The organism is Alteromonas sp. Mac1 (genome assembly GCF_001562125.1).
Classification (GTDB): Bacteria; Pseudomonadota; Gammaproteobacteria; order Enterobacterales; family Alteromonadaceae; genus Alteromonas; species Alteromonas stellipolaris.
In genome coordinates, this window is record NZ_CP013932.1 from 2,343,156 (window position 1) to 3,265,901 (window position 922,746).

The window sequence follows — 922,746 nt, forward strand, 5'->3', positions numbered from 1 at the left end:
TTCGAGTCCATCCACTTCAACGAATCGAGACCTTTCGCTCCACTTCCCATCAGAATTTGGTCAATTAAGTTAGCCGCTTTATCTTCACCTAATGCAGCGGTAAGGGCGCGCTTAACAAAGTCTTGGCTTTGGAAGCCGATGGTACTGTAGTTTTGAATCTCTTCAATAAAGTGTTTATGCACAGACGTAATTTTTGTCTGTGTCATATCATCCACTTTAGCCATCTCAGAACCCAGCTTTTGAACTTGCTTTGGCTCAAGATGTTTTAAAATTTGTGCAGCGTCTTCTTCAGACAAACTCAGAAGCAAGATGGCGGCTTTTTCAACCCCTTCTAGCTTACTGACGTCATAGGACGCTTCTTCTGTAGTGGCAAGTTCTTCAGCCATAATACGCTCTCACTTACTCATCTTGCATCAGCCAGCCCTTAACAACTTGGGCTGACAATTCAGGCTCGTTCGCAACCAGTGCACGAACCGCTTTTAATACGTCTTCATCTTTATGTAAATCTGGCAGCATCAGTGAACCATCTGCCGCAAAGCCCACTTGACCTTCATCGAAATCAGTAGACAACATACTAATGGTTTCGTCACCAAGATCTAGGCCCTCGTCTGCATCAAAGTCATCCGCTTCTTTCGACTCATCAGGATTAATCAAGCGACGTAGCATTGGTCTTATCACAAAGATGATAAGCACGATAATAACCAAACCACCAATGACTAGCTTAAGTATAGGCAAAAATGCAGGCTGTTCCCATATTGGCGCATCTTCAACAATACCATCATCCATACGGGTGAAAGGAACACTGACGACTTCCAACGAGTCGCCACGGGTCACGTCAAACCCAACACCACCTTGTAATAAACGGCGAATGTTTAACAAGGCTTCTTGATTACGAGGCTCTGCCGAGGTAGTGCCATCTTCACCAGCAACTTGAAGATAGTCTACCGCCACAGATACGCTTAACCGGCGGATTACGCCACTTTGTTTTTTGGTATGACTAATGGTGGTGTCCAGCTCGTAGTTTCGAGTAGAAACTTTCGATGTGCTGCCTGGCAACGTAGCTTGTGCGCCTGCTTCTGGGTTTTCAGGAATGTTTGAATCTAGCGGAGGTTGGTTAGTTAGCGCACCAGGAATACCCATGGCACCACCACCTACACTATTTTGTTCGTTAATCATTTCGCTACGAACAGCCGGTAAATCAGGATTATAGCTACGCTGAGTTTGCTCAAGTGCAGTAAAGTCCATACTAACATCCGCTTGCGCGGTGTAATTACCTATACCTAGAACTGGAATAAGAATGGCATCAATTTTTTCTAGGTATTCTTGTTCACGCTGTCTTTCGATTTCATATTCTTTTCGTGCTCGAGCGCTTAGTGAGTCTTGAGAACCCGAATTTAGTAATCGGCCATTGCTATCGGTAACTGTTACCGCAGAAGGCTCCATGTTTTGTACCGCTGACGCCACAATATCGATAACTGAGTCAACTTCCTCTCCGGCAATCACCTTGCCGCGCTTAGCAGTAAGTACTACAGTAGCAGAGGCTTTTTTCTCACGACGAGCAAATACATTTTCTTTTGGCATCGCCAATAGAACCCGTGCTTTTTGTATACTTGAGATATCTTCAATAGTGGCAGCGATTTGTTGCTCACGGGCGTGTTTCAAGCGTTCCATCTCTACCCGCTGACTTACCCCGAATCCCATGTCCTGCATGATAATATCGGTTCCAGCATCGGAAGAGCCGGTTAAGCCCTGACGCGTCATGCCCAAGCGTATAGTTTGAAATTCATCGCTTCGAACGTATACCGTATTCCCCTCTAAACGATATTCGATTTGGTTAGCGTCCATATAATCCAAGGTTTCAATAAGCTCTTGGGTTTCCATTTTTGCTAACGGACGAAAATCTGGCTCTTGTGCCCAAATTAATATGAAGACTGCAATGGCGACACATATAACAAGCACTACCACTAACGCCATTTGGCGCATCATGTCTGCACTGCCTAAGGTATCCATGAATCCTGATTTATTCTCAGGCTCGCTATCGTTACCCATAGATGGGTCGTTAACGGTCAAATTTGTGCCTGTTGCTTCAGCCATGACTTACTCCAACTACACCGGCATGTTCATAATGGTTTTATACGCTTCAAGTACCTTGTTACGTACTTGCACTGTGGCCTCAAAAGCTATGCCTGCTTTTTCTTTAGTTAGCATAACTTCGGCAAGGCTTAGTGACTTATCACCCATTTCAAACCGCTGCTGTAAATCTTTAGATTCTAATTGCATGCCATTAACCCCATCTACCGCTTGCTTAAGCATGGTAGAGAACTCGTTGGCCGAGGGATTAATCTCGTTTGATGGTTGAAGTTCGTTTGCAGGCATACGAGTTTGCCCAATCATGCTTTGCATTTCTTGGTACAAACTATTGGCTTTAACGTCCATAACCACTCCTTCGAATGTCGGTGGGGAATTGCCGCTTAACGACAATGCGCTTTAATTACTTATGCTTAACTACAAGCAAGCGGCAAGCCAACTTTAAAAACCATATAAAATCAATTCAAAAACAATAAGTTATGCGGTTTTTCAAGGGAGTTGCCAATTTTATGACAGAGAGGGGGAAATAGCGTCAAGAAAGTGAATAGACGTAAGATTATGTAAATGCGCGATGCAAAAATGCTCGGTGGCAGCGCAGAAGGTCTCGCACGTTGCCGTGACGCCCAGTCCAAGCCAGTATAAATACAAGCACAACTGCAAGTACAATACGAAAAGCACAGCACCTAAAGCGTTAAAAATAAGGGGCTAATCGCCCCTCATTACCAAACTAGTTTGAGATGTTAGGCCGGTAATTCAATCCCGTCTTCACGCATTCTAGCTAACTTATAGCGTAAGGTTCGAGGGCTGATACCCAATTTTTCTGCCACATCTTTACGCTTACCATTACATAGAGTAAGTGTATCAAGAATGATTTGATGCTCCTGCTGGCGAAGCTCTGAGCCTAAGCGACTATTGTCTTCTGGCTCATCCTGCTTTACTTCCATCTCATCATGCACAGCCATATCAATCATTAAGTCACCAGACTCTATACTGCCGTCTTCACACAGTATAAGTGCCCGCTGAATAACGTTTTCAAGCTCTCGCACGTTACCTGGCCATGTATATTGCGCCAATTTGTTTCGTGCAGCTGCACTGAGACGTACATTGCCTAAGCCTTGCACACTTGTGTGACGATTAATAAGGTGTTCCGCTAACGGTACAATATCACCTGGACGCTCTGCGAGCGGGCGCCATGTGATAGGGAAAACATTTAGGCGGTAATATAAATCTTCTCGAAAGTTTCCAAGCTCTACCGCTTTACGTAAATCTCGGTTACTGGTTGCAATAACCCGTACATCTAATTTTATCGTTTTACGTCCACCAAGCCGCTCTACTTCACGCTCTTGAATAACACGAAGTAGTTTTGCCTGAAGTGCTAAATCCATTTCGGTAATTTCATCTAATAGCAGTGTACCGCCTTGGGCTTGTTCAAACTTACCTGGGCAAGCTTGAATAGCGCCGGTAAACGCGCCTTTTTCATAACCAAACAATGTCGCTTCAAGCATATTTTCAGGAATAGCTGCGCAGTTGATTGCCACAAAAGGTGCATCTGCGCGAGAAGACTGGTCGTGTATATAGCGGGAAAGTACTTCCTTACCAGAACCACTTGGCCCAAGCACCATCACGGTCGCTTCTGACTTCGCCACTTTTCTTGATAATTCGAGTAATTTTAAACTAGAAGGGTCAGCTACGATAGGCGTGCAAGATTCTACTTTTTGAGCAGGCGCATAGCGTCCAACAAGATTAAGTAGCACTTCAGGCGCGAATGGTTTGGACAGATAATCAGTAGCCCCATCTCGCATGGCCTGCACGGCATCATCGATGGTGGCGTACGCTGTCATTAATAACACCGGAAGTTGAGGGTATTTCGCCTTAATGCTTTTTAATAAAGCAAGGCCACTCATTTCACCCATTTGGATATCACTTACCACAAGATCTATCTTTCTCCCCGCTAATACCATTAGCGCAGCCTCGGCACAGTCAGCATCTACAACATCGTAATCGCCTAGTAATAAGGTGTCGTACAACGCTTCGCGTAATCCAGCATCGTCTTCCACGATAAGAATAGTTGTTTTAGACATTTCTAATTCTCCTAGCAATTAAGCGACATTTGAGTGAGGCTTATTGTGTTGCCCGACAGCCTGAGTATTACAAGGTAATGAAAGCGTAAAGCAGGCACCACCTTCATTAAGATTGACCACGCTAAGCGAGCCGTTATGCGCTTTAGCTACCGACTTCACCACGGCTAATCCTAGCCCTGTGCCATGGGTTTTGGTGGTAAAGAACGGCTCGAATATTTTATTGATTAAGGTATTTGGTACACCAGGCCCCTTATCATTAACGCAAAGCAGTACTCTATCTTCATGTACTACCGCATTAATCGACACCGTGTAACCCTTGGGCGTAACCTGACTCGCATTTTGGATAAGATTCAATACAGCACCTTGCAGCGCAGTGAGGTTACCCGTGATAAGTGCATCGGTTGAATCAAAGCCATTAAAAGTAATCTTTTGTGCGTGCTGCGCGGTGATAGTTTGCGCGTTGGGCTCAATAGCTTCTCGCAAACTGGCGAGCGATAAGGTATTCACAACTTGTTGTTCACCAGATTTGGCAAACAACAGCATGTCATTAACTTGGCTTTCTAACTCTTTAAGTCTGTCTGTCATCTTTCGAGCAAACTGCTCAGATGCGTGCTGCGGTAAATCTTTTCGCGTTAAATTAGAGGCGTAGAGCATAGCTGCGGATAAAGGCGTACGAATCTGATGCGCAAGCGATGCCACCATTTTGCCTAATGAAGATAAACGCTGCATATGACTGACACTGGCTTGAAGCCGACGGGTTTCCGTCAAGTCTGTAATAACTATAAGCTGCCCTGGCTCATCTTCTAGTGGCGTTATAGAAAGCTTAACGCGACGACCATCTACCAATGACACTTCGTGACCATCGTCTGCACGCGGGTTAAATGAGCGAGAAATGATGCTACGCCATACTTGTTCTTCTAGCGGCTCGCCCAGTAATGCTTTGGCTAAGTCATTGGCTTGACGTACAACCCCTTTGCCGTCAATAACAATGACGCCTGCAGGCATGACTTGAAGCAAGTTTTCCAAACGACTAGCTTGGCGACGAAGTGAACTGACTTCTGCTTCACTCACATAAGACGGTGTTGTAGCCTCAAGCGCATGCTCGACACTAGGCACATCAAAAGATGAAGTGAATGTTTCGGAAGACGAAGTGCTGCTGTCGTGTGTGCTATCAAAAATCATATGGCTCTCGTCAATTTAAAGACGGTTTGTGTATATGATTTTACATTGCAGAAGACATGCCAGTTTTATAGGCTTTAATATTCAATGAGTTACATCAAAATAAGATGAAAGTTTAACGTCAATTACCTGACGTTAAACTTCTTCCATGCGTTGAATGTCGTACTTACGCATCTTCTCAACAAGCGTGGTTCTTCGCATTCCAAGCTTATCGGCAGCGCGAGCGACAACCCATTCTTGTTGTTCTAACGCTTGGCGAATGAGGGTAATTTCAAGTTCAGATAAGTATTCTTTCAGATTAACCCCTTCCTCAGGCAACGACGAGGAAAGCGGCAAACTGTTCTCTTCCTCAGGCTCGTCAAAGTGCTCTTGAGAGGCTGATTCGGCAAAAAGCGCATTAAACGCATCTCGCTCTAACAATTCTTCAGGGTAATCTGGTTCGTACGCTTGAATCTCACCGTACTGGTATTTCTCTGGAAGGTCGGCCACATCAACGATTTGACCGGGATAAAGAATACTTAAACGCTCAACAAGGTTTGATAGCTCTCGTACGTTACCCGCCCAGTTATGCTCCATTAACGATGCAATGGCGCGCTCAGTGAAACGTACGCTATCTACACCATCACCTTGAATACGACTGTTGAGTTCTTGCAATAGCAAGGGAATGTCATCTTTACGCTGACGTAACGCGGGGCTATCGATAGGGAACACATTTAAGCGGTAATAGAGATCTTCACGAAACTTATCTTCTTTGATCATAGTTTCTAGATGACGATGGGTAGCCGCAATAATACGAACGTTGCATTGTAGAGGCTTACTGCCGCCTACTCGCTCATAAATACGCTCTTGCAGCACCCGAAGCAGTTTGACTTGCATCTGCAACGGCATGTCGCCAATTTCATCTAGAAATAATGTTCCGCCTTCGGCTAACTCAAAACGGCCTTTACGAGCACTTATTGCACCGGTAAACGCGCCTTTTTCGTGACCAAACAATTCACTTTCAAGTAGCTCGCCGGGAATAGCACCGCAGTTAACAGGAATAAAAGGGCCGTCTTTACGTTCTGACAAGAAATGTACATTACGTGCCACCACCTCTTTACCTGTACCAGATTCGCCCAAAATCAGCACTGTAGCCTCTGTTGGAGCTACTTGCTCTACTAAACGGCGTACAATCTGAATTTCGTCGCTCTTACCAACCAAACTTCTAAAAAGACGCGTTTTAGAGCCACCAGCACGTGTTTTACCCGGCTTTCTGCGACTATATTCTTGGCATCGGTGAATTGATTGCGTAAGTACTGGGTAAGTAAGCGGTAAGGTGATCACGCTGACTAAATTGCACGACGCGGCTACTTCGCCATTTGAATGTAAAATGGCAACGAATGGTATGTGTGGAAAACGAGCAACCAGTGAATTTATCACTGACGGCGACGCGTACTCAATAAGTACCGCATCTGCGCCCTTTTCTTTCAGGTAACTTTCACAGTCAGAAAGCCCTCGTGACTGACACGACTCTCCCAAAAAGGTGACTATGGTTTCTAAGCTATGAATTAGTTCCTGGCTATCACTAACCAGCAAAATATCCTTCATCAAATCCCCGAGAACGCTTTGTTATTATTTACAGTTTAGCGCATTTGTAAATTGTAACGACAAAAGATCGCAGCGCAACTGGTGTTTTCGGAAATGTAGCAATAAAAAAAGCAGGTTTCCCTGCTTCTTTCGAATAACTCACTCAAATTTAATGTTTAACTGAGCAGCGCCAAAACCTGCCCTTGCTGCTGATTCGCTTGGGCTTGAACCGTTAAAGCCGCTTGTCCTTGCACATCATTTGCCGCTTGTTGAGAGCTGGCTTGAGCGTAATCTAAATCTTGAATTCGGCTACGCGCTTCTGCCGTGTTCACATTGGATTGGGTTAAATTTCGAGCAGTACTAGCCAAACTATTTTGCGTAGCGCCTAAATCGCCACGTGCACCACCTAAAATTTCAATCGCCTCGTCGGTAGCACTTAATGCATCATCAATATTACTACCAGAGGTTAAATCGATAGAAAGAACATCTGATAGTTGGCTGCCTATATCTTGGGTTTTAATATCAACTGAGTTGCCAGCATTGGCCCCAACTTGAAAACTCAACGCGCCATTGTCAGACAACAAGGGTTTACCTGCAAAATTGGTTTGCTCAATGGTAAAGCTAATGTTCTCTTGAAGCTGTGATATTTCAGATTGCAGCGCTTGACGGTCGCCGTCGCTTAAAACGCCATTACCTGACTGAATAGTAAGTTCACGTATACGATTTACATCATCGTTGATGTTACTTAACCCGCCTTCAGCAACTTGAGCTAACGATATACCATCATAAACGTTGTTCACAGCCTGACGATTACCTTCAACCTCAGAGGTTAAACGGTCAATAATTTGCTGGGCAGCAGCGCCGTCTGATGCGCTATTAATTTCTTTTCCGGACGCAAGTTTTTCCAAAAGCGTATTTTGCTTTTCTTGTACTTGCTGAAGAAGCGAACTGCCGATGTCAGAATCAACTTTCAACATTTTAACCTCCGGTTAAGTGTCAGTAGTGGTAATTAGTTCAGTAATTATACAGCATTTTCGTAAACCCAAGTACCCCACTACATTATTAATAAGTATACATTGCCATACTCATATATGGATTAGCGTGCTAAATTTGTGTTTAAAAGCGAAAAATAGCGAATAGGAACTGTTAAAAACTAATGGTTTATGGCATTCGCGCCGACACATGATATATTTATTTTCATAATGATAAAAATAGCGAGCGAGACATGTTCGACGGTAAATCAATACTGATAACAGGTGGCACTGGGTCTTTTGGCCACAAATATACAGAAACCTTGTTGTCTCGTTACAAGCCTAAGCGCTTAATCATCTACTCTCGTGATGAACTTAAGCAATACGAAATGCAGCAAAAATTTAACGCATCTTGCATGCGATATTTCATTGGTGATGTTCGTGATAAAGACAGATTAACCCGCGCTATGCAGGGCGTTGATTATGTTATTCACGCGGCCGCTATGAAACAAGTTCCTGCTGCTGAGTACAACCCCACCGAGTGTATTCGTACTAATATAGATGGCGCCGAAAACGTTATAAATGCCGCCATTGATAACGGGGTGAGTAAAGTCATTGCATTATCTACTGACAAAGCCGCTAACCCCGTAAATTTGTACGGCGCAACGAAATTGGCTTCAGATAAATTATTCGTAGCAGCCAATAATATGGTTGGCGGTAAGAAACCTCGTTTCTCAGTGGTTCGCTATGGCAATGTGGTGGGCTCAAGAGGCTCAGTAGTGCCCTTTTTCAACAAGTTAATTGATGAAGGTAGCGACCATATCCCCATTACACATCAGGATATGACGCGCTTCTGGATCACCCTTCAGCAAGGCGTTGATTTTGTATTGAAAAACTTCGCTCGTATGCTTGGTGGGGAGATTTTTGTGCCTAAAATCCCTTCTATTCGCATTACCGAATTAGCAAAAGCGATGGCACCTAACTTACCGATAAAAATTATTGGTATACGACCAGGTGAAAAACTACATGAAATGATGTGCCCAGGCGATATGGCATTTCACACTTATGAATTTGACGATCATTTCGTGATTGCGCCGGCCATTAAATTCTTTCACCGCAGCAATAATTTTACTAGCAATGCTCTTGATGAAAAAGGTAAGCCAGTAGCGGAAGGTTTCGAATATATTTCAGACACAAACCCCTCGTTTTTAACTGTCGATGAGATAATTCAGTTTAATGAGGAATCTGAGGCATGATCCCTTATGGTCGTCAGCATTTAGACGACGATGATATTGAGGCAGTAGTGTCAGCCCTAAAATCTGATTGGCTTACACAGGGCCCAATGGTGCCAAAATTCGAACAAGCGATGGCCAGTTATTGCAATGCCAATCACGCAGTGGCAACCAATAGCGCCACTTCCGCATTACACCTTGCCTGTCTGGCACTAAACGTGGGTTTAGGTGATTGTGTATGGACATCCCCAAACTCGTTTGTGGCATCGGCAAACTGCGCGCTTTACTGTGGCGCAGATGTGGATTTCGTTGATATAGATCTTACCACCGGCAATATGTGCATGAGCGCCCTTGCTGAAAAACTTGAAGTGGCAGAACGCGACAATACGCTGCCAAAAGTACTTATACCTGTTCATTTTGCAGGGCAATCTTGTGACATGGCTGAACTAGCGAAACTTGCAACCCGGTATCAATTTCGCATAATCGAAGATGCTTCACATGCGGTAGGCGCACGCTACAACGACAAATATGTAGGAAACTGTGAATTTTCAGATATTTGTATTTTTAGTTTTCATCCTGTCAAAATCATTACCACGATGGAAGGTGGTATGGCGCTTACCAATAACGAAGAACTGTACAATCAAATGGCGCTACAAAGAAGTCATGGTGTATCTGCCGATCCAGCTTTACTAACCGAACCTTCCCATGGCCCTTGGTATTATCAACAGCACACGTTAGGCTTTAACTACCGAATGAACGATGTAGAAGCGGCACTAGGTTTAAGTCAGCTTACAAAATTGCCCCAGTTTATAGAGAAGCGTAATCAACATGCTAAGCGCTACAACCAGTTATTTTCTGAAATGTACGACCTGCTGGCCGACAGCCAAGTCGAGATAGCGCCGTTAGTCGTTGAAGAAAACAGCGATAGCAGTTATCACCTCTATGTAGTTCGGTTTATTGGCATTGATGACGCTCAGCATCGCCATGCTATAACGTTTTTGCGCGAACAAGGTATTGTAGGGCACGTTCATTATATTCCGATTTATCTTCAACCTTACTATCAAGCTTTGGGCTTCGAAAAGGGCTATTGCCCGAATGCCGAGATCTACTACAAACAAGCGATTACCCTTCCACTATTTCCAAGCCTTACGCCTTCACAAATTTCATTTGTGGCCGATAAAGTAAAAGAAGCACGCTTACTCGTCGCTTGAAAAGTGCCGCGAGTACAAGTAAAGAAGCCGTAATGAAAGCAAAGATATAGAGCACGTTACTCATGAATATAGCCATTATTCCTGCCCGAGGCGGAAGTAAGCGCATTCCTCGAAAGAATATTAAGTTATTTCGAGGAAAGCCTATTATTGCCTATTCGATAGAAGCCGCCCTTAGCAGTATTGCTATAGATAAAGTTGTGGTGTCCACTGACGACAGGGAAATTGCCGATATTGCCATTCAATATGGTGCAGAAGTGCCTTTCTTAAGAGAAGTATCACTGGCAGACGACAAAACTGGTACTACGCCAGTAATTCGCAGTGCGCTTGAATCGTTAGTCGCACTCGGATGGAATGTTGATGTATGCGCGTGCTTATATGCTACCGCCCCTTTTCTAACAGGCACTTTGATTAACGATGCGGTACACCGGCTTCAGCAAGACAATGCTGAATTTGTTTTTACGGTAAATCAATTCTCTTTTCCTATTCAACGAGCACTCTTGCAAACTGAGCAGGGCGAGGTTATGCCATTCAATCCTGAAACGATTGGTAAGCGATCACAAGATTTACCAGACACCTTTCACGATGCTGGGCAGCTATACGTTGCTAATGCCACCACATGGCTAGATAAAACCAAGCGCGTGTTTTCACCTCAATCTCGCATGATTAAACTCCCATCACACCTTGTTCAAGACATCGATACTCCTGAAGATTGGAAGCGTGCAGAAGTCTTGTACAAAGTACTTAAAGAGATGGGTGAATGCTAAAAGTCGTTTTTCGTGTTGATGCTTCAATCGCTATTGGGGCTGGCCACGTTATGCGTTGCCTTACCTTAGCCCACGCACTAGGTGGCAAAGCATATTGTGAATTTATTGTCAGTAAAAGCGGAGCCGCACTTTCATCTAAGATAAAAGCTTCTGGGTATAATGTGCATGTTATTGCTGACATAGACAACGACCCGGCGCAACACGCGACGAATACGTTAGCAGTAATATTGCCTGAAACCGACCTGATTATTATCGACCACTATAACTTGGACACGCGTTACGAAACACATTTATACAACAAGGTTTCGGGTGTAATGGTTATTGATGATCTCGCCAATAGAAAGCACCACTGCAATCTGCTTTTAGATGGCAACTTGCTGCCAAATAGTGCTTCACGATACAAAGACCTTGTTCCTAAAGACTGCGCCACGCTTTTGGGGCCGCAGTTCGCGTTATTACGAGAAGAGTTCTACACGCCTACACAAACAAAAACCCCAAAACACATACTCAACGTTGCACTTCAAACCAACGAGAAACAAAAAAGAAAACGTATTCTAGTTTGCTTTGGGGGTACAGATCCGCAAAATGTAACCGATAAAACCCTATCAGCGATAAGTAAGCTAGACACTACACTTTTTGACGTTGATGTCGTGATTGGCAGCCAGCATAAGAGTTATGCTCAGATTGTTTCAAAAGTGGCGCAGTTTTCTACTATGTCATTGCACGTAGATACCACACAAATGGCAGTGCTTATGCGGCACGCGACAATAATGATTGGCGCGGGTGGCAGTATGCACTGGGAACGCTGTGTATCAGCTCTGCCTAGCATAGTTATTACACTTGCCGCCAATCAAGTCGCGACGACAAAATATTTGTCAGAATTGGGAGCCTGCAAATGGCTTGGCGACAGTGAAACGGTAACGAAGGACGCCATTGCGCATTCTGTATTAGCGTTGTTAAATGATGCAACGGCTCGGCGACACATGGCTAATATCGCATCACAGATTGTTCCAATAGATGGCGGCGCTGTTGCAGTGGTTGATGTAATAGTAGCGCAGATGAATAAGATAAAGGGCGAGACGGTGTTAAACAGTAGAATCTTAAGAGAGGAAGGCTAACGTGGATACATTTTCAATTGGTCACCATACCATTGGTGACACACAGCCCCCTTTTATTATTGCGGAATTATCGGGTAATCATAACCAAGATCTTGATGTTGCTTTGGCCATGGTAGACGCTGCCGCAGAAGCTGGTGTTCATGCATTAAAGCTACAGACTTACACTGCTGATACCATGACATTAGATATTGCTACTGGCGAGTTTTATATTGATGATGAGAATAGCCTGTGGCACGGTTCGTCGTTATATCAGCTATATGAAAAAGCGTTTACGCCATGGGAGTGGCATAACGCTATTTTTGAACGAGCGAAAGAAAAAGGTATGGTTGCCTTTAGCACACCATTCGATCTTACTTCAGTAGCGTTTCTAGAAAGCCTAGAAGTACCTTGTTATAAAATAGCCTCATTTGAAAATACTGACCACGCGCTCATTGCTGCAGTGGCTAAAACAGGTAAACCCGTTATTGTCTCTACGGGTATGGCAAGTTTGACAGAAATTTCAGAAGCGGTAGATGTGTTACGTGACAATGGCTGTGAGAATTACGTGCTACTTAAATGTACTAGCCAATATCCTGCCGACCCAGTAAACGCTAACTTAATGACCTTGCCCCATTTAAAAGCCATGTTCGGATGCCATGTGGGATTATCTGATCACACTACGGGTATAGGGGTAGCCATTGCAGCTGCCGCACTAGGCGCGAGTGTAATTGAAAAGCATTTCGTTATTGATAGAAATGCAGGCGGCGTGGACGCGGCATTTTCTTTAGAACCGAAAGAATTTAAACAGCTAGTAGAAGAAAGCCAACGCGCACGCATTGCAGTGGGGGAAGTTAATTACGGCTGTACAGAAGCAGAGGTTAATTCACGGGTACACAGGCGTTCGCTTTATATCGCTAACGATTTAAAGGCGGGTGATGTTTTAACCCCCACAAACTTGCGTTCAATTAGACCAGGCCTTGGTTTGCCGGTTAAAAATTTGCCCATGCTGTTAGGAAAGCCTGTCAAACAAGATGTGGCAAAAGGTACCCCTATGAGCTGGGACCTTATTTAATCCCATGACGCATATTCCCGAAACACCCAAACAAGTGATACCCAAACAAGTAGCACCTAAACCAGCAGCGCCTCTTTCAAAAGCAACTAGCGCAAAAACTAAAACATCGCCGAGCAGTCAGTTTATACCGTTAAATGAAACGCACCTTGAAACGGTGCTTGGCTGGCGTAACTTGCCGCATATACGCGAAAACATGCACTCTACTGATGAGATAAGCTGGCAACAGCACCTTAGTTGGTTTGAAACACTTAAAAACAACGCGGGTAAGCAGTTCTTTGTGTTTATGCAAAACCAGCGCCCTATTGGGATTTTAAATTTCACTTTAATAGGCGCTATTAAGAATAGCAATGAACTGACTGCGCCCTGCATAGAATGGGGATGTTATATTGGTGAGGACAATGTGTGGCCTGGGTCAGGGTTACTATTAGAAATTGCCGCACTCGATTATGCATTTATCAGTAAAAATGCAGCAACCTTGTATGCCGAGGTGCTGTCGTCTAATCAATCCGTGCTCAAAATGCACAAATTGTTTCAATACGAAGCACTTGAAGATCGAATAGATGAAAAACCAGAGAAAAAAGACGGCACTACTGTTACGGTTAAGCGCTTTTTATACCAACAAAAGCAGTGGCTTACCAAACGGGAAAAAGTACTTTCAATGTTACCAAAGCAAATTGGCGCAGCGGCACAGCATATACACTTTGTTGATTAACGTAATTTGCGACTTCTTAAACTATCAATAATGAACGAGACCAATGAGCGATTTAAACAGAACTGAGTTAGCGCAAACTATTTTAGATACCATGTCGAATGTAGCGGTTATTGCAGATTGTACGCTCATCGATACCATTACTGATGAAACCGTACTGCTTCAAAGCGGTTTAGATTCACTAGGATTTGCCATGTTGGTAGCGCAGCTTGAAGAAGACTTAGGTATAGACCCATTTAGTGAAATGCAACTCGCCGTATACCCTCGTACTTTTGGAGAGTTCACCGCGCTTTATGCAAGTGCATTAAAGGGCTAACAGGGTGTTGTCGCTGCTCGAGCAGGTTTCAAAATTTTCAGGTATTGCGCTTGTTCACAATACAAGGGCAGATAAAAAGGCAGCAAAAAAGGTAGATAATAGCGTTAACGATGACGCTCGAGCTATTCAATACACCACTTACGAAACCCTAATTGCCGAAGCCAAAGCATTACGCGCTAAGGGAAACTTGCCTTGCCAGGCGGTACTTACTTTTGATGATCTAACCACCTTTGTAACCTATTTGCTAGCCTATGAAGGCGTGGTGGAAAATTTATATCTACAACCTGAAGCCCCGCTTGCTCTTCCTAATACAAGCAACGCATATAACAGCAGCACAAACACGGTAGATATCACACACAAAAAACCAGCTGCAACCGTGTGGCACTTGGCCACGTCTGGCACAACAGGTACGCCCAAATGGATTGCTCATACTAGCTCTAGTTTATGCCGCGCTATTAAACACGGACGGCAACATCAGCAAACCCGCTGGGCATTATGCTACCAACCCTTTCGCTATGCAGGCCTGCAAGTAATCTTACAAAGCCTGCTCAATGGCGCCACGTTAGTAGATTGCACCACCGCAGATACCGCCAAAAAAGTAGATATCATTAGGCGCGAGAAAGTAAATGCGATTTCCGCCACCCCCACCCTTTGGCGTCAATTTTTATTAAGCGGCGCTTTTTCAGATAGCTCGCCTACTTTCACTATCGAGAAGATAACTCTTGGGGGAGAAATTACCGATGCCCCGTTGATGGCCCTATTGGCAAGCCAATTTTCGAACGCAAAAATTATGCATGTATATGCATCTACTGAAGCTGGTGTAGGCTTTGCGGTTACCGACGGTCAGCCTGGTTTCCCAAAACAATGGCTAACTTCGGGAGTGAATGGTAATAGCTTAAAAGTGGATAGCGAAAATGTACTTTGGATCAAGGCTAACGCAGCGCAAAACACTAAATTAAACAAGATAAATAACACCATTGTAGAGGTCGATTCACAAGGCTACGTAAACACAAATGATGTAGTAATAATTAAAGACAATCGTGTTTACTTTAAAGGCAGAGCAAATGGTGCCATTAACGTCGGTGGGCAAAAAGTGCACCCCGAACATGTAGAACAAGTACTATTACAATCGCCATTAGTGTCACAAGCGCGAGTCTACGCGAAGCAAAGCAGTATCATGGGGCAACTCGTCGTGGCAGATGTTGTGCTCTCTGCTAGCAAAGACATCGAAACAAAACCCACAATAGCGTTATTGCTACATTGTAAAAAGCATCTTGCTCGATTCGAAATGCCCACAAAAATTAACGTTACTGATAGCATAGCCATCAATGCCTCAGGCAAGATAGGCAGAGCACAACAAGCGTCAACAGAGTAAATATATGCAGCAACCAACATTGAATAAGAAACTAGTGATTGTGACGGGCGCGAGTCGAGGGCTAGGCCTTGCAATATGCCACTTATTGGCAGCAGATAACTACCAAGTGGTGGCGATTTCACGGGCAAGCAGTGACGCCCTTGATGCATTGTGTAGTGGCAATGATGTTACCCATATTCCATTTGATTTAGGGAACCTTGATTCACTTCACGAACTGACTAAATCAATAGTGAAAACACACGGTAGACCTTACGCGCTTATAAATAATGCCGCCGTAGGTTTTGATGGTGTGTTGGCCACTATGCATAACAGCGAGATAAACACGCTGCTGAATGTGAATGTTCAGGCGCCCATTTTACTGACCAAATATTTGTCTCGCGCCATGCTACTTAACCGCACGGGGCGAATTATCAATATTTCTTCAATTATTGCCAACACCGGATTTAATGGTTTAAGCGTTTATGCTGCCAGCAAAGCGGCGCTTGAAGGATTTACCCGCTCCCTTGCACGGGAAGTTGGAAAAGCCGGCATAACAGTGAATTGCGTAGCCCCTGGCTACATGCAGACGGATATGACAGATAGCCTTACTGGCGACAAGCTTGAAGCAGTGAAACGCCGTAGTCCGCTAGGCACACTTGCCACGCCTGAAGATGCGGCAGGCGCCGTATTGTATTTATTAAGTGATAGCGCAAAATCAATTACAGGTACAACCATAACCGTTGATGCTGGCAGCACGGCTTAGCTAGTTGGCTTAAATTTTTGGTTTGGCAGGCAACGTCATAAGAACGTTTAATTATCGATTAATGTTAGTTACGAACTCGATACGGATTGGACAGGCATTGGCATTGGCATTGGCATTGGCATTGGCGAGAGCTTAGCGAGAACGCATTACTATGCAGAGCAATATTAATACCTCACAACCAGTATACGTAGCACCAGCCAACCCAGCAGGAAGGGCGCTTGCGAGTGCACTAACGGCTGAGGGATACAACGTATGCGGGCTTGCTGATAATTTAAAGCAAGCCGATGGAATAATAAACTCACACGCTCAATCAAAACCTGATGCCATCGTTATTATTTGCAACGGCCCATACACTCATAATGTCGCCAAAGGGCTTATGGCAAGAGGGTTTGCTCCCCACCAGCTTTACACTTCGTTAAGAGAAGATGTCGACACCACAGTGCAAACGCAAAGCTCTGGCGCAAGCGCTCACTCGGACATTCGCCCATACAAAACGCCGATAAGCGAAAAGTTTAAGTCATTTCGGTTTAGAATATTATCGTTCACCATCAAGGTATTAAGGAGCATAGTGCCGCAACGGGGCTATGTGTATTACGCAGAGCAGTTTTTTGATACCAATATGCTGTTAGCGTACCGACAACACCGAAGACAATACCCTGATGAACCCTGGTTGATAGGCAGAAATATCAAGCAAGATTTAACCATGCTGGATGCCGACAATCATCTACTACGCTTATTTTCGCTTTACGGGCTGTGGAAAATGGTACGTGCTAAAAAGATGGTGGTAGATCATGAGTTCACCGGGAATACCTTCACCCTTTTAAGAAAGTTTATTCCTGTTGTACAGCTATGGCACGGGTTACCTTATAAAGCGTTGAGCGGAAATATTCATTACCCTGATATTTGCGATGATGCCTTCATATCTAGTTCATCATGGTTTAACGAACACATCTTTCCCACTATTTTTAGGGCTAAACGCTATTTAGATTTCGGATACCCTCGAAATGATGTGTTTAGTCAATCACCTCAAGCGCGAGACTGGATAAACGCTGAGCCTCTCAGCACATTGACGCATATTCAAAATACCACAGGTAGTATTATTGTATACGCCCCCACCTATCGCGATTGGGGGGATAACGATTATCCGTTAGATTTAGATAAGATAAACGCGTGGTGTGAGAATAATAAACGCGCTTTTATTTTAAAATTTCACCCGTTTATTTCACGTCAATTTGGGGATGCCATGGCACTGCCTGATAGTGAAAATGTTCAAACGCTTCCTTCGCACCCTCATATCTATTTATACCCTAGTGGAAAGAATATATACCCTTGGCTGGCCGATGCAGAAACCTTGATTACTGACTATTCGTCAATCGCGTATGACTTTTTATTGGCAGACAAACCGATTATTTATTTTCAATATGACAAGCAGGATTATCTGAAATTACGTGGAAATACATTGGTGAGTGACAATGATTTTATTGCGGGGGAAGTGGCGTTGACTATTGATGAATTACTTCGTCTTCTTACCGACTCTGCGGCAGCAAATACTGAATTAGTATCAGCACTGCGTGATAAATTTTTGCTCGGTAACAAACCGGCTTGCCCATTAATTCTTGAAGAGGTTAGAAGTTAAATCTTACAATAGTAATTGCCATCTTCTCTCTAGTCGTTAGCACTCAGGTAATACTCATCGAAAATTGACATTATCGTTTCAACAGTATCAGGCGTAATGTGTCTATTATCTTCTTTCCAAGGCGACTCAATGTAGTCATTTACTAACTCGTATGATGGGAAATAGAGGGCATCTGCATGCTCCTTTTGACTTAAAAACTCATGCAATACAGCACGGAGTGTTGCTTTAGAGGCAGTATTCGCGGCAACTACTGACTTTCCGTGATACGAACCAAGGAGCGGTATTGGGGAAAGGGTAAACAATACTTTCGCACAAGGAACGTTACTTTTGATTAAGTTATAAATTCGACGTAAATTCTCTAAATTTTCGGAAAAGGAAACAAACCGACTTTCAAATCGAGTTGGATCTAAGCGTCTATTTGGCACAAACTTCCAGAGGTATTGCTCACTCTCTTTGTCATACCAGGCCTCTGTGAGACCCAATGTTATTATAAAAAAGTCTGTTTCTTTAATAATTTGTTTGCAGGCTTCCAGACTATGGTATGTCTGTGCTTTTTCTTCGGCGGAACCGATGAAAACGGAGCCCAAAGGTTTGTTGTTAAACGCCCACTCAAACTGGGCAAGTAGAGCCGGTGTATGCACCATTATTTCGTCAATACGAATTAAATCCGATTGATTGTGGTCCCAGCTATGAGCATTAACCTGATAACCTTTTTTGAGTAAATAGCGAGAAACATTTCCAGCGAAACAAGAGCCAAAGGCAGTTATTTTTGTATTTTTAGTAATCAATGGCTCAGGCGGGGCGTAACCGTGCATAAAATAGTCTGAGACCGCCTCGGCACTCTCAAGTTGCGTATTACCTGGCCAACGATTCAAGCCATTGAACCCATGCTTTTCTAAAACGCTCAACTTACGCATCTCTGTCTCCGGTATTAATCATTCTCACACCTTTATTATCGGCCATACTCCAGTACGCTTAACACTTTTCTTAAACTAAATAAAAAGTTACCTTGACCAGCCTTATTCAATGAAACGCTTTAGAATATTGAATAATTGCCGTTAAACCATGTGACTACTTATAAGTAAAGGCGCCCCAAATGCTTTCTGAAAGATTTAAAAATGATAACGTCGCGAGGTTAACATTAAAGGAAGCGCAACTAGCCGCTAGGAACGAGTATTTGTCTCAAGTGGCTCTTGGCAAATATCAGTTCGAATCGGTACTTTGTGAATGTGGAAGTAATGATCTGGAAATTTTGGCTAAAAAAGACAGATACGCCATTCCGATTACCACACAGATATGCAAGTCATGCGGCCAAGTTTTCAGCTCTCCACGCTTAAACCAAACAAGCACCTCAGATTTTTATGCTAATTTGTACAGAAAGCTCTATGTAGGGGCCGCGGCTGCAGACGAACAGTTTTTTAATCGACAGGTTCGTCACGGCAATCGAATATTACGCTATTTATCAGATGTTATTAAGCCCAATAGAGGTTCTGTTTTAGAAATTGGCTGTGGTGCCGGAGGAATATTAAAGCCTCTCGAAGAAGCTGGCTATTCGTGTATTGGGGTGGATTTAGGGGACACCTATTTAGACATGGGCCGACAATTTGGGTTAACTCTTCATTGTATGTCTTCTCAACAACTTTATGAAACTACAAAAGAAAAATTCAATTTAGTTATTCTCAGCCATGTGTTTGAACACTTTCTTGATATAGAGAAAGAACTCAACACCATCTCATCGCTTCTTGCAAAAAATGGCCTTCTCTATATAGAAGTTCCAGGCTTATTCAACCTCAGAAACACTTATGACAGTGACTTTCTTAAATACTTGCAAAATGCACACAACTATCACTTTAACTTGGCATTATTGAAAAGAGTACTTGGTAAATATGGATTTTCATTTGTGAAGGGTAATGAAAATGTACAAGCCGTATTTAAGAAATCTGACAACTCTGTACCTTGCACTGATAATCAATACCCAAGCATTCGCGCATATTTAGATGACCTAGAGAGCAATCGAGAATGTTACGTTAAGCAACAAAGTGAGAACGCTGAATTAGCGATACGTCAACGCTTTAGCGAGCTCGATTTAACACTCAGTGCTTTCCCCGACAAATCCGTATCTCTTTACGGAACTGGCCTGCACACGAAACAATTACTGTCTTACATCACTCAAGCAAAAAAGTTAAAAAATATCATATCGCCAGATGCGGCAGAACATGGGAACACAATGGGAAACCTTCCGATAATTGCCCTTGAAGAACAGATTCCAAAGGCTATTGTTATTTCATCCAATTCGTATCAAGAAACGATATTTAGACGAATAAATCATCTTGAATCTAGTGGGGTTGAGATTATTTGCCTGTACAAGTGATTCACTTAGCATTAGCTATGCTGGAGGATAAGTTACTGCTGACGCTTAAGTGCTAAATTAAATTCATCCAGCGTATCAATATCAATTGAATCAACTTCGTCCATCACAAATGAATAGGTGGTGGGCTGGTATTGTGCAAACAAACTATCAACCTGGTAAATGAAGATAGCGCCATTGGGCATGTAAACTCGGCCATTGTTCTGTCGATTAAATAATCCACCTTGGTTTAAGCTATCGTCAAGGAACCTAAGTTGCCCTTCGGAATTATCTTGTAGCAACCATCGGTACTTATTCTCAACTTGATAGACTGACGCTAGTGACTTTTCTTCGCTAGGAATACGTTCAAAATACTCAAGAGCAGCATTGATGTGCTCATAGGTTCTAAGCGGGGATGTGGGTTGAAGGCAAACAACCACATCATAAAATAGATTAGCTTTTGCCATCTCATCTACTGCATGTTTAAGTACTGACATCATTCCTGCTGTGTCATCAGAAAGTGTTTTGGGTCGAATAAAAGGCACATGTGCCCCCCACTTTTTTGCCACTTCTGCATACTTATTACAATCGGTAGATACGACAGCATCTAGCACATATTTTGACTGCTTAGCGGCCTCTATACTCCATGCTAATAAAGGCTTGCCATTAAATGGCAGTATATTTTTGTCTTTGAGCCCTTTTGAGCCAGAGCGGGCTGGAATAACAGCTAAAACGCGCGGATGATTAGCCATCACGAATTCAACAACGCCGCTGTACTTTCGTAGCTTTCTTGCAAGCTACCATCGTAAACTTCAAGCGTAATCGTTTTATTGTTTAGAGCGACACTTTCTAGCAACTTAAATACTTCGGTCCCCTTGTGCAGCCCATGATTGGTATCGGCCATGCCATTATTATCACTAAAGTGTAGGTAGTCAGATTGTGCAACCAAGGTTTTAAGTTCATTGTCAAAACTTAGGCCCAAGCTATTACAGCTTACCTTAAGGTGTGCAATATCAAGCAACAATGGTGCGCCTGTGGCCTTTTGCAATTTTTTTATTGATACGCTGTCTGTCGCTAGAAACGGATTACCTTGCGTGAAGGTCTTGTGATTTGCAGCCGATAAAACATTATTTTCCACATAGAGTTTTACACCGTGCTCAATAGCTCTATCGTTGACTTTTTCCCATGCAGCAGCGAACAATTCAATGGCCTCATTCTCAGGCTGTAGTGCAACATTTGTAAATGCTTTACCTAACTTGTTTGTGTCGGGCTGCAGACGAAACCCTGCATGAATACCGTATACTGACGCCTCCAATTCATTTGATAATTCAATAACATTGAGAACATGCTCGATGGAACGGCGTCGTTCAAATTTATCATGAGATGATAAATTCAAAACAAAATGCTCTTTGGGAGGGGGAAAGTAGTTGTGGCATCGATACGTTAAGCCTAGCTCAGATTTTAATGCAATTAACTCTGCTTTCCACTCAGGGTATAAATTAGTTCCCCCGGAAAGTTCGATATTTGTAAAACCTTGATCAGCCAACATTTTAACGCTTTGCGCGATACGGCTATTATTGACACAACTGCTGGAAACAAAAATAGCCGAGTTCATGGTTTCACCTTTCTAGCTGGACTACCTACGTAAAGTCCTGGCTCATCAATATCACAATTCACAAACGCGTTAGCACCAATAATAACACCATCTGTTAAGCGCACACCTTCTCGGATAACCGCGCCAGCTCCTACAAAGCATCTATCTCCAAGCGAACAACGCCCTAATACCATAGCACCAACAGCAATATGGCTATGACATCCTATTCGGGATTCATGCTCAACAATAGCATGGGTATTAACAATCGTGTTTTCACCCACGATACATAAAGGACCAACATAAGCGCCTGAAAATATTTGAGAGCCCCGTTGCGCTGTCGCATTTTCGTCTATGCTTGCGCGCAGATGTACTAATGGCTTATTCCACAATCGAGTGTGGTACTGGTGAAACATGGCTTCTCGTATTTTGTTATCGCCTACTGATAGGACTAGAGACTCTACAGATTTTGCCAAATCCGATACAACCGGTATACCCATCACGTTTTCATCCGCTAAGGCTGTGCTATCGACTATACGCGCCACTTGCACATCAATTGAACGAAGTAGCGATAATACTGAACGAGCATGCCCTCCGGCACCAAGCAAGGTGATTACGTCAGACATTTACTATATCGCCTACGTTCAATAACTTTGTCGCTAATTTTCCATATACACTTTGGACATAATTAGCAGGGATCCCTACACCACCAGTTCGTTTCGCGCAAATATTACTCTCATTAAAGGCAACACCTGGCTCAATATGACAACTCGCCACTAAACACTTTTGAAGTGAAAGCCTGTTTTCACGCTCACACAATTCCACACGTTTTATATTGCGCCCCATCATGGTATCTACTCGCCTTATTTCACGCATAAAGCTAATTAATTCATCGGGTGAAAGCGATGCTTGGTGGTCAGGGCCAGGCAATGTCTTATCTAGCGTAAAGTGTTTCTCGATAACTAAAGCTCCAGCGGCAACTGCATAGGGCGAAGCACCTATGCCTACCGTGTGATCGGAATAACCAGCGATAATCCCATAGTCTTCCGCGTATTTGCGAATAACTCTTAGGTTCAAGTCAGCCTCTGGCGCAGGGTAACTGGAGGTACATTGGAGTAACACCACATCTTTACAGGCTTCATGAATTGCAGAAATAGCGTGATCGACTTCTGACTGCTCACTCATGCCGGTAGATAATATAATCGGAACACCTATCTTAGCGGCATCTAGAAGAAAAGGAGTATTGGTTAAGTCAGTGGACGATATCTTTAATGCTGACAATCCCAACGTAGCGAGAAAAGAAAGGCTAGGTTCATCAAATGGCGTAACTAGAAAATCAATGCTTTTAGTTGCGGCATACTCTGCTAACACCTTGCATTCATCCGCACTAATCTCCAGTGCCTTCAACATTTCATACTGTGATTGACTATCAGTTTTATTACCAACTTGATATGCGGCTTTTTTTACATCAGCTTTAATAAGGGCATCAGTATTAAAGAGCTGAAATTTAACCGCATCTGCGCCTGCAGAAACCGCTGTGTCTATTAGTTTCTTAGCCAACGCGATATCACCATTGTGATTCACCCCGGCTTCTGCAATGACATAGGTAGGCTCCCCTGCCCCTATAGTATGTTTTCCTATGGTGACATTTTTAGAAAAGCGATAAATTGTCATTTCGAAAGGCTCCGTTGGCGGTTGGTAATTGCGGTACTGATGATTTCACACACTCTTTGAATATCTTCACAACTCAAACCTACAAAAGTGGGCAATGACAAACCAGATGAAGATAATACATCGGTAGATTTCAGCGCAGCTCTTTCATTTGAATAAGGCGGTTGCTGATGTAATGGGTAAAAGAACAATCGCGACTCTATTTGGTGTTCCGTTAAAATACCTTGTAATTCGGCTGCACTAATTCCACTTAACGCTTCATCTATTCTTAAGGACATAAGCCAATTAACAGGTATAGCCCCCTTAATAACTCTTTTAAAAATGACCCCAGGAACATCCGTTAGATATTTTTTGTAGAGAGCTTCTTGTTCACTACGTGCTTTTGCAAATTCATCGAACACATTGAGCTGAGAAACGCCAATAGCAGCTTGAATGTTGGTCATTCTATAGTTTAATCCCGCTATATCATGCCAATATCGTTTCTCGGTGCTCATGCCGTGATCTCTTAGCGTTCTGATTTTAAGCGCGAGTGCATCACTATCTGTCGTCACCATCCCTCCCTCGCCGGTGGAAAGGAGTTTATTCGCAAAAAAGCTATAGCACCCCATATCACCAAAAGTACCTAAATAACGGCCATCTAGTGTAGCACCAAGCGACTCAGCACAATCTTCAATAACGCTTAAGCCGTTGCGTTTAGCGAAATCATTAATCTCATGCATCCGTGCCGGGTTCCCGTATAGATGTACGGGAATAATAGCTTTAGTTTTGTCTGATAACACCGCCTCAGCGTCGTTAACATCCAGTGTCCACTCATCTTTATTTACACAACAAAGCACAGGTGTTGCGCCACATAAAATAACTGCATTTGCGGTAGCGGCAAACGTTAGGTCGGGCACAATAACTTCATCTTCCGATCCGATCCCTAAACAGAGCAACGCGAGATGAAGTGCAGCCGTCCCACTGCTAACGCTGATGGCGTGCTTAGCCCCGCATTTTTCTGCAAATTCGTTTTCGAACCTCTCGACGTAAGCCCCTTTCGATGAAATCCACCCCGAATCTAAACAATCAACAACAAAGGTTTTTGCTTCTTGAGTGAGATAAGGCTTTGATACTGGTATAAAATCACTGTTGCTATTCATTACTATACTTATTTAAAATCGCTTCATCTCTTGAAAGGGATAAGTCGTGAGTCATCATTTCATTTACCATTTCATTCAGTGTGACTTTGGGTTTCCAACCTAATTCACGCTCCGCTTTACTTGCATCCCCCCACAATACGTCCACTTCATTTGGGCGAAAATAAAAAGGATCTATTTTTACTACTACATCACCGACATTAAGGCTACTTATAAAGCTACCTAAAAGTGTTTCCGTTTTTTCTTTATCAATTGTATCTATTCGCGCTATTTCATCTACACCACTACCTTGCCAAGCAAGCGTGATACCTAGTTCAGCAAAACTCAATTCAACAAACTGCCTTACCGAGGTTTTACTTCCTGACGCGATGACATAATCTTCAGGTTTATCTTGCTGAAGCATCAGCCATTGAGCTTCGACATAATCCTTAGCATGCCCCCAGTCCCTTTGTGCATCTAGGTTACCTAAGTATAGGCAATCTTGAAGACCATAAATCATACGCGCGATAGCTGAGGTAATTTTACGGGTAACAAAAGTTTTACCCCGTAGCTTAGACTCGTGATTGAATAAAATGCCGTTACAGGCAAACATCCCGTAAGACTCTCGGTAATTAACGACAGACCAGTAAGCATATAATTTTGCAGTGGCATAAGGTGAGCGAGGATAAAACGGCGTAGTTTCACTTTGCCGAGGCTCTTGAATTTTGCCATACAACTCAGACGTTGAAGCTTGATAGAACTTTACTTTATCAGCCTGTTTCAAGGTTCTAATTGCATCTAGTAGGCGTAAGGTACCAATAGCATTTACGTCAGCTGTATTTTCTGGAGCGTTAAATGAAACATGTACGTGACTTTGCGCGGCTAAGTTATACACTTCTGTGGGTTCAATATCGGCCAGTAATCTTACCAATGACAGTGGATCAGACATGTCGCCATAGTGTAGATAGAAATTATTTTTAGTCCCTTGGGGAGGCTGAACAAGATCGTGTACGCGATCTAAGTTTGGCAATGAAGCCCGTCGCCTTAACCCGTGAACTTCGTAGCCTTTACCCAGCAAAAAGCGCGATAGATATGCGCCGTCTTGCCCTGTAACCCCAGTGATTAGTGCTATTTTCTTTGCCATTACCTGACCTTAAAATTATTGTAAGTTAAGGGTCGTTATTCCAAACTCTTCAAACCTATCATATATAGACTCAATATGATCTCGAAGCGTAAACCTGTCACTGCCGTAATGACGTGTGCCCATAGCGGCCAATTCATTTTCATTTAACATATAACAAATTGCCTCACACGCATTGCCTGACAGTATTTTCATGTTAAATAAACTTGTTGAGTGTAAACCTACTACCTTTTCAGGCATACGACCTTGCGAGGCACACGCTAATTCATAAGGCTGATCGTGAAATTCTATTGTGTATCCCAAATCAGATAAAATCTGCGCCTTAGATTTTATATCTTCCGCTCTGTGAGCAAAGTAAATTAATGATGTTTTTGCATCATGGGACTTAGCAGCATGAGTCAAGATGTCGTAATAGCGCTTCGAATCAAGCAGGCCCTTTTCACATACCGGCGAGCCAATGAAATGCCGCTCTACGTTTTCATTATGGTCGTGTAGTGCAAACTGCTGTCGAAGCAACGACAGTGTATTTCGAATAGAATGCTTACTATCATTAAATTCAAATATAGAAAAAAGGCGAAACTTCGTAGGATTGTGAGATATCCCCAATGAAGATTTTAGCTCCCATGCCAGCAATTTTCGCTCGGGGTTGTCTGAATGCATAGAAACAGGAAGCATATAATCGCTAGGTCGAATTATAAACTTTTCAAAAACATTCGTAGCGGCGCCATCATCCACTAATACCACGTTATCTGCATTGATATTACATGCAATATCTTGCATCCATAGCTGTCGCAGGTCGCCAATTAATACCGTCGAAAAAGCACCTTTTGCAAATACAGAGATAAGATCTGAATAGGCGCCAATTCGCGAAGCTAAACTGCCTTCTTTAGGGATAGAGAGTAGCTTTACAGATTCAGGTTTCGCAATCTTATGCATTGCCTCAATTTGAAGCATAGAGTTTTCACAGAACGTAGCTGCATTCACTACGGTAATACTGACCCGCCGTCCCATTTGATGCAAATATTCCAACGCACACCAATATTGAAATGGTGATGAGATGAGCATTAAAATCTTCAATTGATGGTTGTCACTTGTCATTTACTGTTTACCCAACGACAAAAACGTCTGCACTTTTAGAAACTTATATTGATATGACCATGAGTTTATCACCTATAAACCACAGGTCGTAAACTCCTTATTTATCGGCAGTAAACGTAAACAGTAAAGCTTTATTTTTTAAAGGGCTAATTCAGACACGAGTGGCGGGCCACAGAGCGCTTCTAAGTCACTTTTTACAAAGGGTAAACGGGGGTAAAGTGATTGATACTCGTTGATACAAAACATTTTCCGTTTGTTTTGACGAAACAAGTCAAAAAGAAACTTAATTTTTTCAGCCTCACCTTCTCGGCATAACTGAAAACTAAAATGTACCATGGGTTCGGTACCGCTTGTCTCAACGTTTTTATGTCGGTAGCAATAATGATTGTGTAAGGATTCAAGCAAAAATTGGCTACGGTGCCTGAACTTGTGAGCTAAGTTATTTGTGAATTGAGCTGGAAATTTATCCCTAAGCGTTTCGATAATTTGTCTATCCATAGGTTGAAACCCATGGCTTATATTTATAAAAGAGTGAGAAGGGAACCCGAGCATTTTTGCGGCATTCATCATGCCTTGCTGATATAGTGTTGGCTTTATTTCGGCGGTGTGTGAGACCCAATCACCATAAACTACAGGCAGCCCTTGCTTGAAGAAAAAGTCAGGCGCAACATTGCCCCCAAGCATAAAATCATCGTTGCCATATATAAATTTCTGGCTCAACCCTGGAATTTTATCGATTAAAGATACTATGCTGCGGGTGTTAAATGTAGGCAGGTACTTTTCATTTCCAGAAAATATAGCTTTGTGATCAACTATCTCGATGCGATCTTTATAAAGCTTTTTGGACTCTAAAAATGAAGGTATTTGACTATCGGTTACCAGCCAAATTTTCCTATACCAGGGGGCATGATGCTTTATTGAACGTAGACAATATCGCAGTTCGCTTGTCTGTATAAATCTTAGGTTATCAATCGACTGCTCTTCATCTCCTGGATTACAACCTATATCAGAAGATAAAAAGGCCTGCCTTTTGGCACGGTGTTCAGGCGCATCTCCGTCTACCCAAAGTATAACGAAATCTATACCACTTTCTTGACTAACTGGATCTGGGCTACTATTGGACGTAGATAAAGTCATAAGTGCTTGGCTTAGCGCGTTTTTCGGTCAATAAATATTTGTTTCATGCTCTGGTATTTTTCATCATTTATTTTTCGACCGAGAATATCTAAAACCTTAATATGCGGGAGATAATAGACCCTATCACCATTACCTAATAATAATTCCTGCTCATCCAAACGACGTTGGCTGAGTAATAAAAAGTCGGAACCACTATAAGCATAAATCCCCTCAAGTGAGAGTAATCGCTTATCGAACCAAGGTGTATCCGCTGCGTCATCGTTATAAATCAACTTGGGAACAAAAACCACACCATTAATGCCACTAATTATTGAAAGTACAGCAAAATTCAATCCAGTTTCATCGTTACATGACACGGAGTACCCTTCTGTTAAATAACTTCCAGGGATGTAAACTGAATTGCCGTCCTCGATAAACAATGACTCTATATTTTTTGCGACTTCTCTTACTATCACATATCGCTTCTGATTCGCTTCTTTATTTGAAGGTTCAAGGTTAGTGGTTAACAATGCGGCAGGGTTTTTCTGGTCTCTATATTCGTCCACAATAGAAATGAATGTGCTATTTCGGCCAATTGGCGCACTGCTTTCGATATCAATATTAAAAGGTTTTGAGGATAAGTAGTTTCTTAATAAAATTTCTCTACGTTTACCCATAAAACTAGTAATACCATCCAGCTCGAATCGAGCATGTGCAAAACCATCACGAATATACTTTAAGTAGCGTTTCCATATAGAAAGGAGTTCGCTACTTAATGAAATCATCCGTGTTTCATCACTTAAATTAGCCACTTTAGTGAGTGAGCTATTAATGTAATTTAACGTGCCATTTAGGTAAAAGAATAGAAGAGAGTTTTTGTTCAGCAAAGATTTGACCACAAAGTTCCTTTGCTCTTCTATTAGCACTGTTAAATCTTCTTTGCTCTCTAATTCTGTAGGTACTAATAGATGAAATTGAGAAAGCTCTTCTATTAATACATTACTGTCGTAGCGATTGTTAAATCGCTTTTCAAAGTCATCAAAATCTAGCTCTTTAAAAACCTGTTGCTTCATTGCTTCAACTGCGGCATCTCTTTGAGCAGCGCTACAAACTAAAATAGCGTCCTCTTTGCGAAGCGGTTTAGTTCCCGCTATTTTCGCGCCATCATTTAGGTTATAAACTTCGGCTTTCTTCACTGACAAAACATTTTCTAATACAGATTTAGATACTTTAAATTCATATTTCGTTTTTACCACGGGCCTAAAATTTCCAGGCAGAATCAAAGATGTATTGTTTTCAGCGGTGTAATCGTACAGTTCGTTGCCTTTCTCACTGTAATACCCTGAAGATTTCGAATGATGATAATTTTCATCTACAAACCCCATATCAGTCCCAAACAGATAAAACTGCTCAAAGCCGATTTCAGTCAGCAGATTCATAGCGAAATTAGTGACGGTAGGGTATGCGGCATCAAGAGCCCCAAAGGTCTTTTTGGGGTACAGTTCCGCAATAGACACTGTTGAAGCTTCACCTTGTTTAAATGCTAAATACACATCTTTGTACAAGTTACAGGTGTCAGGATGAATTCCGTTGCAGCTTATTAAACTGATTTGTTTTAAGTAATCTGGCGCATTAACACGAATCGCCCAATCATAGGTAGACCGATTTGATTCAATTTCTGCGTGAAAATGAGGCGTAATACCGTGTTTATAAAGTGTTTGAAGCGCCGTTCCACAAGAAACAATAATTGCGGCATCAGCTTCTTCTTTAATCAAAGGAATGAGATCGTCAAGCGAAGGGCCATTACCAACAATAAAAACCGGTACTTCTTTGTGAATAGATTCTAAATGAGTCGAAGGCTTATAACGCATCAGTGGCATGTGGTGCTTTATCGCTGAATGTGTGTGCGAAAGACCATATTTTGCATTATCGAGATAGTCACCCATCGCAATAATAACCTGTAACTGCTCTCTTAGTTGAGATACGGCGGTTACTAACCCTTGATTATAATAAGACTGATAAAAATATGAATTGGCCAACACATAGGGACCAATAGACTGAAACTGAACCAATAAATCATTAATTAGATTGCTTCCATCGTCTCCAATATTTAAGTAAAGACGACGTTCTTTTTTATTGAAATAATCTAAAATTTTAGCCCAATCAACGCTATATAAAGACGCGTAAAAGAAGTCTTTATTAGGTTCGCAAATAAATAATTTTTCTATATCGAAGTTTTCTACAAAATACTCGAAATCGTACCCAGCAGCCAAACCAAAAAAGATAGTCGATTTTACTTTTTCTGGTAACTGTCCCGACTCTTCTTCAAAGCCCTGTAGTACTTTCTCGCATTCTGTAACCAACTGATAGTGGGTATAATTGCGAAGCTTTTTCCCTTTATAACCGAGCACTAAACTGTCTTTATGAGGGTGCTGAGTAAAGTTTTTAAAGCTGTGATGGGCTTCATTTTCCGGCGCGTTACCATAGAAAAGAGCCCCAGTGGCTTTATAGCAAATATTGATGCTGCCATCGGCGAGTGCAATGGGCTCCCACACGGCCGGAGAATATGCTAAAAACTCTTTATATAATTCGGGGAAATACTGTTTTAGTGCATCAAGATTACGCAGCTTGGTGCTTTCATCAAGAAAGCTTTGATCCCAATTAAACTGATGCTTAATTTGAGTCCAAGGGGAAATATAATTAACAATAGGATTGAGTGTGGTGCGTTTAAATCGCCAATGCTCAAACTCATCCCAGGTCAGGGTTTTAAGGCCACTTTCAACTTGGTCGAACGTTGGATTATTAAAATGCTTGTATAACGCAAATTTTGTTAAACCTAAATGTTCTTGTAGCTCACTAATATCACTATATAAACTACTTCCATCGCTGCCTATTTGTAGAAATAAAGCAATTCCCGCTTTCTTCGCATCACTAAGAATATCTTTCCAATTAATGGATGAAAGTGAGCAAATAAAATAATCAACATTAGGTTCGTAAACGACAATATTTTTATATTTCTGGCACGCTATCAGTTCTTCAAGGTGATAACCTAGCCCCAACCCCAGAACGACCAATGTATCTGTAGCAGTGGTGACACCTGATTCTTCGACAGACACATCAAGTCTATCATTCAAATATGCACGCAAATGCCCACTTACTTCTTCTTTTGGTGAGATCCCATAAAGTACTTGACCAGTCTGAATGTCGACAATATTCAACTCGCCGAATCTATTGCACATTATCGTAGAAGACGTGGCTTCTTGATTGACGAAAAATTTTAGTAAAGAGGGAATTTGACGTCTAAAAGCCTCAACACCTTCGTGATGACGCCGCTGAATTGATTTCGCAACTTCTTGTTCAATATTCTGTTGCTTTTGTTCGTCTTCATCAATGTGAAACTGAATTTGGTTTAGCATGATTATTTATATTTCTTTAATGCTGCCCGCCCACGAGAATATTGAACGGCTTCGTCTTTAGCACTATCTAGCAAACCACGCGCCAATTTCTCTAATTTATCATTTATCTCTAACTCTTTAGCAGCGAAAGCTTTTTCTACTTCGGAGTCCATTTGCTTCAGCGCCCGCCTTATTACACGGTCGCGTAATTGAACCAAAGATCTAAAATTTTCAGTAGGAATTGGGGCGTCAGAAGGCACCAAACAGGCAGCTAATTTTTCATTAACTACCTGTAAGAATAAAGGAGTGAGTTCGTGATTAAAAATAACCTGGTTCACATAGCTTGACGATTTTGACGCTGAGCTTCAAAGGCCTCTTGCTTTGCAGTTTCAGGAATTTGTACCCACGCGTCTCGAATAGGTGTTAATAGGCTAGACACTTCATCAAGTAACTTCAAGTCGTTATTTACATGCGCATCATTTAAACGCTGAATCATGTAGTCATATAGATTAAACATGTTCTGCGCTACTTCACCACCAATTTCAAGATCTAACGTATCACGCAAGTGCATGAGGATAGCGCTTGTTTTAGAGATAAAATCTGCTTTAGTGATAAGATCTTTTCTTTCCATTGCACCTTTGGCATAGGCGATTCGATCTAACGCGCCTTGCAGCAGCATGAGTGTAAGCTTATGCGGATCCGCAGACGCTATATCTTGTTTTAGGTTACCTTTGCGGTAAGCGTTAATGCCTTTAAGTGCCATAAAATCTCCGAAAACTTCTTAGCCTAGTGAAGCAAGTAATGCTGAACTAGTCTGGTTTAGCTGAGCAACAGTTTGGTCTAGATTCAAATACTTATCTCGAAGAATTTCTTCATAGCTAAGCATTCTTAGTTCCAATGTCTCTCGCTCGTCGTACAAATCATCTCTATCGTCTTTGGCTGACCGTTCACGCAAACTAATGAGGCCACTGTAAGAGGTATATTGGTTTGCAAATTCATAAAGCCGTACCGCAACACCTTCATCGTCATCAGTAAATAGCGATGCTATTTCATCAAAATTATCTTCAAGGGCATCTGCAAGACGATCTTCACCTGAACCCAATCCATAGTCGGTTGTGCCAATTTCTAGTTTACCATCGTCATCAAATTCTATCCCTAATTGGAATAAGCCCCCCAACGCAGATGCGCTGTTACTGTCACCAACTATACTGGCCAAACCTGATTGAATTCCGCGCAATAAAGAATCTCCAGCCAACGCGCCATCATCTTCTAACTCTGACTCGCCGTATTTAGTTAGCAGGCCTATTTCGTCAATCAAACTATTATAGTTTTCTACGAAATCACGAATTTTTTTATCGAGGCCTTCCTTGTCGTAACCAATTTCCAATTTTGTCGAAAGAAAATCACCGACGGCGTCTTTAGGCGAAATTTCATTCACTTCAAAAGACACGTTTTGAATGGTGTTTTCAAATTCATTGGATTCACTTTCAACCGCGATACCGTCTATATAAGCAATCGCATTTTGTGCAGATTCGATATTCGCAGGGTCGATGCTACCTGCCCCACCAGTAGTAGAAAGCCTATCTAACTCGGCGTTACCATTATCATTGGTGATAACCAAATCATTGCCCGTACCCGTTTCACTAGAGCTAAACACTAAACGAGGGCCGGCAGCTGTGCCGGTATCGATAATGTTGGCAGTTACACCGAAATTATCATCTGCGTTATTAATTTTTTCTCTAAGCGCGGTTAATGAGGTACCCGCAGTAATATCGATGGTAAAGCTGTCGCTTCCGCCTACGTCAAACGTAAGTGAGCCAGTACCTGATGTGAGTACTGGATCTGAACTGGCGGTAAACGCGCCATCGTCGGTAGTAATTCGGCTGCCTTGGGCTAATTGCTCAACTACAATATCGTAGGAACCACGGAGGGCTGAATTAGATGCTTCTGCAGAAAGTACATCGTCATCTTCAGAAGGGTTAGTAATAGTGGGTTCACGACCATTGATATCGTTATCGCTTCGTAGATCGTCTACCGCATCTTTAAAATCAGAAAATTTGGATTTAATCTGACCTAACCCTGAGATTTCAGCTTCAATCTGTTCTTCTTTCGCATTCAGCCGATCTTCTTTGGGCTGACGCTCAGCGGTAAGAAGCTGCTGAACTAGGTCGTCAAGTGCTAAACCTGAACCTACACCTAATGATTGAATTGTCATACTTTACCTCGTTAAACACGGTTGCTAGACGCGATTATTAATAAATACCCCTACACTGTCGCCTACGTCTTGCTGTAAATCTTGAATACGTTCAGCAAGCGCTAATACTTCTTCAGAGGGTATTTGTCTTATTACATCACCAGACTCAGAATCTTTTACCGTGACAACCGAGCGCTTAGTTTCATCATCAATAGAAAACGCCAAGTTTCTATTTTGCGTTTGCAAGAATGATTCAACTTCTTGAACAGCGTTCTCTAGCGAAGCTTGATTCTCTTCTTCTGATACTTTATCGGCTAACGTACCAGAACCTTGAGCCAAATTTTGTACACTAGATACACCGTTTTTAAGCGCCGTATTTGTTCCACTACTATTTGCTTGCTGTTGGCCAGCACTATTATTTTCACTGTCGTTGCTCGCTTTACCTGAGCTCTCGTTAGGCGCAACTTTAGACACCGTTGCGGATTCAGAAGCTAATGCAAAAGCCTGACCAGTTTGATTATTTACGATTTCCACTTATTTCACCCCCCTTTTGAAACGACAAAACGGGCCCTTGCAAATAAGCAAGCACCCGTTACATTCCAACTAAGGTATTAAATTATAGCTTATCCAAGCAAAGATAGCGCAGTTTGAGGGCGCTGGTTTGCTTGACTTAGTACAGAAATAGATGCCTGCTGAATAATCTGATTACGTGTTAGATCTGCCGTTTCAGATGCAAAATCTGTATCACGAATCTGAGAACGTGCAGATGACAAGTTCTCACTGATATTGCTCAAGTTACGAATAGTTGATTGGAAACGGTTTTGAAGCGCACCCAGGTCAGCTCGAACTCCCCCAATACCTGATATTGCAGCGTCTACATCAGATAGAAGCGCAGACGCGCCATCTGCTGTGGCAACACTGTTGGTAGTAATACCCAACCCAGTTGCACTAAAGCCGCTGATAGAACCAAGATTAGTTGAAGATAAGTTCACAGAAATGGTTTGGCCAGCATTTGCACCTACTAAGAATTTAGCAGAGAAGTTACCGTCCAAAAGTTTCACGCTTCCGAATTGAGTATCGGTCGCAATGCGCGAAATTTCAGTTCTAAGCGCAGACACTTCTTTTTGAAGTGCTAAGCGGTCAGCTGAAGAGTTAATACCGTTTTGTGATTGAACTGCTAATTGGCGAATACGTTGTAAGCTAGATGTTACTTCGCTAAGCGCTCCTTCAGCAGTTTGTGATAATGAGATAGCATCGTTCGCATTACGAACAGCTTGGTTTAATCCTTCAACTTGAGACGTTAGACGGTCAGAAATTTGAAGACCAGCAGCATCATCAGCCGCACTGTTGATACGAAACCCAGATGACAATCTCTCAAATGACGTGTTCAATTTATCACTTACGTCAAAAAGCTGACGTTGAGCGTTTATTGACGACACATTAGTATTTACAAATAAAGACATTAGATTACCTCCTAGGGATTCAATGATGCCTGTGCTACCATTAAATCCTTCCAGTTCAAATTAGCTGGGTCACTACTCCCGACTAACTTCCTCTTGCAAAGTAAATTACATTACCCCTCAACAATAGGTATCGGCCAAGTCTTTAGCTTCTTTAGTTTTTTTTTGTCTTTTTTTAAAAATAAATCAAAATAATATTTAAGCTACTGATTTTTAATGGCTTTATATCTATCTGATTTTGTGCTTTTTTATCTTTAAGGCCACTAAAGCGACACAAATGCTAGTCTATTTACGATAAATCGATTCACATTCCGGCTGGCAACATTTACTTTTAAGGGTATTACGGCATCATTAGGTTTAACAATGATTCGTAGATTTGACACATTAAGTGAATACACTTGGCATGGAAGGTGCATTTATATTTGTGAATCATTAATTTTGCTCAAGTTAATGATTTCAGTTTGGCAGGGTGTTTCGGCTTAGAATAAAAAAAAGGCCGAGACATTAAATCTCGGCCAATCTGCTCACGTTAGGAGATTGAGCAAATACTGTTTCAGTCGGCTGGCAGGGTTTTAGTAGGATAAACTGGCCTCTCAACCAACACTTCTACACTCTCAGTCCTGTTAGTCGGCGCTTTCTCAAAGGGGGCGGCCTTAATTGGCCGCCATTCCTTCATTAGGGGATGGCCTCTCAACTCCTTCCCAATTAAAACGCCTTATTTACTTCTTACCCTAGTAGTGACAATGCCGCTTGTGGACGTTGGTTTGCCTGGGCAAGAATAGTTGTACTTGCTTGTTGAAGAATCTGGTTACGGCTCAACTCTGCCGTTTCGGTGGCAAAATCTGTATCTTTAATTCGTGATCTTGCCGCAGATACATTCTCAGAAATATTACTTAAGTTTCTGATGGTAGATTGGAAGCGGTTTTGAAGCGCACCCAAGTCTGCACGCAGGCCACCTATTGCAGATATCGCGTTATCTACAGAACCAAGTAGTGCAGATGCATTCGTTTCTGTTAATACATCATTATTCCCACCTGTAATTCCTAAACCTGTCGCACTAAAGCCATCAATGCCTGCGCGGCCCAATGCTTGTGTAGACAAGTTAACAGAAATCGTTTGCCCAGCGTTGGCGCCTACTAAGAAGCGAGCTGAAAACGCGCCAGTTAGTACATCTACGCCAGCGAACTGGGTAGTGGTAGCAATACGTGAAATTTCAGTACGAAGTGCCGACACTTCTTTTTGAAGCGCTAGTCTATCCGCAGAAGAGTTAATACCATTTTGCGATTGGATAGCAAGAGTACGAATTCGCTGCAAGGCTGTCGTGGTTTCTTGCATTGCACCTTCAGCAGTTTGCGACAACGAAATCGCATCATTTGCATTACGTACCGCTTGATTTAGACCTTGAACTTGTGAGGTCATACGGTCGGTAATTTGTAGACCTGCAGCATCATCAGCGGCACTGTTAATTCTAAAGCCAGATGATAAACGTTCAAATGCAGTATCTAAGTTATTGCCTGTTGAAAACAACTGGCGCTGCGCATTAAGCGATGACACATTAGTATTTACGAATAGACTCATGAGAGGTCTCCTAACAGTTTAAGTTTTGCGCTATTGATTTTATTATTTGCGCGAGTTAATTAAATATTTTGGCATAGCTTGTGCTTCACATAATTGTCAGGATTTTATTCTGACGCTTTAACGGGTCACTCCCGGTGAAGCTTGTTACACAGAGAAGGAAACTTCTCTTTTGCTGACTGTCGGGTTTGTTGTTCCAGACCTCAAACCTCTCACTACCTCCTGGCTTCATTCTCGCCAGTCAGCAGCCCAATCAGCAAACTTAACTCTTTATCGACTTACCTCACCATTTCCTTTAGAACTTTATGAAAATGATTTTTCAGGTTTCAAGCTATTGATCTCCTGACAATATCTAAAACCAAGCAGCCATCTAACACTCGTCAAAACCTATTAAACTTATTGCTTTTATTATTCGTTTTAGGCTTTAAAGAGAGGAAGTAATGTTTACCTTCCCTTTGTTATAGTTATCGTACCGGACTGCCGTTTACTTTAGGTTTTTTTGATCTTTTTAAAAAAATCTTTTATTTCAATAAATTAATTCGCAGAAATAAAAAAAGGCCGATTAAAAAATCGGCCTTTTTAAATATAATTCACTGTAGAACAGCTGAGGTTAAAGGTTCACTACCTCCTGGCCCCATTCTCTCACTGTTAACGACTAGCTTATTAACCTAGAAGCTGAAGTGCTGCCTGTGGACGCTGATTCGCCTGAGACAACACGGTAGTGCTCGCCTGCTGTAGAATCTGGTTACGGGTCAAGTTAGCTGTTTCAGTAGCAAAATCGGTATCTTTGATTTGTGAACGTGCTGCTGAAACGTTTTCAGAAATATTACTAAGGTTACGAATCGTTGACTGGAAACGGTTTTGAAGCGCACCTAAGTCGGCACGAAGACCACCTACCGCTGAAATAGCCGTATCTACGCTAGCTAGCATACTTGATGCATTTTCACTGGTAAGTACGTTATTTGTGCCGCCAGTAATCCCTAAACCTGTCGCACTGAAACCCTGAACACCAGCGTTTGCCAACGGGGTAGTAGAAAGGTTTACAGAAATCGTTTGGCCAGCATTTGCACCTACCAAGAACTTGGCAGAGAAGTCACCTGACAATATATTTACACCAGCAAACTGAGTTGTGGTTGAAATACGCGATATTTCAGTTCTTAGTGCAGATACTTCTTTTTGAAGTGCTACACGGTCAGCAGAGCTGTTGATACCGTTTTGTGATTGAATTGCTAGTGTACGAATACGTTGAAGAGAAGTAGTCGTTTCAGACAACGCACCTTCAGCCGTTTGCGATAGTGAGATCGCATCGTTAGCGTTACGTACCGCTTGGTTAAGACCTTGAACTTGTGAAGTCATTCGGTCGGTGATTTGTAGACCTGCGGCGTCATCTGCAGCACTGTTTATACGGAAACCCGAAGACAGACGCTCAAAAGACGTACCCAAAGAATTGCTTACATCAAATAATTGACGCTGAGCATTCAATGAGGAAACATTGGTATTGACGAACATAGACATAAAGTCTCTCCTACACTCTCAGTCCAGCGTGAGCTGGCTGCCGGGGATCCGGCTATTACAATTTTAATAGTCACCAATACCTGAGGGGTAATGATGAACTGGCTCTCTCAGTGTTTGTATCGACATAACCGCAGTTCCCTTTAGAATTATTTACAAAAATTGCCGTAGTGCGGTATAAAATTGCCGTTTACGATTACATAACAGTCGGTTTTTAAAAGAGTATTAGCGTGAATATAAATTTGAAGATTAACGCGGTTGAGCGAATTTCATCTGAAGGTGAACACTGCGCATTCACTGATTTAATCGAAAATCCCTTCGACAATAGTCGTAAGTCACTACTGACCTGCTATAGACGGGGCGTAAACCATATAAGCCCAGATGGTGTTGTGATTGTCTGTAAAGTGAATGTTAATTCAGGAGCAAAAACTTACCAACGACTGACACTACCCTCTTGGGATTTACGCGATCCAAAATTTTGTTTTGATGGACGAAAGTTAATCATCAGTGCCTACGCTAAGCACAAAGACGTAAATACCGGTGTGATAACCACTAAAATGGTGAGTTACTTTTCTACCACCGGTGAGTCTTGGTCAACACCCCACTTTTTTGGACATTCAGGTTGGTGGCTTTGGCGCATAACTTGGAACAAGGGAAAGGCTTATGGGTTTGCCTATAATCGTAAAAATCAAAGGATCGATTTGTTTGAAGGCAATCCGCTCAAACAACTTTACCTTCAAAAGAAGGGCGCTATGTCTTTTGAAAAGCACAAATTTGGCTATCCGAATGAAAGCCATATAGTGTTTGATGATGCTGATAAAGCGACGGCGATTGTACGCCGAGATGCCGATAGTTTCAGCGCCAAATTGGGTTTTTCCTTGCCCCCCTATACCAATTGGACATGGCACGATTTGGAACAATACGTGGGAGGACCCGTAATGTTATCACTTTCCGAAAATACGTATGTGGTAGCAGGTAGAAATTGGGATGGTAAAAATCTGACTACGGCAATTTGGTTACTTTCATCAACTGATTATTCGCTGAAACTTCTGATTACCTTGCCTAGTAAAGGAGACAATAGTTACCCAGGCTTAGTGTGGCAACACGATACTTTGTATGTCTCTTATTATTCAGATCATATCGATAATAAAACCCGTGTATACCTCGCCACATTATCGGGAATGAATGCTTTACTAGATGAAGTTGAACAAGGATAAATTAGATACTTGCGGGAAAGTCGCTAACGCTGCATTGAGTGCGGTTTCTTGTTTGGCAAATTCCGTAGAAGCCTCTGCATAATCAACATCTTGGATTGACGAACGGGATGCCTTTGCCGCAATTTCCATATCAAGGTTACTTTCGTAAGTAGATTCAGCGATGTTTAAGCGACTACCTATAGAGGCGCGTTCAAGAGATATTTTTTCTAACCCATTATCTAACCCGACCAATGAATCGGCAATAGCCTCTTGCAGCGCACTATCATCAATGGTGCTGTCCATAAGTATGGTTTGAATTTCATGAAGTGATTGGGCCATACTCTTTTTCTCCGGCGCATCCAAAGAAAAATTAATGGTATCGCCAACGGCAGCACTCGCTTCAAACTGCATGCCTTTGATAGTAAATGGACTCCCCGAAGTATAGCCAACCGTTCCCACAACAGCACCTGTGCCAGTATTGGTTAACTGTGCTTCTCCCGATGCCAAAAACTCTACTTGATAGTCATTATTAGCACTGGTCACTGGGTCATAATTCTTGTTGAAAAAGGTATCAAATGTACCTTGTTCTTTCACTATTGTGTTTTGTAAATCCGCAGCTGTAGTGCCAGTGACTGAGAAATCAAAACGGGATAATACGTTCTCAAAAACTTCATAACCGTTGCTGGTAGATTGTATTTTTGAGCTAGACGATAGCTGAATAAAACTTACGCCTGCATCACCCGAAAACGTGATTGCATTTCCTGATGATGCGGGATTATAGGTAAATGCTTGGTTTGCAGATTGATAGCCTGCATACATATAATTTCCATCGGCGTCTTGGGTATTCATTAAGTCGAAGATCTCCAACTTAATTTGTTCTAACTCAGCGCCAATGGCGCGTTTATCAGGATCGTCCAGAATACCCGAGCCTGCTTGAACAACAAGCGTTCTAGCACGGTTAATTGAATTGGTAATATTTGTTAGCACTGCTTCTTGCTGTTCTAGAGAGCCAGTTACCAAATCATTATTTCGTTGAAATTGCGTCAGCCCATCAAGCTCTTCGGTCAAGCGCAACACTTTTGCAGCACCCACAGGGTCGTCTGCCGGTGTTAAGATTCGCTTACCTGTTGCCAACTGCTCTTGTGTTTTAGCCAAACCTTCTTGGTTTTCCATAATGGAGCGAATGCTTTGGTCGTAAATTTGACTCGTTGATATACGCATAATCTGTTACCTCGCTGCACTTAGAATAGTATCGAACAACTCTTGCGCTGTGCTTAAAATTCGTGCTGCGGCAGAATAAGACTGCTGAAACTTAACTAGGTTTGCCGCCTCTTCATCTAGGCTTACTCCAGACACTGACTCAAACCAATTTTCTGATTGAGTTTTCATTGCTTCTGCTGAAGTCAAAGAAATGTCAGCCATGGCTGCGTCTTCACCAATCCGCCCTACCATAGATGCATAAGCATCTTGAAAAGTACGTTGCTGGTTGGTTGATTCACTGCTCACTTGCACTAGATTCTCGTTCTGCAAAGATGCGATTTCAAGTGCATTACTGTTGTCGTTGAAACCATCAGTATTGTAACTAATCGTAAAACTATCACCTGCTTTAGGCACACCATCTAAACTGATGTCGTAACCTGGGTAGTCATCTAGTGATGAAAATGCTGCGGGCCAAGCAGGGCCGCTGCCACTGCTTTCTGCCTGTGCTAGTAAGTTGCTTAAATTCGTTGCGCCGGTCACATTGGTAATGACATTAGGCGGCGTTTCTCCATCTAGCACTTGATAGCTATCTTCTGCGGTAAAGACTATTTGAGCTGGCGCGCCAAACGTGCCGCTGGGTGAGCTGGCTAAATCGTGTATGCCACCAGCGCCGTCAAATGCAGATTGTTCGGTACCACCGCCGACTTCAGTGTTGGTAATTGTTACCCCACTTACATTGGCGCTACCTAAATTCGTTGCATCCGCTTGGGCTCTTACGGGCGCCGCGAAAGCGAGGTCTTCAGGTCTGTTTGTGGCTAACTCAATGGTTGATGCAATAGTTTTAGTAGGCTGCATCAAAAATTCATCCCCAACCGCATAGGTTGAAGCACCACCAAACTCTACTTCAATACCACCAGGTAATTCGTTAAAGCCACTAGTAACAGTGTAGTTTGAATAGATAATATCATTCCCAGAACCGTCTTTTTGAGGTGTTCCGTCAGGATTTAAAAAAGTAATTTCTATTTCGCTAGGAACCCCTCCCGCTACAGCGGTTACCTCAATTTGATAATCCGCATCAGTGAGTTCAGCGCCTTTTCCCGCAATAAGCTGCCCGACAACCTGATAGTCTCCGCTGGTATCTTGAGTTTCTAATCCCCTAAACGTAGGAATGTCGAAAATATTGCTACCCAGCTGACCGTCTAAATCCATCCCGAGCTTGTTTTGGGTATTAACAGCATCGGCAAAAGTAACGGCAAGCTGGCCCACATCGCGCATAGCAGTGCCAAGCACTTCATTTCTGTAACGAAATAATCCGCCTAGGCTGCCACCTAAGTCACTTTCGACAACACGAACCGTAGTATCGTTTTTCGTTTGAGAACCAAAATCAGTTTCTAACTTTAATTCTTTGCTGGTTGAATCCGCACTGGTACTTATTTCAAATAAATTAAACGCGCCATTATCTAGTATGAGTGATTCGCCAGTGGTCAAATTTACGGTAATCGCTCCGTTTTGACTCTGACTCTCTTTCACATTGATAGCCATAATAGAGGCGAGTTCTTCAACAGCGGCATCTCGTTTATTCATTAATGCGCTGGGTTCGTCGCTGGTGTTATTCCCTTTGGCAATGACAATATTTTTGTTTAGTTCGCCAATAGAGCTAATCAAGCTATTGGTTCTGTTAACCAACGACGTGACTTCAAGATTAAACTCTTCTTCCTTCTCAACCATGTAATCTGACAGGGTTTTCATACGCTGATATAGCGATTCTGACTTCCCTAATACCTGTTCACGAGAGGCCAAATTTGTAGGGTCGTCGGAGGCAGTTTGGACTGCTGCAAAATAATCACTAATGCCTTTAGAAAGGGAGTTCGCTTCACTGGCCAGAAGGTTATCAATTGCTGACGTTTTTGAAGAAAAAGCCTCTAGTTCGCCCACCGAAGTTATATCGCGGCGAAGCTGGTTTTGCGCAAATACGTTAATAATTCGCTCTGTATTACCGATTTCAACACCGAATACATCACTGTTAACAAGCTCGGTTCGTTCGCGTACGTACCCTGGCGTATTTACATTGGCAATATTATTACTGGTCGTTTGTAAAAGCTTACTACTGGCGTTTACACCACTGGTGGCTAGGGAAAATAAATCAACTGCGCTCATATATTAAACCCCTCTTCTTACGGCATTAAGCCGTTAAGCCTATCACTGTTGTAAACGGCCATGATTTTACTGGCGTAATTAGGATCCGTAGCATATCCAGCGCTTTGTAGCTCACGGGTATAGCTGTGTGCATCTGAGGCTTGTTCTACAGCTTGCTGATAACGAGGCTGAGTGACGATAAAGCGCCCATAGTCATCAACGGCTTCTTCTAATGAAGCATAAGAACGAAATGCTGCTTTTTGCTTTTGTGGAATGCCGCTATTGAATTCAAGTGTATCGACAACCGCTTGGTCGCCTTCCCACTGCGCATTCGCTTTAATCCCAAAAAGATTATGCGAACTTTCACCATCGGCGTTGTGAATAACAAACTTACCCCAGCCCGTTTCAACCGCAGCCTGTGCAATAATGGCTTTAGCATCCATACCGTACTTTTCAGCCACTTGCTCAGCATAGGGGCGTATAGTTTCAACAAAGTCTTCAGGGCTATCAAACATGCTGTCTTTGGTGGCCGATTGCACACCTTTAGATTCAGAAGCCAGCACAGTTTCCTGGGCTTGCTCTGTGGCAATAACACGGTCACGGTTCAGCGAGCTCAAATTACCATCACTGCGAATTACGCTGGCAGGTAAATAACTGTCTTCAGATTGCCCCATTTGTTTCACGATAATATCAGCTAACCCCAAACCGCCGCCTGACGTTAAATCAGTTGCAAGTTGTTGGTCGTGCATATCGCGATAGAACTTAACTTGTTGAGAATTAAATGGGCTATTTTCATCGGCAAGCGCGTCTTGCGCTTTACGCATTGACTTCAGCATCATTTGCACAAATATGGCTTCAAATTGCTCTGCCGCTTCTTGCAATACACTTTCATCACCCGAAGCAATGGCCTCGCGCATTTTATTGATACTGCCAAGATCGTGAACATTGCGTGCCATATCGAGCTGATTTTTTGAGCTGAATGCTTCCATTAGATGATCACCAATTCACCGTGTAGTGCACCGGCTTGTCTTAATGCCTCTAAGATAGCCATTAAGTCGCCTGGTGCTGCACCGACTTCGTTGACAGCTCGCACTAGCTGATCGAGAGTCACCCCAGGTTCAAAAGAAAACATGCGACTATCTGATAAATCCACATCTACAATCGACTGTGTCGTTACCACCGTTTCACCATCTGCAAACGCATTAGGTTGGGTAACTTGTTGGTTTTCTGAAATTGTCACCGTTAATCCACCATGGGTAATAGCGGCTGGCAGTAAACGCACGTCTCGACCAATCACAATCGTACCGGTACGACTATTGATGACAACCCGCGCAGGCGCATCAGCCGGCGTGAATTCAAAATTTTCTAGTGTGGCCAAAAAGCCCACTCGCTGACCAACATCTCGTGGCGCTGATACACGTACTGACGCGGCATCAATGGGCGTTGCTATGGAATACCCTTTTTCTGGCTGTGCGCCTAATCGCTCATTAATCACATCAGCTAATGCCTTTGCTGTTGAAAAATCAGGGTAATGCAAGTTCAGTGTTAGTGAATCGCCATTGGCAAAACCGCTTGGTACGGTTTGCTCAACCATGGCACCATTTGGAATACGACCAACAGTAGGCGTATTCACCACAATTCGCGAACCATCGCCACCTTGAGCACCAAAGCCACTCACTACCAAGCTACCTTGCGCTACTGCATACACTTTGCCATCTACCCCGCGAAGAAACGTTTGTAGAAGCGTGCCGCCTTGCAAACTACTCGCTTCACCTACTGACGACACGGTAATATCAATGGTTTGCCCTGGCTTAGTAAAAGCCGGCAATTCTGCGTGAACAGCCACGGCTGCCACGTTCTTAATTTTCGGTTTGGTGTTGGAGTCTAAGCTAATACCGAAGTTACTTAACATGGTACGGAAGCTTTGCTCGGTGAAAGGACTTTGCTCGCCGGTGCCAGGTAAACCTACCACTAGACCATAACCTACTAATTGGTTACTTCTCACCCCTTGGATACTTGCCAAGTCTTTGATGCGTTGTGCATTAGCATTGTTAGACAACACCAATGTTAATGCGATAAGTACCACTGAAAACAAACGCATAATGATTCTCCTAGCCCCGCTTAAAGCGGCCACCATGATGATGTGAAAAACTTCGTTAGCCAGCCTTTCTCTTGCGCACTGGCAAATGAGCCCGTTCCGCTGTATTGAATTCTGGCGTTGGCGATTTTGGTCGATAGCACTTCATTTTCGGGGCTAATGTCAGATAAGCGAATAATGCCCGTTAAACGAATATATTCGTCGCCATGATTTAAGGTAAGCCACTTTTCGCCGCGAATAACCAAATTGTCATTGGGCAGCACTTCCACTACGGTGACCGAGATATTTCCCGATAAACTATTACTTTGATTTGTTGCGGCATCACCTGCGAAGTCGTTTGAAGAACTAACGCCAAGCTGAACAGATTGGCCGCCAATATTTAACGCTTGCCCGCCTAATCCAGTGATTGTATCTAAATCAACCGTGGTGTCTTTTGATGTAGATGTACCCGCTGATTTACTCGCGTTGGTATTTTCACTTAACGTTATGGTAATAATGTCGCCAACCCGTCTAGCCGTCATATCTGAATATAAGCTATTAGCCATATAAGAGCGGAACAGCGAACCATCTTCTACAATCTTCTCGCGAGGATAATCAGGAACCACTGGAGCAAACGACGGGTCGTTTGCTTGAACCGGTGGCTGGTTAGTGCTTGCACAACCTGCCAAAATTGCCACTGAAAGAAAGAGTCCGATAATTCGCATAACATTACTCACTAAAGTTGCTGAATGACTTGTCCAAGCATCTGATCCACCGATGAAATCACTTTCGAGTTCATCTCGTACAAACGTTGACTTTCAATCAAATTAACCAGCTCTTCGGTCACATTCACGTTAGAGGTTTCCAACGTACCCTGTGCAATAGTGCCTATACCTTGAAGGCCTGGTACACCCTGAATAGGCGCCCCGCTTGATGCGGTTTCAACGTAAAGGTTCTGCCCAATAGGCTGGAGGCCAGTTGGGTTAATAAAGTCTGAAAGGTTCATTTGCCCAAGCACTTGCGGCTCTGCTTGACCACGAATCGACACGCTAATTTCACCGTCTTGTGAAATGGTAATTTGCTGCGCATCCTCTGGAATAGCCACTTCAGGTTGTAATAAAAAGCCAGCGCCAGAAGTCACTATTTGACCTTGGTCGTTCATTGAAAACTGACCATTTCTTGAATAGGCAATGGTGCCGTCAGGCTGTAATATTTCAAAGTAACCGCGCCCTTGAATAGACATATCCAATGCGTTATCTGTGGTTAATAAGTTACCTTGGGTATGCGCTTTTTGTGTTGATACCACCTTTGAACCAGAACCTAACATAAGGCCAGACGGTAATTCGGTATCAGCTGATGAACGGCCACCAGGTTGGTTTATATTTTGATAAAGCAAGTCTTCAAAAATTGCTCTGTCTTTTTTAAAGCCTACCGTTGATGCGTTAGCCAGGTTGTTCGATACCACGGCGACATCTGTTTGTGCGGCATCAAGACCTGTTTTACTTATCCACAATGCTGGGTGCATGGCGACCTCCTAACCTTTTAAGTTCGTATAACGAAATTGTTAACTAATCTATAGAATACGTAGTAACTGGTTGCCGCGAGAATCTAGCTCGTCAGCTTGCTTCATCATCTTCACTTGAAGCTCATAGTGGCGCTGCAGGCTTATCATGTTGACCATTTCATCAACGGCATTCACGTTCGAGCCTTCCAACATGCCAGACATCACTTTTACACCAGCGCTTGCTGGAGCTACCGTGCCGTCTTCCATTCGAAATAAACCATCAGTGCCTCGTTCCATATCAGCATAGTTCGGCTTAACCAATTTCAGCCTGCCAACATCTTCAATGACATTTTCGGGCGCACCTAGCTGTCTCATTGACAAGGTGCCGTCCATACCGATATCTAGATTATCCAGTGGTACAGGAAGGAAAATTGGACCGTTATCACCTAAAACTGGGCGATTGTGCACATCTGTCAAAATACCGTCGTCACCTAACTTGAAGTTACCGTCACGAGAATAGGCTTCTTGGCCATTGTCATCCTGAACGGCAAACCAACCATCGCCTTGTATAGCAACATCTAAATCACGACCTGTTTGAATCATGGGGCCCGATTCATAGTTGTTTGACGGACTTTCGGTCATTGAAAAAACGCGAGACGGCAAACCTTCGCCGTAGGCAGGCATTGACCTTGCCTGTTCTAACTGAGCTCTAAACCCAGTTGTTTGCGCGTTAGCCAAGTTATTGGCACGAAGCCCAGTACCTAGAAGGTCTTGAGATGCACCACTGGCAGCAATGTAGAGAAGTTTGTCCATGACTGACTTTTGACTCTGGTTAAACCATATACAGGTTTTGCAATCCCAGTGCCAACATGCACAAATAAGAAGTGGATACAAAAAAACCGCAACAAAGTTGCGGCTTTTTTTAGTTAAACATCACTGTTTATCGGATGTTCAGGATAGTCTGGTTAAGTGAATTATTCACTTCAAGTGCTCGAGAGTTAGCCTGGAAGTTCCGCTGTGCAATAATCATATCGATAAGCTCAGTGGTTAGGTTTACGTTAGCTTGCTCTAGCGCTGATGAGTTAATTTCACCAAATGTACCGGTAGTTGCTTCACCCGCTAATGCTTCACCAGAGAGAATACTTTCTTTCCACTCAGTGCTGCTTTGCTGGGTTAAGCCCTGCTCATTGGCAAATCTCACTAGGGCCACACGCACGATGGGCTCTGACGTACCGTTTGAGAACGTCGCTCGAACCAAACCATCTGGACCGATATCAATACCTGTTAATCGACCAACTGGCAAACCATCTTGCTCTAATGACGTAACTTCGAATGCTGATGCGTATTGCGTAGGCTCAACAGTAGTCGCATTTGAAGGGTCTAAGTTGAAATCGATACCAATTTGCTGTGTCGCATCCGCGCCGTTTGATAAAGCAGAACCAAGCGCTTCAGTCGTTAATTTATAGTCGGTAGTTTGAATGCCATCTGGTGATTCAATACCAATAAAGTCACCACCTTGAGAAAACACAAGTTTAGCTGCTGTAACACCGTTACCTGTGTTAGTACCCAACGAGTTTACCGCTGTAGTAGGGTCGGAATCAGTACCGGTAGAATTCACTAAATCAGTAAGTTGATCGTCTACCGCTGTCGCCACATACCATTCATTGTCTGCCGCCACATCTTTAACGAAGTAATACGTCATCACGTGGCTGTCGCCTAGTGAATCATAAACCGTTACCGAGGTTGCCGCGTTGTAGGTAAGTGGATCTTGTGGGTCAAATGCAGCTGGATCTAACCCTTGATCACCTGCAGGTAAGTTCATACGAATATCAACTTCTGAGGTTTGCGCTGGAGAACCTGATGAATCTGGGATTTGAACTGGCTCTGTAGTACTTAATGCAACCGATGAACTGGTAGAGTCTGAGTTAACGGGGAAACCTAAAAGTAAGTCGCCGTTACTGTTAACCACATAGTTGTCATCATCTAACTTGAATTGACCGGCACGAGTAAACGAGAAGTCTCGTGAGGTTTCATCAGGAACAGTAGCAAAGAAACCATTACCAGTAATCGCTAAATCAAGTGCAGTATTGGTAAACTGTAAGCTACCTTGTGAAAACTGCTGGGCTACGTCTTGTGTCAAAACACCGTCGCCCACCTTGGTTTTACTTCCAGCCAATAATGATGTGGCGTACACGTCGCCGAATTCAGCTCGAGACTCTTTAAAGCCAACAGTATTCACGTTTGCGATGTTATTCGCGGTTACATCTAAATCTTTTTGTGCGGCAGCTACGCCACTTAGTGCAATATTAAAAGACATGCTTCTTTCTCCTGCTAACTGCCGATTTGAATAACGTCGTCAAGACTAATGCTGACTTCGCCATCTAAATTTAAAATTACGCCCTGACCGCTGCCGGCCAAGCTAACACTTCCTACATGACGATTAATGGCAGTATTCAATTGAACGCCTTCACCGTTTAATTCGCCTGTAGCACTAATTACGTAGTCGCCCGCTGGCATATCGTTGCCTTGGGTATCCTTGCCATCCCATTCAAATTGAATGTTGCCAGCGGCTTGTGTGCCAGCATCAATGGTCTTAATCACTTCACCGTATTGATTTTCAACGGTGATCGTCATGTTTTGTACACTCTGCTCATTAACCACAACACCCGAGACCCCAGCAGCGTCGCTAGACATGTGCCCTACGTTGCCCTGCACTAACACGTTCTGGCCTATTAAGCTGGATGCTTGCAATGCCTGATTAGATGTCATCGAGGCGGCGAATGACTCGAACTTATCATTCAACTGAGAAATACCGTCAGCCATAGTGAATGATGTCATTTGCGCTACCATCTGATCATTATCTACAGGTTTAGTAGGATCCTGATTCGCTAATTGCTCAGTTAACATGGCAAAAAAGTCTTCTTGCGAAAGCTGTTGCTCTGTTCCATCGACAACCGGAACCGTCTCTTCTTGCCAGTAGAGTTCGTTGTTCAGGCCAGTAGTGTTGTTAATTGTGGTCACAGTATTTTCCTCACATTACCTATGCGGCAACTTATTGCCCTTGTCCTAGCTGCAGTACCCGACGGAATATCCGTTTGGTGGTATCAGCAACCTGAACGTTGGTTTCATAGGCTTTTGACGCCGACATCATATTTGCCATTTCTTCAACGATGTTTACGTTCGGCTTATAGATATAACCCTCTTCGTCAGCCATTGGGTTATGCGGGGCATACTCAACTTGCAATGGCGCATCGCTTTCTACAATTCCCTTAACTTCAACACCCACACCCTTACTTTGATCGCCCATGGCTCGCTGTAACTCAGCGGCAAACACAGGGTGTCTTGCACGATACGTTTCGTTATAACTACTGCTTACCGAGTTCGCGTTAGCAATGTTACTAGCAGTGGTGTTTAAACGAACATTTTCAGCTTCCATACCGGTACTGGAAATTGACATCACATTAAATAAGCTCATGATTACTGGCCTCCAGAACTAAGGGCTTTTTTCATACCTTTGACTTTACCGTTAATAAACTCAAGTGTGGCTTGATAGCGTAAACCGTTATCTAAAAAGCGGTTACGTTCTGCTTGCACTTCCACCGTATTGCCGTCTCCGGTATCCGGTTGAGTGGGTATGCGGTATTGCATTTCAAAATTTGATGCTACCGACGACATATCGCCACCTATGTGTTTATCATGTGTTCTTGCTAAGCTGCCACCACCCAATTTGTGCTGCCCTTCTTGGGCGCTCATGGCTGACTCCATCGCTTTGTTAAAGTCGATGTCTTTAGCTTTATAACCAGGGGTATTGGCGTTCGCTAGGTTTCCAGAAATGACTTCCATTCTGTCGGTGCGTATTGCTAACGCCGACTGATGAAACCCGACTAACTTGTCGAGATTAATGGCCATATTGAAAACTCCTAGTTGCGAAATTCCGAAAAAACGTCGTGAATAAAGAATGACGAATTAACTATTATAGAGTTTTACTAGCAAGGCAGATGCCAACCTGAAGATTGGCACTGTATAAAAAAGAGAAAAGAAACGGGGGAAATCTGAACTATTACATGAAATTCAGTACGTTATATGTTTATTTCTTTTGGTAGTACAAGCCAGGATTACATTTAATCATGGCATATGTATCGCTTGCCGCACTGATAGATTCAGACGCGCCAAGGAAAAGGACACCGGCAGGTTGCAGCTGTCCGGCAATTTGTTGCAGTATCTTTTGTTTTACATCTGCCGAAAAATAAATCAGCACATTGCGGCAAAAAACGATGTCAAAGCGGCCAAGTGCTGCATAGGAGGTTAATAAATTCAAACTTCTGAATGAAACCATTTTGCGCACTTCTGGCTTAACCTGCATTTGACCGCTTTCATGAGGCTGGAAAAACATAGCCCTACGTTGTGGCGATAAACCTCTCGCAAGCGAAAGTTCATCATATAGCCCTTGGCTACACTTATTTAGCATTTCAGAAGAAAGGTCAGTAGCTATAATTTCAACTCCTTGCCTAAGCAATCCTGGTCGCTGTTTTTGAAACTCTAGTATGGACATAGCAATAGAGTAAGGCTCTTGTCCAGACGAACAAGCTGCACTCCAAATTCTAAGCTTTTGATTTTTAGTTGCTAGTTGAGGAAGTAAATCGCGTTGTAGCAACTCAAATGGATAGGTATCTCTAAACCACAACGTTTCATTTGTGGTCATCGCATCGATGACGCTTTGCAAAAGGTTACGATCGTAACCCTTTACAACCACATCAATAAGCGCATCAGTATTGTCATAGTCATGCTTATATAACAAAGACGCAAGCCTGCTTCTTACAAGATATTGCTTGTTTTCCCCGAGTACTATTCCGCATTGTTTCTCGAGGAAGTGCCGAAACTTTTCATAGCTTGCCGGCGACACATTTTTATTATCCAACCCCTACCGCTCCGTTACTCACAATCCGTCATTAACCACTTCTGAACTGCTGTTGCTAGTTCATCGGGGTGAAATTTCGCAATAAAGTCATCCGCTCCCACTTTCTGAACCATGGCTTGATTGAATACACCACTTAAAGATGTGTGAAGTACAACATGAAGCTTTTGAAGTTCAGGTGTATTTTTAATTTCCGCCGTAAGGGTATAACCGTCCATCTCTGGCATTTCTATGTCAGACACTAGCACCCCAATTCGCTTGGTGATATCGCCATATTCTTCAGCGATTTCCTTCAAGCGGTTTAACGCTTCTAAACCATTCTTTGCCAGCTCAATTTCTAACCCAAGTGAGGTTAGCGCTTTTTTAACTTGATTTCTTGCCACAGCCGAATCGTCAGCAATGAAGATAATTTTGTCTTCTTTACCTTCCGTAGAAAGCCCTTCAGCAACATCAGCGCTTACTTCTGCATTAAGCGGTGAAATTTCATTGAGGATTTTTTCTACGTCGAGAATTTCAATTAATTCGTTTTCTACTTCAGTAACAGCAGTTAAGTAACTCGCTCGACCTGTCCCTTGAGGAGGCGGCATGATGGCATCCCAGTTAGTATTAATGATGCGCTCAACAGCGCCCACTAAAAACCCTTGTACAGAACGGTTGTATTCAGCAATAACGATAAACGCGTTTGATAAATCTTCAATACGCTTGCCACCCGTCGCCATGCTTAAATCGATGACAGAAATAGTTTGCCCACGAATATGTGCTACTCCGCGAACTAACGAGTTCAACTTTGGCATTGAAGTCAGTGGTGGGCACTGGAGCACTTCACGTACTTTAAACACGTTGATACCAAAGCGTTGACGGCCATTAAGCCTGAACAACAATAACTCAAGACGGTTTTGACCAACTAATTGGGTTCGTTGGTTAACCGAGTCTAAAATTCCCGACATATCTCACCTCTTTTTAATACTGGGCATGATCATTGCCTTCACTAAAGAGAATAGACAATATCACTAAATGTATGCAGGTCAAACGACAGAAAAATGACGGTTTCGCTGCATGTACAACTTAATCACGGACGTACGCAAGTTATTGTCTGAACCTAATTTGTCTTATAAGCATAGACAATAACTCAGTAAGTGAACACGAAAAGTGACTATGAAAAATTTAAAAAACGTAAAATCTTGGCTTACAGGAGTTCGTCTGCCACTTTTCACTGTTGTGACGGCCGTTGCTTTAGCGCCTTACAGTTACGCTGAAACAATGCACGATGTGGTGAATAAGGGCGCTGAAGAATACCTGCTGTCAGCGCTTAGTATACACGATGAAAACACCGATATTGCTGTGAGCATTGCTGAAATAGACGAAAGAATTAATATTCCTCAGTGTCCAACGGGATTTCAATTTCACGCGTCTGATGAATCTTTGAACCAATCGTATGTTTCGGTACGGGTAAGTTGTGGAAATAATGATTGGTACTTGTTTACCAGTGCCCAAGTCACGAGAACGAAAGAAATTGTGGTTACGTCTGGCGCGGTTAGCCCAGGCACCGTTCTCTCTGCGTCTAATTTAACGCTGGCATCGGTAGATATAAAGCGTCTTCGTTATAGTGCTTTTACCGATGTAGATGTATTAATTGGCGCTCGAATGAAACGCCGAATTGTTGATGGTCAAGCTGTGCAATCTAATATGCTATGCTTTGTGTGCAAAGGCGATAGAATTACCATTCGCGCATCACTTGGTGGAATGGCGGTTAAAACATCCGGAATAGCACAACAAGATGGTGTCATTGGCGATACCATAAAGGTGCTTAATGCCAGTAGCCAAAAGCCTGTCATAGCGGAAGTCGCCAGCGCTCAAGAAGTCGTGGTACACTTGTAGTTCAGCGTGCTAAAAAACTACGTTTTCGTTGTATAAAAGCCTAAAGAAAAGAAGGCTTTTGCCGATAACATGTACAGAGGCGAAAAGGTAGTGGAGAAATATTATGGCAATTAACAATGTAAACAATGGGTTACCAAAAACACCCGTTGATAATACAAAAATTACGCAACAGAATCAGACACAGCAGTCGCAACAGCAACAAGCGACTTCTAACAATGCTTCTGTTGCTCAAGCACCACGACAAGATTCAGTATCCTTGACTCAGTCTGCACAGCAGTTGAATCAAGTTCAGAAGAAAGGATCTGAAGCGCCTGTAAATCAGGAAAAAGTCGACCGTCTTAAAAAAGCGGTCTCCAGTGGTGAATACCGAGTAAACCCAGAAGTGTTAGCGAATAAAATCGCTAAGCTTGAAGGTGAGATCTTTGGCCGCAAATAATTAGGTTTTTATGACTAGTCATCTTTATTCAGCATTATCACAACAGGTCGCTAATTTAGAGGGCCTGTGCTTGTTGCTGGAAAAAGAATTACATTTGATTAGCTCACGAGATGCAGAAACCTTGATGAGTCTGCTAGAAGATAAGTCTGCATTACTAGAGTCTATTCAGGCTACCGACCAAAAAGTCGAGGCCTTACATCGTCAAACTACAGACGAAACGATTAGTGCAGAAGAACAAGGGTTAATGGATAAAGCGAAAAGTCTGTTAGAAGACTGTAAGTATAAAACCAAAATTAATCAGAAAGCCGTAGAGCAAGGACAGCTTCGCCTCACACACTTACGGAATCTGATGTTGGAAGTTCGCGCTAAAGAGTCCTTAACCTACGACAAGAAAGGCAAGCCAAATGCTGGCCGTTTAGGTTCAGGTATTAGCGCCTAAGTAATGCACTCGTCATAAAATGCCAAAATAAGAATACAAAAAAGCGCGTTTAATACGCGCTTTTTTGATGGTGCTATTTAGCCATATATTTAAATACTTAGTAGTACTTAATGTCTTTAATTCTTTGTGGCTTCGCCGTCGTCAAATAAATGTCGTAAACGCGATGCATATCTAGTTCAAGTTCGGTGGCATAGGTATCTTCACCCACAGGGTAACTTTTTATTACCCTTGCCCCTCTAATGACTCCCTCTACAGAAGCCCGTAAGGTTTCATTATCCACCACAAGGCTAGACAGTGATTGATTACCTTCAATTCGTTGTCCATACACCTGCTCTGCGAGTTCTCTGTAAGCCTCTAGTTTTGACGCTTTAATTGCCATCAAGGTTTTCACCGTTTCGCTATCACCCCGTTGCGACATAATAGGGGCATAGCCTACAGCACTTAGTACGGGGTAACTGTCTGGCTCGACCGTCTCCCATTCCACATGTTTATCTACAAATAAACTGCATCCTGGTAAACCTGTCAGAGCAGCGAATAAAGCCGCTGTTATACATGCTCGGCTACTTACCAATTTCCTAAAAAACACCATCAGAGAAACCTCATTCTCAATTTTTCTATTAGTGGATAAGCAATGTTTACGCCTAAATTTTAAATTTGAAACATTGGCATCTATTTCGCTTATATAAATTGGAGTAAAAATAGAAACAAAAACTGACAAAAAACTGGTTCAAAAAGAATACTGACTTAAATTAACTGATGTAGCGCTCTTCATCGCACTGCAACAAAAGGACAAGACTGTGCTTGGCATACGAACATTCGCTAAATTATTTTTAGTTAGCATCTCTTCTGTTAAAAGAAGATATCAAGCTAGATACGCCAATGTCGCCTTTTTTATGGCGCTGTTTTGCCTTACTGCAGTAACGACAGGGCAAAGCCATGCCGCCTGGTATGAAGCCAAAGGCCAAGCAGTTATCGTGAACGGTAATAAAGAAAAAGCGCGTAGAGACGCCACTGAAGAAGCCCTTAAACAGGCTTTGTTATTCGCAGGTGCCTCGATTAGCAGTGTTCAGCAACTCACAAATGGGTTACTTGAAAGTGAAGATATTACCATTAGTAGTACGGGTGAAGTGGACCATCTCGAGCTTACTGATGAAATATGGCATAAGGATTATGTGACTGTAAGTGTTAGGGCGGATATCTTCCCCGCGGCAAAACAATGTAACGCAGTGGAGTATGATAAAAATATTGCCACCAGTTACTTTATGGTGGAGAACCGCAATCATTTGGTTGAAGGAAAGATCCCTAACTTTTCAGAGGCAGTGACAAGAAAGCTAGCTACCGAAATGTCGGCGCAGACGCAAAATTTAAATTTAGCGTACATTGCTCCGCACACCACACGATGGGGAGTTAATGGGCTTGAAGAAAATGTGCGTGCACTGTCACAACAATCAAATGCACAGTTTGTTTTAATTGGCAGCATTAGTGACGTTAGTGTGGAAAGACAACGTCCCTCTTCGTTTGCGTTCTGGAAGGAAGAAAAAGCCACTCGATACTTTTCGCTAAGCATTAAGGTTTTCGACGGCATAAATAGCGGCTTACTACTGCAACAAGATTACGTCACTGAGGCAAAGTGGCCTTTTGACAGATTTGCCGATGTAGACGAATTTTCGTCTACCTTTTGGCGCACAGAATACGGTAATGCGATTAAAAAGCAGATGCAGCAGTTAACCGCTGATATTAACGAGACTATTGCTTGTCAGCCCATGACTGGCCGAGTACTCAATGTTGCAGGTTCGCATATTTCAGTATCATTGGGGCGCGATAATGGCATAAAGAACGGTGATGAACTTTTTGTCTATCAAACCAGTGAAATTATCGACAGACACGGCAAGGTCTACTTGCAGTACCATATTTACCCTGGAGCATTTGTTGTTGAAAATGCGTATGGCAATACCGCCAAATTAATTCATAAAGACAGTGGCATTATTGCGAATATCCAAGAAAGTGATTTCGTTATTAAACGGTAACCGTGAAGATTCTCTTCTACATAGCACTTGGTTTCACATTTCCTCCATGCTATATCTATACTGAAGTATGAATATCTATATATAAATGCAGGAGCACCGTCTATAAGGTGCTTATACTTTCGTGTAATAAATAATTAAAAAAATAAATCATGACCCTTTCGATATTTGCGTCAAACTGCTTCGTAGTTTTAGCTCTTATGTTGACAGGACAGCAAATGAAGGATCATCTGTCTATAGAGTTCCCCGTTTTAGAAATGGAAGTAAAGACACGATTTGGGGATGATAAAGCTCTAGATGTCAAAGCGTTAGAAGAAAAACTAAGCCAGCTAAACAATCTTTCAGTATCCGCTCAGTTAGACGGTGTGAACCGCTTCTTTGACGAGCATATTCAGTACGCCACCGATGATATTGTTTTCAAACAAAAAGACTACTGGGCTACCCCCGCCGAGCTTTTTGGCCATTCCCGTGGAGATTGTGAAGATTACGCCATTGCAAAATACATAGCTCTGCTACACTTAGGCATTGATAGTACTAAACTTCGCTTAATTTATGTTAAAGCTAAGATTGGTAGAAGCCGCATAACACAAGCTCATATGGTATTAGGTTATTACGAAACTCCGTCTTCAGACCCTTTGGTCTTAGACAGCCTTGTTTCTGAAATATTGCCTGGTTCACAACGAACCGATCTCATGCCTGTATTTAGCTTTAATGACGCTGGCATTTGGTCGCCTGGCAAAACCAAGCAGGTTTCCACTTCTACCAGTAGACTATCTCGGTGGCGCAACGTTATTGAGCGCATGAAAAGTGAGGGAATAAAAAGACAATCCTGAGGAGTCTATGTCAATAACAAGAGAGTTGTGGCTTGCCATTATAGCCGTCGTCCTTGTTGCCATTGTGGGGAGTGTATCCATTCACGGCGCTACGACAAAAGGCTATGTAGAAGAGCAGCTTTATTCTAAAAACCTCGATAATGCTAACATGCTGGCACTTACGCTAAGTGGTTTAGAAAAAGACGCTGATACATTAGATTTATTTATCATGTCTCAGTTCGATGTGGGGCACTATGCGTCAATAACACTGCAAAAGCCTGATGGCGAAATCATTTCAAGCCATACTCATACCACACAGCTAGATGAACAAACACCGGCTTGGTTTGCTTCATTGTTTAGTCCTAACGTCGAACCAGGCGTAGCTCAAGTCTCTGAAGGATGGGGCCAGTACGGTGTCGTTAATGTTCAAACCGATACTAGCTTTGCTGTCGCCTCTATGTGGAAAGCCACACTCCGGTTAATTTTGGGATTGTCTCTTGTGGGCACGGTGGCAGGTCTTATTGGTGCGTGGTTTTTGCGCCTTATTATGCGCCCTCTCGACCAAGTCGTTGAGCAAGCTGAGTCTTTCAGCCAAATGCAGTTTGTTCAAGTAAGTGAACCACGAACCCTAGAGTTAAAACGCGTGGTTAAAGCCATGAACTTCCTAGCACGTAATTCCCAACGAATTATGGATGAAGAAAATACACGTCTTGATCTTCTTCGCCACAAAACTCAGTTTGATGTTGAATCCGAATTAGCCAACCGCGACTATTTTATCTCTGTTCTTAAAGGCCAGTTGGCATTCAGAGATACCGAAGGTGTGAATTGTATATTTCTACTAAGGGTTGTGGGGGGCCGAGAAGCATTTCTTCGCTCGGGACCAGAAAACCGTAGGAAGCGACTTTTGCAGTTCACCGCCAGTGTGGATGATTGCCTTGCACAACACCACCATCATTTCACCGATAGCAGAGTAGCTCGAATGCAGAAGAATGAGATTGCCATACTGCTAACGGAAACTCATGACATAGTGACAATTGCTGAAGCACTCCATGGCGCCTGTTTATCTGAATTGTCGCAGCCTGGCGATCCAAAATTGTATCAGTCTGTTGTGCGGCTTCGCCCTGAAGATGATGCTTCATCGGCATTAATGCGCCTCGATACATTACTCGATGACGCTGAATATAGAAAAATGAGTGAACCATATATAGAGGGCTCTCTCGACTCGTCTATTTCGTTGGTGGAAGAAAACCGTTGGAATAAGCTGCTCAAAGAAGGTATTGCTAATCAAGCGGTAGAAACGTTTAACTTTCCGGTATTAAATGCTGAAAGAGAACTAGTTCACTATCAAAGCTGGGCGGGTATTGAAATTGACAATGACTTGAGAAAAAGTGGCTATTATACCCACTGGGCAAGATATTTAGGCTTACTGCCTGCTTTAGAGCTAGCGACCATCAGCCACCTTTTCTCACATATAGTCAAAACTGGTACAAAAGCAAAGTTCGCCTTTCTGTGCTCTGAGCAGTTTCTTCTTGATCAAGAAATTTTAGCGCAGCTGTATTTCCAAATAAAAATGAACGAGAACTTTGCCTCACAACTTAACTTCGAAGTGAGGGAATCTACCGCGGCTCGCTTCCCTCATGAGTTTGAGTTATTTTGCTCCACGTTGAAAGCTAAAGGATGCGGCATCGGATTAAAGCGGGTTGGCGAATCTTTCTCTCAATTAATGAATGTGCAAGAACTTGGACTTGATTATGTGGTTATCGATTCTGCCTTTATGGCAGATATAGATCACAACCCTGCCAATCATGCTTTTATTAGAGGCTTCTGTTCACTTGCCCATACTTTTGGCATTCACGTTTATGCTGACGGTGTGAAGACAAATAACACTAAAGAGCTATTTGTGGAGTTAGGTGTAGATGGCGTGGTATCGCATATTGAAGTTATAGAGCATCTTTTAAGTGACTAAACTCGCCAAGTGACAGTAACAACCCAATTCTGTCTTTGGCGTTTAACTTCTTCAGTAGCGTGCCTACATGTTCTTTAATCGTTCTTTCTGTGAGCTTAAGGTTTCTCGCGATTTCTTTGTTACTCAACCCCTCTAGAATACCTGTTAGTACATCTCTTTCCCGCGCAGTTAACGTCGCAATTTCAGGTACTTTTTCTTTTAAACTCAGCGTAGTTGCAACGGCTGACGTTGTATTCACATAAAGCTCGTTGGGCACCCAAATTCCGCCTTCTTTTAGCACACGACTAACCGATTCAAACAGAGATGGTTGGCCTAGTGCATGACAGTACGCCCTTGCGCCCAATAATAACGCGGTTTGCATTTCCGGCCTATCGTAATGATATGTCAATAAAACAACATTTCGACACTTCCCGCTTGCGGCAATAATATTTTCACGCCAATTTTTATGAAATGTCGACACCCAAATACTGTCTTCTTTCTCGCAACGTATACTTCCAATATCAGAAAATTCAACCCAATCCATTAAGTCAATATCAAGGTTCTTTTGGGATGTATTCATAATGTAATGCTTCATCTATCGCTCCCTGAGTGCTGACGACGTAACGTTGAAAAGTGGAGACAGAATGTAATTCAACACCGTCTTTTTGCCAGTTAAGATATCTACCTGAACAATCATTCCCGGCATGATATCCAGCGGCGCATCAGCAATGGTTCTCTTGGTTTCCAGACGGACTAAGAAGTAAGTCTCATCTTTCTCATTGGTAATAGCATCAGCGCTTATATGCTTTACTTCAGCATCCATACCACCATATATAGTGAAGTCATAAGCGCTAAATTTTAAGATGGCTTTTTGCCCACCTCGAATGAACGCAATATCTTTAGGGGAAACCTTCGCCTCTACAATAAGCTGGTCGTCTTGGGGAATGAGCTCAATGACCGCACTTCCAGGTGTAATCACTCCACCAACGGTGTTAATTAGTAGACGCTGAACCGTGCCATTAATTGGCGACCTGAGTTCAGCTTGCGAGACTACATCTTCTAACGTGGTTTGCGATTGTTGAAGGGTTGCCATTTCACCCACCGCATCGGTTAATTCTTGATTCCACCGATTGATAAGTTTTAGCCTACTTTCTTCTTTACTAATAACCTCTTCTTCAATGGTGGAAAGGCCTCGTTCGATAGCCACTTGTGACATGGCTATGTTTCCTTCAAGCTCTACAATTTGTCGCTCTAATCGTAAAATTTCAATTTCAGACACCGCACCAGAAGCCAACAAGGGTTTGGTAACGCCTAATTCTTTTTCAGTTAACGAAAGCACACTCTTGTATTGATAAAGGTTAGCTCTTTCTTGTTCAACATCTTGCTTGCGTTGCTGTATTCGACTATCAGAGCCTGCTGCTACTTCATTTAATTCTGCAAGATTTGATTCAAAAAGCTTTCTTTCGTTTTCAACCATTTTAGGGGCTTGTTCAACTAAATCGGGCGAGAAAGCTAAACGAGTATTGTGCGTTAACGCTGAAAGACGCTGCACTTTGGCGGCAAGGGCGGCAAACTGTGTTGTATTTTCTTCTAAACTTGAAATGTAGCGTGTAGGGTCGACACGAAGTAATACATCGCCTTTTTGTACCTGTTGGCCTTCACTCACCAATATATCTTGAACGATACCACCATCATATGATTGGAGAACCTGCAACTGCTTCGAAGGGATCACTTTCCCTTCCCCTTTGGCAACTTCGTCTATCTCTGCAAAATACGCCCATATCAACAATATGAGCAAGGCCACGGCTACACTGTATAAAAGCCGTTTCGCCTTTGCTGGGGTCTGCATAATTCTGGCCCATTCAGCTTCAAGTACCCAATCTTGACCCGAAGGAGGCGCTAGCCATCCTCTAACTAGTTTATGTAGAATACTATTTTTGTCGTCACTTTTAATCTTCACTGTGCCGTCCTTTGCTTAGAGGGTACCGGCTTAAACTGAGGTAAAACGTCCTCTTTTTTACCATCAGCAATTATTTTTCCGTTTTCGATAACAATGACTCTATCGACCAAATCCAGCAACGTAGTGCGATGGGTATTGAGGATGAAAGTTTTGCCTTTAATCGCTTCTCGAATCGTTTCTTTCATCATGGCTTCATTAGCTGAATCCATAGCGGAAGTAGGTTCGTCCATAATAAATATCGCTGGGTTGTAAATCAGCGCGCGGGCCAGTGATACAGATTGGCGTTGCCCGCCTGACAATTGCTTCCCCCCTTCCCCAACTTGCTGTTCAAAACCGTTCCCGTGGCTATTTACGACTTTCGCTAAGCCACATTGCTTAGCAATTTCCCATAGCCTCTCGTCATCTACCCCTCGATGTGCCGGCAATATATTCTCTTTTAGTGTGCCAGAGAAAAGATTCACATCTTGCGGCACATAGCCTATGTTTTGCCTAAGAAGGACAGGATCGTATTGCTTCATGTCAATCTCATCGAGTAACACTTGACCCGATTCGGCTTTATAGAACGCCATCAGTAAACGATTTAATGTAGATTTACCGCAGCCATTCTTCCCCAAAATGGCAACGTGCTCACCTTGCTTAATTGAAAAGTTTATATCTTTAAGTGCCAAGACGTTTTCATTAGGGTAGCGAAAGCAAAGCTGCTTAACATCAAGGTTTCCGCTTAACTGGCTGGCGTTTTTAACTTGCTTGTTGTCACCACCTTCTGATGGCAGTGACATGATATCGTCTAACGCATTTTTCGCAGTTTCAGCTTGATGATACTGAGCTAAAAGCGCAGCGGCTTGAGATACAGGCCCCATAGCCCGACTCGAAAGTAAGTACGCCGCTATTAGCCCACCTTGGGTAATTTCACCTTCAATAATGAGATACACACCGGTAAGAATTATCACTACACCGACGGATTGCTGAATCCATAGTGCAGAGTTGTTAACCGACATAGAAACTAAACGTAGTTTAGCATTCACTTTGGCTAAGAAGATGGTTTGCTTTTCCCATGCACTTTGCGTTCGGCTTTGATATCCAAAGGCTTTTAAATCTTCAAGTGCCGTAACACTTTCAGTAATTAATGAACTTTTTCTGGCGCTAATCTCCATCGACTCTTCAGACAATGAGCGCATGACTCGCTGTGCTTTTAGGGCATATAGAAAGAGAATGGTTGTGCCCAATAAAATTGGAATGACTAGATAGATATCTATCATCGCAATGATAAACACAAACAGTAAACCAAAAGGCAAATCAACCAAGGCGACCAAGGTCAGTGAACCAAAGAAGTGACGAATACTCTCAAAAGATTGCAGGCTATTAATAAACGCACCACTTTTGGCGGGCCTATTGGTTAAATCGATTGAAAGTACTTTCTCCATAATTTTTGCAGACATGGTGACGTCTAAGCGACTAGCGGCAAGCTCTACAAAATATTGTCGCAAGACACGTAGGAGAAAATCTGCCGCTAATACTAAAAGCACGCCGATGGCTAGCGCCCACAATGTCTCCATCGCCGCGTTGGGCACTACCCGATCATATACATTCATCACAAACAGCGGGAGCGCTATCGATAACAGGCTAATGAATATTGATGCCAGTAGAACATCACGATACAAGTCATACGCAGATTTTACTGATGACCAGAGCCAATGACCGACGGCGCTTTTTTCAACCTTGCCAGATGACGTTTCAGATTGAGCAACCGGACGCGCGAAAATTATGTAGCCGGTAAACTGCGAGGCGATTTGTCCACGTTCTACCGATACCACAGCGGTACCTAGCTCTGGATAGGACACTTTCGCACTATCATCGGTTAATTCGTGTAAGACGCAGGCTTGTCTGCCTTCCATAATTAACACGGCGGGAAGCAAAGCAGCATTAATCTGCGTAATGTCTCTTTTTGCAGTACGACTTGCTAAACCAGCACGTTGGGCGGCACGCTCGAAGCCCGTGGGAGATAACTCACCATTATCTAGAGGCAAACCACTGAGTAGGCTTACCCTAGAAACCGAAATATTGTGTGCTCGACAAATAATCATCAAGCAATCCATTAGCACGCCACCTTGATTTTCCAAATAAGACAGCGCGCCTTTTTCTCCCTGAACCATTAACCCTCCGCGTCCTTTGCGAATTAAAGCTGAATTATCGTGGCTTCAATTCGACGATTTTTTGCATTTGCGGCTAGTGACTCTTCATCAATTAAAGGCCGCGTTTCGCCATAGCCTACCGAGGTAATACGGCGGCTACCTATGTCAGCGGACTCAATTAGTAAAGCGGCAACTGCACTCGCTCGCCGTTCTGAAAGGCGTTGGTTATATGCCGCATCTCCATCTAACGAGGCATGACCGTGAATAATAACGCCGGCATTGTCATACTGTTCAAGTGCATCAATAACTTGAGCAAGTGACGAGGTGTATTCAGACGAAATTTTGGATGAGTTTGATGCGAATGATATGTTGATACTAAAAGAGGCTAAAACTTGTGCATCATCTAAGGTGAAATCGGCAGCGCTTGCTGGGGTATTAATGGCTTGAGGTTCAAGTTCAGGTGCACTCGCTTCACATCCAAAATCATCAACCATGGCACCAGGTGCAGAATTAACGCAATCGTCCCATAGATCGACTATGCCATCTGAATCTGAATCTCGCTTTAAGATATTGCGCTCATCATCTAACGATGTTCGGGTAGCTGGGCATACGTGATTGGGATCGTAACGAAGCTCTTTTTCTGCTAATTCACTTACACTGGCTACGCCATTTCTACTCACTCCTAACGCTTTAACCAAAACCCCCGACGCAGCCAATAGACGTGCTCTCGCTTTTTCTAATGTATAGGTGGCTTGTACATAAGCTCTGCTCGACTCGTAATACTCATTTTCTGAATCGAGCAAATCAAGAAGTGAACGTTCGCCAATAGTGAACTGATCCATATACGCCGACTTAACTCTGTCGGAAGACAATCTGTGTGCATTTAATGAAGGTAGCTGCTCGCTGATATTTTGAATATCGTTACGAGCAATTTGAATAGTTTGGCGCATATCAACACACGCTTTATCTCTTAAGTCTTTAGCTAAATCCACCTGTGAAAGTGCTTGCCTAATTGCCGCTCTGTCAGCACCGCCGTTGTATATATTATACGAAAAGTTAACCCCCACACTCGCTTCAGAAATAGTATTGTTTAACGCCGCTTCGTCTCGAGTTTGCGCCCCGTAACTCGCGGTTAAGTTAACTTGAGGATGATATCGACTTCTTGCGCTATCAATTGCAAAACGTTGTGCGTCGATATTATAAATTGTTGCATTGAAAGACGGATTAGTTTCGTATGCCGCTAACAATATGGATTCTAAATCCATTGCTACTGACGTAGGCATAGCCTCTGAAAGTGACACCTCGGCTAATGCTTCTGCAGGTTTCTCCCCAACAAGCCTTAAAAACCTAGCAGTTACATCATGCAAGTTAGACAGTTCAGTTAATACATTGGACTCTGACAGCGAAAGCCGACCACTAATTTGTTCCAAGTCAGCTCTTCGGCCAACACCTGCTATCACACTTTCTTCGATTTGCTTAAAGACATCCACATGTGTAATGAGGTTCTTTTCTGCCAATGAAAGCAACTCTCTATAAAGCTGAACATCCATATAAGCCAATGCGGTTTCAAGTGACTTTTGTTCTATCTCGCCCATCAATTCATAGTAACGAACCACTTGAGCTTGTTTGAACCTACTTACTTCGCTGGAGGTGAAAAAGCCATCGTAAAGTAATTGCGTTAACCTAATCTCAGCAGTGTGGCCTGCGTAATCTTGATCTAACCCATAATTTCTCTCGGTATAGGCGCTGGAAGCTAGAACGTCAATAGAAGGGAGATAACCGGATTTAGCAATATCTACATCTTTCATGGCGATTTGGAGTTGCCGCCAACTGGCCTGAATTTCAGGGTTTGAATTAATAGATTTACTTACATATTGCTCTAAGGAAGCACTCGCCATTCTGGGCGAGGACTCTTGCGCAGACAAGGAAAATGTTACTAGCCCAAGTAGCCCAAAAATCTGTCTTTTCTTCATACCTACAGTACTCATATATATAAACAAACCCACATATAAAAGTTTTCTCAACGTGACTTTAGCCTAGTAGTAAATCTAAAGTCCTGCCAAATGATGGCGTGCAATTATGTTTAAAATTAGCTAATTAGGGGAATACACCTAGAGAACCATTCGTCATATCACTACCTGTACCACGGTACGGTAACCATTTTCACTATCACTGCTAGGCTTTACTAGGTATGTAATGTGATAGATGAAAGGGATTTTAAATGGTCGATGTAGTTATTGTAGAAGTAAATGGTGAAGTGTTGGTAGAGCGCCCAGAAACGGGTGAGCAATTTGCTGTCCGTGAAAACACCACCTTATTGGATGGAGACAGCCTTACAATCCCCGATGGTAGTACAGTGCTTGTCAGTATTGATGGCATTGTGAGAGAGTTACCTGCTGGCCAAACTGTTACTTTCCCTCTTCAATTGGCCTTTTCAGATGTTGACAGCGATGACGAATTTGCTGTTTTCGACGACAGCGTCGAAGATCTTAATGCATTGCTTGATCAAACTGGAGATAGCCAGGATCTCGACCAAGATTTTTTAGACGTACTTGCTGGCGATGATGATATTTTAGAGTCGTTAGAAGCCACCGCTGCTGGTTTAGATGGTGGCGGCGGTGCAGGTGGCAGTAACTTTGTTCGTGTCGACAGAATTAATGAAAATGTAGATCCCGTCGCTTTCGAATTTGAGCAAGGCGCCAACGATAACGAAGAGATAACGTCGGAACAGTTGGGTGACGGCGGTGACGAAGCCGCAGACATTACCATCACACTCGACGCTATTCCTCTTAATAACGACTCTACCCCGACCTTATCGGGCAACACTGACGCAACGCCAGGTTCTACCGTAACGCTAACGGTGACTGATAGCGCCGGTAACGTACAAACGCTTACCACCACTGCGCCGGTAACGTACAAACGCTTACCACCACAGTTCAAACTGACGGCACCTTCTCTGTAGATCTGCCCCTTGAATTAGCAGAAGGTGAATATTCTGTTGAAGCTACGGTTACGGATGCCGCAGGCAATACTGCAACCGATGCAAATACCGGCGAAATTGACACGACTGCACCGGCAATTGCGTTAGATGCACAAGGCACTGACAACGACACTACGCCTTCGCTTTCTGGTACAACCGATGCCGCACCTGGTTCGACCGTAACGCTAACGGTTACTGATAGCGCCGGTAACGTACAAACGCTTACCACCACAGTTCAAACTGACGGCACCTTCTCTGTAGATCTGCCCCTTGAATTAGCAGAAACGATAAAGGCCCTGATACATCTGAAGTGACCCCCAATAGTTGGACTATCCAATTACTGGGGGTCTTTTTATGTCCAAACATCACAGAGCATTTAAGTTAAATCTAGCGCGACTAGCGCAATCTTCGGTTTCCCTGCGGCCACTAACCTCTTATAAGTGGCTTTAAACTTAGCATTGCACTGCATCGCTGACATCATGGCCATAAATAAGACCGTTCGAAATTGACGTCGCCCTCCTTGAGTAATTTGCTTACCCTTATATCGGCCACTTTCTTTGTTCGTCGTAGTTGAATATCCGTCGAGATATTGGTTGGATACCGATAACTATGCGCAACCTCAATGAGTAAACGCCTTGCTCTGCCGTTGCCGGCTTTAGTAACAGCGCCTAAATGCCGCTTTTCACCTGATGATTGCTCACTAGGCACTAGCCTTAAATACGCCATAAGCTTTCTCGGGTGGTCGAATCGGTGTAAATCACCAAGTTCCGCAACAACCCCAACCCCACTAGCAGCCTCACACCACGCATTGCTTGAATCGCTTTAACGACAGGATAATAACGCCACTGGTGTACATGATGGGTTAGCTCATTGTCCAGCCTTTCTAAGCGGCTAATCCGCTCTTCAATAGTCTGCAGCTGTTCCTGCAATACGATTTGCTGCGCCGGATGAGGTAATATCAGTTCGGTCAGCCACCGCAGATGTTTTTTGACCAATTTGCTGTACCTTCGTAACGAATATTACTTCGAAGCAACACCGCTTTGAGTTGGTACTTGGCTTCTTTTAAATTCTTCATTGCCGCTTCGCGAGCGCGGGATAAGTCACGTACCGCTTCATCTTCAGGCTCAGGAACATAGATAGGTGTAAGATCTTCCGACTTTAGCAACTTCACTAATTTAAGTGCATCACGGCGGTCAGTCTTAATCCGTTCACCAGGCTTTTTGGGTATAAGGGACGGCGCTACAACATAGCAACAATGCCCTGCTTCGTAAACCACATGAATTGTCGCGCCCGGATACTTCGATTCAAACTGACGAATGAGCTTTTTGACGCTGACTTTTGAAGAAGGAATGCGGCCATAGTGCACCGCACTTGCTCCACGCGGCTCTTCACGATAAGCCACTTCATGGAATTTTTTGTGAGTATCTAATCCTAAAAAAACTATGCTATGTTTGTTCATGCTAGCCTCCAAATGATTTAGTCTTAAGCAAACTAATAATGGACTCCGACCGGCGCTCCGGTGGCTATTTAAGCTAACCCACGAAAATGCGGAGGCTAGCATTTCTCAGGGAGTCATTGTGTCTATGCCCAATCAAGGAAGAGTTTAGCTACATGAACTTAGTGCTTTTTGATTTCGATAAAACCATAATAAATAGAGATACTGGCGCTGCGTACATGAAGTTCATGCTTTACCGAAACCCTTTACGCCTATTGTTTTGTTGTCTGTCATTGCCAATCTCTACCCCATTTTTATTCCATGCGAAGACTAAATATATAGGATTCTCGATACTTTTATAGTTAGCAACACTTGGAATCAGCACCAAGAAAATTGTTTATCTTCGTAAGTCGTTCATCCGAATGTACCTCAATGACAGCTCAACTATAATTTTTAAAGACGCTGTCCAAAAACTATTCTTACACTTTTCAAATACAGATGAAGTTGTAGTCGTTAGTGGGGCTTCAGACTGGATGGTCAAAGCCATTTTCACTCATAATCATTTCCCTAACGTAAAGTTCGTCTGCTCTAAAGAAACTCGCTTTTTCGGCGGCATTATTAGTAAATTTCACTGTTACGCATCTAGAAAAGTAGAACGTGTCCAGGAACTTTTTGATTTAGAAAAATATGACTTAATTATTGGCTACTCAGACAGTTCAGTCGATATCCCAATACTTAAACTTTGCAATAAGCGATATATTGTTAACCCTACCCCAAGTTGCTTTAAAAAATTTACTAGGTCGTTCAATAAGGAAATGGTAATTTTAAGTTGGGCATAACAAACGAATAAATTCGCTCCTACGTTCGCTGGGACAAAAACACGTAGGCTCCCTGCTCTTCGCTTGGTATTTTAACCCATATGAATACGAAGCGGCATATGCTTAACATGGATGTCCACTTTTAGTGGGTAAGACCAATCCCAGTAAAACATCGCCTGTCGCCCCACTGTCGTGTGAATTTCGTAACCGACAATAGATTAAAACATGGATAGTCCCCTCTCACATTGGTAAGGAGCCCGAATGATAGTCAAACGTCTTAGAGAAAAACGAAACTGGTCGCAAGAACAACTTGCCACGTTAAGTGGCTTGAGCACGAGAACTATTCAACGAATAGAAAGTGGAAATAAAGCCAGCATAGAATCTCTTAAAGCCCTTGCCTCTGTGTTTGAAATTGACATTTCTAAACTTCAAGAGGAAATTATCGTGATAGACAAAACATCTAAAGAATGGAACAAAGAGCCATTGTGGGTCAGGTTTTCGTTTTGGGGAGTAAAAGCAAGAAAGCAAATTATCATGTTAGAAATGATAACCGTGCTCTTGGGCCTACTAACTTGGCTCATAAAACCCGACGTATTTGCCACGCCGGCATTTTTTCTTTTAGCTTACATCTTTTCTAACATGAAGCATTATATTGATACGAAAAAATATTGGTGAGTGGCGATATAAAAAATTCAATAAACTCACTTCTTTCGCTGGGACGCACACGAGCAGGGCGATTTCGCCATGATGCCCTACGTGCCTGCGCCCCACATTTGAAATGTTAGGCGCTTTTAGGATAATCAATGCTTATCAATCCTTTAGTTGAACTTGAAGATAGCTATTTAAACTACATCAAAGAATTGGGTAGCGAAGAACGTTATCCCTATCCAATGGATTTAGATTACTCAAACTTTCCTGCTTTTGTTCAGTTGCTAAACGATTATTCAGAGGGTATCAACTTACCCAGTCACATGGTGCCCAATACCACTTTCTGGCTTATCGAAAACCAAGAAATTATTGGCTGCTCCCATTTACGGCACACATTAAACGACTCATTAAAACATGCTGGCGGACATATCGGGTTAGGTGTAAGGCCTCGTTATCGCGGCAAAGGCGTTGGAAAACGTTTGTTATCTCAAACCATCGAGCGAGCTAATAGAATGGGTATTTCAGCGGTGCATATTCACTGCTACAAAAGCAATATCAGCTCTACAAAGCTCATAGAATCTTCTGGCGCAATACTACATTCAACTATAGATTTAGAGGATAGTTCGGAAACGGTACTTAGGTTTATTCATGAGCACACCTAACAACTTAATAAACTCACTTCGTTCGCTAGGACGCATACACGTGTGCTATTTCACGTTTAACCCTACGCGGCATTACCCCTATTTGGAGCGCTAGCAGTCAATGGAAGCTACGAAGACAACATCATTTATAGCTGGTGCACTAATAATACTCAGCGATGCTGTTATTGAATTTTATTCTTTTCCATGGGGCGTTTTCGCGTTCATTTTCTTCTTTTTATTTATTTTTTTAGTTATTGGTAAGCAAATTACTAATGAATATGAGCGCCAAATACACAGAAGGCACGAACTAGATGAAAACCCATGGAAAGACACTGTGAGTTTACGTTTTAACTTCAATTTAGTTGTACGTTTATTGCTTTTTTGTTTAGGTATAATATCTACAGTAGAACTAATAAACTTAGAATTTGGCATTCAACAACCCGTTTAAATCATTCGCGCTGCTAGCTAGGTCGCTAATACATGGACAGTATCTCTTAGCTCCTAATTTTAGCCCACATATATTTGCCATTTCCTGGTGGGGGTTAAGTTTCAATCACACTTTTGTATAAAAAAATTTTAGTGGTTCTGTAATAAATTTCTTAGATTTAAGACTACTATCTTTGACAATCAGGTTTTATTGTCAATTTCATTAAATCAGTAGTTAATATTAAGGGCGAATAAAATGGAATACATCGATAGTATTTTGGCAAGTGACAACTACGCATTTATAGGCTTTTTACTCGTTGGGGTTTTAATCCTCTGGTTCCTTCCAGCATTGCTTGCTTTGGCTTTTAATAGAAAGCAATTCAAATATATATTGCTTGCTTGTATTCCCGCGGGCTTTTCTCTAATAGCATGGGGAGGAGTAATGGTTTGGGCTACAACGGGCAAAGCAATTGGTAAATATGCAAATAAAGCCAGTAGTGAGAATTAAAAAGTACATATACGCCCTGCCTTACAAAACTGAATAAGGAACAAGATGCCAATTAGAAAATGGATATTTCAATACAGTATCGCTTTGCCCCTGGTATTCGCGTTACTTTCAGGCATTCAATACATTAAAGGACATACGCTTTCTTACTCCGTCGTTTTTGGTATAACGTGGTCTTTTATTTCAGTAGCTATATTTGCCACTCGAAGAGCTTATAATTTTAAGAAAAATATCGACTGCCAATTATGTAACGACTTAACCCAAAGTGATTCACATCAAAAGTAGGTTTAAAACATTACTTATGGGTTATTTACCAAGTAAATTCACTTGTTGCGCGGGCTGGGATTAAAACAAGTGTGCTGACTTGCTTCACCTCTGAGCCGTTTAGCATTAGCTAATCTTAAATAGTAATGAAACAAACTTTAAAAAGTAACATCTTTTAAAAAATGAAAGGAAGCAAACGGTGTTGAAAATAGTTAAATATTTTAGCTTTATAGTTCTCATCATATTAATTTTGTTAGTTGGGTTTGTATTCATTACTCCAATGACATTCGACTCTAGTACTCCCCCTTTGAACTATGGAAAAGTTGATGCTGAGCTGTTTTTGGGTGAAGGTAAGGAACAGCCTTTACTTGTATACTTTGGCGGTAGTGAAGGCGGAAATAGTATGACAAAGCCTCATAACATTAAAGAAAGACAGCAGTATATTGATCAAGGATATGCGATGTTAGCTGTTGGATATTTTGGTATGGAAGGTATACCTCAAGAGCTAGATCGAATTTCTTTAGATGCTATTTATAATGAAATAGTTCTAACATTAAATAACCCAAGACTAAATTCGAATTGTGTCGCTGTTATGGGGGGCTCTAAGGGAGCTGAATTAGCACTTACCTTGGCTTCTAAATACACACGAATCAATGGTGTTGTTTCATTAGCTGGAAGTCATGTTGTATTTGCCGGCCCTTCTTTTTTTGCTGATGGCAAAACCTCTTCATTTATGTTTAATGACCAAGAGCTCCCTCACGTACCACTAACGCTGAATATTTTACCATCAGTTTTAATGGGCAATTTACGACGTGCTCATGAAATAGCACTAATGGATATTGATTCGGTCGAGGAGGCTAGAATAAAGGTAGAGGATGTTAATGGACCTATCTTATTAGTTTCCGGTGAAAAAGATCACATATGGCCTTCACAAGAAATGTCAGAAGAAGTAATAGAGAGATTAAAAACAAAGGGCTTCCCCCATCCTTTTAAACATATCGCTGTACCTAACGGAAATCATTTTCAACCTCAAAATGATTTCCAACCGGAAGTGATTAAATTTTTGAATGAAAAATTCTTGCCTTACTGCGATGCTCATCATCAGAACATCGCCGTTGACACCCAAAAAAGCATTTAAGCTCGTAAACTCGTTCGCAAAATTAACAATACGCTATTGTCGCTGTGCTCAATAATGCTTAAGCTTATGTTGACGTTTTACAAGGATGATTTATGAAACCAGTACTTTTAATATTGTTACTAGGCCTGTATGCATGTTCCCCTTCCCCTGAAGATTTAGCGAATATAGCAAGTCAGCAGTTCAGGGAAAGTGGCGAAACAGAAGAGACTTGGCTACATGACGGTGAACTCCATTTTTCCACCGCATTCGAATGGCAAAAAGCTTCTTTTCAAAATAAACGGGCGACTTCTTCAGATTTTCTATTAGCGCTCGACGAACAAGGACGGCTGGTAATTAACATTGCTGACAATCAAAGTTTAAAAATACATAGCGAAGAACTTACCCGAAAATTAAACAAGCAATTCGAAATTATTGGTCCGGCAGTTCATAACAAAAACAAATACAAAGACCAATTAATTAGTGATTCCGTCGTTTTAATAGCATCTCAGAATGGTTGGCTAAAAAACATATAACAAATAAATCAACTAATAATAAGCGGGGCTTTAAGCTTTCTAGCCGCAAACTTTCCACATAATCAGTTTTTAACGTAGGTAAATAAATGGAACTCAATCAGGTTACTTTACCAGTAAGCAATATGGATGATGCTGTTGGTTTTTACTTAAAGCTTGGCTTCACACAAATTGTCGACACACCTCACTATGCTAGATTTTCTTGCCCAAATGGAAACGCTACATTTTCTTTATCTCTTGAAAATGAAGTGTTTGAAAATAAGTCGGTAATTTATTTTGAACACGAACACCTTGATGAGCTTTACCAAAATTTATCTCAAAAAGGTATTCAGTTTATACAACCCCCTACTGAGCAAAGTTACCTTTGGAAAGAGGCTATTCTAAAAGACCCTTCTGGTAATAAGATCAAACTCTACTGGGCGGGCGAAAACCGCTTAAATCCGCCGTGGAAAGTAGAAATACGCGAGTAACACGCACTTGAAAGTACTCGTTAGATTGCTTGCTTTAAATATCAGTAAATTATTTCTAGCCGTCTATTGCGGCGTTTACATCAAGGAAGAATTGTAATGTTCGTCGTAATGTTTGAGTTCGTAGTAAAGACTGGATATGAAGAGCAATTTCTTTCCGCATGGCCCAAAACCACGCAAGGTATTTTCCTATTCAAAGGAAGTCTAGGTTCTCGTTTACATAGGCATAAGAACGATACTTTTATCGCTTACGCTCAATGGCCAGATGAAGAAACCTATCGCCAAGCCGCTAAAATCGAAATGAGCGCCGCATATGAACAGCAACGTCAATTAATGCGAGAAAGCCTTAATTTAGAATCAACAAAAACCTTGTATGAAATGGAAGTTGAAATTGATTACTTACATCGTAGAGTCTTTGATGTATAACAATAAATTGAGCAACGGCTGACACGGCCTAAGTCGTAAACATGGTTGCCAACTGGCTTCGTAATAAGTGTCTTAAGGGCTAAATTTATGGCAAGAGAAAAATGGTACAGAAACCCAGAGATGATAATCGCACTCACAGCTCTGTTTATTGGACTGCTTACCGCTTTCATTTCAATTTACTCTGCTTACACTGACCGCGCCTATGCTAAAGCTTCGGTATGGCCTAAAATTGAAATTTCTAGAAGCCATAATACTAATTCTTTTAGTTATGGCGTTGCCAATAAGGGAACTGGCCCAGCGCTCATCAAGTACGCAAAAGTTTATTCGGGTACGAAATTTCTAAAAAAATGGTCAGAATTTCCAGAATTCAAAAATATATCTCAATCCCATTTAAATAATACTACTTTGCCGTCGGGTCACTCTATAACACCTCTAAAATACAAAGGTGAGTCGGTTTCGGATATATTAGCTATAGATGATAATATTGAAATAGAGCTCTGTTATTGCTCAATTTATGAGGATTGTTGGGTAGTTGATCGCACAAATATAACCCAACCAGTTAATTCATGTTCAGTCCGCTCTGAACACGCATTTTGGCAATGAAGTAATTAGTTAGATTGGCGCTTAGTCAGTTCTATTGTTGTGGTAACTGATGTAGCCAAATCAGATTTAGAATTATCCAAAGGTGCATGGATACTTTATTTAGCTTACATATTACCGCCCTCATTGGATTGTTATTTTTAAGGAATATATGCGTAGCATCCAAATTTTAGGCTTAATATGCGCACTGGCTGCTCTAGTAGTTACGTACTGGTCAATGTTTATCATAACTCCGGTATCAAATGGGTCTGCCGCAAGTTCGGTCGGCTTAGTATTAATGTTTGTTGTCGTTCCTTTATTTGGACTTTCTGCCACTTTATTAATCCCATCTTCCTTAGCTTTACTGAACGCTAAGTTAAGGAGAGCCACCTTTATTTTCGGAAAATTTTGGTACGGTATATGGGCCATTAATAGCTTTTTTTTCATTGGCCTATTTAGCTATCGGGTTATACTTTTGTTCCCTGTATCTTGTTGTTGGGCTTGTAAATTAATTGGGCTATTACTAAAGCCTTTATTTCGAACTGGTAACGGCTGAAGGTATTTTCGCTTTACCATAAACTCCAACGCGCCTCCAATTGGCAATATTTGATCTAGCTAAAACGGCAACTCGTTAGGCATTGGAAAAAGGGAAAAGCTAATGAGACAGTTTCTTTTAGGTTTGTTTGTATCAACCCTGCTTGGTGCTGCTATTTTATTTTTTTCACCCTTTTTTATCGGTGAAATTGAGCCTTGGATCTCATCCTATTACTACACTGGCGCGCTACTATTGGCAGGGTTTATAGTGCTTATTGATCGGCATGCTTCTTACGAAAGCGTTTTTATAGGCATTATGCTTTAGCAAGCTATTTGCTTGTTTAATTTTATACCTGTAGATTCACTGGTCGGGGTCGCCTTGGTTATTATGGCCTTCAAGAGCTTATTGTCTTGTGTAGGTCTATTGTTAAAGTCCGCACTTATTAACATTCTGTACGTGATTAAAGGGGATGCCTAACACCATGTTATCTGCAAAGCTGCGCCCTACTCACTCGCCGTTTGAAAGATAATCTTAATTGCCTTAGAGAATTTCACATAACAATTTAAAAATAGGGAAATATATAGTGAAAAGGATACTTTACGGATTGTTACTTATATTGGGAAGCCAATGTAACGCGTGGTCAGTTGAAACAGTATTTACAACCGAAGACTTAGTTATAAATAGTAAAAAGCTTGGTGAAACACGTAACCTTGTAGTGTATTTGCCTGCAGGTTACTTAAAAAGCGACGCACACTACCCTGTATTGTATGTAACAGATGGTGATATTCAGGGGCCTCATACTGCGGGTACGATAGATTATTTGGCAAAATTCGATCAGGCACCACAGATGATTATTGTGGGTATTGTGAACCCTCGTGAAACACGCGAAAGAGACTTAACCTTAACCAGTGCAAATAATCAAAACCCACAGCAGTTAGTAAATGCAGACCTGTTTTTAGCTTTTGTTGAGCAAGAAGTGATACCCGAAGTAAAAGCGCGCTATCGTACTTTAGATTACCAAGGGTTGGCTGGCACCTCACACGGGGGACAATTTGCTATTAATGCTTTAGTGAAACGACCAGGTTTGTTCAATGGTGTTGTAGCAGTAAGCCCATCTCTATATTGGAATAAAAGCCAGTTACTTACATTAACTGAAAACGCGTTAAAGCAAGGCAGTTTACAAGGGCGTTTGTATATTTCTATAGCACAAGAAGAGCCTACAATGACTGAGCCCTTCGCCAACTTTGTTGCACTAACAAAGCGTTACCCTAACCAGCAATTTGCTGTAACCAGCCAAATGTTTAGTAATGAAACGCATAACACCACTGCATTACTTGGTCAGTACTATGGTGTGAAGTATTTATTTAATGGTTGGGCAATACCTGAAACACCGCAAACCTTAGCCGATTTACAGGCTATCTTTGCAACACGTTCGTCATTGTTAAAAACATCGATGATTATTCCCGAAGATCGGGCTGCTGGTTATGGGCAGTGGTTACAGTATTTAAACAGGCAAGACGATGCGCTAGCCCTGCTTAAATGGAATACAGAAAATTACCCACATTCTTTAAATGCACATACCGCACTGATCAATGCTTACCTTCATTTTAATATGGAAGATGAAGCTAAACAGGCGCTTGGTACAGCGTTGCGGTTAATTAAAGGGCTTAGCACAGAACAAAAAGAACAACTTCAAAGTTTGTTCTCTTAACGTATAAAGCCCTTCAAGTAGGTTAAGCCGCTTTATTTTATAGCGCCTACCCTGCGGTTTTAGATGATTTTTGCACAGCGCTATTCAGTTGATTTAGCTCTTTTTCCGTAAGGTTACGCCATTGGCCTGGTTTTAAATTACCTAGCTCTAAGTGCATGATGCGTGTGCGTTTCAGTTTAGTCACTTCGTAGCCGAGAAATTCGCACATGCGCCTGATTTGTCGGTTTAGGCCTTGGGTTAGAATAATTGAAAACTGAAACTTGCCACGTGCATTTACCTTACACGGTTTAGTCACGGTGCCTAAAATCGGTACGCCTTTTGCCATTTTTTGAACAAAACGTTCACTAATGGGTTGGTTAACGGTAACTTCGTATTCTTTATCGTGGGCATTTTCAGCACGCAAAATTTTATTCACAATATCGCCGTCACTGGTCAGAATAATCAATCCTTCTGATGGCTTATCAAGTCTGCCTACTGGGAAGATTCTTTGTTTGTGCTTAATGGCATCGATAATATTACCTTTTACATGGCGCTCGGTGGTACAGGTAATGCCAATGGGCTTGTTGTATACCAAGTAAATGCGGTCTGATTTGTCTTCGGCCACGGCTTTAACAAGCTTACCATCAACCTTCACCTGATCGCCCTGCGCTACTTTAGTACCCAGTTCAGGCAGCTTATCGTTAATGGTAACCCGATTTTGCTCAATCAATTTATCAGCTTCACGTCGTGAGCACAGTCCAGTATCACTGATATATTTATTAAGACGCTTTGTTACCTCAGAGGTCATGCTAAAAGTCCTTACCCTTTCGCTTCTAAACGATAACGTGAGTAAACCTCGCCGGTTTTACTCTCAATGTTGTTACCATTAATTTTACTATAAAAAAAGCGAGCTAAAAGCTCGCTTTTTTAACATTCAGTTAGTATTAATATTCCCACCAACACTCTTGCCACCACTCAAGGAATTCCTCGAAATCGATATAGCCGTCGTTATTGCTGTCTATTAATTTAAAACCTTCCTGTACATGGCTGGCTTTTGTTTTTGGAGAAATAACGGTTAATAACTCGATAAACTCCGTTAAATCAATTTGACCATTACCATCTTGGTCGAAGAAGGTGAAATCTTTCTTTATTTCTTCAATTTTTTCGTCTGAAAGTTGAGCGGTCACACGCTTTCCCTTTTTTAGCAACTACATAGAGGGTGAGTTTAACGCCCTTATTGAGTAGTGTCTATGCTTGATTTTCTCTTGCTTTTAATGCGCGCTCACGTTGTAAGCGGGCCTTTTCTTCACGTTTTTGTTCCATAGTAATTCGTGCCTCTGTACCCACGTGTTCTTGCTTTCTCATCTTGGCAAGATTCACCTGCTTTTCGCGCTCACGAAAACGGGAAAGTTGATCTTCTGTATGGGTTCCAAAACAATGCGGGCAGCTTACGCCAGACTCATATTTTTCACTTTGCATGTCTTCATCGGTAATCGGTAAACGACAGGCATAGCACTGATGATAATCACTTTTTTCAAGATCGTGATTCACAGCCACACGATTATCAAATACAAAACAGTCGCCTTCCCACAATGACTCTTCTTTTGGTACATCTTCTAAATACTGAAGAATACCGCCTTCCAAGTGGTATACCTCATCAAACCCCTGCTCTTTTAAATAAGCCGTAGATTTTTCACAGCGAATACCGCCGGTGCAAAACATGGCCACTTTTTTGTTTTTTTCTGGGCTTAATGTTTTAGCGACATACTCTGGAAACTCCCGAAAAGTTTCAGTTTTAGGGTCGATAGCGTGCTTAAAAGTACCAATTTCGATTTCATAACCATTTCGAGTATCTATCACAGTCACATCGGGGTCGCTAATAAGCGCGTTCCAGTCGGCTGGTTTCACGTACGTACCTACGGTTTTACGTGGGTCGATACCTTCAACACCCATGGTGACGATTTCTTTTTTGAGCTTAACCTTGGTGCGGTAAAAAGGCTGTTCTTCGTGAAGTGATTCTTTACAAGAGATAGGATTAATTCTCTCGTCGGCATTAAGATATTGAAGTAATCCATCAATACCTTCTCGCGTGCCTGAAACTGTGCCATTGATGCCTTCGCTGGCAAGTAAAAGCGTACCTTTAATGCCATTAGATTCCATGGCAGTTAATAGGGGTTGGCGCATGGCCTCGAAGTTTTCAAGCGCAACAAATTTGTACATCGCGCAAACGATATATTTAGACATAGTAATGTTAACCTTTGCTAGTTGGAACGTAAAACCAGTGCAAAAATGCGGCGCGCACTATATCAAATCAGTTTTAACATTTCCAGTTAGGCAGCAAGAAAGGACTCAGACTGCTCAATGATGTCACTAAGCATGGTGTTGTCTTCACCAATAGAGGAGGAATAAGTAGCGGCAATGCGCTTTTGCGTTGCTAACGAACAGTTAGTAATAATATCTTGCCTGATTTTCTTAGCGTCATTTGTTTGTGCAAGTGGCACTGGGTGCATTTCATTGTGAAGGCGTACTTCATCAAACTGCAATGATGAGGGCTCTTGCTGTGTTACTTGATGCGCTATTTTTTGAGACAATCGATTCATGTGTAACCAATCTGACTCACTCGCAAAAAGTGGTGCTTTGCGGTAAAAGTTAAGCGCTTCTAGTCGTTGTGTGATGTCACTACTGGCTTCGTCTTCGCTAGGGCTTTCTATCGATATTGTATCGGCAAGCGCACTTTGCTGCATTGCCAAATACAAAGCAAAAAGCGTGGCATTACCCGCTGCTTTTGACAGCGTGCCGTTCCATTCCCATGCCATACTGGGATCTATGGATTTAATTGTGTTTATATCGTTATCAGACACAAAAATAAGACGATTTAAAATTCATACCTATAGTGTCGGCAAGATAATGTTTTTCTTAAGCTTATTCTTGCCCTTATCGTTATTTTAAACAATCATGTATAGAACCTCTCAAGTAGTTAAAGTGTCATGGTTATCATTGGATGAAAAATGAACTTTTCGAATAAGCAGGTGCTTATTGTTGAAGATCAACGCCCTTTTCTCTTATTACTACGTGGATTATTGCATTCCATGGGCGCAAGTGACGTTGTTACCAAGTCTTCTGCGGAAAAGGCGCTGTCACTGTGTAAAAAGCAGAAATTCGATATTATTGTTTGCGATCTTCATTTAGGGGTAGACAAAAAAAACGGTTTCGAGCTTATAGAAGAGCTGAGAATAAAGCGCTTAATTAAACCCACCACCGTGTTTATATTAATTAGCGCTGATAGTGCGCGCCCTGTAGTACTTGGCTCTATTGAACGACGCCCTGATGATTATCTTATTAAGCCCTTTTCACAGGTACAACTTAAAACCCGTATTACCCGCGCATGGCAAAAACGACAGTTTTTAGGGGCGGTATTACAAGAGGTGGCCAATGAAAATATCAACGATGCTATCGATTTGTGTGAAGATCTTATTAGTACCCCATCACCCTATACAGGCACGTGTGAGCAGCTTTTAGTTGAACTGTATTTGCGCCTAGAACAATACGACAAAGCACTGGATGTACTTGCGCCTTACTTAGAGGGAAAGCCAATACTTTGGGCTAAGGTTGCGTTGGCAAAAACCTATCTAGCTTTAGAAGAATTCGATAAAGCCATTGGTATTGCCGAGGATATTATTAAACGCAACCGGTTTAATGCCGAGGCCCATGATGTATTGGCGAAAGCCAATGATGCAAAGGATCAGGGCGAAGCCGCGATTTCTGCGATTAAGCATGCCATAAAACTTTCGCCCTTTTCTTTGCCTAGGCATTTTAGTGCATGCTCCATAGCGCGAAACCATAAGGATTACATTTTAGCCTCTACCTCTAGTTTGGCCATATGGGACTTATCGAAAAGAACCGTACATCAGAACAGCCTGCATTGGTGTGGATTTATTCGAAGCTTGCTTGATGTCGCCGAATATACCGATGACAAACGCACGCGAAATCGCTATCAACAAGAAGCTTTGCTTGCCCTCCAACGGGGTAAGTTTGATGAAAACATATTACGTATAGACGAAGATTTTGATGTCAGTATTTTTGGCAGCATTATCAACGCTCGCGTTAATGCTATTGATGGGAAAATGCTTGATGCCAAAAAGAATTTGGCGCAATCACAAGCTGCCATAGACGAAAAGTACACCACGCCGCCAATCACATTTATACCGGATAGCCTTAAAGTCATGTACGACCTTGGTGAATTTGAAGACGCACTGCAACTTCAAGACATCATTAAACAGCAGAATTTAGAATTCGATTCTAATAGCGACTTCTTGTTACGTTCAGAGACGACAAAAGTCCAACAAAACATGACTAATTATCAGCAGTTCAACCGTGAAGGCATTCAGCTTTACCAACAAGGCCAATATGAAAAAGCAAAAGACTCCTTTGCCCTTGCACAAGGCTTTTCGCCGGTAAATACAGGTGTAGCCCTCAACCTATTACAGTGCTTATTACAGATATTAAGCAAAAACCAAAAGCCAGATCCTGATTTATTTAAAGAATGTCGTCGACTTTATAAACTTATTGATGACATGCCACTAAAGGTGCAACACGAAGAGAAATACTCTACGCTACGTAACGACTTAGACACTTTTATGGGAATTACATAATGACAATAACCCTAATTGAAAAAATCTGTGCGCTTGCTAGCCTACTTTCAGTTGTAGCACTTAATGGATGCAGCCAAACCCCACCTTGTGAAGATATTGTAGAAGTAAATCGTCAATTACATGTATGCAAAAGCTTGTCGAAAGTGATGAATGATAATCGCTACCCACAGCAAGCGATGTCAGCGAAAAAGCGTTATGAAAGTGAATGTGAAAACTTCAGGTATTATCGCGATGATTACGACACTATTTGTAAGGGAGAGCAACAAGCCATTGGCAAAAAAGCCAAAGCGGCGGTTAACAAGGAAAGTTTACCTCCTAAAGATTATTAAGTAGCGGGTTGTTTTTTGATACCAAGCGTTATGCGGAGCTTTAAAGGCAGCACCTTACAGGCAACGTAAGGTTTTATTGGCGGTGTGGTTTTGATGTTGCCATGTTACCGTATGGTCTAGCGCCTTGTTCGTAGTAACATCTATTTAAAGAGGCGTTATCAAGTAGACGAGAAAAGGATGAAAACATGTCGAAACGCGTTGCAGTGCTAACATCGGGTGGTGATGCGCCAGGAATGAATGCTTGTATTCGAGCTATTGTTATAGCCTGTGAGAGACAAGGATTTACGCTGTTTGGTTACCAGCATGGTTATAACGGCTTACTTGAGCAAGAGTATGAGATACTTGCGCCTCAAGCAACGCACAACCTCATCCAGCAAGGGGGCACCGTACTACACAGCGCCCGTTGCGAACCTTTCAAAACCGACGAAGGAGCAAAAACTGCTGCCACTAACCTTACAAAACTAGAGGTTGATACCCTCATTGTGATTGGCGGCGATGGGTCTTTTAGAGGTGCTGATCATTTGGCAGATTTCTGGCACGGTCAAATTATTGGTATTCCAGGTACCATAGACAATGATGTCGCTGGCACCGATGCCACCATTGGTTATTACACCGCTATCGATACAGTCGTTTCATCAATCGATAAAGTCAGAGACACTGCAGACGCGTTTGAACGTATTTTCATTGTAGAAGTGATGGGCAGACATGCCGGTTTTCTTGCGTTGAATTCAGCCCTCGCCTCGGCGGCTGATTACGTTATTTTGCCAGAAACCTTTGATCAATGTGATGCAGAACTGGATAAAATTACTGGGCAAATTGAGAAGAGAAGACAACTCAAAGGCGCGATTAGCTTTATTATAGTGGTAGCTGAAAATGTGTGGCCTGGTGGACTTAACGATTTGGCCAACAAACTGGTATCAAAAACCCAGTCTGAAGTTCGCCCTGTAACGCTAGGTCATGTTCAGCGTGGTGGTTCACCGGTGAGTCAAGATAGGTTGCTTGCTACTAAGTTAGGCACCTATGCTGTGAGTTTAGTGGGTAGTGACACCAACGGCGTTATGGTAGGTGAACTTAATGGTACGCCCAGTGAAATTCCCCTTACACAAACATGGGAGAAGAACAAACCGTTAAACCCTTCTAGTATGGAAACCATGCTCACCATCATGAATGAACGATACTGAAATACGACTAATTAATTGCTGTAGCACTCGATAAATGGTTACGCATAACCCTGACTAAATACGATATATCAATAAGTTAACTCAATCAGTTAGTAGAAATAAAAATGCCCGATTTCTCGGGCATTTTTGAACAAATACGTTGTCTACGCTATCAGTTTAAGGCTTATAGACCCAAGCTTTTAGCGTTACATTTTCATCGCCGCTTTTACTTTGTCTCTATGACTACGACTTACTTTTAGTTCGGTGTCATTTTGCAAAATGAGGTGATACTCACCGCTAATGTGGCTTACTAATTTTTTCACAAAACGAATATTAGCGATAGCGGAACGATGTACTCTCACAAACCACTGAGGGTTAAGCTCTTGCTCGAGCTCCTTCATGGTTTTACGCATAATGTGCATACCATCTAATGCATGAACACACATGTAGTCACCCGCGGCATCTATCCACTGTATGTCTTGAACATTCACTCTGGTAACTTCAGAACCATCTTTAATGGCCAATACATCGGGGTAAGGATTGGTTTCAACCGGCTCACCATTGGCTAGCTTACGTAAGATTTCTTCGCAATCGTCGCCAGTCAACTCGGCCACCAAATTCACTAAGCGTTTAGACTGTTCATCTTGATGCTGTGTGGCGAAATATTCTCGCACTTTCACTAGGGCATCTTTAAGGCGTTCATCATCTGCAGGCTTTAATAAGTAGTCTAACGCATGCACATCGAATGCTTTAATCGCATAACTGTCATACGCAGTAACAAACACTACCATGGGGATAGGTTGGTTGAGCTCACGCAGCTTATGGATAACCTGAAAGCCATTTAGCCCAGGCATCTGAATATCAAGAAACACTAAATCGGGACGAAGTTGTGAAATACTACTTACTGCTTCAAGCCCATTTTGACACTCAGCAAGTACCTGAATGTCGTCATGACGTTCTAACCTAGCCCGAAGTCCACGGCGAGCGAGTGGTTCATCGTCTACCACTAGGGTTTTAATTACTTGCTTTGTCATGCGCATACATCCTTTACTTCATAGGGAATACGAATTCGAACTCGTACACCCGACGGCTGATTATCTTCAATAGAAAATGCGAAATTGCGTTGATACAGTGAATGCAATCTCTCTTTAATATTCGCCAGTCCAACACCATTTTCACGGCTTAACTGACCATCTACAATGTCGGCACCGGGCCCATTATCAGCCACATCCATTAGTAAGTCGTTTCCAAACGCGCGGGCTGTTATAGCAATTTGACCGCCATTCTCCATTTTAGAAATGGCGTGCTTAACAGCATTTTCAATAATAGGCTGTAATATCATGCTAGGAACAAGTGCGTTTTCACACTCTTCATCGATATTCCAGACCACTTCTAGCCTGTCATCAAATCGTACTTTTTCAATCTCAAGATATAACCGTAAGGCCTTTGTTTCTTGGCCTAAAGGCACTCGTTTAATAGGGTCGTTATCCAAAGAATAGCGCAAAAAGTCGCTCAAGCGAGAGACCATCGCTTCTGCGGTATCGTTTTCTTTTAGTAACACCAAGGTAGAAATAGCGTTTAGCGTGTTGAACAAAAAGTGAGGATTCAGCTGATAACGCAGCATCTTAATATGCGCTTGATGCGCCATGGTGCTGGCTTTAAGCGCATTTTGCTTTTCTTTTTGCAACATCTGGAAGTTCTTAATACCGAAGTAAACGCCACTCCAACAGCCCACCATGATGAGTGAGTTAATCGTATTGGTAAAATACATGTACCAAGCATCAGGCCTGTAGCCATGCTTGTAAATTTCCCAATAATTTATATTTTTAACCACAGCCCACAACAACGCAATCAGATAACAGGATGCAATTACTGTCATTAGCATGTTTAACGGCGACTGTTTTCTTGCCCAGCGATAGACGTAACGCAATGGTATAGTTAACAACCAGCCTGCGTAAGCATTGAGTAATATTATAAATACCCAAATTGGCCTTACATCGTGAAGGAACGAGCCAATATAATAGATGATGGCAAAACCTGCCCAGCCTGCGCTGTGCAATGTCCAAAATAACCTTTCGTTACTTTCAATAACGCGCTGAAAGCGGCTCACATGTTTACCAGTGGTTGAATTGATTGATAGATTATACGCAAGGTAAGCCTCTGTAGGAGCATCTTGGTCGTACTTCATATGCGACTTGTCGCACGCTTTGCTAAGATTAGTGACCGTAACTAATAACTAATATTCAATCTCTTAAGCCAATGCATCCACCACCATGCTGGGCCTACAAGTAAAAAGCGAAGATCTTCCAAAAATGAGGGCTTTTTACCTTCAATTTTATGACCGATAAATTGCAGTATCCACATCACAACAAACAGCGATAGACAGAACAGCCAAACACTAACGCCAAAGTAGGCAATAAGATTAATACCACCGAAACAAACAATGGTAAGCAGTGTCATGGCCGCACCAATGGGACCAGACAATTTGAAATAATAATACAGGATTGGAATGGCAACGATATGTGCCCAAGTCACATTGAAATTGGCAATGAAATCGGGCACGGGTATCGCCCAAATAAGCCCTAAGGTGACAAAATAGATACTAGGCACCGCAATGCCGTGAATAAGCACGTTGGTTTTATTTTGGTGGCTTTCGTTGTATTGCAGTAATAGCTTTTCAATCGTTCTCATAGCAAATTCCACTTATTGTTATAATAATTGCTTCAATTTTTTGTTGTGAACATCGTATTAACTAATTAGCGTATGGCCTGCTAAGAGTGCATTGACAGCATCGTCATCACTATCGAATTTCAAGCCATAATAAACAAAGTCTGATTCTAACTGGTGATTTTTGACAGTGGCATTCAACGTGGCTTCTTTACCATCGGTTGAATAAACTAATGCAATTTTAGTTTCATCAATCATGATGGGCCATTCAGGCTTGAGCGGCAGAGCTATACGGCAGCCATCGTTAGATATATCCACAATAATACCGGTCACATGTTCAGATTCAGGAAAGGCTTCACAGGACACTTTAACCGCTATACCCGGCTGCGCCCGCTTGTTAGCACGAAGGCCTATAGATTCTATGCGGCGTGGAAAGCTGGTAATTAATAACCCTGAGGGTTTAGCCAATAATTTGAGAACCTTTACCCTAAACGCTATAACTTGCCCGGCATCGCCTTCAAGTACAAAGCGTACTACTACGTCGTTACCCACCGTCAATAAGTCTCTGACAACTATCCATTTTGCGGAAGTGGGTATCTGGAATATCATGCAGGTAGCAAGTTCCATTCCTACATAAGCGGTTTTTACCCGCTTAGGTGCCGTTGGCGTCGTAATTTGTAAATCTACCACTGCACCCGGTGGCAAGGCACACAAATTATCGACGTCTTCTCGGTTAAGTTGACTACTTACTGCATTATCTGACATGTATTTAAGAACATTCTTATTATACTTACTCTAAATGTAACCAATTTTGTGTCGGCTGACAAAACCTTCTCTATCAGGCATGATGTCGCCATATTTTTAAGATACGAATAATTTTTTATAAAGGTCACCATGAATAGCGCTTCACTTCACTACCAACTGTCGATTTACTCGTGGCAACAACATTTGTTTGATGTAACGTTAACCGTGCCTTCTCACGAATCACAAACCTTATCGCTCACGTTACCGTCTTGGATCCCTGGCAGTTACATGGTGAGAGACTTTGCCAAAAATATAGTGTCTTTAACAGCGAGCAATACTGCTTCTGGCGAACCGGTTACTTGCACAAAATTAGATAAGCAAACGTGGCAGGCCGATACCCACGGTGAGGCAGTCACTATTACTTATCGAGTATATGCCAACGACTTATCAGTCCGTTCTGCATTTATTAACGACGAGTATGCCTTTATTAACGGCACCAGTGCATTTCTAAGTGTTGAAGGCTTTGAACAACAGCCATGTAAATTACAAATTATTAAACCAGCTGTGGCGAATTGGCGTGCCTATACCAGTATGCCAATGACTGAAGATATGCCAGATAGCTGGGAATATGAAGTGGCAGACTATGCTGAGTTTATCGACCATCCACTTTATATTGGGGTATGTAACTTTCACAGTTTTGAAGTAGAGGGCGTTACCTTCGAGTTGTTATTCTCTGGTAGAAATAACCTCGACATAGAGCGTATTGCAAATGACTTAACCCCAATTTGTAAGCACCATATGCAGTTATTTGGCGATCCGCAGCCTATTAAACGTTATTTGTTTATGACGTTGTTGGCAGATACTGGTTTTGGTGGTCTAGAGCATCGTGATTCTACCGCCCTACTCTTTCCGCGTTTCGACCTACCTATGGTCGGCGAAAGCGAGACAAAAACTGACGGTTACATTACGTTTTTGAGTTTATGCAGCCACGAACTTTTCCATACATGGCACGTTAAGCGTATTAAGCCCGAGGTGATGGTAAAGCCCGATTTACAAAAAGAAACTTATACAAACCAACTGTGGATTTATGAGGGCTTTACCAGCTTTTATGATGACGTCACGTTAGCGCGTGCGGGCACTATTACTCCTCAAAAATATTTAGATATCGTATCGCAGAATTTAACGCGTTTATTGCAAAATGCAGGTAGGTTTAAGCAGTCAGTAGCGGAAAGTAGCTTCGACGCTTGGACAAAATTCTACAAGCAGGATGCCAGTGCAACTAATTCAATTGTTAGTTACTACACCAAAGGCGGCATTATCGCTTTTGGCCTAGATTTGTTGCTACGTGAAAAGTCGAATAATGAAATCAACTTAGATTCGCTGATGCGTCATTTATGGGATCAGTACGGCCGCGACGAAAAAGGCACCCCTGACGACGTTATTGCCACGTTGTGTGAGCAAGATTTTGATATTGATATTTCTGACTACCTTGCTGATGTGGTTTACGGCACTAAAGACGTGCCGTTAGAGAATTGGCTGTCGACCATTGGCGTTAAGCTCATTACCCGCAGCAAGGTGTCTGCCGATGACAAAGGAGGCAAAACAAGCGCTGAGGGTATGAAACGACAATTAGGTGCTAACTGCAAGCCAGCTCCATTAGGATTAACGGTTACGCAAGTTTTTGAAGGTTTAGCCGCTGCCGACGCAGGCGTTATGGTTAACGATATCATTATTGCCATAAATGGTTTTGTGGTAAACCAAGTGAAATTACAACGGATTTTAGATGCCACCAATACTGGCCAAGTCAGCCTTTCACTTATTCGAGATGGCCGATTGTTAACTGGTGATCTTGACATAAGAAATGCACGAGAAGATGTGTGCTATTTTGACATTATTGATGAGAGCAAATTTTCAGCATGGCTGGGGCTTAACTAACCACTCTCGGTTTATTTTTGCTTATGTAGATTTATGTCTTTTTAGATACGCACATACTAAGAGCTAGCAGTAAATACAAAAAAGGGCTACCGCATTGGGTAGCGCTTTTTATTGTTAGATGACGAGGCGCGTTGTTTGCCTATGTAGGCGTTACCGCTTTATTCTGGCGTTCCCGCTCTAATCAGGCGTTCCCGACACTACCGTCTGAGGGTCGAGGCGCATTTTGCCCAAGTTAATTCGCCAATCTAGGTGTGGGCCTGTCGCTCTACCCGTAGCGCCAATGGTACCAATCTGCTCGCCTTGCGCTACTGTATCGCCTACTTTCACTGTGATGGAATCTAAGTGAAGAAAAGTAGAAAAGACGCCCATTCCATGATCAAGAATTAACGTATTACCTGAATAATACAAATCTTCTGCTAACGTAACTGTGCCTTGAACTGGTGCCGTTACTGGCGAGCCTGTAGGTCCACCCACGTCTACGCCAAAGTGAGGCCATTTTGGTACACCATTTAATACACGCTGACTTCCGTAAACGCCTGTTATTGGACCTTTAGCTGGCCACTCAAAGCGCGTAAACAATGCATCGGCATCAGTTACTTTACTGCGAGCTTTAGCCACATTAACGTTGTCTTGTCTAATTCTTTCAAGCACTGCTTTTGGCGGCGTCACCATCTTAGAGTCTAGCCCGTCTATACGTTGAATGTCGTATTCACGTTTAGTGAGGGTAATTTCTCGTACTGAACTGGTGCCATCGGCAAGTTCGACTTTAAGCTTGTGAGAAAGGCCTGCATCGCGAGGAAAACCAAAAACGAATTTGCCTTCGCTATTTAGCGACAATGTTTCGCCATCAAGCGTAACGACAGCATCAGGGGCAACCTGACCTCTTATCAAGCTACCTTGCGTTAGGGTGCCATTTAACGTTATCCCGTCTTGCTGCGCATGAGCGCCAGTTAAACTACCACCCAACAATAGTAAGACTGACATGCCAGCAGAACGTACTGCGACTTTTAGTGAGTTGATCACACTAGATTGGACAGACTCTACACCCTTAACCCTAGAACTCATTACTACTCCTTTCTCGCACTTTCATCACACTTGATTCGCATCGATGCTGAATTTATAAAGTACTTATGCAGCGCTTGTGCCGTTCTTTTATTCTAAGCTTGCCAATAGCCTTTACCCGATTTTGCCTACCATACTTAAACAAAAATGAAGTAATTAGTCAGACACCATGGCGCCTTTACCCACACCTTCATACGCCACTACTTGGCAATGATTGTTGGGAGTGCGTTTCTTTTGCTCAACTAACAAGTACTGAGCTAAACATTCCACCGTTGAATCTGTAGTGATCACTTCACAATCGGCCTTAGGAATAAGTAACTCAAAATAGCCTTGTGATGATTCGTAAGCAAACAAGAAATAATCGCTAGGGGTAGCGACTGAACCGGTTATTTTGCGATCTTCATACGCTATTTCATCTTCCGTAGTGGCGATATAGATATCGTCCCAACGGTTCGCCCAATAGGCTTGTTCTTGTTCGCTTATTTTACCATCGAGGTAAATATCAATACGAGAGCGATGACCATGCGCTATACGCTGACAGTTTCCGTCATGCTTTTTTAACCCGTGGGTATAATGATAAAACGGCGAATCAATCACCTCGGTACGCAGCTTTAAAGTAATGTTATCAACGTTTTCGGGTAAATGGGTGGCAAGCACCTCTTTTAAATAAACGCTCACCGATTCCATGGTAACTACATCTGAATACAAAAACGCATAGGCTTCTGCTGGGCAGCGAAGCATAATTTCTCGCGCATCTTCGCAGGTAAAGCGCACTTCAACCTGTTCATTTACGTCATCATGGATAACCGTTGCGCCCGCATATTCTGCAGGCACAAGCAATTTATGATCGACATACTCGTCAATCAGTCGTTTAAGATCTTTCTTAACAATTCCAAAATCCTGAACCATACTTTCTTCGTTAAGTTCGCCGGTTAGGATTACATCGACAATCCAGCTTTCACCTACCATGCCGCGTTTGGGGCAAAGGTAAGAAAAGTCCATTACTGTCAAATCGTTTACAAATAGTTGCATGACACCCTTGTATCGTGTTCGTTTTCTGTTGTTAGTATACGTTTTTTACGTGTTAAACGCAGTGATTAGTCCATAGAAGATTGGCGATTAAGCTGATCTTTTAAATTGGGTGGAATCCCCCGAATCGTTAAGGTATCGGTAGCGGGGTCGTAAAATACACGATCGCCCATCAGCTTGCGCTCGAAACTTACCGATACACCGCCGCCCTGCCCTGTAAATTTCGCTAATTGTTTTAACGCTGCAGGATCTGGCTGAATTTCTTTTTCAAGCGGTACTTCCATAGACTGAGTAAATGATGAAAAGTTGCTACTGGTTTCTTCGTTTGAAGGTAGTCTGTTCGCTAATTCATCAACCGATAAGCTTTCGCCAGCATCAATCTTTTCTTTAAAATACGTCTTCACTTCTTCGCGGTGTTGGTGCTGCTCTTGTGGATCTAATGATTCACTAGCCAAATAAGCGTCTACAGACGAAATTAACTGCTTATTTTGCTGCTTCACATCAACCAGTTCTTCACAACCAACAAACTGCATAAAGAAGTCTGACACTTTACGGCCCATACGGCCTTTTATAAAGCTAACGTAACGCTGCTGTTCGGGTTGTATATCCCATTGGGTTAGGTCAATGCGAACTGCTAGTTGCATACGTGCCAAATCGAGATGCTCTCGAGCAGACAAATCCAGTGAATTGGTCACTTCAACGTGAGAGCGCGTATTTAGCAACGCAATCATCAAATATTGCGTCGCTAAAAACTCATACTGGCAAAAAATGAGAAACCCTGTTTCTACTGTGCCTGTATCTATTAACGTTTTCACTAATCGCTTGGTGGCTGATAACGAAAAGCTATGAAATTCTTCTTCTAAATTGTCGCCGCCTGCTTTTTTCTGCGTTAGGTAGTTTTTTAGACCTTCGGAAAACTCTGCAACGTTATCAGTGTTTTCTTCATCGCTTTGTGAAACAAAGTGACCCACCCCTTTACCGGGCTTAGCATTAAAGCTGTGGTTAATCTGGTGTGCGAGAAGCTCAATTTCTGGCGTGACTGCCAAACAATTGTCACGAGGGATAGCTTCAATTTTATCCTCGTTATTAACGACTAAACGGTGTACAACAAAGTGATGAATCAGTGCACTCATAGCGATTAGGGTGTCCTGTTGCTTAAAAAATGTCAGAAAAACTAACGGAATTGCGGGATTTTAGAATGAATGATTGTTATCACTCAAACAACGATTATAATCATTTTACGAGTAAAACCATTCTTTTTATCAAAGAAATCATGAAAAAGAGGCGTAACAGTGCCCCAGAACAGTCGTTATACCACTGCTGAATTTGAAACCTTAATGAATAAAGTCATTCTAACCCTCGAAGAAAACGATGCGGGGAGAGATCTATCGCTAATGGTACTAGGTAATGTGATTACCCATATTTTACAGACTCAGGTTAGTCCTGACAAACGCGAAGCCATGGCAGATCAGTTTGCTAATGTGCTCAAGAAGAGTGTTCAAGGTTAAGTAGGCTTTTTTATGATTTTAGCCGAATCTCCTCGCCGCCAGCGAGTGACGAAATTAGTTAATTGGGGCCATTGGTTCGCGCTAGCGAATATAATAATAGCCATTGTTATTGCATCAATTTTTGTTTTTTCTTCTCCCATGCCTGGCACGGGCGTAGGTACGCTGTACCTACTCACCAATTGGTTGGGCCATATTGGCTTTATGACCTTTTTCGGGTTTGTAATTTTTATCTTGCCCTTGTGCTACTTAGCCACCAATCCAAGGGCAATTAAAGCCAGTGCTTCTATTATTGCTGCGGTTGGACTTGCCTTGCTGGCATTCGATGCGTTGTTATTTAATCGCACCGGCTTTCATATCAGTTTTCACGCTGCCGATTTGCTTAAAACTGAAGCACAAACGCAAATAAGTGAATTCTACTGGCAACAGTGGGCTTATTTATTCATGCTGTTTTTAGTGTGGTTAGGCTTTCAGCTTGTGCTTGCCAATGCTATCTGGAAAAGGGTTGAGCGCTTTTCACAGCATAAAATTGGTGTGCCAGTAGCCAGCTTTTTTGTGGTGTGTTTTGTTACCAGTCATGCAGTGCATGTATGGGCCGATGCCGAATTGTATCAGCCTATCATCAAGCAAGATAATATGTTCCCGCTGTCGTACCCAGCTACAGCTAAAACTACCATGTCGCGTTATGGCTTGCTTGATTTAGCCGCCTATGAAGAGCGTAAACAGCTCCAGTTTAATACCGATATTCATAATATTAGCTATCCTGCGGAGCCTGTATATTGCTCTATAGATTCTGGTAAGAACATGACAGTGATAGTGCAGATTGATGATGCCCCTATTGCTGGTATAGACACACTTGGGCTTAATGCGTTAGAAAACTACCATTCTACCGCCAGTAGTTTACAAGGATTGATAACTACCACCTTGTTTGGTGTGCCAGAGATTTATCAAGACTCACTAAGTAAAAAGCGCCCTGTACTATTAGCCTTACCCGTTGGTCTAGGAATGCCTGTCTCTATTCATTTTGATGAAAGTTTACCTGACGATTTGTTTACTAGTTATCGCCAGCCTCTTTCAAACAATCATAATGGTTTACACTTGGCATTTTTACCTGCATCTGCGATTGAAGGCTATGTAACGCAAGAAATGCTGCAAACCAACAAGGTAATGATTGCTACCGGTTTCGGGAGCGAGAGTTCGCAAGGCATGCTTTACAGTAACATGTCGCTAAGTGCAAATATCGCTAGCACTGAAGATCTCGCACCAACAATTATGAATACCCTTGGATGCGCGGCGCCTACAACCTTCTACTCTACGGGTCAAAACTTATTAAACCCAAGTCGCAAATGGCTAGTCAGTACCTCTGGTGAGCGTATTGTGGTGTTCCACAATGGCAAACGTACTGATGTGCTAAGTAACGGTAGTTACGAAATTACTGACGTTGCTACAGGTAAGCGCAGCAATGCCCCGCTTAACGTTGATTTATTAAGTCAAGCCATCAAACATTTGTCTCGGTTTTCTAACCAAAACTAAAACATGAAAGGCGCCACTTAGGCGCCTTTTTTGTATCCATTCACATGCTTTTTAACCCACTATCAACGCGAATGCTTTTGGCATACGACTTTGTTTTCTCTTCATTCTGCTTACTCGACTCTATGATCGCCTTAGCTATTAACTAGCGTTAATGAAAGCACGAAGGAAAATGTGAATTAAACGCTACTGGGAACAGGTATGTCGTTCAAAGATGTGACTTGAGTGACATTGCCTAGCTCTGCTCCAGCTGGCGGGGCTTTTCGGGAAACAAAATAGCAGTGGGATAAACTTACTTTTTGCCCTGCTTGTATATCTCGCCAACTGTCACCAATCATGATGCTCAAAGGTAATGAAACAGAGTGCTCTTCAGCGGCCTGTAGTAGCATGCCTGGGTTTGGTTTTCGGCACGCACACTGTTTTTTGTACGCGCCAATGCCATGCTCTGGGTGATGAGGGCAAAAATACACAGAAACCTCGCCAATACCGGCTTGGTAAAAGTCTTGCTGAACGGCACTCATCAAAGCGTTAAAATCATCTTCAGAATATAAGCCTCGTGCTATACCCGACTGATTAGTAACAATGATAATTTTATAGCCTGCTTTTTCGAAACGCTTTATTAACGCAAATATGCCGTCAACATATTCAAAATCTTCGTACCGACCCACATAACCATAATCGACATTAATAATGCCATCACGGTCTAAAAACAAGGCTTTAACAGTGTGTGAACCCATGTTGTGCTATCTCTTCAAATACACTCAAACGGTCTCTGGCATTTTTAGCCAAGCTTGAACACGAAAATCAACGGTGACTTGGTTTAGCTCCTCAACAATTTCTGCCAATCTGTCCGGTGGTAAACGCCAGTAATACGGCGTCATTTTAATCAACGCGATTTTTTGTTCATCGTTATCGAAATGCAGGGGATAATTGACTGTTTCATCCATAGATTGTTCGAAACCCACCCGCTCCTCTTTTTCTACCGCATGTTTTGCGGGGTTATCATATACCAATGATTTTAACTCGAACAAATGCATGGGTGCTGGGTCTACGGTAAGCAAAAGACCACCCGCTTTCAACACACGTGTATACTCTTCACTGCTTCCGGGGGCAAAAACCTGAATAACCACATCTTGAGTATTCGATTCAATGGGCAAATCAAAGCTACTGGCCACAACAAACTGCTGCGACTTATACGCCTTAGCCGCTAATTCCACCGCAATTTTCGCGATATCACTACCGCTGCCGGTAGTGTGAATACTTTTGGCTTTTAAACCTATGACTAGGGCGTTTAGGTAACTCCCTTCGCCACACCCTGCATCGTAGATCGCAAGTTCCGGCTTTGCATTGATATCGGCATTGTCACTACTACGGGTATCGGTGTAATACTGCGCCACTATATCTGTCATGCGCTGCTTTAAGGGCCCATAACCATTGAGATCGTGGAACTCTCTTCGGGCGCGAACCATACTTTTGTCGTCACCAGGTGACTTGGAATTTTTAAATTGTACGGGAAGAAGATTAACGTAGCCTGCTTTCGCTTTGTCAAAACTATGGTTATTGCTGCATTGAATGACCGAGGCACTCATATCGATTGGGCTTCGGCAAAGTGGGCATTGCCACATAAAAAGAATCCACTGTAAAACTGTCTAATACTGGCGGCGAGTTTACCAAACTTCGCCGCCGGTGTCGTGACTGCTTCAGCGTTGATACTAGGTTGTCAAAGTGTTTACGTGTTTTAACACGAAGGACCGCTCACACGATGAAGGCTGGCTACAAATCAGCCAATGGGTGGGCTTCATTGGTCCATGGGGAATCAAAGAAAGAGGCAACCACCTCTTCTGGCACATCTTCCACTTTTTTGTACATCCAGTTAGGCGATAAGTCTTTTTCTATTAGTAATGCGCGTACGCCTTCCTGAAACTCTCCGTGTTGACCACAGCGACAAGACATAATCGCTTCCATACGAAAGCAATCAGCCAAAGACAATTTGGCGCCACGTTTACACTCTTCAAACACTAAGTGCGCGGTTATAGGCGACCCTTTAGCCAATGTAGATTGCGCCCGACTTAACCACTTATCTTCGCTTACATCCGCTGATAATAAGTTATTAACCACATCGGTGACGTTGTCTGGTTCACACCATTTATCAATAACCGTACGGTGAGATTCTACATTTCTCGCTAGCTCACTTTCTGGTGCGTTTAGGCCGTCTAATATAGCGGTGACTTGCCCGTTAAGGGACTCAGATTCATCATCAAATTTCCACGAGAAGCTTTGCAGTGCATCAAACATTGCGGATTGTTGATCAGACGCTACTAATACGTCAGCTAATTCTACATAACACGCGTCTGCACCATTCATTTGTGCACCGGTAAGCCCCAAGAAAAGCCCAGTTTTACCTGGCAAGCGTGGCAGAAAATAACTGCCACCTACATCAGGGTACAATCCGATGGTTATTTCAGGCATCGCAAGGCGGGACGTTTCGGTAACCACGCGATGGCTTGCACCACAAATCAACCCCATTCCACCGCCCATGACGATGCCCGCCCCCCACACAATAATGGGTTTAGCGTAATGGTGAATGGTATAATCAAGGGTATACTCGGTACGGAAAAAAGAGGCTAGAAAGTCAGGGATTTCGCCATTCGATTCAAGCATGGCGTTGTACATAGATACAATATCGCCACCGGCACAGAATGCTTTTTCACCCGCGGCTTTTAACACTACGCAAACAAGGTCGTTTCTATTTTCCCATGCTTGTAGTGCGTCTAATAACAAACTCGCCATTTCTAAATCTAACGCATTGAGGGCTTTGGGCTTATTAAGAGTAAGCACGCCAATAATATGCCCTGAGTTTGTTGTGATTTCTTCAACAACCACTACTGATTCTGTGTGTTCCACTTTTTACTCCTTGTTGCATTCTATGCTATACCACCGCGCCTGTTATTATCTTATTACAGAACGCTGTTTTCATCGCTTAGCAAACGCCTACCGATGATGACCCGCATAATTTCGTTCGTGCCTTCTAGTATTTGATGTACCCGCACATCTCTTACATGACGTTCTAGCGGATATTCTTTGATATAGCCGTATCCACCATGTAACTGTAACGCGTCGTTACACACCTTAAAACCCACATCTGTCGCAAACCGTTTGGCCATTGCGCAATATGTACTGCTATCGGCATGCTTACTATCAAGCTTACTGGCCGCCATTCTCACCATTTGACGGGCCGCAACCAATTCAGTTGCCATATCAGCTAATTTGAATTGCAACGCTTGGAAGGTAGCAATGGGTTTTCCAAACTGTTCACGTTCAGTAAGGTACTGTCTGGCCACATTGAGCGCTTGTTGCGCTGTTCCTATGGAGCACGTTGCTATATTAATTCGCCCACCGTCTAACCCTTGCATGGCCATTTTGAAGCCTTGCCCTTCATCACCTAAGCGACACGACGAATCAATTTTTACATTGTCAAAAGTGATCATTCTGGTTGGCTGGGCATTCCAGCCCATTTTTTCTTCTGCTTTGCCATAAATAATACCTTCAGCGTCAGCTGGAACGGCAAAGGCACTGATCCCTTTGGGTCCATCTCCTCCGGTACGCGCCATTACCACGAGCACGTCGGTACTGCCTGCGCCCGAAATAAACACTTTTGCGCCGTTAAGCACATAACCATTCTCTACTGGCGTAGCTTTGGTTTTTAATGAAGCAGCATCTGAACCTGCACCGGGCTCAGTTAGGCAATAAGACGCCAGTTTTTCACCTGATACAAGTACTTCACACCATTGCTTTTTAACGGCTTCTTGGCCCCAAGTAGCAATCATCCACGTTGCCATATTATGTATTGTCAGCATGGCCGTGGTGGTGGTACACCCCATAGAAAGCTGCTCAAAAATGATAGATGCATCAAGGCGCGATAACCCCAGCCCGCCTTCTGATTCAGGCGTATACAAACCACAAAAACCTAGTTCACCCGCTTTTCTAATGGCCTCAATGGGAAAATGATGGTCTCTGTCCCATTGTGCTGCATGGGGTGCGAACTCTTGCATCGCGAATTGGCGAGCAGTTTCTTCGAAGGCGAGTTGATCATCTGAAAGGTCGAAATTCATGTTACTTGCCCTTCTGGGTAATAAATTGGTAATTTGTCATATTGGCTTCAAGTGAAACACAACCATAGCGTCGTCACTCGTAAATACAGTATCTAACAACTTACCTTCACGTAAACGTAAACATCAAAATTAAATAAAGTTAATGTAAAATAAATGTGACAAATGTGAGTGTTTTTCACCTAAATTTCTAACCCCACTAGCCTTAAAATAATAAATAAAGACATACAGTTAGAAAGTTAAACTTACGGCTAATGCACTTTACACTCAGCGCTGATAAGCTATGTTTATTAAAACACTACTATACTGACAACTTTTGGATTATCGGATTGCTATCGTTGAAGATAACGCAACTGCGCGTACCACGTTGCGAGGTCACCTTCTGCCCATAGCAAAATTAAACGTTAGCAGTTTTGGTTCAGGTGTTGAGCTCAAATCTGCGCTACGTAAGCAGCATTTCGAGCTCATTATAATGGATTACCACCTAGGCCAAGGGAGAACAGGTGTGGAGTGGGTACAGAGCTTAAAAGAATCAGGTTTTATTCGCCCTGGAACGGGACTTATATTTCTTACCTCCGATCGTTCTCCTCAAACCATCGGGCGTATAATGGATTTGCAACCAGATGCATTGCTTATAAAGCCTTACACCATTGCGTCATTATCTCGCCAAATTAAGCACTATTTGAGCTACCGCCAATATATTGAACCCGTGTTACGGGAAATGGATAACAAACAACGCCCTGCTGCTATTACGCTATTGCGTAAGAAATTACGCGAAGGCGTGCCGCCAAGACTCGCTTCCGACGTAGGTAAACTTTTCGCCAAACTCTTATTTGAAAACGACGATATTTTGCATGCGATGCGAGTGTATGACGATGTACTCACTCGTTCAGATAAAGTGCTTTGGGCACAATGGGGCAAAATTAAGTGTCAGTATGCGGCGGGGCTTTGGCCCGATTGCCAAGACGCACTCAGTGACATGGTAACTTCAAGCCTTGCACGAGACAGCGCGTTTGAATGGCTAGCCTCTTTATCTTTTGAGCAAAAGTCGTATGAGCAAGTAGAGACCTATTTAAGTCAGATTAAATTCAGTGAACTTAGCTTACCCGCTGCAAGGTTAAAATCTATCGCGTATCAAAAACAGGATAAAGTGGTAGAAGCCATAGACCTGCTTCAAAAAAAGCGCGCTATGCATCGAAGTGCCAAAGACAGATTTAATGATTTCACCTTTGAATTGGCGGAGTTTTATTTACTACTTGCAGAAGAAGCGCCTAGTACTAATCGAGAAGAAAGCTTAAGCCAGGCGCGTAAATTAGTAGGCTTGGCAGGTCGTAGTCAAAGCGATCGCCAAGTTTTACAAAAAAGAGACTATCTATTGGCCTTTTCAGCCATTTTAGAAGGCGAAGATCAAAAAGCCGCTCACTTACTTGAAAGTGACTATATGGATGATTACTTGCGAACCGAGCCCTCGATGCTGGTTATTGCGGCCAAAGTACATCATGGTTTGGGCGAGGAAGGGAAAGCGAGCCAATTACTTGCGCTTGCAAAGCAGAAGAATTCGGAGCTACAGATTATTTCTGAGCAAGTCGCTAACGACGATCTCATTTTTAATGGTGGTCAGCGTTTAGGCCTAAACCATGACCAAGCGGTCATGCTGAATGAAACCGGTACAAAGTTATTCGTGGATAAACAATACTTACCAGCGATGAAGCATTTTTACGATGCATTGAATTTATCGCCAGAAACGGCCGCATTCGGACTTAATTTATTGCAGTGCATGATTGAATCCGATACCGCCGTTTATCGTAAATACGGCATTCGCAAATTGCTTAGAGTTGTTGCTGATATGCCACTTTCAGAGAGTAACCATCATAGGCTCACCCAATTAAATTTAGCCGCACAAACGAACGCTGAAAAGCTAATGGCCCCTGCTATCAACGAAGACAACAAGGGCCATTAACGGTTAGATGTAAGCTTGGGTTACCAGCCGGACAAATTGTCTATGAGTTATTTTGCTACAAGTTAACAAGAAATGAGTCAACCAGAAGAACTCATACTAGTGGTTCTTCATTTCAAACGCATTAACAGACTGGATGTATCCCAACGATGGCCACCCATTTTTTGAACGTCGCCATAGTATTGGTCGACCAACGCCGTTAGTGCTAATGTAGAGCCATTTCGACGCGCTTCATCAAGGGCGATTGATAAATCTTTTCGCATCCAATCAACGGCAAAACCATAGTCATAATGATTGTCGAGCATAGTAGCTGCACGATTTTCCATTTGCCAAGATTGCGCAGCGCCCTTACTGATGACATCAATCACCGCATTACAGTCTAACCCTGCTTTTTGTCCAAAATGAAGCGCCTCTGCTAGCCCTTGAACAATGCCGGCGATGCAAATTTGGTTCATCATTTTTGCTAACTGACCACTACCACTTTCACCTAATAATTGACTGTGTCTAGCATAGGCAGAAAATACAGCTTCAGCGCGGTCAAACGCTTTTTGTTCGCCTCCCACCATAACAGTGAGTAAACCATTTTCAGCACCAGCTTGGCCACCTGACACTGGCGCATCTAAAAATGCGATAGACTGCTGCTGGCATAGCGAAAACATTTCACGCGCAACTTCTGCCGACGCTGTAGTGTGATCTATCAGCAAGGTACCCGGCCCCATCGTACCTAGCGCTTGGCTCGCAACATCTTTAACATCATTGTCGTTACCTACGCACATCAACACTATATCAGCGTCTTTCGCAGCTTCTGCTGGGGATAGCGCCAAGGTACCTTCAAACTCTTTTACCCACTTATCAGATTTCGCTTTTGTGCGATTATAAACAGTAACATCGAAGCCTGATTTTGCTAAATGCCCTGCCATGGGGTAACCCATTACCCCAAGCCCTAGAAAACTGACCTTAATCGAAGCATTATCGATAAGTGAACCTACAGATGAAGACGTTGTAGTTGTATTATTTGACATAGTGTAACTCTCTTCATAACTGATTATACTGAAGCGAAGTGTAACAAACTTTTTGATAACTAAAACAAATCAATAACTAAAATAAAGAGAAGCGCTATGAGCATATATAGTCATCAAGTGGTTAAAAATAACGGCGAAGCTATTGCTATGTCAGACTTTAAAGGCAAAGTCTTACTTATTGTTAATACCGCTAGTAAATGTGGCTTTACTAATCAATATGAAGGTTTAGAAAAACTATATAAAGATTATAGCGCGAAAGGCTTCGAGATATTGGCGTTCCCTTGCGACCAATTTGGCCACCAAGAGCCTGGGTCAGATGACGATATCGCTCAATTTTGCACTCTGAATTTTGGGGTGTCTTTTCCACTATTTAAAAAAACTGATGTTAATGGTGCACAGACCCATCCTCTTTACGTTGAATTGAAATCTGAAGCACCGGGTTTGCTTGGCTCTAAACGCATAAAATGGAATTTCACTAAGTTTCTTGTCGATACAAACGGAGACGTGGTTAAGCGTTACGCTCCAACCACGAAGCCGAGTGAAATAAGTAATGATATTGATAGACTTCTAAAAGCCTAAATTATTATCGTTTAATGGATAGGGAGTGCAATGTAATGAGTGTAATGAAAGTCGCATTTTTTAGCGCCAAACCTTATGAAGAAACTGTCTTTAAGGCAGCCATTGAGAGTATTGAGAGTGCAGAAAGCCCCGCTATTTCTTTAACTTATTTCCCCCATCAACTCACCGCTGAAACTGCGCTATTATGCCAAGGTTTTGATGCTGTTTGTGTTTTTGTCAATGACGAACTTAACGCGAAAACCTTGTATATCTTGCATGAAGCTGGCGTTAAACATATTGCTCTACGCTGCGCTGGCTTCAACAATGTTGACATCGCCACTGCCAATGAGTTGAACATCAGTGTGTCTAGAGTGCCTGCCTATAGCCCTGAAACAGTAGCGGAACACACGCTAGCGCTAATTCTTACGCTAAATCGCAAAACACACAAAGCCTATAACAGGGTAAAAGAAGGTAATTTTGAATTAACCGGTTTATTGGGTTTTACCCTGCACAATAAAACGGTAGGCGTGATAGGTACAGGGCGCATTGGCCAATCGGTGATTCGAATTTTGAAAGGCTTTGGTTGCAATGTCTTATGTTACGATCCCTACCCTAATGAGCAACTTATACAAGAAGGCGTTGTTTACACGTCTCTCGAATCGCTTTTTAGCCAAAGCCACATTGTTACCCTTCACTGCCCGCTTACCGAGCAAAGCTATCACCTTATCAATGAATCGAGTATTGCCTTAATGCCTAAAGGGGCGATGCTGATCAACACATCACGGGGCGGACTCATTGATGATAAGTCGGTAATCAATGCGCTAAAAAATGGGCATTTGGGATATGTAGGTTTAGATGTTTATGAGCGAGAATCAGAACTGTTTTTCAGCGACCATTCCCAAGACATTATTCAAGACGACGTATTTCAGCGTTTGCTAACGTTTCCAAATGTATTGGTAACGGGACATCAAGGCTTTTTCACCAAAGAAGCCTTAAGTGAGATTGCCGCCATTACCCTAGATAACTTACGCTTCTTTGCCGGTGATGCCAGTCTGAACGTTAACAATAATATGGTAAAGCCTATAAATTAACAGGTAGCACTAAACAAGGCATGGGTTTGATGGGCGTAGCTCGATGGGCATGATTCAACGGGTGTGGATTAACGCATATGATTTAAAGGCTTAGGTTAAAGAGAATATTAGGAAAGTAGCAATATTTGCTACTTTTCCAATACAAGATGAAAGTACTTGCCTAACCACATAAACGGCTCGGTTTGGTTATAAGTTCGCTCTAAGGTTAGTAGCCCTTCAAACTGAGTGGTTTGATGTTCAGGATTCTTCAAGTAATCATGAAAACATCGTATACCGGTTTTCGCTTTTACGGTAAAACCAATAGACTCACAAAAGTCACTAGCCTGTTTAGCCGGTAAAGGGTTCTTGGGATTCAGCCGAACCTGATTTCTCACTTTCATCCCCTGCGCAATATAATCAAAATTACCATAGATAGCGTTGGTCATTAGATTTGCATCGCGGTTAAAAAAGCTAAGACTTAGTATTGCCCCTTTGCGCATGTTGTCATACAGAAATTGAATAGCTTGGTAGGGATCATTTAACCATTCCAAAACAGCATGGCAAACCACAAGGTCGTAGTTTTCCATGTTTTGAATATCTAACAAATATTGATGTTGAATATCCACGTTAGAGAATGTTTTTAGGTTCTCTTTTGCATGTTCCAAAACGTCTTCCGATCCATCGGTTAACAGAATACTATGCCCTAGCGATGCCAAATGAGCGGCCATCACTCCTGTGCCGCCCCCCACTTCTATCACCTTTTTAGACTGTGTGTTTTCTGATACTTCAACAAAAGGCGCTAACGCCTCACAAAGTATAATTTGTCTAAGTTTACCTTTTGTCGTGCCATAAATATTATCGGCAAACTTTGCGGCTATACCGTCAAAAATATGATCTGATTTTTCTGTCATGCTGGGTTTGGGATATCGATAAAAGTCACGTCTAGGTTAAACTCAGACTGAATATGCTCACCCAACGCCTTCACTCCGTAGCGTTCAGTGGCATGATGACCCGCCGCAAAAAAACTAATACCCATCTCTCGCGACGTATGAATAGTTTGTTCAGAGACTTCGCCAGTAATAAACGCATCTACGCCAGCTGCTACCGCTTGCTCAATAAATCCTTGCCCGCCCCCAGTGCACCAAGCTAGAGTTTTAATGGTTTTAGTATCATCACCTTCCGCTAATACCGTTCGCCCTAACATTTCAGCTAAACGTTGCTGTAGCTCATTCTGAGACATTGGCTTTTCGAATTCCCCTTGCATCACTACACCCGTAGGTTTTACGCCGCTAAGGGCTTGCACATTGTCAATTTCAAGTAATGCTGCAAGCTGCCGGTTATTCCCAAACTCGGGGTGAACATCTAAAGGTAGATGGTATGCAAATAGATTTATATCGTGTTCAAGCAATGCCTTGATGCGCTTTTTCTTCATGCCGCTAATCGCTTGCGATTCGCCTTTCCAAAAATAGCCATGATGTACCACTATGGCATCGGCATTTTCTGCAATGGCAGCATCAATCAACGCTTGTGAGGCCGTTACCCCTGTTACCACACGTTGAATTTCTGCTTTTCCTTCAACTTGCAGACCATTAGGGCAATAATCACTAATCTCATGGGTTCTAAGTGTGCCATCTAGATAGCGTTTAAGTTCAAGATTATTTACTGACACAAACACTCCGGTTAACTATTATACGATGAATTCAAAAGTCTCGTTGAACCTATAGAATTGTTGAGCATTATACTGATTTTAAACCACTACTGCCGTCATTTTATAAGCCTACTTCGTCATTGAGGCTTAGCTTTTTCAGCTCTACTAATTTCATTATGGCTTGTGCGGTGAAGAGTTTAGAAATCGACGCAGCTCTAAATAAAACTTTATCCGTTACTGGTGTAGTTAATTTTTCATCTAAATAGCCGAAACCTTCAATATAACTCAATTCACCTGCAGTAATAACAGCTACTGCCATTGCAGGAACACGACTCTTTTCCCGAACTTCATTTAAATAATGAGGAAGAACCCTATCGCTAGTCGTTTCGGCGGAAACAGCATTTATGAAAAACATGAATAGTGTCGAAATGATTAACTTAAGCAAGAAGCCCCCAAAGAAGAATTTAACGCTCACAAATTGTTGTCATACGTGGGCCGGAATGACTACAAGACCCCTCGTATTGGTTCTAAAGGGCGAATAGAATTAGGGTGCACCAAAAAATTAAGAAAATAGCGATTAAAAGTCAAATACGTTTGCTGATAGATAACCTACACCGATACCAAAGCACAGCATGGAAATTGTTCTAATAAACTTCAAAACCTTTGAAGCATCGTATATATGCTTACCTTTGAGCAGTGAATCAATTATATGATCCTGCCCCATTATTGACATGATAATAGAAGCCACAAAAAAACCGAGGGAGATATAAAGGTCTTTACTTGCTTCTACGGCTTTCAATTGAACGAGAACAACGATTGCACCAATAGCTGCTGAAGATAACCAAGCATATTGTTTTAATAGGTCAAAATGTAACTCCGTTGTAAGGGTCTCATTTCTAATTTTATTCTGACTGGCCGAATCTAGTTCAGTTGTCTTTTCTACTTCAAAAGAATCCATTAGTAAAAATCCAATTTTAATTTAATGCTAGGAACATTTAAGGGGATTAAAATAGTTTGCTGTAAGTGCTGCGAAATAACAAAAAACAAGTTGTTTTGGTGTACTTCTTATTTTCACTATTAACTTAACTAGCCATCAAAGAAACTATGTATTTTTTTAGCCCAAATTACGAGCCCTTTTTCAAAAACTTATTGTCCTGCACTAGTGCGGTTATAATGCGCGAGCAATCAATTGTAAGAATTAACACCCACTCATCAACTACGGTTGATTTATAAATTTTTTCTAGCAGGCTCAAAGCTATCATACCTTGGCAATTCAGCATCTAGGTTATCCCAGTTTGCCTTTGAAGTAACAAAGTTGTGAGAGATTGGCCTTTCTGAAATATCTGAATCTAAAATACCAAGCCGTATTCTAAGCTTTTTAGGATTGGCTGCGTTTGAACTATAAATTGGTGAAGCACATACCGAACAGAAGTGTCTATTTTTGCCGAGTTTGAATTCGTAAGTGGCAAGTTTATTTTGTGGATCGATAACGCGAAATTCGTCTATGTTTATAAAACCATTGGTGGCGTAGGCTGTACCGCTATTCTTTCTACAAAGTGAACAATGACAATGAATGATGTCATCTATCGAGCCAGAAATTTCAACGTTTATCACGCCACAGAGGCAAGAGCCGTAATACATTTCACATCCTTGTAATAATAAGGGCAGATTACATTCTTACTTTAAATTTTTGTACTGCCACTTTAAGATCGTTTAGCTAACACTACTTACCTTGCTGTGCGGTGTAGGAAGGTTGCCAGCAACGCCTTGTGCTACGAAGGGCACAAGATGACTAATCACCTCTTCAATATTCACATGCTTATGAAAATCTGACTCAGCAATTTCTGTTAGCGCGCGGCTTGAGGCCATTGAGAAAACAAAACTTCCCATTGCAAAGTGCAAACGCCAGAAAAGCTCCTCTTGAGGTAAGTCGGGCAAGCATTGTTGAATAGCGTCAACCAAGGCTCTAATTGTCTCGCCATAGTCGTTCATAATGAAGCGACGTAAATGCCCTTGGGTTTCATTATATCCACGGCCCAATAGCTGAACAAAAATGGCTGTACCTGACGGCCTGAGCAAATTGAGTTTCAACATGGGTGGAATAAGTGCATACAACAAAGTAGCGACACCTTGGCTACCAGAAGAAACCTTATTGTTGGCTAGGCAGGCATTTACTTCAGGCATCAAAATATCGAAATACCTTTTAAGCACTGCCTGAATAAGATTTTTTTTACTACCAAAGTGATAATTGACTGACGCTAGATTAACCTCGGCGCGAGTAGTAATCTCTCGCATCGATGTCTGCGTGAACCCTTGCTCTGAAAAGAGCAGTTCTGCGGCATCCAAAATATCAGCTTTAGTTTGCTTCGCCATTTTTTATTTTTCTTTAACCTAAGTACAATCACGCCCGTTCCAAAACGCAGGAAACGACTTGGAACGGGGCGAAAAGGTTACGCATAACCAATTAGGAAATCTGTAACCTATTAATTTATATTAATTATTTTTAGAACCAGTGTCTTGCTTTATTCCAAGACTGCATAACTACCCGTTCGGCCACAGCAGCAACAGATAGCCCTAGCTTTTCTGCCACATTTTTCTTCAACGAGTACTTAACTTTAAATATTTCACGTTCTGGGAAGTGCGACAAAATGTAGTCATCAGAGGTTGAAAGCTCATCAACCAAACCTAATTCTTTTGCTTTAACACCTGGCCAATATTCACCCGTTGCTACTTTCTCTATGTTCATTTCTGGGCGTTGGCTATGAACAAAGTCTTTAAATAAAGTGTGGATTTCTTCAATCTCTTCTTTAAATTTTGCGCGGCCTTCATCGTTGTTTTCACCGAACACGGTAAGTGTACGTTTGTATTCACCCGCCGTATGTTGCTCAAATTCAACATCGTTTTTCTTCAATAATTTATTGAAGTTAGGCAATTGTGCTAGCACACCAATTGAACCGATATACGCAAATTGAGACGCTAACAATTTATCTGCCACACAAGCCATCATGTAACCACCACTGGCCGCGACTTTGTCTACTGCGATGGTTAATATGAGACCTTTTTCTTTAATGCGCTGTAACTGCGAAGCTGCTAATCCATAACCATGTACCACGCCACCACCACTTTCTAAGCGCACAAGTACTTCATCTTCTTTGTTGGCTACACATAAAATAGCGGTGATCTCTTCACGTAAATGCTCAACCTCATTGGCATCCATAGAACCTTTGAAATCAATCACAAATAAACGAGATTTTTCTTCTTCATCGCTAGCTTTCTTATTTTTACTTTTGGCCTTATCTTCTTTCTTCTGCTTTTTAGCCAATTGCTTCAGTGCTGCTTTATCGAGCAGTACTTGCTTAGCGTAATGGGTAATGTCCTTTAGTTGCTCTGAAAGCGAAATTATTTCTAACTGACCTTTACCCTGTTTCTGCTTACTGGCAACGCCAACAATGGTTGATACCACGATAATAAACGCGATAACCAAGGTAACGGCCTTAGCCACAAATAAACCGTATTCGTACAAAAACTCCAAATCTATCTCCTAGTACAAAATAAAAGGGTCTGTAGTCAGACCCTCCTTAACGACCTTATTGTCTAAATAGAACTTACATTAAGGCGACATTATATAATGGCGCCTATAATAGCAGTCTAATTTTCCTCTGACGATAGTGTTAATGTACTGATTGTATTTGCAGATATTTCTTCGTCGGTAAAATACAACTCACGTAACCTAGGTTGAGACGAATAAAGTTCGGTTTGATCAAGGGAATTTTCACTGCCGTAAGCCCTTGATTGAGAGTATGAAAGAAGACCTCTTCCCTTTGGCCCTTCTTCTGTAAAGTTAATGACCATCATCCAACTGCTACCATAATTGATATGATAACCTTGCGCTTCTGCGCTCATAATAGTATTGCTGTTAAGCGGTGCATAGGTATGCCTTGGCAACAAGGTGCCATTATTGTTAGGCACAATGCTAAAGACATTAAAGCCACCTTCAATGTTGTGTGCACCCGCCCATGGAAGTTTCACACCCGATGCCGTGCCATTCGGCAAGCTACGCTCAACAAATTGAACTTCACCCAACGTTGCATCAAGTGCTACGCCGGCTTGGTTAACAACCTGAACCGCTGCAGCAAACTGATTAATAGTGGTTTCATTCTGCAATAAACCACTAGGTGTGGTTACTGGGTTATCAACAGAAAACGGCGTTTCCCACTGGGGATCCCTGTCAAATTGAAACGCAAACTCTCTAAATACGTGTGCTCCAACACTGTCTTTATTCATGGTTCCATCCCATGAGGCTAATGCTGCACAGCCAGCAGAGATATCTACGTCTTCACCATTAACCGAAACTGGAGCACTACCTTGCGCAGTACAAGCTTGAAGTAAGCTAGGTAGCACCATATCAGCCAACATGCTTCGATTGTTGAGTAGCAAAGTTTCAACTTCATCAGGCGTAAATGTGTTGTCACTGCCTGCTTCAGATTCAATAAATTGCTGAGCTAAACGTGACCGCAGACTTTGCTGATTTTCCACATTCCCATAAAGAGGCGATACGCCTGTGATGGGCGACGATAAGTTTGTTAACCAAAAACTGTTGTTAGAGTTTTGTACTGAATCTGTTCCCTCATACTTTGGTGCTTCCTCGTAAGGTACAGGTCCATCAAAATCAAACGCTGAGGCGAAACCGGGTAGAACCGTAAAACCAGCCGCTATTTTGGTCTGAACTAACACAGGATTAGTGGTTAATTCTGAAATGGCAGTTTCCGTTAAGTTAGGGACAGTAGAATCATCAATGTAAAAGACCTGACCGTCAGCCGAAGCAGACATGGTGTTATTGAAAATAACGCCGTCATAGTCTTTAAAGGCTTGTTTGAACTCATCCATAGAGCCAGCCATATTCATCGCTAGCCAATGATCAACAACGTCCAAATTCGGTAAGTTTGCGTCCTTTATGGCAAACGCATTGGTTGCTGTCCACTCAAAATTACCCGGCACTTCAATCATAGGCCCGTAATTCGTGTAATAGGCTGTTTTATTCAGCGTGATGGTTTGACCTGGTGCCACCGCTACCTCAATTTGCATTGGTTTTTTGTAAATGGTGCGTTTGCTACCATCAACGCTATGCGTAAGACCAGCGCTATCATCTTCATCTAAGGTTAATTGGTAAACGACAAAGTGCTCAGCAGTAGAAAATGTGTGTGTCCACGCAACATTTTCGTTAAAGCCTATATTCACCGCCCCAGGTAAGCCCGTCAAAGAGCCCCCCGTCACGTTTAAATAACCAGGTATTTGCGTATGGAACTGCCAAAAACGTAAATTCCCCGTGTGAGGAAAATGAGGATTCCCCAATACCATTCCCATGCCATTAGTGGTTTTATCACTGCCTAACCCCCAGCCATTTGAGCCCATGTCTTGCGGATTTTTTTCGGGTAGCGTTATGGTCGGGTTAATTTTAAATGGTGCAGCATTTTCATTTGTCAGCAAAGTGGTGTTAGATGATGTCGCTGTGACTTGTGTAGCGATATTAGTGTTCGCTGCCGGTGTAGGTAAGTAGCTTTCACCTTCAGGTGCCGCTAAAAACATTGGGCCTAAAAAGTTAGCTGCACCTGGTAATAAAGCTACACCCAATGAGTAAGTTAACAAGTCAGTGCTGTCGATATCCGTTACCCAAGGCTGTCCAGCACACGACTGGTCTTGATCAGCCACAGGTGTGTCCGCTAAATAGCGATTGTAACCTGCTGTATAACCTTGAAACATGGCTCTTGAGTTAGCTGACATGCGGGCTAAATTCTCTTCAGCCAGCGCACGAATCCCCAATGTTAAAAAGCCAAAATCGTTGATAAGGTGCTCTGAATCACCACTGCCCGCTTGGTTGTCGGGACCAAAGTATTTCGATCGCTCAGAATTATATTTAATAATTTGATCGGCCAAAATACATAAATTATCTTTAGCAAACGCATAACCCACCCCGTAGGCCATACTTTCTAGATTATCCGCTTTAACATGAGGTACACCGTACGTCGTCCACGTTATTTCAGCAGTTAATACGCCATCTGTATCAAAAGCAGGTATCGGTGTGGGTGTGGGTTCAACCGGAGTTGGCTCAGGCGCGGTAGGCGTTTGAACGTTATCAAAATTATTGTCGTTCCCTCCACAACCTATTAGTGTGGCAGCAATAGAGGCTGCGAGAAGTGTACGATATGGCAAAATACGTTTCTTTGGTATGTTCACAAACTGTCCCTTATTGTTGTAATACTCGAAATCAAGATCCTGTACCTTTCTTTCTTCAACAGATCCGACCAATTAACACTACATTAACAACAGGAAACATTCAAACAACATTTTGTCTTTAGCGTAAATATGCAAAAAAAAAGACCGACATAAGTCGGCCTTTTCATGTTTATGAATCAACTAGTTACATATCATTAGTTAGATACAACGGTCTCATCAGTAATAGGTAATATCGTAGCGTCAGACGCGATATACCCTGCTACTTCCCTTTGCATTTCAGCCGTCACTGCCGCACTGGCTGCTGGGCTTAAACTTGATGCATGCGCACCACTGTTGAATAAAACCAAGCCACTTAATGCATCGCTACCAGATTGAGTAGTTGTCACCTGCTCTAAACCAATGGTATTAGCAAGAGCTAACTGACCAGACAATGGTAATGATGTACTAACGGGTATGACTTGGTCAGGCAAGTTTTCTTCACCGCCATCACCTACCACTGTCATCATATGTACCGGCGTCGTTTCACCAAGCGTAGTAGCATAGTTAGTTGGGTCACCAGCGTCCATCACCGTTTGTGCAGCAAATGCGAATTCAGCAAATACCGCATTCACTTCTGCAGCTTGTTCATCGCTTAAGGCATCCATAAATGCGCTTACCGCACCCACTAACTGTGCTTCTGAAACATCAGTTGTGCCATAAAGCTGAGTTAACAAGGCAACAAACTCTTCAGACGACTGAGATAAAAGCAATCCTTTAATGAGCGGACCAAAGGTAGGAGACTCAAGTAAGAACTGAGCCGCACCGCCTCCTGGAGACTCTAACGAGGCTTGTTTAACAGCGTACATACCGTCTAACGCACCTAATGTTTCGCCCATGCTGGTGTTAGCTACTGCGGCAAAGTTACCGCCAGTAATAGCGCCTAGTGATACACCCATGATAGATACACGAGACATATCAAATGACACATTCTGACTTGCGGTAGCATCAACTACTGCGTTTAAACCTAAACGTAAGCCCAATAAATCAGACACGCTTTGACGCAGGTTATCACGCGCAGTTGGCAAGCTAGCCAAGTTCATGTAATGCGTAGCACTTACCGTTGTTGCATTAATTTCGTCTATACCGTCACCGTCTAAATCATAACCACGAGTACCGTGAAGCGGTTGGTCGATAGCTACCGAAGCAATGCCTGCCAAAGACAATGTCCCCGTAATGGCTAGCATATCTTCTTTTTTACTGGTGATACCATGGGCTAGAATTACTACAGGCCAACCCGCTTCTGGCATGCTGACAGAAAAGCCAAGTGCGCCCGCAATTGCTGGGTCAGGAATAGTCACCTGCACATCTAGCGTCTCTTCACCCATGTTTCCGCCAGTCATCTGAGGGAATGGGTTAAACTTAGTGATGTTACGGGCGTTATCTAGCATTTCGCCATCAACACGTAAATCAGATAAGCCAAGGCTCGAGCACGTTTCGAAATTGGGACCTGGTGTAGCACTAGCGAGTACTTCATCAGAAGCCGTTGCTAACACAATACCGCTGTCGCAGGCTGCTTGCCAAAACTCGTTAACCGGCGCTGTTGGGTTTTCTGCGCTTGGGACACCTAAGAAATAAGGAAGCGACACGCTACCTTCATAACGTTGTGCCGCACAAAATGGGCCCGCTTCAGCAAGTATGCCAGTTGACACAGCTACAGCGAAATCGTTTACTGCACCCCATTGGGCAGACAACTGACCTGATACAGTACCCGCTAACCCAGCACACGTTTCAAGAGCACTGAAGTCAGTGGCTTCGATAATAGGCACTAAAGCTGCTGCCTCAGCAGGTAAATTATCTATACCAACTGAAACCGCACCAGCCACCACATCTTCGGTAACTAAGTTTAATGCTTCCATCGCCGTAGGTGCGCTATCAACGTCCCCCACTACAATAACTGGAAGTGCTTCACCTGCGGTTGGGTCTCCAGCAGCAGCGCGCGCAGCAAACTCACCCACCATCACTTTTTTGATAGTGTCGAGTGAATTCTCAATTGATTGAGTAGTGAATGCAGAAACATAGGTGATATCTTCACGCTCATAACCTGCACCAATCACTGGGTTCACCAATGAGTTCACTATGCCTTGAAGTAGTAATTGAGCATCACTTGATAATGGTAATGTATTAATATCTTGTCGCGTTAAATCCCACGATGTAGAGCCTTGAACTGCTTTACCTGACGAATCTTTCAAAGCAGTGGTCATCACCAACATGTGACCTTGAGCCGGCTTCAATGGCTTTAATGGCACAAAGGTGATAGTTGATTCATCAGCAAGAGAAAGTACATAATCTTCGCCGTAAACCAACTGGTCGCCAAGTTTACAACCCGCAGAAGGCGTTGTGATTTGCGCACAGTCTGGATCGTTTAAATCCAACCCTAAGGTTGCTTCAAACATCAACACACCCGCTGCTAAGGTAGAAGCGTCTAGCGAAACACCCGCTGGTGTCTCCACTGAAATAGCAAATGGATGCTGAGTTGACCAACCATCTAGCACGTTAAGTGCGTTTTGTGGGTCAGCGAAGTTAGTTGGATCGTCTACCGGAATGTTAAGGGTATAATCGAAGAATCCGTCATCCCCAGGCAGCATTAGAAGATCGTTAGGTATATTTAAATCGCCACTAGCGGGATCAAACACGATACGTGAAAATGGTGTTTGGACCTCTGTCTCGGCCTGAATATCGGACAGGGTATCATCGGAGCCGCCACAGCCTGTTAGACCCAGCGCAAGGGCCACACTGGAACTTAATATGAGTTTTCTCATTCTTACTCCCTACAAGCATTGTTGTTATTCTGTGTATCTAAAACTCGCATTGCTTGTAAGATGGCACCTTTAAAGCCTTGTTCTTACTGCAAACTCACCGAGTTTCAAACATGTTAGACCAGTTGTATCTCCCTCAATCTTATTAACTTTGTTGCAACTTTGCAAAGTTTTGTTAACGCTAAACGTTATTTTTTTTTACGTTTGGCGTTTTTATACTTCGAAAGTTTTACTTATTGCCCAGTGTGAGTATCATCTGCACCTATATAATATGAAACTATTGTGCAGAAAAACACATGCGAATTTATAAAGGAAACTGATGAACGATTATCAAGCCCCTGCCGATTTATTAAAGGGTAAAGTCATTCTTATCACAGGTGCTGGCGATGGCATCGGTGCTCAAGCCGCTCGAACATACGCAAAACATGGCGCAACCTGTATTTTACTAGGCAGAACCGTCTCTAAGTTAGAAGCCGTTTATGACGAAATCGTAAATGCTGGGAGTGTTGGGAATGCTGAGCCGGCACCAGAACCCGCAATAGTACCTTTAGATATAAAAGGCGCAACACCGTCACACTACCAGCAAATGACACAAACCATTATAGACCAGTTCGGTAAACTAGATGGCGTATTGCACAACGCTTCGGTGCTTGGACATTTAAGTTCATTTAAAGATATTGAGCAGCAAGAATGGCTTGATGTGATGCAAACCAATTTAAACGGTACGGTGTTTTTAACTCAAGCGCTAATCCCTGCCCTTGAAAAAGCAGACAATGCATCGGTTATTTTCACTACCTCTAGCGTTGGCCGCAAAGGGCGCGCGTTTTGGGGAACTTATGCGGTATCTAAGTTCGCTACAGAAGGTGTTATGCAGACATTAGCTGACGAGTATCAAAATAAGTCGCTACGCTTTAACTGTATTAATCCAGGCGGCACGCGCACTAATATGCGAGCTCAGGCTTTTCCAGCTGAAAACCCTGATACATTGAAAACACCTGCCGACATCATGCCTATGTATCTTTACCTCATGGGTAAGGACAGTATTGATGTGAATGGTCAATCTCTTGATTGCCAACCTAAGCGCTAGCGCAAAAGATAACAAGCAACAGACCCCCAAAGAAAAAGCCGCGTAAAACGCGGCTTTTTATGATGAACCTTTGTGTTTGGCCTAGCGCACTCCAATGAGTGCACTAGTAGCTGGCTAAAACAGTCACTGTTCGAATGACAATATCAACGACTATCTAGCTTTAGTCGCCTATTTTAGCCCAAGTATCACGTAATCCTACTGTGCGGTTAAACACAGGCTTATCGTCAGTACTGTCGGCATCTAAGCAAAAATAACCGGTACGCTCAAACTGCCATGCACCTGCTTCAGATCCTCGCTTAGCAAGCCCAGCTTCCGCCCAGCCAGTTAGAACCGTTAATGACTCAGGGTTTATCACATCGGTAAAGTTCTCTTCAGCGGCTGGATTCGGTACGTTGAACAAGCGATCGTATAACCTAAACTCAGCTTGCTGTGCAGTACCAGCGTCAACCCAATGAATCACGCCTTTAACCTTGCGGCCATCGGCAGGATCTTTACCTAAAGTGTCAGCATCATAAGTACAGTAAACGGTGGTTACGTTACCGTCTGCATCTTTTTCTACACGGTTAGCTTTAACCACGTAGGCATTACGCAAACGTACTTCTTTATCTAGCACTAAACGCTTGAACTTTTTGTTTGCTGATTCACGAAAATCTTCTGCTTCAATCCAAATTTCGCGACCAAAACTAATTTCGCGAGTACCCATAGACTCATCACTTGGATGATTCGGCGCTACCAAGGTTTCGCTGTCGTTTTCTGGGTAGTTTTCAATAACCAGCTTTATCGGGTCTAGTACTGCCATCGCACGAGGTGCGTTCACGTTTAAGTCTTCACGGACACACGCTTCTAACATGGACATTTCAACCATGTTATCCATCTTAGTCACGCCAATACGTTTACAAAATTCACGTACCGAACCCGCGGTATAACCACGGCGGCGTAAACCTGCAACGGTAGGCATGCGAGGGTCGTCCCACCCGCTAACATGATTTTCTTCAACCAATTGAATCAAGCGACGTTTACTCAATACTGTATATTCAAGATTAAGACGTGAAAACTCATACTGACGTGGCGTGCTGTCAATAGTGATATTTTCAATTACCCAATCATACAAACGGCGGTTGTCTTGGAATTCCAAGGTACACAACGAGTGCGTAATGCCCTCTATTGCATCCGAAATACAGTGCGTGAAGTCGTACATAGGGTAAACACACCACTTATCACCCGTTTGATGGTGATGAGCATGTTTAACACGGTAAATTACCGGGTCACGCATGCACATGAAGGGTGAAGCCATGTCAATTTTGGCACGAAGGCTACACTCGCCTTCTTTATACTCGCCCGCAGTCATTTTAGCGAATTCGCGCTGATTGGTTTCAACGTCGGTATCACGGTATGGGCTGTTTTTACCTGGCGCAGTTAATGTGCCACGTAATTCGCGCATCACGTCTTGGGTTGAAAAATCAACATAAGCTAAGCCTTTGTCGATTAATTCATTAGCGAAGCCATGAAGTTGATCGAAATAATTTGAAGAGTAACGCTCTTCACCATCCCACTCAAAGCCCAACCACTTAACGTCTTCTTTGATAGAATTAACGAACGCAATGTCTTCTTTTGCTGGGTTTGTGTCGTCGAAACGCAGATTACAAGAACCTGAGTAATCTTGTGCAACACCAAAATTTAGGCAAATAGACTTTGCATGACCAATATGCAAAAAGCCATTTGGCTCCGGCGGGAACCGAGTTTTAATACTCTCGTGCACACCATTGGCAAGGTCTTTGTCGATGATCTGACGGATAAAGTTGGTCGGACGGTGCTCAGTCTCGGCCATTCGCGTGTTCCCCTTAGCGTTTAAATTAACGTTCAAAAATAATCGTAACGTTTAAGATTAATAAATATTATGAATTAGTATAACACTGACGTAAAACCGACAACCACGTTTTATTACACCTAGCCTTACAAGTGATTAGTTTTAATGCGATGAAACGGTTTTTTACCGCTTCTGGTATTAAAAAACGGCGTGTGAATAGCAAAAAAAGCGTGGTTAGAAAAAAGTATGGTATCTTTCTTCTTGTCGACAACTCGGTCGTAGCAGACAAACATGGTGCCCATGAAAGAAAAAGCAACCTCTTTTGATATTGCACATTTGGCAGGCGTTTCTCAATCAACAGTATCAAGAGCGCTAAATAATAGCCCTTTGGTAAATCAAGAAACCCGTGATCGGGTTCAGCGTATTGCTCGTGAACTCAATTACAAAGTTGATAAAAATGCCAGTAATTTACGCAAGCAAAAAAGCAGCACCATAGCGCTTTTGTTGTTTGAAGATCCTACCTCAGATGATTCAATGATTAACCCTTTCTTCCTTGCCATGTTAGGTAGCATTACCCGCGCCTGTGCAGCTGCGGGTTATGACTTACTAGTGTCATTCCAAAACTTGGAAGACGACTGGCATGCAGAATATGAAGATTCAAATAAAGCCGATGGCATTATTTTACTGGGGTACGGCGATTACACCGATTACCGCAGCAAAGTGGCACAACTTGAGTCACAAGGCACCCACTTCGTTCGTTGGGGCGCACCCGATGCCGCCCACCCTGGTGTTAGTGTTGGTTGTGATAACTTTCAAGGCGGCTACAGCATTACCGAGCATTTAATTGCTTTGGGCAGAACTCGATTTGCTTTTATTGGTGATTCCGGTAACAAAGCTCCTGAGTTTATGGCGCGTTTTCAAGGGTATAATGAAGCGCTAACAAACCATAATCTTTACGAAAGTTCGTTGCAAAGCGATGCCGTTTCTACCGAAGAAGCCGGTTATGATGCCATTCAAGGTATGTTGAACGATGCCAACACTAACGGAACAGGATTACCTGACGCTATTGTTTGTGCGTCTGATCTCATTGCAATGGGTGTATTAAGAGCGTTAAGGCAAACTGAGTTGAGTGTGCCCGACGATATTGCCGTGGTGGGTTACGATAATATCGCAGTGTCAGCTTTCACAACCCCTGCGCTAACCACCGTTCAGCAAAATACAAAGCTAGCTGGCGAATTATTGGTAAGTACGTTAATTAAAGCTATTTCAAACGAAACAGTAGAAGATTTCCTAATGCCTGCCGAAGTCATCATTAGACATTCATGTGGGGCAAAAAGATAGGCTGCCTAAAGCTAATAAGCGAGACTATCGAGAAATATGGAGATGCCCTGCTGAAACTTGATTTATAAATAGTAAAAAGGCGCTTATTATTAGTCAATAACACTAGCAATAAGCGCCTTTTTGTTACGAAGTAAAAATTATTGCGCTGACATCTGTTTGATAAGTGCCGCTTCTAGCGCATTTGAATCTAACGCCCCTTCCCTAACCCATACTTGAACGCCATTGGCGGATACTGACGTTGTTAACGGGTCACCGGCAACCAATTCACGTGTTTCACCAGACAATTGTTCAGACCATGTGCCAGCTTGCATATATTCATCCACACTGAAATCGGCAGGTTTATCGGCCTTATTTAGCAGTACCAACGCGGTTTGTTGTACACTATCACTTTGTAAAACACGGTAAAATGCGGCTTCATGCCCGGCTAACTCAAGGTTGAACTGCAAACCTCGTTGAAGTACTGGTGTGTTTTTACGCACATTCGCAATTTTAGCCAATTCGATGGCAATAGGATGAGACTTTGCGTTGTCTATATTGTCTTGGCCAAAGTAATTGCGGTTACCTTGGTGTTCAGACGTACCACGCATAAAGCCAATTTCTGACCCTTGGTACACCACAGGAATACCACGAACCGTAAATAACCAGTTATGGGCATTGATAAAGCCATTATCGGTAGCGTTAATACGCGCCATGTCGTGGTTGTCATAAAATGTAGTTAAATCATAAGGGTTGTTGTAAGGCCCATGGGTTAGATACAAAGTGTCGGCTAATGTAGCGAAGTCACTTTCAAGTGGCTTTTCGAACACTTTCACCATGGCTTCTTGCATTGGGAAGTCAAGCACACTTACCGCGCCATTCTTTGGAAGGGTATGCTGCGCAATAAAGTTCGCATCATATTGGAAGCTTTCTCCGAACATAAAGAAGTCGGGATGTTCTGCCCTAACCCGGTCTGACATTTCTCGCCAAAAATCATGAGGGACATGTCGAATGGTGTCGATACGAAACGCATCCGCGCCTTGTGAAATCCAATAAAGGTAACTATTGATAAGATAATCTCTTACCTTGGGGTTTTGATCATCAAGATTAGACAACTTTACTAGGTCTGGGTAATCATGAAAAAACTCATGAAGTGGATTATTTTTTGGGTCTAAGTCTTCAGGGGCTAAATTCTGGTGATCAGCAACTAACTCACCTTCCGCATTATAAATTTCACCGTACCCTGGTTGGTCAGAGGGCATGGTGAAGCTTGGCGTACCGTGGTTTGCCACAATATCAAATACCGATTTCAAACCAAAATTTTCACGCATTTGTGTGGTGTATTGCTTCACACTTAAATCATGACTTATCAAATGCTCATCAGCTTTATAAAAATTAGTTGCCCAGTAACCGTGGTAGCCCGTTTTCCCGCCATCTTTAAAAGCGCCGCCATAAGTGATTTGCTCATCACCACTAAATGATTGGTTTGGGTTTTCTAGCACTGGTGTCATCCATACAGCAGTAAACCCCATATCGCGAATATAGTCGCCGTTGTTTAGCACCCCTTTCAAATCGCCCCCCATGTACCCTACATACGCTTTTTCGCCGTTAGGGCCATTCATGGGAAGCTGCCAAGTTGGAAATTCTCCGCCTTGATTTTCATGGTTATTGCTGGGGTCGCCATCAACGAACCTATCGGTCATCACAAAATAAATTGCTTCGCTGGCAAACGGTGTGCTGGTGCCTAGAATAGTGACTTTTGTTTCAGCGTGTTTAGTAGAGCCTGTGCCGGCTTCTACACTGGACGCTGACGTACTAGCACAACCTGATATTGCACCTACACTCAATGCAACTGTGATAGCAACGGTAAGGGTTTTTACTTTATGAATCATTATGCTAGTTCCTTATCAGCGACTTCAGCTTCTACTACGTCATGTTCTTTTACAAAAAATACAGCAATGGCGCCCAATAACATTGACGCTCCAGCGACAACGATTATGTATTTAGCCTCGTTATTGAACACACTACTTAAAATCCAACCTGCAGTTAAACCAGACACTATTTGTGGTGCGGCTACCGTAAAGTTAAATATGCCCATATATACACCGGTTTTGTTGGCTGGTAACGCCCCCGCTAACATGGCGTAAGGCATGGCTAAAATAGCCGCCCATGCAATCCCTACTCCAATCATTGGGATCAGTAGCTTCACGGCCCCTAGGGGCACAGTAACTTCAGTAATTAACAAGTTTACATTCACCATGGTGAGGTCTTGGAAGAAAAGGAAGCTAACATAGCTTACGCCGCCCAAAATTAACGCCCCGGCATAAATGGTTTTTCTACCAAATTTATCAGCTAGACGAGCAAGGAATACTGAGAAGACGGCGGCGAATACCGAGTAAGCAGCAAACAATATACCCACCCAGTCACCGGCTGCGCCTTTAGCGGCTACAATAGCGTCTGGTACTTGTGCAACTGAGGCAATGTGCGCTGGATCCCACCAGATCTTGTCAACGCCCCAGATATGCTGGGTAATTGCTGGTGTGGTATATACCCACATAATAAACAGGGCAAACCATGAAAAAAATTGTACAACGGCAAGTTGTTTCATGGTTTTAGGCATGTGAACAACCAAAGAAAAGAATTCTTTCATACGCACGGTAAAGGGTGCTTTTGGCGTATTTTGTGGCTCAACGTTACTTTCAGCGCTTAGGCCTTTGTATCTATTGTACTCTTCTGGTGAGTACTCTTTGGTGCGAAACACCGTCCAAATTACCGTACCAAGCAATACCGTAGCACCAATATAGAAAGCCCAAATAACAGAAGGCGCGACTTCGCCCATTTGTGCAGTATTTTCAAGACCAACCACGTTAGTTAATACGAATGGCAATATTGAACCAATAACGGCCCCAATATTGATAAGCAACGATTGGATAGAGTACCCAATGTTACGCTGCGACGGTGGCACCATATCAGACACTAAAGAACGGAAAGGCTGGAAGCACACATTAAAAGATGCATCCATTAGCGCGACCATCAGCGCCCCCATTAGCATTGGCGCTAGAAAGGCCACAAATAAAGGCGCATTAGGTAATAAAATCATACCTAGCACTGCAGCTACAGCACCGGCAAGAATAAAAGGTCGTCTTCGACCTAAACGGTTCCAGGTTCTATCAGACGCTGAGCCAACAATAGGTTGTACAATCAACCCCATAATTGGCGCTACAAGCCAGAAGAGTGATAACGAATGAAGGTCTGCCCCTAGGTCGGAAAGAATTCGGCTTACGTTGGCATTTTGCAGCGCAAAACCAAATTGTACACCAAGAAAGCCAAAACTGACGTTCCATATTTGCCAGAAAGAAAGGCGAGGTTGAGTTGCTTGCATATTTTGCTCTATTTATTGTTTTACTATGATAATTCGCATTAATGCGCAATATAAACGGTTGCGGACATTGCCGGTAAAGATATGGTATCAGTGGTTTTGTATGACTTACCATCGCTTACACGCGTTAACGTTTTGTGTGAAGACAACATTTCGTCATAGGTAGTCAGCGGTATATCCACAGGCTCTTTATTTAAGATAACCATAATTTTGTCGCCTCGCGTTTCATTTGGCGTTGGCGCGTTAACCTTGCTATTTTTCTTGCCTTCGGGTGTAGAAATAGGCTCACGGAAAAACGTATAAACACCATCAGTTGGGGCGTAATGTTTAAGGGAGCCTTCAAATTGTAATGGGTGCGTTTTTCGCAGTTGAAGAAGTTGTTTGATCCGTTGCTGAGCCCAACGTTCATCGGTAGTTAACCCTTCGCCAGTAAATGCATTTTTCTTACTATCAGAAGGCCAACCGCCTGGAAAGTCAGAACGAATAATGCCGTGGTCCTCACTGCCCTCGTTTTGCATGAGTATTTCGGTGCCGTAAAACACCTGAGGTATCCCACGAGTCGTAAGCAGTAACGACATCGCCATATTCCACTTTTCTACATCATGACCAAGTTGTGTATAAATTCGACTCATGTCATGGTTGTCAGGAAAGATAACCAAGTTGTTCGGATCGCCGTAAAGAAAATCAGTGGCGAGTGTCTCATATATACTGATAAATCCCGAGTTCCAACTTTCTTCGTTAGTCAGCGCCTTAATGACTGCCGCTTGTAGTGGAAAATCCATGACGGAAGGCAACGCGCTATCGTAGTCATCATGTCTCTTACTTCCTGCTTGCCAATAAGCTGTTATAGCAGGGTTAACTGACCATTCTTCTCCTACTATATTGAGATTCGGGTACTCGCTGATTAGACGGTTCGTCCAATCGCTTAAAAAAGCTTTATCGGGGTACGAATACGTATCTACTCGAATCCCACTTAAATTAGCACTTTCAACCCACCAAATGGCATTTTGGATAAGATAGTTTGCAAGGTGAGGATTGCGTTGATTTAAATCTGGCATGGTAGGCACAAACCAACCATCGCTAAACCCTTTGATATCACTTTTTATCGCATGAGGGTCGTGAAGTGATTCACGTTTATGCGTAGTACCAATAAACTTACTATTGTTGTTTATCCAGTCATTTGAAGGGGTATCTTCCATCCATTTGTGATTGCTACCTATATGGTTGAGAACCATATCCATGATAACACCAATACCCCTTTTATTTGCTGCGCGACTTAACATCAAGAAGTCTTCGTTAGTACCATAGCGAGGGTCAATTTGGTAATAGTCTGTAGTCGAATAACCATGATAGCTATATGTATCCATAGCGTTTTCAAGCAGCGGCATGGACCACAGTTGGGTAAAGCCTAACGCTTCTATGTAATCAAGATGCTGAATAATACCTTCAATGTCACCGCCATGCCGACCGCCTTTTAACGAGCGATCCGCCTTATCAATAAATCCCTCAACATCGTCGTTGTCTTTGTCGCCATTAACAAACCTGTCTGGAGCAATCAAGTAGATAGCATCTCGCGGACCAAAACCTTTTCGTAACGCTGAACCATCCCTTCTCTTTTGCAACGAATAACTAATGTCGCGTGTAGAGCCATCAGTATCGACAAATCGGAGTTTGACATCTCCAGCTTTTGCTTTTGAAGTATCTAATGTAACGAACAAGTAGTTCGCGCTTTCAAGTGCATGCTTTTCTCGAAGCACAACGTCACTATTAACAATGGTAACGGTATCATCAGCTATATCGTCGCCATAGATCATCAGTTCAACGTTACTATCATGCATACCTACCCACCAGTTAGGTGGGTAAACGTCAATACTACTTTCTTGTGATGAATAACAGTTAAATACGGGAAGTGTTAAAGCAGATGTAAAAAGTGCCATTAGAACACTTTTTCGCTTTGAAATGCCTATTGGACGAACGGCCTTATTTACGCGGTTTAAATTGAACACATCAACCCCATGTTAAAATTACGTTAAGTGAAAGACAGAATTCAGATACTAACCTGCGCTTTGATTGGAACCAATGTTATGCATACGTATTCACGAATCGGCATGTAAGAATCCATGCGAATTAACATAAATAGAAGGTTTTGATTCTGCAATCGAAGCAAAATTCACACAAATAGTTAAAATGCGAATACTCTTGTTTCTAATCCGTTTAATGAAAGTGTCGCTGTGTAATTCGAACCACTGAGATTAAATGTTATTCCCTTATGAGTAAGTAAAGGCTCAAGAGTGAGTTCAGTGGTATTTTTTTGCAGTGACGAAATAGGAATGGTTAACGTTATAGGGCCAGTAGATTCTGTACTAAAGTTAGCAATAACAACTATACCATGCTCATTTTTTTCTCTCATAAAAGCAAATTGCATTTCCGTGTATGCTGTGCCGTCTGCGGCGAGATTCAATGCATGTAGGCTTTCATATTTTCCGGTTACAGCAGGATTAGTAGCAACAATACCCATAGTCTCTTTATAGAAATTGTGTAATGCTTTTTCTTCGCTTGAAGACTGGCCTGCGTCAAACTTGCCACCATTCATAAACCGCTGATGTGCGGGCACACCAATATAGTCAAAGATTGAAGTACGACTAGGGTCTCCAAACCCCGCTTCTTCACTACCGTCCTCACCTAAATCCTGACCAAAATACAAGAGGATTGGTGAAGCACTTATCAGTGCGCTAACGGCGAGCGCAGGTTTACCTTTTTCTGCACCTCCAGCAAATTCTGGACTAGCGATACGTTGTTCGTCGTGGTTCTCAAGAAAGTGCAGCATATGAGTCGAAATATCGCTAACTTCATCGTGCACACTTACCAACTCACTTACCTTACCCTCTCCTTTCATTATCGTTTTCAAGGTGTCATAAAAGCCCACTTTATCGTAGAGATAATCCATCTTACCTAGCTGAATGTAGTCTCTGTATTTATCGGGTTGATAAACTTCCGCTAGCAAAAACGCATCAGGGTTTCTCTGTTTAATGGCACTGTTTAAAAATGACCAGAATGCTACGGGCACCATTTCAGCCATGTCGAACCGAAAACCATCAACGCCTTTATCTAGCCAGTAGATGGCAATGTCTCTAAATTTGTACCAAGAGTCTGGTAATGATTTGTCAGCCCAAAAAGCAGCATGCTCTTGCACAGACTTATCTCGATACGCTTCTGGTAACTCAGGAAAGTCATGGGTTCCGTCGGGTCTTACACCGTAATTTATTTTAACGGTTTCGTACCAATCATTAATATCAGGCTGTGATGCTCGACTGCCATTGCCCGTCCATTTAGCCGGAAATTCATCAAACTTTCCGTCAACCAATTGATGCTGATTTTTTTCAGTAGCTTTGCCGCCTAAAACGGTATCTGCAACGCCCTCTGGCAATACGAAAGGTGTATTGGGTATGTAATAGAAATTATTGTCTCGAGCATACTCTTGCGATTTATCATCGTTAGCACCGAAGTTATCATGGCGTGGCGAAAAAGATTGATAACGGCGTGCAACATGATTAGGCACTATATCGATAACCACTTTCATACCGTGCTGATGAGTGCGCTGGATAAGCGCTTCAAATTCATGTAATCGATTTGCAGGGTTGTCTGCTAAATCAGGATTAACATTGTAATAATCTTTAACTGCATAAGGCGAACCTGCACGTCCTTTAATTACATCGGGATCATCGTCATCAATACCGTATTCTAAGTAGCTAGTGGCGAGGGCATGATGGGGTACACCGGTATACCAAATATGTGTAGTACCTAAGGCTTTTATGCTTTGAAGGGCTTGCGGTGTGAAATCACTAAATTTCCCCACACCATTTTCTTCGATGGTGCCCCAAGGTTTATTAGTTGTATTGGTATTCCCGAACAATCGAGTAAAGACCTGATATACCACGGGCTTGCCAGAATTAGGGGGAATTTGTGTTCGTGGGTGATTCGCGTTCTCATTTTCCATGAGATCGGCTCCTGACTGTGAGTAAGCGATGCATGATAAGAGGCCAAGTGATAAAGCCACTACTGTCAGTTTCTTAACCGCCGAGCTTTTGTTTACGCTTTTTATAGGAGTGTGTGCCGCGTTTTCTGCTGCACATTTCACCGTGTGGAGGTGATTTGTCTTTTTGATATCTAACACTACAAGCATACCTTTGCATTGAATTGCCAATAGCATACTCGTTAAGGGAATGTTAAAACAATTCCATACGTATTCAGTAATAAATTAGTACGATGTGATTGCTTTCTTCCGTTTCCCTTGTTCTTCGATTTGTCCTTTAATCTATTAGTAGTTTTTAAATAAGAGAAGTGCGTAATACAACACTGATACTATGCCGCTTTACTGGCTGTAAACTCTTCCTCTACTTTCATGCTGGCGCCAAACATATTTTCAGTTAAGCTGCCCGCCAGGTCATTTTTAATTCGTAATAAAAAGCTACGCAGCGCCGGAGTTAATTCACTCTCAATAGATTTGGGCTTGATACGATACACCGCACGTAAGCCATTGTAGTCAATCGGATCGCCCAAACGTTCAAAATTAAACCCGAACATTTTTAATCTGCGAGCCAATTTAGGTTCCATCAATACATAGGCATATTCCATTTCCTGTTCAACGCAAATACTCAGAGCGATGAAGTAGAGCGCCAAAGATAAATAAGGTATGTGTTCCAGTAGAACGCTTTCTGCTTTACTCACCTTTTGTTTACCAGAAGGTTTGAACGGCGCTTTAGCTTTAAGCTGTCTAACTCTAAACGATTTAGGAATGGCTAGACGAGAGATTTCGCAGATTGAAGTTCTACCCAATTGAGCGGGCACTAACGCTTTGTCTTCAATGGCGTGAATACATTTTTCTTCCAACGGCAGGGCTTGATTGCGAATAGCAGGCATAATGATACGAATCGTACCTGCACAATCTCCTGTCGGTAGATGTTTGATGTAACAATTGACAGAATAGTCATCATATCTATCAATTTCTAATCCTGTAGAGCGCTCTTTTTCGAAGTTCATTTCTTCACAATAAACTTCGTGCCTTGTGCTGAAACATGTCTCTCGGTCTTCGTTATTTTGTGCGACCACAAGTGAGTAACGACTAAAGAAAAAACTTGATAGTTCATCCATCTGTTTTTTCTTTCTTTTGTTTCTCAATTTCTTCAAATTAGCAGAAATATGGCTATGAATTGTTTTTAATTTACTTAGCGAAGTAGCGACACGTTTTTTCAATTTTTGGTCCTCTATAGATTTAGCAGGCCCAGTTTGAAAAGCATGACAAAAGCTCACCTTGCGCTCACGCACAATTTCACTCTCGAATACAACGATTCAAACCGATTTATAGTTTTGATTGATTATTATTATCCCGGCTCTCACGTATGAGGCTATTACCTGAGATATACTCTGATTTTGCTAAGCGATCGTAAAGTACCACGTTAGCGGTAGCAGCTAGATTCATGCACGAATAGGTAGGTATGTAGACAACATGGTCACACCACTCAAGCACGCTTTTATCTAAACTGCCATCTTCTGGTCCGAAAATGTACATTGCGTTTTCGGGATGTTTAAATTCTGGTAAAGGTAACGCGCCTTCTACTAGCTCTATGGCTACTACACTTGCATTCTCGGGCACGACCTCTTTTAAATCATCAACGCCGATAGTAGGGATCTTTTTATGGAAAGCCTTCGTATCAGCATTAAAGTTCTTCGCAATACGGTATCGGTATCCGGTGTAAAACACGCTTGAAACACCGTAACAACCTGCTGCTCGTAAGATAGAGGCAACATTCACGGGATTTTTAGGGTTTACTAACCCAATGCTTACTGTTTGCTTTGATAGCGAAAGGGAACTCACACGACCTCTTCTTATTATTTATTATTTTGTTATTTTGTTGCGCAATCGTTTTTCAGCACTGCCATCTTATCTATTGCAGCTTTACGCCATTCTAATTTATTAGTTACTTCGGTATTGAGCGTTATTCTTATACTTTAGTTTAGTTGCGCGACGGTTTTATTACTCTGTGCAGTCTGCAATTCTTTTTGCCAATTCGATATAGCACGTCTTGCCATCCGCCTTCCCTGCCCGTAGCCACGTAATAGTTTCTTTTTATCCATTGTTAAACGTTTAACGCAGAACGCCTCATCAGGCGCAATGACAGTAATTTTGCAATCAGACGGCGGATTTAAGAGAAAATTCAATGTTTCGTTATAAATATTTGATCTTTTCGTCATCTTATCTAGTAAGGCGGGTTGAGCGCCATACATTTTTTCTAAAAGCCACGCTGTTTTTACTGCCGGCTTCGTGAAGCCCTTAGGTTGAGATAGCACTACCGTTATATCACGTGCCCCCATCTCATAAGCTTTTATTGCCGGTATAGCATCAGCCACTCCGCCGTCAACATAGCGGTTGCCATCTATTATGGGTTGTTCTCTAAACGCTGTTGGAATGGCACAGGATGCTACCATCAACGCATCAACATTTTCTTCCGTAGCTTGTATGTATTCACATTCACCCGACTCAACATTAGTGATCCCAACATACAGTGGCATTGCTGTTTTTTCACCTGGTGCAGGTATGCCCAACGACTTTTTAGAGTGATGCCATAACCAATGAACATCAGTCATATGCCCACCTTTAATAAAACGTATTGGGCTGAAAAACTCTCGTTTAGTGGCATGCTGCGTGATAATGGTCTTACTAAGGCCTGGCATTCTAGCTACGTATGTTGAGAGGTTTGTTGCCCCAGCCGACACTCCTATCGCGAAATCAAACGGATAGTAATTTTCCTCCATAAACTTATCCAATACGCCAGCTGCAAATACGCCACGCATCGCCCCACCTTCTACCACTAAAGCTGATTTCATTGTCTGAATCTCCGTTATAGCAATATATAAAATTACTACTTAATTAAATCCTTCTATTAGAGCACCCTTAGCCATCTAAAAGCTCAGGAAAAACAATGTTGTTCAGCAATGCCTATTATTAACCACACCTATTGCTGAAGCGCCAATGTGCATAAACATGCACTTTTGCTAAGTTGCAATTGTGTGTAGCGTTCATCTACTACATAGGTTGAACAAAGCAAAGTATGTTCCAATAGTGCGAATTTTTAATTTTGCCGTAATCGGGTGAGAAAGATGCAAGAGAAAAACTGATTGGCTTAATGGAAAAAACTGTTTAAAGAATAAAAAAGCCGTGAAAATCCACGGCTTTAGTTTTTTGATTCAACGCTAATAGTTATTTTGCGCTCACGGTGAGTGTAGGCGACTCTCCATTAGGACCAGACACTTTAAATTCGTAAAGCCCAGCATCAGTGACGTCAATAACAAGATTGTTGTTGCTAAATGACAACACTTTTGGCTGACCCGGCGTTACTAGGTTAGATGCCGCATCGTTTGGGTTACCTAAATTAACAGTATTCCAATCTTCTGATGCCACCTTGAACTCCGCACTTCCTATGCTGAGTTCAATATCTACCGTGTACTCACCCTCACCTTGGTAGGTAAATAGGTCAGTAGTTCCCCACCCGTTCATACCACCGCGAATGTACACTTCTGTATCACCGAAATAGGCTTCTTTATACACACCTATGGTGGGATTGTTTTCGTCATTTACATCAAAAACAAATACATAACGGTCAGCTTCTTCAATAGTCAAAAGCAGATTATCGTTTGTTCTTGCCAAAGCAGTCGTTTGACCTACGTTAACATTCTTATCTGCATCATCAGCACTCAATGCGCCAAAATTAACCGTATCCCAATCTTCAGAAGCGACTTTGAATTCATAACTGCCTGGGTCTATATCCATTGTCACTATATAGATACGCCCCCCTTGATACACAAGTTCGTCATTAGTGCCCCAATCGTTCACTGCACCTCGAATAAACACAGGTGTGCCAACATAGGGCTCTTCGTTAACAATAGTGAGTACTGGGGACTCTGAATCCGAGGCGTTTATGGTAAACAGATACGTAGCACCAATAGCCGGAGTGAATGATAAATTATTATTAGTTCTAGCCAAGATTTTAGGCTCACTTTCTACAAACGCAGCATCATCTCCGTCTGCGGCACCAAAATTAACCGTTTCCCAATCCTCTGAGGCAAACTTAAAGCCATAAGTGATTCCCGCTTCCAAGGCAACAGCAACTTCATAAATGCCATCCCCTTTATAAATAAATGGATTATCAGTCGTCCAACCGTTCATATCGCCGCGAAGGTAAGGCGTAGTTTCACCATAAGGCACAACATCCGGGGCACCAGAAGTTGCGTAGGCCGACAAACCGTAACCTTGTGCGCCAGATTGCGGCTTCACAAATACGGCAATGGTCAGTGCTGGAACCGTGAATATACCATTCCCGTCTTCAGCTTCGTTAAACGTAGCGCCTCGCACAGTTTCATCACTTGATTTCATTTGCGTCGCATGTAATGAAAACCCGGTTGCGGTATTGATGCTTATAGATTGCGTTTCGTACCCCGTATTCACAAGTACAACGATGGCATCATTTTGCATATCGAGGTCGGTACGTAGCGTTTCAGCATCAGCCGTAACACCATCATCAATACTCATGGCTATTAAGCCTTTTTGCTGGTTTGAACCGATATTATGAAAGCCAATACGGTCAATGATGTCCTCTGCGGTAGTTAAACGAAATAACGGACTTTCCATACGAATGGCAAGCAACTCGTTAAATACATCCGACGCGAGCAATATATCAGTCATCGTTGCTGCTCGTTCTGGGCTATAAATAAATTCACCCATTTCTTCCCAGCGAACTTCATTGTCTTGTGCTAACGGTAAACCCACATTCCAGTTGTTGGTTTCATAGGTAAAATCAACGAAGTTGAACCAGTCACCTGCATCATAGGTGTTTCTGTCCATAGACTTAGAGCGCAGTAAATCGCCCCCCATTTGCAAGAATGGAATACCTTGAGACACCAGTGGAATACCGATAGCGACATTCTGTGCACGTACGCGCTCACTCAACGAAATATCCATTGGCAAGGTGTAGTTCAGTTGATCCCATAAGGTTTCATTATCATGTTTAGACACATAGTTAATAATGTCGGCAGGATCGAGTGCGTAACCACCTAGGTTACTGGTATTGCTGGCCACACCAGCCGAGGTTTCAAGCACATAGTCTTGTAGGGTGCCTACCATGCTCATCTTCACTTTATCTTGATCGCTCAATAGCGCGTCAGAATCAGGTGAAAAGATATTCCCTTGGCGAATAGCTTCACGAATTCTATCGTTGTACGTGCCTATTTGCGTACCGGCCATATTTAGCTGGTTCGCTTGCTCATAACCTCTGTCAATGCGCGTCCAGCCTTCGCCGTAGAAGTAATTGTCTTCATCTAATGCTTGTACGCTGTTGCGCAATTGCAACATGGTTTCTTTAGAAGCTTGGCTCATAATGTCGAAACGAAAAGCGTCGTATTTGTAATGCTCGGTCCACATAAGTAGTGAATCTTGCATCAATTTTTCCATCATGACGTTGCGCGGTTCAGTGTCGTCACAGCAGGTTTCGCGAACAATATCACCCGTGTCTGTTTCATATCGATGGAAATAGCCAGGGACTACTTTGTCCAGTACAGATTTAGCAAACACGCCAGAGGCATTGGTATGATTAAATACCACATCTAAAGCAACTCGAAGGCCCATTTCATGCAGCGCTTGAATCATGGCCCGCATTTCAACTATACGTTCTACCCCCTCGGCGCTTGACGCATAGCTACCTTCAGGAGCGTTAAAATGATGTGGATCATAACCCCAATTAAAACCATCAATGGCACGCATATCACTTGTAAGCTGTTGAGCTTTCGCTGCTTCAGCTAGTGGGTCGTAGCTGTTGTATACATCAATAAGTTGTGTGGCACTGTTTTCTTCCTCACAAACTGCAGCTTCGGTATTTAGACGACACAAGTCCGCAACCGTATCAAATAAACCAACCGTTTTAGTCGGGTCCTCATCAATAGTGGCAATATCGTTCGCTGGCAGTACATGAAAGTAATTTAGCCCCGCTTCAACCAGTTTTTGTAGGTGTAAAACAGGTGCCGTGTTTTGCTCAGTAAATGCCATGTACTTGCCACGATTTGCTTCGCTTGTAGACATATCGCGAATACTGAAGTCTCGTACATGACCTTCATAAATAACGGCATCCTCAGGGTTTTCCAACGTAGGAATGACCTGCGTATCCCACCCCTCTGGTTTTAAATCGTCATCAGCTAAGTTAACAAAGCGAGAAAAGCGGCCATTGGTGCTAAGGCTTACCGAATAAGGGTCAGTAACTTCAAGTTTTTCTACCGCCCCCGTTTGCGGATGAAAAACCGTCACTTCATAGCGGTAAAGCTGTCTATCTAACGACATGTCTCCTTCAAATTGCCAAATACCTGTAACGGTGTCGCGTGTCATGCTATAGCGATTAGCGAGGGTTTTGTTATCGTTGAAGGTCAGCAAATCTACATTTTGAGCCGTGGGTGCCCATACCGCCACCGCAATACCCGTGTCAGAATATACGGCCCCTAAACTTGCTTCATTTGCATCTTCATCACCCGCCGTATAAATAGCATCAATAACCTTTGCGTTTTGTAAGCCTGTTGCTGCTATTAAAACGCCATCACTGTCATACCCACCTACTACGGCTTGAGTGGTTAAGACCGTTTTTGCATCCTCTAGGCTCCAGTCACCTTCCCACGCCTGAAGACCCGCTAGGTTTTCTGCTTTAGCAGTTTGGCTATCGTCTAACGTGGCAGGCATTAACGCTACTGACGTGCCGTTAATTCCACTTTCCAATGAACTTTCTAAGTCAGCATTCGGTGAATAGTGAAGCTTCACGGTAGATACGGTATCAGCCACATCCCACAATATCGTATTCGCATCTAACCAATGTGCGCCAAACCCCACTATATCCACTGGCTGTGGCCCAAGTGACATAATTGGGTATTCAAATAAAGTGGGCTCTCCCGATAAGGTAAAGTTCATTCGCACGTAAGTATCATCATCTTGAACTAGCGAAGCTTGGAAGTCAGAACCACCCAGCTCTTTGCCTGCATCGTCAGTGCCTAAGTGAATGATAAAATTGTGGCAATCATCAAAATCATTTTTTAAATCTAAAACCCAATACGCGCCATAATTAGGATCGATCCCCGTATGTTGACGTCCGTTGGCCCAATCAGTATCTGAATCGGCATATGCGTCACATTCATCGTTGTTCCAGGTATGCAAACGCCAGCCTTCGTACACGGGATCGTTTGTGGAATTATCAGCATCAACTGCCGCGCGGTTGTAGTATAAAACCGCTTGATTATCTGCAGGGAAAAATACCGGTAGTGGCAAACTTGGATCGGCGCCAACCACACACGCATCATTAGTTTCATTTGGTACCGTAGGTGCATCACACTGAATAGGCGGGGGTGCGACACACGCGCTGCCGTCTGCATTAGGTACGTTTGGTACATTACAAGTCAGTAAATTGTTAGAGCCAGATTCAACACCTGAGCCCCCGCAACCTACTACAAGAAGCGCCGTTAGAATAAGTGCTGCAATACGCCATACATTCAGCATTGGCGTTGATAAGGGTTTCGTTAACATGGATAACTCCAAATTTTTCTTTTTCATAAACGCAGTATTGGCATTGATTGCCTTAGGATTCAGCTTTTGGGAGAGAGGTAAAATACTCATAATTGGTATGTCATCCCTAAGTAATACTGCGTACCGAAAAACTGAATGGTGCCGGTTTGTTCAGAAGAGGTGAAATAGCTTTTGGTAGGTTCGTCGGTAACGTTGTTAACTTGAAACAAAACGCTCCAATTATCGTTAATTTCATAGGATGCTTGGTAATCAACAACCAGTTCAGAATCAAAATTAACGGTTTGATCGTTCACCGCCACTTGTTCAGAAACGAAGAAATCTCGATAACGCCCAGATAAGCGAGTTTCAAACCCTTCGTATTCCCAAAATAGCGTTACCGTGGCGACATTTTCGGATAAGCCAGGCAAGCTATCCGAATACACCGAACTACTCAGCGTACGTTGAATTTCACTTTCCGTGTAAGAGTAACTAGCCGTAACCCCTAAGCCAGACCAGAAATCCGGCAACTTGCTATAAATTTCAGTGTAGGCAATTTCAACACCTCGAATATAGCCGCCTTCAGCGTTATTTACTGCCGTACTATAGCTCCCATTTTCTGTAGGAACCGTAACAAAGATAGGGTTGCCGTCGGCATCCCGAGACAACTCAGCCTCTTGACCCACAAACTCAGGCTCAAGATAGACAGGTACCTGTACCGAATCTGGAACCACAATACCGTTGCCACTGAAGTCATAAGGTTCTATGTTAATTTCTTCAATGAAAGACTCTATGTCTTTGTAAAACGCTGCCAGTATCAATGCCCCTTCGGTATCCTCAAAATAGTATTCCCATGAAATATCATATTGGGTGGCATAAAAAGGCTCTAGGTAAGGGCTATTTGTTGCGTTCCCGTTTACCTTGGCGGTAGGTTGCGACAACGTAACCTCCCCCGAGTCTCTATCCTGCACAGCAGTCACCGTTTCAACGGTGGTAGAAGCATTTGCTGCAAACCTATTGATAGGCGCACGGCCCATCACTTTTGCTGCAGCGACTCTTAGTTGGGTATTATCTGTAAGCGCAAAATTTAGATTAATAGACGGCAACACATCGTCGTATTCGTGAGTAAGCGTTGTGAAGCGATAAAAATTGTTAATTAAGCCGGCATCGTCGGTAATATTTTGTGCGCCCGCGGTGGGATCACTCACCTCTATTGTGACACCCGTTTCTGGGTCGGTAATTAACGACGTAGCACGCTGGTATGTAGTAGAGCTTTGTTTGGTTTTTACATACCGGACACCCACGTTACCCGTTACTGGCATTCCCGCTATCTCAGTGCTTAGACCCGCCATCACATAAGCAGAGTTTACCGTTTCAAACACCTGACCACTTTCTTGCATAGTCCAAGAGGTAGACGGCCCTGTACCTGGACCATTAATCACGCCAGCAGCCCCTGGCCCCCAAGTTTGAACCGGTTGAGGATAGCCGCTTGGAAACCATGCGTTAAGCGCACTGTTTAAGTCTACCGACAAATAGCTTGGGAAATAGCTAAAATCGCCAGCCCAATCGACTTGCTCCACCATGTCATTTGTTAACCTCAGCGGTGGCTCACTTACTGAAAATGCACTGTCATTGCCGTATTCAAATACTGAACGATCGTTGCTGTACTCTCTATCAGAATAGCGATAGCCAAACTCCAAGCCAGTCACGATAGGCATGTCGATAAAGTATTGGAAATCGACCTTGTAAGCATCAAGCTCATCTTTGTTTACAAACGGATAAATACCGTACTTACTGACCATCACCCTATCAATATCGGAAAACGCATCTGCTTGATTAAAGGCTAAATCAGGAAGATTATTACCATTCAACAAATACGAAATTTGAACGTTCTCATCAAACACAGGGCTGATGGCGTTGGCATCTTCACTGACTAACGACCATAGCAAGCCATTACGGAAATCACTTTTCGCGGTGGAACGAGACACATCAAATTGCACCGACAAGTCAGCACTAATTTCCCAATCTGCGTTAATACCAAAGTTTTCAACGCTATCGAAATCCTGGTTGTCGTCGTTAACTAGTTCAACCCGAGTAAAGCTGTTGTCTGTTCGAGAAAAAGTGCCACCAATCACACTATTATTCACAATGACAGGGTTCGTGATGCCTGCCGTTATACCGCCTAATTTTACTCGATACCCACGGGCAAATTCTTCTGAATCGAATTTAGAAATAAATGCATCGGCTTTTAAGGTGAAATTTTCCAGTGGTGCCCATTCTATGGCTGCAACGTACCCATCACGAGTTTGCTCACCACCCTTGTGTTGCATTTCAAAGCCTTCTGAAATGAGCTCACACTCTGGGCAGTCTGTGCCTGCTCTGTCGATGTCACCTTCAATACCATCTACATCAACAGCCCCGTTATATGCTAAGCCCACAAATTGGGTAGATACACTAGGTTGGAATAAACGTGCATAACCAAGAGATAAACCTACGGTGTCGTCCATGAACTTCCCTTGATAGGAAAAACTCAATCGATGGCCGTATTCACTGGCATCAGATATCTCATTGGCTCGATCGTTATACATACCCCGCATATTGGCACTAAACTTATGCTGCTCTTCCATGGCTAATGGGCTTGCTGTTTTCAGTTCTACCGTTCCCGCAATCCCCCCTTCAATGAGCGATGCTTTAGGCGATTTGTATACACTGGCTTCGGTGATCAATTCTGATGGGTACTGGTCGAACTCAATGGCTCGGCTTCCACTCGTAGACACTTGCTCACGACCATTGAGTGTAGAGAACACAAAGTCACCGGCTAAACCACGAATGTTAATCTCAGCCGCTTGTCCCCCTGTTCGAACAGCTGATATACCCGGCAATCGGGTAAGGGCATCTGCCATAGATACATCAGGCAAACCGCCCAAATCATCCGCTGAAATTTGTTCTGACACTGTGTCAGAAAAACGTTTCTGGTTGAGTGATTGAATGAGGCTAGTACTAAACCCCCTCACCTCTATACGTTCGAGCGTGTCCTCAGATATGTCATCAGCAGCTGGTTGACCGCGCGATTGCTCAATTGAAGTTTCGTTACCGACTTCATCAATGGTGTCTTCCGACGTTTGCTGTGCGTAAATTGGCAGGGAAAATGCCAACCCACTACTGACTAACGCCACCATGATAGGCTTAAGTTTGAATGTTCTCATTGGTGCCCCGTTCCTTATTTTTTATCAACGGTTCGGGAATACCACACCCAAACTCGTCACTTATGGTTCTGCCACAAATAGTATCGGGTTGTATAAAAAGAGAGCAACACTATGCATACGTATTCATTTACATTAAATTTACACAGCAATACATATTAGCAACACCTGACTTAACGGGGTGTGTAAATTATTGAATTTAAATGAGGAATAGACCCTCAAGGAAAGCTTGAGGGGTACATAGAATGGTTAGGTGTTAATAAATGTTAATTTTTCAGCCGTGCTGCACACCAACGCTCAGTGAGGCGAACCGAACACAAAGTATGTTGAGGCAAAGCTAAATACGATGAAATAAATAGCACATAGGCCCGCAACACACCTGCAATAAAAATCCAAATCAATTAAAAGCTCACAGACGTTTTATTTGCACTATCAATCATAGATTGAATGTACGCATCATGTGTTGGTAACGATGCTATTGGTTCCCGTTTAATCTTATATAAGGACGCTAACATAGCTTGCGTTTTTTCATCAGAAAAGCTATTCGTTAACCCATGATAATCTTCAGGGACTAGCCCTTGCCCATACATAACTTGTAGCCAAGAACTTTCTAAAAATAAGTCACTCTGCTCGCGCACTAAATTGCCATTTTGTTTAAACAGCGCCATTTTGTGCACCAACGAGTCTGGTAATGTTAAGTGGCGCATATCTCGCCAGAAATCACTGTCTTCGCGTTCATTTAAACAATAATGCAATACTAGGAAATCTCGTATTTGCTCAAATTCTACTTTTGATTGTGCGTTGTATTCGGCAACAGCACTATCTGAAATACCTTGGTGTGGAAATAGTTTAATTAACCTTACGATGGCTGATTGAATCAGGTGAATACTTGTAGATTCCAAAGGCTCTAAGAATCCACTAGAGAGGCCTACCGCAACCACATTTTTATACCACTGCTGTCTACGACGACCGGTAGTAAATTTAATGAGTTTAGGATCGCCTAATGGTTTGGTATCTAAGTTAGCCATTAGCGTATCGTGGGCTTGGTTATCACTAATATAACGTGAACTATAAACGTGACCATTGCCATTACGATGTTGCAATGGAATACGCCACTGCCAGCCCGCATCGTGGGCGATAGAACGGGTAAAAGGTGCAGTATTTTCGTGGCGTTCAGAAGGCACTGCGATAGCCGAATCGCAAGGCAACAAATGAGACCAATCATCATAACCGGCCCCCAGGGTTTCGTTAATCAACAACCCTCGAAAACCAGTGCAGTCGATAAACAAGTCGCCATCAATGGCGTGGCCATTTTCGAGATGCAATGCTTTTACATTGCCACTGAGTTTGTGCCTTGATACATGACTGATTTTACCTTCAACCCTTCTAACCCCCATTCCTTCACTGAGTTTACGGAGATATTGTGCATAGAGTGAGGCGTCAAAGTGGTAAGCAAAAGGAAGCTCTAAAACCGGATCTTTCGCATTAATACGTGCAAATTTACCTGCCTCTGCCGCTAAATAATTAAGATCATAATCCCATAAATCGTGTTTCAAACCCTGCTGACGCGCTTTTAGCCAAAAGTGATGAAAGTGACAAAAGGCCATGCTTTTACCTGGCGCGCCGAACGTGTGGTAGTAGTGCTGCCCTTGCTGCTTCCAGTTTTCAAATCGAATTGCTAGCTTAATGGTAGCTTTGGTATCACGAAGAAAGGTTGCCTCGTCAATACCTAGCACTTGGTTAACTAAGCGGATGGGCGGAATGGTGGCCTCGCCTACTCCAACTGTGCCGATAGCTTCAGATTCTACGAGGGTAATATTCACAGCTTCGCCAATGACTTTTTTCAGTAACGCGGCCGCTAGCCACCCTGCCGTTCCGCCCCCAGCAACAACAACACGTTTCACTGGCGTATGCTTAGCTTCTTGGTGATCCCTTGTCTGTTGATCCGTTGCTTGTTGATTCGCCTCTTTTTGATTTGCCACTGCCATATTCAACCCTTACTACTTACTTCACCACACTGTAGATGGTTTGCCTGTCTTTTTACAATAAAAAACCACCTTTTGCTTCGCCGCCGGAATTCATATTCGAGCGCTGAAACAACAAGGTGGTTAGTATCTATCCTAATGTTGGCTTTCGCTCAACCATTAGAAGGTATAGTTAAAGCCTAACAAGTAGTTAGTACCGTAAGATTGATATTGCGTGATTTGACGAGAATCCGCCTGTGACGCTTGAATATCATCTTCATCAGTTAAGTTTTGCGCTTGGAAAGTAACACGGAGGCCTTCCAGAGACTCAATACCAGACTCGCTAAAGTCGTAACCGATTTGTGCGTCAACCAATGTACCGCCTTGCTTAGTAGCATCTACTAATGCCAAGCTAGTACCGCGTTCTTCTGTTAGGTAGTCATCACGCTTCGTTGCCGCAACACGGAATTCGAAACCATTGCTTTCATAGAAGAATGTCATGCTGTATGACTCTTCAGACAAACCTGGAATACGGGTTTCTGTTTGCGTAGGTGCTGCATCTACTTCACCTTCCATGAAGGTAGCACTTGCGAACAAGCCAAAGCCTTCAAGTGAGTCATGAAGCAATTCACCTGGTAACGAACCTTGAAGTTCATAACCGCGCACATATCCTTCAAAACCATCAAGTACACTGCCTACTGAACCTAAGAAAGTTGCTGGCGTTTGACCTTCTGAACCTTGGTGTAAATCAGGAATGTACACATCAGAGAAATCAGTCAGTACACTCGTATCACGATGCCAGTTTTTAATATCCTTATAGAAGAATGAAGCCGCTACATAACCCGTATCAGAGAAGTAGTTTTCATAAGCGATATCCAACTGGTTAGCTTCAAGAGGCTTAAGTTCAGGGTTACCTGAGCTACCACTCCAAGGCCCATTTTCAGGATCGGTACTGGTAATTTGGTTATCGTTGAATGCAAAAGACGCCTGCGTATTTGGACGCATATCGTCCATACGTGGTCTTGAAATCACTTTACCCAAAGCGAAACGTACAAACTGACCTTCCGCTACTTCTGCAGAAAGGTTAAGTGTTGGTAGTACATCTGTGTAATCAGCACCACCAGAAACCGGTACCGCTACTGTCATTCCATCAGCATCTGACGTAGTTGAGAAACCGGTAGATTGTTGGTCAGCATTAACCACTTGCACACCCACGTTACCGCGAATATAAACATCACCCACTTCCATTTCTAAATCAAATTTAGTGTAGAAAGTCAGTAATTCTTCATCAACCGTGTAGCTATCTCCTAAACGATCGTTTTGTACAAGCTTGGCGTCTGTCGCTGTGTAATAACCACTTTGGAACAGTCCAAGTGAATCATACGCAAGAATACCATCTATACCGATGAAATCTAAAGGTACTACACCTAGTACATCTGGAATAGCCGCATCACCAGGATAGCTAGGCGCAGTTAAATATGCACCGTTGTTTTCTTTGGTTTTGCTGCGGTCTGAGTAGATAACGCCCGCAGACATGCCAGTCACTACGCCCCATTCAACGTACCCTTTTGCATCAAAGCGGTAAGTATCTAGGTCTTCTTCATAGTTTGGTTGGTTAACAAAACCATCTTGTGCGTCTGCGCCAATAATAGGTGCGCCCCACGCTTGTGGGCCTGCAAGACGAATTAAGCTTTCGTCGGTAAGGTCAACCGGTGCAATGCTTGGGTGATCAGAATATACCGCGCCAGTCGACGTCATTTCCCAACTACGAGCAGTAATAGGACGACCATCAATACCCGCACGGCCTACACCTGAATAACTCTCTACATCGATAATGTCTTTTTCAACTTTACCGGTAGAGTAATCAAACTCAAGCGTCCAGTTATCATTTAAAATGTATTCAGCGTTAACGCCCACTGTTGTTAAGTCAGCTTCTTGAGTACGAGCGTCGTTACGAATAACTGAATAGAAGCCATCGTAGTAGCCTGATGTCACTAAACCGTTTTCAACACCAGTAATAGTATATTCGCCAGTACCCCATTCAGCACCGCCTTCTTCAAGACCACGACGAACGTCATCTTCAACAAAATCGATGTAAAGCGCATCTACTTGAACATTTAATTTATCATTAGGCGCCCATTCAACCACAGCTGCGATAGAGTCACGCTCTAACATAGCTGAACGTGCAAATGAATCGTGTCCACCTAGAATCGTAGTTCCTTCTGCAACATCTACACCGTCAACGGCATTATCTGCGTTAGCACCCGCGTAACCCCAACCACGGAAGTGTTGTTCTTGACGAGGTGATTCCATGCTAGCAACAGTTAATGCTAAACCAATGGTATCGTCGGCAAATTGATCAACGTAGTTTACTGAAATACGATGCCCATTATTGTCGAAGTCTGGGTTAGGAGAATCTTCAGCATTCTTTTCATACGAGCCATTGATAGCAAAAGTACTTTTTGCTGTTAGTGGGCTAATCGTTTGAAGATCAATTGAACCACCAATGTTTTGGGTAGTCATGCCAGCTTCTGCTGTTTTATAAACAACAATGCTAGAAATGATTTCTGTAGGGTAAAGATCGAATTCAACGCCGCGGTTGTCACCCATACCTAATAATTCACGACCGTTAAGTGATGTACCTACGTAGTTTTCGTTGAAACCACGTACTGAAATACCACTTGTACGACCGTTTCTACGCTCACCGGCTAGACCAGGCAAACGTGAAATAGATTCTGCAATACTTGTATCCGGTAATTTACCGATGTCTTCTGCGGATAACGCTTCAACAATAGATGTATTGTCCATCTTAATTGCTTGAGCGCGTTGTAAGCTGCCACGTATACCGCTAACTTGAATAACTTCAACGTTAGCTTCATCAGCTGCTTCAGAATTTGTTTCTTGTGCAAATGTAGGCGAACAACCAAAAGCTACGCCACCAGTGATCAGCGCAACCTTGATGAGATTTGGTTTAAATTGTTTCATAAAACAGGTGTCCCATTCAGTTATATTTGTTGTCTTTTTGTTATTTTTATGACAATCGAATGACAATGTATCCAGTCGCTGACAATCCTATAGAGCACATGGGCTTTGCACAATTGCTTGCATACGTATTCATAGAAAATATTCAACACCCCATTAACATTAACCATCATGAAATTATTGAAATTTAACAACAAAATTACGCAAATTAACGCCAAAACACCTTTTATGTTGTAATTTTGTTACCTTGAAAGATGGCAGAGTTGAGGTGGTAAGCACACTTAAAACTGTGGAAAATGATAGTATTCATTACGTATAATTATAAATTAATAATGTCACCGTTAACTAACAGCAGGTACAAAAAAGCCCGCTTAAAGCGGGCTTTTAAAATGACTAATAAGCGTTAGCTTACCAACCAGTAGTTTCGCGAAGTGCCTTGCCGATTTCAGCAAGAGAGCGAACCGTTTTAACGCCCGCATCTTCTAGTGCTTTAAATTTCTCGTCAGCTGTACCTTTACCGCCTGCAATGATTGCACCAGCGTGACCCATACGCTTACCTTCAGGTGCAGTTACACCCGCAATGTAAGAAACAACAGGCTTAGTTACGTTAGCTTTGATGAATTCAGCAGCTTCTTCTTCTGCTGTACCACCAATTTCACCAATCATAACAATAGCTTCTGTTTGAGGATCATCTTGGAACAACTGCAAAATGTCGATGAAGTTAGAACCAGGAATTGGGTCCCCACCGATACCAACACAGCTAGACTGGCCAAAACCTTCGTCAGTAGTTTGCTTAACCGCTTCGTACGTAAGCGTACCAGAGCGAGAAACAATACCTACTTTACCAGGCTTATGAATGTGACCAGGCATGATACCAATCTTACACTCTCCAGGAGTAATAACACCTGGGCAGTTTGGACCAATCATGCGAACGCCTTTAGCATTTACGTATTCTTTTACGTAAAGCATATCAAGCGTAGGAATACCTTCAGTAATACAAACGATAAGCTCGATGCCAGCATCAGCAGCTTCAACGATTGAATCTTTACAGAATGCAGCTGGTACATAGATAACAGTTGCAGTTGCGCCTGTTGCTTCTACCGCTTCACGTACTGTATTGAATACTGGAAGACCTAGGTGCTCAGTGCCGCCTTTGCCTGGTGTAACACCACCAACCATCTGCGTACCGTAAGCAATGGCTTGCTCAGAGTGGAAAGTACCTTGACCACCAGTGAAACCTTGACAGATTACTTTGGTATCTTTGTTAATTAATACAGACATTATTTGCCCTCCGCAGCAGCAACAACTTTCTCAGCTGCATCAGTTAGCGACTCAGCAGCAATGATATCTAGACCAGAGTTCGCTAGAACTTCACGGCCAAGCTCTGCGTTTGTACCTTCAAGACGTACAACAACAGGAACACTAACGCCAACTTCTTTAACCGCGCCAATGATACCTTCAGCAATCATGTCACAACGAACGATACCGCCGAAGATGTTAACTAAAACAGCTTTAACGTTGTCGTCAGATAAGATGATTTTGAATGCTTCTGCAACACGTTCTTTAGTCGCGCCGCCACCAACATCTAGGAAGTTAGCTGGCTTGCCACCGTGTAGGTTTACGATGTCCATTGTACCCATTGCTAGGCCGGCACCGTTAACCATACAACCTACGTTACCGTCTAGAGCAACATAGTTAAGTTCAAACTCAGCAGCATGCGCTTCACGTGCATCTTCTTGAGTAGGATCTTGCATAGCTTTAACTTTAGGCTGGCGATATAACGCGTTGCCGTCGATAGCTAGCTTAGCGTCAAGACAGTGAAGGTCACCGTCTTCTTTAATTACAAGCGGGTTAATTTCAATCAATGCAACATCAAGATCTTCAAACATCTTAGCTAGGCCAAGGAAAATCTTAGTGAATTGTTTGATTTGAACGCCAGAAAGACCAAGTTTAAACGCCATTTCGCGCGCTTGGTAAGGCTGAGCACCAACAATTGGATCGATTTCAGCTTTAAGAATTTTTTCTGGCGTTTCTTCAGCAACAGTTTCAATCTCAACGCCACCTTCAGTAGAAGCCATAAACACAACACGACGGGTTGTGCGGTCAACTACTGCACCAAGGTACAATTCGTTTGCGATATCTGTGCAAGTTTCAACAAGGATTTTGCTCACAGGCTGACCATTTTCGTCAGTCTGGAAAGTCACCAAATTTTTGCCAAGCCAGTTTTCTGCGAAAGCTTTAATTGCGTCAGTATCTTTTACTAACTTAACGCCACCTGCTTTACCGCGACCACCTGCGTGGACCTGACATTTAACTACCCACTCACTACCGCCAATGCGGTTAGCGGCTTCTACAGCACTTTCAGGAGTGTCTGCTGCGTATCCTTCAGAAACAGGTAGACCGTATTCTTTGAATAGCTGCTTACCTTGGTATTCATGCAAATTCATGGTGTTTCTATCCGATTTTTAGTAAGACAAAAGCCGCTCGCGCGACTTGATTAATTAGACTGATATTATAGGGCGAATATCAGCGTTGTGGCAGTAACGCTCCTTACCTCAATAAGAAACGCTGCTGCACACAATAACAAGAGAGGAAAGCCTTACACGTCTAATAGAAGGCGTGTTGGATCTTCAAGCATCTCTTTGATTGTTACCAAGAAGCCTACTGACTCTTTACCATCAACAATACGATGGTCATAAGACAGAGCGAGGTACATCATTGGCAGAATTTCCACCTTACCGTTAACAGCCATTGGACGATCTTGGATTTTATGCATACCCAAAATAGCGCTCTGTGGCGGGTTAATGATAGGCGTAGACATCAATGAACCAAACACACCACCGTTAGTGATAGTAAAGTTACCGCCTTGAAGGTCTGCCATCGACAATTTGCCATCACGGCCTTTAATTGCCAATTCTTTAATTCCTTTCTCAACACCGGCCATACCTAGCGTATCCGTATCTTTTAAGATAGGCGTAACTAGGCCGCGAGGCGTTGATACCGCGATAGAGATATCGAAGTAGTTGTGATAAACAATGTCATCACCGTCAATTGATGCGTTCACATCTGGGAAACGTTTAAGGGCTTCAGTTACCGCTTTCACATAGAAAGACATGAAACCTAAACGAATACCGTGACGTTTCTCAAAGCTCTCTTGGTACTGCTTACGAAGTTCCATAATTGGCTTCATGTTAACTTCGTTGAACGTAGTTAGCATAGCAGTAGAGTTTTTAGCTTCAAGTAAACGTGTTGCAATCGTTTTACGAAGACGTGTCATAGGAACACGTTTTTCAGTGCGATTACCCGTAGGTAATTCAGCTGTGTCGGCTGTAGCAGATGGTGCTGAGGCCGCTGGTGCACTACCACCTTTAAGGTGCTTTTCTACGTCTTCTTTAGTGATACGGCCATTTTTGCCCGTACCTTTAACTTTTGCTGCGTCTACGCCTTTTTCCGCCAATAAACGGCGAACTGAAGGACTAAGTGCATCGCTGCTTTCATCTGAATCATCAGATGATGCTTCAGACGACTCAGATGCAGCTGCACCTGATGACGCGCCTTCAACAAATTTAGCAATCACTTCTTCAGCTGTCACTGTTGCGCCTTCTTCGGCAACAATCTCAGATAGTGAGCCATCAGCTGGCGCAACTACTTCTAGAACCACTTTATCAGTTTCGATATCAACCAAGTTTTGGTCACGGCTTACCGCTTCGCCTACTGCAACATGCCATGTGGCGATGGTTGCATCAGCTACCGACTCAGGTAATACAGGCACTTTAACGTCTGACGTTTTACCGCTAGATGCAGGTGCAGCTTCTTTTTTAGATTCAGCTTTCGCTTCAGATTTAGCTGGCGCAGCGCCACCTTCTTCTAATTTAGCAATAACTTGTTCGCCTAGTACCGTTGCACCCTCTTCATTAAGAAGCTCACCGATAGTTCCGTCGGCTGGTGCTACAACTTCCAGCACAACTTTATCAGTTTCAATGTCAACCAGGTTCTGGTCACGCTTTACCGCGTCGCCGGCCTTTACGTGCCAAGTTGCAATGGTGGCATCGGCAACTGACTCTGGTAGGACCGGAACTTTTATCTCAATTGTCATCATTGTTCCTTATTTAATAGTGAGTGCGTCTTCAACCAGCGCTTTTTGCTGCTGATTGTGAACGGAAACATAACCTACTGCAGGTGAAGAAGATGCTTCACGACCTGCATATGTTAATTTGGCGCCATCTGGAATTGCTTGCCAGAAGTGGTGTTGACTGCAATACCAAGCTCCTTGGTTTTGCGGTTCTTCCTGACACCAAACCCAATCTGTAACGTGGCTGTATTGTGCCACAACTTTAGCGCATTCTTCTTGCGGGAACGGATAAAGTTGCTCCAATCTTACGATTGCAACGTCTGTTTGTTCATTTTTACGGCGCTGATCAAGCAAATCATAGTAAACCTTGCCTGAACACATCACCACACGCTTAACATCTTTCGGATTAATATCGTCAATTTCGCCAATGACGTTATGGAATTTACCTTCCGCCAACTCTTCAAGAGAAGAGGTAGCTAACGGATGACGCAACAAAGATTTAGGCGACATAACGATAAGCGGTTTACGCATTGGGCGAACCACTTGACGACGAAGCATGTTAAATACTTGCGCTGGTGTAGAAGGTACACATACTTGCCAGTTGTGATCAGCACACATTTGCAAGAAGCGTTCAAGACGCGCCGAGCTGTGCTCAGGACCTTGGCCTTCATAACCGTGCGGTAGCAGCATAGTTAGACCACATAAACGGCCCCACTTCGCTTCACCTGAACTCAAGAATTGGTCAAATACAACCTGTGCACCGTTTGCAAAGTCACCAAACTGGGCTTCCCAAATGGTTAAGCACTCAGGTTCTGCCGTTGCGTAACCATATTCAAACGCCATAACCGCTTCTTCTGAAAGCACAGAGTCGTAAATCTCAATCTCACCTTGGCCTTCCCGAATGTTTTGCAGCGGCATATACGTCGAGCCATCAGCTTGATTATGCAATACTGCATGGCGGTGAAAGAAAGTACCACGGCCAGAATCCTGACCTGTCATACGTATATCTTCACCAGAGTCCACCAACGATGCGTAAGCAAGGTTCTCTGCCATTCCCCAATCAAGTTTCTTCTCACCACTCACCATGGCCTTGCGGTCTTGGTATAGTTTGTTTACACGTGATTGAAGTTTATGTCCTTCAGGGAAAGTCGTTAGTGCTTCACCAAGTTCTTTAAGTTTTTCAACACTGATAGCGCCATCATATGGGGTATCCCAATCGTGACCTAAGTACGGAGACCAGTCTACGCTGTGCTCTGTCATCGGACGCCATTCTTCAACCACACACGCACCATGATCAAGTGCAGCGCGATATTCTTCTATAAAGCGGTCTGCATCACGCTGCTCTATAACGCCTTCAGCAATTAGCTGGTCGGCGTAAATAGCGCGAGGAACAGGATGTTTCTTCACTTTTTGGTACATGAGGGGCTGAGTTGCATTTGGCTCATCAGCTTCGTTATGACCATGACGGCGATAGCAAACTAAATCGATAACCACATCGCGCTTGAATTTGTTACGGTATTCAAGGGCAAGTTGAGTCACAAAAGCTACCGCTTCTGGATCATCAGAGTTAACGTGGAAAATAGGCGCCTGAACCATCTTAGCAATATCAGTACAGTATTGCGTAGAACGGGTATCTTCTGTCTTCGACGTTGTGAAACCAACTTGGTTATTCACTACAATACGCACAGTTCCGCCCACGGCAAAACCGCGAGTTTGTGACATATTGAAGGTTTCTTGCACGACACCCTGCCCAGCAATTGCTGAGTCACCGTGAATGGTGATAGGAAGTACGGTATTGGTATCGTCGTTTCGACGTTCAAGACGCGCACGAACCGAGCCCATCACTACCGGATTAACAATCTCAAGGTGAGACGGGTTAAATGCAAGCGCTAGGTGAACATTGCCACCTGGGGTAGCAAAATCTGATGAGAACCCAGCGTGGTATTTAACATCACCAGCACCTAATGAATCATCATGCTTACCTGCGAATTCGTCGAACAATACAGATGGGTTTTTACCCAGTACGTTAACGAGTACGTTTAGACGACCACGGTGAGCCATACCAATAACCACTTCTTTGGTACCGGCAGCACCTGCATTAGTGATTAGGTTTTTGAGCATTGGAACCAACGCATCACCACCTTCCAGTGAGAAGCGTTTTGCACCTGGGAATTTAGACCCAAGATACTTTTCCATACCGTCAGCTGCCGTTAGCCCTTTAAGTAGGGTAAGTTTTTCATCTTTAGAAAACTCAGGCTTGGCTTGTACTGACTCAATTTTTTGCTGTAACCAGCGTTTTTGGTCTGTATCGGTAATGTGCATGTACTCAGCACCGATAGAGCCACAATATGTTCTATTAAGTGATTTAAACAACTCACCTAATGACATCGAATCTTTACCAATGGCAAAAGACCCTACGTTGAACACACTGTCAAAATCTTTATCAGACAGGTTATGGTGAGAAAGTTCTAAATCACGAACGCGCTCTTGTTTCCATAATCCTAGCGGATCAAGGTTGGCATGTTGGTGTCCTCGGAAGCGAAAGGCGTTGATAAGCTGTAACACTTTAACTTGCCTGTCATCCGAGACCGGAGTGCCTTCAACTGGTGCGCTCGACATTCGTGCTGTCGGGCCTAGAGCAGCTAGCTTCCTAAACTGGTCTTTAACACTAGTATGGTTGGTTTCAAGTTCAACGCCTTCGACCTTGGGGAGGCTATCAAAGATTTGACGCCAAGTATCGGAAACGCTCTGCGGGTCTTCCAAATACGATTCGTACAATTCTTCAACATAGGCAGCGTTGGCACCTGCCATATGCGAGGAATCCCACCACGCTTTCATCACGCTTTCTTGCATTTAATTTGCCTTGCTACGTTTTGTAAATTCTATTAACCATCGGTTTGTATTATAAGGTTATTCGTGACATAACCAAGCGTTATACCGATGAATACAAAAAAAAATAGCCATCACATCCGGATGGCTATTTAGAGCATTGCTTTCTGTCACTCAGGAGTAAACAGAATATAGTACTAAACAGCCCGTTGTAAAAGCATAGACTTAATGTGTCCAATTGCCTTTGTCGGGTTTAATCCTTTCGGACATACACTTACACAGTTCATGATACCGTGACAGCGGAATACGCTAAATGCGTCATCTAGGTCGTTCAAGCGTTCGTCGGTTGCAGTATCACGACTATCGATAAGGAAACGATAAGCGTGAAGCAAACCAGCTGGCCCGATAAATTTATCCGGGTTCCACCAGAACGATGGGCACGACGTAGAACAACATGCACATAGAATACATTCATACAGCCCATCAAGCTTAGCACGTTCTTCAGGAGACTGAAGGTGTTCTCTTGCAGGAGGCTGTTTATCATCGTTGATTAAGAATGGCTTAATCTTTTCATACTGGGTGTAAAATTGTGTCATATCAACCACAAGGTCGCGTACTACTGGCAAACCTGGAAGTGGACGAACAACAACTTTACCTTTACCTAATGCAGACAATGGCGTAATGCAGGCAAGACCATTCTTACCATTCATATTGACACCGTCTGAACCACACACACCTTCACGGCACGAGCGGCGGAATGATAACGTTGGATCTTGCTCTTTAAGAGCAATAAGTGCATCCAACACCATCATGTCACGACCTTCCTCTACTTCTAGAGTGTAGTCTTGCATGCGTGGCTTGTTATCAACATCAGGGTTGTAACGATATATCGAAAATTGTAATTGCATGATCGTTGCCTCTATTAATATGAACGCACTTTAGGCGGGAAAGCTTCCCGAAGCTTAGGCGCCATATTGACATCACGTTTAAGCATTTTTTCAGTATTCGGATCGTAAACGCTGTGGCATAACCAGTTCTCATCGTCACGGTCCGGGAAATCGAAGCGGCTGTGTGCGCCACGGCTTTCCGTTCTGAAGTTCGCTGCTACTGCTGTGCTGTACGCGGTTTCCATAAGGTTATCAAGCTCAAGACATTCAATACGCTGTGTATTGAAATCGGCACTCTTATCATCAAGGCGAGCATTCTGAAGACGTTCACGAATTTCACCAAGTTGCTTAAGACCGTCTGCCATGGCTTCACCTTCACGGAATACTGAGAAGTTAAGCTGCATGCATTCTTGCATATCTTTTTTGATTTGAACCGGATCTTCGCCCTTGCCTTTCTCTGAGTTTTCCCAGCGATTGAAGCGAGACATAGCCACTTCAAGGTCAGACTCTGATGCTTCGCGGAATGGCGATACGTCAGAAAGGGTTTTACCTAAGTGTAGTCCAGTCGCACGACCGAATACTACAAGGTCAAGTAGTGAGTTACCGCCTAAGCGGTTAGCGCCATGTACAGATACACATGCAATTTCACCACAAGCGAATAAGCCATTTACCACTTTATCGTTACCGTCAGCATCTACAGTTAGACATTGACCGTCAACAGTAGTGGGAATACCACCCATCATATAGTGACATGTAGGTATTACAGGAATCGGTTCTTTAACTGGATCAACGTGAGCAAACGTACGAGAAAGCTCAAGAATACCTGGTAAACGAGACTCAAGTACGTCTTTACCAAGGTGATCAAGTTTGAGTTTACAGTGAGGTCCCCAAGGGCCATCAAACCCGCGGCCTTCGCGAATTTCTGTCATCATTGAACGTGCTACAACGTCACGACCAGCGAGGTCTTTCGCGTTAGGCGCATAACGTTCCATGAAGCGTTCACCGTCTTTATTAAGTAGGTAACCACCTTCACCACGACAACCTTCCGTTACTAGCGTACCAGCACCGGCGATACCCGTAGGGTGGAACTGCCACATTTCCATATCTTGTAGTGCAACACCAGCGCGAATTGCCATACCAACACCGTCACCGGTGTTAATGTGTGCATTGGTAGTAGAAGCGAAAATACGCCCTGCTCCACCTGTCGCAAGTACTACCGCTTTAGACTTGAAATAAACCACTTCGCCTGTTTCGATATCGATAGCAGTACAACCAACAACATCACCGTCTTGGTTTTTAACTAGGTCGAGTGCATACCACTCAGAAAAGACCTTTGTTTTATTCTTTACGTTTTGCTGATAAAGCAAATGCAGCAAGGCGTGACCAGTACGGTCAGCGGCGGCTGCGGTTCGAGCTGCTTGCTCGCCACCGAAATTTCTTGATTGACCACCGAAAGGACGCTGGTAAACCTTACCATTCTCAAAGCGTGAGAAAGGTAAACCCATGTTTTCCATCTCAATGATGGCTTCTGGGCCGGTTTTACACATATATTCGATAGCGTCTTGGTCACCAATGTAGTCCGACCCTTTTACAGTGTCGTACATGTGCCATTCCCAGTTATCTTCATGGGAATTACCTAGCGCAACAGTGATACCACCTTGCGCTGATACCGTATGTGAACGGGTAGGAAATACTTTAGACAGTAGTGCACATGATTTTCCAGATTCTGAAATCTGTAATGCTGCACGCATACCAGCGCCACCAGCACCAATAACTACTGCGTCAAACTCGTGAACGGGTAAACTCATCTTACACTCCCCACAATACAAACAGACCAACAGCGACGTAACCAAAAGCAATGATGTTTAGCACATACTGAATGATTGCACGCAAACCAGACGCCTTCACATAATCGGTAAGTACTTGCCATAGGCCGATACGAACGTGGATCATGATGGCGATAAGTGCTGCCAGTGTGAACACCTTCATCGCTAACCCAGAAAATAATCCGTGCCATTCAATGAAAGTAATATTATCAGTGGATATAAAAAACCACGCCATGAATACCGTATAAGCAAAAATTATTGCAGCGGTAGTACGTAGTGACACGTAATCTTGAATACCATTACGCTTTAAGCTTGCTTGGTTTCCTAGCATAGTGCTACTCCCAATACTACTGTCAGCACAATCCAAAGAGCGATAGCTATTTTGGCGCTGAGGTTTCCTGACTCCAACTCTTCCCAGTGACCTAAATCCATAACAACATGTCTTAGGCCGCCTAAAATGTGATAAGTCAGCGCTGATAAAGTGCCTATTGCGATCACTTTTCCAATGATACCGTCCATCATCGCTTGTACGTTCGCAAACCCTTCAGGCGAGGAAACAGATACTGCCCATGCCCAAATAACAAAGAGTAATGCGAAAAACATTGCGACACCGGTAACACGGTGGAGAATTGACGAAATAGCGGCAGGCGGAAATTTAATAGTATTGAGTTCTAAATTTACTGGTCTTTGCTTTTTCACAATGTATGCCTGTTTAATCCGTAGGGATAATGAATTACTCACCGTTATTATGTCCTGTGCGAGTTAATTCGTTTATTACCTGTTAATTACCTCATCCAATGAGTTGTTAACAATTTGTGAATTATTCTTTAATGCAATTTACAGAATAATTATTCTGTTTTAATGCACCGCTGAGTATATCCAGCACAGTATATAATTACAATTTTTTGTGCTGCAGTAAGACTTTAGTCTTTTTTGACAAATCTTCCTGATAAACACAAAGAAAAATAGTCACAAATACTAACAACAAGCATGGAATGCTTAATAAACAAGGCTGTAAAGTGTATCAGCACTAAACTAGAATAACACTATTTTCACTAGTAAAATTAAGGTCTTTTAATGAAAACGAGCAATTCTCAATCGACAAAAGGTTAATATTTCAGCTAAGCTGTTAATAAATTTGGTAAACGGTGGTTTACCTTTTGCTAAAAGACATTGATAATTACCCCGAAACGGGTTTAGTGCGATTACCAAAATGTTAACGATACAGATTCCGGCTGAGTATTATAAATCTCAGTAATTCGGAATATTTATTGTGCATAAATGCAATTAAATTGACTTATTGGTACATAATAAAGTACAAATACGCCACTTTTCCCCAACGAAACGAGCATTTTCGCCCGTTTTCGCTGCAAACAGAACCATTCTGAGGAGAGCATTTTATGGCAGATCAGAAAGCCATTCTTAAAGCCGGCGGTAAGGAAATCGAGCTTCCTATCTTGTCTGGCACCGAAGGACAAGACGTAATCGACGTCCGTTCACTTGGTCAACACGGTTACTTCACCTACGACCCTGGTTTTATGGCGACAGGATCTTGCGAGTCAGCTATTACTTATATTGATGGCGCTGCTGGTGTTCTTTTACACCGTGGTTTCCCAATTGAAGAACTAGCGCGCGATGCAGACTACCTTGAAGTTTGTCATATGCTTCTACACGGCGATGCGCCGTCTAAAGAAGAATATGAAGAATTCAAATCAACGATTACACGCCACACCATGGTACATGAGCAAATCAACATGTTCTTCCATGGCTTCCGCAACGATGCCCACCCTATGGCAATGTTATGCGGTACTGTTGGTGGTATGTCATCTTTCTATCACAGCGACTTAGACGTTTCTAACGATGAAGAGCGTAAACGTAGTGCACATCGCTTAATTGCGAAAATGCCTACATTGGTAGCCATGTGTTACAAGTACAACATTGGCCAACCTTTCGTTTATCCACGTAACGATTTGAGCTATGCAGCTAACTTCTTGAACATGATGTTCTCAGTTCCTGCTGAAGAATTTGAGATTAGCCCTGCGGTTGAACGTGCAATGGATCGTATCTTTACGCTTCATGCTGACCACGAGCAAAACGCATCTACCTCTACTGTTCGTCTAGCTGGTTCATCTGGTGCTAACCCTTATGCATGTATTGCGGCTGGTGTTGCCTCACTTTGGGGCCCTGCCCACGGTGGTGCTAACGAAGCATGTTTAAATATGCTTGAGGAAATTGGTACTGTTGACCGCATTCCTGAGTTTATTGCACGCGCTAAAGATAAGGCAGACCCGTTCCGTCTTATGGGCTTTGGTCACCGTGTATATAAAAACCACGATCCACGTGCAACAGTAATGCGTGAAAGCTGTCACGAAGTACTTAGCGAACTTAATGTTAAAGATCCACTACTTGAAGTAGCAATGGAACTTGAAAAGATTGCATTGAGCGACCCGTACTTCGCAGAGAAGAAATTGTTCCCTAACGTAGATTTCTACTCGGGTATCGTACTTAAAGCTATTGGTATTCCTACCAATATGTTTACGTGTATCTTCGCACTGTCTCGTACAGTGGGTTGGATTTCACACTGGCATGAAATGATGAGCGATCCCAAACAAAAAATTGGCCGTCCTCGTCAGCTATACACTGGTCACAACCAGCGTAAGTACACGCCATTAAAATAAGCGTGAACAGGTAAATATTTGTTCATAAAATAGCGCCTTACGGCGCTATTTTTTTAGCTCTTTTTTAATAAAATTACTGTTGTAAAACAAATTTATTAAAATAACCGCAGAAGGATTATGTTACATGCCCTACTCTGTTGTGTTACTTGGCGTGGCTGGGCTCATCCCATTTTTAGCTATGCCAATAGCCTATTCTCTTAATCTTTTGTCATTAACCCAAAGCGCTATTTACTTTATGCAGTACTCAGCGGTTTTGCTGTCATTTTTTGGTGGGATTCATTGGTGGGATTCCATCAGTAATCAGCGCTATGGTAAACAAATGTATATCGCCATGCTACCGAGCATTATCGGTTGGCTTTGTCTGGTGTTTAGCCACGACCCGAAAACCTTAGGGGTGTTATCGCTTAGCTACGTTGCCATTTTAGTTTACGATAAATTCACGCTTAGCCTTCCTAAAGGCCAAATTGTGAGTTACATCAGTTTACGTATAGCCCTTACCTCTGTTGTGGTGATTAGCCATGCTTGGATGATTTACCTCATTACCTAATTGCCATAAAAGACATACAGCACATGTTGTCAGCACAGCATCGTAATTAGTGGCTAATTCTGCAAGTGGTGGCAAATTCCTGAGATGGCACTTGCCAGTAATACACAAAAAAAGCGCAGTCATTACTAACATGACTGCGCTTTATATTTGTTCCAATTTTCATGTTCCGGTTTTTATCTTTTAATGCTTACTCAGTTTTTGAAAAGTAAGAAGTAAAAAGAATTAAAAAGCGGAATATTATTCGTCACGTATTACCGAAAGCAACTCAGCCGTTTTCTCTTCCATTAAAGCAATATCACCTCGGCTTTCTACGTTTAAGCGAATAACCGGTTCGGTGTTCGATTTACGCAAATTGAAGCGCCATGTATCAAATTCCAATCCAAGGCCGTCGGTAGTATCGATAACCGTTGCAAGCGGCTTATATTTAGATGTCGCGCGCTCAAGTGCAGCATCGGCGTCTTTAAGCTTGCTGTTAATTTCACCCGATGATGGGAACGCTTCAATGCGTGCTTTAACCATGCTGGCTAACGATTGTTTTTTAACACACACGAGTTCGGCTATTAATAACCAAGGGATCATGCCTGAGTCACAGTAAGCGAAATCTCTGAAATAGTGGTGCGCACTCATTTCACCGCCATAAACAGCATCTTCTTTGCGCATACGCTCTTTAATAAACGCATGCCCTGTTTTTGACTTAATGGGTGTACCGCCAGCATTCGCCACGATGTCTTCTGTATTCCAAAATACCCGTGGGTCATAAATAATTTTGCTGTCTTGGTTTTTCTCAATGAACGCTGCCGCAAGCAAGCCAACAATGTAATAGCCTTCAATAAAGTTTCCTTCGGCATCGAACAAGAAACAACGATCGAAGTCGCCATCCCACGCCACACCAAAATCCGCATTATATTTTATAACAGCATCGGCAGTGTCTGCTCTGTTTTCAGGTAACAATGGATTAGGAATACCATGAGGGAACGTGCCATCTGCCTCGTGGTGCACTTTGATGAAGCTAATTGGAATTTGTCTGCTTGCTAACTCAGCCTCAATAGCATCAAGCGCTGGTCCTGCAGCACCATTGCCCGCATTGACCACTATTTTAAGAGGCGTGAACGAATCAAGGTTAACGTAAGACAACATGTGATCTACGTAAGCTGACATACAGCTATCTTCTACATAGCTTCCTGTGTCTGTTAAATGTGAAACCTTTATGTGTGCATGACCATTATAAAAGGCATCAGCATCGATGGCTTCGCCTTGGGTGTAATAGGCAAGGCGCTGTGATACAGCTTCATCGCTTAACTGCTCAGCACGCGTTTTAATCGCATTTAAGCCAGTGTCGCCACTAATGGGTACAGAATCAGCTTTTACCAACTTCATGCCATTGTAGTTAATGGGGTTGTGACTAGCGGTCACTTCTATTCCGCCATCAACACCTAAGTGTTTAGTCGCGAAGTATATTTCTTCCGTTCCTGCCATACCAATATCGGTGACGTTCGCGCCAGCATCAATGAGCCCTGCGCTCAAGGCAAGTTTTAACGGGGTAGAGGTTAAACGAACATCGCTGCCTACTACTACCGTTTTCGCATTCAACTCTTCAGCAAAGGCGTAACCAATGCGGTAAGCCGTTGCTTCATCAAGTTGGCTGTTAAGCTCACCGCGTATGTCATATGCTTTAAAGCACGTAATTGGTTTAGTCATGTATTAGAGTCTCTGTTCCCTGTTAAAGATATTATTGGTCACTAGTGTTATAAGAAAAAGTGTTACAAGAAAAGTAACCAGTATCATTCTAAAGTAGATGGTATAAAACCCCTCACCTTCGCGCAATGCGCTTTTGAAATTACCATGCAATTAAGCTGGCTTTATTGCTTCTCTGTTGTGGGGAGCCATTAAATCTTGTTTTGGGCCAACGGGAATGACTTGGGTAGGGTTAATCATGGTGTGACTATAATAATAATGACGTTTGATATGATCAAAATTCACCGTATTCGCCACACCAGGATATTGATACAACTCCTTCATGTAGCCAAACAAGTTGGGGTAGTCCGCTATTTGGCGAATATTGCATTTAAAGTGGCCGTGGTACACCGCATCAAAGCGGATCAAGGTAGTGAATAAGCGCCAATCTGCTTCGGTAATTTGATGGCCAACTAAATAACGCTGTGTAGACAATCGCGTTTCCAACGTATCTAACGCCTCAAATAAGTCCTCAACCGCTTCTTCATAGGCACGTTGAGTGGTAGCAAAACCCGCCTTGTACACACCATTATTAATAGCGTGATACACCATTTTATTAATATCGTCTATATCTTCGCGCAGTGGTGCAGGGTAAAAATCTTGTTTGTCACCCGTAAGCGCATTGAAGTCACTATTAAAAATACGAATAATATCTGCCGATTCATTATTCACTATGGATTGGGTTTGCTTATCCCACAAAACCGGAACCGTTACCCGGGTGGTAACATCATGCTTTGCTTTGGTATAAAGCTGGTGCAGGTAGTCAAAGTGGTAAAGCTTATCGCCAGTGCTACCTGGGTAATCTGAAAAACTCCAACCATCCCCCAGCATATCTGGGTTTACCACTGAAACATCAATGTGTTCAGTGAGCCCTTTTAGTTGTCTTAAAATTAACGCACGATGGGCCCACGGACATGCATAAGCGACATAAAGATGATATCGACCAGATTCAGGGGGGTGCTGCGCACCGGCTTCACCGCCAATTGCACCTCTAAACTTCGACGCTTGGCGTTCAAATTTACCGCCATTCTCACTCGTGTCGTACCATTTATCTTGCCATATTCCATCTACAAGCAATCCCATATATTTCTCCAAGCATTCATTTTAAAACGTGTTATTCAAACATGTATAGCTTTGAACGTAATGCCTGTATTTTTGGATTTAACTTCCTAGTTTTTAGAACGAATAGGTAGAGCAAGTCTACATAGCGTCGATTTTATCGATGATGGCTCTGGCAATGGGCATGGCGCTAGTAGCTGCAGGAGAAGGTGCATTGCCAACGTTACTCTGTCAGTTGATAAAAAGGTTATCAAGCTTATGCAACTCATCAGTGTTGGTCGCCACTATAAGCTTACCGCATTGCTCAAACGGTAAATGATGGTCTCTACACCACGCAATAGTATCTTCTAAACCTTGCCTACAATACTGTGACTTTAACGAACCAGGCGGGTAATACACCCCAGCGTGGATCACTCCCGAGTTTCTGCCAGTTTGATGAAATGCAGCTACAGGCTCTTTTTCAATTAAGTGAACCTTGTGCTGTGGATAGCGCTTTTGATACTCATAAAGTACAGCCGCACCCACTATCCCAGCACCTACAATGGCAATATCGTACCGTTTTGACATGTCTTACTTAATGTTTAAAGAAGATCCCTTGCAATATTACGCTTTTTTGCGATCATGCGCCCCTTATGTAAACGCTTTTAATTTATTGTTTAAACTGCTGTGTTTATTCGCCGCCTCCAAGTGTTGGCAGAGCAGTGTCAGCAAAGCAATGTTGACGGGGCAGTTTTAACAAACAGGCTATTGGCATAGCAACAACTGGAATACATAGTGAGTATATTGGAAGATCAAAGGTTTGGCGGCATCGTGCGCCTATACGGCGCAGACGCCGCAGAAAAACTTGCAATGAGCCATGTGTGCGTTGTGGGTATTGGTGGTGTTGGAAGCTGGAGTGCAGAAGCACTTGCGCGCTCTGGCATCGGTAAAATCACCCTGATTGATTTAGATGACGTATGTGTAACCAACACCAACCGACAAATTCATGCCATGGCAGATACTATAGGCGACGCAAAGGTTGACGCTATTGCTGAGCGTATTAAACGTATAAACCCAAATTGCGAAATCGTATGTATTGAAGACTTCGTTACACCTGAAAACACGGTTGAGCTGTTAACCCAAGATATGCATGCCGTGATTGACGCAACCGATAGCATTAGAGCGAAAGCTGCCATGGTTGCCCATTGTAAACGCGCTAAAATACCCATTGTGACCGTTGGTGGTGCCGGCGGACAGATTGACCCTACCCAAGTCACTAGGGGCGATTTATCGAAGACCACCCAAGATCCTCTTGCAGCTAAATTGCGCAGTGAATTAAGACGCAATTATAATTTCAGCAAAAATCCTAAACGCCGCTTTGGGGTTGAATGTATCTATTCAACTGAACAGTTGCGCTATCCCCAACCTGACGGCAGCGTGTGTTATAACAAATCGGCTATGGAAGGCGGTACTCGGCTAGATTGTGCTGGTGGTTTTGGCGCGGTGGTAACCGTAACGGCTACCTTTGGTATGTTCGCGTCAGCCAGTGTAATCAATCGCTTAACCGGTCATAAATAGACAAACGGGAATAACTACCGCACAATGTTGAAAGCTGGGTTATCAGCAGGTTTAAAAATGACGATAGCTAACATCACACTATCGCGTAAAGGTTAAAAGAGAAGGATAATAAAATGTCACCCATAGAGCTCGAAAAATTAATGAAGGACTGCGCAGAAGATGCGGTTGCTACAGCCCAAGAAGAGTTCAGTTTAACCTTAGATTATTCTGCTGAAAGTATTTCACTTGTAGATGATATTTTACTTAGTTTTTTAGACAAATATCATGACAGCGCGCTAGAAGATGAGGCAGTTTTCACCATTTGTAATATCTTTGGAGCCTACGTAGGAGAAACGTTTCAGCGTTTTGTGGGTGGAACCTGGCTTTATGACCAATCGAATCCCAAAGCACCTTATGTGTTACTGGTGGTGGGTGAAAACTCTTATGCCTTTGCGGGTATTTGCTACGAGCGACTAGTGAACGACAGCCAAGTTAGTGTTAAAGCTTATTTCGACCAATCTGTAAGTAATCACCGCCAGTAATCGGTCTGTATTGCACTTCTTCGTGTGGGGCTTTTATTTCTTGCCTCACACGCTATTCGCGATTTGCATGTAATTTAATATCTGTATGTAATTTAATGGTAATTTACTCGCAATGAGGCTTTTTCCAATCTTGTATCATCCAGCGCAAATGCCGACTTCGGCTAATACAATATAGACTGATAATCGACACCACCACTTTGATGGCCGTTATTATCTCAAACCCCCAATGTACTGACACAACATGATAAAACTGCACACTCAACGACGCTATCACTCCCACTAAAATAAGTGGCAACAATGCACCAGACCAACTTGTGTATCCCTTATTCCAAAGCCTTTCACGTTGCGATATAAGCGCAAGCCCTAGCACTATCGGCACACTGCTTAATAATGCCAAGCCTAAACTTTCACTTTGAGGATAAAACAACTTGAGTAATGCTTCTGTTTGCGAACGCGAGGCTAACGAAAAAATAAACGCAATCCAGTCCAAACTAAATAGCGCTAGTATGACGTACAGCCATTTCGGCGGTAAAATGCGGCCAGATTCATCGTAATATTTTAATGGCAGTTTTAGCATGAAAAACACATAGCCTTGCTTTAAAGAATAATTAATAGCTCAGTTATTATTGGGCTAATAATGCAAACTTAAAGCGCTAAAAGAAAATATCCGACAATTTGGCAGGTTTATAAATGCTTTAATATAAACGACACGGCATCAGGTGATTTAAATGAGTTATGTTTAGATACAACAATGAGCCTTTCTAGCGCTTCTGGTATATCTGCACTTTCGTAGGTCACCACGCCATCAGTGAGTAATAAACACACTTCCCTTTTTTCACATTCGGTTTCTTTTTTTGACCCAATAATTGAATAAGCTTTTCCCTGAATGCGCATAGGATACAGGGTGTTCATTAAAGGGTGGCCTGGCTTTAATGAGTCGAGGCTTTTGAATTTAGTGTCTGTTAGATAGCTCTGCATGTCTGACTGAACAATGTCTAACCCTTTCTCATCAAGTAAACCAACAAACATATTTTTAAGTTCATAGGGTATTTGTACTAACGACGAGCCAATATAACCGATTGCCGATGCCGCCAATGCCGAGCCCTTATGGGGCGTATCTAAATAAAAAACCGTGTTAGTTTTAAACCTAGGCTCAAAGAAAAAGGTGTCCCGAATATCTTCAGATATCGACTTTTCAACCTGCTCTGGTGACACGGCAAAGGTAGTATCCCAAAAGGCATCACCAGAAGATACCGTCAGTAACTTGGTTATAAGCCCTCCTAGGCTGTGCCCAATAAACACCGCCTCGCGAGTAATAACGGGGTTATCAATAGTGTCCAGTAGTGCATCAAGCTCTCTCCTAATTTTCATGGCGCTGTACAGTGGCGGCTGGCCTGAAGGGTAAAGCACATGCCAAATTTGATAGCGTTCGTTTAACCATTCGTCATTCATCACGGCCATGGTTAAGTAACGCCAAATCAAGGGATCGGAATTAAGACCATGGATCATAACAAGGGGAATTTTAGTGTCTGACATCTCCCCAATAACGTAAATTCCTCTAAGGGCTTTTGCTTGCTTAGTACCCACAAACCCTTTCCAACGAAGCCCGCCCACGGTTGCATCATTCAATAAGGCTAAATACGTGGCGCTTGGAGAGTAGCGCGCCATGTAGGCATTATTACCCACACGTACCGTGGTTCGTCCGTGGATTTTCTGGGCATCTAAGGTAATGTGCACCTCGTTACCGTCTAACTTAATGCCTTGGAACATTAAGGTGTAACTACTGTAAGTCCCTTCTTGAGGGTAATAAGTTTGTTCTGCTTCTGTGGTCGCTGGTTCTCTTACTACCACGGCAACGCCGTATTCCCCTAATATGTTGGGTTGCAGCGCCTCTTCTGAAGGCAGCATCCTAGAAGCAAAAATAATTGGTTGGTCTAAAGTCAAATGGGTGTGAAAATGTGCTTCATCTTCTTTCCCAGACATGCGCAATGTTAGCAAACTCATTAGTGCTTCTCGATGGCGCTTTAATGCAAAGTGGCGTTCGTCAGCACTGACATCATTCCTACCAAGTAGAGCTTGAGTACACAACAAGCTATTAATTAACCCTTCTGTCGAACGAGGTAGTACTGTTACGCAGCCCCAATAAAGCTCGCGTGTGGTGTGCGCATCATAATCAAGGGTGTATTGTGGCGTATCAGACAAACGCAAAGTGAGTGATGGGGGCTTGGGTTTATAATAGTCGGAAGAACATGACGCCAAGCCAAGCGCAAGCAAGCTAAACAGGATGGCTAACCTTTTTCTGCAATTAAAACTGCCCATGAAGCCCTGCCGTAAACCTAGTTGAGAAGAGCGAAAGAGTATGATGAATTTTTGTTCAGTATTCCACTAATTGGCAGTATTGTCGTTAGTTGAAAAAGTTTTACCTCAAAGAGCTGCGAACCCGTCATACTTACTGTATAATCCGCGGCCATTTTAGGCACAAGTAGCGTCGTTTACCGGGTGATATTTTAGATGACTGTAGAAACCTTCAATCCAAGTAAAGCAGCAAACAAAACCACTACTTTAGAAACGCCAGTTAGAACTCTAACTGAAAATCGTAGTACAGGTGCAAGCAACGGCGCCCGCATTGGGTTTGTCAGCTTAGGCTGCCCTAAAAACTTGGTAGACTCCGAGCGCATTCTTACGCAATTGCGTACAGAAGGCTACGATGTTGTTCCTACATACAACGATGCTGATTTAGTCATTGTTAATACCTGCGGCTTTATTGATGCCGCGGTGGAAGAGTCACTTGATACCATTGGTGAAGCGCTAAAAGAAAATGGCAAAGTCATCGTGACTGGTTGTTTGGGCATTAAAGAAGATGAAATTCGTGAAGTACATCCTAATGTACTGGCTATTACCGGTCCTCACGCTTATGAATCGGTAGTTGAGCAAGTTCACGAACACTTACCTAAGCCTCAACATAATCCGTTTGAACATTTAGTGCCCGATCACGGTGTTAAACTTACCCCTCGTCATTACGCGTATTTAAAAATATCAGAAGGCTGTAACCACAGATGCACTTTCTGCATCATTCCTTCCATGCGTGGCGATTTGGTAAGCCGCCCTGTAGGCAGTGTGCTTGATGAAGCTAAACGTTTAAAAGCTGCGGGTGTGAAAGAGCTACTGGTTATTTCACAAGATACCAGTGCCTACGGCGTTGATGTGAAACATAGAACAGGCTTCTGGGATGGTATGCCCGTAAAAACACACATGCAGCAATTGTGTGAGAAATTGGGTGAAATGGGTATTTGGGTGCGCCTTCATTATGTTTACCCCTACCCACATGTTGATGACCTTATTCCCTTAATGAATGAAGGTAAAATTCTTCCTTACCTTGATATCCCATTTCAGCATGCCAATAAACGTATTTTACGTTTAATGAAACGCCCTGGTAGTGCAGATCGTACCCTAGAACGAGTTAAGAAATGGCGTGAAGCCTGCCCTTCATTGGTAATACGCTCAACCTTTATCGTAGGTTTTCCGGGTGAAACCGAAGAAGAGTTTGAAGAGTTGCTCGACTTTATTCGTGAAGCACAGCTAGATCGTGTGGGCGCATTTGCTTATTCACCAGTTGAAGGTGCTCGTGCCAACGATTTACCTGATCCTGTGCCAGAAGACGTTAAACAAGAACGCTTAGCACGCTTTATGGAAGTTCAAGGTGAAATTAGCGCCCAGCGCTTACAAGCTCGCATTGGTAATGAATACCAAGTGGTTATTGACAGTGTAGACAGCGAAGGTGCTGTAGGGCGAACGTACGCCGATGCGCCTGAAGTTGATGGCTTAGTTCACCTTAATGGCGTTTACGATGTAAAACCGGGTCAACGGGTGTGGGCTGAAGTCATTCACGCTAATGAACACGACGTGTGGGCTGTGCTGTCTGAAGACCAAGACGAAGACGAAAGCCAAGGCTAATTTTAGAAGCAGCCAGCAAGCGTTCAACTCGCTAGCTACATTAAACACAGTTTAGAAAAAACCGGTAAGTCCTAAGGCTTTACCGGTTTTTTTATGTGTTCTTTAATCTAAGAAAAGTAACAAATATACTTTATATAAAGGACTTACTTAGGGCTTACCAAGGCAATTCATCGCCATTGGAATGAATAAAACGCCCTGCATTATCAAGAGTCATCTCAGCTATTCGAGCCACTAATCTTTGTGCAGAGGTATCTGCATCAATATCTCCGCTTCCATTCACCATTTCAGTTTGCACAAACCCTGGGTGAAATAAACCTACCGCTATTCCTTGTGGCTTGAGATCGTTTGCTAATGACACACCAGCAGCATTTAGTGCGGCTTTCGACATTCTATAGCCATAATACCCGCCAGAGGTGTTATCCGTCATAGAGCCCATTCTGCTGGTGATCATGGCTATCTTACTGTTGTCGGCCATTGATGAAAGCAGAGTTTGCGTGACAAGCAGTGGCCCCATAGCGTTCACTCTAAACTGATAATCTATGGTATGAGGTTCCCAGTCATCCAAGGTTTCTCTGCCCAACACACCAGCGTTATTAATAAGCAGGTCAATTTTAACGTCTGTTAATTCCGCTAAACTATCTGCCAGTGTATCTGGCTGCGACACGTCAACACCGGTAATTACTTTGACGCCAGAGGAATTGAGCTCATCACAGCTATTACGACAGGTGGCATACACAGTCGCACCTTGCGCTTTATATTGTTTAACGAGGGCTAGACCAATACCGCGGTTGCCCCCTGTAATGACTACGTTCATTTTAACGCTCCCTATTTTTATGCTGCACCCGATTTAGAATATGCCAGTCGTATTTCGAGAAAACCAGGCTGAATGCACTCACAATGAAAGAATGTATTAACCGTCTTTGGCAACGGTAAGATTTGTCTTTAAGCAGGCAAATCTTATTGCTCTTTAACACGTTATATCACGTAGCTTTTTTATCTTTACTGGTTTACAGCCACCTAAAAAAGCGAGTAAAAAGTGCGGCCTACCCTAGCGACGCCAGCAAACGCGCGAGATCTTCAGGTGTATCAATACCTACTGGTGGTTTGGCATTTGCCACAGTACAGTGGATTTTGTCGCCATACCACAAGGCCCGAAGCTGCTCGAGAGATTCAATTTGCTCAAGAGCACTAGGCTGATAACTTACGTACTGCTGCACGTATTGTGCACGGTACGCATAAATGCCTATATGTCGAAAATACAATTTAGGATCAACACTTTGACGGTTTTCCATCATACGATCGCGCTCAAATGGAATAGCCGAACGCGAAAAATACATCGCTTCTTGATGTGCGTTAACCAGTACTTTAACCATATTAGGGTTGAATACATCGTCGCTTTCTAAAATGGGCGTAGACAAGGTAGCCATCACACATTGAGGTGCATTCGACAAATTACTTGCCACTTGCTTAATGTTCGCCGCAGGAATGAAAGGTTCATCGCCTTGCACATTGACTACTATGCTATCAGCAGCAATGTTTTCTTTCTCAATGACCTCGGCAATACGTTCGGTGCCTGATTGATGTGTATCGGCGGTCATACATACATGAGAAAATTCGTTAGCAACGTCGGCAATGCGCATATCGTCAGTGGCGACAATGATTCGATCAGCCCCCGCCTCAATGGCTCGCTCCACCACATGCTGAATCATGGGTTTACCATTAATGTCAGCTAGGGGTTTACCTGGAAAACGGCTAGAGCCATATCGTGCGGGAATAACTACTGTAAATGCCATCACACACCTATCGCGTTGCGTCTACTTCATCAAGTGTCATTACCGTTGCTTTGCTTTCGATAAGCACCGGAATACCGTCTTTAATATCGTAAGCTAAACGGTCGAAGCGGCAAATTAGTTTATCTTTTTCATCATTAAGCACCAATTTGCCTTTGCACACTGGGCATGCCAGTACTTCTAATAATTTATTATCAAATGCCATTATATTTCCTTGCTTGCTAAGGCGTCATTGTTAAGCCAGCATTAACCAGCTTGTCATCTATTTGCGTGAAAAACTTCTGGTCGATACTTGCCGAAACCGGCAAATACCAACAATCGCTATGAGCGATTTCACTTACCTTCACCGCATCTTTTTCGGTCATTAGTACCGTACCCGAAGGGATATCGTTTGCTGTAAATTGGTGATGATCAGGAAACGGTAATGTGCTGGACAAATTCAACCCCATACTCTTTAACTGAGAGAAAAAACGTTCAGGAGCACCAATACCCGCCATTGCGGTAATATTTTTACCCGTAAAGCTAGTCAGTTCAGCCTGCTCGGTGGGCTTCGTAACAGAGCACATTTCACCGGCTACCAACTTCATAAGGTACTGAGGAGTTTGACCCGCTTTAAGCTCTGGCTTTTTGTTATCAGCACGGTTATGCACGATAGCATTCACCGTTGCCAGCCGCCAATGACCTTCTCTAAGCGGCCCCATCGGTATTAAAAAGCCGCTACCGGTTAAACGCTCGTCCATTACCACTACTTCAACATCTCGCGCTAACGCATAATGTTGAAGGCCATCATCACAGATAATTAGGTCGCAATTAAGAACATTTGAAAGGTAATTTGCGCCCCGGCTACGTAGGGGGTCTATGACGACTGGCACTTGGCTACGAATGGCCAGTAATCGAGGTTCATCCCCTACTTCACTGGCATCATCGTTACCGGTAACTTGTCGAGGATAGAAGCTAGACTTACCGCCATACCCCCTACTTAAAATACCAACTCGCACACCCTTTTTGCGATAATACTGCGCGAGTGCAAGTACTACGGGTGTTTTACCGTTACCGCCAACCGAAATGTTGCCTACGACAATAACCTTGGCATGGCCTCGATACACTTTTTTCAGGCCTGTAGAAAACAAACACCTACGAAAAGCAGTTATCAGCCAGAAAAGTATCGCAAGTGGCGATAACAGCCAAACTAATGGGTGACCAGCGTACCAGCGCTTCACCATACGGCTCACTTAGTTATCACCAAACTGCAGTGCGTGAAGCTGAGCATAATGCCCACCTTTCTCAAGTAACTCGTGATGCTTACCACTTTCAATGATTCGACCTTGCTCAACCACCATGATGGTATCAGCATTTTCAATAGTCGATAACCTGTGTGCTACTACAATACTGGTACAACGTTTTTGTAATGTTTCTAATGCATCTTGAATGAGTCTTTCCGATTCAGTATCTAGCGCCGAGGTAGCTTCGTCTAAAATTAGAATTGGCGCATCGGCTAAAATAGCGCGGGCAATAGCAATACGTTGGCGCTGACCGCCCGATAGCATAAGGCCATTTTCACCAATAACGGTATCGATACCTTCAGGTAAATTACCTAAAAATTCATCGACATGGGCCATTTTACAGGCTTGCTCGATTTGTGCTTGCGTCACCGTTTCTTTCGCACCATAAGCAATGTTATTGGCAATAGAATCGTTGAACAAAGTCACATTTTGCGATACCACAGCAAACTGCGCCCGTAGTGATTTCAAATCAATACTGTCTAAAGGATTATCATCCAACCTGACTTGCCCACTTTGCGGGGAATAGAATCGGGTAAGCAATGAGGAGATAGTCGACTTACCGCTTCCCGAACGCCCGACCAAAGCAACAGAATGCCCAGGCTCTACAGTAAACGAAACGTTCGACAGCGCAGGTGAATGCTTGCCTGGATAAGTAAAGGTCACATCATCGAATTCAATTTTACCCACTGCGCGTTCTACTTTTATGTCGCCAGAATCAGCTTCGTTTTCTCTGTCTAGTATTTCAAATACGCTTACGCAGGCAGTCATGCCTTTTTGAAATTCATTATTAATTGTAGTTAACTGTTTAAGTGGCTTTAATAGCATCACCATACAAAACACTACGTTAATAAATACACCAGCAGAGAGCTTTTCTACCATGCCAGGGGTACTGGCAATATAGAGCACTACGGCTAACGCAACAGAGGCAATAACTTGAATAGACGACACACTTAGAATTTGGGTAACCGCCAGCTTCATGGTTTGTTGACGATTATTATTATTTTTCTGCTCGAAGCGTTTTTGTTCGATAGTTTGCCCACCAAACATAATCACTACTTTATGGCCTTTTACCGCCTGCTCTACCGCAGAGGTTAAATTGCCCATGGCTTGCTGAATGTTTCGACTAACCACCCTAAACCGTTTACTCACGAATGAGACAATAACTGCAACCAAGGGGCCAATCAGCAAGAAGATAATAGATAATTGCCACGAGTAATAAAACATAACGGCGAGCAAACCAATAACCAGCGCTCCTTCCCGCACCAAGGTTAACAAGGCTTTACCGGAAGCATTTGCAACTTGCTCTGTGTCGTAGGTCACTTTACTTATTAACGCGCCCACCGCTTGCGTATCGTGAAATGACACCGGTAAATGGATATATTTATCGAATAACTGTTGTCGCATGCGCATGACAACCTGCGCACCAATCCACGTTAGTGTGTAGGTACCAAGAAAGTTAAATAAGCCCCGTAACAAAAACAAAGGGACTATGGCATAGGCGGCCAACCTTAGGTAAGCATGATCATTTTTCCCTAATGACTCGTCAATCATGGGCTGCAATTGTGCAAATACAAAAGTATCTACCGCGGAGTAGCCCACCATGCCAATAACGGCAACGAAGAAAGGGAGTTTATATTCACGCAGATAGCGTAAAAAGCGTTTAACCTGGAAGGCCGACGGATCGGTTTGTTGCATCAAAGTGTTTTAACCTGTTCGTTATTCATTACTTTCACCCTAGCTATTGTACTAGTACTTGAGTCATTTCCCTAATCAACCCTATGCTTTGCTTGGAAAATGTCCGTTTTCTTCACTTCAGATTCTGAAGAAATAAGATGCCTTGGCGTGTAACGTGGCAAATACCAACGGTTTTGGGCGTCTTTTCGTTCTGAACTAACTATATAGCCACCTTCTGCGAACTCAAGTCGAATGAAACCAAATTCACTGGTGGTGAATTGGCGAACGCCATAATGTTGGTAGCGAGAAAAGACTGAATGGCTTGGAAATTTCCACCTGTTTTCATACCCTTGCGTATAAACAACCACATCAGGGGAAACACGTTTAATCCATATATCAGTAGATGAGGTTTTACTGCCATGATGAGGCGCAATTAACACATCAGCATCCACTGCCATTTTTTCGAAGTGGCTTTTATTATCTTGAGCGCTGCTTATGCCCGCATTATCCCCATTAGTCATTTGCTTTTGTTCTGCATGTAATATGGCGTACTCACTGGAACGCTCAATATCACCAGGTAGTAAAATACTGTGATGTCCATCATCAATTTTTATCACGCAAGACATGGCATTACTGTCTTCTAGGTTTCCTTTTTCAGGCCACAGAAAAGTAAGGGTTAAACCTTGCCAGTTAATTACCCGGCCTCGCTCACACCCGTCTATTGGGCTTATCCATGAGGGCTGAATACCTTCGTTGTCTAACCAAGCTTTAAATGCAGCTTTTCCGCCAGCGTGATCAGTATCGCCATGACTATGAATAACCATGTCTACTTGCTCACTGTTATTTCGCTTAAGAAATGCAGGTATCACCTTACTCGCCAATGGCGCTTCACCGTTATACATAGGCCCTGTATCTACAATGATGGCATGTACACCTTTGGTTAACGCTATTGCAGTCCCCTGCCCAGCATCAAATACATTGACAAACCACCGGGCTGGTGATGAAGGGATAAGAGAAAAGGTAACTGGCAGTATTAGCAATAACACACATGGCCATTTGTAGCGCCACCTGGGCAAAACCACAAATAACATGGCGATAAGTAGGCAAAGCATTGAACCCGTGCTGGGATAGAAGTGTATTGCACTTATTCCCCAAGATGCCGCTTCGCTTAAGCAGCTTAAAAGCCAGCCCAATACTGTATCTATTTTGAGAAGCACCCAAACAGTAAAGTCTAAGCTTGGAGAAAAATAGAACCCTGCCATTAAAGCAAGCAGTGCAACAGGAAGAATAAGCGTAATAACCGGCAATACAAAGAGATTAGCGATAATACCAATTGTGCTAGCCGTACCAAACCACAAAAGAGTGATAGGCGCCATCACTACACTCACGCCTAACTGCATATAAAATAACGCTTTGTACCAAGGCATTGCTTGAAATCGAAACCGCCAATTAAGCAGCCAAATACTTATCACCGCGCCAATACTTAAATAAAAACTGGCTTGTAGTAACGACAAAGGGAACAACACAATACAGGTAAACAACATAAACACGCCCATATGTAATGGCCGTAACACATTATTGAATGCAGCAAAGCCTATGCCCACCACTAATAAAACAAACGCCCTTACGACAGGCAGTGCCATACCACTTAGCATGACATACAATGCCGCACTACTAACCAAAGTTATTAATACGTAACCCCTTAGGTTTATAAAAGCCGACTTTCCTTTCACTATGCTGCTAGCAACAAAAATAAACGCGCTACACCCATAAAATGCTGTCATGGCGATTATCGATAAATGCATGCCCGATATACTGAAAATATGCGCGGTACCGGTTTGTCCAATAGTATGCCAGTCTTCCTTGGTTAACAGACTGCGTTCACCAATCAATAACGCCTGAAACCAGCGCATTTGATTAAGAGGCAACGTAGATAAAAAAACTGACATGTTATGACGAGTACTATGGTTATGAAGCACAGATTCATGATGTAGCTGTTTTATATAGCCCGTGGCCACAATTTGTTGGCTGGCAAGGTATTGTTGCCGATTAAAGCCTACTGGGTTAAGCGTGCCGTAGGCCGGTTTTAATTTCACCGTAGCTGTAAATTCATCACCGTTGTGTAAACAGGCACCGGTCACGCGATGACTTAATGTCATTTTACGAGTGAATCTGAGTGCTAAGTCATCTAGGGCGTTAACCTTTACGGTGTACGCCATAAATCGCTGTTCGCTTTCATCATGCCCTGCGCTTTGAGTAGGTTTTGATTTACTTGAGTTTGCCGTGCTTTCTGTATTTTCCCTATTTAATGCATTCTCTCTATTTTTTAGGCTGGGCTCGGCGTTTTTTTGACCACTTAGACAGCCTCCATGGTCAACCACCGCATTTATTGTGACATCTTGTTGAATTTTGCTCTGTGGTAGTTGCCAAGATAGGTGCCAATACCCTAAACTCGCCAACCATGTAGCACCTATAAAAGCGCCACTAACTGCAATAAGCACAAACTTTATCCAAGACGTTTGTTTCTCACCGCTTATTGTATGAAAGTGAAAATTGCACTTTGAAAGGAACAGCAGTACACCACCACCTATGGCAAGCGTCATCACTAGGTTTAGCGATGGCAACTCGGGCCATAAAACAGCGGTTGTTGCGCTAACACAAAAACTGCCACACCAAATTGTGATACGATTTACCATTGTTTTACGTAGCAATAAATATAGCTGGCTGAATGTAGCCCATATGTTGATAGTTAACGAACGAGTGTTATGCCTAAGAAATTTATTAGACGCTTCCTGCCTGAACCGCAGGCTGTAAAGAACAACAAAATTCTGCGCGTATTCGGCAGCGTTTTGCACGAACCTAATTTATGGCATTTAAACAGACGTTCAGCGGCAGGCGGATTTTGTATAGGGCTGTTTTTTGCATTTTGGCCTGTACCCTTTCAAATGTGGCTTTCTGCGGGTGTCGCCATTCCTTTTCGTGCGAATTTACCGTTATCGGTAGCCACAGTTTGGGTTACCAACCCCTTCACCATACCGCCCATATTTTATGCTGCTTATAAAATTGGTTCTACTGTACTTGGGACCAAACCTGAGCACTTTGAATTCCAATTCAGTTGGCAATGGGTGGTAGAAAGCATCAGTACCATTGGCCCCGCATTCTTGGTTGGCTGCGCCATTTGTTCCATCATCGCCAGTGCTGTGGGTTACTTCACCCTGAACTGGATTTGGCGTTTTCAGGTCAAAAAGGCGTGGGAACGCAGAAGATTGGCGCGTGCAAAAGCCAAGGTACAAGCACAGTAACGCGCTGTCCCTGTTTCTAAACAGAAGAGTAGAGGCAAAGTATTGGCGGGTAGATAGCCTACCGTACATTTTCTGAATACATAGCTACCCCAAAAATACCCACGCAGAAACGAAAAAGGCGCTTTATTAAGCGCCTTTTTACGTTCCAATGATAAGCATGCTGTTAATTATAAAGTGCTAGTCATGCTCTGCTAAAAAGGCGAGCAACGTCGCTTCATCCCACACTTCAACATCTAGCTCTTGTGCTTTGGTCAGCTTCGATCCCGCTTTTTCACCCGCGACTAAAAAGGAGGTATTCTTCGATACCGAGCCTGCCACTTTAGCACCCAACAATTGTAGTTTCGCTTTAACATCAGAGCGACCCATTTCGCTTAATATTCCTGTTACTACGCAGGTTTGTCCATCTAGAGGAAGCGCACTTTGTGGCTTTTTCTCAATTGCAGGCCAATGAATACCCGCCTCAAGTAATGCGTCGATAACATCGGTGTTATGTGGCTCATTAAAGAAGTTATGCAAATGCGCCGCTACAATTGCGCCAACATCTTGCACTTCAATGAGTTCATCTTCGCTTGCGCTACGAATAGCCTCTAGGGTTTCAAAATGCATCGCAAGATTTGCCGCCGTGGCTTCACCTACTTCTCTAATCCCTAACGCATATAAAAACTTAGCTAACGTGGTAGCTTTCGATGCCTCAAGAGACAGCAACAACTTGGCAGCAGACTTTTCAGCCATACGCTCAAGACCAACAACATCGCCCAATTTAAGATTGAAGAAATCTGCTGGGCTATGCACTAAATCGGCATCAACGAGTTGATCTACCAACTTATCGCCTAACCCGTCGATATCAAATGCTTTACGAGAAGCAAAATGCTTCAACGCTTGCTTGCGCTGCGCCGCACAAATAAGGCCGCCGGTACAGCGAGCAACGGCTTCGTCTTCTAGTTTTTCTACATTAGAACCACATACTGGACAATCTGTGGGAAAGACAATGTCTTTAACATTGTCATCTCTTTTGGCTTGTACAACAGACACCACTTGAGGAATAACATCACCCGCTCGGCGAATGATTACGTAGTCGCCTACTTTCACCCCTAAGCGGTCTATTTCATCTTGGTTATGTAATGTGGCGTTTGATACCGTAACACCACCCACAAATACGGGCTCTAATCGCGCTACAGGGGTAATCGCACCGGTACGCCCTACTTGAAACTCAACATCTAACAGTTTGGTAATTTCTTCTTGAGCAGGAAACTTCTGCGCAATTGCCCAGCGTGGCGCCCGTGCTACAAAACCTAATGTTTGCTGTACGCTAATATCATCAACTTTAAACACTACGCCATCGATGTCGTAAGGCAAGTCGTCACGAAGGGTTAATATGCGCTGGTAGTATTCTAAGCAGCCTTTGCCGCCTTCAGCAGTGTCAATATCAGGGCATAAGGGTATGCCCCAGTCACCTAATTGCGCTAATCGCGCACTATGATAACGTGGCAGCTCGAAATCTTCAGGCGTAACCACACCCAAAGAATAGGCGTAAAACATTAATGGACGTTTCGCTGTTACTTTTGAATCAAGCTGCCTAAGGCTGCCAGCGGCAGCATTACGTGGATTAGCGAACACTTTTCCGTCGTTAGCACGCTGATAGTCATTAAGCGCTTCAAAGCCCTTCTTAGGCATAAATACTTCGCCGCGAACTTCCAATCGGGATGGGTAGTTTTCGCCACGTAATTTTAGAGGAACGTTAGCGATGGTGCGAACATTGGTAGTAATATTCTCGCCAACTTGACCATCCCCTCGCGTAGCTGCACGCACCATTTCGCCATTTTCATAAAGAATACTAACGGCTAACCCATCAAGCTTTGGTTCACAGCTAAAGCTAAGCGCTTTATTATCTTTCAGGCGATCGTAAATACGTTTTTCAAACGCCAATAGCGACACATCATCAAACGCGTTATCTAGAGACAACATAGGCACTTCATGCGTAACCTGCTCGAAGGCAGAAAGCGCAGAGCCACCCACTTTCTGACTGGGTGAACTCACACTCTGCAATTCAGGGAACTGCTTTTCGATACTAATGAGTTCCTGCATATCTCTATCATATTGTGCATCGGGCACCGTTGGGGCATCGAGCACATAGTATTGATAGTTGTATTCATTTATTTGCCCACGAAGTGATTCGGCGCGGGCTTTAGCTTGTTCTAACGAGTCTGACATGTTGATACTTGCGTGTAATTTTTTAAAAGAAATGGCTTTTGTATTCTGCTAAGTAAAACAGAAGCAGTACCCTCACTCAATGTTAATTGAGTGGATGTACTTAACTACAAATAATTGCCCTAATGGTAGCATGAGATAACAAAAAAGGGCCGCTAAAAAGTCAGGCCCTCTTTGATATTTATAGAAAATGACTACTGCCGGGTAATCATACGTTTGCGCTCAAATTCACGTATCTTTTCCATATATTGCTGTAAACCTTGTTTGGTCAGAACACTACGACGACCATCTAGCACTTGACCACCAAATTCGTCTGCCAGCTTACGTGCGGCGTTGTGCATCATGTTAAACACTTGATGGGGGTCGCCTTCAATGGGCAGGATCATAAACAAAGAAACACCGTGTGTGTTGAAGGTTTCAAGGTTATCAATATCGAAAATTCCAGGCTTAAACATATTGGCCAAGCTAAATAACACCGGCCCTTTACCATTTGAATTCACATGGCGATGGAAAATATCCTGATCGCCAAACTTAAAGCCAAGGGTAAGTAACATAGGCAATAAGGCCGCACCAGCTATTGGGTCGTTCTCGGGGGCTTTCACATTGAGTACAAGTACTTCTTGTTCAATTTGCTCGGAAGCGCCTTGATTTTGAGTGCGGCTGTTTGAATCCGTCGCGTTTTGCATACTGTTTTCTTGGCTGACTGTACTCTCACTTTCTGCACTTCCTGCATTGGCGGTACTGGCTGCACTATCATCGAAATCGATACGCATTTGATCATCGCCAAATTTAGGCTCTTGGCGCTTGCGAGAAATAGGTTTGCTGCGCTTTCCTTTCATAAAGCGTTTCGCTTGTTCACCTAGGCCGCTGGCACTAACAACTTCAGCACCTTCACTTACCTGATGCTCAGTCTCTTTGCGGCCTGTCTCTGCGATATTCCCCGACACAGATTGTGTTGCCGGTGAATCTAAACTGAAATCATCTATTTCTGGTGATTTGTGGTCAGGCGCTGATTGGCTATTGCCTTCATCATGAGACACTGATGTATCGCCAGCGCTATAACTTACAGAAGGCTGGTTGGTAGCGGCAGTTTCAACTTCACTAGCAGGTTCATCGTCGCCTTCTCGTAATAGAAAACCTGGAGGTTCTGGAAATGAGTCAGAACTAAAACCATCGCCCTCATTTGCAGGGACTGAACTGCTTTGTAGATGCGGCTTTGGATTAGACACAACCGAACCATAAAGCTTAGGTTTGTCGGCCACCTTTTCTTTCGGCGCATTTGTGTCACCAGCAGAATCTTCAGAGCTCGCTTTTGAACTATTAGCTTCTTTCTGTGCAGATGTCGCTAGGTGATCACTGGTTTCGTATTCAGGCGACAGTTTATCCGATACATTACTAACATCGCGCTCATTATCACGCTCAAAATTGCGATCGCTATCATCGGTGTTATCGCTAGCATAGAAGCTTTTTGCTTTAGAGGCATTTGCCCCAGTGTGACTGGCATTGCTATGTTCATTGCTACTTGCGTCACTTGGGTCTTGCTCATAACTTGCATCGAAATCGTTTTGTGAATTTTCTTGTGCATTACCAGAGCTCACCACGCGAACTTGGCCAATACCTAATTCATCAAAACCTTCTGATTGCGAACCTTCTTCTTCGCCAGTATCTGCCCACTGCCGGGGCTCAACCCGAGGTTTACTGCTCGGTTTTGTGTTTTTGCGAATTTTCCAAATACCGTGTGCAAGCACTGCAATTATAAAGCAGGTACCTGCAAACAATAGTGATAGACGTAATTCATCTTCCATTTAGCTTCGTCGCCCTTTGTTATGCTTCTGCGAAAGCCATTGCTTCATCAACATCAACTGCTACCATCCTAGACACACCAGGTTCTGCCATGGTAACACCGGTTAAATGAGTTGCCATTTCCATCGCAATCTTATTGTGGGTGATATAAATAAACTGCACCGTTTGCGACATTTCTGAAACCAAGTTACAAAAGCGCCCAACGTTAGCATCATCCAATGGTGCATCCACTTCATCCAGCAAACAAAATGGTGCTGGATTAAGCCTAAATATCGCAAATACCAATGATAAAGCGGTTAACGCTTTTTCTCCACCGCTTAAAAGGTGAATTGTACTATTTTTCTTACCAGGAGGGCGCGCCATGATGGTTACCCCCGTTTCCAGTAAGTCATCGTCGGTTAAGGCTAAATAGGCTGAGCCTCCCCCGAACACTTTGGGAAACAGGGCTTTCAAATCTTGGTTCACTTGCTCAAATGTGGTAGAAAAACGGGTACGGGTTTCTTTATCTATTTTACGTATCGCGCTTTGTAACGTTTCTAACGCATCGGTTAAGTCATTATATTGAGTATCAAGGTGTAACTTTCGTTCCGATTGAATCTCGTATTCTTCTACCGCGGCTAGGTTAACCGCCCCTAAGCGTGACAAACTCCCTTGAGTGCTTTCAAGTTCACTCTGCCACTTTGTTTCATCAGCCTCGTCTGGCAATGTTTCAAGAATAGATTTAAGCGACTGTTTGCTGTCTTCTAGCTGCTCTAAAATAGCGGAAGCACGCACTTTAAACCCTTCAATCTCGATATTTAGCTTTTCAATATTACTTGTGCGCTCTTGAATATCTTTAGCCAACGCCTGTTGACCTTTTTCTGACTCACGCAGTAATTGCTCTATGTCATCCTGCTTAGATTGGTACTCAGAACGCTTATTTTCAAGTTCATTTTTTTGGGTAAGCAATTCTTGTAGTTGAACTTTTTGAACCGCTTGTGGCGCCGACAAGTCGTTAAGCTCTTTGCTTAGTGTATCTCGTCTGAATTGATAATCGGTTAGCTGCTGCTGGTTACGCGTTACCTGTTGCGTATATAAATTCTGATGACTTTCCAATTGCTGTACTTTTAATGCCATCTCATGAGCCTGATGCGTTAACGACTCGACCTTACTGCGAAGTTGTGCCACCTTATTATCAAATTGTTCTCGGTTGTTTTGTGCCTCGCGAACGCGCTCTTCGTATTCTGCGAGCTGTGCTTCATGAATTTCAAGTTGACCAGACAATGTTACAAGCTGCGCTTCTTCTTTACCTAACATGACATTTTGCTTGCTTAATTCGTCTTTAAGTTTTGCATTTCGCGCCGCTAATTGTTCGTTTTGCATCACCAAAACAGACATGGCATTAGTATGTTGAACTAGGGTGTTTTTAAGGTTTTCATGAGTAAGTTTGGCATTATCACTTAGCTCGGTATTACGAATAACCAGCGTGTTAGCTTTTTCCACTTTTGCTTGAGCTAATGTTATATCGCTTTCAATGCGGTTAAGATTTTTACTTAATTCAGCCAGTTTTGATGCTCTATGCAACACACTGTTCTCAACCTCACCGCCCCGCACTACCCAATCTTTGGCACACCAAAGCCCTTCTTGAGAAAGTACGGTTTTTCCTTCTGCAAGGGTATCAACACTACGCAGAGCATCAGCATTGGTTTCACATAATAAGATATGATTAAACGCTTCTGGTACCCGTTCATTTGGCAAGGCGGCGGCCAGAGTGTTGGGTTGCTTTACATCAGTGAAAGCTGATTGCGCAAACACTCGCCCGCCCATGGGCAAAAACGTTATCTGATTAACTAATTCGTTTACTTCAAGGGAACCGGCAATATAAGGTTGCTGCCAATAGCGCAATACGGTTTCCACACAGTCATTCAAATGTTCTGGAACGGTTAAGTGCTGCCACAACAATTGTAAGTCGCTATGAACGTCTGTATTGCTGGTAGCAGCATCATCTTGCAGTGCAGAGAGTGCTGCAATGGTAGATTGCAACGATTGTCGTTCGCCATCTAGCTGTCTATGCATTGATTCGGCTTGTGCTAAGGATTGTTGACTGCTTACAAGGGCTTCCTTGGTATCGTTGTACTGTTCAAACGCCTCGCTTACCTGAACTTCGGCTTCATCAATTTGCGCCGTCAATATCGCAATACGTTCGCTAACATCATCGGTATCAAGCTGACTAAGCTCATCATTCAGTTCACTCATACGCTGCGTAGTACGAAGTTGCATATTCATTGTCGACTGAATTTGACTGTGGCAAGTTTGTACTTCTTGTTTTAAGCGATGATAGATTTGTTCGTGCTCACGGCTTTGCGCACTAAAATCACGGCGTTCTTGCTCGGCATTTTCAAACATGTCTTTGGCTTGCGCCAAGGCTTCATCATTTAATTCTTGCTGGGGTAACAGAGCATCTAAACCTGCTTTAGATGTAGCTAACGCTTGGTTAGCTTCATCTAACCCCGTAACCAACAAGTTAGTTTGCTCGGTTAACGTGGCTAGTTCCGCTTCAATTTGCTGTTTGCGCTGCTGGCTATGTAATTCGTTTTGTTCAATGCGGGTAATGGCGTTACTGGTGGTAAATAACTGCTGCTGTACGTCATCGGCGGCTTGTTTATTTTGCGCAAGTTGCTCTTTGTAGATGAGCATGCCCGCTTCGTCACCATGTTGTCGAGACACTAATGCATCAAGTGCTTGCTGATGACCTTGTAGTGCATGCTGCAAATTTTCAGTTTGTTCGTTATTTTTCAAAAAGCGGATACCCGCTAACTGCCCTTTGAGTTCCCGCACTTTTTCACGCAACGCTTTATAGCGATTAGCCGCTGCGGCTTGGCGCTGAAGCTTTTCAAGTTGTTGGCCAAGCTCATCACGCACATCATTTAACCGTTCTAGGTTATCTTGAGTATGGCGTATACGGTTTTCGGTTTCTCGCCTTCTTTCTTTGTATTTAGAAATACCGGCCGCTTCTTCAATGAAAACACGCAGCTCTTGCGGCTTAGATTCAATTAGCCGAGAAATCATGCCTTGCTCAATAATAGCGTAAGAGCGAGGCCCTAACCCTGTGCCTAAAAACAGATCGGTTACATCACGACGACGACACTTAGTGCCATTTAGAAAGTAAGTAGATTGGGCATCGCGGGTGACTAATCGTCTTACCGATAACTCACTGTAGGTAGCATATTCACCACCAATTCGCCCTGCACTGTTATCAAAAAACAACTCAACACTGCACTGCCCAACAGGTTTACGTGCACTAGAGCCGTTAAAAATAACGTCTGTCATGGCATCGCCACGTAAATTCTTAGCAGAACTTTCTCCTAACACCCAGCGTACAGCATCGATTACATTCGACTTTCCGCACCCATTTGGGCCAACAACTGCGGTCATTTCACTGGGAAAAGGAATGGTGGTTGGGTCTACAAAGGACTTAAAGCCCGCTAACTTGATCTTTTTTAAGCGCACAGCACTACCTTACGCATTATAGCTACGTAACAAGAGACGCCCCGTTGATAAGGGTTAAACGTTATAAAAGAAATATTTAGCGTATTGGCTAAGTGCATTAGGAAGCACATTTTTTTGGTTTTTATTATGCTTGGATTTTACCAAATCTAACAGCTTGTAACAATTACCATTTCGTTTGCGTTAGGGTGTTACGTATAATGTGAAACTCACTGTGTTTCAGTAATACCGTCTTAGTAAAACCGAGCAATGGAGTAATGATGAGTTCGCGAAGTGGTATACATTATTTTTTTGAAGGGTTTTCATTAATCAAAACTAAGGGCCTAAAACGTTTTGTTTTTGTTCCTTTAGCTATCAATATTCTGCTTTTTTCCGCCGCATTCTATTTTCTATTTGGCCAAATTGAGTACGGCATAAGTTATGTTATTAACCTAGTGCCAGAGTGGCTGGGCTGGATTAAAACCGCGGTAAACTTCTTTTTATGGCCATTAGCAGTATTAAGTGTACTGCTTATATTTGCCCTTATATTCGGCACACTCGCAAACTGGATTGCTGCGCCTTTTAACGGCGTATTATCGGAAAAAGTCGAGCGGCACCTAACAGGGCAAGCCATGGGCGATGATGGATTACTCGACCTGGTGAAAGACATTCCTCGCACCTTAGGTCGAGAATTTACCAAGCTGTTTTGGTATATCCCTCGTGCTATAGGCTTCTTAATACTGTTTATATTTGTGCCTGTGTTCGGGCAAATTCTATGGTTCTTGTTTTCTGCTTGGATGATGGCCATTCAATATTGCGATTACCCTTACGATAATCACAAGATTGACTTTAAGCGCATGCAAAATCACTTATCACAACATAAAGGTAAATCGATGTCCTTTGGCGTGATGGTGAATATCTTTTCACTTATTCCGGTGGTGAATTTTATTGTTATGCCAGTCGCAATTTGTGGCGCTACATCGATGTGGGTAAGTGAATTACGTGATGAGGCATTAAGAAACCGAATGTAGCCCCCTACTCTTCAGTATCGGTATTACTGTCTGAATTTGTAGAGGTAGCAGCATCTGCAGGTGCCTCACTCGCATTAATTTCACCACTGGCTTTGTGGCTTTCGTAGGCTGCAAGCCATTGCCCTGCTTCTTGTGGCTGTCCGTTTTTATGAAATGCTTGGAACAAGTTCATTGAAATAGGGCGCTGCGCCGCTGGGTTCGCTAATTGCTCTTGCCACAACGATAAATACAAATCAGGAATTACACCACTATCATGGTGCTCCATAAACGTGATCACGCGGCTAGGCTTGTAGCTGGTTACGTTTATTGCACCACAGGTTTTAGCCGTACCTACCCGTAAAGGTAAAAACTCTTCTTTGGCTTTTGTTTCCCATCGATTTACCGTGTTTTGAGGATGATAAGCAATGGCACCGTCCATAGTTAGATTAGGCGGAGCAAACGTGTTCAACCCTTCTTTGGAGCAGTAACGCCTCGCAGCATTGCGTGACAACGCATATTCGTCAATAAAGCCCGAGAAGTGCGCCAGCTCGTGCACCATCACTGAGTAAGCATCACTTATATCTAAGTACATCACCCCATTTTGAACATTGGCTTTACCCTGCTCTGATACCACGATGGCGTGGGTAATATCCCGCGCTTTTACAATGGGAGCGAGCGGCTTCACGTTACAGGCAAGATTACCTTGCCCTTGAAAATTAGCGTTACAGTCAAGCACGTTATTTTCAAGCCATATAGGCGGCGCAATACATAGTGGAAGTTCGCTTAGCCGCTCATCATTCTTATAGTCTTTGTATAACTTATCCGCACGAGCAATCGTCGCTAAAGACGTGGCCACAAGTTGTATTCGTTGATGGCACATTGTATTTGATTGCCATGCATATTGAGGCACGTTAGAAGGCGTTGTTGGGCTGTATCGCTTGATAACAGACGCCATTTGCTGCGCTAGTTTGTGACCTTCTTTGGCCGCACGCTGAATAAACCCCTTTGCTTCTTCACGATTGTTTTCATCCCACAGCAACCTGCCATACTTAAATGCACTTTGCATATCTTGCATTGCTGTTTTTTGAAGCCAAGGCTTGGCCAATCCTGGTTGAGCGTGTAATAGATACCAATCGGCGAGTGCCGCTTGTGCTGGCATATAACCTTGTTCAGCCGCTCTTATTAACCATTTCTCTCGTTTTTCAGAGTTTTCAGTGGCCATGGCGAAAGCCAGCTGGGCTTCAGCAACGTTACCAAGAGCAGCTAAGCGAACGAGCCGGTCGGAAGCGGCCTCTTCACCAAGTAGCTGGTACAGAGCCCATGCTGCGTCAGCGTTATTAATTGAGGCTAGCTGCTCAAGCCAATATTGGGCGTTGTTTTTACTTGCTAGCGTAATAAGAAGGCTTTGCGCTTCTTCGCTGGCACTATCGTTGCCTTGACTTGTAGCAGATTGATCATGATTTTGCGCCGCAAGCCAAAGCAGCGCGTAAACGCTTTGCTTTAATGGTTGGGCGTCATTTAATGGAGATGGTTTATTCGCAGACGCACTAGACGTTAAATCAGCGCTAGCTGTATCAGAGTCAGCCGCATCAGAGCCAGTTGAATCAGAAACAGTTTGTTCGGGAGTGAATGACTCGGGTAAATCAGGCTCAGTTGAGAGAGATTCGGCTGCAAGAAATTGCTTGTCGTAAGCGTGTATTGCCGAAGTAGCATTACGCACTAACTGCTGTGTGTAACGGCCGCTGTCGCCGGCTATCAGCAACAACGCTATTATCGCTAGTGTTAATCCACGCATTATTTAGGCGCTGTTACTCTTCAGCGTCTGACGAACTTTGACGAAGGCGGTTAAGCTCCATGCGAGCGTAACGATGCTCAACATAATCGAAGACGTTGGTGCTTAGCGCCAACTTAAAGTAGTTAGAAGCTATACCATTGTTACCGTCTTGGCTATGGTACTTCCCTAAATAAAAGTAGGCTTCACATAACCTGTCGGTTAACGCTTTTTGACTCTTTACACCGTCAAGTAGCGAATTAAGCACTGCGTTTTCATCCACCACGCCTAAAAATAGATCGGTTAGTGTCGTCGCCCAATGTTCGTTATTTAATTCTGGGCGAATAGCCGCTAAATAAGCCTGACCTTCTTCTGGCGACAAATCATAATGGGCAAAATACGCCCACAACGCCCGAAACGGGTCAGAATTATCTTTTTGCAAAAACAAGCCTAAATCTTCGACAGCCAGTTCGGCTCTACCGCCGTAATACAAGGCAATGCCGCGATTTAAAAAAGCGAAATCGTATTCAGGGTTAATTTCTAGCGTAGAATCGAAGGAATCGTAGGCTTGAATAAAGTCGCTTTGCTGAATGTAGTGAATACCCATTGAATTATAGGCTTCTGCAAAATCGGGCTTAAGATTAATGGCCTGACTGTAGTCAAACTGCGCTAGCCCACCTAACCCAACGCTGTCATATAGCATTCCGCGCTGTAGGTGAAGCTCTGCTTTGTCTTCGTCAGACAAGGCACTGCTACCCAAAATTTGATTGTAACGGGCAATAGCCATTTCAGAGCGAGGATTAACTGGCGCAGGCTCTGCTAACAGTAAATTACCCATTTGTGGTTGGCGAGAAACTTCTGGAGTTTGTGCACAACCGCCTAAAATACCAACAGATATGAAAAAAAAGATGAGACTAACGTTTCGACGCATGGTAAAAAAGCATTCTTAAGTAAGAAAAAACATCCCGCGTTACAGATGCGTAAGCGGCTTTATATGCCGCCAACCTTCTCGCATTTAGTGTAAAAAGTAAAGTTATAAGTCGGGAGAATGTAGGTAGTTATGGATAATAAAAAGATAAAAAAACTAATAGAACAAGCACAAGAAGTTCAACAACACTCGCACTCACCTTATTCTAATTTCAAAGTAGGTGCTGCTGTACTTACTGAGTCAGGTGATATTTTTGCAGGCTGCAACGTAGAAAGTGCCGCTTACCCGCTAAGTCAATGTGCTGAAGCCAGCGCCATTGGAAATATGGTTAGTCACGGCCACAAGCGCATTCATTCTATTGTGGTGGCGAGTCAGAACGACGAGTTTTGCTTTCCTTGCGGAGGCTGTCGACAAAAAATTGCAGAGTTTGCACCGGATGACACCCCTGTGGTGATGGTTACCAAATCTGGTGAAACCCACGAAACCACCATTGGTGAATTACTGCCCAATGCTTTTAGGGCGCATGACTTAGGCAAGTAATAGGTAAATAGCTACGTTCAAACATAGTGTCTTACGCGGTTATTTTTAGTCATAACACCGCGTAAGGCTTGCGTTTTTCACCTGTTTTAATGCTACGTTTCCAGCCCTCATCTTTCTATGTTATGCATTGCCTATTTTACACTCAATTAGCGCGCACTCTTAATTCATACGTCTTATCAGCACATTCTCGGCGCCCCAGAACGAGTAATGTTCAAGATCAATCCGTTTTGATTAAACGCTAATGCGACTTGATCGCCAATTTCTATGCCCGTGGCGATACGCTGATGCTCCCTCATACTCGCTACTAGATTATCAGAAAGGGTGATTTGCTTTGACGAGCAGTCGACTAACGTCCATTGATTATCTATGTTCGTAAGTGTTGCTACGCTTGTTCTTACGGTGTTCAATGTGGCTGCCTGTTGTTCGTAAGCTCTGCTGTAAGCCTTATATTTCTTGCTGTAATCGTTAATATTAACATCAGCTATTTCATCACTAAAACCGTGTACTTCAAGTGCAACATCTATAATGTCAATATTTGCTGTATTACTTACCTGGCTTTTAAAGTCGTAAATGCCAACCAACACCACCAACACAAATGCGGCCGCGCCAAATGCAAACCAGTCTTTATGCCAACCCCGTAAGAGTTGCCAAAAGCGTACCCCTTTTGCAGTACGTGAATTTTCATGGTGCTTGGCATTACTTATCACATTACGTTTAATACGGCTTGGCACCTTACGTTGACGCTTACTGTGCTGATATGCCTGACGGAACTGTTCATTTTCGTCGTTCATGATTGTGACTCCAATGCTTTTCTAAGCTTTTCCCTTGCATAACGAAGACGTGTTTTAACTGTCTCATGAGGGACACAACAAATTGTGCTTATCTCATGCACGCTGAACCCTTCTTGCTGCAAGGAGAACGCTTCTTTTTGCTCGAAAGGTAACCGCTTTAATAGTTGGTGAAAGTCTGGGATATCATCTAATACGGCGCTATCTGACACCAAGTTTTCAACTTGATTACAATGGCTATTTTGTTGATGTTGTTTTCTAAGTTCGTCTAACAGGGCGTTGCGTCCAAGGGTAAAAAGCCAGCCCAAGAATTTTCCTTCATGGCGATACAAGTGCTTTTTTTCTATTACCTTTAGCCAAGTTCTTTGGGTTATATCGGCTGCCATATCGGCGTTACTCAACACCAACAGATAGTAATACAGTGCATTGCTATGTTGGTCGTATAAACGAGACAAGACTTTGGGTTCCCCGGTACGCGCATATTGTTCCATTAAGCTTTCATCGCTTAAGGGAGCACTAAACCAATCTTTTACTGATATCAGCAGCCCTGCTCTGGCATAACTCATACGCGTACTCCCTTAATTACCTTTAAGAACAAACAAAACTAATTAAAACGTATTATTACCGTGCGGATTCAAAACGAAAATCTAATACAACAAACATATCATGCTGAGCCACTGGCACACCATTTTCTATTTTTGGTTTATATTTCCATTTAGACAAGGCTCGACGGGCTGCACGGTCAAACACACGCTTTGGCTCGGAACCAATGATATGAATATCTTGTACCGTACCATTAGACGCTACAGTAAAACCTAACTTAACCCACCCTTCTGTACCATTTCGCAACGCCTCTTGGGGAAAGGTTGGATCTACCCGAAATTGCGGAGAAGCTTGCATATCCCTTTTCCCACTTTGAAAATTGGGATTTATATTTACCGTATTGTTTGTAAATTGAGGGGTAAACTTAAACGTTGTATCGGTATCATTGGGCGTAGGATCCGCTTTGGGTATTTCCATAGGCGGCTGTGCTACAGGCTTCTCCATGGGTTTTATAGGCGTACGCACAATCACTTCAGGATCATCCAAGGCTAGTACTACTGGCCCAACAGTCTGATATTCAGTAACTTTGCTGCCAACCTGATTATTCTCAATTAACTTAGCCATTACGACGAACAAACCAAAGGTGATAAGTATACTCATCGCTATGTAAATAAGTGGCTTAACGCTAAAGGGTCGAAATACATTATGTTGTGTAAAAGCGTTCATATTGCTCTCCTGTTTTCTTACATAACGTAACAAGATGACAATAGGGGTGAATTATTTTTGTGTTTAAATTGAAACCGCATGCGCGCAACCACTGGTATGACCATTCAAATTGATAAATTGACTCTTCTTCATCTGCTAATACTATATTCAATCTCGTAAACTGGTGAAACCTAAGATCATTACGCTTATCAATGAGCTCATTATAAAGTTCGTGTTAATAAGCTTTTATCCAAGAGCGCGTATAAAGGGCTCGTGTAAAAAGCCTTTGTAAAGAGATACGAAAACGATAAAGCGGCTTACTGAGGTTTCCCAGATAAATTTTGTTGCGTTGAATGTTCGTTTATAAGCCCTATCGTGCTTTTAAGTACATTTCGCGCACTATTATGGAATACAACTGCCTATGACCACCAAAACTCAAGCGTTATTTACCCCTTTCAAGCACAAAGGGCTATCGGTAGACAACAGAATTGTAATGGCACCGATGACTCGTGAATTCTCTCCTGAAGGTGTACCAACCTCAGATGTTGCTGATTACTATCGCCGCCGCGCTGAAGGGGGTACTGGTTTAATCATTACTGAAGGTACTACGGTAAACGATCCGGTAGCTAATATGAGCCATCGTATTCCGGTTTTTCACGGTGACAAAGCACTTGCCGGTTGGGAAGAAACAGTAAAGGCAGTGCATAGTGTTGGCGGAAAAATTATGCCTCAGCTTTGGCACGTAGGAATGGCTCGTGTTGCTGAAAAAGCGCCGTTCCCTGAACTTCCTAGCGCAGGCCCTTCAGGCTTGTTTAAGCCAGGTAAGCAAGGCGCAGAGCCAATGACTCAGCAACATATTGAATCTGTAATCAACGCTTTCGCAACTGCTGCGGCAGACGCTAAACGTATTGGATTTGATGGTATTGAAATTCATGGCGCACATGGTTATTTGATTGACCAGTTTTTCTGGAGCGGCACTAACGAGCGCACCGATGAATGGGGGGGCAGCATGGCAAACCGTGGTCGCTTTGCGGTAGAAATCATTAAAGCTATCCGCGCAGCTACGTCACCTGACTTTCCCATTGTGCTTCGTTATTCACAATGGAAACAACAAGATTACACAGCACGTCTGGCTGAAACACCGCAATTACTTGAAGAGTTTTTAGCTCCGCTTAGCGATGCAGGTGTAGACATTTTCCATTGTTCGCAGCGCCGCTATTGGGAAAATGAATTTGAAGGCGAAGATTTAAACCTAGCTGGCTGGACTAAAAAACTTACCGGCAAGCCAACCATTACCGTAGGGTCAGTGGGTCTTAACGATGATTTTTTCGGAGCATTTACAGGTAAAGGTTCAAACACCCGCGCTATCGATGATTTGATTGAACGTTTAGAAAAAGGCGAGTTTGATTTGGTGGCTGTAGGTCGAGCCCTACTACAAGATTCAAACTGGGCTAATAAGATTAAAAACAATCAACTTGATGAACTAGAAGAGTTTTCAGGCAAGGCCCTCGCTTCGCTTACATAAGCAGTTACGTGAGTAGTTACATAAGCGCCGACATCAGCGCTGCCGACATCAGCGCTTATGTAACCTTTTGCACAAATACTCGATAGCGAGCGCGCTAATTAACGTCCATGAGATTGCTCAACTGGTGACACAATGGCTAACGCGCGCAATGGCTAATACTTACGGTGGCTAACACCTACATAAGAATAGTACTTTCACCATTGACCGTTCAATTAATCAGTAATCTTCACTATGACACAACCAATGCCGTCTAATAAGTTAGCTAAAAATACACTGCTATTAGCCGCAGCTGCCATTGGATTTGCTCAAACCGTTCTGTTCGCTATCTTAGCGCCGCTGGGTAGAGAAATTGGCCTAATAGAAGTGCAAATTGGTGCCATTATTTCTTGTTCTTCTCTTACGTTATTTTTAATAAGCCCTTTGTGGGGGCGTGCTAGCGATCGTTGGGGTAGACGAAAAGTACTCTTGATTGGATTGTTTGGCTATTCTGCGGGTACTTTAGTCTTCGCTGGCGTATTCCAAGCTGCACTATTAGGCTTTCTAGCCCCTTTAGCCGCGCTTACCTTACTTATCATCACTCGGGTGGGTAATGCCACGGTAATGGCTGCCGTATCGCCGTCAGCAAGCGCTTATATGGCTGACATCACCACAGTAGAAGAGCGTGTAAAAGGTATGGGCGCATTAGGTGCGGCCACCAATATTGGCTCAATTTTGGGTCCTGCCATTGGCGGGCTACTGGCCAGTATAAGTTTACTTACGCCACTTTATTTTTCTGTGGGGGTGACAGTAGCTGTTGCAGTATTAGCCATGTTTTCTTTGCCAGTATTGCCTAGACCTAATCATACTTCATTACCAAAAAAGCTGAAGTACACCGACCCGAGAATATTTCCTTTAATAGTTGCAGGTGTATTGTTGTTTATGGGTTTTGCTATCGTTCAGCAAACCATAGCCTTTCGGTTTCAAGACACCTTCGCGCTAAACAGTACCGACACCGCTAAAATTGTAGGCTTTAGTTTGATGATCTCTGCGGCATCAGCCTTGCTGGTTCAAATGCTGCTTATTCCTCGATTAAAGCTGCGGCCTTTTACGTTACTACGGCTTTCAATGCCCATAATGATGGTAGCGTTCGCTATTTTAGCCTCGGGCGACACTAAATTTCAGTTTATGTCGGCCATGTGCGTATTGGGTTTGGGATTAGGAATAGCGGGCCCAGGCTTTATGGCTGGTGTATCGGTAGCGGTATCATCAGATGAACAAGGTGCGGTAGCTGGCATCGCTGGCGCTTGCCCACCTTTGGGGTTTGCGGTAGGTCCACTTTTAGGCTCGTACCTTTACGCTATAGATGCCTCATTGCCCTACTGGTTCTCGTTCAGCTGTTATTTGTTAGTGTTCTTCTTCACGCTAAAATTTAAAACACGCCATTAAAATTAGGCTTTAGAGTTAAGTGGGCTCGCTACTTTTTACTGGTTACTTTCTTCTTAAGCCATTCAACTAGGGCCTATCAAAGAGACACGTTCACCCAAATTGCTAAATATGCGCTATTTTGTAACTACAATGCCTTCGGCTTCTGTTACCGTTTTTGCATCGGCGCGCTCTATAACTTTAAGCAGCGTAGTTTGAATGGTTTCATCGGTTCTTGCGTCAGTCTTGCTGGCGAATTTTTGTTCTTGTGGAGCTGCGCCTTCTTCAGCGATAAATCCCATCACCACTTCGTTTGCGCATTCTGCCGTTTCCCCATAATACGTTAAGGTAATTTGTGGGTAGCCTTGAAATCCTTTCTTTACCCTTTTGGCAATGCGTTTTGTCGACTTATCTAAATTCATAGTAGCTCTGGTAGGTAATTGTTCTAATGCCTAGAGCATTGCATGTAACCTGAGCAATGTCGCAGGTTATTTACTCATAAGGACGTAATTAACAGTAACTAGTATGAATGTTGGCTGTTAAAAGTGGGTTATTACAAAAAAACGCCGATATAACGACGGCAAGCCCTATTAGTAAACCAACGATCAATTTTCCGATATTTTCACATCGTTTTTTAATACCAGTACAAATAGAAATATAATTGCTACAGGCGGTACAAGTGCGGAAAAGAATGCCAAAACAGAGGTAATAATGGGCGATTGGGTTTTTCGCTTCCCTAAATAATAGCCAACAGCAGCCATCAGTACAGCAAAGACAATAATAACTTGCCCAATCAATGTTGCATTAATATTCATAACAAACATTCCATTTTACCATCTTGGTAAAATCAACCTTAGCGAAAGCGATGGTCGCCATACAATCGTCTTTACGTAAAGTTGCGTATTTTTACACAAGGAGTTGAATCATAAAGAAGCGAGTGAAAGCGACAGCTTAGTTAACTTTAATGCTGCCTTTGTCTATCTGCTGTACCGCCGTGTATGGAATAACAATAGTGTCTGCCACAATAGAAAACGCCGCATCAATAACAAAGAAAGGGACTTTCCCAACCGTCGAACCGATATTTTCCCGTCGGCTTGGTTCACCATTTAACAAACATACATTGTATGAGAATCCACTGTATACACGAGGTATTTCTTCGCAGTAGCTTTTCTTACCTTGATGTTCAATTTGAACATGGTTGTTGTCAGGAGAAATTGTTTTCACAGTGGCACAAGAGCAACACGCTAAAGATAAGATGGCGAGAGACAAAATTTTCATATACGACTAATTCCATTTAATGCTGTTGAATTGGGGGCAACTTCGTGCAGTCGATGTTAATGCGAAATTGATAGCAGAAACTATAACGCAGGGATTAGCTCCAGTAAATCGGTAGCCCCAACATCTAGGCCACGCTGAGAAAGTAACGTAGTAATTTGCCCGCGGTGATGTGTTTGATGGTTAAATAAGTGCAGTATAAGTTGACCGAAGTTTTTCGTATGTGGCACACCCGCAGTATCTAGAAATGACAAGTCAGTGGTAAGCACTTCGCTTGATAAGGCATTAGCGAAGGCCAAAATAGCCTCATCTACTTTCATTCTTTGCTCGCGTAGTAACCCTATATCCTCAAAAAGGGTTTCATCTAGCTTTTTAGGAAGCGACATTGCCATTACGATGTCTAACTCGCTGAACTTATCAGGATGCTTTGCAAATCGTTGAAGCCAGATAATATCGGCAACCAATATGTGGTTAAGCGTTCCTAAGGTAGATCCAAAAAAAGCCCCCACATCTTCATCCAATGCGGCGGGGCTTAATTGCGATGCTGCTGAATATACAGAATCATTCATCCACTGATTGTATTGAGCCATCAATGTGAAGCTATTTTTTAAAGACATAAACGTTCCTAAGACATGTCGCTTCGTTTAGTTAATGCTAGCTTAAGTTCATCTAAGTAACTCTCAAAAGGCTTCCACTGCTGCATGCCAGTTTTGTAAATAGGCTGGCGTACTTGTTCTGAACTGGGGGTTTTAATTACCCTTTTGGTTTCATAGAACGACAAACACGCTGGTTCAAATGGCAGACCACAAAAATCAAGAATGCGCTGTACTTGTCCTTCTAAATCATCAAGCACATCTTCGTGTTGTACGGTTAGAATATGATCCGGCAACACAGAATGCCAGTGGTCCATTAGCTTTTCATATGCACAATAATAACGGCCAATATCATCTAAGGAATAGCTAAACTCCTGCCCTTCCCCGAATAACTGCTTAAAGCCACTAAAACAGCAATCCATGGGGTCGCGCCTAGCATCGATGATTTTTGCGTTTGGTAAAATGCGCTTTATGAGGCCAATATGCACAAAATTATTCGGCATTTTATCGATAAAAAATGGGGCAGACTGGCGATACGCTTGAGTTTGCGCCATGTATTTTTCGCCAAGGGCAATGCATGCTTCATCAGACAAATCAGCAAGATTATAGGGGTACGCTTTCTTCTGATTACTTAAGCTGGATGCAATGCCTAAAATATCATGTAGCTCCATAGTGCCATCCACCATGGAATGGGATGCCAATATTTGCTCTAGCAAGGTTGAACCTGCCCTCGGCAAGCCAACAATAAAAATGGGGTCTGGCGCATCGCAGCCGCTGAACTCACTCATTAATTCTGCGTCGCAGGCCGATGCTTGGGCTTCAAGCGCCACTTCTGTGCGAGCAATATCAAAGCGATGAGTGCGCTTTTTAAGGCCGTTGCCTTTGTTATAATATTCAAACGCTTTGTCGGGCTGTTTCGCATCTTCAAAGCCTTTCCCTAAGGCAAAGCAAAGGTGAATTCTGTCGTCTAGCTTTGTGGTTTCAAGCGCTTCTTGCTGTTGCATTGCCGTCAAAGCGTTATCATCAAAACGATAGGTTTTCGTATTAGCCAAGCTCCAGTACGCGTCACCAAAATCAGGGGCAAACATGGCGGCTTTCTCGTAAGATGCAATTGCCTCTTTCACATCGCCTTTGGCCTTTAATGCATGGCCTAAAGCAACCCACAGAGCGGGGCGATCTTGCTTATCGGCAAGTAAACGATGATAAATACCAATGGCTTCTTCCAACTCACCAACACCCACTAGCGCATGGGCCAAGCTTACTTTTATGGAAAAGCTTTCTGGTTGTTGTGCTAAGCGCGCTCGCGCCACTTTTGCCGCCTGCGGGAATTTGCCCAGTTTTGCAAGTAACCCTTGGTAAGCCGCTTGGGCTTTATCGTTGTCAGGATAAAGCGCAACACAACTTTCTAATAAAAACTCGGCATCATGGTATACCTTTAACTGCACGCCTAATTCTGCCAATAGCATCATGGCTTCAGGGTGATGCTTGTTTTTGGCTAAAAACTGCCGGCATACCTGTTCTGCTTTATGCAACTGGCCTTCGTGCATTAAATCGTGTGCGCCAAGTAATGGTTTGGGTAGACTTTGCAGGAAACTAATATGTTGTTGTGCGAGTGCCAAAGCTTGAGGTTGATTGTCTCGCTTGTATACCGCTTCTAACTGCTGCCATGCGGCAACAAGTGCGGGGTTGAAACGTGTGGCCTGATAAAAGGCGTTGGCTGCCTCGCTGTGCTTATTTTCGCGCGCATAGCAATAACCCAACTCTTGAAAGCCTCTGCCGTAATCTGGGAATATTTCGACAAGATGTAACAGTGTACTTATTGCGCTTTTAATCTCTCCGGCAAGTCGGTACGCCACTGCCATTACATACATGGCTTCGCGGGTAGCGTCTTCGCTGGGTTTAGCATTGAGAAACTGCTTACTTTGCGCAATAACATGCTGATGATTAGACTGCATCAAACTTTGTTTTAGTGCAGTAAGAGTTTGTTGTTCTTGTGAATTCATAAATACAGCATGCCTAAAAACATAAAAAACGGCATCCCCTAAGGCATGCCGTTTTAGGTAGGTGTAACATATTACATGAAGTTCAAATTACACCAAAGTCAGATTACATAACTCGTGTTTAGTAGTAATCGTAAGAAAAGCGCACGCCGATGGTACGTGGGCGATTCGTGACTACCTTAGGTGTAAACTGCTGAGTATCAATATTCAATATCGCGCTTTCATCAAACACGTTATCGACATAAAGCTCGGCTTTCCATACATCGTTAGTCACACCAACGGCTAAGTTAGCTAGCATGTAAGACTCTTGTACGTAACGGCCACCTTCAAATACGTCACCGTTAGAGTCGGTATACGTTACGCCTTCGTAAACGTCTGCATGCTTCTCAATTTTAAGGCCAGAACCTGTGCCGTAAATAAGTTGCGTTGCATCTTCCATTACGTAAGCGTCCATTACCATGCCAGCATAACGATCGCCGGTGTAGCTTACAGAGCCATTCACGTAACCACGCTTGTCGCCTTCTAGTTCGAAGAAGTAACGTGCGTTAATGTTACCAGAGAAGCCCGCAGAGTAAGGAAGTTCAGAGCCTACACCTGCTGCAATGCCTTCTAATTCAGAGTTAACGCTAGTTAATTCAGTATTTAATAAACTGAAAGCAGCGTTAATCACTAAGTCGTCTGTAGCTAACCACGTAATGTCGGCATCTAAACCTTGAATCTCTGCATCACCAACGTTGTCGGTAAATACTAAGAAAGAGATGTTAGTTGGGTCGAAACGTGACGTTTGTAGGTCAGAAATTTCAGAGTAATACGCCGTAGCGTTTACACGTAAAATACCATCTAAGAAGTCACCCTTAACACCTAGTTCGTAGTTATCAAGGGTATCTGTGGTTGAGTACACAGGAATACGGAAGTTTTCAAATGCGCCACTTTGGTTTTTCGCCAAACCACCACCAACACGGTTAGTTACCGGAGGACGGAAGCCTTCAGAGTAGTTAGCAAACAATAATAGATCGTCGTTTACTTTCCAATCTAGTGAAAATTTGAAGATGGTATCGTCAACGGTAAGTACACCATCGCTACCCAACAAATCAGTTTCTAGCTGGCCACTAGCAATGGCAGCATTTACTGCATCTGGGTCTAGGCCAACGGCAGCGAGCTCATCTGGGTCAAGTGAACCAAACGCTTGAACACGGCGTGTTACGTCAACAGTAGAAGTTGAACCTGTGTACTTATCATCAATTTGATACCAACGAGCGCCTACACTAGCGGTTAGTGAATCGGTAATGTCGTATTCAAACTGACCAAATACCGCAATTTGCTCAACGGTATGGGTAATGTCGTTAATAAAGCTTATTTCTGATGGGAATGGACCACCGTCGCTATTAATACCGTCGGTACCTACTAACGTTCTTTGTAGGTTGTTAAAGCCGTATTGGGTTAGCTCGCCGTCAGTATTAGCAATTTTAAACTGCCCTACTGTTGCCACTTCTTGGTCATCATAGAACAAACCCGCAGTTACGCGCCAAGGCGTATCCATGGTCGTCACAAAACGAAGCTCGTGAGTAGAACGAGTTGTAGTTGTGTCTTCTCTAAAGTACTTGGTAGGATCTAGGCAGCGCTGATCTTCAGCTTCAACACCAGCCTCATAATGGTTACACACGTAATACGCTGCGAAAGCACCGCCATTCGTGTAGCCCGTGTAATCGGCTAAGGTATCGATTTCACGATCTAAATAACCACCTGTATACACAAGGTCTAGTTTTTCCAAACGACCTTCTAATGTCCAGGTTGTTAAGCCAAACTCATCTTTGTTTTCTTCTTGAGCAAAACGAAGCGCAGAACTTTCGCCCTCAAGCGTAGGGTCGTAAGCAAATACACCTTCAGTATCTAGTGATTGTTGAGTATGTTGAACCAACAAATCCCAGTCATCATTAAATTCATAAAGTAAACCGAAACGTGCACCCGTGTAGATTGCATCATTAAAGTCTTCTTCAACAAGTGCATCATTTTGTGGAGATACAACAGATGCTTCTTCGTTCGAGTTAACGCCTGGGCTAGTTACGCGGTTTGCATCCATAGCAACAGGATCAGCAAGTGGGCCGCCAGAGATACGGTCGATAACTACCGCACTTCCAATGTAACCGCCTTCACCTGGAACGTTCATCACGTTATCAATCCAGCCGCCTTGCTTATCGTTGTAAGCGGCAACACGGAAACCTAGCTTGTCGGTAAGTGGCAAATTAAAGTAAGCCGTTACCGAGTTACTCATTTCACCACCTTTGGTGAAACCAATGTTGGTATCAAAACCAGCACCAAAACTGTTTAGGTCGGGTTTATTCGTGATCAAACGAATTGTACCTGCCTGAGAGCTTGCACCGAACAAAGTACCTTGTGGCCCAGGTAATACTTCAACGCGGGCAACGTCAGTAGCGTACACGTCTAGGTTACGACCAGCCATTGATACAGGCTGTTCATCTACATAGAAAGCAACAGATGGTTGTAATGCTTGAACTGAAGACAACATGATGTTTGATTGGGTAGTTGCCGCACCACGAATATAAATTTCGTTTTGGCCCGGGCCAGTACCCTGAAACACTACGTTTGGAAGAAATTCAACGTAGTCTTGAAAATTATCAATACCTAAATTTTCGAGTGCTTTACCATTAAGTGCAGTAACGGCGACAGGTACATCTTGGATAGATTCGGCGCGTTTAGTGGCTGTAACTTCTATAGTTTCAAGTTTCGCTGGCGCTTCAGATTCTTGAGCGAGCAACGGTGTAGATGCCAATGCAGCAACAATTGCACAGCTAAGCTGAGTTTTACGCATAATGTGTGTTTTCCCTATTAGGTGATTTTTTATTCTTTGAACTGTGTTTACTTAAAACACTTATCAAAAATATCATTTCTATTAACCCATAAACTAAGATTAATTTCTACTCTAACTATTATTTAATACCTAGAACTTTCGTTTAACGCCGTCATATCGCAATTTTAAAAATCAGCCGCTCCTATTAAGGAATCAGCTCTAATAATTACAATCAAAGTTTATAAAAGTTGTTCCATGCGGTATATTTCAACGTAACAACTCTAATTCGACAGAAAAGAGAAAGGACGAGTATTAGCGTGAGCGAAACTGAGAGCACATCACCCTTAAACAAACCCGTGTTTTACACATCTTCTATAATTATAGCCTGCCTGCTCATTTTTGCAGCAGCCTTGCCTGAAACTGCGGATTCACTTTTCAAGACTATTCAAGACGTCATTGTGACAAATGGCAGTTGGTTCTATGTACTTACGGTAGCAATTGTACTGTTATTTGTGGTTTATCTGGGCATGTCTCGCTATGGCGAGATTAAGCTAGGCCCCGACCACGCCGTACCAGAATTTAAGTTCACTACTTGGTTATCTATGCTGTTTGCTGCCGGAATGGGTATTGGGCTTATGTTTTTTGGCGTAGCCGAGCCCCTAATGCACTTTTTAGCACCACCGACTGCACAGGCTGAAAGCATTGATGCTGTGCGCGAAGCAATGAAAACCACCTTTTTCCATTGGGGTGTTCATGCTTGGGCAATTTATGCTGTGGTGGCTTTAATATTGGCCTATTTTGCGTATCGCCAGAACCTACCCTTAACGCTGCGCTCTGCGCTTTATCCGCTAATTGGCGACAGAATTTACGGCTGGCCTGGTCATGTTGTCGATATTTTTGCGGTTACTTCTACCGTATTTGGTGTTTCAACATCGCTAGGCTTAGGTGCATCACAGGTTAACGCCGGCTTCAATTACTTATTCGGCTTGCCTTCAAATACCACCGTACAAATTATGATTATGGCGGGGGTTATTGGTTTAGCCGTCATCTCTGTGGCAACTGGGTTAGATAAAGGCATTCGTATTTTGTCTGAAACCAACATGGTTTTAGCCATATTACTGCTTCTTATTGTTCTAATATTAGGGCCAACAGTATTCTTGCTTCAAGCCTACATGCAAAACACGGGGGCTTACCTATCTGATTTAGTTAGAAATACCTTCAACTTATTCGCCTATGACAAAACCGATTGGATTGGTGGCTGGACCATCTTTTATTGGGGCTGGTGGTTAGCATGGGCACCATTCGTAGGTTTGTTCATTGCACGTATCTCATACGGCCGCACCATTCGTGAATTCATCATGGGCGTATTACTTATCCCTTCTGCCTTCACGCTTTTCTGGATGACCGTTTTTGGTAATGGCGCCATCGACCAAGTGTTAGTGCATGGTAAGGATATTTTAGCCACCATGGTTAACGAGGATAGTGCGGTCGCCTTATTCGTGTTCTTAGAGCAGTTCCCATTCTCGTCGATATTAAGCTTTATTGCCGTCATAATGGTGATAGTGTTCTTTGTAACATCGTGCGATTCTGGCGCAATGGTAGTAGACATGCTTTGTTCACATGGTAGAAACGACACGCCATTGTGGCAGCGAATTTACTGGGCCGTTGGTGTTGGTGTGGTAAGTGCCGTTCTACTTTATGCTGGTGGTTTGGGGGCACTTCAAACCATGACAATTGCCTCGGCGCTGCCCTTCGCAATCGTGTTGCTTATAGCGATTGCAGGACTATTGAAAGCACTACGAGTAGAAGCGTATAAACGTGAAAGCTTACAAGTGCTAGCCGGTACGCCGCAGCATAACGATGGCGATAAGAACTGGAAAGACCGATTAGAAAACATTGTGACTTTCCCAGATGAAAACGCCGTTAGACGCTATATGCAAAAAATTGTTAAGCCTGCCATGTCTGAAGTAGGTAAAGAGTTTGAAACTCAGCAATTTGAAATTTTGATTGATGAAACCGATGAATCGCTAATGCTAACGGTAACCATGGGTAGCGACCCTGATTTTGTATACGCAGTATACCCATCTGCCACTCATCAGCCAGAATTTGGTCCAAGTGAGCTACAAGAGGTAGACGAAGGCGAAAAGCCAACGTACTATCGCGCAGAAGTTCATTTAAGTGAAGGTGGTCAGAACTACGATATTATGGGATGGTCGAAAATCTCAGTGATTAATGACGTAATTGATCAGTTTCAGAAGCATCAACACTTTATCCATTTGCTTAAGTAGCTTGGGTTAGGGTTGCAGATTTATTAGGAATAAAATGCGAAAAGAAGAAGAATTGTTGGTTGCACTACGGCGCGTGATCCGCGCTGTAGATTTGCGCAGCAAGCAATTGAGCAAGCATGTTGGGCTAACAGGCCCACAACTGTTAGTAATGCAAAACATTCAGGAGAAGCCTGGAATTATGGTGCGAGAAATCGCTGAAAACATAAATCTAAGCCCTGCCACCATTACTAATATTCTTGATCGCCTTGAGGGCAGAGATTTAGCAACCCGCATTCGAAGTACGCAAGATAAGCGTAAAGTAGGTGTTTTCCTTACTGAGAAAGGAAAAGTGGCAGTTGTTAATGCTCCTCGCCCACTGCAAGAACACTTCGTGGAACGCTTCTCGCAGTTAAAAGAATGGGAGCAAAGCCAGATGGTGGCTACCGTTCAGCGAATTGCAAGTATGATGGATGCAGAAGATATTGACGCATCACCGTTCCTTGAACTTGGCAGTATTTCGGAAAAACCTAACTAAATGTAGTGAAGACTGTTTGGGTTAATTGGCTCACGCAGAACTTACGATAAAACGAAACAAAACAGCCAGCTTATGCTGGCTGTTTTTTTGCATTCATAAAAATTTGTAGCAAGAGCGCGAAAAGTCTATTTTTTGGGCTTTAATCTAGTGTTAAATTAGAGCTTTAGTCAGATTGCTTATCTGTTTGTTTATCAGCAGCTTTCAAAGGGTTTACCCGGCCACCAGTAACTTTATCGGCGCGGCCCTCTTCTTTGGCTTTCTCGGCACGGCGCTTTCTTATTTCTTTCGGGTCGGCAATAAGCGGGCGGTATATCTCAATTCGGTCGCCATCTTTTACCGTATCGCGTAACTTAACTACCCTGCTCCATATGCCCACCTTGGTGCTAGATAAATCGATATCTGGGTATTCGTTGAGCAGATTCGATGCTTGAATTACTTCTTCTACGGTTGCGCCTTCTTTTATCGCAACATCAACCAAAGATTGCTTAGTAGGAAGTGCATAAGCCACTTCGATTTGCATTAAGCCTTCACTCACGCGTAAACACTCCTAGCACGTTCAGTAAACGCAACAACCATATTGGCCGCCAAATTGTTGAAGATTTTGCCAAATGCCATTTCTACTAATTTATTGGTAAATTCAAACTCAAGGTTTAGCTCAATTTTACAAGCTTCGTCTGATAACGCAGAAAATGTCCATCCGCCGGTTAAATAGCGAAAAGGCCCATCGACAAGCTGCATATCAATACGCTTTCCAGGTTCAAGTTCGTTATGGGTAGTGAACCATTGTTTAATGCCTGCCTTTGCTACTAGCAATGAGGCTTTCATATTTTCGCCAGATGCTTCTAGAACCTTGCTGTCTCGACAACCTGGTAGAAACTGCGGATAGGCCGCAACATCGTTCACCAAGTCGAACATAGCCTGGGCGCTGTGTGCTACCAATGCACTGCGTTGTATACTCGCCATGTACTTCACTATATAAATATCGAAAGGCGCATTATATCATAGAAAAAATACCACAGAAAAAACCCTTCACTCATCTTCGCTTTTTCCGTTTCGCCCCCACATCGCTCTGTAGATTACAATACCCTCGCGTTATTGGGTGAGCGCTAGAGTGAATGCTAGAGTGAACACTAAATATTAGTAAATGAACTAATAAATATTGTGATGGGTATACAGACATTCATACAGCAATCAGTATAATAGCGAGCATGAAAAAGAATAAAGCCAACAAAAACACCACAGGTACTATCGCGCTAAACAAAAAAGCGCGTCACGACTATTTCCTAGAGGACAAATTTGAAGCCGGTATTCAGCTTCAAGGCTGGGAAATTAAAAGTATTCGCTCAGGTAAAGTTAACATTTCCGATTGCTATGTGATTATTCAAAATGCCGAAGCCTATTTGGTAGGTTGTCGCATAAGCCCGTTAAACCAAGCATCTACTCACGTTGTGTGTGAACCCGAGCGTGCGCGTAAATTGTTATTGAAAAAGCGCGAACTAGACCGACTTATGGGCGCAAGAGACCGACAAGGTTACTCTATCGTGGCCACTGCCATGTATTGGAAAAAATGCTGGGTTAAGTTAGAAATCAATCTTGCCAAAGGTAAGCACGAACGAGACAAACGAGACTCATTAAAAGATCAAGACTGGCAACGTCAGAAAGAAAGAATGATGAAACACAGCGTTTAACGCTGTGTTTTACTTTTAGCTGCACGTTATTTGTTCAGCTGGTCTGCCCTAACATGACTGGTGCTAACGGTTTTATCACTGTTACTTGACTGATTAGCAAGCTGTACACTACCGTTTTTAGCATTAACGTCACGCTTGGTCATCGACTTGCGATGCATCATATCAAGTACCAAACTCCACAATGGCGAAGGCGAACGTAAGGTAGTTAAGTTATTACCTAAGCGCCTAAGCTGACGACGAACCATGGCCATATTTGCTAAGCTGGCTAACGATTTATCTTTCCACGTACAATGCGGAATAACACCCGAATAACGCCATTCCTGCTGCCACTTCTTCGCTAAATCGGGCGTAATGGCCAAAGCACTAGCTAACCCCACTAATGAACAACCTTGTTGAATGACTTTTTCGGCAACTTCAGCCCGCTTAATACCCCCCGTTGTCATTAAAGGAATATCGGTTTTAGTTTCAAGGCTGTGGGCAAACTCTAAGAAGTAAGCTTCACGTGCAAGGGTAGTATCGTCTCGGGTTTGCCCTTGCATAGCAGGCGCTTCGTAACTACCACCTGACAATTCCACCACATCAACACCTAACGCTTCTAAACGGCGTACTACTTCACAGGCATCATCAAAACTAAACCCGTTGCGCTGAAAATCAGCAGAATTAAGTTTAACCATAACAATAAAGCCACTTGGGCATACCGCACGAATTTGACTAACAATATTAATTAGCAAACGGGCACGGTTAATAATGGAACCGCCCCACTCGTCTTGCCGCTGATTAGTAAGCGGCGATAAAAACTGTGTAAGTAGATACCCGTGCGCCGCATGAATTTCCACGCCATCAAACCCAGCTTTTTGAGCTTGCACTGCGGTTTCAACAAAGCGTTTGCACACATCATGAATATCTTGGCAGGTCATTTCTTTTGGCACGGCGAACAATTTTGAGTGCTTACCCATATCAAGCGGCACCGCCGAAGGTGCAATTGCTTTGCCTTGCATAGCTTTAAATACCTGACGACCAGGGTGATTAATTTGCATCACCGCCAGCGCGCCATTTGATTTGATAATTTTAGCCCAGCGCTCGAAAGGTTCTAAGGGGGAGTTTTTATCTAACACAACGCCACCCGGGCCCGTCATCGATTCACGATCGACCATAACGTTACCCGTAATGATCATGCCCAAATTACCATGCGCCCAATATCGATAAAGGGTGTACAGTGCACTGCCAGGTAGACTGCCAGCGCTCGACATGTTCTCTTCCATCGCTGCTTTTACAAGGCGATTACGTACCACTACCCCGCAAGGTAAGGTATAAGGCGTATAAATTATTGAGTCAGATGACATTAGCACTTCAAATGTAATTTTAAGCCGGTACACTTTAATGCTTATTGACGATAAATGCATCTTTTGAAAGCAAAATATAAAGAAATCATTTAACCGCAAGCTAGTTATGTTATACTGCGCCTTCACACTCGGGGCTGATTAGGATTCGACAGGATCTTGGAAGCCGGAGGTGCATGCAGAGGTGCGGCTGGCCTCTTAAAAAAGCCGCATACAAATAGTCGCAAACGACGAAAACTACGCACTAGCCGCTTAATAACCGGTATAGGCCCTTCCACCACAGCTTTGTTTGCTAGCGTGGATTCGGAAGGTCATCCAAGCAAACTAGCGAGGGAAACTCTCCTGAGGTTGAACCGCGAAATAGTATCGGGACAGCTACCAAGAACCCTGTTTGTCGGGGTCTAAAGTAGTTAAAGAAAAGACAAACTAAGCATGTAGTACCAAAGGTAGACATTTTCTGGACGCGGGTTCAAATCCCGCCAGCTCCACCAATTCCAGATGCGGTCTAGAACCTTCTAGACCGCTCTATCCCTCTAATAACGCTGCTTCCAGCGAACCATCACTTTCTACTCATTCGGTCTTTCAGGGTCTAAATAGGGCTCAAAATTGTCGTGAATCTGTACTCGACTGTCGCGAGACTGTCACCTGCCCTAATGAATTAACAAATGGTATTGGTACTCGCGAATGTCACCTTTTTCGTAAAAAGATATTCGATTTCATATCCCCACTTGCTTATGACGCTGCGCATAAGTACCTCAAGCTTTCTAAACAACAAGACTATGTACAAGCCAATCGCTTTCTTTCTAGACTAAATAAACATCTTCACTTAGCAGATCTAAACCTAACGTCTGACATCAAAGAACTCAAAGCCTTTGCTAAATCGAAAGCTATGGAATGCTTGCGCGATACCGCCGATTTAAGTGAAGCCCACGCACTCTGCCTATGCAAAGCCAAACTACTTAAATACAACATCAGCCTTCCTGACGACATTTCAGCTACTGAGGCCATTGTTCAAGCGCGTTCAGAGAAATTTTGGTTCAACAAGCTGAAACGAATTGCCAGCCAAAAAGTAGAAGAAATACGTCGACAGTTAGATTTAGTGAATCAGAAAAAAAGTGCTTATTGCAGTAGTGACCGATTGCGCCAATTTAAGTGGGAAAAAGAGCAAGCCCTTGAATTTATGAAATCTAAATGGTTCTGCAGTGCTGACGGTGAGTTTATTTCTATGCTGGATGCTTATCAGGCAAACGTATCTAATCCTGAAGTAAGAAGAGCCGAATTGATGGTTCGAATAAAGGGAACGGAAGAGTATTCCAAACTGCTAAACCATGTGGGGTGCTTTTATACCATCACCACACCATCCAAGTTCCATTCACACTACCAATCGGGTAAGCCGAACCCTAAATATTTAAATTATTCTGTTAAAGATGCTAATGAGTATCTTAATGCCCAATGGCGCAAAGCCAGAGCACAATTCCATCGCGAAGGAATAGAAGTGTTCGGCTTGCGTGTTGTTGAGCCACACCATGACGGCACACCACATTGGCATTTATTGCTATTCACACCGCCAGAACAGTTAGCACGTGTAACAAGTATTTTAAGGCATTATGCAATGGAAGATGATGCCGACGAATCCGGCGCGGACAAAAATAGATTCAAAGCAGAGCCAATAGATCCTGAAAAAGGTTCAGCGCAAGACTATATCGCTAAATACATTTGTAAAAATATTGATGGTGAATTTCTAGATACCGACAACTACGGCAACGATGCGAAACAGTCTGCATCAAAAATCACTGCTTGGGCATCACTATATAATATAAGGCAGTTTCAATTTTTAGGGCTGCCTTCGGTTACGTTATGGCGACAGTTAAGAAAGTTAGAATTAGAAAGTAGTGACACACCATTAGGAAAGCTTCAAAAAGCGGCAGATGAATCTGATTGGCTTTCTTACTTAATTATGATGGGTGGCGCAAACGTAAAGCGTATAGAACGCCCTTTCTCCCTCGAGTATGAAAATCAAATTAAAACGCAGTATCAACATTGTGAATTAAGCACCCTTTCAAAACACGCTTACAACCAAAAGCCAACACACATCCGTTTCACTGAAGGCACATACGCTATACCAGATAAAAACTGGCAGCTCTTTTCGTCACCCGCTGAACGAGTTGACAGCCCGCCCTCCCAACGGGAAGGACGGGCTGTCGACGAAGGCTCAGGGGGTAGCCGAAGGCGACTGGGGATTTCCCGTGAGGGGAAAGCCCCAAAAGCCGAAGGCATCTTGGACTTGTGTAAATAACTGTACTGAACAAAACAAACTAGAGACAAATATGAAAATTGGTAGAAATGATAAATGCCCATGTGGGAGCAACAAGAAATACAAGCATTGCTGCGCTAATAAAAATGTTACTCAGGAAAGTAGTACTCCGCTCTCTATGTCAGAGCAACAATTCCTCGGTTACTCACGAGAACGCTTGCCCGATGAGTCTCCTTTTGATTTAGCTACAGATGGCCTCTGTTGTTTAGTAATGACATTAGATGCTGTTAAAGCCAATACGCTGAATGAAATGCATAACACTGACGCTTTTATTAGCGGCATGGTTATCGTTACTTCTGGTGAATGCTCGAATGTGCAAATGGCTGGACCGTTCGATTCATTAGATGAGGCTTTTGAATATGCACGTATCGAGCATGGCGCTATCAGATTCCAAAGCAAACCCGAGTTTATATAACCCACAACGCATTATTCATAATGATCTTTAAAAATACGGTCTTGTTTTTAACGAAGGAATTTTCCTTCCTTCGTTATATGGTCAAAAGCAAACACATGTTCTGACGGTGCTACCCTGCACTTTCCAACGAACCTATTATGAAACTCTCTGCTCTTTTCAATTAATAGGTCTTCCCCACAAACTGAGCATTTTGCTTCAATCGTGACTGCTTTCATGCATATAGGTGCTTTAGATTGGCCTGTCGCGTTAATCGTTAGTAGCTTATTTTTTGCTAATTTTTTAGACCAAAATGCAGGATATGTTGTTATCCCTTTATTAAGTAACTCGTGCAGCGTCATGAAAATGATACCTGCAACTATGCCAAAAATAACCACACATGTATTAATCGTCTTGCTGCCCCACTCTACCAATCCAATAAGCGTGTAGAGTGTTAGTACAATCGACGCCAGCAAACCTATTGCAACTAATATGAGCTTTCTTGGAGTTAGAATCAGATTGGAAAAAGGTTTAGCCCATGGCAATGCATCATCAATGTGTGTGACAACGTACCGCACCTTTAGGGCATTTGAATTTCCTGTACCAGTCGATTTCACAGAACCAGTGCGAATTCTCCACTTCGTAGGAATGCCACCTTTCGAGTTCACGCGATCTAGTCTAAGTGGGCTTAAATTTTTTTCTGTAAGTAATGCGTTTAATGAAGATGTTTGAGCAAAAAGCTTTGTGAGTTTTTCTTCATGGCCTTTCATCCAGCGCCTAGCTTTCTCTGAATCTTCTTGCCCAGTCATAGACTTATATATTTCTGCAGCAGTAAAGTAAAAATGGGATTCGTCAGCCGCATTTTGTCGAATCAATAGATGAGTTTGTTCTATTAGAAAAGCCCCAATTTCTTCACCAACTATATTCGGGAGGTGAACACTCAAAAACTGAATCGCTACGTCTAACGATTTCTCTAAATCTTCAACATCCTGTTTTTCAACAACTTCCATATTTTCACAACCCGTATATAACCCGTATGCCCCCTGTTTTAGCAGACCAATCAAGACCAATCTAGTACTTCGTCTATACGGGAGTACAAATTTATGAGCGGATTAGTAACAACAGAGAAGCTTTCTGAAATGACAGGATATTCAAAAGAAGCAATTCGAATGAAGGTGAAAAAAGGTGTTTGGATAAAACAAAAACACTACTTAAAAGCACCTGACGGCAGGTTAATTTTTATCGTTGAAATGATTTACCAGTGGATGAGAGGAGAATAATAAAATGAGTGTTAAAGAAGTAAATGGTGGGTATGTTATCGACTTCACGCTAAACCATGAGCGATATAGAGAAACAATACCTGCACCACATAATAAAAACGCCGCGAAAAGAATTGAGGAACAGGAAGCCATCTACAAAATGGCAATTTCGCTAAACGACAAGGCTATTGCTAGTCGTTTTCCAAACAGTAAAATAATACAAAAAGCTTTTGATACAGGCTGCAATTACACTATCCACGATTATTCAAATATTTGGTTTAAGCAGAAACAGCGTAACTGGTCTCATACAACCATTCGAGGTTACAGTCAAAAATATAACTCATATATTAAGCCAAATTGGGGGCACCTTTTATTGACGGATTTTAAGGCCAGTATGTTTGATGAGTGGGCTTCCGAAAGTAACTTATCTGGTAAATCAATAAATGAAACTAGAAATGTATTAAACCAGATATTTAAGAGAGCGTTTTACGACGGTGTAATAGACACAAATCCAATATCGCGGATTGAGAGGTATAAACAGCTTCAAATTGAGCCAAAGCCTTTCACCATTCCCGAAATTGACGAAATTCTTAATGCCTTGCCGAGTCCCTACTCTGAGTTTTTTCAGTTTGCCTTTTTCACAGGAATGAGAACTGGCGAACTCTTAGGCCTTAGGTGGGAGGATGTTGATCTAACAAAGAAATTAGCACATATCCGTGTTAATCTAACTGGAGGTAGGGAAAAAATCCCTAAGACAAACTTCAGTATTCGTACCGTCGAGCTTCATGACAAAGCTGTTCAGTCGTTGGAAATGATAAGGGTGTCAAAATACTTTAAACGTGGGAGAGTTTTTATCGATCCTAAAACTATGCGTGAATATACACACGCAGATGGTTTAAGAAAGTATATTTGGAAGCCTACATTAGAAAAATTGAAGATTGAGTACCGATATCCTTATCAATGCCGTCATACATATGCCTCGCAAATGTTATCTAGTGGCAAAAACCCAATGTGGGTAGCTAAGCAAATGGGGCATGCAGATTGGGGGATGATAAGAAAAACTTATGGAAGATGGATCTCATAGACTTGCAAGGAGCCGCTAAATATGAAAGCTTCAATAATAATAAACCCTCGAGCTGAAATAGTTGATATTGAGCTTTCCAGAAACTTCAAATTTATTTCTAAGGATCCTGTCGCCTTACATGGCGTATTAATAACATTATCTGACATTAGCTACTGTGCTAATGTTGTAAAAATTCCAATTCATGTGGACATGTCGAAAGTAGAACATATAAATGCTCAAGCAGCTATATTACTCTTTTCGCACATAACTTCTGCTCAGCTTGTAAACAGGAAAAGTGATTTCGTCAAAATTACTTTGCCTTCAGATTTAAAAACTCGCAAGCTAGTTAGAAATAGTGGTCTTTGGGAAGCTATACGGAATGGCACTGATCGTAAACTTGATAAAAATTGGTTGACAGTAAACAACTTCCAGAGTGGATACGATCCTGACAAGCACCTTGAATCTACGCTAGAATTAATAGAACAGAAATGGGGAAGTCTGCCCCGACATTTAGGTAGTGCGATAAACGAGGCGATGTTGAATATCAAACAGCATGCATATTCTATAAACCCTCCAGATGCAATAAAAAGATGGTGGCAATATATTTATATCAAAAATAATGAGTTACACTTTCTGATTTTCGATAAAGGCCTTGGTATACCGGATAGTTTCAGGCTCCAAAGACAACAGTTAAAGACCCCAGATGAAGATATAATTGCATATGCTATGAAGAGATGGGTTACTTCCACAAATGTCAATGGACGAGGTAACGGTTCCATGAATATAAAAAGACCTGTCAGCGATATAGAAAAAGACACACTACTTATTTATAGTCATAATGGAGGGTATGAGTATCATACTGACGGTAAAGTTAGATGTTTCAAACTTCCCGTGAAACTAGCGGGCACTTTGTTGGCATGGAAAATAGGTATACAACATGATTGAAATTAGTGTTGCAAAAGACTTTTCTATTAAGCCTTTCGGAAGATATCTCTCTGATGGAAAATGGAGTGGTGAAAGATTTCGTAAAGACATATTATATCCCGCTTTCAAATTAAATCCTGGTGAGAATATAATAGTTAGTTTAAATAATATTCCAAGAGGCTTTGGTTCTTCTTTCCTAGAAGAAGCGTTTGGCGGCCTCGTCAGAGATGGCATTCCGAAAGAAACTTTGGAGAAAAATTTAGTAATTTTAAGTGATGAAGAAGATTATATAATTGAGATAAAGGAGTATATTGAAAAGGCATGATTTCATGGTTAAACAGCAATCCTTCTGTTATTTCTTTCATTACCTTATCCATTATTTTCATCGGCTGGAGTGTGGTTTTTCAAAACTCCAAACGAATTACTGATAGAAATGAGACTTATAACATCCTGCGCTCCTTGATAGATAAGCTTGAGAAGATTGTTAATGAAGGAACAAATTTTTGGCTAAACCCAAGTTCAAATAATTTAGAAAACATAGCCCAAACGAAAGTATTCCTCAATTATATTGCTCACATAAAGTCCGACTTAAAGTTATTAGAATTGCGTAAAATTACGATAATTAAAAATAAAAACTTAGTAATCATTAGGAGTTCTTTAACTCTAAATGCGGAATCTGCAAATAACCTTGATTTAGAAGAGCGTAGTGAAAAGATTGAGGACTTAGCCGAAGCAATAGAAAGCCTTAAAATGGAATGTTATTCAAAATATATGAAACTGTATCCTCTAACTGACAAATAATGTAACTGGTTGATTTAATGTATATAACTACGGGTTCAAATCCCGCCAGCTCCACCAATTCGCAAAAAGCCCCTTTTTAGGGGCTTTTTGCTATCTAGCCCACTATGTTCAAATTAGCCTCTACGGCGTTGAGCTAAGCTTTATCAAACCATCACCTTAGGCTCTAGACAAGGATCGGACATTTAACGCTCCCTTTAGCCGCAGATGGTATCTGGCAGCTTTTTATTATTGTTTGAGTGATAGCGAGTAACGCAGGAATCTTGTTATACCTGCTTTCATGGTGGAAGTGCTTGTTATATTTTTACAGGGATTTCCCAAGTTCTTTTTATATTTTGCATTGATTCAACAAACTCGAAACTAGCCTCCCAAAAATATTTATTTTCTGAGAAGAACCCTTTGTTTGTCGGCATCTTGTCGTGCGGGATAGTGAAACTAAACTCCAAGATGGTTGTGTCGTCTACATGATTAATCTTTGTTGTTGTATTTGACTCCCAAACTTTGTCGTTTCGGCTCCCATCGCCAACCGTTTTTCTGCGCCGCCATAGAGTGATTGTTATTTCTTTAACACTATTAAAGTTTGGCTTACCAATTTCAATAGAACCTTTAAACTCCTCACCAATTGCGCAGAATGATGGCGTTAACGTTAATGGAGTTTTGCCCAACTTATAAAATTTTCGCTTTTGATAAGTTCCTATCGTCAATAAGAGAATAGAGAACGAGATAAAAAAGCCAGAAAATAAGTATGTAGCAGGTGGGTTTGTGTCAGTTGACATGCAAAGAAGGGTAATTGCAGGCAGCAATAGAACGATACCGAAAATTTGAATAAAAATGCCATCCGTGCTCTCTTGACTGCGTATAACTCTATTAATTGCATCCACAAATATTACTCCTTCATAAATAGCCATCGCCAAAATCGATGATAATGCTTCGCTGCGAAGCGAAACCGAGCCAGGCGCTGCGCCTTATTATTTAAACAACTAATAACAACTCAATTAACATTTCCCATCGTACGACGAACAACCATATTATCAAGATGAAATGCCGAACTAATTTTTAACAGGTTAAATATCGCACTAACAGACTAGTACTTGGCTTATTCGATTAAGAAGCTAAATTTCTGAAGCTTTACATCCAAAAATTTGTCGCACAAAAATCATTCAAACGAATCAAAATTTAACCAACCGCTTATTTAACACCCAATGAATTTTCAATTTTCTACCAAAAATGTCGCACATAAGAAAAACCTACTATTTAAATAAAAATCAACAATAAGTTAATAGTTCCAAAAGGGTTATTCATTTCATCGTAAAAAATTGATCTCGCCTACTCATGCTCATTAGAATGCGCGCCCTCTTAGACAAAAGTATTAATTTGCACATAAATTAACCTTTTAAGGCTTGCCTAAAATTTGGCCTTATTTGATAACAAGTACGAAAATTTAATTTACCAGGAACACACATGAAAAATATTGCAACTGCTGTTCGGTTAGCACTGGCTGGAAGCGTCGCGTTGACCTCCGGCAACGTATTGGCGCAAGACTCTGCGACCAGTGGCGCCGATGTCGAAAAAATTCAAGTTACAGGTTCACGTATTTCTCGTCAGGGCGCAATTGCACCTTCGCCGGTTACCGCTATTTCTGGCGAATCACTGCTTAACTCAGGTGCGATGAACATTGGTGAGGTGCTTAATGAACTGCCCTCTCTAGCTAACACGTATTCGCTTGGTAACTCAGGGCAATTTATTGGTACTGCGGGCCTAAACATTTTAGATCTCCGCGGTATGGGTACAGACCGCACACTGGTATTGGTTGACGGTAAACGCCACGTATCCTCATCAGCAGGCACAGCCGCAGTTGATACGAACACGATCCCAACTTCATGGATTGAGCGTGTTGAAATTGTAACGGGTGGTGCATCTGCTGTTTACGGTGCCGACGCGGTTACCGGTGTAGTTAACTTCATTCTTAAAAAGAATATTGAAGGGTTCGACATTAGCGCAACCCAAGGTTTTGCGCAGGAAAACGGCTATAAAAACGATAAATATCAGGCGTCTTACGGTTTCAACTTCGACAACGACCGCGGTAACATCGCTTTTGCAGCTGAATATAGCTCGCAAGAATCGTTAGATGCTCTAGATAACCCGTGGACTGCCACGTCTTATCGTAACATGAGTTTTGAAAGCATCATGGGTTACGAGCGCAGTGAAGACCAGCTAGATTCAACCGCATACCCTGATGATATCTACACGGCTAACGCCGGTTACTACGTATTAAATAACGCAGGTGTGTTCGGTGGTGGAACTCAAACTTTTAACGCTGACGGCTCACTTAAAGACATTTATACTGGCAATCAAGTAGACGGCGTTTTCTGCGCTAACTGCGACTTTTTCAACCTTCGCCAGTTCACGCAACTACAGCCTGAGTTTGACCGTACTAACCTAAATGTTAAAGGTAACTACAAACTAAACGACGACACCACCGTTTACGCGCAAGCTAAATACGCCCGTACTCGCGCCATTTCTATGGGCCAGCCTGCTTTCTTCTTCTATAGCGATGAAACGACTATCTCTCGAAACAACGCATTTCTAGACGACAGCGTTGCTGAGTACATGGACGCAAACGGCCTTGATACTATTCAGCTTAACCGCATGATGACCGATTTAGGCCGTCGTACTGAAGCAGACGAGCGTGAAACTTATCGCTATGTACTTGGTGTAGAAGGCTACATCAACGATGAATGGAACTACGAAGCGTTTGTAAACTACGGCAAAACAGAACTAGAGCGTGAAAATCGCAATAACCTTATTTTGCAAAACTTCTATAATGCGATAGACGCAATTGAAGATGACAATGGCAATATTGTTTGTGCATCAGGCAGTGCTGATGGCTGTGTTCCGCTTAACATTATGGGTTACGGCCAGCCTTCACAAGAAGCTATTAATTATGTGAATACCACATCGGTGGGTAACAGCACAATTGAACAGTACAACGCTGGCGCGACGATTGCTAACTCTGGTATTTATGAGTTACCCGCGGGCTACGTAGGTTTTGCCGCAGGTGTAGAATATCGCAAAGAGAAAAGCGAAATTGAAGAGCCTAATAATGCGGTTGGCACTTTCTTCAATGTTCTTGGCGAAGATAAAGGTGAGTATGACGTATCTGAAGTATTTACAGAACTTACTATACCGCTACTTGAAGGTCTTCCAGGCGTAGATATGCTGACGTTCGACACGGCCGCGCGTATTGCTAACTATTCGTCTATTGGTAATGCAAAGAGCTGGAAGCTTGGTCTAGATTGGCAGGTATTCGAAGATTTACGTGTAAGAGCAACTAAATCATCAGCCCTTCGCGCACCAAATATTAGCGAACTATACGGCGAAGCTAGCCAAACGTTCTTCAACGTTGACGACCCATGCCGTACAGACAACCTAGATAACCTTGCTAACGCCGACCAGCGTATCGCAAACTGCAATGCATTAGGCGTTCCAGCAGATTTCAACTCTGAGTATGATTCAGCCACGTTGGAAGGTGTAAATGGTGGTAACATTGACCTTCAAGCAGAGCAATCTATCTCTAAAACACTAGGTTTGGTTTACACACCTGGTTGGTTCAAAGGCTTTACTGCTACTGTCGACTATTGGGAAATTGAACTTACCGACGCGATTACCAGCATAGATGGTCAAACGATTCTTGATCGTTGCGTAGACTCTGAAACAGGTATCGATAACCCTTATTGCGGCCTTATCGACCGTGATTCAGTAACAGGTGAAATCACACAAATTCGCAGTTATGCGTTGAACATTGCAGGCCAAGAAGCAAAGGGTGTAGATTTCGAACTAGGCTACGACTTTGATGCGCTAGAAGGTGCCTTTCGTACTAGCCTGATCGCAACCTACCTTAAAGATCGCAAAGAGTTCCCATTCCAAGATAACCCAGACCTATTTTACCAATACGCGGGCACTGCCGGTGAGTCTGATTGGCAAGGTGTATTTACGCTTAATTACAGCCGCGGTGACTGGGAAGCAAGTTGGAAAACTCGCTACATTGAACGTGCGAGCCTTTACGACAATCAAGAGTTAGCGCTCAACCCTAACCCGAGTAATCGTATGGAACTGCCATCATATGCAGTTACTGACGTGACCGCAGGTTACAACTTCGCAAACGGCGCGAGCCTAACCGTGGGTATTGATAACCTATTTAACCGTGCACTGCCTACAGGTACCACTGGTACTGGTTCAAACGATGCTACATACGACAACATCGGCCGCTTTGGTTATGTAACCGTAGCTTATAAAATGTAATTTTCTTTTTATAAGATAAAGACAAAAACCGGCGTTTCTTCGCCGGTTTTTTTATAGGTAACTCACGCAGCTTAGAATTTGGCCGATAAAACTAGGCAATCTGTGGCGCTAGCAATAGAAATGTAATGCTTTAGTAGCGTATAATCGCCGCATAATAAAAAGCCGTTATTCAATTTTGCTGCCTGTTTTCGTTTTGTTTACTAGGCCGCTTTGATTCAAAACATCCCTACTACACCAAATTTTTATCAAGTTGCCATATTGAAGGTTAGCGTAGATTCGCTACCTATTTATATTGCACAATTTCTCAAAACGTATTTGTTATTGATGGGCCTGCATACTTCACATAATTGGTCGCCATCAAATCTATAAGGTATTTATGTCTGCATCACCTTCAAACCGAAGCACTGTAATTTGGCCTATGTTAGTGATGGCCCTTGGCACATTTGTTTTAGGGCTAACAGAGTTTTCATCTATGTCGATGTTGCCTCTTATCGCTGAGACTTATGCTGTCACTCCATCAATGGCCGGCAATGTAATAAGCGGCTATGCCATTGGTGTGGTCATTGGGGCACCTTCGTTTATGTTACTCACCAATAAAACTAACCGTCGCACTGCATTAATTATCTTTGCAGCAATGATGTGTATAGCTAATGGCTTAAGTGCTATCGCTTCAAGCTTGCCAGAGTTAGTGTTTTATCGCGTATTATCTGGATTACCCCACGGCGCTTATTTCGGCACCGCGTTGTTAATTGCCGCTAGTATGGCGCCTACTGGAAAGCGCGCCAGCTATATGTCGATGGTATTTGCTGGCTTAACTATTGCCACAATCGTTGGTGTGCCCATGGCTACCTTGATTGGGCAGAATATGAGTTGGCGCGTGTGTATGGCTATAGTGGCGGTGCTTGCGCTCATCACCATTGCGCTTATTTATCTGTTCGTACCTAGTAGCCCGGTGACCACTCCAACGAACTTACGAGAGGAGTTTGGCGTACTTAAGAACAAACTTGTATGGTCAATTTCAGGCATCATATTCGTGGGTTTTGGTGGCGTTTTTTGTATTTATACTTACCTTGCCGATACCATATTAAACGTGACTCACTCACCAGAAGTAACTATTTCGGTAGCCATGATGATGTTCGGTATTGGTACCACTATCGGAAACTGGTTTATTAGTAAACTTGCTGATAAATCCCCTCTTCGAACCACAGGTATAGCATTACTATGTAGTGTTGGCGTAGCTGTTATGTATGTATTTGCGGCGAGCAATATTTGGTGGCTATACCTTACCGTATTCCTACTAGGCGCAAGCGTTGGCTTAGCCGCTGTTATTCAGTCGATGTTGTTAGATGTTTCACCCACGGGACATGCAATGATAGGCGCCCTAGTGCAATGCGCGTTTAATACGGCAAATGCCATTGGCCCTATGTTAGGCGGTGCTATGTTGGCATCTGGCGCTAGTTTCAACGAAACCGGCTACGCATCGGCAATGCTGTTCTTTGGTGGTTTTATCATGTGGGCGCTTAGTTATTTACAACTGCGTAATCGCAATCCTGCCCTTGCTACTAGTTAAAAGACAAAGGGAGCAGAGTACATTTGTTTTATTAATGTACTCTGCTACTACTTCTACTATCTTCTATTAACTTTGTAGTACACAAAGCCATAATCTACACAACAACACATTCCCACCTCAAAGTTTGTTATTTTCTGCTTAATTCACTTCTAAAAACCTTAAATTGGGTTGAACTAATAATTATTCTTCAAAATACAGCAAACGCTTAAAAAATGAAAAATTTGCAAACTGCAAAAATGCTAACACCGGCAACATTGTTAACAGTTGTATGTACAATGTTTATATTGTAATGTCACAAATTAAACATATTATTAACAATGAGCAGAGGTAATTATGAAATATCTATCAATATTACTCGCAGGAATAATCACAAGCACGGTAGCACATTGCGAAGATTGGGATAATATTCCACTTCCAACTTCTCCTGGTGGTGGCAAAGTTTGGCAACTTCAAACCCAATATTCCGACTCTTTTAATTACATTGGAAAACCAAGCGATTTTACCGATAAATGGAACGACAGCTATTTTAATAACTGGACAGGACCAGGTTTAACCTACTGGTCAAGTAATGAATCTTGGGTTGCTAATGGCAACCTAATTATCAGTGCCTCACGCAGACAAGGCACAAACCAGGTCAACGCTGGTGTTATTACTTCTAAAACCAAAGTTAAATTTCCAATTTATTTAGAGGCAAGAATAAAAGTTAGCAATTTGGAACTCTCCTCAAATTTTTGGTTATTAAGTCAAAACGATGAACGAGAAATAGACATTCTAGAGGTATACGGCGGTGCTGCAGACACCTGGTTTGCCAAAAACATGTCAACCAACTTTCATGTTTTCTTGCGGGACGAACAAACCAACCAAATTATTAGCGACTTTAATGACCAAACCCATAACATACCCTCAACTGGCACCTATTGGCGCGATCAATTTCATCGCTTTGGGGCGTATTGGAAAAGCCCCACCGAAGTAACTTTCTATATCGACGGCCAGCAAACGCCAGATGGTTCGTGGGCACAGGTTGTTATGAAAGATAAAGATTACACTGGCGCAACTTTGGATAAATCGCAATACAACATGGATCAAGAAGCCTTCATTATTATCGATACCGAGGATCATGATTGGCGCTCTAACCAAGGCATAGTTGCTTCTGATGCTGAACTTGCAGATGGTTCCAAAAACAAAATGTATGTGGACTGGATCCGCGTTTATAAACCGGTTGACGGAGTGGTGACTGGCAACACAAACTTGCAAGCTAAACATTCTGGTCGCTGTATCGACGTTGCCCAAGGCGCTATGATTAATGGCAGTCAGTATCAGCAATGGACCTGTGATACCACAAACACAAACCAGAGCTTCAAATTTATTTCCGCTGGCAACAATGAGTATTTAATTCAATCAACGCAAAGTAATTTGTGTGTTGAACTGAAAGATAACAACTCGGCAAATGGCGCAAATATTCATCAATGGGTATGTAACAGTGCAAATGACAATCAAAAGTGGACGCTACACGATAAAGGAGATCAACACTTCGAGATCCGAAGTAAAGTCACAGGTAAGTGCATTGACGTGGCCGGAAAAGCAACTACTAACGGTGCAAACATAGTTCAGTGGAGCTGCTATAACGGCCAAAATCAGAGATTTAAATTTTTACAATAATAATGAGGTAAAGTTTAACAGCTGCCAATGAGTTAGAATAAAGGGGGTCAGAGTCTGCCCCCTTTATTTTAACTAAAACTGGCTCTCATCAACCAACTTAAGCCAAATGGGGTTGGTGTAGGCTTTGCGGCCTTCGTTATCTTCTACGATTAGCGCTACCCAGCCAGAAGCTTGTGGTACTTTAAAGCTAACGTAATCGTGATCTCCAGTTAGTTTTTTATCTTCAAGCACTACGCTGTTCACGGCACTTTGCTTATTGGTAGCGGTAGTTGTGGCTGTGCTATCACTACCAATCAACTGCACAGACTTAAGCCCATTTACCGCCACCAAATCGAAACTGATCGTCTGTGCTTGTGCCTTTGCAAGCTTCAATGTATTGCCAAACATGACGTTTTTTGGGTAAATCACAGGGCCAAAAGATACATAAGAATGACCATCTTTCGCGGCTTGCGCGAAGGCATTCGCATCAGGCTTACTGCCGGTATATACAAATAGCCTGTTTAATCCACTGGTTTGATTTAATACATCATGAGTATCTGAACCTGCAGTAAAGTAGTACGGTAATCCTTCATTCCAAAACTGATGCGCTTTGTTAACGGTTGGCTCATTATTTACTACCGCATTTAGTTCGAATAAATCAATGCTAGGGTTAAATCCCCCTGGCGCTGAGCCTTTATCCAAACTGCTTAAATAGCCATAAGGTATGTAGGGGTGATTTGAAGCAATTACAGTAGCCCCCATACGGCGAACATCTTCAATAATACTGTGTATATCATCTACGCCTGGATCAACCGTTAATTGCGCCCCACTATCTATGGGAAAAGCGTTAAAGTGGCCCCAAGAAGGCGACACTTCAATAGACGGTATAAAGGGTACATTGCGCGTATCGGCCAGTGTTTGAATGGTGTCGTTGTTTTTAGTGGAATCATGATCGCTAACAAACAGCACGTTTAAACCAGCCGCTAATTGAGAACGTACCAAATTTTTCGGGTTAGTTGACCCTTCTAACACATCGGCATGATGATGCAGGTCGCCTGCGTACCAACCGTGCTTCGTTGGATAGGTTTTAACATCAATAGCACTTGCTACGGTTGTTGTTTTATTTGCATCAACACTTGCCGCTATTATCGTACTTTTGGCATTAAAGCCCGCTCCATGTGAAACGCCTAATTCGTATTCCCCCGGCGCCAAACCAAATACGGCATTGCCGATATTATCAAGGTCAGTGAAAAAGGTTCGCGCCCCTAAATATTCGATGAGTGGTTGGTTGCCCTGCTCTATCGTAATTTTTGCATCTATGGGCTGCTGACTTTTCTCATCGGTAATATCAAGGCTTATTTTGCCGGGCGCGCGAAGCGCATCGAATGAAAGTGTTTGGGTCACGTTTTCTTCAACTGTAATCAGGCGCGTTTTACTGTCTGAATGTTGTTTGCCTGTAGCGTAAACTTCGTAATCTCCTACCGGCAGCGTGAATGCCACATTCTTGCCATCACCCATCGCCCACATATAAGGCACGCCATTTTGCGACACGACAATAGCGGCTTGTTCTACGGCTTGCCCTTCCTGAGTACTTATGTGTGCTTGAATTGTTCCGCTTTTTAACCCTTTACGTTTTATTTCGGCGCTAACAACGGCCGCTAAGTTACCGCGAGGCAATACCTGGTAATCACCCGAGAACGTCATACTTTGTGACGGGCTCAGTATATCTGCCGCGTATAAATCACGTGACTGGTTTTTAGTTTCACGCATATAAGGTGCGTGCAATGCAATCGCCCATTCTTCGTCGTAACCTACGAAACGGTCTGATAACCACCTATTTTCCAATGGTTTATCGATGGTGTGATTACGAGGAACAGCGAATTTATATCCGGAATCTGGCCATAAGGTATAGCCTGAAAGCAATGCTAAATCGCTATCGCCCTTATTGGTCATGGTGGTTTCAACACGAATAAGGTCTGAGCCCTCAAAAAGGCGGTAGGTAGTACTTATTTCAGTTTCGCCAAAGTCTCTTTTAATGTTAACCGCAGCTTCTTCAGCCGTGTCTTTGAGAATATCAATTTTGGTGTAAGTATTGGGCCAGCTAGACCAGTTATTTGGAATGAAATCGGCAAAAGCAACGCGGTCGTTACTTAAAGTGCCATCAGCTTTCACATTAGCAATATCAACTATACACCCTCTTGCTACGCCCCAAGGCGGCGCTGAATCTACTGCAATAGCAAATGCCAATTTATCGTTTTGAATGGTTAAATCTTGATTAGAAGTAGCATTTCCATGCGGAATTGCCGTTTTGCCTTTTGTGATACTAACCGAGGCATGACCTGCATGAGATAAAAGACTCCCCGATACCAGTAATGTGATGCCCAATAATGCAGGGTTAAGCGTCGAAAACTTCATAGAAACACCTTATATGGTAATAACAAGTCGCTTTTGTAAATTGAGTAAGTAGAAAAATAATAGATCTGAAGAGCGAAAACATGTGGTAGCAATTGAAAAAAAGCCGCAACCAGAATGTCTGATTGCGGCTTTGTCTATTGTATTACATAGCTCTAATTACGCAGTGCTAATTACATAGCAACACGAACATTGAAAGAAGCGATGCGAGGGGCACCAATCCATCCAGCGTTTGCGGCAATAGAACCAAGATAGTCTTCGTCAAACACATTGTTTACCGTAAAGCTTAGCTCTACGCTATCAATGCCGCCGCCAATATCGTAAGCCGTTTTACCTAGATACAGGTCACTAACAATGTAAGAGTCAGTTTCTTGTGTATTAGCTTGGTCTAAGAAACGCTCGCCTACATATTTTGTGCTAAAGCCAGCGTAGAAATCACCTTTAGTATAGTCAAAACTAACCACAGCCATGTCTTCTGGCGAGCCTATTACGGTGTTACCGCTAACGCCTTCGTCGGTGTAAGTAGAGTCGTTTTTAGTATAAGAAACATATATACCTAATGAATCGGTAATGCTGTAATCAATTGAGGCTTCAATACCGTCAGATTCAATACCACCGTCATTGATATAGCCGCCTGCAGCAGATTCTAAGAAGTCGATGCCATTTACATCTTCGTTGCTAACAAAGGTGATGCGGTTTTCAAATTCAATCGTGTAATACGTTAAGCTTGCATTAAAACCAGGTGTTGAGTAGCGTAAACCGAAATCGATATTGTCTGCAGTTTCGGGCTCTACAGTACTGATATCAGTATCGTCACGCTCTAATACAGCATCTTTAACCGCTGCAAAGTTCTCTGCATAACCACCGAAAAGCTCTAAACCGTTAACCGGTAGTGGTGCAACGAAACCAGCTGAAATAAGTACATCAGAATCAGACGATATGTCTAAGTTGTTTTCAGGTGTGAATTGGTCTTCTTTAGACACATCAACATTGAACTGTTTTGCACCTAAACGAATTTTAGCGAATCCTGCATCAAGTTCGTTTTCAACATAGTACATCAATGTTTCAACCGGAAACTCTCGGTCGTACTGAACCCAATAAGGGGTGTTCTCATAACGAGCGCTCGTTGAAGCATCGATAGTCTTGTGCCAATCGCGGTATTCGTCACGCTGATAATCTTCATACCAAAAACCACCTCGCACTACGTTGTCCATGTCGGCAATAGTTGTGTTCCATACGAAGTCACCGTTAATACCAATGCGCTTCTTATTATAATGTGTATGGCGATTAGAGCTTACTGCAATAGCGCCTTGCTCATAACAATTTGGATCAACTTCAGCGCCGCCGCCACCATAAGGTGAACTGATTGAACTAACACAGCCATCAATTGGCGATAACGCTTCACCAGCGCTGTTCACAAAGTAGATTAAACCTTGTGACGCACCGCCAAAAGCAGTAGTAGACGAATCTAATTCAGAGTTTGCATTACCTGCGCCGTCATCGGTTACATCAGCAATATAGTATGGGTTCCACTTACCCGTACCTTCGTTTTCGTGATAATAAACGTTAGTACTAAAATCGACACTTCCCACTGAAAAATCGGCTTTTAGATAGGTGAAGAAGTTCTCGCGCTCGGTAACCCATCCTCCACGATAAACCTGATCTTGATATGGAATGCCAGACCAACTTTCGGTTAATCCATCCCAATCAGGGTTTTGAGCATACTGTGCTAATCCGTAAACACGCTGATAAGTGAATTCTTGTGCATCGTCATAACTCACGTAGCCAGTAAGGTCTACTTCACCTACTGTGCTAATGATTTTACCTTCTAAATGATCACGGGTATTAGTCACTGACCCATCCATGTAATCATCATTTTGCTGAGTAGATAATGAAAGCCATGCAAACGTATCTGGTGCAATCTCACCCGTGTCATAACGAACGTAAATTTTACTGGCGTTGTATTCTGCAAACGTTGTACTTACTGTTAATTGCTCGTCCAGCGCAGGTCTAATGGTAGTGAAATCCATTGTTCCGCCAAGGGCTTCATTTGAGCGCGAACTAATATCAGCGGTACCTTGAGAAACGACAGTGCCACGTAAGTTTTCGGTATCAATATAGCGGCTGGCTTTAGTACCACCACCATAATTCGAGTTACCGTTGGCAATGCCATCTACGGTCATCCCGATTTGCTGAGAGTCTAGGTTAACCTGAAAACCACGAATTGAAATCGTAGTAGACCATTCATCAGAACCAAATGGGTCGCCTTCAGTGACCAATACACCTGGCAAATTGTCGATAAGCGCCAATGCGCTAGTCATCGGGGTCTGTTGCTTTTTCATTTCTGTTGACGTTGCACTATTAGCGTATGAAACATTACGCCCAGTCACTAATATTGATTCAACATCTTTGTCTTCTTCAGCGGCTTTAGCTTCAGCTTCTTGAGCAAGCGCATGCATTGATGTTAGTGACATCGCAGCAAGTACAGACAAAGTTATAAAACTTCGTTTTTTTGGCACATAAGTGTTCATAAAACTCCCGTTGAGTATTGTGTTTTATTTTCTGTTATTAGATAGATAGTGATGTTTTTATTTGAGGCTCTTACGGCCCTGAATCTATTTTTGTAAAATCGATTTCGTTGTCTTTAGGAGAACTATCGATATTTCTTACCGTTTTCGGCTTACGGTACAGCATGAAAAACGCGCAGCTGAAAAACAGGCCGATGACTAATGCACCTACCCACTGAATTTGTAAAAACTCTAACTTGAAAAGCAATGTCAGCAAGGAAAGCATGGCGACATTCATGGCAATATATTTCAATTTACCAAAGCGCTTTACCGTTAAATTGAGGTTGTCTGTATACAGGCGAATAAGCGAATCTAGGGAGTTAATAACAAATACAATTCCTACGAAGGCCATCGCAAAATTTTTCAAACCTGTAGTGGGTATACCTGCCTCGTGATATTGATAAATAACACTGAACCACACAGCAATAGGTATTGATGGAAATATCAGCATGGCGCCTAGCACTTGATAGGTGCGTAAGCCACCCACAAAACGCGAGGTAAACTGCCCAATCATGATGCTCCATGCGAACCACCAAAATAAATAAAACTCGTGGTAGTCGTTTAGCGGCAATACAAAGTGTTCTATATTTCCAAAGTAACTGCCTATCAGCTCTAAATTATGCGTAAAAGCAGCAATTTGACTGTCGCTCCCCAAGAACGCTCCAGCCCACATAAAGCCAATCAACGCGATAAACAACCATGTGGTAGAGATGCTCAATAACCGCACATATTTAATGTCGGTACTGGAATAAACCGCAAAGCAGATAGCCGCAAACACGATAAAATAAAAAGTAGGTATGATGGACTCGCCATCGCCGATAGCCGGTAAGTACCATGGCAAATTCGATAACAGTAAAAACGCCGTAAATGCACAAGTGCCTATAATCACTACGTTATTAATGAATTTAACCAAAGGTATTTCAAAAAACTTAACCTTGGGCTCTACCACGCAAAAATAAAAACAGGTAAGAAAGTAAAAGCCCCATATTAGAAAGCCCCAGTAACCAAACTCAATGGCAATTGGGTTAGTAAAAGCGTATTCAGGGTTCGCTGTTATGTTCTCATAACCACCGAACTCGGTAAGCGGAAACATGATTAGGCCAACGTCTAGGCCTGAGGTAAATAGGATAGCAATGAAGGTGAAAAGTCTTACCGGTGTTACACCAATACACTTCACATTTCCCCATTTCGCGAGAATAACCACAATGGCCAATAGGGTGAAAATGATCCCAGCATTAAGCCATAAGGTCATTACTACCTCCCCAAAACAAACGATAATGCTCCATCTTTCTTCCTGTTGTTATATTTTTCATACGTACCAAAAATGCATTTTTGGTACGTGTAAGCCGTTCAGGTTAAATGGTTGAATTGCGCTGAACCGTTTCCCAATTAGCAGATGTAGTAACGCTAACCGGTGAATGGGCTAACGCTGGCTTGCCAAGAATTAAATCTGCCGCTTTTTCGGCCACCATAATGGTAGGCGCGTTTAAGTTGCCGTTAGGTACTGTGGGAAAAATTGAAGAATCCACCACACGTAAGCGCTCAACACCATGAACTTGCGTCTTGGAATTCACTACCGCCATGGCATCTTCACCCATTTTGCACGAGCAAGACGGGTGATAAGCGCTTTCTACCGCTTGGCGCACAAAAGCGTCGATTTCTTCATCGGTTTGAACATGCTTACCAGGTTGAATTTCATCTTCTCGGTAATCGTCAAACGCACTTTGTTCAATAATTTCACGGGTTAAGCGCACGCAGGCACGAAAGCCTTCAATATCGTCTTGATGTTGCAAGTAATTGAACTGAATTTTAGGCGCATCAGTAGGGTTCGCCGTTTTAATAGTAACGGCGCCGCGACTTTTAGGTTTGTTATGACCCACATGCACTTGAAAACCATGGCCATCAAAGGCACTGCGCCCGTCGTAACGCATAGCCGCTGGTAAGAAGTGATATTGAATATCAGGCCATTCAACACCCGGCTTGGAGCGAATAAACGCACAAGACTCAAAGTGATTGGTAGCCCCTAACCCTTTGCGGGTAAACATCCAACGTGCACCAATAAGACCTTTTGAAATCAGCCCTAATTTACCATTAAGCGTAATGGGCTGTTTGCACTTGTATTGGAAGTAGAATTCTAAGTGATCTTGTAGGTTCTGCCCTACCCCTGGCAAATGGTGCTTAACGTCAACGCCTGCCGCTTTTAGAGTGTCGCTGTCGCCAATACCTGAAAGCTGTAATAGATGCGGCGAGCCAATAGAGCCAGCGCTTAGCACCACTTCTTTATTGGCTGTTACTGTAACGCTCTTACCGTTTACGCTGTACTGCACACCTACTGCTTTTTTGCCCTCAAGCAATACTTTTTCAGCCAGAGCACCAGTAACAAGCGTAAGATTTTTACGGGATTTAACTGGATCTAAATATTCGCGACTTGCCGAGCTACGCACGCCGTCTTTCACGGTCATGTGCATGGGGCCGAAGCCTTCTTGCTGAGCGGCGTTATAGTCAGCCGTTGCGGCATAACCCGCTTCTTGACCCGCTTCTATAAAGGCGGTGTATAAAGGGTTGGCCATTTCGTTGCCATTGTTAACCCCTAATGGGCCCATTCCACCACGATAATCATCTTTACCTAAATAAAAAGACTCGGCTTTTTGAAAATAAGGTAAACAAGCTTGGTAATTCCAGCCTTGTGCACCGTGTTCTTCCCATTCATCGAAATCTTTTGCATGGCCGCGAACGTACACCATACCGTTAATAGATGAAGACCCACCTAATACCTTACCTCGAGGGCAATGCATTTTACGGTTATCTAGAAACGGCTCTTCTTCAGTGTGAAACTGCCATGCATATTTGTCGCTATTCATGGGGATAGACAATGCCGTGGGCATTTTAATGAAAATGCTTTTATCACTGCCGCCGGTTTCTAGCAAAAGTACGCTATTGTTTGCGTCTTCTGATAGTCGGTTAGCTAACACACACCCCGCAGAGCCAGCACCTACTATGATGAAATCATATGACTGTATACTCATTAAAACGGGCTCTCTATGTCAGTCATGCCCACGTATACTGATTTGGTCTGTGTGTAGTGATCTAGCGTTTCAATACCATTTTCACGGCCAATGCCCGATTGCTTATAGCCGCCCACAGGCATTTCAGCCGGCGAATTACCATAGCTGTTTATCCAGCAAATACCCGCTTGAAGCTTATGGATAACACGGTGTGCTCGTTTAATATCTTTGGTAAACACACCCGCAGCCAAGCCTAAATGAGTATTGTTAGCACGCTGAATAACATCGGCTTCATCTTCAAACACCAATACACTCATGACTGGGCCAAAGATTTCTTCTTTAACAATAGTCATATCGTCTGTGCAATCGGTGAATACAGTAGGCGCTACAAAGTAGCCGTTTGGCGCAGATTCTGGGCTTAGTGTTGTGCCGCCTGTTAGCACAGTAGCGCCTTCTTCTACACCTTTGTTGATGTAGCTCATCACTAGGTCTTGATGATTTTTAGAAATAAGCGCGCCTAAATTTACGTTAGGATCGAGCGGATCGCCTGCAATTATGTTTTCTTCAGTACGGGTTTTAAGTTCGTCTATAAACGCTTGGTATACCGATTTATGTACGTACACTCGTGTGCAGTTTGTGCAAACTTCACCTTGGGTATAGAAGTTACCCAACATGGCTGCGCTAACCGCTTGCGATACGTCGGCGTCTTCAAACACCAACAATGGCGATTTACCGCCAAGTTCCATGGTTACGTCTTTTAACGAGCCTGCTGCGCTAGCCACTACCTTTTTGCCTGTACCGACTTCACCAGTAAAAGACACTTTTTCAATATCAGGGCTTTGAGTTAACCATTGGCCTACCTCTGCTGCACCTTGTACAACATTAAACACGCCCGCTGGTACGCCCGCTTCAAAGAAAATTTCAGCCAGTTTAATGGCTCCTAATGGTGTTTCTTCTGAAGGTTTAAATATTAATGCGTTGCCTGCCGCTAATGCAGGGCCAGATTTCCAGCACGCAATTTGTAATGGATAGTTCCACGCGCCAATACCTGCACAAATGCCAAGAGGCTCTTTGCGTGTGTAGTAGAAATCTTCGCCTACCATCTGCTGTTGCCCTACTTGTGTAGGAGCCAGGCCAGCAAAGTACTCAATGACATCAGCACCGGTAACAACATCAACACATTCGGCTTCTTGCCAAGGCTTACCGGTATCTAGCACTTCAATTTTAGCCAACTCATCATTACGTTCGCGAAGTAACGCTACTGCTTTTAATAGAATACGGCTGCGCTCTACCGGTGTCATAGCAGACCAAGTAGCAAAGCCTTCTTTTGCGCTTGCTATTGCCTCCTGTTGAACAGCTTCATCTGCCACTTCAACGTGATAAATAACTTCGTCGGTAGCGGGGTTTTTAACCGCAAATGTTTCGCCGCTTTCATTGGCAATGAATTGGCCATGAATAAAATTTTGATAAACCGGGGTTGTCACATTAAAACCTATTTTGATAACTGTCAGCAGATTAGAACTCGCTAACATTGTCCAATTTTCTTCGTCAGGCGTGCTTACTGCTTTACGCAGACCTGAGCGCTCGAATAACACACATACCGTTTGATTAACGTCTTGAATCCGTTATTTATGCTTAAAACGTTCACAGATAGCGTTTTCACCGCAGTCTACAAATACGTTGAACCCCTTATATAACTGCCGATCGAAACTTCAATTCAAGAAGCGGTTCTTTTCAGTATTGAAGACTAAAGAAGATATTCAACTCTATCTGAGTAATGTGTATTTTTTATTAATTGATCGTTCAATAAAAATAAATACTAAGGTAATAACACTAATAATTCAACGTTGACAAAGGCTGAATTTGCATAAAAATGATTTGAACTAAATCTAAGGAGCTTTGTTTGCGCCCAAAAGGAATGATTAAAATAAATACAATTAGCTGTTTTATTGACTAATTTCTTTCAGTTTAGTTTTATTTGTGTACGATTTTGAAGGGTGGTTGTACTAGCCAATAAGAACACTCACTTTTTAGAATTACCGATTAGATAGAACACGAACAATTTTTTACACTAAGCACTAATTTATGGTCAGATTATAAAACAACCAAATAAATTTGTGGAAATCAGCGTTTATTGCTTAATTAGATAGACAGAATTATTTCCTTCGAATGGTTTCAAAGTATAATAGCGCCCTATGAGGGCGATATAATCCGTAGTATTGCTCGTGACAAAACCAAACTAGTGCATACTTTCGTAAGAAGCGGTAACACTGTGATGAATAAGGCGAAAATTACCTAAGTGCACAAGATTAAACTCACGCAAGATGAAAACCTGTCTTTAAGAGTCGATTATCAGCTATTGCCGAGCGATCATCAGCGTCTTGACTTGTATTTCTCACTGCCTGATGAAATGGGTATAAGCTCGAAAACCCTTACCGAAGAACAGTATTTTCATCACAGTATTCAAAACCATAGTGCTTATTATTCAGATCAGTTACATGTCCCTTTGGTTCGTAGTCGCTTCATTAGTCAGAAAAAAGGCGAGCAAAGTGACTACCGGTTAAATCTAAATTTGTATTCGTATCAAATTCGTACTGCACTCGACACAGACGTTAAGCAAACGCTAAAGATTAAAGACAGCAAAGAATTTTACCCACAAGCCATCGTGCTGGCTGAGCAAACCTCAGATCTGCTAAAAAAGCTTAGGCGCTATACCCCTTCGGATGAAAAATTACGGGCGTATTTTGAAAATGCGGATAATTATTTAAGTTGGCAGGTTGAACAGTCGTTTTTAAAGCTGCTGTCCTCTGCCCCGAAAAGTAGCGATTATTCCAGTGAACGGAAATTTCTTTTCGATTTTTGTAGACGAGAAAATCAGTACCGTGCAGATAATCAATATAACTCGCAGATTACGTTAGACGATCCAAATCGTATTACTAACAAAATGCGACTACTACAGCGTTTAATTGAATACGGCGTGGTATTTCAAAAGAAAACGAAAAGCCTGAATACCTATTTGAACCGGTTAGTTAAGGGTACAGTAACCGCAGTAATTATGGCGGCAGTGATGGTGTTGGTACTAAACGCTCGCACCAACTTTACCGAAGTGACTGTGGCCTTCGTGGGAATTCTTGGTGTTATTTACGGGCTTAGGGAAATCTTTAAAGAAGACATTACTCGGGTAATTTGGCGGCGTATTCAAAAAGGTCTGCCGAAGTGGAAGATTATTTATAGCCACAGTGTAAATAAAAGCAGAATTGCCACCCAAACTATTTGGCTTGAATACATTCGCAATAGAGATTTACCCAAGCAGGTAGATAAGTTGTATCAAACCCGTAGGCAGCAAAACAAACAGGCAGCCCAGTTGCTTCATTTTCGTAGCGACACTCGCGTGAATGCGAAAAGCTTTTTGCCAGGTTACGACGATATACAACAGCGTATTTACTTTAATCTTACCCCTTTTATTCGCTTCTTAAAAAAAGGCGAAGGTAAGCTGTATTCGCTAGAAAATAACAAAATCACCAAACAAGCTGTTGAGCGTCGCTATCAAATAAACGTGGTATTAATGCATACCAACAAACAAAAGCAGCAGCAAGTTCAGCGATTTAAAATAACGTTAAACCGCTCTACTATTATTAATATTGAAGCACTAGAAGTAAGAGAAGCAGATTAACCTATAACCAATCGACCACTATTGATTAGCCCTGCGATCAACCCTACAAAACCAAGAATTAGGCCACCGTACAGCCCTAGCACGTTAGCAACTTTAACGGGTTGTTTAACCTGAACATCTGTACTTTTTTCCTCGCCGAAGTGAGCATGCTGCTCGTGCTGTTCATATAGACTGAATTCTGTATCAGAAGGTGGCGAATTTAGTTTCTGCGATGGCGAGTAAATAATCTGATGAGCACGCTTTGTTAAAATAGCGATACCTGCACCAAACCCGCAGTAGATTAATAATGGTGCTATAAACCCAGTAGAAAACTCGTAAGAGGCGGCAAATAAAACACCCCAAACGAAAATCCACACTAAAGTGTAGTTGCGCACTTGTTTAAGCTTTTTCTTGTCAGATTCATGCTGCATATAGCGTTCAGCCAATTTATGTGAAGCAATTACCGCCATCATGGCAACAAGCGCACCAAACATAGCGCCACTTAACACCCATATTACTTTGCTCCAGACACTGGTAAGTACTCCGCTTTTTGATGCGCTTCCCGTAGCACCGGCTGTTACCGCCGCTGCGGCGGGTTTAGTGTTAGCTAGCAATGATAGTGTCATTGACGTAAATGTAACTGCCGGCGTTGTGGCAATAATAACGCGGCTGAATTTATCCAATGTTAGGGTTTTAAGCATGGCTCGTGCCCGTGAAAGCTTTTGTCTTACCGCAGCATCTGAAATATTAAGTAACTGCGCAACATGCTTTGTAGAGCATTGCTCTCGATAATATAACAGCACCACTTCTCTGCTATCTGATGGCAATTCATCAATAAGTGCTGCTACTATTTTCTTGGTTTGCTCGTCTGACACCCTAGTTTCTAGCGTATCGTCACTTTTGCAGAAACTTGCCAGAATACTTTCGCCCTCATCACCTTTTATCGATTGTGAAACTTTGTTGTCTCGCAGGTAATTAATGGCCATGTAACGGGCCACTTGGCGTACCCAAGGCATAAAACTTTTAGGATTAGTTAAACTCGCTAGGTTCTGCCAACAATTAATAAATACTTTTTGCGCTACGTCTTCGCTAGCATCTATATCTCTTACAATGCCAAGGGCAATTGCAGTTACGGTATTTTTGCTCGCATTTATTAAGCGTTCGAAGGCTTTAAGATCTCCGCTTTGTGCGGCAATGACATCTGAAGAATACACGTCCATGCGTTTACTCCTTTCCGATAAACTGTGTTGTCTGTTGCAGTAACCAGGGCAAATCGTCGAACATAATAAAATGCCGAGATTGGGTATTCATTATTACATTTGCTTGGCGTGCTTCAGCAAATTGTTCTTTGTATAAGCGCGCAACCATCTCTTTGTTATCGTCGCTATTAAACCCGCCACTGGCGCCGAGAAATAATATAGGAGTGTTACTAGTAGCGATAGCCGAACGCAAATCCGATGTCATCAAGTCAGCCATTAGTTGCCCTACTGTTTCGGGGTGCGAACCTGATGCCATAGACAGTACTTTCGTTTGATGTAGTTCGCTGGCGGCCTGAATGCTTACGCCTTTTCGCGTGTAGGCAGTTAATTGGGCACTATCCGTATTGGCGTACTGCGATTTCAATTTATTCGCATAAGGATTTGCCTGCGCTGCAGTTACCTGATTGCTTCGGGTAAAGATAGGCGTAATAAATGGTAAGCCATCAACTGACACCACTTTACTTACTCTATCTGGCAGCGCAAGCGCCAATTGATAAGCTAAATGACCGCCCATACTATGCCCAATAGCTATCACATTATTCAGGTTGTTATCTTCAATATAAGATACTAGCCCAGCGGTAATTTTGGATAATCGATTATTAGGATAAACTTTGTTATTTGCAAACCCTGCTACTTGAGCAAAGTGGCTTCGATATTCATGTTCATAATGATTACTAAGCCCCTGAGATAAATCTGACCAAACTGAAGCGTTAGACATTAAACCTGGTATAAATAACACATTTAGTTCTTTAGCTTTGTTCGAGTGTTCGGCATTGAGAATGTTATTAGTGGTAGCAGATGTTAAAGGCGTAGTTTGTTCGTAAACCGTAACAGGTTGAGTGGCTACCGCTTGCTCATCTGCATATATTTTAAGCGAATTAACTGCCAACAAGGCAGCACAAAATAGCGTGGTTACATTTAAAATTTTCATGGTTTAACTCCTCTTTTATGTATAGTCACGCCGAGTGGAAAAAGTGTGACAACATTTTTAGAGAAGAAACTTCAACTGGCTATTTTTAGTCACTGATGCGAAGAGTTACTGCTATTAATTACCCTTATTAATAACCAGTGCCACTAATAAAATAGCGCAGCCTACTAAGGTAAACCACCAAACCAGTGATATCGATAAAGGAAGTGGCGCATAAACTGCCGCTAACAACGAACCGCCCAATAATAGCCATCCACTAACCCGTGTTGTAGTTTGAACTACTGCCCTTCGCTTGCGATTGAATTTGCTTGCTACTCGCTTAACGTGTTTATCGCTTGCTATCGCAAGTAATGCAATGCCCAATATTACTAATATAGATACTGACACCATTACCGTTTTCTCGCTTTTATGTTCGGTACGTCTACAGACTTTGCATTTAGATCATATCTATCTGAAGTTTGTACCAGGCGAACCTTTAACCAGCGAGCCAGAGTAATAAAGCCCACGCCACACAGTGCAAATACAACCGTAAAGCTTAGGTAAGTTATATCTAAAGTAGCAAGGGCATCAAGGGTACGTTCAAAAGGTATACTAAACGAGACGACTGCCAACGCTAGATAACACAAGGCGGCAATACATGTTTGTTCATACCAAGCATTTTTACTTGGCCGAATAATGGCATGCCCTATACTACATAGCCATACAACGAAAAAAGCATTCACTTCCATATCTGCACGGTTAGCCATATCAGCAGGTAATAGCCGATTCACCAACAAGAAAGCGGATGTGGCAATCGCGAGCCCCATTATTGTGGCGATATTGCCCTTTTCCATAATACGTAAGGATAAAGGCAAGCCCAATTGATGAGAGTTAGCATTCAGATAAGCAGTTTTACGCTGGTTAACCCAAATTATTAGCCCTGTTGCAATTAACGCGCTACCCAATGCACCTAAAACAAACAGTAACCAACGTAAACCGATAGTGGCAAAGTTAGCTTGATGTAACCCATACATTATTCGCCTAAAAGTGGCGGGTGCACTTTCATCGGCATAGCCCTCAAGTGGAGTGCCGGTATAACTTGAATAGACCAAACGCTCTGCGCGATTCGAAACAGTTAGGCTTTTGGTTCGCTCTATAATGAATCGGCTATTTTCCCTAAATGGAGATTCTATGGTTATGCGCTTAATCGCGTTGGGTTCTTGCCACTTGATTTTTAAGTCGGCCAAAATGGTAGAATAAAGAATGTCTTTTTTCATCCCACGTTTATCTATTGCCTGTGTACTTTCACCAAGTGCTGGCAACGATGGAATAATGGCTTTATTAACACCCCGCTCCCCGTTTTCAAAATGCATGTTTGCTGAAAAGGGCATATACATAATGGCGTAAATCATAATAGCGCTGATACAAATCATTAGGCAGAAAGGCAGCGTTACAATGCCAATCAACGCGTGAAAATCAGTAGTCCACTTTGTTACCTTACCCTTTCTTAAAGTGAAGAAGTCTTTGAAAAAACGTCTGTGGGTATATATTCCGGTGAAAAGCGCAAGCAGCATGGCCATAGCAGCAACCCCAGCAATATAACGCCCACCGTACCCTCTTAGTTGTAAGGTATAATGGAAATTTCTAAAAAATAGACCGCCTTTGGTATCTGTGGATGTCTCTATGGGTATTGCATCTTTATTAAAGCTTACTAAATGGCGCGTTTTGCCTTCACTCCACTGAACATACCAATGATGATCTCGCTGTGTGGGTAAATAAACACGCCATGAAGTGGCATTTGTTGCGTTCGCTTCTAAGTAACCTATCGACTTCTCTACTTGGTAGCGCTGGCCGTGTGCATGCACTTGGTCTTGTTGTGGCTTATCTCCCGCGATAACCTGTCGCTCTGGCATCATCCAGTAGGTTATTTCTGGCGTGAAATAGCTAAGGGTTCCCATCACAAAAATAGCAAACAACAACCACCCGGTTATTAAGCCTAAGTATGTGTGAAGCCATATCATAGATTTTCTAAATGTTGTTTTCACAGTACGTCAACCAAGGGTAAAAATAACACTGCCACTGCAATCAATAAGATTAAGAAAATTAACCATTTTGCAATATTGGAAACCGCGAAGCTGGCAATGAAAAGAGCAAAAAATACGATATAGCTCAGCATGCTAGCGGATAACACTGCTACGCCGTCATTTATATATAGTAAGTTTACTAACCCGTAGGTTAAGTAAATTGATGAGAGTGCGGATAGCACATAGCCGCCAATAACGGCGGCTATGCTACGCAGTATGATGTCTACGTTTTTATTCAAACTTTTTAAAACCTGTATAACTGCAATGCGTAAAATTAAAAGCGGTAAGCCACAGATAATTTGGCGTTTCTTTCCTCACCAGGAAGACCACCAAGGTACATGGCATTGCTGTAATAGTCGGTATTATCAAGGTTTTTGATGTTTAACTGGATGTCCCAATCATTTGATACGTAGCTAATGGCTGCATCCCACACTGTGTATGAATCCACGAAGGCATAGTCGATACCGAATGCCGATGCAGAAATAGTACGCTCATCTTCATAAGACACACCTACACTGAATTTCACTGGCGCAGGCAAGGCACTAAATACATGACTATAGGTTAACCATGCACTCGCCGTTTTTTCAGCAATACCCTTGGTTTGCTCTTCATCGGTACTGCTTGCAAAATCACCAGGTTCGGTAACAGGATCTTGGTATGTAGCATTGGTATTTAATGCCCATTGCTCATTTATATCGAAGTTAATATCAACTTCAACACCCGTTGTACGTTCTTGTTCATCGTAATAAAACTCTGGTACATCAATGTTGTAAGCGGGATCGTCAATGTTATCTTCGTATAATGGGTTGGTGTACTGCAGGTTAGTTCTCGCGGTATCAAAAACAACAATTGAACCAAGCAACTGTTCAGACAAAGCGGTAAAACGTAGCCCTAAATCCCATGAGATTGATTCTGAATCTGGGCGGTTATTTTCCTCACTTAGTGAACCTAAGACACTGTATGCGGTTCTGCCTTTAGAGTGGTTAATAAACGTAGAAATATTAGGTGTCACTTTATAAGTAAGGCCTAAGTTATAGGTAAAACCATCATCGTCGGCATCATACTCTGGGTTACCATCGCTGAATTGGTTCAAGTAAGTTTGTTTAACGGCACCATAAGCACCACCGAAACGTCCAGTGAAGTACTCATTGAAATAAAGCACTTCTTGGAAACTTACGCCCCAGCTAGATACATCCTTTTCATATTTACTTCGTAATGAAGGGTTGTAATCGTCAAACGTACCCGTAGGCCAGTTTGGATTGCGAATATCCAAGATGTAAGGCACGGCGTCACTTCGAGTATCATCAGCGTCCCATATAGACCACTGTGCGTACGACATTTCGTGATCTTCATAGTTCGCACTAAATAAGTGCTCACCTTCAACACCGCCAGCCGACCACGTATTCGTCACATCAATGAAGTACTGCCACACTTTCTCATCGGCGACAATGTTACGATATTCCTGTCTACGGGCTGCAAAGGGGTACAACACATCATCAATCACCAATGGCGCTCGAGGCGCTAAATTAATGATGTCGGTACGTTCTGTATACACATAGTTATATGCACTGGTTTGACGAATATAATCCGTTTCATACGTACGATATTGAAGTTGCTGAGTCAGTGTCCAATTTTCTGCTAAGTTCACATCTTGGCGTAGTTTTACGCGAAACTCTTTACCTTGATTTGGCTCAGAAATAGGTGAAATAAGGCTAGTATCGCCTAAGTCATAAGGCTGAACACCATCGGTAGACGTTAACGAAGCCGCAAGTTCGGCGATTTGTTCATCGGTTAGTTGCAAGCCTCCACTATCTGCGTCGCCATTTACTAGATCTGCTGCAGTCACGCTGCCAGCATCGGCTTCTAGTAATGTTAAATCGAGCAAGCGAACAGGATGGCCAATAGAATCAATCTGAATAGCATCGTCAATATAGGCTGCGGAGATTAAGAACTTGTTGTCTGGAGAGTAGTCATAGCGTAACGAAGTATATAACTCACTACGTTCATCGCTAAGACCACGATAACCGTCAGATTGTTCGTGATTAGCTACCACTCGGTAGGCCAAAGAGTCATTAATAGCATTTGTTGCATCAAACATTAATGAGTAACTATCCCAGCTGCCTACCGATGCCTGTATTTCGTATCGTTCTTCAAATTGGGGCTTTTTCTCAATAAGATTGATAATACCGCCAGCTTCACCCATACCGTAAAGACCTGTTGCAGGGCCCTTCAATACTTCAATGCTTTCAACATTAGTCATTGAACGTGTTGGGTTGTAGCTATTACCTAAATCAGCACCGGCATAAATGCCATCGTAGGTGTAATTAACGCCTAGTCCACGAATAGCAAGGTTATCACCTACCCCGTAGTTATTACCGTCTTGCGTTAATCCGCTAATATTACGAATACTTTCCTGTAGTGTGTCAACGCCCTGCTCTTTCAACAAGGTTCCATCTACCAGAACGACAGCAGCAGGGGTTTCCATAAGACTCATGTTCGACTTGGTCGCTGTGCCCGATTCTAGTATTAATCGGTTATGACGACCGTAAACGGTAATAATATCAAGGTTCTCATCAGTCGCTTTTTGCTCTTGAACTACAGTGTCTTCGCCGTTTTCTAACGAGTCATTTTTCGCTGGCTCCGCAGTCTGCGCCGATATAGCAGTAGTATAGAAGAGAGAGAAAAGTGCAGTAGCAGCGCTAATTTTCGATGTGTGTGTGAGGTTTATGTGCATTATGTATCCATGTTATTAAGTGCAAATGATAATCACTTTCATTATCATGCGCGCATGGTAATTAAACACAGTATTTAGTTCAACTTAATTTACATAAAATCCTTATTTGATGATTTGTTCATCAATAGGCCACTCTTCTTCACTTATCATGTTGTTATCAAGAAGCGCATTTCTTAGTTGATTAATTTTCACTTTTAATTCATCGCGAATGTGCCGTACAGCTGGGGTAATAAGCTGCCTGCTAGGCAATACCAGCCACATTTCAGTTAGGGGTATGTGATAAGCCGGCATGATCCGCTGAAGTCGCCCAGCAAGTAAATCTTCTGCAATATCGATAACAGACTTTTTCGCTACTCCCACGCCGTCCACACACCATCGGCGCACAATATCGCCGTCATTCACTGCGCGGTTACTTTTAACTTTCACTTTGAATTTCTCTTTTTCTTTAAAGAGATCCCAACCGTCGTGTGTTAGCTCGTATAATTTGTAAAGCAATGCATTGTGATTGGCTAATTCTTCGGGAGTAGTAGGTTCTCCATGCTTTTCTATGTAGGTAGGCGATGCACAGATAAAGTGTGGAATATTACAAATTTTGAACCCATACATATTAAGTTCTTGAACTGCGCTTTTCGTCATGGCTCTTAAAGCAATATCTACCCCGTCGCGATAGAAGTCGACTCGGCTGTCACTTACCTGCAACCTCAGCGACAAGTCTTCATGCCCATTCATAATATCGTTTAGCAATACCCGCATAAGGTTGCGGCCCATCTCGGAAGACATGGCCATTTTCACTTCGCCATTAATGTCTTGCTGCTTTTCGCTGATACGCATAACACCTTGCTGCAACAAATCTACCGCTTGCTGACATAAGGGCAGAAAACGCTCCCCTTCTGGGGATAACCGAATTTTGCGGGTGGTTCGCACAAATAGCTGAGTGCCAAGCTGTTGCTCTATGCGCTTTAGTGCAACGCTTGCGGCAGAAGAACTGATGTCTAGTTGATTGGCCGCAGCAGTAATTGAATGCAGTTCTGCTACCTTGAGCAAGACTTGCAGGTCTTCTATCTTCATAACATCTTCTTTTTCATTTGCTAGCGCTTAGTTTAATGTGACTATCGCTGTGTCAGTTCGAGGACATAAACTTTAATCAGGTTCACTTAATTACAGCTAAAATAGAGACAATAAATTTAATTAACCTATTTATTATCCACGTTTTAGCGAAAGTGTATTCGCCATTTGCCCATTTATCCACTGTCTGTAAGCTCATAAAATACACCCAAGCAATCAAGTTAAAGGGTTAAAAAATGAAATTCATGGTTAAAGCAACAACACTCGCACTTGCTTTTTCAAGCGCCATGGTACTTTCTACATCGTTTGTGGGCACAGCAGCGTTTGCAGCCCAGACAGCATCTAAAGTCGTTGCAACAGACGATATTGAATGGGGTTACCTAAACCCACTTCGCGGCAATAAAAGCCCAGGTGCAGCAGATCTTTGGGGCGATCGTACTAAAAATACGGCAACCGGTATGCTAGTACGTTTTAATAAAGGCTTTGAGTCTCCACCGCATATTCACAATATTACCTATCGCGGTATTGTGATTGAAGGTGCTATGCACAATGATGACCCAAGCGCTGAAAAAATGTGGATGCCAGCTGTTTCTTTTTGGACTCAACCTGCTGGCGAAAATCACACCACCGCAGCTAACGGCAGCACAAACTTAATTTATTTAGAAATAGATTCGGGCCCTTACCTAGTACAACCTTCGAGTAAACATTTCGATAATGGTGAACGTCCGCTAAATCTGCACAAAAACAACATGGTATGGCTTAACGATGGCGAGCTGCACGACATAAATGCAACAGGCGTTTCGTCAACGTACTTGTGGGGCAACACCGCCGATATGAACGGCTCAATGGTAAAGTTACCTGCTGGCTTTAAAGGCACTATTGGCACGCAAGCCAGCGAATTTCGCGCTGTGGTTATAGCTGGGGAAGTAGATTATCAATCTGTGGAGGTAACATCACCGGTATCGTTAAATGCGGGAAGCTATGTAGAATCTACTGGTATTTTTAACCATCAGCTCGTGAATAAAAGTCAGCAAGAGACGATTATTTATATTCGTACCAATAGTGCATATCGGGTTTTCGAGTAACCGCTATGAGTGGGTTAGACCTTTGGCTTTAAGGGAGTAATTCACTCGCTCAATTTTTTGGTTGCTCAATTATGGTTAATAAGTGTTGTAAAGTGCAGCAACTTGTTTACTGCTGGTTTGTTTATGTACAAAAAAAACTCATCATCAAGTTGAAACAGGATTGTTAAATGAAAACATTTTCATTGGTTTTTTTTCAATATATTCCTTATTAGTCAACAAGTTGAATATCTTCATTAGTGGTTGACGAGTACATTGTAAATTTGTAATAGTATAACAATACTTTATACTTTATTTTTACTTTCCTCTTGGCCAATCTCGGAGCACACTAATGAGAAAGTTTCTGAGAATAGCCAGCGTTAGCTTAGTTTCTTTTACACCCGCAGCCCTAGCCCAAAGTACGCCTTCAGAGTTTGCCGAGTTAAGTTTCCAAGCCTTGCTTGATATTGATATAAACGAAAGTGACAGTGAACAATCTTCGCCTAATAAGTGGAGTTTCGCTGTACAACTAAAAGCCGCAGAGTTTGATGGTTATAAAGTCAATGATAGCGACGTGAGCCTTGATGATGTGTTGTTCTCTTTTGGACAAGAAGCGCGCACTTCAAGTAACTTCCCTGTTGTGCCGACGGTTATCAAGCAACACGCTAAAATTGTGCAACTAGGTTACCAAGTAAATGAACGCCTAAAGCTCGGTATTCAAGCTCCTTTTATTCACCAACAAACTGATCATATTAGTGTGGTACCAGGTTACGAGCATTTTGTTATTTCGTCTTCAGGTTTGGGCGATATCGCGCTTTCAGCAAGTTATGCACTTGAAGACAATAGTGAGTTCAGTTGGTGGGTTACTGCAGGGCTTAGCCTGCCAACCGGCTCAATTGATGAGCAAGGCGATACGCCTAGAGATGCGGGTGATCAACAACTCCCCTACACCATGCAATTAGGCTCAGGAACCTACGATTTTCCTATTGAAGTAAGTTATCAAAATAAAGGGGAACACGCGTTTACCGTTACCCTATCAGCCATGCTTCGTACAGGTACTAACGATAGAAACTATCGCTTAGGAAACAACTATAAACTCAGTGGTAAATACAACTTCCCACTTTCTCAAAGTACGGCATTGTTCACTGGTGCAGCATTTGGCTATTCAGAATCTATTCACGGACAGGACGATGAAATTACCATAGGTGGCAATTACTCGTATCCTGCCAGCATTACTAACCCTAATTTATACGGCGGAAAAAGAGTCAATATAATCGGGGGAATTTCGTTTATTCCCATTCACTGGTTAAAAGTGGTCGCTGATATCAGTAAGCCTGTATATCAAAACCTAAATGGCCCTCAACCCCAAGAATTGTGGCGCGCAGGCCTTCAGTTCTCCATGTTGTATTAAACGTTGTACATGCGTTCATTATTCATTGCTGTCGCTCTGACTTTAGCCGTCAGTCACTCGGCTTATGCCGACTTAAAAAAACTCGACAAAGTTAAAGCGGCTTACATGTTTAACTTCACAAAGTTTATGACATGGAGCAGTATTAATTCTGACCCGGTCAATTTTTGTGTGCAGAATGATGAAGCATTTCAGCAGTTTTTAACCCAGCTAGTTGAAAGCCGACCCACAAGCAGCGGTGCATCCATTCGCATCGTTATGTTAGACGGAAAACAAAGCTGCACCTTTGCCTATCTCATCGAAAATGATGACAGCCTGGTAAACCTTGCCACTTCAACCATCATTATTAGTGATTTACCCAATCTTATTGATCGCCCAGCGGTATTTACGTTTTATGAAGAAAACAACCGGCTAAGGTTTGAAATTGATTTAGCAGAGGCTGAACGTCTTGAGTTAACGATTAGCTCGGAATTGTTGAAGGTAGCGAAAATAAAATGATATTTCGTTCTACGTCGTTTTTTACCAAACAATTGTTTGCCGTCCTCTCGGTTAACTTCTTATCTCTGTGTCTGGTTGCGGGTTTGCTTTATTCAAATTTCGTTGATGATCACAAAACTAACTTGGTGAATGTGCTTAGCAGCCAGTCTACATTATTGGCGTCGGCCAGCCGCTCTTCGGTACTTTTCAATGATGCTCAGTCTACCCAAGATTTACTGTTTGCAGCATCGCAGTTACAAGCGACATTGACCGCAAAGATATACGATGCCGAGTTTAATTTATTTGCCGAGTATGCCAGAGACGGTGTCTTAGACCTCACCTCCCCTAGGCAGCTTCCTCTAGGGGAAACATTTAAGGACGATGCGCTTTATTTTCTAGAGCCTATCGTTTTTGATAAAGAAATTATTGGCTACCTTTTGCTATCTGCCAGTACGTACTCGCTAGATACACAACAGCATCAGGCAATGATGGCGGTAATAGGTGTATTGTTGTTAAGTATGCTGCTTTCATACTTACTTAATTTTCGTTTACAGAAACTATTTACCAGCCCCATCGATAAACTGATTTCACTGATTAGAAAAGTAGCAACATCCCGTGAATATCATACTCGCCTGCCAGAAGTACGTAACGACGAATTAGGCGAGTTATTTTCCGGCGTCAACGATATTCTGGCAACCGTTGAAAATCACCAAGAGCAGCTAAAGGCACATAATACTGAGCTTGAGAGCTTGGTAGAACTTCGGACTCGCCAGCTCTACCAACGCGCTAATTATGATGCGTTAACACACTTACCCAATCGCCACCTTTTTTTAGATCAGTTGGAGCTTGCGGTAAGCAAAGCCAATAAGTATGGCAGCCCACTGGCCGTCATGTTCCTAGATTTAGACCGCTTTAAACTTATTAACGACAGTTTGGGTCATGATATTGGCGATAAAGTGCTTATTGAAGTTTCAAAAAAACTAACCGAAATCGTGACGCAACAAGACAGTGTGTCTAGATGGGGTGGCGATGAATTTGTGGTTATGGTTGAAGAAACTCATTCTAAAGATGATTTAGCGTACCTTGCTAATGAAATCATCACCAGCTTGAGTGAACCCATGCAATTAGAGGGGCATCAACTTCACATTTCTACCAGCATTGGTATTGCGATATATGAAACCAAGAGTGAAAACGGCATATCGCTGTTAAAGCATGCCGATACCAGCATGTACCACGCTAAAGAAAATGGGCCTGGTCAGTTCTGCTTTTTTAACAACGGCATGTTAGAAAATTCACTGAACCGACTGTCCGTGGAAGGGCAATTACGACAAGCGTTAAAACTTGAAGATGCTTTTCATATGGTTTATCAGCCTCAAATTTGTGCCTACACAGGCCGCGTTCAAGGTATGGAAGCGTTAATACGTTGGCAAAATAGCGATGGTAACTATATTCCTCCTTCAGACTTTATTCCTATTGCTGAGGAAGCTGGCATTATCAATTCTCTCAGTACATGGATATTAAACCGAGTAAGCACTCAGATGAATCAATGGCGCGCACAAGGTGTTCCTTTAGTGCCCGTTGCGGTCAACTTACCGGCTTGTTTTATTACTCAATTAGATTGCGCCGAGCAAATTGCGGATATTATGGCGTTTAATCAAATCCCCCCTGAGCTTATTGAAGTTGAGCTCACTGAAAATACGTTTATAAGTTCTACGGAATTTGCCTTAACGTCACTTAAAAAGTTAAAAAAATTAGGCTTTAAAGTCTCTATTGATGACTTTGGTACAGGCTATTCTTGCCTAAGTTACATTTCCACCTTACCTATTGATAAGTTGAAAATTGATGGCAGTTTTGTGCAAAAACTCGGGAAGTCTAAATCTAACGATGGCATTGTGAGCGCAATTGTCATGTTGGCCAAAGGGCTTAACCTAGCCACGGTGGGCGAGTGTGTGGAAACAGAAGACCAACTTGTGCGACTGCGTGAAATGGGCTGCGACGTGATACAAGGCTATTATTGCCACCCTCCTCTACAGGTTGATGCGGCAGCCACATTGATGTTGGAAACTATCGAAAGCTAAAGTTTTCCAATAAACCATCTAACGGTAAGCCCTACCGCTAGCGTAATTACCACACTCGTTAATGTACCCAGCAATACATATTCCGTTAGCTTTTTGTCTTCGCTTTTCGTCAAATCACCAAACCGAAAAATTGATTTAGCGGCAAGGAGAAAGCCTATTGCTGCAAATTGATTTATCAGTACAAAAGTAAGAATAAGCAAACGCTCTAAATAACCAATTCGCTGTCCGGCCATAGCAAGCGTATTTTGTATGGGAAGCTGTACTAATGTGCTGGTTGTTTTTGGTTTAGCATGCTCATCAAGCTCTTTACTCCATGGCGACAGGAGTTGTTTTATAAAAATAGACGTGGGTTTTAAAATAATTAAGTACGCCAAGAGTATGGCCAGATGCTGATGACTAATCAGTAATATTTGCTTAAATAATATTTCTACCTGAGCAGTAAGTATTGCCCATAAAATAACGATAACGCCAATGTGTGCGGCTTGATCGATTGCAAACGCTAAGGTTGTGGTTCCCGCGTAAGACTTTACTGCATCTATAACAAAATGGCTTATTAATACCCCGCCAGCCACCATCAAAAGTGCGGTAAAGTTGATATCTACCATACCCGACTCTTTTGTTGTAAGTACCGTTATGGCCGACATCGCGAGCAAGGCGACAAGAGCCAAGACCCCATGCAATAAAGCGTGAAGGTATAATGCAGTGGATTGAAGATGTTTAGTGTTTCGGCTTTCCACCCAGTGAGTTGGCTGAAAATAGAAGTCTCCGAGTAAATGGGCAACCAATAGCCCTATTACTATGCTAAGTTGCTCCATGCTTACTGCTCCGTTTCCACTTCTGTTGCCATGTAATCTAAATAATTATTAACGAGGTGATATTGACTGGCATTTAAAATACGAGTGATGTTACTGCGGTTTTTCCCCAGCGTATTCGCTATATTCTCATGGCCTTTATCTTCTGCTTTAATATAGGCTAGTAACGTTTCTGACTGTGTTTGCGTTAAGGAAGTAATATGGCTATCAACAAACGCCGTCAACAAGCTTGCGTGTTTATTGAAAGCTTCGTTGTCGCTAGAAAAGGCAAGGTATTGTGACTTCAAACTATCAAGCGTCCTACCCGAACGAACGAAGGCATCACCATTTCCGGTTTTCACTTTCCCATCAGTAAAACTCACTTTACCAACACCTACGCTAATACGTACATCGGTGGCGGGCGTACAGGCTTTTAATGCTAATCGGATGCAAATGGCCACCAGCATGGCACTTTCAGACTCTGGAATAACAACCTGGAAAGCATCTCCACGAAAGACGTCGTATTGCCCGTTGTAAATTGCCGATTGTTCTTTGAGTTCATTGGTTAGCACCTCTAACACATGAGCTAAATCGGTATTACTTAACTGCTGGGAGTTTGCGATATCACCAGTTATTACCGCTTGCCGCTTGTTTTTATTATCCATACTTACCCTTCGAATAACAGCGGCCTGGTTGAATAATCGACCAACTCGCCCCGTTTTTACCTAACTCGCATTATAGTTACACTTTAGATTGCCTGTATTTTTATACAGATGCAACATTACCCCTACAGTAGTTTCATTCGCCATCCAGTTACCATAAACAATCACATCACCCAAAGTTACCATAATTAATCACATCACTCAAAGTTACTATAAACGGTAACAAACTGGCGAAAGGGTATAGGCTGCAGAGGCCCGAAGCACTATTCAAGCGTACACAGTGTCATTAGTTGTACAAACTTCGTAACTAAAAGATTAAGAATTACTGGGCTCTATTGTGATTTTTGAAGCAGGCGATGCTGCTAAACTGGTGCTTGCGTTTTAGCGCAGCGTTGTTTCCTGGGCGTCCCAAACTTCGACGCGATTACGTCCTAACGATTTGGCCAAATAAAGAGCAGCATCGGCTCGTTGTATCAATTCGGTAGGGCTTATGGGGTGATTAAATGACATTGTAGAAACCCCTAAGCTTATTGTGAGTTTACTATTGTACATTGATTGCTTAAACACAATAGCCGCGTGTTCGATATTATTGCGAATACGCTCGGCCACTTTTAACGCTGAACTCATGTCAGTAAAAGGCATAATGACAGCAAATTCTTCCCCACCATACCTTGCCACCACATCATCGCTGCCAATGCAGGTTTTCTTTAATATTTCTGCAACTTGTATGAGAACGTTATCGCCTGCTACATGCCCATAGCAGTCGTTGTAAATTTTGAAGTGATCGACATCAATCAACAACAAGCTTAGCGGCGTTTTACGCCGAATGTTTCTTTGTATATCGCTTTGTAAGGTATCGTCAAACAGTCTTCTGTTCGCTATACCGGTTAAACCATCTATATTAACGAGTTTTGCTAACTTAAGGTTGGCCTCAATAAGCTGTTGCTTTGCTTCTTGCAGTGCCCGTTCGTTATGCGCGTTTTGTAATGTGTTAGCCAACATCTGGGCAATACGCTGCAAATACTTAACATCATAATCACGCCACGTGTATGGGCTGCCAGTGATATCACAACCAATAAAGCCAAAAATCCCATCATCTAATTCAATCTTGGCACAAAGAATTGAGCAAATGCGCTCTCGTTCAAACTCCTCTTTTTCTCCTGCAGCGTCATCTGGTAAATAGGCCACATTATTTACTTTGAAAAGACCTTCTTGCTTAATCTTTCTATTAAAATAAGGCATGGATTCCATGGGTAAGGCTTGCAGATCGTTTTTATAGGGTGTTACTCCAGCGGCTACCCATTCGTGGGTATTACAGGCAAATTTTGTGTCATCATAAAATTCAAATAAATAGCAACGGTCAAGGTCGCAGAATTCACCGAATGCACCCAAAATATTCTCGATAAGACTATCGATTTTGTCACTGGTAGTGTTAATCAGTTGCGAAGAAAGAGTTGAAAGTAGCCCATTAAACGTGATGTGTTTACCCACAGGTGAAGACTCTTCTGGCGCGATGAATAAATTGTTTTGAACCGCCTTCGCGTTAATAACCACTAAGCTAACGTTATCAACACTAATAACGGCACTTTCTATAAAAAATTGGATCCCTCTTTCATAAGACTGTATGCGAACCCACTGACAAAGGTGCAGTGTTTCCTCTGCCATGGCAAAGGGGTGATAACTGCCTGACAGCTCATCTTTAGTAATAGGATCGAAAAAACGTAAGCTGTCTAAGAACGCATCAGATACACATGACTCACCGAACTGACGCGCAAATGCAATGCTTACGTCAAACTCTGTTTCTCCAAGGCGTTTGAACAGTAAACATGTAGGGAGTTGACGTAATAAGGCTATGCCCTCAACTGGCTTCACGTATAACCCTTATGGAAAGTTTAGTAATTAGCTATTACTTTAGTACAAATTGGCAAAACACGCTTTTAGTGAATGCGCGTGCGTATAAGAATTTTTGCAGTAAACCAATACAAATAACACTCGTAGTAAATGACAGCAGCTATGTTCCACGATAGTTGCTTTCCTTTGGATGTTAGGTAACTTATGGACGGGTCAATATGAATGAATCAATAAGTGGGCTGTTAGATCAATTAGTTGATGGAGATGGTGGCGAAAAACAAAGCGCAGGAGATATTATTGCTCGCTTTGAGGATAGAGGGTTTGGCCCACTATTGCTCATACCGTCGTTAATTGCACTGCTGCCAACCGGCGCTATCCCTGGCGTACCTTCTTTATGCGGTATCACCCTTTTTTTAATCTGTATACAAGTTGCATTAGGGAGAAGTACCCCGTGGTTACCAAACAAAATTACCCAGCAAGAAATAAAACAAGACAAGCTTGAAAATGCTGTAGATAGAGCCAATCCTTACGTTAAAAAAACCGAAAAGCTGTTAAAACCACGCTTAACACTACTATCAGAATCGCCATGGAAAAATATGGTTGCGGGTTATTGTGCTGTAGCATCACTGTGTATGATACCCCTTGAAGTTGTCCCTTTCGCCGTTGCACTACCAGCTTTCGCGCTAACATTGACCGCTATCGGCATGACCAACCGAGACGGGGTATTTATTGGCTTAGGGATGATAATTCAGTTGGGCACCGTTTATGTAACCCTCAAGATTTCTGGCTTATTGTAAAGGTAGCAACGTCAAATTTTAACGATTAAACGGCATTTTTAGTAATGCTATTATGCCTGCATTATCGTTTGTTGCAGGGTAGTCTTTTTGGCCTATGGCAATATCTTCATCAGGCTTGGTTGCACGGCTTTTAAAACTGCCAAATAGTTTGTCCCACCACGATACGCTGAAGCCAAAATTGGAATTAGACTCTGCTTTTAGCTGGCTATGGTGAATGCGATGCAGCCGCTGGGTAATGAAAACCTTGCCTATTCTGTCATCCCACTTCTGAGTCAGTCGAATATTTGCATGGTTAAATAAGGCAAACCCGTTCAAACCCACTTCGAAAATAACAATTGCAATAGCAGGTATTCCAAAGGTGGTAACCACCGCCGCTTTAATGAATAAGCTCAACACGATTTCGATAGGATGGAAGCGAAGCCCTGTGGTGGTATCGACGTGACTGTCCGCGTGGTGCATTTTATGAATACGCCATAACAGTGGAATTTTATGAAACAGCCTATGCTGCCAATAAATCACCATGTCTAATAGTAATACACAAAGGGCGATAGCAACCCAATGGTTCATATTCACGTTGTTGAACACACCTATGCCCGCGTTATCTCCCCATAGTGCTACCCCCACTAAACTGGCAGGCAGTACCACTTTTGAACACAGCGCACCTAATACCACCATACTCAAGTTACCTTTCCACCGGCTGGCGCGCCCCAATACCGATTGCCTCGCTGGCAACCATGCTTCTAGCACCGCCATTATCGCGAATATGCCTAAAAATAGACTAACTCGAACAAATACAGTGTTATCCACTATGACTTCTCTTTATCTTTGTTACTACAGTAGTCATCAATACCTTCTACGGCTTTAAGCGTAGTGAAACCACTGTAAACTCGGGTGATGATGGTAATGCCACACGCGGACGCGAAAACATAAGCCAACACCGGAAAATACGCCGGCCATATACAAAATGCTAAAAACAAGAGTATGGTTTCGGTGCCTTCGGTAAGCCCCTGCATGTAATAGAAGCTCTTATTCTTAAACTGCGGTTTTTCAATATTAAATTTTTCAGCTGCTACGGCGAAAGCCAAAAAACTACTGCCGGTTCCTACAAACGCGGCCATTAGCACTAACGCAGGTACGCCCCATTCAATAGGATTTGCAACACCAAAAGCTAACGGCACTGCTGCGTAAAATAAAAAGTCTAAACAAATATCTAAAAAGCCACCTGCACTACTGCTACTTTGCTGAAAGCGAGCAAGTTCGCCATCTATACCGTCGAATACCCTATTTGCAACAATGCATATAAAAGCCAATACCCACCACCCATTGATAATGGCAGGAACCGCCAACATACCAATAACAAAACCCGCCAAGGTAACTTGATTCGGAGTAACGCAGGCTTTGCTAAGCGCCACTATCATAGGCCTTAACAGCGGCTTTATATAAGGCGTAACTTTAGCATCTAACATGTTTCTATCTCTATTAAGTGCCCTTGGGCAGCTTCTACGTCTTCACTGTCGTGAGTAACTAATAAGGTTGGTAGGCCACGCACTTTGAGTTGCCCGAATACCCAGGTTCGCATTTGAGTTTTGGTGGCAGCATCTAACTTACTAAATGGCTCATCGAGCAACACCACACTCGGTGCCGCAGCCAAAGTTCGTAACAAAGCGATACGCGCTTGTTGCCCGCCTGATAAGGTCTGTACGGGTCTGTGTTGTAAATCGTTAAGCCCTACTTCGGCTAACATTTCACTAACCCGTTGCTCGCGCTGCGCTCTATTAAGCGCACTAGAAGGCAATGCAAACGCAATATTTTGCCCAACAGTCATGTGTTCAAAAAGCAAAGGATCTTGGTATAGCACACCCACCCCACGTTTGTGAGCTGGCATGTCATCAATGCACCTATCATTAATGTATATACTTCCTGTCATGGAAAAAGGCGCAGTTAACTGCCCGGCAATCGCGTTTAATAAGGTCGATTTGCCAGAGCCGCTTGGCCCCATGATAGACAGCACTTCGCCAGGGTTGATTACTTCATCGAGTGAAAGCAAGGTATCTGTGTATCGAAACAAACTCACCTTATCTAACTTCAAGGTCATAATTTCGATTTCCTTGTTTGCAGAAGCGTGTAGCGCCCCATGGGGTTAAAACAAATTGTGGGCAGCCACCACGCCAATACAAAGCCTAATAGGGGCATTAGCATTTGTACTATCACATACACCGCAGTTAACCGAGCACTACTGCCCGATGCTGCTGCCACCGCTTCTGTGGTAACGGTAGCAATACGTCCACCGGTACTCAGTAAGGTGGGCAAATACTGGCTAAAACTAATGGCAAGCCCTAATGCAAAAGCCACCAGCATAGGGGCAAACAATAAGGGTAATTTTATTTTCAAAAATACCTGCCATGGTGATTTACCCATACCGTAGGCAACTTGAATATATCTAGGGTCGAACTTACGATAGGCCACAGCCAAAGAAATAAATACATAAGGCAGCACATATACAAGATGGCTAATGAATAAATGAAACCACACTGCCTCGTTAAAATAAGCTAATTGAAACCACACTAAGCCATATAGGAACGCCACGCCTGGCACTAGCAGTGGTAAAAACAAAGTAAGTGACAGCAACGCTCCTGCCCCCCCATTAAAGAAAGGCGAGGGTTTGCTTTTAGGCCCGTTATTCCCACTAAAGGTTTCTGCCTCTAACGCTAAGGTTGCGACTATTACCGAAAAGCCGCTCACTAACACAGCAAGTAATACGGTATTGTTAAAAGGTTCGGCCAGCGCAACTAGCGTGGTTTGCCAATGCAGCAAGGTTAGCCCTTTTGGTAAAACCGCAGGAAATTGCCAAAAGGTGGCAAAAGACCAGAGTAATGTGCTGATGATTATCGATACTATCAGTAGGGTATATAAAGACACTACGCCGTAGGCGACTATATCGCTAAGAGTTTTCCCTGTATGACGACGCCCATTTGAATAGAAGCGAATCTGTGCATGCTTTGCTACTTTTTCACCCATAATCCATACACTGATAGCGGCTAGGGTTACAGCTACTTGTAGCAGTGCAGCAGCCGACGCCTGAAAGCGCATCGACAAATCGACATGATTGAACCATTGCACTACCGCCACGGCTAGCGTGGGTGGGTTATTGGGCCCTAACAACAAGGGTATTTCTACATTTGCCGTGGCGTATGCTAGTACCGCCAATATAGGTAAACGAACTTGGGGATACACAATGGGGAAAATAACCTTAAAGAACAGGGTTACCGGCGAGTAGCCTAGCGCCGTCGCGCTATTAAAATAACCATCGAACTTACGTTTAACGTGTGGCTGCGACATCACACTTACTGCCATTAAAAACACAAACGGTAGTTCTTTAAGTGCCAACGCAATAATAATAGATATACCGTAACTGTCGTACGGAAATGCCCACGTCGGCGGCAATAGTACACTGGCGCCACCTACACTTGTTGCTTCACTTAACCCTATACTACTAAGTATGTTACTCACATTTGCAACAATGCTCGAAAAGAAGCCTGAAGGTGAAAGCACAAACAACAGCGCAATGGCCGCAGCCGCATGGGGCAAGACTAATAGCGGACTTAGCCAAGTTTGTAGCTTATTTAAATAGGATGACCGGTAAAACACCGCTAATAGCAAAAAGGCACTCGCAACGGAAATTATAGTGGCTAATAAGCCGGTGAAAAACGATAACAATGCCATTTTACCTATACCATCTATGGCAAATAACTGAGCAAACACACTTAAGGTAAAATGATGAGCATCCAGTGCCGGAAAGTAACCAAAGGCAGGTAACACCACACCAACTAGCCCCGCCAGTACCGGTAGGCTTAACAGCAAAGTAAGTAACGCACGCACGCTGAGCGTTAGACGTTGGAAAAGCGTCATGTTGCGAAGCCAATGAGTTCGTGAAAGCATCGACATTAGAACCGCTCACCATAACGTGCAAACCACGCTCGACGTATTGCATCTGTCCAACTGCTATGGGGTTCAGCAAAAAGTGGCACTGTATTTTCTTTATTTAGCGCAGAAGCATGGTGCGATGTAGATTTAAACAACGCTTTATCGTTGGCAGAAAGCAGTGAGAAGTCGAGTACTGAATCATCACCCCACACTGTTAATTGCTGCTTTTTCGCTTGAGCCTGAGGAGATAATAAAAAATTCACCACTTGCTTAGCGGCAGCGACATTTTCGGTGTTATAGGTAATGCCGATAAAATGCACGTTCGCTAAGCTGCCGTCTTGCATCGCGTAGGTGCGGATGTTTTTAGGTAAATCAAACCGGTTGACCGCACTCGGTATTTCGGCGGCGGTAAACGAAAATGCCAACAGTAATTCGCTAGCTCCCATTAAACGTTGAAGTTGCGAAGCTTGTCGCACCATATAGTCCCCTTGTTTATACATAAGAGGGTGCAATGTATCTAAGTATTTAAAAAGCGCCGGGGTGACTTTCGCCAGTGCAGTGTCGGTTACCGGCTGATACAGCAAATATTGATGTTCTTCATTTAACGCTATAGCCGCATATTTTAAAAAGCTTATGCCTAAATAATCGTTCGGTAATGGGTAGGTAAATCGACCTGGATATTGTTTGGCGAAGGTAAGTAATTCGTGAACGTTCAGCGGGGGCTTTTCTACAAAATGATTATTATAATAAAACACCATAGATGCCTTTCCCCACGGTGCCTCTTGCCCCTCGGTAGCTATGCCAAAATCGGTGATCATGGCAGGGTTTCGAGACGGATTTGTGAGTGCAAAATTAGGGATGCTGTCTGCCCAGTCTTTTAATAATAAATCGTGGCGTTTCATGGCAGCAAAATTTTCGCCATTAATCCAAATTAAGTTCACGCTGCCTTGGTTGTTGTTACCCGCCGCTTTTTCAGCAAGTACCCGAGATACCGCATCGCTGGTATCGGCTAGTTTCACATGGTTCAAGGTAATATTGTATTGGTTACTTACTTGCTGGCCAACCCACTGAATATACCCATTCACTTGGGCACTACCGCCCCACGCATGAAACTGCACTGTAGGCGAATCGCCTAGCTTTTGATTAGAAGCTGGTGATTGATTTTGAGGCTGGTCTTTTAGTCGAGTGCTTGTTTGAACCTCAGGGTTTATTTGACCTAGCGATTGTGCAGCCTCCGATCCATAAGCTAACGCCGTTGCAAGCATGGCGACGGCTATTGCGGTAAATACGGTTTTTAAGAGGCCTGTCACTTGAACTGCTACATGAATAACTGATTGTACATTTACAGTCGATCTTGGTTTTACAGTTAAGGTAGTAAATAGGCACAGTGGCGTTAGACGAAACAAACTGCCTAACGCCGCTAAGATTAAATTACTCTTGGTCATTCAATGCCCAGTTGTAATCCAAAAACTCAATTTCGCTATTACCAGACATAATCGCTTTTATGTCATCGTTATCAAGTGACTTACCATCGTTGAATGATAATGCACTGCCATAATGAGCAAGAAACCCATTGAGGCTTGATGAATCACGCCATTTCATTTCGAAGTCTTCTTTATACCAACTGAAAATTTTCGAAATGTGTAGCGTATTCCCTTCGTAATAGTTGCGGCTATTGTCAGATAAAAAACGAACAGTTTGCTGTTCTAATTGTTCATCTAACTTAGCGCCCACATAGGCTTCTTCACGCAATGCAGGGCAACCAATACTGGCGCAGTTTACCGCAAAGTGAATTCGAGGTTCGTTATACACACCCTTTTCACGAATAAGCCCGTGTTCTATATCATCAAGGCTACGTTTTTTACCCAGTAACACAGCAAACTCTTGTTTCCACGGTGACGAAAAGAAACCGCCGATATCACGAATAGAGGTTAAGTCTGGGTAACGGGTTAATATTAAATCGATGGTATACGCATTGTACGCATTAATTAAAAACGCTAACTGCGTGTTTTTATCCCACCGATCAAACGTATCTTGTGACACGGTTGATAAGCTTTTCAAATAAGCAGCAAGTTCAGTTTGCGACGATTTAAAGCCCGCATAATTAACCTGTGTGCTGGTGCCTTTTGAGCTTATACCTTGCGAGGCCGCGTCTCCATCAGCACTGGTAACAGGGTTAATAGGCACAACGTATTTAGCTAACATTGCTGAAAAGGGTTGGTGTAGAGAAGCTTCAGCGTGAGCTACCACTGGCATAACCAGTAGTAACGCACCCATTACAGATGAAATTAACCTTGACGCTAAAGTTGACTCTAGCGCTGGTTTTTTTAGCTTTATCGCATTCAAAGAAAACATAATATTTACTCGCCCATTAACCACGACGCCAAGTGTGGAATTTTTCCACGTAGCTTAGTAATTTTTCTGGCTTATTAGCACGTTTCCAAGTACCTGCGGTGTTTTTAGCGCCTTCGGCCCACGTTGGGTACGCGTGAATAGTGCCGAGTAACTTGTTTAAGCCCAAATCGTGTTTCATGGCTAATACAAATTCCGCAAGCAAATCACCAGCGTGTTCAGAAACAATGGTTACCCCTAAAATTTTGTCTTTGCCCGGCGGAGTAAGTACTTTAATGAAACCTTTAATTGCGCTCTCAGCGATGGCTCTATCAAGTTCTTCAAACTCGTAGCGAGTTACTTCAACTTCAATACCCTGCTCTGCTGCATCGTTTTCATTAAGACCCACTCGTGCCACTTCAGGGTCGATGAATGTTGTCCACGGAATAACACGGTAATCAACTTTGAATTTTTTGAAGGTACCAAATAAAGCGTTCACCGCGGCATACCACGCATGATGTGCAGCAACATGGGTAAACTGATACGGCCCTACTACATCGCCCGCCGCAAAAATATTTGGCATCAAGGTTTGTAAGTATTCATCGGTCTCGATTGTGCGATCAAACTGAATGCCTAACTCCTCTAAACCGAAGCCGTTAAGACGTGCTTTACGCCCTACCGCCACTATGACTTCATCGTATTCAATAGCGCTTTCTTTGCCGTCTTTGGCGACCACAAGAGTTTTACCGCCGTCTTTATTTTCAAAACGAAGGGCGTCGTGGCTGGTTAATACGTTCACGCCACTATCACGAAGTACGGCTTCTGAAAATTCAGCCACTTCCTTGTCTTCTCGGCCCATAAGGTGCGGTGCACGTTCAACTTGAGTGACTTCACTGCCCAAGCGCGCAAAGGCTTGTGCTAGTTCGCAGCCAATTGGACCGCCACCTAATACAATCATTCGTTTTGGCGTTTCTTCTAGCTCAGCAAAACGGCTCCACAAAGTATCAGATGTAACATAGCCGCTCTCTTCAATACCTGGCAATGGTGGTACAAACGGGCTCGCGCCTGTTGCCACTACAATGCTTTTGGTAGTTAGGGTTTGCATGCCGCCGTCGTTTTGCTTAATTTGTACCGTCCAAGGGTCGATAATTTTTGCGTAGCCTTTTACCACATCTACCCCTAAACCCGTATAGCGTTCTACGCTGTCTACTGGTGCAATAGTGGCAATAACGTTATGAACGCGTTGCATCACCGTTTTAAAAGACATGGTAGGTTCAACACCGTGCAAACCGTAATTTTCAGCATTACGCATCTGGTTGGCTACTTTGGCAGTTTTGATGAGGGCTTTACTTGGTACGCAACCGTAGTTCAAACAGTCACCGCCCATTTCACCGGCTTCCACTAGCGTTACTTTTGCTTTTACCGCTGCAGCGATATAACTGGTGACTAAGCCACCCGCGCCAGCACCAATAACAATAAGGTTTCTGTCAAATTTAGCGGGTTTTTTATAGCCTTTGTAAACGCGGCGACGTTCAACAAATGCCACAATAGCCTTAGCAATCCACGGGAATATACCGAGTAATACAAACGATAAAATAAGCCCTGGCGATACAATACCCGACAGGCTGTCTATCTGCGCAAGCTGTGTACCAGCATTCACGTAAACCACGGTGCCAGCCAACATACCGACTTGGCTTACCCAGTAGAATGTCCATGTTTTAATGGATGTTAATCCCATTAATAGATTAATCAGGAAGAACGGGAATACGGGCACTAAGCGTAATGTGAACAAGTAGAACGCGCCTTGTTTTTCAACGCCTTCATCAATCTTTTTAAGCTTTTCGCCAAAACGCTTTCTTACCGTATCGCGCAGAATAAAGCGTGCCACTAAAAAGGCTACAGTAGCCCCTACGCTTGAAGCAAAAGACACAATAATAAAGCCTTGCACCAGCCCAAATAAAGCACCTGCAGCTAAGGTAAGAATGGCCGCGCCAGGCAACGACAAAGCCGTTACTGCCACGTAAATAGCGAAGAAAACACCAATACTTACAAGTGGGTTTTCTTCAATTTGTTGTGTGAAGGTATCTAATGAGCCTTTCAAACCTTCAAGGGTAAGATAGGTATTTAAATCAAAGTAAAAAAAGCCAATGACGGCAGCCACCAATACGGCGACAAGAGCAATTTTCTTAAACATAGTTTATCCTTTAATTGCGCTTAAAACGCGTATTGCATAGTGAATTGAACGTGACGCGGCGTGTTCGGCATCGCTAAGGTAGCGCCAAAGTAGCCCCCCTCAAACACAGGTTGCCAGTTCTCTTCATCGGTAATATTAATTACATCGACACGAAGGCGCATATCATCAGTAATTTGATAATCCGCGTTCACGTCAATATTGATTTGATCTCGTATAAATACGGTTTGTAGAAAGTCGAGTGGAAACGACTTTGTATACAACGCCGAGGCACCAACTTGTAAATCATCGGTAAGTTGCCAGCCCGCATTTAAAGAAACTATCTGTGACGGTATACCTTGCACTAATGAGTCAGATGGAGCAAAAGCCGCAAAAGAAGGCGAACCGACACCATTTCCGTCAATGATATCAGGTCGGCTATCGTCAAAAGCATCGGCGACTTGCGCGGTATCTTGGAAAGATGCTGAATCATCGAAGCGTGCATCTAAGTAACTGTATGCCGCATTTACCCAAATATCTTGCCCTTGGTAGAATACTTGTAGCTCTGCGCCTTTTGTTTTCACGCCACTGTTACTGCCATCACGGTTACGTAAGCTACGAGTCTGATCAAACACTGATACCTCACCATACCAATGACTATCAGGAGAATACTTTAGCCCTACTTCATAAAGGGTATTTTCAGTGGCAAAGTTTAGCGGGTTTATTTCGTTGGCACTGGTAAGTGTGGTGCCACCTGCCATGCTATTGGATGTGGCATCATTTTCTGACCACGCCACATAAGCATTGAGTGATTTCGTTAGCTTATACACCGCACTTAGTTGAACGCTTTCAAGTATATCGTTATAAGTGTCAGAAGCCGCAACGACACCTTCAGGAGCAAGGGGATCTCGCGCTTCTACATCGTAATAGTCGAACCTAACGCCGGCTATGGTTGAAAACGATTCTGTCCATTGAGAGCGCTGCTGAACCGCTAAGCCAGTTTGCAGAGTGGTTGAATCGGTGGTATCAGATAAATTGTAATCCCCTGCACCATCGCCATCTACATCGTACTGTCCACCAGGTGAAACAAATAAACCGGGGCGAAGCTCAACCAAGCGGGCTTTTTGTGCATCGGTTAACGGAATTACTCGATTGCTTAATGGGCCAGTTAAATCTACTGGGCTGTCAGCTTCAGTCGTAAACTGGCTGTATCCTAAAACATCGTTGTAACGCAGTGCAAAACCGAATGTGGTAGTTTGCTTATCGTTCCAAACCACATCTAATTCAGTGCGATTCTCGAATGCATCAGCACCATCAATAATCTCTACAAAACTATTTTGTGCAATTTCTTCACGGGTAAGGTGCTGATAGTACGTCATGTTTCGTAGTACAAGGCTGTCTGAAAACTGATGAGTTAAGTTGCTTCGTAGAACGGTAGACTCAGCGCCATTAACATCATCAGGATGGGTATAAACTTGGCTGCGTGGAATAACCACTTCACCCGTAGGCGAAATAATAGCGCCAGCACCAGGTACGGTACTGCCATTCGCTTGTACACCTTGGCCTGTTATATAAAGGTTGTTATCAATTAAGTTTTGCGTGGGGCGATTAATACCTGCAATATCGGGGTACTCGGCATCATAATACTCTGCACTTATATCCCAAGTTGTAGCATTGCTTGGTGTGTATCTATACGCAATAAACAGGTTTTTGCTTTCTCGCGCTGCAAAATCAAAGAAGCTATCGTGATCTAACCATTCAGCGCTTACACGAATACCACTTTTGCCTTCTTCAATGGCAGTACCATAATCAAGCTGCGCTGAATATTGTTCCCAACGCCCAGCGCGAAGTGTGATTTTACCTTCACTGCCTACTGTTGGCGCAGCTTTGGTTTGCAGGTTTACAAAGCCACCATTTCGCTGTGTGCTGCCAAAGAGCACGGGAGATGGACCTTTCACTACATCTAATTGTTCAACACTGTTGAACGAAACCGGTAAACCAAAACCGTTGTTACCTGACTGACGACGTATACCATCTTGGAATAGCTCCCCCAACTGGCCACGAATACTAGGCAAGCTAGGCGTACCAAAACCGCTGGATGCATAGGCGTTCGGCGCGGCTTTAACAATATCATGTAAGGTATTGATGTTTAGCGCATCCATAGCTTCAGCCGATAAAGACGTTACTGCTCGTGGCGTATCGGCTGCGGACATGCCGGCGCCAAATAATCCACTTAGCGTATTGTCACCAGGGTTTAACGGGTTTAGCGCTTGCTGGTTTCCAGTAACCTCAACAACTTCTATGTCATTTGCATCAATGGTATCAAGCTTGTCAGCTTGCTGAGCTTGCAGCCCTTGGCTTACAGATAGAGCCAGTGCACTGATGGCAAGCCCAATATTATTTTTCATTCGTATTTTTACCTTACAAGATTGCTTACTCGACAAGACCGACACCCGGCTAAAAATATTTCATAAGCATTTTTATTTTTTTTCTATGAAAGTTTTTGAAATTTAATATGAAAACGCCCGTTCTTTATCGCTACACAAATAAATAGGAGTTACAATGCAATCTCAACAAACCACTGATATTTCTAATCGCCTCAGTTGGTCTCTACTCGCCCTTCGTGTTTCTGTTTTCATTGTTATGTTCGTATGGACATTAGACAAATTCGTTAACCCTGCACATAGCGCAAAGATATTTGAACATTTTTATTCAATTGGTGGCGTACCAGAGACGGCCGTGTACATTTTAGGTGCATTCCAGTTGGCATTGGTCCTTGCTTTCCTTGCCGGTATTGCAAAGCGTTATTCCTACGGCTTGATTTTCTTGCTTCACGGCGGGTCAACCTTGTCATCATTTCCGCAATACTTCGACGCTTTCAACAACATGCTGTTTTTCGCCGCATGGCCAATGTGGGCGGCATGTTTTGCCCTTTATCTACTAAGGGATGCTGATACTCGTTTTGCGTTAGACAAATAAAATATCGCCAATAGCTTACACGCCGCCGGCATTTTAGATAAATATTTACTTATATATAGCAGGTTTAGTTCATTTTGGCAGTAGTATAAAGCTGCTGCCATTCTGTTTCTTCCACTGGCATTATTGATAACCTCCCCCCCTTTTTCACCAACCCTATTTCTGTAATAGTAGGCATTGCCTTGATGACAGATAGCGGCAATACGCTTTCAAACTTTTCTACAAACTTTACATCTACGCGAAACCAACGCGGGTTTTCTGGCGTCGATTTAGGGTCATAGTAGTTGGACTCTGGATTAAACTGAGTTTCATCTGGGTAACCTGCTTTTACCACTTCTGCGACGCCTGCAATACCTACTGTTTTGCAACTTGAATGATAGATAAACACTTGATCACCAATAGCGACCTTATCCCGCAAAAAGTTCCTTGCTTGATAGTTACGTACCCCATCCCAAGGCTCAGTTTGCTCAGGCCGTGTTTTTAAATCATCAATGCCGAATGCATCGGGTTCTGTCTTAAATAACCAGTAAGCCATACATTTTCTCGTTATTATCCTAATTGATATAGCAAAGCAGTATAACAAAGGCGTTGAATTTAACGACAGCGCTATACCTAGGTTGCTGTGTACTGGTATAATAGGCTTTCGGTCTGCAATGTTTATATTCGCTTTGGGTGATTTATACGCGCTTTAGGCAATTTATACTTGCAATTAGCAATATGAACTATGATGTACTGACCTACTTAATTCTTTTTTTTCTCTGCTATATGTGAACCTTATGCAAGCCACCATTAAGGCCGATCGCGGTCTATTTTCCTACCCTAAATATTGGCCGCACTGCCTTGGTACTGCGCCGTTTCTTCCCATGTCTAAAGAGGAAATGGATGCCCTAGGATGGGACAGCTGTGACGTAATCTTAGTGACTGGCGATGCGTATGTTGATCATCCTAGCTTTGGTATGGCGGTAATTGGCCGTGTACTTGAAGCGCATGGTTTTCGCGTAGGTATTATTTCTCAACCTGATTGGACGAGCAAAGATGCATTCATGACGCTGGGTAAACCGAATCTTTATTTCGGTGTTACTGCGGGCAACATGGATTCAATGATCAACCGCTACACCGCAGATAAAAAGCTTCGCCACGACGATGCTTATACACCAGGTAATGTTGGCGGAAAGCGGCCAGACCGTGCGGTTACCGTATACGCACAACGTTGCCGTGAAGCCTTTAAAGGCACCCCAGTGATTGCCGGCGGTATTGAAGCAAGCTTACGCCGTATTGCCCATTACGATTATTGGAGCGAAAAGGTACGTCGTTCAGTATTGTTCGACTCAAAAGCCGATATGTTATTTTTCGGCAACGCCGAGCGCCCATTAGTTGAAGTCACCCACCGTCTAGCGGCCGGTGAAACTATTAGCGAGATGCGCGATATTCGCGGCACCGCCATTATCGTGAAAGAGGCATTACCGGAATGGCAAGGGGTAGATTCAACCTCGTTAGATCGCCCCGGTAAAATTGAGCCCATCTCAAGCCCTTATCAAATGGAGCCTGAGTGCGACTCGCAAGATAAAGATAAAGCAAACAGCGAAGCGCCAGAAGCTGCGCCAATCGTGATACAACCACCCACGCGCCGCAAGCCTTGGGAAAATGTATACGTTAAGCTTCCAGCTTACGAAACGGTAAAAGACAACAAAGTCTTATATGCCCATACATCACGTATTTTGCATCAAGAAACTAACCCCGGCTGTGCTCGTGCATTAATGCAGCGCCATGGCGACCGACATATTTGGATAAATCCACCCGCCATGCCTTTGGAAACAGAGGAAATGGATGCGGTATTCGACCTTCCGTATCAGCGTGTGCCCCACCCTGTGTATGGCGATGCCACCATCCCCGCGTATGATATGATTAAGTTCAGTATCAACATTATGCGCGGGTGTTACGGCGGTTGTACCTTCTGTTCTATTACAGAGCATGAGGGCCGAATTATTCAAAGCCGCTCTGAAGACTCAATTATTCGCGAAATTGAAGAAATTCGCGATACCGTACCTGGGTTTACCGGCGTTATCTCAGACTTAGGTGGCCCTACCGCAAACATGTACCGTTTGCGCTGTAAGAGCCCGAAAGCTGAGGCCACGTGTCGTCGCCCGTCTTGTGTATACCCTAGCATTTGCGCGCACATGGACACCGACCATAAACCGACTATCGATTTGTATCGTCGTGCTCGTGAATTGCCCGGCGTGAAGAAAATTCTTATCGCTTCTGGTGTACGTTACGATTTGGCGGTGGAAGATCCTGAGTACGTAAAAGAATTAGCCCTGCATCACGTTGGCGGCTATTTAAAAATAGCACCAGAGCACACCGAAGACGGCCCATTATCGAAAATGATGAAGCCGGGAATGGGCAGCTATTACCGCTTCAAAGAGTTATTCGACAAATACTCTCAAGAAGCAGGCAAGAAACAGTACCTTATTCCGTACTTTATTGCCTCGCACCCAGGCACCACAGACGACGATATGTTGAACTTGGCGATTTGGCTGAAAGAGAATAAGTTTAAGCTTGATCAAGTGCAGAACTTCTATCCTTCACCAATGGCAACGGCGACGACTATGTACCACACCGAAGTAAATTCACTTCGTAAGGTAACGAAAGACAGCGAAGACGTGCCTTCCGCGAAGGGTGAAATACACAGGCGTCTGCACAAAGCCATGCTTCGATATCACGACCCTAAAAACTTCGCGCAAATTCGTGAAGCCCTTAAACGTATGGGCCGTGAAGATTTAATAGGCCGTGGTGCACAGCACCTAGTGCCACCAGAAACCGCGGATGAGAAACGTAAAAAAGCGGCGAAAGGTAGAAATGGGGAACGTGCGTTAACGAAGCACACCGGTTTGCCGCCAAGTTTTCAACGTAAAGGTCGTGGTAAAAATAATGCCGCTGGTGCATCTGCTGAAAATAGAGGCGGAAAAAATAGCGAACAAAACCGTGGACAAAATACGCCTAGTTCGCAGCGAAGAGGGAAACCAACAGCAAAACGCTAGGTTCCCCTATCGCTAAATACTAGCGGTTTGTACCTTATTTCTTGTAAGCACTTTTTGTCGGCACAGCAATACCTTTGCTGTGCCACTTAAATACCACAAAGATTAAGTCTACATCTGAAGTATTTTTTACTCCGTGTTCATCCCAAGGTGCGGCGTACAACATATCACCCGTGTTTGCCTTAAACACTTCACCTTCTACGCTCCACTCCCCACTGCCCTGTGTTACTAATAGAAACTCTTCGTCACTGTGTTCGTGGGGTGGGTGTATTTCTACGCCAGGTTTAATCACTGCCATACCCGCCAATGATTGGCTTGTGCCAAAGGTTTCATCGTTGTGGTAGCTGTAAAATATCCAGCCCTCACCTTCATCAATGGCTGCATTAGCCTGTGGGATAACCTGTGTTTTGAAACTATCTTCAGAGATTATTTTGTCGGTATCATTCTTATTAATCGCAAGAGTATCTGCCATAAGAGCAGTAGAGAAACTGCCTAAAACACATAAAATAACAGAAAGCACTACAGGTAAATTACGCTTCATTCATCATCTCCCTTTGGTAAATTTGCTTTGTTAATCACCGCCACATGAGGAGCAGTTAGGCTGCTAATGTATAGCATATCCGTCGTTTCTAACACCCCTGTTGTAAGCGGATAATGTCCAGTTGGGTCTTGCAAGTCACGCGTCACTTTGCCTTGTTCGTTAATTTTTATTACATGGCCGTAGGCTTTTGCTTTAGGGCGCAGTGAAGCAGGCAGTCGCTGTACCACTTTACGTAAAAAGGGAGAGTTTGATAAATCGTCTAACGAGGCGGAACGAGGCGACGCAAACCCTACCCAATAATCACCGTCTGGCGCTGTGGCAATATTATCGGGAAAGCCAGGTAAGTTATCGATAAACACTTCAACCAGACCTAATTTAGGCCCAGCAATGAAGTAACGTAACACGCGGTAGCTGCCTGTTTCGTTGATTAAAACATATTGCTGGTTTTGGCTGATGGCAACCCCATTAGCAAAAATTAACCCGTCCATTAATACAGTAGTAACTTGGGTATCTGGATTGTACGCTAACAATCGGCCATGTCCCTTATGCTCTAAAATCTCTAACAAGCTGCCGCTAAGGGTTCCGCCATAGGCTTTAGCACTAAATTTGGTGGTGGCGTCAGAAAAATATATCATGCCATTTTTTGCCACATCTACGTCATCAGCATACACAATGGCCGTTCCATCAACGCTGTCTGTTAACAAGGTGATATCGCCCGAGGGTGAAACTGAAAGTAAGCCTAGAAAGGCATCTGCCACAATAAGATTATTATTGGCATCGAACTCCAAGCCTAGCGGTCGCCCGCCAGTGTTTACCCAAGGTGTAAAGTGCGTAGCGTTAGGCGCTAACAGTAAAATGGCACCAGAATGCGTTGCAGTAGCAATAGAGCCATCACTTCGCAGTGCAAAATCCTCGGGACCGAATTCGTTGCCAAGGGAAAGGCTATCAAAAAGAGATAGTGAATCGTTAGTAAGGTGAACGCCGCTATAACCGCTATCTTCTGGAGCATCCCAAGCTACAGGTTCAACCGGCACGGGCCAAAACAGTAAATATCCCGTCACTGACAATAAAGCGATGATTAGTATAATTCGCATGCGCTACCCTTTTTAATTCCATCTAAATGTAGAACCGTAGCAATAGCATGTTCTTACCCTAGGGTTAAATTCAGATTGGTGATTATTCAATATGTTTAAACGCTATAGGTAGATAAACCATTACAAAACAATGCCCACTAAGTAGGTGAATGAACCTTTATTAAACGGGCAAGTTATTTGGTTAAGAAGAAAGTAAAAATGAGGATGGAGATACCTATGAAGGGTGAAATGAAGATTAAGCTGAAGGTTGAGGTAAAAAACGAAAGTTAGGCACAAAAAACGCGGCTTTCATTTAGTTATATAAACTAAGTGAAAGCCGCGCTGTATTCGTTCACACGACTAACTTAATAGTGTTATTCGGATAGTGCTTTAAGCCATAGGCGATTGAGGCGCGTTAGGTCTTGACGTGCTCTGATGACTATCTTCATCACGAATAGTTTCGTTACCACTATTACCATTTGGCGTTACTGCCTGATTTTCTTTTTGAAAATTCGATAACAAGGTTTCACGCTTAAGTAATGTGTTGCCGCGTAGAATGCTCCACACTACATACATCAGCATCGGTACGTTTAATTGCAACGATGCTAGCGATAGCGAATGTTCGCCATTCACTACACCATAAATAACTAACATCACTAACACACTGATACCTGAAATTATCAGCCACACTGGCTTGGTGAGGCGCTTAATTGCTACAGTAAGTACCACGTTTAGCACCATTATTCCCCAGAACACGGCGACTAATGAGCCTGCGAAGAACATATCTGCAATTGCCGTAAATGCCAATGCACTTACGCTGCCCCACACCGTGCAATACCATAACCGTGTGGCCAGCACAGGATGCGCTTTTTTAGATAACCATACTTCCATTCCCGATACACACAACATGGTTAGCATGATACCCAAAACAAAATACAGCACCTTACTTGGTATTCCTGCAAAGTCACCAAAGTGAAGGCGGTATACTGCCCACAACAATTGCTTGCCCCATACGCCATCATCATAACCAGCAGTACCTAAATAGTTACCTGCGGTATCAAACCGGTATGCTTCACCGTAAATCAGTCGACCCGGTACTTGCGCATAAATTTCGATGAATTGTTCTGGTTTACTAACCTCGTGAACAGTTACAAATATAAGCGGATTTTCTGGGGCTATGGTTTCCATTTGCGCAATGGCTTTTCCTATCGCAGGTTTGCCTTCTTGTGCTTCTATAACTGGGTCGGGCGTAAATACTTGGTTTATTACCGCTTCCCTGTCACCGCCATAATTTAATTGCGCTACGAGTACCAGTACAATACCGGCTAACCCAAAATACGCCCCCGTTACACCTATAACCAAATGAAATGGTGCAGCCCAAAGGCCAAAGCGGTTGTGCAAATCAATTTGGCTTTGCTGACCATTGCCACCACGGCGCAACTTAAACGCGTCTCTGGATAAACGTTTATGAGCAATAACACCCGTGACTATGAGTGTACAAATAATTGCGCCCAAGGCACTGACTAATATCATGCCCCAGCTGTGGGGTAAGTTAAGATGTAAATGTAAATCCACCAACATTTGAGTGAAAGGCACGCTTTCTTTCTCAAGTAAATTTCCCTGTGCATCAGCGAAATAAGCAGCGTGGTCGTTTTCTACCACTAACCTTGGAATACCCGATGTAGGAAGCACCACAAATAGATGATCAGTTTCTTCGGGATGTTTGGCTAAAAAGCTGTCCATTGCTTTTTCTACTGCCCCATCTTCTACTGTTTCAAATTCAGGAATATGAGGTTGTTCCCAGCGTTCAAATTCCAAATGAAACACAGCAATGGTGCCTGACAAACACACTAAAAAGAGCAGTACACTTAAAAATACGCCTACCCAACTATGTGCGTTTAACGCTGATTGTTTTGTCGCTTTATTCATAATGTGATCCCTAAATCGGCACTGCAAATAGAATGGCAGTACTGATTACTGCAACAAAAATGTAGGTTATTACCGCTCTTACTTTTTTAATTGTTGCCAAGTAATGATAGGCAGCAAGTCCCCATAGAATAGGTAACAGCACAACACTGGATGCTAGTTTTCCTGCAGTATCAAAGGGTAGTAAAGTACATAACGCTAACGCTAGCACCACACTTGTCACTAACAATAAAATTAATACCACGAACGCATGCCCTAGATTCTGCATACTTGATTGCGGTGAGAAGTTTAGCGATTTGGGCTGCGGCACATTTTTAGGTACAGGCAATGTCGACTGGTTTTTACCAATAAACGGCCACACGATAAGACCTGGTAAACACAGTGCGTATAATACCCCAAATTCCCAACCTGCCGCGTAAGACCATGCAATTGCTGATAGAACCCAAATAGTGAGTCCAATATAAAGCACTAACGCCTTTTGGCGACGCCAACTTTCATAAACAGTAGCCATAGAAGCAATCGACAGGCCACCAGCTGTAAATAACATCAACATACACGACGCCTTTTAAAATGAGTAAGTCACACTGGCATTGACAGTTCGACGTAAGCCAGGGAAACAATCGCCACGGAACAAACAAGATGTAAGGTATTCTTTGTCTGTTAGGTTACGCACATTAAGCTGAAGATCTAGTTGATCAGATAACTGATATGCCATCATTAGATCTGCTAACGTATAGCTAGGTGTTTCGTACCTAATTGTTCCATTTTCTGAAACCGACTGCCCTACATAACGTATGCCGCCACCTAATCTAAAACCTTCATATGCATCCGGTTGCCAATTCACCCACAATGAAGCGTTACTGTCGGGTTGTGCAGATAATTCAAAACCGTTCGGGTCTTCTGCATCCATCACTGACGCAGCAAATTGAGCGGAAACTTGGCCAAACTCAACCTTACCTTCTATCTCTACACCTTCGATTGAAGTAATACCCTGTTGTTGGCTAATATCTGAAGGTAAATTATTAGGATTTGGTAGATTTGAAATCTCTATATCGTAATAAGACAGTGTTATGTAGCCTGGCAATGATGATAAGGCATATTTGATACCGGCTTCATATTGGCGCCCTTCCTCAGGCTTAAGTTGCTTATTATTGCTATCAAGCCCCACTACTGTCTCAAACGATTCTGCATAGCTAATATACGGTGACAACCCATTATCAAATCGATACAAGATTCCAGCGGAATACGAGGTTTGCGAATCATCCTGTTGTGTATCGCCATTATCGTTATCTACTTTATCATGGCGTACTCCAACCGTAAGGCGCCACTCTCCAAAACTAATATGATCAGACAGATAGAAGCCATAATCGGTGACGTTTTGTTCTGGGCTGTCGTTGTAGATGGCGTCTAGGATAGCTTGATCAGGTGAGCCCGTATAAACCGGATTCGCTAAATCTAAAATGTAACTGAAGTCGCCCTGCAATACCCCACCACCGGCATAATAGGCAGAATTAGCGTCGGTATCGACACTTTGATATTGAAGTCCTGCCAACACTTCATGTTGGGTTTTGCCTATACTAAAAAGCTGATTTACCCGAACATCTAATGCATGTTGATTAAAGGTGTTATCGGCTTGATAAAATGTTCTTGCCACATAAGTATCAGTAGGTGCTACAGGAGCGCCTAAAAATGTATTTAAATAATGCGAAGCGCCGGTAAAAGTACCCCAAGCCTGATGATAATCAGCCTCCCCTTCACGCCACAACGCGGTGAAAGAAAGAGAAGTAGTGTCGGTGAAGATATGCTCACCTAACAGAGTAACTTGATTAGATTGCGTTTCAAATTTATTGAAACCAGGCTCTCCCACATATACATCTTGGTCTGGCAGATATGTACCATCGGGTAACGGTAATAAGGTACCTTCAACAGGAATAAACTGTGCACCGGTATCGCTGTCTGAATCTTGAAAAAGGCCAATTAATGTCAATGTTGTGTCATCAGTGGGCAAGAAGGACACAGATGGCATAAATACCTGAGTATCATCATTCACGTAATCGACTTGAGTGTCCGAATCACGATACACACCAACAAAACGTGCTAGCCATTTATCGTCATCGCTTAATGCAGTATTTATATCAACGCCCAATTGCTTTCTATCAAACGTGCCATAGCTAGCAACAATTTCATTTCCTTTGTCGATTTTTGGCGTTTTCGACACGTAATTCATAATACCGCCGGGTGACCCCTGTCCATAGAGTACTGAAGCTGGCCCCTTCAATAACTCTACTTGCTCCATGGTATACACTTCAGCACGAGTAGAATTGTAGTTCCCAAATAACTCTTGTATTGAATCGCGGTATCGAGGAATTCTCAAACCTCGCGATGATATTGAATCGCCACGCGTTGCAAAGCCATTAGGCTCACCATTAACACCAGCCATATAGGTCGCCGTTTGGGAAAGGTTCAGAGCTCCTTTTTGAATTATGTCGGTTTCCGTTTCAATAGAAATGGTACGTGCTAAATCTACAATGGGAGTATTGGTTTTTGTGGCACCAAACGGACTACGTTTACCGACTATTTCAACCTTTTCAATATCGTTCTGAGCGATATCTGAATTTTCGTCTGCGGATACATAGTGCGGAAGTGCAATCTGCGATAAGGCGACCAAAGAAGCGAGTGTTTTGTGTGAATTATTCATTTTTCCAATGCGTTTTTGTTATTTATCCTTTAGGCTAATTTACCAAATTCGCAACAATAATGAAAATAAAAACCATTCCCATTTGTAAAATAAAATCTCTAGACATAAAAAAGCTGACAATGCTGTCAGCTTTTTAAATTATCAACACCGTGCGTTTTACGCAGCTTGTGTTTCTTCTTCCATTTCAATTACTTCATGGCTTAGCAAGTATTCAAATGCTGCCAGTGATGCTTTTGCACCCTCGCCCATTGAGATAACGATTTGCTTATAAGGTACTGTTGTTACGTCGCCCGCCGCAAAGATGCCTGGTGCTGACGTATTACATTTCGTATCAATCACAATCTCGCCGTACTTACTCATGTCTACTACACCTTCCATGAATTGGCTGTTTGGCACTAAACCAATTTGTACGAATACCCCTGATAGTGGAAGCGTGTGTAATTCGTTGGTATTGCGATCTTGATACTCAATAGCGTTCACCTTGCCGTTTTCAGCGGTAATCTGATGCGTAGCAGCATTTCTGATAATCGTGATATTTTCACGTTTTTCAGCTTGGTCAATCAGTACTTGGTCAGCCTTAAGTTGTGGCATGAATTCGAATACCGTTACCGATTTCACAATACCCGCCAAATCAAGCGCCGCTTCAATACCCGAGTTACCACCACCAATTACCGCAACGTCTTTACCTTTGAAGAAAGGACCATCGCAGTGTGGGCAGTACGCAACGCCATTACCAACGTTCTCTTTCTCACCTGGGACACCCAACTCTCTCCAGCGTGCGCCAGTGGCCACAACAATTGAACGGGTGCGAATTTGTTCGCCAGACGATAACGTGATCGTTTTAACATTACCTTGTTCTACAGAATCAACACGAACGTGCTCTTTAAGCGTGATATCGTAATCGTTCATGTGTTCCATCAAGTTACCTACTAGCTCAGGGCCGGTAGTTTTAGATACTGAGATAAGGTTCTCAATACCCATAGTATCTTTCACCTGACCACCGAAACGATCGGCAACCACAGTCACTTTTAAGCCTTTACGTGCGCTGTATATCGCTGAAGCCACACCAGCTGGACCACCACCAATTACGGTAACGTCTTGTAGCGGTAACGACTCCCCCTTGTTCGCATCTTTTAGCGAAGGGTCACGTTCGATAAGTTTGTCGATAAGCACCGATGCATCTACCTTACCGTTAGCGAACAACTCGCCATTAAGGTAAACACTTGGGACACCTTGAATGTCACGTTCTGCAACTACGTTTTGATACAAACCACCGTCAATCATTTCAGACGTAATGTTTGGATTAAGTAGCGCAAATTGGTTAAGCGCCTGAACCACTTCTGGGCAGTTGTGGCAGCTTAGACTGATAAATACTTCGAAGTTAAGTTCTTCTTTAACGCCTTTAACAATCGCTTTTACGCTGTCATCAATTTTAAGCTCGGTACCTGATGCGTGAAGCATACCTAAGATAAGCGAGTTAAATTCGTGGCCGCCAGGAATACCAGAAAAACGAATGCCTGTATCTTCGCCATCAGCTTCTAAAAGAAAGCTGATAGAGCTGCGTAATACACCGTTGGTGTCACGCTCTTCAAGGCTTAATTTGTCACTTACACCAGCAATGTCGGACAGAAACGACACAAGCTCTTCACGCTTGCTGTGTTCACCGGTCTGTACGACGAAGGTTACGTTTTTCTGCATTGACTCAGCATAGCCTTTCAACGCTTGTAAAATTTCTTTAGTTAACACGGTAGTCTGCCTTATTTTCGACACGCCGATCCCCGCCAACCATTTTTCAGGCTAACAACATAAGCAGGAATTGGAAATTAATTAGATAGGGAGTGGAGACCCACTCCCATTACTTACTTATAAATTACTTATAAGCGCTAAGCAGCTGCTTAGATTTTGCCTACTAGGTCAAGAGATGGAGCTAGTGTAGCTTCGCCTTCTTTCCATTTAGCTGGGCAAACTTCACCTGGGTGAGAAGCAACATACTGAGCAGCTTTGATTTTACGAACTAGGTCGTCTGCATCACGGCCGATACCTTCAGAAGTGATTTCCATCGCTTGAACGATACCTTCTGGATCAACAACAAATGTTGCACGGTCAGCAAGACCCATAGTTTCACGCATACAATCGAAGTTGCGAGTGATTTCACCAGTAGGGTCGCCAATCATTGCAAACTTGATTTTGTTGATAGTGTCAGACGAATCGTGCCACGCTTTGTGAGTGAAGTGAGTGTCAGTAGATACTGAGAATACTTCTACGCCACGAGACTGAAGCTCTTCGTACTTATCAGCAATATCACCAAGCTCAGTTGGACATACAAAGGTGAAATCTGCTGGATAGAAAACAAATACTGCCCACTTACCGCTGATATCTTCGTTGCTTACTTCGATGAACTCGCCGTCTTTAAATGCTTGTGCTTTGAACGGTTTGATAGCAGTGTTAATTAATGCCATGTTTACTTTCTCCATTTAGTGAGTTTTGTTTTGTACTTTCGACTCTTAGTCTATAAATACAAACAGTACGAAAATTTACAAAGCCCATTTTGTTACCAGCATATTGCTGTTGTGCAAAATCGACTTCGTTGAAACTGGTGATAAGAATAGCGCGGTTTTTTTAAAAAAACTAATTGGTATTTTTGAATGTTTCAATCAAATTTACCAATCAATAAGATTAAATAACCACAAAAATCCCGAACAAGCGAAATTTCTCACATTCCACCTCCCCACGCAAGCCTCGCATTCGAAAACCAATAAAGGTAATGTTAACGCCATCATTATTACAACGACATAGCAGTTATGGATCGCGCAAGATTTCTTAATCAAAGAATTGCTAAAATTGATGGCACCCCACCTTCTCCCCAATTAGCTAAACATTTGAAAATGTCGCAAAGCCCCTTCATGTTTTACCGCGGTAGCGCACAACTATTTTATGCCGATTTAGCAAACCACCATTTAGCAGTGCCAGAGGCATGCTTTTCGATGTCACTAACCAGTGTAATGGGTGATTGCCATACATCTAATTTTGGTTTTCTTACAGAGGAAGGCTCTCACGGCGACAACGTTATTTTTACGCCGAACGATTTTGACGATGCCTGTGTAGGCTATGCACATTGGGATATTCTTCGCTATCTTACTTCTCTGTCTCTCGTCGAAGCCCATTGCAAAGGTATTTCTGAAGGCCGCTTTTTGATAGATGTGCCAGACCCGTCAAAATCTGCGGTAGACACCCACCAGGTTAACCGTGCTCAATCTCTATTTATTCAAGAATACGTGGCTACATGCCAGCGGGTTACTGAAAATTCGACGGTTATTAATGAAGCTATGGAACAAGAGCCAGATGGAAAATTGAAAAAATTCTATCGCAAAGCATTAGAGCGCTCTTCTTGCGGTGAAAAGTTTGAATCTAAAAGTGCGCTAGCTAAAGCGGTTCATTTAACCCACGACGGCCTTAAATTTAAGCACATCACCGATAAGTACACGCCATTGAGCCCAGTGGAACACCAACAGGTATTAAAGGCATTCGCACCTTATATGGATGATGATATTGTCGATATCACAAGCAGAGAAAATGCCGGCACAGGCTCGGTAAATATGCGCCGCTTCTATTTTTTAGTTGGCCCCAAAAAGCCGCATAACGCTGAAAGCTTTCGTTATTGCCACATTGTTGAGGTAAAACAGCAGCGTAAAGCCGCGCCCTTATTCTATTTCGACAATGTGTGCCCAGTGAATCGATTGAACCCTGCTCACTTAACCGCCCGCAGTCAGCGACGAATGCAGCGCCGTCCAGACTTATTATTAGATGAGGTCATTTGGGACAATGCACACTGGTTAATTCGCTCACGCCACCACGCTAAAGTGGGATTAGACCCTGATGATATTGGTATGGGAAATAAAGCGCGAAACGGCGACTTTGGTTACTTCGCTAAACTGTGCGGGTACACCCTCGCCTTAGCGCATTGTCGTGGTGACAGGCGAAGTACACGCTTTGCAAAAAGCGCTGTAAAAGCGTTAAACCACCATACTAATCGTGCACTAATCACAAGTGCTAACCATTATGCAAAGCAAGTTATCGAAGATCACTGTTGGTTTTGCGATACGCTCAAAAATACTTAATACAGGCGTTTATTGTCTAGTAACAACGCGAGCGCATTCAAAACTTTTTAGTCGTTGTAGGGTTATTTATAGATGCCGAAATGCCTTTTATGACGAGCCAATGTCATAAATAACTTTATTTGAATAGATTAAATACATGATTATTAAGATTTTATTAAAAATAAACTTGAATAACGTTAAGTCATTCCTGCGTTGACATTATAGTTATAGGCTAGGTCTAGCAATAACAAAGAGGGTCTGCTTTGACAGACCTAATAATAAAAGACCTAAGAGGGAAACAACCAGTGAAAACTTCATTGTCACTCATAACAGCAGGTATTCTTACTGCATTTTCGGCCAATGCCAGCGACTTAGTTATCAGCGGTGTTGTTGATGCGTCACTTACCGGTGGCCTTCCTAAAGCTGTTGAGCTTTACGTTGTAAATGATATTGCCGACTTATCAGTATACGGGCTTGGCTCAGCCAACAATGGCGGCGGTACTGATGGCGTAGAATTTACTTTCCCAGCAGATAGCGCCTCAGCGGGTAGCTATATTTATGTAGCATCTGAAATTGATGGTTTTACTGAATTTTTCGGTTATGCACCTGACTACGATTCAACGGCCATGGGAATCAATGGCGATGACGCAGTAGAGCTTTTCGAAAACGATGCGGTTATCGATACTTTCGGTGACATTAACGTTGATGGTAATGGAACAGCATGGGAATACTTAGACGGCTGGGCTTACCGAAAAGATGGCTCAGTAGCTAATGGCGGTACGTTCTCTGCTGACAACTGGACTTATAGCGGCGTTGACGCATTAGATGATGCAGCGACCAATGCAGCCGCAGCGACCCCCTTCCCAGAAGGTACTTTTAGTACTGAAGGCGGCGGTGATGACGAAGTTCCACCAGAAGAGCCAGTGATCGAGCTAGGCGTTTGTACTGATGCAGCAACGCTTATTAGCACCATTCAAGGTAGTGGCGACGCGTCAGAAGAAGTAGGTAACGGTCATATCGTTGAAGCCATTGTGACTGGCATGGGTGCGGGCGGTTACTTCCTACAAGAAGAAACGGCTGATAGCGATGGTGATGATGCCACTTCTGAAGGTATTTTCGTTAGCGGTAGTACTACCATTGCGGTGGGCAACGTTGCTCGCATATACGGTGAAGTGGTTGAAAATTACGGCATGACTACGCTAAACCAAGACAGTGATGTTACTGCACTTGATTGCGGTGCAAGCGATGACGTTCTGATGACGACTATCGATATGCCTTTCGATTATTCTCTTGAACCATTTGAAGGCATGTTAGCTTCTGTTGTTGACGCTACGGTAACCAGCACAAATGATTTATGGCGCTACGGTGAGATTCAAGTAAGTGACAGTGTTAAACGCCAGCCTAGCGATGTTGCAGCACCGCTTTCAGACGCGTATGTTGAAGCAGTAACCGCTTCAGCAGCCAGCTTACTTAAAATTGAAGACAACAGCAGCTCAAGTTACCCAGACACTATTAGTTATTTCCCAACCTTTAGCTACGCAAATGCTATTCGAATTGGTGATACTGTGTCTGCAAGCGGCCCGCTAAACTATAGCTTCGGTGCGTTTAGAATTAATCCTACCGATGTGATTACAGTAACCTCTACTCGTGAAGCGAACCCTGTGGTAACTGAAGGCAATTTATCAATTGCTACCTTCAACGTTCTGAACTACTTCAATGGCGAAGTAGATGCAAACGGCGATGTAACCTTCGATTTCGATGCAAACCGTGGCGCTGAAGACGAAACTGAATTCGCTTTACAAGAAGCACGTATCGTTGAAGCAATTGTAGGCTTAAACGCTGACGTGGTTGGCTTAATGGAAATTGAAAACGACGGTTTTGGCGATGACAGCGCTATCGTTAGCCTAGTCGCTGCTGTTAATGCAGAACTTGCCGATACCGAACAGTACTCATTCATCAGCACTGCTGATAGCACAGCAATTGGTACTGATGCAATTACTGTTGGTTTGTTATACCGCGCAACTATTGTAACGCCTGAAGGTGATGCACAAGTGGTAGACATGCCAATTCAGCAAATTGATGAAGATAGCGTGGCACAAATGCGTCCTTCTTTAATTCAATCTTTTGCCCATGTTGAAAGTGGAAAGACATTTGCAGTTGCTGTTAACCACTTTAAATCGAAAGGTTCACAGTGTGGTGAAGATATTGCTGAAGAAGTAAGCGAAACTGATACTATTCAGGGTAGCTGTAACGCGCTTCGTGTTTCTGCTGCTATTACCCTTGGTGAAGCACTAAGTGATGATAGCTTACCTGAGCGTATTCTAGTATTAGGTGATTTGAACTCATACAGCGCAGAAGATCCTGTTGCTGTTCTTACCGACTACACAGCAGAAACTCAAGGCTACACGGTAATGACTGCAGCTAACACAGGTATGGACGACGGTGCCTCTGTAGAAGTAACGGCCAACTATGGTTACGTTAACCTTGCAGAAGAGTTTGATGCTGAAGGTTACTCTTACTGGTTCTACGGTACAGAGCAAGTAGGTAGCTTAGATCATGTACTCGCGAGTGAAGCCATGCTTGCTGATGCGGTAGACGGTGCGCATTGGAGCATTAACTCTCCTGAAGTTTACCAATTCCAGTACGACCAAGCGCTTTCTTACTACCCTGATGAAGACGGCTATGCATTTACTGATGTAGGTCCATTCCGCAGCTCAGATCACGACCCGTTCATTGCAACCTTCAACTTAGAAGCAGAATTGCCTGATGAAGCTGATCCTGTTGAAGATGACAACGATTCAGGCGGCTCTATGGGTTTCATCTTAGCATTAATGGCTGGTGTTCTAACCTTTCGCCGCCGTTCAGCTAAGTAAATTCATCAAACGTAACCGCCACAAATAAACGCTGGCGGTTTATAAAAAAAAAGGGGATGGTTTTATAAACCATCCCCTTTTTATATGTACTTTGTATCTGCTTTGTATCCGTGTAATGCCCTATTGGCGCATGGTTTAGTTTACGCAGGCAGATTCACTGTCCGCTTTACTCATTTAAGGTGTAGGGTGACCAAGAACGCCTAAGGCTTCTTTGCCCTGTGGTGCTTCTACCTCAAGCCCCAACTTATCAATATACTGATCGCGCTTTTCCGCTTGTGAAGACGATAACTTTTCGTTGGTTAACATACGTGCTGCCAGTGTGACCACTTCCAACTGCTCATCATTTAATGGCTGAGTACTGTGCAGTTGAAGCAACACCTTCATTAAACTCAATGCAATTTGTTTGTCTTTAGGCGAAATAGTAAGTGCTTGTCGCAAGTTATTGTAAGCAGGCTGCAACCGGTTCTCTTTATAGTGCACCGTAGCCATGTTCTTCAATTCTTTAGTCGTGAACTGTATCTCTGTGCGTTCAATAGACTCTTGCTTGAGATATTCATCGACGACTTGCGAAGAAAAGGTATCACCCTCAATTTGCGTTTTAAGCTTTTCTAAAATACTGATGCACTGCTCACGCATCCCTAGCTCATGAAAAGCTTTCATTTTGTCTAGGTTATCTTCCATCGATTGCCCAGTGGTATGCACTGAACTGGCGTTCATGATTTCCTCAGCCGACTTCTTTTGATTTCGAAGGCACAACATACGCGCTTTAATAACATCAATTTGGTCGCCAAGTTGGGTTTGAACCCCTTTTTGCTGACTGATCTCTTCCAAGTCATTTTGCGCACGTTGTATGTATCTATCACCTTCCCCAGCGCCAAGGCTAGTGGCTAAATCGATGGTAGAACGAATTACATTTAAAGAAAGCTCAGGTGAATCATGAATAGAATTTTTGGCAAACTTCGCCATATTTTGAACCGCAGACAACTGACCTACTTTGTCGTGGTTGAGCCTGGCCAAATCCCACAATCGCTTATTACGTTCAATATTACGAGGCGCTAACTTACTCGCTTGTTTCATTTGTTCGTAAGCCAACTCGAACTGCTCTTTTTCAATAAAGTACTGTGCTAGCAAGTCGTAGGTTAAAAACCGAGTGTCTGGGCGTAGTAATAAGTCTTCAACCAAGAGTTGAGCTTCTTCTAGCTCATCCTGACGCAATAACGAACGGGCTAAGCCAATATGCACCCACGCATGATCCATGGTTTGCAGTAGTTCTCGGTAGTAATTTTCAGACGTTTCATAGTCACGCAGTTGCAGCAAACATTCGCCAATTAGGCGCCTAATTCTGGGGTGATAGTCGGATAATGACATGTCTTTTAATTGGCGCTCTGCATAGTACATCGCAGTAGAATAGTCGCCAACCTTCATACAATGCAGCATTTTATGAAGCTTATAGCGTATCTGTAGTAAGTAATTTAAACGAGACTCGATACTGCTTGGCGTCAACGGTTTCACCCAGAAATCGTCAGGCTGCAACTCAACGATACAATTAACCAATTCTGGTGATGTTTCGGCACTTAGAAAGATAACCGTAGTGGTGTCATTGATATGATTTAAGTGCTTTAGCTCTTCGAATAAATGAAAGCCGTCTTTATCGTGACTCACATTGAATGCAAGCAGCACGAAATCAAAACGCTTTTCTTCACACAAACGAATAGCGTGAAAGGCATTAAATGCACTCACAACATGTTTGATACCAATAGCATGCAACGCAGAGGCTACTACATCGTGCACTAAACCCTGGTTGTCGATAACCAGAACGCGCAAATCCTCTTTTGAGGTGGGGGCAGGAATTTTTTCCAACATTCAACTAATCACTTTTTTTCTTGTCCCTAAGACTTACCGTAGTTACCACATCTGTTAAATGGAGGGTTTAACTATCTACGATATTATAAGCCAATAACCTACTGTTGGGGTTTAACAGTAACTGCATTACTTGGGAATTATACTTTTGACTTATAGTTTCGATACTAGCATTAGAAGTAAGGGTTTAGCCATAGGTGAATTACTTTGGTGGATCAATATTTTCATTAATACTGGTATTTAACCTAAACCACCCCGCAACTGAATGCCGCTCACGTTTTGCGGTGAGTACCTCGTGCGGAAATACCTCACTAAGAAAAATGGCGATAGTGCCTTTTTCAGGTAACACTCTCTCGCCAATGTCATCTTGTTCACTAGCATATAATACTAACTCGCCACCCTCCGTAGCTTGCCAATCATCATTTAAATAGGTCACCACCGATAGCATTCTATTACTTTGACCTTTGAAAGCATCGAGATGACGTTTGTAAAAATTACCGGGGCCGTAACAGGCAAAGTGACTCTCGAACGAAAATAACCCCATGAATAAATGGCGATTAATATAGAGCCTTAACGCTTCACACCATTCTAGCCACAACTGCCCTTCTGAAGAGGTGCCATCTATCCAACATATCTCATCGCTTCTTACTTTTTCGTGGTGTTGAAATTGTTGAGCCCGACCAATCCCCGCGCGCCGATATGCTTGCTTGGACAATGTATCTTGGCAGGCGACCAATGCATCTATAACAAACTCTGGCACCCCTAACGGCCTAATACTAAAGCCCTTTTCTTGTAAATCGCTGACAATATTACTGAAATAATTTTCATCAAAAACATAAAGGGGTGAAGGTAAATCTAACGAGAAACGTTCCATGATTAACTTTGACTTTGTACGGCGTTAGCACGAGTAATTGGATGCGGATTTATACGCTTAAGTTACTCGCACAGCAAGCTTTAAATGCGCAATTAACGAACAATAAATGAAAGCCTAACCTCTTGATTATAACGCATTGGTTTTAATAGGAATAAAACTTGCTTTAAAACCTAGATGACACAAGCATTAATACCGTTAGCCCCACGGAAATAATTATGCTCAAATATGAAAAACAACCACTGGTGGTAAAGGCATGAGTCAGGATCAAACAGTCATTGAAGAAACCGAACATCATTTAGCGCTGCGTAATTTGCGCCTAGATGATTACAACGATGTTAAAGCGTTAATGGATAACGTGTACGCAAACGTTGGAGGAGCTTGGCCTTATAACAACTTTAAGGCACAAGTCACTACGTTCCCCGAAGGTCAAATATGTATTGAAGACAAAGGAAAGGTGGTGGCGTTCGCTATCTCAGTCATTGTGGATTACGACCAGTTTGGCGACAAACACAGCTACGATGAAATTACTGGCGATGCTTATCTTACTACTCACGATCCAAATGGAGACGTATTGTATGGTGTTGAAGTCATCGTTTGCCCCGACTATCGTGGGCTAAGACTAGGCCGACGTTTGTACGAGGCGCGCAAAGAGTTATGTAGAAACCTGAACTTGAAGTCAATAATGGCTGGCGGGCGCATTCCTACTTATAAAAATTATGCGAAAGAACTGTCTCCCTATGAATACATTGAACAAGTAAAATCTAAAGACATTTACGATCCTATTCTCACTTTTCAGCTATCAAATGGTTTTGAAGTAAAACAGGTCCTCAGCGCCTATTTGCCTGAAGATGAAGCCTCGAAAGGCTATGCCACGCTACTGCAATGGCACAACATCTATTATGAGCCCAATAATCCATCGCTTATAACTGGTCGTAAGTCGAGCGCCCGTATCGGATGTATTCAATGGCAAATGCGTTACTTCAACAATGTAGAAGAACTCCTTCAGCAAGTTGAATATTTCGTAGACGCGTTATCGGATTATTCCTGCGATGTGGCATTGTTTCCTGAATTTTTTAACGCACCGTTAATGGGGCTGAGCCCGTCTGATACTTCAATTGATGCAATATGGCACTTAGCCACCTATACCGATGAAATTCTGACTTCCATTTCGCACCTTGCTGTGTCGTACAATATCACTATTATTGCGGGCTCTATGCCTGTGGTAGAAGAAGATGAGCTATACAACGTTAGCTATATTTGTAAGCGCGATGGCACCATAGAAAGTCAGTACAAACTACACCTTACCCCACACGAAAAGAAAGATTGGATAATGAAAGGCGGTAATAGCCTTAAAGTGTTCGATACAGATTTCGGGAAAATCGGGGTACTGATATGTTACGACGTGGAATTTCCTGAACTTGCACGGTTGCTATCTGAGCAAGAAATGCAGATTCTATTTGTTCCTTTTTGGACAGATACCAAAAACGGCTATCTACGGGTTAGACGTTGCGCCCAAGCCCGCGCCATTGAAAATGAATGTTATGTGGCTATAGCAGGCAGTGTGGGTAACTTACCCAAGGTAGACAATGTTGATATTCAATACGGTCAAACTGCGGTGTTTTCACCTAGCGACTTTGCATTCCCCCACGATGCTATTGTGTCAGAAACCACGCCAAATACGGAAATGACGCTGATCGTAGACCTAGATTTAGATAAGCTGACTAAACTTCAAAATGAAGGTTCTGTTAGGAATTATCTAGATCGTCGTCGCGATTTGTATCGTGTAGAATGGTTTGACAGCGATACGTAATCGCCATTGGTATTTATAATTAATTCAATATAATATCGATGTTATTATGCGCTAACAATGATATTTCGGTTACTGCGCCTACATCTAAGTAGGCAGCAGTTAACCCAATGCTTTAACAAGAGAAAATAGAGAACTTATGGCAAATAATTCGAATAATGATGATTTTCCAACTATTCGTTTAGATGATGAAGATCGTCGCGATTATCAAAAAAAGCGTCAGCCTACGCCAACCAAAGCACCTTCGAATTCCTCATCGCCTACCAGCCCCTCTCCTAAATCCCCAGAAAAAAGCAGTGGTGGCGGTAATGGTCTCTGGGTATTCCTTATCGCACTTATTGCGCTTGGTGCCTGTGGCGGATGTTATTACCTGTACACATTGGTAGAGCAACAAAAAGTAGTCGCTTCTCAAGCTGAAAAACGCATTCTTGAATTAGAGAAGAAGCTTTCTGCTACTGGTGAAGAAATGGGTGAGTCGACTGTTGCATTGCAGGTTAAAGTAAATGAACTGGCCAGTAAGACCAATGATTTGTGGGAACAGATGGACAAACTTTGGGCTTCAGCCTGGCGCCGCAATCAAAAAGAAATTGCTGACTTAGGTGATAGAGTGGGTAACGTTCAAAACGCGCTTCAGGGCAACATTAAGAAGGTTGCCGATGATGTGGCTAGCCAGCAGAGCCAAGTTGGCTCAGTGAAAAATCAGTTGGCTTCTTTGGCTGATGAAATTCTAGCCTTGAATGTTCAACTAGAACAAGTCTCTGGTGATAAACGCAGTAGCGAACAACAAGTACGCAACTTGTCTGACAAATTATCGGTGTTAGAGCAGCGTAACAGTTCCCTTTCTGGGCGCATTACCAGCCTTGAAAATGAGTTAAGAGAGATAGCCACCAAAGTAGTTTCACGAAGCACAACGAGTTCTACAAACTCTGCGCCTTCAACTGCAACGAGCGTATCTGAAGGCTAATCTTAGCCTCAAATTTGAATGTATTTTGAAAGGAGCCTATCAGCTCCTTTTTTTTGCGCTGACGTTATTGACCTTAAGTAGCATATATTCTGTTTCTCTTCGATGCTATAAACATTATATAAGTGGATAGCCTTGTGTTGCTATTTTCAGGCTATTTTTTTGCACAAGTAAGAACAGGCGACTACTATGGTTTTTCAATCCAGTGCTAATCATATTATCGACAATAATAACGTAAACGTTATTGGATCAGGCACAAAAACACTTATGCTTGCACATGGATTTGGTTGTGACCAAAACATGTGGAAGTACCTTACCCCCTATCTTGAGCAAAAATACAAAATCGTGCTGTTTGACTATGTGGGTTGTGGAAAATCTAATGTTAGTGCTTTTGATAAATCTCGGTATGAAGAATTAGAAGGGTATGCACAAGATGTTATCGATATTTGTGAAGCGCTTGAGTTAACCGAGGTCACGTTTATTGGCCATTCAGTGAGCGGTATTATTGGCTACCTCGCTTCAGTTATCGCCCCGCAACATTTTTCAAATTTTGTATTGATATGCCCCTCTCCTTGTTTTCTGAATTTACCGCCAGACTACTTTGGCGGTTTCGAAAAAGAAGACTTGGAAGAGCTTATTAACCTAATGGACAAAAACTACATTGGATGGGCGAGTTACCTTGCGCCATTAGTGATGGGGGGAGAGAACGACCCCACTTTAGTTAAAGAATTGGAAAGCAGCTTTTGTTCTACCGACCCTAAATATGCGAAACCTTTTGCAAAGGCCACCTTCTTTTCCGATTATAGAAATGTCCTTCCGACAATTTCTTTTCCCTCTCTTATTCTGCAAAGTCGCAGCGACTCATTAACAGCGGTCGAAGTGGGGAAATATATGCATGAAAAAACACCTTTGTCATCGCTTGAAGTGATAGATGCTCACGGCCATTGTTTGCATATGACGAACCCCATCACTATTGCAGAAAAAATAGAGCAGTTTGTCTCTTGAATGAGGAACTGCTCGACCTCTTTCCAAGTTTACTTTTAGTGTCGGATTTACGATCCGGAAGTATCGATTACTGCAATAAAGATGCACTGGAATTTCTCGGCTCTTCACGAGAAGATATGGCGGGAAGTAACGTTTCCAGTATTATTTCGCGGGCGAGTTTAATTTTTTTTGAAAGCTATGTGAGACCGTCATTACTCGATACGGGTAGATTTTCGGAACTTCAAATGACGTTGGTTACTGCGCAGCAAGAACGGTTACCTGTACTGGCAAATGTTACACTGCATGGCGAACAACTCTACTGGTCTATGCATTCAGCTAAAAGCCGTGACAAGCTTTATCAAGAGCTAATAGAAGTAAGAGACAGTTTGGAATTGAAAACCGACGAACTAACACTACTTTCCCGTCTCGACCCGCTTACAAACTTACTCAATCGTCGTGCCGCCTCGGCGGATATTCGTAAGCTACTCGATCAGGTAAATCGAAAATTCGTTCCTGTGTCCTTCTTACTCATTGATATAGATTTCTTTAAAAACATTAATGATAAGCACGGTCACGATGTGGGCGATGAGGTTATTGTTTTACTCTCTAAAACATTGAAATCTGCCACACGAAAAACTGACGTTGTTGCCCGCTGGGGCGGCGAAGAATTTCTGATAGTGTTATATAACTCAACCCAGGACAATGCCCGACTCTATTGTAAGTATTTGCATGAAAGGATTGCAGAATTACGTTACTCGCGAGCAGATAGAATTACGGTAAGTATTGGCGTGACGCAAATACCCATGTCTCAACATGACACTGTCTTGCAAATTGAAACGTTAATTAAAGAAGCCGATGACGCGCTTTACCAGGCAAAAGACGACGGCCGAAATCGCACTATCTTCCACACAGACAAACACGCCAAAATCTAGGCACTAACACTAGGCATTCTACTAGGTATAAACACTAAGTATTCCACCCGGTATTACCACTAGAACGACTAATACCAATCAATCATGATATGCTGCGCTTTCAGCATTCTCTATACGTGCTTTGGTTGAGGGATGAGATTGAAACCAGCTATTTTCAGCGCCCTGCTGGTCAGTTTCGTTCGATAGTTTACGCATTACGTCCGCAAAGTCAGCGGTATCTCGGTGCATTAATTTTAATTTCGAAATAGCAAAGTTGTCAGCTTGCCATTCGTGCTTTTGTGAGTATTGGTTTTGTACAACACTAGAACCTATTCCCATAAAAGACTCAATTGCTCCGCTTAAATCGCCGAAAAAGTAACTTATCGCCAGGGTGGCAAATAAAGACTCGGCCACCATTTGCATGGAATGGTTTTGCGCCACATGGCCAATTTCGTGTAACAATATGGCATCAAGTAATGCTTGGTCACCATCTACCAGTGCAACCAAATCATCGGTAAACACGATGGTACCGTCGGGTAGCGCAAAGGCATTGGGGCCAATGAGCTCGGAATCTCTGAAACGTACCCGAATATCATTCTCAGTACCAGGTTCGCTAACTTGCTCTACAACGGCGTTGAACCCCATCATTAACTGCTCACGTTGCAAATCGGGTAGCGTGCTAGGCTCCAGCATAGAATAATCTAATGCACTCAACGTATGCTGTGAAGCTACGGTTTTAATGGAATATGGTATTTGGTCAGCAAATTTAACGGCTGCCCATGGCATACCCTGTACAAAAATAACGTAGAGTAAAAGTGGGACTAATAAAACACTCGCGATTAACCAAGGCTTTCTTGTCTCCATTTGAGAGATTCGACTACCTGCCCCACCATCTAACCACTGATTTAACAGTGGTGATGGTGAACAAACCAGTAAGCGGTCGTTAGGTAAGGTGATTTCTCGAGGCAAGTTGCCCAGTTTCGACTTCGCATTAACTTCAGATTGCTGAAACCTTAACGGTTCGGCACTTTCACCATTGATCACGTCCGTATTAACGACAGCATTACTTTCGTTTATTCCTAGGCCGTTGTTAGCATTACACTGGTCCTCGTTTATGAGACGAATGACCAGTATATTATCTTCAATACTCGCGGTAATAGGTGTGACCGATGAACCTTCTGATTGATATAGCTGCCCATCTATCATTGAGCTAGCCTAACGCGACATCAACATCGAACAACGTAGCCGCTTCTTCAGCTGTCGCGCCCACAGAACCGGTATTAATGGACGTAACGCTATCAATACCTGATAACACAGTGACCTCAGTTGCATTAGCAAAGAAATGAGCACTGCGAATTTTCGCCCATGGAATAGCGAACCCTAAGGAAAGAACAATAGCAATAACGTTAGTGGTTCTAAGCCATACCAAAGGCATTACACCCACATTAGAATTAAACTGCGCCACGTTTGGTATTTCACTATTTTCATAAATATGATTGCGAATAAGGGCGGTATAAAAGCTAGATGAAATGGCAAAAGCAATAAGGTACATGCCGATCAGAGCGAGCATCACTAAAGGTGCGCCGTTTTCTAATGTTTCAATAAGGCTACTAAAGCCAAAACCCATTGCACTAGCACCAACGATAAACACTGCCACGACTATACCCACAGCGCCAAGTGACGCAAGATAATAAGATCCCGTGCTCAATTTCGTAGTAAATCTACTGTCACCGAAAGCAGATTCGTCAACTAGGTATTCGTCTATCTTCTTAAGCGCCCATGGCAACATTAAATACAAGGTAAACATGCTAACGATAGGCAACACTACGAAAACCACAAACGCGCCACCAAAGCCACCATTGAATTTAAATCGAACATTTCGATAGCCTGTCATACGCATACTGAAACGTTGACCTAGCACTATCATAAAGGGCGTGAGTAGCATTAAAGCCAACACCATGACTGCGCCTGCAATAGGACTTACTGCACTTAAAATAAAATAACTAGCAAATAAACACACCGCAATAATACGGCCTTTTAAAATTTGTAATGGATTAGCTAGATAGGAAAACCGATGACCATCAATATCAGTATTTCCATAAAAATATCGATTGGTTCTTACTTTTGCCCACGCAGAATAGATACCCAGTGTCACAATACTAAGCAATAGGTTAACAATCCAAATAGAAAAGAATTCTGACGCTTTACCATGAAAGGAAACCTTACCTTTTCTTAAAACACTTGCGGTAGATACTGTGGAGGAAGTTTCTGTGGAAGGATTTCCTGATGATTGAAACTTCACAATTCGCTCTTCTAACTCTTGCGCCCGTTCTGGGTGCTCAATTTCGTCAATTGTGGCGCGAGCTTGCTTCAATTCTTCCAATGAATACGTTGAGTAATCAATATTTGATGACATACATCCCTCTTATTATTAATCATTTCCATATGCTTAAAGCATTACCAATGCTAAACATACGCAACATTTGCTATGTGGGCAATGTTTTACAGGCATAAAAAAAGCACCCTAGGGTGCTTTTTTCATTAAAAACTTAAGCTTATCGACGTAGGCCAAGACGCTTAATTAGGTCAAGATAACGCTCAGCGTTCTTGCCTTTAAGGTAGTCTAGAAGCTTACGACGCTGGCTAACCATACGTAGAAGACCGCGACGTGAGTGGTGGTCTTTCTTATGATCAGCAAAATGGCCTTGAAGCTTGTTGATGTTGTGAGTTAACAACGCAACTTGAACTTCAGGTGAACCAGTATCACCTTCTTTTACGCCATAATCAGCAATGATTGTTGCAGTTTCGTCTTTAGTTAGTGACATAACATTCTCCTAAATTATGTCCGGCCGATCACTAATTCAGCCAGACGGAATGAAGCGCGTATTATAATGACAGCGCGCGAGTTAGCAAGGGAAAGTGTAAACTTTATTGGTTGTACACAACCCGTCTTTTGGGATTCACAAAAATATCGCCATTAGACCCCACTTGGTCTTTTGGATCTTGAACGCCTTCACCTACACCTAAAAACAAACCTTGTTCATTTTCTCCAAAATAAACTCGGTAAGGCTGGCCGACAACTAATGCTTCGCTACAAGTGCCTTTAACACTTTGACCATTATCAAAACGCTGTTTTTCAGCATCGTTAATGCAGACCAAAGGCAGTCTACTGACCGCGGTGTCCATAGGTATCATAAAGGCATCAAGTGCGGCAAAGTCGCCCTCATCTAATGCTTCTTGAGTAGCAATTAGCGTATCAAGAGATACCATTTTATCCGTTGGATAATCGGCTACTTCAGTACGGTGCAATCGTGTGACGTAAGCGCCGCACTCAAGGATTTGACCAATATCGTCTACTAACGAGCGAATATAAGTGCCTTTGCTGCATTTAACGCGCATATCCACTTCTGGCAACGCAATTCGCGTGACTTCAAGTTCAAATATTTCGATGTCTCTGGCTTCACGCTCAACTGTTATCCCCTGACGAGCATAGTGATAAAGAGGCTTACCTTGGTGTTTTAGCGCCGAAAACATGGAAGGCACTTGTTTGCTCTTCCCTAAGAATTGCAAACACGTGTTTCGAACCGTTTCTTCATCCACCGTCACCGGCTTTTCTTCAACGACTTCACCATCTGCATCAGAGGTAGTAGTACGAATACCTAAGGTTGCGGTCACTTCATAGGTTTTCTCTGCGTCTAATAGAAACTGAGAAAACTTAGTGGCTTCACCTAAACATAAAGGCAACATACCACTGGCTAATGGGTCTAGTGCGCCTGTATGACCACCTTTTGAAGCTTTGAACAACCAACGTACTTTTTGAAGAAGTTGGTTTGAAGAGCCGCCTAATGGCTTATCTAGCAATACTATGCCGTTAATATCACGGCCTTTACGACGCCTTGCCATTTATTCCTTCTCTTCTGACTCGTCGGTATCTCGTTTAGCGTCATCTGCCGCAACGGTTTGCGATACCAAGTTAGAAATGCGCATTCCTTCGATAATTGATTTATCTTCAAAGAAATGAAGGTGCGGCACAGAGCGCATGCGTAAACGCTTAGCCAAGATACTACGAATAAACGGCTGAAACTCGGCCAGCTGTTTTATTTGTCTCTTGCCTTCTTCTTCTGTGCTGTTATAGATAGTCACATAAATTTTAGCGTGGGCTAAATCTCGAGTTACATCTACATCAGACACGGTAATCAGCGGCATATCGCCTACGCGGTGTTTGTATTCATTTTGCAGAATGCTAGCCACTTCTTTATGAACTTGCTGCGACACTCTGTCGGTACGTGAAAATTCACGAGCCATAACTTTCTCCTGTCTTTAAATCAGCGATTGTTGCCAGTCACTCAGGCTTTTAAAGCTAAGCCGTTTAAAGGTATAGCCTGTTAAAGCTTAGCCTATAAACAACAAGGTCTCTTTTTGAAAAGTGACAGACAAAAACGGGGGCTTGTGCCCCCGCTTTAATTATACTGATTTAGTTAGGCAATTAGATTTCGCGTTTAACTTCAACGATTTCGAAGACTTCGATTTGGTCTCCAACTTTTACATCGTTGTAGTTCTTAACGCCGATACCACATTCCATACCGTTACGTACGTCTTGTACGTCATCTTTGAAGCGACGTAGAGATTCTAGTTCACCTTCATAGATTACTACGTTTTCACGAAGTACACGGATTGGATTGCTACGCTTAACCACACCTTCTGTAACCATACAACCAGCGATAGCACCAAGCTTAGGCGATTTAAATACATCACGCACTTCAGCCAGACCAATAATTTCTTGTCTGAATTCTGGCGCAAGCATACCGCTCATTGCTGCTTTCACTTCGTCGATTAGGCTATAGATAACGCTGTAGTAACGTAAATCAATTTCTTCAGCTTCTAATACGCGGCGTGCAGTTGCATCGGCACGAACGTTAAAGCCAAGTACGATAGCGCCAGAAGCCGCTGCCAATGTTGCATCAGTTTCAGTGATTCCACCTACGCCGCTACCAACAATATTCACTTTAACTTCTGCCGTTGATAGTTTAATCAACGACTCAGCAATCGCTTCTACAGAACCTTGTACATCAGCTTTAAGTACAATGTTAAGTTCGCTAACGTCGCCTGCTTCCATGTTCGCGAACATGTTTTCAAGCTTGGCTTTTTGCTGACGAGCTAGTTTAAGTTCACGCTTCTTCTGATGACGCTTAGCCGCTACTTCACGCGCTTTACGCTCATCTTTAACAACTGCTGCATCTTCACCGGCTACTGGAACACCAGATAGACCTAGTACTTCAACAGGTGTAGATGGACCCGCTAGCTTAAGCTCTTGACCATGCTCATCGCGCATTGCACGAACACGTCCGTACTCTTCGCCACATAGTAAGATATCACCGGCTTTCAGCTCACCTTCTTGGATAAGTACTGAAGCCACTGGACCACGACCTTTATCAAGACGTGATTCAATAACGATACCGCGACCTGGACCTTTAGCTACCGCTTGTAAATCTAGTAACTCAGCTTGAAGATTAATGGCTTCTAGAAGACCATCAACACCCATACCAGTTTTAGCAGAAACGTTACAGAACTGGTGCTCACCGCCCCACTCTTCTGAAATAACTTCCAGTTGAGAAAGCTCAGTTTTAACACGATCTGGATCCGCTGACTCTTTATCCATCTTGTTCACGGCAATGATTAACGGTACGCCTGCTGCACGAGCATGTTGAACCGCTTCTTTTGTTTGTGGCATTACGCCATCATCTGCCGCAACAACCAAGATAACGATATCTGTAGCTGTTGCTCCACGAGCACGCATTGCAGTAAATGCGGCGTGTCCAGGAGTATCTAAGAAGGTAATTTCGCCATTATCAGTTTGTACTTTATAAGCACCGATATGCTGAGTAATACCACCCGCTTCACCGTCTGCCACTTTCGCGCGACGAATGTAATCAAGTAGTGATGTCTTACCATGGTCTACGTGACCCATAATGGTTACAACAGGTGCACGTGACGTTTTATCACCACCTGTGCCATCATCAGCTAACAATTCTTCTTCAAGCGCGTTGTCGTTAACCAGTTCAAATTTATGACCCATTTCTTCAACAACAAGTACTGCTGTGTCTTGGTCAAGAACTTGGTTAATGGTCGCCATCTCACCCATTTTCATCATGGTTTTGATAACTTCATTCGACTTAATCGCTAACTTGCTAGCAAGTTCGCCAACAGTGATAGTTTCACCTAGCTTAACGATACGCTCTACTGGCTGAGCTGGCTTGTTGAAGCCTTGCTTCAAGTGCTCACCCGCATTACGCTTAGACTTTCTGCGACGACGTGAAGAACGCTCAACTTGGGCGTCTTGCTCGTCTTCTGCTTCTTGAGCATAACGGTTTGAATGTAAGTGAACTTCTTCAGCTTCCGCTTTCTTACGTGCTTCAGCTTCTTCTTTCCAACGACGCTCGTTTTCTTCTGCTAATTTACGTGCTTCATCAGCCGCTTTCTTAGCATCTTCTTCAAGCTTCTTCTGCGCTTCTTCTTCTTGCGCTTTACGAAGACGTTCTTCTTCCTGACGAGCAGCTTCCTGAGCGGCTTTTTCTTCAGCCGACATTTCAGGCTCGTCTTTTTTGCGTGCTTCAGCGTCTTTCTTAGCTTGCTCAACGCGACGTGCACGTTCTTCTTCAGCAGCTTTTCTTGACTCTTCCGCTTTACGCGCTTTTTCTTCAGCAGCTTGTTTTGCTTCAGAAGCAGCTTTTTCTTCTGCTTCACGTTTCAAACGTGCTTCTTCAGCTAACTTCGCTTCTTCTTCCGCTTGACGTTGTTGCTCTTCAGCATCAGTACGCTTAACGTAAGTACGCTTCTTACGTACTTCAACTTTAACTTCTTTAGACTTGCCTACGCTAATAGTACTGGTTGTCTTGCGTTTAAGTGTCATGCGCTGTGGTTCGGACGCGCTGCCGTGTTGCTTACTTAAATGATCCAACAGTTTCTTTTTCTCTTCTTCAGTAACCTGAGCGCCGGCATTCTTTGTAATACCCGCGTCTTTAAACTGGCCAACCAATCGGTCAACGGTCGTACCAATGTCGCTGGCGAGCTTTTCAATAGATACATCTGCCATTACGTATTATTCCCCCTGTTGACCTTTACTCTTCATTGAACCAAACGATATTACGTGCTGCCATAATCAGCGCACCCGCAGTAGCTTCGTCTAGTTCATCAATATCACTAATTTCATCTGTGCCTTGCTCGGCCAGTTCTTCAAGGTCGGTAATGCCGCGGCTGGCCAACACATAGGCCACGTGCTTACTCATTCCTTCAAGGCCTAGTAAGGCTTCGGTAGGCTCTGCGCCTTCAAGCGATTCTTCGTTTGCTAATGCACGGGTCGTAAGGAATGCACGTGCACGATTACGCAATTCTTCAACGGTATCTTCATCAAGTCCGTCAATGGCAAGAAGCTCGCTTGCTGGCACGTATGCCACTTCTTCCAATGTGGTGAAACCTTCATCAACCAACATAGCAGCAAACTCTTCGTCTACATCTAAGCCAGCGGTAAAGATGTTCAACACCTTCGCGTTTTCTTCTTCATGTTTCTTGTTCAGATCTTCTACTGTCATCACGTTCAATTCCCAACCAGTTAACTGGCTAGCAAGGCGAACGTTTTGACCGCTACGACCGATTGCCTGAGCAAGGTTGTCAGCTTCTACTGCTACATCCATCATGTGACTGTCTTCGTCCACAACAATAGAGGCAACTTCTGCAGGGGCCATGGCGTTAATAACAAACTGTGCAGAGTTTTCATCCCACAATACGATATCAACACGCTCACCACCCAATTCGCCCGATACTGCTTGTACGCGTGAACCACGCATACCCACACACGCACCAACTGGATCTAAGCGTTTGTCGTTAGTTTTAACGGCAATTTTTGCACGGGAACCCGGATCACGAGCCGCCGCTTTAATTTCTAGTGTTTCTTCAGCAATTTCCGGTACTTCAAGTCTGAATAGCTCTACAAGCATGTCAGGGTGAGTACGGCTGATAAACAACTGAGCGCCACGTGCTTCAGGGCGAATTACATATAGTAAGCCGCGAACACGGTCGCCTGGTCTGAACGTTTCACGAGGAAGCATATCGTCACGGTAGATAACACCTTCGGCGTTATTACCTAAATCGATAATAATGTTGTCGCGGTTTACTTTCTTAACCGTACCGGTTACCAACTCGCCGACTTTATCTTCGTATTCTGCAATCATTTGCGCGCGTTCAGCTTCACGTACTTTTTGTACGATAACTTGTTTCGCGGTCTGCGTAGTTATGCGGTCAAATTTGATAGATTCAATCTGATCTTCCACATAATCGCCTAATTGAAGCTCAGGCTCTTCTACTTGTGCAGCAGAAAGGGTGATTTCTGCGAACGGGTTCTCTTGTTCCTGATCATCAGGAATAATTAACCAACGACGGAATGTGTCGAAGTCGCCAGAGGTTCTGTCGATACTTACTCGTACTTCAATATCGCCTTCATTTTTCTTTTTGGTGGCACTGGCTATTGCAAATTCCAGCGCTTCAAAAATCTTCTCTCTAGGCACTTGTTTTTCATTTGAAACGGCTTCCGCCACTAACAAAATTTCTTTATTCATTTTAGCCTCACTCAAGCTTTCGTCGATGAAAGCATTGCTGTTCCGTTATTCGAATGTGGGAACAACGTTACCTTTTTCGATATTCGCCACAGCTAACTGGAACTGCTGGCCATCCACTTCAATACTGACTACGCCATTGTCGCAAGCCAATACTTTGCCTTTAAAGTTACGTCTGTCGTCCATCGGCATAGATAAACGAACCTGAACAACTTCACCTACAGAATCAACATAATGCTTTTCTTTGAAAAGCGGTCTATCCATACCTGGTGAAGATACTTCTAGGTTGTACTCTGTGCTAATTGGATCTTCAACATCCAATATCGCACTCACTTGATGACTTACATCTGCACAATTATCTACGGAGATACCGTTTTCATGATCAATAAAAACGCGAAGAATTGAATGTTTCCCCGCTCGTACAAATTCGATCCCAACCAATTCAAACCCCAAAGCTTCTACACCTGGGTTAAGCATTTCGGTTAGTTTCTCTTCAAGTTTTGCCAATGCAAACCTCCAAAAACGAAAAAAGGGCCTTAAGCCCACCTGTCATCACCTAGCTCAGCTAGGCTGACTCCAGGGTCTAATACAACAAAAAGCCCCGGACTAGCGGGGCTTTTATTAAAATTCTGAACCCAAATTTGTCAAAAAGACAAATGCAAACACATGGGTAAAAAACACCGGTAGGTGATAGTTTGCTGAGAATGGAAGCGTTACTTTCCTAAACACTGAGGGAGCCCGCTACCATCACTTAATAAGCGCATTATACTGATTGACGTCACATTAAGCAACAGCACTCGACTATTAGTTAGTAGCCCATGATTTATAGCACAGACTCTATAAGTCTTTATCTAGTCTTCGTCTTTCCACTTTTCTTTTATTTCTAATATCTGAGGTAATTTTGCCATCAGCAAATCAATTAGCGCCGGATCGAAATGCTTGCCCTTCTGACTTTCCATAAAGGCTAATGTTTTGTCTACGCTCCATGGCTCTTTATAAGGCCGTTTGCTGGTAAGCGCATCGAATACATCTGCCACGGCACAAATTCTTCCCTCAATAGGAATATCTTCACCTGCTAGTCCGTTCGGGTAGCCACTACCATCCCATTTTTCATGATGAGTCAGTGATACCGACTTGGCTACCACCAACAATGCAGAATCGCATTCCCCTAAAATTTCAGCACCAATTTCAGGGTGGGTCTTCATTATTGCAAACTCTTCGTCTGTCAATTTACCCGGCTTCAACATGATACTATCGGAAATACCAATTTTACCTATATCGTGCATAGGCGCTGCGTGCAGTAATATTTCAGCTTGTTCATCACTAAACCCGTAAGCGAGTGCCAATTCTTTTGAGTAATGACTCATGCGTAATACGTGCATGCCGGTTTCGTTGTCTTTATATTCAGCTGCACGGCCTAAGCGCTGTACCACTTGCAATCGAGTACGCATAAGTTCATCAGACTGCACTAACGACAAATGGGTTTTAACTCTGGCTTTTACCACCGGTGGTGAAATGGGTTTAGTAATATAATCAACTGCCCCAACCTCAAAACCCTCTGCTTCATCGTGCTCATCATTTAACGCAGTAACGAATATAACTGGAATATGACGTGTATCGTCTTGACCTTTTAATATTCTACATACCTCGAAGCCTGTAAGTCCTGGCATCATAATATCTAGCAAAATAAGTTGAGGTTGACGCTGCGAGGTTAATCTAATCGCCTCTTCACCGTTCTTGGCAAAAATGAGTTGGTAGTCTGCAGCTAACAGTTGCTTTAAGACTCTTAAATTTACTGGCTCATCATCAACCAGTAACAAGGTAGGCTTTTCAATAGTTCTAAGCATTATTGCGTTTCAGTCTCTGTGGCCAACGTATCAATAAGCTCGACGAGCTGCGCTTCGGCACGTTCGAACTCAAAATCATCAATATCCATAATAATGGAGGCTATGGTGTCTTTGTATTCACCACCAGCAAGCGCTTTAACTTCTTGTAATTCATCTTCATCAAGCATGTTCTGCTCAACACTCTGTTTCAGTTTAGTTAGGTGCTCTAACAACACAGTGTAGTTAACATCTTGCTTAACGTGCACCGTTTTGGATTCATGAGTGCCTTGTAGCCATGTAATCACTTCATTGAATGATTTTTTAAGTATTTGTACTGTTGAAATATCTAATTCACCAGCATGTGCATTTTTCTCAATATCTCGGCAAACTGACATCAGAGGGTTTAAACATAGGTTTCCGGCAACGCCTTTAATGCCGTGAGCCAGTGATGCTGTTTTTGCTGCATCGTTATCGAGAATTGCTGTTCTTATTTGCGCAATTTTGGCTTCGTTTTCACGGGTAAATCGCTCCACTTCGTTGCGATGGGTTTGTGCGTCACCCCAAAGCATAATTGCTCGATTTACGTCTACCACTTTACTTAATTTAGGTTTTTCTGATTTATCATTATTAACAACTAATGTGGCTGATTCATCAATCTCTTTGCCCAGCACCCGTGCCATCTCTCGAGTAAGTACGGGGTAATCAATAGGCTTATTCGCAAAGCCATCCATTCCCGCATCGGTTGCGGCATGTCTATCCTGAACTAACACACTGGCTGTTAACGCGATAATTGGCATCGGAGGTAGGCCATGCTCAACCTCATATTTTCGTCTTAGTATTGATGCTTCTAGGCCATCTAATACCGGCATTTGCAAATCCATCAACACCAATTCAATACCGGGGATATTCATTTTTTCCAGTGCTTCTTGGCCATCGCGCGCCACTTCGACGGTATGCCCAGAACGCGATAATAACAAAGACAACAAATCAATATTTTGAGCGATATCATCTACGATAAGAATATGCATTGGTGGCAATTGGACAGGTTTACCTTCTTCCATTGCCATAGGGGCTTTTGCTGGCACAAGCGGTAAGCGGAAGGTAAAAGTACTACCAACGCCAAGCTCGCTTTGCGCACAAATGTTTCCGCCCATCAATTCAACAAGCTGTTTAGAGATAGTTGTGCCTAAACCTGTGCCGCCATACTTTCTACTCATTGACGCGTCAGCTTGGGCGAATGCGTCGAATACACGATTGACCTGCTCGCTATTCATGCCAATACCCGAGTCTTTTACTTTAAAGTAGACAAAAGAGCTGTCACTGGATACTTCTAACACCACACTGCCATCGCCAGTGAATTTAACAGCATTACCAATTAAGTTATTAAGCACCTGCCTAATACGCTCTGGAACACCATTGTAGGCCTCGCGAACTTCGCTCCCCACTTGTACTTCTAATGAAATTCTCTTGCGCTTGGCTTCAAGCCAAAATGTAGAAATCACGGTATCGACTTCTTCGCGAATTATGAAGTCGCGATAATCTAAATCGAGTTTGCCTTTATCTAACTTAGCGCTATCAAGAATATCGTTTAACAGGTGCAGCAGTGAACGTGCAGAGCGATTTACCGTGGTAAGGTGACCGTGCTGTTCTGGCGGCATTTTTTCTGCAAGCATTAAATCACTGAAACCAATAATGGCATTCATTGGCGTTCTTATTTCATGGCTCATATTGGCAAGAAAGTTTGTGCGAGCAGCGGCAGCCTGCTCTGCTCTTTCTTTTGCCGCTTTAAGTTCTTCTTCCATTTCCCTTCGGGCGGTAATATCAGAAATAAAGCCATCTAAATAAATAGTGTTGCCTTGCTCATCAAGGACATGAACACCATGTTCGGTCACCCACCGAATATCACCCGCTTTATTAATAATACGGTACTCAATACTGAATGCTTTATGGGCAGCCACTTCTGCTTCTACGCGCGCCACATCATCGGGGTGACAAAGGGAACCAAACGTAATTTTAGGGTGTGGCAAAATAAAATCATCTGCGGCATATCCCGTTATCTCGCTTACTGCTTGGCTGATAAACTCCATGGGCCAATTAGGCTCATTCAAGCAACGATAAGCCATACCTGGGATATTAGAAATAAAACTCCTGAACTTAGCTTCACTTTCACGCAGCGCATCTTCCATTGCTTTGCGTTTTCTTAAGTCAGAGAAAAAACCAACGAATAAGGCCTTACCATCTACCTTGGTATACCCAATCCCAACCCGAACAGGGATATATTCCCCACCTTTACCAACAATGACCACCTCTCGGCTGGTTCCAATTATTTGCTCAGTCGGTACTGATTTTTGTTCAAAGAAATCACTGCTGTAAATTGATTTTTTGTCATCTGGCGCCAGTATTTTTCCTTGTTGACCAATAAGCTCCTCCGGTGAATATCCTGTCACCGCAGTGACTGCCGGGTTAGCTGTTTTAATAATGCCGGTACTGTCTACTGTAATAATGGCATCTACCGCAATATCCGTAATAGCCCGCTGAATTCGTTCGCTCTCGATAGCACGTGAACTGACATCTTTGTACTTAAACAACAAGGTAATACCCAGCACTAATGCAATGAGCGTAACCGTAACCATTGCAATTGAAAGTGCTAGATAAATTGATATTTCAGAAGGCTGTGAAGTAAATTCCATCCCTGGCGGCATAACAAATCTGGCTGCTAACATTCCCGTGTAATGCATACCTCCTATGGCAAGGCCCATTACAATACTTGCAATTAAAGCATCCCTTCCCAAGCTCGACTTTTTTATCCCCACGGCACTTAGGCCAAATTTGATCCATAGGGCCAGCATCGCGAGGCAAACTGCGACAACAATTGAGAGTATAAATAATGAAGGGCTGTAGCGAAGTAAAGGCGACATTTCCATAGCCGCCATACCGCTGTAGTGCATGGTGCCGATGCCTGACCCCACAAGCACGCCGCCAGTTAATATTTCGGTGAATGAAATGGTAGGCTTTGTCATGAGGTAAAGCGCTACCCAAGCCGCGGCTATGCCCGGTAATGCAGACGCTAAGGTTATCCCTACGTCATAGGAAACGGCGGTGCACAACTCAAAGGCGAGCATACCCAAAAAGTGCATGGCCCATATCCCGCCCCCCATGGCGATACTACCCGCACTGAGTAATGTGTATTTTCTGAATTTATTAGTAGAAACGGCGGCCTGAGTGGCGACGTTAAATGCCATAAATGACGCAAAAATAGCAATCATTAACGATAGTGCTACTAAGCCAAAGTCATAACTTCCATCGAGCAAGGTGACCTCTTGCCCTATCGTAAAATATTCTTGAATCATACTACCCAAAAGCGCGCATTTCGAAGCGAAGGAAATTTAAGAATTATCAAATATACCAAGGGTATATTTCTTCTTTTTCTATTATATAGGGTTACTTTTACCATTTTACGTTCACTAATTAAATATGCGCTGTAAATTAAATTGGCCAAGCGTGTGCCGGCAATCCCGCTTAAGAGCTAGGCATATATATGAGCTTTGGCAATTAAGCGAAAGCTACCACCTTTGGTGCATGCAAAGGCTTTACTGAGAAATTTAGGATGGTCTGTATTGACAACAAAACAGGGGGTTAGCGTGAAGACATATAATGAAGTGAAGTAATTAAGAAATGAAAATCAAGAAGCTGTGCTTTAGAAACAAAAAACCCCGGCATAAGCCAGGGTTATAATGTGGTTGCGGGAGCAGGATTTGAACCTACGACCTTCGGGTTATGAGCCCGACGAGCTACCAGACTGCTCCATCCCGCGTCTGTACATTTAACTGCTTGCCTCTATATTTAGACAACTCAGTATTTAAATCGTTTAATTTTCTGTGGTTGCGGGAGCAGGATTTGAACCTACGACCTTCGGGTTATGAGCCCGACGAGCTACCAGACTGCTCCATCCCGCGCCAGAAAATAACGTTGTTGGCTTGAGGTGTTTGATGCCTCCCTTCAACGTGGGGCGTATTATACATACGCACTTTTGTAACACAAGGACTTATTACTTAATTATTTCACTTTTCTGACTGAACGCTTTAATTTTAATCGTTACGTTCAATCGGCAAACAATTCAAGGTTAATAATTAAACGTTTAGGGTTTAAAGCTTTCCATTTTTGTTGCCAGTTTAAAATCTAATTCGCTTAAACCACCCACATCATGCGTCGTTAATTTCACTTCAACGCGGTTATAAACATTAAACCATTCCGGATGATGCTTTAATTTCTCTGCCCAGATAGCAATTTGTGACATCCAACCGAATGCCCGAATGAAACTTTTAAAGGTAAATGTCTTTTCAATCGCATTATCGCTTAATGTCCACCGTTCGTTTTCCTCAAGCCCTTCATTTAACATATTGAGATTTTCTTGGATTTCTTCACGGGTTAATATTGTACTCATATAGGCCTCCTTCGCTTATAGTAAACAATGTAACCAATACGCTTTGTGAATTCAGCTTTTTAGATAAGAAAGTGTCATAGTAAAAATGCAGATGTTGGCGAGAATTCTTTACATAAAAAAGCGGCCTATGGGATGCGCATTTTCATGAACACTTAACATAGGCCGCTAGGTTTGTTTGGTTAAGAAGATTGAGTTTTAAAACTCTACCGCTAACCGTGCATAAATTTGACGCCCACGGGGGTCATGCACTTTTGAATCAAAACCACTATTGGTAAACAACTGAGGAGGATCTTCATCAAATAAGTTCAATCCGCCTACAGTGACAACATAACTTTGTTCCGTTTCAAATAGCGAACCTAAGTCGATGTTGTACTGAGCATCTACTGTGACATGGCTATCTACTTCGTATAAACCATTTGTACAGGCACCTAAGTTTGTAGTGCCATCTGAGCAGTTTTGGTCATCATCGTACGAAGAAATGTAACGAACAAATAAGTTAGCCGCGTGAATGTCGTTTTTCCACGCAAGACCGAAGTTCATTCTAAGTTCAGGTGAAGAAACCCCGATATTGTTGAAGTTTCTGCGCCCTGCCCCGTCAATATTACCCGCTTGCGGATCCATCAGGTCATATTTCATGGTGTAGGTACCGTTTAAAGACGGCGTGAAACTACCAAACTCAGTGTCAATCTTGTAACTAGTCACAAAATCGATACCCGACGTTTCCATCTCACTTGCATTCACGTAAGTGTTGTTAACTTGTAACACAGGGCCATTTAACGGGTCGCCAGCACGAATAATGCGGTCGGTATCGGTAGGGTCAAGATTTAATACTGCTTGCGCATTTTCCTGAATGATTAAATCTTTGAACTCAAAGTTCCAGTAATCAAGCTCAATAGAGAAATCTCTGAAAGGCTCGTATGAAAAACCAATATTATATGCGGTAGATTCTTCTGGTTTTAGATCTTCGTTACCTGAGGTTCTTACTGCAACAAACGCTGTAGCCCCTTGTACTGGGTCGATAAGCTGTTGTAGTGACGTAGCGCCACCTTGTGCTAAGAACACGGTAGGTGCTCTGAACGATGTAGACACCGAACCCCGTAGTGAAAACTCATCGGTAGCGCGATAGGACACAGCAAGTTTAGGGTCTACTGTGCTACCAATGCTACCGCCGTAGTCTTCATAACGAACGGCAAGTTGAACGTCTAAATCTTCACTTAATGGTAAAGCAAGTTCACCAAAGGCAGCCCATACGTCTTGGCTTCCATCAATATCTGGATTACCTATAACGAAGGTGAAGCTGTCTTGGTTAGCCAAATCATCATAATCTTGGCTTAACTGCTCTTCGCGATATTGCACACCTACTGCTAACGCGGCAAACCCACTACTCATTTCAAAGATATCGAATGAAGTAAATGCTTCGAACACTTCAAGATCAGCTTTTGAATCTATGATTTCTGTGCCGGTGAACGAATCAACCACGTAATCAGAGTTAGGTGCTGACGAATAAGAAGTAGCAAAAGGATTGAAGAATTCACAATTTCCTTCGCCTGGTGTTCCTGCAATAGGATCACATGCCGAGCCACCTAAACCATATAGGGCAAGCTGGAACTCAGTGTTTAGCACATCAGGTACTTTGAATAAGAAATCATTCACTGCACGGGTATAACTCACCTCCCAGAAGCCGCTGTCAGTCACACCTTGTAAGTTGGTGCTGAATCTAAAAGTGTCTGATTCTGTGTTTGCCGGATCGCCATCGAAGCCATTTCCTTCAGCACGGCCAAAGAAGGCAACAGACTGACCAAATGGATTTTGAGGGTGGTAATCAGGAACAATCGGTGATGTTAAAATAGGGAAACTTGGCGCCCCGCCACGTTCAGCGCGGTTACGCGCCATACTAAGCTCAGCTGTCCATGTAATGTCATTAGCAAACTCATAGTCTGCTCTTACATAAGAATTAATTCGACTTTCATCGGCAACATAAGAATAGAACTTACCAAAATCGAAGCCGCAAAATCCAACTTCTAGTCCAGGAATTGTGCCACTAGGGGCAAGTAAGTTTGGTGCACCACCAAACTCCTCACACCCGTATGGGTCAATGATAGGTAACGCCCCAGCGCCTGGAATAGTAACAAAGTAGGAGGCAGGGTTACCTAACGCACTGGTGTCGTCTTCGGGGCGGCTTAAGCGTCGGTCACTTAAAAATAACGGTGAACGGTTCGTGTAGCTTATGGCTGCTAGTACGCTACCATTGTCGCCTGTTGCTCCCCATAAACCTTGAAATATATATTCTTTGTTATCACCATGGGCGCCGTCTTGATAATCTACACTGACCATCGCACCATCGTAATTACGTTTGGTAATGAAGTTAACCACCCCTGCAACCGCATCTGAACCGTATAAGGCCGATGCACCGTCTTTTACGACTTCCATTCTATCAATGGCAATCATAGGTACAAGTGAACTTGTATCTACGAAATTTAACCCTTCGTTAGTAGGTTGAGCGGTTACCACTTGGCGTTTGTTGTTTAACAATACTAAGGTAGATGCAACACCTAACCCACGTAAGTTAATGTTTGAGGTGCCGGCTGTGGCGTTTTGTGTAAAGGCATCAGGGTTGTTCTCTGCGCCAGTATTAATCGTTAATGTTTGCGTGATATCCGCTATGTTTTTAGCACCTATTGAATCGATAGCAACGCTGTCTACTACCGCTAATGGTGAAGGTGACTCAAAGTTCTCACTGCGACGAACAAAGCTCCCTGTAACGAGAATTAACTCTACATCTTTTTTACTTTTAGATTCAGCTTCAACTTCTTCGTTAGCATCTTGCGCATACGCTAAAAAAGGAGAACAAAATAAGGCAGAACTGACTAAGGCAGCTACTGCAGTCTTACGCGTTTTAAATTTCATAGTGTGATTCCAAATCTGGGCGCATCACTACCGGTAAAACCCACACTTTTCCGCTAGCAACAGGCTGGACGATTTCTCATTGTTATTGTGAAAGGTCAATGAACAATCTTTGACCTGCAATATTGATGTTAAGCGTCATCACATAGTTTGTAAATTTATTGTGAATAATATATTTACATTAATTTTACACATGGTCAGACCACATGAACTTTTGTCTAACACCTATAAAATTCATTTAGTTATTGCGTAGTTATTTCCCACTCTTGTATTTTTTGCTTATCAATTTTTCACCGCCAAAAACAACCGATTTAATTTTCGCTTACAAAACATAAAGTTAAAGCAAAACCATGACGGAATAAATCTTGAATAGACACTGCATATTGTTTGCTAAATGAAAGAGTTCTATGGATTTTCCGAATATTGATGACTTTTACCAACTGATAAACCAGAAGCTTGAGGGTTGGATCGAGAGCGGAATTAAGCACTTACCCAACTTTGTAGTAGCAATATTAATCGCTATTGTTTTCGGAATACTGGCAAAAGTAGTCGGAAATATTGTCGGAAAGGTAATGCGAAGAGCATTCGAGTCTCGACAAATCGCCAAATTACTTACCTCTATTATTAAGTCGCTTATTATTATCTTCGGTATTTTCATTGCGCTGGATTTTGTTGGCCTTAAGGGAACGGTTACTTCATTACTTGCCGGTGCAGGTATTGTGGGTTTGGCCATCGGCTTTGCTTTTCAAGATATGACGGAAAACCTTATTGCGGGAATTGCGATGGGTATTCGTAAACCATTCGAAATCGGTGATGTGGTTAAAGCTGAGGGGGTTTTCGGTACGGTAGAGGAAATTAACCTGCGAAACACCTTGGTATCTACCTTTTACGGGCAACGTGAAATCATTCCCAATAAAATTCTCTTTAGAAATATCTTAACTAATTACTCAGTGGAAGGTATTAGACGTATTGAGGTTCCTGTTGGCATTTCCTATGCCGATGACATTGAAAAAGCCGCCGAAGTCATTACCGACGCTATGAATGAAAAAGACTATGTAATAAAGAAAGACGAAACGGCGGTTTACGCAGCGTCATTTGGTGATTCTAGTATTAATCTATTGCTTTGGTTTTGGATACGTTACCCAGGCGACCCCGGCTTTATGGTGGTACGCCACGAAGCGATATGCACTGTTAAACGTGTATTGGAAGAAAACGATATCTTAATTCCCTTCCCTATTCGTACATTGGATTTTAATTCAAAGGGAAGCGATAACCTTAACAATATGCTTGAAAAGCAAGAGACCACATTAGAAACCGAATCTAGTCCAACTCGCAGTTCTGGCGATCAACCAGATGCGGATGGCGAAGCAAGTGATGAGTAAAGCATCAAAGTAACATTGATTATTAAACCAGGAGATATGCCATGAAAAAGTCAGTTTTGTCGTCATTTTTAACATCGAAATTACTTAGAGTTAGTTTCACTGCCCTGTTGTTTTCATCTGCTGTAGTAGGTATGAATGGCTGTGCAACGGTAGAAGGTGCGGGAGAAGACATTCAAAGCGCTGGTGAAGCGATTGAAGAAGGTGCTGAAGACGCATCTAATTAATTTCACACGAATATTCTATTTAGGCCACGCTGTAGACACCTATAGTCGTGGCTTACAATACAAATGCTTAATGCCAGTTAACGTCTTTCTATCGCTGGAATTTCAATATAGGCATCTGGATCTGACGCCTTTAACGCTTCCAGTTTACTCTTTCTTTTTGCTCTTTCGTCAATGGTTTCTCCAAAAACCTGTAAGTGTAAGTCAGCGATAAGCGCCTGCCCTTCGCCTTTGCTTATTACCCCAAGAAGCTCGCCTGCATGCATAAACCCTTGCACCCGGTATTTATCTGCATCTACGTTTTTTCCCTCTTTACTTGCGTTGTACAAACTAACAAGCTGAGTAGTACAAGCCTCCAGGAACTTAGTCGTTTCTTCTTCGTTATTCATCGCAGCGCTCCTTACTATTAATTTGTTATTGCCTCTAGATGAGCTTTCAGTTGCCCTTCTTGTCAGCATCCCTTGCCTAGAGTTTACCTATTTAAGTAATAGAAGTGGAATGACTAATTTATCTGTTTTATGTGCATTTCAACTAAAGTTCATTGGTAAGCTTTTAATATCTTACCTACGATTTAGGGAGTGTTAGAAACGTTTTTCTAGGAATACACCATAAAGAGTAGTGAGCACACCATGCGATTACAAATAGCTACAGGATTGATTACAGCCTTGGCATTTGCCCCTACTGTTGCTGCAAAAGGAAATGCTCATCATTGGCAAACATCACCTCATCATCTTTCCGCCCTTGTAGGCACAACGTATACAGAAGAGTGCGGTAATGCGTTTACCCTAGGTATTGATTATGAATACCGTATTAGCGATTTCTTGGGGCTTGGCTTCGTTGCCGAATATGCATTTGAAGATTTAGACGCCTACACGTATTTACTGGTTGCGGACCTTCACATTACTAACCGCTTTATCGCCCAGATTGGCCCCGGGGTAGAATTTCACGGTAGCCATAAAATGGAAGTTGCACGATTAGGTTTTTTATATGAGTTCGAGATATCTGGTATTACGGTCTCGCCGCAACTGCACTATGACTATCATAGAAACCATGAAAGCGCTGTGGTTGCCGGTCTTGCAATTGGTATGTCTTTTTAACGATTTGAAGATGAAAATATAAAAATAAAAGAAAAACCGATTCGCACTAACTTAGTGCAGTTGTTTGGCGTTGAATCAAACAACTTCCCAGCTTACTTCTTCGCGGCCTAACACTGACACTCCTTTCAAGTGAAATCACAAACATGTCGCGACTCCCCGTGTTGAAAGGCCTATAGTAATAACAATCAACGACTTTGCGGATAATAATAAACCCCGATGCTCTTAATTACTCTCTAGATTCAATTGAGTAAACTTGGCTGGAACGTTATTTGCTGCATGTAAGTGTGTATATTCACGCATTGATTTCAAATCGGTCTTAGTGTGAATGACTTTGTCGCGTATTTGTATGTTATTGGTCAAGGGATAGCCATGCCAGAAGTTGACTTTGCAGGCTTACTGTTAGTGCCTGAATTAGTTATCACCTTTACTGTGATAATTGCGAACCTTTTTATGTTCTTAATTAAGCGCATCTTTCTACGAAAGTTTTTGTTGCTTACCGATCGCACCTCACATTTCTACGACTCGTTACTGGCACACTCTTTAAACCTGCCCCTCACTATCCTTATTTTCGTCATCGATATTTGGATTTTAAACTGGCTGTTCGACAAGTACGGTATTGTAAACGCGTCCTATGCGAGCTCAATTTCCCTTGCGTCTAAAATATTACTGATCACTGCCGCTATTCTTTTCTTAAATCGTTTTGCTGTTGGGTTACTTGCCAATCAAACACAGCGCTCAGATTCACTTAGAAGTAGCACGGGCATTATTAAAGGCATAGTGAAAGGCCTTATCGTAGGTATTGGTATATTAATAATGTTGGGTACGTTAGGCATTTCAATTACCCCTATTATCGCGTCGTTAGGTATCACATCGCTTGCCGTTGCGCTTGCCCTTCAACCCACTCTAGAGAACTTCTTTTCAGGGGTACAACTGGTTATGGACAAGCCTATTAGAGTAGGCGACTTCATTGAATTAGAGAGTAAAGAGCAAGGTTTTGTAGAGCGTATTGGTTGGCGCTCCACGTGGATAAAAATGTTACCCAACAACACTATTATTGTACCAAATAGTGTATTAGCTGAATCTAAGATAATTAATTATTTCTACCCGAGTAAAGAGTTATCAGTACCGGTTGATGTAGGTGTACATTATAACTCTGATCTTGAGCACGTAGAGAAAGTCACCCTTGAGGTAGCCAAAGAAATATTGGTTTCCCATGAATGGGGAGTTGACGATTACGATACCTTCGTGGTGTACCACACTTTTGATAATTCCAGCATCAATTTCACGGTGATGTTGAGAGCAAAAGAGTACTTCCATCGCTTCTTTATAAAATCAGCATTCATAAAGGCATTACATAAGCGATATGCCGCAGAAGGTATTATTATTCCCTATCCAATACGCGCCATTAATACCGAACAAGAGAGCCCGCGTATTGACGTTCAAACTACCAACATCCCTAACAACGCAGGCGAGCCTCCTAGCCAGTAGAGTACACAGTAAAAATATAGTGTACTCACAGCGAATTTATTACTCGCTAGGTTGCATTACTGCCAACATAAGAAAAGTCCCCACCAGTGCTGGTTTGCCTGACGAGGCCAGCACGCAGCTTGATTCCATTTTAAATAGTTTACCAGCAGGTTTATTGACGACTTCTACCAATTTGAAGTGATATTTGATTGCATCGCCTGATTTCACGGGCTCCAAAAAACGTAATGAATCGATACCATAGTTAATGGTTGATGCAATTTCGTCAGATGCAGCAAGTACACCTTCAAAGGCCTTAGGCATAACCGACGCGGTGAGAAAGCCATGCGCAATAGTAGTTCTAAATGGGCTCTCTTTTTTACACCGTTCAGTATCAAGGTGTATCCATTGATAGTCACCCGTAGCTTCAGCAAATTGATTAATCATATCTTGCGAAATGGTGAGCCATTCAGCTTGTTCAAGGGTTTCCCCAACCTCTAAGTCGATGAGTGTTTTCATATTTTTTGACCAATGGTAGTTAATTTAAGACGAACAGTACTATTGATGTATTGAATATTTCAATTAACTTTTAATAATAGGTATTTATAAATAACCTTGTTACAATAAGGTAAAAATAATATTAACCAAAGAATTCGCCAGTTACTTTTTGGTATTTTCATACTGGCACTCGCCAGACAAGGATTGCGCAATGAATCTTAATAGAATTGATTTAAACCTCTTCGCCGTATTCGACGCCATATATACTGCGGGAAGCCTAACAAAAGCAGCTGATGTATTGTGTATTACACAACCTGCGGTGAGTAATTCACTGGCTCGTTTACGGGAAATGCTGAACGACCCATTGTTCGTAAGAACCGGTCATAGCATGACACCCACCCCGGTTGCACAGAATATTATTGTACCTGCGAGACAAGCCTTAGCCTTGTTAAGAAAAAGCGTGCAAGAGAGTCATACGTTTGACCCTTTAACTGCAGAAAAGGCATTTAACTTTGCTAGCAGAGATTTGCTAGAAGTTAGCATAATGCCAAGGCTGGTTTCGCGGTTACAAAACCTAGCGCCCAATATTAGCCTAACTAATTACGAAATTCCTCGTAGTCAGATCGTATCTGCGATGGCCAGCGGTACCTTAGATTTCTTCGCCGATGCGTCCACATTTAGCGATCCGCATTTATGCAAAGAAAAAATAGCGCAAGACAGATTTGTGGTTTTAGCACGAAAGAACCACCCTGCGTTAAAGAACGGTTTAGATTTAGACACCTTTTTACGCTTAGGTCACATTAATGTGTCGCAACGTAAATCAGGTGCCGGCCCTATTGATGTAGCACTAGATAGAATGGGTAAACGCCGTAAAGAAGTTATGCGAAGCCAACACTTTTTAACTGTGCCCAGTACAATTGTGAAAACCGACCTTATAGCTTGTTTGCCATTTCATCTAGCTAAACACTACGACTTAGCCATTTATGAATTACCTTTCGATCTACCTACCGTAGAGTACTTCTTATATTGGCACGTAAGTGCAGATCACGATTACGCCCATATGTGGATGCGTGAGCAGATTATGGAAGTGTCGAGCCACTTTAAAAGCCATTAACGTTTACTCGTTATTCCCTAAGGCACACCTCTTCTAGTGGTGTGCCTTTTTTTTTGCGCTTACCCTTTCAACGCCACTTAGATATTAAACTGTATACCTTAGTATTAGACCAAGGCTTTCTAACCTCAAAAATTTTGCGTTTAATAGAACCCAACGAACGAACATACTTTTAAATTAAACCGAGGAATTGACCATGTTGAAAATCGTTAAAACTTCGCTAGTTATCGCAGCAACTTTGGGTGTATCTGGCATGGCGCAAGCCAACGTAAACGAAGCATTAGCAAACATTTGTACTATCGTACAAGCAGATGATAAAGGTGAGCTACGCAAGAAAATGCGTTCTGTAGAATCAGATTATCGCCTTAAACTAAAAGATTATTATTCGGGTGTTAGCTGTAGCGGCAACAGCCTGATACGTACAGCAATGCTGAGCAACGCTGTAGAAGCAGGTTCGCTGCTAGTTAAAAAGATGCCAAAGAGTGATTTATCAGCACCAGAAACAGACGGTAAGACGTTGCAAGCATGGGTTGCTGAGAATGGTTTGGAAGGTAACGAAATTGCCACAGTCTTGAGCGGAAGATTATAAGCAGTCTTGAGCGGTAGATTATAAGCAGCCCTGAGCGGACGTTTACAAATAAAAAATTCACATACCATGTGAAAAGATTCAACATGGTTGCAGAGTAATCTGCACTTAAAGAGGCGACCACAAGGTCGCCTCTTTTCTTTGTATCTACTAGACGAGCGCTGGCTCGCTTGGTGCACTTGTTAGCGATTTAGCTATTTCTAAAATAGACTCACCGTTATAAATTCGGCTCAAGTAGCCTTGATATACAGGCGTGAAGCCTGCCTCATCACTTAAATCACCGAAAACACTGGTCACTTTCAAGAAAGACAAAGCATCATCTTGGTAACGTGAAGCAGCGTTGTGCAATTCATCAGCAAGTTGATCTTGAATAACGAGCGGCGTACCTTTTTGCGACGTGCGTTTATCTGAATAGAAACTCCACGCTGCAAGTATTAGGGCACTAATATCAACTTTTCCACCATTTGCTAAGTTCTCACGAATGGTAGGTAACAAAAACACAGGAATTTTTGCTGAGCTTTCCAAACAAATTCTGGACAGTGAATCTTTAATGTACGGATTTGCAAATCGTGCTAGTAAAATATTTTTGTAATCGTGAACATCAATACCTGCAACCGGATCTAGGGTTGGCATTACTTCATCTACCATGAAGGTTGCTAGCAGAGAACGAAGTTCCGTTTGGGCTACACTTTCATGAATTGTATCAAGCCCGGCAAGTGAACCCGTTAACCCCAACACAGAGTGACCCGCGTTTAGCATTCTTAGCTTCAATTTTTCATAAGGTGCCACATTGTCTACAAACTGTGCACCAACATCTTCAAACGCTGGGCGTTCATTGCAAAATTTATCAGCAATAATCCATTGAGCGAACGGTTCGCATACTACAGGCCAGCTGTCTTCAATACCTGATTCAACTAATGCCGCTTTGTCTTCATCAGTCGTTGCAGGAGTAATACGATCGACCATTGAATTAGGAAAGCTTACGTTTTCCTCAACCCAATTAGCAAAATCGGTATCCGCAAGACGAACATAAGACAACAACATGGCTTTGAGTACATCACCATTATGTTGAATGTTATCGCACGACATCACCGTAAAAGGTGCGATGCCCATTTCTTTACGCTTTTTAAGTGCTGCCGTTAAATAGCCAAACACTAATTTTGGCGATTCTGGATTGGCTAAATCGTGCTGAACGTCAGGATTTTGTGCAATAAATTCGCCTGTAGTGGGGTCGAAGTTATACCCACCTTCAGTGATAGTCAGCGAAACAATTTTAATTGCCTCGGACGCCATTTTATCAATAATGGCAATGGGGCTATCGCCCGCAATTAAAAAGTCGGTAAGGGCACCAATTACACGGGCTTTACGTTCACCATTTGCGTGCTTTTCTACCAATGTATAAAGGTAGTCTTGCTCTTTTAAAAGTGATTGCATATGACGGTCAGCTTCACGCAGCCCTACCCCACATATACCCCATGAAGTGTCACCTGTTACGTTCATATACGCATCTACGTACATGGCTTCGTGGGCACGGTGGAAGCCGCCCACGCCAACATGAACAATACCGGCTTCTACACGAGATACATCGTACTGAGGTACAGCGATGCTCTCATCAAGAGAAGATAACGCAGTACGGTTCAAACGCATATTAGTTGCTGGTTGCATAAAAAACCTCTATTTCGCAAGTGCTTTGTGGCGACGCATTGACCAGTAAGCAGTAGTAAAGTAAATAATTGTGCATACGAAAGCCAAGTTAAAGAACATCTCTCTGTTACTTTCGTAATTGGCTACATCTGGGCTTAACGAGAAGGCATTAATGGCTAATAACGTCGTCACCAATAAGCTACCCCAAGACACAACTTTTAGTAATTTCGATAACATTGACGTGTCTATTGCAGGTGTTGGAATCTCAGCGCCTTGACGCTCCTGCTGAATTTCAACTTCTTTATCGAAAGCATCCATTTCTGCTTTTTCTTCAACGTATTGACGCTTTGCACCATACTTTGCTGCCAACAAGGTGTAGACAATAATGGTGAATATCCACGTTGGAATAAACAGGTAATAGAATGAAATAACATCCAATGCATTAAGACCAAATCCAAATACAAGCCCTAATCCCCAGGTCGCTACTGCAGGTGTGCTGTGGGTTAAGTTTTGGAAATGTGCCCAATAACGAGTGTAACCAATACGCGGGAAGATGACGTGTTCAGCGAATACAATACCGCCAACAGGAACTACTAATAATCCAGCATAGGTTAATAAGGGAAGCAGTTTAGTAAATACGAATGGGAAACACGCGATAACAACGGTAACCATGCCTACTGTGGCGGTGGTTTTAATTCGAGATTTATCTTTAAAAATAGCTTGAGCTGCTAAGCCCGCGCGGTACAAGTTAGCATTCGCGGTTGTCCAACCAGCAACAATAACAATGACCAACCCTGATAGACCTAATGCGTGGAAGGCGACATCACCTGGGTCTAATTCTGTAATAGATTTTTGGACGATAATAGCAGTACCTGCCCCCATAATACCTGCAGAAATCCATGCCACATAGTGACCGAAAAGCATACCAGCAGAAGTAGTAAGGCCGTAAACTTTACGTTTAGCAAAACGAAGCATAGCCATATCAATCAAACCAAAATGGGTGATTGTATTTGCTGCCCAAGAGAAGCCAATAACTTCGAGTAAGCCAATACCCTGTTCACCAGAGGGGGTTAAACCAGTCCATACCGACACAGATCCTATGTGCATGAAGTCAGCCCAACTTGTTAAGAATGTTTGACCAATTACTGCATCAGCCAATGCTGGCATTAGCACTAATGGACCACACACAAACATAGTGAATAACCAAGGTGCGCAAATACGAGAAAAATCAGACACCGCATTGAAGCCGTACATGGCGACAAACACCACGATGACGCCAACCGCTGCAACAACACCTACAAACGCCAGGTTCGTTGGATACCAATCAAGTTGGGCGGGAATATTCAATGCGAACCTGACCGCCGTAGCTGATACGGTTATCATTGCGGCAGATATAACGGTAAATATGATGACGTTGGCCCAGTTATAGAGCTTGGTCATCGAATCACCCGCAATTTTATGCAAGTAAGTATATAAACTTAGGCGTGTATCTACGGCGATGGGCGTAGTGATTAGCGTCCAACTAAGTACCGCTAATATATTACCGATAAGTAAACCAAACAGAATGTCGGTCATGGTTGCGCCTAAGGCAACAAAGGTAGCACCAAACACAAACTCGGTGGCTGCAACGTGCTCACCAGCATAAAGTCCCATGAAGTGCTTCCAGCCCTTCAATTGGTGTTTTGCAACTGGGAGTTGCTCGTCACCTATCTGTGCAATGTCGACATTGCTTGAATCTGTTTTCATTTTCTATCTCGCTACTTTATTCACCGCTTTGGTATGTCCAAAGTGCATTTTACTGCTAGCTACCAAAACTACACTTGTTATGAATATTATTATCAGTACGTTAACACTCATAAAACGACGCCTTCACCCAAAACATAATTGGAAATTTTTAGGTTTGGCTCAGTAACCGTTAACCCAAATGAGCATTTGCCACAGCCGTGAGTTATTTCTCACGGGGCAATACTTACATATCGATGTTTAAATGTAAACGGAATTAACAAGCCTAACGTTATAATTCGGTTAACAAGTTAATTTTTATCCAATAAATGTTATTACTTGTAGGTTCATTTTTGTTTGAATTTAACTGTTATTACTATGCCTATAGGGGCTTGTTGACTTAAAAACTCGGTAAGGGCACGATATGTTATGCGTAAGTAAAATAAGTATTTTGAAGTGATACGGCCTGGCAGCCTGATTAATACTCTTTCCTCATTTACCTCAGTGGAAGTATCCTACTGACAAAAATGGTGAGAAATGATGAAAAATAACCTGAAAAGGCGTTGTTTCCCCCAGTTGTAACGTGTTGCCCCAAAGGGCTTTCCCTTCATTTTACTCGTAGAGCTAAATAGCTTAATTAGGTAAACTTGAATTGGTTTATTCTCGGGCTTGTACGTAAAAATGCTTCTTAGTGGAGTACATGCGTATCTGGAATGCATTAAGGAATTACATGACAATTGAAAGCAGCCTTGTCATTTTCGACTGTGATGGCGTGTTAATTGATAGTGAAATGTTGTCGATGCAAAGCTGGCAGCGCTTACTTGAGACTTATGGAGTGTCGATTAACGCGGAATATTTTATCAGCAAATTTCTTGGCAAAAGTATGCAACATGTTGAACAACAAATTCATCATGATTTTGGCCTGACTGTCACCACTCAAATTAAAGATGAATTTCATATTTTGCTGAAGCGAAGCTTTGCTAAAAATTTGATGCCTACTCTGGGCATTGAAAGCCTACTATCTAGGCTAACGGTTCCCTATTGTCTTGCTACTAGCAGTTCGCCCGAGCGCACAGAGTACGCCTTATCTTGTACTGGTTTAAGCCAGTATTTCACTGGCAATATATTTACACGCTCTTTAGTAAAAAATGGGAAGCCAGCCCCCGACCTTTTTTTATACGCGGCTGAAAAAATGGGTGTTGCGCCTAAACATTGTATTGTTATTGAAGACTCCCCTGCGGGCATTGAGGCTGGTATTGCCGCAAACATGCAGGTTATTCATTACACGGGGGGAAGTCATTTAAAGGATATGCCAACAAACCACACGACAACCATTTCACATTGGGATAACTTTATACAAGCCTACCCTATGTTGGTATCTGATTGATGGAACAAGAATAAATGAGTAAAAAACAACAACTAGAAAATCAACGTCTCGACGAAGCCGCTCGTGCTGGCTGGCTTTATTATGTAGGCGGTAAGACACAAGACGAAATTGCGAAACGTTTAAATACTTCTCGACAAAGTGCCCAGCGCTTAGTGGCGCTGGCCATGTCTGAAGGGCTCGTGAAGGTGCGACTCGAGCATCCTATTGCCCGTTGCATGGAGTTAGCTGAAACTATTCAACATCGCTTCGGTTTGCAATTTTGTGAAGTCGTGCCCTCTGTGGTTGGCGACGAAAACTCTACCTTAGGCTTGGGGCAAGCAGGAGCCAGTGCCATAGAGCGCTCGCTTAAATCTGACTCACCACAAACTATTGCATTTGGTACTGGCCGCGTTTTACGCGCGTGTGCTGACGAACTAGCATTAATGAACTGCCCGCAGCACAAAATTGTGTCTTTGGTAGGGAATATTGCCAACAATGGTGAAGCCACCCGCTATGATGTTGCAGTACACATTGCCGATAGAGTAAAGGCCCAACATTACCCCATGCCATTGCCTGTTATTGCGGGTTCTGAAATTGAACGCGAGCAACTGCATCAACAAGCTCACATTGCGCGAATTCACAAACTGGCTCGACAAGCAGACATTACTTTTGTAGGCATTGGTAATTTAGGCAACACATCGCCACTGCATGTTGATGGCTTCATTAACGATAACGAAACGCAAAGCTTGTCGTCTATGGGGGCCACTGGAGAGGTCATCGGATGGGTTTACAATCGTGAAGGCGCTATTGTGGATTGCGAAGTAAATCGAAGAGTAACCAGTAGCAAATTAACCCTAGCGTCTGATAAGCCAGTTGTGGGTATTGCGGCAGGTATGAATAAGAAAGACGCTATATTAGGCGCGTTGCGATCTAAACTTATCAATTCACTCATTACCAATGAAACCACTGCCCAAGCTCTACTCAATAGCTAACGGGCTTTTTTCGTAGGCCGTATTTTTTAGAGAGTTTTTTTCTTAGCGCGTAGATGGGTAATCGTATTGGTTATTTATCTACGCCTATTAATAATGTAATTAAATGCTGCAGTTCAACACTACCAATTGATTGTGCTAATCAATAATGCCATTTAATCGCTCCACCACGCCCACTATTCTTAATAGAAACAGATTTCCTTAAAAGCTCTGTCGCTTCGCTCGGATTTTAGCCCACGTATTACTGCCCCTTATGTGAATGTTAGGTTTCTAGGAAACGGAGTCACTTTGAACAGAAAATGGATTTTATTTTTGCCTTTCTTTCTCACAGCCTGTGGATATAAAGGCGATGGTGAGTACAACGAGTCAGGATGGTTCCTAAAGAATTATTCTTTAATTTTGCCGCAAAAAGACTTCGCTTCAAATCGTGAATATAGCTTTTCTATTAACGGATACGGCTCTCACGACACGTCATTTCTTCGCGTAAGATTGTCAAATGACGAGCCTGTAAACTTTCATGAATTGGATACAACTCTAGAAGTACGAATAATCGGCAAAAATAATGTTACATACTTTTATAGAAGCTCCCCCCTTAATGCTCATTATTTGAGAATGGTTGAATTAGGTGAGGCCCAATGGGCAAATGACCTTGAATGGCATTCGCGCTATCAGTATTCGGATGAAAAAATGAAAAATAGGGCTGTTTCTTTCGACCCAGCCTCTAAACCAATATCAACGTCAGATGTTATGTATATTCACAGTTTTCCTTCTGGGACTGAAAACTATAAAGTTAACGTGAAAATCGGAAATGTCCCAGAAGCTTATGAAAACACCAAGATTTCACTAGAGTTTATTTCAGGTTGGAAATAGCTAATGTCGCAACAACCTAACACTCACTCACTTCGTTCGCTGCACAGGTGTTTTAATCGAGGAATGTAGTAATGATGGAAATGTTAGAAGATTTTTTTGACCGTATAATGACTATAGGTATAGCTATATGTGGGATGGTAGCTCTAATAGCGATACCTGGGGTTGACTTTTTACAGAGTTATAAGAAGTTGAATGAAGAAAATACTATACAGGCGGTGACCATTGCTCATTTGCAATCTGAAATACAAGATATTCACTCGGTCATCAACAATCACGCCGGAGTAAGTACGTTCGATGTTTCATCAGCTATTAATAGCCTGAAAAAAAATATTGACGATGTAGAAGAAAGGAACGTCGAAATATTATCAATATTGAGAGATGATCCTGATACTCTAGCGACAATCAGAGAAGCGAACGTAAAATATGATCATATACTGAAGCAGCTGGAAAAGGTTGAATCTGATATTGCCCGAACCGAAGACAAAGTTTTTAGTGGTAGCCAGACACAACTAACGATTTGGGTCGCAATCGCTATATTTCTCATTGGTGCCATCCCTTCTTTTATACTCGGACACCGTCGAAAAACGGAGCAAAGCAGCTAACAATCACATAAACTCGCTCGCAGGCTCGCTGGGACAATAACGCGTAGGCTCAGTCGCTTCGCTCCAATTTTAGCCTACGTGTCATTGCCCGTTATGTGGGTGTTATAACTACTGAAACATCAAATGAAAAAATTTGGATCTGTAGCTCTTATATTTCTTATTGTTTTGGCACTGCTTATTAAGACAGTAGGCACGTTCACTCTTTGTGGTGGTACGCTGCTTCAAAATTGGATCGGTGTTGGCGCGTGCTCTAACAGCCAGAATCAGTTCATTGGTTTTGGCAATTTCAGAATGGAAGGCGAAGACTTGGCTGGTGTAGTATTTTTGTTTGTTGCTCTGGTAGTTTTAGGGCTTACCTACAAATTGATAGTAAGCAAACGTGGAAAGTAGTTATAACAAACAAATTAAGTCGTGCGCCAAGGCGCACTGGGACGCATACACGCGGGGCGGCTTCGCCATTATGCCCCACATGTCTACGCCCCTTATTTAAAAGTTATACCCAATTGGTCAGAATAACTTTTTAACATCGCGGTAAAAGTTCTCATGAGAGCCAAGTGCTATCAATTCAAGTATTACTGTGCCATCCTCGTAGCTGTAACCGAGTAAAGTTAACTGCTTAACCATCTTGAATTTGTACACGCGAAGAAAAGCTAGGTCGCCTTTTTTCTGCTCTCCTAAAAGAGGATCATCCATCAACTCCTTTACAGCTTTATCCAAGTCTTTTTTCTGATTCTGATGTAACTTCTTTACTGCTCTCTTAAAATTAGCTGTCTGTAAAACACTGGTAATCTTAGCCAAAATCGTAAGGCTCCAATTTTCCTACCTCTTTTTCAGCTTTGGAAATAATTGCCTGTTTCACGAATTCATATGATAATTCGGGATTATCTTCCATCATTTCGCCTATCTTTGCCCAATGCTCAATTTGTTTTGGCATAGTTCGGTTTAGTGCTTTGCCCATAATAGCCGCTTTCTCAACTAAATTTTGGTCTAGTCTTACGCTTGCTGTTGCCATAACATATCTCCTAATAGTTCACCACCACATTGTAGCAATGCGCTACAAATGTAGCAAATTGCGTATAACAAACGCATTAACACTCGCTTCGCTCGGTATTATAGCCTACGTATTTTTGCCCGTTATGCGGGCCGTTAGGTAGCTAGAGTGTTAAATCAATTTCAGTATCTACTTTCAGAAATAACAGTGTTTCAAGATACTCAGTATGGCGCTGCAATTAAGCTTTTAGATTACGAACATATTGATTACATAGATGATGTGCTAATTGAAAAATTTGATGTTGATTGTGAGTTCAGGGTTATGGATGATGAAAATCAGAAATATATATTGTACTTCGGTTCAAAATTCTCATTTGATGAGGTAAGCAGCGTAGTATCTCAAATTAATGCTTACCATCAAGTGGAGCAAAAACTATATGAAACAGTTTAGTCGCGCACCTAACAACCAAATTAAGTCACTCACTACGTCTCCTGGGACGCATACACGCGGGGCGGCTTCGCCATTATGCCCCACATGTCCGCGCCCATTATTGGAAAGTTATACGTTACAGGAGGCTTGGTGAATAACTCTGAATTTATTACCGTAATCGAAGATGTTGTATCGACATCTGCTATTGAAGATACAATAAATAATTTGAAATCACCTCCAGGTAGAAAAGCTGATGAAAACTTGGTTAAACAATCGGCTTGGTTTAATTCATTAAGTGACTCTGATAAGGATATGGTAAAAAGTATTATATCTGACGCTGTAAATGAATCTGCCTTTGGTTTTTTGTGTGTATTAGATGGCGTACGATCTATTTCTGAATCAGGTAGCACTAATAACTTGAAGTTAACTCACGGTAATACTTTGCTAAATGACCCAGAAAAAGAATACTTACATGATTTGTATAAAAACGTATAACAAGCGCATTAAGTCAGAACCAAAACAGCGGGCTATGTTTCGTTCCTCAACATTTTAGTCCACAATTTTTGTCCGCTTTTAGTGGGTAAGACCAATTTCTAGGATGGCTCGGCGTTGGATTCATTAAAATTAAACGACTTTCTTCACCCAAGACCTTCTCCCAAAGGGATTGACGTTCTCTGTAAATTACAACATTTTGCGATCATCACATATGCAGTCGATCCTTCAAGGTTTGATGGGCTTTTTCCCGAACGTTTTAAACTAGATACTTTACTAATTAATGGTGAAGAAAAAGCTTTAATTTCCGTAGTTCCTTTTATCGATGTAGATTTTACATCTGCTGTTATACCATTTCCTAAGTTCAAAATGGGACAAACAAACTACCGAATCTATATTATCGATCAAGAAACAAATGAGCGATGCGTTTGGTTTCTTGGTACGACTTTAGATTCATGGACTCTTGCAGTACCAAGACTTTGTTGGAACTTACCTTGGTATAGTGGCGAAGTTAAATTTGAATGTGAATATGATGAATCTCAACAAATATACCGTAAATACAAAATGACGACAGAAGCCACTTGGGCTCCAGCTAATGTTGAATTAACACAAACCAAAGACTCCAAAATTGAATTGTCAGGATTCCCTGATACAGAAACAGGTTTGGTATACATAACACATCCTCTAGCTGGTTTTTATCATCGTCGTGATGGTAAATTAGGTACGTATAGGGTGTGGCATAAGCAATTAGAAGTATCTTCTGCAAACCTAAAGTCTGCTAGCTTTGGTTTACTATCTCGTTTAGGTTTGGTTACTCAAGAGGAACAACAAACCCCTCATAGTGTGCTGATTGAACCGATTAATGAATTTACTATTTATTTACCGCCGAAAGTGGTGAAATAGAAATATAACAAACGCATCAAGAACGGACCTTATACCCACTTAGGATCGCATGAGTATTAAAATAAAAATCTATCTGGGATTTCCTTTTGGTTCTTTCCACTGGTGCACTTACTATGACTGCTGGATATCCCAAAATTTACTCTCCTTATTCATTTACCGTAGTTATTCCGGTATTCATGCTTTATGCTCTAGCCTTACCAGGTCCATTAATGTTGTTATTAGCCTCTTTGCCCAACGCGCTTCTTTTCTTGCTCAGTACACGCTCAACAGCACATGAAAATTTCAAAATCAGTCGTTTATTTACTGGTATTAGCGTTTTACTGGTTTTGTTATCACTAATATTTTTGTTTGTTTCTTACGATTACGGTATTCAATATCAGGGTTTAAAGCACACCCTGTTTATGTATTTATTTAACGGCATTTACATCGTTTCACTTATTGCAGCCTATATTGCTAATAACCGAAAACCTAGTTTGAACAACTCTTTGGTATTTAGGATATTGTTTTTTTGCTGGCTTGGTTGGTGCGCGTTCCCATGGTTAGGCGAATTGATATAGTAGGTATAACAAACACATTATGTTCATGATTAGATTATGAAAATTTATTGCTTAACTATCGGAATATCCTTATTAGTTGGTTCAGCTATTTTGCTGTTACATAGGATTCTATTTATATATCGGGCGAAAACAGTAAATGCGGTTGTTGTAGACAAAATCTTCCGTAACGCTAGTACCGAAACACGCTCAAGTAGAGCGAAGGTTTTGAAGCTCAGCTTCGAGCATCCGGCTTCTGGACCAACTAGTTATGTTTGCGATACCAGCATTCTTACAATGCTCTTTGATGTAAATGACAAATTACAGCTATCAATCGTGGGTAATAAGGTGTTAATAAAACACTGGTTCTATGTAATTTTAGCACCGGCAACGTTGTTAACTCTTGGCATTCTATGCATTAATGGGTCGTATCAACTTTAGCAATAGGCTTAGTATCAAGTAAGCGGGACAATAACACGTGGGCTCCCGTCACTTCGTTCCGTATTATAACCCACGTGCAATTGCCCCTTCTTGGGGTGTTTATGCGTTCGGCAGATATTACAGTAAGGATGTAACTTGAAAATTAGACACTTAGAAGAATTTGATCACAAAGATCTTCATAATATTTATAGCTTTACGGAAGTAATGGCAAATACATCACAACTTCCTTTTTTGAGCTCTTCGCAAGTTTCAAATCTCTTTTCAGCATCAAATCAATACACGTTAGTCGCAGAAGTTGATGGTAAGGTGGTTGGACACGTGACGCTATTCCTAACGGATAAAGTTCGGGATAAGCATACTGCTTCTATTGCCATCGCTGTTCACCCTGAAAGCCACGGACAAGGTGTCGGAAAAGCCTTGATGCATGAAGCAATCAATCAATCTGATAATTGGCTTAATTTAGTTCGGGTTGAATTAGAGGTTCATGCTGATAATCTTTCAGCCAAAGCTCTGTATGAAAAGGTAGGCTTTGAAACTGAGGGCATTAAGCGTTTGAGTACCTTCAAAAGTGGACGGTATATAGATATGGTTATCATGTCCAGAATCAGCCCTGCACATAGAATGAACGCATAGCAAAGCGTTTAAGGCAGATTCGCAACGCATGGCATTCTTGGTTCAAATTGAGTTTTGTGTTTACGGTGTAATGGTTTAGGTTAGACGTAGGCGTCGCTCACTACTTAACGCGGCGTTATATTCTTCGGTGAGTTATGAGTTTTAAAAAACCAACAATTTGGGGTAACGGCTCTGTAGCTCCGTCGGCTAAATGCCCACAGTGCAAGCTCTTAATGTACCTCGACAATCAGTGCCCTCATTGCAAACATTGGCTGTCCGTGAAGGAAAAAGATGAACAAAAACGTTTTTGGAAAAAGCGCAGAAACAGTGAAATCGTAAAAGGTCTTATCTTCTTCCCTATTTTGCTATTGTTGCTGTTTTTGCTTTTTGTGTAGAGTTGCAAATAGGCGGTTATATTTAGTTAGCTTTTTTAAAACTCAGCAGGCAAACATAACAAAAAATAAAGTCGTGTGCCGAGGCTCACTGGGAGACAAGGGAATGTTGCAGTATAATAGGATGTTTGTATTTATCCCTTTATCTATTATTTTGCCCGCATTCAGTGTCGCAATTTTGGTTTTAATATTTGGTCGTTCCAATATCGCTATTACTGATATAACATTTCTTACTACATCATATATTGCAGGTTGCGCGTTAACATTCGTGGTTTTCTGGTGGTTTGCTACAGGTGTAATTAAAAATCCGTATCTTCACGCCTTCGTCGTTTATTTTTTCAACGTGTTAGTATCAACTACTGTAATTACGTTGCTTGTTGGAAAAGACTATATTTCCTCTATATCAATCTATGACGCTTTAATTACTATAATCGTTATACTTGTTGCAACCAAGATCGGATACAAAAACATGGAGGTATCAAGCAACGCCTCCTAACGAAATATTTTAGCACGTTCGCTGGGACGCAGACACGCAGGGCGGACTAGCCATTATGTCCTAAGTGCCTGCGCCCGTTAGCTTATTGTTAGGTGCATCTAAGGTATTAAAAAAGGAATTTTAATGAATAAAAAAAGCAAAGGTTTTCATCCATTTATCAAAGTATGTGCAATGCTCGGAGCTGTTAGCTGTGGCTTTTTCGCAATCGCACTATTTGTCTCTAGCTTAGTTGCTTTACCTAATATCTTTACTGTATTAGTAGGTTGTTCTAAAGCTATTTTAATATCAATGCTCTCATGGGCCTTTTGGTATGCGGGTAAATTCGGTAAAAACCCTTTTCTCAGAGCTCCCTTCCGCAGACAGGAATAATCAGAACATAATTAAAGTACGCATACACGCTGGCGGCTTCGCTATTATGCACTACAGCCAGTGCCCCTTAGTGTTAAGTTAGGAGACTAGGAAAGTTGAGTTCCGGTTCTCAAATAGATAAGTTTTATAAAGAGGTTATTGAAAAACAGGTATTGTGGTTTGGAGAGTTTCCAGATGGCACAACACTTGAGTTTGAAGTATCAGACAATAAAGTCTCTTTCCCGGTATGGTCTTCAAAATCTAGAATTTTAAGGCTTAAGAAGTTAGCTCCAGAATTGCTGAGTGAAATTAAACCAAGGGGAATGGTTTGGAGTGACTTTAAAGAACATATGATTCCTATTCTTCACGAGAAAGGCAGACTGGTGAATCTAAATTTAAGTGGTAAAGGCTTAACTGGTTTTGACTTACCCTTAAGTTCCCTGGTAAACAATTTAGAAGCGCAACTAAGCGTTTCCTAAAAATCGCATTAACGCGCTCGCAGGCTGTCTGGGACAAATACACAAGGCTCCTGTGCTTTGCTTGGTATTGTCGCCTACGTATTTTTGCTCGCTATGCGGACCTTATGTGAACGGAAAAATTCGAATGCAATTTCCTTTAAGAGTGTTTATATTTTTGACTCGACTAGTGGGTTTACTATTTATCGGTGGCAGCCTAATTTTCGGCTATGCGGCAGTGGAATTGATTTTTGACCCAGAAGCTACGGTCATCGTTAATGGTATGGAAAGAAATGATCGGGAAGCTAAAGGCACGTATTTGCTCGCTCCCATTATTTTACTTATTGTTGGTGTTGTTCTTTGTAAAGTAAAACCCAAAAGCTGGCATCAATATCACCAAGCTAGATCAAAATTGTGGTCATTTTTTTATGGTAAGTAGTTTAAGCCAATAGGAATCTCATGCTATCAGTTGAGAAAGATAAGGATGCTGAACAGATATATATCCACGGTTCTCCAGAACAGTTACGCTGGCTTGCAAATAGGTTAGTGGCAATTGCTAAAGAAGCAGAAAAGTCTGGACAAGCTCATGACCATTTCATGACCGAAGACTGGGGTGGAAACGAACTAACCAATGAGCTTATGGGAAACTCCGAATCTCATGCAATCATTAACCACTTGATAGTGTATGGTCATGCTTCAAAGTAAATTGATGGAGCTACTCATAGTTTTTCAGATTCCGCACCACAAAAAGCTAAATTGGTATTTTCAGAGCTCATGAATTTTATAGAACGATGGTCAACCAGCCCCTAATATAAAGGTGGCCGGACCAAAACAATAATGGTGGTTGGTTTTATAGCCATGTATATTTGTGATATCAACTTATATAACTTTTATGATGGCGTTCAATCATGGCGGGCCGTTCTGGATGACATTTAATAACACGCTAAAATCACTTCCTTCGGTCTTTGAAACAAATACACATGTGGTTTCACGATTATGCTCTGCATGTCTTAGCCTGCTGTTTAATCGTTATCTGCAAAATGATTCATCGAAAAATATATGATTCATAGTGAAATACATCGCTCACAACGCGTAGGTTGGTTACGTGCAGCAGTACTTGGTGCAAATGACGGAATTGTATCTACTGCAAGCCTTATTATTGGCGTTGCAGCTGCTAGCACTTCCCACGATGGTATTCTTCTCGCTGGAGCTTCAGGTTTAGTGGCTGGGGCTATGTCTATGGCTGCTGGTGAATATGTTTCGGTTAGTTCTCAGTCAGATACTGAAAACGCCGACCTCGCCATTGAAAAAAAATCGCTGGAACAGAATTTCGAGTCTGAAAAAGAAGAACTCGCAAAGATATATGAAAGAAGAGGCCTTAAACCAACTCTAGCTGAACAAGTTGCTGAGGAACTGATGTCTTACGATGCTCTTGGCGCTCATGCCAGAGATGATATCGGAATTTCACAAAGCGTTAATGCTCAGCCCATTCAAGCGGCATTCTCTTCGGCGGCTGCTTTCACTTTAGGTGCTGCACTTCCTTTAGCAGTTGCCTGGTTAGTACATGGTGAGCAACTTATACCTGCTGTCGCAGCTTTATCTTTACTATTCCTTGCTGCACTGGGCGCTACTGCCGCACGTGTTGGCGGAGCATCTATTACAGTAGGTGCAATCAGAGTGACTTTCTGGGGGGCGCTTGCGATGGTATTAACAGCAGTTGTAGGTCGAATCTTTGGCGTGGTTGCATGACAATAGGTTTATCTGCGATAACGGCCTCTTTTCAAGGTAGGCCTTAATTTAGGAATTGAAGTAAATTGCAAATACGGGCGCTGATTCGTATTATCGCGCTCCTCTTTTACCGCTTTATACTTACAAGATAAGGGAATTAAATGAAAACTAAATTAATCGCCGTTTTGATAGCGTCAGCCATTTCGTCAGGGTGCGCATCCACTTCTAAAAAAACGGTGAGTGATTTTCTTGACGGGGCATCTTCTAGCGCAGAAAAAAGAGAGCAAGAAGAATCAAACGTAATACACGCTAAAAAGAATTCACCCGAAACCGATGCCATAGAAGACAGTATGTCAGGTGTATTTACCGCCCTTTTTCGTGGCATATTTGGCTCAGAGTAACGCCAGCACTCACTAAATATGTTGCATATAAAAAGTACGAATCAGGGGTTTGCCAGAAACATTTCCTAAAACTTTTTATTAAAAGGCCCTGCTGATTTACTTTATTATAACCCTTTAATTCTTCTATAAAATGCTTAAGGTTCTAGGGTGTTTTCAGCATTTGAGTTCTCAAAGGTAAAACAAAATATGAAATTGAAAATGAAGCATTTTTTACTATTTTTATTCTCGTTCGTACCAGTATTTACTTTAAGTGCAGCCCCTCAAGTTCTTAACGTTGAGCAAGATGGTATTGTGGGTCACTATTATCAGCAACCCGCTAATTCACACAAGCAGCCGGTTATTGTGCTTGGCGGTTCAGAAGGCGGAATTCCTACAAAGCTTGCCAAAGTCATCGCCGAAAATGGTCACCCGACATTAGCCGTTGCTTATTTTAAAGCCGATACACTTCCCAAAGAATTAGAGAAAATTCCCCTCGCCTATTTCGAAAAAGCAACAGCGTGGCTTCAACAAAAACACCCCGCACAAAAACATATCACGCTGGTTGGTTGGTCTAAAGGCGCCGAGTTGGCGTTGCTGATTGCATCTCGCGACACTGTATTTGATCGTGTTATCGCCATTGCACCCAGTTCAGTGGTGTGGGCAGGTATTCTAGCTGATTGGCAGACGGTACCTGGCTCCAGCTGGAGTCAAAACGAAAAGGAATTACCCTTTGTTGCATTCAACCCAACCGGGCCTGTTGAAGGCTTGTTAGACCTATATTCTCAATCTTTAGAAAATAGAAATGATGGCGGAAGTGCAACAATTCCTGTTGAGAATATTCGCGGAAATGTTGTGCTATATTCGGGGGGAATGGACGAAATATGGCCATCCTCTTCTATGGCAGTTTCTATTTGCCAACGTATGACAGAAAACCAGCTATCTCGCTGTAAGCGTTTTAATTACCCAGAATTAGATCACCTGCTAAATTACAAGATGTTAGCGCCTTCAGAAGACTTGTATAAGCACTTTATTCGCAGTGTCGACGGTAAATAATAGTTAACCCTTTGAGTAACAGCCATCAAGTGGCAGTAACGTTAATAGCTCGAAATGTGAATGAATTTTATGTACGTTAATTAAGCGCAATTTATAAAAGGATTCTAGTTTGAATACCATAGGAAAAGTGGCCATTGTCATCAGTGTGATCGCCTTCTTGGCTTTTTACAATTGGCTTCCTGATATGTGCGGTAACGATATTTATTCTGAAACGTTGTCTCCTAATGGCGAACTAAAAGCAGTAATTTTCCAAAGAGATTGCGGGGCAACCACAGGCTTTAGTACTCAGGTCTCTATTTTGGACACTGATGAAGCCTTGAAAAATGAAAGTGGTAATATCTTTCGTATGGATGGGCACCCTAACGATGCTGCCCCCATTATTTCGTGGGAGTCAGATTCAGCACTTACTATTAAAAAGACGGTAAACAATAAAGAGTACTTCGCTGAATCGACCTATGGTTGGTTCAATCCAATTCAGATACGCTACAGTGGCTAGTAAGACTAGCAAGGACTCAAATTTGACCAAAGTTGTAATAATAACTGGGGCCAGCAGAGGTATTGGTGCCGCTACTGCTTTTACGCTATCTAAACAGGGTTATCACGTTTGCATTAACTATCTTAAAAATGAAAGTTATGCCGAAGCGTTATGTTCTTCAATTAATAACAACGGCGGCGTTGCACTTACTCATAAAGCGGATGTCTCAGTGGAGGCAGAAGTCCAAAGTATGTTTAACAGGGTAAACGCTGAGTTCGGCGCTGTTACGCACCTAGTGAACAATGTAGGCGTGCTTTTTACCAAAACTGCATTTTCCGAAATTAGTGCCGAGCGCTTCAAAACAATATTAACTACGAATGTACTCAGCGCTTTTCTTTGCTCGAAAGCTTTTGTAAAACAAGTTCAAAGTGATGGTGCAATTGTGAATGTCTCTTCGATCGCGTCTCGTACAGGTGCCCCGTTTGAATACGTAGACTATGCAGCTTCGAAAGGTGCTATGGATTCGCTCACCACAGGTATGTCCTTAGAGCTTGCCGGCCAAAATATTAGAGTCAATAGCGTTCGCCCTGGCTTCATAGCCACTGATATTCATGCCGACGGAGGGGAGCCAGATCGCGTAAATCGCCTTAGCTCACAAATCCCAATGGGGCGCGGAGGCAATACGCAGGAAGTAGCAGATGCTATCGCATGGTTGTTATCAGATGAAGCATCTTACGTAACAGGTTCATTTATTGACATTGCGGGTGGGAAATAAGTCACAATAGTCGCGAATACACTTACGCGTTTAAAACGCAGTAAAAAATTCTATTCACTTAGTCCTTGATAGATAAAAGCTATCTCCAATTACTATTGCTAACTGTAGCTAAATCTTTAAGCTGAAGTTGTGATGATATCACATAACAAAATAAAGCAGTTTGGTTAGCAGTATTTGTTTTATTCACGTATTTATTTGTTTTGTCTATATGTTTACAACGTGCGAAACCCTTGCTGGTGTTTTGCGCAAAAGACGAAACCGTTTTAAAATTTGGTAACCAGCTTTAAAACCAACTAAACGATATTTTAAAGGAGAGGTATACATTATGTTTACTAAAGAGATGGTGCATACGGCGCTACAAACTTGGTGCGACAATGTAGTAAAAGTTGGAAAAGTTCATGCCGAAGGTGGAGACGTTCAAGCGTTTTCTCTTCAGGTACTCTCTGACAGCTATGATTATGACAATGGTCATGTGTTGTTTAAGCCTACTTTGACGTTTGGTCAGCAAACGTTCCGCCCGACTAAAGAAGGCGCGCTTTCTTATTTTGTAGGTGGAAACAGCGACTACCCCAACGACAATGGTTTCAAGCTCAAACCTTGGGTTAAAGTGTGGTACAGCAAAGAAGATTTTATTTTAAATGGTGAACTAGCCATTGTGCAGTGCAATGTTCACTTTATTGGGGAAGACGACAGTCACATCTTTGTGAACAAAAGCTTTGTATTTAAGCAGTGTGAAGATGGCAAAGTGCGTATTATTTTACATCAATCCTCATTGCCTTATCAGCCGTAAAGGGCTTATTGAAGGTTAACCCATCGCGTTGCATTTCGTTGTAAAGTGAATGCAACGCGGTATTTGTACTAACGATTACGTCTGTTATCTTCCAACTCACTTTCAATCATGTCTTTACGCTGATTGACCGGAAGCATTTGCTGGTCGAAATCACTATGAGGATTGGTTTCACTATAAGCCAGCGGTTCATTTTCGCAATTGAGCTTGTTCGTTAAAACTGCAACACAAACTGGCTTCTCGGCTTCAGCACGAGGATCATGGCTAAATGTACAAGCAGACTGTGTGGACAATGCGCCCAGTGCCACTAAACATAACGCTGAGCTTCTAATAACTGAACTGGTTTTCGTCATACCACCATGTTTAAACATTATAATTCCCTAAATTAACTAACGTTACTTACCAATTGGCCAATTAGTTATGCAGAACTCAGTGCGCTACCAGTACAATACTATTTTTAAATCGGGCGATAAAGCGTTTTGAAATAACCCAGCATGTAATACGGATTTAGGGCCACCAATGAGCGCGAATCAATGTTAATGTTAAGTCACTCGTTTTTTAACGACAAAACCATATCGGTTATAATCACAAAGTGATTAACAATGGATGTATTTTCCATTATATTCAATTAAGGCTATACGTAGCCCACTCTCAATGGAAATGGATGAAATGAACATAGAATCAAAAGGATCTTTGGTAGTTGTAGGTACAGGTATTACTGTGTCAGGCCAGATGACCTTGATTACGGAAAGCCTACTTAAAACAGCCGATATCGTATTGAGCGTTGTAACAGAGTCAGCGCTTGTCAATCTGCGAATGATTAACTCGAATGTGGTGTGTTTACGCCACCTTTACGAGCAAGGCAAATCTCGGGCACTCACCTACCAAAAAATGACCCAACGCATTGTTGATGAAGTCAAGACAGGAAAAAAAGTGGTGGCGGCGTTTTATGGTCACCCTGGGGTATTCGTAAATCCCTCACATGAGGCTATCAAACAACTAAAAGAAGAAGGTTATGATGCCGAAATGCTACCGGGGATTTCTGCCGAAGACTGCTTAGTGGCTGATTTAGGGCTAGACCCCGCACATTATGGATGCCAGTCGTATGAGGCTACTCAGTTTCTGCTGAGGCAATACACCTTAGACCCTCATATGATGCAAATTATCTGGCAGATTGGCAGTATTGCCGATTTCACGCATAACAAACACCGTACATCACACCCGGGTTTAACGCAGCTAAGAAACGAATTGTTAAAATACTTTTCTCCTGAACACACCATTATTGTTTATGAAGCCTCTACCATCCCCATTGCTGCCCCTAGAATTGAATACCTTGAACTAAAAGATTTAGCGGCAGTAATACCAAAACCTATCACTACTTTGGTTATCCCCTCTAAAGGGTTACCAGATTTTGATATGAAATCGATGGCAGAACTAGATTTAACCCCCGCCCTTTTTGAACAAAAATTATTTGGCTAAAACCGTAAATATCTAACCACAAAAAACTAAAGGAATAAGAAATGAATGATTTGTTAGTAAAGTTTTTAATTGCTATGGATAAAGATGAAAAGTTAAAACAGCAATATATAAGCGATCCTAAAGGCACGGCTAAAGCGTTTGGTCTATCAGATGCAGACATTCAAATATGTGCAAAAAACGATGTTGATGCGATAAAGAGCCGATGTGAGGCTGAAGGCGCAGACACCCTAGAAATTAGTCACTCGAAATAGGTTAATACTGGCTAGTATGGGTATAATTTCATGAGATTGTTGCGTCTTTTGTGGGTAGTGCTTTTAGCACTGCCTAGCTTTTTTGTGTATTCTCAAGACGCTACTGTCGATATTGATAAGGTATTGCAAGCTGCCGATAAGAATGTATTTGTTAACCCCACCCTCGCAAAAAAGCTTCTTACCCAGGCCGAGAGGTACTTAGCAGACAAAGACCTTCCAGCCTATGAAGCTCATTTGCTCAATCTGAAAAGTCATTCGTACATTCTTGAGGGTAACTATCAACTCGCTTACGAAAAGGCAACCCAAGCAAAAAAGCTAGCCACCGAAGCTGGTAACCAATTGCAACTTGCCGAAGCGTTAAGACGACAAGGGATAATAACTTACTTCTTTGATTTATATGGAGAATCATTAGAGTTACTACTTAACAGCCTGAGTATTCATCAGTCTTTAGATACCACCTACATACAAAACACGCTACAAGCCATTGGGAATTTGTATGCGAAATCGAATCAATGGGCAGATAACTTAATAAATACAGGTGAACAACTGGTTGCCGAATCGATTAAACGTGGCAACACCTATTATGAAGAACAAGGGTACGGTTTTATTATATCTGGCTTATTGGCTCAGGGAAAAGTAACGCAAGCGAAGTCGTTAATAGACAGGGTAAATACTAACCCAGACGAGTTCGCGCCTATCTTAAATTTTTATTTGGCAAAAACGCATCTGCAATTAGGTAACTATGAAGAAGCGCTTGCGGTTACGGAAGATATTGTCAAGCATGCTGTCGCTGGAAAACACCGCCAGCGTGAGCTTTCTGGCCTCACGTTGCAGTCAGAGGTTTTACTCAAATTAGAACGCATTGATGAAGCCACACAAACGGTTTTGAGGTTCTTATCAATTGCACAAGATTTAGATATTACTGAATACCAGTATGAAGGCTTAAAAATGCAAGCCAATATTGCGCTACTTCAAGGCCAATATCGCGATGCCTACCAATTTCTTTTACAACATTCAGAATTGAAGCAGCAAGTTTTTGATACGCGCCAATCAGAGCAATTAGCGTTTAATAGAGCCCGTTTAGAAACCGATCAAAAAATACAAAAAATTACTGAATTAGAACTTAGTCAGCAACTGTCTGAACAAAATAGTACGTTTCAAGTGTACATCATTGTTACTATTTGCTGCGTGGCTATTCTTCTATTCTTTATGTTTGTTATCACGCTTAAACAGAAGCGAGAATTGCGAGAGCTTGCGTTAAATTTACAAAAAGCCACCGACGCGAAGTCAGAGTTTTTGGCCCGTATGAGCCACGAAATTAGAACGCCCGTGAACGCCATAGTGGGGCTTACTAAGCTGACACAAAAATCTGTCGTTAATGAAGAACAGAGAACCAACCTAAACCAAATTGAGCAGTCGTCTCAAACCCTGCTAGGGGTAATTAACGACGTACTAGATTTTTCAAAAATTGAAGCGGGTAAACTTGATATTGAATCTGAGGCATTTGAACTCGACAAACTGGTTGAGCAAGTCATTCGGTTGCACGGGTTAAATGCCAGAGAGAAACGTATTGAATTATTACAATACGTGGCAAGAGATGTTCCCTTGCAAGTCTCTGGTGACGCCCTGCGTATTGAGCAAGTGCTGAATAACCTGCTAAGCAATGCGATTAAATTTACCGACGAAGGCATGGTGTTCGTATCGGTTAATAAAAAATATTCTGAACGCGGTGTTTTACTTGAGTTTTCAGTAAAAGATACGGGAATTGGCCTATCAACAGATCAGATAGAATCACTGTTCGATGCCTTTACGCAAGCTGACGAATCAATTACCCGTAAATATGGTGGTACAGGTTTAGGCTTATCGATTTGTAAGCACCTTGTCTCGCTAATGGGCGGTGAAATATGGGTAGAGAGTAAGCTGGGTCAAGGCGCAACTTTCTTATTTACGGTGTTAGTTGAACAGCACAATCAAATGCCACAACCCACTACGTTAGGAAACTTAACGTTATCTGACTTAAAAGTATTGGTGGTTGACGATGTTATGCTTTCAAGACAAGCAATAGCAGAAGCCCTGTTGCGCATTAATATAAACCCAGACTTGGCCACCGGTGGTAAAGAAGCGCTAATGCATCTACGTACCGCTATGGCAAGCAACGCACCGTACGATTTAATTATTATAGATTGGAAAATGGCAGATATTGATGGCATTGAATTAGCCTCAATTATTAACCAAGAATTTAGCCAAGGTAAGCCGAATATAGCGATGCTGTCAGCTTATGATATCGAGTCACTTAAGACCCTTGGCCGCCCCGTGGGGGTAGAATATTATCTGCAAAAACCGGTTAATAGCAGCTCGTTGCAGAACTGCTTACTAAGAATGTCTACTAGAGGCAAGCCTCAAATGGCGGCCTTAGAAAGCGATGCTAATGTACCACCCGATTTTTCTAAGAAAAACATTCTGCTGGTAGAAGATGATGCGATAAACCGTAAAGTTGCTAAGCTATTTTTAGCCGATACAAAGGCAAAAGTGAGTGTTGCAGAAAATGGCTTAATTGCTTTGCAAATGTTGGAGCAAGAGAACGTCTTCGATCTTGTCTTAATGGATATGCAAATGCCTGTGATGGACGGCTTAACGGCAGCTCAAAAGATTCGAGAAGAATTAAAATTAGACGTTCCGATTGTGGCGATGACAGCTCACGCCATGCAAACAGAGATAGAAAAAAGCTTCGCCGTGGGTATGAATGCACACATTGTAAAACCCGTTAAGCCAGAATATTTGTATCAGGTCTTACAAGAGCAGTTTGTAAAAACCCCCTAAAGAAAAGCCAAAGCCTTAACAAGATTTATGATAGCGTTAAATTTAAGTACAAAAATATAGACGAAAAAGCGGCTAACCTCTTTAGGTTAACCGCTTTTTATTTATGTTTACGTGTTAAGCATTAGCAAAAATACTCACGTAAAATTCAGCACTCTTTAAGATAGAATTATATGGGCGAGCCTGGTGGCAAAGGCTTCACATCAAACGCCCCAGACCAATGACCTGATTTCCAGTAAGTGTCGAAATACTTATGCAAAACTTCATCTGCATCTCTATCGCTATCATCATCTAGCCACTCGTCGAACTCAAGCAGAGCACTGTGCATGGCCATTTTAGCCTCTGGTGCTAATGCAGGGTTTGTTGCAGCTTTCATGATGGCATTCAACGCTACTAACTGTAGGCGAGTAGCAACTAAATCCTCTTTACCGCCGCGTTTGTGTTTCGCACGATACCAATGTACGTTCAATGTTTGACGTACAAGCCCTTCCACACCCACGAGTTCTTTTGTGCGGCTACTTTGCCACGCCAAACGGTTTAAACGTTCTGGATGCAACAACAATGATAATGCGAAATCACTGGCAGATGCAGCCGCAGATACGGGGTCGAGCATTAGCCCCATTTTTCCTTGAAAATGCTCGCGAGTAACATCGTCACCATAGGCAGTGGGCGGTATAAGTGCCAATACTGCTTCAGGAATAGCTAAATAAGGCACGGTAGTAGCCGTTATAAGCTGCTGCATGGCACGTTGCTGTACTTGTGGCGCTACGTCTTGCTGGCCCTGTGGCGTGGTGTAATCACCTTTACGCTCGTATTCGTATATTAAGCCGCCCACTTGTTTTGCTACCGCTTCTAGTTGAAAACGATGCAGTAAATAAATTGGCACTAACGCATTTTCCAATGAAGACAAGCTAGCATTGGGCTTTAAGGTATCCATTCCTAATTGATCAAGCGCATGACGTCTAATCGCAGAGATTTCATCAAAAGCATCTAGCGGATCGGCGCCATTTTCCCACATGTGCCCGTTAGCTGAACTATGACGAGAGCTTCTTGTATCTGAATCTGACTTAAACGCCAGCCCTTTATTTCGGGTTTTAACAATTTGCTTAGCCAAGCCTTCCGTTTCTTCACTGGTTGAACCAAACTCTTGATAACCATAAACAATAGCGTGTTTGTCCCACGCGCCTATGCCCATATCGTATGCCCCTTCAAGACTTACTTTTCCGTCTTTTAAGGTAATTCGAGGGTGTGGATAATCCATCACAGAAGCCATTTCGTTTTCACTGGCAGCAAAGTTGTGCGCTATACCTAAGGTGTGGCCTACTTCATGAGCCGAAAGCTGCTTAATACGATCTAACGCCATTGCTTCTTGCTCTGGCGAACTCGCATTGTCACCTGAAAATGGGCTGGTAAGCCCTAGTGCGATTAAATAATCTTGGCGAACACGCAGTGAGCCCAACGTCACGTGGCCTTTTATAATTTCACCGGTGCGAGGGTCGACCACCGATGAACCATACGACCACCCGCGGGTAGCGCGATGCACCCAATTAATCACGTTGTAACGTACATCCATAGGATCGGCATTTTCAGGCAACACTTTAACCTGGAATGCATTTTTATAGCCCGCTGCTTCGAAGGCTTGGTTCCACCAGCTGGCGCCTTCTTTCAATGATGACATCACCGGCTCTGGAATACCTGGGTCTAGGTAATACACAATAGGTTCAACCGCTTCGCTCATAGGTGCATGTGGCGATACCTTGGCTAAACGATGACGGGTAATAAAACGCTGCTCAGTAGGCTCATTAATTGCCGTTGAGTAATCGAAATAGCGGAATTTCCAATACCCTGAATAGGGATGATAAGCACGTGGTGTATAACCATCGTCAGGCAACGCAACAAATGAATGATGAAGGTGCACGGAAAGGTTCTCAGGATCTGGCGTGACATCAGATACATAGTTACCGGGCTTGCTGCCAGCGAATGTAACTAAGGCTTCAAGCTCAGTGTTTTTCTCAAAACCCTTTGTGCGCGATAAATACACCCCGCTTCTGTTTTTGTCTGCTTTAAAGCTGCCTTGATTTTTAGCTGACAACCGATTGCCAATACCATGAATATCGCTGAATAAAAAAGGTGTGTAATCGATTAAATTAGCGCTATCGCTCTTTGCCACTATGACAAAGCCGGCTAATACCGAACTTGCAAAGGCCTCATTAATACTTTGCTTTTCAGCTGCGCTACCATGGGCTGCGCGGTACTTGGTATTTAACTGCTTCAGCATAAGCTTATTGCCAAAGCGTTCGAAGGTAATTAAGCGAGTGCGCCCTAACTGGCCTCTATCTAAACCAATATCGTTAGAGCCTACACCGTAAGGCAAGCTGCTTTGAAATAAAAACTGCTGCTCATCGTTGGGTATCGATAAATACACTTTGTCAGTTTCATCATCATAATAGATGGGGATAAGCCCATCTTTAGTGGACATATCTTTGGTGAATTCGCTGATGGTAGGTAAGGCTGCCCATACCGGTGTCGCGAAAAATGTGGACACGACGACAACCATTAACCACCGAACAGCGCTAAATGAGAACGGCTTCTCACCCTTCGCCTTGTTATTACCTTGTTTGTTTTCGACCAACACGACTGATTTCCTTTTAAATAACGCGTACGCTGTATTTTACTTTTTATATCATCACAACTTATACCTCTTCTACCCTATCGTAAGTGGTTGATTATGCATATGGCTATTCATCGAAAAACACCGAGTATTACCGGAATTTTTAATGGGTAAGCTGCTAGTCTAGCCGCTGATGTCTAATACTTGTGTGTATTGCTATTAAAGATTGCGACTAGCACCTTTAATGGTAATGACAACTCATCAACGCTACCTGCTTTTGTTATTAGGTATGGCGACTTTGTTGGTAATTAGGTTTGCACAATTGATATAGTACTGGGCATTGTTACCCCACGTTGTAAGAAAGCATGTTGAAGTACGCTACACGAGCCACCACCCTATCTCCTTTTTTAGCCATGGCCTATGGTGAAAAAGCCACTGCGCTTAGCAATCAAGGGCACGATGTTATTCGGTTAAATTTGGGTGAGCCCGACTTTGGCGCGCCCACACCGGTTATTGAAGCCATGAAGCAGTCGCTGTCTCAGGCTGATTACCCGTATACTTCAGCGCTAGGCTTGCCTGAACTTCGCAGCGCCATTGCCCAGTTTTATAAAAAACAGCACAACGTTGATATTCCAGCTTCGCGCATTGTGGTTACCGCTGGCGCATCTGCGGCTTTGTTATTAGTGAGTGCAGCGTTAGTTGAAAACGGCGATAAGGTGATACTTGGCGATCCCTCATACCCCTGTAACCGCCGATTTTTAAACACCTTTGGCGGCGAAGTTACATTAGTGCCTACTTCAAGCGAACAACAATTTCAGTTAACACATGATGATGTAACGCACCACTGGGATAGTAAAACTAAAGGCGTGCTCATCGCCAGCCCCGCTAACCCTACGGGTACCGCTATTGCACAAGAAGAATTGTTTAGTATTGGTGAAACCTGCAAGCAAAAAGACGGCTTTTTAATTGTTGATGAAATTTATTTAAACTTAGATTTACGTGAAGACTCGCCTTCTACTGCAGAGCAACCTGCCCCACTTGACACAGTGTTGGCGAATGAGAGCCTTCATAACAATACCATTGTGATTAATAGCTTCTCCAAATACTTCGGTATGACGGGATGGCGTTTAGGTTGGTGCGTGGTACCTGAAGGTATGACGCAAGTTATGGAGCGATTAGCGCAAAACCTATTTATTTGCCCTTCTACCCTTGCTCAGCAAGCCGCGCTCGCCTGCTTTACACCAGAATCACTTGCCCAATGTGAACAGAAAAAAGCACTCTTGCGCACCCGTGCTTCGTTTGTAATGCAAGCTATTGCAGACATGGGGTTAAGTATTGATGCTACACCAGATGGCGCGTTTTATGCGTATATCAATATTGAACCTACTGGCCTTACCGCAATTGAATTCTGTGACCGCTTATTAGAAGAAGAATATGTGGCATTAACACCCGGTGATGACTTCGGTGAACATAATGCCACTCGTTACGTAAGGTTATCGTTTGCCACAGAGATAGGTCGGTTAAAAGAAGGCTTAGCCCGTATAAAACGATTTGTTGAAACTTATACTCGCTAACCGTTATCTTTTCGCTTTTAGCTATGTTGATGTACCTGTTTTGCTCGATATATTTTCTTTATCAATTTAAGGAGCGGTGCGCATTTTACACGGGTAGTGAATTGCATTTGTATTCACACCCAAATCAATACTCAATTATTACCTAAAAAAATAATTTAAGGTTGATGGATTGCGTATATTGGTTGCACATAAGTCTTCCATGAAAAAATAAAATAGGACACGATATTTATGAGCGATCAACGGGAATTTGATGTTGTAATTTTTGGTGCCACAGGCTTCACAGGTAAATTGGTAGCTGAGTATTTTCAAAACCAATATGGCAGCGACAGCAGCGTAAAATGGGCTGTTGCCGGGCGCAACGAAGCTAAGCTCGCCGATGTTAAAGCCGAGTTAGGCATTAGCGATGCGGTAGTAAGTATTGTTGCAGATGGTGAAGACGACGGGGCACTAGATGCGCTGACTAAGCGTACTTCAGTGGTATTAACCACTGTAGGGCCTTATCAAATTTACGGTGAAAAACTACTTTCAGCCTGCGTTGACAATGGCACGGGCTACACCGATTTATGTGGTGAGCCTGCGTGGATGCACCAGATGATCAACAAGTATGAAGCTAAAGCAAAAGAGACTGGTGCTAATATTGTGTTCTCGTGCGGTTTCGACTCTGTACCTTTCGATTTGGGTGTTCACTTTTTGCAAGAACACGCTAAAAAGCAAACTGGTGCAGCGATTGAATATGTTAAAGGCCGTGTAAGAAAAATGCAGGGTACGTTTTCTGGCGGTACAGCAGCCAGCTTAAAAGCGACAATGGTCGCGGCACATAAAGACAAATCAATTATGTCTGCGCTTATTAATCCGTTCTCACTTGCCGATGCTAACCAAAGTCACCCACAACCAGATGGCACCAAGCCATACTACGACGAGTCTTTAGGCTCTTGGGCTGCGCCATTTATTATGGCTGCTATTAATACCAAGAACGTACACCGTTCTAACTACTTGGCAAACTTCGCCTACGGCAAAACCTTTCAGTATGATGAAATGATGCTTACTGGCCCGGGCGAGAAAGGCGAGGCAATGGCGAACCATGTTGCCCAAGATAAGTCATTAGGTGGAGAGGGTGGCCCTAAGCCTGGTGAAGGCCCAAGTAAAGAAGAACGGGAAAATGGCTTTTACGATGTTATGTTTATTGGTGAGGCAACTAATGGCGATACCCTTGCAGTATCGGTAACCGGTGATAAAGATCCAGGTTATGGCTCAACCAGTAAAATGATTTCAGAATCTGCACTTTGCCTCTGTAAAGATGTGTCACTTTCTGGCGGTTTCTTTACACCTGCATCTGCATTGGGCGATAAGTTAATTTCTCGCCTCACTGAAAAAGCTGGGCTTACGTTTAACATCGAGAAGTAATTTACTGCCATAATTCTACATATTTAAAACGCCGCTGCGAGTCACTTTGCACGCGGCGTTTTTGTTTTTTGCACACTTACATCTTCCCCCTCAGCAAGGCTTTTATCCTTTAACTTTATCACTTCATTCTTATGCTCACCTATTTTCTGCAGAGCAGATAATTGTCAGCAAAGTGTAAAGGTTTGAACAGATTTCGTCTTATTCACTCCTAATCTTTGAACAACAAGATGCCTGCCCCCTCGCCGATCCTTGCCCTCGGTATGCAAATGTCTGAAGAAATAAGAAGTAATTATAAATGCTTCAAAGGATTTGAAGGTTCAAACAGCAATCAATCTCACCCAATCTTTGAACGAGCATGATTGTTTTTTAAATAGGCAATTACAGGACATATTATGAAAAAATTAGCGTTTTTAGCAGTTACGTTAAGCAGCTTATATGGCTGCGGTTCAGACAACAATGACGATGAGCAAACCACGAACGCCACATTAACATTCCCTGATGTTGATACCATTTCTGATGCAAATAATGATGCAAACAGCGATGGAAATGACGGCATCGATAACGATGAAAATACGGACAACAACAGAAACAATACAGATAACAACCAAAGAGGCAGATCTGCTCAGGGAATTGACGAAGATGTAGACCAACAACGTCGCAACAGTCGTGATAGAGAAGGTAGAGACGACTTTGTCTTCAATACTCAAGGGGGTAGAGAAATACGCTCCTATGATGGCAGTAGTAACAATCAAGATAACCCTGATTGGGGTGCTACCTTTAGTCACCTGCAACGTATAGCACCTGCTTTTTACACTGATGGCGTGTCAGAAATGGCAGGTTCAGCACAAAAAAGTGCTCGGGAAATCAGTAATTTGCTAGTGATGCAGGCTGAAGGTGAGAGTATACCCAATACGTATAACACCAGTGATTACTTATGGCAGTGGGGGCAGTTTATCGACCACGATATAAGCCTTACAGACGGAAGTACCTTAGAAGCGGAACACATCATTGTGCCGTCAGGCGATGTGTTTTTCGACCCTAGCGGTACAGGTAGTGTCACTATTTCATTTAATCGTGCAATTTATGACCCTGACACAGGTACCAGTACGAATAACGTTCGTGAACAGGAAAATGAAATTACGAGCTGGATTGATGGCTCGATGATTTATGGTTCTGATACCGAACGTAATGAGGAGTTGCGTGAAGGGGATCAGTCGCCCTTCTTAGCCACTTCTGACAATAACTTATTGCCACGAAACCCTAACGGGTTACCTAATGCAAATGGCTTTGTATCCGACCCAAGTATGTTATTTCTAGGTGGAGACGTTCGAGTAAACGAACAAGCCATACTTACCGCTATGCATACCGTATGGGTAAGAGAGCACAACCGCATTGCGGCTATATTACAAGCTCAACAGCCACAAGCAGATGTTGAAGATATATACGAGCAAACTAGGCGTCTTGTTATTGCCAAATTGCAGATAATTACCTATGACGAGTACCTACCTGCTTTGTTGGGCGAAAACACAATGCCTGACTATCAAGGCTATGATGATGACGTAAATCCTACTACGTACAATGAGTTTTCAACCGCAGCCTATCGGCTTGGTCATAGCGAAGTCAGCAACAATATACTTCGCTTAGATGCCGACAATAATCCAATAGATGAAGGCAGCTTGGCGCTTCGTGACGCCTTTTTTACAGGAGTAGGACTGTACGTTGAAGAAGATGATATTGACTCAGTGCTTCGTGGCTTGGCGAAACAACGTCATCAAGCTATCGATATTAAAGTGGTAAATGGACTACGTAACTTTCTATTTGGCCGACCTGGCAGCGGCGGTTTTGATCTTATCTCTTTGAATATTCAACGGGGACGCGATCATGGCTTAGCATCCTATAATGATGTTCGCGAAGCCATGGGCTTTGAGCGTGCTGAATTTTTCAGTGATATTACTTCAAACACCACACTGCAAACGGCATTGTCCAACGCCTACAATTCAGTTGATGATGTAGAGCTATGGATAGGCGGGTTATCTGAAGACCCTCAAACTGAAACGGGTTCTCAGTTAGGTGAGTTATTTACTGCTATCAATGTTAAGCAGTTCGACGAACTACGCGAAGGCGACCGTTTTTGGTATCAAAGATACTTGTCCGATGACGAGCTCGAATTGGTAGAAGGCACCACACTAGCTGAGGTGATTCGAGCGAATACCAACATTGGTAACGAACTACAATCCGAGGTTTTCTATGTAGAGTAACGTGTAAAGCGCGGATTTACCCTACTTGCTTTATGGATGAAGGGAACGGTTCTAGCGACAAAGGAACAAGTAGGGTTGATCCCGCACATTGGCCCCGCACATTGGCCCCTCACCTTTCACCTATCAGTGCACCAAAATTGCCAAGTTGGAGTATACAAAGTAAGGCTAAATTAACCTTATCGGCTTTTTTGGTACTACCGATGAGAAAATGAGTAAAGGAGACAACCATGGCCAAGCAACACGCTGCGCAGATCAAGAACGACGACACGTATGAAGCACTTCGGGATAAAGGCTACAGCAAAGAAAAATCAGCCAGAATTGCCAACGCACAAGCCAACGATGCGCAATCGCCCTCGAAAAAAGGCGGTGAAAGTAAAAAGTATGAAGAACGCACGAAGCAAGAACTGTACGACAAAGCAAAAGAAGTCGGTATTTCGGGTCGCTCGACCATGAGCAAAGATGAACTAATCGATGCGTTACGACATCATTAATAGCAGATTGAGCGTAACCTTAACAAAGAAGAAGCGTGTGTAATGCTAATGTGTGTCGGTCTAAGTAATATCAAGGCATTATTTAAAGCTGGTGATTTTGCTGCTGTTAAATCCAATTAAGCAAACAACAAATCCACCAGCATTTAGGTTTTGTATTATCTTACAGGCCTTAAAAACCTTTCAGTATTATGCTAAGACTGTTTTTAATGCTTTTACGCAAGCGTCAGTTTCCTCAGGAATACCTACACTAATTCGCGACCATGTGTCGTAACCAGGCCATGTGCGGCCAACCACTTTAATACCTTGCGCTTTCATTAACTTTGCAAACTCGTCATGTGGCATACCGGTATCCATGTAGATGAAGTTGCCTTGCGGGTTTTTTGCATAAGCCTGCCCAAGTGATTCAGCTGCAGCCGTTAGCTTCTCGCGTTCAACCTTTACCCGCGTGCGCATGGTATTTAGGTTTGCATGATCTTCCATGCTAGCCATACCCGCAACTAATGCTAGGTAATTCACACCACCCATGCGCAACATGCCGCCCATCTTCTTAGCTTGTTCAGCTGGTAAAATGGCATAACCTAAACGCTGGCCTGCCATGGCGTGAATTTTAGAGAAAGTACGGCAGATAACGACATCATGCCCTTCTGCCACTAACTTTGATTGTACGTTAGCAGGATAAGCATCTGACATTTCAATGTAAGCTTCATCGATAAATACCTGCGCCTTTTTAGATACGCGCTTTGCAAACGCGGTAAGCTTAGCAGCATCTACCACTGTGCCCGTTGGGTTATTAGGGTTACAGATATACACGGCTGTAGTGTCTTCAGTGACAGCAGCTTCAATCGCGTCTAAATCGAAATTCATATCTGCATCTAGCGGAACGTAAGTTACATCAGCGCCCATGAATTCAGCGCCACGAGGTACACCCTCGTAAGTAGCCATTGAAGTTACCAGTTTATTACCGTTTTTTGTAATCCAATCGGCGTAGCCAAATAAGATGGGAGAAGATCCATTGGTAACAATAATTTGATCTTCAGATACCCCCTCTTGTGCTGCAATTTTGCTTTTAAGTACATCCACCGTTGCATCTGAGTAGCGTGCTAAGTTGAATAATTCACCTTGCATGGCATCTACTGCTTTAGCTGAAGGGCCAAAGGCGTTTTCGTTAGACGATAAACGAACAAGGCCGTCACTCACATTAGGTGTAGCAGTAGGAAAATGATCCGTTTTCATACCTGCTGCGCTAAGTTCTTTAACGCTAGAGTCTACACATGCTGTTAGCGCAACTGCGCCAGCACCTAAACCAACTGACTTTAACCATTTACGACGTGATGAGTTAACTGATGGGTTGTTTTTTAATTCTTGTTTCATTTGCCACTAAGCCTTATATGTACACCGAATTTTAGACTAATGGGTAACAAGCAGGCATGCAAGTGAGAATTTGAAGTAACCTACTGAATTAATTGCACTTATTTAGTGCGCGCAATGCTCAAAAATGTACATTGGTAATAAATAGCTAAATTGTGTTTTTAATTCTTCCTTACATAAGCTTTCGTATAATCCACATATAAGGCGGTGAAACTCTGGTATTTAGGTATAGGGGAACATGGCATTGTGCAACGATAGAATGTCGCCCGTTATCTGGCAAGAAGAGGGATTAGTACCTAAATTTCATCACTCGTGTTTTGACTATTATCTTAGAAATTAAGAGAAAATAGCCTAAATTAGCAGCATAGTTATTATCATCCTAGTTATAGGTATTACACGCTTTTATATAACTATTGGGGCTAAAAGGCGCATCTAAGTATTAATTGTAATGTTCTTGTTTGTAATATTCCCCTTTTCAACTTGCTCAAATCACAAGTTCATTGAAGCGCACCGAATACGATAAAAATCATGCTGTGAGTTGGTGCATATTGGTGCATGTCGAGATCAAAAAAAATAGGTGTTTTTTTATTCTTTCACCATTTTAATTTGTCAGTCCTTAGGCAATATCTCCAATGTTCTAAGGCTCGACAAATTCGTAATTAGCATGGGTAGCACGCCTAGTACCGCCGCTAATGTGGTAATAATAGAGTCGAAGGCAATATTAGCACTGAAAATCACTAACAGAAATAATAGCCCCACCAGCATAAATAATGGCGGCCGCAAATTATGCCAAATACTAGAACGCGTTTCTGCAAGCCATACCTCAATGTGCTTCGCAGACTCTGCGCTCATGACAAACTGCCTAAAGCTCTCATTCACCAAGTGCCATCCACAATCTCGATAAATAAGACCCCTTCGTTGTAAATGCCCAACAATTTCAGCACTTGCTGGGTTTAATTTAGCACCCTGGGCAAGCTGTAACAGAATAAGCCGTTCGTTCGTTGTACATTGCTCCCACCGCATTCGATAAGCGGGCCGGGCATGGTGAACAAAAAACTCAACTATTTGCTGAGGAGACCAGAAATCGTCCAGTCTCAGTGCGTGCTGCACCTCTTTTAGGTGAGTCACATTAACTCCATTCAGCGACGACAATACTGCATCTATATTTTCTGCTGAGCGCTTTAGCTTTATTTCTAGGTGGTAAATGAGAAACGCCCTCTGCACATCGAGTAAATCGGGCCAATGAGTAGATTCATGCGCCAGTACCGAAAAGGCAGTAGGCGATGTGGTGAGGGTATTTTTCTTACTGGCCACCCAATAATAATGTATAGAAAAACTGCGAAGTAATTTGCTCCACTGCCACAACTCGTTTTTACTCGGTAAATGTTCAGTTTCAAACGCAGGGAAGCTCTCGGCGTGGCTAAGTAGCTGCATCGGTGACATTTCAGATACTAATATCAAGTGACACTTGTGTTTTTGAAGGGTTTGAATAAGCTCAAACGCGGCATCTCGTTCGGTGTGATCAAGCAGTGCTTTGTTTAGCCCTTTTAGAATAATGGTTGGCGTGCTTTTATGTTCGTCTATTTTAATTATCTTTTCAAAATCGGGTTCTTTCACGCGAGTGAGCCAATCTTGAATGTCACCCACTTTATTTTCGAAAATTGTATGTTCGTGCGCTAAGAACGCGTTTTCTAAATCAGATTGGCTGAGTTGACTAATAAATTGCACCTGCATACGTGTTGAATTTTGCGGTGTTAGTTGCTTCCAAATGTACTCACTTTCTTCTGATTCAGATGGCGGGCGTAAACGATAGCTGTCAAAAATATGCTCTCCTAACAGTTTGCGACTAATAAGCAATAGGGCTGCACAAAACACACTGAAAATGAAAATAATTGTAATCGCTAATATCTGTAAAAAGTACAAGGTGCTAGATGCCCGCATGAATCGTTGTGACGAGTAATGGAGGATTTTGTCATTGGTTGTTATTATGTCGGTCCCCGCTTTGAATCTATACTCGGCTGCAGAATCCGTTTGCAACGCTAAACTTCTGACAATAGCGTTAATAAAGGTATCAGTGTTATTGTTCAATACCGATGAATAGTCCTCGGCGTCGTCTAATGTTACCCAATCTTTTCTATCTAGCGCTGGGAATATCGTCTCAAAGGGAATGTCGGGGTCAGCAGCTGGTAGCCCTTCTCTTTGGCTCGATGGGTCTTGATGCATTAAAGTTCGATACTTCTGGCTTTCCAGTGAAACTTGTTGCTGCCTTTCTAGTAGATGTTGATTCTGGAAGGTTGCCTGCCCTTCTAGCATGTAACTGTTTACGCTATTCACTAATATAACCGTAGGTACAACGGTAATAAGGTAAATGCATCCCGCTAAATACCATATGTAGCTGTTTGGCACGCGGCTGCTCAGCTCAGACAAACTACTGGGACTTTTAACTGATTGAACAGCAATTCCCTCGCGGACCGATTTCATCCACATCAAATAAGTTGAATACAAAAATAGCCCGATTCCGACTAGTGGAAAAAGTAACGACTCGAAGTTTAAATGAGATACATGGCTGTTTTCAGTGTTTGAGAAAACTCCCGATAAAAGCAGTAAAGACAGCATGGCGAAGCAAGCCAACGGAATAAAGAACGGCATTCTAACTAATAAACTAGGTGTGCTTCCGTATCGCCATGCTAAAGCCTTTAATGATAATTTCTTACCCTCTACTTCAACGGGCACAAAGATAAATTGCAAAATGATGAGCATGAAAGTTAACGTAAAAGACAAAAAGGCCAACCGTGGAATAACAGTATCAATGACGCCAATGGTGAAAAGTTGCATAGCACAAGCAGACCAAATCCATAAGGCCAACCAGCGATAGGTTTTACGCTCTCCTCCTATAACGTTTGCGTTAGGTGTTGCGGTATTTTCATCATCGTACTGATAATGAAACAAACGCGCCCACACACCTTGCGAGCTAACGTATCGGCTTACAAGTACTAAGGGAATTAACAGTGTTAAGTAAAGGATAACCGCTAGAAACACCAGCAGCATATTAACTTGCGACGCTTCTTCTTGGTTGTAGAACACCACAAGCGCCCATTCAGGTATTGTGCCGTGCAATGGCCCAATAACCATGCTGTGTTCTTCTCCGCGATAATCTAACTGTAGCTTCGCGGGCTGGTCAACGTCTATATTCTGTAAGTTGGATAGCGTCGTTAAAAGCTGTAAATCGTGTCCGTTTTCAGCCACGAAATTTTCCACTAAACTTCGCTCTTCGTTACTGTGGTAGAGCACTTTCCCCACTTGGTCGATAACGGCGTACCCTATATTTTTCGGCATTATGCGCTGATTTAAGCTAGTCAGTAGCGTACCTATAGAACTTATACGCTTGATTATTTCGCCTGTGCCATTTTCCCCATCTTTATCGATATGTTCGAAAACCAATTGGCTATTAAACCTTGCATCATCGATATTGCGTATTCGTTCAATGAAAAATTGCTGAGGTATGGAGTTAGTTGATTCAAGCAATTTTTCACAGCAAACTTTCCGCCCTGTGGTTTTATAGTGAAATTTACCAACAAGCTGCGTGTCTAAACGCCACATGCCTCCATTCCACGCTCGTTTATAGTACTCCCGTTCATTTAAAGGTGTTTTTTTAAAGTTATGGAGGTTTTTATGCGGGCGAAAAATCATATCAGGCCTGTTCTCTTTATAGCGACTCACCACACCGCTTTTGCCAAGCAAGAACCAGTTTTCAATAAAATAAGCGCTGGTATCAGCTACTGATTGCTCATTGATAAGCGAGCAATTCAAAAAATCAGTAGCGTTAACATTATCGTTGCTACCGCCTGAATCTACACAGCCTGAAATGACTTCACTTTGGCTTCTTTCAAAATAACGAGAATCTAATAACAACAGTTCCGATAACTCTTTATCGAAATCTGAACTTATCATTTTGTGTATATGTGCGGAATCTAACGTTTTTTGTTGGAGCCAATATCTAAAGAATAGCTGATCGCTTATCGCTATCGTGGCAACCCCAAGTAAAATAAACAATCCTAAAATACATTGGGTAACATCAGAACGCGTATAGCTATAAGTGGGAGCGCAGTATTGAATTTTAAGAATAGGAAGTGTAGCAACGAGTAGTGTTAAAAAAAGTACTATCCATAACGCTGTATTGTTACCAATTTTAAGGTTATTGAGGACCACTTCTTTTTTTTCTACGAAGGCTAGCAGATAGAGAGTCTTCGAATCGGCTGTACCTCCAGCATTTAGGCCCGTTATTGTAATGGGTTGCCGATAAACCCGAAGGTATAGCCCTGCAATTTGCCTATCTACAGAATCACTTGCCTTTAGATTACCTTCACTACCCGATTTATTATTTTCCTTTTCTCCCAGTAATTCTTCTACGTTTGAAAAGCGAAGATCAGACAGCGCTTTCGCGAAATTACTATGTCTTTTTTCCGCAATGACCTCACCATTATCATCACTGATGACAAGCAATGGAAACGGGCTTAAGTGATTTGAGATAAGGTCAGCGATGGGCACTGCTACTGTATTATGCGCTACGTGAACTTTAAAAATGCGAGACTTTGCGTCAAACTCGCCTTTATCTTTATTTCCTTCGACTTTGGGGTTTTCTAAAGTATTGGCATTATTTTTAGTGGTATTATTCACTATTACGAGGTGTTTGAAGTTTTCATTCGAACTGATACGCTTTTTAAACTCACTGACTTTTTCATTTCTATTTTCGCTTTCATTTCCACTTTCATTTTTAGTTTCTTGAGGCTTAAACTCTTCTTTCACGCTTGTTAAAAGCATATCAATAGACTGCTGAAGGCTCTTACCCGCCTCGTTTAACTGCCGCAAATAACCATGGTTTTGCTGAATTTCATTCTGTTGAATTCGAAGAAAGTAGTATGCAGAGCCCACTAAAATAGCAATGAGCAAAAGTAGGCTGTAACGTTTGAGGGCTTCATGTCTGCCTGTTTGCATAATCCATACATCCATGTCGAATTAAGATAAATAAGTATGGCTCACATCACTAGACTTGTACACTTTTTAAACAATCAATTTACGATGACTTAAGCTATGAAGAGAGATTTAGCCCGTTTTGATCCATATCAACGCTATTTTGACTGACATAAACCACACTACACCTATCCTTAAACCATTATGACAATGTGTGTATGCTCTCGTTAGTAGACAACAGCAATGCAAACCACGACATTCGTGCCGAACATCATGGCTTATATAAACTTAGCTTAACGCGTAATGCGGATATTGCAGTTGCGAGCAAGCCGGTCTTTGGTGCGAGCATTACTTTTCACACAGACCTGCTTACTCACGACAGCTTCATTGTTAAACCAGATAATTTATTAGGATGGGTAGATATGGGGGGATTGGTTTATTTTAATATTTGTTCAGGTCAGCATCCCCTTGGCATGGGTAAAGTGAAAGGCGATACTACCACCACACTACCGTCACAATTTATTACCGTGGAAAATGGAATGTTACGCTTCACGACTGCGCTTCGCATATACCTGCTAGCGAAAACGCCCAGAGACATTCAAGAACACGGATTATGTTACTTCACCCCTGCGTAGTTAATAACATGTAGCTACGCGCAGATAGGTTGGCAGGAACCGTATACCTAGCTGCGTCTGGGTTTTAGCTTTTAAGTTTTAGGTACTAGGTTTTAACTTCTAGGTTTTAGTTGCCCACTTTTACGACTCAAATTATGGTAAGCATTTAAAACTGTAAGTGGTAACACATTATTCATCTTCTAACACACACATTTTAATTGCCTCTGACAAACCTGAAAAACGCTTATCTCGCCGCTCTACCATAGCGCTAAATGTTGTGGTGTTCGCAATAACCAAACACCCATCTTTAGCCCGCGTTAGGCCGGTGTAGACCAACCCTCGATGAAACAACCCAGCAGCTTTTTCGTTTTCAGGCCTAGGCAGTATTAACACCACGTATTTAAACTCTGAACCCTGCGATTTATGTATTGTCATTGCAAATACTGTCTCAAACGCAGGAACCCGAGATAACGAAATTGAACGTAGGTCGCCGTCTTGCGTTTCAAACCAAGCCAATAGCTTGCCGCTGAGATCAGGCCAGATAATACCCACCTCACCGTTCGATAAGCGTTGTGGGTGATTGTTTTTCACAATCATAATGGGTTGGCCTTGGTAGAAAAAACCTTCGCGGCGTTTGATATTGTGTTTTATCGCGTCAAACACCAACGCATTCAACCCTTCCACACCCATGTCGCCCTTTCGAACTGGAGTCAACCATCGCACGCGATTGAGCAGACTCAACGCTTCTTTGGCGCTCTGCGCTTTAAACACAGGTTCATAGCTTTCTTGTGCTAACTTTTTCAACACGCTAGTTGTAAACCGGCTTTCAGGTTGAATAAATACACCGTCTTGTAGCCAGTGGCTTTTCTCGCCTGTATCTCTAGATTTAACCGCCGGCATTTTGTCTGTAAGAGCCTCTGAATGCATAGCATCAAGCGCCTGCTTGCTTTTTCCTGCCTGAATAGCGGTAGCAACTTCAGCCACCTGCCCTTTAAATCGCTGAGGCGCTTGCAGGGTATGCACCCAAGTTTTAGCATTCTCGTTCACAGGCAGCAAGGGCAGATGTGGGCACAGGGAAGCAATATGCTGGCGTAGCTCGCTAGTGACTGCGCCTAGGCTATGGCTATTGGTATGTATACCCGATGCGACAAACTCTTCTTCGTCGCTATCGTGTACAAGTTGTTCAAGCACGTTACCTAGCTCTACCGCAGGCAGCTGATCGGCATCACCAATGAAATACAAACGTGCATGAGGCGGTAAAGCGCGAATAATTCTAGCCATTAGCGCCAAGTCGACCATGGACGCTTCATCCACAATAAGCACATCAAGCATGAGCGGGCTTTGCTGATTGTAACGCGTGGCGATGGTGTGTTCCCGTAGTCCTAACAACCTATGAAGCGTAACCGCATCGGTAGGTACGTTGTTTAACAGGTTGTCATCAACTTTACCCCTTAAGGTTTCCAAATTACTCACGATAGATTCGGTCATGCGCTGCTGCGCTTTACCCGTTGGGGCTGCTAATACGATCCGCTCGTTTTGGTTACACGCCTGAAGCGCTAATAGCAGCCTGAGTACAGTGTAGGTTTTCCCTGTGCCTGGGCCACCGTTAATTACGCTAAATTGTTGCACCAAACTTTTCGCCACCGCGACTTGTTGCCAGTCTTGTTCGTCGGTGGTGTTAGTTGGAAACATGGTTGGCCATAGCGCTTTAACCCGTGATAGCCCGTCTTCGCTTAGCGCTGTCACATGCGTTCGATTAACAATACTAGCGGCAATTTCTTGTTCAAAATTAAAGTAGCGGCGGCTATACAACTTGCCTGATTGATAGACAAATAGCGGGAATAGCTTTTTATTCTTGTCATCCTTTTCGCTGCCTAGTGCCTTTTTAATCACACTGATCATTTCGGTAAGACCTGGAAATGCGTAGCCTAACTTGCGAGATGATGCCTCTGTACTTGATTCTGTAGGAGCAGGTTCTGCTTGTGACTCAATAACAGTGCTGGGATCAAGATCGGGCTCGCTTTCTGCGTCGCTTTGGGGCTCAACAAACAGCCGAGTTCCTGCGATTTCAGTGAGTAACAAGCAACTGTGGCCGCTGCGCTGCATAAAAGGCAATGCCACCAGCAAATGTAACCAGATGACCTGCTCAGCGTCGGTAAGTCTTTCGCAATGGGCAAACTCCAGAGCTACAAAACGATCAATTGCTTCAATACCGAAAAGTTGTTCTAAATACTCGTCACTATTTATCATAGGTCCAACTCCCCTTGCACTGCATCTGGCGACGGGCCATTTAAGGCGTGATCGTCTGAAAGCTTCTGAACTGAAGCTTTATCTTCTGCAATCACGGGGCCTAAAAACAAGGTATCTAAAGCCTGTAGCGTTACCGAATCTATGGACGTGAAAAAGACGCCCTCCCCGTTCGTATTGCTTGGATGCATGCCCCGTAAATACAAATAGTACACGCCACCAAAGTGCACTTCGGGCGTATAGTCAACAATGGCATTCTTTAGGTATCTGTGTAGTGCTAAGCAATAAATTAAATACTGTAAGTCGTACAAATGATGCTGATTATTAGCGTTTAATGCTTGAGGCTTATAGTGCGATACGCTATCGCCAAGCCACGTAGATTTATAATCGGCAACATAGTACTTGCCTTCATGGGTGAATATTAAGTCTATAAACCCGTGCATCATGCCCTCAAGAGCCGACATCATTAAAGACGGAACAGGCTCGGCCTGAACAGGCTCTGCTATAGGTAAATCAATGTCTGATTCGCCACCGTGCTCTAACGCAAGCTGCTTTGCCACAGACTTTCTGTGTTCAAACAATATGTGTTTTAGCTCACTCCATTTACTTTCGTTCATGGGAAAATAAAACTCTGCTTCCCTAAGCGTTTGCGCCAGTGAAAGGTCTGACAGGGTTAAATGACTTGGCGACTGTTTTGTACCCAGTGGCGTAGCCAGTACTTCGTCTAACCAGGTATATAAATCGGCAGTACGTGATGCTTCTAACCCAAATCTAACGGCGAGTTCAGCACCATTTTCATCCCAATTAGGCGCTGAAAAATCGTTAAGCTCAAGTAAGTCATGCAGTAAATTACCGGCGCTCGCCCCTTTTTGTAGGGTAAAGCGTATTTGGTTCTGTGAAACGACCTCACCAGAGGTAACCGCAAAAGCATCATCTGATGTTATCTCCTCGTCTCGCACTGTTTGCATGACAGGAATGCTGGGTACTGTTTGGCTAACTTCTTTTGCTGCTTGGCTTACTGACATCACCGTCATGCGGCTAATAGCCGAGAAAGAATACAATCGCCAATCTTCGCTGCTAGTACCCTCAAAGGTTAAGGTACTTAAGGGGACAAGCGTTTCCGTGCTGTCAAAGCTTGAATACTCATGCGCTAGTGAATCGGCACTAATGTGAGTGGCGTGCGCGTCAGGTTCATTAGCAATGGCGTCTAGCATAGTGCCCCAATCACGCCCTTCATCGTCATTGATGTTTAACGCATGGGCCAAGGCACTTTTTTCATGCCCGTCTAATGGCAAGATGCCCATATAACATCGATGTGCGGCTCGGGTAACAGCCACATAAGCTAATCGCATTTCTTCTGCGTCGCCCTCTTTGCGTACCCGTTCAATTGCCGAATTAGTGCGGCCCAATTGTAGCTGCAATTCTTGGCTCTGTTCGTCGTAATAGGTGAATATTTGCGAGTACGATTTTCCACTTTTCGCGGGGTCACGGTAACCTGTAGCAAAGGGTACGAACACAATGGGATACTCTAAACCCTTAGAGCCATGCTGCGTAACCAAGCGTATTAACTGGCTGTCACTTTCAAGTCTAAGGGTCATTTCCTCATCGCTTTCAGGCTGATGAATTTGCTTGTGTAGCCAATCAAGTAACTGCTCCGGGCGCTGATGGGTAGCCCCCGCTTTTTCTAACGTTTCCGCTAGATGCTGATAATTAGTAAGAGCACGCTCTACTTCGCCACCATATGGCGTGTAGTTTTCTTGCATCAGATGCAGCAATACGCTCATGCAGCCTTTTTGTAGCCACATATCACGTAATGAGGAGACCTTGTCGTAAGCCTCATCCCATAGCGCATCGTCTTCGTGATACAACAAGTTTACGAGGGTTTGCGGTGTATACCCCCATAAAGGTGAAGCCAAACTAGAGGCCACCTTGCTAGTATCAGTGTTGTGCCACACACCATTAAGTAACCGCAGTACATCTTTAGCCTCGGGGGTAGCAAATAAATTACTTCTATCGCTCAAATAAACGCAGGCCAAGCCTTGCTGCTGTAATACATATTTAATTACCGAGGCTTCATTACGATTTTTTACCAATATGGCAATATCGGCAGGTTTTACTGGCCTAACGGGGTTAGTGGGTTCCTTTTCATCTACAAAAGTCACCTCGTTAAACAAACGGTAAATCTCTTGGGCTATCCACTGCGCTAACCCACGGCGTAGCGTATTCGCATCACTTTTTTCATCTAAACTAAAACTCACGTAATTCATTGCATCACGTTCATCGTTAGGATCGTGAAGTGGGTGAGTTGCTGCCGCGGCATTGGGTGTAAATTCCACCGGATTGTATTGAATATTAAAGCCGAACACATTTCTAAAGCTAGACTCTTTTGGATTGGGCGTTTGCGGAACCGGCGCGCCGTAAAACAACCGGTTATAGGCCTTCACCATGCCGGCCACCGAACGCCAGTTGGTGTTCATTACCCAACGATAATCCGCCTGCTGTCCTGCTTTTAAATAAGTAAAAATGTCGCCGCCCCTGAAGCGGTAAATCGCTTGTTTGGGGTCGCCAATCATGAGTAGCGCGTTGTCGCTATTTCGCTTTCCATAACCTGATTCAACGCCAGCATTTTCCTCGAAAGCTAAGCCGGACTCGAAGCCCGTGCCTTCTGTAGCATTCACATCGCAGACATTAGCGTCCGCTTTAGGGTAGACCGCATCTAAAATAGCGTATTGCTTGGCATCGGTATCTTGAAATTCATCAATTAAGGCAACGGGGAATTTCTTTCTAAGCTCGGGCACTAAGCTGTTATTAGGCTTAACCACTTCATCTGCGAGCATACGAATAAGGTCGTCAAAGTCGATAACGCCAAGTTGCTGCTTTTGTGCCGCCACATTGGTTTTAATAAAGCTAATGGCGTCGTTAACAAGCGTAAAAACAGGGATTTTATCGAGGTTATCTTGCTTTTCTTTGCATGCCGCTATTACGGCATCGGCAAAGCCTTTAATAGGCGCAAGAATTTCTTTTACCCCAGACTTGTTTCGAGCAAACCGGCGGCCATCAAGAAACGCGGCGCCCTCTCGCGGTAACGGCTCATATTCAGCGCTTTCAAGCCAGGATTTAAGTGCAGCGAGTTCAGGCGTGCGCACCGCTTTGTGATCAGGCTTTTTAAGTAGTTGTTCGTGAATAAGCGTTTCGTTATCCACAATATTATTATAATGGAACGTAAATTGTGCTGGCGCAGTACTCTCGTTTTCGTGCAGGCTAGCGGTAAAAGCCTTCTCTATGGTTTCTTCATCTAGCAAAACCGGTGTAAGCGCGCTTCTTACACTTGAAGAAAATTCATTTAATAGGCTGTCTGGTACATGCCAGCCTTGTTCAGCCAACAACATGAAATCGGCTTCATTCTGTGAGACTTTTCTTATCCAATCTTGCGCCGCTTGCAAATAAATATCGCTAGTGTCTTTACTTAAGTTCAGCGCCATTGCAAAACCACTATTAAACGCTAGTTGCCCAATCACATGTTGGCAAAACCCATGAATAGTAAAGACTGACGCGTCATCGAGTTCTAGTTGAGCGGCTTTTAGCAGAGCCAAACTTTCTTTAGGTGCACAGGCTCGATATAAATGGGCATAGACAGGATCGGTTCTGTTTAATAGCGCAGCTAAGTCAGCGTTTTCATTTAAACCGCTAGCGCTATTTTCTTTCTCATTAATCGCACTGCTATCACCTGTATCAGAGTCATCGACTTGCAGGCACGCTTCCCAAAACGCGGTGGCTTCTCGTAGCGTTTTGGCCACACGCCCTTTAATTTCTTCGGTAGCTGCTTTGGTGAAGGTCATCACCAAAATCTCTTTTACGTTAAGTTTTTTCTCTAACAATAAGCGTAAGTATAAACGAGTGATGTTATAGGTTTTACCTGTGCCCGCACTGGCTTCAATTAAATGCCTTCCTTTTAGCGGCATAGCTGGCACGTTTAGCAATTTAGCTTCTTTCGTGGATGAGGCACTTGTAGATCTTTCACTGTTAGAAAAGCTCATAACTGCTCCTCTGATGAAATGTTAACGACCAAAGCAAACAATAAAAAAGCCTGTGTGGTTGGCATATCATGCCAACTCACGCCATCAGGAAATAACCATTTAACATAAGGGTTACTCGCGATATCAGCGGTAAATTGCCCCGATGACTGTAGCCAATTTTTAAGTATGCGCTGGGCATCTTCACTGGCAAAAAATGCGCATATATCAGGTATGAGGGACTTGCCGACTTCTTCTGTATCTTCGGTATCACTATCAAATTGAGTACCACCACCTTGAGCACCGTCTTCAAATTCAGCATCAATTTTTGAATTAGCCTCAAGGCTAGCCAGAAATATGGGTACGGTGACTTTGTTTGCCAAAAGGGTGCCAGGTGATTTCTTAGTACCACTTACTACAGCACTCATTAATGAGCTATACACTGGCGTAGGGGCACTTAATATGCCAACGAATAATGATTCAATACTTAACAAAACTTGGCGGGCAGTATTCTTGTCCACTGCTGGAAACGTGCGCTTCATTAGCTTAGTTTCACCTTTTATCCAATCGCAGTAAAAGATATCTAGCGGATATTGAGTATGGGGTGTTACATCATCGCTTGCACTAAACACAAGCTGGGTCATAAAGTAACCTAAGGCTCTTATATCATTCACCTTACCTGCGCACGGCTGCATTAAGCTGCTTCCGCCTTCAAGCGCACTGGCAGTAAAGGTAAAGTGGTTGCCTGCAAATTGCGCTCTTTTCGGTTCGGCATCATGAGGCCCCATCGCTTGGGTAAGGGCTACCGCGCTCTCCTTCCACAGCTCTAGCTCTTCTTGAGCTACAGGGTTATTGGGAATGTCACCACGAAGCGCGGCGAATTGCACTACTCTATCGCTGTGCTGAAGAGTTGCCGCATTCGCATCATCAAATGAAGCACTTGAAGAAAACATTGCGTCGAGTACTTGATACCGTACTAGCGCATTTGTTTCAAAAGGTTCGCTATTGTCTAGTAAGGTGAATGACTGGGATAAGTTTACCCCTAATCGCTGCTGTGAAAAGAACTCTAGTGGATCGCGAAACGCGCGTGCCACCTGCATACACTGAAAGCTGGTGTTTTCAGGTGTGCTGTCTACCGCTAAAGGCGCGAGTGAACTTTGTATTTCGCTGCCTTTTTTACCGCCTTCTCTGCCTTTTTTGTTGCCATCAATGCTAGAGCTTTCGGTTTCGGGGGCAGGCGAAACAGCATCACGTAGTGATTGGGCTAGGCGTAACCAGCCCGTTTCATAGCTGGGGAGTGCGCCGGTAAACGCGCTTTCACTGAACGGGTGTAATGGCGCATGCTTTAAATAATGGCCAATGTTTACCTGATAGCCCGTGTCTAACATATCCAAAAATTCACCTAACACTAAGCTAGGTTGGCGCTCACTGTTATTTTTTACATCGTTACCTTGGTAGCTTAAATACAAGCTTTCTCTGGCCGAAATAATCGCTTCTAAAAAGAGGTATCTGTCTTCTAAACGACGGGAACGGTCGCCTACTCTTCTATCAGGCCCCGCCATTAAATCGAGGCCTAAGGGTGTAGACTTACGAGGAAACTCGCTGTCGTTAAGCCCTAATATGCAGACTTTTTTAAACGGGATACTACGCATAGGCAGCATGGAACATACCGTCACTTGTCCCGTCATAAAGTGGTTACCTGCATCAGGAGATGAGAAACGACTTAGCAGTAATTCCCTCACCTGACGTAAACTTAAATCGTAGGTATAACCTGCTTCTTCACATCGAGCAGCCAAATCAGCGGCCACTTTAGCAATAAGGTCCCAGCTGTGTTCTTGCTCTTTGGTTGGGGTAAAGCAGGTATCACGCAGTGCTAATAAATCGGCCCCCCACGCATTCGGGCTTCGTGGGGTATTAAGCTCAGTGGCAAACCTGCCAAGTAGCTCTATAACATGGATTAGCTTACCTAGGGTTACCGTCGACTGACCTTCCACATCGGGAATGGTCAACATGTCATCGATAATACCTTCGCTATCTGGCGCTAACAGACCTAACAATAAACGCCTAATTCCCCACCACCAGCTGTAGGTGTTTTCATGGGTGGCTCCTGCCGATACATTGGCTTTGTGGCTGCCGTCTAACCCCCAGTGAATATGAGCTTGCTTAAGCCATACTGTCATTTGGTCAATATCATCTTGTGCAATACTAAAGCGTTTTTGTACCGCATCTAGTTGCAAGTAATCGACAATATCTGATACGCCAAAACGACTATCAGGCAAATGAAGGAGTGTCATGTAAGCGGCAATAAGAGGCTCAGCATCCATGGGGCTTCTATCGGCAATAGTACATGGCAAGCGCACTGGCCCATTGCCTCCTAGCGGTTTAGTTCCCACCCGATGAAATACCGTGTCTACAAACGGGGCATAGTTCTCTATCGCGGGGCACATCACCAGCACATCAGATGGCGTTCTTGATGCATCTTGCGATAACCAGTGCAGTAAATGATCGTGCAGCACCTGTACTTCACGTAGCGCTGAATGGGTACACATAATGGTCACACTGTCATCAGTGTTTTCACAGAGGTCTGCATCTGTGCTTTTTATACTTGCGAGAGGCGTAGCCGGTAACGCTTCTAATATATCGTTATGAATTTGGTTTAGTAATAAGATTTCACCGCTTTCACTATCAGCTGGAATGGGCGCGTCGAAGGCACTGACTTCAAAAGTGTCTAAATCGGTGAGCAAATTGAAAAGCTCTCTGCCCTGCTGACCCAAATTACCTAATAACGGGTTACTTTGATCCGTCTGCATCCATTTCTCTAGCCCGTCCATGCGAAGCTGCCTTGCTAGTTCGCTATCGCTTTTCGCATCGCCCCAATAATTAACACTGGGGTTCAAATGAAAAATATGAATATCGATGTGCGCCGCTAACGCATCGAAAAAAGCAATCAACTGCGGCGCCATGGTGTTAATAGCAAACACCACAATACGGTTGGGTAATTCGCTAACGCCGCTTTCAAGATGATCGCCGCTATTTAACGCGGTAAGGGTAAGTTGGTGCAGTCTTGCTGGGTGCAAAGGTTCTTGCTTGGATAGATGACGCCATATTTCACTTTGCCAAATTTCAGACTCATCATTCGTTTTGCGCTGGTTTTCTTCCCACGCAAACAACCAATCTGGACGATATAACAAATACTGCTCGTACACATCGGCTAATGCGGTTGCCAATTGCAGTCGTTGTACACCTTGCTCTTGCAGACTGCCCGCTTGTAACCAGTATTTATTAACCTGCTCGAACGCTGCTGTAGATTGTAGCGATGTTTCTTTTCCCGCCGCTTCTAGTAAAAGTGCATCAATGCGCCATGCAAGCACTTCACGTCGGTAAGGCGACTGCTTAGGTACTTTATCTTTACCCAACACTAACCTTGCCGTGTTCCACATAAAGCGAACCGGTAACGGAAAATCAAGGTTCATCGCCACGCCTTGCTCTTTAGCAAGTTGCATACTTACCCAATGTTGCATGCCTGGGCTTTCTACTAGTATGGTTTCAGGGGTAAAAACGCCATTAGGTTGATGCTTGATTAGCGTAGTAAGAAGGAAGCTGAGGTGTTCAAGTTTGTTCGATGGATAAAGCGCGAGCAATCGGAAAATCCTTTGTCGTATTCAGCGGGCGTTATGATATTGAGTGTATCGTAATTCAGTGAATAGGTAAGCTGAAATTAAACAGATTTAAGCGATATTATTAAGGGAAAGAGCGTTTAATTGATGGCTACTAGGAAGAGACAATAAAAAGAAAAAAACCCATACAGGCCTCAGGACACGAAAAACCTGTATGGGTAAGGTTTACGGGTTACCCAGTAGCAACGTGAATAAGCGTTGCCTGGCGCTCATTCACGTTAGCGCTACTGCATAACACAGTTAACAAAAATGATTTTGCAGGTTAAGTGCCAACTTTTAATTCGAATAAAATCAACAACTTAATTAAATATGTGTTTTATATAAGTCTTTCCTTAGGTTACTAATGGTGCAGGTGCACCATTTATGCACCATGAATTCAGCCCGTGTTTCGGACTCAACCTGCGACTGATCCCCTAAACCTTCAACAGCATTACGCTAAATAAGTCATCAATAAACATTCACTGACTCTTCGCATTGCAGTACAATTTCCTCAATTAGAAATTAGGTCTACCGCAGTGTAATGCTTAATTTGATAAAGACATCGTTTTAGGAATAATAATGCTTACACAACAACAACTTGCCACCATGCTCGCACTACAAGACAAAATGAACACAAAAGTTAATCCCGATTGGATTAATGCAGGCTACGGTTATTTGCGAGCCGCTATGGTGGAATCTGTTGAAGCGATTGAACACCACGGCTGGAAATGGTGGAAAGCACAGCAAAAAGATTTGCCACAACTGCAAATGGAATTGGTCGATATTTGGCACTTCGCGCTATCTGCGTGCATCATCGATTCTAAAGGTGAAGTCAGTACTGCTGCTGAAAGTATTGCTGCACAATTAGCCTTAGGTGATGTTATCGTCACCTTCGACGGTAGAGAATACCAGCCAAAACAGCAATCGCTGTTAGACAACTTAGAATTAATGACAGGGCTTTGTGCCGCTAAACGTTTTAGTGTGCCGCTTTTCATGGAAATTGTTGAGCAGTGCGATATGCATGCCGACGAACTTTATCGTCAATACGTGGGCAAAAACGTTCTAAACTTCTTCCGCCAAGACAACGGTTATAAAGAAGGCACCTACAAAAAAGAATGGCAAGGACGTGAAGACAATGAACATTTAGTTGAAGTCATGAATGACTTGAACCTGTCAGACGCTAGTTTCAGTGACAACGTGTATAAAGGGCTTCAGGCAAGATACACCGCCTAATTTAACTGACATTGCGCAAGTCGCTTTTTAATTAGCTGCACTTACAAAAAAAGCCGAGCATAATAATATGCTCGGCTTTATCATAATTTACGCTGCTCACTTACTGAGTTAAGCATCAACCCATACTAATTTTTCTATGTATTCACCTTGAATTACACCGTCAAAACGCTCTTCAAGCACATGGCGTTTCACTTTAAGCGTTGGCGTAAGCAAGTCGTTCTCAATACTCCACTCATTTTTCATGATAACCACACGATCCATCACTTGGTGGCTCTCTAGCTTCGCATTGATGTGTTCAAAGGTCTTTTTGAGGCTAGCTTCAACACTTGCCTTATCGTGTTTTTGCGCTTCTTCACTTAGTACTAACAAGGCGACAGGTTGAGGAAGGTTATTCCCCGTTACACAAACCTGTTCTACGATAGGGTTTTCCATGAATTTAGCTTCAATAGGTGCTGGTGCTACGTATTTACCCTTGGCTGTTTTGAAAATATCTTTCAATCGGCCGGTGATCTTAACGTAACCATCTGCATCAATAACACCTTTATCGCCCGTGCGAAGGTACTTATCTTCAGTAAAAACTTCTGCTGTTTTATCGGGCTCAAGATAGTATTCGAGCATGTTACATGGCGCTTTAACTTGAATCTCGCCTTCTTCTGAAATGCGAACATCTACGCCCTGATAAGCTTTACCGATACAACCAATTTTGTCGTGGCGGAAAGGCACGCTACTAGTACCGTAGGCACTGTTTTCCGTCATACCCCAACCTTCTGAGATATAAACACCAATTTTAGCAAACCATTCAATAACAGCAGGTGCTAACGGCGCTGAGCCACTGGCCCATAAACGTGCGCTGTCGATACCAATACCTTTACGTACTTTCTTCGCCACCAATTTATTGATAATTGGAATCTTCAATAAGGTATCTAGTTTCTTCTGTGGCATTTTAGCCAATACGCCCATCTGGAACTTAGTCCAAAGACGAGGCACAGAAATAAACAAAGTAGGCTCACAATGAAGTACATCACGTTGGAACGACGATAGCGTTTCAACAAAGTGAATTTTGCCGCCACTGTAATAGCTTGCCAATTCAACGAGTACGCGCTCGGTGATGTGGGCTAGAGGAAGATAGCTTAGAAGCCTATCGTCACGGTTAACATCAAGTTGCTCTAGCGATTGCTGTGCAGCCCAACAAATCGTGTAATAACTATGAACTACCCCTTTCGGTTGACCCGTACTACCCGACGTATAAATAATTGTCATGATGCTGTTCATATCTTGAACAGGCGAGTCAGCTATAGGCGAACAATCGATAAACTCTTTCCATTGCTGCTTGGTATCGATATTCGGATAAGGAAAGGCAACAGTATTATATTCAGCTGGAATAGACGCTACTTGCTCTGCAGTATTATCTAACTTACCTACGAATAATAATTGAACGTCGGCGTGCTTGAGAACGTATTGTACGGTGTCAGGCCCGGCAGTAGAGAAAATTGGCACTGAGACGTGCCCTGCCATCATTATACCTAAATCGGCAATAAACCATTCGGCACAGTTTTTCGAAAAAATACCGATACGGCTGCCTGCAGGCAATGCCATTTCTTCAAGTCGTTTCGCTACGCGACGAGCAAGGTTACCCACCTGCTTCCACGTATAATCTTGATATTCACCATTAACAGGCTGAGTAAGGAAAACGTCGTCCCCACTGGTTTGCTCCCAGTGGTACAACATACTTAATGGCGATTTAATCACTTCAGTGCTGTTTGCGTTTGCTGTCATGTCTAGCGGCATAGGTCACTCATATGTTGTTATAATGTAGCTTATTTTTACAATCATTTCACAGATCTCTAATAAGCCTTATTTTCAGACGAATAACAAGCTTTTTAAACGGACGTTTACATTTCATGCGATGAATGACGTGGCGTAGCGCCGGAAATTTAGATTTCTTATAGTTTAGACTTAACTTCTATGATGATCTAATACGCGTTAATTTTAAGCAAATACCTATTCTTCCATCGCTTGGGAAGTTAACGGCGCACTTAAATTAGTAAACTTCACTCACCATTGCTTAAACAGATAGGAGGAAAGTTCATTACTGGGCATAGGTTTAGCGTAAAAGTAGCCTTGATGTAATACACATCCTTTTTCAGACAGACTCAACGCCTGCTCTTCGGTTTCTACGCCCTCAGCAACACTCAACATATTTAAGCTGCTAGCAAGGGTTATTGTGGTCGTTACCAAAGCATCGTTAGCATTGCCTGGTGCCATATCGTTAACGAAGCTTTTATCAATTTTAAGTACCGATAGCGGGTAACGCTTAAGATAACTTAGTGACGAATACCCAGTCCCAAAATCATCTAACGCTAGAATGAAACCTGCGTCAACGAAGCGTTCGATTTGACGCAGTGCATTGTCACTATCATCCATCAATACACCTTCCGTGATTTCAAAACGAAACGCTTCTTTTGGCAGATTGAATTCTTTTAGTAAGGAAAAAACAGCGTCTAAATCAAACTCGGTTTTAAAATGAAGCGCAGATAAATTGATTGAAACGAAACCTCTAAAGCCTTCTTCATACCAAATAGCTAAATCTTCGGCGGCCCGACGCATGGCCGACCGAGTCACATCAATGATATACCTTAACTCTTCTAGAACGGGAATAAAGACGTCTGGGTAAATAGGTTTGCCATCTAGCTCACCACGAAGTAGCAGTTCAACCCCGATAGTAGTTTTTTCGTGGGTATTAATGATTGGCTGATAATGATTGAAGAAACTGTCTTCAGAATAAGCACGTTTTATTAAGTTTTCTGTGATGAGCCTGTGTTTAGCTCTGTCGTTCATATCTTTCGTGAAGTATGTAAAACCACTCAGGGTATCTTTCTTTGCAGAATACATGGCCACATCAGCTTGTTTAATTAGCTCAGCGGGCTCTGTGGCATCATCGGGGTAAAAGGCAATACCGACACTGCATGATACCCGTAGCACTTCGTTAGCCAGCGAAATAGGGGTTTCAACCGACTCGATCAACTGTGCTACAAAAGAGGTAAGCCCATCAGTGGTTTCCATGTCTTCAATGACAATCACAAACTCATCGCCGCCCAAACGCGCTACGGTACCTGCATCAGAGGCTAAGTTACGCATTCTATTCGCCACCACTTTGAGTAGCTTATCGCCATAATCATGGCCTAGTGAGTCATTAATACCTTTAAAGCGGTCTAAATCTACAAACAACACTGCCACATGGGTACTTTGTTGACGCGCCCCTGCAATAGCATGTTCTAATCGGTCCAGTAGCAAGCTGCGGTTGACCAGGCCTGTTAGGCCGTCATAATTGGCTAACTTCAGCAGCTTACGTTCTGCATTCTTTTGTTCTGTAATGTCAGACACTACAAGCAGATAATGGTCAGCTTGCTCGTCTTTTTCACTCCCCTTAACAGCGCTAATGTCTATCAGTACGTCATACTGCTTTGTGTCAGCGCCTTCAATAACCGCTTCGTCCTTCCAAAACTCTCCCCCCTTGAGGTCAGAAAGCTTGCCAGATAGCTGCCATTCCAGCGTAGGATAACGGGTGAAAAGCCTATCAATCTGCTTTGCTAACGATTCTTTGGTGTTGAATTCAAATACGTTTTCAAATGCGGGGTTTGCAGCCACAGGCACTTTATTTTTGTCAAAAATAAGCACCCAGTCGCGGGTTTGGCGAAATGCATCGTTGAAAAGTAACGCTTGCTGCTGCGCTTTTTGGAGTCGAAATAAATGACGCTGGCGTGAAACCACGTACGCAATAATCATCAGCAGTATCAAGATGAAATACATTGCATAGGCAAAGGGCGAGCGCCACGGAACATAAGGCATATCAAACGTTAATGTGGCGGGTAAAACGTTATATTCCACACTGCTGGCCAGTGGTCCCACTGTAAAGTGATAGCGGCCTGGCTCTAAGTTAGTTAAGGTAATTTTATCGTCTTCTGACACGCCATCACTAACCACTTGGTTGTTGCGTAATAAGGTGTAGTGATACTTTGCTTTACCTACTCCATTCATCGACAAGGATGAAAAGTGGATAGTCATTCCGTAATCTTGATAATCTAAACTGATATTCTGCCCGTTTAAATTACCTAAGGGGAGCACAAGCTCACGTGAATCGACACTCACATCAGTAATTGCTGTTTGTCTGGAAACGAGGTTCGAATTGCTGCCCATTTGTTTGAGCAACGCGGGAGAGAAAACCACAACACCTGATGTTGAGCCATAAGCGAGACGCCCGTCAATAAGCTCAAGTGATGCCCCTTGATTAAACTCCGACACTGATAATTCTCGGCCGTAAATAAAGTTTTGTACTTGAGCTGAGGCTGGTGAGTATCGGTGCAGCCCAGAATGCGAACTAAACCAAATATCCCCGTTACTGTCTTTTTGTAAGCCGTAAACGATGTTGGAAAGTAACAAGTTACTTTCGTTTAACTTATAAAGCGGTTCAAAGGTATCGGCATCTACTCCGAATAACCCATAACCACTAAAAGCGAGCCACAATACACCTGTGTTATCGATAACCCACGATGTTATCGAACGCTCATTCGCGCGTTGTTTTTCTGAAAAGCGATATACCAACTCATGCTCTAAGGTAACAGGGTCGACCAACCATAGACCGCCAACCATGGCAAGAAACAGACGGTTATCGTGATAAGAAGAGGCACCTAAAAAGCCAATGGAAAAATTGATATCGAAGATATCCTCATCCAAACCGATAATCTCTAATTTTTCCGCCTCTAAGTTGTAGCGGTAGTAATGATTACCGACAAAATATAAGTCACCGTCAGCACCTATGGTAATACTAGAGTTCCATGCATTGAACACATCGCTATCAAAAGATGATTGCAACGGTGGTATCGATAATTTTCCTGTACTGGGGTCGAACAACCGGATCCCCATGTAAGTTTGCACAAACAACCTGCCATCGCCTGTGGGGACTAACTTTTCAATTAACCACTCTCTTTCGGCCACAAATTCACTGTCAGAGGTAATGAATTGTTCTGATGTGCGCGCTTTGAGGTTAAATCGATTCAATCCGTTTTCGGTACCAATCCATAACACGTCTTTGCCGGTTTGAGTTAAAGACCAAACCACACTGTCGCTTAGCGTGGTACTTTTGTCATTTCGGTTGTTTTGAATAGCATAAATTTCGGCGCTTTTTACGCCAAAATACAATGCCCCCGCGTAAACCGAACTTAACCATAAATTACCGGCATAATCGGTTTCAATATCAAGAATGCGTTTGTTAGAGAGCTCTGTTCTGCCGTTATGGGGCTCAAGGATGTGTTCACTCACCCATTTGTTTTGGATAAGTTGTAATTCAAACAGACCTTCGTTGGTGCCAAACCAAAATGCGTTGTCGTCACGTTGTTCCATCGTCCAGATATTGCGGCTTCTGACTATTTGCTGGAACCCCGAGGGCTTATCGCTAACCACATGAGACAATAATTCAACTTTCGTGGTTTGAAATAGCCCATTAACCGTACCTACCCAAATCCTGCCTTCCGTGTCGTGCATCAGAAATTTAGTGTTTAGGTTATCAATATCGGGCTCAACGCCGTTCAGGTAATTAACGGAAATGGTTTTTGCATCAGCGTTGGATAACTCGATAGCATCTAATCCATCACTAGTGGCCAGTAATAGCCAGCCGTCTACAACGATAATATCTCGAATGAAATGCCGTTGAGCAATGAGTTCGTCACTGAGTATGAAAACTGTCTCGTAAGACATGGTGCGAGTATCAAAACGAATAACCTGTTCAGGCATGGCAATGAACAACGTAGCTTCATCTTGCCAATAAAACTGACTAACATCTTGAAACCAATCTTCTTGGGTTGAAAACGGTAATGCCACTTGTTTGGTGATAGCTTGAGTGCTGAAATCAAGGCGGTAAACACCCGATGCATACGTGCTTATCCAGAGTGCCTTGTCAGTTTCTAAGCTAATTTTGTTTATTGATGCATTAACGAAAAGATCGTTGGGACCTTTTATAATTTTTGTTCTTACTCCATCCCATCGCGCCACGCCGCCATCAGTGGCTATCCATACAAAGCCATCTTTATCTATAGCGATATCGTTTACAACATCTTGTGGAAGCCCATTTTTAGTGGACAACGATTGGAATACTGGATTTGAAAGACGGGGAGACTCAGCGTAGCTAAAAGTGCTAACGAAACAAACAACAAATAAAACTGAGATTAGGTACCAGCGCATGACAACTCGTATGAATGAATCGTTATTATTATTTTTTATAGTGTATCAGAATGTTTGAGTAAATTGCAGCCAGTACCACTAAGTTCCTAAGACGTGCTTGCGTTAAACTTGATTAATCTTGCTGAACAGGAACTCGCCCAGTATTAATAACTTGCCGTCGAATGCTTGGTTGAGGAGCTAACCGATACAAGTCACCGTTTTGCCCCACGTAGTGTTTTTTTACACCACATTCTTTGGCAATCATCGCATGAGCTTTAAGGTGCACCTCTTCGCCATGCACAGGAATAGCAATTTGTGGCTTCACCCAATGGTACATGAGTTTGAGTTCTTCGGCGCATGGGTGACCACTTGCATGAATAGGCAGCTGACTCTCTTCACTCATGATTACTTTTACGCCTCTAGCACTAAGCACATTATTTACTCGCTTAATGCTGTCTTCGTTACCCGGTATGGCAATAGCGGAATAAATAACGGTATCGCCTTTGTCTAATTGTAAATGAGGGTGACTGTCGTTGGCCATTCTAGAAAGGGCGGTATTTTTCTCCCCCTGACTGCCTGTTGCCACACCGAGCACTTCATTTGGTGGTAAGTAGCCTAAATGAAACGCATCTGCCACTGGCAAGTCTACAGGCCAGATTCCTTGTTGGCGGGCAATGCTGTACATATTGATAAGAGAGCGCCCGTATAGAGCAACGTAACGCCCGGTTTTTTGGGCCACCCTAGCTAGGGTAATTAATCGCGCGATATTACTACCAAAACAGGTAACGACGACTCTGCCCTGCAGTGGTTTAACTGTGCTCAACAAACCGTCGTAGCAATTGCGTTCAGAGATGGAGAAACCTGGTTTTGTCGCGTTGGTTGAATCTCCAACCATGGCAAGAATGTTTTCGTTCCCCAAGGCGCGATAGGTATTACTGTCAAAAGGCTTACCGGTAATTGGCTGCGCGTCAATTTTCCAGTCGGCAGTATGTAAAACCGTGCCCGCTGACGTGGCTATTTTTAACGCATAAGGTTCGGGCAGCGAATGGGTTACTGATAACCAGCTTACATCAAAGGGCCCTAATGTCAGCGTTTGTTCAGAGGCTATCTCTACTATAGGTACTTTGTTGGCTAATTTGGTTTGCGCAAGTTTACGGCGTAATACTTCGGCAGTAAAAGAAGTGGTATAGATGGGGCACTGAAAACGTGCCCATAAATACGGTAATGCGCCTACATGATCTTCATGCGCATGAGTGATAACAATGCCGGCAATATTCTCTTTTTGCGCCGCAATGAAAGCGGGATCTGGCGCAACTACCCTGTGATGGGTTTGCTTTTTTGTACCAGTATAGCGATAAGGAGGAATAAGCGGTTCATCGAACGACACTCCACAATCTACCATTAACCATTTGCCGTCATGCCCATACAGGTTCAGGTTCATGCCTATTTCCCCAGTACCCCCTAATGGCAAAAACCAAAGCTCCTCTTTTTTCGGCGTTATCAAACCTTAACCACTCCTTTAACTGCTTTCAGGTTAGAATATAAAACTTCCATGAGAGTTGTTACTATACTTTCATACGTAAATACTTAAAGACCGAATATTTATCATGACCACACCTTTATCTGATATGGAAGCACGTGTTATTGGTGTACTACTTGAAAAGTCAGTGACTACGCCCGAACAATACCCTTTATCGCTTAATGCGCTCACCAATGGATGTAACCAAAAAAGTAACCGATTACCCGTCACTCAGTTAACTGAAGACGAAGTCATTAAAATACTTGATGGATTGAAAGGTAAACGAATTGTTCAAGCTTCATCAGGCTATGGTAGCCGAGTAGACAAATATTCCCACCGTTTTTGTAATACCGAATTTGGAGATATAAAACTTAGCGATCATCAGCAAGCCATTATTACCGAACTCTTATTGCGCGGACCGCAAACACCCGGTGAATTGCGAGGACGGTGCCAGCGTTTAGCACAATTTGCTGATATCAGCGATGTAGAAGCAACCATCAGCAGCTTACTTGCTTACCAGCCAGATGCACTTATTTTCTCATTACCAAGAGAGTCTGGTAAAAGAGAAATACGCTATAACCACACATTTTGTCAGCGAGGTGGGTATAACGATAACGGCGAAAGTGAAAGCAAAAGCGAAAGTGCTGATACCGTTGAAACACTAAAGGCGGCTTTACTAGAAGTAAAAGCCACCCTTGCCGATTTAGAATCAAGAATTAATAATTTATCGTCAGGCGACTAGTGCAACCGCACATTGAGTTGGTCGATAATTTCAGCCCAATCGGCGTCGTCTTCGATAGCCGTTTTCAAGAAAGCTGCTTGGCTTTCAGACCAGAAGGGCGCTTGGAAAATATGTTGGCTCTTATTTAAGCCTTTGTGCGTTTCAATAAAACTGTCTATCGCTTCATCGCTGCTATCTAGCCCTAACTGTTCAAACAAACTGCTCATAGTCGGTTGTTCAGTAAACATGGTAGCTCCTCTTCAATCATGATAGTCCGGTAATATTGAAACGCTAAAAGCAAATGATGAGATCATTAAATTTGCTGTGCAAATTCCTCTGGTTCCATCACTTCACCTTCCTCTCCTGGTACCGGACAAACCATCACCGTAAGGTTATCTTGCGTCATGCCGCCCACCCATTTGGTAAGAAAGTCTTTGGTAGAAATTTCCATCGCTTCACAGTCTGACCAGTCTTCAGTTGCCCATAGCAAAGCAAGAGATGATTCCGGCCATACTGGAATACCATCTTCATCGTCTGTCGTTAACATCACGCAACCATGTTCATCTTTAAGAATAAAAAGTTTGCCCGACGTTTTAATTAATTCAACGCTGGCTTCTAAGCGTTCGAATGCGTTCATCTGTAATAATGGGTGTTGAGTTGTCATAATTTTCTCTTTGCTATTAGACTGGGTGTATGGCCGATACGCTGGTAATTAAGGCTTCTAGCCCTACACGCCTGACTTGTTTCATGGTGTGAAGATAAACTTTCATGGTTATACCTTCTAAAGGCTGTATTAGTGAAATTGCGATAGTTGGATCAAGTTGATTTACCGTTCCTTCAGGAAGTACAGCAACGCCACCCTCATATTGTAGGTTATTTAGCGCTAAGTTGAGCGAGTTCGTACGTAATTTAGCATCACGAAGTTGAGGGTATAACGTAAGCAATAAATCTCTGGCTTTGCTGCCCCAATCAATGGCTACAAACTCTGCCGCGTCGACTACATCACTGCCTTCGCCAATTCGGTATAACCCTAATTGGTTTTCTAGTAACACTTCACTTTTAACTTCTTCTGACTTTAGCGGCTCGGTTGAAAAAGCCAAATCAGTTACCCGCTCGTGCAATTGACGAGACAGGCCATCGAGAGAAAGTACTTCTGCTTTAACAGACCAATCAGGAAATGTGTTATGAAGGTGGCTTAAGGTGGTAGGCAACATTAATTCACTGGCTAACTGCGTTGCCCCGCATACCACATATTCAGAAGACTGAATTTGCAGTTCTTGCTTGGCTTCATTTAGCGTACTGCAAAGCTGCCGTGCGTACGGCAACAGCTTTTCACCCGATTGGGTTAGCTGAATACTATTTCGCTGACGTATGAAAAGCGTGGTATGAAAGTATTCTTCTAGCAACTTGATCCGCGCACTTACCGCAGATTGCGTTAAATAAAGATTTTCAGCTGCTTTGCCAAAATGTCGGGTTTTTGCAACTTCAATAAATGTGGTGAGAAAGCGTATATCCATGCTTCTTACAAAACCGATAAATAAGTGATTGTAAATTGTCACAGATAATACGGCATGTAAACACAAAAGCACAGCAACGCACTGCTATAAAAGCAGTGCGTTGTATTTATTTTCAACTAAGAAGCGTATTAACTGCCTTCGTGCATCAAACGGCGCTGTTTCTCTCGACGTTGTAAGTCACGATTCTGTTTATTCTTTACGCTTTGGTGGCGCTTAGTGCCCACCTTCTTGGTGTGAAAGTTTTCCTCTTCTACCGAGTCCAATTCTTCACTTTGGTAACGATAGTCTTTACTCATGTCTATCTCTAGGTTATTGCCACTTCGTCATTATTATCTTGGCGCCAAAAATAGAAAACGAATTTTTCTCATCGTTGCGACAATAATTTTTTGTAGTGAGTTTTGGTCATGTATTTCGCTTCGTCGTCTCAATTCACCTACACCTGACCGCCTTTTCATCGCCACATCAAAAAAATTAATAAATAGACTAAATTTCAATGATTTGGGCATCTTAAAAAGGAGCAGAATCTGAAAATTCACGTTTTTCACGCCCCATAAACTCGTACATTTTTTGGCGTTATATTTTCCAACAAAATTTTTTATTGAGAAGGAAAAAATGTTTTGTTTTATGTTCTGATTCTTTTGTCTTAAAAGTTCGCTTGAAGACAACTCAATGCTGGGTACAACCATGAAAAATTTATCAATTCGCGTTTCTCAAAAACCTTTTATAGATAGACAAAAATTTCCTTATGGCTTTCGAAAATCTGGCGACTTCAGTATTGGTGAGGCAGATATACTAACCGGTTATGGAAAGACCTTACTGGCACTAGAATGCGGGGAGCTATCTCCAGAGACAGATGATGAGCGTCACTTTCTAGACTTTATCAGTGGTAAAGTAGAAGCTGAAAACGCTTTAGAGCGCACTTGGGCCAAGTACGTACGCTTATCTCGAGGCAAGAAACACTTCTACACATTACATAGCAGCGCTGCGAGTAACCAATCGGATTACGATGAAGATTACAGCGATGAAGCATTTGATGTAGCCTAATTTTAGATTCGACCTCTTATCAACCAGCTTGGTGCAAATCGGGCTGGTTGCCTCTATTTGTGATATTTCCCTCGCTATTCAACCTGTTTGTTGATCCATATCTAGATTGCGCCCGAACAAATCTTTGCATATTTGTAATGTTCAAACAGATGGTTCTATATTAATAACTTAGCATTGTGAAATTGCTATTTTACGCAAACCACGCTGTTGGAAAATAGTAGAACAATATCTAATGAATTACCCAAGCCTGAAGGCAAAGGAGGCGCAGCGATGATGGTGTCATATAAACAGATTAAACATTTTTCAATTCATGCTACCGATAAGGACATAGGCGGCGTACGAGATATACTCTTCGACGATAAAGATTTCGTTGTTAGATATGTAGTTGCCGATACAAATACGTGGCTTCCCCTTAGCAGGAAAGTGGTTATTTCACCTATTTCGGTCACACGTGTTGATCGGGAAGAAGAAACCGTTGATGTATCCATGACGGCAGACACGCTTAAGAACAGCCCATCAATTGACGAGCACAAACCCGTTTCAAGAGAATTCGAAGAAACGCTATTTCGTTACTTTGGCTACGGCTATTACTGGATTGGCCCTGGCGCGTGGGGCGATTTCGCTCACCCAAACCAACTAGCCGATCCTGAGTTAGCAGCCATGGGGAAAGAGGAGTTAGATAATAAACCTGACAATCATCTAAGAGCTTGCGGCGAAATCAGTGGTTACGAAGTGGCCACCCAAGACGACAATGTTGGGCACATCAGCGATTTCATATTTGATACTGAAGGTTGGCAAATTCAGTTGTTAGTGGTAGATACAAACAACTGGCTACCGGGTGGTAAAAAGCTTGCAGTCCTGCCCTCAGACATCAAGAATATCGATTGGTCTTCACATAATGTCTCGGTCGTCCTAACCCACGAGGGGTTGATGGCTAGACCGGAAGTTGACCTTGATAAATTGGGTGACACTGCATACGTAGAGGCCTTGATAGCGAATGCGAAGCTTGTCTAACTAAGTCGAGTGCCATTTGAGCAAGAGCGATTAATTGTCTTTTAGCAAAGTTTTAACTAAGGTTAATCGTTCTGAGCGCAAAAGAACTTGTGGAGCAGGCCAATAGTTTGCTTCACTCTTTCGTCGGCTAGTCGATAGTAAATGGTTTGTCCGTCACGGCGTGTGGCCACCATTTTAGATTCTCTTAATAGGGCCAAATGCTGTGAAATCACAGGCTGAGAAACGTCTACTTGGTCTAACATTTGGGTAACAGATAACTCTTTATCCACTAAAGAGCAAAGAACCATTAAACGGGTTTTATTCGCCAACTGCTTTAGATAGAGCTCAGCTTCCATTGTATATTGAGCCATTTCGCTCGTATCTACAGATAGATTATCAACGGCTAGATTATCAGTCATAACAACTCACTTATAAATTTACGTAGACGAGCTACCAACCCGCCATCTTATACTAAAGTATACTACTATAGCGGCGAACGCCAAAACTCAATGTCATTTTTTATAAAATATATAATGAAAATAGGTGCTAGAAAATATAACCATTTCCTTATATAGTAAACTCATCATTATTTTTCAAGGTGTTCTAATGTTAATTGATATCACTACTAGACTCGCTAATATCCCTTTCCCGCTACGTTGTATTACGGCTAAAGAAGCGATGCAGGAAATATCTTCTAATCATGGTTTATTACTTGATGTTCGTGAGCCCGCAGAGGCAGCGTCTAGCCCGGTAGAAGCTGCATTAAATATTCCTCGTGGCGTGATAGAGATGAAAGTTATTGAAAAATGTAAAGATGCTAAGTTTCCAATCTATATTCATTGCGCCTCGGGTATTCGCGCTAAATTAGCAGCCGAACAGCTAATGAACATGGGGTATGACAACGTGAGCGTGGTAACCTGCTCAATAGGCGATATTAAGCAAGCCACCGACGCATAAGCGCTGACAGCCTCTGGTCGCTTGTGGTATAACCGCTCTATACAGTGACAGAATAATCGATTAGAGCTCGCGATGTTAAAATCTACGTTAGAACAATGGCGCATGTTTAAGGCTGTGGTAGATGCTGGAGGCTTCAATCAAGCTGCCGCATTAGTGCACAAGAGCCAATCTAGTGTGCATCACGCGGTTCAAAAGTTAGAAAATGCCATTGGCGTTGTGCTGTTCGAAAACAGTGGACGTAAGGTAAAACTGTCTCCTCAAGGGGAGTTGATGTATCGTCGAGCAGCGTTCGTTTTGAATGAAGCTCAAAAGTTAGAAGCGGTAGCGGCTAGCTTACAAGCAGGAACTGAAACCCTTCTTCGTATCGCCGTTGATATTATTTTTCCATCAGACTTACTCTATAACGTACTGAGCAAAGTGTCTGAAGAATTCCCGCTGCTGCGTATCGAGATTGAAGAAACTGTATTAAGCGGCGCAAACTCCCTACTTGATAGTGGCAATGTCGATATCGCGATTTCACCTTTCCCCTACCCCGGCGGTTTCAGTGAAGATTTATGCGAGATAGACTTTGCTGCGGTAGCACATGTCAACCACCCTCTGCACGCACTCGACCGCGCATTAACATTAGAAGATCTCAAGTCGCATCGCCAAATAGTAGTAAGAGATTCATCGGCTGAACGTAAAGTTGATGCAGGTTGGCTTGGCGCCGATCAGCGCTGGACGGTTAGCCATATTAGAACGTCGGTAGATATGATTTCTCAAGGACTTGGGTTTGCTTGGATCCCTATCGCTATCATCAAAAAAGAATTAGAAGAAGGGCTGTTGCTGCCGCTTCCAATTGATAGCAACAGTGGATTACGCCGAGCCATGCTTTATCTTACATTTGAAGATGGTGACGGCCTAGGGCCCGCAGCAAGAAGCTTTATCGGTGAACTTAGATATCAATCGATGCATCTTCCCTCTGCTGATGGCATGCTTGATCAATGTACAGAGTCTCTGCATCGTTAGCATAAGCTGTGGGAACACAGTTATAGCAAAAGTGTTATAGCCAAGCTGTACTTAACGTAAAACCTCAGAAGCAAGAACTCGGGTATTTTAACCAATATCTAGTTTGTCCAATTCCAAGTATAGCCAGCGCTTGGTTTACCCAATACCAAGCGCAATTTGTTGGCCGCCATACAAGAAACCAAATAGGGCAATGGATAGCCCAAAGAGTGCTACAGCGCCGTCATCCGTTGCCATACCTATAGCCATAATCAATACGGCAAACGCCGGTATTAACCCCATGAAGGGTACTAATTCTAATGGTACCATCAGCAATCCACACGCCGCGCAGCTAAGTGCAATCAATGAACGAAACACTGGTTGACGCATAAAAAACCACCGTGGCATTAAGAATCGGTCAAATCGCACTGCCACAGGTTTCATTTTATTAACCAAAAATTCAATTCGATCAGCGTCCATTTCAATTTTCATAATGGTAGCGGGAAGCCACGGATGACGGCGACCGAGTAAAATTTGCATTGCTATCAGTAAAATTGTCACACCGGTTATGGTAGGTACACCAGGAATGGCTCCTATGGGCGTTGCTGCAATAAACGCAGGTAAAGCCAACATGGGTCCAAACCCCCTCTTTTCCATGGCATTCCAGAACTCGGAAAACGCCATGGCGTCGGTAGTGTTTTTGGGCTGCATCTTGCCCAACAACTCATAAAGTGTCATTGACCTTGCGCCAGTTTCCTCAAACATTTTTATTCCCTATTTATGGCTTGAAGCTTATGCCTCATTTCCATTGAAACCTATGCGTCTTGTGTGATAGCGAAGCGCAATACGCTTTGGGTATTCCATCAAAAATTAAATTAATTCAGCAGTATTACCGGGCTCAACGATTATATTTTGCGCTAACCCGTAAATAATAATCTGAGATAAATTTTTCAGAAAAATACGTACAAGCGCTGAATTTTCGCGTTTGGTTATAGAACTACTGTGAGATTGATAATGCGATAACTGTGCCACTGGAGTGGGTCAGCGTTCAAATTTGTGCTTTTTTGGTAGCAATCGGCACAATATGTGCTTTATCAGAAAAAGATATGTCAGTGTGTGAATTATGTTTAGCTAGCCCTCTTTTGCATGATGCGAGGATCGCATCTTGAGGTCAGCCCCAAGATATTGATGCCCAACTCAACCAAAGTTGAGTATGAATGCGACAACGTCTGCGTTTGAATGTAATAATGCACAAATAATTATAAAATCTGGTCAACTTACCCATCCAATGTGCTGAGACAAGCTATCAGGAAGTGGTTGGTCAATTAAAAAAGGGATATTCAAGTGTTAACTGTTTTACTTGTAGATGATGATGCCGAGTTTACCGAGGTGGCCTGCACTATTATTGAGTTTCTCGGCCACGAAGTTCTAACTGCTGCCACATTAGGTGAAGCGCGAGACTGGTTAAAGAAAGAAACCTTCGACCATGTATTACTTGATTTCATGTTGCCAGATGGCAGCGGCGCACACTTGTTCGATGAACTTGACGCACTTCCCAAACGTCCACGCATTACCCTTATTACCGGACACCCATCGGTAAAAGGCGTCATTAAAGGTTTATGCGGCCCCAATATTGATTACCTTGTTAAGCCTATTCAACGTGAAGACATTGAAGCAGTATTAACGGGGAAACCTAAAGTTGCTGAAGATACCAGCGAAAAAATCGAAAAGCATTTCGACTTGCTTATTGGTGAATCTGCGCCAATGAAAGAACTCTACAAATTAATTGAGAGAGTAAGCAGAACAAGCGCAAACGTTATGCTACTTGGCGAAAGTGGTGTAGGTAAAGAGGTGGTTGCAGCCGCCATTCACCGCGCTTCAGAAAGTGAAGGCCCTTACGTAGTGACCAACTGCGGTGCCTTTTCAAAAGAATTGATTGGTAGTGAATTATTTGGCCACGAGAAAGGCGCATTTACAGGCGCAGTTGGACGTAAAGAAGGTGTTTTCGAACAAGCTGAAGGCGGATGTTTGTTCTTGGATGAAATCACTGAGATGCCTATCGACATGCAGCCAAACTTACTGCGCGTATTGGAAAACAAAGTGGTTATCCGTGTTGGCGGTACTAAAACTATCCCGGTTAATTGCCGCGTGGTGTCAGCGACCAACCGAACCATGGAAGAAATAGCACAAAGCAAAGTGCTGCGTGAAGATATCTACTTCAGACTTGCGGTGTTTCCAATCACCATACCCACTTTGCGCGAACGCAAAGAAGATATCCCTCTATTAGCAAAAACCTTTATTGAAGAATTTAATAAAGATAATGGCTCTAAATTTAGTTGGCAAGAAAGCCAGCTAAACACGTTACAAGCCTACGATTGGCCAGGTAACGTACGTGAATTGCGCCACTTTGTTCATCGCGCCGCCATTATGAGCGATCCGACAAAACAGGTAATAGAGCTTCCTAAAACGATTGAATCGCCTTTTGCTAAAAAACAAAGTACAGCGCCAGCACTCCAAGCAGGACGTACTATTGAAGATGTTGAAAAGGAACTTATTTACGCAACGCTTGAGAAGGTTAATGGGAATAAAACCATGGCCGCTGAGATGCTTGGCATAAGTACCAAGACCCTATACAACCGACTTCACGCGTATGGCGATTTGGTCAAAGAAGACTAGTAAGGCAGGAAAAAGTTATGACTGAAGATGAGTTTGCCCGATTGAGCACCTATGTACACGATGCACGCAAACCGCTGAATCGCATTTCCATGCAAGCTGAATTGGTAAAAATGGCGCTTAATGGTGAAGTTCCCGCCCAAAAAGCGATGGCAGCATTGGATAAAATAATTTCCAGTGCTAAAGACTGCAGTGACTCCCTTTCTGAAATGACTTCAGATTTTGGCGACACATTATTGGATTGATGTAATGCTAAACAAAGTTTTGTCTTCGCTATACAGCTGGGTAATCATGGTGGTATTCGTGATTGCTATTATTACTGCGAATTCATTTTATGTGGTGCAAACCCTTGATGACTTATCAGCCCTAGAAGCGCGCTTGTTTACCACCAGTCGCGTAATAAGTGCGGTAAACAAATTGCACGTGGCCGTTTTGCGCGCCGAATCAGGTCAGCGTGGTTTCCTTCTTACTGAAGATGAAGCTTATTTGGAGGAGTACACACAAACGCTGAATAACTTCACGGCCCTTGCAGATGAAGTTGAAGTGAGTGCTTTGGCGTCTGATTTGCCGGAACAATCAGAACGGATTGAAAAGCTACTCGCCCTTACTCGCGTTAAAATTAACGGCATGGTGCGAATTGTAGAGCTAGTAAGAGTAGGTGATTTAGAGCAAGCCTTCACATTACTTGAAAGCGATAAAGGCCTTGATTTATACAACGACTTCGAGAATATGTTCGAACGCATCGATTCCTCTGAAAGGGATATTCAAGGTACGCACTTAGCCAGTTTGATGAAGCTAAGACGTGACTCAGTGAATACATTATTAATTTCTTCAGGTACCACCCTGTTTCTCATTATCTCAATTTTCTTGTTGTTAAAAGCCAACATTAGAGAAAATGAAAAACATAAAGATATCCTGGTTGATGTGAACGAAGATTTAGAGCACAAAATTTCAGAGCGAACCCAAGAGCTCCGTATATATTCAGATGAGTTGGCCCGCAGCAACCGAGAACTTGAGGACTTTGCTTTTGTAGCGTCTCACGACCTGCAAGAGCCCCTACGAAAAATTCGAGCTTTTGGTAACCGGTTAGATTCTGGCTATAGAGATGTTATGGATGAACGAGGACAAGATTTTCTTGCACGTATGCTGAATGCGGCAGAACGGATGTCTATGTTGATTTCTGACCTGTTGTCTTTTTCTCGCGTTTCTACCCGAGGTAAAGACTTTGAGCAAGTGAATGTCGGTGATGTCATCGATGGTGTGCTGGGTGATTTAGAAATAGCCATTGAGGAAAAAGGCGCCAATGTTATTGTGCAAGACATTCCGACTATTCGCGCAGACAAATCACAAATTGATCAGCTGTTTCTAAACTTGCTGTCAAATGCGCTAAAATTTCAAACCGCCGACAAAGCCCCCCTTATTGAAATTACGGCGACACCACCAAGTGAAGCTGATATGAAAGACATATTGTTAGCTGACGAGTATGACTGGATTAAAATCCAAATCTCAGACAACGGTATTGGCTTTGAACAGAGTTTTGCAGAAAAGATTTTTGCCCCGTTCCAACGCTTGCACGGACGAAGCGAATACAAAGGAACAGGGATTGGCCTAGCGGTATGCCGACGCATTGTTGAACGCCACAATGGTCAAATTTCGGCAAAAAGCTCGCCAGGAGAAGGCGCAACCTTTACTATCCTTCTGCCAATAAACAGCGAGCCTTTTGGCTCTCTAAATAATAATGGAGATACCACACATGACGCGTAAACAAACCCAACCTATTAATATCCTTATGGCAGATGACGATGAGGACGATCGTCTATTAACCGTAGACGCACTGAAAGAAAGCCGTGTGTTAAACAACTTATTTTGTGTTGAAGATGGCGTGGAATTACTTGAATTTTTACGTCATGAAGGGAAATACACAGATGCCAGCAAATTTCCACGCCCTAGCTTAATTCTGTTAGACCTTAACATGCCACGTAAAGACGGCAGAGAAGCGCTGCAAGAATTGAAAACCGACCCTAAATTACGTGGGATCCCAGTAGTCATCCTTACTACGTCCAAAGAAGAAGAAGACATGCTTCGAGGATACGATTTAGGCTGTGCTTCCTATATCACCAAACCTGTGAATTTTGAGGGACTTGTCGAGCTTATGCGCGCGCTAGGTCGCTACTGGATTGAGTTTGTAGAATTGCCACACGATTAATTGAATCATATAAATTCGATTTAAGCTGATGTGAGTCACTATTTCGGGCTCAGAAGTTTTTACTCATGCCGTACGGCACTAGCCATTAGTGCCGCTATGTTTTAAAGCGCTGGTTATTTAGCGCTACATTACGACCAATGTTTTATGGAGCGCACAGTGACCGAAGTTATCCGGGTTTTACTGATTGAAGATGACGAAGATGATTATTTTTTAACATCAGATTATTTACTTCAATGTGAAGAACCCCGTTTCCAGCTTACCTGGGTAACCAACAGTGCTGACGCCATAGACGCGTTACAGCGTCGTAATTTCGATTTGTGTCTGCTCGACTATCTACTTGGCGCTGAAAACGCAGTAGATGTATTGGAAGTGCTTAAATCGAATCAGTTCAACCTTCCTGTTGTTATTCTAACTGGTCAGTCAGACTCTCAAGTTGACGAATTAGTAATGCGAGCAGGTGCAGCCGATTACCTGCAAAAAACAGAAATTGAGTCGCCACGTTTCATGCGAACCATCCGCTACGCCATGGTTCGACGAGAGATAGAAAACGAACGATTGGAAAGGCATAAAGTTGAACAACAAAATAAAGCGAAAGATAAGTTTTTGGCTCACTTAGGTCACGAACTTCGTACTCCGCTTACATCAATTTTAGGTTACACAGAGCTGCTATTAGACGACAAAGGTAACGACCCTTTGGCCCAAGAACTTTCTATTATTTATTCTAATGGGAAGCACTTACTTAGCCTGTTAAACGACCTTCTTGATATGTCTCGCATTATGGCGGACAAACTTGAACTTAATATTAAAGAGGTGCATTTAAGCCCTTTCCTTACTGATATCCACTCATTAATGCGATTAGCCGCGAAAGACAAAGATCTTGTTTTCGATGTGATTGCAGAGACCAAGATACCGGAAGTAATTGAAACCGACCCTACCCGTTTGCGTCAGGTATTAATTAACTTAGTCAGTAACGCTGTGAAATTTACCGATACTGGTACCATTACCGTCACCGTTGAAGTTCGTCCACCAGCGCCGGGGAAAACGAACGAAAGGTTACACTTCATTGTTGAAGATACTGGCATTGGCATGCCACCCGATAAGCTAGAAAAAATCTTTCAGCCTTTCGAGCAAATCGAAGATATCATGCGTGCAAATCATGGCGGTGCTGGATTAGGCTTAGCAATTAGCCGTGAACTGGTGGCTAAGCTAGGCGGAAGCATTAGTGTAGATTCCGTTTTTGGAAAAGGTAGTCGCTTTTCGTTTTCCATCGATCCCGGTGATATTAGCGAGCAAAGTCGTGCTCATCTTGCGCTTAAGGCACCTAGCAGGGCTGAGGCCAATAATTTAGATTTACAAGTTACTGGCAAGGTGTTGATTGTTGATGATATCCGCGAGATTCGCCGCTTAACCGGGCATTTAGTTAGTCAATGTCACGCTACTGTAGCTTATGCTGAAAACGGGGTTAAAGCGTTAGAGGCAGTATTACAAGCTGAAGAAGATAACGACCCCTTTCATTTAGTGTTAATGGATATCCATATGCCAGTAATGAATGGGATTGAAGCCCTACATGCAATAAGACGGCACAAAAGCAACGTACCAGTTGTGGCCGTCACAGCCGCTAGCCGTAAAGGATTAAAACAGTCTTTAATGGATGACGGATTTAATAATGTTATTGGCAAACCTATTGAACGAGCAGCGCTCACTGAAGTGCTCGACCAATATTTGGTTCGCTCTCAAGGTCCAGCCGTGTCGAAGATAGAAAGCGTTAAAACAGTGACACAAAGTACTCAACCTCAACCGACGGCTAAAAAAGTGTTAGTGATAGAAGACGACGAGGATGCAGCAGAGTTGTTGCAATTATTCTTGGTTCATCAAGGCCATGATGTCATTACGGCAAACACGGGTGCGGATGCTATAGAGCGTATGAACGAAGTGGTATTTGACCATGTATTGATGGATTTAACCCTTCCCGACTACCATGGATATGACTTAGCTGCCGAGTTGAATCAAATTCAACCCAAGGCGAAGTTGGTTATTGTGAGTGGCAACGAGCCAGATAAAGATACTATGAAGCATTTAGGTGTGAGTCAGTCACTTCTAAAGCCTGTTAGTAAAGAAGATTTAATTAGTGTGGTGTCTTAAAAAAACACATCACATGAATCAGTTAGCTACTACGAGTAGCTAACTTTCCCTCCGCGTTATTTGTTAGATGCTCACCGATTACGAAATTATTACACGGCCTACCTTGCAACTCTTACGTTAAATTAAACTTTAGAATAACCCTTAAAACTCAAAATGAAATAAAATTAACTAAAAACAACAACTTAAATAATCACAAATGTTGGTACAAGCGTTGCATCTCTCTATGTGCAATCTAGCAAACTTAAGGAGAGTACTATGGCGACACAAACTACTACGCCTAAAACAGCGAAAGTGAATAGCGTAACCGAGCCTAGTCACCCAGTCACGGATCAGTTAAAAGAAACACTTCATTCGTCAGTTGATAAACTGGCTGATAGTGCGGCCGTAGCTGAGGACAATATTCGTAACACGGCAAGCCGCTCTGCGGACAACATGTCTGAACGAAAACGTTTAGCTGAGCAAAAATGGCAGGCCTCTGGTGTACGTAAGTACGCTATTGAGAACCCATTAGCAACTGCTGGTATGGCCTTCGCAGCAGGTATGTTAGTTACTTCATTATTTCGCAAGAAATAAAGCATGCAGCCTCTACCAGATTTTCGTAGTGCCACATACACGCTGAGCAGCGAAAATCCGTTTCGCCTGACTTCTCCGAGAAGTCAGGCGACATTTCGCATTCACCAGCAACGCACAAACGGCGCTTCATCCGAGTCGTCTAACGACATTCCCCCAGACATTGCTTTTGAAGAGGCGCTTTCTTCTTTTAAAGCGCTTTTCACGCAAAAGAAATATCAAGGTTTTGCCTTAATCGACTTGGTTAACGCTGAACTTCAACTCATTACCAAATCTATTTTTGTCAGCATATTTGGCGCACTTACCGCATTTGCATTAGGTGGTTTTTGCTGGATTTTGCTCAATTCATGTATTGGGTTAGCGATGCATCATGCTGGTATGCCTGCATTACTTATTATGGTTATATTGTTACTCGTTAATAGTGTATTGAGTGTTATCGCATTTATGCATGCGCAAAGTGCATTCCGTTTTATTAATATAAAGCGGCTTAGCACGTTAATGCAGTCTTTAACTAAATAGCAGCAAACGGAATTGCCGTCCGTGAGTCTAAAACTAAGGAGCACTTATCATGAATATTTTTCTGAAAAAGAACTTGGAGGACATTAGGCAGTGCCAACATAATTACCTAGCTCAAAAACACCACGCTGAAGAATCGTTTGAAGAGGCGAAGCGAGACTGTCGACTGCTAATGGGCAAACCTGAAGTATTATTAGGTATTGTTGCTGCAGGGGCTTACAAGGGCATAAAAACTGACGCCCCCAAGAGCAAAAGAAATCAAGCTATTATGACTTTCGTGCGCACCACCGCACTTTCGTTCCTAAAATAATAGTCACTACAATTAATACTAGGAATTACCATGCGCCTACCAACAAAAATGAAAATAGCGGCTTTAGCATGCAGTTTATTTGTTACCGCTTGCACCACCACCCCTATCGCCTCACCAACACCTTATAAATCAGCGGTCACTAAAGAAGGATACGGGTACTCTAGCGTTCAATTAACCGACAATGAATATCGAGTATTATTTAAAGCCACAGATCGCACACCTGCGGATGTTATTCAGCAATTCGCGTTGCGAAGAGCCGCTGAACTTGCAAAAAAACATAATTATGAATGGTTGGCTATCGTCAAAACTGATGTTGATAAAAAGCCCGTCATGGCCAGAGCAGTAACCCACAATACAGATGAACCCCAACCGTTTGCCACCAATCAGCAATGCACTATGTCAGGATGTACCGAGGTGGCACAGCCCGTGCCAGGTCAGGGGCAAAACACGGTGACGCAGACACAGATTAACGACGTTTACTTTTCTATTCTGGTAAGAATGAGCAATACCCAAGGTAGTTTAGGGAAAAACGTGATGTCTGTTGAAGAAATTCTTGCTAACCAGGCTGATAACGCTAAATAGGCATGGTTCGAACAGAAATACGTAAGTTTTGATAACACGACCGCCAAATGGCGGTCGTTTTGTTTTAAGCCCTCGAAGCTATATATGATTTCGTTTAATTTTGCTCTGAATCTAAATGTAATGTATTGGCTCGTTCTACCCAATCAAGATCTTTAGTTTGTTCGTCCAAGGTACCCTTGGCATCTTCTAAGAATACTTTGCAAAAGTACTCTACTGACTGAAATCTTTCTCGGTACTGCTTCAATTGCACTTCCATTTCGTCCATGGCATTTGAAAACTCTGAATTGGATTTCGACAACTCATAATCACATTTAAGATACGCACATAGCACATCAGCGGCTTTAGCAAGTCGAACGTGAATATCATCTTTATCTTGTTCTATTAAAGGCTGGTAGCGCTTCTGTAGCGGCTCAGGCAAGGTTTGAATCAGCATAGCCTCAAACCTACGCTCTAACTTTTTAATAGCCGCAGTAGTTTCAGGATCGTGGTATTTAACCGGGCTTGGAATATCACTCATACCCGCAATTTCACTACCTTCATGAAATATAGCCATAGCAGCAACTCGGTCAGGGTCAACATCTTCGTTAAACACATCCGCAGCTATTGCGCCTAACATATGCGCTACCATAGAGGCTTCGTAGATATGTGTGGACAACATCTCTTCTTGAAACTGTGCCATCAAGGGCCATCGTTTCACATTTCTTGCCCGTTGCATTAAACCTATAAATGCGGAGTGAGTTTTTGCCATTTCGCGCCCTTTAGAATAACGAGAGTTAAAAAGTGATAGTAGCATCTGCAAATCGTGAATGCTTCTTTGCTTCCTACCTGCCTCGGCCATGTAAAAAGTGCAAATGCTCTGTAAACCTTGTTTACCCTACGAAGAATCCATTAGCCAAAAGTAGCACAAAATAAGATTAAAACCATTTAAATCATAAGCTTACCATTTAGGCACGGAGTTCGCATTAGTATCTATGTCAGTAACGGAGCAAAAAGAGGATTTAGCTATGTTAGGTTGGGCAATTACTTTTTTCATTATCGCCATTATTGCAGCAGTTTTTGGTTTTGGCGGCATCGCAGGTGCAGCAACAGGTATCGCACAATTTTTATTCTTTGTGTTCATCGCCTTACTAGTCATTTCACTAGTCGCGAATGCCTTACGCGGTCGGTCACCACGAGCATAAATTTATTACGCTTTTAGATACTTTCAATATCTTTAAGATACTTTTAGGAAACAGGAGAACGGACATGATCTCACAGAAATCATTATTGAAACTTTTAGCAGCTGGTACATTCGCACTAACACTTGCCGCATGCGGTGACGGTGAAGCAGAAAACGCTGGTGAAGAGCTAGACGAAATTGTAACAGACGCAGGCAACGCAGTAGAAGATGCTTGTGAAGATGTTAAAGAAGGCGCAAACGCCGAAGATAAAGACTGTTAATTCACGCTTTATCACGAGAAAAGCTGATGGACTTTGTCCATCAGCTTTTTTTATACTTCTTCCCCGCCAAGCTCTCGCGCTAAATCGTCTAACTCTGACAACGTTCTATCAAACTCAGCTACCGCATAACGGTAAGATACCAACACGTGACGATCACTGCGTCCAAACTTCACGACAAGTGAATCAACATCCATGTGTTTGACCGTGTTGATAAAACGATATGCCGTCATTTCACTGGCAAAACCAAACTCAACTTGGCTTTTCATTTTAAGCAACCACCTCTGGGTTGTTATCCAATACATTCACTACTCGTTCAAGTAAATGCGTCTCTTGGTCATCGACTTTGCCATGCGCAATCCAATCTTCCAACAACTGCGCAGGAGATAGGCTCTCACCTTTCTCTAGTTTCGCTGTCATCATGGTTAGCTGTACATTGGTTCGCATACTGCTATCGCTTTGGGGGCTTGGTATATCAGTAGCCGCTTCCAAAGCAACGGTTAGCCAATGACGACTTTGTTGAACAGGTGTAGGTTTAGACAACGCAGACTTCCAACGCTTTCCTAGTAGGTCAGCGTCATCATCACTGATGCTAGTAAAATCGCCTGCCCTCAAACTTTCGCTTAACACTGAAATAACCGATTGAGCACGCTGCTGTACTTTACGTACGTGGCGCTGCTGAGCACGTGTTTGCTGTTGCTTTTGAATAACGGTTATTTTCTTATCAAGTTTTGCACGCATTGCACCAGGCAAATCTTTCGCTCGCGTTTCAATATCCTGAATTGAACTAGCAATCGTTGATTCATCAGATTCCGAGTCAATGGCATTTAACTGAGTAAAAAGGGTATTTAAGGTTTCATCAAATGCAGATGACTGTGCCTTACGCTGCTCTTTTAAGCGTCCAAACAATGCATCATTCGCTAGGCGAAACTCACGCCATAATCGGCTTTCATCACGCTTACCGGCATGGCCTATGGATTTCCAATTGTGTTGCAACTGCTGCGCTGTTTCAGTGGCACTAGCAATATCCTCTTGTGCTGACAGCGCTGATGCTTGAGCAACGAGTTCCTGCTTTGCTTTTTTATTCATCCCATGCCACTGGTTCACTTTCGTTTGCAGCGGGCTAATGGTTTTATTCCAACGTTGCTTTAACGACTCGTAATCACGCTTTTCAACTTGCCCACACTCATGCCATTGTTTAACGGTTCTATCGAACACTTTTGCCAGCACAGCTTCGTCTTGTGACAAATCGATGGCGGCAACTTGATCAATCAATGCCTGACGAGCTTTAAGCGCTTTCTCACGCTCTGCATCCAATGCTGCGTAATGTTCGCGACAAGGTTGAAACGCAAGTTCTAATGCAGCGTCGAAAGCACTTTGTTGTGTGTCATCGTCGCTACCAGCGCCTAACGAAAGCCACTGCTGGCGTAAATAACGAATTGCTTCACCGCGCTCTTTAATATCTTCAACAGGGCTAGCCGCTAATGCTTGAGCTTCTTCTACCAGTGCAGGTTTTCTAGGCGCCGCGATATAATCTTGCCAGCCTTCAAGGTGAGCAATATCTTCAGCGGTTTTCTCAAAACGCTTAGCCAATTGTTTTTTCACATTCTCAGGCATAGATTCGAAGCTTGCAGATAGCTTTTCAAACTTGGTAATAGCCGCGCGGTACTTACCTTGGGCAATCAAGTTATCAACCACACTGATTTGTTTTCTGCACTGACGAAGCGCGTGGTCTACTTCTGCTTTTTTAGCTTGTTTTTTCTGACTGAAAACGCGCGAAGCTGCATGCCAGCGCTTATTAAGGGCGCTTGGTACTGAAATGAGTTCATTGCGTAAATTATGATACTTTTCACTTAACGCTTTAAATTCAGCCTCAATCGATTCTGGCGTTTTCTGGCTAACGTTCTTGTCTTCAAAATCTTGATCTTGAATGGCTTTGTTTTGAATAGCTTGGTCTTCAACAGAGGCACTTTCAGTTGCATCAGTGCTTGCAGCTTTTGACACATCAGTAGTTTGTTCTTTTTCACCTTTTTCTTTAGCGTCTTGGGCACTTTTTGCTGGTTCAATAGGCGTACCTGCCGCCAGCTGCTTAGATTCTTCTGCAAGGGATTCCACTTGAGACAAACAAATCAAAAGTTTTTGGCCGTACTGCTGTTGCATCGAAAAAGCTTCTAAACTGTTGTTTAATGCCGCAATGCCAGCTCGAACTTCATCAAGCAGTTTGGCGCTGCCACCTAATGAAGCCATGTGATCAGCACTTACTTCTAACGCGCGTACCGATTCATTAACCACCGCTACATCAGCAAGAGTCGCCTCGCATAAACGCTCACCATAAAGCCAATTAACTTGCGTGGTAGCATGCGATAAATGCTGCTTACAGAGAGCTTCTATATCAGCTTTTTCTTTTGCCGCTTTTTGCGCTTCCCACTCAGGTCGAATACGCGATAAGTGGCGTATTACTTTTTCGTTAATACGCGAGAACTTAGCGTCTATTGCCGTCTTATCTTCTGCACTTAATATCGATGCATCTAACATTAAGTCGTTATATTCACCTAACAATTTAACTTGGCGCTTATCAATATCTTCAACATCTGATTTATCTACCAACGCTTGGTACTTAGACAAACATAAAGTAACACGTCGCATTAACTCAATAGGCTTTTCAGCTTGCGCTTTTAATAGCTGAAGTTTTGCAACGATAGCACCGTGAATAGCATTATCTCGGCATTTCTTTTCCAGCTTTTGTAGCACACTACTATCTTCAATTGTGGCTAAAATAGCCTGTTGCAGTGCGTTATCTGCATGTTGAAGAAAAATGGTTTGAGTAAAAGCAGGCTTATCGACTTTGTGAAGCAATGTCATTACTAAGCTTTTGTCTGCCAACAAACTTGCGTCATTAACCAACACGGTCTGAATTAATTCACCATTGGCACTTTCGCGCAAGAATGAAGCTTTTTCATTCGCGTTTATATTGACATCACCCTGCCCCATCAATGCGGCTTCAACGGTGCGTTCAGCAATTTTTTTCACTTTCGCATGTTGCGCGCTTTGTGACATTTTAAGCCACAATACAAAAGTATTTAATTTGCTTAAGGCTGCAAGGCTGACATCAGCATTGGCATCGTTAAATGCCAATTCATGTAAAATTGTTTTGTCTGTAGGCTTTTCCGGTGACAGGTTTTGAATGGCTTCCAGTCTTTTTTCGGGATTCTGACTGGTGTGAGAAGGAGCAAAGAACCGACTAAATATCATCCTGTTTAAACCGCGCTATAGTGTTGTTATCATCTTCTTGCTTGGAAAGTGCACGTTTAAAATCTGATTTACTTTTATGCACTATTTCGCCGCTTTCATTTACCGTCATATGTTCCGACGATTTCTCAATTTTTGCTTGATACAGCATAACTGCTTGCATGCAGCTGGCTTTCTGGTCTTCACTTAACGGCGTACCATCAAGCCATTTACCGGTTTCCACCGATTGACGCAGACGTTCGTACACCTCTGGCGTCATACTATTTAGTAATACTTCTATATTCATGAACGGAATCGTTTAATAAGTACAATTCTTACGCGGTTGACAAGATACCACACGAAGCCTGCAATACTGGCTACAATAGCGAGATTATGTTGCAAGTCGCCGGGTCTTGTTCCGCCCCAATACATAAAACCGAATCCCGCCACAAATATGATCATGGCAATAAGCGATTGATTTTGAATGCTCTGTAACTTTTTGAATTTTTGTAGATTTTTCTTACGTTCAATATCTTCTGAGGAAGCATCGCCTATTTTGAAATCACAATGCGGGCATATTTTTGCTTTGTCAGACGTTTTTTTATTGCACGATGGGCAGTCAACGAGTGCCATAATTTGCTCCTGTAGGAATGATGCGAAAATAACCAGGTAGCATTGGTTTTAGAGGTGAGTATTTTACGTATTGAAATGCGTATTGCAAAGCCTATTCAAAGGCAGATGAGCATTAATATAATTTAATTGAATTTGTGGTGTGAAAGCCAAACTTAAAAGGCTACCACGTTGGCTTACACACCCATTCACACTAACGATTATTTTTTATGTCTAGACCAATAATCATTAACGGTTTCTTTCATTTCTTTACTGAGCAGCACAATACCAAATAGGTTAGGTAAAGTCATTACCACAATGGCCACTGCCGACAGTGCCCATACTAATGTGGTATCAGAAAAGGCAGCCCACACAAAGCCAGCTACGTAAATAACACGATATGGCATTACCGAGCGGGGGCCGAGCAAGTAGGTCATCGCCCTGTCACCGTAATACGACCACGCAATAGCAGTTGAGAACGCAAACAGCATAAGCCCGATGGACACTATGTATTGGCCGAAGTTACCGAAATATCCGCGTGTAAAGGCAATGGTCGTTAGCGCAGCTGAGTGCACCAATGATTTACCGCTTACTTCTAGGTTGTCTCGTACTGGTTTACCCTCTTCGATTTTTAGCGTACCGGTAAACAAGTCTTCGCTACCAATGTTGTATTTAACATCTTCAGCAACTGAGCGTGAATTTAACAAGGTAAAACCATCGCTAACCGCAGTACCGTTTACTACAGTGATGCTACCTGTGTACGCTTTTATCTCGTTACCTTTTACATCGTTCAGGTAACCGTAAAGTTTATCGACATCGGCCTGATCGCTGTCATCATATTGGCCTTGAACGAAGAACATGTCTGAACGGTCAAATACGTTTTCATGCTTTTCTTTCCATACACCAGAAGACAAGATAACCAAACCAGTCACCGTACAGATAATGATGGTATCGATGAAAGGTTCAAGTAGCGACACCATACCTTCAGACGCTGGCTCTTTGGTTTTCGCCGCAGCATGAGCAATAGGTGCAGAACCTTGACCCGCTTCGTTCGAGAACAAACCACGGTTTACACCACGATTAAATGCATACGCAAGTGACGCCCCTAAGAAGCCCCCTGCAGCCGCAGACCCTGTAAATGCATCTTTAACTACCGCAGTGAAAGAAGGAATAATATTTTCAACGTTCGCGAAAATTACCGCTAACGCACCAATAAGGTAAATAACCGCCATTACCGGCACGACTCGCGCAGTAAAGGCAGCAATGCGTTGAATACCACCAAGGATAACAAGCGCAAGTAAAATACCTAGCACGCTACCTACTGCCCAAGGCTCGAAACCAAACGTGGCTTCAATACTTTGCGCAATACCGTTACTTTGCGGCAAGTTACCTGTTCCGAATGAACTCACTACAGTGGCAATGGCGAAAGCTACCGCTAACCATTTCATGTTTAAGCGTCTGTCCATGTAGTACATGGGACCACCCGCCATGGTGCCATCTTCGGTTTTCACACGGTATTTGTGAGAAAGGGTTACCTCAACGAATTTCGTTGTCATACCTAAAAAGGCGGTAACCCACATCCAGAACAACGCTGCTGGACCACCCAAGAATATAGCAAACGCTACACCACTGATATTCCCGGTACCAACCGTACCTGATAACGCGGTAGTAAGTGCGCGGAAGTGTGTGGTATCACCTGGATCGCTCTCTTTGTCGAACTTGCCAGTTACTACTTGCCATGCGTGTTTGAAAAAACGAATTTGAGGGAATTTAAGGTAGATAGTGAAGAATAAACCTACACCTAGCAATACGTAAGGAAACCACCCTGCGCCGCCTAAAAAACCATCCAGTATGACGAGAAAACTATATAACCCTTCCAAGGTATCACCCCTTTATTATCTTGTTGTTATGATTTCTATTATTGTATTTATTAATAAAGCCCCGTTGAAAAGGGGCTTTTTTGTGATGCTAATTTAACGTTTAAGCATTTAACTTCTTTACTACGGCATTTACGGCAATAAGTAAATCCTCGCCAAGCTGTCTGCTGCGCTGAACAGACCAGCCGTAAATTTCATCTGGTACATCTGCGTTGTCTTTAAACGGCATTTCAACGGTGTAAGACATGCAATTAAACTTCTCACCTACTGCATTGGCTGCCACGGTTAGGTTCCCCTCACCTGGCGCGTCTTTATCGTAACCGAACTCGTCTTGGAACTCTGGCGTTGCATTTAACAATGCATCTTTAAAAGTGTTCTCTAACGCTTTAATTTCGTCAGAGTAACTTGGGTTACCTTCACAGCCTGCCACAAAATTGTACGGCAGTGCTTCATCACCGTGCAAATCGACAAACATATCTACGCCAATTTTTTCCATTGCGTCCATCACATAAAGCACTTCTGGGCTTTTATCAGCACTAGGGGTTGCCCACTCACGGTTTAAATTAGTGCCTACCGCGTTGGTACGCAAATGACCGCGTGCACTACCGTCAGGATTCATGTTGGGGACTACGTAGAACACTGCGTTATCCAGCAATTGTCGCGCCAGTCCGTCTTGCTCATCAAGCAAACGGTAAATGAGACCTTCTGCACACCACTGTGCCATGGTCTCACCTGGATGCTGTCGGGCTGTAACCCACACCTTTTTCTTATTAGGCGTTTCTTCACCAATCACTAGCATGGACATATCGCGACCATCTAGAGTTAAACCTAGAAAGCGATGTTCACATAGCAATGACATTTGCGCATCGTGCACTAGGTCAAGATGCCTTTCGTAGCTATAAGGGATGAAGTAAGCGAAATAAACGCTAGGCTGTTCGAGTGTTAGTGAGAATGTGAGGTTATCGCCATCAAACTCGCTGGGAATACGAAACCAGGTTTGGCGATCGTATGAAGCAAGCACATTGTAGCCTTTCCAACCCTCTGGATAGGCCGACTTAGCCAAGTCGGTGATGGTCATTGTATGGGTAACGAACGACTCGCCAACTAAGCGAAAGTGAAACCATTGAGCAAATTCAGATTGATTATCTTTAGGTATAGCAAGACGAATGTCTTCGGGTGATTGTGCGCTTAGCACCTCAATATTACCGCTGTCGAATAGACTAGAAATATGCATAAACTGTCGTTTCCCTCTTTATTTGAGCGGTAATTTAGCATAGTCAGCAACACAAATACCATGTGCCAATGCGCTATTTATGCCACTTGAAGGCACGGTTTTGTTTACACAAATAAAAAACCGACCCTAGGTGGTCGGTTTTTTATTCAAATTGAATATTAAAGCGGCAATGTAGGGAAACTGAGCCCTGCCATATCGCGGATAACACGCATTACCTGGCAGCTATAACCAAACTCGTTATCGTACCAAACATAAAGAGTAAGGCGTTTATCGGCTACAATAGTTGCTTGGGAGTCGACCACTGACGCTGCTCGTGAGCCAACCAGATCAGTAGACACAATCTCTTTACTGGCCGTGTAATCAATTTGGTGTTGCAAGGTAGAAAAGAGTGCGGCATCCCGTAAGAATTCATTCACTGCCACTCTATCTGTGCCTTTCGCTAAGTTAAGGTTCAAAATAGCCAATGATACATTCGGCGTAGGCACGCGAATAGCGTTACCGGTTAGCTTGCCAGCAAGCTTAGGGTAAGCTTTCGATACCGCTTTCGCTGCACCAGTTTCGGTAATAACCATATTAAGCGGCGCACTGCGACCACGTCTGTCACCCTTATGGTAGTTATCAATGAGGTTTTGATCATTCGTGTATGAATGCACGGTTTCAACATGACCGTCTTCAATGCCGTATTCTTCATCTAACGCTTTGAGCACAGGCGTAATCGCATTGGTAGTACAACTTGCAGCTGAAAGAATGGTATCGTCTGGCGTGATCTCTTCATGGTTAACTCCATGAACGATGTTTTTAATGTCGCCTTTACCAGGTGCCGTTAGTACGGCTTTAGACGCACCCTTCGCTTTAAGGTGTAAACCTAAACCATCGCGGTCACGCCAAATACCGGTGTTATCAACAATAATAGCGTTGTCGATACCGTATTGCGTGTAATCAACCTCGTCTGGGCTGTTAGCGTAAATCACTTGAATAAATGATCCGTTTGCTTTTAATGCATTGCGTTCATGATCAATAGAGATACTGCCATTAAATGGCCCGTGCACTGAGTCGCGGCGAAGCAAGCTAGCACGTTTTTCTAAATCGCCATCGCGCCCGCCACGTACCACAATGGCACGTAAACGTAGTTTGTTGTTTTTACCTTGGCGCTCTATTAATAAACGGGCCAATAAACGACCTATACGACCAAAGCCATAAAGTACAACGTCTTGAGGCTTCTGCTCGTCCTCTTTATCAATCACGTCGCCTAACTTCTCACTTAAAAATGCATTTAAGTCGTCATTGTCTACCGCCGAACCGTAATTAAAGTCGAAGGCCAATTTACCAATGTCAATTTGAGCAGGGGCAATCTGCATTTCACTTAGCGCGAGTAAAATTGGGAAACTCTCCCGAAGTCGCAATTTTACTCCCTCGTGCAAGCGTACTTTGCGATGCGCTTTTATCACATCAGTCGCACTGGCATTTAATAAAGAGCGGCCATAAACTGAAATTTCTACTGCGCTATTTCGGTATAGCTTACCGATAAGGGGCAACATCATTTCCGCGTATTCCTGACGCTCTTGCCAGCTGCTTTGTAATTCCTGCTCAAACTGTTGGTTCATGTTTTTGCCTTTATCGACGTAAATTAACGGTATGTGACACGTCAGTTTTTTAATATTTTAGGGTACACTAGGTGAAGATTTCGTCTGACGGTGACGAGCAGTATCTTAAAGAAACAAACAAGGATGACCAAATTGTTGATAAATTTCATGAAATCACAAAATTCGCCAGTTCTAGGCACTTTATTTAGTAATTTTCCAACAGGTTATAAAAATGTTATTGCCACGCTATCGATGACCGTCATGTTGTCTGGATGTAGCGATTGGTTCGAACCGACTATTAGTGAAATTTGCGAAACCCACAGTGAGATGTGTTTAGATTTGAGCCTAGATGCACGTTGTCGTCACGAACGTGCCGATATTATTAGGTTGAGATACAACCACCAAGCAGATACCTCAGATGCGTTCAAATACCCATTGTTATTGGCGTTTGAAGATTACTTAGTGTGTGTGGAAGAAGTTCAGCATATTGAACACGTGAAACGTAAAGGCAAAGAAGCCACCCGCCTTAAGGGAGTAATTACTGCTCAACGCGAACTTACCCGATTAGCGCGTGAAACTAAACGTTCCCTTGACCCTCACCTTTCTTACTACCATTGGTCTCGTCACAATGATAAAGAGGCATTTCACCGGTTTGAGCGCTATGTCGCGAGTAACAAAGTTAACGATCCTGAGTTGCTCATCTCTTTGGCCTCGGCGCAAATTAAGACCGATCCTGAGCGCACTATCGATACCTTGTATAAAGCGCTAAGCCTGTACAAGGATGCCGATGACATAGACAGTGCGGTTTACCTATCATTGGTGTCGTTAGGCATGGATAAAGAAAACTACAGAATGGCTTATGTATGGCTAGGCGTAGGTGAATACTTTGACGAAAAAATACCCTCAGCTAGGCGGGAATCAATCGGTCAAAAGTTTAATTTACCGGTTGATATTTTAGACAGCGTGGTTAGTGATATTGTCTCTGCCCTTGATAATAGCCAGTTCGATGCAAGCGCACTTAAGCTAAATAGACTGTGATAATGAAAATGAATTACATTTTTTTCGTATAAAATAAGTGTTAAAAAAAGAAAAAATCCGCCAAATAAAGGCGGATTTTTTTATTTCAAACATCAAGGCAATCATAACTGTATATTTTTTGTTCGACTGTTTACCTTGTGAAAATCATTTACTCAACGTATTAGCTACGGCGCTTATGTTTAGCCTTTCACCACAACATCACCATTACCTTTAAACGTCAGTGAAATTGAATTTACACAATAGCGCTGCCCGCTTGGCTCTGGCCCGTCTGGAAACACATGCCCTAAATGGGAATCACATTGTTTACAGAAAATCTCTACGCGATGCATACCATGGGTATTGTCGTCTCGGTAACCTACGTTATCGTTTTCAAGTTGTTGAAAGAAAGAGGGCCAGCCACAACCAGCATCAAACTTGGTTTGTGATGAAAACAAATCAGCACCACAGCACTTACAAACATAGGTTCCTTCTCGGGCTTCATCTAACAATGCCCCAGTAAAAGGTCGTTCTGTCCCCGCATTGCGGCACACCCGGTATTCTTCTTCTGACAGTGTGTCTTGCCATTTTTGCTCAGACATAATTTCTCCTAAATTCAGGCGTCATAAAGAAAAAAGGTGCGCCAATAGAACCTAGCACACCTTTTAAATTGGTACAGGAACCGTTTAGCGTTTTATAGAAGTTTGCGGACGTTGGGGATCACTCCATTCTAAGTGATACTTTTTACCCGCAGGCTTATCTACACGTTGGTATGTATGGGCACCGAAAAAGTCTCGTTGACCTTGTAGCAAGTTAGCCGGTAATACTGCGGTGCGATATGAATCATAATAGCTCAACGATGACATCATAGCGGGGCACGGCACACCAGCAATAGTGGCTTGCGCAATTGATTGACGCCAATCAGATTGGAACTCAGAAATTTGATTGGCAAAGAAAGGGTCCATCAGCAAGTTCGACAACTCTTCGTTGTTTTCGTATGCCTTAGAGATAGACTGCAAGAACACCGCGCGGATAATACAGCCTGCACGCCAAATCTTGGCAATTTCACCAAACTCTAACTGCCAACCGTGTTCTTTGGCAGCAATAGCCATTAGCTGGAAGCCTTGTGCATAAGCACAAATTTTAGAGCAGTATAACGCTTGCTCTAGTTTATTAATGATGTCTTCTTTTTGCTCATCAGAATGAACAACAGGTTCAGGGCCACTAAGCACCTTACTTGCTGCCACACGCTCATCTTTCAAGCTAGAAATACTGCGCGCAAAAACGGCAGACGTAATAGTTTGGGCTGGGCTACCCACTTGCAATGCACTTACCGCAGTCCACAGTCCAGTGCCTTTTTGTCCTGCTCTATCAAGAATTACATCAACAAGAGGCTGCTGGGTATCAGGGTCAAGTTGGTCGAGCACTTCGGCGCTAATTTCCATTAGGTAGCTATTTAGCTTACCTTCATTCCAGCGTCTAAATACGGCTGCAATGTCAGAAGGCGACATTTGCAATGCTTCGCGCATCACATGATAGGTTTCACAAATTAGCTGCATATCGGCATATTCAATACCGTTATGTACCATTTTTACATAATGGCCTGCGCCAACTGGGCCAATATAGGTGGCACATGGCTCACCTTCTAATATTGGTTTACCTGGCACGAAACTCTCAAGCGGCTTACCCGTTTCAGGATCGACCTTCGCGGCAATCGCTTTAAGTACAGGCTCAATACGGGTCCACGCATAGGGATTGCCCGATGGCATTAATGATGGCCCAAAGCGCGCCCCTACTTCACCACCAGAAACGGCAGTAGAAAAGAAGATAAATTTGCCTTTGTATTGCTCTTCGCGGGCAACGGAGTCTGTCCACAAGCTATTACCGGTATCAACCACGATATCGTCGGCATGAATACCCGCATCAATAAGATGATTACATACATGGTCGACAGGGTCGCCAGCTGGAACAGAAAGAATAATAAGATGAGGGGCTTTTAGTTTGCTGAGTAATTCGGTGTAAGAGCTACAACCTTCTACGCGAGGTTCAGCGTTGGCATCTCGCTCACTGGCGTCTTTTGCAAGAATAGCATCGACCTTGTGCTGATCTAAATCGAAACATGCTACTCGATAACCGTGGTCTACCAAGTTCATTGTAAGGTTATTACCCATTACGCCTAAACCGATAAAACCAATATCACACGCTGTTGTGGCGTGCTTACTTCCACCTTCATTTTGCATAGAAAAACCCTCACATTCAGATGGGAGAGCATAATACCACCTGTACCAATAAAGAACAGCATACCGTGCCGATATCCGTTCGGTATGCTATTTTTTTCGTCAGAGGTAAAGCTTACGAGGTAAATTCGTTAAAACTAAACAAAGTAAGAGACTTACCCGCTTGTAAAAAGACCTTCTGAATACAGATTTTAGGTTGCTCGCTGAGTGAAGCGTAACGGGTATCTAAATGCAACGTCCAACCTCCTTTGGGTGACAAACTTGGCAAATTAAATCTCACGTCGTTGTCACTGGCATTTACACACATAAACCAATGCTCTGGGGTTTGCTCACCCACCGCGCAGCCTCTGATTTCTACACCAAAAGCTTTATTGTGTGCCGCGTTCCAATCTTCAGACGCTTTATCGGTGCCATCAGGTTTGAACCAATTAATTTGGCTGACATTTTTCGATAACGAGTAAGGGTCATCTTCTAGTTTTATCTCGCTTAACAAGGTAGAACCTTGTTTTAGGCGAATAACATACTGACAAAAACTAAGGAAATCTTGCTGACGCTTGTTCATTTCCCATTGCGTCCAACTAATTGGATTATCTTGGCAATAGGCGTTGTTGTTACCGTTTTGCGTTCGACTTAGCTCGTCGCCACCTAAAATATGCGGCGTGCCTTGCGAGAAAATAAGCGTGGCGAATAAATTTCGCTTCTGCCGTTCACGTAGCGCCAGTATATTTTTGTCTTGGGTTTCACCTTCAACCCCATAGTTAGCTGATAAGTTATGCCCGTGGCCATCTCGATTTTCTTCCAGGTTAGCGAGATTATGTCGGTCTGCATAACTTACTAAATCATGCAGCGTAAAACCATCGTGGTAGGTGATGTTATTCACCGATGTAGAAATATGACGGTAGCCTTTATGAAATAAGTCGCGAGACCCCATAAAGCGAGTAGCAAAATCGGCTGCTAAACCTTCATCTCCGCGCCAAAACGCCCGCGCGGTGTCTCGGTACTTATCATTCACTTCAAGCCAAGGCGTGGGGAAGTTGCCCACCTGATAGCCACCAAGACCAATGTCCCAAGGCTCGGCCAGCAATACAGTTTGCTTTAAAACAGGGTCTTGTCCGATGGCACGAATCAGACCAGCATATTTGTTGTAGGCTTGAGGCTCGCGCCCCAGGGTTACGGCCAAGTCAAAACGAAAGCCATCTACACCGATAGTGGTTGCCCAAAAACGCATAGCGTCTAAAATGAGGGTCATCATATAAGGATGAGAGGTATGCACTGTATTACCGCAGCCAGAGTGATTCGAATAAACCAACTCTCCCCGCTTAGTTTGCTCTAGCAAGTACGCTTGGTAAGGGCAGAAACCTTTATAGGACAAAATAGGGCCGCCTTTACCGCCCTCTGCCGTGTGGTTGTAAACTACATCTACAATCACCTCAAGCCCCGCTTTATGGTATTCATCAACCATATGCTTAATTTCGGCCAACGCATCTTTGTTTGCATAGCGAGGTTCAGGTGCAAAAAAGTTAACCGGGTTGTAGCCCCAATAGTTGGTTAACCCTTTTTCCGTAATGTAAGGCTCTGGCATAAACGAACACATCGGCATGAACTGAACGGTAGTAATGCCTAACGCTTTTAGGTGAGCAATAACCGCAGGGTGGCTTGCCCCAAGGTATTTGCCTCTGTGTTCTTTCGGCACATCGGGGTGTAACTTGGTTAACCCTTTCACATGCGCTTCATAAACAATACGTTTGTGTTTTAAAACGTTTACTTTGCGAATAGCACTTTCAGGGTAATCGGCGTCAGCCACCACCACACACTTAGGCACCATAAATTGCGAGTCGAATTTATATTGCCTTGCATCCCAATGAATCGGTCTACTGAGTTTTTTCGCATAAGGGTCGATAAGTAGTTTATCGGTAGGAACGCCGTGAAGTTGCCCTTCACCACGCTCTACACGGTAACCATACAGATGGCCTGCTTTTACATTGGGAAAGAAACCATGCCAAATATCGCCGCTTTTTTCAGGCAACAATATTTCTTCCATCGGCTCTTCGGTATCGTTGTGAAAAAGACATAGCGCCACTGCTTTTGCATCTGGTGCATAAACTGCAAAGTTACACCCATCATCATAGGGCGTTGCTCCTAGTGGAAACGCTTCACCCAATAAAACATGGCTTGTCTCTGTGACATTCTGTTTCGCGTCCAACGTAATTCCTATTTCGTGATGTAAAATACGGTAGATAATGGGGGTAAATTAATACTAACTGAGTGGTCTCGGTTATTCCATGCTATCGGAGTAGGCGTGACATGGCCGTCCACAGGATAATCGCTACCCCAAAATACCTGACTATCTGTATTTAGTGCAAGCGCCAACTCACCTGCCCCATCTACACCTACACGGTAATGTTCTCTAGGAATAGGCGTAAAGTTACAAATTACATATACTTTTTGCTTACCATCTAAAGACGTGCGCACAAAAGACACCACACTTTGGTCAGCATTTTCATGGTCAATCCATGCAAAACCATTATGACTGTGATCTTGTTCGTACATGGCAGGAGTGTGGGTATAAAACTGATTCAAGGCTTTATACAAGCTTTGAATACCCTTGTGCTTTTTATGTTCAAGAAGGTGCCAATCTAAGCTGGTGTCGTGGTTCCATTCTTTGCTTTGTGCAAATTCATTACCCATGAAGCTTAATTTCTTACCTGGGTGACCAAACATAAAGCCAGCATAACAACGTAAGTTAGCGGCTTGTTGCCATTCATCACCGGGCATTTTGTGTAATAAGCTACCTTTACCGTGTACCACTTCATCGTGAGATATTGGCAGTACAAAGTTCTCGTCAAACGCGTAAACCATGCTGAAAGTAATTTCGCCATGATGATAATTACGGTAAGCAGGATCTTTAGCAATATAGGTTAAAGAATCGTGCATCCAACCCATATTCCATTTAAAGCCAAAACCTAACCCGCCTTCAAACACAGGTCGTGACACTTTTGGAAAAGAAGTCGACTCTTCGGCAATAGTCATGGCATCAGGGTAGTGCTTATACACTTCTTCATTCATCCAGCGCAGCAGGCTGATAGCTTCGTAATTCTCGTTTCCACCGTCGACATTCGGTATCCATTCGCCTTCATTGCGGGAGTAGTCGAGATAAAGCATAGAGGCAACCGCATCTACTCTTAATCCATCCACATGAAACTTGTCTAACCAGAATAATGCATTGGCGACGAGAAACTGGCGAACGGTTTGCTTACCAAAATCATAGATGCACGAATTCCAATCAGGATGCCAACCGCGTCTTGGATCTTCATATTCATAAACATGGCTGCCATCAAAGCGAGCAAGACCATGGCCGTCTTCTGGGAAATGCGCAGGTACCCAATCAATAATTACCCCTAAACCAGCTTGGTGGCATTTATCGACAAAGTATTTAAAGGCATCTGGGTTACCAAAACGGCTGGTTGGCGCGAACATGCCAACCGGCTGATATCCCCACGACCCATCAAACGGAAACTCTGAAACGGGTAATAACTCAAGGTGGGTGTAGCCCATCTCTTTTGCGTAAGGAATGAGGTCTTCGGCCAACTCTTCGTAAGTTAAATAACGCTGCCCGCTGTCTGCACCAGGGCGTTTCCACGAGCCTAGGTGCACTTCGTAAATACTCATGGGGTTTGCGTATTTATTTTGTTTACGGGATGCTAGCCATGCATCGTCGTTCCATTGGTATTTTTCGTGGTCAAAAATTTTTGATGCATGAGAAGGATATTGCTCTGCGCTAAACCCTAGTGGGTCGGTTTTGTGCGGTAATTCATGCCCGTGAGCATCTTTAATTTGGTATTTGTAGCGTTCGCCTTCGCCTAAGTTTGGAACCACTAATACCCAATACCCCAGTGAGGTTTTTTCCATGGGGTGTAAGCGCCCGTCCCATTGGTTAAAGTCTCCAATTAATGAAACTGACGAGGCGTTTGGCGCGTAAACGCAAAAACGGGTGGCAGCGATTGCTTCGCCTTCATCAGGCGTAACGGTAATGAGCTGTGCACCGGCTTGGTGATACAAATTCTCTGGTTTGCTGTCGATGTAATGTACAGCATGATAAGCATTTTCAGCGAATTGATAAGGGTCACAATAGGTGTAGCTATCCGCTTTAGTGGTGATCGTCACCGAGTAAACTTGTGCGCTTTGGGATTTTGTGATTTCACCTTCAAATAAACCAGCTTCATTGAGTGGTTTCAGCATAACCTTCGGCAATGCGGTATCTGGCCAACTTATTTCGATGGATGAAGCGTCTGGACGCCATACTCGAATCTTAGTTTTACTTCCTGTTTCAATTGGCCCAAGAACGGAAAACGGCTGAGAACATGTTGCATGTTCTAATTGCTGCGCTATCTGTTTTATCCGCGTTACCTGCATCTGCTACTCCTATTAAAAACCCGCAAGAAAACGCGGGTTTACTGCCCTAATATTAGGCAAAGGCGTGCGTATTTGCACGCCAACATATTCATTTTAAAAAATGAAAACTATAACTTAAGCACCGGCTTGTTTACGTGCTTGCGTTAATTGAGCTGCCAACTCTGTTATATCATGAGTCTCGAAAATAGCCTCAACATTCCTGGTCAGCTTTCTACGCCAGTTAGGGTACTCGTTGAAAGTACCTGGAATATTCACTGGCTTGTCCATTTGTAACCAATCTTCTAACTGTAAGCTTAACAAAGCACTTGAACCGCCAGCCATATGCACTTGCATACCTTTACTAAGTTCTGCTGTCATGCCTGTAGCGTTAACATCTCTACCCACATTATCTGCTACCGAGTGATGGCCATGTAGCGAGTCTAATATAGACTGTTTATTCGCGTGACGGTCGGTATAAAGGGATTGCAGAATTTCCTCTGTAGGGTAAAGACCAATGTCTTTGCCTAACGCCAAATCTAAGCAGTGCCAGTAGCCAATAAGCGTAGGCATGTCGTGCGTGGTGAGCGTAGACATAGACTGCACAGGGTAATGGCTTGGCGAGAAGAAACCACCGTCTTCTGCTTGCTCAAAGAAGAAAACTCGGTATGAGTACACACCATTGTCTGCCAACTTACTGCGAATTTCTTCAGGCACGGTGCCTAAATCTTCGCCGATAACTAAGCTTTGGTTACGATGACTTTCGAGGGCTAAGATACCCAATAAATCATCAACCGGGTAATACACATAACCGCCCTCTTTCGCATCATCACCTTTCACTACCCACCACAAACGTAGCAGAGCCATTACGTGGTCAATACGAAGCGAGCCTGACGACGCCATATTGGCTGAAAACAAGTCGATAATAGGTTGGTAAGCTTGTTCATAAAGCTTGCGAGGATCCATTGGAGGAAGACCCCAGTTTTGCCCCAACGGCCCTAAGATATCAGGCGGAGCACCTACGCTTGCATCAGTGCAGTATAAATCTTTGTTGCCCCAAATTTCAGCGCTACCTTCACTCACCCCTACAGCAAGATCTCGATATAAACCAATTGTCATACCACAGTCAGTGGCTTTGCTGCTTGCCGCTTCTAACTGTTGCGCCGCTATCCATTGCAAGAATAGGTAGAACTTAACTTCGCTAGCATTGGCTTTTTTAAATTTCGCAACGGCGGGGTTATGGTAATCTTTGTATTCTTCAGGGAATACAGGCCATCCCCAACAGTCTTTCCCTTTCGCTTTAAGGTGAGATTGAAGCGCATCGTATACCGCTAGCATATCTAAGCTTTCACCGCCTTCGGCAACAAACGCTTTGAATGCTTTATTTTGCTTGGTATTTTTACGAAGATGACGAGTATCGTAAACATCAAACACTGCTTTTAACGCTGCCAATTTAATATGAGCGACAGCCTCATAATCTACGTGTTCTGTTTCACGGGCATGAGTCAGCGTGTTTTGGAACTCGTCAGCATTCACAACGGCCTGAACACTTTCGTCATCAAAACCTTCAATAGCAGACGCATCAATGTATAAGTAGTTTAGCCAGCGGCGAGAACTAGGACCATAAGGAGAACACGCGTCTGGATTGGCAGGATAAAGTGCATGAATAGGATTAAGCCCGATAAAATCTGCCCCTACGCCAGCTGCTTTTTCAATTAGCGTTGCAAGGTCGGTGAAATCCCCTATTCCCCAGTTTTTCTCACTACGCACACAATAAAGCTGCACGCTTAATCCCCAAATCTTTTTGCCAGCGGCAATAGGCTCTGGGGTGTAGCAGGCTTTTGGCGCAACAATAATGCGAGACTCGGCAAACTGATCATCGTCTGCACTTAACGCTATGGTGTGATAACCAAGCGGTAAGTTAAGTGGCAACGATACTACGTATTCATGGAACTCCACCTCATCGATGTGCGCCATGGTCGTCATTTCTTGGTCTACCGGTGTAAACGTATGTTTTTCAATTTTTCCGTTTTCACAGTGAACTGTAATGACATGTTCATCGTTTACAAGCTCTATAGGTAGGCGCACAACGATAACAATAGCTTCATCGCTACGAACCACTTGAACAGGGTTCAAAGGAGATAACCATACTGAGCTAATGTCGTCTATAATTTGCGACTGAATCTTTTCTTCACTGGCGGTGTCATAACCCAGCACGTTAAGTAATTTGGCTTTACTTGACTCTGCGATGGTTGCTGGTTTGCCCCATGCGTCGACGTATTGAGTCTCTATTCCACGCATTTCAACCAGTTGTTGCAGAAGATCTTGTGTCATCGTAACTTGTTCCTGTATTCCTGTGAGAGGCACGCTTGATTTGCACTAAGCAAATTTGCTTATACGTACAAAATATTAACATTATTCTAGAAACAGTCGCGCTATGAAAACTGAATACGATTGCATAAGCTGTTGTTCGTAATTTTCCAACAGTTTAGCGTTTTTGTTTTGCCAATTATGGCATTTTGATCCATACTTTACGTAATTTATTTTCATATTCAAAAATAATCGAGGTACGTCATGACAATTCGCATCGGTATTAACGGTTTTGGTCGCATTGGTCGCTTAGTAATGCGTGCGGCTGCTGCCCGTGAAGACATCGAAGTAGTTGCTATTAACGACTTATTAGATACAGATTACATTGCCTACTTGTTAAAATACGATTCGACGCACGGTTTATTCGACGGTGAAGTTAAAGTAGACAACAACGACTTAGTTGTAAATGGTAAAACTATCCGCATCACCTCTGAAAGAGATCCTTCTAACCTTAAATGGAATGAAGTAGACGTAGACGTGGTAGTTGAGTCAACAGGTCTGTTCTTAACGAAAGAAACTGCCGCTAAGCACATCGAAGCGGGTGCAAAGAAAGTGGTTATGTCTGCACCTTCTAAAGATGACACGCCTATGTTCGTTATGGGTGTTAACGATGAAAGCTACGCTGGTGAAACTATTGTTTCAAACGCATCGTGCACAACTAACTGTCTAGCGCCTCTAGCTAAAGTACTTAACGATAAGTTCGGTATTGTAGACGGCCTAATGACAACAGTTCACGCGACTACAGCTACACAGAAAACCGTTGACGGTCCTTCTATGAAAGACTGGCGCGGTGGTCGTGGCGCTGGCCAAAACATCATTCCATCGTCTACGGGGGCAGCTAAAGCAGTAGGTAAAGTTATTCCTGCGCTTAACGGCAAACTAACGGGTATGGCTTTCCGCGTTCCTACGCCAAACGTTTCAGTGGTTGACCTTACTGTTAACCTAGCTACACCAACTAGCTACGACGCTATTTGTGCGGCAATGAAAGAAGCGTCTGAAGGCGAGCTTAAAGGTATCATGAGCTACACTGAAGACGCAGTAGTATCAAATGACTTTATCGGCAACGCTAATACGTCAATCTTTGATGCAACAGCGGGTATTGCACTTACCGACACATTCGTAAAAGTTATCTCTTGGTACGACAACGAATGGGGCTATTCGAACAAAGTTCTAGACTTGGTTGCTCACATTTCTAAGTAATCGGGTGTATCAATAACGGCAACCCGGTTGCTCGGTTATTGAAGACATTGTTTGTAGATTGAAAAAAGGTGCGAATACTATTCGCACCTTTTTTGTTTTCATAGCACAATAAGCCATTATTAAATGGGAATGCGAGACCTTGTGGAAATCTCGACAACGGTACAATCAACACGTTGCTTCATGGAGGATTTATGTCAACAGAATCATTGCAAGTAAGCGAATCAAACGGATTGACGTTTTTAGAGGTAGATAACCACCTCGGTTCAGCAAAAATCAGTTTATTTGGCGGACATGTTTTATCTTTTATTCCAAAAAGAGATGGGCAGGAACGCTTATGGATGAGCCCCCATGCCTACCTTAACGGTGAACGCCCTATACGTGGTGGAATACCTGTGTGTTGGCCATGGTTTAGTGACGACCATGGCAAAGCGAAAGGTGAGCTGCCTGCCCATGGCTTTTTGCGCACACAAGTGTGGCAGTTAACATCATCAAGCGAAGATGAAACTGGCACGCATATTACGCTTACCCCATCTTTCACGCGAGCAGAAGGGTTTGAACATGACTGTGCTGTTACCCTATCAATTACTGTAGGTGACGCCCTCACCGTATCGTTAATTACAGAAAACACAGGCGTAGTACCTTTTACTTACAACTGCGCGTTACACAGTTACTTTCATGTTGATCATATTCAAGCGGTTCGCCTTGACGGTATAACCGGTGACTATAAAGATAAACTGGATGACTGGGCGATAAAACCCACACCTGAAAATTATACTTTTACCGGTGAAACCGACCGTATTCATATGAGCGCGGTAGAAAAGGCATCTATTGTGGTAAACGATACCTCTTTTACCGATGTTGGCTCAAAAGGCCACGACTCGTTGGTGGTATGGAACCCTTGGCAAGGCGCTGCGTCAATTTCTGATATGGATCCGTTTGGTTATAAACATATGGTGTGTGTAGAGTCGTCTATCACTAAGGGCAAGACACTACAGCCAAGTGAATCTCACGCTATGGTGCAAACGATAACGCCTGTGTAATGCGGTAGCGAGCCCTTTAGCCGCTTGCGGTGTGCTTGATAATCTTAAATAAAAAAAGCCCCGATAATCAGTCACTATTATCGGGGCTTTTTACTATCTTTTTATTAGCTAATCTTGGCACCCGCAACCGCTTCTTTAGCAAGTTGCGTAATACGATCCCAATCTCCAGACTCAATGGCATCATCTGGTGCTAACCAAGAACCACCAACACAAACAACATTCTTAAGGGCTAGGTAATCGTTGTAATTACCTGGGCCAATGCCGCCAGTTGGGCAGAATGTAAATTCAGGGAATGGGCCACTGATCGCTTTAATCGCTTTCACACCACCAGACGCTTCGGCTGGGAAAAATTTCATATGGGTGTAACCCGCATCTTTCCCTTTCATCAGTTCAGACGTTGAAGAAATACCTGGGATAAGTGGAATTTCTGCTTCCATACCCGCTTTTAGCAAATCAGCTGTCATACCAGGGCTAATTGCAAATTTGGCACCCGCCTCAATAACCGCTTTAAGCTGCTGTGCATTTGTTACCGTTCCAGCACCAATAAGAGAATCAGGCACTTCATCTGCAATACGCTTAATTACGTCAATTGCAGCTGGCGTACGAAGGGTTACTTCCAATACTTTAATACCACCGGCCATAAGTGCTTTTGCTAGCGGAACTGCCTTTTCCACATCGTTGATAACCAATACAGGTACAACAGGGCCAGCAGCAAAGATATCAGCTGGCGAATATTTCCATTTACTTGTCATAAATCAGCTCGCAGTATGTTGTTGAAGATAAGCAGCTGCACCTAATAAGCCGTGATCAGGCTCTGCTATCAAATAAGTAGGAATATCTTTCACATAGTGCTTCATCTGCCCTTTTGCTTCGAAACGGGCTCTAAAGTCACTATTTTGAATGAATTCAGGGAAACGGTTTGCTATACCACCGCCGATAAAAATGCCACCTGTTGTGGCCATATTCAACGCCAAATTACCGGCAAAGCTGCCCATAATTCTGCAGAACTGCGTTAAAGTGGCAGCAGCAATATCACAGGTACCCGCTAATGCGGCTTCTGTAATTTGAGCAGGTTCAGCGAATGTAGCTTCTTTGCCTGCATCTTGTGCTAGTGCGGTATAAATATTATGTAATCCCCTGCCAGACATTACTTCTTCAGCCGAAGCACGGCCGAAACTTTTTTGCAGGTGACGCCATACCACAATATCGGTTTCATCGACAGGAGAGAAGTCAACATGACCGCCCTCGCCGTCTAGGGTTTGCCACCCAGTAGAGGTCATCGTGATATGCTCTACACCCAAGCCAGTACCTGGACCAAATACCGCAATGTTACCACCGGCTTTCGCCGTTCCATCACCAATTTGAACAACTTGTGAGTCATTCAGAACCGGTAATGAATGTGCCACTGCGGTAAAGTCGTTGATCACAAACAATGAGTCTAACTTTAACTGCGAGCGTAGCGCATTTTGCGAAAACGCCCAGCTATGGTTAGTCATCACTACTTGGTCGCCCAATACTGGACAGGCAATACCAATACACCCTTCGGTGAATTGGTATTCAGGCATATCACTAAAATACTGTGAAATTGCCAAGTCGATACTAGCAAAATCATTACACATGTATTTCTTTATATCGGTTACGCCTGTTTCGGTAACCCGAGCAACGCGAATGTTAGTGCCCCCTACATCGGCCACAAACTTCTGGCTCATAGCGCCTGCTCCTGGTTGTAGAACAACGAGCATGCACCTTCTTCAGCGCCGGTAAGGATGGCACGCATGCCGCCAAACATTTCACGACCCATACCAATATGGTGGTGACCAATATCAGCAGGTTTCGCTTCACGGGCTTCAAGGGTAGCTTCATCGACGTGCAAGGTTAATGCGCCTGTTTCTGTATTTAGTTCAATCAAGTCACCCGCTTCAACTTTGGCAAGCAAGCCGCCTTTATAGGCTTCTGGGGTTACATGGATTGCCGCTGGTACTTTACCTGATGCACCTGACATACGACCGTCAGTGACCAAGGCTACTTTGAAGCCTTTGTCTTGTAACACGCCAAGAGGCGGTGTTAAGCGATGCAGTTCTGGCATACCAATAGCCGAAGGCCCTTGGAAACGAACGACAACAATACAATCTTTGTCCAAGTCGCCCGCTTTAAATGCAGCGTCTAAGTCGAACTGGTCTTCAAACACAACCGCTGGCGCTTTAATGGTGCAATGAGGGGTGCGAAGCGCTGATGTTTTAATCACACCGCGACCAAGGTTCCCTTCTAGTACACTTAAGCCGCCATCTGGTTTAAATGGTGTTTCTACCGTGGCTAGTACTTCTTTGTCTAACGACTCAGTAGGACCGTCACGCCATTCAAGCTCACCGTCTTTCAACATTGGCTCTTTGGTGTAGAAATCTAGCCCTTCACCACAAATGGTATTAACGTCATTATGCAATAACCCAGCATCAAGCAATTGCTTGATAAGCAATGACATACCGCCAGCAGCAACAAAGTGGTTGATATCGGCAGAGCCGTTTGGATAAATACGAGTAAGCAAAGGCACAGCATTAGAAATATCTGAGAAATCATCCCAGTTAATGATGAAACCAGCTGAACGAGCAACGGCAATTAAGTGCATAGTGTGGTTAGTAGAACCACCGGTTGCTAGCAAGCCAACTAGGCCATTTACAATAGCTTTAGCGTCAACAATGTTACCGATTGGGCGGTATGTATCGCCTAAGTCAGTAATACGTGTCGCTTGAATTGAAGCCGCTTTCGTCAGGGCATCACGAAGCTCTGTACCTGGGTTTACAAACGAAGAGCCCGGTAAATGAAGGCCCATCATCTCTACCACTAATTGGTTAGAGTTTGCGGTACCGTAGAAAGTACATGTACCAGCAGAATGATAAGACTGAGATTCAGCTTCAAGTAGCGCATCACGGCCTACTTTGCCTTCTGCGTATTCTTGACGAACACGGGCTTTTTCTTTATTCGGTAAGCCTGAAGGCATAGGGCCGGCTGGCACAAATACTGTCGGTAAGTGACCAAAGCTTAATGCACCCATTAATAATCCAGGTACGATTTTATCGCAAATACCTAACATAAGGGTGGAGTCGAACATATTGTGCGACAAAGCAATAGCAGCACCTTGGGCAATGTTGTCACGACTCATTAAGCTCAAATCCATACCGGTTTGACCTTGCGTAACACCATCACACATAGCCGGAACACCGCCAGCAAACTGAGCCACACTGCCTACACTTTTAACTGCATCGCGAATAATCGCAGGATACGTTTCGTATGGCTGGTGCGCTGAAAGCATGTCGTTGTAAGCAGATACAATCGCTACGTTTGCTTTAGTCATCGAGCGTAGATCAGATTTATCTTCTGTTCCACACGCTGCAAAACCGTGCGCTAGGTTTCCGCACGACAGCACACCGCGGTGAGGACCTTGGCGGCGTGCGTGTTCAATTTTTTCTAAGTATGCCTTACGGCTGTCTTTGCTACGCTCTATTATACGCTGCGTAACTTCTGCAATTCTTGAATCCATCATTGTCTCCTAGGGCGCCCACATCAAGGTTACCGGGGCTCTGTTTACCACGGCCGTGATGGGCTTTTGCGCTTCGGTAGCATTATCCAGTGCATCAAGCAGTACCTGCTTTTTCTTATCACCGGTTAAATGCAGAAAAATATGTCGACTGTTTAGCAACGCCGGCAACGTAAGTGAAATACGTTGATGGGGTGCAGTTGTAGGTTGTACAGCAATACATGTGCGGCCACTGTTCATGCTTAAGCCATCATTGACTTGTTCTGAACAGGGGAATAGCGATGCGGTATGACCGTCTTCACCCATGCCTAAAATAAGCGCATCAAAAGGCTGGGACATACTTGCAATCGCTTTTTCAGCAGCATTTACGCCTTCACTAGCGTCAGCAACATCGCTTTTTAATTCAACGAAATGCGCTGCACTGGCTTTATTTTGAATAAGATTCGCTTTTACTAAGCTGGTGTTACTGGCTTCATGACCTTCTTCCACCCAACGTTCATCAGCAAGGGTAATATCTACCTTGTCCCACTCTATGTCGGTTTCGCTCAACTGCTTAAAAAGTGCAAGAGGCGTTCTGCCGCCACTCACCACAAGCGAAGCACGCCCGCGGGTTTTAATACCAGTTTTAAGAATGCTAACCAAGTCTTCAGCAAATGCTGAGGTAAGCGCATCGGGTGTATCAAATGAAAGGGTTGTTAAAGCCATATTATTTCTTCTTCTTTACCGTTTTGCTTTCGTACCAACTGCGATTCGCTCGTGCCAAAAGGCCAATTGAATCTACCGGTCCCCACGTACCAGCCTGATAAGGCTCTGGTGGTTCATTAGACGATTTCCATGCTTCAAGAATTGAATCAACCCATGTCCAGGCTTGTTCAATTTCATCACGGCGAACGAACAGCGCCTGGTTGCCTAGCATTACTTCAAGAAGCAGCTTTTCGTAGGCATCAGGAATACGATCGTCGGCAAAGGCTTCAGAGAAGCTCAAGTTCAACTTAGATTTTTGTAAATCCATAGACCCAGAGCTGGTTAAGCCAGGGACTTTGTTCATTACAGTAATTTCAACGCCTTCATCAGGCTGAAGTCGAATTACCAATTTGTTCGGTGGCAAGTTCTTAAAGCTGTCGCCAAACAAGTTGTGTGGCTGACGCTTGAAGTAGATAACCACTTCACTGACTTTCGACGGCATACGTTTACCCGTACGAAGGTAGAACGGAACACCCGCCCAACGCCAGTTATCAATCTCTGCTTTTATTGCAATGAAGGTTTCCGTTCTACTTTGGGTGTTAGCACCCTCTTCTTCCAAGTAGCCTGGAACTTCTTCACCTTTAACAAAACCTGCGGTGTACTGACCACGAACCGTGCTATCGCTAATGTTCGATGAGTTAATAGGGCGCAGTGCTTTAAGTACTTTAAGCTTTTCATCACGAATGCTGTCTGCATCTAGTGTCGTTGGTGGCTCCATGGCCACTAAGCTTAAAATTTGAAGTAAGTGGTTTTGCACCATGTCGCGCATTTGACCCGCATCGTCAAAATAACCCCAACGCCCTTCAATACCAACTGATTCCGCTACTGATATTTGAACATGGTCAATACAGTTGTGATCCCAGTTGGTCGCAAAGATAGAGTTAGCAAAGCGAAGTGCAACAAGGTTAAGTACTGTTTCTTTACCTAGGTAATGATCGATACGGTAAATTTGTTTCTCGTCGAAGTACTCAGCAACCTGCTCGTTAATCACTTTTGACGATTCAAGATCGTGACCAATCGGCTTTTCAAGTACAACACGTACACTTGAATCGATAATTTTGCAGCCGTGAAGACCACGACAAATATCACCATAGATAGAAGGCGGTGTTGCTAAATAACACACCATGGTGCGCGCTGGGTCAACATGATCTTCTAAAACGCAGTAGCTACCGATATCTTTCATATCGACGCATGCATAATGAAGACGGCCCTTCATACGCTCCCATGTTTCTTCACAAAGCTCTTTATCGCCAAACTTTACTAAGTTTGCATGCACTTCGGCGATATAGTCTTCTAATTCCATTTCATGGCGGGCTACACCAACAATGGTTGTATCTGGATGAATGAGCTCTGCTTTTTCAAGCTGATATAAAGACGGCAGTAATTTGCGTCGTGAAAGATCACCCAGTGTGCCAAATAGCACGAAATCACAGGGTTCGTAGGAATTTTCCAATACCATTTTCGTCGACCTTTTAAATGTATGTGTGAAACTAACGTGAGGTAGACGTACCTTCTAACGCCATCCACGTGTTATTAGCATATAGTTAACACCAAATGTAGTAAAATTACAACTTTTGGAAACTATTGAATCTCATTTCTATATATTAACGGGTTAGTACCCTATCCAGACCCACTTTGTTCCCCGCAAGTGATAAAAAATGTCAAAAAATTACATTTTTCTTGTCACTTCCGTCACATTGGGTACTATGAGTCGGGTAACCTACATCAATTTTCCCTTACTAATTGCTATTTCTGTATGAATATTTTAGAAAAAATTACACAAAATAAAGCGTCATTCAGCAAATCAGAACGAAAAGTAGCTGATGTGATCCTTGCGAATCCGCAAACAGCTATTCACTCGAGTATAGCAACCTTGGCTAAAATGTCGGATGTTAGTGAGCCGACAGTTAATCGCTTTTGTCGACGTTTAGACACTAAAGGCTTTCCAGACTTTAAACTTCATTTAGCACAAAGTCTCGCAAATGGAACGCCTTACGTAAACCGTCATGTTGATGAAAATGATGGGCCAGCAGATTATACCAACAAAATCTTCGAATCGACCATGGCTTCTCTTGAAGTTGCACGACAGTCTGTAGACGTGCAAGTGGTTAATCGCGTTGTAGATTTGTTAACTCAAGCACAGAAGATTTCGTTTTTTGGGCTTGGCGCATCAGCCTCTGTGGCCCACGATGCATTAAACAAATTTTTCCGTTTCAATGTGCCTGTTGTCTACTTTGAAGACATTTTGATGCAGCGTATGAGTTGCATGAATTGTTCGACTGGCGATGTTGTGGTGCTTATTTCACATACGGGTCGCACCAAAAGCTTGGTAGAGATTGCACAAATTGCCCGCATGAACGATGCAACGGTAGTGGGTATAACTTCAGCCGACAGTCCATTGTCGCATGAATGTACTTACGTACTATCTCTTGAGGTACCGGAAGATACCGATATGTATATGCCAATGGCATCACGTATTGCGCAGCTTACGCTTATCGACGTACTTGCTACAGGGTTCACATTACGCCGCGGTAACAAATTCAGAGAGAACTTAAAACGGGTGAAAGACACCCTGCGCGGTTCGCGTTACGAAAAGCGCAACGAATAAGCACTTCTCTTTAACGCATTCGAGTTAGCCTATCTTTATGTTCTGCTACATTCTGCGGAGCCTAACTCGGATTCGTTACATTTTATGAACGTCGCTAAGCGACTAGCTTCCTACCCTATTCGGTAATTAACCACATTTTCTTCCCATACCTGCTACCCTAGTTAAGTGGAAAAAGCTTAACTATTGATTATTTAAAATACAGAAAAGGCAGTGAATGGCATTAGCACTCTTTATTGAGATAAATGACGTAACTGGTCGGCTCAGTTCCCATTTCTTCATCTTTCATTCACATTTATGTCAGATTCATCTACTATTCTGTAATAAAATTACGTAAAGCGATTACAGGTTAACCTTTGTACAAATTACACAGGTAAGCCATATATCTATTTGTGCTACATCACTTAAAAATTGCGACGGACTCCTAATGACCAGAAGAACGAAAATTCTTGCAACGCTTGGCCCTGCCACTGATTCACTCGAAAAAATTCAAGAACTAATTGCCGCCGGTGCAAACACGGTTCGTATGAACTTTTCACACGGACAAGCAGAAGATCATATCGAGCGTGCGAAACGCGTAAGAGAAGCGGCTAAAAACTTAGGTAAGTACGTTGCCATTTTAGGCGATTTACAAGGGCCAAAAATTCGTGTTGCACGTTTTGTTGAAGGCGCGGTTAAATTGTCTATCGGCGATAGTTTCACGCTTGATGCTGAACTAGACCGGGATGCTGGTGATGCTAAGCAAGTTGGTATTGACTATAAAGCGCTACCTGATGACGTCAGTGCTGGCGATATTCTATTACTTGATGATGGTCGTATTCAACTTAAAGTCACCGGCGTAGAAGGCCGTAAAGTGCTAACAGAAGTGACTGTTGGCGGTAAATTATCAAACAATAAAGGCATTAACCGTCAAGGCGGGGGCTTATCTGCTGAAGCCCTTACTGAAAAAGATAAGAAAGACATTATCACAGCGGCTGAGATTGGTGTTGATTACCTTGCGGTTTCATTCCCTCGTAGTGGTGAAGATCTTAATTACGCAAGAAAGCTAGCTGAAGAAGCAGGTTGTTATGCGAAAATTTGTGCCAAAGTAGAGCGTGCTGAAACCGTAGCCACCGATGAAGCTATTACTGACATTATCAGTGCTTCAGACGCGGTAATGGTTGCACGTGGTGACCTAGGTGTTGAAATTGGTGATGCCGAGCTAGTCGGTGTTCAGAAAAAGCTGATTGCCCGTTCACGCCAGCTAAACAAAATCGTTATTACCGCAACGCAAATGATGGAATCGATGATTGATAGCCCTATGCCTACCCGCGCAGAGGTTATGGACGTTGCTAACGCAGTACTAGATGGCACAGATGCGGTTATGCTTTCTGCTGAAACAGCGGCAGGTAGTTTCCCAATTGAAACTGTTCAAGCGATGGCTCGTGTGTGTGAAGGTGCTGAGACACACCCTAGCGTAAAAATTTCAAAGCACCGCATGGATGAGCTTTTCTCATCTACCAGCGAATCAATTGCGTTGTCAGCGGTATACGCAGCGAACCACCTACCAAGCGTAAAAGCGATTGTAGGACTAACTGAAAGCGGCAACACGCCTAAGTTGATGTCGCGTATTACTACCTCATTACCTATCATCGCGATGTCTCGTCATGAAGGCACACTAAATACTATGGCATTGTTCCGTGGTGTTAAGCCTGTTTATTTCGATTCATCGAAAAGCGAACCAGGTCAGTTAAAGTATGATGTAGTGGCAGCACTTAAAGCCAAAGGTTTAGTGCAAAGTGGCGACAACATCATTTTGACTTACGGTGATGAAATGGAAAAAATTGGTGCAACTAATACCCTTAAGATTGTTGAAGTAGAATAACATTATTCGTACTTAACACTTTTTTAAGGCAGCCAGTGGCTGCCTTTTTTTATGCGTATTCATCATTCTACTTCACCCGCACCTACCGCCTATTCACATTGTAATTTAGATACTGAACTGGTAGAAATGAAGGGCGTCTTTTACTTGCAGTTTTACTGACCACTCATACTTTAACGGAATAACAATGAAAATAATGGCACCACTTTTTTCCGCGCTTTTTGCGCTATTTAGCGTTCACACCATGGCTGAATCTTCCATGAAAAGCGTAACAGTAGCCTCTTCTAAAACCCCATTAGCGCCAATCATGATTCAAGGGCCAATGCCAATTGAAGCAGAATACTTTGCGTCACTATTAACCGACGTACGTGTTGAGCATTCAGGTAACGCTACCTTCTATTTAGGAAGACTAAATGGCCACCCTATCGTGGTGGCAAAAACAGGAAAAGGTTTAGAGAATACGGCTGCGGCAACGGCTATAGGCATAAGCCGTTACCAGCCAAGAATCATCATTAACCAAGGCACATCAGGCGGTCACGATCCTAAACTTAACGTCGGCGATATCGTATTGGGCGAAAAAAGCGTTAATGCGAGTAACTTCAAGACCCCAAAACTAGAAGCAGGTGAAGGTTCTCGCCCTCTGACTTGGATCCCTATGGATTTAATGGCGTCAGAAGGCAGTGCCGGCGAAGGTGACAGTGCAACAGATGCTGAAAAGATTCGCTTTTATGCGGGTGACGAAACCTTACTTGAACTCGCCATGTCGTTAAGTAAGGAACACAAAACTGGAAACGTTGTGAAAGGCACTATTGGTAGCGGTAATTTTTGGAACAACGAAATTGATCGCATTACGTGGCTCCACAAAAATCTAGGTACCAGTGTAGAGGAAATGGAGTCTGCATCGGCAGCGCAAATTGCCCATGCTTATGGCGTACCTTTTCTTGGTATTCGTATTCTATCTAACAATATTACCAATCACGGTAAATATAACCCTGAAACAGCAGAAGCTTGCCAAGTCTTCGTTAAAACCGTTGTTGAAGCCTATATCGCATCGTTGCCTAAGCCTTTATAAGCGTCTTGAAAGCGCCTTGGAAAATAGTCCCATTCTTGCCGCCAAGTTATTTTACCCTTACAGCAAATAACTTGGCACTTTCATTCTTAAAACACATTGGCATTTACCTTATGAAATTGACCATGCTTTGTAAGCTTACACTACTGCTCACCCTAGTCTCACCATCACTAATGGCGAACAACGCCGACTCTAATGCATCATCGAGTGACTTAACGGTTGCAAACCGCTTTGCCCAACTCGCATTAGCCTGTGTTCATAAAGAGTACCCAAACATCATTAAACACATGATGACAGGGCCAGAGCACGTTAAGCCGCCTAAACAGCTATATCCTGCGTTTTACGGCTGCTTTGATTGGCACTCGTCTGTACATGGGCATTGGTTATTAACCCGTATTGCAAACCAATATCCAGAAACGCCTCACTACCAAGATATTATAAAACACCTCGATATAAGTTTTACCGAAGAGAATATCGCTGGTGAAGTCGCTTACTTTAACCGTGAGGGTACTGGCACAAGCTTTGAACGTCCTTATGGACTTGCCTGGTTTTTACAATTAACCAGTGAACTACGTGAATGGAATTCACCTGAAGCTAAAAGATGGCTAACCACCCTACTCCCACTTGAGCAGAAAATCGTGGCCAACGTAACAGATTGGCTTCCTAAACTGTCGTTTCCAATTCGTGTGGGCGAACACAGTCAAACCGCGTTTGCATTCGGCCTTATGTTAGATTGGAGCCGAACGGCTGGTGATGCTGCATTTGAAAATTTGCTCACTAAAACCATCACCAGGCTATACGTAGATGATGTGAATTGCCCACTGGCTTATGAACCATCAGGGCAAGATTTCTTATCACCCTGTATTGCCGAGGCCGATTTGATGCGCCGAGTGTATTCAAGCGAGAATTATGCAACGTGGCTATCTACTTTTTTACCCAGCATTCCAACTGATGGTAATGCCTCTTGGATAACCATAGCGACGGTAGTGGATAAAAGTGACGGTAAACTTGCGCATTTAGATGGCTTAAATTTGAGTCGTGCTTGGATGCTTGAAGGTATCGCTTCAGCATTGCCTTCAGATGATGAACGTGTAGCAGCAATAGATAGTGCAGCACGTGCACATAAGGCAGCGGGGGTAAATTCTGTTATAAACGATATGCATTACATGGGGAGTCATTGGCTTGGCAGCTTTGCTACCTATTTAGAAACCCAACGTGGACTTTAAACCGCTGACGAAAGCTAAATTACATGATAGAGAGTTGGCGAGCTTAAATGCTCGCAAACTCAGTTGTTGTTGCAGTAAACTGTGTCTGGTGGTGAACTAAGATATTCTTTGCGCGTTCAATCAAATCATCACGCTTGAATGTCCAATTGCGCAGATCTGCCTGCTTTGCTTCTGCAAGGTAAAACTCGATACGTGTTTTACGCAATAAATCACGCTTTTGAGATACATCGAATTCGGTTTGTGCAAGAACACGTTCAATCTTTACGATAGAGGCGTGATGAGCCTTGTTTGAATCATCAGCGTTTGCTTTACCTACATAAGCCATGTTATTCGTTAACACGCCTGCAAGCACAATCAGCAGAGAAATTAACACGCCTGAAACTAACCAATTTAATACTTTCATCATTTACTTCCTTTTATACCTAACTTGCGATTATCCATGTAAGAACACGATGGTTCTAAATGACTACTGCACGTTGCAAATCAAAGAATCACTTGCATACTGTATTGCACATTGTGTTCCAAATTTCGTACTGCTATCTAATTACGGCGCAGAGTATACGCAGCAATGGATAGGAAGAAAACCCGACAAAGGTTGTAAGACAAAAGTTGTAAAGTGGATGGGAAAATACTACATGTTGCTGCGAAAAAACGGGATATCGAAAAAAGAGGCTAATAACGCATTTCTACTTAATACAGGATGTTATTGTAGAAATATCCGTTAGACAAACATAAAAAAGGGGCCAATTTGGCCCCTTTCATTTCACTAATAACTGCTTAGTTTTTCATTGCTGTTTCGGTAATAACTTGCAAATTGTCTTCAACGTTTTTCACATCTGAAGCGTTTTTGGCTATTTCAACAGCAAGCTGACGCTCGGCATCCGAGTCTACGTTACCTGTTAATGTAACGTTACCTGCTTCAACATCTACATCAATATCGAAGCCAGAGATATCGCTATCCATTAATAGGCGAGTTTTAATTACGGTAGCAATTTTGGCATCTGTTAGCGTACCCGTTTGCTCATCGTATTCTGATTCAGCGTCATCTGACATGTCGCTTGCCATTTTATCCATATCTTTCTCTTCAATAACAGAAAGTTGGTTGTCTACTGACATAACACCGTCAATATTTGAAACTAGCTCTTCCGCTAATTTCTTATCAACTGAATGATCTACTTTACCTGTTAGAACAACATTTCCGTTGTTTACATCTGTATTGATATCGAATGAATCAAGGTTGCCGTTGAATAGTAATGTTGCTTCGGCCTTGCCGTCTATCCACGCATCCTTAGCGCCTTTTTCCCATTTGTTATCTGTCTCCATGTCACCAGCAAAAGCTGCAGTTGTCATCGAGGTCGCTACAAGTATAGAAAGTAATGTACGTTTCATAACAGTTCTCCTTTGTTGAAACTCCCAATAACTAATGCGAAACTCGAGCCAACATAGCAAACAACTGATTTATAACAAGTTACCCTACTTTCATCCTAGTTATCACTTGTTAACATCTCTGCAAACTTTTCGGCCTATGAGCATTTTTTACCTACAATTTGCCTAACCGGAACGAAAATTGAATATTCATTGACCAACATACTTATTATCAATCGAACAATAGCCGAGTTTGCCTTTTTAAAGCGTTTGCAAGCAAGCTAATAATGCAAAAAACAACTTAGTCAGGAACGACAATGAATATTTTACTGAACACCATGGCGATATTTCTTATCGCTGCCACTTTAGCGCCTTCACTTCCGTCGAAGCATTGGCTGGTTAGGGTATGGGAATTTCCACGGCTACAGCTACTAGGTTTAATGGTGATAGTCTTGATTACCCGAGGGGTTATGTATCCGTCGGATCTTTCTGCATTTAACACGCTTATCATCGCATTGCTTTACATTGGATTAATTGCCTGCGCGATTTACCAAGCTATTTGGATCTTGCCTTATACCTTCTTTTATAAAAAGGAAGTGGTTAAAGCATCTTCTCAAGATGCTGGTGAGAGTATTAGTATTTTATCTAGTAATGTTTTTATGCCCAATGAAGATTACGACAAGCTATTGAAGCATGTGCGAGACACTAATCCAGACTTCGTCGTTACTCTCGAATCTAACAAGCGCTGGGAAATAGCCCTATCGGCGTTAAACGAAACTCATCCACACCAGCAGCATTGCCCGTTGGAGAATCTGTATGGCATGCACCTATACAGCAAATACCCATTGAAAACTGCCAAGCTCAACTATTTAGTAGAAGATGATGTGCCCTCCATGCTTGTCACTATCGATATGGATGGACAAGATGTGACGCTTTACTTTTTACATCCGAAGCCACCTAGCCCTACAGAAAACAAAACAGCTAAACCCAGAGATGTCGAACTTACGATGGTAGGCCAAGAAATAGCTAAAAAAGACGGGCCAATTATTGTGGCGGGTGATTTAAACGATGTGGCATGGTCACCTACTACCCGAAAATTTAAGAAAATAAGCGGTATGCTGGACCCAAGAATCGGTCGTGCATTTTTCAATACGTTTCATGCCCACTACCCATTAGTTAAATGGCCATTGGATCATGTGTTTCATTCAAGTCACTTTATGCTTGAAGACATTAGAAAACTGCCTGACATTGGCTCAGATCACTACCCGCTGTTAACGCGGTTGAAACTAAAACCAAAAGCCTGAATACAGAACGTAAAAAGCCGCTATAAAGCGGCTTAATTTTGAAAATGCTTTACGATTAGGTAGGCACACGATGCGCTGGAACTGACCTAACCGCTTTCGTATTGTGATTAACACACCACATAACGCTTTCGCATGCTTCTTCACGGCGTTTAAAGTGTGCAAGACCAATAAGTTTATCTTCTCGCGGCCACACCGCTTGTTTTAAAATAGCGGTGTCGGTTTCGCTAAGTGCGCTGGTGTCTAAACTCATTTCAACCGCTTTTTTATTCGGTTTAATTAAAGAAGGTTGAGCATCGGTGATAATACTTTTTTTGACGCACACATATTCGCGCAATACAGGATCTCGAACCACACCTATGTATTCGTCATCGCAAATAATGGCTGGCCACCCTTCAGATATTCGGCTCTGCCAGAACATTACAACTGTAAAGGCCACTAAAACAAACAGGGTTAAACCAATAAACTGACTGTCTAAATCCGGTGCAACAGAAACAATTATTCCTACTAATGCAGCAAATAATATCCACCCACCAAATACCCTTCGCATGGCATTGGGTGAAATACCAGAAATAACACTAACTTGTTTTAACTGGCTTTTTTCATAGTTGCGAAGTTCAACTACCGATTCAGAGTTCACAACTCTCTCCACTTGATTTTTACTCACTTTATAAAGATATGATTACGCTCACAAGTGAACCATAGTTTATTATACTAATTAAGATTTACGCTGACTTAGGAAGTTCCGTCGACAATTGACATATTTCAAAATGCATTGAGTCTGCAAGATTATCTTGCTGACGACGTAATTTTGTTAAGATCACAGACGGCTCTGGCTCTCCGAAAAAAAACCATTCAGCAAAGCGCTTTCCAAGCCCGCCACTTCGTAACTGATAAACATGCACTACATAGCGGTATCCATTTACGTAAGCATCTTGGTAAGCACGGCTTTCGTCTACTGATGTCAAACCGCCTCTAGGGTGAATAGCAAAGCTTTTCACCCCTGCTCCTCGTTTGGTTAAAAACGATATTCCCGCTTCAGATACACGCTTAACCGCAGCCTGCTTAAGGGCCTCTAGCGAAATATGCAAATAGGGCACATCAATTTTACCGAACAACCTACAGGCATTTGGGCATCCTGGCGCTAGCCCCACTGAAAAAGCCGTGTGGTCTCGCCCTTCCCAAGGGCGGATCCATACGTAAGGGCTAACGTGAACATAAAGTTCAATGCCATCACACTGGATGCTAAATACGTCTGGGACCTCTGGATTTCTGGCGTTTACTAGCTCGTTAAGGCGCTCGTCACTGTATTGCATACTAGGCCTCCAATAAGATATTTTAAGCTAATGCGCTGTGAAAAACCTAACAAAAGGGCGCGCTATTAATGCTTAGCTTAATGATTGACTAGTATGACATATTCGGTATTTTTTTGTTAGAGCGTTCTGTAATAACAAAGCAAAAACTGACGGTGTATATTTACACTGCCAGCTTACGTTTTTAGATGGGTATAGAAATAATATACTGGGGGAATTAACGCTGTTGACGATGGTTTTCAGGAACCGCTACCAGTTGTTCCTCAACCAATTCGCAAGTACCTTCCACGCTGTCACCGCGACGGGTTTCAAAAGAGACCGTATCGCCCTCAGATTTATCTTCACATGCTTCAATAGCTTCAGGTGGCGGACCATTCGGTCGACCCTGTTGCGCAAATGCGCTTAAACTTCCTGTGAGAAGAGTGGCAACGAATACAAGCTTTAACAATTTCATGACTTTTCCTAAGAAGATTAACTAACTCACATTCAGCATACGCGTTAAATGTGCAGATTCAGTGTAGAGAAGATGTAGAAGTAACGGAATAAAAGCAGAAACAATTGTTAGCAACGTACAAGCATAGATATACTCAGCACAATGAAACTATCCCATAAATTACTTGTTATTCTTGTTGGCTTTACCTGTGTGTCTTTGTCGCTTTCACTAGCACTTGCACGATGGAGCTTCGAGCAAGGCTTTAATGAATTTATTCAAAATCAGGAGCGAGAGCGCCTGATGAGTTTACGTCGCGTGCTTATTGCAGAGTACCGCAGCAATAATAATAGTTGGGATAATATTGAAATAGAGCGTGTTGCACCTACTGGCATCCCTCATCGCCGCCCCGGCATGCGCCCTCACCCCGGTGGATTCCCTCCCCCTAGGCATCAGATTGACGATGTATCTGCCGGCCCACCTACATTACTGACTAATGCCTCTGGGAACATTATATCTGGGCAAGATTCCTATGCAGACGAAAACGAACGAAATGAAGTAAGCGTGAAACTTGAAGTCAACGGCGAGCTCATAGGTTGGCTTACCAGTTACCCACCCAAAACACCTGACTCTGATGTCGCTCGTGCTTTTTCTGCACAACAGTTGCACGCCATTATTTTTATAGGATTGGTATCACTTATCGCCTCGCTTGTACTGGCATTGGGCGTTGCGCCCCACATGCTAAGCCCTTTCAAGGCAATTTTACAAAGCGTTAAAGGCCTTACCGCACATCAATATAAAACCAACTTGCCAGAAAATCGTCCTGATGAGTTTGGCGAGCTAATGCGGCACATAAACACATTGGGAAATACCCTTGAAGCGCATAAAAATACTAAAAGCCAATGGCTAGCTGATATTTCTCATGAACTTCGTACTCCCCTCACTATATTGTCTGGCGAAATTGAACTGATAAAAGCAGGAATTCGACCACTTGATCAAAAACAACTCGCTTCGTTTGACCAAGAGGTTTCGCGCTTGTCTTTATTGGTTGAAGATTTATACCAATTATCACTGTCTGATATTGGCGGGCTTTCTTATCATTTCTCGTCAGTGGATCTGAGCCAAGTAATAGCGCAACAAAGCGAAAGCCTTGCGCATATTTTTGATACAAAAGGGCTTACCTTCACTTTTTCCTGCCCACCCAACATCACCATTAATGCCGATCACCAGCGCTTGAAGCAACTTATGCTTAACTTGTTAGTTAACGCTTGTGAGTACACCGATGCGCCAGGTACCGTGGAGTTAGTGGTTTCAGAACAACCTTCGTTTGTCGTTATTATTGTACAAGACTCAGCGCCGAGCATTGCGAAAGAAAATGCAGCAGCATTATTTGAACCTTTGTTTAGAGAAGATGCCTCACGTAGGCGTCGAACACAAGGCGCCGGCCTTGGTCTATCAATTAGTAAACAAATTATAGAAGCCCATGGTGGCAAAATTAGCGCGTCAGTTTCGTCACTCGGCGGCGTTAAAATTACAGCAGAGCTGCCCAAATATTTCACTACGGATAATAACTAATGACATCGCACAAACATGTACTCATTGTTGAAGATGAAGATAAAATTGCGCAAATTTTAGTTGAGTTTCTTGCCTTGGAAGGGTTCACATCTACCGTACTGAATGAAGGTACCCATGTTGTTGATATGGTAAAAAAGGAAGCCCCCACGGCCATTATACTAGATAGGATGTTGCCCGGTGTGGACGGACTCACCATTTGCAAATCGTTACGTAGTTTTTCTATGGTACCCATTATCATGTTGACCGCTCGAGTCGATGAAATAGACCGACTTATTGGTCTTGAAGCGGGTGCCGATGACTATGTTTGTAAACCCTTTTCAGCGCGTGAAGTGGTAGCACGGATACAAGCTATATTGCGGCGAACCACTCAACAAACCAAAACTGAGTCTTCATTAGAAAAACTCACTTTTCGCCACATCGAGTTGGATATGTCTCGCTTTGAATGCGCTGTGGATGGCAACATTATTGAGCTCACGCCGGTAGAATTTCGGTTGTTGAAAACGATGATGACGAAACCCGGTGTAGTTTACTCGCGAGACCAACTTATGGAACTTGGCTACGAAGATGGCAGAGTAGTCAGTAACCGCACCATCGACAGCCATATGAAAAACTTGCGCCACAAGTTAGCTACGGATGAACACATCAGTCCTATTCATGCGGTATACGGCATAGGCTACAAAGTACAATAGCCTGTTTTAGATAAAGTACAGTAGCCTTCTATACATCTTCATTAAAGCCTCTTTGAACCTGCACATAAACTGCACTTTTTAGCGATAGTCTTTGATTCGGTATTCCAATAGATATTCAAATCTAAAAGACAGTTCTGAGGCATTTTATGAAGACGTCATTTTACGCACTGCTTGTACTTACGTTGCTGGGCACATCCGCCTGCTCTGATAGCGACAATTCCAATAACACTTCAACAGCAGCAAGCGATACTTCCACTGGCTCAGATTCAGATGGCGATAGCGATGGTGATAGCGACGCCGACAGTGTTGTTACTGGTCCCAACCCAGACTATTTTTTAGCCGCCGGCCTGGCCGAAACTATTACTACCACGACGTGTACGCTTACGGATGGTACCACTACCGAATGCTACAAAGTCGTTATCAATGGAGCTCCTGCCAATACGGAAATTGGCCCCTTTTGCCCTTCGAATATTACAGATGATGCCACTAAAGGCGGTATATGGTTTGATGGAAGTGGCGACGTATATCAGCTGGAAGGACAATTCTTTGTTGACGTTAAAGCCCTTTATGGCGATGACTGGGAATTATACGATGAAGATACTGGCGATATTTTTGTGACCGATACACAGGTGGCGTGTGAAGCTGCAGCCCGCCCAAATGTAGCAGCGGAATATCAAAACCACTGCGTGCAGTGTTCAATTAGTTATTACGACGGCGGTATGCAACAAACTATTCTTATTCCAGTTACCCCAGTACCTTTATCAAACCCCGAATCTATTGGTGCTGACTTGGGCGTTTCACTTAATGGTGTAGTGATAGCAGGCCCTGCCCCTGTGTCCCAAATACTGGCGGCAAATACCATTGCAGCATTCGACGATTGTGGTGGCCACGTGAACCCCGCTGAAGGCTATCATTACCATGCTTCGTTAGGGTGTAGCGAAGTGGTAACCAGTATTGATGAGCATGCCAACCTAATGGGCTATGCACTTGATGGCTACGGTATCTACGGCATGTTAAATGCCAATGGAGAGGAAGACTATGATCTTGATGAGTGCAGAGGCCATGAAGACGATACAAGAGGCTATCACTATCATGCAGCAAGTGCAGCAGAAAATATGTTTATCGGCTGCTATCAAGGTGCCCAAGGCAGTATAGAGGTAAATGAATGATGTCCATATGTGCCAAATCGCTCAAGATATTATTTGAAAAGTCAGCCGAACGTTTACCTCTACTCTCATTGGTAACGGTACTAGCAATGGCATACTCGACGACAGTTTTGGCTCACAGCGGTCATATTCACAACGAAGCATTTGAAGCCTGTAAAACAAAAACGAAGGGCGAAGCGTGTCATTACCTTGTAGCCGATACCCAGCGTTATAAAGGCAGCTGCCAAGTTTTCAATTTAAAGACCTTATGTGTTCGAAGTGAACCCATCGAATATTTACAAAGCTTGCCAGATAAAATAGGGATAGAAGCTATAACAAACAATGCAAGTCCGCAGCAGCCAGATACTGTTCAAGCTAACAAAGTTAATGCGGCTAACATTCTCTCCCCAGTGAACCAAATCACTCCCAGTGAGCAGCAAACCTCTTCTAAAATGGGGCATTAGCCCCCATTCTCAAACTATGAAATAGATTCACACTGAGTGAATTCTTTGCAAGCCTAAGCACTGGCACCCTTCACAAAAAGAAATAATCTCCAAACTTTTCAACATATTAGACTAAGGTCTAATTATTGCTAGATTACCTGCAAGTAAGCATTACAGATAAGACAGTTAGTGCAACGTTTGATAGCGATGACAGAAGTTCGGTTATCAATCACTCACCAAAGGGAAATTAGGAGGTTTACATGCATTCACCCGTCAGTGTTGTCACGATAGTAAAAAGTCGTACAGAAAAACTCTGCAGACTCATAGAACAGCTTGAGTCGTGTAACCCACTACCCGATGAACTTGTCATTGTTTGGATGTGCTCTCCTTCAACGCTTTCACTAGCGAAGAGTGAGAAATTTAACATCGTGCATAAGTTCGTGGCTAACGGCGCGTTACCCATTGCTAGAGCACGCAACCGAGGCTTACAAGAAGCCAAGAGTAATCTTTTAGCTTACATAAATGTTGATGCCATCGTGGATAAAAACTTCATCGCTAAGGGGATGAACGCGTGGTGTCCAGGCTCAGTGGTATTTACCAAAGTGACATTCGTTCCAGAGTCACAATGGACTTTTCCCCACGACACTTTATGCCACATTAAAAGCCAAGAATTACCAGACGAAGACAATAACGAAATTCCGTCAAGACAACAGGAAGATGATCATGGAAAGTTTAGTGACGATAGCATTTGTTCTACAGTGTTTTTTATTAGCAAGACAGATTTTAAGAAAACCGGCGGTTTCGATGAAGGTTACGACGGCTTCGGGCTAAACGACGAAGACTTTTTTACAAATTGTCGTTCACTGGGTTTTTCTTTAAATCAAATTGAATTGCAGACCTTTGCTCCAGAACGACCAAACTACCGCTGCCCTATTAATCACCTTCTTGATTTTGTCAGAAACGCTGAGCGTTATCACGCGAAATGGGGCGTTAACCCTTGTATCGATGTGCTAAATGCATACGCAGAAGCCGGTTACATTAATGAAGATTTTGAAACCGCTGGCATTCATGTTCTGCAATTGCCTAAGCGGGAAAAACCAGCCTCTGAAAACGATGATTCATCGCAAGAACATGATACAACGTTGATTAAGCAATCTGCTTAAAATTCGTGGGAAGACTAATCAAGGAGTGAGTATGTCTATTTTAAAGCCTGATTTAGAACACAAGGTATCAGCCTTTATTGATCAAGCTGATTATCCCTGCGTAGGGGCTAAAACTGCTTTGAACAAAGGCAAAATCACGGTTAAACAGTACGATAATTTTCGATGCGACATGAATGACACCGACATCTTGACGGACATCTACGACTTCATTCATCGTTTTGAGCTAGAAAAAGACATGTATTCCTCGCTGGTACTAACTTTCGAACAACCGGAAATTTTGAGCGAGGTTGTTTTTGATAAATTACTGTGGCGCAAGCTTCAGCAACTTCATGATATCGACGCGTGCATGCACGATTGGGATAACCAAGTAGACGAAAATCCGCATAGCCCTAACTTTAGTTTTAGCTTGGGTGGTAAAGCGTTTTTTATCATTGGACTTCACCCAGGTGCAAAGCGAAAAAGTAGACGCTTCGAACGCCCCGCGCTGGTATTTAATCTTCACGAACAATTCGAATTACTTCGTGAACAAGGCAAATTTGAAGATTTAAGAGACCACATTCGTCAACAAGACGAAGCCTTCTGTGGGTCAAAAAATACCTTATTGCAAAATCACGGCGAGCAGTCAGAAGCCTATCAGTACAGTGGAAAGCAGCAGCCAAAGCGTTGGCAATGTCCTTTCCACGCAAGTCAAAACTAATTTACACAAATTCAAATAAAGAAAATAAAGAGGCAGCAATGCGACAAACCATTCAACCAAGAAGCGGCACAGCATTCACCATTAAAAAAGGTGAAAGACTTAAAGTTATTGATCCTGAAGGAGAACAAGTTGCCGATTTATATGCTTTCAATGCCCACGATAAAAATGAGTTCATGTCGTCAGGCCGTTCGCTAGATTATAACGAAAGTACCCATTTTGCAGCTGGCTGTAAGCTCTATTCCAATGAGAGTCAGGTGATGTTTGATATTATTGAAGACACGGTAGAAGAACACGACTTTCTCTTAACCCCTTGCAGTGTAGATACCTTCAAACACTTCTACCCTAGTGAAACGCCTGTACCTGGATGCCATGGTAACCTAGTGGCCGCTTTTGCTGAATTCGACATTCCTGCACACCACATTGGCACTACATTCAATACCTTTATGAACGTGGATGTGAGCCCCGAAGGAAAAATTGCCGTGTTACCACCTACAAGCAAAGCAGGCGATTTCACTATTTTTGAAGCAAAAATGGATATGATTGTAGGTCTTACTGCATGCTCTGCGGGCGAATCGAATAACTTTCGCTATAAACCTATTCAGTTTGAAATTTTGCCTGCGTTATAGGTAAAAATAATAATGCCATCTCAAAAGAGGCATGACTCGGTATGGGAATACCATTTTATAATAAACACCGCATAACGTTCAATTTGCTGGCGATTGTTAAAACCGCCAGCAATTGCAATTTACATTACTTGTAAACCGTGGTTTAAAGCCCGAACCTTTTGACGCAATAAGGTTTCGAAGCTAGCCTTTGGGTTTTCTGCTCTATCTCTTGCAGGCCAGTATGCCATAATTTCATACTCGAACGAGGTGGCGGGTTTAAAAGTAATCAAATGATCGAACTCACCTTTAGCTACACTACTAACCTCATCTAGTTGATAAAACACAGCTAGGCCAAGTAAGTCATTGTCACTTAACACACTCTGCTCTCCCCATGTAGCAATAACGCCCCATTTGCCTTCTGCAAATGCGATTTTCGTCGTTCCCTCATGTGCTACCAGTCCTGTAACTATATTCGATGTAGGAGATGACGTTTTAACCGTTATACGTGTTGATGCATCTCCGGTATTAATCTTATAGCGGGTTTCCACATCAAACCCGTCATTTGAGTTTTCCCGTGTACGCCAATTACTGTAGCTAACATTGAAGGCTGCAGTTAAGTGCGTATTCTCAGTTAATGCCCATCGGGTATCGTCAACATATTGAAAGTGCAGAACCCCTTCTTCGACTTGCCTTCCTAGTGCACCCAGCCCAAGTGACTTCCCTACTTTCAACGCATCACCGCCCCAGTCTGCAAGTTTATGGTAAGCGTCATAACCGTCGTTGCCTACTTGTGGCAATACCACATCATCCGACGTTTTGGCAAAAACATCGATAGCATTTCGCCAGTCTAGGTACAGTCGATAGCCTATCTTGTCATTTTCCCAACCGGGTCCTTCATACTTTAAAAAGTAAGAGTGGTCAGTCAGCTGTGAAGGTGCAGTAAAAGATTCTACAGGCTGAAATGAAAAACCATCTGCCGTATAAGCCGCGCCTTCCCATTGCCCCCCTGAGCGTACTGATAGCTCAGCGTGGGCGGTGTCGGTTACCGACTCTTTGGTTTGAACTAGAGAAAATTCTTTTTCCGCACCCGGTTCCATCTGGATATAAGCGTACAAAGTAGCCTCACCACTTGCGTTCTCACGCCATTCCGATGCTACCTCTTTTAATAACCAACCACGGTATTCTTCGTCCAATGGTATTGAGACCTCTTGAGTGACAAACCCTCCTTCTGCTGGGTTTTTAACCATCACACTTGGTATATTATTATTTTCGCCTTCAGAACACGCCGTTAATATTATTGGCAAAATTAGCGCTAAACCTATAATAAATCTCATATTTTCATCTCCAATCACTGATTAACAATGCATTATTTATAAAACAATATATTGACAAATGCCACCGGTGGCAATTATTTTATAAATTGTTAACTTAATGTGTAAATTTGGTTAGGATAAAAAGCACATTTTCTGAGAATAAGAGGAAATGAATATGGTGAACTTTAATTTAGAAGGGAAAACCGCCCTCGTTACCGGAGCAAGCCGGGGAATTGGACAAGCACTGGCCTTATCCTTAGCCGGTGCTGGCGCTCACGTTATATGCTCAAGTTCACGAGAAGGTGGATGTGAAAACACGCTTCACAAAATAGATGCCATAGGTGGTAGTGCACGGGCAATAAGTGCTGATTTAAGCAACCTAGATGCAGTTGCCAATTTAGCGACATCTGCCATTAAACAGGGCAAACGAATTGATATATTGGTCAATAACGGCGGTACCATATTTCGAGCTCCTGCTACAGAGTTTCCTTTAGATGCTTGGCAACAAGTGATGAAAGTGAACCTTGACGCTGCATTTTTACTAAGTCAAGCCATTGGAAAACATATGATCTCTCATGATGGCGGCAAAATTATCAATATAGCTTCCATGTTGAGTTTTAGTGGTGGTGTAACGGTTCCAGCCTACACAGCAAGCAAACACGCAATTGCGGGCTTAACCAAAGCACTCGCCAATGAATGGGGTACTTCGAATATTCAAGTTAACGCTATTGCACCAGGTTATATCAAAACTGATAACACCCAAGCCCTACAAGATGACGCTAAACGCAGCGCAGAAATTCTTTCTCGAATTCCCGCTGGGAGATGGGGTGAAGTTGACGATTTAGCGGGGGCAGCTGTTTTTCTAGCAAGTTCAGCAAGCAATTACGTAAGCGGCCACACCCTCGCGGTGGATGGCGGTTTTCTCGCAAGATAGATGAAGGAAAAGATGATGAATCCAGAGATTGATGTTCGCTATGCCATTGGCAAAAAAGAAGCAAACGCTTACAACACTGAAGAACTACGAGATGCTTTTTTAACCTCCTCACTCATGTCGAAGGGCGAAGTGGTTTGGATTTACACCCATTATGAGCGATTCATGTTGGGAAGCGCAGTACCAACCACCGATGTGCTTACCCTTGATACTATTGAAGACCAGTTAAAAATGCCTTATTTCACTGCACGCCGCGAAGTTGGCATCATCAATATTGGTGGCGCAGGTACAGTCACAGTGAATGGTAATGAGTACCACCTTGCTCCCGAAGAAGCCTTGTACATTGGTAAAGGAAATGAGCAAATTTCTTTTGCGTCTGACGATGCGAATAATCCTGCTAAATATTATATGAATTCTGCGCCTGCTCACCATGCCTACCCCTGTAAAAAAGTAGGTAAAGACGATGCCAACGTGCTGCATTTAGGCAGCCAAGAAACCTCTAATGAGCGAGATATTAAGCAATTACTGATTAATACCGTTGTAGACACATGCCAATTACAAATGGGGCTAACACGCCTTCACAATGGCAGTGTTTGGAATACAATGCCGGCGCATCAGCACGATAGAAGGAACGAAGTATATTTCTATTTTGATATGAATGAAGAAAATCGTGTGTGCCATTTTATGGGAGAACCCCATGAAACACGTCATTTATTTGTGGCAAATGAAGAAGCCATTATTTCCCCTCCGTGGTCAATTCACTGCGGCGTAGGTACAGGAAGCTATGCATTCATATGGGGGATGGCGGGTGAAAACCTTGACTACGATGACATGGACAAGTTTCCACCTTCAGCCTTACGTTAATGAATGGCATGGATAGTATTATGCAGTGTTTTAGCAAGTTTATGGTCTTAGTAATGAGCGTATTTACGCTCTTTGCGTGCTCTCAACACGAGAGTAGCGGCGAAATCACCGTACTGCGTTTGGGTCATACTCTAGACACCCAGCACTCAGTGCATAAAGCCATGGAGTTTTTGGGGGAACGCCTTGAATACTATTCAGACGGTAAGATGACAGTCATCATTTACCCTGGTAGCCAATTAGGTACCGAAAGGGAAATGATAGAGCTTTTACAAATTGGATCTTTGGCGATGACCAAGGTTTCAGCAAGTCCTCTTGAAGGCTTTTCGCCAGACATGAAAATCTTCAGTATCCCTTATATTTTCAAAAACAATGAGCATTTTTGGCGGGTGCTAAACAGTGAGCTTGGTAGCGACCTGTTGAGTGGCGTTGAAGATTTTCGTTTAAAAGGCTTGGGATATTACGATGCAGGAAGCCGAAGCTTTTACTCCAACGATCGCCCTATCAAAACACCGAGCGATTTAAAAGGGATGAAAATTAGAGTACTCAACAGCCCTACCGCAGTGGCAACAGTAAGGGCTCTGGGCGGCGCAGCAACACCTGTATCTTGGGGGGAGCTTTATACTGCACTTCAACAAGGCGTAGTGGATGGCGCTGAGAATAATCCGCCTAGTTACCACCTTTCTAGGCATTACGAAATAGCCAGATATTATAGCTTGGACGAACACACGAGTGTTCCCGATGTAATGCTTTGTTCACTCCCCGTTTGGGAATCCTTAAACTCACAACAACAAGAATGGCTGACCAAAGCGATGCAAGACTCTGTTCAGTTTCAGCGCCAGCTTTGGACAACCTCAACAGCAGAGTCACTAGCACAAGTTGAAGCAGAAGGTGTAACCGTTATTCGTCCAAACAAACAACCATTCGTAGACGCGGTCAAACCTTTTCACGATAGTTTCACCGGCACCCATATTGGTGAGCTCATTACGCAAATAAAAGCGATGTAAGTTGATGATTATTAAAACGCTAGACAAGTTACTTGCTGGAACCTTGATTATTGCCATGACAAGTATATTACTCACCGTAATTTGGCAGGTAATATCGCGATACATTTTGCAAGATCCCGCGTCTGTCACAGAAGAACTCTCACGCTTCTTTCTCATGTGGATAGGCATACTAGGCGCAGCTTACGCGTATCGCCAGCATGCTCACCTTGGTTTTAATTTACTCGTAGAGCGTCAATCCCCTGTGGTAAAACGCGTTCTGTTAACCCTAGTTGAAGTATTCGTTATCACGTTTTGTGCTTTGGTCATGGTCTACGGTGGCACTGAACTAGTGATGTTAACACTAGAACTCGATCAAATTTCTGCGGCGTTAGGCATAAAAATGGGGTTGATTTATCTAGTACTCCCCCTTTCAGGCGGACTTATTGTTATCTACAGCATAGTGAACATTTTTACACTATGGCATTCACCTGAGAAGGAGTTTAACGAATGGAATTAACCGGTATAGTACTTCTTGTGGGATTCTTTTTGCTTTTACTGCTCAATGTGCCCATCTCTATCAGTATAGGATTAGCCACTCTTATCGCAATGTTGATGAGTATGGATTTAGCGCCAGCAACCATTACTGTTGCCCAGCGAATGGCTGGAGGACTAAATAGTTTTGCCCTTTTGGCTATCCCTTTCTTCGTACTGTCAGGCCTAATTATGGGTCGAGGTGGGATTGCAAAGCGGTTAATCGAATGTGCTATGGCTCTTATTGGTGCCTTACCAGGAGGCTTGGCACTGGTCAATGTGGTGTCTTGTATGCTATTTGGTGCTATATCAGGCTCTGCGGTTGCTGCCACATCCGCTATTGGCAGCTTTATGCTACCTGAAATGAAAAAAGCAGGTTACGAACCAAATTTCAGCGCTGCAGTAACCGCCGCCGCGTCAACTACAGGGATGCTAATCCCTCCTAGCAATATCCTTATTGTTTATGCCATCGCCAGTGGCGGCGTGTCGATTGCCGCTTTATTCATGGCAGGATATGTACCGGGAATTATGGTGGGGCTAGCATTAATGATTGTGTGTTTTGGCTATGCCAAAGCCAAAGGCTATCCACTGTCTGCCCGACTTCCCTTATCAATAGTGTTACAAAAAGTAGGCGCTGCCCTGCCCTCATTATTTCTCATTGTATTAGTCATCGGTGGGATTGTGGGCGGTATCTTTACTGCCACCGAGGCTGGCGCGATTGCCGTGGTTTATGCTCTGTTACTTGCAGTGGTGTTTTATCGCGAAGTAGAGGTTAAAGCACTTCCTAATATTTTGTTGAAATCCGCAGAAACCACAGCGATTGTTATGCTATTGATTGCAGCATCTACCGCAATGAGTTGGTTACTGTCGTATGAAAATATTCCGCAAATCTTAAGCAATGCATTGCTGGCAATTAGCGACAACCCCATTCTAATTTTACTATTAATCAATTTGTTACTTATTGTCGTGGGTGCCTTTTTAGATATGACGCCGGCCGTACTTATCTTTACGCCCATATTTTTACCCGTTGCCATTCAACTGGGTATGTCTGAGCTACAGTTCGGTATAATGCTTGTTTTAAACTTGTCTATTGGGTTGTGTTCTCCTCCAGTAGGCGCGGTGCTTTTTATTACCTGTGCGATTGCAAAAACAAAATTAGAGAATATTATCAAGCCGTTGCTCCCTCTCTACTTTGCCATGTTCGTTGTATTGATGTTAGTTACTTACGTTCCCTGGTTTAGTGAAGCCCTGCCTAGGGCGCTAGGCTTTTGAAATATGTCAACGAACTGGTGTCAAATGGAATGACTTTATTTTATGGTACTATTCATTCAATAATGTTCAGTAAATTCAATACTCAACCTGCGGAAACTTACCGATAATGAACAAACGCCCCACAATTAATGATGTAGCCCGCCTTGCTGGCGTATCGAAACGAACGGTATCTCGGGTCATTAATGGCGCATCTAATGTGGGCAAAGCAACGCGCGAGCGAATTGATGAAGTAATAAAAGAAACCGGCTTTTCACCTGACAAGCAAGCCCGAGGGCTTGCCGCCAGTAGGTCATTTCTTATCGGGCTTATTTACGATAACCCCGATGCTCTGTATATCGATCAGGTTCAGCGTGGCGTACTAAGCGTCTGCTCTGAAAAAGGTTATGAACTGGTTGTTCATCCTTGCAACTACAATACCGACGACTTTATTAGTAACTGTATTCAATTTGTCAGTCGATCTCGTATAGATGGCGTCATCATATTGCCACCGGTATCCGAAGCTAAAGAGTTAGCTGAAGCACTCAGAGAAAAACAGATTAATTACGTTCGTATGGCCTCGGTGGACTTAGATGATCACAGCAACATTGTTGTCTCAGATGATCGGGCTGCCCTTCGTGACTTAGCCCGATACATGGTGTCTCTAGGACACCGAGACATTGGTATTATTAGCGGTCCACAGCGTTATTACTCATCTAAAGAGCGACTTGAAGGTTTTTTAGAAACATTGAATGAGTTGCACGTTGAAGTTCCCGTAGACCGTATTATCGAAGGTAAGAACAGTTATGAAAGTGGTATTGAATGCGCCAGAACCCTGCTCATTCAGTCACCCCGCGTTAAAGCTATTTTCGCTAACAACGATGAAATGGCCGCTGGTGTACTCAAGGTTGCACATGAAATGGGCATTACTGTTCCTGATGAATTGTCGGTAGCAGGCTTTGATGACAACTTGCTGGCAGCACGAGTAATTCCTGCATTAACTACAGTTCAGAGGCCTGTAGGCGATATGGCCGCACTTGCGGCTAGGAAAATAATCGCTCAAATCGAAGGCACTGAAGTGAGTGAAACAGAGACCTACTTAGTTAAACCCCACCTTATTATTCGTGATTCTATAAAAAGAGTGTAATTTTTAGCCGCCACCACTAATAAATGATTAGTTTTCCTTTACTATGCCACCGGTGGCACGTATATTACAAAGTGTTAAAATAAACCAATCTGTTTAGTACGTCCGTTAGCCCAAGCTTTTGGTGCTAGTAACGCAAAGTCTGAGGGTACGCGATGAGTTTACAAACCTTGTTAGTGAAAGTTCATGCCAGTGACAATGTTGCCGTGGCAACACAGGACATAGCCGCACGTACCTTTATTGAAAGTCATAAAATTTTTATTACCGAACAGATCCCTGCTGGTCATAAGGTGGCACTTCGCAATATTTCGGTTAATACCCCAGTTATTAAATATGGCTTTGAAATAGGCGTTGCCACACAAAGTATAAAATTGGGAGAGTACGTACATAGCCACAACCTAAAGACCAAACTTGATGGCAGTGAAGTATACGAATACACACCGACTCGAACAGCATTAGCTAAGCCTGCCCATATCCCCACTTTTATGGGGTATCGCCGAGAGAACGGTAAAGTAGGTATCCGCAACGAAGTTTGGATCATCAACACGGTGGGCTGTGTTAATCGAACTGCAGAACGCATTGCGCAAGAATGTGAGCGTCGACACTTTGGCGAGTGTGATGGCTTTAGAGCATTCACCCACCCTTTTGGGTGCTCTCAATTAGGCGACGATTTAGATGACACAAGAACGATACTCGCCTCGCTAGCTTCGCATCCAAATGCCGGCGCCGTTTTAGTTATTGGGCTGGGGTGTGAGAACAATCAGCTTAAATCGATGCTACCTGAAATTGATAAGCCCGACTCGAGGCTGCGTTTTTACAATGCGCAGGAAGTTGAAGACGAAATTGAAGCTGGCGTAAATGCTGTTTACTCCCTATTGAAAACACTTGATGAGGATAAACGAGAGCCTATTGGTGCCAACGAGTTAGTGCTAGGCATGAAGTGTGGCGGTAGCGATGCGTTTAGCGGTATTACCGCAAACCCAACGGTGGGTCGAGTCACTGATTTAACCTGTCAATTAGGTGGCTCGGTTATTCTTACTGAGACACCAGAAATGTTTGGCGCCGAGCAACTCCTGATGAACCGCGCCAAAAACAAGTCTGTTTTTGACGATATAGAAACCTTAATTAGCGAGTTTAAACAGTATTTCATTGCCCACAATCAACCCATTTACGAAAACCCATCACCAGGTAATAAAGCTGGGGGTCTTACCACGTTAGAAGAGAAATCATTAGGCGCGGTTCAAAAGGGTGGGCAATCGACGGTGCAGTCGGTGCTCAACTATGGTCAACCGAGAACTGTTAATGGTTTAAATTTGCTTCAAGCGCCAGGTAACGATGCAGTCAGTGCAACTGCATTGGCCGCGTCTGGCGCACATATTGTTTTATTCACCACAGGTCGAGGTACTCCCCTCGGCTTCCCTGTACCCACAATAAAGATATCGTCAAATTCAGATATCGCTAATAAGAAGCCACATTGGATAGATTTTAACGCCGGTCAGGTGTTGGAAGGCATGTCTATCGATAAGTGTGCCAACGCGCTGCTCCAACAATGTCTTGCAGTAGCATCGGGTCAATTAACCTGCAACGAGAAAAATGGCAGCCATGAAATTGCTATTTGGAAACGTGGCGTCACGCTTTAAGAAGAGATTGTTATGGAATCAATTTTATTACATGAAGACAGACTATTCCCATCTGACTCGGCCACTAAAAAAGTAGCCCGTACGCTTTATCAAGAAATACGAGATTTACCGATTATCAGTCCCCATGGACATACTGATCCGCGGTGGTTTGCACAAAATAAAAATTTTACTAACGCCACTGAGTTATTTATCACCCCCGATCATTATGTTTTCAGGATGCTGTATAGCCAAGGTATCTCACTAGAATCATTAGGAGTTCCTCGGTGGGATGGCGGGGCTACTGAGTCTGATCCTCGCAAAATTTGGCAAATCCTTGCAGACAATTATTATTTGTTTGCCGCTACTCCATCAAGAATGTGGCTAGATACCGTCTTTCATGACGTGTTTGGTCTTACTGACATGTTGTGCAGCAATAATGCCACCGAATACTACGAGCATATTACCACCAAACTTCAGGACGCCAGTTTCAAACCTCGGGCTTTGATGGACAGATTTAATATAGAACTCATTGCTACCACCGAAGGGGCGCTTGATGAGCTTTCTCACCACGGTGCATTAAAAGGTACAGGGTGGGATAAACGCGTTATCACCACATTTAGACCTGACGATGTGGTTGATGCTTCGCGGGAAGACATCGTTGCCAATATAGAAAAATTAGGTGCACTGACCAACGAAGACACTCAGACTTGGCAAGGTTACTTAAACGCTATTCGAGCCCGACGCACTGTATTCAGAGCCCACGGCGCAACTGCCACCGACCATGGCCACCCAACTGCTAATACTGCTGATTTAAGCACTAACGAGTGTATTACTCTGTTTGATAAGGTCCGCACAGGGCAAAGTAATGCCGAAGAACAGGAGCTTTTTAGGGCTCAAATGCTAACGGAATTAGCAGGAATGAGCGTTGAAGATGGCATGGTTATGCAAATTCATCCGGGCTCGTTTAGAAATCACAATACTTCACTGTTTAACCAGTTTGGCCGTGACAAGGGTCACGATATTCCTATGCAGACGGATTTCGTACGTGCGCTTCGCCCTTTGCTTTCAAAGTATGGAAATGAGCCTAGCTTAAATATTATTTTATTTACCTTAGACGAAACCACTTATAGTCGTGAATTAGCGCCGTTGGCTGGCCATTATCCGTGTTTAAAACTAGGGCCTGCATGGTGGTTTCACGACAGCCCAGAAGGTATGTTACGTTTTCGCCACCAAGTAACCGAAACCGCAGGTTTCTTTAACACCGTCGGTTTCAACGATGATACGCGTGCTTTCTTGTCTATTCCTGCTCGTCATGACGTTGCCCGACGGATAGATTGTCGATTCTTAGCAGAACTAGTTGTTCAACATCGCATCAGCGAAACCGAAGCCGCTAGTATTGCTAAAAAGGTCACATATGATTTTGCAAAACAAGCGTATAAGTTGGGATAAACATGGAAAAGCAACTTAGTATAAAAACACTCGATCAACTAAGCCGTGACGTTGCCGTTCCTGATTACGACTTGCGAAAATCACAATGCGGTATTGTACATATTGGTCCCGGCGCTTTTCACCGTGCACATCAAGCTTATTATACTGATTTAGCATTGGCCTACGGTGGGAATTGGCGCATTCACGGCGTATCGATGCGAAGCGATACATTGAAAAAAGCACTGGCCCCCCAAGACAATCTTTATTCTCTTGCGGTTGTCGATAACACGCCATCTTTACGTGTGTTAGGTGCAATTAAAACTCTTTCCACGCTAAGTGAAGATAGAGATGTCATTACCGCTGCATTGTGCTCCCCTGCGATTAAGATAATATCTTTAACCGTGACCGAAAAAGGGTACTGCTTAAATAACACCGGAAGTCTCGATGTAGAGAACCCTGATATTCAACACGATCTTGCTAACCCAGATTTGCCCATTAGTGCTGTAGGCCTTATTGCCCAAGCTTTAAAAGCGCGAGAGCATTCTGGCGATGCCGACGTTACCATCATAAGCTGCGATAACGTAACCGATAATGGCAAGAAACTCGCAAAAGCGGTCATTGATTTTGCTTATTACCTTTCACCAGAATTGGCTAAGTGGATTCAAAACAACATCGCTTTTCCTTGCACTATGGTAGATAGCATTACCCCTGCAACTGACGATGAGGTGAAATCTAACGTGAGTGCCAATCTAGGACTTAAAGATGACTGGCCCATTCAGCGTGAGACCTTCACTCAATGGGTCATAGAAGACCACTTTTCAGGACCTCGACCACCGTGGGAAAAAGTAGGCGTTACCTTTACCAAGGACGTGACCTTCTTTGAAAAAGCAAAATTGCGCATACTCAACGGCACTCATTCAACACTGGCTTATGTAGGCCTGCTTTTTGGTAAGGAAACTGTCTATGACGCCATTTCCACTCCATCAATACAGGTCCTCATTAGCGCGCTGTTAGAAAGAGAAATTATACCTTCGATAGAAACCGATAATATTGAAACCTTACGCCAGTATGCTGCTGATATCATCGCTCGCTATCACAACAAGCATATTCGTCACATGCTTTCACAAATTGCGTGGGATGGCTCCCAAAAGCTGCCTTTTCGAATCTTAGACACCGTTCGTGACAATCTACATGCCAATCGAGATATTAACTTACTCTGCATCCCGATTGCAGCATGGTGCTTGTTTGTTTCTCGTAAGGCCAAAGCGGGTGAAAGCATTACCGACCCGAAAGCAACTGCACTCATCGAAAGGGCAACTCGACATGCTTTCGATCCCGTTGCAGTCACTAATGATTTACTGAATGAAACCACAATCTTTGCTGAACTCAGCGCAAATTCGCTATTTCGAGATCATGTGTTAGCGCAAGTAAAAACGTTAAGTGCATGGTCTACACAAGACGTGGATGAAACATTAGACCCGATTTTGGAAGACTTGTAATGAGACATTCTACTGATAGCATGTGTGGGCTTTATGGGGCCTCAGTATGAAAAGGCTAATAATATTTGGCGAGTGTATGGTTGAACTTCGCACTCAACATGGCGATACCATGGCGAAAAGTTTTGCCGGTGATACCTATAACACTGCAGTGTATTTCAAGCGTTGCTTACCCGTATCATCGATAAGTTACTTAACCGCCATTGGTGCCGATTTTTTAAGTGATGAATTGATACTAACAATGGGCGAGCACGAGATTAATACCGACCTTGTATTTCGCTCTACCGAGCGCAATTTGGGTTTGTATATGATTCGCAACGATAATCAAGGTGAACGAACCTTTGCTTATTGGCGCGCTCAGTCTGCCGCAACGCAAACTATAAACCTCATGCCAGATGATAATATCAGTGCCGACTGGTTTTACTTTAGTGGGATCTCAATCGCAATTTTAGATAATGCACAGCGTGAAAATCTATTTAGTTTAATAAAAAAACTAAAAACACAAGGCTGTAAAATCGCCTTTGATCCCAACTATCGCCCTCGACTGTGGGAAGATGAAGACATCGCTCAACATTGGACTACCCGAGCTTACCAAGAATCAGATTTAGCATTTCCGGGCGCAGATGATCATTTGATGCTGTTCCGTCACACCTGTGCTGACGATATATTCGCCTACCTTGAAGATAAAAATATTACCGAAGTAGTGATGAAAAACGGCGCGATTGGTGTTCATATTCTTGCTCAACAAGAGCAATGTATTGTGCCCGTCGAACACGTCAGCGCAGTGGTAGATACGACCGCGGCAGGAGATGCTTTTAATGCAGGCTTTATGGCGGCGCGTTTGTCAGGCAAACCCGCAGTTGAAAGTGCAAGCTTTGGGGCAAAAGTCGCTGCAACAGTAATCACCTACCCTGGCGCAATTATTCCTTCAGGCATATTTTCAAGCCATATAACGCCGCTAAAGTAATAGCCTTTGTTTGACACCGCTTTGTACCTTTAACAGCGATTCAAGTTCCCCACTACGCTGCGCTCAATTGAGCGCTTTATAAGGTATCTCGGTAAAAGTAGTCGCTAAGGGGGTGGTCTAACGTTTTTAATTCTCTTACAAAAAACTGAGCGACCTTAGCGGCGCCCACTACATTCAAATGAGTATTATCAATCTTGCCCTTTGGATATCGTCCATACAAATCGGGTGGAACCTGAATGAAGTATTGTTGGCTTTCGGCCTCACCTGTTTCTGTTAAAAACTCGCAGGTTCGGCGGTTCAAGGGCACAAATAACACCCCTTTTTCACTCGCCACACGACGTGCAGCCAATGCATAGTCGGTTAACGTTCTTTTAAGCACGCCGGTATCCGTGTAATGACGCCTGCAAATAGAACTGGCGATTATGGCTGTCGCGCCCTTGCTTTCCACATCATCAATGAACTGACTCAGGTAGTTGACATAATCTATATCGGCTCTGGCAAAGCGTGCAGGGTCTTCGCGTTTCTGATCATTGTGCCCAAATTGAATCAGCACATAATCATTTGCAGATAGTGATGAAAGCACACTACTCCATCTGCCCTCATCGACAAAGCGTTTAGTGCTGCGGCCATTGGCTGCGTGATTCTTAATACTAAGCTGAGGCAATCCAAATTCAGGTAAAACTTGCCCCCAACCTCGCTCAGGGTAAGCTAAGTTAGTTTTATCCGACATGGTAGAGTCGCCCACCAAGTGAAGACTAATTGATGGCAACTGTGTTTCAGCCTTTGCACCGACTATTCCAATTAATAGTGAAAGCGCAATCGCGAGTTTCTGTCTCATTACTTTTCCATTGTTTTGTTCGTATTGCCTTTATTAAAAAAAAGGCCATCAATAAATGATGGCCAGGACACAACCGCAACATGCGGTACACACACTAGGCTAAAGGGAGTAACGTGCCCCTAAGAAAATTTGTCTTCCAGTATGGTTATATTCACGAACAAGGTTTAGTGAGCCATCACCTGTTGTAAATAATCTCTCATATTCATCGGTAAGGTTAATTATTTCAAACGTAAAAGTAAGTGCCTCACTGAAATTATAAAACGATGAAAAATCCACTTGAGTTGGTCCAGTCGTGCCATGAGCGACATTCCCATTACTCCCTGTAAAATCAGTTATATAGTCGTCTCGCTTATTAACCGATACACGAGCACCGTAAACATCCGTTTCATAATAAAGCGTGAAGTTGTATGACGTCTCACTCATTCCTTCGATGTCATCGGCGTTAACATGGGTATAGTTAGACACCACCCCCATATTTTCAAAAACTCCTGGCAGGAAGCTAAGTGGCTGCTGATAAATAAGCTCGTAGCCACTAATACTGCGCTCGTCTGCATTATTCGGGCTACTGTGTTCATAAGCTACTTCACGAGGGTCTAACGCAATTTGCGGGTCGTATTGTGCATCATTATCGATAAAGTCAAAGTAGGCGGGGTCAACAAATCGCTCTTCTGATGAACGCACTATCCAGTTATCAATATCTTTATAGAAAACCGTAGCGGCTAATAATGCTTCATCATCAAAATACCACTCAACACCGAAATCTACGTTATTTGATGTGAAGGGGTCTAGGAAAGGGTTGCCGACAGAAACGGAACCATTTATGTAATCGAAGCTTGGATTACCAGGGTTCAATGAATTTAGACTAGGACGGGTCATCGACTGCGTTACCGCAAGTCGAACCACGACATCATCGGTAGCTTCAAGTGCTAAATTTACAGCAGGAAGAAAATTACTGTAATCATTCTCAATTTGAACTGTTTCTCCCTGAACAAATCCTTCAGACGTGGTAGTCGTATTCACATATCGCACACCGTAATTGGCACGTAGCAACATATCCGAAATTTCATAGCTTGTATCCATTTCCAAATACAAAGCGCTAGTTTCTTCGCCTACCTGCCAACTTTGCGCGGAGCGAGGTGTCCAAACCACATCCAATAAGTTGGCATTTATCGCATCAAAATCTGCCACAAGGAAAGGTTCAAGCGGGCCGTCAAAGCCACTCCCAAAATCATCAACCGGCATCATTTCGGCGTAACCAACTGCTGAATCTTGATCGGGGAACCCGTTAATTTGCTCTTCTGCATAGGTAACCACTCTATCGTTATACGCAAAACCCGTTTTAATGGTTACTTCATCACCAAAGTAAGACACGTCAACTTTAAATGTGTCATTTTCACGTTCAACATCGGTAGCTCGCAAGCGTCCATCACTCAAGTTATAGTTGCTAGCATCGTTGGTATCGTAACCATAGGTAAGCGCTGGTGCATTCTCATTGTTGCTAAAATCGAAGCCATATGTTGTGCTTTCTAACAGCGTCATGTTGTAACGGTACTGCTCTGAGCGTGCGTCTGACTCAGCGGTGCCAAACATCGCTTCCACTTTTACGTTCTCTGATGCAAACCATTCACCAGACAAAACAAACTGGCTAAAATCAGTCGTTGACTCTTGTAATCGGCTTTCAATTCTTGATTTTATACCCTCATAAGAGCCTGCAAGTACTTGCTTGCCATTCGGATGCACCGTAATTGCGGTGGGAGTGATTTCATCGAACGTACTTCTAAACATGTGGAAAAAGTTATACATCGTCCGCGTGTTTTCTAACGAGGAGACTAAACCGTCAAGCGTAAAGGTTAAATCGTCACTTGGTGCCCACTGAATGGAACCGGTAAACCCTACCCTTTCTTGGTCATTGCCAAAGTAATCTGGACGAGGTAGTCGTGGTGTCCAAAGGCAATTTAGGGGATCTACCTCAACACCATCGTCCACGCAGCTTCCTACATCGGGTGTGCCGGAAACGACCGTGTCAGATGTATCTGCATACAAGCCACCACCATCTTGGACTGGATTCGTCCAACGAACAGTACCGAAGCCTTCTTGACGAACCGTACGTTCAGACATTGCAGCAGAGAAAAGCACACCAATTTTATCGTCAGCAAAACGATTTGAAATCATAAATGCGGCACGAGGATCAGTTTCTTCCGTCACATTGTTATAACCCCCCTGTACCGAAGTGACTAGCTTAAACCCCTCGTAATCGAAAGGCTTGGCAGAATATAAATCGACTGTACCTGCAATACCTCCTTCTTCCATTGAGGCTGTTGGTGATTTCTGAATGTCTACTCGGTTAAACAACTCCGACGCAAATACGTTAAAGTCGAACCCGCGTCCGCCGTTAACGCCACCGCCTGAATCTGTGCCATCTGTACTTGCGGGGACTTCCATCCCGTTTAATGTGGTGCGGGTGAATGAAGGACTAAGTCCACGTAGCGTTATTTGCCTTCCTTCTCCACCCTCTCTAGAAATAGCGACACCTGGCACGCGCTGAATAGACTCAGCGATATTTAGATCGGGAAACTTACCTATGTCTTCAGCAACAATAGATTCTTTATTATTAACTGAAGTACGCTTTTCCATAAGCGACTTATTCAGCGAGCCGCGAAATCCTGAAACTTCAATAATCTCTAGATTTTCATCCTGTGGTTCGGCGCTTTCGTTAGCGACTTGTTGAGCATTCACGTGTGCACCTGACAACGCTAACGCAACAAGTACAGCAAGCTGTTTTCTTCTAAGTACCATGGTTGTTTCTCCGGTTTTTATATTTTATTGAGGTGCAGGAATTACAACGTCATTGTTGTGAGACTTTTTTGAAAATACAGACCGTCAGCCTTTTGCTACCGTGAAACATTTTATTCACAAATAAAGTGAATATACGGTAGCACAGACGACTAATCAATTATCTTCAAAGCCTTTAATCATTCCTGTTAACTTCACACCAATTAACTTTTAGTTTTAAACTTCCAGCGTTTATAACCCTATAAATATAAGGCCTGTAGGGCAATACAGCATGTAATCCTTAAATACACTCACCTTCTAGGGAAAACATAAATCACGCATAAAACCAACATGCTTTACATTTGATTTACATCCTATATTTAAATGCTACCGGTGGCAACCGTTTTTACTAAATTATCATTTTTTGTTTAGTTAATACCGTACAGCCCTTTAGAACCGAGGAGCACAAGTCATTTAGCTAGAAAAGTAGTCAGAAAACAGACTTTCTATTTAATTTCATGTAGTTAGTTTAATTTTAACAATAAAACCACTGCGTAAACAGACTGTTAATATTGTGGCATTTTTTCGTTGACACGATAACAAATGCACCCCATTATGCTACCGGTAGCATTTATAGTTTTAACATTGTTTTAAGGTCATATTATGATTAAACGTATTGCCAAAGTGGTTTCAATGGCCACTGTATTACTTGTCTCCCCACTTGTTGGTGCGCAGCCTTCAGTATTGGATAACACTAAACCATGGTCGGAACGAATGATTGAATCTGAAATGGTGCGTTTTCCAGAAGCGTGGCAAATTGATTGGGATGAATCGGCGCAGTGGGATTATGTCCACGGCCTCAACCTTTTGGCAGTGTCGAAGGTATACCTGCATACGAAAAACCAACGCTATTTAGACTATATACTTGGCTACTACGACATGCTCGTGAATGACGATGGGACTATTAGTACTTACGATATTGATAAATATAATATTGATATGATAAACCCAGGAAAGGTATTGTTTTTTTTATACGAAGAAACGGGGCAAACTAAATATAAAAAAGCAGCTGATTTATTAAGAAAGCAACTTGATAGCCACCCAAGAACGAACGAAGGCGGTTTTTGGCACAAAAAACGTTATCCAGAGCAAATGTGGTTAGATGGGCTCTACATGGGCGCTCCTTTTTATGCTGAATATATCGTTCGATATGGTGACATGGCAGAACTAGACGATGTGTTTCTTCAGTTTGAACTTATAGAAGCTAACCTATACGACGAAAAAACTGGCTTACCTCGTCATGGTTGGGACGCATCGAAAGCCCAGAAGTGGGCAGATGAAACTACCGGTTTATCCGCACATCATTGGTCACGGGCGCTAGGTTGGTATGCCATGGCAATGGTTGACGTGTTAGAAATTGTGCCAGCAAAGCACCCTAAATCAGCATGGCTAAGAGCAAAATTCCAAACCTTCATTGATGCCACTCTAGCTTATCAAGACAATACGGGCACCTGGTATCAAGTTACCGATTTAGCAGAGCGAGAAGGGAATTATCTAGAAGCCTCTGGGACGTCGATGATCACCTACGCTATCGCAAAAGGTGTGGCGTTGAAACTGTTACCAGAGCATTACCGAGACCATGCGGAAAAAGGATTTGCAGGACTTATTGATCAGATGATTTCCGTAAACCCATCCGATAATGTCATCAGCTTAAACCAAGTTTGCGCAGTTGCAGGACTTGGCGGCAAACCTTATCGAGATGGCTCTTTTGATTATTACCTTAGTGAGCCTATTCGCGCTAATGATGCAAAAGGCGTAGGTCCGTTTATTCTGGCTGCGTTATACCTAGGCAAGTAATTCTAATCATTGAGTAGTGTTGCACCACGGAGTTTTTATGACATTAAATAAACACCGCCGTCATCTTTTAAAAGCAGGGCTGGCCGCTACGTTATCCCCTGTTATCCCATTTTCTGCAGGTTGCTCTATGTCAGCTACAAGTACGCCCTCAAGCACGACAAGAAGCCAAGCACAGTGGGATAAAGAGGCACAGTTAATCCGAGACCGTGTAGCCCGGCCCACCTTTGCCAATAATACCGTGTTCATTGAGCAGTTTGGCGCCTTACCCAATGCACTAGATAGCGATAGCCTGCCCGCGCTCAATGCGGCTATCGCACATCTCGTATCTATAGGGGGGGGTAAGGTCGTGGTGCCCAAAGGGGAGTTTTTTTGTAAAGGGCCCATTCACTTAAAATCTAATATTAATCTGCATATTGAAGAGGGAGCCACGCTTCACTTTTCTACTGATAGTCAACACTACAAGCCCTATGTACACACCCGCTGGGAAGGCATGGAATTAATGGGCTACTCTCCTTTGATTTATGCTTTCAAGCAGAAGAATATTGCCATTACGGGTCAAGGCACCTTAGATGGCGGGGCTTCTGCCGATAATTGGTGGCCTTGGAAAGGAAAGTGGAAAACTTCTGAATGGGGCGATCATGCCGTTGAGAATCAAAAGTATACCAGAGATACACTCCAAGTTATGGTTGAAGATGGCACGCCTGTTTCTGAGCGAGTATTTGAAGAAAACTATCTTCGCCCTCCTTTTATTCAACCTTACCTGTGTGAAAACGTACTCATTGAGGGAGTCACCATACTGCGCTCTCCCTTTTGGTTAGTTAATCCCGTGTTATGTAAAAATGTGACGGTAAGCAATATTCACTGCCACAGTTTTGGTCCTAATTCAGATGGGTGTGATCCAGAAAGCTGTACCGATGTTCTCATACAATCTTGTGTTTTTGACACTGGTGATGATTGTATTGCCATCAAATCGGGACGAAATGCAGACGGCCGACGGCTAAATCAACCGAGTGAAAACATCATTATAGAAGATTGCGAAATGAAAGCCGGTCACGGCGGGATAGTCATAGGGAGTGAAATCTCCGGCGGGGTTCGCAACCTTTATGCACAGCGCTGCGTGATGAGTAGCCCTAACTTAGACAGAGGTATACGAATTAAAACCAACAGTATACGAGGCGGTCATCTTAAAAATCTGAATTATCGGCATATCTCAATTGGTGATGTAAAAGACGCAATAGTAGTGAACTTCTTTTATGAAGAGGGAGATGCTGGAAATTTCCCACCGAAACTAGAGGGAATTACGGTAGAGCATATGACGGTAAAACGAGCAGACCGAGCCTTTATGCTAAGAGGCTATGATCATACCCCAATTACAGGGTTGTCCCTGCACGACATCTCTATTGCCTCTGTTGAAAAGCCATCTGTTATTGAGAATGTGGAGGCAATACAGACATCTAATATTGTCATTGCAGGAAAAAAAGTGGGATTGCGTGATGCTTAAACGGCTGCGCGTAATAATCGAAAGTAAACGTCAGGAGCGGATTCAGTTAGCATTTTATATAGCTAGCGCTTTCTCACAGAAGCGCTTGGCCCTGTTTTTTTTATGTTTTATGAGTTACGCAGAAGCGACGCAGCAACCCAAAGCAAATGCGCTTGTTAGCCAAGTCACACTGGATTCCCCTCTTCCACAATACACACGGGTGGCTGATGCAATTAACGCTATTCCTGCCCAGCATTCTGGGACGTGGGTCATTGAGGTCCAACCTGGCATTTACCAAGAGTCGATAATCATTCAAACGCCTAACGTTCACGTAAGAGGCGTAGATAAAAAGACGACTAAATTTGTCTTTTCTCGGTACGCTGGTCAGGTAATACACCCAGATACCGATGAGGTTTTTGGCACTGGAAGAACAGCCACCGTTGAGATAACCGCATCAAACGTTCATCTTTCAAACCTGAGCATATTGAATAGCTTTGATTATCCCGCCAATGAAATTCGCTCACAAGAGGATCCTAATCGCGTATCTGGGACCCAAGCGGTCGCGTTAAAAACAGCAGTAACAGCAGATAAAACGTTTTTAGATAATATCGAGCTTTGGGGCTACCAAGATACACTTTATCTCAAAGGAAATAGAGCCTACATAAAAGGTGGCTTAGTGGCAGGCCATATCGATTTTATCTTCGGTGGTGGCACCGCTTTTTTCGACAGCGTAGATATAGTCTCACGAAAACGAAATACAGGTAACGGCATTACAGGGTATATAACGGCGCCAAGCACTCTCAACACACGACCATTTGGTTTTGTATTTTCTAATTGCAACTTAGCCCGTGAAGCCGGTGTTCCGAACCAATCTGTTGCCCTTGGCCGCCCTTGGCACCCCACGACGACTTTCTCTGATGGAAGGTATGCATCGCCTTACGCTATAGGGCATTCTCTTTTTATCAATACCTATATGGACACCCACATTTCGCTGGAGGGTTGGACTAGCATGACGGGTAAAACTAAAAATGGGGGTATAAAATATTTTAATCCACTTACCGATGCTCGGTTTGCAGAATTTAAAAGCCATGGCCCTGGCGCATTTCAAAACGAGGCGCGCCCTACCCTGAGTGACGTGGAAATGCTTTTTTATAGTAAAGCATCAGTTTTACAAGGCTGGCATCCTATGTAAGCGCAGCATCTACTACTTGTGGCTAATTCAGCGAATCTTAAATTGCGTAAATGCTTGGTATCAATTATCTTTTAGATACTCCAAGAAAAACATTATCTCTATGTCCATTCGCATTCGGTACACCCTAGCGCTGCTTCTTATTGCCTGTCTTGTCACCGCATCTGTTTTCACAATGCGAGCATTGCTAAACGATCAGCGTCTTGATGCAGAAATTATTAATATCGCAGGGCAGCAACGAATGCTCTCCCAACGCATTGCCCTGCTAGTAGAGAAGATAAATGGATGTGGCGAAGACAGCGCTTCGGCTACTGCCATGCTTGAAACAGCTATTAGTACCTTTTCAAGCAATCATAGAAAACTTACTTCTTTACCTTCTTTACCAAGTTCAATATCTAATATGTATTTCGGTACTACCCAGCTTGATACCAAGGTTAACCAATACATCACTCAAGCAAGAGCACTTGTTAAGTCGTCTCAGTGCTCACCATCAGTTGGTATTCCTATAGAACAGGTTACGGGGCTTTTGAAGCAGCTTAATACTGTGGTTTATCTTTTTGAAAAAGAGGCGAAAAGTAATGTTGATGCGGTCTCGTCTCTTGAGTTCTATTTGTGGTTAGCCACATTGTTTCTGCTTGGGGTTGAAGCTTTTTTCATTTTCGCACCTATGGATAGAAAAATAAAAAGAACGATACAGCACCTTTATGAAGCATCGGATAAAGCCGAAGTAGAAGCGCAAAAAGCACACGAAGCCAATAGAGCTAAGTCTGAGTTTCTCTCAAGTATGAGTCACGAATTACGCACGCCAATGAATGGACTGTTCGGCATGATTGAGTTGGCGATGGACAACCCAAACAAGAGCGAAAACTATTTAAGAAAGGCCAAAGCCGCTGGACGACAATTGCTTACCCTTATCAATGACATTCTTGATTTATCAAAAATTGAAGCAGGAAAAATTGTAGTTGAAAAAAGCCCTGTCGACTTGCTTCAACTGCTTGATGAGGTCGTATCTATACAGCGTATATATTGCCAAAACAAAGGCTTAACTTTCCATTATAATAAACAGCAAACGCTGGCGCCGGTTATTCAAGGTGACATTACGCGAATCGCACAAATATTACACAACCTTTTGAGTAACGCCATTAAGTTTACCGAGTCGGGTAGCGTAACCTTGTCGGTCAGCCAAACTACTATGACAAATGGCAATACCTTATTGTTCTCGGTTAAAGATACCGGTATTGGTATTGATTCTAAAAAGTTATCTTCTGTCTTTCAAAAATTTGAGCAAGCAGACCAGTCAACCACCCGTCACTATGGCGGTACCGGACTGGGGCTGAGTATTGCTAAAGAATTAGCACAGTTAATGGACGGTGATATTTTAGCCACCTCAACGTTAGGGGGGGGCAGTGAATTTACGCTAACTCTTCCCGTTGTTGAAGAGTCTCTGCCAGCAATAGAGATTAAAACCGACGCTACATTACAATGCGCCATTGTAGATGACTTACTGACAAGCAGAGAATACCTAGAGCATGTGGTTGCCGCGATGTCACTTATTCCTACGTCTTACTCAAGCGCCAAGGACTTTCTAGAAGATACGCCCAACAAATACGATGTTATTATTCTCGATTTAGCGATGCCAGAGATGAGCGGCGTTGATTTATTGCGCGAATTGGTAAAATTAGATATTTCACCATTTCCAAAAATTATTTTGATTTCGGCTGAACTCGAACAGTTAGATTGTGAGCAAGCCATAAAAGACGTTATATGGCGGTCTCACGCTAAACCCATTATACGCAAAGACTTAGAGCTTGATTTACAAAGCCTTGTGTCAAGAGCGAGTAAACCAGAGGGCTTCCCTGTTAAGGCAACGCCTAGGTTGCGTATTCTGATTGCAGAAGATAATGATATTAACGCCGAAATTGTTAAGGCTATGCTTGAAGGCGAAGGCTATAAAATTATTCATGTAAAAGATGGAGAACAAGCCGTTGCTGCCTGTGCTAAGCACTTGTTCGATTTCATATTAATGGACTGCAACATGCCTGTAATGGATGGCATCATGGCCTCAAGTATCATTCGAAATGAGTTAAAGATACACACCCCTATTGCCGCTCTTACGGCTAACGCCTTCCCTGAAGACAAAGAAGAGTGTTTAAAGGCCGGTATGAATGACTTTCTTACCAAGCCTTTAGATAAAGAGCTGCTACTTTCTAGCATTAAGCAGTTTACTCAAAAATGGTAACCAGCACCTAAACGAGAAATAGGCTGCCCTCTAAAATAAGCCTAGTTACTCGTAGCGTTTTTCTTCGCTAATATACCCTGGTGCAATAGCAAGATTATCGGTATTTTCCAGCGTTTCTTGATTTCGCAACCACAGTTGGTATTCACCCGTTCGCAGACTGGCATGTTTAGTACAATCTACATTCCACCGGCGCAGTAAATACCCAGCCATAGCGGCGCGAACTTCAAGCTGAAGTACCCCCTCTTCCATACCATAATCAAGCTCAATGGCAGTAGGATGGTTTATATTTTTCGGGTGCGGCACTACTTCTAAGGCTATTTTTCGCTGCCATGCCTCATCGGCCAGGCTCTGTTCGCTCAACGCAGGGTCGGCCTTTAGGGTAACTTTACTAATACGGGTTAGCACGAAATCCCTGAAGCTTCCGGTTTTTCTATCAAACGCACGCACGTGCCAACGCTGGCCATTATCTACAATGCTATGGGGCACCAATTCTCGCGCGCCCGAACCACTTGAAAGCGATGTATAAATAACACTCACCGCTTTGTTATTAACGATGGCTTGTACTAATTTTGCCACCACATAAATGTCAGGCACATTTAACGACGATGCACTTTCTACTGGAAAATGAATATCACCTATAGCATCGAAACCGTCTGATATATCGTTCGCCAACTTCACCAAGGTTCTACGAGGATCGTGCTCGAACAAAGGTACAAAAGTATCGGTTTGAAAGTAACGCTTATCTCTTGCGTCATAGGTAAGATTATTTGGCGCTAGCACTTTATACAAACTGAAATCGCGAGAGCCCGCAGACAAGCCAACTTCAAAGCGGCCAATAAGATCTTGGCGATAAATCGCCCCTTTAAACAACAAACAAAAATCGATATAAGCCAACCGCTGGCGCTGAGCAAAGCTGACAGTATCAAGACTTGCGTTTTCTGAAGGAGAAGCATCGTTAAGGCCGAATTTTCGCCCTTCATTACCTAGCATTTGGGTGGCAGACATAACATTTCCATATAACTGTATTTTTAACCAGTGTGGTTTATTTCAAGCTAGTTGTAAATAGAAATTTTATCGTATGCGCTGCTGGTAGCCTGAACGAGAAGCTTGAGATGATTTCGCGAGTTTAAAATATAAAAAACCCAGCAGATGCTGGGTTTTTATTAAAACGCTTTGTAAAAAGCCTTTTTCACTTTATCGCAAGGATATCTCGATTAGCGACGAGCCTTAACGCGCGATACCATCATACCGAAGCAAGCAAGTAGTGCTAAAACACCTGTGCTTGGCGCTGGTACTGAGGTCGCTTCAACAGAAAACTCTGTTGAAGCAGTTGATACCGGCGTTCCTACAAATGAACCAAACTCACTCACACTAGCTGTAAGCCCGAAAAGCGCATCTGAAACGCTGCTTAAAGCGGTAAATTCAAGCGAGAAAAGTTCGAAAGACGTTAGTCCTGCTTGAAGGGTAAAAACACTAGGGGTAAAGGCAGCCGATTGTATAGAGTATACGCCGAAGCCTACAGGCAAAAGAGCGCTTAAAGCCCCTGCCCCTAATTTATCACCAAACATAATTGAACCATCATTGTATGAAAGGCTTGTAGCATCTGCCATCAATGACATGACAAAACCACCAATAAATGGTTGTGCCAGATTACTACCTTGTAATTCGACGATATCAATCCAAACATTGGCGGTTATGGTATCACCCACGTTATACGATGCTTGATCAGTGCTGATGTTAATAATCGCTGCTTGAGCACTAAAACCAACTAGCGCAAATAAACCGATAATAAATTTTTTCATTTTTTAATTCCTACTTATTCTACTGCACAACCAGCGCGGGTACACATGGCCATCAAGGCATTAAGGTCAAAGAAGTTAACCATGCCATCGTTGTTAAAATCATTCGCCAAATCGCTCGCACCACCTGATAAGAACAAGCCATAGAACGCCATAATGTCGTTGTAATCTACGTCGTTGTCGCCATCAAAATCACCAGGTTGAACTGCATCTGGGAAGTTAAGTACTACCAAAACTGGGTCGTGGTCTGAAGAGCGGTATGCATCAGCGCCGTAATAATCAGTGATTTGCGCGTCAGTTTTGTACTCTTCGTTGTAATCAAATACACGAGGCTCATCAGAGTTAATGTGCCATACCGTCGCATCAACTACATATTGAGTTAAGCTAGGGCTTGATAGTGCGTGATCTAGGTAACCTAGCTCACCATCAAAGGTATATGAGTATGCCGAGTCGCCACCAAAAGAGTTAACTAGGTTGGTATATCCTGCACTTTCAAGGGCCAAAATAGGCTCTTCTGCTGCATACGCGTTTAAGTCACCCATAATTAATAAGCGGTCAGATAAGGTATCGCTATTGTTTTCTACAATGGCAACCAAACCGTTTGCAGCATCGGTACGCAATGCGTTCCAACAGCCTTGACCATCACCTGAATCGGCGTTATCACCGGTAGCGCTAGAGCAGCTTCCTTTCGATTTAAAGTGGTTTACGGCAAGAGTGAATGCTTCACCGTTGGCGTTCACTGTAAATGATTGAAGAAGCGGCTGGCGGTTACCGAAGTCAAACGGTGATTCAGAAGACGTTACTGCATTACCAAATGGCGTTACTACCGCAGGCTTATAAATCATGCCTACGGCAATTTCGTCAGTACCTAATGCTTCACTAATTGACACATAGCTATAAACATCGCCGCCCATTTCAGCATTCACCGCAGCGGTTAGCGTTGCAATGGCAGAATCTTCACCGTGCCCGTCATTTTCAACTTCTACAAGTCCAACAACATCTGCATCCATTGCTGCTAATGCTGCTACAATTTTCGCTTCTTGGCGTACCAATTCGAACTCATTGGTGGCACCACGAGATGTTGGGAAGTCTGGTCCGTTGAAATAGTTAAGTACGTTAAAGCTTGCCACTTTTACATCGCCGGTTAAACCGATTAATGGGTAAGCTGTTCGTGCATTAGTGCGCACTAACTCTAGGTCGGTTACAGGCAATAATTGGTACTCGCCAAATGAGTAATGCATTACACCTGTTAGGTTTTCAACTGTATCGCCTAGGCGAAGTGGATTGGAGTGAGTTAACCCACCTACAGGGAATGGAATACCATCTAAGTTTTGGCTGTTAGATGCATCATCAACTAACAGTGTATTGAGGGCATTTTGTTCCGCTAACGCTATAGCTTCAGCTGTGCCCGCAGGATATTGGTTGGTAGGGATCATTACGCGTTCAGAACCCACGTTAAACTGACCATAACGACCAAGGTTGTACACATCATTCACTAACAAAGACTGTGTAAAGGTAATTTGCATCCCTTCATAGGCTTCAAGGTTAGTATCAGCATTAAATGGCATGCTAAGTTCGGTGTATAACACACTGCCGCCCGCACTTAGCACTTCGACGTCACCCGATAATACAAACTCAGTCAAGTCGTTATACTCAACCACATCACCTTGTATGCGCACTACATCACCTACCGCAGGGTAAGTTTCAAGCGAGGTTGCATACACAAACACACCTTCAGATGTTACATCGTTACCATCAGAATCAGCCGCTTCTTCCTGAACGAAGAAACCAGATAAGTCTTCAGCTACTTTGGTCACAACCGCTTCAATAATCACAGTTGTGTCAGCTAATGGTGAAGCATCACCTTCGCCCTGTAGTTCACTGATAAGAACCAATTCAACCGTTGGGTCTACTGGGTCTACTGGGTCTGTAGGGTCAGTTGGGTCGGTTGGGTCGGTTGGATCTGTAGGGTCTGTAGGATCTACAACACTGCCGTTGTGAGCACCAAAATAGTCATAGGTATTTTGGCTGTAGCTATCCCACTCACTGTCTGCATCGAAAGCTGCGTTACGTGTCGCATTACCTTCCGTAATTGAAGCTTTACGTACTAGGGTTACATCTTTACCCCAGTTAGTTTTTACCCCAAACGTACCCACAGCATCAATGGTTACATCGCCGTAACTCAGCTCAATGTAATCATCACCATTAAAGTTCATCACAAAGCTACTTATTGTTGAGCCAGCGGTCAGCGCGTCATCAGCACTAGCATGACTGAAGGTAGCTACTGCACCAGAGGCTAACATACCGGTGAGCTCTAATACCTTTTCATCATCTACACTGGTATCGCCGTTTGAAAGCAGTTTAAGCTTATAATTGCTTAAATCTACGGTCTCAGTAGAACCGTTGTAAATCTCAATAGCTTTATTGAAGCTGCTGCCTTCAATATATTCTGAAATAAATACTGCATGACCTGAGCCTGTACTTCCGTCGGTTGTATCACCGTCTGAGCCGCCTGTATCACCACCGTCTGAACCATCTGTGTCACCGCCATCTGAATCGCCAGCATCTGAGCCATCACAACTTTCATTGAAGATTAGTGAAGCAAGCTCAGGCTTATCAATAAACGGGTTACGGTTACCTTGGAATTCGAAAACCTTACTGTTTCGTTCTTCCTCGAATTCATCTACTGGATCGCTTTCATGCCACTGCAACAATACGCAAAGTTTACCGTGTGCGGCTTCATCTGTGCTGGTTAAACGGTCAACCAACACCAAATCATCTTCCGACTCGCTGGTATCGCTGCCATCGTAACGTACGTCCATATAGAACATAGCACGCGCTACATCACCCTTCACTGAATCACGAGGTTCAAAAGAGTCACTATCAATGCTGTTTTCTGGCGCTTCAGATAGTGCACCATCACTGAAATCAAAGTCTAAATTACCGCGAGAACCATTCACCGAAATATCGGTTGGTCGAAGATGATGAATATCGGTATAAGCAGCAAGACTATTACTAGAGAAACCATGGCTGTTAGCCCAAACGTGTTCTCTATTCCAGTTATCTTGGTTGCTACTTTGCGTACCGCTACCGTTACTAAATTTAGCTAACGATGTCCCCATGTAAAACAATACAACATTATCTGGGTTGGCAGGGTCTTGGTCAGTATCGGTAAGGGCTGTCCACGCTTCTGAATAAGAAAGCTGATGGTGGTCTAGCGAGATAATATTCTGTGCCAGCGCTTTGAGTGTTTCAGCGCTTTCATTGTTCGTTATTGCGGTATCAAGCTGTGCATAATAATCAGCTTCAACGTATTCGCTGGGTAATTTAACCGCCGTTAAGTCAGGGCAGTTGAAGCAAGTTTCAGTTAAAGTACGAAGTGTGTCCTCAGATACTTCACCATCATCGCCGCCTTCATCGCCACCACCGTCTTCGCCAGTTGAGCCTGATAAAACAACACTGTTTACCAGGTGAGATTCTGTCCCAGCATTGTTCTTCATTGCTAGTTTTATTTGAACCGTGCTTGCATCAGGAATAGCAGAATTAACGGTTACACTAGTGTAATCATCTATAAGGGTGTGAATATCTGATCCCAGCGCATTGGTGACTAAGACAAACTCTCCGCCATCAATTGAGTACATAACATCGACATAATCTAAGTCTTCTTGCGTACCACTTTCTGATACTTCGACATCAAGCTGCAAATCCGTTAAGCCGTTTACAACAATAACCTCAGACAACCATACGGTATCGCCATCTACGTCGCGAGCACTTAGCTGGCCATTATCGACTTTAAACCAATCTGATGTTGCAGATAAATCAGCATCTGAAACATCAATACTCCAGCGTGATACGCCATCCATATCGATAGTAACACTGTCGCCCCCAACGGCTCCCTTACCGTCTAATGCGGCTGCGTCGAAGTTCTCTTCCCAAATTACATCTGATAAAGCGTTAAAAGAAAGTGGCAGAGTTAACACACTACCTAATATTAATTTTACGCACAAAGCTGACTTACTCAACTTCGCTCGCCCTTGTTTACCCAGTTCCGCCATGTTGTTATCGTCCACTTTTTTTAGGAATGTATAAAATTATATACTTGCGTATACACAGCAAGAACTTGTGCAAAATAATATCATTTTTTTATTTAGCAATGAAAATCATAAACTTACGCTGTTTAAATAAGTTTATTTTTTGTTTAACTCAAGTGTACTTTGGTACAGGTAAAACTAAGTGTGCAAATTTTGTGTAAAAAAAGGGGTTGTCACAAAAATGACGCTTAATCCGCTTCTTTATGACATTTTGAAGTATAAAATAAAAAAGAGGCTGCCGGATGGCAGCCTCTTGCGTCGAATTACAGTAATACTGTTGATTTGTAAAGATATTACTTAAATCTTATATTTACTCGCCGTATTTGGCTAAGAATTTATTAAAGTCTTCTTGGTATGTCGCTTTTAAACGCAAACACTGTTTCGATTCATCCAACATAATGTCGAAACTACGGGCCATGCCTTCATGCTTATCTTTGATTGGCTCGTAAAATGCTTTTGCCATGTCTAAGTTTTCAGCACTACAGGTAGTAGACACAAATTCAGGCATACGCGATACATGGTAATCTGGCATCTTCGCAATCAACGCATCTAGATTTGAGTTTAACCATTTATACAATACGGTTTTAAGCTCTAAGTTGCGCGAGACTCTTACCAACATATAAAGTGTATTCGCCGGAGTAATGTCGTCGGTTAATGCTAAATCTAGCATTTTGTTTACCGTGGCTTCATCGGTGTAGCGCATTGAATAAAGCAAGGTGCGTTTAACATTAGGAAGTTGTGCTTTTTTAAATGCAGCTACCAATGTTTCGTATAGCTCTTCTTCACTATGCTTCGTGGTTACTCCTATTGCGGTACCGGCAATGCCTGCTGGAACGGCACTGCTATCTTTAATGTACTGCTTAGCAATCGATTCACTTTGCTTAATCAAGGTTTCGTTGTTTGCTCTATTTCCAAGCAGGCTGTAAAGCTGGTTACGTAGGCTAATAACGCTTTCCGATTCATCGCTAGTTTGCTGAAGCGTAAGTTCGTTTAGCAAAGGCAAGTACTCTTGATTCAACAATGCAGCATAATTTGCTTTATTGTCGTCGTTAACTAAGTAATCAAACTCAGCCAAAACACCTACCGCAGCACGTTTAACAACAGGGTCGTTATCTTTCGCCAAGGCATTTAATACTGGCATTATGCTATCAATGTTAACTTTACCCGCGTTAAGCAATGCTTGCACATTATAAAGCACGTTTTTCTTTTCGCGGTTGTTAAGTACATCCAAATCGCCAAGCAAGTTATCAAGTTGCTTACTTGTAATTGCCCAGCGGAAATAGCCTGTGGCGTTATCGTTAGGGAAAACCCAGTCAGCTTCAGCAAGTTGAGGCAATTGAGTTTTGGCTTTATCAATAAACACCACTTCCTGCTTTATTGCACCGTTTACTTTATAAGTAAGTTTAAGCGGCACGGCCCAAGTTTGTGCATCTACGGTTGCGCCCGCGTAATGGAAACGTTCCTGCGTAATAGTACCTTTATCGTCTATAGAGATAAGTGGGTAAGCAGGTTGTTCTAAGTAAGCTTTCATCATGGCGCTTAGATTAATGTCTGATACACCATCAAGCGCAGCCCACAAATCATCAGCAACCGTATTGCCCCACGCATGGGTGTTCATATAGTTACGCACACCTTCACGAAACTTTTCAGTACCAATTAACGACTCTATCATTTGCAAAATAGACTCGCCTTTTGAGTAGTTCAGCCCTAAGCCATCCATAACATCGGGTTGAATACGCACTACTTTTTTAACCGGTTTAACCGTAGGGCTAGCGTCGGCACCAAACGCAGACTCTTGCACAATACGATCGGCAAAATTAAGCTCTGGATAGAGTTCCATCATGGTGTAGCTTGCCGCCCACGAGGCAAATGCTTCGTTTAACCATAAATCATCCCACCATGCCATGGTCACTAAGTTACCAAACCATTGGTGTGCCAGTTCATGTGCAATAACGTTAAGCGGTCCTTTGCGTTCGGTCAAACCCGGCTCGTCTGCTAGCAATAACAAACTGTCGCGGTAAGTAATTAGCCCTACGTTTTCCATCGCACCATGAGTGAAGTTAGGTACAGCGACAAAATCGAGCTTTTTGTACGGGTATTTAATATCGAAAAAGTCTTCTAGCGTGGCTAAAATTTCAGGGGTGTGCTTCACCACAAACTTAGTTTTGTCTGCATAGCCTTTAGGTACATAGATTTTACCTGGTACCGACAAACCTTTTAGTTCAACACTATCAAACGGCCCTACGGTATAAGCAATTAAGTAGGTTGGCATAGGTTTGGTTTTTTCAAACTTAACGGTTTGCATGCCTTCGCTTACATCATGACTTTCAACCGGCGTATTCGAGACCACCACTTGTTTTTCGGGCGCCGTAATGGTCATTTGGTAAGGTATTTTAAATGCAGGTTCGTCGAAACTAGGAAATGCTTTACGTGCATGCATATCTTCAAACTGCGTAAAGATGTAATTTGTTTCTTCAAAACGAGACAAATACATGCCATCAGAAGACGTATTCACCTTGCCTTCGAAGTCGATGACTAGGGTGTATTTGCCCGGCGCAATGTCAGCATCAGCCATGCCCCAATTAATATTGTAATCACCTTGTTCAACATTAAGTGCTATTACGCGCTCATTTTGACGAAGTTCGGCATGAGTAACGGTAAGGTCTTGCTGATAAAAGCCCACTTTTTTCGTGGCTGAATTAACCATAATGTTAATGCGGGTAGAACCAGAGTAGTTTGGTGCATCAGGATCTAGGGTTAAATGAATGTCTTGAAAGGTTGGCGTAATGGAAGATGGTAAACGGTATTCCACATCTTTTGCTAACACTTGAGTCGTTAGCAGCGCCAAAACACAACTAAACAACGTTATGATTCGTCTCATATCTTATAATTCCATGTAGAGAGGGGGCCTCTTAAAGAGAGTATTCCCTTTGAAAGAGAGTATTACCCGTAAAAAGGAGCATTGCCCTAAGTATAATCGCGAAGGAGCATAATCAGCTTTAGCGCGTCACGCAACGTAGGCAGTCGCAAATGATATTTGAAATTGTTACGAAAAATGTCCAGCGCAACAGATAGTTCGTTCAACTTATTAAATTCCTCTTACACTTTATATCCCCCGTTTTCTTATGTCTGAATCACAACTTGTCCCCTATTTGAGCAGTTACCTTCAACAAAAAACATAAACTGTATTCACGGTTTTACCGATTATTAAGCCACTCAATCGCTGCTAGTCTTTCATTGGCAAGTTAAACACAACTAAAAAATGAATTAACAAACGAATGCGACCAGAGGAATATGAACATGGCTTATAACGGCTACACCACTTTTACCGCAAAGCAAGACGGTGCAATACTCACCATAACTTTCGATTTCGGCCCTGTTAATGTACAAGGTCAAGAGATGTTAGAAGACTTAATGGGTCTTGCCATGCGCCTTGAGCGCGACCGCACCGTTAAGGTGGTGGTATTTCAATCAGCTAACCCTGAAATTTGGGTATGTCACTATGACACCAACCTGCTAAAAGACATGTCTACCGAAGCGGTAGCACGTGGCGATGTAAAATTGCTCGACCTTCAAGTGGTATTAGAACGTATTAGCAAACTACCTCAAGCCACGATCGCTAAACTTGAAGGCTTTGCCCGAGGTGGCGGTCATGAATTTGCACTGGCCTGCGATATGCGATTCGCCGCGCGCGGTAAATACAAGTTTATGCAAATGGAAGTCGGCATGGGCATATTGCCTTGCGGCGGTGGCGCGTCTCGTATGGCTCGTCAAACCGGTCTAGGCCGTGCCCTTGAAATCATTCTAAGTGCTCGCGATTTCAGCGCCGACGAAGCCGAAGCTTACGGCACCATCAATAAAGCGCTGGAGCCTGACGAAATTGGTCCTTATGTCGATGCCCTTGCTAAACGCATTGCCCTGTTTCCTGCAGAATCGATTAATGCCTGTAAACAAGCGGTATACGAATCTATCGACAAGCCCATAGATGAAGCGTTACGTGCAGAAGCTTACTGGTTATATCAAGCCACCAGTAAAACCCCCGCAGTTAAACGTTTTAACGAAGCAGACATTAAAGGCATGGAATACGACATGGAAAATCAACGCAATTGGAATGATCTAGTCGTCGCCGTACAAGATATTAAATAACACTATCCAATTAAATTGACGCATCGAAAAATTTTAGGAGCACATTATGTTAGGTGAAGTTCACTCATTGCAATCTGACTTTCCAGAATACAAAGATACCATTGAGAAACTGGTAGAAAGTGACAGTACGTTTGCCAGCGAAAACAAACAGTACAACGCTTTAGATGAAGAAATTCGCAAACTTGAGCTAAAGGGCGCCCCAACCACCGACGAAACATTGCATCAAATGAAGCATGATCGTGCCGTGTTAAAAGATACGCTGTACGAAAAATTACAGGCCGCGATATAATTTTCTACCGTTAAAGGAGTTAATATCACCTCCTTTAGATAGTGGTGAAGCGTTAACCTCTCGAACGCTTCATCACTACTTCATATGTACTTTCCCACCAATAATTTTAAACGCAGGCGCGCCTCTTATTGTGGCTTCCCGAGCAAAGGGTTGCTCGCACCCAGGGCATATACAGGGTGTAGTGGTATAATCTTCAACAATACGCTCTTTAAAGCACTTAACCAGTGCGCCTTTGCCGCCTTTTCGGTATTTGAAAATGGGCGTTTTGCATTTCGCACACGTTATTTGTACCGTTCGAACTGGCCCTTTCTTGTTCGGTTTTGCCATATCCCCACTTTATTAATCAATTTGCTTACCACAAAGATGAATCTAAACATTTGTAGATGTAACAAGAAACCTTTCTACATCCGTTAATCTTAGATAATACACCAACATACCAATCACGTTTGTTCAGTCTTAGCCTGCCATAAATGGAAGTTCGCGAAAACTTCACCTATTATGATAATAAGTAACCTACGCTTATACTTGTCTTCAGTCATTTATATGAAGTATTCAGTTTAGCGATAGTTAACATGGACTTGCCGTACTTTTAGCTTGATTCTTTACTTATTTTGTCGATTAAGGAAGAGGCACACTAACGTTCAGTACAGAAGGTTTAAGATTTTTCGTAAACTTTCACTGATAATACCTAGAACTTATACTATTCTGAGTTCGAAGAATGAATTCATATTATCGCACCTAGCAGGATACATGCTGGATTCGACGGCACAGATGCAGCGGCACTATCGACTAACGCCTTACGATAGAGCAAATGCCTCCTGCAATAGCAGTATCTTTAGATTTAGTATTTTAAGGAATAATGAAAATGAAAGCGAAAGCGGTCCTATTACTTAGTTTAATGTTTGCACTTCCTGTAAGTGCAGCAAACGTAATTATCGTTAGTGCAAAAAATGGGTCGGGTATCGATGCCGAAGCAGTCAAAAGAATCTACCTTGGTAAAATGAAAGCATTTCCTGACGGTAGCAAAGCACTTCCTTTAACATTTGAACAAGGTAATGATATTCGTAGTGCCTTTAACACGGGCGTTTTAGGTAAATCTGAGAGCCAATATTCTGCGTTTTGGTCTAAATTAGTTTTTACTGGCCAAGGAACACCGCCAGAAGAGGTATCTACACAAGAAGAAATGCTGCAACTTGTTGCTGATAATCCCAATACTATTGGCTTTGTGGATGAAAGTTTAGCGAACGACTCTGTCACGGTAGTCGGTAGCTTCTAACCAAAAAACTAACGCAACAAGAGCGCTTTTAATGATGACATTGAAAGCGCTTTTTTATTCCCAAATAAGTAAAACGTCCTTCCTACGCTTCACTTATTCCGCTAGCATTTATCGCCAACCCTTTGTTCTTTGGGCTAGCGCAAGAGTCTCTTTGCGTTACGGAACAGGAAATCATTATTTTTTGCGAGTGCCTGTCTTTATCATCTATCAAATCAAGAAGAAGTTGGGCAGCTTCTTTTCCAATAATGTAGGGTTCTTGTTTTACTACCGTAACAGGGACTTTAAAAAACTCTGTCATGGGAATATCATCAAAACCTAACAAAGAAACATCGTCAGGAACACTCACTCCCTCTTGGTTTAAATGCGCTAAAAGCTCAGTCGTGATGGCAAGATGCTGAGTAAAAAACGCGGTAGGCGCAGCATCTGATTGAAGAATTGCCTTTGGCGAGTTTTCAAACCCTGTTTCTCGTTGCCAATACTGCACTAACTCTTCGTTAAATTGAATACCATGCTTTTTAAGCGCATCGGTATAACCTAAATAGCGCTCATTCCTCGATTTAACGTTCTGGAATTCCTGCGTCACAAAGCAAATTCGCTCATGCCCCAATTTGATTAAATAGTCTGTGGCATCAAAAGCGGCTTTGCGGTAATCAGATAAAACAAGGTTCTTCTCGCTGCCGTCATGCTCTAATTGCACGTGGACTATCGGCAGCCCCTTATGAATATACTCTTCAATAAGGCCATTGTTTTTACCCGATGACGCTATGATTATCCCGTCTACTTGCAACTGAAATAATGCCTCTAGCGACTTAGCTTCAACCTCGGGATCAAAGTCAGTGTTGTAAATAAGCGCGTTGTAATTTGCTTTTTTACAGAAGTCGTCCACACCGCGAATGGTCCGGCTGGTATCAAAACCGGTAATATCCCGAACGATAACCCCTATTGTCTTGGTTTTAGTGGTTTTTAAACCTTGAGCAAAGCGGTTAGGCGTGTAGTTTAATTCTTTAATAGCAGCCCGAACCCGAAGCTCGGTTTCTTTCGACATATAGTCGAACCGCCCATTAATGTACTGAGATACCGTACTGTTCGACACTTTGGCTAGGCGCGCCACATCCGCCAATTTCACTTTTTGCATAGCTTTTTCGAAGAGCCTGAGGTTCATTAAACCATTGTTAACAACTTGTTGACATTATGCATTTGTATGCTAGGTTTAGTCAACTAAAACGTTTTACTAAAACGTTTTATGTTTTCATCCTAAGCAGAGGGAAGACTGGTGAAGATTGAAGAAATTAAAGTATTTGTGTGCAGTCCGGGACGTAATTTCGTTACCGTGAAAGTCATTACAGATAGCGGAATTTACGGTATTGGCGATGCTACGTTAAATGGTAGAGAAATGGCGGTGGTCACATGCCTTGAAGAACATATTACACCTTGCCTGATTGGCCGCGACGCCCACGACATTGAAGACATTTGGCAATACCTTTACAAAGGGGTGTATTGGCGTAAAGGCCCCATAAATATGGCCGCCATTGCGGCCATTGATATGGCGTTGTGGGACATAAAAGGTAAAGCTGCCAATATGCCTGTTTATCAATTGCTGGGCGGAAAAAGCCGTACGGCAGTCACTTTGTATGCACATGCGAGTGGCGACACTATTGAAGACACCATTGATAAAGCGCAAGCCCATATTGATGCTGGGTTTAAAGCCGTGCGTTTGCAAACTGCCATCCCCGGATTAGGGGTTACTTATGGTGTACTTGGCGATAAAAAAGACTACTTTGAATTACAAGGCAACCGCCCTCTCCCCCCTGAAGAACCTTGGTCTACTCTAAAATACTTTAATATGGTGGAAGACCTTTTCAAGCTAGCCCGCGATCGCTTAGGCAACGACGTTCATTTACTTCATGATGTGCATAGCCGCCTAACCCCTATTGAATCTGCCCGATTGGGCAAATTATTAGAACCTTACAACCTGTTATTTCTTGAAGATGCTTCCGTAGCTGAAAATCAAGAGAACTATAAGGTGATCAGGCATCACACCACTACCCCATTAGCCATTGGCGAAACCTTCAACACCATTTGGGAATGCAAAAACCTCATTCAAGAGCAACTCATAGATTATATCCGTGCAGCAGCTACTCATGCGGGCGGTATAACCGGCCTTCGCCGCATTGCCGATTTTGCCAATATTTATAATGTAAAAACCGCGCCTCATGGAGCACCTGACTTATCTCCAGTTTGCTTTGCTGCACATATGCATTTAAATATTTGGGCACCAAACTTTGGTATTCAGGAGTTCGTTGGTTTTGGTAATGAACAACTTAACGAAATCTTCCCCCATCGCTATGAAGTTAAAGACGGTACGGTTGCCGTTTTAGACGCACCCGGCTTAGGCGTAGATTTCGATGAATCAGCATCGCAAAAATACCCTTACAAACGCTCTTACTTACCGGTAAGCCGATTAGAAGACGGCACCCTGTGGAACTGGTGAAGCTATTTTGCGCTGTAACAACAAATTCGATAAAGGAAAGAACATGAGTAACCCTATCAAGGTATTAATTCAAGGCACTGGATTTGCAGGCCAAGGGCATGCAGAAGCCTTTAGATATGCTGGTGCAGACGTTGTTGGCATAGTGGGCAGAACTCCAAGCGTTGTGGAAAGTGTAGCCAAAGAACTTTCAATCCCCTATTTCAGTACCGACTGGCAACAAGCGCTTAAAGACTGCAAGCCAGACATCGTCTCTATTGCCACACCCGGCGGCGCCCACGAAACGCCCATAATTCAAGCTATTGAATTTGGCTGTCATGTATTTAGTGACAAACCACTTTCTACCGCTGGTAATTCTGCTAAGAAACTGTATGAATTGGCCAAAGAAAAAGGGGTGAAAACCGCTTTTGCTTCAAGCTTTCGCTACATGCCTCATGTTATTCACGCCAAACGTTTAGTGGAAAAAGGGATGATTGGTGAGCCACTAGAAGTAGAGTGCATTTCACACTTTAACTTAGAGCGTGACATTCCTTTTGGCTGGTCTCACCGCAAAGAGGACGGTGGCGGGCGCTTAAACAACAACTTTACCCATAAGCTTTCAATTGTCACCTCAATTGTGGGTGAAGAAATCTTATCTATGATGGGGGAAGTACGAGATGATTTGGGTAAAGCCCCTATTGTTGAAGGCGTACACAATTTCAAAAAGCGACGCGACTTTATACCAAGTGATATCAACGACCCAACCCTCAAATGGGGTGAATCGAATGTAGAATGGTCATATACCGTACTTGCACAGCTAAAAAGTGAACTTGCAGCAAAGCCTGTCTCAGTATTGTTTAAACATGGCGGTTTACAACCCCGTTTTACCGACGACCATATCGTTGTTTATGGCAGCAAGAGTGCCATCTTTATAAAAGGTCATTATGCCAGCGGTCCCCTTTATTACTATGACGAAAACAACCAGTGGACAGAATTGCCGTTACCGCAAGACATCATAGACAACACTCCCGAAGGCGAAGGTGACACCGAACGTAATTGGCGCTATTTAATTCGCGAATTAGTGAACGATGTGAAAGGTGAAACGGTTTCACCATATCAAACCTTTAAAGAAGGTGCGCAATACCAGCAACTCATCGATCTTATTCGTCGAAATGACAATTGGGTAGACGTTAGCCAACTGTAATAAAAGGTTGTCCCATGATATATGAATATCTCGTTATTGCAGGGTACTTTTTACTGATCCTCGGTATTGGTTTTGCATTTAAATCGATGGCGAAAAATTCCACCAGCGACTACTTTCGTGGTGGCGGTCGAATGCTATGGTGGATGGTTGGCTCAACCGCTTTTATGGCACAATTTTCTGCATGGACATTCACAGGCGCAGCGGGGAAAGCCTTTAGCGACGGCTTTGCCATAAGCCTAGTATTCTTCGCCAATACTTTTGCGTATTTTTGTGGCTGGCTTTACTTTTCAGCCCGCTTTAGACAAATGCGTGTCGACACTCCCACTGAAGGCATTAAGCGCCGTTTCGGAAGCCAGAACGAGCAATTTTTCTCTTGGGCACTGATTATCTTTAGCATGATAAACGCTGGCGTGTGGTTAAACGCCCTTGGTGTTTTCTCTAGTGCCGTATTTAATGCCGACATCAGTTTAACCATTATTGCTACCGGTCTTACCGTGCTGTTTGTGTCGGTATTGTCTGGCGCTTGGGGCGTGGTAGCGTCTGATTTTGTACAAACCCTTATTGTGGCAATCATCTCGATAGCCTGCGCTATTGTAGCGCTGGTAAAAGTAGGTGGACCCGTTGCCTTGGTAACCGATTTCCCTGTCGATTTTGTTATGGGGCCAGACATGAACTACGGCCTACTACTTGTTGGCACTTTTGTTTTCTTTTTGGCAAAGCAACTTATCACTATTATGAATCTAAACGACTCGTTTCGGTTTTTAAACGCAAAGGACACCGTAAACGCACGTAAAGCCGCATTGCTTGCCATGATATTGATGGGCGTTGGCAGTATTATTTGGTTTATTCCCCCTTGGGCATCGGCCATTTTGTATCCTGATGCCGCAACCGCCTACCCCGAGTTAGGCAATAAAGCAGGTGATGCGGTATATCTTGTGTTTACGCGTAATGCCATGCCCCTTGGCACTGTTGGGCTGTTGCTGGCGGGGTTATTCGCGGCTTCTATGTCGTCAATGGATTCAGCGCTTAATAAAAACGCGGGTATTTTTGTACGAAGCTTATACCAACCTTTATTACTGAAAAAACAGAAACAAGTGTCAGATAAACATCTGTTGAATGTTAGCCGTTTAGTCAGTTTTATTAGCGGTATTATGGTTATCGCCGTTGCACTGTTCTTCAAGTCATTAAAAGAGCTAAGTTTGTTTGAGTTAATGATGAACGTGTCTACCATGATTCAAGTTCCGCTACTCATTCCCTTAATATTTGGCCTGTTTATTAAAAAAACGCCCCAGTGGGCACCTTGGTTAACCGTCGCTATAGGCCTAACGGTGTCCTGGTTAATGATGAATGTATTCACTCCTGAGTTTTTTGCCAACTGGATTGGACTAGAACAAGCACTTACCCGCCGTGAATCAATCGATCTTAATCTCATGCTAATTATCATTGCCCACTTGGTTATTACCGCTGGCTTTTTCTGTGCAACTTCCTTTTTTTATAACCCCGAAAAAGACGCGCATAAAGCAGAAACCGAGCGATTCTTTGATGATGTAGAAACCCCAGTGATTGCAGATTTTGAGCAAGACGATTACGACCGCCAGCAACGTAATAAACTCGGAGTTATGGTTATTATCATGAGCGTAGGCATGCTAGTTATGATGCTTATCCCAAATCCTTTGTGGGGACGGCTTATGTTTTTAGGCTGTGCAGTCATTATGCTAATTATAGGCTTACTACTTAAACACAGTGCTAGAAAAGAGACTACTACGGCCACCTCATCATTGAGTAAAAAACCATGCTTAGAATAAAGCTATTTAACGCGTTTATAAGCAAGTTTTTTGCTTGTGTATCAAATCTACAAATACTGGCGCACTGGTTAGGTATGGGTTTACTTTCACTTATGCTTTTCGGTTGCTCAATGAGTAATGAGAATTACAGAGTACGCTTAACTGAGGGTATAGATGAGTCGGCTGGGCCTGTACCTGCTTATATAATTTCAACCCCGTCGGCCACTTACTATCTAGAAAAACACGGTGGTGGGTTATCTAGCATGCTTGATAAAGACGGGGTAGATTGGATTGGTTTTAACAACATTAAGGGTTCAGGCCACAAAGGTGAATACCGCGGCTTCCCAAATGCCATCCATAAACAAGACGGCAGTTATTTTCATGCTATGAATGCAGGCACTGACACTGCCAGAGGTGAAGTGCTTATCGAGCTTGAGAACCATGTACGTATAGCATTTACCTCAGAAAACGGAAAATGGGTAGGCCAATGGGATTTTTACCCTACCCATTGTAATTTCACAATGACAACGGTAAGCCCTGGCTATCATTATTGGGTGCAATATGAAGGGGTGCCTGGCGGTAGCATGGATGACACCGACTTTTGGTATAATTCTGCTACTGACATACGCCACCCTATCAATGATTCATTCAACGGCGATTTACCTAGCCCTGAATGGTATGCCTTTGGCGATGAATCATCTCCCCGAATGATTTTCTTGCTAAATCATGACGATGATACTCACCCCGACAACTACGTAAGCCGTCCTTACATGACTGTGCTCGGTTTTGGCCGCCATGAGAAAAACAAGTTTTTGAATACACCTAAAACATTTTCCATAGGCTTTGTGGAATCGGTAGAGTATGAAAAGGTGTCAAAAGAAGTGGCTACTGTATTGAAGCAAATATATTGAACTAGCCCAGTGGCAGAGTAAAAAATTGGCAGAGTAGCGAATTGATAGCGTAGCAGGGTGAGCAAGCAAGGAGTGCTTTAACACCATCAATAGCACATTCTCACTTTGCACATAAGTATCGGGAAGCGGCACAAGGTATTAATACAAGCGCTGGAATTAACCAACTCTAGCGAGAAAGTGAGCTATTATAAATATATCTCTCAATAATTAAGTCACTAGAAAGAGCTTAAAATTCCTAACTTTGCTTTAACCATCGATAAAGACGCGTTTAATCAAATACGTCGTCGTAGACTCATGCAAATTTGTGGAGTATCAGCCCTCGGGCTGGTGGCTTCTCTTTCTGTGGCGCGCAATGTTACCTTTATAATTATTGCTGCCGGCCTTACCTGCTTAATTGCCGCGTTTGTGTTCGCATATAAACATAAAGTACTTGCCTCGGCGTCTACCCTGCTGGTGTCATTATCTTCCATGTTGTTCGCGCTAGCAGCAACCGGTGCAGGGTTATTCGACTTAGCTATTTTGGGCTACCCTACCCTAATAATTTTCGCCGCTATTTTAGGCGGTGTGGGCTTATTCTTAACGTTGCTTTTTTTCGTGACCTTGCAATGTGTTGTTATTGTTGGGTTGTCATTACAGGGCATTATCACTCCCCATATCCCTTCACTTAGTTGGGAACATTTAATCTTTACACTAGTGATATTCATCGTCACAGGTTTTAGTGTTTACATTTTAGTTCGTGACATCAAAGATTTGATGACATCGCTTCAGGGCGAAAATATAAAAGTGGCGCAAAGTCGCACGCAAATTCAGCATTTGGCGCACCATGACAGCCTAACCAATTTGCCTAATCGGCTGTATGGTGAAACCCTGTTTAATTTATCGCTAAGCGATTGTGAAGAACATGGGCAGTCATTAGCATTACTATTTATTGATTTAGATAATTTTAAGCCAATTAACGATGCGTTGGGCCATGCAGCGGGCGATCAATTGCTTAAATTACTTACCCAACAGCTCACAGAAATCTTGTCGCCAAAACAGTATCTCATCCGCTTCGGTGGTGATGAATTTCTGGTTATTGCCCCTATCAACCCTGAAAGTGATGCGTTGACGCCCCTCGCTGATTCTCTGATTGGGCAGTGCGCGTCTGTTTTCGATATATTTCAAAATCAAGTAAGGGTTTCAGCCTCTTTAGGGACAGCCAGCGCACCAAAAGACGGCACTGATTTTAAGCAGCTATGCAGAAAAGCCGATATCGCTATGTATAAAGCGAAACAAGATGGCCGCAATACCTATCACCATTACGACGAGAGTTTAGACAAAGCCAGCGAAAACAAGTTTAAAATGCTACAACTGTTACGCCCGGCGCTAAATGAACAACAATTCGAGCTGCACTACCAGCCTATTGTAGACTTAAAGAGTGGCAACATTAACACCCTAGAAGCATTACTACGCTGGCCTCAACCTGATGGGAGTATGATCCCGCCAGACTTATTCATCCCTTTGGCAGAAAGTAGTGGCTTAATTAATGAGTTAGGTAGCTGGGTAGTACGTCAAGCCACCCAATTTTGTGCCCAATTACGCCAGCAGGGACATGCTGATATACGCATGGCAGTAAATTTATCGGTGATGCAGTTTAAAGATGGTCAGCTTCAACGCACCATAGAAAGTGCATTGTACGAAGCGGGCTTACCGCCAGACGCATTGGAACTAGAGTTAACCGAGTCGTTGTTGATTGATGAAACCGAGCAAATACAAAAGCAACTCGCTTCGCTGAGCAAGCTTGGCATTACCATTGCCATTGACGACTTTGGTACGGGTTATTCTAACTTAGGCTATCTTCGAAACTTTAACGCTTCAAAGCTTAAAATAGATAGATCTTTTATAAGCCCTTTATGTTTCTCGGAGCACGATGAGTCTTTGGTAGGCGCCATCATCAACATGGCAGCCAGCTTAGGCTTGAAGACGGTGGCTGAGGGAATTGAAGATGAAGAGACCTTGCAAAAGCTACTTTTACTTGGCTGCGACATTGGGCAAGGCTATTTCTGGTCAAAACCCTTGCCCGAAAACGCGTTAATGGAATTTTTGAAAAGCCGTAACACTTAACACGGCAGCTTTTATTTACCCATCTTTATCCGACCTTGTTTACTGAACTGAAATTTCTGAGCTGGGTTTTCTAAGCTGAGTTATCTGAGCTGGGCCCCCTGAGCTGGGCCTTCTCAAACTGATTATTCAATTGATGTTTTCAGTCCTTTGCTGAAACAGCAACTTTCGTTATTTAAGTAGCTGCTTGATCCAATTAACAGATAAATCCAGCACTTCTTCTTTTTTGCTTCTATCAGGCTCATATACGTTGAAGATATGATCGGCGTCACCTATATAATAGGCATCTTCACGCACCGCATTACTCGCCTCAAAAATAACGTTTTCATGGGCAGGCAAGTAGTCGTTAGAGCCTCGTATTGCTAGCACTTCTCCTTCAAAATCACCTAAATTGCGAATAGGATTGTAGCCTAACATTCCCACTAGGTGTTTTCGGGTAAGGGTCAAATCAACCCAGCTTTTTAACGTGCTTTGCCCTTGTTCTAACGCCCGTCGAACTTCTTTAAAGTTTTGACTATTCGTCACTATTTCATTTGGGTTTAGGGCTGTAGACCATAACACCATGCCATCAAAGGTTTTAGGGTGCGTACTGACCAACTCCATAGCCGTCGCGCCACCTAAACTAAACCCTACAACCACCAATGGCGTGTTAGGATACTGCGCTTGCAAGTAATCTAGTCCGGCCTGCGCATCTTCTACCCGGCTTTTAAAGGTACTCGATAGCGTATAATTACTTGCTTCACGTTCCGCTTCCCCTCGAACATCAAACCTGACAGAAGCAATACAATGCGCGCTTAACTGGTGCGATAAATCTTTATATAAGTCGCCCACTTCATCTTTTTGCCCTGCCCAACCGTGTATTAGCAGTACCGCGCCTTTTATTTCAAGGTTGGCATCATTGTTAGCGGTGCAACTAGACTTTTCCAGTACCCCTTTGGCTCCCGAGCTCAAGCTTATGTTTTGGCTTAAGTTTACACTCTGGCTTGAGGCTGCAGAATTGCTTAAACTTTGATTATGTTCAGCTTCATCTGATTTTGCATCAGCCGCTGTGCTTAACAGCAATGCACTTGATAAGGCCGTTATTGCTAGCACCAAACTTACTGGCACTAAACGTAATAGCCTTGTAGTGAACGGCCTTGTACTAAATAGCCCTTTAATAAATAGCCCTTTAATAAATGCCCCTCTAGTAAATAGAGCAGCCCCAAGGCTCAAACTTTCATTACGCTTACTGCTTACACAATGTGGTTTAACACTTGAATATCGAGCCATTGTCATCCCTATTACTGCTATTTATTCTTCGGCTTAGCGCTAGTGCTAAGTGCTTGGATTTATGCCTAGCGCTAGCTCTGTTGCCCAGCTTTATTGATTAGTCTTATTGTTCAGACTCAAAGCCGGTTAGTACAAATTTTTGTACTCGTCGGCCTGTACTGACTTCTGAGGTATACAGGTTACCCTCGCTATCAGCTACCACACTATGAAGCCAAGTAAACTGCCCCGGATAGCGACCAGGTCGACCAAAACTACCCAGCACTTGATAGTTCTCATGTAATAAAATCCAAATGCGACCATTCATCATATCGGCCACGTACATGTATTTATTGTCGGGCGAAAACGCGATATCAGAGGCTGTACCTAAGCCGCCGGTTTCGCCCGCCACTATCACGTCTTGCATAAAATTAACCGTGCCGCTTTCATCAGCTTTGAATACTTGAATCCGATTATTCCGTCTATCGCACACATAAATTCTGCCGTCACTTGCTTGAGTAACACAATGTACAATGTCACCAAAGTTTTGTGCTTTTGTGCTGGTAGCACTGGCATTCGCCGTGGCTTGAGAAACATCGAACGCACCTTCTCGCGTGCCGCCGCCAGGTGCTGTACCGTACGCGCCCCATAATTGGTCAAACTCGTTGGCCTCTGTGTTAAAAGCTGTCACCCGTTTATTAATATACCCGTCGGCAATAAAGACTTTATTAGTGTGAGTGTTATGAAAAATATCGGCAGGGTTACCTAGCGTTGATTTACTTAGGTTACCATCTGTTTTACCGCGAATACCAAACTGGCGAATAAACTCCCCTTTTTCCGTGAAGTTAAGCACCACATGGTCACCATCACCATTTCCGCCCAACCATACCGTATTTTCATCATCAACGTATAATCCATGAACCGTTGCGGGCCACTGGTTTTCACCGTTTATTGAAGGTGATATTTCAGGCCCGCCCCACGCATTCAGTAAGTCGCCTTGTGGTGAAAATTGTAAAACGTGAGGGGCAGCTTCACAGCAAAGCCCCATATTGTTGGTAAGCCCGACATCAAGCTTACTTAGTGAGTTTGGTCGGTGTAGTAACCACAGGTTATCGTTTTTATCTACCGATAACCCTGGCACCTGACCAATAATTAATGTTTTCGGCATTTTAGGCCAGCTTGCATCTACACTAAATTGAGGAACTGGATGGCTAACATCTGCTTCAGGATAGCGCTCAACGTTAACCAAGCTGGGGGATAGCAGCTCTTGACGATTCGCCGAGGCTTGGTTTTCAACGCTGGCTTGCCGCTCGACATCAGCGGCACTCACCGTGAAAGAAACCACTACGCTGCTAATGCACAAGCCAGCTAGCTGCATAAAAGATTTAGCGGATGGTAAAGAGATACAAAGCATTGCGTTAACCCTTAAATGTATTGAACGAGTAATATTGAATTTGGTGTAATTGATAAACTTTGTCTTGCTAACGTCTTAGCACACGCGTTTTGGTACAAGCTGTTTTATACAGGTCGTTTACTATAATCGGCTTTATAACAACCGTTTAAATCATAAGCCAACTGATGAATAAACACACTAACTAGTACGGTCATGTTCGCTGAAGTGTCGTTAATTTCCGGCCAGTGATAGCAATTTTTTAGCGGCATCCCACTGCGCTGGTGTATTCACGTTGGTTAACCGCGCGTTGTTTTCAGGCGAGACTTCAATTGCATCAAAATTTGTACACATGGTATTGACTGAACGTTGCGGCACTTGCCCATTAACAACATCTTCAAGGTACTGTCGAACCTCTGTCGTTAACGGCAAAAACAAGGGTAGATAGTGATGGGAAAAATAAACAGGCCGTTTTGCACTGGTGCCTTTGTCGATAAGCTGCTCTAAATCTTCTGTTCGCAACAGGGGCAAATCGACGGGCGTGATAATTAGTGCATCCGCGTTGCTTTGAATAGCAATAGAATATATTCCGCCCAAAGGCCCAATATTGGCCACTACATCATCGACCACTTTATAATTATCGTCATATTTATTAGCATAATTAATAGAATAACTTTCAGCGTCACTAGGCTGAACACTAACAGTGGTGGCTTCATTTCGGCTAATCAATAGACGTTTAATAGGTAATGAAGAAACTAAGTCAGTTGTGTAAGTAAGCATATCGCGCTCATCACGTTTCAAAAGTGCCTTGTCTTCCCCCATTCGGCTTGAAAGCCCACCTGCTAGTACTACGCCATCGATGACCATATCGTCTCCCTTTCCCCTATACTACCTTTAACACAACTCCAGCCGACCTTATCACGCAATTAGCATGCGGATAATCATAAATTTCAGTCAATTGAAATTAGTCTAGGCTCAATGTAGTTAGCGATTTACGGTAATTGAAAGAGGATATCTATTACGCACAATCCGATTGTTTAAGCCAATGGAAGCGCTTAATGGCTAGAAACACTTTTAACTCGTGCTATTTTTGATTGGCTATGGCCTCAAAACGCGCATCTATTTGACCGCGCTCGCCAGATTGTTCAATAAACGCTAATGCCGCATTAAATTCATCGATGTGCGCTTGGGCATTTTCAAGCTCTTTAGAAACAATATAGTAAAGCGGAATAGTGGCTACAGGAATATCGATAATGCTGACACTGTCAAATACTTCAAGGAGTTTTGAGTTATGATCTCTTTGCAAGTAACCATTGGTAAAGCCTATATCGCCCCACCCTTTTGATACTTGAACAATACAGCCTCTTGCATCAACCGCTCGTTGAACAGAAAGCTTATATGCGTTGATAAACTCTGACTGTTCGATGCTTAAGCTATAGCCATATGGCAAACAAAGGCGAGCCCCTGTCACATCAGCCAGTGTATTAACTTTCATCTCTTTTGATGTGTAAATACGTACGGGAATTGTATTAATGCGTTTCGAGTAAATAAAAGACTTGGCTCGTTCGTCGGTATGAACATAAGGGAATGTTCCTTGGTACTTGCCCTCAAGCGCCCATTTGAAACCACGTTGCCATGGTAAAATGTCGATATAAACGGGTGTATTCATGTGCTTGAAAACAGCTTTTACCAAAGAAACAGACCAGCCACCATCCTGCACATTTTTATCAACATAAGGGAAGTAGCTTGAACCAGTAGTTAATAGCGTATCGCTATCAAGCAGTGGCGGCTTTGGGTTTTGCTCGGCCACACTAAAGTAAGACGAAAACCCCAAACACAGCAAGATAAGCTTTACTACAACGCACTTTTTCATGTACTACTTCCAGCCGTTTTGGTTATTTCATCGCTATTTAGTGTTAAATAACCATTACTTATAATTTAAATTAACTATAAAGAAAAAATAACGAGATAAAAGTAAAAACCGAGCAATGCTGCACAAAGCAGACCTGTGTTTAAGTCTACCGCAGCATTACATAATAATGATGACAAGAAGCAAGTAACTAAGACTTACCTGCTGCTTTCTCTCCCCAAATCTCCTCTAAGCGCTGATCGCGGCCACAATTCCAGCGATAAAGCTTGTAACGCACAGGGCTTTTTTTATAGAAATCTTGATGACCTATCTCATCGCCTTTAATAGGATAAAATGTGGATGAATCAAAAATAGGGGTAACCACGGTTTGATTTGGAAATTGCGCTTTTACCGCATTTTTAGTGTCCTGCGCAATGGCACGTTCTTCATCATTAGCGACAAACACGGCACTTAAATAACTGGGGCCTTTATCACAAAACTGCCCTCTTGCATCAAAAGGGTCGATATTCACCCAGTAATGGTCGAGTATTTCTCGATACGACACTTTGCTTTCATCAAAAGTTATCTTCACAGCTTCATAATGCCCCTTATGGTTCCCATTATAAGTAGGATTGGGCACTGTTCCTCCGGTAAAACCCGAGACCACATCGGTTACGCCCTCTAATTTTTCAAAATCAGATTCCATACACCAGAAACATCCACCAGCCAGAACAGTCTCGTCAGCAGTGGCAATTGGGGCAGCGATAAACGTGCTTAACAATAATGCGGGCAAAATAGATTTCATTATTAACCTTAAAATTAACTATCGAAGACAAAAACATACGGCTCACTAATACAGAACGGATTAAGTCCTAGAAACTTTCATTTTCAGTGACATTACAATTACGGGTAAAATTTTCATTTAGTCCTGTAACCTTCGCATGCCGTAACGAAATTAAACTCATGACACTAGCTGCGTTAACTCTCATCACTTCAACGCTATCGCCCGCATGGCCTTGGTTTGCAGAAAATCAGTGACATCGGCAGAGCACTTGCATCGTTAAGCTTTTAAAATTCAAACCATGTAACCGGTTTGGTCAAAACGTAAGGAAATAGCAAATGAGCATAGTTAAATCAGGCAGTGCGGCATACAAACCTTTAGGAAAGCAAGGCAAAGGCAGTATTTCTACCGAAACAGGCGCATTGTCTAATCAGCCCTACGGATTTAATACACGCTTTGAAGATAGCAAAGGCACCAATCCCGAAGAACTAATAGGGGCGGCGCACGCAAGTTGCTTCACCATGGCCTTATCTTTTGCGTTATCAGGCGCAGGCTATGATGACGGAGAGCTAAACACTACCGCTAAAATCAGTTTAGATAAGACAGACGATGGTTATGAAATTAGTCAGTCAGCGTTAAGCCTTGAAGCTAGCGTTGAGGGAATTACCGAAGACGAATTCGCTAAAATTGCTCAGGAAGCAAAAGATAATTGCCCCGTTTCGCAGCTTTTAGATACGAAAATCACCCTTGAGTACACGTTGAAGTAGTAATCTTTTTCATAACGCCATTAGGCAGTAGCGATAGGGCTTAGGGCTTAGCGCTTAGCTCTTAATCCAGGCTACTGTATCAATATAGCGGATAAACCAGCAGGCAATCGAAGCCTACTGATGCTTTTATTCATGGCTATTTTTTCGCCAGCCCTTTATCCATTACTTCTCCATTCCTCAATTCTTTATCCGCCAGTCTTTTACCTGTGACTTTACTCTGCCGCTGCCGCCAGAGCCTGTAAATCTTGAGTTAAACTAGTTTCTGCACGTTCTACCACTCGTCCTATTTCTTCACCATCACGCATTAATATGAAAGTAGGCGTATATTTAAGCGCATGCTTTTCTGCTATGCCCTCTGGATCGCTCTTTTTCCTGTCAACCGCGAATAAAGTAAATTGAGGGACATTTAACCCACTAGCATCTAGTGTTTTCAATAGTCGGGGGACTTCCCTTTCACTGTCATGGCACCATGCGCCAAATAGTATGAGTAGCGTATCGTCTTCCAAAGCAGATACGGCTTCAATTTCAGCGTCGCTAGGTTGATACGACTTATATTCGTCCATAAACGCTGGATGCTGTGCAAGCAATGCTTCACCGCTAATTTCCCCGACGACATCCGGAATGTTATCTGCACTCAACACATTAGCTGAGGCTAATACTATTAGTGCAGTTAACACTGGTTTCAACAATGGCTTTAACACATTAGATACGAATTTATATGTAAACACCTTCTTTCTCCTTAAAAGCGTATAGCCATATTCAATAGTGCATTGAAGTAAAACGCAAGTTCGCTATTCTACGCTTAACCCTTTTTAGGTTTGTTGGCCTGGACAGTTGCGAATAACTCAAACACACAAAAAAAGCGGCATTTCTGCCGCTTTAATTATCAATTTTGCTAAATACTAACATTGATCTTCAAGACTGGTTACTTACCAATCACGCCGCAAGCCACTCGCTCGCCGCCACCGCCAAGTTTAGCTGGGGAATCTGAATAGTTATCGCCACCTGCATGAATCATAATGGCGCGCCCTTCAATGTCTTCAAGCTCCAATTCAGGTGCGAATACAGGTTGAGTGGCATTGCCACTTTCATCAACATACAGGGTTGGCAAATCACCCTCATGACCTTCTTCAGACCAAGGTACGCTGTGACTGCCCGTATTTTCAGGGTCGAAGTGCCCACCTGCGGCACCGCCTAACACTTTTTTACCATCTTTCATTGCTGCTGAGCAGTCGCCATTTTCATGTACATGAAAGCCGTGAATCCCTGGGGTTAGCCCTGATAGTTTCGGTGTGAAAACCACACCGTCGTCATCGTAGCTGCTTACCATCACGCTTCCGATAGCTTCGCCTGTTTTCAGATTATTCATCATAATCTTTTTCCCTTCATCCTCGTGATGACCGGCGAAACAACTTGCGCTCAAGGCTAGTGAGACTGCACCCACCATGGCGGTTAATGTCAGCTTTTTCATAGCGTTCTCCTTCTCTGCTTAAAATTCGCAATAATGAAGCCCGTGCGATTATTAAACGAGCTTGCATTACAACTTACCTTAAAGAAGAGCATAATTTGCACCACAAGTGGTTAATGCGCTGTAACCCCATGAAAAATAGACATTAAGAAGATTTTGCTGATATCGACATTCTAGGCGCTTTTGAATAGATGTAACGATTTAACTCGTCATGTGTAATGTTTACGCAAACAAGCACTTATAAAATAAAGCTTACATCAATACTGCTACCGTCTGTTTCTCGTTGCAACGGGAATAGCAACGCTTTATTCTCAAAGTACGAAAGTGATTTAGTGCATCAGTATGCATTGGATTAATAGTAACGATTAACGTGGTACGCTACTTTGTTAACTAAATCTTTTAAACTTTGTTTCACTTTATCAGTGTTGCCATTGTTTTTTTGTGTCCCCGCTTCGGCTACCTCTAGCTGGCACACGCTTCATCAGCCCACGTTTTACACGCCTGTAGCCAAGACTTCATTGATTGACGGCCCAATACTATCTGTATTGGAAACTAACGACGGATTTAAATGGATTGTTGATTCCAAAGGGTTATGGCGATGGGATTCCCAGTCTTTAAAATCGGTGTCATTTGAAAATAAGCAAAGCGATACGCCTTCGCCGCAAATTCAAGCCACCTTTGTTACCAAAAGCGGTGAAGTATGGGTAGGTACTCAACAAGGCCTTTACCGTTTAAATCAAGAAAAACTACAACTCAATGCATATGAGGAAAGTTTACTTTCGGATGTATCGATACTTAACCTCAACATAACCTCTATTGCCAACAATAAGATTTTCACGTTTGCATCAGATAGATCGTTGTTTATTTTCAATGATAAAACGAAAAAACTATCGGGATTCGAACTACCAGATAGAGCGAGGATCCATGCACTTCATGTAGATAGCAAGCACCAATTATGGGTAGGGTCTGGACAAGGGCTGTTTCAGTTTCCGCTCGTTGATATCGTAAGTAGCGGCGTTGAACATTCTCCACTACGAGTAGAAGTGGGTAGTTATAAAAAACCTCGTATCAGTAGTATTCTTTCGACCGCTTCAGGCTACCTCGTTGTGGGCACCGCCGACAAAGGTTTATTTGTTCAAAATGAGGATGCACCATTTCGCCAATTAGCGATGGGGACCTCGACATTGCCTTGGCTTTTCACTATGAGCGAAATAAAACCTGATTTGCTGCTGCTTGGCACCTTTGGGCAAGGGTTGATAGAGGTGAATATTAATACTCATGAAACCCGCCAGTTTTCGCACAACCCACTTCAACCATCTTCGCTTGCTGACGACAATATTTGGTCTACCTTTGCCGATAGCAAAGGATTAGTGTGGATTGGCGCTGGGCACACGCTAAATATTTTCGATGCGAATAACCAATCGATAATTAATATATTCGGTGGTGCAAATATTGATAAAAGCTTGAGTTACCGAAAAGTACACGCGGTACAGTCCCACCATGGCGAACTGTTCGTAGGCTCTGGTAATGCCGGCATCGAAATCCTGTCACCAGTAAATGGCAAAATAGAACAGCTCTGGGAAACATCAGAAAACCCCGTTGAAACCTTGCATGTAGCTAAAAATGGTGACGTATATGCGTCAAGCAACTTTGCATCAGTGGAACTTGACTCTGCCACTAAGCAAGCCCTACCGTTAGCAGTATCAACACGTCATCCTTCAACATTTACCACTGCCTTTTTATCGACAGAGACGAGTTTATGGCTAGGCGGCACAGACGGTTTATGGGTGCAGCACAACGCTATAGAAAAACAAATCGAATTTGCTGACAGTATCGCAGAGCGGCGTATTGCGTCGTTAGCAATTGATGAAAATCGCTTATGGATTGGTACATGGCAAGGATTGGTCAAAGGTGACATTCAAATAGGTGAAACTATCGACTTGGCTACAAATTACATTGCTCACCCCATATTAAAACAACAATATATATCTAGCTTATTCGTTGACGATAATGGTTACCTTTGGGTCGGTACAGGCTCTGCAGGTTTATTTGTTAAACCTACATACGCAGACTGGACTCAAATTGAGAGCATTAGTGGTTTGCCAGGCAATAATATTGCTGCTATCGCAGGAGAAAGTGAAGATCATATTTGGGTGAGTACTACCCAAGGCATTGCCGCAATAAACCGCCATTCATTTGCTGTTAGCTGGGCAGTCGCTGCACCAAGCGTGGTGAATGCCCCTTATGCACCTTCAGCAGCTACAATAACAAATGAGAATGACATTGTTTTTGGCGGCATTAACGGCTTAACCATTATTGATAGTGATAACTTCACATTTTCGAAGCCGCCTGTACCAGTCGTGCTCACGGATATTACTTTGGTTCACCATGACGATACAATCGAATCGCTGGGGCAAGCCGCGACTGATTTAACCTTTCCTCCACTGACAAAACGAATAACCTTCGAATTTGCGGCACTTGATTATCTTACCCCTGAACATACTCACTATCGTTATCGTGTAATAGGGTTAGATGGAAACTGGATTCAGGCAAATGCTGAGCAACGTTTAGCGGTCATTACGATGCCGCAACCTGGCGACTATACTCTGCAAATTGAGTATTCTTACGATGGGGTAACGTGGGAAAAGAATGCATTGCATCGTAAGTTACTTGTTATGCCAGCGTGGTATCAAACCGCGCTAGCAAAATTTGTCGCTATCTTATGTTTATGTGTCGCTGTGTATATAGGTCACTTACTAGGGGTAAAGCATCACAGACACCGTCAAGCATTTCTAAAAAAGCTCGTGAATGCGAGAACTACTGAATTATCGATAGCTAATAAGCAACTCAGTGAACAGGCCGCAGCGCTTAAAGAGGCCAGTTTGACTGACCCGCTAACTGGGTTACACAACAGGCGCTATCTAACACAACATATTGAGCGCGATATTGCCCTAGTGCAGCGTTATTACGCCAACTGCGATCAAAGGTACACCGAGCCTAAAAACCATTACGACATACTGTTTTTCGTTATCGATTTAGACCACTTTAAAAATATCAACGACACTTATGGTCATCAGGCAGGTGACAAGGTTTTAGTTGAAACCCAAAAGCGCTTAAAGCGTATATTCCGTGAGACTGATTATCTCATTCGCTGGGGCGGTGAGGAATTTTTAGTCGTCGTCCACAACACACCTAGAGAAGAAGCGTGTGTGTTGGCAGAGCGAGCGGTAGATATAGTGGGTTCGATTGAATTTCAACTTTCAGAAGAAACACGTAAGCATGTCACCTGTTCAATTGGCTATGCTGCTTATCCACTTTCTCAGCAGCATTACGATATTTTTGATTGGCAAACCACAATAGGGCTTGCTGATACCGCGCTTTATGGCGCGAAAAATAACTGTCGTAATACCTGGATGGGCTTAACATCGATTCCACCAAGCACTGACCGTAAGGCGCTAGAAAAAGTTGCCAAGGTTCCTTCATCTATTTTTACATACGCCCAAGTTCAACAACCCAATAGCGCTAAGCTATAAAGAACATCAGGCGAGTTTAATGAACATAAAATAGTAATAACCAACGAAATAGCCCCCGCTCGTTGGACTTTCCAACTGCGGGGGCTTTTATTAAAAACACATGTCTATATTACGACTAGCTGTTTCTTTCTTGCTTGTCATCTCGGTCGCCGCGTTCACCACGCTTGCCACGCTTTTCTTTCATCGATTCGAACTTTTCTAGCTGCTCGTCAGTTAGAATTTCACTCACTTTCACACGTACATCGGCCATTTTAAGAAAACGTGCTTTCGCTTTTTCGGCTTTTAGGTTTGCAAGCTCGTTTAAGTCTTGCTCGTAATTAGCGTCTGACGGATCGAGCGCCTTAAATTTTGCTCTAAATGAGTCTTCGCTGCCTTTCTCTGGGCGATTTGCTTTGCGCTCAGCTTTAAGTTCGGCTTTCAACGCTTTTAGGGCGTCTTGCTGCTCGTCAGTTAAATCTAGCACTTTCGTCATTTTGTGAATGGGAAAGAAGTCAGGACCTTTACGGTCATCAGAATGTTTACCACCTGCATAAGCAGTAGTGGCGATACATGCACTCAATAAAACACCGGCAATTAATTTTTTCATCTTAATATTCCTACTTGTTTTGGTCATGATGCTGCATGACATGGGGGAAACGTTTTGTTTCATCAGTTTTGTTTCATCAACGGGGCTAAGTATGCATAAACGATTCGATAAGTAGGGTTAAGCTAGTGTAAAGTTCAGTAAAGTTGAAAAGTCCTCAAAATAAAACGGTTAATCTCTATTTTATGGAAAATGAAAAATACAAAATCTTACTGGTAGATGACGACGCAGAACTCTGCGCGCTACTGAGTGAATTCCTGCAGACCGACGGCTTTGCAGTTGAAACCTTAAATAGTGGCGATGCCGCCGTTGCCCGCTTATTACAAAGCGATGAATTCGATACGGTCGTTTTAGACATTATGATGCCCGGCATGTCGGGCCTTGATGTGCTGCGCAATGTGCGCGCAAAAAAACAGACTCCTATTCTTATGCTAACCGGTCGTGGTGACGACATAGACAGAATTCTTGGCTTAGAAATGGGTGCCGATGATTACCTAGCAAAGCCTTGTAACCCGCGGGAACTTGGCGCGCGTATTCGCGCCATTATTCGCCGCACCCAAAATGGCAATGCGCCAACCCAAGCGGTTGTGCATGCTGAACTCCACGGCATTGTGCTGGATAGCGGCGCTAGAACGGCGCTTGTTGGCAACTCCCCTTTGCCCCTAACGGGCGCAGAGTTCAACGCGTTAAGCTTATTAATGGAACGCGTAGGGCAAACCATCACAAAGCAAGAAATGACAGAAGAAGTACTTAACCGGCCACTTGAAGCCTACGACCGCGCCATGGATGTGCACGTAAGCCGAATACGTCAAAAGCTGAGTGCGGTGGGTATAAACGATGTGATTAAATCGGTTCGTGGTGTGGGCTATCAAATGCTTACTTCACCTGCACAAAACTAAGGCATAGCATGAAGCGTTCAGAGGTTTGGCATTCAATAAAGCATGCGTTTGGGTTCAAACGCCTGTTCTGGCGAATATTTCTTACTTTCTGGTTAGCTAGCTTATTAGTCATGACTGCCACAGGGTATGTGCTAGTCAGCAAATACACGTCTGATGAATACAACCAGCGATATTTTAATGGCGTAGTTAGCCAAGCCGAGCGCATTGTATGGCGTTACGAACAAGACCTTGCAAACGGTAATGTCCCTAAAGGGAAGATAAAAGATTGGATAAGTCATAATGTTAGACATCGTAGCGATCTTATTGCTATGCAAATATCGGATAACACGGGTAGAACCATTTACCACTATCGTATGAACAAGGTGCCCCAAAGGGATCGGACGGTAAAATTAGTGTATGGCCTATCTGCACTGCCCTATCGAGTAGAAACCCGACTGCCAGAAGCGCCTCGCATCTATAAACAAGTACTTTACCGGTTTCAATCTTTGCAGTTCGTTTTTATCTTTATTGCCTCAGCCATTGTTAGTGCACTGTTAAGTTGGGGCATTGTACGCCCTATTAACTACCTAGGCGCGTTTAGTCGCCGTTATGCCAACCAACAAGAAGTTGCTACGCCACCTAAAGCCATTATGGCTCGTGGTGATGAACTAGGCGATTTAGCCGCTGATATTAGCTTTATGGTCAACAAAACCCATCAAGCAGCTACTAATCAGCAACAACTGTTGCATGATGTATCCCATGAACTTCGCGCACCACTGGCTCGTTTGCAAGCATCGGCAGCCATTATTGAGCAGCACACGCCTGATAGTCGCCATGTAAAACAAATTCATAATGATTGCGTTCGTATGGATGCACTTATTCAACAAATATTGGATTATTCAAAGTTAGAAAAAGGTAACCCTACCCCAGAAGTTTGCGATATCAACGCCTTATGCGAACGTATCGCCGACGATATGGCTGTGCACTACCCGGGCATTCCACTAAATCTTAACTGCGAGCCCAATGTTATCATTACAGGTTATGCAGAAGCTCTTCATCAGGCACTGGAAAATATCATCGGTAATGCCTGTAAATATTCATCTCGCGGTGAATTGGTTGAGATGAGCACGGAGAAACGGAATAACACTGCTGTAATCACCGTGCGCGACCATGGGCCTGGCGTTGATAGTGACGAAATCGAAAAGTTGCTTCAACCTTTCTACCGTGCAGGTAACCAAATGCACACCTCAGGGTTCGGGTTAGGGCTCAGTATTGCGAAAAAAGCCATTGAAAAACATGGTGGAAGATTACAAATGACTAGCCCTGCTGATGGCGGTTTAAGCGTGCAGATAGTACTACCGTTAAATCAATAACCCTGCGTGAATTAACCGCTAACCATTTTATATTAATCGTCGATACCAGCCTGAAAGTTAGGCATATAACCTGCTTAGTTATATTGATTAAGTAACTTGCTCATCGTGTTTCCCAATGCAAATAGCCTGCGTTGGATGCTTGAAATACAAGTACGAAAACACTGAGTAAATAATACGTTTCTAGTTAACAGCGTGTTTTATTACAGGTAGGATGATGATGAACAAAACAAGGATTGCGTTAATTGGCGGCGGCCCCAGCGCCCTTTCTATTCTTAAAAAAGCGTTAAGCTTTTTTAGCAAGCAGCTTGCTGATGGTGAGAGCTTTGATGTCGAGAACTCTGATGCCAATAACTCTGATGGCAGAGTATCTCCTCACTTAATCTTCGATATCTTTGAGCGCAACACCGCGCTAGGTAAAGGCATGCCCTATAGTAAAGATGGGGCGTCGTGGGAACATATTACCAATATTTCATCCGATGAACTGGCACCGTTTGATGAAACCTTACTTGAATGGTTGCGCCAGCAAAGCCCCGAGTACCTCGCAAAATATCACATTTGTAAAGCGAATCTTCATGAAAAACACGTGGTACCACGGCTGCTATTTGGTGAATATCTACAGGCACAGTTTTCCGCACTAATTGGCAAATGCCGTACAGCAGGGATAATGGTTAACGTGCACCTACAGTGCAACGTTTTGGACATTAAACCCAGCACTGAGGATGAGAACAGCCCTGAGCGCATAAATAGCCTTGAGCCTCAAGACGGCGATAACCATTCAGGCATCAACATTTTGACTAACAGTGGATGGGTGACAGGGTTTGATAACGTGGTGGTGTGCACTGGCCACGTTTGGCCCAAGACTCACGAAGGTAAAGTAAAAGGGTATTTCGACTCTCCCTACCCGCCCACCAAGTTGCAGCGAAAATACAACCATACCATAGCGATTAAAGGCAGTTCCCTCACCGCTATTGATGCAATTCGAACGCTAAGCGAGGCTAATGGCGAGTTTTATCAAACTGATAACCAATTGCAGTATCGTTTATTCGACGACGTTCCGAATTTTAAAATAGTCATGCATTCGTTAGAGGGCTTATTACCCAATATCCGCTTTCACTTGGACGATCCGCTGGTATCTGATGAAGGCATGTTAAGCGAACAAGAAATTGTTCAACATAGGGCCGATAATGACGGTTTCTTAAGTTTAGATTTTATCTTTGAGCACAATTTCAAAAGAACTTTGAAAAAACTAGACGCAGATTTTTATCAAAAAATAGCGAACAAAAATATAGAAGCGTTTTGCCAATGGATGCTTGAGTCGCGTAAAGCGTATGCCCCCTTCACCTTGTTTAAAATTGAGTATCTGCAAGCTGAACAGTCGATTAAACAAGAAAGTACATTGCAATGGAAAGAAGCCATCGCGCTGCTGAGCTTCACCATTAACCACCCAGCTAAATACTTTAGTGCAGAAGATACCCTACGATTACGCAACCATCTTTTACCGATTATTGGCCTTATGATTGCGAACATTCCACAGTCATCCGCGGCACAATTGCTTGCCCTACACGATAGTGGCGTACTCGATATTATTGCGGTAGATAGCAGCAGCCACCTTGAAATTGAAGACGACTGTGATTTTCATTTTTCTTATACGGACAGCGATAACAAGCCGGTCGTAAACACATATAAAACCTTTATCGATTGCACGGGACAGAAGTCGCTGCCAATAGACGCATTTCCCTTTAAATCTATGTTTAAAGATGCCGAGCCATTAGTGGCTAAGGTACGGTTTAAAGATAAACATCAAGGTAAACAACATTTAAAAGAAAACCCCAAAAGCGTGTGCATAGGTTCTGACGATGAATACTATTTAGAAACAGGTGGTTTTGCTATTAACGATGACTTTCAACCAATGTTAGCTAACGGTAGTCTGAATGAGCGCTACTTTGTTATGGCGGTACCGTATATTAGTGGGTTCAACCCAGACTATTCAGGTTTCGATTTTTGCGACCAAGTCGCCGAGTTAATAGTAAATAAACTCAAGTGAGTCAATAAAACTGTGCACTACCAATGCTAGAGTGGCGTATCATTTGGGTGTGAGAAATCTATTTTTAAGTGATTACCGTATTGGTCTTAGACGCACTATTAGAACGTGCTTTAAAAGGATATAAAAATGAAAAAAATAATAGCCGTGTTAGTCGCGGTAGCTGGACTAGGCGCATGTACCGACAATGAGGTTGGAGATGTGTCGTTGGGTGTATTCACCACAAAAGATATTAAATTAGATGCCATGCAAGACCCTATCGTGACAGGCGTAACTTGCCACATCTCTAGCATTGAAGCGAACTTAGATGTGTCTGATCCTTCCGATAGCTCTATAGCCTGTCGTCAAACCGGTGAAATTACTGCGCAGATGCTGCGAGATATCGACAAGTCAGATTCAGGCGACATTATTTTTAGAAAATCGAAAAGCATTTTCTTTAAGAACATGAAAGTGAGACGCATATTCGACGCTAAGTCACAAACCCTGATGTATCTTTCGTATTCCACAAAAGAAACATCGGGAAGTTATAAACATAGCCTATCGACAGTGCCTTTATGGGGAACAGCGGCTTACGGTGTGATTGTTTCCGAAGACTGACATCCGAAGACTAGCTTCCGAAGATTAACTTTCGAGAATTAACCGCCGAAGGCTAGCTAGGACTTAGTTTAGTTTTAATCTAGGATTGAAACCCGTGGTACGTGACGAACTCTTCATTGTCGGCACGTACCGACCTTACCTCGTTAGCAGCAAAGTTTTCATCGGGGTACCCTAATGCGATACAAATCATAATAGCTTCAGAGTCAGGAATTTGTGCATGCTTGTGTACAACATCTGACTGCATAATACCTTGGCCGTTAATCACGCAACCAAGACCTAAATCCCATGCCGCTAATACAATGCCATAAGCCAAAGAACCTAACCCAAATTGCGTGATGCCCGCTGGCTCTAGAGCTTTATCATAGGTCAGTACTAGCGATACCGGCGCATCGAACTGCCTAAAACCACGCATCATCCAATCCATGCGTTTTTCTTTATCTTCTCTGGCTATACCCATTACATCAAATAACTGCATTGCAACATCACGCTGGCGTTGTTTATGTACGCCGTCATAATCTTCCTTGTAAGGAAAGTCTCTTACGTAAGGCGTTCCCGCTAACGTTCTCTGGGTATTACCTTCGCGAATTTTATCAAGCACATCACCCGATACCGCATGAATTTTCCACGTTTGGGTGTTGTAAGATGAAGGGGCCCACTTTGCTGCGTTAATAATGGCATCCACAGTTTCTTTAGTGACAGCTTGTTTTGTAAAACCACGTACGCTTTTACGTGATGCAGCAAATTCAGCAAAGTTCATACTTACTACCTATCTTAGTCATTACTCTCAATTGTTAAAATAGAGTAAACACAGCCAGATAGGTATGCAATAAGCACCAACCAAATAATGGATTGTTTGTTTTTATAGATATGTATTCGGGGTAACGTCTGGGGTACTGATAATGACGTTAACAACACCCCAAGAGTAGTTTTACTGGTATGGACTAACCATCAGAAGTGATAGTCTCAATTATCTCGTCTAGAACGGCTTCCGCTCTGCTGGTTTCGACTTGGCACGTACCAGCGTTTAAATGACCGCCACCGCCGTACTTAAGGCATAGTTCACCTACGTTGGTGTTTGAAGTACGATTAGTGATTGATTTGCCAATAGCGAACACAACATTTTGCTTCTTAAGGCCCCACATTTTGTGAATGGAGATATTGCAATCGGAGTACATGGCATAAATCACAAAACGATTAGTCGCGTAAATGGTTTCTTCTTCTGTTAAATCAAGCACCACAAGGTTCTTATGAACGGTTGCACATTTAGCCAATTGCACTTTCGCTAACTCATTGTGCTCGTGATACAAAGCAACACGCTCGGCAACATCTTCCATTTCCAGAATTTCTTCAATACTTTTATCTTTACAAGCATCAATTAATTTCATCATTAACTGATAATTAGAAATTTTAAAATCACGGAAGCGACCTAAACCAGTACGGGCATCCATGATGAAGTTCATCAATACCCAATCGGTTGGCTCTAGTATTTCTTCTTCAGAGAATTGTGCTGCATCACCCTTATCTACGGCATCCATCATATCAAGGGAGATATCAGGAAATTTTTCTGCACCGCCATAATAGTCGTATACCACACGCGCAGCAGAAGGTGCCTCAGGATCGATTACATGATTTTTAATATCACTCGCGTTTCGAACTGTTTCACTCAGATGGTGATCGAATGCGATATGACAACCCGCCACATAAGGAAGGTTAGTAGTTATATCATTTTCGGTAATATCTATTTTGCCATCCTGCATATCTTTAGGATGTACAAATAAAATATCATCGATGAGATCTAAGTCTTTCAAAAGAACGGCACAAACTAATCCATCAAAGTCGCTTCGAGTAACTAGTCTAAATTTATTATCGGGCATGTGGTTTCCATCTCTCCATTAGGCTGCTGCTTTTAGTGTAACAGCTAAAATGAAGTTTAGCGTAATACCATAACAGTACAATTCTCCCTTTGTAGAAGCGCTTTAAATCGAACCTAAAATGCATTAGCATTACCCACCTACATTGCGTTAATTGTTGAAAGCTTTTGCTAACTAGTAGCGTTAATTAGCAGTTGTTTGATTAAACAAACGCTCCCTGGATCAGCAGACAGGGCATAACTGAGCTGGCATCTTTAATTTAATTATTTTATGGAGCCAAGTTATGCCTGAATTATCGCCCTTAGATAAACCTCAAGTTAAGTCTAGATCTAAAAGCCTTTGGATTAAAAACCCGCAAGCCGTTTTTACGGGAAATGATCTCGATGCCGCCGGTGGCATTGTGGTGCAAGGCAGCAAAATAGTAGAGCTTGTGAGTGCTGGTCAAACTCCTATAACCCCTATTGATGAAACAGAAGATGCATCTCAGTTAGTTATGCTTCCTGGGCTTATTAATACTCACCATCATTTTTACCAAACACTTACCCGTGCTTGGGCGCCTGTGGTTAATCAGCCGCTATTTCCATGGCTTAAAACCTTATATCCAGTATGGGCAAAGCTTACCCCTAATGCATTGTCGCTAGCCTGCGATGTGGCGTTAGCTGAACTGTTACTGTCTGGATGCACCACCACTACCGATCATCATTATTTATTCCCTACCGGCATGGAAGATGCCATAGACGTGCAAGTAGATTCGGTAAAACGTATGGGTATGCGCGCCCTACTTACGCGAGGTTCAATGAGCTTGGGTGAAGATGAGGGCGGGCTACCTCCACGCCACACCGTTCAAAGTGGTGATGCAATACTAAAAGACAGCCAACGGCTAATAGATACCTACCACGAACGTGGTGACGGCGCGTGGATGCAAATAGCCTTGGCACCCTGCTCTCCTTTCTCGGTTACCCGAGAAATAATGGCCGACAGCGCGCAACTGGCAAAAGACGAAGACGTGCGTTTGCATACCCATTTAGCCGAAACTCTCGATGAAGAAGACTTCTGTTTGAAAATGTTTGGCATGCGCACCGTCGATTATTTAGAAAGTGTGGGCTGGCTAAGCGATAGAACCTGGTTGGCACATGGTATTCACTTTAACGAAGATGAAATTCGCCGCTTGGGCGCAGCGGGCACAGGCATTACCCATTGCCCTGTTTCTAATATGCGCTTAGCCTCTGGCATGTGCCCTACCCTCGAACTGATTGAAGCGGGTTCACCTATTGGATTAGGTGTCGATGGTTCAGCTTCAAACGATGCATCGAACATGATGTATGAAGCCCGCCAAGCACTTTACTTACAGCGCTTAAAGTATGGTGCAGCGAAAATCACCCCAGAGCTTATTTTGGGCTGGGCGACTAAGGGTTCTGCATCGCTTATTGGGCGAAGTGACATTGGCGAAATTGCCGTAGGTAAACAAGCCGACCTTGCCTTTTTCAAACTGGATGAGCTGCGCTTTAGTGGCAGTCACGACCCTATTTCTGCGCTGCTATTATGCGGTGCGGATAAAGCCGAACAGGTTATGATTGGTGGAAAATGGCGGGTAAAAGAAGGGCAAATTATTGGGTTAGATACCCAAACGCTCATGGCGCGCCACCGTGCAGTGGCGGCGCAACTCGTGAGTTAACTTAACTGGAAAAAAGTAACACAACAACTAGCCTGCTTGGCTAAGTATATCTTTATACTTAGCCAAATAAGCATCTACATCTACATTTGAACAAACCGACTGTGCTGGATAATCGGCCCACTCATCGATAGGAAAGCGCTTTTCTACAGTTTTTTGCATAGTATGGCCAATAGCAGGGCCTTCTGTGACAACACGAATTGGGCCATCTACAGTTTCAAATAGTTGCGGTGCTATCACCTGCATAATTGCTGATGAGTCGTGCACGTATATACCATCAACTTGGTCGGTCTGTTGATGGAAGTTCGCGTAAAAGCGGGTAATATCATAAATGAACGGCCCATATATAGGCGAACATTCAGCAAGGCTTGCCAAATAATCGTTACTCATTATCACCTTTTTAGTAACGTCTAGCCCCACTACAGTTACGGGCCAGTCAGCGGTAAGCACTTCGTCGGCGGCATGAGGGTCGCCAATAATATTCGCTTCGGCAAAGGGGGTAACGTTGCCTGTATTACCATGATAACCAAACGCGCCGCCCATGATCACCACACGTTTTACTAACTTGATAATTTCAGGGCATTTACGAAGCGCCAGTGCTAAATTCGTCATACGGCCAACAGCCACCAATGTAATCTCACCTGGGCTGGCTTTCACTTTTTCAATAATATAATCGTGAGCGGCAAGCGACACTTCACTTGGTAAGTCGGTTTCGTCTACCTCAATGTTGCCCAACCCGTTATCGCCATGAACAAAATCGGCTGGCTCGTCTACCGGAATGACGAGCGGCTCTTTTGCGCCCCGGGCAACATCGGCGCTTAAATTGAAGCGTTTTTTAAGATACAAAGCATTACGCGTGGCGGTGTCGATATTCGCATTACCAAAGCCGGTGGTAATGGCCACCAAATTAATATCAGCACTTGCTTGTGCAAACAAAATCGCCATCGCATCATCAATACCTGGGTCGGTATCAAAAATAATCTTTTCCATTTTTTATTCCTTAAGCGTGGGCGCGCAGCTCACGTTTCTCCAACAATAAACAAAGACCGAATACAAGCGCCACAAAGGTATAGCCTACCCATGTCATGATAATTGCGCTTTGAATGCCAAATAACTGCACTACCCAACCAGATAACATGGGCGCAATTGTGCTGCCTACGTTGCCACTGAATAATAAAAAAGTGACAAGCACCGCGGGCGCTGATACAAGCTGCTGGGAGCCAACAGATATTGCAATTTTATAAATACAGGTAGTGATAAAACCAAATAGATAACTGGTGAACAAAAACCACTCGACAGAAGATGCCAGCACAAATGTTAAGGTAATCAGGCTCGCCAAAACCGAAACCATCATCAATAACATGCGCTGAGGAACTTTGTTAACAAAAATAGCCGCGGTAATTAAACCAAATATAGACATGCCCCAATAATTTCCCACTGCTTGCGCCGAAACTTTTTCGCTTACCCCAAATGCATGTTGTAAGTAATTAGGTGACCAAGTTAAAAAAGTGGTTTGGGCAATTAAATAAGCACATACGCCCAACGCGATCAAACACACCCTAGGGGTTAATACGCTTTTAAATTGTGAGAATGCAGAGGCAGCATTGGTATCGTCCGCCTCTGTGGCAGGAAAGCGAACAAAAAATAACATTGCCCACAGAGCAAGTGCCAGCGCACCTACAGCCCCATAGCTATAAACCCAATCAAGTTGCACAGCAATAATCGCTGCCGCTAAAGAAGGGAAGATAAATCCTGCGGCGCTGAACGCGCAGTCGGTGGCTAAAAATGCCGACGCTCTTTTTGCTTCATGATAAATTTTCGATAAAATGACCGCCCCACCAGCAAGGCCGCAACCACAGCCAACTCCAAGACCCCAAAGCAATACGGCAAGGGGCCAATACGAAGTAGGCGCTACTACAACCAATACCAGCATGATCAACAAAAATAGCGTGTAGTTTGCAATCAGTACTTGCTTCAGTGAATGGCGAGCATACAAAAATAATGATGCGAATGTACCACACAGCGCGCCGCCAGTAAGCCATGAGAACACACTAACGGTGGCTGCTGGTGTGGCATTTAGCGAAGACGATACTGCATTCAAAATAATGCCAATTTGGGTAAGTAAACCCGACATTATCATGTAGCTAATGAACGCTATTGCGGTAAGGAAAACTCGATTCAATTCTAAAGCCTAGGTGTTAGTAGTACTCTTTTATACCTAGTTAAAACCGAAACAACAATGCCACCCACAAAAATATTGACCATTTAGTCAAAAAACAGCTTTATAGTGATACTACCTGACCTTGTTTCGCTAATATAAAGTTAAAGCCTAATGCGTTATCACTTTCTAATTCTTGCGTAATTACAGCGCGCGGTTCAGCCCCACTTTTTAAACTGTATTTAATATGGCTGATGATAATTTTCATGTTGGTAAGCTGCGCTTTATCTTCTACTAACCCGTGAAACTTGGTGAGTTCTTGCATCAACCATTTAGGTGTAAGGTGGCCGAATAACAGGTTATCTGGGCGTGAGTTATCGAACGACACTTCAATAGAAATACCGCGAAGGGTTTTATGCTGCATTTGCTGCGCGAGATAACGCCATACTGTATCTAGCTTTCCTTGCTTTTCTACTTCATCGGGCCCGGTATCACCAAAATACACAAACATATCGTTATTATGCTCAATCACAAATGCAGTGGACTCTAATGGATGGCTTAAGCTGAAGGGCGTTACCGTTAGTGCGGTATCTTTAATTTCTACCGTTTCTTGAGGCGCTAGGTCGATAACGTCGTACTTATTTAACATTGGCGCTATGCCACGGTTGGTGAAATTAGCCCATGCCTGCCAGTTAAAATAAGTATCGCTCATGGTTTGGTTTACAGACGAAAGCGCATAAATAGGCTTGCTACTGTCATCAGGGGAGGCAATCAATAATCCGGCAACGTGGTCGAGATGACCATGGCTAAGCAAGTAAGCTTTAACGTGATGATGCAGAATATTACCGTTTGGGTTTAACGCAGAATCTGGTGTGGTAGTTAAGCTATCAAACGCATTGTTTTGAAGCGCCACGTTAATACCATTCACTAATGACCCCGCGTCTAAACCAATGAAGTTTTCATCGTTTACACTGCGTAGTAAAAACGAACTTAAATTACCGTCTTCAATACCGCCCGTATCGCCTAAGGTAATAAGTTCGAACACCGGTGACATACTGCTATTCGTTTGTGTTTGAATGTCTTGTTGAGCTTGGGTGTGATTGGCTTGGGTGTGATGAGCCTGGCTTTGATTAAACTGACAGGCGCTCATTATCAAAATAAGCAGTAACGTACTTATGTATTTCACGTAATTTTCCAAATAAATTGTTTACCGTTAGCGAGTGGGCTATTTTAACATCGAGTTATTAAAGTGGGTTATCGCGCCCTTCTCACTACAAGGTTGAAAAGAAAGCTTGGCTTTCACTGACTATGCGCGCCGTTTCAACAGGGTCCGGCTTAGTAGTCCAGTCGTTCAGCTTGAAAGTCCCGCCTAAAATCATATAGTCGTTTCTAGAGAACATATACAGAACATCTGAACCGCCACCTACCGTTAAATAGTCGACGGCGGGGTCTGGCGGTAACAATACCAGCTGCCCTTTGGCGGGCATAATACCTTCATCGTTAAATAATGCTCTTGAGCCCAACCCTGTGCAATTAAAAACAATAGGCTCGGCAAGTGAATGTATGTCGTCTTTATCTTTAAAGTCACGAATTATAAACTCACCACCCGATAATCGAATATCGGTCACTAAGCGCCTTAAAAAGGTAGTGGTTTCTACCAACATAGTGGCAGATGATGTGCAGTAATCGGTTGGAAATGGGTGCTGCGCTGGCCCATACACGTGTGTGTAAGGGTAGTATTGCCTAAACGGTCCTTCACCATCTGGCTCTGTGTCTCCGGCGGTATATAATTCTTTCCATTGAATGCCGTAATCCTTGCCCACCATTTTCGCAAAAGTGCTGTGTGCGATTTTTGCTGCTTGCTGTAATTGGGTTTTAAACGTGCTGCTAGATACCAAGGGGTCGTGCACACTGTATGGCCCCCATTCTCCGCCCGCCACTTGCGACGTTGTAAAGCGCGGCATCGCTTTGGTGTACAAGGTCACTTTCCAACCCGCTTCTTGCAACAAACGGGCTGTGGTTAACCCCATTACTCCACAACCGATAATAGCCGCTTCTTTAGTTTCAGAATTAGCAACTTCATTCACTGCCAGTGCCGAAGAGCCCCAAGATAGGGAAATACCACCGCCTCCATGCCCGTAATTGTGCACCAAGGTTTTATTCCCGAATGCTTCACTTCGCACCACAAAACCTTCAGGCCTATAAGGTCGATGCCCCACAATTTCAGTCACGATATTATTGGCAGAAATTTTAGGTGCCACCATGGGCTTGCGGGAAAATGGGCGCTGAAACCCTTTGTTCGTTGTGGTTTTAGTTGGTGATGCAGTGCACGCGGCAAGTGATGCTGCTAATGTACCCGCGCCAATACCTTGCATAAACGCTCGGCGTTTTAGTGGTTTGTTCACCATGCCCATTCCTCAATTTGTTTTGTTCTGTTTTGTTCTGTTGTGTTCTGTTTTGTTTGATTTTTTCTCAGGCTTCAATGCGAGACACTAGGTCTATAGTGCAAAGTAAAATGGAAGAAAGCAAAACACTTGCCAAGGGCATTGATTTACAGTGAAAAATAAAATAAAGGAAAAAGAAATAGAGAAAAGTGAAATAGGAATCGATGAAATCAAAAACGATGAAGCAATATCGCTAAAACACGGGTTATCTCGAAGCGATAACCCGTGAACAAGCGTAAGTAGAGAATTAGTGATTAAGAACGGGCTGCTCTTCTTCAAGGTGCGTACTAAGAAACTCAATGAGTGCGTTGTAATATACCGCCGCATCATCAGGATCTGAAAAGCCGTGTCCCACGTCGTCCATCACCATCCACTTATGTTTTATACCATGGTCTTTCAATGCAAAATGCAAACGATAAGAATGCTCGATATCGACATTATTATCATCTGTGCCATGGGCAATAAAGACAGGCTTTGTGATACCTTTAAATTGATATAAAGGAGAGTATTTAAATAGCTCATCTTGCTGAGTTTTAGGGTCGCCCATTATCTCTGTCAGTGCTCGCATCATGCCATCCCTTTGGGCATCGCTTCGTTGGAACCGTAAAGCAAGATCGGTAACACCAGCAAAAGACGCTGCACACTTATAAAGCTGAGGGGAGCGAATAACACTGTACAAGGCTGAATAACCGCCGTAACTGCCTCCCACAATACACACTTGGTTCGCATTTACCTCGTAGTTATCTTTAGTGAAGGAGAGCGCTTGCTCAATATCATCTTCAATAAGCCGCCCCCACTGCTGAAGCCCCTGTTGTTTAAATGCCTTCCCATAACCAGCAGAGCCTCTGTAGTTAACTTGCAGTGTGGCAAAGCCTGCATCAACTAATACTTGTATATTGCCCGAATAATGACGGGAGTCACTTACGCCGATAGGGCCGCCATGAGGAATAACCACCAATGGAGGATTTTGGGTACTTGGCAGGGTTAAGAACGCTTCTAGCGTTACCCCATCTTCCGCTTCTAAGCGCAGTAGTTTTGTTTTACTAAGCGACTTATTGGAAAGCCAAGGATACAAATCAATAAGGTGACTGAAACTGTCAGTAGTTCGATTGTAATAGTAAGTTTGGCCCGGGTTCGCGCTGTCATCAGCCACGAAAATAATATTATTCCCCGACTTATCCATATCTACTGCATAAACCCCTTCGATTTTCGTTGATTTACTGAGCCTAGTGGTTAGCGCGTTGTAGTCGTCAGAAAAATAGACCTGCTTCGCCATGCCTTTTTCAATAAAAGACACACCGATGATATCTTTCGTTTCAGGATGCCTAATGGCAGCAGTTAAATCGTAAAATGGGTGCTCAAAAACAACCTCAGCAAATTGTTGAGATTCAATATCGAAGGTACGTAAATTGATTTTGTCGCTATTGTGATTGGTGAGCAAAAGTAGTTTTTCAGCATTACCGCCAACGACTTTAAGAACATCACCTTTTTTACTTTCCCACACAGACTTGTAACGGTATTTCTTGGGCTTGCTTCCTGTTCTTGCAAACAGCTCAGTGACGTCATCAACGGTTCTTGTGCCAGCTAATCGCCAACCTTTACTGTCAAAGACCCAATTGTGAAGTTTCGGCCCTGTTTTATTAAGTCGTAGTTTTCTACGAAAATTTGACTCAGAAATCTTTTCAGTAAGATCTAGCTTAAACAAGTCTATGTAATAATCGTAATCATCAGAGTGTTCATAACGAGCAAAAATAGCTTTGTTTGTCTGATTAGGCAATGTATCGACCCAATAACCATTTTGCGAAATATAGGAAAGTCTAAAAGCGGGGTTAGGCTGTTGACTTCTGTCTGCGAACTCAACAAGAACATAGCGATGGAAGCGGCCGTTAGAATGTTGCTTAAGTGAAAGAAAGCTATCTGAAAGCCACTTTAATTCATAAATTTTATTATGATGGGTTTCCCAACTCATTATCTTGTTTTTATGTTGAACTTGAAGTTGCTGACGCTCGAACGTTATTGGATCGTCCATAGTGCCCCTTTTCAAGTCGTAGATAATAAGGTCGTAGGTAGCTTCTTTAGGTTCAATAAATGCTACCGCTGTGCCTGAAGGGTTTATTGAAAATAATTTGTACTTAGACGCTTTGAAAAAGTCGCTTATGTTTTCACCATCGGCTTCTTTATCTTCAGCCTGAACTGGTTCGCACAGTAATACTAAGCTTGAAAGTAATGCCAAGAATATCAATTTAAAATGTGACATATTTTACTCCCCCCCTTTTAATGCGTGGGTGAGATAAAAGTCGATATAGTGATCGTTCGGATAAATACCGTTTACTACATCGAATTTGCCAATGTAACCTGGGTGATCTTGCTCAAGAATTTTGAGAATAATCGACGCTCTGTTTAGCTGTCTCACCTGAAGTCGGCTGCCCAGCTTTTCAATCATTAGTAGGCCAGTGTAGTTCAACACACCAGGCTTTACGGAAAAGGTTAAATTATCGTCAGATAAATCGTAATAAACCTTTAGTAAATTACCATTCTTTAAAGAACCGGTACGCTCGTATACTTCTGTCCACGAATAGGTACCTGCTGGCATTTTTATAACTTCGATATGTTGGGAGTAGTTTAATGGACCAAACGTATGTTTGTTTCCGAAGCTATTGCCTTTTAAAACAATGCTTTCTGAGTAGCCTTTAGAATACAGTGCAATGGCAACGTATCCTTCATCAGGCCCAAGGGGTTCTATTTCTGAAAATGCCTCAGCAGAAAATAAGGCAAGTATCGCTAGTAAAATAGCTTTCACGCAGTTCATTCCTTTGATTTTTTCTAGTTATTTTTGCCTGACACTTTACTTAACTGGTGAATAATTTCAACGGTGTTTTATACAATATAAAAAATCGGCTCTGTTCGTGCCTGGGCACTGAAGCTTCGTCTATACTATTATCACTAGAGGTGTCTAATGTTGACTTACTCATTTTTGCTTAATTAAAAATACGATTGAGTTTTGTCAGCTAAACGCGCGGTTTAAACAACCATTCATATTTATTAACTCATTATGAAATATACAAAAAATAAGGTTGAACACAGCTTTTTTGATTGTTATTTCAGGTGTAAGAGGCAGCTATGGCCCCCCCGGTAACAACGCCCAAAACTATTCGCAAAATTTTAATTCAATCTATCAGTTTAATGGTGGCTATAACTGGGCTAGTTATCTCTAGTTATTTATGGTTTTCAATCAATTCAGACATTAAGCAACAAGCTATAGAAGAGCGACAAGAGTTAAAACATGAATTGTTAGGCCTGCTAGATATCACCGATAGCTTAATGAAGCAGCAAGTGGATGCTGCGCTAAATGTATTGATCGCCAATACACAGCGCCTAGGAGAACCAAGAATTGTCACGAACTCAGCTTCCACTCCCTCGTTGTATTTTGGTGACATTCTAATTAATGATTCAAATGCGCTGGTGGATGAAGTTACTAGGCAAGTTAATGGTACTGCTACCGTTTTCGTTCGTGAAGGCGATGATTATAAGAGAATAGCCACCAATGTGACCAAGCCTAATGGCCAGCGGGCAACAGGTACACTGTTGTCTAAAGGCGGTTTGGCGATGAAAGCCATCAACAATAAGCAAACCTTTGTTGGCCAGGTTGATATATTAGGTAAACCATACATTACTGCATATCGCCCTATCATAAGTAACGCAAACGAGGTAATTGGTATTCTCTATGTAGGCTATAGCGCAGATATTAGTACCCTTACCAAAGCCATTAATAATGCCAGTGTGCTATCTGAAGGTTATGTTGTACTTAAAGATGATAAAGGCAGAATTCGCGCTCACAGCGACAATATCAGCGAACAAGAAATTAGCGCAAATGCTAATGAAAGTGCGCGTTGGGACATTCAGTCTTATCCGTTCGAAGCGTGGCGCTACAGCCTATCAATTGGCTATTCTAAAGATGAAGTAGCTACTCGCGTTATGTCGAGATTAGGTATTTTATTGGTTTCACTTTTTGTAGCCTCTGCGCTACTGATTGCTATTTTGGTGTGGCTGATTAACCGTACTGTTTCAACGCCACTTAATGCGTTAACCAGACGTATAAGCGACTTAACTGGCGATGATGGCGACTTAACGCAACGTTTTGCAACGGGCCACACTGAGGAAATTAACGATATCAGTAACAGCTTTAACCAGTTGTTAGACAAACTGCAGACCACAATCTCTGAAACGAGAAAATCCACTCAGCAAATTTCGTCGAGTTGCTTACAACTTTCTGATATTTCCCGTCGCTCAAATCAAGCAGTATCTAAACAAGTGATGGAAACTGAACAGGTGGCTGCGGCTATCGCGGAGCTAAACGCCACTGCACAGTCTGTCGCGCAAAGCGCTACTACCGCCGAGACCCTTTCGGTAGAAATAACGGGGGTTGCTGGCTCTACCCGAGACTTAGTGGTAAATACATCAAATTTAGCGAAAGAACAACGTGCTGCATTAGTTGAAACGGCTCAATATTCTGACAACCTTACCCAACTTTCTAGCAATATTGGCAGTGTACTTTCTGTTATTGAAGCCATTGCAGATCAAACCAACTTACTGGCTCTAAACGCGGCCATTGAGTCGGCAAGGGCTGGTGAACATGGACGGGGGTTTGCGGTGGTCTCTGACGAAGTTAGACAACTGGCCGTGAGAACTCAAGAATCGATAAAAGAAATCCAGAGCAATATTTCCAAAGTGCAAAATGCGGTGGTTTCAGTTAATACCTCAATTACTGAGTGCTCCACATTATCAGAAGATGTAGAGGCCCAATGTGAACGTATCGCAAACGAAATCACGAATCTAAACGACAGAATTGACAGCATTCGCAACACGAATATTGAAATGGCAAGTGTAGCAGAAGAGCAAAGCCAGGTAACCGAACAACTGAGTGTAAATATTGAGACCATACGCGAGTCTGCACAAGACAGTGCTCGTTATGTAGAAGAAACATCGAAATCGGCACAAACTACGTCTGACACTGCAGTTTCAATAGACAAAGCACTTAGTCACTACAAAGTATAATAGGAAAACCGGTGCCAACGGAAATCCCCGCACCCAATTTAAAGACCCTTTTATTATTTCATTAAACTGAAGCAAGCCCAGGCTACCGCTGGCTATTACTTAAATAGTGTCACTTTTTACAACGCCCTTAGCTAAAACGAGAAGGCACCAATATTGAGATACTTTGCATTTTCATTTTTATTAATAACGCTTTCAGCAAATAGCTATGTTTTTGATCCCAAGCAAGCACGTCAATCGCACAAGGTTATAGTGGAATGCAAAGACATCGCGTGGTCAGACGTTCAAACCCTTGTAGAACCCTATTTATCCGACGATCTTAACGCTGCCCTTGTTATGCAGGGGCAAAGTGCTAATTACAAAGTGTCGTTAGCTGCCGAACAAGTTATTGGTGAACCGGTTCCCGACATAACTAAAACTCTACTGGAATCTATCATAGCCGCAGATTGTTAATGTGATAAGCCTCGTGATAACTAAAAAAGTAAGTAAGATTCCCTACCCCGCTTCAGAATTTATTCTTTATCTGCGTAATCAATTCTAAACTCTTTTACACAATGTGCCGTAGCAATATTGAGCCCTAAATCAAAATCAAGGTCAGCGACCATGATTGCAACGGAAACTGGCTTTATTTAAAGCCCTGAAGGATATTTACAATGGCTAAAAGACCCCAATTAACAACATCAGCTGGCGCCCCAGTGGTAAGTAACGAAACAACCAAAACCGCAGGAGAGCGCGGCCCAGCTCTTCTTCAAGATTATCAGTTGCTAGAAAAACTAGCCCATCAAAACCGAGAACGTATTCCAGAGCGTGTTGTTCACGCTAAAGGCTGGGGAGCACAAGGTACTTTCACGGTTACCCACGATATCACCGACTATTCTTGCGCCGATATTTTTTCACAAGTAGGCAAGCAAACTGAAGTGCTAAGCCGATGGTCAACCGTAGCAGGTGAGTCTGGTGCGGCTGATACCGAACGCGATGTGCGTGGGTTCAGTCTGAAGTTTTATACCGAGCAAGGCAACTGGGATATGGTAGGTAATAATACCCCAGTGTTCTTCGTTCGCGATGGCTATAAATTTCCTGACTTTATTCGTACTCAAAAACGTCACCCGAAAACTAACCTTCGTTCACCAGAAGCTATGTTTGACTTCTGGGCAGGCCAGCCAGAAAGCGTACACCAAGTCACTATTCTTATGTCCGATAGAGGTATTCCTGTCTCGCCAATGCATATGAATGGTTATGGAAGTCACACTTTCAGCATGTGGAACAAAGACGGCAAACGCCATTGGGTGAAGTTTCACTTCAAGACCCAGCAAGGCATTAAGAATTACACCAATGAAACGTCTGAAAAAATTATTGGTAGTACCCGTGAGAAGTATCAAGAAGAGTTGTACAACGCTATTGATGAAGGCAATTTCCCTAAATGGACCATGTACATTCAAGCCATGCCAGAGGAAGATGCTGGCAAGCAAGCCTTCAACCCTTTCGACTTAACAAAAGTATGGCCACACGACGATTATCCGCTTATTCAAGTAGGCGAACTGGAAATGAACAAGAATCCAGAGAACTATTTTCAAATGGTTGAAAATGCGGCGTTCAGCCCATCTAACATCGTTCCAGGTATTGGTTTCAGCCCTGACAAAATGTTGCAGGCACGTATCTTTTCCTATGCTGATGCCCACAGATACCGTTTAGGTACGCATTACGAAGCACTACCTGCCAATGCGCCTAAAAACAGTAAGGTAAACCACTATCATAAAGACGGTGCTATGCGCTTCTTTACCAACGATTTTGGCAACCCTGATGCGTATTACGAGCCAAACCAACACGAAGGCCCTGTGGCAGATTTCTCAGTTAAAGAACCACCACTTCGCATTGACGGTGATGCAGACAGATATCATCAAGAAGATGCGGATGTTGATTACGTTCAACCCCGTAAACTTTATGAGATGTTTGATGACGCACAAAAAGAGCGTATGTATAAAAACTACGCGGCGGCCATGGGTCCATGCTCAGATAGCGTGAAAGAGCGCTGGTATGCGGTGTTAGAAAAAGTACACCCAGATTATGCAGCAGGTGTGAAACACGCTGTTGAAACCTTGGATACCGACGTTAACACAGTACCTATTACTGAAAACACGCCGATTGAAGATAACTAATTTCAATCGGAAACGTTTCAATTAACGTTACGCTTCTATAGAAGCGTAAAGCCCCTAACACGAAGTGTTGGGGGCTTTTTTGAGATTCAAAGTAAATAAGAAAAAATCTTAATGATGCGCAAAGGTTGAACTACATCATGCCCAACACTATATGCCCACGACTCCCGCATTTGTCGCTAGGTTTTAATCGGGCTATTTCTTATCAGAACGCTCGGCTCTTTTCTTTTTCTTCCGCTCGTTTTTATCGGTTACGATCTTAATCGCTTCTTCTTGCGTTAAGTTAGGGTGTTTAGCCACTATTTCTTTAACTCTGTCATCAAATTTTGTCATTTATAAATCTCATATTTTGTATGTTCAATATTACAGCGGTTCTAGCTTTCAACGGGAATAGATGTGTAGCGGTTCAACTTCTTGCCGAGTTTGCAACTTAAGGCAAGATAAGGAAAAAGCGCATGCTTTATACTCAGATGTCTTCGCACGAATAAACTAGAACAACACCTTATGCGTGATAACACTATTTTACATCAAACACGAAGATAATGATGTCGAAATCGAGTTAAAATTTGAGAGGGGTTTAGTGGAGGCTTTGTGGGATTAATTTTGTGAAGACTAATTTTTTGGACAGCCACCGCCAGTATTTAATGGAGAAAAAAGCCTTAAGGAGGAAAACGGTAGGTGATAAGAGGATCAGAGTACTTTGAAACCGTAAGTTAACTCTGACCCTTTTTTACTGCCCCTTTTTAGCGATTGCTATGCCGGTTTAACGTGTAGAACACCGACTTCAACTTTCACCACTTCAGCCGTTGCACCTTTTTTTAGAATAGACGAAGACTTAACAGACCATACCACGCCAGAAAAGCGGGCTTTACCTGGCTCACCAGGCGCTACATCACTTTCTAATTCGAATTGGGTACCAATCCAGTCGGATTTTACTTCTTTCGGCGCTCGATCTCGTTGTAGTAGCTTCATTGGCCGCCACAGCACAAAGGTAAGTACCGAATCGATAATCGCTATAGCTATAAATGCGTCTAACAATTCCTCATCTAAAATCCCGATATACATAAGGCCCGACGCGAGCATCATAGAGATACCTAACGTCAAAAGTAATATGGTGGTGAACCCCATCATTACTTCAAGAATAAGCAATGCTAAGCCTATGCCGATTAAAAAATGAGGTAAATTGGTAAACATATTATCCATTGCTATGCCTTTTTGCCTATTGCGTTCGCAATTGTCATTGCTTGCGCTACAACACTGCCTATTTCTGTCCCGCTGTCTGGCAACAAAACAATTGAAGACTCTTTAGCAATTTTCTCTTTTGCTTGAATAGCGCCTTTTGCCAGCTCAAGCTGCACCGCTTTTTGGCCCTCTTGTGTGGCTGCCGCTTTACCAACGGTTTCGATGGCCTCGGCATCCGCTTGTGCAACACGAATAATAGCCTGAGCCTCACCATCGGCTTTCAGTATTTGTTCTTCTCTGTCAGCTTCAGCGGCAAGCACTATTGCTTGTTTATCACCTTCGGCACGGTTAATAGCCGCTTGACGATCACCTTCAGACTCTAAAATTTGCGCGCGCTTCAATCGTTCCGCTTTCATTTGCTGTTCCATAGCATCTAGTACTGAATTCGGCGGATTAATATCTTTTAGCTCGTAACGTAACACCTGAACGCCCCACGGAGCAGCGGCTTCATTAAGCGCAGACACAATATTAGTGTTTAACAAGTCTCGCTCTTCAAAGGTTTTGTCTAACTCCATTTTCCCGAGCTCAGAGCGCATGGTGGTTTGGGCCAACTGCGTTACGGCAAATGTATAGTCTTCTACACCGTAAGTGGCTTTGTAAGGGTCGACGACTTTAAAATACAATACGCCATCAACGCTTAATGTGATGTTGTCTTTCGTAATTGCAGACTGTTCAGGTACGTCACCCGCCTGCTCTTTCAACGAGCGATTTGCCGCAACAGTATCAATAAAGGGCACGATAAAATTTAGACCGGCTTCCAAAGTGGTGTTGTACTTACCAAAACGTTCGATAATGTACGCGCGGTTTTGAGGTACAAATTTTATTGAGGATTTAAGGCCAATAACAATAAGCACAAGTAAGATGACTTGATACGAAAACACGTAGTCTAAAACGGTTTCTAATTCCATTTATGTACTCCTAAACGATTACTACAACTGCTTGTAATTAGCTTTTATATCACAAAATGAAATCACAAAAAGCAGTTTAATTGTCAGGAAATGTAACGATTGGGTCGAGCGACTTTATAGCAACCTTAATGACACCCACCGTAAAGAACTAATCAAATATTTATCAACTAAACACATTATTTTCTATTACTTTTTAACAGCTTAGCCTCTGCTTAAAAAACAACCATTGCTATACATAGAAGTATTATGTAACTTATACATAACACTCCTATGCAAAGAGACGCTATGGCTTCAACAATTGCAAAAGACTTAGTCGCTGCCTCAGCTACGCCGTTGATCCTCTCTATTCTGAAGAATGGTGATAGTTACGGTTACGAAATTATTCAGCAGGTAAAAGCGCATTCAAACGGTTTGCTTGAATGGGCAGATGGAATGCTATACCCCATTTTGCATCGGATGGAGAAAAACGACTTCATTGAATCCTATTGGGGTAAGGCCGATACGGGTAGAAAGCGGAAGTACTACACCCTGCAGGATGAAGGCCGCAAAGAACTACTTAAGATGCAAGATCAGTGGCATCAGCTATACACTTTACTTATGTCTTTCAAAGGAGAATAAGGCATGTTTGATCTCGATAACGCTGTTGAAAATTGGTGCAATAAGGTTGTCTCTCACAATATCTGGGATGCAGATAAAATTGATGAATTGAAAGATCACCTATATTGCATAATCGAACAAGATGTAAATTCGGGCACCGATGAAAAACTCGCTTTTGAAAAAGCAACCAGTGATTTGGGCTACCCCGAAGCAGAAATTAAGGCGTCTTCTGGCCGAGCCAAAATTATCCAAAGAATATGTCGAGTATTAAATAAAATTGAAGGCAATTCCTCATCAGATTCACCATTGGTGATAGGTCACGCGATAATATGGGCTAGCGTAATGCTTGCAATGGCGCTAGTTGTTAAAGATAAAGACGCTAATGGGGCTGTATTATTGATTTTACTATTAGGGTGGTTTGCCAGCTTTACCATTCTTGACGGTACGAAAACTTCAGCAAAAAAAGAGTGGGCTTGTTTAAAACGCTTCGTTGAACGGAAATTGTCTTAATTCTCCGACTTGGTGGGTGTTAGCGTGATGTTAGTATTGTTGGAAAAGTAGAGCAAAGGCTTAACCCCACTATAAGCGATATCATTAATAAAAATAAAACCGTCACGTTTTTGCAGAAATTAGTAAAGGGCCTCTTTAAGTGAAGAAAGAAAGTTTTGAAGCGTTAAAAGTTGTTATGGAAAGCTACGCTCCCCTATCAAATGAAACCTGGGATAACTTCTCCAATCTTTGCAAAGTAAGAACATTAAAAAAGGGAGCTCTTCTCTATGAAGCGGGAAAACATCCAAAAAGTTTTGCTTTTGTGGTGAAAGGGCTGGTCAGAGGGTATGTTATTAATGAGCAAGGGCAAGAATACAATAAAAACTTCTTTGTCGAAGGGCAGTTTCCCGGTTCAATGACAGCCCTACTTACCTCGCAACCTTCTCGTTTGGCATTTGAGACTGTTGAAGACAGTCTGTTGGTGGAAATCGATTTTGCAGGCTTTCGCCAATTACTTTTTTCCAATAACGAGTTGATGAAATATCAAATCATTTATCTGGAAAAAAATTGGTTACTGCACAAAGATGCTCGAGAAATAGAATTAGTTCAGGATAATGCCACGCTACGATACCAGCAATTTACCTCTGAGTTTCCCAACTTGGCGGACAGGCTGCCACTATACCAAATTGCTTCACACCTCGGCGTAACGCCAACACAACTAAGCCGGATACGCAAAAGTCTCAATAATGAAAAATAACTTTCAAAATCAACCTATGTAAAGGAAGTACATTTCATACCCCGATAATCTTAGTTGAAGTACAACAAAGACGACATACGGGATATGACATGAATGTAATAAACGCATTAAACTGGCGCTATTCAGTTAAAAGTTTTTCCGAACAAAAGCTACAGCAATGGCAGTTGCGCGAACTCCTTGAAGCAACTCGATTGAGCCCTTCTTCTTACGGACTTCAACCCTATAAGGTCATCGTTATAGAATCAAAAAGCGTGAGGCAGCGTTTATTGCCTTTTGCTTATGGTCAAGAGCAAGTAATTAAAAGCTCTCATTTACTGGTATTCGCTGCCAGAACTGACATTGGTTCCCACTTAGTCAGTGACTATATTCAGGAGGCATCGAAAAATAATGATACGTCTTCTGAATCTCTAACAAGTTTTGCTGCAATGGCTGAAAAAGCGCTAGAAACTATGAACACAAAAGAAGGTTTGCACTGGGCACAGCAGCAGGCTTTTATTGCACTAGGAAACATGTTGACCAGCGCAGCTATGATGAAAATTGATACTTGCCCAATTGGGGGATTCGACGCTCAAGAATTTGACGCCATACTTAATCTTACAGCCAACAACCTCGCTTCCACGGTTATTTGCCCTATTGGTATTCGTGACCCAAATGATAAATACAGCCAACGCCGCAAAGTTCGTTTTGATCATCAACATCTAGTAATGGAGATATAATATGTGGGCCTTCCCTGCATTGGCTGTACTAGCCGGTGCCGCTATTACTTTTCAGGCCAGTATGAACGCCCGTTTGGGAGTTCTTCTTAAAAACCCAGTGCTAGCGACAGCAATTGCGTTTTTATTTGCCTGCTTTTTTACATTATTGTTTATGCTGATAAATCAAAGGCAACTTCCGGTATATGCGGATATCAGGTCTATTCCAACTTATTTATGGTTTGGCGGCATTCTCAGTGCATTTGGTGTTGGCAGCTATTATTATCTGATCCCGAAAATGGGTGTGGGCAGCATGATGTCTTTTGCACTGAGCGGACAGTTAATTCTTGCAATTATCGCTGGGCATTTTGGATGGTTTGAGCAACCAATTAAACCTATTACTCCCAAAGTTATCATTGGTATTTTCGCCATGGTACTTGGCATTAACCTTATAAACGGGGGGACGAGAAATGTCTATTGATCAACAGAACATTCATAACCTGACCGCGTTATGGAATAAATACGGCACAAAGTCCATTGCTCATGAGGGAAACAGTACATTACTGGCAACCCTAGGGTGGCCTTATCGCAGTTGGTTGGAAGGTGAAAACAACCTATCGCTACAAATATCTGCTACTCCTAAAAGCCACCGAATTACCTCTTGGCCTTACCCCTTGCCTAAAGCAAATAATGTGGCGTCTATTTCTCGCTTGGACGAAAACTGGCCTTTAGAGTTTGAACAAACAGCCATGTATCTGAAATTGAATGAAATTACATTGCCAACTGAACAACAAAACAACCTAGATTTACGCATAGTCAAAGATGCCGAATCCCTAACTCAATGGTTGCAGATAAGTAGTGAAGCGTTTGGCTACGAGATGGATCAAGAAGTGTTTAAGCCTTTATTGACTGACTGTGACATCGAAATTTATCTAGGCTACCTTAACCAGAAACCTGCCGTAAGTGCCTTACTCTATAAGACAGGCAACGTCACTGGACTACATCAGATGGGTGTCAAAAAAGCTTTTCAAGGCCAAAACGCAGCAAAAAGCGCCATGTATTTGTTACTTGCTCGTGCGCAGCAACAACGGTCTGAATTTATGGTGTTACAGGCATCTAAAATGGGCCTTCCTCTTTACCTTAAGCTTGGCTTTCAAGCGCAGTTCAAACTATTAAACTTTCATTTTGTTGAAGAGAATAGTGATGCGTGATGAATTACAGCGCTGTGACCGAGGCTTACAGAACAAAATTGAAATGATATCAAGAAGCTCGGATGGTTTTAGATACGTTGAAAATTACAGAATGAGAGTGATGACCCATTGTGCACATCGGTTAACGAATAGGATGCTGTTATCAATCGAGTGAGGTGGATGCTGATCCCTCATTGATGGGGTAGAGCTGTAAAGGCTATAAGCGTCATGAAGAAAGGAGAAGTTGGTCGGTGTGAGAGGATTTGAACCTCCGACCCCTGACACCCCATGACAGTGCGCTACCAAGCTGCGCCACACACCGACCGAAAGAGCCGATAAGTCTACTTATTTTTAGTCACAATGCAACGACAATTGTGCAAATCCTTGGTTAAGCGCTTAATTGCTAATCAGTTTTTAAAATAAAACTGCACATCCGGTGTGAAACATCATTTTTATAACGTTAAATAACACACTGCGGTTACTACCAAAGCAACAATCACGTTTAGTACTATGCCCTCTCGCGCCATGGTTTTTATATCAAACTTTTCGGTGGCATAGGCTATTGCATTTGGTGCGGTTGCCACTGGCAGCATAAAGGCGCAACTGGCGCTAATAGCAGCGGGGATCATCAGCAGTTTAGGATCTACGCCTACCGCAAAGCCTGCTGCTGCCAATATTGGCATAAGTAGTGTGGCTGTAGCGGTATTCGATGTTATCTCGGTTAGGAAGGTTACAAATAAACAGATACCCAGAATAAGGAAAATTACTGGTAAGGTTGAAAGCCCAGTAAGCCACTCCCCCATTAAAACGCTTAAGCCCGATGATTTAAACGCTTTGGCAATGCAAATACCACCAGCGAACAATAACAACATGCCCCAAGGAATATTATTGGCGGTTTTCCAGTCGAGTAATTTATCGTGTTGGCTTTTGCGCGTTTCGGTGGCAGGCGTTGTTTCACCGTTGTTGGTCATGAACATGGCGACCACACCAGCTACTGCAATGGTGCTATCGCTAATGGTGGTAATGCCTAACCACGCACTCCAAAAAGGCCTAAATACCCACGCCATAGCGACAGTGCCGAATATTGCCAAAACGCGCTTTTCAGCTACTGTCCATTTGCCCGGTTGAGGTAACGCAATGTTACCCACTTGCGTTAATCCCCTCGCTAGCCACAACGCCATTAACGGAATAGAGACTAGTACAATGGGTACCCCAGTTTTCATCCACTCAATAAAGCTGTACTCATGTCCTTGGGTTTCTTCGTAAACACTCATAAAGATTATATTGGGCGGCGTGCCAATGGGCGTGCCCACGCCGCCTAGGCTTGCGGCATAAGCAATACCTAAAATAAGTGCCACACCAAAGCGGGGATTTTCCATAGCATTAATAATTGCCATGGCCATGGGTAGCATCATCAAAATGGTAGCAGTGTTGCTTATCCACATGCTTAAAATAGCGGTTGTCAGCATAAAGCTTAAAATTAGCTTTAGTGGGCTACCTGCCCCAGTTACCCGCAACATGTAAATAGCGAAACGTTGATGCAGGTTAGCTTTTTCTAACCCTTTCGACAGCATGAACGCGGCCATTAGTAAGATAATAACGTGGCTACCTAGCGACGAAGCCGCTTCGGTATGCGTTAACACACCAGCTAGAGGAAAAAGTGCAAATGGAATGAGTGAGGTTGCGGGTATGGGCAACGCTTCCGTTACCCATAATATTGCCACAAACAAGGTAATGCCTGCGGTAAGTGCAATATCAACGCTTATATTTGAAAAATAAATACCTGAGCCAAGCGCTAGCGAAGTAACAAGGGCAATAAGAATAATAAACGAGCTTTTGTCGAACGGCTTATTAGATCTCATTGCATACCCTTTTTTTATACTTTACTTCATGTTTTGCTACATGCTTTCTTTATATAGTTTACGCGCTAAAGATTTTATGCGCTGTTTTTATCGTCTGACGATATACGACTAGCTACGGCACCGTCTTGCCCTTTATATTTGGCATCTACTCGCGCGTTGTAGGGCTTCTCGGCGGGGTTCGATAACACTTCAAAGCTTAACGCACCAATTTTCATTTTCGGGCGAAGGGCTAATGGCAATTTTCCACTGTTATAAAACTCCAGCACGATATTGCCCGACCAACCTGGATCGATTCTGTGTGCAGTTACATGCACCATTAAGCCTAAGCGTGCTAGCGATGAGCGCCCATCTAGCCATCCAACAATATAATCAGGCAAGGTAACCGATTCATGCGTAATGGCCAATGCAAGCTCCCCTGGGTGCAAGAAAAATGCTTTGCCTTCTGGCAGTTCAATTTCGTCACTCATTACGTGATCTAGCGCTTCTTGCACTTGCGCTTTAGGCCCACTTAAATCGATGTAAGGTGCTTGATGGTCTTCAAATACGCGAAATTTATTACCTAGGCGAATATCTACTGTCACCCCACTAATTTCTTCGTAGTCGGGTGTTGGGTCTATTTTTATTTTCCCAGCTTTTAAATGTTCGTATATATCGCGGTCGCAAAGGCGCATGAGCGGTAAGTCCTTACTATAAAGTGTGCGGTATTATGCGTATGTAGCTCACACCAATCAACTGGCTATAAGCTCTATTTACTTTAAATACCAAAATTAATAACTGAAACGATTAAAAGTGACTAATTTCTGTTTAGGTTTGTAATTTATAGCTTGCCGTCTAAAGCTTTCTGGCTACGCCAATGGGGTCGCCTTTAATATGCTTGTTTTGCTGCGTTCTAGGGGCAACGGTTAACGCTAATTGCATCGATAATGCTCTAGCTGCTTCGCGGTAGCTTTCACTTAATGGGCTATCTGGCGCACTTACCAACAATGGTGTACCCGCATCGGCGTGTTCGCGTACGGTAATATCTAGTGGCAATTGGCCTAGCAGCGGCAAACCGTGTCGCTCGGCCAATATTTCGCCGCCATCTTTTGAAAATACATAGTCTTTGGCGCCACAGGCGCGGCATTGGTAGTAGCTCATGTTTTCAACTAACCCTAATACCGGCACACCGACTTTTTCGAACATGCTAATGCCTTTTTGAGCATCGGCCAGGGCTAAATCTTGTGGTGTGGTAACTACTACCGCAGCTGTCAGCGGCACTTGCTGTGCCATAGTAAGCTGAATATCACCTGTACCCGGTGGCATATCTACAATTAAATAGTCGAGTACGGGCCACAATGTTTCATCGATAAGCTGCTTTAATGCCCTGCTTGCCATTGGGCCTCGCCATACCGCAGCGTCTTCTTGAGGCACTAAATAACCAATGGAATTTGCTACCAAGCCATGAGCACTTAACGGCTGCATATGTTTATTATCACTGCTATGCGGGTGCGCATCGGTATTGCCCAGCATAATAGGCACCGATGGGCCATAAATGTCAGCATCCAAAATGCCTACATTGGCTCCTTCCTGCATAAGCGCGAAGGCCAGATTAATACTGGTGGTCGACTTCCCTACCCCACCTTTACCCGAGGCCACGGCAATAATATTTTTAATATTGTTTACAGCGGGATTTTTAGTTTCGCCCGACGCTATATGTTGGCTAACGATGAGTTGCTGTTCGGTAAGCTCGCCTTTTAACGCTTCTAGCACGTGGGCTTTTACGTTCGCTTGCTGGGTTTTATAACAAAACGGTAAGCTGATGGTAAATGCGTTGGCAGGGTTTGTGTCGTCAACTTTTACTGCATCAGTGGCTTTATCTACATCCAACTTATCTGAGCACCATTTCGCGGTAATGGTGGCTTCAACACTGAAGTAGCTGGCTAAAATAGCGGCAACTCTGTCGATGAGTAGCTTAGCTTTACGGGAAAAGAACATAAATTATCCTGTCTACGGGGTATTTTGTGAATTTCGTAATGCAAAAAACGCGGATTTCCGCTAGTATTTGCAGCCATTTTGAAACGCGAAGAATCTATACGTAATTATGTCTGAAAATCGCCGCATTCTGGTAACCAGTGCGTTGCCCTACGCCAATGGCTCTATTCACTTAGGCCACTTGCTTGAACACATTCAAACCGATATCTGGACACGGTTTCAGCGTCTGCGTGGAAACGAATGTTACAGTGTTTGTGCCGATGATGCACACGGTACGCCTGTTATGCTTAAAGCGCAGGAACTGGGTATTACGCCAGAAGAAATGGTTGCAAGAACCCGTGCAGAGCATCATCAAGACTTGCTCGATTTTCACGTAGAGTACGACAACTACTATGTAACCCATTCGCCTGAAAACAAGGCCTTGTGTGAAGAAATTTACACCCGTTTAGATAACGCCGGTTACATTAGCAAGCGCACTATCAATCAATTATACGATCCGCAAAAAGAAATGTTTTTGCCAGACCGTTTCGTTAAGGGTACATGCCCAAGCTGTGGTGCTGAAGATCAAAACGGCGATAGCTGTGATGTGTGCGGTGCTACTTACAGCCCTACTGAAGTTAAAAACCCTCGCAGTGTGGTATCTGGTGCTACGCCAGTATTGAAAGAATCTGAACATTTCTTCTTCGACCTACCTAAGTTTGAAGATATGCTGAAAGGCTGGATCCGTTCTGGCGCTTTGCAAGAAGAGATGGCCAATAAACTACAAGAGTGGTTTACCGAAGGCTTGCAGCAGTGGGATATCAGCCGTGATGCGCCTTACTTTGGATTTGAAATTCCTGGTGCACCGAATAAGTTTTTCTATGTGTGGGTAGATGCCCCTGTTGGTTACATGGCCAGCTTTAAAAACTTCTGCGACCAAAACAATCTGGAATTCGACGATTTTTGGGGCGCAGATTCAGAAGCCGAGCTTTACCACTTTATCGGTAAAGATATTACCTACTTCCACTGCCTATTTTGGCCTGCCATGCTAGAAGGTGCGGGTTACCGTAAGCCTACTGGTGTGAATATTCACGGTTTTGTTACTGTGAATGGCGCGAAAATGTCTAAATCTCGCGGCACCTTTATTAAAGGCCGCACTTATTTAGACCACTTGAACCCAGAATATTTACGTTATTACTTTGCGTCTAAGCTTGGCGATAGCGTAACGGATATCGACTTAAACTTTACCGATTTCGCACAAAAAGTGAATTCAGATTTAGTAGGTAAAGTCGTCAACATTGCTAGCCGTTGTGCCAGCTTTATTACTAAGCGCTTTGACGGCAAATTGTCTGACAACATTTTAGAACCCAAGCTTATTGCCGAGTTCCAAAATGCAGCCGACACTATTGCTGACTTATTCGAGCGCCGTCGTTACCACCAAGCGATACGTGAAATCATGACATTGGCCGATAAAGCCAACCAATTCATCGATACCAATGCCCCTTGGGTAACGATAAAAGACGAAACCAAACAGCAGTTCACTCACGATGTATGTTCGTTGGGTATTAATATGTTCCGCCTGTTGGTCATTTACTTAAAACCTGTGCTTCCAGTACTGGCAGAAAAAGCAGAAGGCTTCTTGAACGATGAGTTTACTTGGTCGTCTCTTGAAACCGTGCTAACTGGCCACGCTATCAACAAGTTTAAGCCGATGATGCAACGCGTAGAAATGGAGAAAGTAGACGCCATGGTTGATGATTCAAAAGAAAACCTAGAGCCAACAAAACCAACGGTTAGCCCAGACAGCCCGTTAGGTAAAGATCCTATTAGCGAGACAATCTCGTTCGACGACTTCGCTAAGGTAGACTTACGTATTGCACGTATTGCTAACGCTGAACATGTTGAAAAAGCCGATAAGCTTTTGCGACTTGAATTAGACTTAGGCGGCGAAACCAAGCAAGTATTTGCTGGTATTAAGTCGGCCTACTCGCCCGAAGCGTTAATTGGAAAGCATACCGTGATGGTAGCTAACCTAGCACCACGTAAAATGCGCTTTGGTATGTCTGAAGGCATGGTATTAGCTGCTGGCCCTGGTGGCGATGAGCTTTATATCTTAGAGCCGCACGAAGGTGCATTACCTGGTATGCGCGTTAAGTAATATGTAGTTACTGCCTTGGGCAAGCCAACCGCTATAAAATTTGAAAGCCGTGTTGATAATCTCAACACGGCTTTTTTGTTTTTGGGAAAAAGATGGGCGTGTTCTTGTTTCTCTGCTTAATTTAAACATGAGTCTAAAATTGGACATCCATGTTTTAACGTCACTCAAACGATGCAGATCAATTGTGGACACCCACTTTTGGAACAGCCAGCTGAATTGTGGGTGTCCAAGTTTCAACTTAAACCAAAACTATGGGTGTCTCAGTTTTTGGTTTTGTTATACGAAGAGGTTCTGGCACTGGCTGCGCCTACGGGTGAGAATTGTCGCTTCAATTGTAGTTTGGGGCGAATGGCTGTCATGGGCATCACCCGCTTTCTGGCTAAAATTACATACATTGCGCTGCACCACGGAAAGTAAGCAGATAAATAGTGCTGAATATTTTTTGAATACTCCCAGCGAGGCTGGAAAAATAAGGTAGAAAACATAATTTGGCGCTGTTCTACAATTTCAAACCCTAATAACTGCAACCAATCTTTTATGCGATACGAGGTAAAAAAGCGCGCATCATGCAACTTGTTATCTCGCTTAACCGGCAAGAACTTAGCGATGCCGGCTAAACTCAATGGGTTAAACCCGCTAATTATCACATAGCCACTTTGGGTAATAACTCTATCTACTTCCCGTAAAATTTCGTGGGGGTCTTGCGCAAAGTCCAATTCGTTCGCTAACAAAAAGCCGTCTATGCTGTTTTCTGAAAAAGGTAGCTGATGTGACTGTCCAACTATTTTAGGGCTTGCAGAACTGTCTTTGCCCATAAATGTGTGGCTGTCCGTTAACGTGTTCGATAACGTGGCATCTGATAACTTACCATGCTGATGCTTAGCGTCTTCTAAACTTTGTGATGAACTATTTACGCCTTCCATCCCCTCTGCACTGCTGATAGTACTGTCGCTTAAATTATCACGCGATACGTGCATTGCGCTATATGGGACTTGGCTAATAATGTTGCGTATAGGGCTTTGCTTTAACGGTATTTGCGCACTTAAACTGCCAAGTTTCACGAAGTGATAGCCAAAAATACGTTGAGTGTAGTCGTCGCACACTTGCGTGATGGCTTGCTTAATTTGCTCTCCTGCTGGAAAGTCGGTCCAGTCTTCAGGATAGCGGGGGGCTTGGGAGCGAAATGCTGATCTCATAGTTGCTAAGCGTGCCTTAAGGTTGCTCTGTGTACAACAAGTTCTTATAGTATCGCATAATTATACCTACACAAGCAGGTGCACCATGGCGACTGACGTTCTTCCTCACGGCATTTCAATTTTTCCAATCGAAGCATTTAGCGACAATTACATCTGGTGTATTCACAGTAGCGAGCAAGCAATCGTGGTCGACCCCGGCGACGCAGAGCCTGTACTTGCGTTTTTGAAAAGTGAAAACCTTCATTTAGCGGCAGTGTTAATCACACATCATCATCATGACCACACCGGTGGCATTGCTAAATTAGTTTCTGCAAACCCAGGCCTTCCCGTTATCGGCCCAAGAGGGGGTCATATTCGGGGTATCACTAAATCTGTTTCACAAGGCGATACCTTACAGCTCCCTGTATTAGATTTAGAATTCCAAGTAATGGAAGTCCCCGGTCATACCCTCGACCATATTGCATTCTTTGGCCACAATGTTTTGTTTTGTGGTGATACATTATTTTCAGCAGGCTGTGGCAGGTTGTTCGAAGGTTCACCTGAACAAATGCTTCACTCGTTAAACAAGCTGAAACGCTTGCCCGATAACACACTGGTTTACTGTACCCACGAATACACGCAATCGAATGTACGCTTTGCATTAGAAGTAGAGCCAGAAAACCAGGCCCTTCAAGCCTATTCATCCTGGGTAGATAAAAAACGAGAAATGGGTATGCCTACCCTTCCCTCAAATTTGGCTGAACAAAAACAAATTAACCCTTTTTTACGTTCTCATGAACTTTCTGTACAAACTGCTGCCGAAGCTTATTGCGAAAAAAACATGGGCGACGATGTAGCAGTATTTGCTGCAGTTCGACGCTGGAAAGATGAGTTTTAATGCAAAACTAACGCACTGAAGGTAGAATGTGCGGTTTGCAGATATTCGAGAGGTTCCTTCTACATGCAGTTGAAGTTGTTTGCTTTGTCACCCGTATTACTAGCGTTAGGGCTAAGTGGGTGCCAAATCACAGGAGAACAAATACAAGAAGACGTAGTGAATGTGCAAAATGTTGAAGGCTCAACAGAACCTTGCAACACATTACACGAAACGCCCGAAGCAATTGAAGACTGTGAAATAGCGCGCGATGGCGTTATTGATGTAGTGCACCCTAAAGATAATTTGCTGTCGGAAGCAGAAGCGCTTATTGATGATCCGGCAGTAGAAACCGAAGCCATTATCACCAATGTATGGCAGCGAGTAAGCGATGGGCTTAATTTATATATTCCTGATGATCGCCGCGTTGATGTGCAAAAAAACTGGTACCTAAAGCATCCAGAGTACATGAAGCGTGTGGTTACTCGTGCAAAGCCCTTTCTTTACTACATTGTTGATGAAATAGAAAAGCGCGACATGCCAATGGAATTGGTGTTATTGCCTATTGTTGAAAGTGCCTTCGATCCGTTCGCTTATTCTCATGGCCGAGCGGCTGGCATGTGGCAATTTATCCCGGGCACAGGCAAGCGCTTCGGGATGGATCAGACATGGTGGTACGACGGCCGCCGTGACGTTATAGCCTCTACCAAAGGTGCTTTAGACTACCTGACCTATCTATCAAACATGTTCGATGGAGACTGGTTGCACGCGCTGGCGGCGTATAACAGTGGCGAAGGTCGTGTTTCTAAAGCTATTCGCGCGAATAAAAAAGCTGGTAAACCTACCGATTTTTGGTCGTTAAACTTACCTCGTGAAACTCGCGCATATGTGCCGAAATTATTAGCGTTGGCTGATATTTTAAAACACCGCGATGAATATGCTTTTGCATGGCCTGAAGTTGAAAATGTTGCCGTTATCGAAGTGGTAGATATTGGATCACAAGTAGATTTGGCTTTTGCTGCAGACCTTGCGGGTATGACGCTTAAAGAATTACATGCGTTAAACCCAGGTTTTAACCGCTGGGCTACAGCACCTGAAGGCCCCCACCGATTAGTGCTGCCGTTAACAAAAGCGGCCGATTTTAGTGATGCGCTTGCTAAAATTGATCGCACTGATCGATTGAACTGGGTTCGCCACACGGTGAAGCCAGGCGATAGTTTAGGGAAACTTGCGAATAAGTATCACACCACAGTAAAAGTGATTAAGCAGGTTAATGAGCTAGATTCGAATGTGATTCGTATCGGCCAACCTATTATGGTGCCAGTGGCATTGAAAGCCCTCGATAATTACGATTTATCGCAAGGCCAACGTCTAGCCAGCGTGCAAAATAAAAAGCATGGTGCGTACAAAGTTACTCATACCATACGTTCGGGTGATACGTTATGGGATATCGCCCGTAAATATGGAGTCACTACAAAAAAATTAGCAAGTTGGAATAACATGGCGCCTGGCGATATGCTCCATCTTGGCAAAAAGCTTGTGGTGTGGCAAAACTCCAATAGCAACGCAAAAAATGCAGACGCCATTACCAAGCGCGTGACCTATACGGTAAGAAATGGCGACTCACTGTCGCGTATTGCGAATAAATTCAATGTTAGCATCAGCAATATTGGTAAATGGAATAACATCAATACCTCGCGTTACTTACAGCCTGGCCAGAAGCTTAAGCTGTTTGTAGACGTCACTAGACTAAACAGCACAGGCTAAACAGTACAGGATAAGACTAATGCTAAGGGTTAACCGGGATAATTTACGTAACAGTCATGAAACGCCCTGGTTAATCCTAGATTTAGTCATGCTAGGTATTTTATTTTTAAACCTAGCATGGCTAATTTTCGATGCCTTGTACGCTACCGACTTTATCTATTCTCAAATAGATGCCTTCTTTCCCGCATTAATTAACGCTTACGACCCCATTCACCACAACTTCTTGTTGGTTGATTTAGTCTTCATTGGCATTTTTCTTACTGAATTTTGTTTTAGGTGGATAGTAGCCATTATGCGTAAAGAGCACCTGCGCTGGTACTTCTTTCCCTTCCTACACTGGTACGATTTAGTAGGTCTAATCCCGCTTGGTGCTACACGCCTGTTCCGCTTTTTACGCATATTTTCAATTTTACACCGATTGCACAAGTATCAAATTATCGATTTAAACCGCACTGCTATTTTTCGCTTCTTTGCCTTTTACTACGATGTGTTTGTAGAAGAACTCAGCGACAGAATTGTGGTAAAGGTGCTCAGCGATGCCCAAAAAGACATTGCTGCAGGCTCGCCCTTAGTTGATGAAATTACCGAGCAAGTTCTTGCGCCCCGTCGCCCGGTTATCACTCAATGGATGGCAGGCGTTATCAATCACCTTGGGCAATCAATAAGTAGCGATGAACATGGTGAAGTAATACGCGAGCATGTCCGCAAAAGCGTAGGTAAAGCGGTGCGCGGGAATGCGCAAGTATCTACCCTGAATTACTTGCCAGTTATCGGCAAAACCATTGAGAATACGTTGGAAGAATCGGTAACCGATATCGTCACTATGTCGTTGGTAAATTTATTGTCTGATATAGACGCTGAGCGCATCGACCACTTCATTTCTGTTGGTATGCACGATTACACCCCTACAGCCGATGCATTAGATAAGGAAGTATTACAGGTGGTGAATGAATGCTTAGAATTGATGAAAGGACACATTGCGCAGCAACGCTGGAAGTCGGAGCTCGCTAAAAAAGAGGCTAGCATGCCAATGACAGATCCTTCAGAGGAAAATGGTTTAAACAAAAATTTATAAATAAACCTTATTGCCCACCATTAAAACTTAATGATAACTATTATTATTTAAATACTCATATGATAGACTTTGCCTCATATAATTGGTTTTAGTCTTACATTTTGAGGAAATAAAGAATGTCGAACGGTCGTAAAGGTTGGTTTTACCCTTCCTTAACCGCATTAGCGATAGCGGTAGCTACATCACCTGTTGCACAAGAGCAAGAAGATGAAAGCCTTGAGCACATTGAAGTAAACCCTATGCAGTCGTATAGAAGTACAGCCACTAAGTCTTCTTTACGCCCTATCGATTCACCCGTCAGCATTAGTGTTATCGATCAAGAGCTCTTACAATTGCGTCAGGCGCAAACCGTATCAGAAGCCCTTCGTTATAGCTCTGGGGTAACCACTGAAAGCCGCCCTACTATCACTATTTTCGACCAGTTTACTATCCGAGGGTTCGATACCTACCAAACCTTTTACGATGGGTTACCGCTTTTAAGCAACAATAGCTGGAACCTTTATCCTCAAGTGGATTCTTTTGCCACTGAGTCACTAGAGATTCTAAAAGGCCCTGCGTCATCCCTTTATGGCCTAGTTCCTCCAGGCGGTATGGTGAATCAAGTAGCCAAATACCCGAAAGACGAAGACGAAACCTTGGTTCGTGCAGCTGTGGGGTCGGATAACTTATTTGAGCTTGGTGTAGATACCACAGGTCAGCTTACCGATAACGCCCGCTATCGTCTTGTGGCATTAGGCAGAAAGCAAGATGGCTTCCAAGACACTACTGAAAATGAGCGCTACACCATAGCGCCTTCTGTCACCATAGATCTTACTAAGGCTACTGAGCTTACGCTGTCTGCGTATTATCAAGACGACCCTGAAATGGTGCCATCTACCCCACTACCTGGTGTTGGTACGCTTTATGAAGCCCCATACGGGAAGCTTGACGCCAGCGTTTATGCTGGTGATGAGAACTGGAACAGTTATTCACGTGAAGTGCTTATGCTTGGTTACAAGGTTAACCACGAATTTAATAACGATTGGTCGGTATTACAAAAATTCCGCTATACCGATGCCGATGCACTGCAGCAAAACTCTTATCATTCGGGAGAACCAACGGATGGTATTTACTTAACCCGCTCTGCTTATTTAACCGATGAAGAAATCGATGGCGTAACTGTCGATACCCAACTGGCTGGGTTTGTACAAACCGGTGATGTGGCACATAACCTATTGTTTGGTTTGGATTATCAAAATTCAGACTCTACCGTAGCGTATCGCGATACTTTGACCACAGATACGCCGGTGCTTGATTTGAGTAATATTGATAACGATCTTTTCGATGTAAGTTCGCTTCCATTGGATTTTTATCAAGAAGACCACGTTATCGATATTGAGCAAATCGGCTTTTATCTTCAAGACGAAATTCGCATCGATAACTTCACCTTCTTGTTAAATGGCCGCTACGACCAATTTGAAAGCACCGATGTGGCAGCCAATGAATATGCTGGCTTTCCTTATGGAAGCACCACAGAAATTGACCAAAATGAGTTTTCAGGCCGTGTGGCCGCTATGTACACTTTTGATTCAGGCTGGCGCATGTATGCAAATTACTCTGAATCTTTCGAACCTGTTTCAGGCACCGACTCAGTTACTGGCGAGGCCTTTAAGCCGACTACCGCAGACCAAATTGAAGTTGGTACTAAGTATATCAGCGGTGATGGCGCAACCACATTTACGGGTGCTTACTTCGTACTGACTAAACAAAACGTAGTGGTAAATACGTCAGACTTTGCTCAATATACGCAAAATGGCGAAGTTGAATCTAAAGGCGTTGAGCTAGAACTTAATACTCGTGTAACCAACGCATTGTCGCTTCAAGCAAATGCAACTTTCCTTGATATGGAAGTGACCGAAGATACATTAGACCCCGACGTGGTTGGTAAAACACCAGTATGGGTTGCTGAAGAAAGTGCCTCTGTTTGGGCTAACTACTTTTTCGACGACGCACTAGACGGACTAATGTTAGGTGCAGGTGTACGTTACGTGGGTGAAACGCAAGTAGATAAGTACAACACCGACACTGTGCCTTCGTACACCTTGATTGATGCGGTGTTGTCTTACGACATGCCACAGTATGATTTAAAACTAACTGGAAGCGTAAGTAACCTTACTGACAAGGAATATGTAGGTGCTTGCTACGATACCAACAACTGTTGGTATGGCGCACAGCGTAGATTTGAGATTGGTATTGAAAAGCGTTTTTAAGCGAATAGTAATTTGATAATAAGGGCTTAGCTGATGACGTCAGCTAAGCCCTTTTTTATGTATTTATAATTGTTCGAATTATCTCATCGATTAACGATGAGGCAAGTGAAGAGCAACTAGCGGAATACACCGAAATTGTAAATGACAGTGTGGTATAAATTGACAATATAGAAACAAGTTCGCTTTAAAAGGTAATTGAACCATCTAAAAATTTTAGTCACATTTCAAAGCGCCTACGTTGGATTTCTTAGACCAACTCAGCACATTTGATGGAACAGACTCGCCGCTTTCATTTAGCGCAATCACGCGAAAATCATACGTTTTTCCATGCTCCGTATATTCAGCAATATTAAACAACTCACTTTGCTGAGGTTTAAAGTAGACTTCACCGTCAGAGACGCTAGATGAAATTGCCTCCCAGTTTTCAGTCCCTTCTTTTCGTTTTTCAATTCTATAAAATCGTCCTAGCGGAGCCCCCATAAACTTTAGCTCCCCACAATCTTCTATCTTTCTTAATTTTGGAGACAGAGGTGCAGGAAGTGGCGCTGGATTAGCCTTACCTAAAATTTTAGCTTGTAGCTCGCGGACTAACTGAACTACTTGAATCTCATTGTTTTCAAATGCTTCTGGAAACCCTGGCAGTCTGTAACTTTGGTAATCAGCATTACCTTCCTTGTGCCAGTAAAAGCCGCCATCATGTCGATGACCTCTAAATCCCCAAACGAAACCGCCTACGGCTGAATGTCCGTTGACATTTTGTTCTACTATCGTCTCGCCAATATCACGCATGGGCTCAGTCGGAATAAGACCATACTCCCCAACAATATATGCTTTGCGCCCAGCAATTTTAGTTAAGTCATTAATAACTGTTTGGGGGTTGTTATTGCCGTTAACAGAATAAAAATGATTGCTAATGATATCGATATTTTCATCGTCGGGAGAAGAGGGCGTAATAGATAAGTAGTTTCCATCAACTACGAGTTGATTTGGCGCTAAACCTTTAATTCTTTTTGCAGTTGTAGTGACGAAATCGGAAGTGCTCATTCTAAGCTCATTGCCGGTTTCCCACGCCATAATAGCTTTTTCATCGTAGTAAAATCTGCCCGTAATTGTATTTTTCCTCGTAATTACAGACTCTATAATGTGCAAGTAAGCTTCGTAGGTTTTACTGGATGTATTGTAGAAGTCATCTGCAGACTCGCCGTAAAAAGCGGCCAGCTCCGCTCTTCCCCCCCACCACTGCCAGTGATCTATAAAAGGCAGTATGAGCCTTAAGTCATACTGCTCAGAGAGTGCTATCATTCGATCATATACACGCATCGCTTTTTCATTCAGTCGCGGCATGCCACCCGGCTCCCGCGGACGCAAAATGTGAGTTTCTCGCTCGCATTTTAAATCTTCAGGGTGAGAAACAGATAAGACGTAAACCCGCATTGCAGTATGTCCTGAACGCGTCAACGCTTGAATCCAATTTTTCTGTTCATCAAAAGTTGGCCATTTAAAGTACTGTCCCCAAGACCGAGAATCAGCTTTGCAGCTTCCTCTTGCATCATCTTCTATTCGATGTAGCTCTGGCGCATGAATACCGAAAAATCTAAACTCCTGATCGCCATCGTAGAGTTTGCTTCCATCTCGGGTTATAAAATTTTCAAAACCAAAACACTGGGTTGCCAGCATAAGCGCGACTAAACAAACTAGCCTACTCATTTGCAGTAGCCTCCTTAAACCTTTTGACCATTTCTAACATCGCTCTACCGTTGTGGTAAGGGCCCTTCCAAGAACCAGCTTTGTAGTTAAGGCCCCTACCTCCTTGGGAGCGCGCCAACCAAAGCCACTCTCCATGGTCTTTATGTTCGCTTTGAATGAACTGCCAAATATGATCAACAGCCTCTAGATATTTTCGGTCTTTCGTCAATTGATAAGCATTGTAAAAGCCAACTAATGCCTCAGCTTGCACCCACCAGTAGCTATTATCACTTACTTCTCTCGTTTGCGGATTGTACTCATCGAGTACATAACCGTTAGCTGCTATGCCATTTTCTCTGCATACACTGGCTAGTGTTAGCGCAATCTTTGTTGTTTCGCGAGTAAGTTGCTCATCTTCTAGAACTTCAGCAGCTTCATAAATTAACCAGCTCGCTTCAATATCATGGCCATACGAAACCTCATGACTTAAACATGTCCATTGCGTATCAAAAAACAATTTCAGGTGCGCCCCATCATCAGTAACAATTTTATCTAGAAAAACGGTTAAAGCATGCCTTAGCGCGTTTGCTGTATTTTCATTTGGGCTAACGTGGTGAAGAGAGGTATAAGCCTCAAGTACATGTAAATGCGTATTCATGGACTTTGGACAATTTAAATCCTTATCGCTTAACCGATAATCATCAATGGATCCCCATTCACGAGAGCACGCTTCGATGTATCCACCTTGTTCTCGGTCTAATGCATAATGTTCTATCAACTCAAATGTTGAATAAGCTAACGCTTTGGCCTGTTCATTGCCAGTGAGTTTGGAATAACTACACAAAGCATAAACAGCGAAGCATTGCGCATACACTTGCTTTTTGGCGTCGATAACATGACCTTTGTAATCTAGTGACCAAAAAAATCCTCCAAAAGCAGTATCGAAAAAATGGCTTAGTAAATACTCGTAAGCTCGATGTGCAGCTCTTTTATAAGATTCATTTTCTGTAGAGAATGCTAATTCGCTAAAAAACCATAAGACTCTTGTATTAAGTACAATGCCTTTATCAGCTTTTCGGCTGGGTTTAGCATCGTTATCTATTTCTCCCCAGAAACCTCCATTGTCAAAATCCAATGAATGCTCCAGCCACCATCTTGCTATCGACTCTAATTCGTTAGCAGCACTGATAGCGGTGAACTCACTGAAATTATCTAAAAGCTCTGCGCGCATTATTCAAACCTCTTGTTACTTTCAATAAGCGCCGTAATTGCTTGCACAGAAGCTGAAGATGTCAAGCCATCCGATGGCGTATTTACACAGTAGTCAACCAGTCTTGATACACTGCTAGTAGCAACGTGCAGTCGCGTGTCTGAAGAAGCGTAGTAGATAAATACCTTCTCGCCGTCCTGAATCCAGCCATTAGAAAATACAACGTTGCTTACATCCCCCACTCGTTCACTTCCTTCTGGTGCCAATAAATAACCGGCAGGACAGTGCGTTATGCGCCATGGTTCATTAAGGTCAGTGAGAAATGCGTACAATACATAGCGCAAACCCGCAGCTGTATTTCTCACACCATGAGCAAGGTGTAACCACCCCTTAGCTGTCTCTATTGGTGTAGGTCCTTGGCCGTTTTTCAGTTCATAAACGGTATGATAGGCTTTAGGATGAATTATCCTCTCTTCTTTGATAACTGCACCATCCATAGTTGAGGTATAGCCCCAACCAATACCGCCGCCCCCGCCTATATCTATAAAGCCATCTTGCGGTCTAGTATAAAGGGCATATAGGTCGTCGATGAACTCGGGATGTAGCACTACATTTCGTTGTTGTCCTCCATTTGTTACAAGGTCGGGAAGACGCTCCCACTGAACAAGATCTTTGGTTCTCGCAATTCCACACTGTGCTACAGCTGCCGATGTATCACTAGGTTGAGATTTATCTTTTCTCTCTGTACAAAATAATCCATATATATAGCCATCTTCATGCAGTGTAAGCCTCATGTCGTATACATTTGTATCTGGCTCTTCTGTTTCGGGCATATCAATAGGCTTATCCCAAAATTTAAAGTTATCTACACCGTTAGGGCTCTCAGCCACAGCGAAGAACGACTTTCTATCATTACCTTCCACGCGCACCACTACAACAAACTTGTTATCGAATTTTATTGCTCCGGCATTAAAGGCAGCATTTACTCCAATTCTTTCCATGAAATGAGGATTAGTTTCCTTATTGAAGTCATAACGCCAATTTAAAGGGATATGCTCAGCTGTTATTACTGGGTTCAACCAGCGTTCAAAGATGCCATTCCCTCCCTCTATAGGTTCATTATTTAAAGAGACTAACTGCTGGTGTTCAGATTTTATTAAACTTGAACGCTGTTCATATGAGAATAAGTTCATCACTATTTTCCTAATAAAAGTATCTATCTTTGATCTGGTTGTGCGGTAGCTGTAGCTATTCTTGGCTCGTTAAAGGAGGATTCTTCAAGCCTGTCCCACCAATTTATCTTTAAAATGAAGGTTGTAATCAGGGCTATCCCGAGTGAAATAGTAAACTCTGGCCAATATTGAATGACCAGAAAAATAGGGGAAGCTGTTAAACTGGTGTGCCAAATAAGCCCAATTACTACGTTGAATAAATCTCTTTTGAAATCTGTGTTAGGTAAAATTCCAGGGTTGTCCAGCTGCGCTTCATGCAAAACTGGTTTCCAAAATCCCCAAGGGCGTGTTTTGATGTAAAATCTTTTCAGTACTTCAATATCATCGGGACCACTTATTAGGCTCGTAGCGATACAAATTACTATGCAGCCAACAAACAGAAACGGAAAAGCATAGAGAGGTGAAATGTCAGTAAACATGAGAGGAATAGCCCCTAAGATACCCGCAACCATACCTGTAAAATAGGCAATGCCTGAAAACCTCCACCAATACCATTTTAAAAGATTGGACGCTGTGTAGCCGCCGTACAATGCTGAAACCAACCACAGGACGATACTGTTAAGAGATGGAACGAATAAGCCAATAACAGTGCCTAATACAATAAAGACAACTGAAACTAAATAGCTCATTCTTACCGCGGATTTTTCAGACGCTTGAGGATTTATGTAGCGTTTGTATATGTCATTGACTAGGTAAGCTGGCGCAGCATTTGTCGTTGCAGCAAACGTCGACATGAAAGTTGCCAACAAGCCCGCTATTATCAAGCCGAGAAGCCCACTAGGGACAAAGTTAGCCAGCGCAAAAGGAAGGATTTGTTCAAAATCAGCTTCGCTGCCCATTGCTTGTAGAGTAGGTAAAAAATAAACTAGAGCGAGAATTGTTAGCCCAGTTATCATCATGTAACGGGGGAACAGTAATACGATGCTAACGAAGCCACTCATTTTCGCAGCTTCAGCTGGCGATTTTGCAGAAAGCACTCTTTGCATATCAAAATTTGGCGCCGGCCCAGCCATACTCTGAAACACGCCCTTAAATAGAACCAGCATGATGAAGATAGAAAATAACGACCACCCATCATCGATAATTTTCCTGTTAGCTGAAGCTAATATGCCACTCCAATCTAAATCTAAATTCCAACCAATTGATATGGATGTCCAACCATCAGGGATGACTTGATTTAGCATCTCAGGGGAGACTTGTTGCATCGCAATAACACCAATTGCAACACATGCGACCGTCATAATTAAAAACTGTAATACCTCAGTAAAAACGACACTTATCATTCCGCCTTTTACAACATAGATTGCTGTTAGTGCAGTGATAATTAGCCCGTAGATAATCTCGTTGGTACGAGGGTCTACGTGTAGCTCCCATGGAAGAAAAATTGCGGCAAATTTGCCTATACCAATGAAGCCGTAAGCTAAAAAGCCAAGAACGCTGAGTAGAGCAAAGATAACAACGATGAAATGACTTAAATTCGCACCAGCACTGTCACCAAAGCGGAACCGAATCCATTCTGCACCCGTCATAACTCCCGAGCGCCTCAACCAAATAGATAAGAAAACCATTAGAAATACTTGGTTAAAACTCGGCCAAAGCCAAGGAATGTATACACTTTTAAGGCCATAGATAAAAAGAAGGTAAACCATCCACATGGTTCCGCTTATGTCGAACATGCCGGACGCATTCGAAAGCCCAAGGAAAGGCCAGGAAATTTGGTTCCCTCCCAAGAAATATCCTCTTGTAGATCTTTTCGCCATTCGAGATACGAAGACCCCTAACAAAACAACTGAAATGAGGTACAAAATTAAAATTGTTATGTCCAATGAGCTTAATTGCATGAAGGCTCCAACACACTAAAGCGTTATTAAATTGTTAAAATTTGAAACAAGAATAAAATGAACCGGTTCACATATCAAGGTGATTTTTGCCTCTGGGTGATAATCTTATAGAGTAACCATTAGTTTTAAGTATCTGAACCGGTATAAAATCTATTAAATGAAGGTTATTATAGCCAAGTTTATAAGATACAAATTAAAAGGCGTTACACATGGCGACTATAAGGGACGTAGCTCGAGAAGCTGGGCTATCGACAGGAACTATTTCAAAAGCATTGAGCAATCCAGATAAAATCTCAAAAAAAAATCTGGCTAAGGTACAAAGCGCGATAGCTAAACTTAACTATAAACCTAATATGTTAGCGCAGAAGTTCAGAAGCAAACGTTCCAATACAATAGTTGTAATGGTTCCTGATATCGCCAACTTGTTTTTCGCTAACGTTATTAGTGGGGTGGAAACTGTGGCACAGGCCGCAGGTTTTAGTGTTTTACTTGGCGATACTAAAGACTCCGTTGCACGTGAAAAACAGTTTATCAACATGGTGGAAACTAGATTAGCCGATGGCTTAATTAACCTTCGTCCATATCGACCAAATGACGCGCTCCTACCGAAAGAAGATGTACTATCTGTTGCAGCAAGTAGCTGTGAAAATACACCGTCCTACTCAGTAAGAATTGATAACGTGGGAGCGATGCACAAGGTCGTAAGTTACCTTTTGTCACAAGGACATAAACGGATCGGCGTCATAACTGGTCTTAAAGAAAATCCTCATACCATTGACCGTTTGAATGGATACAAAAAAGCACTTGAGGAAGCTGATATAGAATACGACCAGGCGATTGTTATTGAAGGAGATTTTAACTATTGGTCTGGGCTCAGCGCAGCCGAGCAATTTTGTAAGATGGATAATCGGCCTACAGCTATTTGCTCATTTAATGACGAAATGGCAATAGCCGCAATTAAAGGCTTCAATGACAAAGGCTTAAAAATTCCTCAAGACATCTCTGTTACTGGTTTTGATGATATGGAAGTTTCAAAATACGCTATCCCAACATTGACCACTGTTTCGCAACCTGCAGCAAAAATAGGCGAACGATCAGCTGAATTGCTTTTTTCGTTGATAAAAGGCGAGCCCCCTGCGTTGGTTGAACATATTCTCCCTTACGAATTCATCATTAGAGAAAGCACAGCACCTCCGAAAAAGTAAGTCTAAACAACAAAAAAATTGAACCGGTTCAAAAAACATGAGACATTTATGAACCGGTTCATTTTACGTGCTAATTTATTATGTCAAATTCATTCGCAATTGAAGCTCTCCCACTTTACGAAAAATACCTCGAATATACTGACTGGTTAAGCCATCAAGTTTTGCCAAACTGGTTTAACAATGGCTTTGATGAAAACGGTGCGAGCATAGAGAGTTTTAGAGGAGATGGCTCGGTTGCCTTGGACTGTGTGAAACGTTTAAGAGTGCAAGCAAGACAAATGTTCGTTATCTCATACGCACATTCAAGAGGATGGACCCAAACTGGCAAGCAAGCTCTGAAAAAGATAGATGGTTTTCTTGATAGCGTACCTCGCCCTTATAACGAAGAATTTTTCCCACACCTCTTAAGCCAAGAAAAAGTCGTGGTAGATAAAAATGCAGATCTTTACGACTGTGCCTTTTTTCTTCTAGCCTACGCGTGGCGCTTTAGGGTGTTTGGTGACACTAAAGCACTTAAAAAAGCCGAGCTACTAATAACCTCCGTAGAATCATGGTTACACGCAGATTACGGAGGCTGGACCGAAGGGACCTACTCCCACGATGTACGTAGACAAAACCCACACATGCATTTGTTCGAGGCATTTATGGCACTTTACGAGTCTACGCACAACGCTAAATGGTTAGGCTACGCTGGCGAAATGCTGTCGCTTTTTGAAAGTCGCCTTTTCGATCCGGACTACAAAGTGGTAAGAGAATATTTTACCGTGAATTGGCTTCCTCACCCTCAAAAAGGCAATATTGTAGAGCCGGGACATGCTTTTGAATGGGTTTGGCTTCTAGATAAATATTCGTCTTTGACCGGCAAGCCCCTAAAGCACTATTATGAGCCTTTATATAATAAAGCTAAAAAACACGGAGTATTTAGCGCAAACAACGGACATAAGACAATAGTAAATAGTGTTGACTTCAACGGCGAAAGGATTGATAGCAGCCAGCGTCTTTGGCCAATGACTGAATGGATAAAAGCTTCTCTAGTTATGACAGCACACAACCCGTCAAACCCCTCTTTTACAATTGATACTGTGAATGCCATCACATCTCTCATGACATGCTTTTCTCACCCTACATTACCTGGCCACTATGTTGATAAGCTAAATGCGCAGCAAGAAGTTATCGACGATAGCATGCAAGCAAGCACTCTTTATCACCTTATTACAGCTCATCAAACATTACATGCTTATATAGAGGCGCAGTCATGAAATATGGATTCATCGCAATCGTCACTTTTCTGACCTTTCAATTATATGCTCAAGAGCTACCAAATATCTTGCTGATCACAGCCGACGATATGGGCTATGACGACTTAAGCGCACATGGGAGCCAGCACTCGCAAACACCTAACCTCGACGATTTGGCTCAACAAGCAATTACGTTCAGTGATTTTAGTGTCAGCCCTGTATGTGCTACGACAAGAGCATCACTACTCACTGGTAAGCACTTCTACAAAACCGGTGTCTCCGGTGTCCACGGCGGCAGGGACTATATGCACCTCTCCGAAAAAATCCTTCCAGAGATACTTAAGCGAAAGGGCTACAAAAGTGGAATGTGGGGAAAATGGCATACTGGAAAATCTGAAGGCTATTTTCCATGGGACAGAGGATTTGATGAGGCCTATTATGCCGAACTTTATCGTCATGCAAACAGCTTTGGTTTCTTTAACGGCGATAAGGTTGAGCATAATGAGTGGGTATCTAAGGTTGTTACAGACTATGCCTTAGCGTTTATGGAGAAAAATAAAGCACAGCCCTTTTTAGCATATGTCAGCTATTTAGCTCCTCACGAACCGTGGTTAGCCCCTAAAAAATATACCCAGCCATTTTTAGAAAAAGGAATGAGACCTGCGACAGCAAATCTCTATGGAATGATTAGCGAGATGGACTTTCACATTGGAAGGCTGATGGACTACCTCGAAACAAGCGGGTTGATTGAGAACACCATCGTGATTTTCCTCAGCGACAACGGGCCTTGGTGGGATTCGAGTAACTTCGGTGCAATGAAAAAAGACGAATGGATAGCGAGAAACCCGACAAAAATGAACGGGAATAAAGGACAGTCGTGGCAAAATGGAATTCGCTCTCCCCTTTTCGTTAGCTGGCCGTCTCGCTGGGCCCCCGCTAATGTTGAACGCTATGTCGATGTAAAAGATATACTTCCAACGCTAATGGATATAGCTGAAATCAAAACTGCGCCAGATAGTCTTATGGAGGGTGAGTCATTTCTTCCTTATCTAAACGGCGATACCGAAGGCGTAAACACAAGATTTACTTACATTGCTTCACACAACGTGGTCTCTTCCAGCCCTCATTTTAATCAATGGACGCCTGTTGATCATGAGGTGAAAAGCTCTCTCAGGTTATCTTCACAGCCTGTCGGAATACGAACTGAACAATATAAACTTCTGCTCAACCCTGCCGCCGATAACGAGAAGTACCCGAAAGCTAAAGATGGCTGGGCATTGTTTGATATGCAAAACGATCCTTTAGAAAGGAATAATATAGTAAATGAAAAGCGTGATGTTGCCTCTATGCTAAAGCACAAGCTATCGAGTTACTTTAACGACATACTCAATTCAGAGAATTCGTACGCCCCTCCCGTTTATTTGGTTAGCAACGTTAGGCCATCTATCGTTAATGGCTTTGGTCCGTCTAGCACAAGAGGGAACACAACGAGTGAAGCTCATGTACTCACTAATCTTCGCGACAGAGGTGACTACGCCCACTACGATTTAAATGTGGCCGAAAGCGGACGTTACGATATTTATATTAGCCAGCAAGACACCGACAGCGTAGGGTTACTGATAAAGCTCTCTACTCAAAGTGATAAGCTAAAATATGAATTCAATGAAAAATCAATTCAAAAAATAGGGAGCATCAATCTTAAAAAAGACCAAGATTACTTTAGGTTAGAAGTGCTCAACAATAATAGCCAAAAGCCATGGACAGCAATTAACGGTTTACGACACATATTTGTGGTTCCACACAAAACCGAATTTGCTCTTAAAGATCTAGCTATTCCTAATTGATCCGCCCTTTAATTTTCTTTTTTAGTGCACCCACTTAACTGTAGCGGTGCACGATTTCAGTTTTCAGCCAATGAGCCCTGCATGCAAGCTCGCTCATCGCCGGCGAAGTTACAAAGGAGCCATCTACGATGTTTTCGTATTGTCCCAACTGTCAAAGTAAGTTAGCAGATAAAGAAAGTGAGCAACTTCTAGACTGCTCAAACTGCAATTTCACCTATTACTTCAATCCTGCCCCTGCTGTTGCAGGGATAATAATCTGCAAAGGACAGGTTTTGTTTAACGTAAGAGCAAAGGAGCCCTCCAAAGGTATGCTTGATCTTCCAGGTGGCTTTGTAGACAAAAATGAGCGCTTAGAGGATGCACTACAAAGAGAAGTGAAGGAGGAACTCGGTATTAGTATTGATAACTGGAAGTACTTAACATCCCAAATAAATCGATATCTCTACAAAGGAATAACCTATCCGACTTGCGATGCGATTTTTATTTCCTACTTAGATGAAATGCCTCGTATAGTAAAGCAAGAAACGGAAGTCGCAGGCACCGTATGGCTTACTCCAGATTATGACCTACTTAAACATATTGGTTTCGAGTCTCTGCGTGAGGGGTTGAGTTTCTTTATCAAGAATAAAAAGAAACTTTCTAGTTAGTTAAGATAACAAAAAGCCGGTCGCAGCTTTTGTGATACGACCGGCTCTGTTTAATTTACACAGCTTCCATTAGCATTTTACATTCTGTATTGAACACCCAACGTAATACGACGTTCGTTGTAAAACCTTTTGTCTAACATATCTTCCCATTGAAAGTATTGAGTTCTCGTTTCTTCCGTCAGATTGAGGCCCTGAAGCGAAACTGTAAAGTTCTCATTTACGTCGTAACTCACTGACGCATCAATGTACATGGTTGCGTCCATATACTTGGCCAACTCATAGTCTCCTACACGTCGCATCGATAAAAATGTTTTACTGCGGTAGTTCGCTGCTATTCTCGCTTGAAAGGCTTCATCTTCGTACCACAGCGCAAGGTTTGCTTGATGTTCAGAATTATCTAGCATAGGGGTACTATCACCATAGTAGTCCGTCTCATCACTAGTACTTGGCGAGTAGGTGTAGTTTGCATTTATACCAAAATTCGACCAAATGCCATCAAGAAAATCAAAACCTTGTTGATACCCAAACTCTACACCTTCAACACTTGCACCTTGGCCATTACCTATAGTTGTAGTGCGAACTAAGCCAGTAAAATCAGTCGTTTCTGGGTCATAACCGCGAACAACGCCGTCACTATCCGTAATAGGCAGAAACACGGTGGTGTTTTTAATGAAAGACTCAATATCAATGTAAAAAGCAGCAACGCTAAGAATACCTGAATCACTGAAATACCATTCATAAGACAAATCTAAGTTCGTTGATCTCCATGGCTCTAGTTGAGGGTTACCTTGCTGATTCGCTGATATTGCACAGAATACATCAGACCCATCGGCAGCTTGCACGTCACACGCTAATACTCTTGAAACGTTGATACCACCGGCAAGGTTATTTGAATTGTGAGGTGTTACCGTCTTCGTATACGAAAAACGTATCAACTGGTCATCAGTTAAATTCAACGTTAAGTTTACTGATGGTAGAACATCAGAATAATCTCGTGTTGTATTTATCTGAGCTGATGCTGGGGGAAGCATGCCCAACGCGCCTGAAAGGATATAAGTTACACCGTTGTAAGTCGCTTCACCGTTGGTAGCAAGCTCCGACTGGTTAATATCTAACTCTGTTTTGACGTAACGAAGCCCGATATTACCTCGATAAGACATGCCCGCTATTTCACCATCCAAGTTCGCTTGAAAGTAAGCCTCCTGAGTCGTTTCATCAAGATCGTATGAGTTTGCCCCATCAGGAGATTGAATATTAACGCCATAAACGTCGTTGTGCCAGGCAAGTGGATCAGCCATAGCCAGAGGATCCACAAAATAAAGACTACCTAACCCGGAAGCACCTTGGAAATCGCTAACCTGCGTGATCATGCCTCGTTCGTCGAGAGATTCGAACGAAATCGGGCTGATAAAAGATTCGAGTGTCTGTGGGGCTTGGCTAGCTGAATCTTTCCATCTTGAAAGGAAGGCATCACCATAAGCGTTTGTGCGAGCTACGCCACCAATCCACGCATTTTGTTCTATATTGCGTTTCGCATACCTCACGCCAAAGTCGATAGTATCGACACTCTTCCAATCAATAATATAATTACCGTCAAAACGAAGAACGTCTAAATCAGCTTCTCTATTTGCACCATTCAAACTAGAAGAGGTAGCTGAATAGCGCGCAATATTACTTCCAAATACTTCATTAACCTCTTGCCCATCGATATACATGGTGGAAGGAAGATTCCAAATTTGATGATCTCCTGTATATTGAATACCGATAGGAATCATCGTGAAATCCCCAGCAACTGAGCCATCTGGAAGTTGTGCAGGCTGCCCATCATAGCCCCAAGGGTTTACGTCACTTGCCGGCACCCCACCTTCACCTTTGAACGTTGCCCCTACCTGAGAACCGCTATTAATGTAAGAGTCTACAGCACTTAATGCATTATTGTCTTTTGCTTCACCGTGAACCCATCGAACCGAACCTGTAAACGAGTCACCGACATCAAATTTCAATTCTAGATTGGTGTTTAGTGATTCACGGTCAGAAGCGTTTGCTTCTGAGTGCGCCATTGCTCTTCTTGCTTGCAACGTTCCAGCGTGGAAAGAATTAAATGCTCCTCCTTGATCAATAACATTCCCATCTCCATCTTTGGCTAAATTTTCGTGTGCTGTAAATCCATCTTCCGTCGGAGTAAACCAACCCGTAACGCCCTGCCACGCCTGTGAAGCTATAAACGACGTTTGAGCACCTAGCTCCTCCATGTCGGTGTAAAACACTTCGCCGATTAATTGTATCGAATCTGTCGCTTGCCACTGGAAAGCACCATTCACACCCACACGCTCACGTGAAATAAATTGATTGCCCGCTTGATGTCCTTGGAACGCATAGTAACTGTCATCTAGTGACCCATTTCCGTTTGCGTCAACATTTGACTCCACAAACGTGTCACGCTCCGTGGCTACAAAGCCCCAGTCCTGGCCTGTCGACCCTACAAGATAATCAGCTAGATTTTTATCAGAAACTGTTAGTGACAATGTTGCACCAAAGTCTGAATCTTTGTTGTAACCAATGAACCCTGTAAGTAATTTATCAGTCTCATCCCCCATAGAACCGTCGGTGAACTCAACTTTTGTGTTTAACGTAAGGCCCTCTTCCAGATCAAATGGCCGATAGGTCCTTAGATTAATTACACCTGACATACCTGAAGATATCATACCTGCTTCTCTAGACTTGTAGACGTCAAGCCCCGATACCATAGAAGCGGGAATATCAGTAAAGTTCGGCTGAACCGTGGTTATCGAGCTGGCAGAGAGCATTTGCTCTCCATTTAAGGTTGTGCCGACCTGACTTATTCCACGTATATTTACAGAGGTACCCTCGCCTCCGGAACGGTTGATTTGCACACCGGTAATACGTTGAAGCGAGTCTGCAATTGTAGCGTCAGGTAACTTCCCTATATCAGTTGAAGAAATTGAATCGCTAACGGTATTTGCGAAACGCTTTTCGTTAAGCGCCTTTACCTGAGAACTTCTAATACCGCGAACCTGAATGACTTCGACACCTGTTTCCTCGCTCGCTAACGCACTGCTATCATCAGTAGTAACTTGCTGCGCAGCTACGATGTTAAAAAGCGCGCTATTGATACCAAGTGCTATCGCACTAATTTTAAAAAGTTGTTTGCTAGAATACATATTTATTCCTTTTAAGCGTTAAACTTAGCGGGCTACTAGCGCCCGCCTAACGCTTTCATTCAAATGTAATTGTGTCTATATGAAAGTTAGATTGAGCAGCATTTAAGCCCTGGAACTGGACACCGAACCCTTGCAATTCAGTAATATCACTAATATCTAAGGACAGCGTCTTCGCTTCGGCACCTAACGTTACGGCACCAGCATCTCTCCACGTCCCATCCTTATCCTTTGCCCACAATTTAGCGGTAGTATCTTCATTTCCATCTTCCACATGAGCAGAAATATTAAGCGTAGAAATCCCTTCCGCTAACAACAGCCCTCCTGTGGGATACGACTGAATTACAACCTCATCACCATCTTCGATATCGACACTTCCCATTAGGGAAAAGCTTCCTTTGTCAGCCCACTCTTGAGAAATAGTTAAACCTGTAACTGGAGTCCAATTTACTTGGAGCTCAAAGCCATAGGTATTCTCAAAACTATCAATAACCAAGGCATCTTTAGTCAATTCATCGATATAAAAGCGAGCCTTTTCACTGGCTGAGTCAACGCTATTAAACCGTACACCCACCCCATCAATAGTGCTTATTTGCGACACGTCAATTGACAACTCTGTCCCTTCGGCTCCCACAGCAACAGCATCTGGCCAACTTTCCACGCCGTCAGGCGCTTTAAAGAACATATGTGCATCCACGCTTGAACCTGCTCCTTCGGCAAAAACCTGCAAAGATAAAGTAGCGGCTTCGGAAACATCTAAACCACCTTCTGGGTATACCTGCAAAACGATATTCTCAGCAGTCTCAAACGAAGATAGATCCTGATATAAAGCAAGTGATTGAGCACCAGCGCTTGACCAAACTCTAGAGACTGTAGCGCCAGAAACCGGTGTCCAGTTGACTTGCCCTTCCCAACCGTTAGTAGAAGGCTCAAAACTTTCGAAAACTTCACCATCAATACTGATATTGTCAATAGCAAAAGTGGCTTGTGACTGCGTACCTTCTAACCCCATAAAGCGAACGCCTATACCTGTTAGCTTGCTCACGCCACTAACATCGATACTCAATGTTGTTTGCGCTTCTCCCAGCGCTATCGCGTCAGGCCAGCTTTCTGTTCCATCATCCGCTTTGTAGAAAATGTGCGCGACAACGTTACTTCCGGCATCAAAAGAAGCGGCAGTTATCGTTAGAGTGTTGGCTCCTTCGACATTTATTCCCTCTACCGGGTAGGCTTGCATAACGATATTGTCTAGTGTTTCTACCACAGTCATATCTTTCACTAGCTCTAAAGAGTACGCTCCGTCATCTGACCATCTGTCAGAAACAGTTAAACCATCTGTAGGATTCCAATTAAGTTGCGCTTCCCATTCATTAACCGAGTGCTCGAACCCTGTATAGAGACCACTTACTTTTTGTCTACCACCAGGTAAATTTTCAGCGTTGGTAACACCTGCAAAAGCATAGTTTTCGTCAACTTCTTGAAGTGCTGCCCCTTGAGGACCAATTACTGAATCTGGATCCCAAAATTCTGAATTCCATGTGATAAAGAAAGACCACATCGCATCTTGAGCGTGCATTAACGAAACGTCAGGGATAGTTCCAGTCTCTGTCAGCGCAACCATTTTTATACCGTTATGTCGCTCTTGAAGCGTTTTAAACTGGGAGGCAAAGGTATGAGTATCATCGTTTCGAGGCTCACCGTAGCCATCGTAACCAACGATATCGACCATATTATCCCCCGGATACCACTCCTCTCCTAAGCCATCAGTATGCGTAAATATCCATACAAGATTGTCTAAGCCATGATGGTCGGTAAAACGCTCAAACATGAGAGTCCATAGTTTTTTGTATTCACTGGGTCCCTGCGCCCCCCACCAAAACCATCCGCCTTCAGCCTCATGCAGAGGTCGCCACAAGACGGGAATTCCTGCGTCTTGAAGTTTTTTAAGCTCGATTGCTACCGTATCCATATCAGCAATTAGCTGAGCGTATTCAGGGGAAGAGGTATCGGCAAGCGCTGCCGAGAAATCAAATGATGTGCCAGACGTATAGAAGCTGCCATCACCCTCACCTACATTTCCACTTGGTGCCCGCCAATGAAATAGTGCTGAAACAATGAAGTTACGCTCTGCTTTGTGGGCAATGATAGATTCGGTTAGACCTTGAGCATCGCCACCTGCATATGTTGATGAATAGTTCATATAGTCAAATGCGATGATAGCTGGAGAGTCATCTCCTGTTGCTTCGGTTATTTTCTGAGTTTCAAGTAATGGAAATGAAGCCCCCTCTTTGACAGGGAATTCTGTTTGTCCTGATAAAGTGCTGGTTAAGTAGCTTTCGCTCAAAAATTGCATCAAATCTTTTGTTTCTTGGGATGCCTCTGTCACAAGCTCTGGGCCAACATTTAGTGCCTCTGGTGGTTCTGCTGAAGGAATTAAAGAAATGCTATCAATTCTATAATAATTCCACCCTCCCCCAACAGTTATCAGGTTGTCCCCTTCCGTGATTTCGACGACACCAACGCGAATTTCTTCCCATTGTCCTGTGGCATTAAACTCAAGTAGATATTCGAAGCCATTCACATCTACTGCAGCAACCTTACCTCCATAGTCAGAAGGAAGCCCATAACGAACATTTAACGTATAAAATCCCGGTGTCGCGTTAACGGGAAAGCCTACCGACATACCCGGCTCTATGTCTGCTGTGTGCACACCATTATTGGCTCCTTGAATATAAAGCTCTTCTCCTTCAGTAACTAATTCCACGCCAGTTAAAATGGTTGAAGCATCACCTGAGTCTAATTGCAGTACTGAGTCTGGATCGAAAACCGTTACTTCCACTTCATCAAATACTTGGTCACCTGACTCATCTACGGCTACGTCGCCATTAACGTCTAAAGCATAAATTCGGAAACCCAAGAGACCGGAAACAAGCGAATCAGGAATAGTGAATGATGCTGTATTACTTTCTGTATCAATATTTAAATCTAGAGATTCGCCTTGGAATTGCTCCCATTTTAAAGTCTCGCCATTTGCGGTGCCGATAATTCTTGCACTTAAGGTAACAGCATCACCTGGCTTGACTTCAAAATCATCTGGAGCAATAACGCCAAGGGGTTTTTCATCTGGTGTATAAACAGCTGATTCAGTATTTAAATCACTTCCACCTAAACACCCACCTAACGCTAAGGCTATTGCTACTGAGCAAGCTCCTCGAACGAGTGATTTATGTTTTCTACTCACGATCCTTTCCTCAATTTGAAGAACCTTACCCCACCCAAATGTGAACCGGTTCATTTTCTAGTTTTTAAAAAACCGGTTCACAACAACCAAAAATGAACCGGTTTACTTTTATCTGAAATTTACTACCCAATAAACAAAATTGCAACAATTATTAACTTAAATTTTACTTAATCAGAATGCTTTGGATAGCTTTTACAGAAGTCGATAGAGACGCCATAGGCGACAAGCCATTTGGATACGCTTCCTGTTCAACTACAATCCAATCCAATTGTTGCTTAGCATTACCTGATGCCACTATTTCCTTCCATTCAACGCCATCTTTACCAATAAGAGGAGTAAGCGAAGAATCGTTCTTGCTTTTTACCTCAGATTTGAAATGACTCGTTTTAATTCGCCCTGGGTAATTAGCAATAAAGTCAGTTGGCTCTTTATCCGCGTGAACGACCCAACCAACATCAAGCTGTAAAACAACGTCAGAATTAGTATTTTGAGCTATATAGTCCCAGAATGTAGAGCTGCTAAACTCCGCTATCTCTTGAGCATGGTTGTGATAGCCCACTTCTATACCTGTCCCCGCTAGCTTCAAAGATATTTGGTTGAGATCGTTTACAAGCTCATCAATATGCTCAGGCGAGAAAGCCCTTTCATCCCAAGGAACGATCAAGTAAGGCGTTCCCAGTTTCTTATGAAAATTAACCGTATCGCTAAAGCTATCTCCCTTTAGCATGTCAAAAGACACATGAGCTCCACTAACTTTCAAACCAAGCTGAGTAAGAAAACTCTTTAATCCTTCAGGATTATTTTCATACTCGCCATAGTCTCCTGCGAACTCAACACCATCTATTCCCAATTCAGACAGTTCAACCAACGTGCCTTTGAAATTATTGGCAACATCATCTCTTACAGAATAGAGTTGGACGCTAATTCTGTTATGTTCTTCTGAAACGAATAGATTGTTCGTCGTACAGGAAGCAACACAAAGCACTCCTAGCAATGTACATAATATTCTTTTAAACATTTTATATTCTCCCTTGTCTGAATTCTGATACGGCAAAATCTACTGCGCGAGCCGTTAAAGCCATGAAGGTAATTGATGGGTTAACGACACCTGATGAACAAAAAGAAGCGCCGTCCGTCACAAACAAATTACTGATGTCGTGAGCTTGGTTATAGGCATTAAGTACCGATTTTTTAGGGTCCGCGCCCATTCGTGCGGTTCCCACTTCATGAATAGCGAGTCCGGGAGGCTTATAAGTAGGTTGAGCCTTAACATTAGAAAACCCAGCATCTTTGAAGTACTTTTCTCCCGTTTGAGCTGCTACTTCCATCATATCTAACTCATTTGGTGACCATTCACAGTCAATGTCTAACTGAGGGATTCCCCACTTGTCTTTGTGATTTTGGCTAAGTTGAACTTGATTATTCTCTCGGGGAAGCATTTCCCCCTGGGCTTGCATTGATATTTTCCAAGCACCCGCATTCTTTATTTTTTCTTTGAACTCCGTTCCTAACCCATGTGACGCGCCAAGAGATTGCCAATCTTCTCGTGATGCCCCACCTGCAAATGCATATCCTCGTTTGAAGGACTTGTGATACTTTGATTTTTCGAAATGTATATTAGGGATATAAAATGAGGCTGGACGACGCCCTTTATAAAACTCATTATCATAACCCTCGATATCCGCTTGAATATGCGCATTGTAATTATGATCCATTAGATTCTTGCCTAGCATTCCTGAGCTATTAGCAATACCTGAGGGGAAAGTTCTACTTTTACTATTAAGTAAAATTTGTGTGGTTCCTAATGTTGACGCGCACATAAATACCATTTTCGCTTTGTATTCTTTTTGCTTCATTGAAACTCGGTCAATGACGCGAACACCAGTCACTTTCTTACTCTGTTCATCGTAAATCAAACTATCAACAATGCTATTAGGTGCAATTCGCAGGAAACCTGTTTTAAGAGCGGCTGGAAGTGTGGAGCTTTGCGTAGAAAAGTACGCACCAAACGAGCAGCCTTTCTGACACTCATTGCGCGCCATACACTTAATACGCCCCAGTTCGACTTGCTCTTTTTGAGGATTAGTTAAATGAGCGCATCGACTAACGATAACCGGAGCGTCAGGATGCATGTCTGACATTTTCTTAGAGAAATCCCTCTCTGGAACATTTAATTCGAAGGGAGGCTGGAAAATACCATCAGGAAGATGTGCTAACCCTTCTGCACTTCCTGATATACCAACAAAACGTTCAACATAGTCATACCATTTTGCTAAATCGCCGTACCCGATTGGCCAAGGGTTACCAATTCCATCTTTGGCATTTGCTTCAAAGTCAAACTGACTCCAACGATAAGACTGACGGTGCCAAAGAAGAGACTTTCCCCCAAGTTGATTTCCTCTTATCCAAGAAAAAGGCTTTTTGTCAGGATGTTGATAGGGAGACTCATTGTCTTTTACAAAAAAATGCTTAGTTCCTTCATGAAAGGCGTAACATTGTTGTTGAACTCTATAGTATTCATCTTTCTCTTTCTGAGTGACTTTAGTTCTTAAATCGAACTCCCAAGGAGGCTTACCTTCTGTAATATAATCTTTTCGATGCTCAACAATAGGCCCTCGCTCTACCATAAGCGTTTTTAGGCCATTTTTAGTTAGCTCTTTCGCGGCCCAGCCCCCTGTTATCCCCGAGCCAACAACGATTGCATCAAATACCTCTTCTGATGTGTTGACTAAAATGTCGTTTATCATTTTTAAATCCTAATAATATGCTTTGGAACTATAGGCAGAGCCTACGGAAGAGTAGGGAATAGAACCTGTGTATCCACCCGGTACAGCTAAATAAGTTAGTTCTTGATTCGCTCCCTTTTGAGACGTGCAAAAACAAAAAACAACAAGTTGTTTTAGCTTCCTAAAGGTTTGTTGATCCTCGATATCAAAAGGAGATTTAGCAGAATCTAAGCTTTCTAGTAAATCAGTAAGTTCATTTTCAGAAAGTAGAGCAGCTGGCCGTTTATTCTTTCTTTCAGAACTTTTATTTAGCTTAGAAAACAGTTGTATTACCTCAGTTGTAAAAGCATTGCTGTAACAATACGTCAAGATCTCAAGAGCTTTTTCATCACTCATGGTGCCGACAGCGCCTTTGCTCGTGGTTTCAGGAATCATGATTCCACTTATTAACCTCATCAAAACGCGATCCCGCTCATCGAAACTTTTCAGCCCTGCCGAATTCCCCAAAGCGTTTACCGACGAAGGCAAAAAGCCAAGGGATAATCCTCCTGCTGTAAATGAGACAGACCTCTTTAAAAAAATTCTTCTCTGCATAACAATCACCTTTATTTTTCTTAACAATTTAATCACTTAATTCATCGGTATCAACATAAAATAAACAAGATCAAACTAAAGCATTGATTAACATATATAAATATAGGTTGAACCGGTTCATATAAATCTTTAATCTAGTTAGTGAATATTTACAAATCTATTGGAGACTGATGGGATGGAATTAAACAGACGGGACTTTCTGGGACTATTGGGCTCCTCACTTGCTATTGCACCAATAGGTTTCGCAAGTGAACAAAAATCACATCTATCTGCTTCAAGTTTAAAACTTTCCCTTTCGCAATGGTCGTTTCACAGAGCAATATTGGGCAACAGTAAAGAAGATTATGACCAATTCATCCGAGCGCTTCACACATCTCCCGATAGCGTACTCGCAGGCAACCTTGACCCCAGAGATATTTGTAAGATTTCTTCATCTCTTGAAATCCCCTATGTTGATCTAGTAAATACACTTTTTTTTGGCCACCATAGTGACTTAGAGTATCTAAAAGATTTCAACAAGCGAGCAGATGACAATGGCGTTTCGTTTCAATTGTTAATGTGCGATGAGTGTGGTTCATTGGGCGCAGAAAGCTCTTCTGAAAGACAAGCATCAATAAACAGTCACTTACGCTGGTTAGAGGCGGCCGCGATACTAGGGTGTAAACAGTTGCGGGTAAACGCATATGGTGAAGGGAGCTACCTACAGCAGCTAAACAGGTGCGCGGAATCGCTACATCGTCTATCGAATGAGTGTGAAAGCTACGGTGTTGAACTCTTAGTCGAGAATCACGGCCATGCGTCTAACAATGCAGCTTGGCTAGCTATGTTAATAGAGAACGTCAACCATCCTAACTTGGGTTTATTCACAGACTTAGACAACTTTTTCCTAGGAGGATGGAATATAACACCTGAAAGAAGATACGACCGTACACAAGGAATCATCGATTTAGCACCTTACACAAGAGGAGTCAGTGTAAAAGCTCACGATTTCGATTCTGCCGGAAATGAAGTAACAATTGATTATAAGGCACTTTTTAGTATTCTCACCCACGCTGGTTTTAATGGAAAATACAGTATTGAATACGAGGGAGATAGGCTTTCTGAACTTGAAGGAACCTTAGCAACAAAGCTCGCTACTGAAAAAGCGTTATTATAATAAGCTAATCGTTATTATTGAATGTAGTTTGTTAAGAAGTGGGGTTCCCAACACCCTACTTCATTTATTCGAACTTATAAGCTAGAGATAATTGACAAGTAAGAGCAACGACAGTATCAGGTTATTATAAGTTTTTGAGATTCATGTAGATACTTTTGGCCAGCTACCTAGCTGACCGAATGTCTCTCGATGTGTTTTCGACTAGTCTGTGTACCTATACTATGCACCTAACCTCTGCGCCAAGTCGTGCCTGCAGGTCCGTCCTCTAATACTATATTTTTAGCATTAAGTGCGTCACGAGCTGCATCTGCGGCAGCCCAGTCTTTGGCAGCACGGGCATCGTTACGCTGTTTTATTAGCGCTTCAATTTCAGCGGCTTCATCATCGTTTTCACTGCCGCCTTTGAGGAATGTATCTGGGTCGCTTTGCAGCATACCCAAAATAGCCCCTAAACCTTTAAGTACCGCGGCTAGCTTGCTCGCTTCTTCCGCATTATCTTTGTTACGGTTTATTTCACGTGCTACATCAAACAATACCGAGAACGCTTCAGGCACGTTTAAGTCGTCATCCATAGCAGTTTCAAAGCGCGCTAAATAACCGCCGTAGTTGAGGTCGGTAGACTCATCTACTGCTACACCGCGAAGCGCAGTGTATAAACGCTCTAATGCCGCTTTCGCCTGGGTGATATTATCTTGCGAGTAGCTCAACTGACTGCGGTAATGTGCCGACATTAAGAAGAAACGTAAGGTTTCAGCATCATGCTCTTGTAACACGTCACGAAGGGTAAAAAAGTTACCCAGTGACTTAGACATTTTCTCGTCGTCTACTTGCACCATACCAGCGTGCATCCACACGTTTACGTAAGGTGTGTCAAATGCACAGCATGACTGCGCCACTTCGTTTTCGTGGTGCGGAAAAGTAAGGTCAGAACCACCACCGTGAATATCAAAATGTGCACCTAGATGCTTTTTATTCATGGCAGAACATTCAATGTGCCAACCAGGGCGCCCTTCGCCCCAAGGGGATTGCCAAGCTGGCTCGCCTGCTTTCGCGGGCTTCCACAAGACAAAATCTAATGGATCGTCTTTATCAAATGCCACTTCAACACGCGAACCCGATTGAAGCTGATCTAGGTCTTGCTTGCTCAACTTACCATAATCGGGGAATTTGCTTACGTCGAATAATACATCGCCATTTGAAGCTTGATAGGCAAAACCTTTTTCCATCAATATTTTAATAATATCGATGATTTCATCCATATGACCGCTAACTGTCGGCTCTACATCTGGCTCAAGTAAATTGATAGCCGCAAAATCTTCGTGCATTTTGCCAATAGTGCGCTTAGTTAACGCTTCGAAGGTTTCACCGTTTTCATTTGCACGGGCAATAATTTTGTCGTCAATATCAGTAATATTACGAACGTACTTCACATCAAAACCTAAATGACGTAAATATCGAACAAGTATGTCGAAACTAAGGTAAGTGCGAGCATGCCCCATATGGCTTAGGTCGTACACGGTAATACCACACACATACAAGCCCACCTTCCCTTCTTGAAGCGGCACGAATTTCGCCTTGTCACGGGTACGGGTATTGTAAAGGTGTAGCATAAAGTGAATTCCTAAGTATCAAAATGGCCGCAAAGTTTAGCACTGTATGTTGCCAAATGGTAAGATTTTGCGATGCTTTTTATCATCGCTACTTCCCCGCATGGCTGGTTATGCGGTAATATTACCGAGTATTTACTTTTATAAAGGCAGGACACGCACAAATGGTTACTCTCAAAACAAACTTTGGTGATATCACCCTAGAATTATTTGAAGACAAAGCCCCTAAAACCGTAGAAAATTTCTTAGCTTATGTTAAAGAAGGTTTTTACGATGACACTATTTTTCACCGTGTCATTGACGGTTTCATGATTCAAGGCGGTGGTTTCACTGCAGATATGGATCAAAAAGACACCAAAGATACCATTGAAAATGAAGCAAACAACGGCGTTGCTAACGAGATTGGTACTATTGCGATGGCTCGTACTAACGATCCGCATTCAGCAACTGCGCAATTTTTCATTAACGTTGGCAACAACAGCTTCCTTAACCACACTAGCGAATCAGTAAACGGCTGGGGCTACTGTGCGTTTGGTAAAGTTACCGACGGAATGGACGTAGTTGAAAAAATCAAAAGCGTGAAAACCGGTTCAAGCGGTTATCACCAAGATGTGCCAGCAGAGCCTGTTATTATTGAAAAAGCAGTTGTAGCCTAGGTCTATTTAGTGGGCGTTTGAAACTTCAAATGCTCACTATCGCTACATCTTGATTAAAGGCCGTATTAGTTTAAAGCGGCCTCTTCTTTTCGAAACGCCTTTCAAAGTTGTTCATTTCTATGTCATTTACTTACTTCATCGCCGATTTACACCTAAGTGCAGACCGCCCAGATATCACCGGGTGTTTAATACAGTTCTTAGAAAATGAAGCCAAAGAGGCCGATGCCCTTTATGTATTGGGCGACTTATTTGAAGTATGGATTGGCGATGATGACGTTACCCCATTTAATACCGCTGTTGCAGAGGCATTCAAGACTTTAAGCCAACATGTGCCTATCTATTTCATGCATGGCAATCGAGATTTTGCTATACGCGAAGGCTGGGCAAATAAAGCGGGCATGACACTCATCAACGAACCCACTGTCATTGACTTATACGGGACACCCACACTTATCACCCATGGCGATGAGCTGTGCACCAACGATGTGGCTTATCAAAAATTCCGAAAGAAATCTCGCGGTTGGTGGTGGCCAAGGCTAATGCTGGCCCTACCTTTATGGTACCGACGCCGGGTTGCAAGAAATGGCCGAGCGGAAAGTAAAGAAAACCAAAAGCACCTTAAACCAGACATTATGGATGTGACACCCACAGAAGTGGTTAAGGTCATGGAGCGACATAAAGTACAGCGCTTAATTCATGGACACACACACCGACCCAACATCCACTCACTGACAACAAATGGCAAACCCGCAACCCGAATCGTATTGGGTGACTGGTACGATCAAGGCAGCACTTTATGTGTGTCACGCTCTAATGTTATGTTACAACATCACAGTTTTAAGTAGTAATATCTGATACTTAGCATCCTGTCACACTAAAAATTTCATAAATTTAATTTTATTATTTGTCTTTTAAGTATGCTTTTCTAACGCCCTAATTTGTAAAGATAATTTACAAATAGTCTTGCATCCCTTCTTTTAAATTTTGTACTTAGTAGTTGCTTTGTTAAAGCCCGTTCAAAAATCTGTCAAATAAACGTCATTTACACCATATATCGTTGAAAATAGCGCAGACAAATGATAACGAGAATTAATTTCATTTGGGAACGTACGCACTAGTTAACAATAAAACTGACAATCACAATCAAATTTCAATGTAGGGAACGACGATGAATCGTACTTGGAAAACGAAGTTAAGTGCTCTTGCACTTGTTGCTTCATCTGGTTTGCAAGCAGCTGTTTTACCCGAACACCAAACAGATAACGCATGGTATTCAGACGCGCAAAGCAAACTTACTGAAAAATTAGTGACAAACAACCAGTTCAAAGCCAAAAACGTGATTTTGTTTGTAGGCGACGGAATGGGTGTTTCTACGCTTACTTCTGCGCGCATCCACAAAGGGCAGCTTGAAGGCGGTTTGGGCGAAGAAGGTTATTTGGCATTTGAAAGCTTTCCTCACACAGCCTTAGTTAAAACCTACAATGTTGATGCACAAACTCCAGACTCAGCGGGCACTATGACCGCGATGATGTCAGGCCTAAAAACGGATGTAGGTGTTATTGGCGTTGATGAAGATATTGAACGCGGTGAATGCGCTACTGTTGCCGGCAATGAAGTTATTACTGCACTTGAACTTGCTGAAATTAAAGGTTTAGCGACCGGTATTATCTCTACTGCACGTATTACACACGCTACGCCTGCGGCCACTTACGCTAAATCGGCTGACCGCAACTGGGAAGATATTTCAGATATGCCAGAAGAGGCTGCTGCGGCCGGTTGTATTGATATTGCCGACCAACTAGTCAATTTTGAGAGCTTCCTAGAAGAAAGATACACAGGTATTGATGTAGACGGTATTGAAGTTGTTATGGGCGGTGGCCGTCGTCACTTCTTACCTAAAGACGCGTCATTTAACAGCGCCGATGCGGTTAGCGAAGTAGAAGGCGATCGTACAGACGATCGTGACCTTACCGCAGAATGGCAGCAGATGTATGAAAATGGTGTTTATGTTGTTGATCAAGCAGGTTTCGACACTTTAGACACTGAATCAACAGAACGGGTTTTTGCTTTGTTCAACGAGTCACACATGCAGTACGAAGCAGACCGCGCCAATGACGTAGCGGGCGAGCCATCTATTGCTGAAATGACCGAAGCTGCGGTAAACATTTTAGATAACAACGATGCTGGTTTCTTCTTAATGGTTGAGTCAGGCCGAATTGACCACGCCCACCACGCTGGTAATGCAGCCGGTGCACTTACAGATACTTTGGCGTTTGAAGCCGCTGTTATGGCTGCTTATGAAAACACAGATCCATCGGAGACACTTATCTTAGTGACTGCTGATCACGGCCATGTATTTACTATTGCAGGCTATCCAAAACGCGGTAATCCCATTTTAGGTAAAGTGGTCAATGTTGGAGCAGAAGAACCTGCAACAGCGTCTGACGGCACGCCATATACCACATTAGGTTACACCAACGGCTTAGGTTTTCGTGACCTTGGAACAGAAACCGATTCTGATGAAGGCTACAACTACGATAATGCGGCAGGTCGTGTGGACTTGACCGATGTAGATACCACTACCGCCGGGTATCACCAAGAAGCACTTATTCCACTTGGATCTGAAACTCACTCTGGTGAAGATATAGCATTACACGCAACCGGACCAGGAAGTCAATTAGCACAAGGTGTGATAGAACAAAATGTTGTTTTCCACCTAATCAACCAAGCCCTTGGCCTGATAAACGAATAAGTGGAGAAGAACAATGAAACTTTTTAAATTGAGTATTGTTGCATTAGCAGTTGCCGGCCTAACCGCTTGCTCTCTTGAAGGTGACGACGGTAATGATGGCGCAGCAGGAGTTGATGGCTCAAATGGCCTTAACAGCTTAACCGTGCAAACTGCGTTAGCGGTAGGTGATGCAAACTGCCCGAATAGCGGTGTACAGTTTGATTCTGGCCTAGATACCAATGCAGATGGCACGTTAGGTAGCGACGAAATTACCGATACAAGCTACGTTTGTTCTCCAGGCAGTTCTGAAGTTGCAACCGGTGAGCTACTTACTACTTTGAACAATGACTGGTTTATAGCCGCCAGTGCAGAAGTGGAAAACAATAAGCAAGTGTGGATGGATGCGACCGGCACCTCAGCAAGCATATCTAGCGCTAACATTGAAGTAGCTCAAGTAGCTAATGATGAAGAATTACAGGCTATGGTAGCCGACCTTCGCGGTAAAGCGAAAAACGTTATTCTGTTTGTTGGTGACGGCATGGGCATTTCAACCATTACAGCCGCACGAATTCTAGATGGCCAATTAAAAGGGCTTGATGGCGAAGAAAACCAGCTTAGCTTTGGTAAATTCCCATTCTCTGGACTGTCTAAAACGTATAACGTTGATGCACAAACTCCAGACTCTGCTGGCACCATGACAGCCATGGTAAGCGGTGTAAAAACAGATGTAGGTGTTATTGGTGTTGATGAAGACATTGAGCGAGGCGAATGCAGTACGGTTGCTGGCAACGAACTCGTAACCGCATTAGAACTTGCAGAAATAGCGGGGAAATCTACCGGTATTATATCTACTGCTCGTATTACTCATGCTACGCCAGCCGCTACTTACGCCAAGTCAGCCGATCGCAACTGGGAGGATATATCTGATATGCCTGAAGATGCGGTTACTGCTGGCTGCCCTGATATTGCTGATCAGCTAGTAAACTTCGAAACTAACTTAGAAGCTAACTATGAAGGCTTAGACGTTGATGGCTTAGAAGTAGTAATGGGTGGCGGCCGCCGCCACTTTCTTCCCAAAGATGCTGCATTTAATAGTATAGATGCTGCAAGCGAAGTTGAAGGTGATAGAACGGATGGCCGAGACCTTACCGCAGAATGGCAAGAAATGTATGAAAATGGTGTTTATATTGTCGACCAATCTGGTTTTGATGGCTTAGACACTGAAACGACAGAACGCGTATTTGGTTTATTTAATGAATCGCACATGCAATATGAAGCTGATCGCGGCAACGATATTGCTGGTGAGCCTTCGGTGGCAGAAATGACTGAAGCGGCTATCAATATTCTTGATAATAACGATGAAGGCTTCTTCCTTATGGTTGAATCGGGTCGTATTGACCATGCTCACCATGCTGGAAATGCTTATGGTGCTTTATACGACACTTTAGCCTTTGCAGATGCTGTTGCCATGGCTGACGAGCTGACTAACGATGAAGATACACTTATTATTGTTACTGCTGACCACGGCCATGTATTTACCATTGCAGGCTACCCTAAACGTGGTAATCCTATATTAGGTAAAGTGGTAAATGTTGGTGCTGATGAAGCCGCTACCGCGTCTGATGGTACACCCTATACCACATTGGGTTACACCAATGGTCTTGGCTTCAGAAACCTTGGCGATGAAACCAATTCAGATGCGGGTTACGCTACAGCGTACGATACAGGTCGCAAAGACCTTACTGATATCGACACCACAACCCCAGGTTATCACCAAGAAGCGTTAGTTCCAATGGGCTCAGAAACTCACTCAGGAGAAGACGTGAGTATTCATGCTAAGGGCCCTGGCGCTTTCCTAGTAAATGGTACAAACGAACAAAGCGTAATCTTCCATATTATGGACTTCGCGGGTGACTTCGTTACCCAAGCAGACGCCGTAGTGGAATAAAAAATTACGTTTATCGTCAGTTCATAAGGGAGCGTTTACGCTCCCTTATTTCGGAGTTTTATATACATGAAGTACCTAGTTTTACCCTCGTTAGCTTTAGCCACGTATGTTATTTCAGCCCTACTAACGGCAGCGCCTAGCCTCGCAACATCTGTTATCACAAATTTGGACACCCACTCCAGCACCGCAGAGTTGGACAGCCACACAACTAGTAATCTGGACACCCACACAAAATGCGAACTTGAAGCGGGTAACCTGAAAGCAGACTATACCGTCACTACCCGCCGCGGATTCACTCTGGGCAATAGCACCGAAATTTCGCTTTTGCGCTATAACAATACTGTTGCTCACCAATACCCCAAGGTTGGCATTACTGAAACTTGGACAATGGTACGAAACAAGCTAATCAAGCCTGTTCGTTATTTTGATAAGCACGAACGCGCTATCGAATATCAGCCAGGCGAAAGTATTCACGGCCGAATAGAAAAAGACTTTTCATTTCGTTATCAGTTAATTAGCAATACTTTGCTAAACAAAATGACTTTAGAGCGTTCTGAAGGCAAAGGTTGTATGAGAATTGAGTATTTAACTTATCAAAATAACAAAGTGGATATGGTGCTCGCTTTGCTACCTGAGTTAAAACTAATCCAACAGTTTCGTGTGATTGAAAAGAATACTACCCGAGAGTGGTCATTAGTTTCAGTTGACCACAATTTAAACTTAGAAGCATTTTTTGAAAGCCGTGATAAATACAAAGCTACCGATTATGCTGACATTGGCGATGATCATACCGACCCCTTTTTAACCAATATGGTAAATCAAGGGTTTATAGAAGCTGGCGCTAGCGGATTTTACGACCAAAATGGGAATGTGATAGGTGAAGGCCACCGACATTAAACTTTAGGTTTATCATATAAAACTGTCCCTAATTTGGTCGTTTTTCACTGGATATATAAACAGAATGTGATATAAAAAGGTTAGTAAAAACTTCATCAGGGACGGTGTAAATGTTAGATATTTTGCTGAGTGACGCTAATTTTTGGTTTAGCATCGCGTTAGCCACAGTAGCTATTTTATTTATTATAGAGATTGTGGGGCTTGTTTTTGGCATAAGCATGGTTGGCTTGCTTGACGATATGCCTATCTCAAATATTGATGTAGAAAGTAGTTCTATTCTTAGTTTTGGAAACTGGCTCAATTTAGATAGAGTCCCACTGTTGATATGGCTTGTGGTGCTTCTAACCATTTTCGGTTTACTCGGGTTTGTGACTAATTTCGCCACCCAATCTATCGCTAATATCACCCTCCCCGTTTGGGTTTCACTCCCTTTTGCTGCCGTTGTCGGTATCATATTCACATCGAAAGTGAGTGTGATAATTGCCGCTGTCATTCCCAAGTTTCAAACTTCAGCCATTCAAAGCGACGACTTCATTGGTGCTGTAGCGCATATTACTATTGGCATCGCATCAAAGGGGAATCCGGCAGAAGCTAAATTCACCGATGATTATTCACAGCCCCACTATGTTTTAGTCGAACCTTTTGAAGACAATGAACTCTTCAAGCAAGGTGAACGCGTTATCCTTGTTAAGAAAACTACCCACAGCTGGTTAGCCACCCGTTATCAATAATAAATAAGAGACTGAGTATGGAAACCCTTCAAACATCAAACTTACCTTCATTGCTATTTATTGCAGGTATTATTGTTATATCCCTTATCACCATTGGGCTTATTTTTGCCAAACTGTACACTCGAGCGACCAAAGAAACTGCCTTTGTTCGAACAGGCCTTGGTGGCGAAAAAGTCATCAAAGATGGTGGCGCGATAGTGCTCCCTGTTGTACATGAAATTATTCCAGTCAATATGAACACACTTCGTATAGAAGTGGAAAAAACGCAAAAAGATGCGCTTATAACGAAAGATAGAATGCGCGTTGATGTTAAAGCTGATTTCTATCTTCGCGTGGCGCCTAATTCAGCCGGAATTTCTATGGCAGCGCAAACTTTAGGTACGCGTACAACCCGAGCAGAAGAAGTTAAAAAACTAATGGAGTCGAAATTTGTCGACGTGCTACGCGCGGTAGCAGCTGAGATGACCATGACTGAAATGCATGAGCAACGTGCCGATTTTGTACAGAAAGTACAACAAAGTGTAGCCAACGATCTTGAAAAGAATGGATTGGAGTTGGAATCTGTAAGCTTAACGGGATTCGATCAAACCGACCTAGAATTTTTCAATGAAAACAATGCATTTGATGCCGAAGGTAGAGCCCGTCTGGCTAAAATAATTGAAGAAAAACGCAAAGAAACTAACGATATTCAGCAAGAAAACCGTATTCTTATTGAACAACGTAACCTAGCTGCCGAGAAACAGTCTTTAGAGGTTAAGCGCGATGAAGAAGAAGCTCGATTGATGCAAGAGCAAACCCTTGCATTTAAACGCCAAGAACAAAAAGCAGAAATCTCAAAGCAGCGTGAAATGAAAGAGCGTGAAGAGCGGGAAGCTGAAATTGCTAAAAACCGTGCTATTGAAGCGGCTGAAATTGAAAAGTCTCGCGAAATAGAAACCCAAGAGATTGCGAAAAGCCAAGCTCTTGAGCAAGCCCGCATTCGTCAACAGCAGGAAGTTGAAGTTGCCGAGCAGGTGAAACAAATTGCAGTAGCTAACAAATCGGAAGAAGAATCGGCGGCTCGAGCAAAAGCTGCGGAAGCAGAGAAAACCAAAGTTGAAAAAGAAGAAGCCGTTATTACCGCTAAATTGGTGGCCGACGCTGAACGTAAGAAGCAAATTGAAGTCATCGATGCGCAAAAAGAAGCGGAACGCGATGCGGTGAACATTACTGTTGAAGCAGCTGCCAAGAAAGAAGCAGCTAAAAATACTGCAGAAGCCATTCTCACTGAAGCAAAAGCCAGTGCTGATGCGAAGATGCTTCAAGCCGAAGCCGATGAAAAAGTACTTGCTGTAGAAGCTGCAGGTAAACAAGCCCTTTATGAAGCTGAAAATACGCTGAAAGACGAGCAAATTGAACTGCAAAAATCGCTCGCTATGATGGAAGTATTACCTGAACTGATTGAACAAGCGGTTAAGCCACTTGAAAACATTGAAGGCATAAAAATTCTTCAAGGTTATGGGCAAGGCAATAGCCAATCTGGCAATGGACAAACCGTTTCCACAGGGGGAGGTTTAGCCGACCAGGTTACTCAAGCCGCCCTTAGTTACCGTGCCAATGCGCCAGTGGTAGATGCTATGCTTCGTGAAGTGGGCTTGGTGAATAGCGAAAACGGCACCCTTGATGACCTACTTACTGGCAATAGTCAGATACTGACAGGCACCGCCGCCAGTGCGTCAGTGGCTAAAACTCCAGCCCCACCAAAACCGGATAAACAAGCTAAGTAGTTTTGAACAGCCACTGATATATTTAATTTAATAAAGCCCCTTCCTAGGGGCTTTTTTTTCGCCTAAATGAACCTAGTTCATTTTTACGATTTACCTCTTTAAACCCGAGTTCAAACTTGGACACCCACAGTGTAGGATTTCACCTTAGACAACCACACAAAAATTTCACTTAGGCTCCCAATCAGCTTTGGACATCCACACAAACCATTCTCAAGTTCAGTAGTTATCTATCTTAACTGAAGTCATGATAGTAAAACTTATTGATATCGTAGTTTCACAATATGCCACGCCCAAGAAAATCGCTTATTAGCCTACAAGATACTCCCTACTATCATTGTGTTTCGCGTTGCGTCCGCCGAGCATTTCTGTGCGGCGAAGATCACTACAGTGGTAAAAGTTACGAACACCGTCGCCAATGGGTTGAAGACCGATTGCTCACACTAGCCAATGCATTCGCGATAAACATTTGTGCTTATGCCGTGATGAGCAACCACACTCACGTGGTATTGCATGTAGATAGAGACGAAGCTCTAGCCTGGAGCACTGAAGAAGTTTTGTCGCGCTGGCATTCGCTTCACAAAGGCACTGAATTAACACGCCAATATAAGATAACTGAACAGAGGATGTTAATGTCTGAAGCACAGATCCAGGCAGTAATATCGACCGCAAACATTTATCGTCAACGTCTGTACGATATCAGTTGGTTCATGCGGCTGCTAAATGAATATATCGCACGTCTTGCGAACAAAGAGGATGACTGCACAGGCCGCTTTTGGGAGGGTCGGTTCAAGTCCCAATCGTTATTAGACGAAGCAGCATTAGCTGCTTGTATGGCATACGTCGATTTGAACCCACTTCGAGTGGGTTTAGCGAAAACGCCTGAGACCTCTGACTTTACGAGTATTCAGAAAAGAATCACGGCGGCAAAAAAGAGTGCGCAACCTAACTTTTTACTCCCATTCACCAATAGCGTTAGTAGCACGGTTAAAGGCTTGCCCTTCAAACTCAAGGATTACTTGGAATTAGTGGATAACACTGGCAGACATATAGTGGCGAATAAAACTGGGAGTATCGACCATAGCTATTCCCCTATCCTAGTCCGCACTGGGCTACAACATATAGACTGGCAATCTATGGTGATGGGCATTGAAAATCAATTCTCTACGTCGATAAGCCTAACTATAGCTATAGGTATAGGTATAGGTAAAACACAGAAACTTAAGCTAGCTTAACAAGCAATTCAGCTGCTATTTGCATCACAAGTTATCGCCTTTGTAAGAGAAGCCTAACATCTGTGATGGTCTTTCAGTTAAGTAAGTCCTCTCCACGCCCCTTGAAATAAGCTTTTGATATCAGCTAATAAACCTCCATCAGGTATTTGTATCACTATCACGGAAACTTTCCTTAGTAAAATATGTAATGCTAACCTTCAGCTTAAGACACCCACAAACTTGCAATATACATAGTGTGGGTGTCCAGATTTCACTCCCTTCCCGAACTAGAATTGTCTGTGGGTGTCTCAAGTTCGGAGCCATAAGAAATTGTGCGTGTCACTTCTGCGGGTGTGTCACTTCTGCGGGTGTCCAGATTTCACTTATAATTAATTAGTACTTTCTACAGACTTAGAGCCTTCCTTTCCACTATCTCTTGATTTGGAGTTTGAAGCGCTGAGGCTGTCTTCATATTTATTGTTATAAACCGTTTGGTTCAATCCTGTGACTTTCGATTTAACTCTCAGTACATCCGTTTTATTTGCGCATGTTTTAAATAGACTGATCACATCAGCTAAATCGGAAGAGCTTTCACTGTCAGCACTTCCCGAACTAGAATTGTCTGTGGGTGTCTCAAGTTCGGAGCCATAAGAAATTGTGCGTGTCACTTCTGCGCCGCGCAGGTAATAAAGCTGCTCTGAGAGTTTGGCTACCTCACCCTCTAAGCGTTTTTTGCCGCTTCGTGTGTATTCCATGCTGGTTTCTTCAAGCTGAGCTTCCAAATACTTTTTAAGTAAGACCCTATTCGGTAAGCTACCTAGCACTAAGCTTATTAATAGAAAACCTGTGTTGTAAACACGCGTGCGCCCTTGTACGTCTACTTTGTCGTGTAGCAAAAACATGCCTAGTAAAAGCCAAGCTGCATCGGAATACTCAAGGTCATTGCTATGTACTAAGCCAAGAAGCTTTTTCAAATCAGCAGTGTATTCCATCAGAATATTCTTACTTCTTAAATGGCTAATACCCAAACCTAAATTCTTAGATGAAAGGTTCAACTGCTCTATGAAGTCGTACATTTGTTCATCTTCAGCCACAATATTTAGCATATTATCGCGAGTATCTTTTCGCGTGAAAAAATTATCTAACTGTGTTTCTTCCGATAGCAATATGCCACTGTCTGAGGGATGGGAGCGAGCAAACTCAAACAATGAACGAAAGGTAAAATCACGTGATGCCTCTTCAATGGTTGAAATGAGTCCATCTAAATTACCAATTAAGTTGCTCAATACTTCAGGGGAAAGTTCAAGCGATTTTGGCGGCGGCTTATGACCATGGTAATTCGATAAGTGCTCCGGCAATTCAAACAGAATGTCTTCAGACTCAAGCAATACCGCAGTACACGCACGTTTCGCTTCGTAAATAGAGCGGGTAACCTTTGAATTAATATCTGAAATTTTCTCAACTGAACTGTTCAAGTGAATAATTTCTTCTCGAATCGAGTCGTTCTGTTGAATGTTCGTGGCCAAGCCGGCTATTCGAATAGCTACCAAGGCTCCCGCAAAACCCAATGCCCAACCGCCTAGCGCATCAAACAACCCCGTATTCTCTTGGGTAAGTCGCGAAGGCATAAGGTCTTCAGGTAACAAATTCCATTTAAGGGTTAACCAAAAGAACACTAAACTAATCAAACCAAACAGAATAGTAGAGAGCGTTAACTGGCTAACATGCGCTTCATCAAGCCATTCCAAAAAATGCTTAAACGGGCCTTTCCCTCTTGAAGGTGATGTATTTGACATCAAATTCCCTCCAGCGGAGAACTCTCACTGCTATTCCCTTTACCTTCACTAGCGCTAGAGCCCTGTTCGTCACCACTACCTTCAGAGTCTTTAAGCGCCTCTAACGCCCGCTGTAGTTGACTACGTTTCTCTTCGCTTAGCCCAACTAGGTCGGTTTCAAACTGTCGAACCCACTTCTTGGCTTCAATATTTTGTTGGTAATCAGAAATTTTTCCATCAATACACTTTTGTGCATCTTCAGGAGCATGTAGCAGGTCATCGAACAGTTCATCAAAGGTTTCTTCGGTAAATTGAATCATAAAGCCCACAATGCGCTCCACTTGAGTGTGGTGCAACACGCCTTTCGCTAAGGGTATATCGATGGATATTTTCAGTTCGCCATCCGATGGGTCTAGCGACATCGAAAGAAACTTGTATTCAAACTGATACCACGCAATTACAGATGCAATAAGTGAATACGGCGTTTTAGCAAAATCGAACTTATACATCATGGGGGTTTGAAATCTAACTAAGTCATCATTCCCGTAATTGATGTGAATTAGCAGTAGGCTCTTTCCATCGTGGTCAGAGTACTTGTCTAAATTCATACCAAGTTCAATCGACTGCCTTTCGCTGTTATCTCTGAATTTCCATTCCTTTCTTTCAAGGAACTGAACAATCGCTTCTTTCGGCGACACTACTTCAAATTGGCTGATATCAGAATCGGTAGGTGCACTTTCAGTTACATTATCGCGCGGCGCTGGACTATCTTCAGAGGCTGACTCAATTTCGCCATTATCAGCATCGCTTTCATCTGCCGATACTAGTTCAATTGCCTGCTTTACCGCGCCTTTAAGCATTTGCTCTAAACGTCCAACAATACCTTCGAAATTTTCGGAAAATTGGTCGAAGCTAACTTCCGATACATCACAAAACACACTGAAGCCTTTACCATCAATGAGCGTGTGAAAGGGACCGTCACTATTTTGATAATCATCGCCGCCATTTTTGATAAGTACCGCTTGTGCCACATTTCGAAGATTTTCTTCACTGTGTAAATGCAAGCGTATGCTGGTGTCATCGTCTCGCTCAGATATATCTAACGTGTAAGGTAAGGAAGAATTGTTATCAGTTTTTATAATAGAAATAGGGGTAGATGATGATAAATTCCAATCATCTTTTTGTTCGACAAAATCAGCGATGAGCGCTGAAATCCCTTTAATTAAATCCATGGCGACACCTTAAAACGTTTTGAGCTACAAAGAATTTGAGTCTTTTCAAAATCACAATATGAAGTATAAATTATTGACTTTCAAGCTGTTTAGTTATTTCATTGTATATTAGCAGGCTGATAAACATACCGATAAATCAGGATTCAAATACAATAGTTAATTATTCGATTCGTGAGTTAACAAACGGCACATCGCGCCAGTTTAATGTGTGGGCAAAACAAGAAAACCAGCAACGAACACATAATCTGTATAGCAGTAATTAAGTACAAAGGAAGTTTACTGGTGAAGACCCTATTACTCACGGCAAAACATATTGCCGTTGAAATGCGAGCTAAGCACATAGAACTCGCCTACATTCAAGTCGCCGCAGAATGTCTCAACGACTTGAACATTGAAAAAGCGAATGCTGTCAAACTGATATTAAGTAAAAACTTATCCCGCAGGCTGCATTTTGACCTAGCCCAGCAGTTTAAAGACACCGTGACGTTAGAAAAGCTAAATGCTGTAGAAGCCCTGCCTATGGTGCCCTTTACCGATGAAGTAACTAAAACCATCGAAACCATTCTTGATTCGCCTGCTTTTAGGGACGGCAACCTACAAGATAAAGTCTTTAAGCTACCTGAAACTCACGAGCCCACAATCGTTAAGCGTCTCAGTAAATTTGAAGCGTTAAAAAATAAGCTTACACAAGAAGTATTTGGGCAAGATATTGCCATTGAAGCGTTAATCGATAGCCTGGTAAAAAACGATTGGCAAGACACGGCGCAGCGTCCAAAAGGTATCTTTCTTTTCTTAGGCCCACCCGCCACCGGCAAAACCTATCTAGCCGAGCGTTTTGCTCACCATCTCGACGATGACTGCGGCTATAAGCTGTTTGATATGGCTCAGTACACTAACTCAAATGAAGCGTTTGGTTTGGTTGGCGGTAAAAAGACATACGATGATTCAGAGCCTGGCCGTTTAACCCAGTTTGTTAAGAAGCATCCGAAGTCAGTTATCGTGCTAGATGAATTCGAAAAAGCCCACAGCCAAGTATTGCTTAGCATACTTCAGCTTTTTTCAACCGGCTTTCTAACCGATGAACATACCGAAGAAGTGATTGATTTTAGAAGCGCTATTGTTATTTTAACGTCTAATTTAGGTACCCAGCTTTATAATAATGAAGCATTTCTCACCCAGCTTGAACAGCACCCTAGTCAAGGGCAGAAAGCGCTAATCAGCCACCTTGCAAAGGAAACAAAACTCGAGCGTGAAAGAGAAGTAAAAGCTATACCAAGCGAGTTACTTTCTAGGCTTTCACAAGGCAGTATTCTTTTATTTAATCGCCTTTCACTGGACAAACTTGCCGATATTACACGAGTGCAAATTAAACAAGATATTGAATCTTTCTCTCAGCAATACGGGCTTACTTATACCCCGCCAAGTGAACATGTGTGTGAATTACTGTTGCTGCATTTTGCTCCCTTGTTTGATGTTCGCGATATAAAATCGAGTATATCCCACTTAATCATCGACCCGCTGACTGATTTTTTCCGTCAAGCCTCTATAAATAGCGCGAATGATCTATTAGCCACTGACAAGCCGGCGACCGATATATCGGTAACCGTAAAGCTGAGTGAAAGCGCACTGCAGTTTTTATCTGAAAACGATGAAATTAAACACCCAAAAAAGCTAGTGCTTAAACACCAAACTATTAATTTTGATGTGAGCGTCTCAGCTAACCTTGATGTGGGGGTCTTAGCTAATTTGCCTAATGAAGGCGACTCAATTAGCTCCACTGGTGTGGGTGTCCAGGGTAGTTCGGGTGAATCAAATGCTTCTGGTCAAATACAGCAGTTGATAGTGACTATCGATGCGCCTCAAGTAAACCAGATTGTGTTTACCGAAGATATGGGGGTAAGCGGTGGTATTAATATGGACTTCCCCAATATCGCGTTTTCAGATATTGCGGGGCACAAGTACATAAAATCCAGATTAGGCGAAGTAGCTAGTTTGCTTAAACAGCGAAACACGCTTACCGAACTCGGGGTTTCTATGCCCGCAGGCATGTTACTTTACGGCCCACCAGGCACGGGGAAAACTATGCTTGCTAAAGCCTTTGCTCATGAAGCGTCGTTGCCATTTATTGCTTGCTCTGGCACAGATATATTGTCGGAGTCTTTCATATCCAGCATTTTCGAGCGCGCCCGTAAATACGCGCCATGTATAATATTTATCGACGAAATTGATGCACTGCCAAGCCGGGGCACGATGGGCCCTAGAGCCGATGCATTGGTGAATAGATTGCTGGTTGAAATTGATGGTTTCGCGTCTTCAAAAGACGAAATTTTTATTATCGGCGCTACGAACCTTAAAGATAAGCTCGACCCAGCGCTAACGCGCTCAGGCAGATTAGATTTGAATTTTGAGGTGCCCTCGCCTGATAAAGCCGCCCGAAAATGGTTGCTTTCTGAGCTGCTGTCTCACTCATTATATGATGACGGTATTGATGTTAATGCATTGCTATTACCCACCACCGGCCTGACGGGGGCCGACTTAAATAAAATTCATCGTGAAGCGGTACTCACGGCTATTCGCAACAAAGTAGAAACCATAACCCTCACCATGTTGCTAGAAGAAATCTATACCCTTAAATACGGCGCAAAAAGTGTAGTTAACAACAAAAATAACGGCAACGAACGCTTGCGAGAAACCGCCATTCACGAAGCTGGTCATGCAGTAATTTCTAAGCTACTAATGCCAGAGCGCAACATTGAACAAGTTAGCATTATTGCTAGAGAGCGGGCGCTTGGCATGGTGTCTTATGAGGCGGGGCAAGAACTCAAACAAACTAGGGCACACTGGGAAGCGCTTACCTGTGTAGCCTTAGCAGGCCGTGCTGCTCAAGTTGAATATAGCGGCGAATTCGGTATTGATACCGGTGCAAGCAGCGACTTAACCCAAGCCACTCACTATGCTTGGGTTGCTATTGCTAGATTTGGTATGCACCCGAATTTGTATAATTTAGATATCGATTATTTAAACAAGCAATCGAAGTCATCACTGTTTGAATGTGACATAGAACAAGCAGTACAAGAATGGATTGCAGACGCTACCGACAAAACCAGTGAATTAGTTACTAAGCACTGGCAAGAGATTGTGAAATTAGCGGATGCACTTATCGAAGAAGAAACAATTGATGAAGCACAGATGATGGCGCTACTTGAAGCGCCATCATCTTAGGCTTTTTTTTAATCTTACTCGCAAAGGCTTACTTTCTACTAATAACCTCAGGCTATATTACAAGAAATGAGTACTAATTCTATTAGGCACTAGCACATAGGCATTTCTAGCGCTGGTTTTCAGGGCAACTCATGCAAGCCTTAAACTAACTTTCGCGCTGACTCATCAACCCTTCCATTACCTTATCCATGGTGATCGGAAATTCTCGAATTCGCACGCCTGTTGCATCAGCAATAGCATTGGCAATAGCTGCTCCGGCGCCAGTGATCCCAAGTTCACCAATACCTTTAGCGCCAATGGGCGATGCTTCGTAATCAGGCGTTTCTAAAAAGTCTAACGTCACATCGGCAATATCTCGGTTTACCGCAATATGATATTCACCAAAATCTGGGTTAATAAAACTAGCTGAATCTGTGTGATGATGAATGGCTTCGGTAAGTGCATACCCTGCCCCCCATACCATCCCGCCTTTAATTTGCGAAGACGCTGTTTTTTCATTGAGGATTTTACCTGCTGAAAAAATGCCATATTGTCTTTTCAGTCGCACTTCACCTGTGTGGGTGTCCACTTCCACTTCGGCGAAATGGGCACCGCATGAGTACTGTTCATCTTCAGCGGTATCATCCTCGCTCACCTCACCTATTTCAGTTAATGGGAAGTCGCTTTCGTCGATGAGCTCGCTTAAGAGAAAACGTTGTGGTTCAGTATGGGTGTCTAGTTTGGAACTCTCTATTTCTGAAGAAGTGTGGGTGTCCTGAACATATACCACCAGCGTGTCACCTTCCAAGGCTAATTCGCCTATAGAATTAGGTAGCTTCTTCTCCAGAGCTTTCTTCAATGATTGTTTCAACAACTCACAAGCTTTCATTAGTGCAGAGCCAGTACTAGCTGCACCGAAAGAGCCGCCAGAACCACAGGAGGTCGGTAAACTACTGTCGCCCAGTTGCACATCTACATTGTCCACTTGTGTATGAAACGCGCCTGCGGCTATTTGTGCAAGAATGGTGTAAGACCCCGTCCCTATGTCAGTCATATCTGAGCGCACAACCAGCTTACCCGCGCTATCAATACTGATACTGGCAGCACTAGGTACCAATACATTCATTCGCATAGCACTTGCTACACCGTGTCCAATAACCTTTCCTTTTTTAGGCGCAGCTTTGTGCTGCCAACCAAACTTTTGAGCGCCTTCTTGCAAGCAATCTCCCAACCTATGAGTAGTAAAGCGCTTGCCGCTCACTGGATGAACTTGAGGCAAGTTTTTAATTCGAAACGTTAGGGGATCTATTCCTGCTTTGAGGGCTAATTCATCAATAGCCGACTCAAATGCAAGAGAGCCAATAGCATCTCCAGGCGAACGCGTAGAATCGATAAGTGGGATATCGGCATCTTTAATTCGATGGGTACTTTTTATATGCTCTGCGCGATAGGTTACCCGCGCACCAGCGCCCGTGGCTTCGGCAAATTCGTACCCTTTCGCTCGAGGCATTGCACTATGGTGTGTTATGTCACCTAATAACCCTTCTCTGTTACAGCTTAACTGCATAGATTGGAAGCTATTTCCCCTATGAGGAGAGTTGTAAAATACCTGACGCCTGCTTAGCACAACCTTCACTGGCCGCTTAAGATATCGAGCCCCTAAACAAGCTAATACGGCATCGTAATGCAAGCCTAACTTTGAACCAAAACCGCCCCCAACAAAGGGGCTTTTCACCTCAATGTTCTCTGCATCCAACTCGAAGGTTACCGCTAATGCCTCTACGGCTGATGCGATAATTTGCACACTGGTGTACACCGTAAGTTTGTCGCCGTCAAAATTAGCGATTGTAGCGTGGGGTTCCATGGCTGCAGATATCTGAGATGGTGTGGTGTAATCTGCGTCTACCGACACAGCATTTTTATCGTGATCACTGTTCCCACTTTCGACATCAGCTTCAAATCCACCATCTAAAGAGTCAGGCACATTAGTAGCCTGGTCTGGAGATAAGAGTAAATCGGGTGTTCCAGCATCAATCGTATATTCAACCAAGCTAGCAGCATAACGTGCTTGCTCTAACGTATCGGCAATCACTAAGGCTACTGGCGCACCAAAATGCCGAATATGAGGCTCATTTAATACCGCTCGACTCTGTGTAAAGCGGCTTTCGCTCGCAGGTTTACTGAAAGGCTTAAGGGGGCCGGCATTTTTATACGTGAGCACTGCATGTACACCCTCAGCACTTTCGGCTTTGTCTGTAGATAGCTTAGTAATCTCACCAATTGCTGTATCGGATGACACCAACCACCCTATTAGCGGCTTCTCGTCAAACTGCTGCTCGGCAGCATATCGTGCTTGTCCAGTAACTTTCAAAATGCCATCTACACGACTAATGGGCTTACCCAATACATTCTTTGCAATATCAATTTTCATAAAGCGCTCCTTCATGGTCGCCACTTTCACGCTGATGTTCATAAAGTGAATTCAGCACGCTTTTAAATGTATTGCGAAGCAAATCAGGTTTAAAATTATTACTTCCGTACACTTTCGAGTCGGCCAATTCGGCGTCAATAGCAAGGTCTAGCACGTCGTCAGAAAATGTTGCACCGGTCAGGACTTTTATGGCGGACGCGGGATACCAGGGTTTAGTACCTACTCCACCAAACGCCAATGTCAGCTTTTCAATGGTGTCGTTTTTAAGAACAAGCCCTGCCCCAACCGATACAAGAGCGAAGGCATATGAAGAACGATCCCGTACCTTACGATAATACTGTGTGCCATGGCGCTGCTTAGGAATAATCACGGCAGTAATGACTTCATCGTATTTGAGTACATTTTCAATATGCGGCGTACTACCGGGCACACAGTAAAAGTCCCGGAGCGGAATGTTTCGCACCTCGCCAGTTTTAGACGTTAATTCAACCTGCGAGTCAAGGGCCATCATTGCTACTGCCATATCTGACGGATGAGTCGCTATGCAGTCGTTACTTGTGCCCAAAATGGCATGAATACGGTTCATGCTCGTTAATGCAGTACACCCTGAACCGGGCTGGCGCTTATTGCAGGCTTTAGTGGTATCGTAAAAGTAGTAACACCGCGTGCGCTGCAGTAAATTGCCACCAGTTGTTGCTCTATTTCGAAGCTGAACTGTGGCGCCGCTTAATAACGCCTGAGATAACAGAGAAAGTGATGGCTTGTGATAAGCGTAGTTGGCAAGTGCCGTATTGGTAACCATGGCACCAATACGAAAATGATCATCGTTTTCGGCAATACTTTGCTCATCTTCCCACTGACTTAAATTAATAAGCTGGGGAGGTGTTTCCACCTGTAATTTCATCAGGTCGATAAGGTTAGTACCGCCCGCGATATACTTAGCGCCGTCTTCGGTAGATAAACCGGTAATATCTTGAGTACGTTTAATATGTTGTACGCTAAATGGATTCATTATTGTGGCTCCAAAGCGATAACATCTTCTATCGCATCTACAATATTGGGATAAGCGCCACAGCGGCATAAATTACCGCTCATTCTTTCGCTGATATCTTCTTTTTGTGAGTAATCAGCGCTACAAGTTACCGCACTGGGGTTCTTTGCCGCTAGCTCACCAAGTAGCGCCACGCCCGAACATATCTGCCCAGATGTACAATAGCCGCACTGAAACGCATCTCGCTCTACAAAGGCTTTTTGTAGTGGGTGTAATTTAGCGTCGCTATCGTTAGTTTTATTAGCAATACCTTCAATTGTGGTAACCGATTTACCTTCTAGCTGAAACGCAAAAACCAAGCATGCATTTATTCGTTCACCATTAAGCAACACGGTACACGCGCCGCATTGACCATGATCGCAGCCTTTTTTGGCGCCAAACATGGATAAGTGTTGATGTAAAAAATCGAGTAGTGTGGTTCTTGGATCTTCAGGGAGGGAATAAGCTTCTTCATTAACAATAATTGTAGACATGGCGTTTTCCTATACCGTACAGCCACCAATCCATTACTGCTCAGAGGGAGTTGGCTGAATAATTGTCGTTCACCTTGTCTTTACGCTATCGGATTGTTTATGGTTCAGAAGCAAAAAAAGGCCGCCTCCTTTTGTTCTGGAGTCAGCCTACTACTGCTGACTCCTGCACGAAAGGATATGCGGCCTTCAGTCTTGGTACCTTTATAATTATCTGTGAAGCTTAATTTTCCAGACTACACATTTTGGCTAAATAAATTCAAAAGTACGTAATCAATTACGCCTTACTGATAAAAGTAAGGCCCTGTCCAGCTTACCTTTTTACCGTCTATTTTCACGCTATGCTTCGCGTTTTTCGACACGTCCACATTCGAAATAATAAACAGCTGCTTTTCACCTTTGATATCGGTAATTGAAACGCCAGTATATTCGTCGCTATCAAGAACAACCTTCAAATCTGTAATACTGCTTTTTGAATTTTGTGATGATTCACTTACAGGGCTGTAAGAACCATGAGGTTCAACCACAGAGACGAATAAGGTGTCTTGGGTGTCTGTCCTACGAAGGATAATGCCTGGGTCACGACGAAGATTAAATTCTGGGTCATTTGCTCCAATACGAGTAAGCAACACTTCGTCATCATTATTGGTAACGGAAGTGATCGTGTAATACTTACCATTATTTAACCATGAGAACTTCGTGTTATGCCCTGCGGCCATTCCTTTACCTTCAAGATATAGGTGTTGATACCCATTATCTTCGCCAAGTGGGTGCAAACTGGTAGGCGAATCGTATTTGAAGTTCATATCTAATACTTGCCCAAAGTAGTAAAAGGGAAAGTCGTATTGATTCTTGGTATCCGATTCAACACGCATAATGTCCAACACAAACGGTTTTTCAAAATTATCATTAACAATCATCGCCATAGTGCGATGCATTAACGTACCTGGATAGGCATTTTCTTCTGTTGCACTCACCACTTTGATATTGTCTTGCTCAGCATCAAAAGTGAATAACTCTGAGTGGTGCTGACTTGCAACATCGTAGTCGCCTTTAAAGTGCATTTCCTGGTTAACAGATAACGTATTGTGCGCAATAGTCGTTTTCGCCCAGGTCTTATTCTCTTTTAAGTAGTTACCGCCCCCTTTTTGTTCAATATTAACAAAACGAGCTAAACCATAATCTTGTAGAACTTCTTCACCCTTTTCATACATTGAAAAAGAAAGTTTATCGTAGTGACCATGGCTTAGGCCTTGGGCTGCATACTTAAATACCAAGGTCATATCTTCATCACCTTGGCGCAGTACACCTATACCACCTTGTTTACCATTCACACCATCGCTCAGATTTACTGATCGCTTAATAAATGGCTCAGCTTTGTTATCGCGCACATCAATAGCCGCTTGCAGTCCCGATTCCTGTAACAAGACCTCACCTTGCTTTTCAACAACACTCAATAGTTGCGGATTTTTGTCACCGTAAAAATAGGCTAAATCTACCGCGCTAACCAGAGAGTCTTTGTAATATGACATCCCTTTCTGAGCATCATTGATTGGGAAGAATTCACCGTCAGCATCAGATAAGTTAAGTAAGGCATTCACACCTTTTAGTAACACATTATCTTTATGCTGAAGTACTTTTAGGTCTGGACGGCTATTGTCCATTGCCAAGGCGAAAATAAGGAAGGGATACATAGCATAACGCTGGTAATATGGCCCTTCGGTATAATAACCATCTGGCGAGAAAGGTTCTTCTAAGTTAGCGAAGAAACCTTTACGTTGGCCTTCTACTTTAATAGTGCCACCGTCGTTGTCTTTACCGCCAACTACTAAGCCATCGTCCTCAATGCCATATAACGCACGCTGAATAAGCTCTTCGTCGTTCATAACGAGGCCTATCATACCCACCGCGGCAATGCCCCAAGTGCTATGGTTGTGAACGCGGTTGAAAAACTGTGGGTTCTCAAGCGAGATAAAATCAGCAAACGGACGGAACAGGTTAGTTTCTAGGGTTTCACGCTCTTGCTCTGAAAGATAATCGTAAATAGCATCGTAAGCTTGGCTCATGTAAACCAACCAATTACTGTCGTTTAAACACTGCCAAAACAATTTACCCCGTGAATACGAGCGCTCTTGAGGGTGAAGCGGTAGATCTTTATACATGGCTTCATACTGAAACAACATATCGCGAATGTACTTCGCGTATTTTTCATCGTTTAAAACTTGGAACAACACTCCCGCCTTTTGGGCGACAAAGAAGTTTTGCTTATGGCGTTGATGAGTATAACCGCCAGAAAAATCTTTAGGAATTGGTGTATCAATACCCATGGCAATTTCAGCATCTACTTCTTTTTTAACACTTGATAACGTTGAATCAAATAATGGTACTTGACCCAAATTGTCTCTCATTCTTTCTACTCCAGGCTTAGTAAGAATAAGATTAGGATGTTCTTTGGCTTGTATGGTAAACGGCGACATGCTGATACCAACGGTTAACAGGGTTAGGGTAAATTTTTTTATATTCATATTATAAGTTCCATTTTTCACAATTCGTCTTTTTAGAATGAATTAACAACGGGTGTAGGGTAAAAAATTGTTAACTGTAAGATAGCGAATTGGTGGTTAGTACAATACCAGAACCACTCTGGTATAAAAGCTGACCACTGCGAGAAAATGCAAAAACAATCAACTATTTGTTTATAATTTAGTCTTACTTGGTTTTTTCACTGAAAATTCTGCACAAGCAGACATGAAATAAGAATGTTAATAGGATGAAAAACGTGGCGTACCGCTTTTTACGCCACGTTGAATAGATTATTCTGAACCCGATTAGGTTTTACCCAGCTATCGCATCTAGCTCGATAATCGATTATCGATTATCGATTATCGATTATCCGTGAAAGAAAAATTAGAACCCTTCTAAAACAATTTTACCAATCGCCGTACCTGCTTCTAAGGTTCTATGCGCTTCTATCAAGTTTGCCGCGTTGATCTTACCTAGGTGCTTACCTACCGTGGTTTTTACATGTCCAGAATCAATCAATGTGGCTACATCACAGAGCAATTCACCTTGAGCTTTCATATCTTCTGTTTGAAACATAGAGCGAGTAAACATGAACTCCCAGTGTAAAGAGATACTCTTTGGCTTAAGCTTTGAAATATCGAGCGCTTCTGGGTCGTCAATAAGTGCAATTTTGCCCATTGGCTTCATGATTTCAACGTACGCATCTAAGTAGGCATCAGTGGCATTCAAACTTGCCACATGGGTAACTGGCCCAATGTTTAACGCGGTTATTTGTTCAGCCAATGGTTGGCGATGGTCAACAACATAATCTGCACCCAACCCCTTCACCCATTGTTTAGAGCTTTCACGAGAGGCAGTTGCAATAACCGTAGCGCCGGTTAGGGTTTTTAGCAGTTGAAGCATAATAGAGCCGACGCCACCTGCCGCACCTACCACTAATACGGTTTCGTTAGTTTTCTGAGTCTTGCCCGCCTGTTGCTTTTCAAGCGCCAAATGTTGGAACAATAGTTCCCATGCAGTAATTGCGGTAAGTGGTAGTGCCGCCGCTTCACTATCAGACAAACTTTTAGGAGCACGTCCAACAATACGCTCATCAACTAACTGAAACTCTGCATTGGCGCCCTGGCGAGTTAAATCACCGGCATAATAAACCCGGTCACCCACAGTCAAGATTTGAACATCATCACCCACTTCAACCACTTCACCTACGGCATCCCAACCTAAAATTTTTGGTTCACCATTTTCAGGTGATACACGTTGGCGAATTTTAAAGTCTACCGGGTTAACAGCAATGGAATTGATTTTAACCAGTACATCACGTCCCGATGCAGCAGGCTTGGCAAGCTCTACATCCATTAGTGCGTTTTCATCTGTTATAGGTAAAGATGTAGTGTATCCAATTGCTTTCATCAAGAAATCCTCTTCTGTTTAAATAACTTACTGAACGAATGTGCATATTGATATGCGATGAAAATATAATACGCCTTGACTGTTTCAAATTAAACAGCACAATATTTGAAACATTTTCAATAAAAAATAGATAATCTATGTTACTTGAAGATCTCGTCGTTATTTTAAAAGTAGCCGAGTTTCGTAGTATTACTGCCGCAGCATCGAGTTTAGACATGCGCACTGCAACGGCCAGTGCTGCAGTTAAACGAGTTGAAAGTACGCTGGGTTCCGACCTTTTTATTCGAACCACTCGCTCCCTTCGTTTATCTGCCGCGGGTGAACGCTACTTACCCATTTGCGAGCAAGCCATCACTATGCTTGAACACGCAAAGCAAAACTTGCAAGAAGATACGGGTAATATTGAGGGCGAATTACGCATAGGCTTATCGTCAGATTTAGGCCGTAATGTTATCGCCCCTTGGCTCAACAGCTTTATGGATGAACATACTGGTATCACCCTGAAACTGCATTTAAGCGACAGCAATATCGATTTTTATCGCGACCCCGTTGATATCGCCCTGCGATATGGCTCGCCAAACGATGCCAGCTTATACGGTTTTAAAATATGTGAAGTGCCTAGGCTATTGGTAGCCTCCCCCACTTATTTAGAGAAACATGGCACGCCCAAAAATTTAGAAGACCTACCTAAACACAACGGCCTTTTTTATCAGTTGCACGATATTATTTATAACGAGTGGGAGCTTACTTATAACAATCAACCTGTAAAAATTAAAATGCAGGGTAACCGTGCTGCTAACGACGGCGACATGGTGCGCAGATGGTGTGTGAATGGCCATGGCCTAGCGGTAAAATCGAGTTTGGATATGTGCGATGACCTACTTAATGGCCGCGCAGTGGCGTTAATGCCTGAATACATTGTTAAACCTACCCAACTATGGCTAATTTGCCCGAGCAGACAAACCATAACGCCAGCCGTAAGGTTACTAAGAGATACCCTTAGGACGCACTGCCAATACCAACTACAACAACTTGTGGCGGCAGGTGTTATTACCGAAGATCGTATCTAAAGCGTGATGAGTCCGCTAGGGGTGCCGCACTCTGGACCATGTTGTTGAACATGGTCAATTAAAGCAGGGAAAAAGCCTAAAAACAGGCTATCTAAGGTTGTGAAGTTTGCTGCTATATCTTGCACGCACTCAGCAAAATCATTTTTAAATCGTATGCGTTTCGCTACTGCTTGTATGGCGTAACCTATCCCTTCAAATTTCGCATAGTCTGCAAACCAATTGTGCGTAATCATATGTGAAACACTGCGCTGCATAGGCGTGGGCATAACAGGTAGATTTTTCTCTAATAACAAAAAGCTATGCTCACAAAATGCTTCAAAGGAAATGTTAGAAAACCGCGCCCAATGGGTAATTAATAGATGGTCGAACAGTATATCTATCGCCACGGGCGCAAAGCGCCTGTGCTCTGGTTTAAAGAGCGCTTTAGCTTGTTTCACACAAGTATGACTGTCAGTAAACCTATCTACTGTATAGTGGTTTTCCAAGCCTTTGCTAACGTCATTACTCAAGGTGTTGAGTGCGATGCCTTTGCGAAAATCACCAAGTAAATTTCCATAGTGAGAATCGGCATTGGGCTGGGCTAAAAAAAGATGAGCAAGGTAATTCATGGCTTCATTATACGGTAATTAACGGGCAAATCGTTCACCGTTGTAAAACATGTTTTTATATTTAACAAGCCATCCATCGGTTCAAATGGATGAATGTGATATAATCGCACTTTGTGTTAGCCCTAATTTAGTTTTAAAGACAGTGAATACGACAGAATTACTCGCCCCTATAAATACGTTTTTACACGCTACAACACCAGATGAATGGGTTGAAGAAGCTACCAAGCCTGAAAACTTTTCCATGCTGCTTTTAGATCATTTGATTTGCGAGCTTAAAGCATCTCAGTCGGCCATGTTCCTTATCCGAAAATATGCTGTTGATAAAGAAAGTAGCGATGCCCTTTTGGCGTGGCTGCAACCTTTCGAACAATATGTGTATAAGCGCGAAGGCGACTGGCGAGATTTACCGTCTAAGAACAAATTGTCTAAGTCAGTTATTCCTCGTTCCGACTCAAAGTACGGCCAAGATCTTATTGATAAAATGGTGTTGCTGATTAAAGAAGAGTTACACCACTTCTTTCAAGTACTGGAAATGATGGACCATTTCGATATTGAGTATCGAAGCATAACCCCTTCGCGCTACGCTAAAGGGTTACTTAGACATGTTAAAACCCACGAGCCTGACGCTTTAGTCGATAAACTCATATGTGGTGCGTATATTGAAGCACGTTCATGTGAGCGATTCGCGAAATTGGCGCCCCACGTAGATGCAAAGCTTGGTGAGTTTTATATTTCATTGCTTCGCTCTGAAGCTAGGCATTATCAAGATTACTTATCGCTAGCCACCGAAATTGCGGGCAAAGATATTTCACAAAGGATTGCTTACTTTGGTGAGGTAGAGGCGGAATTAATTAACTCCAGAGACAGCGATTTTAAATTCCATAGCGGGCTTCCAGCTTAAGGTATCTAAGAAGCACTTATAGGTTTAAAACCAGAAGCATTAACATGTGATAATGCGTGGTGTCATGCCACGCTTTCAACTAACCATTTCTTGCCTCCTTCACGCTTCTCTCTTTAAGTCTTGTATACTTATTTTTATTCATACCCTTTTTCTTGTCTGGATGCTCTTCTCTAGTTATTTAAATTCTCTCATTTGGTTACTCTCAACTAATTGGTCTCGCCTGATACTCTTACCTGATTACTTTTACTTGGTTGCACTTACCTAATTGCTCTTATTTACTTGGCTAACCGGGTCGATAGCACCGCCTTACCTAAGATAATCCTTATATTTATTAAGCTATTTAGCCATCAATTCGTTTAAATTTCTGCCTAATTTCGACCCATCTTGGTGCACCTTAGTAAATTAGATTAATAAGTGCGTTTTAGGGGCTGTTTTTTACACTATTTATTTGACTGATTCATCATCCTGTAGCAAAATTGACGTGTAAATTAAATGTTGCATTTTATACTTTAGTATTAACATTGATTCTTATAAAAAATAATACTCTTCAGACTTTCTCAGAGGCGAAGGACAATGCTTTTAAACCATGTTATTGGGATGTACACGCATCCTAAAGAAGAATGCCGTAATATCGATCGACGCCAAGAAACATTTTTCTACGCATTTAGCCACATTGCTATTATTGCGTTAATACCCACTATTGTGGCGTATTACTCAACGGTCTACACTGGCTGGAGTATGGGCGGAGAGCTCATCAAGTTAAGTGAAAGCAGTGCGCTATTAATGGCGACAGGTATGTATTTCGGATTAGTAGCTGGCGTAGTAGCTTTGGCTGTGGTTATTCACGAACTCGCTAAAGCATTTGAATCATTAACTACTTTTACGCAATCATTAGAGTTAGCCGCTTACACCGCTACCCCATTATTTATGGTAGGTTTTGCAGGTTTATATCCTGAGCTCTGGGTGGTTATGGCTGCACTACTGATAGGTGTAAGTTATTCAGTCTATCTACTTTTTTCTGGTGTGCCTTTGTTAATGCAATTGCCACAAGAAAAAGGGTTCATCTATTCAAGCTCAGTAGTTACCTGCGGGCTAGTGTTAATGGTTATTTTAATGACTGGCGCAGTATTATTGTGGGGTATTACAACAGGCCCTATTTTTGCCAGCTAGTGATAGTTAAACAAAATATGTGAATTGCTTTACCCATTCTGCTACAAAGTAACAAACACAAAAAAGCCGCTTAATAGCAAGGGGTTCACTTAAATTGTTGAAAACCTCTTGGCAATAAAAAATTTAGTCCTATAATCTAGATATTTATCTATGTTATGGGGCTATTTTTTTGAGTAATAAATCTTACCAAGAAAATGAGGCTAGGATTCCAGATATTTTTGAAGGGATTCAAGTCAATAACTGCAAGAACCCGAAGTGCGAGAAATTTGGTGTAGAGCCATTAATATACAAGAATTTATATAACAGTCAAGCAGGTTCTAAGCGTGATCCAAACTACGCTATTTCTGGTTTAGCCAAAGGCGTGCCGGGCCTAAAGTGCAAAGCTTGCAATGAAATCACACCGATTAAAAGTAACTACTCTATTGAAGAAGAGAAACAACGCCTTAGCGCTTATTTGATTGCTTCTCCACTATCTTGTCCTAATGAATCTTGTATTAACCACAATTTAAGCATCATTGAAGCACCAGATAGCTATTATAAATTCGGTCAAACATCAGGTAATCAGCGATATCAATGCAAAGTCTGTCGTAAAACATTTTCATCAGGCAATAAAAGGCGCTCTCAAAAGCGCTCAGAGGTTAATAAAAGCCTCTATAAGGCACTGATGAATAAATTGCCTGTAAAACGCTGTTGCGAGTTTTTAGAAATATCTCCACAAACATATTACCGTAAAGTTGATTGGCTTTATGAGCAAGCACTAGGTTTTGTTCGTGAGCGCGAACGGAAGTTGCTTCGCAGCTTTGAGATGAAGCGACTTTATTTAAGTACCGATAGACAAGTTCACACAAGTAACTGGACCAAACGCGATGATAAGCGAAATACAGAATTGCTGGCTCTTGGAACTGCTGACAACATTTCGGGTTATGTTTTTGGATGGCATTTTAACTTTGATCCAAGAGTTTCACCGTTACAAATAGAAAGCGAAACAATCGAACTGGGTGATTATGATAGGCCTGCGCCCTTTAGAAAACATGCTCGGCTGTGGCTAGAGCGTGATTTTGAATCAGCCCAAAGAGGCCCTAATAATACTATTCAAGCCCAAGGCTCGATTCAGGCAGATATAGCAGCTAAATATCAAAGTGAAGTATCTAGACTTAATACTGAGGCTGTTGAAGAAATTGATAATACGGTAAAACCACCTTCAAATGGTATGTTGGTGCATAGCGAATACACCATGTATGGGCATTTTCAACTACTTAATGAATTGTTTGCTAACACGGAAAAGTGCGCTTTTACTTAGATCAAGAAGCTGGCATCAAGAATGCCTTCATGGGGGTATTTCGAGACAGAGTTAACAACCATACGGCTGATGCCTTTTATGTTCGTGCAAACAAAGGCTTTAAGGTAGATCAAAAAGAGCAATTAATTCAAGAATGCCAACGACGTATTCAATCTCTAACTGGAATACCATTTCGCAGTATGTCGAAACATGAACGGGAGCATGCAATCACCCAGTTAGTAATAGCTGAAATGGGCAATTTACAGCGATTCAGAGGTAGTAAAGAAAACTGGTTATCATACCCTTATGCAACCAAGTCTGAACCAGAAAAAATGCTGGCAGCGTTGACTGATATAAGTGGCCTCTCTCTTGAGCATCAAGCAAGGCTATACAATAAAGGCACGCTACATGGAATAGATAGGTTTTTCATGCAGGCAAGGCGCAGAGTGAATGCCTTTGAGCGACCGTTCCAGAGCGGAACCAATGCAAGACGTGTATGGTATGGTTACAGCCCTTACGATCCTTCGATTTATATTAAGCAAGCTGAGTTATTTAGACTGTTTTATAACTATGTTAATGTTGGTAGAGATAAGAAGACCCCTGCTATGCGATTGGGCTTAGCAAAAGTACCTGTATCATACGAGAAGATAATTTATTTCGATGCTTAATATTAAATAGACAGGTTTTTAAGATTATTTCTCAATACTAGCAATACATCTCGATCACTCTTTTGCCAAAGCTCAGAAAAGTAGCTAATCAAAATATTAACATCAACAGGCTCCAATGGCTTACCATTGAATGTTGCAAAAGGGCCATCCGTTTCCAGTAATATTCTGTCCTCGGGTATCCAAGATAGAATTTTTTTACCTTTTTCTGACATTAGCATTGCAGGTCCTACTGAAAACCAACAGTTTAAATTTAAAGCCCTTAATAAATCTTTTTTAGTTCCCGTATACCAATGAAGTATAACCTTCCCAACATTTCCGAAGCATTCCAGCTCAGATAAAACCTCTTTAGCAGCACCTCGACTATGCACAGTTAATATTTTAGATGGTTCCGATTTGCAGAGATTTAGTATGTGTCGAAACACTCGTAGTTGGCTAGGCATATGTTTCTTATATTCATGTGAGCCATCCAATCCAATTTCGCCGATATAATTTGTTTTATCAAAAAGGGAGTCAAATAAATCAAGCTCATGTTCCCTGAGGTGAGCAAGTTGAGGGTGTAAGCCCAAAGATGTTTGAAATCTAGGGATATGTTTAGTTAACTCGTAAGTCTTCTCCCAAGCTTTTGGAGTTGTGGTTACTGATAATACATAAAGGCCAGCTTCCCTGGCCTTATTGATAACTTGCACTGGAGAAGGATAAAGATCTATATGGCAGTGTAAATCCATCATATAACAGATTCACTTTTCAGAAATTTCTCTACTTCGCGAAGTCCTCGCTCAAAAACCTTTACGAGACCATCACGCGAATCTGTATCGAGTGGAAGTGAACCTGATTGCCTAACCCATCTATGACTACTAGTGGTATTTTTAAGTTTTATAATCGCAGACGACAATGCCAAAATATCATCCTTCTGATCATCTAGCTTTAATACTGTTGATAGTCTTTGTAGGTCATAGCCTGCATCTTTTGAAAAGCCTGCTTCGAATATTGATGCCCTTCTAATGGCACAAGGCACACATCTTCCACACTGGATACCTTTTCTGTGCCAATTACTGCATGAAACAGTATCTGGAATAGCAATTTTTAAGGCTGATTGATCTTTACATTCTTTCAGCATTTCACCCTTAGTTTTGAATTGGTATGGATTTTCTAACACTACATCAAAGCCTACAATATCAAATATTTCCTGCATCATTGATAGGAAGTGGGGGTGAGTGGTTCTTGTACTTAAAGAGCCTATTCTTCTTGATGTTAGTGGTGGATTTAAAGAAATATAACCATTTTCAGGAATAAAGACTTTGGTTGAATTTACGCCGTTAACTTTTTTTACCACTGAGGAGCCGATGATAGCCATCGAAAGAAAGTTAAAACTCCTACCTCTCATGGTTATATCAGTTCTACCAGATAAATCATTTAGAATGTGAGGATCAGCATTAAAAGACAAGCGGCCATATTTTCCGTTTAGAACTTGTTCCACTGAATTTTGTTTTGAGGCATCGCCTTTGTAAGCATGACTTATTAATAATGGATTACTAGCATTTCCATTATTTATTAAGTCAATTGCACCCACAGCGCTATCCAAGCCACCTGAAAACAAACAAACGGAATCTAAGCCTTGAAAAGTTTTACGGCGAAGCTTCGACTTCCTTGTTCTTTTCGGCAATGGGGCTTTGATACCTCCTTCAGAGAAGTTTAACCTCCATTGGTCACCAGTAAGGTAACCTAGTGCTTTTTCAAGTTTATCTTTAACAGGAATCCAAAGATAGGGATTGGATAATGGAATATACAATTCGAAATCACGGGCCCATGCATTATCTGAAACTCTTGACCTATCACAAAATGAATCTGCTGCTGTTACCGACATAGCAATTGTAAAGAAATCAAAAGCATCATTATCTATTCTGCAACCAAGGTCCCGTATAGTTTCCCTTGCTTTCCTTGCGATGATACTGTGCTTACCAGAATTCCATTTATGAAGATCATATAGTTGCACAGGGTGACATTTTTCATCAAACTCTGGAAGTTCTTTAGGGTTATGATGGAAGTAAAATTTATTCATTAGAAATTCTCCCATTCATTAATTGTTTCTTGAATTGCAGATATTTGTATCTGTGATATTTGATTATTAGAAATGTTGGAAAAATCTCCATTTGTTTCTTTATCTAATTTTACGTCCACAATCATTTTGATTAACTCCCTTAACTCAGTTTCCATTTTGATTTGACGAATTGGTGTTTCAGCTTTGAACCATGCCTTGCCCATATCAATAACAACTTGCTGAAAAATTAAGTCCGTTAGATAGCAAGTAAATATTTGACCAGTTAGCTCAGGGGTAAATGTAACATCGTCAAATTCTTCACAGTCCTCTATGGCTTCGCTAAGAGCAAAATTCATAGCAGACCTAACATTATCTGCGTCGGCAGATAATGGAGTTAGTAATTCTGAGATTTGGTCAATGGCTTGGTCTACACTCAACCCTGATAAATTGGATAGATTTAAAGTGCCATTATTTGTAGTTACAGTTCCACCAGTAAGTAACCCATATAGACCTGTACCAGCTGTAACACCGCTTGCCATTCTCTTTGAGAACCCTCTACCTTTCCCTGTAGAATTTGAAGAGTACTTTTGAAGTGATTTCTTTAAGTCTTGATTAGTTCCACTTTTTGCATATTCACCAAAAGCTCTTCTAGCGGCTGCAAAACGCGTTGGATTTACCTCTGTAGGAATTGGTCCTTCAACCTTATCCTGAACTGCATCATTGCTTACTTCCGTTTCATTTCCATTACCATCGGAAATGACAACCGAATCGCCATCTTGCGCCCATGGCGGTACCAAAGGATTTGAGCCATTTGGCCCTTTGCTAGACATTGAAGTTCCCATTATTCGATCCCTCTTAATGCTGGTGCCATCCATCTTTCTTGAGGTAGGCTATTTAAAAATTGTTTTAGAGTTTGTTTGCAATCAGAATCTTTCTTAGCAAGAATCATCGCCCCAGCAAAACCTTTAGGCTTGCGACTCCAGTCAGATATTTGCCTTAGGTTTTCAAGAATTTCTTCCATTACAGCTAAGTAATCTTCTTGAGGTGTGCTGTTAACTGTATCTTTTGCGATTTGAGACGACATGTTTTCAGTTTCCAATAATAATTCAACTAATGCTCTACCAGCTGAAGATATTGAGCTATTAATAATTCCCATAGGTATTGTTTCGCGGCTAAGATAGGCAGCTGCTCTTAAATCAGTATCAGACAACAAAGGAGGCAATTTCGACCATTCAGTTACGAAATCTTTAACGCTATCCCATGCAGGAGGAAGTTCTGCATTTCCGTTTTCGGACTCTAGATCAGCGAACACTTTCGGCTTGCCTCTCTCTTTATCAATAAGTTGGTAAAGTTCAGTCGTAGCTTGCTTACCTGCGCATCGTTCGAATATAACTAATTTTGTAATTAATGATTCTTCCAAATTCATTTGACGACGATCTGAAACTTTTTTTCTCATTCTTACTACATTAAGTAAGCGTTTTACGATTCGTGGATTACCATTTATCCTTGGTGAATTTGCTAAGATAGTTGCCATTCTATCAACTGCTTGCAGTTTAATTTCCAATTGATCTAGACAGGCTTGTTGTTCACCTCTTAGCTGCGCGATGAGATCTCCAACTTTTATAGCGGACTCTTTCCACGAATTACGTAGGGAACCCTCTAACGCATCACGCATAGAGCTTAAAGACTCATCTGATAGGCCATGGTCAGTTGCTACTAACATATAGAGATAAGCCCTAATTTCAAGCACTCCTGGTTTGGGAACATTTACAGGTACTTGAATCAGTTTATCTAAATAATCTGTTTGATGACGATCAGTTGCCCCTTTATGGTATTCCCTTACTGCTGACCTTATCATTTCCTCATCTGCTGCAATTACAAAGGCTGTATTTGGTAAAAATAAAAACAACCTAATTGCTTCAAGTGTTTGAATAGCGTTTATTGGGGTACACCTATCCAAATTATCAACATATACAACTATAGGCTTACCTATTTCTTTAATTAGGCTGCTATATTGCTTTCTAAAAGCAGAAATTTCTTGAGGCGGGGATTTTTTCGTTACTGGTTTTAATATTGAACTAGCTTCTTTGCCAGCAGCCTTGAGTTCCTTGGAATTAATTTCTAAACCTTCATCATCCTCAGACTCTATAGCTTCTTGAGCAGAGCCAAAAAGTTTGCCGATAGCACCAAAAGTGGGAATACCCATTGCAGCAGCACCTACATCAGCAGCTGCTCCAAGAGCTCTTATTTTATTAACTCTGCCATAAAGTGCTTTCGCTTTATCAGAAAGGCCTTCATTATCCTTCGTGTGCTTTACCAAGTATTTAGCAATTGTCTCCAAAATTGATGCTCTTGCATCATCGTAACCTTGATACAACCAAGCATCGAATTTGATATGAAGGCAGTCTTCATTGGATTTTGCTAATGATGATTCTGTTAGGCTTAAAATCGTTGATTTTCCAGCCCCCCAGTCGCCGAAGACACCTATAGACAAAGGTAACAGCTCAGGTGAATTAATGATATCAGCAATAGATTCGGCTATTTCGGAAAAATTCAGATAGTCTATATCGGATTCTTTGTCAGACCACATATAACCTCCTTGTTAAATAAGTTAATGATATAGCTAAAAATATAATTTTGCGATTTTATCATTTTTGTTATATTATGTAAAGTCATGTAACATAACATAGCGCATTCTCAATGGCTGTAGGAAAATCAGGAAGAATAGTTCTGGAAATCGACCCTGAACTAAAAGAAAAACTTCATGCAGAAGTTAAGATGAAAGGTTTAACACTGAAAGAATGGTTTCTAATTAATGTAGAAAAAGACTTTCCTAAATTAATAAGCAAATCTAAAAAAGGAGACTAATAAGTCTCCTTTGAAGTTAGTAAGCAAGGCTTCAACAAATTAAGTGAACCCCTTGGCTTAATAGCGGCTTTTTTTATGAGTAAAGCACATAGTCAAAACTATATGCTAGGCAAATTGCCTAGTCGTTAGAATCGATATTATGCATATCTAAATTGCTCAATTCTGCTTGCAGAATGGGCGCTTCGCGAGACTTCTCTCCACGCGAGATATCAATACGTTCAAGGTAGTCTTGGTCTACATCACCGGTAATATAATTGCCGTCGAAAACAGAGGTTTCAAAACGTTGGATTGAATCATTTTCTTCACGTACTGCTTCAACTAAATCAGTGATATCTTGAAATATAAGACCGTCCGCTTGAATAAGGTCTGCTATTTGATCGATTTCTCGGCCATAGGCAATCAGTTCGTTGGCAGAAGGCATGTCGATACCATATACGTTAGGGAAACGTATTTCAGGTGCAGCCGAGGCAAAATATACCTTCTTAGCGCCAGACTCTCTGGCCATCTCAATAATTTGCCCAGAGGTAGTACCGCGAACAATAGAGTCATCAACCAATAGCACGTTCTTGCCTTTAAACTCAGAAGAAATAGCATTTAGCTTACGGCGTACAGACTTCTTACGCATAGTTTGGCCAGGCATAATAAACGTACGGCCAATATAGCGATTCTTCACAAACCCTTGGCGGTATGGTAACTCTAAGGTGTTGGCAATTTGCAGTGCCACATCCATAGAGGTTTCAGGAATAGGAATAACAACATCAATGTCTAAATCGCTCCATTCACGGGCAATTTTTTCACCTAATCTGCGGCCCATGTTCACGCGCGAAGCGTAAACTGAAATACCGTCAATAAAGCTATCTGGACGTGCAAAGTAAACAAACTCAAAAATACAAGGTGAGGTAATGGGGTTCTCAGCACACTGTCTGGTATGAAGCTCACCATTTTCAGTAATGTATACTGCTTCACCTGGCGACACGTCGCGGATAAATTGGAAGCCAACGGCATCCAGTGCCACACTTTCTGATGCTACCATCCACTCTTCGCCAAGCTCTGTCATACGCTTACCTAGCGCTAACGGGCGAATACCGTGTGGGTCACGAAATGCAACAATACCCTGGCCGATAATAGCGGCAACAACCGCGTAAGCACCACGAATTTTCTTGTGTACTTTGGTGACTACTTCAAAGATATGTTCAGCAGTAACACTTAACCCTGCCACTTGCTGTAGCTCGTGAGCAAGAATGTTCAACAATAACTCTGAATCAGATGTGGTGTTGATGTGACGACGGGCAATTCGAAATACTTCTTCTTGCAGATCGTGAGCATTGGTTAAGTTACCATTGTGCGCAAACGCAATACCAAACGGTGAGTTCACATAGAAGGGCTGTGCTTCGGCTGAACTCGAGGTACCAGCAGTAGGATAGCGAACATGCCCAATACCCATATTGCCCGATAGGCGTTTCATATGACGCGTATGAAATACATCACGAACCAAACCATTTGCCTTACGCAAATTAAACATATTTTGGTCGATGGTCATTATTCCAGCAGCATCCTGTCCACGATGTTGGATTACCGTTAAACCATCGTACAAAGACTGAGCTACTGGTGTTTTACCAACTATTCCGACAATACCACACATGTGCGTTACCTATATCAAGCGGGATTTAAGAAACTGGAGGAGCCTTTCACATACGTGAAAAACCACTCAATAATGACACCAAATTCGGGAATAAGTACCGACGTTTGCCACCACTGCGATGAGGCAGCAGCAGAGAAAGTGTCCATGAAAAAGAGAAGCGCGCTAACGATAAGAACTCCGCGGAGCGCTCCAAATACAATGCCTAAAACGCGGTCGGTACCTGACAGGCCTGTTGCCTGAACCAGTTGCCCGATTGCAAAATTCAACATGCCGCCTAACATCAGAGTTGATACAAATAAAGCGGCAATGGCAGCGCCATTTCGAAGATACAAATCATCGATGGCAGTAAAGTATACGGCTAAGTCGGCATAAAAATGGCTGGCAATAAAGAGTGCGCCAAACCATACCACAAGAGAGATGGCCTCTTTAACAAACCCTCTAATAAGGCTTATTAAGGTAGATACCGCAACGATACCCAATATGGAAAAGTCTACCCAGTTCATTGTCTCTTAATTGCGTTATAGTCGCGGAAGTTGTTAGTAGCGACATGCCGTTGGCGAGATGGCGCGCATTCTAACAGAAGCCAGAAAAATTACCAATGTGTAATATTTTTAGTCTCTGATTTTTACAGCATAAAAAGTACTGTGTACCTATGGGTTTACACTACTCTACTTTAAACGTGGTAACCTTCCCTTTAAGGTCGGTGAGTTCACGTAAATGGGGCAATGCTGCCTCTAATTTTTGCTTTTCTAAGTCTGGGCCGACAAACACTTTGTTGAGCGGGCCAGAGTTAGTCATTATCCGGCGGCTGAACGCACGATAACCCGCTTTTTCAAGCTTATTCAATAGTGACTTTACGTTCTTCTCATGGCGAAAACTGCCTAGTTGTATCACCCAGCCTGCGTCATCCACTGTGGAAGAGTCGGGTGCTTCAATAACAGTTTGACTAGCTAGAGAGTCTTCCGACGTTATAGAAGCCTCTTCGGGTTCAGGTAACGCTTGAGTCTCACTGGGCGCACTTGACGTTACGCTTTCATCATCCAGCGCCTTTTCGTCCGTTACCGTAACGGGCAACTGTGCTGCTTTAGCTACCCGCTCGCTTGGAAAAGCTTCGGGCTCTACAATGGGTTTCTTAGGAGGACTTGCAGGAACAGATACAAACGGTTCTTTATTGGTTTGTTTCTTGCCATCGAGAAAGTCTGGTAAAAAAATAACTGCCAGCGCCACAATGATGATGGTGCCCACGAGTCTATTCTTTAATGCCGACGTCACTATTATCTCCTGTTGAACTTATTGTTCGTTTTTATTGTTGTTCATTTGCGTTGGTATAATCTAACACCTCAGCCACGGTAACAAAGGAACCAAAGACCAATATGAGTTCGCCTTCATGGTAATCGTTACGTGCTGCTTTATAAGCACTTGTCACATCAAAGAAGGTTTGGGTACAAGTTTTATCAAGCTGAGCATCCAAAAGTGCACCGGCCAGCACGCTTGCATCGCAGCCTCGAGGGCCAGATGTGCTTGCTAGGTACCATTGTGCATTCAGCGACGACAAAGGCGCAAGGGTTTCTGCAATAGATTTGTCTTTTAACATACCCACCACCACGCGTATTTTACTTGCAGCATAACGTGTAAGCCATTCCTGCATTGCTTTGGTTGCTTGGGGGTTATGTGCGACATCCACCACCACTAGCGGGTTGTGGCTAATTTCTTGTTGGCGGCCGGGTAAACGGGTGTTGGCAATAATTTGCTTTATCGCCGTTTCATCTGGCAGTAAGTCTAGTAACTCTAGTGCTGCAAGTGCCGTAGCTACGTTTTGCAGCGGAATGTGCGGGTATGGTAGTTGGGTAAAATCAGAATGCTTGCCCTTCCATTCCCATGTTCGACTAGGGCTATGCTCAGGGCTACTATCTGCCACAGCATTTTTAACGACGAAAAAGTCTTGTTGGGCCCACCGCCCTTCGACATTTAATTCAGCTACGATTTCTTGTAGCGAGTCTGGTGGTAAAAGCTCACCAATAACAGCTTTACCATTTTTTCGCATAATACCGGCTTTCTCGCGAGCGATTGCTTCGCGGGTATCGCCTAGCCAGTCTTGGTGATCGAGGTCAATGGTAGTAATGATGGCTAAATCTGGGTCGAGAATATTAGTAGCATCTAGCCTTCCCCCCAACCCCACTTCCAATACGGCCACATCAACACCCCAATCCTGCATCATTTTCATTGCCGCTAAGGTGCCGAACTCAAAATAGGTTAACGTGATATCGCCACGGGCTTTTTCGATAAGCTCGAAAGCGCGGCAAAATTCGTTTTCTTTCGCCAATTCACCATTTAACCGCACACGTTCGCAGTAACTCAAAAGATGAGGAGAGCTAAATACCGCTACGGTTTTACCTTGCGCAAGCATGGCTTGTTCTAGCAAGCGGCAAGTTGTGCCTTTGCCGTTCGTACCGGCCACGGTAATAAGCAGAGAGTCTTTTAAATGGATATCCATGGTATTGGCCACAGATTTAACGCGTTCAAGCCCCATATCAATGGCACTTGGGTGGATAGATTCAAGATGAGAAAGCCACTGACTCAACGAGGTTGTTGAGTCAGTATTTTGATTTTTTTGTGTATTCACTAATTCTGATGATGCAGCTTAAGTAACAAGCCGTGTAATTTATCACGCATTTCTCTGCGGTCAACAATCATATCAATCGCGCCCTTCTCAACAAGGAACTCACTACGCTGGAAACCTTGTGGTAACTTTTCGCGTACTGTTTGCTCGATAACACGAGGACCAGCAAAACCAATCAAGGCTTTTGGCTCAGCAACGTTAACGTCACCTAGCATGGCTAAACTAGCAGAAACGCCACCCATCGTTGGGTCGGTTAGTACAGAAATGTAAGGCAAACCTTTTTTACTCATTTTTGCCAATGCTGCAGATGTTTTTGCCATTTGCATGAGCGACATAAGCGCTTCTTGCATACGTGCACCGCCACTGGCAGAGAAACAAATAAGGGGTGTGTTGTTTTCAAGACAAGCATTTACCGCAGCAACAAAGCGAGCACCTACCACAGAGGCCATTGAACCGCCCATAAAGGCAAATTCGAAACTGGCTACTACAACTGGCATACCTTTTAGTTTGCCCTGCATAACAACCAAGGCATCTTTTTCATTGGTTAGCTTTTGCGCGGCCACAATGCGGTCTTTATAACGCTTTGAATCTTTAAATTTCAAGATATCTTGTGGTTCGAATTCACCACCAAGTTCTACGCGGTCACCTTCATCAAGAAAACCGTCTATACGGCGACGGGCCGTAATACGCATGTGATGATCGCACTTAGGGCAAACTTCTTGAAGTTTTTCCAACTCGCTTTTGTACAACACAGCTTGGCAAGAGCCGCATTTTGTCCAAATCCCCTCAGGTACATTACCTTTTGTGGATGTTTGCGTACGCGGAAGAATTTTTTGAATCCAGCTCATGGAAAAGGAATCCTTTATATTTATTAGCGCACCGACACTGTTTTTTCATTCGTGCTTTGTGTCAGTACTACATGAATATTTCGGTTACTTTATTGTAGCGCAAGAGAAAAATACGCACTACGTTAGTACAACCACCTAATATAGCGCGCTATTAGACCACAATACAGTAAAATGGAAAAAACAAAACTGGTCTAAGAAGTTGAACGGTAACCCATTGCTACCGTTCAGAGGCGTTCACGCTTTTAAGATTCTGGAAGAAAAAGAGGCCCAAGGGGCGATTTTGGTATACCGAAGTGCTCAGGGTAAGTTACATCAACCAAATACAACCCGTTAGGTTTAGCGGTAGTAGCGGCTTTAGCACGGTCTTTTAAAGTAAGCAGATGCGCCATCCAATCGACAGGTTGCTCCCCTGCCCCAATGCAAAGCAGTGAACCAGTAATATTACGTACCATATGATGCAAAAATGCATTTGCACGGATATCTAACACCACATAACGACCTTGCCTATGTACACTCACGCTACTCACTGTTCGGTGAGGCGTTTTGCTTTGACACAGTGAAGCTCGAAATGTAGTGAAATCGTGCTCACCTACCAACGCCTGTGCGGCTTCATGCATCTTCTCGGCGTCTAACTCGCGGTATTCGTGAGTAACACCATTGTGCAAAATAGCAGGTCGCATACGTGAGTTATAAATAACGTAACGATAACGACGATGAGTAGCCGAAAAGCGGGCGTGAAAATCATCAGAGACAGGTCTAGCCCAGGTTACGGCTATCGAGTCAGGCATGTTAGCATTAATGCCAAGTGTCCAAGCACGCTCTGGACGCTCTACATCGCAGTCAAAATGGACTATTTGGCCAGTTGCATGCACACCGGCATCGGTGCGACCAGCACAAAATACTATAATAGGCTTATTTGCGATAACGGTGAGTGCTTTCTCTAGGTATTCTTGCACGCTAGCCACGTCTTTTTGACGTTGCCAACCATGTACCGATGCACCATCATACTCGATGCCTAAGGCGATTCGCCCCATGTTTCAAACACCTCTAAATAGAAAAGCCGCTAAGTGTAGTCATACCGCACTCAACATGCAATTAACTGATGGATTTTAAAATACTCTCAGCTTCTTGCTTTTGTTCTTCACTACCTAGATTCATCACATCTTCGAGTAATTCCTTCGCTGCAACGATATCATCCATTTCTAGATAAACACGTGCAAGGTCGAGGTTTGCGTTTTGACCAGCATCTTTATCAATATCAATCACGTCATCGGCATCATTAACACCGGTGAAATCAGAAAGGCTTACGTCCAAATCAAGCTCTGCACTGTCTGGGTCTATCTCGTTGTCTTCGCCATCATCCATAAGCGCTTCTACATCCAAGAAGTCTTCTGGTGGTGTACGTGACTCGGCTTCAGCATCGAGATCCACATCATTTAACAACGCACTTAAATCTAAATCTGGGTTATCTAGCTTAAGTTCAGGCTCTGGGTCATCTTCTAGGTTTAAGCTTTCTGTCGATTCAGTGGTATCAGCTTCAAGGCTTGGTTCATCTACCTGCTCTGATTCAATGCTTTGCAGCAATTCATCAAACTCTGCACCATCTAAATCGTCAAATATCTCTTCTTGTTCTGATTCTTGTGTTCCTGATAACCAGTCATCTAGCCCTGGCACATCTTCTAATTCGTCGAAGTCGCTAGGGTCTTTGGCTGAAAGCTCTTTATTAGCTGAAGGCTCTTGATTAGCTGAAGGCTCTGGCACCACGCCATCGACTTCATGTTCTAATTCAAATTCGTCAATTTCATCAAAAGCGCTATCAAGAATACTGTCGTCGTAATCGTCGCTTTCTGGCTCTGGCTCTGGCTCTGGCTCTGGCTCTTCAGCATCATCGCTCGACTCACCAAATGTAGGAATATCATCCATCATTTGTTTATCAAACGCCGCTAACGCATCATCAAGTGGATCGGCTTCGGCTTCGGCTTCGGCTTCGGCTTCGGCTTCGGCTTCGGCTTCGGCTTCGGCTTCGGCAAGAGGCTCATTAGCGTCAGGCTCTATGTCAAAAGTATCTTCTAAGTCATCTTCATTAGTTTCATCATCAGCGTCTGGCTCGTCTGGCTCGTCTGGCTCGTCTGGCTCGTCTGGCGCAACCTCTTGACCCGTTTCAATGTCAGAATCAAGCTCAGAAAGTAAATCATCAGTTAGTAGCTCGTCTTCTTCGTCGATCTCTTCATTACTGGGACTTTCTTCATCGCTGAGGGCACTATCTACACTTTCGGGATCAGCAGATTCTAAAGCATCCTCTGAGCCATTCTCTTGGATATCCTCACGGGTATCTTCAAGGGCATTTTCACTGTCATCGTTATCAAAGTCGAGTTGAGCTTCCGCTGGCAGTGCTTCATCTACTATTTCGTCTTCGTTAAACCCATCCACTTCGTCTTGCGACTCGGCTTCTTCTAGCGAAGCTATATCTTGTATTTCTGCTTCAGGATCATCAATGACTTGATCAGCAGAACCTAAAGACTCAAGCTCTTCAAAAGGCTTATCGTCGTCTAAATCAGTTTCTAATTCATCTAAAGCTGACTCTTCTTCATTTTCGTCTGCTAGAAGCGGCTCATCAACAACAAGCTCGGCCTCTGGCTCACTATCGGCGTTAACAGCCGCTAGCAACTCATCGGCTAATGCATCGTGAGTTTCATCTTCAACGTCACTTTCAGGCTGCGCACTGTCATCACTGGTGATGGGTTCTTGTTCTTGTTCTTGTTCTTGCTCTTGCTCTTGTTCTAGGTCTGCTGCCTCTGCTGGCTCATCTATTGTTGACTCAGCATCTTCTATCGCTTCTTCTTCGATAGGCGTATCGATATCATCTTGCCCATCGGCTTTATCTTCACCTTCAAGCGCACTTTCTTCTGCAGAATCTTCCAGCGCATCGTCTAGTTCGTCTAACTCTGATTCTTCTGACTCTGTTGACTGATCAGTGTCTTCATGTTCGTCCTCAGAAAGCACGTCATCAACAGACTCTTGTTCAACGGGCTCTTCTTCAACATGCAGTTCTTCTACGGGCTCGTCATCGGCAACCGCGTCATCTACATTGTCTGGTGCTAACGCTTCAGGCTCAGTTGCTAATACAGCATCGTCAGCAAGCTCTTCATCAACAAAAGCATCCTCAGCAGGCGCTTTGTCAACAAGGTCTTGGTCAGACTCGTCAAAATCATCAGCTTCTTGCGGCTCGATTTCATTGTCTAACAGCGCATCGGGCTGAGTTTGTTCAAAATCACTGTCGATATCAGCTTCAAGTTCAGCAAGAAGCTCATCTGCAAGGGCATCGCCGGAATCTGTGTCTTCATCTGACTCAATATCTGCTTCTAGCTCAGCGAGTAAATCATCAGTAAGTGGATCATCAAAGTCACCATCAGCTTCTGGAGCTTCAGTAGCAGTGGTTTCTTCTGGCTCATCTTGAGGCGCTTCGTCTGGCTGGTTTTCAGCTTCTAATTCAGCTAATAAGTCGTCAGTAAAGGGGTCATCAAAGTCGCCATTTTCATCGAAGGCAGGCGTAGCTTCATCTGCCGCTTCGGGCGCTAAAGCATCATCTTCGGAATCAATACCCGCTTCTAGTTCTGCAAGCAAATCATCCGTTAACGGATCATCAAAATCAGTTTCCGCTAATTCAGGTTCAGCTTCCGGCTCAACACCTTCATCATCCGATTCAATGTCAGCTTCAAGCTCGGCGAGTAAGTCATCTGTAAATGGGTCAGAAAAATCATCATCTGCAGATTCATCGCCCTCAGGAGCATTCTCTTCCTCGGAGGCGCTTTCTTCCTCAAGGGTGTTTGCATCAAAGCCCAACTCTTCTTCACTTTCAGCCTGTAATTCGGAAATTAAGTCATCAGACAGGGGATCAGAGAAATCATTTGCATTCTCCATGTCTTCAACGTCAATTTCATCTAGGTCGTCAGTAATATTGTCTAGGCTCTGAATTGCTTGTGGCGAAGGTGCTGAAGCAACAGACTCTATTGTATCTTCTTCGCTTTCACTGTCTTCGTCACCTTCGTCAAGGCCACCCATCATCTCGATTTGCTCAATCTCGTTGAGCAAATCATCGGTAATACGATCGAGTTCTTGGTTCTGCTGATTAATTTCATCATCAAGCTTATCAATCATATCTTCATTAATAAGCTCATCTTTACTGTCTAGCTCATCAAGCAGCGTTGGCTCTGGTGCATTTTGTTCAAGTAAATCATCAATACTGATTTCAGGCGTTTCGTCTTCGTCATCAACACTGGGTAAAGTGGCAGTATCCTCTTCGCTTTCATTCGATGCAGACTGTGCGGCTTCAAAAATATCGTCTACTGAATCACTCGTTTCAGCTTCTGCCATCGCGCCATCTAAGATATCATCGATATCAAAGTCGTCATCTAAGGCGTCGGGTTCAGACGCATCTGGCGCTTCCTCAAAATCGGTATCGTCTTGCGCCTCGTCTAACTCTTCATCAAGGTCTGCGTCCAAAGAATCGTCAAAGTTAGCTAAGTCATCATCGTCATCACCAGATAAATCAAACCCTTCTAAACTGGTGTTTTCGTCTTCACTCAGCTTATCGGACAAATCATCGTCATCAAACAAGCTGTCTAACTCGTTCTGATCAAGCTCATCGCTACCCGACTCAAATAAATCATCTGTATCGTCGTCAGGCACCAACATGTCATCATCAAGGTCGCCGAAAGTTTCTAAATCATCATCAAGACTTTCTTCTAGTTCAGACGTAAGCACATCATCAAGCAAGTCATCGTCGTTGAAAAGATCGTCGTCCGTCAGCTCCATGCTATCGCCAAGATCTGGCTCCAGAGCACTTGCCAAGTCAGCCATGTCAGTGTCTGGAACAGGTACATCATCGGAAATTTCTGGTACTTCAGGTGCTTCCGCAGCTTCAGCTGGCTTACGTTTCAACAACCAAGCAATCAGCCCGCCTACCAGTAATAAGGTAATAATGCCGGAGCCTATAATGAGAAGCATTGGGCTAGAAAGCGAACTCCACATCGATTTTTGTTTTTCTGCTTCTCGCTGCATTTGCTCGGCTTTCATCATGTCGAGCAGCTCTTGTTGCAGCGCCACTTGCGTATCTATTTGAGTCTTAACATCGCCTTCAACTTGATTACGAAGCTCTTGAAGTTCACCGTTAACCTCGTCTACTCGTTCATACAGTTTGCGATTTTCATTTAACAAGGCTTCTACGTTTTCTAAAGACGCAGCAAATTGCATCCGAAGCTCGTCAAACTGACGGGTTTGCTCTTGATCTAAACGCGTTATTTTTTGTTCTATATTGGATTGGGTTTGGCTTAAATCGTTTTGATTTACCAAAGGCGCAGGCGGCTTGATATTTCGTACGCTGCTACCTGGTTTGTTTAGTAACTCAGCGAAGGTTCGCTCGTCACTTTCTGCTCGAATTTGTGCTTGCCTAGCATCGATGCGAGAAATATACCGTTCTGATGGCAACTTCAAGATTGAACCATCAACTAATAAATTTAAGTTCTGCTGTTCAAATGCATTGGGGTTTAGTTCATAAATAGCTGACATAACCTGATAAACCGACAGGTTATTATTTTGACGATAACGCTCAGCTATACGCCAAAGGGTATCTTGAGAATCAATGGGGCCGTATTCTAATCCAGAATACTGGCTGGTCGCGTTCTTGGGCCCTTTCAGCAGGGTAGCGCGTTCCTGTGCATCGACATTATTGTGGGGGGCTAGTAAACATAAAGTAAGTAAAACTAAGCCCGTCAAATGCAATTTCATAGCAATCCTATATGCCCTCAAGCGTCAACACCACCAAGTGTCATGGTGGAGATTCGTAGCTAAACCTCTTTTCATTGGCGCTTAAATGCGGCAAACGGGTTCAGCTTTTTATTCTTATCATTGATAGCGCCTGCGCACGAATGAAAATGCCCTATCAATACAGATTTTCTATATTACTTACCGCTATTTTTTACCTTTATTGATGTATCGACAACATCACTTAGGCCAACGGTATTTTTAATCTGGTTTAGGAAACTATAAACCAGTTATTAATGGCAATCTAGTTAGCCCTTCTGTTTTCGGTATCTATTTGTTGAATATCGATATAACTGCTTATCGGCCGAGTAAGCAAAATGTTTACTTACTCGGCAAAATCAATGTTATATCCCCTACTTTGAGCTTTGCCTACTTATCCTATGATTACAGGTAATCGCGAATTAGAGTTTCAGCAATTTGGATACTGTTAGTTGCTGCACCTTTACGGATATTGTCTGACACAACCCAAAGGTTAAGACCACAGGGGTGAGTGATATCGTTTCGAATACGTCCAACGTGAACCATATCATTGCCGCTAGCACTGCTTACCTGAGTAGGAAACTGATCGGCAGCATCATAAACTTTAACCCCTGGAGCATCTGCAAGTAATTGCTTAACCTGTTCGGCATCTATTGGCGCGCGAGTTTCTAAGTGAATGGCTTCACCATGCCCGTAAAATACAGGAACTCTCACTGCGGTCGCATTAACCAATATGCTGTCATCGTCCATAATTTTTTGTGTTTCCCACACCATTTTCATTTCTTCTTTGGTGTAGTCATTGTCTTGAAACGCATCAATTTGAGGAATAACGTTAAAGGCGATTTGGCGGCTAAACGCTTTAGTTTCGAGCTCTCGCGCATTTAACAGGCTAGCAGTTTGCTTCACCAGCTCTTCCATCGCTTCTTTTCCTGCACCAGATACAGACTGATACGTACTCACGTTAATACGGTCAATACCCACAGCATCGTGTATTGGCTTCAACGCCACCATCATTTGAATGGTTGAACAATTCGGGTTGGCAATAATGTTTCTGTTACGAAAATCAGCCAGTACGTGTGCATTAACTTCTGGCACTACAAGCGGAATGTCTGGCTCGTATCTAAATTCAGACGTGTTATCAATAACAATACAGCCTGCATCAGCTGCACGTGGCGCGAATTCAGCAGAAATGCTGCCGCCCGCTGAGAAGAAGCCAAACTGTACCAACGACCAATCGAAAGTATCTGCATCCAACACTTCTACATCTTCGCCCTTGAAGCTAATACTGGTTCCCGCTGAACGTTTGCTGGCTAGTGGATATAAACGATTTACTGGAAAGCCACGCTCTGCCAATAGTTCTATCATGGTTTGCCCAACTAGACCGGTCGCGCCTAATACGGCAACGTCAAAGGCTTGTGACATAAGTGTTGTTTCTCCTATTAATGGTATTGCTTAAAATTAGAAGGCGTTAGGCTGGCAAACTAGGCTTGCACCAAAAAACCTAACCCTTTCAATTGCTGTTTAATTTCATCTGAAGTGTTACTGGGCAATATTAGCGTATACGCACTGCATTCCCGTCGCACCCGATAGCTTTTGCGCATAGTAGCAAAGGTGTGGCTGATGCTGGCAGTAATTTCTTTGCTATCTGCACTTTCATTTTGCTGTCTTTCCAGTGCTTCCCCTAACCTTTCCCGAAAGGCGGTATCGTCATCAAGCAAGTTATAAACCTGTAGCATTAATCCTATCAAATCTTGTTTCGATAATGTGGAAGCTGACGCAGACGCCAATTCTACTTTGATGGGGTCAACAGCGGATAAATACTCGCCAAGGGTTTTAGTGCAAGGTTCTTCCAACAAATTGCATATTTGTTCGTAAACATACTGGGTACCGCGCACTTTGCCCTCAACTGAATGCCCAGCTATATGAGGTGTCATTAACCAACAATACTGCACTAGTTCGGGGTTGATGGCGGGCTCATTTTCAAATACATCTAACACTACTGTGGGCGCGTTTGGTTGTTTAAGCCTATTTAACAAAGCCTGTTCATCAATCACTTCACCGCGACACGCATTAATAAGCAACTGATTGCTACCTAGCTGCTCTAGCACATCAGCATTAATCAATTTACCTGTGGTGTGGCTGCCTGTCTTCACATAGGGCACATGAAGCGTGATCACATCACAATCGATAATGTCTTGAAAATCAACGAAGGTTCGTGGGTCATCCGCTGCACTTAGTGGGGGATCGCACAACTTATAGTCAATGTTCAATGCGGCTAATCGTTTTGCCAAGGCTGTACCTACATGCCCTGCTCCTACAATACCAACGGTAATAGCATTAATGTCTATTTTACCTGCACGGTCGGCCAAAAATAATGCGCTTAGCACATATTCGGCCACGGCCACGGCATTACAGCCGCCCGCTGAATTCCAGCTAATCCCCTGACTATCAAGCCAGATTTTATCCATGTGATTAGTGCCAGAGGTGGCAGTAGTAACGAACTGAAGTTGCGAAGCTTGGCTTAGCAACGTTTCATTGACTTTGGTGGTAGAACGCACAGCCAAGATATCTACGTTTTTGATATCTTCCGGAGTAAGGGTTTGCCATGCATAACGACTTACGTCACCTAAGCCACTAAAGTACTCGTGGCCTAAAGGAATAGTGTCTTCAAAGAGTATTTTCATGATGCTAAGTTTACCTCAATCCTACGGATTAGTAACCTTGAGCACCATGAATCAACACAGTTTTTTAGTCTAATTTAGCGCTTATTCGTCGAAACCAGGGAATCGACGTGCAACCCGCCGTTTAATACCCGGCCAAGCTAGGCTGCCACCCGCTTGCTTGGTTACCTCTGACGCTTGAGCGCGGATCCCTTGTAAAATAGCAGAATGGATTGGAATTAACTTCTGACCTGTGGCTTGCGCTTTTAACTGAATTTCGCAGGCTCGCTGAAAAATGAACATAAATAAAAACGCATCGGCAATGTTGTCGGCACAGGTAAGCAGGCCGTGATTTCGTAAAATCATAAATTGCGTATCACCTAAATCACGCACTAGGCGCGCTTTCTCATCAGGGTTCAAGGCTACGCCTTCATAGGCGTGATACGACAACGAGGCTAACGGGAACAAAGACTGCTGTGAGTAGGCTTGTAGTCCTTCCTCTAGTACTGAAAGTGCTACCCCTTCGGTGGTATGCAAATGCATAACGCACTTCGCATCGTCTCTGGCTTCGTGCACCGCACTGTGAATAGTAAAGCCCGCAGGGTTGATGTCGTACTCACTTTCCATCACCTTATTGCCGTGTAAGTCTACCTTTACCAGACTTGACGCTGTGACTTCATCAAACATCATACCGTAAGGGTTTATCAAAAAGTGATGCTCAGGCCCTGGTACCCTTGCAGATATATGAGTAAAAATTAAATCGTCCCAACCGTACATGGCCACAGCACGATAACACGCCGCCAGATCTACACGGGTCTGCCATTCTTGTTCACTCACCTGAGCTTTTGCTTTTGAACTCATCATTCGTCTCCTACATTTTTTTCTACCTTACGCCTAATTTACAAGCTAAACTGTCGGATAAACGACACTGTAATAAAAATGTTAACTCAAGAATACTCAACCGTTTTAACCAGCTCGATGTGGTTTTCTTCACTTCCTGAAAACTTGCAATGCGCCTTGCTCAATAAGGTACGGGTTCGTCATTTAAAAGCAGGTCAACAACTGCATGCTAAAGGCGAGGAAGGCATTGGTTTTTATGGTGTATGTGAAGGCCGCTTGCGTGTAATGAATATTGGCGCCAATGGCAAGGAAATGCTGTTTGCCTTGCTCGGGCCCGGCACTTGGTTTGGTGAAATCTCTCTGTTTGATGATTTACCTCGCACCCACAATAGCGTGTGCGAGATAGATACCGTTATTGCGGTTATCCCCAAAAATGCATTTAACGCAGTGTTAAAGGCACACCCTGAGCTTTATCCTCACTTTGCCCGCCTGCTTTGTTCACGAGTAAGAAGTGCATTTCAATTTATTGATTCCAGCGCAGGGCTAAATTTACAACATCAGTTAATTAAGCGCCTACTAATGCTAACCACCAGTTATGGCCAGCATTTACCCCAAGACAGCGCCATTACCCTAACCTTATCGCAAGAGTCTTTGGCGCAGATGATAAACAGTAGCCGACAAACGGTGAATCAGCTCTTAGGTGATTTACAAAACCAAGGATTACTGCATTTACATTATGGAAAAATAACGATTAGTCGCCCAAACGCTTTGTTCGCATTGCTTGTTGATGAAGAGTGACAAATAGTAGTAATAGCTGAACAGAAATAACTAAAAAACAATTGGACCGGATAAATAGGCAGTTATTCGTATGAGCGGAAGATAAGTGTGAAGACGGACAACTCGATGGGGAAAATAAAGTTCCCCATCAAGCCTTTAACCAAGTCTGTCAGCAATTCTAATACAGACTCGCTTACCGCTATTGCTTAGCCTTGGTAACGCTGCATCACTAACGTTGCGTTAGTGCCGCCAAAACCAAAACTATTAGACATAACGGTGTTCAACGTTGCTTCACGTGTTTGTGTGACAATGTCGAGACCAGCTGCTGCATCGTCTAGGGTGTCGATGTTAATTGATGGTGCAATAAAATTATTTTCCATCATCAACAAGCTATAGATAGCTTCGTTAACCCCGGCTGCACCTAATGCATGACCCGTTAGTGATTTTGTTGCACTAATTGGCACACCAGATTGACCGAACACTTCCTGAATAGCCGCCAGTTCTTTAACATCACCTACCGGTGTTGAAGTACCATGGGTGTTCAAGTAGTCAATTGGAGCAGATACATTCTGCATGGCCATTTTCATACAACGAATTGCGCCTTCGCCTGATGGAGCCACCATGTCGAAGCCATCAGAAGTAGCACCATAACCAACCACTTCACCGTAAATTTTTGCACCACGGGCTAATGCGTGTTCAAGCTCTTCCACAACAACCATACCGCCACCGCCAGAGCTAACAAAGCCATCGCGCGCTGCATCGTAAGTACGTGATGCTACTGAAGGGTTGTCATTATATTTAGAACTCAGTGCGCCCATGGCGTCGAACTGACTCGACAGTGCCCAGTGCAATTCTTCACCGCCACCTGCAAATACAACGTCTTGCTTACCCAGTTGAATAAGCTCCATGGCGTTACCAATACAATGAGCACTGGTGGCACAAGCTGATGCGATTGAGTAGTTAACACCACGAATTTTAAATGGCGTAGCAAGACACGCTGAAACCGTAGACGCCATACAACGAGGTACCATGTATGGTCCAACACGTTTTACGCCTTTTTCACGCAAAATATCTGCAGAAAGCACTTGGTTTTCAGAAGACGCGCCGCCAGAGCCAGCAATAATACCCGTGCGATCGTTAGAAATATCGCTATCTTCAAGGCCTGCATCTTCAATGGCTTGTTGCATTGCAACATAAGCATAGGCCGCCGCATCACCCATAAACCGCATAGCTTTACGGTCGATGTGCTCTTTAAGGTCGATATCGATATTACCCCACACTTGGCTTCTTAAACCCATCTCAGCGAACTGCTCAGAGTGTGTAATACCTGACTTACCTGCTTTTAATGAAGCAAGTACATCTTGTTTATTGACGCCGATGCTTGAAACAATTCCAAGACCGGTGATAACTGCTCTTCTCATAGTTTACCCTTTGCGTTGATGCGGCTATGGTAACGATTTTGATTGGTAAAGTGGTCTGCTTTGCAGCTAAAGACCCAGCACTTCACTTTTTCTAACCGCATCCTGATGCATTTGCTTTAATTATTTTTGCGCCACGTGAATTGCTTCATCCAATGTATCATGAAAGGTATATTCAAATACTAGAAGAAAATCGCAAGTTCACAAAAGCTTCACTAAATTATCAAAACAATTCCTTGGCTTTATCGGCAAGGCAAATGCGTTGATTATGATTGATATCATTATTTAATTTTATCAAACTGGTCACATTTCTTATCCATTCGTCTATCTTTAACAATTAAGATAAACACCTTGAATCAATTCAGATAACATTGTGCAGTGTCACTATTCACCGGTGCGTTTTAAAACGTGCGGTTCTTATAAGATAAAAATCTTCAGTCAAATTTGTACGGGAATACACATCACCATGGCCACGTCTAACTTTTGGGGCAACGAACTCGAATTTCGTCGTACGGTATTAAGAGTTGTTCTACTTGTTATCATTGTTGCAGGTGTCATTTTTACTATCAATAATTGGATAGTAGGCCACAGGGTATTAGCCTTTGTTGAGTTGTTGGTTGTCTTTCTTTCGCTGGCTATTTTATCGGTTCACAAAAAGACACCGAACTTGAAGTTATGGTCCTCCCTCTTTCTATTCGCCTTGTACACCGTCATTCTTATTGGCATTTTAACTGCTTCATTTACCTCGGCGCTGTACAGCTGGTTATTCATTGTTCCAGTTCTATCCTATTTGCTGTTGGGTACTAAATTAGGCACGATTTACTCTGTAATATACGTACTTTCAGGCTGCGCTATTTTGACATACCGACACATTGTGCAGAACCCTGGCACACCCGTTATCGCCATTGTAAATATTGCGCTAACACTAACGGCTATTTGGGCGTTATCCTATACCTATGAGCAAAAGCGAGCGCAAACCGTGAAGCGGTTGCAAGAAATGGCATCGTTAGATCCGCTCACCGGGCTGAACAACCGCTTGCTACTAAGCTCAATTTTCGACATGCTCTGCGAAACCTTGCCTGAAAAACAAAAATCTGTCTCTATGGTGTTAGTCGATCTTGACCATTTTAAGAAGGTAAACGACAAATATGGCCATGGCGTGGGTGATGCAGTACTAGTTGACGTATCACGAATTATCAATAGTATGCGCAGACGAAACGATTGGGCTTTTCGATTTGGCGGCGAAGAATTTTGTTTACTCATACCCGACGTTACGCCTCATCAAGCACATAGCATTGCAGAGCGTTTACGGCATTCAGTTGAACACACGTTAAGCGCAGAAGGCTTTGACGCCACCATAACCGTAAGTATCGGCGTGGCTCACTGGCCTGAAAATGGTGACGCGTTGTCTCAAATATACAAGGTTGCCGACGAGCGGCTGTATAAAGCCAAAGAACAAGGTCGCAATCAGATAGTCTCTGAATAGTCAGTTATCAACCGCATAAAGAGTTAAATTACACCGGTGAAATCTCAACAAGCAAGCGTGCATTTCAATGAAAACGGCACACCCGTCGCCGACCATTTTGGCGACGTATACTTTTCCAATGACAGTGGTATTAACGAAACCCAGTATGTATTTATGGGTGGAAATAACATTGTTGAACGCTGGCAGGTACACAGCGCCCCTAGCTTTGTTATTGCGGAAACCGGCTTCGGCACTGGGCTCAACTTTTTAGTTGCCATGCAAGCATTTAAAAGCTTTAGAAACGCCAACCCTAGCCACCCGCTTAAGCAATTATTCTTTTTAAGTACGGAAAAGTTTCCCCTTCCTAAGCCCGATATGGAGAAGGCGTTACTGGCGTTCCCGGCGTTAAAAAAAGAAGCTACCGCATTAAGCACGCGATACCCCATGGAACTAGATGGCTGCCATAGGCGTCATTTCGATGAATTTGCGACCACATTGGATTTGTGGATTGGGGATGTACACGATTTATTACCCCAATGGCATAGCCCAACAGCTGGGCTAGTTGACGCGTGGTTCTTAGACGGCTTTGCACCTAGCAAAAACCCTGATATGTGGGCCGACACTTTATTTGAACAAATGGCGCGGTTGTCGAAAGTCAGCGCTACCTTTGCCACCTTTACCGCTGCTGGCTTTGTGAAACGTGGGTTGGCTGCCGCCGGATTTACCGTATCTAAACGTAAAGGCTTTGGTAGAAAACGAGATATGTTGGTGGGTATTTATGAAACAGAAGCCGCCTCTACCGTAGTTGAAAAGCGCGCCTTTGAAGGCCCCTATTATCGTTATAACCAAGCTGCTATTACCCCCAAAAGCCACGTCATTGTGGTGGGTAGCGGTCTTGGGGCAGCAACCGTGACACTAGCTTTAGCTAAGCGTGGTATCAAGGTTACGCTATGTCATGACCGCGACACCTTAGCTACAGGCGCGTCTGGCAACCCACAAGGGGGCTTTTTTCCCCAGCTTCATTCCGAAGCCAGTATTGCCAGTCGTATTCAAGCCCACAGCTTTTTATATGCTTCGCATATTTACCACACCTTGCTTGATGAAAAAGATACTTCAACAAATACTGCTATAGACAAACCATCTGTGGCACACGACTTTTGTGGTGTTGCACAGCTGAACTTTAATGAGAAAGTTGCAGTTCGACAGAAAAAGTTGGTGAGCAATGGTGTTTGGCCAGAGGCGTTAATCAAGCCAATAAGCCCTGAGGCGCTATCGGAAAAAGCGAGCATCGACTTACCCTACGATGGGCTATTTATAGAGCAAGGGGGCTGGTTGTCGCCACCTGACTTAGTGCATGCCCTAATAGAGCAAGCAAAACAGCACACTGATGTAACTGTGCTTTCTAAACATGAGTATCGTTCTCACATTGTCTTAACTGAAAACGACAAAGCATCGTTACCAGATGAATGTCCCCAAACACACTATCTTGCGGTTGAGTTTAATATAAAGGCCAGTTCAGAAGCATCAACGAGCAATACAGAGGCATCGTCAAATAATAAGACCTTGTATGCTGATCACCTTATTTTGGCTACGGGGGCTGGTGCCGTGGGCAGTAATGCGTTTGCTGCATTGCCGCTGCGCCCTGTGCGCGGGCAAGTAGAGGCCATTGCCACTCAAACGCCTATAAACGCGTTAACCACCGTGATATGCCATAAAGGCTACATGACCCCTGCTCTCAACAACAGGCACGCCCTTGGCTCAACCTACGTTAAAAACGACCTATCTACAGAGGTTCGCAATCAAGAGAGCGAACAAAACCTGCAAACCCACCAGCAAGCCATGGCGAATACCGATGTTGTACAACAACTTGAGCATGACGGCGAAGCAAGGGCAGCCACACGATTAGGTTCACCAGATCATCAACCTGTATCTGGCATGCTTACCGATTTTTCGGCACTTAAAACTCAATATGTTGGCTTGTCGTTAGGCAAACCGCTTTATACCACAGAACCCTTGCCAGCAACCCCAGTAAGCACATTATGTTGTTTAGGGTCCCGCGGGCTTACTACCGCGCCGCTGATGGCGGAATTACTAGCAAGTACGTTAACCCATGAGCCTTTGCCGTTAAATAATGACTTGTGTCAGGCAGTGCATCCTGCACGGTTTATGGTGAGAGACTGTATTCGAAGTATCTTTGATGAATAGCGATGGTCTTTATCGCTATTTTTAAGCTGCAATAAAAAAGCGCAGTGCTGATGCCCATTTTCAAGGTCACTTCACACTGCGCTTTCTTGTTTAATTAAATTGTTACCGGCCGTTAAACGCCCACCAAGGCGCAATGCGTTATTCTACTGGCACCTGGGCCGTTAAGCCTTTATTTAAATCGGTAACGATAAATGCAGGAATGTAAATATTCGCACTGGCAACAACCTGCTTGTTTTGCATTGAAACAATACGGGCATTTATACGAACGCCCCTGTCATCTTCTATAATAGTGCCTGTAACCACATGATCCATCGACACTTGTTTGGCCAAAGCATTCGCTTTACGGCTTAATACAAAGTCGCCATAAGGGGTTATTGTCACGCCGCCAGCCATTTTAAAATCAACAATAGCTAGCCCAAAATCTTGAAGCTCGGCAATAAGGTATTCAGAAAGCTGATTTCCCAACACTGTGCTATCGCCTAACGATTCATTTAAGCGCACAAAACTGGTTACCCCCACCATATCTTGCTGAGTAAGGCGGGTTGCGTTATCCATTAACTCCATCGCTAATTGCGACGCGTAATCATTTAAGCGTTTGTGGGTTTGAGAAGGAGAAAAACCTTGGTGTAATGGGTCTCTGTAGCCTGGGTCTACGGCAACATGCTGCTGATATTCACGGTCGCGAGAGTCAGGGCTGTAAACAAGCCCTGATCCTCTTGGCACAGGAACGGGCTCAGCGGAGTGAGAGATTTCACCGTCATCGCTTAGCCAAAAAGAGCCGATTGATTCAGTACTGGTACACGCCGTGAGGTTAACGGTTAACCCCATTGCCAGCAAAGCAATAAGCCTTTTCATGATTAACCTCTACTTAATTTAACGCCATCGCGCATGCCATTCTTTTGACTGCCGTCGCTAGGGATCAATGCTTCTACCACATAAAATGGCACCAACATTTGTGCACTGGCCACTACCGCGCGAGATTCTATACCCAATATTCTGGCGTTAACCAACACGCCACCTTGGTGTTTAGCCATGGTGCCTGTAAGTACGTAATCTATTGGTAAACTGCTGCTTAACTCTAAATAATCTCGGCTGAGAACGAAGTCGCCACCGTCGGTAATACGAATATAGTCTGTAGCTTTGAAATCGATAACGGGTACACGAAATTTATGCAGCTCGTGAACAAATGATTCTGCCATTTGCTTACCCAGTAAATCAGTTTCTTGAAGATTGGTATCAATTAGCGCGAAATGCGTTACACCAATAGGCGTTTTTTCATTCACATATTCCATGTTCGCGATAAGGTCTTGGGTCATATTTTTGACGTAATCACCAATATGCTTAGTGAGCGGCCGACCTTTGTAAGCCCCTTGAACACTTGAATAAAGCGTAGGTTGGCCTATGGCGCCAAACGCATCCATACCTTCGTGCTCGTTTGACTGTTCGTCATCATCTTCTTTTTGCGGCGAAGGGCGGTCTATCGCCATAATGTCTACTACATTCATGGCCGGTCGAGACGTTTCTTCAACTGCCACTTCTTCTTCGCCTAACATCATAGAGCAACCGCTCAGGGCTAGCATTGATGTTGCTAGGATACATGCCGTACATTTAGCCGTGCGTTTAAATAGTGCGTTCATCCCGTTACCTTCCACCTTCAGTTCTGTAGAGTCGACCATTACGGCTCGTTACTCGCTCTTCTTCCCAGAAAATCTCCGCCGGGAAAAAGCGGGTAGCTGCCGCCACCACGTCTTTATTTCTTACGTTGATAATTCTTGCGTTAACCACAGCCCCAGACTGTTGGTAAACCAAGGTACCCGTTATGTAGAAATCGACCCGTTCAATATCGGACAATTGGTCGATATTGCGCGTAAGTACTCTATCGCTTTCGTCATTAACAATTATATCGTTCGAAAGCTTAAATTCTTGAGTAGTAAAACCACGTTTTGTGGCTTCGGTCATCATACCCTGCTCTAATTGATGCCCTAACATCATCAATGGATGTTGATCATTCTTGTTGTATTTCATGGTATCAACCGGCACGAAGCCTGCTACCGCATAGCGCGCTTGCCTAGAAGGTCTCAAATCGGCAAACAGCTCATTGGCTAAAATGTAGGTGTGATATTCAACATTCCCAAGGGCAGGAACCGCTAAGGGATCAGACTGTGACATTTGGGCTTTGGCATCGTCCGACGATTGGCAACCACCAACAATGGCAAGTATGAGTCCGACAGACAGCACTCGCAAGCTCAAGCGCAGACTAAAGCGCGGATAACTTCGCGCAGCACAGTGCTCTGTTCTTTTGGATGTGTTACCAGCACTACGCTTGTAACCCGCAAGTTGAATTAAACCGAACATATATTCACCTAGAAATAAGCCATTTGTGAAAAGCGAGTTGTGTCACACTTGTTTTCTTTTCTTATCGACAGTGAGAATTAGCAATATTCGCACCATATCCTTTGTGGGCTTGTCGCGCAGGGCATAAAGAGCGCTAAAAAGTTAACGCTAATAGGCAATCAGTTAAGGGATTATGTGTTAGGAAGAGGTGCTGGCATAGGTGCAGGCATAGGTGCTATAAGCCTTTAAAACACGGCCATGCGCCGTATTAGGCCGCCAGTTAGAGCTTAACGCGAATATACGGCAATCAAAGTAGTTACAGGTTTAAAATAACACGAAAAAACGCGAACATTTGAAAGGAATTGAGAGCGCCAAAGCGGCAAAGCCATGCCGCTTTCAGGCGTAATTTGCCGGATTTTATTCACTGTAAGTATTCCCTTTGCGAACCCCCATGTATATTCCATGCATGGGGCTTTGTTGGGCACTTTTAATTACACTTTCAATTGCACTTTTAATTACAATTAGTCGGGCGGTTTGTAGTACGCTTATCCGTTTCTAAGCTTTGCGCTTAGCTATTCGTTTAATTGCATGCTTGGTCGAATAATCGAGACCAAAGGCCCTTAACCTGGGCAGCATCATCGCCCTCTAATTCTTTATTATCAAAAGCGGCTTGCAAGCTAGCGGCCATATCTGAATCCAGCTGCTGCATAGTTGCACTGCTTTGCATTTCTAGCTGACGAGATACCACTGCGAAATGGCCTTGTAAGTAACTGGCTGTAAACAACTCATCGTCACTACCATGATTAACCACATCATCTAACGCAGCCTCTATCGCTGCAATTTGGTTTACTACTTGTTGGGGGGCTGAAGCCGGAGGTAACACGTATTTCTCCTATTCTTTAACTTAATTTAAATCTTAAAAAGCTATTCGACGATATCTATTCGGCGTTATAAAGAACCTTGTCTTTGTAGCCGGTGATAATAGTGAACGCACCTTGTAGTGATGCATCTAACTCGGCATCGCCAGAATCTAATCGTAATGGTTTATTACCAAGCGACTGTAACTTTTGTTTAGTCGCAACAACTCGCATATTCTGTTTTCCAATAGCGCGAATAAAGTCTGGGCTAAGCTGTTGATTCCCGCGCCCCAAAATATGACCTTGCCCACCAATAACGGTTAACACCACTTGGGTTGGCTTTCCTTGCGTAAGCGAAAGCAATTCAGAAGCGGTTACATCGCTAGCTACAAGCGTTTTATCCATTACCACATCAACACCTAGCAAGGTATTTTCTAAACCCAGAAACTCCATAACCGCGCCAACGGTAGAGCCCGAGCCCATAACAAAATAGGTGTCTGGGTTGTCGTCCATTAATTCGCTAATGGTCGCGGCAATATCATCAAGAACGAGCGCTTCGTCCTCTTTGCCGCCCATTTTTACCGCCTGCACGTAAGTGAGTTCGGCGGGTACTCGCATCTCGCCGTAGTGTTTTGCTATTACCTTTCCGGTTCGAAATGCGTTTTCATCGATATCTCGTACTTCGCCGTCCATTACACTGACAATTTCGCCCTTGATCATTTGGCTAATGACCTGCCCTGCGGCAGACGGGGTAACACAGTACACGCCCGAGTGGATTTTACATCCCGCCGGCACACCTAACACCGGCACTTTGTCACCCACAATTTTACACACATTGCGGGCAGTACCATCGCCACCTGCAAACAAAATAACATCAAGATTACAGCCAAGAAAAGCCTGTACAGCGCGCTCTGTATCTTCCCCTTCTGTTTGTTGCGATGCACTTCTGTACACCACCTCAAAGGGTAACCCTAACGAAGCACACACGTCTTCGCCCATTTCGCCACCGGCAGTAACGATAGTAAATTGTTCAGAAAGGGCCTCTAGAATAGACAGCGCTTTGGCCATTTTTTCATTAGCCTTTTTTTCAGCGCCCATTGCTAACGCTTTTTCACGCACATCGGCACCGTCACTGCCTTTTAATGCAAGCGCGCCGCCTATACCTGCAAAAGGGTTAACTACCACACCTAATCGAAATACCGGCTTATTCATAGGGTTACTGTACTCCAGATAATTTCTGTGTGTTTTTTAAAGCATCGATGAAGCGCGCCGCCCGAGGGGGGAAACAATTGTTTTTATACCACGCTAACTGGGCTTCAACATTTTTAGTGAAACCTTTTCTATCGGGCTCTGCACCATTTAAATTATCGGTACTAACTTGAAATTGGCGCCCTGCGGCTTCGGTAAACGCCCACTCAATAGCTTGCGGCTTAATCTCTACACTTTCAAATTCCGCTTGCTGCTTGGCATCTCGCCCATCAGGACAATACCAATAACCATAATCTTCAAGTAAACGACGCTTCTCACCTGCCACACACCAGTGCGCAATTTCATGCAGCGCGCTGGAAAAAAAGCCGTGGGCAAACACAATACGATGATAGGGAATATCTTCATTGGCAGGAAGATAAACAGGCTCGTCGTCACCCAATACCAGCTTAGTTTGAAAGTCGGTAAAGGTGCTGTTAAACAAAGTAATTAGCGCAGGTACGTCAGGGTCTATCTCATTCGCCACGCTGAACAACTCCAGTAGCGAGTAGGTAAGTTAGCCGTGTTAGATTGCACAAAGTACTAAAATTCAAAGACGTTTCCTGTTAGCCATACATTTAAGGGCGGGCATTATAACAGTGAAAATATGGCGGGAATAGGCTTAGCAGCTTGCATGCGCCACTCGCTTGCGTCAAGCTAGTATTAAAGCACTACGGAAGGATGTTATTTGCGTGTCACAGAATATCGTTAAGCATATACATAGAGTGAATGCGCTTCGAGACCTAGCGCTAAAAGTGGGGATCATGGATGGTATTCACGAACTTCAGCATTGGCAATGTGAACGCTTGTTAGTGTCTCACGATGATTTAGCCAAACAACCTCGTTATCAAAAAGCCATGCAGTTTTTTGTAGATGAACTGTATGGGCCTAAAGATTTCAGCCAGCGTGACGCCGATTTAGTTCGGGTCATTCCAAAGCTTGCTAAAGTGCTTCCCGACAAAGCTATGAATGCAATGAACGATGCATTAGCGCTTAATGCCCTTTCATTCGATTTAGACATGCAAATGGTGCATCAACTCAAAGGGGCGCCATTAAATCGGGACAGTTACGCCCTAGCCTACCGCAATACTGGCCGGCAAACAGATAGGCAACGCCAGCTCGATATTATTGCGCACCTTGGCGAACAACTTGGTGATGTAATTAAAATTAGGGGGATTGGCATGCTGATTAGATTATCAAGACGCCCCGCCAAATTAGCTGGGCTGTTGTCGCTGCACGAACTACTAGAAAATGGCTTTCACTCATTTAAAGCCATTGGCGATGTGCAAAGCTTTATTCACCCGGTACTGGAACGAGAAGAAGCGCTGATGCATGCATTGTTTGATGAATCAGTCTCGTTACCCGAAGAGAATCCTTTACCTCATGTCTCAACAGCTTAAACCTCTGATGCCCGAGCATAGGAAATATAAGCATTTGAAATATAAGCACCTGATAACTGAACACGTGATGTGGCAACTTATTAACTGTGAGTTGCCTCAAATTAGCAATAGAGATTAACGACTATGGCAGCCGCTTCACTACCGTGGCGATACCCGTCGCCTTTTACTAAATTATGGCAAATAGACGCCAGTCATTTAGATCACTACAACCACGTTAATAATGTGGCTTACTTAAGCCAAGCAGAAGCATTGGCGTGGTCTCATTCCAATTCACTTGGATTGCAGTTTTCTGACTATCAGTCGCTCAACCGAGCCATGGTGATTAAACGCCATGAACTTGATTATCATCTTCCTTCTCACGAAGGTGACAGCCTGCAATGTGCAACATGGATTATTAGCTGTGATAATAGACTAACCCTAAAAAGGCAGTTTCAATTTATCTGCGAGCGTAGAAAGAAAACCGTGTTTGAAGCACTAACCACCTTTGTTTGCGTAAGTTTAGATACTGGCGCTCCCAAGCGCTTGCCCGAACCATTTAAGGAAGTTTATGGTAATGCATGCATTGAACCCAGCCTCTAACTGCAAAGCGCAGGGGAAATTTTAGCGATGAACAAAGGGTTATTAGCGTGTTTATTTGTGGTGCTTGCTGCATCTTTGCTATTAAACGGCTACCTGTTTCTTTCATTGAACCAAGCCGTAGAGATAGCGGCGGCGAATAAAGCGTCGCTCATTCAATCTTCAGCCAACCTAAATAGCTATAACAACGTGCCCGCTTCCAATGAACACAGTAATCAACGCAATAATAAACACAATGCGGTAACTACCAGTAAAGTAGGCACAGAACTAGAAAACGCTCCCCAAGTCGCAGAAGAGTATGTACATGAACTCACCCTACTGTTAAACAGCGGAAATTACGCTTTGCTAAAGCAACAATTAAATAGCGCATTACAACAGTTTCCCACCGATGAAAGCTTGTTATTGCTTGAGGCTGAGTTAATAGTAAGAACACAGCCGCTATCAGATGCGCTTATTCACTTTCATGATTTAGCAGAGTTGTCCCTATCGCCAGCTAGCAACACAAAGGTTGATAAGCGAATTGCCAACCTTTACAACACCGCACAAGACGAGTTGTCGGCTAACGGACAATGGGACTTATTGGCTAACTTAAATGAGCCCCTATTCCAACGGGTGCCTGATAGCAGGCAGTATACTCTTCAACTTGCCGAAGCCTATGCCAGGCAGCAAAAAATTACGCTGATGGAAGATGTTCTGGCCAGCCTTTCTTATAACGACAACCAAGCTAATGCGATACGAAATATCGCGTACAGTGAAAGCAATCGTGATAACCAAAGTGGCGCTGACGAACGTATTGCTAACAACGAACTTCTAGGGAATGATGTTACCCGAGTGGCACTTTTGCGAGACGGCGATCAGTACCGTGTTGCGGTAAAAGCCCTTAATCAACAAGCTGACATGGTGCTAGATACCGGCGCCACCACAACCGCCATCACCACAGATTTATTCAGCCGCTTAGGTGGGCTACGCCGCCTTACCTTTATTGGTAATTTTGATGTGAACACTGCCTCTGGTACCATCAGTGCGCCCTTGGTACACATCCCTACTTTTTATTTTGCAGGCTTCCGTTTTGATGATGTTTCAGCGCTAGTGCTGCCTGTCGATGCATTACCTAGCGCCGATGGATTATTGGGCATGAATATTTTAGGTAAATTCGACTTTTCAATTAGCCCACAAGACAGTGAATTAGCGTTAAAAGTACGAGAAGAAAGTAAAGCCCCCTAATTAGATCGAGTACATTCCATCTAGCGCTCATTCATACCTAGCTTAATACAGCGCCTTAACCAACTCGACGTCGGCTTGGTTTTTTAAACGCTAGCTTTCTTCGCGAAATTATCTGCCAACACCCATCATCTACACGTAAAAAGCCTCACCAAAACCTACCTGCGTGAGTACGTATTTTACAACTATTCTCTTGACGTGAACAAATTTAAGCTTACACTTGTGCGCCGAGTGAGCGTACACTTGTACGCTCAAGGTGTTTTTACTCTCTAGCAAAGTCTGTTTTGAAAAATTAATAGGTGTGATCTCTACGTTGAAACTATTACTCGATAATCTAGCCCATCGCTTTCTCCATCACGGTTCATGGAGAGGATATTGGGAAGTGCTTATGCAGCAGTTTAAGCCTGCGTGGCGAGATGGCTATTACAGAGCGCAAGTTGAAGCTGTCAGAAACCTTAAATCTGACATGGTGGAAGTTATTTTGACACCTGAGAAAGCTTGGCCTAGTCATATTGCAGGGCAACATATTGCACTAACCATTGAAGTGAATGGTAGGCTAACTACCCGTGTGTTTACCGTCGCTTGCGGTGCAAGCTTTCACCGCGAAACGAAAAACATTCGGCTTATCACTAAGGTCAATAACAAAGGTGCAATTACCCCGATCCTTTCCTCGGTAACACCCAGCACATGGGTGAATATTTCGGTGCCTAAGGGTAGTTTCACACTACCTAATACCGATAAACCCGTACTTATGGTAGCGGGCGGTTCCGGCATAACGCCGTTTATCGCCATGCTTGAAGACGCCATTGAAAACAAGTTAATACACCGCGCACCTATCCACCTGCTCTATTTCGCAAAACCCAACGAGCACGTGTTGCAAAGCGAACTACTCGCCCTTCAAAAACGCACCAACAATTTTACTTTTGCCTTGTTAACTCGACAAAAAGACGGTGATGTCGAGGCTCATCTATCACACTTCGCGGATGCTCACTGGTTGGTGTGTGGCCCTAACACTATTTACGAACAGGTTCAGAAAGTAGCGAAACTGGTGGAGGCACCGTTAGACAGTGAACATTTTGCCGCATTGCCCACTGTGAACATTGGCAGTCTGAGCGAAAAGGAAACCTTTTCTTTGGTACATAACGGTCAGCATTTAGCGGTGAACAATCAGAAATCGCTGCTTTGGCAGCTTCAAGAAGCGAAGCAGCCTGTGACGTATGGCTGCGGTATGGGTATTTGCCATCAATGCCAATGTGTGAAAAAGCGGGGCGTAGTGCGAGATACCCGCACTGGCGAGTTATCCGATAGCGCCGAGCAACTTATTCAACTGTGTGTATCACAGGCCGTAACTGATTTGGAGATTCAACTATGAACACTGGCGGCTTAATTAACACCAAGGAACTACAAGAAGCGCCTAGTCAAACTGACGCGGAATTACAAAAAGCAACTACGCCATCGCAGAGCATAAGTAAGCCTGATTACGCTATATTGGAAGCTCAGCTTGATGCAATAAAGTCGGAAGTAAAAGGTAAAATAGGCGCTGAAGATGCTGCCTATATTCGACGTATTATCCTCATTCAGCGTATTTGTGAATGGAGTGGCCGAATATTATTAATGCTAGGTTTCTTACAGCCCGTACTTTGGGTAGCTGGCGTACTAAGTTTAGCAGCAGCAAAAATACTAGATAACATGGAAATTGGCCATAACGTAATGCACGGTCAGTATGACTGGATGAACGACTCGTTTATTAATTCAAAGCGGTATGAGTGGGATATTGCCTGCGATGGTGCAAGTTGGAATCGAGTGCACAACTACGAACATCACACCTACACCAATATTATTGGTAAGGATAGAGACTTTGGCTATGGCCTACTCCGCTTATCGAATGACTTTAGATGGCGGATAAAAAACCTCTGGCAGTTCGCTACCTATATTTTGCTTAGCGTAATGTTTCAGTGGGGTGTGTCATATCACGAGATGGCCGCAGAACGCGTATTCTTCGGCAAGAAGAAAAACAACCGCAAAAACCAAGTAACCCATAGCGAGCTTAAAAAACGCTTTTTCAGTAAAGGCGCACGTCAGTTGGTAAAAGATTATGTGCTCTTCCCTCTTCTGGCTGGCCCGTTATTCTTATGGGTATTGTCAGGTAACCTTATAGCCAATTTGCTACGTAATTTATGGACATCTACCATCATCTTTTGCGGACACTTTACCGGTGATGTAGAAATCTTTAACGCAGAGGATTGCAAAAACGAGACACGCGGCCAGTGGTACTATCGTCAGGCCTTAGGCTCATCAAATATTGAGGGCGGAAATTTATTTCACGTACTTACTGGGCATTTAAGCTTTCAGGTAGAACACCATTTATTTCCTGACATTCCCGCCAGACGATACCGAGAAATGGCCCCTAAAGTACAAGCCGTATTTAAACAGCACGGTATGCACTACAACACTGGCAGTTTTTGGAAGCAGTACACTAGCGTACTAAAACGTATTGTTCGCTACTCTTTTCCTTAAGCTTTCCTTAAACTTTCTTTAAGCGTAAAAACCTACCAGCCGGCCATAGCGCTTGCGCTGGTATTTTTGCGCGCATAGGTACTTATAGAAAAAGGTACTGGTAAAAAAAGCTTTAATTCAATCTAAGTACGATAACGCCGACAAAAGCGGCGGCTAACCCTAGCACTTCTTGACGGCTAAATGTTTCTTTTAATACAACATGAGAATAAAGGAGAATAAGCAAAATATTCATTCCTGAAATCGCGGAAACCAACCCGGTATTGCCAATAGAAAAAGCGGATATTATTGCAACCATTCCACTTACATTTGCGACCCCGACTATCAGTCCGCAAGAGAAGGTTTTTATTTCAGACCAATGAGCTTTATCTGAATATTGAGACGCTATAAATTTCTTACGTTTTACTAACCATCTCATGGCAAAAAGGAAACTCCCAAAGCCAAACATAGAAGTTAACGTTGCAAAAACATCTGCCTCTAAGAGCGTGGATTGTTTACCCATTAAATCAGTAAACGTAAAGCACAATGCAGCAAGTAGCCCCCATTGCGCCCCTTTTAAATTATTAATAGAGATATCCGAAGAATATCTAATAATACAAAGGCCACAAAAAATGATAACAAATCCAATTAATTGAATAGAGGTTAACGTCTCTTTCCAAATTAAGAATGCAAAGATGAGGACGAACAAAGGCGTTAACCCTGATAGCACGCTAATAAGTGATGCTTTTCCTACTGAAAACCCTTTGTGTAAAACAGCATTAGCGGCAAAAGATCCAAAGCCTAACCCCATACCAACAGCTACATCAGCCCAGCCATACCAACGTTGGTTTAACAACACTACGCCTACTACGCTGATGATAAAGCCTATGCAGAAAACACCAAATAGCAACAGGTCTCGATTTAAGTTTTTTTGTGATGTCCATTGATACAAGATCCCCCGCAAACCGAAGAAAAATGTTGCGAGCAACGCATAAACAATCCACATAATAAATGAGTCTCATGGTCGTGATGATTTGATAGCTTAAAGTGAAAAAAAAGCGCTTACTAATTAATAACCTGTTTTATTTATAGATGTCTGGGGTTTTACTGTTTCATTATATGCTTTATTGATGATTATTTTGTTTCAAATACATGATAGCGTTAGCGCAGATAAGATGTTTTTATACTTGCTATTATACGTGCTAAAAAGTCGGTGCCATAAGGTGCCATAAAATGAAGAGCGGCCACTGCCTGTATCAACTAAAGAAGTCCGTTAAAGACAAAGAACGGACATTCACAATTGAACTAATCAAGCATTCGCTTCATGCCATTCGATTGATGTTTAGATAAATGGCAGCAAACGACCTTTAGCGGTAATTAGCGTAGGCGAAATTATGATAGTGTTTTATGTCATTTTTACCAAAAAAATACCACTGATATTACCTTGCATCAAGGATTCCCCAAACTCGCTGAGTTGAGGGAGTCCTTGCAAAACCGTGTCAATTGTCTTTTTCAATTGCTTAGTGTTTTACACGGGGAAACTTTTCTTTATATCGGTTTCAAAAGATCAATGAAGGCTTGATGGGCATCTCTATAAGCAGGCCTCTGCTTAATACGTGCGACATAAGCTGCAACCTTAGATGAAGCTTTAAGTGTCCCGAACGTGATCGAGGAGTCAAGCAAGCCCCCAAACACAACGTCTGCGGCAGTAAATTGCTCTCCAAGTATCCAGCGTGCTTCAGGGGTCATTATTTCTATAGTTGAAATAACGCGAGAAATGTCACCCCAGCCAGCCGTTGCTGAGTTAGGGTGCTCCATTTGGGAAGCGGCGAGAGTCAACGCTGGTTCAATAGTGTTGCCAGCAACAAAAAGATAACGGTAATAGGTAGCTCTATTAACAGAGTTTATGTCTGGGGCGAGCTTCTGTTCTGGATATTTGTCTGCGAGGTATGCACAAATTGCAGCCACTTCCGTAACGACGGTTTCGCCATCCACAAGAGTTGGCAATTTTCCCATCGGATTAATTTTTTTCAATTGCAATAGTTCGGGTGTGGTAGTAGTAAAGTCAATACCAATTTGTTCGTGTTTGATATCTAGCTCTTTAAGAATCCAATCTGTTGTTACTGCTCTGCTCATTGGATTGTAGTAGTGCTTCATGGTTTATTGTTCCTTGATAAAAGGTGATATTAGTAAAAACTATTTCAATACTTAGATACTGTTTTGATTGGTCTAAATATTCTCGGTGAGGTGAAGTATATTGTTATATATGCCGCATAATGGCATATTAAAACGATGTTAAAGACAGATTTTAAAAATCGAATTGAAAGGCGAAACCGCCTTATTGGAATGCTTCGGTCTGAAGATCATTGGAAAACCTCTGATTTACGGGAACACTTGAATATTAGCCAACGAACGCTAATGCGTGATCTTGCAGAACTAAAAGATGCTGGATATCCAATAGAGTCTGATAGAGGCCGCGGAGGTGGCATTAGGTTAAATGGGAGATGGGGAATTGATCGCTTAGTATTAAGTCATAAAGAGGTCGTTGAATTGATACTTTCGCTTGCAATAATGGAATCACTGAACTTACCCCTATTGACTGGCAACCTTGAAGCTATTAGACAGAAGCTATTTCAAACCTTTCCAGAAAATCAACGAGGTATAGTTAGTAACATCCGTAAGCGTATATTAATAAGTAAGCATTCAAGAAACGCCATGGCATCTCCCTTATTTGAGTCCACACAGGATTTATCTGAGAATCTTTCAGATTCTTTTTTTCGCCAGCGTTGCTTAGAGATTAACTACCGCTCTGAGGCTGATGAGTGCACTTCACGAACAATAGAAGCGCATTATATAATGCTAAGTTGGCCTGTATGGTATATCGTCGCTTGGGATCACCTTCGGGCTGCACCCAGAATTTTTCGTATTGATAGAATTGAAAATGCAATCGTTACAAAAACAGACTTCAAACTTCGCCCTGAGCTCATTCTTAATGACACTTACCTTCCGTTTTACGCAACTATTTAGATATTGTCTTTCTGCGATCGATAGAGTCAGTAGATATAGTGTTTAGTCGTAAAATCCGCCAAATGAACTCAAGGTACAAAGCTGCCGCAACCAACAAAGCCCTAATTACAGCTACTGGCACCAAGCTGCCTGTAAAATAACGCAGCAAATAAAAAAAGCCTATCCCCGCCGGGATAGGCCTTTTAGAAGATTATCAATGTTGGCGTCTAACAGAGTCAGTAAATATTAACGTACCTTCCTAACCCCACTGTAATGCACACAACATTAATTTAAACCGCTGCGCACACTCGTGTACCTTGGTCGATAGCTCGCTTTGCATCAAGCTCAAGGGCTTCATCGGCACCACCAATTAGGTGATAAGGCATATTAAGCCCTTCAACAATGTCGCGCATTGGCTCTTGGCCAGCACAAATAATTACGTTATCAACGGCAAGCAGTTGGCTTTCACCGCCTACGGTAATGTGTAAGCCTTCATCGTCAATTTTGTCGTAAGTTACGCCTGGGATCATCTTAACCCCTTTTGCTAATAACCCTACTCGGTGTGCCCAGCCTGTGGTTTTACCCAAGCCTGCGCCCACTTTATTGGTTTTACGTTGTAGCAAGAATATTTCGCGACTAGAAGGCTCTGGCTGAGGCTTAACCCCTTCAATGCCTGAGCGAGCGGTAAAGGTCATATCAATGCCCCACTCTTTCATAAACGCGGGTATATCTTGGCTTGGGGTCGATTTTCCGTGTGATAAAAACTCCGCTGTATCGAAGCCAATACCACCAGCACCAATGATGGCTACGCGCTGCCCCACTGGCTTTTTCGCTTTCAGTACATCTAGGTAGCTCATTACTTTTTCATGCTCAACGCCTTCAATGGCAGGCGTGCGCGGTTTAATACCTGTGGCCACCATCACTTCGTCAAAGCCTTCGTCGTTAAGCATGGCTGCATCAACTCTGGTATTAAGCTTTAACGTAATATTCTTATGCAGCTCAATTTGACGAGCGAAGTAACGTAAGGTTTCGTAAAACTCTTCTTTACCCGGAATTTGTTTCGCTACATTGAACTGACCACCAATTTCATCAGCATTATCGTAAATTACTACGTCGTGACCACGCTGGGCAGAGGTTACAGCTGACGCTAAACCTGCTGGCCCTGCACCTACTACCGCAATACGCTTTTTAGTATCGGCTGGTACCACGTTTAGCTCTAACTCATGACATGCACGTGGGTTAACCAAACAGCTGGTTAACTTGCCATTAAATACGTGGTCAAGGCAGGCTTGGTTACAGCCAATGCAGGTGTTTATTTCGTCTGCACGATTTTGCTGTGCTTTACGTACGAAGTCGGAATCGGCTAAGAAAGGGCGTGCCATCGACACCATATCTGCATCACCGCGTGACAACACTTCTTCCGCCACTTCGGGTGTATTAATTCGGTTTGAGGTAATAACAGGAATACTTAAAGCTTCGCGGAACTTCGCTGTTACCCACGTAAATGCGGCTCTAGGTACCTTGGTGGCAATAGTAGGAATACGGGCCTCGTGCCATCCAATACCGGTATTGATAATAGTCGCACCGGCTTTTTCAATTTCTTTGCCGAGCTGAACCACTTCTTCGTAGTTTGAGCCACCTTCAACAAGGTCTAGCATTGATAAACGGTAAATAATGATAAAGTGCTTACCCACCGCTTCACGTACACGACGAACCACTTCAATAGGTAAGCGAATACGGTTTTCATACTCGCCGCCCCAATCATCGTCTCTATGGTTGGTGCGCTTGGCAATAAACTGGTTTAAGAAGTAACCTTCAGAGCCCATAATCTCAACGCCATCGTAACCTGCGCGCTGTGCTTGGGTGGCTGAAAATACGAAATCTTTAATTTGCTGTTCTATTTCGTCGTCTTCTAATGCCTTTGGCTTGAACGGGTTAATAGGCGCTTGTACTGCAGAAGGGGCTACCAGTTTATCGCTGTAGGCATAGCGTCCTGTATGCAAAATTTGCATACAAATTTTACCACCCGCAATATGAACGGCATCGGTGACTTCTTTGTGATGATTAATGGCTTCGTCTGTGTCTAAACGGCGAGTTGATGGATGGGTTGAGCCTTCTTCGTTGGGACCAATACCGCCGGTAACGATAAGGGCGACACCGCCTCTAGCACGTTCTGCATAAAACGCCGCCATATGTTTATGGCCCTTTGGCATTTCTTCTAAGCCGGTATGCATTGAACCCATTAATACGCGGTTTTTAAGCTGGGTAAAACCTAAATCTAACGGGCGAAATAAACTTGGGTATACAGGATGATCGGTAACGGTCGTATTCATCATAAATCCTTAACTAGTGCCTGTTTCTTAATGCTTTTATATTCTGTTTTTACTGCGTGTTTCACGTAGGCTATTCGGTCGCCTGCACGCTAGTCTTTCATTTTATTTACTGCGCCATGAAGTGGCTCAAAATCAGGAAGCGATTGGGTTTTCTGTGCTTCCATGGCTTTCATCACATCTTCCATTTGGAACATGCCTGCTTGCCAGGTGGCCATGTAAGTTAAGCTCTCAGCAATAGTGTGCTCGTTGGCATAGTTGATCATGGTTTTCGTGCCTGCTACCGCAACGGGAGAATTCATCGCGATAGACTGCGCTAACTTAGTCACTTCGCTAAGCATGATATCTTGATCATCAAATACCTTATTCACAAAGCCTAACTGCTGGGCTTCTTGTGCGCCAAAATTACGGCCGGTATACGCCAACTCTTTCACCACACCAATAGGAATAAGCTTAGGTAAACGCTGCAGTGTGCCCACATCGGCGGTCATGCCTAACTGCGTTTCTTTTATGGTAAAGAAGGCATCGCTGGTGCAATAACGCATGTCACAGGCGCTAAGTAAATCTACTGCGCCGCCAATGGCACCGCCTTGTACTGCTCCAATTACCGGCATGCGGGCTTGCTCTATGGCCGTGAAGCTGTCTTGCAATAGCATCACCATACGGCGCATGCGTTCAGCGCGACGTGATGGGTCGCCTTTAAAGTCTTTTGCCATGTTCAAAAATACTGACAAGTCCATGCCAGCTGAAAAATGCTTTCCGGTAGAAGAAATAATAATCACACGAGCGGTGCCCTCGTCGTCTATCGCGCGAATAGCAGCGGGGAATTCTGTCCAAAAGGCAGGATTCATACTGTTCATGGCTTCTGGCCTGCTTAACACGACCTTTGCAATGTATCCTTCTTGTATAACCTCAAGGGTAGAATACGTATTTTCTTGCGACATTGACTCGGCTTCCATTTCACTCTCCTGTTAACATTTTTGCAAACTAGACGGCGTCAAGATAAAATGCAATGTTGACACTGTCAAGATAAAACGTTATCTATTCGTCTCAACCATAAAATAGGGTTTGGTTTACACCAGTATGACAAACGCAGCACAAACTTATCATCATGGCGATTTGCGCACCGCTTTATTAGAAGCGGCAACCAAACGAGTGGCAGAATTCGGTATAGACAGCTTGTCACTTAGAAAGCTTGCGGAAGATGCTGGTGTGTCTCGAACCGCGCCCTATCATCATTTTAAAGACAAAAGCGCCTTGTTAAGCGCCATTGCGGCCAAAGGTTTTAGCCAGTGGCATACCAACGCCAAGCGAATTTTCGATCAACATGATGTTGCACCACAGTCGCGGTTTCGTCAGTTTATTCATGAGTATATAGGCTACGCGGCGGATAACCCGCAAATGTATGAGCTGATGTTTGGTCGTACTATTTGGCACGACAATGGCGCTACACAGGGGCTAAAAGAAGTGGCTTACCCCTGCTTTCAGTTTCAAGTAGATATGACGAAATACTGGCAGCAAACAGGCCTTCTACCAGCTGGGCAAGATGCACTTCGCATGGCTCAGGTGACGTGGGGCACCTTGCATGGTATTGCACGGTTATTAATCGATGGGATATATGCTGATCGCAGCCACATCGATGAAATGTGTGACTGCGCCGCCGATTTGTTTATGCAAGTGTCGAAAAACTAAAGCATTAGCTAAATGGGCGCAGCAAGCCCTTCATGCTCGGCTTTAATAAAATCTACCGCTCGTTCTGCAATCATGATGGTAGGTGCATTGGTATTTCCGCCAATAAGGCTTGGCATAACAGAAGCATCTACCACACGTAGGCCTCTAACGCCCCTGACTTTAAGCTGGTTATCGACCACTGCCATAGGATCATCATCGCTGCCCATTTTACAGGTACCTATTGGGTGATAAATGGTTTCAGCTCGCTCCCTTAGAAACTCAAGAAGCGCTTCATCAGACTCAGCGTCAGTGCCTGGATGCAGTTCACTGCCTTCAAATTTATCAAACGTAGGTGCAGCTAACAGCTTTCTTGCCATTCGTATGCCTTCAATCATTACTTGCCTATCTTCAGGTTCCGTGAGGTAGCCGGGGTCGATAAGCGGGTGATCGGCAGGATGGCTGCTTTGCAGCGTAATGCTGCCCTTGCTCTTGGGGTACAAACAACATACATGCACGCCGTATCCGTAACCAAAGGCAAACTTTCGCCCGTGATCATCTAATATAGCGGGCAAGAAATGAAACTGAATGTCTGGCCCTCGGGTAGCAAGGCTTGAACTTACAAAACCGCCCGCTTCAGCCACATTAGAAGAATAAATTCCCTTACGGTGAAAAAGGTAATCGTATGAGGCCTTTAGGTACGAGGGTAACGCACCAGCAGCAATCGCATAACCTTCTCGTGCTTTACAGGTAAATTGAACAATGGCGTCTAGGTGGTCTTGTAAATTTTGACCCACTCCTGGCAGATCATTCATTACATAAATGCCTTTATCTTCCAACTCGCTTCTTGGCCCTATACCTGAAAGCATAAGTAGTTGCGGAGAGTTGATAGCGCCTCCGCAGAGTATTACTTCGCTATTAGCCGCTTCACGGTCAATAAAATACCGCGCAATTTTGCCTTTTTCACGCACTTGTACGCCAATGGCTCTGTTGTCGTCAAATAATACTTTCTCGGCCGCAACACCGGTAAGTACAGTAAGATTATTGCGGTGAAGTGCTTGGCTTAAATAGCCTTTTGCGGTAGAGCACCGCTGTCCGTTGACTTGTGTAACATGATAATAGCCAATGCCTTCACGTATATCGCGGTTAAAATCATCTACAACGTTAAAATCTGCGTGGCTTGCGGCTTCAACGAAAGCATCGGAAAGCACGCTGGTGTGCTTAAGTTGAGAAACATGCAGCGGCCCACCTTCTCCATGGAATTCGTCTTCACCTTTGAAGAAGTTTTCAGAGCGTTTGAAGTAGGGCAGCACGTCCTCAAAACCCCAGCCAACTGCGCCCTGCTCTACCCAATAATCGTAGTCTTCTTTTTGGCCACGAATGTAACACATAGCATTAACTGAACTGCTGCCGCCTAGTGTTTTTCCTCTAGGCCAAAATAGCTCACGATCGTACAGTTCTTTTTGTGGTGCGGTATGATACCCCCATCCTATGCCTTCAAAACGGCTTAATAGCGATAAACCAAAAGGAATATGAATAAGCGGATTAGTGTCTTTAGTACCGGCTTCAAGCATCAGTATTTTCAGGGCTGGGTTTTCAGATAATCGCGCCGCTAATACCGCACCTGCAGACCCCCCGCCTACGATGATATAGTCATACTTACCCTGAATCTCATTCATGCATTGCTCCAAAACACTTTTACGCGGTGAAATACTCAGTTAATGCCTGTATTACTATGCAATTACGAATTGTAGACGCATGACTGAGCTGTGCCGACTCTTATTATTAGATGCTTAGTATTAGTCACTTATTATCAAAAATAAAATGATATGCAGCACTGTGGTAAGACCAGACTATCAAAATAATCAGCCCATCTAAAAGTGATATGTTATATATTTTAAAAACTGTTTTATGTATAACGAGTTAAGTCCATTGCAGCTTGTTCCAGCTACTAAACGTATAGCATGATAAAATGAAACTAGGTTTACGCGACAGAGGTATGCTTCTTATTTCCCAGCTTTTGATCAAGCTTGGAAGGCTTCGCTACGATCAATTTTCCACTGATGAACTCAATGCATTGTTGTCTGAAAATCTACCTCAATCGTTCCCTTTAGCCATACCAGCCGGCCAAGCTAATGTAGTGGTAAACAGTGGCAAATTAACCTTGAATGCCCTCGACAATCGATTATGCATTCAATTATTAGCGTCGATAACCATTAACGTTGCCGAAACAACCATTTATCGGGCTCACTTAATTATTACACTAAGTGCCTCACCGGATTACAACGTAAATGAATCTACCCTTTATTTTATCGATAAGCAGGTAGACAACATTACTATGGTGAACGACGACTACGCCTTATTAAAAGACACCCAATTTTTACTTTCCCGCTTTGTGCCCGGCAATTTAGATGCCTTGTTGGGGCGCTCGCTAAAAAATATATTGTCACTGGTAACCGTCGGCACTTCCGACCAAGCGGTAGAATATTTGAAGCTCTATTTGAGCGGCTCGAAACAAGCCGTACTCGATTTCCATAAACCTCAAATTGAAAAAGCCATATTAGATAAAATGGCTACACTTCCTGTTCACCATATCATGCGCGAAGACCAATGGCGGGAGGTGCTTTTTGCTCGCTATGGGAAAAGCGTTAGGGTTGAAGAAGCCTCGCTTCGGTTCTATTTTTAGTGTTCGCTTACAATCGACACAGGCACCGACTCTTCATGTTCCCCAATATCAGTAATGCGCAGCCGAGGGTTATCAATGCAAGCCTCTAACATCTCGAAGGCTTCTTGCACATAACCTGCTAACGGCTTCAATGTACTTATATTTTTATTGCAGCAAACAATGCCTACATTGGCCACACCTGCGTAGGTCATCAAAGTGATGTTTACTCCGCCCCCTGGTGTCATGGTGGAAATGGGATAGCAGGCAAGTAGTTTACTGTCTTTTAAATATCGTGTATCTCGTGGACCAGGTATGTTCGATACCAAAATATTCGCGATTGGTTTAACCAGATTGGAAATTTTAAGCCATTCAAATACCAACGCTAAGGATTGGATCACGATGGTGTAGCCGCTAAAAGAAGCTGGTCGCGCTCGCATAGCAGCATGTTTTACAATTCTGTGATTAATAATAATCTGGCGTAAACGAAGATAAGGGTCTTGATCGCCATGGGCCAGCTGTACCGGCACAATAGCAATTTTATTCCCTGTGGTTTTCTCTCCAGGCTTTCTAAGGTTTATAGGCATATTGGTAAACAATGCTTTTTTGAAAACCTGACCATGATCTTGTAGTAACCGATGAACCCCAATATCGAAGGCGCACAGGAGTATTTCATTGGCTGATGCACGGGTGCGTCGGGCCAAGGCTTTAACTCGTTTAAAATCGATATCTGTGGTAGTGACTACCCTTCCCGCTTCAACTTGCCCCGTTAGCACGGTTTTAGTGCCCGAAAAAGGCACGGGCATATAATGGGGGTTCACTCTCAACAGTTTTAAAAAAATGCGAATCAAAATAACCAGTAAATCGAAGCCCGTTTTTATGGCGCTTCCCACACTGACTAAGCGTTTATAGAAACTCGGTGAGTCATTGCGTTTATGCCTGAGTCGCTTCACCGCCCAAATTGGCGTGAATTCTGAATTATTGGAAGCCGACACATAACATGACTGAAACCACCTTACCAAGGTCGCACCATCGCCATACATATGATGTACTTTGGCGTAAATAGCATAAGTATTGCTATTGGTATCGAAGATGAAATGGTATTGCCACAGCGGTTTATCAGGGTCTAATCGTGCGGCGTGCAGCTGGGCTACAAAATCATCTAGATTCTGTCGGTTACTCACATCGTCAATATGATGCAATTGAACATGATAATCCATGTTCAAATGTTTCACTGGCGAAAGCCCAACCGGATAGCCTAGTACGGTTTTAACAACGCAATTAAACGGTGACGTTCCTTTGGCAAACCCTTTAATTTCATTATAAATAGCAGGTACATATTCAGGGCTTTTCGCCCCTTCTGGCATCTCTAGTAATTGAAGGCACCCAACATGTTTTGGGTTGTCATCGGATTCCGTTATCCAAAAGGACTTATCAAGAAAACTTAGTGTTTTACTCATCGACTATTCCTTTGTATTAAACATATCCTGTGGCACATGCTCAGTAACATTGGCTAATGCATGTGAACGCAACGCATCTAAAATACTGTTTTGCTGAGCTTCACTGAGTACTAATCGTGGAAGCAAGCTAACCATCATGAGCGACAGCGCATGATAACGCTGAGATGTTTCATCCATATGGCTGTTAGTTTCATCAAATTGACAAGACTGGGTAATGATGAGGCTAAGCAAATCAACCAGCAACGTCATATCTGAACGTGATGCGACCAACACATTCTTATTGTTTAACGTAGCCAATAATTGAGAAAGCTGCTTATGTAAACTTGAAAGAATATTCTTCCGGGGCTTTTCAATTAACGGATATTTTTCAACAATATCCGCGGGGCTTCGATAAAAAAACCGAAATACGTGCAAGCTGTCTACCAACAGATATAAGTAATACATTACTTCTTCTGCGGTAAGTGAATTTAAAGCGTTGGGTACCAATACGCGCTGCATTTGCTTTTCATGCATACGCATAAGCGCACTCACCATGCTTTCTTTGCCCTTGAAATGGTAATACAAATTGCCGGGGCTAATATCTAACTCCATAGCAATGTCCACACTGGTAACGCCGTTCTCGCCATGGCGATTAAACAGAGTGAGCGCCGTAAGTAAAATTCGCTGTGATGTTTTCATTTATAGAAACACCAAATACAATTGAGCGAAGCCAGCTAGTAGGCCTAATAAGGCACCTGTGACAATGAGCTTCCACTCGTCTTGCTGATAAGCAGGGCGCAACACCCCTTCAAATTCTTCAGCGCTTAAGGCTTGCATTCGTTCACTTAAATCTTGGCCTACGTGCAAAGCATCGTTAGCGTAATCATAGGCATACAACAGATATTTATCTGAGTTATCAAATATCTGTTTCACCGCTAACGCTTTCATTTTATGATAGTTCTCAGAGCCCACACCTAGGGCGAAATAAGGCTGAGTGATAGCAACGTAACGTTCAATAGCATCGTTAACGTGTAGCTCAATAAGCTCTAGAAGTTGGGCTGAACCAGAGCCATGCAAAATAACGTGGGTAATGTTTTTGGGCGTGATCAGCTTTTGCTCAATTATCCCAGCGTACACCTCAGACACTTCTTTTTGCCGTTTTAAAAACATACCTTGTATGGTGATTGGGCCAAACTTAAAGGGACGTTTAGGCTCAAAAATAATTTTTATCGCAATCCAATTTGTTGCGTAGCCCACTAAAAGTCCGCCGAGGGGTAAAATCCACCAGTTTTGAAAGAAGTACCATAAAATCATGGTGGGTAACCCGAACAGAAAACCAAAATAGAAGCCTGAACGCACGATAAAAGGAAATTCTTTACTGCCTGCAGTAAGAAAAATCTCGTTGATTAACGAAGGTGAATTTACTAGCTGTTCAACGACGAGCTCTTTTATGTCGAGAATTTCAGCCACATTATGCTGAAAGTCATCCACCATCTTGTGGACGACATTGGGAATATCGTTTTCGATGCGCTGATAAACAAGGTTTTTTCCTTGCACGGGAAGCGCAGCCCACAATTGAGGGGCAGACTCAGACATAACATCGTTAACCACTTTGCGGGTAACTTGCCCCAGTCGACGTTCAATTGCTTTGGTGAGATCACTAGGATTGATGCGCTCTGCGAGCTCTTCAACACTCAGCAACTTACCCAAAACAAGTTCAACTTCAATTTCCGCCATTTGCCTGCGTTTAGCCGGAATTAGCCCCTGCCAACCAAAGATGGGTTTTACCCCAACAAACTCGATAGGGTAGAACATCATCTTTACCGCGAGGTAATTTGTTAACCAGCCAACCAGCGCGCTTATTAGCGGAATTGACAGCAGACTCAGTGTTTCTAAATTCCATTCCATATGGCGAACAACTTGCTCGAATTATTTTTCTTCTCTTTCAGGCTACTGAGTGCTTACGAATTGGTCAATGTTTTATCGGTAAATGCACCAAGGTTTCCAAGTTTTATTAAAATACATCAAATAAACCCCGCTTAATTTTTGACTACTTTTTGTTAGGTAGCGCATTCTAAACTTCCTTTGTACACTTTTTGTATACTCATCCGTGACACTGATAATATGGCTTTATTTGACTTACGTTTAAAAAAATTAGACCAAGACATTGCCCATGCTTCAAGCTATCAAGCATACCAAGAAGCTTGCTTAGCGCATGATGAAATTTCCGGTGCAGAAGCATGGAAAGCCGATGATGCATCAGATGATTACGACTACATACTTATTCAAAAACGGGTACAGCGCTTAAAAATTGCCAGAGGCAATGGTGATATGCATGCGCTTATGTCAATTATTCATGAAGGCTTGCATGGGAATTTAGGCAATATTGCAAACCCTGCTATCCGCCGTAAATGCAAGATGGGCACTAAGTATCTCATCGTGCAATTCATTGAAGAGGTCAAGCTAGCACTTGATCAGATTTACCAAGCTAATGAAGACGACGTAGATTTTTACGAGAAGCTGTCATTTTTTGAAGAAACCGCCCATGCATTCGGACGCAGCTGCCTGATGTTGTCTGGCGGCGCTGGATTGGGCTTCTTTCATTGCGGTGTTGTAAAGTCGCTAAATGAGAAAGAGCTGTTGCCTTCTGTAGTATCAGGCGCAAGTGCCGGTTCCATTATTGCTGCCTTGGTAGGCACACGTACGCATGACGAATTGCTCGATGCATTAAGCGCTGAAAATATCTACGAAACCTTCAAAAAATGGCGAAGCTGGGCGGGCTTTGGTAAGAATAGTTTGTTTGATAGCACGGTGTTAGAGAATGCATTAATCAGCTTATTCGATTTAACCACCTTTGAAGAAGCCTATAAAAAAACCCGTCGGCATGTAACCGTAACCGTATCGCCTGCAGATTTACACCAACATTCTAGGTTACTAAACGCTAAAACATCGCCCAACGCTATTATCACCCAAGCGGTAAGAGCGTCATGTGCCGTACCGGTAGTATTTAGCCCCGTACAACTACGCGCTAAAACACCAGCGGGTGATATCGTCCCCTATATTCCTAACCGACGCTTCGCTGACGGCTCACTGATGGCTGATTTACCCTTTGATAGACTTGCTAGGTTATATGGCGTTAACCACAGTATTGTAAGCCAAACCAATCCACTCGCCGTGCCCTTCATTCAATCTACGCGTATTAACCCTCAATCACTGTGGGGGCTATCGAGCAGACACGTGGGGCAGCTATTAAAAAGTAACAGTATTTTTGCCATCGATATTATTGAAAATATGATTGACAATAAGGGCGCTAAACTTGCTATTCATAAAGTGAAGTCTATTATCGATCAGCAATATGTAGGCAATATAAATATTCTCCCCAAACAACAAATTCGTAATTTGACACAAGTTATTGCTAATCCAAGTCTTGAGAGTATCAATGCTCTCATTGTGAGTGGAGAAAAATCAACTTGGCCACAGCTCGATGTTATTGAAAAAAATACCAAAATTAGCGAAAGTTTGCGGTATTATCTTGGCAAATTGAAACAAAGAGAAGCGGTTGAATTAGGACACAGTGCCTAATAACCCACCCCAGGCAGGAATTTGACTGGCATTGGGGTAGAAAACATACACGAAGGATATCGGTGAGCGCACAAATTCAAAGCCCAGATAGCATCTACACGCAGCAAGTTAAACAATTAATAAACATGGTGTACCCACAAGAGGTTGGCTATGGCTCAGTATTTGAAGATGCTAAACATTTTTTTGCTTTAACGCCTACGCTAGAAGCGCATGTTGAGGAATTGAAGGTACAGCTAAAAAAAGCGGAAGCTTCAACTAAGAAAGAAGTTCTTGTAGATCAGCTTAAAAAGCAAATTAAAAACTCTAGCCAAAAGCTTGAAGAGGAACGCTTGGCGCGCCTTGCGCGTATTGATGAGGTAAGCATTAAGATTATCAAGCTGTGCGAAGGAGACAGCTGGCAAGAAACTCAGCAGCTAAGTGCAAAGTTTCTCGGCACCTTAATGTTACTTACTCAAGGCCCCGAGGGTAAATTTGCACGCATTCACCAGCGCTTTAAGCCGCTTTACAAAGCCGTGTTGGTGTTAAGACTTACTGATAAATTACTCGATCACGACACCATTGCGCACAAGTACCTTTCAAAATATCGTGACGCGATCTCTCGTATGCGTGGTAACCGCTATTGGCGTGAAAAATGGCGCATAGAATTAGGCCGCCCATTAATTACTGCCTCTTTGCTACAAGATGTAGGCTTACAAAGCCCCGCCGCATTAACGATATTACGTGGCGCAGACAATAAGTTGGATGAATTCCGATTACTAGAAGAATCTCAGCGAAAAGACTTGTTGAAGCTTAACTATCACTTCACCATGAAATACCTTACTGAAGGGTTAGGCATTCCAGCCTATGTGGGAAACGTGAAAGAAGAACGTGACCGATTTGTGCAAACACATAAAGAGGCCAATGACTTTGTTAGCCAGTTGGTAAAAGATGCCTTTGTGTCTAAAACTGGTTTAGGTGAGCTAATTAAAATACCGCAAATTTATGCGTCTGTTATTTTTTCTACTAAAAACGATTACAGCCGTAAAAACCTACCTAAAGGCTACTTACTTATAGAGCAGCTATCTAAAAAAGGCGCGTTAAATAAAAAGCTCGCGGAGGACTTTATTGACTTGGTCGGTTACTTCCCGCAAGGCTTCGGCATTACTTTCATTCCTGTTAATGAAAACGGCCAAGAAAAAGACCAATATGAATGTGCGGTGGTGATAGGATTAAATCCAACTAAACCTGGCGAGCCAATTTGCAAAGTAACCACGCGCAATCAAAAGCATATCAGCAGCGGTCATATCGAAGTTATTGAGAAAGGCAGAAACCTTTATTTCCCAGTTAGCAGAAAGAAGCTAATGAATGTTGATAAAGCGCGCTTGAAAGAAATCATGAGCCAGCTTTCCAGTAATTTCACCCCAGACGCAGTAGATGACTTAATCCCCAGCTTTTGGGAGCCCCACGACTATTTTAGTTTTAAGAAACACCAAAATCTGTGGAGCAAAACGAACTAGGCCCGTGGCGATGTATTAACCCCCGTGGCGATGTATTACCCCCCGAGGCGATGCAACGCCTGTGGCTAAACACTAACAACGCTATCAAGCGCGACTATAAAAGAAGAGAGTGCCCTACTCTCTTTTTTTGCGCCTAACGGTGTAGCCAGTAAGGTGCTAAAGGTTTACGAGTCGCTATCTGCCTTACCATCACCGTTGGTTTTCGTCGCAGTTGACGTACCGCTACTTGATGTTAAAGACTTCGTCGCCTGGGGCTTAGTTCCTGAAGCCTTAGCGGCAGTCGTTTTAGTCGCTGCTGGCTTCGATGCAGCGGAAGTCGTAGTGGTTGATTTCGCGGCGGCAGGTATTTTTGCCGTAGTGGTTTTACTAGCCGTAGAGGTTTTGCTAGCCGCTTTGCTTGCCGCAGCGGTCGTTTTGGTGGCAGGTTTTGAGGCTGCTTTAGGTGTCGCTTTAGCCGTGGGTTTTGGTGTCGTTTTTGAAGCAGCCTTAGCTGTCGACTTTGGCGCCGCTTTTACCGGGGCTTTTGCAGTTGTTTTTGTTGGCGTTTGGGCTTTCTCTGCCGCTCGTTTCGCGGCAAGCAATGCTACTTGCTCTACCAGTAAATCAACTTTAGCGGAAAGTAACGCTATTTGATGCTCTCTTTCAAGGCGTGCTTTTCCACCAGAAAGTAAGCTAAACAAAGGCGTAGACATCACCAACTGTTGTGCGCTATCAACAAGTGAAACTGGGTTAAATCGACGTTTCAACTCACCTTCGACTTCAGCGCCCTTGCGCTGCATAGCCTCAATTGAGGAGTGAGTATCATCAATTTTTTTACTTACTGTAGTAGCCGTACTCTCAAGTTGCGCTGATATTAAATCAGAACCTGCTGTAAGCCATCCAAATAAGGGTGATGATTTGTGATTATTAGGCATGTAACCTCCCGCTTCGAAAACGAATAGGGCAAGGTAGTTTTACTGTCGCATCAGCGCTAGCATTTGCGCTAACGCCTTTGTCAGTAACCATACTACAAAAAACGACAACAACTACCTTGCTGAAAAATAGCAACAATAAAACGTGTGTGCTATTTATTCGCCGCTAACTTAGCTACGGCTTCCGTTAACGCGTCAATTTTTGCTGAAAGCTCTTCAATACGATGATCAGCAGGGTCGGTATCTAAGCCCAGTTTTTTACGTACATCTGCCACACGGTTTTCAACATCATTGGTGGTCGACTTAAACTTACTACGCGCATCGTCTTCTAGCGTTTCACCTTTGGTTACTAAGTCATCAAACATTTTGTTCGCGTCTTCACTTAGCTTTTCGTAACGACCTTGTGCTTCTTCTACGCTTTTTCCGTACGCGCCAAGCCCTGCTAGCCAAATTTTGCGAGCCATGTCTTCTGCTTCGTTAATTTTACCTTTAATGGTATCAGTGGTTGTCATCGTCAGCTCCTGTGAATGTTCGATTACAGAATCACTATACAAAGCACAATTAGAAACCGCATACTAATAACAATACAAAACCACAAAAAGTTTACGCTTGGGAATGAAATCCAATCATATTCCCTTCTGTATCAATAGCTAACGCAATAAACCCATATTCACCAATCGCCATTTTTTCTTTCTCAAGAACGCCCCCTGCGTCAACTACCCTACCCGCTTCAACGGCACAATCCTCACACGCAAAATAGACTAAGGTGCTATTTTTACCTACTGGAGCGCCCTCCATGTGAACTAGTGCGCCACTGGCGCCATAGTGCTCCATGTCAGAAGGGAAGGTCATCATACTGAACGCGCCTTGTGATTTATCGGCAGAAGGGTCTTCCAGTGATTCTAAGGAAACCTTCAGTACGCTTTCGTAGAAAGCCTGCGCGCGAGGCATATCTTCAACATAAATTTCAAACCAACCAACGGGATTACTGTTCATAGCATGTTTCCTTTTAGTGTTAACAAATGCTAAATGTAAAAAACAGGCAAACGCTAAAGCTTTTGCCTGTTCGATATGTCAGTAAAACATAGTGATGCTAGCTTAAATCTCGACAGCTAGATTTCTATACCTGCCAGGTAAAAAACGAATGCATATTCTAGCGCTGTTGACTCAAAACGTTTGAACCGACCAGATGCACCACCGTGACCAGCTTCCATATCTGTTTGAAACAACAACAAATTATCATTGGTTTTGTAGTCACGTAGCTTAGCTACCCATTTCATCGGCTCAAAGTATTGCACTTGTGAGTCGTGAAGCCCTGTGGTCACTAACATGTGAGGATAATCTTGGGCACTCACTTGATCGTAAGGTGAATAAGATAAAATATAGTCGAATTCATCTTTATTCGCAGGGTTACCCCATTCTGTATATTCACCTGTGGTTAAAGGGATAGTGTCGTCACTCATTGTAGTAACAACATCCACAAAGGGCACATGCGCAGAAATCCCCAAATACAGCTCAGGCGCCATATTCGCAATCGCGCCCATCAACAAACCACCCGCACTGCCGCCCATGGCGAACACTCGTTTAGGATCGGCATATCGCTTTTCAATCAGGCCTTTTGATACGTCGATAAAGTCGGTAAATGTATTAATCTTACTGTGCATCTTTCCGTCTTCATACCACTGTCGACCTAACATTTGGCCGCCACGAATATGTGCAATCGCCACCACGAAGCCTCTATCTACTAACGATAACCAACTACTTCTAAACGTTGGCTCAATCGTGGCACCGTAAGAACCATAGGCATATTGATAGAGTGGATTGGTGCCATCTTTGTTAAACATGTCGTTACGATAGACCAACGATACGGGAATGTCCGCTCCATCTTCCGCTTTAATCATGATACGTTCAGAGGTATACGCCGCTGATGAAAACGTGTCAGAAACCTTAGTTTGTTTAAGGACCGTTTTATCAAAGGTGTTTAAGTCGATATCTACAATGCTCGCGGGCGTAGTTAAGGAACTATAGTAAATACGTAAAGTATCGGTATCTTGCTGAGTGTTACCTGTGAAGTAAGCACCGTAGATAGGATCATCTGTAGGTATTACTGTGACTTTATCAGCTTTTAAATTGTGCGCAACAAGACGTAAAACACCCTCTTGCTTTTCTTTGACCACTAAAAAGTCGCCCAGCACTTCTATATCTTGAATGAATACGTCAGGATTATGGGCAATCACCTCTTCCCATTTGGACATATCATCGGTTGCAGAAGCTGGCGCTTTCATCACTCGAAAGTTAGTTGCCTCATTGTTCGTCAGAACAAAGTAACTATCACCCGATTTTTCAATGCTGTATTCCTCATTTTCCCTAATAGGCAAGAATGGGACTGGCGCCTTAGTAGGTTGGTTCGCATCTATTAAGGTCACTGCACTTTTGTCTGTGTGACTATGATGAATGTAAATCATGTCATCATCTTTGCTTTTACTAATGTAGGTATAAAACGTAGGGTCAGTTTCCTCGAACACTAACGTATCGTCCGCTTGAGGTGTGCCAAGTGCATGACGATAAACCTGAAACCCAAGTAAGGTTTGCAGATCTTTTTTCACATAGAAAAGGTGTTTATTATCGTTAGCCCACTCTACTGCACCAGAGGTACCTGTCAGTTCGTCTGACAATAACTCACCCGTAGCTAAATTTTTCACAAAAATGGTATAAACGCGGCGGCTCAACGTATCTTCAGAATACGCGAGTAAATTATTATCACTGCTAACCGAGTAGTCACCAATATTATAATAGTCATGACCTTCGGCCATCACATTCATATTCAGTAATACCTCTCCCTCTGCATCCATGGATGGTTTTCGCAGATAAATAGGGTATTCATTTTCCCCTGAGTACTCGGTGAAATACCAATAATCATTCTTTAAATAAGGAACCGTCGTATCATCTTTTTCTATTCGGGCAATCAGCTCTTCGTACAAGGTTTCTCTGTTATCTTTTAATGGCGCCATAACAGTTTCTAAATAAGCATTTTCTTTTTCTAAGTGCGCCAACACTTTCTCGTCTTCACGACTATCATCTCGCATCCAGTAATAGTCATCATTGCGGACGGTACCGTGAGCCGCTAGCTCATAAGGAATTTTCTGCGCAACAGGTGCTGGAGTATCAGTAATCAATTTAACGCCTTGTTGTTTTTCTACTTGTGAGGATTGTTCCATGCTAGTGCTATTATCGCTGCACGCTCCTAGCGAAAGACTCGCCGTTAACGTCATGCACGATGCTATCCATAGAGATTTCATGATAGGTCCTTTTCCGGAAGATGATAAGTGACAAAACTTAACCCCAAAGTATAGGTAATTTTTAACGTTAATATAGGGTTAAAAAGCACTAATGTGACCAAACTAAGTACTAAATAGTTACAAGCTGTGTCTTAAAACAAAAAAACGCCCTGAAGAGGACGTTTTTGATAGTACTGAAGTAACTTACGTATTTAGCTTAAGAGGAATTCGCTTCTCTCCACTGCCATTGTATTAATCGACAATATCTTTAGGCATGCTGTCTCGCACTTGCTGCCAAACTTTACCACTTTCAATACCATAGTCTCTTACTACTACAGGTACTTTATCGTGTCTTTCGTTTTCTGCAGCATCGAGCAGTTTAGCGTAATAGGCTTTGGCCACATCTCGCGCTTGCTGATGATCGAAGTAGAACCCACCAATACGTGAGTACATGCCCCTAAAGCCATTCATCATTAACACAAACACATTATTGTTTGATGCCAATGCTAAATCATGGGTCATTTGGTAATCGAATTGCGCAAAAGCAGCGCCGTCTTCTTCCACGTCTTTATAACGTGCAATAATCTCAGCAGATTCCTTCGGGTTGTTGCGAATTGCCCCTCGAATAAACACAGCACTTAAATTAGTACGCGCCGCTAAGAGGTTGTCCACTAGTTCAGGAATGCCCTCTTGATCAAGACGAGCTAAGGTTTCTAGAATGTTCAAGCCACAGCTTTCCCAAAAGTTATTCACTTTTGTGGGTTTACCATGTTGAATGGTTAACCAACCGTCACGAGCCAAACGTTGCAAAACTTCACGCAAGGTTGTGCGTGTTACACCAATAAGTTCTGAAAGCTCTCTTTCTGCAGGCAAAATTGTACCCGGCGGGAAGCGTCCACTCCAAATCGATTCAACAATATATTCTTCGGCAAATCCAGCGGGACTCTGCGCCTTATAAATCATAACTAATCGCCTGCACGTTATTGTTATTCTGCGACTGATTGTACCAGATGCGCTTTTATTATCACAATGAAAAATCCCCTGCTAACAATTTTTGTTAACATTTCATTAAAATAATCCTTAAACCTTTGCGTTAATGGTTTTTTATCACGCAAAAGCAGACTTACTTAACGCAATAAACTACATTGTTAGGTTGATTATCGACCTAACTTGAGTAATTCCGCTAACTTTCCTTTTATGGGGTCTGTGAATTGCTTTCTCAAGGTTGTAATATCATGTACGCTTAATTTCGGACTATTATAATGAAAGCAGCAAAACTGCCCGATTATCGACAACTTGCAATCACTTGCTCTCGATGAAAGTCAGTTTATGTTTGCAATAACCAGAAATTCAAAACGTAAAGACGCAACGTTAGCGCCTTTGTTGTAAAAGGAATAGGAACTCATGCAAACCTCAATGATCTCGGCGGTCTTTAGTAACTTTCTGGGACACGCACCCAATTGGTATAAGCAAACCATTATCGCCTTTCTCATTATAAACCCAGTATTGTTTATGGTTGACCCCTACTTGGCGGGTTGGACATTGGTGATCCAATTTATTTTTACTCTCGCCATGGCGTTAAAGTGCTACCCATTGCAGCCAGGCGGCTTACTACTCATTGAGGCCATGTTCATTGGGATGACAACGCCCGGACACATGATGCACGAAATTGAGGTTAACCTTGAAGTACTATTACTTCTGGTCTTCATGGTTGCCGGTATCTACTTTATGAAAGATCTACTTATGTTTTTATTCACCAAGTTAGTGATTGGGGTTAAAAACAAAATGGTCTTGTCACTGTCGTTTATCTTTGCATCAGCTTTTTTATCGGCATTCCTTGATGCTCTGACCGTGGTTGCAGTAATCATCAGTGTAGGTTTAGGTTTCTATTCTATTTACCACAAAGTAGCTTCGGGTAAAGAATTTCACTCAGATCATGACCACACGAGTGATGACGGCGTAGATTCACTAGGCAGTAATGATCTAGAAAACTTCCGTGCCTTCCTTCGTAACCTAATGATGCACTCTGCGGTAGGTACTGCACTGGGCGGCGTAATGACGATGGTAGGTGAGCCACAAAACCTTATTATTGCTGATAAAGCTGGCTGGGATTTCGTTGAATTCTTCATCCGCATGGCGCCTGTTAGCTTACCTGTTTTCGTATTTGGCTTATTAACCACTATGGTTTTAGAGAAAACAGGTTGGTTTACATATGGTGCAAAACTACCAAATTCAGTGAGAAAAATTCTTACCGACTATAGCGAGCATATGGATAAAAGCCGCAGCAAACGTGAAAAGGCTAAGCTTGTGGTTCAAGCTCTCATTGGCGTATGGTTAGTGGTTGGCTTGGCAACACACATGGCATCTGTAGGGTTAATCGGTCTTTCTGTTATTGTATTGGCAACATCGATGAGCGGCATTATTGAAGAGCACGCGTTAGGTAAAGCTTTCGAAGAAGCTCTGCCTTTTACTGCTTTGCTTTGCGTATTCTTTGGTGTTGTGGCAGTGATTATCGACCAAGGCTTATTCCAACCCGTTATTCATTGGGTACTAAGCTTTGAAGGTGAAACTCAGATGGTGATGTTTTACCTCGCCAATGGTGTGTTATCGATGGTGAGTGATAACGTGTTTGTAGGCTCTGTGTATATCACAGAAGTTACCGCAGCCCTGCAAGCTGGCCAAATTACCCGTGACCAGTACGATATGCTAGCAGTTGCAATTAACACAGGAACTAACTTGCCTAGTGTTGCTACACCCAACGGTCAAGCTGCATTCTTGTTCATGTTGACCTCTGCGATTGCACCTTTACTACGCTTGTCGTACGGGCGCATGGTAATGATGGCACTGCCATACACCATCGTACTTACTATTGTGGGCTTGGTGGCTACCTATGTAGGCTTAGCCGATGCAACCCAGTGGTTGTACGACATGCACTTAATCGAACATCATACCGCGACAGAAGCTGTTGGCGGTGCTGTTTCACACTAGGAATTAGACATGCGTTCAGTAGTACATCGCATTAGTCGCTGGGCAGAGCACAAGTCTTCATGGCTTGTGCTTTTCGCCACGTCATTAGGGCTAGAATTAGCCGCTCTTTACTTTCAATATGGCATGGGCTTAAAACCCTGCATTATGTGCATTTACCAACGTACTGCCATGTACGGCATTGTGTTGTCAGCACTGTTTGTTTTGATTAAAAACAACGGCCTTATACGCATGGTAGGTTTTGCCGGTTGGGCAGTATCTGCCGGCTGGGGCTTTTTAATCGCTAAAGAACATATTGCTATTTTGAATGCGCCGAACCCTTTTTTCGCCAGCTGCGAAATAGTACCTAACTTTCCATCATGGCTTCAGTTACACGAATGGATACCTGCTATTTTCGCCGCACAAGGTGATTGCTTAGAGGACAGTTGGCAGTTTCTTTCAATGGGAATGGCACAATGGATGCAAATCCTCTTTGCTGCGTACTTTATAGTATTTGCTATTGTATTTGCATGTCGTTTGCTGGATAAAAAACCCTTTTGATAGACCTTTCTATTTTGCCGTCAAGGCTCCCTCCTATCCACACAGAACAGGGGCCGGTGACAATACAGCGCATAGCCCCTAAGCATGCTGAAGCCTTATGTGAGGCTTCACAGCAATCTATTCACCATGTGAAACCTTGGTTAGGTGCAGCGCTGTGCCCAGTTACCCCTGCATTGGCGAAACAATGTATTCAATCGATGGAGGCTGCGAGAGAGTCAGGTTATGGGTTAACCTACTTGCTAATGCACGATGAACGCTGTTTGGGCATGGGGATCATCAACTATATCCACCACACCCATTTAACCGCGAATTTGGGTTATTGGCTTCGTTCAGACTCATGTGGAAAAGGCCTCGCCACTGCCATTTGTGAAGCGCTAAAGAAGCTAGCCTTTACGCAAATGAATTTACACCGACTAGAATGCCTAATCGAGCCTAACAACAAAGCCAGTTTGCGCGTGGCCGAACGTATTGGTGCTGAAAAGGAAGGGCTTTGCCGCAAGCGCATTTTCGGACGAGATGCGCTGCTTTACAGTATTACCGGTTAATCTAAATCTTCCAACGGCCAAATAGCAATATAATCTTCGAAAGCATCTAAATCCACATCGGTTTCAAACACCGTTTTATTGCGTACAGACATGCCATTTTTGTGCATCACATGTTTCTTGCCCTTATTCAGCAACGGATGCCAAGACGGCAAACCTCTCCCTTCATGAAGACGGCGATAAGCGCAGCTTGTGGGCATAAAAAAAATGTCTTTTAAGTTGGCTTTCGTCAGCTGAACACAATCGGGCACAAGCTCAGTTCGCTTTGCATACTGGGTACATTCACATTTTTTCGTATTGAGCAGAGAACAGACAATATTGGTGTAATGAATTTGTTCATTGGCATTGATGTAATCCGTAGGCGCTTGCGCTTCTTCGTTTTCATCATCAATAAACTTATGTAAGCAACACTTTGCACAGCCATCGCATAATGACTCCCATTCCTTTTGGGTCATTTCTTCAAGGGTTTTGGTTTCCCAAAAAGGAGCAGTCATTAGCTAACAACCTTTGTATTAACAGTGATTTTATCATGTAAGGTGGCTTCAATGGTGTCACCCGCAAGTAACGGCCCTACTCCTTTAGGGGTACCCGTTAGCACCACGTCACCCGCATCTAGGGTAAAGGTTTGGGACATATGCGCAATTAACGGCACTATTTTGTGCAGCATCATTGCGGTATGCCCAGACTGACGAACTTCACCGTTTATACTTAATGTAAAATGTAAATCTTGTAAGTCTGTGATGCTATCTATTGGAACAAAGCCTGACACTGGAGAGCTTAAATCGAAAGACTTTGCCCGTTCCCAAGGTTGGCCTTGCGCCTTAAGCTCGCGCTGCACATCACGCAAGGTTAAATCCAAACCAAGCCCTATACCCCAAATGGCCGCTAACACTTCATCTTCTGTAGCTTTGCATAACGCGTGTTTAAGCAATACAGCCACTTCAAGCTCGTTATGGCATTCACCTTGATTGGCAGGAATAACCAGCGGTTTGGCCAAGTCACACAACGCCGCTTTGGGTTTTAAAAATAACAAAGGTGACTCTGATACAACCGATTTCATTTCTTCGATATGATCAAGATAGTTACGACCAATACATGCCACTTTCCCTATCGGCAATGCGATGGGATTGCCCTGAAATTCTACATGTTGATACATATTAATACCCTCGTTTTATACGTTCTGAAAGGTAACCTACCGACACGCCGAAGTAACTTGAGCGGTTCCATTTCATCAAGGTATGAAAGTTATTATAGACAAGGTAAACCCGCCCTTCACTGCCATCAGGCATAATAAGAGAAGCCGAAATATCAGCGTTTGGCAAATCGCTACCGTCGAAGCGTCTAACGCCTGCTTGCTGCCAATCGGCTAAGGGCTTATAAAGGCTTTTTGAAAGACCGAACGCTTTTATAGGCTGGGTTAAAGACACCTGCCTACCCCACGTGCCGTTGTTATCCCACCCTTCTGATGATAGGTAGTTTGCAATAGAGGCAAATACATCGGCTTCGGTTTGCCATATATCTTTTCTACCATCACCATCATAATCTACCGCGTAGTTTAAAAAGGAGATTGGCATAAATTGGCTTTGCCCCATGGCACCAGCCCAAGAACCTTTTAACGCATCAACGCTAGTATGGCCTTCATGAAGAATAGTCAGCGCGGCAAAAAGGTTATCTTTAAACAGTTTTTCTCGGCGGCCTTCATACGCAAGTGAGGCCAAGGCAGACAGCACGCTGTAGTTACCTTGAATACGTCCAAAATTTGATTCGTTACCCCATAGTGCAACAATAAATCGAGGTTGAACCTGATACTTCTGCCCTATCTCTTCAAGCAGCGGCTTGTGCTTGTTATACATTTCAACCGCTTGCTGAACTTTCCAGTCAGGCACACGACTAGCTAAGTAACTATCGAGTGTAATTTTCTTTTCGGGTTGGTTTTTATCAGACTTGATAACCGTTGGACGGAAACTAATATCGTTAAAGGCGTCGGTGAGAAATGATTCATTGAAGCCTTTCTGTTTGGCTTCGGCTTTTAACGCTGTTACGTACTCAGCAAACCCTTGTGCTGTTTTTTCTTCGGCCTGAGCAAAAGCAATGCTTGCCACAAACCCCGCTACTGCAAGTAGCGATGCTGTTAACCGTTTAGCCATGCTTAAAACTTTTTATCTGGTGTGGCTTGTAAACCCAAAGACTTACGATGGGTCATCAGTAAATCATCTTCTTTAGGTGGCAACTGAAGATAAAAGCCTTTATCTTCAAGTTCAGCAACCAACTTTTGCTTATCCACCCCAGCCAGTTTCTCGTGCTTATCTAGCGACAATACTGTGACTAACTCTGGCTTGCCAAACTTGTCTTTAAGAATTTCTGGCACATCATCAAATTGGTCTTTATTAGGCACATACAAATACATGCCTAGGTGTTTTCGAGATTTATAAATTGCGCACAACATCATTTCGTAAACTCTTCAACGTTAGAGACTAGGTTTATTGCCTAGTAACTTTTCTAAATGGGGTTCGAATAGCGGCGCTCTCCAACCAGATAATACATCTGGCTTAAGGCCTAGCACTCGGGTTTCGTCACTGTCGAACCAGTACCATTTTAGCACTTGGTTCAATTGTTTTTTAGATGCAATAACTTCTGGCGATACATCGTTTTCGCTGGCAATTTTATCGCTCACAGCTTTTAGCGCTGCTAACGTTTGTTTGTAGCTTGCAACGTCAATTAAACGACTGACTTTAGGTAACCTAAGTGACTCAGAAGTGGCCGCATATTTATCTCGAGCTTCGCTTATTAATGTGATTATGGTCTCACCGTAGCGCCTGATCGATTGTGGGTTCACCCCATGTAGTTGAGATAAGCCTGACTTGCTTGAAGGCATAAGACGTGCAGCTTCATAAAGATGTATTTCTTTAAATACAAAATTCAATGCCATGTCTTTCTTGCGCGCAGTAGCGAGTCGCCATGCGGCAAGGGCTTGTAGCACGGTAAGTTGCTCTTTTGATAAACGCCAGTTGTTTTTAATCTGCATATAAGCAAATTCTTCCGGCATTTGACTGCGCTTTTTATCGGCTAATTGGGCTATCTCTTGGTATACCCAATCTAACTTGCCTGCTTCATTTATTTTTTCAACTAAATGTTCATAGCAAGGTAATAAATACAGTACATCGTTGGCCGCATAGCTAAGCTGCGCTTCTCTTAAAGGGCGCGCTATCCAGTCGGTTCGAGACTCGCCTTTATCTAGGCTTACATCGCACAATAACTCAACCAGCTTTGCGTAGCCTAGCGATGCGCCTAAGCCTAGAATACTGGCAGCAAATTGACTATCGAATACGGGTGTTGGCACGGTGTTGAATGCGGTCAGAAAGGTCTCGAGATCTTCTGAGCATGAGTGCAGCACTTTTACCACACTGGTATTTTCCATTAAAGCAATAAATGGCGAGAGATCATCAATCGCAAGCGGATCGATTAGCACTAACTGATGCCCGTCATACAACTGGATTAAACCAAGCTGCGGAGACAGGGTTCTAGTGCGAACAAATTCTGTGTCCAGCGCCACTGCTTTTTGTTGCTGGGCTAGGTTACAAACGCTATTAAGGTGTTCGAAAGTTGTTACTAATTCATATTGCATAATAATAAAAAGCCGGCTTACGCCGGCTCTACATGTTTCCTAATTCACTTACCGAATTAATCTCGTAGTTCCCGACGCAGAATTTTACCTACATTGGTTTTAGGTAGATCTTCTTTGAAGACTACCTGCTTAGGCACTTTATAGCCCGTTAAGTGTTCTCTACAGTGCGCAATGACCGCTTCAGCAGTTAGCGAGTCGTTGTTGCGAACAACAAATAACTTCACCACTTCACCACTAGCTTCATTTGGCACACCAACAGCTGCTGATTCAACAATGTTGTCATGCATCGCTGCCACTTCTTCAATTTCGTTTGGAAACACATTGAATCCAGAGACGAGGATCATATCCTTTTTACGGTCAACAATATAGAAATAACCTTCATCGTCTACCGTGGCGATGTCTCCGGTGGCAAGCCAACCATCTTTAAGAATTTCGTCAGTGGCTTCTGGGCGATTTAAATACCCTTTCATCACTTGCGGGCCTTTCACCCAAAGCTCACCTGGTTCACCTTTTTCTACCTCATTACCATCATCATCAAGAAGTTTGATGTCGGTAGAAGGTACTGGCATACCAATGGCGCCTTTGTACGCGTCAATTTGTGGTGGGTTTACTGTTACAACAGGCGAGCATTCCGTAAGGCCATAACCTTCAAGAAGTACAGTACCGGTAACCTTTTCCCACTTTTCAGCAACAGGGCGTTGAACAGCCATGCCGCCGCCTAAGCCAAACTTAAAGTTTTTAAAATCAAGCTCGCTAAACCCTGGTGTGTTTAACAAGCCGTTAAACAAGGTATTTACACCCGGAAGAATAGTAAAAGGGTATTTGCTCAATTCGTTTACAAACCCTGGCATATCACGAGGGTTAGTAATCAGTAAGTTTTGGCAACCGTATTTAAGGAACATCAAGCAGTTCGCAAGCAATGCGAATATATGGTAAAGCGGCAACGCGGTTACCACGAAGTCTTCGCCTTCATCTATTACGGTTTCTAAAATGCCAGAAACTTGCTCAAGATTCGCAATCATATTGCGATGTGTCAGCATGGCGCCTTTAGATACACCCGTGGTGCCACCGGTGTACTGCAAGAAGGCCAGTTCATCGTTGGTTAAATCTGGACGGGTATAGGTTAACGATTGCCCTTGCTTTATAGCGCTTGTGAAAGATGTAGTCGCTGCCAAATTAAAAGCCGGCACCATTTTTTTCACATACTTAACTACCGCATTCACTACCCAACGTTTTGGTACAGGCAGCATATCGCCTAGCGAAGTAAGAAACACTTCTTGAATGTTTGTTTCACTGATCACTTCTTCAAGTGTGCACGCAAAGTTTTCAACAATAACAATTGCCTTAGCATTCGCATCATTTAACTGATGCTTTAACTCTCTTGCGGTGTACAGCGGGTTTACGTTAACCACAACCATACCAGCACGAAGTACACCAAACATGGCTACAGGGTACTGAAGCAAGTTCGGCATCATGATTGCCACGGCATCACCGCGCTTTAACCCGCTATTTTGTAGGTAGGCAGCATATTGTGCAGATAACTTGTCGAGTTCGCCAAAGGTCATCGACTGACCCATGTTGATAAACGCAACTTTGTCTTTAAACTTTTTTACTGATTGTTCGAATATATCGACAACAGATGCGTAACGATCTGCATCAATTTCTGCAGATACACGAGGGTCGTAAAACTTGAGCCAGGTTTTTTCCACCAAAACCTCCTTCACTTATTTTTAACACAAAGGCGCGTGAAGTATCACGCGCGTTTGAGCAACTGGTCTAATAACTTGCGAATAGTATAGGAAGTGTAAAAAAAAATAAACTATGCAGTTTACATTTGCTCAACAAACTGACGGATTAACATGCCAACTTCATCAGTTTTTTCCATGTGAATATGATGGCCGCCTGTTAATTGCTCAAACCGAGCATTTTTAAACCAGGATTGCCTTTTGTCATAAACACTGTCCAGGGTTTTAAAGCTGCTTGACGCACCTACAAAAAGTATAGGACAAACTATCGCACTCATAATGTTTTCTGCCTGTTCTTCGGTTAATCGAAGGACAGATTTGGTGCGAAGACGCGGGTCGCTCGACCAAAAGCAATGGCCACCGGCATCTTGCGTAAGATTCCTTTCTAGAATTGCGCGCGCATGATCAGCTGGAATATCAGAGACCTTACAGCGGGCTTTCACCGCATCATCTAAATTAACCAAGGTTAACTTATTGCGCTGTTTTTTCTTCCTACTAAGAATGGCTTCCCGCATCTGCGCTTGGCTAGTATCCGCCTCTAGCGTTAACGGGCCACACGCATCAAGGCTGATCACCCCCTTCACTTTTTCAGGGAATAACCCAGCATACAATGACGCTAAAATACCCCCCATAGAATGCCCTAACAGTATAACCTGTTCCCACTCTTGATCTTCTATCAACGCATGCAAGTCTTGTAAGTAATCGGCTTGATTATAGTGCATGCCTATCGGTCGATGGGATGAACGACCATGGCCAGCAAGATCAAGGGCGATAAAGCGTTGAGATTGCAGATATGGGGCCAGTAACCGTAGGCTTTCTGCGTTATCTAAATAACCATGTAGCCCTATCACTACGGTGCCAGCGCCTTGGTTTTCTAGTGCGGCTAAGTGTAAATTTCCTGCTGTAAATTCAATTTCTATCATGTTGCTCCCTCACACAATACGGCGGCAATTATTTGCCCATAAAGAACCAAATGCTGCCAGATAAAAAAATAGGGAGGCAAAATCTTGCCTCCCTAGTAAATACATATTTTTATTTAAATACGATTATCTTTACGAACATTTTCATCTGGTAGCGTACTTATTTCGCTTTATCCTTGCGCAATTTATCATTCGGACTTGAAATAGTATTAACGTTCGACCTATTTTTTGAAGGTTTAGGGCTAGACGGAGAATTATCGTAGCGTGTTACCCGCACTCTTCTGTAGCTTGGGTAGCCCCAAGGTCTATGTCGCATAAACGGTGAATACCAACCTGTACCATAATCAAAATAGTACATGTTCACGTCGTAAACCTCTTGTTTACGCCACATGTGGTAGTCGTCAGCTAATATTGTAGGGTACATGTAGGGTTGTTCACCTACCATGCCCGATGTGGGTGGTACTAATTTTCCTACAAAGGTGGCAGAACGACCTTCTTCAAAAACAATAGGATCGACAAAGCCGTCTATTTGCACTTTAAAGCGCCCGATGGTTTCGCCACCACTATTAGGCTTTCCGTAATTATTTAGTGGAAAATGAACAAGTTCGATGAACGTTTTGTTTGGCTTATTTTCAACCCCAACAATAACTCCGCCCCACCGAGCCATTTTACCTTGTGCATTAGCACCCGAAGTAACGGCTTTGGAATAAGAAACTAGCTCAGTACCTTTAGGCACTTCTACGCTTTCTGGCACAATCGCGCAACCTGCGAAAAGTACCACACTTACTATCACTAACATTCTAACCAGCATGAAGCCTCCTTTTGGCCGCTTAAGCACTTTTAACTTGGAGCTGATACTAAGCGCCGAGAAAATATATAGTACTACAAATAGTAATGAATCAAACCATATTGCGCTGAGTAACGGTGTAACACTGTTAACCCGCTCATTCACCAGAAATAATCATTAAAAGTGATATTACTAGCGGGATACTTTGCCCTAAAAGTTAGCATTGATACTTAATAAATGCCATAAAGAACATTGATTTAAACGATTGTTAATCTTTAGACGGGTTTTTCGGCAAAAAGTTTAGTTGGGATTAATAACACGTGATTGGAAGGCGCGTAATTTACGCATTATGGTACAGATTTCTCTGCTTATATCAGGCGATATACAACGCAAAGATAACACTAACGACACGCTAAATTAGTGTAAGCGTTAGGCGTAAATATCTACACCAAACATGCTTTGTACCGACTCACGCTCTTGCTGTTTTTCGAAACTGGTATACGACGCAATAGCCTGCTGAGAATAACCCGCACTATCTTCACGTACGAAACGTTGATAAGCCTGTGCATTGTCGGTGCCCTGAGCGTCTGGAGCCACCACAATATGATTATTCTGCTGCTTACCTTCACCATTGCCTTGCTGCTGCGCATCTTTATTAACTTTAGCAACGCGCCCTTGTGAGGGCTCTGATTGATGCGATGAAGGTATCGAAAAATTGTTAGTTATATGCATACCAAAAACGTGTCAGTCTTTTAAATGAAATCAAATAAGTAAATACGTGATGAGATGACTAAAACAAATATTAAGTCGTAAAAGTCATCCCCTGAACGATACACCGTTCTATTTAATAATATCATCTGCAAGAATTGCAAGAATCGCGCCCATATACCACAACGCTTGCCTGATCATTCGAGAAACGCACTTGAGTTATTGCTTTACATGTAATGTGTTGCGGTTAATGGCAGAAAGGCGACTTCCCCCGTTATTCGCGGCCCGGTAACTTTTTCCACGTCACTTTGTCGCGTAGATAAACAGGTTTTACATCACTAGCCACTTGTACGTCACCTTTATTAGCAAGTTGCTCAGCAAGAGGCAGCATGTAAACCGCATCAGGAAATTGAATAGATACCTCATGATCTATAGGTAGCAATGCCTCAAGTGGCGGATAAGCCTGCCAGCCGGTACCGACAGGCTCAAACCCATCAATAGCGTCACCTTGGTTAGCAGCAATGGTGTCTTTAATAAGCTCTACCGCGATTTCAGGAGGACACACTTGCTCTGCAACCACTTCTTTTAATGAACCATTTTCAGATTTGTAGATGGCAAAATAAACCTCGCCCATGCGGGCATCGGTAGCACACACAACCCACACAACCTGCTTGGTTGTAGTTTGCTCAGTGGCTAGCGCTTGTTGCGCCATAGCCGCAAGCGTGCTTACACCTGCGACTTTTAAGCCACTACCCAGTGACAAACCTTGAACCATGCCGGTAGCAATACGCACGCCGGTAAAGCTCCCCGGGCCTCGGCCAAATGCCAATAGGTCTAAATCGGCCAGCACTAGGCCTGCATCTTTTAACACTTCATCCAACATAGGCAGTAAACGCTGGCTATGTTGCTGTGGACAAATTTCAAATCGTGAAACCACCTCGCTGTTAGTATTAAGTGCTACTGAACAGGCTTCTGTTGCCGTATCTATGGCTAAAACTTTCATTCTTTACTCTTCATCAATTCTTGCAAGGAAAGACTCTACTTCGTCTAAACTGCGGGTTCTTCGCATATTCGGCAAACTACCTATAAAGGTTTTCGCATAAGGTTTTGTGACTAAACGATTATCGCAAATAACCAATACTCCCTTATCGGTAGGGTCGCGGATTAATCGACCAGCCCCCTGCTTTAAGGCAATAACGGCCTGAGGTATCTGAATAACACCAAATGGATTTGCGCCACGTTTTTTAACGTCGTCCATTCGTGCTTGTAATAGTGGATCGTCTGGTGATGCGAATGGCAGTTTATCTATCATAACGCACACCAAATCATTACCTCGAACGTCCACACCTTCCCAAAAAGCGCCAGTGCCCATTAATACCGCTTTTTCATCAGCCAGGTAGGCATCTAATAGCGCCTGTTTAGTCGTTGTGCCCTGCACTAATAGTGGGTTGTCAATTTCATCTTCTAGCTTACCGGCAATTTCACGCAGCATGGCGTGGCTGGTAAACAACAAAAAGCATCGGCCTTTACTGGCTTTAATCAACCTCTTTGCGGTATTCAACAAGGTTTCACGCATAGAAAAACTGTTCGGCTCGGGCAAATACCGAGGTACACACAACATGGCTTGTTCAGGGTAGTTAAAAGGGCTATCTAAGCCTAGCGTTCTTGAGTCTTCTAATCCCATCCGGCGTTGAAAATGTTCAAAACCGCCGTTAACCATCAAGGTCGCCGAGGTAAATACCCACCCGCGAGGAGGCGATGCTACAAAACGGCGGAACTTAGCAGCAATCGATAACGGCGTTAAATGCATAATCAAATGGCGAGTGGTAGTTTCATACCACAAGCTCACATTTTCTTGTTTTTCATCACTTAACGAGTCGAGTTGTTCCCTCACCGACACAATTCTTTCGTACAGATTATCTAAATCTTTATCTCGACCAATGTGCAATTTACACACTTCATGCAGCACCCCTAGCGCTTCTGCTAGTTTGCCCACTTCTAAGCGCACATCATCACGCATTAAGGCTTCAGCCCAATTTCCTCGCTGGGTAGTATCGGGGAATAACAGGCGTAAATCGGCAGCAATCATGCGGCATTTGTCGGCAGCTTTATCTAACTGCGCTGCGTCTTTCAACACAGTTCTAAAAATAAGGGTAATATCTTTGGCTAAATCTTGAATTTGGCGCGTGGAAAGCGATTCACCAAAGTAGTCTGCGGCAATATCAGGTATTTGATGGGCTTCATCAAATATAATGGCGTCGGCTTCTGGGATAAGCTCTCCAAAGCCGGTATCTTTTAATGCCATGTCAGCGAAAAACAAGTGGTGGTTCACCACAATAATGTCGGCATCCAAGGCTTTACGCCGTGCCTTAACCAAATAACACTCTTCATAATCGGGGCAGTCGCGCCCAAGACAGTTATCAACGGTAGACGTAACTAATGGCAACACTCGCGCATCTTCGGGTAAGCTTTTGAGCTCGCCCATGTCGCCAGTTTTTGTGGTGGTAGACCACAGCTTTACTTCAGACAACTGCCCTAACACGTCTTTCTCCACTAACGTGGAGTTGCCGCCATGTTGTTCTAGTCGGTGCAAGCAAAGGTAATTAGCACGACCTTTTAACAGTGCGGTTTTACGTCTGCTGCTAAGGGCTTTTTTCACCAAAGGTAAATCTCGATGAAATAGCTGCTCTTGCAGGTTTTTCGTTCCCGTCGACACAATCGCTTTGCCTTCAGCTAACAGCGCAGGGGCTAGATAAGCGAAAGTTTTCCCCGTACCGGTCCCGGCTTCAACCACTAGGCTACCGGTTTCATCAATGGCTTCTTTTACCGCCTGCGCCATTTCTGTTTGCGCTTCACGGGGAACAAATCCATTGATGGTTTTTGCAAGTAAACCCGTGGAAGAAAAGATGTCATCGATAGTTGGCATAGTGTACTTAACGTAAAAGTGAATATTTGGCCGCTAGGCCATAAAGCGGTGCATTATGCCAAAGTTTTTCGAAAAATGGTTGGTATTCGCGAAAATTCCATACCGAATGACAGATTTCATGCCCTTCTGAAGCCGACTGTTCACACATTAGCAATCCATACCTGATAGCCCCAAGGGTCAATTTGAACAGGCTTCTCGATATGTAAGTGTTCGGTTTGGCTTGATAGCTCGTGATGGGAGGTATTTGAATCGAGCGTGCACTTAGAATAAGTGCCATTAAGTATAGGGTCGTTAAATGTAACCTTGCACAAAGCGTCTGAAAAATTGATGATAATTAATACCTTATTGTGTTCATCCATTCTTACAAAGCTAAATACCTGTGACATACAATCACTTGGTACCTGAATCATACGGGCACCAAATTCGCCATTACCCAAGGCAGGAATAGATTTTTTTATCTTAATTAAGGCGTTGTACAAATCACCGATACGGTGAGGCTGCCATTCAATAGGGTCACGTTCAAAAAACGCTAAACGCTTTGTTTCACCTGCTTCTTGGCCATTATGAATTAGCGGCATACCTTCACCCAATACCGATAATACAATTGCAGCCTCTAACGCATCGCCAAACTGCTCTCGCTGGGTGCCATCCCACGCATTTTTGTCGTGGTTGCTCACAAAAGTCATTCGATAAGCACTGTGCGGCCACGCCCGTTCATTCCATGAATAGTATTTTCTTAGTCTGTCGAGAGAACATCGACCATGGGCGAGCTCGTGCATGGTTTCATTCCAGCTCCATGCATAAGTCATGTTAAAGGCAGTTTCGTGTAAATCGCGATTTTCCCACTCGGCTAACATAAATACCGGCTTTATTGCATCTAAGGCAACCCGCGCTTGATGCCAAAAGTCGTTTGGAACATAACCGGCTACATCACATCGAAAACCATCAATATCAAAGCATTCTACCCAATAGCCCATGGCGTTAATCATATACTCACGTAGCGCAGGTTGGTCGTAATCAAACTCGATAATATCTGACCAGTCCCACCACGGAGATGGGCGAAATGCACCGTGATGATCTCTGGCATACCAGTGCGGATGCGTGTCGACCAAGGGGTTGTCCCAGGCACTATGATTAGGCACCCAGTCTAAAATAACTTTCAAATTCCGTTTGTGCGCTTCTTGTACTAACTCTTTAAAGTCGTCTGCATTGCCAAATTCGGGGTTAATGCCCAAGTAGTCTTTAACCGCATACGGGCTGCCAAGCTTACCTTTGCGATTTTTTTCACCAATAGGATGAACAGGCATAAGCCAAAGGATATCGACACCTAAATCACATATATGACTTAAGCTACTTGTCACTTCTTTGAATGTACCAGATGCTGAAAACTGGCGAGTATTCACCTGATATATAACGGCATTTTTCGACCATTCGGGCTGCGTTACACGATAAATTTTCTTGGGTGCTGTCTGATATGTCATCTATACATCCTTTTTCTGACAAACGATTCCTGTTTAAAACTGAGCTCTTAGAAAATAGGCAAACCAGATACGCCAAGCAATAGCACCCAAGTGCCAAAGAAAAGCTTAAGTTTTTGGGGTGAAAAAGCCAACACAACAAACTTGGCTAGCATGCCACCAATAATAGCGCCCGCGCCTGCAAATATCACTACGTCCCAAACTACGGCATGGGTTACTAACACGTGATAAATCACAGCGCCCCATACGGTAAAGGCTGACAAGATAACAGCTGCTGCGATGGCCATAGTGACATTGAACCCTCTGATGATGAGATAGACAGCCACCAACTCGCCTACCCCCACTGAAAGCCAAGCAGTAACAATTCCACCGAAAAAAGATACAAATGGCAGCGCCACAATATCAAGTTGCTCAGCATCTTGTTTTAAGGCAACCCGCTTTAAGAAAGGAATAGAGGCAAAAATAGCCACGGCAAGCAATATAGAAAATGCGCCAAACCCCAAGTGAATTTGTTCTATTCCGCCTTTAAAAGGTGAAAGAGCAGTAAACGTTTCTGGCCCAAACTGCGCAAGCCAGACGCCGCACAGTGAAGCGGGTACGCTTAGCATTAAACTTGTAGGCAACGCACGCCACTGACTATCGGTTTGATGATGACAGCGTTTATATCGCCACCACGTTATAGCGCCAGCTGTCATACCGCAGCATTGAATAGCGAAACTGGTGGCCACCACACTCTGAGGTGAAAATTGTAAGTGGTTAAAGAAAGGAACAAACACCACGCCCCCACCAGCACCGGTAGCGTTTGCGAAAATAGCGCCAATGATGCCAAGCAAACTAAAAAGGCTATTCTCAGCGATGAGAATAAGCGGCGTGGATTGAGAAAAAATCACCGCTACCCACAGCACAAGCAAAAGAATTTTAAATGGGCTTTGTATTACCCATTGAGATAAACGATTCAACACATTCCCCTAAACGACGCATGGAGATGAAACTCTCGTGTACAGCCAATGCTTTTATTTAAACAAATCACGACGGCAAAATGCCCAATGCCTACTAATATTACTAGGTAGTCACCGTTTTATCCTTTGAACTTTATGTTAGAAACCATTTCACTCCATGGTAAGAGGAGGTTACGGCTTACGCCTAACCGTTCAGCCAGCTGGCAAGATACTAAGTGGCTGATGTTGATATTTGCCGTTGTAGTCTTCACTATCGCTATTGGCTGGGCGGTGGTAGGAGTTTGGGTGATTTTACCCTTTGCTGGTATAGAAGTCGTATTGCTTATTTTTATCATGTACCAAGGTTCCCGCAGTACGTACCGGTGGGAAACCCTTGATATTGAGCCCCACACGATTCACTTTTGTACCCGCCACCGCACTCTCTCTTTCACTCGTCCGTCAGCGCATATTATATTTACCGAATCTGAAAACGATTGGCACCTACCCATCGTCACCTTAGTGGATGGTGAACAACGTATTGTCTTGGGGGAGTTTCTTAATCTTGAAGATCGCGCATTACTCAAAGAAACACTAGATAACGAAGGCATTATGGTATGCCGGAATCATTGGTGGAAAACCTAGCCTTGGTTCTTACTTCTTGTAGTTTAGCTTGCGCGTACTGCTTTCATTTTAGCGCTAGTTTTGGTGAGGTGAAGCGAAGTTTAAATTAAATTTAATATCCGCTTTTCCGCCCGTGAACTACAACTAGTAATGTCTACTCGTGTTATATCGGAGAACAATCATGAATCTGTACATAGAGTCAATTGAAGGCGGTAGCTATTTAGCGGCGACAGGATTAGGTGCATCCCGCACTTTAGTAAGAGACAAAACGTCTCGGCCAAAAACTTTTCATTGTCTAAATGAGATTAAAGACCACTTTAATTCTGAAGAGTTTGAACATGTCTGGCTCCGTCAAACCACCCCTTACGAGGAAATGGTAGGTCAATCACAGATTCCAGATGCGCTGGAACTCGAAATTGATTGGCACCGATAGCAGCTCTCTAGTAGCTCTTTTTTAACTGTCCTTCTTTTAACTGCTCTGTTGTGAGCTGAACTGGTTTTAGCCAGACATGGCTCACACGACAGAAAACATTCAATACTGGTTAAATAGACCCAGTTGAATAGATGTTACTTACTCGGTAAAGTGGCTGATTATCATCTAACAGGACAATATGATGAAGTTCAGCCCACGTGCTTTTAGCTTAGCGCTTTTACTTACAAGTTGTGTAGTAGGGCTAACCACGCCAGCCTTTTCCGCCTCGGTTTTCAAAGTGAGTAACGGCGAAAACACCCTCTATATTGGCGGCACGCTTCACCTACTTAGCGAAAGTGATTACCCTCTTCCAGATGCCTACAACACCGCTTACCAACAGTCAGAAACGTTAGTGTTTGAAACAGACTTAGACGCCTTAGAAACACAAGAGTTTGGGCAGTCTATGATGAAACAGCTAACTTACACCCAAGGTAACAGCCTAGCTAATGATCTTTCGGTAGAAACCATAGCCAATTTATCAGCACACATGCAAGCACGTGGTTTATCACTTTCTAACTTTATGATGTATAAGCCTGCATTTTTAAGTATTACCTTAAGCATGATTGAACTTCAAATAATGGGGCTAACCAGTGAAGGCGTAGATAAACATTTCTTTAATCGTGGCAAAAATGACAATAAAACCATTCTTTGGTTAGAAAGCCCCGAACAGCAACTTTCGTTTATTCAGAAAATGGGTAACGGCGATGAAGATGCGTTTATTCAATACACCCTTGAAGACGTTGAAACACTCCCACAGGTTTTACCAAAAATGAAATCGAGTTGGAAAGCAGGCGACATCGATAAAATGTACGAAGAAAGCATGGCCGATTTCAAGTCCGAATACCCTGATATATTCGATACACTTTTATCATCTAGAAACAAAGCTTGGATGCAATTTTTAGTAGAAGCATTGGCAACTAAACCCACTGAATTTGTGCTAGTAGGTGCATTGCATTTGCCCGGTGAGTTGGGTGTATTGAATATGCTAGAACAGCAAGGTTTCGATGTTGAAAAGGTGCAATAGCAATAACATTTACATTCAAAACTAACCTTTGAGCACATTTTTTGCGTACTAGGATTGTAGTGACATGCAATAAACGATTAAACCGATCTGTTTAGGTTTTTTTAATACCTAAACCCAAAGTTTAGATAGTACGTTTTAAAATTGAATCAAAGGAAAAAATATGAATTTCAAAAGCTTAACTTCACTTTCATTGGTAGGTTTAGTTTTACTTGCTGTAACTGGCTGCGCCTCTATGGGTGACGGTAGTGTTGCTGAAAAGCGACAAGCTATTTTAGATATGCAGCAAAATGCATTGGCTAGGTTATACACTGAAAAGCCTGATACCCGTTCTCAAGTTCGAGATGCGGCAGGCTACGCGGTATTCACGAATGCAAATATTAACGTCATTTTCTTTGCGGCCGGCACGGGTTACGGCGTTGTGAACAACCAAGTCACTGGCACGAAAACTTACATGAATATGGCCGAAGGCGGTGTTGGTCTTGGACTCGGAGCGAAAGACTACCGTGTAGTAATGGTTTTCCACACGCAAAAAGCCATGAACTACTTTATCGAAAATGGTTGGACAGTAGGTGGCAACGCTGATGCTGCGGCTAAAGCGGGTAACAAAGGCATGTCAGCAGAAGGCGAAGGGTATTTGGGCAATGTAACCGTGTACACCATGACTGAAAGTGGTTTAGCCTTACAAGCTACCGTGAAAGGTACCAAGTTTTGGGTAGATAAAGAACTTAACTAGTAGAAACGGTGTTAACAGTAATAATCGGGTGCTGTCCCTTTTAATTTTTTAAGGAATTCAGCGCCTGTCTTCTATTTCAAATCACAATGATACTTCCACGCTCTGCTACCAATCTCGAACGTTGATTTCATTACCAAAATACAACATATTAGTACTGAGAAAATTCAGGCTTTGCCTTCGCAGGGTCACTCAACGATTATAGCCCAGTGCATACGCTACACCTTTGTTGTTGCGTTGACTTGAGGTAAACACCTTTAATTTCACAACTATTGATTTTGAGCGGTGTTAAACGAATTCAAAGGAAAACCATGGACTTTACTAATAAACACACGGTTAGAGTTACATCGTATTTACTCTTCTTGTTGGCCGCTACCCAGGCGCTTTACACCCTACTTCGCATGGCCGACATCGATTTTCCACGCCAGCTATTCTGGGGAACAGAAAGTATTCTTTTTACCTTCCTTATGGCATTTGCCGGCGCCGCGATGGTGCGCGCAAAGCATTACCACGTAGGATGGTCTGCCATTGCATTTAGTGCAGCGCTTAATTTAGTACAAGTGAGTGTTGGCCTTACTATGTTTACACCATTTCGCGAAGCTACAACGCAAAACGAGAGCCTAGGACCTTTAGCGGGTGCAGTAGTGGCCTTGTCTTTCATGATTTATTACGCAGCAAAGCTCTTGCTAGGTTTTGCGGCACTTATTTTCGGCATCGCAAAAATGCAAGATGGTGCTAAGCCCTTAGGTGGAGTGACTGCGGTAGTGGGTGTTGTTGCCATGCTTGCCAATGGAATTTTGATTGTATTGGGCCGTAACGCCTTCTTACCTTCGGCGGTTGCTGGTGGGTTTGGTGTCCTCGCAACCTTGCTTCTAGCTTTCTGTCTGATGAATGCTGCCCGCGAAGATTAAAAAGCTATCAAGTTGAATATGCAACTTCCATATATATGCGCCTATATATGCGCCTATATATGTGCTTGTATGAATACGAAGTTGCGTATAAAACGGCAGCGAAAAAACATGCACCGAATAGTCTCTTATTGTTAGAAAGGAAATTATTTCAAATATGGTCATCCTGTCTGGGTTTATAAGCGTTGCTTCAGAGCAAATAGATTCAATCAAATCCGCTCTGCCAATACATATCAGCCAAACTCAGCAAGAGCCTGGATGTATCACTTTTAGAGTTACTCAAAGAAAGATCGAACCACATATCTTTGACGTGTATGAAGAATTTTCAGATATGCATGCTTTTGAAGCTCACCAACAGCGAGTAAAAAACGCTGATTGGGGCATTGTTTCTAAAGATGTGCAGCGACACTATGCTGTGGAAGAAATATAAATACGTTTTTGAAGCGTAAATAAACAATTAGAATTAAGTGATATACGCCCTATTGTTGTTCTTTTAAATACCTGGAGACATCATGATTATTAGAGATGCAGTTTTAGAAGATTCGCCCAAAATAGCTGAAATCTATAATTTCTATGTTGCTAATTCCTGTATCACTTTTGAAGAAACTGAAGTTTCTAGCGAAGAGATGTCTAATAGATTAAGGAAAGTGTCAGAATCTACCTTACCATGGATAGTTGCCGTTGAAGACGAAGCAGTTATAGGGTATGCATATGCCACTAAATGGAAAGAAAGAACCGCCTATCGATTTTCTGTAGAGTCGACGATTTACCTTTCTAACGAAGCCCAAGGAAAAGGGTTAGGCACTGAACTCTATGAAGCACTTTTAGATAAACTTAAACGTCTGGGTATCAACAGTGTAATCGGTGGCATCACTCTACCTAACCCCGCCAGTATTGGTTTGCACGAAAAATTAGGTATGGAAAAAGTAGCTCATTTCCCTAAGGTTGGGTTTAAATTTGGTGAATGGTTAGATGTGGGGTATTGGCAGCTGGGCCTTCACACTTAGGGCTTTTAGAAGCATTCTTTATGTTCAAGTTGGCTATTAAGTAAATTGTGTACAAATTTAGAAGTTAAAGGTTACATAAAATCAGGGAATAGTATTTTTATGGAAAAGCGTTCAAAAAGCTCTCATTTTTGTTTGGTTACTGGGTTTATCCTGCTATCTAGTGGCTGTCATTCAATTAAAGACATGCATGATTGTTCAGCGCGAGTCTTTGAAATGCGTCAACAGGTAGTTGATGAGCAAGTATATGAGAACGACTTATTTTTAGAGACCGACGATCCAGATCGATATAAGGGTTCTAATGGGAAAGTTAACCTTGCTCTAGACTTACTGCTTAGTGACGAATTTGAATTACCGCCTCAACCACCTCGCTTACCGCCAATAACCTGCGATTAATCAATTAGTCTAAAACACTTGATTTTTAAACTAAAGTTGAGTGCCCAGCCCCTATTCTGTAGCCACCGAAGTGATAATATTTGGTTGTGATTTGTTACTTTCCTTCTAAACGCTTACGGGTATTAATATGACAACGCTACTTTCTTTAAATGCAGATGATTTACTTATTGTTACTGGTATTGCGCTTATGTTTATCAGTTATGCGTTTTTACTGCCTACTGAACTAAAGCGTGCAATTAAAAGCAGCGGCAACAAATAATATAAGCTTACTGAATGTAATTTTGTTCTGCAGAGTTACTTAAAGGCGGCATAAGAGAGATGACAGGAATGAACCCGAAAGCCGCCTGCACAGTTAAATAGTAATATCCACATGCTTAATGCCCCGCGGTATTTTAGTGCCCGTTGCATCTGAGGTATTTAACTCACGGCTTTCACGTTCGTCCAATTGCTGCCCTATTGATTTGTCGTCTTGCTTGTCTTTTTGCTTGAGTTCTTTTGTATTAGCTTGGTTGTCTTCTTGTTGAAGACTCCCTTGTTGGCGATTTTCTTGGTTGCTTGGGTGCTCATTCTTTTCGTTTTGCTCGTGCCGTTCACGCTGTTCCATTTCATCAACGATATGTACTTCATCATGCTGCTCTTTTTCGTCTTGATTGAGCGCCTCCGACTTTTCGCTGCGCGCCACTTTTTTTACCCGGTTATCTGTTTCTATGGGCACTTTGGTATTGCGCGGTAAAATGGAAAAAATTAGGTCATTACTCATGGCGACTCCAACCCGTAAAGGTCAATTCTGTGATATTTCATCCTGAACACTACCTAATAGGGAAAACGATCACATTGGCTCAGATCAAAAAGTTTTACTATATACATATTAAATTAGACTGAAACTGTAAAAAGAGTTCACTTTCGCCTTGCAAAATCGGGGGCAAACCGCTAATGTTTCAGCCGTTCGGAAATAGGTATTAAGAAATCAAATGAATAACTGCGCTGTAAAACATCACCACCATCATAAAGCATAGCCTTTCAGGTTCGTGCTGGAAGGTCTATTATTCCTTCCAGTGGCGCAGATAGAAAAAATTCTCGACCCCCGGAAGGAAACTTCCGGGGGTTTTTCGTTTTAGGCGTAATCGTTAAGACAGTAAAAAGTAGTACAACGTGTAAGGAACGTTTCAATGAGTAACAGCAAAAGACTTCGAATTGCCATACAGAAATCAGGCCGTTTAAGCGATGACAGCATCGCTCTACTTAAGGCTATTGGCATAAAATTGAACATTCGTGATCGCCTGCTGATTGCGCATTCTACCAACGAGCCTATCGATTTGTTACGTGTTCGCGATGACGACATTCCGGGATTAGTTATGGATGGCGTAGCCGACCTTGGCTTCATTGGCGAAAACGAGCTAGAAGAAAAGATGTTAGAACGCAAAGCGGCTAACAAGCCTTCTGACTATGAAGTATTGCGTCGTTTAGACTACGGTGGTTGTCGCTTGTCTATCGCCGTTCCTACTGAAATGGACTACACCAACATCCAGTCTTTAGAAGGCAAGAAAGTCGCTACCACTTACCCATTCCTACTAGAGCGTTATTTTGCAGAGCAAAAAATTAACGCCAAAGCAGTCATGCTTACCGGTTCGGTTGAAGTTGCACCTCGCGCAGGCGTTGCCGATGCAATTTGTGATTTGGTATCCACAGGCGCAACCCTTGAAGCGAACGGACTTGTTGAAGAAGATGTAATCTTCCGCTCAAAAGCAGTGTTAATTCAACGTGCCGACGGCAACATGAGCGATGAAAAGCAAGCCCTTATTAATCGCCTTATGCCTCGTGTCGACGGTGTATTGCTAGCGAAAGAAAGCAAGTACATCATGCTTCACGCACCAAAAGCTTACCTAGAACAAGTGAAAAGCTTGTTACCGGGCGCTGAAAACCCAACCGTATTGCCTTTGTCTGGCAATGAAGAGCATGTAGCTATTCATGTTGTTTCTACTGAAACCCTATTTTGGGAAACCATGGAAAAACTAAAAGCATTAGGCTGCTCTTCAATATTAGTAATGCCTATCGAAAAAATGATGGGCTAAAAGGCAAAAGATTATGATTATCTGGTCATCTCTATCAAAGCTTGAGAAAAAAACAGCGCTTTCGCGCCCGGCTATGGCCAATAGCCAACAGTTAAAACAAACCGTGGGCGAGATTATCGCTAGCGTAGAAAATGAAGGCGATGCAGCCGTTATCAACTTCACTCGTAAGTTCGATTGCCCTGATTTGCAATCGTTGGTGTTATCGCAAGAAAACATCGACACGTTAGCAAGCTCGGTTACCGCAGAAGTAGCTGGCGCTATTGACATTGCATTTAACAATATTAAAGCGTTTCACGATGCGCAGTTGCCAAGTGATATTGCCCTAACCACTACACCTGGTGTGAACTGCGAATTACGCTTCACACCTCTTGATGCGGTAGGTTTGTATATTCCAGGTGGTAGCGCTCCTTTGCCCTCTACGGTATTGATGTTGGGTGTGCCTGCACTGGTAGCCGGTTGTGAAAACAAACTGCTTTGTACGCCACCCAACAAGCAAGGCTTAATTGCCCCTGAAATTGCGTATGCCGCAAGAAAATGTGGCATTGAAGCCATATATCTTTGTGGCGGTGCACAGGCCATTGCAGCCATGGCATTAGGTACAGACTCTATACCGCAAGTTGATAAAATATTCGGCCCGGGTAATAGCTTTGTGACTGAAGCCAAACAGCAGGTAAGCTTACGTGCTGATGGTGCAGCAATCGATATGCCAGCAGGCCCGTCTGAAGTATTGGTATTAGCAGATGAATTTGCCGATGCTGAATTTGTTGCTTCAGACTTACTTTCTCAAGCAGAGCATGGCCCAGATTCTCAAGCCATTTTAGTGTCTAACAGCGAAACCTTAATTGAGGCAGCAAAAGCAGCGGTTGAACGCCAATTGTCTACGCTTTCACGTGCCGATATTGCTCGCCCTGCGATGGAGAATGCCCGCTATATTTTGGCAGATTCAGTAGATGACGCCATTTTAGTAAGCAATGCTTATGCGCCTGAACACTTAATTGTGCAAATAGAAGATGCTCGCAGCCTACTGCCGAAAATCAAATATGCAGGTTCGATATTCCTAGGCCCTTGGTCGCCAGAATCTGCCGGTGATTATGCCTCGGGTACAAACCACGTGTTACCTACCTACGGTTATGCGAAGAACTACTCTAGCTTGGGTTTGCTCGACTTTATGCGTCGCTACACTATTCAAGAGTTATCAGCAGACGGCATGCGTAACTTAGGCCCCGCTATTATGGCCTTAGCCAGCGCTGAAGGCCTTGATGCTCACGAACAAGCGGTAGCGCTGCGTATGCAAAAGCTAGCAAACGTTACCAATAAGGGAGATGCTTAATGCCTGCTCTTGTTGATACGCTTATTGATAACCTGATTAATGCTAATTTGGTGCCGCTTAAGCCTTATGAGTCGGCAAGGCGTTTATATTCAGGCGGCCAAGATTGGCTAAATGCTAACGAGTCGCCCTATGCGAATGAGTATGACATAGATGCGAGTAACTTTAATCGTTACCCGTCGTGCCAGCCATCATCAGTAGTTGAAAGCTATGCGGCTTATGCAGGCATTGATACTTCACAATTGATTGTTACCCGTGGTGCAGACGAAGGCATTGAATTACTGATTCGTACCTTTTGCACCCCAGGCAAAGATAATATTGTTATTTGCCCGCCTACTTACGGCATGTACGCGATTAGCGCAGAAACCTGTGATGTGGGTATTACGACAGTGCCACTAAAAGGCGATTTCAGCTTAGACGTTGAAGGCGTGTGTGCAATCGATAACGCTAATGTTATTTTTATTTGTGCACCAAACAACCCAACAGGTACACAGGTTGCCAGGGAAGATATTCGGGCAGTACTCAACCACTTTTCTGATAGTGCACTAGTGGTGGTTGATGAAGCTTATATCGAGTTTGATGCCGAAAATACCTGGGCAAATGAAATAGCGAATTTCCCTAACCTAGTAGTATTACGCACGCTGTCAAAAGCCTTTGCGTTAGCAGGGCTACGCTGCGGGTTCACGTTAGCCCAAGCGCCCGTTATTCAAGCACTACTCAAAGTGATTGCACCTTATCCTATTGCAGAGCCTGTGGCACAAATTGCTGCACAGGCGTTATCTACTGATTCACTGACATTAATTCAGTTGCAAGTAGATACTATCAATAGAGAAAAAGACTTATTGGCAGCGGCCCTTGCTGATATCGACGGCTTTGAATTGGTAGGCGATAGAAAAGCCAATTTTGTGCTATTTCGTTACGCACGTGCCAGCGAGCTAATGCCATATTTAGTGAGCAAAGGGTTATTGATACGCGACCAATCTAAACAGCTTAATCTTACAAATTGCTTGCGTGTAAGCATTGGTACTGAAGAACAAAACCAGCGTTTACTGCAACTGATCAACGAATTCATAGAGGAGCTAGCGGCATGAGTCAGCAAGCCATTTTATTTATCGACCGCGACGGCACGTTAGTAGAAGAGCCGCCAGTAGATAAGCAGCTAGACAGTTTGGAAAAGCTGGTTTTCGAACCTAATGTTATCCCTGTGCTGTTAAAACTAAAAGCAGCAGGCTTTAAGTTTGTGATGGTAACCAACCAAGACGGCTTAGGCACAGACAGCTTTCCTCAAGCTGATTTCGACGCGCCGCATAATGCCATGATGGCCATTTTCAAAAGCCAAGGCATTACGTTTGACGATGTGCTTATTTGCCCGCACTTTGAAGAAGACAACTGTACCTGCCGTAAGCCAAAATTAGGGCTAGTAAAAGACTACCTTCAACAAGGTAAAGTGGATTTTACCCGTTCATACGTGATTGGCGATCGCATGACCGACATGCAACTTGCCGAGAACATGGGTATTAAAGGGTTGCAATATAACCCTGAAACCTTGAACTGGGACCACATTCAAAAAACCTTGTTGTCGTCTTCACGTATTGCCGAAGTTATCCGCACCACCTCTGAAACCGACATTAAAGTACGCGTAGATTTAGATTCTACCGAAAAATCGCACATTCACACTGGCTTAGGTTTCTTCGACCACATGTTAGATCAAATTGCGACCCACGGTGGTTTTGAGTTAAACGTAACCGTAGATGGCGATTTGCATATTGATGATCACCACAGTGTGGAAGATACCGCATTAGCCTTAGGTGAAGCACTTAAGAAAGCCTTGGGTGATAAACGTGGTATTGGCCGTTTTGGTTTTGCCTTGCCTATGGATGAGTGCCGCGCTGAGTGCATCATGGATATTTCAAACCGCCCTCACCTTAAGTTCGATGCTGACTTTAGCCGCGACCAAGTGGGTGAAATGGCCACTGAAATGGTGCCACACTTTTTCTATTCATTGGCGCAAAGCATGGGGCTGTCGCTCCACCTTTCCACCAGCGAAGGCAATGCTCACCACCAGGTAGAAAGCTTGTTCAAAGTATTTGGTCGTGCGTTGCGCCAAGCCATTACGCGTCAAGGCGATGCATTGCCTAGCAGTAAAGGAGCGCTTTAATGCCTGAAGTACAAAAATCGCAAAGACAGAAAATTGTCATTGTGAACACAGGTTGCGCGAATATTTCATCGGTTCGCTTTGCGTTAGAACGTTTAGGCGTAACAGTTGAAGTGTCTGATAACAAAGATGTGATCACTCGCGCTGATAAAGTCTTTTTACCTGGTGTTGGAACTGCCGCTGCGGCCATGGCAAGTATTACCCAAAAAGACCTATCAAGCACATTGCAAAGCCTAACCCAGCCTGTATTAGGCGTGTGTTTAGGTATGCAATTGATGGTAGAAAGCAGTGCTGAAGGTAGCTTAGAGAACCGCTTAGGAGACTCGCAGGATGATATTCCTTGTTTGTCGCTAATGCCTGGTCATGTTGCGCGTATGGAAGCGAATGGCTTACGTTTACCGCACATGGGTTGGAACACGGTTTCTCATAACGACGACACCTTGTTTAAAGGCATTCCACAAGATACCTATTTCTATTTTGTGCACAGCTTTGCCGTACCAGAGTACGCCCATACTTTAGCTAGCTGTAACTATGGTAACCCGTTTTCAGCGGCCATTAACAAAGACAATTTCTTTGGCGTACAATTTCACCCTGAACGTTCCAGCGATGCTGGTGCGCAACTACTGACTAACTTTGTGAACCTATAATGATTATTCCAGCAATTGATCTTATCGATGGCAGCGTAGTGCGTTTGTATCAGGGCGACTACGAGCAAAAAACAAAATACGAATTCGATCCAGTAGACGTGGTAAACGACTATGCCGACCAAGGTGCTACTTGGTTACACATTGTTGATTTAACTGGCGCGAAAGATACCAGTAAACGCCAACTTACTTTGATTAAATCAATGGTAGATACCAAGCGCATGCAGTTTCAAGCGGGCGGCGGTATTCGAAGTGAAGAAGAGGTGGCACAGTTACTCGACATTGGCGTAAGCCGCGTGGTAATTGGATCACTCGCGGTTAAACAGCCTGAACTAGTAAAATCGTGGGTAACCAAATACGGTGCCGAACATATCGTGTTGGCCCTAGATATTAATATTAGTGAAAACGGCGAGAAGTTAATTGCCACTCACGGTTGGCAGGAAAACTCTGGGGTAGCCCTAGAAGACTTGCTAAACGACTTTGCATCGGTAGGCGCTACACATGTGCTGTGCACCGACATTAGCCGTGACGGCACCCTACAAGGCGCTAACGTTGAACTTTACGAAGAAATGAGTGCTCGCTTTCCTAACGTTAGCTGGCAAGCGTCTGGCGGAATAGGCAGCTTAAACGACATTTCAGCGTTGAAGCCCACTAACGTTGGCGGAGTTATTTTAGGTCGTGCCTTGCTTGAAGGTAAATTCACCGTGAAGGAGGCTATCGCATGTTGGCAAAACGCATAATTCCTTGTTTGGATGTTCGCGACGGTAAAGTTGTTAAAGGCGTTCAATTCAGAAACCACGAAATTATTGGCGACATTGTCCCTTTAGCAGAACAATACGCCAAAGCAGGCGCTGACGAACTGGTGTTTTACGATATTACTGCAAGCTCAGATGAGCGAGTGGTAGATAAAAGCTGGGTAAGCCGCATAGCACAGGTTATCGACATCCCCTTTTGTGTAGCGGGCGGCATTAAAAGCATTGAAGATGCTGGGCGCATTTTAGAAATGGGCGCAGATAAAATTTCAATTAACTCCCCAGCCCTAAACAACCCTGCATTAATTAATGCCATGCATGACGTGTACGGCCAGCAATGTGTGGTTATTGGGGTAGACAGCTTTTACAACGAGGCCACTGGTCAATACGAAGTGTATAAGTTTACTGGCGATGAGAACCGCACTCAAAAAAGCCAATGGCAAACCTTAGACTGGATTAAAGAAGTGCAGTCACGTGGTGCCGGTGAAATTGTGCTTAACTGCATGAACCAAGACGGTGTACGAAAAGGCTACGATATTGCACAGCTAAGTGCTGTGCGTGAAGTGTGCGAAGTGCCCCTTATTGCCTCTGGCGGTGCCGGTGAAATTTCACATTTTAACGACGTATTTCAACAGGCCGATGTTGATGGCGCCCTCGCCGCCTCAGTATTCCATAAAGGCATTATTAACATTGATGACCTAAAAGCCGATTTAACCGCTAATGGCGTACCTATGCGTAAGCGTCATGCCCTACCAAACGCACAAGGAATTAAGCCGTGATTGTAACTTCCGAAAACAGTAATACCCTAGCGTGGGAAAAAATGGATAACTTGCTCCCCGCTATTGTACAAGATGCCCTTTCAGGCAAAGTACTCATGCAGGGTTACATGAACCAAGATGCCCTAACTACCACCTTAGAAAGCGGTAAAGTAACCTTTTTCAGTCGTTCTAAGCAGCGTTTATGGCAAAAAGGAGAGACATCTGGCAATACGTTAGATTTGGTGAGCGTGGCCGCCGATTGCGATTTCGATTCGTTATTAGTGTTAGCCAACCCTAACGGCCCAACATGCCACACAGGCGTTGAAAGCTGCTGGTTTGAGGGGAATACCCCTAGCTTTACTTTTCTTGCTGATTTAGAGCGCTTATTGGCTGCCCGTAAAGGCGCAGATCCGAAAAGCAGCTACACCGCCAGCTTGTACAATAAAGGTATTAAACGTATTGCACAGAAGGTGGGTGAAGAAGGTGTTGAAACGGCACTTGCTGCGACGGTACATGACAAAGAAGAGCTTAAAAACGAAGCCGCTGATTTGTTGTATCACCTAACCGTATTGCTACAAGCGAGTGATATGTCCCTTGATGATGCCTTATCGGTATTACGTGAACGTCAAAAATAAGTGTTAAGGCTATTCGCCTGCATTTAGTTCGATATACTGTAATATAACGAGCTTAAGAAAAGAGCAAATTACTCTCGTAATTTGCTCTTTTTTATTTTAATCACCCGCTCTTTCTACTCAAGCACTGTCCCAATATTTATCTCCCCTCGCCGTGTTGTTTGGGCCATGGAAACGTTAACTCTTTTGTAGCAACTTATCTTCAAGTCGAGAAATTTCTTGTCTTCTACCTAAATCGGCAAGTGGGCGATCTCTTCTAGCAGGGGCTTGACTAGCTTTTTTAACATACGCTCGAGCTTGATCGTACTCTCCATTGTCATACAAAAATTCGGCGTAGAAATAGTTTGGATCAATACCATCAGGGTTTATTTCCAGAGCGTGCTCTAACAGCTTTTTCGCTTTTTTGTCACTGCCAAAGCTAATCGGCCAACTCGGTAGCTTATGATAAAGCACCCCTAAGCTCGTTATGGCTGATCCTGCTAAGGCTTTTTCGTCCAGCCGCATTGCATGCTCAAAACACTTGCGCGCGGCTTTAGCGTATTCAAGTGCACCTAAACCGCCTTTAACCCCTGCCGCGCTCGATTGAATGATACCCAGCCAAATGATAAATTCAGGGTTGTTAGGGTCTTGCTCAACAAAAAGCTTCGCTTTTTCAATAAGCGGAGAAAAAGCGCTTTCTTTTTGCTTGTCCGCCAATACATAGTTGATATGTGCCCACTCATGTTGAAGCACGGAAAGAGGAGATTGAGCCTCTTGCTGCAATAACGGCGTCAATACATCGCTTGACGATTGATTTACATCATCTTGTGCAAATGCGTAATTCACATCGCTTAAAGTTATTATAAGTAGGGCGACTTGGGTTACGAGGGCTATATTTTTCATCATGATCACTCCGGTATTAAACCAACTTGCTTGATAAGTCATTGTTGTTTTGCACACTGTTTAGATGCTGGTTCGGTTCACTCTTGCTGAAAGTATGCCGTTTAATAATGGACAGCTGCTTTGCTAACGCGTTATCTACTACGTTTGGAAGGATGGCATTTAATTTGGCAAAGCACCGCTCAGCAAAGCCAATGCTAAGCCGCGCTTTATCTTGCTCTAGCAATTTTATGAGTGCTTGAGCAACAACGTCAGGTGTATCAACTTGATTACCAAGCGCTTGATTAAGTGCCACTACTCTTTCATCATTAATAGCCGTAGATGTTGCTCGGGGGGCTAAATAGTGAAACTGAATATTACTGCCGTGATATTCACGATGCAGCGATTCAGTCCAGCCTTTAAGCGCAAACTTAGTCGCGCAATAGGTGCTGTGAGCGGCAAAACCAATACTGCCAAATGCAGAACCTACATTGACCACATGTGCGTTGGGTCGCAACGCTAAACATGGAATTAACCCTTGGGTGAGCAACATCGGAGACAATAGATTCGTTGTTACCACTGACTCCACTGGCGCACTTGTAAATTCACCAACATGAGTCGTGCCGGCATTGTTTACCAAAATACTTACCGGTAGTCGCTCGCATGCGTGAATGAGTTTCTCCCGCCCTTCGTGAAGTGAAATATCCGCTGTTAAAAAAGTATGATGATGCTTGAGGGACTGTTTTAGCTGTTTCAACTTTACTTCATTTCTGCCAGTCAAAATAAGGTGTGCGCCTTTTTCATCAAGCGCTTTGGCAAAGGCTTGCCCGATGCCACCACTTGCACCGGTGATCAGTATCACTTGGTTTTGCCATTCAATATTCATAATGCTTTACCTTGAATTAAACTTACCTGAAACCGAGGTGAACGAATCATGCAATTTGTGCAATGGGACGCAAGCCATGCTGAGGGGTAAGTTCCCGAAAAATATCACCATATAAGCGATAAAACATATTGGCGCTACGTATGATCATGGCCTGCTCTTGGGGATCTGATATTTTATTCATCAAACTCTCAAAGAAAACGATATGTTCTTGGTCAAGGGTGCCGTGTGAGGTTAAATATCTGAAAGCAGATTTTGGTAGCGATAGCTTATCTTTAATTTGTTGGGCAGCGGCATCAGCCAACGCAATGCTTGTGCCTTCAAGTACGAATACCATTCCAAAGAAGTAAAGTGGGCTTTTACGTGCAATTGCGTCAAACGCATAGGCAACCATAAGCTCGGTAGCCGGAGCCGGATGGCCATGGCGTGCTTGCTCTTTGTCTACTCCACATGCGGCTAAATCGTTTAGGATCCACTCTTGATGTCCCATTTCCTCTTCAATGTACTCACCAATAGCTTCACGAAGCCACTCTTTGTCTTCAGCCAATTTTGCGCCGGTTGCCATAAGTAGTGGCACCGTAAATTTAACGTGGTGATAGGCCTGCTGAAGGAAAGCGATATAATCATCAACCGAGAAGTTGCCACTAAAACAGCGCTGTATTATTGGCGCTTGGAGAAAGGTGCTTCTAGCTTGCTCGGTACTATCTTGCAGTTGTTGATAAAAAGACATTATTTACTCTCCAAGGGTAATGTGTTGAGTCGCACTCTTTTGAGCGTGCGAGAAAAAACTAGATGTCGCATACAGTGCCGCTATATTGTTACTGTAATAAGCGATCACGCTGTCTCGTTTGATCTTACCCGTTTGGGTAAGTAATCCATTTTCTAATGTGAAGGGTGCAACGACATCAAAGTCTTCTACTTGTGCATAATCTGGTAGATGCTGATTAATTAATGCTGTGGCTTTGCGTAATTCATCAATCGAAATATGCGGGGACGTTGGTACTAGCAGGGCAACACAATAAGGGCGAGCCTCACAGAATATAAGTACCTGTCGCAATACCCCACTCCCCATCAGTAAGGACTCAATCCATTCAGGCGATACGTTTCTACCTGAGCTGTTAACCATAATATTTTTCTTACGTCCGCTTAGAGTCAGTACCCCATCGGTAATTGTGCCAAGGTCTCCGGTTCTCACCTGTGTAGGATAAAAACTTTCTGGTTGATTCAAATATCCTAAAAAGTGGTTGCCGGTCACGACAATTTCGCCGTTGTCGATACTAAGTGTATTGTGGCCTAGCGCTTTACCTGCAGAACCCGGCACATTGCACTGTGTAGTATTCAACGTAGAGACAGAAACAGCCTCAGACAGGCCGTATCCTTCATAGACAGGTAGACCTTTCGCTCTTGCTTGAGCCAGTACAATAGGTGAAACATGCGCGCCGCCCACAGCGATAAAAGTTAACGACACCGGCGGCAGCCAGCCTTTTAAGCAGGCTTGTAGAAGCATCATGAGTAATTCTGGCACTAAGATAATTGAGGTTGGCTGGAGACTGTCTATGAGGTCTAGTAATGCGTGTGGATTCACAAGACGACTACCCTCAAACCCTCTGGCACTCGCTGACGCAAGCTCCACAGTACCGCCATGAAATAATGGCGCGTAAATACCCGCTATGTTTTCGAGCAATGTAGATAAAGGCAGTAAGCACAAATGGTGGACATCATCTTGTTCAAAAGCGCCATCAATAGACTTAGCAACCCGCCACTGGGATTCGCTAGAAAGGCATACACCTTTTGGCGTGCCTGTTGACCCAGACGTGAAGGTAATTTTATTGGTACCCGTAGGCATAAAAACTGCCGTAGAGTCTGAAACAAGGGCATAGCCAATAATGTTTAAGCTATCACTTAAAATCTCCTTCTTCGAAGAAGGAAATAACGTTAATGCCTCGCTTGTGAGTAGGTATTCACACTGACTTTCTTCGATAACATGTCGCTGCTGCGTTTCGCTGAAAAAAAGTGGAATAGGTACACAGCAAACTTGTGCTTGCTGGCACGCGAGATCACTTACCACCCAAGCAAAACTATTGTCAAAAGCGATGCCTATACGACTAACATTGTTGTTTATAATCCAATTGGCAAGTTGCGCGACTGCTTCTTTAAGTGCCAAGTACGTCAACGATTTACCTTTATGCTTCAGCGCAATATCGGTGTCGTCACCGTTTAAATAGTGTTTAAGCAACATGGGATGCTCCTTTGTGCTCGCAAACTAAGGTATCGCTTAACTGCTGTTCGCTATCAGAAGCAGCGACGAGCCCAATCGCTTGTAGATAATATTTACGAAGCGGTGCGCTGCGCATCACATGATGGGTAACATTTCTAAGAGATAGGGCCATTACTTGCGGTGCTGTGTCGTAGTACGCCCCCCAGTCGTCATGATTGGAAACCAGCTTTTTAGCATCCGCGTCAGCCAAGGCAGTAAGCGAAATACCGGCGCCTTGTAGAAGTTGTTTTAGCTGCTTGGTCGCGCTAAACACGAGATGCTTTTTACCGAGTTGAGAGAATAAAAAGCACAGTGAAAGTAAAAGAGGTAGCGTATATCGAGATGAACTACTAAATAAGTTACCCACCTCCACTATTTCGTGTCTTTTCGCACTAATTCCATGGTGCTGCAGTGCGCTTTCAATGGTCATAACTAGGTATTGCTCAATGAAAAGTACGTGGTTCATACTTCCAGTAGCACCGCATCTCGCACCGACGGCAGCCTTAATTCCATTAACTTCAAGCGCAAACAGCATAGGCATGAATGAAGTGATGCGCGCGTTATAGCGCGTAGCGAAGCCATTAGAAATAAAGGTTTCAATTTGCTGCCTTGCTAAGTGAGTAACATTTGCAGCAACGAAAGTAAGCGATGTGCGCAATTTTATATGCTGAGAAGTATCCACATCATCGCTTAGATTAGGTGCTACCGAAAAAGTAAGGCTCATACATACACTCTTGTGTTCTTTGTTAGTATGAGTATTGACGTACTAGCTTAAGAGAACCTTAAGTTAGTCATTGTTTTTAGTAAGGCTAGATAAAAAGTTATCACGCTGAAATACAGTGGCGGTGTAACGCAGCGCGCTGCACTAGCGTTTACGGCCATCATATCGAACAATAATGGTCTAATATCGCCCCCAATTTGTCATGAACGGTAAATAGGGCCATCTGAAAGCAGTTTACATTCCACATCAGCGGCTGTTGAAGGGATAAGTAGCCACTCGTCTCGATGTGCAAAGCCCAACGATACCGCCCTGTCTAAATCGACACACTGAAATAAGTAGTCTTTAGGCGCCAACAAAAAACGTGTGGGCTGGGCTTTGAGCCATGTCCATGCAGTGCCATTCTCTCTATCTTTTTCAGTATGGTAACCAAAGTGAGTGACGGGAAACGGAGCAAAAAGTAGGTATTGTTCTTTAAAACTGACAATACCCACATCCAAAATATTGATGTCGGGTGAAATAATATTACTTTGCGTTTGAACACGCATTAGTAACTGCGTTGGCGTGCGCAAATCATTGAGCACCCATACGCCTATTGTGGATGGAACAACAGTTGTTACCACTAACCACAAAATAAGATGTTTAGAGAAATTTAAAAACTGCGTGCTCAACCCCATTATTCCGACTAAGAAGCAAATAGCACCTAGTGTGGTTATCATGCTTAATGTACTGTGAAAGCGTAACATTAATGCGCTTACTGTTTGCTCGTTAAACATAAGCACAGCGGCAGCTGCGATTGCCCCTAGCGAAATCAGGAGCGTCACTGAACGCGCAAAAACACTAATTGTTTTTGAAACGCCACCACGAGACAGCAGAAGCCCTGCAATCATAGCGACAGCAGGAAGTGATGGAAGTATGTAAACACCCCGTTTCCCTGGGCTGAAACTGAAAAACACTACAACTAATACCACCCATATCGCTAGCGCAAAGTAGGCTGGATTCTTCATCAAAACCCGTTTAATTTGCTTTCTCTTAACTGCTAACACCATAAGAGAGGGAAACCAAAACAGTGGAATAACCTCGATGATATAGTAATACCACGGCTCAATATGATGCCAAGCATTTGCGTATCGCTGAGCTGTTTGCTTCAACAAAATATTTGATAAGTATTGCTGAATTATTGGATCTTGCTTATATGCACCTAGATAAAGTACAGGTCCTAACCAAGCCAAGACTATACTCAGCATTATCAACGGCCCTAGTAATGCGCGCTTTTTCCATCTTGTTGTGGGGAGTTGTTTTTTAATGGCTAAAAAAGATAGAGGAACTAGGATAAAAAGAGGCAAGAAACCCACGCCTTTAGTAATAATTCCCAGACCCATTGCGCCCCAAGCGATAAAATAGCAACGCCAGCTTTCAGCTATACAAAAATGGCGAACAAAGCCATAAACGCCAATCCAAACACAACAAGCAACCAACGCATCTATTTGAGCAAACTTAGCTTGAATTAGAAACTGTGGGCTTAACAATAGTAGTAACATGCTCATTATCGCTGCTCTCTCATCAGCGAGAGCTCGTGATAACCGATAAGTTACTGTCAGTGTTATAAGACTTGCGATGGCATTTGGTAAAAGCATGGCAACGCTTAAACTGCCAGTCAAGAGGTAGAAAACTGCGATACTCCACATAAAAACAGGAGGCTTATCAGGATAAAGTTCTCCCCCACGCATTGGAATAAGCCATTGACCACTTGTGACCATCTCCTTGGCAACTAGAGCAAAACGTGGTTCGTCGGGCGGCCAAGCATCGCGAAGGCCTATACCACTGAAAATAATGATGGTTGCAACAACGAAAAGTACGAAAGCCGTACGCTCGTGACGAAATATATTTGTCACTACGCATTATCCTTGCGAGTAAAGCGCATCATAGAAAGTATTAGCATAACGCTAACCACTAGACCTGCTATATGGACAGGTTGCTCGAAGGCATTAATATAACGTGAGCCACTTCCTAGCATTGAAAAAAGTAAGGTTTGCGGAATAAAACCTAATGCGCTTGCCGTAATGAAAGGAATAAAAGGCACTCTAAACGCGCCAGCAATAGCATTGGTTGCAACATTGGAACCTATTGGAAACAATCGAACCATGAGTACTGTTCGAAAGCTGTTTCGAACGAGTTTCTCACGCAGTTGCGAAAAACGGCTCTCGTAAGCACCTAATTTAATGAGTTTGGCTATGCGCTTTCTCAGAAAACCGCGTACTAATAGATAGGCTGTACTTGCGGACACGCAGGTAAGGAGCAGCGCTATTAAGCCCCCCTCAAAAGCGCCAAAGCCAACACCACAAAAAAAGCTAACTGCTTGCCGGGGGACACCTAATGTCATCAATACAACAAAGGCAGCCAATACCAAGAGTACTTCTTCTGTACCACGCCCCGTTATGTATGATGTTAACCAGTTTGGATCGGCGCTGTGTATGAAAACTTCACTGGTCACTTGAAGTGATAAATAGCAAGCAGCCCCCATCATTAAAGTACCCACCAAGAAGCTGAGAGTACTTCTAAAAGGAAAGCCATCACTTTTCATACGTAATTGCCTTGTTAATGGTATCGAGTTTATTGCGATACATCAGCCATCTCACACCGAGCATATCTATAACACCGGCCCCCCCCCTGTTCCATGCATTGTAGTTTGACTGCCCTTCAAGCCGCGCTCGGTGATTCACTGGCACACAAACTATATTGCCACCAAGTCGCTTAGTAAGAGCGGGTATATACCGATGCATATGATCAAAATAAGGGAGCTGTAAAAATGTGCTTCGCGGAAGCAGCTTTAATCCACACCCCGAATCAGATGTACCATCGTTTAAAATCCACTGTCGTATGCAATTCGCCACTTTAGATTGCATACGTTTCCATTGCGTATCTTTCCTTTGTTGACGATGGCCAATGATGCAGAAATGAACGCCACTTTCTTGTTTAGCTGTTGCTATTAATTTGGGGATATCCGCAGGATCGTTTTGACCATCAGCATCTAATGTAACCACCCACTTTCCCCGAGCCGAGAGTACACCATGATAAACAGATGTACTTTGTCCACAGCTATTAGGGTGCGTGATTATCTTGCAAGCAAGGGGAAGTGAGTCCGTCAAAGAAACAAGCAATGCTGACGTGTCATCATCACTGCCGTCATCGACTATGATGATTTCGGTTGCTTCAGGCGTTAATGAATTTGCAATTTCTATTAATAAGGAAGGAAGGTTTTTTGCTTCATTTTTTGCGGGTATTACTACACTAATTTCAATCTGGTGCATAGGGTTGATGTCTAAAAATAACTATGCACAATACTGTAAAAAAGAAACCTTAAGAAAATCTTAAGGTAATTCATTTTTGTTAATTAAAACTCGAATTCTAGTGACATTCGCAATGTATGATCTTTGCTGTCTCCATTAAGCCCCGCGATAAAGCCAAATTCCCATTTTAATTGCTTTTGCTTTTCAAAGCGTTTGATACCCATAAAAGCTGGACCAACGCCGACATAGTCCTCTGCTACATATAATTCAATACCCGGCTGAACTTCAGGGATCCACCGGTAGCGATACTTTGCTTTGAATTCACCCTCCCATTCATTAGTAACAGTTTCTCCCCATTCGTATACCAAACTTACGTTGGTGGTTAGGCTAAACTGGCCAAACTCTTTCTCTGTAAGTATGCCCGCCTTTGCTGCCCAGTCATCGGTATTGTGTTGTTTCTCTAACTCAAACAGGGTTCCCCAATCGGCCCAATACTTTCCACGCTCGGTGACCATCCAGCGAAGCTCAAGCTCATAAGATTCCAATCCAAAATCTTGATTTTCATCGCGAGCTCCCACTAGGTAAGTTTCTAAGATCACAAACTCAGAAAGGGCGTACCCAAACGAGAAGCGTTGCATCAAGACATTACCATTATCATTTTGGCGTGAGGTTAAACGCCATTCGAATTCGCGCTCAAAAGGCAATACATAGGGTTGGTAGACACGGTCTACGGTAAAGTTGTCAGCACTCACGGAAAAGGTTGCAAGAAGGACAAACAAAAATAAAACTATACGCATCATTGTATAACCTCCACTTGTTGCCACAGTGCAGGTATGCGCTTCCTTATTGCAGCAATGGCGTTGGGCACAGCTAAGGTAAATAGAAATAACATTACGTAACTCATCGAAGGAGTGGCTTCATAGCCAATTAATGCGTTCAATAAATGCCCATACTCGCTCTTGTCGCTAATGAAGTGGCTACTATCCCAAACTTGATGGGGAGTAGGAAATATATCTATTTGCTCCAGAAGTAGCGCTACGTTCGCTACTTGCGCGGCAACAAAAAGTGTGGTGAAACGAAATGTCGCTTTTTGGCTTACAAAGTGAGTTAGTGCAATATTGAGCAAAATAGCGATGCTAATGCTGATACCCAACCCGATTGTAGTGCCAAGAAAAAGCAGCGTACTATCACTGTTGTGCGAAAGCTCCGACACAAAGTACACCATAAAGTGCAGACTGTTAGGTAGCCCTATACCAAGCATAAGCAACGTAATACCCATACTGTTTAAGTTACGTTTCGAGAAAGGACAAATAACAAGCACACAAATACCTATCCACGCACTTACTAGTAGCAAGGATTTTAGTATTTCAAAGCCAGCGCCTTCGGCCATTTGAGAGATAAGACCTAAGTATGAATAAGAAATTACGGCGATTACAAGCAGTAAGACTATTCGCCATATTAGTGAAAAACGAGACACGCTAGGTAACGCTATAAGTAAACTAAGTAATAAAAAAATGGGCAATGTATCTCTTAGGAAGAGTACGACGGTATTAATGAGCATTTGGTTCCTCCTCTTGTGATTGCACAACTACTTTGCCTACCGCACTGTTAGGGTGGAACTCACCAAAGAAAGGATATTCACCTGGAGCCAGCGGTCCTATATAAATAATGCCTTTGCTGTTGGCAAAAATTACTTTTTCTCTGTTAAGGGCAAAGCTGTCTATTTCCTCAGGGGTATCATCAAAATTGATGAAAGTAAGGCGTACCTTTTTTCCTGCTGGAACCACTACATTTTGGGGGTAAAAAAGGTGATCTTTAATTTCTACCACTACTTCAGGTAGCGCATATACTTGAAAAGAGGCAAATGAGAAAAGGGCAAGAGAAATTTTAAAGTAGAAGTTCATTTTTAAACTCTACCTTTACAACAAGGCCCCCCAACGTAGCATCATCAAGCACAACATAAGCATCATGCAGAGCAGCAATTTGAGACACTATGGCCAAACCAAGGCCACTGCCCGATGTGGTCTTAGCTTGTGTTGCACGGTTAAATCGCTTTAGCACACTGGGTCTTTCACTTGCGGGAATGCCAGGGCCTGAGTCCGCAACACTCAAAGTCACCTTCGATGCTAGCTTTTCAATTCGAACAACAATTTGTGCCCCCTTCTGAGAATAATTACTCGCGTTGGTAATCAGATTTTGCAATAAGGTGTACAACATAAAATGGACACTGTTTAGCCAAACCTCATCACCTTCCAAGGATATTTCTTGTTGTTTGGCTTCAATTTTTCCGTATAGGTCGCTAATAACTTCCTGGGCTACATAGTGTAGGTTTACCGCCTCCTTTTGCTCTACAAAAGTCTCTGGACTGGTGCGTGTTAGTAATAAGAATTGGTTCACCGCATGAATCATCCTATCGGTGTCTCGCTGAAGTATTTCAAGTAATTTACCGCTATCACCTAACTCCTCAGCGATATTATGAATATTGATTTTCATCACACTTAGCGGTGTACGCAGTTCATGTGCTGCGTTAGATGCAAACTGCTGTTCTCTTTCAAACGCGGCACTAAGCCGAGAAAACATTGAGTTGAGCGTAGAAACAACAGGTTTAAGCTCACTGGGTTCTCTATCAAGTGAAATGGTAGAAAGATCATTACCTGTTCGCTTAGCCAGCTTTTGGGAAAGTTGTTTTAGAGGAGCAAGACCCCAAGTTATTCCCAAGAACAAAATTACAGCAAGGAGGGGAACACTGATAATAAAAGGAGTTATGGAAGCAACGGTTAATGCATCCGTTAACGTAAAGCGATTACTCAAAGGTTGAGCCACCATGTACCAAGAGGTTTCATCTTTCACATAAGAGGTATTCACTCGCCATCGTGTTCCTAGAACATTCTTTTCTGAGAACCCGTCTTTAAAGTCAGAAAGTGGCGCTTTTAACACTTCGCTTGAGCTTTTTATCAACTTATCGTCTTGCCAAATTTGAAATAACAAAGTGTGGTCTTTATTTGATGCCTCTCCATTGAAAGAGGCAATAGCGCGACTCAACGCTGTTAGCTCATTATCTAGTAACGTAGTTGATATATCTATTGTGGCACGATATCCATGCAGCGCCGCACTGAAGACAATAAGTACTAGGGCACTGGTAAGGGTTAAAATAAGAAAGCGACGAATCGACGTCACGTTAGTCTCCAGAGTTGGATATGCAATACCCCACGCCTCTAATGGTTCGAATAAAGTTTTCTGGCATCTTTTTTCTCAAATGGCTGATGTGGACTTCTATAGTGTTGCTTGCTACTTCCTCCCCCCATTCATAGAGCTTGCTCTCAAGCTGATGCTTACTCAGTATACGTCCAGCGTTTTCAATTAGCGCCTTCAAAAGCATAAGCTCTCTTCGAGGTAGATGTACCTTGTCTTTGTCAATGGTCAGTGTATGGTGCGCGGTATCAAGACTGACGTTCTTCACAGTGATAACACTTTGTGAAGCCGTACCTAGTCTACGCTCCAAAACCCGCAGGCGCGCCAGTAACTCATCAATTTCAAAGGGTTTTGGGAGGTAATCGTCTGCACCTGCATCTAGCCCTGAGATTTTGTCGGTGGTTTTGTCTCTTGCTGTAAGAATTAAGACTGGCAGTACTGGGTTCGTTTTGCGAATACGCTTAAGCACGTTCAATCCATCTTGATCTGGCAGACCTAGGTCGAGAATGACAATGTCATTTTGCGACATCTTAAATGTGTTCAATGCGCTGGCGCCGTCGTAGACACAGTCTACAACATAGTTTGCCTTACTCAGTGAAACCTTAAGCGCACTGGACAATGGCTTATCGTCTTCTACTAACAGTATGCGCATATCATTCCTATAATTAGCTAATAAATATAAGGGTATATTAGCAATATTAAGAAAACCTTAAGCTTTTTTATAATCAAACGGCTAAGTATAAGGCAATAAATGTTCGGAGTGAAATTTGACTAAATACACAAGGAATAAAGCCATGATTGCCACTACCGAAAACAGTAATACCCCAGCGTGGGAAAATGAACAACTTGCTTCCAACCATTTATTTTCCCTTACAGTGTTGTTTTTACGATGTACGTTTAAAAATGCAATTCACTATTGTTTTGAAGAAATAGATGCCCATGCTTAAGTTGTGTTGGACAAGCCTAATTTCAATTATGAGTTCACAGCCGGCTTTTAGTCATTCAATGTAAGCCAACAATGAAGTTTGTCGTATAAACTCTCGATATGACTAACTAACTGAGGAGAAATGTATGAAAAAAACGCCGGGGGGCATTTTCTCAATTACAGTATTAATTTACTTATTAGCCGGTTGCACAACATCAAACGAAGGCAATATTATGGGGTTGCGTGAAAATGAAATTGAAACTAGATTAGATAAACTACCGACTTCCCTTACCTCAGGCGATTTGTTTAATACAAGCATTCTCGAACCTACTCAGCTATTTGATAATCTTTATTTTGTAGGTTATGTCAGTGTAGGTAGCTTTGTTATCACCACGTCAGAAGGTATTATTTTAATTGATACTATGTGGACCCCTTACGACGCAGAACATGTCATTGTTCCAGGGCTTAAAGAATTAGGCTTAAATCCTGAAGATATCAAATCCGTGATAGTGACTCATGGTCACAGCGACCACTATGGTGGCGCTCATTATTTTGAAGCAAAATATGGCGCTACAATTTTAATGGGTAAAGATGAATGGAACTATATTCACGATCCAAAAGCCCCTGTTCTAACAGATCCTTTCGGTAACTTTTCTACAGAAATACCATTACCAGACACATACACCCAAGTAACAGATGGTGAAATCATCCGGTTAGGTAACGCTAACTTAACGGTACTTGCTACACCAGGGCACACCCCAGGGGGGTTATCTTTATTAATACCGGTTACAGATAACGGCGAACCACACATGGTCGCAGTGTGGGGCGGTACAGGATTACCAGATACAAAAGAAGAAAATCAAAATTACTTGCACTCTTTAAACTACTTTCAAAACATAGCGAATAAAAAGGGAGTTGATGCGAGTATTTCAAACCACCCATTTTCCAATAACTTAATTGAAAAAATGAATGCATTGAAAAATCGTGAGTTTAATCAATCAAACCCAATCGTAACGGGCAATAAGGCGTTTAATGAATATATCGACAATGAGTTACGAATTAACGTTAAAAATAAGCTGTCATCATTTAAATAGCGCGAAAGAGGCAATATACAATGCCTCTTTTAAATTTACTTCTGGCACTAAACTAACGTAAATGTCTGGTTACACGATAACTAGATAGCGGTTAGGTAAGGTGGAACATGTCAAATAACCAGATTGCTAACATGGTTTGTTTGCATACTTACGCCACGTAGTGAATTGACTAGGCCACATGTTGTATATAGGACCATCTCAAAAACTACACATATCTTGAAACACTTTTCGTATGAACTGTTTCCAATCTACGCTTTCTATATTTAACGCAACTTTGGCGGCCGTTACTGACGTAATGTCACTTGTACGTGGTGATAGGCTAACGCTACACCGCACTAACCACCTACTGTTAGGAATAAAAATGAAGCAACAAACTGGCTCGTTCATTAAAAGAAATTTACCTTTCATTCTATTTGTTGTACTGATGTTTTCATTCAGAAGTAGCGTAGCGGATTACTATCATGTACCTACGGGTTCAATGGAGCCCACCATACAAGTCGGTGATCGTATTGTGGTAGATAAAAGTGCTTACACCTTTGAGCTGCCGTTTACCAACATGGTGCTTGCCCATACAGGCAACATCGCCCGTGGGGATATTGTGGTTATTCAAAGCAGTGCCGCAAATACTCGGTTAGTCAAACGTGTTATCGCTGTTGCAGGTGACACGGTGCATTTAAGTAACAACAACCTAACCGTAAATGGCGATCACGCCTTAATACAGCGGCTTGACAACTATATTTTCCAAGAGAATATGGGCGAGAGTCAGCGCACTATTCAGCTATTACCTGTTAATGGGGCGCGCACGTCATTTAATGAAGTTGTTGTACCTGAAAAGCATGTATTGGTAATGGGTGATAACCGAAATAACAGTGTAGATTCGCGTTATTACGGCTTTATCCCCGTTGAAGAAATTCAAGGCCAAGCTACGCGCGTGGCTTTTTCGTTAGATAAAGAAAATTACTATCTACCAAGAAGCGCTCGTTCCTTGCTGGCGCTTCAGTAAAATCAAAATAACTGGCATGCCCTTAAGCGGGTATGCCCCCTCTGATTTATCTTCCTCAACATGCCCGTTGCTATACGCCAACAATGAGCTTCAGCGCATTCAGACTCTCTTTGTTTTTTCATTCGTACACAATTTGTAACTAACTCTATTCAAAAACAATAGCTTACTAGCTTGCTACTTTGCACACGTTAGTGCTATTGATTGATTAGTAACCGTTCGCGTTACTGAAATAATAAACAACAAGTAAAATGGAACCATAAGGAAATCACAATGAAACATGGTGTTAAACTTAGTGCGCTCACACTCGCACTGGCTGGACTCTCGTCTATCTCCACCTCGCAAGCTCAAGAAGTAGAAGAAAAAGCTGAGGGAGTAGAACGTATTGCGGTAACAGGCTCTCGTATCAAACGAACCGACATTGAAGGCCCCTCTCCTATTCAATCGATAGATGCCACTATGATAAAAGGCATGGGCTATGAAAACCTACAACAATTGCTAGAACGCATGCCGGCTACCGGCGCGGGAACTTTCTCAACCCGTAACAATAGCCAAGACTCCACCGCAAATGGTGCGGCTTCTGTGTCTCTTAGAGGGATGGGGCCAGATGCCACCTTAGTTCTCATTAATGGCCGACGTGTTGCCATCAGTGCTTTTGCAGAAAGTATTACTAATTCATTTGTGGATATTAACGCTATTCCGGTATCGGCCATAGAACGTATAGATATCTTGAAAGATGGCGCGTCAGCTATTTACGGTTCAGATGCCGTAGCCGGTGTAGTAAACGTTATTTTGAAGAAAGACTATGATGGTTTAGAAGTAAATGTGGGCTATGGCGGCACTACAGGGCCAAGCTACGGTGAAACTACGGCGAATATGCTGTGGGGCAGCCAAAGTGAAAAAAGCAGCGCTACTGTCATTCTCGATTACTTTAGCAACAGCCGGTTAGGCGCAGATGAAATGGGTCGGTTTGGCACGGCGAATCAATCCCCTTATGGTGGAATGGATTTTCGTTCTTCTCGCGGGTATCCCGGTTACTTCTATGTTGATGGTGTTAAAACCATCGATCCCGACTGCCCAGCCGATAGCGCAACAGCATCAGGAAGTTGTTTGTTTGACTATGGTCCATATGGCCTAACTATTCCTGAGTCGGAGCGCGTAGGCTTTATTGGTCAATTCGATTACAAAATTTCGTCGGATGTTACTGCGTTTATGGAAGTTGCCGTACAGCACAATACATCTGAAGCTGGCGGTGCAGCCACGCCGCTTGATGAAGATGCTGGCTTAACCGTACCTGGCACCCATCCTGATAACCCTTTCGGGCAAGATATTGATATTGGCCGTTACCGCCCTGTGGATGCGGGCGCCAGACGCTGGGATATTGAAACAGATACCCTGCGATTTGTGGCAGGCTTGCGCGGACAAATTAATGACTACGATTGGGAAGCCTCTGTACAAAAAGGCAGAAGCAGCTCGGAGCAAAGCGGTGACCAATCGCAAGGTTGGGTTCGCGTAGATTGGCTACAGGAACAGATTGACTTAGGTAACTACAATCCTTTTGGTGGTGTAACTAACTCACCTGAGGTGATTGATGCCATAACCACCAGCTTGGTTCGCCGAGGTGAATCTCGCATGACCAGCTTTGATGCTCATATTACTGGCGAAGCGTTTGCGTTAGGTGATGAAATGGTCATGATGGCAGCAGGTATAGAGTATCGCGAAGAACAAGTATCAGACATTCCAGATATTCAATTCCAACAAGGGCTTATTTTTGGTACTGAATCGGTTTCTGCTAACGCAGAACGCGATCAATATGCTGCCTATTTGGAATTATCAATTCCTATCTCTGACCAACTAGAGCTTCAACTGGCGGGCCGTTACGACGACTACAGTGACTTTGGTAACACCACTAACCCGAAAGTTGCTTTGCGTTGGGCGCCTAGCGATGAAGTCACCCTTCGTGCCTCGTGGGCACAAGGATTTAGAGCGCCGTCATTGGCACAAGTAGGTTTGGGGCCTTCACAAAAGAGTGTATTCTTTGTGGATAGATACCGCTGTGAAGCAACAGGTTTAGATTGTGAATCGCTAGATTACAATATTGAATTTGCGGGTAACCCAGATTTGGAAGCGGAAGAGTCTGAATCGTGGAATGTGGGCGCAATTTGGGCCCCAACACAAGCGCTTGGCTTAAGTGTTGATATTTGGAGTATCACCCAAGACAACAAGATTGATGAGCAGCAATTTGGATTGGTATACGACACTGAGTGTAATAATCAAGACAGCGAAATTTGCGTACGCTTAGATCCACAAGGCGGCGCTAGCTTAGGGGTTATCCAAAAGATATTTAATACCTACCAAAACGTGTCTTCACAAGAAGCTGCAGGTATCGATTTAAGTGCAAACTACATGATTTCGCTTAACGACTATGGCGACGTTAAATTCAATCTTGATTGGTCTTACCTTACCGAGTTTGAAAAAGACGGCTTAGATTACACGGGCGAATATGGTTATCCTGAGCATCGCTGGTTGTTTGGCACTACGTGGAGCAAAGGAGCGTTTGACGCTAATTTGAATATTAGTTTTGTGGGTGAGTTTGAAGATACACCCGATATCGACTTCGACGGCGTGTTAGATTTTGAAGAAAACACATCTCGTATGGTCGACTCACAAATGCTAGTGGATATTCAAGGTGGCTATAACGTGACCGACACTATTCGACTTGTACTTGGCGTAAACAACGTATTAGATGAAGAACCCCCCTTTGCTATAGGGAATGGCGATAGCGACCTTTACGGTTATGTGGGTAGTATCCACAATCCGCGCGGCCGCTTCGTATATACCAAAGCAACGTTTAGGTTCTAAACGCTAGCGCTAACTGTGATTGCCTGAATGTCAGGCAATCACAATCCAAAGTGAATTAGCATTAAGTTAGCAATAGCTGCTACTAACATGGCTAAAAACGTCAGTAACATACCTGCGATACGTTGCCAACTTGCCCCACTATGATGTCTTAATCCATAAGCATGGAAAATACGCCCGAATAACAGTGAAGATGCTAGTACATGTACCGCCCAGCCTTGCCCCGTATTCGCTTCAAAGCAAGCAATCATAATTAACGTAATAGGGACATATTCACTAAAGTTGCCATGAGCGCGACTGAGCCTTTTCAGGTCTTCATTACCGCCATCGCCCAAGCTAATTTGATTTTTTCTACGAACGCCTACCACTAGAAATGACAAGTATAAGTAACAAATCCCCAACAGACTGGCATAAAACGCCGTTATAGGTAATACCATAGGTTAGCTCCACGTTTATATTAGTTATTCTGCAATTATTAAACGCTATTCGCTTATAACATACAAGTAACAAAAAAGGCCGCTACTGCGGCCTTTACAAATCAACAAGCTTTATTAACCTAGAAGTTCTGCAAGCTCTGCGCTTACTTCGTCAACTGGGCGTGTGCCGTCTAATTTGTGATATTCGCAGTTGCCCGCATCAGCTTCAGCGCTATAGTAATTAACTAATGGCTTAGTTTGCTCATGGTAAATTGCAAGGCGTTTACGCACTGTCTCTTCTTTATCATCATCACGGATAATAAGGTCTTCGCCAGTATCATTGTCTTTCCCTTCCTCTTTAGGTGGGTTGTAAACAACATGGTAAACACGACCTGAAGCTGGGTGTACACGACGGCCACCCATACGCTCAACAATCACATCATCTGGTACGTCAAACTCAATACAATGATCGACAGAAACACCGGCTTCTTTCATTGCATCAGCTTGTGGAATTGTACGTGGGAAGCCATCTAACAAGAAACCATCTTTACAATCGTCTTGTGCAATACGCTCTTTAACTAGCCCGATAATGATTTCATCCGATACTAGCTTACCTTCATCCATTACACGCTTGGCCGCAAGGCCCATTTCCGTACCTGCTTTTATAGCAGCACGCAGCATGTCACCGGTAGAAATTTGGGGGATCCCATATTTGCCCATTAAAAACTGAGCTTGTGTGCCCTTACCCGCGCCAGGAGCGCCGAGAAGAATAATTCGCATGAGTGCGTTCTCCGCTTATGATTTTGAACTTTTTTACTTGGGGCACTTTACACATTCAGCACCACAGTGACAAGTATAAGCCCCACAGTAGAGGGAAACTAAACACTTATGATGAATATATATACTACTTATGGCCCGTTATAAAATCCGACTTTGGTCTTAACTCACTGCTTCCTTTCAAACATACCGAATGAAATTAGCTAAACGGGTAAAATATAGCATAAATTAATGTGCAAAATAGATTTAAAGACTCTAGAAACAAAAAACGGGCATTACGCCCGTTTTATATTAATTAACTTTTAATATTGAAGCTTATTTTGCTAACTTCATTAATAAAGTGTTTAAGTTTTGCACAAACGCTGAAGGGTCTTTTAAGCTACCCTGTTCAGACAATGCAGCTTGGTCAAACAATACACCAACCCATTGCTTAAACAAATCTTCGTCTTGCGTTTCTGCTAAGGTTTTAACCAAAGCATGCTCTGGGTTAAGTTCGAATAGGTACTTAACGTCAGGCACAGGCTGACCTGCAGCTTGCATCAACTTCATCATCTGTGTAGTCATGCCGTTGTCATCAGCAACAATGCACGCCGGAGAATCAGTTAGACGGTGGGTAAACTTAACGTCTACGACTTTATCGCCAAGAGCTGCTTTAGCACGCTCAACAATACCTTCTACTTCTTTTTCTGCTTCTTCTTGGGCTTTCTTAGTATCTTCATCTTCAAGGTCGCCTAAATCTAAGTTTGCTTTTGCAATAGATTCAAACGGCTTTTCGTTGAAATCACTTAGATGCGACATTAACCATTCGTCAATGCGCTCACCCATTAGCAATACTTCAATGCCTTTCTTACGGAAGATTTCTAGGTGCGGGCTAGATTTAGCAGCTTGTAGGCTGTCTGCCGTTACGTAGTAAATCTTATCCTGGCCTTCTTTCATACGCTCAATGTAGTCTGCCAACGACACGGTTTGTGCATCAGAGTTACCGTTGGTTGATGAGAAGCGAAGTAAACCAGCAATTTTTTCACGATTGTTATGGTCTTCAGAAGGACCTTCTTTCAGCACGTTACCAAATTCGTTCCAGAATGACTGGTACTTCTCGGCGTCGTTCTTGGCCATTTTCTCAAGCATTTGAAGTACGCGTTTAGTACAACCTTGACGCAATGCTTGGGTTACCTTGTTGTCTTGTAGAATTTCACGAGACACATTAAGTGGCAAGTCGTTGCTGTCTAGAAGACCTTTAACGAAGCGCAAGTAATTAGGCATAAACTGCTCGGCGTCATCCATGATGAAAACGCGCTGAACATACAGTTTTAAACCGTGCGCTTGGTCGCGGTTCCACATATCAAACGGGGCTTTAGAAGGAATGTACAACAAACTTGTGTATTCCGTCTTACCTTCAACTTTGTTATGCGCCCATGCAAATGGGTCGGCAAAATCGTGAGAAATGTGCTTATAGAATTCTTTATATTCTTCATCAGAAATGTCTGACTTTTCACGCGTCCACAAAGCAGTAGCTTTATTGACGAGTTCCCACTCACCTGGCTGTGCTGGCGTCTTCTCGCCATCAGGGCCTTCGCTTTCAGGCACTTCTTCTTTCCACATTTTAACCGGAATACTAATGTGGTCTGAGTATTTGCTAACAATTGAACGTAAACGCCAATCATCAGCGAATTCTTTTTCGTCTTCACGAAGGTGCAATACAATTTCAGTACCGCGAGTTGGTTTGTTGATTTCTGCTAAGGTGAATTCACCCTCGCCTTCAGAAATCCACTCAACGCCTTGTGAAGCATCTGCGCCAGCGGCACGAGTGCGAACAGTCACTTTGTCAGCAACGATAAATGCTGAGTAAAAGCCAACACCGAACTGACCAATCAGTTGTGAGTCTTTTGCATTGTCGCCAGAAAGCTTACTGAAGAAATCTTTTGTACCCGACTTTGCGATAGTACCTAAGTTGGCTATCACTTCATCGCGGTTCATACCAATGCCGTTATCAGCAATAGTTACCGTGCCCGCTTCTTTATCAACACTAATTTTTACGTTTAGGTCGCCATCATTTTCATAAAGGCTGTCGTTTTCTAGTGCGCGGAAACGTAGCTTGTCTGCTGCATCCGCAGCGTTAGACACAAGCTCACGTAGGAAGATTTCTTTATTTGAATACAAAGAATGAATCATCAGATGTAGAAGTTGTTTAACTTCCGTCTGAAAACCGTGGGTTTCTTTATGGGCTGCTTCAGCCATAATCCAATATCTCCTCGTTGAATGGATCACGTTACTTTCAAACAGGTAAGGCCGAACTAGCAGTTTTCAACAGCAAAGCGAAAAAATATTATTGAGGAAGCGCCGCAATTTAGAGTTTGCGGCGACCAGAAAAGGCGTGAGTAAGGGTGTTACCGTCTATATATTCAAGCTCGCCGCCCACAGGCACACCATGGGCAATACGAGATGCTTCAACGTTATGGGCCGCACAAAGCTGAGCTATATAATGCGCAGTGGCTTCACCTTCCACGGTGGGGTTGGTGGCAAGGATGACTTCGTCTATGCCACCTGCACTAAAGCGGGTTTCTAATTCGTTTAAGCCAATTTCTTCAGGCCCTACTCCATCGATAGGCGACAAATGTCCCATCAATACAAAATACTGCCCTTTATAACTAAGCGTTTGTTCAATGGCCAAAACATCTTGCGGGCTTTCAACAATACATAATAATCCACTGGCCTCGCGCTCGGGGTGACGGCAAATTTCGCATAGCTCATCTTCTGTAAATGTTCTACAGCGCTTGCAGTGATGAATGTGCTCCATAGCGTTGTGCAGCATATTACTTAAATCTATCGCGCCCTTACGGTTGCGCTCTAGAAGGTGAAACGCCATACGCTGAGCACTCTTATTACCTACCCCAGGCAGGCAAGTTAACGCTTGAATTAATTCATTCAGTAACGGGCTAAACTTCATACAAACTACTTATTATTTAAAATCGGATTACGAAAAAACTACGCATGTTACTCAGTAAAAGTTCTTGTTGCACATTCGCAACAAAGGTTTTCCACAGGCTAGTTTGACTCAACTATTTTTTCTTTTGGCTTTTTCGCCTTTCGAATCAACTTTTTATGCACTTCATCAAGTTTAATTACATACGCATTGCCGCCGAAAATACCTTTAAACTTTTCGTCAGTAAATATAATCGTATTGTCGTCTTTAAAAGTGACCGCTTCTTTTTGCGTTATCAACCCCAAATCAATGCGATAAATATCGCCGGAGAAGAACTTATCCCCTTTGAAGTTTTCGAATAACCAAATACTGGTGGAATCCAATAGCGCTAGCTTAGATCTGTCAGGGCTCAACGCCGCCGAGGTTATCCAGCACAGTTTTTCCATTGTAGTACAAGTTTTGAAAGAGTCGATTAGCTCGGCATCAAAGTTAGCCGCATGATCACCCACTTTATAAACATTGGTGATACCATCAAAAGGCTCTGTTCTATTTTTGGTGAATAAATAAAGGTGGCGCCCTAGGGCAACAAAGGCTTCTAAATCGAAGTTACGATCATTCGGCTTAACCGGTGTTTTCCCATCCATTTCAGGGTACGTAAACTTTATAATTTCGGCGTTCGTCGACTCGGTTTTAATATCGATAGGGTTTTCTATTTTGTAAATAGTCAGCCATTTTCTGTCGTTATCATTATTACCAAAATCGCCTAAGAAAAAGTGCCCGAAGTCATTTTGGGTAATGTCTTCCCAATCAATGTTTTTAGCATTGGCTACCATGACTTCTTTGGTTATATCACCGTTGTCGTCTAAACGATATAATTTAGGATCATCCCCACTATCATTAATAGCCCAAAGGAAGCCCTTTTTGTCGTACTCGATGCCAGAGATTTCGTTTAACTTAGGATCTACGGATAACTGTTTTTTGCTATATAGCCTGTGAGTAGAAATGCCAAAGAGGGTAATGGCTACGACAGCGACTACCGTCACCGACAAGATAATACTTTTTTTCAGCATGAAAATGATGATATTTCTGAACGTTAAGATGGGAGCTATTATTACTGATGGTCTACCATAACTAAAGCGTTTTATGCCGAACCTACTGACCAATCCGTTAAAGCAGCCTAATCCAAAATAATAGATATAAGCAGCCTTTATTAAAAAGCTGATGCTAGGCTACGTAAAACAATGCCTACATAATATAAAAATATACATTACAAAGCGTAACCTATTAACACTAATAGAATTAACTTAGATAAAGCACACTTTTATAACTTTATAGATTAATATCAATTTAAGTGATAGAAATAAACATTCACTCAAACCACCCCGTCACCGTCAGAATTCTTTACACCCATCGCCTTAAAATTAATAATATTCAACAAATTCAATAAATTAAAAACTGGCCAATTTCTTGCTGAGGCACTTTCGAATCTCATAAATAGATCACTCTCAAAAATAAAATTTTTAGAACCTCAGGGATGTAGTTAATGCCTTTCTCAAAAAAAATTATAAAAATTAGTACCTTCACACTCAGCTTTTTATTTTCTGCTCAATATGCCAATGCTATTGTTATAGAAAGCAGTGATTCTGCCGAATTTTTAACCGACGCATTGTTTATTAACAATTCAGGATTAACCATTACCGACCAATCACTATCGGGTCAATTTGGTCAAGCTGGCGTATACATTAATAACTCAGGAACCTACGGGCTGCCTAGTGCAGGCGGTATAGTGTTTAGCACAGGTCAAGTTATCGATTATGTCGATGGGCCGAATGAATTTATCGAAAATGGCTTTGGATTAGTAGAAAGTCCCCTTCCACCTTCTGACAACGGTAATGAGCTAGAGGCGCAGTTCTCTAACAATCCTGTTGATTATTTTGAGCAAGATGAAGCGAGTGAAGGTGGAAATGAGCAGTCTGGGCCAGAAGATGGTGGAGCCGACGAGTATGTGCCTCAAAACCCAGCATCAGCGGCACAAAACACCATTTTAACTCCAATTACCGGGCAAGCTGAACATTTCGATGCGGTTCAATTAGATATTACTTTTGATGTATCTGATGATGTGAATACTGTGTCATTTATTGCTGCGTTTGGTTCTGAGGAATTTCCAGGCTATGTTGATAGTGATTATACCGACGGTTTTGCGCTATTGCTTAACGGTGCGAATGTAGCCTTTGCACCTGTAGCAGAGCTTGCCGTAGACGGTGTGTTTGCCCCTATCTCAATAGACCATCCTGACTTCGAGGCTATTGAAGGCACAGAATTGAACGGTTTATTAGCACCCAATGGCATTCCGCTTTTGCAATTCGATATTCCCGTAGAACCAGGTAGTACTGGAAATACGTTCACTATGTTACTAGCTGATGCATCGGACGATGCGTTAGACACAACAGTATACTTAAGCAGCTTCGGTAATTTCGATGTAGAAAATGGTGAGTCGGAATTTACACCGTTAATGCCTGATGAAGACGTTGAAGTAGGTGAAGAGAGCGAATTCGTATTTACGCTACCTGAAGTTGAAGCTGGCGAAACAATTTGGTTCGATCCAGATGTATCTACCGGTTATACGTACACTGCTGGTAACGGTGGTCAATTTGCCAGTGTTACAGCACCGACTTTACTTAGTGTAAACGATGCCGATGGTTATTTAATTACGTTTACCGATTCTTTAGGGGTAGAAGAGACAAAAGCGCTAATGGCGGGTCAAACCCTAGATTTTCCATTCCCTGTTACCACATTCACGTTAACAGGTATCAATGAAGACTTAATGTTAGATCCTACTGATCCAACAGCGTTTGTTACTGGTGTTTCATTTGAAGATACAGGTTCATATACAGTGTCGCAAGCTGCTATTATAGCCTCTACTACTAGCGTGCCGGCGCCGTCATCAATTGCTATATTCTTGCTTTCTCTAGTTGGCATTTCGCTAACGCGCAAGCACAAGCGGTCAAAGGCGTAAGTTCTCGTTAGCGCAAAACTTAAAAGCCACTAATCGCAAAAGAAATGGAGAGGGGTGCTTACTGCACCCCGAAAGTAATTTACATGATGAAGTTTGTACTAAGCCTGAGCGTTATTTTTATGTCTTTTTCCGCCTTAGCGGCAGACAGTGAAGGTGCATTTAATACAAAGGGCGCGGCAAAGCGTAGTTGTGAAGCCTTCACAAGTACTTACGCTGACCAAGGTGCTGAAACGTATTTATATGGCGGTTGGCTTGAAGGTTATATAACGGCGTTTAATGCACTGCAGCAAAAAACGTTCGATATTACACCATGGCAAACAACTGAGCTTATGTTATTAATGCTAAATAAGCATTGTACCGATAATCCAGATCAAAAATTTCTAGATGCCACTAACATTATGCTGCAAGCGTTTTTGCCAACTCGCTTGCTAACGCGCTCAGATATTATTGAAATGACGATTAACGACAGCACAATTTACATTTATCAAAGCGTACTTGATATGACCACCGACGCGTTAAAAGCGAGCGGTTATACTGTTGATATGGCTGAAAGCGAATTTAATATGTCTTATGTGAATGCCATAACTCAATATCAACAAGCTAAAGGTATCGCTGTAACAGGCTTCCCTGACCAGCAAACATTAGTGAATTTACTGTTGGTGCAAGCCAAGTAATACATAATGCTACTGTGGATATAAGCTGCTGCAAAATATAGAGAAAAGACTGATACAAAAAAGCTCAAGAATTAATTTCTTGAGCTTTTTTTTCGAATCATATTCAGTAGGGCTAGCGCTATAAAATGAAACCGTCTTATAGAGTGAAAGTTGCTTAAAACGGCATTTTGAAACCTGGAGGAAGTGACATTCCACCAGTAACATCACCCATTTTTTCTTTACTGGTTTCTTGAACGCGGCGAACAGCGTCATTAAATGCGGCAGCGACCAAGTCTTCAATCATGTCTTTATCGTCATCCATCAACGAGTCGTCAATGTCTACGCGGCGAACGTTATGGTTGCATGTCATGGTTACCTTAACCATGCCTGCGCCGGCTTCACCTGTGACTTCCAGCTTAGCCAAATCGTCTTGCACTTTCTGCATACGATCTTGCATCTGCTGAGCCTGCTTCATCATGTTACCCATTCCACCTTTAAACATATTCTTTTCTCACTGTGTTTTAGTGTTAGTTAATGTTGCTACCGCGCTTTAACCGAGTCGGTCACTATTGATGCGTCGAACGCTGATAACAACGCTTGTATTGTTTCATCGGTATGTACCACCGATTGTGCATGCGCTTGGCGCATAGCAATAATGTCTTGTTGCAACGCATAAGGCGTTAGATTTGGCGAACCAAGGGTGATGTTAATGTTCTCCCCTTCGCCAAAACTATGATGCAATACATCAAGCAACTGTTGTTTTGCACTGTCTTTTAATAGATGCGCCTGACTGTTATCAATTTCAAGCGTTATACCCTGATCATTTCGCAAAAAAGAGGCATGAAGCACCAATTGTTTAAGCAAGCCTGCAATAGGCATTTGCTCTACATCATTGCTCCACTTATCAATTTGGCTCGCGTGAACAAGCTTACTACCATCATCCAGATAAGCGGCGAGCTTACCTTGATACTGACTTGTGAACTGATTTACTGGTTCAGCGCTAAATTCATTACGGGTATCACTTGGCTCTGGTTCTAAAGGCTGTGGTTCATTACGAGCTGTTTCGCTATTGCCGCCATACTGCGCCACGTCAGTCATTGGTGGTTCAAAACGGGTATCGTGCTCACTGGTAACAAACGGCTCGTTATTATGGTGCACACCGGTATCCCACGGGGGCATATCGGTTTCGCTTTGCGAGCTAGCGTTAGAAGTCGTATTAGAGCCAGCATCTAAACCTGCACTTGAATTTGTATTTAAATTATCAGAGCTAGATGGCGCAGTTGCCTTTGCAGTAGTTGTTTCTTGGCGAGCGTTGCTCTCATCAGCCGCGCCTTTAAATTGTTCATCACCTTGTCCTTCACTAGAAGCGGCAAGTGAGCCTTGGCTGGAAGCCTTACTCATTCTATCTACAAAACTAGTAGTTTCGTTCGCCGCTTCAGGCTTTTTCGCAGCTTGTTCTGCGCTTTCATCACGCTTTTGCTTTAATCGCTGTCGTAGCGCGAGCATATCAGCGGTGGATGTCAGCTGTGCCTCTGGCGTGGGCTTAGGCGTAGATTGAAAATCAGGACCTTCATCTAATAGCGGTGCATTTGAAAGCTGAGCATCGGCAAAATCAGGCGGCATAAATGACGACTCACCATCATCATCGTAAGGCGGTGGCATATCGTCCATGTAAGCATCAGCAGGCGGCATGTCATTAAACGGTGCCGAATCTGAAGGTGTATGCTCTGATAACAAACTTTGGGGTTGCTGGCTATCTTCTTTTGAAGGTAGCTCATCACTTGAAGGCAGATCATCTACTGAAGATTGATTATTTGCTGCAGGCTGAGAGGCACCTGAAGGCTGGCCATCTTTCGGATGCGCTAACTGCTGCGACTGCTCTGTCTGTTCAAAAGATGCTACCGATTGGGAAGCGACTTCGTCATGCACCTCTTTTTCATAAACCGAGGTTTCTTGTTCAGAGGGAATAATCTGCGAAGCGGTTAAACCTGCTACGTCAGAAGAAGAGGAAATGTCATCAGTTTGCGCGTGGTCGGTTTCATCAGTTGCAGTTACTGCATCTAAAACATTAGCGCTTTGAGCATCTTGTTCATTGCTGGGAACCTCTTCACCGGCTGTCGATGACCCAGCGTTTGTACTTTCTTTATGAAATTGGCTTTGGGTGTTTTCAAAGCTATCCGCACTTTTAGCACCAAGAGCGCTAGCGGTAGAAGTCGTACTTTGCGTTTCTGGCTCAGAAATTAGTGTTTTTTTTTCCGCCGATGCAATAGGCAACGCACTGTCAACCGTACCATTGGCTATTTCAGAGGGCGCATCAGCTAAAGGGGTGCTAGGTGCAAATGTCATCATACGCATTAGCGTCATTTCTAATGCGCTCCTGCCATCTGATGAGAAAGGTAAGTCCTTTCTTCCTTGCAGCGCAATTTGATATAACAATTGCACTTGTTCAGCAGAAATTGATTTAGCAAGTTGGTAAATAGCTTTGGCTGAAGTCGTTTCCAATTTACAGGCTTCAGGCACCCATTGGGTTAGCGCTATTTGATGTAGTGTGCTGCCTAGCTCTGCAAGCACATGATCGTAATCAGGTGCTTGTTCCGACATATCCTGAACCAATTGCATGACATCGGCTGGCGTTTTACTTACCACCGCATGCAATAACTTCACAAGCTGGTTTTTATCCATCAACCCAAGCATGTCGGTGACCACTGAAGCGTTAACCGCATTACCACCTTGTGCAATGGCTTGGTCGGTTAAGCTTAAGGCATCACGCATGCTCCCCTGTGCAGCGCGGGCTAACAACGCTAGCGCTTGCGGCTCAAAGGGTAAGGTTTCTTGCTCTAGAATATGATTAAGCTGCCCTACTATTTGCTCTCGCGACAATGCTTTTAAATTAAACTGTAAGCATCGGGATAAAATAGTAATAGGGAGCTTTTGTGGATCGGTAGTAGCCAGTAAAAACTTAACGTGAGGCGGTGGCTCTTCTAGCGTTTTTAGCAACGCGTTAAAGCTGTGCTTAGAAAGCATGTGTACTTCATCAATAAGGTACACCTTATACCGGCCGCGGGTAGGCTTGTATTGAACGTTATCAAGCAACTCTCGGGTATCTTCTACCTTTGTGCGTGATGCCGCATCAATTTCAAGCAAATCAACATAATTACCCTGCTCAATTTCTTTACAGGTATTACATTGACCACAAGGGTTAGACCCCTGCCCCTCTTCGCAGTTTAAACTTTTGGAAAATATACGAGCAATGGTGGTTTTACCTACCCCTCGCGTACCTGTAAATAGGTACGCGTGGTGCAAGCGGTCGTTATCTAACGCATTCGAAATAGCTGAAACAACATGTTCCTGCCCTACGAGTTCACTAAACTTACCCGGGCGCCATTTACGTGCTAATACCTGATAACTCATTGCCTGTATTTTTATCCTTATTCGCCGTCGAACTCACAAAGCGTGAAGCTTTTTATACCCATCGCGGTTAGCTTTTCACGGCCTCCGAGTTCAGGTAAGCCGATAACAAAGCCAGCATGTTCAATGGTGCCACCTAATGTACGGATTAGCTTTGCTGATGCTTCGATGGTACCGCCCGTAGCTAGCAGATCGTCGATAAGTAACACTTTATCGCCTGGCTGGATAGCATCTTTGTGAATTTCCAACGTATCAGTACCGTATTCAAGATCGTAGGTTTCACTAACCACTTCACGGGGTAATTTGTTGGGTTTTCTTACTGGAACAAAACCAATGCCCATCTCTATGGCCAATGGTGCGCCGAATAAAAATCCGCGCGCTTCGGTTCCTGCTACTTTGTTGAATCCCATGTCTTGGAATTCTTCAAGCAACAATGCGATACAACTACTGAAAGCCTTATGGTCTTCTAGTACGCTAGTAACATCTCTAAATAAAATACCTGGCTTTGGATAGTCAGGAACGGTTTTAACAACTGATTTTATATACTGTGCAGTCACAATTATGCCTTGAATGTCTGCGTTATAACCAGAAGGTAAACCAGCCGCAGATGATATGCATCAGCGGAAACGCGAGTAAAGTTACGATAGAAGCTAGAAAATACCACTTATTGTAGACTTCTTTGAAATCTGAATTGTCTGCCATATGCACTACCTAAACAATTTAACTAACAAAAAAATGGTCGTAAATGTTAATCGAAAGCAGACCGGATTGACAGCGCTATTGTGGTCAATTGCCTACTTTCCCAACATTTAACAGCCAAAGTTACACACCCGCGTACAACTTTAGCCTTTCTTCACTTAAGTGCCAGATAAAAACTGGTGATTTAGTGTTCAGTAAACTATTCAGTTAGGTAATAAAATACCTTTTTGCAGCATGTCGCTTACTATTTGCTGCATACCTTGAAGCACAGTGTGTTCTGGTAGGTGGTCTAATTGTTTACAAAGCTGCTCACCTAAGGCGTCTATGTCTATGCCTTGTTCGTGCTGTTCAATGGTATGTAATAACACTGCGGTAAGCGGATTCAAATGCACAAATTCTACGCGCTGCTCTTCATTCCGATACACCACATAGAACTGTTGCTCGGGTGCGGGGGCTTCGGGAATATGATCCACGCCAATTAAATGCACGGGGTAGGTATAGGAAGCAAGAGTAGCCAACGGGGAAACGCTCACCATTGTTACCTGTTCACCCGCATTGAAATACAACACATCATGTGAAGTTTTTCGAATGCTAATATCTAATTCTAGCCATTCATAATGAGCAAGCTCAGCGGCGAATGCTGGTAATTGAAATGGGAGTTCTGGGCTTGTTGATAAATACTCTACAAATTCTTTGCTAATGTCTGAAAAATACGGAGAACGGCTTTCATGATGAATAAAAAAGGCGCGCACCAACACATTCCAGTTTTCTTCGCTTACCAATGATTTTAACACCGGAAAGCCTGTGCTTATAAAACCTGAAATGTTATTAAAAAACAGGGATTGGTAAATATCCATGCGGCGTTTAATGTCGGCGTCGTTTGTTTCAAACGAATCTGGATTTTTAATCGCATTAACAAACTCTTGCTGAACGGATTTAAAATTCTCGCTCATGCAGACTGTCCTGCAAAAACGGTTTGGTGATTTGCAACACACTGAGCTTGTATCGCCTTAATACGCTGCACTTCTTTTAATAACACTTCTATAGCGGGAATATTAAAATCACGTTCTAATAATGTAGGGAACACACCGTGGGTATCATAGGCATATTTAAGTAAATCCCATACAGGCTCAATAACATCGGCACCATGGGTATCTACTTTTAAATCTGGAGCTTCATCGAAGTGCCCAGCAATATGACCATAGACAATTTTGTCGCTAGGTAAGCGGTTTATGAAGTCATAAGCGTCATATTTGTGATTGATACTATTTACATAAACGTTGTTCACATCAAGCAGTAACGAACAACCGGACTCTGCTAGTACCGCATTAGTAAAATCTAGTTCAGACATCTCTTGCCCTGGCGCCAAATAATAGGACACATTTTCTAGTACCAATGGCCGCTCAATAATGTCTTGAACCTGCTTTATGCGGCTTACAACATGGTTAACAGCGTCTTCGGTGAAAGGAATAGGCATAAGGTCATACATATGGCCGTTACCAGAACAATAGCTTAGGTGTTCGCTATATAAATCGATATTGTGTGTGTCTAAAAAGCGCTTTACCGTTTTAACGAATTCGATATCGAGCTTGTCGCTACTACCGATAGAAAGGGACAACCCATGAGTGGTAAAAGGCACTTGTTGAATACTTTGGGCAAACTGACGTTCGTAAGTGCCCCCTAAAGGGATCCAGTTTTCGGGCGCAACTTCCCAAAAGTCGACTTCGCTAGGCAGTGTTGGTAGCAACTCACCTAACATCTCGCGACGAAAACCTAAACCTGCACCTTGAATATGCTTCATTACTTCACCCCAATTTCACACTAAAAAGGCCATCGAATGACGGCCTTTTTTATACTGCAATTGCCGTAGCGTTACATGCTACCGCATTTACCTTCACCACATTTTCCTTCTTTGGCTTTTTCCATTTTACCTTCGGCCATGCTAGCTGCTTTGTCGCCACCGCATTTACCTTCGCCACATTTACCTTCGGTAGCTTTGGCTGCTTTGTCGCCACCACATTTACCTTCGCCGCATTTACCTTCGGTTGCTTTAGCCGCTTTGTCGCCACCACACTTACCTTCGCCGCACTTACCTTCGGTAGCTTTGCCTTCTGCAGATTTGGCTGCTTTATCACCACCGCACTTACCTTCACCACATTTACCCTCAGCAGCGAATTGGCTATAGCCAGACTCTAATGACTGCATTGAAAATGGGTTAACTTCAGCCATAGCAACCGTAGATGCCAACGAGCCAATAACAACCGCACCAAGTGCCGTAGCAACAGAAGATTTCTTAATTTGTTTCATTTTATCTACCCTCAAAAGTATAAGTCTGGTTTTAACGTGCGGTAAGCACGTGTAGTAGTATAGACCTAGGGGACAGTGATCAAATTTCACTTTTTATTAATATTTTTTATATTATTAAAATTTAAAGGTATTTTTAGTTAATTTTTATAGTCCCGGTTTAGAATCGATGTACTACTTAACTCAGCGTAACTCGTTTACCTTACAACTAAAGTAGGTTAAGTTTGCTTTGGTCGGTTTTTAATTGAGCACATTTACCCCATGTTGAAGCAGTTTTATTTGGGCGACTGGCAAGTAGAGCCAGCATCGAACACCCTTATATTAGGTAAAACGAAACGCACTATTGAACCTAAGGCAATGGATGTTTTACTGCTATTGTGTCAACAAGCAGGCGAAGTGGTTAGCGCCGATGACATTGTTGCTCAATGTTGGCCCGACTCACCTGTTGGCGATAACCCTATTCATAAAACGATTACTCAATTACGCAAAGCATTGGGTGATAAAGCCAGCGCCCCTTCTTTTATAGAAACCATTCGAAAGCGGGGATATCGGGTTATTGCCGATGTTCAGTTTTTAGAAGATGAACAAACACGTGCCGCAGAAAGCGATTGGCAAGGTCAGTCTCCGTTCCCTGGTTTAACCGCGTTTACACAACAAGAAAGCCAAGTTTATTACGGTAGAAATGCAGCAGTAAAAAATCTGCTCGCTAGGCTTTGGGACCAATTCACAAAAAAACGCCCTTTTACCCTTATTATCGGCCCTAGCGGCTCAGGTAAAAGCTCGTTAGTGCACGCAGGTTTATTACCTAGGTTATTAAACAACAAGGGCGCGAATGGTGTTCATGCCATCGATTACGCCAGTATTGATATTGCAGATATTCAGGCAGCACAGATTGTAGAAGAACTTGCCGCCTGCATGCTGGATTGGGATTTAAACGATGCCCCCTTATTTGAAGGGGAGAGTGCAGATTCATTAGCAGAAAAACTGAAACGCGATCCCAAGCCAGTTATTCAATTAGCGAAAACTAAACTGGCTACTGCAAGCCAGTACAATAACGTCGCTTTCCCGTGCTATGTAATTGTACTCGATCGCCTTGAAGCCTATTTGGCTTCTAACCATGTTGATAGCGCCCAAAAGCAAGCGGTGTTTACGCTGCTTGAAACATTGGCTGAAAGTGGCTTCATTTTAATGCTTTTAGTATGTCGGAATGATTTTTACCATCACTTAGCAGCATATCCCACCCTAATGAAAAATAAAGAGCGGGGAGCCCATTTCGACCTTACGCCCCCCTCTGCCAGTGAATTAAGCCAGATGATACGTCTTCCTGCTATTGCCGCAGGGCTAGAGTGGGAAGAAGATAGCCATACCGACGTTACGTTAGACGACATTATACTTACCGATGCCGCTGCTGAGCCCAACTGCCTTCCACTATTACAATACACCTTACAGGAACTGTATTTGCAGCGAACAGACAACTTACTGCAAGTTAGTACCTACAAACAGTTAGGCGGTATAGAAGGCGCAATTGGCCACAAAGCTGAACAGCTTTACCAACAGATGCCGGCGTTAGTGAAAACTGCACTCGACCGCGTGCTTCCTCTTATTGTTTCACTCACAAACGATGGCAGCAATTTAACCAGCCGTACCGCATTGTGGAGTGAGCTTAGTAACGATAACGAGAAAAAATTTGTCGAGCTAATGGTAGAGCATCGTTTATTTGTATCGCACCTTTATCAAGATAAGGCCTGCTTTAAAGTGGCGCATGAAGCCGTGCTTAGGCGCTGGCAGCGGGTACAAGATTGGACTCAACAACACCAAAGCGCGCTGGTGAGCAAAGGCCGACTAGAACAACAAACCCAACAATGGCTGCAAGATAACAAAAGTAAGGCGTTTTTACTTACAGAAGGTAAACCCTTAACGGATGCTTTAGCACTAAAAGCAGACGCTAGCCTTACTCTTGCGAACAACGAATTAGCGCTAATTCGGGCGTCACAAAAAACGGTACAACGCAAACGAATTATTCGCGGGGTGACCTTTGCAGCCCTTGCCTTTTTAACGGTAATTTCGTTTGGTGCCATGCTACAAAGCCAGCAATCGCAACAACTGGCCGAAAGAAAGCGGTTAGAAGCTGAAAATTTAATGGGTTACATGATAGGTGACTTTGCCGATAAATTGCGTAGCGTAAAACGCATGGATTTATTGGAAGGCATTAGCGAACAGGCGCTTCATTATGTTGAACAAGCCCAGCAAACGAGTGAGTATGGATTTTTTACCATTAGCCCGCCAAAAGCCAGTTTCGAACTGCGTTTTCAACATGCGCTTTCACTGCAAGCGATGGCAGAAGTACGATTTTATAGAGACGATGTAGCAGCGGCGAAAAAAGCTTACGAAGAAGCCGATGTACATATAAAGGCGCTGTTGAGCGATGCACCCAATCACTTCGAGCTACTTAAAGCTGCGGGGGCAAACGCATTTTGGTTGGGCCACATTGCTTATAATGATGGCTTAATGGACATAGCCAGAACGGCATTCGAGCGTTACCTAACTTACAGCGAACGTATGCTAGCAATAGCGCCGGATAATACTGACGCCATGATGGAGGTAGCTTACGCACAAAATTCTTTGGGCTCTCTTGAATATGAAAATTTCGAATTTAGTAAGTCGATTGAATACTTCAGTGCATCACTAAAGCTCAAACAATATATCGCTGAACAAAACCCTGATGATCTTGATGCTCAGCTTTATGCTGCCGATACCCTGTCGTGGATTGCGGCGGCTACTGTTCATACTGGAGAGTATGAAAAAGCCTATGGGTTTTATAGGGAGGCTGAAGAAGCTTTTGAAAAAATATATTCAAAGCACAGTTCCAATGCCGCAGCAATAATTCCTTATGTACTAGTATTGGTTCAAAAAGCAATTATCACAAGAAAACTAAAATATAGCTTTGATAATATCCAAACATTAGAAAAAGCACGCACTACGTTGCTACTCGCTATTTCTCAAGATAACAAAAATAGCGAGTGGCGAGGAGACTTAATTCGTATAGAGGCGCTTTTGCTATTAACTAACTCAGAATCGAGGAAAAAGTTTGACGCTCAAAATCTGCTGAAAATCGCTTACGACTTAAATGCAGACTGGGTCCTTATTTTATTAATTGAATTTTATCAAATGGAAAGAAGCTGGAAGAACTCCGAAAATATACTCAAAAACATGAATATAGTTCCCCAAAATTCTAATGAACCAATTCTCGGAAATCAAAAATACAATTTTTCACAATATAATCTAATAATAAAATACTTATTAGCTAAACTCGTACAAAATGAGCACAATCCAGATAATGAAATAAAAACAAAAATATGTAGGAACCTTCTCAAGGTGACTTCAGATGTCTTTAAAAAGACTCTCCACCCAGATGTACTCATGCCGCATCTATTAGCCCAAAAATGTGAAGATAATACATGGGAAAATAGTTATTTATATGAAGTTTATATTAATAAATTATCAATACCGTACTACTATAATTTTTTAAAAAAGGAATAAAGTTATGTCTAATCCATCACCAATATTTCAATTCACGGTTTCCGTTAACACCGAAGAAACCCCACCACGCTATACTATTTACGATACATCAGGTAACCCTACTTCTGGTACTTTAACGGTAACTGAATCAAACACCCTCATCTTGTACACATTAAGAGAAGACTCTAGCGAGCTGCAATTTGTAGGCCCACTCGTTTCTGGAGATTTAGACAATGATTTGAATTACAGTATAACTGAAGATGGGCAGACCATTATATTTGTAGATTCGGATGCTACCACTGAAAATATTTGTATGAAATTGGTCACAGCCCCTAAATCTTCAGTTTATACTAGCCAAGACCCACAAATATTAAACAGACAAAAAAACTAGTAGTATGATGGCAGCGTCTTGATGCCTCTTTAAATTTAATACTATAAATGGGAGCTATAAACTCTCATACCTCACTTTTCTATACACCAAACAATACTGATATAATTTTTATGCGCTACTAAAAGTAGCGCGTTTAATTTTCAATTTTTGAAGGGAATAAAAATGAAGTCTATATATAAGAATAGTAGGATATTGCTTAAGTCATTGTTTTTTTAGCGGTACTACTCTCTTTCTCAACGTTAGCACAAGAAGCCACATCAACAACAAATTCAACTGAAGCGACTAACACGGCTACCTTTACCTTACAGCTTTGGGCACCGGATGAAGTGCCGCCTGCCGATGCCAAACATGTGGAAATTGGTGAAGGTTATTACTACCGCTATACACCCGAAGCAGTTGCATTTGATGGCAATACTAATCGTAAATTGAATATCGAATTTTCGCCCGCTTTAAATGACCGTTACGCCTTTCGTTGGGTAACCGCAACGAGCCCAGGTGATGTAACCTTAGAAGATAAAACCGATGCCAGCATTCACATTGGTGTTGATGACGGTGACGATGTTGCCGACGACATCTACATAGAAGTATGGGTACTTGATAAACAAACCGGCGAACACTTCATGTGTGATCCTCAAATTATTAATAAGAAGAGTTAGCATAGATTGAGAGGCGGCTAGCGCCGCTTCCCTCCCAGTTTACAAAAAGCAAATCTGATCCCTTCCCTGAGATTTAGCCTGATAAAGCAACGTATCAGCGGCATTCAGCAAACCTTCTTTTGAACTGTAGCGATTCTCCATTTGGGTTGCCACCCCCATGCTTACCGTTAACTCTGATTCTTGCGATAGCGCAAACTGCCTAGTGCTTAGTTGCGATATATGTCGCTTAATACGTATGGCCAGCAGTTGTGCGGTCTGTGCTGAACATCGGGGCAACACCAAAGCAAACTCCTCACCGCCATAGCGTGCGGCTAACGTATCGCGATTAGGAAGGCTTAACGAAATAGTTTCCCCTATTCTCTTTAAGCATCTGTCTCCAGCTATATGGCCATATTGGTCGTTGAAGTCTTTAAAATGGTCGATATCAATAAATATAATACTTAGCGGTACGTCGTCTTGCTCGCAAACATCCCACTGTTTATCAAGGTATTCGGCAAACCGATGGCGGTTAGCTAGCCCTGTTAAATAGTCGGTATTAGCTTTGTGCAATAACGAACCATACTCGGCCTTGTGAAGCGTAAGGTCGCGGAGTATGCAAAGGTACAGTGTATTAGCCGATGAGAATGCTTCTGGTAGCGTTGATATCGACATCTCCACACACACCTGTGTTTTGTTGCCTTTATCAGCTTGAAGATTAACTTCCATAGGGGGGGAGGAAATTAAACCCTGCTGGCCTGCATCTAAGCTCTCAATAACATAGGTTTGTAACTTACCCGTATCATCTATTACTAACTCGAGTAAGTTATGTCCTAGCAGTTTGTCTTTTTCTATTCCCAGTAATGAGGCGGAAGTAGAGTTAAGCATTTCAATAGTGCCGTTAGCATCTATGACGACAACTGCTTCATTGAGAAAATTAATCATGCGCGAAAGTGAAGAATCCTGGTAAAAGTTAAAAAGCTTTTCTGTGGGTTTTTTATTGCTATTTTTACTAAGCATTGTTGAAAACATTCCTTATCCCCTAGCTCTGGGCTGTATTGATGGAACAAAGATTACGTAAAATTTTCGAATTAAACCTTCTGGTTACCTTACGACTTAACATTATGATTTAAATGGTAAATCTTATAGCGGGAAGGTTAAATCTCGAATCAATTAAGTAGGATGAACTACGTTTAAGCGGGAATATCTGGGACATATAGCACAGTGCATATTTTTCACAGCATGTGTCTTTTTAACACTTTATTTACCTAACTCAATATGGCAAACAAAGAAAAGACCATTTAAATCATAACGTTAATGCTTGGCACAAAGTATGAATCATAAATCTGGAAAGAAATAATGTGATTTTCGAAATAGGAATAGAGATATGTAGGAGTAAGGGCATGAAAATACCTTCGTGCCTTCTGATAGTCATTTATACCAAAAACGGTTTTGACATTCACTTCTCATGTTTAACCCAAAGCATTACAGATGCAAAAGAAGGAATTTATTATGAAAAAGCTAACGTTAGCAATGGTTATTGGCGCAGTAATGTCTACTTCTGCTTTCGCTGCCCATCATGAATCTAGAATAACCTCAGACTTTGAGGCACTAGATGCAAATGGCGACGGTATGCTTTCAAAGGAAGAGGTTGAGGGAAGTATTACCGAGGAGACTATGTCTAAAATAGATTCAGACGGCGATGATATGATTAACCACTCTGAGTTTACTGCCTACATTAAGGCGAAACCTGAAAGGTTTACTGACGAACTTGTTGTTAAAGAGAAAGCAAACCACGACGACAAAGCTGGTGTAATACATCAACCCATGGACGAGAAAGAGGCTATGGGCACAGATGGCGATGTCATTAGCGAAAAAAATAAAGAACTGCGCACACAAATGAAAACCAATGCAAGCCATGAATCAATGAACAAAACAGCCGCCATGTCTAAAAAAGATTCTATTGGCGCAGACGGCGACGTAATTAGTGAACAAAATAAAGAAATGCGTTCTGAAATGAAAACTAGCGACACACAACACTCGATGAAACACGGTGATGCTATGAGCGAAACGGGTACTGTGATCAGTGAAAAGAACAAGACATTACGTACCGAAGTAACGGATGCTGCGAATATGCGATTCGATGAAGCCGATGCTAATAAAGATGGTGAACTATCTAAACGTGAAATTGAAAACGCTGGTATAAAAGGTGACTTCATGACCATGGATAAAGATGGCAACGAACTTATTACGCGTATGGAATACCGTAGATATTTTGAAGAAATTAAGACAATGGGTCAGTAACACTAATATTAATAGTCGCCTAGTTTAAGCCCCGCCCCTGCGGGGCTTTTTATTGCCTGTTCACTTTCTTACAAGCATAAAAAAAGGCTATCCGTTAGGATAGGCTTCGTTGTGAAGCAATCGTTGTGAAGCAATCGTTGTGAAGCAATCGTTGTGAAGCAATCGTTGTGAAGCAATCGTTGTGAAGCAATCGTTGTGAAGCAATTTCTTCGAATGGGATTGCTTCACAACGAACTATGGCAGTGTGGAGGGCCACCCCGTGCTAACTCTGGCAACCATTTCATGGCTTGCACGTTGTCCCATGGGGCTGGGCCACACTAGCTGGGCCACACTGGCTGGGCCGGTCACCGGAACCCCGCACTATCCCCACGCCAGTTACTGGCCGCCGAGTCTCGGCATGCGCTAATACGTTTCACTTCAGAGTTCGGTGGCTCATATACCACTGGGTGCAGAATCATGATGCTTTTTTGGAATGAGCGCGCAAGGAGGACCTGCAGTACGCTCAGTTTTTTACTACGGCGTAACTGCTAATATTATTTTCTATTAGACATAAAAAAAGCCCTTATCATACGATAAGGGCTTTCTTCGAATGGGAGCTTGGCAGTGTGCTACTCTCACATGGGGAAACGCTTGGCAGTGTGCTACTCTCACATGGGGAAACCCCACACTACCATCGCCGCTAATACGTTTCACTTCTGAGTTCGGAATGGGATCAGGTGGTACCGTATCGCTATGGCTGCCAAGGCAAAAACTTTTGCAAACGTTAGTTTGCGTAATACCGACTTATTTAGTCCATATTACTTTAATAATTAACAATTTAGGAATTCTGATATTCACGTAATCAATCTTTTGAGCACTGAGTACTACTACTCTCGTTGCTTTAATCAGCTTTGTCTTACAACACTCAAGATATAAAGCGCCTCTCGGGCAATTAGTACAGGTTAGCTTAACGCCTTACAACGCTTCCACATCCTGCCTATCAACGTCATCGTCTATAACAACCCTTCCGGACTTTAAAAGTCAGGGATGACTCATCTTTGGGCCGGCTTCCCGCTTAGATGCTTTCAGCGGTTATCCGTTCCGAACGTAGCTACCGGGCAATGCCATTGGCATGACAACCCGAACACCAGCGGTTCGTCCACTCCGGTCCTCTCGTACTAGGAGCAGCTCCCATCAATCATCCAACGCCCACACCAGATAGGGACCGAACTGTCTCACGACGTTCTAAACCCAGCTCGCGTACCACTTTAAATGGCGAACAGCCATACCCTTGGGACCGACTTCAGCCCCAGGATGTGATGAGCCGACATCGAGGTGCCAAACACCGCCGTCGATATGAACTCTTGGGCGGTATCAGCCTGTTATCCCCGGAGTACCTTTTATCCGTTGAGCGATGGCCCTTCCATACAGAACCACCGGATCACTATGACCTACTTTCGTACCTGCTCGACGTGTCTGTCTCGCAGTTAAGCTAGCTTATGCCATTGCACTAACCTCACGATGTCCGACCGTGATTAGCTAACCTTCGTGCTCCTCCGTTACTATTTGGGAGGAGACCGCCCCAGTCAAACTACCCACCAGACACTGTCCATAATCCCGATAAGGGACCAATGTTAGAACATCAAACATACAAGGGTGGTATTTCAAGGACGGCTCCACACAATCTAGCGACTGTGCTTCGAAGCCTCCCACCTATCCTACACATGTAGGTTCAATGTTCAGTGCCAAGCTGTAGTAAAGGTTCACGGGGTCTTTCCGTCTAGGTGCGGGTACACAGCATCTTCACTGCGATTTCAATTTCACTGAGTCTCGGGTGGAGACAGCGTGGCCATGGTTACACCATTCGTGCAGGTCGGAACTTACCCGACAAGGAATTTCGCTACCTTAGGACCGTTATAGTTACGGCCGCCGTTTACCGGGGCTTCGATCAAGAGCTTCTCCGAAGATAACCCCATCAATTAACCTTCCGGCACCGGGCAGGTGTCACACCCTATACGTCCTCTTGCGAGTTAGCAGAGTGCTGTGTTTTTAATAAACAGTCCCAGCCACCTGGTCACTGCGGCCCTCATCTGCTCAAGGAGCAAGTCCTATCACAAACAAGGGCGTACCTTCTCCCGAAGTTACGGTACAATTTTGCCGAGTTCCTTCACCCGAGTTCTCTCAAGCGCCTTAGTATTCTCTACCTGACCACCTGTGTCGGTTTGGGGTACGGTTTATATAATCATAAGTTTAGAAGCTTTTCCTGGAAGCAGGGCATCAACAACTTCACTACCGTAGTAGCTCGTCTCGCATCTCAGCTTTAAGCGTCCGGATTTACCTAAACACTCGGCCTACTTGCTTTCACTTGGACAACCAACGCCAAGCTTGCTTAGCCTTCTCCGTCCCTCCATCACTGATTATATAAGTACGGAAATATTAATCCGTTTCCCATCGACTACGCATTTCTGCCTCGCCTTAGGGGCCGACTTACCCTGCCCTGATTAGCATGGGACAGGAAACCTTGGTCTTCCGGCGTGGGAGTTTTTCACTCCCATTATCGTTACTCATGTCAGCATTCGCACTTGTGATATGTCCAGCAGACTTCTCAATCCACCTTCATCCACTTACACAACGCTCCCCTACCATACGTGTAAACACGTATCCGCAGCTTCGGTATATTGCTTAGCCCCGTTACATCTTCCGCGCAGGCCGACTCGACTAGTGAGCTATTACGCTTTCTTTAAAGGGTGGCTGCTTCTAAGCCAACCTCCTAGCTGTCTATGCCTTCCCACATCGTTTCCCACTTAGCAATATTTTGGGACCTTAGCTGGCGGTCTGGGTTGTTTCCCTCTTCACGACGGACGTTAGCACCCGCCGTGTGTCTCCCGGATAGTTCTCATTGGTATTCGGAGTTTGCAAAGGGTTGGTAAGTCGGGATGACCCCCTAGCCTTAACAGTGCTCTACCCCCAATGGAATTCGTCCGAGGCTCTACCTAAATAGATTTCGGGGAGAACCAGCTATCTCCCGGTTTGATTGGCCTTTCACCCCCAGCCACAAGTCATCCCCTAACTTTTCAACGTTAGTGGGTTCGGTCCTCCAGTTGATGTTACTCAACCTTCAACCTGCCCATGGCTAGATCACCGGGTTTCGGGTCTATACCTAGCAACTAAACGCGCAGTTAACACTCGCTTTCGCTACGGCTCCGCTATTCGCTTAACCTTGCTACTAAATATAAGTCGCTGACCCATTATACAAAAGGTACGCAGTCACCCCATCACTAAGCACCCTGCTTGATTTTTGGCGGTTTACCGTTGGCTGCTTCGCAGGTCAACGTTACGCGCTTATCAAACGGTTGCACTTTGTGAGTCACATCACTAAAGGCACTTAGTGATGGGGCTCCCACTGCTTGTACGTATACGGTTTCAGGTTCTATTTCACTCCCCTCACAGGGGTTCTTTTCGCCTTTCCCTCACGGTACTGGTTCACTATCGGTCAGTTAGGAGTATTTAGCCTTGGAGGATGGTCCCCCCATATTCAGTCAAGATAACACGTGTCCCGACCTACTCGATTTCACAAAAACAAACACTTCGTGTACAGGGCTATCACCTTGTATCGCGCCACTTCCCAGAGGCTTCCACTACGTTCATAATTGCTTAAGGGCTAATCCCCGTTCGCTCGCCGCTACTAGGGGAATCTCGGTTGATTTCTTTTCCTAAGGGTACTTAGATGTTTCAGTTCCCCTCGTTCGCCTCGTTACACTATATATTCATGTAACGATACCTATAAATAGGTGGGTTTCCCCATTCGGACATCTGTGGCTCAAATGCATTTTGTCGGCTCACCACAGCTTTTCGCAGACTTACACGTCCTTCATCGCCTCTAACTGCCAAGGCATCCACCGTATACGCTTAGTCAATGGCCTTCGTTAACACTTCCTATTCTTCCTAAATTTTCCTCGTTCGCTCAGTTACATACTAAAAGTATGTGCCTTCGCTTACGCGTCGATTTAGTCGACTAGAAACTGTTACCTCGCCCATTGCGCTAATACACACCGAAGTGATATTAAAACAATGATTGAGCGAAGAGCTCTCCCGCCTTTTGAAATCAGGACTGGATGAGATCTAACTCAGTTGTATGCATGACAAGCTAATCGTGAAATTGCCTTGCTATCAAATTAAGATTGATAACAAGCAATTCAAGTCAAGTAGAGTAGTAAGTACGTCTTTCGTTTGATTGATTTACTAATTAAATATCAGCTTTCCAAATTGTTAAAGAACGTTGGATATTTCATGCTAAAAGCATTACTTTCTTCCTTAGAGTAAAAAACCCTAATCAATGCTTACTCATTCGAGTAAAAATTCATTAGGATTCATGGTCCAACATGACACAAAAACAAGCTTTCTAAGTTGATTCATAACTACCGCTAACTTTAGCGAGTAGAAAAACCGTCAGGAAGCTCCGCTTCCGGTTAAGCGGATTTTTTACGACCACTTGCAAAGCAAGTGAAGGTAAATGGTAGGCTTGGGCAGACTTGAACTGCCGACCTCACCCTTATCAGGGGTGCGCTCTAACCAGCTGAGCTACAAGCCTGTAGTGGTGGAGCTAAGCAGGATCGAACTGCTGACCTCCTGCGTGCAAGGCAGGCGCTCTCCCAGCTGAGCTATAGCCCCATTTTCTGTATAACTACAAAAAACTTCGTGTCGTTCTTCATTTAATAACAAAACAATCTGTGTAGGCACTACACTAACAATGTCACCATCGACATGTTGGTAAGGAGGTGATCCAACCCCAGGTTCCCCTAGGGTTACCTTGTTACGACTTCACCCCAGTCATGAAACACAAAGTGGTAATCGTTCTCCCGAAGGTTAAACTAACTACTTCTTTTGCATCCCACTCCCATGGTGTGACGGGCGGTGTGTACAAGGCCCGGGAACGTATTCACCGCAGTATTCTGACCTGCGATTACTAGCGATTCCGACTTCATGGAGTCGAGTTGCAGACTCCAATCCGGACTACGACATACTTTAAGGGGTCCGCTCCACATCACTGTCTCGCATCCCTCTGTATATGCCATTGTAGCACGTGTGTAGCCCTACACGTAAGGGCCATGATGACTTGACGTCGTCCCCACCTTCCTCCGGTTTGTCACCGGCAGTCTCCTTAGAGTGCCCAACTGAATGCTGGCAACTAAGGACAAGGGTTGCGCTCGTTGCGGGACTTAACCCAACATCTCACGACACGAGCTGACGACAGCCATGCAGCACCTGTGTTTGAGTTCCCGAAGGCACGAAACCATCTCTGGTAACTTCTCAACATGTCAAGTGTAGGTAAGGTTCTTCGCGTTGCATCGAATTAAACCACATGCTCCACCGCTTGTGCGGGCCCCCGTCAATTCATTTGAGTTTTAACCTTGCGGCCGTACTCCCCAGGCGGTCTACTTATCGCGTTAGCTTCGCTACTCACGACTTAAAGTCACAAACAGCTAGTAGACAGCGTTTACGGTGTGGACTACCAGGGTATCTAATCCTGTTCGCTACCCACACTTTCGCACATGAGCGTCAGTCTTTGGCCAGGGAGTCGCCTTCGCCACTGATGTTCCTCCAGATATCTACGCATTTCACCGCTACACCTGGAATTCCACTCCCCTCTCCAAGACTCTAGTCTGCCAGTTCTAAATGACCGTCCCAGGTTGAGCCCGGGGCTTTCACATCTAGCTTAACAAACCGCCTGCGTGCGCTTTACGCCCAGTAATTCCGATTAACGCTCGCACCCTCCGTATTACCGCGGCTGCTGGCACGGAGTTAGCCGGTGCTTCTTCTGTTGTTAACGTCACGGCTAGCAGGTATTAACTACTAACTTTTCCTCACAACTGAAAGTGCTTTACAACCCGAAGGCCTTCTTCACACACGCGGCATGGCTGCATCAGGGTTTCCCCCATTGTGCAATATTCCCCACTGCTGCCTCCCGTAGGAGTCTGGGCCGTGTCTCAGTCCCAGTGTGGCTGATCTTCCTCTCAGAACAGCTAGAGATCGTTGCCTTGGTGAGCCTTTACCTCACCAACTAGCTAATCTCACTTGGGCCTCTCTTTGCGCCGGAGCCGAAGCCCCGTTTGGTCCGAAGACATTATGCGGTATTAGCAGTCGTTTCCAACTGTTATCCCCCTCGCAAAGGCAAGTTCCCAAGCATTACTCACCCGTCCGCCACTCGACATCATCTAGCAAGCTAGACATGTTTCCGTTCGACTTGCATGTGTTAGGCCTGCCGCCAGCGTTCAATCTGAGCCATGATCAAACTCTTCAATTAAATACTCTTCAATTAAATAAATATATCGAATATGAATCGTCGTTGTGTGACACTCTTAATGAGTGCCCACACAGATTGTCTTGTTATAAATTGTTAAAGAACTATCGTGCAAAAATCATAATGCGAAGCATTCTGTTTTTGCGCAAGGAGGACTAACACTACATATAGTTGCTTAGACTTCCTCACCTCACCCGAACGGCCGTTGCCTTTTCGATGAGCGCTTCTCTTCGAAGCGGATGCGCATTCTACGCGTTTCGTTTTCGAAAGGCGGCGTGTTTTTACACTTTATTAGATGACTCTTCGTCTTGCTTCCCTTCGCTACTGTCAACAGTATCATTAGCACTATTAGCATCGGCATTAAAGTCTGCATCTTCTTCTTGTTCACCTACCACGTCGTTCAATGTGACTTTATCAACGGTCCTGAAAGTATTAATCGGGCCCGCTAGTGCATAAAGAGAAAATACAATAAACAGTACTAAAGCAGGCTCTGTTGCAACCACTACAAATATAAGTAGCACAATAAGCAGCCCTACGAAGGGAACCTTCCCATGCCAGTTCAATTCCTTGAATGAATTGTATTTGAAGTTACTTACCATTAGTAAGCCAGCGAAACCAGTCACTAATGCAACTATAATTCCGTAGTCTGTACCTACAGCATCATATTCAACGCCTACCCATACTAAGCCAGCAACTACCGCTGCTGCAGCCGGGCTTGCCAAACCTTGGAAGAAACGTTTATCGGCAATACCAACCTGTGTATTAAATCGTGCTAAACGTAAAGCGGCACCTGCCACATAAACAAAGGCAGCTAACCAACCGAACTTACCGAGTTCAGTTAAGCCCCAGTTGTATGCCACCAATGCGGGCGCCATACCGAATGACACCATATCGGCCATCGAGTCATATTCAGCACCAAAATCGCTTTGCGTATTTGTCATACGCGCAACTCGACCATCTAATCCATCAAAAACCATAGCAACAAATATAGCTACGGCTGCTGCTTCGAATCTTCCTGTCATTGAAGACACTACTGCGAAGAAGCCTGAAAATAGCCCAGCAGTGGTCAATAGATTGGGAAGAAGATAAATCCCTTTTCGCTTTTGTTCAGACATAAGTCCTCATATATACATAAATTACTGCGTTAATTATTTCATAGTTCATAGCTGACGCATAGATAACATTCACCACGCAAGAAAAAGCAGACCAAAATAACTAGGTATAAGCTTATATACTTAAGCACATCGTCTGTTCAGTTATTATCCATTAATCATGTTGAAGTTCACGAAATCTACTCTATCTATAAAAGAGTTAAATATCGTACGAACTACACCTTTATAAAATTAAGGAAGGTTTAGTTAAAATGCGTTTACTTAATGTATCAATACTTACCGCGGGCTTTATTGGTTTAACCTTATTGCCACTTTCAAATGCTGAAGCAGGTTCGAGCAAATGGCATAATTCAGACTACTCAGGATGCAGTTCAAATAGCGGTTCATCTAATACGGATTTATGTGAATCAGCGTTGGGCGAAAATATCTATGATCTCGTAGACGACGGCGTTCAATCAGGTACGGATCCTTTCAACAGTAATATAACAGTAGGCGGCGTAAATATCTCTGTCTCGGCTTGGTCCGACACGTACGGCAATAAAGATGACATCGTTGTAGATGCGAAGTTAGAAAAGATATCTGATTACTATGGGTATGGCGTAACCAATGATGATTGGGAAACGTACTACAACCCCGACCACGCGATAGACAATGTGAATAAAGTAAACGGAAACGTGACAGACTTTGATTTCGTTTTGTTATCATTCGACCAAGCTGTTACCGTTTCAGGGGCAAGCTTTTCATGGATTTACAGCAACAGCGACTCCCAAGTGTCGGTCGCCGCACTAGACTCTATTTCAGGCTTAACCTCAGGTAGTCAGACTTGGAACGACATTGTTGCGGATGCACTAACTACAGCATCATATGATATTGAAAATTGTGATTATGTAGAGCATCGTGCAGATTTCGAAATCTCTGACACATCCCAATATTGGTTAATCGGAGCTTACAATACCGTTTTTGGAAATATTGGCGGTTATGTTGGCAATGATGCATTTAAACTTTCAAGCGTTGGATTTTCTATCGCGAATGAGAGCCCACCAGCGCCGTCAACTGAAGTCAGTGAGCCAACAACACTAGGCTTATTACTTGCCGGTGTATTCGTTGTCGCTTGGCGTAGAAAAAACACGCAGCGCTCTACGTAGAAAGTGCTACTTTAGACTACACTCGGAAGGTCTTATCTGTCAGTTATTTTTACTGCCAAAGGGCAAGCGAAAAATAAAAATATAAAAAACAGCAACTTAAAGATGTGGCATGAATAATGCTTAGATCCACTTAATAGAGAAGTTTAGTTTAAAAGTGGAAGTATAGCCATGCCGTATTTACGTAAAATTTTAATATCTTTAACGGTTTTATCAACATTAAGCGCACCCGTTTTTGCAGGCGGTAGTCGCGGGGACAGAGATAGCGGTACATCGTCCCCTGTCGATAGCTCTCTTGCTGAAGGCTATTACGATCTAACTGATTTTGATGAGTCTGTAGTAACCTCTTCTACTGGGGTAACGATTGGTGGTGTTAATATTACGCTGACGGGCTGGTCTGATACAGGTAACAGTTCAGACCCTGAAGACTTTGATAACATCGTAAAAACCGCTTCGCCTTACGAGGTATCTAGCTTTTACGGCTATGGTGTTTTGAATCAAGATGGTGAAGGATCAACGAGCCCTGACCACTCTATTGATAACTATTATTGGAATGGCGAAAACTCAAGCGCTGGAATTGCATACGCTGATTTTGATTTCGTCTTATTCTCATTTGATTCAGATGTGACACTCGATAGCATTGACTTTGGATGGGCAAACAATAATGGCTCTGACCAACAGGTTTCAATTGCTGCATTGAATAACAGTCAGCTAGGCTTACTCGAAGGTGCATCAAGTACTTGGTCTGAAATTATTGCTGGTGCAGTTTCAAGTTCATTTAATATTACTAAAACGGGGTCTTACAGCTATACCACTGGTGAGCTTGAACTCGTTAACTCGGCTAAGTATTGGTTAGTTGGCGCCTATAACACCGTGTTTGGCGCTGTTGATGGTGCATCAATGTACAATGATGGATTTAAAATTACTTCTATTGATTTTACCGAAGGCACGCCACCGCCAGTTGCTGAAGTTCATGAACCTGGCGTTTTTGGCTTGATGCTAATGAGTTTTGCTATTCTTGTATGGCGTAGAAATCGCGCTGCGTAATAGTTTCAAAATAATAAAAAAACACGTATCTTTAGAAGGTGGCTTTGGCCACCTTTTTTTATGGCAGTTAGCAGGATAAATTAATAATGAATTTAGGAACTGGACGTTCTCGTATATGGCGTTCTACATTAGCCTCGGCAATATTGGCTTCGGCATTCGCCGGAAGTTTTTTAAGCACAGCTCATGCTACAACTTCAGAGGATTATGAAAAAGCACTTACTGCATTTAACGCAGATAAGTATAACGAAACCTACATTCACCTGAAAAATAGCTTAAAAAAAGATCCTGAGAACTTAGCAGCCAAAATTCTGATGGGAAAAATACTTCTCATTAACGGGTATTTAAATGCAGCAGAACTTGAGTTCGTAGAGGCAATAGAGATGGGAGCAGATATAAACTTGCTCGCGGAACCATTGGGAAATACTTGGCTCTTTCTTAACAAATACACAGACATCGTAAACTTCAATCAAACCAGTAAACTTACGAAAGAAAGCAACCGAGCCTGGCTGCAAATTCGTGCCACTGCATGTATACGATTGGATGACTTAGCATGTGCTGAATCTGATTATTCAGATATACTATCCGATACCCCTCGCTATGTTCCCGCTATTAATGGGCTAGCTTCTATTGCACTTCAGAAAGATAATTTATCGCTGGCCCGCAAGCTTATTAAAGACGCCGAGAATATAGAAAATGAAAATGCCATCACCTGGCGCTTAAAAGGGCAGTTAGCCTATCGCGAGGGAAATACCAAAGCGGCTACTGAATATCTGCAAACCGCATTGTCATTTAATCGAGAAGATCCTATTGCACTTAGGAATCTTGTTGATCTTTATCTACAGGCAAAAGACTATAACCAAGCGAAGTTATTTGTAGATGAAATTATAGAAGATACCCCCAACGACCCTCTTGCCATTTTATTAAATAGCTGGTTGCAAAGCCGTGATACCGAGACGGCTATCGATAACGAGCAACTACTTCAGCTCAATGAATTTATGAGCCAGCTAGATCCTGAAATAATTGCCTCTCAGCCCATGTTGCTATACATAAGTGGACTTACAAACTTCTTCAATAACAATATGGAAAAGGCAGCAAAAGACTTCACAAGCTACCTACAAAAGGAACCTGATGACATTCAAGCGGTAATGATGCTGTCTCAGGTTTATCTCTCTACTCAACAAGGCAAGCAAGCCCTACTTTTGTTAGAACGTTATCAAGAAGTATTGCTGGAGAATCCAGACTCGGCGCTAATTTTAGGCGATTTGTTTATTAAGCAGAATAAAGCCTTTAAAGCTGAAAGGTTGTTGCAGCAATTAGAAAAACGTTACCCGTCGGAAAGTAAGTTACAGTTATTTAAAATTAGATTAATGGCAGCAAGAGGCCAGCAAGAAAAAGCCTTGACGATCCTTGAACAAAATTTTTCTAACTACAAAGACAGCCCTTCTTATCTTTTTACCTACGCATTAATGAACCTTCAAGCTGCACGTTACGACAAAGCACTTCGCAGTGCGGAGCTACTTGCCGATAAATTCCCTGAGGATGCTGAAGTTTATAATTTGCAAGCAGGTATTCTTATTCGTCAAGGCCAGTTAGCCGAGGCGAAAAGCAAGATTGAAAAAGCGTTGGCAATTAGCCCAGCATTGTTTCCGGCAAAGTTCAATTTGGCTGCTACGGAAAGCCGGTTGGGTAATATAGAAACATCGTCACAACTCGTTGAAGAGTTACTTACACTATCACCAAAACATAACGAAACATTACTACTCAAAGCGCACAACTTGACTCGCCTTGGCAGGGCACAAGAAGCAAAGCAAATTTACCTTGATATACTTACGCTAACACCTCAAAACGTAGCAGCCAAGGAACGGTTGGTAGCTATTTACCAACGTGAAGGTGATAGTAAAAGCGCTTTATATCATTTAGATAGGCTAATTAAAGATGAATTCGACAATCCTGATTACCTTCTCACTAAAGCCGGGTTGTTAGTTGCGTTAAAAGATTATGATGCCGCAAGAAAAACGCTAAATATTGTTGAGAACTTTATTGCGCAAGACGCTTCTAGGTTACTTCGTTTGAGTGAACAATTATTGTCAATAAACGAAGAAGATAGAGCCTTGGCTGCAATACAAAAGGCACAATTAGCTGAACCAAATTCTTCAATTATAGCCCTCGCTCACGTACGGCTTCTATTGCAGCTAGAAAAAGTTAACGACGCAAATGCCCTACTTGCTTCTATCGCGGCAGCACAACAGGGTAATGCCAATTATTGGTTAGTGAAAGGTAGAGCATTGGCCGCTGAAAATCGTGATGACCAAGCCCTTGATGCTTATCAACAAGCCCTTAAGCTAGATAGTAATTTCGCTCCGCCGCTAATAGCTATTTACAACTACGCCCTAAATGAACGCTATGTAGACACATTCATTGAAGAGTCAGAGGCGATTATCAAGCAAAACCCAAATAACCTTCTGGCCAAAAGCTTGCTTGCTCAATATCTCTATTTCATTCGTGATTTTGAGGAATCAACAACCTTATACAATGAGCTAGTTCGAATACCCGAAACACCAAGCCCTGCACAGGCTTACAATAGGCTAGCCATTATGGCAATGGAAATGGGATTAGGAAGCGCGGAAAGTATTGAAAACGCAGAAAGGTCTATTACCAGAGCTTATGAACTCGACCCATCATCTTCTAAAATTCTTGATACATTTGGCTGGTTGAAAGCACAACAAGGACAATATGAAACCAGCCTTAAAATGTTGCGCGACGCCTTTGCCCGAGATGCCAACGATCCTAACATTCGCTATCACCTTGGTTATACATTGGCGAAGTTAGGCAGAATCGAAGAAGCAAAAGAAGAGCTAACGTTTGCGGTAAATGTGGAACGGCCTTTCTTTAAGCGCCCTGAAGCACAAAGCCTGCTCGATAGTCTTTAATTACCCTCGTTAACTCTTTTACTTTATATATAAAAAAGCCACACTATCTACCAAGATGTGTGGCTTTGTTTTATCTACACGTTCATTTTCGCGGCATAGCTAATTAATCACTGATTTGAAATCACTAGCTTTTCATTATCTACATCTATTCTTATAACAGAATCTGGCACCAAATCACCTGAAAGTAACTTTTGTGCGAGTGGATTTTCTATATGAACCTGAATCGCCCGTTTAAGTGGCCGTGCACCGTATACAGGATCGAAGCCAGCATCAGCAAGTTTATCCATAGCTGCGCCAGATAAATTAAGCTTGTAGCCTTTTTCTACTAATCTAGCACGCAGTGCTGCCAGTTGAATTTTGGCGATTGATTTAATTTCGTCTTTGCCAAGTGGGTGGAATACCACAATGTCATCAACTCGGTTGATAAACTCAGGGCGGAAATGCTGCCCTACCACCGACATTACTGACGCTTTCATTTCTTCGTACTGACTTTCTTCATGTTGCGTTTGAATAATGTCAGAGCCTAAGTTGGATGTCATGATCACTACGGTGTTTTTGAAATCAACTGTGCGACCTTGCCCATCGGTTAAGCGACCGTCGTCTAATACCTGTAGTAAGATATTAAAAACATCAGGGTGTGCTTTTTCTACTTCGTCGAGCAAAATAACTGAATAAGGCTTTCTGCGCACCGCTTCAGTTAAATAGCCGCCTTCTTCATACCCAACATAACCAGGAGGCGCTCCAACTAAACGGGCCACAGAGTGACGTTCCATAAATTCCGACATATCAATACGCACCATGGCATCTTCAGTGTCGAACATGAAACCGGCCAATGCTTTACATAACTCAGTTTTCCCAACCCCTGTTGGACCTAAGAACAGAAAGGAGCCAATAGGACGATTAGGATCCGCAAGACCAGCACGAGAGCGCCTGATTGCGTTAGACACAGCCTCAACCGCTTCACCCTGCCCTACTACGCGCTTATGTAGTACATCTTCCATCTTAAGTAGTTTGTCACGCTCGCCTTCCAGCATTTTGGCCACTGGAATTCCCGTCCAACGGGACAATACATCGGCAATTTCAACATCGGTAACTTTGTTTTTCACCAGCTTAGTTTCTCGGGTTTCATTTTCAGAGGCCCGTTCAAGCTTAGCTTCTAACTCAGGAATTCTACCGTATTGTAGCTCCGACATACGATTTAAGTCAGACGCTCTTCGCGCAATTTCTAAATCGAGTTTCGCTTGCTCTAGCGACGACTTAATAGTCTGCGTACCTTGCATGGCTTCTTTTTCATCAAGCCATACTTTTTCAAAGTCATTATATTTAGTTTCAGCTTGCTCACGCTCTAACTCAATCATTTCTAATCGTTTATGACTGGCATCATCGGTTTCTTTGGCAAGCGCTTGCTCTTCTAATTTCAATTGAATAATACGGCGCTCTAACCTGTCCATATCTTCAGGCTTTGAATCAATTTGAATGCGAATACTCGACGCTGCTTCATCAATCAAATCAATAGCTTTATCAGGAAGTTGCCTATCGCTGATATATCGGTGAGATAAACTGGCCGCTGCGACAATGGCGGGGTCAGTAATATCTACCGAGTGATGCAGCTCATAACGCTCTTTCAACCCACGTAATATAGCAATAGTGTCTTCTACACTCGGTTCATCAACCAAGACTTTTTGGAATCGGCGTTCAAGGGCTGCATCTTTTTCAATATATTGGCGGTATTCATCAAGGGTTGTGGCGCCCACACAGTGCAATTCACCTCGGGCCAGCGCGGGTTTTAACATATTCCCCGCATCCATAGCACCGTCGCCCTTTCCGGCACCAACCATAGTGTGCAGTTCGTCGACAAATAAAATAACGCGGCCTTCTTCTTTAGCCAATTCATTGAGTACAGCTTTAAGGCGTTCTTCAAATTCTCCGCGATATTTTGCGCCCGCCACCAGCGCCCCCATATCAAGGGAAAGTACCCGTTTATTCTTAAGGCCCTCTGGTACTTCACCGTTGATAATACGCTGGGCTAAGCCTTCAACAATGGCGGTTTTACCTACCCCAGGCTCACCGATTAACACGGGGTTATTTTTAGTTCTACGTTGCAAAACCTGCACTGCACGACGGATTTCATCGTCGCGACCGATAACAGGGTCTAACTTGCCTTGTTCTGCGCGCTCGGTTAAATCGGTGGTGAATTTTTCCAATGCTTGGCGCACGTCTTCTGCATTAGGATCGTTTACAGTTTGCCCGCCTCGCATGGAATCGATAGCGTTTTCTACGTTATCTTTGGTAATGTTAAGCTGCTTTAAAATTTCGCCTAACCGACCGTTATCTTGAATAGCGGCAAGCACGAAAATTTCAGAAGTAATATATTCATCTTTACGCTGCTGAGCGATTTTGTCGCAAAGGTTAAGCAAAATGCCACTTTGTTTACTTAGCTGCACATCTCCGCCAATGCCATCTACGCTAGCAATACGGTCAACCGCTTCACTTAACGCCGAGCGCAGCGCATTCACATTTACATTAGCTTGGTCGAGTACGGGGCGCACCGAGCCGCCTTGCTGATTCAGCAAAGCCGTCATTAAATGTACAGGTTCAATATATTGATGATCGCGCCCTAGCGCTAAAGATTGAGCATCCGAAATGGCAAGTTGGAACTTATTGGTGAATCTGTCTAATCGCATGGCTAAACCCTAATAATGTCAAAATACCCTATGCATTAGTTATGGGAGCTTATTGAATGAGATTCAAGAGAAACGATTAAAGTTTCGTAAACCTTTGATTTAGCGCAAACCTATTACACTTACCATTCGACCGGTAGACGTCTTGCCTTGGTGGGTGGCTCTGCGGTGAGAATAAAACTGTTTTTCGTTGCAATAGGTGCAAAGCTGACTATTGATAATAGTACCAACATCGAGCGATGCCAACTGCTGAGCAGCAATGGCGGGTAAATCCAATTGAAACTTAGTGGGTATATCACTTTGGCATATTGCTGATGGATAATCCGCAAAGCGTTGCGCTAACGACGCGTCTACTTCATAGCATTGCTGACAAATAGCGGGTCCAATCCAAGCCATTAAATCTGAAGCTTGGCTTGAAAAGTGGTTTACTGTGCGGCTAATAATTGCAGACTCAAGCCCCTTCCATCCGGCATGCACGGCAGCCACTTCCTTACCCGCATTATCACAAATAAGGACAGGTACGCAGTCGGCCGTCATGACTGCACAAAAATGCGAAGTACTTGTGGTAAAAGCTGCATCGCCTTCTGTCTGGGTAGAAGGCAACGTAATAACATGATTACCGTGAACCTGATTTAACCACGTTATAGCTTTGGCGTAAGGCAACCTAGCGCGATTTATCGCCACGGCTTCCTTGTCATCACCTACGTGGTCTCCAACATTACACTGGGCAAACTCCCCACGGCTGGTAGCAACGCCCTCATTGTTACAGCCACTGCCATCACGGGTGGTAGTGAAAGCCACCACGTTTTTAGGGCTATTCCATTGAGGCGTTATCATACCGAATTCCGCTGCGCAGTAGCTAATATTAGTGATTCAGACATTCCGGTTGCACTGATTAAATCATATCTTCTGGGTTTTCTTTAGAGTCTAGGCGTACCGCCGCTAATAAATCTTGCATATCTTGCGGTAGAGGCGCTTGCCATGTCATCCACTCTTCCGTTTCAGGATGATATAAAGAAAGCTGAGCTGCGTGTAAAGCTTGGCGCTGGAAACCACGCAAGGTGTTGATAAAGTCATCAGATGCACCTTTTGGTAAGCGTGGTCTACCACTATAGGTAGGATCGCCTAGCAACGGATGCTTGATATGGGCCATATGCACACGAATTTGGTGAGTCCGGCCCGTTTCTAGCTTTAAGCGCAAATGCGTATACGCACGAAACTTCTCAATGACACGAAAATGAGTCACTGCAGGTTTACCGTTTTCACGCACGGCCATGTGTGTACGCTTAGTTGCATGACGGCCAATAGGCTCATCCACCACACCACCAGCTACCATGGTACCCATAGCAACGGCTTCATACTCGCGGCTCATCACTCGGGTTTGAAGCTGATCTACAAGGTGGGTTTGCGCAGGTATTGTTTTCGCTACTACCATCAAGCCCGTTGTATCTTTATCTAAACGGTGCACGATACCTGCTCGCGGCACTTTATCAATTTCAGGAACATGATTAAGTAATGCGTTAAGTACGGTGCCACTTGGGTTGCCCGCGCCAGGATGAACCACTAAGTCAGCAGGTTTATTAATCACTAAGATATGTTCATCTTCATAAACAATATCCAGCGCAATGTCTTGCGGTTGGCTAGTGACCTGCACTTCTATTTCAGCGCTAACAGTCACCACCTCATCCATTTGCATTTTATGGCGTGGTACTGTGATAACCTGTCCATCAACGGACACATTTCCGCCTTGGATCCAAGTTTTTAGCTTAGAACGTGAATATTCAGGGAACAAATCAGCTAAAACCTGATCTAACCGAAGACTAAAGTGCTCAGCCCCTGTGGTTGCTTCTAATTGTAATGTGTTGTCCGACTGTGTCATAACACCGATTATTAAGTGTAAAAAGGGTATTATAACAAGCTTTCAATCGGTACACTGCGTTGTTTACGAATTTGTATGGTTTTTATCATCGCGAGTACGTTAGAATACGAGAACATGAGCTTAGACAGCGAAGTAATCAATACTGTTTAGCAGGAAAAAAGAACTATTATGAAATCAATTCGATTACTGGCACCTGTGTTATTAGGTGCAATGGTATCTGTCGCAGGCTGTAGTAGCTCCTCCGACGAAGAAGAAAAAGCCGTAATGGCTAATATGGGTGCGCAACAGCTATATAACAGAGCCAAGCAAAGTATGGAAGTGGGTAACTTCAGTGCTGCAGCCCAGACATTAGGCGCATTAGACTCTCGCTATCCATTTGGTCCGCTTTCGCACCAAGTACAATTAGACCTTATCTACAGTTACTACAAATCTGGTAAAAGTGATGAGACGTTGGCCACTATCGATAGGTTTATTCGTCTTAATCCAAACCACTCAGATGTTGACTATGCCTACTATATGCGCGGCCTTACCAACATGGAGTCTGACAGTAACCTGTTTCAAGATTTGATGAACATTGATAGGACTGACCGAGATCCTTCGAAATCTCGTCAAGCCTTTGAAGATTTCAGACGCTTAATGCAGCAATACCCTGACAGCAAATATGCTGCAGACGCTCGCAAGCGCATGCTTCATATTAAAGATAGACTCGCACGATACGAAATAGCTATTGCTCGCTTCTACATGCGCAGACACGCTTATGTTGCAGCAGCTAATCGTGGTAGATATGTTATTGAGCACTTCCCTGAAAGCACGCAAATTCAGCAAGCGCTTGAAATTATGGTATCTAGTTACGAACAACTAGGGTTAGATGATTTGCGTGGAAACGCAATGAAAACATTAAAGTTAAACTTTCCTGAAAGTGACTTTATTAGCTAATAATGCTGATAGCTGGATCAAAAAAGCGCAGTTCACAACGAACTGCGCTTTTTTTTGAATTTATTTTTAAGCTTTTACTAAGAAAAACTACAAAAGATACTGTTACGAAAGGTTAGCGAAAGAAAAGATGGCTAAATGGATTGAGAAGGCGCGCTATACCAGAAGTAAAATGTAAGGGCTGGTCGACGATAGTAAAAACCAAGCAGCCTTGAGCATTGTCAGAACGTGGTGTGTGGGTATTTTGCCCATCCATAAAAATAAAATCGCCAGAGTCGTAGTTATTGAGCCCGTCACTGAATTCGCCGTTAATGACTAACGTATATTCAGTGCCTCGGTGAGTATGTTCAGGAACACTTCCACCTTTGCCCATGTAAATAAAGTTAGCTACACCTTGGCTACCTAAATCTACTGGTGCTTGCCACAGCTTACCTACCAAGCTAGACCAACCACCTGTCTTTTCTTTATACCGCTGAAGTGTTCGTGGCAGGGCAAAATTTCTGCCATCAAGCTCAATAGAATCATTAACAGCAATGCTGACTTCTGTGTTTGTGTTCTGCTTTCTGGGCGATTGTTTCTGTTGTGTACCGGTATCGGCTTCAACAGATGAAGGTGATTGGGTAATTTGCGCAATCATTGCGCTGTAATCGGCCTTAAGGTCAACTGGCTTAAAACCATTATCTTCTAATAACGAACCAGCTAGGCGCTCAGTTTCTTGTTCCACAAATCGCTGACACGTACTGCACATATCACAATGTGCAGAAACCATCAGCGAGACCGCTGGGGACAAATTTCCGTCAACGAATGAAACGAGTTGTTGAGCACTTGGGTGGAACCTAATCATTACTCTGTAACATACCTTTTAATCTTTGAAGTGCTAAGCGGGTTCTCGACTTAACTGTACCTAGCGGGATATCTAACTCATCAGCGACTTCTTGCTGAGATTTACCATCAATATAAATGGCTTCAATCACTGCTTTCTGTTTAACAGGAAGTGATTCAAACAAATAACCTATTTGCTCTAACGTAACTTGTTCATCAAGCGGTGCTTCGTTCAAGTCAGCGGTTTGTTCGCATAGTACTGGCCATAGGTCATCAGAACACACGTCTTCTTTTCGGTTTTGAAGCTTACGAAGCATATCAAAACGAATGTTTCGAGCAATAGTGAAAATCCACGTAGAAGGCGAACCTTTTTCTGCATTAAACAAATGGGCTTTCTGCCACACGTTCGACATGGTGTCTTGTACTAACTCCATAGCAAGTGCTTCGTTACCCATTTGCTTTAAAGCGTATGAGCGAAGTCTTGGAGCGAAATAATTAAAAACCCGTGCAAAAGATGCTTTACAACGCTTTTGAGCAACCTCTACTAGGTAATCTGACATCTCAACCGCGCATTCTTTCGGTTTAATCGTACTCTTACTTTGTTCTAAAGGAATTCCAACTAACATAAGGTTTCGTCCGTTTATCCGATTCGATTACTGTATTTTACAAACAAACGATGAAAGAAGTTCGAAAAAATCGTCAATTCCACATTACAATTGTTTAATGGAATTTAAGAAATTATCTTTTAATTCGTTTTACCGAATTAATGCATACAGATAGTTAAGTAAGCTCTTACCACCACCCTCTCTTAGAAACTGCTGCTTTTGCCCACCATCGACAGGTAACAATTCAAGCCACCGTCTTAACACCCACATTGGGTCGTCAAACCGGGTTTCTTCATAAAGTGATGCTATCTCCGTATACTTCGCAAAAATCTCTTTCAAACGCTCATTTATAGGCGCTAATTGCTGAGGTGATATTTCGCAGTTCCAAGGCGCTACAGAATGACAATGACCTGTACGTAACCCATCTGATTCAACTGCTATATCAGTTACCTCAACTAACTCTAATCCAGCAACCTTTATGCCAAGCAAGCCGTCATCAAGTAAATCGAAGTCAACAACCTTGGCGTAGGTACCAATCGGATAAATATGCTCGTTATGCGATTTGTCGCCAGATGCGTTAAGCATACACATCACAAACCCTTTGTTTTCAGCGCATGCCTGCTTAACCATGCGTGTGTATCTAGGCTCGAAAATGCGTAACGCCATGCGTCCTTCTGGAAGCAAATGGGCAGATAACGGAAATAGTGGAATGGGTGTCTTACTCATAAACTCTTAACTCTTTTAGTCATAAGCAATTACGCCACTGTGAACAAATTGGATCGCTAGGGAAAAAATTTCACACTTTAGTCTAAGGGTAATGATCCGACGCGCCGCTTTATTTGTAAAATGACTATATTAAGAAAACGTTAACCTACTTGGTTACGCTTCGAATAATAGAACGATGATCAAAATAGCGTGTATAGTACTTTCAAGTGGTACTCATAAACAAGCTTCCACGCAGTATTGGCATTAGTAACAACAAGTTATATAGCTGTTTTATATTTCTTTAAGTATTTTAAAAAGTGAAGAAGTGATGACTGTATTAGATAGATTTTCAACCATGTACGCCGATATATGCCAAATCACCCTTGATGATTTAGCAAACATTTATGCTTCCAATGTGACATTTGTTGATCCTATCACTACCCACCACGGCCTTGATGATGTTCAAAAGTATTTTGCAAACTTACTCGAACAAGCAGAACGATGTCAGTTTGATATATCAATGATAGCGCCAGTGAGTAGCAACAGCGTCACTCACATTGTTAACTGGACGATGAACCTCAAACTCAAGCAAAGCGATAAGTTAATTACCGTAGATGGGAATACCCAACTAACGGTAAAGGATGACATTATTGTTTATCACAAAGATTTTTATGATTTAGGGGAAATGGTTTACGAACACATTCCTTTGCTCGGGTTCTTTGTTAAGAAGATTAAAAAGAGGTTAGCGAAATGAAGACATTACTCATTACCGGTGCAACCTCTGGAATTGGCAAAGCGTTAGCACTTCATGCCGCAGATAATGGCTACGAGGTTATTGCTTGTGGCAGAAATCAAGATGTTTTAGATGAACTAGCGTCAAAGCCAAATATTAGGCCGCTTCAATTTGATGTGACTTCTCTTGAAGATGCGAAACAGGCGCTACGAAACGTGAAGTGCGACATTGCCATTTTAAATGCCGGCACCTGTGAATATGTCGATATTGATGAATTTGAGTCCGATATGTTTAGGCGAGTTTTCGAACCTAACTTTTTTGGAGTAGTTCACTGTGTTGAGGCACTCATTCCTTCTTTAAATAAAGGGGATAAGCTAGTCATCGTAGATAGTATGGCTCGCCTTCTCCCGTTTACCCGATCGCAAGCTTACGGGGCAAGTAAAGCAGCCCTTCACTATTTTACAAAAAGTTTAGAGGTAGATTTACACGACCGCGGTATAAAAGTTCAAGCGGTATCGCCAGGTTTTGTTGAAACCCCGCTGACCGACAAAAATGATTTTGATATGCCAATGAAAATTACGGCCACCGAAGCGGCGGAGTCTATGCTTAAAGGCATTGAAACCGACAAGCAAACCGTTTTTTTCCCCCGCATGTTTGGCTTTATACTGCGTTTTATGCATATTTTACCTGTAGGATTACAAAAGAAACTATCGCTATCGATGCGAGAAAAGCAGTAGAGCACAATAACAATGACAAAAAATGTAGCGATTATTGGGACAGGTATTTCAGGCCTGACTTGTGGGTATTTGTTAAATAAAACGGCTGATATAACAGTTTATGAGGCCAATGATTACATTGGCGGGCACACTGCCACAAAAAAGATTAACGATGATGGCATTGAACGACATATCGATACCGGCTTCATAGTATTTAATGATTGGACCTACCCTAGATTTATAAAGCTGATGAAACAGCTTGATGTAGCATATCAACCTACCGAGATGAGCTTTTCTGTTACCAGTAAAAAGGCCAATATTGAGTACAATGGCAATACGATAAATAGCCTCTTTGCACAGCGCCGGAATATACTGCGCCCGAGGTTTTGGCGTATTGTGCGCGATATTCTTAAATTCAACAAAGCCTGCAAGGCTTTTGTTGCCGAAAAGCGCGATACGTCTTCAATGACACTTCAAGATGTTATTAACGAGCTAAAGCTAAGCGATGACTTTGCTCGCTACTATATCTTGCCCATGTGCGCTGCCATCTGGTCTGCAAGCCTCGCTCAAACTAGGCAGTTCCCACTAACCTTCTTTCTGCAATTTTTCAACAACCATGGCTTATTGAATATAAGTGACAGGCCACAGTGGTACACCATTAAAGGCGGCTCTAGCACTTACATTCCCCCATTAACAGCCAGCTTTAAAGACAAAATAAAGCTATCGTGTGGTGTCACGAATGTTAAGAAAGTGGACGATATGTGGCAGGTTACTGACACATCTGGCGCCCAAGCTGAATTTGATGATGTTATTTTTGCCTGCCATAGCGACCAAGCGCTTGCCATGCTAGACACCCCTACCGAAGCTCAGCAAGCTGTGTTAGGTGCCATTGGCTTTGCTGAAAACGACGTTGTTATGCATAAAGATACAAACCAACTTCCAAAACGAAAGCTTGCATGGGCGAGTTGGAATTATCGATTAAAAGACGATGCTGGCGAAGAAGAAAGACCGGCCTCGGTGACTTATGACATGAATATTCTTCAGCGATTAGACGCTGCGAATACCTACTGCGTCACCCTTAATAACACGGATGAAATTGATAAAAGCGCGGTGTTGGGTAGATATGAATATGCGCACCCTCAATTCAGTGAAGTTATGGTGAATGCCCAACAGCGCCGAAACCAAATATGCGGTGTTGATAATCTGCATTTCTGTGGCGCCTACTGGTATAACGGCTTTCATGAAGACGGCGTACATAGCGCATTAGATGTATGCGAGCGATTTGGAGTTAACCTTTGATGGATAGTGCTATTTATGAAGGAAAGGTGTATCACGAGCGCTTTTCACCTACCCAACATAAGTTCGACTATCATATCTATTTGTTCTGGATAAAGTTAAGCGAAGTTGATGCCTTGCCAGCTGTACTTAAACACTTTTCGGTTGATGCTAAAGCAAGAGTGCGCTTTAAACGTGAAGACTACTTAGGTGATAGCAACACGCCATTAGACCAAAGCGTACTAGAAAAAATGAACAGTTTAAGTGAGGATACCTTAAGCGGTGATGTATACATGCTTGGGCAGCTTCGTATGTGGGGAATGTATTTCAGCCCTGTTAATTTTTATTACTTAAAGGGCAAAGACAATGCCTTTACCCATGTATTGGCAGAAGTCAGTAATACCCCTTGGAATGAGCGGCATTATTATTTGGTCGATTTAGCATTGCAAGCAGATACACCAAAAGCGTTTCATGTATCGCCGTTTAATCCAATGGACATGACGTACAAATGGCGAATAACGCAACCTAGCCAACGCCTCGCATTGGTGATGGACTGTGTTCGAGGCGACAAAGAATTCAGTGCAGGAATTAATTTAACACGGCTTTCATTAGATAATGCGAATCTAAGTCGGGTTATGAAACGTATACCTAGTATGACCATTAAAACAATGATTGGCATATATTGGCAGGCGTTAAAGTTACTCATAAAACGAACGCCACTTTATGACCACCCTAAGAAAAGTCAGGAATAATAACTACATGTCTTCCGGTGAATCTGTATTTAGTACCCCTTCAGAAGCGTCTCTTCTAGACAAGGTTTGTAGGCGCGCATTTTTAAAGTGTTTAGAGAAACTTCCACATGGCTCACTTACCATTATGGAAAATGGTAGCACGATTGCCTCATTGGGTAACCCCAACGACGATTTGCACGCAACTATTAACTTCAAAGACGTAAAAGCGTATCGCCAGCTATTGTTGGGCGGCAGCGTGGGAGCGGGCGAAGCCTATATGGATGGCCTGTGGGAAAGCGATAATGTTACGGCAGTGGTGCAAATTTTTGCGCGTAATCTATCGACCCTTGATGCATGGGAGAATAAGTTTAAATGGATTTCCATGCCTATTTTGAAAATTCAGCACTTTGCCCGCCGCAACACACAAGATCAAGCCAAGAAAAATATTGAAGCCCATTACGATTTAGGTAATAAGCTTTACACTCGCTTTCTTGATAACACCATGATGTATTCATCGGCAATTTATCCTGACGTTAATGCCAGTTTGGAAGAGGCACAAAATCACAAACTTAAAACAATTTGTGACAAGCTTCAGTTAACCGAAAGTGACCATCTTTTAGAAATTGGTACTGGTTGGGGTGGTTTGGCGGTGTATGCTGCCAAGCATTATGGTTGTAATGTGACCACCACAACTATCTCTGAAGAGCAATATGCTTGGGCAGAGCAGTGGATTGAGCGCGCACAGGTGTCTGACAAAGTCACTTTGCTGAAAAGAGACTATCGCCTGTTAGAAGGTAAATACGACAAGCTGGTTTCAATAGAAATGATTGAAGCTGTAGGAAAAGATTACTTAGGTAACTTTTTTGAGAAGTGTTCATCGTTGTTGAAAGACGATGGGCTAATGTTGCTACAATCCATCACCATTGATGATAGACGTTACGAAAGTTACGCCAGCAGTGTGGACTTCATTCAAAAATACATCTTCCCGGGTGGATTTTTGCCCTCACAATATCAGTTAAACGCGCATTTAAAGCGCTATAGCGACATGATGATTAGAGATTTACATGATATCGGCTTAGATTACGCCCAAACACTAAATCATTGGTACGAGGCTTTTATTAGCGCCAAAGAAGCGTTACTAAACGACGGTTACGATGAACGTTTCATGCGGATGTGGATTTACTATTTAAAATACTGCGAAGGCGGTTTTCTAGAAAGAACCATTAGCACTGTGCAATTAGTAATATCTAAGCCACATCACAGAGAGGCACTCCAACGCTAGTTGCATGTGCAAACAACGCTAGTTGCATGTGCAAACAACGCTAGTTGAATGTTTAAGGCTCCGTTAGTTGGAAGTGTGAGACGATTTCAAAATAAAAGGGCGAATCATCTGATTCGCCCTTTTTGATTTTGCGTTCTGCTTACAATCTTTATTCATCAACCACGGAAATAGGTTGAGAGGTCATAGGTTTACCTTGATTAATATTGATCTCTACCCGTCTATTTCGCGCTCTATCAGCCGGCGTTGTAGCATCTTCTACCATGGGGTCGGTATCGGCCTTCCCTACTACCGACATTCTGCTTTCATCGAACCCTGGGGCTGTTCGCATAGCTTCGGCTACGGCTACCGCACGCTGAGACGATAAATCCCAGTTGGAACGATATAGCTCGTTAGCAATGTGTTGTCCGTCACTATGCCCTGATATTTCTATTTCCCCTGGCACATCAGCTAACAGCACCCCAATTTTGCGTAAGATAGGCTGGAACTGAGGTTGTAGAAATGCAGAACCGGCTGAAAACGAACCGTTCTCTCTAATGCGAATAGTCAGTTGCTGACCTAAAGACTCTAATTCTACTGCGCCATCGAGAATTTGCTTTTGTAACTGCTGCGCCACTTTTTTCATTAACTCAGCAGTTTGAGTTTGATCTGAACTTTGCGACTCAGAGGAAGACTGATCGGTAGCCGTTTGCTGCGACTGACCACCGCGCTGCTCACCTCTTTGCTTCTGCCTACCGCCTGAAGAGTCTTCATCACCCGCTTGAAACTCTAGCATCTGCTGAGTCATTTCAATGGTTTGTTGCTGAATAGTGTCGATAGGCGACGGGTCTGGACGACCAGGTCTAAATTCCATCGCAATAACACTGGTGCCTTTAGGGATGTCTTTCACTTCAATTTTGTTTTGTACACCAAAAGCAAACTTCATAGAGCCCGCTATTTGCTTAAACTTCAGAACATCCATTTCTGAAAATGAGAGCAGCAGTACAAAAAAGCACATGAGCAACGACATTAAATCCGCGAAGGTCCCCATCCATGCAGGAAGCCCCTCGGGAGGACATTTTGGGCACTCTTCTTCAGCCATTATTCGTCCTCAGCGCCCGTACCGCGTTTACTTGCCGCTAAATAGTTTTTCAATATGCCTTCGATAACACGCGGGTTTTGCCCATCAGCAATACCCACAATGCCATCGAGTACTAGCATTTGGTTAAGCTTTTCTTCTTGTGCGCGGTTACCGAGTTTTACTGCCATGGGTAGGCAGATAATGTTGGCAAGGAATGCACCATACAAGGTAGTTAATAGTGCTACCGCCATCGCTGGTCCAATCGATTTAGGATCATCCATGTTAGAAAGCATGGCCACCAGACCAATCAGGGTTCCAATCATTCCCATTGCTGGTGCAATATCACCCATACCTTTAAATATGGTGGCACCAAACTCGTGTCGCTCGGTAGTCATCGAAATATCTTTCGCTAAGGTTTCTCTGACCACTTCTATGTCGTGACCATCAACCAACATGTCTACACCTTTTTGCATAAACGGATTGTCAATTTCAGCTTCTTCCAATGCAAGAAATCCGCCTTTACGTGCTGCATCTGCCATCTCAACAATTTTTTCAATTAAGTCTTCAGGCGTATCAATTTTGAACATGAATGCTTTGCCTGCAATTTTACCTGCACCAAAGAACTGCCCTAAAGTGTATTGGGATAAAATAACGAAAAGGGTGCCACCAAATACAATCAAGATAGATGGTACGTTGATGAACATGGCAATACTGCCACCCATAACCATGGCCATTACTACAAAGCCGATGGCGCCCAACATACCTATGACGGTTGCTAAATCCACTCACTCTTCCTCATTTTTTGCAGACGCTGCATAACTATTACTCGTATTCTATCGGCATTGTATAGAATTTCTATAACAAGATTATCGCAAATTGCCTTAATTATTGTATACATAATGACGTTAGTCGAACTTTAGGCGGCAGTTTTAATACTGAGGCTTAGTTCACAACGCGTTGTCATAGATAGCTGCAATAGGGCATATATTGACAAACCATTTGACCCATTGGCTACCCTCAGTTAATGTGCGCGTAATCCCAAGAAACGCCTAAAATTGAGTGCTATGGTGGCGAAAGTGACGAAAAAAACAGATTCTCCCTCGTTTGAGGAAACCCTTACCGAATTAGATGCCATCGTTAATGAGATGGAAAACGGTGAGTTACCATTAAACGTTGCACTTGAAAAATTCGAGCGAGGCATTGCCCTTTCTCGTGAAGGCCAGAAGTCGTTAGAGCAAGCCGAGCAAAAAGTTAAAATTTTGCTTAATGAGCAAGGCGAAAGCGCATTACACCCTCTTCCTGAAGACGAGCAACCTTAAACCTCGTGTCGCAACAAACAGGTACGTTATGAATTTCACTGCATTGCATCAGCAAGTTAAGCAGCAGACCGATGCGTCGTTAAATACGCTTATTGATGACCTTCCACACGACGCACCGCGGCTTAAAGAAGCAATGCGCCATGCGTTATTGGTGGGGGGTAAACGCATGCGACCTTTACTGGTTCAAGTTATCGGCAACATCCTTGATGTGCCCAAAGGCGATCAAATGGCTATTAGTATGGCCATTGAGTGCGTGCATGCTTATTCGCTGGTACATGATGACTTGCCAGCCATGGACGACGACGATTTGCGTCGCGGCCAGCCAACTTGTCATATTGCATTTGATGAAGCCACCGCAATATTAGCCGGTGATGCATTGCAAGCCCTTGCTTTTAGCACATTAGCCGATGCGCCATTAAGTGATTTCGCAACCAATAAACGTGGTGAATTACTTTCTTTGCTAGCCCGCGCCGCAGGCTATCGCGGCATGTGTGGCGGGCAAGCTATCGATTTAGCCAGCACGGGTGAAGAAATAAGCCTTGAGCAGCTCAAGCGGCTGCACAATTTGAAAACCGGCGCCTTGCTTCGTGCATGTGTTGAAATGGTATCTATTGTTTCTCCAGAACTTGATAGTGACAGTAAAGCAAACTTATTGGCCTACGCAGATGATATTGGTCTTGCATTTCAAGTCCAAGATGACATTCTTGACGTAGAAGGTAATAGTGAGCAATTAGGAAAGCCTGCAGGCTCTGACATTGCTTTGGGTAAGAATACCTTTCCTGCCAAACTTGGCATAGAAGGCGCAAAACGAGAACTTGATAAGCTGCATCAGAATGCCCTTCAAGCCTTGGCTCGTTTACCCTACAATACAGACAGTTTAATTGCGTTTAGCGAACTATTGGTAAAACGAGACCATTAGTTCTGCAACCATGTTGAAAAAGATAATAAATAATGAGTTTAGACCTCCAACATTACCCCACGCTTGCTATTGCGCAAACGCCGGATAAGTTAAGACAGTTACCGCAAGAGAAATTGCGAGAGTTGTCAGATGAATTACGAGAATATTTACTAAATAGTGTTAGCCAAACCAGTGGACACTTTGCGTCTGGCTTAGGCACGGTAGAGCTTACTGTGGCTTTGCATTACATTTATAACACGCCTATCGACAGATTAATTTGGGATGTGGGTCATCAAGCCTACCCCCACAAAATTCTTACAGGCCGTGCCACACAAATGTCGACTATTCGACAAAAAGATGGATTGCACCCCTTCCCTTGGCCACCTGAGAGCGACTACGACACTTTTGCTGTCGGCCACTCGTCGACGTCCATCAGTGCTGCACTTGGTATGGCTGTTGCCGCCGAGCAAGAAGGTAAAAATCGTAAAGTGGTTGCCGTAATTGGCGATGGCGCGATTACCGCAGGTATGGCATTTGAAGCGATGAACCATGCTGGTGACATCAATAAAGATATGGTTGTGGTGTTGAACGACAACGAAATGTCTATCTCTGAAAACGTAGGTGCGCTTAATAGTCACCTAGCCCGCTTATTGACGGGTAATGTCTTCAACTCTATTCGCGATGGTTCTAAAAAGCTATTAAGTAATGTGCCACCTATCAAAGAATTTGCTAGTCGCGCAGAAGAGCATCTTAAAGGCATGGTAGTACCGGGCACTATTTTTGAAGAGCTCGGCTTTAATTACATTGGCCCTATTGATGGCCATGATGTAGATGCCGTTGTAGATACATTGCGTAATATGCGCAAATTCAAAGGCCCACAACTACTTCACGTGGTAACTAAAAAAGGTAAAGGCTACGCCCTTGCTGAGAAAGACCCGATTAAATTCCACGCAGTGCCTAAATTTAACCCTGCGGATAACGCATTGCCTAAAGCGAAGCCATCTGCACCTACTTTTTCTGCCATTTTTGGCGATTGGTTATGCGATATGGCAGCGCAAGATCCTAAATTGATGGCGGTTACCCCCGCTATGCGTGAAGGCTCTGGCATGGTCGCGTTTTCGCAGCAATACCCAGAACAGTATTTTGATGTCGCTATTGCTGAGCAGCATGCGGTTACCTTTGCTGCGGGCCTAGCGCGCGATGGATGTAACCCGGTAGTTGCCATCTACTCAACCTTTTTACAGCGTGCGTACGATCAGCTTATTCACGATGTGGCGTTGCAAGACTTGCCGGTTTTATTTGCTGTTGACCGTGCCGGTATTGTAGGCGCTGATGGCCCTACTCACCAAGGTGCTTTTGATATTGCCTTTTTGCGCTGTATACCGAATATGATAGTGATGGCGCCGTCTGATGAAAATGAATGCAGACAAATGCTTTATACTGGCCATAAAGCGCAAAAACCTGCTGCGGTACGCTACCCCCGTGGCTCTGGAATGGGTATTACCCCTGACGCTGCGATGACCGAGTTGCCAATTGGCAAATCGAAGGTTAGCCGTGCTATTACCGGCAAGCCAGCGAAAAAAGCAGCAATATTGAATTTTGGAACCCTTTTACCTAATGCATTAGCGGCTGGAGAAGCTATTGATGCAACGGTTATTGATATGCGCTTTGTGAAGCCACTGGATGGCCAGGCTATTGAGAAAGCAGCAGCAGAACACGATATGCTTATTACTTTAGAAGATGGGTGTATAGCCGGTGGTGCAGGCTCTGGTGTGCTTGAGTACTTACAACAACAAGGCATTATGAAACCCGTTCGTACGTTGGGGCTCCCAGACAGCTTTATTTTGCAAGGTACGCAGCAAGAAATGTACAAAGAGCATGGGCTGGATGCCGAAGGCATTACCGCTACGCTTAAAAGCTTACTAAGCTAGCGGTTGGTTTTTTAACTAGCTTTTAAAAACAAAAAGCCCGCAGTAGCGGGCTTTTTAGTATGTTCAATTTTTTGCGTATTATCGAACGAACTTAGGTTAGCCCGATTTTAAAACAAGGTTGTAAATGCTGGCCACACTATCATCATGATATGTAAACATGCGCAAGCCATAGCGCCTGCCACTATATCATCCAGCATAATGCCTGTACCGCCGTGTAAGCGCTTATCGATAGGCCCTATTGGCCAAGGTTTTAAAATATCGAATACGCGAAACAGCACAAACCCTGCTAGTAATGATGGCGCTGTAATAGGTACGAATAAGAAGGTAACAAACATACCTGCCACTTCGTCCCACACAATAGAGCCGTGATCGTGCACCTGCATATCATCAGCGGTTTTTCCGCACAGATAAATGCCAAAAATTGATGCAAAAACAGTGAAAGCGATAAATACCAACACTGGCATATTCGCTGACAATATTAATAATGGAAGTGCAGCTGCTGAGCCAAACGTACCTGGCATAAACGGAATAAGGCCGCTACCGAAACCCAACGCTAAAAAGTGCACTGGATTCTTCATGCTAATTCTAGCGCGATATTCTTTTTGCATAAGATGCTCTGTTAGCTTCTAGAAAGTATGCTCGTAACCACTTTCATTGGTTGGTGCGAACGGCTGATTATCTTTTAACAAGGAAAGCTGACCAACTTGGCCAGTTAACTGACCAATACAAGTTGCTTTTACGCTACTACTGCCCATCGAGGTTTCAAAGTTGCCTCGCTGCTCTTCACCTACTGTAAAGATAAGCTCATAGTCGTCGCCTGCTGACAGTGCGTATTCGATAGCCTGGGCATTATCGACTGCGCTGGTCAACGCCCTAGATAAAGGAAGTTTATCCACGTGTACATTTGCACCGCAGCCTGAAGCTTTCAGTATATGGCCTAAATCAGAAATTAAGCCGTCAGACACATCAATACATGATGAAGCAATACGACGAAGTGCCGTTCCCATTGCTACCCGAGGTGTAGGGTAATAATGGCGATTAATAAGCACATCTCGCGCTTCGCCAGCTACCGATAGCTTATTCTGAAGAATATCTAAGCCAGCACCAGCATCACCTAATGTGCCTGTAACGTAAACCCAATCACCGGGTTTTGCATTACTACGAGTCAGTTCAGAACCTGGTGGAATGAACCCTTGCGCCGTAATGGTCATAGCCATCGGGCCTTTAACGGTATCGCCACCAATTAACTGTACAGAATAATACTGCGTAAGCTCGTACAAACCATCTACGAACTCGCTAAGCCATTCATCATTCACTGTTGGCAATGACAGCGATAAGCTGATCCACGCTGGTTCGGCGCCCATGGCGGCTAAATCGCTTAAATTCACGGCTACCGTTTTATACGCAACTGATTTTGCAGGCGCATCATCTAAAAAGTGCACACCGGCTACTAAGGTGTCTGTAGTAACGGCGAGTTGTTGGTTACTAGGAACGTTAGTTACGGCACAATCATCACCAATACCAATAACAACGTCTTTACGAGTATGGCCGCCATCAGAGAAGTAGCGGCCGATAAGATCAAATTCTTTCACGATAGTCTATTAAACCCTTTGTGACATCCAATGCCACTGGACAAGGTTAATCGCGTTCGTCTTTACGCAACGAGCGAACCGCTTTATCAAGCGCACCATTAACAAATTTATGACTTTCTTCGGCCCCGAAAGACTTCGCAAGTTCAATCGCTTCATTAATAATTACGCGATAAGGCACATCCTTACGCTCTGTAAGTTCCAGTGTCGCTATACGTAAAATAGCCTTTTCGATTGCATCTAGTTCTTCAGGCAAACGGCCCAGATACGGCTTAATAGTCGTATCTAAGTGGCTAGCGCTATGCGCCACACCGCGAAGCAGTGCCTGAAAATAAGCCATATCAACTTTCTTCATATCGTTACTGGTCGCAAGCGCCAGTTCAATTTGTTGAATATCGTTATGACTCATTTGCCATGAATAGATGCCTTGAAGGGCAAGTTCACGGGCTTTACGACGAGCTGAAACTTTCACTTAATTTTTTACCTTAAAGCTTTTCAACAGCATCGATAACGTTAACCATTTCAAGCGCACCTAAGGCAGCTTCTGCGCCTTTGTTGCCTGCTTTGGTTCCAGAACGTTCGATAGCTTGTTCAATAGAATCTGTAGTGATAACGCCAAAAGATACCGGTACACCATATTCTAGCGATACTTGCGCTAGGCCTTTGTTACATTCGCCTGCAACAAAGTCAAAATGAGGTGTGCCGCCACGAATTACCGCACCGAGTGCAATAATGGCATCAAAAGATTTTTTCTCAGCAAGTTTCTTAGCAACAATCGGTAACTCATAAGCACCTGGAACACGTACCACTGTGATATCGTCTTCGTTCACTTCGCCGTGACGGTCTAGTGTGTCTAATGCGCCTTCCAATAAGCTCTCAACAACAAAGCTATTAAAGCGTGCAACAACAATAGCAATCTTCTTACCGGTCGCTCTGATATTACCTTCAACTACTTGCATGATTTCATTCCTCGAGAAAAACGGCGCGAAGTATACCACAACTACGCCCAAACTAAATCGATTGTTTTTGTTACTGGCTGACAAGTCCGTTAGCCCGAATAACAAACGGCAAGGTGGGGATAGGGCTCCGTAAACACGCGGTAAATACTTCCCTGTACGCTCCGCCACCGCATCCATGCGGTGGAGGGTTTACTGCGCCCTTTCCCCACCTTTCCTATAAATTACTTACGTAAATTGCATTAGCTTGTGGTAATGACTTTTCGTGAACAGAGCCTTACCAAGAGCTTCTGATTTACCACCACTTAGTCGTGTACGTACTCAACCACTTCTAGGCCATAGCCTGAAAGAGCATGGTATTTAATAGGTTTGCTTAGTAAGCGCATTTTTTGAACGCCGATAGAAGCTAAAATTTGGCTACCAACACCAATAGTGCGCGACGAGCCCTGCCAATCAGCACCGGTTGGACGCTCGCCTCTGTCTTCAGCAGCAAAGCGGCGAACCTGTTGTTCAATTTGTTCATCTTTACCAAGCAATACCAGAACACCGCCTTCATCAGCAATTTTTTGCATACCTTCAGATAAAGTAAGGGAACGATGAATACCACGAGTTGAGCCCAACAAATCACTGAAGGTGTTATGCAGATGCACGCGAACCAATGTCGGGTTTTCAGCTGTCACTTCCCCTTTTTTCAAAGCAAAGTGTAGCTGGTTATCAATACTGTCTTTAAAAGTATGAAGCTCGAAATCACCATACTCTGTAGGTAGGTTGCACTGAGCAACTTTTTCAATAGTGGTTTCGTTTAAGTTTCTGTACTCGATTAAATCGGCAATGGTGCCAATTTTAAGGTCGTGTTTTTCGGCGAATTTCTCAAGTTCCGGACGACGTGCCATTGAGCCATCTTCATTTAAGATTTCAACGATAACACCGGCCGGCTCCAATCCTGCTAAGCGCGGTAAATCGACACCCGCTTCAGTATGCCCTGCACGGTTTAATACACCGCCTTCTTTCGCAATTAGCGGAAAAATATGACCTGGCTGGACTATATCAGTAGCTTTCGCTTCTTTAGCAACGGCAGCTTTAATAGTAACCGCCCGATCTGCTGCTGAAATACCGGTAGTAACACCTGTTGCCGCTTCAATCGATACGGTGAAGTTAGTAGAAAACTGTGCTTCGTTTTTATCCACCATTAACGGCAGATTAAGGCGTCTACAGCGTGCTTCGGTCATAGGTAGACAAACTAAACCTCTGGCATGCGTAACCATAAAGTTTATGGCTTCTGGCGTCACATGCTCTGCTGCCATAATAAGATCGCCTTCATTTTCGCGATCTTCATCATCCATCAAGATAACCATTTTACCTTGGCGAATGTCTTCAATAATTTCTTTCGAGGTGTTAAATGCCATAGTTTTTATACTTCTTGTAGGGTTACTTTCTCAAAAATCCGTTCTCAGCCAAAAACGCCATATCAATGTCTTTTGATATAGGTGATGCTGCTTTATCACCCATCATTAAGCGTTCAAGGTAACGTGCTATTACATCTACTTCTAAATTTACCGCGGTGCCCACTTCGTAATGTCCCATTACGGTTTCTTTCAACGTGTGAGGAATTATCCATAGCATAAACTCAGCACCGTTGACTTCATTTACCGTAAGGCTCACGCCATCAACAGTAATGCTGCCCTTATGAGCAATGTACTTGGCTAAAGATGTAGGTGCTTTTACCCAAAATTCAACATAGTCGGTGTGTTTTATAATTTTACTGATCTCGCCCACGCCATCGACGTGACCCGAAACAATGTGCCCGCCCAGTCTGTCAGTGGGTCGCATCGCCTTTTCAAGGTTCACCGTAGAACCCGTGCCGTAATGGGCAAAGCCGGTGAGCTTTATGGTTTCAGCAGACACATCAGCGCAATAATAATCGCTACCCATATCAGTCACGGTAAGGCATACCCCGTTGGTAGCGATACTGTCGCCAAGCGCAACATCGGCCATATCCAGTGTAGTTGATGAAACCGTTAACCGTATGTCACTACCACGGTTATCGAGTTTAGTAATCTTGCCTAAAGCTTGAATAATTCCAGTAAACATAATGTTCCTATAAGGCTATTGAGGGCTGCTGAGGCGTGTTGAGACTGTAACGAAGCTTAATATCGTTACCTATTTGTCGACTTTCAATCAGCGACAATTCAATAGCTTGATTCAATTCGGTAAAGGTGGGTAAAGATACCATACTCACCCCTTTGTCTCCCAACAGCTTAGGAGCTTGATAACATATGAGTTCGTCTACTTCACCGGCCATCATCAAAGCACCAGCTAAACCTGGCCCTGCTTCTACCCACACTTCATTAAACTGCATGTCGCCTAACTGCAGCATAAGTTTACTGATATCCACTTTACCGTTCATCGCATCAACCGTTAGGTGTTGGCGATTATCCGTATCGGCGTTATGTTGGGTAGATGCCACAAAGGTGGGATGACCATCGTTCATGCACGTATAGTCCCTTGAGAGATCGTCGGCACTATTTACTATTACTCGCACTGGCTGGCGAATAGCCTCCAACGGGTAATGCGCAAACTTAGCTTCGCCTGCTCTCACTAATAGACTCGGGTTATCGGCTTTCACCGTCCCCGAACCTGTTAACACTGCGCAGCTTTGTGCACGGTAATGTTGTACATCTCTTCTGGCTTCTGACCCGGTTATCCATTGGCTGTTACCATTTTGAAGCGCAATTTTTCCATCCACACTTATGCCTAATTTCACTCGAACATAAGGTTTACCTGTTAGCATACGCTTGATAAAACCTGGGTTCAAAGCGGCAGATTCTGCCGACATAATATCGGATGACACCTCAATGCCCGCATCTTGTAACATGCGAATACCATTACCGCTGACATTGGGGTTCGGATCAGTCATGGCAATGACCACTCGCGAGACTTGTGCTTTTATCAGTGCTTCTGCGCAGGGGGGCGTTCGTCCGTAATGACTACAAGGCTCTAGTGTCACATAAGCTGTAGCGCCCTTTGCGCTTTTCCCAGCTTCACGAAGGGCATGAATTTCGGCATGCGGTGTACCGGCTTGAATATGTACACCTTGACCAATAGATTCATTGTTATTATTAACAATGACACAGCCAACACGGGGATTAGGAGAAGTAGTAAATTGCCCTTTTTGCGCCAGTCGAATGGCTTTGGCCATCCAATAATAGTCAATTTCAACCGCCCTACTAGGCAATTCATTGATTGAACGACTACTGTGTTTTTTGCCTAAGTCGGTGTTTGAGCCGCTATTTACATGCGCATGGGTAGTATTAATTGACACTGCATATCCCGTGGTTAATCCCCTAGTCTGGCTATTTCCTCACCAAACTCTCGGATATCTTCAAAGGAACGATAAACAGAGGCAAACCGAACATAAGCGACCTTATCTAGCTCTTTGAGCGCTTTCATAATAAGGTTGCCTAGCAGTTCACTCCCCACTTCTCGTTCGCCAGTTGCCCGAAGCTCTGACTTAAGCGACAAGATACACTGTTCAACTTTTTCTGTACTCACTGGGCGTTTTTCTAGCGCGCGCTGTAAGCCTGCACGAAGCTTATCTTCGTTGAAAGGCTCTCGCGAGCCATCACGTTTGATAACACGTGGCATCACAAGTTCTGCACTTTCGAAGGTAGTAAAACGTTCGTGACACATTGCGCATTCACGACGTCTGCGCACCTGATGCCCCTCTGCCACTAGGCGAGAGTCAATCACTTTTGTTTCTTGTGCTGAACAAAAGGGGCAAAACATGAGCGATCCTTAACTTACTTTTTACTACGCGTTAGCCTTTGATTTAAAAGACTAACGCGCGGTAACTTTCTTATCTAGGTTGCTTACGCGTAAACAGGGAACTGTTCACAAAGGGCAACCACTTCACTTTTAACACGGTCGATAACGCTGTCATCACCCATGTTATCTAGCACATCACAAATCCATGTAGCAACCTGTTTGGCTTGTTCTTCTTTAAAGCCACGACGAGTAATCGCTGGGCTACCGATACGCAATCCGCTGGTAACAAACGGTGAGCGAGGATCGTTAGGAACCGAGTTTTTGTTAACCGTAATGTTAGCAGAACCAAGAGCAGCATCAGCCTCTTTACCCGTAATATCTTTATCGATAAGGTCTAGTAAGAACAAATGGTTTTCAGTGCCATTAGATACAATTTTGTATCCGCGCTCTTGCATTACCGCCACCATGGCTTTTGCGTTCGCAACAACCTGTGTTTGATATTCTTTAAAGTCTGGCTGAAGTGCTTCTTTAAACGCTACTGCTTTTGCTGCAATAACATGGCACAAAGGACCACCTTGGTTGCCAGGGAATACTGAGCTTTGAAGCTTTTTATAAATGGCTTCGTCACCACATGCTGACAAAATTAGTCCGCTACGTGGGCCCGCTAGGGTTTTATGCGTGGTGGTTGTCACTACGTGTGCGTGTGGCAGTGGGTTAGGATAAACACCCGCCGCAATCAAACCGGCAACGTGCGCCATATCAACTAACAGGAAAGCACCTACGCTGTCGGCAATTTCACGGAATTTTGCCCAATCAACAACACCTGAATAAGCTGAGAAACCACCAATAATCATTTTCGGTTTGTGTTCTTCTGCTAACGCAGCAACTTGTTCGTAATCGATTTCGCCAGTTTCGTGGTTCAAACCATACTGAACAGCATTGTAGGTTTTGCCCGAAAAGTTAACGTGAGAACCATGCGTTAAATGACCACCTTCAGAAAGGCTCATACCAAGTACAGTATCGCCAGCATCAAGCAATGCCATAAATACGGCAGAGTTAGCTTGTGAACCTGAGTGAGGCTGTACGTTAGCGTAATCGGCACCGAAAAGTTCTTTGGCACGATCGATAGCCAGTTGCTCTACCACGTCTACGTGCTCACAACCGCCGTAATAACGCTTACCAGGATAGCCTTCAGCGTACTTATTAGTAAGCTGAGAACCCTGCGCTTCCATAACACGTGGACTACAGTAGTTTTCAGAGGCGATAAGTTCGATATGCTGTTCCTGACGGACAACTTCTTTTGCCATTGCATCGGCTAATTCTGGGTCAAAGTCAGCGATATTCATTTCGCGAGGTAACATGAGGGCTCCTTAACGGCATTGATTGATGGCTTGTTCGTGGCATATTCTAGTCATTTTCAAGGGCTTGTATACCGCTTTATGACCAATTTAATTTAAATGGCGCAGGTTTAACGTAACGCCTGCGCTCCATTGAGATCAGACCTGTTTTTCTAGCGCCTTAACGCGGTCAAATAAACTGCCTATTTTTTGCAGTCTTATGGTATTTCGCTTCCATTCTCGGTTAGACGTGGCCGGCTGACCTGAAGAATAAACTCCTGGCTCGGTGATATCTTGGACAATCATGGAGTAACCGGTAACTTGTACTTTATCGCAAATACTAATGTGGCCATTAATGCCCACGCCGCCGCCAATAATTACGTGCTTACCGATATGACAGCTGCCCGCAATACCAGTGGCGCCGCATATACAAGAATGATCGCCAATAATACAGTTATGACCCACTTGCACTTGGTTGTCGATTATCACGTTGGTGCCTAAAACAGTGTCTTCCATGGCACCACGGTCGATGCTGCTACTTGCGCCAATTTGACTGTCATCACCAATGCGAACAGAGCCGGTTTGTGGGATAGGAAGCCATACACCTTTATCGTTTGCGTAGCCAAAGCCTGCTGCTCCAATGACCGTTTGGCTATGAACCGTAACCCGCTTACCTATTATCACGTCATGATAAATGGTTACGTTTGGGTGAATAACACTGCCTTCACCAATGCGTGTACCTTTGCGAATAACTGTATTGGCACCAATAGTTACGCGGTCACCAAGTATGACGTTATCTTCAATAATCACATTGTGACCTAACGACACATCACTACCAATATTGGCCGACGATGCAATCACAGCGGTTTCGGCAATACCGCTTGCAACGACTGGCGTGGTGTCGAAAAGCTGTGCGATGCGTGCGAACGCTGCGTGAGGGTTGTCTACCACAAGCGCTGGGCACGGTGCCGTGTCTTTTAAACTGCTGTGAAGAATAACCGCACCGGCAGAGGTATCGCTTAACTGTGATTTATATTTCGGATTAGTAAGAAATGAGATTTGATGGCTGGCAGCGCCTGCCAGCGTTCCTACCGCAGAGATAACGACACAGCCGTCTCCCTCTACAACACCGCCTACATGGCTGGCAAGTTCCGATAGGCTGTAAGGACGTTTGTTCATTGTAGTCATACAGTGAATACCTATTTTTTCATTAAAGCGTATGCTAGCGAAGTTTACCTTAATTTGTTAAAGGTGACCGCCGTATTATTCGTACTTTTCGCCTTCTTTTTACTTCAATTGAACAAAATACCATCAAGCATGAGGTTGTATGGCGGTTCGCACTGGCACAGACTATCCTGTTACGAGTACAATGATGCTTTATTTTCTGGCAAGGACACAGCATGGCTCAATACGTTTATAGTATGCATCGCGTGGGTAAAATTGTTCCACCGAACCGTCAAATTCTTAAAAATATCTCTCTTAGTTTTTTCCCCGGCGCAAAAATTGGCGTATTGGGTTTAAACGGTTCTGGTAAATCTACCTTACTACGCATCATGGCTGGGTTAGACACCGAGATTGAAGGTGAAGCACGCCCTCAACCAGGCCTTAAAATAGGCTACCTGCCTCAGGAGCCACAACTAGACGAATCGAAAGATGTTCGCGGAAACGTGGAAGAAGCGTTAGCCGATGTTAAACACGCACTAACCCGTCTAGATGAAGTTTATGCCGCTTACGCAGAAGCTGATGCCGACTTCGACGCCCTTGCAAAAGAACAAGGCGAACTTGAAGCGATTATTCAGTCGAAAGACGGGCATAACTTAGAGAATACCTTAAACCGTGCTGCTGAAGCCCTTCGTCTTCCTGCATGGGATGCAGACGTTAGCAAGTTATCAGGTGGTGAGCGCCGCCGTGTTGCTTTATGCCGTTTGTTACTCGAAAAGCCAGAAATGCTACTTCTTGATGAACCCACCAACCACTTGGATGCTGAATCTGTTGCTTGGTTAGAACGTTTCCTTCACGATTATGAAGGCACGGTAGTGGCCATTACCCATGATAGATACTTCCTTGATAATGTTGCAGGCTGGATATTAGAACTCGACCGTGGTGAAGGTATTCCATGGGAAGGTAACTATTCTTCTTGGTTGGAACAAAAAGACCAACGTTTACAGCAAGAAGAGCGCAGTGAAAATGCCCGTCAAAAGAGTATTAGACAAGAACTCGAGTGGGTTCGCTCTAATCCAAAAGGCCGCCATGCAAAAAGCAAAGCGCGTATGGCTCGTTTTGAAGAAATGTCCACGGGTGATTACCAAAAACGTAACGAAACTAACGAACTCTTCATTCCGCCTGGTGAACGTTTAGGTGACAAGGTTATAGAAGTTGAACATCTTAATAAGTCTTATGGTGAACGTGTACTTATTGACGACTTGTCGTTTAAAGTTCCTAAAGGGGCAATTGTAGGGATTGTCGGGCCAAACGGTGCGGGTAAATCTACCCTATTTAGAATGCTTACCGGCGCAGAGCAACCTGATTCAGGCGATATTAGCTTGGGTGACTCTGTGAAAATTGCTAGCGTAGAGCAGTTTCGCGATCATATGAATGAAAACACCACGGTATTTAAAGAAATTTCAGAAGAACAAGATATTATTCGTATTGGTAACTTCGAAATTAATAGCCGCGCATATTGCAGCCGCTTTAACTTTAAAGGCAACGATCAGCAGAAGTTTATTAAAGACTTGTCTGGTGGTGAACGAAACCGTGTGCATTTAGCCAAGCTGTTAAAAGCTGGCGGCAACGTGTTGCTACTCGATGAACCAACCAATGACTTGGATGTTGAAACCTTACGAGCACTTGAGAATGCCTTATTGGAATTCCCAGGCTGCGCCATGGTTATTTCCCATGATAGATGGTTCTTAGATAGGGTTGCCACACACATCATGGATTACCGCGACGAAGGTAACATTAACTTCTTTGAAGGTAACTACTCTGACTACGAAACTTGGCTTAAGGCTGAATTCGGGCAAGATGCGGTGGAACCTCACAGACTAAAATACAAGCGCATAGCCAAATAGTTTGTCTGAAAGCCGTTGATGTAAAGCGATTATTGGCCGCAGTTATTGGTAGCCGTTATGAAAAGAAACCTGCATAAAAACGCGCACACGAACATAGTATTATAAGTACTGTTATAAGCACTAAAATTGGTTTTCTACATAATATAAAACGGGCTTATATAAGCCCGTTTTTTTATGTCGTGCTGGCTAGCTTTATACCACTACACTTATTGCTAGTTGCCTTGTGTACTAACATCACTAATACTGAGTGAATCAAAGATTTTCTAGCTTGAGGAATTTATGTCGGACAAACGCTTATTTACACGTATTCCATTGGCCGTAAAAGGAACACTTGCTCATCATGATAAGCACATTGATGTCATTATTATTGACGTCTCGCTTCAAGGCGTAAAATTAAGCGCAAACGAAGATGCACTTAACGAATTACCTTTCGATAGTCACGATCCTTATACCGCCACATTTAGAGCCAATGAAGACAGCCCCGTTATCACCTTGCATATTGAGCAACTGTATCGGCAGAATGATAGCCGCAAAGATTCAGTATCTTTAGGCTGCAAAGTATCTCAAATGGACGTAGACAGCATAAGCGCACTGAGGCGCTTAATACTGCTAAATAGTCAAGATGCTGACTTAAATGAAAAGGAATTAAACGCACTGATTGAAGCGGTTTATTCTAATGCGTCTAACGCATCGCTGAGCTGAGATACTGGAATAACTTTCATACCATTTACAGCCTGCTTTGGCGCATTTGCCTTTGGCACAATCGCACGTTTGAAACCATGTTTAGCGGCTTCAATAATGCGCTCGGTGCCATTAGGAACAGGCCTAATTTCTCCGGCTAGCCCAACTTCTCCAAACACAATTAAATCTTTGGGTAGAGAGCGATTTCGAAAACTCGATACCATTGCTAGCAGTAACGCCAAGTCAGCGCTGGTTTCACTTACCTTCACACCACCAACCACATTTACAAAGACGTCTTGGTCGTTCATTTGTACATTACCGTGACGATGCAATACCGCTAACAACATCGACAATCGATTTTGATCTAGCCCCACCGCAATTCGCCGAGGGTTAGACATTTGTGAGTAGTCCACCAAAGCCTGTATTTCTACCAACAGCGGCCGCGTGCCTTCCCAAATTACCATTACGCTCGACCCAGGCGTTTCATTTTCGCCTCGGCTTAAGAAAATCGCCGAAGGGTTATTTACCTCTTTTAGGCCTTTTTCTGTCATCGCAAAAACGCCTAATTCATTTACAGCGCCAAAACGGTTTTTATGGCTGCGTAACGTACGGTAACGACCATCACTTTCCCCTTCTAGCATCATTGAACTGTCAATACAGTGCTCTAACACTTTCGGGCCAGCTAAGTTTCCGTCTTTGGTTACATGACCTACAAGAAACATTGAGATGTGGTGTTGTTTTGCAAAGCGGGTTAGATAAGCTGCACTTTCTCTAACTTGAGATACACTGCCCGGTGCAGATTGCACATCGGCCACATGCATTACTTGAATAGAGTCGATAACCATGATTTTTGGTTTTTTGGTTAACGCCAGTTCGCAAATAGTTTCTACACTGGTTTCTGCCAACATCATTAGCTTATCATCAGGTAGATTTAAGCGTTTTGCTCGCATCGCCACTTGCTGAAGCGACTCTTCCCCTGTTACGTATAAAGCGGTTTCGGTTTGTGCCATTTGACACATAACCTGAAGTAACAATGTACTTTTACCTGCCCCTGGCGAGCCGCCAATTAACATAGCAGCACCTGGCACTATTCCACCGCCCAATACTCTATCGAGCTCTTTAAACCCTGCGCTAAATCGGGGTAGAGATTCCAAATCAATCGCATTGAGCATTTCTATTTTAGCGGCAGTTTGCCCAGCATAACCTGACAAAGTTGGTTTTGAATTGGTTTTGGCGCTACTGACTACAAACTCGCTAATGGTGTTCCAAGCTTTGCATTCAGAACACTGCCCCTGCCAGCGTGGAAATTCAGCCCCACAATCTGAGCATACATAAGCCGTTTTTCGTTTTGCCATATTCCAGTTTTATCCCAGCGTGAAAAGGAGTATTCTATCTTATAAAGGACATCAAGGTACATTCAGCCAGGTCCAACCCAAGTTAACCCAACCCCACTTGGTAGCCCATCTAACAGTTATAGTAGGTTTTAACCCGGTGGTTGTTCGTGCGTCAAACTGCAAAATACTGTTTATTAATGGGTTTAGCATTAGTGCCGATAATAATAATGTCTATAATAATAGAAAGTAACTAAGTTGTGCATACATGAGCCAAGATTTACAGCAATACGCTGACATAATTGAGCAATTGAAACCTCTGGTGAACGAGCCTGAATTTAATAAGGTTCTGTTACAAATTGGCGGTGATATTCCCAAGGAGAAACGCTTTCTATTAAAAATGGAAGTGAAACGCCTTGCGAAGCCTTGTATGCGATCAATAGATTTACGTGGCCAAGTAGACGGTAAATGCAAAAGCTATTTGCATGATGGCAGAACCCATTACATGGATGAAATTGCTGTCGATAAATTCGAAGAGCAAATTAGAATATTTGGTGGGTATACATTCGGTGTTTACGAAGCCGTTCAAAATACTGAAAATAATTACCGTATTATTCGTGAGAAAGCAGAAGAAGCTCGAGACACAGGTTCAACATCAAATACACCTCGCAAAAAAGGCTCTGCTATTTTAGAGCAGTTTAAAGTGCCAACGGTAAACTTACTAGATTATCAACAACGCAATACAGAACGTATGAACTTTGCTGTTGCGGTTGAGCTATTTAACGAAAGTAATCATTCGATTAAAGGCTTAAGCGTTGATGTATCGCTAGAAGGCCTGCAAGTCAAACTCTCCAAAGAAACACTGTTTAAACAAAATGAGCTATTACAAGTCTACTTCCGTGGGCTTGAAGGCGAGTTCGCCATGGATAAGAAAAATGGCATTGCTTATCGCCTTGTGAAAACTATTCGCAAAAAAGATGTTATTTATTTAGCCCTACAGCGTGCGACAGAGCGCCCAGCACCCAGCTTCGATAAATTTCTAGAAAGCTTTATTCACGGCAACAAACGCCGTTATAAAGTGAACATGAACAACACTATTGAAGCGATAACCAGTAAAACGTGTGAACAGTACTTTTCGCCACGAAGCCCAACACTACCTATTTATGTCGATTTAATTGAAGAGCGTCTTATTCCACGCTTTGCAATGGTTAACGAAGTTAATCGCGAAACGGTGAGCTACTGGCAAGATGAAGAAGATGAATGTCGCTTAGGTTTTCTGCTGTCTCAAAATAGATTGAACACCTTGCACGCTAAGCCTGCGCACCGTCGCGAGATATTTGTGTTCAGCTTTACCCACTTACAAAATGACAAAGTCTTTTTTTACTCGGCCTCTTACGAGCAGCTTGTTGAAAAAGACATGTTAAAACAGGTTTTCTTAGGCTTTGGTTCTAAAAAGGTTAGCTGGCGAGTATTTAAACTTACCTTGACCGACATGTTGCCCGAGCAAGCTCATACCCCCTTGTCTATTCCAGACTCTGTGGGTTCGAAAATAAAGCGTCAAAATACACCGCCTTCGCCTCGAGTGATGTCGAAGTTGAAAAACCTAAAATACTTGCTTCATGTTACTGACGTAACCTCTATATATGGGCAGCAGGCGTATAACGAATTACAGTTCAACCGCGACAACCTTTCTCATCTTCGCGTTTTTGGTCATCCAAGAAATCAGAAGACCCCAAACATAGAGTTATTCCGATTCAAATATGAAGATCAACGTTTAGAATCTCGCTACCGTTTGCGCTCTCAAATAGAGCTTAGGTTATCTCATGACGACAGCGTACACGTTGGCGTAAGTGAAGATATCTCGGTACATGGATTGGGACTGCGTGTTGAGTTAAATAAAGAGTACGACGGTGAGCTAGAAGGGCAAGTTGAAGTATCCTTCCCTCGCCTTCAGCAGATTACGCAAAATTTTGACGTAATGCATTTGCAGTATTCGGTAATTTACCACAACGCTGAGAAAAACATTCTTCATTTAAAAGCCATGAACGGTGAAGCAGGTAAAAGTGCAAGGGCGTTCTTTGAAGAATTGATTAAAAAGAACAAACACAGCTTAGAAGAAGACTCTGGTGAAGAAGAATTGCCGGGTATGGGTCAGGCTCTTCGCTGTATCAATGCTCGTAATGCTACATCTCTATCCTTCTTGATGAGTAAGGAAGGGGTTAGGTATACACCGCAAGCGGGTATTATTGGAAAACAAGATGAACGAGTTTCAACGCTAGTTACCTATCTAACAGAAAAGCGTCAGGTAAACTTAGAATTTCTATTTAGAGACAGAAAGCTAGATACGCCTTTCATGCAAAGCGGTATCAAGCAGGTGAAGCTGGAAAATATGCCCTTGCGCCAAGAGCTTTTGATCTCTTTTGATGCCAAGCAAAAAGACCCTCGCATGGCCATTATTCCGCGGTATTCCCACCGGTTTGAAAACAATGAGCAGCGCAAGACCTTTATTACTGAAGCGTTAAACAGAGGGCAATTTATTGCTATTCACGTGATGCTTACCACTACAGGCAAACCAGATTTATCTATGTTACAAACAGAGATAAATTACGTTAGCGTGTATGCTATTCACCGGGCAAAGGAACTTGAAAATAAGCTTTGGAGCTTAGCTGCCTGTTCACACTTAATTGATGTCACTGATGAAGTATTGATTAGATATGAATTCGATGACGACACGATTTCCGCTAACCGAGACACCAAAGCGAAAATAGAAGAGCGCTCTCAGTCCGGTATTCAAGCCTTATTACAAGACCAAGCGTTTGCCAAATAAAGACAAGCTTTGAAGACTCTCGTATCACCTTCAGAGCTTGTACTCGCTATATATTCAGCGCTTCTTACTCTACGCCGCTAATACCCTCGAAAATATCTAACGACTAAAAGTAAGTATCGACCAAAGCGTTTTAGTTAACGCTCAGCTACGCCTTCGTCAACTGCGCCCTAATCAACACTAATCTACTAGGATAAAAAGTACAGTAGGCAATGTAAGCTGCCCAACCGAATAGCAACGTCTGCTTTTTCATTTACAACAGGCTTACCATGGCACGCCACTCCTAACGCCGATTCGGCCATCATGACTAAGTCGTTCGCACCGTCGCCCATCGCAACGGTTTGAGAGCTTGGAACTCCCCAACGTTCAGCCAACGCTTTCACGGTTCGCGCTTTTACCTCAGCATTAACAATTTCGCCAGACACTTCGCCGGTCAATATGCCTTGCTCTATCACCAACGTATTTGAAACCGCTTCATCAATATTTAAGCGGGCTTTTAGATGATTCGCAAAATAAGTAAAACCACCTGAAGCGATAGCTAGCTTCCAGTTATGTTGTTTTAAAATGGCAATCAGCAGTTGTACGCCTGGCATTATAGGCAAGCTATCACGTATTTGTTGAAGCTGGTGCTCTGGCACACCATCTAGGCAAGCCACTCGATGGTTTAAGCTGTCATTAAATGCTATTTCGCCCCGCATAGCCTGTTCGGTTACAGCAGCCACTTGCTCACCAACACCTGCCAGTTTGGCAATTTCATCGATGCACTCAATATCTATTAACGTACTGTCCATATCCATCACAAGAAGACCTGGCTCGTTAAGCGATGGCTGAGTGTCTTGAATGCCTAAATCCACATGATAACGGGCCGATAACGTAGTTATTAGCGACGGCAGCAGTGCTGGCACTGAAGCAGCATCTTGAGCGCCGGCGTTTTCACTTAAGCGCCCTTTCACAACCACCACGCCATCACCCAGTTTGTTGTGTAACGGATGTAAGTGAATCGATGTTGCCTCGAATACTTCGCCCAAACCTTCTACAACCTGACTAACAATATATGGGGTTAATGCTTGACCGATAACGGTTAAAATTGAAAGTCCAGCATCATCTTCATTTGAAGACTTTGTGGTAAGCTGCGTAGATAAGAAAGAGGTATCATGCATTGCATGAGGCGGTATTTCATTTAAAAACGTGATCACTATTAATTTAAACCTTTGTTAGTCTTGCCCATATGCTACCCAAACATTGCACATGTGGAAATACACACTTTCAAATTAGTCAAAATTACCCTACTGTTAGCGCATAAAGATAAAGGAAATTAAGGCGAAATGCTGAACCACTTAGAAAGCGAACGCATGGCTCACAAACACAGCGTTTCACACTCTGCTTACACAGCCTTTAAGCGGCTGATGCATACTATTATTATGGCTACCGCTGTGGCATTAGCTGTGGGTCTGTTTCTAATGTATCAACAGTACCAAACCCATTGGGTTGACGTACAAACGGCGCAACCTGGTACCAGCATAAGCAGTCAATATTCAAAAATCTTACAGCCTGCCTTAATGGCACAAGACACAGTTCGACTAGAGCGTTTAATTACCATTGCGTTAGAAGAGCCTGCCGTTATCTCTTTAAGCGTATTTAATGCCCAAGGCATTTATATAGCGCCTTTACCAAAAGTTGACAGTGTAGTCGCACTGGCCCGAGAACGTGAAGTTGCTCCCAATACTCATGTTGAAAAAATTCTCGATGACGATGGCAAAGTAATTGGTTATTTGAACGTTAACATCGATACTGAAGTGGTGCTTTCTAGTCCGCTAACGCTTCGCCAGCAACTATGGCTTATTATAAGCGCTGTTATTGTATTAGCGCTGATAGTGGGTGTTTATTTAACGCGAGGGTTTTATAAGTTCCGCCCGTGGATAATTCGAGTTTTTCAATCTTGAGTGAAATTTTCACAAATATTAAATAACCCAATTCAGCAAGCCGCACCTATTTTTAATTATTCTTCACCCTGTTACGAAAAAGCGTGAAATAATTTTGGGTGGTAAGTGCGTCTAAAGCTTGTTCATTATACTCCCCAAGTTTATCCAGCGCTGTTAACACATCGCCAAGGTATTCAGGGCTGTTTCGAGCCCCTTGTCGGCCCTGCATTGGCATATCAGGCGAATCAGTTTCTAGTAGCAATCGGTCTGCGTGGTGCTGAAGCAAGTAAGCAATGGTTTCTTTCGTTTTCTTCGCTCTGTCATAGGTAATAGTCCCCCCCACGCCAATATAAAAACCTTTATCGATATACGCTTGAGCCACCTCTACACTGCCAGAAAATGCATGAATAACACCGCCCTCTGTAAATCCTGTTTTTTTAAGACTTTCAAAAATAAGATGATGGCTTTTTCGATGATGCAAAATAACAGGAAGCGCATATTCACTCGCTAATCGCAACTGTGCTTCAAATACCTCTTGTTGAAGCTGCATAGGTATCGATATATGGCCATCTAAGCCGATTTCACCTAATGCTATCATGTGAACGCTAGATTGAGATAAAAGTCGCTGCAGGGCGGTTAAGGCAGTGGCATTATCAGTTTCGTTGGTAGATAAGAAGTAAGGATGCAGACCAAACGCGACATCTACTGAGATGGCGTGCGTACTTTGGTTTGAATAGGATTGTATCGCTTGTTGAGTAGACCACTGCGACACTTGCGTGCCAGGAATAAGAATACGTGTTACGCCAGCACTGATCGCGCGGTTTACCACTACCTGCCAGTCATCTTGAAATGCTGGCAAATCTAAATGGCAGTGGCTATCAATCATTAAAGAATGCCCGGATTAATCCCCCTTAAGGCATTAAACGCTGAGTATTCCAGTTGCCACTTTCATCACGGTTGTATTCAAACCGGTCATGTAACCTGTCTTCGCCGCCTTGCCAGAATTCAATTTGGTGAGGAACAATACGAAAGCCCCCCCAGAAGTCTGGTGCCGGCAGCGTTTTATTCGCAAACTTTTGTTTCATTTGCGCAAACTGAGTATGCAAAAGCTCGCGGCTGCTAATAGGTTTACTTTGCTCAGAAGCATAAGCCGCTAACTGGCTATCTTTGGGGCGAGAAAGGAAATAGGTCGCGTTTTCCTTAAAGGAAAGCTTTTCTACTACACCACACACTCTCACTTGTCGTTCCATGAAAAACCAAGGGAAATGACATGAAACCTTAGGGTTTTGACTAAGCTCTTGTGCTTTGCGGCTGCCTAAATTAGTAAAAAAGACAAACCCAGCTTCACTTACATCTTTTAAAAGCACAATACGCTGTGAAGGCTGACCTGCAGCATCAACGGTCGCCACAGTCATGGCAGTAGGATCGGGAATTTCAGCGCTGATGGCATCTTTTAGCCAACGGTCAAATAATGAAAAAGGATTAGCCGTTAAGTCTTTATCTTGCAGACTCCCTTTTGCATACTGTCTGCGCATATCAGAAATTGCCATACCTACCCCTTTTTATTGCTTTATAACTAATGGATACTAGCTGATTTTTTAGCTGATACGTTTGGGCTTTTGATTTGGGCTACACGTTCTTACATTATATTTTGGGCTAACGACTATTGCGTTAAGCCCAAAACAGATAATTGCTGAGTGCTAACTATCGTCTGAATAACCTAACGAACGTAGAGCACGTTCATCGTCAGCCCAACCTTGTTTCACTTTAACCCACATTTCTAAGAAAACTTTGTTATCAAACAAGTTTTCCATATCTTTACGGGCATGTTCACCAATGGTTTTAAGGTGCTTTCCACCCTTGCCAATAATCATACGCTTTTGCGTTTCACGCTCTACAAGGATAAGACCACTGATACGATAAACACCATTTTCAGCTAGCTTAAACTGTTCGATTTCTACCGTCGTGGCGTAAGGAAGTTCGTCCCCCGTGAAGCGCATTAGCTTTTCGCGAATGATTTCAGCGGCCATAAAGCGACTTGAGCGATCGGTAATGTAATCTTCTGGAAAGAAAAACTCGCTTTCAGGCAAACTCTTCGCCACAAGCTCTCGGATGTCATCCACCATTTTGCCCTGTTTAGCACTAATGGGGATTATATGCTCGAACTTATATTTTTCTGATAGACCTTGAAGGTGAACCATAAAGGCTTCTTTGTCTTCTACTTTATCCATTTTATTGACGATAAGGTAGCAAGGTAGGCCTGAGGCTTTCACTTTAGACAAGACCATTTCATCGTCGTCGTTCCAGCGTGTCCCTTCTATCACAAACAACACCAAACCCACTTCTGCAAGAGAACTTGAAGCAGCCCGGTTCATGTACCGATTCATGGCGCTTTTTTCTTCGCTATGAAGACCTGGGGTATCAACGTAGATGGCTTGATAATCGCCTTCAGTGTCGATACCTAAAATGCGGTGACGGGTCGTTTGTGGTTTACGCGACGTGATACTTACTTTTTGCCCGAGCAATCTATTAAGTAGTGTTGATTTACCTACGTTGGGGCGCCCTACAATAGCGACTAAGCCACATCGGGTTATATCATTTGGCTGTGTCATCGAGTGTCTCCAAGGTAAGTCTTGCTGCTTCCTGCTCGGCTTTTCTTCGGCTATTTCCAGAAGCCGAAACGGGCTTATCTAACGTTGTCACTGTGCAGCTCACTTCAAAAATTTGAGCGTGATCTTTCCCTGAGATAGAGATAACTTCATAAGACGGTAATGGTAGCTTACGACCTTGCAGGTACTCTTGAAGACGGGTTTTACTGTCTTTAGGGTGCGCGTTAGGATTTAACGCTTCAATACGGCTTTCCCATAAATGGTATATAACATTACAGACCTCATCCATCCCTGAGTCCAAGTAGATTGCGCCTAACACAGCTTCTACTGCGTCTGCCAATATTGAACTGCGACGATGACCGCCACTTTTAAGTTCACCAGGACCAAGGTGAAGTAGTTCACCCATGCTCGCTTCACGGGCCAATTCGGCCAACGTATCGCCTTTTACTAAGGTTGACCGCATACGGGTAAGCTTACCTTCAGGCACATCGGGGAAACGCTTAAACAAGGTTTCACCTATGACCATACCTAAAATAGCATCACCTAAAAACTCTAATCTTTCATTGTGCTGCTTTGCTGCACTTCTGTGGGTCAGCGCTTGCTCTAGCAAGGCTTCATTATTAAATGTGTACCCTAACGCTTTACTCAAGCGAATATATTTATCAATACCCTGCATTAATTAATGCCACCTACGCGTTCAAATCTAACGCCCGTTGGGATCCATGTTGGTAAAACACTGTCGCGGCTGCGTTCGAATTCAAATGAAATCCAAATGGCAACGGCTTTACCTACTAAGTTTTCGTCTGGTACAAAGCCCCAAAAACGGCTGTCTCGGCTGTTGTCACGATTATCGCCTAAAACGAAATAATGACCATCAGGTACAATCCATTCATTGCTGCGTGTACCTGGCTGAGTATAGAAGTTACTTGAAGAAATTTCTCTGACTGGGTGGCGTAATATGTCGTGCTCATTATCACCTAGCGTTTCTGTGTAACGCATAAGCTTAGCCATATCCTGCACAAATTCGTCACGGCCGACAAAATCTAGCGGCATAGCCGTAAGCTTACCGCAGTTTTTCGCAGCACCTTCGCACTTAGACTTGATATAAACTTGTTTATCTTGATAAACCACGGTGTCGCCAGGTAACCCGATAACACGTTTGATGTAATCTACCGATGTGTCTTCAGGATATTTAAATACCACCACATCGCCACGCTCTGGTACGCCGGTTTCAACCAGTTTACTGCGAAATACAGGGTCTTTTATTCCATAAGAAAACTTCTCAACCAGAATAAAATCGCCCACCAACAAGGTTGGCATCATCGAGCCTGATGGAATTTGAAATGGTTCGTAAATAAACGAACGCAATACCAACACAAAAGCGATAACCGGGAATATTTGCTGCGAAGTATCAACCAAGTAAGGAAGCTGTGGCTCACCTGCAAAGTTAACCCCTTCCGCTTTTGCCGATTCCTGTAACCGCGCCTTTCGCTTTGGCGCAAACACCATGCTATCCACCAGCCAAACTAGCCCGGTGGTTAGCGTTAGAAGTACTAAAATAAGCGAAAAGTAATTGGCCATTACTTACCTACCTTCAAAATTGCCAGGAATGCATCCTGCGGTAATTCAACATTACCTACCTGTTTCATTCTTTTCTTTCCATCTTTTTGCTTTTGAAGCAGCTTTTTCTTACGACTTACGTCACCACCGTAACACTTGGCGATAACGTTTTTACGTAATTGTTTCACCGTACTACGCGCAATAATGTGATTGCCAATAGCAGCTTGAATAGCGATATCAAACATCTGGCGAGGAATAAGCTCACGGAGTTTCTCAACCAATTCACGCCCACGGCCTTGAGAATTATCACGGTGAGTGATCATGGCTAGCGCATCTACGCGCTCGCCATTAATCATAATATCTACACGTACCATGTCAGAGACTTGGAAACGCTTGAAGTTATAATCAAGAGAAGCAAACCCACGGCTTGTTGATTTCAAACGGTCGAAGAAATCCAGAACCACTTCAGCCATAGGCAGCTCATAGGTTACTGCCACTTGCTTACCGTGATACGTCATTGCGGTTTGCATTCCACGTTTTTCAACACACAAGGTAATGACGTTACCTAAGTATTCCTGCGGCACAAGAATATTCGCTTCCACCAATGGTTCGCGAATTTCGGCAATGTCGTTAACTGCGGGTAGCTTAGACGGGTTATCACAGCTTAAAATTTCGCCTTTGGTGGTTTCTACTTCGTAGATTACCGTGGGTGCCGTCGTAATAAGACCTAAATCGTATTCGCGCTCTAAACGCTCTTGAATGATTTCCATATGAAGCATACCAAGGAAGCCAATACGGAATCCAAAGCCTAGCGCTTGCGAACTTTCTGGCTCATAAAACAATGAAGCATCATTCAAGCTTAGTTTAGCTAACGCATCACGAAAATCTTCGTAATCGTCAGAACTAATTGGGAAAATACCTGCGTAAACCTGCGGCTTAACTTTCTTAAAGCCAGGCAAAGCGCCTACCGCTGGTTGTCTCGCTAAGGTAATAGTATCGCCAACCGGTGCGCCTTGAATGTCTTTAATACCCGCAATAATAAAGCCTACTTCACCGGCGCGAAGCACGCCTGTATCTAGGGCTTTGGGGGTAAACACACCAATTTTATCAACTTGGTGTGTTTGGCCATTCGACATGATTTGAATTTTATCTTTCTTAGTAAGCTCGCCTTCTACGATACGAACTAATGACACTACCCCTTGGTAGTTGTCGAACCATGAATCAATGATAAGCGCTTTTAGCGGCTCTTCACGGTTCCCGCCCGGAGGGGGAATTTTATTTACAATAACTTCTAGTACATCTTCAATACCAATACCTGTTTTTGCCGAGCAGCGAACGGCGTCAATGGCATCTATACCAACAATGTCTTCAATTTCTTCGGCTACGCGCTCTGGTTCGGCCTGTGGCAAATCTATCTTATTTAAAATAGGTACCACTTCCATGTCCATGTCCATAGCGGTATAGCAGTTAGCTAGGGTTTGCGCTTCCACGCCCTGCCCTGCATCAACCACTAACAATGCACCTTCACATGCAGCAAGTGAGCGAGACACTTCGTAAGTAAAATCTACGTGTCCAGGCGTATCGATGAAATTCAGCTGGTAGACTTCACCATCTTTAGCAGTGTAATTAAGCGTTACGCTTTGTGCTTTAATAGTAATTCCACGCTCCCGCTCCAAGTCCATTGAATCAAGAACCTGTTCGGCCATTTCACGATCGGCTAGCCCGCCACAATGTTGAATGAGACGGTCAGACAGAGTCGATTTACCGTGATCGATGTGAGCAATAATACTGAAGTTACGAATGTGCGATTGTTGCATAATGCTGGAAATTACCTGCAGAAAAATTCATTAATATAAAAAAGAATGGTAGCTATTGTTTGTGTTGTAGCTAGCGCGTGCGGATTTTACCCATTTCTTTACACAAAAGCGAATAAGCTTGTGGGTTATATTGCCAAAGATTGGAATAGTGTAAGCCAAAGTAGCCATTTTGGTAATAATATTGCCGAATTCGCGCAAGTATTACGCTAAATAGTATTCAATAGTACGGGTTGAAACTTACCTTTATCAAGCCGTTTAAGCTTAAATGCGATGGCTTTATAAGTTACAAAGGTAAATGCGACGGCGGGTAGCAACCCCCACAATTCATGGCTAAGCCCAATGGAAGATAGCGTGGCATTCCCAAAGGCAAAAACCGCGATAAAAACCGTTAGGGGTAGCAAATACAGCCACGCGGAGGCACTTAACACCCCTTCTTCAGGTACACCCACCGTTACGTCTTGCCCTATCGTTACCGGCATAGGTGAACGCAATGTTAGCTGCTGAGTTTTAGGCGCTAATGCTCTGGATATAGCCCCCGTGCCACAGTCACTTTGGGCTTGGCAACTGCTACAAGTCGATTTAATGGCGGCCTCGACGGTAATAAGATCACCCTCTACAGCAACCACGCGTGCGGTTTCAGTGATCATTATTTATCTGCCATAGGAGAAAGCGAGGTAGCAATAGCATTTGCTGTTTGCAGTGGTATTTCACCCACCACGGTCACTTGCGTGTTTCCATCGGTAAGGGTTAAAAAAGTACTCAAATCATTTCTAAGCACTAAATCACCACCAAGGGCATCTTTTGCTGGTTGTACATAAACAGACACATCGACCAATCCATCACTGTACATCTTGTATTCTACCACTTGCCCCGTTAAGGCAAGACGACGAGTATCACCACGCACTTCTTCCATACCATTAGGCAAGTACTTAACTTCCCAATTAGGTTGGCGCGATTGCTTTTGCGTTAATGCCATAGGCTTAGGTAAAGACTCCTGATTAATTCGTGCGAAATAGTCATCAGGGGCGTCGGTTATTTTAAGTGAAGTTACTTGAATCTGCTCTAACAATCCGCCCTGCAAATCAAGCATGTTAAGTTTCAGTACCATGCCTGAATCTTCATCTAACCATAGCTGGTAGCTGAAGCGACTATTGTCGCGGCTAACGATACGGATTTGTTGAGCAGGTCTACCTGCAACGCGTGCTCTGCCCACAGAGACAAATTCATAACCGCTTTTCAATCTATCAGGATGATGAAGCAGTTCACTGGGGATAGGCCCATTGATAAACTCAGAACGAAGACTATACGGCGATACATCAGGTTCAAACACACTCACAATACCATTAACACGAATTTGCTCGCGGCCTGGCCCATTTTGTAAATTGAGTTGCTCCATACTGGTGCCATCCTCTAGCACTCCATGACGCCATAAAAAGGGAATGGTTTCGCGGCCCGCTCGACTTTGAACAAAAGCAACTTCAAAGTTTTGGGTTTTCACCACTTCACTTAGTTGCATAAGCCAATCTGACGTTGTTTGAGGATGGGGATTCACTACAACTACATCAGTAGCTTGAGGTACTAATTGAGGTACTGTCTGGGGCGAAGTCTGTGAAGCATCTGCGCTTGAGGGCAAAGTTGAAGGCAACGTATCAGCGCGCTCTGAAGATGTATTTTGCGCAGATACATTTTCTTGCGCTACGACGCTAAACGATAAACCCAAAGACGCTACGACGGCATAGAGCATGGCTTTAATGAAGGCCCGAATGCGAATACTTACTTTTACGTTGGCTAAAAACACGCGTACCAGCACTAAAAGCGCTGGTACGTTATTACGATAATCTATTTTCATTAAACGATATTCTTATTAAGCGTCGTATGAACTGCTTACGGGCGGTTATCTGCACTCGCCTCGGCATCGTCAGTTTCAGATTCTTGCGCTTGTTTCAATTTTACCTGCTGCTCGTGATCAGCAATAAGTGCATTGATTTTACGCTTTTTCTCTAATACTTCGTTCATGTCATTGCGAGGCAATGCGCGGGTTTGCTCTAAGCTAACTGGCGCTAAACCACCCTGCGGCCCTGCCGTAGGTGCTGTCATGAAAGGCTCAGTAGGCGCAGGTTGATTGAAGTGCTGAACACCTAAAATCACTGCTACCGCAACGGATGCAGCAACGGCAAACTGACCTGACTGTTTTGCAAAAGGCACTACACCGCCAGAAACTACGCTGCCGAGTACTGGAATTGAACGCCAACGTGAAGCTTTTGGCGCGACAATAGCAGGCTCATTTTCAAGCGCGGCGGCAACACTGGCAGTAATATCTAACTGCGGTGCGACACTGGCCTCTTTGCGCATTGCGCCCCTAATTACATGGTAGCGTTGCCATTTGGCCTGCAATTCTTCATCTTGCTTAATTGCATCAATGATTGCATCGCCATCTATTTCGCCATCCATGAAAGCGGACAAATTTTCTTGCTGTTGCGTCATAAATTCATTTCCTGATCAACTGTGATCAATTAATACCCTAACACAGCTGTTAGTCTGCTCAATATAATGAAAGTTCATTTTCATTATATTTAATTTTCTAACAATGGCTGAATCACTTTATCGATAGCCTCTCGCGCTCGGAAAATTCGTGAACGAACTGTACCCACTGGGCACGCCATCACATTTGCAATTTCCTCATAACTTAGCCCTTCTATTTCACGAAGGGTTATAGCCATGCGAAGGTCATCAGGTAACTTTTCCACCACTTTAAATAAGGTTTCTTCAATTTCATCCGTTAACAAACTGCGTTCTGGCGTGGATTGCTCTTTAAGCGCATCACTGCCTTCGTAAAAGTCTGCTTCGTCTGCGTCGACATCACTAGCGGGTGGCTTCCTTCCTTGCGCAACAAGATAGTTTTTAGCACTGTTTACCGCGATACGGTACAACCAAGTGTAAAACGCACTGTCGCCACGAAAGTTTGGTAATGCCCGATAAGCTTTAATAAACGCTTCTTGGGTAACATCAGCCACATCACCGCTGTTTTTTACATAGCGCGATACCAAATGCATAACTTTGTGCTGATAGCGAGTTACCAGTAAGTTAAATGCATTTTTATCGCCACGCTGTACTTTTTCGACCAATTGTTGGTCGGTTATCTGCTCGCTCATTCGAGCCATTACTCCTACTTCAACTACCCAATAGCTCTAACAAGCATTGATATAGACGCGTACTGTTACAAAAAGTTCTGTATTAGCATTAAAAATATTTAAAAATGCTGAGGGAAAGCCATCTGGATCATTGTGTTTTGCTACTCATCCTTTAGACTTGCCGAACCTTTGCTCGTTTAATATATACAAAAATACATGAAATCAGTGTCATCTTCACTAACTTCCACATCAAATTCTATTGAACATCGATGTGATGTACTGATTATAGGTAGCGGCGCAGCCGGGCTTAGCCTTGCACTTAGGCTTGCCGACCACTGTCAGGTTATTGTGCTCAGTAAGAGCGATCGTAATGAAGGGTCTACCCGCTATGCCCAAGGTGGCATTGCTGCGGTGTTCGATGAGCAAGATTCTATCGATGCTCATGTGCAAGATACGTTAAAAGCGGGCGGCGACCTATGCGATGAACCTGCCGTACGCTTTACTACCGAACGAGCAAAAGAAGCGCTAAGCTGGCTTATTGGTTACGGTGTGCCCTTTGATACCGAGACAACGGAGTCTGGTGAAGAACGTTTCCACCTTACCCGTGAAGGTGGGCATAGTCACAGACGCATTCTTCACGCCGCCGATGCCACCGGTGAAGCGCTGCAAATAACATTAAACGATGCAGTCTCTGCTCACCCTAACATTCACGTTTTTGAACGTTACAACGCTATCGACCTTATTCCTTCGAAGGATGATAAAAAGCGGGTTATCGGTGCGTATGTATGGAACCGCCAACAAGAGCATGTAGAAGTTATTCGCGCGCCTTTTATCTCATTAGCGACGGGCGGTGGAAGCAAGGTATACCAATATACTTCTAACCCTGATGTATCAAGCGGTGATGGTATTGCTATGGCCTGGCGAGCGGGTTGTCGAGTTGCCAATATGGAATTTAATCAATTCCACCCCACGTGTTTATTCCACCCGCAAGCCCGAAATTTTCTGATTACAGAAGCCCTTCGAGGCGAAGGCGCGAATTTATGTCACGCCGATGGCACCCGATTTATGCACAAGTTTGACGAACGAGGTGATTTAGCACCTAGGGATGTTGTGGCCCGGGCCATCGATTATGAAATGAAGCGCCTCGGTGCTGACTGTATGTATTTAGATATCAGTCATAAGCCTGCTGACTTTATTGTTAAACACTTTCCAAATATCTATCGTAAATGCCGCTCATTAGGCATAGATATTACTCGCGAGCCTATCCCTGTGGTGCCTGCAGCCCATTATAGCTGCGGAGGTGTAGTAACTGACTTTAATGGAAAAACAGATTTAGCCAATGTGTACGCGATAGGAGAAGTCGCCTATACCGGCTTGCACGGTGCAAACCGCATGGCATCTAACTCGCTGTTAGAATGCGTTGTGTTTGCCAGTGCTGCCGCCGAGCATATTATCTCTACGTTACCTTCAGCATCCTGTGAAGAAACCATTTTGCCTTGGGATGAAAGTCAGGTATCAGACTCTGATGAAGAAGTTATTATTCAGCATAACTGGCATGAACTACGCCTATTTATGTGGGATTACGTAGGCATTGTTCGCACCGACAAACGGTTAGAGCGCGCCATGCGCCGAATAAACTTACTAGAACAAGAAATTGCGGAATACTACGCGCATTTCAGAGTTAGCAATAACCTACTCGAGTTGAGAAACTTAGTTACTGTGGCTGAATTGATCGTGCGCTGCGCTATGCAACGAAAAGAAAGTCGAGGTCTACACTTCAATCTAGACCACCCTGGGCAACTTGAAAACCCTCAACCCACCTTTTTGTGCCCCGAAAAAGATGCTTTGCCGTCGGTACCGGGAACACTTATTTCTTAACTTTTTGGGGTGAGTTAACACCGTCCCTTAAAGCGTCAAGGTGACTTGGCGTTACAATAGAAATACAAAAAGCCCACTTCCTAATACAGCATATTCAATTCGCTATATTAGGAAGTGGGCTTTTCTATTTACCTTGCGCTTTACGTTGAGCTCGATTTGTTATTGTCTAAATAAACCAAACTAAACAGGTCGACTTACCCGTTAATGAAAACCACTTTGATATAGTATCGAAATAACAACCTCAACTTAAAGCGTCGATACCTCTGCATCTAAATGTACTTGCTGATCATCACTGCTCGTAATCTCCAAAATGGAGCGGTCTTCATCTCGACACATTTGATAGATATTAATGCTGCAAGGCAGCATTACGGGTCGCCTAAAACGACAAACTACATCTGAAATATGCTGACCTTCCGATACGGGTACAAATGATAACGCGCGGGCAAGTGTCCACATCCCATGGGCAATTGGCCGTTTAAAACCAAATGCTTTGGCACTCAATCCAAATAAATGGATGGGGTTATAGTCGCCAGAAATTTTTGCGTAACGTCGGCCGGTATCCGCCGTAACATCGAACTCTGCAAGCAGGTTTCTAGGGCTTTCTACACAGGTTTCAGTGGTATCTTGCACCGAAGCTCTAGGCGCCACGTGTACCGCTTTTACCTTCACCAAATAGCTACTGATTGCTTTGTAAACACAGCGCCCTTGTTGAAAAGCGTCTAAGGAAACATCAACTTCCCAGCCACGCGAGTGCGGCCTAACATCGCTGAATCGAACTCGGCATTCAAAAGTCTCGCTCAAATCGCATTCTTCTAGTACCTCTACACGATTGGCAGCATGTATCAATCCTAGCAAAGGAAACGGGCTTTTCTTATCAAGCAAACACTGCATTTGAAGGGGCAAAGACAGCATTTGCAGATACAAAGGATGCATGGTTGCTGCATCTGGCCACGCCACTTCTTGACAGAAGGCACCGTAGTGCTTGTTATCAATATTAATCTGCTTAGTGTAAATGCGAGGCGGTAATGTGGGTGGTTTGAATTGCATTAACTGTCGGGTGTCGACACGTTTAAACAAAGCTTTTGCATACTCACGAAACATTAATGTTATTCCTTGTTTGGCCTGCTCCTTGAGCGAAGATTATTGCTCGGCACAGCCGCCTATAATCTGCTTCAGAGCATTCACCTTTTAATACCCAGCGTACATGCTCGTAATACGGCTGGTACCATTTTCGCGCAGTTCGTTCCACGTTTAGGTTTAGACCCCATGGCAACAATAATGACGATTTATGAAGATTCACCGCTGGCGAATAAATCTCTTCACCCGATACCATCAACGCCCTCAATGAACCATCGTCTGTAAGCGTGTAAACATCGTTAGATGGCGCTGTTGTCGGTTTGCTTAATTTACGCCATGCATTTCGGCAAAACGCTATATACATCAGCCCACATATAGGCGTGCAAATCAGCGCGCACAACCAAAGCCAACTTGGACTTATCCAAGTCCATACGGCTTCTGGTAAATTTATAATACTGAAACCTAAAGCTGCAATAAGAATTAGCATTCCTACTACATGTCGCCATGGCGAGTAAGTGAGTTTAACCCTGTACTTTGACACGATTAACGATAGTAGACACCATACCAGCAAGTTCTGGATCTTGACATTGCTGATGGCCCATAAACCATGCAAACAAGTCCGGGTCGTCGCTGGTAAGTAAGCGTTCGAATATTTCTTGTTGTTCGTAATCTAGCGAGTCGAAGGCTTCATCAACAAAAGGCATGAGTAACACATCAAGTTCCAACATCCCTCTACGGCATGCCCACTTTAATCTAGCGCGTCTTTTTGGCTCAAACATATATTCTCATTCTTAATTATCGTTTTAACACTATCATCATATTACCACGGTGATGGGCGAAGGATCACTGCCCTTTTAGACAGAAACCCGTTTCAATAGCGCCTTTGATAGCAAGAATTAGCCACAAAATACGATAATCTCAAGGGTTCCCCTTGATAAAGCGCGCAAACCCCTCACCTACTACATTATAAATTCTTCATTCGGAATCTTTGATGACAGCGTTAACGACTCTTTCTGATTTACCTTCGCACTATGCGATTAAGTTAAATGACAACATGCTGATAAAATTGGAAGGCGAGCAAGCTGACAGCTACCTGCATGGTCAAGTGACAGTCAACATTAACGCCTTGGATGGGAATACGGTGAGGCATTGTGCCCATTGTGACAACAAAGGAAAGACTTGGTCTATTTCGTTTGTGGGTCGCCATGATAATGCTATTTTCATGCTGACTAATAAAGACGCAGGCGCACACTCCCTTGCTCAGTTGAATAAGTATGGTGTGTTTTCAAAGGTAGACATAACCGATGAATCAAATCAGTACACGCAATTCTTCTTAGGTGAAAACCTGGGTAAAATGTTGCTTGCCAGCTATTTTGACACCCTTCCTAGTGAGCCATTAACCAGTGTACATAGTGATGCAGGATGGGTATTTAAAAGTGATACTCAGCGCGCTGGTTATTATGTGGTGCTGGACTCTGGGCAGGTCCCTGAGTTCGAGCAAAAAGTTAAAGATACTAACGGCGCCATTTTTGAACAAAATGTATACGATGCTATTATGATAGAAAGTGCAATACCTTCTATTCAGGAAACTGGCATCAGTGAGTACGTTCCCCAAATGATGAACGTACAGGCACTCAACGGTATCGATTTTGACAAAGGCTGCTATATGGGCCAAGAAGTCGTTGCTCGCACTCGATTTTTAGGTAAGAACAAGCGCGCAGCTTATAGCTTCTCAGTGCCAAAAGCGTTTCACATTAACGCTGGCAATACGGTAGAAAAGCAATCAGGCGAGAACTGGCGTCGCGCAGGCATGGTCATTCGAAAGGCTGAACTTAGCGAAGAAACATGGTTTATGGCCGTGCTTTCAAACGATACCACTGAGCAAGATATTCATCGCCTAGCTGATCAAGTTGAAATTACCTGCTACCCTAGCCCTTTACCGTACAGCATTGAGCAGGCAAAGAGCTCATTGGTGAAAAAACGAAAATAAGCATTAAACAAATTTATAACCATCGCCCAGCAGGGCAAAACTACAGGACAAATTATGACTATAACCTCTGACAGCGTTGTCACCCTTCACTACACCGTTTCAACCGAAGACGGTACCGAGCTTGATTCTTCAGCCGGTAAGGAGCCGCTTGTAGTGCTTCAAGGGCGCCGCTTTCTAATTGAGGGACTAGAAGACGCATTGCTAGGTAAGGAAAAAGGCGAAAAGTTCAACTTGTCTGTTGAGCCAGAGAAAGCCTACGGTGAACGTATTGATGAACTCGTTCAGCGCGTACCTAGTTCAATGTTTGAAGGCATGGACGTTGAAGTTGGCATGTCTTTTCGTGCAACCACACCTGAAGGTGAGCAATCGGTCATTATAATCGAAACATCTGATGATGAAGTGGTGGTAGACGGTAACCACCCACTTGCAGGTATTCCGCTTACGTTCGATGTAGAAGTGGTAGATGTACGCGATGCTACTGCTGAAGAGTTAGAGCACGGCCATGCCCATACGCCAGGCGGCTGTGGACACGACCACTAAGTTGCCTTACTACGGTAAGAGTATTACTAACTAAAAAGGGAGCCTTGGCTCCCTTTTTTGTTCTTAGCGTTAACGCTGTATACACCAGCGTTATACACATATGCAACGTTAGGCTTTCTCTTTAGTCAGAAATGACTATTTATATTGCATCTTCGTTTTGCTCACCAGTACGAATTCGTACTGCTGATTCAACGTTAAATACGAATATTTTGCCGTCACCAATTTTTCCTGTTTTTGCTGAGTTTTCAATAGCTTCAATAGCTTGTTCTACTCGTTCATCATCAAGCACTAGCTCAATCTTAATTTTAGGCAGAAAATCCACTTGATATTCGGCACCGCGATAAAGCTCAGTATGTCCTTTTTGTCGCCCAAAGCCTTTAACTTCAGACACTGTCATTCCAGCAATACCAACTTCTGCTAATGCTTCCCTTACATCGTCCATCTTGAACGGTTTGACTATCGCTTCAATCTTTTTCATGGTAACTACTCATCATAAATGGTTGGAATAGGTACGCGCTTGTGCTGTGTACGCTGATAAATGTACAGCAACTTTTCATCTACCTCGGCAGAAACTGATTTACCTTCTAAGAAGTCATCAATTTGATCGTACGTCATGCCAAGGGCCTGTTCATCAGCTTTTTGCGGCGCGAGTGTTTCGAGATCGGCGGTGGGCGCTTTAGTGATAACGGTTTGGGGTGCACCTAAATGAGAGGCCAGTTGTCGAACTTGGCGTTTACTCAACCCAAACAAAGGCGCTAAATCGCACGCTCCATCGCCATACTTGGTATAAAAACCGGTAATATTTTCAGCTGAATGGTCTGTGCCTAACACGAGTCCATCGACCATTCCGGCAATTTCATACTGAATCACCATACGGGTTCGTGCTTTTACATTACCTTTAACAAAGTCACGCTTTGCTTCACTTTCAGGTAATAAACCAGCGCTTGATAATGATTCAGTGGTAGAAGCATGAATAGCATCTGCCCCGGGCTGCACATTCACCGTTACAGCATGGGAAGGCTCAATAAAGTCTATCGACAATTGAGCATCAGCTTCGTCAGCCTGTGTTTGATAAGGTAAACGGACGGCGACAAACTGAAAATTTTCGTGCTTTTCTTGGTTTAACTCATTTACTGCTAACTGGGCTAATTTGCCCAACGTACAAGAATCGATACCGCCACTAATGCCTAGCACCAGTGAATTTAGACCTGACGTAAGAAGCTGCTTTTTAATGAAAGCCACTCGACGAGTAACTTCAAATGCCACATCAATTTCAGGCAGCACTTTCATTTCTTCAATAACTGCTTGTTTTTGCATTATAATGTCCAATTAGTGAGTGGGCGTCCTGATATCTGAGTTTACGATAAACTCGCCTTAGATGTTAGTGGTAAAAGAATTCAAACTTCATTAATTACTAAAATTCGTTGCTTTTGTATCTTAGGGCATGCCTACACGCCTTTTTTTATACCCATTTCAAGGCAAATTGGTTTACCTTGGATGTTCCCGCGCGTTTGTATCTATTGTTGTAAATTTAGAGGCTAACGTTATTATCAGTATTCAACTAACTTAGTAAATAAATATCAGTGAAAACAAAGTCTTCTAACGCTATGCGTCTTCAGTACGGCCTGACTCTTTTAGAGATGCTAATTACGGTAGCCATTTTGGCAATCTTAGTAGGGGTTGTTGCCCCATCTATTAATAGTATTTTAGTCAAAAATAGAGTAACCGGCGACATCAATACGTTAAGCGCTATTGCACAGCAAGCTAGGTTTAGTGCCGTTAATGAGCAGTTTGACGTGATACTTTGCCCTACTACGAATTACGATACGTGTGTAAGCGATTGGGCGAACGCCAAAATGGCCTTTATTGATGAGAATACAAATGGAAGCAGAGACAGCAGCGAACCCCTTATTGCCAGCAGCGACCCGCTAAATTCAGGTAATACAATCAGCGGCATTTCGGGAACTATTTCTTTTTCTGAACAAGGCAGTATTAGTACCAGTGCAACCATTACCATTTGCCCTAGCAGCAAAGATGCCTCGTATGCCTCTGCCCTCTTATTATCACTATTCGGTAGAATATCTGTTGCCATCGACAGTGACGACGATGGCGTTAATGAAGATTTATCAGGCACTGCCCTTACTTGCCCTTAATGCCTTGCCGCGGTGTTCTTTAGTGGCGAAATAATGATAAGCCATATCAAATACAGGCTACCTTCCCCAACACCCATGAGGTAAATTCTCGTGAGGGGTGATAGTGAGTAATCGACAAGGATTAGATTTGTCCAAAAAGCCTAGAGATGCTGTAATGCTATAATTTCCATCCTTAGATTCGCTGTATGTCAGTGTAACGCCGTCTATATTGGATGCCGGCAACCCACTAAGCCCCGAGTATTTACCTTCACTCAACCAGTACCTTTCTTGCTTTATTTGCAGAGAAAGCAAATAGCTAATGGTTTCATGCTTATTCGCAAGCGCGATAGTTGATGAGTAGCTAGGAATGGCAAACATAGAAACAATACCCACAATCGCAACGGCGATCAAAAGCTCGATTAACGTAATACCCCACATTCTCATTAAATTGATTTTCCCTTCCATGGTACAGCAGCCCTCTATTTGTTGATTCGCTATGCTGTAAACCTAACAGTAAACAAATGACAAATAACCGGACTAAGGCATGGTTTTAAACAAAGCAGATGGATTTTCATTGTTAGAGATACTAGTGGTGCTTTGCATTGTGGTCATTATTAGTGCTTTAGCCGTGCCCTCTTTTGTTGAATGGCGACAAGCGAACGCTATAAAAAGTGCGTTAAAGCATACCGCAGACATCGCAAAGTACGCCCGTACGCTTTCTATCTCTGAGCGAAAGCCAGTTACTTTGGTTATCGACGCTTCAGCGAATCATTGCATCAGTATAACGTCAGCGAGTGACTGCGATTGCAGTGCAGCAAGCAGTTGCCACGCTTTTAGCCAGCAGAAGCGGCTTGTTATGCAAAACTATCATGCCGTCATTGCGAGTCCTGCCAATAAAAAGTCATTACTGACGTTCGATGGAACGCATGGAATGAGCTTCGGCAGCGCAATGACAGTAAGCATAACTAACGCTCGATATACCGGTAAAGTTATCATTAATAATCTTGGCCGGGTACGGTATTGCACTTCCACTGCACTAGAGGGTATTCCTCTATGTTAAGGTTATCTGGCATTAGCCTAGTAGAGCTCACTATAACCATGGCAATTAGCACAACACTGGTGCTTTTTTCTGCCATGGGGGCGGCTACTATTTCAAAAGAACTCGGTTATTTTCAACAACAATTAGTACTGCAAAGTGAGTTACGGCTTATTAGTCACTCGCTTTCTTTACAACTACAGCGGGCAGGATACGTAGCTCGCCCCTTCGAAGAAATTTTTGCCAACAGCGCATTACTACCGCCAGCTATTAACATCAGCCATCATCCGCTAGAGGTTGAAAATTCTTGTGTCTTATTTTCTTATGATAAAAATGCTGATGGCGATATTAGCCACGAAAACCCCGCCGAATTGTTAGGCTTTCGATTACGTGACAAAGCCCTTGAGTACCGTGTCGCCAGTAAAAGTTGCGAGCAAGGTGGATGGCATGATTTAACCGACGCATCAGAATTACACGTCACTCAATTCACTATATCTTTACACGGCGAGGTAAACCATGCCTCTGTTTACAAGGTTAAGCTGGCTGTGCAAAGCAAAGCGTCTGCCCAGCTTACCGCCGAGCAACATCTGCATATACGAGTTGCCAATGCGATATAGCACTGATTGTTATTCATTATGTTCGCCCGCTAGATCCTCACTAGCTCACCCCTCACTCGCTACTATTGGCGGTAAAGGGTCGATACGCATAAAAGGCGCCGTATTGTTAAGCGTGGTGGGTATACTGTTAAGCTTAATAACACTGGTTCTTTGGGCAACCAGTTCACTACTTACAAGCGAGTTTCAAGCCAGTAAGCGCAGCATTGCTTATAACGAAGTGATGAATATATTGCACAACGATGTAACGCAGTTAACCGAGCAGCTGCGTACTAGCGAAGATTGGCAGCAAACCGCTGGTTTATTCAACCGCGCATCTGTGTCAGCAACCCACTATGTAGGAAGGGATTCACAACATTTAACCTTGTTTTCAGTGACCATGACTCATCCTGTAACGTCACTCTTCATTAGGCAAGATTTTTTACGCCACCCCGCAATAGTTCGTATTCCTGCCACCGGCGTAGTAACAGGTGCGACTAATTCTATACTTCCTCATCTGTTTGAACGTCATCAAAGTAATTTTACACCGATGTACTTTCCAGAACCGCACATAACAGATGACTGCGACGAACTTACCCGCCATCTCGTATTTTGGGTGCGTGGTTCTTGTCATATTTCGGGCAGTGAAACCATAGGGTCAGCGAGTCAGCCTGTTTTACTTGTAATAGAAAAGGGAGATTTCACCCTTGATGCCCACGCCCAAATTTACGGGTTAGTGGTGATATTAAGCGAAACCAGCACGCCTACTAGTTCTTCGCACTCTTCGCCGTCTATCACCTCGGCTACCTCTTCAGCCCCCCTTATCACCGCTGTCTCCCCTGTCGCTACTATCGCCTCTTCGGCCAAGCTTGTAGGCGCCATGGTAAGCAATGAGGAAGTCACTAGGGTTTTCCATGGGCACATCGATTTCAATCTAAGCGTATTACGCGCCCTTCAACAATCTAGCGGTTTGCAAAAGATGCAACCTATCCCCGGGAGTTGGCATGACTTCAATTAAAAAGACCCAAGGTTTTTCGCTTATAGAGGTAATGATTGCATCAGGACTCTTTGCACTCACCTTTACCGCAGGCCTTAAGCTTTATCAGCAAATATATGGACAATGGCAGCAACTAAACAAGGTGCAGCAAGCACGGCATCAGCTTGAAACCGACCAAACTGATTTACTAATAAATGTGAATACGAATCAGGATACATATGCCACCATTCCCTCCTCGTCTACCCCGAGCGGGTTAAAAGCCGTGACCTTAGTCAAAGTTGTAGAACCTTTACCCAAATTCAACCATACAGAAGAAGCTGCACACACCGATAAAACACATACCGATAAAACGCTTAATGAAGGGAGTGAAACGACAACTGAAGAAACAAATGCAAAAGAGGCGCTTGGTGACGCGCAAGAACTCATCGAAAAAGTAAAAACCGAAAGCCAAGCTATTAACTTAACATTGACGGTTGTAGTGCCACCGCCGTATCAGTCCCGTTGGCAAGATGTGATGAGCATGGGGCCGCTAGTGCCGTTAATGCCCCTTCCACCCGCAACGCCTTAGCTTGCTAACAAGACCAGCAATACTCGCCCGCCGCCAACGAACCATTATTGTTTACGTCCCAGCCTTTGCGGCCATCACTAAAATAAAACAGCGCGCCATCAGCAGCCTGCGCAGTTCCGCTTACTGGCGTTGCTTTTAGCTGGTAACTGGTTGCATCGGCAGACACTATGGTGAGGTTATAGCGTTTATTCGCCGCCGCTTCGGTCGAGGGAGAGTAAGTAGCAAATATGGTTGGTGCTCCCGTATTTCCGCCACCTGCGCCCGCGCCTTGGTAACTAAAAGAGCCACTATGATGACGTTCCATTGCAGCAGCAAATGCCAGCATGTCTGCTTGCGCCGAGCCTCTATATCCATCCGTCATAAAAGACTGGTATGAAGGGTAAGCAATGCTGGCAAGAATGCCAACAATGGCCACCACTATCATTAATTCAATAAGGGAAAAGCCTTTGTTTTTTTCGTCACTACTAATCACCGAGATGTATCCTCTCGCTCAGTTTCGGAATGCCAACTGCCTCGTTGTATTCGCTCAAACTTGCCATAAATATTTTGCGCTAAGCACTCGAACGCTGAACCGCAAGCCTCTTCATTGCCATCATTGTCGACACTGATAACAGTAGATGCACACTCGGTACCAAGGCACACCACAGGGCTGGTTATATCTTCAATAAGAATTTTAGTCTCTGGCGCAATCCCTGTTTGCTGTAACTCTACTGATCTATCCGAACTATCGAGTTCGCCATTATTATTGAGGTCTGATACGGCATTAGCATTAAATAAATTAACGAGATAAGCGCGGCTATTACCAGATGGCGGCGCACACAAACTGGTGCTACTAACCGCAGGCACATAAGTAGTAAAGAATATTTTGTAATCGATGATTAAGGGTGATGCCAATACTTTCTCGCCATCGGTCGTAAGCTCTATATACCACCCCGCCTTATTAGCAAAGCTTGATGCTGCCACACCTTGCTCGCCTTCATCGCTACTGGTGAGCAAATGTTCGGTAGCATTATATAAATCTGACTCATATACCGTACTCATGAAGGTAAAATGACCACTCGCATCGCGATTAAATACCCCCTCGTCTTTGAGCATATAAAAATTGTCTTCTACTGTGACATCAAGCGGTGATGCTCGCCATCCACTGCCCATTGCCACGGCATAATATAATTCCTCACCCAGCGCGACTTCCGATACATCAGGACCATAGTAAAAACGGCGGTTAGTTTCAGCGGTGTCTCCAGCAAAATCTGCCAACCTAGCCCCTTTTACAAAATTGCTGCCCGACTCGCCATTATAAATGTCCAAACGGAACAGCTGCCCGCCCATGTCACCTACATACATATGGTCAGCGAAGCCATCGTTGTCTCTGTCAATAACAGATATACGACCTGGAATACTGTAGTTCATATCAACTAGATTCAAATCTGCATCAGCATTACTGGCGTGCCAAAGTAAGCTTCCAGTGTCGGCATCGAACATATATACCGCATTTCCAACAGCATCAGCACTTCTTACTGATTTATCATCTTGCGAGTCATCGTAACCGCCGCCGATGATCATGACATTTTTCTCTTGGGTGCCGTAGCGCACTTTTGTGATAGTGGGGCGCGACCATGTTTGGCCTAATTTCTCAAGACCCGTGGAGCCCCCTTCAATCACAAACTTAACGGTTGGCGACGTCTTCTGGGTTACATCAAACACATAATAGTTACGGCCACCTCGGCGCATTCCTAAATACAAATAAGTTGATGTGCCCACTGTGCGTAACACCATCTCGCCGTCTAAGCCATAAACGTGATTAAACGTAGAAATATCTTCATAAAAGTGGTGCAAGTTTGGCAGTAACGCCTTAGGCATAATGCCGAAGTTTTCTTCGCCGGTTTCTGCATCGAACGAATGAAGCATACCTTGGTTTGTAGCAACTAATATGGCTGAATCTGTACTACCGTAATTGACCACTACAGGCTGTGAATGAATGGGGTCGCCCATTTGAAGCCGATAGTCAGTGGTATCACCATCGCCATCATTATCTTTGACATCTAGGCCTCGTGCCCATTTGAGCAGCACTTCGCGAAGCTCTTCTGCATCAAGCTCATCATCCACACCTAATAATGCCGTCGTAATATCACTGTTGTCTTCATGCAATTCATTACTAGATTGGACAATGTTGCCAGCACCATCGAAAACATACAAATTACGGTTAGATGTCATTTTACTCGCGGTACCGCCCTCTCGAACATCACTACCATCAGCAAGGGTCGACCAATAGCTATGGGAGGTATCCTTAAAGAACCCCGTATCACCATCAACAGCAACCAATGAATTTTGATCTAAAATATTCTCACCATCTAATCGGTAACGTTTAAGGTTACCTGGCCAGATAGCACCTTCACTGGGCTTAAACAACGCAAAGTAGAGTTCATCGTTATGGGTCAAGCGATTAAGTTGATTCACCGCTACACCGGGTGATACGAAGGTTGAATTAACATCTTTTACGGAGCGTAGAATAGTGTTGAATGCCTCAAGTAGCTCAGTGCTGTCATCGGCTTGATAGAATCCACCACCACTTTGCACTGCCAGTTGGTTCAAGAAGTTGTTGGCAGTACTATTCGCTGCAAATCCTATTGTATGGGTGATCACGCGACGCCCAATAACCGAAGTATCGGAGTCACTGACATTTTTCACTAGATTTAAACCACACTTTTCGCCGCCACTTCCGGTACAGCTTTCACCTAGTAATGATTCGATAAGGGATACACTGTGGTTATTGTTTGCTTCACCATCTGACAGTAAAACAATATGGTTGTTGGTCTGGCACTGCAGATCGCTAACCGGTGATATATAGGTTGCCCCGCTAGGGATATATTCATTAATACAGTCGCTATCAGATAGGTTGTCATCGGAACACCCATTGGGTTGAACCGCATCTGCGCCCAAATATGCACTTCTGTGACTGACTCGCGTATTCTTCCTCACCGTATTTGAAACATTATAATTACCACGAGTTAGCCCGTAATCAACGTCTCTGCCGCCGTAATAGTTAACAGCTTCGTAAAGGGTATCTACGATGGGCGTATAACCACTGGCAGTAAGCTCATCCACTTTACTAACTAAGTGTTCTCTAACTGTCGATGTCTGCCCAGGCGAAGCTGAACCATTGAACTTAACCACTAGTTTTGCCGCGGAAGACTGGGAACCACTGTAGGTATACGCACCTCGATAACCGGTAAAGTCACTGAACACGAAAGCCATCGCATTACCAGATTGCCAGCCCGATCTATCTACAATCTCTTTAACAACACCTGATATATCCGGTGAAGCGTAATCGTTGCCCGATGAGAACGACCCCATATTCCAGGTTACACCCGACGTTTTTCCAATATTTCTAAGCAAATAACGATTGCCTGAGGAAAAGTCGTCAGCATCATTATCTGCAACACCGCGAATTAACATGCTCGAGTTATTAGTGTTGTAGCTACTATAAGCGGTAAGTTCTATATAAGCTTCCGAAATTTCAGCGCCTTGAGGGATGTTTACATTTTGAAATCGAACACCGATATAACTGTTATAGCTGCTTGAGAAAGTAAGCTCTGAGCCTGTATTCTCATACCCGTTGTTGTTTTCTTCTATGTTGTCGTTAGAACGGCTAACCTGGTAAACACTTTCACCACTGATACAACCTGTAGCGGTTGCATCATCATAAGACACCACCAATTGAGGTGATCCGGTTTGCCCAGCGTCAAATGCCCGGGCTTCACGGCTGCTGGCAGCATCTGAACTTGTGCCTTCTATAAGAATATTGAGGTCGTCCCCCCCACACCACTGTGGCAAATCTACAATTTCTTGAATAACCGATGAGATATCGGGCGTGGCAATGATCTCATCAGCAGATGGAAAGTCATTATTACTTATCCATTCAACTTCTGACGCGGTTTTCGTTCTTGAAGAAAGGTTATTATATGCCGTCGAAAATTCCGTACTAGTGGCTGACGCTTCACCGCTTATGGTGAGTGTGGTGCCTGCTATATTAAATTTTTCTGATGTAAAACGAAGGTGCGCACTCACTATCGTGGCCCCCTGAGGAATATTCATCTCAGTAAAACGCATTCCTGATGTAACTACATTTGTGCCTGAACTCAATACTAGGTCATTAGCCGTAGTATTTACCGTACCATTAATCTCTGATGCATCGTGGCTACTTGCCCCTGTTGAGGTGATGAGTTCCGGTTGAATGGCATCATCAATTCCGCTTACTGGGAAAAGTATAGGGCCACCATAATCTGAGAAGCGCATAAGGCCTGCATCTATATTAGTGGCTGAGGTTAACGCCTCTTTAAGGGCATTTTGTACTCTTAGAATACGGGATTGGCCGGTACCATCTTTGCCCGTCATACTGCCGGAGGTGTCCATGATAAAAAGCACATTTGGATTATAAGTTGCCGACTCTGACGCCGTGCCTAAGTAGATATCCAAATCATCACCGACAGCGGAAAAGCCAATGCAAGAAAACATCACTACCGAGACAAAAAAACTACTTACGCGTTTCATAATTATTACTCTTTTTATTGTGATGCAGGGCCAAACACTGATGCCGCTAGAGAGTTCGCAACCACCGTAGATTTACTACCTACTTTGCCGCAGCCTCTAATAATAAACACGTGGCAATTTACGTTGCTACCACCAATCACGTTGCTTGAGCCACGACACGCTTGCTCTCTTATAAACGCAGTACGAGACCAACTCTTGGTACTTGCCATTGTTTGATAAGTACCATTTGTTGTGTGTTCATTGCCCCATGAGAGACCACCTTCGGTCATGTACCTATCAGTCCATTCATTTTCATCGAAGCAGCTCATTGCTTCTGTTTCTGGATCGTAGGGATCAAGCTGGCGTGCCGCAGAAAGAGGATCTACTTTAGTGTCATCTTGTAATAGCGATTCATCCTCTGACTCAAAAAACACTCCCGCAATAGCCGCTTCTGCCGCGTCGAACGCTAGCCCAGTCTGTTGCATCGACATTGCCATTTTAGATTGGGACAAACTGCTGGTTACCGCGCTTACGCCTAAAATAGTAAGGGAGAGCAGCACTAACAATGCAAACACCATTACTAATCCACGCTGTTTCATTGAATGCTCCTAACAAAGTTTTTCATATTTCGAAGTGACACGGTTTTAGTAAAGACCTGATAATAATGGGTCGAGTCTAGCGTGACTTGATTCTCGTTTAGTAAGGCAAATGTAGGGGCTGAGGTTTGCTGTACTTGGTTTTGATAGCTTTTAAGTAAGATAGCCCAGCGCAACGCAACCACCTGTTGATTCTGTGCTCGTAGCGCTGCCAACCTATCTGCCGTCACATAGGTTATCGCTTGCCCGTTGGAATTCTCAGCAACATCACTAACGCCATATTGAAGCTGGAAGTTACTGACATTGTCTAGCAAGGTCACAGTATTCGGTGAAACCGATTGTGTTTTAAGGCCCCGTAATACTCGACCGTCGTAGCCTGTACATCTAAATTCATTGCCGCTAACGTAGTATCGGTTTACCACATGAAACTCATCATCGGCAGCGTAGCCATGTTTACTGCCCGTACAATCTGCAAGTGCAAGTAAACTCACCACTAACTCATCACTTGCGCCACTCGATGCTTGCGTGCTCCCGAGCGTGGCATTTGAGGCAAAGTCTCCGGCCAAACCAATCGGCCTATTTTCAATAAATCCAGCCTCCGCCACCGTATCAACTGAATCATCGATAGAAGCAACAATAGTGTCGTAGCGACCAATTTCGTAAAATTCACTACTGAGCCGGCTAGTTATATAACGTCCAGATTCCTGAACCTGTGACACCGCTTGATTAAGCTTATTCGTTACACTGCTACTCACTAATACCTGAATTATAGCGCCAGATATAACCAACCCTAACGCCAATGAAATCATTAATTCTACAAGAGAAAAACCCTGTGCACGCTTCACAAGGTTAAATCCTTTATTACGCAGGCATTACTGTCTGATTCATTTGGATTGCAACGCGTATTCAAGGTATAAGATTGATTACCTGCTGATGATACTGGCCACGCTAGAATAACTTGCAATCGTGAGCCCGCACTGCAACTGTAAACATCCGCGGCGTTATTATCTGCACAGGTTAACGATAATGTAGTTTGAGGGTTAGTTTGCACTGCTGCGCATGAAAGTGCCCAGCCATCGTATTTCGCCATATCCTGCTCGTTGCAGGTGGCCGTTTCGCAATTGGGCACCCCAGTAGGGCGACTCAAACAAAAACATTTGTATGGGTGAGTAGCACCTGAACAACTAAGCCCGTTAAAATTGTAGTTGCTTGCATTAAAATATTGGTTGTTGACCACAATGCCATCCCCTACCGTTGCCACGCGCGCAGCAGCACGCAAACGTTCAGCTACCTGAGCTGCAACAAATTCGCTTTGCGTACGGCTAATCGCATCTTTGTTGGCAAACGAACCGGTGAATTGAAGTGCGGCCACACCGAGTAAACCAATAGCAAGAATGAACATAGTGACAAGGACCTCTATAAGGCCAACGCCTTGTTGGTTACCTAATCCACTAGTGTTTATCGTTTGATTCATAGTCCCTGCATTGCACGGTGGCATTCACGCTAAAATTTAGACACAACCTTATGTTTAGCATTCTATGCTAAAAATTTCTTGCCCAAGGTATTAGCAACCATAAAACGTATAAGATTGTATTACCATTAGACGATAGCGTAAAAAAAAGCACCGCATATCAATGCAGTGCTTTCAAATGCAACCCAATTTTTATACCTAAACGGCGTTAGCTTACTTGTTTAACTCTAAGCTCTTTGGGAACCGCGAATTCAACATTTTCTTCTCGGCCTGCACGTTCAGAGGCAGATACCGCACCCCATGCTTTAAGCCTATCAACCACGCCTTGCACTAGCACCTCAGGTGCTGAAGCTCCGGCAGTCACACCTATGTGTTCAACGCCTTCAAGCCAGCTTTCCTGAATGCAATTCGCATCGGCAATTAAGTGCGCTTTTGCACCAATCTTTTCGGCTAGCTCACGTAAGCGATTTGAATTTGAGCTATTTTGCGCACCCACTACCAATAATACTTGGCAGTCTTGAGACAAATCCCGCACGGCGTCTTGACGATTTTGTGTGGCATAGCAAATATCGTCTTTACGAGGCCCTTGAATATCAGGGAAACGTTCACGTAATGCATCAATGACATCTGCGGTGTCATCAACTGACAACGTCGTTTGGCTACAGTAATAGAGGTTTTTGGCGTCCTTCACTTCAAGGGTCGCCACATCAGCCTCAGACTCAACAAGGTAAATCCCACCCTCATTGTTACTGTACTGCCCCATCGTACCCTCTACTTCAGGGTGCCCTGCATGGCCAATCAAAATACACTCAGTGCCTGTTTTACTCGCACGGGTCACTTCCATATGCACTTTAGTCACCAACGGACAAGTAGCGTCAAATACCTTTAAGCCTCGATTTTCAGCTTCTTTTCTTACTGCTTGAGAAACCCCATGGGCAGAAAAGATAACAATGCAGTTATCGGGCACTTCATGCAATTCATCTACAAAAATAGCGCCACGCTCACGTAGCCCATCTACCACAAATTTATTGTGAACGACTTCATGGCGAACATAGATAGGCGGCTCAAATATTTCGAGCGCTCTTTCTACAATAGTGATGGCTCTGTCTACACCGGCACAAAAGCCACGAGGGTTAGCGAGATGAATTTGCATAATTACTGGTCACCTTCTGGAGTAGGTGCGGCTTTCACATCAACTATTTCAACATCGAAAATAACCGTTTGCCCAGCTAATGGGTGGTTAAAATCAACCGTGATAGAGTCGCCCGCTACACTTCTGATAATACCGGGTATTTCTGAGCCATCTGGCTGAGAAAATGCAAGAATAGCACCTTCTTGAATTTCTAAATCAGCACCAAATCGGCTTCTATCCATGTAATGGATATTATTTGGGTTAGGCTCACCAAAGGCATCGTTCGCAGCTAGCGTAAATGATTTCTTTTCACCTTTTTGAAGCCCTAATAAGCAAGCTTCAAAGTTGGGGGTAAGACTACCGTCACCCATTACCATTTTCGCAGGCTTATTGTTTACACGGGTGCTGTCAGCGGCTGAGCCATCTTCAAGTTTTAAATCAAAGTGAAGTATAACTTCGCTGTCAGAACCAATAATAAGGTTGTCGGTCATTGTGGCTCCGGTTACTGCTTTGACGTATTGGCTGAATCGGCGCTTTTATGCTTCTCACCGTTCTTGAACATATCAATAATTAAAAGGGCTGCACCAATAAATATAGCGCTATCGGCAATATTGAAGGCAGGCCAGTGCATGTTGTTTACGTGAAAATCGAGAAAATCGATAACGTACCCATGCACTAAACGATCGTACACATTACCTAGCGCGCCACCTAATATAAAAGAAAAGGCGACAGGCAACAGGGTTTGGTTTTTAGGCGATTGTTTCAACCACCATAAAATAACCACACTGACAACAGTCGCGATGGCAGTAAAAAACCATCGCTGCCAGCCACCGGCACTATCAAGAAAGCTAAACGCTGCGCCATAATTATGTACGTACGTTAAATTGAAAAACGGTAATACCTCTATTGATTGATAAAGTGACATACCGCCTAACACTGCGTACTTACTAACTTGGTCGAGCACGAAAGCAATTAGGGTTATCCAAAGAAACCGTAAACCGGTTTCACTGAATAGCTTAGGCTTGGTATCCGCCGAAGTATTAAGCATACTGACGCGTTTCCCCTTCGCCATCAATGTTAGTTACACAACGGCCACATAGCTCTTCATGCCCTTCGTGGGTACCAACATCTTCGCGATGGTGCCAACAACGAACACATTTGTCGCCGCTTGCTTTGTTTACGCTTAACCATAGGCCTTCAACATCGGTAGCAGCAGCATTGTCTGGTGCGCTGTCTACTTTTGTCAGGTTCACTGCTGATGTAATCAATACAAAGCGCAATTCATCTTCAAGTGAGGCCAAGGTGTTAAACAAAGACTCTGTAGCATACAGGTCAATCTTCGCTTCTAACGAGCCGCCTAGCTGACCATCTTTACGAGCTTGCTCCATGGCTTGGTTAGCTGCGTCTTTCACGCTTAATACCTGATGCCAAAGTTCATCGTTAAATACGTCGCTTTGGGTGAAGCTGTTAAAGCCTTCGTACCAGGTTTCGGTAAACACAAATTCACTACGCTCGCCCGGTAAAGCTTCCCAAATCTCTTGCGCTGTAAAGCTTGTGATTGGTGCCATCCAGCGAACTAACGCTTCCATAATATGGTAAAGCGCAGTTTGGCAAGAACGACGTGCATTGCCGTCTGATTTCGCCGTGTACTGTCTGTCTTTAATCACGTCTAGGTAGAAAGAACCCAACTCGATTGAGCAGAAGTGCATTAGCTTTTGCGTTACTACTAGCAAGTCATACTTTTCAAACGCTTCAACAAGTTCTTCCTGTAGTGCTTTAGCACGGGCTACAATCCAGCGATCCAGTGCCACCATCTCTTCTTCTGGCAAAGCATCTTCTGGCACAAAGCCATTAAGGTTTGCCAATAAGAAACGTGAAGTATTACGTAGGCGGCGATATGCATCAGCAGCACGTTTTAGAATTTCATCAGATACCGCAATTTCACCGCGGTAATCGGTAGAAGCAACCCATAGACGAAGAATGTCTGCGCCTAGTTTGTTCGTTACTTCTTGCGGCGCAACAACGTTACCAACCGACTTCGACATCTTTCTGCCGTGGGCATCAACGGTAAAGCCGTGGGTTAATACTTCTTTGTAAGGCGCATGGCCATGCATAGCAGTAGATGTCATAAGTGATGACATAAACCAACCACGGTGTTGGTCTGACCCTTCAAGGTACAAATCGGCGCTAGCTGGAATGTCTTCACGTTGATCAACCACAAAGTAATGCGTTACACCTGAGTCGAACCATACGTCTAGGGTATCGGTCACTTTATCGTAGTTATCGGCTTCGCTACCTAGTAGTGCAGCATCGTCGATATCCCACCAAGCTTGAATGCCTTTGGTTTCAACTTCAGCGGCCACTTTTTCCATAAGTGCAACCGACTCAGGATGAAGTTCACCGGTAAGCTTGTGCACGTATAATGGAATTGGCACACCCCATGTACGTTGGCGAGAAATACACCAATCTGGGCGACCTTCTACCATTTTCTGGATGCGGTTTTCGCCCCACTCTGGGATCCACTTGGTTTGCTTAATTTGTTCGATTGACTCAGCACGTAGGCCCTTTTTGTCCATGCTGATGAACCACTGCGGCGTAGCACGAAAAATAATAGGCGTTTTATGGCGCCAGCAATGGGGGTAGCTGTGCTCGTATTTCACGTTAAGCACTAGGTTACCGTGCTCTTTTACCGTTTCAACAATGGTATCGTTGGCTTTAAATACGAACTGGCCAGCAAACAAAGGGGTGTTTTCTAAATACACACCGTTATTACCAACTGGGTTGTACACTTCAATGTCGTATTGTTTACCTACATTGAAATCGTCAACACCGTGAGCAGGCGCGGTATGAACACAACCAGTGCCTGATTCAGTGGTAACGTGCTCGCCTAAAATAAGCGGTACTTTTAAATCTAAGAACGGATGATTAACCAATAATCGCTCTAGGCTTGAACCTACACAGGTCGCCACTTCACGATATTCTTCAATACCGTAGCGCGTCATGCAGCTTTCAAGTAAGTCTTGTGCTACTACTAACCATTCGCTGGTCGACGTAATTTCAACAATCGCGTAGGTTAATTCTGGGTGCAAGCTGATGGCGCGGTTTGCAGGCAATGTCCACGGTGTGGTTGTCCAGATAACAACACCGGTTTTATGCGCAGTTAAATCTTCACTACTTACACCAAACGCAGCCGCGATAGCGTCTACATCAGCAACAGGGAATTTCACATCGATAGCAGGTGAAATTTTGTCTTGGTATTCTACTTCTGCTTCTGCCAACGCAGAACCACAGTCAGTACACCAGTGAACAGGCTTGAAGCCTTTTTCTAAATGGCCTGATTTAACCACTTTACCCAGTGCGCGAATAATGTCTGCTTCTGAGCGAAAATCCATGGTTTTATAAGGATTATCCCACGTACCAAACACGCCAAGGCGTTTGAAGTCAGCCATTTGGCCGTCAATTTGACGTTGTGCGTATTCACGGCACTTTTGGCGAAACTCAGCAGCCGTCACTTTTTTGCCAGGCTTACCAACTTTCTTTTCTACCATTAATTCGATAGGCAAACCGTGACAGTCCCAACCCGGCACATAAGGCGAGTCGAAATCTGACAAGGTTTTAGACTTAACAATAATGTCTTTCAGAATTTTATTTACTGCGTGACCAATATGAATATCGCCGTTTGCGTACGGAGGGCCATCATGAAGAATGAAAGGCTTCTTACCTTTCTTCGCTTCTCTAATCTTTGTGTATACCCCTTTTTCTTGCCAGTCTTTAAGCATTTTAGGCTCACGCTGAGCAAGGTTACCGCGCATTGGAAAGGCGGTTTCAGGTAGGTTTAATGTGGCTTTATAATCACTCATATAATTGTATTATCCGGTTACCTTTAATAATACCCAACGCCTCGTTAGGCGTTGTATAGGCTTGCATTGGTCGACGCTATGATAAGCGTGGTGACTTTATCACGTTTCACTATTCTAATAACAGGCGCGCCTTAGCGGCATCGGCCTGAATTTGTGCTTTTAGTATCTCAAACGAGTCAAATTTCTGTTCATCTCGTATTTTTGCAACAGGAAACACGGTCATTGGTTTCCCATACAGGTCGGCTGACATATCGAAGATATGCACTTCTAATTGGTTTCGCACACCATTTAACGTGGGACGAGTGCCTATGTTTGCCACACCATTGAATTTCTTTCCATCTACGGCAACGTGTACTGCAAATACACCGTGAATAGGCGCCCTGCAACGTTTCAGCATGACATTCGCGGTAGGAAACCCTATGGTCCGCCCTTTCTTTTCACCATGAACCACGCGGCCATATACAGCAAACGGCCTACCTAACATTTCTTCGGCAAGCGCAAAATCAGAGTCAGCGAGGGCTTCGCGTACTGCAGTAGAGCTAATGCGATGTGCATGCATCATAAAGCTTTGTGTGCTAACCACTTCAAAGCCGTACTTTTGCCCAGCGGCTTGCAGCATGGCAAAGTCGCCCTGACGACCTTGTCCAAAGCGAAAGTCATCGCCTACCACAAGAAATTTAACGCCTAACTTATCCACCAGCAAATCATGCACGAAGGTATCGGCACTTTGACTAGCAAAGGCTCTGTTGAAACGCACTGCCAATAAACGATTGACGCCCTGCTGTTTCAGCAATTCGTACTTTTCACGCAATGGACTAATTCGAGCTGGCGCAGTGTCAGGCGTAAATACTTCCTCAGGTTGAGGTTCGAACACCATCACTGTAGCCGGCAACCCAAGTGCTTTGGCTTTTTGAAGCACATTACCCAGTACTGCCTGATGGCCCAAGTGCACACCATCAAATTTCCCGATGGTAAGTACACACCCACTGTGCTGCGGTTTTACGTTGTTAAGCCCGCGGATAAATTCCACAATTAGCCACTGCCTTTAGTTACTACTGAAAATTCAAAGCTCGCGATTATAAACGACCCAGCACGGAATACCAATATTACCCGCCCCCACTTTTGAAATGACGACGCCTTGCACCTAATAAAATCATGCATGAAAAGAAGGCAGCTGCAGATAATGCGATAGTTATAGCAACATCCATTACTTGTACTATCCATTCAAGGTCGAAAAATTCCACGCCCTTATCACGATAAAAAATCACCGCCCCCATTACCGTACTGGCAATAAGCACGCGAAGTATGAACATCACGGACGTACGGCTAAGCACAAAAACACCTTGCTTGTGCAGGGTAATATACAGCAGTGCGGCGTTCAGCGTGGCCGACATGCTAGTGGCAATGGCTAGGCCAATATAGCCAAAGGGAATAGCTAACAGATTAAACACCATGTTTGCCGCCATGCACCAAATACCAAATCTAACGGGGGTTTTGGTGTCTTGTCTCGAGTAAAACCCTGGCGCGAGTACCTTTACTAACATGAAACTAAGCAAGCCGAAGGCATAAGCTGTTAATGAATAAGACGCCATAGTAGCGGTTTCAGCCGTAAAGGCGCCCCGCTGAAATATCACCGTTAAAATTGGCCTGGCCATTGTCGCCAGTCCTACTGCAGCTGGAATACCCAGTAAGCACACCATGCGAAACGCCCAATCTATGTTTGCTGAAAAGGCTTTCGGATCTTTACTCACATGATTACGTGACAGCGCAGGCAATATTACGGTAGCGATGGCGATACCAAACAGCCCTAACGGAAATTCAAGCAAGCGGTCGGAGTAGTACAGCCAGCTAATAGAGCCCGTCATAAGGAAGCTGGCAATGAAAGTATCGAACAATAAGTTAATTTGCCCCACCGATACCCCGAATAAAGCAGGGATCATAAGGGTGCGTACCTTAACAACGTTTTCATCTCGCCAACCCCATTTAGGCTTAACTAATAAACCCGCCCGATACAGAAACGGCAATTGAAAGGCAAGTTGTACTATGCCACCTATAAAGACCCCCCACGCTAATGCAAAGGCGGGTTGGTCCATATCGGGGGCTAAAAATACTGCACAGGCAATAATACATACGTTGAGTAGCACGGGTGTAAACGCTGCCACTGCAAATTTATTTAGTGTATTTAATATAGCCCCAGCCAGCCCAGTTAATGATACAAAGGCAAGATACGGAAAGGTGATTTTTAACATAGTAGAGGCGAGTAAGAATTTATCGCCCGCTTCATCGCCCTGCATCCACGCAATGAACCAGCCTGTGCCAAATAACGCGGCTAAAACAGGGGATGCTATTACACCAATAAGAGAAACGATAAATACTATGGCTCCGAGTGTGCCGGATATTTTAGCGACAAACGCTTTAAGCTCTGCTTTCTCGTGATTTTGGTGTACTTCGGTTAATACCGGAATAAATGCTTGCGCGAATGCACCTTCGGCAAATAAGCGGCGCAGGAAGTTAGGAATTTTATTTGCAAAGAAAAACACGTCGGCGGCGGCGCCATCCCCCATTAGCTTTGCGACTACCACATCTCGCACTAGCCCTAATACGCGGGATATCAATGTCATTACACTGACAATAAGGCCTGATTTTAATAACTTCCGTGACACTAAGACTATTCCAATAAATGCATTTCATTCAGTTAAGCGCTCAATCATAACGAAACCCCGCAAAGGGCGAAACGTATTATTCAAAATATAAGTGCATCTCATGAATTTTTTTTGCTATAATCCGCGCCCGTTGTGGGTATGGTTTCGTGCTGTTCCATCTGTACATGAGTACATAGCCATTTCGTTCTGCACTTTTTATGTAGCGCTTATTAGCTTTTTACTAAGAACAGGACGAAAAACCAAAGCATTCGATAAACATCTTATTTAATGTAGAAATTAACTTTCTACTTATTGGGTTAAATCGTTTGACTTTTGGCTGGATGATAGGCAAAATCCGCACCCTCGTTTTTGACATGAATTTATTTGGGAGTTACACCTTGGCTAACATCAAGTCTGCTAAGAAACGTGCAATCCAAGCCGAAAAGCGTCGCCAGCATAACGCTAGCCGTCGCTCCATGACTCGTACAAGCTTGAAGAAAGTAGTAGCTGCTATCGCTAGTGGTGATAAAGAAGGTGCACAAACTGCATTTGCTGCTGCAACTCCGATTCTTGACAGAATGGCTACTAAAGGTTTGATTCACAAGAATAAAGCTGCTCGTCACAAGAGCCGCCTAGCTGCACAAATTAAAGCTTTAGCTTAAATTTTACAGTTAGTAAAAAAGCGCCTATTGGCGCTTTTTTTGTGCCTTTTATTTGAGGCTTTTATCAAAACCTTTTATCAGAACCTTAGCCCTAACTCATTTTGCGAATGGTGCTAGAAGGCGCAACACGTAGTATCCAATGTAATAACGCCCACGGCCAACTTGGCACATAAGACACTGCTTTTTCCTTATTAATCGCTTTTACCAACGCTTTACAGCCGGTCTCAGTATCGACAATAAACGGTACTTTCTCTACGGTTTCATTAATTTCGGTACGAATAAACCCTGGATGAACACAGCTCACCTTAATTGGTGTATTCATCACATCCAAACGAATACCCTCTGTCATCGACGTAAGCCCTGCTTTAGTGGCCGCATACACTGTCATGGCTCGCCTAAAGCCTCTTACCGCACTAATTGATGAAATCGTCACTAGGTGACCTGCATTTTGCGCTCTAAAAATGGTCATGGCCGCTTCGGCTTGTGCAAGTGCTGCCACAAAATTAGTCTCTGCGGTTTGCTTATTCGCATTAAAAAAACCCGTGCCAATAGAGGCACCTTTACCCATTCCCGCGTTGATGATAACTCTATCGAGTTGCCCCATCTCTTGTTTAAATGCGTCAAACACTTCAAAAACCGCGTTGTGGTCGTTCACGTCAAGCGACTTAATTAGCACCTTGATGTTAGGGTTTACTGCTAGTAGTTCACTTCTAAGCGCCTCTAGGCGGTCTAAACGCCTTGCGCACAATGCTAAGTTGCTTCCTTGCTTTGCGAACTCCGCCGCCATTCCTTTACCAAGGCCTGAGCTAGCCCCCGTGATCAGAATATTTTGTCTTGTTGTCATTTTCTTTTTCCTGATTTACGAATGGCCTTTTTACAACGCCACATTAAATAATGAATGAATATCCAAAAGTTTTTAAACGCTGGGTTATTGGTTTGCCCATGGTGATAGCGGTAGTAGATTTGCTGTGCAATACCCGCTAAACGAAACAAGCCATACACTTCATAGAAAGTGAAATCATCAACGTCAATATCCATTTGCTTGCAGTAATAAGCCACCACTTCATCTCGTGTCATCATGCCTTTTAGATGAGTGGGCTGCCTACGTGTAGATTGAGCGAGAAAATCATCATCTGCATTAACCCAATAGGCCAACGTATTGCCCAAGTCCATCAAGGGATCGCCAAGAGTGGCCAACTCCCAATCAAGCACACCTAAAATTTTGGTGTAGTCGTTAGGATCTAACACCACATTGTCGAATCTAAAATCGTTGTGAGTAATGCAAATACGCTCTTCACTTGGCATATTAGCTTTAAGCCAGCGCATAACACCTTTGCCCGAAGGGACATTCCAAGTTTTTGCTTTGGTGTAGCGCTCACTCCAGCCGGTAATTTGGCGTTCTATATAACCGCTACCTTTGCCAATAGTGTCTAAACCTGCCGCTTTATAGTCAACTTTGTGCAGCTCTATTAAGCTATCAAGTACATTTTTGCACAACTGACGCGTCTGCTCTGGAGAGGTCTTTAAATCGCGAGGAAGATTCTTACGGGGAATAACGCCAGTCAGCTTTTCCATGATATAGAATTCTGTACCAATCACGGCTTCATCATCGCAATACGCTAGCATGTCAGGCACATAACTATAAACCGGCTTCAGCGCGGCTTGAAGACGATATTCACGCCCCATATCATGCGCACCTTTCGCTTTAGTGCCCGCGGGTGCACGGCGTAATATTAACGACGTATTGTCGTATTCAAGACAGTAGGTCCAGTTAGACGCACCGCCTGAATATTGTGTCACCCTAGGTGTGCCGATAAGGTTTTGAATATGATTTTTCAGCCACCCATCGACAACATTAACGTCTAGTTCTTCGCCTTCTCTTACTGATACTGCTTTATCTAATACTGTATTCGTCATGGGTTACCGTCTTTCCATTGCACGTTTCATCGCTTTAGTTTGTTTTAGCATGTTATTAATATAGGTCTGGGTGGGTAATAGTTTTTTCATCAAAAATGCCCGTTTACCTAATTTGTGGGTAAGGATTAAAAACCGCTTTTGGGTAACCTGATCACAGATACTTTGCGCCACCTCTTCTTTAGTCATATCTGCTTTTTTAAAGAACCGCGCCATCATTTTATGCATGGCGGGGTTGTCGCTTCGCATCGACTCATCAAGGTTGGTTTTGAAAAAACTAGGGCACACCACGCTCACATCGATATTATCGGGAGCAAGCTCTAGCTTCATGGTTTCAGACAGTGATACCACAGCCGCCTTCACTGCGTTGTAACTGTTCATGTAAGGAATAGGCGTTAGCCCCGCTTGCGACGCTATATTTACAAAATAGCCCCCGCCCTGCGCTTTAAACAAAGGCAATATAGCCTTGCTGACACGCACCATACCTAGCAGGTTAATATCGAAAATCCATTTCCACTGGTCAATACTTTCATCACTTAAACTACCGCCAGACGCTACGCCAGCGTTGTTGAACACAAGATCAACACCGCCCCATTGTGCTTCTATAGCGCTAACCAAATTAGCGACTTCATCGTCTTGGGTAATGTCACATGGCTGATAGAAAGCCTCTGTACCTTTTTCTGTTAGTAAGGCAAGCGTTTCTAGCCCTCGCTCCTCATGGATATCAGCGATACATATTTTCAGTTTTTCGCCGCGTTTACTGTGCTCGTTAATTAATGCAAGTGCTATGGCTTGCCCTAGTCCCGTGGCGCCACCGGTAATAAGGATGCGTTTTTCTTTATCGTTTGTTTTTATATGACTTGTCTTTGTACCCATGTTTTTGTACTCGTATGTTTTGCTCTTATTGTTAGCGCTCAGCTTAGGCTTTTTGAGTAGCAAGTGGTTTGTCCTTACCTTCATCACCATCAGCGCTTTTAGTGGCATTTTTCAGGCGCTTCGACCATACAGCTAAAAGCCCAGGGCCTGCATACATGGTTAACCCATAAACTCCAGCCGCTACGGCAAATTCAGGAGAATTTAAGAAGGTAATACAAATTAACATGGCCAGCGCTGCGTTTTGCACACCCACTTCAATAGCCAGTGTAATACCGTCAATGTTCGACAATTTAAAGGCAAAAGCCAAAATAAGCCCCAGTATCACAGCTGAAATATTCAGGGCTAAGCATACTAGCAAGGCCTCTTCTAGTGACGCCATCAAGTTCGCCCGCTCACTAATTAATATGCCAATGATCATGGCAATCATGAACCATAATGAAAACGTTCTAAAAAAGCCCTCTACCTTAATAGAGAATGCAGGTTTGAAGTGCCGTATCGCCATACCAATGATGACAGGCACGATAGACACACATACCAAGCCGACGACGGTAGTAACAATGGAAAATGAAGGTGCGTTCTCACCAGCGAAATAGTCCATGGAATAGTGGATTATAAAAGGCGTTGAGAATACGCAAATAAAGGTAGATAGTGCTGTTAAACTTACAGATAACGCAAGGTTCGCTCGCCCAATATGACTTATTAAGTTGCTCATCGTGCCACCTGGACACGCTGATAAAATCATAATACCTATGGCCATTGCTGGATGAAGAGAAAATGCCATGCACAAGCCAAACGCCAATAAAGGCAGCAATACGGTTTGCCCCACCAGCCCCACTACGATGGCTTTAGGCGCTTTAAGTAGACGGGTGAAATCGGCTACCGTTAACGTAAGCCCCATACCAAACATCACGAAAGCCAAAGCCAGTGGAAGAAGTATTTCGGTAAAAATCGAGGCCTGCATATACACCCTTTTTATTGTAATAATAGTAAATAAGCCAGTTTACAAACTGCCACTAAACTTTCTGTGTAATGGCTGAAACTTCATTTTGGCAGCGATTTCCCCGCCCCACATGTAACAGTTTAGCTACAAAGTCACACTTTAATTAACATTAAATCCAGTGTAACCTCGATAAAAATAAATGAAAATGATACTTCTTTATGGAATTTCATAAATATGATGCATGGAAAAATAGATCTTAATTTGTTTTTTGTACTTAAAGCCGTGTATGAAGAAGAGAGTATTACTGCGGCCGCCAAAGCATTGCATCTAACGCAACCGGCCGTGAGTCATGCAATGTCACGTTTACGAGAAAAGTTTGATGATGAACTATTCGTGCGCCATAGCCGGCGGATGGTACCAACCCCTTTGTGCCAATCTATCATTCAACAGGTGAAAGAAGCCCTCTCGCATTTAGAGTCTACGCTGTCAGATCCCATTGATTTTGATATCAGCCGCTATAAAAGAGAAATTAAGTTAGGGTTAAGAGACATTCTTGAGTCAACCTTTCTACCCACGCTTATTCCCGAGCTTTTGCAAAATGCAGCAAATATTACCGTAACTAGTAGACGGGTTACCCGCCCTGAACTTGAAAACGCTCTTGCTAATAAAGAACTGGATATTGTTATCGATGCATTGGTGCCTACAGGCCCTGATATTCGTTCAACACTGGTATGCGACGAGCATTTCGTACTTATCTGTGCGCGAGAACACTCCATTTTAAAAGACAAAACGCTAGCGAATTATGTATCAGCATCACACGTTCTGGTTACCTTGAAAGACTCTCGATTAGATACGGTAGACTTAGCGCTTGCGAAACAAAACGCCACGCGACAATTTGCCCTGCAGTGCGAACATTACTTCGCTGCCGCAAGTGTAGTCAGTAAATCAGATTTATTACTTACCGTACCAAGTCGTTATGCACAGCAGATTACTAGCAGCCTGCCAGTTGCCGTTACCACACTGCCCTTTGACGTACCACTTATGCCCATTCACATGTATTGGCATCAGCAAGCTGATGAGGATTTAGTGAATAAGTGGATGCGAGAGAAGTTACTGGCGTTAGCCGATGAGCTTCTATAAGAACCAGAGTATGTAGAAAAGCTAGCTGTAACACTATCGTCAAACAAGCGTCACTATTTTGTCAATTAACCTCCATATAGTGGCGTTCCAAGGCAATCGCTTTGGGACCTTGCTATGAAAAAAACACATTACCGCACACTTTGGCTTTCTGACATTCATCTTGGCAATCGCGATTGCAAAGCTGAATACCTACTTTCGTTTTTAAACGGCGTCACTGTCGACACGCTTTATTTGGTTGGCGACATTGTCGATATGTGGCAAATGACAAAACAGTTTCGTTGGCCGCAAGCGCACAATCAAGTTATGCATAAGCTGATGGCCATGAGCCAAGATGGCACTCGCGTCGTTTATCTCCCAGGTAATCACGACGAGCCAATTCAGTCTTATTCCGGTATGGCGTTTGGTGATATCGAAATTGAGCGTCAACTTGTGCATACCACCGCCCAAGGCAAACGTTACCTTGTGTTACATGGCGATCAGTTTGATGGCGATGTCACCATGGGTAAATTTCATGCGTGGATTGGTGATAAAGGTTACGACCTATTGCTGTTTTTAAATCGCGAGTTCAATCGTTTTCGTAGTTGGCGTAAACGTGAGTATTGGTCACTTGCCGGTTACATTAAAAAACACATCAAAGGAGCAAACGAAGCGATTGCTCGCTACCGCGAGGCTTGTTGTTCACGGGCTGCAGAAATGGGGCTTGATGGTGTAATTTGCGGTCATATTCATCACCCTGAAAGCACAATGGAAAATGGCATCCACTATATTAACGACGGCGATTGGATGGAAAACTGTACTGCATTGGGTGAAGACGAAAATGGAAACCTATCCCTGATTTATTCCCTTGAGACCATGATCAAAGCAGATAACGTTACCCCATTAAAAGTGAAAAATTCACCATCAAGAGCAGCATAAGCATACCACTTAAACCCGCGTTTCATAATGCACGAAACGCGGGCCTCTGCATTGTCAGATAACTGACATCAAACTGTGTGAAAAACGTCATATTCCCCTGCTATTGTTCGCAAAAACCGAGAAAGACTATGTTTACAGTTGATGAAGTACTAAATAAACACTATCCCCAAGTGGCTAACAACCCCTTGTTGTTTAGGTCTTTATCGTTCGTGCTGCGCCACCTTTTGCATGAACGAGAAATAATAGAGTTCGGCGAAACTTACCCCCACTACGAAGATATCGACTTTGTAGAGCAGGTGCTTGAATACTTTAATATTAGTTACTCTACCCGCGATGTAGAGAAAGAGCGTATTCCATCACAAGGACGCGTGGTGATTATTGCCAATCACCCTATCGGCTCACTAGATGCCCTTGCATTAATCAAGCTGGTGAGTGAAGTTCGTCACGACTTAAAAGTAGTCGCGAACCAAATGCTCATGGCTATTGAGCCTTTGCACGACATGTTACTGCCAGTAAACAACATGCAAGGCGGTACGCCGAAGCAGCATTTAAGTGCTATACAAGAACACTTGCGTTCAGACGGCGCCATTTTAATATTTCCCGCGGGAGAAGTGTCACGACTACGACCTCAAGGAGTGCGAGATACGCTGTGGCATTCAGGCTTTTTACGCATAGCCCGACAAGCCAAATCTCCCATTCTCCCGGTTTATATCGATGCCAAAAATAGCCCGCTATTTTACGGAGTGTCTATGGTGTACAAACCTTTAGCCACTGCGCTGCTGGTAAAAGAGATGTTTAAGCAACGCAAGAAACACCTTCCTATGCGAATAGGCGAGCTTATTCCCTTTGAGTCTTACCAACAAACTAGCATAGCGCTTAAAGATCAGGTGAAACTATTTAAGCGCCACTTATATCGGATTGGCAGTAATAAAAAAGGCATTTTCGACACCCAAGCCCCTGTGGCCATGCCGGAAGACAGAAAAGAGCTTTCCCGTGCGATGAAGCAATGCGAACACTTAGGCCACACCAGTGATGGTCAGTCGATATATTTATACCAACATAAAAATTGCTCACCGATTATGCGTGAAATTGGCCGCTTGAGAGAAATTGCTTTTCGTGCAGTGGGCGAAGGCACGAACAAACGCCGTGATATAGACCAATACGACACCCATTATTACCATTTAATTTTATGGGATGAGAGTAATTTAGAAATAGTAGGGGCTTATCGATTTGGTGATGCTGAGTTATTGAGCAAACAAGATCACCCCACAGGTTTATATTCAGCCACCTTGTTCGATTATGGTACCGATGACAGTAACGCCGTCATGTTTGGTGCTGGATTGGAGCTGGGTAGAAGTTTTGTGCAACCCTGTTATTGGGGTAAACGCAGCCTAGATTATCTATGGGTGGGCATTGGTGCTTTTTTAAATCGTTACCCGAAGTACCGATATATGTTTGGGGCAGTATCATTAAGCAACGCTTATCCTCAGCCAGCTAAAGATTTGATAGTACAGTTTTACTCCATTTACTTCCCGGCCAAATTTGGCCAAGCTAAATCGAAACGCCCTTATCAAATGTCACAAGACGCCTTGTATACTTTTACCGGTAAAGACTATAAATCTGAGTTTACTCAGTTAAAGCATTTACTCGCTAATATGGGGGTTAATGTCCCAACTTTATACAAGCAATACAGTGAACTATCGAAGACTGGTGGAGTGGCCTTTCTCGATTTCAATGTAGATCCTGATTTTAACGACTGTATAGATGGCTTAGTCGTGGTTGATTTAGAAGCACTGACGCCCAAGAAAAAGGAACGGTATTTAGGGGCAACTCAATTAAAACCTGAACTAAAGAAGTCGGCGTAAATTTATAGGCTTAGCAGAATATCGGTGAAGATATCTTCTAAGGTTACTATATCCGATAAATGCACGTGTTCATTAACTTGATGGATGGTAGCATTTGGCACACCGACTTCCACTACTTGCGTTGTGTCTGATGCGAAAAACCGTCCATCTGATGTTCCTCCAGAGGTGCTGACTAGGGGATATCTGCCTGAGGCTTGCACAATGGCTTTTTCTGCAATAGTAATTAAGCAGCGCTTTTCTGTATTGGTTTTACTCATATAGGATTCACAAGGTCTAGACCAGCTTATCGACGCATCACCATCTATGTCACCGATAATACCTGCTAGCAACTTAACTAGGCTGTCGCGGTTAAATTGCCAAGCGTAACGCACATTAAATTCAATACGCGTACTCCCCGGCACTAAATTATCAGTAAAAGCGCCCGTATCAACGTGAGTGACTTGCAGGGACGTTCCGGGAAAGTCTGGACTACCTTGTTCAAATTCATAAGAGGATAGCGCCTGTATAATTCTGCTTGCTTTGTGAATAGCGTTATCACACGTATGTGGGTAGGCTACGTGACCCTGCTTACCCGATACGAGAATAGTGCCTGATAAGGAGCCTCTACGCCCTACTTTTATGGTATCGCCAGTAGTGTGCGTAGCAGTAGGCTCGCCTACTAAGCACATATCAAGGGTAATTTTTTTAGCATCTAAATAGGCCTTTATCCATCTAGAGCCATATTCAGCCACGCCTTCTTCATCACTGGTAATCAACCACCAATAAGTATATTGGTTCGAATCCATTGATGGGAGCGCTCTTTCTGTGGCTGCTAGCATAGCAGCAACACCCGTTTTCATGTCGGCAGCACCACGACCATAAAGTTTATTTTGGCTTATCACTGGACAAAAAGGGTGAGATTTCCATTTTTCCAGCGGTCCTGGTGGCACCACATCGGTGTGGCCAGAAAAAGCAAAGTGAGTAGGTCCATTGCCCCATTTAGCAATTAAATTAGTCACTCCTTTTACTTTATACTTTTCACATACAAAACCTAGCTTTTCCAAACGGTGCATAAGATAGCTTTGACACCCTGCATCAACTGGGGTGATGGATTCTCGTGCCATAAGCACCTCAGCAAAATGAATGCTTCTAGCGTGTTGAAGTAAGGAAACCGCTGTAGTGTTCATAAGGGTAAATAGAGTTTATTAGTTTGCTTACACGTTATTACACAAAGTAAAGATGACACGGGGATAACAAAATTAAGACAAGGAAATGACAAAGAAAAGGATAAACAAAACGAGGTTAATACAGAAAGGCCAATCGAACTGCTTAGTTACTAGCCCGTGAATTACTAGCCCCTTCGTTACTAGCTTATTAGTTACCAGCCGCATTAATTACTATTACAGGTATCAATGCCCCGAAAATGAAAATAACCCACAGGCTTAACTGAATTCCCCTTATACACTTTACTCATATATAGTTAGGGATATAGTTTGAATTTATCGTTAAACTTATAATCATGCAGCGGGCTCATGCAGTGGAATTAGATTACTACTGAAAGCTACCGCACTATACATAATGTAATAACCCTTTACCGATACAACGCGAGGTCGAGTTTTGCTAAAGATTATTGTACTGATACCACTTATCTTGTCGTTATTGTGGTTTGGCTACTTAAGGGTGAATAGCTATTCCCTAGCGCAGGGTAAACAAGGTTTTACTTACATACTGGTATTGTCGAGTGTTATTGCGGCTTTTTACGCTCTCATGCTTTTTCTCACCCATTAGTACTTTTACTTATTAAAGACAAACGCCCACAAAAAAAGCCAGTGTTGGCGAAGCGATAACAACATCGCTTGTTCAACACTGGCTTTTTTAGTGTATTTTTCGCTTACTTTAAGGTCAAGGCTAGAACAAACCAGCGCTAGGACTAAAACATAATAGTATTACGTTTCAGCCTACTTAAATTCTCGCCAGCCTCTAAACAGTAAGTTCAACAATACTAAAGGCTTTCAGACACTGTCACATCGGCATCAGCACGTAATGCTTCAATGAACTGTTGGTAAACACGTTGACCTTGCATCTGCGCTAAACGAGGTTTCAGACTTTCTGACATCTCAGCACTTAACGTAGGCGCACTGTTCACTTTAACAAGTTCAACAATGGCAACGTCACCGTTCACAGTTGCAATCACATCTACGCGCTTTTCTGCTTCACTAGATAAGGTAAACAGTTTATCTACGATACTGCGGTTTAGTGTACTACCACTTCTCGCAACAGCTTCAGCAGTTTCCCAACTTAGTGATTTTTCCGCTAATGTAGAAGCTACACTTTCGCCTTGTTTCAGCGAATCAACAATACCTGTAGCCCAGCTTTCAGCCGCTTCTTGCGCCTTCTGTGCTTTCACTGTTGCTACAATACCGTCACGAACTTCGTCTAACGCTTGAGTACGCTGTGGCAAATGTTCTACAACACGCACTACAACTACCGTTTCATCATCTAACTCGATAATGTCACTGTTAACGCCTTCATCAATAAGTTCAGAAGAAAACGCGACTTCAGCCAGTGCAGGTGAGCTCATATCTACTGGCACAGTGTTACGACTAAACAAGTCAGTTTCTTGCACAGGTAAATCAACTGCGTTAGCCACATCTTCTAGGGTATCTGGCACTTCAAATGCAATTTCAGCCATGGTATTTTGCAACTCAAAGAATTCTTCTAATGCTTTGTCAGTTAGCAATGTCTCGCGGATTTCTGCTTTTACATCTTCAAATGCTTGAACTTGCGCTTCTTTAAGTTCAGTTAATTTAATGATGTGAAAACCGAACTCGGTTTCAACAACGTCGGTATAGTCACCCACATTGGCTAAACTAAATACCGCTTCGTCAAACGCATCGTCCATCATTCCAGGCGTAATGAAATCGAGATCACCGCCATTTTCAGCAGAAAAGGTGTCATCTGAACTACTTTCAGCTAACTCTGCAAAATCAGCACCATCGTTCAATTGGTTTAAAAGCGCTTGAGTTTTCGCTTTCGCTGCTTCAGCGTCATCGCCAGCTTCAATAAGAATATGTGACACACGACGCTCTTCTTCTTTGCCATAACCGCTTAAGTTATTGTCATAGTAAGTGCGAACGGCGTCGTCATCTACGCTTACGCGGCTTTTAACGTCTTCTACCGTGAGTGATACATAAGCAAGTTTAATTTGCTCTTCTGTATCAAATGCAGTGATGTTGGCGTTGTAATATTCAGCAACATCATCTTCTGTGACTTCCACCGACTCGGCGAATGAAGCAGAATCAATCATCACGTATTTAGCGTCACGAGTTTGAAGTTGCAATGCATTTGCACGTTCAGCTTCACCAGGTAACGCAAACTCAGAATTTGTTAACGCTGCAGCCAATTGATTTTGCGTCATTTGAATTCGTAAGTAGTCACGGAAGTCAGCAACCTGAAAACCGTTTTGACGCAAAATAGTTTGGAAACGTTCGTTGTCGAATTGGCCACCGAACTGAAACTCTGGCATTTGTACGATAGTTTCACGAATTTGAGCATCGCTAACGCGCAAGCCCATTTCCTGTGCTTGTTGCTGAATAAGTTTTTCAGCAATAAGTCTATCTAGTACGTTACGACGAAAGTCACTTAAATACTGTTCGCTTGAAAACAACTGGGCAATGCTTTCGCCAAATTGTGATTCCATTTGTGCCCGTTGGTTCTGATAACCGCGTTCTAATTCCTGAGCAGAAATTTCTTCGCCATTAACTGTTGCTACTGCCGTAGTACCTGAAGACGTCAGGTAGCTTCCTACACCAGCAAACACGAAACTCAATACGATAAGGGCAATAATTGCCATTGCCCATGGGCCTTGAGAACCTTCTCTGATTCTTTCTAGCATGATTGTTGTTCAACTCCGTTGCTTACTACACTTGCCCTTTAGCGTTGGATAATACCTACGCTAACATCATGGCAAAAAATAAGCGGTGATTATAACCTAATACCTGTGAAGATAAACGGCTTAACAAAAACTAATCCTTCTATTGTTCAATAAAACCGCAGCGTGGTACGCAATGCACTGTCGCGCTATAGGTGAGATAAAGAAAATAGTGGGAAATGATAAATTCGGCGTTACAAATAAAAAAGGCGATGGCATAAGCCATCGCCTTTTTCTTGCAAGTTTTGCTTAGTTACAAGCGTCTTTCAGAGCTTTACCAGCTTTGAAAGAAGGAACTTTCGCCGCTGAAATCTGAATAGTCTCACCAGTTTGTGGATTACGACCACTACGAGCAGAGCGCTCACGTACTGAGAAAGTACCGAAACCGACTAGTGCCACTTGGTCACCGTCTTTAAGTGCTGCAGTTACTGAGTCAGTGAATGCATCTAGAGCGCGGCCGGCAGCTGCTTTTGAAATATCTGCGCCAGCAGCAATTTGGTCGATAAGTTGAGACTTGTTCACTATTATGATCCCCTTCGATTGTTATTATACTGTTTGTCCAAAACGATTTGATTGAACGTTATAGCAAGCTTGATTCTGAACATCAAGCATCTGTCACAATTAATTAACTTTTATTGAATCGCTGCAATCCCTTTTGTGGCAAGGCTTCAAGCGAATACAAATTAAAGGTAACACAACTCTTGCGACAAGAAAGCCCTATTTTGAAAAAAATAGGCGAATTGACGAAGGTATGCACACTTTTTAATCAATTATTGCAAATTTAAGGCTGCAAGCCTTTAAAATTAGGACATGCAGCCAACCATTTTAGCTTTTCGTCGCAACCTCAAAAGACTCTACTGGCTCTTGAAGTGCAATATCAAGCACATCATCAATCCACTTTACAGGGTGAATTGATAAATCTTTTTTTACATTTTCTGGAATTTCTTCCAAATCACGTTCATTTTCTGCTGGAATAACCACCGTTTTAATTCCACCACGGTGCGCAGCTAGTAGCTTTTCTTTCAACCCACCAATGGCTAACACTTCACCACGCAGTGTGATTTCACCCGTCATGGCCACATCACATTTAACAGGGTTACCCGTTAATGATGACACTAAAGCAGTACACATAGCGATACCAGCACTGGGGCCATCTTTCGGTGTAGCACCTTCAGGCACGTGCACGTGAATATCGCGTTTTTCATAAAAATCTTCGTTAATACGAAGCTTTTCAGCGCGACTGCGCACAACCGTCATTGCAGCTTTAATAGATTCCTGCATAACATCACCAAGCGAACCAGTTGATGTCATCTTGCCTTTACCCGGCACAGACGTAGTTTCGATAGTAAGTAAATCACCACCAACCTGTGTCCATGCTAATCCAGTAACTTGGCCAATTTGATTGTCTTTATCAGCTTTACCGTAATCGAAACGTTGTACACCTAAGTAATCTTTAAGGTTATCTTGGGTCACTGACACTTTATCTTTGCTCTTATTCAGCAAGATATCTTTTACAGCTTTACGACATACCTTAGAAATTTCACGCTCTAAACTACGTACACCTGCTTCACGGGTATAATACCGAATCATACCAATAATGGCCGACTCGGTAATCTCAAGCTCTTTAGACTTAAGCCCGTTACGTTCCATTTGCTTGCTGATTAGGTGACGCGTTGCAATATTGAGTTTTTCGTCTTCGGTATAACCAGAAAGACGAATAACTTCCATACGATCAAGTAACGGGCCTGGAATATTCATGCTATTCGAGGTAGCCACAAACATCACATCAGATAAGTCGTAATCCACTTCTAAATAGTGGTCACTGAAACTATTATTCTGTTCTGGGTCAAGCACTTCTAGTAACGCAGACGCTGGATCACCACGCATATCAGACGACATCTTATCAATTTCATCTAATAGGAAAAGTGGGTTTTTCACCCCTACCTTTGCCATCTTTTGCACTAGCTTGCCGGGCAATGAGCCAATGTAGGTACGTCTGTGCCCACGAATTTCAGCTTCATCACGCACGCCGCCCAATGCCATACGTACATACTTGCGCCCTGTCGCTTTCGCAACAGATTGGCCTAGAGAGGTTTTACCTACACCAGGAGGCCCTACAAGACACAAAATGGGTCCTTTAAGCTTCTTAACACGCTGTTGTACCGCAAGATATTCTAAAATGCGTTCTTTGACTTTCTCTAAGCCGTAATGGTCTTCATTTAAAACCACTTCAGCGCGAGATAAATCTTTCTTCACTGGGGAGCGTTTGTTCCACGGTACATTGGTTAGCCACTCAATATAGCTGCGCAACACAGTAGCTTCTGCCGACATAGGCGACATCATCTTAAGCTTTTGGAGCTCAGACTTTGCTTTATCTAACGCTTCTTGCGGCATTTTAGCGTCTTCGATTTTCTTCGCTAACGCTTCAAATTCGTCTGGTGCATCATCAAGCTCGCCGAGCTCTTTTTGAATGGCTTTCATTTGCTCATTCAAATAGTACTCACGCTGACTTTTTTCCATCTGCTTTTTAACACGGGTTCGAATTTTCTTCTCAACCTGTAGCAAATCGATTTCACCTTCCATCAAGGCCATTAAATACTCAAGGCGTTCGTTCACCCCTTTCATTTCTAGCACTTTCTGTTTTTCGGTGAGTTTAAGCGGCATGTGCGCAGCCATGGTATCTGCTAAGCGTGCAGCATCTTCAATACCATTAAGCGACGTAAGTACCTCAGGCGGTATTTTTTTGTTTAGCTTAACATAACCTTCAAACTGCGATACCGCAGAGCGAATAAGCACTTCTTGCTCGCTCTCATCGATAGCACCGTCTTCAATTTTATTTACGTTAGCAACAAAGAAAGGCTCTGATTGCTCATAACCTTCAACTTCACCACGCACACTCCCTTCTACTAACACTTTTACCGTGCCGTCAGGTAGTTTCAAAAGTTGAAGAATAGTAGCAATTGTACCAACGGTATAAATGTCATCGGCATCGGGTTCGTCCACACCGGCGTCTTTCTGGGCCACTAAGAAAATCTGTTTCTCGTTTTCCATTGCCGCTTCAAGACAACGGATCGATTTTTCTCGCCCGACGAATAAGGGTATGACCATATGCGGATAAACAACCACGTCCCTTAAGGCAAGCACAGGAATTTCAATGCGATTTTCTCGCTCAACTGTCATACGTGTTCTCTATTAGTTAGCATTGTCGTTTGATATGGGGATGCTAGCGCAAAGTTCAAATAAAACATTATTAATGTACGTAAATTCGCTGCTTTCCCTGCTTTTCTTTACCATTATCGATTTTAGACCGTATGGCAACAGTTTGTTGCCGAATCTATCAGAAAGGATAGGTTAAACGAGTTCGTTTGCTTAAATAACCAGCAAGTTGGGTTTTAAAAGGCAGAAAAAAGCTGATTCACACCCTATTGGAATGCGTAAAATTTTAGTATCACGTTACGAATTTGAAAGGAAAAACTCTTAATGTTGAGTTTGAACTTGAGAATAGCAGTACCTAATGCAGAAATTATTTTTACGCTTTTAGAAAACAAAAAAGGTCCCGAAGGACCTTTTTTTAAACGTAAAACAGCTTACTCAGAAGCCGCTTTCTTATCTGTATTGTCGTAGATTAAAATAGGTTTTGATTCGCCGCGAATAACGGTTTCATCAATAACTACTTTGCTTACATCTACCGCAGACGGTAATTCGTACATGGTATCAAGCAAAACAGCTTCAACAATTGAACGAAGACCACGGGCACCGGTTTTACGATCCATCGCCTTTTTAGCGATAGCGTGCAATGCGTCGTCACGGAACTCAAGTTCCACATCTTCCATATCAAATAATGCTGAGTACTGCTTCGTAATCGCATTCTTAGGCTCTTTAAGAATTTGAATCAAGGCTTCTTCATTCAATTCTTCAAGGCTAGTTACCACAGGTAGACGACCGATAAATTCAGGAATTAATCCGTATTTAACCAAGTCTTGTGGTTCTACTTGCTTGAACAACTCGCTTATTTGCGCAGTGTTTTCAGATTTAGACTTAACAGCCGCACCAAATCCAATACCTGTGCCCTTTTGTGCACGTTGTTCAATAACCTTATCTAGGCCAGCGAACGCACCACCACAAATAAACAGAATCTTAGAGGTATCTACCTGTAAAAATTCTTGCTGTGGATGCTTACGACCACCTTGCGGAGGAACTGAGGCAACCGTGCCCTCAATAAGCTTAAGCAATGCTTGCTGTACACCTTCACCCGAAACGTCACGAGTAATAGATGGGTTGTCTGATTTACGAGAAATTTTATCAATTTCATCAATATAAACAATGCCGCGTTGGGCTTTTTCTACATCGTAATCACATTTTTGCAGAAGCTTTTGAATGATGTTTTCAACATCTTCACCCACATAACCGGCTTCGGTTAACGTAGTTGCATCTGCCATAGTGAAAGGAACGTCAAGCAAACGTGCAAGGGTTTCTGCCAGTAATGTTTTACCACTACCCGTTGGACCGATAAGTAGGATATTACTCTTACCAAGCTCCACACCATCGTGCACATCACCGTTACGCAAACGTTTGTAATGGTTATACACCGCTACAGACAATACTTTTTTGGCGTGCTCTTGACCGATAACGTAGTCATCTAAGTGTGCATGGATTTCATTTGGCTTTGGTAAAGCATCCTGCTTTTGCTTAGGCGCGATTTCCTTGATTTCTTCGCGAATGATATCGTTACATAACTCAACACACTCATCGCAAATAAATACCGACGGGCCTGCTATTAACTTTCTTACTTCGTGTTGGCTTTTGCCACAAAACGAGCAGTACAGTAACTTGTTATCACCGTCACCGCTTTGTTTATCACTCATTACTATTGCCTCTGCCTTGCCTGAACCGAAAACCAAATCGTGCCAAGCACTAGTTCAGGTCTACTATATATAACTATACTACTTAGTTGCAGCCGCGTCAGATCGATTTGTCATAACTTGGTCGATCAAGCCGTATTCTTTGGCTTCAGTTGCACTAAGGAAGTTGTCACGATCGGTGTCGTGGGCAACTTTTTCGTAATCTTGTCCAGTGTGTTGCGCCATTAAGCGGTTTAACTTCTCTTTAATAGACAGGATTTCTTTCGCATGAATTTCAAAATCTGATGCTTGACCTTGGAAACCACCCAAAGGTTGGTGAATCATCACGCGAGAATTTGGTAAACAGTAACGCTTACCTTTAGCACCACCAGATAGCAAAAACGCTCCCATGCTAGCCGCTTGACCTACACATACTGTGCTTACGTCTGGCTTGATGAAATTCATGGTGTCGTAAATTGCCATACCTGCAGTTACAGAACCGCCAGGTGAATTGATATAAAGGAAAATGTCTTTTTCTGGATTTTCAGCTTCCAAAAATAGCATTTGAGCCACAATCAGGTTGGCCATGTGGTCTTCTACCTGCCCTACTAAGAAAATAACATTTTCTTTCAATAGACGAGAATAGATGTCGTACGAACGTTCACCTTTGGAAGTCTGTTCAACTACCATAGGAACAAGTGCATTCATTGGATCAAATGGGGTATTAGTCATAGCTACCTTGATTATCTAGCGTTAAAAACAAAAATGCTCGGAAGGCTCCGAGCATTTAAGCAGTTGCTGACAGGTGAAGTCAATCAGACAGTAAAAAATTACGCCTGTTTGTTCATAACCTCGTCAAAAGCTTTAGTTACTTCGGTAACTTTAGCTTGCTCAAGTACCCACTCAACCGCCTGCTCTTCTAGTGCAACGTTTTGCATTTGCTGCATAAGCTCTTGGTTGTTGTTGTAATATTCTACAACTTCTTGAGGGTCTTCATACGCAGAAGCAGCAGTTTCGATCATCTCGTTTACTTTTGCTTCGTCAGCTTTAAGTTCGTTTTGTTTAATTACTTCACCTAATAATAGGCCAATTGAAACACGACGCTTGGCATTATCGGTAAATAATTCAGCTGGCAGCTCTGGAAGGTTTTGACCACCGCCCTGTTGGCTGAAACGCTGTTTAGCTTGTTCACGTAAAGCGTTAACTTCTTGGTCGATAAGTGCTTGAGGAATATCAAGCTCGTTAGCGTCAACCAATTTAGCAATAACGTCTTCTTTAACCTGAGTTTTAAGTGTTTGATCTAGCTCGCGTTGCATGTTCTTACGAACTTCAGCTTTAAGCGCATCAACACCACCTTCCTGAACACCGAACAAGGTAGCAAACTCTTCGTCAACTTTAGGAAGTGACTGGCCTTCTACTTTTTTCACTGTTACTTGGAATACCGCATCTTTACCTTTAAGGTTTTCTGCGTGGTAATCTTCAGGGAAAGCAACTTCTACTGTTACTTCTTCGCCCGCTTTCGCGCCAACAAGTGGCTTCTCGAAACCTGGGATCATGCGATCTTGACCTAGTTCAAGTTCGAAATCTTCAGCTTTTCCGCCTTCAAATTCTTCACCGTCGATAGAGCCAACGAAATCGATAACAACTTTATCGTCTTTCTTCGCTTTACGTTTAACTTCTTTCCAAGAAGCGTGTTGCTTCTGTAGCGTTACCATCATGTTATCAAGATCTTCGTCAGTAATTTCTACTACTGGCTTTTCAATTTCGATATCGTTGATGCCTTTAACTTCTACTTCTGGATACACTTCAAAAGAAGCAACAAATTCCAAATCCTGACCATCTTCATCTTTAGTCAGTTCGAAATTAGGCATACCAGCTGGTTGAATTTTTTCTTGAACGATAGCCTGGTAGAAGTTTTGCTGCATTACATCACCAGCAATTTCTTGACGCACTGCTTGGCCGAAACGCTTTTTGATTACGCTTACTGGTACCTTGCCTGGGCGGAAACCGTTGATTCGTTGCGTTTTCGCCAATTGCTGTAGGCGAGATTTAACAGCTGAATCAATAGCGTCAGCTGGAACGGTGATAGTAAGACGGCGTTCTAAACCCTGGGTCGTCTCGACTGAAACTTGCATTATATTACCTCAACTTTACGCTTATTTAAGCGCTTTGTTCTCAATCCCCTCTCCCGTCATGCCTATTTGGCATATCACACCGGGGTAGAGGTCGTTTCCGACGTTTGCACTAACAAAACACCACACAATACAGTGTTAATCGCGTATTTGTTACAAACATACGAGTTAAAAAAAGACGCCGTAGTATACAGTCGCAGAGAACCAGAGTCGAGAGGGAAACACAAGTTTGTAACACGCTTTTGAACGATAAGTGTGCAAATAGATAGAAAAAGAGATTTAAAAAGAAATTTTACAAGGAAATATATAGAGGATAGAGTAAATGGTCGGTGAGATAGGATTTGAACCTACGACCCCTTGTACCCAAAACAAGTGCGCTACCAAGCTGCGCCACTCACCGACAATATTACTACATTAGCGCTAAAGAAAGCACTTACAACAGCTTTTGTAAAAAAAGCTTAAAATATGGTGCGGAAGGAGAGACTTGAACTCTCACGCCGTGAAGCACTGGAACCTAAATCCAGCGTGTCTACCAATTCCACCACTCCCGCGAAAAAGTGGGGTGGACGATGGGGCTCGAACCCACGACAACCGGAATCACAATCCGGGGCTCTACCAACTGAGCTACGCCCACCACTGATGGTGCTTGCAATAAATAAACATGTTGAATTGATAGTACATGTTTACCTTTAAAGATTCGACCAATCCGAATCAGGTCCTACCTGACTCGCATGGCGCGTCCGGCAGGATTCGAACCTGCGACCCACGGCTTAGAAGGCCGTTGCTCTATCCAGCTGAGCTACGGACGCTCGGCGAATCTTCGCTTGCAAAAAATGGTCGGTGAGATAGGATTTGAACCTACGACCCCTTGTACCCAAAACAAGTGCGCTACCAAGCTGCGCCACTCACCGACTGTGTAACGATACGTTTGAAGCAATTTGCGTCTGTGCCGTTACGGGGTGCGAATATTACTGAGAAGACCCCACCTCGTCAAACACTTTTTTAAATAAAATATTCAACCGCTCATAAAGCGCCCATAAATGTGCTTTTTTGAGCACTTTGGGCATTTTTCAAGCTAACCGAAACTCAAAAACCTATTATTTAATCCAATCCCGAAGGTAGAACACGAGTTTACTCATGGTAGACATTTTTATTATTTATCGAAATTTACCTTATATAAGCGCAAATCTTTTTAAACTTTTTGCGATTTACAGTATTTGTGTGTTTCTACTGGTCGCCACATGCTGTTTTATGAAACAATAATTAGCACTTAATGACCACACATTATAATCACTTCTATGACAGCTCATTTAATTGACGGCAAATTAATTGCCAAACAAGTTCGCCAGCACGTTGCTTCTTATGTAGATTCACTTATTGACGCGAAGAAACGTCAACCTGGATTAGCCGTTGTGTTAGTCGGCAGCGATGCCGCCTCACAAGTCTATGTTTCTAACAAACGAAAAGCGTGTGATGAAGTGGGGTTTGTATCTCGCTCTTTTGATTTACCCGCCGATACTACAGAAAGCGAATTGTTAGCACTTGTTGACCAATTAAATGACGACAAGGAAATAGACGGTATTTTAGTGCAGTTGCCCTTACCTGCCGGTTTGAATGCAGAAAAAGTATTAGAGCGCATTCACCCCCATAAAGATGTAGATGGTTTTCATCCTTATAATATAGGTAGATTGGCACAACGTATTCCAGCGCTTCGCCCCTGTACTCCGAAAGGTATCATGACCATGATTGAGGCCACTAAGCGACCAGTGAAAGGACTAGACGCTGTGATTGTGGGAGCCTCTAATATTGTGGGCCGCCCAATGAGCTTAGAATTATTGCTTGCTGGTTGTACGGTTACTACTTGTCATAAATTTACACAAGATTTAAAAGCCCATGTCAGTCGTGCAGACCTTCTTGTGGTTGCGGTAGGTAAACCAAACTTTATTCCTGGCGACTGGATTAAGCCTGGCGCTATTGTTATCGATGTAGGTATTAACCGTGTGAGTGATGGTTCATTAGTTGGTGACGTGGATTTTGAGCCTGCCAAACAACGTGCAGGATGGATTACCCCAGTGCCTGGTGGTGTGGGCCCCATGACAGTCGCTAGCTTAATAGAAAATACCTTAGAAGCTTACGTTAAATACCACTCTTAAGTTGAAATCGTGAACGATACACATCTTATAGAAGCCACAATGCGTTGGGTTGATGACATTGTCATCAACCACAACTTTTGCCCCTTTGCCGGTTTCGTACGCCAACCTAGCCAAATTCACTGTGTCGTGGTTAATGGGGATGCTGGCGATGTTATTGCCTCGCTTTTCGATGAGTGTAAACGTTTAGACGAACAAGACGATATTGCCACTACCCTCATTATTGCGCCCTCATCGTCTACAGCTTCCTTTGATGACTACCTAGATGTATTGGCGATATGTGAACGTATGCTATCTGATTGGGGGTATACGGGCGTGTATCAACTTGCCAGTTTTCATCCTGACTACCAGTTTGATGGCGAAGCGAAAGACAGCGTAGCAAATTATACCAACCGCTCTCCCTACCCTTTACTTCATTTAATTCGCGAGCGTGATATTGCCCGCTATATGAAAAACGAAGATGATGCAGAGAAAATTTACACGCACAATATTGCCAAAGCTAATGAACTAGGCTGCCCTTATTTTGAAAAAGCATTGAATGAGATGCGATGCGCTAAAAATAAAAACGGCCTGTAAAAATACAGGCCAAAGGGTTTGATTGGGTCCAGGGATGCCAAATACGGCCGCCCCAGATGTCCGTAATTGGTTCAAGGTTTTAAACTTGAACCCGTACTCTACGTAAACTATGTGAGAATTTTATGACAGTGCGCTATGCAAATGGGATTTTACGGTAATGCCCCTTAATCAGTTCCCCCTTTGTGCCATCGGCCATATACAAACACCGTTTAAACAAAAGTTTGCCATTCCCCGACAACCTAATTTAGCCAAGGCGAGGGGACAAGTCGTGTTAGCGCCGGACTTTGATGACCCTCGTGTCTTTAAAGGTTTAGAAGTATTTAGTCATGTATGGCTACTCTTTCTATTCCATGAGAATTTAGACAAAGGCTGGAAACCTTCGGTTAAAGCCCCTCGTTTAGGTGGAAATGCAACGCTTGGGGTGTTTGCCTCTAGAAGCACACATCGCCCAAATGGTATAGGCATGTCGGCAGTGAAAAATTTAGGTTCTGAAACTGTGGATGGAAAGCTTACCTTGAATGTCGAAGGGGTAGATTTATTAGATGGCACGCCCATTATCGATATTAAACCTTATTTGCCCTATGCCGATGCGCTTCCCCATGCATCAGATAGCATGGCTGAACTGACACATGCCGCCCCTATCCCCAACCTTGATGTGACAATTAACCCTCTCGTGCAAAACTTGTTGCTAGAAGCCGCGGCACAGCACCCCGATCTGCCCACATTACTAAATGCAGTGCTGGCTCAAGATCCCCGTCCCGCTTATCGTCATAAACTAAGCAATGATGAAAAAACTTACCATACTACACTGTATAACTATGATTTTGCCTTCACGGTAAAAAGTGGTGTTGTCGACGTCGTTGGGATTAACGCGCTTTAGACGCACGTGGTTGTAGCACTATTGCTCACAGTTAATTAGAATACGCTCAATTGTATTTTTCATAGTTATAGGAAGACCGCTTCGAATGCGCACTAGTCAATATTTACTTGCCACGCAGAAAGAAACTCCGGCCGACGCTGAGGTTATCAGCCACCAGTTAATGTTACGTGCTGGTATGATAAGAAAACTGGCATCAGGCCTTTACACATGGTTGCCTACCGGGCTTCGCGTACTGAATAAAGTGGCAAACATCGTTCGTGAAGAAATGAACAAAGCAGGCGGTGTAGAAGTGTTAATGCCCGTAGTTCAACCTGCTGACTTGTGGGAAGAGTCTGGTCGTTGGGAAGAATACGGCCCAGAATTACTGCGCATTAAAGACCGCCACCAGCGAGACTTCGTGCTAGGTCCTACACATGAAGAAGTGATCACATCGTTAGTTAGAAACGAAATCAGTAGTTACAAACAACTGCCTATCAATCTTTATCAAATCCAAACTAAATTCCGTGATGAAGTACGTCCTCGTTTTGGCATTATGCGTGGTCGTGAATTCACCATGAAAGATGCTTACAGCTTCCACTTAGACGATACGTGTTTAGATAAAACGTACCAAACAATGTATGAAGCCTATGGCAATATCTTTAATCGCATGGGCTTAGACTACCGTGCTGTTATTGCCGACTCGGGATCAATTGGTGGAAACCATTCCCATGAGTTCCACGTACTTGCCGAGTCTGGTGAAGATGCAATTGCCTTTGCGAGTGACAGCGACTACGCCGCAAACGTTGAAATGGCTGCAACGGCAATGCCAGAAAAACAACAAGCTTCAGGCGCAGCAGCTGAAGTAGTAAGTGGCAAAGATTCAGATAGCGCGCTTAGCATTTATGTTGTTAAAGGCGAAACAGTAGAAGAAAATACAACTGAACAATGGGTAGTATTAGTATTGCGCGCAGAACACGCGCTTAACGATATTAAAGCTGAAAAAGTAGCTGGCGTAGCCAGTCCGCTTGTTATAGCAAGTGAAGAAAAAGCCACTGAAATTTTAGGCGCTCACCCTGCTTTCATTAACCCTAATGATATTACATTGCCAATGCATGTGGATTTTAGTGCCGCTGCACTTGCCGATTTCATATGTGGTGCCGGCGAAAACGGCCAAATCACGAAAAATGCAAACTGGACTGTCGATTTACAAACAGCAGATTTACGTAACATTGTGGCGGGTGATGCTTCACCTGACGGCAATGGTACTATTGAAATAAAGCGCGGTATTGAAGTAGGCCACATTTTCCAATTGGGTAGCAAATACTCAGAAGCGATGAATTGTGGTGTACTAAGCGAAACGGGCAAGCATCAAACCCTAACCATGGGATGCTATGGAATTGGCGTTTCACGTATTGTTGCGGCAGCTATTGAACAAAACCATGATAAATACGGCATTATGTGGCCTGATCCAATCGCGCCTTTCAAAATTGCATTAATACCAATGAATATGCATAAGTCTCACCGTATTAAAGAAGCGGCTGAGGCACTTTACGAACAACTAATTGCGTTGGGTATAGACGTATTATTTGACGATCGTAAAGAACGCCCAGGTGTTATGTTTAACGATATGGAATTAATTGGCATACCTCATAGTATTGTTATCGGTGAGAGAAACCTCGACAATCAACAAATTGAGTACAAAAACCGCCGTACAGGTGAAAAGCAGTTACTAGATTTAGATTCGGCAAAAGACTTTGTTGTTAGTCTTTAACATTGTCTATCATTGAAAGATAAATATTAGTAATCTTGCATTTAATTTTGTGTATAGCTTTGCGATAACGGCAATAGCGGTTAGCTAAAAGAATAAAAACGGTGAACATATGCGGTTAACATTTTACGGCGTGAGAGGCTCTATTCCTACTCCTGGAAAAGCCTACGCACGCTATGGTGGTAATACCGCATGCGTTCATATTGAATTAGCCGATGGCACAGATATTGTGCTTGATTCTGGAACGGGTATCAGGCTGTTGGGGAATAAACTTCGCAGCAAAGATACCCCTATTCACTTATTGCTCAGCCATAATCACTGGGATCACATACAAGGTTTTCCATTCTTTAGCCCTATCTTTCAAAAAGATAGAGATATCTATATTTATCCAGGGCAAACGACCTTACCCGAGCACGATCAAATTTTAAAACAAATGCAAGGCTCAACGTTTCCTGTCCCTGTCAGTGCGTTACAGTCAAAGCTCCATTTAACCATTATTCCGCCAGAGCAAGATATTTGGGAAATTGGTTCTGCTACCATTCGCCGAATACCTATTAATCACCCTGGCAAGGGTAGCGCCTATAGTATTGAAGAAAAAGGCACTAAAATTGCCTACATTACTGACAACGAACTCTACCCGCCGTATAAAAAAGAAACTGACTTTCTAACGTTTGTCGATTTTGCTAGAAACGCAGACGTTATTATCCATGATGCACAATATATGATGTCAGATATGCCTGCTAAAACAGGCTGGGGTCATTCAGTTGCTGAAGAAGCCGTAAAGCTTGCTATAGCGAGTAATTCAAAAAAATTAGCGCTATATAGCCATGATCCAGATCGCACAGATGAGGATATTGATAAGGTGGTTGAACACTGCATGGATTACATCACAATTGCAGAGTCGAGCCTGAAAATATTTGCATCAGCGGAAGGCCAGTCACTGGATTTCACTAATTAAAATAATTTATAAAAAAACAACGACTTACCTAACGGAGAACACCACCAGTGTCAGTGTTTAAGCCATTTTTAATATTGGCTGCAGTCAGTCTGTGCAGCATAAATGCTCTTGCCCAAGAAAATGCGCAAGATGAACAAGAGAGTGATATTGAAGTTATTGATATCATTAAACGAGATACCACAACTGAAAGTGCGCTCGATAATCGCTTGGAAGGTGACAAGGAAGCAATTGATAACGTTTTTGCTATTACACAACATAGACAAAACTATTTACTTCCTATGACTTACATTACCAATCCAAACTCAAACGGTAATGATGAACTCACAGAAGAGAATGTCGATAAAAAAGAAGCCAAATTTCAGGTTAGCGTAAAGCTGCCTCTTTATTTGGAAGACACTGGGTTTGACGGCGTTTACCTTGGTTTTACCCTTACTTCGTTTTGGCAACTATACAACAGCGAAGTGTCTAAACCCTTTAGAGAAACCAATTATGAGCCAGAGATATTTTGGCAAGAAACGGCAGACTATTCTGTTTTAGGGTATAAGTTTAATACCTTTCAAGTAGGGTTTAATCATATGTCTAATGGACAGAGTGGCCTTAGCTCTAGAAGTTGGAACCGTATTTTCGCCTCTGTTGTATTTAGTGACCAAGATGATATTTATTATTTAAAAACTTGGTATCGTATTCCAGAAGATGAAAAAGAAGACCTGCTCGACCCTACCGGTGATGATAACCCTGATATCGAAAACTATTATGGTCGTATGGAATTTGGTTACGGGCGAAAGCTTGGTAATTTCAAAGTAATGGCATTGCTTCGCAATAACCTTAACTTAGGGAATAACCGAGGTAGTATACAGGTTGATTTAACTTATCCACTCACCGACCGTTATGAATTACTGTTTCAGTACTTTAACGGCTATGGCGACTCACTGATTGATTATAACCGCTCTCAAGAGCGTGTGGGCTTAGGCTTCCAGCTACTTTTCCTATAAGTATTAAATCAATAAGAGGCCTTATTTGATGGGCCTCTTATTCAAATAACACCAGCAGCTTTATACAATTGCAAATGAACATCCACTAACGCATCTATGTCGCGCTGATAACCACCACCGATAACCGCCGCAATGGGTACTCCCATACGTTCAGCAAACGCAAAAACCATATCATCTCGAGCACTAACGCCTTCGGTTGTGATATTTAATAAACCCAAGTCGTCATTAATATGAATATCTACGCCAGCATCATAAATAATGGCATCTGCTTGAAATTGCATGGCCACCATGGTGAGAGTTTCTTGTACCGCATTTAAATATTCGTCGTCTTCACAGCCCTTCACCATGCCTATATCGATATTTGAATGCTGCTTTCGATACGGAAAGTTCTTCTCACCATGAACTGACACGGTGAAAATACTATTATCGTATTGGGCAAGCTTAGCGGTACCGTCACCCTGATGGACGTCAAAGTCGATAATCAAAACATTGTCTATGCCTTCACATTTTTGCATCGCTTTAGCGGCAAGAAATAAATCGTTAAATAAGCAAAACCCTGATCCAAAATCTGAGAAGGCATGATGGTAGCCACCGGTTAAATTTAACGCCTTACCATGCTTTATAGCCAATTGGGCAGTTAAACAGGTGCCAGCCACTGCGGTTAGCGTACGTTCGATTAGTTGATCTGACCAAGGAAAGCCGATACGACGCATAGCTTTTTTATCTAATGTGCCGCTTGTTAACTGCTGAACATAGTCTTTGTCAAAGTGAGACTCCAACTCTGTTACCGCAAACGGTGAAGGTGTGTGAAACACACTATCAGCGACACCGTGAGCCGATAACGCATTTCGAATGCCTTGGTATTTATCGATGGGGAAGCGATGACGTTCAGGTAAGCTGAGTTGGCTATAAATAGGATGAAATACCAGTGGGATCATAACGTTTCAATCATTACCTTGTTTATTTGCGGAGAAAGCCCCCAGTGGGATTTTAAAAAAACGGAGCCTATGGCTCCGTTTCATTATACGCAATGTCATAGATTACCGGGTTAAACTGCTCACCACTTTTTCTACGTTAACTGACATACTCTTCATCGACTCTGCCATGTCATCACGTTGCGCCAATTTATGAAAGCGATCTGACGATGCCACCACATTCGCAATAATACTTTCCACCTGCGACAACACTGCCTCTTGCTCGTCAGCTGCTTCATTAAGGGCAACCACAACGCTTGCCGTTTCCTTAATATCATCAACCACGTTATTCAGGGTTTGTAATGCAATAGCAGCTTCAGCCGCATTGCTGTCTGAGAGCTGCTTACCTTCTTCCATGGCCAACACGGCTCCACGGGCTTCGGCTTCAAAACTACTAAGAATATCGTTTATCTCTTTCGTCGATTGCTGTGTCTTCGCTGCCAACGCCCGCACTTCATCTGCTACCACGGCAAAGCCTCTGCCATGCTCGCCTGCCCGAGCGGCTTCAATGGCAGCATTCAGTGCTAATAAGTTGGTTTGATCGGCAATTTCGTTAATCACATTAACCACTTTGAGAATATTTTTACTGCGGCTTTGTAGGTCGCTTACAATATCGCTCGACTCTGTTACTGTTTTTGCTAGTTGCTTAAACCCTGCATTCGCTCGCTCAAAAGTTGAATAGCAACTCGCTACGTTCTCTTCTGAATTTCTGGTAGCCACAGCCACTTGGTCGGTAATCGCAACCAAGTTCTGCACTATGCCTTTTAATTTATCAGTGGTGGCATCTAACGAAAGTGAAGCATCGCGCTGCTCTACCGCGCCATCCATGATTGATTGCCCCACATCGCCAAGGGCAATGAAAGCACGTTCCATTTCTAATTCAGTTTGATGCAACTGGGTAACCGAGCTTTTTAATTTGCTTTGTAATGCTCTGGCAGAATCAGCCAAAATGCCTAGCTCGTGTCCACTTGAGTAAGTCAGCGGGTAATCGTATTGACTAGTAGCGAGGTTAGAAATACACGCGGCTACTTCACGAGTAGGATTAATCACTTGGGAGCGAAGACGACTAATTACATAAACTACAGATAGCAGTGATAGCACAATAGCAGCAAACAGAATTAGCCATAACATCCTGCGCGTACCGTCCTTTAAGTCGGTGATGGCGAGTGCAGATTGATTCGCTATTTCATCGGCAATACTTTCAAGTAGTTTTGCTGGCTCTCGGTCGATACCACGAACATAGCTATCCCCTACTTTCGGGTCAAAGCCCGATGCGATAAAAGCCGCATAACCTTCTCTATACTTTTCGGCCATATAGGCGTGCGCTGTTTGGAATTTTCGAATATCCGCTTTGGCTTTATCACTTACTACAGGGTTCGCTAGCATTTGGCTAAATTGTTGCTTTATCTCGGCTTCGCGTTTTTGAAAACGAGACCAGTACTTTTCACGATCGTCGTTGTTGTGTCCTCTCAGCAGTGTATTTTTCCACTCCTGTACTTGGGTTTTGAAGGTATTTAAGGTTGCGTTAACGTCACGCTCCGCCTGAACAAGTGTATGCTCTAGTGATTCGAAACTGCTTAACAGCGAGAAAGATTTATAGATGGATGCGGCGTTTAGAAAAACCAATAAACATAAGCTCGCAAGCACAGGGGTAATTACCAATCGACTGATACTGGTATAATTGAACACAGCGGTTAACCTTTAGTCTAATAAAAATGCGAAAATCGTGAAACGCCGCCATTAAATGATATGTTAATGACAGAAACGTTACAGAAAAGGTATAACTCTGAATACCTTTACCTATTCGTTAATACGTAATAATTATAGAGCTAACAGCAAGTTTTGAAACTTTCATATCTGACAATAAAAGGGCGCTAACAACTAGGGTTCCAACCAGTTTATACGGCTAACCTCTGCACCAAAGTATCTTGCCCCTTCTAACGTGTGATGCCCATAATCGTAAAATAGCTTTTCTAACGATTCATTTACTCCAGAACACAGTTTCAACTCAGATTGACAAATATAGTCCATCCTATCCAGCAGCGTAACATTAGGAAACCCTTTCACGATAAGGGCGAGCGATTCGTTAATTTCACTCACTGTTCCAGTGAAGTCCACTCTTGTAGTTGTTTTATTACCACTGTAGGCATTGAAATAAGCTGAATTGATATGGTTTACGAGAACCTCATCATCGGCGTACGACTTATCATCTCTGACGACATAAGCAATAAAGTCTGCAAGTGTCCAATTACGTGTTCTGTATTCAGGGAATTCGTGGATATTATTCACTACAATAATTTCTTTCCCAGCTTCTATAAATTTTTCTATAACTTGATTTAAAGAAGCTACATCCTCTAGGTCATATCTAGAAGCTATAATTATAGTATCAGCGTGTTTGAAGTTTGGTACGCCCGAAAGCTCAGAAAAATTCTTATTGATATCACTAATTTCACTCCCATAACGAGCAAAAGAAAATTCGGAGCCGTTATACTTCGAATGTAACAGAACGTTATATAAATCCTTGGAATGAGAATTTCCTATAATCAATGCGTTCTCATAGTTATTATCTAAGTCAAACCACAACTCATTTTCGTTATATTGTCGCACCAACCCCCAAGATTCTTCTCTTAATAGTGTATTACTCCGCGATGCCTCTGAAATTTGAAAACTGTTTAGCGGGTTAAAGTTACCAGGGTTCAGCTTTTGGGAAAAAATTGCACTACTAGAACCAATCACTATAAAACCTATTAATGATACGCAAGAATACGTAAATATCGTTTTACGATTTATTTTATCCTTGAATCTAAAGGGGGTTTCTACATACTTCCAACTTCCATAGGCCAACAACATAGTTAACATGCTAAGGGATAGCATCAAATCATGGGAAGGCTCTTCCACTGAAAGTATTCTGGTAAAGGCGAAGATAGGCTGATGCCAAAGGTAGGCTGAATAGCTGATTAAGCCTATTCCTACGAATAGTCTAAGGCTAAGCAAGCGGCCAACTAATGTTTTACTATCGGCAAATAAAACGATTAACACCACACCAAACACGGGCACTAACGTATAAAAACTAGGAAATGGCACGAAGCTATCGAAGAAAAATGTAGCATAAAGCACCATTAGAAGGCCGATAGATGCCGCTATATTGTTAGATCTCACACCATGTTTCTGAACAGTAAAAGCGGCTAGAGAGCCAGCTAACAATTCCCAACCACGAAATGGAGCGAGATAAAAATTTGCACTTGGACTGTTTCGAGAGCCCCACTCACATGCCAGCAGACTCAGCGCGGCAATAAATGCTATCAGCCAAAAAAGCCGTTCCCTTTTAAAACCTTGTCGCCATGCAAACATAAGTAACAAAGGAAATATTAGATAATACTGTTCTTCTACCGCTAAACTCCATGTATGAAGTAAAGGTTTCTCTTCAGCAGCAGCTTCAAAGTAGCCGCTCTCTCGCCAAAAAAGAATATTGGATGCGAAAAGACTAACGGCAACAATACTATGGGAAAACTCTTTAAAACTGTCTACTGTCATGGTCAACCATGCAATAGGGATACATAAGACAATAACAAATACGAGTGCAGGTAATATTCTTCTAGCGCGACGTTCGTAAAAATTAACTAGGCTGAATTTTTCACGCTCTATTTCTACGATGAGAATAGAGGTAATCAAATAGCCACTTATAACAAAGAAAACATCGACTCCGACGAATCCACCGGCAAAGAATTTGAACCCGGCATGAAATAGAATGACAGGTAATACGGCTAATGCTCTTAAGCCATCAATCTCGGAGCGATATTGCAAAATAAAGTCCCTTTAGGAAATAGCTGCTCTTTCCCCTACTCAGTCGACATCTATAACGTTGCGGTAATAGTGAAGACGTTATCTAGAGGGATTAGTATTATTATGCTTTATTTTCACTTAACGATAGAAAAATTGACACTGGTATTTTAATACTACTATCAAAAAATTGTGCGCTTTTGCGCTTAAAAAGCCTCTTCGCTTTTAACGCAATTTAGGGTAAAACACATTTACTAAGCCTTTAAGCGCACAATAATTAAGCTACGATATTCTTATTCCCATTCAATCGTCGCTGGCGGTTTACCCGATATATCGTAAACAACACGGGAGATACCATCGATTTCGTTGATGATACGGTTCGATACTTTACCTAAAAAGTCATAAGGTAAATGCGCCCAATGTGCCGTCATAAAGTCGATAGTTTCTACCGCGCGAAGTGACACAACCCAATCGTATTTACGGGCATCGCCCATTACGCCCACAGAGCGTACAGGCAAGAATACGGTAAAGGCTTGGCTTACTTTCTGGTATAAATCGGCGTTGTACAATTCTTCAATGAAAATAGCGTCTGCGCGACGTAGTAAGTCGCAATACTCTTTTTTCACTTCACCTAGAACACGTACACCTAAACCAGGCCCTGGGAATGGGTGACGATAGAGCATGTCGTACGGTAAACCTAGCTCAAGGCCAATTTTACGCACTTCATCTTTAAACAATTCACGCAGTGGCTCAACTAAACCTAGTGCCATGTCTTCTGGCAAGCCGCCCACATTGTGGTGAGACTTAATCACATGGGCTTTACCTGTTGCAGAACCTGCAGATTCAATAACATCTGGGTAGATAGTGCCTTGGGCTAACCATTTCGCATTGGCAAGCTTACCAGCTTCTTCATCGAACACTCTGACAAATTCATTACCAATAGCTTTACGTTTAAGCTCTGGATCTTCAATATCTTTTAAACGCCCTAAGAATCGCTCTTCAGCGTCAACACGAATAATATTGAGACCGAAATGATCGCCAAACATTTCCATCACTTGATCTGCTTCGTTCAAGCGAAGTAGTCCATTATCCACAAACACACAGGTGAGGTTTTCACCAATGGCGCGGTGAAGCAGCATGGCAGTCACCGATGAATCGACACCACCCGATAAACCTAATATAACGCGGTCGTCGCCAACTTTTTGTTGAATGCGCGCAATCGCATCTTCAATGATGGCATCAGCAGTCCATAACTTTTCGCATTTACACACATCCATAACAAAGTGGCTTAGCAAACGCATGCCTTGCTTAGTGTGGGTAACTTCAGGGTGAAACTGAACACCATAAAATTGCTTTTCTTCGTTATACATAGCAGCGTGCGGACAAGAAGCCGTTTGCGCGATAGTTTCGAACCCAGCAGGTACTGCGGCAACTTTATCACCGTGACTCATCCATACATCAAGCAGTGCATTGCCATTCTCACCAATGCTATCTTCAATGTGGCTGAGTAAAGACGTAGGTTTAATAATTTCTACCTGTGCGTAACCAAATTCTCGCTTGTCAGAGCCTAAAACACCGCCACCCAGTTGGGCCGCCATGGTTTGCATGCCATAACAAATACCAAAAACAGGCACGCCAGCTTCGAACACGTACTCTGGGGCGCGAGGAGAATTTTCTTCGGTCACCGATTCAGGGCCGCCCGACAAAATAATACCTTGTGGATTAAATTCTCGAATTTGCTCTTCGGTCACATCCCAAGCCCAAAGCTCACAATAAACGCCTATTTCACGTACACGGCGTGCTATCAGCTGCGTGTACTGTGAACCAAAATCTAAAATAAGAATGCGTTGGTCATGGATATTTGTGGTCATGTTTTTACCCGTTATATAATAGAACGAAGGCGGCAATGAGGCGGAAAGGTAACCGCCTCACGATGCGCTGTATATGGTTATATCTTGTCGCGAATCTAGCCTAGGCGGTAGTTCGGTGCTTCTTTAGTAATGCTAACGTCATGAACGTGAGACTCGCCCATACCTGCAGAGGTAACACGAACAAACTGTGCTTTTGTGCGAAGTTCATCAATACTGCCACAGCCGGTAAGCCCCATCGCTGAGCGTAGCCCGCCCATTTGCTGATGGATGATATTCGCAATAGGCCCTTTATAAGCTACGCGACCTTCAATACCTTCAGGCACAAGCTTTTCTGCATTGTTTGATTCTTGGAAATAACGGTCAGATGAACCGTGATTTTGGTTCATTGCGCCTAGTGAACCCATACCGCGGTACGATTTGAAATAACGACCTTGATAAAGTTCAACTTCACCTGGCGCTTCTTCCGTTCCCGCTAACATGCTACCCACCATCACGCAGCTTGCGCCAGCGGCTAAGGCTTTCGCGATATCACCAGAGAAACGAATACCGCCATCGGCAATAACCGGAATGTCTGTACCTGCAAGCGCATCCACCGCATCAGACACCGCTGTAATTTGTGGTACACCACAACCGGTAACGATACGGGTAGTACAAATTGAACCTGGGCCTATCCCAACTTTGACTGCATCAACGCCTGCATCGGCCAGTGCTTTTGCACCATCCCCTGTTGCTACGTTACCCGCAATAATTTGTACATCAGGATAATCGGAACGTACTTTCTTAACGCGGTCAATAACGCCTTGCGAATGACCATGAGAGGTGTCGATAAGTAAAACATCTACACCGGCTTCAACTAAAAGTTGAATGCGCTCATCAGTACCTGGCCCAACGCTAACCGCTGCACCAACACGTAATCGACCCAACGAATCTTTACAGGCATTTGGTTTGTTTTCGGCTTTTTGGAAATCTTTAACCGTAATTAGCCCGGTAAGTTTGAACGCATCATCTACCACAAGAATTTTTTCAATGCGGTGTTCATGCATAAGATCAAGTACTTGATCTGAACTTGCACCTTCTTTAACAGTAACAAGATCGTCTTTACCTGTCATAACATTGCTAATAGGCAGTTCAAGACGTTTTTCAAAACGTAAATCACGGCCAGTAACGATACCAATGAGGTTATTTTGATGGTCGGTTACCGGAAAACCAGAGTAACCTAGGCGCTTAGAAAGGTTAATAACTTCGCCGATGGTGGCATCTTTAGCAACCGTAACGGGGTCTGATACCACGCCACTTTCGTATTTTTTCACTTCACGAACATGTTTTGCCTGCTGCGCAGGTTCCATATTTTTGTGAATAAAACCGATGCCACCCTCTTGAGCAAGTGCAATCGCTAGGCGTGCTTCAGAGACGGTGTCCATCGCCGCAGATACCATAGGGATATTTAACGTGACACCACGAGTTAGACGAGTTTGAAGTTTGGCAGTATGTGGAAGAACTGTCGAGTGGCCGGGAACCAGCAACACATCGTCGAACGTCAGGGCTTCTTGGATGATTCGTAGCATGCAACAACACCTATTCAGTTGAGGGTTAATTGCGGCGCAATTGTAGTGTTTTTTAGATTTCAGGTAAACTCTATTTTATTAAACCAGACGATTTTTTCTTATGTTTACATCTTCACCCTCTACATCGCGACAAATTTTAACAGTTACTAAGCTAAATCGGCTTGCTCGAACCGTGCTTGAAAGCGAGGTAGGACTTGTATGGTTATCCGCTGAAATATCTAATTTTGTGAGTGCCGCTTCCGGTCATTGGTATTTCACGTTAAAAGATAACAAGGCACAAGTGCGCGCTGCTATGTTTAAAAATACCAATCGCACCGTGAAACAGCGCCCGAAAGAAGGCGATAAGGTACTTGTAAGGGCATCTGTAGGTATTTACGAAGCACGTGGCGACTACCAGCTTGTCATAGAACATTTGGAAAGCGACGGCGAAGGCGCACTACAGCAAGCCTATGAAGCCTTAAAAGCAAAGCTAAACGCTGAAGGCTTGTTCAGCATCGAACGTAAACGCCCTATGCCAGAGGTTATTAATCGCATTGGTGTTATTACCTCATCAACGGGTGCAGCACTGCACGATGTTCTTAGTGTGTTAAAACGCCGTAGCCCCCAAACTGAAGTTATTGTTTACCCTTCTATGGTGCAAGGTGAAACCGCGCCAGCTCAGCTTATTAATGCCTTACGAACGGCAAATCAACGAAATGAAGTCGATGCACTTTTGCTAACCCGTGGTGGAGGCTCGTTAGAAGACTTATGGTGTTTTAACAATGAAAACCTTGCTAGAGAAATTGCCGAGTCACAATTACCGTTAATTAGCGCCGTTGGTCATGAAGTTGATTTTACTATTGCTGATTTTGTTGCCGATTTACGCGCCCCTACACCATCGGCGGCCGCTGAAATATTGAGCCAAGATACTAATGCGCTCAGTGAGAGCCTAGTTCAGTATAAGCAACGCTTAACCCGTGCCATGCTGCAAAAACTCAGTCATTTAGCTCAACAGCATAAACTTGGGCACCAACGTTTGCAGTCAGTACATCCGCAAAGCAAAATACAAAATCAGTGGCAAGCCCTCGATAGGCTTCAATTACGTTTAAGCCATGCTATCAATAATAAACTCGCAATCGAAAATAAACGGTTTGAGTATGTGAATAATCGCTTGGCGCAACAAAGCCCAGCGGAGCGTGTGAATCAAGCGAAAGCGCGCATAGCACAAACCCATAAAACGCTATGTAACAACATGAAGCAGTTAGTAAATAGTAAACAACAAGCTTTTGCTGCAAAAGTCGGTTTGTTACAGTCTGTTAGTCCGCTTTCTACATTGTCGCGAGGCTACAGTATTACCATGTCGAGCGGTACGGCAGTTACCTCAGTAGATACTGTTAAAGAGAACGATATACTTAAGTCTCGAGTGACTGATGGAGAAATAACCAGTAAAATAGTGGAAATTCGTCGTCATCAATAAAGGTTGGTTTTTGTTTCCTATTTTTTCGCGTTCGCTCTGGTTACTACTTGCCCTAGCTTCTTTATGCGCACCGGCTGTTTATGGTCAGCAACAGGCAGCATTATCTGAGTTGTCGGTTTTGCCTAAACCGTCATCCTCATCGACGACTGTGTCTGAAAACCCTGCAATAGCAATTTCACTGGCGGTGTTTTCTACTTACCCCAGTGAAACCCTTTTGGATGCCTGTGGCAATACAGAGGCTATACAGGAGTGTATTGAAGATACTATTGCCCCAGAAGCATTTATCTCCACACTGATAACAAAGTCTTGGTTCACTGAGATTAAACCTTTCGGAAATGAATCAGACTATGAGCTGCTTATTGCCAACGTGGCTAAGCAAGGTGAAACCTTAAATCCAAATAAAAAGCTAAGTGCCGAACTAAGCGAAGAACCAAGCAAAGAACCAAGCAAAGAAAAACACTTCACTGAATTAACACTGCAATGGCGAGGCATTGAGATTGATTCTTTGGTTATTGCCAGCCAAGTAAATAGCAATGAAGCTTCAACTGAGAAAGCCATAGAACCGCTGGTATCTTGGTACAAGCATGCTACCGAAAATGGGCTGTTTACCCCAACCTTTTTATATCGTGCGCTGAATGCGAGCGATTACGCCGAGCATTTGAGCGTTCCTGAGTCTTTGGGTGATTTCACTAGGTTAGATACTCAGCTGTATCCAGACCCATTCAAAGGCTCGATTACAAGGTACACCCATCCTTCCTTTGAAGATGCGTTAGTGGATGTCACGGTTTACCCCATTTTGGCGAAACTCGACACGAATGCACCAAGTAATAAAGCGAGCACTGCGGACACCAGCACTGAAAACTCAGCTCGCACTGACGCGTTACTTCATCAGCAATTAGATGAGGATTGGAATAAAGCTGATCACGTCGCTAACGCGCGCAATTTAATCCTTTCACAACCCCAGCCAATATCGGCGTTTAATGTAAAGGGTTTTGCCAATGGGTGGCGACTAGCGCTTAAAGCTGACTCGCCAGTAGACGATCCTATTTTCGCGACAACCTATGTATTTACCCGTAATGATAAAATAGTGAAAGTGGCTACCACCTTCCCTAGCGACTTTTCTGACGATTTAGCCAACGAGCTCATTGCTCATATCACGGTGCCTGAAGAATCTATGCTTATGCAGCAAGTTCGCGCCATGCTTAAGTAGAAGGCACGGCCAATACCCCTGCCAATAGGGCTTTTTGAAAAGCGAGTTATTACAGGCTCATAGAGAATAGCTCGAAGTTAGGCGTTTGTGGCGATTAACTTTTAGCGACTAACTTTTGATGACTAACTTTTAGTGGCTAGCTTTGAGCGACTAGCTTTTAAGCGAAAAGCCCGTAAAAAGCCCTTCGTAAATAATAAATAAACACGTGAAGAATACGCTCACTAAAACAAAAAAGGTCGGCGCTTGTAATAGCGTCGACCTTTTTATATGTGTGAAGTAGTACGTTTCAAAACCCGCATTTCGTTATTACAACAAAGCGCTTTGTTATCAGGCTTGCGCTAATGCTCGGCTATTTTTTCTTACTATGATAAGACAGTAAACGTTTTCGCTTACGCTCTTGAGTAAGGGTGAGCTTATTCTTTTTGCCTTCAAACGGGTTAGCCCCTTCCCTGAATTCAATGCGTATAGGTGTGCCCATCACCTGAAGCGCTTTACGGAAATAGTTCATCAAGAAGCGTTTGTACGACGTAGGTAAATCGTCAACTTGGTTACCGTGAATAACAATCACAGGCGGATTGTAACCACCAGCATGGGCATATTTCATTTTAACCCGGCGTCCGCGCACTAGCGGCGGCTGATGGTCATCTTGCGCCATTTCCATAATCTGCGTAAGCATAGAGGTATTAATACGCTTAGTGGCGCTTAGGTAAGCTTCTTGTACTGATTCAAATAAGTTACCCACACCGGTACCGTGCATTGCAGAGATAAAGTGCAAACGTGCAAAGTCAATAAAACCAAGACGGCGATCGAGTTCCCGCTTTATATCGTTTTTAATATCAGTACTAAGCCCATCCCACTTGTTCACTGCAATTACCAGTGAGCGACCGGAATTTAACACGAAGCCGAGTAAGCTTAAGTCTTGGTCGGTAATACCTTCACGGGCATCTATTACCATCAGCACTACGTTGGCTTCATCAATCGCTTGCAAAGTTTTAACGATAGAGAATTTTTCAACCGCCTCATTCACTTTTCTACGTTTACGGACCCCTGCGGTATCAATAAGAATATATTCACGCTCGTCACGTTCCATTGGAATAAAAACGCTATCGCGGGTCGTACCTGGAAGGTCAAAAACGACAACCCGTTCTTCACCTAAAATACGATTCGTTAATGTAGATTTACCCACGTTAGGCTTGCCAACAATGGCCAGCTTAATAGGCTGATCTTGAAGGCGCTTAAGTTGCTCTTCCGCATCAAGCTCTTCTTCTTGCGTTTCCTCAACAATGCGCATGTCAGGAAAAGACGCTTCAAGTGGCACTAGTGCATCTTGAAGCAATTGGCTTACACCACGCCCGTGGGCCGCGGCAATTTGCTTAACTGTTCCTAAGCCCAGCGCGTAAAAATCAGCGCTTTCGCTATCGCCATCAATGCCATCGACTTTATTCGCAACAACAAAAACTTGTTTGTTAAGCCGGCGAATGTGGTCAGCAATACCTTGGTCTGCCGGCAACAATCCTGCTCTAGCATCAACAAGTAGTAATACTACATCGGCTTCCTCAATGGCTAAAAGAGACTGCTGCGCCATTTCAGCATCAATACCTTCTTCGTCACCCGTGATACCACCGGTATCCACCACGATGAATTGACGCTGCTCAAACTTAGCCTGACCGTACTTGCGGTCGCGGGTAAGCCCTGGGTAATCAGCGACCAGCGCATCACGTGTATTAGTTAAACGATTAAACAAGGTGGACTTACCCACATTAGGGCGGCCTACCAAAGCAACAACGGGCAACATGTATCAAATCCTAAAGGAAAAAAAGCTAAAAAACACAAACCGCAAGTAAGCATAGCTTACTTGCGGTCAGAGTGTGATTGGGCATTATACCTGTTTAGGTATGATGCGTCAGCCTAACAGAAGATATTAGGCTAACAATCCAACAAATTATGCTGTTGAACAGGCTATAACGTAGAGATAGCTGCCACTACGCCGTTACGGGTCATAGTCACTACCACACCGTCAACATTCAATGGTGCATCGTATATAGCATCGTCTTCATCGTCGCCACCTACATCGACGCGAGCAACTATTTGGCCTGTCTCTTGTTCAATCCAATGAACGAAGCCCCAGTTGTCACCCACAACAATATGCTCACCAACTGGCGTTGCCGCAGTAACAGAGCGAGACTTTAAGCCACCTTGTGACCAAAGCTCTACACCGTTTCGTCTGTCTAGGGCATAAATATTAGAGTTGTTATCTACAACAAAAATACTGTTCCCTTCAATACTTAGGTTGCGATATGAGCCGTACTCACGCTTCCAAATAATACGACCACTACGCAGTTCTACTGCTGCCAGCGTACCATTGTAAGAAACCGTATAAATAGTACCGCCAAAAAGTACAGGGGTGGTATCAAGGTCAACAATTCGTTCTAACTCTGTGGCGCCTGTTGGCGTGGCAATTACCGTTTCCCAAGCAAGAATACCTGACTCTAGTAAGTTAACTTGCAATTTACCCGTAGGCGTTCCAATTAAAGCGCCGCCATTTGCCGCCACTGGGCCAGAAATGCCACGAAGGGTTAATGGAGGCGTATCGCCTTCATGTCGCCATAATTGCTCACCCGTACGCGTATCAAAGCCAAACAAGGTACCCGCGCCAGTATTAACTACAAGAATACCTTCGTCTGCAGAAGGAGCTGCTAACACTTCACCAGGAATTGATGCTTCCCACTTGGTTTCGCCAGTTTCGTAGTCAAGTGCCATTACTGCACCGTTTTCTGTACCTACAAACAATAATCGGTCTGCAACAGAAATGCCGCCAATACGTGCACTTGCTCCACTACGCCAAAGACGTGCTATGGAATCCCACCAACCGTCACCTTCAAATACGGCGAAGTTACGTTCCCATAGAACATCACCGTTCTCTGGGTTCATAGCAACAACGCTGCCATGGCGATCAGCGGCATAAAGATTTTCGTAAGCATATACTGGACGAAGGCGAGAGAAGTAATGATCTACACCATCGCCGATGTCTCTGTCCCATTTTACCGAGGGCGTAAACTTCGCATCGATCGGTTTCAAACGGCGAATTTCAAGTTCTTCTTCATCTGCAAACCAATCAGAAACGGTAGAACAACCAGAAAGCGTTACAGAGATGGCCAATGCCATGCCCATCACGCGAGCAAATCGGCCCTTACGGCCACACGTATTGTGAAACAAATTGCTTACCTCTTTATTTTTATGTACCAGCTTATTGGCCCGCCGCAACGGCTAAGTTGTCTAACTTCATTTGCAATAACGGGTTGTTGGCATTTTTTTCAAGCGCACCTGAGTAGGCTAAACGAGCATCATCAAATTTACTTTGTTGCTGATACACATCGCCTTTCAGTTCAGATACTTCAGCAGCAAATGCTTCGTTCGTAATATTGCCTAGCGTAGACAACGCAGCGTCTAGCTGGTTCATTTCAATTTGTACTCGCGTTAACCGAATAGCAGCTAGCGCTTTTAATTCTTCATTTTCTGCAAAAGTAACCACACGATTTAGGTGTGATGCAGCGGCGTCAAAATCGCCAGCATCAACCGCTTGTTTTGCAGCTAGAAGGCTAGCAATACTGGCGTAGCCTGAGTCTTCGTTTGCATTAATAAAGGCAGCAATTTTATCTGCGCTACCTTCTTCACCATAGGTTTCAACTGCATTTTGGTACTCTACTGATGCCGCTTCTTTGGATGCCATTTGCGTATCAGAGTAATAACGCCAGCCCCAAAGGCCACCTAAACCTAATGCTGCACCTACAATAATGGCGGTACCATGCTCTTTCCAAAAGCGTTTAATCGCTTCTACTTGTTGGTCTTCTGTTGCGAATTGTTCCATGATTTCCTCTTATTATGCGTTCAGCAGGTCGGCAATCGTGCTCGACAACGCATCAAAAGCGATTGTCTGTTGCTCTTGACCATCACGTAACGGCTTTACTGCCACTTCACGCGATTGCATTTCTTGTGACCCCAACAACAAGGCAAAACTTGCCCCTGTTTTGTCAGCGCGTTTTAATTGTTTTTTAAAGTTTCCGCCGCCACAGTGCATCATAACCCGCACATTCGGCAATGTATCACGAAGATGTTCTGAAACTTCTAAGGCATAAGCCTGAGCATCATCACCCATCGCGGTAACATACACATCAGCACTACTAGAATCTAGTGCATCTTCACTTAACGTAGTGAGTAAAAGTACTAAACGTTCCATACCCATGGCAAAACCTACAGCTGGCGTTGCTTTTCCGCCTAGCTGTTCTACCAATCCATCGTACCGGCCGCCCGCACAAACTGTTCCTTGTGAACCTAAGCTTTCGGTTACCCACTCAAAAACAGTGCGATTATAATAATCAAGCCCGCGCACTAAGCGAGGGTTAATTTCAAAGGCAATACCTGCCTGTGTTAATCGTTCGCATAAATTATCAAAATGGGTTTTCGATTCTTCATCTAAATGATCTAGCAAAGATGGTGCATCAGCAATAGCCGCTTGCACATTGGGGTTCTTGCTATCAAGAACGCGAAGTGGGTTTGACTCTAACCGGCGAAGTGATTCTTCATCTAGCTTATCTGCGCGTTCTTTCAAATAATCAATTAAGGTTTCACGATAGGCCTGACGGGCTTCGTTTGAACCTAAAGAGTTAATTTGCAACGTAACGTGCTTTTCAATACCAAACGCTTTCCATAGTCGAGCGCTTAATAAAATCACTTCCAAATCGATATCTGGGCCATCAAGGCCGTAGGTTTCAACACCGAACTGGTGGAACTGGCGATAACGCCCTTTTTGCGGACGTTCATGGCGGAACATTGGCCCCATGTACCACAAGCGCTGCTGTTGGTTGTACAACAATCCATGCTCATTGCCAGCACGCACCGTGCTGGCAGTACCTTCAGGGCGAAGGGTTAAACTGTCACCGTTTCTGTCTTCAAAGGTATACATTTCCTTTTCGACAATGTCGGTCACTTCGCCAATAGAGCGCTTGAACAAGTCAGTGCTCTCTACAATGGGCGTGCGAATTTCTTGATAGCCATAACTGGCCACCACTTGACGGAGTACAGATTCTACTTTCTGCCATGTACCGGATACTTCCGGCAGGCAATCATTCATTCCGCGAATTGCCTGAATAGTTTTAGCCACGTGAAATTCTCATACTGCTAAATAGTGAAAAGCCCCGCATTATAGGGGCTTTGAAGATAAACAACAATCGTACAGGCTTAGTCTTTCACCGATACCTGTATTTTGTTGGCTTCGCTCATACGGGTTGCTTTGGCACGAATTCTTGTCTCAAGCTTATCGATAAGGTCATCGTTGGCTAATCGTTCTTTCACGCGTTTACCATCTTCGTATAACCCGCTCATGTTTCTGGCGCCCGTCAAGCCTAAGTCTGATACTTCAGCTTCACCTGGACCATTTACAACACAGCCGATAATAGACACGTCCATAGGCGTTAGAATATCTTCAAGACGTTGTTCTAACGCGTTGACCGTACCGATTACGTCGAACTCTTGTCTTGAACAGCTTGGGCATGCGATAAAGTTAATGCCACGTGAGCGAATTCGAAGCGACTTTAAAATGTCAAAACCCACTTTGATTTCTTCAACCGGATCGGCAGCCAGTGAAATACGAATAGTATCGCCGATACCCTCTGCCAGCAGCATACCTAAACCAACAGAGCTTTTTACTGCGCCTGCACGTTGACCGCCAGCTTCAGTAATACCTAAATGAAGTGGCTGATCGATTTGCTCTGCTAATAGTCGATAAGCACCTACCGCCAGAAATACATCAGAGGCTTTAACACTCACTTTAAACTGGTCGAAGTTAAGCTTATCGAGTATGTCTACATGTCGCATGGCCGACTCAACCAAAGCTTCAGGTGTAGGCTCTCCGTATTTTTCTTGTAAGTCTTTTTCGAGAGAGCCACCATTTACGCCAATGCGAATAGGGATGTTCTTGTCTTTGGCACAATCAACAACAGAACGTACACGCTCCATATTGCCGATATTACCTGGGTTAATTCGCAAACAATCAACACCGTACTCGGCCACTTTAAGTGCTATACGGTAGTCGAAATGAATATCAGCGACCAAAGGCGTGCTAACTTGCTTACGAATTTCTTTGAATGCTTCAGCGGCGTCCATGGTAGGCACGGACACGCGAACAATCTCGCCACCCACGGCGACAATACGATTAATTTGATCAACCGTCGCAGCCACATCAGTGGTACGAGTATTCGTCATAGATTGAACGGCAATGGGCGCGCCATCGCCAATAGGAATATTACCTACATTAATACGCGTGGACTTTCTGCGTTTGATAGGACTTTCTGCAAACATCTAATTACCTACATAGGAAGCGAGAATCGCGCAATCTGGCCATTTTGAAAGGCCGTGATATCCACGGGGTCGCCATTAACTGATATACGTACATTATCCGGTTTGCCGAGTGTAACTGCAACAGGAGGCACACCTTGAATTTCCATTACGCGGCCAGATTGCTTAACACCGTAAGCAATTGCCTCACCGGTTGCGTCTTTTATGTTCACCCAACAATCATCATCAAAGGTAAATGTCATCGATATAGGCACCGCCCCGCTTTGACTGCCTGAGGTTGATGAGTTGCTTGCAACTTGACTACCAAAGCGGATGTCGCCGGAATCTGAGTCGCTCACTAATGCTGTCAGGTTATTACTTTGGTTAATACCTGCAGATGGTGGCAAGCTTTCATCGTCTGCATTACTGCTATTGCCGCTACTGTTGAAATTGCCATCGCCAGATTGAGGAAGCGTGGGACTTTCCGTTTCAGTACTCGAATCAGGAATTGTGCTGTTTAACACACCCGAATTGGTACGAATAGTTGCTTCAGGAATGGAGGTGTTTGCCGCTTCCTCTTTAATTTTGTCAAGATTAGGCGCTTCAACGATAGCTTCATCACTAGGTTGTTGAACCCACCACGCTACAATGCCACCGATTATCAGCAACAAAATAATATAGGTAACCATCATCCAGCGATCATCGTGTGTCTGTTTAGCGACACGACGAGAAAAACTCTGGAGTTTAGCTGGAGGTTCTACACTTGTATGATATTGCTCAAAGGCAGCAACAACCTGTTCGGCATTTAGCCCTAGTTGTTTCGCGTAGTTTCTTACATAGCCCTTGGTGAAAGTAATAGATGTGGTTTTATCCACAGCATCTTCTTCTAAGGCGTTGATTTGCGAGACTTTCAAGAAAAGCTTATCAGCAATTTGTTGCTGAGTTAGCCCTAGCGATTCCCGTCGCTCTCGAAGCATTTTACCTGGGCTTGGCACGGTAGATTCTTGTGCGAAACCTGCTTCTTCAGTCGTTTGTTGTTCTGACACCATTCGACTTCCTATTCCCCTTGCATGTTGTGTGGTACTAACCAAAGCTTCATACCGGCAAAAATCGAGCCAGCATTCTCAATGTTGTTCCACTCCTTCAGCGAGGTAATTTTAATGTTATGCTTTAGAGAAATACGATAAAGGTTTTCGTTCGCCTTTACTATGTGGAATTGCGCTTGCTGGGAAGACAACCCCGTTTTTGTTTCTGTTTCTGTTTCTGCCTGTACTGAGTTAGATACTTTATCAGCATTAGTATCTTCCCCTTTTACTTTTCGTTCAACCTGTGGAGTATGCTGCGCAAGAATATTCTTATAGTCAGCTGTATACGGACTGTCTGGAAATAAGGTTGATAATTTATACCCTACTTCTTTTGCCCCTTCCCAGTCGTTTGTTCCTTGGTGTATTTCAAAAGACAGCCATAATGAATCAGGAGAAGGTTTAGCGACGCGTTGATACTTGTCTAACGTGTACTTAGCTGATGTCCACTGCTCGGTGGCAACATAAAGCTCTGTCAGTAAGTATAAACTTTTAGCACGTAGGGGCTGGTGTTTGAGAGCATTTTGAAAATAGGTAATAGCATCTTCAGTATTGCCTTGGCTTTGTGCACATAGGGCCAAGTTTTCATAAGTTTCTGCGGAATTAGCATATTGTTGATTACTAACGGCCTTAAGGAAGTACTCCTTAGCGCCGTCGTAATCACCGTCTTGGCACTTGAACGCACCATAACTGTTTGCGATATCGCCGTTGTTTGGTGCTAACGACATTGCCGTTTGATAGAGCTCATCGGCTCGATTCACTTCCCCTACCAGTTGGTAATAGTACGCAATAGCGTAATTGACTTCAGCTGAACGTGGGTCGTACTCTAGCGCTTGGTCTAGATTAACTTTAGCTTGTTTATAATTATTGTTTTTAAGGTAGGTTAACCCTAAAGACATACGAGTTTTAGCAGCTTCCTGGCGGTCAAAGTTACTATTGTAACTTCCAGGTTGCGAGTTGCTTACGCACCCCGCTAAAAAGACTACAGCTGCTATCAATCCTATTCGCATGTTATTACCCTAATATCTTAATGATTATTGGGCCATTTTTACCGAAATCGCTTCGCCCTTCACCTGTTTTTTTAACAATCGTTTAGTTCTGTCTACTACATCACCCACTAATTGCCCACAAGCAGCATCGATATCGTCGCCTCGTGTTTTACGTACAACGGTGGTAAACCCATAATCCATAAGCACTTTTGAGAATCTATCTATACGAGAATTGCTTGAACAAAGGTACGGTGAACCCGGATAAGGGTTAAACGGAATTAAGTTTATTTTACACGGTGTATCTTTCAATACTTTCGCTAATTCATGGGCTTGGTCAGTACTGTCGTTAATGTGCGAGAGCATAACGTATTCAACCGTCACTCGACCTTGGTTAGCTTTCGACTTTTCAAGATAACGACGTACGCCAGCCAAAAAGGCTTCAATGTTGTATTTTTTATTCACCGGTACAATTTCATTACGCAGCTCGTCGTTTGGCGCATGCAATGAAATCGCTAAGGCCACATCGATTTGGTCACCAAGCATATCAAGTGCAGGTACAACACCCGAGGTACTTAATGTCACGCGGCGCTTAGATAAGCCAAACCCGAAGTCATCTAACATGATGTTCATGGCAGGCACCACGTTTTTAAGGTTAAGCAAAGGCTCACCCATACCCATCATCACTACGTTAGTGATAGGTCGTTTGCTGGTATCTTTTGATAAACCAAGGAAGGTAGCGACACGCCATACTTGACCAATAATTTCACTGACGCTCAAATTACGGTTAAAGCCTTGTTGAGCAGTAGAACAGAATGTACATTCAAGGGCACAGCCTACTTGTGACGATACACAAAGCGTTGCACGGTCGGCTTCTGGGATCCATACCGTTTCCACTTCCTGACCACCTTCAAGGGCTAACGCGAACTTAATTGTGCCATCGCTGGCTTCTTGGAAATAGGCAATCTCTGGCGCTTTCACTTCACAGTGTTCTATCAACATCGCGCGCAGGTTTTTATTCAGGTTGCTCATTTTCTCAAAATCGCTTTCACCCTGCTGATAAATCCACTTCATTACCTGATCGGCACGAAATGGTTTTTCTCCTTTTTCTTTGAAGAAATTACGCAAGCCTTCGCGATTAAGATTTAACAAATTTGTCTTTGCCATAAAATGATGACCCTTTTACCTATTCAAGGCTATTGCCTTGTACTGCTAATATGATGACGCGAACGGACATTTGGAGGTTCGAATCCATGTTGCTCTAAATCTACTTGCGTTATTAAGGTGAAGCCTCGGGAGCCTTTATCAGGTGCCCCTAAATAATGGATTACACTTAAAAAGTAAGTAGTGAAAAGCCGTTCACTTGTAGGACGTAAGCAGAAGATATGCTGCTAAGAAAAACGTTACGCCCAAAACGGTCAAAAGTCATAGACCAAAGCCGTTCAAAATTTGCGCGGATTTTACCATACTTGTTCAACTAGAAAAAGCGTAACCCACAGACTAAATACAGGGTGTAACAAGCTATATTGTTGCTGTTACTTGACGAAGTGAACCAATGCCAGACGCCAGACAATAAAGCGAAAAAACAGACTTACAGAAACAAAAAACGAGGCCGAAGCCTCGTTTTTTAGATTCGGTCGTTTGCGATTAACGCGTACGAGGACAAATCTCTTCTTCAGAGAAGAAGTAAGCAATTTCACGTGCAGCTGATTCTGGTGCATCAGAACCGTGACATGCGTTTTCATCAATTGAAGCAGCGTAGTCAGAACGAAGTGTTCCAGCAGCAGCATCAGCTGGGTTAGTTGCACCCATGATTTCACGGTTTTTAACAACAGCGTTTTCGCCTTCAAGAACCTGAACCATAACTGGGCCAGATGTCATGAAATCAACTAGAGCGCCGAAAAAAGGACGTTCTTTATGTTCTGCGTAAAAACCTTCAGCTTGTTCTTTGCTCATGTGGATCATCTTAGATGCCACGATGCGAAGACCTGCAGATTCGAAACGGTTGTAAATTGCACCGATAACGTTTTTAGCTACCGCATCAGGCTTGATAATCGAAAAAGTACGCTCTAGAGCCATTGTTCTCTCCAAACAAATTAAGTCTTATGTATTTTTGGCCGCGAATTATAGGCAATTATTAACGGCTTGACCAGCGGCGATTTCAACACCCCATGGCGTTCTACTACACGTGATAACGATGACACTATTATGACAGCGATTACCGCGACTTAGGCAAGGGACAGTTGTAGCACTTAATTTAGGCTAACGCTCCACACCAATTTAAATATAACTAACTGTTTTCTTTCGCAAGATGCTGAATTTTTGCCACTATTGCACGAAGACCATTACCGCGAGTAGGCGTAATATGGCGTTCTAAATCTAATGCTTCGAAATAGCCATCAATATCAAATTCAAGAATGTCTTTCGGCGATTTATTATTGTAAGCCGCCAAAACTAACGCTAATAAGCCTTGAACAATCACTGCGTCACTGTCTACTTCGAAGGTAATTTGGTTATTGTTGTACGACTCAACCAGCCACACACTGCTTTGGCAACCTTTTACAAGTCTGTCTGGCGTGCGCTTGTCTTCTGCCAAGCCTGGTACAGATTTACCTAAATCGATAATATATTGATAGCGCTGTTCCCAATCATCGAAAAACGCTAAATCATCAATAATTTCTTCAGTAGAGGGTAATGCCATGGATATTCCTGTGTTATTAAAAGAAAAGGCCAGCTTCTAGCTGCGCTTCTTCACTCATCATTTCTCGTGACCACGCAGGGTCGAAGACTAACTCTACATTCACAGCGGTAACGAAAGGAACCAATGCTACACGATATTCAACATCGCCCACCAATACCGGGCCCATGCCGCAGCCTGGCGCAGTTAAGGTCATATCTATATCAACTTCACCGTTATCTTGATTAACGCTAACCTTATAGATAAGCCCCAGCGACACCAAGTTAATGGGTATTTCAGGGTCGAAGATAGTTTCAAGCGCATCCCAGACTTGCTGCTCACTGACTTTGCCATCTTCAAGCTCAGAAAAATTAAGCACTTGGGCTTTGCGGCCGATTGCATCGGCATCGGTGCCGTCAATACGGTACATATTGCCACGCCACGTAACGGTGTAGTTTCCACCTAAATCTTGCGTGATCGTAACAAACTCACCTTCTGGTATGGTTGCAGGGTTTCCTGCAGGAACAAGACGTGCTTTACACTCTCGTTCTGTCACCACCATCTTCTGCTTCATGCTATAACTTCTTAATATTGCAGTTAGCCAACGTTGAAGCTTTCGCCACAACCACACTCATCAACCACATTCGGGTTGTTGTACTTAATAATGCCGTTCACGCCTTCAGTCACGTAGTCGATTTCTGTACTACGTACTAGGTCGGCAGCATCTTCTGAAACCGCAACACGAAGGGTTGGCGAAATTTCTACAATTTCGTCACTGTCTTTCGCGCTATCAGCAAAATCAAGTTCGTATGCATAACCGGTACAGCCGCTTACACGAGTAGACAAGCGGATTAACTGACCCGGTTTATCTTTGAGCTTGCTTTCAAAGTGCTTAATGGCGCTGTCGCTCAAGGTAATAAGCTTTGTGCTAGGAACAAATGTTTCAACACTCATAGTGCCTCCTTAGGCCAACATCATTTTCGCTTTTTTAAGTGCAGCAAATAAGCTGTCCACTTCTTCAAGCGTGTTGTAAATTGAGAACGATGCACGCGCAGTGCCTGGAATACCAAAGCGCTTCATCAGCGGCTGAGCACAGTTATCGCCTGTTCTTATTGCTACGCCTTGTCTGTCAAGAATAAACCCAACATCGGCAGGGTGCGCGCCGTCTAATAAAAAGCTTAATACACCGACTTTGTTAGGCGCTGTGCCAATTAAACGCATGCCGTCAAGAGCAAGTGCTTGTTCAGTGGCGTAGCGTAATAAAGCTTGTTCATGGTTATGTAATGCGGCCATATCAAGGTTTTTAAACCAATCAACTGCTGCACCTAAACCAATAGCGCCTGCAATATTAGGCGTGCCTGCCTCTAAGCGGTTTGGCAATTCGCCCCAGGTGGCTTCATGATAAGTGACGTCTTTTATCATTTCGCCGCCAGTTTGCCATACAGGCCAGTCTTCTAGCACCGACTTACGGCCCCACAAAACACCTATACCTGTGGGTCCGAACAACTTGTGTCCAGAGAAGACGTAAAAATCACAACCAATCTCTTGCACGTCAACGCCGCCATGGGCAATGCCCTGCGCGCCGTCAACTAATACCCATGCACCTACTGCTTTCGCTTTTTCAGTTAGCAATTTAATGGGGTTTACTGTACCTAATGCATTAGATACATGCGGAAACGCCACCATTTTAGTGTTGGGTGTTAGCAGTCTATCGAATGCATCGATATCGAGCTCACCGTTGTCGAATATCGGCACAATATTTAGTGTTGCGCCTGAACGTCGACACGCTTGTTGCCACGTGACCAAGTTTGCATGGTGCTCTAATTCTGTCACCATGACTTGGTCGCCTTCGCGAAGCAGTTGCCCTACCCCGTTAGCCACAATATTAATGGCTTCAGTGGTACCGCTAGTCCAAATCACTTCTTCACGCGCACTGGCGTTAATGAAACCAGCTACGCTGGTGCGCGCGTTTTCATAACGACGGGTTGCTTCATCAGACAAATGATGGGCGCCTCGGTGCACGTTGGCATTGGTATTCGTGTAGAAATCGACAATGGCATCAATTACCGCTTGTGGCTTTTGCGTTGAAGCCGCATTGTCGAGGTAAACCAGAGGCTTACCGTCTACCGTCTTAGCAAGGATTGGAAACTGGGCGCGAAGCGCAGCAACGTCTAAGCTCATTTAACCTCCATGTGTGCAAAGCGCTCGCTTAGCACAGGAAGTAACCAATCACGAATAGCCGCATTTGGCATATCGTTAATCAGCTCTTGAATGAAACCAAAGTTCAGCATCACCAAAGCTTTGCTGCGCGGTACGCCGCGAGTCAGCATATAATAAAGCGCTTCACCTTCAATTTCTGCCACTGTTGCACCATGAGCACAGCGCACGTCGTCGGCATAAATTTCTAGTTCAGGTTTTGTGTTGATAACACCACGACGAGACAACAACAAGTTACGGTTGTTAAGCTCTGCCAAGGTTTTCTGTGCATCACGGTGAATGTGAATACGACCATTGAATACCGCACGAGCTTTATCACCCACAATACCGCGAGCGTTTTCTTCCGTGGTGCCGTTAGGCATAGCGTGCTCAATGGTTGAATGTAAGTCGAACAACTCACCTTCCGCCAATAAATAAATCGCGTTCATTTTGGCGTTCGCAAATTCACCTGCATGATGCATATCCACATCTAAGCGCGACAACTCACTGCCATAGCCCACTAGGGTGCTATTTAGCGTTGAGCGGTTATGCAACATAAAGTGGCTACCACCTAGTTGCTTAGCACTGCCAGTAAACATAGCAAAGCGGTAATGCTCTAAGTGCGCATCATCGGCAATATCGTATTCAGCGAATGCTGTTGTAAGGCTATCGGTATCACCTGAACCTTGTTCAATGATAACTGCGCTTGATGCGTTACCTAGCTTAACCAATACGCGAGTATGGGCATCCACGTTTTTAGTCGCTAAATTCACTATGCGAATAGGCTTGGTAACTTTTGCGCCGTCTACTACATTAATGAAAACACCGTGCTGGCAAAGTGCATCGTTAACACGGCCAAATAAATGGCGCGTTGGCTTCACTTGACCAAACACACTAGCAATAGCTGCTTGCGTGCTTGCATCGTCAACGTTAAGCGATGTAATTGTCATGCCTTCTGGCACGTCAAGCGTGTTAATTTGCGTTACTAACACACCATCAACAAATACGATATCAAGTGCGTTTAGGTTATCGATGTTTGGTACAGGTACGCTGTCAGCTTGGGTGGCAATCGCAACGTTACGCTTTTCAACGGGCGTAAGTGGCGTATTGATCCAGCTTTCGTTTCGGCGTTTTGGCCAACCATCGTTTTTTAACTGTGTTAAGGCCTGCTGACGCACGGGCGCCAGATAATCATCTAGCGCTGCCCCATCAATGACCTGTTCTAGCCATTGACTCATGCTTCAGCCTCCTCGTATGCTTTACCTAAGAAAGCATAACCACTTTTCTCTACTTCTAGCGCCAGTGATGCATCACCACTTTTCACAATTTTACCGTCGGCAAGAATGTGTACAAAGTCAGGTTTGATGTAATCAAGCAAACGCTGGTAGTGAGTCACTACAATAAAGCTACGCTCACCGTCACGTTGGCTGTTAACACCATCGGCAACCACTTGAAGTGCATCAACGTCTAGACCTGAGTCAGACTCATCTAGAATACAAAGCTTTGGCTCTAACAAAATCATTTGCATGATTTCGTTACGCTTTTTCTCACCACCAGAGAAGCCTTCGTTAACACCACGCTTTAAGAAATCTAGCGGCAATTGAACTTGCTTACAGGCTTCTTTCGCTTTCTTTAAAAACTCTGCTGCAGTAAGAGGCTCTTTGCCGCGCTGTTCACGCATAGCATTTACAGACTCTTTCATGAATTCCATGTTGCTAACGCCTGGAATTTCTACTGGATATTGAAACGCTAAGAACAAACCTTCGCGGGCACGTTCTTCAACTTCTAAATCAAGTAAATCTTTACCGTTCAGTGTTACATCGCCTTCGCTCACTTCGTAGCCATCACGGCCAGAAAGTACGTAACCAAGGGTACTCTTACCGGCACCGTTAGGGCCCATGATAGCGTGTACTTCACCTGGCTTAACTTCTAGGCTAAGCCCTTTAATGATGTTTTTCTCTTCTACGCTGGCATGTAAATTCTTGATACTAAGCATTGATTACCCCACTGAACCTTCAAGACTAATTTCGAGCAGCTTGCCGGCTTCTACGGCGAATTCCATCGGCAGCTCTTTGAATACTTCTTTACAGAAACCGTTAACAATCATAGATACGGCTTTTTCTGTGTCTAAACCACGTTGTTTACACAAGAACAACTGCTCGTCGCTTACTTTCGACGTTGTTGCTTCATGCTCAACAATGGCACTTGGATTTCTACTTTCTATATACGGGAACGTGTGTGCGCCACATTTATCGCCAATTAGTAGCGAGTCACATTCTGTGAAATTACGTGCGCCATCGGCACGTGGGCCCATTTGCACTAAACCACGATAAGCGTTGTTACTGTTACCCGCTGAAATACCTTTAGAGATAATGGTAGAGCGTGTGTTCTTACCAAGGTGAATCATTTTAGTACCCGTGTCGGCTTGCTGCCTACCGCGGGTTAACGCTACTGAGTAAAACTCACCTACGCTGTTATCACCTTTAAGCACACAGCTTGGGTATTTCCAGGTTACTGCTGAACCCGTTTCAACTTGGGTCCACGAGATTTTTGCGTTCTTATGACAAATACCACGCTTGGTCACAAAGTTGTAAATACCGCCTTTACCGTTTTCATCACCTGGGTACCAGTTTTGTACGGTTGAGTACTTAATAGTAGCGTCATCCATAGCAACCAATTCAACCACGGCAGCGTGCAATTGATTTTCATCACGCTGAGGTGCAGTACAGCCTTCTAAGTAGCTTACGTAGCTGCCTTCTTCAGCAACAATTAAAGTACGTTCAAACTGACCTGTGTTCATTTCGTTTATACGGAAATATGTAGAAAGCTCCATAGGGCAACGTGTGCCTTTTGGAATATAAACGAATGATCCATCGGTAAATACGGCACTGTTTAATGCGGCAAAGTAGTTATCGGTGCGCGGTACTACCGAGCCGATGTACTTTTTCACTAAATCTGGGTATTTCACAAGTGCTTCTGAAATGGGGCAAAAGATAACGCCCGCTTCTTCTAACTTGCTGCGAAAAGTGGTTACCACCGATACTGAGTCGAATACCGCGTCTACTGCAACGCCCGCTAGCATTTCTTGTTCGTGCAACGGAATACCTAGCTTTTCGTAGGTACGCAGCAGTTCAGGGTCAACTTCGTCAAGTGACTGAGGCTTGTCTTTCATACTCTTTGGTGCCGAGTAATAAGAAATGGCTTGATAGTCAATTTTAGGATAATCGACATGAGCCCAATCAGGCTCTTCCATTTCAAGCCACGAATGATACGCCTTTAAGCGCCATTCTAGCATCCACTCTGGCTCGTCTTTCATTGCTGAAATACGGCGAATTACTGACTCGTCGAGGCCACTTTCAAAAGTCTCAGATTCGATCTCTGAATAAAATCCAGCATCGTACTTTCTTTCTAACGCCTGTTCGATCTGTTCACTCATGTTGGGATCTCACTTGTTTGCCTGCGTTTGCTGCCTTCACTACTGGCCTCTCGGTCTTGCCAGTAAGTCACGTCGCCGTTTTGGCTATTTATCTATTTGCCAAAACGTATTTGCGATATTCCTATCGAATATCTAGACAGCCTAAAATTTTGGAGCCGTATTATATAATACCTGAGTATTTCACTCAAATATTCAACAGCCTTGTTAAATAAAAATTAAATATCGTGCTTTTGGACAGTTAAAATACCCGTCAGTGAAGCTTGACTAAGCGGGTACAACATCGCCTTAACGACTTGCAGCCAGCACTGTTGCTTCCCGTAACCGGGTTACCACGTCGATAACTTTGCTAATGACGTAGGTAATATCGTCTAATGTGGTGAACCTACCAATACTAAAACGTATGCCAGCGTGAGCAAGTTCACTACTTCTACCAATGGCGCGTAATACGTATGAAGGTTCTAAGCTTGCCGATGTGCAGGCAGAGCCAGAAGATACCGCAATATCGTTCATCGCCATCATCATGCTTTCCCCATCAACACCACCAAAACTCACATTTAAAATGTTCGCTATACGTTGAGTTTCATGGCCATTAAGGTGAACATCATCTAGCTGGCTTAGCCCTTCCCATAATGCTGTTTTCAACTCACTAATGTGAGCTGAATCCTGTTCTAGCTGCTGATAGGCCAGGTGTATTGCTTCGCCCATGCCCACAATCTGATGGGTTGCTAATGTACCTGAACGCATACCCCGTTCATGCCCGCCCCCATGAATTTGGGCAGCTAAATTAATTTTTGGACGACGGCGAACGTATAACGCCCCCATGCCTTTCGGACCATAAATTTTATGTGCCGAAATAGACAACAGGTCAACTGGTAACGCCTGTAAATCTATGGCGAGTTTACCCACGCTTTGCGCCGCATCTACATGAAACATAATGTTCTTCGCTCGGCACAACTCACCGATACCGTTAATATCTTGAACAACACCTAATTCATTATTCACGTGCATTACTGAGATCAAAATAGTCTCATCAGTTATCGCCGCTTCAAGCTGTGAAACTGAAATAAGGCCAGAAGAATCTACATCAAGATAGGTTACTTCAAAACCTTGTTTCTCTAAATGTTCACAGGTATCAAGTACTGCTTTGTGTTCGGTATTAACGGTAATGATATGTTTGCCGTTATTCGCATAGCCTTCGGCTACACCTTTAATAGCCAAATTGTTTGACTCTGTCGCACCCGAGGTAAAAACAATTTCACGTGGGTCGCAGTTCAGCGCATCACTTATCTGATTGCGGGCGACGTCTACTGCTTCTTCGGCCATCCAACCAAAACGATACGAACGGGAAGCAGGATTACCGAAATTGCCATCTAGAGTAAGGCATTGCACCATTTTCTCTGCAACCCGTGGGTCGACAGGTGTTGTAGCGGCATAATCTAAGTAAATAGGTGTTGAACGAGACATAGCGATTTATACATTCTCTAAAGCTGATGTTATAACTGAAAACTAACTTCGATATCGTTGGCAACATTACGAAGAGACGCGCTTTTATCTTGGCGCCCAGCCACTTCCTGAACATCGCGCTTCGCCATTAATTCACCAAGAGTAATATCGTTTAAAAAGGAGCTTATACGATCGCTCAAATCTTGCCACAAACTATGGGTTAGGCAACGGTCACCACTTTGACAGTCAGCTTGCCCTTGGCAACGGGTAGCATCTACAGATTCGTCTACCGCACGAATAACTTCACCAATTGATATATTGGCTGCATCGCGCCCTAGTAAATAGCCACCACCTGGCCCACGAACACTGTCGACTAATTGATCTTTACGTAATCGAGAGAAAAGCTGTTCTAAATAAGATAGCGAGATAGCTTGGCGTTCAGAGATATCAGCGAGAGGCACAGGACCGCGTGTCGAATGCAATGCTACATCAAGCATTGCCGTTACTGCGTAGCGCCCTTTAGATGTTAATTTCATAGAATCCTCCCGCTATTAAGATAGCAGGAATTTTCACATACCTGACTAAAATGGTCAAGTATAAGACCTAGTAATTTAGTCAAGTATTATTGATTACGCTAATCGTTTTTATCGCTGAACTTTTGCTAAACAATTTAAGTTTGAAAATTAGTAACTTAAATGCCATTAATTTAATAACCATTAATGATTAGATTGTTGGGTCAAATGCCTCTTGGCCAGCTTTAGCTTTACTCTCGTCTGCAAATTCAATACCTGTATCGGCGAAATCTTGCGCAGATATGTTATGCAAGTTATCAGTACAAACGTCACCACCGAGGGATTGAATCACTTTGCACATCTCTTCTACCTTGGTGTCCATCTGATGCATATGCTCTAACATAATCCCCATAGCATTGGCGACAGGATCTGGATTATCGGGCGCAACTGCGTAAGCATCGAACCCGTATTTTTCCGCAATTTTATGGCGATTGGGGTTAATCTGCGCTGCATCACTTTGTTGCTTAGAGATAATAATTCGCCCAGGAATCCCCACTGCTGTGGCGCCTGCAGGTATATCTTTTACTACTACCGAATTAGAACCAACTTTGGCATTTTCACCTATGGTAATAGGACCGAGCACTTTAGCGCCTGCGCCTACTACCGCGCCCTTTTCTAATGTAGGGTGACGTTTCCCCGGCGTCCAACTAGTACCGCCTAATGTTACCCCGTGATACAAAGTAACGTCGTCGCCCACTTCTGCTGTTTCACCAATCACAACGCCCATGCCATGGTCGATAAATACACGGCGGCCTAGGGTCGCCCCGGGGTGAATTTCTATTCCCGTTAGCCACCGATTGAATGTGGATAGACTGCGTGCCAACCATTTCCAGTCGGCTTTCCATAATTTGTGACTGACACGATGCAGCCACACGGCATGCAAACCTGGGTAATTGGTTAACACTTCAAAGGTATTTCGCGCCGCTGGGTCGCGATGAAATACCCCTTGAATGTCGTCTTTAATTCTAGAGAACACGAGTGCCTCGCCTAGTTAGGTGATTCATTTTCGTTGTCAGGCTCTGGCAATGGCGCTTTGACCGATTTATCGATAGACGCCAAGATGCCACGTAATATGTTGAGCTCTTGAGATTCAGGACGAGCGCGATTGAACAAACGACGAAGTTTAGTCATTACCACGCCAGGGTGGCTCTTACGAATGAAAGACGTACCTTCTAATGTTGATTCAAGGTGCGTATAAAAACGTTCTAAATCTTCATTCAGCGGGTACGCTTCTTCAGCCGTAGGTAAAGCTTCTTTGTTTAAGTACGCCATACGAATTTCATAGCATAAGGTTTGTACCGCAGCGGCTAAGTTCAGCGAGCTGTATTCGGGGTTTGCAGGAATACACATATGAAAGTGACATTGTTGTAACTCTTCGTTGCTTAACCCACTATTTTCGCGACCAAATACCAGCGCTACAGGGAAGTTACTTACTTCTTGTACTAGTTTTTCACCGCATTCACGTGGACCTAGCATAGGCCATGAGTGCGTTCTAGAACGGGCCGATGTACCCACAACCAAACCACAATCAGACACGGCTTCTTCTAAGGTGCTAACTATTTTGGCGTTCGCTAAAACGTCCCCCGCCCCAGCAGCCAAAGCACTTGCTTGACCATCAGGCTCATGTACAGGATTAACTAGATAGAGGCTACTCAAGCCCATGGTTTTCATCGCTCGCGCTGTGGAGCCAATGTTGCCAGTGTGTGATGTACTCACCAAAATAATACGGATGTTCTCGAGCATGCTTTTTATTACCTGTAGCCTCGTCAATATTGAACGGAATAGTAGCACAATGGCGGTATAGATGGCTATCTGCTGCCCTACATTGATACCTCAATATTGTCAGCATCACACATGCTTGTGCAGCCCATCCACATTTCATTTGCATCACACCGCCATTCTGGTTAAGATGCGCGCGTTTTGAACACCTTACCTTGTTGGTCACTTGCGTAAAACGCATGTTGGGCTAACCTATGGTCGAGGTCAGTTCTTTGGTCTTTTACAATTGGTGGTTTATCTATGCATCCTATGCTGAATATTGCGGTGCGCGCAGCGCGTGCGGCCGGCACAATTATTGTTCGTGGTTTTGAAAAACACAACGAAGTAGCAACTGAATCAAAAGGTTTGAACGATTACGTCACCCAAGTTGATAAAGAAGCTGAGCAAGCTATTATTGCTAAAATTCAGCAATCATTTCCAAATCACTGCTTTATGGGCGAAGAGTCTGGCGAAACTGCTGGCGCAGATACTGACTTTCAGTGGATTATTGACCCATTAGATGGCACCACCAATTTCATTAAAGGCATTCCTCACTTTGCCGTATCTATTGCATTACTTCACAAAGGTCGTTTAGACCAAGCTGTTGTATTTGATCCTATCCGTAGCGAATTATTCACAGCTAGCCGCGGACAAGGCGCCCAGTTAAATGGTTATCGTATTCGTGCGTCTAAGCCGCGCGATTTAACCGAGACTATTCTAGCCACCGGTATGCCGTTTAAAAACAAAGCTAAGTTTGGCGAGTATGCACTAAGCCTTAATAAAATTTTCCATGAGTGTGGCGACATCCGCCGTGCTGGTAGTGCAGCGTTAGATTTAGCATACGTTGCTGCTGGTCGTCATGATGGCTACTGGGAACGTGGTATTAAAACGTGGGATATCGCAGCTGGAGAACTTATTGTTCGTGAAGCTGGCGGCTTAGTCACCGACTTTAAAGGCGGCAACGATCCACTTTATAGCGGCGAAATCGTGGCAGGTAGTGCCAAAGTAGTTCAAGGCTTAGTTAAGCATTTAAAATAGTCTTTTTAAATAGGGCAATTTGTTGACTGATTGCCTGTAAAAAAGGTTAAATAAAAGCGGTGTTCATACACCGCTTTTTTTGTGCCTGTTTATAGCGATGTTTTTGTCGCTGGCTTGGTAAATATCAATGATGCAGATGCTGGACTGGTTGTGTCATTCTCTCTGCTAGCGCCCTTACGCTTTACTTTCAAACCAAACAATACTCGTGTCACCACGTTTCTCTTCGCAAGCTCATAAGTGAGTGCACAACCTAATAACGTAAACAGTAAAATGAGCACAAACTGAATTCCTACTGGAAAGCCTATTGAATGCAGAGCATACGCGGCAACCACAATTAATGTTTGGTGCATCATGTAGTAAGGAAGCACACCGCTATTAAGGTAGTTAACCCAAGCCATGGGTTTACTTAAATAACGCTTTCCAAAACCTAGTATCGCGGCTAACCAAGCCCAATGATTAAGCACGACAATATAGCCTACCATCACTCTGAACCACCAGAACTCAGTCATCCAATCGCCAACAGGCCCCAACATATCGTGCCTATCGGCAATAATAAGTGAATACATGCACAACGCGACCAGCATGCTTACATAGCGAGTACGCTCTAGCGCTTCCCATAATTTGGGCTGCAAAATGATAACGGCACCAACTATCATAACGAGAAAGTATTTAGCATGGCTGTACCAATCATTAAGCAAGTCGTGTGTTGTCGGGTACGTATTTCGTAACATTAGCCATATCGCTACCATTGCCGTAGAAGATGCAAACGCGAAGGTTATCATTCCAATCTGAAGTTTTCGCAACTGAGCCATCACCGGAAACAGCAAAATTAACAGTATTGAATACACCCACAAGTAAGGTAGAAACCAAAGATGATTCCATGTCAGTAAGCCAATGTCAGAATGACGCTCGGCTAGCCACTGCGTATTGGGGTTAATGTATTCTATATAGAACTGCGTAAAGCTAGTATCAATTATCCCATTTACCGTCCACTCAATATAAACTTGCGGAGCAACTATCACAAACATGCCAAACAGCAACGGAATCAATAATCGCTGTGTTCGCTGGGCTATCAACACCCCAGACCGTTTTAAAAACAAAAGTGGTTGAGGCTCAATGCGAGTTAACAGCGCGGTAAGTACCATCGAAGAAATCAAAAACAACAGCGACATTCGCCACTGGTTCGTTAAAATCATAACATCTTGTAGCCACGCCTGTGGCTGTTCACTTTTGATATGCCATCCCCATTCTAAAACGTAGTACATACCAATGTGATAAAGAATCAACACACCAAATGCGATAACTCTTAGCGCATCGAGCGCATGAAACCGGGTTGATTGACTTTTATATGTGGTGTTGCCCGTGACTTCGCTGCTACTTATTATTTGTGTCATTACTGTCTGTCCTATTCAATAATATAGTAATAGCGTTTGATATAACGTAGATTTTCTTACTCGCACTAGCGTAGAGTGACGAAAGAATGAGAATTTGGGGGTGAGCGGTGGGTAGCAGTGACGAAAAACTCAGTCAGTTTTTTCGCAATACAGAGCGATATCATAAATGGGCAGCCTTTGTACTGCTGGTGATTTATTTATTTTTGAATAACTCCATTAATGCCGCATCAGATTGGACAGAACTATCAAGAGACGCAAACAACAGCACTGCGTTATGGGAACCTTATCTGTGGGAATATAGCAGCGCATTAGCTACTGCTTTATTAGTCGTTCCGCTTATTTTCTCCATTCGTAAACTCGATACTTACTCATTTGGAATTAGGATATGGCTACTCTGGCATTTTGCTTTCGCAAGTCTATTTTCTATTGCCCATGTAACATTGATGGTAACATTTAGAGAGCTTTGCTACTTACTATCAGATAAAGAATATAATTTCGGGCCGCTAGCCCGCGAATTTTTTTATGAGTACCGTAAGGATATATGGGGCTATATCACCCTTATCACCTTTTATTACATCATTATGTTCAGTTATCGAAGGCTTATCGGAGAAGCTTCAGTTCTTCGGGAACATGATGCGGATGAGCAACTTCATGGCGCGGGAGGCACTACTTTGTCCTCAACCCTGCCCGACAACCTGTTGGTAAAGAAACTTAACAGAGAATTTCTGGTGAAACTCAGTGACGTATACTGGATAGAAGCCTCGGGAAACTATATTAATCTTCACACTTTAAAATCAACATTCCCTTTACGATATACCATGAAACAATTCTGTGAGAACGCAGGTGACAAGGGCTTTATTCGCGTTCATCGTTCCTACGCTATTCAATGTACATTTATAAACAATATCGCATTTGAAGAGAGTGGAGACGGGACCGCCGTCTTACTGGATGGTACAAAAGTAGCTATATCACGGCGATATAAAGAAGATTTAAAAGCACGGTTAACGCCCAGTCTATCGTGAATGATTACGAGAGAATTGCGCGTATTATAACAACACCTCACCTTTCAGCGCCGTTTTTGATGCAATATGTGCAGGCTTAAATGCGTGAAAAAACGTTTCGAATTTTTTCGCTTGCGCGGGTTTAGCGATAAAATATCCTTGACCAAAATGGCAACCAAACTCCGTTAACATCTGTAGTTGGGCTTCATCCTCGATACCTTCAGCAACCACCTTAATATTTAGATTTTTCGCCATTTGAACAATGGTATTGCACAGTGTAGTACCTGCTGAATCAATACCTAGCTGTTGGACGAAACTTTTGTCTATCTTGATGATATCTATTTTTAGCTGTTGCAAATACGACAATGAAGAATACCCTACTCCAAAGTCATCAATAGCGATCTCAACACCTTTTTCTTTCAGTAAACGTAAGTCTTCAACCACCTTCTTTCTATCTGTCATCAATGCAGTTTCAGTGATTTCTATTGCTATTGCATTTGCGCCTAAATTAGCGTCATCCAGAATACGGATAAACTCAGGTATCCAGTTGTCTTCTGGCTTTAATTGCGCGGCAGAAACATTAATATTTACGCAAAAGTTAGGGCACAAGCTTTGCCTAAACGCTTGAACATTAGCAATCGCATTTTGAAGCACCCAATTTCCCAGCTCTACAATTAGGCCATTTTCTTCCGCGATAGGAATAAAGTCCTGAGGTGAAATTACCCCCTTCTCTGGATGATGCCAACGAATTAACGCTTCTGCTTTATCAATTTTTCGTGTTTCAATGTTGTAGATAGGTTGATAGAAGAGTTCTAGTTCGTCATTTTTCAAGGCTTGGCGCAAGTCGCTTATCACCAGCTTTTTGGCTTCTAATTTTTCTAACATTGAAGTGTGAAAGAAGCGATAGCAATTCCTTCCTGATGATTTTGCCTCATACATTGCTAAGTCGGCTTTTTTCATTATTTCTTCAGCAGACTGACCACACTCTGGGTAAGAACTCGCGCCAATACTGGCGGTTATATGGACACTTTCATCGCGGATCAGGAAGGGTTTATTAAACTCATATCTAATTCGATTCGCAATGCTTTCGATAACACTGGGCTCTGCTACATCGCGCAGGAATATAGTGAATTCATCGCCGCCTAATCGCGCAAGGGTATCGCCTTTGTTAATAATGGCCTGAATACGTTTTGCTGCATCAACAATTAACAAATCGCCATAATCATGACCTAACGTGTCATTCACCTCCTTAAAGCCATCCAAGTCAAGGAACAGCAATGTAAAGGTATGGGGCTTTACATTTTTACTCACGTCGTTTATTAATTCATAAATATAACGCCGATTTGGCAAACCGGATAAACTGTCTTTGTATGCTTGATCTCTTAATTCAATATTGGCCTTTTCTAATTCACCAGTCCGTTGCTGAACCGTACTCTCTAACAAGTTATCTCTAAGGGAAATGGTTTCTAACATCGAATTAAACCCTTTCGTTAAGTCCCCTATTTCATCAAAGGAACTATAGGTCGCTCTTATTGAGTAATCATGACTGTGAGTCACCTTTTTAACCACTGCCGCCAAGCGCAAAATAGGATAGATAAAACGCTTACTAGCGAAAAGTGAAAGGAAAAAGCCAAAAACGATAATAGTGATAAAGATGGCACCTAGAAACATCAAATAGAATGAAACATGTTTCCTCACTGAACTATCATCCGTATAGATAATAAGTGAGCCATAATGAGAGTCATGCGCTTCTAAGCTAGTCTCAGTTTTAGTCAGCGCTTGGTTATCTAATCGTGCTGCACTCTCAGCGATATCAATTGATGTAAAAACATCACCTTGATGATCTATTACACTCACCATGACCACACTGTCCTGATAGGCGAGTGGTTCTATAAGCTCATGAATAGCTTCTTTGTCGTTAAAAATGAGTGATGCCGTGACATTGGGAGCGAGTATTTGTGCCAGTGAATTTACCCGTCGAACTTCAGCGTTACTCAACGTATTAATTTGATACACCGACATGACTAGCAACGTGATAAGCGTAGAAAATGACGCTACTGCCATGAACATAGCCGTCAATCTAAATAATAGTGAACGCTTTTTCAGAAACATATTCACCATGGCTCTCGCGGCGTGTCAACAACTCGCCCCAATCTCATTACCTTTGAACTCATTACGATATTTGCTCTCTCGAGCCTTTGCGGGGCTATTTCAAAACGTATTTTTCCGCCCGTCTTAAATAAGTTTATATGCCCTGACCACTGAGCAATATTTTTGGACTCTGAAATAATCATAGTACTGATGAACTCAGCACTATCGAGTGAGACTGGCTTATGCTGACTTTTCTCTACGATAAACAGCGAGTGACACCCAGACTCAGGGTGATCTATATAAGTAGCTACAACAGGCTTTCCTTTCACCTTCTGATTTGCGAGCGTAATTAAAGCTGAATTTACAAAATCAGAATCGTTGCTGCATATTCTGTAGACATCACTTTCGTTAGGATCGAACCACTCACCAGAGCTGTAAAGTGCAAAGTTATAGATAAATCCTGCTTTAATCGCATTTTCTCTGTTACTTGAGCGTGCATGTGACTCACTAAATGGCAGTGCAATGATAAAAATGATAAGTACTATTTTGATGTAATTCTTCATAGATATTTACTCAAAAAAGTAGCTAAGGTTGATAACGTAAGAGGGTTCAATAAACGAAGGAACTACAAAAAGTTGCCGCGTATTTGCATACTCAACCCTATCACTAATAAACAAATTATTTCCGGTGGCACTAAACTGTAAGTTCTCCGATATTTGCCATTGCCATGATACGTCTAACGCATAGTAGTCGTCAGTACTGTAAGCGTCCCCCCTCTCCCAGCGAGCAGTAGTAAAGAGTGAATGAGCATCACTAAGCTGCAAAGATGTTTTGAACAACCACTGTTCAACCTTTGAATTTTCGCCCGTTGGTGATTGCAAATTTTCTGAGAGATCATAATCGATTTTGGCAAAACTATAGGTAAGTTCAGTATTAACCCAGGAGGCAACTTGCCAATCTACAAAGGCCTCTGCACCGTAAGTATCCAATCGTCCGTCAGAGACAAATGTTTGAATGAATAAGGAAGGCGGATTTATCGCAACGTCAGTGGTGAGTACGTTGTCAGCTTCGGTTTTAAACAACGATAAATCGATATCCCATCGACTGGCGCTGTAGCGATAGCCAACCTCTTTTGAAACTGACTGCTCAGCTTGTATATCTTTATTGCCTTGAATGATTTGCGCCAATATAAAGTTGCCGAAAGGGATACCTGCAGCGCGGAAAGATAAATCCATTTCAGTAAACGATGGAAAGCGGCTGCCTTTTGATATTGACCCCCAAAGCGTAGACTCCTCATTCACCTTCCACATCACTTTGGCTGAGGGTTGATGCTGCCAACCTATGGCACTATTACGCTCAACTTTACTTCCTAAGCTAACGCTAACTTGGCTGGGAATGTGTTCATATTGGGCTTGTAAAAAAGCACTGTAATACTGCAGGCTATCAAGATTATTTAACGAGGTAAGGTAGTCATTATTTGTCAGCGTTAAGCCGATATTGCGATAATTTAATCCAAAGTCGAACTGAAATGCATTGATTTGTGAGCTTATCAAATAATCAATACTGACATCTTCTTGTTTATCTTCGAAATAAAATGAATCGTACTCTTCGTTGTTGTAGGTTAACTGGAAAACTTGGCTGGTATTGTTATCGATGATGTGATCAAGTCGAACCGCAAAATTAAATAAGTCTCTTGTCTCTGAATCTTCATTAAATTGGGTGGCGTTTGTTAGTAAATCGGGAGCCAACACGACATTTCTAATGTCGATGTTTTGGTACTCACCTTGCACTAATACGAATACGCTGTCACTCAAGTTGAGGTCAAAGCGCGTACCAATACCTTGAGAGTGGTTACTATCATTGGGGGTAATAGAAAAATGAGCGTTGTTTGATTCTCGAAGGTTTTTACTAAAAGCATGAACCCTAAACGAACCCAAAGAGTCGAGATCTTTACCAAAGCGAATAGCGGCGTTTGTCAGTTCACTACCCACCTCTAAGGTACTCAGTAAACCACGGGTATCTTCGCTATGTTTAGTAATAATATTTACCACACCATTAGTGGCATTATTTCCCCATGACAATCCACCATTACTTCTAACTACTTCAATTCTTTCAATGTCATACAACGGAGTATTGAGGCTTTCCCAGTTGACTCCACCGTCTACTGCATCATAAATACTTTGCCCATTGACAAGCACTAACATTCGGCTAGAAAAACGCCCTGCTACCGCACGTAATGTTACAGCCCAGTTGTTGTTATCAATTTTTCGCACCTGTAGACCAGGCACAAGCGATAGGGCTTGGGGAATAGAGGTTACACCTGAACGCTTTATTTCATCGCCAGGAAGAACATAAATGGATGCAGCATTTTCCTTTGCAACACGTAACCGACGAGTAACGGTGGAAAGTTGCACATCTAAATCCATCAGTGCGTCTAACGCTAGATGTTTACTATCTATCGACTGCGAGGCTGCCCCAAATGGGATAAGCAACGCTACCAAAAGTCCGGTTAAAACTTTCATCCATTAATCACCAAGAAGAGACTATAAGCATTGTGTTCTGATTAGCAGTCATAGAATTAGAAAAGAGTACGTACTACGCCAAACCGTGTTATTTATTGGTTATGGAATTCTATGTATAACCGGTTAGAAACGACTAAATTATAGCCTACCGTTAAATAATTGGATGTAATACTTAATGATAATTTTCTTGGTGAAGATAAAGAGTGAACACTAACTTGTATCTGGGGGAAACAGGCCGAAGGCAAAAAAAAGCTAGTCAGTAATCTGACTAGCTTTTTCGTGTCTGGCAATACCTAGCGTTTATGATTACGGCATAGGATCTAAATCGGCACCTTCTTTTTCCACCTGAGGTGGCATCAAATCTTCTTTGCTGATCCCCAGTGCTAGTGCAACCGAGCTGGCAATATAAACTGAAGAGTAGGTACCCACAACCACACCGAACAACAATGCAGTAGCGAATCCGTGAATTAGCGCGCCGCCTTTGTAAAACAGTGCAACCAATACCAGTACCGTGGTTAATGACGTAATAATGGTACGGTTCAAGGTTTGCGTAAGCGAGATATTGATAATATCAATAGGCTCACCTTTGCGAATTTTACGGAAGTTTTCACGAATACGATCGGATACAACAATGGTATCGTTAAGCGAGTAACCAATTACCGCTAATACCGCTGCGAGTACCGTTAAATCAAATTCAATTTGAAGTATCGAAAATAACCCCAAGGTCAGAATAACATCATGAGCAAGAGCCGATACAGAACCTAGTGCGAAACGCCATTCAAAACGCATGGCAACGTAAACTAATATACAAATTAGCGCCACCAACATGGCTAAGCCGCCCTGTTCGGTAAGCTCTTCGCCAACGTTTGGCCCTACGAACTCAATACGACGCATATCAACCGCAGTGCCGTCAGCACGTAGCGCTGCTAATACTTGCTCACCAATGGTGGCGGCTTTAACACCGTCACGAGGGGCAATACGAATAAGCACCTCTTGGCTGCTGCCAAAGTTTTGTACAATAGCATCTTCGAATTCCGCATTGTTAAGTAACGTACGAATCGATTCGAGGTTTGCCGAATCTTCATAACCAACTTCAATTAGCGTTCCGCCAGTGAAATCTAATCCCCAATTAAGACTGTTCACGCCTAAAGAGACGAACGAGCCTAAAATAAGAATGGTAGATAGCACCATCGCTGGCACACGCAGACGCATGAAATTAATGGTTTCAGATAACTTTAATAATTGCATGTCCTGCTCCTATATCGCTAATTTCTGTACATTACGTCGACCGCCCCACACTGCGTTAACGATAACGCGTGTCAGTAAAATAGCAGTAAACATAGAGGTAGCAATACCAATCATTAGCGTAATAGAGAAGCCTTTAATTGGACCGGTTCCTACAGCGAACAGAATAAGACCCGCAATAAACGTGGTGATGTTAGCATCTAAAATGGTAGAGAACGCGCTGTCATAGCCATGATGAATAGCTTGTTGAGGGCTTCTTCCATCACGCAACTCTTCTCGAATTCGCTCGAAAATAAGCACGTTAGCATCTACCGCCATACCAACGGTAAGTACAATACCTGCCATACCGGGTAAGGTTAGCGTAGCACCAGGGATCATCGACATAATACCCACAATCATCACTAAGTTCGTGATAAGTGCAATGTTTGCCACAATACCAAAAGCTTTGTAGTAAATAAGCATAAATACCAGAACCGCTAACAAACCATACACAATAGCTTGCGTACCAAGTTCAATATTCTCTTTACCTAAGCTTGGCCCTACCGTGCGCTCTTCAACAATTTGAATAGGGGCAATCAATGCACCGGCGCGAAGTAGTAAAGCTAAATCGCGGGCTTCTTTTGGAGAATCAAGGCCGGTAATTTGAAATTTACTGCCCAGCTGAGCTCGGATGGTGGCAACAGAGATAACTTGCTCATGCTTTTCAAAGATAAGCTTGTCGTCTTTATTACGCTCGCCATTTGACTTGTATTCAATAAACACCGTGGCCATTGGTTTGCCAATGTTGCCGCGGGTCGAGCGAGACATTTTATTGCCGCCCTCTGAATCAAGAGAAATATTAACGTTAGGTAAACCGTACTCATCTACGCCACTGTTGGCATCGATAATATGACTACCCGTAAGCATGATGCGTTTTTCAAGCAACTGAGGAATACCTTGCTGGTCTTCAATAACCTGAGAGCCCGCTGGTACGCGGCCATTTAATGCATCACGTACATCGTTTTTCTGATCAACCATTCTAAATTCTAGCGTTGCCGTTGCATTTAGAATTTCTTTTGCACGAGCGGTGTCTTGAATACCTGGAAGTTGCACAACAATACGGTCGGCACCTTGCTTTTGAACCAAAGGCTCAGCAACACCTAATTGGTTAACCCGGTTACGAATGATCGTTATGTTTTGCTTAACCGCGTTCTCGCGAATCTCTTGAAGTTTAGCTTCAGAAAATACTGCACGAAGCACTAAGTCATCAGTTTGGCTTAGCGTAAGGTCGCGATTTTGGTTACGTAAGAAAAACTCTGCTTTATCAAGCGTTTCTTCATCACGGAAGGTGATTTCTACGTAATCTTCTTTTTGCGTAACACCACGATAACGAATGCCTTCTTCACGCAAAGAAGTACGAAAACCGCTTTCAGCATCTTCCAATGACTTGGTGATCACTTCGGTCATGTCCACTTCCATTAAGAAATGAACGCCACCACGTAAATCCAAACCGAGCTTCATTGGCGTGCCACCTAACCCTTCAAGCCATTCTGGCGTATCAGGTGCTAAGTTCATTGCCACAAAATAATCGTCACCTAATGCATCTTCCAATGCTTCACGGGCAACTAATTGAGTGTCTGAATCTGAGATGCGAACGAGAATCTGCTCATCTTCGAATTCGATGCGCTTAGGAGTAATACCTTTTGCCGCCAACGTAGACTCAACTTGGCCTACCATTGACTCGGTTACAACAGCGTCACGGCCTGCAGAAATCTGCACAGCGTGATCTTCACCGTAGATATTGGGAAGTGCATAAAGTGCGCATAGTCCAATGACAATAAGCGTACTTAGCACTTTCCAGATTGAATTTTTATTTAGCACTGGATAGTTCCTTTCGTGCCAGTACCGGGAAGGTCCCGGCCCCGGCGTTTGTCAATTACAGCGACTTCATAGTGCCTTTTGGCAACACTGCTGTTACAGACGACTTCTGTACAACAATGTTGTTCGTGTCGTTAAGAGAGATTTCGATGAAATCTTTGTCGTCAGACACTTTGGTAATACGACCAACAATGCCACCTTGTGTTAGCACTTCATCGCCTTTACCCAGTGAGGTAACTAAGTTTTTATGCTCTTTTACACGCTTCGCTTGAGGGCGATAAAGTAAGAAGTAAAAGATTAAACCGAATACGGCCAACATGATGATCATTTCCATGCCACCGCCTTGTGCAGCGCCACCAGAAGCTTGCGCGTGTGCGCTTGAGATAAATAGGCTCATAAAATTCCCCAATTATTTTCGTTGTTATAGTGCCGGAACCGGCATATTTTTTTGTTCATAAAAAGTGTGTACGAAATCATCCAGCGAGTCTGCTTCAATAGCATCGCGAAGGCCTTGCATAACACGTTGGTAGTAACGAAGGTTATGGATGGTGTTTAAACGCGCACCCAAAATCTCATTACACTTATCTAAATGATGTAGATAAGAGCGAGAATAGTTTTTACAAGTGTAACAGTCACAATTTCCATCAAGAGGCGACGTATCATTGCGGTGTACCGCATTACGAATTTTTACTACCCCATCGGTAACAAACAAGTGACCATTTCTAGCGTTACGGGTTGGCATAACGCAATCGAACATATCGATACCACGGCGCACCGCTTCTACGATATCTTCTGGCTTACCCACGCCCATTAAATAACGAGGTTTGTCTTCTGGAATTTGCGGCGCGGTATGATCGATAATGCGGATCATATCTTCTTTAGGTTCACCAACTGATAAGCCACCAATGGCATATCCGTCGAAGCCAATAGCTTCAAGTCCAGCTAGCGATACATCACGCAGACCTTCGTACATACCACCTTGAATGATACCAAACAAAGCAGCAGGGCTATCGCCATGAGATTCTTTGCTTCGCTTCGCCCAACGCAGAGACATTTCCATGGATACTCGCGCTTCTTGCTCAGTCGCAGGATAAGGCGTGCACTCATCAAAAATCATCACGATGTCAGAGCCTAGGTCACGTTGCACTTCCATCGACTTTTCTGGCGTAAGTAAAATCTTCTCACCGTTAATTGGCGAGCGGAAGGTTACCCCTTCTTCGGTAATTTTACGTAAATCACCTAAGCTAAACACTTGGAAACCACCTGAATCAGTAAGGATTGGCTTGTCCCAATGCATAAAGTCATGCAAGTCGCCATGCTGGCGGATAACACCAGTACCTGGACGCAACATTAAGTGGAACGTATTGCCAAGGCAAATATGTGCACCACTGTCTTCTAATTCTTCAGGGGTCATCCCTTTTACTGTGCCGTAGGTACCCACTGGCATAAATGCTGGGGTTTCTACCACACCACGATCAAAAACCAGACGCCCGCGTCTGGCTTTACCATCGGTTTTCAACAACTCAAATTGCATGTAAAGCGTTCCCAATTAGGTGCGCACTCTGGCGCTGGGTCAAACGAAATTGTGGGCGATTATACCAGTTATTCTTCTGAGATCATGCCCAATACGCATGTTTATCGTTGAGATAAAGAAATAGGGCGGTCATCCTCTGCCCTATTCCCTAAAATATCGTTTTTGTTATGGCTTTAATCAGGCTTTTTCGATAAACATACTGTCGCCGTAACTAAAGAATCGATACTCCTTCTCGATAGCTTCTTGATACGCATTCATAACATTCTCCCTGCCAGCAAAAGCACTTATTAGCATCATAAGTGTCGATTCAGGCAAATGAAAATTAGTGAACATGGCATCGACGACTTTGAAGGTAAAACCTGGGTAGATAAAAATTTCGGTATCGGAATGAAAAGGCGCAATCACAGGGCTTTCTCCCGCATTATTTTCTATTGCCTGCTCTGCACTGGCTTTTGCCGCAGATTCTAATGAACGTACCGATGTCGTGCCTACCGCAATAACCCGCTTGCCGTTGGCTTTGGTTGTCAATACGGCATCTACCACGTCTTGGGATACTTCGGCGTACTCGGCATGCATTTTATGCTCTTCAATATTCTCCACTCTTACAGGCTGGAAAGTACCTGCCCCAACATGCAAGGTAACAAAGGCTAAATTAACGCCTTTTGCTTTCAGCGCAGCTAGCATATCGTCATCAAAGTGTAAGCCCGCGGTAGGTGCTGCAACTGCCCCTGGCGTTTCGTTGTAAACCGTTTGGTAGCGCTCTTTATCGGTGGATTCATCAGGGCGGTCAATATAGGGTGGCAATGGCATGTGACCATACTGCTCTAACAACGAAAGTGCTGTTTCGTCATGGTCGAAGCGCAGTAAGAACAAGGCATCATCACGTCCTTCAACCGATATATTTACATGATCTTCTAGCAATAAACGGGTACCAGGCTTTGGTGCTTTACTGGCTCGCACATGCGCAAGAGCGGTGTGCTCGGTTAAAATACGTTCTATAAGCACTTCAACTTGCCCGCCGGTTTCTTTCTTACCTAACAGGCGAGCAGGAATTACCCGAGTGTTATTAAATACCAGAAGGTCACCCTCTTCAACTAACGACAGCATGTCGTTAAACATAGAATGAGTAACAGCGCCCGACTTACCATTCAACTGAAGTAAACGGCTTGCCGTTCTGTCTTCTGTTGGGTACTTGGCAATAAGGTTTTCTGGAAGTGTGAAGCGATAATCTGATAATTTCATATGTACTATTTAAAAACGCTAAAATTGAACTAAAGAATTAAGACAAAAGTTGAATATTAAGTAAATTTAAGTTTCATGCACTTTGGCATTTTTAACCAAAATACAATTTCACCCACTCACCCAACCTCTTATTTTTATTAGCCTAAAGTAGCCATGTATAATTTGCCATACCTACTTATAGAACCCAATACGGTTAAATATCAAACAAAGATAGAAGAAAAAACCTTAAACGGTTAAGATTCAGCCCAGATAGTGATGATGTTCTCCCTTAACATTCCTTATCTTAGACCCGACACTTGTCGGGTTTTTTTTCGCCTGTCGATTGCTACCGACTTCCCGAGCGAACTTTTCACTTCATATCTTTTTGAGATAAAGTATTTTACCTGTTTGTATCGTCAAGATCAGTTAAGATTTCTTCGATTAACGCCGCATCTACTGCTCGCGCTTTAAGTACGTATAATATTTGTACTAACAAATCTGCGCCCATAATGCCTTTATTCACTTTGTTCCTCAGATTATCAGCACTTTGTTCTATGCCAATGTCGGCTAAACGCATGCTGAGCGCTTGATATTTTACTCCACGCACAGACATTTCAGACTTAACGAGTCGTGCTACGGTTTGTCGCCATGCATTTTTAGCACTCAAATTAACACCCCATTTGTGACGTATAGTTTACAAAAACACACTTTTTTACACATTTAAAGCGCATTCGTTGTTGACGATTATGGCATAATCGGTCTACACTGCAAGTCAAGAATATTGGCGAGTGCGTAATTTGTGGTTACAGTGGCACTCGACATTATCGCTTCAATCGAAAAGGAGAACTGTATGAGTTGGGATCTAGAGAGCATCGAATCTTTGTTTAAAGGGCACGATGACTTTGTGGTGACGCGTGAGGAAAACTGTTTACTCATTGCGAATCAAGACGGTATAGACGCGTGGCTAGCTATAAGCGGCGAGCAAATTTTAGTAGAAACCTTATTGTTTGCTTCATCTGAAGTGAAAAACAAAGCGGCTTTAGATCACGAGATTTTATCTACCCACATGCTGTTCCCATTAACCACGGTAGGCATTTCGACTGTTGGTGACGAAGAGTACTACGTTGCCTTTGGTGCCCTCAGTGCACAGTCGAAGTCAGAAAGTATTGTGATTGAAGTAGAAACACTGTTTCAGAACGTCGCATCATTTTTAGATGCCTACGAAACACACCTTAGTTAATATTTACTTCGAAGGAGAAGCGAATGTCAGTTTGGAAAAAATTAGTTACTGCAGTAAAGGGTGGTGCCAACGAAGCGGCACAGTCGGTAGTAGATAGCCAAGCTATCCGTATTCTGGAGCAAGAAATCAGAGAAGCTAAAGAAGAGTTACGTAAATCTGATCATGCAAGAACGCAGATTTTAGCGAAATGTAAGTTGTCTCAACAAAAAGTAGATAGCTTTAATTCATCCATTGCTGAATATGAAGCGCATGCACGAAAAGCCATTGATAACGATCGCCAGTTAGCCCTGGATTGTGCTCAGAAAGTGTCTGAATTGAAAGAAGAACAAGCGCAAGAACAAGCGTATCTTGATCAGTTCCAACAATCAGAGAAGCAATTGGCACAGAATATCCAACAAGCAAAAGCGAACTTGCGCCGTTTAGAGCAGCAAGTGGATATGGTGAAAGCCACTGAAAGTGTACAAAAAGCGCAAGTTGCTGTTTCATCTCGCCACATGGGCGCGAACAGCAAAATGAAAACCGCAACGGAATCGCTTTCACGCATTCAAGATAAGCAGAAGATGCGTAACGCTGAACTTCAAGCGGCAGAAGAACTTGCCACTGAAGAGTCGAGCAGCGATTTAGAAAAGCGCCTCTCAGAAGCCGGTATTAAAGGGGGCAAAACCTCAGCCGATGATGAGCTTGCTCGTATTTTAGGCAAATAAAGTAATATTTAACGGGAGCTTAGGCTCCCGCTTTGTCTTTTATAGACATCTCCCCCGCTTAAAGGCACAGTTAAGAAAAGACAAACAAAGGTTGTTTCTCGCTATGTCTCAATGGACAAAACTGCGCAAAATAATGTTGCAGTATTTCGCCGAGTCTCGTTGGTACACCATTTTAGGCGCAACTGCTTTTTATGGGGTCAGTAGTTATTGGCTTTTATATGCTGCCAATGAAAATGCGTTAATTGCACAAGCAGACTTTATTTATTGGTTAGCAGTCACTGCATCTACCGTTGGTTATGGCGACTTATCGCCCAACACATCAGCGGGCAAACTCATCGTTGCATTTTACGTTATACCGCTAGGACTCAGTATTTTTGCCATGGTGATTGGCCGAATTGCAGCTTGGGTATCTGGACAATGGAGAAAAGGGGTAATGGGCATGACAAGCCTTCACGTTAGTAAACATATTTTAGTGATTGGTTGGAATGAACAGCGCACCATGCTGCTGCTCAATTTATTACTGCAAGAACGAGAAGACATGACCGAGCGGCCTGACATTGTCTTGTGTGTAAAAGCCGACATTACCAACCCCATGCCCGGCATCATTGAGTTTGTAAAAGTAGACTCGTTTAATAAAGATGATGATATGGACAGAGCCTGTATAGATTCAGCGCAAACTATTTTGATCGACAATCCGCAAGACGATGTGACCATGACCACCGCACTGTATTGTTCAAAGCGAAATCCACAAGCCCATCAAGTGGCTTATTTTAACGATGATAGCCTAGTCGGTTTACTACAAGAGCATTGCCCGAAAGTGGAATGCACACCCAGTGTGGCCGTTGAAATGCTAGCCAAAGCAGCGTTTGACCCAGGCTCTAGTATGCTGCATCACGACTTACTTAGCGTTGATGAAGGCCAAGCCCAATTTTCAGTAAAAATTCCTAGCGATAGCCCAAGTATTTCAGTCGCCAAATTATTTATGAACTTAAAGCGTCGACACGATGCCATATTCATTGGTTACGCCCCTGGCGGACAAGTTAAAGAGATGGTGGTGAACCCACCATTAGAGTCGACGTTAGCACCAGGCGATACCTTATTTTACATTGCCGACAGGCGTATCAATGCTATTAACTGGCCATCGTTAGACGCCGAATAGCACAGGAGTGTATTGTGTTTAGTAAATTATTTAAGAAAAAAGCGCCCGAGAAACCTAAAGCCCCAGAAGTGATGGGCTTATACCTAGGTGGTTCATTCGAGCTAGATAATTTAAAGCTGTCGCTACTAGAGCCATCGCTCACGATAGAAGGCGCTGCACGTTCACAACTTATTCAAGCCGTTGGCGAAGCCCCGCTTGATACAGGCGGTACTTTACTGCGTTTTTACACTGATGATGACGCTTTTCTGCAGGTTGTGTTAGATGGCGGGCTTACAGAAAACCATATAACAGACGTGAAGCTATGGCATTTTTATAGCACTGAAACCATTGGCAGTGAGCAACAATGGAAATCATGCGTTAATACCCTGATTAGCCAACCGACTTATACCCTTGATGGCAAAGTATTTAAACGAGTTTGGGAAGCGGTAGGGGCTGAATCACCGCCTGTGGCAGTGACAGAAACCACCTACGAAGAAGATGAAGATATCAGCACAACTGATCAGTTTATGATGCTCTACGAACGAGAGATAGAAAATGATAGAGTGGAGTCATTACTGGTGGCGGGTGAAGAAAAGATAGTGGGAAGTAATTTTGACCGCTGCCTAGTTATTTCCACTGGGTTTGATGTAGAGCCCGCAGACATTACGATAAACGGTTAACCGACATATAAAAAAGGTAAGGACGTTCTATGGACACTATTATGGACTCATTGGCAGGATTAGATAACTTTGCGGTGTATTTCGGCCTCTCAATTGTTTTCTTATTCGTCTTCAAACTTGTGTATGCCTTAGTTACCCCTCACGATGAGTGGAAACTGGTAAAAGAAGAGAAAAACGTAGCAGCTGCCATTGGTTTTGGCGGCGCGATTGTGGGTTTTGCCATTGCACTTGCTAGCGCAGCGACTCACTCAGTCGCCATTGTCGATTTCATTATTTGGGCTGTTGTCGCTATTATCGCGCAATCGTTAGCCTTTGCATTATTACGCTTCACTTTTATGCCTAAGATTGCACAGCGTATTAACGAAAATGAAGTCTCTGCAGGCGTAATGCTAGCCAGTATGTCTATTGCAGTGGGTTTATTAAATGCGGCATGCATGACCTATTAAGGGGGATCCATGACAAATTCTAATAAATCACAGGCCGAACAAGACGAAATGATGGATAGCCAATCAGGTGTAGCCACCAGCCGTAAACGTAGCTCAGGTATCAACCTTTCTCGTATGCGCAAAAGTTACGCGTTAAAGCCTCTGGCTATTGGTATTGCCAGTGTTTTTTTGAGTGCTTGCGGTGAAGAGAAACAAGACGCACAAATTTATACTTCATTGGAAGACTGTAAGCGAGATTTCCCTGATGCGGTAGAACGCTGTGATGCAGCTTATAAAACCGCGACAGAAGAAGCGATGCGCACCAGCCCTCGCTTCAATAGCGAATACGATTGTGAGTACGAATTTGGAGCCAACCAATGTCGTACGGTAAATACCAATTCGGGTAGTGTATTTATGCCCTTCATGGCCGGCTTCATGGTGAGCCAGTTATTATCACCAAATCGCTATTATTCACAGCCGCTCTATACCTCATATTCCCCCTACTCTTCTTATCGTTCTCGTTGGGTTACCGCCGATGGTAACGTCTTTAGTGGTGATATTCGCAAACGCAATTACAAAGTGGGCTCAGATACACTAAAACCTAAACCTACGGTAAACCGCACCATGAAACGCGGCGGTTTCGGTAGCAGTGTTAGGGCAAAATCGTCGTGGGGAAGTAGCTCACGCAAAGGAAGTTGGGGCGGGTAAGCCATGTTTAGAATGCCATGCCAGCCACGCAAAGGTTGGCAGCAATTGGCCGGCGAATTTGGGTTCCACTTTCATACTATGTATGGCGAACCCTACTGGGATGAGCGCGCCTACTATCAATTTACTCTTTCTCAGATTGAAAAAGACATTGAAGATCCCACCGCAGAGCTTCATCAAATGTGCTTAGCTGTGGTTGATGATGTGGTTAATAGTGAGCAGTTACTCACCCGCTTTTCTATTCCTGAAGCCCACTGGGATTTAGTGAAAGACAGTTGGCGCAACCGCGACCCTAGCTTGTACTCCCGCCTAGATTTAGTTTATTCCGGCAAGGGCCCCGCAAAACTTCTTGAGAACAACGCCGATACGCCCACCAGCTTGTACGAGTCAGGCTTTTGGCAATGGCTGTGGTTAGAACAGCAAGTGAATGCGGGTGTATTAGCACGAAATGCAGATCAGTTTAATAGCTTGCAAGAAAAGTTAGTGTTTCGCTTTGGTGAAATAGCCCAGCATTATCAAGTGAATCAAATGCACTTTTCTTGCTGCAAAGACACAGAAGAAGATCGCGGTACGGTGCAGTATTTACAAGACTGCGCCCAAGAAGCCGGTATTAAAAGCGACTTTGTTTTTATTGAAGATATTGGTTTGGCAGATACTGGCGTATTTACCGACCTTGCCAATGCCCCCATTACCGATTGCTTTAAGCTCTATCCTTGGGAGTTTATTTTACGAGAAGAGTTCGGTAATGCCCTCGCCGATGCGAAAGTAAATTGGTTAGAGCCTGCGTGGAAGTCTATTATTTCAAACAAAGCATTACTGCCTTTGTTGTGGCAGAAATTTAAAGGCCATCCTAATTTACTGCCTGCCTATTTCGCCGACGATATTCCACATAATATCCCTCATGATGCGATACATGGTGGAAAGTGGGTGAAAAAGCCGTTATTTTCAAGAGAAGGCGCGAATATTTCATTGATTGAAAATGGAAAGGAATCGGAATTAAGTCCTGGCCCGTATGGAGAAGAAGGGTTTATTGTGCAAGCTTTTCACCCCCTCCCTGTGTTTGATGGAAACCATACACTCATCGGTAGTTGGTTGGTAGATGACATGCCTGCAGGTATTTCGGTACGCGAAGACAGCAATGCGATTACGCAAGACTTGTCTCGATATCTACCCCATATCATCTTGTAATCAAGCAACTAAACTTTATTGCTTGATGAGCTTAATTGCCACCAATACTACCGCGCTAGACAAAGTGTGATAATGAAGGAATAAAATACTGTTTATGAAGCCACTGTCTTTTCAACTTCGCGTGTTACTTACCTTAGGCGCATTTCTCATTGTCATTGAGATAGTGAACTTAGTAACTGGAAACAGCTTAAATCAGTTTGGTGTATATCCACGCTCGTTGTCTCACTTGCCCTTTATCTTCACAGCCCCCTTCTTACACGGTACGCCGTCGCATTTAATGGCTAACTTTATCCCTTTGTTATTGTTTATGTGGCTTACCATGCAGTGGGGAAAGCGCACCTTCCTCATCGCCACCGCAAGTGCATTGATTATTGGCGGCCTGGGCGTGTGGATTTTTGGTCGTAGCGCTATGCATATTGGCGCAAGTGGTATGGTTTACGGCTACTTCGGCTTCTTAGTTTTAGCCGGCTTTAAAAGCAAAAAAATCAAATACCTACTTATTTCTATTATTGTTGCCATCGTTTATGGCGGAATGTTGGTAGGTATATTGCCAACCTCTAGGTTTATTTCATTTGAATATCATCTATTTGGCTTTTTAGGTGGGTTATTTGCCGCTTGGCACTGGGCACGCTGAATGGATGCCGTATAATTGTAGTCCATTAAACAGTGCGGCTAATAAGAGAAAGATAAAGGCGTTATGGCAGAAGTACAATCTCAGCAAAAAAATCAGGGCTTTTTCGGCAACCTTGCTTTCAACATTATTATACCCGTGGTGTTAATGAGCTATGCTAGCTCTGAAGACTATTTAGGCCCAGAATGGAGTATCGTCGCAGCACTCGCTTTCCCCATAGGTTACGGACTATGGGATTTAAAAGAATCAGGCAAAGTAAACGGATTTTCTGTTTTAGGTATTATCAGTGTATTGCTGACTGGCGGCTTTAGTTTGTTAAAACTACCTGCCGAGTATATTGCCATTAAAGAAGCGGCTATTCCTGCTGCTATTGGTTTAGCAGTATTAATCACCCAATACACTGAAAAGCCGCTGGTCAAAATGCTGATCTTAAACGACCAAATTATAAACTGGCCTCACTTGAACCGCGTACTTGATGAACAAAACAAACAGGCTTTGTTTAAACGCAAAGTCGCAGTAAGTTCATACATTGTGGCCAGCTCGTTCTTTTTATCTTCCGCCTTAAACTATATTTTGGCTAAAGTGATTTTAGTAAGCGAGCCAGGCACTACGGCGTATACCGAAGAGCTAGGCCGAATGACTGCGTTGAGCTACCCAGTCATTGTTATCCCTAGCATGATTTTGCTTATTACTGCATTATGGTATTTATTCAGCCAGATTAAGAAGATCACTGGCGAAGAGTTGGATGATTTTATTAATCAGTAAACCGACCAATTAATGCGCTTGCTCAATGAAGTAAGCGCAGCAACACCTAAATGGGAATTCCCTACCGCGTTTAGCGCAGGAGAGAACACACAAATAGAAAAGCGACCAGGTACTACGGCAATCACTCCCCCGCCAACCCCGCTTTTCCCCGGTAAGCCAACCTTAAAGGCAAAACTCCCCGCTTCGTCATACATACCGCTTGTAGCTAACAATGCGTTCACTTGACGGTTTTGGTCTGGGCTTAGTACCTGTTCATCGGCACAAATAGAGTAGCCTCTATTAGCTAAAAAGTTTGTGGCGCGCGCTAAATCAACACAACTCATTTCCAATGCGCAGTTGTTAAAGTAGCTATGCAATACATCTTCAACTTCATTTTCGAAATTGTTGTAGGCTTTCATTAAATAGGCCATTGCTGCATTTCTAGCTCGGTGCTCAAATTCAGAGTCAGCAACCACTTTATTGGCAAAAATATTATCGTTGCAGGATAGGCGCCTAACAAAATCTCGCATACCAATATGAGGTGAGGCGAAACGAGACTGTGTCATGTCACTAACCACTAATGCCCCCGCATTAATAAACGGGTTTCGTGGTATACCATCTTCATACTCCAACTGCACTAGCGAGTTAAAAGGCAGACCCGACGGTTCACAGCCCACCCGTTCCCACATATCTTCGCCATAGTGATTCATAGCAAGCACTAAGTTGAAAACTTTGGATATACTTTGAATAGAAAAAGGCACGTCGGCATCACCAATTGATGTAATGCGCCCTTCTATATCACAAATGGCAATGCCAAATTGATGAGGGTCTACACTGGCTAGCGCAGGAATATAGTCTGCGACTTTCCCCTCTCCTAGCATAGGTTTTACTTCATCAAAAATGGCTTCTAACAGTTCAAGCATTAGCGCAGTATTCCTTTATTTTTTTAATCACAACGCCAATTTTCTTTAAAGTCACAACTTGTGTTGGTCGCGTCTTTTTTATCAGTTGCTTTTATTAACTCAACATTTGTTGAGATACCTTGGGTAGTCGTATTACGTTTATCAATGAAGTTAAAAATCTTCTTAGCGATATCCGTATTGTCTATTTGCCCCATAAAATCACTATGCCCAGCGCCGAACGCGAATACTTCTACATCGACACCGGTATGACCTGATGTTGTCCAGCCTGTATTGGTTTTATTGTCTAAAAATACTTTCAAGGCATTAAAGCGCGCTTTTACATCTTGCTGCGCAATGCTGTCGAACGTGGCAATTTCTTCATCGGTAACATCAAAACCAAAAGTCGTTGCAACATATTCACCTGGATTATCTTGCTCAACCATATTCTTGGCTATAGTACCCAGTGACGCTTGCAGATTATTTAAATACTCTGGGCTCCAGCTATAGTCACCTCTAGCACCTATGGTTAAACCGCCAGTACTGTGATCAGCCGTTAAAACAACCAAGGTATCTGGGTGCGCTTGCACATAAGTCTTTAAGAATTCTATGGTGTAGGCGAGGTCTTGCATTTCAGCCATCGCCGATGCGATATCATTGGCGTGACCCGCCCAGTCTACTTGGCTGGCTTCAATCAACAAGAAGTACCCATTGTCGTTTTCTAGGTGCTTGATTGCATGTTCTGTTAAGTATTTAAGGCGATTGTCGCGGCTGTCGTCCAGCATGGCAGGTAAAGCTACCGGTGCAAATAAGCCCAATACATTGCTGCCTTTAGGCACAGTAGCTAAACGGTTGTAGGTATCAGTATATTCATAACCGGCATCGATGAACTCACCAATGATATTGCGATCTTCGCGTTCAAAATAATCAGTACCGCCACCTAGCATTACATCAGCAACAAGCTCACCATTTACGCGCACATCGAAAAAATCGTCGGCGATGGCATTGTAGTTCTGACGACTTTCGTTGTGTGCAATATAAGCCGCTGGCGTAGCGTGAACAATTTGTGAGGTAACCGCTAAACCTGTCCGCATGCCTTTCAATTTGGCGTAATACATAACCGATTTAACCGGCTTTTTATCTACATCAACGCCAACTGCACCGTTATAAGATTTCACACCAGACGCTAATGCGGTGGCCGCAGCAGCTGAATCGGTTACAAAACCTGATACTGGAGCTGGGTAAGTGGATGCATTACCCATCAGAATATCATCGAATACTACCGCATCTACTTCAGGGGTATTTTTATCATCAACATAGTTACGGTAAGCCGTAGTGAAAGCAGGCCCCATTCCATCAGCGACCACCATGATAATATTTTTAGGTGCTGAGTTTTGCGCGACTGTCTTTTGCGCACTTTCATTTGATGTAGAGCCACACCCAGACAATACACAAAGCGAGCCGCATAGTGTTAAGGTGGTTAATAGTTTGCGTTTACTATAAATCATGAAACTTCCCTGAGAACTAAAAAAGCGCCATATATCAAAAAACGAGGGCGCGGACGACCCTCATCCTAAATGGGTCGCATTTAAGAATTGTGTCATTTCACACATTGCACAAAATATTCACCAGAAGATGGCGAGAATGTTGAACATGCTTATTATTGAAGGCGTTAGTGTAAGGCAGACCTGCCCTTTTCTCAAAGTATTAAGGGTAAATAGCGTAGACAGGGGGTTAATGTCTTTTGAGGAATAACTAATTTTCTGAGAGGAAGTCTCGAAGTCGTTGTTGGGCTACTTCGACAAGCATATCGGGTTGGAATTTGGATATAAACCGGTCGCAGCCTACCTTTTCAACCATAGCATCATTAAAGCTGCCGCTTAATGAGGTGTTTAGCGTTATGAAGAGATCTTGCATTCTGGGGTCATTTCGTACTTCCGATGTTAATCTATAGCCATCCATCTCTGGCATTTCAGCATCGGTAAACATCATCAATATTTCATCACTGGGGCGCTTACCTGCATCCGCCCACTCTTGAAGTAAGGCTAATGCCTCAGCACCATTTTTTCGCTCAATGATGGTTATTCCTAATTGCTCTAGCGTGTCTCTAACTTGTTTTCTTGCCGTGCTTGAATCATCAACAATCAGTACTTTTTTGTCTTTAAAGTGATTAACGATGTCTTTATCAAGCACTTTGTCGGAAATAGAGATATCGTAATCAATGATCTCGGCAAGTACTTTTTCCACATCAATAATTTCAACAATCTCTTTTTTACCTTGTACTTCAACTTGTGTGATGGCAGTAAGGTAATTAGTTTTACCCATTCCACTGGGCGGCGGCTGGATAGTATCCCAAGACGTATTCACAATGTTCATTACTTTACCAATAATGAAACCCTGAACAGTTCGGTTGTACTCTGTAATGATAACGTTATGTGCATCGCTACCTATTGAACCGCCGCGCATTTTAATCGCCTGACGTATATCAATGATAGGAATGGCACTGCCTCGATAGTTCATCACACCTTTAAGGTTTTGGTGAGAACCAGGCATGCTATTAAATTTAGGAATGTTGATAACTTCTTTGATTTTGAAAACATTCATAGCAAAGATGTGACGAGAACCCAACTGAAACATCAGCAATTCAAGCCTATTTTCACCCACTAGCTTAGTGCGCTGATCAACTGAGGAAAGGACGCCGTTACTCATCGTTACTCACTTTAATTCTCTAAATCAATTATTCGGAATGCCTGTTGCCATTTGCTGAAATACAGCCAAGTGTCAAAAGAATTTACACGTCCTGCAATCAGAAACCTATTATCAATTATGCTAATAACCCGCCTAATTTTTATTCTTCACAGTAAAAGCTAGTCCACAAATCACGTTCTTACGAATATTAGTGAACATCGATGCTAGGTAAGTACCGACTCTCGATACTTTTCAAAACTTCTCACCACCTCAAATATTCACATCATGAATGATGGCAATCCAAATTATACACTTTTATTATTTTGATTGCCGCACTAGGATGAAGTGGAAGCTTAAGAGAACGCACCAATGCGAATTCTCAAAACAACATTTGAAAACAATTATAGTAGGGAGAAACGCTCATGTCGCAGTATCAAACAGATATTGATAACTTCGCCACGTTAAAAGCAGCACAAAAAGGTGCTTGGGAAGGCATTAGCCCTGAGTACGCTGCTAGAATGAAAATCCAAAACCGGTTCAAGACTGGGTTAGACATTGCGCGTTACACTGCTGCTATCATGCGAAAAGACATGGCAGATTATGATGCTGACACGGCTCAATACACTCAGTCTTTAGGTTGCTGGCACGGTTTTGTAGGTCAACAGAAAATGTTGGCAGTGAAAAAACACCAAGGTACTACTGATAAGAGCTACTTATATCTTTCAGGCTGGATGGTAGCCGCCCTTCGCTCTGAATTCGGACCTCTTCCAGATCAATCAATGCATGAAAAAACGACCGTTTCTTCACTCATTGAAGAGTTATACACTTTCTTGCGTCAAGCGGACGCTCGTGAGTTAGGCGACTTGTTCCATAAGCTAGATGATGCGAAAGCCAATGGCGGCGATACAGCTGCTATTCAAAGCCAGATTGATAACTACGAAACACATGTAGTACCGATTATTGCCGATATCGACGCGGGCTTCGGAAACGAAGAAGCTACTTACTTGCTTGCTAAGCAAATGATTGAAGCCGGTGCTTGCTGTATTCAAATTGAAAACCAAGTTTCTGATGCAAAGCAGTGTGGACACCAAGATGGTAAAGTAACAGTTCCACATGAAGACTTCCTAGCTAAAATTAATGCGGTTCGTTATGCATTCTTGGAGCTTGGCGTAGATGATGGCGTTATTGTTGCTCGTACCGATTCACTAGGTGCTGGTCTAACACAGAAAATCCCCGTATCAACCTCTGAAAGCGACCTTGCGGCTCAGTACAACGCATTCTTAAAAACAACACCAGTTAACGGTGCTGACGACTTATCTGAAGGCGACCTTGTATTGAAGCAAGGTGGACAATTAGTGAAGCCTGAGCGCTTACCTAATGGTTTGTTCCGCTTTAAAGACAACTCTGGTTTCGACCGCGTAGTACTAGACTGTATAACATCACTTAAACACGGCGCAGACTTGTTGTGGATTGAAACTGAAAAGCCTCACGTTGGTCAGATTGCTGAAATGGTTAATGCCATTCGTAAAGAAGTGCCAAACGCGAAATTAGTTTATAACAACTCTCCTTCATTCAACTGGACACTGAACTTCCGCCAGCAAGTATTTGATACTTGGGCAGAAGAAGGTAAAGATGTTTCTGCATACGATCGTGCTAAGTTGATGAGCGAAGAGTACGATACAACTGAACTAGCCACTACAGCTGATGAAAAAATCAAGAGCTTCCAAGCAGATGCTGCACGTGAAGCGGGTATCTTCCATCACCTTATTACACTACCGACTTACCACACTACGGCATTGTCTACTGACAACTTGGCTAAAGGCTACTTTGGTGAAGAAGGTATGCTGGCTTATGTTCGCGGTGTTCAGCGCAAAGAAATTCGCCAAGGCCTTGCGTGCGTTAAACACCAAGCAATGGCAGGTTCAGATTTAGGTGATACACACAAAGAGTACTTCTCTGGTGAAGGTGCACTTAAAGCTTCTGGTGATGATAACACCATGAACCAGTTCGACGTTTAAACACAAAGTATCCCAACTTTGTTCAAAGGCACCTTCGGGTGCCTTTTTTTATTATTCAGCGAATTTATCTGAATTTACCATGTCGCAAAATTTTGGACGTTATGGCCAAATTAGCACTATAAATATAATTAAATATATTTTTCAGTAGCTTAAGCATTTTACGCTTTTTAAACGTAAGACCAAAAGCGTATCTGACAGCAGATTAAAAAGGCTTTATAATAGCCCTGTCTAATTGAGTTTATTAAGAGCATTACAATAATGAATATAGCGAAGGTCGACTTAAATTTACTGGTATATTTAGATGTTTTACTGCGCGAAGGCAGTGTAACAAAAGCGGCCAATCAGCTAAGTATTACGCAACCTGCAATGAGCAATGGGCTTAAGCGTTTACGTGACTTGTTTAAAGACCCATTATTGGTGCGCACCAGCGACGGAATGACGCCAACAAAACGAGCATTGGAACTTCAACCTACCATTCGTGACGTACTAAGTCGGCTTGAAAGTTCAATTCAACCTGAAACCGATTTTGATCCGCTGACTAGCGAACGTACCTTTCGTATCATGACCAGTGACTATGCTGAAAGCACTTTATTGCTTGAGCTAGTAGGTCGGTTAGCTGACCTGGCGCCTAATATCACATTAGATTTAATCACCCCTAGTGACGTAACCTTCCATGATGTAGAGCAAGGCAAGGTCGATATGGCTATTAACCGCTTTGAAGAGCTGCCCTTGTCTTTTCATCAAAAAGTGATTTGGTACGATACCTTTAGCTGTGTGATGAGTTCAGACCACCCGCTCGTAGCAAAGTGCGACTTAGACAGTTATTTAAACGCTCAACATATTTGGGTAAGTAAAACCGGCTTTGGTGTTGGTGTAGGTATTGACCCAACGGAAGTACAGAAGCTAGGTTGGGTAGACGCTGAGCTAACCAAAATCGGCAAACAGCGTGCTATTAGAGTGTTTACGCGCCATTACCACGCCGCATTACAAATAGCGAAAACGCAAAAGCTTATAGCCACCTTACCAAGCAAAGCGGCAAAGTTATTCAAAGACGATCCTAGCGTTGTGGTGAAAGAACCACCGTTTGATATTCCCCCTATTGCGTTAAAAATGGCGTGGAGTGCGCTACTGCATCATGATGCTGGGCACATTTGGTTACGCCGTTTGATTAGTGATGTAGCAAATGAAATGAGTGACAGCTAGAGCACCATATTGCTTCACGCTATTACGATTTCACATGTGAATACTAATTGCACACAAACATTCACTGGAGAAATGGCAAAGATAGGAACCATAAATTAAAAAACTGCCTCTATACTCTCTACACTAGAGCTACAGAAAATGTATAGAGGTAGTTATGCAAAATTATATTACACGAGGCCGTTTACAGGTTGCTGAGCAACTCGATGACTTCATCAACCAACAGGCAATGCCAGGCACTGGTGTTCAGCCAGACGCATTTTGGCAAGGTGCAGAAGCCCTCTTTTCAGAATTTGTTCCTCAAAATCGTGCCCTGCTAGAAAAACGAGAACAACTCCAACTCGCTATCGATAACTATCACAAAGCAGGAAACCCCGCTTTCGGTGAGCAGTACATTACTTTCCTAAAAGAAATTGGTTATCTAGTAGAACAGCCTGAAACGGTGCAAGCCGATACCACAAACGTGGATGCAGAAATTGCTACCATGGCTGGCCCTCAATTAGTGGTACCAATTAACAACGCCCGCTATGCATTAAATGCTGTTAATGCCCGCTGGGGTAGTTTGTACGATGCTTTGTATGGCACTGATGTTATTAGCGATGAGAACGGGGCAGAACCCGGCAAAAACTATAACCCTGTGCGTGGCGAGAAAGTGGTAGCGAAAGCGAAAGCCTACTTAGACAATATGCTTCCACTTGCGAAGGGAAGTCACGCAGATGTTACCGGTTATAAAATTGAAACCGGCAAATTAGCGATTTCGTTAACCGATGGTGACATCACCACACTTGCAAACACCGAGCAATGGCAAGGTTACCAAGGTGATATAACTGCTCCCACTGCGCTGTTGTTTATTCACAACGGCCTGCACTTTGAAATTCAGATAGATATTACTAGCCCTATTGGTAAAACTGACGCCGCTGGTGTGAAAGATGTGTTAATTGAAGCCGCGCTCACTACCATTATGGATTGCGAAGACTCAGTCGCCGCTGTTGATGCCGAAGACAAAACCCTGGTGTACAGCAACTGGCTGGGGCTAATGAAAGGCTCTTTAAGCATTGAAATGAACAAAGGTGGCAAAACCATCGTTCGCGCCATGCATGAAGATAGAGTGTACTCGCCTTCAAAACATGTAACGAACCAGGAGCAATTGTCTTTATCCGCGCGTAGCCTTATGTTTGTGCGTAACGTAGGTCATCTAATGACAAACGACGCTATGCTATTTGATGGTGAGCCAGTACCAGAAGGTATTATGGACGGTTTAGTGACTTCGCTCATCGCCAAGCATGATTTACTGAATAATAGCCCATTCCAAAATTCTCGTCATGGCAGCATTTATATTGTTAAACCCAAAATGCATGGCCCTGAAGAAGTGGCCTTTTCTGATGCCCTATTTGCCAAGATTGAAACCGTTATCAATGTGCCTAAAAACACATTGAAAATGGGTATCATGGATGAAGAACGCCGCACCAGCGTTAACTTAGATGCCTGTATCAATGCTGCGAAGTCTCGTGTTGTATTTATTAATACCGGCTTCTTAGACAGAACAGGCGATGAAATTCATACGTCTATGCTTGCAGGAGCCTTCGCCGAGAAAGCGACCCTTAAGACCATGCCTTGGATTAAAGCGTATGAAACCGCAAATGTAGCGGTCGGCCTTCGCTGTGGTCTTTCTGGTAAGGCACAAATTGGTAAAGGCATGTGGCCTATTCCCGATGAAATGCAAAATATGATGGATGCCAAAATTGGACATCCAAAATCTGGCGCGAATACCGCTTGGGTTCCCTCACCTACCGCTGCCACTTTGCACGCTCTGCATTACCATGATGTAAATGTTTTCGACATTCAAAAAGGATTAAATGAGCGTTTCTCAGGCCTTAACGATATCTTGACTATTCCGCTGCTAGAAAGCAAAGATTCACTATCAGCCGATACCATACAGCGCGAAATAGATAACAATGTGCAAGGTATATTAGGTTATGTGGTCCGTTGGGTGCATCAAGGTGTAGGCTGCTCTAAAGTGCCAGATATTAACAACGTTGGACTGATGGAAGACAGGGCCACACTACGTATTTCATCACAGCATATTGCAAATTGGCTTGAGCACGGCATTGTAAGTGCAGCGCAAGTTGATGAATCACTTCGCCGTATGGCAAAGCTAGTGGATGAGCAAAATGCTGGCGACGCAGAATATATCCCCATGATGCCGGACTTAGATAGCTCAATTGGTTTCTTAGCCGCTAGCGATCTTATCTTTAAAGGGAAGGAACAGCCAAGTGGTTATACAGAGCCATTACTGCACGCGAGACGCCGTGAGATGAAGGCGAAATTAGTCTAGCGAAATTGATCAGGCGAAATTAGTCTAGCGAAATTGATCAGGCTAAATTAGCCGAGTTAACACAATGGTGTATTCGTTGTCGTTATTTCTATGGCTACGCCAGTAAAAAAGCAATGTCGAGCTTAGCTAACTTATCATTAAGGTTAGTTAAGTTCGCCATTTTTACCGATTTATCCCCACCTTGTTTTTATCGCTACAAATACATTCTAAGACACGACTATCTTGCACATTCAGCGCTGCTAACATGAGTGCTTAATCACTTGTTAAGTAAACATACTAGTACACCAATAAAGTGGCAGGCTCGGCTAACTCTACTACGCTTTTACTATAATCACTGGAGTTAAAAACATGCAGGTAACTTCATCGGTACCCGTTGCTAAGGTACCCGCTTCCATCGTGCCTATTTTGTCGGGCGGGGGCACACGGCTTAGTGCCCATATAGGCATACTTAAAGCGCTTAAAGATTTAAATGTAGAAATTAACACCCTCGTGGGCGTCTCTGGGGGCTCAATTATTGCGGCGATGTACGCCAAAGGTCATAGCATTGAAGAGATGCGTGAATTAGTCATCGCCACCGACTTCAAACAGTTTACTGCTTTTTCTGTATGGCGGTTGTTGCGAGAAGGCGGGTTGTCGTCGGGCGATCATTTCGAACGCTGGATTGATGATAAGCTTGAAGGCATTACTTTTGCCGACCTTCCTATCGCGCTTACTATTTTAGCAACCGATGTAAACGGTGGCGGCCCTGTATTGTTTGGAAAGGACAATACCCCCGACATGAAGGTGTCAGAAGCCGTGCGTTATTCAATGTCTATCCCTCTACTCTTTTCCTTTAAACCTTTCAAAGAACACTTATTGGTAGACGGCGCGATATTATCAGAAGATGCTTTGTTTGAAGATTGGCAACATGATGGCACGCCTACAGTATGCTTTCGACTTCAAAGTGCTATTCAAAAACGCAAAATAATTAAGAAAGGGGTACTGCTTCTGCCACAGTATTTATCTATGTTGATACGTACCTTTATGACCGCAATATCTAGGGAATATATCAACGCGAAATACTGGCATAACACGGTAGTCATTAATACGGGAGAAATTTCAGCGGTAGACTTTGCGTTAACCGCTGAAATGAAGAACCATTTGTTTGAACTTGGTTACGAAACCACTAAAGAATTTCTTCCCAAAAAGTGCGCCGCTTTTCAATCTTTCAAAGTGGCTTCTACTGGCTAGAAATTACTTTAGACAGGCTTTCTAGATGTTATAAAAATCTTTGTACCAATCGACGAAGTTTTTAACACCTACATCGATAGACGTAGACGGTTTATAGCCTGTGTCATTAACTAATGATGATACATCGGCATAGGTATCTGGAACATCTCCAGGTTGCAATGGTAAAAGCTCTTTATTCGCTTCAACACCCAGTGACGCTTCTAAGGTTTCGATAAATTTAAGCAAATGCACAGGTGTTTGTGCACCAATGTTATAAACCTTATAAGGCGCTTTACTAGAGCTAGGATCTGGTGCACTCGCATCCCAGCTTTCGTTTGGCTTCGCTACGTTATCAAGTGAGCGAATTACCCCTTCAACGATATCATCAATGTAGGTGAAGTCTCGTCTGTGGTTACCGAAGTTGTAAACTTGAATGGTTTTACCTTCTAATATGGCCTTAGTAAATTTAAATAGCGCCATATCAGGGCGCCCCCAAGGGCCATATACGGTGAAGAAGCGTAATCCAGTGGTAGGAAGGTTATATAGATGGCTGTAGGTATGCGCCATGAGCTCGTTCGCTTTTTTCGACGCTGCGTATAAGCTTACTTGGTGATCGACATTATGCTGTTCTGAGAACGGCATTGTTTCATTGGCACCATAAACAGAACTTGATGATGCATAAACCAAGTGACCTACTTTATTATGGCGACATCCCTCAAGGATGTTCATGAAGCCAACTAAGTTGGCATCTACATAAGCATTAGGGTTTTCAATTGAATACCGTACCCCAGCCTGCGCTGCTAAATGCACCACTTTATCGAACTTTTGGTCTTCGAATAAGGCTGCCATTTCAGGGCGATCTTCAACACCCATCTTAATAAATGTAAAGCGTTCCCCTGCCGCTGAGTTTTGAACTTGCTCAAGCCTGGCATGTTTAAGCGCGACATCGTAATAATCGTTAATGTTGTCAATCCCAACAACATCGTCACCGCGATTAATTAAATATTGAGAAACGGCCGCACCAATGAAGCCTGCAGCGCCGGTAACCAGAATTTTCATAAAAGTCCTATTTTCTATTTTTCCATTTCACGCTTTAACAGTGCATGAACGTGCTCAATTGGAATAGCATAAGAAATGCCTGAAGGATGCGTTAACGCACTTTCTTTACTGTCTCTAACGTAAACTTTATTGATGACCGCGAACACCTCCCCTGTTTCAACATTAACAACAGGGCTACCTGAGTTTCCTGGATAAGCGGTCACATCTAATTGATAAATCAAGTCTGGATTCTTAAGTCTATCAAGACTTTTCGCAGTAAGCGATCTCGCATTATTAGAAGGCATGTAATCAGGCGTAATCGTCGCCACTATGCCTTTATGGACAGCAGGGAACAATCCTAATGCTCCTCCCAATGGATAACCAAAAATAGCAAGCTCCGTGCCGGCATCAACTAAGGTGTTATTGGCTAATTTAAACGAAGGGAAAGGATTATTAACCTTTAATAATGCTAAATCATGTTTTTCATCAATGGCCAGTATTTCTACTTTATCAAAGCGTACTTGTTTGCCATCTGGCAACATCACAACAAAGTGTTCGACTATAGTAGGGTCTAGCTCTTCGTCAACAACGTGGTAGTTTGTAACAACGTGTTTGCCATCACCAACAACAAAGCCTGTGCCTTTTATTTGAGGTGTTGTGTGTTTCAAAGGGCTATGCAACCCAATGGCCACCGTAGATTTTACCGAGCTTTTAGTCAGCTCAACGAGATTTTTTGCTAGTGCTTGTGCCGATAAAATACAAGCCATTATGAATACGCATAGCACTAAAGCTCTACTTTTTGAGTCTGTTTTCACGATGCACCTTTTGGTTAATCGATATCAATGTAGACATCAGGAAAGATATAACTAACAGTTTCACTTATATTTACTAATAAATACAACTACAAAAATAATACGTTCATAATATTAGGAATACAATCTATACTGCTTAGACGTTGCACTGCTTAGGTTGCAGATACCTTTATAGCCTTTCTGGATGTATGGTCTTTATAAATAGGTACGAATTAACATGCAAAAAAGGAAATTAATTTCTACGATCCAAACTATATTTGGAAAAAAAAGTAGAATATCAAAAGCATTAAGTGGATATCAAAAGTTACAAGAGGTCAGAGAAATCTCTTCGCACTTTTCTGCGTATTTAACACCACTTGTCGCAAGCAATAAGGATTTAAAAGAACAATCTTACGGCATTAGACATCAAGTCTATTGCGTAGAAGAAGGCTTTGAACCAGAAAGAGAATCAAAACTAGAGATTGACGAGTTTGATGCTTACTCTACAGCTTGCATGATTGAACATAAAAAGACACATCGTTTTGCTGGTACAGTTCGACTCGTTCGCCCGCAAAAAGAAGATGAATTATTACCTATTGAAAAATATTGCCCCTCTTCGATAACCCATCCAGAACTTAACCCGGCAAATTTCAAGCGTAGCGAAATTTGTGAAGTATCGAGATTAGCAGTACCTGAAGAATTTCGCCGTCGTAAAAGCGATAAGTTTGATGGTGCATCTACAGGTGTGATCAATACATCGACGTACTCGGAAACTGAACTTCGATGTTTTCCTTTTATTGCTATTGGGCTTTACTTAGCGGCAGCGTCAATATCAATTAATTCAGGTATTAAGCACACTTATGTAATGATGGAGCCACGTCTAGCTCGTTCAATGCGCTTCATTGGGATAAAATTCGAACAAATTGGTCCTGTTGTGGATTACCACGGAAAACGTGCCGCTTATTACATAACGCCCGAGATGCTACATAAAAACCTACCAAAAGGCTTTGCTGCTATGTTTAAGCATATTCAAGCCTCACTTGGGCATAATGTTGAGAATAATGATATTTCCGCTAAAAACGCCGATAGAATTGTCGAGTTTATTTACAGATCTTTTTCGACCAATTTTATTAGTCAACAAAATCAACAGCTTAAATAGTGGCACGCTAACTGCTTTGTAAAAATGCAATATTTAGATCGCTGCATACTTACGGAGAGCAGAAATGAAAAAGTTACTACTTACAACGATTACAGCTGCGGGTTTAGTGCTTAGTGGACAAGCCGCAGCTACCCCTTTTTATCTTGATTTATCTGACGATGCGACTGTTAATCCTTTAGGTCCTATCGAACAGCTTGATCTTTCTTACGATTCATACACTGAAGTAAACCTTGTTACCAACGAAGTTTCAACACGCGCTGGTACATCGTTAATCGGTTACGATTTCGGCGGTGTATTAACATCTCCAGTTTATGACGACTTCGCTGACATGGTTTTAGATGGTACTGCTATCCAAAACACTTTCACTTACACGCCTTCACCAGGTGGTTTAGGTGTTGATTTCACTACGTTCCCTTTTTCTCAAACACGTTTATCGTTTGATCTTGCATTAGAAGGCGATTTGGTTTCTGGTGTTGGTGTTGATTACACTGGCGGTTCTCTTGACATTTATGCTTACGATGTTTCTGACCCATTCAACCAAGCTTCAGGTACTTCGTTCCTAAGCGGCCCTGTTTTGTTGATGAGCACTATGTTCAGCTACAGCAGCATTAACATTGGTGAGCAAGTTGTAGAAAGTTTAGTGACGGATTCAAGCTTAACTGCTGCAGGCGAAGAAGTATTTTACTTTTCTAATGTTGCAGGCACAGTATTTACTTCTTTCCAACAGTATATTGAAGATACATTGACTGATATCGTATTGAGTGCTGCGCAAACAGTTTCTATCGATGAGTTAGAAGCTAACATTCTTGCACCTTTAGCAGTAAGCGCTGACGGTAGCACTGTTTTAGTATCTGATGACCACACTGCTGCAGTTACTTTCCAAGTGGCTGAGCCATCAACAGTTGCTGTATTCGGCCTTGGCCTTATGAGCATGTTTGGTTTTGCTCGCAGACGTCGTCAAAAATAAAATTTTGATTACAATGTAATCTATTTAAAAACCGCTCTTTATTGAGCGGTTTTTTTTTAAACATTTAATCCAGATATACACACTCTATACCGATTTAATTGTTCATATTATCTTGTATATTTATTCTGATGCGTTAGTTTAGTGTAAAGAAATAATAAGGAAATTAATGTGGATACTTCAGTCAAATTAGCGGTTTTAACCTCCCTCCTACTTTTGAATCTTACAGCGTGCAGCCCTAAATCGACTAACGAAGTACTTCTTGATGCTGAGCAACTGAAACAAGAAGGAAAGTATCAAGAAGCGTCAATAGCCTTAAAAAACATAATTAAAGAAGAGCCAAATAACTTTACGGCAAGGGAGTCCCTAGGTTTAGTCTATTTAGAGCAAGGCCTTTATTCGGCGGCGAGAAAAGAGCTCGTTCGCGCTGATACCGCTTTATCGCCGAATGGCGTTGTATCCCTTGCAGAAACATATTTATGGCTTGAGTCATTCGACGAACTACAAAAGCTATCTATCCCAAACACTGACGAGAATACTGAAAGCTTTTTAGAATTAGCAATATATAAAGCGATTGCAACTTATAATAGTGGTGGAAAGTTCAGAGCGGCAGCGAGCTTTTCTCGTCTTACTGAAAGTGACTCGTTAAAAGTTTCCCAACTGGCAAAAGCTTACTTAGCCATTCAAAATAATAGAATTGGAGATGCAATTGATTACACCAATAAAAGTGTAGAAGCTCAACCAGACTTTATCGCAGCACTTCAGTTAAAGGCTATTTTAGAAGCCGTCGAAGGGAAGTGGAGCCTTGCTATTCAAACTTTAGAGGGCTTGCTTGAAAAAAGAGCTCATGACTACAAAATCAAGCTAAAATTAGCAGACGCATTAGTAAATAATAAAGAATACGATAAAGCTGAACCCTTTGTTAATCAGCTTTTGTCACTTTCGGCAAATCACCCTTATTTTAATCAATTGAAAGGAACGATTGAGTTTTCCAAAAATGACTTCGAGAGTGCGCTGATATACCTCGATACCGCAATAAAAAATGGCCGTTCAAATTCTGTCACACGACTTCTAGCTGCGCTAGCAAATTACTATGAAAATAATTTAGAACAGGCATACCAAAACTTAAAGGTAATAGTAGAAACCTTACCACCAGAGCATTTTTCTCATAAGCTTTATTCAATAGTTCAGGTTCAATTAGGCTATAGCAATGACAACGATGAGTCTCTAGAGGATATTGCGACTATTCCCGTTGGCGAAGCGCTCTACTTAGCAAAGTCTTCATCCTTACTTATTCAAGAAGGTGAAATTGCGCAAGCCAAAAGCCTGATAGAACAGATAAGCACAGATGATGTACAAGACGCCGAACTACTAAGAAGTATTGGCCTTTTAAAAATTCTAACTGCTGACACAGGAATTGAGGAGTTAGAGAAAAGTTTTAAGCAGGATCCCGATTCCGAGAAATCTTTTCTTGTACTGGCATTCGCCTACCTTAATGCAGAGCAATTTGATAAAGCTGAACAACTAGCAGTAAATTGGTTAAAGGCACACCCCGACACAGTATCGGCACTACATATTCAAGCGCAAGCGAGCTCACATACCAGTAACGCCAATAAGGTAGCTGGCATCTATAGTAAAATTCTTGGATTAGAGCCTGAACACGTTTCTGCAAACTTGTTTTTCGTTGAAAAAGACGTGAGAAATAACGACTTGGCTTCAGCTAAAGCTAAGATTGAATCATTAGTGAATTATCACCCCCTTGATATGGTTGTCCTTATTCGACACTTTCAGATTCAAAAAGAACTTGAATACTACAGTGTCGCAATAGAACCGTTCAAGAAAGCGTATAATTCATCGGATGATATAAAGTATGCATTACTTTACGCGGGGGCTCTAGCAGAACTAAATAAAACAGATGAACAGCTTTCTGTATTAAAAAACATTCATAGCAAGGCGGAAAACGAACCAAAATATTGGATGATGCTAGCTGATGCTTATTGGGAAAGAAAGGACTTCGTAAATGCCGCACAGGCGCTTGAAAAATGGCGAGGACTAGAGCAAAGCACTAAGGCCTTTTTAAAGTCTATCGAGTTGGCTGAAATCACAAGAGACTACAAAGGTGCTCTTGAACTTGTGGAAGAGGGAATTTCGCTATTCCCTGACCAAACACAACTTAAACTGATAAAGGCTCGCATTTTAATTTTAGATGGTGATATTGAACAAGCCACTACCGTTTTCGACTCACTCAGCCCTGCGATCAAAAGCTCAACTCTAGGGCTAACAGTTCAAAGCAAACTATTGATCGCGAAGCGAAAATACTCAGAAGCAGTTAATGCAATAGATAAAGTTTATCAAAATGTCAAAAGCCAAGAAGTCGCGTCTATCCTATACACTGCATTGTTTAGAGCCAATAAAGAAGCAGAAGCTCTAGCATTTACTGAAAAACATCTTTCGATAGCGCCAAGTCACAATAAAATTCGTTTATTGGCCGCCAATCAACAAATGTACTCTGCACCGAATAAATCGATTGCTCATTATAAGTACTTGGTGGAGAACGAAGCAGTACAAAGTCCATTGGTATTAAATAATTTAGCTTGGCTTTTGGGTGAAGCGCAAAAATATGATGACGCTTTAGTGTACGCGAACAGAGCTCAAGCTATACTTCCAGAGAATCCTTCGATAATGGCAACCCGTGGTAAAATTTTACTGCAACTAGACCGAATAGATGAATCGTTAGACCTACTCGAGAATGCGTTTAAAACTAGCGCAAACTCCCCCGATATTGGTATCGATTACGTTGTTGCACTTTTGAAAGCTAAAGATAAAAGTGAAGCCCAAAAGGTATTAACGCAATTAAAGCCAAAAACTCAAGAGCACGAGCGTAGGATTGACGAACTGAAGGTTCAGGCAAATCTTTAATAATTAATATAACGAGATATCTCATGTTCAATTATAACGAAGCGTTCTCGAGAAATATCGGCTGGGTAACGGAAGCTGAGCAAGAAAAAATTAAAAATACCAAAGTAGCTATTGGCGGATTGGGTGGCGTTGGAGGCGATCACGCCATTGTATGTGCTCGAATGGGCATTTCAAACTTCCATATTTCTGATTTAGATGAATATGATTACGCCAACTTTAATCGTCAGGCCGGTGCTTTTGTATCTACAATTGGTGAAGAAAAGTCAGTTGTGATGGAAAAAACGTTAAGAGACATCAACCCTGACGCGCAGATAAAGAATTTTGACAGAGGGATTTCGCTCGAAAACCTTGAAGCCTTTTTAGATGGCGTTGATGTATACATAGACAGTTTAGATATCTTCGCATTAGAAATTAGAAGGCAAGTCTTTCGCCGCTGCTATGAATTAGGTATACCTACTATTACTGCAGCCCCAATGGGGATGGGTACGGCTATGCTATGTTTCAAACCTGGCGGCATGTCGTTTGACGAATATTTTGCAATGGTTGACGCCCCCGACGGTGCTGACGATGCCACTAAAGAGCTATACTTCGAGGACAATATTGTTCGCTTTGTAATAGGCGTTTCACCTTCAGTACAGCAAAGACATTACCTCGTTCAAAATTCGTCAGTAAACTTCATGAAAAAGAAGGTACCCTCGACATGTATGGGTATTTCGTTAGCGGCGGGTGTATTGTGTACGAATGTATTGAAACTTCTATTAGATAGAGGTGAAGTTGTCTGTGCTCCTAAAGGCCTACACTTCGACGCATACCGAAATAACTTGATTAAGACATGGAGACCTTGGGGAAACAGAAATCCTTTGCAGAAGTATATGTTTAAGAAAGTGAAACAGATTTTAGAAGAAAGCAAAGACACATAATCATGCCATCTACATTGCAACTTATAAAATCTGACTTAAAAAGAAAACAGGAAATTTTTCATCAAGATGGCGCTGAAATTTCATTACTTAGAACGTGCCTTACTGATGGAACTAGTGCTAATATCCTTTTCCGCTTAGCCGGCAGGTGTGCGAAAACAAAAATTTTGGCACCTATCGCGTTGATAATTCAACACGTAAATAGGGTTTATAATGGCTGTGTTATCGGCGTAAATGCGGATTTCGGCGAAGGTTTTGTCATTATGCATCCTATCGGCGTAGTCATAAACTCTAAAGTAAAAGGTGGTATCAATATCACTGTAGAAAGCGGTGTTGTAATGGGTGATGAAAAAGGAAAATCTCCCACTCTTGGAAGCCATATATTTATTGGTGCTGGTGCTAAAGTTTTTGGCCCAATCACTGTGGGTGATAATGTAAAAGTAGGCGCTAATGCAGTGGTCGTAAAGGACGTAGAGTCGAACAAAACTGCACTTGGCATTCCCGCGAAATCAAAGTAAGCATAAATGAAGTATATCGAAATTTTATTCTGGGTTGTCTCTTTGGCTATTATCTATAGCTATGTTATCTATCCTTTCATATTAATATTGGTCAGCGCGTTGGTTCAATGCGTTAGGGACACCCGCTATACACTAATTAAGAAAGAACGTCGTTTAGATGCATCTGATGACTCTTCTGTCACTATCGTTATATCTGCATTCAACGAAGAATCATGTATTAAAGAACGCATTGAAAATTTACTCGCTTTAGATTATCCGGCAGAAAAGCTCAATATCTTCGTTGCGTCTGATGGAAGTACGGACAACACGAATTCCATATTGGCATCATTTGACGACCCTCGACTAAGTACTTTTTGCTTCGAGGAGAATCGAGGCAAAATTAATGTATTAAATGATTTGATGGAACGTGTTACTTCAGAAATAACTATTTTTTCAGATGCGAATACTGCCTTCGAAAAAGACGCAGTTACCCAGCTTGTCATGTCTATCAATCAGAAGGGAGTTGGCGCTGTGTGTGGTGAGTTAGCTCTCGTTGATGCACATTCTGGAGATAACAAAGACAACCTTTATTGGAAGTATGAACAAGTACTGAAATTCCATGAATCAAGGTTAGATGCTCTATTGGGAGCGAATGGCGGAATTTATGCCATCAAAACTGAATTTTATATACCACTGCCAAGCAACACGATTATCGATGATTTCTGTATTGTGATGAATGTGGCTCGCCAAAATCAATCTGTGGTTTATACGCCAGAAGCAAAAGCAATAGAAGAGATAGCCCCAAGCATGCAAGAAGAAGCCAATCGTCGCGTGCGCATTGGCGCAGGCAATTACCAAGCTTTTGCCAGGCTGACATGGTTACTCAACCCTAAATATAAGTGGCGCTGGTTTTCCTATATAAGTCATAAAGTTATTCGTTGGTTTGTACCACACTTCATGATCCTCTCTTTATCTACAAATTTCGTTTTGCTTTGGCATAGTAATTCGATTTACACTTACCTTTTTATCGCGCAAGTTGCATTCTATTGCCTGTGGCTAGTTGGAAGTCTTAAGCTATTAAAAAACATACCTATTGTTAGTGGTCTAGTATCATTAATAACGTTTTTTGTATCCATGAATATATCGCTCTTTCGCGGCTACATTAGATATTTAACAAGCAATTTATCTGCTACTTGGCAAAGGACATCTCGATGATTGCAGTTGTTGCAATAATTTTACTTACACTCTTTATAGCCGCTTTTATTTTCATTGTTAGAAAGAAAAAAATGCAAAGCTGGCTATGGAACTATACCAAGAGCCAATTTTCGACAGCGCCAGAACATTCTGGTACGAAGCATGTCATGTTTTGCTTCGTAGACCATTATGAACCTCAATGGCTTAACAAAGATAATATTGAATTAGAAAGAAAACGTGTAGATCGCTGGATGTCAGATTATCCATTAATGGCATCGAAGTTTACTGATTCAGATGGTTGCCATCCCAAACATAGTTTTTTCTACCCAGAAGAAGAATATAGAAAAGAACACCTAGACAAAATTTCAGACCTTTGTGCTAAAGGATTCGGCGAAATTGAAATTCATTTACACCATGAGAATGATACGAGTGATAATTTGAGAAAGACCCTGTCGGGATTTGCGCAATGCCTTCATGAAGAGCACAATGCATTGAGTATTGACCCCCAAACGGGAAAGCCTACCTATGCTTTTATTCATGGAAATTGGGTATTGGATAATTCACACCCTGAAGGTCATTGGTGTGGCGTGAACGATGAGTTAATTGTATTAAACGAAACTGGTTGTTATGCAGATTTCACATTCCCATCACCAGATACATCTCAGCCTGCCATGCTCAATACTATTTATTACGCTAAAGATGATCCTGAAAAACCAAAATCCTACGAAACTGGCAAGCCAATAGAAAAAGGTGGACGAGCATGGGGCGACCTACTTCTTATCCAAGGTATTTTAGGGCTGAATTGGAAGGTTAAGAAAAAAGGAATTTTCCCACAAATTGAAAATTCTGATGTCAGACATACTTTCCCCCCAACCCCAAACCGCGTCGATTTGTGGGTTGACCAAGGCATTCATGTTAAAGGGAAGCCTGAGTGGGTATTTATCAAAATTCACACTCATGGTGCGCAGGATGGGGATATGGATACGCTTTTAGGGAAACCTGTAGAAGCAATGCATCGCCACCTTAATGACAAGTACAACGATGGCGAAAACTACTTACTTCACTATGTTTCCGCTCGAGAAATGTACAATATAATCAAAGCTGCAGAAGCTGGCGAAGAAGGTAACCCCAACGCATATAGAGATTATATTTTACCCTCTCCATCATTTAAGCGGCTTTAAGTTTGACGATGTCTCGTATTAAGAAGAAATTCGGAAACTTGTTAGGGCTGGACAAGTATTTTTGGTCATCTAGACCAAATGGCTTATACAGTGTTAATTTCCATAGGATTGGAGATAGTGCAGATACGCAATTTGACCCTTGTGTTTATTCTTGTTCCACAAAAGAATTAGAACAGCACCTCACATTTTTTAAGAAACACTTTCGAATAATTAGTCTGAGCGCCCTTAGTGAATACCTTCGTACTAACGAGGCTATCAATGAAAGAGTGATGTGTATAACATTTGACGATGGTTATATTGATAATTACAGTAATGCACTCCCTATTCTTAAAAGCCATAATGTAACCGCTAGTTTCTTCATTGCAACGGGCCTAATAGGAAACACCGTCGTTCCTTGGTGGGATAAAGCTGCTTATTTAATTAAAACCTATAACCCAAAAGCAATCAAACTCTCTGGTTGGTCTGATAAGGTCATTAACCAGCATGATGGTGATCACTTTATCCGAGCGGTTTTAGCGTCAATCAAACACTGTAAAAGCGCCGCCGAAGAACAAATTAAAGAGTTAGAGGCATTCTTTAATCATTCGGGTTCATACCCAGAAGCAGAATTTATGGACTGGAGTCACTTACAAGTACTTATTGATAATGGTATGGAATTAGGTGCTCACTCCCATAATCACGATATTCTTACAAAGCTAACCACTGATGAGCTTTTTTACGAGCTTAGTCATTCAAAAGCGCTTTTAGAGTCGAACTTGCAATGCAAGATTTCGGCATTTTCATACCCTGTAGGAAATCGCTCAACGTATGATGACAATGTTGTGGATGGCCTTAAAAACAATGGTTATGAACTAGCTTTTAATTTTCAATCAGGCATCAACCAACTTCCTTCTTCTTCACCTTACGATTTACATCGATTCCCAATTGCGCCAGGAATGAGTGAAGCCGATTTGATGCAGATGTTTGGTTATGCCAGGAAGTTTTAAAAATGAGAATTATCCATTGCGTAAGTAGTCTGCAAGTGGGCGGTGCTGAAAAATGCGTGAAGAATTTAGTCACGAGACAAAAAGATAAAGGGCTGGATGTTTCTGTTTTGTCATTCGGAAATAAAGATGACGCATTCCAGCACAGCATCGAGACGAAAAACGTTGATGTGATTAATGTGAATGGGAATATCATCTTACGCCTTTTAAAACTGTTAATCGTTTTAATAAAATACTCATCAATACATATTCATTCACCTGCCGTTATTAAAGCCTTCGCCCCCATTTTTCCGATACTTCTCTTTAAAAATGTCATTTACACTATTCATGGTGAGGTCGAACCCCCCATAGGCTTTCTAAGGGGCTCGCACAAAATCGCATCTATATACCTCAATAAAATCTTTGCGGTTTCTGAGCCTATAAAGACTGGAATTTATAAACGCTATGGCTGGCACCCAAGTAACGTTGAGGTAATAAAAAACGGTGTAGAAGTTGCTGACGCTCCTCTTAGGGTAGGCCGCAATAACAAACTTAATCTGTGTACTGTTTCTCGCCTAGTTTCTCTGAAAAATATCGAACAACTTATCGAAAACTATGCGGATAAAAAGGTATATGATTTTAGTCACTTACATATATACGGGAATGGTCCCGAACTTGAAAAGTTAACCACACTTACAGAAAGGTTAGCAATGTCGCCATTTGTGACATTCCACGGCGCAGTATTGGACGAATATATAATTTACGATGATAAGGACGTTTTGTTAATTAACTCCACTACCGAAGGCCTTCCCATGTCCTTACTCGAGGCTATGGCTAGGGGAATACCCGCATTATCAACCAATGTGGGTGATATTGGTGCTGTCATTGATAGTGGAGAGAATGGATATGTATACGACAGAGATGATATGAACACCTGGTTTACACATTTGAAACACCTAAATGAAAACCGTAAAGCATTGAAAGAAATGGGTGAAAAGGCTTTCAGCTTTATTATTAATAACTACTCAATTGACAGTGTATCCGCGCTATATGAGACCTATTACTCATGAGCAAAAAAAAACCGCTACTTTTCTTCACTAATTTGCACCCTCTCCCCTGGCAAGAGACAAGAGCAACTTACAACTTAGAAGAAACTAAACATTTAAGCGAACACTACGACATAAAGAAGCTCATTCCAGTACCTTGGTTTACATGGCTAAAGCAAGTATTAGTTAAAGGTTATCGTGCTGATAAAGATACATGCTTATTTCCGTTTTTTTACGTTCCAAAGCTAATGACCTCACTGCATCCTCTCTTTCTAGGGATCTCCATGGTTATTTCTGTTAAGCCATTACTTTGGATGTTAAGTGCCAAACGAGTGATAGCCAGTTGGGCCTATGCCGAAGGTGTTTGCGCGGCATTCTTTAAAGGGATTGTGGGCAATAAGCTTATTATTGAAAGTTTAGGAAGTGACATTAATGCGCTAATGACGAAACCGCTTCATAAGCGTCAAATGAAATGGGCGTTTAAAAAAGCCTCCTTTGTAACGGGTAAAAGCCAAGCATTGGTCACGGCAATAAAGAGTCATATATCGCAAGTAAAGACTGAAGTTGTCTATAATGGAGTCGATTTTGACTCCTTTACTTTAAGAACATCGCCAGTATTCGAATCTGCTACAATCAACCTCGTTTTTATCGGCTCAGTTATAAAGACAAAAGGAATTTTTGAACTCATTGACGCCATCGCACTGTTGAAAGCCCAGAATATCTCTATTAACTTAGCCCTGGTGGGTGCAGGGGCACAGATGAATGAGCTCAAAGAAAAAATTAATCAACTTGGTATTGCTGACAGCGTTAATATAGTAGGTCCAATCCCACACGAAAGCTTAATGAGTTTTATACATAAATCAGATGCTTTGATCCTACCTAGTTATAGAGAAGGCGTACCGAATGTTGTTATGGAGTCTCTATCAACTGGAACGCCCGTGATCGTGACTAAGGTTGGTGGCATACCTGAGGTAGTAAAGGACAACGTAAACGGAATATTCATAGGCGCATTAAGTGCCCAAAGCGTTTCAGAGGCTATTCTACAAGCTAGGAATATCACATGGCAGCGCGAGACTATACGCGCGTCTATTTCCCATCTGACGTGGACCAATACTGCGCAGCATATCCAATCTCTATTAGAAAAGAATAATGACAGTATATAAATCTTTAGCTCTAGCTTCTTATGATGAATTTGAGTTTGCAGTAAATGAAGCCTTTGAAAAAAAACAACCCTTCAGCTTTGTTCGTCTTGGTGATGGAGAAGGCGCGTTATTAGATTTTGACGAAAAATGCTCAATCGAAGATATTGAATATTTGTCAGAACACGTAGGTAAAAAAGCGACAATTGAACAGCTTTCGGCATTAAAACATAACTTGTTAGCCGCCATCGACAATACGAATATAGTTGGTATCCGAAATGATGTGCTTGGTGTCTCATTTAATGAAAATTTACTACATCAGAACGATGAGCAACTTTTCTTAAATGAATTTAAACAAGCCTTTACCCTACGCGCTACTGAATTAGATATTTGCTATTCTGACGCCAGACGTATTGCCAAACTGTATAAAGCAATTAAACACAATGCTTATTCTCAGCAGAAGCTATGCACCCAATGGATCCCTTTTGACTACTTCCTTTCCGGCGCGCTTACTAACTTGCTCGAACGAGCTGGCGAAATTGGTGTAGTAACCGCCCGTCAAAATATTCCTGACAAGCTCAGAAAAGCGCTAAACATAAAAGTGGTTGAACATATCACGCCCGACAAGTCTGCTAGGCAGGTTGGCACTTTCATCCCGCATTATCCAAAGCACTTTAATAGAATAAAAAACGAAATAAACGTGAAATACCCAGGTATGCCCTATTTAGTTGCGGCGGGGTTGATTGGAAAAGGTTACTGTGCCGAAATACAAAGGCAAGGCGGTATTGCTTTGGATATCGGCGCACTAATTGACTGCTGGGATGGCCGATACAGCCGGCCCAAAGTTATAGAGTCAAAATTCAATGTTAAAAAGACCTTAATGGGCAAGAAAAAGTTACCCGAAGAGTTGAAAATGACAACTGAAAACGCTGAAAGGCTTCGTGAGTTATTCCGCAATACCAGAAACTAATTCACTTATAATTATATTTGAATCAATAGGTACTTAATACATTGAGTAAAAAACGTCTTCTCTCTTCCGGCTTCTTTTCATTTATTGAAAAAATAGTCGTCGTTGCCGCCATGCTAATACTAACCCCCAGTATTATTACTAGTATTGGCAGTGATGGTTATGGCCTTTGGTTATTAATACTATCTGTTCTGGCATTTTTCAATATTATTGAGCTTGGCTTCCCTGCTGCAGTACAACGATTTGTAACACTTTATCTCGAAAAAGATGATAAGGAATCGGCAAATAGATTTTTAACTGTTTCATTATTACTGTTTACTGCGTTAGGGCTAATATCGTCCAGTTTAGCGTTTCTAATGTTTAATACACCTGAGTTGCTTGGCCTTGATAACAGTATGAAATCTTTACTTATCAATGTGGCATTGGTGTTTGTTTTCAAAATCGTTATGGATTTTGCAATGAATCCTATAAATGCAATATATGCCGCCTATTTAAGAGTCGACATTGATGCCGTTCTGGCTATTTTTAACGTTTTTATTAAATCGTTACTGATTTATTATGTAGGCAGACACCAGGGGATTGCAGCAATGGCCATGTGTGCAGTTTCTACTGACGTCGTCATTAATATTATAAAAATTGCTATCGCTAGAAAGATATATCCGCATTGGCAATTTCACTTATCAGATATCAACCTTTTGACACTAAAAGAGCTATTTAACTTTTCGAAGTACATCATCATTATGTCTATCGCAAAAGTGATAAATCAACGCTCTGCCCCTATTATTATTAGCAACCTCATGACTGTAAAATCAGTTGCTATATTTGGTGTGGCACAGAATCTAATCAATCATGCAGATACGTTAACCCACTCTATCTTCAATGCCTTTTCGGCGTATTTCACTCAACTTGTCGCCAGAGGTAGTGAAATGACGGAATACATCGTTAGAACCGCCAAAATGGGCTTTTTAGTGAGTACACTTTTGGCAGTTAATATTCTATTGTTCAGTCAATCTTTTATTACCGTATGGCTTGGAGAGACTTTTGAGCAGGCTGCTACCGTTGTTTCTATAATGGCTTTTGCGCTTTTAACTAGCCCTTATGCAATGATCTTTAGAAAAATACTGATTGCTCAAGCTAACCACAAAAATCTCATGTACGTTTCTCTATTTGGCTCTGTCATTACCTTATTGTTAATTTTTATCTTAGGAAGCAAATATGGGATTATTGGCGTAGCTTTGACGTTTACTTTAGTCTCCTATTTAGTTCAGTTTTTTCTATTCCGTGTTGTGTTCAATCAATTCAATTCCGTGCCATTGTACCGAGTAGACATTTGCTTTTTGATTTCGCTAATCCTTTGCCTAGTAGCACTTTTAGCTTCTCACTTTTACCCCCTTTTCTGGATTGATAATTGGGGTTCTCTAGTTGTGTCAGGCATCTTATTTAATATTGTGTTTTTACCCTGTTTAGCTTATTTGACATTACCAAAAGAGTTTATAGTTCAAATTATTACGTTGCTTAAGAATAAGGTTCGTCGAGCTTAGTAAGCCTAAATGAGGTTTTCGCAGGTTATGTGGGAAGTAACTAGACTTCGCTGTTTTGTTATATCTTCCCCTAGACTTCACAATATGCTGATATGCTAGCGTGTAAACCAAAAAAATATAAATGAGATGTTTTTAAAAAGGTAGATAGAGGAAAAGAAATGCCGACCCAACTTAACCCGATAGAAGTGAGCCAAGACGAAGTGAGCAAATACTCAAAGCTCATTCGTACCAATAAATACAAGTACCCACTTCGTCGTGTAGTGCAAAAAAGAAAGTTTCATGCTTTTTGTTTAGGTACGCCTAAGTCTGGAACGCACTCGGTAGCAAACATCCTATCCAATTTTCGCTCTTATCATGAAATTAACGATACATTTATCATTGCTATGATATATCTATCAAAAGCAGGCTTGCTATCAGATGCAGATATTAAGAGAGAGCTTTCTGTGCGAGACCGCTACAACTGGCTCGAAATGGACTCGTCACATTACTATGGCCAATTCCCACAACAACTCATCGAAACATTTGCCAATGCTAAATATGTGTTGACCATTCGAGACTGCATTTCGTGGATTGATTCATGGTTCAATCACCAGTTGGCCAGAGATGTTCAAGAGAAAAATTCGCTCTATGATTTAGGCAGAACAAACTATTACGATAGAGGCTTTGAATACACCAAGTACGATGAACCACTTCGTCAATATGGATTATTTCCATTGGCTTCTTATTTCCAATTCTGGGCCGAGCATAACAACAACGTGCTCACCAGTATTCCGAAAGAACAACTGCTAATAATTAAGACCAAAGAACTAGGCAGCGCTAGCACTAAGCTTGCGAGCTTCTTGAATATAGAGCCAAAAGAACTGGTCACTGAAAAATCGCATAGTTTCAAAGCGAAAGAAAAATTGAATATTTTACAGCAGCTGGATAAAAGCTTTGTACGTGATACTGCAACACAGTATTGTGAAAGTATTAACAATACTATTTTTCCTGAAGCTAAAATTGTTGACGCTATTGATAAGATGTTTCAGAAGTAACCTTTTAATTTTGAAATATCTTATTTACTGAGCCCCTATCAATTTAAGAAAAATCCTTATTACACTGCTTTGTTTTTTTGCTGGGGCTCTTTATTTCGCGATAGAACCTTAATAAACCAATCTCTTTTATTCCGAAGAGGCTTTTCAAGTAATATTAAGCTAAGGCTAGCTACCGTAATTGTTGCTAGAAGGAACGTGAGTAACCTTGCCAACCAGTTGTCGTCAAATATTCCCAAGTACATAATTGTGTTCAGCATGACCATTTGGTAAACGAATAGACCAAATGAAATATCGTTCTTCGCGATGAACTTCTCTATACGATTGAACCACGATAGGTTTGAAGGTACTTTAAAAGCAATACTTACGATTGAGAATGCTAATACCGTAAACAAAATCGGGTTAATGTCATTTCTACCCCACTTAAATCCCAGTGCCCCTAGAGTACAAAATAACGCAACATGTAGTACAAGCCATGGACTCGCATAAGTAGTTAACCTCTTTAACCTTCCGTAGTCACGACTAAATATGTACCCTAATAGAAAAAAGAACAACCACGGCAAAAGCGTTAGAAAGTGTATGATTTTCGTGTAAACATTCGGCGTAAAGTTATTAAAGTAATGAAATACCATATTGAACAAAGCACAAACGACTAACAGTAAGTAAATATAATGAGATTTACCTTTCCCTATCCAATAATTATCTAATTTTCTAAGTAAAGGAAGGCCGAGATAAAATTGAAGAATAACGGGAATAACCCACAAGCTACCGTTCAATACACCTGTACCTACATGACTAAGAAAGTCAGGATGGTAGAAAAACACTACGGTAACTTGCCCTATACTCCACATAAGGAACTTGAGCCAGTCATCGCCGTGTAACTCGACCATGCCTAATGAAAATATTAAAACCACGCTGACACTAAAAGAGGCCCATAAAGGTGGATAAACACGCAGGATTCTTTTTACAAAAAAGGCGGTTAGTGATTGACTGTTTGATGAACTTAGGGATATCAAAAAACCACTGATAAAGAACAGTATTGGAACACCTGGCACGAACCACGTTAGTGTACCTACTACGTCGATATAGGACTGCGGCGCAGTATCAAACTGCTTGGAATGTGAGAATACAATCGAGAAAGCAGCAAGATATCGTATCCAAATAAAATGGTTAGTTCTTGGAATAATATTGTTCACGCACCAATTCCTTGGAGATTTATTATTTACAAACGCAGGAGTCTACTGTCGTTTATTTAATTTAAAAAGCCTTAGGTTTACGCTATATCTATCTAAAGCACTTGTTCAAAACATTTCATTAAAAGGGCATCTGGTCTTAAATTAGACTTATAATAACTATGATTCTCTTCCATCATTTTAAATCTAGTATCTGTGCCTACATCTAACCTAATAGCTTGATCAACACACTCTTGTGCAGTGGTAAACGATAAATAGTGATTCCCCTCAGATAAGTTAGGAACATAATTTAAGTTTCTTTCTGCAACAATTGATTTAGACATCGCGACGTACTCGCCAAACTTCCACCCTATAGAGCCGTGAAGGCCTGTAGACGCAATACATATATCATGAGACTTCACTGTATGCAGGTAATTACTTTTCGTCGTTAGGCCGGTGTTATCAACCACTAATTCAGGATGTTGCTTTACTGCGAAATCCGTAGCAATTAACCCTCCGGTAAATCGGCTCCCAAATTTATCTCTTAAAAGCTCAATACACTTAGCACGCTGTGTATTAATCTCTTCTCTCTGAGCTTTTTGCTGTTCACTAATTTGGAAATAACTGTCGCTCTGAGTATCCCAAAGGCGGGCTAAAAAAAGTACTTTTGGTTCCTCCCTGAAAACCGGAGGAGAATAAATATTAGAAACTGATGCTTTGAAGTGTAACTTCCCTAGAAAGTCAGCTTGCTTTATTAACTCTTTTTTCCACTCTTTCGTACTGTAAAAAAGCGCACAACGTTTAAATCCGAAAGGATCAAATCCATCTGGATACACCAAGTAATTTAGTCCATACGGATAAACATTCTTGTGATAATTGTGGGGCTCTAAAGATGGGTTAAAACTACGTTTAAAATAATGATCAGTAAGCGCGTACGCTTCGAGGTCAATTGCAGCACTATCAGATGTATCAAAGCACAACTTTTTACCAGCTAGTTCTATGTGCAGTATATTAGGCTGCACGCTGAACGGCACCGTGCTTTTCCTAGCATCTTTACCTACTCGCATCGATACTTTGAGTGTGCCCTTTCGATGCAGCATTGTAAGCCCTGTATAGATTTGCTGTAAATGATTCGAGTTATTATCAGCATAGACAGTACATTTAAGCTTATTCACTCTCGGTTCCCTCCAAGACTATGGTACCTAGGATTGGCAAATGGTCACTTCCCAAATCATCACCTATCTCGGAATAAATAGGTGTAAACGCTTTAGTTACCAGTAAATGGTCTATACGCGGGCTTACCAGCCTACTTTTACGGGTTGAACCGTATCCGTTACCGCTGACGGCAAAAAGGTTGTCTAATTCGCCCCAATAGTGTTCATATTGGGCGTTTCTATCAGTGATATTAAAATCCCCTGCTATTATGACTGCATCGTTGGTAGACCACTTATTTACCAAAGCCTTAACTAGACCAAACTCAACGGCCTTTGCCTCTTTAAACAAAGACACCTTTGATTCAAAACCCTTTAACGTAGTAAAGCGATACCCAAAATTAGATATTGATGCAAAATGAACATTTGCTAGAAGAACAGATTCCCCTTCGATTTCTACCTTGTGTAATGACACAAACCTACCCCATCCGCCTAAAGGTTTCCTATCAAGACTATCTAGCTCTTCAAGCGCAAAACGCGACAATATGCACAAGCGCTGAACGCAATTAGTATAGATACCCTCATATTCACCTACATTGAACTGACCTAGGCGCGATGCCTCTTGAATAAAAAGGATATCTAAATCTTGTTCCACGAACCAATTGTATAGTCTTTCTTTCTCTACACGTTGAGCAACATTGTATGATGCAATTGAGAGCTGGTTCTCATGATTTGTCGCTGCGCCAACCTCGCTATTGAATAAAGAGAGGTTAAAAGGTGAAGCAAAGAATATGGCAACTAATGCTAAGGGAACAAGAAATTGTTTTGACTTCCCAAGAAAAATTAACGCTGGAACACACAATAAAAATAAAACGTAGTCAGGTAAAAAATCGATAAAATAAAAGATATCAAATAATTCTATATTAAAGATAAAGGCGCAACTGACCACGAATACAATACAAAGCAGGAGTATGCTAACTGCGCGACATAAAGCAAGAATCATTATTTTCGGTTCCGATATTTATAGTGGCTGTTTTAATGGTGTTTCGGGTCAAGAATTATCGGCGTAACGATGTCGCACACGGCTCATTTCCCATGAATTTTTTTGTATTCATCGTGCTTAACGCCGAATAGCCCCATAAAAGTGCCAACGCCAGAACACACTCTAAACAATCCATCAACAAGGCTACCTTTATTTCGCTTCAATAAAGACTTCAATATAAGCAGAACACCTCGCAAAACGCGGACGAGTGAATAAACAAGGCTCTTCAACACCGCTTTGATAAGCGATTCCTCAAAAATATGCGAACGTGTAAAGCCTATACCCGAACGAAATCCACGACGACAAAACCACTTTATATTTTTTCGGCTTGAAGGCATTTCTTCAACAACTGGCGCATCTGTGTAGATACACTTAAATCCTGCATGGGTGCATTTAAGTGCAAAATGATAATCACTTGCGCCAGTCATCGCAAAACGCTCATCAAAACAGGGCGACATCTCTACCAGTACGCGTTTACTTAAAAGCAAGTTATTGGTGTAAAAAACACTTATTTCCTGTCCTTCGCTTTGGTCTGGTGCAGGGTAAAGAATTTCAGTCGCCCAGTTTTGTTTACCAGCTTCGTCCACTGAAATGACATGGCTTGTCACGATATCTGCTGTGTACCTTTTCGCACTTAAAACTAAATCTGAAGCCCAAGTGTTATCTTTTGGCCATTCATCGTCATCAATGAATATCAAGTAATCACTATTCATAGAAGTTGTGATAGATACACACTTGTTACGGGCGTATACAATGCCAGCCTGTTTTTCAACATCATAATGAATTGGTATACAACCAGAGCGGCGTTGCTCTACAACTTCCTTTGTCTCTTCATCACAAGCGTTATCGACTACTAAAATAGAGGGTACTATACTTTCTGTGAATACCTGTTCCTGTAGAGCATCGAGTAATCGGGCTAACCAAATAGGCCTTTTACAAGTAATAATAGCGATGGTGACTTTTTCCATAGCAGGCCTTCTCAATATTTTGTTCTTAAAAACGATTCAACTTTTTTGAGTGGCCAGCTTAGTTTCCACCAAATCGACTCATAAGCGTCTAAAAAGTGACGTTTAAAATAAACCTCTTCAGTTTTAACCGCACTCAAATGCTCTGAAAGAACGCCGGACAAAGATGCTAAATAAGCTTTATATTCATTGACTGACTCAGATAGTCGAACTTCATCGACCACGTCACTACTGAGTGTTTCATAGACATCCATCGCAAGTTTAACGAGAGGCTCATCAGGAACTTCTACTGCCTGTTGATTCTTTAATTTCTTATCTATAAAACTTTGTTTTTGAGGATTTTGGCCAACAGATATTTCGAAGTGTTCAAATATTTTTCTTGCTGAATCGTCTGGAGAATTCAACAAGTCTTGATACTTGAGGATAAAAGGATTCAGCCCTTTTGCGCCGATGTAACCAGAAAGCGTATAGTTTAGCCAAAGATGCATAGATTTATTGATAGAAAACCCATCTCGTTTTTTAAGAGAGCCATGAACTTCCATTGGTGAACGTAACATCAAAACAAAGTTAATTTTGATTCCTCTGCTTTCGAGCACCTCTCTCCAGAAAGGCAATAGCAAAGTGGTTCTTGGGTCTTTCATACCCCAAAGGGTCTTTTTTGCATAATCTTTATCTAAAAGATGTTGAGCTTGAGCGCTATACCCAGCTAAAGATTTAGCTATTTCAGGGTCGATGCAAAGCGCTAACGGGTGGTCCCAAGACAATAATTGCTCGTCTAAAAGTCTGTCATTAAGATCCACAAGTAAGGAGTTTTCGAAAAAGCCTTTTTCGTTGACCCCTTTTTGCGGTGCAAACAAAGAACTTCCCATAAAAACACCGAGTTCGGAAAGAAGCCCCGATACTGCCGAGGTTCCACTTCTGTGCATGCCTACCACTACAATCGCATTTGGTTTCATACCATTTCACCTTTGATTCTTTTTCTCGTTCTTTTAATGGACACCAAAAATGAGCGAGGCGTCACTTTCAGAATCAAGGATGCAATCAATAAATCAACTCTGTATTTTTTAAGCTTCCATGAATTCAAATAGCAAGAAGCACATTCGTTAAGCTCGTTGATGTAGAAAAAATTGCTCGCATAGTGCCGAAAAACCCGGTATTCAGCTTCTTTGCACCATGCTTTCTCTTGTGCAGACAAATCGCTAATTGAGGATATTTTACTTATGCAGATTAAATCTGCAGTAAGCATTTTGGCCTCATTTAACGAATAGTTGGCACCATGGATTACGTAAGTCGCCAAGGGTTCATTCACTACGCCGAAGCGCGTAATTCGTGCTAAGCGAAGCCACACATGACGATCGTCTACACCATGCAATTCTCGGCTTTCATCAAAGCCTCCTATTTGAAGCAGTAAACTGCGCCTAGCCATTCCAGTGCAACACGATATGAAATTCTGCATCAGTAAGGCTTCGAAACAATCACCTTCAAAGCACGGCTTACTAATACTAAAATCACCGTTTCTATCAACTTCAATCCAGCTATAAACAACGCCGACATCAGGGTGTTGCTCGAACATTTTCATTTGCATTTCAAGCTTATTTGGCTTCCATAAATCATCCTGATCACAAAAGCCAACTATATCGCCTACTGCATGCTCAATACCTACGTTTCTCGCGGCTGCTACCCCACCATTCTCTTTGAAAACATATCGAACTCTCGGGTTATCAATATATTTATCTACAACATCTTTTGATGAATCTGTGGAGCCGTCGTCCACTATAATAATTTCAAAGTTTTCATAGGATTGAGCTAATAAACTTATAAGCGTCTTTTCTACGGTTGCTTCACCGTTGTACATAGCAACAATGACACTAGCTTTTAGTTGGTTCAATTGATTGTTCTCATCTACAGTTACAGTGATAGCAATATTCTAATGACTAGGTAAAGCGCTCCTAAGCTAATGACCGCTAACCCGCAAATTTTTTTAATTATGCCGCCATTGAGTGTAAGTGGCGTAATTTTTCCAACGCGATAATACATAGCGGCTGTCATCGCGACGAATATATAAACGACCATTATATAACTACGGCTTATAAAAAACGCGGTGACAGCATAGCCAATAAGTGCAACCAGTAAATACTGACTTAAGACTTGCTCTTTTTTAAGCGCCTCTTCATGACCAGGGCTAACATTTTCGCATTTCATAACACTTAAAAGCATGTAAAGGGCGGTAATCATAAACATCGCCCACATTATATATCCAAATATTCCAAGTTCAGCCATTACCGTGACATAGGTATTATGTGCGACCTTCGAGTGATATTCTAAAAAACGTTCTTTGCCGAAGCCAAACAAGGGCCTATGCTTAAGCATTTGAATACCCTCATACCATGCCGTCAAACGTTGACTCGCACTTTCATCATCCTTACTGATTTTACGGAAAGTCCCCATCGCAACGAGTACGCCTGGAATACTAATTGATGCAAGGATTATTGCCTTAACTTTACCGAATTTTATGTAGAACAAACAAAAGAAAACGCTCAAAAGCCCTAAAAGAGAACCTCTGCTGCCACTCCAATAAACCCCTAGACATAGCGCTAAGACTGAGGCCAACGCGCACAACCTCGTCATCACCCCCTTGCCTGTCAGCAGAAAGTACACTGCAACTGGAATATTCATGACAAGAAACATGCCCATATCATTGGGGTCGTTAAAGCTTCCGACAAACCGCGCCTGGACCGACTCCCCCCCGCCATCGTAACGATAAACTACCGACTCAGCCCATCCCTGACCTGTCGGGCTTTGCATTTGACTGTAGGCGTGTTGAACCATAATTAAAGCAGAGCTCAAGAATATGAAAAAAATCACATTTTGCCGTTTAATCGTGCTTAGCAAGCTGAAGTAGAGAATAAATGGAATAATGTTGGCGTTAACCCACTCTATTAACTTACTCAGGTCGCTAAAATAGCGAAAGGCGCGAATCTCAGATAACAACATAGAGAAAAGCAGTAGAATTAATAAGGTACATTGGATATTCCAAATTTTCGGTCTAAAGCTCACTAAATAGGAGAAAAACGTCAGTATCAGAAATGTTCTCAAAAGTGGAAATTCAATATCAAATAACGGCCACTCATGAGGACGAGCCAGCAGTAAAAAGGTATATATTGAAAGAAGAAAGAACCCAAACGAGGCATGATTTGCAGTATTGCTACTCATTTGCTTGTTGTTATTTACCATGACGCTCCCCTAAGAATTGTACTCTTAGGTTACTCAATATTTTCATGATAGCGTTTCGCCAACACTGAAAGAAAAATGTAAAACTACTTTTATGAAAAGTGAAGCCGTAAATAGGCTGGCTGTGCTCTGTAATGCCTTCCTTATAGGTAGGAGGCTTGGATAGTAAGAAATCATAATATTTTAGTTTTAAAGTGCGAGCCTGTCGAAGTTGTGCGCAATGCAAAAGCATACCGGGAGAAATATTGGGTTTAAAGGAAGTGTCTACTCCACTTTGATAAAACACCAAGTCATTGCCAGAGATAATTGAATAATTAACCGCTATTGTTTGTTCACCCTTTTTTACCGCAATTAAAGATAATTTCTCACTTACTAATAGCGCTTGCAAAATACTGGTGTGAAAGCGGTTAAAAGAAGTATTATCAAAAATGGAAGGGTGATCTGGCTGTCGCCATTTTATATTGTGAAGATGCTTCAATTCATCAAAGGTACGCGCTAAATCAGAAACACTGTTTACAGAATGATACGTAATACCAAGCTTTTCAGCGGCTTTGACATAACGTGCTGTTTTTTTCTCGAGCTTAGTTTCGCTATCAAGGGTATCAATAAAATATCGATTCCCTCTAAATTCTTTAAGATACCTATAACCTAGCTGATCAAACACTGACTTAATTTGACTATCTTTAGAGCAATTTGTTACTACTAACTTCTTTAGGCCAATAGTGTCAATCGCCTCTGTGAGAAGTTGACTAAGCTCGGAATTAAACGAACTAACTGACAGCATATCGAGGCCTTCACTACATACTTCTGCCGTTTCTGGTTCACCACTCCCTATGAACCAAAAAGTACCGGTACTGTCACCTACGCGTTTGTAAAGAGGTAATAAACATATGATCTCATCAAGATCCCATATAGATATGATTGAAAACGCCGTTACATGATTTTTGAATACATTTAGCCACGTCGTGATCCAATCGTAACTTAGAAAAACATTGCTGTTTATTGCATGTTTATAAAGCTTCTGCCAAGACTCTTTGATGTCTACTATTTGTTGTTCTGAGTCTAAAATGCGCGCTTCCATTACTTAAGACTCAGCATATGAAGAGCTTAGTGCGGATGTAGAACTTAGTAAGGAGCAATCACCAGAGCATTTAGTAATGGTAACCGCCAAACGATGGGCATTTACCCCATTTAATGCGCTTTTAATTCGAGCAAGTTTAAAGCTTCGTACAGAAGAAAACTGCTGCCCTTCGATTTCATAAGTATATTTAATAAGCCAGTAGCCACCCAACTTGTCACGACTGACTACTTGAATAGTTCTGTCAGACACTTCTTTTGATAGGGATGTGTGGTCGGTAGGTATTACAGTGTTTAAGTAAAATGTTGCTTTATTATCTAATTCTTCGCCATTGAAATAAAAGACACGACTCTGCTCGTTATTGCCCACACTGCTATCACTGCATACGAACGAGTAGTTTTCTACGGCCAAATTAATATCGTGTAGCTTTTCAGAGTTTGACTCACAATTCTCAGGTAGAACAATAGTATTGTGAATAGAAGTTTGCGCGGCATATGATGAAAAGCAGAGCGTCATTATTATTGCTATCGCCCCAGTAATCTTCACAGGAAAGTTTCCTGCTACTTCTTCCGCTGCTACTTTCGTGGTGGGATTGCTTAAACGCTTTCTTTCGTCTGCCTGCTCTAATTTCCCACCCAGATAAAATTGAATTAATGCCACTGGAACATAAATATACCAACCAAAGTTATTATGGTCCGTCATTAAAGAGCTTTCCATATTGGTATAGTCACCAATTAGAATGAGAAAAACTATTCTTAACCAGTTAGTGACTAAAGCCCCTGCGATTGCAAATACTATGAAGATAAACGCGCTTTTAAATGTTCTAAGATAAAGAAACACGTACAGTGAGCTAATCGCAAGCGATACGATGATATACCGCAAACCACTACACCCTCTGGCGATTTCAAATACACCTGCAGGAATGGTGACATATTCATTTTCTACAAAAACGGGAATATCCGTAAATGACATAATGAACGTAACCATAAACACAGAGAGTTCTTGAAAAAAGCCAGCGAATGCCCCCCAAAAGGGATAAATGAAGATGAGGTAAGAGAGAGGAAATATGAGCGACCAATTCAATCTAAAAACTTGTAAGCTCAAGAGAATAAGCAGTGAGAGGGATAACGACCAATACAACAGACTAATTTGCGACCAAACACTTATCCAAAATAAAACGCCAACGATAATGCCTGCAGCTAACCATCCATAATTAATTTTTGCTCTAAAAATCAACTTTTCTTGTTCAGCTGCAGTGTATATCAGATATAAAATAATAGCGGGGATTAAATAAGCGTGAGAGTACGTACCGTCGTCAAAGCCATTATCCCACAACGTCTTCATAACGGGATAGTTTAATAACGCCCAACTCAATATGACCATAGCCATCGTAACAAACGCAATTAGGCTATTCCTTGCTAGCATACTCTTAATCCCTATTTGAATACTTGAAGTCTATCTGCCTTTACCAAACAACACCACTTCAACAGTTCTGATAAGTATAAGTATATCTAGCAGAAGACTTTGGTGCTTAACGTAATACAAGTCGAACTTTAGCTTCTCCATGGAATCTTCCACACTTGCACCATAGGGATAGTTGAGCTGAGCCCACCCAGCCAATCCAGGTTTTACATTGTGTCGCTGATTATAATAGGGAACTTCCTTCACTAATTGCTCAACAAACTGAGGTCTTTCTGGGCGAGGGCCAATGAAAGACATTTCACCTTTAAATACGTTTAGCAACTGAGGCAATTCATCGACGCGGTATTTTCTAATAAAATGCCCAATTCGCGTTACTCGATCGTCATTTTTACTTGCCCATTTTGCACCGTCTTTTTCGGCATCAGGCCGCATACTTCGAAACTTTAGTATTTTGAACAACTGCCCATTTAAGCCAACTCGCTCTTGCGCGTAAAACACGGATACCCCTGTGCGGCGACCATCATCAAGATAGATTATGAGAGCAGTAGTCAGCATGATTGGCCATACAAATATGAACACAAATAACGCTAATATGGCGTTAAGGCTGTAATCCAGTGCATCTCTTAGATAATTTTGGCTTTGGAAACCATTTGAATAGATAACCCAACTTGGATACATCAAGTTTACAACAATTTGCCCAGTCTCTCTTTCCATAAAGTCGAGTAATTCGGTAACCTCGATACCGCGAAGGCGGCATTCAAAAAGAACTTCAACGGGCAAAGTACCGCGACGCTGGTCACACGCAATGACAATTTCTTCAATATCATTGTCATTAATAAACTGCTGGAAGTTCTCATCCACCTTTATGTGAACGATTTTTTCCCTACGAATACCATCTTCTCGGTTGTCACCGGGAATAGGCACAAACCCAACCATTTCAAAACCAATCCTATCAACATCGCGACGCATTCGCTTTTCAATAATTGATGCTCTCTCACCTGCACCCAACACAACTATACGAACTTTGCCTAAACCCAAAAGCCCCAAGCGGTTAGTAAAGTAGCGAAAAATGACCAGCGTGATGATAATCGAAAATACAGCAGCCGGCAGGAAATAAGCATCCATCACCAGATCATCGAATAACGCTCTACTGATGATTTCAACAAGAAAGTAACTTAACCCAACACTGACAAATATTCGTCTTATAATCCCGCGAAAAGTTTCCCTTAGTTTTGCTTCATACAAGCCCACAGATAGTGAGCAAAGAAGAATAGAAACGGTAAGTAACCCTACGTTAATGATTAGCTTTTCCGGTGGAACTGATGAAACAAGCCCAACTTGTGTAAGGATAAAGTACGTAATATATCCCATATAAGCTATAAGTAGCGCTTCTGTCACTACAAGAATATTAGAGCGCTTATTTTGATTTCGCTTATTTACTGCCACCCCTGGCCCCTTAATACTACGAACTAATCCCTATCATAGAGGGATTTATTCTAATAGACTAGAATTGTTATTGGCATTATAGTGAGATTTGCCGTAGGGTAAACACCGAAAGCAACAATTTAACCATAATGAGTGTAGGATGATCTCTTATGTTTCGTTTTAAAAACATGCATTTAAGCTTTGCATTTTTACTTGTATTAATACTTGCTGGGTGCTCGAATACTTCAACTCTCCCCCAAGCTACCACCAGAGCATCATTAACAACCGATGTAAATGAATACCAATATCTAATCGGTCCTGGCGACTCGCTAACTATTTTTGTTTGGCGTAATCCTGAAGTGTCCGGTCAGTTTATTGTTAGACCTGATGGGAAAGTAACTACTTCACTTGTCGAGGATATCGATGTAGCAGGACGAACGCCGTCTATGCTCGCTCGCGAAATTGAAGAACAGTTATCAATATACATAAACAACCCTCGAGTTACTGTGAGTGTAAATAATTTCTCTGGTCCTCTTAGTGAACAAGTTAGAGTTATCGGTGAAGCCACTAACCCAAGTGCGGTAAGTTATACCGAACACATGACTTTGCTCGATTTAATGATAGCTGTTGGCGGATTAACGGAGTTTGCTGACGGTAATAATGCAAAATTAGTTCGCGTAATCAATGGACAGCAATCCACATTTGCCCTAAGCATTGACGACTTAATTCGAAGCGGTGACATTCAACAAAATGTAGACATTCTCCCAGGCGATATAATTATTATTCCAGAAGCTTGGTTTTAGTTCTAAGTAGTAAACGGAACATTTAAATGCAGGATTTACAACAAACCTTACTCCAATTTTTAGATCTACTAAAAGGGATTTGGATTAAGAAACGCCATGTCATAATTATGTCGTGGATAATTTGCCCAATTGGCTTCTTTATGGTTGCCAATTTGCCGGATCAGTACACCTCTACCGCAAAAGTCTATGTTGACACCCGTTCGGTTCTTCAACCTCTGCTGAAAGGTCTCGCTATTCAGTCTGACCCAGATCAAGAAGTCAAAATGATGGCCAGGACGTTACTAAGTAGAACTAACGTTGAAACCATAGCTCGAGAGAGTGATTTAGATATTACCACTAATTCAGAAAGAGAATTTGAAGATTTAGTAACCCAACTTTCTTCATCAATTGATTTACGTTCAGCTGGCAGGGACAACATCTATAACATCTCATTTGCTAATGCCAACGCAATTACCGCACAAAGGGTTGTACAAGAGACGTTAGACCTTTTTGTGGAAGGCTCATTAGGAAACAACCGCCGGGACACTGATACTGCAGGACGTTTTTTAGAAGAGCAAATTGCTGAATATGAAAGCCGACTAGGTGAATCTGAACAACGACTTGCCCAATTTAAACGTCAGTACAATAATATTCTCCCCCTTTCAGGCACTTATTATAGCAGCCTCCAAGGTCTTAATGCGGAACTTGAGTTAACTCGTTTAAGCATCAAACAGACTAAACAACAAGTTGACTCATTGAAGTCGCAGATAAAGAAAACATCAGCAAAAGATAGTTTTGCGGTAACTAATCAAGAAAACTCCGGCTTAAAAACTCGATATGACGATCGAATCAGAAAATTAGAGGAAGACTTAGACCGCCTTCAACTTAGGTTCACAGATAAACACCCTGATGTAGTTGAATCTCAATTGCTCCTATCTAGCTTAGAGAAGTCTCGTCAGCGAGAGATTGAGGCATTCCTTTCAAGTGTTGACGAAGAAGACCAATTACCTCTTAACGAGCTAACTCAAGAAATCCGACTAGAAATGAGTAAACTTCAAAGTGAGGTTGCCTCATTAGAAGTAAAAGAGACAGATTTACAAAATAAAATTGCGGAGCTTGAATCTAAAGTCGACTTAATACCGCAGATTGAAGCGGAGTCCTCAGCGCTTAATAGGGACTATGGAATAACGAAAAAGAAATACGAAGAGTTATTGTCAAGAAGAGAAGCCGCAGGCCTTTCAAGACGGGCAGAAGTTTCTGCTGAAGAACTTCAGTTTCGTATCATAGAGCCGCCTCTTGCCGCCAGTTCACCGTCAGGTCCAAATAGACTAATCCTTTACACTGCAGTATTACTTGCAGGGTTTGGTTCTGGAGTAGGTGTAGCGTTTCTAGTAAGCCAGCTTTCTCCGATATTGATAAGACCTAAGCAATTAAACAGTCTCTCAGACTACCCAATATGGGGAACGGTAAGCCATTTAAATATTGTCAACATTCAGAAAAAGAACAAATTTAGATTATTAATCTTCGCTTTGTCCTGCGGGATGATTCTGCTGCAATATGGTATATTAGTGGCTGCAGAAGTGATGAATATTAATTTAATCGAGAGGTTTTTCTAATGTCTAATACAATTGAAAAAGCATTGTTAAAACAAAAACAGAAAAACGCTTTAGCAAACAGCTCGAATCAGGAAAGCGCGAGCAATCACGTTACCGAGCCTCAACTTGAACCTAATGACGTTGCTAAGCCAGAGACCAAATCTCCCAAGAGCGGTTTTAAGATTAATCTAGAGAGACTAAGTGACAATGGTCATATCTCTCTATCTGGTGAGCGCAGACAAATTAACGAAGAGTACCGAGAGATTAAGCGGAAATTACTCGCTAACGCTTTTGGCCCACTCGCTAAAACCCTTCATAACCCTAATATTATAATGGTTACAAGCAGTCGCCCTTCTGAAGGTAAAACATTTACTGCGACAAACCTCGCGTTGAGTATTGCTGCAGAGCAGGATAAAACCGTACTATTAGTAGACGCGGATGTGCTAAAACCGAACGTGCTAAACACATTAGGTTTAGAGAGGCGTAAGGGATTAATGGAGTATCTTATTGGTGAGGTCGACGATATTTCAGAAGTGCTGTATTCCACCAACATCGACAAGTTGAAAATTATCCCTGCGGGTCGATCGCATCACCTTTCTACGGAGATGCTTGCTAGTCATAAAATGCATGAAACGGTTGATGAATTTGCCAACCGTTATCCTGACCGAATTGTGATATTTGACACGCCTCCGCTAATTGGTATTAATGAAAGCGCTATTTTAGCTAATTTTGCAGGTCAAGCAGTAGTTGTCGTGGAAGAAGGTAAAGCGAAACTTAACGACGTTAAAATGTCTGTAGAACGATTGAACCCTGATATGGCAATTGGATTTGTGGTTAACAAGTCAGTGCACTATGACACCGATGGAAGCGGATATTATGGATATTACTACTCTGAGCGTAAAGACTAAGTTCCGCAAGGTCGTGCACAGAAACATATCAAGAAAAGCATATTTGGCGATTGGTCTCGGTGCACTGTCGCCTTGTGTTTACGCTGAGCTCGATATAACTGGTTCCGCGCAAGGGAAGAGTATTTTCCAAGAAGTAGAGAGGCAGGATGAAGATACGCTGTCACTCACCACTTTCTCAGTAATACCTCAAGTAAATGCCACATATCAAACTCGTACTTTTAGTGGGCTGTGGTCGGGCACACTGACGCATTTAGAACGTGACAACGACGATATTGGCCAAACTCAAGACTACGCAGAATATAGTTATTCCGCGCAATGGGCACCTATTGGAAGAGCGTTGGTTTTCCAAGCGACCGGCGCACTAAATTATCGAAATGGAGACTCAAGTAGCTTTTTAGTTTCTGATTTCCTCACAAATTCGAACAGCTTAGCAAAAACTCGCAATAACACACTTTCATCGTCACTTCTTATCGAGAACAACAATTGGGTAAATGCTCAAGGGAGTGCATCATATTCAGATGTCGCCTCTGAATCCACGTCTGCGAATGATACCCCTCTCGACAATGACTCATACCAGTTATATGGCTCACTAACTAATGGGGAATATGCTAGATACTTAATATGGGAAGTAACGGGTTCATACCAAAATACAGCTAGCAACCAATCATCTCGTGGAGACTTCATAACGCGGTCTGCTGAAGCTTTTACCGACTTTCGTGTTCTGCAAAAATGGGCTATTCGGTTAACAGCTACTCATGAAGCGAATCAGATCTCAGATAGAACCGATACTAATAGTATAACTCGTGAGTTTAATTCCTATGGCGCAGGACTGACTTATCGTCAAGCTGAAAATAGATATATTGCACTTACGATAAACAGAAGTGATTCTGATACCAGTGAAGATGATGACGAGACCTTTGTCGGGCTCGATTTGTTGTGGGCATTAAGTTCACGTACTGAAATAGGTGGCAGCTATGGTCGTCGATTCTACGGTGACTCTGCTTCTGCCAATATGAGCTATAACTCAAAACATTTTAGGTCTTCGCTTTCTTATAGTGAAGATGTTACTAATACCTCTCGCTTGTTATCAAACCCTGAAAATTTGGGGGTTTTTGTATGCCCTGTAGGAGCAACATCTATCGCAAGTTGTTTTCAACCGGCAAGTCTGAGTTATTCACCTTCCGCTGATGAACAATTTGTTGAGTTGAATTCCCAAAATTTGGATTTCGACGACCGAATCATTCTCCAGAAGCGCACTAATTTCCAAATGGGCTACGATTTTTCAAGAGTAAATCTAGGCGTTTCGTGGCTATATTCTGAAAACGATTATTTAGATGAAGACAGGCTTCAGCGTACGCTCTCAATGACTACCACACTGTCTTATAAATTAGGTTCATATACAAATCTAAACACATCTTTAAGCTTTGCCAGAATTGATGGACAGTCTGAAGACAACACTTATGACGGCAGCAGTGATAACTTAAATGCGACCTTGGGTCTAGATAGAAGCTTCGGGAAGCACTTAGTAACAAGCTTGGACGTAAGCTATTTAGATAAGAGCGGAGATTTGTCGTTTGGTGGGGGTCTTTACGGCAGCGATTACACCGATAGGCGAATAACGCTTTCAGTTACCTACACCTATCAGTAATATGGAATCTCAGTAAATGGGGGGCAGTAAATGACTCTTTACTGGGTATCACTCTTATCCGTACTCTTCAGCCTTACGTAAGTTTTAAACTTTTTCTTCATTAGTTTATCTACATACTGCGTCATTTTAACTTTATGAGATATTGCGTCATCGAGCGCATCTACCAACTCTGCCAACATATCAAGATAGTACTTACTATCTCGTATGACATTACCGCCTGGTGTCATAATAGCTCTGCTTTCAGGGTGCCCTGCATAATCTTGGGTTTGGGATGTTGAATGACCCACCCCACTCTCTGGCTCAAACATTTCTGCTTTAACTTCATCTATCACTTCTTTAACGGCGTCTTCATCAAAGCTTTTAAGTTCTTCAAGAAAGCCGAACAGCATGATGCGATCCATCAGCGTATTTATTTTACGAGGCACACCGCGAGTAAACTGATAAATGCGCTCATACGCCCCTTCTGAAAATAAATCTTCGCCATTCCAGCCAGCATGATGTAAGCGATATTCGATATATTCTTTGCACTCATCTAAGGTGAGCGGCGCTAAATGGCATGAAGCCACAATTCGCTGTCTGAACTGCTCCATGTTAGGGGCACGCAAAATGGGCTGTAGTTCTTCTTGCCCTAGTAAAAAGCTTTGAATTAACGGCTTACCATTAAGTTGAAAATTAGACAGCATACGTAGCTCTTCTATCGATTCTAGCGGTAAGTTCTGCGCTTCATCAACAAGCAGTAGTGCACGGCGGCCTTGGGTGCTCAAGTCGTACAAGAACACCTCAAGCATCTTTAAAATTTCAGCTTTGCTTCTTCCGTCCGTATTTATATCAAACTTTGAGGCCACCATTTTAACCAGTTCATCAGGAGACAGCTTCGGCGTTACGATTTGAGCTGCGAAAATATCGTCTTGGATTTCAGCCAATAAACTATTTGCGACAGTAGTTTTCCCTGTACCTATATCACCCGTAATGACAATAAAACCTTCGGCCTGAGACAGCCCATATTGAAGGTATGACATGGCGCGTTTATGCCACTTACTAGCAAAAAAGAAACCAGGGTCTGGTGTTAACTGAAAAGGTTTTGCGTTAAGTCCGTAGTAACTTTCGTACATGCTCGTATCCGTTTAAAAAACTGCTTATGTTGCTAGCTCACCAATTAAGTGATGTGGCTAGCAAACGACTACATTTACTGAGATATAAATTTAAATAACGTCGAAACGCTAGGTTAGCTTATTACGTGTTATACGCTCTATGATTCCGGTGGTCGAAACGCCATCTTCAAACGTTAACACCTGCACCTCACCGCCGTTGGCAATGACTTCTTTGCCGCCAGCAATTTCATCAATTTTATAATCGCCCCCTTTCACCAATATATCTGGTAATAACGAGGCAATTAACCGCTGCGGCGTATCTTCAGTGAAGGGCACAACCCAATCCACGGCACTTAAACCCGCTAACACGGCCATACGGCGACTTGTATTGTTTACAGGTCGTCCAGGGCCTTTAAGTTTGGTGACAGACGCATCAGTATTTACCGCAACGATTAATCTGTCGCCTAACAATGCAGCTTCTTCTAAATACGCCACATGGCCGGAATGGAGAATATCGAAACAGCCGTTAGTCATTACAATACGTTCTCCCCTAGCTTTCGCCGCAGCCATCGCCATCTCAAGCTGACCTTCGGTCATTACACCGCCATCTAAATGAACAGATTGTTCACCTAAGGCTAGCGCCAATTCAGTATTGGTGACGGTAGACGTACCTAATTTTCCTACCACTACACTGGCAGCTAAATTAGCTAACACACATGCCGCTTGTAGGGGTAATTTACATGCTAACGCCACAGCTAATGTTGATACCACGGTATCGCCGGCACCCGTGACGTCATACACTTCTTTGGCTTTCGCCGGCAAATGAAACTCCGCGTTATTGCCTTCAAACAAGGTCATACCTTGTTCAGAACGGGTCAGTAGTAAAGCATTTAACTGCAAATCAGATTTGACCCGTTGTGCATTTTCAACCAATGACTTTTCAGAACTAGATTCACCGACTACATGATTCAACTCTTCCAGATTCGGCGTAATTAGCGTAGCATTAGCATATTTAGTGAAATCACTCCCTTTAGGGTCGACAATCACTCGCTTACCTTTTGCTTTAGCTGCTTGAATAAGTGCTTGAGGGTTGCTTAAACATCCCTTGGCGTAGTCAGACAATATAACAATATCAACATCATCAAGGGCGCCATCAAATGCGTTTTCTAGTTCAGATTTATCTGAATCAGCAAAGCTCTTTTCGAAATCAAGTCGAAGCAATTGCTGATTTCTGCTCATCACACGAAGCTTGGTTATTGTGTCTTGGCCTTCGACAGCGAAAAACTGGCAATCGATATCATAAGACTCTAAGCGCTCACGTAATAGTTTGGCATTTTCATCGTTACCGCACATACCGAGCAAGGTGACTTTAGCACCAAGGGTAGCCACATTCACCGCCACATTTGCCGCGCCGCCGGGGCGATCTTCAGAGGACTGCACATTTACTACTGGTACAGGGGCTTCAGGGGAAATACGACCTGTACCACCGCTCCAATAGCGGTCCAACATTAGGTCACCTACAATAAGCACTTTCGCTTTACTAAAATCTGGTAAAATCATTGATGAGACAACTTTATCGATGTATTTCAAATTGCCAATGAGTATAACAGCCAACAACGTGAATACCCACCAACAGCCTTCAACTTGGTATCTTTATCTTATCGAAAATAAACTAGGTCACTTGTATACGGGTATTACGACTTCGCCGGCGCGAAGAATATCTCAGCATAGAGGTGATATTGTTGGTGGTGCGCGGGCTTTGAAAGGAAAAGGCCCGCTTCACTTTAGGGCCATTTTTTTAATTGGTGATAGGTCGACAGCCTCGCAAATTGAATACAAAGTAAAGCGACTTTCTAAACAGAAAAAACGGGCTATCGTAAAACAGAAGGTTTTGCCCAAAAATTTATGTGGAAACCTTTGTGAAAACCTATGTGAAGATCTATGTCGAAACAGCCAGTATATTTCTCCTTGCGAGTATGAGTAGTATCGTTTTTAATTAAAGCTCTCAAGGTTGAACCACAAATATTTGCCGTGCATCTTTGCCATGAATATCTGAGGCTAGCACTTCCCCCCCCCAAAAAAAACATGCTTAAAGCATTACGCTAGTAGCTTACAAACTACATTAACCACCCAGCACACCATTTATCACCATGGCAGTACCTATGCTTAGTGTAAAGCCTAGCGACGCTACACCAACGTTGTGTTGTTGATCGACTTCTTGTCTAAAGTTCATTCCAAACAGAATCACTTTTTTGTTGATAAGCACCAGTATATGCAATGCGATTGCTAACGCTACACTTACCACTAGCCAGCCTGTTACATTACTTACATAACCTGAGGGGTTATAGATAAGTAAGTTTTTCGCCGCTGAAACAATCATAGCGGTGCCTAGTAAATTCCCCGAATGTTCGATAGCTAGGGCCAGTTGCCCTTTTCGCAAAGCACCTTGAAATGAATCGTTTTGATTATCTTTTGCATAGCGCACTTCCAAAATACGGGTCATCACCAATAACATGGTAAGTACTACCGAGAATCCTGTCACGATAGCGATAATGGCGTTCATGTCACTACCATCTACCCATACCATAATATTTTTCAGCACAATGGCGCTAGCGACTAAGCTTGCAGCATCTACCAGTGCAACACTTACGCTTCGCTCAGAAATCATGGCATGGGTATCTACGCGATTAAGCACTAGTTTGTCGTGGGCAAAACGACCAAACTTCACCAGCAGAATACCGACAATACCAAACGTTACCATACCAATTGCAGCTTCACTGTAGCCCTGCCCGATATGTCGACCTACTACCGAACTTAGCACGATACAAAGTGACAACATGCCACCGGCTATACTAATACCAAAAGCAAAATTATCTTTAATACCAAGCTCTTCGGTGACAGAGTTTTTTCGCATGAGCCCAGTCACCCACTTCATAACCACTAACAGTGCTAGGGCGATACTTACATCGATGGCAAGGTAAATCCATAAATCAGAACCAAGCGGCACGAGTTTAATTAAAGCATCCACGTAATATTACTCCTTTTACCTAAACACAACCTTAGGGTGGTTACGCCCTAAAAACTGTGACAGACTCTTTTTTATCTCAATGTTTTGAAATATTTATTATTGTCGAAGCCAGTATTATGCCAACAGACAACACAATTACCATGAGCAATGCACAACAAGCTAACGAAACCTGGGAAAAGCTTTCAGATAATGAACGCTTTAATAGTGACTTAGCGCATCATCGAAACGACTTCACCACCCTATTTGGCCGCTCACTATTTTTTGCAGAGACTTGCCTTCAGCACCCTGAGTGGGTTGGCGCTATGCTGATTGAATCTATTCCTGACGAGCCGCATACCTTTTACAATTATGCTGTTGCCCAAAAATTGGAAAATGTTAAATCCGAAGATGAACTGCTTATTGTCCTGCGCCAATGTCGCCATTTTTATATGGCTGCTATCACCTATCGCGACGGACTTAACAAACAGACTATTACGCAATCGTTAGCACAGGTTTCTGCGTTAGCTGATGTATTAATTACATCAGCTTACCAATGGCTTTACACCATGTTAAGTACAAAACATGGTGTGCCGTGGGGTGAAAATGGCCCTATTCATATGTACATTTTGGGCATGGGAAAATTAGGTGGCCGTGAACTTAACTTTTCATCAGATATCGATTTGATTTTTGCCTACCCCGAGAAAGGCATGACAAATGGCGAAAAGAAACCTATTGAAAATCAGCAGTTTTTTACTCGTTTAGCGCAAAAATTGATTCAAGCGCTCAACAAGGTTACACCGGATGGCCAAGTCTATCGTGTAGACATGAGACTGCGGCCATTCGGTGAATCAGGGCCTTTGGTGATGCACTTCGACGCCATGGAAGATTATTATCAAGAGCAAGGCCGTCATTGGGAACGTTTTGCAATGGTGAAGGCGCGGGTGATCAACGATGACAATTCAGAAGACGTGGCCTCATTAAACGCCATACTGACCCCCTTTACCTTCAGGCGGTACTTAGATTTTACTACCATCGATGCATTGAGAAACATGAAGCATCTTATCGCTACGGAAATTAGACGCCGACGCTTGAGCAACAATATTAAACTTGGAGCAGGCGGCATTCGCGAAGTTGAATTTTTTGCGCAGAGCTTTCAGCTTATCCATGGAGGCAGAGAGCCTGAGTTACAAAGTAAGTCACTACTTACTACCCTTGATAAGCTTGCTGATTTTGAAATTGTTGAACCTGATGTGACTGAACAACTTCGGACAGACTATCTCTTTCTTCGTAAAACTGAGCACACGCTTCAACAATGCCAAGACCGTCAAACTCAAACTCTGCCCGATAGTGAGTGGGAGAAAAACGCATTAATTGCCGTGCTAGGCTTCAGTTCTTATGACGCGTTTATGGCGAAGCTGCAAAGTACCATGTCTAGAATACATGGGCATTTCAATGAATTAGTTGAAGAGGCTAAAGATACTCACACTAGCGAAGATACGTTGTTTGAAGCATGCCGCGACGCCTGGCAACTTTCCCTCGATAAAGAGGAGTTTAGCACTACGCTAACCCCTTTCATTAGCGTTGAGGAAGCGCAAGGCATTTGTACCCAGCTACAAGAGTTTAAAACCAATCAGCGCGGATATCGAATGGGTCAAAAAGGCGAAGACACGCTTAATAAACTCATTCCCGAAATATTGTATGTGCTGATTAAATTCGACCCCAGTAAAGCAAACAGTGTACTAAAACGAATCTTCGGCGTGATAGATTCAATTACGGGCAGAACAACCTATTTAGACTTATTACTGGAAAACCCCAACGTGCTCCAACAGTTGGTTAAGTTATGTGACAGAAGTGAATGGATAGCGAATGAAATAAAACGCTTCCCGCTGCTGTTAGATGAACTGCTTACTCCGCTTTATTTGCAGCAACAAAACTCAGATATTACCACCAGTAAATACGAATACGCGCAAGAGTTACGGCAGACCATGCTGCGAGTTGAACACGACGATGTTGAGCTCGCTATGGATACATGGCGTCAGTTTAAGCTTTGTCAGCAACTGCGTATTGCAGCCAGTGATATCAGCGGCTCGTTACCTATTGCGAATGTAAGCGATAAGCTTACCGTATTAGCGGAAGTGCTTCTTGAGCACGTTATTGAAGCAGCGTGGCATCAAGTTTCAGCGCGCTTCGGTGTGCCGCGTCACTTGAATGATGACGAACTGGGCTTTGCGGTTATTGGGTATGGCAAGCTTGGGGGCTACGAGCTTGGATATGGCTCTGATCTCGACCTTGTGTTTTTGCACAATGCTCCCCGACAGTCCACCACCGATGGGGCTAAGTCTATCGAAGCCCAGCAGTTTTACATCAAACTTGCTCAGCGTATTATGCATTTGTTGAATACCAAAACCTTATTTGGTCAGCTGTATGAAACGGATTTACGCTTGCGTCCCTCCGGTAATGCCGGGCTGCTTTGTTGTCATATAGATGGGTTTGAGCGCTACCAACAAGAAGAGGCGTGGACATGGGAACATCAAGCGCTGGTGAGAGCCCGCGGCATTTGTGGTGATATATCACTGCTTAGTGCGTTTAATACTGTGCGTCATAACATTCTGTCTATTCATAGAGACCAGCCTACGCTATCTACTGAAGTGAGCGAAATGCGCGCGAAAATGCGCAAGCATTTACTTACTGCAAGTAATCAAAAAGTCGATTTAAAGCAATGTGTGGGAGGCATTGCGGACATTGAATTTATGACTCAGTACTGGGTGTTAGCCCATGCGAGCAAGATTGAAAGCTTAACGGAATTTTCAGACAATTTGCGTTTACTAGACGCTACCCATAACGCAGGCATTATTGATGAAAAACAATCTCACGCGCTGCAACAAGCTTACCTTGCGCTAAGAGAACAATATCATCACCTCACTCTTGCCGACACAAAGTATGCAGAGCAAACCGAGCATTTAAGCCAAATGAGAGAAACGGTAAGTGAATATTGGCGGGCATTGTTTGGCAGTGGTGCCGAGAGTGATGACAGTGGTGCCGACACTGACGGCAGTAATGATAATAATAACAAAGGTGAGCAGTAGCTCACCTTTGATTTAACTAATCGTCAACGAACTAGAGTACATCGGGTAGCTAAAAATTCGGTTTCTTCAGCGGTCACTACTAAGGAACGTTGCTCGGGGCATAGATAGGCATTCACCTGCCCTTCGAAGCTACTGTCGATAGCGCTAGCAATTTTTGCCAACGAACCGGCTACCGTATTATCTAACTGAAACTGATGTTTGATTATGAAGTCTTGCTCTAAATTCCATATCAGCTGCATTCCTTCGGCTTGCGCAAAAGTAGAGATAGCTTCTCGCAGCGTACTGCCTTCTTTAAAGGTGCGGAATTTTTGCTCGCCAGTCCAGCTAGTATCTACTGTCGTATTCAAGCTGGACATGCTTTCTAGTCGGCTATCAAGCTGAGGATCAACGCCACCAGTTTCGATGACAAAACTCCCCTGCTCTTCTTTTACTGGATCGGTGGAAGACATTCTAAATTCGCGGTAAAACTCGCTCAATCCCTTTGCCACCGACTTTTCTTCAACGGGTTTACCAGAAGGAACGTCATCACTGTTATTTTGTTGCAAATAAATCATCACACCCGCAATCACTATCAATACGAATGCTAGCGCAACGTGACGCGCCCAAAATAATGTATTTGAATAACCTTTTTTAGCCATGACTTTATTAATGCATCCAATAACTTAAACCCAAGGTACAGCTTACCTCGCTTTTACCTTACGCACAAAAAGCGCGCTACATCAGTAATTGTACACCTAACGATGTAATAGGTAACTGCTCCGTTAGTACAATGATGGGGTGTCTTTACTGGGTCTGGTTTTAAACCGCTTGTGCATCCACAAGTAACTTTCGGGCTGCTCCTTAATGGCCTTGTCGATATGGGTGTTCAATTCCGTTAATGCAGCAATATCGTCTATATCCCCTAAATGCGTCAATGGAGGGTATATTTTGATTTTGTAACCTCTCGCAGTGTACTGAGACGTAATTATCATGGGTACACTGGTAGAGCGACGAATAAACATCAGCGTAGCAGTAGTGGTCGCGGTTTCAGCTACTCCACCAAAGGGGACGAACACGCTTTGCTTTGGTCCGTAATCTTGATCTGGAAGGTACAAGCAAAGCTCTTTGTCTTCTAAGGCCATTAACAAGGCCTTGGCATTTCGCTTATCAATCATGTACTTATTTGAGCGGTTGCGACCATGGTACTGTAAATAGTCGACTAGCGGATTATTGTGTTTTCTATAGAAGGCGATGCTTGGGTGGAAATAACCAATCCCCCTGCATGCAAATTCAAGATTCATATTGTGCAGGGCCATACCAAAAACCCCATGGCCGCTGGCTATGGCCGCTTCAACATGCTCTGCACCTTCAATTTCTATGGCCTTTTTCACTCGCCAATCAGGCCACCACCACCCCATAGCCGTTTCAAATAACGCCATACCGGTTCTACGCACGTTTTCCTTTAATAGCGCCTGCACTTCTGACTCTGATAATGAAGGGTTCCAAAGTTCAAGGTTTCGCTTTGCTACGCGCACGCGCTTAGGAACAATTTTCGCAATCAGTTTACCTGCACCACCACCAATAAATCGTATGACTGGTAGAGGGAGCCAAGTGATGATGTAGAGAAGGAATACTCCTAGCCATACCGGCCAAAATTTTGGAGTAAGAAAAGACAGTTTGAATTTAGGAGCCTTAATTGCCGCAGCCAACGCACTCTATTCCTAACAAATTAAGAGGAGCGCTATTGTAGCAGACCAAATTAAAGTCGAAAGTGCGTTGGTGGAATAATTCGACACTACTGCCGTGGTATTTTGTTTTCAATGCGCCATGATGTGGTTTAACAATCTCGATAAACGTCAATTTTTGAAAGAAGGTTGCCCTCCCCAATCAAGCGATTTAGTGAGCGCCGTACTCTTTATCTATCTGCTTCAGCTTTTTCTCAAAAGTTTGAAAGTGATCGTCTTTTTCGTAATCAAAGTGATATTGATTATGGAAACCAAATTGCAGTTTACAATTTTTATCTTCAATAAATAGCGTGTAACCATCGAGGTCGGTGTACGCAACGATACCATTTAGATGATACTGATCTTCTTTCTTATCACCGTTAGTTCGGATTTTTTCAAACACCTGTAATAGGAATTTACTGTCTAATTCATTTTTCATAAATGGTTCCTTAGTTTTTGACTAGCAACTCTTTTTACGCTGAATGATAGTGTTTGGATTACACCGCTATATTTGTATGTGTTTGGTCACCCTACCCTATTGAGCATTAAAAATTATAACGAAAGCCCAAAGACACTAAATGCGTTGATAGGTCGTCTTCCCCGCCTAAATATATATATTCCAGTCGCACCATAGATTTTAGACCAACATAATAATCAAATCCAAGGCCAGCAATACCTGCCACCACACCCTCGTCAAATGAGCATGCATCACCTGATAACGCTGAGTTGCCACAGTAACGCGCACTTGCAATATCAGCGTTTGCGATACCTAACTTATAAAACAGTTCCCCGTACTCGCTTTTCGCCTTTCCAAGTACAGCAAGGTAAAGCGCATCACCCGAAAGCTCGGTATCATCTTCGCTATCATTAGTTAAATTAAGGTAACCCACTTCTGCATACCACTGTCTATGGATTTGGCGCCCGAAAGCAACACTGTAAGCTAGCCCGCTATTCTCGACATTTGTGAACTCAAAGTCACTAAACCCAACTGACGCAATACCATAATGAGTAGAAGCACTATGTGCGTTAAACATTGAAAAAAGCGCAATAAAACCAACGACAAACTGCTTCATTAAAACCTCAAGTTAGAACCACAAAAAATAACCCTAATAGTAAATAACTAGGGTTACGAGTGTAAATGTTAAATTTAAATCAGAAATAACGCCTCGTACTAAAAAAAGTACTCAAGGGTAAATTGAAGATGATCATCTCTTCTAAGGAAATAAAAGGTATCGTCAGTATCATCACTTGAAAAGAAATAGCCATCCAATTTCCAGCGCCAATGAGGTGAAATACGACTAGACGCTTCAATAAATGCACTGGAGGTACTCGATTCATCTAAATCTTGCACGTATCCCATGAGCACTTCGGTTCCATCAATATCGTTAAAGATAAACCGTAAGCCCACCATAAGGTCATTTTGACCCACAGCAAAGAAGTTATCTTCGCGCTCATCGAACTGGTACTCACTCAATACACCTAGGCCATATTGAGTATCGAATATGCCTTGTGTGGTGTATTCGAAACCTGTCACTACCGCAGTAAAATCTTCCGATTGCCCTTCACGATATATCGACTCAAATTTAAGTAACCACGCACCATATACGGTAAGTAAATCCACGCCTACCTGACTGATTTGCGCGTAATAGGGAAGAATCTCTGGCTGACCTTCTTCATTTATCGTAGTAACAAGTTCTGGCTCTCTGCTTGTACCTGAAAAATAAGATAGCCCCACTTCCCAATCACTGATACTTGATTGCCACCTCAGCGCATAATCAACATGGCTTTGTTCACCATCCGACTCGTACAAGGCTTCTCCTACAGCAATGGGCGGACGCAAACGTCCATCTGCACTTTCAAAGGTGCGCTCTCTAAAATAGGGCAACACAAATGCTGAAAACGTGCCGAAGTCACTAAAGTAAGAAACATTAACCATAGGCTGACCAAGTTTATCTTCTCCATCTACCGCTTCAATGGCATCGGTTTGGTTAACGATGTCAACCAGGTGAATAGACTCGGTTTGCCCCCAGAATACTTTTCCAATCCCTACTTTGGTTTCCCATGTGTCTGCCACATGCATCCATTGCAGTTCTCGAACATCGAAGTGTGTTCTTTCCTCATCGTGTTGGTCGGCCCTGAAAAAGGGCTTAAACAGCAAGCTGTCTTCACCATCATTCCACTCGGTATAAGTTTCGGGGCTAAAAAAGACTGAGCCGTAAGTTCTTTCTTGCACTTCGTAGAGGGCGTCTTGCATGAAATAGCGCAGCTCTCCACCGGCAGAGCCTGTTATTTCCGTATTGGCCAGTAGAGAGAATGAAGCCGTAATACTCGATACAAATAAAGCGATGGATTTAATCACGAACTACCGCGCTCTTTTTAAACTGTTTTTGTCAAAGTCTGATTCTGACAAGTCGGTATCAAAAACTAAGCTTTCTGTAATTAGCGACGTAGACTTACGCGTTTGTACGTTCGTCATCTCGCTACGGATAGGACGCCAGTATTTCTCTTTATAAAGCTCGTAATCTTTTAGCTCAAGCACCTTAAGTAGCGCCCCTTTCTTATCGTAAAACTCAACTTTATGTACACGGTAGTGAGACTTATCAATCCATACTTTTTGCAGCGTATAACCCGAATAATCGTATTGAGGAACTTGCTCTAATACAAAGCACGCTTCACCATCAATCGTCTCGTCACCCACATAGGTATAAGAAAACTTCTCTACTTCGAACGATGTCATATCTTCAAAAGCAAACTCACTGCCGACAAAAGGTCCACTCTTGTTTTTGGACGCGATACGCTTTACCCGTTTTAAAGCAGGAAGAAATATCCACTGTTCATCAGCATCGAAAACATGGGAGAAGCTCAAAAATGCAGTCCCTTTTACATCCCGAGGCGATTGAAAAACCGTTAGTGCTTTATCACCATCATCGGTCAACTCCATCGATTTCACGTTGAGTTTGCGTGTTGCTTCTTGGCCTTGCGCATTGCGTAGTACCATTAAAATTTTGGCCTCTGAATTATTCCATCCACGATCTCTCGCTTTTCGCTCTTGGGCTATTTCCAGTCCCTTTGCGCTAGGCTCACTCTCGGCGGCAACGCCATTGAATGTGGTGATAGATATGAACGACGCCAGTAAAACAAGGCTAATGTATCTCACTATTCTTCTCCGGTAACGGGGTTTCATCTTTATCCAACCACATCAATAATGCAGGCAGGAAGATAAGGTCAACAGCCAAAGCCGCGATGATAATAATAATAGTTAATATGCCCATATGCGCATTCAGCATAAAGCTTGAAGACGCTAGCACACCAAAGCCGACTGTCAGCACAATTGTAGTTGTGGTTAATGCCATCCCAACCGTGTTAAATGCATACAGCACACTTTCTTTAACCGACTTACGTGTCAGCCTCGCCGACTGATACTTCGACAAGAAGTGCACTGTATCGTCAACAATAATGCCCATGGTCATACTGATAACCACCGACAGTGCCATATTAATTTGGCCAGAGATTAACCCCCAAACGCCAAACCCGATAGCGGCGGGTAGCAAATTAGTAAACAAGCTTACCAACCCTAGTCGCCACGAACGTAACGCGAACAATATCAAAACAGAAATAAGGACTAAGGCATAAATAGAGCCCTTTACCATACTTTCCATATTTCGATCGCCAATATGCGCAAACATTAATGGCGGACTTGCGGCTTCCAGACGGTTGTCGCTGCCAAGGCTTTTAAAATACGCTTTGGCATCAGACTCTAATGCGGTTAAATCTTTACTGCCTAAGTTATCAATAACGGCGATAATTCTCATTGCCGATTTATCAATATCTAACTGATTGCTTAAGTCTAGACCAAATGGCAGCGACATTTCGTACAGCAAAACATACTGCGAGGCCAGTTCCCCATCTTCTGGTAATCGATAATAAGTGTCGTCATCACCATGCATATTTTTATTTAACCGTTTTAATGTATCGGCAAATGACAGCACATGATGAACTTCTTCTTTATCGCGCAACCATTTAGTGAGTAATTCTACTCGCGCTAAAAAGTCAGGTTCTGTAGCACCATAAGGGGTATCAGAATAAATGACGAAGTCGATGTTAGACATACCACCAAGCTTCTCTTCATTTATTTCCACCGCTTGCCCAAACGTACTTCTATCGTCGAAGTATTTCACTGCAACATCATTTAGCTCGTTATTGGTAGCAAAAAAACTGATGCCTACAATCACTACCGCACAAATGGGTAACAGAGCTCGGTAATTCGATGTGACTTTATTTCCCAATCGCTCGAAGACCTTGTTATTTTTTGTTGTCTTCACTTTTAGTGGCTTCAATAGCAATAAAGCAGGCAGGAACCAAAGCGATAATACACAAGCGAGCATTACGCCAAATGCAGTCATGTTACCTAAATCGGACAAGACAGGAACGGCAGAAAAGTTCAGCATTAAAAAGCCAATCGCCGTGGTAACACTGGTGATAATAATAGGCTTAGTATTAATTCTTAAGCTTTCATTGATCGCATTAGCGTTAGTGAGGCCGCGCCCAAGAAAGTACTGCACACCCACAATAATGTGGATACAGTCAGCCACTGCCAGCGTGGTTATCATGGTGGGGGCGTTTACCGTAGCCGTACTTAAAAACATACCGAGCCAGCCAGATACACCGATGGACGTGGCGATAGAGACAATAACCACTAATAATGTGGCAAGCGCTGCAAACACGGAACGAACAATCACGCCTATCATGACAATGATAAGGAAAAACATGAGGGGAATAAGCGTACTTGCGTCTTGCTGTGCAGCCACCGCAAAGGCATCGTTCATTACAACCATACCGGTAAGGTAGATAGTGTGGCCGGGATATTTTTCCTCTAACTGCTGCTTTAACGCAGTGGCAGCTGTTGCGATTTCAATCACTTCTTTTGTTTGGTCGCCGTCAGGGAGTTGAATGGTCGTATTTACTACCAAAACATCTCCTGGGTACGACACTAACCTTCCGGTTAGTTCAGGGGTACTATCAAGTACATTTTTAATATCCGTTATTTCAGAATTCGAGAGCGAACCCGTAGTAATTAAGTCTTCTACAATAAGATCGTCATCTTCGGCGTAGGTGTATTGGAAGTTAGAGATGGATTCCACGCGGGTAGAAAGAGGGAGTTGCCATGCAGCTTCTGTAAGCTCAACAACTAAAGATAAGGTAGACGGTTTAAACACATTATCGTCATCTGGCACAACCATAAAAGCGACATTTTCGCTTTTATTAAATATGTTCTGCATTTCTTCAAAGGCAAGTCGTTGCGGATTGTCAGGCTCAAAAAATACTTTGTAGTCGCCCCGAAAGTATAAATTTTTAGCACCGACTATCGCAACTAACATCGCAACAATAACCACACAGATAGTTAACTTTGGTGACGCAAACCACCTTGATGTGTTCGATGATGTTTCTTGCATTACAACTTCCTGTAACTCGCTCTGTTATCGAAAGTTTACCTGTAAATGGTTAATAAACATAACTCAGTTACCAGAATATTTTTGGATGCTGCCTCACATTTGTTACATAAGCTCACATGATCCATTTACCGCGCTATCGTAATCGCTTCATTTTATTAAATTTTACATATACAACACTATTTATGAGCAATTTTTTTGATCTTTTCTGAAACTGATGTAGTATTAACACCATACAACTGGTCAGATGAGCGGATGAGTCAAATATGAGTATTAGAACTAGCTTAAAAAAAGTGTTACCACCAATTTCTGTAACAGAGCAGGAAGCGTTAGACGCAGGTGACGTTTGGATTGAATCTTCTATTTATCAGGGTAAACCTGATATGCAGGCACTTCGTGATATCCCTCAAGCAAAATTGAGCGCTGAAGAGCAAGCATTTATGGACGGCCCAGTATCAGAATTACTGGGTATGATTGATGACTTCGAGTTAAACAACGGCGATCATATTCCTCAAGACGTTTTAGACTTCTTAGGTAAGAACCGTTTCTTCTCCATGATCATCCCTAAGAAATTTGGCGGCCTTGAGTTTAGCCCGTACGCTAACTCAACGATTGTTGCCACTATCGCAGCAAAATCTGGTGCAATCGCAGTAACCGTTATGGTACCTAACTCGTTAGGCCCAGGTGAGTTGCTGATGCATTATGGTACTACTGCCCAACAAGATTACTGGTTACCACGCCTTTCAGATGGCCGTGATATTCCATGTTTCGCCCTTACTAGCCCAGAAGCGGGTTCAGATGCCGGTGCTATTCCAGATGCTGCTATCGTCACCAAAGGTGAGTATAACGGCGAAGAAGTACTTGGTCTTCGTATCAGTTGGGACAAGCGTTACATTACGCTAGCGCCAATTGCTACCGTACTTGGCTTGGCATTTAAAGTATTCGATCCAGAGCAATTACTTGGCGACAAACTAGAGCTAGGTATTACCTGTGCCCTACTGCCTAAATCTCACCCTGGTGTAGAGCTTGGTAATCGTCACGACCCTATGGGCGTACGTTTCTATAACGGTACCACTCGTGGCCAAGATGTATTTATTCCTATGGAATTTATCATTGGTGGTCAGAAAAATATTGGTCGCGGTTGGCAAATGCTAGTAGCGTGTCTTGGTGCAGGTCGAGGTATTTCACTTCCAGCGATGGGCGTTGCAACAGCACAATCTGCATTCAAAGGTACGGTTGAGTATTCATTTGTACGTGAGCAGTTCGGCGTGCCGATTGGTCGCTTCGAAGGTATTCAAGAGAAGATGGCAGATATCGCAGGTAAGACTTTCTTACTTGAAGCCATGCGTGTACTTACCACTGAAGGCTTAGGCTTAGGTGTTAAACCATCGGTTGTTACTGCTATTGCTAAATACCATATGACCGAACTTGGTCGTGATGTGATGAACTCAGCTATGGATATTCAAGCAGGTAAAGCGATTCAGCGCGGACCGCAAAATACCCTTGCAGGTGGATATGCAGCACTTCCTATTGCCATTACGGTTGAAGGTGCAAACATTCTTACTCGTAACCTAATGATTTTCGGTCAAGGTGCAATGCGTTGTCACCCTTACTTGAAAGACATGGTTGACCTTATTCACAGCAACGAAAGTTCTGCTGATAAAGAATTCAACAAAGTGTTACGTAAAACCGTTGGTTTTAGTGTTAAGAATGCATTTCGCAGCCTTGGTAAAGGTTACTTACCTTTCCTACGCGGTTCAGAGTCTGCACTGCCTGAAGTACGTAAGTATGAAAAGCGTGTAAACAGCATTTCAGCTAAATTAGCGCCACTTGCTGACTTATCACTAGCAGTACTTGGTGGTGACCTTAAGAAGGCAGAGTTACTTTCAGCCCGTCTGGGTGATGTGATGAGCTACCTTTACGGTGCAATGGCAGCCATTCGTTTTTACGAGCAGCGCATTGAAGATCGTAAACTTGCACTACCGTATTTCGAATACGCTATGCAATGGTCATTACAACAAGCTGATCAGGCCATTGTTAACTTCATCAACAATTTCCCGAACACACCGACTCGTGGCCTAATGCGCTTACTGACCAACACTTACTCAAACAGTGTTGCAGGTATCAGCGATGACCTAGTACGTGAATTGTCTATGGCATCTATGCAAGACAACAGTGTGAAAGCCCAGCTGACTCACTTAGTTCGCGTTAGCCCAGGTGATGGTAACGACATTAACGAGCAAGCGTTCAAAGCGAAACATGCGGTTGCACACCTGTTAGGTAAAGTGCAAAAAGCACTTCGCAAAGAGCCAGTGGTGCCGTTTATCTCGTTTGAACACGCACTGAACAAGCTTCAAGAAAAAGGTGTTATTAATCCCGAAGAAGCTGCACAGTTGCATGATTACAACGAAAAACGCCAATTGGCGGTTCGTGTTGATGAGTACACTTTCGACATGGAACTATTGCCAGCAACTGAGACGTTGCGCGCAATTGATGGCGGAAAAAACGCGGCTTAGTACTACCTATTTAGCTCGCTACCAATTGAAAGCTCTGGCCTATGGCCGGAGCTTTTTTGTATGTGAAAATGACTTTGCTGTAGCGCATAAAAGCGCAGCCTACCCTCTTTGTATATGCAAACCTACGCGGCTTGCACCAAAGGGTGAAAATTCCCCCTTTAACATCTACGCTTTATATATTCATTCTTATCCATAAAAATTTATGCAAATACTAAAACTTCTTAGTACTGCTTTGTTTTTTTCTTTTATTTGCTCAGCTGATTGTTTAGCCAATGGGGCCGACGATTCGCCTATGCTTATAGGCTATATAGGGCACCCTAGAGTGGTGAGTCATTACAACGATATTATTGCCAGAACTTATAGCAAACTTGGTATATCCGTCGAATTTATTGAAGTAGGTGGGGAGAGAGGCCTTCGCTTGCTGGATGAAGGTGTGACAGATGCCGATACTATCCGCTACGAATTAGCCGCAAACGATTTTAGCAACTTTTTCGTCGTGCACCCCGTTATCGCAAAAGGCGCGACAATCTTATTATGCATGCGCGATAGCCCTTGTGTAGCCAATATACTTTCAAACCCAAAAATCGCCATTGCCGCTACTACCCGGTTTAACGTGAATACAGACCATTGCGGTCTTGTCATTACTGCAGATATCCGCGAATACGACCGCTTCGACCAAGTTGTGAATCTACTCGTTTCAGGTCGATACGACTACGCATTATTGCCGACCGACTTTTCCGATGAAGCTACTTTTAAAAATTTAGGTGCTCAACACCTTGTCATTGTAGAGCACGATATCGTTCATGTGGTTAACAATAAATATCTTCACCTGCAAGAGGACTTATCAGAGGCTCTGAGTGCCGTTTTAAAAGAAGTTAATGCAATTACGACCCGTAATTAACGCGATTGGCACTAAATGGCCGTTGCTATTAAAACGTTGCTTCTTACGTCGCATAGCAATTTTGATGATTTGCGTGTAATTTAACCAAGGTAAGTGTGTAAATTTAAAGCAGTAAAAGCAATATCACTGCTATTGTTTACTAAACCAATAAAAACTTCACACCAAGTTTAGCTTAAAAGCTTATTGAGTTGGAACGTAGATTTATAGTGAAAAGTTTTGATGAACAAAGAGGTTCAACCTCCCCTATTCCTATAACGCCGCAAATGCAGCGCGACATGATAGATATGCTCAACAGTAATATGTTTACTGGTTTAGCCATGACTTTCGGCGCTTTCTTGGGGTTAACGTTCGGTTTCGATACCGAAGCGGAGCAGAGCTCAAAAATATGGCTTTTTATCGCAATGAGCACTGTTATTCTTCTTCGTTTTGCGGATGGCCTTTACTGGCTAACTAGATTAAAAGGCACTGAATATAATGTGCGGCCTGTAAAATTTAGGTTCGCGATTGGCGTGTATTTAGCCTCTGCGGTATGGGCACTTTATTCAATTCTTCTCTACGCAACAATGAACCCGGTAGAGTTAGCGACAACCATGGTTGTTTTAGGCGCGATGGCCGGTGGTGCAGCTTCAGTGTTAGCGCCGAGTAAAGTTTTCGTTTTTGTCTACACCACTTCACTGCTTGTGCCCATATCAATTATAGCCTTGTTTGACGATGACAGAAATTTTGTTGTTTTAGGAATGTTAGGCCTTATTTTTTGTATAGGTATACTCGTTAGTTCCTTGCGTTACCACCGATTCTTTTTTGATACCGTATCTCTTAGGTATAAGAACAACCGTCTTGTAGAGCAAATGCAAGCCGATAGAAAAGAGACTGCCAAAATTAACGCTATGCTGCGTAAATCCAACGAGCAGTTAGATGATGCTAATGCCAATCTAGAAGATGAAGTAGAGAAACGTACCGCCGATATTTTTAGATTATCCAATAGAGATCCGTTGACCAATTTACTGAACAGAAACGGTCTGTTCAAACAGTTGAACACTCTCATTGAAAGCACCAAAGCACTTGATAATAACCTTGCGGTTTTGTTTATCGATTTAGATGGTTTTAAGCAGGTAAACGATAGCTTAGGGCATAAGGTCGGCGATATTGTACTTGCAGAAATTGCTAACCGACTCGCCGAATATTGTGAAAAAGATCATCTCGCCAGATGGGGAGGCGATGAGTTTGTTGCGGTAACCCCCTACGCTACCGTTCATACCGCAGTAGCCGTTGCCCATGCTATGCGTAGCGGAGTCACTGAGCCCATCATAGCTTTAGAAAACCAAATCACATTAGATGCCACTATCGGCATTGCCATATACCCTGAGCATGGCAACGACACCATGACACTTATTCAACAAGCTGACTTGACCATGTACGATCAAAAACGCAAACAAAGGGGCACTATCGGCGTTTTTAGTGAAGACTTACATGAAAAGATAAAGAGCGAACAGCGCCTTTGTGAACAATTAAGGCACGCCATCGATAAAAACGCATTTTCTGTGCACTACCAGCCTATTATTTGCGCCGATACGCAAAAATTAACATCAGTTGAAGCGCTACTTCGTTGGAATTGTGATGGCAAAGTAATCTCACCAGCGCGCTTTATTCCCCTTGCTGAACGCACAGGTTTAATGCCTGAGATTGGCGCTTGGGTGTTAAACCATGCCTGTATAGATGCAACAGAATGGCCATTCAAAGATGACATTGCGTTATCTGTGAATGTATCTATTAGTCAGTTGCTTGATGAAACCTTCATTAATACGCTAGATAAGGTGCTAGCATCTACCAATATTGCCCCTTCCCGTCTTTACTTGGAAATAACAGAAAGCGTTTTCGCCAACAATGTTAATGCGGTTGCCAGCCAAATACATAACGTTAAGGCGCGGGGTGTTAAGATATCAATCGATGACTTTGGTACAGGGTACTCGTCGTTGAGCAGATTGCAGTCAATGCCTTGTGATTTTATAAAAATTGATCGCTCATTTGTACAGAATACCAATGAAGGTAGTGATACTATTATGCGCGCAACCATGCTCATCGCAAACGAGTTTGGTTGTAAGACCATTGCTGAGGGCATTGAAACCTTAGACCAAATGAACCACATCAAAACCCTGGGTGTGGATTATATCCAAGGCTTTCTTTACGCTAAACCAATGCCATTGAGCGACCTTAAAACCTGGTATAACGAAAACAAATAACATTCATGGCTCAACTTTATTTTTATTACTCTGCAATGAACGCAGGAAAATCGACCTCTCTTTTACAATCAGCTTATAACTATCGCGAGAGAGGCATGCACTCTCTGATTTATACCGCTGCTTTTGATGACCGCTATGGCGTAGGAAAAGTAACCTCTAGGATTGGGCTACAAGCCGACGCAAAACTTTATGGAAATGATGACGATCTTTATGAAGCCATAAAACAAGACAATGAAGAAAAGCGCTTAGATTGTATTTTCATTGATGAAGCACAGTTTCTAACACAAGTTCAAGTTCGTCAGCTAATAGAAGTGGTAGACGAATTAGATATCCCCGTTTTGGCTTACGGATTACGTACTGACTTTTTGGGTGGCACTTTCGAAGGAAGCCACTACCTTCTTGCTTGGGCTGATAAGTTGTTCGAACTTAAAACGGTTTGCCACTGTGGGCGCAAAGCGAACTTCGTGGTAAGGCTAGATGAAAAGGGCAATGCGGTTACCGATGGAGATCAAGTACAAATTGGTGGTAACGATCGCTACGAGTCAATGTGCAGAAAGCATTTCAAAGAGTTGGTCTGGGATAAAAACAAAATTTAATGTTTCTTAAACTTCACTCTTTGAAAGTAAGTATATACTTAAACTAATATGTTTGAATCACCTCAAAGAGTGTCGCTTTGGATATAGACCGCTATACAACACTCGTCATTTCATTATCAAAATGCGGATTGGATGAGCAAGATAAACTATCTGCCATAGTGTCGTGCCTTAGACTAAGCATTCCAGCCGCGAACCGAATAAGCTTATGGCGATTCGAAGAAAACAAAACCAGAATTCGGTGCCTTACGTTAAATCAGGATGGTCAAAATTTGCCAACTCATGGTTTATCGCTGTCTGAAGAAGATAGTCCCAATTATTTCGACAACATACTAAACCAAAGTGTTTTAGTAGCTTCAGATGCCCGCAACCACTCTGCCACCAAGTGTTTCAACGAAAATTACTTCAAGCCAAACGACATTTACTCACTAATGGATTTTACCTTCCACCACCACTTCAATCCTATTGGCGTTATATGCTGCGAGAAGACACACTGTGCAATCCAATGGTCACAAAATGATATCGATAACTTAAAGCGTGTGGCGCAAATAACATCTATGTTTTACGACAGCTAGTTACTCAACTTAGCACTCACAACTAAGCGCTAACGGTTTCACCCATTTTTAAGTCAAACGGCAGCACGGTACTTTTCAGCGATTCGCTGAGTAACGCTTGTGCAGCCATCTCGCCTTTAAGTGCACTTGATTGGCAAACAGTGGTTAAATTAGGACGCGTTCTGTCTGCTTCTTCGATACCATCAAAGCCTGTAATTTTTAGTTCTTCAGGTACTTTGATACCCATTGAAAGCGCTGATTGCAGCAGTTCTAGGGCAATAATGTCACTCATACATAAGACGGTATTAGGCCTAGGGTTACTGTTTAACACCTCTTTAGCCGCTTGCTTTGCGAAGCTACGCTCACTTTCTGGAATGTGCCAAACCCAATCATTTGATATTGTTGCTTCACTTTCATCAATTGCTTTCATATAACCGTCTAGTCGGCGATGAGAAATAGAGGTTTGAACTTCTATAAGCGGACTGTCATAAATGCGGCAGGTACTTGGAGATTCAATCAATCGCAGCCCTAAAATGGCAACCTGATCACCTGGGGAAATAGCTTTTTTAGCGATTTGATACGCGGCGTTATAATTATCGATATTAACAGAAGGAAGCCCTTCAATATCAAAATCTACCGTAATAGCAGGTTTACTTTGTCTGGCCAGCTCTTCCGCTAGTTTATAATTGCGTGGGGCGCCATAACAAATGAACCCATCAACGAAATCCACCACATCAAGGATACTTTCTGAGTCGCCCGCATAAAGAAGCAGGTGTTTACCTTGCTGCTGCAATATACTTGAAACCCCTTTGATGAAGGTGCTGGCCACTGGGTCGCTGACGGTATAAGGAATACTATCAGCCAGTACTAGGGCCACAATATTAGAACGCCCTTTTCTTAAGATTTGTGCGGCTTTGTTAGGCCCGGTGTAACCAATGCGATCGCACTCGGCAAGGATATGCTCTCGACGTGCTTTAGATAGTTGATCGGGCCTATTAAATGCATTTGAAATAGTGGCGGTAGACACACCTAACTGCAACGCTACATCTTTAAGTGTCAATTTAGTTTTGGTCATTTTTATTTGTACTATTCCCTGCGTATTTAGCAACAACACTAACGGTAACTATTTACGCGTAAAACACGCTTTAAGCTTACCTATTTGTTGGCTACCCGCTATTTACAGTAAAGATAACCTTAACTATATCACCACTTAAACGATTAAATCACACCTCTTATCGAATACCTACGACTGAAAGGTTTTAAGCGAATGAGGAATGAATACTATTGGGCTAAGTTACCTTAATCCCTATCGGTCTTGTGACTACCGTGTTCCAAATATTTTATCGCCTGCATCACCTAATCCAGGCAATATGTAGCCCTTTTCGTCCAGTCGGTGGTCAATAGCAGCAGTGAAAATCTCTACATCAGGATGGGCATCGACCACAGCTTTAATACCTTCTGGCGCCGCTACTAAAAAGAGCCCCATGATTTTCTTACAACCCTTTTGCTTCAGTAGGTCGATGGTGGCAATTAACGTACCGCCAGTCGCAAGCATTGGGTCAACGATTAACGCGGTGCGTTCGTCAATGTTTTTTACTACTTTGTCAAAGTAGGCAACAGGCTGCAGTGTGTCTTCGTCGCGATACAAACCAACCACACTAATTTTTGCATTAGGGATTAGCTCTAATACGCCCTCTAGCATGCCCAACCCAGCACGAAGGATGGGGACTACGGTAATCTTCTTACCTTTAATTTGTTTAACTTCAACATCATCACCAGACCAACTTTTTATCACCGCACGCTCTGTGGGTAGCGTTCGAGTTGCCTCGTATGTCAGTAAGTTACCTACTTCTGATGCTAACTCTCGAAAGTCTTTACTGCTAATTTTGGCGTAACGCATCAACCCTAATTTGTGTGCAATTAATGGGTGAGTTATTTCATGAACGGCCATTTTACTTCCTTAAGTATCTGTTTTACACAGTTTAACCGCTCATTCCATTTAGGCAAAATTAACCTAACGTATTTTCTCCTACATTCACGGTGCTACCGTCAGGTAATGTCATTTCTATTTTGATGCTTCCCCCAACTGCCGCTAGGTAAGCCGACGCTCTATGAAGAGGTACATCTTGAATGCGTTTCGACTCAAGTTTACTTACGCCAGAAGCAGTAACGCAAAGCGCCATCGCCACGACTTCTTGTTTTACTCTGTGTTGCTTTCTAATTTCACCTAACGTTAATTCTCTCATTGTTTTGCCGCCGATATATTTTGGGCATAAAAAAACCCAGATAGTTTAACCTTTCTGGGCTTTTGCAAAACATTCTTACTTTTATGCTATGCCCAGAAGCGAATACTTGCCCCTGAACACTCAGCGTCAGGCGCTATTATTGGGTATAATTGTAAAAGTAATTAAAGGTAACGTTTTGCATGATGAATTCTCTTTCGTGGTTAAAATGCGCACTTGCGCTGCTCACTTATCCTTTACCATACCATTATTAAGTGCAATCACAACAACTTTCCATTTTGGAATCTTTCTACTTAAAACGAACGATAGTATTGAGTTAACCGTAATCAAAGAAGGCTATCCGCATATTATATATGGATTATATTTAAGCTTTGAAGGAATGACAATTTCACTCTCCTTTACTAGAAACTTACACTTTACTTGGCAACTTTAGTGTCTAAAATCACTCTTAAGGTTATCTTTAGCTACCTCAAAAATTATAATTATGAAATTACTAGTTCCCTTTTTAGTTGCTACTGCCGTGTTAGCAGGCTGTGCCGGAAAACCAGACCATCGAGATCAAGGTGAAGTGTTTTTCGAAACCAAAATTAACCCCGACGGCACCAAATTATTTGCCTTTAGCATTGGTATGCCGAGCCGAGGCAACCGAGAAGACGGCAACGGTCAGCGCCCCTCTCGAGGCGGTGAAGGTGGTGGTCGCGGCGGCAGAAGTGGCGGCCAAAACGGTGGCGGAGAAACTAGGGGCGGTAACGATCGTGATGCCGAACGTATGGAAGCTTTTTACGATACATTGCGTGAAAAGTTATTTGAAACGCAATATTGTCGTAATGGCTATATTGAAATTGATACTCATGAAACTGAAGGCCGTTATCACCTTCTAGGCGAGTGCCAAGAATCAGCGTCAGAGGAAGATAAACTCAAATTTGCCAATCCTTATTAACTGATAAGTCATCGCTCATACACCTATTAATCGCGGTATGGGCGATCACTTTTCATGTTTGGATAAATATGAAAAGTGCTAACGCATGTTGGATGGAACGTTAATCACAAGCTTCTGTTGCAAGCACAATAAACGTTAAAACTGCGCACCTAGTTCCGCCCCTTTTAGTTTTTCTAAAAAAGCCGCAACCGCCACCTCGCCTTCTTCAGGCGCCCAACTTGCAAAACCCTTGTCGTCCATGACTTCGTAGGGCCCTTGTTTCACTTCCATAAATACCACTGGCTCAAAACAAACCGTGGCATGCCATACGTTAGGCGGGATCTCTACCCCTACACAATCACCACCAGCGCTTAAGGTTATGCGCTTAGTTAACACAGAATTATCATCGAAAAATAGTAAATCGATACTCCCTTCCACAGCCATAAAAAACTCCCATTTATGCTGTTGGGTATGGCGATGCGGACGAACATAAGAGTCTGGCTCCATTGCAATGAATAGGCGCTGGACTAAATCTTCATAACTTTTATGAACGTTGTGGTTCGCTCTTCGTCTTGGGCTACTTTTCGCACTTTCTTTAAGTGCGTCGCGCTGTTCGTGATTAAAAAGCTGGATATCGTTAAGCATGACACCTTCCTTGTATTGCTTTTTTAACAGGGTTGCCTGTCTTCGACGCCCAAAAGGGCTAAAGGGCTGCACATTTAGATTAACGCGTAGTCCGGTCAACGAGGGCTTCTCGTATTTTGTAGTAGCCTCTACGTTAGCATCGACAGTGTTGAGAAAGCAAAAAGACGAGCATAGTGAAGTGACCCCCAATAGTTGGACTATCCAATTACTGGGGGTCTTTTTATGTCCAAACATCACAGAGCATTTAAGTTAAATCTAGCGCGACTAGCGCATATTAAGCTGAAATTAAAAGGCCTGAGTCCGATACAATATCGAAATCAGGCCTTGGTTGCCGCTTAGAAATGAGTCCAACTTAATGGGGTCACTTCATATTGCTCGCCTTTGTCATTCGGTCACAGTCTGAGCCTTCGGCTCAGCATTTTATGTTAGCCTATTAGCTTAACCGCTGAACTTGCCTAAACCTTCAACCAATAGTGCTTTAATCTCTTGCCCTTGCTCGGTATCAAGGTAAGCTTTTGCACTATTCACAATTTGCATGATTTGCTCAGGTTCTAGGCCTAGCGCCTCAAATTGCTTGTTTAATTCATTCACTGACTTAAAACTATCGCTATAACTTGCGGCTTTATCAAGAATACTGCTTAAACCGCCTTCAGAAGTTACGTTGCTAATATCAGGTACTGAGCCTAATAGAGATTCAAGCCCTGGCAACGAGTTACTTAACTGACTGAACTGGCTAGCTGAAATATTGTCTTTTGCGTAGTTGAAGATAGATGCTAAGCCACCTGTCGCTTGAGATTCAGTAATGCCTACCGCGTCACTGACTGAACGGGTCATGTCAGAAATATTGGGCACCGCTTCAACTTCTTCGGTCATACCAAACAAGCCTTTAAGGGAATCCAACCATCCTTCGGCATGGCTTTGAGGGGCAACGATAAGTCCTGATACTAAAACAAGAGCGTATATTTTCTTCATAATTATTTTTATTGTGAGCAGGGTGCTAAGGGCGCTGCCGACAATCCATCCTTAGTGATTTTAAGAGCCACAATTCTATGCGTATTTAAAATTATCGCAATTAGGCAAAAGGATAAAACTACGCCCTAGCACTTATTCGTACAGGGCTGAGTTATTATTTTAGGGAGGGGCTAATGCGGTTAGGGCTTACTACGAAGAGAGTGAAGTTGCTCTGGCATTAGTACGAAGGCTCTTGCAAGCCCCATCCCATAACCCGGCCCTTCATTGTCTAGTTCAGAGGCTGGCAAATAAAATTGCTGTGTTGCATTTGAGCGATATAAGGCTGAATCTACAATGTGCCATTGTCCATTATGCCAAACTTCAGTCCAAGCGTGTCCAAACGCATTGACATGATCAGTTTGCTCAACAATGACAGTACCAATAATGACTCTTGCAGATAGACCTAAAGAGCGGGCTAGTGCCGCTGTAAGTACCGCATATTCGGTGCAATCACCGCTACGTTGGCTAGCAACCACCGAAGCAATGTTAAAACCGTGAATATAGTTTGGGTCAACGATATAGCCAGCAACAAAGGCTGTAAGATGTTCTAGCTCAAAGGGGAGATCCCCGTAAGCTTGTTGATAGCTAGCAACGAACGCTTTCGTACTGGGCTCACTCAAATCCATAACAAAACTATCTGCGCTATGCTTGTCGTTGGCTGGTTTAACAAAACGAGGCATTGAAGATAAGGTAATCGATAAGCGATTATCGCCCACGTGCTCAGCAGTAACGCCCTGCCAATCTGCTAAATTAGTCGCTAGCTTGGCTGAGTTTGATGATACCAACTCAAAATTAATCTGTTTTGAAAGCGGCAAAGCCTGACCTTCAGCAAGCTCGATACCTATTTCAGCAATAGAGGGCACAGACTGCGCACTTGCTGTATAAGTAAACGCAAAGCCAAATAGTAGGCTCAACCCAATAGATAACCGGCTTGAAAACCGCATTATAATGTTGGGTTCCCTTCAAAATGCATTAACACCATGTCCATCTTGAGCCCACCTTGTTGCATAATACCTTTACTAATGACGCCTTTTTTGTCAGACAACATAGTCATGACCATTGGACCCATGTCAATCTTGATGTTGCCATTTGGATTATCAGCCATCTCGGTGATAACAACCTCAATTGCAGCGGTAGGATCGGCGTCAGCCGTCCACATGTAGAAACTGCCGGAGTTACTGTCTGAGTTGAGTATATTAACTGATTCCAAATAGCTGCCGTAGTTTGATAGTAACCAGTCTTTATGGGCCAGTTCAATTTCTACCGGTTTACCCTGCAGCTCTCCTTTTACCTGCCAAGCATCTTCAACATAATTAATTTCAAAGCTTGATGCCATAGTGCTATTTTCAATGGAGTATTCGCTTGCGTTAATTAAAGAACCATCTGGACTGCTCCAAGAAAAAGCGACAGAGTCTGAACGAGCAATTGATGTTTCATCTACGGGGATCATAAATGCTGTCCCTACTTCAATTTCAACATCGCCTTCGTTATCTTCAATATATTTTTCACGGGTGAACCCCATGGGGATGTCATTTATTAATACTTGATAGGTAGACTTATAGAATTCTGGAGACGGTTGTGCCTCGGTAAATGCGCGTACGAATGACTTAAAAACCGCAACAAACGCGTCCTGATAACCCATTTCATTATGAATGCAGACTTGCAAACTATTATCAGTTTCAGCAGACAGGCCTTTTAAAAGGCCTGATACCTTTTCATCACCCTCACCCAACGTATATAAAGTATCGAGTGAAAGGTAAGGCGTTGCGTCTACTACACCTACATCAATGGCATAGTTAAATTGACCAGAAAGCGTTTTTTCATTCAATGTTTCAACACCCGACAAGCTATATTCTACAATTGAATATAGCGAGTTGGCTGGGCCATCAAATTCATTAAATGCGTAACATTCTACTGGTGAATCGGTACCTATATCGATGGTGTAGTACCACGTACCGTCAGAAGCATCTTGCAAAGTAGCTTGCCCCAACACCGAGCTATTTACTTGGAAATCGGCTATTTCTATAGGTGAAGTGTTAGTGACTTTCGTATCTCTTCCCATTGCCTCTTTGAACCAGCCTGGAAAATCGTTAAGGTTGACTAATTCAACAGCACTTACATTAAACGCTAAAAAACTTGAGAATGATAAAGAGGTAACAATACTGCCTAACTTCATAAATAGTCGTTCCTTGATTATATGTCACTGGTTAGCAAGTGCTCTGCTTGCTCAATTAATTTACAATACGTCTTTTATGCGAATATTTCTATATCCTTTTGCGCGTTACTTCTTGGCGTTTTTCTTCATTCTTATACTTTGTGCTTCACGCTTTTCATTTCGTTTTTCTTTTCTAGCTTTTTTATCTGGCGTGAGCGAGCCATCTTTGAACCTTTGCTTGCGCTTAGCGTTATCAGCCGCTTTCTTTGCTGCCGCTTCTGCTATTTCACGTTTTTCGACTTCAATCATCTCTGGTGTTTCTAGGGTTATTCGGCCTAATTTACCTGATTGCAGTTCATTCAATAACACTTCACATATTTTATGAAGATTAACACGACCGCCAGTCATTATCGCGCCCCGCTTTTTCGCCGCGGCTTCTAAAAACTCGATTTCAGTGTCGGGAATGTCTTCTAATTTGTAATTTGTTTTTAGCACTTCAGGATACGCTTTAATTAGGTAATCGGCAGCGTAAAACCCTACATCATCATATTCCATTGCGGTGTTCTTAACCGCCCCTGAAGACGCTAAACGATATATAGAATTGGGGTTTTCCAGCTTTGGCCATAACACACCTGGGGTATCGAAAAGCACAATGCCATCACCTAAATTAATACGTTGCTGGCTTTTAGTAACCGCTGGCTCGTTACCGGTTTTAGCAATAATACGGTCGGCCAAAATGTTGATAAGCGTAGATTTCCCTACGTTAGGTATTCCCGTGATCATGGCTTTAATCACTTTATGCTGCACGTCTTTATGTGCACAAATGGTTTTAATCAGCCCCATAACTTGTTTACTACTAGCAGGATTATCGCTAGAAGTAGTAAGGGTTTTAACCCCCCGTTCAGATTCCAAGTATGCTTGCCACTGCGCCGTTATTTCGGGGTCGGCCAAATCGTATTTATTGAGAATTTTTATGCACGGCTTATCGCCTCGTAATTTTGCAATCTCTGGGTTTTCGCTTGAAAACGGGATGCGTGCATCTAGCACTTCAATCAGTACATCTACCTGACTAAGCGATTCCTTAATCTCTTTAAGGGCTTTGTGCATGTGCCCAGGAAACCATTGTAAGGCCACTGTTATTATCCTTTTCGGGTGTGATACCAAGCTATTAGCACTTTGCTAATGTCTAGGCTGTTATCAAGCTAATGAGGAACAAGCGAATAACGCTAAGCCGCATTAATTTTTTAATAATGTATTAACTGCATATTGTCGCACTAGGGTGAATATATGATGGAATAGCCTTAGTAAAAGACTAACGGGACAACT

Annotated in this window: 788 protein-coding genes, 10 tRNA genes, 3 rRNA genes, 1 other RNA gene, 3 pseudogenes and 1 other annotated feature (2 of these 806 running past the window's edge); of the genes and pseudogenes, 331 read left to right on the plus strand and 474 right to left on the minus strand. The window is 43.1% G+C overall.

Features of this window, described 5'->3' with window-relative positions; translation table 11 throughout:
- The 7 genes from fliG to AV939_RS10020 form a co-directional block, all read right to left on the minus strand.
- Positions 1–386, minus strand: partial view of a flagellar motor switch protein FliG gene (gene fliG, locus AV939_RS09990; protein ID WP_057793308.1) — the 5' portion only. The gene continues 655 nt to the left of window position 1, outside the view; only the first 386 of its 1,041 coding nucleotides appear in the window; its start codon is at positions 384–386; its stop codon lies off the left edge, out of view.
- A 13-nt stretch (positions 387–399) separates the two neighbouring features.
- Positions 400–2,094, minus strand: a complete 1,695-nt coding sequence (gene fliF, locus AV939_RS09995) for a flagellar basal-body MS-ring/collar protein FliF (protein WP_061997615.1) — start codon at positions 2,092–2,094, stop codon at positions 400–402.
- Between the two features lie 12 nt (positions 2,095–2,106).
- The gene (fliE, locus tag AV939_RS10000; protein WP_013785107.1) at positions 2,107–2,436 is read right to left on the minus strand and encodes a flagellar hook-basal body complex protein FliE; all 330 of its coding nucleotides are present in this window, start codon (positions 2,434–2,436) and stop codon (positions 2,107–2,109) included.
- Between the two features lie 392 nt (positions 2,437–2,828).
- Positions 2,829–4,169, minus strand: a complete 1,341-nt coding sequence (locus AV939_RS10005; protein WP_057793311.1) for a sigma-54-dependent transcriptional regulator — start codon at positions 4,167–4,169, stop codon at positions 2,829–2,831.
- A gap of 18 nt (positions 4,170–4,187) precedes the next feature.
- Entirely contained in the window at positions 4,188–5,351 is a 1,164-nt protein-coding gene (locus tag AV939_RS10010) for a sensor histidine kinase (protein ID WP_061997616.1), read from the minus strand.
- 132 nt (positions 5,352–5,483) lie between these two features.
- Positions 5,484–6,935 (minus strand): sigma-54 dependent transcriptional regulator, encoded by a 1,452-nt coding sequence (locus AV939_RS10015; RefSeq protein ID WP_057793314.1) that lies wholly within the window; start codon positions 6,933–6,935, stop codon positions 5,484–5,486.
- A gap of 155 nt (positions 6,936–7,090) precedes the next feature.
- On the minus strand, positions 7,091–7,891 hold the full coding sequence (locus tag AV939_RS10020; protein WP_057793315.1) for a flagellin: 801 nt from the start codon (positions 7,889–7,891) through the stop codon (positions 7,091–7,093).
- Positions 7,892–8,139: 248 nt separating this feature from the next.
- Here AV939_RS10020 and pseB point away from each other — a divergent pair, with 248 nt between their 5' ends.
- From pseB to AV939_RS10070, 10 genes are all read left to right on the plus strand, one after another.
- Entirely contained in the window at positions 8,140–9,141 is a 1,002-nt protein-coding gene (pseB, locus tag AV939_RS10025; RefSeq protein ID WP_057793317.1) for a UDP-N-acetylglucosamine 4,6-dehydratase (inverting), read from the plus strand.
- Positions 9,138–10,328 carry a UDP-4-amino-4,6-dideoxy-N-acetyl-beta-L-altrosamine transaminase gene (gene pseC, locus AV939_RS10030; RefSeq protein WP_057793318.1) on the plus strand — a complete coding sequence of 397 codons (1,191 nt, stop codon included), beginning with the start codon at positions 9,138–9,140 and terminating at the stop codon, positions 10,326–10,328. The genes pseB and pseC overlap by 4 nt, the downstream gene beginning before the upstream one ends.
- Positions 10,329–10,390: 62 nt before the next feature.
- Positions 10,391–11,092: a pseudaminic acid cytidylyltransferase gene (gene pseF, locus AV939_RS10035; RefSeq protein ID WP_057793320.1), complete on the plus strand. Its 702-nt coding sequence runs from the start codon at positions 10,391–10,393 to the stop codon at positions 11,090–11,092.
- Entirely contained in the window at positions 11,086–12,210 is a 1,125-nt protein-coding gene (pseG, locus tag AV939_RS10040; protein ID WP_057793322.1) for a UDP-2,4-diacetamido-2,4,6-trideoxy-beta-L-altropyranose hydrolase, read from the plus strand. Before pseF ends, pseG begins: the two co-directional genes overlap by 7 nt.
- A gap of 1 nt (position 12,211) precedes the next feature.
- Positions 12,212–13,261, plus strand: coding sequence for a pseudaminic acid synthase (gene pseI, locus AV939_RS10045; RefSeq protein WP_057793324.1), 1,050 nt, complete (start codon positions 12,212–12,214; stop codon positions 13,259–13,261).
- A gap of 4 nt (positions 13,262–13,265) precedes the next feature.
- A complete protein-coding gene (pseH, locus tag AV939_RS10050) occupies positions 13,266–13,973 on the plus strand; it encodes a UDP-4-amino-4,6-dideoxy-N-acetyl-beta-L-altrosamine N-acetyltransferase (RefSeq protein WP_082604954.1) in 708 nt (235 codons plus the stop codon).
- A 43-nt stretch (positions 13,974–14,016) separates the two neighbouring features.
- On the plus strand, positions 14,017–14,286 hold the full coding sequence (locus tag AV939_RS10055) for an acyl carrier protein (protein WP_057793326.1): 270 nt from the start codon (positions 14,017–14,019) through the stop codon (positions 14,284–14,286).
- A gap of 4 nt (positions 14,287–14,290) precedes the next feature.
- Positions 14,291–15,661 (plus strand): ANL family adenylate-forming protein, encoded by a 1,371-nt coding sequence (locus AV939_RS10060; RefSeq protein WP_057793328.1) that lies wholly within the window; start codon positions 14,291–14,293, stop codon positions 15,659–15,661.
- Between the two features lie 4 nt (positions 15,662–15,665).
- Positions 15,666–16,403, plus strand: coding sequence for an SDR family NAD(P)-dependent oxidoreductase (locus AV939_RS10065; RefSeq protein WP_057793330.1), 738 nt, complete (start codon positions 15,666–15,668; stop codon positions 16,401–16,403).
- A 151-nt stretch (positions 16,404–16,554) separates the two neighbouring features.
- A complete protein-coding gene (locus AV939_RS10070; protein WP_057793333.1) occupies positions 16,555–18,039 on the plus strand; it encodes a CDP-glycerol glycerophosphotransferase family protein in 1,485 nt (494 codons plus the stop codon).
- Positions 18,040–18,068: 29 nt separating this feature from the next.
- On the opposite strand, the gene AV939_RS10075 is transcribed toward AV939_RS10070, so the two are convergent.
- Entirely contained in the window at positions 18,069–18,956 is an 888-nt protein-coding gene (locus tag AV939_RS10075; RefSeq protein ID WP_057793335.1) for a GSCFA domain-containing protein, read from the minus strand.
- Positions 18,957–19,135: 179 nt separating this feature from the next.
- Here AV939_RS10075 and AV939_RS10080 point away from each other — a divergent pair, with 179 nt between their 5' ends.
- Positions 19,136–20,410, plus strand: a complete 1,275-nt coding sequence (locus AV939_RS10080; protein WP_057793337.1) for a class I SAM-dependent methyltransferase — start codon at positions 19,136–19,138, stop codon at positions 20,408–20,410.
- Positions 20,411–20,442: 32 nt separating this feature from the next.
- On the opposite strand, the gene AV939_RS10085 is transcribed toward AV939_RS10080, so the two are convergent.
- From AV939_RS10085 to AV939_RS10160, 16 genes are all read right to left on the minus strand, one after another.
- Entirely contained in the window at positions 20,443–21,138 is a 696-nt protein-coding gene (locus AV939_RS10085) for an acylneuraminate cytidylyltransferase family protein (protein WP_057793339.1), read from the minus strand.
- Positions 21,138–22,001, minus strand: a complete 864-nt coding sequence (locus AV939_RS10090; RefSeq protein ID WP_057793341.1) for a sugar phosphate isomerase/epimerase family protein — start codon at positions 21,999–22,001, stop codon at positions 21,138–21,140. The genes AV939_RS10085 and AV939_RS10090 overlap by 1 nt, the downstream gene beginning before the upstream one ends.
- Entirely contained in the window at positions 21,998–22,603 is a 606-nt protein-coding gene (locus AV939_RS10095) for a NeuD/PglB/VioB family sugar acetyltransferase (protein WP_057793343.1), read from the minus strand. The genes AV939_RS10090 and AV939_RS10095 overlap by 4 nt, the downstream gene beginning before the upstream one ends.
- A complete protein-coding gene (locus AV939_RS10100) occupies positions 22,596–23,651 on the minus strand; it encodes an N-acetylneuraminate synthase family protein (RefSeq protein ID WP_063457193.1) in 1,056 nt (351 codons plus the stop codon). Before AV939_RS10100 ends, AV939_RS10095 begins: the two co-directional genes overlap by 8 nt.
- Positions 23,648–24,787, minus strand: coding sequence for a DegT/DnrJ/EryC1/StrS family aminotransferase (locus AV939_RS10105; RefSeq protein WP_057793346.1), 1,140 nt, complete (start codon positions 24,785–24,787; stop codon positions 23,648–23,650). The genes AV939_RS10100 and AV939_RS10105 overlap by 4 nt, the downstream gene beginning before the upstream one ends.
- The gene (gmd, locus tag AV939_RS10110) at positions 24,780–25,907 is read right to left on the minus strand and encodes a GDP-mannose 4,6-dehydratase (protein WP_061997617.1); all 1,128 of its coding nucleotides are present in this window, start codon (positions 25,905–25,907) and stop codon (positions 24,780–24,782) included. The genes AV939_RS10105 and gmd overlap by 8 nt, the downstream gene beginning before the upstream one ends.
- A 15-nt stretch (positions 25,908–25,922) precedes the next feature.
- Positions 25,923–27,002 (minus strand): hypothetical protein, encoded by a 1,080-nt coding sequence (locus tag AV939_RS10115; protein WP_138118079.1) that lies wholly within the window; start codon positions 27,000–27,002, stop codon positions 25,923–25,925.
- A 138-nt stretch (positions 27,003–27,140) separates the two neighbouring features.
- Positions 27,141–28,139, minus strand: a complete 999-nt coding sequence (locus AV939_RS10120) for a Stealth CR1 domain-containing protein (RefSeq protein WP_057793351.1) — start codon at positions 28,137–28,139, stop codon at positions 27,141–27,143.
- Between the two features lie 11 nt (positions 28,140–28,150).
- Positions 28,151–31,336, minus strand: a complete 3,186-nt coding sequence (locus tag AV939_RS10125; RefSeq protein WP_158443233.1) for a motility associated factor glycosyltransferase family protein — start codon at positions 31,334–31,336, stop codon at positions 28,151–28,153.
- 200 nt (positions 31,337–31,536) lie between these two features.
- Entirely contained in the window at positions 31,537–31,851 is a 315-nt protein-coding gene (locus AV939_RS10130; protein ID WP_061997618.1) for a hypothetical protein, read from the minus strand.
- Positions 31,848–32,276, minus strand: coding sequence for a flagellar export chaperone FliS (gene fliS, locus AV939_RS10135; protein ID WP_013785132.1), 429 nt, complete (start codon positions 32,274–32,276; stop codon positions 31,848–31,850). Before fliS ends, AV939_RS10130 begins: the two co-directional genes overlap by 4 nt.
- Positions 32,277–32,294: 18 nt before the next feature.
- Positions 32,295–33,728: a flagellar filament capping protein FliD gene (fliD, locus tag AV939_RS10140; protein ID WP_013785133.1), complete on the minus strand. Its 1,434-nt coding sequence runs from the start codon at positions 33,726–33,728 to the stop codon at positions 32,295–32,297.
- 24 nt (positions 33,729–33,752) lie between these two features.
- A complete protein-coding gene (locus AV939_RS10145) occupies positions 33,753–34,241 on the minus strand; it encodes a flagellar protein FlaG (RefSeq protein WP_057793356.1) in 489 nt (162 codons plus the stop codon).
- 89 nt (positions 34,242–34,330) lie between these two features.
- Positions 34,331–35,170, minus strand: coding sequence for a flagellin N-terminal helical domain-containing protein (locus tag AV939_RS10150; protein ID WP_057793358.1), 840 nt, complete (start codon positions 35,168–35,170; stop codon positions 34,331–34,333).
- A 723-nt stretch (positions 35,171–35,893) separates the two neighbouring features.
- The gene (locus AV939_RS10155) at positions 35,894–36,745 is read right to left on the minus strand and encodes a flagellin N-terminal helical domain-containing protein (RefSeq protein WP_057793361.1); all 852 of its coding nucleotides are present in this window, start codon (positions 36,743–36,745) and stop codon (positions 35,894–35,896) included.
- A gap of 660 nt (positions 36,746–37,405) precedes the next feature.
- Entirely contained in the window at positions 37,406–38,257 is an 852-nt protein-coding gene (locus AV939_RS10160) for a flagellin N-terminal helical domain-containing protein (RefSeq protein WP_057793363.1), read from the minus strand.
- A 227-nt stretch (positions 38,258–38,484) separates the two neighbouring features.
- On the opposite strand from AV939_RS10160, the gene AV939_RS10165 reads away from it, so the two are divergent.
- Complete coding sequence (locus AV939_RS10165) at positions 38,485–39,471, plus strand: hypothetical protein (protein WP_057793364.1); 987 nt, start codon at positions 38,485–38,487, stop codon at positions 39,469–39,471.
- Here AV939_RS10165 and flgL read toward each other — a convergent pair.
- The 13 genes from flgL to AV939_RS10230 all read right to left on the minus strand — a co-directional run bounded on the left by flgL (position 39,448) and on the right by AV939_RS10230 (position 52,229).
- On the minus strand, positions 39,448–40,671 hold the full coding sequence (gene flgL / locus AV939_RS10170) for a flagellar hook-associated protein FlgL (protein WP_057793365.1): 1,224 nt from the start codon (positions 40,669–40,671) through the stop codon (positions 39,448–39,450). The two genes, AV939_RS10165 and flgL, sit on opposite strands and share 24 nt — an antisense overlap.
- A gap of 6 nt (positions 40,672–40,677) precedes the next feature.
- On the minus strand, positions 40,678–42,807 hold the full coding sequence (gene flgK, locus AV939_RS10175) for a flagellar hook-associated protein FlgK (RefSeq protein WP_057793366.1): 2,130 nt from the start codon (positions 42,805–42,807) through the stop codon (positions 40,678–40,680).
- Positions 42,808–42,824: 17 nt separating this feature from the next.
- On the minus strand, positions 42,825–43,775 hold the full coding sequence (gene flgJ, locus AV939_RS10180) for a flagellar assembly peptidoglycan hydrolase FlgJ (RefSeq protein WP_057793368.1): 951 nt from the start codon (positions 43,773–43,775) through the stop codon (positions 42,825–42,827).
- On the minus strand, positions 43,775–44,887 hold the full coding sequence (locus tag AV939_RS10185) for a flagellar basal body P-ring protein FlgI (protein ID WP_057793370.1): 1,113 nt from the start codon (positions 44,885–44,887) through the stop codon (positions 43,775–43,777). Before AV939_RS10185 ends, flgJ begins: the two co-directional genes overlap by 1 nt.
- 20 nt (positions 44,888–44,907) lie before the next feature.
- Positions 44,908–45,588 (minus strand): flagellar basal body L-ring protein FlgH, encoded by a 681-nt coding sequence (gene flgH, locus AV939_RS10190; protein WP_057796302.1) that lies wholly within the window; start codon positions 45,586–45,588, stop codon positions 44,908–44,910.
- An 11-nt stretch (positions 45,589–45,599) separates the two neighbouring features.
- On the minus strand, positions 45,600–46,388 hold the full coding sequence (gene flgG / locus AV939_RS10195; protein ID WP_013785145.1) for a flagellar basal-body rod protein FlgG: 789 nt from the start codon (positions 46,386–46,388) through the stop codon (positions 45,600–45,602).
- 48 nt (positions 46,389–46,436) lie between these two features.
- Complete coding sequence (locus AV939_RS10200) at positions 46,437–47,180, minus strand: flagellar basal body rod protein FlgF (protein WP_057793372.1); 744 nt, start codon at positions 47,178–47,180, stop codon at positions 46,437–46,439.
- Between the two features lie 127 nt (positions 47,181–47,307).
- A complete protein-coding gene (flgE, locus tag AV939_RS10205; protein WP_013785147.1) occupies positions 47,308–48,684 on the minus strand; it encodes a flagellar hook protein FlgE in 1,377 nt (458 codons plus the stop codon).
- 14 nt (positions 48,685–48,698) lie between these two features.
- A complete protein-coding gene (flgD, locus tag AV939_RS10210; protein WP_013785148.1) occupies positions 48,699–49,388 on the minus strand; it encodes a flagellar hook assembly protein FlgD in 690 nt (229 codons plus the stop codon).
- 31 nt (positions 49,389–49,419) lie between these two features.
- Positions 49,420–49,842, minus strand: a complete 423-nt coding sequence (gene flgC / locus AV939_RS10215) for a flagellar basal body rod protein FlgC (protein ID WP_057793374.1) — start codon at positions 49,840–49,842, stop codon at positions 49,420–49,422.
- Positions 49,843–49,844: 2 nt separating this feature from the next.
- Positions 49,845–50,276, minus strand: coding sequence for a flagellar basal body rod protein FlgB (gene flgB, locus AV939_RS10220; RefSeq protein WP_057793378.1), 432 nt, complete (start codon positions 50,274–50,276; stop codon positions 49,845–49,847).
- Between the two features lie 178 nt (positions 50,277–50,454).
- Entirely contained in the window at positions 50,455–51,285 is an 831-nt protein-coding gene (locus AV939_RS10225) for a CheR family methyltransferase (RefSeq protein ID WP_061997619.1), read from the minus strand.
- Positions 51,286–51,299: 14 nt separating this feature from the next.
- Complete coding sequence (locus AV939_RS10230) at positions 51,300–52,229, minus strand: chemotaxis protein CheV (protein WP_057793382.1); 930 nt, start codon at positions 52,227–52,229, stop codon at positions 51,300–51,302.
- Positions 52,230–52,437: 208 nt separating this feature from the next.
- Here AV939_RS10230 and flgA point away from each other — a divergent pair, with 208 nt between their 5' ends.
- The 3 genes from flgA to flgN all read left to right on the plus strand — a co-directional run bounded on the left by flgA (position 52,438) and on the right by flgN (position 54,035).
- Positions 52,438–53,160 (plus strand): flagellar basal body P-ring formation chaperone FlgA, encoded by a 723-nt coding sequence (flgA, locus tag AV939_RS10235; protein WP_061997620.1) that lies wholly within the window; start codon positions 52,438–52,440, stop codon positions 53,158–53,160.
- A gap of 103 nt (positions 53,161–53,263) precedes the next feature.
- Positions 53,264–53,596, plus strand: coding sequence for a flagellar biosynthesis anti-sigma factor FlgM (gene flgM / locus AV939_RS10240; protein WP_057793386.1), 333 nt, complete (start codon positions 53,264–53,266; stop codon positions 53,594–53,596).
- Between the two features lie 10 nt (positions 53,597–53,606).
- Positions 53,607–54,035 (plus strand): flagellar export chaperone FlgN, encoded by a 429-nt coding sequence (flgN, locus tag AV939_RS10245; protein ID WP_057793388.1) that lies wholly within the window; start codon positions 53,607–53,609, stop codon positions 54,033–54,035.
- A 97-nt stretch (positions 54,036–54,132) separates the two neighbouring features.
- Here flgN and AV939_RS10250 read toward each other — a convergent pair whose 3' ends face one another.
- Complete coding sequence (locus AV939_RS10250) at positions 54,133–54,624, minus strand: LPP20 family lipoprotein (protein WP_057793390.1); 492 nt, start codon at positions 54,622–54,624, stop codon at positions 54,133–54,135.
- A gap of 304 nt (positions 54,625–54,928) precedes the next feature.
- Between AV939_RS10250 and AV939_RS10255 the strand changes: the two genes are divergently transcribed.
- From AV939_RS10255 to AV939_RS10265, 3 genes are all read left to right on the plus strand, one after another.
- Positions 54,929–56,062, plus strand: a complete 1,134-nt coding sequence (locus AV939_RS10255; protein WP_061998192.1) for a flagellar assembly protein T N-terminal domain-containing protein — start codon at positions 54,929–54,931, stop codon at positions 56,060–56,062.
- Positions 56,063–56,277: 215 nt separating this feature from the next.
- Positions 56,278–56,892 (plus strand): transglutaminase-like cysteine peptidase, encoded by a 615-nt coding sequence (locus tag AV939_RS10260; RefSeq protein WP_231751107.1) that lies wholly within the window; start codon positions 56,278–56,280, stop codon positions 56,890–56,892.
- A 7-nt stretch (positions 56,893–56,899) separates the two neighbouring features.
- Entirely contained in the window at positions 56,900–58,837 is a 1,938-nt protein-coding gene (locus AV939_RS10265) for a bifunctional diguanylate cyclase/phosphodiesterase (protein ID WP_061997622.1), read from the plus strand.
- Here the strand turns inward: AV939_RS10265 and AV939_RS10270 are convergent.
- From AV939_RS10270 to AV939_RS10285, 4 genes are read right to left on the minus strand one after another with little or no spacing between them, the layout of a single operon-like run.
- Positions 58,812–59,411 (minus strand): response regulator transcription factor, encoded by a 600-nt coding sequence (locus tag AV939_RS10270; RefSeq protein ID WP_061997623.1) that lies wholly within the window; start codon positions 59,409–59,411, stop codon positions 58,812–58,814. The two genes, AV939_RS10265 and AV939_RS10270, sit on opposite strands and share 26 nt — an antisense overlap.
- On the minus strand, positions 59,412–60,776 hold the full coding sequence (locus AV939_RS10275; protein ID WP_061997624.1) for an HlyD family type I secretion periplasmic adaptor subunit: 1,365 nt from the start codon (positions 60,774–60,776) through the stop codon (positions 59,412–59,414).
- Complete coding sequence (locus tag AV939_RS10280) at positions 60,773–62,929, minus strand: type I secretion system permease/ATPase (RefSeq protein ID WP_231751108.1); 2,157 nt, start codon at positions 62,927–62,929, stop codon at positions 60,773–60,775. The genes AV939_RS10275 and AV939_RS10280 overlap by 4 nt, the downstream gene beginning before the upstream one ends.
- 23 nt (positions 62,930–62,952) lie before the next feature.
- Complete coding sequence (locus AV939_RS10285) at positions 62,953–64,881, minus strand: TolC family outer membrane protein (protein WP_231751109.1); 1,929 nt, start codon at positions 64,879–64,881, stop codon at positions 62,953–62,955.
- 248 nt (positions 64,882–65,129) lie between these two features.
- On the opposite strand from AV939_RS10285, the gene AV939_RS10290 reads away from it, so the two are divergent.
- Both AV939_RS10290 and AV939_RS20385 read left to right on the plus strand, forming a co-directional pair.
- A complete protein-coding gene (locus tag AV939_RS10290; protein ID WP_061997625.1) occupies positions 65,130–65,870 on the plus strand; it encodes a retention module-containing protein in 741 nt (246 codons plus the stop codon).
- 2 nt (positions 65,871–65,872) lie between these two features.
- A complete protein-coding gene (locus AV939_RS20385) occupies positions 65,873–66,202 on the plus strand; it encodes an Ig-like domain repeat protein (RefSeq protein WP_231751193.1) in 330 nt (109 codons plus the stop codon).
- Positions 66,203–66,279: 77 nt separating this feature from the next.
- Here AV939_RS20385 and AV939_RS20025 read toward each other — a convergent pair.
- A pseudogene (locus tag AV939_RS20025) lies at positions 66,280–66,450 on the minus strand (transposase); the annotation flags it as partial.
- Positions 66,402–67,347: pseudogene (locus tag AV939_RS10300) on the minus strand (IS110 family transposase); the annotation flags it as partial. The pseudogenes AV939_RS20025 and AV939_RS10300, both read right to left, overlap by 49 nt.
- Before the next feature lie 398 nt (positions 67,348–67,745).
- Between AV939_RS10300 and AV939_RS20495 the strand changes: the two are divergent.
- The 9 genes from AV939_RS20495 to AV939_RS10350 all read left to right on the plus strand — a co-directional run bounded on the left by AV939_RS20495 (position 67,746) and on the right by AV939_RS10350 (position 73,768).
- Positions 67,746–68,162: a haloacid dehalogenase-like hydrolase gene (locus tag AV939_RS20495; RefSeq protein ID WP_057791731.1), complete on the plus strand. Its 417-nt coding sequence runs from the start codon at positions 67,746–67,748 to the stop codon at positions 68,160–68,162.
- 240 nt (positions 68,163–68,402) lie between these two features.
- On the plus strand, positions 68,403–68,816 hold the full coding sequence (locus AV939_RS10310) for a helix-turn-helix domain-containing protein (RefSeq protein ID WP_057791729.1): 414 nt from the start codon (positions 68,403–68,405) through the stop codon (positions 68,814–68,816).
- 128 nt (positions 68,817–68,944) lie between these two features.
- Positions 68,945–69,451 carry a GNAT family N-acetyltransferase gene (locus AV939_RS10315; protein WP_057791727.1) on the plus strand — a complete coding sequence of 169 codons (507 nt, stop codon included), beginning with the start codon at positions 68,945–68,947 and terminating at the stop codon, positions 69,449–69,451.
- 661 nt (positions 69,452–70,112) lie between these two features.
- Entirely contained in the window at positions 70,113–70,364 is a 252-nt protein-coding gene (locus AV939_RS10325) for a superinfection immunity protein (RefSeq protein WP_057791723.1), read from the plus strand.
- 460 nt (positions 70,365–70,824) lie between these two features.
- Positions 70,825–71,763 (plus strand): acyl-CoA thioester hydrolase/BAAT C-terminal domain-containing protein, encoded by a 939-nt coding sequence (locus AV939_RS10330; protein WP_057791721.1) that lies wholly within the window; start codon positions 70,825–70,827, stop codon positions 71,761–71,763.
- Between the two features lie 92 nt (positions 71,764–71,855).
- On the plus strand, positions 71,856–72,275 hold the full coding sequence (locus tag AV939_RS10335; protein WP_057791719.1) for a hypothetical protein: 420 nt from the start codon (positions 71,856–71,858) through the stop codon (positions 72,273–72,275).
- A gap of 86 nt (positions 72,276–72,361) precedes the next feature.
- Positions 72,362–72,742: a VOC family protein gene (locus tag AV939_RS10340; protein ID WP_057791717.1), complete on the plus strand. Its 381-nt coding sequence runs from the start codon at positions 72,362–72,364 to the stop codon at positions 72,740–72,742.
- A gap of 96 nt (positions 72,743–72,838) precedes the next feature.
- The gene (locus AV939_RS10345) at positions 72,839–73,165 is read left to right on the plus strand and encodes an antibiotic biosynthesis monooxygenase family protein (protein ID WP_057791715.1); all 327 of its coding nucleotides are present in this window, start codon (positions 72,839–72,841) and stop codon (positions 73,163–73,165) included.
- An 87-nt stretch (positions 73,166–73,252) separates the two neighbouring features.
- Complete coding sequence (locus tag AV939_RS10350; protein WP_057791713.1) at positions 73,253–73,768, plus strand: hypothetical protein; 516 nt, start codon at positions 73,253–73,255, stop codon at positions 73,766–73,768.
- A 120-nt stretch (positions 73,769–73,888) separates the two neighbouring features.
- On the opposite strand, the gene AV939_RS20275 is transcribed toward AV939_RS10350, so the two are convergent.
- Complete coding sequence (locus AV939_RS20275; RefSeq protein ID WP_057791711.1) at positions 73,889–74,191, minus strand: hypothetical protein; 303 nt, start codon at positions 74,189–74,191, stop codon at positions 73,889–73,891.
- 211 nt (positions 74,192–74,402) lie between these two features.
- On the opposite strand from AV939_RS20275, the gene AV939_RS10360 reads away from it, so the two are divergent.
- A complete protein-coding gene (locus tag AV939_RS10360) occupies positions 74,403–74,603 on the plus strand; it encodes a hypothetical protein (protein ID WP_057791709.1) in 201 nt (66 codons plus the stop codon).
- Between the two features lie 259 nt (positions 74,604–74,862).
- Complete coding sequence (locus AV939_RS10365) at positions 74,863–75,990, plus strand: alpha/beta hydrolase (RefSeq protein WP_057791708.1); 1,128 nt, start codon at positions 74,863–74,865, stop codon at positions 75,988–75,990.
- 46 nt (positions 75,991–76,036) lie between these two features.
- Here AV939_RS10365 and rluF read toward each other — a convergent pair whose 3' ends face one another.
- From rluF to AV939_RS10385, 4 genes are all read right to left on the minus strand, one after another.
- Positions 76,037–76,777, minus strand: a complete 741-nt coding sequence (rluF, locus tag AV939_RS10370) for a 23S rRNA pseudouridine(2604) synthase RluF (protein ID WP_057791706.1) — start codon at positions 76,775–76,777, stop codon at positions 76,037–76,039.
- 136 nt (positions 76,778–76,913) lie between these two features.
- Positions 76,914–77,156: an EF-hand domain-containing protein gene (locus AV939_RS10375; protein ID WP_013784036.1), complete on the minus strand. Its 243-nt coding sequence runs from the start codon at positions 77,154–77,156 to the stop codon at positions 76,914–76,916.
- A 61-nt stretch (positions 77,157–77,217) separates the two neighbouring features.
- On the minus strand, positions 77,218–78,213 hold the full coding sequence (gene trhO, locus AV939_RS10380) for an oxygen-dependent tRNA uridine(34) hydroxylase TrhO (RefSeq protein ID WP_057791704.1): 996 nt from the start codon (positions 78,211–78,213) through the stop codon (positions 77,218–77,220).
- Positions 78,214–78,299: 86 nt separating this feature from the next.
- Positions 78,300–78,785 carry a VC2046/SO_2500 family protein gene (locus tag AV939_RS10385; protein WP_082819605.1) on the minus strand — a complete coding sequence of 162 codons (486 nt, stop codon included), beginning with the start codon at positions 78,783–78,785 and terminating at the stop codon, positions 78,300–78,302.
- Between the two features lie 192 nt (positions 78,786–78,977).
- On the opposite strand from AV939_RS10385, the gene AV939_RS10390 reads away from it, so the two are divergent.
- From AV939_RS10390 to AV939_RS10400, 3 genes are all read left to right on the plus strand, one after another.
- The gene (locus AV939_RS10390) at positions 78,978–80,621 is read left to right on the plus strand and encodes a tetratricopeptide repeat-containing response regulator (RefSeq protein WP_057791700.1); all 1,644 of its coding nucleotides are present in this window, start codon (positions 78,978–78,980) and stop codon (positions 80,619–80,621) included.
- Complete coding sequence (locus AV939_RS10395; protein WP_057791698.1) at positions 80,621–80,950, plus strand: hypothetical protein; 330 nt, start codon at positions 80,621–80,623, stop codon at positions 80,948–80,950. Before AV939_RS10390 ends, AV939_RS10395 begins: the two co-directional genes overlap by 1 nt.
- 185 nt (positions 80,951–81,135) lie before the next feature.
- Positions 81,136–82,131: an ATP-dependent 6-phosphofructokinase gene (locus AV939_RS10400; protein ID WP_057791696.1), complete on the plus strand. Its 996-nt coding sequence runs from the start codon at positions 81,136–81,138 to the stop codon at positions 82,129–82,131.
- Between the two features lie 185 nt (positions 82,132–82,316).
- On the opposite strand, the gene AV939_RS10405 is transcribed toward AV939_RS10400, so the two are convergent.
- From AV939_RS10405 to AV939_RS10420, 4 genes are all read right to left on the minus strand, one after another.
- Positions 82,317–83,144: a LytR/AlgR family response regulator transcription factor gene (locus AV939_RS10405; RefSeq protein ID WP_013784030.1), complete on the minus strand. Its 828-nt coding sequence runs from the start codon at positions 83,142–83,144 to the stop codon at positions 82,317–82,319.
- Positions 83,141–84,220, minus strand: coding sequence for a sensor histidine kinase (locus AV939_RS10410; RefSeq protein WP_057796143.1), 1,080 nt, complete (start codon positions 84,218–84,220; stop codon positions 83,141–83,143). The genes AV939_RS10405 and AV939_RS10410 overlap by 4 nt, the downstream gene beginning before the upstream one ends.
- Positions 84,221–84,339: 119 nt before the next feature.
- Complete coding sequence (locus AV939_RS10415) at positions 84,340–84,801, minus strand: Mpo1 family 2-hydroxy fatty acid dioxygenase (protein ID WP_057791694.1); 462 nt, start codon at positions 84,799–84,801, stop codon at positions 84,340–84,342.
- 57 nt (positions 84,802–84,858) lie between these two features.
- Positions 84,859–85,542: a PilZ domain-containing protein gene (locus tag AV939_RS10420; protein ID WP_057791692.1), complete on the minus strand. Its 684-nt coding sequence runs from the start codon at positions 85,540–85,542 to the stop codon at positions 84,859–84,861.
- Between the two features lie 129 nt (positions 85,543–85,671).
- Between AV939_RS10420 and AV939_RS10425 the strand changes: the two genes are divergently transcribed.
- Positions 85,672–87,456, plus strand: coding sequence for a M61 family metallopeptidase (locus AV939_RS10425; RefSeq protein WP_057791689.1), 1,785 nt, complete (start codon positions 85,672–85,674; stop codon positions 87,454–87,456).
- Between the two features lie 177 nt (positions 87,457–87,633).
- Here the strand turns inward: AV939_RS10425 and AV939_RS10430 are convergent, their stop codons facing one another.
- The 3 genes from AV939_RS10430 to yejK all read right to left on the minus strand — a co-directional run bounded on the left by AV939_RS10430 (position 87,634) and on the right by yejK (position 90,680).
- Positions 87,634–88,521: a M23 family metallopeptidase gene (locus AV939_RS10430; RefSeq protein ID WP_171008992.1), complete on the minus strand. Its 888-nt coding sequence runs from the start codon at positions 88,519–88,521 to the stop codon at positions 87,634–87,636.
- Positions 88,522–88,674: 153 nt separating this feature from the next.
- Positions 88,675–89,550: a 6-pyruvoyl trahydropterin synthase family protein gene (locus AV939_RS10435; protein ID WP_057791687.1), complete on the minus strand. Its 876-nt coding sequence runs from the start codon at positions 89,548–89,550 to the stop codon at positions 88,675–88,677.
- A gap of 65 nt (positions 89,551–89,615) precedes the next feature.
- Positions 89,616–90,680, minus strand: coding sequence for a nucleoid-associated protein YejK (yejK, locus tag AV939_RS10440; protein ID WP_057791685.1), 1,065 nt, complete (start codon positions 90,678–90,680; stop codon positions 89,616–89,618).
- Between the two features lie 159 nt (positions 90,681–90,839).
- On the opposite strand from yejK, the gene AV939_RS10445 reads away from it, so the two are divergent.
- On the plus strand, positions 90,840–91,055 hold the full coding sequence (locus AV939_RS10445) for a DUF1414 domain-containing protein (RefSeq protein WP_057791683.1): 216 nt from the start codon (positions 90,840–90,842) through the stop codon (positions 91,053–91,055).
- Positions 91,056–91,067: 12 nt separating this feature from the next.
- Entirely contained in the window at positions 91,068–92,585 is a 1,518-nt protein-coding gene (locus AV939_RS10450; RefSeq protein WP_057791681.1) for a DUF3413 domain-containing protein, read from the plus strand.
- Positions 92,586–92,761: 176 nt separating this feature from the next.
- Here the strand turns inward: AV939_RS10450 and AV939_RS10455 are convergent, their stop codons facing one another.
- The 4 genes from AV939_RS10455 to AV939_RS10470 form a co-directional block, all read right to left on the minus strand.
- Positions 92,762–93,319: a D-glycero-alpha-D-manno-heptose-1,7-bisphosphate 7-phosphatase gene (locus AV939_RS10455; protein WP_057791679.1), complete on the minus strand. Its 558-nt coding sequence runs from the start codon at positions 93,317–93,319 to the stop codon at positions 92,762–92,764.
- A 24-nt stretch (positions 93,320–93,343) separates the two neighbouring features.
- Positions 93,344–94,207 (minus strand): putative RNA methyltransferase, encoded by an 864-nt coding sequence (locus AV939_RS10460; RefSeq protein ID WP_057791677.1) that lies wholly within the window; start codon positions 94,205–94,207, stop codon positions 93,344–93,346.
- 148 nt (positions 94,208–94,355) lie between these two features.
- Positions 94,356–95,486: an enoyl-CoA hydratase/isomerase family protein gene (locus AV939_RS10465; RefSeq protein WP_057791675.1), complete on the minus strand. Its 1,131-nt coding sequence runs from the start codon at positions 95,484–95,486 to the stop codon at positions 94,356–94,358.
- 53 nt (positions 95,487–95,539) lie between these two features.
- A complete protein-coding gene (locus AV939_RS10470) occupies positions 95,540–96,694 on the minus strand; it encodes an acyl-CoA dehydrogenase family protein (RefSeq protein WP_057791673.1) in 1,155 nt (384 codons plus the stop codon).
- Between the two features lie 313 nt (positions 96,695–97,007).
- On the opposite strand from AV939_RS10470, the gene AV939_RS10475 reads away from it, so the two are divergent.
- The gene (locus tag AV939_RS10475; protein WP_257721361.1) at positions 97,008–98,651 is read left to right on the plus strand and encodes a response regulator; all 1,644 of its coding nucleotides are present in this window, start codon (positions 97,008–97,010) and stop codon (positions 98,649–98,651) included.
- A gap of 107 nt (positions 98,652–98,758) precedes the next feature.
- Here AV939_RS10475 and AV939_RS10480 read toward each other — a convergent pair whose 3' ends face one another.
- Positions 98,759–99,670 (minus strand): NAD(P)-dependent oxidoreductase, encoded by a 912-nt coding sequence (locus AV939_RS10480; RefSeq protein ID WP_057791671.1) that lies wholly within the window; start codon positions 99,668–99,670, stop codon positions 98,759–98,761.
- 96 nt (positions 99,671–99,766) lie between these two features.
- Here AV939_RS10480 and AV939_RS10485 point away from each other — a divergent pair, with 96 nt between their 5' ends.
- Positions 99,767–100,249, plus strand: a complete 483-nt coding sequence (locus tag AV939_RS10485; RefSeq protein ID WP_057791669.1) for a glutathione peroxidase — start codon at positions 99,767–99,769, stop codon at positions 100,247–100,249.
- A 44-nt stretch (positions 100,250–100,293) separates the two neighbouring features.
- Positions 100,294–101,319: a 2-hydroxyacid dehydrogenase gene (locus AV939_RS10490; protein WP_057796127.1), complete on the plus strand. Its 1,026-nt coding sequence runs from the start codon at positions 100,294–100,296 to the stop codon at positions 101,317–101,319.
- Between the two features lie 128 nt (positions 101,320–101,447).
- On the opposite strand, the gene AV939_RS10495 is transcribed toward AV939_RS10490, so the two are convergent.
- The 9 genes from AV939_RS10495 to AV939_RS10535 all read right to left on the minus strand — a co-directional run bounded on the left by AV939_RS10495 (position 101,448) and on the right by AV939_RS10535 (position 111,978).
- Positions 101,448–102,209, minus strand: a complete 762-nt coding sequence (locus tag AV939_RS10495) for a methyltransferase (RefSeq protein ID WP_057791667.1) — start codon at positions 102,207–102,209, stop codon at positions 101,448–101,450.
- Entirely contained in the window at positions 102,206–102,967 is a 762-nt protein-coding gene (locus tag AV939_RS10500) for a Nif3-like dinuclear metal center hexameric protein (protein ID WP_057791665.1), read from the minus strand. Before AV939_RS10500 ends, AV939_RS10495 begins: the two co-directional genes overlap by 4 nt.
- Positions 102,968–103,067: 100 nt before the next feature.
- Positions 103,068–103,391, minus strand: a complete 324-nt coding sequence (locus AV939_RS20040; protein ID WP_231751110.1) for a serine hydrolase domain-containing protein — start codon at positions 103,389–103,391, stop codon at positions 103,068–103,070.
- A gap of 132 nt (positions 103,392–103,523) precedes the next feature.
- Positions 103,524–103,904 carry a hypothetical protein gene (locus AV939_RS10510; RefSeq protein WP_057791661.1) on the minus strand — a complete coding sequence of 127 codons (381 nt, stop codon included), beginning with the start codon at positions 103,902–103,904 and terminating at the stop codon, positions 103,524–103,526.
- A 269-nt stretch (positions 103,905–104,173) separates the two neighbouring features.
- Positions 104,174–104,587: a GFA family protein gene (locus AV939_RS10515; protein ID WP_057791659.1), complete on the minus strand. Its 414-nt coding sequence runs from the start codon at positions 104,585–104,587 to the stop codon at positions 104,174–104,176.
- Between the two features lie 72 nt (positions 104,588–104,659).
- Positions 104,660–105,319: a TetR/AcrR family transcriptional regulator gene (locus AV939_RS10520; RefSeq protein WP_057791656.1), complete on the minus strand. Its 660-nt coding sequence runs from the start codon at positions 105,317–105,319 to the stop codon at positions 104,660–104,662.
- A gap of 130 nt (positions 105,320–105,449) precedes the next feature.
- Positions 105,450–106,478: a protease SohB gene (gene sohB, locus AV939_RS10525; protein WP_057791654.1), complete on the minus strand. Its 1,029-nt coding sequence runs from the start codon at positions 106,476–106,478 to the stop codon at positions 105,450–105,452.
- Between the two features lie 116 nt (positions 106,479–106,594).
- The gene (locus tag AV939_RS10530; RefSeq protein WP_082604913.1) at positions 106,595–109,180 is read right to left on the minus strand and encodes an acylase; all 2,586 of its coding nucleotides are present in this window, start codon (positions 109,178–109,180) and stop codon (positions 106,595–106,597) included.
- A gap of 194 nt (positions 109,181–109,374) precedes the next feature.
- Positions 109,375–111,978, minus strand: a complete 2,604-nt coding sequence (locus AV939_RS10535; RefSeq protein WP_057791652.1) for a VolA/Pla-1 family phospholipase — start codon at positions 111,976–111,978, stop codon at positions 109,375–109,377.
- A 316-nt stretch (positions 111,979–112,294) separates the two neighbouring features.
- On the opposite strand from AV939_RS10535, the gene AV939_RS10540 reads away from it, so the two are divergent.
- Positions 112,295–113,062: a YciK family oxidoreductase gene (locus AV939_RS10540; protein ID WP_057791650.1), complete on the plus strand. Its 768-nt coding sequence runs from the start codon at positions 112,295–112,297 to the stop codon at positions 113,060–113,062.
- 160 nt (positions 113,063–113,222) lie between these two features.
- On the opposite strand, the gene glnS is transcribed toward AV939_RS10540, so the two are convergent.
- Positions 113,223–114,890, minus strand: a complete 1,668-nt coding sequence (gene glnS, locus AV939_RS10545; protein ID WP_057791648.1) for a glutamine--tRNA ligase — start codon at positions 114,888–114,890, stop codon at positions 113,223–113,225.
- A gap of 279 nt (positions 114,891–115,169) precedes the next feature.
- Here glnS and AV939_RS10550 point away from each other — a divergent pair, with 279 nt between their 5' ends.
- Positions 115,170–116,210, plus strand: a complete 1,041-nt coding sequence (locus tag AV939_RS10550; RefSeq protein WP_057796124.1) for a LacI family DNA-binding transcriptional regulator — start codon at positions 115,170–115,172, stop codon at positions 116,208–116,210.
- 137 nt (positions 116,211–116,347) lie between these two features.
- On the opposite strand, the gene AV939_RS10555 is transcribed toward AV939_RS10550, so the two are convergent.
- The 11 genes from AV939_RS10555 to AV939_RS10605 form a co-directional block, all read right to left on the minus strand.
- Positions 116,348–118,078 carry an alpha-amylase family glycosyl hydrolase gene (locus AV939_RS10555; RefSeq protein ID WP_057791647.1) on the minus strand — a complete coding sequence of 577 codons (1,731 nt, stop codon included), beginning with the start codon at positions 118,076–118,078 and terminating at the stop codon, positions 116,348–116,350.
- Complete coding sequence (locus tag AV939_RS10560; RefSeq protein WP_057791644.1) at positions 118,078–119,568, minus strand: MFS transporter; 1,491 nt, start codon at positions 119,566–119,568, stop codon at positions 118,078–118,080. The genes AV939_RS10555 and AV939_RS10560 overlap by 1 nt, the downstream gene beginning before the upstream one ends.
- A gap of 38 nt (positions 119,569–119,606) precedes the next feature.
- Positions 119,607–121,502 (minus strand): glycoside hydrolase family 13 protein, encoded by a 1,896-nt coding sequence (locus AV939_RS10565; protein ID WP_057791642.1) that lies wholly within the window; start codon positions 121,500–121,502, stop codon positions 119,607–119,609.
- Between the two features lie 245 nt (positions 121,503–121,747).
- Positions 121,748–123,562 carry an alpha-amylase family protein gene (locus AV939_RS10570; RefSeq protein ID WP_231751111.1) on the minus strand — a complete coding sequence of 605 codons (1,815 nt, stop codon included), beginning with the start codon at positions 123,560–123,562 and terminating at the stop codon, positions 121,748–121,750.
- 365 nt (positions 123,563–123,927) lie between these two features.
- On the minus strand, positions 123,928–124,890 hold the full coding sequence (locus AV939_RS10575) for a PEP-CTERM/exosortase system-associated acyltransferase (protein WP_231701195.1): 963 nt from the start codon (positions 124,888–124,890) through the stop codon (positions 123,928–123,930).
- A 34-nt stretch (positions 124,891–124,924) separates the two neighbouring features.
- Positions 124,925–125,440, minus strand: a complete 516-nt coding sequence (locus tag AV939_RS10580; RefSeq protein WP_057791637.1) for an RNA methyltransferase — start codon at positions 125,438–125,440, stop codon at positions 124,925–124,927.
- A 134-nt stretch (positions 125,441–125,574) separates the two neighbouring features.
- The gene (locus tag AV939_RS10585; RefSeq protein WP_057791635.1) at positions 125,575–126,450 is read right to left on the minus strand and encodes a patatin-like phospholipase family protein; all 876 of its coding nucleotides are present in this window, start codon (positions 126,448–126,450) and stop codon (positions 125,575–125,577) included.
- A 373-nt stretch (positions 126,451–126,823) separates the two neighbouring features.
- The gene (locus AV939_RS10590; protein ID WP_061998194.1) at positions 126,824–131,173 is read right to left on the minus strand and encodes an alpha-1,6-glucosidase domain-containing protein; all 4,350 of its coding nucleotides are present in this window, start codon (positions 131,171–131,173) and stop codon (positions 126,824–126,826) included.
- Between the two features lie 86 nt (positions 131,174–131,259).
- Positions 131,260–134,355 (minus strand): TonB-dependent receptor, encoded by a 3,096-nt coding sequence (locus tag AV939_RS10595; RefSeq protein WP_057791633.1) that lies wholly within the window; start codon positions 134,353–134,355, stop codon positions 131,260–131,262.
- A 398-nt stretch (positions 134,356–134,753) separates the two neighbouring features.
- Positions 134,754–136,340, minus strand: coding sequence for a tryptophan halogenase family protein (locus tag AV939_RS10600; RefSeq protein ID WP_231751112.1), 1,587 nt, complete (start codon positions 136,338–136,340; stop codon positions 134,754–134,756).
- Between the two features lie 156 nt (positions 136,341–136,496).
- Entirely contained in the window at positions 136,497–139,301 is a 2,805-nt protein-coding gene (locus tag AV939_RS10605; RefSeq protein WP_057791631.1) for a TonB-dependent receptor, read from the minus strand.
- Positions 139,302–139,360: 59 nt separating this feature from the next.
- Here AV939_RS10605 and AV939_RS20435 point away from each other — a divergent pair, with 59 nt between their 5' ends.
- Positions 139,361–139,489 carry a hypothetical protein gene (locus tag AV939_RS20435; RefSeq protein WP_257721360.1) on the plus strand — a complete coding sequence of 43 codons (129 nt, stop codon included), beginning with the start codon at positions 139,361–139,363 and terminating at the stop codon, positions 139,487–139,489.
- A 217-nt stretch (positions 139,490–139,706) separates the two neighbouring features.
- Here AV939_RS20435 and sucD read toward each other — a convergent pair whose 3' ends face one another.
- The 8 genes from sucD to sdhC all read right to left on the minus strand — a co-directional run bounded on the left by sucD (position 139,707) and on the right by sdhC (position 149,611).
- On the minus strand, positions 139,707–140,579 hold the full coding sequence (sucD, locus tag AV939_RS10610) for a succinate--CoA ligase subunit alpha (RefSeq protein WP_013783986.1): 873 nt from the start codon (positions 140,577–140,579) through the stop codon (positions 139,707–139,709).
- Positions 140,579–141,745, minus strand: a complete 1,167-nt coding sequence (sucC, locus tag AV939_RS10615) for an ADP-forming succinate--CoA ligase subunit beta (RefSeq protein WP_057791629.1) — start codon at positions 141,743–141,745, stop codon at positions 140,579–140,581. Before sucC ends, sucD begins: the two co-directional genes overlap by 1 nt.
- Before the next feature lie 152 nt (positions 141,746–141,897).
- Positions 141,898–143,394, minus strand: a complete 1,497-nt coding sequence (gene odhB / locus AV939_RS10620) for a 2-oxoglutarate dehydrogenase complex dihydrolipoyllysine-residue succinyltransferase (RefSeq protein ID WP_057791627.1) — start codon at positions 143,392–143,394, stop codon at positions 141,898–141,900.
- A gap of 9 nt (positions 143,395–143,403) precedes the next feature.
- On the minus strand, positions 143,404–146,223 hold the full coding sequence (gene sucA, locus AV939_RS10625; RefSeq protein WP_057791625.1) for a 2-oxoglutarate dehydrogenase E1 component: 2,820 nt from the start codon (positions 146,221–146,223) through the stop codon (positions 143,404–143,406).
- 173 nt (positions 146,224–146,396) lie between these two features.
- Positions 146,397–147,107, minus strand: coding sequence for a succinate dehydrogenase iron-sulfur subunit (locus tag AV939_RS10630; protein ID WP_057791623.1), 711 nt, complete (start codon positions 147,105–147,107; stop codon positions 146,397–146,399).
- Between the two features lie 14 nt (positions 147,108–147,121).
- Positions 147,122–148,894, minus strand: a complete 1,773-nt coding sequence (gene sdhA, locus AV939_RS10635; protein ID WP_013783981.1) for a succinate dehydrogenase flavoprotein subunit — start codon at positions 148,892–148,894, stop codon at positions 147,122–147,124.
- A 1-nt stretch (position 148,895) separates the two neighbouring features.
- Entirely contained in the window at positions 148,896–149,243 is a 348-nt protein-coding gene (sdhD, locus tag AV939_RS10640) for a succinate dehydrogenase, hydrophobic membrane anchor protein (protein ID WP_057791621.1), read from the minus strand.
- Positions 149,237–149,611: a succinate dehydrogenase, cytochrome b556 subunit gene (gene sdhC / locus AV939_RS10645; RefSeq protein ID WP_013783979.1), complete on the minus strand. Its 375-nt coding sequence runs from the start codon at positions 149,609–149,611 to the stop codon at positions 149,237–149,239. The genes sdhD and sdhC overlap by 7 nt, the downstream gene beginning before the upstream one ends.
- Positions 149,612–150,312: 701 nt before the next feature.
- On the opposite strand from sdhC, the gene AV939_RS10650 reads away from it, so the two are divergent.
- Both AV939_RS10650 and AV939_RS10655 read left to right on the plus strand, forming a co-directional pair.
- Positions 150,313–151,590 (plus strand): citrate synthase, encoded by a 1,278-nt coding sequence (locus tag AV939_RS10650; protein WP_057791619.1) that lies wholly within the window; start codon positions 150,313–150,315, stop codon positions 151,588–151,590.
- Positions 151,591–151,714: 124 nt separating this feature from the next.
- Entirely contained in the window at positions 151,715–152,137 is a 423-nt protein-coding gene (locus tag AV939_RS10655) for a DUF3429 domain-containing protein (protein ID WP_057791617.1), read from the plus strand.
- 237 nt (positions 152,138–152,374) lie between these two features.
- Here the strand turns inward: AV939_RS10655 and AV939_RS10660 are convergent, their stop codons facing one another.
- From AV939_RS10660 to AV939_RS10670, 3 genes are all read right to left on the minus strand, one after another.
- Positions 152,375–153,835, minus strand: coding sequence for a phosphomannomutase/phosphoglucomutase (locus tag AV939_RS10660; RefSeq protein WP_057791615.1), 1,461 nt, complete (start codon positions 153,833–153,835; stop codon positions 152,375–152,377).
- A 150-nt stretch (positions 153,836–153,985) separates the two neighbouring features.
- A complete protein-coding gene (locus AV939_RS10665; RefSeq protein ID WP_057791613.1) occupies positions 153,986–154,954 on the minus strand; it encodes a glutathione S-transferase family protein in 969 nt (322 codons plus the stop codon).
- A gap of 207 nt (positions 154,955–155,161) precedes the next feature.
- On the minus strand, positions 155,162–155,497 hold the full coding sequence (locus AV939_RS10670; RefSeq protein ID WP_057791611.1) for an FAD-dependent oxidoreductase: 336 nt from the start codon (positions 155,495–155,497) through the stop codon (positions 155,162–155,164).
- Positions 155,498–155,704: 207 nt separating this feature from the next.
- On the opposite strand from AV939_RS10670, the gene tcdA reads away from it, so the two are divergent.
- Positions 155,705–156,487, plus strand: a complete 783-nt coding sequence (gene tcdA, locus AV939_RS10675) for a tRNA cyclic N6-threonylcarbamoyladenosine(37) synthase TcdA (protein ID WP_376738706.1) — start codon at positions 155,705–155,707, stop codon at positions 156,485–156,487.
- 113 nt (positions 156,488–156,600) lie between these two features.
- The gene (locus AV939_RS10680; RefSeq protein WP_057791609.1) at positions 156,601–157,008 is read left to right on the plus strand and encodes a hypothetical protein; all 408 of its coding nucleotides are present in this window, start codon (positions 156,601–156,603) and stop codon (positions 157,006–157,008) included.
- Between the two features lie 103 nt (positions 157,009–157,111).
- Here the strand turns inward: AV939_RS10680 and AV939_RS10685 are convergent, their stop codons facing one another.
- Together AV939_RS10685 and AV939_RS10690 are read right to left on the minus strand one after the other, a co-directional pair.
- On the minus strand, positions 157,112–157,585 hold the full coding sequence (locus AV939_RS10685) for a DUF2919 family protein (RefSeq protein ID WP_057791607.1): 474 nt from the start codon (positions 157,583–157,585) through the stop codon (positions 157,112–157,114).
- 107 nt (positions 157,586–157,692) lie between these two features.
- Positions 157,693–159,327, minus strand: coding sequence for an esterase/lipase family protein (locus AV939_RS10690; protein WP_057791605.1), 1,635 nt, complete (start codon positions 159,325–159,327; stop codon positions 157,693–157,695).
- Positions 159,328–159,519: 192 nt separating this feature from the next.
- On the opposite strand from AV939_RS10690, the gene rimO reads away from it, so the two are divergent.
- Entirely contained in the window at positions 159,520–160,962 is a 1,443-nt protein-coding gene (rimO, locus tag AV939_RS10695) for a 30S ribosomal protein S12 methylthiotransferase RimO (RefSeq protein WP_057791603.1), read from the plus strand.
- A gap of 154 nt (positions 160,963–161,116) precedes the next feature.
- Here the strand turns inward: rimO and AV939_RS10700 are convergent, their stop codons facing one another.
- The 6 genes from AV939_RS10700 to AV939_RS10725 form a co-directional block, all read right to left on the minus strand.
- Positions 161,117–161,776: an SDR family oxidoreductase gene (locus AV939_RS10700; RefSeq protein ID WP_057791601.1), complete on the minus strand. Its 660-nt coding sequence runs from the start codon at positions 161,774–161,776 to the stop codon at positions 161,117–161,119.
- A 229-nt stretch (positions 161,777–162,005) separates the two neighbouring features.
- A complete protein-coding gene (gene kdsB / locus AV939_RS10705) occupies positions 162,006–162,755 on the minus strand; it encodes a 3-deoxy-manno-octulosonate cytidylyltransferase (RefSeq protein WP_057791599.1) in 750 nt (249 codons plus the stop codon).
- A gap of 7 nt (positions 162,756–162,762) precedes the next feature.
- A complete protein-coding gene (locus AV939_RS10710) occupies positions 162,763–162,957 on the minus strand; it encodes a Trm112 family protein (protein ID WP_013783967.1) in 195 nt (64 codons plus the stop codon).
- A gap of 16 nt (positions 162,958–162,973) precedes the next feature.
- Positions 162,974–163,975, minus strand: a complete 1,002-nt coding sequence (lpxK, locus tag AV939_RS10715; protein WP_057796115.1) for a tetraacyldisaccharide 4'-kinase — start codon at positions 163,973–163,975, stop codon at positions 162,974–162,976.
- A gap of 9 nt (positions 163,976–163,984) precedes the next feature.
- Positions 163,985–165,730, minus strand: coding sequence for a lipid A export permease/ATP-binding protein MsbA (gene msbA, locus AV939_RS10720; RefSeq protein WP_057791597.1), 1,746 nt, complete (start codon positions 165,728–165,730; stop codon positions 163,985–163,987).
- A 71-nt stretch (positions 165,731–165,801) separates the two neighbouring features.
- The gene (locus AV939_RS10725) at positions 165,802–168,405 is read right to left on the minus strand and encodes a DNA internalization-related competence protein ComEC/Rec2 (protein WP_057791595.1); all 2,604 of its coding nucleotides are present in this window, start codon (positions 168,403–168,405) and stop codon (positions 165,802–165,804) included.
- A gap of 69 nt (positions 168,406–168,474) precedes the next feature.
- On the opposite strand from AV939_RS10725, the gene AV939_RS10730 reads away from it, so the two are divergent.
- The gene (locus AV939_RS10730; protein WP_057791593.1) at positions 168,475–169,011 is read left to right on the plus strand and encodes a DUF2062 domain-containing protein; all 537 of its coding nucleotides are present in this window, start codon (positions 168,475–168,477) and stop codon (positions 169,009–169,011) included.
- Positions 169,012–169,188: 177 nt separating this feature from the next.
- Here AV939_RS10730 and ligA read toward each other — a convergent pair whose 3' ends face one another.
- From ligA to smc, 3 genes are all read right to left on the minus strand, one after another.
- A complete protein-coding gene (gene ligA, locus AV939_RS10735; protein ID WP_057791590.1) occupies positions 169,189–171,222 on the minus strand; it encodes an NAD-dependent DNA ligase LigA in 2,034 nt (677 codons plus the stop codon).
- Positions 171,223–171,413: 191 nt separating this feature from the next.
- Positions 171,414–173,024 (minus strand): cell division protein ZipA, encoded by a 1,611-nt coding sequence (zipA, locus tag AV939_RS10740; protein ID WP_057791588.1) that lies wholly within the window; start codon positions 173,022–173,024, stop codon positions 171,414–171,416.
- 19 nt (positions 173,025–173,043) lie between these two features.
- Positions 173,044–176,511, minus strand: a complete 3,468-nt coding sequence (gene smc, locus AV939_RS10745) for a chromosome segregation protein SMC (protein WP_057791586.1) — start codon at positions 176,509–176,511, stop codon at positions 173,044–173,046.
- Positions 176,512–176,768: 257 nt separating this feature from the next.
- Between smc and cysZ the strand changes: the two genes are divergently transcribed.
- Positions 176,769–177,518, plus strand: coding sequence for a sulfate transporter CysZ (gene cysZ / locus AV939_RS10750; RefSeq protein WP_167542098.1), 750 nt, complete (start codon positions 176,769–176,771; stop codon positions 177,516–177,518).
- Between the two features lie 4 nt (positions 177,519–177,522).
- Here the strand turns inward: cysZ and AV939_RS10755 are convergent, their stop codons facing one another.
- Positions 177,523–179,292, minus strand: a complete 1,770-nt coding sequence (locus AV939_RS10755; RefSeq protein ID WP_197427672.1) for a tetratricopeptide repeat protein — start codon at positions 179,290–179,292, stop codon at positions 177,523–177,525.
- 13 nt (positions 179,293–179,305) lie between these two features.
- Positions 179,306–180,199 (minus strand): lipoprotein NlpI, encoded by an 894-nt coding sequence (gene nlpI / locus AV939_RS10760; RefSeq protein ID WP_057791584.1) that lies wholly within the window; start codon positions 180,197–180,199, stop codon positions 179,306–179,308.
- 129 nt (positions 180,200–180,328) lie between these two features.
- On the opposite strand from nlpI, the gene cdd reads away from it, so the two are divergent.
- Positions 180,329–180,736, plus strand: a complete 408-nt coding sequence (gene cdd, locus AV939_RS10765) for a cytidine deaminase (RefSeq protein WP_057791582.1) — start codon at positions 180,329–180,331, stop codon at positions 180,734–180,736.
- A 176-nt stretch (positions 180,737–180,912) separates the two neighbouring features.
- Here cdd and AV939_RS10770 read toward each other — a convergent pair whose 3' ends face one another.
- Genes AV939_RS10770 through AV939_RS10780 form a run of 3 tightly spaced genes read right to left on the minus strand, consistent with a single transcriptional unit; the run spans position 180,913 to position 182,793 of the window.
- Positions 180,913–181,527: a hypothetical protein gene (locus AV939_RS10770; protein WP_057791580.1), complete on the minus strand. Its 615-nt coding sequence runs from the start codon at positions 181,525–181,527 to the stop codon at positions 180,913–180,915.
- Entirely contained in the window at positions 181,524–182,090 is a 567-nt protein-coding gene (locus tag AV939_RS10775; protein WP_057791578.1) for a sigma-70 family RNA polymerase sigma factor, read from the minus strand. The genes AV939_RS10770 and AV939_RS10775 overlap by 4 nt, the downstream gene beginning before the upstream one ends.
- A 55-nt stretch (positions 182,091–182,145) precedes the next feature.
- Positions 182,146–182,793, minus strand: coding sequence for an energy transducer TonB (locus tag AV939_RS10780; protein WP_057791576.1), 648 nt, complete (start codon positions 182,791–182,793; stop codon positions 182,146–182,148).
- Positions 182,794–183,193: 400 nt separating this feature from the next.
- Here AV939_RS10780 and AV939_RS10785 point away from each other — a divergent pair, with 400 nt between their 5' ends.
- Both AV939_RS10785 and AV939_RS10790 read left to right on the plus strand, forming a co-directional pair.
- Positions 183,194–184,297 (plus strand): NADH:flavin oxidoreductase, encoded by a 1,104-nt coding sequence (locus AV939_RS10785; RefSeq protein WP_057791574.1) that lies wholly within the window; start codon positions 183,194–183,196, stop codon positions 184,295–184,297.
- Between the two features lie 231 nt (positions 184,298–184,528).
- On the plus strand, positions 184,529–185,722 hold the full coding sequence (locus tag AV939_RS10790; protein ID WP_057791571.1) for an MFS transporter: 1,194 nt from the start codon (positions 184,529–184,531) through the stop codon (positions 185,720–185,722).
- 113 nt (positions 185,723–185,835) lie between these two features.
- Here AV939_RS10790 and AV939_RS10795 read toward each other — a convergent pair whose 3' ends face one another.
- The 6 genes from AV939_RS10795 to AV939_RS10820 form a co-directional block, all read right to left on the minus strand.
- The gene (locus AV939_RS10795; protein WP_057791570.1) at positions 185,836–186,120 is read right to left on the minus strand and encodes a hypothetical protein; all 285 of its coding nucleotides are present in this window, start codon (positions 186,118–186,120) and stop codon (positions 185,836–185,838) included.
- 183 nt (positions 186,121–186,303) lie between these two features.
- Complete coding sequence (locus AV939_RS10800; RefSeq protein ID WP_057796111.1) at positions 186,304–186,513, minus strand: hypothetical protein; 210 nt, start codon at positions 186,511–186,513, stop codon at positions 186,304–186,306.
- A 136-nt stretch (positions 186,514–186,649) separates the two neighbouring features.
- Positions 186,650–186,976 (minus strand): YceK/YidQ family lipoprotein, encoded by a 327-nt coding sequence (locus tag AV939_RS10805; protein WP_057791568.1) that lies wholly within the window; start codon positions 186,974–186,976, stop codon positions 186,650–186,652.
- Positions 186,977–187,056: 80 nt separating this feature from the next.
- Complete coding sequence (locus AV939_RS10810; protein ID WP_061997627.1) at positions 187,057–187,590, minus strand: DinB family protein; 534 nt, start codon at positions 187,588–187,590, stop codon at positions 187,057–187,059.
- An 8-nt stretch (positions 187,591–187,598) separates the two neighbouring features.
- Positions 187,599–189,569 (minus strand): tetratricopeptide repeat-containing sulfotransferase family protein, encoded by a 1,971-nt coding sequence (locus AV939_RS10815; RefSeq protein ID WP_061997628.1) that lies wholly within the window; start codon positions 189,567–189,569, stop codon positions 187,599–187,601.
- Positions 189,570–189,687: 118 nt separating this feature from the next.
- The gene (locus AV939_RS10820; protein WP_061997629.1) at positions 189,688–192,396 is read right to left on the minus strand and encodes a TonB-dependent receptor; all 2,709 of its coding nucleotides are present in this window, start codon (positions 192,394–192,396) and stop codon (positions 189,688–189,690) included.
- Between the two features lie 296 nt (positions 192,397–192,692).
- On the opposite strand from AV939_RS10820, the gene AV939_RS10825 reads away from it, so the two are divergent.
- Together AV939_RS10825 and AV939_RS10830 are read left to right on the plus strand one after the other, a co-directional pair.
- Positions 192,693–194,663 (plus strand): BCCT family transporter, encoded by a 1,971-nt coding sequence (locus tag AV939_RS10825; protein WP_061997630.1) that lies wholly within the window; start codon positions 192,693–192,695, stop codon positions 194,661–194,663.
- 34 nt (positions 194,664–194,697) lie between these two features.
- Entirely contained in the window at positions 194,698–195,177 is a 480-nt protein-coding gene (locus AV939_RS10830) for a MarR family winged helix-turn-helix transcriptional regulator (RefSeq protein WP_057791558.1), read from the plus strand.
- 163 nt (positions 195,178–195,340) lie between these two features.
- On the opposite strand, the gene AV939_RS10835 is transcribed toward AV939_RS10830, so the two are convergent.
- Positions 195,341–195,712, minus strand: coding sequence for an RnfH family protein (locus AV939_RS10835; protein WP_082746048.1), 372 nt, complete (start codon positions 195,710–195,712; stop codon positions 195,341–195,343).
- Positions 195,709–196,140 carry a type II toxin-antitoxin system RatA family toxin gene (locus AV939_RS10840; RefSeq protein ID WP_013783879.1) on the minus strand — a complete coding sequence of 144 codons (432 nt, stop codon included), beginning with the start codon at positions 196,138–196,140 and terminating at the stop codon, positions 195,709–195,711. The genes AV939_RS10835 and AV939_RS10840 overlap by 4 nt, the downstream gene beginning before the upstream one ends.
- A gap of 245 nt (positions 196,141–196,385) precedes the next feature.
- On the opposite strand from AV939_RS10840, the gene smpB reads away from it, so the two are divergent.
- Positions 196,386–196,865, plus strand: coding sequence for an SsrA-binding protein SmpB (gene smpB, locus AV939_RS10845; RefSeq protein WP_057791556.1), 480 nt, complete (start codon positions 196,386–196,388; stop codon positions 196,863–196,865).
- 26 nt (positions 196,866–196,891) lie between these two features.
- Here the strand turns inward: smpB and AV939_RS10850 are convergent, their stop codons facing one another.
- Complete coding sequence (locus AV939_RS10850) at positions 196,892–198,208, minus strand: NADH:flavin oxidoreductase/NADH oxidase family protein (RefSeq protein WP_231751113.1); 1,317 nt, start codon at positions 198,206–198,208, stop codon at positions 196,892–196,894.
- A 130-nt stretch (positions 198,209–198,338) separates the two neighbouring features.
- Here AV939_RS10850 and ssrA point away from each other — a divergent pair.
- The 4 genes and pseudogenes from ssrA to AV939_RS20280 all read left to right on the plus strand — a co-directional run bounded on the left by ssrA (position 198,339) and on the right by AV939_RS20280 (position 200,934).
- Positions 198,339–198,696: a transfer-messenger RNA gene (ssrA, locus tag AV939_RS10855) on the plus strand.
- Between the two features lie 407 nt (positions 198,697–199,103).
- Positions 199,104–200,501, plus strand: a complete 1,398-nt coding sequence (locus AV939_RS10860; protein ID WP_197427673.1) for a replication endonuclease — start codon at positions 199,104–199,106, stop codon at positions 200,499–200,501.
- A gap of 31 nt (positions 200,502–200,532) precedes the next feature.
- Positions 200,533–200,598, plus strand: a pseudogene (locus AV939_RS20500) (SEC-C metal-binding domain-containing protein); the annotation flags it as partial.
- Positions 200,599–200,637: 39 nt separating this feature from the next.
- On the plus strand, positions 200,638–200,934 hold the full coding sequence (locus AV939_RS20280; protein ID WP_061997633.1) for a hypothetical protein: 297 nt from the start codon (positions 200,638–200,640) through the stop codon (positions 200,932–200,934).
- Positions 200,935–200,981: 47 nt separating this feature from the next.
- Here AV939_RS20280 and AV939_RS10870 read toward each other — a convergent pair whose 3' ends face one another.
- Entirely contained in the window at positions 200,982–201,920 is a 939-nt protein-coding gene (locus tag AV939_RS10870) for a hypothetical protein (protein ID WP_061997634.1), read from the minus strand.
- A 93-nt stretch (positions 201,921–202,013) separates the two neighbouring features.
- Between AV939_RS10870 and AV939_RS10875 the strand changes: the two genes are divergently transcribed.
- From AV939_RS10875 to AV939_RS10895, 5 genes are read left to right on the plus strand one after another with little or no spacing between them, the layout of a single operon-like run.
- Entirely contained in the window at positions 202,014–202,190 is a 177-nt protein-coding gene (locus AV939_RS10875; protein ID WP_061997635.1) for a hypothetical protein, read from the plus strand.
- 4 nt (positions 202,191–202,194) lie between these two features.
- Positions 202,195–203,253: a site-specific integrase gene (locus AV939_RS10880; RefSeq protein WP_061997636.1), complete on the plus strand. Its 1,059-nt coding sequence runs from the start codon at positions 202,195–202,197 to the stop codon at positions 203,251–203,253.
- A gap of 21 nt (positions 203,254–203,274) precedes the next feature.
- Positions 203,275–204,177 carry a hypothetical protein gene (locus tag AV939_RS10885; RefSeq protein WP_061997637.1) on the plus strand — a complete coding sequence of 301 codons (903 nt, stop codon included), beginning with the start codon at positions 203,275–203,277 and terminating at the stop codon, positions 204,175–204,177.
- Positions 204,170–204,481: an STAS-like domain-containing protein gene (locus AV939_RS10890; protein ID WP_061997638.1), complete on the plus strand. Its 312-nt coding sequence runs from the start codon at positions 204,170–204,172 to the stop codon at positions 204,479–204,481. Before AV939_RS10885 ends, AV939_RS10890 begins: the two co-directional genes overlap by 8 nt.
- A complete protein-coding gene (locus tag AV939_RS10895; RefSeq protein ID WP_061997639.1) occupies positions 204,478–204,957 on the plus strand; it encodes a hypothetical protein in 480 nt (159 codons plus the stop codon). Before AV939_RS10890 ends, AV939_RS10895 begins: the two co-directional genes overlap by 4 nt.
- Before the next feature lie 293 nt (positions 204,958–205,250).
- Here the strand turns inward: AV939_RS10895 and AV939_RS10900 are convergent, their stop codons facing one another.
- Positions 205,251–205,835 (minus strand): hypothetical protein, encoded by a 585-nt coding sequence (locus AV939_RS10900; RefSeq protein WP_156454636.1) that lies wholly within the window; start codon positions 205,833–205,835, stop codon positions 205,251–205,253.
- Positions 205,836–206,415: 580 nt separating this feature from the next.
- Between AV939_RS10900 and AV939_RS10905 the strand changes: the two genes are divergently transcribed.
- The 3 genes from AV939_RS10905 to AV939_RS10915 all read left to right on the plus strand — a co-directional run bounded on the left by AV939_RS10905 (position 206,416) and on the right by AV939_RS10915 (position 212,485).
- Entirely contained in the window at positions 206,416–209,256 is a 2,841-nt protein-coding gene (locus tag AV939_RS10905) for a TonB-dependent receptor domain-containing protein (RefSeq protein WP_061997641.1), read from the plus strand.
- 376 nt (positions 209,257–209,632) lie between these two features.
- Positions 209,633–210,826 (plus strand): MFS transporter, encoded by a 1,194-nt coding sequence (locus tag AV939_RS10910; protein WP_061997642.1) that lies wholly within the window; start codon positions 209,633–209,635, stop codon positions 210,824–210,826.
- A gap of 333 nt (positions 210,827–211,159) precedes the next feature.
- The gene (locus tag AV939_RS10915) at positions 211,160–212,485 is read left to right on the plus strand and encodes an RICIN domain-containing protein (RefSeq protein WP_057791544.1); all 1,326 of its coding nucleotides are present in this window, start codon (positions 211,160–211,162) and stop codon (positions 212,483–212,485) included.
- A gap of 72 nt (positions 212,486–212,557) precedes the next feature.
- Here AV939_RS10915 and AV939_RS10920 read toward each other — a convergent pair whose 3' ends face one another.
- From AV939_RS10920 to betB, 5 genes are all read right to left on the minus strand, one after another.
- Entirely contained in the window at positions 212,558–214,879 is a 2,322-nt protein-coding gene (locus tag AV939_RS10920) for a CehA/McbA family metallohydrolase (protein ID WP_061997643.1), read from the minus strand.
- Positions 214,880–215,049: 170 nt separating this feature from the next.
- On the minus strand, positions 215,050–217,407 hold the full coding sequence (locus tag AV939_RS10925; protein ID WP_061997644.1) for a TonB-dependent receptor: 2,358 nt from the start codon (positions 217,405–217,407) through the stop codon (positions 215,050–215,052).
- A gap of 70 nt (positions 217,408–217,477) precedes the next feature.
- A complete protein-coding gene (locus AV939_RS10930) occupies positions 217,478–218,695 on the minus strand; it encodes a BCCT family transporter (protein WP_057791538.1) in 1,218 nt (405 codons plus the stop codon).
- A gap of 103 nt (positions 218,696–218,798) precedes the next feature.
- Complete coding sequence (betA, locus tag AV939_RS10935; RefSeq protein ID WP_057791536.1) at positions 218,799–220,469, minus strand: choline dehydrogenase; 1,671 nt, start codon at positions 220,467–220,469, stop codon at positions 218,799–218,801.
- Positions 220,469–221,932 (minus strand): betaine-aldehyde dehydrogenase, encoded by a 1,464-nt coding sequence (betB, locus tag AV939_RS10940; protein WP_061998196.1) that lies wholly within the window; start codon positions 221,930–221,932, stop codon positions 220,469–220,471. The genes betA and betB overlap by 1 nt, the downstream gene beginning before the upstream one ends.
- 815 nt (positions 221,933–222,747) lie before the next feature.
- Between betB and AV939_RS10945 the strand changes: the two genes are divergently transcribed.
- Positions 222,748–224,121 carry a hypothetical protein gene (locus AV939_RS10945; protein WP_057791534.1) on the plus strand — a complete coding sequence of 458 codons (1,374 nt, stop codon included), beginning with the start codon at positions 222,748–222,750 and terminating at the stop codon, positions 224,119–224,121.
- On the opposite strand, the gene AV939_RS10950 is transcribed toward AV939_RS10945, so the two are convergent.
- From AV939_RS10950 to AV939_RS10980, 7 genes are all read right to left on the minus strand, one after another.
- Positions 224,118–225,320: an RNA polymerase sigma factor gene (locus AV939_RS10950; RefSeq protein ID WP_061997645.1), complete on the minus strand. Its 1,203-nt coding sequence runs from the start codon at positions 225,318–225,320 to the stop codon at positions 224,118–224,120. The genes AV939_RS10945 and AV939_RS10950 overlap by 4 nt on opposite strands.
- A gap of 4 nt (positions 225,321–225,324) precedes the next feature.
- Entirely contained in the window at positions 225,325–226,290 is a 966-nt protein-coding gene (locus AV939_RS10955; RefSeq protein WP_061997646.1) for an alpha/beta hydrolase, read from the minus strand.
- Positions 226,291–226,404: 114 nt separating this feature from the next.
- The gene (locus AV939_RS10960) at positions 226,405–226,677 is read right to left on the minus strand and encodes a DUF3325 family protein (protein ID WP_057791528.1); all 273 of its coding nucleotides are present in this window, start codon (positions 226,675–226,677) and stop codon (positions 226,405–226,407) included.
- Positions 226,677–228,287 carry a PepSY-associated TM helix domain-containing protein gene (locus tag AV939_RS10965; RefSeq protein WP_061997647.1) on the minus strand — a complete coding sequence of 537 codons (1,611 nt, stop codon included), beginning with the start codon at positions 228,285–228,287 and terminating at the stop codon, positions 226,677–226,679. Before AV939_RS10965 ends, AV939_RS10960 begins: the two co-directional genes overlap by 1 nt.
- A 20-nt stretch (positions 228,288–228,307) precedes the next feature.
- The gene (locus tag AV939_RS10970) at positions 228,308–228,589 is read right to left on the minus strand and encodes a hypothetical protein (protein WP_061997648.1); all 282 of its coding nucleotides are present in this window, start codon (positions 228,587–228,589) and stop codon (positions 228,308–228,310) included.
- A gap of 35 nt (positions 228,590–228,624) precedes the next feature.
- On the minus strand, positions 228,625–231,084 hold the full coding sequence (locus AV939_RS10975) for a TonB-dependent receptor (RefSeq protein WP_057791521.1): 2,460 nt from the start codon (positions 231,082–231,084) through the stop codon (positions 228,625–228,627).
- 102 nt (positions 231,085–231,186) lie between these two features.
- Complete coding sequence (locus AV939_RS10980; protein WP_057791519.1) at positions 231,187–232,152, minus strand: LysR family transcriptional regulator; 966 nt, start codon at positions 232,150–232,152, stop codon at positions 231,187–231,189.
- 242 nt (positions 232,153–232,394) lie between these two features.
- Between AV939_RS10980 and AV939_RS10985 the strand changes: the two genes are divergently transcribed.
- The 4 genes from AV939_RS10985 to AV939_RS11000 all read left to right on the plus strand — a co-directional run bounded on the left by AV939_RS10985 (position 232,395) and on the right by AV939_RS11000 (position 237,173).
- A complete protein-coding gene (locus AV939_RS10985; protein WP_057796105.1) occupies positions 232,395–233,234 on the plus strand; it encodes a DUF4437 domain-containing protein in 840 nt (279 codons plus the stop codon).
- Positions 233,235–233,562: 328 nt separating this feature from the next.
- Positions 233,563–234,621: a hypothetical protein gene (locus AV939_RS10990; protein ID WP_057791517.1), complete on the plus strand. Its 1,059-nt coding sequence runs from the start codon at positions 233,563–233,565 to the stop codon at positions 234,619–234,621.
- Positions 234,622–234,630: 9 nt separating this feature from the next.
- A complete protein-coding gene (locus tag AV939_RS10995; RefSeq protein ID WP_057791515.1) occupies positions 234,631–235,116 on the plus strand; it encodes a YfiR family protein in 486 nt (161 codons plus the stop codon).
- Positions 235,113–237,173, plus strand: coding sequence for a bifunctional diguanylate cyclase/phosphodiesterase (locus tag AV939_RS11000; protein WP_057791513.1), 2,061 nt, complete (start codon positions 235,113–235,115; stop codon positions 237,171–237,173). The genes AV939_RS10995 and AV939_RS11000 overlap by 4 nt, the downstream gene beginning before the upstream one ends.
- Here the strand turns inward: AV939_RS11000 and AV939_RS11005 are convergent.
- From AV939_RS11005 to AV939_RS11015, 3 genes are all read right to left on the minus strand, one after another.
- Positions 237,170–237,988 (minus strand): DUF3307 domain-containing protein, encoded by an 819-nt coding sequence (locus tag AV939_RS11005; protein ID WP_057791511.1) that lies wholly within the window; start codon positions 237,986–237,988, stop codon positions 237,170–237,172. The genes AV939_RS11000 and AV939_RS11005 overlap by 4 nt on opposite strands.
- Before the next feature lie 2 nt (positions 237,989–237,990).
- Positions 237,991–238,629, minus strand: coding sequence for a hypothetical protein (locus tag AV939_RS11010; protein ID WP_057791509.1), 639 nt, complete (start codon positions 238,627–238,629; stop codon positions 237,991–237,993).
- 378 nt (positions 238,630–239,007) lie between these two features.
- Positions 239,008–240,498, minus strand: coding sequence for a sensor domain-containing diguanylate cyclase (locus AV939_RS11015; RefSeq protein WP_057791506.1), 1,491 nt, complete (start codon positions 240,496–240,498; stop codon positions 239,008–239,010).
- 197 nt (positions 240,499–240,695) lie between these two features.
- Between AV939_RS11015 and AV939_RS11020 the strand changes: the two genes are divergently transcribed.
- Positions 240,696–241,274: an exopolysaccharide biosynthesis protein gene (locus AV939_RS11020; RefSeq protein WP_057791503.1), complete on the plus strand. Its 579-nt coding sequence runs from the start codon at positions 240,696–240,698 to the stop codon at positions 241,272–241,274.
- A gap of 18 nt (positions 241,275–241,292) precedes the next feature.
- Here the strand turns inward: AV939_RS11020 and AV939_RS11025 are convergent, their stop codons facing one another.
- The 8 genes from AV939_RS11025 to AV939_RS11060 are packed head-to-tail and all read right to left on the minus strand — an operon-like array spanning position 241,293 to position 252,107.
- Complete coding sequence (locus AV939_RS11025; protein WP_057791501.1) at positions 241,293–242,081, minus strand: sterol desaturase family protein; 789 nt, start codon at positions 242,079–242,081, stop codon at positions 241,293–241,295.
- Complete coding sequence (locus AV939_RS11030) at positions 242,081–242,740, minus strand: CDP-alcohol phosphatidyltransferase family protein (RefSeq protein WP_057791499.1); 660 nt, start codon at positions 242,738–242,740, stop codon at positions 242,081–242,083. Before AV939_RS11030 ends, AV939_RS11025 begins: the two co-directional genes overlap by 1 nt.
- Positions 242,734–243,369 carry an ATP-binding cassette domain-containing protein gene (locus tag AV939_RS11035; RefSeq protein ID WP_057791497.1) on the minus strand — a complete coding sequence of 212 codons (636 nt, stop codon included), beginning with the start codon at positions 243,367–243,369 and terminating at the stop codon, positions 242,734–242,736. Before AV939_RS11035 ends, AV939_RS11030 begins: the two co-directional genes overlap by 7 nt.
- Positions 243,366–245,219 (minus strand): ABC transporter permease, encoded by a 1,854-nt coding sequence (locus tag AV939_RS11040; protein ID WP_231751114.1) that lies wholly within the window; start codon positions 245,217–245,219, stop codon positions 243,366–243,368. Before AV939_RS11040 ends, AV939_RS11035 begins: the two co-directional genes overlap by 4 nt.
- On the minus strand, positions 245,219–246,643 hold the full coding sequence (locus AV939_RS11045) for an ABC transporter substrate-binding protein (RefSeq protein ID WP_231751115.1): 1,425 nt from the start codon (positions 246,641–246,643) through the stop codon (positions 245,219–245,221). Before AV939_RS11045 ends, AV939_RS11040 begins: the two co-directional genes overlap by 1 nt.
- Positions 246,630–247,553 (minus strand): DUF547 domain-containing protein, encoded by a 924-nt coding sequence (locus AV939_RS11050; protein WP_082746096.1) that lies wholly within the window; start codon positions 247,551–247,553, stop codon positions 246,630–246,632. Before AV939_RS11050 ends, AV939_RS11045 begins: the two co-directional genes overlap by 14 nt.
- 16 nt (positions 247,554–247,569) lie before the next feature.
- Positions 247,570–249,723: an FAD-dependent oxidoreductase gene (locus AV939_RS11055; RefSeq protein WP_061997649.1), complete on the minus strand. Its 2,154-nt coding sequence runs from the start codon at positions 249,721–249,723 to the stop codon at positions 247,570–247,572.
- 20 nt (positions 249,724–249,743) lie between these two features.
- Entirely contained in the window at positions 249,744–252,107 is a 2,364-nt protein-coding gene (locus tag AV939_RS11060) for a TonB-dependent receptor (protein WP_061997650.1), read from the minus strand.
- Between the two features lie 154 nt (positions 252,108–252,261).
- On the opposite strand from AV939_RS11060, the gene AV939_RS11065 reads away from it, so the two are divergent.
- A complete protein-coding gene (locus AV939_RS11065; RefSeq protein WP_061997651.1) occupies positions 252,262–252,678 on the plus strand; it encodes a DoxX family membrane protein in 417 nt (138 codons plus the stop codon).
- A gap of 64 nt (positions 252,679–252,742) precedes the next feature.
- Here the strand turns inward: AV939_RS11065 and AV939_RS11070 are convergent, their stop codons facing one another.
- Positions 252,743–253,210 carry an EVE domain-containing protein gene (locus AV939_RS11070; RefSeq protein WP_057791489.1) on the minus strand — a complete coding sequence of 156 codons (468 nt, stop codon included), beginning with the start codon at positions 253,208–253,210 and terminating at the stop codon, positions 252,743–252,745.
- A 241-nt stretch (positions 253,211–253,451) separates the two neighbouring features.
- On the opposite strand from AV939_RS11070, the gene AV939_RS11075 reads away from it, so the two are divergent.
- Positions 253,452–255,713 (plus strand): YgiQ family radical SAM protein, encoded by a 2,262-nt coding sequence (locus tag AV939_RS11075; protein WP_061997652.1) that lies wholly within the window; start codon positions 253,452–253,454, stop codon positions 255,711–255,713.
- A gap of 34 nt (positions 255,714–255,747) precedes the next feature.
- Here AV939_RS11075 and AV939_RS11080 read toward each other — a convergent pair whose 3' ends face one another.
- From AV939_RS11080 to ahpC, 7 genes are all read right to left on the minus strand, one after another.
- Positions 255,748–256,251, minus strand: a complete 504-nt coding sequence (locus AV939_RS11080; RefSeq protein WP_057791485.1) for a cupin domain-containing protein — start codon at positions 256,249–256,251, stop codon at positions 255,748–255,750.
- Entirely contained in the window at positions 256,248–257,345 is a 1,098-nt protein-coding gene (locus AV939_RS11085; RefSeq protein ID WP_061997653.1) for an SMP-30/gluconolactonase/LRE family protein, read from the minus strand. Before AV939_RS11085 ends, AV939_RS11080 begins: the two co-directional genes overlap by 4 nt.
- A gap of 369 nt (positions 257,346–257,714) precedes the next feature.
- Positions 257,715–259,253 carry a PepSY-associated TM helix domain-containing protein gene (locus AV939_RS11090; RefSeq protein WP_231751116.1) on the minus strand — a complete coding sequence of 513 codons (1,539 nt, stop codon included), beginning with the start codon at positions 259,251–259,253 and terminating at the stop codon, positions 257,715–257,717.
- A 10-nt stretch (positions 259,254–259,263) separates the two neighbouring features.
- Entirely contained in the window at positions 259,264–259,803 is a 540-nt protein-coding gene (locus AV939_RS11095; RefSeq protein WP_231751117.1) for a hypothetical protein, read from the minus strand.
- 12 nt (positions 259,804–259,815) lie between these two features.
- Positions 259,816–261,948 carry a TonB-dependent siderophore receptor gene (locus AV939_RS11100; protein WP_061997654.1) on the minus strand — a complete coding sequence of 711 codons (2,133 nt, stop codon included), beginning with the start codon at positions 261,946–261,948 and terminating at the stop codon, positions 259,816–259,818.
- Positions 261,949–262,104: 156 nt separating this feature from the next.
- Complete coding sequence (gene ahpF, locus AV939_RS11105) at positions 262,105–263,694, minus strand: alkyl hydroperoxide reductase subunit F (RefSeq protein WP_061997655.1); 1,590 nt, start codon at positions 263,692–263,694, stop codon at positions 262,105–262,107.
- A 149-nt stretch (positions 263,695–263,843) separates the two neighbouring features.
- Positions 263,844–264,407 (minus strand): alkyl hydroperoxide reductase subunit C, encoded by a 564-nt coding sequence (ahpC, locus tag AV939_RS11110; RefSeq protein ID WP_057791475.1) that lies wholly within the window; start codon positions 264,405–264,407, stop codon positions 263,844–263,846.
- 342 nt (positions 264,408–264,749) lie between these two features.
- Between ahpC and AV939_RS11115 the strand changes: the two genes are divergently transcribed.
- Both AV939_RS11115 and AV939_RS11120 read left to right on the plus strand, forming a co-directional pair.
- Positions 264,750–266,066, plus strand: coding sequence for a DUF2252 family protein (locus AV939_RS11115; RefSeq protein WP_061997656.1), 1,317 nt, complete (start codon positions 264,750–264,752; stop codon positions 266,064–266,066).
- Between the two features lie 284 nt (positions 266,067–266,350).
- Entirely contained in the window at positions 266,351–268,918 is a 2,568-nt protein-coding gene (locus tag AV939_RS11120; RefSeq protein WP_061997657.1) for an ExeM/NucH family extracellular endonuclease, read from the plus strand.
- Positions 268,919–269,092: 174 nt separating this feature from the next.
- On the opposite strand, the gene AV939_RS11125 is transcribed toward AV939_RS11120, so the two are convergent.
- Entirely contained in the window at positions 269,093–270,781 is a 1,689-nt protein-coding gene (locus AV939_RS11125) for a response regulator (protein ID WP_061997658.1), read from the minus strand.
- 199 nt (positions 270,782–270,980) lie between these two features.
- Positions 270,981–271,652: a 2OG-Fe(II) oxygenase gene (locus AV939_RS11130; RefSeq protein ID WP_061997659.1), complete on the minus strand. Its 672-nt coding sequence runs from the start codon at positions 271,650–271,652 to the stop codon at positions 270,981–270,983.
- A 253-nt stretch (positions 271,653–271,905) separates the two neighbouring features.
- Here AV939_RS11130 and AV939_RS11135 point away from each other — a divergent pair, with 253 nt between their 5' ends.
- From AV939_RS11135 to AV939_RS11150, 4 genes are all read left to right on the plus strand, one after another.
- Positions 271,906–273,462 (plus strand): bifunctional GNAT family N-acetyltransferase/carbon-nitrogen hydrolase family protein, encoded by a 1,557-nt coding sequence (locus tag AV939_RS11135; protein ID WP_057791465.1) that lies wholly within the window; start codon positions 271,906–271,908, stop codon positions 273,460–273,462.
- A 136-nt stretch (positions 273,463–273,598) separates the two neighbouring features.
- On the plus strand, positions 273,599–274,423 hold the full coding sequence (locus AV939_RS11140) for a hypothetical protein (RefSeq protein ID WP_061997660.1): 825 nt from the start codon (positions 273,599–273,601) through the stop codon (positions 274,421–274,423).
- 186 nt (positions 274,424–274,609) lie between these two features.
- The gene (locus AV939_RS11145) at positions 274,610–275,425 is read left to right on the plus strand and encodes an alpha/beta fold hydrolase (protein ID WP_061997661.1); all 816 of its coding nucleotides are present in this window, start codon (positions 274,610–274,612) and stop codon (positions 275,423–275,425) included.
- A 38-nt stretch (positions 275,426–275,463) separates the two neighbouring features.
- Entirely contained in the window at positions 275,464–276,336 is an 873-nt protein-coding gene (locus AV939_RS11150; protein WP_156454637.1) for a GGDEF domain-containing protein, read from the plus strand.
- A 78-nt stretch (positions 276,337–276,414) separates the two neighbouring features.
- On the opposite strand, the gene AV939_RS11155 is transcribed toward AV939_RS11150, so the two are convergent.
- From AV939_RS11155 to AV939_RS11220, 14 genes are all read right to left on the minus strand, one after another.
- Entirely contained in the window at positions 276,415–277,521 is a 1,107-nt protein-coding gene (locus AV939_RS11155; RefSeq protein WP_061997663.1) for a M48 family metallopeptidase, read from the minus strand.
- 4 nt (positions 277,522–277,525) lie between these two features.
- The gene (locus AV939_RS11160) at positions 277,526–278,731 is read right to left on the minus strand and encodes a YjgN family protein (RefSeq protein WP_061997664.1); all 1,206 of its coding nucleotides are present in this window, start codon (positions 278,729–278,731) and stop codon (positions 277,526–277,528) included.
- Between the two features lie 139 nt (positions 278,732–278,870).
- The gene (rpsO, locus tag AV939_RS11165) at positions 278,871–279,140 is read right to left on the minus strand and encodes a 30S ribosomal protein S15 (RefSeq protein WP_013783816.1); all 270 of its coding nucleotides are present in this window, start codon (positions 279,138–279,140) and stop codon (positions 278,871–278,873) included.
- Between the two features lie 103 nt (positions 279,141–279,243).
- A complete protein-coding gene (gene truB, locus AV939_RS11170; protein ID WP_057791453.1) occupies positions 279,244–280,218 on the minus strand; it encodes a tRNA pseudouridine(55) synthase TruB in 975 nt (324 codons plus the stop codon).
- Complete coding sequence (gene rbfA / locus AV939_RS11175) at positions 280,219–280,620, minus strand: 30S ribosome-binding factor RbfA (RefSeq protein ID WP_013783814.1); 402 nt, start codon at positions 280,618–280,620, stop codon at positions 280,219–280,221.
- Between the two features lie 181 nt (positions 280,621–280,801).
- The gene (gene infB, locus AV939_RS11180) at positions 280,802–283,408 is read right to left on the minus strand and encodes a translation initiation factor IF-2 (protein ID WP_061997665.1); all 2,607 of its coding nucleotides are present in this window, start codon (positions 283,406–283,408) and stop codon (positions 280,802–280,804) included.
- Positions 283,409–283,433: 25 nt separating this feature from the next.
- Positions 283,434–284,927 carry a transcription termination factor NusA gene (nusA, locus tag AV939_RS11185; protein WP_013783812.1) on the minus strand — a complete coding sequence of 498 codons (1,494 nt, stop codon included), beginning with the start codon at positions 284,925–284,927 and terminating at the stop codon, positions 283,434–283,436.
- Between the two features lie 45 nt (positions 284,928–284,972).
- Positions 284,973–285,431 carry a ribosome maturation factor RimP gene (rimP, locus tag AV939_RS11190; RefSeq protein ID WP_013783811.1) on the minus strand — a complete coding sequence of 153 codons (459 nt, stop codon included), beginning with the start codon at positions 285,429–285,431 and terminating at the stop codon, positions 284,973–284,975.
- Positions 285,432–285,775: 344 nt separating this feature from the next.
- Entirely contained in the window at positions 285,776–286,771 is a 996-nt protein-coding gene (locus AV939_RS11195) for a response regulator (protein ID WP_061997666.1), read from the minus strand.
- Positions 286,771–290,100 (minus strand): MHYT domain-containing protein, encoded by a 3,330-nt coding sequence (locus AV939_RS11200; protein ID WP_061997667.1) that lies wholly within the window; start codon positions 290,098–290,100, stop codon positions 286,771–286,773. Before AV939_RS11200 ends, AV939_RS11195 begins: the two co-directional genes overlap by 1 nt.
- A gap of 387 nt (positions 290,101–290,487) precedes the next feature.
- Positions 290,488–290,564 (minus strand) — tRNA-Met (locus tag AV939_RS11205).
- Between the two features lie 65 nt (positions 290,565–290,629).
- Positions 290,630–290,706 (minus strand) — tRNA-Met (locus AV939_RS11210).
- Between the two features lie 182 nt (positions 290,707–290,888).
- Complete coding sequence (locus tag AV939_RS11215) at positions 290,889–291,194, minus strand: 4a-hydroxytetrahydrobiopterin dehydratase (protein WP_057791445.1); 306 nt, start codon at positions 291,192–291,194, stop codon at positions 290,889–290,891.
- Positions 291,195–291,389: 195 nt separating this feature from the next.
- On the minus strand, positions 291,390–294,101 hold the full coding sequence (locus AV939_RS11220; protein WP_057791443.1) for a TonB-dependent receptor plug domain-containing protein: 2,712 nt from the start codon (positions 294,099–294,101) through the stop codon (positions 291,390–291,392).
- A gap of 404 nt (positions 294,102–294,505) precedes the next feature.
- On the opposite strand from AV939_RS11220, the gene AV939_RS11225 reads away from it, so the two are divergent.
- Positions 294,506–295,480, plus strand: a complete 975-nt coding sequence (locus AV939_RS11225) for a mechanosensitive ion channel family protein (protein WP_057791441.1) — start codon at positions 294,506–294,508, stop codon at positions 295,478–295,480.
- A 41-nt stretch (positions 295,481–295,521) separates the two neighbouring features.
- A complete protein-coding gene (locus tag AV939_RS11230) occupies positions 295,522–295,704 on the plus strand; it encodes an entericidin A/B family lipoprotein (protein ID WP_061997668.1) in 183 nt (60 codons plus the stop codon).
- A gap of 77 nt (positions 295,705–295,781) precedes the next feature.
- Here AV939_RS11230 and AV939_RS11235 read toward each other — a convergent pair whose 3' ends face one another.
- Complete coding sequence (locus tag AV939_RS11235; protein ID WP_057791435.1) at positions 295,782–296,090, minus strand: hypothetical protein; 309 nt, start codon at positions 296,088–296,090, stop codon at positions 295,782–295,784.
- Between the two features lie 240 nt (positions 296,091–296,330).
- On the opposite strand from AV939_RS11235, the gene AV939_RS11240 reads away from it, so the two are divergent.
- Both AV939_RS11240 and AV939_RS11245 read left to right on the plus strand, forming a co-directional pair.
- A complete protein-coding gene (locus AV939_RS11240) occupies positions 296,331–296,798 on the plus strand; it encodes a hypothetical protein (RefSeq protein WP_057791433.1) in 468 nt (155 codons plus the stop codon).
- A gap of 369 nt (positions 296,799–297,167) precedes the next feature.
- Positions 297,168–298,286: a mechanosensitive ion channel family protein gene (locus AV939_RS11245; RefSeq protein ID WP_197427705.1), complete on the plus strand. Its 1,119-nt coding sequence runs from the start codon at positions 297,168–297,170 to the stop codon at positions 298,284–298,286.
- 39 nt (positions 298,287–298,325) lie between these two features.
- On the opposite strand, the gene AV939_RS11250 is transcribed toward AV939_RS11245, so the two are convergent.
- Complete coding sequence (locus tag AV939_RS11250; protein ID WP_061997669.1) at positions 298,326–298,781, minus strand: MaoC family dehydratase; 456 nt, start codon at positions 298,779–298,781, stop codon at positions 298,326–298,328.
- Between the two features lie 190 nt (positions 298,782–298,971).
- Between AV939_RS11250 and AV939_RS11255 the strand changes: the two genes are divergently transcribed.
- Both AV939_RS11255 and AV939_RS11260 read left to right on the plus strand, forming a co-directional pair.
- A complete protein-coding gene (locus tag AV939_RS11255; protein WP_013783800.1) occupies positions 298,972–299,874 on the plus strand; it encodes a LysR family transcriptional regulator in 903 nt (300 codons plus the stop codon).
- 193 nt (positions 299,875–300,067) lie between these two features.
- Positions 300,068–300,460, plus strand: coding sequence for a DUF3718 domain-containing protein (locus AV939_RS11260; protein ID WP_013783799.1), 393 nt, complete (start codon positions 300,068–300,070; stop codon positions 300,458–300,460).
- 147 nt (positions 300,461–300,607) lie between these two features.
- Here the strand turns inward: AV939_RS11260 and AV939_RS11265 are convergent, their stop codons facing one another.
- Both AV939_RS11265 and AV939_RS11270 read right to left on the minus strand, forming a co-directional pair.
- Entirely contained in the window at positions 300,608–302,122 is a 1,515-nt protein-coding gene (locus AV939_RS11265; RefSeq protein WP_057791428.1) for a mannitol dehydrogenase family protein, read from the minus strand.
- A 9-nt stretch (positions 302,123–302,131) separates the two neighbouring features.
- Positions 302,132–303,847: a purine-cytosine permease family protein gene (locus AV939_RS11270; RefSeq protein WP_057791426.1), complete on the minus strand. Its 1,716-nt coding sequence runs from the start codon at positions 303,845–303,847 to the stop codon at positions 302,132–302,134.
- Positions 303,848–304,553: 706 nt separating this feature from the next.
- Here AV939_RS11270 and AV939_RS11275 point away from each other — a divergent pair.
- The 5 genes from AV939_RS11275 to AV939_RS11295 all read left to right on the plus strand — a co-directional run bounded on the left by AV939_RS11275 (position 304,554) and on the right by AV939_RS11295 (position 308,040).
- Positions 304,554–305,210 carry an HAD family hydrolase gene (locus AV939_RS11275; protein WP_082746051.1) on the plus strand — a complete coding sequence of 219 codons (657 nt, stop codon included), beginning with the start codon at positions 304,554–304,556 and terminating at the stop codon, positions 305,208–305,210.
- A 14-nt stretch (positions 305,211–305,224) separates the two neighbouring features.
- Positions 305,225–306,181 carry a sugar-binding transcriptional regulator gene (locus AV939_RS11280; protein ID WP_057791423.1) on the plus strand — a complete coding sequence of 319 codons (957 nt, stop codon included), beginning with the start codon at positions 305,225–305,227 and terminating at the stop codon, positions 306,179–306,181.
- 285 nt (positions 306,182–306,466) lie between these two features.
- Positions 306,467–307,048, plus strand: coding sequence for a hypothetical protein (locus AV939_RS11285; protein ID WP_061997671.1), 582 nt, complete (start codon positions 306,467–306,469; stop codon positions 307,046–307,048).
- A gap of 71 nt (positions 307,049–307,119) precedes the next feature.
- The gene (locus tag AV939_RS11290) at positions 307,120–307,650 is read left to right on the plus strand and encodes a hypothetical protein (protein ID WP_061997672.1); all 531 of its coding nucleotides are present in this window, start codon (positions 307,120–307,122) and stop codon (positions 307,648–307,650) included.
- A gap of 123 nt (positions 307,651–307,773) precedes the next feature.
- Entirely contained in the window at positions 307,774–308,040 is a 267-nt protein-coding gene (locus AV939_RS11295) for a hypothetical protein (RefSeq protein WP_061997673.1), read from the plus strand.
- Positions 308,041–308,157: 117 nt separating this feature from the next.
- Here AV939_RS11295 and AV939_RS11300 read toward each other — a convergent pair whose 3' ends face one another.
- Positions 308,158–308,448, minus strand: a complete 291-nt coding sequence (locus AV939_RS11300; RefSeq protein WP_061997674.1) for a type II toxin-antitoxin system RelE/ParE family toxin — start codon at positions 308,446–308,448, stop codon at positions 308,158–308,160.
- A complete protein-coding gene (locus AV939_RS11305; RefSeq protein WP_061997675.1) occupies positions 308,441–308,662 on the minus strand; it encodes a TA system antitoxin ParD family protein in 222 nt (73 codons plus the stop codon). The genes AV939_RS11300 and AV939_RS11305 overlap by 8 nt, the downstream gene beginning before the upstream one ends.
- A gap of 186 nt (positions 308,663–308,848) precedes the next feature.
- Between AV939_RS11305 and AV939_RS11310 the strand changes: the two genes are divergently transcribed.
- The 15 genes from AV939_RS11310 (at position 308,849) to AV939_RS11395 (ending at position 318,943) form a co-directional block, all read left to right on the plus strand.
- Entirely contained in the window at positions 308,849–309,091 is a 243-nt protein-coding gene (locus tag AV939_RS11310) for a hypothetical protein (RefSeq protein ID WP_145974493.1), read from the plus strand.
- A 129-nt stretch (positions 309,092–309,220) separates the two neighbouring features.
- A complete protein-coding gene (locus AV939_RS11315) occupies positions 309,221–309,565 on the plus strand; it encodes a hypothetical protein (protein WP_057791329.1) in 345 nt (114 codons plus the stop codon).
- Positions 309,566–309,679: 114 nt separating this feature from the next.
- On the plus strand, positions 309,680–310,465 hold the full coding sequence (locus tag AV939_RS11320; protein ID WP_057791327.1) for a DUF2071 domain-containing protein: 786 nt from the start codon (positions 309,680–309,682) through the stop codon (positions 310,463–310,465).
- Between the two features lie 113 nt (positions 310,466–310,578).
- Positions 310,579–311,022, plus strand: a complete 444-nt coding sequence (locus AV939_RS11325; protein WP_057791325.1) for a hypothetical protein — start codon at positions 310,579–310,581, stop codon at positions 311,020–311,022.
- 552 nt (positions 311,023–311,574) lie between these two features.
- Positions 311,575–312,072 carry a GNAT family N-acetyltransferase gene (locus AV939_RS11335; protein WP_057791320.1) on the plus strand — a complete coding sequence of 166 codons (498 nt, stop codon included), beginning with the start codon at positions 311,575–311,577 and terminating at the stop codon, positions 312,070–312,072.
- A 990-nt stretch (positions 312,073–313,062) separates the two neighbouring features.
- A complete protein-coding gene (locus AV939_RS11350) occupies positions 313,063–313,308 on the plus strand; it encodes a hypothetical protein (RefSeq protein ID WP_061997678.1) in 246 nt (81 codons plus the stop codon).
- 95 nt (positions 313,309–313,403) lie between these two features.
- A complete protein-coding gene (locus AV939_RS11355) occupies positions 313,404–313,766 on the plus strand; it encodes a DUF2750 domain-containing protein (RefSeq protein WP_057791312.1) in 363 nt (120 codons plus the stop codon).
- 124 nt (positions 313,767–313,890) lie between these two features.
- The gene (locus AV939_RS11360; RefSeq protein WP_057791309.1) at positions 313,891–314,181 is read left to right on the plus strand and encodes a hypothetical protein; all 291 of its coding nucleotides are present in this window, start codon (positions 313,891–313,893) and stop codon (positions 314,179–314,181) included.
- 20 nt (positions 314,182–314,201) lie between these two features.
- Positions 314,202–314,447: an Imm32 family immunity protein gene (locus tag AV939_RS11365; RefSeq protein ID WP_057791307.1), complete on the plus strand. Its 246-nt coding sequence runs from the start codon at positions 314,202–314,204 to the stop codon at positions 314,445–314,447.
- Positions 314,448–314,801: 354 nt separating this feature from the next.
- A complete protein-coding gene (locus AV939_RS11370; RefSeq protein ID WP_061997679.1) occupies positions 314,802–315,491 on the plus strand; it encodes a VIT1/CCC1 transporter family protein in 690 nt (229 codons plus the stop codon).
- A gap of 140 nt (positions 315,492–315,631) precedes the next feature.
- A complete protein-coding gene (locus AV939_RS11375; protein ID WP_061997680.1) occupies positions 315,632–315,871 on the plus strand; it encodes a hypothetical protein in 240 nt (79 codons plus the stop codon).
- A 186-nt stretch (positions 315,872–316,057) separates the two neighbouring features.
- Positions 316,058–316,903, plus strand: coding sequence for an acyl-CoA thioester hydrolase/BAAT C-terminal domain-containing protein (locus tag AV939_RS11380; RefSeq protein WP_062087366.1), 846 nt, complete (start codon positions 316,058–316,060; stop codon positions 316,901–316,903).
- 109 nt (positions 316,904–317,012) lie between these two features.
- Complete coding sequence (locus AV939_RS11385; protein ID WP_062087368.1) at positions 317,013–317,399, plus strand: DUF5412 family protein; 387 nt, start codon at positions 317,013–317,015, stop codon at positions 317,397–317,399.
- Between the two features lie 22 nt (positions 317,400–317,421).
- Positions 317,422–318,153, plus strand: a complete 732-nt coding sequence (locus AV939_RS11390; RefSeq protein ID WP_057791297.1) for an SDR family oxidoreductase — start codon at positions 317,422–317,424, stop codon at positions 318,151–318,153.
- 325 nt (positions 318,154–318,478) lie between these two features.
- The gene (locus AV939_RS11395; protein WP_057791295.1) at positions 318,479–318,943 is read left to right on the plus strand and encodes a hypothetical protein; all 465 of its coding nucleotides are present in this window, start codon (positions 318,479–318,481) and stop codon (positions 318,941–318,943) included.
- A gap of 68 nt (positions 318,944–319,011) precedes the next feature.
- On the opposite strand, the gene AV939_RS11400 is transcribed toward AV939_RS11395, so the two are convergent.
- On the minus strand, positions 319,012–319,311 hold the full coding sequence (locus AV939_RS11400) for a hypothetical protein (RefSeq protein ID WP_061997681.1): 300 nt from the start codon (positions 319,309–319,311) through the stop codon (positions 319,012–319,014).
- Between the two features lie 298 nt (positions 319,312–319,609).
- Between AV939_RS11400 and AV939_RS11405 the strand changes: the two genes are divergently transcribed.
- The 3 genes from AV939_RS11405 to AV939_RS11415 are packed head-to-tail and all read left to right on the plus strand — an operon-like array spanning position 319,610 to position 323,490.
- Positions 319,610–320,419, plus strand: coding sequence for an SAM-dependent methyltransferase (locus tag AV939_RS11405; protein WP_061998202.1), 810 nt, complete (start codon positions 319,610–319,612; stop codon positions 320,417–320,419).
- A 41-nt stretch (positions 320,420–320,460) separates the two neighbouring features.
- Positions 320,461–320,670, plus strand: a complete 210-nt coding sequence (locus AV939_RS11410; protein WP_061997682.1) for a hypothetical protein — start codon at positions 320,461–320,463, stop codon at positions 320,668–320,670.
- A 30-nt stretch (positions 320,671–320,700) separates the two neighbouring features.
- Positions 320,701–323,490: a tetratricopeptide repeat-containing hybrid sensor histidine kinase/response regulator gene (locus AV939_RS11415; RefSeq protein WP_061997683.1), complete on the plus strand. Its 2,790-nt coding sequence runs from the start codon at positions 320,701–320,703 to the stop codon at positions 323,488–323,490.
- A gap of 166 nt (positions 323,491–323,656) precedes the next feature.
- Here the strand turns inward: AV939_RS11415 and AV939_RS11420 are convergent, their stop codons facing one another.
- Positions 323,657–326,044: a zinc-dependent metalloprotease gene (locus AV939_RS11420; protein WP_061998203.1), complete on the minus strand. Its 2,388-nt coding sequence runs from the start codon at positions 326,042–326,044 to the stop codon at positions 323,657–323,659.
- 422 nt (positions 326,045–326,466) lie between these two features.
- Between AV939_RS11420 and AV939_RS11425 the strand changes: the two genes are divergently transcribed.
- The 4 genes from AV939_RS11425 to AV939_RS11440 all read left to right on the plus strand — a co-directional run bounded on the left by AV939_RS11425 (position 326,467) and on the right by AV939_RS11440 (position 331,825).
- Positions 326,467–327,672 (plus strand): aminotransferase class I/II-fold pyridoxal phosphate-dependent enzyme, encoded by a 1,206-nt coding sequence (locus tag AV939_RS11425; RefSeq protein ID WP_061998204.1) that lies wholly within the window; start codon positions 326,467–326,469, stop codon positions 327,670–327,672.
- A gap of 228 nt (positions 327,673–327,900) precedes the next feature.
- Entirely contained in the window at positions 327,901–329,076 is a 1,176-nt protein-coding gene (locus AV939_RS11430) for a saccharopine dehydrogenase family protein (RefSeq protein WP_061997684.1), read from the plus strand.
- 392 nt (positions 329,077–329,468) lie between these two features.
- Positions 329,469–331,334 (plus strand): peroxidase family protein, encoded by a 1,866-nt coding sequence (locus AV939_RS11435; protein ID WP_061997685.1) that lies wholly within the window; start codon positions 329,469–329,471, stop codon positions 331,332–331,334.
- A 227-nt stretch (positions 331,335–331,561) separates the two neighbouring features.
- Positions 331,562–331,825, plus strand: coding sequence for a DUF7218 family protein (locus AV939_RS11440; protein ID WP_057791283.1), 264 nt, complete (start codon positions 331,562–331,564; stop codon positions 331,823–331,825).
- 186 nt (positions 331,826–332,011) lie between these two features.
- On the opposite strand, the gene AV939_RS11445 is transcribed toward AV939_RS11440, so the two are convergent.
- Together AV939_RS11445 and AV939_RS11450 are read right to left on the minus strand one after the other, a co-directional pair.
- Complete coding sequence (locus tag AV939_RS11445; RefSeq protein WP_061997686.1) at positions 332,012–333,196, minus strand: pyridoxal phosphate-dependent aminotransferase; 1,185 nt, start codon at positions 333,194–333,196, stop codon at positions 332,012–332,014.
- A gap of 606 nt (positions 333,197–333,802) precedes the next feature.
- Complete coding sequence (locus AV939_RS11450) at positions 333,803–338,188, minus strand: hypothetical protein (protein ID WP_156454638.1); 4,386 nt, start codon at positions 338,186–338,188, stop codon at positions 333,803–333,805.
- 194 nt (positions 338,189–338,382) lie between these two features.
- Here AV939_RS11450 and AV939_RS11455 point away from each other — a divergent pair, with 194 nt between their 5' ends.
- The gene (locus tag AV939_RS11455; protein WP_057791277.1) at positions 338,383–338,799 is read left to right on the plus strand and encodes a hypothetical protein; all 417 of its coding nucleotides are present in this window, start codon (positions 338,383–338,385) and stop codon (positions 338,797–338,799) included.
- Between the two features lie 168 nt (positions 338,800–338,967).
- On the opposite strand, the gene recD is transcribed toward AV939_RS11455, so the two are convergent.
- Genes recD through recC form a run of 3 tightly spaced genes read right to left on the minus strand, consistent with a single transcriptional unit; the run spans position 338,968 to position 348,679 of the window.
- Entirely contained in the window at positions 338,968–341,028 is a 2,061-nt protein-coding gene (gene recD, locus AV939_RS11460) for an exodeoxyribonuclease V subunit alpha (RefSeq protein WP_082746052.1), read from the minus strand.
- On the minus strand, positions 341,025–345,062 hold the full coding sequence (gene recB, locus AV939_RS11465; protein ID WP_061997688.1) for an exodeoxyribonuclease V subunit beta: 4,038 nt from the start codon (positions 345,060–345,062) through the stop codon (positions 341,025–341,027). The genes recD and recB overlap by 4 nt, the downstream gene beginning before the upstream one ends.
- Positions 345,059–348,679, minus strand: coding sequence for an exodeoxyribonuclease V subunit gamma (recC, locus tag AV939_RS11470; protein WP_061997689.1), 3,621 nt, complete (start codon positions 348,677–348,679; stop codon positions 345,059–345,061). The genes recB and recC overlap by 4 nt, the downstream gene beginning before the upstream one ends.
- Before the next feature lie 594 nt (positions 348,680–349,273).
- On the opposite strand from recC, the gene AV939_RS11475 reads away from it, so the two are divergent.
- Positions 349,274–349,927 (plus strand): dUTP diphosphatase, encoded by a 654-nt coding sequence (locus AV939_RS11475; RefSeq protein WP_057791271.1) that lies wholly within the window; start codon positions 349,274–349,276, stop codon positions 349,925–349,927.
- 108 nt (positions 349,928–350,035) lie between these two features.
- Here the strand turns inward: AV939_RS11475 and AV939_RS11480 are convergent, their stop codons facing one another.
- From AV939_RS11480 to AV939_RS11490, 3 genes are all read right to left on the minus strand, one after another.
- Positions 350,036–351,715 (minus strand): AMP-binding protein, encoded by a 1,680-nt coding sequence (locus AV939_RS11480; protein ID WP_061997690.1) that lies wholly within the window; start codon positions 351,713–351,715, stop codon positions 350,036–350,038.
- A 267-nt stretch (positions 351,716–351,982) separates the two neighbouring features.
- Positions 351,983–356,164: an EAL domain-containing protein gene (locus tag AV939_RS11485; RefSeq protein ID WP_061997691.1), complete on the minus strand. Its 4,182-nt coding sequence runs from the start codon at positions 356,162–356,164 to the stop codon at positions 351,983–351,985.
- Between the two features lie 112 nt (positions 356,165–356,276).
- A complete protein-coding gene (locus tag AV939_RS11490) occupies positions 356,277–357,584 on the minus strand; it encodes a ribonuclease J (RefSeq protein WP_372620420.1) in 1,308 nt (435 codons plus the stop codon).
- Positions 357,585–357,750: 166 nt separating this feature from the next.
- Between AV939_RS11490 and AV939_RS11495 the strand changes: the two genes are divergently transcribed.
- Complete coding sequence (locus AV939_RS11495) at positions 357,751–358,404, plus strand: YceH family protein (RefSeq protein WP_061997693.1); 654 nt, start codon at positions 357,751–357,753, stop codon at positions 358,402–358,404.
- Here the strand turns inward: AV939_RS11495 and AV939_RS11500 are convergent.
- The 4 genes from AV939_RS11500 to AV939_RS20285 form a co-directional block, all read right to left on the minus strand.
- Positions 358,401–358,631 (minus strand): DUF2789 domain-containing protein, encoded by a 231-nt coding sequence (locus AV939_RS11500; RefSeq protein WP_057791262.1) that lies wholly within the window; start codon positions 358,629–358,631, stop codon positions 358,401–358,403. The genes AV939_RS11495 and AV939_RS11500 overlap by 4 nt on opposite strands.
- Positions 358,632–358,696: 65 nt before the next feature.
- Complete coding sequence (locus AV939_RS11505; RefSeq protein ID WP_057791259.1) at positions 358,697–359,047, minus strand: DUF2750 domain-containing protein; 351 nt, start codon at positions 359,045–359,047, stop codon at positions 358,697–358,699.
- Between the two features lie 16 nt (positions 359,048–359,063).
- A complete protein-coding gene (locus AV939_RS11510) occupies positions 359,064–359,900 on the minus strand; it encodes a LysR family transcriptional regulator (protein ID WP_061997694.1) in 837 nt (278 codons plus the stop codon).
- Between the two features lie 128 nt (positions 359,901–360,028).
- Complete coding sequence (locus AV939_RS20285; RefSeq protein ID WP_167347521.1) at positions 360,029–360,196, minus strand: hypothetical protein; 168 nt, start codon at positions 360,194–360,196, stop codon at positions 360,029–360,031.
- Between the two features lie 388 nt (positions 360,197–360,584).
- Between AV939_RS20285 and maoP the strand changes: the two genes are divergently transcribed.
- The gene (gene maoP, locus AV939_RS11520) at positions 360,585–360,944 is read left to right on the plus strand and encodes a DUF413 domain-containing protein (RefSeq protein WP_057791253.1); all 360 of its coding nucleotides are present in this window, start codon (positions 360,585–360,587) and stop codon (positions 360,942–360,944) included.
- Positions 360,945–361,214: 270 nt separating this feature from the next.
- Positions 361,215–361,958, plus strand: a complete 744-nt coding sequence (locus AV939_RS11525) for a PRC-barrel domain-containing protein (protein WP_057791251.1) — start codon at positions 361,215–361,217, stop codon at positions 361,956–361,958.
- 62 nt (positions 361,959–362,020) lie between these two features.
- On the opposite strand, the gene AV939_RS11530 is transcribed toward AV939_RS11525, so the two are convergent.
- Positions 362,021–362,356 carry an ArsR/SmtB family transcription factor gene (locus AV939_RS11530; protein WP_057791250.1) on the minus strand — a complete coding sequence of 112 codons (336 nt, stop codon included), beginning with the start codon at positions 362,354–362,356 and terminating at the stop codon, positions 362,021–362,023.
- A 187-nt stretch (positions 362,357–362,543) separates the two neighbouring features.
- Between AV939_RS11530 and AV939_RS11535 the strand changes: the two genes are divergently transcribed.
- Complete coding sequence (locus tag AV939_RS11535; RefSeq protein ID WP_057791249.1) at positions 362,544–362,894, plus strand: rhodanese-like domain-containing protein; 351 nt, start codon at positions 362,544–362,546, stop codon at positions 362,892–362,894.
- Positions 362,895–362,966: 72 nt separating this feature from the next.
- Positions 362,967–363,902, plus strand: coding sequence for a LysR family transcriptional regulator (locus AV939_RS11540; RefSeq protein ID WP_061997696.1), 936 nt, complete (start codon positions 362,967–362,969; stop codon positions 363,900–363,902).
- Positions 363,903–364,037: 135 nt separating this feature from the next.
- On the opposite strand, the gene AV939_RS11545 is transcribed toward AV939_RS11540, so the two are convergent.
- Positions 364,038–364,643, minus strand: coding sequence for an exopolysaccharide biosynthesis protein (locus AV939_RS11545; RefSeq protein ID WP_057791247.1), 606 nt, complete (start codon positions 364,641–364,643; stop codon positions 364,038–364,040).
- Positions 364,644–365,222: 579 nt separating this feature from the next.
- Here AV939_RS11545 and AV939_RS11550 point away from each other — a divergent pair.
- The 9 genes from AV939_RS11550 to AV939_RS11590 all read left to right on the plus strand — a co-directional run bounded on the left by AV939_RS11550 (position 365,223) and on the right by AV939_RS11590 (position 372,877).
- Positions 365,223–366,554, plus strand: coding sequence for a sigma-54-dependent transcriptional regulator (locus tag AV939_RS11550; protein WP_061997697.1), 1,332 nt, complete (start codon positions 365,223–365,225; stop codon positions 366,552–366,554).
- 17 nt (positions 366,555–366,571) lie between these two features.
- Positions 366,572–366,796 (plus strand): hypothetical protein, encoded by a 225-nt coding sequence (locus AV939_RS11555; protein WP_057791242.1) that lies wholly within the window; start codon positions 366,572–366,574, stop codon positions 366,794–366,796.
- Between the two features lie 4 nt (positions 366,797–366,800).
- Positions 366,801–368,315 (plus strand): sensor histidine kinase, encoded by a 1,515-nt coding sequence (locus AV939_RS11560; RefSeq protein ID WP_061997698.1) that lies wholly within the window; start codon positions 366,801–366,803, stop codon positions 368,313–368,315.
- On the plus strand, positions 368,305–368,757 hold the full coding sequence (locus AV939_RS11565) for a response regulator (protein ID WP_057791240.1): 453 nt from the start codon (positions 368,305–368,307) through the stop codon (positions 368,755–368,757). Before AV939_RS11560 ends, AV939_RS11565 begins: the two co-directional genes overlap by 11 nt.
- A 156-nt stretch (positions 368,758–368,913) precedes the next feature.
- Positions 368,914–370,899 carry a response regulator gene (locus AV939_RS11570; protein ID WP_061997699.1) on the plus strand — a complete coding sequence of 662 codons (1,986 nt, stop codon included), beginning with the start codon at positions 368,914–368,916 and terminating at the stop codon, positions 370,897–370,899.
- A gap of 255 nt (positions 370,900–371,154) precedes the next feature.
- Complete coding sequence (locus AV939_RS11575; protein ID WP_057791236.1) at positions 371,155–371,472, plus strand: hypothetical protein; 318 nt, start codon at positions 371,155–371,157, stop codon at positions 371,470–371,472.
- A 3-nt stretch (positions 371,473–371,475) separates the two neighbouring features.
- Entirely contained in the window at positions 371,476–371,988 is a 513-nt protein-coding gene (locus AV939_RS11580; RefSeq protein ID WP_061997700.1) for a hypothetical protein, read from the plus strand.
- A 49-nt stretch (positions 371,989–372,037) separates the two neighbouring features.
- Entirely contained in the window at positions 372,038–372,295 is a 258-nt protein-coding gene (locus tag AV939_RS11585; protein ID WP_061997701.1) for a hypothetical protein, read from the plus strand.
- Between the two features lie 30 nt (positions 372,296–372,325).
- The gene (locus AV939_RS11590) at positions 372,326–372,877 is read left to right on the plus strand and encodes a CC0125/CC1285 family lipoprotein (protein ID WP_061997702.1); all 552 of its coding nucleotides are present in this window, start codon (positions 372,326–372,328) and stop codon (positions 372,875–372,877) included.
- Positions 372,878–372,971: 94 nt separating this feature from the next.
- On the opposite strand, the gene yfbR is transcribed toward AV939_RS11590, so the two are convergent.
- Positions 372,972–373,625: a 5'-deoxynucleotidase gene (yfbR, locus tag AV939_RS11595; protein WP_061998206.1), complete on the minus strand. Its 654-nt coding sequence runs from the start codon at positions 373,623–373,625 to the stop codon at positions 372,972–372,974.
- A 256-nt stretch (positions 373,626–373,881) separates the two neighbouring features.
- Here yfbR and AV939_RS11600 point away from each other — a divergent pair, with 256 nt between their 5' ends.
- Positions 373,882–374,058, plus strand: coding sequence for a DUF1328 domain-containing protein (locus tag AV939_RS11600; protein ID WP_041452796.1), 177 nt, complete (start codon positions 373,882–373,884; stop codon positions 374,056–374,058).
- A 64-nt stretch (positions 374,059–374,122) separates the two neighbouring features.
- On the plus strand, positions 374,123–374,317 hold the full coding sequence (locus AV939_RS11605) for a hypothetical protein (protein WP_057791228.1): 195 nt from the start codon (positions 374,123–374,125) through the stop codon (positions 374,315–374,317).
- A 50-nt stretch (positions 374,318–374,367) separates the two neighbouring features.
- Here AV939_RS11605 and AV939_RS11610 read toward each other — a convergent pair whose 3' ends face one another.
- The 7 genes from AV939_RS11610 to AV939_RS11640 all read right to left on the minus strand — a co-directional run bounded on the left by AV939_RS11610 (position 374,368) and on the right by AV939_RS11640 (position 382,866).
- Complete coding sequence (locus AV939_RS11610) at positions 374,368–374,583, minus strand: hypothetical protein (protein ID WP_061997703.1); 216 nt, start codon at positions 374,581–374,583, stop codon at positions 374,368–374,370.
- A gap of 1 nt (position 374,584) precedes the next feature.
- Positions 374,585–377,566 (minus strand): DUF349 domain-containing protein, encoded by a 2,982-nt coding sequence (locus tag AV939_RS11615; protein ID WP_061997704.1) that lies wholly within the window; start codon positions 377,564–377,566, stop codon positions 374,585–374,587.
- Positions 377,556–377,849: a YeaC family protein gene (locus AV939_RS11620; RefSeq protein ID WP_013783657.1), complete on the minus strand. Its 294-nt coding sequence runs from the start codon at positions 377,847–377,849 to the stop codon at positions 377,556–377,558. Before AV939_RS11620 ends, AV939_RS11615 begins: the two co-directional genes overlap by 11 nt.
- Positions 377,846–378,175: a zinc ribbon domain-containing protein gene (locus tag AV939_RS11625; RefSeq protein ID WP_013783656.1), complete on the minus strand. Its 330-nt coding sequence runs from the start codon at positions 378,173–378,175 to the stop codon at positions 377,846–377,848. Before AV939_RS11625 ends, AV939_RS11620 begins: the two co-directional genes overlap by 4 nt.
- Before the next feature lie 197 nt (positions 378,176–378,372).
- The gene (locus AV939_RS11630; RefSeq protein WP_061997705.1) at positions 378,373–380,031 is read right to left on the minus strand and encodes an alanine/glycine:cation symporter family protein; all 1,659 of its coding nucleotides are present in this window, start codon (positions 380,029–380,031) and stop codon (positions 378,373–378,375) included.
- Positions 380,032–380,131: 100 nt separating this feature from the next.
- Positions 380,132–381,262, minus strand: a complete 1,131-nt coding sequence (locus AV939_RS11635; protein ID WP_057791219.1) for a M14 family metallopeptidase — start codon at positions 381,260–381,262, stop codon at positions 380,132–380,134.
- A 158-nt stretch (positions 381,263–381,420) separates the two neighbouring features.
- Positions 381,421–382,866 (minus strand): glyceraldehyde-3-phosphate dehydrogenase, encoded by a 1,446-nt coding sequence (locus AV939_RS11640; protein ID WP_061997706.1) that lies wholly within the window; start codon positions 382,864–382,866, stop codon positions 381,421–381,423.
- A gap of 147 nt (positions 382,867–383,013) precedes the next feature.
- Between AV939_RS11640 and AV939_RS11645 the strand changes: the two genes are divergently transcribed.
- Entirely contained in the window at positions 383,014–383,883 is an 870-nt protein-coding gene (locus tag AV939_RS11645) for a DUF2989 domain-containing protein (protein ID WP_231701202.1), read from the plus strand.
- 179 nt (positions 383,884–384,062) lie between these two features.
- Here the strand turns inward: AV939_RS11645 and msrB are convergent, their stop codons facing one another.
- The 5 genes from msrB to malQ all read right to left on the minus strand — a co-directional run bounded on the left by msrB (position 384,063) and on the right by malQ (position 392,819).
- Positions 384,063–384,461 (minus strand): peptide-methionine (R)-S-oxide reductase MsrB, encoded by a 399-nt coding sequence (msrB, locus tag AV939_RS11650; protein ID WP_057791215.1) that lies wholly within the window; start codon positions 384,459–384,461, stop codon positions 384,063–384,065.
- A gap of 84 nt (positions 384,462–384,545) precedes the next feature.
- Positions 384,546–386,099 (minus strand): NADP-dependent phosphogluconate dehydrogenase, encoded by a 1,554-nt coding sequence (gndA, locus tag AV939_RS11655; RefSeq protein WP_057791213.1) that lies wholly within the window; start codon positions 386,097–386,099, stop codon positions 384,546–384,548.
- A gap of 112 nt (positions 386,100–386,211) precedes the next feature.
- Positions 386,212–388,299: a glycogen debranching protein GlgX gene (gene glgX, locus AV939_RS11660; RefSeq protein ID WP_057791210.1), complete on the minus strand. Its 2,088-nt coding sequence runs from the start codon at positions 388,297–388,299 to the stop codon at positions 386,212–386,214.
- An 8-nt stretch (positions 388,300–388,307) separates the two neighbouring features.
- The gene (gene glgB / locus AV939_RS11665) at positions 388,308–390,509 is read right to left on the minus strand and encodes a 1,4-alpha-glucan branching protein GlgB (protein ID WP_057791208.1); all 2,202 of its coding nucleotides are present in this window, start codon (positions 390,507–390,509) and stop codon (positions 388,308–388,310) included.
- 114 nt (positions 390,510–390,623) lie between these two features.
- Entirely contained in the window at positions 390,624–392,819 is a 2,196-nt protein-coding gene (gene malQ / locus AV939_RS11670) for a 4-alpha-glucanotransferase (protein ID WP_057791206.1), read from the minus strand.
- Positions 392,820–393,059: 240 nt separating this feature from the next.
- Here malQ and gap point away from each other — a divergent pair, with 240 nt between their 5' ends.
- Together gap and AV939_RS11680 are read left to right on the plus strand one after the other, a co-directional pair.
- Positions 393,060–394,055: a type I glyceraldehyde-3-phosphate dehydrogenase gene (gene gap, locus AV939_RS11675; RefSeq protein WP_057791204.1), complete on the plus strand. Its 996-nt coding sequence runs from the start codon at positions 393,060–393,062 to the stop codon at positions 394,053–394,055.
- Positions 394,056–394,246: 191 nt separating this feature from the next.
- Complete coding sequence (locus AV939_RS11680; RefSeq protein ID WP_057791202.1) at positions 394,247–395,095, plus strand: D-hexose-6-phosphate mutarotase; 849 nt, start codon at positions 394,247–394,249, stop codon at positions 395,093–395,095.
- 104 nt (positions 395,096–395,199) lie between these two features.
- Here AV939_RS11680 and AV939_RS11685 read toward each other — a convergent pair whose 3' ends face one another.
- From AV939_RS11685 to zwf, 5 genes are read right to left on the minus strand one after another with little or no spacing between them, the layout of a single operon-like run.
- Complete coding sequence (locus AV939_RS11685) at positions 395,200–395,847, minus strand: bifunctional 4-hydroxy-2-oxoglutarate aldolase/2-dehydro-3-deoxy-phosphogluconate aldolase (protein WP_057791201.1); 648 nt, start codon at positions 395,845–395,847, stop codon at positions 395,200–395,202.
- Positions 395,848–395,850: 3 nt separating this feature from the next.
- The gene (locus tag AV939_RS11690; RefSeq protein WP_057791199.1) at positions 395,851–396,804 is read right to left on the minus strand and encodes a glucokinase; all 954 of its coding nucleotides are present in this window, start codon (positions 396,802–396,804) and stop codon (positions 395,851–395,853) included.
- Complete coding sequence (edd, locus tag AV939_RS11695) at positions 396,801–398,630, minus strand: phosphogluconate dehydratase (RefSeq protein WP_057791197.1); 1,830 nt, start codon at positions 398,628–398,630, stop codon at positions 396,801–396,803. The genes AV939_RS11690 and edd overlap by 4 nt, the downstream gene beginning before the upstream one ends.
- Positions 398,631–398,639: 9 nt before the next feature.
- Positions 398,640–399,332 (minus strand): 6-phosphogluconolactonase, encoded by a 693-nt coding sequence (gene pgl, locus AV939_RS11700; protein ID WP_013783641.1) that lies wholly within the window; start codon positions 399,330–399,332, stop codon positions 398,640–398,642.
- A 1-nt stretch (position 399,333) separates the two neighbouring features.
- Positions 399,334–400,830: a glucose-6-phosphate dehydrogenase gene (gene zwf / locus AV939_RS11705; protein ID WP_061997707.1), complete on the minus strand. Its 1,497-nt coding sequence runs from the start codon at positions 400,828–400,830 to the stop codon at positions 399,334–399,336.
- Positions 400,831–401,127: 297 nt separating this feature from the next.
- On the opposite strand from zwf, the gene AV939_RS11710 reads away from it, so the two are divergent.
- The 4 genes from AV939_RS11710 to AV939_RS11725 all read left to right on the plus strand — a co-directional run bounded on the left by AV939_RS11710 (position 401,128) and on the right by AV939_RS11725 (position 406,132).
- A complete protein-coding gene (locus tag AV939_RS11710) occupies positions 401,128–401,979 on the plus strand; it encodes a MurR/RpiR family transcriptional regulator (protein ID WP_057791191.1) in 852 nt (283 codons plus the stop codon).
- A 424-nt stretch (positions 401,980–402,403) separates the two neighbouring features.
- Positions 402,404–403,840: a pyruvate kinase gene (gene pyk / locus AV939_RS11715; protein WP_061997708.1), complete on the plus strand. Its 1,437-nt coding sequence runs from the start codon at positions 402,404–402,406 to the stop codon at positions 403,838–403,840.
- A 184-nt stretch (positions 403,841–404,024) separates the two neighbouring features.
- Positions 404,025–404,909 (plus strand): 5'-methylthioadenosine/S-adenosylhomocysteine nucleosidase, encoded by an 885-nt coding sequence (locus AV939_RS11720; RefSeq protein WP_197427675.1) that lies wholly within the window; start codon positions 404,025–404,027, stop codon positions 404,907–404,909.
- Between the two features lie 170 nt (positions 404,910–405,079).
- A complete protein-coding gene (locus AV939_RS11725; RefSeq protein WP_061998209.1) occupies positions 405,080–406,132 on the plus strand; it encodes a DUF2891 domain-containing protein in 1,053 nt (350 codons plus the stop codon).
- Between the two features lie 43 nt (positions 406,133–406,175).
- On the opposite strand, the gene AV939_RS11730 is transcribed toward AV939_RS11725, so the two are convergent.
- Positions 406,176–406,538, minus strand: a complete 363-nt coding sequence (locus tag AV939_RS11730) for a hypothetical protein (protein ID WP_231701203.1) — start codon at positions 406,536–406,538, stop codon at positions 406,176–406,178.
- A gap of 371 nt (positions 406,539–406,909) precedes the next feature.
- Positions 406,910–407,521, minus strand: coding sequence for a BON domain-containing protein (locus AV939_RS11740; RefSeq protein ID WP_061997710.1), 612 nt, complete (start codon positions 407,519–407,521; stop codon positions 406,910–406,912).
- A gap of 293 nt (positions 407,522–407,814) precedes the next feature.
- Between AV939_RS11740 and AV939_RS11745 the strand changes: the two genes are divergently transcribed.
- Complete coding sequence (locus tag AV939_RS11745) at positions 407,815–408,801, plus strand: endonuclease/exonuclease/phosphatase family protein (RefSeq protein ID WP_061997711.1); 987 nt, start codon at positions 407,815–407,817, stop codon at positions 408,799–408,801.
- A 55-nt stretch (positions 408,802–408,856) separates the two neighbouring features.
- On the opposite strand, the gene AV939_RS11750 is transcribed toward AV939_RS11745, so the two are convergent.
- The 3 genes from AV939_RS11750 to AV939_RS11760 form a co-directional block, all read right to left on the minus strand.
- Entirely contained in the window at positions 408,857–409,438 is a 582-nt protein-coding gene (locus AV939_RS11750; RefSeq protein ID WP_057791179.1) for a hypothetical protein, read from the minus strand.
- Positions 409,439–409,523: 85 nt separating this feature from the next.
- On the minus strand, positions 409,524–410,114 hold the full coding sequence (locus tag AV939_RS11755; protein ID WP_057791177.1) for a hypothetical protein: 591 nt from the start codon (positions 410,112–410,114) through the stop codon (positions 409,524–409,526).
- A 214-nt stretch (positions 410,115–410,328) separates the two neighbouring features.
- Entirely contained in the window at positions 410,329–410,565 is a 237-nt protein-coding gene (locus AV939_RS11760) for a hypothetical protein (RefSeq protein WP_057791175.1), read from the minus strand.
- 141 nt (positions 410,566–410,706) lie between these two features.
- On the opposite strand from AV939_RS11760, the gene AV939_RS11765 reads away from it, so the two are divergent.
- The 7 genes from AV939_RS11765 to AV939_RS11795 all read left to right on the plus strand — a co-directional run bounded on the left by AV939_RS11765 (position 410,707) and on the right by AV939_RS11795 (position 416,879).
- Positions 410,707–412,116 (plus strand): ATP-binding protein, encoded by a 1,410-nt coding sequence (locus tag AV939_RS11765; protein WP_061997712.1) that lies wholly within the window; start codon positions 410,707–410,709, stop codon positions 412,114–412,116.
- Positions 412,116–412,805: a response regulator gene (locus tag AV939_RS11770; protein ID WP_057791171.1), complete on the plus strand. Its 690-nt coding sequence runs from the start codon at positions 412,116–412,118 to the stop codon at positions 412,803–412,805. The genes AV939_RS11765 and AV939_RS11770 overlap by 1 nt, the downstream gene beginning before the upstream one ends.
- 146 nt (positions 412,806–412,951) lie before the next feature.
- Positions 412,952–413,974: a YHYH protein gene (locus AV939_RS11775; protein WP_057791169.1), complete on the plus strand. Its 1,023-nt coding sequence runs from the start codon at positions 412,952–412,954 to the stop codon at positions 413,972–413,974.
- A complete protein-coding gene (locus AV939_RS11780) occupies positions 413,971–414,414 on the plus strand; it encodes a hypothetical protein (RefSeq protein WP_057791167.1) in 444 nt (147 codons plus the stop codon). The genes AV939_RS11775 and AV939_RS11780 overlap by 4 nt, the downstream gene beginning before the upstream one ends.
- A gap of 239 nt (positions 414,415–414,653) precedes the next feature.
- Positions 414,654–415,556, plus strand: a complete 903-nt coding sequence (locus AV939_RS11785) for a glycosyltransferase family 2 protein (RefSeq protein ID WP_057791165.1) — start codon at positions 414,654–414,656, stop codon at positions 415,554–415,556.
- A 31-nt stretch (positions 415,557–415,587) separates the two neighbouring features.
- Complete coding sequence (gene gntA, locus AV939_RS11790; protein WP_061997713.1) at positions 415,588–416,253, plus strand: guanitoxin biosynthesis heme-dependent pre-guanitoxin N-hydroxylase GntA; 666 nt, start codon at positions 415,588–415,590, stop codon at positions 416,251–416,253.
- A 38-nt stretch (positions 416,254–416,291) separates the two neighbouring features.
- Entirely contained in the window at positions 416,292–416,879 is a 588-nt protein-coding gene (locus AV939_RS11795; RefSeq protein WP_061998210.1) for a DUF1989 domain-containing protein, read from the plus strand.
- 119 nt (positions 416,880–416,998) lie between these two features.
- On the opposite strand, the gene AV939_RS11800 is transcribed toward AV939_RS11795, so the two are convergent.
- Positions 416,999–418,192: a DUF4861 family protein gene (locus tag AV939_RS11800; RefSeq protein WP_061997714.1), complete on the minus strand. Its 1,194-nt coding sequence runs from the start codon at positions 418,190–418,192 to the stop codon at positions 416,999–417,001.
- Positions 418,193–418,346: 154 nt separating this feature from the next.
- On the opposite strand from AV939_RS11800, the gene kduD reads away from it, so the two are divergent.
- The 10 genes from kduD (at position 418,347) to AV939_RS11850 (ending at position 429,382) form a co-directional block, all read left to right on the plus strand.
- Positions 418,347–419,105, plus strand: a complete 759-nt coding sequence (kduD, locus tag AV939_RS11805; protein ID WP_057791160.1) for a 2-dehydro-3-deoxy-D-gluconate 5-dehydrogenase KduD — start codon at positions 418,347–418,349, stop codon at positions 419,103–419,105.
- 15 nt (positions 419,106–419,120) lie between these two features.
- On the plus strand, positions 419,121–419,966 hold the full coding sequence (gene kduI / locus AV939_RS11810; protein ID WP_057791158.1) for a 5-dehydro-4-deoxy-D-glucuronate isomerase: 846 nt from the start codon (positions 419,121–419,123) through the stop codon (positions 419,964–419,966).
- A gap of 53 nt (positions 419,967–420,019) precedes the next feature.
- Positions 420,020–420,970 (plus strand): TRAP transporter substrate-binding protein, encoded by a 951-nt coding sequence (locus AV939_RS11815; RefSeq protein WP_231701204.1) that lies wholly within the window; start codon positions 420,020–420,022, stop codon positions 420,968–420,970.
- A gap of 4 nt (positions 420,971–420,974) precedes the next feature.
- The gene (locus AV939_RS11820) at positions 420,975–421,466 is read left to right on the plus strand and encodes a TRAP transporter small permease (RefSeq protein ID WP_231701326.1); all 492 of its coding nucleotides are present in this window, start codon (positions 420,975–420,977) and stop codon (positions 421,464–421,466) included.
- Complete coding sequence (locus AV939_RS11825) at positions 421,457–422,752, plus strand: TRAP transporter large permease (protein WP_061997716.1); 1,296 nt, start codon at positions 421,457–421,459, stop codon at positions 422,750–422,752. The genes AV939_RS11820 and AV939_RS11825 overlap by 10 nt, the downstream gene beginning before the upstream one ends.
- 106 nt (positions 422,753–422,858) lie before the next feature.
- On the plus strand, positions 422,859–423,875 hold the full coding sequence (locus AV939_RS11830; RefSeq protein ID WP_057791152.1) for a LacI family DNA-binding transcriptional regulator: 1,017 nt from the start codon (positions 422,859–422,861) through the stop codon (positions 423,873–423,875).
- Positions 423,876–424,027: 152 nt separating this feature from the next.
- Positions 424,028–425,512 (plus strand): UxaA family hydrolase, encoded by a 1,485-nt coding sequence (locus AV939_RS11835; RefSeq protein ID WP_061997717.1) that lies wholly within the window; start codon positions 424,028–424,030, stop codon positions 425,510–425,512.
- 12 nt (positions 425,513–425,524) lie between these two features.
- Positions 425,525–426,940, plus strand: a complete 1,416-nt coding sequence (gene uxaC, locus AV939_RS11840) for a glucuronate isomerase (protein ID WP_057791148.1) — start codon at positions 425,525–425,527, stop codon at positions 426,938–426,940.
- Between the two features lie 2 nt (positions 426,941–426,942).
- A complete protein-coding gene (locus AV939_RS11845; protein WP_057791146.1) occupies positions 426,943–428,418 on the plus strand; it encodes a mannitol dehydrogenase family protein in 1,476 nt (491 codons plus the stop codon).
- A gap of 46 nt (positions 428,419–428,464) precedes the next feature.
- Positions 428,465–429,382 carry a sugar kinase gene (locus tag AV939_RS11850; RefSeq protein WP_061997718.1) on the plus strand — a complete coding sequence of 306 codons (918 nt, stop codon included), beginning with the start codon at positions 428,465–428,467 and terminating at the stop codon, positions 429,380–429,382.
- Between the two features lie 76 nt (positions 429,383–429,458).
- Here AV939_RS11850 and AV939_RS11855 read toward each other — a convergent pair whose 3' ends face one another.
- Both AV939_RS11855 and AV939_RS11860 read right to left on the minus strand, forming a co-directional pair.
- The gene (locus AV939_RS11855; RefSeq protein ID WP_061997719.1) at positions 429,459–430,220 is read right to left on the minus strand and encodes a rhamnogalacturonan acetylesterase; all 762 of its coding nucleotides are present in this window, start codon (positions 430,218–430,220) and stop codon (positions 429,459–429,461) included.
- Between the two features lie 99 nt (positions 430,221–430,319).
- Positions 430,320–433,016, minus strand: coding sequence for a TonB-dependent receptor (locus AV939_RS11860; RefSeq protein WP_061997720.1), 2,697 nt, complete (start codon positions 433,014–433,016; stop codon positions 430,320–430,322).
- 669 nt (positions 433,017–433,685) lie between these two features.
- Here AV939_RS11860 and AV939_RS11865 point away from each other — a divergent pair.
- The 4 genes from AV939_RS11865 (at position 433,686) to AV939_RS11880 (ending at position 439,757) form a co-directional block, all read left to right on the plus strand.
- Positions 433,686–434,849: a glycoside hydrolase family 88/105 protein gene (locus AV939_RS11865; protein ID WP_376738721.1), complete on the plus strand. Its 1,164-nt coding sequence runs from the start codon at positions 433,686–433,688 to the stop codon at positions 434,847–434,849.
- 37 nt (positions 434,850–434,886) lie between these two features.
- Entirely contained in the window at positions 434,887–436,350 is a 1,464-nt protein-coding gene (locus tag AV939_RS11870; protein ID WP_057791136.1) for a glycoside hydrolase family 28 protein, read from the plus strand.
- A gap of 109 nt (positions 436,351–436,459) precedes the next feature.
- Entirely contained in the window at positions 436,460–437,521 is a 1,062-nt protein-coding gene (locus AV939_RS11875) for a pectinesterase family protein (RefSeq protein ID WP_063457286.1), read from the plus strand.
- A 100-nt stretch (positions 437,522–437,621) separates the two neighbouring features.
- Positions 437,622–439,757, plus strand: a complete 2,136-nt coding sequence (locus AV939_RS11880; RefSeq protein WP_061997721.1) for a response regulator — start codon at positions 437,622–437,624, stop codon at positions 439,755–439,757.
- A 45-nt stretch (positions 439,758–439,802) separates the two neighbouring features.
- Here the strand turns inward: AV939_RS11880 and AV939_RS11885 are convergent, their stop codons facing one another.
- From AV939_RS11885 to AV939_RS11900, 4 genes are all read right to left on the minus strand, one after another.
- Complete coding sequence (locus tag AV939_RS11885; protein ID WP_231701205.1) at positions 439,803–440,762, minus strand: WYL domain-containing protein; 960 nt, start codon at positions 440,760–440,762, stop codon at positions 439,803–439,805.
- Between the two features lie 209 nt (positions 440,763–440,971).
- A complete protein-coding gene (locus AV939_RS11890) occupies positions 440,972–441,559 on the minus strand; it encodes a hypothetical protein (RefSeq protein ID WP_057791129.1) in 588 nt (195 codons plus the stop codon).
- A gap of 14 nt (positions 441,560–441,573) precedes the next feature.
- Complete coding sequence (locus AV939_RS11895; RefSeq protein ID WP_057791127.1) at positions 441,574–445,611, minus strand: ExeM/NucH family extracellular endonuclease; 4,038 nt, start codon at positions 445,609–445,611, stop codon at positions 441,574–441,576.
- Positions 445,612–445,957: 346 nt separating this feature from the next.
- Positions 445,958–448,528, minus strand: coding sequence for a M1 family metallopeptidase (locus tag AV939_RS11900; RefSeq protein ID WP_061997722.1), 2,571 nt, complete (start codon positions 448,526–448,528; stop codon positions 445,958–445,960).
- Positions 448,529–448,947: 419 nt separating this feature from the next.
- Between AV939_RS11900 and AV939_RS11905 the strand changes: the two genes are divergently transcribed.
- Together AV939_RS11905 and AV939_RS11910 are read left to right on the plus strand one after the other, a co-directional pair.
- Positions 448,948–449,793, plus strand: coding sequence for an enoyl-CoA hydratase/isomerase family protein (locus AV939_RS11905; RefSeq protein ID WP_057791123.1), 846 nt, complete (start codon positions 448,948–448,950; stop codon positions 449,791–449,793).
- A 46-nt stretch (positions 449,794–449,839) separates the two neighbouring features.
- On the plus strand, positions 449,840–450,082 hold the full coding sequence (locus AV939_RS11910) for a YdcH family protein (RefSeq protein ID WP_057791121.1): 243 nt from the start codon (positions 449,840–449,842) through the stop codon (positions 450,080–450,082).
- A 75-nt stretch (positions 450,083–450,157) separates the two neighbouring features.
- Here the strand turns inward: AV939_RS11910 and AV939_RS11915 are convergent, their stop codons facing one another.
- Positions 450,158–450,409, minus strand: coding sequence for a hypothetical protein (locus tag AV939_RS11915; RefSeq protein WP_057791118.1), 252 nt, complete (start codon positions 450,407–450,409; stop codon positions 450,158–450,160).
- A gap of 538 nt (positions 450,410–450,947) precedes the next feature.
- Between AV939_RS11915 and AV939_RS11920 the strand changes: the two genes are divergently transcribed.
- Positions 450,948–451,358, plus strand: coding sequence for a hypothetical protein (locus AV939_RS11920; protein ID WP_061997723.1), 411 nt, complete (start codon positions 450,948–450,950; stop codon positions 451,356–451,358).
- A gap of 82 nt (positions 451,359–451,440) precedes the next feature.
- On the opposite strand, the gene AV939_RS11925 is transcribed toward AV939_RS11920, so the two are convergent.
- Complete coding sequence (locus AV939_RS11925; RefSeq protein ID WP_057791114.1) at positions 451,441–452,493, minus strand: LacI family DNA-binding transcriptional regulator; 1,053 nt, start codon at positions 452,491–452,493, stop codon at positions 451,441–451,443.
- A gap of 138 nt (positions 452,494–452,631) precedes the next feature.
- On the opposite strand from AV939_RS11925, the gene manD reads away from it, so the two are divergent.
- The 5 genes from manD (at position 452,632) to AV939_RS11950 (ending at position 459,827) form a co-directional block, all read left to right on the plus strand.
- Positions 452,632–453,849: a D-mannonate dehydratase ManD gene (gene manD / locus AV939_RS11930; protein WP_061997724.1), complete on the plus strand. Its 1,218-nt coding sequence runs from the start codon at positions 452,632–452,634 to the stop codon at positions 453,847–453,849.
- Between the two features lie 43 nt (positions 453,850–453,892).
- Positions 453,893–455,029: a Gfo/Idh/MocA family protein gene (locus AV939_RS11935; protein ID WP_061997725.1), complete on the plus strand. Its 1,137-nt coding sequence runs from the start codon at positions 453,893–453,895 to the stop codon at positions 455,027–455,029.
- A 14-nt stretch (positions 455,030–455,043) separates the two neighbouring features.
- Entirely contained in the window at positions 455,044–456,834 is a 1,791-nt protein-coding gene (locus tag AV939_RS11940; RefSeq protein WP_061997726.1) for a sodium:solute symporter family transporter, read from the plus strand.
- A gap of 110 nt (positions 456,835–456,944) precedes the next feature.
- Entirely contained in the window at positions 456,945–457,724 is a 780-nt protein-coding gene (locus AV939_RS11945; RefSeq protein WP_312038618.1) for a hypothetical protein, read from the plus strand.
- 294 nt (positions 457,725–458,018) lie between these two features.
- Entirely contained in the window at positions 458,019–459,827 is a 1,809-nt protein-coding gene (locus tag AV939_RS11950) for a putative bifunctional diguanylate cyclase/phosphodiesterase (protein WP_231751118.1), read from the plus strand.
- Positions 459,828–459,995: 168 nt separating this feature from the next.
- On the opposite strand, the gene AV939_RS11955 is transcribed toward AV939_RS11950, so the two are convergent.
- The 5 genes from AV939_RS11955 to msrA all read right to left on the minus strand — a co-directional run bounded on the left by AV939_RS11955 (position 459,996) and on the right by msrA (position 465,113).
- Positions 459,996–461,093, minus strand: a complete 1,098-nt coding sequence (locus AV939_RS11955) for an alpha/beta hydrolase (RefSeq protein WP_061997728.1) — start codon at positions 461,091–461,093, stop codon at positions 459,996–459,998.
- Between the two features lie 103 nt (positions 461,094–461,196).
- Entirely contained in the window at positions 461,197–462,483 is a 1,287-nt protein-coding gene (locus tag AV939_RS11960; protein ID WP_061997729.1) for a beta-propeller fold lactonase family protein, read from the minus strand.
- 210 nt (positions 462,484–462,693) lie between these two features.
- Positions 462,694–463,326: a molybdenum cofactor guanylyltransferase gene (gene mobA, locus AV939_RS11965; RefSeq protein WP_061997730.1), complete on the minus strand. Its 633-nt coding sequence runs from the start codon at positions 463,324–463,326 to the stop codon at positions 462,694–462,696.
- Between the two features lie 217 nt (positions 463,327–463,543).
- A complete protein-coding gene (locus AV939_RS11970; RefSeq protein ID WP_057791098.1) occupies positions 463,544–464,332 on the minus strand; it encodes a substrate-binding periplasmic protein in 789 nt (262 codons plus the stop codon).
- 187 nt (positions 464,333–464,519) lie between these two features.
- A complete protein-coding gene (msrA, locus tag AV939_RS11975; protein ID WP_061997731.1) occupies positions 464,520–465,113 on the minus strand; it encodes a peptide-methionine (S)-S-oxide reductase MsrA in 594 nt (197 codons plus the stop codon).
- A gap of 314 nt (positions 465,114–465,427) precedes the next feature.
- Between msrA and AV939_RS11980 the strand changes: the two genes are divergently transcribed.
- Complete coding sequence (locus AV939_RS11980; RefSeq protein ID WP_057791094.1) at positions 465,428–465,856, plus strand: OsmC family protein; 429 nt, start codon at positions 465,428–465,430, stop codon at positions 465,854–465,856.
- Positions 465,857–466,068: 212 nt separating this feature from the next.
- On the opposite strand, the gene AV939_RS11985 is transcribed toward AV939_RS11980, so the two are convergent.
- Positions 466,069–466,584: a thioredoxin family protein gene (locus tag AV939_RS11985; RefSeq protein WP_231701207.1), complete on the minus strand. Its 516-nt coding sequence runs from the start codon at positions 466,582–466,584 to the stop codon at positions 466,069–466,071.
- A 197-nt stretch (positions 466,585–466,781) separates the two neighbouring features.
- The gene (sodC, locus tag AV939_RS11990; protein ID WP_057791092.1) at positions 466,782–467,327 is read right to left on the minus strand and encodes a superoxide dismutase family protein; all 546 of its coding nucleotides are present in this window, start codon (positions 467,325–467,327) and stop codon (positions 466,782–466,784) included.
- Between the two features lie 428 nt (positions 467,328–467,755).
- Between sodC and AV939_RS11995 the strand changes: the two genes are divergently transcribed.
- The gene (locus AV939_RS11995; protein ID WP_138118191.1) at positions 467,756–470,857 is read left to right on the plus strand and encodes a ligand-binding sensor domain-containing diguanylate cyclase; all 3,102 of its coding nucleotides are present in this window, start codon (positions 467,756–467,758) and stop codon (positions 470,855–470,857) included.
- A gap of 115 nt (positions 470,858–470,972) precedes the next feature.
- Here the strand turns inward: AV939_RS11995 and AV939_RS12000 are convergent, their stop codons facing one another.
- A complete protein-coding gene (locus tag AV939_RS12000) occupies positions 470,973–471,443 on the minus strand; it encodes a Spy/CpxP family protein refolding chaperone (protein WP_057791089.1) in 471 nt (156 codons plus the stop codon).
- A 182-nt stretch (positions 471,444–471,625) separates the two neighbouring features.
- Here AV939_RS12000 and AV939_RS12005 point away from each other — a divergent pair, with 182 nt between their 5' ends.
- The 4 genes from AV939_RS12005 to AV939_RS12020 all read left to right on the plus strand — a co-directional run bounded on the left by AV939_RS12005 (position 471,626) and on the right by AV939_RS12020 (position 476,329).
- Entirely contained in the window at positions 471,626–472,339 is a 714-nt protein-coding gene (locus AV939_RS12005) for a response regulator transcription factor (RefSeq protein WP_057791086.1), read from the plus strand.
- Positions 472,340–472,347: 8 nt separating this feature from the next.
- Positions 472,348–473,691: a sensor histidine kinase gene (locus AV939_RS12010; protein WP_057791084.1), complete on the plus strand. Its 1,344-nt coding sequence runs from the start codon at positions 472,348–472,350 to the stop codon at positions 473,689–473,691.
- A gap of 217 nt (positions 473,692–473,908) precedes the next feature.
- Complete coding sequence (locus tag AV939_RS12015; protein WP_057796058.1) at positions 473,909–475,735, plus strand: FAD/NAD(P)-binding protein; 1,827 nt, start codon at positions 473,909–473,911, stop codon at positions 475,733–475,735.
- A 126-nt stretch (positions 475,736–475,861) separates the two neighbouring features.
- Positions 475,862–476,329: a CreA family protein gene (locus AV939_RS12020; protein WP_057791082.1), complete on the plus strand. Its 468-nt coding sequence runs from the start codon at positions 475,862–475,864 to the stop codon at positions 476,327–476,329.
- Between the two features lie 79 nt (positions 476,330–476,408).
- Here the strand turns inward: AV939_RS12020 and AV939_RS12025 are convergent, their stop codons facing one another.
- Positions 476,409–477,086 carry a nitroreductase gene (locus AV939_RS12025; protein WP_057791080.1) on the minus strand — a complete coding sequence of 226 codons (678 nt, stop codon included), beginning with the start codon at positions 477,084–477,086 and terminating at the stop codon, positions 476,409–476,411.
- 184 nt (positions 477,087–477,270) lie between these two features.
- Positions 477,271–478,203 carry a hypothetical protein gene (locus tag AV939_RS12030; protein WP_057791078.1) on the minus strand — a complete coding sequence of 311 codons (933 nt, stop codon included), beginning with the start codon at positions 478,201–478,203 and terminating at the stop codon, positions 477,271–477,273.
- 280 nt (positions 478,204–478,483) lie between these two features.
- Between AV939_RS12030 and AV939_RS12035 the strand changes: the two genes are divergently transcribed.
- Positions 478,484–479,875, plus strand: coding sequence for an 8-oxoguanine deaminase (locus AV939_RS12035; protein ID WP_057791075.1), 1,392 nt, complete (start codon positions 478,484–478,486; stop codon positions 479,873–479,875).
- 27 nt (positions 479,876–479,902) lie between these two features.
- Here AV939_RS12035 and AV939_RS12040 read toward each other — a convergent pair whose 3' ends face one another.
- The 6 genes from AV939_RS12040 to AV939_RS12065 form a co-directional block, all read right to left on the minus strand.
- Positions 479,903–480,862, minus strand: coding sequence for a nucleoside hydrolase (locus tag AV939_RS12040; RefSeq protein WP_057791073.1), 960 nt, complete (start codon positions 480,860–480,862; stop codon positions 479,903–479,905).
- 10 nt (positions 480,863–480,872) lie between these two features.
- On the minus strand, positions 480,873–482,054 hold the full coding sequence (tsgA, locus tag AV939_RS12045; protein WP_197427677.1) for an MFS transporter TsgA: 1,182 nt from the start codon (positions 482,052–482,054) through the stop codon (positions 480,873–480,875).
- 100 nt (positions 482,055–482,154) lie between these two features.
- Positions 482,155–483,216 carry an MBL fold metallo-hydrolase gene (locus AV939_RS12050; protein WP_057791070.1) on the minus strand — a complete coding sequence of 354 codons (1,062 nt, stop codon included), beginning with the start codon at positions 483,214–483,216 and terminating at the stop codon, positions 482,155–482,157.
- 85 nt (positions 483,217–483,301) lie between these two features.
- On the minus strand, positions 483,302–484,438 hold the full coding sequence (locus AV939_RS12055; RefSeq protein WP_057791068.1) for an FAD-dependent oxidoreductase: 1,137 nt from the start codon (positions 484,436–484,438) through the stop codon (positions 483,302–483,304).
- 283 nt (positions 484,439–484,721) lie between these two features.
- Positions 484,722–486,731 (minus strand): alpha/beta hydrolase family protein, encoded by a 2,010-nt coding sequence (locus AV939_RS12060; RefSeq protein ID WP_057791066.1) that lies wholly within the window; start codon positions 486,729–486,731, stop codon positions 484,722–484,724.
- 3 nt (positions 486,732–486,734) lie between these two features.
- Positions 486,735–487,274: a hypothetical protein gene (locus AV939_RS12065; RefSeq protein ID WP_057791064.1), complete on the minus strand. Its 540-nt coding sequence runs from the start codon at positions 487,272–487,274 to the stop codon at positions 486,735–486,737.
- Between the two features lie 320 nt (positions 487,275–487,594).
- Here AV939_RS12065 and AV939_RS12070 point away from each other — a divergent pair, with 320 nt between their 5' ends.
- The 3 genes from AV939_RS12070 to AV939_RS12080 all read left to right on the plus strand — a co-directional run bounded on the left by AV939_RS12070 (position 487,595) and on the right by AV939_RS12080 (position 491,682).
- Complete coding sequence (locus AV939_RS12070; protein WP_057791062.1) at positions 487,595–489,529, plus strand: methyl-accepting chemotaxis protein; 1,935 nt, start codon at positions 487,595–487,597, stop codon at positions 489,527–489,529.
- Between the two features lie 153 nt (positions 489,530–489,682).
- On the plus strand, positions 489,683–489,979 hold the full coding sequence (locus AV939_RS12075; protein ID WP_057791060.1) for a hypothetical protein: 297 nt from the start codon (positions 489,683–489,685) through the stop codon (positions 489,977–489,979).
- Between the two features lie 200 nt (positions 489,980–490,179).
- A complete protein-coding gene (locus AV939_RS12080) occupies positions 490,180–491,682 on the plus strand; it encodes a catalase (RefSeq protein WP_057791058.1) in 1,503 nt (500 codons plus the stop codon).
- 192 nt (positions 491,683–491,874) lie between these two features.
- Here AV939_RS12080 and AV939_RS20290 read toward each other — a convergent pair whose 3' ends face one another.
- The 3 genes from AV939_RS20290 to AV939_RS12090 all read right to left on the minus strand — a co-directional run bounded on the left by AV939_RS20290 (position 491,875) and on the right by AV939_RS12090 (position 493,829).
- Positions 491,875–492,012 carry a hypothetical protein gene (locus AV939_RS20290; protein WP_167347523.1) on the minus strand — a complete coding sequence of 46 codons (138 nt, stop codon included), beginning with the start codon at positions 492,010–492,012 and terminating at the stop codon, positions 491,875–491,877.
- A 420-nt stretch (positions 492,013–492,432) separates the two neighbouring features.
- On the minus strand, positions 492,433–492,882 hold the full coding sequence (locus AV939_RS12085) for an NfeD family protein (protein ID WP_057791055.1): 450 nt from the start codon (positions 492,880–492,882) through the stop codon (positions 492,433–492,435).
- A gap of 2 nt (positions 492,883–492,884) precedes the next feature.
- The gene (locus AV939_RS12090) at positions 492,885–493,829 is read right to left on the minus strand and encodes a slipin family protein (protein ID WP_057791053.1); all 945 of its coding nucleotides are present in this window, start codon (positions 493,827–493,829) and stop codon (positions 492,885–492,887) included.
- Positions 493,830–494,114: 285 nt separating this feature from the next.
- On the opposite strand from AV939_RS12090, the gene AV939_RS12095 reads away from it, so the two are divergent.
- The 6 genes from AV939_RS12095 to AV939_RS12120 all read left to right on the plus strand — a co-directional run bounded on the left by AV939_RS12095 (position 494,115) and on the right by AV939_RS12120 (position 497,575).
- Positions 494,115–494,447, plus strand: a complete 333-nt coding sequence (locus AV939_RS12095; protein ID WP_057791051.1) for a PadR family transcriptional regulator — start codon at positions 494,115–494,117, stop codon at positions 494,445–494,447.
- Positions 494,448–494,450: 3 nt separating this feature from the next.
- Complete coding sequence (locus AV939_RS12100) at positions 494,451–494,936, plus strand: hypothetical protein (RefSeq protein WP_057791049.1); 486 nt, start codon at positions 494,451–494,453, stop codon at positions 494,934–494,936.
- A gap of 139 nt (positions 494,937–495,075) precedes the next feature.
- Positions 495,076–495,672 carry a Crp/Fnr family transcriptional regulator gene (locus AV939_RS12105; RefSeq protein ID WP_231701209.1) on the plus strand — a complete coding sequence of 199 codons (597 nt, stop codon included), beginning with the start codon at positions 495,076–495,078 and terminating at the stop codon, positions 495,670–495,672.
- Between the two features lie 89 nt (positions 495,673–495,761).
- A complete protein-coding gene (locus AV939_RS12110; RefSeq protein WP_057791046.1) occupies positions 495,762–496,388 on the plus strand; it encodes an NAD(P)H-dependent oxidoreductase in 627 nt (208 codons plus the stop codon).
- 19 nt (positions 496,389–496,407) lie between these two features.
- A complete protein-coding gene (locus tag AV939_RS12115; RefSeq protein ID WP_231751120.1) occupies positions 496,408–496,845 on the plus strand; it encodes a DMT family transporter in 438 nt (145 codons plus the stop codon).
- Positions 496,835–497,575 (plus strand): GNAT family N-acetyltransferase, encoded by a 741-nt coding sequence (locus AV939_RS12120; protein ID WP_061997732.1) that lies wholly within the window; start codon positions 496,835–496,837, stop codon positions 497,573–497,575. The genes AV939_RS12115 and AV939_RS12120 overlap by 11 nt, the downstream gene beginning before the upstream one ends.
- Before the next feature lie 224 nt (positions 497,576–497,799).
- On the opposite strand, the gene AV939_RS12125 is transcribed toward AV939_RS12120, so the two are convergent.
- The 4 genes from AV939_RS12125 to apbC form a co-directional block, all read right to left on the minus strand.
- A tRNA-Pro gene (locus AV939_RS12125) sits at positions 497,800–497,876 on the minus strand.
- A gap of 130 nt (positions 497,877–498,006) precedes the next feature.
- Positions 498,007–499,416 (minus strand): SLC13 family permease, encoded by a 1,410-nt coding sequence (locus AV939_RS12130; RefSeq protein ID WP_057791040.1) that lies wholly within the window; start codon positions 499,414–499,416, stop codon positions 498,007–498,009.
- Between the two features lie 74 nt (positions 499,417–499,490).
- Positions 499,491–500,087: a dCTP deaminase gene (gene dcd / locus AV939_RS12135; protein WP_057791038.1), complete on the minus strand. Its 597-nt coding sequence runs from the start codon at positions 500,085–500,087 to the stop codon at positions 499,491–499,493.
- A gap of 160 nt (positions 500,088–500,247) precedes the next feature.
- A complete protein-coding gene (apbC, locus tag AV939_RS12140; RefSeq protein ID WP_057791036.1) occupies positions 500,248–501,390 on the minus strand; it encodes an iron-sulfur cluster carrier protein ApbC in 1,143 nt (380 codons plus the stop codon).
- A gap of 106 nt (positions 501,391–501,496) precedes the next feature.
- Between apbC and metG the strand changes: the two genes are divergently transcribed.
- Complete coding sequence (metG, locus tag AV939_RS12145) at positions 501,497–503,524, plus strand: methionine--tRNA ligase (protein ID WP_061997733.1); 2,028 nt, start codon at positions 501,497–501,499, stop codon at positions 503,522–503,524.
- A gap of 260 nt (positions 503,525–503,784) precedes the next feature.
- On the opposite strand, the gene AV939_RS12150 is transcribed toward metG, so the two are convergent.
- Complete coding sequence (locus AV939_RS12150; protein WP_061997734.1) at positions 503,785–504,720, minus strand: class I SAM-dependent methyltransferase; 936 nt, start codon at positions 504,718–504,720, stop codon at positions 503,785–503,787.
- 85 nt (positions 504,721–504,805) lie between these two features.
- On the opposite strand from AV939_RS12150, the gene gloB reads away from it, so the two are divergent.
- The 4 genes from gloB (at position 504,806) to AV939_RS12170 (ending at position 510,664) form a co-directional block, all read left to right on the plus strand.
- Positions 504,806–505,597 carry a hydroxyacylglutathione hydrolase gene (gene gloB / locus AV939_RS12155; RefSeq protein ID WP_061997735.1) on the plus strand — a complete coding sequence of 264 codons (792 nt, stop codon included), beginning with the start codon at positions 504,806–504,808 and terminating at the stop codon, positions 505,595–505,597.
- Between the two features lie 63 nt (positions 505,598–505,660).
- Positions 505,661–507,340, plus strand: a complete 1,680-nt coding sequence (locus AV939_RS12160; protein WP_061997736.1) for a lytic transglycosylase — start codon at positions 505,661–505,663, stop codon at positions 507,338–507,340.
- Between the two features lie 19 nt (positions 507,341–507,359).
- A complete protein-coding gene (locus AV939_RS12165; RefSeq protein WP_061997737.1) occupies positions 507,360–508,415 on the plus strand; it encodes a hypothetical protein in 1,056 nt (351 codons plus the stop codon).
- Between the two features lie 116 nt (positions 508,416–508,531).
- Positions 508,532–510,664 carry a TonB-dependent siderophore receptor gene (locus AV939_RS12170; RefSeq protein WP_061997738.1) on the plus strand — a complete coding sequence of 711 codons (2,133 nt, stop codon included), beginning with the start codon at positions 508,532–508,534 and terminating at the stop codon, positions 510,662–510,664.
- 213 nt (positions 510,665–510,877) lie between these two features.
- Here the strand turns inward: AV939_RS12170 and AV939_RS12175 are convergent, their stop codons facing one another.
- From AV939_RS12175 to AV939_RS12190, 4 genes are read right to left on the minus strand one after another with little or no spacing between them, the layout of a single operon-like run.
- Positions 510,878–512,371, minus strand: coding sequence for a hypothetical protein (locus AV939_RS12175; protein ID WP_061997739.1), 1,494 nt, complete (start codon positions 512,369–512,371; stop codon positions 510,878–510,880).
- Positions 512,364–513,581 carry an AGE family epimerase/isomerase gene (locus tag AV939_RS12180; protein ID WP_061997740.1) on the minus strand — a complete coding sequence of 406 codons (1,218 nt, stop codon included), beginning with the start codon at positions 513,579–513,581 and terminating at the stop codon, positions 512,364–512,366. Before AV939_RS12180 ends, AV939_RS12175 begins: the two co-directional genes overlap by 8 nt.
- The gene (locus tag AV939_RS12185; RefSeq protein WP_061997741.1) at positions 513,581–514,753 is read right to left on the minus strand and encodes a glycoside hydrolase family 130 protein; all 1,173 of its coding nucleotides are present in this window, start codon (positions 514,751–514,753) and stop codon (positions 513,581–513,583) included. The genes AV939_RS12180 and AV939_RS12185 overlap by 1 nt, the downstream gene beginning before the upstream one ends.
- Before the next feature lie 23 nt (positions 514,754–514,776).
- Entirely contained in the window at positions 514,777–516,633 is a 1,857-nt protein-coding gene (locus AV939_RS12190) for a sodium:solute symporter family protein (protein ID WP_061997742.1), read from the minus strand.
- 209 nt (positions 516,634–516,842) lie between these two features.
- Here AV939_RS12190 and AV939_RS12195 point away from each other — a divergent pair, with 209 nt between their 5' ends.
- From AV939_RS12195 to AV939_RS12210, 4 genes are all read left to right on the plus strand, one after another.
- Positions 516,843–517,838 (plus strand): LacI family DNA-binding transcriptional regulator, encoded by a 996-nt coding sequence (locus tag AV939_RS12195; RefSeq protein ID WP_061997743.1) that lies wholly within the window; start codon positions 516,843–516,845, stop codon positions 517,836–517,838.
- 80 nt (positions 517,839–517,918) lie between these two features.
- On the plus strand, positions 517,919–519,097 hold the full coding sequence (locus AV939_RS12200; protein WP_061997744.1) for an AGE family epimerase/isomerase: 1,179 nt from the start codon (positions 517,919–517,921) through the stop codon (positions 519,095–519,097).
- A complete protein-coding gene (locus AV939_RS12205; RefSeq protein ID WP_061997745.1) occupies positions 519,094–520,920 on the plus strand; it encodes a sulfatase-like hydrolase/transferase in 1,827 nt (608 codons plus the stop codon). Before AV939_RS12200 ends, AV939_RS12205 begins: the two co-directional genes overlap by 4 nt.
- Before the next feature lie 128 nt (positions 520,921–521,048).
- Positions 521,049–521,567 (plus strand): NUDIX hydrolase, encoded by a 519-nt coding sequence (locus tag AV939_RS12210; protein ID WP_061997746.1) that lies wholly within the window; start codon positions 521,049–521,051, stop codon positions 521,565–521,567.
- Between the two features lie 77 nt (positions 521,568–521,644).
- Here AV939_RS12210 and AV939_RS12215 read toward each other — a convergent pair whose 3' ends face one another.
- The 5 genes from AV939_RS12215 to AV939_RS12235 all read right to left on the minus strand — a co-directional run bounded on the left by AV939_RS12215 (position 521,645) and on the right by AV939_RS12235 (position 531,307).
- Positions 521,645–524,749, minus strand: a complete 3,105-nt coding sequence (locus AV939_RS12215; protein WP_061997747.1) for a TonB-dependent receptor — start codon at positions 524,747–524,749, stop codon at positions 521,645–521,647.
- Positions 524,750–524,804: 55 nt separating this feature from the next.
- A complete protein-coding gene (locus AV939_RS12220) occupies positions 524,805–527,987 on the minus strand; it encodes a glycosyl hydrolase (RefSeq protein WP_061997748.1) in 3,183 nt (1,060 codons plus the stop codon).
- A gap of 163 nt (positions 527,988–528,150) precedes the next feature.
- A complete protein-coding gene (locus AV939_RS12225; RefSeq protein WP_061997749.1) occupies positions 528,151–529,005 on the minus strand; it encodes a sugar phosphate isomerase/epimerase family protein in 855 nt (284 codons plus the stop codon).
- 1 nt (position 529,006) lies between these two features.
- Positions 529,007–530,734, minus strand: a complete 1,728-nt coding sequence (locus AV939_RS12230) for a GMC oxidoreductase (protein WP_061997750.1) — start codon at positions 530,732–530,734, stop codon at positions 529,007–529,009.
- Positions 530,735–530,743: 9 nt separating this feature from the next.
- Positions 530,744–531,307, minus strand: coding sequence for a gluconate 2-dehydrogenase subunit 3 family protein (locus AV939_RS12235; RefSeq protein ID WP_063457461.1), 564 nt, complete (start codon positions 531,305–531,307; stop codon positions 530,744–530,746).
- 175 nt (positions 531,308–531,482) lie between these two features.
- On the opposite strand from AV939_RS12235, the gene AV939_RS12245 reads away from it, so the two are divergent.
- Positions 531,483–532,463: a sugar phosphate isomerase/epimerase family protein gene (locus AV939_RS12245; RefSeq protein ID WP_061997753.1), complete on the plus strand. Its 981-nt coding sequence runs from the start codon at positions 531,483–531,485 to the stop codon at positions 532,461–532,463.
- Positions 532,464–532,690: 227 nt separating this feature from the next.
- Here AV939_RS12245 and cysS read toward each other — a convergent pair whose 3' ends face one another.
- Complete coding sequence (cysS, locus tag AV939_RS12250) at positions 532,691–534,073, minus strand: cysteine--tRNA ligase (protein WP_057791022.1); 1,383 nt, start codon at positions 534,071–534,073, stop codon at positions 532,691–532,693.
- Between the two features lie 161 nt (positions 534,074–534,234).
- On the opposite strand from cysS, the gene AV939_RS12255 reads away from it, so the two are divergent.
- The 8 genes from AV939_RS12255 (at position 534,235) to AV939_RS12290 (ending at position 544,031) form a co-directional block, all read left to right on the plus strand.
- A complete protein-coding gene (locus tag AV939_RS12255) occupies positions 534,235–534,726 on the plus strand; it encodes a peptidylprolyl isomerase (protein ID WP_057791020.1) in 492 nt (163 codons plus the stop codon).
- Between the two features lie 119 nt (positions 534,727–534,845).
- A complete protein-coding gene (gene lpxH / locus AV939_RS12260) occupies positions 534,846–535,571 on the plus strand; it encodes a UDP-2,3-diacylglucosamine diphosphatase (protein WP_057791018.1) in 726 nt (241 codons plus the stop codon).
- Between the two features lie 323 nt (positions 535,572–535,894).
- Entirely contained in the window at positions 535,895–537,478 is a 1,584-nt protein-coding gene (locus tag AV939_RS12265; RefSeq protein ID WP_061997754.1) for an alkaline phosphatase, read from the plus strand.
- Between the two features lie 13 nt (positions 537,479–537,491).
- Positions 537,492–539,405: an alkaline phosphatase gene (locus tag AV939_RS12270; protein ID WP_061997755.1), complete on the plus strand. Its 1,914-nt coding sequence runs from the start codon at positions 537,492–537,494 to the stop codon at positions 539,403–539,405.
- A 66-nt stretch (positions 539,406–539,471) separates the two neighbouring features.
- Positions 539,472–540,302 carry a hypothetical protein gene (locus tag AV939_RS12275; protein ID WP_057791011.1) on the plus strand — a complete coding sequence of 277 codons (831 nt, stop codon included), beginning with the start codon at positions 539,472–539,474 and terminating at the stop codon, positions 540,300–540,302.
- 110 nt (positions 540,303–540,412) lie between these two features.
- Positions 540,413–541,033 carry an OB-fold-containig protein gene (locus AV939_RS12280; RefSeq protein WP_057791009.1) on the plus strand — a complete coding sequence of 207 codons (621 nt, stop codon included), beginning with the start codon at positions 540,413–540,415 and terminating at the stop codon, positions 541,031–541,033.
- 17 nt (positions 541,034–541,050) lie between these two features.
- A complete protein-coding gene (locus AV939_RS12285) occupies positions 541,051–542,799 on the plus strand; it encodes a flotillin family protein (RefSeq protein ID WP_057791007.1) in 1,749 nt (582 codons plus the stop codon).
- A gap of 281 nt (positions 542,800–543,080) precedes the next feature.
- Positions 543,081–544,031: a transposase gene (locus AV939_RS12290; protein ID WP_057791005.1), complete on the plus strand. Its 951-nt coding sequence runs from the start codon at positions 543,081–543,083 to the stop codon at positions 544,029–544,031.
- Positions 544,032–544,399: 368 nt separating this feature from the next.
- Here AV939_RS12290 and AV939_RS12295 read toward each other — a convergent pair whose 3' ends face one another.
- Together AV939_RS12295 and AV939_RS12300 are read right to left on the minus strand one after the other, a co-directional pair.
- A complete protein-coding gene (locus AV939_RS12295) occupies positions 544,400–545,806 on the minus strand; it encodes a hypothetical protein (RefSeq protein WP_057791003.1) in 1,407 nt (468 codons plus the stop codon).
- A complete protein-coding gene (locus AV939_RS12300; RefSeq protein WP_057791001.1) occupies positions 545,806–547,017 on the minus strand; it encodes a hypothetical protein in 1,212 nt (403 codons plus the stop codon). Before AV939_RS12300 ends, AV939_RS12295 begins: the two co-directional genes overlap by 1 nt.
- Positions 547,018–547,299: 282 nt before the next feature.
- On the opposite strand from AV939_RS12300, the gene AV939_RS12305 reads away from it, so the two are divergent.
- Positions 547,300–550,239: an AAA family ATPase gene (locus AV939_RS12305; protein ID WP_057790999.1), complete on the plus strand. Its 2,940-nt coding sequence runs from the start codon at positions 547,300–547,302 to the stop codon at positions 550,237–550,239.
- A 145-nt stretch (positions 550,240–550,384) separates the two neighbouring features.
- Here the strand turns inward: AV939_RS12305 and AV939_RS12310 are convergent, their stop codons facing one another.
- From AV939_RS12310 to AV939_RS12330, 5 genes are all read right to left on the minus strand, one after another.
- Positions 550,385–552,649 (minus strand): xanthine dehydrogenase family protein molybdopterin-binding subunit, encoded by a 2,265-nt coding sequence (locus tag AV939_RS12310; protein ID WP_057790996.1) that lies wholly within the window; start codon positions 552,647–552,649, stop codon positions 550,385–550,387.
- Positions 552,639–553,661 carry an FAD binding domain-containing protein gene (locus AV939_RS12315; protein WP_057790994.1) on the minus strand — a complete coding sequence of 341 codons (1,023 nt, stop codon included), beginning with the start codon at positions 553,659–553,661 and terminating at the stop codon, positions 552,639–552,641. The genes AV939_RS12310 and AV939_RS12315 overlap by 11 nt, the downstream gene beginning before the upstream one ends.
- Positions 553,661–554,173 (minus strand): (2Fe-2S)-binding protein, encoded by a 513-nt coding sequence (locus tag AV939_RS12320; RefSeq protein ID WP_057790992.1) that lies wholly within the window; start codon positions 554,171–554,173, stop codon positions 553,661–553,663. The genes AV939_RS12315 and AV939_RS12320 overlap by 1 nt, the downstream gene beginning before the upstream one ends.
- 281 nt (positions 554,174–554,454) lie before the next feature.
- A complete protein-coding gene (locus tag AV939_RS12325) occupies positions 554,455–556,695 on the minus strand; it encodes a heparinase II/III domain-containing protein (protein ID WP_057790990.1) in 2,241 nt (746 codons plus the stop codon).
- Positions 556,696–557,077: 382 nt separating this feature from the next.
- On the minus strand, positions 557,078–558,103 hold the full coding sequence (locus tag AV939_RS12330) for a zinc-binding alcohol dehydrogenase family protein (RefSeq protein WP_057790988.1): 1,026 nt from the start codon (positions 558,101–558,103) through the stop codon (positions 557,078–557,080).
- Positions 558,104–558,240: 137 nt separating this feature from the next.
- Between AV939_RS12330 and AV939_RS12335 the strand changes: the two genes are divergently transcribed.
- A complete protein-coding gene (locus AV939_RS12335) occupies positions 558,241–559,173 on the plus strand; it encodes a LysR family transcriptional regulator (protein ID WP_057790985.1) in 933 nt (310 codons plus the stop codon).
- Here the strand turns inward: AV939_RS12335 and AV939_RS12340 are convergent.
- Entirely contained in the window at positions 559,170–559,781 is a 612-nt protein-coding gene (locus tag AV939_RS12340) for an acyl carrier protein phosphodiesterase (protein WP_061997756.1), read from the minus strand. The two genes, AV939_RS12335 and AV939_RS12340, sit on opposite strands and share 4 nt — an antisense overlap.
- A 142-nt stretch (positions 559,782–559,923) precedes the next feature.
- On the opposite strand from AV939_RS12340, the gene miaE reads away from it, so the two are divergent.
- From miaE to AV939_RS12360, 4 genes are all read left to right on the plus strand, one after another.
- Complete coding sequence (gene miaE, locus AV939_RS12345; protein WP_057796054.1) at positions 559,924–560,682, plus strand: tRNA isopentenyl-2-thiomethyl-A-37 hydroxylase MiaE; 759 nt, start codon at positions 559,924–559,926, stop codon at positions 560,680–560,682.
- 573 nt (positions 560,683–561,255) lie between these two features.
- On the plus strand, positions 561,256–561,852 hold the full coding sequence (locus AV939_RS12350) for a Yip1 family protein (protein WP_057790981.1): 597 nt from the start codon (positions 561,256–561,258) through the stop codon (positions 561,850–561,852).
- A 169-nt stretch (positions 561,853–562,021) separates the two neighbouring features.
- Positions 562,022–563,152 (plus strand): hypothetical protein, encoded by a 1,131-nt coding sequence (locus AV939_RS12355; RefSeq protein WP_061997757.1) that lies wholly within the window; start codon positions 562,022–562,024, stop codon positions 563,150–563,152.
- 29 nt (positions 563,153–563,181) lie between these two features.
- Positions 563,182–563,799 carry a hypothetical protein gene (locus AV939_RS12360; RefSeq protein ID WP_156454640.1) on the plus strand — a complete coding sequence of 206 codons (618 nt, stop codon included), beginning with the start codon at positions 563,182–563,184 and terminating at the stop codon, positions 563,797–563,799.
- 2 nt (positions 563,800–563,801) lie between these two features.
- Here the strand turns inward: AV939_RS12360 and qatD are convergent, their stop codons facing one another.
- The 4 genes from qatD to AV939_RS12380 are packed head-to-tail and all read right to left on the minus strand — an operon-like array spanning position 563,802 to position 568,427.
- Positions 563,802–564,527 carry a Qat anti-phage system TatD family nuclease QatD gene (qatD, locus tag AV939_RS12365; RefSeq protein WP_061997759.1) on the minus strand — a complete coding sequence of 242 codons (726 nt, stop codon included), beginning with the start codon at positions 564,525–564,527 and terminating at the stop codon, positions 563,802–563,804.
- Positions 564,524–565,858 carry a Qat anti-phage system QueC-like protein QatC gene (gene qatC / locus AV939_RS12370; protein ID WP_061997760.1) on the minus strand — a complete coding sequence of 445 codons (1,335 nt, stop codon included), beginning with the start codon at positions 565,856–565,858 and terminating at the stop codon, positions 564,524–564,526. The genes qatD and qatC overlap by 4 nt, the downstream gene beginning before the upstream one ends.
- On the minus strand, positions 565,858–566,679 hold the full coding sequence (locus AV939_RS12375) for a hypothetical protein (RefSeq protein ID WP_061997761.1): 822 nt from the start codon (positions 566,677–566,679) through the stop codon (positions 565,858–565,860). The genes qatC and AV939_RS12375 overlap by 1 nt, the downstream gene beginning before the upstream one ends.
- On the minus strand, positions 566,679–568,427 hold the full coding sequence (locus tag AV939_RS12380) for a KAP family P-loop NTPase fold protein (RefSeq protein WP_061997762.1): 1,749 nt from the start codon (positions 568,425–568,427) through the stop codon (positions 566,679–566,681). The genes AV939_RS12375 and AV939_RS12380 overlap by 1 nt, the downstream gene beginning before the upstream one ends.
- Before the next feature lie 110 nt (positions 568,428–568,537).
- On the opposite strand from AV939_RS12380, the gene AV939_RS20295 reads away from it, so the two are divergent.
- A complete protein-coding gene (locus tag AV939_RS20295; protein ID WP_197427678.1) occupies positions 568,538–568,705 on the plus strand; it encodes a hypothetical protein in 168 nt (55 codons plus the stop codon).
- Positions 568,706–568,823: 118 nt separating this feature from the next.
- Here the strand turns inward: AV939_RS20295 and purF are convergent, their stop codons facing one another.
- From purF to AV939_RS12430, 10 genes are all read right to left on the minus strand, one after another.
- The gene (purF, locus tag AV939_RS12385) at positions 568,824–570,347 is read right to left on the minus strand and encodes an amidophosphoribosyltransferase (protein WP_013783506.1); all 1,524 of its coding nucleotides are present in this window, start codon (positions 570,345–570,347) and stop codon (positions 568,824–568,826) included.
- Between the two features lie 14 nt (positions 570,348–570,361).
- Complete coding sequence (locus tag AV939_RS12390; RefSeq protein ID WP_013783505.1) at positions 570,362–570,850, minus strand: CvpA family protein; 489 nt, start codon at positions 570,848–570,850, stop codon at positions 570,362–570,364.
- A gap of 160 nt (positions 570,851–571,010) precedes the next feature.
- A complete protein-coding gene (locus AV939_RS12395; RefSeq protein WP_057790979.1) occupies positions 571,011–571,619 on the minus strand; it encodes an SPOR domain-containing protein in 609 nt (202 codons plus the stop codon).
- 31 nt (positions 571,620–571,650) lie between these two features.
- Positions 571,651–572,970, minus strand: a complete 1,320-nt coding sequence (gene folC, locus AV939_RS12400) for a bifunctional tetrahydrofolate synthase/dihydrofolate synthase (RefSeq protein WP_061997763.1) — start codon at positions 572,968–572,970, stop codon at positions 571,651–571,653.
- Entirely contained in the window at positions 572,970–573,815 is an 846-nt protein-coding gene (gene accD, locus AV939_RS12405) for an acetyl-CoA carboxylase, carboxyltransferase subunit beta (RefSeq protein ID WP_057790975.1), read from the minus strand. The genes folC and accD overlap by 1 nt, the downstream gene beginning before the upstream one ends.
- Positions 573,816–574,057: 242 nt before the next feature.
- The gene (gene truA, locus AV939_RS12410) at positions 574,058–574,849 is read right to left on the minus strand and encodes a tRNA pseudouridine(38-40) synthase TruA (RefSeq protein ID WP_057790973.1); all 792 of its coding nucleotides are present in this window, start codon (positions 574,847–574,849) and stop codon (positions 574,058–574,060) included.
- 61 nt (positions 574,850–574,910) lie between these two features.
- A complete protein-coding gene (locus AV939_RS12415; RefSeq protein ID WP_061997764.1) occupies positions 574,911–579,602 on the minus strand; it encodes a FimV/HubP family polar landmark protein in 4,692 nt (1,563 codons plus the stop codon).
- Between the two features lie 420 nt (positions 579,603–580,022).
- Entirely contained in the window at positions 580,023–581,039 is a 1,017-nt protein-coding gene (locus tag AV939_RS12420; protein WP_061997765.1) for an aspartate-semialdehyde dehydrogenase, read from the minus strand.
- A 59-nt stretch (positions 581,040–581,098) separates the two neighbouring features.
- Entirely contained in the window at positions 581,099–582,301 is a 1,203-nt protein-coding gene (locus AV939_RS12425) for a 4-phosphoerythronate dehydrogenase (RefSeq protein ID WP_057790967.1), read from the minus strand.
- An 81-nt stretch (positions 582,302–582,382) separates the two neighbouring features.
- Positions 582,383–583,138 (minus strand): class II aldolase/adducin family protein, encoded by a 756-nt coding sequence (locus AV939_RS12430; RefSeq protein WP_057790965.1) that lies wholly within the window; start codon positions 583,136–583,138, stop codon positions 582,383–582,385.
- A 78-nt stretch (positions 583,139–583,216) separates the two neighbouring features.
- Between AV939_RS12430 and AV939_RS12435 the strand changes: the two genes are divergently transcribed.
- On the plus strand, positions 583,217–583,915 hold the full coding sequence (locus AV939_RS12435) for a Crp/Fnr family transcriptional regulator (protein ID WP_061997766.1): 699 nt from the start codon (positions 583,217–583,219) through the stop codon (positions 583,913–583,915).
- Between the two features lie 185 nt (positions 583,916–584,100).
- Here AV939_RS12435 and fabB read toward each other — a convergent pair whose 3' ends face one another.
- Positions 584,101–585,315, minus strand: a complete 1,215-nt coding sequence (gene fabB / locus AV939_RS12440) for a beta-ketoacyl-ACP synthase I (RefSeq protein WP_057790960.1) — start codon at positions 585,313–585,315, stop codon at positions 584,101–584,103.
- A gap of 463 nt (positions 585,316–585,778) precedes the next feature.
- On the opposite strand from fabB, the gene AV939_RS12445 reads away from it, so the two are divergent.
- Entirely contained in the window at positions 585,779–586,798 is a 1,020-nt protein-coding gene (locus AV939_RS12445) for a GGDEF domain-containing protein (RefSeq protein WP_057790958.1), read from the plus strand.
- Between the two features lie 36 nt (positions 586,799–586,834).
- Positions 586,835–588,982, plus strand: a complete 2,148-nt coding sequence (gene mnmC / locus AV939_RS12450) for an FAD-dependent 5-carboxymethylaminomethyl-2-thiouridine(34) oxidoreductase MnmC (protein ID WP_061997767.1) — start codon at positions 586,835–586,837, stop codon at positions 588,980–588,982.
- Between the two features lie 138 nt (positions 588,983–589,120).
- Here mnmC and AV939_RS12455 read toward each other — a convergent pair whose 3' ends face one another.
- From AV939_RS12455 to AV939_RS12480, 6 genes are all read right to left on the minus strand, one after another.
- Positions 589,121–589,837 carry a FlgO family outer membrane protein gene (locus AV939_RS12455; RefSeq protein WP_061997768.1) on the minus strand — a complete coding sequence of 239 codons (717 nt, stop codon included), beginning with the start codon at positions 589,835–589,837 and terminating at the stop codon, positions 589,121–589,123.
- A gap of 2 nt (positions 589,838–589,839) precedes the next feature.
- Entirely contained in the window at positions 589,840–590,562 is a 723-nt protein-coding gene (locus AV939_RS12460) for a FlgO family outer membrane protein (protein WP_171008979.1), read from the minus strand.
- A gap of 61 nt (positions 590,563–590,623) precedes the next feature.
- Positions 590,624–591,337 carry a FlgO family outer membrane protein gene (locus AV939_RS12465; RefSeq protein WP_138118184.1) on the minus strand — a complete coding sequence of 238 codons (714 nt, stop codon included), beginning with the start codon at positions 591,335–591,337 and terminating at the stop codon, positions 590,624–590,626.
- Positions 591,338–591,896: 559 nt separating this feature from the next.
- Positions 591,897–592,199, minus strand: coding sequence for a YfcL family protein (locus AV939_RS12470; protein WP_057790951.1), 303 nt, complete (start codon positions 592,197–592,199; stop codon positions 591,897–591,899).
- Between the two features lie 55 nt (positions 592,200–592,254).
- Positions 592,255–593,385: an ATP-NAD kinase family protein gene (locus tag AV939_RS12475; RefSeq protein WP_057790949.1), complete on the minus strand. Its 1,131-nt coding sequence runs from the start codon at positions 593,383–593,385 to the stop codon at positions 592,255–592,257.
- 4 nt (positions 593,386–593,389) lie between these two features.
- Positions 593,390–593,920 carry an elongation factor P hydroxylase gene (locus AV939_RS12480; RefSeq protein WP_335339301.1) on the minus strand — a complete coding sequence of 177 codons (531 nt, stop codon included), beginning with the start codon at positions 593,918–593,920 and terminating at the stop codon, positions 593,390–593,392.
- Between the two features lie 190 nt (positions 593,921–594,110).
- On the opposite strand from AV939_RS12480, the gene AV939_RS12485 reads away from it, so the two are divergent.
- The 5 genes from AV939_RS12485 (at position 594,111) to AV939_RS12505 (ending at position 599,132) form a co-directional block, all read left to right on the plus strand.
- A complete protein-coding gene (locus tag AV939_RS12485; protein WP_057790945.1) occupies positions 594,111–594,818 on the plus strand; it encodes an FFLEELY motif protein in 708 nt (235 codons plus the stop codon).
- 123 nt (positions 594,819–594,941) lie between these two features.
- Positions 594,942–595,397, plus strand: a complete 456-nt coding sequence (locus tag AV939_RS12490; protein ID WP_057790943.1) for an acyl-CoA thioesterase — start codon at positions 594,942–594,944, stop codon at positions 595,395–595,397.
- Positions 595,398–595,424: 27 nt separating this feature from the next.
- Positions 595,425–596,618 (plus strand): retropepsin-like aspartic protease, encoded by a 1,194-nt coding sequence (locus tag AV939_RS12495; RefSeq protein ID WP_061997770.1) that lies wholly within the window; start codon positions 595,425–595,427, stop codon positions 596,616–596,618.
- Positions 596,619–597,003: 385 nt separating this feature from the next.
- Positions 597,004–597,987, plus strand: a complete 984-nt coding sequence (locus tag AV939_RS12500; protein ID WP_061997771.1) for a flavin reductase family protein — start codon at positions 597,004–597,006, stop codon at positions 597,985–597,987.
- Complete coding sequence (locus AV939_RS12505) at positions 597,984–599,132, plus strand: acyl-CoA desaturase (protein ID WP_082746056.1); 1,149 nt, start codon at positions 597,984–597,986, stop codon at positions 599,130–599,132. The genes AV939_RS12500 and AV939_RS12505 overlap by 4 nt, the downstream gene beginning before the upstream one ends.
- A 112-nt stretch (positions 599,133–599,244) precedes the next feature.
- Here the strand turns inward: AV939_RS12505 and AV939_RS12510 are convergent, their stop codons facing one another.
- Together AV939_RS12510 and AV939_RS12515 are read right to left on the minus strand one after the other, a co-directional pair.
- Complete coding sequence (locus AV939_RS12510) at positions 599,245–600,114, minus strand: DMT family transporter (RefSeq protein WP_061997772.1); 870 nt, start codon at positions 600,112–600,114, stop codon at positions 599,245–599,247.
- 542 nt (positions 600,115–600,656) lie between these two features.
- Positions 600,657–601,265 (minus strand): glutathione S-transferase family protein, encoded by a 609-nt coding sequence (locus tag AV939_RS12515; protein WP_061997773.1) that lies wholly within the window; start codon positions 601,263–601,265, stop codon positions 600,657–600,659.
- 135 nt (positions 601,266–601,400) lie between these two features.
- Here AV939_RS12515 and AV939_RS12520 point away from each other — a divergent pair, with 135 nt between their 5' ends.
- Positions 601,401–602,135 (plus strand): helix-turn-helix transcriptional regulator, encoded by a 735-nt coding sequence (locus tag AV939_RS12520; RefSeq protein ID WP_061997774.1) that lies wholly within the window; start codon positions 601,401–601,403, stop codon positions 602,133–602,135.
- Positions 602,136–602,404: 269 nt separating this feature from the next.
- Here AV939_RS12520 and AV939_RS12525 read toward each other — a convergent pair whose 3' ends face one another.
- Both AV939_RS12525 and AV939_RS12530 read right to left on the minus strand, forming a co-directional pair.
- Complete coding sequence (locus AV939_RS12525) at positions 602,405–604,447, minus strand: NADPH-dependent 2,4-dienoyl-CoA reductase (RefSeq protein WP_061997775.1); 2,043 nt, start codon at positions 604,445–604,447, stop codon at positions 602,405–602,407.
- 89 nt (positions 604,448–604,536) lie between these two features.
- Positions 604,537–605,403, minus strand: a complete 867-nt coding sequence (locus AV939_RS12530) for a crotonase/enoyl-CoA hydratase family protein (RefSeq protein ID WP_082746057.1) — start codon at positions 605,401–605,403, stop codon at positions 604,537–604,539.
- Positions 605,404–605,527: 124 nt separating this feature from the next.
- Between AV939_RS12530 and AV939_RS12535 the strand changes: the two genes are divergently transcribed.
- Positions 605,528–606,136 (plus strand): TetR/AcrR family transcriptional regulator, encoded by a 609-nt coding sequence (locus AV939_RS12535; RefSeq protein ID WP_061997776.1) that lies wholly within the window; start codon positions 605,528–605,530, stop codon positions 606,134–606,136.
- An 8-nt stretch (positions 606,137–606,144) separates the two neighbouring features.
- Here AV939_RS12535 and AV939_RS12540 read toward each other — a convergent pair whose 3' ends face one another.
- The gene (locus AV939_RS12540; RefSeq protein ID WP_057790894.1) at positions 606,145–607,791 is read right to left on the minus strand and encodes a GMC family oxidoreductase; all 1,647 of its coding nucleotides are present in this window, start codon (positions 607,789–607,791) and stop codon (positions 606,145–606,147) included.
- A gap of 293 nt (positions 607,792–608,084) precedes the next feature.
- Here AV939_RS12540 and AV939_RS12545 point away from each other — a divergent pair, with 293 nt between their 5' ends.
- Positions 608,085–608,798, plus strand: a complete 714-nt coding sequence (locus AV939_RS12545) for a DUF1439 domain-containing protein (RefSeq protein WP_061997777.1) — start codon at positions 608,085–608,087, stop codon at positions 608,796–608,798.
- Here AV939_RS12545 and AV939_RS12550 read toward each other — a convergent pair.
- From AV939_RS12550 to AV939_RS12560, 3 genes are read right to left on the minus strand one after another with little or no spacing between them, the layout of a single operon-like run.
- Positions 608,795–610,234 carry a wax ester/triacylglycerol synthase domain-containing protein gene (locus AV939_RS12550; RefSeq protein WP_057790890.1) on the minus strand — a complete coding sequence of 480 codons (1,440 nt, stop codon included), beginning with the start codon at positions 610,232–610,234 and terminating at the stop codon, positions 608,795–608,797. The two genes, AV939_RS12545 and AV939_RS12550, sit on opposite strands and share 4 nt — an antisense overlap.
- Before the next feature lie 3 nt (positions 610,235–610,237).
- The gene (locus AV939_RS12555; protein WP_061997778.1) at positions 610,238–610,912 is read right to left on the minus strand and encodes a TetR/AcrR family transcriptional regulator; all 675 of its coding nucleotides are present in this window, start codon (positions 610,910–610,912) and stop codon (positions 610,238–610,240) included.
- Complete coding sequence (locus tag AV939_RS12560; RefSeq protein WP_061997779.1) at positions 610,913–612,121, minus strand: DUF445 domain-containing protein; 1,209 nt, start codon at positions 612,119–612,121, stop codon at positions 610,913–610,915.
- 216 nt (positions 612,122–612,337) lie between these two features.
- On the opposite strand from AV939_RS12560, the gene AV939_RS12565 reads away from it, so the two are divergent.
- Positions 612,338–613,795 carry a DUF3336 domain-containing protein gene (locus AV939_RS12565; RefSeq protein ID WP_057790884.1) on the plus strand — a complete coding sequence of 486 codons (1,458 nt, stop codon included), beginning with the start codon at positions 612,338–612,340 and terminating at the stop codon, positions 613,793–613,795.
- Positions 613,796–613,857: 62 nt separating this feature from the next.
- Positions 613,858–615,291 (plus strand): hypothetical protein, encoded by a 1,434-nt coding sequence (locus tag AV939_RS12570; RefSeq protein WP_057790882.1) that lies wholly within the window; start codon positions 613,858–613,860, stop codon positions 615,289–615,291.
- A gap of 164 nt (positions 615,292–615,455) precedes the next feature.
- Here the strand turns inward: AV939_RS12570 and AV939_RS12575 are convergent, their stop codons facing one another.
- The 5 genes from AV939_RS12575 to fadR form a co-directional block, all read right to left on the minus strand.
- Positions 615,456–616,205 carry a hypothetical protein gene (locus tag AV939_RS12575; RefSeq protein WP_061997780.1) on the minus strand — a complete coding sequence of 250 codons (750 nt, stop codon included), beginning with the start codon at positions 616,203–616,205 and terminating at the stop codon, positions 615,456–615,458.
- A gap of 149 nt (positions 616,206–616,354) precedes the next feature.
- Complete coding sequence (locus AV939_RS12580) at positions 616,355–616,714, minus strand: phasin-related domain-containing protein (RefSeq protein ID WP_057790879.1); 360 nt, start codon at positions 616,712–616,714, stop codon at positions 616,355–616,357.
- A 91-nt stretch (positions 616,715–616,805) separates the two neighbouring features.
- Positions 616,806–617,198 carry a VOC family protein gene (locus AV939_RS12585; protein WP_061997781.1) on the minus strand — a complete coding sequence of 131 codons (393 nt, stop codon included), beginning with the start codon at positions 617,196–617,198 and terminating at the stop codon, positions 616,806–616,808.
- A 116-nt stretch (positions 617,199–617,314) separates the two neighbouring features.
- Positions 617,315–619,420: a S9 family peptidase gene (locus tag AV939_RS12590; RefSeq protein WP_138118185.1), complete on the minus strand. Its 2,106-nt coding sequence runs from the start codon at positions 619,418–619,420 to the stop codon at positions 617,315–617,317.
- Between the two features lie 312 nt (positions 619,421–619,732).
- The gene (gene fadR / locus AV939_RS12595) at positions 619,733–620,443 is read right to left on the minus strand and encodes a fatty acid metabolism transcriptional regulator FadR (RefSeq protein WP_061997782.1); all 711 of its coding nucleotides are present in this window, start codon (positions 620,441–620,443) and stop codon (positions 619,733–619,735) included.
- Positions 620,444–620,884: 441 nt separating this feature from the next.
- Here fadR and nhaB point away from each other — a divergent pair, with 441 nt between their 5' ends.
- From nhaB to AV939_RS12610, 3 genes are read left to right on the plus strand one after another with little or no spacing between them, the layout of a single operon-like run.
- The gene (nhaB, locus tag AV939_RS12600) at positions 620,885–622,468 is read left to right on the plus strand and encodes a sodium/proton antiporter NhaB (protein ID WP_057790870.1); all 1,584 of its coding nucleotides are present in this window, start codon (positions 620,885–620,887) and stop codon (positions 622,466–622,468) included.
- A gap of 9 nt (positions 622,469–622,477) precedes the next feature.
- A complete protein-coding gene (gene dsbB, locus AV939_RS12605) occupies positions 622,478–623,005 on the plus strand; it encodes a disulfide bond formation protein DsbB (RefSeq protein WP_061997783.1) in 528 nt (175 codons plus the stop codon).
- Positions 623,002–623,550, plus strand: a complete 549-nt coding sequence (locus AV939_RS12610) for a GNAT family N-acetyltransferase (RefSeq protein WP_057790866.1) — start codon at positions 623,002–623,004, stop codon at positions 623,548–623,550. The genes dsbB and AV939_RS12610 overlap by 4 nt, the downstream gene beginning before the upstream one ends.
- Here AV939_RS12610 and AV939_RS12615 read toward each other — a convergent pair.
- The 13 genes from AV939_RS12615 to AV939_RS12675 form a co-directional block, all read right to left on the minus strand.
- Positions 623,547–624,041, minus strand: a complete 495-nt coding sequence (locus AV939_RS12615; RefSeq protein ID WP_057790863.1) for a YcgN family cysteine cluster protein — start codon at positions 624,039–624,041, stop codon at positions 623,547–623,549. The two genes, AV939_RS12610 and AV939_RS12615, sit on opposite strands and share 4 nt — an antisense overlap.
- A complete protein-coding gene (locus AV939_RS12620; RefSeq protein WP_057790861.1) occupies positions 624,041–624,703 on the minus strand; it encodes a fumarylacetoacetate hydrolase family protein in 663 nt (220 codons plus the stop codon). The genes AV939_RS12615 and AV939_RS12620 overlap by 1 nt, the downstream gene beginning before the upstream one ends.
- A 1-nt stretch (position 624,704) precedes the next feature.
- Complete coding sequence (locus tag AV939_RS12625) at positions 624,705–625,694, minus strand: lytic murein transglycosylase (protein WP_061997784.1); 990 nt, start codon at positions 625,692–625,694, stop codon at positions 624,705–624,707.
- A 2-nt stretch (positions 625,695–625,696) separates the two neighbouring features.
- Positions 625,697–625,993 carry a YcgL domain-containing protein gene (locus tag AV939_RS12630; RefSeq protein ID WP_057796045.1) on the minus strand — a complete coding sequence of 99 codons (297 nt, stop codon included), beginning with the start codon at positions 625,991–625,993 and terminating at the stop codon, positions 625,697–625,699.
- A gap of 21 nt (positions 625,994–626,014) precedes the next feature.
- Positions 626,015–627,172, minus strand: a complete 1,158-nt coding sequence (gene rnd / locus AV939_RS12635; RefSeq protein WP_057790857.1) for a ribonuclease D — start codon at positions 627,170–627,172, stop codon at positions 626,015–626,017.
- A 56-nt stretch (positions 627,173–627,228) separates the two neighbouring features.
- Positions 627,229–628,881, minus strand: a complete 1,653-nt coding sequence (gene fadD / locus AV939_RS12640) for a long-chain-fatty-acid--CoA ligase FadD (protein WP_061997785.1) — start codon at positions 628,879–628,881, stop codon at positions 627,229–627,231.
- Positions 628,882–629,000: 119 nt separating this feature from the next.
- Entirely contained in the window at positions 629,001–629,840 is an 840-nt protein-coding gene (locus tag AV939_RS12645; RefSeq protein ID WP_061997786.1) for an alpha/beta fold hydrolase, read from the minus strand.
- A 157-nt stretch (positions 629,841–629,997) separates the two neighbouring features.
- A complete protein-coding gene (locus AV939_RS12650; protein WP_231701213.1) occupies positions 629,998–630,648 on the minus strand; it encodes a Slp family lipoprotein in 651 nt (216 codons plus the stop codon).
- 405 nt (positions 630,649–631,053) lie between these two features.
- Complete coding sequence (locus AV939_RS12655; RefSeq protein ID WP_057790851.1) at positions 631,054–631,356, minus strand: hypothetical protein; 303 nt, start codon at positions 631,354–631,356, stop codon at positions 631,054–631,056.
- 250 nt (positions 631,357–631,606) lie between these two features.
- Positions 631,607–632,335 (minus strand): tRNA (adenosine(37)-N6)-threonylcarbamoyltransferase complex dimerization subunit type 1 TsaB, encoded by a 729-nt coding sequence (tsaB, locus tag AV939_RS12660; protein ID WP_057790849.1) that lies wholly within the window; start codon positions 632,333–632,335, stop codon positions 631,607–631,609.
- A 3-nt stretch (positions 632,336–632,338) separates the two neighbouring features.
- Entirely contained in the window at positions 632,339–634,258 is a 1,920-nt protein-coding gene (locus AV939_RS12665) for an ATP-dependent DNA helicase (protein WP_057790847.1), read from the minus strand.
- 140 nt (positions 634,259–634,398) lie between these two features.
- On the minus strand, positions 634,399–635,739 hold the full coding sequence (locus AV939_RS12670; RefSeq protein ID WP_057790845.1) for an alpha-amylase family glycosyl hydrolase: 1,341 nt from the start codon (positions 635,737–635,739) through the stop codon (positions 634,399–634,401).
- 47 nt (positions 635,740–635,786) lie between these two features.
- On the minus strand, positions 635,787–636,695 hold the full coding sequence (locus AV939_RS12675) for a sulfite exporter TauE/SafE family protein (RefSeq protein ID WP_057790843.1): 909 nt from the start codon (positions 636,693–636,695) through the stop codon (positions 635,787–635,789).
- Between the two features lie 135 nt (positions 636,696–636,830).
- On the opposite strand from AV939_RS12675, the gene AV939_RS12680 reads away from it, so the two are divergent.
- From AV939_RS12680 to AV939_RS20440, 9 genes are all read left to right on the plus strand, one after another.
- Positions 636,831–637,316 (plus strand): DUF2244 domain-containing protein, encoded by a 486-nt coding sequence (locus AV939_RS12680; protein ID WP_057790841.1) that lies wholly within the window; start codon positions 636,831–636,833, stop codon positions 637,314–637,316.
- A gap of 160 nt (positions 637,317–637,476) precedes the next feature.
- Positions 637,477–637,728, plus strand: a complete 252-nt coding sequence (locus tag AV939_RS12685; protein ID WP_057790839.1) for a DUF6482 family protein — start codon at positions 637,477–637,479, stop codon at positions 637,726–637,728.
- Positions 637,729–637,906: 178 nt separating this feature from the next.
- Positions 637,907–638,791 carry a TraB/GumN family protein gene (locus tag AV939_RS12690; protein ID WP_063456898.1) on the plus strand — a complete coding sequence of 295 codons (885 nt, stop codon included), beginning with the start codon at positions 637,907–637,909 and terminating at the stop codon, positions 638,789–638,791.
- 160 nt (positions 638,792–638,951) lie between these two features.
- Positions 638,952–639,524: a YSC84-related protein gene (locus tag AV939_RS12695; RefSeq protein WP_057790835.1), complete on the plus strand. Its 573-nt coding sequence runs from the start codon at positions 638,952–638,954 to the stop codon at positions 639,522–639,524.
- Positions 639,525–639,832: 308 nt separating this feature from the next.
- Complete coding sequence (locus tag AV939_RS12700) at positions 639,833–640,432, plus strand: hypothetical protein (RefSeq protein WP_061997788.1); 600 nt, start codon at positions 639,833–639,835, stop codon at positions 640,430–640,432.
- A 154-nt stretch (positions 640,433–640,586) separates the two neighbouring features.
- Entirely contained in the window at positions 640,587–640,859 is a 273-nt protein-coding gene (locus AV939_RS12705) for a putative quinol monooxygenase (protein ID WP_061997789.1), read from the plus strand.
- An 82-nt stretch (positions 640,860–640,941) separates the two neighbouring features.
- Complete coding sequence (locus AV939_RS12710) at positions 640,942–641,436, plus strand: arsinothricin resistance N-acetyltransferase ArsN1 family B (protein WP_335339291.1); 495 nt, start codon at positions 640,942–640,944, stop codon at positions 641,434–641,436.
- A gap of 99 nt (positions 641,437–641,535) precedes the next feature.
- Complete coding sequence (locus AV939_RS12715) at positions 641,536–641,829, plus strand: hypothetical protein (protein ID WP_057790830.1); 294 nt, start codon at positions 641,536–641,538, stop codon at positions 641,827–641,829.
- Between the two features lie 127 nt (positions 641,830–641,956).
- The gene (locus AV939_RS20440; protein ID WP_257721359.1) at positions 641,957–642,088 is read left to right on the plus strand and encodes a hypothetical protein; all 132 of its coding nucleotides are present in this window, start codon (positions 641,957–641,959) and stop codon (positions 642,086–642,088) included.
- A 93-nt stretch (positions 642,089–642,181) separates the two neighbouring features.
- On the opposite strand, the gene AV939_RS20190 is transcribed toward AV939_RS20440, so the two are convergent.
- Complete coding sequence (locus AV939_RS20190) at positions 642,182–642,589, minus strand: hypothetical protein (protein WP_063456897.1); 408 nt, start codon at positions 642,587–642,589, stop codon at positions 642,182–642,184.
- 231 nt (positions 642,590–642,820) lie between these two features.
- Positions 642,821–642,939, plus strand: a sequence feature (His leader region).
- Between the two features lie 59 nt (positions 642,940–642,998).
- On the opposite strand from AV939_RS20190, the gene hisG reads away from it, so the two are divergent.
- Genes hisG through hisIE form a run of 8 tightly spaced genes read left to right on the plus strand, consistent with a single transcriptional unit; the run spans position 642,999 to position 650,172 of the window.
- On the plus strand, positions 642,999–643,901 hold the full coding sequence (gene hisG / locus AV939_RS12725; protein WP_061997790.1) for an ATP phosphoribosyltransferase: 903 nt from the start codon (positions 642,999–643,001) through the stop codon (positions 643,899–643,901).
- Between the two features lie 13 nt (positions 643,902–643,914).
- The gene (hisD, locus tag AV939_RS12730; RefSeq protein WP_061997791.1) at positions 643,915–645,231 is read left to right on the plus strand and encodes a histidinol dehydrogenase; all 1,317 of its coding nucleotides are present in this window, start codon (positions 643,915–643,917) and stop codon (positions 645,229–645,231) included.
- On the plus strand, positions 645,231–646,319 hold the full coding sequence (gene hisC / locus AV939_RS12735) for a histidinol-phosphate transaminase (RefSeq protein ID WP_061997792.1): 1,089 nt from the start codon (positions 645,231–645,233) through the stop codon (positions 646,317–646,319). The genes hisD and hisC overlap by 1 nt, the downstream gene beginning before the upstream one ends.
- Positions 646,316–647,386, plus strand: coding sequence for a bifunctional histidinol-phosphatase/imidazoleglycerol-phosphate dehydratase HisB (gene hisB / locus AV939_RS12740; protein WP_057790822.1), 1,071 nt, complete (start codon positions 646,316–646,318; stop codon positions 647,384–647,386). Before hisC ends, hisB begins: the two co-directional genes overlap by 4 nt.
- Positions 647,386–648,030, plus strand: coding sequence for an imidazole glycerol phosphate synthase subunit HisH (hisH, locus tag AV939_RS12745; RefSeq protein WP_057790820.1), 645 nt, complete (start codon positions 647,386–647,388; stop codon positions 648,028–648,030). The genes hisB and hisH overlap by 1 nt, the downstream gene beginning before the upstream one ends.
- The gene (gene hisA, locus AV939_RS12750) at positions 648,030–648,767 is read left to right on the plus strand and encodes a 1-(5-phosphoribosyl)-5-[(5-phosphoribosylamino)methylideneamino]imidazole-4-carboxamide isomerase (RefSeq protein ID WP_057790818.1); all 738 of its coding nucleotides are present in this window, start codon (positions 648,030–648,032) and stop codon (positions 648,765–648,767) included. The genes hisH and hisA overlap by 1 nt, the downstream gene beginning before the upstream one ends.
- Complete coding sequence (hisF, locus tag AV939_RS12755; protein WP_057790816.1) at positions 648,749–649,558, plus strand: imidazole glycerol phosphate synthase subunit HisF; 810 nt, start codon at positions 648,749–648,751, stop codon at positions 649,556–649,558. The genes hisA and hisF overlap by 19 nt, the downstream gene beginning before the upstream one ends.
- Positions 649,555–650,172 (plus strand): bifunctional phosphoribosyl-AMP cyclohydrolase/phosphoribosyl-ATP diphosphatase HisIE, encoded by a 618-nt coding sequence (gene hisIE, locus AV939_RS12760; RefSeq protein ID WP_057790814.1) that lies wholly within the window; start codon positions 649,555–649,557, stop codon positions 650,170–650,172. The genes hisF and hisIE overlap by 4 nt, the downstream gene beginning before the upstream one ends.
- A gap of 174 nt (positions 650,173–650,346) precedes the next feature.
- On the opposite strand, the gene AV939_RS12765 is transcribed toward hisIE, so the two are convergent.
- The 13 genes from AV939_RS12765 to AV939_RS12825 form a co-directional block, all read right to left on the minus strand.
- The gene (locus tag AV939_RS12765) at positions 650,347–651,054 is read right to left on the minus strand and encodes a tetratricopeptide repeat protein (RefSeq protein WP_231751121.1); all 708 of its coding nucleotides are present in this window, start codon (positions 651,052–651,054) and stop codon (positions 650,347–650,349) included.
- 13 nt (positions 651,055–651,067) lie between these two features.
- A complete protein-coding gene (locus AV939_RS12770) occupies positions 651,068–651,913 on the minus strand; it encodes an SDR family oxidoreductase (protein ID WP_061997793.1) in 846 nt (281 codons plus the stop codon).
- Between the two features lie 46 nt (positions 651,914–651,959).
- Positions 651,960–652,640 carry a TenA family transcriptional regulator gene (locus AV939_RS12775; protein WP_057790810.1) on the minus strand — a complete coding sequence of 227 codons (681 nt, stop codon included), beginning with the start codon at positions 652,638–652,640 and terminating at the stop codon, positions 651,960–651,962.
- A 3-nt stretch (positions 652,641–652,643) separates the two neighbouring features.
- A complete protein-coding gene (locus AV939_RS12780; RefSeq protein ID WP_061997794.1) occupies positions 652,644–654,149 on the minus strand; it encodes an AMP-binding protein in 1,506 nt (501 codons plus the stop codon).
- Positions 654,139–654,891 carry a thermostable hemolysin gene (locus AV939_RS12785; RefSeq protein ID WP_061997795.1) on the minus strand — a complete coding sequence of 251 codons (753 nt, stop codon included), beginning with the start codon at positions 654,889–654,891 and terminating at the stop codon, positions 654,139–654,141. Before AV939_RS12785 ends, AV939_RS12780 begins: the two co-directional genes overlap by 11 nt.
- Before the next feature lie 197 nt (positions 654,892–655,088).
- Positions 655,089–656,780: an ArnT family glycosyltransferase gene (locus AV939_RS12790; RefSeq protein WP_061997796.1), complete on the minus strand. Its 1,692-nt coding sequence runs from the start codon at positions 656,778–656,780 to the stop codon at positions 655,089–655,091.
- Positions 656,780–657,469: a TVP38/TMEM64 family protein gene (locus AV939_RS12795; protein WP_057790802.1), complete on the minus strand. Its 690-nt coding sequence runs from the start codon at positions 657,467–657,469 to the stop codon at positions 656,780–656,782. The genes AV939_RS12790 and AV939_RS12795 overlap by 1 nt, the downstream gene beginning before the upstream one ends.
- Positions 657,459–658,196 (minus strand): glycosyltransferase family 2 protein, encoded by a 738-nt coding sequence (locus tag AV939_RS12800; protein ID WP_061997797.1) that lies wholly within the window; start codon positions 658,194–658,196, stop codon positions 657,459–657,461. The genes AV939_RS12795 and AV939_RS12800 overlap by 11 nt, the downstream gene beginning before the upstream one ends.
- Positions 658,197–658,279: 83 nt before the next feature.
- Complete coding sequence (locus AV939_RS12805; protein ID WP_082604883.1) at positions 658,280–658,975, minus strand: hypothetical protein; 696 nt, start codon at positions 658,973–658,975, stop codon at positions 658,280–658,282.
- Positions 658,972–659,736 (minus strand): hypothetical protein, encoded by a 765-nt coding sequence (locus tag AV939_RS12810; RefSeq protein ID WP_057790798.1) that lies wholly within the window; start codon positions 659,734–659,736, stop codon positions 658,972–658,974. Before AV939_RS12810 ends, AV939_RS12805 begins: the two co-directional genes overlap by 4 nt.
- On the minus strand, positions 659,726–660,079 hold the full coding sequence (locus AV939_RS12815; protein ID WP_057790797.1) for a cupredoxin domain-containing protein: 354 nt from the start codon (positions 660,077–660,079) through the stop codon (positions 659,726–659,728). The genes AV939_RS12810 and AV939_RS12815 overlap by 11 nt, the downstream gene beginning before the upstream one ends.
- The gene (locus tag AV939_RS12820) at positions 660,063–661,352 is read right to left on the minus strand and encodes an ATP-binding protein (protein WP_057790795.1); all 1,290 of its coding nucleotides are present in this window, start codon (positions 661,350–661,352) and stop codon (positions 660,063–660,065) included. The genes AV939_RS12815 and AV939_RS12820 overlap by 17 nt, the downstream gene beginning before the upstream one ends.
- Before the next feature lies 1 nt (position 661,353).
- Positions 661,354–662,019, minus strand: coding sequence for a response regulator (locus tag AV939_RS12825; RefSeq protein ID WP_057790793.1), 666 nt, complete (start codon positions 662,017–662,019; stop codon positions 661,354–661,356).
- A gap of 142 nt (positions 662,020–662,161) precedes the next feature.
- On the opposite strand from AV939_RS12825, the gene AV939_RS20195 reads away from it, so the two are divergent.
- From AV939_RS20195 to AV939_RS12840, 4 genes are all read left to right on the plus strand, one after another.
- A complete protein-coding gene (locus AV939_RS20195) occupies positions 662,162–662,314 on the plus strand; it encodes a hypothetical protein (RefSeq protein ID WP_156454641.1) in 153 nt (50 codons plus the stop codon).
- A gap of 124 nt (positions 662,315–662,438) precedes the next feature.
- On the plus strand, positions 662,439–663,386 hold the full coding sequence (locus AV939_RS12830) for an MBL fold metallo-hydrolase (RefSeq protein ID WP_061997798.1): 948 nt from the start codon (positions 662,439–662,441) through the stop codon (positions 663,384–663,386).
- A gap of 361 nt (positions 663,387–663,747) precedes the next feature.
- Entirely contained in the window at positions 663,748–664,389 is a 642-nt protein-coding gene (gene lepB / locus AV939_RS12835) for a signal peptidase I (RefSeq protein ID WP_061997799.1), read from the plus strand.
- 270 nt (positions 664,390–664,659) lie between these two features.
- Positions 664,660–667,248 (plus strand): TonB-dependent receptor, encoded by a 2,589-nt coding sequence (locus tag AV939_RS12840; protein ID WP_057790787.1) that lies wholly within the window; start codon positions 664,660–664,662, stop codon positions 667,246–667,248.
- 38 nt (positions 667,249–667,286) lie between these two features.
- On the opposite strand, the gene AV939_RS12845 is transcribed toward AV939_RS12840, so the two are convergent.
- From AV939_RS12845 to AV939_RS12865, 5 genes are all read right to left on the minus strand, one after another.
- A complete protein-coding gene (locus AV939_RS12845; RefSeq protein ID WP_057790785.1) occupies positions 667,287–667,682 on the minus strand; it encodes an MAPEG family protein in 396 nt (131 codons plus the stop codon).
- Between the two features lie 114 nt (positions 667,683–667,796).
- Complete coding sequence (gene adk / locus AV939_RS12850) at positions 667,797–668,441, minus strand: adenylate kinase (protein ID WP_013783409.1); 645 nt, start codon at positions 668,439–668,441, stop codon at positions 667,797–667,799.
- Positions 668,442–668,753: 312 nt separating this feature from the next.
- Entirely contained in the window at positions 668,754–670,676 is a 1,923-nt protein-coding gene (htpG, locus tag AV939_RS12855; protein ID WP_057790782.1) for a molecular chaperone HtpG, read from the minus strand.
- Positions 670,677–670,785: 109 nt separating this feature from the next.
- Positions 670,786–671,385: a recombination mediator RecR gene (gene recR / locus AV939_RS12860; protein ID WP_057790780.1), complete on the minus strand. Its 600-nt coding sequence runs from the start codon at positions 671,383–671,385 to the stop codon at positions 670,786–670,788.
- A gap of 98 nt (positions 671,386–671,483) precedes the next feature.
- The gene (locus AV939_RS12865; RefSeq protein WP_057790778.1) at positions 671,484–672,431 is read right to left on the minus strand and encodes a hypothetical protein; all 948 of its coding nucleotides are present in this window, start codon (positions 672,429–672,431) and stop codon (positions 671,484–671,486) included.
- A gap of 473 nt (positions 672,432–672,904) precedes the next feature.
- On the opposite strand from AV939_RS12865, the gene AV939_RS12870 reads away from it, so the two are divergent.
- Both AV939_RS12870 and AV939_RS12875 read left to right on the plus strand, forming a co-directional pair.
- Positions 672,905–674,377 carry a choice-of-anchor L family PEP-CTERM protein gene (locus tag AV939_RS12870; RefSeq protein ID WP_057790776.1) on the plus strand — a complete coding sequence of 491 codons (1,473 nt, stop codon included), beginning with the start codon at positions 672,905–672,907 and terminating at the stop codon, positions 674,375–674,377.
- A gap of 83 nt (positions 674,378–674,460) precedes the next feature.
- Positions 674,461–675,051, plus strand: a complete 591-nt coding sequence (locus AV939_RS12875) for a peptidoglycan-binding domain-containing protein (RefSeq protein ID WP_057790774.1) — start codon at positions 674,461–674,463, stop codon at positions 675,049–675,051.
- Positions 675,052–675,205: 154 nt separating this feature from the next.
- Here the strand turns inward: AV939_RS12875 and AV939_RS12880 are convergent, their stop codons facing one another.
- From AV939_RS12880 to AV939_RS12905, 6 genes are all read right to left on the minus strand, one after another.
- The gene (locus tag AV939_RS12880; protein ID WP_057790772.1) at positions 675,206–675,532 is read right to left on the minus strand and encodes a YbaB/EbfC family nucleoid-associated protein; all 327 of its coding nucleotides are present in this window, start codon (positions 675,530–675,532) and stop codon (positions 675,206–675,208) included.
- Between the two features lie 38 nt (positions 675,533–675,570).
- Positions 675,571–678,441, minus strand: a complete 2,871-nt coding sequence (gene dnaX / locus AV939_RS12885; protein WP_057790769.1) for a DNA polymerase III subunit gamma/tau — start codon at positions 678,439–678,441, stop codon at positions 675,571–675,573.
- Between the two features lie 17 nt (positions 678,442–678,458).
- Complete coding sequence (gene apt / locus AV939_RS12890) at positions 678,459–678,995, minus strand: adenine phosphoribosyltransferase (RefSeq protein WP_013783400.1); 537 nt, start codon at positions 678,993–678,995, stop codon at positions 678,459–678,461.
- A 345-nt stretch (positions 678,996–679,340) separates the two neighbouring features.
- Positions 679,341–680,090, minus strand: a complete 750-nt coding sequence (locus tag AV939_RS12895; protein WP_057790767.1) for an HvfC family RiPP maturation protein — start codon at positions 680,088–680,090, stop codon at positions 679,341–679,343.
- Positions 680,087–680,938: an HvfB family MNIO-type RiPP peptide maturase gene (locus AV939_RS12900; RefSeq protein ID WP_057790765.1), complete on the minus strand. Its 852-nt coding sequence runs from the start codon at positions 680,936–680,938 to the stop codon at positions 680,087–680,089. Before AV939_RS12900 ends, AV939_RS12895 begins: the two co-directional genes overlap by 4 nt.
- A 71-nt stretch (positions 680,939–681,009) precedes the next feature.
- Positions 681,010–681,444: an HvfA family oxazolone/thioamide-modified RiPP metallophore gene (locus AV939_RS12905; protein WP_057790763.1), complete on the minus strand. Its 435-nt coding sequence runs from the start codon at positions 681,442–681,444 to the stop codon at positions 681,010–681,012.
- Positions 681,445–681,702: 258 nt separating this feature from the next.
- Between AV939_RS12905 and AV939_RS12910 the strand changes: the two genes are divergently transcribed.
- The 3 genes from AV939_RS12910 to AV939_RS12920 all read left to right on the plus strand — a co-directional run bounded on the left by AV939_RS12910 (position 681,703) and on the right by AV939_RS12920 (position 686,007).
- Entirely contained in the window at positions 681,703–684,981 is a 3,279-nt protein-coding gene (locus tag AV939_RS12910; protein ID WP_057790761.1) for an nSTAND1 domain-containing NTPase, read from the plus strand.
- A 4-nt stretch (positions 684,982–684,985) separates the two neighbouring features.
- Positions 684,986–685,351: a DP-EP family protein gene (locus tag AV939_RS12915; protein WP_057790759.1), complete on the plus strand. Its 366-nt coding sequence runs from the start codon at positions 684,986–684,988 to the stop codon at positions 685,349–685,351.
- A 326-nt stretch (positions 685,352–685,677) separates the two neighbouring features.
- Complete coding sequence (locus tag AV939_RS12920; RefSeq protein ID WP_057790756.1) at positions 685,678–686,007, plus strand: hypothetical protein; 330 nt, start codon at positions 685,678–685,680, stop codon at positions 686,005–686,007.
- 39 nt (positions 686,008–686,046) lie between these two features.
- On the opposite strand, the gene AV939_RS12925 is transcribed toward AV939_RS12920, so the two are convergent.
- A complete protein-coding gene (locus AV939_RS12925) occupies positions 686,047–687,015 on the minus strand; it encodes a sensor domain-containing diguanylate cyclase (RefSeq protein WP_057790754.1) in 969 nt (322 codons plus the stop codon).
- Positions 687,016–687,495: 480 nt separating this feature from the next.
- Here AV939_RS12925 and AV939_RS12930 point away from each other — a divergent pair, with 480 nt between their 5' ends.
- Positions 687,496–688,287 (plus strand): EF-hand domain-containing protein, encoded by a 792-nt coding sequence (locus tag AV939_RS12930; protein ID WP_061997800.1) that lies wholly within the window; start codon positions 687,496–687,498, stop codon positions 688,285–688,287.
- A 628-nt stretch (positions 688,288–688,915) separates the two neighbouring features.
- On the opposite strand, the gene rrf is transcribed toward AV939_RS12930, so the two are convergent.
- The 6 genes from rrf to pssA form a co-directional block, all read right to left on the minus strand.
- Positions 688,916–689,031: ribosomal RNA gene (rrf, locus tag AV939_RS12935) — 5S ribosomal RNA — on the minus strand.
- 168 nt (positions 689,032–689,199) lie between these two features.
- Positions 689,200–692,189: ribosomal RNA gene (locus AV939_RS12940) — 23S ribosomal RNA — on the minus strand.
- Between the two features lie 591 nt (positions 692,190–692,780).
- Positions 692,781–692,857, minus strand: a tRNA-Ile gene (locus tag AV939_RS12945).
- A 4-nt stretch (positions 692,858–692,861) separates the two neighbouring features.
- Positions 692,862–692,937: transfer RNA gene (locus tag AV939_RS12950), tRNA-Ala, on the minus strand.
- Between the two features lie 100 nt (positions 692,938–693,037).
- Positions 693,038–694,570, minus strand: a 16S ribosomal RNA gene (locus tag AV939_RS12955).
- Together the 16S, 23S and 5S rRNA genes with 2 tRNA genes alongside form the textbook arrangement of a ribosomal RNA operon.
- Positions 694,571–694,848: 278 nt before the next feature.
- A complete protein-coding gene (pssA, locus tag AV939_RS12960; protein WP_057790750.1) occupies positions 694,849–695,682 on the minus strand; it encodes a CDP-diacylglycerol--serine O-phosphatidyltransferase in 834 nt (277 codons plus the stop codon).
- Between the two features lie 248 nt (positions 695,683–695,930).
- Between pssA and xdp1 (AV939_RS12965) the strand changes: the two genes are divergently transcribed.
- The 3 genes from xdp1 (AV939_RS12965) (at position 695,931) to prsT (AV939_RS12975) (ending at position 700,798) form a co-directional block, all read left to right on the plus strand.
- Positions 695,931–696,824, plus strand: a complete 894-nt coding sequence (gene xdp1 / locus AV939_RS12965; RefSeq protein ID WP_061997801.1) for an exosortase-dependent surface protein XDP1 — start codon at positions 695,931–695,933, stop codon at positions 696,822–696,824.
- A 168-nt stretch (positions 696,825–696,992) separates the two neighbouring features.
- On the plus strand, positions 696,993–697,868 hold the full coding sequence (gene xdp1, locus AV939_RS12970; RefSeq protein WP_057790745.1) for an exosortase-dependent surface protein XDP1: 876 nt from the start codon (positions 696,993–696,995) through the stop codon (positions 697,866–697,868).
- A gap of 86 nt (positions 697,869–697,954) precedes the next feature.
- Positions 697,955–700,798 carry an XrtA/PEP-CTERM system TPR-repeat protein PrsT gene (gene prsT / locus AV939_RS12975; protein WP_061997802.1) on the plus strand — a complete coding sequence of 948 codons (2,844 nt, stop codon included), beginning with the start codon at positions 697,955–697,957 and terminating at the stop codon, positions 700,796–700,798.
- 107 nt (positions 700,799–700,905) lie between these two features.
- Here prsT (AV939_RS12975) and clpB read toward each other — a convergent pair whose 3' ends face one another.
- The 3 genes from clpB to rluD all read right to left on the minus strand — a co-directional run bounded on the left by clpB (position 700,906) and on the right by rluD (position 705,358).
- The gene (clpB, locus tag AV939_RS12980; protein ID WP_057790740.1) at positions 700,906–703,482 is read right to left on the minus strand and encodes an ATP-dependent chaperone ClpB; all 2,577 of its coding nucleotides are present in this window, start codon (positions 703,480–703,482) and stop codon (positions 700,906–700,908) included.
- Between the two features lie 99 nt (positions 703,483–703,581).
- Positions 703,582–704,316 (minus strand): peptidoglycan editing factor PgeF, encoded by a 735-nt coding sequence (gene pgeF, locus AV939_RS12985; RefSeq protein WP_057790738.1) that lies wholly within the window; start codon positions 704,314–704,316, stop codon positions 703,582–703,584.
- A 58-nt stretch (positions 704,317–704,374) separates the two neighbouring features.
- Positions 704,375–705,358 carry a 23S rRNA pseudouridine(1911/1915/1917) synthase RluD gene (gene rluD / locus AV939_RS12990; RefSeq protein ID WP_057790736.1) on the minus strand — a complete coding sequence of 328 codons (984 nt, stop codon included), beginning with the start codon at positions 705,356–705,358 and terminating at the stop codon, positions 704,375–704,377.
- 168 nt (positions 705,359–705,526) lie between these two features.
- Between rluD and AV939_RS12995 the strand changes: the two genes are divergently transcribed.
- Positions 705,527–706,294 (plus strand): outer membrane protein assembly factor BamD, encoded by a 768-nt coding sequence (locus tag AV939_RS12995; protein ID WP_013783382.1) that lies wholly within the window; start codon positions 705,527–705,529, stop codon positions 706,292–706,294.
- A 112-nt stretch (positions 706,295–706,406) separates the two neighbouring features.
- Here the strand turns inward: AV939_RS12995 and AV939_RS13000 are convergent, their stop codons facing one another.
- The 3 genes from AV939_RS13000 to AV939_RS13010 form a co-directional block, all read right to left on the minus strand.
- Positions 706,407–707,135, minus strand: coding sequence for a ChrR family anti-sigma-E factor (locus tag AV939_RS13000; protein WP_057790734.1), 729 nt, complete (start codon positions 707,133–707,135; stop codon positions 706,407–706,409).
- Positions 707,128–707,739 carry a sigma-70 family RNA polymerase sigma factor gene (locus tag AV939_RS13005; RefSeq protein ID WP_013783380.1) on the minus strand — a complete coding sequence of 204 codons (612 nt, stop codon included), beginning with the start codon at positions 707,737–707,739 and terminating at the stop codon, positions 707,128–707,130. Before AV939_RS13005 ends, AV939_RS13000 begins: the two co-directional genes overlap by 8 nt.
- 129 nt (positions 707,740–707,868) lie before the next feature.
- Positions 707,869–708,444, minus strand: a complete 576-nt coding sequence (locus AV939_RS13010; RefSeq protein ID WP_057790732.1) for an LON peptidase substrate-binding domain-containing protein — start codon at positions 708,442–708,444, stop codon at positions 707,869–707,871.
- A 307-nt stretch (positions 708,445–708,751) separates the two neighbouring features.
- On the opposite strand from AV939_RS13010, the gene AV939_RS13015 reads away from it, so the two are divergent.
- Genes AV939_RS13015 through AV939_RS13035 form a run of 5 tightly spaced genes read left to right on the plus strand, consistent with a single transcriptional unit; the run spans position 708,752 to position 713,160 of the window.
- Positions 708,752–709,177, plus strand: coding sequence for a nuclear transport factor 2 family protein (locus AV939_RS13015; RefSeq protein WP_057790730.1), 426 nt, complete (start codon positions 708,752–708,754; stop codon positions 709,175–709,177).
- Positions 709,174–709,893, plus strand: a complete 720-nt coding sequence (locus tag AV939_RS13020; RefSeq protein WP_057790728.1) for an SDR family NAD(P)-dependent oxidoreductase — start codon at positions 709,174–709,176, stop codon at positions 709,891–709,893. The genes AV939_RS13015 and AV939_RS13020 overlap by 4 nt, the downstream gene beginning before the upstream one ends.
- A 12-nt stretch (positions 709,894–709,905) precedes the next feature.
- On the plus strand, positions 709,906–711,171 hold the full coding sequence (locus AV939_RS13025) for an NAD(P)/FAD-dependent oxidoreductase (protein ID WP_057790725.1): 1,266 nt from the start codon (positions 709,906–709,908) through the stop codon (positions 711,169–711,171).
- Complete coding sequence (locus AV939_RS13030) at positions 711,171–711,899, plus strand: DUF1365 domain-containing protein (protein ID WP_057790723.1); 729 nt, start codon at positions 711,171–711,173, stop codon at positions 711,897–711,899. Before AV939_RS13025 ends, AV939_RS13030 begins: the two co-directional genes overlap by 1 nt.
- 7 nt (positions 711,900–711,906) lie before the next feature.
- Positions 711,907–713,160 carry an SAM-dependent methyltransferase gene (locus AV939_RS13035; RefSeq protein WP_057790721.1) on the plus strand — a complete coding sequence of 418 codons (1,254 nt, stop codon included), beginning with the start codon at positions 711,907–711,909 and terminating at the stop codon, positions 713,158–713,160.
- Between the two features lie 148 nt (positions 713,161–713,308).
- On the opposite strand, the gene AV939_RS13040 is transcribed toward AV939_RS13035, so the two are convergent.
- Both AV939_RS13040 and pomA read right to left on the minus strand, forming a co-directional pair.
- Complete coding sequence (locus AV939_RS13040; protein ID WP_013783373.1) at positions 713,309–714,238, minus strand: flagellar motor protein MotB; 930 nt, start codon at positions 714,236–714,238, stop codon at positions 713,309–713,311.
- Positions 714,238–715,002, minus strand: coding sequence for a flagellar motor protein PomA (gene pomA / locus AV939_RS13045; protein WP_013783372.1), 765 nt, complete (start codon positions 715,000–715,002; stop codon positions 714,238–714,240). The genes AV939_RS13040 and pomA overlap by 1 nt, the downstream gene beginning before the upstream one ends.
- Positions 715,003–715,293: 291 nt before the next feature.
- Here pomA and xseB point away from each other — a divergent pair, with 291 nt between their 5' ends.
- From xseB to dxs, 3 genes are read left to right on the plus strand one after another with little or no spacing between them, the layout of a single operon-like run.
- Complete coding sequence (xseB, locus tag AV939_RS13050; RefSeq protein WP_082605035.1) at positions 715,294–715,536, plus strand: exodeoxyribonuclease VII small subunit; 243 nt, start codon at positions 715,294–715,296, stop codon at positions 715,534–715,536.
- A gap of 28 nt (positions 715,537–715,564) precedes the next feature.
- On the plus strand, positions 715,565–716,455 hold the full coding sequence (ispA, locus tag AV939_RS13055; protein ID WP_057790718.1) for a (2E,6E)-farnesyl diphosphate synthase: 891 nt from the start codon (positions 715,565–715,567) through the stop codon (positions 716,453–716,455).
- Between the two features lie 32 nt (positions 716,456–716,487).
- The gene (dxs, locus tag AV939_RS13060; RefSeq protein ID WP_057790717.1) at positions 716,488–718,365 is read left to right on the plus strand and encodes a 1-deoxy-D-xylulose-5-phosphate synthase; all 1,878 of its coding nucleotides are present in this window, start codon (positions 716,488–716,490) and stop codon (positions 718,363–718,365) included.
- Between the two features lie 107 nt (positions 718,366–718,472).
- Here dxs and AV939_RS13065 read toward each other — a convergent pair whose 3' ends face one another.
- The 10 genes from AV939_RS13065 to lpxD all read right to left on the minus strand — a co-directional run bounded on the left by AV939_RS13065 (position 718,473) and on the right by lpxD (position 727,200).
- On the minus strand, positions 718,473–718,973 hold the full coding sequence (locus tag AV939_RS13065; protein ID WP_057790715.1) for a phosphatidylglycerophosphatase A family protein: 501 nt from the start codon (positions 718,971–718,973) through the stop codon (positions 718,473–718,475).
- A gap of 18 nt (positions 718,974–718,991) precedes the next feature.
- A complete protein-coding gene (gene thiL / locus AV939_RS13070; protein WP_057790713.1) occupies positions 718,992–719,957 on the minus strand; it encodes a thiamine-phosphate kinase in 966 nt (321 codons plus the stop codon).
- A 46-nt stretch (positions 719,958–720,003) separates the two neighbouring features.
- Entirely contained in the window at positions 720,004–720,426 is a 423-nt protein-coding gene (gene nusB, locus AV939_RS13075; RefSeq protein ID WP_057790711.1) for a transcription antitermination factor NusB, read from the minus strand.
- Positions 720,427–720,439: 13 nt separating this feature from the next.
- Positions 720,440–720,913, minus strand: a complete 474-nt coding sequence (ribH, locus tag AV939_RS13080; protein ID WP_013783365.1) for a 6,7-dimethyl-8-ribityllumazine synthase — start codon at positions 720,911–720,913, stop codon at positions 720,440–720,442.
- 302 nt (positions 720,914–721,215) lie between these two features.
- The gene (gene ribBA, locus AV939_RS13085; protein ID WP_057790709.1) at positions 721,216–722,316 is read right to left on the minus strand and encodes a bifunctional 3,4-dihydroxy-2-butanone-4-phosphate synthase/GTP cyclohydrolase II; all 1,101 of its coding nucleotides are present in this window, start codon (positions 722,314–722,316) and stop codon (positions 721,216–721,218) included.
- A gap of 22 nt (positions 722,317–722,338) precedes the next feature.
- Positions 722,339–723,001 carry a riboflavin synthase gene (locus tag AV939_RS13090; protein WP_013783363.1) on the minus strand — a complete coding sequence of 221 codons (663 nt, stop codon included), beginning with the start codon at positions 722,999–723,001 and terminating at the stop codon, positions 722,339–722,341.
- 7 nt (positions 723,002–723,008) lie between these two features.
- On the minus strand, positions 723,009–724,109 hold the full coding sequence (ribD, locus tag AV939_RS13095) for a bifunctional diaminohydroxyphosphoribosylaminopyrimidine deaminase/5-amino-6-(5-phosphoribosylamino)uracil reductase RibD (protein ID WP_057796035.1): 1,101 nt from the start codon (positions 724,107–724,109) through the stop codon (positions 723,009–723,011).
- 137 nt (positions 724,110–724,246) lie between these two features.
- The gene (gene nrdR, locus AV939_RS13100; RefSeq protein WP_013783361.1) at positions 724,247–724,696 is read right to left on the minus strand and encodes a transcriptional regulator NrdR; all 450 of its coding nucleotides are present in this window, start codon (positions 724,694–724,696) and stop codon (positions 724,247–724,249) included.
- A gap of 83 nt (positions 724,697–724,779) precedes the next feature.
- Positions 724,780–726,036: a serine hydroxymethyltransferase gene (gene glyA / locus AV939_RS13105; RefSeq protein ID WP_057790708.1), complete on the minus strand. Its 1,257-nt coding sequence runs from the start codon at positions 726,034–726,036 to the stop codon at positions 724,780–724,782.
- A gap of 135 nt (positions 726,037–726,171) precedes the next feature.
- Complete coding sequence (lpxD, locus tag AV939_RS13110; RefSeq protein WP_057790705.1) at positions 726,172–727,200, minus strand: UDP-3-O-(3-hydroxymyristoyl)glucosamine N-acyltransferase; 1,029 nt, start codon at positions 727,198–727,200, stop codon at positions 726,172–726,174.
- Between the two features lie 212 nt (positions 727,201–727,412).
- Between lpxD and ettA the strand changes: the two genes are divergently transcribed.
- A complete protein-coding gene (gene ettA / locus AV939_RS13115) occupies positions 727,413–729,080 on the plus strand; it encodes an energy-dependent translational throttle protein EttA (protein ID WP_057790703.1) in 1,668 nt (555 codons plus the stop codon).
- 279 nt (positions 729,081–729,359) lie between these two features.
- Complete coding sequence (locus tag AV939_RS13120; RefSeq protein WP_057790701.1) at positions 729,360–729,782, plus strand: PilZ domain-containing protein; 423 nt, start codon at positions 729,360–729,362, stop codon at positions 729,780–729,782.
- Here the strand turns inward: AV939_RS13120 and radA are convergent.
- Positions 729,749–731,116, minus strand: a complete 1,368-nt coding sequence (radA, locus tag AV939_RS13125; RefSeq protein WP_057790699.1) for a DNA repair protein RadA — start codon at positions 731,114–731,116, stop codon at positions 729,749–729,751. The genes AV939_RS13120 and radA overlap by 34 nt on opposite strands.
- A gap of 244 nt (positions 731,117–731,360) precedes the next feature.
- On the opposite strand from radA, the gene AV939_RS13130 reads away from it, so the two are divergent.
- Positions 731,361–733,919 (plus strand): PilZ domain-containing protein, encoded by a 2,559-nt coding sequence (locus tag AV939_RS13130; RefSeq protein WP_057790697.1) that lies wholly within the window; start codon positions 731,361–731,363, stop codon positions 733,917–733,919.
- 185 nt (positions 733,920–734,104) lie between these two features.
- On the opposite strand, the gene serB is transcribed toward AV939_RS13130, so the two are convergent.
- Positions 734,105–735,115, minus strand: a complete 1,011-nt coding sequence (serB, locus tag AV939_RS13135) for a phosphoserine phosphatase SerB (protein WP_417878609.1) — start codon at positions 735,113–735,115, stop codon at positions 734,105–734,107.
- 126 nt (positions 735,116–735,241) lie between these two features.
- Here serB and AV939_RS13140 point away from each other — a divergent pair, with 126 nt between their 5' ends.
- Positions 735,242–735,859 (plus strand): hypothetical protein, encoded by a 618-nt coding sequence (locus AV939_RS13140; RefSeq protein WP_057790695.1) that lies wholly within the window; start codon positions 735,242–735,244, stop codon positions 735,857–735,859.
- A gap of 52 nt (positions 735,860–735,911) precedes the next feature.
- Here the strand turns inward: AV939_RS13140 and AV939_RS13145 are convergent, their stop codons facing one another.
- The 10 genes from AV939_RS13145 to rpoE all read right to left on the minus strand — a co-directional run bounded on the left by AV939_RS13145 (position 735,912) and on the right by rpoE (position 744,976).
- On the minus strand, positions 735,912–736,724 hold the full coding sequence (locus AV939_RS13145; protein ID WP_057790692.1) for a TatD family hydrolase: 813 nt from the start codon (positions 736,722–736,724) through the stop codon (positions 735,912–735,914).
- Between the two features lie 25 nt (positions 736,725–736,749).
- Complete coding sequence (pdxH, locus tag AV939_RS13150) at positions 736,750–737,388, minus strand: pyridoxamine 5'-phosphate oxidase (protein ID WP_057790690.1); 639 nt, start codon at positions 737,386–737,388, stop codon at positions 736,750–736,752.
- A 150-nt stretch (positions 737,389–737,538) separates the two neighbouring features.
- Positions 737,539–738,450: a GTPase Era gene (gene era / locus AV939_RS13155; protein WP_057790688.1), complete on the minus strand. Its 912-nt coding sequence runs from the start codon at positions 738,448–738,450 to the stop codon at positions 737,539–737,541.
- Positions 738,434–739,123: a ribonuclease III gene (gene rnc, locus AV939_RS13160; RefSeq protein WP_057790686.1), complete on the minus strand. Its 690-nt coding sequence runs from the start codon at positions 739,121–739,123 to the stop codon at positions 738,434–738,436. The genes era and rnc overlap by 17 nt, the downstream gene beginning before the upstream one ends.
- Positions 739,123–740,028, minus strand: coding sequence for a signal peptidase I (lepB, locus tag AV939_RS13165; RefSeq protein WP_057790684.1), 906 nt, complete (start codon positions 740,026–740,028; stop codon positions 739,123–739,125). Before lepB (AV939_RS13165) ends, rnc begins: the two co-directional genes overlap by 1 nt.
- Positions 740,028–741,824: a translation elongation factor 4 gene (lepA, locus tag AV939_RS13170; RefSeq protein WP_013783347.1), complete on the minus strand. Its 1,797-nt coding sequence runs from the start codon at positions 741,822–741,824 to the stop codon at positions 740,028–740,030. The genes lepB (AV939_RS13165) and lepA overlap by 1 nt, the downstream gene beginning before the upstream one ends.
- A 206-nt stretch (positions 741,825–742,030) precedes the next feature.
- Positions 742,031–742,471, minus strand: a complete 441-nt coding sequence (locus AV939_RS13175; protein WP_057790682.1) for a SoxR reducing system RseC family protein — start codon at positions 742,469–742,471, stop codon at positions 742,031–742,033.
- Positions 742,471–743,673 (minus strand): MucB/RseB C-terminal domain-containing protein, encoded by a 1,203-nt coding sequence (locus AV939_RS13180; RefSeq protein WP_082604877.1) that lies wholly within the window; start codon positions 743,671–743,673, stop codon positions 742,471–742,473. Before AV939_RS13180 ends, AV939_RS13175 begins: the two co-directional genes overlap by 1 nt.
- A 35-nt stretch (positions 743,674–743,708) precedes the next feature.
- Positions 743,709–744,308, minus strand: a complete 600-nt coding sequence (locus AV939_RS13185) for a sigma-E factor negative regulatory protein (protein WP_013783343.1) — start codon at positions 744,306–744,308, stop codon at positions 743,709–743,711.
- 89 nt (positions 744,309–744,397) lie between these two features.
- Complete coding sequence (gene rpoE, locus AV939_RS13190) at positions 744,398–744,976, minus strand: RNA polymerase sigma factor RpoE (protein WP_013783342.1); 579 nt, start codon at positions 744,974–744,976, stop codon at positions 744,398–744,400.
- A 195-nt stretch (positions 744,977–745,171) separates the two neighbouring features.
- Between rpoE and nadB the strand changes: the two genes are divergently transcribed.
- Positions 745,172–746,833, plus strand: coding sequence for an L-aspartate oxidase (gene nadB, locus AV939_RS13195; RefSeq protein WP_057790680.1), 1,662 nt, complete (start codon positions 745,172–745,174; stop codon positions 746,831–746,833).
- Between the two features lie 246 nt (positions 746,834–747,079).
- On the opposite strand, the gene AV939_RS13200 is transcribed toward nadB, so the two are convergent.
- From AV939_RS13200 to AV939_RS13210, 3 genes are read right to left on the minus strand one after another with little or no spacing between them, the layout of a single operon-like run.
- Positions 747,080–747,934 (minus strand): MaoC family dehydratase, encoded by an 855-nt coding sequence (locus tag AV939_RS13200; protein WP_057790678.1) that lies wholly within the window; start codon positions 747,932–747,934, stop codon positions 747,080–747,082.
- Positions 747,924–748,397, minus strand: coding sequence for a hypothetical protein (locus AV939_RS13205; RefSeq protein WP_057790676.1), 474 nt, complete (start codon positions 748,395–748,397; stop codon positions 747,924–747,926). The genes AV939_RS13200 and AV939_RS13205 overlap by 11 nt, the downstream gene beginning before the upstream one ends.
- Before the next feature lie 34 nt (positions 748,398–748,431).
- Complete coding sequence (locus AV939_RS13210; protein WP_013783338.1) at positions 748,432–748,689, minus strand: FAD assembly factor SdhE; 258 nt, start codon at positions 748,687–748,689, stop codon at positions 748,432–748,434.
- Between the two features lie 212 nt (positions 748,690–748,901).
- Between AV939_RS13210 and ygfZ the strand changes: the two genes are divergently transcribed.
- Both ygfZ and AV939_RS13220 read left to right on the plus strand, forming a co-directional pair.
- Positions 748,902–749,900 carry a CAF17-like 4Fe-4S cluster assembly/insertion protein YgfZ gene (gene ygfZ / locus AV939_RS13215; protein WP_061997803.1) on the plus strand — a complete coding sequence of 333 codons (999 nt, stop codon included), beginning with the start codon at positions 748,902–748,904 and terminating at the stop codon, positions 749,898–749,900.
- A gap of 54 nt (positions 749,901–749,954) precedes the next feature.
- Positions 749,955–750,440 (plus strand): FKBP-type peptidyl-prolyl cis-trans isomerase, encoded by a 486-nt coding sequence (locus AV939_RS13220; protein ID WP_057790672.1) that lies wholly within the window; start codon positions 749,955–749,957, stop codon positions 750,438–750,440.
- A gap of 139 nt (positions 750,441–750,579) precedes the next feature.
- On the opposite strand, the gene AV939_RS13225 is transcribed toward AV939_RS13220, so the two are convergent.
- Together AV939_RS13225 and nadE are read right to left on the minus strand one after the other, a co-directional pair.
- Entirely contained in the window at positions 750,580–750,918 is a 339-nt protein-coding gene (locus AV939_RS13225) for a P-II family nitrogen regulator (RefSeq protein ID WP_013783335.1), read from the minus strand.
- A 5-nt stretch (positions 750,919–750,923) separates the two neighbouring features.
- Positions 750,924–751,757 carry an ammonia-dependent NAD(+) synthetase gene (nadE, locus tag AV939_RS13230; protein WP_057790670.1) on the minus strand — a complete coding sequence of 278 codons (834 nt, stop codon included), beginning with the start codon at positions 751,755–751,757 and terminating at the stop codon, positions 750,924–750,926.
- 266 nt (positions 751,758–752,023) lie between these two features.
- Here nadE and AV939_RS13235 point away from each other — a divergent pair, with 266 nt between their 5' ends.
- A complete protein-coding gene (locus tag AV939_RS13235; RefSeq protein ID WP_197427679.1) occupies positions 752,024–752,593 on the plus strand; it encodes a GspH/FimT family pseudopilin in 570 nt (189 codons plus the stop codon).
- 57 nt (positions 752,594–752,650) lie between these two features.
- Here AV939_RS13235 and AV939_RS13240 read toward each other — a convergent pair whose 3' ends face one another.
- Positions 752,651–753,016 (minus strand): type IV pilin protein, encoded by a 366-nt coding sequence (locus tag AV939_RS13240; RefSeq protein ID WP_057790668.1) that lies wholly within the window; start codon positions 753,014–753,016, stop codon positions 752,651–752,653.
- Between the two features lie 100 nt (positions 753,017–753,116).
- On the opposite strand from AV939_RS13240, the gene AV939_RS13245 reads away from it, so the two are divergent.
- Genes AV939_RS13245 through AV939_RS13260 form a run of 4 tightly spaced genes read left to right on the plus strand, consistent with a single transcriptional unit; the run spans position 753,117 to position 755,766 of the window.
- A complete protein-coding gene (locus AV939_RS13245; RefSeq protein ID WP_057790666.1) occupies positions 753,117–753,632 on the plus strand; it encodes a prepilin-type N-terminal cleavage/methylation domain-containing protein in 516 nt (171 codons plus the stop codon).
- Entirely contained in the window at positions 753,626–754,225 is a 600-nt protein-coding gene (locus AV939_RS13250) for a hypothetical protein (protein ID WP_057790664.1), read from the plus strand. Before AV939_RS13245 ends, AV939_RS13250 begins: the two co-directional genes overlap by 7 nt.
- The gene (locus AV939_RS13255; RefSeq protein WP_138118211.1) at positions 754,215–755,219 is read left to right on the plus strand and encodes a hypothetical protein; all 1,005 of its coding nucleotides are present in this window, start codon (positions 754,215–754,217) and stop codon (positions 755,217–755,219) included. The genes AV939_RS13250 and AV939_RS13255 overlap by 11 nt, the downstream gene beginning before the upstream one ends.
- Positions 755,206–755,766 carry a PulJ/GspJ family protein gene (locus AV939_RS13260; RefSeq protein WP_057790661.1) on the plus strand — a complete coding sequence of 187 codons (561 nt, stop codon included), beginning with the start codon at positions 755,206–755,208 and terminating at the stop codon, positions 755,764–755,766. Before AV939_RS13255 ends, AV939_RS13260 begins: the two co-directional genes overlap by 14 nt.
- Positions 755,767–755,770: 4 nt before the next feature.
- On the opposite strand, the gene AV939_RS13265 is transcribed toward AV939_RS13260, so the two are convergent.
- The 11 genes from AV939_RS13265 to murJ form a co-directional block, all read right to left on the minus strand.
- The gene (locus AV939_RS13265; protein WP_082604875.1) at positions 755,771–756,238 is read right to left on the minus strand and encodes a type IV pilin protein; all 468 of its coding nucleotides are present in this window, start codon (positions 756,236–756,238) and stop codon (positions 755,771–755,773) included.
- The gene (locus AV939_RS13270) at positions 756,235–760,317 is read right to left on the minus strand and encodes a PilC/PilY family type IV pilus protein (protein ID WP_057790659.1); all 4,083 of its coding nucleotides are present in this window, start codon (positions 760,315–760,317) and stop codon (positions 756,235–756,237) included. The genes AV939_RS13265 and AV939_RS13270 overlap by 4 nt, the downstream gene beginning before the upstream one ends.
- 14 nt (positions 760,318–760,331) lie before the next feature.
- Positions 760,332–760,895, minus strand: coding sequence for a PilX N-terminal domain-containing pilus assembly protein (locus AV939_RS13275; protein ID WP_057790657.1), 564 nt, complete (start codon positions 760,893–760,895; stop codon positions 760,332–760,334).
- Positions 760,892–761,737, minus strand: coding sequence for a PilW family protein (locus tag AV939_RS13280; RefSeq protein ID WP_082604874.1), 846 nt, complete (start codon positions 761,735–761,737; stop codon positions 760,892–760,894). Before AV939_RS13280 ends, AV939_RS13275 begins: the two co-directional genes overlap by 4 nt.
- Positions 761,734–762,366, minus strand: a complete 633-nt coding sequence (locus AV939_RS13285; protein ID WP_057790655.1) for a prepilin-type N-terminal cleavage/methylation domain-containing protein — start codon at positions 762,364–762,366, stop codon at positions 761,734–761,736. Before AV939_RS13285 ends, AV939_RS13280 begins: the two co-directional genes overlap by 4 nt.
- Positions 762,367–762,571: 205 nt before the next feature.
- Positions 762,572–763,516, minus strand: a complete 945-nt coding sequence (ispH, locus tag AV939_RS13290) for a 4-hydroxy-3-methylbut-2-enyl diphosphate reductase (RefSeq protein WP_057790653.1) — start codon at positions 763,514–763,516, stop codon at positions 762,572–762,574.
- Between the two features lie 2 nt (positions 763,517–763,518).
- Entirely contained in the window at positions 763,519–763,986 is a 468-nt protein-coding gene (gene fkpB / locus AV939_RS13295; protein WP_057790651.1) for an FKBP-type peptidyl-prolyl cis-trans isomerase, read from the minus strand.
- Between the two features lie 11 nt (positions 763,987–763,997).
- Positions 763,998–764,543: a signal peptidase II gene (gene lspA, locus AV939_RS13300; protein WP_057790649.1), complete on the minus strand. Its 546-nt coding sequence runs from the start codon at positions 764,541–764,543 to the stop codon at positions 763,998–764,000.
- A complete protein-coding gene (gene ileS, locus AV939_RS13305) occupies positions 764,536–767,355 on the minus strand; it encodes an isoleucine--tRNA ligase (protein ID WP_057790646.1) in 2,820 nt (939 codons plus the stop codon). Before ileS ends, lspA begins: the two co-directional genes overlap by 8 nt.
- A gap of 109 nt (positions 767,356–767,464) precedes the next feature.
- Complete coding sequence (gene ribF, locus AV939_RS13310) at positions 767,465–768,385, minus strand: bifunctional riboflavin kinase/FAD synthetase (protein ID WP_057790644.1); 921 nt, start codon at positions 768,383–768,385, stop codon at positions 767,465–767,467.
- Between the two features lie 76 nt (positions 768,386–768,461).
- Positions 768,462–770,018, minus strand: coding sequence for a murein biosynthesis integral membrane protein MurJ (murJ, locus tag AV939_RS13315; RefSeq protein ID WP_057790642.1), 1,557 nt, complete (start codon positions 770,016–770,018; stop codon positions 768,462–768,464).
- A gap of 377 nt (positions 770,019–770,395) precedes the next feature.
- On the opposite strand from murJ, the gene rpsT reads away from it, so the two are divergent.
- On the plus strand, positions 770,396–770,659 hold the full coding sequence (rpsT, locus tag AV939_RS13320) for a 30S ribosomal protein S20 (RefSeq protein ID WP_013783316.1): 264 nt from the start codon (positions 770,396–770,398) through the stop codon (positions 770,657–770,659).
- A 91-nt stretch (positions 770,660–770,750) separates the two neighbouring features.
- On the opposite strand, the gene AV939_RS13325 is transcribed toward rpsT, so the two are convergent.
- The 4 genes from AV939_RS13325 to AV939_RS13340 are packed head-to-tail and all read right to left on the minus strand — an operon-like array spanning position 770,751 to position 774,410.
- Positions 770,751–771,503, minus strand: coding sequence for an SDR family oxidoreductase (locus AV939_RS13325; RefSeq protein WP_057790639.1), 753 nt, complete (start codon positions 771,501–771,503; stop codon positions 770,751–770,753).
- The gene (locus AV939_RS13330; RefSeq protein ID WP_061997805.1) at positions 771,500–772,576 is read right to left on the minus strand and encodes a phosphotransferase family protein; all 1,077 of its coding nucleotides are present in this window, start codon (positions 772,574–772,576) and stop codon (positions 771,500–771,502) included. Before AV939_RS13330 ends, AV939_RS13325 begins: the two co-directional genes overlap by 4 nt.
- 3 nt (positions 772,577–772,579) lie before the next feature.
- Complete coding sequence (locus AV939_RS13335) at positions 772,580–773,449, minus strand: SDR family oxidoreductase (protein WP_057796022.1); 870 nt, start codon at positions 773,447–773,449, stop codon at positions 772,580–772,582.
- Between the two features lie 43 nt (positions 773,450–773,492).
- The gene (locus tag AV939_RS13340; RefSeq protein ID WP_057790635.1) at positions 773,493–774,410 is read right to left on the minus strand and encodes a bile acid:sodium symporter family protein; all 918 of its coding nucleotides are present in this window, start codon (positions 774,408–774,410) and stop codon (positions 773,493–773,495) included.
- Between the two features lie 213 nt (positions 774,411–774,623).
- Here AV939_RS13340 and AV939_RS13345 point away from each other — a divergent pair, with 213 nt between their 5' ends.
- The 3 genes from AV939_RS13345 to AV939_RS13355 all read left to right on the plus strand — a co-directional run bounded on the left by AV939_RS13345 (position 774,624) and on the right by AV939_RS13355 (position 778,309).
- Positions 774,624–775,529, plus strand: a complete 906-nt coding sequence (locus AV939_RS13345; protein ID WP_197427680.1) for a LysR family transcriptional regulator — start codon at positions 774,624–774,626, stop codon at positions 775,527–775,529.
- A gap of 114 nt (positions 775,530–775,643) precedes the next feature.
- Positions 775,644–776,444 (plus strand): UDP-2,3-diacylglucosamine diphosphatase, encoded by an 801-nt coding sequence (locus tag AV939_RS13350; RefSeq protein ID WP_057790634.1) that lies wholly within the window; start codon positions 775,644–775,646, stop codon positions 776,442–776,444.
- A 128-nt stretch (positions 776,445–776,572) separates the two neighbouring features.
- Positions 776,573–778,309, plus strand: a complete 1,737-nt coding sequence (locus AV939_RS13355; RefSeq protein ID WP_061997806.1) for a GNAT family N-acyltransferase — start codon at positions 776,573–776,575, stop codon at positions 778,307–778,309.
- Between the two features lie 2 nt (positions 778,310–778,311).
- On the opposite strand, the gene dapE is transcribed toward AV939_RS13355, so the two are convergent.
- From dapE to AV939_RS13415, 12 genes are all read right to left on the minus strand, one after another.
- The gene (dapE, locus tag AV939_RS13360) at positions 778,312–779,475 is read right to left on the minus strand and encodes a succinyl-diaminopimelate desuccinylase (protein ID WP_057790630.1); all 1,164 of its coding nucleotides are present in this window, start codon (positions 779,473–779,475) and stop codon (positions 778,312–778,314) included.
- A gap of 815 nt (positions 779,476–780,290) precedes the next feature.
- Complete coding sequence (locus AV939_RS13365) at positions 780,291–782,183, minus strand: SurA N-terminal domain-containing protein (RefSeq protein ID WP_057790628.1); 1,893 nt, start codon at positions 782,181–782,183, stop codon at positions 780,291–780,293.
- Between the two features lie 285 nt (positions 782,184–782,468).
- A complete protein-coding gene (gene hupB, locus AV939_RS13370; RefSeq protein ID WP_012518978.1) occupies positions 782,469–782,741 on the minus strand; it encodes a nucleoid-associated protein HU-beta in 273 nt (90 codons plus the stop codon).
- Positions 782,742–783,044: 303 nt separating this feature from the next.
- Positions 783,045–785,399, minus strand: a complete 2,355-nt coding sequence (lon, locus tag AV939_RS13375; protein ID WP_057790627.1) for an endopeptidase La — start codon at positions 785,397–785,399, stop codon at positions 783,045–783,047.
- Between the two features lie 407 nt (positions 785,400–785,806).
- Positions 785,807–787,084, minus strand: coding sequence for an ATP-dependent protease ATP-binding subunit ClpX (gene clpX, locus AV939_RS13380; RefSeq protein ID WP_057790625.1), 1,278 nt, complete (start codon positions 787,082–787,084; stop codon positions 785,807–785,809).
- A 78-nt stretch (positions 787,085–787,162) separates the two neighbouring features.
- Positions 787,163–787,792: an ATP-dependent Clp endopeptidase proteolytic subunit ClpP gene (gene clpP, locus AV939_RS13385; RefSeq protein WP_013783304.1), complete on the minus strand. Its 630-nt coding sequence runs from the start codon at positions 787,790–787,792 to the stop codon at positions 787,163–787,165.
- A gap of 98 nt (positions 787,793–787,890) precedes the next feature.
- Positions 787,891–789,195: a trigger factor gene (gene tig, locus AV939_RS13390; RefSeq protein WP_013783303.1), complete on the minus strand. Its 1,305-nt coding sequence runs from the start codon at positions 789,193–789,195 to the stop codon at positions 787,891–787,893.
- A gap of 320 nt (positions 789,196–789,515) precedes the next feature.
- Positions 789,516–789,592: transfer RNA gene (locus AV939_RS13395), tRNA-Pro, on the minus strand.
- A gap of 66 nt (positions 789,593–789,658) precedes the next feature.
- A tRNA-Leu gene (locus tag AV939_RS13400) sits at positions 789,659–789,743 on the minus strand.
- Between the two features lie 7 nt (positions 789,744–789,750).
- Positions 789,751–789,826 (minus strand) — tRNA-His (locus AV939_RS13405).
- 98 nt (positions 789,827–789,924) lie between these two features.
- A tRNA-Arg gene (locus AV939_RS13410) sits at positions 789,925–790,001 on the minus strand.
- Between the two features lie 25 nt (positions 790,002–790,026).
- Positions 790,027–790,103, minus strand: a tRNA-Pro gene (locus AV939_RS13415).
- A 387-nt stretch (positions 790,104–790,490) separates the two neighbouring features.
- On the opposite strand from AV939_RS13415, the gene folD reads away from it, so the two are divergent.
- The 6 genes from folD to AV939_RS13445 all read left to right on the plus strand — a co-directional run bounded on the left by folD (position 790,491) and on the right by AV939_RS13445 (position 796,495).
- Complete coding sequence (folD, locus tag AV939_RS13420) at positions 790,491–791,345, plus strand: bifunctional methylenetetrahydrofolate dehydrogenase/methenyltetrahydrofolate cyclohydrolase FolD (protein ID WP_057790623.1); 855 nt, start codon at positions 790,491–790,493, stop codon at positions 791,343–791,345.
- Positions 791,346–791,354: 9 nt separating this feature from the next.
- Positions 791,355–791,918 (plus strand): DUF1415 domain-containing protein, encoded by a 564-nt coding sequence (locus AV939_RS13425; protein ID WP_171008983.1) that lies wholly within the window; start codon positions 791,355–791,357, stop codon positions 791,916–791,918.
- 157 nt (positions 791,919–792,075) lie between these two features.
- A complete protein-coding gene (gene tsaA / locus AV939_RS13430; RefSeq protein WP_057790619.1) occupies positions 792,076–792,798 on the plus strand; it encodes a tRNA (N6-threonylcarbamoyladenosine(37)-N6)-methyltransferase TrmO in 723 nt (240 codons plus the stop codon).
- 85 nt (positions 792,799–792,883) lie between these two features.
- Positions 792,884–794,548, plus strand: a complete 1,665-nt coding sequence (locus tag AV939_RS13435; protein WP_057790617.1) for a proline--tRNA ligase — start codon at positions 792,884–792,886, stop codon at positions 794,546–794,548.
- A 109-nt stretch (positions 794,549–794,657) separates the two neighbouring features.
- A complete protein-coding gene (locus tag AV939_RS13440) occupies positions 794,658–795,503 on the plus strand; it encodes an MBL fold metallo-hydrolase (protein ID WP_057790615.1) in 846 nt (281 codons plus the stop codon).
- Positions 795,504–795,550: 47 nt separating this feature from the next.
- Positions 795,551–796,495: a phospholipase A gene (locus AV939_RS13445; RefSeq protein ID WP_057790613.1), complete on the plus strand. Its 945-nt coding sequence runs from the start codon at positions 795,551–795,553 to the stop codon at positions 796,493–796,495.
- Between the two features lie 41 nt (positions 796,496–796,536).
- On the opposite strand, the gene AV939_RS13450 is transcribed toward AV939_RS13445, so the two are convergent.
- From AV939_RS13450 to guaB, 5 genes are all read right to left on the minus strand, one after another.
- On the minus strand, positions 796,537–797,433 hold the full coding sequence (locus AV939_RS13450) for a histone deacetylase family protein (protein ID WP_057790611.1): 897 nt from the start codon (positions 797,431–797,433) through the stop codon (positions 796,537–796,539).
- A gap of 102 nt (positions 797,434–797,535) precedes the next feature.
- Positions 797,536–799,158, minus strand: a complete 1,623-nt coding sequence (locus AV939_RS13455) for a methyl-accepting chemotaxis protein (RefSeq protein WP_057790609.1) — start codon at positions 799,156–799,158, stop codon at positions 797,536–797,538.
- 192 nt (positions 799,159–799,350) lie between these two features.
- Positions 799,351–801,273 carry an acyltransferase family protein gene (locus AV939_RS20045; RefSeq protein WP_063456891.1) on the minus strand — a complete coding sequence of 641 codons (1,923 nt, stop codon included), beginning with the start codon at positions 801,271–801,273 and terminating at the stop codon, positions 799,351–799,353.
- Positions 801,274–801,542: 269 nt separating this feature from the next.
- On the minus strand, positions 801,543–803,120 hold the full coding sequence (gene guaA / locus AV939_RS13465) for a glutamine-hydrolyzing GMP synthase (RefSeq protein ID WP_057790607.1): 1,578 nt from the start codon (positions 803,118–803,120) through the stop codon (positions 801,543–801,545).
- 95 nt (positions 803,121–803,215) lie between these two features.
- Entirely contained in the window at positions 803,216–804,685 is a 1,470-nt protein-coding gene (gene guaB, locus AV939_RS13470) for an IMP dehydrogenase (RefSeq protein WP_057790605.1), read from the minus strand.
- A 100-nt stretch (positions 804,686–804,785) separates the two neighbouring features.
- Here guaB and xseA point away from each other — a divergent pair, with 100 nt between their 5' ends.
- Together xseA and AV939_RS13480 are read left to right on the plus strand one after the other, a co-directional pair.
- Entirely contained in the window at positions 804,786–806,141 is a 1,356-nt protein-coding gene (xseA, locus tag AV939_RS13475) for an exodeoxyribonuclease VII large subunit (RefSeq protein ID WP_057790603.1), read from the plus strand.
- A 10-nt stretch (positions 806,142–806,151) separates the two neighbouring features.
- Positions 806,152–807,351 (plus strand): hypothetical protein, encoded by a 1,200-nt coding sequence (locus AV939_RS13480; protein WP_057790601.1) that lies wholly within the window; start codon positions 806,152–806,154, stop codon positions 807,349–807,351.
- Positions 807,352–807,700: 349 nt separating this feature from the next.
- On the opposite strand, the gene der is transcribed toward AV939_RS13480, so the two are convergent.
- From der to trmJ, 20 genes are all read right to left on the minus strand, one after another.
- Positions 807,701–809,146: a ribosome biogenesis GTPase Der gene (gene der, locus AV939_RS13485; RefSeq protein ID WP_057790599.1), complete on the minus strand. Its 1,446-nt coding sequence runs from the start codon at positions 809,144–809,146 to the stop codon at positions 807,701–807,703.
- Positions 809,147–809,310: 164 nt separating this feature from the next.
- The gene (bamB, locus tag AV939_RS13490) at positions 809,311–810,567 is read right to left on the minus strand and encodes an outer membrane protein assembly factor BamB (protein ID WP_082604872.1); all 1,257 of its coding nucleotides are present in this window, start codon (positions 810,565–810,567) and stop codon (positions 809,311–809,313) included.
- A gap of 31 nt (positions 810,568–810,598) precedes the next feature.
- Positions 810,599–811,219: a YfgM family protein gene (locus AV939_RS13495; RefSeq protein ID WP_057790597.1), complete on the minus strand. Its 621-nt coding sequence runs from the start codon at positions 811,217–811,219 to the stop codon at positions 810,599–810,601.
- 12 nt (positions 811,220–811,231) lie between these two features.
- Positions 811,232–812,512, minus strand: coding sequence for a histidine--tRNA ligase (hisS, locus tag AV939_RS13500; RefSeq protein ID WP_082604871.1), 1,281 nt, complete (start codon positions 812,510–812,512; stop codon positions 811,232–811,234).
- Between the two features lie 77 nt (positions 812,513–812,589).
- A complete protein-coding gene (gene ispG / locus AV939_RS13505) occupies positions 812,590–813,708 on the minus strand; it encodes a flavodoxin-dependent (E)-4-hydroxy-3-methylbut-2-enyl-diphosphate synthase (RefSeq protein ID WP_057790593.1) in 1,119 nt (372 codons plus the stop codon).
- A gap of 8 nt (positions 813,709–813,716) precedes the next feature.
- Entirely contained in the window at positions 813,717–814,733 is a 1,017-nt protein-coding gene (locus AV939_RS13510) for a RodZ domain-containing protein (RefSeq protein ID WP_057790591.1), read from the minus strand.
- Between the two features lie 8 nt (positions 814,734–814,741).
- The gene (gene pilW / locus AV939_RS13515) at positions 814,742–815,776 is read right to left on the minus strand and encodes a type IV pilus biogenesis/stability protein PilW (protein ID WP_057790590.1); all 1,035 of its coding nucleotides are present in this window, start codon (positions 815,774–815,776) and stop codon (positions 814,742–814,744) included.
- Positions 815,777–815,800: 24 nt separating this feature from the next.
- Complete coding sequence (locus AV939_RS13520; RefSeq protein ID WP_013783283.1) at positions 815,801–816,919, minus strand: bifunctional tRNA (adenosine(37)-C2)-methyltransferase TrmG/ribosomal RNA large subunit methyltransferase RlmN; 1,119 nt, start codon at positions 816,917–816,919, stop codon at positions 815,801–815,803.
- 480 nt (positions 816,920–817,399) lie between these two features.
- Positions 817,400–817,831, minus strand: a complete 432-nt coding sequence (gene ndk / locus AV939_RS13525; RefSeq protein ID WP_013783282.1) for a nucleoside-diphosphate kinase — start codon at positions 817,829–817,831, stop codon at positions 817,400–817,402.
- A 211-nt stretch (positions 817,832–818,042) separates the two neighbouring features.
- On the minus strand, positions 818,043–818,453 hold the full coding sequence (locus tag AV939_RS13530; RefSeq protein WP_057790588.1) for a SufE family protein: 411 nt from the start codon (positions 818,451–818,453) through the stop codon (positions 818,043–818,045).
- Between the two features lie 16 nt (positions 818,454–818,469).
- A complete protein-coding gene (gene sufT / locus AV939_RS13535; RefSeq protein ID WP_057790586.1) occupies positions 818,470–819,003 on the minus strand; it encodes a putative Fe-S cluster assembly protein SufT in 534 nt (177 codons plus the stop codon).
- Positions 819,004–819,026: 23 nt separating this feature from the next.
- Positions 819,027–819,383 carry a HesB/IscA family protein gene (locus tag AV939_RS13540; RefSeq protein WP_057790584.1) on the minus strand — a complete coding sequence of 119 codons (357 nt, stop codon included), beginning with the start codon at positions 819,381–819,383 and terminating at the stop codon, positions 819,027–819,029.
- 9 nt (positions 819,384–819,392) lie between these two features.
- A complete protein-coding gene (locus AV939_RS13545) occupies positions 819,393–820,610 on the minus strand; it encodes an aminotransferase class V-fold PLP-dependent enzyme (RefSeq protein WP_057790583.1) in 1,218 nt (405 codons plus the stop codon).
- Positions 820,607–821,863 carry a Fe-S cluster assembly protein SufD gene (gene sufD / locus AV939_RS13550; protein WP_057790581.1) on the minus strand — a complete coding sequence of 419 codons (1,257 nt, stop codon included), beginning with the start codon at positions 821,861–821,863 and terminating at the stop codon, positions 820,607–820,609. Before sufD ends, AV939_RS13545 begins: the two co-directional genes overlap by 4 nt.
- Positions 821,860–822,621 (minus strand): Fe-S cluster assembly ATPase SufC, encoded by a 762-nt coding sequence (sufC, locus tag AV939_RS13555; RefSeq protein ID WP_057790579.1) that lies wholly within the window; start codon positions 822,619–822,621, stop codon positions 821,860–821,862. The genes sufD and sufC overlap by 4 nt, the downstream gene beginning before the upstream one ends.
- 3 nt (positions 822,622–822,624) lie before the next feature.
- A complete protein-coding gene (gene sufB / locus AV939_RS13560; protein WP_057790577.1) occupies positions 822,625–824,061 on the minus strand; it encodes a Fe-S cluster assembly protein SufB in 1,437 nt (478 codons plus the stop codon).
- A gap of 285 nt (positions 824,062–824,346) precedes the next feature.
- Positions 824,347–825,525, minus strand: coding sequence for an IscS subfamily cysteine desulfurase (locus AV939_RS13565; RefSeq protein WP_057790575.1), 1,179 nt, complete (start codon positions 825,523–825,525; stop codon positions 824,347–824,349).
- 29 nt (positions 825,526–825,554) lie between these two features.
- The gene (gene iscR / locus AV939_RS13570) at positions 825,555–826,040 is read right to left on the minus strand and encodes a Fe-S cluster assembly transcriptional regulator IscR (RefSeq protein ID WP_057790573.1); all 486 of its coding nucleotides are present in this window, start codon (positions 826,038–826,040) and stop codon (positions 825,555–825,557) included.
- A gap of 187 nt (positions 826,041–826,227) precedes the next feature.
- Complete coding sequence (gene cysE, locus AV939_RS13575) at positions 826,228–827,052, minus strand: serine O-acetyltransferase (RefSeq protein ID WP_057790571.1); 825 nt, start codon at positions 827,050–827,052, stop codon at positions 826,228–826,230.
- An 11-nt stretch (positions 827,053–827,063) separates the two neighbouring features.
- A complete protein-coding gene (gene trmJ / locus AV939_RS13580) occupies positions 827,064–827,819 on the minus strand; it encodes a tRNA (cytosine(32)/uridine(32)-2'-O)-methyltransferase TrmJ (protein ID WP_057790570.1) in 756 nt (251 codons plus the stop codon).
- Between the two features lie 276 nt (positions 827,820–828,095).
- Here trmJ and suhB point away from each other — a divergent pair, with 276 nt between their 5' ends.
- Positions 828,096–828,872 (plus strand): inositol-1-monophosphatase, encoded by a 777-nt coding sequence (gene suhB / locus AV939_RS13585; RefSeq protein ID WP_057790568.1) that lies wholly within the window; start codon positions 828,096–828,098, stop codon positions 828,870–828,872.
- An 89-nt stretch (positions 828,873–828,961) separates the two neighbouring features.
- Here suhB and AV939_RS13590 read toward each other — a convergent pair whose 3' ends face one another.
- Positions 828,962–830,266 (minus strand): acyltransferase family protein, encoded by a 1,305-nt coding sequence (locus AV939_RS13590; protein ID WP_057790566.1) that lies wholly within the window; start codon positions 830,264–830,266, stop codon positions 828,962–828,964.
- A 107-nt stretch (positions 830,267–830,373) separates the two neighbouring features.
- Here AV939_RS13590 and AV939_RS13595 point away from each other — a divergent pair, with 107 nt between their 5' ends.
- Positions 830,374–831,288, plus strand: coding sequence for a LytR/AlgR family response regulator transcription factor (locus AV939_RS13595; protein ID WP_057790565.1), 915 nt, complete (start codon positions 830,374–830,376; stop codon positions 831,286–831,288).
- 24 nt (positions 831,289–831,312) lie between these two features.
- Here the strand turns inward: AV939_RS13595 and AV939_RS13600 are convergent, their stop codons facing one another.
- From AV939_RS13600 to AV939_RS13640, 9 genes are all read right to left on the minus strand, one after another.
- Complete coding sequence (locus AV939_RS13600) at positions 831,313–833,331, minus strand: putative bifunctional diguanylate cyclase/phosphodiesterase (RefSeq protein WP_158443228.1); 2,019 nt, start codon at positions 833,329–833,331, stop codon at positions 831,313–831,315.
- Positions 833,332–833,381: 50 nt separating this feature from the next.
- Complete coding sequence (locus AV939_RS13605; RefSeq protein WP_057790561.1) at positions 833,382–833,921, minus strand: YfiR family protein; 540 nt, start codon at positions 833,919–833,921, stop codon at positions 833,382–833,384.
- A gap of 6 nt (positions 833,922–833,927) precedes the next feature.
- Positions 833,928–835,880, minus strand: a complete 1,953-nt coding sequence (locus AV939_RS13610) for a TonB-dependent receptor plug domain-containing protein (RefSeq protein WP_057790559.1) — start codon at positions 835,878–835,880, stop codon at positions 833,928–833,930.
- A 306-nt stretch (positions 835,881–836,186) separates the two neighbouring features.
- Positions 836,187–837,128, minus strand: coding sequence for a protein translocase subunit SecF (secF, locus tag AV939_RS13615; protein WP_057790557.1), 942 nt, complete (start codon positions 837,126–837,128; stop codon positions 836,187–836,189).
- Between the two features lie 9 nt (positions 837,129–837,137).
- On the minus strand, positions 837,138–838,985 hold the full coding sequence (gene secD / locus AV939_RS13620; protein ID WP_057790555.1) for a protein translocase subunit SecD: 1,848 nt from the start codon (positions 838,983–838,985) through the stop codon (positions 837,138–837,140).
- Between the two features lie 55 nt (positions 838,986–839,040).
- A complete protein-coding gene (gene yajC, locus AV939_RS13625) occupies positions 839,041–839,379 on the minus strand; it encodes a preprotein translocase subunit YajC (protein ID WP_013783253.1) in 339 nt (112 codons plus the stop codon).
- Positions 839,380–839,403: 24 nt separating this feature from the next.
- Positions 839,404–840,516 (minus strand): tRNA guanosine(34) transglycosylase Tgt, encoded by a 1,113-nt coding sequence (tgt, locus tag AV939_RS13630; RefSeq protein WP_057790553.1) that lies wholly within the window; start codon positions 840,514–840,516, stop codon positions 839,404–839,406.
- A 177-nt stretch (positions 840,517–840,693) separates the two neighbouring features.
- Complete coding sequence (queA, locus tag AV939_RS13635) at positions 840,694–841,758, minus strand: tRNA preQ1(34) S-adenosylmethionine ribosyltransferase-isomerase QueA (RefSeq protein WP_057790551.1); 1,065 nt, start codon at positions 841,756–841,758, stop codon at positions 840,694–840,696.
- Positions 841,759–842,137: 379 nt separating this feature from the next.
- Positions 842,138–842,404, minus strand: coding sequence for a DUF6471 domain-containing protein (locus AV939_RS13640; protein WP_057790549.1), 267 nt, complete (start codon positions 842,402–842,404; stop codon positions 842,138–842,140).
- A 183-nt stretch (positions 842,405–842,587) separates the two neighbouring features.
- Here AV939_RS13640 and AV939_RS13645 point away from each other — a divergent pair, with 183 nt between their 5' ends.
- The 9 genes from AV939_RS13645 to AV939_RS13685 all read left to right on the plus strand — a co-directional run bounded on the left by AV939_RS13645 (position 842,588) and on the right by AV939_RS13685 (position 849,213).
- Complete coding sequence (locus AV939_RS13645; RefSeq protein ID WP_057790547.1) at positions 842,588–842,977, plus strand: DUF2170 family protein; 390 nt, start codon at positions 842,588–842,590, stop codon at positions 842,975–842,977.
- A 23-nt stretch (positions 842,978–843,000) separates the two neighbouring features.
- Positions 843,001–843,681 (plus strand): PspA/IM30 family protein, encoded by a 681-nt coding sequence (locus AV939_RS13650; RefSeq protein WP_057790545.1) that lies wholly within the window; start codon positions 843,001–843,003, stop codon positions 843,679–843,681.
- 103 nt (positions 843,682–843,784) lie between these two features.
- Positions 843,785–844,840, plus strand: a complete 1,056-nt coding sequence (locus tag AV939_RS13655) for a potassium channel family protein (RefSeq protein ID WP_057790543.1) — start codon at positions 843,785–843,787, stop codon at positions 844,838–844,840.
- A 14-nt stretch (positions 844,841–844,854) separates the two neighbouring features.
- Positions 844,855–845,499 carry a YjfK family protein gene (locus AV939_RS13660; protein WP_057790541.1) on the plus strand — a complete coding sequence of 215 codons (645 nt, stop codon included), beginning with the start codon at positions 844,855–844,857 and terminating at the stop codon, positions 845,497–845,499.
- 29 nt (positions 845,500–845,528) lie between these two features.
- Positions 845,529–845,945: a DUF350 domain-containing protein gene (locus AV939_RS13665; RefSeq protein ID WP_057790539.1), complete on the plus strand. Its 417-nt coding sequence runs from the start codon at positions 845,529–845,531 to the stop codon at positions 845,943–845,945.
- Positions 845,946–845,954: 9 nt separating this feature from the next.
- On the plus strand, positions 845,955–846,632 hold the full coding sequence (locus AV939_RS13670; protein ID WP_171008982.1) for a DUF1190 family protein: 678 nt from the start codon (positions 845,955–845,957) through the stop codon (positions 846,630–846,632).
- A gap of 3 nt (positions 846,633–846,635) precedes the next feature.
- Positions 846,636–847,817 (plus strand): glutathionylspermidine synthase family protein, encoded by a 1,182-nt coding sequence (locus AV939_RS13675; RefSeq protein ID WP_057790536.1) that lies wholly within the window; start codon positions 846,636–846,638, stop codon positions 847,815–847,817.
- Between the two features lie 94 nt (positions 847,818–847,911).
- Positions 847,912–848,451 carry a rhomboid family intramembrane serine protease gene (locus tag AV939_RS13680; protein ID WP_057790534.1) on the plus strand — a complete coding sequence of 180 codons (540 nt, stop codon included), beginning with the start codon at positions 847,912–847,914 and terminating at the stop codon, positions 848,449–848,451.
- A 63-nt stretch (positions 848,452–848,514) separates the two neighbouring features.
- Positions 848,515–849,213 carry a VC0807 family protein gene (locus AV939_RS13685; RefSeq protein WP_057790532.1) on the plus strand — a complete coding sequence of 233 codons (699 nt, stop codon included), beginning with the start codon at positions 848,515–848,517 and terminating at the stop codon, positions 849,211–849,213.
- Here AV939_RS13685 and glsB read toward each other — a convergent pair.
- The 3 genes from glsB to AV939_RS13700 all read right to left on the minus strand — a co-directional run bounded on the left by glsB (position 849,207) and on the right by AV939_RS13700 (position 852,800).
- Positions 849,207–850,115: a glutaminase B gene (gene glsB, locus AV939_RS13690; protein ID WP_057790530.1), complete on the minus strand. Its 909-nt coding sequence runs from the start codon at positions 850,113–850,115 to the stop codon at positions 849,207–849,209. The genes AV939_RS13685 and glsB overlap by 7 nt on opposite strands.
- A 23-nt stretch (positions 850,116–850,138) precedes the next feature.
- Complete coding sequence (locus AV939_RS13695; RefSeq protein ID WP_057790528.1) at positions 850,139–851,599, minus strand: alkaline phosphatase; 1,461 nt, start codon at positions 851,597–851,599, stop codon at positions 850,139–850,141.
- A 247-nt stretch (positions 851,600–851,846) separates the two neighbouring features.
- Positions 851,847–852,800 (minus strand): chemotaxis protein CheV, encoded by a 954-nt coding sequence (locus AV939_RS13700; protein ID WP_057790526.1) that lies wholly within the window; start codon positions 852,798–852,800, stop codon positions 851,847–851,849.
- A 401-nt stretch (positions 852,801–853,201) separates the two neighbouring features.
- On the opposite strand from AV939_RS13700, the gene AV939_RS13705 reads away from it, so the two are divergent.
- From AV939_RS13705 to AV939_RS13720, 4 genes are all read left to right on the plus strand, one after another.
- Positions 853,202–854,797: an isocitrate lyase gene (locus AV939_RS13705; protein ID WP_057790524.1), complete on the plus strand. Its 1,596-nt coding sequence runs from the start codon at positions 853,202–853,204 to the stop codon at positions 854,795–854,797.
- A 258-nt stretch (positions 854,798–855,055) separates the two neighbouring features.
- The gene (locus tag AV939_RS13710; protein ID WP_057790522.1) at positions 855,056–856,000 is read left to right on the plus strand and encodes a LysR family transcriptional regulator; all 945 of its coding nucleotides are present in this window, start codon (positions 855,056–855,058) and stop codon (positions 855,998–856,000) included.
- Positions 856,001–856,154: 154 nt separating this feature from the next.
- Positions 856,155–858,332, plus strand: a complete 2,178-nt coding sequence (locus AV939_RS13715) for a malate synthase G (RefSeq protein ID WP_057790520.1) — start codon at positions 856,155–856,157, stop codon at positions 858,330–858,332.
- A gap of 348 nt (positions 858,333–858,680) precedes the next feature.
- Complete coding sequence (locus AV939_RS13720) at positions 858,681–859,562, plus strand: patatin-like phospholipase family protein (protein ID WP_057790517.1); 882 nt, start codon at positions 858,681–858,683, stop codon at positions 859,560–859,562.
- A gap of 21 nt (positions 859,563–859,583) precedes the next feature.
- Here AV939_RS13720 and AV939_RS13725 read toward each other — a convergent pair whose 3' ends face one another.
- The gene (locus tag AV939_RS13725) at positions 859,584–860,600 is read right to left on the minus strand and encodes an NAD-dependent epimerase (protein WP_057790515.1); all 1,017 of its coding nucleotides are present in this window, start codon (positions 860,598–860,600) and stop codon (positions 859,584–859,586) included.
- A 14-nt stretch (positions 860,601–860,614) separates the two neighbouring features.
- On the minus strand, positions 860,615–861,394 hold the full coding sequence (locus tag AV939_RS13730) for a S1 family peptidase (protein ID WP_231518087.1): 780 nt from the start codon (positions 861,392–861,394) through the stop codon (positions 860,615–860,617).
- 214 nt (positions 861,395–861,608) lie between these two features.
- Between AV939_RS13730 and AV939_RS13735 the strand changes: the two genes are divergently transcribed.
- The 13 genes from AV939_RS13735 to AV939_RS13795 all read left to right on the plus strand — a co-directional run bounded on the left by AV939_RS13735 (position 861,609) and on the right by AV939_RS13795 (position 876,890).
- Positions 861,609–862,529: a PEP-CTERM/exosortase system-associated acyltransferase gene (locus AV939_RS13735; protein ID WP_082746059.1), complete on the plus strand. Its 921-nt coding sequence runs from the start codon at positions 861,609–861,611 to the stop codon at positions 862,527–862,529.
- Between the two features lie 64 nt (positions 862,530–862,593).
- A complete protein-coding gene (locus AV939_RS13740; RefSeq protein WP_057790511.1) occupies positions 862,594–863,496 on the plus strand; it encodes a PEP-CTERM sorting domain-containing protein in 903 nt (300 codons plus the stop codon).
- A gap of 168 nt (positions 863,497–863,664) precedes the next feature.
- The gene (gene prsT / locus AV939_RS13745) at positions 863,665–866,412 is read left to right on the plus strand and encodes an XrtA/PEP-CTERM system TPR-repeat protein PrsT (RefSeq protein ID WP_057790509.1); all 2,748 of its coding nucleotides are present in this window, start codon (positions 863,665–863,667) and stop codon (positions 866,410–866,412) included.
- Between the two features lie 23 nt (positions 866,413–866,435).
- Positions 866,436–867,332 carry a ThiF family adenylyltransferase gene (locus AV939_RS13750; protein ID WP_057790507.1) on the plus strand — a complete coding sequence of 299 codons (897 nt, stop codon included), beginning with the start codon at positions 866,436–866,438 and terminating at the stop codon, positions 867,330–867,332.
- Between the two features lie 2 nt (positions 867,333–867,334).
- Positions 867,335–867,847 carry a serine O-acetyltransferase gene (locus AV939_RS13755; RefSeq protein WP_057790506.1) on the plus strand — a complete coding sequence of 171 codons (513 nt, stop codon included), beginning with the start codon at positions 867,335–867,337 and terminating at the stop codon, positions 867,845–867,847.
- A 6-nt stretch (positions 867,848–867,853) separates the two neighbouring features.
- A complete protein-coding gene (locus AV939_RS13760; protein WP_057790504.1) occupies positions 867,854–869,041 on the plus strand; it encodes a glycosyltransferase family 2 protein in 1,188 nt (395 codons plus the stop codon).
- Positions 869,038–870,201, plus strand: coding sequence for a hypothetical protein (locus AV939_RS13765; RefSeq protein WP_057790502.1), 1,164 nt, complete (start codon positions 869,038–869,040; stop codon positions 870,199–870,201). Before AV939_RS13760 ends, AV939_RS13765 begins: the two co-directional genes overlap by 4 nt.
- A 269-nt stretch (positions 870,202–870,470) precedes the next feature.
- Positions 870,471–871,187 (plus strand): polysaccharide deacetylase family protein, encoded by a 717-nt coding sequence (locus tag AV939_RS13770; protein ID WP_231701217.1) that lies wholly within the window; start codon positions 870,471–870,473, stop codon positions 871,185–871,187.
- Positions 871,188–871,189: 2 nt separating this feature from the next.
- The gene (locus AV939_RS13775) at positions 871,190–872,233 is read left to right on the plus strand and encodes a glycosyltransferase (RefSeq protein WP_057790498.1); all 1,044 of its coding nucleotides are present in this window, start codon (positions 871,190–871,192) and stop codon (positions 872,231–872,233) included.
- The gene (locus AV939_RS13780) at positions 872,230–873,372 is read left to right on the plus strand and encodes a glycosyltransferase (protein WP_057790496.1); all 1,143 of its coding nucleotides are present in this window, start codon (positions 872,230–872,232) and stop codon (positions 873,370–873,372) included. Before AV939_RS13775 ends, AV939_RS13780 begins: the two co-directional genes overlap by 4 nt.
- Positions 873,359–874,318, plus strand: coding sequence for a GT-D fold domain-containing protein (locus AV939_RS13785; RefSeq protein WP_057790494.1), 960 nt, complete (start codon positions 873,359–873,361; stop codon positions 874,316–874,318). The genes AV939_RS13780 and AV939_RS13785 overlap by 14 nt, the downstream gene beginning before the upstream one ends.
- Positions 874,319–874,359: 41 nt before the next feature.
- Positions 874,360–875,856, plus strand: a complete 1,497-nt coding sequence (locus AV939_RS13790) for an oligosaccharide flippase family protein (RefSeq protein WP_057790492.1) — start codon at positions 874,360–874,362, stop codon at positions 875,854–875,856.
- 158 nt (positions 875,857–876,014) lie between these two features.
- Entirely contained in the window at positions 876,015–876,890 is an 876-nt protein-coding gene (locus tag AV939_RS13795; RefSeq protein ID WP_057790490.1) for a sulfotransferase, read from the plus strand.
- A gap of 59 nt (positions 876,891–876,949) precedes the next feature.
- Here the strand turns inward: AV939_RS13795 and AV939_RS13800 are convergent, their stop codons facing one another.
- The 10 genes from AV939_RS13800 to AV939_RS13845 all read right to left on the minus strand — a co-directional run bounded on the left by AV939_RS13800 (position 876,950) and on the right by AV939_RS13845 (position 888,394).
- Positions 876,950–878,083, minus strand: a complete 1,134-nt coding sequence (locus AV939_RS13800; RefSeq protein ID WP_057790488.1) for an acyltransferase family protein — start codon at positions 878,081–878,083, stop codon at positions 876,950–876,952.
- A gap of 92 nt (positions 878,084–878,175) precedes the next feature.
- Positions 878,176–879,234, minus strand: coding sequence for a hypothetical protein (locus AV939_RS13805; protein WP_057790486.1), 1,059 nt, complete (start codon positions 879,232–879,234; stop codon positions 878,176–878,178).
- Positions 879,227–880,213, minus strand: coding sequence for an endonuclease/exonuclease/phosphatase family protein (locus AV939_RS13810; RefSeq protein WP_057790484.1), 987 nt, complete (start codon positions 880,211–880,213; stop codon positions 879,227–879,229). The genes AV939_RS13805 and AV939_RS13810 overlap by 8 nt, the downstream gene beginning before the upstream one ends.
- 83 nt (positions 880,214–880,296) lie before the next feature.
- A complete protein-coding gene (locus AV939_RS13815) occupies positions 880,297–881,220 on the minus strand; it encodes a glycosyltransferase family 2 protein (RefSeq protein ID WP_057790482.1) in 924 nt (307 codons plus the stop codon).
- A gap of 11 nt (positions 881,221–881,231) precedes the next feature.
- Positions 881,232–882,173, minus strand: a complete 942-nt coding sequence (locus AV939_RS13820; protein WP_057790480.1) for a sulfotransferase family protein — start codon at positions 882,171–882,173, stop codon at positions 881,232–881,234.
- The gene (locus AV939_RS13825) at positions 882,170–883,105 is read right to left on the minus strand and encodes a glycosyltransferase (protein WP_061997808.1); all 936 of its coding nucleotides are present in this window, start codon (positions 883,103–883,105) and stop codon (positions 882,170–882,172) included. The genes AV939_RS13820 and AV939_RS13825 overlap by 4 nt, the downstream gene beginning before the upstream one ends.
- Before the next feature lie 20 nt (positions 883,106–883,125).
- The gene (locus tag AV939_RS13830; RefSeq protein ID WP_057790475.1) at positions 883,126–884,451 is read right to left on the minus strand and encodes an O-antigen ligase family protein; all 1,326 of its coding nucleotides are present in this window, start codon (positions 884,449–884,451) and stop codon (positions 883,126–883,128) included.
- Positions 884,441–885,529, minus strand: a complete 1,089-nt coding sequence (locus AV939_RS13835; protein WP_057790473.1) for a GNAT family N-acetyltransferase — start codon at positions 885,527–885,529, stop codon at positions 884,441–884,443. The genes AV939_RS13830 and AV939_RS13835 overlap by 11 nt, the downstream gene beginning before the upstream one ends.
- A 3-nt stretch (positions 885,530–885,532) precedes the next feature.
- Positions 885,533–886,951, minus strand: coding sequence for an exosortase (xrt, locus tag AV939_RS13840; protein WP_057790471.1), 1,419 nt, complete (start codon positions 886,949–886,951; stop codon positions 885,533–885,535).
- A gap of 30 nt (positions 886,952–886,981) precedes the next feature.
- Entirely contained in the window at positions 886,982–888,394 is a 1,413-nt protein-coding gene (locus AV939_RS13845; RefSeq protein WP_057790469.1) for a TIGR03013 family XrtA/PEP-CTERM system glycosyltransferase, read from the minus strand.
- Between the two features lie 149 nt (positions 888,395–888,543).
- On the opposite strand from AV939_RS13845, the gene AV939_RS13850 reads away from it, so the two are divergent.
- Genes AV939_RS13850 through AV939_RS13865 form a run of 4 tightly spaced genes read left to right on the plus strand, consistent with a single transcriptional unit; the run spans position 888,544 to position 893,306 of the window.
- On the plus strand, positions 888,544–889,176 hold the full coding sequence (locus AV939_RS13850) for an XrtA/PEP-CTERM system exopolysaccharide export protein (protein ID WP_057790466.1): 633 nt from the start codon (positions 888,544–888,546) through the stop codon (positions 889,174–889,176).
- 26 nt (positions 889,177–889,202) lie between these two features.
- The gene (locus AV939_RS13855) at positions 889,203–890,771 is read left to right on the plus strand and encodes an XrtA system polysaccharide chain length determinant (protein ID WP_057790464.1); all 1,569 of its coding nucleotides are present in this window, start codon (positions 889,203–889,205) and stop codon (positions 890,769–890,771) included.
- Positions 890,771–891,658, plus strand: a complete 888-nt coding sequence (locus AV939_RS13860) for an XrtA-associated tyrosine autokinase (protein ID WP_057790463.1) — start codon at positions 890,771–890,773, stop codon at positions 891,656–891,658. The genes AV939_RS13855 and AV939_RS13860 overlap by 1 nt, the downstream gene beginning before the upstream one ends.
- Before the next feature lie 43 nt (positions 891,659–891,701).
- On the plus strand, positions 891,702–893,306 hold the full coding sequence (locus AV939_RS13865) for a TIGR03016 family PEP-CTERM system-associated outer membrane protein (protein WP_231701218.1): 1,605 nt from the start codon (positions 891,702–891,704) through the stop codon (positions 893,304–893,306).
- A gap of 38 nt (positions 893,307–893,344) precedes the next feature.
- Here AV939_RS13865 and AV939_RS13870 read toward each other — a convergent pair whose 3' ends face one another.
- Both AV939_RS13870 and hldE read right to left on the minus strand, forming a co-directional pair.
- Entirely contained in the window at positions 893,345–894,418 is a 1,074-nt protein-coding gene (locus AV939_RS13870; protein ID WP_057790459.1) for an XrtA/PEP-CTERM system-associated ATPase, read from the minus strand.
- A 108-nt stretch (positions 894,419–894,526) separates the two neighbouring features.
- Positions 894,527–895,957, minus strand: a complete 1,431-nt coding sequence (gene hldE / locus AV939_RS13875; protein ID WP_057790457.1) for a bifunctional D-glycero-beta-D-manno-heptose-7-phosphate kinase/D-glycero-beta-D-manno-heptose 1-phosphate adenylyltransferase HldE — start codon at positions 895,955–895,957, stop codon at positions 894,527–894,529.
- A gap of 37 nt (positions 895,958–895,994) precedes the next feature.
- Here hldE and AV939_RS13880 point away from each other — a divergent pair, with 37 nt between their 5' ends.
- Positions 895,995–896,381, plus strand: coding sequence for a GIY-YIG nuclease family protein (locus AV939_RS13880; RefSeq protein ID WP_231751123.1), 387 nt, complete (start codon positions 895,995–895,997; stop codon positions 896,379–896,381).
- A 138-nt stretch (positions 896,382–896,519) separates the two neighbouring features.
- Here AV939_RS13880 and AV939_RS13885 read toward each other — a convergent pair whose 3' ends face one another.
- Complete coding sequence (locus tag AV939_RS13885; RefSeq protein WP_057790453.1) at positions 896,520–897,425, minus strand: DUF350 domain-containing protein; 906 nt, start codon at positions 897,423–897,425, stop codon at positions 896,520–896,522.
- Positions 897,426–897,541: 116 nt separating this feature from the next.
- Here AV939_RS13885 and glnE point away from each other — a divergent pair, with 116 nt between their 5' ends.
- Entirely contained in the window at positions 897,542–900,490 is a 2,949-nt protein-coding gene (glnE, locus tag AV939_RS13890; protein ID WP_061998217.1) for a bifunctional [glutamate--ammonia ligase]-adenylyl-L-tyrosine phosphorylase/[glutamate--ammonia-ligase] adenylyltransferase, read from the plus strand.
- Positions 900,491–900,513: 23 nt separating this feature from the next.
- Here glnE and AV939_RS13895 read toward each other — a convergent pair whose 3' ends face one another.
- The 7 genes from AV939_RS13895 to AV939_RS13925 all read right to left on the minus strand — a co-directional run bounded on the left by AV939_RS13895 (position 900,514) and on the right by AV939_RS13925 (position 907,646).
- Positions 900,514–901,128, minus strand: coding sequence for a TcpQ domain-containing protein (locus AV939_RS13895; RefSeq protein ID WP_057790451.1), 615 nt, complete (start codon positions 901,126–901,128; stop codon positions 900,514–900,516).
- Positions 901,129–901,251: 123 nt separating this feature from the next.
- The gene (gene lpxL / locus AV939_RS13900) at positions 901,252–902,178 is read right to left on the minus strand and encodes an LpxL/LpxP family Kdo(2)-lipid IV(A) lauroyl/palmitoleoyl acyltransferase (protein WP_061997809.1); all 927 of its coding nucleotides are present in this window, start codon (positions 902,176–902,178) and stop codon (positions 901,252–901,254) included.
- A 187-nt stretch (positions 902,179–902,365) separates the two neighbouring features.
- Entirely contained in the window at positions 902,366–902,632 is a 267-nt protein-coding gene (locus AV939_RS13905; protein WP_057790447.1) for a DUF3081 family protein, read from the minus strand.
- A gap of 106 nt (positions 902,633–902,738) precedes the next feature.
- Positions 902,739–903,266 (minus strand): hypothetical protein, encoded by a 528-nt coding sequence (locus tag AV939_RS13910; RefSeq protein WP_061997810.1) that lies wholly within the window; start codon positions 903,264–903,266, stop codon positions 902,739–902,741.
- A gap of 98 nt (positions 903,267–903,364) precedes the next feature.
- Positions 903,365–904,552, minus strand: coding sequence for a hypothetical protein (locus tag AV939_RS13915; protein WP_156454642.1), 1,188 nt, complete (start codon positions 904,550–904,552; stop codon positions 903,365–903,367).
- A 3-nt stretch (positions 904,553–904,555) separates the two neighbouring features.
- Positions 904,556–905,350: an outer membrane lipoprotein-sorting protein gene (locus AV939_RS13920; protein ID WP_061997811.1), complete on the minus strand. Its 795-nt coding sequence runs from the start codon at positions 905,348–905,350 to the stop codon at positions 904,556–904,558.
- Positions 905,337–907,646, minus strand: a complete 2,310-nt coding sequence (locus AV939_RS13925) for an efflux RND transporter permease subunit (protein WP_061997812.1) — start codon at positions 907,644–907,646, stop codon at positions 905,337–905,339. Before AV939_RS13925 ends, AV939_RS13920 begins: the two co-directional genes overlap by 14 nt.
- Before the next feature lie 263 nt (positions 907,647–907,909).
- On the opposite strand from AV939_RS13925, the gene AV939_RS13930 reads away from it, so the two are divergent.
- From AV939_RS13930 to AV939_RS13950, 5 genes are all read left to right on the plus strand, one after another.
- Positions 907,910–910,159 carry an acyl-CoA dehydrogenase gene (locus AV939_RS13930; RefSeq protein WP_061997813.1) on the plus strand — a complete coding sequence of 750 codons (2,250 nt, stop codon included), beginning with the start codon at positions 907,910–907,912 and terminating at the stop codon, positions 910,157–910,159.
- A gap of 232 nt (positions 910,160–910,391) precedes the next feature.
- Entirely contained in the window at positions 910,392–911,060 is a 669-nt protein-coding gene (locus tag AV939_RS13935; RefSeq protein WP_197427681.1) for a hypothetical protein, read from the plus strand.
- 206 nt (positions 911,061–911,266) lie between these two features.
- Positions 911,267–913,300, plus strand: coding sequence for a putative bifunctional diguanylate cyclase/phosphodiesterase (locus AV939_RS13940; protein WP_231751124.1), 2,034 nt, complete (start codon positions 911,267–911,269; stop codon positions 913,298–913,300).
- A 5-nt stretch (positions 913,301–913,305) separates the two neighbouring features.
- Entirely contained in the window at positions 913,306–913,896 is a 591-nt protein-coding gene (locus tag AV939_RS13945) for a thymidine kinase (protein ID WP_057790434.1), read from the plus strand.
- A gap of 77 nt (positions 913,897–913,973) precedes the next feature.
- A complete protein-coding gene (locus AV939_RS13950) occupies positions 913,974–914,468 on the plus strand; it encodes a hypothetical protein (RefSeq protein WP_057790432.1) in 495 nt (164 codons plus the stop codon).
- A gap of 22 nt (positions 914,469–914,490) precedes the next feature.
- On the opposite strand, the gene AV939_RS13955 is transcribed toward AV939_RS13950, so the two are convergent.
- The 3 genes from AV939_RS13955 to AV939_RS13965 all read right to left on the minus strand — a co-directional run bounded on the left by AV939_RS13955 (position 914,491) and on the right by AV939_RS13965 (position 916,693).
- Positions 914,491–915,522, minus strand: coding sequence for a LacI family DNA-binding transcriptional regulator (locus AV939_RS13955; protein ID WP_057790430.1), 1,032 nt, complete (start codon positions 915,520–915,522; stop codon positions 914,491–914,493).
- 246 nt (positions 915,523–915,768) lie between these two features.
- Positions 915,769–916,398: a uracil phosphoribosyltransferase gene (gene upp / locus AV939_RS13960; protein WP_057790428.1), complete on the minus strand. Its 630-nt coding sequence runs from the start codon at positions 916,396–916,398 to the stop codon at positions 915,769–915,771.
- Between the two features lie 58 nt (positions 916,399–916,456).
- On the minus strand, positions 916,457–916,693 hold the full coding sequence (locus AV939_RS13965; protein WP_057790426.1) for an XRE family transcriptional regulator: 237 nt from the start codon (positions 916,691–916,693) through the stop codon (positions 916,457–916,459).
- Positions 916,694–917,174: 481 nt separating this feature from the next.
- On the opposite strand from AV939_RS13965, the gene AV939_RS13975 reads away from it, so the two are divergent.
- Positions 917,175–917,630, plus strand: coding sequence for a hypothetical protein (locus AV939_RS13975; RefSeq protein ID WP_231751125.1), 456 nt, complete (start codon positions 917,175–917,177; stop codon positions 917,628–917,630).
- Positions 917,631–917,765: 135 nt separating this feature from the next.
- Here AV939_RS13975 and AV939_RS13980 read toward each other — a convergent pair whose 3' ends face one another.
- Entirely contained in the window at positions 917,766–918,254 is a 489-nt protein-coding gene (locus tag AV939_RS13980; RefSeq protein WP_057790423.1) for a WbuC family cupin fold metalloprotein, read from the minus strand.
- A 222-nt stretch (positions 918,255–918,476) separates the two neighbouring features.
- Here AV939_RS13980 and AV939_RS20505 point away from each other — a divergent pair, with 222 nt between their 5' ends.
- Positions 918,477–918,593, plus strand: a complete 117-nt coding sequence (locus AV939_RS20505; RefSeq protein ID WP_442854555.1) for an IS3 family transposase — start codon at positions 918,477–918,479, stop codon at positions 918,591–918,593.
- A 99-nt stretch (positions 918,594–918,692) separates the two neighbouring features.
- Here AV939_RS20505 and AV939_RS13985 read toward each other — a convergent pair whose 3' ends face one another.
- From AV939_RS13985 to AV939_RS14005, 5 genes are all read right to left on the minus strand, one after another.
- On the minus strand, positions 918,693–919,226 hold the full coding sequence (locus AV939_RS13985; RefSeq protein ID WP_057790421.1) for a DUF2780 domain-containing protein: 534 nt from the start codon (positions 919,224–919,226) through the stop codon (positions 918,693–918,695).
- Positions 919,227–919,405: 179 nt separating this feature from the next.
- Complete coding sequence (locus AV939_RS13990; RefSeq protein ID WP_057790419.1) at positions 919,406–920,209, minus strand: transglutaminase-like domain-containing protein; 804 nt, start codon at positions 920,207–920,209, stop codon at positions 919,406–919,408.
- Positions 920,209–921,441: a hypothetical protein gene (locus tag AV939_RS13995; RefSeq protein WP_057790417.1), complete on the minus strand. Its 1,233-nt coding sequence runs from the start codon at positions 921,439–921,441 to the stop codon at positions 920,209–920,211. The genes AV939_RS13990 and AV939_RS13995 overlap by 1 nt, the downstream gene beginning before the upstream one ends.
- A gap of 105 nt (positions 921,442–921,546) precedes the next feature.
- Entirely contained in the window at positions 921,547–922,554 is a 1,008-nt protein-coding gene (gene ylqF, locus AV939_RS14000) for a ribosome biogenesis GTPase YlqF (RefSeq protein WP_057790414.1), read from the minus strand.
- Between the two features lie 178 nt (positions 922,555–922,732).
- Positions 922,733–922,746, minus strand: partial view of a TrmH family RNA methyltransferase gene (locus AV939_RS14005; RefSeq protein WP_057796007.1) — the 3' end only. The gene runs 799 nt beyond the window's last position; 14 of the gene's 813 nt are visible here — the last part of the coding sequence; its start codon lies beyond the right edge, outside the window; the stop codon is at positions 922,733–922,735.

Excerpts from the sequence above, each read along its gene's own strand:
- AV939_RS13735 (WP_082746059.1), top strand. The coding sequence starts at position 861,609 with ATGCAAAAAAGGAAATTAATTTCTACGATCCAAACTATATTTGGAAAA.
- AV939_RS12585 (WP_061997781.1), bottom strand. The coding sequence starts at position 617,198 with ATGAACAGTAATCCCGTTGGTTGGTTTGAAATTTATGTTGAAGATATG.
- AV939_RS13910 (WP_061997810.1), bottom strand. The coding sequence starts at position 903,266 with ATGAAGCAGTTTGTCGTTGGTTTTATTGCGCTTTTTTCAATGTTTAAC.
- AV939_RS13775 (WP_057790498.1), top strand. The coding sequence starts at position 871,190 with ATGAGAATTATCCATTGCGTAAGTAGTCTGCAAGTGGGCGGTGCTGAA.
- glnS (WP_057791648.1), bottom strand. The coding sequence starts at position 114,890 with ATGGCCGAGACTGAGCACCGTCCGACCAACTTTATCCGTCAGATCATC.
- nrdR (WP_013783361.1), bottom strand. The coding sequence starts at position 724,696 with ATGTTTTGCCCCTTTTGTTCAGCACAAGAAACAAAAGTGATTGACTCT.
- AV939_RS11960 (WP_061997729.1), bottom strand. The coding sequence starts at position 462,483 with ATGCTTTGTATCTCTTTACCATCCGCTAAATCTTTTATGCAGCTAGCT.
- AV939_RS12870 (WP_057790776.1), top strand. The coding sequence starts at position 672,905 with ATGCCTTTCTCAAAAAAAATTATAAAAATTAGTACCTTCACACTCAGC.
- AV939_RS12560 (WP_061997779.1), bottom strand. The coding sequence starts at position 612,121 with ATGGAATGGAATTTAGAAACACTGAGTCTGCTGTCAATTCCGCTAATA.
- AV939_RS11035 (WP_057791497.1), bottom strand. The coding sequence starts at position 243,369 with ATGACCTTGAAGTTAGATAAGGTGAGTTTGTTTCGATACACAGATACC.
- AV939_RS11505 (WP_057791259.1), bottom strand. The coding sequence starts at position 359,047 with ATGACAACTCAACACCCATTATTACAGATGAACGCATTCGAACGCTTA.
- AV939_RS10390 (WP_057791700.1), top strand. The coding sequence starts at position 78,978 with ATGAACTTTTCGAATAAGCAGGTGCTTATTGTTGAAGATCAACGCCCT.
- AV939_RS13540 (WP_057790584.1), bottom strand. The coding sequence starts at position 819,383 with ATGAGTGTTGAAACATTTGTTCCTAGCACAAAGCTTATTACCTTGAGC.
- AV939_RS10885 (WP_061997637.1), top strand. The coding sequence starts at position 203,275 with ATGAAAGCTTCAATAATAATAAACCCTCGAGCTGAAATAGTTGATATT.
- AV939_RS12910 (WP_057790761.1), top strand. The coding sequence starts at position 681,703 with ATGTTGAAGCAGTTTTATTTGGGCGACTGGCAAGTAGAGCCAGCATCG.
- AV939_RS11140 (WP_061997660.1), top strand. The coding sequence starts at position 273,599 with ATGGCAAATAATTCGAATAATGATGATTTTCCAACTATTCGTTTAGAT.
- AV939_RS12375 (WP_061997761.1), bottom strand. The coding sequence starts at position 566,679 with ATGGGAACTTCAATGTCTAGCAAAGGGCCAAATGGCTCAAATCCTTTG.
- AV939_RS12315 (WP_057790994.1), bottom strand. The coding sequence starts at position 553,661 with ATGAATCCATTTAGCGTACAACATATTAAACGTACTCAAGATATTACC.
- AV939_RS11220 (WP_057791443.1), bottom strand. The coding sequence starts at position 294,101 with ATGAAATTTAAAACGCGTAAGACTGCAGTAGCTGCCTTAGTCAGTTCT.
- AV939_RS20190 (WP_063456897.1), bottom strand. The coding sequence starts at position 642,589 with ATGAGTAATGACCTAATTTTTTCCATTTTACCGCGCAATACCAAAGTG.
- AV939_RS12845 (WP_057790785.1), bottom strand. The coding sequence starts at position 667,682 with ATGGTATTACCTATAACGGCGTTTTATGCCAGTCTGTTGGGGATTTGT.
- AV939_RS12290 (WP_057791005.1), top strand. The coding sequence starts at position 543,081 with ATGCCACGCCCAAGAAAATCGCTTATTAGCCTACAAGATACTCCCTAC.
- AV939_RS12515 (WP_061997773.1), bottom strand. The coding sequence starts at position 601,265 with ATGAAGCACTACTACAATCCAATGAGCAGAGCAGTAACAACAGATTGG.
- fabB (WP_057790960.1), bottom strand. The coding sequence starts at position 585,315 with ATGAGAAGAGCAGTTATCACCGGTCTTGGAATTGTTTCAAGCATCGGC.
- AV939_RS10850 (WP_231751113.1), bottom strand. The coding sequence starts at position 198,208 with ATGTCATCTGACTCAATAATTTATACGCCTTATACCTTACCTTGCGGG.
- AV939_RS11195 (WP_061997666.1), bottom strand. The coding sequence starts at position 286,771 with ATGCTTAGAACTATTGAAAAGCCTACCTTGTTACTGGTTGATGATGAG.
- AV939_RS11910 (WP_057791121.1), top strand. The coding sequence starts at position 449,840 with ATGTTAGGTGAAGTTCACTCATTGCAATCTGACTTTCCAGAATACAAA.
- AV939_RS12810 (WP_057790798.1), bottom strand. The coding sequence starts at position 659,736 with ATGCTCATTAATACCGTCGTACTCTTCCTAAGAGATACATTGCCCATT.
- AV939_RS12035 (WP_057791075.1), top strand. The coding sequence starts at position 478,484 with ATGCCTGAATTATCGCCCTTAGATAAACCTCAAGTTAAGTCTAGATCT.
- upp (WP_057790428.1), bottom strand. The coding sequence starts at position 916,398 with ATGGCCGTTCATGAAATAACTCACCCATTAATTGCACACAAATTAGGG.
- AV939_RS12880 (WP_057790772.1), bottom strand. The coding sequence starts at position 675,532 with ATGTTTAAAGGTGGAATGGGTAACATGATGAAGCAGGCTCAGCAGATG.
- AV939_RS10485 (WP_057791669.1), top strand. The coding sequence starts at position 99,767 with ATGAGCATATATAGTCATCAAGTGGTTAAAAATAACGGCGAAGCTATT.
- AV939_RS11560 (WP_061997698.1), top strand. The coding sequence starts at position 366,801 with ATGCTAAACAAAGTTTTGTCTTCGCTATACAGCTGGGTAATCATGGTG.
- AV939_RS10510 (WP_057791661.1), bottom strand. The coding sequence starts at position 103,904 with ATGGATTCTTTTGAAGTAGAAAAGACAACTGAACTAGATTCGGCCAGT.
- AV939_RS11945 (WP_312038618.1), top strand. The coding sequence starts at position 456,945 with ATGAGTAATGAGAATTACAGAGTACGCTTAACTGAGGGTATAGATGAG.
- AV939_RS12545 (WP_061997777.1), top strand. The coding sequence starts at position 608,085 with ATGAAACTAGGTTTACGCGACAGAGGTATGCTTCTTATTTCCCAGCTT.
- AV939_RS13670 (WP_171008982.1), top strand. The coding sequence starts at position 845,955 with ATGACAAATTCTAATAAATCACAGGCCGAACAAGACGAAATGATGGAT.
- ettA (WP_057790703.1), top strand. The coding sequence starts at position 727,413 with ATGGCTCAATACGTTTATAGTATGCATCGCGTGGGTAAAATTGTTCCA.
- flgL (WP_057793365.1), bottom strand. The coding sequence starts at position 40,671 with ATGCGTATATCAACGAGTCAAATTTACGACCAAAGCATTCGCTCCATT.
- AV939_RS11415 (WP_061997683.1), top strand. The coding sequence starts at position 320,701 with ATGAGATTGTTGCGTCTTTTGTGGGTAGTGCTTTTAGCACTGCCTAGC.
- trhO (WP_057791704.1), bottom strand. The coding sequence starts at position 78,213 with ATGTCTAAATATATCGTTTGCGCGATGTACAAATTTGTTGCGCTTGAA.
- AV939_RS11575 (WP_057791236.1), top strand. The coding sequence starts at position 371,155 with ATGGCGACACAAACTACTACGCCTAAAACAGCGAAAGTGAATAGCGTA.
- tgt (WP_057790553.1), bottom strand. The coding sequence starts at position 840,516 with ATGCAATTTGAGTTGTTGAAAACCGATGGTAAAGCCAGACGCGGGCGT.
- AV939_RS12530 (WP_082746057.1), bottom strand. The coding sequence starts at position 605,403 with ATGGAAGCCGAGTCAATGTCGCAAGAAAATACGTATTCTACCCTTGAG.
- AV939_RS10150 (WP_057793358.1), bottom strand. The coding sequence starts at position 35,170 with ATGTCTTTATTTGTAAATACTAATGTGTCGTCAATAAACGCTCAACGT.
- AV939_RS11160 (WP_061997664.1), bottom strand. The coding sequence starts at position 278,731 with ATGTCATCAAATATTGATTACTCAACGTATTCATTGGAAGAATTGAAG.
- AV939_RS10805 (WP_057791568.1), bottom strand. The coding sequence starts at position 186,976 with ATGAAAATTTTGTCTCTCGCCATCTTATCTTTAGCGTGTTGCTCTTGT.
- AV939_RS13975 (WP_231751125.1), top strand. The coding sequence starts at position 917,175 with ATGAAATTACTAGTTCCCTTTTTAGTTGCTACTGCCGTGTTAGCAGGC.
- AV939_RS12230 (WP_061997750.1), bottom strand. The coding sequence starts at position 530,734 with ATGATAAACGACATTTTAGTCAACACATCAGAAGAGGTATTTGATGCA.
- AV939_RS13065 (WP_057790715.1), bottom strand. The coding sequence starts at position 718,973 with ATGCAAAAAGAATATCGCGCTAGAATTAGCATGAAGAATCCAGTGCAC.
- AV939_RS10265 (WP_061997622.1), top strand. The coding sequence starts at position 56,900 with ATGTCAATAACAAGAGAGTTGTGGCTTGCCATTATAGCCGTCGTCCTT.
- glgB (WP_057791208.1), bottom strand. The coding sequence starts at position 390,509 with ATGCAGGTAACGCGGATAAAACAGATAGCGCAGCAATTAGAACATGCA.
- AV939_RS11490 (WP_372620420.1), bottom strand. The coding sequence starts at position 357,584 with ATGAACCTGAACCTGTATGGGCATGACGGCAAATGGTTAATGGTAGAT.
- dnaX (WP_057790769.1), bottom strand. The coding sequence starts at position 678,441 with ATGAGTTATCAGGTATTAGCACGTAAATGGCGCCCGGGTAAGTTTAGT.
- AV939_RS10285 (WP_231751109.1), bottom strand. The coding sequence starts at position 64,881 with ATGAAGAAAAGACAGATTTTTGGGCTACTTGGGCTAGTAACATTTTCC.
- AV939_RS12840 (WP_057790787.1), top strand. The coding sequence starts at position 664,660 with ATGAAACATGGTGTTAAACTTAGTGCGCTCACACTCGCACTGGCTGGA.
- AV939_RS10425 (WP_057791689.1), top strand. The coding sequence starts at position 85,672 with ATGAATAGCGCTTCACTTCACTACCAACTGTCGATTTACTCGTGGCAA.
- AV939_RS13590 (WP_057790566.1), bottom strand. The coding sequence starts at position 830,266 with ATGACACAAATAATAAGTAGCAGCGAAGTCACGGGCAACACCACATAT.
- sufD (WP_057790581.1), bottom strand. The coding sequence starts at position 821,863 with ATGAGTCAATGGCTAGAACAGGTCATTGATGGGGCAGCGCTAGATGAT.
- AV939_RS12805 (WP_082604883.1), bottom strand. The coding sequence starts at position 658,975 with ATGATGCGTATAGTTTTATTTTTGTTTGTCCTTCTTGCAACCTTTTCC.
- AV939_RS11635 (WP_057791219.1), bottom strand. The coding sequence starts at position 381,262 with ATGCATATTTCTAGTCTATTCGACAGCGGTAATATTGAGGTGCTAAGC.
- AV939_RS10830 (WP_057791558.1), top strand. The coding sequence starts at position 194,698 with ATGCGAAAAGAAGAAGAATTGTTGGTTGCACTACGGCGCGTGATCCGC.
- AV939_RS10870 (WP_061997634.1), bottom strand. The coding sequence starts at position 201,920 with ATGGAAGTTGTTGAAAAACAGGATGTTGAAGATTTAGAGAAATCGTTA.
- AV939_RS12225 (WP_061997749.1), bottom strand. The coding sequence starts at position 529,005 with ATGTTTAAAAGAATATTATGTACATTGCTAGGAGTGCTTTGTGTTGCT.
- xseA (WP_057790603.1), top strand. The coding sequence starts at position 804,786 with ATGTTTACATCTTCACCCTCTACATCGCGACAAATTTTAACAGTTACT.
- AV939_RS10495 (WP_057791667.1), bottom strand. The coding sequence starts at position 102,209 with ATGACAGAAAAATCAGATCATATTTTTGACGGTATAGCCGCAAAGTTT.
- AV939_RS13275 (WP_057790657.1), bottom strand. The coding sequence starts at position 760,895 with ATGAAACAGCGTGGATTAGTAATGGTGTTTGCATTGTTAGTGCTGCTC.
- AV939_RS10590 (WP_061998194.1), bottom strand. The coding sequence starts at position 131,173 with ATGTTAACGAAACCCTTATCAACGCCAATGCTGAATGTATGGCGTATT.
- AV939_RS10930 (WP_057791538.1), bottom strand. The coding sequence starts at position 218,695 with ATGACCTTATGGCTTAATGCTGGGATCATTTTCACCCTATTGGCCATT.
- AV939_RS10460 (WP_057791677.1), bottom strand. The coding sequence starts at position 94,207 with ATGTGGCAATGCCCACTTTGCCGAAGCCCAATCGATATGAGTGCCTCG.
- AV939_RS13120 (WP_057790701.1), top strand. The coding sequence starts at position 729,360 with ATGTCGGACAAACGCTTATTTACACGTATTCCATTGGCCGTAAAAGGA.
- pseC (WP_057793318.1), top strand. The coding sequence starts at position 9,138 with ATGATCCCTTATGGTCGTCAGCATTTAGACGACGATGATATTGAGGCA.
- AV939_RS10915 (WP_057791544.1), top strand. The coding sequence starts at position 211,160 with ATGAAATATCTATCAATATTACTCGCAGGAATAATCACAAGCACGGTA.
- uxaC (WP_057791148.1), top strand. The coding sequence starts at position 425,525 with ATGGAATCAATTTTATTACATGAAGACAGACTATTCCCATCTGACTCG.
- AV939_RS10315 (WP_057791727.1), top strand. The coding sequence starts at position 68,945 with ATGCTTATCAATCCTTTAGTTGAACTTGAAGATAGCTATTTAAACTAC.
- AV939_RS12130 (WP_057791040.1), bottom strand. The coding sequence starts at position 499,416 with ATGAGATCTAATAAGCCGTTCGACAAAAGCTCGTTTATTATTCTTATT.
- AV939_RS13260 (WP_057790661.1), top strand. The coding sequence starts at position 755,206 with ATGACTTCAATTAAAAAGACCCAAGGTTTTTCGCTTATAGAGGTAATG.
- AV939_RS11540 (WP_061997696.1), top strand. The coding sequence starts at position 362,967 with ATGTTAAAATCTACGTTAGAACAATGGCGCATGTTTAAGGCTGTGGTA.
- AV939_RS20285 (WP_167347521.1), bottom strand. The coding sequence starts at position 360,196 with ATGAGTAAAGACTATCGTTACCAAAGTGAAGAATTGGACTCGGTAGAA.
- msrB (WP_057791215.1), bottom strand. The coding sequence starts at position 384,461 with ATGTCTGAGCAAAAATGGCAAGACACACTGTCAGAAGAAGAATACCGG.
- AV939_RS11350 (WP_061997678.1), top strand. The coding sequence starts at position 313,063 with ATGAATAAAAAAAGCAAAGGTTTTCATCCATTTATCAAAGTATGTGCA.
- AV939_RS10770 (WP_057791580.1), bottom strand. The coding sequence starts at position 181,527 with ATGAACGACGAAAATGAACAGTTCCGTCAGGCATATCAGCACAGTAAG.
- AV939_RS13025 (WP_057790725.1), top strand. The coding sequence starts at position 709,906 with ATGACAAAAAATGTAGCGATTATTGGGACAGGTATTTCAGGCCTGACT.
- AV939_RS11800 (WP_061997714.1), bottom strand. The coding sequence starts at position 418,192 with ATGAGATTTATTATAGGTTTAGCGCTAATTTTGCCAATAATATTAACG.
- AV939_RS12330 (WP_057790988.1), bottom strand. The coding sequence starts at position 558,103 with ATGAAAGCAATTGGATACACTACATCTTTACCTATAACAGATGAAAAC.
- AV939_RS11085 (WP_061997653.1), bottom strand. The coding sequence starts at position 257,345 with ATGCGAATTATACTAATCATCGCTTTATTGTCAGTGACGGGATATTTA.
- AV939_RS11070 (WP_057791489.1), bottom strand. The coding sequence starts at position 253,210 with ATGGCTTACTGGTTATTTAAGACAGAACCCGATGCATTCGGCATTGAT.
- AV939_RS13365 (WP_057790628.1), bottom strand. The coding sequence starts at position 782,183 with ATGCTAGAAAGAATCAGAGAAGGTTCTCAAGGCCCATGGGCAATGGCA.
- adk (WP_013783409.1), bottom strand. The coding sequence starts at position 668,441 with ATGCGAATTATTCTTCTCGGCGCTCCTGGCGCGGGTAAGGGCACACAA.
- AV939_RS13200 (WP_057790678.1), bottom strand. The coding sequence starts at position 747,934 with ATGTTTCGTGAGTATGCAAAAGCTTTGTTTAAACGTGTCGACACCCGA.
- AV939_RS10570 (WP_231751111.1), bottom strand. The coding sequence starts at position 123,562 with ATGGAAAATGAGAACGCGAATCACCCACGAACACAAATTCCCCCTAAT.
- glnE (WP_061998217.1), top strand. The coding sequence starts at position 897,542 with ATGCCAACAGACAACACAATTACCATGAGCAATGCACAACAAGCTAAC.
- AV939_RS13205 (WP_057790676.1), bottom strand. The coding sequence starts at position 748,397 with ATGCTAATTCTTATTGCAGCTTTAGGTTTCAGTATTATAAATTTACCA.
- fliF (WP_061997615.1), bottom strand. The coding sequence starts at position 2,094 with ATGGCTGAAGCAACAGGCACAAATTTGACCGTTAACGACCCATCTATG.
- AV939_RS13020 (WP_057790728.1), top strand. The coding sequence starts at position 709,174 with ATGAAGACATTACTCATTACCGGTGCAACCTCTGGAATTGGCAAAGCG.
- fliS (WP_013785132.1), bottom strand. The coding sequence starts at position 32,276 with ATGGCACTTAAAGGCATTAACGCTTACCGCAAAGGTAACCTAAAACAA.
- AV939_RS10990 (WP_057791517.1), top strand. The coding sequence starts at position 233,563 with ATGAGAAAGTTTCTGAGAATAGCCAGCGTTAGCTTAGTTTCTTTTACA.
- AV939_RS12060 (WP_057791066.1), bottom strand. The coding sequence starts at position 486,731 with ATGTCACATTTTAAATTGATATTCTTGGCATTACTTTCAAGCTTAGTA.
- AV939_RS12865 (WP_057790778.1), bottom strand. The coding sequence starts at position 672,431 with ATGCTGAAAAAAAGTATTATCTTGTCGGTGACGGTAGTCGCTGTCGTA.
- AV939_RS11710 (WP_057791191.1), top strand. The coding sequence starts at position 401,128 with ATGAATATTTTAGAAAAAATTACACAAAATAAAGCGTCATTCAGCAAA.
- AV939_RS11955 (WP_061997728.1), bottom strand. The coding sequence starts at position 461,093 with ATGGCTCGATATTCAAGTGTTAAACCACATTGTGTAAGCAGTAAGCGT.
- zwf (WP_061997707.1), bottom strand. The coding sequence starts at position 400,830 with ATGGTATTGGAAAATTCCTACGAACCCTGTGATTTCGTGCTATTTGGC.
- AV939_RS11920 (WP_061997723.1), top strand. The coding sequence starts at position 450,948 with ATGAAAGCGAAAGCGGTCCTATTACTTAGTTTAATGTTTGCACTTCCT.
- AV939_RS13705 (WP_057790524.1), top strand. The coding sequence starts at position 853,202 with ATGTCGCAGTATCAAACAGATATTGATAACTTCGCCACGTTAAAAGCA.
- AV939_RS11370 (WP_061997679.1), top strand. The coding sequence starts at position 314,802 with ATGATTCATAGTGAAATACATCGCTCACAACGCGTAGGTTGGTTACGT.
- AV939_RS12020 (WP_057791082.1), top strand. The coding sequence starts at position 475,862 with ATGAAAAAAATAATAGCCGTGTTAGTCGCGGTAGCTGGACTAGGCGCA.
- AV939_RS10605 (WP_057791631.1), bottom strand. The coding sequence starts at position 139,301 with ATGAAACAATTTAAACCAAATCTCATCAAGGTTGCGCTGATCACTGGT.
- AV939_RS11590 (WP_061997702.1), top strand. The coding sequence starts at position 372,326 with ATGCGCCTACCAACAAAAATGAAAATAGCGGCTTTAGCATGCAGTTTA.
- pyk (WP_061997708.1), top strand. The coding sequence starts at position 402,404 with ATGACCAGAAGAACGAAAATTCTTGCAACGCTTGGCCCTGCCACTGAT.
- AV939_RS12390 (WP_013783505.1), bottom strand. The coding sequence starts at position 570,850 with ATGAACTGGGTAGACTTTTCCATATTGGGTATCGTTGCGGTATCTACC.
- glsB (WP_057790530.1), bottom strand. The coding sequence starts at position 850,115 with ATGCTTGAACTGTTAGAAGCCATTTTTGATGAAGTAAAACCTATGCTA.
- AV939_RS13655 (WP_057790543.1), top strand. The coding sequence starts at position 843,785 with ATGTCTCAATGGACAAAACTGCGCAAAATAATGTTGCAGTATTTCGCC.
- AV939_RS12930 (WP_061997800.1), top strand. The coding sequence starts at position 687,496 with ATGAAAAAGCTAACGTTAGCAATGGTTATTGGCGCAGTAATGTCTACT.
- AV939_RS10080 (WP_057793337.1), top strand. The coding sequence starts at position 19,136 with ATGCTTTCTGAAAGATTTAAAAATGATAACGTCGCGAGGTTAACATTA.
- pseH (WP_082604954.1), top strand. The coding sequence starts at position 13,266 with ATGACGCATATTCCCGAAACACCCAAACAAGTGATACCCAAACAAGTA.
- fadR (WP_061997782.1), bottom strand. The coding sequence starts at position 620,443 with ATGATTTATAAGGCGCAGAGTCCCGCTGGATTTGCCGAAGAATATATT.
- AV939_RS13495 (WP_057790597.1), bottom strand. The coding sequence starts at position 811,219 with ATGGAACAATTCGCAACAGAAGACCAACAAGTAGAAGCGATTAAACGC.
- AV939_RS12380 (WP_061997762.1), bottom strand. The coding sequence starts at position 568,427 with ATGTGGTCTGACAAAGAATCCGATATAGACTATCTGAATTTTTCCGAA.
- AV939_RS11795 (WP_061998210.1), top strand. The coding sequence starts at position 416,292 with ATGCGACAAACCATTCAACCAAGAAGCGGCACAGCATTCACCATTAAA.
- AV939_RS10880 (WP_061997636.1), top strand. The coding sequence starts at position 202,195 with ATGAGTGTTAAAGAAGTAAATGGTGGGTATGTTATCGACTTCACGCTA.
- AV939_RS10450 (WP_057791681.1), top strand. The coding sequence starts at position 91,068 with ATGATTTTAGCCGAATCTCCTCGCCGCCAGCGAGTGACGAAATTAGTT.
- AV939_RS11265 (WP_057791428.1), bottom strand. The coding sequence starts at position 302,122 with ATGCAACCAGCAACTAATATGCGTTTGAACCGTACTGCGTTATCTTCT.
- AV939_RS10555 (WP_057791647.1), bottom strand. The coding sequence starts at position 118,078 with ATGATTCATAAAGTAAAAACCCTTACCGTTGCTATCACAGTTGCATTG.
- nhaB (WP_057790870.1), top strand. The coding sequence starts at position 620,885 with ATGCAAACCTCAATGATCTCGGCGGTCTTTAGTAACTTTCTGGGACAC.
- AV939_RS10630 (WP_057791623.1), bottom strand. The coding sequence starts at position 147,107 with ATGCAATTACAATTTTCGATATATCGTTACAACCCTGATGTTGATAAC.
- AV939_RS12005 (WP_057791086.1), top strand. The coding sequence starts at position 471,626 with ATGGAAAATGAAAAATACAAAATCTTACTGGTAGATGACGACGCAGAA.
- AV939_RS13715 (WP_057790520.1), top strand. The coding sequence starts at position 856,155 with ATGCAAAATTATATTACACGAGGCCGTTTACAGGTTGCTGAGCAACTC.
- ispH (WP_057790653.1), bottom strand. The coding sequence starts at position 763,516 with ATGCAAATTCATCTCGCTAACCCTCGTGGCTTTTGTGCCGGTGTAGAC.
- AV939_RS11875 (WP_063457286.1), top strand. The coding sequence starts at position 436,460 with ATGAGTTACGCAGAAGCGACGCAGCAACCCAAAGCAAATGCGCTTGTT.
- AV939_RS11260 (WP_013783799.1), top strand. The coding sequence starts at position 300,068 with ATGTTGAAAATCGTTAAAACTTCGCTAGTTATCGCAGCAACTTTGGGT.
- nusA (WP_013783812.1), bottom strand. The coding sequence starts at position 284,927 with ATGAATAAAGAAATTTTGTTAGTGGCGGAAGCCGTTTCAAATGAAAAA.
- AV939_RS11820 (WP_231701326.1), top strand. The coding sequence starts at position 420,975 with ATGATTATTAAAACGCTAGACAAGTTACTTGCTGGAACCTTGATTATT.
- AV939_RS12170 (WP_061997738.1), top strand. The coding sequence starts at position 508,532 with ATGTCGAACGGTCGTAAAGGTTGGTTTTACCCTTCCTTAACCGCATTA.
- AV939_RS10840 (WP_013783879.1), bottom strand. The coding sequence starts at position 196,140 with ATGGCGAGTATACAACGCAGTGCATTGGTAGCACACAGCGCCCAGGCT.
- AV939_RS11500 (WP_057791262.1), bottom strand. The coding sequence starts at position 358,631 with ATGTTTACTGAACAACCGACTATGAGCAGTTTGTTTGAACAGTTAGGG.
- AV939_RS13450 (WP_057790611.1), bottom strand. The coding sequence starts at position 797,433 with ATGATCCCACTGGTATTTCATCCTATTTATAGCCAACTCAGCTTACCT.
- AV939_RS10965 (WP_061997647.1), bottom strand. The coding sequence starts at position 228,287 with ATGATATGGCTTCACACATACTTAGGCTTAATAACCGGGTGGTTGTTG.
- AV939_RS12300 (WP_057791001.1), bottom strand. The coding sequence starts at position 547,017 with ATGGATTTAATTAAAGGGATTTCAGCGCTCATCGCTGATTTTGTCGAA.
- AV939_RS13695 (WP_057790528.1), bottom strand. The coding sequence starts at position 851,599 with ATGATTTATAGTAAACGCAAACTATTAACCACCTTAACACTATGCGGC.
- AV939_RS11125 (WP_061997658.1), bottom strand. The coding sequence starts at position 270,781 with ATGTTGGAAAAAATTCCTGCCCCCACCTCAAAAGAGGATTTGCGCGTT.
- AV939_RS11360 (WP_057791309.1), top strand. The coding sequence starts at position 313,891 with ATGCAATTTCCTTTAAGAGTGTTTATATTTTTGACTCGACTAGTGGGT.
- AV939_RS12665 (WP_057790847.1), bottom strand. The coding sequence starts at position 634,258 with ATGCCAACTATCGATGACATCTTTTCTTCCACGGGTTTACTTGCAAAA.
- AV939_RS13000 (WP_057790734.1), bottom strand. The coding sequence starts at position 707,135 with ATGATTAGGTTCCACCCAAGTGCTCAACAACTCGTTTCATTCGTTGAC.
- flgC (WP_057793374.1), bottom strand. The coding sequence starts at position 49,842 with ATGAGCTTATTTAATGTGATGTCAATTTCCAGTACCGGTATGGAAGCT.
- AV939_RS13040 (WP_013783373.1), bottom strand. The coding sequence starts at position 714,238 with ATGGCTGAAGAAGAGTGCCCAAAATGTCCTCCCGAGGGGCTTCCTGCA.
- pilW (WP_057790590.1), bottom strand. The coding sequence starts at position 815,776 with ATGCGAATAGGATTGATAGCAGCTGTAGTCTTTTTAGCGGGGTGCGTA.
- AV939_RS13185 (WP_013783343.1), bottom strand. The coding sequence starts at position 744,308 with ATGACGCAACAGCAAGAAAATTTGTCCGCTTTCATGGATGGCGAAATA.
- xdp1 (WP_061997801.1), top strand. The coding sequence starts at position 695,931 with ATGCGTTTACTTAATGTATCAATACTTACCGCGGGCTTTATTGGTTTA.
- AV939_RS12905 (WP_057790763.1), bottom strand. The coding sequence starts at position 681,444 with ATGAAACAAATTAAGAAATCTTCTGTTGCTACGGCACTTGGTGCGGTT.
- AV939_RS11245 (WP_197427705.1), top strand. The coding sequence starts at position 297,168 with ATGCCAGAAGTTGACTTTGCAGGCTTACTGTTAGTGCCTGAATTAGTT.
- smpB (WP_057791556.1), top strand. The coding sequence starts at position 196,386 with ATGAAAAAGAATAAAGCCAACAAAAACACCACAGGTACTATCGCGCTA.
- AV939_RS13700 (WP_057790526.1), bottom strand. The coding sequence starts at position 852,800 with ATGAGTAACGGCGTCCTTTCCTCAGTTGATCAGCGCACTAAGCTAGTG.
- AV939_RS12915 (WP_057790759.1), top strand. The coding sequence starts at position 684,986 with ATGTCTAATCCATCACCAATATTTCAATTCACGGTTTCCGTTAACACC.
- tsaB (WP_057790849.1), bottom strand. The coding sequence starts at position 632,335 with ATGAAAGTTTTAGCCATAGATACGGCAACAGAAGCCTGTTCAGTAGCA.
- sufC (WP_057790579.1), bottom strand. The coding sequence starts at position 822,621 with ATGCTTAGTATCAAGAATTTACATGCCAGCGTAGAAGAGAAAAACATC.
- AV939_RS12285 (WP_057791007.1), top strand. The coding sequence starts at position 541,051 with ATGGAAACCCTTCAAACATCAAACTTACCTTCATTGCTATTTATTGCA.
- AV939_RS10105 (WP_057793346.1), bottom strand. The coding sequence starts at position 24,787 with ATGAATAGCAACAGTGATTTTATACCAGTATCAAAGCCTTATCTCACT.
- sufT (WP_057790586.1), bottom strand. The coding sequence starts at position 819,003 with ATGAAGCAGAAGATGGTGGTGACAGAACGAGAGTGTAAAGCACGTCTT.
- AV939_RS12320 (WP_057790992.1), bottom strand. The coding sequence starts at position 554,173 with ATGTCTACAATTATTGTTAATGAAGAAGCTTATTCCCTCCCTGAAGAT.
- AV939_RS12270 (WP_061997755.1), top strand. The coding sequence starts at position 537,492 with ATGAAACTTTTTAAATTGAGTATTGTTGCATTAGCAGTTGCCGGCCTA.
- AV939_RS12255 (WP_057791020.1), top strand. The coding sequence starts at position 534,235 with ATGGTTACTCTCAAAACAAACTTTGGTGATATCACCCTAGAATTATTT.
- AV939_RS11145 (WP_061997661.1), top strand. The coding sequence starts at position 274,610 with ATGGTTTTTCAATCCAGTGCTAATCATATTATCGACAATAATAACGTA.
- sucD (WP_013783986.1), bottom strand. The coding sequence starts at position 140,579 with ATGTCTGTATTAATTAACAAAGATACCAAAGTAATCTGTCAAGGTTTC.
- AV939_RS13010 (WP_057790732.1), bottom strand. The coding sequence starts at position 708,444 with ATGAGTAAGACACCCATTCCACTATTTCCGTTATCTGCCCATTTGCTT.
- AV939_RS10595 (WP_057791633.1), bottom strand. The coding sequence starts at position 134,355 with ATGAGAACATTCAAACTTAAGCCTATCATGGTGGCGTTAGTCAGTAGT.
- AV939_RS11325 (WP_057791325.1), top strand. The coding sequence starts at position 310,579 with ATGACTGCTGGATATCCCAAAATTTACTCTCCTTATTCATTTACCGTA.
- AV939_RS11535 (WP_057791249.1), top strand. The coding sequence starts at position 362,544 with ATGTTAATTGATATCACTACTAGACTCGCTAATATCCCTTTCCCGCTA.
- AV939_RS10340 (WP_057791717.1), top strand. The coding sequence starts at position 72,362 with ATGGAACTCAATCAGGTTACTTTACCAGTAAGCAATATGGATGATGCT.
- AV939_RS11525 (WP_057791251.1), top strand. The coding sequence starts at position 361,215 with ATGATGGTGTCATATAAACAGATTAAACATTTTTCAATTCATGCTACC.
- flgA (WP_061997620.1), top strand. The coding sequence starts at position 52,438 with ATGAAAAATTTAAAAAACGTAAAATCTTGGCTTACAGGAGTTCGTCTG.
- AV939_RS11625 (WP_013783656.1), bottom strand. The coding sequence starts at position 378,175 with ATGGCACTCGTTGACTGCCCATCGTGCAATAAAAAAACGTCTGACAAA.
- AV939_RS11280 (WP_057791423.1), top strand. The coding sequence starts at position 305,225 with ATGAGTAAAAAACAACAACTAGAAAATCAACGTCTCGACGAAGCCGCT.
- nadB (WP_057790680.1), top strand. The coding sequence starts at position 745,172 with ATGAAATCAGTGTCATCTTCACTAACTTCCACATCAAATTCTATTGAA.
- AV939_RS12000 (WP_057791089.1), bottom strand. The coding sequence starts at position 471,443 with ATGAAAAAATTAATTGCCGGTGTTTTATTGAGTGCATGTATCGCCACT.
- flgK (WP_057793366.1), bottom strand. The coding sequence starts at position 42,807 with ATGAGCGCAGTTGATTTATTTTCCCTAGCCACCAGTGGTGTAAACGCC.
- AV939_RS11815 (WP_231701204.1), top strand. The coding sequence starts at position 420,020 with ATGAGCGTATTTACGCTCTTTGCGTGCTCTCAACACGAGAGTAGCGGC.
- AV939_RS12430 (WP_057790965.1), bottom strand. The coding sequence starts at position 583,138 with ATGAGTTCAAAAGCAAAAGCTCAGGTGAGTGAACAAGAATGGCAGACC.
- AV939_RS12780 (WP_061997794.1), bottom strand. The coding sequence starts at position 654,149 with ATGTTGCTTAAACACTATTTAAACGGTGACGACACCGATATTGCGCTG.
- AV939_RS10585 (WP_057791635.1), bottom strand. The coding sequence starts at position 126,450 with ATGAAATCAGCTTTAGTGGTAGAAGGTGGGGCGATGCGTGGCGTATTT.
- AV939_RS10515 (WP_057791659.1), bottom strand. The coding sequence starts at position 104,587 with ATGTATTACGGCTCTTGCCTCTGTGGCGTGATAAACGTTGAAATTTCT.
- pdxH (WP_057790690.1), bottom strand. The coding sequence starts at position 737,388 with ATGGCAATTTCTGATATGCGCAGACAGTATGCAAAAGGGAGTCTGCAA.
- AV939_RS11450 (WP_156454638.1), bottom strand. The coding sequence starts at position 338,188 with ATGCAAACAGGCAGACATGAAGCCCTCAAACGTTACAGCCTACTTTTG.
- AV939_RS13785 (WP_057790494.1), top strand. The coding sequence starts at position 873,359 with ATGACAGTATATAAATCTTTAGCTCTAGCTTCTTATGATGAATTTGAG.
- fliE (WP_013785107.1), bottom strand. The coding sequence starts at position 2,436 with ATGGACGTTAAAGCCAATAGTTTGTACCAAGAAATGCAAAGCATGATT.
- AV939_RS11545 (WP_057791247.1), bottom strand. The coding sequence starts at position 364,643 with ATGTTTGAGGAAACTGGCGCAAGGTCAATGACACTTTATGAGTTGTTG.
- AV939_RS10685 (WP_057791607.1), bottom strand. The coding sequence starts at position 157,585 with ATGCTAAAACTGCCATTAAAATATTACGATGAATCTGGCCGCATTTTA.
- malQ (WP_057791206.1), bottom strand. The coding sequence starts at position 392,819 with ATGACACAAGATCTTCTGCAACAACTGGTTGAAATGCGTGGAATAGAG.
- AV939_RS13830 (WP_057790475.1), bottom strand. The coding sequence starts at position 884,451 with ATGGTAAATAACAACAAGCAAATGAGTAGCAATACTGCAAATCATGCC.
- htpG (WP_057790782.1), bottom strand. The coding sequence starts at position 670,676 with ATGGCTGAAGCAGCCCATAAAGAAACCCACGGTTTTCAGACGGAAGTT.
- pseF (WP_057793320.1), top strand. The coding sequence starts at position 10,391 with ATGAATATAGCCATTATTCCTGCCCGAGGCGGAAGTAAGCGCATTCCT.
- AV939_RS12040 (WP_057791073.1), bottom strand. The coding sequence starts at position 480,862 with ATGGAAAAGATTATTTTTGATACCGACCCAGGTATTGATGATGCGATG.
- AV939_RS11950 (WP_231751118.1), top strand. The coding sequence starts at position 458,019 with ATGCAAATTTGTGGAGTATCAGCCCTCGGGCTGGTGGCTTCTCTTTCT.
- AV939_RS10470 (WP_057791673.1), bottom strand. The coding sequence starts at position 96,694 with ATGAATTTCGACCTTTCAGATGATCAACTCGCCTTCGAAGAAACTGCT.
- AV939_RS13740 (WP_057790511.1), top strand. The coding sequence starts at position 862,594 with ATGAAAAAGTTACTACTTACAACGATTACAGCTGCGGGTTTAGTGCTT.
- AV939_RS11065 (WP_061997651.1), top strand. The coding sequence starts at position 252,262 with ATGCAATCTCAACAAACCACTGATATTTCTAATCGCCTCAGTTGGTCT.
- AV939_RS12415 (WP_061997764.1), bottom strand. The coding sequence starts at position 579,602 with ATGAAATTGCATTTGACGGGCTTAGTTTTACTTACTTTATGTTTACTA.
- zipA (WP_057791588.1), bottom strand. The coding sequence starts at position 173,024 with ATGGAAGATGAATTACGTCTATCACTATTGTTTGCAGGTACCTGCTTT.
- AV939_RS12800 (WP_061997797.1), bottom strand. The coding sequence starts at position 658,196 with ATGCACCAGATTGAAATTAGTGTAGTAATACCCGCAAAAAATGAAGCA.
- AV939_RS13245 (WP_057790666.1), top strand. The coding sequence starts at position 753,117 with ATGGTTTTAAACAAAGCAGATGGATTTTCATTGTTAGAGATACTAGTG.
- AV939_RS13270 (WP_057790659.1), bottom strand. The coding sequence starts at position 760,317 with ATGAAACGCGTAAGTAGTTTTTTTGTCTCGGTAGTGATGTTTTCTTGC.
- AV939_RS12110 (WP_057791046.1), top strand. The coding sequence starts at position 495,762 with ATGAATGTAATAAACGCATTAAACTGGCGCTATTCAGTTAAAAGTTTT.
- AV939_RS12325 (WP_057790990.1), bottom strand. The coding sequence starts at position 556,695 with ATGAATATAAAAAAATTTACCCTAACCCTGTTAACCGTTGGTATCAGC.
- ribD (WP_057796035.1), bottom strand. The coding sequence starts at position 724,109 with ATGGCCAAAGCCATTCGACTGGCGCAAAAAGGGCAATTTACTACTTCT.
- AV939_RS11405 (WP_061998202.1), top strand. The coding sequence starts at position 319,610 with ATGAACATAGAATCAAAAGGATCTTTGGTAGTTGTAGGTACAGGTATT.
- AV939_RS11510 (WP_061997694.1), bottom strand. The coding sequence starts at position 359,900 with ATGGATATACGCTTTCTCACCACATTTATTGAAGTTGCAAAAACCCGA.
- AV939_RS11270 (WP_057791426.1), bottom strand. The coding sequence starts at position 303,847 with ATGAAAACAGATTCAAGCAATGTCGACATTGCACAGATAGGTGACGAG.
- AV939_RS10405 (WP_013784030.1), bottom strand. The coding sequence starts at position 83,144 with ATGACAAAGCAAGTAATTAAAACCCTAGTGGTAGACGATGAACCACTC.
- AV939_RS11100 (WP_061997654.1), bottom strand. The coding sequence starts at position 261,948 with ATGAATAATTCACACAAAACACTCGCTTCTTTGGTCGCCTTATCGCAG.
- AV939_RS11255 (WP_013783800.1), top strand. The coding sequence starts at position 298,972 with ATGAATCTTAATAGAATTGATTTAAACCTCTTCGCCGTATTCGACGCC.
- AV939_RS11745 (WP_061997711.1), top strand. The coding sequence starts at position 407,815 with ATGAATATTTTACTGAACACCATGGCGATATTTCTTATCGCTGCCACT.
- AV939_RS12070 (WP_057791062.1), top strand. The coding sequence starts at position 487,595 with ATGGCCCCCCCGGTAACAACGCCCAAAACTATTCGCAAAATTTTAATT.
- AV939_RS13895 (WP_057790451.1), bottom strand. The coding sequence starts at position 901,128 with ATGGCTAAAAAAGGTTATTCAAATACATTATTTTGGGCGCGTCACGTT.
- ygfZ (WP_061997803.1), top strand. The coding sequence starts at position 748,902 with ATGACAGCGTTAACGACTCTTTCTGATTTACCTTCGCACTATGCGATT.
- AV939_RS11440 (WP_057791283.1), top strand. The coding sequence starts at position 331,562 with ATGGCCAAGCAACACGCTGCGCAGATCAAGAACGACGACACGTATGAA.
- AV939_RS11785 (WP_057791165.1), top strand. The coding sequence starts at position 414,654 with ATGCATTCACCCGTCAGTGTTGTCACGATAGTAAAAAGTCGTACAGAA.
- AV939_RS10360 (WP_057791709.1), top strand. The coding sequence starts at position 74,403 with ATGAGACAGTTTCTTTTAGGTTTGTTTGTATCAACCCTGCTTGGTGCT.
- AV939_RS12025 (WP_057791080.1), bottom strand. The coding sequence starts at position 477,086 with ATGAACTTTGCTGAATTTGCTGCATCACGTAAAAGCGTACGTGGTTTT.
- AV939_RS11455 (WP_057791277.1), top strand. The coding sequence starts at position 338,383 with ATGCTCTCGTTAGTAGACAACAGCAATGCAAACCACGACATTCGTGCC.
- AV939_RS11080 (WP_057791485.1), bottom strand. The coding sequence starts at position 256,251 with ATGAAGCGTAATTTACCTGTAGTGCTTTCTGTTATTTTATGTGTTTTA.
- AV939_RS12825 (WP_057790793.1), bottom strand. The coding sequence starts at position 662,019 with ATGCGCATACTGTTAGTAGAAGACGATAAGCCATTGTCCAGTGCGCTT.
- AV939_RS10690 (WP_057791605.1), bottom strand. The coding sequence starts at position 159,327 with ATGGGCAGTTTTAATTGCAGAAAAAGGTTAGCCATCCTGTTTAGCTTG.
- ileS (WP_057790646.1), bottom strand. The coding sequence starts at position 767,355 with ATGAGTGATTATAAAGCCACATTAAACCTACCTGAAACCGCCTTTCCA.
- AV939_RS10085 (WP_057793339.1), bottom strand. The coding sequence starts at position 21,138 with ATGGCTAATCATCCGCGCGTTTTAGCTGTTATTCCAGCCCGCTCTGGC.
- AV939_RS11215 (WP_057791445.1), bottom strand. The coding sequence starts at position 291,194 with ATGAGTACAATATTAACCCGTGAAGAAATCCAAGAAAATCTCAATATG.
- AV939_RS12435 (WP_061997766.1), top strand. The coding sequence starts at position 583,217 with ATGTTAACTCAAGAATACTCAACCGTTTTAACCAGCTCGATGTGGTTT.
- flgN (WP_057793388.1), top strand. The coding sequence starts at position 53,607 with ATGACTAGTCATCTTTATTCAGCATTATCACAACAGGTCGCTAATTTA.
- sodC (WP_057791092.1), bottom strand. The coding sequence starts at position 467,327 with ATGAAAAAGCTGACATTAACCGCCATGGTGGGTGCAGTCTCACTAGCC.
- AV939_RS11720 (WP_197427675.1), top strand. The coding sequence starts at position 404,025 with ATGAAAATAATGGCACCACTTTTTTCCGCGCTTTTTGCGCTATTTAGC.
- AV939_RS12120 (WP_061997732.1), top strand. The coding sequence starts at position 496,835 with ATGTCTATTGATCAACAGAACATTCATAACCTGACCGCGTTATGGAAT.
- AV939_RS13180 (WP_082604877.1), bottom strand. The coding sequence starts at position 743,673 with ATGAAAATAGATTATCGTAATAACGTACCAGCGCTTTTAGTGCTGGTA.
- AV939_RS10480 (WP_057791671.1), bottom strand. The coding sequence starts at position 99,670 with ATGTCAAATAATACAACTACAACGTCTTCATCTGTAGGTTCACTTATC.
- AV939_RS11475 (WP_057791271.1), top strand. The coding sequence starts at position 349,274 with ATGCTTACACAACAACAACTTGCCACCATGCTCGCACTACAAGACAAA.
- AV939_RS10560 (WP_057791644.1), bottom strand. The coding sequence starts at position 119,568 with ATGCAAGCAACTCAACCTCGCCTTTCTTTCTGGCAAATATGGAACGTC.
- AV939_RS12095 (WP_057791051.1), top strand. The coding sequence starts at position 494,115 with ATGGCTTCAACAATTGCAAAAGACTTAGTCGCTGCCTCAGCTACGCCG.
- AV939_RS12235 (WP_063457461.1), bottom strand. The coding sequence starts at position 531,307 with ATGCAGAGAAGAATTTTTTTAAAGAGGTCTGTCTCATTTACAGCAGGA.
- ahpC (WP_057791475.1), bottom strand. The coding sequence starts at position 264,407 with ATGGCATTAATTAACACTGCTATCAAACCGTTCAAAGCACAAGCATTT.
- AV939_RS11240 (WP_057791433.1), top strand. The coding sequence starts at position 296,331 with ATGCGATTACAAATAGCTACAGGATTGATTACAGCCTTGGCATTTGCC.
- truA (WP_057790973.1), bottom strand. The coding sequence starts at position 574,849 with ATGGGGCGAATCGCCTTAGGCATCGAGTATGATGGTGCATCGGTACAT.
- AV939_RS12495 (WP_061997770.1), top strand. The coding sequence starts at position 595,425 with ATGAACAAAGGGTTATTAGCGTGTTTATTTGTGGTGCTTGCTGCATCT.
- AV939_RS11135 (WP_057791465.1), top strand. The coding sequence starts at position 271,906 with ATGAGTCAGGATCAAACAGTCATTGAAGAAACCGAACATCATTTAGCG.
- msbA (WP_057791597.1), bottom strand. The coding sequence starts at position 165,730 with ATGCAACAAACCGATCCGTCGGCCTTCCAGGTTAAACGCTTTTTACGC.
- accD (WP_057790975.1), bottom strand. The coding sequence starts at position 573,815 with ATGAGCTGGATTCAAAAAATTCTTCCGCGTACGCAAACATCCACAAAA.
- AV939_RS13880 (WP_231751123.1), top strand. The coding sequence starts at position 895,995 with ATGAGTATAACAGCCAACAACGTGAATACCCACCAACAGCCTTCAACT.
- AV939_RS20290 (WP_167347523.1), bottom strand. The coding sequence starts at position 492,012 with ATGACAAAATTTGATGACAGAGTTAAAGAAATAGTGGCTAAACACCCT.
- cysS (WP_057791022.1), bottom strand. The coding sequence starts at position 534,073 with ATGCTACACCTTTACAATACCCGTACCCGTGACAAGGCGAAATTCGTG.
- AV939_RS10800 (WP_057796111.1), bottom strand. The coding sequence starts at position 186,513 with ATGAATATTAATGCAACATTGATTGGGCAAGTTATTATTGTCTTTGCT.
- AV939_RS13685 (WP_057790532.1), top strand. The coding sequence starts at position 848,515 with ATGGCAGAAGTACAATCTCAGCAAAAAAATCAGGGCTTTTTCGGCAAC.
- ligA (WP_057791590.1), bottom strand. The coding sequence starts at position 171,222 with ATGTCAGACTCGTTAGAACAAGCTAAAGCCCGCGCCGAATCACTTCGT.
- AV939_RS13710 (WP_057790522.1), top strand. The coding sequence starts at position 855,056 with ATGAATATAGCGAAGGTCGACTTAAATTTACTGGTATATTTAGATGTT.
- AV939_RS12785 (WP_061997795.1), bottom strand. The coding sequence starts at position 654,891 with ATGAGCCTTACTTTTTCGGTAGCACCTAATCTAAGCGATGATGTGGAT.
- AV939_RS13870 (WP_057790459.1), bottom strand. The coding sequence starts at position 894,418 with ATGTACGAAAGTTACTACGGACTTAACGCAAAACCTTTTCAGTTAACA.
- AV939_RS13510 (WP_057790591.1), bottom strand. The coding sequence starts at position 814,733 with ATGGTGTCAGAACAACAAACGACTGAAGAAGCAGGTTTCGCACAAGAA.
- AV939_RS12500 (WP_061997771.1), top strand. The coding sequence starts at position 597,004 with ATGCAGCAGTTTAAGCCTGCGTGGCGAGATGGCTATTACAGAGCGCAA.
- sucC (WP_057791629.1), bottom strand. The coding sequence starts at position 141,745 with ATGAATTTGCATGAATACCAAGGTAAGCAGCTATTCAAAGAATACGGT.
- AV939_RS12185 (WP_061997741.1), bottom strand. The coding sequence starts at position 514,753 with ATGAACTTATTCTCATATGAACAGCGTTCAAGTTTAATAAAATCTGAA.
- AV939_RS10600 (WP_231751112.1), bottom strand. The coding sequence starts at position 136,340 with ATGGCAGTGGCAAATCAAAAAGAGGCGAATCAACAAGCAACGGATCAA.
- AV939_RS10115 (WP_138118079.1), bottom strand. The coding sequence starts at position 27,002 with ATGACAAGTGACAACCATCAATTGAAGATTTTAATGCTCATCTCATCA.
- AV939_RS11000 (WP_057791513.1), top strand. The coding sequence starts at position 235,113 with ATGATATTTCGTTCTACGTCGTTTTTTACCAAACAATTGTTTGCCGTC.
- AV939_RS10345 (WP_057791715.1), top strand. The coding sequence starts at position 72,839 with ATGTTCGTCGTAATGTTTGAGTTCGTAGTAAAGACTGGATATGAAGAG.
- AV939_RS11435 (WP_061997685.1), top strand. The coding sequence starts at position 329,469 with ATGAAAAAATTAGCGTTTTTAGCAGTTACGTTAAGCAGCTTATATGGC.
- AV939_RS13855 (WP_057790464.1), top strand. The coding sequence starts at position 889,203 with ATGCAGGATTTACAACAAACCTTACTCCAATTTTTAGATCTACTAAAA.
- AV939_RS12335 (WP_057790985.1), top strand. The coding sequence starts at position 558,241 with ATGTTACTTGAAGATCTCGTCGTTATTTTAAAAGTAGCCGAGTTTCGT.
- AV939_RS12360 (WP_156454640.1), top strand. The coding sequence starts at position 563,182 with ATGGGGGTATTTCGAGACAGAGTTAACAACCATACGGCTGATGCCTTT.
- AV939_RS10975 (WP_057791521.1), bottom strand. The coding sequence starts at position 231,084 with ATGCACATAAACCTCACACACACATCGAAAATTAGCGCTGCTACTGCA.
- AV939_RS13820 (WP_057790480.1), bottom strand. The coding sequence starts at position 882,173 with ATGAAACCAAATGCGATTGTAGTGGTAGGCATGCACAGAAGTGGAACC.
- clpP (WP_013783304.1), bottom strand. The coding sequence starts at position 787,792 with ATGACTAATACCCCATTTGATCCAATGAATGCACTTGTTCCTATGGTA.
- AV939_RS13250 (WP_057790664.1), top strand. The coding sequence starts at position 753,626 with ATGTTAAGGTTATCTGGCATTAGCCTAGTAGAGCTCACTATAACCATG.
- AV939_RS20435 (WP_257721360.1), top strand. The coding sequence starts at position 139,361 with ATGACAATGTATCCAGTCGCTGACAATCCTATAGAGCACATGGGCTTT.
- AV939_RS12280 (WP_057791009.1), top strand. The coding sequence starts at position 540,413 with ATGTTAGATATTTTGCTGAGTGACGCTAATTTTTGGTTTAGCATCGCG.
- iscR (WP_057790573.1), bottom strand. The coding sequence starts at position 826,040 with ATGAAATTAACATCTAAAGGGCGCTACGCAGTAACGGCAATGCTTGAT.
- AV939_RS13285 (WP_057790655.1), bottom strand. The coding sequence starts at position 762,366 with ATGAATCAAACGATAAACACTAGTGGATTAGGTAACCAACAAGGCGTT.
- AV939_RS12705 (WP_061997789.1), top strand. The coding sequence starts at position 640,587 with ATGGTCATCCTGTCTGGGTTTATAAGCGTTGCTTCAGAGCAAATAGAT.
- AV939_RS13210 (WP_013783338.1), bottom strand. The coding sequence starts at position 748,689 with ATGTTTGAGCCAAAAAGACGCGCTAGATTAAAGTGGGCATGCCGTAGA.
- AV939_RS11895 (WP_057791127.1), bottom strand. The coding sequence starts at position 445,611 with ATGGCGGAACTGGGTAAACAAGGGCGAGCGAAGTTGAGTAAGTCAGCT.
- AV939_RS10095 (WP_057793343.1), bottom strand. The coding sequence starts at position 22,603 with ATGTCTGACGTAATCACCTTGCTTGGTGCCGGAGGGCATGCTCGTTCA.
- AV939_RS11935 (WP_061997725.1), top strand. The coding sequence starts at position 453,893 with ATGAGTAACCCTATCAAGGTATTAATTCAAGGCACTGGATTTGCAGGC.
- AV939_RS11620 (WP_013783657.1), bottom strand. The coding sequence starts at position 377,849 with ATGAATATAGAAGTATTACTAAATAGTATGACGCCAGAGGTGTACGAA.
- AV939_RS10185 (WP_057793370.1), bottom strand. The coding sequence starts at position 44,887 with ATGCGTTTGTTTTCAGTGGTACTTATCGCATTAACATTGGTGTTGTCT.
- AV939_RS10680 (WP_057791609.1), top strand. The coding sequence starts at position 156,601 with ATGTCACCCATAGAGCTCGAAAAATTAATGAAGGACTGCGCAGAAGAT.
- AV939_RS13765 (WP_057790502.1), top strand. The coding sequence starts at position 869,038 with ATGATTGCAGTTGTTGCAATAATTTTACTTACACTCTTTATAGCCGCT.
- AV939_RS12695 (WP_057790835.1), top strand. The coding sequence starts at position 638,952 with ATGAATTTCAAAAGCTTAACTTCACTTTCATTGGTAGGTTTAGTTTTA.
- AV939_RS13355 (WP_061997806.1), top strand. The coding sequence starts at position 776,573 with ATGTTTACAGTTGATGAAGTACTAAATAAACACTATCCCCAAGTGGCT.
- AV939_RS12770 (WP_061997793.1), bottom strand. The coding sequence starts at position 651,913 with ATGAATATTGAATGGCAAAACCAAGTGATACTGATCACCGGTGCAAGT.
- yfbR (WP_061998206.1), bottom strand. The coding sequence starts at position 373,625 with ATGGCAAAAACTCACTCCGCATTTATAGGTTTAATGCAACGGGCAAGA.
- AV939_RS10435 (WP_057791687.1), bottom strand. The coding sequence starts at position 89,550 with ATGCAACTATTTGTAAACGATTTGACAGTAATGGACTTTTCTTACCTT.
- AV939_RS12655 (WP_057790851.1), bottom strand. The coding sequence starts at position 631,356 with ATGCATATAACTAACAATTTTTCGATACCTTCATCGCATCAATCAGAG.
- AV939_RS11230 (WP_061997668.1), top strand. The coding sequence starts at position 295,522 with ATGAAAAAGTCAGTTTTGTCGTCATTTTTAACATCGAAATTACTTAGA.
- AV939_RS11890 (WP_057791129.1), bottom strand. The coding sequence starts at position 441,559 with ATGAAAAAATTTATTATCGGTTTATTTGCGCTAGTTGGTTTTAGTGCT.
- AV939_RS12875 (WP_057790774.1), top strand. The coding sequence starts at position 674,461 with ATGATGAAGTTTGTACTAAGCCTGAGCGTTATTTTTATGTCTTTTTCC.
- AV939_RS11865 (WP_376738721.1), top strand. The coding sequence starts at position 433,686 with ATGGCCACTGTATTACTTGTCTCCCCACTTGTTGGTGCGCAGCCTTCA.
- AV939_RS12175 (WP_061997739.1), bottom strand. The coding sequence starts at position 512,371 with ATGAGTAGGCTAGTTTGTTTAGTCGCGCTTATGCTGGCAACCCAGTGT.
- AV939_RS10725 (WP_057791595.1), bottom strand. The coding sequence starts at position 168,405 with ATGGTAAATCGTATCACAATTTGGTGTGGCAGTTTTTGTGTTAGCGCA.
- AV939_RS12425 (WP_057790967.1), bottom strand. The coding sequence starts at position 582,301 with ATGAAAATACTCTTTGAAGACACTATTCCTTTAGGCCACGAGTACTTT.
- folD (WP_057790623.1), top strand. The coding sequence starts at position 790,491 with ATGACAGCTCATTTAATTGACGGCAAATTAATTGCCAAACAAGTTCGC.
- AV939_RS11580 (WP_061997700.1), top strand. The coding sequence starts at position 371,476 with ATGCAGCCTCTACCAGATTTTCGTAGTGCCACATACACGCTGAGCAGC.
- AV939_RS11055 (WP_061997649.1), bottom strand. The coding sequence starts at position 249,723 with ATGTTTAAGAAAATTGCTCTTGTCGCCGTATTGGTGGCTGCCGTCATT.
- apbC (WP_057791036.1), bottom strand. The coding sequence starts at position 501,390 with ATGTTCTTTTCCCGTAAAGCTAAGCTACTCATCGACAGAGTTGCCGCT.
- AV939_RS11825 (WP_061997716.1), top strand. The coding sequence starts at position 421,457 with ATGGAATTAACCGGTATAGTACTTCTTGTGGGATTCTTTTTGCTTTTA.
- AV939_RS13850 (WP_057790466.1), top strand. The coding sequence starts at position 888,544 with ATGTTTCGTTTTAAAAACATGCATTTAAGCTTTGCATTTTTACTTGTA.
- AV939_RS12100 (WP_057791049.1), top strand. The coding sequence starts at position 494,451 with ATGTTTGATCTCGATAACGCTGTTGAAAATTGGTGCAATAAGGTTGTC.
- AV939_RS12055 (WP_057791068.1), bottom strand. The coding sequence starts at position 484,438 with ATGGTGAACAAACCACTAAAACGCCGAGCGTTTATGCAAGGTATTGGC.
- AV939_RS11430 (WP_061997684.1), top strand. The coding sequence starts at position 327,901 with ATGAGCGATCAACGGGAATTTGATGTTGTAATTTTTGGTGCCACAGGC.
- AV939_RS11365 (WP_057791307.1), top strand. The coding sequence starts at position 314,202 with ATGCTATCAGTTGAGAAAGATAAGGATGCTGAACAGATATATATCCAC.
- AV939_RS13130 (WP_057790697.1), top strand. The coding sequence starts at position 731,361 with ATGAGCCAAGATTTACAGCAATACGCTGACATAATTGAGCAATTGAAA.
- AV939_RS10815 (WP_061997628.1), bottom strand. The coding sequence starts at position 189,569 with ATGAATTCACAAGAACAACAAACTCTTACTGCACTAAAACAAAGTTTG.
- AV939_RS12550 (WP_057790890.1), bottom strand. The coding sequence starts at position 610,234 with ATGAGTAAAACACTAAGTTTTCTTGATAAGTCCTTTTGGATAACGGAA.
- flgG (WP_013785145.1), bottom strand. The coding sequence starts at position 46,388 with ATGCACCCAGCATTGTGGATAAGTAAAACAGGTCTTGATGCCGCACAA.
- AV939_RS11770 (WP_057791171.1), top strand. The coding sequence starts at position 412,116 with ATGACATCGCACAAACATGTACTCATTGTTGAAGATGAAGATAAAATT.
- AV939_RS11495 (WP_061997693.1), top strand. The coding sequence starts at position 357,751 with ATGACCACACCTTTATCTGATATGGAAGCACGTGTTATTGGTGTACTA.
- AV939_RS11375 (WP_061997680.1), top strand. The coding sequence starts at position 315,632 with ATGAAAACTAAATTAATCGCCGTTTTGATAGCGTCAGCCATTTCGTCA.
- nlpI (WP_057791584.1), bottom strand. The coding sequence starts at position 180,199 with ATGCGTCGAAACGTTAGTCTCATCTTTTTTTTCATATCTGTTGGTATT.
- AV939_RS10310 (WP_057791729.1), top strand. The coding sequence starts at position 68,403 with ATGATAGTCAAACGTCTTAGAGAAAAACGAAACTGGTCGCAAGAACAA.
- AV939_RS12340 (WP_061997756.1), bottom strand. The coding sequence starts at position 559,781 with ATGAATTACCTTGCTCATCTTTTTTTAGCCCAGCCCAATGCCGATTCT.
- AV939_RS13530 (WP_057790588.1), bottom strand. The coding sequence starts at position 818,453 with ATGGCATTACCCTCTACTGAAGAAATTATTGATGATTTAGCGTTTTTC.
- rnd (WP_057790857.1), bottom strand. The coding sequence starts at position 627,172 with ATGCAATATGAATTAGTAACAACTTTCGAACACCTTAATAGCGTTTGT.
- rpoE (WP_013783342.1), bottom strand. The coding sequence starts at position 744,976 with ATGAGCGAGCAGATAACCGACCAACAATTGGTCGAAAAAGTACAGCGT.
- AV939_RS12525 (WP_061997775.1), bottom strand. The coding sequence starts at position 604,447 with ATGAATACGACCGTTACCGATCATCCTGTATACCCAAGTTTATTTCGC.
- lepB (WP_057790684.1), bottom strand. The coding sequence starts at position 740,028 with ATGGCCAATTACTTTTCGCTTATTTTAGTACTTCTAACGCTAACCACC.
- AV939_RS20280 (WP_061997633.1), top strand. The coding sequence starts at position 200,638 with ATGTCAGAGCAACAATTCCTCGGTTACTCACGAGAACGCTTGCCCGAT.
- AV939_RS12615 (WP_057790863.1), bottom strand. The coding sequence starts at position 624,041 with ATGACTGCTCCTTTTTGGGAAACCAAAACCCTTGAAGAAATGACCCAA.
- AV939_RS10520 (WP_057791656.1), bottom strand. The coding sequence starts at position 105,319 with ATGGCGAAGCAAACTAAAGCTGATATTTTGGATGCCGCAGAACTGCTC.
- AV939_RS10270 (WP_061997623.1), bottom strand. The coding sequence starts at position 59,411 with ATGAAGCATTACATTATGAATACATCCCAAAAGAACCTTGATATTGAC.
- clpX (WP_057790625.1), bottom strand. The coding sequence starts at position 787,084 with ATGAGTGATAAACAAAGCGGTGACGGTGATAACAAGTTACTGTACTGC.
- AV939_RS11690 (WP_057791199.1), bottom strand. The coding sequence starts at position 396,804 with ATGAGCCAGAAGTTTGTGGCCGATGTAGGGGGCACTAACATTCGCGTT.
- AV939_RS11045 (WP_231751115.1), bottom strand. The coding sequence starts at position 246,643 with ATGACCAAGAGTAATTTAATCTTAGCGGCGTTAGGCAGTTTGTTTCGT.
- AV939_RS12490 (WP_057790943.1), top strand. The coding sequence starts at position 594,942 with ATGGCAGCCGCTTCACTACCGTGGCGATACCCGTCGCCTTTTACTAAA.
- AV939_RS11610 (WP_061997703.1), bottom strand. The coding sequence starts at position 374,583 with ATGAAAAGCCAAGTTGAGTTTGGTTTTGCCAGTGAAATGACGGCATAT.
- dxs (WP_057790717.1), top strand. The coding sequence starts at position 716,488 with ATGAGTTTAGACCTCCAACATTACCCCACGCTTGCTATTGCGCAAACG.
- rluD (WP_057790736.1), bottom strand. The coding sequence starts at position 705,358 with ATGACACAGTCGGACAACACATTACAATTAGAAGCAACCACAGGGGCT.
- AV939_RS13945 (WP_057790434.1), top strand. The coding sequence starts at position 913,306 with ATGGCTCAACTTTATTTTTATTACTCTGCAATGAACGCAGGAAAATCG.
- AV939_RS13440 (WP_057790615.1), top strand. The coding sequence starts at position 794,658 with ATGCGGTTAACATTTTACGGCGTGAGAGGCTCTATTCCTACTCCTGGA.
- suhB (WP_057790568.1), top strand. The coding sequence starts at position 828,096 with ATGCATCCTATGCTGAATATTGCGGTGCGCGCAGCGCGTGCGGCCGGC.
- pseG (WP_057793322.1), top strand. The coding sequence starts at position 11,086 with ATGCTAAAAGTCGTTTTTCGTGTTGATGCTTCAATCGCTATTGGGGCT.
- AV939_RS10810 (WP_061997627.1), bottom strand. The coding sequence starts at position 187,590 with ATGTCTTTAAAAAATAGCTTCACATTGATGGCTCAATACAATCAGTGG.
- mobA (WP_061997730.1), bottom strand. The coding sequence starts at position 463,326 with ATGGTCATCGATGGCGTAGTACTAGCAGGTGGGCTTTCAAGCCGAATG.
- AV939_RS12765 (WP_231751121.1), bottom strand. The coding sequence starts at position 651,054 with ATGATGAAAAATATAGCCCTCGTAACCCAAGTCGCCCTACTTATAATA.
- AV939_RS10665 (WP_057791613.1), bottom strand. The coding sequence starts at position 154,954 with ATGGGATTGCTTGTAGATGGAATATGGCAAGATAAATGGTACGACACG.
- gmd (WP_061997617.1), bottom strand. The coding sequence starts at position 25,907 with ATGGCAAAGAAAATAGCACTAATCACTGGGGTTACAGGGCAAGACGGC.
- AV939_RS10020 (WP_057793315.1), bottom strand. The coding sequence starts at position 7,891 with ATGTTGAAAGTTGATTCTGACATCGGCAGTTCGCTTCTTCAGCAAGTA.
- AV939_RS12715 (WP_057790830.1), top strand. The coding sequence starts at position 641,536 with ATGGAAAAGCGTTCAAAAAGCTCTCATTTTTGTTTGGTTACTGGGTTT.
- AV939_RS11775 (WP_057791169.1), top strand. The coding sequence starts at position 412,952 with ATGAAGACGTCATTTTACGCACTGCTTGTACTTACGTTGCTGGGCACA.
- flgE (WP_013785147.1), bottom strand. The coding sequence starts at position 48,684 with ATGTCTTTTAATATTGCACTAAGTGGCGTAGCTGCCGCACAAAAAGAT.
- AV939_RS11780 (WP_057791167.1), top strand. The coding sequence starts at position 413,971 with ATGATGTCCATATGTGCCAAATCGCTCAAGATATTATTTGAAAAGTCA.
- tsaA (WP_057790619.1), top strand. The coding sequence starts at position 792,076 with ATGCCCCTTAATCAGTTCCCCCTTTGTGCCATCGGCCATATACAAACA.
- AV939_RS10420 (WP_057791692.1), bottom strand. The coding sequence starts at position 85,542 with ATGTCAGATAATGCAGTAAGTAGTCAACTTAACCGAGAAGACGTCGAT.
- AV939_RS11880 (WP_061997721.1), top strand. The coding sequence starts at position 437,622 with ATGTCCATTCGCATTCGGTACACCCTAGCGCTGCTTCTTATTGCCTGT.
- lepA (WP_013783347.1), bottom strand. The coding sequence starts at position 741,824 with ATGCAACAATCGCACATTCGTAACTTCAGTATTATTGCTCACATCGAT.
- AV939_RS11925 (WP_057791114.1), bottom strand. The coding sequence starts at position 452,493 with ATGCAAAAAGTGAAATTGGCGGATGTGGCGCGCCTAGCCAAAGTGTCG.
- AV939_RS13030 (WP_057790723.1), top strand. The coding sequence starts at position 711,171 with ATGGATAGTGCTATTTATGAAGGAAAGGTGTATCACGAGCGCTTTTCA.
- AV939_RS10250 (WP_057793390.1), bottom strand. The coding sequence starts at position 54,624 with ATGGTGTTTTTTAGGAAATTGGTAAGTAGCCGAGCATGTATAACAGCG.
- AV939_RS12350 (WP_057790981.1), top strand. The coding sequence starts at position 561,256 with ATGCTTTTAAACCATGTTATTGGGATGTACACGCATCCTAAAGAAGAA.
- AV939_RS11870 (WP_057791136.1), top strand. The coding sequence starts at position 434,887 with ATGACATTAAATAAACACCGCCGTCATCTTTTAAAAGCAGGGCTGGCC.
- lpxK (WP_057796115.1), bottom strand. The coding sequence starts at position 163,975 with ATGGTGAAGCGCTGGTACGCTGGTCACCCATTAGTTTGGCTGTTATCG.
- lspA (WP_057790649.1), bottom strand. The coding sequence starts at position 764,543 with ATGCTTAATACTTCGGCGGATACCAAGCCTAAGCTATTCAGTGAAACC.
- AV939_RS10550 (WP_057796124.1), top strand. The coding sequence starts at position 115,170 with ATGAAAGAAAAAGCAACCTCTTTTGATATTGCACATTTGGCAGGCGTT.
- AV939_RS10780 (WP_057791576.1), bottom strand. The coding sequence starts at position 182,793 with ATGAACGCTTTTACACAACATAATGTATTTCGACCCTTTAGCGTTAAG.
- infB (WP_061997665.1), bottom strand. The coding sequence starts at position 283,408 with ATGGCAGATGTATCTATTGAAAAGCTCGCCAGCGACATTGGTACGACC.
- AV939_RS11680 (WP_057791202.1), top strand. The coding sequence starts at position 394,247 with ATGTCAACAGAATCATTGCAAGTAAGCGAATCAAACGGATTGACGTTT.
- xrt (WP_057790471.1), bottom strand. The coding sequence starts at position 886,951 with ATGCTAGCAAGGAATAGCCTAATTGCGTTTGTTACGATGGCTATGGTC.
- AV939_RS10230 (WP_057793382.1), bottom strand. The coding sequence starts at position 52,229 with ATGTCGGGAATTTTAGACTCGGTTAACCAACGAACCCAATTAGTTGGT.
- AV939_RS10565 (WP_057791642.1), bottom strand. The coding sequence starts at position 121,502 with ATGGCACTTTTTACATCTGCTTTAACACTTCCCGTATTTAACTGTTAT.
- AV939_RS11605 (WP_057791228.1), top strand. The coding sequence starts at position 374,123 with ATGATCTCACAGAAATCATTATTGAAACTTTTAGCAGCTGGTACATTC.
- AV939_RS13435 (WP_057790617.1), top strand. The coding sequence starts at position 792,884 with ATGCGCACTAGTCAATATTTACTTGCCACGCAGAAAGAAACTCCGGCC.
- AV939_RS13955 (WP_057790430.1), bottom strand. The coding sequence starts at position 915,522 with ATGACCAAAACTAAATTGACACTTAAAGATGTAGCGTTGCAGTTAGGT.
- AV939_RS20505 (WP_442854555.1), top strand. The coding sequence starts at position 918,477 with ATGTCCAAACATCACAGAGCATTTAAGTTAAATCTAGCGCGACTAGCG.
- gndA (WP_057791213.1), bottom strand. The coding sequence starts at position 386,099 with ATGCAAAATGAAGGTGGAAGTAAGCACGCCACAACAGCGTGTGATATT.
- guaB (WP_057790605.1), bottom strand. The coding sequence starts at position 804,685 with ATGCTACGAATCATCCAAGAAGCCCTGACGTTCGACGATGTGTTGCTG.
- cysZ (WP_167542098.1), top strand. The coding sequence starts at position 176,769 with ATGAGTTCGCGAAGTGGTATACATTATTTTTTTGAAGGGTTTTCATTA.
- AV939_RS11155 (WP_061997663.1), bottom strand. The coding sequence starts at position 277,521 with ATGATAGATGGGCAGCTATATCAATCAGAAGGTTCATCGGTCACACCT.
- AV939_RS11295 (WP_061997673.1), top strand. The coding sequence starts at position 307,774 with ATGAAAAAATTTGGATCTGTAGCTCTTATATTTCTTATTGTTTTGGCA.
- AV939_RS12205 (WP_061997745.1), top strand. The coding sequence starts at position 519,094 with ATGAAATATGGATTCATCGCAATCGTCACTTTTCTGACCTTTCAATTA.
- AV939_RS10200 (WP_057793372.1), bottom strand. The coding sequence starts at position 47,180 with ATGGACAAACTTCTCTACATTGCTGCCAGTGGTGCATCTCAAGACCTT.
- queA (WP_057790551.1), bottom strand. The coding sequence starts at position 841,758 with ATGAAATTATCAGATTATCGCTTCACACTTCCAGAAAACCTTATTGCC.
- AV939_RS11275 (WP_082746051.1), top strand. The coding sequence starts at position 304,554 with ATGACAATTGAAAGCAGCCTTGTCATTTTCGACTGTGATGGCGTGTTA.
- AV939_RS13750 (WP_057790507.1), top strand. The coding sequence starts at position 866,436 with ATGTTCAATTATAACGAAGCGTTCTCGAGAAATATCGGCTGGGTAACG.
- AV939_RS10400 (WP_057791696.1), top strand. The coding sequence starts at position 81,136 with ATGTCGAAACGCGTTGCAGTGCTAACATCGGGTGGTGATGCGCCAGGA.
- qatC (WP_061997760.1), bottom strand. The coding sequence starts at position 565,858 with ATGAATAAATTTTACTTCCATCATAACCCTAAAGAACTTCCAGAGTTT.
- AV939_RS13600 (WP_158443228.1), bottom strand. The coding sequence starts at position 833,331 with ATGGCAGTAGCGTCATTTTCTACGCTTATCACGTTGCTAGTCATGTCG.
- AV939_RS12580 (WP_057790879.1), bottom strand. The coding sequence starts at position 616,714 with ATGACAACCACTGATACCATTAAAGGTAAAATTAACGAAGCAGAAGAC.
- AV939_RS10875 (WP_061997635.1), top strand. The coding sequence starts at position 202,014 with ATGAGCGGATTAGTAACAACAGAGAAGCTTTCTGAAATGACAGGATAT.
- recR (WP_057790780.1), bottom strand. The coding sequence starts at position 671,385 with ATGAAGTTTAGCCCGTTACTGAATGAATTAATTCAAGCGTTAACTTGC.
- AV939_RS12455 (WP_061997768.1), bottom strand. The coding sequence starts at position 589,837 with ATGAAAAGGCTTATTGCTTTGCTGGCAATGGGGTTAACCGTTAACCTC.
- AV939_RS12815 (WP_057790797.1), bottom strand. The coding sequence starts at position 660,079 with ATGAACTTCTACTTTAAAATTTCTCTTGCCCTTTTCTCATTTGCCTCT.
- AV939_RS11730 (WP_231701203.1), bottom strand. The coding sequence starts at position 406,538 with ATGATGAAAGTATTAAATTGGTTAGTTTCAGGCGTGTTAATTTCTCTG.
- rpsO (WP_013783816.1), bottom strand. The coding sequence starts at position 279,140 with ATGTCACTAACTAAAGACGAAACTGCAACAATCATTGCTGATTATGGC.
- AV939_RS10535 (WP_057791652.1), bottom strand. The coding sequence starts at position 111,978 with ATGAGAAAACTCATATTAAGTTCCAGTGTGGCCCTTGCGCTGGGTCTA.
- AV939_RS10490 (WP_057796127.1), top strand. The coding sequence starts at position 100,294 with ATGAAAGTCGCATTTTTTAGCGCCAAACCTTATGAAGAAACTGTCTTT.
- trmJ (WP_057790570.1), bottom strand. The coding sequence starts at position 827,819 with ATGCTCGAGAACATCCGTATTATTTTGGTGAGTACATCACACACTGGC.
- AV939_RS10015 (WP_057793314.1), bottom strand. The coding sequence starts at position 6,935 with ATGAAGGATATTTTGCTGGTTAGTGATAGCCAGGAACTAATTCATAGC.
- hisD (WP_061997791.1), top strand. The coding sequence starts at position 643,915 with ATGATTATCTGGTCATCTCTATCAAAGCTTGAGAAAAAAACAGCGCTT.
- AV939_RS13345 (WP_197427680.1), top strand. The coding sequence starts at position 774,624 with ATGATGCATGGAAAAATAGATCTTAATTTGTTTTTTGTACTTAAAGCC.
- hisB (WP_057790822.1), top strand. The coding sequence starts at position 646,316 with ATGAGTCAGCAAGCCATTTTATTTATCGACCGCGACGGCACGTTAGTA.
- AV939_RS12505 (WP_082746056.1), top strand. The coding sequence starts at position 597,984 with ATGAACACTGGCGGCTTAATTAACACCAAGGAACTACAAGAAGCGCCT.
- AV939_RS11830 (WP_057791152.1), top strand. The coding sequence starts at position 422,859 with ATGAACAAACGCCCCACAATTAATGATGTAGCCCGCCTTGCTGGCGTA.
- AV939_RS12895 (WP_057790767.1), bottom strand. The coding sequence starts at position 680,090 with ATGAGCGAGAATTTTAAATCCGTTCAGCAAGAGTTTGTTAATGCGATT.
- hisC (WP_061997792.1), top strand. The coding sequence starts at position 645,231 with ATGCCTGCTCTTGTTGATACGCTTATTGATAACCTGATTAATGCTAAT.
- AV939_RS13985 (WP_057790421.1), bottom strand. The coding sequence starts at position 919,226 with ATGAAGAAAATATACGCTCTTGTTTTAGTATCAGGACTTATCGTTGCC.
- AV939_RS10775 (WP_057791578.1), bottom strand. The coding sequence starts at position 182,090 with ATGAGTTATGCCAGAGCAGGGCTGCTGATATCAGTAAAAGATTGGTTT.
- pseB (WP_057793317.1), top strand. The coding sequence starts at position 8,140 with ATGTTCGACGGTAAATCAATACTGATAACAGGTGGCACTGGGTCTTTT.
- AV939_RS12150 (WP_061997734.1), bottom strand. The coding sequence starts at position 504,720 with ATGAGATCAGCATTTCGCTCCCAAGCCCCCCGCTATCCTGAAGACTGG.
- AV939_RS10100 (WP_063457193.1), bottom strand. The coding sequence starts at position 23,651 with ATGACAATTTATCGCTTTTCTAAAAATGTCACCATAGGAAAACATACT.
- AV939_RS13965 (WP_057790426.1), bottom strand. The coding sequence starts at position 916,693 with ATGAGAGAATTAACGTTAGGTGAAATTAGAAAGCAACACAGAGTAAAA.
- edd (WP_057791197.1), bottom strand. The coding sequence starts at position 398,630 with ATGGATTCAAGAATTGCAGAAGTTACGCAGCGTATAATAGAGCGTAGC.
- hisG (WP_061997790.1), top strand. The coding sequence starts at position 642,999 with ATGAGTAACAGCAAAAGACTTCGAATTGCCATACAGAAATCAGGCCGT.
- tig (WP_013783303.1), bottom strand. The coding sequence starts at position 789,195 with ATGCAAGTTTCAGTCGAGACGACCCAGGGTTTAGAACGCCGTCTTACT.
- AV939_RS10790 (WP_057791571.1), top strand. The coding sequence starts at position 184,529 with ATGACACAACCAATGCCGTCTAATAAGTTAGCTAAAAATACACTGCTA.
- AV939_RS13980 (WP_057790423.1), bottom strand. The coding sequence starts at position 918,254 with ATGCTTAACGATATCCAGCTTTTTAATCACGAACAGCGCGACGCACTT.
- AV939_RS13795 (WP_057790490.1), top strand. The coding sequence starts at position 876,015 with ATGCCGACCCAACTTAACCCGATAGAAGTGAGCCAAGACGAAGTGAGC.
- AV939_RS13545 (WP_057790583.1), bottom strand. The coding sequence starts at position 820,610 with ATGAGCTTAGACGTTGCTGCGCTTCGCGCCCAGTTTCCAATCCTTGCT.
- AV939_RS13090 (WP_013783363.1), bottom strand. The coding sequence starts at position 723,001 with ATGTTTACTGGAATTATTCAAGCTTTAGGCAAGATTACTAAACTCGAT.
- AV939_RS11615 (WP_061997704.1), bottom strand. The coding sequence starts at position 377,566 with ATGATATTTAGTCGGTTCTTTGCTCCTTCTCACACCAGTCAGAATCCC.
- msrA (WP_061997731.1), bottom strand. The coding sequence starts at position 465,113 with ATGAAATCTATTTTGCCCGCATTATTGTTAAGCACGTTTATCGCTGCC.
- AV939_RS10075 (WP_057793335.1), bottom strand. The coding sequence starts at position 18,956 with ATGCGTAAGTTGAGCGTTTTAGAAAAGCATGGGTTCAATGGCTTGAAT.
- AV939_RS10090 (WP_057793341.1), bottom strand. The coding sequence starts at position 22,001 with ATGAACTCGGCTATTTTTGTTTCCAGCAGTTGTGTCAATAATAGCCGT.
- ispG (WP_057790593.1), bottom strand. The coding sequence starts at position 813,708 with ATGTTTGCAGAAAGTCCTATCAAACGCAGAAAGTCCACGCGTATTAAT.
- AV939_RS12080 (WP_057791058.1), top strand. The coding sequence starts at position 490,180 with ATGGCTAAAAGACCCCAATTAACAACATCAGCTGGCGCCCCAGTGGTA.
- AV939_RS12085 (WP_057791055.1), bottom strand. The coding sequence starts at position 492,882 with ATGGATAATATGTTTACCAATTTACCTCATTTTTTAATCGGCATAGGC.
- AV939_RS13675 (WP_057790536.1), top strand. The coding sequence starts at position 846,636 with ATGTTTAGAATGCCATGCCAGCCACGCAAAGGTTGGCAGCAATTGGCC.
- AV939_RS12670 (WP_057790845.1), bottom strand. The coding sequence starts at position 635,739 with ATGACATATCAGACAGCACCCAAGAAAATTTATCGTGTAACGCAGCCC.
- era (WP_057790688.1), bottom strand. The coding sequence starts at position 738,450 with ATGACACAGCCAAATGATATAACCCGATGTGGCTTAGTCGCTATTGTA.
- AV939_RS12645 (WP_061997786.1), bottom strand. The coding sequence starts at position 629,840 with ATGATAGAAATTGAATTTACAGCAGGAAATTTACACTTAGCCGCACTA.
- AV939_RS11445 (WP_061997686.1), bottom strand. The coding sequence starts at position 333,196 with ATGAAACAAGAATTAAAAAACAACCCATCAGTTAACTCATCACGTCGT.
- AV939_RS11900 (WP_061997722.1), bottom strand. The coding sequence starts at position 448,528 with ATGAGACGAATCATAACGTTGTTTAGTTGTGTTTTGGCGCTGCTAACG.
- AV939_RS10455 (WP_057791679.1), bottom strand. The coding sequence starts at position 93,319 with ATGGGTTCACACACTGTTAAAGCCTTGTTTTTAGACCGTGATGGCATT.
- metG (WP_061997733.1), top strand. The coding sequence starts at position 501,497 with ATGTCTGAAAATCGCCGCATTCTGGTAACCAGTGCGTTGCCCTACGCC.
- AV939_RS12200 (WP_061997744.1), top strand. The coding sequence starts at position 517,919 with ATGTCAAATTCATTCGCAATTGAAGCTCTCCCACTTTACGAAAAATAC.
- AV939_RS10415 (WP_057791694.1), bottom strand. The coding sequence starts at position 84,801 with ATGAGAACGATTGAAAAGCTATTACTGCAATACAACGAAAGCCACCAA.
- AV939_RS10785 (WP_057791574.1), top strand. The coding sequence starts at position 183,194 with ATGACCACCAAAACTCAAGCGTTATTTACCCCTTTCAAGCACAAAGGG.
- AV939_RS12535 (WP_061997776.1), top strand. The coding sequence starts at position 605,528 with ATGACAAACGCAGCACAAACTTATCATCATGGCGATTTGCGCACCGCT.
- AV939_RS10755 (WP_197427672.1), bottom strand. The coding sequence starts at position 179,292 with ATGCGTGGATTAACACTAGCGATAATAGCGTTGTTGCTGATAGCCGGC.
- flgB (WP_057793378.1), bottom strand. The coding sequence starts at position 50,276 with ATGGCCATTAATCTCGACAAGTTAGTCGGGTTTCATCAGTCGGCGTTA.
- AV939_RS13810 (WP_057790484.1), bottom strand. The coding sequence starts at position 880,213 with ATGATTCTTGCTTTATGTCGCGCAGTTAGCATACTCCTGCTTTGTATT.
- AV939_RS11115 (WP_061997656.1), top strand. The coding sequence starts at position 264,750 with ATGGATCGCGCAAGATTTCTTAATCAAAGAATTGCTAAAATTGATGGC.
- AV939_RS13340 (WP_057790635.1), bottom strand. The coding sequence starts at position 774,410 with ATGCAGGCCTCGATTTTTACCGAAATACTTCTTCCACTGGCTTTGGCT.
- AV939_RS12775 (WP_057790810.1), bottom strand. The coding sequence starts at position 652,640 with ATGTCTTTTTATCAACAACTGCAAGATAGTACCGAGCAAGCTAGAAGC.
- betA (WP_057791536.1), bottom strand. The coding sequence starts at position 220,469 with ATGAGTATACAGTCATATGATTTCATCATAGTAGGTGCTGGCTCTGCG.
- AV939_RS13145 (WP_057790692.1), bottom strand. The coding sequence starts at position 736,724 with ATGATTGATAGCCACTGCCATTTAGATTTGCCAGCATTTCAAGATGAC.
- AV939_RS11075 (WP_061997652.1), top strand. The coding sequence starts at position 253,452 with ATGCAAGCCACCATTAAGGCCGATCGCGGTCTATTTTCCTACCCTAAA.
- nadE (WP_057790670.1), bottom strand. The coding sequence starts at position 751,757 with ATGCAAAAACAAGCAGTTATTGAAGAAATGAAAGTGCTGCCTGAAATT.
- yejK (WP_057791685.1), bottom strand. The coding sequence starts at position 90,680 with ATGAGTGCACTGATTCATCACTTTGTTGTACACCGTTTAGTCGTTAAT.
- glyA (WP_057790708.1), bottom strand. The coding sequence starts at position 726,036 with ATGTTACCTCGCGAAATGAATATCGCTGACTTTGACCCAGAATTAGCC.
- AV939_RS12680 (WP_057790841.1), top strand. The coding sequence starts at position 636,831 with ATGTTAGAAACCATTTCACTCCATGGTAAGAGGAGGTTACGGCTTACG.
- AV939_RS10980 (WP_057791519.1), bottom strand. The coding sequence starts at position 232,152 with ATGAAGATAGAAGACCTGCAAGTCTTGCTCAAGGTAGCAGAACTGCAT.
- AV939_RS11400 (WP_061997681.1), bottom strand. The coding sequence starts at position 319,311 with ATGTTTAAACATGGTGGTATGACGAAAACCAGTTCAGTTATTAGAAGC.
- AV939_RS11420 (WP_061998203.1), bottom strand. The coding sequence starts at position 326,044 with ATGGTTGTCGTCGTGTCCACATTTTTCGCGACACCGGTATGGGCAGCC.
- AV939_RS10430 (WP_171008992.1), bottom strand. The coding sequence starts at position 88,521 with ATGAGTTCTAGGGTTAAGGGTGTAGAGTCTGTCCAATCTAGTGTGATC.
- AV939_RS11885 (WP_231701205.1), bottom strand. The coding sequence starts at position 440,762 with ATGTCTGCCACCCAAATGCTAGGTAATGAAGGGCGAAAATTCGGCCTT.
- AV939_RS10985 (WP_057796105.1), top strand. The coding sequence starts at position 232,395 with ATGGTTAAAGCAACAACACTCGCACTTGCTTTTTCAAGCGCCATGGTA.
- AV939_RS12795 (WP_057790802.1), bottom strand. The coding sequence starts at position 657,469 with ATGAAAAGTGATGGCTTTCCTTTTAGAAGTACTCTCAGCTTCTTGGTG.
- guaA (WP_057790607.1), bottom strand. The coding sequence starts at position 803,120 with ATGACCACAAATATCCATGACCAACGCATTCTTATTTTAGATTTTGGT.
- lpxH (WP_057791018.1), top strand. The coding sequence starts at position 534,846 with ATGTCATTTACTTACTTCATCGCCGATTTACACCTAAGTGCAGACCGC.
- AV939_RS13780 (WP_057790496.1), top strand. The coding sequence starts at position 872,230 with ATGAGCAAAAAAAAACCGCTACTTTTCTTCACTAATTTGCACCCTCTC.
- AV939_RS11250 (WP_061997669.1), bottom strand. The coding sequence starts at position 298,781 with ATGAAAACACTCATCGACTTAGAGGTTGGGGAAACCCTTGAACAAGCT.
- rbfA (WP_013783814.1), bottom strand. The coding sequence starts at position 280,620 with ATGGCTCGTGAATTTTCACGTACCGACAGAGTGTCGCAGCAAGTTCAT.
- AV939_RS12190 (WP_061997742.1), bottom strand. The coding sequence starts at position 516,633 with ATGCAATTAAGCTCATTGGACATAACAATTTTAATTTTGTACCTCATT.
- AV939_RS10670 (WP_057791611.1), bottom strand. The coding sequence starts at position 155,497 with ATGTCAAAACGGTACGATATTGCCATTGTAGGTGCTGGGATAGTGGGT.
- fkpB (WP_057790651.1), bottom strand. The coding sequence starts at position 763,986 with ATGACCGACAACCTTATTATTGGTTCTGACAGCGAAGTTATACTTCAC.
- AV939_RS11855 (WP_061997719.1), bottom strand. The coding sequence starts at position 430,220 with ATGAGACAGAAACTCGCGATTGCGCTTTCACTATTAATTGGAATAGTC.
- AV939_RS10155 (WP_057793361.1), bottom strand. The coding sequence starts at position 36,745 with ATGAGTCTATTCGTAAATACTAATGTGTCATCGCTTAATGCGCAGCGC.
- ndk (WP_013783282.1), bottom strand. The coding sequence starts at position 817,831 with ATGGCTCTAGAGCGTACTTTTTCGATTATCAAGCCTGATGCGGTAGCT.
- AV939_RS20295 (WP_197427678.1), top strand. The coding sequence starts at position 568,538 with ATGGCTGTAGGAAAATCAGGAAGAATAGTTCTGGAAATCGACCCTGAA.
- AV939_RS11725 (WP_061998209.1), top strand. The coding sequence starts at position 405,080 with ATGGCGAACAACGCCGACTCTAATGCATCATCGAGTGACTTAACGGTT.
- AV939_RS12690 (WP_063456898.1), top strand. The coding sequence starts at position 637,907 with ATGATGAAGTTCAGCCCACGTGCTTTTAGCTTAGCGCTTTTACTTACA.
- dcd (WP_057791038.1), bottom strand. The coding sequence starts at position 500,087 with ATGCGCCTTTGCGACCGCGATATATACGAACATTTAAAAGCTGGGAAA.
- AV939_RS13815 (WP_057790482.1), bottom strand. The coding sequence starts at position 881,220 with ATGGAAAAAGTCACCATCGCTATTATTACTTGTAAAAGGCCTATTTGG.
- AV939_RS10920 (WP_061997643.1), bottom strand. The coding sequence starts at position 214,879 with ATGAAGTTTTCGACGCTTAACCCTGCATTATTGGGCATCACATTACTG.
- AV939_RS10395 (WP_057791698.1), top strand. The coding sequence starts at position 80,621 with ATGACAATAACCCTAATTGAAAAAATCTGTGCGCTTGCTAGCCTACTT.
- AV939_RS10660 (WP_057791615.1), bottom strand. The coding sequence starts at position 153,835 with ATGACTAAACCAATTACGTGCTTTAAAGCATATGACATACGCGGTGAG.
- AV939_RS11480 (WP_061997690.1), bottom strand. The coding sequence starts at position 351,715 with ATGCCGCTAGACATGACAGCAAACGCAAACAGCACTGAAGTGATTAAA.
- pgeF (WP_057790738.1), bottom strand. The coding sequence starts at position 704,316 with ATGATAACGCCTCAATGGAATAGCCCTAAAAACGTGGTGGCTTTCACT.
- AV939_RS13035 (WP_057790721.1), top strand. The coding sequence starts at position 711,907 with ATGTCTTCCGGTGAATCTGTATTTAGTACCCCTTCAGAAGCGTCTCTT.
- AV939_RS10710 (WP_013783967.1), bottom strand. The coding sequence starts at position 162,957 with ATGGCATTTGATAATAAATTATTAGAAGTACTGGCATGCCCAGTGTGC.
- AV939_RS10795 (WP_057791570.1), bottom strand. The coding sequence starts at position 186,120 with ATGAATTTAGATAAGTCGACAAAACGCATTGCCAAAAGGGTAAAGAAA.
- flgM (WP_057793386.1), top strand. The coding sequence starts at position 53,264 with ATGGCAATTAACAATGTAAACAATGGGTTACCAAAAACACCCGTTGAT.
- AV939_RS10005 (WP_057793311.1), bottom strand. The coding sequence starts at position 4,169 with ATGTCTAAAACAACTATTCTTATCGTGGAAGACGATGCTGGATTACGC.
- AV939_RS12510 (WP_061997772.1), bottom strand. The coding sequence starts at position 600,114 with ATGTGGATTGTTTATGCGTTGCTCGCAACATTTTTCTTCGGTTTGCGG.
- AV939_RS10385 (WP_082819605.1), bottom strand. The coding sequence starts at position 78,785 with ATGGCATGGGAATGGAACGGCACGCTGTCAAAAGCAGCGGGTAATGCC.
- AV939_RS12090 (WP_057791053.1), bottom strand. The coding sequence starts at position 493,829 with ATGGAATTAGAAACCGTTTTAGACTACGTGTTTTCGTATCAAGTCATC.
- secF (WP_057790557.1), bottom strand. The coding sequence starts at position 837,128 with ATGCAATTATTAAAGTTATCTGAAACCATTAATTTCATGCGTCTGCGT.
- AV939_RS10335 (WP_057791719.1), top strand. The coding sequence starts at position 71,856 with ATGAAACCAGTACTTTTAATATTGTTACTAGGCCTGTATGCATGTTCC.
- AV939_RS11850 (WP_061997718.1), top strand. The coding sequence starts at position 428,465 with ATGAAAAGGCTAATAATATTTGGCGAGTGTATGGTTGAACTTCGCACT.
- AV939_RS10655 (WP_057791617.1), top strand. The coding sequence starts at position 151,715 with ATGCCCTACTCTGTTGTGTTACTTGGCGTGGCTGGGCTCATCCCATTT.
- AV939_RS12245 (WP_061997753.1), top strand. The coding sequence starts at position 531,483 with ATGGAATTAAACAGACGGGACTTTCTGGGACTATTGGGCTCCTCACTT.
- sdhD (WP_057791621.1), bottom strand. The coding sequence starts at position 149,243 with ATGCTAGGAAACCAAGCAAGCTTAAAGCGTAATGGTATTCAAGATTAC.
- AV939_RS13325 (WP_057790639.1), bottom strand. The coding sequence starts at position 771,503 with ATGACAACAAGACAAAATATTCTGATCACGGGGGCTAGCTCAGGCCTT.
- AV939_RS11585 (WP_061997701.1), top strand. The coding sequence starts at position 372,038 with ATGAATATTTTTCTGAAAAAGAACTTGGAGGACATTAGGCAGTGCCAA.
- AV939_RS10895 (WP_061997639.1), top strand. The coding sequence starts at position 204,478 with ATGATTTCATGGTTAAACAGCAATCCTTCTGTTATTTCTTTCATTACC.
- AV939_RS13565 (WP_057790575.1), bottom strand. The coding sequence starts at position 825,525 with ATGTCTCGTTCAACACCTATTTACTTAGATTATGCCGCTACAACACCT.
- lon (WP_057790627.1), bottom strand. The coding sequence starts at position 785,399 with ATGACAGTTGAGCGAGAAAATCGCATTGAAATTCCTGTGCTTGCCTTA.
- AV939_RS12520 (WP_061997774.1), top strand. The coding sequence starts at position 601,401 with ATGTTAAAGACAGATTTTAAAAATCGAATTGAAAGGCGAAACCGCCTT.
- AV939_RS11600 (WP_041452796.1), top strand. The coding sequence starts at position 373,882 with ATGTTAGGTTGGGCAATTACTTTTTTCATTATCGCCATTATTGCAGCA.
- AV939_RS11555 (WP_057791242.1), top strand. The coding sequence starts at position 366,572 with ATGACTGAAGATGAGTTTGCCCGATTGAGCACCTATGTACACGATGCA.
- AV939_RS11685 (WP_057791201.1), bottom strand. The coding sequence starts at position 395,847 with ATGACAAGTAAATGGAAATATTCGCCAGCTGATATCTTTGCTGCTGGC.
- AV939_RS12265 (WP_061997754.1), top strand. The coding sequence starts at position 535,895 with ATGAATCGTACTTGGAAAACGAAGTTAAGTGCTCTTGCACTTGTTGCT.
- AV939_RS12925 (WP_057790754.1), bottom strand. The coding sequence starts at position 687,015 with ATGTTTTCAACAATGCTTAGTAAAAATAGCAATAAAAAACCCACAGAA.
- AV939_RS11020 (WP_057791503.1), top strand. The coding sequence starts at position 240,696 with ATGAATGAATCAATAAGTGGGCTGTTAGATCAATTAGTTGATGGAGAT.
- qatD (WP_061997759.1), bottom strand. The coding sequence starts at position 564,527 with ATGATGGATTTACACTGCCATATAGATCTTTATCCTTCTCCAGTGCAA.
- AV939_RS12015 (WP_057796058.1), top strand. The coding sequence starts at position 473,909 with ATGAACAAAACAAGGATTGCGTTAATTGGCGGCGGCCCCAGCGCCCTT.
- AV939_RS12275 (WP_057791011.1), top strand. The coding sequence starts at position 539,472 with ATGAAGTACCTAGTTTTACCCTCGTTAGCTTTAGCCACGTATGTTATT.
- gloB (WP_061997735.1), top strand. The coding sequence starts at position 504,806 with ATGGCGACTGACGTTCTTCCTCACGGCATTTCAATTTTTCCAATCGAA.
- AV939_RS11130 (WP_061997659.1), bottom strand. The coding sequence starts at position 271,652 with ATGGAACGTTTCTCGTTAGATTTACCTTCACCCCTTTATGTTTTTGAT.
- AV939_RS11760 (WP_057791175.1), bottom strand. The coding sequence starts at position 410,565 with ATGAAATTGTTAAAGCTTGTATTCGTTGCCACTCTTCTCACAGGAAGT.
- AV939_RS20195 (WP_156454641.1), top strand. The coding sequence starts at position 662,162 with ATGATTGCCACTACCGAAAACAGTAATACCCCAGCGTGGGAAAATGAA.
- maoP (WP_057791253.1), top strand. The coding sequence starts at position 360,585 with ATGAAAAATTTATCAATTCGCGTTTCTCAAAAACCTTTTATAGATAGA.
- AV939_RS11090 (WP_231751116.1), bottom strand. The coding sequence starts at position 259,253 with ATGAATAAAGCGACAAAACAATCAGCGTTAAACGCACATAGTTGGGTA.
- AV939_RS13350 (WP_057790634.1), top strand. The coding sequence starts at position 775,644 with ATGAAAAAAACACATTACCGCACACTTTGGCTTTCTGACATTCATCTT.
- AV939_RS13860 (WP_057790463.1), top strand. The coding sequence starts at position 890,771 with ATGTCTAATACAATTGAAAAAGCATTGTTAAAACAAAAACAGAAAAAC.
- AV939_RS10325 (WP_057791723.1), top strand. The coding sequence starts at position 70,113 with ATGGAATACATCGATAGTATTTTGGCAAGTGACAACTACGCATTTATA.
- AV939_RS10820 (WP_061997629.1), bottom strand. The coding sequence starts at position 192,396 with ATGCGTAAAACTCAGCTTAGCTGTGCAATTGTTGCTGCATTGGCATCT.
- AV939_RS12465 (WP_138118184.1), bottom strand. The coding sequence starts at position 591,337 with ATGTTCGGTTTAATTCAACTTGCGGGTTACAAGCGTAGTGCTGGTAAC.
- AV939_RS12575 (WP_061997780.1), bottom strand. The coding sequence starts at position 616,205 with ATGCCTAATAATCACAAATCATCACCCTTATTTGGATGGCTTACAGCA.
- AV939_RS10540 (WP_057791650.1), top strand. The coding sequence starts at position 112,295 with ATGAACGATTATCAAGCCCCTGCCGATTTATTAAAGGGTAAAGTCATT.
- hisA (WP_057790818.1), top strand. The coding sequence starts at position 648,030 with ATGATTATTCCAGCAATTGATCTTATCGATGGCAGCGTAGTGCGTTTG.
- AV939_RS13770 (WP_231701217.1), top strand. The coding sequence starts at position 870,471 with ATGTGTATAACATTTGACGATGGTTATATTGATAATTACAGTAATGCA.
- AV939_RS11380 (WP_062087366.1), top strand. The coding sequence starts at position 316,058 with ATGAAATTGAAAATGAAGCATTTTTTACTATTTTTATTCTCGTTCGTA.
- clpB (WP_057790740.1), bottom strand. The coding sequence starts at position 703,482 with ATGCGATTAGACAGATTCACCAATAAGTTCCAACTTGCCATTTCGGAT.
- flgH (WP_057796302.1), bottom strand. The coding sequence starts at position 45,588 with ATGCGAATTATCGGACTCTTTCTTTCAGTGGCAATTTTGGCAGGTTGT.
- pssA (WP_057790750.1), bottom strand. The coding sequence starts at position 695,682 with ATGTCTGAACAAAAGCGAAAAGGGATTTATCTTCTTCCCAATCTATTG.
- AV939_RS12630 (WP_057796045.1), bottom strand. The coding sequence starts at position 625,993 with ATGTTGTGCGCAATTTATAAATCTCGAAAACACCTAGGCATGTATTTG.
- sdhA (WP_013783981.1), bottom strand. The coding sequence starts at position 148,894 with ATGAGTTTACCCGTTCACGAGTTTGACGCAGTAGTTATTGGTGCTGGT.
- AV939_RS10290 (WP_061997625.1), top strand. The coding sequence starts at position 65,130 with ATGGTCGATGTAGTTATTGTAGAAGTAAATGGTGAAGTGTTGGTAGAG.
- purF (WP_013783506.1), bottom strand. The coding sequence starts at position 570,347 with ATGTGTGGTATTGTCGGAATAGTTGGTAAAACACCAGTAGCTCAGTCT.
- AV939_RS13140 (WP_057790695.1), top strand. The coding sequence starts at position 735,242 with ATGCTGAACCACTTAGAAAGCGAACGCATGGCTCACAAACACAGCGTT.
- AV939_RS13220 (WP_057790672.1), top strand. The coding sequence starts at position 749,955 with ATGACTATAACCTCTGACAGCGTTGTCACCCTTCACTACACCGTTTCA.
- AV939_RS11970 (WP_057791098.1), bottom strand. The coding sequence starts at position 464,332 with ATGAAAAAGTGCGTTGTAGTAAAGCTTATCTTGCTGTGTTTGGGGTTT.
- AV939_RS11005 (WP_057791511.1), bottom strand. The coding sequence starts at position 237,988 with ATGGAGCAACTTAGCATAGTAATAGGGCTATTGGTTGCCCATTTACTC.
- AV939_RS10010 (WP_061997616.1), bottom strand. The coding sequence starts at position 5,351 with ATGATTTTTGATAGCACACACGACAGCAGCACTTCGTCTTCCGAAACA.
- AV939_RS10890 (WP_061997638.1), top strand. The coding sequence starts at position 204,170 with ATGATTGAAATTAGTGTTGCAAAAGACTTTTCTATTAAGCCTTTCGGA.
- AV939_RS13005 (WP_013783380.1), bottom strand. The coding sequence starts at position 707,739 with ATGTTAGTTGGAATTCCTTTAGAACAAAGTAAGAGTACGATTAAACCG.
- AV939_RS12195 (WP_061997743.1), top strand. The coding sequence starts at position 516,843 with ATGGCGACTATAAGGGACGTAGCTCGAGAAGCTGGGCTATCGACAGGA.
- AV939_RS13520 (WP_013783283.1), bottom strand. The coding sequence starts at position 816,919 with ATGGCAAAGACAAATTTGTTAAATCTTAATCGCGAAGGCTTGCGTAAT.
- ispA (WP_057790718.1), top strand. The coding sequence starts at position 715,565 with ATGAATTTCACTGCATTGCATCAGCAAGTTAAGCAGCAGACCGATGCG.
- hisH (WP_057790820.1), top strand. The coding sequence starts at position 647,386 with ATGCCTGAAGTACAAAAATCGCAAAGACAGAAAATTGTCATTGTGAAC.
- AV939_RS12590 (WP_138118185.1), bottom strand. The coding sequence starts at position 619,420 with ATGGAACAATCCTCACAAGTAGAAAAACAACAAGGCGTTAAATTGATT.
- AV939_RS20440 (WP_257721359.1), top strand. The coding sequence starts at position 641,957 with ATGACAACGCTACTTTCTTTAAATGCAGATGATTTACTTATTGTTACT.
- AV939_RS11765 (WP_061997712.1), top strand. The coding sequence starts at position 410,707 with ATGAAACTATCCCATAAATTACTTGTTATTCTTGTTGGCTTTACCTGT.
- AV939_RS10120 (WP_057793351.1), bottom strand. The coding sequence starts at position 28,139 with ATGACTTTATCTACGTCCAATAGTAGCCCAGATCCAGTTAGTCAAGAA.
- AV939_RS11835 (WP_061997717.1), top strand. The coding sequence starts at position 424,028 with ATGAGTTTACAAACCTTGTTAGTGAAAGTTCATGCCAGTGACAATGTT.
- AV939_RS12830 (WP_061997798.1), top strand. The coding sequence starts at position 662,439 with ATGAAAAAAACGCCGGGGGGCATTTTCTCAATTACAGTATTAATTTAC.
- AV939_RS11905 (WP_057791123.1), top strand. The coding sequence starts at position 448,948 with ATGGCTTATAACGGCTACACCACTTTTACCGCAAAGCAAGACGGTGCA.
- AV939_RS11980 (WP_057791094.1), top strand. The coding sequence starts at position 465,428 with ATGAGCATAGTTAAATCAGGCAGTGCGGCATACAAACCTTTAGGAAAG.
- AV939_RS11755 (WP_057791177.1), bottom strand. The coding sequence starts at position 410,114 with ATGCAATACAGTGACGAGCGCCTTAACGAGCTAGTAAACGCCAGAAAT.
- AV939_RS13990 (WP_057790419.1), bottom strand. The coding sequence starts at position 920,209 with ATGCGGTTTTCAAGCCGGTTATCTATTGGGTTGAGCCTACTATTTGGC.
- AV939_RS12210 (WP_061997746.1), top strand. The coding sequence starts at position 521,049 with ATGTTTTCGTATTGTCCCAACTGTCAAAGTAAGTTAGCAGATAAAGAA.
- AV939_RS11740 (WP_061997710.1), bottom strand. The coding sequence starts at position 407,521 with ATGAAACGTACATTACTTTCTATACTTGTAGCGACCTCGATGACAACT.
- recB (WP_061997688.1), bottom strand. The coding sequence starts at position 345,062 with ATGAGCTTTTCTAACAGTGAAAGATCTACAAGTGCCTCATCCACGAAA.
- cdd (WP_057791582.1), top strand. The coding sequence starts at position 180,329 with ATGGATAATAAAAAGATAAAAAAACTAATAGAACAAGCACAAGAAGTT.
- AV939_RS12685 (WP_057790839.1), top strand. The coding sequence starts at position 637,477 with ATGAATCTGTACATAGAGTCAATTGAAGGCGGTAGCTATTTAGCGGCG.
- AV939_RS11530 (WP_057791250.1), bottom strand. The coding sequence starts at position 362,356 with ATGACTGATAATCTAGCCGTTGATAATCTATCTGTAGATACGAGCGAA.
- xdp1 (WP_057790745.1), top strand. The coding sequence starts at position 696,993 with ATGCCGTATTTACGTAAAATTTTAATATCTTTAACGGTTTTATCAACA.
- der (WP_057790599.1), bottom strand. The coding sequence starts at position 809,146 with ATGTTGCCCGTTGTTGCTTTGGTAGGCCGCCCTAATGTGGGTAAGTCC.
- AV939_RS13720 (WP_057790517.1), top strand. The coding sequence starts at position 858,681 with ATGCAGGTAACTTCATCGGTACCCGTTGCTAAGGTACCCGCTTCCATC.
- AV939_RS13610 (WP_057790559.1), bottom strand. The coding sequence starts at position 835,880 with ATGAAAGTTTTAACCGGACTTTTGGTAGCGTTGCTTATCCCATTTGGG.
- rnc (WP_057790686.1), bottom strand. The coding sequence starts at position 739,123 with ATGCAGGGTATTGATAAATATATTCGCTTGAGTAAAGCGTTAGGGTAC.
- AV939_RS11290 (WP_061997672.1), top strand. The coding sequence starts at position 307,120 with ATGATGGAAATGTTAGAAGATTTTTTTGACCGTATAATGACTATAGGT.
- AV939_RS11060 (WP_061997650.1), bottom strand. The coding sequence starts at position 252,107 with ATGAAAAATAATATTGGGCTTGCCATCAGTGCACTGGCTCTATCTGTA.
- AV939_RS13175 (WP_057790682.1), bottom strand. The coding sequence starts at position 742,471 with ATGATCACTGAAACCGCACGCGTGGTTGCTGTAGAGGGTGATCTTATT.
- AV939_RS13995 (WP_057790417.1), bottom strand. The coding sequence starts at position 921,441 with ATGAAGTTAGGCAGTATTGTTACCTCTTTATCATTCTCAAGTTTTTTA.
- AV939_RS10065 (WP_057793330.1), top strand. The coding sequence starts at position 15,666 with ATGCAGCAACCAACATTGAATAAGAAACTAGTGATTGTGACGGGCGCG.
- prsT (WP_061997802.1), top strand. The coding sequence starts at position 697,955 with ATGAATTTAGGAACTGGACGTTCTCGTATATGGCGTTCTACATTAGCC.
- AV939_RS12710 (WP_335339291.1), top strand. The coding sequence starts at position 640,942 with ATGATTATTAGAGATGCAGTTTTAGAAGATTCGCCCAAAATAGCTGAA.
- odhB (WP_057791627.1), bottom strand. The coding sequence starts at position 143,394 with ATGACAATTGAGATAAAAGTTCCGGTCCTACCAGAGTCAGTTGCCGAT.
- AV939_RS10260 (WP_231751107.1), top strand. The coding sequence starts at position 56,278 with ATGAAGGATCATCTGTCTATAGAGTTCCCCGTTTTAGAAATGGAAGTA.
- dapE (WP_057790630.1), bottom strand. The coding sequence starts at position 779,475 with ATGAACACTACAGCGGTTTCCTTACTTCAACACGCTAGAAGCATTCAT.
- AV939_RS10280 (WP_231751108.1), bottom strand. The coding sequence starts at position 62,929 with ATGGTTCAGGGAGAAAAAGGCGCGCTGTCTTATTTGGAAAATCAAGGT.
- AV939_RS12295 (WP_057791003.1), bottom strand. The coding sequence starts at position 545,806 with ATGTCAAATACATCACCTTCAAGAGGGAAAGGCCCGTTTAAGCATTTT.
- AV939_RS13015 (WP_057790730.1), top strand. The coding sequence starts at position 708,752 with ATGACTGTATTAGATAGATTTTCAACCATGTACGCCGATATATGCCAA.
- recD (WP_082746052.1), bottom strand. The coding sequence starts at position 341,028 with ATGATAAATAGTGACGAGTATTTAGAACAACTTTTCGGTATTGAAGCA.
- AV939_RS11235 (WP_057791435.1), bottom strand. The coding sequence starts at position 296,090 with ATGAATAACGAAGAAGAAACGACTAAGTTCCTGGAGGCTTGTACTACT.
- AV939_RS12010 (WP_057791084.1), top strand. The coding sequence starts at position 472,348 with ATGAAGCGTTCAGAGGTTTGGCATTCAATAAAGCATGCGTTTGGGTTC.
- AV939_RS10910 (WP_061997642.1), top strand. The coding sequence starts at position 209,633 with ATGTCTGCATCACCTTCAAACCGAAGCACTGTAATTTGGCCTATGTTA.
- AV939_RS12460 (WP_171008979.1), bottom strand. The coding sequence starts at position 590,562 with ATGCTAGCCCTGAGCGGTTGCTCTATGATGTTAGGCGAAGAAGAAGTG.
- AV939_RS12475 (WP_057790949.1), bottom strand. The coding sequence starts at position 593,385 with ATGAATAAGCCGGTATTTCGATTAGGTGTGGTAGTTAACCCTTTTGCA.
- AV939_RS12165 (WP_061997737.1), top strand. The coding sequence starts at position 507,360 with ATGCTAAGGGTTAACCGGGATAATTTACGTAACAGTCATGAAACGCCC.
- kdsB (WP_057791599.1), bottom strand. The coding sequence starts at position 162,755 with ATGGCATTTACAGTAGTTATTCCCGCACGATATGGCTCTAGCCGTTTT.
- sufB (WP_057790577.1), bottom strand. The coding sequence starts at position 824,061 with ATGAGTGAACAGATCGAACAGGCGTTAGAAAGAAAGTACGATGCTGGA.
- AV939_RS13930 (WP_061997813.1), top strand. The coding sequence starts at position 907,910 with ATGAGTATTAGAACTAGCTTAAAAAAAGTGTTACCACCAATTTCTGTA.
- AV939_RS13225 (WP_013783335.1), bottom strand. The coding sequence starts at position 750,918 with ATGAAAAAGATTGAAGCGATAGTCAAACCGTTCAAGATGGACGATGTA.
- AV939_RS13240 (WP_057790668.1), bottom strand. The coding sequence starts at position 753,016 with ATGAGAATGTGGGGTATTACGTTAATCGAGCTTTTGATCGCCGTTGCG.
- AV939_RS13330 (WP_061997805.1), bottom strand. The coding sequence starts at position 772,576 with ATGACGAATACAGTATTAGATAAAGCAGTATCAGTAAGAGAAGGCGAA.
- AV939_RS11915 (WP_057791118.1), bottom strand. The coding sequence starts at position 450,409 with ATGGCAAAACCGAACAAGAAAGGGCCAGTTCGAACGGTACAAATAACG.
- AV939_RS13905 (WP_057790447.1), bottom strand. The coding sequence starts at position 902,632 with ATGAAAAATGAATTAGACAGTAAATTCCTATTACAGGTGTTTGAAAAA.
- AV939_RS11410 (WP_061997682.1), top strand. The coding sequence starts at position 320,461 with ATGAATGATTTGTTAGTAAAGTTTTTAATTGCTATGGATAAAGATGAA.
- AV939_RS10055 (WP_057793326.1), top strand. The coding sequence starts at position 14,017 with ATGAGCGATTTAAACAGAACTGAGTTAGCGCAAACTATTTTAGATACC.
- ribH (WP_013783365.1), bottom strand. The coding sequence starts at position 720,913 with ATGCAAGTAGTTGAAGGTAATATCAGAGCGACCGGTAAGAAGATTGCT.
- gap (WP_057791204.1), top strand. The coding sequence starts at position 393,060 with ATGACAATTCGCATCGGTATTAACGGTTTTGGTCGCATTGGTCGCTTA.
- AV939_RS11940 (WP_061997726.1), top strand. The coding sequence starts at position 455,044 with ATGATATATGAATATCTCGTTATTGCAGGGTACTTTTTACTGATCCTC.
- AV939_RS11010 (WP_057791509.1), bottom strand. The coding sequence starts at position 238,629 with ATGGATAATAAAAACAAGCGGCAAGCGGTAATAACTGGTGATATCGCA.
- AV939_RS12540 (WP_057790894.1), bottom strand. The coding sequence starts at position 607,791 with ATGAATGAGATTCAGGGTAAGTATGACTATATCATCGTAGGCGGGGGG.
- AV939_RS11050 (WP_082746096.1), bottom strand. The coding sequence starts at position 247,553 with ATGTTTTCTTTGAATGCGATAAAGCTAAAAAAACCAGCGCTAGAGTCA.
- ribBA (WP_057790709.1), bottom strand. The coding sequence starts at position 722,316 with ATGGCATTTAACACCTCGAAAGAAATTATTGAAGACATTCGCCAAGGT.
- AV939_RS10650 (WP_057791619.1), top strand. The coding sequence starts at position 150,313 with ATGGCAGATCAGAAAGCCATTCTTAAAGCCGGCGGTAAGGAAATCGAG.
- AV939_RS11845 (WP_057791146.1), top strand. The coding sequence starts at position 426,943 with ATGGAAAAGCAACTTAGTATAAAAACACTCGATCAACTAAGCCGTGAC.
- AV939_RS13255 (WP_138118211.1), top strand. The coding sequence starts at position 754,215 with ATGCGATATAGCACTGATTGTTATTCATTATGTTCGCCCGCTAGATCC.
- AV939_RS13645 (WP_057790547.1), top strand. The coding sequence starts at position 842,588 with ATGAGTTGGGATCTAGAGAGCATCGAATCTTTGTTTAAAGGGCACGAT.
- AV939_RS13665 (WP_057790539.1), top strand. The coding sequence starts at position 845,529 with ATGGACACTATTATGGACTCATTGGCAGGATTAGATAACTTTGCGGTG.
- gntA (WP_061997713.1), top strand. The coding sequence starts at position 415,588 with ATGTCTATTTTAAAGCCTGATTTAGAACACAAGGTATCAGCCTTTATT.
- AV939_RS10955 (WP_061997646.1), bottom strand. The coding sequence starts at position 226,290 with ATGAAAATTTTAAATGTAACCACGCTATTTTGTGCTGCCTTGTTGGCA.
- AV939_RS10070 (WP_057793333.1), top strand. The coding sequence starts at position 16,555 with ATGCAGAGCAATATTAATACCTCACAACCAGTATACGTAGCACCAGCC.
- AV939_RS10350 (WP_057791713.1), top strand. The coding sequence starts at position 73,253 with ATGGCAAGAGAAAAATGGTACAGAAACCCAGAGATGATAATCGCACTC.
- lepB (WP_061997799.1), top strand. The coding sequence starts at position 663,748 with ATGAAGCAACAAACTGGCTCGTTCATTAAAAGAAATTTACCTTTCATT.
- AV939_RS12995 (WP_013783382.1), top strand. The coding sequence starts at position 705,527 with ATGAAATCAATTCGATTACTGGCACCTGTGTTATTAGGTGCAATGGTA.
- AV939_RS11225 (WP_057791441.1), top strand. The coding sequence starts at position 294,506 with ATGGATTTTCCGAATATTGATGACTTTTACCAACTGATAAACCAGAAG.
- AV939_RS12445 (WP_057790958.1), top strand. The coding sequence starts at position 585,779 with ATGGCCACGTCTAACTTTTGGGGCAACGAACTCGAATTTCGTCGTACG.
- AV939_RS10995 (WP_057791515.1), top strand. The coding sequence starts at position 234,631 with ATGCGTTCATTATTCATTGCTGTCGCTCTGACTTTAGCCGTCAGTCAC.
- AV939_RS11485 (WP_061997691.1), bottom strand. The coding sequence starts at position 356,164 with ATGCGCTGGTACCTAATCTCAGTTTTATTTGTTGTTTGTTTCGTTAGC.
- dsbB (WP_061997783.1), top strand. The coding sequence starts at position 622,478 with ATGCGTTCAGTAGTACATCGCATTAGTCGCTGGGCAGAGCACAAGTCT.
- AV939_RS11030 (WP_057791499.1), bottom strand. The coding sequence starts at position 242,740 with ATGTTAGATGCTAAAGTTACGCCTTATATAAAGCCGCTGTTAAGGCCT.
- AV939_RS11305 (WP_061997675.1), bottom strand. The coding sequence starts at position 308,662 with ATGGCAACAGCAAGCGTAAGACTAGACCAAAATTTAGTTGAGAAAGCG.
- AV939_RS12620 (WP_057790861.1), bottom strand. The coding sequence starts at position 624,703 with ATGTATCAACATGTAGAATTTCAGGGCAATCCCATCGCATTGCCGATA.
- AV939_RS11860 (WP_061997720.1), bottom strand. The coding sequence starts at position 433,016 with ATGGTACTTAGAAGAAAACAGCTTGCTGTACTTGTTGCGTTAGCGTTG.
- yajC (WP_013783253.1), bottom strand. The coding sequence starts at position 839,379 with ATGAGCCTATTTATCTCAAGCGCACACGCGCAAGCTTCTGGTGGCGCT.
- AV939_RS13835 (WP_057790473.1), bottom strand. The coding sequence starts at position 885,529 with ATGGAAGCGCGCATTTTAGACTCAGAACAACAAATAGTAGACATCAAA.
- AV939_RS12565 (WP_057790884.1), top strand. The coding sequence starts at position 612,338 with ATGGCTTTATTTGACTTACGTTTAAAAAAATTAGACCAAGACATTGCC.
- AV939_RS12420 (WP_061997765.1), bottom strand. The coding sequence starts at position 581,039 with ATGTCACAAGCCTTTGACGTTGCCGTATTAGGCGCGACCGGTCTAGTT.
- AV939_RS11645 (WP_231701202.1), top strand. The coding sequence starts at position 383,014 with ATGAAATCACAAAATTCGCCAGTTCTAGGCACTTTATTTAGTAATTTT.
- rluF (WP_057791706.1), bottom strand. The coding sequence starts at position 76,777 with ATGACCTCTGAGGTAACAAAGCGTCTTAATAAATATATCAGTGATACT.
- hisF (WP_057790816.1), top strand. The coding sequence starts at position 648,749 with ATGTTGGCAAAACGCATAATTCCTTGTTTGGATGTTCGCGACGGTAAA.
- AV939_RS13680 (WP_057790534.1), top strand. The coding sequence starts at position 847,912 with ATGAAGCCACTGTCTTTTCAACTTCGCGTGTTACTTACCTTAGGCGCA.
- AV939_RS10160 (WP_057793363.1), bottom strand. The coding sequence starts at position 38,257 with ATGTCTATGTTCGTCAATACCAATGTTTCCTCATTGAATGCTCAGCGT.
- fliD (WP_013785133.1), bottom strand. The coding sequence starts at position 33,728 with ATGACAATTCAATCATTAGGTGTAGGTTCAGGTTTAGCACTTGACGAC.
- AV939_RS11200 (WP_061997667.1), bottom strand. The coding sequence starts at position 290,100 with ATGATTCAAGAATATTTTACGATAGGGCAAGAGGTCACCTTGCTCGAT.
- kduI (WP_057791158.1), top strand. The coding sequence starts at position 419,121 with ATGAATCCAGAGATTGATGTTCGCTATGCCATTGGCAAAAAAGAAGCA.
- lpxD (WP_057790705.1), bottom strand. The coding sequence starts at position 727,200 with ATGACTACAATGAACAAACGTCCTTACAGCCTATCGGAACTTGCCAGC.
- AV939_RS12160 (WP_061997736.1), top strand. The coding sequence starts at position 505,661 with ATGCAGTTGAAGTTGTTTGCTTTGTCACCCGTATTACTAGCGTTAGGG.
- truB (WP_057791453.1), bottom strand. The coding sequence starts at position 280,218 with ATGGCAAGGCGTCGTAAAGGCCGTGATATTAACGGCATAGTATTGCTA.
- AV939_RS12215 (WP_061997747.1), bottom strand. The coding sequence starts at position 524,749 with ATGTATTCTAGCAAACAACTTTTTAAAATTAGTGCGATAGCACTTGGT.
- AV939_RS13650 (WP_057790545.1), top strand. The coding sequence starts at position 843,001 with ATGTCAGTTTGGAAAAAATTAGTTACTGCAGTAAAGGGTGGTGCCAAC.
- radA (WP_057790699.1), bottom strand. The coding sequence starts at position 731,116 with ATGGCAAAACGAAAAACGGCTTATGTATGCTCAGATTGTGGGGCTGAA.
- AV939_RS12700 (WP_061997788.1), top strand. The coding sequence starts at position 639,833 with ATGGACTTTACTAATAAACACACGGTTAGAGTTACATCGTATTTACTC.
- AV939_RS10950 (WP_061997645.1), bottom strand. The coding sequence starts at position 225,320 with ATGGACGTGTATTCTTCAGATGTCATTGCCGCACAAAGCGGAGATCTT.
- AV939_RS13335 (WP_057796022.1), bottom strand. The coding sequence starts at position 773,449 with ATGGGTACAAAGACAAGTCATATAAAAACAAACGATAAAGAAAAACGC.
- sucA (WP_057791625.1), bottom strand. The coding sequence starts at position 146,223 with ATGCAAGAAAGCGTGATGAAAGCGTGGTGGGATTCCTCGCATATGGCA.
- kduD (WP_057791160.1), top strand. The coding sequence starts at position 418,347 with ATGGTGAACTTTAATTTAGAAGGGAAAACCGCCCTCGTTACCGGAGCA.
- AV939_RS13760 (WP_057790504.1), top strand. The coding sequence starts at position 867,854 with ATGAAGTATATCGAAATTTTATTCTGGGTTGTCTCTTTGGCTATTATC.
- AV939_RS11565 (WP_057791240.1), top strand. The coding sequence starts at position 368,305 with ATGACGCGTAAACAAACCCAACCTATTAATATCCTTATGGCAGATGAC.
- AV939_RS12555 (WP_061997778.1), bottom strand. The coding sequence starts at position 610,912 with ATGAAAACATCACAGCGAATTTTACTTACGGCGCTCACTCTGTTTAAT.
- AV939_RS10925 (WP_061997644.1), bottom strand. The coding sequence starts at position 217,407 with ATGAACACTTATGTGCCAAAAAAACGAAGTTTTATAACTTTGTCTGTA.
- AV939_RS12310 (WP_057790996.1), bottom strand. The coding sequence starts at position 552,649 with ATGAAAATTGATATTGCAAAGAATGTATTGGGTAAGCCCATTAGTCGT.
- AV939_RS11095 (WP_231751117.1), bottom strand. The coding sequence starts at position 259,803 with ATGTTGATGTTATTTACAGCTGGTGGCCTGTCGATTGCTTCTATGGCT.
- AV939_RS10730 (WP_057791593.1), top strand. The coding sequence starts at position 168,475 with ATGCCTAAGAAATTTATTAGACGCTTCCTGCCTGAACCGCAGGCTGTA.
- AV939_RS12030 (WP_057791078.1), bottom strand. The coding sequence starts at position 478,203 with ATGCCCGATAATAAATTTAGACTAGTTACTCGAAGCGACTTTGATGGA.
- AV939_RS10960 (WP_057791528.1), bottom strand. The coding sequence starts at position 226,677 with ATGGTGTCAGTATCTATATTAGTAATATTGGGCATTGCATTACTTGCG.
- AV939_RS10255 (WP_061998192.1), top strand. The coding sequence starts at position 54,929 with ATGGCGCTGTTTTGCCTTACTGCAGTAACGACAGGGCAAAGCCATGCC.
- AV939_RS12650 (WP_231701213.1), bottom strand. The coding sequence starts at position 630,648 with ATGCTGGTTAGAATGTTAGTGATAGTAAGTGTGGTACTTTTCGCAGGT.
- AV939_RS12180 (WP_061997740.1), bottom strand. The coding sequence starts at position 513,581 with ATGCGCGCAGAGCTTTTAGATAATTTCAGTGAGTTCACCGCTATCAGT.
- AV939_RS20275 (WP_057791711.1), bottom strand. The coding sequence starts at position 74,191 with ATGAAAAAAAAGCTATTAATGGCCCATATACCGTACCAAAATTTTCCG.
- AV939_RS12625 (WP_061997784.1), bottom strand. The coding sequence starts at position 625,694 with ATGGCTAAACGGTTAACAGCATCGCTACTTGCAGTAGCGGGGTTTGTG.
- AV939_RS10905 (WP_061997641.1), top strand. The coding sequence starts at position 206,416 with ATGAAAAATATTGCAACTGCTGTTCGGTTAGCACTGGCTGGAAGCGTC.
- hldE (WP_057790457.1), bottom strand. The coding sequence starts at position 895,957 with ATGATTTTACCAGATTTTAGTAAAGCGAAAGTGCTTATTGTAGGTGAC.
- rimO (WP_057791603.1), top strand. The coding sequence starts at position 159,520 with ATGACTGTAGAAACCTTCAATCCAAGTAAAGCAGCAAACAAAACCACT.
- AV939_RS20495 (WP_057791731.1), top strand. The coding sequence starts at position 67,746 with ATGTACCTCAATGACAGCTCAACTATAATTTTTAAAGACGCTGTCCAA.
- AV939_RS11395 (WP_057791295.1), top strand. The coding sequence starts at position 318,479 with ATGTTTACTAAAGAGATGGTGCATACGGCGCTACAAACTTGGTGCGAC.
- AV939_RS13755 (WP_057790506.1), top strand. The coding sequence starts at position 867,335 with ATGCCATCTACATTGCAACTTATAAAATCTGACTTAAAAAGAAAACAG.
- AV939_RS12900 (WP_057790765.1), bottom strand. The coding sequence starts at position 680,938 with ATGAAGCATATTCAAGGTGCAGGTTTAGGTTTTCGTCGCGAGATGTTA.
- AV939_RS13725 (WP_057790515.1), bottom strand. The coding sequence starts at position 860,600 with ATGAAAATTCTGGTTACCGGCGCTGCAGGCTTCATTGGTGCGGCCGTT.
- AV939_RS13925 (WP_061997812.1), bottom strand. The coding sequence starts at position 907,646 with ATGCAAGAAACATCATCGAACACATCAAGGTGGTTTGCGTCACCAAAG.
- AV939_RS11640 (WP_061997706.1), bottom strand. The coding sequence starts at position 382,866 with ATGAACCAACAGTTTGAGCAGGAATTACAAAGCAGCTGGCAAGAGCGT.
- pgl (WP_013783641.1), bottom strand. The coding sequence starts at position 399,332 with ATGGCTTTAACAACCCTTTCATTTGATACACCCGATGCGCTTACCTCA.
- AV939_RS11040 (WP_231751114.1), bottom strand. The coding sequence starts at position 245,219 with ATGTCGATGCTTTCACGAACTCATTGGCTTCGCAACATGACGCTTTTC.
- AV939_RS10700 (WP_057791601.1), bottom strand. The coding sequence starts at position 161,776 with ATGAACGTAGTCATTACAGGGGGCAACCGCGGTATTGGTCTAGCCCTC.
- AV939_RS13605 (WP_057790561.1), bottom strand. The coding sequence starts at position 833,921 with ATGAAGAATTACATCAAAATAGTACTTATCATTTTTATCATTGCACTG.
- flgJ (WP_057793368.1), bottom strand. The coding sequence starts at position 43,775 with ATGGAAGCATTCAGCTCAAAAAATCAGCTCGATATGGCACGCAATGTT.